The organism is Methylobacterium sp. CM6241, from assembly GCF_054817845.1.
This window is the reverse complement of sequence record NZ_CM139246.1, coordinates 2,122,599-3,035,679: the sequence shown is the minus strand read 5'-3', so window position 1 is coordinate 3,035,679 and position 913,081 is coordinate 2,122,599. Positions and strand designations below refer to the sequence as shown.

Below are 913,081 nucleotides of genomic sequence, written 5' to 3'. Positions count from 1 at the left end.
CGACGGCTTGGTTGGGCCGGGTGGCGTTGAAGACGAGGAGCGCGGGGGTGGCCGGGGCCAGACCCTCGGCGACGGCGCGTTCGAGAAGCTCGCGCAGGGTCTTTTTCGGCATGTAGACCACGGTGGTCACGCTCGGATCGGCGAGCGCCCCCCAGTTCAGGTCAGACGGCAGGGTGCCGCGGCGGTCGTGGCCGGTGACGAATTGCAGGCGTCGCGCCGAGTCGCGGTTGGTCAACGAGACACCCAGCGACGCGGCCGCCCCCTGCGCCGCAGAGATGCCCGGCACCACGCTCACGGGGATTCCCGCCTGATGGCAGGCGTCGATCTCCTCGCCGGCTCGGCCGAAGACGAGGGGATCGCCGGATTTCAGGCGCACCACCTGCTTGCCGGATTTGGCGAGCTGCACCATCAGCGCGTTGATGTCGTCCTGGCGGCAGGAGGGGCCGTGCCCGGTCTTGCCGACCAGCATGGTGCGCGCTTCGCGGCGGGCATAATCGAGGATCTCGGGCGCCACGAGATCGTCGTAGAGGATCACGTCGGCGTTGCGGAGCGCCCGCAGGGCCTTCAGCGTCAGGAGCTCGGCATCGCCCGGCCCCGAGCCGACGAGTGTCACCGCCCCACCCTTCGGTGCCGCGTCCGTCTGGCCGAGAAGCTCGGCGAGGTCCGCCTCGGTGGGAACCCGGTCCGGCTCGGCGAAGGCGCGATCCGTGAAGCGCTCCCAGAAGGCGCGGCGGTCGGAAAAGGCGTGGAAGCGGCTCGTGACCTCCTCGCGCCAGTCGCGGGCGGCGCCGATCCACCCCTTGAACCCGCGCGGGAGCATGCCCTCGATCCGGGCACGCACCGTCTGCCCGAAGACAGGAGCCGCGCCCTCCGTCGAGATGCCCACCACCATGGGCGAGCGGTTGACGATGGCGCCGAACTTCACGTCGCAGAGATGCGGCCGGTCGACGGCGTTGACGATGGCGCCGGTCGCCCGCGCCGCGGCCACGAAGGCAACGCAATCGGCCTCGTCCTCCATGGCGCCGATGCAGAAGGCCGCGCCCTGGAGGTCGGAGGGCTGCCACTGGCGCTCATGCAGGGTGACGCTGCCGGCGACGATCTCGCCCGGCACCGCGCGCAACTCGTCGCTGGGTTCGGGCGCGTAGACGTCGACATCGGCCCCGGCGGCGGCGAGCAGCTTCACCTTCCACGGCGCCCCGCCATTGGACCCGGCCAGCACCGCACGCTTGCCCTGCAGCGGCACGAAGACCGGCAGGACCGCCAGCGGTTCGAGGCCGGCATGTCCTGCGCCCTCACGGGCGGCGATTCCGGCGGGTCGGGTTTCCCGGGGCTGGCGGGGCGTGCTCATGGCGTGAAAATGAGCTTATGCGGCGTCGCGCGCAAGCGCCTGCGGCAGCAGCTTGCGGATCTCTGGGATGCACGAGCCGCAATTCGTGCCGGCCTTGCAGGCGGCCCCCACCGCCTCGACGCTGTGGGCGCCGGCCGCGATGGTGGCGGTGATGACGTCGAGGCCGACCCCGTGGCAGGCGCAGACGGTCGGCCCGGCCGACGCCGTCTCGGCCCGGCCTGAGAGTAGGGCGCGTCGGGCAGAGGGTTCGAGATCGGGCGCGGCGAAATAGGCCTTCTCCGATTCCCAGCCCGGCTTCGCGTCGCCGGGCGTCAGGGCCAAGCATGCGACGAGACGCTCCCCGTCATAGGCGGCGAAACGGTAGCGGCCACGGGCGTGGTCGGCATATTCGGCGATCTCGAAGCCCTGGAACATTCCCCTCAGCATCAGCGCGACCTCGCGCGAGCTCTCCTGGGTGGCGAAGTGCAGCCCGGATCCGCCCTGGATCGTGGCGCGCGCCCACCACCAGCCGGTGGGAAGCGACCGCTGCTCGCGGGTCAGCATAAAGCCGCGGCTGCGATAGACGGCCGGCGCGATGGCGGACGGCGTCGCCTTCAGCTCGGGCTGCCCGGAGACCGGATCGGGGATGCCGCGTGCGAGGGCGCCGACGCGCCCCTCCGACGCGGTGGCCCCGCTCCAGTGGAAAGCCGCGAAGAGGTCGCCCCGGCGCATACCCTCCCCTACCATCACCTCCAGCACCGCCGCGCCGTGGGCGGTGGAGACCGTGGCGAGGCCGCCATGGACCACGCCCATCGCGGTTGCGTCATCGGGGTGGATCTCCACGAAGGGCACGTCGCGATGAGCCGACAGGCGCTGGCTCTTCCCCGTGCGCGTCATCGTGTGCCAATGGTCGCGGACCCGTCCGGTATTGAGCACGAAGGGGAAGTCCGCACTCACGGCCTGCGCCAGCGCCGGGGGCTGTACGGCGACGAAACGGGCGCGCTTGTCGAAGGTGAAGAACTGCCCGTCGGCGAAGAGCCGCTGCCGGCCCTGCTTTCCCCCACGCTTCGTCAGGGGCCACTGCACGGGCGCCGCCCCGGCATAGGCGGTATCGGAGATGTCGCTCACCGCGCCGATGTCGAAGTCGCGGCTGCCGTTATTCTCGAAGGCCGAGAGCGAGGCATGTTCGCGGAAGATCGCGGCGGCGTTCGGATAGGCGAAGGCCTCGCCGTGGCCGAGGCGCTTGGCCACGTCGCTGATGATCGCCCAATCCGCCCGCGCCTCGCCGGGAGACTTGAGGAAGCTGCGCTGGCGCGAGATGCGCCGCTCGGAATTGGTGACGGTGCCGTCCTTCTCGCCCCAGGCCTGGGCCGGCAGCAGCACGGTCTTCCGGCCCGTCGTCATGGCGGTGTCGCTGTCGGAAACGACCTCGGAGACGACGTAGAGATCGAGCCCCTTGATCGCTTCGCGGATCGCGTCGGCACGGGGCATCGACACGACGGGGTTGGTGCCCATCACCCAGAGGGCCTTGATCCTGCCGCGCTCCACCGCCTCGAACAGGGCGACGGCCTTCATGCCCTCGCCGGTGATGATGTTGGGCGCCGACCAGAACCGGCGGACCCGGTCCACTTCCTCGGGCGCGAAATGCATGTGAGCGGCGAGCATGTTGGCGAGCCCGCCGACCTCGCGGCCACCCATGGCGTTGGGCTGGCCGGTGAGGGAGAGCGGCCCCGCGCCGGTCTTGCCGATGCGGCCGGTGGCCAGATGGCAGTTGATGATAGCATTGCCCTTGTCGGTCCCCTGAGCCGATTGGTTGACCCCTTGCGAGAAGCCGGTGACGACGCGCTTCGTGCGCGCGAACAGGGTGAAGAATTGCCCGACATCCGCCTCCGACAGCCCGGTGGCGGCGGCCGTCGCGGCGATGTCCGGGGCGATCGAACGGGCGCGCTCCAGGGCCCCGTCGAGGCCGGTCGTGTGGTCGAGAACGAAGCGGTAGTCGAAAGCACCTGCGCTCGCGAGATGGACCAGGAGGCCTGAGAACAGGGCGGTGTCGGTGCCCGGCTTGAGACCGAGGATGAGGTCTGCCTCCTCCCCCGTCTGGGTCCGGCGCGGGTCGATCACAACGAGCTTGGTGCCGCGCTTGGCGCGCGCATCGACCATGCGGCGGAACAGGATCGGGTGGCACCAGGCGGTGTTGGACCCCACCAGCACGATGAGGTCGGCCTCGTCGAGATCCTCGTAGCAGCCCGGCACCGTGTCCGAACCGAAGGCGCGGCGGTGGGCCGCCACCGCGCTCGACATGCAAAGGCGCGAATTGGTGTCCACATGCGGCGTGCCGAGGAAGCCCTTCGCGAGCTTGTTGGCGACGTAGTAATCCTCGGTGAGGAGCTGTCCGGACAGGTAGAAGGCGATCGAATCCGGGCCGTGCTGCTCGGCGACTTTCCGTAGCCCGCCGGCCACGGTGCCGAGTGCCGATTCCCAGCTCGACCGCACGCCGTCGACGACGGGATGCAGCAGGCGGTTGTCGAGGGACAGGGTCTCGCCGAGGGCGGAGCCCTTGGAGCAGAGGCGGCCGAAATTGGCCGGGTGCTCGGTATCGCCGGCAATCCCCGCCCCGCCTGCCCCGTCCGGCGTGGCGATCACACCGCAGCCGACGCCGCAATACGGGCAGGTGGTCTTCACGGCGGCGGCGGGTGCCTGGACGTGCGCGTTCATGGCGAAATCCTCGGCGAATTCCAGGGTTCGAAGGGCAGCAAAAGTCGGGCCGGCTGTGCGCATCTCCCTCCCCCCTCTGCGGGGGAGGGTGGCCCGCTAATGCGGGTCGGGAGAGGGGAGCACTGCCCCATTCGGAGAGGTCGCGCTGCCCCTCTCCCGTCTGCTTCGCAGGCACCCTCCCCCACCCCAAGTCGCGCCTGCCCGACTTGGGCAGTCAAAGGCAGAACTCGGGCAAGTCCGAGGTCTGTGGGGGATGGTTCGGCGTGTGCTAATACACGTCGGCCTGATACCGCCCGGTCTTCTTGAGATGGGCGAGGTAGGCCACGGCCTCGTCGGGATTCTTGCCGCCGAACTGACCGGCGACGTCGATGATCGCCCGCTCCACATCCTTGGCCATGCGCTTGGCATCGCCGCAGACATAGAAATGAGCGCCGCCTTCGAGCCATTTCCACAGGTCAGCGCCGTTCTCGCGCATGCGGTCCTGCACATAGGTCTTCTCGGTGCCGTCCCGCGACCAGGCGAGGGACAGGCGGGTGAGGACCTTGCCGTCCTTCAGCGCGTTCAGTTCGTCCTTGTAGAAGAAGTCGCTGGCCTGGCGCTGATGGCCGTAGAACAGCCAGTTGCGGCCCAGCGCCTGGGTCGCGGCGCGCTCGCGCAGGAAGGCGCGGAACGGTGCGATGCCGGTGCCCGGCCCGCACATGATGACGTCCTTCGACAGATCCTCCGGCAGGGCGAAGCCGTGCGCCTTCTGCAGGTAGACCTTGACCGTGGTCTTCTCGGCAATGCGTTCGCCGAGATGGGTCGAGGCGACGCCCAGACGCAGCCGTGAGCGGTGGTTGTAGCGCACCGCGTCGACCGTGAGCGAGACCCGGCCCGGATCGGCCTTCGGCGAGGAGGAGATCGAGTAGAGCCGCGGCTGCAGCTCGTCGAGGGCTTCCAGGAAGACCTCCGCGTCGGGCCGGGCGCCGGGAAACTTGTGAAGCGCGCCGAGCACGTCGAGATAGGCGGCGTCGCCGTCCGGGTCCTCGCCCGCCGAGAGTGCCCGCGCCTTCTTGCGGGCCTCCCCCGACGTGAGGAGGGAGAGGAGCTGGTAGAGCCCGTCCGGGGCGGCGCCCAGGGAGTAATCCTTGATCAGCCGGTTCCGCAGGGTCTGGCCGCCGATCATGCGCTCGGGCCGGGTGCCGAGTTCGGCGATGATCGCATCCACCAGGGCCGGCGGGTTCGAGGGGAAGAGCCCGAGGGAATCGCCGACCACATACTCGATGGGCGTGCCCGTGAGATCGATCTCGACATGCCAGGTCTCCTTCTCGCCGCCCGGCTCGTTGAGGCGAGTGCGGGACAGGAACACGGCCTCCACCGGGTTCTCGCGGCAATAGCCGAGCGGTCCGAGGGGCGCCTCCGCCTTGGCCTCGCCCTCCCCCGCTTCGGCCGCCTTCGCGCCGCCGCCCGCGCCGAATTCCTCATCCAGCTTCTTGAGCATGCGGAGGGTGTCCTTGCCCCCCGGCTGGCACAGGTTGAGGCGCTCTTCCTTCTTCAGGAACAGGGCGTTGGCATAATCGGCGCAATTATAGCCGCATTGGCCACAATCCTGCTGCGCCATGGCGGCCATGAGCTTCTGCGCCTCAGGCCGCTCCTTGGCGAGCTCCATCCGGTCGGGCAGCGGCATCGACGGGTCGTGCCAGGGCGCGTCGTCATTGTCGGCGAGCTTCGGCCCGCCACCCGTATCGCCGGGCGCGAGGGCCGTCGCGCCCTCCACGGCGGGGCCGAGCAGGGCGGCGAAATAGCCGGACAGCCAGGAACGCTGATCCGGGTTGAACGGGGCGTTCTCGGGGATGAGAACGAGCGGGGGAACGACATGCTCGCTCATGCTGCGGCCTTCAGAACGGGTTGATCTTCGGCGAGGCTGCGGAGGCTCTCCGGGCCGGTGCGTGCGGTGAAGGCCTGGAAGCTCTCGGCCTGGCTCTCGCGGCGGGCGAGGTAGCTGCGCAGCAGCGCCTCGATCCGGGACGGACAATCCTCCGCCTTCACCGCCTTCCAGATCTCGGTGCCGATCTTCGGACTGTCGCCGAAGCCGCCGCCGACGACGATGTCGTAGCCCTCGACGGTGTCGCCCTCCTCCGAGACGACGACCTTCGCGCCGATGAGGCCGATATCGCCGATGTAATGCTGGGCGCAGCTATGGTGGCAGCCGGTGACGTGCACGTTCACGGGCACGTCGAGTTCCGGCAGGTGAGCCTCCATGTAATCGGCGATGACGAGCGCGTGGCCCTTCGTGTCCGAGGCGGCGAACTTGCAGCCCTTGTTGCCGGTGCAGGCCACCAGGCCGGCGCGGATGCTGGAGGCTTCCGTGGTGAGGCCGAGCGCTGCCACGCGGGCCTGGACCTCGGCCACCTTGGCGTCGGGCACGCCGGAGAAAAGAAAGTTCTGCCATACCGTCATGCGGATGGCGCCGTCGCCGCATTCCGACGAGATCTTTGCCAATTCCCGCATCTGGTCGGAGGTCATCTTGCCCACGGGCAGGATCACCCCGATCCAGTTCAGGCCCGGCTGGACCTGTTTGTGGACGCCCACATGGGAGAAGCGGTCCATGGGCCCGCGCGGGGCGAGATGGGCGGGGTCGACCCGGTCGAGCGTGTAGCCGAGCTCCTCCTCGACGGCGGCGAGGTACTTGTCGAAGCCCCAGGCATCGAGGACGTATTTCATCCGGCTCTTGTTGCGGTTGGTCCGGTCGCCGTTCTTGATGAAGACTCGCAGGATCGCGTCGGCGACCTTGTTGCAGGCCTCGGGCTTCAGCACCACGCCGGTATCGCGGGCGAGATCGCGGTGGCCGGAAATGCCACCGAGCACGAGGCGCATCCAGATGCCCGGCTCCACGGCCGCGCCGTCGAGGACCTTCACCGCCTGGAAGCCGATATCGTTGGTCTCTTCCAGCACCGGCATCACGCCGCCGCCGTCGAAGGCGACGTTGAACTTGCGCGGCAGGCCGTAGAGCGAACGGTCGTTGATGATCCAGTTGTGCCAGGACTTGGCCAGGGGCCGGGTGTCGAGGAGTTCCTGGGCGTCGATCCCGGCCACCGGCGAGCCGGTGACGTTGCGGATGTTGTCCGCGCCCGAGCCGCGCGCGGTGAGGCCGAGGTCGATCAGCCCGTCGAGGAAGGGCTGGCCATGCTCCGCCGTGATCTCGCGGACCTGGAGGTTGGCGCGGGTGGTGACGTGGCTGTAGCCGCCGCCATGGGCATCGGCCAGATCCGCGATACCGGCGAACTGCCAATGCTGCAGGATGCCGTTGGGGATGCGCAGGCGGCACATGAAGTCGCCGCTGGCCGGGGCGAGCCAGAACAGGCCGTGATAGCGCCAGCGGAAATTGTCCTCCGGCTTCGGGGCCTTGCCGGTGGCGGCCTCGGCGATCAGGCGGTTGTGGCCGTCGAACGGGTTCTCCGCCCGCTTCCACTTCTCCTGGTCGCAGAGCTTGCCGCCGGCCTTCACCGTGGCGTCCTGGGCCTTGATGTGGATGGCGTCCGGGCCGGTCGGCTCGGAGGGCGCGGCGGCACCCTGCCCGAGGGCGAGGCCGCCGGTGAGGCGCGCGGCTGCGATGCCCGAGGCGAAGCCTTCCAGGTAGCGCTTCTGCTCGGCGTTGAAGTCGTCGGCCATGGAAGCCTCCATCATGCTGCCAGGGATTGGGAATCGGGGGCGTGGACGCGCCCGAACATCAGGTCGTCTCGGTGATCGGCGATCGGTTCGCCGGTGCGGATCAGCGTCTTGCACCAGCCCTGTTCGGCGATGTCGCCGACGAAGACGGCGCCGAGGAGCTTGCCGTCGCCGATGATCAGCTTGCGGTAGAGGCCGAGGCCGGGATCCGACATCACCACCGTCTCGGCATGTTCGGGCGCCTCGATCTCGCCGGCCGAGAAGACCGGCAGGCCCGAGACCTTGAGGCTGGTGGCCAGTGAGGTGCCGAGATAGGCGGCTTCCTCGCCGACGAGGTGGCGGCTCAGCACTTCGGCCTGGTCGTAGGCGGGCTCGACGAGGCCGTAGACCATGCCGCGATGCTCGGCGCATTCGCCGAGAGCGAAGATGCGCGGATCGGAGCTCGTCATCCGGTCGTCGACCTTGATGCCACGCCCGACATCGAGCCCGGCGCCCTGGGCCAGGACGGCATTGGGCCGCACGCCCACGGACATCACCACGAGATCGGCCGGCAGCACCGTACCGTCCGACAGGACAAGGCGCTCGACCCGGCCGTCGCCCTCCACATGGGCGGTATCGGCCTTGAGCAGCACGCGGATTCCGCGGGATTCCATGGCGCGCTTCACCAGGCCGGCGGCGTGGTGGTCGAGCTGGCGCTCCATCAGCCGGTCCATGACGTGGAGCAGGGTCGTGTCGACCCCGAGCCGGGCGAGGCCGACGGCGGCCTCCAGCCCGAGCAGGCCGCCGCCGATGACGATGGCCCGCGCGCCGGTGACCGCCGCTTTCCGGATGGCCGCCACATCGGCGAGATCGCGAAACGTGATGATGCCGGGCAGGTCCATGCCGGGCTTCGGCAGCCGGATCGGCAGCGAACCCACCGCGAGGACGAGCTTGTCGAAGGGCAGGACATGGGTCTCGCCGACCATGACGAGGGCGTTCTCCCGGTCGACCTGCGTCACCGGCGCGCCGGTGATGAGGCGGATGCCGTGCGCCTCGTACCAGTCGAGACCACGAAAGGCGCAAGCCGCTTCGTCGACCTCACCGCCCAGCAGCGACGAGAGCAGCACGCGGTTATAGGCCGCCTGCGGCTCGGCACCCACGACGGTGACGTCGTAGCGACCGGGCGCGCGCTCGGTCAGCCGCTCCAGAAAGCGCAACGACGCCATGCCGTTGCCGATCACCACCAGACGCTCCTTCATGACCTGCGTCCGATCCTCACGCCGCCATGGCGGGCTTGGCGTGGCGGGCATAGAGGAACTCGAGCACTGCGGCGCGGGCATGGGTGTAGGTCGCGTCCTCCACCAGATCGAGGCGGCGGCGGGGACGCTCGAGATCGACCTTCAGGATCTCGCCGACCGTGGCCGAGGGGCCGTTGGTCATCATCACGATCCGGTCCGAGAGCAGCACCGCCTCGTCGACATCGTGGGTGATCATGATGACGGCGTTCTTGAGCCGCGCATGGATGTCCATGAGCGAGTCCTGGAGGTGGGCACGGGTGAGCGCGTCCAGCGCCCCGAAGGGCTCGTCGAGGAGGAGGACCTTCGGCTCCATGGCCAGCGCGCGGGCGATGCCGACGCGCTGCTTCATGCCGCCCGAGATCTCGTTGGGGCGGCGGTCTGCGGCATGGGTCATGTTCACGAGGGCGAGGTTGTGGTCGATCCATTCGGACCGCTCGGCCCGGGTCTTCTTGCCCTTCAGCACCTTCTCGACGGCCAAAGCCACGTTCTCGCGCACGGTCAGCCAGGGCAGCAGGGAATGGTTCTGGAACACCACGGCGCGGTCCGGGCCGGGGCTGTTCACCTCCTTCTCTTCCAGGAGGACGCCCCCGGTGGAGGCCTTGAGCAGCCCGGCCACGATGTTGAGCACCGTCGACTTGCCGCAGCCGGAATGGCCGATCAGCGAGACGAACTCGCCCTTGTCGATCTTCACGCTCACGTCGCGCAGCACCTCGTTGGTGCGCCCGGCGCGGGTGAAGCTGATGCCGACATTCTCGATGCTGAGATAGCTCATGGGTCTCGTGTCCCTCTGCGAGAGGCGGTCGGGGCACGGCGCGGGGTCAGAGCCCGACGCGCCGCGCGGAGGCGTTCAGGCGGTGGCGCCGCGGGTGACGAGGGTGCCGATGAAGGCCACGAACCGGTCGAGGAAGAACCCGATCACCCCGACATAGACGAGGGCGACGATGATCTCGGAGATGTGCGACGAGTTCCAGGCGTCCCAGATGAAGAAGCCGATGCCGACGCCGCCGATGAGCATCTCGGCCGCCACGATGGCGAGCCAGGACAGGCCGACGCCGATGCGAAGCCCCGTGAAGATGTAGGGAGCCGCCGAGGGCAGCATGATCTTCACGAAGAATTCGATCGGGTTGAGGCGCAGCACCGCCGCCACGTTGCGGTAATCCTGCGGGATGTTGCGGATGCCCACCGCCGTGTTGATGATGATCGGCCAGATCGAGGTGATGAAGATCACGAAGATGGCCGAGGGCTGGCCGTCGCGGAACGCCGCGAGGGAGAGCGGCAGCCAGGCCAGCGGCGGAATCGTGCGCAGCACCTGGAAGATCGGGTCGAGGCCGCGCATGGCCCAGTCCGACTGGCCGATCAGGGTGCCGACCATGATGCCCACGACGGTGGCCAGGGCGAAGCCGAAGGCGACGCGCTGGATGCTGGCATAGATGTGCCAGAACAGGCCCTTGTCGGTGCCGCCATTGTCGTAGAACGGGTGGGCGATGATGTCCCACGCCTCGGTGACGACGCGCGAAGGCGGCGGCAGGCCGGCGGTGGGCCGCGAGCACAGCAGCTCCCAGATCACCAGGAAGGCGATCAGCACCACGATCGGCGGGATCAGGTTGACGGCGATCTGGCGGAACGTCGCCAGGGTCACCAGGGGTTTGCGCGGGGCCTTGGCCGCCGGCTTCGCGGCGGCCCCCGTCACGGCGATGGTGGAGGTGTTGGCCATCACGCGATCCTCTTGATGCCGAGGCTGGACAGGTAGGCGGCGGGATCGGCGGGATCGAAGACCTTCCCGTCGAAGAAGGTCTCCTTGCCGCGCGACGTGGAGCTCGGGATCGCGGTGACGCCCAGTGCCTTCGCGGCGTCGCGCCAGATATCCTCACGGTTCACCTTGGCGATGAGCGCCTTGGTGTCGGTCTGCGCGTCGAACTTGCCCCAGCGGATGTCCTCGGTGAGGAACCAGAGGTCGTGGCTCTGGTAGGGGTAGGAGGCGTTGTCGGCGAAGAACTTCATGACGTAGGGGCTGTTCTCGACCACGCGGCCGTCGCCGTAATCGATGGTGCCCTTCATGCGGCCGGCGACATCGCCGACGGGGATGTTGATCCACTGGCGCTTGGCGACGATGGCGGCGAACTCATCCCGGTTCTCGGGCTTGTCGCACCACATCTGCGCTTCCAGCACGGCCATGGTCAGAGCCTTGGCGGCGATGGGGTTCTTCTCGACCCAGGAGGCGCGCATGGCGAACGCCTTCTCCGGGTGATCCTTCCACAATTCGCCGGTGGTCAGCGCGGTGTAGCCGAGGCCCTGCTGCACGAGCTGCGCGTTCCACGGCTCGCCCACGCAGAAGCAATCCATCGTGCCGACCTTCATGTTCGCCACCATCTGGGGCGGCGGCACGACGATGGTCTCGATGTCCTTGTCGGGGTCGATCCCGCCGGCGGCGAGCCAGTAGCGGATCCAGAGGTCGTGGGTGCCGCCGGGGAAGGTCATGGCCGCCTTCACCGACTTGCCGGCGGCTTTCTTCTTGTCGATCGCGGCCTTGAACACCTTGGAATCGAGCGCGACCTTGGCGTCCAGATACTCCTTGGCCACCGAGACGCACTGGCCGTTGGTATTGAGCCGGGCCAGGATCTGCATCGGCACGGGGACGTTGTTCTGCGTCACCCGACCGGCGCTGATGAGGTAGGGCATCGGCGTCAGGATGTGCGCGCCGTCGATGCCGTTGCCCTCGGAGCCGAGCACGAGGTTGTCGCGGGTAGTGCCCCAGCTCGCCTGTTTCAGCACCTCCACGTCGGGCATGCCGTGCTTGGCGAAGAAGCCCTTTTCCTTGGCGACGAAGAGCGGGCCGGCATCGGTGAGCGCGATGAAGCCGAGCTTGGCGCCCTTCACCTCGGGGCCCGCCCCCTGCGCGAAGGCACCGCCGGGCAGCGCAGTGCGCGCCAGGGCTGCCAGCGACAAGGTCGCGGCGGCGCCCTTCAAGAGGCTGCGGCGGCTGTTCTGAAACCCGTCAGTCATGGAAAACTCGATCCCTCGAAGCTTAAGCAGTCGACCCGAAGACGAAAAAAAACCGCCGCCCAAACGCAACCGAAGGCAGCCGCGAAAGCGCGCCAACGGGTTACTTGGGTCAGCGGCTCTGCCGACATTCGTGCCCGTCGCCGTTGACGAGCGGGATAGGCACAGCAGGTTCCGTGCCAAACGCCGTTCAGCCTGTAACGGCTCTAAGGCCGAAGGCGGTTCGGAGGGCGCGAGGAGGCATACGGCCCGGCTGGGATGGCGGGGCGTGCGTTGCACAATCGTGAGGCTTGTCGTGCCGCCAAAAGCGGCGTCCGGCCCCGATCAGCCGCTCAGAGCGGCATCGAACAGGTCCGGGCGGTAGATCGCACGGGCTGCGGAGCGAAGTTCGTCGGAGGCGACAAGCTGTCCGGCGCGCTCCGCCTCACCGATGAACCAATCCGCATGGGCGGGGTCGGGCCGGTGCGCCCGCTCGCCGAACAGGCTGAAATGCGGGTCCCGCCGCCGACGCCCGCCGTTATCCACCACCACGTCCCCCGTGAGCGCCCGTTCGAGAATCGGCGCCGGTACATTCAGGTAGCCATCGTGCGAAAGGAGGGAGGCGAGTTCGGCGCTGTTGCCGGGATCGGCGCACCAGCGCCCGGCGCGGTCGAGGGCCCGCACCAGGGGGGCGCAGCGCGGCGCCTCCGATTCCGGCAGGGCCAGAACTTTTTCCGGGCAATCGGGCAGGAGTTCACTGCCCAGGACCGCGATGCGGCCATACCCCTCCGCCACGGCGACGCTGTTCCAGGGGCTGCCGACGCAGAACCCGTCGATCAGTTCTCGCCGCAGCGCCTCGGCGATCTGTGGCGGCGGGATCACGACGAGGCGCGTCTGCGTGTCGAGGTCGAGGCCGCCGCGCTCGGCGAAGATCCGGAGCTGGTAGGTGTGGCTGGAGAACGGATGCACCGTTCCCAGCGTCAACGGCCTCCCCTCCCGCTCCCGCCGCAGGGCGATGCGCGCGAAAGCGGCGGCCACGGTGTCCACCTCGTCGTCCGCGGCCTCCATCGCCTCCCACAGGGGACGGGACACCGTGATCGCGTTGCCGTTGAGGTTGAGTGCCATGGGTACGCAAAGCCGGGTCTGCGGCCCGCTCAGCCCGAGCGCGCTGGCGATGGCGAGGGGCGCCAGCATATGCGCGCCGTCGAGATGGCCCACCGCCAGCTTGTCGCGCAGGGTCGCCCAGGAGGGCTCGCGCACGAGGTCGAGGGTGAGCCCCTCGGCCCGTGCGAAGCCGAGCTCCGCCGCCGCGATCAGGCTCGCGGCATCCACGAGGGGGACGTATCCGAGCGCGAGCCTCATCCGAACAGGTCCGCCGTGGTGACGATGGCGCGGGCGATGTCGGCGATCTTGCTCTTCTCGTTCATGGCCTTGCGCCGCATCAGCTTGTAGGCCTCCTCCTCGCTCAGGGAGCGGGCGGCCATGAGGATGCCCTTGGCGCGCTCCACGATCTTCCGGTCGGCGAGTTCGCCCCGCGCCTCCACCAGTTCCCGCTGCAGCCGGGCGAAGGCCTGGAACCGCAGGATGGCGATGTCGAGGATCGACCGGATGCGCTGGGGATGCAGCCCGTCCACCACATAGGCCGAGATGCCGGCATCCACCGCCGCCTGCATCATCGGTGCGTCCGAGCGGTCGACGAACATCGCCACCGGCCGCTCCACATGGCGGGACAGGCCCGACATCTGTTCGAGGATGTCCCGGCTGGGGCTCTCCAGGTGGATCACCACCACGTCGGGATTGAGGGCGGCCACCTGCGCCGGCAGGTCGGCGGTATCGGGGATGATGACCACATCCGCGATTCCGGCGGCGCGCAGGCCCTCTTCGAGGATCGCGGCGCGGGCCCGGCTCGGATCGATCACGGCGACGGTGAAGGAAGGTTCTGTCATCGGAGCCCAATGGGGGGCGGGACGGCCGGTTCGTGCCGGCGGGAACGGGCAAGAGGCGTACCTAACACAGCGCGCGACCGCACGGATCTACCCGAAAATCGGCATCGCCGAAAAAGTCCGTGGCCAAATCGTCGGCTCAGGTACCTTTCGACACGTTCAGGAAAGGAAATGGCCCAGCTTCCGCCGCAAACGCGGGCGCTTATGGCGATGTCGAAGGTCGGGGTGAGGTGTTCGGATGGTGGAGTGCCGCATATCGCAGCCTGTCGAGAACGCCCTCGCCTCCGAGGCGGGGACCGGCATGGCGCTTCCCCTGCTGCCGACGATCGTCGTCGCGGTGATCGTCTCCGCCGCCTCCTTCCTCTGCCAGACGCCCTCCGCGCCCATTCCCGAGACGCCCGCCAGCACGCGGATCGTCGAGATGGAGAGCCGGACGGCGCAGGCGAGGCCGATCGAGACCGCCGATCTGGGCACGGCCTTCGTCCCGGCCGCTTTCGCCTTCCGTGATCAGTTTCCGCTGCGCGACCTCGTGACCACGACCGCCAGCATCGCGCCGCGTCGCGCGACATCCCGCACCGCCGCCGCGAAGCCGTCTCAACGCCGGCCCGATTCCGCGCGGTCCGAAATGGCGAAGACCGAAGCGACGAGACCGGACGCCAATCGGGTCCCGTCGGTCGTCGCCGCGAAGGCCGCCATCTCGCCCGAGCCGTTCCGGGTAGAGGCCGAGGCGGACGAGGAACTCATTCCGCATCTCGCCCTGCCCTTCGCGCCGGCCATCTCCGCGATCACCCGTGCCGGCAGCTTCGTCGGCACCCAGAGCGCGGCGGTGGGCGCCGAGGCCATGGCCCTCGGCAATGTCGTGACCGGGCTCGTCGACCGCCTGCCGTTGCGGCCCTGATCGCACCGCGCTGCGGGTCACGCGCGGTTTCGGGCCGGTCCGGCCTTTCTTTCAGAGCTTTGCCGCTGGATTCTCCCCCTGTCGGGGACTAGGTGAGCCTTCGTCGACGAGACGGGCGCGACGACCGCATTGCCGCGGGGGCCCGGCGGCAAGGATGGGCATGGCGGGACGGATCGAGGATTACGCGCTGGTCGGCGATGGCCGCACCGCTGCGCTCATCGGGCGCGACGGCAGCATCGACTGGCTCTGCTGGCCCCGTTTCGATTCCGCCGCCTGTTTCGCCTCCCTCCTCGGCACCGAGGAACACGGGTTCTGGAAACTGTCCCCGGTGGATGGCGAGGCTACGGTCACGCGCCGCTACCGCGAAGGCAGCCTTGTCCTCGAGACGCGCTATGTGACCTCCGCGGGCGAGGCCAGGGTGATCGACTACATGCCGGCCAATGACGGGTCGCACATGGTGCGCATCGTCGAAGGCCTGTCCGGCTCGGTCGACATGCGCATGGTCCTGGCGGTGCGCTTCGATTATGGGCTCGCGGTGCCGTGGGTGTCCCATAACGAGCTCGGCGACCTGCGGGCGATTTCCGGCCCCCATAAGGTGGTTCTCCGCACCCGCGCGCCCCTCGACGGGGTCGGCCAGACCACGGTCTCGGACTTCACCGTGGCGAAGGGCGAGAGCCAGTCGTTCTGCCTCAGCTACGGCCTTTCGCACGAGGACGATCCGCCGCCGATCGAGCCGCGCAAGGTGCTGTTCCAGACCGACCGCTACTGGCGCGACTGGTCGAGCCGCTGCGCGTCCGGCACGCCCTGGGACGCGATCCTCAAGCGCTCGCTGCTGACGCTCAAGGCCCTGATCTACACGCCGACGGGCGGGATCGTGGCCGCGCCCACCACCTCCCTGCCCGAGGAGCTCGGCGGCGTACGCAACTGGGATTACCGGTTCTGCTGGCTGCGGGATTCGACCTTCACCCTCATCGCACTGATGGATGGCGGCTTTCTCGACGAGGCGCGGGCCTGGCGCGACTGGCTGATCCGCGCGGTGGCCGGCAATCCGGAACAGGCCCACATCCTCTACGGCATCGCCGGGGAGCGTCTCCTGCCCGAAATCGAGCTCGACTGGCTTCCCGGCTACGAGGGTTCGAAGCCGGTGCGGATCGGCAATGCCGCGGTCAACCAGTTCCAGCTCGACGTCTACGGCGAGATCTTCGACGCGCTCTACCAGGCCCGCCAGCGTGGCCTGCTCGGCGATGCCGATGGCTGGCGCGTGGGCCTCGCCCTGCTGGAGCATCTGGAGAAGGTCTGGAGCGAGCCCGACGAAGGCATCTGGGAGGTGCGCGGCGGGCGCCGTCACTTCGTCCATTCCAAGGTCATGGCCTGGGTCGCCTTCGACCGGGCCATCCGCTCCTTCGAGATGGGCGAGGGGCCGCCCGCCCCCGTGGATCGCTGGCGCGCGATCCGCGACCATATCCACGAGGAGGTCTGCGAGAAGGGGTTCGACAAGGAGCTGAACAGCTTCGTCCAGTATTACGGGGCCAAGACCCTCGATGCGAGCCTGCTCCTCATCGCCCATATGGGCTTCCTGCCCCAGGACGACCCGCGCGTCGTCGGCACGGTGGAGGCCATCGGCAAACACCTGATGCGCGATGGGTTCGTGCTGCGCTACGACACCGAGGATGACAATACCGATGGTCTGCCCGGCGGCGAGGGGGCTTTCCTGCCCTGCAGCTTCTGGTACGCCGACAATCTGATCGGTCTCGACCGCTGCCACGAGGCGCGGGAGTTGATCGAACGCCTCATCGGCGTTTGCAACGATGTCGGGCTCGTGGCCGAGGAATACGACGTGGGAGCCAAGCGCCTTGTCGGCAATTTCCCCCAGGCGTTCAGTCACGTCACGTTGGTGAACACGATTTTGAACTATAGCCGTGCCAGCGGGCCGGCGCGGGAGCGCAGCGAGAAATCTGCCCTCGCCCGGGCCACATCGCCGAACCGGGCGGGTTCTCCCAGCCAGCCGAACTCTCCCAGCCAGGCGAGCTCTCCCAGCCAGGGTGGCGCAAATCTAGAAGGCGCCGCGGCCCAGCACAGCTGATCGCCGCAGCCCCGTAAAGAGTAGGAAGACGAGACCATGAGCGGAGCCGAGACCAAGCCGAAGGGTGAACTGAGCGAGATCGACAAGCTCTCCATCGACACCCTGCGTACCCTGGCGATCGACGCGGTGCAGAAGGCGAATTCCGGCCATGCCGGCGCGCCGATGGCCCTGGCGCCCGTGGCCTACACCCTGTGGAACCGCTACCTGCGCTACGACCCGGCGCATCCGCACTGGCCCAACCGCGACCGGTTCGTGCTCTCGGCGGGCCACGCCTCGATGCTGCTCTACGGGTTGCTGCACCTCGCCGGTGTCGCCCAGAGCGATGGCGGCAACGAGCCGGCCATCACCATCGAAGACATCAAGAACTTCCGCCAGCTCGACAGCAAGACGCCGGGGCACCCGGAATACCATTTCACCACCGGCGTCGAGACCACGACCGGGCCGCTCGGCCAGGGTGTGGCGAATTCCGTCGGCATGGCGATGGGCGGCCGCTTCCTCGGTGAGACCCTGAACCGCCCCGACCTGCCGCTGTTCGACTTCAACGTCTACGCGATCTGCTCGGATGGCGACCTGATGGAGGGCGTGGCCGCTGAGGCCGCCTCCATCGCCGGGCATCTGCGCCTGTCGAACCTGTGCTGGATCTACGACAACAACACGATCACCATCGAGGGGCACACCGAGCTCGCCTTCTCTGAAGAGGTGGCGACCCGCTTCCTCAGCTATGGCTGGCAGGTCCTGCGGGTGGCCGACGCCAACGACGTCCATGCCATTTCCGCCGCCCTGGAGACCTTCCTCCAATCCAGCGACCGGCCGACGCTCATCGTCGTCAACTCGATCATCGGCTTCGGCGCGCCCAAGAAGCAGAACACCTCGAAGGCCCATTCCGACGCCCTGGGCGAAGAAGAGGTGAAGGGCGCCAAGCGGGCCTATGGCTGGCCCGAGGATTCCCAGTTCCTGGTGCCGGACGGCGTCATCGAGAACTTCCGTAGCGGCATCGGCCAGCGCGGCGCCGAGCTGTTCGCCACCTGGGAAGGCTTCATGGCCGAGGCCAAGGCCTCCGATCCGGCCCTGGCCGAAGAGATCGACGCCCTCCTCACGGGCCGCCTGCCAGAGGGCTGGGACAAGGACATCCCGGTCTTCCCGGCCGACGCCAAGGGCATGGCCACCCGCGAATCCTCCGGCAAGGTGCTCAACGCCATCGCCAAGAACGTGCCCCACCTGCTCGGCGGCTCGGCGGATCTGGCGCCCTCCAACAAGACCAAGCTCGAATTCGAGGGGGCCGGTACCCTGTCGCCCTTCGAGCCGGGCGGCCGCAACATCCATTTCGGCGTGCGCGAACACGCCATGGGGTCGATCGTCAACGGTCTCGGCCTCGTCGGCCTGCGCGCCTACGGCGCGACCTTCCTGGTCTTCGCCGATTACATGCGCCCGCCGATCCGCCTCGCCTCGCTGATGGAGCTGCCGGTCTTCCACGTCTTCACGCACGATTCGATCGGCGTCGGCGAGGACGGGCCCACCCACCAGCCGGTGGAGCAGCTCCTGACGCTCCGCGCCATCCCGGGCCTCGTCACCCTGCGTCCGGCGGATGCCAACGAGGTGGCGGAAGCCTACCGGGTCATCATGGGGCTGAAGAATCAGCCGGCGGTGCTGGCCCTCAGCCGCCAGCCGCTGCCGACCTTCGACCGGACCAAGTACGGCAGCGCCGCCGGCGTCGCGAAGGGCGGCTACGTGCTGGCCGATTGCGACGGTACGCCGGAGGTCATCCTCATCGGCACGGGCAGCGAGGTGCAGCTCTGCGTCTCGGCCTACGACGCGCTGACGGCGGAGGGCATCAAGGCCCGCGTGGTCTCGATGCCGTCCTGGGACCTGTTCGAGCGTCAGGACGAAGCCTACCGCAACACGGTGCTGACGCCGGAGGTGCTGGCCCGTGTCGCCGTCGAGCAGGGCTCGGTGATCGGCTGGGACCGCTATGCGGGCTCCGCCGGCGCGATCATCGGCATGCATACGTTCGGGTCCTCGGCCCCGATCAAGGATCTGCAGACCAAGTTCGGCTTCACGCCGGAGAAGGTGCTGCAGGCCGCCCGCGACCAGATCGCGCGGCACAAGAAGTAGGTCTCGCGGGTTCCCTGAAGGACGGAACGCACGTCCCCCTCCCCCTTGTGGGGAGGGTCAGGGGTGGGGGTGGTTGGGTGACCCGCGGGCCGCGGAGGCCAGCGGAGCCATCCCCACCTCCGGCTCTTCCCCACAAGGGGGGGAGAGGCGCGCATCCTGACAACGAGTGCTGAACGACGCTGCCTTTCGCGCGCTACTCACGACGACCGACCACGAGGAGTTTTTGCATGAACCCGCTCAAGGCTCTCTTCCCTGAACAGGGCCAGGCCGTGTGGCTGGATTTCGTGGCCCGCGGTTTCATCGCCGATGGACGCCTCAAGAAGCTGGTGGACGAGGACGGCCTGCGGGGCGTGACCTCGAACCCCTCGATCTTCGAGAAGGCGATCGGCGATTCCACGGAATATGACGGCGCGCTGAAGGAGGTCATGGATGCGGGCGATGCCCGTGTCATCGATCTCTACGAAGGCTGTGCCATCGCCGACATCCAGGCGGCGGCCGACGTGCTGCGCCCCGTCTACGAGGAGAGCGACGGCGCCGACGGCTATGTCAGCCTCGAAGTCTCGCCTTATCTCGCCCTCGACACCGAGGAGACCCTCGACGAGGCCCGCCGTCTGCACAAGACCGTGGCCCGCGACAACCTGATGGTGAAGGTGCCCGCCACCCCGGCCGGCATCCCGGCGATCCGGGCCCTCACCGCCGACGGGATCAGCATCAACGTCACGCTGCTGTTCGGCCAGGATTCCTACGAAGAGGTGGCGCGCGCCTTCATCGCCGGCCTGGAAGAGTTCGGCGCCAAGGGCGGCGACGTCTCGAAGGTCGCCAGCGTGGCGAGCTTCTTCATCAGCCGTATCGACGTCACCATCGACAAGGCCCTCGACGCCAAGATCGCGGAAGCCAACGATCCCGACGAAAAGGCGGAACTGGAAGCCCTCAAGGGCAAGGTGGCCATCGCCAACGCCAAGCTCGCCTACCAGCGCTACAAGCGCATCTTCGCCGAGCCGAAATGGCAGGCGCTCGCGCAGAAGGGCGCCAAGGCGCAGCGCCTGCTCTGGGCCTCCACCGGCGTCAAGAACAAGGCCTATTCCGATGTGCTCTATGTCGGGGAGCTGATCGGGCCGGATACCGTCAACACCATGCCGCCGGCCACGATGGACGCGTTCCGCGACCACGGCACGGTCAAGTCCGCCATCGAGGAGAATGTCGGTGACGCCGAGGCCGTGATGGCCCGCCTCGCCAGGGCCGGCATCGATATCGGGGCGGTGGCCCAGCAACTCGTGGAGGAAGGCGTCCAGCTCTTCATCGACGCCGCCGACAAGCTCCTGGGCGCGGTGGCGGGCAAGCGCGTCGATTTCCTCGGCGCCAAGCTCGACGGCCAGACCCTCATTCTCGGCGATGCCATTGGCGCCGAGGCGAAGAAAGCGGTCGAATCCTGGCGCGCCTCGGGCTCGATCCGCCGGCTCTGGGCGCATGACAAGACGGTCTGGTCGAATGCCGACGAGGACCAGTGGCTCGGCTGGCTTCGCATCGTCGAGGACGAACTCGCCCGAGTCTCCGAATACCAGGCCTTCGCCGAGGATGTCCGCCAGACCGGCTTCTCCGACGTCGTCGTCCTCGGCATGGGCGGGTCGAGCCTCGGACCGGAAGTGCTGGCCGAGACCTATGGCAGCCGTGACGGTTTCCCGACGCTGCGCATCCTCGATTCCACCGATCCCGATCAGGTCCGCGCCGTGGAAAGCGCGGTGAATCTCGAGACGACTTTGTTCATCGTCGCCTCGAAATCCGGCTCCACCCTCGAGCCCAACGTGTTCCGCGATTACTTCCTCGGCCGGATGAAGGCTCTGGTCGGTGAGCGGGCCGGGGCGCATTTCGTGGCCGTCACCGATCCCGGCTCGGCCATGGAGGCGGCGGCCAAGGCCGACAATTTCCGCCGGATCTTCTACGGTGTGAAGCAGATCGGCGGGCGCTATTCGGTGCTCTCCGCCTTCGGACTGGTGCCTGCTGCGGCGTCCGGCATCGATGTGAAGGACTTCCTCGACACGGCGCGGACCATGGTCCGCTCCTGCGGCCCGGCCGTGCCGCCCGCCCAGAACCCCGGTGTCCTACTGGGCACCGCCATGGCGGCGGCTGCGCTCCATGACGGTCGTGACAAGGTCACGTTCATCGCCTCCCCCGGCATCGATACGTTCGGGGCTTGGGCCGAGCAGCTCATCGCCGAATCCACCGGCAAGGACGGCAAGGGTCTCATCCCCGTCGACGGCGAGCCGGTCGGCGTGCCGGCGGTCTATGGCCGCGACCGCTTCTTCGTCTATCTGCGTCTCGACAACCGGGCGGATGCCCAGCAGGACGAGGCGGTGCGTAGCCTGGAGCGCGAGGGCCACCCCGTCGCCCACATCACCATGGCGAACGAGGAGCAGCTGCCGCAGGAATTCTTCCGCTTCGAGATGGCGACTGCCGTCGCCGGCGCGCTGCTCGGCATCAACCCGTTCGACCAGCCGGACGTGGAAGCGAGCAAGATCGAGACGAAGAAGCTCTTCGACGCCGCCGAGAAAAGCGGTTCGCTGCCCTCCGAGACGCCGCTCTTCGAAGACGAGACCATCGCCCTTTACGCGGACCCGGCCAATGCCGGAGCGCTGCCGCAGACTGGAGAGGGGTTCGAGGCGGCACTGAAGGCTCATCTCGCGCGGATCAAGGACGGCGACTACGCCGCGCTGCTGGCCTACGTCGACCGTAACGAGGCGCACCACGCCATCCTGCAGGAGGCGCGCATCGCTCTGCGCGACAAGCGCAAGGTCGCGACCTGCCTCGAATTCGGGCCGCGCTTCCTCCATTCCACGGGACAGGCCTACAAGGGCGGGCCGGATACCGGCGTGTTCCTGCAGATCACCGCCGATCCGTCCGAGGATCTCGCGATCCCCGGCCGGGCGCTGGGCTTCGGCACCGTGGTGGCGGCCCAGGCACGGGGCGATTTCGCGGTCCTGGCCGAGCGCGGCCGCCGGGCCCTGCGCGTCCACATCAAGGGCGGCGACGTGGAAGCTGGGCTGAAGCGCATCGCGGCGGCGATCAAGGCGGCTTTGGCGTGATCTGAGGCCCTCTCCTCCCCCTTGTGGGGAGGAGCCGGAGGTGGGGGTGTTTGGGTGACCCTCTTTCTCCTGAGGCAAGCGGCACGACCCCCACCTCTGACCCCTCCCCACAAGGGGGAGGGGAAAGCAACGGAGATCCCCAATGCAACTCGGCATGATCGGCCTCGGCCGGATGGGCGGCAACATCGTCCGCCGCCTCCTGCGGGACGGGCACACGGCCGTGGTCTTCGATCAGAACCCGGAGGCCGTGGCGGCCCTGGTCGCCGAGGGCGCCACCGGGGCGGCGAGCCTGGAGGAGTTCGTCTCCAAACTCGACGTGCCGCGCGCGGCCTGGGTGATGCTACCGGCGGGCGCGATCACCGAGGCCACGGTGGCGCAGCTCGGCGACCTGATGCAGCCGGACGACGTCATCATCGATGGCGGCAATTCCTTCTACAAGGACGACATCCGGCGGGCGGCCACCCTGAAGCCGAAGGGCATCCACTACGTCGATGTCGGCACGTCGGGCGGCGTCTGGGGCCTGGAACGCGGCTATTGCATGATGATCGGGGGGAGCAACGACGCCCTCGACAGGCTCGACCCGATCTTCAAGACCCTGGCACCGGGCGTCGGCACCATCCCGAAGACGCCGGGTCGCGAGGGCCGCGACGCCCGCGCCGAGGAAGGCTACATCCATGCCGGGCCGAGCGGCGCCGGGCATTTCGTCAAGATGGTCCATAACGGCATCGAGTACGGGTTGATGCAGGCCTATGCCGAGGGATTCGACATCCTGAAACACGCCAATTCGAAGGATCTGGCCGAGGACCAGCGCTTCGACCTCAATATCGGCGACATCGCCGAAGTGTGGCGGCGCGGCAGCGTGGTCTCGTCCTGGCTCCTCGACCTCACGGCGGGGGCGCTGGCGGGCAACGAGGCTCTGGACGGTTTCTCAGGCTTCGTCGCCGATTCCGGCGAGGGGCGCTGGACCCTGAACGCGGCCATCGAGGAATCGGTGCCGGCCAATGTGCTCTCCGCCGCCCTCTATGCCCGCTTCCGCTCCCGCGAGGACGCCTCCTACGCGGACAAGCTGCTGTCGGCCATGCGCAAGGGCTTCGGCGGCCACGTCGAACCGAAATAGCCTGTCGTGCAGGCAATATAGCCTGCCGGACAGACGATCGAGGACCAGACCAGGAGGAAGCGTCGCCGCATGATCCCGCTACCGAACAACGCGGAAATCTTTCCTGATGGCGAGAGCGTCGCCCGCGCGGCGGCGGACCGCCTCGTCACTCTCTGCGCCGAGAGCAAGCAGGAGCGCATCGCCATCTGCCTCTCCGGTGGGTCCACGCCGAAGCGGCTCTACACCCTGCTGGGCGGGCCCGACTATGTCAGTGCCCTCCCCTGGGACCGGTTGCACTGGTTCTTCGGCGACGACCGGTTCGTGCCCTGGACCGATGAGGCCAGCAACATGCACATGGCCCGCGCGGCGTTCGGGGACGCCCCGATCCCCGAGGGCCATCTCCACGGTATTCCCACCGACGGGACGCTGGACTCGGCAGCATCCGCCTATGCCGAGACCTTGAAGAGCTTCTATGGCGCCGACGAACTCGACCCGGCGCGCCCGCTCTTCGATCTCGTCCTCCTTGGGATCGGCGAGGACGGGCACACCGCGTCGCTGTTCCCGGGCAAGCCCGCGCTCGCTGAGCGTCAGGCCTGGGTGGCGCCGGTCCCGGAGGCCGGGCTCGCGCCGTTCGTGCCGCGCATCACCCTCACCTTCCCGGCGCTTGCTTCTTCGCGCCAGCTTCTCGTCCTGGTGACGGGAGCCGGCAAGCGCGATCCCCTCGCACGCATCGCAAAGGGCGACGATCTGCCCGCGCGCTACATCTCGAGCATCGGCAACCTGACATGGCTGCTCGACCGCGCGGCCGCTGATTTCGGCTGAGACCTGCGACCGGCGGTCCGTCACTGTCCTGGCCCCTTGGCATGGTCGCATGCGGAGCCTACGTTACATGTAACGACTCTGGAAGGACTCGTCATGTCGGCAACTGTCGGTCAGCGTGTCAGCAAGCGTCGTGATGCGCTCCGGGCGGCTGGCCTTCGGCCCATCCAGATCTGGGTGCCCGACACCCGAAGGGCGGGCTTTGCCGAAGAATGCGCGCGACAGGCTCGGGTCGTCGCGGCGACAGATGCGGCCGATCGGGAACTGGATGCCTTCATGGAGGCCGCGCTCGTCGATATGCTCCCTGAGCGCGAGGCATGAAGCGGGGCGATCTCGTCACCATCGCCATGCCCGGCGATTTCGGCAAACCTCGTCCAGCCCTCCATCATCCAATCGGACGCGTTCGCTGAGACCGGCACGGTCACGGTCCTGCTGATATCCGGCACGCTGGCCGAGGCTCCCCTGATCCGCACGACCATCGAGCCGACTGAGGCCAATGGCTTGAAGAAGCGCTCACAGGTCATGGTGGACAAGACCATGTCGGTGAAGCGTGAGAAGATCGGCGCACGGATCGGGTATCTCGATGCCGAGACGATGCTGGCGGTGACGCGGGCGCTGGCTGTGTTTTTCGCCATTGCCTGAGCGCGGATCGCTGCCAGGGTGATCGCACTTGGCCGATAAGAAACTTTCCGGGATCGACGGCTACGACTTCAGCACCGGCTCCGAAATATCGCCGCTGCCGCGCCGGGCCAGGTATTCCGGCTGGAACAGGCACATCCGTACCGCGTCGCGATACTTGCCGTTGACGAAGAACTCGTCCTTGAGGATGCCTTCGGGCACGAAGCCGCAACGCTCGTAGATGCGGACGGCGCGGGCGTTGTCCTTGTCCACGTGCAGGTAGAGCTTGTGGATGTTGAGGACGCTGAAGGCGTAATCCATGGCGATGCGGGTGGCGCGCGGGGCGTAACCCTGGCCCTGGAAGGCGGGGTGGATCGCGATCTGGAATTCGCAGCGCCGGTGCAGGTGGTTGATCTCCACCAACTCCACGAGGCCCGCCGGGGCGCCCTCAGAATTGGCGATGATGAAGCGCCGCTCGGTCTGGTTGTGGATGTTGCGCTCGTAGAGCTGCGCCAGTTCGGCGAAGGACTCGTAGGCCTCCTCGAACCAGTAGCGCATGATGCTGTCGTTGTTGTTGAGCTGATGCACGAACATCAGGTCTTCGCGTTCCAGCGGGCGGAGCTTCACCGGGCCGTCGGCCGCGATGGTACGGGGAACGAACTGGCTCATGGAGTTACGACGCATTCCGAGATGAGACGGCGCATGAATGCCTCGCCGGCCTCGAGGGCGGCAAGGGTGATGTACTCGTCCGGCTGGTGGGCCTGGTCGATGGAGCCGGGGCCGCAGACGACGGTGGGTATGCCCGCCTTCTGGAAGCGTCCCGCCTCGGTGGCGTAGGAAACGGAGATGGTGTGGTTGCGACCCGCTACCCGCAAGGCCAGCCGCTCGGCCTCCGAGCCCGGCTCGGGGGCGAGGCCCGGCACCGCCACCTCTTCGATGGTCTCGATCCGCCCGTAATCGCCGTAGCGGTTGAGCCGGTCCTTCAGCACCGTCTCGGCCTTGGCCGCGAACAGGGCCGGGATCTCGGCCATGTCGAGATCGGGCAGGCCGCGGAACTCCCAGTGGAAGGTGCAGACCTTGGGCAGGATGTTGCGCGCCGTCCCACCGGAGATCGTGCCCACATGCACGGTGGTGGAGGGCGGGTCGAAGCGACCGGAGGCATCGCCGCGCTCGATCATCGCATCGGCGATGCGGTTCAATTCGGAGACGAGCTCGGCCGCCGCCATCACGGCGTTGGCGCCGAGCATGGGTTTCGCCGAATGCGCCTCGTGGCCGTGGACGGTGGTGAAATAGGTGACGATGCTCTTATGGGCATCGGCTACGTCGAGATCGGTGGGCTCGCCCACGATCACCGCCCCCGGCCGGGGGAGATCCTTGCCGAACCGGGCGATGGTGTCGGCGACGCCGAGACACGTGGTCTCCTCGTCGTAGGAAAGCAGGATGTGGATCGGCCGCTTGAGGTCGGCAGCGAGCATGTCCGGGACGGCTGCCAGCGCCAGGGCGCAGAAGCCCTTCATGTCCACGGAGCCGCGCCCGTAGGCACGCCCATCGGCGACCCGCAGGGTGAAAGGATCGGTGGTCCAGGCCTGTCCCGTCACCGGCACCACGTCGGTATGGCCCGACAGGACGATGCCGCCATCCATCTTCGGGCCGATCGTGGCGAAGATCGCCGCCTTGTCACCCGCTTCACTGGGGATGCGCACATAGCTCACGCCCCAGCCGTCGAGATAGGCGCAGACGCTGTCGATGAGCGCGAGGTTGGAGCGCGAACTCTCCGTGTCGAAGGCGACGAGGTGCGCCAGCAGGTCGAGCGTGCTCAACCGTTCTCCGCCACCCGACATCGGCCTAAGCAGGTTTCGCAAAAGTGGCCCCCGGTTTTGTGGCAAAAACCTGCGTCAGGGCAAAAACCGAAGCAGGGTGAAGCGTTGGCCTGCCAACGTGAACCTGCTTAGTGGACGCTGCGGCGGACGTGCGGCGAATCGAGGGAGAAGGCGGGGATCTCGGCCTCGAAGCTCTCACCAGCGGTGGTGGACATGGTGTAGCTGCCGGCCATCAGGCCGTCGGGCGTGGTGAGCGGGCAACCGCTGGTATAGCTGAACGACTCGCCGGGGCCGAGAACGGGCTGCTTGCCGACCACGCCGGCGCCGCGCACCTCCTGGGTCTCGCCGCGCCCATCGACGATGCGCCAGTGGCGCGAACGCAGCTGGACCTGCTCGGAGCCGTTATTCACGATCTCGACGGTGTAGGCGAAGAAATACCGGCTTTCGTCGGGGGAGGATTCCTCCTCGACGAAGCGGGGCTGGACGGTCACGCTGATGCCGCGCGTCTGGGCCTTGTACATCGCCTTCAAAGCCTCCCGTACCGTCGCCCACCCGAAGCGACATAGCCTTTTCGCCGTGGTACGTCCCGGGCGAAATTGCGTCAATCGTGCTGAATGCGGGATAGCCCGCTCCAATCGGAAGGTCGTGTCCCGTGGTCGAGGAGACCCTCTCGCACCGGCCGGCGCCGTCTCCAGGCCGTGCGGTTCTCGCCAGCCTCGCGATCGCGGGTCTCGCCGGTGCCTTCGCCTTCACCATGCCGGAGCGGAACGGCTGGCCGGCCCTGGCCCTGGGCGGCGCGCTCCTGCTCGACGGTCTCGCCCTGCTGGCAGGCGCGCTCCTGGCCCGACGCGGCCCCGCGCCCCGAATCGCCGGCTTGCCGTCCGTGGTTCTCGCCTTCGGCCCGGCGGCAGGCCTCGGGGCCGTGCTCTTCGCCGTCGCGCTCCTGCTGTGGCCCGCAGGCTTTCCGCCGTTGGCCAGCGCGCTGGCGGGCCTGATCGCCATGGGGGCCATCGCCCGTCTGGTGGTCGCCTGGATCGTGTTGCGGATCGGCAGGGACGAGGAGGGTTAAGGGACCCTTAGAGGATACGCGAGAGACTGTGCGAAACCATGCGGCAGTCGCGATCCCCAGCCGGGGGCGGTGGCCTAGTTCGGAGCGGGCGACGCGAGACCATGCCGGATACCAAGCAGGACACGGCACGACCGGGCCCCTCTCCTTCTGCAAGCCCGCCTTCTATAAGCCCGCGTTCAGGCGGCATCCTGGCCGCGCAGGGCATCCAGGCTTTGCATGCGGCCGGTGCCATTCTCCCCGAAACCCCTTTCGCGGCGGATCAGGTCCAGCCGGCCAGCCTCGACCTACGCCTGGGGGCTCGCGCTTTCCGGGTCCGCACGAGTTTCCTGCCCGGTAGCCGGCCGGTCTCGGCCTGTATCGAGGCCTTCGCCCTTCATGAGATCGACCTGACGCGGGGTGCGGTGCTGGAGACCGGGTGCGTCTACATCGCCGAATTGCAGGAGACCCTGGCGCTTCCGGCCGATGTGGCGGCCAGCGCCAATCCGAAGAGCTCCACCGGCCGCATCGATGTGTTCACCCGCGTCATCACCGACCGGGGCCAAGCCTTTGATCAGGTCGAGGCGGGCTACCAGGGCCGGCTCTATGCCGAAATCTCGCCCCGCACCTTCCCGGTCCGTGTCCGCACCGGCTCACGCCTGTCGCAGATCCGCTTCCGTCGCGGTGAGCCGCGCCTGTCCGATGCCGAACTCGCCGCGCTGCATACGGCGACCCCTCTGGTCGCTTCGGCCAACCCGTCCTTCCAGGGCGGCATCGCCGTCTCGGTGGACCTCGCCGGGTTCGCAGGGCTGATCGGCTACCGCGCCAAGCGCCATACCGGCCTCGTCGATGTGGATGCGCCGGGCCGGCACGCTATCGCGGAATTCTGGGAGCCCCTTCCCGCCGACGGCTCGGGCGCGCTGATCCTCGATCCCGGCCAATTCTACATCCTCGCCTCCAAGGAAGCGGTGCAGGTGCCGCCGGATTTCGCCGCCGAAATGGTGCCGTTCGATCCGCTGGTGGGTGAATTCCGGGTCCATTACGCCGGCTTCTTCGACCCCGGCTTCGGCTTTGCCGCCGCGGGCGGCGCCGGGGCGCGGGCCGTGCTCGAAGTGCGCTCGCGCGATGTGCCCTTCCTGCTGGAAGACGGCCAGATCGTCGGCCGCCTCGTCTACGAGCGCATGGCCGAGCGGCCCGCCACCCTCTACGGCACGGATGCCGGGTCGAACTATCAGGCCCAGGGGCTGAAACTGTCGAAGCACTTCGTCTGAGACGGCCACCGGCCCGAAAGCCGGTCGCGAGGAAAGGGGAGGCGTCACGATGTGATCCCTCCCCCTCGCTGTCATCTATCGTCGGAGGAGCGCGCGGATCAGTTGCGTCCGCCCGGCATGCCCCCCTCGCTTCTGCCCCCCTCGCTTCTGCCGCCCTCGCCTCTGCCGCGCTCCGCGCCACCGCTCCGGCCGTTCATGCCGGCCGGCTTCATGGCACCGTTGTCGCCGCGCTCGGCCGCGTTGCGGATGCTGCCCTCCTGGCCGCCCGCCTGGCCACCTTCGCGACCGGCATTGCGCATGCCGCCGCGCTCGGTCTCGTTCCGCTGCATGCCGACCGTACGATCGGCCTCGCCGCCGCGATTGCCGTCGCGACGCATGCCGCCTTCGCTACGCACCGTCGCGCGGCCGGACACCCGCTCCTCGCCGCCACGGTAGCGCTCGATGGTGCGGCCGCTCACCGAAACGCTGTCACGACCGCTCCGCGCGGTGGTGACGGTGAGACGCCGATATTCGGGCGAGCCGTAGACAACGCGCTGGCCGCGGATGACCACGTAGCGCCCGCCGGATCGACGCGAACCCGTCTGGTGAATCGTGACGAGGCGCCGATATTCCGGCGAGCCGTAGACGACGCGCTGACCCCGGATCGTCACGAAGCGCCGGCGGCCGTTCTGGACATAACGATCGCCGCCCCGGCGCTCGACGACCACGAGCCGACGATATTGCGGCGATCCGTAGACGACCCTCTGCCCGCGAATCGTCACGTACCGCCCGGAACGCTGGCCCCCGTCAAAGCGGCCGCTGACGCGGGTCGTGTTCCGCTCGATGCTGCGGCTCTCTCTCACCTCGTTCCGGTCGCGGCTCATGCGTCCCTCGGACTCGGTCCGCATCGACCGGCCCTCGTCGCGCATGCCCTGACGGTCTCCGCCATCCCGCCCGCCCTGACGGGGCATGTCCTGGTTCCGTGATTCGCGTCCGGCCGAATCGCGGCTGGAGGATTCCTGTCGTGCCGAGTTCGCGTCGCGGCTTTCCGTTGCGCGCTGCGCCCCGCCCCGTTCGGCATTCGCGGCTCCGCCACGACCGCCCTGCCCGCTCTCGACGCTTTCGCGCGCGCCGGCGCCTGCCGATCCCGCGCCTGTACCGGTCGATCCCCCGACTGCCGCGCCTTGCGCGAAGACAGATGTCGAGAACAGTAATGCTGCAAGACCCAGTCCGAATTTCGTCATGGACGTTTCTCCCATAGCTTTCGAGCCATCGAAACGTCGAACGTGGCAAAACCGTTCACTCGGTTTAGCGAGTGATCGAGCGCCTTGCGTGGTTTACCCCCTCTGCAACCGATGATTTCACGAGCGCATGATTGAGATCGGCCGGCGAATATTGATGATCTCCGGAATGCGCCCAAGCTTTGCTATGGCGAAGGTTCGTGTTTGGCTGCCGGGCTGCGCACAGTCCCGGCTTGCCGTCCAGTGATGAGCCGGGGAGCCGCCCCCGTCGGCGGGTGCCTCAGGCGGGATCGTCGATCCCGGCCTCGACCTCGGCCGGGTCGATGTCGTAGCGCCGCGAGCAGAACTCGCAGGTGATGCCGATGCGGCCATCTTCCGCAACCATGTCGCGGCGTTCCTGCGGGGCGAAGGAGCGGATCATGCCGAGGACGCGCTCCGGTGAGCACCGGCAGCGCTCGTGGATGCCCTGCGCCTCGAACACCCGCACGCCGCGCTCGTGGAAGAGCCGGTAAAGCAGCCTCTCGGAGGAAACCTCCGGATCGACCAGCTCGTGGTCCTCCACCGTGTTGACGAGGCTGCGCGCCTCCACCCAGGCATCGTCCTCCCGGACCTCGCCCTCGCCGAGATGGGCATGGCCCTCGGGTATGTCGCCCGGGGGGAGGTCGGCCAACCGCGCGCGGTCGATGGATTGGGGCAGGAACTGAACCAGCAGTCCGCCGGCGCGGTAGCTGTTGGTGCCGTTGGCGAATTGCTCGGCCACGGCGAGGCGAACCTGGGTCGGGATCTGCTCGGATTGCCGGAAATACTGGTGCGCCGCCTCTTCGAGGCTCTGCCCTTCGAGCGCGACCACGCCCTGGTAACGGCTGAAATCGTTGCCCTGGTCGATGGTCATCGCGAGATGGCCCTGCCCGATCAGGTCCGCGCTCTTGAGCGGAGTGGTCCCCAGCGCCTTCACCCGCTCCGCGTCGAACCGCGCCGTCGCGCGCAGCCGGTCGGGCGCCTCGAAATCGACCACGATCATTTCGACCGGGCCGTCGCTCTTGGTCTGGAACTGGAACCGGCCCTCGAATTTCAGGGACGAGCCCAGCAGCACGGTGAGCGCCGCTGCCTCACCCAGCAGCCGCGCCACCGGGTCGGGATAGCCATGGCGGCGCAGGATGGTGTCGACGCTGGGCCCGAGCCTCACGACGCGGCCGCGCACGTCCAGTGCCTCCACCGAGAACGGCAGGGCGACGTCGTCCGCGCCCTCGATGACGGTCGGGGAAATCTCGTGTCCGGAGGTCATGGCCTCTCCATGTCTCTTGTCCATCCGGTTCGCGGACCGAACGGAATGGCTCGATTCTGGATCCCGCACTCATGCCGAGGCGCCGTAGCAAAGCGAAGGCCTCGAAGGAGGCTTTCGGTTCGCGCAACGAACACGGAAAGCCTCCTTCGAGGCCGCTTAGCGGCACCCCAGGGTGAGGTCGCGCTGGGGATGATGTCGGATATAGGGATGAGCCCGCCGTTTCACACGGCTTTCCGCCCTGGGCGGATGCCAGATCCGCCCCCTCACAACCTGGAATGCTCGACCGGGATCGTCGTCCGCGGCTCAGGGCACCGCGTCCGAACCGGGCCTCACGCCCCCAGGCACCACGCCAAAATACCCTTCTGCGCATGCAGGCGGTTCTCGGCTTCGTCGAACACCACCGAGCGGGGGCCGTCCATGATCTCGGCCGTCACTTCCTCGCCGCGATGGGCGGGGAGGCAATGCATGAAGATCGCGTCGTCCTTGGCTGCCGCCATCAGCTTGGCATTCACCTGGTAGGGCGAGAGCAGGTTGTGACGGTAATGCTCGTCGTCGTCCCCCATCGAGACCCAGCAATCGGTGACGACGGCATCGGCGCCGTCCACCGCCTCGAAGGCGTCGGTGGTGACGTTGATGCGCGCGCCCTCCTGCTTCGCCCAGGCGAGCAGGGCGGGTGGCGTCGAGAGTTCGAGGGGGGCGGCGATGTTGAGGGTGAAGTCGAACCGCGCCGCCGCGTGGACCCAGGAGGCCAGCACGTTGTTGGCGTCGCCCGACCAGGCGATGGTGCGCCCCTGGATCGGCCCGCGATGCTCCTCGAAAGTCAGCACGTCGGCCATGATCTGGCAGGGATGCGAGACCTTGGTGAGGGCATTGATCACCGGGACGTCGGCATATTCGGCCAATTCCAGCATCAGGTCGTGGTCGAGAATGCGGATCATGATCGCGTCGATGTAGCGCGACAGCACACGGGCGGTATCGCCCACGGTCTCGCCCCGGCCGAGCTGCATCTCGCTGCCCGTCAGCATCAGTGTTTCGCCGCCGAGTTCACGCATGGCGACGTCGAACGAGACCCGGGTGCGGGTCGAGGGCCGGTCGAACACCATCGCCAGCATCTTGCCCGTCAGCGGACGATCGGCCGCGACCTCTCCCTTGCGGCGGCGTGCCTTCATCGCAGCCGCGGAATCCAGGACGGAGCGCAGGGCCTCGCCGGAGAAATCCTTGAGGTCGAGGAAGTGGCGGGGCCCGGTTGCGGCCCCGTTGGTGTGGGAATTCATAGGTCCGTTCTTCGTATCGTGCGTCGGGACATCTCGTGCGGGATGGACGGCCTGTCGGTTACTCGGCGGCGCCGCGCATCTGGACTTGGAGACGACCCGCCGTGGCGTCGATTCGCTTCACCGCCTCGGCCACATCCGCCTCGGAGATGATGAGCGGCGGCAAGAGCCGGACCACATTGTCGCCGGCGGGGATCACCAGCAGGTGTTCGTCGCGCGCGGCCGCCGTGAAGGCGGTGTTGGGCACGTCGAGCTTGAGGCCGAGGATCAGCGCGGTTCCGCGAATCTCGGTGATAATCCCGGGATGGCGGTCCATGACCGAGGCGAGCTGCTGCTTCAGCAGCAGGCCCATGCGCTGGACATGGTCGAGGAAGCCCTCCGCCAGGACCACGTCGAGCACGGCGTTGCCCACGGCCATGGCGAGGGGGTTGCCGCCGAAGGTGGTGCCGTGGCTGCCCGCCGTCATGCCGCGCGCGGCCTCCGACGTGGCGAGGCAGACGCCGAGCGGGAAGCCGCCGCCGATGCCCTTGGCCGCGCTCATGATGTCGGGGGTCACCCCCGACCATTCATGGGCGAACAGCCGGCCGGTGCGGCCGACGCCGGTCTGAACCTCGTCCATGATGAAGAGGAGGCCGTGCTCGTCGCAGAGCGCCCGAAGGTCGCGCAGCATCTCCGGCGGCACCGTGCGGATGCCGCCCTCCCCCTGGATCGGCTCGATCATCAGGGCTGCGGTCTCGGGGCCGATGGCGGCGAGCAGGGCCTCGCGGTCGCCGAAGGGCACCTGGTCGAACCCGTCCACCTTCGGGCCGAACCCGTCGATGTATTTCTGCTGGCCGCCGGCCGCGATGGTCGCCAGCGTCCGTCCGTGGAACGCGCCCTCGAAGGTGACGATGCGGAACCGCTCGGGATGGCCGCCGGCCGCATGGTACTTGCGCGCCATCTTGATGGCGGCCTCGTTGGCCTCGGCACCGGAATTGGCGAAGAAGGCCACGTCGGCGAAGGTCGCGTCCACCAGCCGCCGGCCGAGGCGTTCGCCCCCGGGAATCTCGAACAGGTTCGAGGTGTGCCACAGCTTCTGCGCCTGGGTGGTCAGGGCCTCCACGAGATGCGGATGGGCATGGCCGAGGGCGTTGACCGCGATGCCGGCGCCGAAATCGAGATATCGCTTGCCGTCATGCGCTACGAGCCAAGCACCCTCTCCACGCTCGAAAGCGATCGGAGCCCGGGCATAGGTCGGCAGAAGAGCGGATGTCACGATCCCGACTTCCCGTTCGTCAAAGCGGGCACGCGAGGAGCGCCACCGCACCAAATGAAAGTGCCGCCTCGAATCCGGGCGGCACGGCTGCGATTACTAGAGAATTGCCCCGTTATGTCAATGATGTGGGGTGTTCAAAGGACCGACACGCCTTGTGGTTAGGCTGTACAGACGGGCGCCGGTAACGGCGCGTTCGATCGGGTCCGGTCCATATCCGGGGCGCTTGGCCCGGTGCGCGAGCTTGGCACTTGCGAGCTTGGCACTTGGCTGCCCCTTTGGTCGATCACTCGGCCGGACGCCAGCGGGTTGCGCGAGATGGCGCGATCATGCTCAGTCCCGCCGCATGAATTCGGGAGCGCCCATCGCCTTCACGGCGATATCCCGGCCAGCTTTGAGGAAAGACGACGGATGAGCACGGTCAAGGAACGCCTGGAAACCCTCGGTCTGGTCCTGCCCAAGGCGGCCTCCCCCGTTGCGAACTACGTGCCGTTCATCCGCACCGGCAACCTCGTCATCATTTCCGGCCAGATCTGCTTCGGCGCAGACGGAAAGCTCGCCGATGCCCACAAGGGCAAGCTCGGCGGCGAGGTCTCGCCCGAACAGGGCATCGCAGCGGCGCGGCTTTGCGGCCTGAACGTGCTGGCGCAGCTGCAAGCCGCCATCGGCGATCTCGACCACGGCGTCGTGCAGTGTCTGAGGCTCGGCGGCTTCATCAACGCCGTGCCGACCTTCGCGGGCCTTGCCGGCATCATGAACGGAGCCTCCGACCTGATGGTGGAGATCCTCGGTGATCGCGGCCGGCACACCCGCGCGACCGTGGGCGTCGCCGAACTTCCCCTCGACGCCGCCGTCGAGGTCGAGGCGATGTTCGAGGTGAAATGACGGTGGGGTCGAACGCCCCTGCCTGGCTCACGGCCAGGCCGATTGCCCATCGGGGTTTGCACGACCGCGCGGCGGGCATCCCCGAGAACACCCTGGCGGCGGCGCGGGCCGCCATCGCCGGAGGCTACGCGATCGAGTGCGACGTGCAGATCAGCGCCGATGGCGAGGCGATAGTGTTCCACGACGAGGCGTTGGGGCGCCTCACCGGCGCCGTCGCCCTCGTGGCCGAGACGCGGACGGACGCCCTCCGGTCCCTGGCGGTTGCCGGCTCCTCCGAGACGATCCCTACCCTGCCCGCCACCCTCGCGGCCATCGCCGGCCGGGTGCCCCTCGTGGTCGAGCTCAAGTCGCGCTTTACCGGCGACCTTCGCTTGGTCGAGCGCGTGGCCGCCATCGTCGCGGAGTATGACGGGCCGGTGGCGGTGAAGTCCTTCGACCCGGCCCTGATCGAGGCCTTCGCCGGCCTCGCGCCGCGGATCCCGCGCGGGATCGTGGGCGAGACCAACCAGGACGACCCGGCCTATGCGCTGATGACGGAGAGCCTGCGGCATTCGCTCGCCAACCTGCTCCATCTCGAGGCGAGCCGCCCCGATTTCCTGTCCTGGCGGGTGGACGACCTGCCCTGCGCCGCCACCTTCCTGAGCCGCCATCTCGGCCGGATGCCGGTGATGACCTGGACGGTGCGCAACCCCGACCAGCGCCAGCGTGCGCACGAGCATGCCGACCAGATGGTGTTCGAGGGGTTCAGGCCGTAATCGCCCGGGACGGCGATGGATCGTCGTCGGCCCGCCGAAACCGCTGGCCTGCGACGGCCGTGCTCGTCACTCGCGCTTGTCCCCTCGCCCGGCAGGGTTAGATTGCGGTGATGGAAAAGACCGGACCGGCATCAGAGGATGCGCTGGACCCTGCGCCGATGCTGCAGGTTCGCGCCATCACGGGCCTCGCCCAGATTCCCGCTGCGCAATGGGATGCCTGCGCCACGTCGCCCGAGACCCTGTCGGCGGGCGACGAGACCCACAATCCGTTCGTCTCCCATGCCTTCCTGTCGGCGATCGAGGATTCCGGCTGCGTCTCGCGCAAGACCGGCTGGCTGCCGCTGCATGTGGCTGTGGAGCGCGAGGGGCAACTCGTCGGCCTTGCGCCCTGCTACCTGAAATCCCACAGCCAGGGCGAATACGTCTTCGACCATGGCTGGGCCGATGCCTATGAGCGGGCCGGTGGCGCCTATTATCCAAAGCTCCAGGTCAGCGTACCGTTCACGCCGGTCACCGGCCCGCGCTTCCTGATCGCCCCGGGGCAGGACGTGGACGAGGCCGCCTCCGCCCTCATCGCCGGATTGCGTGCCCTCCGGGCGGAGACCAAGGCCTCCTCGATCCATGTCACCTTCATGCGCGAGCGCGAGTGGGAGCAGGCCGGGGAGGTCGGGATGCTCCAGCGGGTCGACCAGCAGTTTCACTGGTCCAACGAGGGCTATGCCGGGTTCGAGGATTTCCTCGGTGCCCTGGCCTCGCGCAAGCGCAAGGCGATCCGGCGCGAGCGCCGCGACGCCCTGAGCCAGGGCATCACCATCGAGCACATCACCGGGGCCGACCTGACCCCGGCCCATTGGGATGCGTTCTACGAGTTCTACTCGGATACCGGCGCGCGCAAATGGGGCCGGCCCTATCTCAACCGCACGTTCTTCGGCCTGCTCGGCGAGCGTATGCCCGAGCGCGTCCTGCTGGTGATGGCCAAGCGCGAGGGACGCTACATCGCCGGTGCGATCAACCTCATCGGCGACGTCGCGCTCTATGGCCGGAACTGGGGCTGCAACGAGGACCACCCGTTCCTGCATTTCGAGGTCTGCTACTATCAGGCCATCGATTTCGCGATCCGGCGCGGCCTCAAGCGCGTCGAGGCCGGTGCGCAGGGAGAGCACAAGCTTGCCCGTGGCTACGCCCCGGTGTTGATGCATTCGGCGCACGACATCGCCGATCCCGCCCTGCGCCGGGCCATCGCCGACTATCTCCGCCGCGAGCGCGAGCATGTCGTCGAGGCGGCCTCGGTGCTCGGCGAGATGACCCCTTTCCGCCGGGACGGCACGAATCCCGCTCCCGAGCCGTCCGATCACGAGGAGACCCGATGAGCCCGATCGACCGTATCCGATCCTTCGCCGACGACCTCACGGCGATCCGCCGGGACATCCACGCCCATCCCGAGATCGGCTTCGAGGAGGTGCGGACCTCGAACCTCGTGGCCGAGCAGCTGCAGAGCTACGGCATCGAGGTCCATCGCGGGCTCGGCGGTACCGGCGTGGTCGGGGTGCTCGAAGGGCGCTCGGCCAAGGGGCGCCGTATCGGGTTGCGGGCGGAGATGGATGCGCTGCCGATCGAGGAGGAGACCAACCTCCCCCATCGCTCCACGATTCCGGGCAAGATGCACGCCTGCGGTCATGACGGCCACACCACCATGCTGCTCGGCGCGGCTCGCTACCTCGCCGAGACGCGCGATTTCGACGGCACCGCCCTGTTCGTGTTCCAGCCGGCGGAGGAAGGGCTCGGCGGCGCCCGCGCCATGCTGGCCGACGGGTTGTTCGAGCGCTTCCCCTGTGACGAGATCTACGGGCTCCACAACACCCCCAGCGGCCCGCACGGCAAGCTCAAGATCAAGCCCGGCCCGATGATGGCGGCGGCGGACTTCTTCGATATCCGCATCACAGGCCGCGGCGCCCACGCGGCCGAACCGCATCGCGGGCTCGATTCCATCGTGGCGGCCTCTGCCCTGGTCCAGGCGCTGCAATCCATCGTCTCGCGCAATGCCGACCCGCTGAAGAGCGCCGTGCTTTCCGTGACCCAGATCCATGCGGGGGCGGCCTATAACGTCATTCCCGAGGGCGCCCATCTCGCCGGCACGGTGCGGACCTTCGATGCGGGCGTGCGCGCGCTCGTCTCGCGCCGCATCCGCGAGGTCGCGCAGGGCATCGCCCTCGCCCACGGCGTCGAGATCGGGGTGGAGATCCGCGACACGTTCTCGGTTCTGGAGAACAGCGCCGCCCATGCCGCCGCGGCGGCCGAAATCGCCCGCGAGATCTTCGGGGCCGCGAGCGTCGACGACGACACGGTGCCGCGTATGGGCAGCGAGGATTTCGCCGACATGCTGATGGTGGTGCCGGGCGCCTATGCCTGGATCGGCGGGACGCCGGGGCCCGGCCTGCACAACGCGGCCTTCGATTTCGACGACAGCATCATCCCCCTGGGCAGCTCCTACCTCGCCCGCCTCGTCGAGAAGCGCACCGCCGCATGACCAGCCTGTTCGATTTCGCCCCCAAGGCCGCCGACGGCACGCCCTATCCCCTCGACCAGCATCGGGGGCAGGTCGTGCTCGTGGTCAACACCGCCTCGAAATGCGGCTTCACCCCTCAATACGAGGGGCTGGAGGCGCTCTGGCGCAAGCACCGCGAGGAGGGGCTCGTGGTGCTCGGCTTCCCCTGCAACCAGTTCGGCGCCCAGGAGCCGGGCGATGCCGGGGAGATCGCGCAATTCTGCAGCCTGACCTACGATGTCAGTTTCCCCGTCCTGGCCAAGGTGGAGGTGAACGGGGCCGGCACCGACCCGGTCTTCGCCCATCTGAAGCAGGAGAAGCCCGGCCTTCTCGGCACCAAGGGCATCAAGTGGAACTTCACCAAGTTCCTCGTCGGCCGCGACGGTAAGGTCATCGGCCGCTACCCGCCCACCGCCAAGCCCGCGGATCTCGAAGGCGACATCGCGAAGGCCCTGGCCGGACACTGAGCTTCAGGCGGCGGAGTCCTTCGCCTGGATCTCGATGAAGACGCGCTTCACCGCAGGATTGCGCGCCTTCAGCCGGGCATCGAGGCGGCCGACCATCGCCTCGACCTCGCCGGCCTTGAGGTCGTCCTCCATGTCGAGGCTGACATTCACCAGGATGTCGGAGGGGCCGAGATGCTGGGTCAGTACCGCGTTGACGTGGCGGACGCCCGGCTCCGTCCGCACCGTCTCCTCGATCGCCGCCACGGTCTCGGGGGCGGCCGCCTCGCCGACGAGGAGGCCATGCGTCTCGATCATCAGGAACAGCGCCATCCCGATCAGGATCGCGCCGATGCCGATGGACGACCAGCCGTCGAGGGCGGGCATCTGCAGCCATTCGGCGAGGATCACGCCTGCCAGCGCGACCGTCAGACCGAGAAGAGCGGCGACATCCTCGATCAGCACGGTGAACAGGGCTGGATCCTTGCTCCGGCGGATCGCGGTGATCGCCTCGCGGTCGCCCTTCTCGGCCCAGAACGCCTTGAGGGCGACGGCGCAGGAATAGCCCTCGGACAGCACCGCGAAGCCGAGGATCGAGAGGTTGACCCAGAAGCCCGGAATGGTGCGGCCGAAGATCACCGCGTCGGCAGAGGCCTCCGGGTAGTGGATCTTGTGGATGCCCTCGTAGACCGCGAAGGCGCCGCCGCCGAGGAAGATGAACAGCGCCACGATGAAGGCGTAGAAATAGACCTCGCGCCCATAGCCGAACGGAAAGCGCGCATCGGCCGGCTTCCTGGCCCGCGACAGGCCGACGAGGAGGAGGATCTGGTTGGCGGTGTCCACCAGCGAATGGACTCCCTCCGCCAGCATGGCCGAGGAACCGGTGAAGAAGGCGCCCACGAACTTCGCCGCCGCGATGGCGAGGTTGGCCCCTGCGGCGGTGTAGATCGCGCCGTTGCTCTCATGCGCCATGCCGGCGAAACTCTCATCGAAGGGACGATCCCCTCGCCGTGGACGCCGGGGGCCAGTCTGTGCAAGGTCCGGCCGGAAAACCGCAGACGCACATCCGCGATGGAGACCGGCCCATGCCCTCAAACGTCGAAGCTGCGCAGTATGATCCCGACAACGTCTTCGCGAAGATCCTGCGGGGCGAGATTCCCGCCCACAAGGTCTACGAGGACGAGCACACCCTCGCCTTCATGGATGTGATGCCCCAGGGGCCGGGCCATACCCTGGTCATCCCCAAGGCCCCGGCGCGCGGACTGCTCGATGCGGATCCCGCATCGCTGGCCGCGACCATTGCCACCGTTCAGCGCGTCGCCCGCGCGGTGAAGACGGCCTTCGCGGGCGATGGCCTGACGGTCTACCAGTATAACGAGCCCGCCGGCGGACAGACGGTGTTCCACCTCCACATCCACATCGTGCCGCGCTTCGACGGCGTGGCGCTGGGCCGGCATACGGGGGGGATGGCCGACAGCGATCTTCTCGGCATCCACGCGGCGCAGATCCGGGCGGCCCTCGACGCGGCGTGAACGATCAGGCGACGCTGGCAGGCGCCGGCGTCGCGGCGATCAGCCGGCGCAAGGCGGCGTTCTCGGCTTCGAGTTCGGCGATGCGACGGATCAGGGCCAGCATCGCGGCCGGATCGGCCTGGGGCGGCGGAACGGGAGTGGCGGCTGTGGTCTCGTCCGCGAAGGCGACGCCGATGCCGTCGGCGCGGCGCCAGCGCAGATTCGCCTTATAGGTCCGCTCCTTCTGGGGGATGAAGAGGTCGAACATCTCCGGAAGGGTCGCGGTCTCGGTCAGCGCGAGGCGCGCACCGGTCGCGGACATATCGCGGACGAGGCAATCCATGCTCGACGCGCCGTTGTTGAAGATGATGCGGCCCTTGAGGAACGTCCTCTGCCGCGCTTCCTTGCGATTGTCCGACATGACGGCCGGTCTCCGGCTCCGCTTGGTGCGACCGGCGGGACCCTCGCATGGGGCCCCTTAAGGAATGATCGCCGCGGTGAGGGCGCGCCCGCTCAGTTGAAGCGCCGGTCCATGGTCTCGAACAGGTAGAAGCCGTTGAAGCGCACCGCCGTGGTCGCGGCCCGCTCGTCGAAATCGGCCGGCGCCTCGGCTTCGTCGCTCAGCCGTCCGCTGAACGCCCAGTTCCGTGCGCTCAGAAAGCTCGGAACGGCACGGCACTCCGGTACCGCGCAGCACAGGCCGCTGACGGACTTCAGGCAGAACACGTTGTAGCTTTGCATCGGTCGGTCTCCGACTGGCCACCCCGACTCAGCCGATAGTGCCATAATCGGACCGGACTATGTCGATCAGTTTTCGGGGACGTTGCGGGCGAGCTCGTCGAGCCAGATCCGGGCATTGCCGTCGGAGGGTGCGCGCCAGTCGCCGCGCGGCGAGAGCGAGCCCCCGGCCGCGACTTTCGGGCCGTTGGGCATGGCCGAGCGCTTGAACTGGCTGAAGCCGAAGAAGCGCTGCAGGAACACGCCGAGCCAGGCGCGGATCTCCGGCAGTCCATAGGCCTGACGCTTGCCCTCGGGAAAGTCCGGTGGCCATGCGCCACGCTCCGCATCCCCCCAGGCATGGAGGGAGAGGAAGGCGATCTTCGACGGTTTGAAGCCGTAGCGCAGGGTGTAGAACAGGTTGAAATCCTGCAGCGCGTAGGGGCCGATCTTGGCCTCCGTGCTCTGGGGCGAGCCGCCCTCCTCCGTGGGTACGAGTTCGGGCGAGATCTCGGTGGCGAGGATCGCCTGCAGGGTGACGTTGGCGCCCTCGCCGATCTGGCCACTAGCGATGACCCAGCGGATCAGGTGCTGGATCAGCGTCTTGGGCACCCCGGAATTGACGCCGTAATGGCTCATCTGGTCGCCGACGCCGTAGGTGCACCAGCCGAGCGCCAGTTCCGACAGGTCGCCCGTGCCGATGACGATGCCGCCATTCTGATTGGCCAGCCGGAACAGATAATCGGTCCGCAGTCCCGCCTGCACGTTCTCGAAGGTGACGTCGTAGACCGGCTCCCCCCGCCCGAACGGGTGGCCCATATCGGCGAGCATCTGCCGCGCCGCCGGCCGGATATCGATCTCCCCCGCCGTGGTGCCGAGGGCTGCCATCAGCGCGTGGGCATTGGCCTTGGTGGCGTCCGAGGTGGCGAAGCCCGGCAGGGTGTAGGCGAGGATGTTCGTCCGTGGGAGGCCGAGCCTGTCGAAGGCCTTGGCCACGACGATGAGGGCATGGGTCGAATCGAGGCCGCCCGAAATACCGATGACTGCTTTCTTCGTGCCGGTGGCGGCGAGCCGCTGGGCGAGGCCCGCCACCTGAATGTTGTAGGCCTCGTAGCAATCCTGGGCGAGGCGGCCGATATCGGCCGGTACGAAGGGGAAGCGCTCCACCCGGCGCCTCAGGCCGAGATCGCCCGAGGGCGGATCGAGCCGGAGGCGGATCGTGCGGTAGGACAGCCCACGCCCGCGTGCATTGTCGTCGAAGCTTCCGGTCTGGAGCCGTTCCTGGGCCAGGAGATCGAGGTCGATATCGGCCAGCGTCGCCACCGGACCGGCGGCGAAGCGCTCGCCCTCGGCGAGGCGGATGCCGACCTCGTCGATGCTGGTCTGGCCGTCCCAGGACAGGTCGGTGGTGGATTCGCCGAGGCCCGCCGCCGCGTAGACATAGGCGCAGGAGCAGCGCATCGAGGCCGAACGGGTGAGCATGGCCCGGGATTCCGCGCGCCCAACGGTGATCGGGCTGCCCGACAGGTTGGCGAGCACGGTGGCGCCGGCCAAGGCCGCGTCGGTGCCGGGGGAGGCGGGCACCCAGAGGTCCTCGCAGACCTCGATGCCGAGGGTGAAGCCGGGCAGGTCCTCGGCCGAAAAGAGCAGGTCCGGACCGAAGGGGACGACACTGCCCCCAAGGGTGATCGATTCGCCGAGGAGGCCGGCGCCGGAGGCGAAATGGCGCTTCTCGTAGAATTCCCGGTAATTCGGGAGGTAGCTCTTGGGCACGACGCCGAGCACCCGGCCCCGGTGGATGGCGACCGCGCAATTGTAGATCCGGTGGCGCCAGCGCAGGGGCGCGCCGACGACGAGGATGGGGGTCAGCTCGGTCGAGGCCGCGACGATGCGGGTGATCGCCGTCTCCACCGCGTCGAGCAGGGTCGCCTGCAGCAGCAGGTCCTCGATGGAATAGGCCGAGACGCAGAGTTCCGGGAACACGGCGAGGACCGCTCCCGCTCGATGGCATTCCTCGGCGAGCGACAGAATTCCATCGGCATTGCTCTCCGGGTCGGCCGGATGGCTACGTCCGGCACAGGCCGCCACACGGGCGAAACCGTGACGATAGAGGGACTTGAAGGCGGTTCTTCGTGTCGTTTCGGCCAAGGGGCAGGGGGCCTCTAGCGAGTGTGACGCACTATCTGCATGGCGCGGGGACGGACCGGCAGGGTCGCCGAAGGAAACCCGTGTGATCCGAAGCGCTTCATTGGGTTCCCTAACCTAACCGGTTACGCGCCGGGGCTCCAGGGGGAGGCGGCGTCGCGTTCCCTCGGCAATCCGACACTTCGCGGGATACGGGCAAGCGTCTGTTAACGACGTTGGCCCTAGCTTGGGGAAGAACCGCTCCTGTCGAGGACGCGGACCGGTACCCTACGAGTCAATTCAGAGCATCATGCGCGCATCGGGACGGCCTCCCTATTCTCATCGTGATCCCTCTCGGCCCGGACGCGGTGGTGACCGCCCCGGCCTGACCTTGGGCGCCCTCGCGCACAGGCTGATCAGCCTGCGCGCAAGCCTGACCCGGCGCCTCGCCGGACCGCCCCAGCGCCCGAGCCTGGTCTCGCCGCGCCCGGCGCAATCCTGGCTCACGGCCCCCCGGGACATGGTGCACGACGCCCCCGCTCCCCAGGCACAGCCTTGGTTGGAGCAGGGCAAATGGGCCGAGGCACAGGCCTGGCCGGACCACGTCTTCGACGACCGCGCCACAACCGATCTCGCCCGCTCCTCGGGCATCGCGGCCATGGACTCGACCGGCGAGAGCCGGATCGACCACGGCGCATCGAGCCCGCGCGTGCTGATTCGCTCGCCGCGTCGTCCCGCCTCCATCACGCCGGAGGGCTACGACGCGCCGGCCCATTCCGCGCCCGAGCCGGATGCCCCGGCGGTGCGCTACACCCGCACGCCGGATCCGGTGCTGCAGGAGCGTCGCCAGCGGGCGCTCGATGCCGAGCGCCTGGCGCAGGAGGAGCAGGTCCGCGCCGCGCGGCAGGCCGAGGACGAGGCACGGCAGGCCGCCGAACGCGCCGCCCTCGCCGCCGCGGAAGCGGAGCGTGCCGCCCAGGAGGCGGCCGAGGCCGCGCTTCTCGCCGCGATTCCCCCCGAGCCGCCGCAGCCCCTGTGGCGCCAGCCCTATACCCCGCCGCCCGGAGTGCGCTTCTTCCGCTCGCCCGATCGTCGACCGCAGGCCGTCCTCGCCACCATCGTCGAGGAGACATTGCCGATCCCCGCAGCGGTGAGCGAGCCGATCGTCGCCGCCGAGCCGGCCCCGCTGCCCGTCGACCGCGATTGGACCGAGGTTCCGGATTGGGCCGCCATGCGCGCCTGGTTCGATGGCGAGGATTCGACCGCTGTGGAGACATGGTCGGCGATCCAGGCCGATTCCGACGAGGCTGTGGCTCCGGCCGTGCCGGAAGTTTCTCCCGTGCCGGAGATGTCACCCGTGCCGGATCTCGCTCCGGTCAGCGCGCAGGAGGACGAGACCTCACCCTTCATGGTCTCGCCGCCCGTGGACATCTCGCTCCTGCGCCCGCTGCCGCCCAGCCCCGTCTACGTCCTCGACCGGCTGATGCGGTTCGACCGCGGCGGCGCGCCCCTGCCTGCCAACGGCCAGGATAACGGCCAAGACTATGGCCAGTCCGCGCCCGTCAGGGACGAGCCGAGCCACGAGGACTGCGTCGCCGAGGTCGCCGAGGCGGCCACCCTGGCTCTCGTCATCGAGCAGACCGGGCCGGCTCCCCAGCGTTCGGTTGCCGTCTCGGCCATGGCCGCCCGCGCGGCGATCCGCCCCGCCCGCATGCCCGCCGCCCCGGTGGCGCAGGCTCCCGTCATGCAAACTCCCGTGATGCAGCCCCCCGTCGCGGAAGCTCCCGTGCTGGACGCCTCCGTCGCGGAAACCACTCCGATGCAGGCCCCCTCCCCTGCCAGGGCCGCTCCGGTCTTCACGCCGGTGCCGCCGCGCCCGGTCCTGCTGCGCAACCCGAAGGCCGCCGCCCCGGCTCCGGAGCCCGAGCCGCAGCTGGCGGAAGCGCCGGCCGTCCCCGAAGCCGCCGCACCGGTCGAGATGGAGGAAGCCCCGGCTCCCGTCCTCGCCCTGCCGGCCCCGCCGCCCGCCCCGTCTCCGTCCCGCGCGATCTTCCCCGAGCCCCGCGCCACGCTGATCCCGGCCGGCCGGCACACGCCGATGTCGCTGGTGGAGAACGAGGATTACGAGCACCCCTCGCTGGAATTGCTGGCCGAGCCGCCGGTGACCGGCACCGAGGAGGTCGATGCCGACGTGCTGGAGCAGAACGCGCTGAACCTCCAGCAAACGGTGCAGGATTTCGGCGTGCGCGGCGACATCCTCGCCGTGCGCCCCGGCCCTGTCGTGACCCTGTACGAACTGGAACCGGCCCCCGGCACCAAGTCGAGCCGCGTCATCGGCCTCTCGGACGACATCGCCCGCTCCATGTCGGCTGTCTCGGCCCGCGTGGCGGTGGTGCCCGGCCGTAACGTCATCGGCATCGAACTGCCCAACGAGACCCGCGAGACCGTCTACCTGCGCGAGCTGTTGTCCTCGGCCGATTTCTGCATCAGCAAGCACAAGCTCGCTTTGTGCCTCGGCAAGAACATCGGCGGCGAACCGATCATCGCCGATCTCGCCAAGATGCCCCACCTGCTGGTGGCCGGCACCACCGGCTCGGGCAAGTCGGTGGCGATCAACACGATGATCCTGTCGCTCCTCTACCGGATGAAGCCGGAAGAGTGCCGCCTGATCATGGTCGATCCGAAGATGCTGGAACTGTCCGTCTATGACGGCATCCCGCACCTGCTCTCCCCCGTCGTCACCGACCCGAAGAAGGCGGTCATCGCCCTCAAATGGGCCGTGCGCGAGATGGAAGAGCGCTACAAGAAGATGTCCAAGATCGCGGTCCGCAACATCGACGGCTACAATGCCCGGATGGCGGAAGCGCGGGCCAAGGGCGAGATCATCACCCGCGAGATCCATACCGGCTTCAACCGCGAGACCGGCCAGGCCGTGTTCGAGACGGAGGAGATGGACCTCTCGGCCCTGCCCTACATCGTCATCGTGGTCGACGAGATGGCCGACCTGATGATGGTGGCGGGCAAGGACATCGAAGGCGCGATCCAGCGTCTCGCGCAGATGGCGCGCGCAGCCGGCATCCACCTCATCATGGCGACGCAACGCCCCTCGGTGGACGTCATCACCGGCACGATCAAGGCGAACTTCCCGACCCGGATCTCCTTCCAGGTTACCTCGAAGATCGACAGCCGGACGATCCTCGGCGAGATGGGCGCCGAGCAGCTGCTGGGCCAGGGCGACATGCTGTTCATGGCCGGTGGCGGACGCACCACCCGCGTCCACGGCCCGTTCTGCTCGGATTCGGAAGTCGAGAGCGTGGTCGCCCACCTGAAGCGCCAGGGCCGGCCGTCCTATCTCGAAGCCGTCACCGTGGACGAGAACCCGCCCGAGGAGAAGCCGGCCAAGGCCTCCAAGGCCGACAAGGCGGCGGCCGCCGAAGTCGAGGAGATCGACGCGCCGATCTTCGATGCCGGGGCCTATGCGGGCGGCGGGATCGATGCGGGTGCCGACCTCTACGACCAGGCGGTGCAGGTGGTGATGCGGGACCGCAAGGCCTCCACCAGCTACATCCAGCGCCGCCTGCAGATCGGCTACAACCGCGCCGCCTCGATCATGGAGCGGATGGAGGTCGAGGGCATCGTGGGCCAAGCCAACCACGCCGGCAAGCGCGAGATCCTGATGGAAACCGCGCCTTCCAGCATGGGGTCGATCTCCATGTCCTCATCGATGATGGACGACGAGTGAGACGTGATCCGCTGGACCGATTCCGTCGAACCGGCTGATCATCGAAGAACGAGATGTACCGCGGGTACCCTCTCCCACACGGGAGAGGGAGCCCCGCGGCGACCGCACGATCCGAGGCGATCGAGCGGTGTGAGTACCGTCCGTCTCCCTTTTGGGGCGAGGGAGGTCCCGTCCCATATTCGCCACAGGGTCGAGTTCTAAGCCGAACCCCACCCGACTTCGGAGAACGCCCCAGGATGACCGGCCGACGCCACCTTCTCGCCGCCGGCTCGCTCCTCGTGCTGGCGGCCAGCCTCCAACCCGCGCCGGCCACGGCGCAAGTCTCGTCCTTCCTCGACGGCCTGTTCGGCCGCAAGGAGCAGCCCGCGCCGGCCCCCGCTCCCGAGCCGGAAGCGCCCCCGGCCGCTCCCACCGCGCCGAAGAAGCCGGCGGCCCAGGCGCCCAAACCCGCCAAGGACGCCAAGGCGGGGGCGGACAAGGCCGCCTCCGGCACGAAACCCGCCGCGAAGGCCGCGCCCTCGGACGCGCCCGCCAAGGTCGCCGCCGTCGGCGCCCCCACCGCCGCGTCGTCCATGCTGGATGCCGAGCCCGGTGCCGTGCTCGCCCAGGCCAATGCCTATTTCAACGGAATGACCACGCTCAGCGGCAACTTCGTCCAGATCGCCGCCGATGGGCGCCGCATCGGGGGCAAGCTGACGCTGGCCAAGCCCGGCCGCCTGCGTTTCGACTACGACCAGCCCTCCCCCATGGAGGTGGTGGCCGACGGCACGTCGGTGGCGGTGAAGGACCGCAAGCTGAAGACCCAGGACCTCTACTTCATCTCGCAGACGCCGCTGAAATTCCTGCTGCGCGACAAGATCGACCTCGCCCGCGACCTCACCGTGTCGGACATCGCCAACGATCCGGGCGGCATCCGCATCTCGCTGGAGGACCGTGCGACACTGGGCGGTACCTCGAAGATCCAGCTGTTTTTCGACTCCGAAGTGAAGACGCTCAGCCAGTGGCGGATCACCGATCCGCAAGGCTACCAGACCACGGTCCAGCTCTCGAACCTGCAGAAGGGCAAGGCCATCGACGGCAGCCAGTTCTTCATCAATTACGGGCGCAGCGAGGACAAGGCGATGGAGAAGCAGATCAAGGCGCAGTGATCGCGAGCGCCTCCCTTCTCCCCTGTGGCTCCTGGATTCATACATCTGCTCTTGCGGAGCCGAGCGCGTCCCTCTCCCCCTTGTGGCTACGGGCTACACAGGTTTTGCTCTGTGTGATCGATGAGGGCTCCGGTCAGGGCGGCGGTGAAGCTTGCCCAGCCGCGTGCGATGATCTTGGGTCCTGGCGGCTTGCCGTAGCAGTTCCAGCCTCCGAAGCGGGCCACGATCCAACTCAGCCAGGCCAGGGACCCGGCCCGGTGAGGGTTGCGCTGGCGCGCCGTCGCCCGCTCCCGGCTCTGTCCCAGGGCCGCCACTACCGGGCGCGTGCTCGCGTCGAGCACGTCGCTCATCGGCCGCATTCCGCCATCGCGGGCGTCCACCAGCTGCAGGATCCGCACCGCCGCCCCCAGCGCCAGCACACTGAGCCGGAACAGTTTCGAGGGCACCCGCATCTGCGTCGCCTCCAGTTGCAGGCCGTCGTTCTTGAGGGCGCGGAACACCTCTTCGATGCGCCAGCGCAGACGGTAGAGGCGCACCACCTCCGCGGCCTGCGCCACCGTCTCCACCGGCAGCGTCGTCAGCAGATGCCAACACAGTCCGCCCGCGGCGGGCCCCCCGACCTCGTCCACCCGCACCAGCCCCAACGTCAGAGCGGCCGGCGCTCCGGGCCCGGCACTGCGGGGGCGCGGCAGGCCCACCCGGCCCGCGCGCAGCGTCACCTGTGCCGTGCGCGCCGCCCGGCCGGGCGTGGCCGGGATGGGCACGGCCTCCCGCGCCAGCACCGGCCAGTCCTGCGACACCGCCAGCATCCGTCCGTCCTCGACCAGCACCCGGTCGTGGCGCGCCCGCACCAGCAGGGCGCTGCCCGGCACCGCCCGCCCGGCGTGATCGGCAAAGTGCTCGTAGAGATCCGCCTCCTGATCGGCCACCGAGACCACCTGCTCGGCCACCCCCGCCAGCGCCGTGTCCGCCGCCTGCGTCCCGACCAGCCAGCGCCGGCTCTCCTTCTCGCTCACGCCCCGGTTCCAGCGCAGCGCTACCGGCGCCGCCCCGCGCGTCCAGACCTGCGCATCGACCGGATGCAGGAAGAAGCCCGGATGCCGGCCATCGCCGCCCGGCCCCAGACCGTGCCGCCCGCCTGCCTCGCCAAAGCTCACCGCCGTCGTGTCCTGCACCGCCACCACACGCCGTCCCCGGCATGCCGCCACCGCCCGCTCGCGCAGGGCCGACAGGACCGTGGGAACGCTGCTCTGAGGCGAGGCCAGGTAGCGGTGTGCCGCGGCCGTGCCGGCATGATCGCCCCCCACCACGCTCAGCACCACACTCCCGGTCTCCACGATCCGCTCGAACAACCACGACCCCCGCGCCTGCGTCAGCGCGTTCCCGCCTCCGAAACCCGACATGCGCTCCTCCTCATCCAGGGGAAAAAGCGACAACGCTCAAAAGGACGCTCAGGCAAAACCTGTGTAGCCCGTAGCCCTTGTGGGGAGAGGTTAGGAGTGGGGGTGGCTCCGCCAGCCTCCGAAGGATCAGGGTCGCCCCACCACCCCCACCTCCAACTCCTCCCCAAAAGGGGGAGAAGGGCGGCGCATCTCGCTGAAAAGCGTGGATCTGATAAGTCCGCAGAGGGGAAGGCTTTTTTCGATTACGACGCTTGAAGGCTCATTTCCGGGCTGCCGCTCCGCCAACGGTTCAGCTCGGCATCGATCGCGTCTTGCGTGCCCCGCATGAACTCTCCGCCCGAGAGGCCCGGCTTCAGGGTTTCCAGGTAGCTCACCACCACCGTCCCGGGGATGTGGCGCGAGCCGCCATGCGGCCAGTACAGGCCCGAATTCACCGCCACCGGCAGGACGGGCAGACCGAGCTTGGCATAGAGCAGCTCGACCCCGCGCTTGAACTGCACCGGCGCGTCGATGGTGCTCCGGGTGCCTTCCGGGAACATCAGGATGGAGCGGCCTTCCGCGATGGCGAGGCGGCTCTCGTCGATCATCGTGCGCAGGGCCTGGGTGCCGTTGGCCCTGTCGATGATGATCATCGGCGAGCGGCGCAGGAACCAGCCCACGATGGGGATCGCCACGAGTTCGCGCTTGGCCACGATGGCGACGTTCGGGATCAGGATGAGAAAGGCCAGGGTCTCCCAGGCCGATTGGTGGTTGGCCACGATCAGGCACGGCTCGGAGGGGATGCGTGCGCGCCCCTCCTCCACATAGGTCAGGCCGACGATGTGACGCAGGCCGAACAGGATGCCGCGCGACCACAGCCGCGTCGCCGCACGGATTGGCCGTGTCGGGCAACCGAGGATCGCGAGCACCACGAGGGGCAGCGCGAAACAAGCGGTCCAGGCGGCCCAGTAGATGTTGAAAAGCGCAGAGTGGGTGCGCGACACGACGGGCGATCCTTCCAGTATCTGCGACGGCGCATCCCTCTCGACGATGGAACGCGGCAATTGTGCGGCGACGGGCGGGCCGATCCGGTCTATCGAAGCGGCCGGTCCCGATCCTTATGACATATGTGAGCTAGACCCGTTGCGCCTCTCCGTCACCACCTGGAACATCAATTCGGTGCGGCTGCGCATCGATCTCGTCCTTCGGTTTCTCGCCGAGGTGAAGCCCGATGTGCTCTGCCTGCAGGAGACGAAATGCCCGGACGATGCCTTTCCCCTCAAGGCCTTGCGCGGCTCGGGCTACGAGAACGTCGTGTTCGCCGGCCAGAAGGGCTATAACGGCGTCGCCATCCTGTCGCGCTTTCCTCTGCTCACCCGCGACGTCATGGCCTTCTGCGGGAAGCCGGATGCCCGCCACATCTCCGCCGTGCTCGGGCCGGAGGCGGGCGCTGCCGCCGGCTTCGTGATTCATGACTTCTACGTTCCGGCCGGCGGCGACATTCCGGATGCCGGCCTCAACCCGAAATTCGCCCACAAGCTCGATTTCCTCCGCGACCTGCGTGAATGGGGCGGGCGGCGCATGGCCGGCCCGGCGATTCTGGTGGGCGACCTCAACGTGGCGCCGCTCGAGCACGACGTGTGGTCGCACAAGCAGCTTCTCTCCGTCGTCAGCCACACGCCGGTAGAAACGGAAGCGCTGGAGCTCCTGCGTGGTGAGGCCGGCTGGATCGATACCGCCCGCGTCCTGACGCCTGAGCCGGAGAAGATCTACACGTGGTGGAGCTACCGCTCGCCCGACTGGTCCGCCGCCAACAAGGGGCGTCGCCTCGACCATGTCTGGGTCTCGCCGGATCTCGACGGCACCGCCCGCGCGGTGGACGTCTTCCGCGAGGCACGCGGTTGGGAGCGTCCCTCCGACCATGTCCCGGTCACGCTGACGCTGGAGCTCTGACGGGCCGTCGCATCCCATCTGTGAAGCCGGCCAAGGAACGCAACGCCGGGCCGATCATTGCTCTCCAGACAGGCGGCTCCGGATGGAGCCGTATCTTCTTCCCTTTCCGGAGTGTCGCGCATGCGCAAGCTGATCCTCGCCTTCCTTCTCCCCAAAGTCGTCTCCTACCTCCGTCGCCGCTATTCCGGTCGCTCGGGTCGCCCGACGGCCTGAAGGTAGTTCCCCGCCCGTCCTTCGAGTGTCGGAGGACGGGCGGCAACCATCACTCTCGTCGCGTTGCGGCTGGCCCCGCGCGCTGTTAAGCTTCCCTTTGCATCAAGAGTCGCGGCGACGCCCGACGCCAACCTGCTGATCCGAGCAAGGTGGAGCCCTCATCGACTGGAGGGGATGTGGCCGAACCGGCAACGAAACGGGTTTCGCCACGCGTCGCTTCGGCTTTCCTGCGGGACCGACGGAAGGCGAAGCGACGATGAAGACCGAACCCCAGCAATTCGCCAGCGACAATTACGCCGGCATCTGCCCCGAGGCCTGGGCCGCCACCGAAGCGGCCAATGGCGGTTCGGTGCCCGCCTATGGCGAGGATGCCTGGACGAAGCGGGCATCGGACGCGTTTCGCGACCTGTTCGACAAGCCGGATGCGGAGGTGTTCTTCGCCTTCAACGGTACCGCCGCGAACTCCCTGGCGCTGGCCTCCCTGTGCCAATCCTACCATAGCGTCATCTGCTCGGCCTCGGCCCATGTGGAGACCGACGAGTGCGGCGCGCCGGAGTTCTTTTCCAACGGCTCGAAACTGCTGGTGGCGGCGAGCGCCGACGGCAAGCTTACCCCCGCCCTCATCCGCGGGCTCGCCTCCGGCCGCTCGGACATCCACTTCCCCAAGCCCCGGGTCGTGACGATCACACAGCCAACCGAGATAGGGCAGGTGTATTCGCTCGACGAGATTCGGGCGATCTCCGCTGCCTGCCGTGAGCTTGGTCTGCGCCTCCATATGGACGGCGCACGCTTCGCCAATGCTTGCGCCAGCCTCGGCTGCGAGCCCGCGGAGATGACCTGGAGGGCCGGCGTCGATCTGCTCTGCTTCGGTGGCACCAAGAACGGAATGGCGGCAGGCGAGGCGATCCTGTTCTTCGATCCTACCCTCGCCGAGGATTTCGGCTATCGCTGCAAGCAGGCGGGTCAGCTCGCCTCGAAGATGCGCTTCCTCACCGCCCCTTGGGTCGGAATGCTGGAAGGCGGCGCCTGGCTCCGCAACGCGGCCCATGCCAATGCCTGCGCGCAACGCCTCGCCGCTTCGGTGGCGGAATGCCCCGGCTTCACCGCCATGTTCCCGGTGGAGGCCAATGCGGTGTTCCTGAAGGCCTCCCCCGCGCGGCTGGAGGCTTTGCGGAAGAGGGGGTGGGGTTTCTACACGTTTATCGGCGGAGGCGCCCGGTTCATGTTCGCCTGGGATTCCGATCCGGATCGGATCGACGCCCTGGTTCGGGACATCCGCGGCGTGAGCGAGGCGCTGACGGCCTGATTCGTCAGGCGCTTCCATCGAGCCACCCGAGGAAGCAGTTGGAAAGTCTCAGTCGGGCTTTGTTGGCGTGGGCATCGCCGCCGTGAATTCCTTGACTGCAGCCTGGGTCTGTAGCGCCACCAGATTCTTCATATCCACCGGAACGACGCACCAGACGATGGCGGCGATGAATAAAACTGCTGCGATCGTGTACGAAAACGTTTCAAACACACCCAGCCATCCGAGTAATAGGGGGACGAGGCTAAGAATCAGGGAGACGAATGCTGAATTGAACAAGTAATAGCTTGCGCCGAATGTTAGTGCCGCGAAGGCTATTGGCTTCAGGATTTTTACCGCGATTCTATCCATTGTGTTTCCGGCGACATGGTAAATTGTTAGGCGACAGGGGATCGCCGACTAGCCCCAACCATATGAATGTTCTGGTGGTCCATGACAACGATTGAATTAAGCGCCGACTGTAACGCTGCGATGAAAGAGATGTCGGCAGATCGGCCGGCACTGTGCTGAATCAAGGCGTTGGCGCGGGTGCCGGGCCGGCATAACAGTTTGGGGAATTCTGTTCCCCGGCCCGGCAACGGCCCGCCGGGGTGCCGCGGGGGGTGGCACGCGACCCGGATTCGTGTATGTGTCTCGGTGCCTCGACCCGGAAACGGGCACGGGGCCAAACCTGCTTGTGAACGCGACCGTGCTGGACGACATCCCGGCACAGGCCCCGTCCCAGGCTGAGGCGGTCCCTCCCGAGGAGGACCGTCTCGACCCGAAAACCCGTATCGAAAGGGAATGCGATGTCGATTTCGGCCGAGCGCAAGACTGCGCTCATCAAGGAATACGCGACCGGCGGCAAGGACACCGGTTCTCCGGAGGTCCAGGTGGCGATCCTCACCGAGCGGATCACCAACCTCACCGGCCACTTCAAGACCCACGGCAAGGACAACCATTCCCGCCGCGGCCTCCTGAAGATGGTCTCGCAGCGCCGCTCGCTGCTCGACTATGTCAAGCGCAAGGACGAGGCTCGCTACCGCAGCCTCATCGAGCGTCTCGGCATCCGCCGCTAAGGCGATTTTCGCGGTCCCGAGCCTGGCTCAGGGCCGCGTTTCATTGACGTCCCGCGCTGCCGGAATGGGTCTGGCCGCGCGACCATCGGGCCGCTTCGAGGCGCACTCGTCGGGGACAGGATCGCCAGGAGTTCTTCGCCGGTCCGGCGCGGAACTCCTCGCCGTCTTGCCCCTGGCGGCGCCGGGCACGCCCGACCGCAGGAAGGCATGACATATGTTCGACGTACAACGTGAAGAGCTGATCTGGGGCGACCGCAAGCTCGTCCTCGAGACGGGCAAGGTCGCCCGCCAGGCCGACGGCGCCGTGATGGCGACGTATGGCGAGACCTCGGTGCTGGCCACCGTCGTGTCGGGCAAGGAGCCCAAGGCCGGAATCGACTTCCTGCCGCTCACCGTGAACTACCAGGAGCGCGCCTACGCCGCCGGCCGCATCCCCGGCGGATACTTCAAGCGCGAAGGCCGTCCCTCCGAGAAGGAGACCCTGGTCTCCCGCCTCATCGACCGCCCGATCCGTCCGCTCTTCGTCGAAGGCTGGCGCAACGACACCCAGGTCGTCGTCACCGTCCTGACCCACGATCTCGAAAACGATCCCGACATCCTCGCCATGGTGGCGGCCTCCGCAGCCCTCACCCTGTCGGGCGTGCCCTTCACCGGCCCGATCGGCGCGGCCCGCGTCGGCTACGTCAACGGCCAGTACATCCTGAACCCGCCGGTTCCCGAGCTCGAGAACTCGACCCTCGATCTCGTCGTCGCCGGCACGCAGGACGCCGTGCTGATGGTGGAATCCGAGGCCAAGGAGCTCGATGAAGAGACCATGCTCGGCGCCGTGATGTTCGGCCACAAGCATTTCCAGCCGGTCATCGATGCGATCATCCGCCTCGCCGAGAAGGCCGCCAAGGAGCCCCGCAACTTCTCAGCGCCCGAGAACGGCGACGTGGAGAAGGCCGTGCTCGACGTCTGTGAAGCGGAACTCCGCGACGCCTACAAGAACACCGTGAAGCAGGAGCGCTACGCCGCCGTCGACGCCGTGAAGGCGAAGGTGATGGCCGCGCTCTGCCCCGCCGAGGGCGAGGCCAAGTTCCCGGCCGAGAAGGTCAAGGCCGCGTTCAAGGAAGCGCAGTCCAAGGTCGTCCGCTGGAACATCCTCGACACCGGCTCCCGCATCGATGGACGCGACGTCCGCACCGTGCGCCCGATCGTGTCCCAGGTCGGCGTGCTGCCGCGCGCCCATGGTTCGTCGCTCTTTACCCGCGGCGAGACCCAGGCCCTCGTGGTCGCCACCCTCGGCACCGGCGAGGACGAGCAGTTCATCGACGCGCTGGAAGGCACCTACAAGGAGACCTTCCTGCTGCACTACAACTTCCCTCCCTACTCGGTGGGCGAGACCGGCCGCATGGGCTCCCCGGGCCGTCGCGAGATCGGCCACGGCAAGCTCGCCTGGCGCGCCGTGCACCCCGTCCTGCCGCCGGCCCACGAGTTCCCGTACACGATCCGCGTCGTGTCCGAGATCACCGAGTCCAACGGCTCCTCCTCGATGGCCTCCGTCTGCGGCGCGTCGCTGTCGCTGATGGATGCCGGCGTGCCCCTGCGCCGTCCGGTGGCCGGCATCGCCATGGGCCTCATCCTCGAGGGTGAGCGCTACGCCGTGCTGTCCGACATCCTCGGCGACGAGGATCACCTCGGCGACATGGACTTCAAGGTGGCGGGCACGGAAGCCGGCATCACCTCGCTGCAGATGGACATCAAGATCGCCGGCATCACCGAGGAGATCATGAAGGTCGCCCTGCATCAGGCGCAGGAAGGCCGCGTCCACATCCTCGGCGAGATGGCCAAGGCCCTCACCGATGCCCGTCCCGAGCTCGGCGAATACGCGCCCCGCATCGAGACCATGCAGATCCCCACCGACAAGATCCGGGAAGTGATCGGCACCGGCGGCAAGGTGATCCGCGAGATCGTCGAGAAGACCGGCGCCAAGATCAACATCGACGACACCGGCACGGTGAAGATCGCCTCCAGCGACGGCAAGGCCATCAAGGCCGCCTATAACTGGATCCGGTCGATCGTGGCGGAAGCCGAAGTCGGCATGATCTACGACGGCACCGTCGTGAAGTGCATGGAGTTCGGCGCCTTCGTGAACTTCTTCGGCGCCAAGGACGGCCTCGTCCACATCTCGGAACTCGCTGCCCAGCGCGTCGCCAAGGTGACGGACGTCGTCAAGGACGGCCAGAAGGTCAAGGTGAAGTTCCTCGGCGCGGACGATCGCGGCAAGATCCGCCTCTCCATGAAGGTCGTCGACCAGGAGACCGGCGAGGACCTCACCGAGAAGCTGAAGGCCGAGCGCAACGCCGAGCAGGACCGCGCCCGCGGACCCCGCCAGGACGCGTAAGCCGTCTCAGCCCCGAGGGTTGATCGAGAATGAGAAGCGCGGCTCCGCAAGGGGCCGCGCTTTTCGTTTGGGGCCAGGATGCGTCAACGCCCCGATCCGATCGTCAGGAACACCCATCCTCCCGCCGCGTTCGCCCCGCGACGCAACACGAGGAGTATGTGCGACCATGGCCGATCCGATGATTCCGAGCATCTTCGAAGGCGAGACCAACCTGTCGACCACCGAGCGGGCCGTGTCCGTCGTTCTGGGCCTCGGCATCGCCGCCGCCGCCGCCCAGCCCCGCCCGAACAAGTGGCTCAGCCTGGCGGCCCTGGTGGTCGGCGCCGGCCTCGCCATCCGGGGTGCCACCGGCCACTGCCCGGCCAAGTCCACCGGCTACCTTTCCTGAACCGGACCACGAAAAAGGGGCGCTCCGATGGGGCGCCCCTTTTGTCTGTCCGATGAAACGCGAGAGGCGCGGACCCGAGGCCCGCGCCGTGACGTCCGTTCAGAGGGTGGTGGTGCGGCGGCTGGCGATGAAGCCGTAGATCGCGAGCACGACGATGGCGCCGACCACGGCTCCGATGAAGCCCGCGCCCTGGTTCGGACCGTACCAGCCGAGCGCCTGACCGAGGAAGGTGGCGACGAAGGCGCCGATGATGCCCAGGATGGTGGTGAGGATGAACCCTGCAGGCTCCTTGTCGCCCGGCATGATGAACTTGGCGACGACACCGGCCAGGAAGCCGATGATGATGGTCCAGATGATATCCATGAGCTGATCCTCGAAACGCGGTGGCCGGGATTGTCCCGCCCGGACTTGACCGTTTGTGCTCATGCAACGCCGCATCGCGGGATGGGTTGCGCCGCGGGACGGCGATTGTGTCGCATTCTCGACCTTGGCCGCCGCCCTCCCCTTTACGCGGATGCGTGGCGCGCGGCACAACGCTTGCCCCGACGACGCGCCTGCGCGGCGCCCCATGAAGAGCGATCCATGACCACCATCACCCGTTTCGAATCCGGCGCCCGCATGAGCCAGGCCGTCACCTATGGCGAGATGGTCTACCTCGCGGGCCAAGTGGCGGGGACGACGGTGGGGGCCGGCGTGACCGCGCAGACGCAGGAAGTGCTCACCGAGATCGACCGGCTGCTGGCGCTCGCCGGCAGCGACAAGACCCGGCTCATCTCCGCCACGATCTACCTGGCCGACATGGCGACCTTCGCCGAGATGAACGCGGCCTGGGATGCCTGGGTCTCGAAGGAGAACCCGCCCACCCGCGCCACCGTGGAAGCCAAGCTCGCGGGGCCGGAATACCTCGTGGAGATCGTCGTCGTCGCGGCCAAGCTCCCCGCCTGATCCCGACCCGGTCCCGAGACAAGAGAGCCCGCCGATGCGTCGTATCGTGTTCGCCGTCCTGATGATCGCGCTGGCGCTCAGCCTTCTCGGGTCCCTGTTCCTCGCCTTCGCCCTCCTCAATTCGGCGGGGGCGAAGGCGCAGGAGCGCGTGGTCAACATCTACAACTGGTCGGATTACATCGATCCGAAATCCCTGGAGGCCTTCACCAAGGAGACCGGGATCAAGGTCGTCTACGACACCTACGATAACAACGAGATCCTGGAGACGAAGCTGCTCGCCGGCCAGTCCGGCTACGATCTCGTGGTGCCCACCGGCCCGTTCCTGCAGCGGCTCATCAAGGCCGGCGTGTTCCGGCCCCTCGATAAGGCCAAGATCCCGAACCTGAAACACGCCTGGCCCGAGATCGCCCAGCGCCTCGCGGTCTACGACCCCGGCAACACCTACGCCGTCGATTACATGTGGGGCACCACCGGTATCGGCGTGAATCTCGGCCCCGTGCGCGAGCGCCTCGGCCCCAACCAGCCGCTCAACACCTGGACCCTGGTGCTCAACCCCACCCTGATGGCCAAGCTCAAGGATTGCGGGGTGATGATGCTCGATAGCCCCGAGGACTTGATCCCCAGCATGCTGCCGGCCTACGGCCTCAAGCCCGACACCAAGCGCTGGGACGACATCTCCCAGGTCACCGACGCGCTGTTCAAGGTGCGCGGCTCGGTGCGAAAGTTCCACTCCTCGGAATACATCAACGGCCTCGCCAACGGCGATCTCTGCCTCGCGGTCGGCTATTCCGGCGACGTGATGCAGGCCAAGAAGCGCGCCGAGGAATCGAAGAACGGCGTCGAGATCGCCTATTTCATCCCGAAGGAAGGCGCGCTGATGTGGTTCGATGCCTTCGCCATCCCGAAGGACGCGCCCCACCCCGAGGAGGCCCACCGCTTCATCGACTACATGATGCGTCCCGATGTGGCGGCGGCCAACACCAACTTCGTCTCTTACGCCAACGGCAACCTCGCCGCGAAACCCCTGGTGAAGCCGGAGATCCTCACCAATCCCGGCATCTACCCGGACGACGCGACGATGCAGCGGCTGTTCACCAACCAAGCCTGGGATGACCGGACGCAAAGGTTCGTGACGCGGAATTGGACGCGGGTGCGTACGGGGCGGTGAGCGTTCTTTGGGGCAACGATCCTAGAAGGGGTCACCTGCAACTGTCATCATTCCGCTAAAGGCTATGCAACCCTCTAGCTTGACCTCGGCATAGTACTGGCCCGCTTTTAGAGGATGCTTGATAATCCATAGCCTTGAGTTGGGTGGAAATGGATGTAGTTCTTTCGGTCCAAAATTAATAATTGAGTGATTATCGCTATCAAAGAGTTTTACTTCAGTAAGTATCGTTTTTCCATCTAGTCTTGGGTTTAATCTCCAGACAATTCCATCCGGTTGAGCGTTGATCTGCTCCACATAAGCATATTTTTTCTCGAAAACACGAATGTCGTCAGAAACACGTATCTTATTCTCATAATGTTTAAACGCGGGCCCTAGCATACCCAAGAGCATCTGACGCTCTGGTTGAGAGCGACAGAATATCCATTGTAGATTGTTATCTAATGGGAGCGGAGATCGTACTAATACCTCAGCACATCTGCAATGTGTTATACTTCTTTCTCCATTAGTTGGCCCTTCATGATATACTTTAAAGAAATCGATTGTTTTGAAAAAATCTACACCGGAGCCATATTGTGTAGAATGGCTTTGCATATTTCCTTGCGAGAATGCTATGTCGGGCTTTCCTAATACGGTTCTCGCATCGAAAACGAGCATCACTAGAACTGAGGCATGCGCATTTGGTTCGTTGTTCCAATATTCGCTTGGCTTACGGATGCCCTCGATGTGGAACTGGGTAGGGGTCTTCGGGCGAAAATAAAGGCGTGAATATGAATGGGCATCTGTTCTTGTGCGAATGACTTCTTGACCCGCGATATCATGACGGCGAATACCCTCCGAATCATTACGAGATAACAGGCAATTGAGCTTCAGGATCTCAACTGCATTGTTGATCGGTGCATGATGGAAGAGCCTGCTAGGCCACGAGCATCTATATGAATACAGGCCGCCTGTAAGTCGTTGCTCCCAATGAGCAATGTGCTCGTTTATGACGGAAGCATCTAGCATTCAATTACGCAGCCACCGTTTTCGTATGCTCTAGGCGGAATAGGAGGGCAGGCTGAGCGTTAGATGCTTCCTTGTTCTGCACTTGCACGGGTTGGACCCCTGGTATGCGTTTCAGAATATCCATTAACTCGTCGGCACAAGAGCCCGCAGACCAAGTCAGCATATCTCGTGTTACAAGCCCATTAAGCAAACCGATCCAAATTCCATGAAGATCATCCTGAGATACTTCGGTTTTGGAGTCTTTTGCATCTATAAACAAACTTCTGTCCGAGTTGAAATGCGCCTTGAAATTTTGAGGTTCTCTAGATGAAAACAAATCTGCATCGGGTATTTCTATTGTGTTTCTGAGACATTGAAAAAAACCATCAAATGTTCGAACGCTTGTGGGCGCAACAACGCCCTCCAGATGTTCTGGTTGCCCATTATCGATACTGTGGTCGTGTATAAATACTGTTATTGGAAGTCGATGTAGGTACTTTTCCATAAGGGGGCGGACGTCTTCCCAATCGAGTCCCCCATTGCCGCAGCCCAGCCTGGGGAAAGAAATCTCGTGGATGCCCTTTCGCTCGTACTGAGACGCAAATTTTTCCAGTCCAAGTGCAATCCATTCAAGGCTTGATGGTTTCCGCCAATGGTTCTTAGTCGGAAAATTTAAGACCCATTGATCTGGCCCCTGCCAAAGCCATAACTTGCCAGGTTCAAGTAATTTTTTATCGCAAATTTTTTTATAATCAGCGAACATGCTTGGGTATCGCCTCTTAAACTCGGCGGCGATACCTTTTCCCATAACGCCAACACAGTTGACGGTGTTCACGAGTGTTTGAGCTCGCGAATCGAATAGCGGAGTGCCGACATATTTCAACATTTGGCGGCCCTAACTTTCGCTTCCAGAAAGCTCTCCACTCAAGCTCCGCCGCGCATTCTGCGCAAGCATTTTAAATTATGTGCGAAGCCTTGCACAGCTTGCTCGCTGTTCATCCACAGAAACCATCTGACTTCCTACTGGGACCAGACGGAACAAACAGGGAACAAACATAGCGTGCGAGAGGTTGAAACTCAAGGCTCAAGAGCCAGGCGGAGGAAGAAAAAATCTTGACAAAATTCCTATTTCATGCCTATATCCCCACACCTGCCGCCCAGCGAAGGGGGGCCTGTCCGGTGACCGACCGGGTGGGCCGAAAGGGGCGGCGGGGCGGTGCCTGCGTCGGTGGTGTCGGTCACCATCGCCCCGGGCGGCGGCTCGATAGTCTGGGGGCTCGGATGGGGGCGCGGTAGGTCGGGAGTTAAATGCCCCGGCACCGACCCCGTTCTGGGCTGCCATGACGAGGTTTGCGGCCCCTCCAATACGAGAGGGCGTGCGGGGCAAAGTCCGTTCGAACAGCCGGGCTGGGATGCAACACGACCACCTCAGGCGCGACGCAACGCGAGGACCGCTGGAGACACCGCGACGACAAAACAGGCCCCGGCGGGAACGCCGGAGCCTGACGGGACGCCGGGGGACCGGCAAACTTATTATAGCGCTCAATGGGTTCCGCGGCGTCCCGCGTCCCCCTTTTGGGGCTTCTTCTGGGCCATGCCCCCGGCGCTGTCGCGCGCGGGGGTGAAGGTGTTTGGATCCCCTCGCCCCGCTCGCGGGGAGAGGGACGCGACGACCTCGTCGTCGGCGCGTCGAGGCGGCAGCCGAGGGTGAGGGGGCGATGACGGACGAGTCTCTTTCGGAATCGCCCCCTCACCCCCGCTTCGGCTTCGCCTCTCGCTCATCGCGGACACGACAAGGTGTCCGCGATCCTCTCCCCGCGCGCGGGGAGAGGGGGACGCTCCCCTGCGATCAATCCTTCAGATCGGCCGGCACCTTGCCGCCGTTCTCTTCGAGCTTCTTGATGACCTGCTTGTGCAGCCAGACGTTCATCGTGGCCGAGTCTTCCTTGTCGCCGGTGTAGTGCAGCTCGTCGGCGAGCGACTTGCGGGCGCTGAGGCTCGAATCGATGTCGAGGAGCTTCATCAGGTCGACGATGGAGGTCCGCCAGTTGAGGGTCTGGGAGTTCTTCGCGGCCATGCCGTTCAGCACGGCTTCCACGTCCACCGGCTCGCCGGGCTTCGGAGCGGCCGCCGATTCCGTGGGGGCGGTGGTGGTGGAGCCGGCCGGGGCGTTTGCCGGTGCGGCATCCGCCGAGGTGGTTCCGCCGCCGAACGGATGGAGGATCTTGCTGACGATGCTGCCGAGAAAGCTCATGGCGTCTGTCCTTGTCGTTGGTCGGCCGTCTCGATGGGCGGCCGAGGCCTTGCTCTTCACGAGGTCCTGCCTCTCAACTGAATACAGCCAAGGCCGTTCCGGCCGGACGCCCGGGGCTGGGGAATAAAGCCTCTCCCCTCAAGCTTGGCCGTGGAAGGGCGTCCTTAGATTCGCAAAGCGGGCCGTTCTTTCGCGCAACGGTGTTTGAAGAACGCGGCTCCTGTGGCATGGCCGGGCCACGGCTCGCCGCGAGCCGACCTGCTTCCCCCGGAATCCGGACCCTTCGATGCGCCCTGCCCTTCCCGTCATCGCGACGATCCTGGCCTCCCTGGCCGGTTGGCTGATCGCGGCCCCCGCCTCCGCCCAGACGGCTCCGATCCCCATGCGGATCGGCGTCATCCCGGTCATCGGCGCCTCGCCGATCTTCGTCGCCGACGGCGAGGGCTGGCTCAAGGAGGCGGGCCTCGCCCCCTCCTTCACCACCTTCGAATCCGGCCCGAACATGATCCAGGCCCTCGCCTCGGGCACGATCGACGTCTACGTGGCCGGGGTCGCGCCGCTGGCCGTGGCGCGGACCAAGAACATCGACGTCCGCGTGGTCGCCTCCACGGCCGTGGAAGAGATGGTGTTCGTGGCCGGGCCGAAGCTCGCCCCGTTCTTCGCCAACGGCGCCAGCAAGGCCGAGGCCTTCGCGCAGTTCAAGGCCAAGGAAGGCCGCACCGCCCGCCTCGCCACCCAGCCCCTCGGCTCGGTGCCCAACACCACCCTGCAGCATTGGCTGTGGCAGGTGGCGAAGGCCGACAAGGCCAATGCCGAGGTGGTGCCCATGGGCATCGACGCCACGCAGCAGGCGATCCTCGCCGGAGCCGTCGACGGCGCCTCGATCCGTGAGCCGGCCCTCACCATCATCCAGGGCCGCAATCCAGGCGTGAAGCTGATCGCCAACGGAGCCGAGATGTTCCCCGACCAGCCGGGCACGGTGGTGGGCGTCTACGGCGCCTATGCCGACCGGAATCCCGGCGCCGTGGAATCCCTGGTGCGCTCCCTCATCCGCGCCGACACCCTGCTGAAATCCGACTCGGCCAAGGCCGCGCCCCACGTACTCGCCGCCCTCGGCAAGGGCATCGTTGATCTCGCCACGATCCAGAAGGCCCTGACCTCCCCGGCGGCGAAGTTCACCGTCGATCCGCGCGCCATCATCGTCGCCACCAAGGCGATGCAGGCCTATCAGGTCTCCATCGGCGCCCTCGAGAAGGACGTGCCCCTCGATGGGCTGTTCGACTCGCGCTACTACGAGAAGGCGATCGCGCGCTGATCGGATGAAGGCCCTTCGCGCACCCGCCCTCGCGGCTCTCGGACTCGTCGCCTTCCTCCTGTTCTGGGAGGCGATGCCTCGGCTCGGGCTGATCAACCCGGCCTTCCTGCCGCCGCCGAGCACGATCCCGGCCGCCTTCCTCAACGAGATCCGTCTCGGGGTCTGGGGCGAGGCGGTGTTGTCGAGCCTGAGCCACTACCTCGTCGGCCTCGCCGTCGGCGCAGGGGCGGGCATCGCGCTCGGCATCCTGGTCGGCATGTTCCGGGGCTTCGAGGCGCTCACCGCCTGGATCGTGCGCCTGCTGCGGCCCATTCCCGGCCTCGCCTGGGTGCCCTTCGCCATCATCTGGTTCGGGGTCCAGCCCTCGGCCGCCGTGTTCATCATCGCCATCGGCGTGTTCTGGATCGTGTTTTTCGCGACGCAAGGCGCGGTGCGTGGGGTCGACCGGGACCTCGTGGAGGTCGCCCAGGCTTTCGGCTTCCGCTCGCCCCTGGCGCGGCTCACCAAGATCCTGCTGCCGGCCGCGACCCCTGGCATCCTCGTCGGCCTGCGCACGGCCCTCGGCCAGGCCTGGATGGCGGTGGTGGCCGCCGAGATCTTCGGCGTGCCGGGCGTCGGCGCCCGCATGATGCAGGCCTCCAGCCTCCTCTCCACCGACATCGTGGTCGTCTACATGCTCACCATGGCCGGCCTCTACGGGCTGTTCGATACCGGCTTCGTCGCCCTCCAGAGCTGGCTCCTGCGGTGGCGCGCCTGATGGACCCGATCATCGACATCAGCGGCCTCAGCCTCGCCTACGAGCGCGACGGGGTGCGCAACGTCATCCTGTCGGAGCTGGACCTCTCCATCGCGCGCGGCGAGTTCGTGGTCATCGTCGGCGAATCCGGCGTCGGCAAATCCACCGTCCTGCGCGTTCTCATCGGCCTCGCCGCCCCCAGCGGGGGAACGGTGCGCCTCGCCACGCGCGAGGGCTGCCGCACGCCGATGGCGCTGGTGTTCCAGGATGCGCGCCTGCTGCCCTGGCGCCGGGTCGTCGCCAACGTGGCCTTCGGTCTCGAAGGCAGCGGCCTGTCGAAGCCACAGCGCCTCGCCAAGGCGCAGGAGATGCTCGACCTCGTCGGACTCGGCGAATACGGCCAGCGCTGGCCGCACCAACTCTCGGGCGGGCAACGCCAGCGCGTCGCCATCGCGCGCGCGCTCGCCGTGGACCCGGACGTGCTCCTGATGGACGAGCCGTTCTCCGCACTCGACAGTTTCACCCGCGAGGGCCTGCAGGACGAGTTGCAGCGCATCCAGGCCGCGACCGGCAAGACCATCCTGTTCGTCACCCACGACATCGACGAGGCCGTCACCCTGGCCGACCGTGTCGTGGTCTTGGCAGGAAGCCCGGGCCGGGTCGCGGCCGACATGACGATCGACGTGCCGCGTCCGCGCCGCCGCCGCGACGAGGCGCTGACCCAGGCCGCCCGGAACCTGCGGGCCGAGCTTTCGGGGCGGTCCGCGGAGCTGTGACCGCTCTGTAAGGCCGCTTCCCGAGACGGCCGGCGCCGTCTGTATCGAATCCGTCGCCCCATCCGCGGCGATGCCGCCGGATGCGCCATTGCATCCTGCGGCCAAAGATTGCATCGCTCCGCACCCGAGACCGCCTGGACGGTCGATCGGCAGAGAGACCCTACCATGACGCCCGACGAGATTGCCGACCTCAACCGCGCCCGCGCCAGCCTCTCGCGACAGCGCAACGCCTTGGCCAAGCGGATCGGTTCGAGCGAACTCGCAGCTGCCTCCGCCGCCGAGGATTTCATGCGCATCCTCCTCGCCATCGAGGCGGTGGACCGGGCGCTGACCAATGCCGGGCAGCCCTACATGCCGCCCGATGCCGGGGCCTGAACCATGGCCGATACGAAGGATGCCAACGGCACCACGCTGGCCGACGGGGATTCCGTCACGCTGGTCAAGGATCTCAAGGTGAAGGGCACCTCCACCACCCTGAAGCGCGGGACGCTCATCAAGAACATCCGCCTCACGGAAGATCCTGAAGAGATCGAGTGCAACGCCGAGAAGGTGAAGGGCCTCGTTCTGAAGACACAGTTCCTCAAGAAAGCCTGAGGATCAATCGCCGGACTCGCTGCTGATCGCGCGGGCCGGCGACCGGCTCAGGCTTCGAATGGCGCGGGACGGGCGGCCCGACTTCTCGGCGATGGCGCGGTCCTGCTCCTCGATCAGTTGCCGGGCGGGCTCGTCACCGTCGAGCCCTCCGAGGATTTCCATGGGAACCCGACGGTTCGAGGCACGGGACTCGTCTTCATAGACCACGTCGAACAGGACTGAGCCCCGCTCCTGCGGTTTCGACTTTGTACGCTTGGCCATGACAAATGCTCGATGATGCGATCGGGGAATGTGATGTCGAGGGTTCGGTAGGCGGAATGTTCGACGTTCGACCGTCTGGTCCCGCCGACATTCCTGCGCCGTGACCGTCACCGTTGGGAGACGCCACGACCGAACTCGCAGCGCTACATGGTCCCGGCGAAACAGGTTGGCAACCCGCCTTTCTGGACGCGCAGGCGCGGTAGACCCGCCTGTGGCATGATGCGTGCGCGCCGCCGGGCAAGACCGGCCTGCCGTGGCGGCCGGTCCGATGATGCCAGGAGCCAAGCCGACGATGACCGATCCGACGCCGCTGACACGTTTTTCCGTCGCACCCTTGGCCCGGATGACCCGGTATCTCGCCGGCGTCGCCGCGGGGCGGGCGGAGCCCGATCTCGTCATCACCGGTGCGCGTATCCTCTCCACCTATTCCGAGCGGATCCGGCCGGACAGTGAAGTCTGGATCGCCGGAGGACGTATCGCCGCCGTAAAGCCTGCCGGTGCCTATCGCGGGAGTGCCCCCCATTACGATGCGGGCGGCGGTATTCTGGCGCCCGGCCTGGTGGATCCACATCTGCATATCGAGAGCAGCATGGTGACCGCCTGCGCCTATGCCGAGGCGGCGCTCCTCAACGGCACCACGACCATCGTCTGCGACAGCCACGAGATCGGAAATGTCCTCGATGCGGACGGCATCGCCTGGATGCTGGAGGATGCCCGCGAGGCGCCGCTCAATATCTACCTCACGGTGCCGAGCACGGTCCCGGCTACGTCGCCGACCTTGGAAACCGCCGGCGGCGACCTGACGGCCGAGAAGATCGGAGCTTTGTTCGATGCGTGGCCGGAGGCGATCGGCCTTGGCGAGAAGATGGATTTCGTCGCCGTCGCCGAGGGCGATGAAAGGGCGCATGCCATCATCGCGGCGGCTCTGCAACGGGGGCGGCCGGTCTCCGGCCATATCTACGGCCGCGGCTTCGTTGCGGCCTACGCGGCCAGCGGGGTTACCGATACCCACGAAGCCATCGACAGGGACATTGCCGACGACCTGCTCGAGGCGGGTTTGTGGATCTACCTACGCGGCGGCCCGCCGACCACGCCCTGGCACAGTTTGCCCAAGGCTATCGGCACGATCATCGAATTGGGAGCCTCGGCCAAGCGGGTCTGCGTCTGCACCGACGACCGGGATGCGCAGGATCTCCTCGCCTACGGCCTGGACTGGGTGGTGCGCGAGGCAATCCGCATGGGCATCCCCCGCGAACAGGCATGGTCAATGGGCTCGCTCCATCCGGCGACCCGGTATGGGCTCGACGGCGAGATCGGTGGGTTCGGCGGGGGACGTCGGGCCGATCTGGTCCTCCTCGATGACGACCTGATCCCGCAGACCACATGGTATGGCGGACGGTGCGTGGTCGAGAACCGTGCGGTTACTCCCCTCCTCGATGCGGCACTCTCGCGACCCTATCGATATCCTGCACCAGCCTATGCAACGATGCATCTGCCACAGCCGCTTCCTGCCCTCGTCCCGCCGTTTCCCGAAGGCCGCTGTGTCGTCAACGCCATTCGCACCACGCTTCCCGGCATCGAGTTGACCCACGAGCGCTACGATCTGACTCCCGGCCTCGATTGGGTAACGACATTGCGGGACAACGACCTGTGCTTCGTCACCGTAATCGAGCGCCATGGCAGGGCCGGGAACGTCGCGCACGGATTGCTGCGCGCCTTTGGTCTGAAACAGGGCGCTGTCGCGAGCAGTGTCGGCCACGATTCGCACAACGTAATCGTGGCCGGGCTGAATGAAGAGGACATGCGCGTCGCTCTAGATGCGCTGTCGACGATCCAGGGGGGCGTCTGCGTGGTCGAGGATGGGAGGGTCACCGCGATGGTTCCGCTGCCTGTGGCAGGGCTTCTCTCCGACAAGCGCGTCGGCCTCGTCGCCGAAGAAGTCCGTTTGCTGAAGATAGCCTGGGAGCGGGCCGGCTGCACGATCCCCTATATGGGGTTCAACCTGATTCCGCTGTCTGTCATTCCAGAGATTCGGATCACCGACAAAGGCCTCGTGCTGGTGCCGGCCATGAAGATCGTACCGCTTTTTGAACCTGCAGAGAGATAAGATCCACAACTGGGAACCAGGGCGCTGTCAACAACGTTGAAAGATCAGGTCTCAACAGCCTTTCCCGCGTCGGCTTTCACAAGCCGTGTTATTACCGAATCGGCCAGCTGAATTGTCCGTTGAGGCGATTGGCTGGCCGTTTTACGTTGTCTCCTATGGGCTTGCGCCCTGTTTCCAGGAGAGGACGCTCTTTTTTGGAGTGAGTTGATGCGGAATCTTCTGACGCTTGTCGTCCTCGGCTTCGTCGGCTTCGTCCTTGTGGCGATGTTCGTCGCACCAACCCAGCCGGATCTGAAGGCTTGGTACCTCAAGAATGCATGCGAACATCTCGATAAGGTGTCTGCGAAAATCTGTGATCCCATGCGTCGGAACGGCGGACAGGCGCTGTGACGGTATCACCGTTCAGCGCTTTCAAGCGGCGGTGACAAACCGGTTTCTCGTGCGCGCGAAGTAACGGTTTTATTGAGTTGGGCTGTCCCAACGGCTGGTTGTCCCGGCCAAGGTGGGAGAGGGTGGAAACGCCACCAGCCGGCCGTTCTTCTCCGGTGCAAGGGCAGTGTGGGTTGCAGCCCAACACAATACCGATCCTGCCGAATACCGGTGTGACCCCGCACGGTCGGGTCGAAAATACCGGATCTGCTATCGCCTCGATACAAACCGCTACTCGCAGCTAATCCCGTACCAGTGCTGGTACTAGCTAGTTCTTGACGTAAAAATAGCCCAGTGCCAGATGATGGCGCTGGGCTATTTCCATTCCGCTAAATTAAAAAATAGTGCCGGTATGATATTCAGTAGCTGCAGCGCCAAGCCCAGAGACGGGCATCCTAAGGACGCTCACGATGAATTTCCTGGCGAATTGTCGTGCGGCGCAGATAACGGGCGCTGTTATCGTAAGCGTACTGAACTTGTTCAACTCTGCTCGACGAAGCGAGCTGCACCTTGCCAAGTAACACGGGCGCAGCATGGGTTGCCGAAGCGAAGGCAGCACAGGCTGCGAATGCCGTTAGAATGGCAATTTGGAATGATTTTAGCGCCTCGCATTCCGTCGGGCACTAAGTTAGCGGGTCGGAACCCGACGGAGGTAGAAAACAACTACCGCTACTGAATCTCTAGCACGCCCGCTTGGCCCTCAGACCAGATACAGGGTTGCCGTCGCACGGAACACCTTGGGGCAATGGGTCTCGTTCACAATGCGGAGCGCCTCATCCACCGTGATCTGGCGGTTGAGAGCGAGTTCCTCGAGGGTCATCCAGGTCGATGTCATCCGTTTTATCCCTTGCTGTCGGTGACTCAACATGCAGAGGGCGTATTGGTTCATCGAGAAGGTCCGCTGGCGGCCATCGGATGACCAGAAATGTGTATGCTTGAGAACTCGTCATGACCGTCCATCAAAAGACGGAATGCGAGCCCCAGATACGACGAAGGCCGCCCGAAGGCGGCCTATCGCGTATGTTCTGATGGTTGGATGAATTGGAGCGGGCGAAGGGATTCGAACCCTCGACCCCAACCTTGGCAAGGTTGTGCTCTACCCCTGAGCTACACCCGCTCACTATGCCGTGCCGCTTGAGGAGAAGACCCGCCGGCGGCCCCGGACGGCGTCTCTAAACAACATTCCGACGGGCGTGGCAAGAGCTGTTTTTTGGTTCTTTTGCCGGCGGGCAACTTTCTCGCGTTCTCACCACGTGGCCGTTGGGGAGAGTCCATGGACGATCTCGTCGAGGCGGCTGTGGGTGGCCCGCGTCGTGTCTTTGGGCAAGGCGTCGAGCGCGAAGAAGTCGCTCTGCGCGATTTCCCGGTCTGGCGCCTTCGGTCCGAGGAGTGTGAAGGTGGGGGCGACGTAGACAGCGATGTGGTCGCGGCCCGCTGCGGCGGTGCTGCGGAAGAAGCCATGCAGGCGCAAGGTGTCTGCCGCCTCCACGACGATCTCGGCCTCCTCCCGAAACTCTCGAACCATGGCGTCGACGGCATTCTCGCCAATCTCGATGCCACCCCCGGGCAGGTGCCATCCCTCAACATAAGTATGGCGCACGAGGCAGACGCGGCCCCGAGCGTCGAGGGCGACGCCCCGCACGCCGAGGGTCATCCCACGGGACACGAGGGCGCCGAACTGGAATAACCGTTGGATCAGCGGACGGTTGAGGAGGGAGCCAATCATACGACGTTGAGGCGGATGGCACCGAAGCCTTCGATGGCCGCCTCCATCACTTGTCCGCGCTCGACCGCACCGACGCCTGAAGGCGTACCGGTGAAGATCAGGTCACCGGGATGGAGCTCGAAATAGGTGGAAAGGAGCGCGATCTGGTCGGCTACGGACCAAATCATCTCCGATAGGTCGCCGGCTTGGCGGGGATTGTCGTCCACCGAGAGTGTGATTGCGCCGCGCATCGGATGCCTGCGACCTTCGACCGGGTGGAGTGGTCCGATGGGTGCCGAGGCATCGGCCGATTTGGCGAGGTCCCACGGGCGGGAAAGGCGCTTGGCTTCGTCCTGAACGTCGCGTCGGGTCATGTCGAGCCCGACGGCGTAGGCGTAGACATGATCGAGGGCATCGGCCGTGGGGATGTCCTGCCCGCCGCGTCCGAGGGCTGCTACGAGTTCCACCTCGAAATGGTAATTGGCGGTGCGGGGCGGATAGGGATGGTCTACTGCATCCGGGCCCGGGACGATCTGAAGCGCGTCCGCCGGTTTCATGAAGAAGAACGGCGGCTCGCGCTCGGGATCCTTCCCCATTTCGCGGGCATGGGCGGCGTAGTTGCGTCCCACGCAATAGACGCGGCGCACAGGGAAAAAGTCCTCGCTGCCAGCAATGGGCAGGGCGGTACGGGGTGGGTTCGGGATCACGGACAGCATCGGTTGGGCGCCTCCTCCGGGTTTGCGCTGATCAGTTGCGGCACGGCTCCGTGCCCTGCAAAGACGGGTCACGAACCTTATCATAGGAGGTGAGTTCGCAGCCGCCATCGTGACGGTCCGGCCTCCCCACCTCGTGTTACCCCTCGATCTCCCACCCAGAGCTGCCCGTGACTGCTCCCGCCGATCTTCTCTTCCGTCTCACTGAGCGTTTGGGGGAGAAGCACGTCCTCACGGCCCCCGCAGAGATTGCACCCCATCTCCTGGAATGGCGCGGCCTCTTTCACGGCAGCGCGCTCGCCGTCGTTCGGCCGGCCGATACCGGCGACGTCGCGTTCGTTGTTGCGGCCTGCGCCGCCGCTGGAATCGCCATCGTTGCTCAGGGTGGTAATACCGGGTTGGTGGGAGGCGGAGTGCCGCATGGCGGGATCGTCCTGTCGCTTGGTCGCCTCTCGCACATCCGCGCCATCGACCCGTTGAGCGCCAGTATCACCGTCGAGGCGGGCGTCCTGCTCGCCGAGGCTCAGGCGGCGGCCGACGAGCAGGGGATGCTGTTCCCCCTGTCACTGCCCTCGGAGGGCTCGTGCACGATCGGCGGCAACCTCGCCACCAATGCCGGCGGAACCGGCGTCCTTGCCTATGGCAACATGCGCGATCTCGTGCTCGGCCTCGAAGTGGTGCTGGCAGACGGCCGGGTCTGGAACGGGTTGAGCGCGCTGCGCAAAGACAATGCGGGCTACGACCTGAAACACCTGTTCGTTGGATCAGAAGGGACCCTTGGAATCATCACAGCGGCGGTGCTGAAGCTCTATCCCAAGCCTTCGTCGCGGGCAGTCGGCTTTGCGGGTCTTTCGTCGCCGCATTCCGCTCTGGCCTTGTTCGACACGCTTAAACGGACCGCTGGCCATAACCTCACGGCATTCGAGTACATTCCGCGCTTCGGACTCGAAATCGTACTGAAACACAGACCCGCTTTTCCACGTCCCCTTCCCGGGGATCATGCGGGCTACGCGCTCATCGAAATGTCTACGACGCACGCTGGGGCAGAGGCCTCGGATGCCATCGAGACGGCGCTTGCCGCAGCTATCGATCGTGGTCTCGTGGAAAACGCGGTCATCGGGTCGAGTGAGACGCAGAACGCGAGCCTATGGGCGCTCCGAGAAAACTTGTCTGACGTTCAGTCGCTCGAAGGCGGCTCGATCAAGCACGACGTCTCGGTGCCGCTATCGCGTCTCGCCGATTTCCTCGATACGGCGATCGCGGTATGCGAGGCTGAAATGCCTGGCCTGCGTGTCTGCGCCTTCGGGCATTTCGGCGACGGCAACATCCACTTCAACCTTAGCCAGCCTCTCGGCATGGACAAGGCTACGTTCCTCAAGGAATGGGGACGCTTCAACAGGATCGTTCACGACATCGTGCATCGGATGGGCGGGTCCATCGCCGCCGAACATGGCATCGGCCTAATCAAGCGAGACGAACTGGGCCTCTACGCCGATCCGGTCGGCCTGGACCTGATGCGCCGGCTCAAGTGCGCCCTCGATCCGCGAGATTTGCTGAACCCCGGGAAGGTGATCGCGTTGTCAGCGAACCCTCCCCCGGCGCTTCCGAAGGAGTAAGCGCCGGGAACGTGTGCCTTCTCCGCATAAGCCATCCAGACACTCACGGCGTTGTTCACATGCCCCATTGTGCGTCGCACAAAAAAAGATCACAATCGATCTCGCGATGCGCCATGAAACGGCTTCAAGTCCTGATCTAAAGCGTTATTGCGTTGAGAGTGCTCCATGGGTGCGCTGCAGCGTCTTATGGGGACGTTAACGGTCCTGACCCCTTCAGTAAGAGGCGGATCGCACCCTCAATGAAGGTCTGCAGCCCAGCGACAACGATGCACCAGCTGCGTCCATGGATTTCAGGGACCGAAGGAGACAAGACGATGCCGATCTCGCAGGCGCGAGTTCCCACTGCCGAGGCAAGCCGCTACCTGAAGCAGCTCTGCCGCCATTGGAGCCATAAATTCCCCGTGGAAGCGACGGACGCGGCCGGTACGGTCCCGTTCGGCGAAGATCGTGTTTGCACGTTCCAGGCAGAGGCCGATGCTTTGTTGATGCGTGTCGCGACTCCTGATCCAGCTGGTCTGACGCGGCTGGAAAACGTGGTGGCCGACCATCTCATGCGTTTCGCCTTCCGCGAGAATCTCGGCGAAATCACTTGGTCGCGCGCTGCTTGACCATCTCGCTGCGGGTCCCGCGCTTGAATCAGCATCACGAATCCCGATCTTGCTGAACGCCCGCCCCGTGGCATATGCGGGATGGAGCTGAGGAGATTGGTGATGACGACGAGCACTGGGGCTGACACGACCGCCCTCTCCTTCGACGAGCGGATTAGCCGCCTCGCCGAGGTGGCGGTCCGCATTGGGCTCGGACTCCAGAACGGCCAGGAATTGGTGATGACGGCGCCGCTCGAAGCTGCGCCTCTCGCCCGTGCGATCACCACCGAGGCTTACAAGGCCGGCGCGTCCCTGGTGACTACTTTCTATTCCGACGACGCTGCGACCTTGGCGCGCTTCGCCCACGCACCTGAGGACGCGTTCGATACGGCGGCGGGCTGGCTCTACAGCGGTATGGCCGACGCGTTCCGGAACGGAGCCGCAAGGCTTGCGATCGCCGGGGATGATCCGTCGTTGCTGGCTGGACAGGACGCCCAGAAAGTCGCCCGCGCCAATCGCTCGCGCTCGAAGGCCTATGTGCCGGCTCTCGAACTCATCGCGAATTTCGCCACGAATTGGACGATCGTTTCAGCGGCGACCCGCCCCTGGGCACGGACCGTTTTCCCGGATTGCGCCGAGGACGAAGCCCTCTCACGCCTGTGGAACGCGATCTTTGCGGCGTCTCGCGTTGACGGTACCGACCCGGTGGGCGAGTGGAAGGCGCATAACGAGGCTCTCCACGCCCGCACTAAGATTCTCAACGAGCATCGCTTCGCTGCCTTGCGGTTTCAGGGACCGGACACCGACCTCACCGTCGGCCTTGCCGACGATCACGAGTGGTGCGGTGGGGCCTCTGTTTCGCGCAGCGGGATCCTGTGCAACGCCAATATTCCCACCGAGGAGGTGTTCACCACGCCTCACAAGTCGCGGGTGGACGGCCACGTGGCAAGCACCAAGCCCTTATCCTACCAGGGTACGCTGATCGACGGCATCCGGGTAAGGTTCGAAGATGGGCGCATCGTCGAGGCGACGGCTCGCACAGGGGGCGATGTCCTCGCGCGCGTCCTCGACACGGATGAGGGGGCTCGCCGTCTCGGTGAGGTCGCCCTGGTGCCGGCTTCGTCTGCTATCTCCGCTTCTGGACTGCTGTTTTACAATACCCTGTACGACGAGAATGCGGCGAGCCACATCGCCCTGGGGCAGGCTTACAGCAAATGCTTCCGCGACGGCGGTGAAGGCTTCAGTGAGGACGATCTCGCGGCACGGGGTGCGAACCGCAGCCTGATCCATATCGACTGGATGATTGGCTCGGCCGAGATCGACGTCGATGGCCTCACCGCCGAAGGGCGCGCCGTGCCGGTTATGCGCGCTGGGGAATGGGTGGACTGAAGCGGCGAAGGCAGTAAGCGGGCCAAGGCTCAGAAACCTGGCCCCTTCGTCGCGCCGAGAATGCGGGCGGGATGGGCCAGCGTCCCACTCTGGAGCATGACCACGTAGCTGTCGGCATGACCTGAACGAGCGAGGCTACGCGGGAGCTCGAAATGCGCGGCCTGGCCCATCCAGGCTCCGACCTTGTGCATCCCGCGCACCACGTTCACGTAATCGACCACCTGTCCCTTGTTCTCACCGTGCCCGACTGTCGTCCTGTACCTGCGCAGGATCGGGAGTAGCCAGACCTCGCCGCTTCCCCGTCCGGCGCCGATATCGATGGTGATACGGTCCCCCTGGTCCGTTGCCTTCACAGGCACCATAAGGCCCCCCGACTGTCGCGCCGTGCGGAGGCTTCGGTCGAGGAAGGCCTGGTCCGACCTGACCGGGGATGGCTCGCCGTTGACGATGGCCTGCGGTGTGAAAAGCTGGCGCTCGCCATGGCTCAGAGCATAGGCGCGCTGGCGTTCGGTGAAGGCTGGGATCGCGAGTTCGTCCTTCCAGCCAAGATAGTCCCAGTAGGTGACCGGAAGGGTCAGGGCGATGATGTCGGCCTGCTGGGCGTAATCCCCCATCATCCGCGAGGCCTGCTGGCAGGCGCCGCAACCTTGGCTGGTGAAGAGCTCGATCACCGCGCGAGGCGGCTCGGCGTGTGCCGGGCCAGTCATGCACGAAAGGAGAAGTGTCAGTGTGAGAGGGTTCAGCGCGGAGCGGCGTAGCCGTAAAGCGGATTGGACCATATCCCTATGTGACAGCGCCTCAACCGGAAACGGAAGTCACGTTGCCTCGATGGGCCGTGGATGGATCAGGCTGCTTAACTGGAGCAACCTTGGGTTTGGGCAGCATGTTAGGCCGCCACCGCCTATGCATCCACAGCCATTGACCCGGATTTTCCCGAATCCATTCCTCAACCACGCGTGTCATCGCCTGCATTGCACCCTGCACATCGATTTCACCCTTGGCATCGCGGGGTAGGTCGAGGGGAGGCGTGAGTTCGAGATGGAAGCGCGCATTGTCCTTGCGCACCACGCGGACTCCGTGGACGGGGCATTCGTAATGCTTGGCGAGCTTGGCGAGCAGCGGATTCACCAGAACGGGTCGACCAAAGAACTCCACGACTACGCCACGGGTGAAATGCTGATCGATGAGCTGGCCGAGATGACCGCCGCGTTCCACGACGCCCTGCATGGAAAATACGGCGCCCTGCCCCGCCGCCGCCAGGCCACCCATGGTCTCTCGGCGCACCTCGGCGACGAGGCGAGCCGAGGCTATATCGTTGGGCGGCCGGAAAATCGCCGTAGCCTCGAGGCCGTAGCGAGCGGCGCAGATCGCTGGCAATTCCCAGTTGGCGAGGTGTGCGGCGAAGATCAGCCCCGGCTTGCCGTCGTCGCGCAAAGCCTCGAAATGCTCCGCGCCGGCAACGGACATGCGCTGACTTGCTGGATCGGTGGGGTCGATATCGAATAGGGTTACAAGATGTGCGTATTCCGCTCCCGTCCGGCCTAGATTGTCCCAGGCTTGGCGTGCGAGCGCCCTGATCGCGGCCTCATCTTTCTCGGGATAGGCGGCACGCAGGTTCGTCAATGCGATGCGGTTCGCGGGTAGGAACGGACCTACTCTCCGTGCAATCGCCCCGCCGGTCCGGCTCGCCCGCTCGGTCCCCAGCAATCGCGCCAGCCAGAAGAGGCAGCGGACCAACGGAATCATGGCGATCCCCGCCATCCGGGGCAGATGGCGGTTCAGGACGAGGGCAAGACGCAGCACGAGACTATCCGGGAGTGGCTATCGCGCTCGTGTAGAACATTTTCCGGGTAAGGGGCAGCCTGAGGTGAATGCGAGTCTCGCCGCCCAGGCGACATATCAGTCGATCGCCACGAGGATTTTCCCGAACACCTTGCGCGATTCCAGGCGTTCCAGCCCCTGTGAAAAGTCCGCGAGTGGCAGCACGGTATCCACTACCGGCGTGATCCCCTCGGCCATTTTCGCCAGGGATTGGCGGATGTTGGCCATAGAGCAGCCGAAGGACCCGGTAATGCGGTACTGTTGCTGGAACAGCTGCATGAGGTTCATGGTCGTAGAGACACCGGAGGTGGAACCACAGGTGACGAGGCGGCCGCCGCGCTTGAGGCAGAGGAGCGAGCCGTTCCAGGTATCCGGGCCGACATGCTCGAACACTACGTCTACACCCTTTCGCTTGGTCAGGCGGCGGACCTCGCCTTCGAAGCGCTCGTCGCGGTAGTTGATGACGTGATCGGCGCCCAGCGCCTTGGCCATCTCGCCCTTCTTGTCGTCCCCCACCGTCGTAAACACAGTGCAGCCAATGGCTTTGGCCATCTTGATCGCGGCGGTACCGATGCCCGAGCCACCGGCATGAACGAGGATGCTTTCGCCAAGCTCCAGCTTGGCATTGTCGAACAGCATGTGCTGGACGGTGCCGAAGGCGATCGGAGCACAGGCTGCATCGGTGAAGCTCACCCCATCGGGTACCTTCACTACGAGACGTGCCGGCATGGTGACACGCTCGCGCGCGAACCCGTCGATATGGAAGCCCATAACGCCGGAGACGTCCTCGCACAGGTTGTCTCGACCTTCCCGGCAGGCCTTGCAGCGACCACACGTCTGCGCGCCGTACATCACCACGCGGTCGCCCTCACGCAGATCCGTGACGCCCTCGCCAACGCAGACGATCTCGCCCGAGGCTTCGGCCCCTACCGTGAGCGGCATCTTGCGCTTGGCGAAGGCCATGCCGCGAAAGCCCCAGACGTCGATGAAGTTCAAGCCCACCGCGCGCACGCGGATCTGAACCTCGCCCCCGCCGGGAGCTGCCGGCGGATCGACCTCGCTGAGGCGCAGGTCGCGGTCACCGAAGAGTTGGAGGGCTTGCATCGGGCTTGTCTCTCGTCGGGCGCTTCGGGCTCCGAACCTCCTTCGTACCACCTCATCCTGAGGTGCCCGCGTGGGCGGGTGTAGAGGGAGGGCTACGGGGCCCGCGTGCCGTCTGGAGTCCTCCTTCGAGGCCTCCACAATGCTCCGGCACCTCAGGATGAGGGAACGGAATGGGTAGGGCGCCTTATCGACTGAAAGTCGGCTCGGCTCAATCCGGCGCGAGGTAGCGTCGCCGCGCCCAGCCGAGGATCGGACCGGCCTTGACCCGACACCAAGTGAGGCCGCTCGGCGTCTCGTTGGTGCAGCCGAAGCCGCGCAGGCGCGCGCCTTCTGGCGCTTGGCCCAGTACGGGCGTGGAGGCATCCGGGGTCTCGCGGATACTCAACGCGTCGCCGCGCGGAAGACCATCGACGCGGAAAGCGCCGGTTTCGGCGATTGCCGGAGTTGCTGTCAGAACCAGCGCGAAGATGAGGCGAAGGCGCAATGGATCGTCCCCCTCAAGTCCGATGGACGCCCATCATCGCTGTCAGCCCACCATCGACCGGTAGAACGGCGCCAGTGATGTAGGCGGCGCCATCTCCCATGAGGAAGGCTACCAGCGCCGCCACTTCCTCCGGCTTGGCGAAGCGTCCGGACGGAATCTGCTTCTCCATGCCGGTGCGGTGCGCAACATATGGAGCCATCATGTCAGTGTCGATGAAGCCCGGCGCGATGACGTTGACGGTTACCCCACGCTTGGCAGATTCGATCGCCAGCGTCCGGCAATAGGAGATCAGCGCACCCTTGGTCGCCGCATAAGCGGCATTACCCGGATTGGCCTGGAGGGCCGCCACCGAACCGATAGCGACGATGCGGCCGGAGCGTCCGCGGATCATGCCGCGCACCAGCGCTTTCGCCATGCGGGTCAGCGACCAGAAGTTCACCTGCATCGCCGCCTCGGCTTTGTCCTGCGCCATCATCGCAGCCAGCACGTCGTAAGATTGGCCTGCATTGTGGACCAGCCCGTAGAACGCTTCCCCCTCCTGGGCCTCGCAGAAAGCCTCTAGAGCATCGCGATCGGCGAGGTCGAGAGGGTGGGCGGTGATCGCCCGTTCGGGGTGAGTCTGAACGAGTTCGGCGACAAGTCGCTCCGCCGCCTCGCCCGATGACCGATAGGTGAAAGCGACGTCGTAGCCGGAGGTGACCAGCGCGCGTACGATGGCCGATCCGAGGCCGGAGGCGCCGCCCGTGACGAGGACGCGGCGGGACACTTCGTTCGTCATGCCGGCTCGTCCCCGAGGACGAGGCAGGTATTCTGCCCGCCGAATCCGAAGGAATTGGACAGAACACGGCTGACGCGCGCGTCGCGTGCGCTCGTCACCACGTCAAGGGAGAGGGCCGGGTCCGGCACCATGTAGTTGATCGTCGGTGGGATGCGGCCACGGGCGACGGTAAGGAGTGAGATCACCGCCTCGATAGCCCCGGCGGCGGTCAGCGTATGACCGATCATCGACTTGTTCGATGAGATCGGCAGGGAGCGTATCCGGTCACCGAATACGGCGGCGCAGCCCAACGCCTCCATCTTATCATTTTCCGGCGTCGACGTGCCGTGGGCGTTGATCGTGTCGATCGAATCCGGCTCGGTGCCAGCATCGTGTAGGGCTGCGCGGATGGCGGCGATGCCGGGCGCCCCGTCCGGGCTCGACCGGGTACGGTGAAAGCCGTCACCCTTCTCGCCGCAGCCAAGAACGTAACCGAGGATCGTCGCGCCGCGCGCACGCGCTGCCTCGGCATTCTCGAGGACCAGAGCGGCGGCCCCCTCCCCCATGACGAAGCCGTCGCGGTTCTTGGAGAACGGCTTCGAGGCCCCCTCCGGCGGATCATTCTGGGTCGAAAGAGCGGAGAGCAGCGAGAATCGGATCAGTGATTCCGGGTTCACCGAACCGTCGGTGCCGATACACAGGGCCGCCTGCATTTCGCCCCGCCGGATCGCCTCGACGCCGAGCTGGATTGCCGTGGCGCCGGATGAGCAGGCGGTGGACAGCGAGATCGGCGATCCTTTGGTGCCGAACCGATCGGCGATGTTGTCGGCCACGGTAGCGAAGATGAAGAGATCGTGCCAGGCGTCGAACCGTCCGCTCGATGCCGCCCGCTGGAGGTCGGAATAGGTAATGTCGCCGTTCTGGCCGGACGCCTGTGCCAGCGACTGGCGCTGCGGCCATTCCATTTCCACCGGCGGTACGGCGATGAACAGCGCGCCGGGGAAATTGCCCTTCGTCCCGATGCCGGATTGGGTGATCGCCTCCTCGGCCGCCTCTTCGGCGAAGCGCTGCGACAGGGCGGGCGCCACGAGCGGGTCGGTGTCGAGGAAATCTACCGTGCCGGCGATGCGGGTGCGCAGGCCGTCTGTAGGAAAACGGGCGATGCTGTGGATGCCGGACCGGCCGGCGGTGAGCGCGGCCCAATTGTCGACCTGTCCCTGCCCCAGGGACGTGACGATGCCGAGGCCTGTCACGGCGACCAGCGGCCGGCCATGGCTGTCCCGGAATTTCCGTGAATCGGGGGGAGAGGAATTCGTCATCGTGCCGTCTTGCTATCGTTCCGACCGAACGGCCTTGAAGATGCCCCGCCCCGAACATTCGGGCCGATCGATCACGGTTGCACCGGTCTTAGCGGAATTTCCGTTCGCTGACAGCCACATCCCTGCCGGTCACGACAGCGCGCTTAACCGGATCACGCCTTCACCACGGCGATGGCCGACGGTGGTGATCGTGATCTCGCGCGCCCTTCCTTCCGAGATGAGTGCTGCGGCGAGCGCTGCCCCCAGCGGCGCCGTAATTTCGAGCGAATGGCCGGTCAGGTCCCCGAGGGCTGTGACGGGGGTTCCGGGTACGAGTACGTCGAGGGCAGCACGCTCCTCGGCGGTGATCTCCTTGACGCCGGTGGCACCCGAGATCACCAGATCCGGCTTGGAAGCGGCCTCGCCCCACAAGGTGGAGAGGCTACGCCCTACGCTGCCGGCCTCGCGCCGGGGGCGATCGCTTTCCACTGGGAGAAGGCGGGCGAAGATCGTCGCCTCGCGCGCCGCTGCGGTCTCGGCGGCTTCCAGCATGAGGAAGGCGGCGGTACTTCCCAAAATGAAGCCGGCCTCGCCTTCACCCTCGCGCTCGAAAACCGGCCGGTAATCGCCCTTCCGCAGGTATCCGCCCATCTCGTGGACGACGAGAACGTCGGGACGTTCCGCGCTGTAGGAACCGCCCACCAGCATCGTGTCGATCTGGCCCGAAGCGATGCGGCTCTGGGCATTGCGCAAGGCGTCGACGCCCGAAGCCTCCTCGCCCATGAACGTGCGTGAGGCGCCCGTGACGCCATGGACGATGGCGATGTTGCCGGCGAGCAGGTTCGAGAGTTGGGCCAGAAAGAGGGTCGGGCGCAGGTCGTTCTGCAGGTGCTCGTTGAGATAGGCGCCCGGGTCGGCCGCGTCGCGCAGGCCGGTCAGGATCGCACCGTCCACCGCGGTATCACGCTCGCCGCCGCCGCAGGCGACGACGAGATGCATCGCTGCCTTGAAGGCCGCGTCCTGTTTCACCCCAGCCGAGTCGAGGGCAAGCCCGGCCGCGTAGACGCCCAGGCGCTGCCACGCCTCCATCTGCCGCTGGTCGGATTTCTTGGGGATCTGTCCATCGAGCAAGAGTGGCGGGGCCGGATGGACGGGATAGGGCGCAAAGCGCTCCGTATCCGTAGCCTTTGGTCTGCCCGCTGCGAAGGCTTCGAGGTGGGCGGCGATTCCCTCTCCGGCACACGAGACGAGGCCGATGCCGGTGACGACCACGTCGCGCCGGTCCATGCTGGTCTTGCTCATGCCGGAACCGCTCCCCCGGGGGGAGCCCCTGCCGCAACCGCGCGATCCATCAGGCCGATCCGCTCCGCGCGTTCGCGCATGGGAGCATCGAGCCCTGCGGGAAACGGCATGGTTCGGAAGCGCAACTCTGCATCGGCCAGAGGTTTGCCCTCGTGGCGGATGGAAGCCTTGGTCACCGCGTAGCCAGAGCCGTCATGCTCCAGACTCGCCTGCACGACGAGTGTCGCCCCAGGGCCGACGAAGGAGCGGAACCTCGCCTTATCGACCGCCATCAGGAACGGCATCTGCACGAAGTCGAGATGGGCGAGGAGCAGGTATCCCGAGGCCTGGGCCATGGTCTCCGTGAGGAGTACCCCGGGCACCAGGGGATGACCGGGAAAGTGACCCTCGAAGACCGGGCTTTCCATCGGCACGTGAGCTAGCGCCTCGATCCGGCCGGCGGCCTTGTCGAGACTCGTCACCGTGTCGATCATCTCGAAATATTCGAGGCGCATGGCGTCAAAGGCTCCGCTGGGGACTAGAGGCTCCGCTGGACTCTTAAGGGCTCGGCCCGGCCGGGCTCGCCCTTCAGGCCTTGGCGGCCTTCTCGGCCACCAGCGCGTCGATGCGGGCGCAGAGGTTCTTCAGCACGAAATACTCCTCGGCCGGCACCTTTCCCTCGTTGACCTCCTGGGTCCAACGCTCCAGCGGCAGCTTGATGCCGAAGGCTTTGTCCACCGCGAAGGCGATGTCGAGGAAGGCGAGCGAATCGATGCCGAGATCCTCGATGGCGTGACTCTCGGGCGAGATGGTGTCGCGCGGGATGTCGGCGGTGTCGGCGATGATGTCCGCGACGCGGTCGAACGTAGCGGTGGTCGGCTGGTCAGACATGCGTTCTCGCCGTTTTCTTCTCTATGGCGCGCCGTGGCGGATCCGGTGTCGGATCCCATGGCGGGCGTGGCCGGTCCGAGGCTGGCGCGTGAGCCCGGCGCCCCCCGGGTCGCGCAGCACGCCCCCGAAGCGGCGTCGCGCCGCTTCCGATCGAAGGCGGTCCCTTACACGAGGGGGTGGTGCCGGGCAACCTTGACAGATACTCGGCTCGGGCTCGCGCCTTCGTGCGCCTGCGGGGCGCCCCGGACCATTCCACCCGTCGATGCCTTGACCTACATGCGGACACGCGCCCGTTCGGCGTGGACCTGTGCTCTACTTCCTGCGCGAAACCATCGAGCGTGAGGCATGCCAGGAGGCGGCAGAGGTGACGAGAATGGAACGACCTACATCCGTCGATGCGGCGGAGCTGCCGACGGACCATCGCAGCCGCGCCCAAGGAGGCGCGCGCATCGCCCTGGTCCTGGCGCTGTCCGCCCTCGGCCTGTGGGTGCTCCACCCGTTCCTTCCGGCGCTGGCCTGGGCGGTGATCTTCGCCATCGCGCTCTGGCCGCTCTATGCGAAGGCGGAACGGCGCTGGCCGCCCGGTGGCCACAACATCCTGCTGCCGAGCCTGTTCACCCTTGCGGTAGCGCTGATCTTCCTCGCGCCCCTGGTGATCCTCGGGGTACAGGCGACGCGGGAGGCCCATGACGCGATGGCCTGGGCCAAGTCGGCCGAGCGGAGCGGTATTCCCGTACCGGAATTCCTGTCCCACCTTCCCTACGGTGCGGCCAAAGCGAGCGCATGGTGGAGCGAGACTCTCAGCCACCCGTCCGCCGGGTCCGAGATCCTGCACAAGCTCGACAACTCGACCACGATCGGCCTGACCAAGAGCCTCGGGGCTCAAGTCGTTCGCCGGGTTGTGCTATTCGGCTTCACCCTGCTGACGCTGTTCTTCCTGTTCCGCGACGGGCGAACTGTCATCAGGCAGTCGCTGACGGCGAGCGCCCGCCTGTTCGGCCCGCGCGGTGAGCGGGTGGCGCGCCAGATGGTGGCTTCCGTCCACGGCACCGTCGATGGGCTGGTCCTAGTCGGCCTCGGCGAGGGCGTTCTCCTTGGAATCGTTTACTATTTTGCGGGCGTGCCGCATCCGGTCCTGCTCGGCGCGCTGACGGCTGTGGCGGCGATGATCCCCTTCGGAGCGCCGCTGGTCTTCGGCATTGCCGCGCTGATCCTGCTCGCCGGCGGTGCTGTGATCCCGGCGGCGGTGGTGGTGGTGGCAGGCTTCGTCGTCACCTTCGTCGCCGACCATTTCGTGAGGCCGGTCCTGATCGGCGGCACCACCCGCCTGCCCTTCCTCTGGGTGCTGCTCGGCATCCTCGGCGGGGTCGAGACGTTCGGTCTGCTCGGGCTTTTCCTCGGCCCGGCGGTGATGGCGGCCCTGGTGCTATTGTGGCGGGAGTTCACCGATGGGGACGCGGCGCAGGCCGCATCCATAGGCTCGCGCGGACCGTAATTCGAGCCGCCCGCAACCGCCATAGGACGCCCGAAACGACCGCCATCGGACGGTGTTTCGAGGGATTGCAAAGTCGGCTCAGATTCCGGTGGAATTTCTGGGCCGAAAGGCCCTCCCCTGACCGGGGAGGGCCTTCCTCGCATCGTAGGCTTACGCCGCCAGCGAGCGCAGGACGTAGGGCAGGATTCCGCCGTTGCGGAAATATTCCAGCTCGTCCAGCGTATCGATCCGGCAGGTGAGCGGCACCTCTGTCTTGGTGCCGTCGGCGGAGGTGATCTCGGCGATCATGGTCTGGCGCGGCTTGATGTCGCCCGAGAGGCCGAGAAGGCTGACGGTCTCGTCACCCTTGAGGCCGAGCGACGCCCAGGACGTTTCGCCCTGGAACACCAGCGGCACGATGCCCATGCCCACGAGGTTCGAGCGGTGGATGCGCTCGAAGCTCTCCGCCACCACGGCGCGGACGCCGAGGAGCTTGGTGCCCTTGGCCGCCCAATCGCGCGACGAGCCGGTGCCGTATTCCTTGCCGGCGAAGACGACGAGCGGCGTGCCGGATTCGGCGTATTTTTGGGCGGCGTCGTAGATGTACATCCGCTCGCCGGAGGGCTGGAACAGGGTCCAGCCGCCCTCGACCACATTGCCGTTCTCGTCCCGGACCATCTGGTTCTTGATGCGGATGTTGGCGAAGGTGCCCCGCATCATGACCTGATGGTTGCCGCGGCGGGTGCCGTACTGGTTGAAGTCCTGCACCCGGACCTGATGCTCCTGCAGGTAGGCGCCGGCCGGCGAGGCCGCGCGGATGTTGCCTGCCGGAGAGATATGGTCGGTGGTGATGGAATCCTGGAACAGGCCGAGGATGCGGGCATCGACGATGTCGGTGATCGGCGCCGGCGTCTTGGTCATGCCCTCGAAATAGGGTGGGTTCTGCACGTAGGTGGAGGTCGAATCCCACTTGAAGGTCTCGGCCTCGGTGACCTCGACGGCCTTCCAGTAATGGTCGCCGCTGAACACGTCGGCGTAGCGCGACTTGAACAGGGTGGAAGTGATGTTGGCCTCGATGAACTCGGCGACCTCCGCCGTGGAGGGCCAGATGTCGGCGAGATAGACCGGCTGGCCATCGGAGCCAATGCCCAGCGGCTCGGTGGTGATGTCGATCTGCATCGAGCCGGCGAGCGCGTAGGCGACCACCAGCGGCGGCGAGGCCAGGTAGTTGGCGCGCACGTCGGGGTTCACGCGGCCTTCGAAGTTGCGGTTGCCGGAGAGCACGGCCGCCGCGACCACGTCGTTGTCGTTGATCGCCTTGGAGATCGGCGCCGGCAGCGGGCCCGAATTGCCGATGCAGGTGGTGCAGCCGAAGCCGACGAGGTTGAAGCCGAGCGCGTCGAGGGGCGCCTGCAGGCCCGCGCTCTCCAGATACTCGGCGACCACCTGTGAGCCGGGCGCCAGGGAGGTCTTCACCCAGGGCTTGGAACGCAGGCCCTTGGCGACGGCGTTTCGGGCGAGGAGCCCCGCGCCGATCATCACGCTCGGGTTCGAGGTGTTGGTGCAGCTCGTGATCGCGGCGATCACCACGTCGCCATGGCCGATATCGTAATTCGCCCCGTCGACGGGGTAGCGCTTGGCGATATCGGCGGCTCGTCTGAACTCGGTCTCCATGGACTGGGCGAAGCCCGGCTTGGCGCCGTCCAGCAGCACCCGGTCCTGCGGCCGCTTGGGGCCGGCCAGCGACGGGCGCACGTCACCCATGTCGAGGGAGAGGGAATCGGTGAAGACCGGGTCCGGGGTCTGCGCGTCGCGCCACATGCCCTGAGCCTTGGCATAGGCCTCCACGAGGGCGATCCGGTCGTCGGCGCGGCCGGTCACCTTGAGGAAGTCGATGGTCTTCTGGTCGATGGGGAAGAAGCCGCAGGTGGCGCCGTATTCGGGGGCCATGTTGGAGATGGTGGCGCGATCGGCCACCGCCATGTCGTCGAGGCCGGGGCCGTAGAATTCCACGAATTTGCCGACCACACCCTTCTTGCGCAGCATCTGCGTCACGGTGAGCACGAGATCGGTGGCGGTGGTGCCCTCGGGCAGCTTGCCCGACAGTTTGAAGCCGACGACTTCCGGGATCAGCATGGAGAGCGGCTGGCCGAGCATGGCGGCCTCGGCCTCGATGCCACCCACGCCCCAGCCGAGCACGGCGAGGCCGTTGACCATGGTGGTATGCGAATCGGTGCCGACGAGGCTGTCGGGATAAGCGAGCTCGGTGCCGTCCTCGGTCTTGGTCCACACCGTCTGCGACAGGAACTCGAGGTTCACCTGGTGGCAGATGCCGGTGCCGGGCGGGACGACGGAGAAGTTGTCGAAGGCCGACTGGCCCCATTTCAGGAAGGTGTAGCGTTCGCCGTTGCGCTCGTATTCCAGCGCCACGTTGTCGGCCAGGGCCTTCGGGGTGCCGAACTCGTCGACGATGACCGAATGGTCGATGACGAGATCGACGGGGACCAGCGGGTTGATCTTCTGGGGATCGCCGCCGAGAGCGACCATGGCGTCGCGCATCGCGGCGAGATCCACCACGGCGGGCACGCCGGTGAAGTCCTGCATCAGCACGCGCGAGGGACGGAAGGCGATCTCGGTCTCGACCTTGCCGAGGTTGCCGAGCCACGCGACGGTGGCGGAGATGTCGTCCTTCTTCACCGAGCGGTCGTCCTCGAACCGCAGGAGGTTCTCCAGGATGACCTTCATCGAGAAGGGCAAAGCCGTCGCATCGGCGAGGCCGGCCTGCTCGGCATGGGGGATGGAGTAGTAGGTGTAGGATTTGTCGCCGACGGTGAGGGTCTGGCGGGAGTGGAAGCTGTCGAGTGATGCCACGGCTTGTTTCTTCCTCACGAGCGGTTGTCGAACACGCGCAGGCATGACCTGCGCCACGAAGTCGTGTTCGGCTGGAGCGCTTCTAAAAAAAGCGCGCGCCGCTCCGGGGGTGCCCGGACAGGATGTTGCGCGACGAGCGATTTGGACGCTCGGGACTCGCGCGGCGCAGCCTGCGCCCCGTATAGAACACTTCGAAACTGGCCGCTACGCCCTGCTGTGACACGAGCGCAGGAGTGTCGGGGAGAACGTGGACGAGCCTCGGTGCGCGAGCTATGCAGGCGGCCATGCCGGAGCATTCCATGATCGCCTTTCGCCTGCCCCCGGAGATCGAAGCGCATATGGATGCGCATGGTCGGCGGACAGGCCAAGGCGCGCGTGAAGACGCCCGCGACGCGATCCTAGATTACCTTGAGGATCGTGCGGACGTTCAAATCGCCGAGCGGCGGCTTGCCGACCTGAAGGCGGGGAAAAGCGACTTCGTTCCCATCTCGGAACTCCTCGCTCGGTATGCATTGTGATCGCGGCCGTCGCGCACGATCCTCTTACCCTTGCGATGCAGCGGTTTGCCCCATCCACAAAACTGCCAACGAGTCAGAACCCTCACGTCGGTATGAGGCGTGACAGGCGCCCTCTTCCGGCTACGGCATTCACGCCTCTCGCGGGCGGCTCGGGTGCCCTCTCCTGGAAGGAGAGGGACAGGGTGAGGTGTGTGACCTCTCCGGGGATGGACCACACCTCACCCCAGCCCTCTCCTTCCAAGAGAGGGAGTTCCGCTGCGCCTCATGCCAACCCTCTTGGATCGAGGGAACGGCTGTCGAGCAGATGTATGAATCCAGTAGCCTTCCAAGAGAGGGAGCCCGCGCCGCCTGCGCGAGACGTGGAGGTCGCAAATTCAGTGAGCAGTTGGAAACGTGCCGTTGCCGTCGGCCGGCAGGGATCCCCGTGCGGCTGACCGCTACGAACCTCGCCGCCCGCCGCTCCGGCCGCCGCATCTTCTCGGGTCTGTCCTTCGCGCTCGGCCCCGGCGAGGCCTTGATGGTGACGGGGCGCAACGGGGCGGGAAAATCCACCCTGCTCAGCCTTCTCGCCGGCCGGTTGAAGCCGGATGCCGGCACCATCGCGGTTGCCGACGTCGGTGAGGCGACGCTGGCCGAATGTCTCCACGTGGTCGGCCATCGCGACGGGCTGAAAAGCCCGCTGACGGCGGAGGAGAACCTGACCTTCGCCCGCGACCTCCTCGGCGCGCCCACCGCGAGCCCGGCCGAAGCGTTGAACGAACTCGGGCTCGGCCATGCCCTGCGGTTGCCGGTGGCCTACCTCTCCGCCGGCCAGCGCCGCCGCGTCGCCCTCGCCCGGCTTCTCGTGTGCCGGCGTCCGCTCTGGCTGCTCGACGAGCCGACCGCGGCCCTCGACACCGCCTCTCAGGCCGTGCTCGCCGGATTGATGGCGCGCCACCGGGCCGAGGGCGGTCTCATCGTGGCGGCCACCCACCAGTCCCTCGGCCTGGAGGATGCCCGCGAACTGCGCATCGACGAGGCGTTGAAACCCGCACCCGCCTCGGCCGGCGCGAATGCGGCCGATTCGGAGGTGTGGTGGTGATCGGCGTGATGCGCGCCCTCATCGCCCGCGACCTGCAGCTCGCCGCCCGCGTCGGCGGCTCGGGCGCCCTGTCGCTGGTGTTCTTCCTGATGATCGTCGCCCTCGTGCCGTTCGCGCTGGGGCCCGACCTCAACCTTCTCTCGCGGATCGGTCCGGCCATCCTCTGGCTCGCCGCCGTGCTCGCCACCCTGATCGGCCTCGACCGCCTGTTCCAGGCCGACGAGGAGGACGGCTCCCTCGACCTGATGACCGGCGCTCCGGCACCGATGGAGATGGTGGTGCTCGCCAAGGTGATTGCCCATTGGCTCACCACCGGCCTGCCGTTGGCTCTCGCTTCGCCGCTCTTCGGGCTGCTCGTCGCCCTCGACGGCACCGCCATGGGCGCCACCGGCCTCACTTTGCTGGTGGGGACGCCGGCCCTGACCTTCATTGGCGCCGTCGGCGCCGCGCTCACCGCCTCGATCCGCCGGGGCGGCCTGATCCTCGCCGTCCTGGTGCTGCCGCTGATGATCCCAACGCTGATCTTCGGCGTCTCCGCGACCGAGGCGGCATCCGGCGGCACGGTGCCCTTCACGACGCCCCTGCTGATCCTGTCGGCCCTCAGCCTGATCGCGGCGGTGATCGGGACCTTCGCGGCGGCCGCGGCCCTGCGCTGGTCGGAATGATCAGCGCCCTTCCGCGACCGGGATGACGATCTCGTTGCGCCGCAGGAAAGGGATCGTGAAGGGTGGATCGTAGCTCAGCACGCTCGAAGGCCCCGTCGTCTCGCGGGCCATCTTCGCCAGGACCTGCCGGAGAACCGCCTCGCGTTTCTCACGGGCTCTCGCATCGAGTGTGCCGGAGAAGCGGAGCGCGGCGAAGGTCGCGGCAGGCAGCCGAGCGATGCGGACCGCCGGGTCGGTCGGGACCGGCGGTCCGTCCTTAGCCATGGCGGCGGGCAGGAAGAAGCGCATGACGCGCAGATCGCCGCCCTGCTCCACCGGCACGGTCATGGCAATCAGGGTGCCCTGTTCCACCGGCACCGTCATCGCGATGCGGTCGTCTCCGCCATTGGAGCCGGTGATGTACCGGAACAGCCGGCGAAACGCCTCGGCATCGCCCGGTCCCGCCATGTCGGTCTCGACCGCGACACGCGGTTCGTAGCGGCGGATCTCGACGTTGCGGGGCAATTGCTCGACCACCTCGTAGCGCGGCTGCTCGTAGGTGGCACGGATGCCGACCACGGATAGGAGCGATTCCGCGAAGGTCAGGGCGTAGTAGAGGGCTTTGTCGAGCATGGCGTCGGCTCAACGCCCCATCGAAGGCCGCGTTTCCAGGCCAGACGCCAGATGCCGCCATTCCGTCGGCGGCAGGCCGGTCCAGCCACGGAAGGCGCGGGTGAAATGTACGGCGTCGGCATAGCCCAGATCGAGGCCGATCCGGCCGATCGGCCGGTCCGTCCGCGAGAGCAGGTGCTTGGCCTCCCCGATCAGAACCTGGGTGAGGCAGGCGCCGTAGCTGGTGCCGTGCGCCTCGAACCGGCGCTGAAGCGAACGCCGCGACAGACCGAGCCGGCGACAGAGCCAATCGATGGAGGGGCGCCTGTCGAGGAGGCCGAGGCGGAGGAGATGCCCCGTGCAAAGGAGGAAATCGCTGGGGTCCGGAACCCCGGCCATGTCCAGGACCGCCGCTGCCTTGGCCGGTCGCGGGTTCCTCGTCGCGATGAGGTCGGCATCGAAGCTCACGACGGCACCCGGCCCGAGGCGAAGCTCACAGCCAAGCGCGCTCTCGATCGCCCCGCGATCCTGCAGCACCGCTCCCGAGAGACCGACCTCGTCGGGCACGAAGCCCGGCCCCAGGAATCGGCGGAGCACATCGAGGATGTAGCCGAGCGCCAGCATTTCGTTCTTCTGCCGCCCGACGGGACTGTCGTCCGTGACGGCATAGGTCACATGGGCGCGGCCCGCCAGGACCGATACGTCCATCCGGGTCGCGGTCTGCAAATGATCGACGATGAGGGTGGTGCCGAGGGCCAGCGCCTCGCCCAGGGTCGCGGAGGCGCAGACGCGGATCCCATATGGGCCGAGGCTCGGCACGCCCGCACCCAGTGACAGCCGGGCCGGCAGAGCCGAGTCGCCGACCTCGCGGGCCGCCTCCTCGACGATGCGCAACTGGTCTCGCAACAGGATCAGCCGATCCGGCTCGTCGATCAGGGCCATCGGCATCTCGGCCCTGCCGAACACGCGGGCCACCGAACCGCCGGCGCGCTCCACCGCGTCCGCCACCGGCCCCATCGAGCGTGCCTTGGTCAGACCGATCAGCATCCCGTCGCGCCCCCGGACGAGAAGGTCGCCGAGGTGGCACCGGATGGCAAGAAGGTGTGTTCCCGCCCGGCTATCGAAGAGTCGGACGATCAGGCGCCGATGCAGAGCGCTTCCGATCTTGGGCAAGGATACGCCATGCGCACGATTCATCGAAGCCGCACCGTCGCGCTCGGCGTCGGGATCGCTCTTCTATTGGGCGCCCTGCCCTGTTCCGCCGATCCCGCTCCGAACCTGGCGATGCTGCCGATCCGGATGCTCGACACGTCCGGCGAGCCGAAGGACCAGACCTCCGAACATGCCGCCCGCCTCGCGGCGATGTCCCAGGAGCTCTCCGCCCGCCTCTCCGCCAAGGGCTGCTTTCGCGTGGTCGGCATCGACGCGGAGGCCCTGGCGCGGTCCTGCCCGGGAAACGAGCCGGCCTGCATCCTCGGCGTCGCGCGGGCGAACGGCGCCGGGCTCGCCTTCGTCGGCGTGATCCACAAGAGCAGCACGCTGATCTTGCAGATGTTCGCTCGTATGGTGGAGACCGGCGGCGGCGCGACGACCTTCTCGCGGGAACTCAACTTTCGCGGCGACAACGACGAATCCTGGCAGCGCGCGGAAGCCTTCCTCGCGCGCGAGATCGAGGCCGACCGGCCCGGTGGGGAAAACGCGAGGACGTGCGCGAAGAAATGATCGATGCGGCTGGGAATGCGCGTAACGCCCGCATTGATGCTGCACCGCACCTTGGGCTAGGTCCACGGACCATGTGGACACGTCTTGCCCATCCCGGTCACTTCCTGCGCTGGACCGGCCCCGTGATGCCCTGGCTCGCGGGGCTCTCGGCCGTGCTGCTCGCAATCGGCCTGTACCTCACCTGGTTCGTGGTCCCGCCCGACTACCAGCAGGGCGAGACCGTGCGGATCATGTATATCCACGTGCCGGCGGCCTGGCTCGGCGTGTTCTTCTACGGGTCGATGGCGATCTCGGCGATCGGCACTCTGGTCTGGCGCCACCCCCTGGCGGACGTGGCGCAGCGCGCCGCCGCGCCGATCGGGGCGGCCTTCACCTTGATCTGCCTCGTCACCGGCTCGCTCTGGGGCAAGCCGATGTGGGGCACCTACTGGGTCTGGGACGCGCGCCTGACCTCGATGCTGATCCTGTTCCTGATCTATTGCGGCATCATCGCCCTGTGGCGCACGATCGAGGATCCGAACCGGGCCGCGCGCGCCATCGCGATCCTGACGCTGGTGGGCGCCGTGAACCTGCCGATCATCAAGTTCTCGGTGAACTGGTGGTCGACGCTGCATCAGCCGGCCTCGATCATGCGGATGGGCGGCTCCAGCATCGATCCCTCGATGCTCTACCCCCTGCTCGAGATGATCCTCGCCTTCACCCTGCTCGGGATCACGCTGCATCTCTACGCCATGCGCACGGAGATCCTGCGCCGCCGCGTCAGGGCGCTCACCATCCGGGAGGCCGAGCGCCTGGATGCCGATCCGCGTCCGGCCCGGCCCCTCGGCCAAGCGATCCGGGGAGTCTGAGCGATGGCTTCCCTCGGGCCGCATGCCGGCTTCATCCTCGGCGCCTACGCCTTCACCGCCCTCGTCATCGGCGCCCTGATCTGGCGCTCGCTCAGCGATCACCGGGCGCAGAAACAGGCGCTCGCGGCCCTTCAGGGCGATGCGGGGGAGCGCTCGTGAGCGCCGCATCCTCGTCGGCGCCGGTGCGCCGGTCGCTCCTCGTCGTCGCGCCGCTGGTAATCTTCGCGGCGCTGGCCCTGGTGTTCTTCATTCGCCTGCGATCCGGAGCGGACCCGGCCGCGATTCCCTCGGCGCTGATCGGACGGCCTGTGCCGGCCTTCGCGTTGCCGGCCTTGCCCAACCTCGTCGGCGGCGAAGGCCAGGCCGTTCCCGGTCTTTCCAGCGCCGACCTCAAGGGCCGCGTGACGGTGGTCAATTTCTGGGCGTCGTGGTGCGCCCCGTGCCAGATCGAGCATCCGCAACTGATGCGGCTGGCGCGTGAGCCGGGCGTGAACCTCGTCGGCATCGACTACAAGGACGCGCCGGAGAACGGCCGCCGCTTCCTGTCGCGCAGCGGCGTCCCGTTCCAGGCGGTGGGCATGGATTCCACCGGCCGCACCGGTATCGATTTCGGCGTCTACGGCGTGCCGGAAACCTTCATCATCGGCGCCGACGGCGTGATCCGCGACAAGCTCGTGGGGATCGTCACGGCGGAGAACTATGCGTCGGTGCTGCAGAAGATCCGGGCGGCGGAGACGGTGGCCACTGCGAAACCCTGATCCGGCGACGGGCTTTCCCTACACGTCGGGCTTCGCCTCGGCCTTGCGGTCGTAGCGCATGAGAAGCGGGGTCTGCGACAGGGCGAACAGGATGGTCAGGGGCATGATGCCGACCACCTTGAAATTGGCCCAGAAGGCGTAAGTCTGCGTCCGCCAGACCACCTCGTTGATGGCGGCCAGGGCGAAGAAGAACAATCCCCAGCGGAAGGTGAGCTTGCGCCAGCCCTCCTCGGTCAGGTCGAAGACCGAGTCGAGCACCACCGACAGCAGGGATTTCCCGAACAGCAGGCCGCCGAGGAGGATGGCGCCGAACAGGGCGTTCACGATCGTCGGCTTGATCACGAAGAACGTCTTGTCGTGCAACGCCAGCGCCATGCCGCCGAAGACCAGCACGACGATGCCGGAGACCAGCGGCATGATCGGCAGCCGTCGCAGCAGCGCGAAGTGGATGGCCAGAGCCACCACCGTCGCCACCACGAACACCCCGATGGCCATGAAGGTGCTGCTGTCCTCGCTCAGGCCGAACCGCGTGCCGAACGAGTTCAGCAGGAAGAACAGCACCAGCGGCCCCATTTCCAGGGCGAGCTTCGGCACCGGGTCGAGATGGCGGCGCGGCGGCACGGATTCGATGGGCAGGGTCATGATCGTGAGCGGCTCGTGGTTCGGAACGCCCGGGCGCGAAGCGGCGCCGGGCGGGAGGCCGGATGTAGGACAGTCGCCCCGGCTTTCCTAGCGCGAGCGCTTTTCGTGCAGGTCTCCGGAGCGCCTGTCCATGAATCTAGTCCTTGTCCAACCCCGCGATGGCCCGCGCGAAGTCCCGCGCGGCGAAGGGTTCGAGATCCTCGACGCCTTCGCCGACGCCGATGAAATGCACCGGCAGGCCGAACTTCGCGGCCAGCGCCACGAGGATGCCGCCCCGCGCGGTGCCGTCGAGCTTGGTCATGACGAGGCCGGTGACGTTGGCCGCCTTCGAGAACAGCTCGACCTGGCTCAGCGCGTTCTGGCCCACGGTGGCATCGAGGACGAGGAGCACGGCATGGGGCGCCTCGGCGTCGATCTTGCGGATGACGCGCAGGATCTTCTCCAACTCCGCCATCAGCCCGGTCTTGTTCTGGAGCCGGCCGGCCGTATCGATCAGGAGCACGTCGGTGCCCTCGGTTCTGGCCCGCTGGAAGGCCTCGAAGGCGAGGCCGGCGGCATCCGCTCCCTGCGCGCCCGCCACCACCGGAACCCCGGTGCGCGTGCCCCAGACCTTGAGCTGCTCGATGGCCGCGGCGCGGAACGTGTCGCCCGCCGCGAGCATCAGGCTGTGCCCCTCCCCCTTCAGCTTCAGGGCGAGCTTGCCGATGGTGGTGGTCTTGCCCGCGCCGTTGACGCCGATCATCAGGATCACGAACGGCTTCTTCGTTGTGTCGATGGTGAGGGGAATGGCGACGGGCGTCAGCGCCCGCTCCACCTCGGCGGCGAGGATGGCCCGGACCTCATCCGGGGAGATGCCCTTCTCGTAGCGGCCCTTGCCCACGGCCTCCGAGATCCGCATGGCGGTGTCGATGCCGAAATCGGCCTGGATCAGGGCGTCTTCCAGCTCCTCCAGCGTGTCCGCGTCGAGCTTGCGCTTGGTGAAGAGGCCGGTCACCCGCTCGGACAAAGCCGACGAGGTGCGCTTCATGCCCCCGGTGAGGCGGCTCCACCAGCCGCGCTTCTCGGAGGCCGGCTCTGGGTCGGTGACAGGCTCGGGCGTGGGGGCCGGGATCGGGGCGGGCTCCGGTGCGAAGGCGACCGTCGTGGTGTCGGCCTTCTCCGCTCCGCGCGCGGGATCGTCTCCCGCCGTACCGGCCGGCGGGCGCTCATCCGCGCCCGCGATGGGCTGCAGGTCTGCCCCCTCGATCTCGTCGGGGATCGTGTTCTTGTCCGGGTCGGTGGGCGCGGGCTCGCTGGGGGGCAGCGGGATCGCCGAGATGTCGTCCGCACCCGTGGCGAAGTCGGGCTGGCCTTCCGATGCCGAGGCGGGAGACGCGATGGGAAGCGATGCCGGCTCGATGGCCGTTTCGGGTTTCCGCTCCGGCTTGGGATCGGGCGGCTGGACCGGGACCGGCTCGGGCGGCCACGCTTCCTCCTTCTTCCCGAACATCCGCCGCAGCAACCAGCCCGGCCTCTTGTCTTCGCTCATTCCCACTTGCTCCCTCGACCCCGCATGAGTAGCGCAGGGCGATGCCGTCAGCCGATGCCCCAGTGGAACACCGCATAACAGACATAGGCGCGCGTCTCCTCTACCGCGATGCCCTTGTCCTCGTCATCGACAAGCCGGCGGGACTGCCTGTCCATCCCGGCCCGAAGGGCGGCGAGACCCTGACCGACCATCTCGATGCCTTGCGCTTCGGTCTGCCACGTCGTCCCGAGGCCGCCCATCGGCTCGACCGCGACACGTCGGGCTGCCTCGCCCTGGGCCGTCATGCCAAAGCTTTGGCCCGTCTCAACAAGCTGTTCGCCGCGAGCGGCACGGTGGGGAAGACCTACTGGGCCATCGTCGAGGGCGATCCCGCCGAGGACGAGGGCCGCATCGACTTCCCCCTCGCCCGCCGCTCGGACGACCCGCGCTCGTGGTGGATGAAGACGGACCCGGCCGGTGACCCTTCGCTGACCACATGGCGCGTTCTCGGCCGCTCGGCGGACAGGAGCCTCGCCTGGCTAGCCCTCAGCCCGGTCACCGGCCGCACGCATCAGCTGCGCGTCCATTGCGCCGCCATGGGCTGGCCCATCCTCGGCGACACGATCTACGGCACCGCCCCGCGCTCGGGCGGACCCGGGCTGCAGCTCCACGCCCGCGCGCTCACCCTGCCGCTCTATCCCAAGAAGCCGCCGATCGTGGTCGAGGCCCCGGCGCCGGGGCACATGCGGGAGCGGATGGGGATGTGTGGGTATCGGGCTAGCGCATGACGCGTGCGATGGATTGGCTGAGCGAGAGGTGCACATCCCCTCTCCCCGCACGCGGGGAGAGGGCCGCGACGACCTCGTCGTCGTCGCGGCGAGGCGGCAGCCGAAGGTGAGGGGGCGCGTCCGGGTGAGCCAAGTTCTGATGCGCCCCCTCACCCTCGCTTCGGCTTCGCCTCTCGCTCATCGCGGACACGACAAGGTGTCCGCGATCCTCTCCCCGCGCGCGGGGAGAGGCGGCGCTGCCTGACCCGGCCGCTCTACTTCAGAAGGCCGTCCATTACGGTCGAGGCGCTGGCGCCGGGACATGACCCGCGAAATGGACTGGCTGGATGGCGGGCGCACATCCCCTCTCCCCGCACGCGGGGAGAGGGCCGCGACGACCTCGTCGTCGTCGCGGCGAGGCGGCAGCCGAGGGTGAGGGGGCGCGTCCGGGTGAGCCCCTATCGGATGCGCCCCCTCACCCTCGCTTCGGCTTCGCCTCTCGCTCATCGCGGACACGACAAGGTGTCCGCGATCCTCTCCCCGCGTGCGGGGAGAGGCGGTCGCCGTCGCGCCGGATTACTCCGCCCCGATCAGCACCCGGCCGTCATGTCCGGCGATCGTCACGTCGCGAAGCTCGCCCGGAGGCGTGTCGGCTGCCAGCCGGACCGGGGTGAACCCTTCCGTGCGTGCCATTCCCCCGCGCTCGGTGAGCACGCGATGGGTCCGGCCGACCTCTCCCGCGAGATGTGCCGTCAGTGCCGCGGCTCCCGCGTCACGGAGACGGGCGGCGCGCTCGCGGATCACGTCTCCGGCGACGGGGGGCATGCGCGCGGCCGGCGTGCCGGGGCGAGGCGAATAGGGGAAGACGTGGAGATGCGTCAGGCCGCATTCGGCAACGAGATCGAGCGAGCGGGTGAACTGCTCTTCCGTCTCGGTGGGAAAGCCGGCGATGAGGTCGGCCCCGAAGACGGCATTCGGGCGAAGACGCCGCACGGCCTCACAGAACCGGATCGCATCGTCGCGGCCGTGCCGGCGCTTCATCCGCTTGAGGATCAGGTCGTCGCCGGCCTGCAGCGAAAGGTGGAAATGCGGCATCAGCCGGTTCTCGCCGGCAATCGCCTCCCAGAGAGCCGCGTCGGCCTCGATGGAATCGATGGAGGACAGGCGCAGGCGCGCGAGATCCGGCACGTGGCGCAGGATCGCCTGGACCAGCCGTCCCAGGCTGGATGACGGCGACAAATCCCGGCCGTAGGCGGTGAGGTCGACGCCGGTGAGCACGACTTCGCGCCCGCCATGGTCGACGATGCGGCGAACCTGATCGACCGCGTCGTCCAGCGTGATGGAGCGGGAATTTCCCCGGCCGAAGGGGATGATGCAGAAGGTGCAGCGATGGTCGCAGCCGTTCTGCACCGGCACGAAGGCGCGGGTATGGCCGGCGACCGAGGCGATCCGCGTCGGTGCCGCCTCGCGCGCGGCCATGATGTCGTCGATGGCGAGACGCGGTCTGACATGCGTGGCGGGCAGCCAGGTCTCGGCCCTGGTCTTGGCGTCGTTGCCGACGATGCGCGCCACTTCCGGCATCGCCGAATAGGCGTCCGTTTCCACCTGCGCGCCGCAGCCGGTGACGACGATCTCGGCCCCCGGCCGCTCGCGGGCGAGCTTGCGGATCGCCTTGCGGGCCTGGCGTCCGGCCTCCGTCGTGACGGCGCAGGTATTGACGAGGACGAGGTCCGCACCCGTCCCCGCCGCCTCGGCATGGCGGCGCATCACCTCGGATTCCACCGTGTTGAGGCGGCAGCCGAAGGTCAGGGTCTCCACCGCCACTCAGTCCACCCGCGCGAAGAGTTCGGGGGACAGGAAATCCTCCCATTCGAGAGCCACGGGGCCGGTCATCAGCACGTGGTCGTCGGCCCGCCATTCGATGACGAGGTCGCCGCCGGGCAGGCTCACCGTGGCGTGGCGCCCGAGCATGCGCAGGCGCGAGGCCGCCACCAGGGTGGCGCAGGCGGCGGTGCCGCAGGCGAGCGTCAACCCGGCGCCGCGCTCCCAGACCCGAAGCTTGATCGTGTCGGGCCCCGTCACCTGCGCCACGGAGATGTTGGCGCGCTCGGGAAAGATCGGGTGGTTCTCGAGCATCGGGCCGATGCGGCCGAGATCGTAGTCGTCGGGATCGCGCTCGACGAAGAACACCGCGTGGGGGTTGCCCATATTCACCACGCCCGGCGAATGCAGCACGGGCGCGTCGATTGGGCCGATCTGGAGCTCGATCCGCCGCGTGTCGGGGAACGGCTCGGCCAGCGGAATCTCGTCCCACTTGAGGCGGGGGCGGCCCATATCGACGGTGAAGGAGGTGTGCGCCACGCGCTTCACCTCGACGAGCCCCGCCTTGGTCTCCAGGGTGAGGCGGCCGTTCTCAGCCGGGCGCGCCATGGCCGGGTCGTCCAGCATGGCGTAGGCGACGCAGCGGGTGCCGTTGCCGCATGCGCCGGATTCCGACCCGTCGGTATTGTAGATCCGCATAAAGCCGTCCGTGCCGGGGCTGCGCGGATCGTGGATGACCATCAGCTGGTCGAAGCCCGAGCGCGGGTGGCCAGCGATGGCGCGGGCCTCCTCGGCACGCACGACCAGCTCCGTGCCGCGCAGGTCCAGCACCACGATGGCGTTGCCCGCCCCGTGCATCTTCAGGAACCGACGGTTCTCGAGCCTCGTCATGATCGTCTTCGGTTTCGTTGTCTGAACGGGGCATCCCGCGTGCGAGGCCCCCGCATATAGGACAAAGCGCCGGGCCGCGCACGCGGGGGCCGCTCGGGGGAGCGTTGCACAAGGGACGCGCCCGTCACGTTCCTGCGTTCGGGGCGGGTTGGCGTCTCGCAGGCGGGCGGCTTCCTCCCTATTTTAAGGCTTCGCGATTCAGCCGTACGATTCGTCGCGGCGTGCGATCTCCGGAGCGTTGCCTTGACCCGTCATCGTCTATTGCCGCTCGTCAGCCTCGCCGCCGCTTTGGCCGTCTCCTCCGCGCTCGCGCAGCAGCCGTCCTCGCCCGCGACCTCCTCTCCCCTGCCGACCACGACGGCGCCCGATCCGGTCAATCCCGACGCGCCGGCCCGTCCGGTGCCGACCCAGGCCCTCCCCGCCGCTCCGGCCCTTCCGGCCGGACCGGCACGCCAGACCCTGGTGGAGACCCCCGGCGACGCCAACGACGTGGACGAGGTCTCGCTGCCGCCCAAGCCCGCCGCGATCCTGGCGGGGCGGGCGAGCTGGGAGGAGGCGGTGCCGGCCCTGAAGGCCGCCTTCGTGAAGATCGAGGAGGCGCTCGCCAAGGACGGGATCACCCCCACCGGCCGGCCGATCGCGGTCTTCGCCAAGACCGACGATGACGGATTCCAGTTCGAGGCGATGATCCCGATCGCCTCCATGCCGGACCCGAAGCCCGCCGAGTCGGGCGGCCTGCGCTTCGGCACGACCCCCAGCGGCAAGGCCCTGCGCTTCCCGCATAAGGGCTCCTACGACGAGATCGACGGCACCTACGAGACGCTCACCGCCTATCTCGACGCCAAGGACGTGGTGGTCCAGGACCGCTTCATCGAGGAATACGTCACCGACCTGAACGACAAGGCGGACGAGAAGCTCGACGTGAATATCTACGCCCTGCCGAAATAGGCGACGTCTCGCTCACGCGGTCGCTTCCGTTCGGGGAGCTTCCAGGATCGCGCCGTTGTTCAGGTGGATCACCCGGTCGGCCGCATCGAAGTAGCGGTCGTCATGGCTGATGACGATCAGGGTCCGGCCCTCACGCTTCAGGTCCGGCAGGAGCCGTGTGTAGAACAGGCGGCGGAAGGTGGGGTCCTGCTCCGCCGCCCACTCGTCGAGGACGAGGACCGGCCGCCCTTCGAGATAGGCCTGAACCAGGGCCAGGCGCTTGCGCTGCCCGGCCGAGAGATCGACGGTGGAGAAGGCCCCGTCCCGGATCGTCACCTTGTGGGCGAGGTCCAGGGTCTCGAGATAGGCATCCGCCGCCGCCGGGTTCGCCCCGGCGGGCAGCACGAGATCGTCGAACAGGTAGTAATCGAAGAACACCGCCGAGAAATGCTGGCGGTAGGCGTCCCGCGTCTCGTCCGTCACCGGCGCCCCGTCGAGGAACAGGGTGCCGGTCTGTGGCGGGTAGAGGCCGAGGATCAGCTTGATGAGGGTGGTCTTGCCCGAGCCGTTCTCGCCGACGATGAACAGGATCTCCCCCCGCCGCACGGTGAGGTCGATGGGGCCGAGGGTGAAGCCCGGCTTGCCCTCGGCGGCCGGGAAAGTGTGGCTGACGCCGCGAAGCTCGATTTCCTCAATGGTCCGGGGCGTCCGCGTGTCCTCCGGCGCGAGCAGGTTCGGCTCCGAGACGGTGCGTCCGGCCGAGAATTCGGCGATGCGCTGGTAGGCGATCCGGGCCCTACCGATCTCGGGCAGGATGGCGAGGATGTAGGTGACCGGCAGCTCGATATAGAGCAGCACGAGGACGAAGCCGGAGAGGACGGCGTTGTCGATCCCCAGAGTCGCCTTGTAGGTCACGATGGCCGCGATCGTGGCGAACAGGGCCAGCTTCTTCGTCAGGTAGGAGAATTCGAGGAGCGTATGGGTCCTGAATTCGTTGCGGCGGAGTTCTTCGATGGACGAGGTCAGGGCCCCGTCCCTCAACCGCATCCGGCGCTGCCGGTTGAGCCGCAATTCCCGGCTGCCTTCGGTCAGGCTCTGGAAATGCTTCTGCATCGTGTCGGCGAGGGAGCGCCGCGTGCGGTAGCCGACCATGGCGCGGCGGCGCAGGATGTTCTCGACATAGCTGCCGAGGCCGAAGACCAGCAGGGTGATGGCGAGGAGCGGGGCTGACAAGGTGAGCATGTAGACGAGGCATCCGGCGGTGACGCCGCTCTGGATGATGAGCCCCGACAGCATCGCCACCGTCGTCGACAGCGTGCCGGCATCCGTGTTGAGCGAAGCGAGGACCTTGTGGCGGCCGATCTGCTCGATACGGTCGATGGGCGCCGTGAGGATCATGTCGGCGAGATCGCGGCTGAGGCCGGCGCTGATGCGTCCGCTCGCCAGGGCGCTGCCGAGCCCGGAGAGAAGGGACCCGCCGACGCCGAGAAGGACGAGGCCGAGGAAGACGGGAATGAAAGTCTCGGAAAGACCGCCCTCCGCATGGATGGCCGTGTTGACCTTGGCCAGAACCGTCGCAGTGGCGAGGCCGCTCAGCGCCCCGATCGCCGAGGACACGGCCACGAGCGGCCAGATCGGACGCAGCAGGCGCATCGCGTCCTTGCCGAGCCCGCTCAGACGATTGTCCGGTCCCGCCATTCATCCCTCCGGCTCGGCCCTGTCGTTGGGCCGCTGGAGAGGCGGATACGTCAGGAACGGGATGCGCCAAAATTCGAAACACGCAGGGCGTGTCTGCGGACGGGCCTGCTTGTCGTCGCGGTGGGGATGTGGAGAATAACGACACCCCAGATCGAAAGCATCGCGCCGGGTTCAGAGCAGGCTGAGCTGCGCCGAGACACGAGAGGTCGCCCCGCGCTCAAGCGCGAGCAGCCATCGTTTCGTATCGAGGCCGCCGGCAAACCCCGTGAGGCTGCCCGCCGCGCCGATGACCCGGTGGCAGGGAACGACGATGGGGAGCGGGTTGGCGCCATTGGCGGCACCCACGGCCCGGCTGGCGCTCGGACGGCCGATTCGCCTGGCCAACTCGCCGTAGCTGATCGTCTCGCCCAGCGGGATGTCCATGAGCGCGGTCCAGACTTGCCTCTGGAACGGCGTGCCGCGCGGGTCGAGTTCGAGATCGAACCTGGTGAGCCGGCCTTCGAAATAGGCACTCAATTGCCGCCGGGCTTCGGCGAAGGCCGCGTCGTCCCGGAGCCAGTCCGGTTTCGGGGCAACGGCGCCCTTGCCGGTTGGGAAACCGATGCAATGCAGGCGCTCGTCCGTACCGGCCAGAACAAGCGGACCGATCGGGCTGGGCAGGACCGTGTAGCGGGTGTCGGGCATGGCGGATCGTCTCGGGCCGGCGGTTGCGCGCCTCGGGAGACCGCCATCCTACACGGAGGGAAGCGGCCCTCCTCCCCAGCGGATCTCGGGCCTGCCTGAGATCCGTCGAGCTTGTGGGGAGGAGTTGGAGGTGGGGGTGGTTGGGCGACCCTCAGCTTACGGAGGCTGGCGGAGCCACCCCCACTCCTAACCTCTCCCCATAAGGGGGAGAGGGACGCGCTCTGCCTGTAGGAGGAGAGGTGTGAAACCGGTAGGCTAGGAGGCGGAAAACCTACCCTATTCGGCCGCCTCGCTATAGGCATCCACCGGCGGGCAGGAGCAGACGAGGTTGCGGTCGCCGTAAGCGTTGTCGACGCGGTTGATCGGCGGCCAGTACTTGTCCATGCCGAGACTTCCCGAGGGGAAACACGCCGCCTCGCGGGAATAGGGCCGCTCCCACGGGCCGATCAGGTCCGCCACCGTGTGCGGCGCGTGTTTCAGCGGATTGTCGACCTTGTCCATCCGGCCGTCCTCGATGGCGCGGATCTCCTCGCGGATCGCCAGCATCGCATCGCAGAATCGGTCGATCTCGCCTTTGGTCTCGGATTCCGTGGGTTCGATCATCAGGGTGCCGGCCACCGGCCAGCTCATGGTCGGTGGGTGGAAGCCGCAATCGATCAGGCGCTTGGCGATGTCCTCGACGCCGATCCCGGCCGATTTCTGGAACGGCCGCACGTCGATGATGCATTCATGCGCCACCCGGCCCTGTGCCCCGGCATAGAGCACCGGATAGGCGCCCTTCAGGCGGCTCGCGATGTAATTGGCGTTGAGGATGGCCACGCGGGTGGCCTGGGTGAGGCCGCGCCCGCCCATCAGCAGGCAGTAGCTCCACGAGATCGGCAGGATCGAGGCCGAGCCGTAGGGCGCCGCCGAGACGGCCCCTTCCTCGGCCGTCCGTGGATCGGAGGGGAGGAACGGGATGAGATGCGCCTTGACGCCGATGGGACCCATGCCGGGGCCGCCGCCGCCATGGGGGATGCAGAAGGTCTTGTGCAGGTTGAGGTGGCTGACATCGGCGCCGATATCTCCGGGGCGCGCGAGGCCCACCATGGCGTTGAGGTTGGCCCCGTCGAGATAGACCTGGCCGCCATGGGCATGGACGATGTCGCAGATCTCGCGGACCCGCACCTCGAACACCCCATGCGTCGACGGATAGGTGATCATGCAGGCCGCGAGGTTTTCGCCGTGCAACTCGGCCTTCCGCGAAAAGTCCTCCACGTCGATGTTGCCGTGCTGGTCGGCGCCGACCACGACCACGCTCATGCCGCACATCTGCGCGGAGGCCGGGTTGGTGCCATGCGCCGAGGACGGGATGAGGCAGACCTTGCGGTGCCCCTCCCCGCGCGAGAGGTGGTAGGCCCGGATGGCGAGCAAGCCGGCATATTCCCCCTGCGCGCCGGAATTCGGCTGCATCGAGATCGCGTCGTAGCCGGTGATCGCGCAGAGCTTGTCGGAGAAGTCGCGCAGGAGTTCCTGGTAGCCCTCCGCCTGATCCGCCGGCACGAAGGGGTGGATCTCCGAGAATTCCGGCCAGGAGATCGGCAGCATCTCGGCGGTGGCGTTGAGCTTCATCGTGCACGAGCCGAGCGGGATCATCGCGCGGTCCAGCGCCAGGTCACGGTCGGCGAGGCGACGCATGTAGCGCGTCATCTCGCTCTCGGCCCGGTTCATGTGGAAGATCGGATGCGTCAGGTACGCGGAGGTGCGGAGATTTGCCTCTGGTAGACGCTGCGCCGGCCAGGCCTCGTCATAGGTCAAGCCTTCGCCGCCGAAGGCGCGCCACACCGCCTGGACGATATCGGGCCGGGTACGCTCGTCGACGGTGATGCCGATGCGGTCCGAGCCCACTTTCCGCAGGTTGATGCCGTTCTTCACCGCGTTCTGCAGGATCAACCCCTGGAAGGCGCCGACCTCGACGGTGATCGTGTCGAAGAAGCCCTTCGGCTCCACGGTGAAGCCGAGGCTCTCCAGCCCTTCGGCGAGGCGCACCGCGTCGCGGTGGACACGGGCGGCGATGGCCTTCAATCCGCGCGGGCCGTGGAACACCGCGTACATGCCGGCGATGACCGCCAGCAGCACCTGCGCGGTGCAGATGTTCGACGTCGCCTTCTCACGGCGGATATGCTGCTCGCGGGTCTGAAGGGCGAGGCGGTAGGCCCGGTTTCCCCGCGCATCGACGGAGACGCCCACGAGCCGGCCCGGCAGGGTGCGCTTATGCGCCTCGCGGGTGGAGAGATAGGCGGCGTGCGGGCCGCCATAGCCCATGGGCACGCCGTAGCGCTGCATCGAGCCGATGGCGATGTCGGCGCCCATCTCGCCGGGCGGCTTCAGCAGGGTGAGGGCCAGGGGATCCGCGGCCATCACCGCGACCGCGCCGGCCTCGTGCAGGCGGGTGATGACCTCCGAAAAATCGTGGATGGCGCCGCAGACGCCGGGATATTGGAAGACCGCGCCGAAGACCTCCGCCGGGTCGAGATCGGTCGACGGGTCGCCGACGACGACGGTCCAGCCCAGCGGCGCGGCACGGGTCTTCAGGACGGCGATGGTCTGGGGCAGGCATTCGCCGTCGACGAAGAAGGCGGTCTTGCCGTTGCGGGCGATGCGCGAGGCCATGCCCATGGCCTCCGCCGCCGCCGTGGCCTCGTCGAGGAGCGAGGCATTGGCGATGTCGAGGCCGGTGAGGTCGCAGACCAGGGTCTGGAAGTTCAGCAGCGCCTCGAGCCGGCCCTGGCTGATCTCGGGCTGGTAGGGTGAATAGGCGGTGTACCAGGCCGGGTTCTCGAAGATGTTGCGCTGGATCACCGGCGGCATCGTGGTGCCGTGGTAGCCCTGGCCGATGAGCGAGACGAGAAGCCGGTTCTTGTCGGCGATGCCGCGCATATGTTCGAGCACCCTGCGCTCGGTGAGCGACGTGCCGAAATCGATGCGCTCTTCCTGGCGGATGTCGGCCGGCAAGGTCTCGTCCACGAGGCCGTGCAGGCTCTCGGAGCCGATCACGGCCAGCATCGCCGCGATTTCGGCGGTGGTCGGACCGATATGGCGGCGATTGGCGAAATCGTAGGGATCGTAGCGATCGTTTGGCATGATGGGCCTCGGAGGTGCAATTGACGGCTGTGCGCGTCCCTCTCCCCTCTGCGGGAGAGGGTGGCCCGCGAATGCGGGTCGGGAGAGGGGAGCGCGTTGTCCGGAGAGGTCGCCCCCTCTCCCGCCTGCTCCGCAGGCACCCTCCCCCACCCAAATTGGGCTTGGCCCCATTTGGGCACTCAGGAACAGATCTCGGGCAGGCCCGAGGTCTGCGGGGGGAGGGTAAGTCAGCGCTATTTCGCGAACTCGGCGTAGGCGGCCTCGTCCATCAATCCGTCGAGGGAGGCGACGTCGTCGAGGCGGAGGCGATAGAGCCAGCCCGCGCCCTGCGGGTCGGTGCCGATGCTGGCCGGGTCCAACACGGCGGCCTCGTTGATTTCGGTGACCTCACCCGAGACCGGGGCGAACACGTCGGAGGCGGCCTTCACCGATTCCACCACCGCCGCGGCCTCGCCCTTGACGAGCTTGGCGCCGACCTTGGGAAGCTCGACGAAGACGAGGTCTCCGAGTTGCTCAGCCGCATGGGTGGTGATGCCGATGGTGGCGACATCGCCCTCGATGGCCAGCCACTCGTGCTCGTCCGTGAATTTCAGCATGATGCGCTCCGTGGAGAGGTGGTGTGGGGGAAGTCGGCCGGGGGCCGGGATTCAGCTGCGCTTGAAGCGCGCCGGCACGAAGGGAAGCGCCACGACCGAGACCGGCAGTCGCCGGCCGCGCACTTCCGCGAAGAGACGGGTGCCGGGCGTCGACAGGGCGGCGGGGACGTAGCCCATGGCGATGGGCGCCTTGAGGCTGGGGCTGAACCCGCCGGAGGTGACCCGGCCGATGGCCTCGCCGGCTTCCTCTGCGACGAGCGCGGCCCCTCCCCGCACCGGGGTCGGGCCCTCCGGCAGCAGGCCGACGCGCCGCGACGCGGGACCGTCACCGATCTCGCGGAGGATGCGCTCAGCGCCTGGAAAGCCACCCTCACGCGCGCCGCCCGCGCGGCGGACCGGCTGGATCGCCCAGGTCAGGCCTGCCTCGACCGGGCTCGTCCCGGCATCGATATCGGCTCCATGCAGGCACAGGCCCGCCTCCAGCCGCAGGGAATCGCGTGCGCCGAGGCCGACGGGCTCCACGTCCCTGTCCTGCAGCAACGCCTCGGCGACCGCATCCGCGGCATCCTCCGGAAGGGAGATCTCGAACCCGTCCTCCCCGGTATAGCCGGAGCGGCTGACGAGGGCGGACGCGCCGAGGATCTCCACCCACTTCACATCGAGGAAGCGCATGGCGGCGGTCTCCGGGGCGAGCCGCGCCAGGGCGCTCTCGGCCAGCGGCCCCTGAAGGGCGAGGAGCGCCCGGGGCAGCACGGTGATCTCGCACAGGCCGGCCAGACGGGCGCGAAGATGGGCCTCGTCCGCCACCTTGTTGGCTGCGTTGACGACCAGGATCAGGCTGTCGTCGAGGCGCGCGACCATGAGGTCGTCGAGGATGCCGCCGGTGTCACCGGTGAGGAAACCGTAGCGCTGCCGGCCGGGCGCCAGCCCCAGCACGTCGATGGGCAGGAGGGTTTCGAGGGCGCAAGCGAGGTCCGCCATGCCGCTCGGACCCGGCTTCAGCCGGATCTGGCCCATATGCGACACGTCGAACAAACCGGCCGCCTTGCGGGTGTGCAGGTGTTCGGCGATCAGGCCGGCCGGATAATGGAGCGGCAGCGCAAAACCCGCGAAGGGCACCATGCGGGCGCCGTGGCGCAGATGGAGCGCGTGAAGCGGTGTGCTGGAAGCGTCGAGCGGCATCTGGTTATCCCATGACAGAACGGCTCCGGACGCTCGATCGAGCGATCCGGCTACCCCCATCTGTCACGGTTACCTGAGAGCTTCTCCCGCCCCGGGAAGGGTGGGATTTCTCCTTCGGTGGACGCCCGCGAAGGCGCCTCTCTCCAGATTGTCAAAACGAAGCGGTGATTGTGCCTGAGAGTTTCCGGGGGTGGTTGCTCCGTCGGCGCCATGACCGGTTGGTACCGGCCTGGGCTCTCCCGCTTCGTCATTCGCTGACGGACAGAGCCTCGCATGACCTTCGCCGGGGCGCAAGGTTCGGGCTTTCACCTTGGCGCAACTGTCAGTCTATTGCACGATACTGCTGCCCTGCGGCACTTCCTCTCGCGCCGGATCGGAACCGGCGGGACTCGGCGCGGATTCCGTTGTCATGGCCATCGCATCCGGGCACGACCTCGCCGGCCCCCGCCCCCGGCAGACCAGACGCTCCGCTGACCTCGCCGACGCGAGCCTGACGGACAAGGCGCTGGAGATCCATCGCCGGCTCTGCCCCGTCTACGGCTGCCCGATTCCGTATTTCCACAGCCTCGATCCCTTGAGCGAACTCGTCTCCTCGCTCCTGTCGCACCGCACCCGGAATGCCGATTCCGGTCGTGCCTTCAAAGCGTTGCGGGCACGCTACCCGGATTGGGCCGACCTCGTGGGCGCGCCCGTGGAGGAGATCGAGGCCACCATCTCCGGCGTGACATGGCCGGAACTGAAGGCGCCCCGCATCCGTGCCATCCTGGCGGCGGTGGCCGAGCGCCACGGCTCCCTCTCGCTCGATTTCCTGAAGGAGATGGAGGTCGATGCGGCGCGCTCGTGGCTCGAGGCGATTCCGGGCGTCGGCCCGAAAACCAGCGCGGCGGTGCTCTCGTTCAGCCTGTTGCGGATGCCGGCCCTTCCGGTGGACAGCCACCACCACCGGGTGGCGCAACGCACCGGCCTCATCGGTGCGAAGGTCGATGTCGGCCCCTCGCATCCGATCCTGCGGGCGCAGCTTCCGGCGGAATGGAGCGCGCAGGATCTCTACGACAACCACGAGATCCTGATGCTCCATGGCCAGGCCGTGTGCCATCACCGCAACCCGGCTTGCGGGAGGTGCGTGCTGCTGGACATCTGCCCGACCGGGCAGGGGCGGGAGCGGGGCTAGGCGGAAGCGGAGGCGCTACCGCTTGGCGGCCCCGTACACGGCACTTCGCTCCCGTTTTCCAACCGCCACCACCGTCACGGTGACCGTCGTGTCGTCGACCCGGTAGACAAGCCGATAACCCGCCGACCTGAGCTTGATCTTGTAGCAATCCTTCAGGTCGGCATCGCGCAGCTTGTCCGCTTCGACCCTCGGGTTCAGCAGACGCTCGGCCAGCTTCTTCTTGAACTGGCCCCGGAGGGTCTCGCCGAGCTTGTGCCACTCCTTGAGCGCGGACGGCAGAAACTGGAGTTCAAAGGGCATCCAGGGTGACCCGCACGGGCACTTCCCCGGAGCGGGCTTTCACGATCGACGCCAGCACGTCGTCGTCAATGGCGTCCATCATGGCCTCGAAGGTCTCCGGCGGGACCATGTAGCCCATGACGCGGTTGTGGTTCAGGATCGCCACCGGTGCTCCGTCGGCGCGGTTCATCACCGATGTCGGACTCTTCTTCAGCTCCGACACACTCACCGCCACATCGGCCATGACACTCTGCAGCTGAGCTTCCATTCACGACTCCACCGCCTGCCGCCTCCCTGGAACGGCAGAGGCGATCTCGTCTCAGTACCAAATTGCGTACGAAAATTCGATCTTTTTCGGGTTCGATGCGGCGTATGCCGTCAAGCTGTGCACCTTGACCACCCATGGTGAGCCGTTCAGAACGCAAACGTCGGTGCCCTGACCCGAGCGTCGGCTTCTCCCTCGCCATCACGCCATAGGAACCACGCGCGATGACCGCGTTCACAGAGCTCGTGTTCTCGGGCGTTCAGCCCACGGGCAACCTGCATCTCGGCAATTACCTCGGCGCCATCAAGCGCTTCGTGGAGATGCAGGAGCGCGACGCGCAGTGCCTCTACTGCGTCGTCGACATGCACGCGATCACCCTGTGGCAGGACCCGGCCGCCCTGAAGGGCCAGATCCGCGAGGTCACGGCCGCCTTCCTCGCCGCCGGCATCGATCCGAAGCGCAGCATCGTCTTCAACCAGAGCCAGGTGCCGGCCCATGCCGAGCTCGCCTGGATTTTCAACTGCGTCGCCCGCCTCGGCTGGCTGAACCGCATGACCCAGTTCAAGGACAAGGCCGGCAAGGACCGGGAGAACGCCTCGATCGGGCTCTACGCCTATCCGGTGCTGATGGCGGCCGACATTTTGGCCTACCGCGCCACCCACGTGCCGGTGGGCGAGGACCAGAAGCAGCATCTCGAACTGACCCGCGATATCGCCCAGAAGTTCAACAACGACTTCTCGGAGTCGATCTCCGCCCATGGGCACGATGCGGGCGAGGGCTTCTTCCCGATCACCGAGCCGCTGATCGGCGGCCCGGCCGCCCGCGTCATGTCCCTGCGGGACGGCACCAAGAAGATGTCGAAATCGGACCCCTCCGACAATTCGCGCATCAACCTCACCGACGAGGCGGATACCATCGCCAACAAGGTGCGCAAGGCCAAGACCGACCCGGAGCCCCTGCCCTCCGAGACGGCCGGTCTCGCCGCACGGCCCGAAGCCGACAACCTCGTGGGCATCTTCGCGGCACTGAAGGGCGTCACCCGCGACGAGGTGCTGGCCGATTACGGCGGTGCCCAGTTCTCGGCCTTCAAGGGGGCGCTGGTGGAGCTCGCGGTGGAGACCCTCGCGCCGATCGCCTCCGAGATGAAGCGTCTCGTGGCCGATACCGACTATATCGACTCCGTCCTCGCCGATGGCTCCGAGCGCGCCGAGGCCATCGCGGCCCCGACGCTGGACGCGGTGAAGGACATCGTCGGTTTCGTCCGCCGCGGGCCACGGTTGCGGACCGTCCGGTAATGATCCGGGCGCTCGTCTTCGACGTCTTCGGGACGCTCGTCGACTGGCGCTCGGGAGTGGCCCGCGAGGCCGCACGCCTCCTCGGCGCGGAGGCGCCCTCCCTTGATGCCGGCGCTTTCGCGGATGCGTGGCGCCGGCGCTACGGGCCTTCGATGGAGACCGTGCGTTCGGGGGGGCGACCCTTCGTGGACCTCGATACCCTCCATGCGGAGTCCCTGCCCCTCGTTCTGGCGGAGTTCGGCATCGTCGGCGCGCCGGATGCCACACGGCGGGAACTCGTCCAGGCCTGGCACCGGCTCGACGCTTGGCCCGACGTACCGCACGCTCTGCGGCGCCTTCGGACGCGCCACCTCCTGGCGCCAAACTCGAACGGTCATATCCGGCTGATGGCCGACCTCGCCCGCCGCAACGGGCTGACCTTCGACGCGATCCTGGGTGCCGGCCATTCCCGCGATTACAAGCCGAAACCAGCACTCTATCGCGACGCGGTGGCGGCCTTCGGCTTCGCTCCGGCGGAGACCTTGATGGTCGCCGCCCATTCGGGCGACCTCGCGGCAGCGGCGAGCCACGGCCTGTCCACCGCCCATATCGCCCGCCCGCGCGAGCACGGGCCGGGCGGTGGCGAAACGGCGCCCAATGTTCCGGTCACTTATGCAGCCCGTGACCTCACGGATCTGGCCGACCAGCTCGGCTGCTGACGACGACGGAGCGGAAGGGTGAGCACGATGGCCGATTGGAACCCAGCCCTCTATACCCGCTTCGAGGACGAGCGTACCCGTCCGGCGGCCGAGCTCCTGGCCCGTGTGCCTCTCGAAGCCCCGCGCCTCGTCTACGATCTCGGATGCGGCCCCGGCAATTCCACCGCGCTCATCACTGCACGCTTTCCCGAGGCGGAGGTGATCGGCCTCGACACCTCGCCGGCGATGCTGGAGCGTGCGAGGAGCCGCCTGCCCGGCCTCGCCTTCGCGACGGCCGATGCGGCGACTTGGATCCCCGAGCAGGCGCCGGACCTGATCTATGCCAACGCCGTGCTGCAATGGCTGCCCGACCACCCGGTGCTCCTGCCCCGGCTCCTCGGCCTCCTGGCACCCGGCGGCGTGCTCGCCGTGCAGATGCCCGACAATCTTGCCGAGCCCTCGCACCGGATGATGCGCGAGGTGGCGGGTGCCGGTCCCTGGGCCGGGGCCATCGGCGATCCGGCCGTGGCCGGGCGGCTCGGGCGGATGCTGGAGCCGGCCGGCTATTACGACCTCCTGGCGCCCCTCGCGGCCGAGGTCGATGTCTGGCGCACCGCCTATCATCACCCGATGACGGATGCCGCCGCCATCGTCGAATGGGTCAGGGCGACCGGGCTCCGGCCCTTCCTCGACCCGCTGGACCCCGAGGACATGGCCGGGTTCCTCGCCGCCTACGCGACGGCGATCGATGCGGCTTATCCGCCGCGCAGCAACGGGGGACGCCTGCTCGCGTTCCCGCGGGTCTTCATCGTCGCCCGCCGGGCGGACTAAGCAGGCTCGCAAAAGTGGTCACCGGTTCTGCGTCCCAGAACCTGCGATACTTCAAGGGCCTAAGCGAGGTGAAGCGTTGGCTCGCCGACGCGAACCTGCTGAGCGCACCGACCCGGATGCGATGGCCGGGACGGTGCGCGGCCGGGTTTCAGCTCTCGCCGCGCGCCACGCGTGCCTCGTATTCCGGCAGGGCGAGCTGGCCTTCCTTCTCGACCCGCGCCTTGTCCTCGTCCGAGATCACGTCACCGACCATGTCGAGGCGCTTCCACAAGGCGAGCGGCGTCTCCTTGTCGGGGCGCGGCACGTATTTGTTCTGCGACACCTTCTGGTACTTGTGGATGTAGCGCGGGCAATTGACCCAGGCCTTCGTCACCTCGATCTTCACGAGGTACTTGGCCTCGGTGTATTCGGCCATCAGCGGATCGTCGCGCAGCATCCGGGCGTGTCCCTGGACGCGGACACGGTGCGGGGTCTCGAAATCGATGAACAGCAGCCCGACCTTGGACTGACCCTCGATGTTGCCCATCGAGTACCACATGCCGTTCCCGTCGAGGCCGGGGAAGACCAGCGTGTTGGCGTCGAGCACCTTCACGAAGCCGGTGCTGCCGCCCTTGTAGGAGACGGTGGGCATGCCGTCGGGATCGACCGTGGACAGGAAGAACATGTCGCGGCTGCCGATGAAGGCGGCCTCGTCGGGGCCGATCTCGTCATGCACCCAGCCGATGTCGAGACGCTCGGCGAGCTTGACGGTGTTGTACTCTTCCTGAAGCGCGCGATGCTCGTCGTAATAGAGCGAAGCCATGGGTGTCCTCCAACCTTCGGCCGCTCTCAGATGGGCAGCCGTTACGGAGCATGATCGCCGGATTTGCTTAAGAGTACAACGGGGGGCGTCCGTCTCTCCCCCCTTCGCTTCAGAGCCGCCGACTGCCGGGCCGGATCGCTCATGGAGGTCGGTGGCGTACGTCGTTGACGTATGGACGGTGTTGGCTTAGACGATCGGAATGCCCTCGCCCCTGCATACGGTCGCGGAAACCTCCGAGTTCGTCAGGGATGCGGATGCCGAGCGCATGCCGGCCGCAACTCGGACGGCCCTCAAGGACATGCTCGCCGCGAACCCGGAGGCGGGTGATCTCATCGTCGGCTCGGGTGGTATCCGTAAGGTGCGCGTCGCCGGGCGGGGCAAGGGCAAGAGCGGCGGCTATCGCGTTCTTGCTGCTTATGTCGGGCCCGATGCACCGGTCTACCTCCTGGCGGTTCTGAGCAAGGCGGACCGGGAGAACTTCTCGCCGGCGGAAGTCCAGCAACTGGCGCGGCTGACGCTGTCCATCAAGGCGCATTGGCAGAAGCGTGGAAGGTGACGCGCATCCATACGGCAACCAGGGCATCGCCCTCTCACAGGAGCAAGGTCGACCATGGGCAGGGATATTTTCGAACGAACCCTTTCCGCTCTGCGGGAAGCCGAGGAACACGCGCTGGGAGGGATGCCGGCCGGTCTCGTCGTCCATGTCCCCGAGACCGTCGATGTCGCCGGGATCCGCAAGCGGACCGGCAAGGCACAGCCAGCCTTCGCCGCGAGCATAGGCGTGCCCGTCGCAACTCTCAGGCAATGGGAGCATCAACGTCGCCAGCCTCAGGGGCCGGCGCGCGTACTCCTGGCTCTCCTCGACAAGAACCCTCGCCTCGTCGAGGAGACGCTCGGTCAGGTGCCATGACGGCAGAGAGATCGCCGCTCTTCCGCACTGGTTCGGGAGAGGGCGGCCTTCGCAAGATCGAGGGGCGGGCAATGGGAGCGTCATCTCCCGAGATAAACTTCCTTGCCCGGTCGCGCACGAAAAAGCCGGCCCCGCTCGCACGAAGCCGGCTTTCTCCGCGATGAGGCAGCCGAGCGAAGCCCGGCCGCCCATCACAAAAAATCAGTTCTTGGACTTGTCGACCAGGGCCTTCTCGGAGATCCACGGCATCATGCCACGGAGCTTCGAGCCGACTTCCTCGATCGGGTGACGGGCGAGCTTGGCGCGGGTGGCCTTGAACGAGGTCTGGCCGACCTTGTTCTCCAGCATCCAGTCGCGGGTGAACTTGCCCGACTGGATATCGTCCAGTACGCGCTTCATCTCGGCCTTGGTCTCGCTCGTGACGATGCGCGGGCCGGTGACGTATTCACCGTACTCGGCGGTGTTGGAGATCGAGTAGTTCATGTTGGCGATGCCGCCCTCGTAGATGAGGTCGACGATGAGCTTCACCTCGTGGAGGCACTCGAAATAGGCCATTTCGGGAGCGTAGCCGCCCTCGACCAGGGTCTCGAAGCCGGCCTTGATGAGCTCGACGAGGCCGCCGCACAGCACGGCCTGCTCGCCGAACAGGTCGGTCTCGCACTCTTCCTTGAAGGTCGTCTCGATGATGCCGGCGCGGCCGCCACCATTCGCCGAAGCGTAGGACAGTCCGAGATCGTGCGCATTGCCGGAGGCGTCCTGCGCGATGGCGATCAGGGTCGGCACGCCGCCGCCCTTGAGGTACTCGCCGCGCACGGTGTGGCCGGGGCCCTTCGGGGCGACCATGAGCACGTCGAGGTCCTTGCGGGGCTCGATGAGGTTGAAGTGGACGTTGAGGCCGTGGGCGAACAGGAGGGCGGCGCCCTGCTTCATGTTCGGCTCGAGCGACTCCTTGTAGATGTCGCCCTGGAGCTCGTCCGGGGTCAGCATCATGACGACGTCGGCCTGCTTGGCGGCGTCGGCGACGTTCATCACCGTGAAGCCCTCATGCTCCGCCTTCTTGGCGGTGGCCGAGCCCTCGCGGAGGGCGATGACGATGCCCTTCACGCCGGAATCACGCAGGTTGAGGGCGTGGGCATGGCCCTGGCTGCCGTAGCCGACGATGACGACCTTCTTGCCCTTGATCAGGTTGAGGTCGGCGTCACGATCGTAATAGACCCGCATGATGGAATGTCCTTTTCGCGTGGGGTGTCAGGGTCGGGCCTGGCCGTAGAGGGCCAGGAACTGGTCGACGGCGCGGGCCGCGTCGCGTCGGATCTCGGCGGCGTCGAGGTCGAGCGCGTCGCCGAGGAGAAGTCGGATCTGGACGTCGCGCCCGACCAGACCGAAGAAGGTCCGGAAGGCGGTCTCGCTGTCCTCGAAGGCGAGGAGCCCGGCCGCACGGCCCGCTTCGAGCACGGGCTTGACCCGCCCGCCGATGGCGAGGCGCCCGTTCGCCAGCACGATGGCGCCGAGGTTGCCCTTGCGCGACCCGGCATGCGCGATGGCGATGCGGTTCAGCACCACCGAGGTGCGGCCTGCGATCACATCGAGCCAGGTCACGGCGAAATCGAGCAGGCGCTCCCGCAGGGTCGCCGCATCGAGCACGCCCACCGCGTCGCGCCCCGCATGGACCCGCGAGGCCTGCCAGCGCACCGTGGCGGTGAGGAGACCGTCCCGGTCCCCGAACCATTTGTACAGGGTTTCCTTCGAGCAGCTCGCCCGGCGCGCGACCGCGTCCATGGTGAGCTGGTCGCCCTCTTCGACGAGGAGAGCGAGCACGGCATCGAGCACCGCCTGTTGGCGGGCCGAGGGCGCCTCTTGCACCGTCTCGTCGCGTGCGACCGTCGCGCTCATGCTTCCAGAAAACCAGTACCGTACCGTACGGTACGCGGCGGCATAGGCCGATTCGGTTTCCCGGACAAGAGGCGGTGTACCCCCGGTCGAACCTTATTCAGGCAGTTTGAGGCCTTCGCGAGCGAACACGGCCTGCACGGCGGGCCGCGCCGCCATGGCGCGGGCATGCGCGGTCCAATGGGGAAAGCGCTCCGCCATGTCGAAACCGAGCGTCGGGCCGCGGCCCCAGGTCCAGAACAGCAACAGGTAGGGATCGGCGACGCTGTAGGCTTCGCCGACGGCCCAGCCACCGTTGGAGAGCTTGACCTCTGTCATGGTGAAGAGGTCGCCGCAGGTCTCGACTCCCTTGGCCTGGATGCCCGGGAAGGCCGTCTCATCGCTCGTGTAGCGCTCGGCCCGGCGGATATGCGCGTAGGCGATGTGATGGCCGGTGGAGAGCCAGCCCAGCCATTCGTCGACCCGCGCCTGATCGCGGGGCGCTTGCGGCCACAGGCCGGCCTGCGGATGACTGCGCGCGATGTGGCGCAAGATAGCGGTGTTCTCGGTGAGCACCCAATCCTCCTCCACCAGCGCCGGCACGCGGCCGCGCTCGTTGACGGCGAGGTATTCGGCCGCCCGCTGGTCGCCCTTGGCGAGGTCGAGCCGCACGGTCTCGTAGAGCGCTCCCGTCTCCTCGAGGGCGATGTGGGAGGCGAGCGAGCAGGCGCCGGGGGCGTAGTAGAGGGTGGTCATGGAGCTGAGCTTTCCTCGGTCTCACTATCGAATTGCAAGCCGATCAACGCTGCCACCTTGGCGCGGACTTCCGCGAGTATGGGATCGGGGACTGTCCCGAGGGAGCGGAGGATGCGCGCTCTGCGGTCGATGGAACGCACCTGATCGGCGAGGACTGCGCCGTCAGCGCCTAACCCCTCGGGCAAAAAGACTTTCGTCGGCCAGGGATCGCGATTGCGGGTGACCGGGCAGATGATGATCCGCCGGGTCAGCGTGTTCATCTCCAGGGTCGAGATAATGAGGACCGGTCGCTTTCCGCGTTGCTCGGTTCCGAGAACGGGGTCGAGATCGACGAGGATCAGGTCACCCGGCTCATGCGGCCGATCAGCGGGGATCGTCATCATTGATGATCTCGGAACCGACATCCGGTCCCCAATCGACGGTCGGAGGCTCGAAATCAGGCCCGAGTCTCCTCATCTCCGCAGCCATTTCCGCCATCGTGAAGACGGGGAACCCGTTGACGTAACGGCGGGCGGGCGGAGGTGCGAGGGGAGCAGGCACCGGATCGATGTCCACTTCCTGCCCCTCGACAAGACCGAGCTTCCGCACGTCCTCTCGGGTCACTGAGAGGACGAAATCGTCCCCACTCCGTTCCAGCCTCGCTCTCATCGCATCATCCCCGGCACATCTCCGGCACCTTATCACCGTCGGCGAAAAAGCCTCACATCGCTTCCGAGCCACGCCCCATGGCCGCGATGCCCGTGCGGGAGATCTCCACGAGGCCGATCACCGTCATCAGGCCGATGAAGCGGTCGATCTCCTCGGTGGTGCCGGTGACCTCGAACACGAAGGAGTTCAGGGTCGCGTCCAGGGTCTTGGCGCCGAAGGCGGCGGCGAGGGTCAGCGATTCGGTGCGGTGCTCGCCCGTTCCCGCCACCTTGACGAGGCAGAGCTCACGCTCGAGGGCCTTGCCCTGGAGCGTGAGGTCGACGACCCGGTGCACGGGCACGAGCCGGTCGAGCTGAGCCTTGATCTGCTGGATCACCGCATCGGTGCCGGCGGTGACGATGGTGATGCGCGAGATGTGGCGCGCCACCTCGGTCTCCGACACCGTCAGGCTCTCGATGTTGTAGCCACGTCCCGAGAACATCCCCGCGATCCGCGCGAGGACGCCCGGCTCGTTGTCCACGATGACGGCGAGGGTGTGCCGGTTGATCGGCTCGACCCGACCGGCATCGGGGTAGTGTGTGTTCATGGCGTTCATCACGTCTCTCCTCCGTGCCGTCGGTCAGACCAGCATCTTGCCTTCCTCGGAGATCACGTCGCCGAGGTCCATACCGGTCTCGCCGAGGTAGTCGGAGAGCAGCATCTCGTTGTGCGCCTTGCCCGACGGGATCATCGGGAAGCAGTTCTCTTTCTTGTCGACGATGCAATCGAAGATGACCGGGCCGTCATGGGCCAGCATCTCGGCGATCGCCCCGTCGAGCTCGCCCGGCTTGTCGCAGCGCATGCCCTTGGCGCCATAGGCCTCCGCCAGCTTGACGAAGTCCGGCAGGCTTTCCGAATAGCTCTGCGAATAGCGCGAGCCGTGCAGCAGCTCCTGCCACTGCCGCACCATGCCCATATACTCGTTGTTCAGGATGAAGATCTTGACCGGCAGGCGATACTGCACGGCGGTCGACATCTCCTGGATGTTCATCAGGATCGAGGCTTCGCCGGCGATGTCGATGACGAGACCGTCCGGATTGGCGAGCTGGGTGCCGATGGCCGCGGGCAGGCCGTAGCCCATGGTGCCGAGGCCGCCGGAGGTCATCCAACGGTTCGGCTCGTCGAACTTGAAGTACTGCGCCGCCCACATCTGGTGCTGGCCGACCTCCGTGGTGACGAAAGTCTTCCGGTCCTTGCAGGCCTCGTAGAGGCGCTGCACCGCGTATTGCGGCTTGATGATCGTGCCCGACGGCCAATAGGCGAGGCAGTCCCGCGCCTTCCACGTGCGGATCTTGGCCATCCACTCGTCGAAGCGGCCCTGGTCGGGACGCTTGGGCAGGGCCTTCCAGGCCGCGAGCATGTCTTCGAGCACCGAGCCGCAATCGCCGACGATGCCGACATCGACCTTGACCACCTTGTTGATCGAGGAGGCGTCGACGTCGATGTGGATCTTCTTCGAGAACGGCGAGAACGCGTCGAGACGGCCGGTGATGCGGTCGTCGAACCGGGCGCCGATGCAGACCATCACGTCGCATTCGTGCATGGCGAGGTTGGCCTCGTAGGTCCCGTGCATGCCCAGCATGCCGAGGAACTGCGGGTTGGAGGCCGGGAAGGCGCCCAGACCCATCAGGGTCGAGGTGACGGGAAAGCCGGTGACCTCGGCCAGCTGGCGCAGGAGCGCCGAGGCGTGCGGGCCGGAATTGATGACGCCGCCGCCGGTATAGAGGACCGGACGGCGGGCATTCGCCATCAGCTCGACGGCGGACTGGATCGCCTGCGCGTCGCCCTTGAAGGCGGGGCGGTAGGTCTTGTGGCCGTTATGGGTGGGGCGCTCGTAGATCCCGCTGGCGAACTGGATGTCTTTCGGCAGATCGACCACGACGGGGCCCGGCCGGCCGTTCGAGGCGACGAAGAAGGCCTCGTGCAGGATGCGCGGCAGGTCGTCGATCGATTTGACCAGGTAATTGTGCTTCGTGCAGTGGCGGGTGATGCCGACCGTGTCGCATTCCTGGAACGCATCGGTGCCGATCAGGTGCGTCGGGACCTGGCCGGTGATGCAGACGAGGGGGATCGAATCCAGCATCGCGTCGGTGAGCCCGGTGACGATGTTGGTGGCGCCGGGGCCGGAGGTGACGAGGACGCAGCCGACCTTGCCCGAGGAGCGGGCATAGCCCTCGGCCGCATGAACCGCGCCCTGCTCGTGCCGCACGAGGACGTGCTTCAGTTCTTCCTGGTGGAAGAGTGCATCGTAGATCGGCAGCACCGCACCGCCCGGATACCCGAACAGCGTATCGACACCCTGATCCCGGAACGCCCGGATGACCATTTCGGCCCCGGTCATGACCTCGCCGCTCATCGTCTCAACTCCCTGAAACCCGGTTGCTCGTTCCGTGTCACGTCTTGGCTCAGGCAACAAAAAAGGGCCCCGAAGGACCCTGCATGCGCCACCATCCGGATCGCGATCCTGCTGTCAGGACCGCCCCGTCGGTGGCGCTTTCGTTACGATAAGGATGACACGCATCGACTTGAAAACTTTGCTCTGTGACCCGCCGAATGGCGAATCGACATTTCGAGGGGTCTAAATACAGAAGCAATCCATCACGGTCAACGGCCAATCAGAGGCAGGCTCATCGATGGTCGGTGGCGAAAACGTCGCGTGCGATCGCCACGGCGTTGAGCGCCGCAGGGAACCCCGCATAGGGAATCATCTGCATGATCGTCTCGATCAAGGCCGCCGGCGTCACGCCGACGCGGAGGGCGGCCTGCATGTGGACCTTGAGTTGGGGCGCGGCCGTTCCCATCGCCGTGAGGGCGACGACCGTGGCGATCTCCCTCGTCTTCACATCGAGCCCGTCGCGGGAAAATACGTCGCCGTAAGCGAACTCGACGATGTATCGGCCGAGATCGGGCGCGATGTCGTCGAGACTTCTGACGACCGCCGCGCCGTGCGGGCCGCTGATGGCCTCCAGTTGAGCCAGTCCGCGCTGATAGCGGGTTTCAGTCGGTGCTTCCTGCGCCTCGGCATGTTGGGCCGCCAGCGGGAGGGCCGTTGCCGAGGTCAGCACGGTACGTCGGGTCATCGTCATTGTCCTTGCTCTCGCGCGTTGCTTCCAGGGCCCGGTAGTGGGTGATCTTGTCATCCAGTCCCGCGATGAGGTCCGACAGTTCCGACCTGCGCGCGATCAGCGCGATGCGATGCGCCTCGAGGAGACTGCGACGGGCTTCGAGTGTCGCGTCGCCCTCCGCGCGCAGACGGCTGTTTGCGAGCCGCTCGCGCATGGGCATATCCATCGCCTGGAGCTTGCGAAGGAAGGTCGCCCAGACGAGGTCGTCGCTTCCGTAATCCCGCCGACCGCCGGAATCGCGCCCGCTGCGAGGGAGCAATCCGATCCGCTCGTAGTATCGAAGCGTGTCGACGCTGAGCCCGCTCCTCGCTGCGAAGGCACTGATTCTCATCGCGAAACCCCTTCGGTAAAGGCTGTCTACGAGCTGGAGTGCGCTCCAGGTCAAGCGGCTTTTCGACGGTACGGCGAGACCGCTCCGTTCGGCCCGGAAGGTTGCGCCCCGGCCGCTCTCTTGGCTGCACGCGGCAGCCTTCGATCGCCTTGCATCCGGCGGCATTGGGATAGCGAACCCGTTTGCGCCGGAGCGCCCTGTCGTCCTATCTGGCGGGGATCCGAAATCGTACTTCCTCAGACCCCGCCGGGACGATGCCTCAGTCCGAGATGACGGCCTATCTCATCCTCGACGTGGCCGGCACCGGCTTCGCGATGCGACGCTCGTCCGTGAGCGAGGTCCTGCCCCTCCCCCGCCTCCATCCGCCCACCCTGATGGGTACTTGGCTCGCCGGGTTCCTCGATCTCGGCGGGACGACGGTGCCGGTGATCGATCTCGGCCGGCTCCTGATGCTGCCGCCCATGCCCGCACGGGAGGGCGATCCCTACCGCCACCTGCTGCTGTCGGCCGATCGCGGCACGGCGATCCTGGTGGACCGCGCCCGCGATCTGGTTCTCGTCGCCCCGGACGCCGTCCGTGCGCGGGCGCCGGAGACCAGTCTCAACGGCTGTGTCGTCGGCGAGATCGTACAGGGCGAGCAGCTCACCCAGATCCTCGGCATGGACCGGCTCCTCGACGCCGAGGAGCGCCGCCGCGTGCAGGCGCTGACGGAGGCCGCCGCCGCGCGCCTGTCCGATCTCGCCCGTCTCGAAGACGCGTGAACCGCATGCCGCGTCCGAACGAGGTAGGCCCGACAGTGGTTCTGTCTGGGAAGTCCGCCGCATGAAGCGCCCGGTGCGTGCCGTCGCGGAGATCGATCCGGGGTTTCCCGCCCTCAAGGACAAGGTGATCGCCCGGACAGGGCATCACTACTACGCCGACAAGGACGATCTGCTCTTCGACCGGTTGCGCAAGCGCTTCAAGGCCTGCCGCCTTGCCGATTCCCAGGCCTATCTCGCGCATCTCGACGGCGAGGCCACCGGACCGGCGGAATGGGCCGCCCTGGAGGCCGAGATCACCATCGGCGAGACCTTCTTCTTCCGCTACGCCGAGCAGTTCGCGGCGTTGCGCGGGACCATCCTGCCCGGCCTGATCGCCGCGCGGGCGGAGGCGAAGTCCCTGCGGATCTGGAGCGCCGGCTGTTCCACCGGGGCGGAGCCCTATTCCATCGCGATCCTGATCCACGAACTCCTCGGCGATGCGCTGCACGAGTGGCGGATCGACATCACCGGCACGGATATCAGCACCGAAGCGCTGGCGACGGCGCGGGCGGCGCTGTTCGGGCGCTGGGCCCTGCGGACATTGCCGCCGGAAGAGCATGCCCGCTATTTCGTCTGCGGTCCTTCGGTGCCGGGGATCGCGCGCGAGGGCAGCTTCACCCTGCGGCCCGAGTTTCGAAGGATGGTGCGCTTCGAGCACCACAACCTGGTGAGTCTTCTCGACGGTACGGCGCCATCGCATTTCGCCGATTTCGACCTCATCCTCTGCCGCAACGTGCTGATCTACTTTCAGGCCGATGCTGTCCTCGGAATCGTGCGCGCCCTGGGACGCCGGCTGGTGCCGGACGGCTGGTTGCTCATCGGCCATGCCGAGCCGAACCCGGCCTTCGCCGGCACGCTGCAGCCGATGAACCTGCCCGGTACGGTGGCCTACCGACCGCTCGGCGGCGATGCCGTCGCCGTCACGCCCCCCGCGCCGCCCATCGTCCTGCCTCCGGTGACGGTCGCGGAGCCGTTTCCCCCCGTCGTCGAGCTGCCGCGATTCGTCCCGCTTCCACCCGTCGTCGTCGAGACCATCCCGCCGCTCGCGGAGCCCGTCGAAGCCGAAGATCCGGACACGGTTCTCGATGCGATCCGGGCTTTGGGGGATTCCGGCCGGATCGCCGAGGGCTGGCGCATGGTCCGCGATGCCCTCCTCGCCACGCCCACGGACGCGCGACTCCACTACTATGACGGGCTTCTCGCCTATGGGCTCGGGCGCGAGGCCGAGGCCGAGCGGGCATTGCGCGGGGCACTCTATCTCGACCGGAGCTTCGCGATGGCGCATTACCAACTCGGCCTTCTGCTCGCCGCCATCGGCCGGCACGCGGAGGCGGATCGGGCTTTCGACAACGCCATCCGCTTCGGCCGGGCCCAGCCGTCCGACGCCTCCGTGGCGGAAGGAGACGGCCTGACCGCCGGGCAACTGGTCGCCAATGCCGATGCCGCCCGCATGCGCATGAGGAAACCCGTATCGTGATCGAACCGCCCGCCGGGACTGCCGAAGTCGATCCCTACGTGGCCGCCCTCCTCGCCGAGCGCACCGTTGCCCTGGCCCGCCGTGGACGGGAGAGCACGGCTCGGGTCGCGATGACGCCCTTCCTCGTCTGCCAGTCGGGCGACGATCGCTACGGCCTGCCCCTGGAGGCGGTGGCGCAGGTGGTGCCGGCCCGTTCCTATACGCCGGTGCCGGGGGCGCCGGCGGAGCTGCTGGGCCTCATCGCCCTGTCCGGTCGCGTCGTCAGCGTCCTCAGCCTGTCCGGTGCGCTGCGGCGACCGGTCTCGGCCAGGCCTGGCGACATGCCGGCCTCGGCAGGACATATCCTCGTGCTTCGCGGAGGGATCATGCCGCTCGCCCTCGCCGTCGACCGGGTTCTCGCGGTCAGCGATGTGGACGGCGCCTTCGCGAGTGCCCCGCTTCATCTCGGCGGCTTGGGTGCGGACGCGGTTTCGGGCTATGCACCGGCACCCGGCCAGGACGCCGCCCGCCAGGGCGGCGAGGCCGGCTTCGTCGTCATCGATCTGCCGCGCCTCCTGCGGCGATACCTGCCTCAAAGCTGACGGCAAGGCTCATCTGGCCTTTCCCCGTCGAGCGGTTTCGGAGCATCGCCAAGCGTGTCGATCTCGATTGGAAAACGGATCCTCTTCGGCTTCGTCGTCGTCACCCTGGTGATGGTCGGACTGGGCGCCTATGCGCTGAGCCAGATCGGGGCCGTCCGCGACAACACGACGACGATCGTCTCGCGGGACCTCACCATCGCGCGCAAGCTCGACGATCTCGGCAACAAGTCTCGTGACCTCGGCAACCTTCGGCGCAACGGCGTGATCGCCGCGCTGATGCGCAACCGGCCCGATACCGAGATCGCCGCGATCATCGACACCTGGCGCCGCGTCGCCTCCGAATCCGAGGCTATCCTCGTCGACACCGTCCGCACCGCCGACGGCTATTCCGCGACGGCGCCGTCGCCGGAGCGTGCCGCGATCTGGAAGAGGCTCGGCGAATCCGCGACTATTGCCGCCACGGATTTCCGGAAGCTGCGGACCGCCAGCGAAGTTCAGCTTTCCGCCATCGCGGCCAAGGATGTCGATGGGGTGGAGGCCCGCAACTCCGATCTGAACCGCCTGCAGGACGAGTTCCTGCGCGATCTCGACCGCACCCGCGACCTGCTCGATCAGGGGATCGATGCCGGCCAGCGCCGGGCCACCGACATCTACGAGCGCAGCCTCGTCTCCATCGTGCTCATCCTCGCCTTGTGCGTTCTCCTCAGCATCGTTGTCACCGGCCTCATCCGCCGGGGCGTGGTGAAGCCCCTCGAAGAGGTCATGGCCTTCGCCGAGCAGGTCGGATCGGGCGACCTGACCCGCACCCTCGACCGTACGGGGGGCGACGAGATCGGCCGTCTCGCATCGACCTTGAACAGAATGGTCTCGGGTCTTGCCGACCTCGCCCGGACCAATCGGGCGGCCACGTCCGACCTCAATGCCGCTGCCGCCGAGATCCGCGCTTCCGCCCAGGAACAGGCGGCCAGCGTCGAGGAGCAGTTCGCGGCGGTGCAGGAGACAGCCGCCACGGTGGATGAGATCACCCATTCCGGCGCCCAGATCGGCAAGCGGGCGAGCGAGGTCATCGCCACCGCGCAATCGACCGCGCAGATCTCGCGGGCAGGCCTCAGGGCTGTCGCCGATACGGCCAAGGCCATGGATGCCATCCGCGAGCAGGCGGAGGCCGTCGCCGGCAACATCGTCTCGCTCAGCGAGAAGACGCAGGCGATCGGCGAGATCATCACAACCGTCAACGACATCTCGGAGCGCACCCATCTGCTGGCGCTCAACGCGGCGATCGAAGCGGCGGCGGCGGGCGAGAGCGGCCGGAGCTTCGCCGTGGTCGCCTCGGAGATGAAGCTTTTGGCCGATCAGGCCAAGGCGGCGACCGCGCAGGTGCGCACCATCCTGTCGGAGATCCAGAGGGGCATCAACACCTCGGTCATGCTCACCGAAGAGGCGGTCAAGCGCACGAGCACGGGCAAGGCCCGCTCGGACACGACCCAGCGGACCATCGAGGAGATCACCGCCAAGGTCGAGGAGAGCGTCCAGACCTTCCAGCAGATCGTCGCCTCGACCAACCAGCAGCAACTCGGAATCGAGCAGGTGATGGGGGCCCTCCAGAACATCCGGCAGGCGAGCCAGCAGACCGCCGCCGGGACCCGTGAGGTGGAAGCGGCCTCCGCCAATCTCACCGAACTCGCCCAGGCGCTCCTGACGCTCGCCGACCGATACCGGCACTGAGGGGAGAGGCCGGGCGACCGCCACCCATGGATATCCGCCAGCAACTCCTCGCGGCCTTCGAGGTCGAGCATCGCGAACATATCGACGCGATCCGCGCGGCCCTGGCCGGTGCGGCCGGGGACGTGCCGCCCGACTGGAACGACGTGTTCCGCCGGGCGCACAGCCTGAAGGGCGCCTCGCGGGCCGTGGACCTTCCGAAGGTCGAAGCCGTGGCGCATCGGCTCGAGACCCTGTTCGAGCGGATCGTCGCCGGTGACGGCACCCTCGACCGGGAGGCGACGGGCGCCGTTCATCTCGCCCTGGATCGGATCGAAGCCTATGTCGCCGCGCTCAAGGGCGAAGCGGACCCGGCCATGCCGGCGGATGCGCTCGCGTCCCTCGACCGCTGCCTCGCCGGGCCGTCCCCGGCTCAGCCCGACCCTCCCGTCGAGTCCCCTCCTCGGCAGCCCGGTCCACCGGCGGAGAGCGTTCCGGCGCAAGCGGGACTGCAGAAACCTGCATCGACGCCCACCGAGCCCGGCAGCGATCCGGGAGTGCTCCTGCGCGTGCCGGCGGATGCGGTGGAGGCGCTCACGCGGGCCTCACACGAGCTCGCCAGCGCCCTCGGGGCGGAATCCGCGGTGGGCGAAGGTCTGGCTCGGCTCCAGCGGGATGCCGCCGCCCTCGGGCGCCGGGCCGAGAGCCTTCGCGGGAGCAAGGCGCAATCCGGTACGACCCGGCCTCGCCCCTCCGATGCCGAGACGGCGGAACCCGCCCTCGACGCCATGAGGGCGGAGCTGCGCGGCTTCGAGACGGCGCTCCTCGCGCTCGCCCGCGATGCGGCGCAGCTCGCCCAGATCCGCACCGGAATCATCGCCTCGGCGGAAGCGGCCTCCACCCGGATCGGGCGGGAGGCCGAGCGCCTGACCCTCGTGCCGGCCGAGACCGTCTTCGGTGCGTTTCCGCGTGCGCTCCGCGACATGGCGCGAGAATCCGGTCGTGAGATCGACGTCGTCGCGCGCGGTCTCGATCTGCCCGTCGACCGCGCCATGCTGCAATCGCTGAAGGACCCGGTCCTCCACGCCCTGCGCAACGCCCTGAGCCACGGCGCAGAGACGCCCGAGCAGCGTGAACGCCAGGGCAAGCCGCCCGCGCTCGCGATCACCCTCGATATCGCGGTGCGCGGCGGCCGGCTCGTCCTCGGCATCCATGACGACGGGCGCGGGCCGGACCTGCGCGCCATCGAGGCGACGGCGCGCGCGCGGGGCCTGATCGGGGCCGGCGACGGCGACCCCGATACCCTTCTGGCGCTGGTGTTCGAGCCCGGCTTCTCCACCGCCTCCGCCGTCGATACCCTGTCCGGCCGGGGCATCGGCCTCTCCGTCGTTGCCGACGCGGTCCGACGTCTCGGAGGCAGCGTCCGGCTCGAGCCGCGTGTTCCGGCCGGGACGTCGCTGATCATGCATCTGCCGCTTTCGGCGGCGCGGCGGACTTTGCTGCTGGTCGATGTCGGTGCCTCGCTCTTCGCCCTGCCGAGCGCCAGCGTGGAACGTCTCCTGCGCCTCGACCGGTCGAGCCTCTACACCGCCATGGGCCGGATCATGGTGCGGCTGCCGAGGGAGCGCGGCGAGGATCTGTCCCTTCCCCTCGTGGATCTGGCGAGCCTCGTCGGGGTGACGAGCGAGGAGAGCCGCCCGGGCGAGGGACACACGGTGACGGCGGTGCTGATGCGCTCGGGCGGCCGGTCATGGGTGCTGCGGATCGATGCTTTGCGCGACGTCCGAAACCTCCTCGTTCTGCCGGCGCCGCCCATCGGCGCGGATCCGCGCCTGATCTCGGGCACCGTCGTCCTGGGCGGCGATACGCCGGTTCTCGTCCTCGATCCCGACGGCCTCGCGGCGCGTGCGACCGAAACAAATCACGCTGCGCCCGAGCCTGTTGAAGACCGCACCGGAACAGCCGCGCTTCCGCGACGTTCGACGATCCTGGTCGTTGACGATTCCATCACCACGCGAACCTTGGAGAAGGGTATTCTGGAATCGGCGGGCTACCGCGTTGTCGTCTGCGTCGACGGGCAGGATGCGCTCGACCGCCTCCGCGCCGGGATCGAGCATGTGGATCTCGTCGTGGCCGATGTGGAGATGCCGCGCCTCGACGGGTTCGGCCTGCTGAAAGCCCTGCGGGCGGACGAGTCTTTCGCCCGCCTTCCCCTCATCCTGATGACCTCGCGGGGGGATGCCGACGATGTCGCACGGGGGCTCGGTCTCGGCGCGGATGCTTATCTGACGAAACAGACGTTCGACCAGCGCCAGCTTCTCGATACGATCGGGCAATTGTTGTGAGTGACACCGAACAGAGATCCGTCGAGGCGTCTCAGATCACGAGACAGGGCGCCCGCCTGCGCGTGATGCTGGTGGAGGATTCCCTCGTGGTGCGGGAGCTGTTGCGTCACATCGTCGGCCGCGATCCGCGCCTGGAAGTGGTGGCGGCGGTCGCCTCCGGCGAAGAGGCGCTCGCGGCACTCTCCACTGCCCGCCCCGACGTCATCTCGATGGATATCCGCCTCCCCGGCATCGACGGGCTGGAGACCACGCGCCGGATCATGGCCGAGCGGCCGACGCCGATCGTGGTCATCGCCGATTCGGTGGAGGATTCCTCCCTGCGCATCTCCATGAACGCGCTGCGCGCCGGTGCGCTCTCCGTGGTCGAAAAGCCGGTGGCGACGACCAATGCCGGCTACGACGCCGTTTCCACCGAGATCTGCACGCAGCTGCGCATCATGGCCGAGGTGCCGGTGATCCGTCGCCGGCCGATCGGCTCGGAATGGGCCGGACGCCGGGCGGCCGCCCTGTCGCCGTCGGACTTCGCCGCGCCCCCGGCCGCCTCGGACGCCGCGAGCGTTCTGGCCATTGCCGCCTCCACCGGCGGCCCGCCTGCCCTCGCCCGCGTCATCGGCGGATTGCCGGATGGGTTTCCGCTCCCGATCCTCGTGGTCCAGCATATGGGGGCGGCCTTCATGGAAGGCTTCGCCTCCTGGCTGAACGGCGTCGTCTCCCTGCCGGTGAGGCTCGCGGCCGATGGCGAGCGGGCCGAGCCGGGCCATGTCTACGTGGCGCCGGGCGACAGGCACCTCGAATGGGCGCCGGGCGGAAACCTCCGTCTCCTGGATGCCGCGCCCGTCGGCGGCCAACGCCCGGCCGCCACCGTCATGTTCGCTTCGGTGGCCCGCCATGCCGGCGCGCGCGGCATCGGCGTGCTCCTCACCGGCATGGGCGAGGATGGCGCCACGGGCCTTCTGGCCATGCGCCAGGCCGGCGCCCAGACCGTCGCCGAACACGAGAGCACCGCCGTGGTGTTCGGCATGCCGGCGGCGGCGATCCGCCTTTCGGGAGCCTCCGCGATCCTCCCGCTCGACCGGGTCGCGCCCCATCTCGTCCGGCTCGCTCTCCCGGGCCTCGCCGCGGCGGACCCCTTCGCATGAGCGGGACCGGCATACCCGACGAGGCTGCGCCCCGGCCTCGCATCCTGCTGGTGGAGGATTCCGAGACGCAGGCGCTGGAACTGCGGCTGCTCCTGGAGAGCCACGGCTTTTCGGTGGAGCGCTGTCCCACGGCCGAAATGGCCCTCGACCATCTCAATACCCGCCTGCCCGACCTCGTCGTGGCCGACCACCACTTGCCGGGAATGAACGGCGACGAGTTCACCCGTCAGCTGCGCCTGTCGCTCCGTACCCGTGCTCTCCCCCTGCTGATGCTAACGGGCGCCCGCGACGGTGAACGCCAGGGGCTGGAGAGTGGTGCCGATGCCTATGTGGCGAAATCCGCCGACCGGGACATCCTGATCCTGCGCATCCGTGCCCTCCTGCGCGAGCGTCATGGCGGTAGCGCCCCCGGCGACGGGCCGGGCGTGTCGGCGTTTCGGCGCGGACGCGTTCTGGTGGTCGATGGCAGTGCGACCTATCGCACCTTCCTCGCCGGCCTCCTGGCGCATGAGGGCCACGAGGTCCGTACCGCCGCCACCCACGATTCCGCCCTCGCGGCCCTCGACGAGGCCGACGCCGCCTTCGATTGCGTGACCATCGACCTCCTCGGCCCCGCCTATGACGGCCTAGCCCTATGCAGGGCCATCGACCGCCGCCGGGCGGCCGGGATCGAGGCGCGGGAGGCGGGAGCGCCGACGTTCCACCTCGTCGGCATCGCCGGCAGCGCGCCGGCCAAGGATTTCCTGGTGGAAGCCTACGCTGCGGGGGCCGACGACGTGGTCTCGAAGGCCGATGGCGAAGTCCTCGTCATCCGCGTCAGGGGCCTGGTCCGGCGCAAGCTTCTGGAAGAAGACGACCGTCGCATCGCCGGCGAGTTCGGTGCTCGCGAGCGCGCCCTCGAACGCGCGCGTGCCGAGGCCGAGGCGGCCGAGGCGCGTGCCGCCCTGGCGGGTGCCCTCGAACAGGCCAACCAGGATCTCGCCACCGCCAACCGCAAGCTCACGGATGCCCAGGCCAAGCTGGTCCAGGCCGCCAAGATGGCGTCCCTCGGCGAGCTCGTGGCCGGCATCGCCCATGAGATCAACAATCCCCTCGCCTTCATCCTCGCGCATCAGGGCACGGTCGAGCGCCTGCTCGGCGAGATCGCGGATTCCGAGGCGGAACTCGCGTCGCACCGGTCGCTCGCCAAGTGCCGCGACCGTGTCGGCTCCATGCGCCTGGGCCTCACGCGCATCCAGGATCTCGTTCTGAACCTGCGCAAGTTCTCGCGGCTCGACGAAGGTGAGCGCACCCTCGTCAACGTACCCGAATCGATCGAGACGGTGCTGGCACTGATCCAGCACAAGCTCGGGACACGGATTACCGTCGAACGCGACTTCTCGGGCCGGCCCGAGATCCATTGCACCCCCGCCCTCCTCAATCAGGTCGTCATGAACATCCTCGGCAATGCCGCCGATGCCATGCCGGAATCCGGCACCATCTCCATCGTCACCCAGGAATTGCCCGAGACGGACGTGATCCGCATCAGCGATACCGGGCCCGGTATTCCCGAAACCCTGCGGGAAAAGATATTCGAGCCCTTCTTCACGACGAAACCCGTCGGTTCGGGCACGGGGCTAGGTCTTGCGATTGCGTACAGCGTGGTTCAAGCGCATAGCGGCTCGCTTAGCGTGGAGACGGCCGAAGGGGGGGGAGCCTGTTTCGTGATCGGCATTCCGCGACAGGCAGTGTAGACATGGCCAAAGGCACGATTCTCGCCGTCGATGACGAGCCGGACATCCTGATTGCCCTCGAAGACCTGTTCGAGGACGACTACACCGTCATCACCACGACGAAGCCGTCGGAAGCGCTCGACATCCTCCGGGCGAGACCGGACATCGCCGTGATCCTGTCCGACCAGCGGATGCCGGGCATTACCGGCGACGCCATGCTGGCCGAGGCACGGGGCTTCCACGACGCACAGGCGATCCTCCTCACCGGCTATGCCGATATGAGCGCCGTCATCGCCGCGCTCAACCGGGGAGGCATCACCGGCTACGTCACGAAGCCGTGGGACCCCGTCCTGCTGCGCTCCACCGTCCGCCAGGCCTTCGAACGGCACAGCCTCGCCCGCGACCTCGCCACCGAGCGCGCCCTCCTGCTCGGGCTCCTCGACAACGCGGAAGACGCCATCGCCTTCAAGGACGTGGAGGGACGGTTCATTCGTCTCAACGCGCGGAAGGCCAGTCGTCTCGGCCACACCGTCGCCGAATGCCTCGGACGCACCAGGGACGAGATCGAAGGCACGCCCAGCGGCGAGAGTACCACCCGTGACGCCGACCGCGCCGCCATCGCGAGCGGTAGCATTTCAGAGACCGTGTCCGCCGAAGGCCCGGTCGGGGCGGAGCGGTGGAGCCATGTCACCCGCGTGCCGATTCGCGGTGCCGCCGGCGCCATCACCCATCTGGCGACGATCGAACGGGACGTCACCGAACAGAAGAATCTCGAGGCACGGCTGCGCCAGTCGGACAAGATGCAGGCGCTCGGCACCCTCGCCGGCGGGATCGCGCACGACTTCAACAATCTCCTCACGGCGATCCTCGGCAGCCTCGAACTCGTGGGCCCCAGGATCGTCGACCAGCCAAGGGTCCAGCGCCTCGTCACCAACGCGGCACAGGCCGCGCAACGCGGCGCATCCCTGACGAAGCGGCTTCTCAGCTTCAGCCGCGCGCGTGACCTGCGCCCTCGCTCGGTCGACGTGAATGCCCTGGTCGCCGGAATGGACGTATTGCTCAAGGGCAGCCTAGGCGGTCTCGTCACGGTGACGACCAATCTCGACGCCGTGCATCCGGCGGCCATCGTCGATCCCGATCAGCTGGAACTCGCCATTCTCAACCTCTGCATCAACGCGCGTGACGCCATGCCGGAGGGGGGAACGATTTCCATCGCCACGGGCGCGGCGCGGGTGACCGACGACCCCGACTTGGCGGCGGGCGACTACGTCACCGTGGCGATCAGCGATACGGGGATGGGTATCCCACCGGAGATCCTGGCGCGGGTCTGCGAACCGTTCTTCACCACCAAGTCGATCGGACAGGGCACCGGGCTCGGCCTCGCGATGGTGTTCGGGCTGACCCAGCAGTCGCAGGGCAAGCTTCGCATCACCAGCGACGTGGGCAAGGGCACGAGGGTCGATCTGTTTCTCCCCCGTGCGGAGGCGGCCGAGGAAAAGACCCAGCGCGCCGCCGTGACGACCATGGGGGCTGCGAGCCCGGCGCGCATCCTCGTGGTGGACGACGATGCGGAAGTCCGCCACGTCACCGCGTCCTTCCTCAGCACGTTCGGTTACACCGAGACCGAGGCGGCCGACGGGGCGGCGGCGGTCGCCCTGCTGGAGCGCGCCTCGTTCGATCTCATCGTGGCGGATCTCGCCATGCCGGGGATGACGGGTGTCGAACTCGCGGAAATCGTAAGGCGGCGCTGGTCCGACGTTCCCATCCTCATCGTCACCGGACATGCGGAGGCGATCCCGATCCCCGACGATCTGCCTGTCCTGCGCAAGCCCTTCGATTCGGCCGACCTGGCGGCACTGGTCTCCGGGATGCTCGTCGCAGACGCGTGAGGTCAACGCGTCCCCTCCCCCGAGACCCGCTGCGGGTCATCGGGGGCGGGGCACCGATATACCAATCTCGTAGAGACCATGAAAAAAGGCGGCCTCTCGGCCGCCTTTTCGTCGTCTGATAGGTGAAGCTGAGGCTTACGCCGCGTCGGAGACCTGCGACGGACCCGAATCCAGGCCACGGGCATCGACATCGCGATCAACGAACTCGATCACAGCGAGCGGAGCATTGTCGCCGTAACGGAAGCCGGCCTTCATGATGCGGCAGTAGCCGCCCGGACGGGCATTGTAGCGCGGGCCGAGGACGGCGAAGAGCTTGCGGACCATGGCCTCGTCGCGGATCTGCGACATGGCGAGACGGCGCGTATGCAGGCTGTCGATCTTGCCGAGGGTGATCAGCTTCTCGATGACCGGACGCAGATCCTTGGCCTTCGGCAGGGTGGTGATGATCTGCTCGTGCTTGATCAGCGCGGCGGACATGTTGGCGAACATCGCCTTGCGGTGTTCGGTGGTGCGGTTGAAGCGACGACCGCGAAATCCATGACGCATTTGGCTGTTCCTTGTTTGACTGGCCGCCGTGCCACGGTACGGCCGAGCGCCCCATGATCGGGGCTGTTCATTCCGCATGACCCCGCGGCGGGATTCTGTTTGCTGGGAAGCTTGCCGAACCCGGCCCGCTTCATTCGCCGCGTCATTCCGGGCTCTGCTGCGCAGCCCCGGAATGACGTCGTAGTCGGCTAGTAGTGCTCTTCGAAGCGCTTGGCGAGGTCTTCGATGTTCTCCGGCGGCCAGCCGGGGATGTCCATACCGAGATGGAGACCCATCGCGGCCAGCACTTCCTTGATCTCGTTCAGCGACTTGCGGCCGAAATTCGGGGTGCGCAGCATCTCGCCCTCCGACTTCTGGATGAGGTCGCCGATATAGACGATGTTGTCGTTCTTCAGGCAGTTCGCCGAACGCACCGACAGTTCGAGCTCGTCGACCTTCTTGAGCAGGGCCGGGTTGAAGGGGAGCTGCGGCGCGAGCGGCTGCGCCTCTTCCTTGCGGGGCTCCTCGAAGTTCACGAACACCTGGAGCTGGTCCTGGATGATGCGGGCGGCATAAGCCAGCGCATCTTCCGGCGACACGGCGCCGTTGGTCTCGATCGTCATCGTCAGCTTGTCCTTGTCGAGATCCTGGCCCTCGCGGGTGGTCTCGATGCGGTAGGACACCTTGGTGACGGGAGAGAACAGCGCATCGACCGGGATGAGGCCGATGGGGGCATCCTCGGGACGGTTGCGCTCGGCCGGGACGTAGCCCTTGCCGGTGGCGACGGTGAATTCCATCCGGATCTCGGCGCCGTCATCGAGGGTGCAGATGACGAGGTCGGGATTGAGGATCTGGATGTCGCCAACGGCGGCGATATCGCCGGCGGTCACGGTGCCGGGGCCGGTCTTGCGCAGCGTCAGGCGCTTGGGGGCTTCCGTCTGAGACCGGATCGCGATGGTCTTGATGTTGAGGACGATGTCGGTCACGTCCTCACGCACGCCGGGGATCGACGAGAACTCGTGGAGAACGCCGTCGATCTGGACCGAGGTCACGGCCGCGCCCTGGAGCGACGACAGCAGGACCCGGCGAAGGGAGTTGCCAAGGGTGGTGCCGAAGCCGCGCTCGAGGGGCTCGGCGACGACGGTGGCGACCCGCTTGGGGTCGTGCCCGGTCGAAACCTGGAGCTTGTTCGGCTTGATGAGCTCTTGCCAGTTCTTCTGTATGACCACGGTCCTACCTCTCGCAATTCCGACACGAGCCACTGACGTGGTCGGTCCTTGAGCCCTTCCCGCGCATCGCCTTGCACGGCTCGGTCTCGAAAAACATGTGCCCGCGAAGCGGCGGGCGGTTAGTGGGCCGCGACCCAAAGTTCCGGGACGAAGCTGTAAGCCCCTCCATCCCGCGCCACGTAGCCCAGCGCCGGAAACTCCAGATGTCCACCGGTGACGAAGGTTCTCTCGCTCGAGACTTCGTCCAGCATCCGCTCGCGCACCGCCCTCGCCTCGTCCGGATCGACATCGAAGACCATCGTGGCCTCCGGACGTTTGAACTGGATCGCCGGCAGATGGATGATGTCGGCCCACATCAGAAGCGATGCCGAGCCCGACACGATACGAAAACCCGTATGGCCCGGCGTATGCCCCGGCAGGGCGACCGCCGTGATGCCCGGAAGGACCTCACCGCCGGTCATCGTCCGCACGCGACCGGAATACGGCGCCACCGCCTTCTGGGCGTTCTCGAAATACGGGCGGGCCCCCTCGGGAGCCCGCGAGATCGCATCGTCCGCCAGCCAATGAGCGGCTTCGGCCTGATGAAGGACGAGTTCCGCATTGGCATAGGCGGCCGACCCATCCTCATGGATCAAGCCACCGGCATGGTCGGGGTGAAGATGCGTGAGCAGCACCGTCTCGATATCATCCGGGCGGATACCCGTTGCGGCAAGCGCCGCGGGCACCCGACCGAGCGTATCGCCACCGAAATGGCCCATCCCCGAATCGATGAGGATCGGCCTCCGACCGGGCGCTTCGATCAGATAAGCGTTCAGCGTGATCCGAGGGGCTTGCGCGCGAAAGCCGGCCGCCTGAAGCGAGCCGGCCTCGTCCGCCCCGATCCCTGTGACGAGATCGAGGGAGCCTTGAAGGTAACCGTCATTCAGAACGGTGACGGTCAGATCGCCAAGGCTCCAGCGCAACACGCCGGGGAGCGCCTTCACGGCATCGGACACACGCTTCTCCGCTTTCAAACCCAAGGGCAGATCGACGAATCGTCTTAGACGCGACGACGCTTGCGCGGACGGCAGCCGTTATGCGGGATCGACGTCACGTCGCGGATCGAGGTGACGGTGAAGCCGGCGGCCTGCAGTGCGCGAAGAGCGGATTCACGGCCCGAACCGGGACCGGACACCTCGACCTCGAGCGTACGCATGCCGTGCTCGGAAGCCTTGCGGGCGGCGTCTTCGGCGGCGACCTGGGCGGCGTAAGGGGTCGACTTACGCGAACCCTTGAAGCCCATGGCGCCAGCGGACGACCAGGAGATGGTGTTGCCCTGCGCGTCGGTGATGGTGATCATCGTGTTGTTGAACGAGGCGTTCACATGGGCCACGCCCGACACGATGTTCTTGCGTTCGCGGCGGCGAATGCGGGTTGCTTCCTTAGCCATTGTCTCTCGTCTCGTCCTTCAGGCGCGCCCGTCATTCCAGGCGCTCGGGATTTTTGCGGTGCTGGCAGCGCGGCTCTGGATGACCGTGCCGCCATACGGGCTGCCGATAGCGGGCCACCCTGCGCGATAGAAGGGAGGCAGAGCGAAGCGCTGCCTCCCAATCTCGAAAAATTACTTCTTCTTGCCGGCGATCGGCTTCGACTTGCCCTTGCGGGTGCGCGCATTGGTATGCGTACGCTGACCGCGGACGGGAAGATTGCGGCGGTGACGGAGGCCACGGTAGCAGCCGAGATCCATCAGGCGCTTGATGTTCATCGACACTTCGCGGCGCAGATCGCCCTCGACGATGTAATCGCGGTCGATCGTCTCGCGGATCGACAGCACTTCGGCGTCGGTCAGCTGGTTCACGCGGCGCTCGGCGGGAATGCCGACCTTGCCGGTGATCTCTTCGGCCTTCTTCGCGCCGATGCCGTGAATATACTGGAGCGCGATGACGACGCGCTTGTTGGTCGGGATGTTGACGCCTGCGATACGGGCCAAGGTCTACTCCATCGGGCGCTCGGACGCTTCGGTCCGGCCCTGCTGTGTCACGCGCGTCCGGTGGAGGCCGGCCCCTGCGCGCCGCCCATAACGACAAATCGGCCCGCAGCGTCTCTTGAACCGAGACACTCCAGACCCATTGCGTATGGACGAATAACGGCCTGCTAGCGCGGGCCGCCGATCTTGTCAACGTCCATCGGACGGTAAATTCAGGAGGCGGTCGCGCTGGCCAACGGTTCGAGCACGGCCATCACTTCGCTCGTGACCTCATCGACCGGATTCATCCCGTCGATGGTCCGGAGCATGCCGAGGCTCGAATAATAAGCCGAGAGCGGCGCGGTCTGTGCCCGGAAGGCGGCGAGGCGCGTCTTGAACACGTCGGGGGTGTCGTCTTTGCGCACCGGCTCTCCACGAGCAGCGGTCTCGGCGGCCCGCTTGGCAATGCGGCCCACGAGGATTTCCTCGTTCACCGCGAATTCGATCACGGCATCCAGGGACAGGTTCTTGTCGGCCAGCATCCTGTCGAGGGCAGCTGCCTGCTCCACCGTGCGGGGGAAACCGTCGAGGATGAAGCCCGGGCGCGCATCGGCCTCTTCGATCCGGTCGGCGACGATCCCCACCACCACGGAATCCGGGACCAGGCCACCGCTCTCCATGATCGACTTCGCTTCGAGACCGACAGGAGTGCCGGCGGCTACCGCCGCGCGCAGCATGTCGCCCGTGGAAAGCTGCGGAATGCCGAAACGCTCGACGATTCGGGCCGACTGGGTTCCCTTACCGGCTCCAGGTGGTCCGAGCAGAATGATCCGCATAGCGTCGTTGTCCTCGTCCGGTGGCCGCATCGGGCGTTATGGTTCGGGCATCATGGGCGTAGAGAGGCGATGCCTGGACCGGCATCGCCCCGATCGATCGAGCTCGTCGAGCCGGCTTCAGCGACGGCGCGTGGCGCCGCGCAGCTTTGCCTTCTTCACGAGGCCCTCATACTGGTGGGCCATCAGATGGCCGTGGACCTGCGCCACCGTATCCATCGTCACGGAGACGACGATGAGGAGCGAGGTACCGCCGAACCCGAGGCTCGCCGATGCGTAGGAGGCCAGGATCTCCGGCACAAGGCAGACAAAGGTCAAATACAGAGCGCCGATCAACGTGATGCGCGTCAGAACCTTGTCGATGAAGGCGGCGGTGCGCTCGCCCGGACGAATGCCGGGAATGAAGCCGCCCTGCTTCTTCAGGTTGTCCGCCGTCTCCTGCGGGTTGAAGACCACTGCCGTGTAGAAGAACGCGAAGAAGATGATCAGCGCCGCGTAGAGAACCATGTAGAGCGGCCGACCATGGCCGAGATAGGTGGTGATCGTCGCCAGCACGCCGGTGCCGCCGTTATTGGCCGAGAAGCTCGCCACCGTGGCGGGAAGCAGCAGCAGCGACGAGGCGAAGATCGGCGGGATCACGCCGGCCGTGTTCAGCTTCAGCGGCAGGAACGAGGTCTGACCCTCGTACATGCGGTTACCAACCTGGCGCTTGGGGTAGTTGATCAGGAGCCGGCGCTGAGCCCGCTCCATGAACACGATGAAGTAGACGAGGGCAATGGCGGCAAAGCCGACGCCGAGGATGACGGCCGCGGACAGCGCGCCGGTCCGGCTCAGCTCGAGGGCTCCCACGATGGCGGTGGGCAGATGCGCGACGATGCCGGCGAAGATGATGAGCGACGACCCGTTACCGATGCCGCGTGATGTGATCTGCTCGCCGATCCACATCAGGAACAGCGTTCCGCCCGTGAGCGTGATCACCGTGGACAGGATGAAGAACGGTCCCGGATCGATCGCGGCGCTGGAACTCTGCAAGCCGAAGGCGATGCCCCAGCTCTGAACCAGTGCCAGCACCACCGTGAGGTAGCGGGTATATTGGTTGATGACCTTCCGGCCGGACTCACCCTCTTTCTTCAGCGATTCGAGGCTCGGGATCACCGAGGTGAGAAGCTGAATGATGATGGAGGCCGAGATGTAGGGCATGATGTTGAGCGCGAAGATCGCCATGCGCTCGACGGCACCGCCGGAGAACATGTTGAACAAGCCGAGCACGCCACCGGCCTGCTGCTGGAAGTTCCGCGCGAATTGCTCGGGGTCGATGCCGGGAATCGGGATGTAGGTGCCGAGCCGGAACACGACGAGCGCACCCAGCGTGAACCAGATCCGCTTCTTGAGCTCGTCGGCCTTGGCGATGGCCCCGAAATTGAGGTTCGCGGCAAGCTGCTCGGCGGCTGAGGCCATGGCACCGGTTCCTGAGATCGATCCAGATGGGGGATTGAAAGACCCCCGAACAAACTGAAACGGCGGCCACGCGCAGGTCGCACGGGCCGCCGCTCAGAGCTTCGACTTAAAGTCTGCTCCGACGCTACGCAACAGCGGCGTCGGAAGACTTACTCTGCGGACGGCTTGCCGCGGGTGGAGATGCCGGCCCCGTAAGCGACGTTCACCGAACCGCCGATTTTCTCGACAGCCTCGACGGCCGACTTCGAAGCGCGGGTGACCTCGAAGGAGAGCTTCGCGGTCAGTTCGCCGACGCCGAGCAGCTTCACGCCGTCACGGGGACGGGCGATGATGCCGGCGGCGATGAGGGTCTCCACCGTGACGACGGCGGAAGCATCGAGACGGCCGGCGTCGACAGCCTGCTGGACGCGTCCGAGGTTCACCTCGTTCAGGTCCGTGGAGTACAGGTTGTTGAAGCCGCGCTTGGGCAGGCGACGGTGAAGCGGCATCTGACCGCCCTCGAAGCCCTTGATCGAGACGCCGGTACGGGCCTTCTGACCCTTGACGCCGCGACCAGCAGTCTTGCCCTTGCCGGAGCCGATGCCCCGGCCGACGCGCATCCGGTTCTTGGTTGCGCCGTCGTTATCGTGGATTTCGTTCAGTTTCATGATGCCCTCCCTCAGGCCGCGTCGTCGAGGACGCGCACGAGGTGATGCACCTTGCGGATCATGCCGCGCACGGAGGGGGTATCCTCCAGCGTAGCGACCCGGTGCAGCTTGTTGAGCTTAAGGCCGATCAGCGTCGCACGCTGGTCGCCCTCGCGGCGGATCGGCGAGCCGATCTGCTCGACGCGGAGAGTCTTAGTTGCCATTGCACCCTCCCCTTAAGCGACTGCGGCTTCGGACAGGTCCGACGGATCGGCATCGCGACGGCGAGCCTGAAGCGTCGACACCTTGAGACCCCGACGGGCCGCGACGGCGCGCGGGCTGTCCTCGTTCTTTAGCGCCTCGAAGGTGGCGCGGACGAGGTTGTAGGGGTTCGACGAACCGAGCGACTTCGCCACGACGTCCTGCATGCCCAGCGTCTCGAAGACGGCGCGCATCGGACCGCCGGCGATGATGCCGGTACCCTGCGGCGCAGCGCGGAGAATGACCTTACCCGCACCGTGACGTCCGTAGACGTCGTGGTGAAGGGTACGACCTTCGCGCAGAGCGACGCGGACGAGACCGCGCTTGGCCGCTTCCGTTGCCTTGCGGATCGCCTCAGGCACTTCGCGCGCCTTACCGTGGCCGAAGCCGACGCGGCCCTTCTGGTCGCCGACGACGACGAGAGCAGCGAAGCCGAAGCGACGACCACCCTTTACCACCTTGGCGACGCGGTTGATGTGGACGAGCTTGTCCACGAATTCGCTGTCGCGCTCCTCGCGCTCATCGCGGCGGCCGCGGCCCCCGCCTTCCCGTTCACGTGCCATGTTTGAATCCTGTCTCACTGACGCGGGCGGCGGAGCCCGCTCGCTTGATAGCTTGTCCGAGGGACGGCCTGCGCCGCCCCTCCCCGCCTGGTCTTAGAACTCGAGGCCACCCTCACGGGCGGCGTCGGCGAGCGCCTTGACGCGCCCGTGATAGATGTAGCCCGAACGGTCGAAGATCACCTTGGTGACTCCGGCAGCCTTGGCGCGCTCGGCGACGAGCTTGCCGACGGCCGCTGCCGCTGCCGTATCGGCACCGGTCTTCAGGCCCGAGCGGAGATCCTTGTCGAGGGTCGAAGCGGCGGCGAGGGTCTTGCCCTCGGCGTCGTCGATGACCTGGACGTAGATCTGCTTGGAGGAACGGAACACCGAAAGCCGGGGCCGTCCATTCGCCGCCGCCCGCAGCGCGCGGCGCACACGCGCCTTGCGGCGGTCGAGTGCATCGATTTTGCGTGACATGATGGCCGGCCCTTACTTCTTCTTGCCTTCCTTGCGGAAGATGAACTCACCCGCGTACCGCACGCCCTTGCCCTTGTAGGGCTCGGGACCACGATAGTCGCGAATCTCGGCTGCCACCTGTCCCACCACCTGCCGGTCGATGCCGGAGATGACGATCTCGGTGGGCTTGGGCACCGCGATCGTGATCCCGACGGGGATCTCGTACTCGATGTCGTGGCTGTAGCCGAGGGAGAGCTTGAGGGCCTTGCCGGCCATGGCGGCACGATAGCCGACGCCGGTGATCTCGAGCTTCTTCTCGAAACCCTTGGAGACGCCCTCGACGAGGTTCGCCACCTGGGCCCGGGAGGTGCCCCACAGCGAGCGGGCCTCCTTGGTCTGGTTCTTGGGCAGCACCGAGACGGCACCGTCCTCGAACTTCACGTCCACCACGTTGGGGACGATATACTGGAGCTCGCCCTTGGAGCCCTTCATCTTCACCGTTTGACCGGTCACCGTGGCCGTCACACCGGACGGGACGGGAACGGGCTTCTTGCCTACGCGAGACATAGCCTTTCCTCCAAGTCCGAGATCAGAACACCTTGCAGAGCACTTCGCCGCCAACGTTGCGCTCACGCGCCTCGTGGTCGGCCATGACGCCCTGCGGGGTGGACACGATGGTGACGCCGAGGCCGTCGGCGACGCGGGGAAGTTCGCTCACGGCCGAATAGACGCGGCGGCCGGGCTTCGAAACGCGCTGGATCGAGCGGATGACGGGCTGGCCGTCATAGTACTTGAGCTCGATCGAGAACTCGGTACGGCCGTTGCCGAAATCGGTCGTTGCGTAATCGCGGATGTAGCCCTCAGCCTTGAGGACGTCGAGAACGCTTGCACGGAGACGCGAGCCGGGCGTCTGAACGACGTTGCGGCGGCGCATCTGGCCGTTGCGGATGCGGGTGAGCATATCACCCACGGGATCGTTGACCATGGTGCCTGCTCCTTACCAGCTCGACTTGACCAGACCGGGAATGAGACCCCGGTTGCCAAGTTCCCGAAGCGCCACACGCGAGATGCCCATCTTGCGGTAGAAGGCGCGGGGACGTCCCGTCATGCCGCAACGATTGCGGATACGGGTCGCCGACGAGTTGCGGGGCAGTTCCGCGAGCTTGAGGCGAGCTTCGAAGCGCTCCTCCATCTCGAGGCTTTCGTTGTTGGCGGTCGCAAGGAGGGCCTTACGCTTGGCGGCGAACCGCTTCACCAGTTCCTTGCGGTGATTATTCTTCTCGACTGAGCTTTTCTTTGCCATGTCTCTCTCCAGTGTCCGCGTCTAAGCGCTTTTCAGCACTTACTGCCGGAACGGGAATCGGAATTGCGAGAGGAGCGCACGTGCCTCGGCATCGGTACGGGCCGATGTCTGGATCACGATGTCCATGCCCCAGGTGGCATCGGCCTTGTCGTAGGAGATCTCCGGGAACACCAGGTGCTCCTTGAGGCCCAACGCGTAATTGCCGTTGCCGTCGAACGAACGGGGGTTCAGGCCGCGGAAGTCACGAACGCGCGGAAGCGCGATGGTGATCAGGCGGTCCATGAACTCGTACATCCGGTGCTTGCGCAGGGTGACCTTGCAGCCGATCGGCATGCCTTCGCGGACCTTGAAGGTCGCGATGGCCTTACGGGCCTTGGTGATGACCGGCTTCTGGCCGGCGATCAGCGCAAGGTCGCCGGCTGCGATGGAGGCCTTCTTGGAATCGGCGGTGGACTCGCCGACGCCCATGTTGATCACGATCTTCTCGATGACCGGAACCTGCATGGGGTTCTTGTAGCCGAACTCTTCGATCAGCTTCTGGCGGACGACCTCATCGTAGTGCTTGCGCAGACGAGGGGTGTACGCGTCGTTGTTCTTCTCAGCCATCGATCAGATCCCCCGAGCGCTTGGCGAACCGGACCTTGCGGCCGTCGTCGAGAATGCGGAAACCAACGCGCGTCGGCTGACCGTCTTTCGGGTCGGCGATCGCGATGTTGGACAGATGAATCGCGGCTTCCTTGGAGATGATGCCGCCTTCCTGGTTCTGCGTCTGCTTCTGGTGCTTCTTGACCAGATTGACCCCGCGCACGAGCGCACGGTCTTCCTTCGGCATCACCTGGATGACCTCGCCGGAGCGACCTTTGTCGCGACCGGTGAGAATGACGACCTTGTCGCCCTTCTTGACCTTGGCAGCCATCACAGCACCTCCGGAGCGAGCGAGATGATCTTCATGTGGTTCCGGGCGCGCAACTCGCGCGGCACGGGTCCGAAGATACGGGTGCCGATCGGCTCTTTCTGATTGTTGATCAGGACAGCGGCGTTCTTGTCGAACCGGATCACGGATCCGTCGGCGCGCTTCACTTCCTTGGCGGTGCGAACGACGACGGCCTTCATGACGTCGCCCTTCTTCACGCGGCCGCGGGGAATGGCCTCCTTCACCGAGACGACGATGATATCGCCGACACCGGCATACTTGCGCTTCGACCCGCCGAGAACCTTGATGCACATCACGCGACGCGCACCAGAATTGTCGGCGACGTCCAGATTCGTCTGCATCTGGATCACGAGAGTGACCTTTCCTTGTTTCAGACGGGTTTCCGCACACGGACGGTATTGTCCGGCGGACGACGTCTGATGGGGATCTGATGTCCCCGGCTCATATAGAAGGACCGCGCATTCGGCGTTTCTCAACGCCGGCGCGGTCACCGCGGTCCAGGGTGTGAACACCCTTTTGCATGTCGCGAAGGACGGCGTAATACTAGAGAGGGAAGCGCTGCGCAAGAGCAAAGACGCGCAGCTGTGCTGCAGACAGCAATCCAGGCCGGGTCTTCATGAAAGTGCCTGAGCGGCCGTCTCCGAGCCCGACAGCCATCCTGACGGGCACCGTCGGCAGTAAGCGTTGAATGGTGGAACCGAACGCGCGGCGGAACTGAACAGGTGTTCACGGTCGAAGCCGATTGTTCCGATTACGCTTCATCGGCCGTTAGGTGCGACCGACAGAGGGCCATGCGTCTCGATGATTCGCGCGTTCTTCGTGGGTCGGCATAAGACGCAAAAAAGCGGGCGCAGAAACTGCGCCCGCTTTAACGACACTGCATCGGTCTCACGCTTCGGCGGAAGGAGATTCCACGGTGGCAGCGCCACCTTCGATGAGCTTCCAGGTCTTGGTCTTCGAGAACGGACGGCACTCTTCGATCGACACGGTCTGGCCGACCTTGGCGACGTTCGTCTCGTCGTGGGCGTGATAGTTCTTCGAACGACGGACGGTCTTCTTCATCACCGGATGGGTGAAGCGACGCTCCACCTTCACCACGATGGTCTTCTCGCCCTTGTCGCTGACGACGACGCCCTGCAATACGCGCTTCGGCATGGTGTACTCCTCAGGCCTGCGCGGACTTCAGCGTCTTCTGACGCTGGAGAGTGCGAACGCGGGCGATATCGCGACGGACCTCACGGACGCGGGCGACGTTCTCGAGCTGGCCGGTGGCGCCCTGGAAGCGCAGGTTGAACTGCTCCTTCTTCAGGTTCAGCAGCTCATCGTTCAGCTGATCGGGCGACAGGGCGGCCAGATCCGACTGTCTCTGTGACGACTTCATGATCCCCTCCCCTTAGTCAGCGATGCGCTGAACGACGCGCGTGCGGATCGGGAGCTTCGCCGCACCGAGGCGGAGGGCCTCTTTGGCGATGTCCTCGGCGACGCCGTCGACTTCGAACATGATACGTCCGGGATGCACGCGGGCAGCCCAGAACTCGGGTGCACCCTTACCGGAGCCCATGCGGACCTCGGTGGGCTTTGCCGTGACCGGGACGTCCGGGAAGATCCGGATCCAGACACGGCCCTGGCGCTTCATCTCACGGGTGATCGCGCGGCGGGCCGCCTCGATCTGACGTGCGGTGACACGCTCGGGCTCCACGGCCTTGAGGCCGAAGGTCCCGAAATTGAGGTCGAAGCCGCCCTTGGCCGCACCGTGGATGCGACCCTTGAACTGCTTACGAAACCTGGTCTTCTTGGGTTGCAACATGGCAGCCTCTCAACACCTTCTATGGCTAACGGGCGTACGCGATCACGCTTTAAGCGTGTTCGCGCCGGCCGCGCTCGCGGCCACCCTCGCCATCGCGCTCGCGACGTCCGCCCGAACGGCCGCCTTCTTCCTGAGCGCGCTTGTCCTGCGCCATCGGGTCGTGCTCGAGGATTTCGCCCTTGAACACCCACACCTTGATTCCGCACGTCCCGTAGGTCGTGAAGGCGGTCGCCACGCCGTAATCGACATCCGCGCGCAGGGTATGCAGCGGGACGCGACCTTCGCGGTACCATTCCTGACGGGCGATCTCAGCGCCGCCGAGACGACCCGAGCAATTGATCCGGATGCCTTCGGCACCGAGACGCATGGCCGACTGCACGGCGCGCTTCATGGCACGACGGAAGGCAACACGGCGCTCGAGCTGCTGGGCGATCGAATCAGCCACCAGGGTGGCATCGATCTCGGGCTTGCGCACCTCGACGATGTTGATCGTCACGTCGGCCTTGGTCAGGGTGCCGACGAGCTTGCGCAGCTTCTCGATATCCGCGCCCTTCTTGCCGATCACCACGCCGGGACGACCCGAGTGAATGGTGACGCGGCACTTCCGGTGCGGACGCTCGATGACGATCTTGGAAACGGCAGCCTGCTTCAGCTGCTTCATGAGGGCGGCGCGGATGGCGACGTCCTCGTGCATGAGCTTCGCGTATTCACCCTTCTGGGCGAACCAGCGGGAGTCCCAGGTCCGGTTGATACCGAGCCGCAGACCGATCGGATTGACTTTCTGGCCCATCAGGTCCTCCTCACGCCGCTTCGGCGGTCGGGACTTCGCGCACCACGATGGTGAGGTTCGCGAAGGGCTTCAGGATGCGGGCGCCGCGGCCACGTGCACGAGCATGGAAACGCTTGAGCACGAGTGCCTTGCCGACGAAGGCCTCGGAGACGACGAGATCGTCGACATCGAGGTCATGGTTGTTCTCGGCATTGGCGATGGCGCTCTCGAGGCACTTCTTGACCTCGCGGGCGATCCGCTTGCGGGAGAATTCCAGGTCGGCCAAAGCCGACTCGACCTTCTTACCGCGGATGAGTTGCGCAACGAGATTGAGCTTCTGAGGGCTCACGCGCAACATGCGCGCGACGGCCTTCGCTTCGTTCTCGGGGAGCGCGCGGGGGGTGGCTTGCTTGCCCATCTCAGCGCCTCTTCGCCTTCTTGTCGGCTGCGTGGCCGTGGAAGGTACGGGTCGGCGAGAACTCGCCGAACTTATGACCGACCATCTCCTCGGACACATAGACCGGGATATGCTTCTGTCCGTTGTGCACACCGAAGGTGAGCCCGACGAACTGCGGCAGGATCGTGGAGCGACGGCTCCAGATCTTGATGACTTCGTTGCGGCTGGATCCGCGAGCGGTCTCAGCCTTCTTGAGGAGGTAGCCGTCGATGAACGGCCCCTTCCAGAGCGAGCGTGCCATGAGGGTTACTTCTTGCGGTTGTGACGGCTGGCGAGAATGAAGACATCGGTCCGCTTGTTGGAGCGGGTCTTCTTTCCCTTGGTGGGCACGCCCCAGGGCGTGACCGGATTACGGCCGCCCGAGGTACGACCCTCACCACCGCCGTGCGGGTGATCGACCGGGTTCATGGCAACGCCGCGAACATGCGGGCGCTTGCCGAGCCAGCGGTTGCGACCGGCTTTGCCGAGCGAGATGTTCATATGGTCCGGGTTCGACACCGCACCGATGCTGGCGAAGCACTGACCGTGAACCAGGCGTTGCTCACCCGAATTCAGGCGCAGCGTGACATAGCCCTGGTCGCGCCCGACGATCTGAGCGTAGTTGCCGGCGGAACGGGCAATCGCGCCGCCCTTGCCGATCTTCAGCTCGATATTGTGGACGATGGTGCCCACCGGCATGTTGCCAACCGGACCGGCATTGCCCGGCTTCACGTCGACCTGTTCGGCCGCGATCACCGTGTCGCCCGGCGACAGACGCTGGGGAGCCAGGATGTAGCTCTGCGCGCCGTCCGGATAGGTGATGAGCGCGATGAACGCCGTACGGTTGGGATCGTACTCGATCCGCTCCACCGTCGCAGCGACGCCGAGCTGCTCACGCCGCTTGAAATCGACGTTGCGCAGGGTGCGCTTGTGACCACCGCCGCGGAAGCGGACGGTGATGCGACCGAGGTTGTTGCGGCCGCCCGAGGACGACTTGCCCTCGGTGAGCTTCTTGACCGGCTTGCCCTTGTAGAGCTCACGGCGGTCGACGAGCACGAGCTGGCGAAGGCTCGGCGTGACCGGTTTGAATGTCTTCAAGGCCATCGGCTTGATCCTAACGCTTTTCGTGTCAGAGCCCGGTCGTGACGTCGATCGTCTCACCCTCGGCGAGGGTCACGATCGCTTTCTTCACGTCCGAACGCTGTCCGCGAAGCCCGCGGAAAATCTTCTTCTTACCCTTGGTGACGAGCGTGTTCACGCCCGTGACCTTGACGTCGAACAGCTTCTCGACCGCCTCTTTGATCTGCGGCTTGGTAGCCTTCGGGGAGACCCGGAAGACGACCTTGTTCTGCTCGGTGAGGTTCGTCGCCTTCTCGGTAATGACCGGGGAGACGATGATGTCGTAGTGGCGCGGATCGGCACTCATTTGAATCGCGCCTCCAGCGCATCGATCGCTGCGCGCGTCAGCACGAGCTTGTCGCGACGCAGGATGTCGTAGACGTTGATGCCCTGGACCGGCAGGACGTCGATCTGCGGGATGTTGCGGGCGGCGCGACCGAAGTTCACGTCGACCTCAGCACCGCTGATGATCAGCGCGCTGGACAGGCCCATCTTCTCGAAGCGCTCGACCAGGTTCCGGGTCTTGCCGTCGGCGAGCGTCACGTCGTCCACGATGATCAAGGTCTCGGCCTTGACCTTCGCCGAGAGGGCGTGGCGAAGAGCGAGGGCACGCACCTTCTTCGGGAGGTCATGGGCATGGCTGCGCACGACCGGGCCGAAGGCACGTCCACCGCCGCGGAACTGCGGAGCGGAGGCGGCGCCGTGACGAGCGTTACCGGTGCCCTTCTGCTTGTACAGCTTCTTGCGCGTCCGGTTGACGTCCGAACGGTTCTTGACCGCATGGGTGCCGGCCTGACGCTTGGCGAGCTGCCAGCGCACCATGCGCTGGAGAAGGTCGGCGCGGGGCTCGAGACCGAAGATGGTCTCGTCCAGGTCGATCGACCCGGCGCCGTCGCCGTCGAGAGTGGTGATATCGAGCTTCATCACGCGTTCTCCTCGGAAGCGGGAGCCTCGGGAGCCGGAGCTTCGGTGGCGGGAGCAGCCGAAGAACCGTTCTCACGGAACTTGCCGGGCTGCGGCACGTCGGCGGGGAGCTTGCGCTTCACCGCGTCGCGGATCTGGATCCAGCCGCCGGCGACACCGGGGACGGCGCCTTCGACGAGGATGAGGCCACGCTCGGGATCCGTGCGCACGACGCGCAGGTTCTGGGTCGTGACCCGGTCGACGCCCATGTGACCGGGCATCTTCTTGTTCTTGAAGGTCTTGCCCGGATCCTGGCGGCCACCGGTCGAACCGATCGAACGGTGCGAGATGGACACGCCGTGGGTGGCGCGCAGACCACCGAAGTTCCAGCGCTTCATGCCGCCGGCGAAGCCCTTACCCGTGGTCGTGCCCGTTACGTCGACGAACTGGCCAGGGATGAAGTGATCGGCGGTGATCTCTGCGCCGACCGGGATCAGCGCGTCCTCGGACACGCGGAACTCGGCGAGCTTCTGCTTGGGCTCGACCTTGGCGACCGCGAACCGGCCGCGCTCGGCAGCCGACACGTTCTTCACCTTGGCCTTGCCGACGCCGACCTGAAGGGCGACGTAGCCATTCTTCTCGACGGTACGGTGGGCAACCACCTGGCATTGATCGATTTTAAGCACTGTCACGGGGACATGTTCGCCAGCATCCGTAAAGATGCGGGTCATGCCGACCTTCTGTGCAATGACGCCTGAGCGCATAGGTGTCTCCCTCGCGCGATTCTACGGTAAGCTCTAAATCCCCGCGGGACTTAGAGCTTGATCTCCACGTCCACGCCGGCGGCGAGGTCGAGCTTCATCAGCGCGTCCACGGTCTGCGGCGTCGGATCGACGATATCGAGGACGCGCTTGTGGGTGCGCATCTCGAACTGCTCGCGCGACTTCTTGTCGATGTGCGGCGAGCGGTTGACGGTGAACTTCTCGATATGCGTCGGCAGCGGGATCGGACCACGAATGGTCGCGCCGGTGCGCTTGGCCGTCGACACGATCTCGCGGGTCGAGGCATCGAGGATGCGATGATCGAACGCCTTGAGGCGAATGCGGATATTCTGACCGTTCATGACCTGAAACCTTGGCGGGACTTAATAAGGGGCGGGCGCGAGGACCCGCCCCTCTGTCGATCCCAGCAGACTGAGCGTACCGAACTTAATCGTTGATGGCTGCGACGACGCCTGCGCCGACGGTGCGTCCGCCTTCACGGATGGCGAAGCGGAGCTTCTCTTCCATGGCGACGGGGACGATGAGGGTGACGTCCATGGTGACGCTGTCACCGGGCATCACCATCTCGGTGCCCTCGGGCAGTTCGCAGACACCGGTCACGTCGGTGGTGCGGAAGTAGAACTGGGGCCGGTAGTTGGTGAAGAACGGGGTGTGGCGACCGCCCTCCTCCTTGGTGAGGATGTAGGCCTCGGCCTTGAACTTGGTGTGGGGCTTGACCGAGCCCGGCTTGCACACGACCTGGCCGCGCTCGACGTCTTCACGCTTGGTGCCGCGCAGGAGCACGCCGACATTGTCGCCGGCCTGGCCCTGGTCGAGCAGCTTGCGGAACATCTCGACGCCCGTGACCGTGGTGGTCTGGGTGTCGCGGATGCCGACGATCTCCACGGTCTCGCCGACCTTGACGATGCCGCGCTCGACACGGCCCGTCACCACGGTGCCGCGGCCCGAGATCGAGAACACGTCCTCGATCGGCATCAGGAACGGCTTGTCGATCGGACGCTCCGGCTGCGGGATGTAGGCATCCACGCTCGCCATCAGGGCCAGCACGGCGTCATGGCCGACGGCCTTGTCGCCGTTGTCGAGCGCGACCTTGGCCGAACCCTTGGTGATCGGGATGTCGTCGCCGGGGAAGTCGTACTTGGAGAGGAGCTCGCGCACCTCCATCTCGACGAGCTCGAGGAGCTCCTCGTCGTCGACGAGGTCGACCTTGTTGAGGAACACCACCAGCGCCGGCACGCCGACCTGACGGGCGAGCAGGATGTGCTCGCGGGTCTGCGGCATCGGGCCGTCGGCGGCCGACACGACCAGGATCGCGCCGTCCATCTGCGCCGCACCCGTGATCATGTTCTTCACGTAATCGGCGTGGCCGGGGCAATCGACGTGGGCGTAGTGACGGTTGGCCGTCTCGTACTCGACGTGAGCCGTCGAGATCGTGATGCCGCGCGCCTTCTCCTCGGGGGCCTTGTCGATCTGGTCGTAGGCCGTGAACGTCGCGCCACCCGACTCCGCCAGGACCTTCGTGATCGCAGCCGTCAGCGACGTCTTGCCGTGGTCGACGTGACCAATCGTGCCAATGTTGCAGTGCGGCTTGGTGCGGGCAAATTTCTCTTTGGCCATCGTAGCCTCCGTAATCTCAGTGTTTCAGGTGATGCTGCTGCGGTCCGGAAAAGGCGGGAAGCCTTAAGCGTACTTCGCGACGACCTTCTCGGCCTCGCCGCGCGGCACCTCTTCGTAATGGTCAAACTGCATCGTGAAGTTCGCGCGGCCCTGGGAGAAGGAGCGCAGCTGGTTCACGTAGCCGAACATGTTGGCAAGCGGCACCATCGCGTTGATGACGTTCGCATTGCCGCGCATGTCCTGGCCCTGGATCTGGCCACGGCGGGAATTCAAATCGCCGATCACCGAACCGGTATACTCTTCCGGCGAGACGACCTCGACCTTCATGACCGGCTCGAGCAGGACCGATCCGCCCTTCTGGAGAGCCTCACGGAGCGCCGCACGAGAGGCGATTTCGAAGGCCAGGGCCGACGAGTCGACATCGTGATAGGCGCCGTCGATCAGCTCGACCTTGATGTCCACGACCGGGAAACCGGCGAGGATGCCGGCGCCGAGCACCGAGTTGAGACCCTTTTCGACACCCGGGATGTATTCCTTGGGCACCGTGCCGCCGATGATCTTCGAGGAGAACTCGAAGCCCTTGCCCGGCTCGTTCGGCTCGACCACGAACTTCACCCGAGCGAACTGACCGGTACCACCGGTCTGCTTCTTGTGGGTGTAGTCGATCTCGGTGCGCTTCGTGAGCTTCTCACGATACGCCACCTGCGGCTGGCCGATATTCGCGTCGACCATGTAGGTACGGCGCAGGATGTCGACCTTGATGTCGAGGTGGAGCTCGCCCATCCCGCGAAGGATGGTCTGGCCCGATTCCTGGTCCGTGGAAACGCGGAAGGACGGATCCTCAGCAGCGAGCTTGGCAAGAGCGATGCCCAGCTTCTCCTGATCGGCCTTGGACTTCGGCTCCACCGCGATCTCGATGACGGGCTCGGGGAACTCCATCTTCTCGAGGATGACGGCGTCCTTCGGGTCGCACAGCGTATCGCCGGTACGAGTTTCCTTGAGACCAGCCAAAGCCACGATGTCGCCGGTGAAGGCTTCCTTCACGTCTTCGCGGTTGTTGGCGTGCATGAGAAGCATGCGGCCGACACGCTCCTTCTTGTCGCGCGACGAGTTGATGACGTTGGCGCCAGACTCGACCTTGCCCGAATAGACACGGCAGAACGTGATCGTGCCGACATGCGGGTCGTCCATGATCTTGAACGCCAGCATCGAGAAAGGATCGCTGTCGGACGGATGACGAACGGTCTCTTCTTCGGTCTTGAAGTCGAGGCCCTTGATCTCGCCGCGATCGGCGGGAGACGGCAGGTAGTCGACGACGGCGTCGAGCAGGGGCTGAACGCCCTTGTTCTTGAAGGCCGAACCGCAGAGCACGGGGTGGAAAGCGCGACGCTGGACAGCGGTGCGCACGAGGCGATGCATCGTCTCGGCATCCGGCTCGACACCGTCGAGATAGGCCGACATGGCATCGTCATCCATCTCGACGCAGGCTTCGACGAGCTTGATCCGGTATTCGGCAGCCTGATCGGCGAGGTCGGCCGGGATCTCGGTCTCCGAGAAATCGGCGCCGAGCTTCTCGGACGTCCACACGATGGCCTTCATCTTGATCAGGTCGATGACGCCCTTGAAGGTCGTCTCGGCGCCGATCGGAAGCTGGAGGCAAACGGGCTTGCCGGCGACGCGGTCGATGATGTCGGCGACGCATTTGAAGAAGTCGGCGCCGATCTTGTCCATCTTGTTGACGAACACGACACGCGGAACGTCATACTTGTCAGCCTGACGCCAGACGGTCTCCGTCTGGGGCTCGACGCCCTGGTTGCCGTCGAGCACGCAAACGGCGCCGTCGAGGACGCGCAGCGAGCGCTCCACTTCGATGGTGAAGTCCACGTGGCCGGGGGTGTCGATGATGTTCAGGCGCTTGTCGCGCCAGAAGCAGGTGGTCGCAGCGGAGGTGATCGTGATGCCACGCTCCTGCTCCTGCGTCATCCAATCCATCGTCGCGGCGCCGTCATGGACTTCGCCGATCTTATGGGACTTGCCGGTGTAGTAGAGGATCCGCTCAGTGGTCGTGGTTTTTCCAGCATCAATGTGAGCCATGATGCCGAAATTACGGTAGTCCTCGATCGCATGCGTGCGGGGCATCGGATTGCTCCTGAAAGGGTCCGGGGCCGCTTACCAGCGGTAGTGCGAGAAGGCGCGGTTGGCTTCAGCCATCCGGTGCGTGTCTTCCCGCTTCTTGACCGCGTTGCCACGGTTATTCGCGGCATCGAGGAGTTCGGCCGAGAGGCGCTCGACCATGGTGCGGTCGTTGCGGCCCCGGGCGGCCTGGATGAGCCAGCGGATCGCCAGAGCCTGACGACGCTCGGTACGGACTTCGACGGGGACCTGATAGGTCGCGCCGCCGACGCGACGGGACCGCACTTCGATCGCCGGAGCGACGTTCTCGAGAGCGGCGCGGAACACCTCGATCGGGTTCGCACGGGCGCGGTTCTCGACGATGTCGAAAGCGCCGTACACGATGCCCTCGGCGATCGACTTCTTGCCCTCGTACATGATGGAATTCATGAACTTGGTGAGCACGATGTCGCCGTACTTGGCGTCCGGGATGATCTCACGCTTTTCAGCAGAATGGCGGCGGGACATCGCTCGCTCCGTCTATAAATCAAGGTCTTGAAACCACCCCGCGCAGGCCGCCTGAACCTCGTCGAGGTCGGCGACATCCTTACGGGATGAGCGAAATTCTTACTTCGGACGCTTGGCGCCGTACTTGGAGCGGCGCTGCTTACGACCCTTGACGCCCTGCGTGTCGAGTACGCCGCGCAGGATGTGGTAGCGAACGCCGGGAAGATCCTTCACGCGGCCGCCGCGGATCATGACCACGGAGTGCTCTTGAAGGTTGTGACCTTCGCCGGGGATGTACCCGATGACTTCGAAACCGTTGGTCAGACGGACCTTGGCGACCTTACGGAGAGCCGAGTTCGGCTTCTTCGGCGTCGTCGTGTAGACGCGGGTGCAAACGCCACGCTTCTGCGGGCAAGCGTCGAGCGCCGGCACCTTGTTGCGGCTCTTCTGCGCTTTACGCGGCTGAGCGATCAGCTGGTTGATCGTCGGCATACTCTGCCCTCTTCATTCGGACCGCTTAGGCGCGATCCCATGTTCGGCTTCACGATGCAGCCCGTTTCCGAGCTGTCGCGGATCTCGATAAGAAGATCCGCAAAACGAATATGCGCCATGGATCGGTGAGGACCCGTGGCGCGTGTTCGGCAGAGGATCACGCCTTACGACGCGCTCGTACCTACTGATCTGACAAGGACGTCAGTCGATGTGAGTGCCGGAACCGGATTAGCGATTGTCTTTCGGCCCGAGGGCCGCGACTCGCTATGTCCTGCTGTTGTGCCGGAGTGGCGTGCTTCTATGCGGGGGACGGCGGAACGTCAATCCCGAAGGACGATAAAGTTTGGTCTGATCGGCGGTTAACGCCCGATTATTATATGGCTTTGGAGTTCTGCGCCAGGACGAGGCGATCCGGGGCGGTGTCACGGTCTCGGATCAACCTGCCGGTCAGCTTGGCGGAGTCTTGGATGGCGGTTCACGTGCGGGGGATGGATCCTGGCGGGCTGTCGGATGAGGCCGCACAGATGCTGCGATTCGTCGAGGTGCGGCCGGTGCCGGGGGCTCTCCCGGGCCCGAAGGCGGTGGTGCGAAATAAGAAGGGGCGGCCATCGCTGGCCGCCCCTTGTCTCGTTTGAAGGCTAACGCGGAGATCACTCAGCGGCTGGCGGCAGCTCGCTGAGGGGCTGGGCGCCGCTCTCGGCGGCCTTCTGCTGAAGGATCATGGCATCGCGACGCCGCGCGACGGCGCGGATGTCGGCTGCCATGGAGCCCGTACCGGCCGGAATGAGCGATCCGACGATGACGTTCTCCTTGAGACCCTCGAGATGGTCGATCTTGCCGTTGACGGCCGCCTCGGTGAGCACGCGGGTGGTTTCCTGGAACGACGCCGCCGAGATGAACGACTTCGTCTGCAGGGACGCCTTGGTGATGCCGAGCAACACCGGCACACCCACGACGGGCTTCTTGTTCTCGGCGAGCAGCTTCTCGTTGATGTCCGCGAGTTCCGTCCGGTCGATCTGGTCGCCCGTCAGGATCTCCGAATCGCCGCCATCGGTGATTTCCACCTTCTGCAGCATCTGACGGACGATCACCTCGATGTGTTTGTCGTTGATGGACACGCCCTGGAGCCGGTAGACCTCCTGGATCTCGTTGACGAGGTAGGCAGCGAGTTCCTCCACGCCCTTGATCGCCAGGATGTCGTGCGGCGCCGGGTTGCCGTCGACGATGTAGTCGCCGAGCTCCACGACGTCGCCGTCTTGGAGGTGGATGTGCTTGCCCTTCGGGATCAGGTACTCGACCGCATCCGAACCGTCATGCGGAGTCAGCGTCAGGCGACGCTTGTTCTTGTAGTCGCGCCCGAACTGAATCGTGCCCGACTTCTCCGCAATGATCGCCGCGTCCTTCGGACGACGGGCCTCGAACAGCTCCGCCACCCGCGGCAGACCGCCGGTGATGTCGCGGGTCTTGGCCGAGTCGGTGGAGACACGAGCGAGGATGTCGCCGGCCTTCACCGTGCCGCCCGGGTCGTAGCCGATGATGGCGTCGACCGGGAGGAAGTAGCGGGCGTCCGAGCCGCGCGGCAGCTTCATCGGCTTGCCGTCCTGGTCGAGGACGAGCATGGCCGGCTTGAGGTCTGCCGTGCGGGCCGTACCACGCCAGTCGATGACGACGCGCTTGGCGATGCCGGTCGACTCGTCGGTGGTCTCGGTGATCGACTGGCCGTCGATCAGATCCTCGTACGCCACGATACCGTCGGTCTCGGTGATGATCGGACGGGTATAGGGGTCCCATTCGGCGATGCGCTGGCCACGCTTGACCTTGTCGCCCTCGTCGACCCGCAGTCGTGCGCCGTATTGCAGGCGGTGGACCGCGCGTTCCGCTCCATCGGTTCCGACGATGACCACCGCCACGTTACGACCGGTGGCGATGAGATCGCCGTCGGTGTTGCGGGCGAGGGCACGGTTGCGGATCTTGATCGTGCCTTCGAAGCTCGACTCGATGAAGGACGAATCGGCGATCTGCGCCGCGCCACCGATATGGAAGGTACGCATGGTGAGCTGGGTGCCCGGCTCGCCGATGGACTGCGCCGCAATGACGCCGACGGCCTCGCCCATGTTGACGGGCGTTCCACGGGCGAGATCGCGTCCGTAGCAGGTGGCGCAGACGCCGCTCTTGGTGGCGCAGACGAGCACCGAGCGGATTTTCACCTCCTGGATACCGGCCGCCTGGATGGCGGGCAGGTGCTTCTCCTCGATCGTCTCATTGGTCTTGACGATGACCGTGCCGTCCTGAGCCACGAGATCTTCGGCCGTGGCGCGGCCGAGGATGCGGATCGAGAGCGGAGCCACGACCTGGCCCGCATCGACGATGGCGCGCATCTTGATGCCGTTGGTGGTGCCGCAATCGACCTCACGAATGACGGCGTCCTGTGCCACGTCGACGAGGCGGCGGGTCAGGTAACCGGAATTCGCGGTCTTCAAGGCGGTGTCGGCGAGACCCTTACGGGCTCCGTGCGTCGAGTTGAAGTACTCGAGAACGTCCAGGCCTTCCTTGAAGTTCGAGATGATCGGGGTCTCGATGATCTCGCCCGAGGGCTTGGCCATGAGTCCGCGCATCGCGGCGAGCTGCTTCATCTGCGCCGGCGAGCCACGGGCACCGGAATGGCTCATCATGTAGATCGAGTTGATCTGCTTGTCGGCGCCGTTCTCGTCCTTTTGCACGGTGGAGATGCGCAGCATCATCTCGGCGGCGAGCTTGTCCGAACACTTGGCCCAGGCATCCACCACCTTGTTGTACTTCTCGCCCTGAGTGATCAGGCCGTCATTGTACTGCTGCTCGTAGTCCTTCACCAGCGCGCGGGTGTCGTCCACGATCGGCCACTTGTTGTCCGGCACGACCATGTCGTCCTTGCCGAACGAGATGCCGGCCTTGAACGCGTGGTTGAAGCCGAGCGCCATGATGCGATCACAGAAGATCACCGACTCCTTCTGACCGCAGTGGCGGTAGACGGTGTCGATCATCGCGGAGATCTCCTTCTTCGTCATCAGCTTGTTGACGACGTCGTAGGGGACCTTCTTGTGCAGCGGCAGGGCCGTGGACAGGATCACGCGGCCGGGTGTCGTGTCGTAGGTCTGGGTCAGCGGCTCGCCATCGGGGCCGATGCCGTTCCACCGCCAGCGGATCTTCGAGTGCAGCTTCACGGTGTTGGCCGCGAGGGCGTGCTCGAGTTCGCCGATCGTGCCGAAGACACCCTGCATCGGGTTCTTCTTGTTGGTCGGGTCGAAGGCGCCGATGGCGCCCTCGGCGACGATCGATAGGTAGTACAGGCCGAGCACGATATCCTGCGACGGCACGATGATCGGCTGACCATTGGCCGGGTGCAGGATGTTGTTGGTCGACATCATCAGCACGCGCGCTTCGAGCTGGGCTTCCAGCGAGAGCGGGACGTGGACGGCCATCTGGTCGCCGTCGAAATCGGCGTTGAAGGCCGCGCAGACGAGCGGGTGAAGCTGGATCGCCTTACCTTCGATCAGCTTGGGCTCGAACGCCTGGATGCCGAGGCGGTGAAGCGTCGGCGCGCGGTTGAGCATCACCGGGTGCTCGCGGATCACCTCGTCGAGGATATCCCAGACCTCCGGCTTTTCCTTTTCGACGAGCTTCTTGGCCTGCTTGACGGTGGCCGAGAAACCCTTGGCGTCGAGGCGCGCGTAGATGAACGGCTTGAACAGCTCCAAGGCCATCTTCTTCGGCAGGCCGCACTGGTGCAGCTTGAGCTCAGGACCCACCACGATGACCGAACGGCCGGAATAGTCGACGCGCTTGCCGAGCAGGTTCTGGCGGAAGCGGCCCTGCTTGCCCTTGAGCATGTCGGCGAGCGACTTCAGCGGACGCTTATTGGCACCCGTGATGACGCGACCGCGACGGCCGTTGTCGAACAGCGCGTCCACCGCCTCCTGAAGCATGCGCTTCTCGTTGCGGATGATGATGTCGGGCGCGCGCAGTTCGATCAGCCGCTTCAGGCGGTTGTTGCGGTTGATGACGCGGCGGTAGAGGTCGTTCAGATCGGACGTGGCGAAGCGGCCGCCATCCAGGGGGACGAGCGGGCGCAGGTCCGGCGGGATCACCGGAACCACGGTGAGGATCATCCATTCGGGCTTGTTGCCCGACATCTGGAAGGCCTCGATGATCTTCAGGCGCTTGAGAAGCTTCTTGGGCTTCAGCTCGGAGGTCGTGGTGGCGATTTCCTCGCGGAGCGAGTTCGCGATTCCGTCGAGGTCGAGCTCCTGCAGAATGCGCCGGATGGCCTCGGCGCCGATCATGGCGGTGAAGCTGTCCTCGCCGTACTCTTCCTGGGCGCGCAGGTACTCTTCCTCGGAGAGGAGCTGACGCTCCTTGAGGGGGGTGAGGCCCGGCTCGATGACGCAGTAGGATTCGAAGTAGAGGATGCGCTCGAGGTCCTTGAGCGCCATGTCGAGCAGCAGGCCGATGCGGCTCGGCAGCGACTTCAGGAACCAGATATGGGCGACGGGCGCGGCCAGCTCGATATGGCCCATGCGGTCACGCCGGACGCGCGCGAGGGTGACCTCGACGCCGCACTTCTCACAGATGACGCCCTTGTACTTCATGCGCTTGTACTTGCCGCACAAGCACTCGTAATCCTTGATCGGTCCAAAGATGCGCGCGCAGAACAGGCCGTCACGCTCGGGCTTGAACGTACGGTAGTTGATCGTCTCGGGCTTCTTGATCTCGCCGAAGGACCACGAAAGGATCTTTTCGGGTGAGGAGATCGAAATCTTGATCTGGTCGAAGCTCTGAGGCTGAGCCTGCTGGTTGAAAAGATTCATGACCTCTTGGTTCATGATCTGCTCCTGAGCTGACGGGCTGCACCCTCCGCCGAGGGGATGACCACGTGCTGAAATCGATGAGGCGCTGCGACCGGCCGGGTCGCCGCTGGCCTTCGTCCGTCGAGAGGCGCTTCCCCTCCCCGCTCGAACCGCGCCGGCTCACGGTGAGCCGGCGCGGGAGCGTATCGTGGGTCTTACTCGGCTGCCTCGGCGGGCGGGTCGAGCTGGTCGTTCGCGAGCTTCTTGGAGGAGGTGAGCTCCACGTTGAGGCCGAGCGAACGCATTTCCTTGACGAGCACGTTGAAGGACTCGGGGATGCCGGCCTCGAAGGTATCGTCGCCACGGACGATGGCCTCGTAGACCTTGGTGCGGCCGGCGACGTCGTCCGACTTCACCGTGAGCATCTCCTGCAGCGTGTAAGCCGCGCCGTAGGCCTCCAGAGCCCAGACCTCCATCTCGCCGAAGCGCTGGCCGCCGAACTGCGCCTTACCGCCCAGCGGCTGCTGGGTGACGAGGGAGTAAGGACCGATCGACCGAGCGTGGATCTTGTCGTCCACGAGGTGGTGGAGCTTCAGCATGTAGATGTAGCCCATCGTCACCTTGCGGTCGAAAGGCTCACCCGTACGCCCGTCATAGAGCGTCGACTGCGCCGAGCGGTCGAGCCCGGCCATCTCCAGCATCGTCTCGATGTCGGCTTCCTTGGCGCCGTTGAACACCGGAGTGGCCATCGGTACGCCGCGGCGTACGTTGTTGGCCGCCTCCGCCATGTCCTCGTCCGAGAGGCCCTCCAGCTCCGACGGCGAGTAGATCGCCTCCATCTCCGCCTTGAGGGGCGCGATGTCGTTGCTGCGGAGGTAGGCGTCCACGGCGAGCCCGACCTTGCGGCCGAGACCGGCGGCAGCCCAGCCCAGATGGGTCTCCAGGATCTGACCGACGTTCATGCGCGACGGCACGCCGAGCGGGTTGAGCACGATGTCGGCATGCGTTCCGTCTTCGAGGAACGGCATGTCCTCGATCGGCACGATCCGCGACACGACACCCTTGTTGCCGTGACGGCCGGCCATCTTGTCGCCCGGCTGGATCTTGCGCTTCACCGCAACGAAGACCTTGACCATCTTCATCACGCCGGGGGGCAACTCGTCGCCGCGCTGCAGCTTCTCGACCTTGTCGAGGAAGCGCTGTTCGAGGCGCTTCTTCGACTCGTCGTACTGCTTCTGCATCGCTTCCATCTCGGTCATGAGACGGTCGTCGACGACGGCGAACTGCCACCATTGCGAGCGCGGGTACTCGTTCAGGAGCTCACGGCTGAGCGTGGTCTCCTTCTTGAAGCCCTTCGGACCTGCGATCGGCGACTGGCCGATCAGGACGCCGGCGAGACGGGCGTAGGTGTTGCGGTCGAGGATCGCCTGCTCGTCGTCACGATCCTTGGCGAGACGCTCGATCTCTTCGCGCTCGATGGCCTGGGCGCGCTCGTCCTTGTCGACGCCGTGGCGGTTGAACACCCGGACTTCGACGATCGTGCCGGTCACGCCCGGGGGAACCCGGAGCGAGGTGTCGCGCACGTCCGAAGCCTTCTCGCCGAAGATGGCGCGGAGGAGCTTCTCCTCCGGCGTCATCGGGCTCTCGCCCTTCGGGGTGATCTTGCCGCACAGGATGTCGCCCGCATGAACCTCGGCGCCGATATAGACGATGCCGGCTTCGTCGAGGTTCTTCAGCGCCTCTTCCGAGACGTTGGGGATGTCGCGGGTGATTTCCTCCGGACCCAGCTTGGTGTCTCGGGCCATCACCTCGAACTCCTCGATATGGATCGAGGTGAACACGTCATCCTTCACGATCCGCTCGGAGAGCAGGATCGAGTCCTCGAAGTTGTAGCCGTTCCACGGCATGAACGCGACGAGCACGTTCCGGCCGAGTGCCAGCTCGCCGAACTCCGTCGACGGACCATCGGCGATGATCTCGCCCTTCTTCACCTGCTCGCCCACGCGGACCAGCGGCTTCTGCGTGATGCAGGTCGACTGGTTGGAGCGCTGGAACTTCTGCAGGCGGTAGATGTCGACGCCAGGTTTGTTGGCATCGGCCTCTTCGGTGGCGCGGATGACGATACGGGTCGCATCGACCTGATCGACGATGCCGGAGCGGCGAGCCGCGATGGCGGCACCCGAATCGCGGGCGACCACGGCTTCCATGCCGGTGCCGACGAACGGCGCGTCGGCGCGGACCAGCGGCACCGCCTGGCGCTGCATGTTCGAGCCCATCAGAGCACGGTTCGCATCGTCGTTCTCGAGGAACGGGATGAGTGCGGCAGCTACCGAGACGAGCTGCTTCGGCGACACGTCCATGAGGTCGACGCGGTCCGGCGGCACGACGATGACGTCGCCGGCCCGACGGCAGACCACGAGGTCTTCCGTCAGCTTGAAGCTCTCGTCCATCTGGGCGTTGGCCTGGGCGACATAGTACTTCGCCTCCTCCATCGCGGAGAGGTAGGAGACCTCCTTCGTCACCACGCCGTCCTTCACGCGACGGAACGGGGTCTCGATGAAGCCGTACTTGTTCACCCGCGCGAAGGTGGCGAGCGAGTTGATGAGACCGATATTCGGGCCTTCCGGCGTCTCGATCGGGCAGATGCGGCCGTAATGGGTCGGATGCACGTCGCGCACCTCGAAGCCGGCGCGCTCACGGGTGAGACCGCCCGGGCCAAGCGCCGAGAGGCGGCGCTTATGCGTCACTTCCGAGAGCGGATTGGTCTGATCCATGAACTGCGACAGCTGCGACGAGCCGAAGAACTCACGCACCGCGGCCGCTGCCGGCTTGGCGTTGATGAGGTCCTGCGGCATCACCGTGTCGATATCGACGGAGGACATGCGCTCCTTGATGGCGCGCTCCATGCGGAGAAGGCCCAGGCGGTACTGGTTCTCCATGAGCTCGCCCACCGAACGCACACGGCGGTTGCCGAGGTGATCGATGTCGTCGATCTCGCCCTTGCCGTCGCGCAGGTCCACCAGCGCCTTGACGACCGCGAGCATGTCCTCGCGGCGCAGGGTGCGCACGGTATCCTCGGCATCGAGGTCGAGGCGCATGTTCATCTTCACGCGGCCGACGGCCGAGAGGTCGTAGCGCTCGGAATCGAAGAACAGCGAGTGGAACATCGCCTCGGCCGTGTCGAGCGTCGGCGGCTCGCCGGGACGCATGACGCGGTAGATGTCGAACAGCGCGCCTTCGCGGGACGAGTTCTTGTCCACGGCGAGGGTGTTGCGGATGTAGGGACCGACATTGACGTGGTCGATGTCGAGGACGGGGAGCTCGGAAACGCCGACCTCTTCCAGGCTCTTGAGGAGCTTGTCGGAGATTTCGTCGCCGGCCTCGGCCCAGATCTCGCCAGTCTTCGCATTGACCAGATCTTCGGCGATGTACTGGCCGATCAGGTCCTCGTCGGTGGCCTTCAGGAACTGCACGCCGCGCTCGCTGATCTGGCGGGCGTTGCGGGCGTTGAGCTTCTTGCCGGCTTCGAGGACGACTTCGCCCGAATCCGCGTCGACGAGATCGACGGAGGCCTTGAAGCCCTTCAGACGATCGGCATCGAACGGCACGCGCCATTCGGCGCCGTCGCGATCGTAGATGACGCGGTTGTAGAAGGTGGAGAGGATCTCCTCGCCGTCGAGGCCGAGGGCGAACAGCAGTGACGTCGCCGGAAGCTTGCGCTTACGGTCGATACGCACATGCACGATGTCCTTGGCATCGAACTCCACATCGAGCCACGAGCCGCGATAGGGGATGATGCGCGCGGCAAAGAGCAGCTTGCCCGAGGAATGGGTCTTGCCCTTGTCGTGATCGAAGAACACGCCCGGCGAACGGTGCATCTGCGAGACGATGACGCGCTCGGTGCCGTTGACGATGAAGGTGCCGTTCTCCGTCATCAGGGGCATGTCGCCCATGTAGACGTCCTGCTCCTTGATGTCCTTGACGGACTTGGCGCCAGTATCGGGGTCCACATCGAACACGATGAGGCGCAGCGTCACCTTGAGCGGGGCCGCGAAGGTGATGCCACGCTGGCGACACTCGTCGACATCGTATTTCGGCTGCTCGAACGTGTACTTCACGAATTCGAGGAGGGCCGTCGCCGAGAAGTCGGAGATCGGGAAGACCGACTTGAAAACGGTCTGCAGGCCTTCGTCGCCCCGTCCGCCTTCCGGCTCGTCCATCATCAGGAACTGGTCGTAGGACGCCTTCTGAACCTCGATGAGGTTCGGCATCTCGGCGACTTCCTTGATCTTGCCGAAAAACTTGCGAATGCGCTTGCGACCGACCAGCGTGTTGGCCATGGGTGACCTCGCTCCTACGTCCCGCGTACCGGGTGCCCGGGGAAGGCTTTATGCCTCCCGCGACCAGGCGATGAACCTGTCCCGCCGGACGAAGCCCACCCGAAATGAATGCCGCCGGTCCGTTCCAGGACCGCCCGGTCGCTTGAAGCGACCTTAGCCCACGGGTCGGAGACCCGCGGGCGTCGGTGCCGGCCGGCCCCGATGGGACCGACCGGAAGTGACGGGCCTGATTTGGCCCATCGGCAACTTACTTGAGCTCGACCTTGGCGCCGGCCTTCTCGAGCTGGGCCTTGAGCTTCTCGGCCTCTTCCTTGTTGACGGACTCCTTGACAGCCTTCGGAGCGCCCTCGACGAGGTCCTTGGCTTCCTTGAGGCCGAGGCCGGTGATCGCGCGGACCTCCTTGATGACCTCGATCTTCTTGTCGCCAGCGGCGGTCAGGAGAACCGTGAACTCGGTCTGCTCCTCGACGACGGCGGCCGGGCCGGCGGCCGGGCCGGCAACGGCGACGGCAGCGGCGGCGGAGACGCCCCACTTCTCTTCGAGGAGCTTGGCGAGGTCGGCGGCTTCGAGAACGGTCAGCGAGGACAGGTCGTCGACGAGCTTGGCAAGATCAGCCATGGTAATGTTCCTTTAGATGTCGGTTTGAACGGGTGATGAGGGAAGGGCGATGCGGCCTCAGGCCGCTTCGTCCTGAGCCGCGTCCTTGGTGGCATAGGCTCCGAACACGCGAGCCAGCTTGGCAGCCGGTGCGCTGACGACCTGGGCGATCTTGGTCGCGGGAGCCTGGATGAGGCCCACGATCTTGCCGCGCAGTTCGTCGAGGGACGGGAGCGACGCAAGCGCCTTCACACCGTCCGGGTTCAGAGCTGTCGTTCCCATGGCGCCGCCGAGGATCACGAGCTTGTCGTTACCCTTGGCGAAGTCCACCGCAACCTTGGCAGCCGCGACCGGATCGCTCGAATAAGCGAGCAGGGTCGGGCCCTTCAAGAGGGGCTTGATGGAGGCGACGTCCGTGCCATCGAGAGCGATGTTGGCGATGCGGTTCTTGGTGACCTTCACGGTGGCACCGGCCTGCTTCATCTGCGCGCGCAGCTTCTGCATCTCGGCGACCGTGAGGCCCTTGTAGTGGGCCACGACGACGACGGACGTGTTCGCAAACACGCCGTTGAGCGTCGAGACGAGATCAGCTTTGGCTGTCCTGTCCACTGGGGCTCTCTCCGGTTGGCGGGTCCCCCTCGAGGAGGGTCCGCCGGTTGCACATGCCGCCCGGAACGGAACTCGGCTCAGCGAGAAGCCGGAACGTCCTGGACGACGCTTCACGGCCCTGTCCCCTGACATCCTCCGGAACGGTGGACGGCACGGGCGAGATGGTTCAAACCGATACCTGCCTGCGCCGCGAATCGCGGTGCCGATAGGGTGTTGAATTCGGTCTTCCCCGTCTGTGCAGGCTGGGGAATTAAGCCGGTTGCCCGGCGCCTGCAGTCTCGGACAGGACATGGCCGGACGAGGCTTGAAGGAGCTGCTCGCCCCTTAAAGCCTTCCGGCCATTATCGCCTGGTTGCCCAGGCGAATTCGCATGTCGGATATCGACCGATTGGTCGAATCCTTTCAAAGTGTGAAATACGTGGAGCGGGGTCTATAGGCCCTAGCAAGCGCCCTGCCAAGTGCCCGAGGTGAAGAAATCCGCTTCGCATGTACGATTCTGGTTGACGGGATTTTCTCCCGCCTGTTCGGCGGGAGCATCTTCGAGCGCGGACGGAAGTCCCTATGTCGGCAGGAACTTACGCGCAGCCTGCCACCAGGGCGTCCGGGCATTCTCCAGCTTCTGCTCGGCCTTGGCCGCGTAGAAGGAGGCGTTGTGTTCGCCGCGCAGGGCTTCGCGGGTGAAGCGGATCAGGTGATGGGCGACGAAGCCCATGTTGAAGACCGCCTCGATCTGCCCGCGCTTCAAGGCATGGCCGGCCGCGCGCCAGAACACGCCCCGGTAATCCGACAGGATGCCCACGCGCAGGGCGATGTTGAAACCGAGCACGAGACCGCGACGGAGATTGGTCCGCGTGAGCTTGCCCCTGGTCGGCGTCTTGATCCGATGCGGATAGGTCCGCTCCACCTGATAGCGGAAGCGCGCGAACAGGTTCTCCGGCTCGTAGGCGTGGGCGATGGCCCGGCGCCAGCTCGCCACCACATCGTCGTGCGGACGCTTGAACAGGACGTTGGATTCCAGCGCCGCGTCATGGGTGAGACGTCCCTCGCGGGTCAGCCGGTCCCAGAGCGGTGTCTTCGGCAGGGCCTGCAGCAGGTTCATCGTCAGCACCGGCACCGCCGACTTGTCGACGAAGTCGATGAGCTTCTGCTCCGAGCCGTCCGTCTCCGTGTCGAGGCCCAGGATGATGCCCGATGTCACTTCGAGGCCGAAGCTGTTGAGCGTCTCGATGGCCTCGTACATCGGCACGGCGGCGTTGTGCTTCTTGTCGATGCCCGCCAGCGCGTCCTCTTCCGGCGTCTCGATGCCGACGAAGACGGTCATGAAGTTCGCCTGCCGCATCAGCTCGAGGATGTCGGGCTGCTTGGCCATGTTCAGGGTCGCCTCGCAGGCGAACTGAAGCGGGTAATGGTTCTTCTTCTGCCACTCCACGAGGTGGGGCAGCATATCCTTCGTCGCCTTGCGGTTGCCGATGAAATTGTCATCGACGAAGTACACGACGGCCGGATGGCCCGGCTGGGAGATGATCGCATCGAGCTCGCCGAGCATCTGCTCCGGCGTCTTCAGGCGGGGCTGCCGGCCGTAGAGCTGCGGGATATCGCAGAACTCGCAGCGATAGGGGCAGCCGGACGAGAATTGCAGGGAGCCGATGAGGTAGCGCTTGAGGGGAGCGGCCTCGTAGGCAGGCGCCGGGAAATCGGAGAGCGGCAGACGCTCCTTGGTTTCGAGGCGAACTTGGCTCGCCGGAATGGACACGTCGCGGTCGAGGATCGACACGAGTTCGTCGGTGGCGTCGCCGATCTCGCCGATATGGAGATAGTCGAACTCGGGATATTGCTCGGGCGATCCGGAGACCGAAGGGCCGCCGAGCGCCGTCACCTTACCGGCCGCATGCGCCCGAGCGTAGATGTCCCGGATCTGGGGTGCCTGGATGTGCATGCCCGATACGAACACCGCATCGGCCCAGGCGAAATCGTCCGGCCCGGCCCGTTTGATGTTCTCGTCGATGAACCGGTACTCCCATTCCTCCGGCATGTAAGCCGCGATGAGGAGCAGGCCCTGAGGCGGCATGAACGCCTTTACCCCGCCCATTAACGGGTAGGCGTGGGCGAAAGTCCCGAAGGACGGCGTGTATGCGGGAAAGACGCACAGGATGCGTCGTTTCGAGGTGACGGAGAGGGTGCATCGCATGGCGGCATACCTAGCACAGACAGGTGCGAAGGCGTCACCCTCGCATGTTGATTTCTTTGCCCTTTCCAGGGCGGGTTTTGATCGTGCCCAAGCCGGAGCCGTGACGTTCGCGCGCGTTTGACGCAGCCTCGAACGGGTCGCGCCGATTCAAGCGTGCGGTGCGACTGCCCGGCATCGGCCGGTAGGCTTCGAATGGCTCCGAGAGCCTATTCCACCACGGCCTCGTCACCATCGAGGACGAGGCGCCGCAATGTCCGTAGAGCGCTGTCCAGACGCGCGAAAGGTGGCGAGCCGAGGGCGAGGCGCACCCCATTCTCCGGCGTCGAGGTCCCGACGGCGAAGGCGCTGGCGGGGGATACCGCGACACCGTTGCGCGCCGCGGCAGCCGCATAGCGTTCGGCGCTCCAATGGGAGGGCAACGAGAGCCAGAGGTGGAAGGCTCTCGGGTCACCCCGCACGTCGAGGCCCGCCAATGCTTCCCTGGCGGCATGCTGGCGCGCGGTCGCGTCCGCCCGCTTGGCGGTCTCGATCCGCCTCGCGGTGCCGTCGTCGATGAGGTGAAGCGCCATCGCCAGGGGAAGGCCGCTCGCCGTCCAGGCTCCGGTGCGGATCGCGGCGCCGAGCCGCTGCACCAAACCGGAGGGCGCCGCGACGAAGCCCAGGCTCAGGCCGGGAGCCAGCCGTTTCGACAGGCTGTCGATGAGGATCACGCGGTCCGGTGCCAGGGCCGCCAAGGGTTCCTCGTCACACAGGAAGCCGTAGACGGAATCCTCGATACAGACGAGGTCGTGCCGGTGGAGGGCCGACGCTACGGCGCGCCGCCGTTCTGCGCTCATGCTCTGGCCGAGGGGGCTTTGCAGGACGGGCTGCAGATAGAGGGCCCGCATAGGCTTCTCCCCATGCGCTCGCTCGATGGCATCGGGGGTCACCCCCTCCGCATCCATCGGTAGGGCGACGAGCTCGATACCGAGGCGGTGCGCGAGGCCTTTGACGATGGGATAGGTCATGGCCTCCACCCCGATCCGGTCGCCGGGTTGGGCCAGCGCCGCCATGGCCGCAGCGATGCCCTGACGTCCCGTCCCGGTGAAGAGGACGGTTTCGGGATCGGCCGACCACCCTCCCCGCGCGAAGAAACCGGCCGCCTTGGCTCGCGCCGGCCCGGCCGCACCCGGCCTGACGGGTGGGAACGTGGCCTGAATCCGAGCCGGATCGAGAAGAGGCTTGAGGCTGGCGGCGAGATCCGCCGCTTGATGGGGCAGGATGGAGAAGACGTGTTCGAGATTGACGAGGCCGCCTTCCGCCTCTCGTTCGCCTGCCGCGTCCGGCTCCGCGTTGCGGATGAACGTACCGCGGCCGACTTCTCCGGTGACGAGCCCGCGCCGCGTGAGCTCGGCATAGACTCGACTGGCGGTAGAGACGGCGATCCCACGCTCGTATGCGAATTGCCGTTGCGTCGGCATCCGGCTTCCCGGGGCCATGCGCCCCTGCGCGATATCCGCAGCGATCCCGTCCGAAATCATCCGGTAGTCGGCCAAGCTCATATTGCTCCGAGTGCAATGTATTGATTGATTCGATTCAAATTCGGATCAATGACGAGTTGCGAGCGAATGGAGCCCCATCGAAATGCCGAACCGCGATACTCTAGGGCCGATCCTAAGTCCCGATCGGAAGGTCGCTTTCCTTCCTAGTCTAAGGACCTCTTCTGACCAAGCACAGAGGAAACTTTCACCTGGGCCCCTCGGGATCCTATCAATCTGGCTCAGGCGCTTCACCGGGAGGCGTACAATTCGAGAATTGACCTCGGAGCAAATTAGAGAACTCGATCTCGATCCCGTGGCTTTGCGCCTGGAAGCCGCGAAACCGTTCTGGCGTGCATGAACCTGAAGACAGCGTCGGAATCCGGGAGCGGGCTCGTGCCGACGGGCCGCAAAGCCCTCGGGCTACCGAGCGAGGAATTATCCACGCTCAGGTTCCCGGCGCTGCCGGGTATCTCGGACCCGGTTCCGGGTAGCCGCGACGTCATCGGATTCATCGGCTTTCACGGACGGTTCAATGGCGAAGATAATCCCTGTCTTTTTAGGCTCGCATTGGAACCTATATTCCAACATCACTCAAATATTTGAAAAACCATTGTATTGATTCCGCTGGCGATCGGAAACACCATCATATTGTCAAGTTTCGGGGCATGGCCCGTGGTCGACGATACGACCCGGGCGGCACGGTCGACGGCCGAGCACAGCCCACCGCGACGCGACGACCTTATCCTCGCCGGAGCGCGCCCGTGTCCTTCAGAACCCTTCTTGCCGCTCGTATCGCGCTGGCCGCCTTGGCGTTGCCGACGATCGGGCATGTGGCGGCGCATGCCGCCGAACAGAAACAAGCCCAAACCAGCCCCCTCGTATCCACCGAGTGGCTCGAGGCCAACCTAAGCTCGCCGAAGCTGCGGATCGTCGAGGTCAGCGTGGAGCCGGGCGTGTACGAGCGCGGCCACATACCCAATGCGCAGAACGTCCTCTGGCATACGGATCTCGTGGAGACGGTGAGCCGCGACATCGCGGGACCGGACAAGTTCGCCGCCCTGATCCGGCGTCTCGGCATCGACCGCGACACCACGGTGATCCTTTACGGCGACAACAACAACTGGTTCGCCGCTTGGGGGGCTTGGGTGTTCGCGCAGTACGGTCTCGTCGACAACGTGAAGCTGCTCGATGGTGGCCGCAAGAAATGGGAGGCCGAGAAGCGGCAGCTCGATACCCGCAGCCCCGACGTGGCCGCCTCGGCCTTCCCCGTCACGCCGGTCTCGACGGGCCAGCGCGCCCGTCTCGCGGACGTGCTCGCCGTGGCGCGCAAGGAGCGGGACGAGACGATCCTCGATATCCGCTCGCCGGATGAGTTCTCGGGCAAGCTCATCGCGCCGGCAGGCGTGCAGGAACTCGCGATCCGGGCAGGCCATATCCCCGGTTCGGTGAACGTGCCCTGGGCCAAGGCCGTGAACCCGGACGGCACCCTGAAATCCGTGCCGGAGCTGAAGAAGCTCTACGCCGATGTGGGGATCGATGGGTCCAAGCCGGTCATCACCTCCTGCCGCATCGGCGAGCGCTCGAGCCATTCCTGGTTCGTGCTCAGCCGCGTCCTCGGCTACCCCGTGCGGAATTACGACGGGTCCTGGACGGAATACGGAAACGCCGTCGGCGTGCCGGTGGTGAACCTTGCCGGGACGGTGTGGTCGGGCAAGTGACGGCCTCGCCGATATCCGAACCTCCAGCGCCCGGTCCTTCGACCGGGCGTTCCTCCGTGCCGTTGCGGATCACGTCAGCGGCCCTGATCGGTGCGGGTATCCTGGCCGCCGCCTTGAATCTCTCCGGCGATCCCGGCAGCAGCCGTCTCGCGCTCTCGCTGACATTCGGAGCCCTGTTCGGCTTCGTGCTCCAGCGCTCGCGCTTCTGCTTCTTCTGCCTGTGGCGCGATCTGATCGACCGGCGAGACCCGCGCGGGGCCCTCGGCATCCTCGCGGCGCTCGCCGCCGGTACGGTCGGCTATGCTGTCGTGCTGGGGGCATGGCTGCCCGATCCGAGCGGGGTGCGGTTGCCGCCCGACGCCCATATCGGTCCCGTCGGGCCGATCCTCGCCCTTGCCGGTGCCGCTTTCGGAGCGGGCATGGCGATCTCGGGCTCCTGCATCGGCGCTCATCTCTACCGCATCGGCGAGGGATCACCCACGGCACCGTTCGCCCTGGTCGGAACAGCCCTGGGCTTCGTCCTCGGCTTCCTCACCTGGAACACGCTCTATCTCGCAAGTGTCTCGGAAGCGCCCGTCATCTGGCTGCCCCGGCATCTCGGCTATGCCGGCAGCCTCGTCCTCACTCTCTCGGTCCTGGCGGCTCTCGCGGTGCCCCTTCTGCGGTGGCTGCCGCCTGCCGATGCGCTGCCATCGAGGCGCGTCGCGCCGCTGCGTGCCGTCTTCGTCGAGGGTTGGCCGACCTGGCTCGGCGGACTCGCTGTCGGCGCTCTCGGAACCTTGGCGTATCTCAGGGTCGGCCCCCTCGGTGTCACCGCCGAGATTGGCGGACGGGCGAGGCAGGCCGCCGCCGGGCTCGATCTCCTGCCCTCGCGCCTCGAAGGGCTCGACGGGTTTCGTGGCTGCGCCACCGCCATCCGCGATGCGATCCTAACGCCGAACGGGGTATTCATCGCGGGGCTCGTCGCGGCGTCCCTGGCCGCCGCTCTGGCGGCGGGGGAGTTCCGCCCCGCCCTGCCGACGCGGGGCCAGGCCGTGCGCGGTCTCGTCGGCGGCCTTCTCCTCGGCTGGGGCGCCATGACCGGTCTCGGCTGCAGCGTCGGAACGTTGCTATCGGGAATCATGGCCGGAGCCGCATCCGGATGGGTCTTCGGCGCGGCGATGTTCGCCGGCCTCACCGCGACGCTTCTCGCTGGCCGGCGTCTGAAGCTTCTCGCGTAGACAAAAGAAAACGCCCGGCCATGACGGCCGGGCGTTTCCTATTTTCGTGAGGTGACTACCGATCAGGCGGTCAGCACGGTCGACGGCTCGACCTTCACACCGGGGCCCATCGACGACGTGACGGCGATGCGCTGGATGTAGGTGCCCTTGGCGCCGGCCGGCTTGGCCTTGGCCACCGCGTCGGCGAACGCCTTGATGTTCTCGACGAGCTTGGTCTCGTCGAAGGAGACCTTGCCGATGCCGGCATGGACGATGCCAGCCTTCTCGACGCGGAACTCCACCGAGCCGCCCTTGGCGCCGGCGACCGCGGACTTCACGTCCATGGTGACGGTGCCGACCTTCGGGTTCGGCATCAGGCCGCGCGGGCCGAGCACCTTGCCGAGACGACCGACGAGCGGCATCAGGTCCGGGGTCGCGATGCAGCGGTCGAACTCGATCTTGCCGCTCTGGACGATCTCGAGCAGATCCTCCGCGCCGACGATGTCGGCACCGGCGGCCTTGGCCTCGTCGGCCTTGGCGCCGCGGGCGAACACCGCCACCCGCACGGTACGGCCGGAGCCGTTCGGCAGGTTGCAGACGCCGCGGACCATCTGGTCGGCGTGGCGCGGGTCGACGCCGAGGTTCATCGAGATCTCAACGGTCTCGTCGAACTTGGCGCTGGCCTTCTGCTTCACCAGAGCGATCGCCTCGGCGATCGGGTAGAGCTTGAGCGCGTCGATGCCCTCGCGGGCGGCGCGGATGCGCTTGCCTTCATGTGCCATTGTGCCCTCCCCCTTAAGCGACGACGTCGAGGCCCATGGCCCGCGCGGAGCCACGGATCATGGCGACGGCGGCGTCAACCGAGTCGCAGTTCAGGTCGGGCATCTTCTTCTCGGCGATCTCGCGAAGCTGAGCTTCGGTGACCTTGCCCACCGTCGGGCCCTTGCCCGGAGTCTTGGAGCCGGAAGCCGGCTTCTTGCCGATCTTCAGACCGGCAGCCTTCTTCAGGAAGAAGGTGACCGGCGGCTGCTTCATCTCGAAGGTGAAGGAGCGGTCCTGATACGCCGTGATGACGACCGGGATCGGCGTGCCCTTCTCGATCTGAGAGGTCTTCGCGTTGAAGGCCTTGCAGAATTCCATGATGTTGAGGCCGCGCTGACCGAGCGCGGGACCGATGGGCGGCGACGGGTTCGCGGCGCCGGCCGGAACCTGAAGCTTCACGTAGCCCGTGATCTTCTTTGCCATAGGGACTGCTCCCAAATGTAGCCCGTCGCCCGGCTGCCTCGAGCACGAACGATACGAGCGGTTGCAGGTCGCGGTGCGATCCGTGAATCCCGGCGGCAAACCGGGCGGACCTCCCGCGGGTTATGACGAACGCGAATCGCGGACGGCGAGGAGGCTTTGCCTACCTTCGCCATCCGCGTTTCGTCATTCGCCTGACGATCAGACCTTCTCGACCTGAGCGTATTCGAGTTCCACCGGAGTGGCGCGACCGAAGATCGACACGGCGACCTTGAGGCGCGAACGGCTCTCGTCGATTTCCTCGACGGTGCCGTTGAAGGATGCGAAGGGACCGTCGGAGACGCGGACGGTCTCGCCGATCTCGAAGGAGATCGAGGGCTTGGGACGATCGACGCCCTCGGCGACCTGCCCCTTGATACGCTCCGCCTCGGAATCGGGAATCGGGACCGGCTTCGACTTGTCGGCGCCGAGGAAGCCCGTGACCTTCGGGGTGTTCTTGATGAGGTGGTAGACTTCGTCGGTGAGATCGCATTTCACCAGGACGTAGCCCGGGAAGAACTTGCGCTCGGCATCGACCTTGCGGCCGCGGCGAACCTCGACGACCTTCTCGGTCGGAACCATGACCTCGTCGAACAGCTCCATCAGCCCGCGCTGCGCCGCCTGATCCTTGATGGACTGCGCGACCTTGTTCTCGAAATTCGAGTAGGCGTGGACGATGTACCAGCGTTTCGACACGGTTCTCACCAAATCCTGACGTCGGCCTGCCCGGTCGCGACGACGCGCCCAGGAAGACTCAGTTGTTCTAGGCGCCGACCCCGAGGATCAGGGTCACGATGTAGCGCAGTGCCTGGTCCACGACCGTGAAGAAGATGCTCGCCGCCACCACCATGATGAACACCATGATCGTCGTCACGGTGGTCTCCTTCCGGCTCGGCCACGTGACCTTGCGGCCCTCGTCGCGCACCTGGGACAGGAACTCGGCCGGGCCGACGCGCTTGGGCGCGGGCCGCACGGGCGGAGTGCCCCGAGGCGGCGTCGGCGTAGCGGCGCCGCGCTGCGGAGTGCGCGCCAGATCCGCCTTCTTCGTTGCTTCGTTCGATGCCATTGATGCCAACAACAGGGAAAATCGGCCCTGACCGGAAAGCGGACCGGTGCGGAGGCTCTGGTCGAAGCCCGCACCGAACACATTTACCGATCTCGGAATGCGAACGCTCTAGCGCAAGTCCCGGGTCTTGTCGACCGTCGCGGACATGTCGACAGAAAGCTGGAGACACGCTCCGGTTCGACATTCCCGATGGGAGGCCGATCCGGCATTGCGCTTAAGGAAAACACTGGCAGGAGTGGAGGGACTCGAACCCGCAACCTCCGGTTTTGGAGACCGGCGCTCTGACCAGTTGAGCTACACTCCTACGCGGGACGCTCAATGCCCGATCATCCTCCTGGATGCAAGGGATTCCGGAGAGAGGAATGTGAAATTCAAAGGTTCTATCGGCCGTGTTCGGCAAGCTCGCGTCCGTTCAGAGGACGGATCCCATCCTTCGAGTAGGAGAAGAGTTCGTCGCTTCGGGCGTATGGACCTTTGCGCATATACATCGTCACGATTGCCGCGAGCCTGTCTTTCCCCTCGCTGTTGGATGACCATGCGATGAGGACGTCCCGCGTGGGAACTGCAGCCACGATGGCCTGCGTTCCGAGCCCTTCCTGAATCTGGTCCATCACCATGGGGAGGAGCAGGCTGGCGGCCGCGTAGCCGCTGTTCTCGGCCAAAGTCGCGAAATGACCGGATTGTCCAGTCGCCGAAATGTGGACCTGTACACCGCCCGAGGCGAGTTCGAGATTTCGCTTGGCGATCCGCTCGACCGTTTGCTGATCGACATCCCATCCTTCGAAGATCGAATGAATCACCAACTGATAGCGCTCGTTCTCATCGAGGGCGTAGGCAATGAGGAGCCGCTCCGAGAAGCGGCGGCAGGTCAGGGTCGGCACCTGCTCGCGATACTCGATGGGAACGAGCTGGATGCGCAGGCGGGCTGAAGCCTTGGCGAAGGTCTCCGCGGGAGCGGGTGTCGCGGGAAGAGGCTTCGCGGTGGCAAGCGGATGGAGGTAGTCGACGATGACGGCTCGGCGTTCTGCGCCCGTCCGGTCGGCGATCTTTTGGCGAATGTTGCCGAGGAAGAGGGTGAAGCGGCCGATGACGACCTGTTCTGGATCATTGTCGTCCACGGTGACGGCCACAGCGGGATAGTCACGCCGTAGGACAGCGAGGACTTCCTCCCGGAACGCCAGAAACGTCGCGCGATTCTGCGACGGGATCGTTTTGGCGGGAACGCTCTGGGCGCGCGCGGGCGCGGTCAGGATCGACAAGGCTCCGGCGATGACGGCGCGTCGCGATGTCATGGCGTCGAAAAGTGCGGCAGGTGTCGAACTCATGAGACCGCCTCGCGGCATGCAACCCATGGTTCGGAGACGACGATGCCGGCGACCCGTCAAGACAGGCCGCCGGCATCGGTATGTACAATCAGCGGTAGAGGCCGGGCGTACCGAACTTAATCGTTGATGGCTGCGACGACGCCTGCGCCGACGGTGCGTCCGCCTTCACGGATGGCGAAGCGGAGCTTCTCTTCCATGGCGACGGGGACGATGAGGGTGACGTCCATGGTGACGCTGTCACCGGGCATCACCATCTCGGTGCCCTCGGGCAGTTCGCAGACACCGGTCACGTCGGTGGTGCGGAAGTAGAACTGGGGCCGGTAGTTGGTGAAGAACGGGGTGTGGCGACCGCCCTCCTCCTTGGTGAGGATGTAGGCCTCGGCCTTGAACTTGGTGTGGGGCTTGACCGAGCCCGGCTTGCACACGACCTGGCCGCGCTCGACGTCTTCACGCTTGGTGCCGCGCAGGAGCACGCCGACATTGTCGCCGGCCTGGCCCTGGTCGAGCAGCTTGCGGAACATCTCGACGCCCGTGACCGTGGTGGTCTGGGTGTCGCGGATGCCGACGATCTCCACGGTCTCGCCGACCTTGACGATGCCGCGCTCGACACGGCCCGTCACCACGGTGCCGCGGCCCGAGATCGAGAACACGTCCTCGATCGGCATCAGGAACGGCTTGTCGATCGGACGCTCCGGCTGCGGGATGTAGGCATCCACGCTCGCCATCAGGGCCAGCACGGCGTCATGGCCGACGGCCTTGTCGCCGTTGTCGAGCGCGACCTTGGCCGAACCCTTGGTGATCGGGATGTCGTCGCCGGGGAAGTCGTACTTGGAGAGGAGCTCGCGCACCTCCATCTCGACGAGCTCGAGGAGCTCCTCGTCGTCGACGAGGTCGACCTTGTTGAGGAACACCACCAGCGCCGGCACGCCGACCTGACGGGCGAGCAGGATGTGCTCGCGGGTCTGCGGCATCGGGCCGTCGGCGGCCGACACGACCAGGATCGCGCCGTCCATCTGCGCCGCACCCGTGATCATGTTCTTCACGTAATCGGCGTGGCCGGGGCAATCGACGTGGGCGTAGTGACGGTTGGCCGTCTCGTACTCGACGTGAGCCGTCGAGATCGTGATGCCGCGCGCCTTCTCCTCGGGGGCCTTGTCGATCTGGTCGTAGGCCGTGAACGTCGCGCCACCCGACTCCGCCAGGACCTTCGTGATCGCAGCCGTCAGCGACGTCTTGCCGTGGTCGACGTGACCAATCGTGCCAATGTTGCAGTGCGGCTTGGTGCGGGCAAATTTCTCTTTGGCCATCGTCACATTCCTAAGACAAAGTCACATGAGCGGTCGCCCAGGGCGGCGCTCGAGGTGTCGAGCCGGGCGAAAGACGCCGCCCGGATAAAGGCTTGGCGTCAGATGATCAAGGGATGATGACTGTGGAGGCCGAATCGAGCCTGCGGCTTGGTCGTCCATTCGCTGTCCGGCCTCCACCTCGGATGCGGAGTCATACCGTTCCGCGAACGACGGCACCGGCCGCACGCTCGTTGAAGATGGGAACGACGAGACTGTCGGTCGGCGTGAAGATATGCGCCGAGGGAGATGGCACGGTCATGCGTGTCGTCGGCGGACGGAAGGGCCGGTCGAAGGACGTTAGCGCGGCATGATCTAGGCCATCTCACCGGCCGCCGCGGGGCCCCGCTCGATCGGACGCGCCGCCCCTGCCCGCCTACGGATCGGCCTCCGACGCCGTGGCGGCCGGGCGTCGGCGGGGCGCGCCTTCGAGGATGCGCCCGCCGAGGAGTCCGTTGAGGCCGACCACGATGAAAACGGCCACGAGGTGCACCGCCAGATCCGTCGCGGTGGCGTCGTGGGGATGGAACGGAACCAGAAGCGCCGCTGCCGCCGCCGCGACGGCCAAGCCTCCGAGAGCCGCCGTGAGGCTCGGGTTCAAGGGGCAGGCCCGGCGCAACATCGTGACGAGCAGGATTGAGAGCGGCAGAGAGACGCCCATCAGGAAGACGAAGCAGCCGCGCATCTCTCCAGTTTCGGCGAGGTTCGAAGCCGGAGCGAGCCAGGCCCGCAGGCAACCGAGCCCGCTGACGCCGAGCCACACAACCAGAGGCGGGATCGGCAGAAGAGCCCAGGCCCGGCTGCGGCCCGGCACGCTGCTCTGGAAGGCTGCGAAGGCCGCAGCCATGCTGGTCAACATTGCCCCCAGCGCGGCATAGCGAAGATCCGGAACGCCGAGGCGCAATTGCAGGCTGGCGGCGTCGGATAGGGGCAGCAGGAGGATGGCCAGGGCGAGCACGGCGGAGAACCAGGCGACGGCCCGCCATCCCGGCCCCGGCAGCGGGCGGACCGGCGCGAGCGACCGGGCCAGCTCCTCGACGAGACGTTCGTGGCTGGCGGGATCAGACATCCGAGCCCTCCTTGCTGGATGAGAGAGCGGCACGCAGGGCTTTCAGAGCCCGATGGAAATTGACTTTCAGCGCCGTCTTGGTCCGCCCGGTGAGAACTGACGCCTCCTCGAGGGATAACTCGCGCAGGGCGATGTGTTCGATCGCCTCGCGCTGCCCCGGGGGAAGATGGGCGACGGCCTCGGTCACGGCCCGACGCCGGGCTCGGATTTCAAGATCGTGCCCGGGCGGGGGCCCATCATCGGCGCGTGTCTCGTAGGCGATCGGATCGTGGACCTCTCGTGGCCGACGGCTGTCGTACCGCATGGCGTCGATGGCGCGCCGATGGGCGATCGCGCGGAGCCACGGGAGAAAGGGCCTGGACGGGTCGTAGCTGGCCCGCGCCCGGTGGATCGTCAGCAGAGTGTCCTGGACCACATCGTCGAGGCTCGGCCCCTGCACGCCCTTGGCCCTCGCCATCGCGGAGATGACGGGCACGCAGTCTCGCAGGAATTGGCGATAGGCGACGGCATCGCCGTTCTGAGCCGCCTGCATCGCAGCTGCGAGTGACGCCTCGCCGGACGATGGCGTCGATCGGGCGGGCATGGACGCGATGCTTCCGGGGGCTTCGGACCGAGCCGGTAGGACGGAGAAGCGGCCCGAATATGCCGCCTGCGCCAGGCTCATCGCCAAGACTCTAATTCGCTGCCGGGGACTTGGCCACACCGCCCTCCGCCATCGAGATCGTGGCAACGGCATTCCGCCGCGACGGCTGGAGCGCGGGCAAGCGTGCTCATGTGGAACGGTCCCCTTATCGCAACTCAGGTTCGACGGCGGCTCTGAGACGGATTTCGGCGATCACACGCTCCCGGTTACGTCAGGGGCAGCGATGGTCGCGGGCCGGGGACACACCGGCTCGCTCCGTGACGACGCGCCCCCCGTTGGAACGCGGGACTTTCCGCCTCTTGCCTCCGCGTGCCCACACCAAAAACTTTCGAGCGATGAGTGGATAGGGCGCGTTATTTCGTCGGTTTCTTTTTAGTTCGAATCTTTATTTGTAAATTGATTTGTCTCGATGTTCAGAGCGTAACTTCTCAAGGTAAAGAACGGGTCCTGTTCCATCAGATAATGAATATTTAAGTTCGCCAATCGTCATCATGAATGGGTGCACCGAAATCAAGAGCGCTGAGTTCAGCGAGATATACCAATGTTTTGACGCTTTACCCTGGAACTGCTTACGCATGCATCTGTTGAAGGCGGGGCTGTGGCCCGGATCGGGGAGCGGTGGGAGCGACGGTGACACTTGGCGTCGACAGGTACGAACTCCGGCAGATCATCGCCGGCCTCAGCGAGGGGGTGATCCTGGTCGAGCCGGACCAGACCATCGCCTATGCCAACGAGGCTGCCCTGGCGATGCATGGCGTGGAATCCATGGACGTGCTCGGGGAAACGGTCGATGCCTATCGCGAGCGTTTCGCCCTGCGCTACCGCAACAATCGCACCCCCAATCAATATCCGATCGAGCGCGTCGTATCCGGCGAGACGTTCCACGACGTGATCGTCGAGGTGACCCGGACCGACAAGCCGGACGTGACCTTCGTCCATTCCCTCCGCAGTCTCGTGGCGATGGATCGGGAGGGCAATCCGAGTTGCCTCGCCCTCATCCTGAAGGACGTCTCGGACCAGTTCGAGGCCGAGGACCGCTTCGAGAAGACCTTCAACGCGAATCCGGCCCCGGCCGTGATCTGCCGGCTTTCCGACCTGCGCCACGTGAAGGTCAATCTCGGGTTCCTCGAGATGACGGGCTACACCCGGGATGCCGTCATCGGCCGCAGCGTCTACGAGGTCGATGTGCTGGCGGGCGCCCGCAACCGTGACCTGGCCATCTCGCGCCTGAACGAGGGTGGCACCATCCCGCAGATGGAGGCCTGTCTCGATCTGCCCGACGGGGGCGAGCGTCACGTCATCGTCGCTGGCCAGCCGATGGAGCTCGGCGAAGAAGCCTGCATGCTCTTCACCTTCGCCGACCTCGAATTGCGCCGGAAGGCCGAGATGGCTTTACGCCAGAGCGAGGAGCGTTTCGCCAAGGCATTCCGCCTGACCCCCGTGCCAACCGTGCTGGCACGGGCGGACGGTTTCACGATCACGGGGGTGAACGAGGCCTTCAGCCGGGTCTTCGGCCATGCCAGCGATACGGTCGCCGGGCGTTCGCCCGCGGAACTCGGGCTCTGGGTTCACGAGGCGGCCCGCGAGAAATTCGAGAACGCGGTGGCTCTGACCGGCTACGTCATCGGCCTTGAAGTCTGCCTCTGCCACCAGGACGGAACCAGCCTCGATTGCCTCGTCTCGGCCGAACGGGTCGAGATCGGGGACGATGTCTTTGCACTCCTCGTCCTGCAGGACATCACGGAGCGCAAGCGCGGCGAGCGCGACCTGTTCGAGGCTATCGAGACCGTCATGGCCGATACGTCCTGGTTCAGTCGCGGGCTCATCGACAAACTCGCCAACCTGCGCGGGCCGGGAGGCGATCACATGGATGCGATCGCGCCGAACATGACGGTGCGCGAGCGGCAGATTCTCGATCTCATCTGCTCCGGGCTCGGTGACGATGCCATCGCCAAGCGCCTGACCCTGTCCCGAAACACCGTGCGCAACCACGCCGCCGCCCTCTACCGCAAGCTCGGCGTGCACAAGCGCTCGGAAGCCATCGTCTGGGGACGGAACAATGGGTTTCCAGCCGGATCAACCGGTTAAATAAAATCCCTCTACCAGTACAAATGAACCATTGATTGGCGGGTGATGCGCGCCAGCTAAGATGTCGAACTGCAAGGCATGCAGGTGTGGGCGCCAAGAACATCCAATGGATATCTGAACGAGACTAAATCTGCAGCAGAGGCGCATACTACAAAGGCCTCGATCAAATACGTCGTCATCGAAATGTTCGGTGACGTAAAGATCGCCGACTAATGAAAAATCAGCGGAAACTTCTCTGATCTGGACGGTTGTCCGAAGCGAAATCGTCGGTCTGGCGTATTCTGGGTAATACCAGCGCGATCCTATCGAATGAGTACGTAAACAGGGGGAATACCATGGTCGATACCTATCGGATCACTGGAGTCGCCGAGGAACTCGGTGGGAAGATCCAGGGGGCTGTCGGCGATCTGACCGGTTCGAGCCGAAATTCCGTCGAAGGCCGTGCACGCGAAGTCCAAGGCAAGGCCGAGAACCTTTACGGCCAAGCCAAAGACGCGATCGTCGAGGCTGCCAGTGCCATCCGCAACGCCATCGACGACGTTGCCGGTCCAGACGGGCGTGAGATCAAGGCTCGTGTGCGTGAGGCTCAGGACGCCGCCGGCGAAACCTATGAGCGTGCCGAACGCTCCGTGCGCAATGCCGGACGCGAGGTCTACGATGACGCCGAGGATACCTACCACAACCTTGGCAATCACCTGCGCCGGGGTGGTCGGGAGATGACCCATCAGGTTGCCGAACATCCCGTGGCCGCCCTGCTGGCCGCCGGCCTCCTCGGCTACGGAATCGGCCTCCTCGTCCACGGGCGCGACTAAGCTCCCGCCATCCCTACACTTTCCCCTTCGTCCTTCCCCGCTTGGACGACCGAATCCTTCGGTTTGCCGACGACCTCGGAGCTTTGTCACGTGTCTTCTTCCGCCAACATTCTGGCATCGCCGATCGCCACCGCCGACACCCGCACCGTCCTGCTGAACCAGGTGTCGTGGGGCGCGATCTTCGCCGGCGCCGTCACCGCCCTGGTGACCCAGGTCATCCTCAACATGGTCGGCGTCGGCATCGGCTTGTCCAGCGTCGGACCGGTGGCCGCCGACAACCCGGCTGCCTCGACCCTGTCGCTCAGCGCCGGCATCTGGTTCATCGTCTCGGGCATCGTGGCCGCCCTGGCGGGCGGCTTCATCGCCGGGCGTCTGTCGGGCAAGCCCGTCACGGGCGCCGCCGGCCTGCACGGCCTCGTCTCCTGGGCGGTAACCACCCTGGTGGTGCTCTACCTCCTCACCTCGGCGGCCGGTGGCCTCATCGGCGGGGCCTTCTCGGGCGTGACCAGCACGCTGGGCGGAGCCGGCTCGCTGGTCGGCGGCACCGTGCAGACCGCGGCCCAGGCCGCCGCCCCGTCGCTGTCGAAGATCACCAACCCGCTCGACGGCATCGAGCAGAGCGTCCGCAACCAGGCCGCCGGCCAGGACCCGCAGGCCGCCAAGGACGCCGCCGTCGCCGCGATCCGCGCCCTGTTCACGGGTGATCCGAGCCAGAAGGCCCAGGCCGAGAACCGTGCCGCCGACGCGCTGGCCAAGGCCCAGGGCATCCCGGTCGACCAGGCCAAGACGCAGATCCAGGACTACCGCAAGCAGTACGAAGAGACCGTCGCCACCGCCAAGCAGAAGGCCGAGGCCGCGGCCGTCGCCGCCAAGTCCGCCGCCACCCAGGGCGCCTTCTACGGCGCGCTCGCCCTGATCCTCGGCGCGCTCGCCGGCTTCTTCGGCGGCCGCCTCGGCGCCCCGAAGCTCCACACCCTCGCCGACAGCTACGGCGCCCGCCGCGCCTGAGCCCATCCCCGGCCGGTCACCCGCGACCGGCCGGACCTCCCCCTGCGATCTCATTCTCGAACCGAAGGAGCATCCCCATGAGCAGCACCACGGACAAGCTGAAGGGCCTCGCCAACGAAGCCGCCGGCAACGTCAAGCAGGCGGCCGGCAAGGTCACGGGCAACGACACGCTGGTCGCCGAGGGCAAGGCCCAGGAACTCAAGGGCGAGGCCCAGCGCACCGTCGGCGAGGCCAAGGACGGCGTCGCCTCGGTGGTCGACACGGTCACCGGCAAGCGCTGAAGCGGCAAGCGAGGCAGAGCACCGCTCTGCCTCCACGCGCATGCGGATATTTCGGCGGAGCCGATTGGGTTCGCGCCGCTTGCCGCACTGTCAAAGAACGTGTCTCGTCGGTCCTCCGTGCAGGCAGCGGTCACCAGCCCCTCGGTCTCACACCAGGTTTGCTGCCGGTCTTGAGCGCCGATCCCCCTCATTCCGGAAAGTCTCGATGCTCCGTAAACTCCTGACCGTTTTCGTGCTTCCGAAGATCATCGCCTATATCACCCGCCGTCTCAGCGGCGGGGCCACCACACAGCCGCGTCGGCCCCGCTGACATCGCTCCACCTCGAACTCGCGTGATCCCGCCGGCACGATCCCCACGCCCTACCATCCGGTGTGGCATGATGCAGCGTGCCGTCCGGCAAAGCGGCGAGCGGAGTGCCGAGACATGAAATTCGCCGGCCGCATCATTCGCCGTGAATTCGTCTTCCTCCTCCTGGCCGTGCTGCTCGGCCTGGGAGCCGCCACGGCCTACTGGATCTCGCGGGCGACCGTCCTCACCATCGCGGTCGCGCCGAAGGACGGGACCGAGCCGGCGCTGATCCAGGCCTATGCCGATGCTCTTGCCCGGAGACACAAGGAGATCCGTCTCAAGGTCATCGCCCTCGACGACGTCAGGGACAGTGCCGCCGCCCTACAGGAGGGTCGCGCCGACCTCGCCGTGGTCCGCCCCGATGTCGACTTGCCGGATAATGCTCTGACCCTAGCGATCCTCCGCGATCAGGCCATGATTATCGCGTCTCCCGAGCCATCCGGATTGACGAGTTTCCCCGAACTCGACCGGAAGCGTCTCGCGATCCTCGCGCATCGCGACGCCGACCAAGCACTGATCAAGGCGATGGTGGGGCATTACGGCCTGACGCTGCTCGACAAGGACCCGGACGGACCGCTGCCGCCGCGCCACGTTGCCCTCGTGGAGATGACCGAAGCCGAGCTTCCGGCGGCATTCGCCAAGAAGCGGGTCGATGCCGTGGTCTCGGTCATTTCCCCGACCGCGCCCACGGCACAGCGGATCGTCGGCATCGTTCAGGCGGCCAGCAAGACGCGAAAGGTCGCTTTCGTGACCGTCGAGAACGCCGACGCCATCGTCGCGCGGATGCCGCGTCTGCAATCGGTCACCATGCCGGCCGAGACGTTCGGCGGCAGTCCCAAAGTTCCGGCCGAGGATGTCCACACGGTGGGAGCGTCCTATCGCCTGATGGCGCGGGCTGGCCTGTCCCGCCCTGTCGCGGCAGACGTGACCCAGCATTTGTTCGAGCTGCGCAGCGGCATGGCCAACGTCACCGCTGCCGCCGACTACATGCAGGCGCCGAGCTACGACAGCACGGCCGGCGCGACGAGCGCGCGGCTACCGATCCACCCGGGCGCCGTCGATTTCTACGAGCGCGAACAGCAAGGCTTCATCGAACGCTACGAGACCTGGATCTACCTCGTCGCCTTCCTCGGTGGCGGTATCGGCTCGGCATTGGCCTGGATCGGACAGCGTCTGTCGCGGTTGCGCCGGGAACGGATCGAGGAGGCCACCGACCGCCTCCTGCAGATCCGCCAGGAGGCGCAAGGTATCGCCGACCCGACGCGCCTCGAAGGCCTCGCCCGTGAGATCGACGATCTCGCCGGGGATATCGCCAAGCACGCCCTGGAGCGTCCGACGGAGGCGAAGACCCTCTCGGCCGCCGCCATCGCCATCGATGCCGCGCGGTCCACGGTCAAACGCACGATCGCAGCCGGACATTACGCCCCCGACTCTCCCGGATTGGCCGGGCGCACAACAAACTCGGAATCGGTCGCGGCGGATTGAAGGCAAGCGGTCCGGCCCGCCTGCTCGACCGGCCCGAGGCGCTGCTTATTCATGCTGGTCGAGGAGGAAGAGGGGCGCCGCGCCGGGGGCGTCACCTGCACGTTCACCGAGAGGGAAGGACGGCCTCACCCGGCAACGTCGTTCGCATCGGTCGGGGAAGAAAGTGGAGCGGGTACCGGGAATCGAACCCGGGTATTCAGCTTGGAAGGCTGCTGCTCTACCATTGAGCTACACCCGCATATGGCGCCCGATAGCATGGCGACGCGGTCTTGAGAAGGTGATCCCTTCATCGGCCGTGCTGCCAGCGTGTCGGTATGGATTGGTGGGGGAAGTAGGACTCGAACCTACGAAGCTTACGCAGCGGATTTACAGTCCGCCCCCTTTGCCGCTCGGGACATTCCCCCAAACCACCGCCTTTCGGCAGCGCGCGGGCCCTTATGGTGAGGGCTTGCGCGGGTGTCAACACATCCTGCGCATGCGGGCGCGCAAAGTTCAGGGTGTGGCGAGATCACCAATGCGCAATTGCACCCTCTCGCCGCCGCGCCAGGTATCGATGGCGAGGGTGCCGGCCACGTGGAATTCCTGCCCGATCCCGCCGAGGAGCGCCTGCCCCAACGGCCCCTGCGCGGAACGGAAGGCAATGGCGCCGATGGCCTGGCCATCCCGGCTCCTGAAGCGCGCGCGCACATGGCCGTTGCCGACGATGCCCGCATCGACGAGCCGGTGATGCGACAGGGCGAAGACGGGCTCCGGCGCCCCGGCACCGAACGGCCCGGCGCGCTGGACGAGGCGAACCACCTCCGCCGTCGCACCGCCCGCGCTCACCGTACCGTCGATGAGGAGCGCTTCCACCGCCCTCGCCACCGCCACCGCTGCTGCGAGGGCGGTGGCGAGAAACTCGCCGAAGAGCCTGGGATCGTGGCACGGCAGCGTTGCGCCAGCCGCCATGGCGTGCCCGCCGCCCTTGACGAGAAGGCCTGCATTCACTGCCTCCCGCACCGCAAATCCGAGATCGACCCCGGCTACGGAGCGGCCCGACCCCGTTGCCGTCCCGTCCGGCCGTAGGGCGAACGCGAAAGCCGGTCGACCGAAACGTTCCTTCAGGCGGGCCGCCACGAGGCCGACCACGCCTGGATGCCAAGTGGCGGAGGCGGTCACCAGGACCGGCTTGTCCGGATCCAGGGTCAGGGCGCGATCCATCTCGGCCTCGGCTTCGAGAACGGCCTGCGCCTCGATGCCCTGGCGTTCGCGGTTGAGGAGATCGAGTTCGGTGGCGATACGGTTCGCCTCGGCCTGATCGGTGCTGGTGAGAAGGGCGGCACCGAGCCCCGCATGGCCTATGCGCCCGCCGGCATTGATGCGCGGACCGAGGAGATATCCGAGATGCCAGGATTCCGGCGGCTCGCTCAAGGATGCCGCATCGAACAGGGCGGCGAGGCCGATCCGGCCCCGGCCGCGCATCACTTTCAGTCCCTGGACGACGAAGGCGCGGTTGAGGCCGGTCAGTGGCACCACGTCGGCCACCGTCGCCAGCGCCACCAGATCCAGGGATTCGGCGAGATCGGGCAGATCTTCCCTCCCTCCCCGCCTCAGGCGGCGGTTGAGCGCTACGAGGGTGAGGAAGACGACACCTGCCGCGCAGAGGTGGCCGAAGCCCGAAATGTCGTCGAGCCGGTTCGGGTTCACCAAGGCGCGCACCGAGGGCAGGACCTCCGGTGCGCCGTGATGATCGAGGACGATCACATCGAGGCCGAGCTCGGCCGCGGCTGCGAGGGGCTCGTGGCCGCTCGTGCCGCAATCGACGCAGACGAGGAGCTTTGCCCCGCCCTCCGCCAGCGACGTGACCGCTGCCACGTTGGGGCCGTACCCTTCCGTGATGCGGTCCGGAATGTGGACGTCCACCGTCAGGCCGAGAGAACGTAGGTAGCCGGCGATCAGCGCCGCGCTCGCCGCGCCATCGACGTCGTAATCGCCGAACACCGCCACATGCTCGTGGCTCTCGACCGCACGGGCGAGCCGTTCGGCCGCGCCCTCCATGTCCACCAGGCGGGACGGGTCCGGCATAAGGTCGCGTAGTCGCGGCTGGAGATAGGCCTCTGCTTCGTCGGGCCGGACGCCACGGGAGGCGAGGACACGGGCGAGAAGGTCGGGCAGGCCATGGGCCTGAACCATCGTCGCGGCATAGGCCTGGGCGGCCGCCTCGCCGCAGCGGTCACGCCAGGGCCGCCCCATGATGGAGCGGGTGACGCCGAGGAAGGCGCGGGTTGGGGCGAGGGCTGAGGCAGCTGACACGCAATCAGTCTACCCGGCCGGGGCTATCCGGCGCTACTGCGCTGCCGGCTTCGCGGTGACGCGTGGGGCAAGACCGGAACTCGCTCTTACCCAGACGAGAAAAGGGCCGGCGCATGGTGCCGACCCTTCGCAGTCGAGACTGACGGGGCGGAGGGCCGCCCCACGTCGCTCAGAGGTTCTTGACGATCGAGTCCACGACCTTCTTGGCATCGCCGAAGAGCATCATGGTGTTGTCGCGGAAGAAGACCTCGTTTTCCACGCCGGCATAGCCGGAGCCCATTCCGCGCTTGATGAAGAGGACCGTCTTGGCCTTCTCCACGTCGAGGATCGGCATGCCGTAGATCGGCGAGGTCTTGTCGGTCTTGGCGGCCGGGTTGGTGACGTCGTTGGCGCCGATGACGAAGGCCACGTCCGCCTGCGGGAAGTCGCCGTTGATGTCCTCGAGCTCGTGGACCTCGTCGTAGGGCACATTGGCTTCCGCCAGCAGCACGTTCATGTGTCCGGGCATGCGGCCGGCGACGGGATGGATGGCGTATTTCACGTCGACGCCTTCCTTCTTGAGCAGGTCCACCATCTCGCGGAGCGAGTGCTGGGCCTGCGCCACCGCCATGCCGTAGCCGGGGACGATGATGACGCGCTCGGCATTCTTCATGATGTAGGCCGCATCGTCGGCCGATCCCTGCTTCACGGGGCGCGTCTCGACAGCCCCACCCGCACCGGCCGCAGCGGCGTCGCCGCCGAAGCCACCGAGGATCACGGAGATGAACGAGCGGTTCATCGCCTTGCACATGATGTAGGACAGGATCGCACCGGAGGAGCCGACGAGGGCGCCGGTGATGATGAGCGCGAGGTTGCCCAGGGTGAAGCCGATGCCGGCCGCCGCCCAACCCGAATAGGAATTGAGCATCGACACGACGACGGGCATGTCCGCGCCGCCGATCGGGATGATCAGGAGCCCGCCGAGCACGAAGGACAGCACCACGATCAGCCAGAAGATCGCCTTGCTCTCGGTGCCAATGAACACGGCGATCAGGCCGACCAGGGCGATGCCCAGGGCGATGTTGATCGCGTGCCGCTGCGGCAGCATGATCGGCTTGCCGGACATGCGTCCGTCGAGCTTGGCGAAGGCGATGACCGAACCGGTGAAGGTGATCGCGCCGATGGCGACGCCGAGCGCCATCTCGAACAGCGATTCCTTATGGATATGGCCGTTCTCGAGGATGCCGACTGCCTGCGGGGCATAGAGCGTGCCCGCTGCGCCCGCCACGGCGGCGAGACCCACGAGGGAGTGGAAGGCGGCCACGAGCTGAGGCATGGCGGTCATCGGCACCCGCTTGGCGATCACCGCGCCCGCGCCGCCGCCGATGGCGAGGCCGAGGAGGACGATGATCCAGGCGCCGAATCCGGCTGGCGGATGGCCGACCAGGGTGGTCAGGACCGCGAGGCCCATGCCGACCATGCCGTACAGGTTACCCTGCCGCGACGTGGTCGGGTGCGAGAGCCCCCGCAGCGCCATGATGAACAGGACGCCGGAGACGATGTAGAGAAGGGCGGAGACGTTCTGGGACATCGTCTCAAGCCTTCTTCTTGTACATGGCGAGCATGCGCTGTGTGACGAGGAACCCGCCGAAGATGTTGACGCTGGCGAGCACGATGCCCACGAAGCCGAAGAAGCGAGCCCAGCCGGTTCCCTTCTCGATCAACGGTACGCCCGCCGCCAGCAGCGCGCCGACGATGATGACCGAGGAGATCGCGTTGGTGACCGACATCAGGGGGGTGTGGAGCGCCGGGGTCACCGACCACACCACGTAGTAGCCGACGAAGATCGCGAGCACGAAGATCGCGAGCTGGAAGACGGTGGGATCGACCGCGCCATGGGTGACGACGGAGATGCCATGGCTGAGGCCTTGGCTGAGGCTGTCGGCGATGCTCTGCGCCTGGTCGGCGGAGGCACGGGCGGCGGCAGCGGCGGCGCGCGCCTGCTCGGCGGCCTGTTCGGGGGGAAGGGTGGCCATCTGTCTCTCCGCCGGGGTCAGGCTGCTTTGGGCTGGAAGGCGGGGTGGACTACCTGTCCGTCCCGGGTGAGGTTCGTCGCCTTCACGAGCTCGTCATCCCATTTGATGGCGAGGGCCTTGGCTTCCTTGTCGATCAGAGTCTCGACGAACGCGAACAGGTTTCTGGCGTAGAGGCTGGACGCCGTGGCCGCGAGGCGGCCGGCGACGTTCACGTGGCCGACGATCTTGACGCCGTTCTCGGTGGTGACGATCTCGCCCGCTTCGGCACCGGCGACGTTGCCGCCGCGCTCGACGGCGAGGTCGATGAGCACCGAACCCGGCTTCATGGACGCGACCATGGATTCCGACACGAGCTTCGGGGCCGGCCGACCGGGGATCAGCGCCGTCGTGATGACGATGTCCTGCTTGGCGATATGCGTCGCCACGAGCTCGGCCTGCTTCTTCTGGTATTCGGCAGACATTTCCTTGGCATAGCCACCGGACGTCTCGGCCTGCTTGAACTCGTCGTCCTCCACGGCCACGAACTTGGCCCCGAGGGATTCGACCTGTTCCTTGGTGGCGGGCCGCACATCCGTGGCCGTCACCACGGCTCCCATGCGCCTGGCGGTGGCGATGGCCTGGAGACCGGCGACACCGACACCCATGACGAAGACGCGGGCGGCCGGCACGGTGCCGGCGGCGGTCATCATCATCGGCATGGCGCGCCCGTATTCGGCGGCACCATCGACCACGGCGCGGTAGCCCGCGAGATTGGCTTGGGAGGACAGGACGTCCATCACCTGGGCGCGGGTGATGCGGGGCATCAGCTCCATCGAGAAAGCGCTGATGCCGGCATCCGCCATGGCCTGCAGCGCGGTCTCGTTCCCGTAGGGATCCATGATGGCGACGACGGTGGCGCCGCTCTTCAGAAGCTTCAGCTCGTCCTCGCTGGGGCGCCTGACCTTGAGGACGAGATCGGCGTCCTTCGCCGTCTCCTCGGCCGTTGCGGCGATGCTGGCGCCCACCGCTTCGTATTCCGCGTCCGGAACACCGGCCTTCAGGCCCGCGCCGGACTGGACCGTGACGTCGACGCCGAGTCCTCTGAATTTTTTGATCGTATCGGGCACCGCCGCCACCCGCGGCTCAGCGGGATCAGACTCTGTCAGGACAGCGATGCGCATTCAAAGACCTCCTTCGGCAATCATGCTCGATTGCCGCGGCTTAGCAGGAATATAGAGCCGCGGATCGCTGGTATACCAGCGATCCTGGGCTACGTCACGCGAAGAAGAGGTACAGCGCCAGCAGGAGCGCCACCGCGAACGGTGCCTTCCAGCCGATGCTGGGTACGAATGCACCCACGGCGCCGGCGGCTCCCGACAGGAGAACACCGAAGATGGCGGTGAGCCAGGCCTCGTGAATACCGCCCACGGCCAGGGCGAGCACCCAGCAGATCACCACGCCCGTGCCGATTTCCACAAACCGGACAAAGCCGCGATAGGTCTGTTCGTGGGTCTTCTCGTCCATCGCCGGGCTGTAATGCACGCCGGTCACGCTCTTCGCATCAGCCATCTTGCGCTCGTCCCCTTGGTCATCATCTTGATTGGTTCCAAGCGGATTTAGCGCAAGCCTCGATCGCTCGCAATCGAGATACCGACTGGCGAAAATATGGGAAGCGGGATTTATCCAATGGAATGACAGTTCATCCCCGCCTGTCATGGGCGAGCTTACCCGCAGGCGGTCGTGCCCGCCCTTCGGTGCTTCCCGGTGGCGAACAAGACTCGTGGGAACGGGCCGAAGCGGACCCGCCCGGTCTTCGACGGATCGCCGGTGTTCGAAGGCGGGTTCGCTGAAAGCCGCTTCGCGATCTACCTAGACCGGGAGCGGAAGGCCTGCCGCCATCAGGGCCGTGCCCTGCCGCTCGGTCAGGGTTTCGAGGGAAAAGCGCTCGATCTCGGTCTCGAACAGCCGATGGTAATTCAGCTCCGAACGCAGGTGCAGGAACACGGCGCCGAGCCCCACCGCCGCCCGGTCCATGAAGACGAATTCCTGTGGCACCGTCACGGGGCCGCGCTGCTTCAGGGCTTGGTGCACCTCGAAGGCCTGCCGCCGCCCGTATTCTCCGGGCTTGACCCCATCGGCCACGGTCCTCGTGCGGTCCTCCAGGATTGGGCCGTAGATGAACCGCGCCCAGATGTTGAGGATCTCGATCAGCTCCTTGGTGAGGTTCTTGAACCCCCAGACCTCGTAGGCGTGGACGATCCGGGCATGGTCGTTGTCGAGAAGACCGCGATAGAGATCGACCACCCCACCCACGAAGCGGGGGTGGAAGATGCGAACGCAGCCGTAATCCAGAAGATTGATGCCGCGCGCCTCACCGTCCTCCGAGAACACGGTATAATTGCCGAGATGCGGGTCGCCATGGATGACGGCGGCTCGGCTGAAAGGGTGCCACCACGCCTTGAACATCGCCTGCGCGAGGCGGTTGCGGACCTCGATCGGCTCCTCGGTGAAGTCGAGGATCCTGTCCCCCTCGAGCCAGCCCAGGGTGAGGAGGCGCTTCGTCGAAAGATCCGTGTGGATCGCCGGCACCCTCACATCCGCGATGTCCTGCAATACCGCCCCGTAGAGGGCGGCATGTTTCGCCTCGCGCTCGTAATCGAGTTCCTCCCTGACTCGGGCTCCGATCTCCTTGGCGATCTCGCGGGTATCGAGCCACGAACTGAGGCGGCGATGGAGAGCGAAGGCGATTTCCAACTGCTTCAGATCGGCCTCCACGGCCGATTGCATGTCGGGATACTGAAGCTTGCAGGCGAAGGGTGTCCCATCCAGGCCGGTCGCGCGATGGACCTGGCCGAGGGAGGCGGCGGCAGCAGGCCTGAGATCGAAGGAGCCGAACCTTTTCTGCCAATCGGGTCCGAGCTCGGCCATCATCCGGCGCTTGACGAAGGCCGCTCCCATGGGCGGCGCGTCGGATTGCAGTTTCTGTAGCTCGGTCGCGTATTCCGGTGGCAGCAGATCCGGCACGGTGGCGAGCAGCTGCGCCACCTTCATGATCGGGCCCTTCAGCCCGCCGAGGGCCTGTGCCAATGCCGCCGCGTTGGTCGGCGTCTCGCCCTTACCGAAGAACTTGGCGCCGGCCATGCGCGCGGCGACGCCGCCCACATTCGCACCCACCCGGGCATAGCGGCTGGCGCGCGCCGAGAAGCGGTTGGCTTCGTTGTCGTGATCGGCCATCGAATCCATTCTGCGCGACGAAGGAGTGTCACCACGAGATAGGCTCCTTCCCCAAGGGTACCAGAGCCATGGGCCCATGGGTCGCGGAACTTGCGTCGCGGAAGGGGCTACGCCGTTGGCCAGTTGTCGCGGATCCAGCGCGTGAGGCCGTCCTCGTCGATCTCGCTCGCGGCGAGACCGAAAATCATTCGAGTCGCCTCGGCCTGATCCGGGCGGAAAGCAACGTGGTTGAGCCGTAGGAACAATGTCATCGCCACGAAGGCGATGCGCTTGTTGCCATCGATGAAGGCATGATTGCGCGCGAGACAGAATGCATAGGCCGCAGCCAGTAATGCTAAATCGCCGTCTTCGTACCGCCAGCGATTCACAGGCCGCGCCAAAGCGGATTCGAGTGCGTTCTCGTCTCTGAGACCAGGAGGACCACCAAACCGGACGAGCTGGCGCTCGTGGGCGACTTTGACCTCTTCAGAGGTCAGCCAACGGGGCTCGGTCACTGCGCCAGCGCCCGCAAGGTATCCTTATACTCCTCCATGATGTCGTCGACGATCGCCATCGCCTTGTCGAAATCAGGATCGTAGGGGGTCAGCCGCACTCCACCATCGGGCATCTCGGTGATGTGGAGCCACTGGCCCTGCCGCAGATTGAGCTTGGTGATCAATTCCCGTGGCAGGATGAGCCCAGTGGAATTTCCGATCTTTTTTACTTCGAGCTTCATGGCAATTCGTCGTTCCGTTGTACGTTCTGTACAACGGAACGACCGCAGCGCAAAGGCCCCTATCCCTCCATCGCTTCCAACTCCACGATCATCCCCTCGATCATGTTGAGACCGATCTGCCAGAAGGCGGGGTCGCTGGCGTTGAGGCCGAAGGGGGCCAGGAGCTCGCCGTAGGGCTTCGACCCACCGGCGGAGAGCAGCGCGAAGTAGCGGTCGACGAAGCCTTCCTCCGCCTTGGCGTAGACGCCGTAGAGCGAGTTCACGAGGCAATCGCCGAACGCGTAGGCGTAGACGTAGAACGGCGAGTGGATGAAGTGCGGAATATACGCCCAGAACGGCTCGTAGCCGGCATCGAGCGAGATCGCCGGGCCGAAGCTCTCGGCCTGCACCGACATCCAGAGGCCGTTGATCTGCTCGGCCGTGAGTTCTCCCTCGGCGCGGGCGAGATGGACCTTCCGCTCGAAGAGATAGAACGCGATCTGGCGCACGACCGTGTTGATCATGTCCTCGACCTTGGCCGCCAGCATGGCCCTGCGCTGGACCGTGTCGGTCGTGGAGGCGAGCAGGCGCCGGAACGTCAGCATCTCGCCGAACACGCTCGCGGTCTCGGCCAGCGTCAGCGGCGTCGGCGCCATCAGCGCACCGTTGCGCGAGGCCAGAACCTGATGCACCCCGTGGCCGAGTTCGTGCGCGAGGGTCATCACGTCCCGCGGCTTGCCCTGGTAATTCACCAGCACATAGGGATGCGCCGAGGGCACGGTGGGATGGGCGAACGCGCCCGGAGCCTTGCCCGGACGTGTCGGCGCATCGATCCAGCGGCGGTCGAAGAAGGTCTTGGCGATGTCTGCCATGCGCGGTGAGAAGGCCCCGTAGGCGTCGAGCACCATGTCGCGCGCTTCGGCCCAGGGAATCGTGCGCTGCTCCACTCGCGGCAGCGGTGCGTTGCGGTCCCAATAGGGCAGGACGTCGACGCCGAACCACTTCGCCTTCAGCTTGTAATAGCGGTGCGAGAGGCGTGGATAGGCGGCCTGCACGGCGTCCACCATGGCCGCCACCACCTCGGGTTCGACCCGGTTCGACAAGTGGCGGTCGTCGGCCACATCCTTGAACCCGCGCCAGCGGTCGGAAATCTCCTTGTCCTTGGCCAGGGTGTTGGTGATGAGGGCGAAGGTCCGCAGATTGGCGCGGAACACGTCGCCCAGGGCTCCGGCCGCCTCCTTCCGCACCGCCCCGTCCGGGTCCTGCAGCTTGTTGAGCGTCGGCTCCAGGGTGAGCATCTCGCCCTGGAGGGGGAAGCGCAGGGAGGCGATCGTGCCATCGAACAGCCGGTTCCAGGCAGAACGTCCGGTCACCGACTTCTCGAGAAACAGCTTCTCGGTGCGGTCGTCGAGTTGGAACGGCTTCTCGCGGCGCAGATCCTCGACCCAGGGGCGGTAATGCGCCAGGGGGCCTTCCGCCATGGCGGCGTCCATCAGGGCGTCGTCGACCCGGTTGATCTCCAGGGCGAAGAACAGGAGGTGGCCCGAGGCCGTGGTCAGGCGTTCCTGAGTGTCACCGTAGAACTTCTGGCGCCGCTCGTCCGTGGTGTCGCCCGAATAGACGAGGCCGGCGAATGACATCAGGCGGCCGAGGCGGTCCTCGATCGCCTCATAGGCGGCTACCGCCTCGGCGAGTCGCGAGGACGCATCGGGCCCCTCAGCGATCTCGGCGATGACGCCGCTCCAGCGCTCCGAGAAGTCGCTGCATTCGCGCTCCGCCCGCGCGATGTCGCTACGGAAGTCCGGCGAATCGATTCCGGAATAGAGGTCGCTCAGATCCCATTCGGGAAGCGAGCCGAGGTCGAGAGCAAGAGCGGCAGCCCTCGCGACGTTGGTCCCTTCCGATCGTTGGCCGGCCGGCATCCGGGCGGCGCTGGGCAGGCTGGCATGAACGACGGCTCGGCTCGACATGGTGACTTTGATCCTGAAGCGGCGTTCCCGCGCCGTCGGGGTTGATATCGAGCGCCAGGGCCGCGTGATCAACCGAGTCGGTGCATTCCGCCGCAACGAATCTCCGGCAGAGCCTCCGCCGGCCCAACCCGCCCGGGGAGTGGACCATCAGGAAAGAAAGTGGGATCGTCGTTAAGCACAGCTTTACGCTCTTCGCTCACCCTACGGATCGAAACGAAACACCGGTGGCTGGTTCGCAGGGCGATATCCTGGGGGCGATCACCTTTCACAGCACACGGTCGAGGCTTTCCGCATGTCGACAACGGTCCTCATCGTCGACGACGATCCCGTCCAGCGCCGGCTCGCCGAAGCGATGGTGCGTCGCCTCGGTTTCGAAGTGAAGGTCGCCGAGAGCGGTGAGGACGGGCTGTCCGTGTTGCGGTCCGGCGAGCCTATCGACGTCGTGCTCCTCGATCTGGTGATGCCAGGCGGGCTCGACGGTCTCGCCGTCATGGCCCAGATGCGCCAATCGGGCCTCGACACGCCCGTCATCGTCCAGACGTCCAACGGCTCCATCGACGCCGTCGTCAACGCCATGCGGGCCGGCGCCACCGATTTCGTGGTGAAGCCGGCCGGTGCCGAGCGGCTTCAGGTGTCGATCAAGAATGCGCTCAAGGTCGATCAGCTGGAAGAAGAGGTGCGTCGCATGCGGCGCCGCGCCTCCGGCTCGCTCACCTTCAAGGACCTGTCCTCGCGCAGTCCCGACATGGAGCGTGTGATCCGGCTGGCCGAGCGTTCGGCCAAGTCCAACATCCCGGTCCTCATCGAGGGCGAGTCCGGCGTCGGCAAGGAAGTGCTGGCGCGTGCGATCCAGGGTTCGGGCGATCGGCGCGGCAAGGCTTTCGTCACAGTCAATTGCGGGGCAATTCCCGACAATCTCGTGGAATCGACCCTGTTCGGGCATGAGAAGGGCGCGTTCACGGGCGCGACCGAGCGTCATATGGGCAAGTTCGTCGAAGCCTCGGGCGGAACGCTGTTCCTCGACGAGATCGGCGAGTTGCCGCTCGATGCCCAGGTGAAGCTCCTGCGCGCGCTGCAGGAGGGCGAAGTCGATCCGGTGGGCGCCAAGCGCAGCGTTCGGATCGACATCCGGCTGATCTCGGCCACGAACCGTTCGCTCCTCGACCTCGTCAAGCAGGGTCGCTTCCGCGAGGACCTGTATTACCGCCTCAACGTCTTCCCGATGACCCTGCCTCCGCTCCGGGCGCGCCGCGAGGACATCCCGGACCTGGTGCGCTCGTTCTGTGCGCGCTTCGCGGCCGAGGAAGGAAAGCGCGTCCGTGCGATCACGCCGGAGGCCATGTCGCTGCTCTGCCGCTACGGGTGGCCCGGCAATGTCCGCCAGCTCGAGAACGCCCTGTTCCGCGCCGTGGTGCTCGCCGATAGCGACGAGCTCACCGTGTCCGAGTTCCCTCAGATCGCCGCGCAGGTGGAAGGGTTCGACGTGCGCATTCCGGCCGCCCCGGTCCAGCCCATGGTTCAGGCCGGCATGCCCGAGCCGGTGCGCGAAATCGTCCGCGTCGAAGTCCGCGACCCCCATGCGATGACCCTCGTGACCGAGGAGACCGGCGAGATGAAGCCGATGGACGAGCTGGAGGCGGAGATCATCCGCTACGCTCTGCAATATTACCGGGGCCGCATGTCGGAAGTGTCGAGGCGCCTCGGCATCGGCCGGTCGACGCTCTATCGCAAGCTGAAGGATCTCGGTCTCGACGACGACGAGAAGAGCGACGAAGCCGCCGCCTGAGATTGGGGCAGCGTTTCCGTCGCGGCCCGTCTGGCCGGGATGTGCGTCAAGGCACTGCGTTTCGGGCCGGGAGATCCCGGCAAGCCTCCACTGTTGCCCGCGCGCCGTTGCAAGCGGTTGCGCAAGCAGCGATTGTTTGACCGCAAACACGGCCGATACGGCCGGTCCCGGGAGTTTCATCATGGGCGCTTCGCGCTCCGCCTCCGTCGCACTGGCCGCCCTCATGGCCGGTTGTGTCGGCTACGCGGCAAGGGCCGAGCCTCGGCTCGACCAAACTCCGTCCGTGGTGCAGAGCGCCGCCACGCCCTCGGTCTCATCCGATCAGGGACTGGGCGATACGGCGGCGACCGGGGCGATCTCCTCGCCCGTATCCCCCTCCCCCAACCCGGCAGAGCCCGCCGTGGCGGGAGATTCCGCGCAGGTCCCATCCGATGCCCCCCGGGAAGGCGCGTCGGACGCCAGAAGCGCCGAGGATTCACCCTCGAAGGCTGAAACGGGCTCCGAGCCCGCCGCCGCGGTGGCCGCCGCTCCGGTGCCGACCGATCCTATGGGGGCGGCCCTGGCCGCTCGTCTCGCCGATCCGGCCCCGCTTCTCGCCCGCTTGAGCACGAAGGACCGGGAGGCGATGCAGGCCTTCTACGGGCTCGGCGCCTTCAAGCCGGTCTGGGTGGTCGATGGAGCCTTCACGGCTGCCGCCAAGGCCGCCGCGTCGCGGCTCGCCCTCGCGGCCGAGGATGGTCTCAACGTTCAGGCCTATCCGGTACCGGTCATCGGCACGCAGGGACTGACCGAGGCCCAGACCGCCGAGATCGAGCTGAAACTCTCGGCCGCCATCGTGCTCTACGCCAAGGATGCGCGCGGTGCGCGCGTCAACCTGGCCGCCGTCTCGCGCCTGATCACGCCCACCCTCGACATTCCTGGAGCGGATGCGGTTCTGGCGCGCGTCGCCAGCGCCGGCCCGCAGGCCGGTGCCGCGCTGCAGGGCTACAACCCGGCGCAGGCCGGCTACCTCGCCCTGAAAGCCCGGCTCGCCAGCCTGCGCAATCTTCACGGCGCGCCCATGGCGACGTCGCCCGTGTCGATTCCCGCCGGACCGGTCCTGAAGGTTGGGATGCACGATCCCCGTGTCCCTGCCCTGCGCAGGCATTTCGGTCTGCCGACCCGCACCGCCGGTACCCTCGACACCGCGTCGGGCGAGCCGGATGCGTTCGACGGGGCCGTGTCCGCTGCGGTGGCGAAGTTTCAGCGGGGCCGTGGCCTGCCGGCCTCCGGTACGCTCACGCCACAGACCGTCGCCGCCCTCGGCCGGTCCGAGCCGTCTGCACGCGCGAGCGACGAGGAATCGACGGTTCTCGTCAACATGGAGCGCTGGCGCTGGCTGCCGAGCGACCTCGGACGCGACTACGTACTGGTCAACATTCCCGAATTTCGCCTGCGCGTGATCCGCAATGGGTCGGTGCGCGACGAGACCCGCGTCATCGTCGGTAAGACCGAGACGCCGACGCCGGTCTTTTCGGGGATGATGGAATACGCCGTCGTCAACCCGTCCTGGAACGTGCCGCCCTCGATCCTGAAGAACGAGTTCCTGCCCGCCCTGGCCCGCGACCCGAATTACGCGGCTCGTCGCGGCTACGAGGTCGTCTATCGCAACGGCAACATCTCGGTGCGCCAGCCGCCGGGCGAGCGGAATGCGCTCGGCTTCATCAAGTTCCTGTTTCCCAACAACCATGCCGTCTACCTGCACGACACCCCCAACCGCTCGCTGTTCTCCGCCTCTCAGCGGGCGATGAGCCATGGCTGCGTGCGCGTGGACGATCCCTTCCGTTTCGCCGATTCGGTGCTTCCCGAAGCCTGGTCGAGCGAGCGCTTGAAGAAGCTCATCGGCAAGGGCGAGCGCACCATCCGCCTGCCGGAGAAGCTGCCGGTCCATCTCGCGTATTTCACCCTCGCGGCGGACGATCACGGGGCTTTGCGCACCTATTCCGATCTCTACGGCCACGACGCGCGTATGAAGATCGCGCTCGGCCTCGCGCCGGGAAGCCTGCTCGTCGCCAAAGCTCCGACCAAGGCACCCGCAAAGCCTCCGGCCAAGGTCGCGGCGCGACCGGCGCCATCGGCACCGGGTGCGAGTGCTCCGTCGACAGAGGCTCGCCGTACGGTGTCGCGCCCTGCCGTGTCAGCCGGAGCCGCTCCCGTCCGCGCCTCCCGGTCCGCCGAAGCCGCAGGCGTCGATCCATGGGGAGCCCCCCCAGCCCCTGCCCCGGCCCCGGTCTCCCGCGGCTGGTGGTAGCGCGCCTCCTCTTGTTGCGTGAATGTCACGCGAGCCAGAATGTGTGATGCCGCTCTTGCGGCGTCGTGATCGTGCCGGCGCGGCGGCACGATTTCGCCACGGTTCAAACCTAGCCGTTTTGTAGACCGGCGAATGGCTGAGGACCCGATAACCGTCCATTTACGGTTTTCGGCAACCTTGCGTTCACCATGATCCGCGCGACAACGCGCGGTCTGGCAGAGGTGAGGACGATCGTGGGCAGTTCGCTACGAGAAGAGGCCCAGCCGGCCGATCGATCCACCCAGCCTGCCTCGCGCCTGCTCGTCTATCTCCGCAACGCCTGTTCCCGTCCTCGCCTACGCCGCTCGATCATCGTGGCGTCGGGCATCGCCCTGGCGCTCGGCGCGGGCACGCGGGGGACGCAGGATGCGGTCGCCAATGGCGATACCCGCACCCTCTCGATCTACCATACCCATACGAAAGAGAGCGCCACGATCACGTTTAAACGTGACGGACGCTACGACCGGGCGGCGCTGGAGCAGCTCAACTGGATGCTGCGCGACTGGCGCATGGACGAGCCCACCAAGATGGACCCGCGCCTGTTCGACACGGTGTGGGAGGCCTACCGGTCGGTGGGCTCGCAGGAGCCGATCACCGTGGTCTCGGCCTATCGGTCACCGGGCACCAACGCCATGCTGCGCCGCCGGTCGCGCGCCGTGGCCGAGTTCAGCCAGCACATGCTCGGCAAGGCGATGGATTTCTACCTGCCGGATGTTTCCATCGACCAGCTTCGCGCGGTGGGTATGCGGATGCAGCGCGGCGGTGTCGGCTGGTATCCCCATGCCGGCTCTCCCTTCGTCCATCTCGATGTCGGGTCGGTCCGTTCCTGGCCGCGCATGAGCCATGACCAGCTGGCGCGCCTGTTCCCCGACGGCAAGACCGTGCACCTGCCCGCCGACAACCGGCCCCTGCCGGGCTACGAGCTTGCCCGTGCCGAAGTGCTCGCCCGTGGCGGCACCGTGCTCGGCGTGACCCAGGTCGCGACGGTGGAGGAGGATGACGGCCCGAGCATCAAGGGCTTCTTCGCCAGCCTCTTCGGCGGCGGCTCCAAGACCCCTGCGCCGCCGCCCGAAGCTCCGGCCCGGGCTCGGGCAAAGCCCACCGTTCTCGTAGCCAGTGCCGATCCGGACGACCAGTCCGGCACCCGCGAGGCCCTGGCTTACGCCGCCCCGGCCGCCTCCGATGCCCTCAAAGGTGCTCTCCTGCGCCGTGACGAACGCGACGCGCAGAGCCTCCTCACCCAGGAGGTCGCCAAACCGACCGCTGCCGCCGATGCAGAATCGAGCCTGATCGACGTGCCGCTGCCGCCACGCCGGCCCTCGGAACTCGCCGCCGTCACCGCTGCGCTCACCATGCCTCTGCCGCCGCCGCGGCCTTCCATCCAGGTGGCGAGCCTCGGCCCCACCGGGATGGCCGCGACCCCGATCGTTCCTGCCGCACCCGCCCGCCTGGCCCGGCCCGTACCGGCCGATGCCGACGCGAAGACGCAATTGCGCGCCCTGTTCGAGGTGGCCGCCGCTTCGACCGCGCCGGCTAGCCGCGCCTCGCCCGTTCATGTCGCCCCGTCGCGTGCTCGCACCGATGCCGCGCCGGCCGGCTTCGTCGCTCAGGCGGAAAGCGGCGTGCGCAGCCGTTTCTCGGGACGTAGCCCCGGCGACGACCTCACCGCCGCGCGCTTCACCGGATCGTCCACCCGCGCTGTGGCTGCCGGTCGCTGAACGTCGCGAAGGCGAGGGTCGCCCACCAGCGTCGATGCCGAAACCGGGGCGGCGGTGATGGGCTGCGCATCGTTGGGTACGGGGAGCCGCCCCGGCTTGACGCGCTGCCGGTCACGGGACACGAAGGCCCTGGCAATGGATTCTGCCGGGCGTAAGCCGAACCGCCACAAGGGCTGATGATTCCTACCCTTTTGCCATTCAGCAAGACGGTGGAGCCATGCTCGCCTTCCTCAAAGATCGGATTGCCGGGCTCAAGCGCGCCACGAGGCGATGCGCGGCTTGGGTCGTGGCGTTCGCGCGCTGGGCGGTGATCCTCGTGCCGCTGGCGGCCGTCGTCGGCACGCTTTGCGCAGCGTTTCTCTGGAGTCTCGACGTCGCGACGAAAGCCCGGTTCTCGCATCCGTGGCTGCTGTTCCTGCTGCCTGTCGGGGGGTTCGCCATCGGCCTGCTCTACCACCGTGTCGGGCGCAGCGTGGAGGGCGGCAACAACCTCATCGTCGATCAGATTCATGAGCCCGGGGGCGGCGTTCCGCTGCGCATGGCACCGCTGATCTTTCTCGGCACCGTGGTCACCCATCTCTTCGGCGGCTCGGCCGGGCGGGAAGGTACGGCGGTGCAACTCGGCGGCAGCCTCGCCAGCGGCATCGGGCGGCTGGCGAAGCTCGATCCGGCGGCCACCCGCATCGTGCTGATGGCAGGCGTGGCCGCAGGGTTCGGGGCGGTGTTCGGCACCCCTATCGCCGGGGCCGTCTTCGCTCTCGAAGTGCTGGCGATCGGCCGGGTGGAATATGGCGCGCTCATCCCCTGCCTACTGGCGTCTGTCATCGGCGATTGGGCCTGCCAGGCCTGGGGCATCCATCATTCGCTCTTTCGGATCGCCTATCTGGCGGACGTGACCGGCCCGATCGCCCTCGATCCAAGCCTGCTGGCCAAAACGGCGGTCGCCGGCATCGCCTTCGGGCTCGTGGCGCTCGTCTTCGCGGAAGCCAACCACCTCCTCGGCGGCTGGCTGAAGCGCTTGATTCCCTACGGACCCCTGCGCCCCGTCCTGGGTGGAATGGCCGTGATCGGCCTCGTCTACGCGCTGGGCACCCGTGACTATCTCGGCCTCGGCGTCGCGGCGCCGGATCCGGGAGGCCTGAGCATCGCGAGCTTCTTCGGGCCGGAGGTCCACCCCTGGTCCTGGGCCTGGAAGATCCTCTTCACCGTCGTCACTCTGGCCTCGGGCTTCAAGGGTGGGGAAGTCACGCCGCTTTTCTTCATCGGCGCAGCCCTCGGCAACGCGCTGGGTGGCCTGATGGGGGCCCCCCTCGACCTGATGGCGGCTCTCGGTTTCGTGGCGGTTTTCGCGGGAGCGGCTAACACGCCCCTCGCCTGTACGCTGATGGGGATCGAACTGTTCGGGGCGACACACGGCGTCGCCATCGCGGTCGCTTGCTTCACCGCCTATGCCTGTTCGGGCCATCGCGGCATCTACCTGTCGCAGCGCATCGCCGTCTCCAAGGGTGGGGCCGTCGAGGCCGGGGCCACCCTGCGCGGCGAACGGACCCGGCGCTGAGGCGGCGGGAGGCACCGAGCACCTCCCGCCCGGTCCTCATTTCTTGTCGTGAGGAAGGAGGTCTGCCGTGTCGCATGCCTGTCCGTGCCGCCGCGCGGAGGCGAGCCCGCCGGGCTCAGTGCGACGTGGCGTGAGCACGGTCAGCATCAGCTCGACCCGTCTTCCGCCCAGTCGGTCAGGGGAAGACGGCCGCCTTCGGCCTCGATGGAGCGCCGCGCGATGTCGGGCTACACCATGCCGAGGGCCTGCATGTAGAGCTCCAGGATGGCTTCTTCCTCCTGCCGCTCGGCATGGTCCTTCTTGCGCAGGGAGATGATCTTGCGCAGGGCCTTCACGTCGAAGCCGGTGCCCTTGGCCTCGGCGTAGACGTCCTTGATGTCGCCGGCGAGGCCGGCCTTTTCCTCCTCCAGGCGCTCGATGCGCTCGATGAAGCTCTTGAGCTGGTCGGCGGCAACCGAGGAGGCATCGACGGCGGGTGCGGCGGAAGCGGCCATGAGCGTCTCAAATCCTGATCTGAGGCGCATCGGGAGGGATGCGCCGGAAGAGGCTGGTTAAGCGATCACGCTTACCGGAAGCTTAGTGCGGCTCGGCTTGCGCCTTCGAGAAGGCCGACTGTTGCTCGGGCGTGGCCTCGGCCTGGTTCAGCCGCTTCCATTCCTCGTAGGGCATTCCGTAGACGCGCTCGCGGGTCTCGTCCTTGCTGAGGCCCAGGCCGCGCTCGTCGGCGGCGTCCTTCATCCAGTTCGACAGGCAGTTGCGGCAGAAGCCGGCCATGTTCATGAGGTCGATATTCTGGACGTCGCTGCGCGTCTGCAGATGCGCCACGAGGCGGCGGAACACCGCGGCTTCCAATTCGGTCTGCGTGGCGGTGTCGATCTCGGTCATGGCAGTTTCCTCGTCCTTCGGCTCGCGGGCGGTCACCGCTTTCGCGCGAGGATATACCATCGCTGACGCGCGGTCCCGTTTTCGGGCGCATGGCTTTCGGACGCATGGCTTTCCCGGCGTTCCTGCGCGCGCATGACCTCCCGCGAGAATGCGGGAGGCGCCGGACATTTCTCTTCGCTCCCTTGCGCCTGACGCATCGCAAGGCCTCAAATTACCGCTCGCACGGCGTCTCGCGCATGAAGGTGCCAAACCGCACGACGTTGCGGCGGGGTTCGTCCTACATCGGGGCTACACAAAAACTCACGGCCCACCGCCCTCTGACGGAGACCGCGACATTCAATAGGATCTAGTCATGAACACTCGTCTCGCTTCCGCCGTCGCCGCTGTTGCTTTGAGCCTCGGCGTCGTTGCTTCGCCTGCTCTTGCTCAGAGCTATAATGCGCCCGCCGGTATCTCGGCCTATGCGGCTCCCGGCAGTGCAGGCCGTCAGGTCGTCGCCGATGACGACTTGACCACCGGGTCGGTCGTCAGCCGCCGCAGCGTCGATTCCGCCCAGGAAGGCAATGCCGAGCAGAACAGCTTCCCGGTCTGGCAGTACGGCCGCACCTCGGGCGGCCCCCGCTAAACAGAGGCCGACGGAATGACGAAAGCGGCGGGGCCTGAGCCCCGCCGCTTTCGTATGTGCTCTCTGTTTATCACTGAATGACGGTCAGCCGGCTTTCGGCATCAGCGGTCGGAGGAGCTTGGCGAAACGCGCCGCCCATTCGATCTGGCCCGGCTCCAGGGCGATGAGATCCTGTCGGATCTCCACAAGGGCGTTGGGAAGGCCGCGTGCGATGGCGTGGCGATCGATCGTGTCGCCCGGCAGGCCGCCGCCATAAGGCTCGTTGTCGCCCACCGTCAGCCCGGCCGGGTCGGCGCGGAGCCCGGCGATGAGGGGCGCGCTCATACGGTCGTCCCTGTCCCACAGGATGCCGACATGCCAGGGCCGCATGGTGCCGCGCCATGAGGCCGTGAAACTGTGCATCGTGACGATGGAAGGCGGCACGCCTACCTCCGTGGCCTGCGCGACGGCCGTATCCACTGCTTCGTCGAAGGGCACATAGAAGCGCCGGATGCGCTCCTCCTTTCCGGCTTCGTCGATCCTGGCATTGCCCGGCACCACGGCGCCGTCCGACAGACGCATGACCAGCGTCGGGTCCTCGCGCCCCCGGTTGGGATCGATGACCAGACGTGAGAACCGCGTGAGGATGGCCGGAACGCCGAGATGGGCCGCAAGCCGCCGGGTGACCTCGGCCGCGCCGATATCGTAGGCGATGTGGCGCGCGAATTCCCGCTCGGGCACCCCGAGCTGCGCCAGATCCTCCGGAACGTGATTCGAGGCATGCTCGCAGATAAGGAGGAGACCCGAGGTGGGATCGCCGGGAATCGTCTCGACGGGATGCGGCGGAAACATGAGGCGGGCACGGTCCTTCGGGGCCGATCGGGAGGAAATCCCCCTCTTCAGGCATGAAACACGCCGCCGGTCGGGTCATCGCACGCTTGCCGAGGCGGCAGGGCTCGGGCACAGCACGTATAGGCGATCGCGCCGCCACGGCAATAATCCGGCGGACAAGCAATCCGGCCCGCGCGATCGGACCTTGATGAGACACGGACACGCCATGACCGCGCCTTCACACGCTTCGCCCGCTCCCTCCTCTTCGTCCCACGACGCCGCTCGCGGCCTGCTTCTCGGCTTCCTCGACGAGGCGATCGCCGCCGCGCATCCCTCCCGCTGCCTGGTGCCGCATCTGCCCGCCCCCGGCACGGGTCGGCTGATCATCCTCGGTGCCGGCAAGGCCGGCGGAAGCATGGCCGCGGTCGCGAGCCGGTTCTACCGGGAGCAGCACGGCGTCGACGAGAGCCGCATCGTCGGTCTGGCGGTAGCGCGCCACGGCTACGGCGAAGAAGCCCCGATGATCCGCATGGTCGAGGCCGGACATCCGGTACCGGACCAGGCCGGCATCGACGCCACTATCGACGCCCTGAAAATCGCCGCCGATGCCGGTCCGGAGGACGATGTGCTGGTGCTGCTTTCGGGCGGCGGATCGGCGAATTGGATCGCGCCCGCCGGCGATCTCACCCTCGGCGAGAAACAGGCGATCACCAAGGCGTTGCTGCGCTCCGGCGCGCCGATCAACGAGATCAACGCGGTGCGCAAGCACCTGTCCCGGATCAAGGGCGGCCGGCTGGCCATGATGGCCCGCAATGCGCGCTCGATCCTGACGCTGGCGATTTCCGACGTGCCGCATGACGATCCGGCGGTGATCGCCTCGGGCCCGACCGTGCCCGACCCCTCGACGCTCGCCGACGCGCGCGAGATCTGCGAGCGCCGCAACATTCCCTTGCCGGAGACCGCCAAGGCGCTCCTCAACGACCCGGCCAACGAGACGCCGAAGGCGGGCGACCCTTCCTTCGCCCGCGCCGAGTACCGCATCATCGCCCGTCCCATCGACGCCCTGGATGCGGCGGCGGAGGCCGCGAAGCGCGCCGGCTACGAGGTCGTGATGCTCGGCCCCGATGTGGAGGGGGAAGCCCGTGAGGTCGCGGCGGAACACGCCGCCCTCGCCAAGGAGATGAAGGCGGCCGGCCGCAAGGTGGCGATCATCTCCGGCGGCGAACTCACCGTGACCATCGTCGGCGAGGGTCATGGCGGCCCGAACCAGGAATACGCCCTCGCCCTCGCGATCGGCCTCGATGGCGAATCCGGCATCCTCGGCATCGCCGCCGACACCGACGGGACCGATGGCGGACGTGGCGCGGCCACCGATCCAGCCGGCGGACTCGTCGACCCGACCACGCTGGAGCGCGCCCGCGCCGCCGGCCTCGACCCGGCTGCCATGCTGGCGGACAATGATTCGACGAAGTTCTTCGCCACGATCGGCGACCTCGTCCAACCGGGTCCCACACGCACCAATGTCAATGATTGCCGTATCATTCTCGTCGGTTGACGACGTGCACTGTCGCCGCCCCTCCCCCATTGGCGGGCGGGGGGCGGTCTTTGCCGGCCTCGTTCTTGCCTGCCTCGTCGCTCGGCCCTTGCCGGCCCAGGCGGACCTCCGTATGTGCAACCAAACCGGGAGCAAGGTCGGCATCGCACTTGGATATCGCGACGGCCAGGGGTGGGTGACGGAAGGCTGGTGGGACGTGGCCCCCAAGGGCTGCGAGACCCTGCTGCGTGGGGCGCTCGCCTCGAGATTCTATTACGTGTTCGCCGTGGACTATACCCGCGGCGGAGAATGGAACGGTCGCTCGTTGATGTGCACCAAGGACGCCGAGTTCACGATCCACGGCGTCGAGGATTGCCTCGCCCGCGGGTTCGATCGCAACGGCTTCTATGAGGTCGATACCGGCGAGCAGAAGAGCTGGACGATTCAGCTCACGGATCCGAGCCAGCCGGCGGCGCCTTGATCGGATAATATCCTTGCTTGTCGGGAAGGCCCCTTCGACGGGCCAGGGCCGAATTGCAGCGAAATGACAGGCTTCACCTATCGTGACGCGTCATTCGGCCTTGTGCAGTGCCGAATCGAGGAAAGGTACGAAGGAATCGAGGTCGATCGTCCATTCATTGACGAGAATCTGCTGTTCTTCCAACCAAGCGCGGTAATCGTGCCCCTTGGTGATCGACAGGCGCGCGTAGTTGAAACGAAGTGCATATGAGCCGTCCTTGATGGGCAGCAACTCGAGTATCATCGTTCCTGGTCGCGAGAATACGATATGGGACAAGCCCGCACCGTGGGGCGCCATAATCACCGAGGCATGCCGGGCGAGGGCAATTTGGTGCCAGAGCGGAATGCTTGAAAATTCCTGGATCTCAAAGCCACGTTCGCGGGCAAGGGCTTCGATCTCGGCTTCGTTGGTCAGCACGCGACGGTCGGCATCGCGCCGCGTGATGTAGAGGCGTTCCGGAAGCTCGACGCCGTGCTCGGCCGCTAATCGGCTGGCCTCCTCCCCCAGCGTCTCGTAGACCGGATCGAGGTGTTTCCAGCCCACCATCCCCTTGAAGGTGACGGGTGCAAGAAGCAGCCGTTCGACGAAAACCGGTTCCGTCAGCTTCTTCGCCGCTGCGCCGAAGCCGAGGATATCCAGCGTCACCTGCTCGAATCCGGGGTTCTTCCCATTCAACAGGATTTTGAAGCCTTCATCTTCGAGAATATCGCTATCGGGGATCCAGGCGAGACGGGGTAGATAATCCGCGATCCAATGGTAAATCCCACGGCTTCCGCGGTTTCCAGCAAAGCCGATCGAGACCGTCTCGACGGAGGCTCGGTCCAAGGTCGCCATGGGTATCCCACGGGGGACGATGAGTTCACCCTTTTCCGTCCAGATCTGGCCCGATGGTTCCGTGAAGACATTCCGATACTCGATGACTTTCGGTTGTCTCCCCGCTTCCGCCGACTCACGGAATTTCGCAGCATCGCTGGTGAGCATCTCGGCGTGATGAGAGGACGTCTTCGGCGATGCCGTCAGCGCAACCGTACCCCAGACTTCGTTTTTGGGCTGCTTCCGGAAAGAAAAGCTCGTCTTATCACTTTTGATCAGGTCGCCGCCACCGCGGAAGTTGCTCACGCAGTCTTTGAGTTCATTCTTGAGGATAGGATCCTGCAAATGCTTGAAGACGTGTCTTGCGGCTTTGCCGAAGCGCGGCGAGGCCTGGGCCTCGGAATCGGTGATCAGGATACGGGCGCCTTTCTCGGGGTGCTTGCGCAAGGCGAGTTCCTTAACCGCCGCGAGCTTCACACCCACGGAGATGTCCGGTTCGAGGACGCGCTCGGTCACCTGAGTCACTAGCACCTCGTCATTCAACATCAGCGCCGCATAAAGCCGTTGCATGACTAGTTGAGGCTGCAAGATCTGGAGGGCGCGATCCTCCGTCTTATCAATTACGGCGGCCCATTCGTTTGCCACCGCGTGCTTGCGACAGGCATGGAGCACGGCATTCGCATGACTGGGCGATGCTTCGGTCTTCCCAGCGCTCACTATCGTCCAACTCCGTCGTTTCGGCCCAAGGCTGCTAACCCGCGATGACCAGTCTCAATGAGCGGGAGCCGGCGTACAATACGGGGGAGCAGTATTCCCCGTCCGTTCGATCACTCAGTTGTCGCTGGTTGAATCCGAGGCCTTGTCGGGACGGGCCCCGATACGAGCCTTGCGGCGTGCCGCCTTACGAGCGGCGATACGCTCCTGACGCCGCTTCTCGGCCGATTCCGAACGCAGAGGAGTAGATTGCTCGTCCATCGATTTCTCTTGCTTCTACGGGAAACCAGACTGGGTACAACTCCGGTCTTGCACCGCGGGACCACCTTAATGCGTGCAGCGCTGTCAAAGCGAAGCGCTCGACGCTCGCGCTGAATTTTGCTTCTTTTCGATCAGTCGTCTCGGTCTCGTGCCATGCACGGCGAGCCGCCGTATTTCTCAACCGCGGTCACTCCCTGAGCAAACGCGATCCCGGACCGACGCGGCAGCGGATCAAGCAGACCGCTTCGCACACCCATATGAGGGCGAAACCTTGACGCGCGGCCCGCCTCGGTGGTTGTGGCCCCTCGACCCCAATCGGCCGTTCGAACCCGATGGGGATACTCAAAAAACTCCGAGAACCGGAGTGAAACGCTCAGGCCGCACGAAAATCATTGCCACCCTCGGTCCGGCTTCCGACACTCCGGAGATGATCGAGAAACTGTTCCGCGCCGGTGCGGACGGGTTCCGGCTCACTATGAGGCACTTTCAACGAACTCAACCTCGGCGGACCTGAAAGGATGGTCCGCCAGCACGCTCGACTTGGAATTAAGCCTGCTAGGCGGCGCATGAATGGAGGAATGCCTAACGAACCGGTTGGCCTGCCTCGAACTGCAAATGACGCAGAGATAACAACGTAAGGTTCGATGCGTGCAGCTCACTTCATCGGAGCGCGTGTCTCGCTCAAGTTCCGCACCGGGAAGGGAAAGGCTGAGCGGAGCGCCACCGTATCGATGCGCGACGGGGGCAGGACGCAGCGGCGCGCGTCCAGCCAATCCACATCGGTGAACTCGCGCTGCGCTTGGAGGGCCGGATCCGTAAGTCCCACCGATAGCTTGTAATCTTCCACCTTGAAGGAGTTGGTGTCTCCATTAAGGTTCATGTATTGGGCAGGAACACCATAAGCATGAGACACGATGAGACCATGCAATGAGGTCGTGACAATCTCTTCGCAGCTCAAAATATCTCTGATGACACGTTCGATATCGTCGAAGGACACCGAGTGGAGGGATATCACTTTGATGTGATCAAGTCCAAGCTTGCGGATCGCAGTCCGAATCTCCGCATCCTGCAGGACGTGGGAAATGATGCCGATCTTGTGGGTCTTGGCAACGTCGGGAGCGTAGATTTCGGGCAGAAGCACTGCGGCGTCGCCATAGATCTCGGGACATTCTGCGCCTGCCGCCAGTACGGCACCGCGGGAGAGCGGGCCGCGAACCGCTGCATAGATCGCCGTGGGACAGAGCGGATCGGTAGCGCGTGGCATGCCCGTCCCCCACAGGCGCATACCAGGTCTGGCGAATTTCGCGATACTGCCGATGCAGAGGCCATCGGCCTCCTTACTGGAAACCCAGCGTGGCATCACGCCGAAAGCGTGCCACAATACGTAAGGGGTGAGGATATCGCCAAAATTGCCCGGATAAGGGCTGCGCATCCACCAGATCTTCGGACGATACTGCTCCTCGAGGCCGGCCTGCGCCGCCATGTCCTCGAAGTCGAGAAGCGCGCGGTTGGAATTGAGCATCGGCCTCCATTCCTCGGCCGATTCGGCGAGAAGATCCGCTGCGAGCTTCTCAAATCCTTTCCTGTCGCCTTCCCTGATCAGCGTTGCCAACTTCCGAGAGACCAGCTTGCCCTTGTCGGCCTTTTCCTTCTCCGTCACGCTCCGTCTCCCCAGGCAGCCCGTCGACCCTAATGGCGTGAGCTTATCGTCCCCGCGAAGGCCTGTGTCGAGGGGCCCCATCCGGGCGATCGGCGGGGGCAATCATTTCCAGCCGGCGCCCCTCACCTTGACGCCTGACCCGCCCCGGTGCTTGTGACCGCTCGCCCTCCATTCGTCCGGTCGGTCACGACAGGCGGAATCATAAGAAAACGGGAGACCGGAGTGAAACGCTCGCGCCGCACGAAGATCATCGCCACCCTCGGTCCGGCTTCCGATACGCCGGAGATGATCGAGAAACTGTTCCGCGCCGGTGCGGATGTGTTCCGGCTCAACATGAGCCACCTTCCGCGCGAAAAATTGCCCGAGAAGATCGAGGTGATCCGTACCATCGAGCGCGAGTTGCGCCGGCCCATCGCCGTCCTGGTGGATCTCCAGGGTCCGAAGCTGCGGGTCGCTGCCTTCGCCGAGGGCAGCGCGATCCTCGAGAACGGGGCCTCCTTCGTGCTCGATTCGGATCCGACGCCGGGCGACATCCATCGCGTCTACCTTCCTCACCCCGAGATTCTGTCCGCGCTCGAGCCCGGCCACGTCGTCATCATCGATGACGGAAAGCTGCGCCTCGTCGTGACCGAAGTCTCCGAGGGACGCGCGGTGACCGAGGTCGTCATCGGCGGCAGGATTTCCAACCGCAAGGGCGTGTCCCTGCCCGACACGGTGATCCCGGTTGCGGCGATGACCGAAAAGGATCGCGGCGATCTCGAGGCCGGCCTCAATGCCGGCGCGGACTGGATCGCGGTCTCCTTCGTCCAGCGCCCCGAAGACGTGGCCGAGGTGAAGAAGGTCGCCGCCGGCCGCGCGCTGGTCATGGCCAAGATCGAGAAGCCGCAAGCGCTGACCCGTCTCGACGAGATCATCGAGATCTCCGACGGCATCATGGTGGCGCGTGGTGATCTCGGCGTGGAGATGCCGCTCGAGCAGGTGCCCGGCGTGCAGAAGCGGATCACGCGTGGTGCGCGGCGTCTGGGCAAGCCCGTCGTGGTCGCGACCCAGATGCTGGAATCGATGATCACCGCGCCGGTCCCCACCCGCGCCGAGGTCTCGGACGTGGCGACGGCAGTCTACGAGGGCGCGGATGCGGTGATGCTGTCGGCGGAGAGCGCCTCCGGTGCCTTCCCGATCGAGGCGATCTCGATGATGAGCCGTATCGCCGAGCAGGTGGAGCGCGACGCGCTCTACTGGACGATCCTGACGGCGCAGCGCTCCGAGCCCGATGCCACCGCGTCGGACGCCATCGCGGCGGCGGCGCATCAGATGGTCGGTGCTCTCGGCCTCACCGCCATCATGGCCTGGACGCATTCGGGATCGACGGCCCTGCGTCTCGCCCGCTCGCGGCCCAACGCCACGATCATCGCCCTCACGCCGAAGCGCGAGACCGCTCGGCGGCTGGCCATGTGCTGGGGCACGCACCCGATCGTCACCAACGATGCGAGCGACGTGGACGACATGGCCTTCCGCGCGGCGAAATTCGCCGTTCGCGAACGCTTCGCCGAGATCGGCGACCGGGTCATCGTCGTGGCGGGCGTGCCGTTCGGGACGCCGGGCGCTACCAACCTGGTGCGGATCGCCTTCGTCACCCGCGATCACGCCGCGAGAGCCTGATCGACTGTCAGGGCGCGACGGGTTCAGTTTCCGTCGCGCCGATCTCGGCGGCGAGGCGCTCAATGGCATCCACGAGCGCATCCGTCGCCATATAGGGCACCATGTGGCCGATGCCTGGCAGCAGAACGAGGCGCGCGCCGGGGATAGTCCTGGCCAAGGGTTCCGCATGGCGCGTCGCCGGCACGGCGGCATCCGCATCGCCGGAGACGATCACCGTCGGCACGGCGATCGTACCGTATCGCGGAGCCTGGGCCGCCAAGGCAGCAGGTAGTCCGATCAGGTCTTCGAGATTCGCCAACATCGTCGCGGGGCGCAGCACCAGGGCTGAGCGGCTACGGTCGAGATAATCTCCGGGAAGTTCCTGCGGCCGGAAGGCCGCACGCCCTGCGCGTTCGAGATAATAGAGGCCGAGCGGTGTCGCGACGGTGCGGCTGAGCAGCCAAGCGACCGGGGGCTTCAACGCGACGCGGTAATACCATGGCAGAGGCGCCATGGCGGGAAACGGCATCACCACCGGCGCCACCAGCACGAGGCCGGACACGACCTCCGGATGGTCGAGGGCAATGGCGGAGGCCAGCGCACCGGCCCAGGAATGCCCCATCAGGATCACGCGGCCGGTCCCGATACCTTCGATAGCCTGCGCGATGGCGTGTCCCTGTGCCGCCGGACTCGCCATATCGCGGTCGCCGAGGCGGTCGCTCCAGCCGTATCCCGGCCTGTCGAAGGCGATGACGCGAAAACCGCTCTCTGCGAGCCTGCGGCCGACACCTTCCATCGGATCGGCCGCATTGGCCGAAGCCCCGTGCAGGAGCACGATGGTTCCCCTGGAGGACGGATTCGGACCGGCCTGGATCGTCGCGAGCCGTCCGCCCGCCACTTCCACGGAGGGGCCGAGCGGCGGGAACTTGGTGCCGACCCGCAGGGTGACGATCAAGGTCACGAGAGCGCCGGCCGCGAGCACGCTGACGATCAATCCGAGCATCGCGCCCGCGATCAGGCCGAGCCAGTGCAGAAGAACCATGTCCGGTTACAGGTCCCGTCCGTCGATCTCGGGGACAAGCCGGTCGATGGCGCTCTGGAGCTTCTCCATGCGCGGATAGATGGCAGAGGCGCGCCTGAAAGCGTCGAGGGCACGGCGCTTGTCATCCATCGATAGGTAGATCCGGCCCAGTGCCGCCCAGGCCTCGTAATGTCGTGGCTCCAGCACCAGCGTCCGCTGCAGATCGGCCACGGCATTGGTCTGGTCGGTGAGCAGCCAGAACACCGTGGCCCGGCGGTTCCAGCCCTCCGCCCATTGCGGCTCCAGGGTGGTGGCGCGGTCCATCAACTCGACGGCGAGGGCATAATCGCGGCCCGACATCGCCTGGCGGGCACGTTCGGTGAGGAGATCCGCCGTGGCGCTGCCGGAGCGCCCGAGACGCTGCTCGATCAGACGGGAGATACCCTTGGCCTCGGCATCGTCCTCGGACGCCTTCAGCCTCGCATAGAGATCTTCGAGGCTCGGCGCCTGCACCTTCCTGGGTGCATCCTTCTCGGTTTCCTTGACCTGTCCGGTCTCCCGGCCCTGACTCGCTTGAGGCAGAGCGTCGGCGGACGATACCCCGAACGAAAAAAACGCGGCGCTCAGGAGCGCAGCGTTGAAAAGAATGCCGAGGTGCCGGGACAGCGTCATGAGAGCGAGCTTCCTCGCCCTTCACGCCGCCGTCAACAGGCAGGCTTGACGCGGCTGCCCCGAATTGCCGGGCAGCCCGCAGCCTCAGCCCTGGCGGGCCTTGAAGCGCTTCTGCGTCTTGTTGATGACGTAGACGCGGCCCTTACGGCGCACGAGCTGGTTGTCGCGGTGACGGCCACGGAGGGACTTAAGGGAGTTGCGAATCTTCATCGGTCTCACGTCGGCCGGGTTTGAGCCCGCCGCCTGTCCATAGGGTCTCGGGAACGAGGCACCTCGGTAAGGCGTCCTCGGCGATGGCAGTTCACGCATCGCGGAAAGGCGGTTGCCATATCAGGCTTGAGCGCCTGAAGGCAAGATGCAACCGACCTGCCCATGATGCGGATTCTTCAAACTCTTGCCCCGACGCATGGTCGGGGTCTCCATGCTTCGCCTCTCGGAGCCGTCAACGCTCGCGCCAAGCCTTTGCGATCTGGTCCGTCAGAGGCTTCGTCAGGTAGGAGATGACCGAGCGGTCCCCGAGTTGCATGAACGCTTCCACAGGCATGCCGGGCACGAGCTGGACCTTGCCGAGGCGCTCCACCTGATCCTCCGTCATGCGGATGCGCGCGGTGTAGTAGGTCATGCCGCTCTTCGGGTCCTGCGAGACGTCGGCCGAAACCCGGCTCACGATCCCGTCGATCTCGGGCGTCACCCGCTGGTTGAAGGCCGGGAAACGCAGGACCGCCCGCTGATCCACACGCACGTTGTCGATGTCCTGCGGCTGAATCTTTACTTCGACGATGAGCTTGTCGGCGTCGGGCACGATCAGCATCGCCGGCTCGCTGGGAACCACGAGACCGCCGATCGTGTGCACGGTCAGCTGGTGGACCGTGCCGTTTTGAGGCGAGCGCATGTCGATGCGCTTGAGCTGATCCTCCGCGGCGATGCGCTTCTCGACATATTCCGACCAGCGGCCGCGAATCTCCGCGAGTTCCTTTCCGGTCTCGGTGCGCATGTCCTGATCGATCTGGAAGATCTGCAGTTCGATCTCGGTGATCTTTCCCTTGGCCGATGCGGTGGAGGCGATGAGCTGCCCGCGCTCGCCCTGCAGCCGGGCGCCGTCGCGTTCGAGCGCCGTGACGCGCGAGAGCGGCACGAGGTTCTTGCCGTAGAGCTCGCGCACCCCTTTCAGCTCGGTCCCGATCAGCGCCGTTTCTCGCTCCTTGGCGGCGGCCTGTTCGGTGAGGCCCTTGATCTCTTCGCCGAGCTGGGAGACGCGCTCGCGCAACTGCGCCTTCTGGCCCTCGCGGCCGGCGACGCGGGCGTGGAACAGGCGGGTTTCGCTGTCCACCAGATGCGCGACGGACGGATCCTTGGCCTTGCGGGCCAGGAGATCCGCCGGGAAGGTGATCTCGGATGCGCCGTCACGCTCCGCCTCGTCGCGGGCGCGGCGGGCCGCGAATTCGTCGAGCGCCTTCAGGATGATGTCGAGGTTGGCGCGGGTCTGGGTCTCGTCGAGGCGGATCAGGATGTCGCCGGCCTTGACCCGTGCGCCCTCCTTCACCCGCAACTCACCGACGACGCCGCCGGTGGGATGCTGGACCTTTTTCACATCCGATTCGACCATGAGTTGGCCCGGAGCGATCACCGCTCCCGAAATCATCGTGAAGGTGGCCCAGCCGCCGATGCCGACGACGAGGACGGCGCCGACACCGATGGCGACGGCAAGGTGGCGGCGGATGGACCCGTTGGCCGTGGGGCGGACCTGGGCGGCGGGAAGTCCGACGGGCGACAGTGCGATGGCCATCACGCGCTCTCCTGCAGGGTGGCGACGTTCGCGCCGGTTCGTTGTGCGGCGACGGGCTCGGCGGCGGGAGCCGGGGTCGACCGGAGGACGCGCTTGAGCACCTCGTCCTTGGGGCCGAAGGCCTGGGCCCGCCCGTCGGCCATCATCAGGATCATGTCGACGGCCGCCAGGGCGCTGGGGCGGTGCGCCACGACGATGCAGATGCCGCCGCGCTGCCGCACACCGACGATGGCCTGGGTCAGGGCGTTCTCGCCCTCCCCGTCGAGATTCGAGTTGGGTTCATCCAGCACCACGAGGAAGGGGTCGCCATAAAGCGCCCTCGCCAGGCCGACACGCTGGCGCTGACCCGCCGACAGGCCGGCGCCGCCCTCCCCGATCCGGGTGTCGTAGCCTTCCGTGAGGCGCAGGATCATCTCGTGGATTCCCGCCGATTTGGCCGCCGCGATGACGGCGCCCGATTGGCCGTTGGGATCGAACCGCGCGATGTTCTCGGCGATGGTGCCCGCGAACAGCTCCACTTCCTGCGGCAGGAAGCCGATATGCGGTCCGAGATCGGCGCTGGACCATTGGTCGATGGCCGCGCCGTCGATCCTGACTTTGCCGCGAACGGGAGGCCAGACGCCGACGATGGCGCGGACGAGGCTGGACTTACCCGACGCGCTCGGGCCGATGATTCCGAGCCCCTGTCCGCGCTGCAGCGAAAGGCTGACATCCTGGACGACGATGCGCTGGGTTCCGGGCGGAGCGAGGGTGACGTTCTCGGCGACGAGACTCTGCGACGGAGCGGGCAGCGCGTGGGGCTGTTCGGCGGCGGGCAGGCGCGCGAACAGCTCCGAGAGCCGCGCCCAGCTCTGGCGTGCCTGAACGAATCCCTTCCAATTGGCAATGGCGAGTTCCGCGGGAGCCAGGGCACGGGCGACGAGGATCGACGAGGCGATGATGACGCCGGCCGAAGCCAGATTGTTGATGACGAGCCATGCGCCGAGGGCGAGCACACCCGATTGCAGCGCCATGCGGAACACTTTCGAGCCCGCACCGAAACCGCTGGCGACGTCCGAGACGTTCATCTGCGACTGCATGTAGTCGCGGTTGGCACCACCCCAGCGATCGGCGAAACGTCCCTGCATTCCCATGGCGGCGAGCACCTCGGCATTGCGGCGGCCGGCTTCCGCCAATCCGTTGCGGCGCATGCCGTGGGCGGTGGCGGTCTGCGAGGGCCCACGCGTCGAGCGATCCGTGGTCAGGGCGAGGACGGCCAGGACCGCGGCGCCCACGAGCGCTGCGACGCCGATGAGGGGGTGGAAGAGGAAGCAGATGAAGACGTAGATCGGCATCCACGGCAGATCGAAGAAGGCCGAGGGGCCCGTGCCGCCGAGGAAGGCACGCAACTGGTCGAGATCGCGCAGGGGCAGCAGCCCGTCGCCCGGGGTGGCACCCTTCAGGGGAGCCCGTACGACGATGTCGAACACCCGCGCGCTGAGGGCTTCGTCCAGAGACGCGCCGACGCGTGCAAGGATACGCGAGCGGATCGTCTCCAGAATGCCCTGAAATCCATAGAGGACGAGGGCGAGGATCACCAGGCCGACCAGTGTCGGCACGCTGCGGCTCGGAATGACGCGGTCGTAGACTTCGAGCATGAAGAACGATCCGGTCAGATATAAAATGTTGACCAAACCGCTCATCACCGCGACGCCGATGAACGCTGTCCGGCAACTTGCCAACGCCGAAATGATCTCGGCCGATTCCCGCCCCTTAGCCACTGCCGCCCCCGCCGTCACGTTCGATTGTCAAGCTTAGTTCGTAGGAAAGTCTGCGATACCGTTTGCGAACGGCGGTCGGACACTCTCTTCCTCTTAGAAGAAAAGTGTGAATTCGAGAACTCGAAAACATGCCCGTGCGGTTGGATTATGACCGCCTGCGTCCGGCGGGCGCTTCTCCAGCAGCGCCTGTGATGGTCCAATCCAGCCTTTGTGGGGGTGATCAGGTGCATCTACTGACCGGCGAAGTCCGCGCGCATCTGGGCCGATCCGGCGACGAAAATGTCCGCGATGCCCTATGCTTTGGATTGCGCGACCTCGCGTATCGGCCGCCAAGCACCGCGAGAAATTCCGATTGCCAGTAGATGTCCGTAAACGTTCTCGGCTTATGCCGATGCGAGTAATGGCGAAAAGCCGGAGCGTCTTAAGTGCGGTCGGACAAAGAGACGGGCGAGTCGCAGGATCCGGTGCCGCGGCGCGAGGACCGGAACTCAACCAACTGGATCGCGAATATCCGCCTTCCGGACGGTAGCGAAATCCCCTGCACCGTGAAGGACGTCTCCAAATCCGGTGCCAAGCTCGGCATCCCGTCCTACCAAGCTTTGCCGCCTTCCTTTCTGCTCCGCATCATCGGCCGTGACTTCGTCTGCATGGTGAAGCTCGCCTGGAGGCGGGGTGACTATGTCGGCGTCAGGATCGAGCGCGTCGGGAAGGTGGCGCCGTCTCGCGCCAAACAGGTCGCGCAGCTGCCCCCGGCCGTGGAGAGCGCCGTAGAGGAGCCCCCAAACACCGACGAACCGGGCGGCGTCGGCATCCCTTCGCGCAGACGGACCCCCTCCATCTTTTGACGAGGGTCGATGGCGTAGCCTCTGCGCCTCGCGCAGGTCAGGCCCGAAGCAGATCCCTCATACCGGGGGCCGTCTCGCTGCCGGGGAAGATCTTTTCCGACAGGATCTTCTCCTCGAACCCGAACTGATCGATCAGCAGGCCCTTCATCACGGCGCGCAGATCCGTGGTCGGCGCGAGGTCGCGACCTTCGAACAGGGCGCTTTCCTTCAGGCTCGGCCAATCGGCGATCACCCGTCCCCCTGCCACCGCGCCTCCGACGAGGAAGGCCACCGTCGCCGTTCCGTGATCGGTGCCGGAGGAGCCGTTCACATGCACGGTGCGGCCGAATTCCGTGACGATCAGAACGGAGGTCTGTGCCCAGGAGGCGCCGAGTCCCTCCTTGATCGCCGCTATGCCGGCATCGAGGGAGGCCAGGTTCCTGGCGAGACGCCCCTCATAGGGGCCTTGGGACGAGTGTGTGTCCCAACCGTCGAAGTTCATCACGGCAATGCGGGGGCCGGTGACGGGCGCCATGAGCGAGGCCGCAGCGCGGGCGGCCGAGGCGAAGCTGTTGGGGCCCTTCAACGGCTGCTTGCCCATCGCCGCCATGCTCGGATCCGAGGCGATAAAATCGTCGACCTGCACACCCTCGCGCAGGGCATTTGCCAGGGCCTGGTCCTTGTCGTCGTAGAGCGCTTGAAGCCGCATCAGCGTATCGGCCGAGGCGTAGGGCAGAGTCTGCGGCTGCCATGTCTCGACCTGGGCCGGACCACGCAGGATCAGCGGTGTCGTCGCGCTGACGGAGAGAGCCTTGGCCGGCCGCAGCTCGATGCCCTTGGCCTTGGGAATGAGGGACAGTGCGCGATTGAGCCAACCGGTATCGACGCCGGAACTGGAGCGCGTCATCCCGTTCTCGAGGACCTCCTGCGCGTCGAAATGCGAGCGGGCGCGGTAGGGGGTAGCGACGGCATGGAACAGCGTGGCCTCGCGCTTGGCATAGAGATCGGCCAGGTTCGGCATGGCCGGATTGAGCGAGAACAGCGGATCGAGCCGGAAGGGCGTGTGCGTCGGCGACAGCTTGAAGCCGGAGCGGATCGAAGCGAATTGCGGATCGCCCACCGGCATCACCGCCGACAGGCCGTCGAGCCCACCGCGCAGCACCACCACGAGGAAGCGCGGGTCGCGGCCGGACGCGGCCCAGACCTTCGGCACATAGGGCCAGGCGAAGAGGGCGCCGGCGCCGAGCAGCAGGTTGCGGCGCGTCGGCAGGTGGGCGTGTTCCTGAGGATTCATGGGGTCATCGCCTCTCGACCGGCTAGCGCCGCTGGAATTCCGGGCTGAGCATCAGCAGGGCCAATGCCTGTTCCGGGCTCTCGCCCTGCCTGATCACGCGCCGGGTCTCATCCGAGAAGTAGCCGCCGATCCGGTCGTCCACGAGTTTGCGGATGTCGACGTGGTCCGCGTTGAGCGTTGCGCATTGCTGCGCCCAGTCGATCCGGCTCTTGATGCCGTCCGAGGTCACCCAGGCATCATCCTCCTCGGCCCAACCCTTTGGCGATGGGGCGGCCAGGAAGGGCTGGCCCATGGCGAGGAGCGAGGCGTTTGGCGATGGCTTGACCGGAGCTTGCCCGAGGAGTCGGCCGGTTGCGGCGAGGAACTCCATGGGCGGACGCAGCTTCACGGGGGGGGCGGTCCAGGCTTCATCAGCCTGTACCAGGGCGACGGTCACAGCCTTCAAGTCTCCGTCGCTGGCCATGAAGACCTTGGCGAGGCTCTTCTGCAGCGTGTCCGATACCTTTTCCGAGATGAATGCACGTGCCATCCGCCGCGTCACGTAGTGCGCTGTCGATGGGTGACGGGCGAGATCGGTCAGGACGGCGAGGAACTCATCGGCTCCCGCCTCGGCGTAGCGCTTGCCGAGGATGGTCTTCGACCCCGGCTGATGTTGGCGCTCGCGGAACACTACTTCGCCGAAGGTCTCGGAATGCGGCTTGAGATCCACGGTCCAGCCCGTGAGGACGGCCGCCAATGCCGTGACGTCAGCCTGACTGTAGTCACCGTCGACGCCGAGGGTGTGAAGTTCAAGCACCTCGCGCCCGAGATTCTCGTTGAGACCAGATTTCTTGATGCGGCCAACCCTGGAATCAGGGCCGGTCGAGGCCGTGTTATCCAAGTAGTAGAGCATCGAGGGGTGCAGGATCGCCGCTTTGGCCATGTCGTGGAAGCGACCAAGGATGAACGGCCGGATCGCTTCGCGCTGAAATGCTCCCGCAGTGAGGCTCCCTTTGCCTTTGCCGGTCGATACGGTGAAGTGGTTGCTCCAATGCAGGAACAGCCGCTCCTGAAAGGGGGCCCTCGTCGTCGCGGCCAGCCTCAGCCAAGCGATTAGTTCGTCGGGGTTCTTCGTGACCGGACCCAGCGTGACTTGGCTCTCGGCCTCGCTCTCCATCATACTGCCGCTCATCGAGGGTTTAGCGCGGGGCGCCATGGCCATGGCGCCATCTTCCATCGAGCCACCCTGCATGCCGCTGCCCTGCTCGATCTTAGCGCTGCCGGACCCCGTATCCGCCATCGCCTCGCGACGTTGCCGCGCGATCAGGCGACGATGCATCATCGCCTGCAACTGGTCGCTGCTGGACATCAGCTTGGCTTCGGGGGCCGTCAGCGGCATGTCGAGCTGGGCACGGACGTAGCCGCGCGGATCGTCCACGGCGGGCAGATCGATGGCGCCGCATCCGAGACCGAAGCGTCCGACCGCATTCGAGAATGCCAAGTTTCGGCTCATCATCATCTCCGGCATCCGGCACGGTGGCCGAGATGCCCGGCACCGAATGAAAGCGCCCGCCTTACACTCTTTGTCTGAGGCGGTTCTGTGACCGGGACGGCGGCTCACGCAAGCGTGACAGTGGCTGGCATGAGACAACCGCCATTCGCTGCCTAGGGCGCGATGGACATGAAAGCCTCGCCGTACGAGCAAGCCGTGCGTTCACGACGGAGGGGCTGCCAGAACGAGAAAAAGCCCCGTTTCCGGGGCTTTTGTTCTCTCGTCCATCTCACCCGAAGGGAAATGGTGGGCGCGACAGGGATCGAACCTGTGACCCCTACCATGTCAAGGTAGTGCTCTCCCGCTGAGCTACGCGCCCCGGCTGAAGCGTTTCCGCTGCAGCGAGGAGCGGCGTATAGCTTTCGGCTGGAACGGGCGTCAAGGGCCTTTTCGCGGAAAGCAGGCGTTCCTTTGATCCGGGTCGCGTTTTCTTCGATGGGACCACCCTATCCCATCGAGCTCTAGGTGAGGCATTTATGTTGCGGCGCAGCATAGAGGTGCTTGAATAAATATCGTGACGGAGCGTAAGTAGATTTTTACTCCAGGCATTATCAATAAGAAAAATGGAAAAATCGGCACCTTCATGATAATCGAAGAATATGCTATAAATCACCTTTTATTATAATATCACAAATATGATAGGCGCATTAGCAATGGGGATTTTCTGATGCATAGATTATCGAGTTATGTAAATAAGGTAATTTTTGTTGCTGATTATCGACTTTTTATTGTATTTATGAAATAATAGTTCTGGGAAGCGAGGATGCGGCGCATTAATAGTGTTTGATATTATCCCGGTGCGGGATAAGTTTGTACAGTTTCAGACGTGCCGTTGAAGTAGCGGCCTATATTGAATGCTGCCGTAATCATGACTGTGTGATTTTTATCATCCCGTGAAACTATCCGTATCTCGAAATCCCTCCGGCCTCTCTGCTGCAGCAAAGCTGCCATGGGTTGGACACGGTTCCGGCTGCATATTATGCATCCTCACGTCGGTTGTCCGCTGCAGGTGCGAGACGGCGATGTCCTCGATCAAGAGCGTGTGCGAACCGAACGTGATCAAGCGTACAGACATAGCGATCGTCGGCCGTTCGTGCCGGTTGCCCGGCGCTGCAAGCGTCGATGGCCTGTGGCAGCTTCTGAGCGAGGGCCGCTGCGCCGTCGGGCGTATCCCTGACGATCGCTGGTCGTTGGAGCGGTTCGGCCATCCACGCGCGCAGGAGCGCGGCAAGAGCTACACATGGTCGGCGGGCGTCCTAGACGACATCTGGTCGTTCGATCCCGGCGTCTTCGGCATTTCGCCCCGCGAAGCCGAGCAGATGGACCCGCAGCAGCGGCTCCTCCTCGAACTGACCTGGGAGGCCCTGGAGGATGCGGGCCTGCGTCCCTCCGCCGTGGCGGGGTCGCAGATCGGGGTGTTCGTCGGCGCCTCGTCCCTCGACTACGGAAACCTGCGCGTCCTCGATACCTCTTCGGGTGATGCCTATGCGGCGACCGGCAACACGCTCTCGATCCTGTCCAACCGGATCTCCTACATTTACGACCTGAAAGGGCCGAGCTTCACCGTCGATACGGCTTGCTCCTCTTCGCTCGTAGCGCTCGATGCCGCCGTCGCGGCGATCGCCAGTGGCCGGATCGACACCGCGGTCGTGGCGGGCGTGAACCTGCTCGCCAGCCCCTTCAACTTCATCTGCTTTTCCAACGCGCAGATGCTGTCGCGGACCGGGCTGTGCCAAGCCTTCTCGGCCAATGCCGATGGCTATGTCCGGTCCGAGGGCGGCGTCGTTCTCGTCCTGAAATCGGCGCGGGCCGCTTCGCGCGACGGCGATACCGTGCGTGGCGTCATTGCGGCGAGCGGCGTGAATTCCGACGGCCGGACCACCGGCATCTCCCTGCCTTCCGGCTACGCACAGGGTGCGCTGCTCGAACAGGTCTATCGCGAGGCCGAGATCGATTTCGATGCGGTCGCCTTCGTGGAAGCGCACGGCACCGGCACGGCGGTGGGTGACCCGATCGAGGCCGACGCCATCGGCGGGAAGATCGGCCGGCCCCGCAAGGAGCCGCTGCCGATCGGCTCGATCAAGAGCAATATCGGACATACCGAGCCGGTCTCGGGCCTCGCCGGTCTTCTGAAGGCAAGTCTCGCCCTCGAGCACGATCTGCTGCCGCCTTCGCTGCATGCGACCGTTCTCAATCCCGACATTCCCTTCACCAAGCTCAATCTCTCGGTGGTCACCGCGCCGCTGGCGATCCCGCGTGGCCGGGGTGAGCGTTTCGCCGGCGTCAACTCCTTCGGCTTCGGCGGCACAAACGCCCACATCGTCCTCACCGACGGCGCGCCGGCCTCCGCCGCTAGCGATGCCGGGCGCGGACCAGAATTGCTACTCCTCTCTGCCCAGAGCCGCGCCGCGCTGAACGAACTAGCTCTCGACTACGCCGATCGGTTCGAACGCGCAGATTCCGCCGAGACCGTGCGGATCGCCGCCGCCGCCGCTCATCGCCGCGAGCGACTGTCGACCCGCCTGGCCATGCCCATGGACGCAGACCTGCCCGCCACCTTGCGCGCGGTCGCCGATGCCGAGGAGACCGACATCGCCCGGGTCGGCACTGCCGTCGACCGTAGCGCCGAGATCGCGTTCGTCTATTCCGGCAATGGCAGCCAATGGGTGGGGATGGGCCGGGAGGCCTATGACCGCAACGCCATCTACCGGTCGGCCTTCGACCGGATCGACGTCCTGTTCGCCGAGATCTCGGGCTGGTCGCTAAAGGAAGCCCTGTTCGCCGAGGATCTGGCCGAGCGCATGGTCCTCACGCGGGTCTCGCAGCCGCTGATCTTCGCCATTTCCAGCGCTTCGACCACGGCCCTGAAGGCCGCCGGTCTCGTCCCGTCCTACGTGCTCGGCCACAGCGTGGGTGAGATTGCGGCGGCCGAGGGAGCCGGCATCCTGAGCCTGGAACAGGCGGTGAAGGTCATCTTCTACCGCAGCCAGCATCAGGAGACGACGCGTGGCCTCGGCACCATGGCGGTGCTGCTGGCACCCGTGGAGGAGATCGAGATCTTCCTCGAGGATTATCCGAGCCTCGACATCGCCGCCTATAACAGCCCGAAGGCCGTCACCGTGGCGGGCCCGGTCGCCGATATCGACGCGGCCATGAAGGCGCTGGCGCGCAAGCGCCGCCGTGGTCGCAAGCTCGACCTCGCCTACCCCTTCCACGGCCGGCTGATGAACCCGACCGAGAAGCCGCTGCTGCGCGATCTCGCAGGATTGAAGCCGCATCCCGGCACGATTCCCATGGTCTCCACCGTGACCGGGGCCGTGCTGCAGGGCGGGGAGTTCGACGCCGGCTATTGGTGGCGCAACATCCGCGAGCCGGTGCGCTTCTGCGAGGCTGTCCAGGAAGCGACCCGCAAGGGCGCCCGCATCTTCGTCGAGGTCGGCCCAAGGGCGACCCTGCTTCCGCATATCGGCGATTGCATCGAGCCCCTCGGCATCGAGAATGCCACGGTCGGCGTCCTCACCAACAAACCCGTTGGCAGTGACCCCTTCGCCCGTGCCCTGGCCTCGGCCCTCGTCCACGGTGCCGCCGTCGACGAGGCGGCGGTCTTCGGCGAGAACCCGAAGGGCGATGTCGCGCTTCCGACCTATCCCTGGCAGCGCCGGCCGTTCCGGCTGTCGGAGACCTCGGAAGGCGTGGGCGCCGCGACGGCCCGCGCCTATCATCCGCTCTACGGATCGCGCCTTTCGGCCGACGGACTCGAGTGGAACGGCCATCTCGACATCGCTACGGTGCCGGAACTCGATGACCACCGTATCGACGGCCAAGCGATCCTGCCCGGTGCGGCCTTCATCGAGATGGCTTTGGGCGTCGCTCGCGAGGCGATGCGCAGCGACGACGTCGTCCTCGCCGAGTTCGAAATCCAGTCGCCGATGGTCTTCGGTGAGGATGCCCTCCGCGAAGTCGCCGTGCGGCTCTCGGGCAGCGGCAACCAGATCCAGATCCTCAGCCGGCCTCGGCTGACCCAGGCGGGCTGGCAGTTGCACGCCTCCGCCAAGATCGTGGACGGCACCTTCGCGGCACGTCCCCGGCAGGACATCATCATCCCGGCCGAGAACGCCGTCGAGGGAGAGGGGCTGTATCGTCTCGCAGCCGCCTCAGGTCTCGATTTCGGGCCGAGCTTCCGCCAAGTGGCCCTCAGCGCCCGTGTGGACGAGACCGTGATCGTCTCCGAACTCAAGCCGGCGGAGCCGGATCCGCGCTTCGGCCTCGTGCCGGCGCGGCTCGATGCCTGTTTCCACGGCCTGATCCTGCTCTTCGCCGACCTGTTGGGCGAGGGATCGACCAAGGCCTATGTACCGGTGCGTTTCGGCGAGATCCGGCTGATTCGGCCCGGTGCCGTCATCGCCCGGGCGATGATCCGCACGCGGCGCTGCAACGAGCGCAGCATTCTCGCTGACTTCACCCTGGTGGATGAGGCCGGCGACGTCATTGCGACCCTGCGGGAAGGCCGGTTCCAGGCCTTGCGCGCCAAGTCCGGCCAGGATCTCGCCGCCTACGCCATCGCGCAGAGGTCGGAACTCGCCACGGAGCCGACCGCGATCCCCCTCGATCGCCGCGCCCGCATCGCCGATGCGGTCCGTCCGGGCATCAAGGCGGCTCTCGCGCCCGCCGATGCTGCACTCTCGCCTGGCCATCTTCTCCTCGAAGGCTGGGCCACCTCCCTCGCCTACCGCATGGCCGAAGGGCTGCAGCGCTCGGGCACCGTCGCCATCGACGATCGTGTGCCGGAATCGATGCGGCCCTGGCTCCTGAACGCCCTCTACGCCCTCGAGAGCAGCGGGCTCGCCACCCTCGACGGAACGCGTTGGACTCTGCGCAAGGACGTGACCCTGCCCGCCCCCGACGAGATCATGCGTTGGATCGCGGCCGACCATCCCGAACTGTCCGCCGAACTGGTGCTCACGGCGGATCTCGGCGCCGTCGTCTCCCGCCTCCTCGACGGTGACCTCGCGAGCCAGCCCACCCTGTCGCAGAACGCTCTCGACGCCTTCGTCTTACGTAGCGCCAGCGCTCGTGCATCCTCGGATGTGATCGCCGGTATCCTCGACGGCGCCCGCGCCGACCTTCCGACGGACCGGTCCCTGCGCCTGCTTCAGCTCGGGTTCGGGCCGCTCTCGGCCCAGGCGGCCGCCATCGCCGATGGAATCGCCGCGCACCTTACGGTGTTCGAGACTGATCGCCGCCTCGCCGAGCGCGCCCGCCTCGCCCTGCCGCGCGGCGTCACCGTGATCGAGGACGAAGCCGACCTGACGGAAGGCGGCTTCGACGCGATCCTGGCAAGCAACGTCCTGCACCGGACCGAGCGCGGCCTTCTCGGCAAGATCGCCGACGCCCTCGCCACGGGTGGGTTCCTGCTGGCGGTGGAGCCGGGCGCTTCGCTCTTCCGCGATCTCGTTTTCGGTCTGCTGCCGGATTGGTTCGAGAGTCTGGACGGGATGCCCCTGGGGCGCCTCGACGACATCACCGGCTGGCAGCGTTCGCTCAGCGATACCGGTCTCGTCCGCGTCGCGGTCGACCGGGCGGTCTCGGCCAATGGAGACGATCTTCTCTTCCTCGCCGAGGCACCGGTGCGGGCAAAGGCCTCCACCGGTCAGACCTTCACCTTCATCATCGGATCACAGGATTCCTTCGCGGCGGAAACCGCCTCGTCGCTGGCGACGCTCCTCGTCGCCGCCGGTGTCCATGTCTCTATCATCCTCGATTCCGAGCAATCGCTGCTCGAACTCGAACGCGAGACCCCCGATACGGTGGTGTTCCTCGCCGGAGCCTTCGACACCAAGGGCGACGCCGCCGACCGGCTGCGCGAGCGCTGCCTCGGTCTCAAGCGCTGCGTCGAACATCTCGGGACCCGTCAGACCCGCCTCTGGGTCATCTGTCCGGGCGCGACGCGCCATGACGGAGACGCCGACGGAGCGGTGGAAGCGGGCCTCTGGGCCTTCACCCGCACCCTCGCCAACGAGGTCGCCACCCTCGACATTCGCCGCATCGATCTCACCGCTGCGATGCCGAGCAAGCGGGCATCCGAGCGCCTGCGTGACGTGATCCTGTCCGGTACGACCGAGACGGAGATTATCCTCGACGCGGACGCCACCCGCGTGATTCGGTTCGCGCCGGGGCAGCTTTCACGCCGTCCGGCCTCCGATGCCGTAGCGGCTCCAGCCGCGCAGCTCGAGCGCAGCGTCACCGGCGGCCTCAACGACATGCGTTGGGGACCGGCCGAGCGGCGCACGCCCGGACGCGGCGAGGTCGAGATCGCCGTGGAGGCCACGGGCCTCAACTTCCGCGACGTGCTCTGGGCCCTGTCGATGCTTCCGGAGGAGATCCTGGAGGATGGCTTCGCCGGTCCGCGTCTCGGCCTCGAAGTCGCCGGTCGCGTCGTCTCGGTCGGCAAGGGCGTCGCTGCCTTCAAGGTGGGCGACCCTGTCGTCGCCTTCGCGCAATCGGGCTTCTCGACCCATATCGTGGTGCCCGAGCTCGTGGTGGCACCGAGCCCGCCCGGCCTCGACCCGCAGGCGGCGGCCACCGTGCCGGTCGCCTTCCTCACCGCTTATTACAGCCTCGTCAGCTGCGCCCGGCTGCGACGCGGCGAATGGGTGCTGGTCCATGGTGGTGCCGGTGGCGTCGGGCTCGCCGCCCTGCAGATCGCCAAGCTGAAGGGAGCCCGCGTCATCGCCACCGCCGGGTCGCGCGAGAAGCGTGCGCTGGTGAAGGCTCTCGGGGCCGAGCACGTCCTCGATTCCCGCTCCCTCGCCTTCGTCGACGAAGTCCGCCGGATCACGGGTGACGGGGTCGGCATCGTGGTGAACAGCCTGTTCGGCGAAGCGATGGAACGCAGCCTGAACTGCCTGAAGCCGTTCGGTCGCTTCATCGAGCTGGGCAAGCGCGACTATGTCGCCAACACCCATATCGGCCTGCGCCCGTTCCGCCGGAACCTCTCCTATTTCGGCGTCGATCTCGATCAGGTGCTCCAGCACCAGGGCGAGGACGGGGCGCGTCTGTTCCGAGAGGTGATGGCCCTGTTCACGGAAGGCGGCCTCAAGCCCCTGCCGTTCCAGCCCTTCACCGCCGACGAGGTCTCGGACGCGTTCCGGCTGATGCAGCAATCCGGGCATGTGGGGAAGATCGTCATCGCCCCGCCGAAGCCGGGCAGCATCGTGGTCGAGCGCAAGTCCGACTTCCGGGTCTCGTCGGAGGGCGTCCATCTCATCACCGGAGGGCTCGGCGGCTTCGGCATCGAGGCGGCCCGGTGGCTCGCCGACCGGGGGGCCCGTCACCTGGTCCTCGTCGGCCGAAAGGGCGCCTCGAGCCCTGAAGCCAAGCAGGTGGTGGCCGATCTGGCGGTCCGCGGCGTCAGCGTCGCGGCGATGGCCTGCGACATCACCAGTCGCGAGGCGGTGGACGATCTCCTCGCAGAGGTCGAGGGCGACGGCCGCAGGCTCGCGGGCGTGATCCATGGGGCGATGGTGCTGCAGGATGGCCTCATCGCCAATCTCGACGCGGCTGCCCTCGACGCGGTCATCCGCCCGAAGGTCGTCGGCGCGGAGCATCTGGATGCAGCCACCCGCGAGCGGCAGCTCGACTACTTCGTGCTGTTCTCCTCGGCCACGACCTTCATCGGCAATCCGGGACAGGGCGCCTACGTCGCGGCCAACGGTTTCATGGAGGGGCTTGCCCGCCGTCGCAAGGCGCTGGGACTGCCCGCCCTCGCGGTCGCCTGGGGCGCGATCGGCGATGTCGGCGTACTGGCGCGCAACCGCGCGGTGATGGAGACCCTGGCCGGCCGCGTCGGCGTGACGCCGATGGATGCCCGCCGCTCCCTCGACCTCATGGCCGAGGCCCTGGAAGGGCAAGGCTCGTCACCCGACGATGCCGTCCTGGCCATTGCCTCGATGCATTGGGGCAAGGCGCGCGAACGTCTCGCGACCATGCGCTCGCCGAGCTACGGCGATCTCGGTTCCGACCAGCAGGCGGAATCCGGCACCGTGACCGCCATCGATATCGGTGGTTTGCTCAAGAGCCTGGACCTCGATGCGGTGCGCAAGACCGTGTCCGATGCCATCGTAGAGGACATTGCCCGCATCCTGCGTCTGCCCAAGGACGATATCAGCCGTGTCCGCCACCTTTCCGAGATCGGCCTCGACTCGCTGATGGGTGTGGAACTGGGCGCCAGCCTGCAGGAGCGCTTCGCCCTCGACGCGCCGCCTTCGGGTATCTCCTCGGGCCTGACCGTCGTCGAACTGGCAGAAACGCTGATCCAGTCCGTGGCGGCGCCGGTCGACGAGGCCTCGGCGGCGGTGATGAGCCTCGCCCAGCGCCATGTCAGCGAAGGCGTGGATGTCCGCACACTCGAGCCGTTCCACGAGCTCGTCGAGCAGAACAGTCTCCAGATCAAAGAAATTCTGCCATGATCCGCGCGGCCGGCCGAAAGGCCGGTCGCGTTCGGCGGCATCGGTCAATCGGAAGATTCAACACGCATGAGTAATCCAGCCCGCCCCGACGGCGGCCGCGCGGCGCTCGCGGGCTTCGTCACCAACCGGCTCGGCCGCAATGCCAACCGGCAGGCCCCGCCCCGCCCCGAGGCGAAGGCCACGGACGCATCGGTACAGAAATTCGAGACCCTGCCGGGCTACCGCGAATTGCGCCTGCAGCGCTCGGCCGCCGACCTGATCGGCCTCGGCAACCCGTTCTTCCGGGTCCACGAGACCAGGGCGGGCGCCACGACGCGTATCGCCGGCAAGGGCTTCGTCAATTTCTCGTCCTACGATTATCTCGGGCTCAACGGACATCCCGACGTCAGCGAGGCGGCGCGCAGGGCCATCGACGAGTTCGGCACCTCGGCCTCCGCGAGCCGGATCGTTGCCGGCGAGCGCCCAGGCCATATCCGCCTCGAACAGGCGCTGGCCGACCATTACGAGACCGAAGCCTGCGTCGTGATGGTGAGCGGCCATGCCACCAACGTCACGACGATCGGCGCCTTGCTGGAACCCGGCGATGTGATCTTCCACGACGCGCTGAGCCATAACAGCATTGTCACCGGGGCCCAGCTTTCGGGAGCCCAGCGTCGCTCCTTCGCCCATAACGATCTCAACGCCCTGGAGACCCTGCTCGGCGCCACGCGCCACGAGCATCGCCGCGCACTGATCGTGGTCGAAGGCCTCTACAGCATGGACGGGGATGCGCCGGACCTCGCCGGCCTCGTCGCCCTGAAACAGCGCTACGATGCCTGGCTGATGGTGGACGATGCCCACGGGCTCGGCGTCCTCGGCCGTACGGGAACCGGGCTCGCCGAGCATTGCGACGTCGATTCGCACCTCGTCGATATCTGGATGGGCACGCTCTCGAAGACCCTGTCGTCCTGCGGCGGCTACATCGCCGGCCCGGCGGCCTTGATCGAGTACCTCAAATGCACGGCCGGGGGCTTCATCTACAGCGTTGGCCTGTCCCCGCCGCTGGCCGCCGCCGCCGAGGCGTCCCTTGCCCTGATGCAGGCCGAGCCGCACCGGGTCGAGCGACTGCGCCAGAACGGCCACCTGTTCCTGTCATGCGCCAAGAAGCATGGGCTCGATACCGGAACGAGCCTCGGCCTCGCCGTGATTCCCGTCATTGTCGGCGATTCGCTGAAATCGGTCACCTTGTCGGACCGCCTGTACAAGCGCGGCATCAACGTGCAGCCGATCATCCATCCGGCGGTGCCCGAGCGCTCTTCGCGCCTGCGCTTCTTCATCACCTCCGAACACACGCCGGAGCAGATCCGCGAGACAGTGACGGCCGTGGCCGAGGAACTCGCGGAGATCGAGAAGGGCGGCTCCCTCATCGAGCAGCTGATGGCCAAGCGCGGCAAGCCCTGAGAGCACCCTGCCCGGCTCCGCCGTGCAGACGGCGCGGCATCGCCCGCGACGGGTGTGATCCTGAGGCCGGCACCATCGGCCGGATGGCGCGACCCCGAAGCCGGGGCCGCCGCTTCGCGGGGGGCCGCCCGTAACGGTCGAGCGATCCGCCGATCCGCGATTACAGGCCTTCCCCTTCAGAAGGCACCGCCAACGCGGACGCCGGTCGTGATCGGCTGGGACGCGGCGGCGAAGACTGAGAGAACCTTCTTGATCTCGGTGAACGGCGCGTTCGAGACGTAGACCATGTCGCGGTTGCGCATGCGGAAAGCCTGGGTGAGGAACAGGCTGTTCGGGTCGCGCATGTCGAACCGATAGACCACAGGGACGAGCGGCGTACCGAGAAGCGGGCTTGCGGGCTTCAGGCGACGGACCACCGGCGCCGGCTCGAAGCGGAACAGGAACGTGCCGGTCGGGTCGGCATCGGCATCGCTCTGGCCGCGCGCCTTGGCCAGCGCCTGCGCCAACGTGATGCCCTCGGCCTGGAACGGGATTTCATTCGACGAGCCCAGGGCCCCGATGGCCAGGAAAGTCTGGGGATCGCGCACCAGGGTGAGGTTGTCGTTGGGGCGCAGGTAGATGTTCTCTTTGGGGTTCGACACCACGGTGGTCAGCGGCACCGTCGCGGTCCTGCCGTTGCGCGACAGACGCACGAAGGTCTCGCTGACCGGGGCTCTCACGCCACCGGCAGTGGCGATGACGTCGAGGATGCGATCGCCCTGGGTGCCGAGCGGGACGCGGGCACCGCCCACCGCCTCGCCGCCTACCGTGACGGATTGCGAGACCGGGCGGCTCACGGTGACGATCACCTGAGGCTGGATCGCCTTGCCGGCGAGCTCGGTCTCGATCAGCGACTGGACGTCCTGTGCGCGGCGCCCCGCGACCTTGATCCGGCCGGCATAGGGGACCGAGATCGCGCCATCGCGTGAGACGACCTGTTCGGGCAGCTGCGCCGCCTTCGAGCCGGCGGACATCGAGTTGACCGTGAGCGGTCCGGAATAGAGGCCACCCGAGCCGGCTTCGAACACCGAGACGGCCACGGCGTCGCCAATGCCGATCACCGCTTCCGAGGGCATGCGTCCATCCCCGAACGAGGAGAGCAGGCTGTCGAGGGGGCGTCCGCGCAGGGCCTCCACCACCGCGGCGTTCACGTCGATGAACTCGTACCGGGCGAACGTCCCCTCGCTCGTCGTTTGATCCGCGCCGTCCACCACGGCCGAGGTCGACGGACCGGCGGCGGGCAGGAAGGCGTTGCAGCCGGACACCGTGACGGCGATGGCAATGGCCAGGGTGGCTTTGGGAAACATCTAACTCTCCTAGACCCGCCCCCGCGACGAGTGCCTTGTCAGATCACGTGTCGGGTCGGCGGATACGCACCGTCCGTCATCTCCGGTCTCGCTGGCTGGCCACGTGGGCCTGTGCGAGAGTGGACCTTTCGAACGGTCCACCTTTCATAGCGCCAAAACTCTTCGATCGTTTAACGATCGCTCTACTATCGCATGGTCGAGCCGATGCGCGGTCTCGCGTCGGTCACGTTCGTGTCAGTACGATGGTGAGGCGATAGCCGATCCGGCCTCGTCTGCCGAGCGCTCCCCGATGCGGAATCGGAGGAAACGACCGAGTCCGTCGGCGCTCATATCGATGCGCTGCGGCGTTTCCCTGAACGCTCCGAAGCCGAAGATCGCGTAATCCGTGGCTGTGTCGCCGAAACCGGGTCTGCAGGTCGGCAGGGATGGGGCGTGATCGCCATAGACGCACAGGATAGCATCGCGCCCTTCCAGACCTTCGATCAAGGTCTCGACGGCCCGGCCGGTATGGACCACGTGGTGGAGATACTGGTCCAGCGGCTCGGTGATGCCGTCGAGCCGCCCGGGTTTCCACGGCCCATGGTTCTCCATGGTCACGGCGAAAACGAAAACGGGCTCTTGCACCGCGTCGACCTCCACCAGGATGCGGGCCGCGACGGCCTCATCGGCGATATAGGGCCCGATTCTCGCAGCCCCGATGAAATCATCCTCCATCACCAGCCGGGTGAAACCGAACCGCCGCATCACCTCGGCGCGCTGGAAGAAGTCGCGGTGGAAGGGATGCACGAACACGGTGGCGTACCCTGCCCCCGATGCAAGCCGGGCAAGGCTCGTCGGCTCGTCGCCACCGCCGCTGAGATAGGGATCGTAGCGCCCGAACCCGAGGCTTTCCGGTTCTCGTCCGGTGAGGAGGGCGTGCTCCGTCCGCATCGTGTAGGCACCGTGGGCCGGGACCGTCAGCCGGCCATAGCGCGAGGCACGGTGGCGGATCGTCTCCATCAATGGCAGATTCGGACCGCCGAGCCGGGCCGGATCGACGAAGGATTCGAGCTGGACGACGACAATGAGCGGTGCCGGAGCGGCCGGTCCGGGCACAGCGGTATCGTCCGGTTCGGGCTCCGGCACGTCGCTGGTCCAGCGCAGGGTATAGGCGATGATCGTGGCCGGCAGCCCGTAGCGGGCGCAATCCGCGTCGAGATCGGGTCGGGGAAACCGGGTCGCGAGCCATGGCGCCGCCATTCCTGTGGCGAGGCCGGAGGCCAATCCGACCAGGAGGCAGGGCAGACCGATAAGCGAGACGACGGCGACGCTCGGCTCTTCAGGCAGCGCGCTGGGCTCGATCCAGTACCACAGGGCGACGACGGCGAGGCTTGCCCCGAGGGGGATTGCCATGCGCGGGTCGGTGATCGGTCTCGTATAATAGAGGTCCGGATGGCGAGGCACCTGGCGCAACAGGGCGAAATCGCTGAAGACCAGCGGCTCGCCGATCACCGCCTGCTTCAACCGGCTGACCACGACCAGGATCGCGACGGTGAGCAGGCAGGAAAAGGCCGCGAGCCAGGGGCGCCAGGAGAAGCAGAACCAGAATATCGTCAGGAGGGCATAGCCGCCAAGTCGTACGGCCAACTCGCTGGGGCGTCTGCCGATGGGCCGCCGGCCCGCACCATCCCACGCCTCGATGGCGAGGGAGCCGATCAACGCCAAGGTGAGAGCTGCGAGCAGAGTCATCACTTGTCGCCGCCTCGCCCGATCCCCCGCCGCGCCCGGATCAGGCGGACGATGGGGTTCAGAACAGCGTAGCGTAGGCGCATGACGGTCTGTGCCCTGCGACTGAGGGCGAGCTTCGAGGGGGCGGCGGCCTCTCGGCTCTGGCTCAGCCGCTCGAGGAGTTGCTCGGGCGTGCACGGCTTCATCGCCACGGGATCGAGATAGAGCGGGTAGACGAGAAGCGCTCCTGCGACGAGTTCGTCGAGGGCGAGCCGCCGCCCCATGTCGGCGCCCGGTGCGAGATCCTCGGTGAGCCCCCAGCCGGCATAGAAGGGCCGGCCATGGACCGCCACGCTCAAGCCCCGGATCAGGGCCTCGAATCCGGCAAGCGAGGTCATCGTCTCCACATGGTGCGCCCGGTCGAGGAGGTCGACGATGGAGAGCCCCGCCACGATCCTGTCGGCCAGGGCCAGAACCTCGGCCTCCGGGATCGCGCCCGGCCGGAAGCCGGCCTCCACGTCAGGATGCGGTTTATAGAGCAGGAATGCCCCCGGATTACGGCTGCGGGCCGCGCGCAGGAGTTCGAGATTCGAGCGGACATGCGGTGAGCCGTGGCGCACCGAGGCATCGTCCTCGACCTGCCCCGGCACCAGCACGATGCGCCGATCCTCGGGCCAACCCGATGCATTTCCGGCGAGCCCGACATTGTATTTCGTCAGGCGCCGTTCCACCACGAGCCGGCGCAGGAGCGATGCCCTGGCCACGAGCTCAGGCGAGAAATCCTCGTTCTTCAGGATGCGAGCGAGGCGGCTCTCGGTGCGGGGGTCGTAATAGATGCCGCTGTCATCCACGACGATAGAAGCGCCCGGCTGCAGGCTCGCTCCAAGCCCCACCGACCGCAGGAATCCGTCCTCGATCCGGGCCAGGGGAATACCGTGCTCCGCGCAGAGCGACGGCAAATGTGCCGGCATCCGCGTCGCCCAGGCGAGGATGCGGGCCTTTCCGGCTTGTCCCCTGCTCCTCGCCTTCGCCACCGCCTCCTCGGCATTCATGGCGTAAACGGGCTTACCCGCCGGTCCGCCGACGAAGACATCGAGGGCCGGCCGCTTCCAGCGCGAGATGCCGACGAGGACGGTGAGGCTCTCGTTGTCGCGGAACCGGCGCTCCAGCCAGGCCACCCGATCGCGGCATTCGTCGAGGGTGATCGGCTGCCGAGTCCAAGGGTCGAACGCGTGGATCCCGGCCTCGCCACCGAACGGAACTCCGTCAAGGGTGAAGCGCAGGCTGGACAGACCCCTTTCGGGAGAATCGTAGGGACTGAGCAGAGGCCCCGGTTCGACGGTGAGGAGCCGGCGACCCGCCATTTGCAGGCACCGCCCGGCAAGCCCGCGCCGTCCCCAGATCACCCCGATGGCGCCCGGAGCCCAGGCTTGAGCGAAGGCGCGACCGGTCACGGATTCGATCTCGGCTCGCAGAGCCCGAATCGGCCGGCTCGTGGCAAGCAGCGGCCGGGGCACCGACGAGGCGGCCGGGGGGAAAGGTGGCGAGAGGTCTGGCAATGGTTATGGCAGATCCGGTTATGCGGGGCCGCAGGCATACGACGATCCGCGCCGTCACGCGATCCGATCTCGTGGGAGAACGGGCAATCGGAGCGTTCGAGTTCGGGATCTCAAAGGCGTCGCCAGCGCGTCATGTTGCAGACACATCACGCGGCCAGGAATTCCGTTAAGGACCCCGTGCTACCCAATTGCCGCAATGCACCATCCGTGCGATCAGGGCTCTCACGTGCCCATTCGACACGCCCTCGCCGGGCGCAGGAGCAAGCACTTCCGCATGTTGCCGACACGCGTAGACACGACACGCGAGAGGCCAGCGACCTTCCTGTTTCTGCAGGGGATCGCGTCGCCCTTCTTTGCGGATCTCGGCCAAGCGCTCCTCAAGCGCGGCCATCGGGTTCGACGTATCAACTTTTCATCGGGCGACTGGCTGTTCTGGCGCCTCGGCTCCGACAATTATCGCGGCCCTCGCGACGGCTGGGACGCTTATATCGCCGGCTATATCGTCGAGCACGGCGTGACCGATATCGTCCTGTTCGGCGATTGCCGGCCCTATCACGTCGCGGCGCGAGAGGCCGCAAGCCCCCTCGGCGTCCGTATCCACGTGTTCGAGGAAGGCTATCTACGGCCGAACTGGGTCACGTGCGAGCTCGGCGGTGTGAACGGCCATTCCTCGCTGCCTCGCTGTCCCGACGAGATCCGCGCCATCGCCCGGCGCCTGCCGCTGGCCGGCCGCGCTATGCCGGCGAGCGGTGACATGGCCCGGCGCAGCCTGTGGGATGTGGCCTACAACGTCGCCAATATCGGCTTTCCCTATTTCTTCCCGCATTTCCGCAGCCACCGGCCGATTCATATCGCGGCGGAATATGTCGGTTGGATCAAGAAGTTCGCCGGCCGGGCCAGTACACGCCGCCAGGCGCGGGAACTCAATGAGATCTATCTGGCGCGCAAGCACGAGTATTTCCTGCTGCCATTGCAGCTCGACAGCGATTACCAGATTCGCATCCACTCGCCCTTTCTGGGGGTCGAAGGGTTCATGGACCGGGCCATCGCGTCCTTTGCCGCCCATGCCAACACCGCCGCGCGCCTACTGATCAAGCTTCACCCCCTCGACAGCGGGCTGGTCAATTGGCGCAAACACGCCAGGAACTCCGCCCGGCGTCATGGCGTGGAAGACCGGCTCGATTTCATCGATGGCGGCGACCTCCCGAACCTCATCGCCGGCAGCCGAGGCGTCGTCCTGGTGAACAGCACGGTGGGGATGCTGTCCCTGGAGCTCGGCCGTCCGACGGTCGCCGCGGGTGATGCGATCTACAACATACCCGGCCTCACGCATCAGGGTGGGCTCGACACCTTCTGGACGAAGCCGGAAGCTCCCGACATGCAGCTGGTCGCGGATTTTCGTCGGGTCGTCTTGCATCGGACCCAGGTGAATGGCGGATTCTTCTCCCGTCCGTCGATCGACCGAGCCGTGGCGGGGAGCGTCTCGCGCCTCGAAGCCCGTCTGCCTGCACCGGCCCTGGCCGCCGCAAGGGTGATTCGCGAGCGCACGACGACGACGCCGGAACTCGCGCCGGTCTACTGACGGAGCGCCGCCGGGCTTTGACCCATTCCGGGGATGGTGCGCCCCGATATCGGCACGGCATCATCTTGTCCGAGAACGGGTTCCCGCTTGCCAGGGTGATGCTCTAGAACAGGCCTCATGCCCGTCATTCTCATCACCGGTGCGTCGAGCGGTATCGGCGCGGCTCTGGCCCGGCATTACGCCGCGCCCGGCACGCATCTCGTTCTGAATGCGCGTGGCATCGACAGGCTGAATACCGTCGCCGCCGTGTGCCGCGACCTCGGCGCAACCGTGGCGACCCGGTCCCTCGACGTGCGCGACAGGCAGGCCGTGGGCGAATGGCTACGCGAGACGCACGCGGTGACGCCCCTCGATCTCGTCATCGTCAACGCCGGCATCAACGGCGGCCATCCCGGTGGGGATATCGAGACCGAGGTGATGGCGTTCGAGACCGTCGACGTCAATCTCAACGGCGCACTGAATGTCGCCCTACCCTGCGTGACCCTGATGCTGGCGCGCGGGAGCGGCCAGATCGCCCTGATCTCGTCTCTCGCGGCCTTCGCGCCCTTGCCCGACGCACCGGCCTATAGTGGTACCAAGGCGGCTTTGCTCGCCCACGGATTGGCGCTGCGCGCCAAGCTCGGTCCGCGTGGCGTCCGGATGAACGTGGTGACTCCCGGTTACGTGAAAACCACCATGGGTGGGGATTACGAGGGCTGGCGTCCGATGGAGATGAGTGCCGAGGAGGCGGCTGTCCGCATCGCGCGCGGCCTCGCCCGCGACCTCGACATCATCGCCTTCCCAGAGCCCCTCGCCTCCCTGGCACGCGGATCGGCCTTGCTGCCGGAGAGCCTGCGACGCCGCTCTATGCGCGGTTTCCGGTTCAAGGTCGGGCGTAGCAAGCGATGACGCGCCCGCGCATCGCATTGTTCGTGCTCGAAGCGTTGCCGAATGCCCGTGCCGCCCGCCAGTTCGTGCAGGACCATGCCGGCGACATCGCCTTTGTCGGGCTGTCGAATGCGGAGCGTCCGAACTCGGGTGGTCTCACCGGCCAGGTCCGGCGCCACCTCGCCCGGTCGGGCCCGGCATTCCTGCCCTATCTCGCGGTGAATTTCGGTCTGCCCGATCTGCTGGCTCCGGCATCGGGAATGCTGCGGCGCTTGACGGGGTCTGGACATGTGGCCACGGCGACGCCGCTCAAGGCATTGTGCCGGACGCTCGGTATTCCGACTCTCCGCATCGATGACGTCAACGGGTCGGATGTGGTCCAGGCCTTCGAGGCCCATGTGCCGGACCTCATCGTCGCGTTCCATTTCGACCAGATCTTTTCCGCCGCGACCCTGGCATTGGCGCCGCTTGGAGGAATCAACGTCCATCCCGGCCTGCTGCCGCGCCATCGTGGGCCGGTGCCGACGATCCACGCGCTGGCAGAGGAGGTTCCCGGCTTCGGCGTCACGATCCATCGCTTGACGCCAGCAATCGACGCGGGGGCGATCCTCGCCCAGGAAGCATCGGACTTTCCGTCCGGCACCACCGCCACCCGCGCGGCGATCCTGCTGCACGAGAGGGGGCGCGTCCTCCTCGATGGGGTGCTTGACGATCTCGCCGCAGGTATCCTAGGCGAAGGCATGGTGGCGGAGGCCCTGCCCTACTGCCCCTTCCCGGACCGGGCGCTGCTGGCGGGTCTCGCGAGACAGAACCGAAAGCTCGTCGATGGCGCCGATCTGCGAGCCGCGTTGAGCGTGCACGCGACGACTTGAATGCGCGCACCGGCCGGAGCAGCCGGATTGATGTCATGAACAAACGGCCCGGTCCTGGGGACCGGGCCGTTTGATGGCTTTCGCCGTCGTTCTACTGCCGAAGCGAAGACCGCTCCGGCAGAGTCGAACCTCAGAGGCCGCCGAACTTGTAGTTGAAGCCGGCCTTGATGAGGTTGCCCTCGGTGCTGAAGCGCGAGGTGTAGGAACCGGTGGAGGGAGCGCCGAGGCCGGTGTTGTTCACCAGCACGTTGCGGCTGCCGAGGTCGTAATGCAGGTACTCGGCCTTCAGCGTGATGGCGCTGGCGCCGATGAAGCTGCCGATGAAGTTGAACCGGTTGAGGAAGCTGTCGGTGGGGATCGCCCACTCGATGCCGCCGCCATAAGCGTAGCCGGTTTCCATGTCGTTGTAGCGGCCGGCATAGGCCAGAGCGCCAGCGCCGTTGAAGAAGTTGGCGCCGTAATTGACGTTGCCGTAGGCGAAGCCGCCGGTGCCGTAGACGAGGACCGTGTCGAAGGCGTAGCCGATGCGGCCCTGGACGGTGCCGAGATAGTCGAGGCGCTGGCGCAGGTTAGCGGGATTGAGGGGGCCTCCAACCGTGCTACTGGGGCCGAAATAGGCGTAGCTCTTGCTGATGTCGGTCCAGGTCACGTCGGCGTTGACGCCGAGGACGAAGCCCGAACCGGGGGTCAGCTGATAGTTGTAGCCGATGCCGCCGCCGACATTGCCGATACCGTCCTGCTCGGAACGGAACGTGCCGGGGCGACGGTCCAGACGCACGTTCTCGCGCGTGTTGAATTCGTTGCCGGTGGTGCGGATCGTCTGATCGTCGCTCCAGGCGTAGGAGCTGTGGGTGCCGAGATAGAAGCCGGTCCAGGTGAAGACCGGGACGGGCGAGAAGACCGGCGGGGGAGCGGCGCGGCGCGGAAGATCCGCGGCCGAAGCGGCGCCGGCCAGAAGAACGGAGGCGGTGCCGGCGAGAAGAAGCTTCGCGATCATGATGAGGATGTCCGTGGGGGCTGACCTTGAGGTCAAATTAGCCCCTCTCCCACGGCTCGCCTATGACCCGCGAGCCACACCCTAACGTAGAAACGAGCGTCGTCGGCCGATCTCTATCGATACGGAGGCGGCGCCCTTAGAAATTTCGTTCGACGGGGCGAAAAGCCGAAGACATCGAGATCGGTAACGTTTCGATCATCTTTGCTTCAACGCTGAGCCTCCTGCCGACATCGTGCCGGTCTTAGGTGAAGACCGGGTGGAGTTCTGCAGGGCTTGGCAAGAACAATGCCGCTACCCGATCAATAAGGTGCGGCATCGTCGCCTCAGTCTCCCGTCGCGCCATACGAAATCGGCCCGGTCTTGGACCGGGCCGCGTCGTCAGCGCGAAAACTTCTTGTACTTGATCTTCTTCGGCATCAGGGAATCGGCGCCGAGGCGACGCTTCTTGTCCTCTTCGTAATCCGAGAAGTTGCCCTCGAACCATTCCACATGGCTCTCGCCCTCGAAGGCTAGGATGTGGGTCGCAATGCGGTTCAGGAACCAGCGATCGTGGCTGATGATGACGGCGCAGCCGGCATAATCCTCCAGCGCCTCTTCCAGTGCCCGCAGGGTCTCCATGTCGAGATCGTTGGTGGGCTCGTCGAGCAGCAGCACGTTGGCGCCGCCCTTCAGCGTGCGGGCCAGGTGCACGCGGTTGCGCTCACCGCCCGACAGTGTGCCGACCTTCTTCTGCTGGTCGGAGCCCTTGAAGGCGAAGGCCGCGCAATAGGCGCGAGAATTGATCTCGCGCTTGTTGAAATAAATGATGTCGTTGCCGCCCGAGACTTCCTGCCAGACCGTGGCACCGGGATCGAGGGCGTCGCGCGACTGGTCGACATAGCCGAGATGCACGGTCTCGCCGACGGAGATGGTGCCGCCATCGGGCTTCTCCTGGCCGGTGATCATCTTGAACAAGGTGGTCTTGCCGGCGCCGTTCGGCCCGATGACGCCGACGATGCCGCCGGGCGGCAGCTTGAACGACAGGTCCTCGATCAGCAGGCGGTCGCCGAACGCCTTGTTGAGGTGCTCGAACTCGATGACGTTGTTGCCGAGGCGCTCGTCGATGGGAATGACGATCTGGGCCGAAGCGTCGATCTTGTCCTGCGACTTCGCCACGAGCTCCTCGTAGCGGGTGATGCGGGCCTTCGACTTCGACTGGCGGGCCTTGGGCGAGGCCGAGATCCATTCCTGCTCGCGATTGATGGCGCGCTGGCGCGCCATGTCCTCACGGCCTTCCTGGGCGAGGCGCTTCTGCTTCTGAATCAGCCAGGCCGAGTAGTTGCCCTCGTAGGGGTAGCCGCGGGTACGGTCGAGTTCGAGGATCCAGCCGGTGACGTTGTCGAGGAAGTAGCGATCGTGGGTCACGATCAGGATCGCGCCGGGATATTGCTTCAGGTGGCCTTCGAGCCAGTTCACCGTCTCGGCGTCGAGATGGTTGGTGGGCTCGTCGAGGAGGAGCAGTTCCGGCTCCCAGAGCAGCAGCTTGCAGAGCGCCACGCGGCGGCGCTCGCCACCCGACAGGGTGGCGACCGGCTGCTCGTCGCTGGGGCAGCCGAGGGCCTCCATGGCCTGATCGACCTTCGAGTCGAGTTCCCACAGATCCTTGGCTTCGATCTGGTCCTGGAGGGCGGTCATCTCGTCCGCCGTCTCCTCGGAATAGTTCATCGCGAGTTCGTTGTAGCGGTCGAGCAGCGCCTGCTTCTCGGCGACGCCCTCCATCACGTTCTCGCGCACCGACTTGTTGGGATCGAGCTGCGGCTCCTGTGGCAGGTAGCCGACGCGGGCGCCCTGGGCGACGAAGCCCTCGCCGGTCCACTCGGTGTCGATGCCGGCCATGATCTTGAGCAGGGTCGACTTGCCCGAGCCGTTGATGCCGAGCACGCCGATCTTGGCGTCCGGATAGAACGACAGGTTGACGTTATCGAGGATCTTCTTGCCGCCGGTATAGGTCTTGGTCAGACCCTTCATGTGGTAGATGAATTCGCGCGCCATGAGCGTCCGGTATCCTTGACTATTGCTGGGCGGCGCGGCGCTTGGGCGCTTGATCGGCCGCCGGAAATGGCGTGAATGGGGCTCGCCGCCGAGGTCGCGCGCCATGAGGACGGCACGCGTTGCTCTGGTCTGCCCGGTCCGTCCCACGTGCGGTGGCATCGAACGGCGTCGTGCCATCCTTGAAACCGCACCGCGTCGGACAATGGTTGGACCTACCAGGGCGGCGGGTCAGCGGCAAGAACGGGTATGGTCCGCAAGGGGAGCGGAAGAGCCCTTTCTGCGCGGGGTCGAAGCTACGCCGAAGCGGCTCACGCGAAAGGGTTCTCGACTTTTCGCGTGTTCGAGGCCGTTCGCGTCACCTCGTCCGGCAGGTCGGCCGTTTCGAGCACGGCGACGATCTCCTCTGCGATGGTTCTGAGCCTGCGCGCCCGTTCCAGCCCCACTTTATCCCGTGAGAGATCGAGGCTGCCGTGAAGGGCGATCGCCAGGGTGCCGTTCTCCACCGAGAGGCCGCCGATGGTCTCGACCGTGGCGTCATCCGCGAAGGGCGTGAAGGCGTCAGGTTCCGCCCTCATCGTGGCCGTTCCGGTCCCCGCCGCCCTCGTCTCATTCGGCTTCGTCATGTCCGCCTCTCGTCTCGTTCGAGCGTTCAGAAGATCGACTTTAGAAACTCGCGAAGCACACGCCGCGCGATCCGCTCGAGGGTTGCAAGGGCCCATTCCTCGAAGCTCGGCTCATCGCGCGTGCGCCCTTTCGGTCGCCCACCCGCCGTGTCGCCCCGGGAATAGGTGCGCGGTTCGGGCAGGTCCATCATGGAAGCGACGAACCCGGGAAAGACGTCGATCCCCGAGAGCGTCGTCAACTCGTCGAGCGGGATCGACCGCCAGTCCGCATCGGCACGGTTCGGCACGAGATAAGCCGCCGCCTCGCCGCGGGCCGGATCGTACACCGCCTTGAACAGTGACGTCGGCACCAGGACACGCCCGTCGAGAGAGTCGATGCTCGTGCCCGCATAGATCGTCCCGGTGACGACGAAGAGCTGCCCCCGCGCCACGGCGAGGCGCCGGACGCTCTCCTCGATCGCCGCCCACAGGCCCCGGTTCAGGGCACGGTCCTGGGGCACCACATTGGCCAGCGTGAAGGATTCGGCTTGCGCCGACTCACTCGGCATGTCCCCGGCAGGCGCCATATGGCCCCGGTCGAAGCCACTACGGACATAATCGTCGAGCCGGGCGCGGCTAGCCGCCGGCAGTCGGTCTTCCTCGTGGAAGGAATCGGTCCGATCGACGATGCGCGCCGCAGAGACGCTCGCCCGCGTCAGATATTCGGAGGCGTAGACGGGGGTGCGCGACACGCCCGAATGCAGCACCGCGAAAGCCTCGTAGCAGAGGCTCGTCGTCTCAGCGGAGAGCTTGCGGTTGACGATCACCGGTATCTGTCCGCGAGCGAACAGGGAGGGGCAGGCGACGCCCGCCCGGCTCTCCTCCGCCGAAACCAACATTCCGACGAACAGGAACGCCGCCGCATGTGGCAGCCGCCTGAGGCGCACCCTCGGCGAGGCGGCTTCCGGAAGGATGACCCTCAATAGCAGACCCGGACCTTGCGCGTGCCGGAGGGGGTCGGACGCCAGCGATAGCCACAGGGCCGGCCGAGCGTTCCCTCGAAGGGGTGGACCCGCCGGTCGGGCTGCTGCGACGCGCCGGGATGGCTGCACCCATCGAGTCTGTCGCATGGGAGCCTGAATTCGAAGACCGGCGCCGGGACGCCGTCCCAGAAGCTCTGGCGGGATCGGGGAGACGCCACCGATGGTTCAGGACAAAGCGTCACACAGGCAGAAATGCCCAAGAGCACCATCGCGGACAGGGGTCGACAACAGGTCATTCGGGCTCGCCGTGAAGTCATCGCCGTGCGAAAAGCCAATCTTCGACATTGATCGATCAGCCACAAATCCTTACCTCCTTCGGCCGTTCCAGGCACCAAATGCGTGGCGCACGGCCAGAAGACTCGATATGGCGGCGTGGCATTGACCGACGGTAGCGTTATAATGCGCGTTGGTCACGGCGGCCACGCTGCATGAAAGTCGCCAAAGCCAGGATCGACGGATGTCTCGCCCGAAGCCGATAGCGGCAGGTGGGGCGCGCTGTCGATCGGTTACCTGATTCAAAGAAGTGAGTGGGCCATTGTCACGGATAGAAACCTCGATCCTCGACGGGCTTGACGAGACGTCTGCTCTTCGCGCGCTTCCCGAGAGCCAGCTTCAGGCGGTGGCGGACGCTGTGCGTCTGGAGATGATCGACGCGGTGTCGGTGACGGGCGGTCACCTCGGGTCGGGGCTCGGCGTGGTCGAGCTGACGGTGGCGTTGCATCACGTGTTCGACACGCCCGACGACCGGATCGTGTGGGATGTCGGGCACCAGGCCTACCCGCACAAGATCCTGACGGGGCGGCGCGACCGGATCCGGACGCTGCGCCAGCCGGGCGGGCTGTCGGGCTTCACCAAGCGGTCGGAGAGCGTCTACGACCCGTTCGGGGCGGCGCATTCCTCGACCTCGATCTCGGCGGCGCTCGGCATGGCGGTGGGCCGCGATCTCGACGAGTCGACCGCCAAGGCCAAGGGGCAGCCCGCTCCGAAGCGCCGCAACATGGTGGCGGTGATCGGCGACGGTTCGATGTCGGCGGGCATGGCCTACGAGGCGATGAACAATGCCGGCGCGCTGCATTCGCGGCTGATCGTGATCCTGAACGACAACGACATGTCGATCGCCCCGCCGGTGGGGGCGATGTCGGCCTATTTCGCGCGCCTGGCCTCGGGCGGGACCTATCGCGGCCTGCGCGAGACGGCCAAGCAGCTCGGCAAGCTGCTGCCGAAGGCGATCTACCAGCGCGCCGCGGCGGCGGAGGAATACGCCCGCTCGCTGGTGGTGGGCGGCGGCACGATGTTCGAGGAGATGGGCTTCCACTATGTCGGCCCGGTCGACGGGCACAACCTCGACCATCTCCTGCCGATCCTGAAGAACGTGCGCGATTCGGACCAGGGCCCGATCCTGCTCCATGTCGTGACCCAGAAGGGCAAGGGCTACGCCCCGGCCGAGGCGTCGGCCGACCGCTACCACGGCGTGGTGAAGTTCGACGTCCTGTCGGGCGTGCAGGCCAAGGCCAAGCCGAACGCGCCGGCCTATACGCGGGTCTTCGGCGAGAGCCTGATCAAGGCGGCGGATGCCGACGACAAGGTGGTGGCGATCACCGCGGCGATGCCGGGCGGCACCGGGATCGACCTGTTCGGCAAGGCGCATCCGGACCGGACCTTCGATGTGGGCATCGCCGAGCAGCATGCGGTGACGTTCGCCGGCGGTCTTGCGACGGAGGGCTACAAGCCGTTCGTGGCGATCTACTCGACCTTCCTGCAGCGGGCCTACGATCAGGTCGTGCACGATGTGGCTTTGCAAAACCTGCCCGTGCGGTTCTGCCTCGACCGGGCGGGTCTGGTGGGTGCGGACGGGGCGACCCATGCGGGCGCGTTCGATCTCGCCTATCTCTGCTGCCTGCCGAACATGACGGTGATGGCGGCCTCCGACGAGGCCGAGCTGGTCCACATGGTGGCGACCCAGCATGCCCATGACAGCGGCCCCATCGCGCTGCGCTATCCGCGCGGCGAGGGGGTCGGTGTCGACCTGCCCGAGCGCGGCGTGCCGCTGCCGATCGGCAAGGGGCGGATCGTGCGGCGTCCCGAGGGCGCACGGGTGGCTTTGTTGAGCCTGGGCACGCGTCTGGGCGAAGCCTTGAAGGCGGCGGACTTGCTCGAGACGGCGGGGATCGCCGTGACGGTGGCGGATGCGCGCTTCGCCAAGCCGCTCGACGAGGCGATGATCCTCGATCTGGCGGCGAGCCACGAGGTTCTGATCACCCTGGAAGAGGGCTCGGTCGGCGGTTTCGGGGCTATGGTGCTGCATCTCCTGTCGGCGAAGGGCGCGCTCGATGCGGGCCGGGTACGGGTACGGACGCTGACGCTGCCGGATACCTACCAGGACCACAACAGCCCCGACACCATGTACGCCGAGGCCGGCCTCGACGCCGACAGCATCGTCCGCACCGTTCAGGCCACCCTGCCCGAGCAGAAGGCCGGACGTCTGCGTCTCGCCTGACCTCCGGCCCCTTGCGTGTGGCCGCGCACGGAAGTCTCCGTGTGTGGCCGCGCTGCGCTTGTTCGCCTCGCCTATCGATGAGAAAAGACCGGGCATAATGCCGGTTCGCACCGGCGCGTCTTCCTGTGCAATCTCCTGACCCTACGAGAGAAATGACAGAGGCCACCTCCTCCGGCAGGTTCGACGAGAACCGTTACGAAGCCGGCCCGGTTCTCATCACCGGAGCGAGTGGGTTCCTCGGTGCCGCGCTCGTGGACGTATTCCGCAAGGCCGGCTTCTCCGTGCGGATCATGGTGCGGGCCTCCTCCCCGCGCACCAACCTCGTCTGGAACGATGTCGAGATCGTCGAGGGCGACATGCGCGATCGCGCGTCGGTCGCCGCCGCTCTCGCCGGTCAGCGCTACCTCGTCCACGCCGCTGCCGATTACCGGCTCTGGGCGCCGGACCCGGAAGAGATCGTCCGCACCAATCGCGACGGCGCCATCATCCTCATGGAGGAGGCGCTGAGGGCGGGGATCGAGCGGATCGTCTACACATCCAGCGTCGCCACCATCAAGCCGCATGACGACGGCACGCCCGCCGACGAAACGCGTCCTCTCACCCCCGGCACGGCCATCGGCGCCTACAAGCGCAGCAAGGTCGTCTCCGAGCGCGTGGTCGAGGAGATGGCGGCGCGTAACGGCCTGCCCGTGGTCATCGTCAACCCGTCGACGCCCATCGGCCCCCGCGACGTCAAGCCGACCCCCACCGGGCGGATCATCGTCGAGGCGGCCCTCGGGCGGATGCCCGCCTTCGTCGATACCGGCCTCAACCTCGCCCATGTGGACGACGTGGCCTACGGCCATCTCCTGGCCCTGCGCCATGGCCGCACCGGCGAGCGCTACATTCTGGGCGGCGAGAACGTGCTTCTGTCGCAGATGCTCGCCGACATCGCCGGCATGGTCGGCCGCAAGGCGCCGACCATCAACCTGCCGCGCGCCGTGGTCTACCCGATCGCGTTCATCTCCGAACAGATGGCCCGGATCACCGGCAAGACGCCCTTCGCGACCATCGACGGCATCAAGATGTCGCGCTACCGCATGTTCTTCACCGATGCCAAGGCACGGGCCGAACTCGGCTATTCCGCGCGGCCCTACCGCGAGGGACTGTCGGACGCCCTCGGCTGGTTCCGCCAATCGGGGTATCTGAAGTGACCGCAACCCTCGACAGCGCGACGGACGCGCGTTCGGGCAAGGGGCACAAGGACGAGAACTTTCCCGTCGCCTCCCACCTGATCCACCCGAAGAATCGCGGCGCGATCCTGGCTTTCTACGATTTCGTGCGTGCGGGCGACGACGTCGCCGACCATGCCGAGCTGTCGCCCGAGCGCAAGGTCGAGCTTCTCGACAACCTCGCCAATGCCCTGACCGGCAAGGGGCCCTCCGACCGTGAGGCTGAGCCGCTGAAGCGGGAACTCGCCGCGCGCGGCCTTCCGGCCACGCATGCCCTCGAACTCCTCGACGCCTTCCGCCTCGACGCGCGGAAGAACCGGTATGAGGATTGGGACGAACTCATCGCCTATTGCCGTCTTTCCGCGATGCCCGTGGGCCGCTTCGTCCTCGACGTGCATGGCGAGGACCCGGCCGTGGTCTGGGGGCCGTCGGACGCGATCTGCGCAGCGCTCCAGATCATCAACCATCTGCAGGATTGCGCGAAGGATTATCGCCGCAACGATCGGGTCTACCTGCCGCGGGACGTGCTGGAGCGCCACGGCGTATCCGTTGAAGCGCTTGCCGCCGACAAGGCCTCCCCTGCCCTGCGTGCGGTCATCCATGAACTCGCCGAGCGGACCATGGTCCTCCTCGACGAGGGCGCGGTGCTGCCCGATCTGATCGACGACCTGCGCCTGAGCCTCGAGATCGCGGCGATCCATCGTCTCGCCGTGGTGCTCACGAAGGGGCTGCTCACGCGCGACCCGCTCTCCGAGAAGGTCCATCACGGCAAGGCAGGCTTTGCCCTGACGGCTCTGGGCGGGATCGCCTCGACCCTGGCGCGGCGTCCGTTCCGCTCGCGCATCCTGCGCCGACAGTCCACGCGCGTCGCGAGCCAGGGAGCGCAGTCATGAGCGCCACCGCATCACCCGCCCAGGAACCCGCGATGGCGCAGGACGCCGCCCTGCCGGCCGCCGGGTCTTCGTTCTACACCGCCATGCGGCTACTGCCGAAGGATCGCCGGAAGGCGATGTACGCGGTCTACGCCTTCTGCCGTTCGGTGGACGACGTCGCCGACGATGGTGGGCCGGCGCCCGTCCGCGCGGCCGAACTCGACCGCTGGCGCGCCGAAATCGATGCTCTTTATGCCGGAAACCCGGCTCCGCGCGTGCGCGACCTCGTGGTACCCATCCGCCGCTACGGATTGCTGCGCGAGGATTTCCAGGCGGTCATCGACGGCATGGCGATGGATGCGTTCGAGGACATCGTCGCTCCCGATGAGGCCACCCTCGATCTCTATTGCGACCGGGTCGCCAGCGCGGTCGGGCGGCTGTCCGTGCGCATCTTCGGCCTGCCCGAGGCCGATGGCATCCGCCTCGCCCATCACGAGGGCCGCGCGCTGCAGCTCACCAACATCCTGCGCGACATCGACGAGGATGCGGAGCGCGGCCGTCTTTACCTGCCGCGCGAGAAGCTCGCCGCCATCGGCCTTACCGATCCGACTCCCCAGGCCGCCATCGCCCATCCCCGCATCGGCGAGGTCTGCATCGCCGTGGCGAGGGAGGCGGAAGCCCATTACCGCGACGCCTGGACGATCATCGACCGCAATCCGCGCAAGGAGACGAAGGCCCCTCGCCTGATGGCGGCGGCCTACCGGCTCTATCTCGACGCGGTGCTGAAGCGCGGCTGGGCCATGCCCCGCGCGCGCGTGAAACCCTCGAAGCTCGCCCTGCTGGGCGTCGCGCTTCGTCACGGGATCCTGTGATGACGGGACAACAGACCGGAACGGTTCACGTCGTCGGCGCGGGGCTCGCGGGCCTTTCGGCCGCCGTGTCGCTCGCCGAGCAGGGGCGCCGCGTCATCGTGCACGAGGCCGCCAAGCAGGCGGGCGGGCGCTGCCGCTCCTACTATGATTCGACGCTGGGCCTGACCATCGACAACGGCAACCACCTGTTGCTGTCGGGCAACCGTTCGTCCCTCGACTTCCTGAAGCTGGTGGGCGCCCCCGCCGATGCCCTGACCGGGCCGGAGGAGGCCGAGTTTCCCTTCGCCGATCTGAAGACCGGTGAGCGCTGGACCCTTCGGCCGAATGCCGGGCGGGTGCCGTGGTGGGTGCTCCAGGCGTCGCGGCGGGTGCCGGGCAGCCGGGCGATGGATTATCTCGCGCCTCTGAGCATCCTCCGGGCCGCCTCGGGCAAGGCGCCGGGCCGTGCGGGCACGATCGGCGAGCGCATGGAATGTTCCGGGCCGCTCTACGAGCGCCTCTGGCATCCGGTGCTGCTCGCCGCCCTGAACACCGACCCGCAGGAAAGCGATGTCGGGCTCGCCGCCACGATCCTGCGCGAAACCCTGGGCGCGGGCGGCGCCGCTTGTCGGCCCCTCATTGCCGTCGGCGGCCTTTCGGTCGCCTTCGTGGATCCCGCTTTGGCCTATCTGGCCAGGCACGGCGCCGAGATGCGCTTCGGCCGTCGCCTGCGCGGCCTCGGCGCCGATGCGGGTCGGGTCGATACCCTGTTGTTCAACGACGAATCGGTGACGCTCGGTCCCGATGATTCGGTGGTGCTGGCCCTGCCGCCGTGGGTCGCGACCGACCTGATCCCAGGACTTTCGGCTCCGCAATCCTACCGCTCCATCGTCAATGCTCATTTCGCGATCCTTCCTCCACAGGGCTCGCCGTTATTGCTCGGTGTGGTGAACGGTCTGACGGAATGGCTATTCGCCTATCCGGATCGACTGTCGGTCACCATCAGCGGTGCCGATCGCCTGCTGGATATGCCGCGGGAAGACTTGGCGAAGCAGATCTGGGCTGAGATCTCGACTTTGACCGGACTTGCACCGGAACTGCCAAGCTGGCAGATCGTCAAGGAGAAACGGGCGACCTTCGCGGCGACGCCCGAAGAGGCCGCGCGGCGCGCGAGTGCCGTGACGGCCCACGACAATCTCGTCCTGGCGGGCGACTGGACCGCGACCGGCCTGCCATCGACGATAGAGGGAGCGATCCGTTCGGGAACGACGGCCGCGCAAGCGCTCCTTAAAGGCGCGCCTGCGCGCCGTGAAGCTGTGACGCGCGGCGCGGCGTGAGGAAGGGGCCGCGTCAGGCGGCACTGAGGCGAGGATGATGCGAGAGGCATTCAAGAAGGTCGAGACGCTCCAGCGTCCCAAGACCCAGGAGATTTCCCTGGACGACGTCGAGCATGGAGTCATGCGGGCGACGCAGGCCCTGACGAATCTCGTCCATGCGGACGGGCATCTCTGTTTCGAACTCGAAGCGGATGCGACGATCCCCTCCGAATACATCATGTTCCACCAGTTCCGGGCGACGACCATTCCGCCCGACCTGATGGCCAAGATCGGCAATTACCTGCGCCGGACGCAAGGAAAGCATGGCGGGTGGTCGCTGGTCCATGACGGGCCGTTCGATATGAGCGCCAGTGTGAAAGCCTATTACGCGCTGAAATTCGTCGGCGACTCGATCGAGGCTCCCCACATGCGTCGCGCCCGCGAGGCGATCCTCTCGCGTGGCGGTGCCGCCAATTCCAACGTGTTCACCCGGTTCCTGCTGGCTCTGTTCGGCGAGGTGCCCTGGCGCGCCGTGCCGGTGATGCCCGTCGAGATCATGCATCTGCCGAAGTGGTTTCCCTTCCACCTCGACAAGATCTCCTATTGGGCACGCTGCGTGATCGTGCCCCTGCTGGTGCTGCAGGCGAAGAAGCCCCTCGCCAAGAACCCGCTCGGTCTCGGCATTCCCGAACTGTTCGTGACGCCGCCGGAGCATGTACGCTCCTGGCCCGGCAGCCCGCATGCGACCTGGCCCTGGACGCCGATCTTCGGCGCCATCGACCGGCTGCTGCAGGTCACGCAGGATTACTTCCCGAAGAAGCGCCGTCAGCGCGGCATCGACAAGGCCGTTGCCTGGACGAGCGAGCGCCTCAACGGCGAGGACGGCCTCGGCGCCATCTTCCCGGCCATGGTTAACACTGTGCTCATGTACGAAGTGCTCGGCTATCCGGCCGATCACCCGCAGGTGCTGATCGCCTGCGAGGCGGTCGAGAAGCTGGTCGTCGTCAAGGAGCACGAGGCCTATGTCCAGCCCTGCCTCTCGCCGGTCTGGGATACGGCCTTGGCCGGTCACGCCCTGCTCGAAGCCGGCGGCCCCGATGCCGAGCACCAGGCCCGGCGCGGGCTCGATTGGCTGCGTCCGCTCCAGGTGCTCGACATCAAGGGCGACTGGGCGGCCGGCCGTCCCAATGTCCGCCCCGGCGGCTGGGCGTTCCAATACGCCAACCCGCATTTCCCCGATCTCGACGACACCGCCGTGGTAGTGATGGCGATGGACCGGGCGATGCGCCAGCACGGTCTCGTCGCCGACGTGCCGGATTATGCCGTCTCCATCGCCCGTGCGCGGGAATGGGTCGAGGGCCTGCAATCGAGCGACGGCGGCTGGGCGGCGTTCGACGCCGACAACAACCATCATTACCTCAACAACATCCCGTTCTCGGATCACGGCGCCCTGCTCGACCCGCCGACCGCCGACGTCACGGCCCGCGTCGTCTCGATGCTGTCGCAGCTCGGCGAGACCCGGGAGACCTCGAAGGCGCTCGATCGCGGCGTGAAATACCTCCTCGACGATCAGGAGGAGGATGGCTCCTGGTACGGGCGCTGGGGGATGAACTTCATCTATGGCACCTGGTCGGTGCTCTGCGCGCTCAACGCCGCCGGCGTCGATTCGGCCTCGCCGGAGATCCGCAAGTCGGTATCCTGGTTGATCCGCATCCAGAACCCCGATGGCGGCTGGGGCGAGGATGCCTCGTCGTACAAGATCGATCCGGCCTTCGAGCCCGGTTATTCCACCGCGTCCCAGACCGCCTGGGCTCTCCTCGCCCTGATGGCGGCGGGCGAGGCCGACGATCCGGCGGTGACGCGCGGCATCAACTACCTGACACGGACGCAGGGCGCGGACGGGTTCTGGTCGGAGGAGCGCTATACGGCGACCGGGTTCCCGCGGGTGTTCTACCTGCGCTACCATGGCTACCCGAAATTCTTCCCGCTCTGGGCCATGGCGCGCTACCGCAACCTCAAGCGTAGCAACACGCGGTCTGTCGCCTACGGGATGTAGGCTCTCCTCGACCCTCTCCCCTCTGTGGGAGAGAGTGCCTGCGAAGCATGCGGGAGGGGGGCCTCTCCGGAAACGTCGCTCCCCTCTCCCGACCCTCGCTGACGCGAGGGCCCCCCTCCCCCGCAGAGGGGGAGGGAGTGCTGGCTGGAAATCCCATGCTCCCCATCCTCGTCGTCACCGGACTCTCCAAGGAGGCTCGGCTTGCCGCCGGCCCTGGAATCGAGGCCGTGGGAGCGGGTGGATCTCCGGAGCGCCTTCGTGCGCTGCTCGCCCTTCGTCGGGAGCCCGGATGCCGTGCCGTGATCAGCTTCGGCATCGCGGGAGGGCTCGATCCGTCGCTGGTCCCAGGCGACGTGGTGATCGCCACCGGCATTGCCGATGAAACGGGACGCCGCGAGACCGACGCCGCCCTGCGCGACGCGATTCACTCCGCCCTGTCGAGAGCCGATCTGACGACGCACTCGGTGGACCTCGCCGGGGTCGACGCAGCGGTCGTGAGCGTGGCCGCGAAGGCCGAACTGCATGCCCTTACCGGGGCGGCGGCGGTCGATATGGAATCCCATGTGGCGGCGGATTTCGCGGCTCGCCACGGCATCCCGTTCGCCGCGATCCGCGTGGTCTGTGACCCGGCCGAGCGCGCTCTGCCCGCCTTCGTCACGACGGCACTGAAGCCGAACGGCGACCCCGACATCATCGCCGTTCTGACCGCCCTCGGTCGAAACCCGACCCATATGCCGGCTCTGATCCGTCTGGCCAGGGATTCTGGAAGAGCCTTCGCCGCTCTGGCTTGCTGCCGTCCTGGCCTCGTGCCGGACTTCGATGAGCCCGGCGCACGACGCTCTGCCGGTGATGCCGCACGGTAGCTGCCCGCCGTATCCAATCAGTACAATGAACGAAAAGCCCCGCGATGCTGCTGCATCGCGGGGCTTTTTATTGACGCAAGAACGGCTTCCTCGTGGCGTCAGGCCGCCGTGCGGTTGCGGGCCTCACGCTTGGTGTCGACGCCCGAAGCTTTGATCTCGGACAGCTTCTGCGCCACGTTGCGCGAGAACACGAACTCGGCCGGGCGCTGGTTCTCGAGGCTGACCTCGGGAGCCATCTCGCCCTCGGTCTTGATCCCACGGATGGCGTGGATCAGCGGCTTCCAGGGCTTCTTCACGGAATCGACCACCGAGGAGGCCTCATATCCGGAATGGACCATGCAATCGGCGCACTTCTCGTAATTGCCGGTGCCGTAGGAATCCCAGTCCGTCTCCTCCATCAGCTCCTTGAAGGTGGCGGCGTAGCCCTCGCCGAGCAGGTAGCAGGGCTTCTGCCAGCCGAACACGGTGCGGGTCGGGTTGCCCCACGGGGTGCAATGGTAGGTCTGGTTACCAGCCAGGAAGTCGAGGAACAGACCCGACTGCTGGAAGGTCCAGTTCTGGCGGCCCTTCTCCTTGCCGTGCCGGAACACGCCGCGGAACAGGTCCTTCGTGGCCTTGCGGTTCAGGAAGTGCTGCTGGTCGGGCGCGCGCTCGTAGGCATAGCCGGGCGAGACGGTGATGCCGTCGATGCCGAGCTTCGTCACGGTGTCGAAGAAGTCGGCGATCTTGTCGGCCGAGGAATTGTTGAAGAAGGTGCAGTTGATGGTGACGCGGAAGCCCATCTCCTTCGCCTTGGCGATGGCGGAGACGGCCTTGTCGTAAACGCCGCGCTGGCACACCGACTGGTCGTGCATCTCCTTGTCGCCATCGAGATGGATCGACCAGGTGAAGTACGGGCTGGGCTTGTAGTCCTTGATCTTCTTCTCGAGCAGCAGCGCGTTCGTGCAGACGATCGCGAATTTCTTCTGCGCGATGATGCCCTCGACGATCTGCGGCAGGTCCTTGTGAAGCAGCGGCTCGCCACCGGCGATCACGACCATGGGTGCGCCGCACTCGCGCACGGATTCCAGGGCGTCGGCCACGGGCAGGCGCTTGTTCAGGATCTCGTCCGGGTAATCGATTTTTCCACAGCCGGCGCAGGCGAGATTGCAGCGGAACAGCGGCTCCATCATCATCACGAGCGGGTAGCGCTTGCGACCGGTGAGGTGCTGCTTAAGAATGTAGCCGCCAATCTTCGCGACGTAACGGAGGGGAATACCCAAGACGCGGCTCCTTATTTTTGGCCCCGATATGATCGGGTGCATTACCGTGAAAAGCGGCGGAATTCCAGCGAACTAGGTTAGAACCACGGTCGATGGGGACGCCTTGGTGGGCGGACGGGACGTGTTTGAGCGATCCTGGGACAATCCAGCCACAGGTAGAGCGTGCCAGCCACAGGTAGAGCGTGGCACATTGGTCCAGGATGACGTCCGCCGCGCCATGATGACGGACCTTATCCCAAAGCACGGTGCTTTTTCCTAGTCGGTCAGGGTATGCCTGAACTGCGCCGGGCCGTGATCACGTCATCGGCATCACTCTGCCATGCGGCGCCCCGGGCATGTCCGAGCTGGGGTTTCGCCTTGCGCCGCAGCGAAGCTCATCCGCAGTGCGCGGACGCACCTCATCCGTCGAACCGGGCCCGATAACCCTGTCTCGTTGCATTTCTACCTGCGGATGACTACGGAAACGGTCGACCGCGAGGTGCTCCCACTGGTATGAGCGCGGTCGAGATTGGATATCTCGTCGGCACGACCCATCTGCGAGAAGCGGCGCGTCGCGGCGGTTCTCAAAGGAATTTCTGTCACGATCCTTGTCAGGAGCCTTTGGCAGGGACTCGTGGCCAGGGACTCGTGGATCGCGCCGACAGATGGTAACCGACATCCGGACCAAGACCGGTTCCACGTCGAACGTGCCGGCCGTCCCACGCATCCGCGGGGACCGGCGGACTCATTCGGGCGACCGCGTCGCTAGGCAGGCAGGATACTTGTGATCGAACGTCTCGTCGCGTTTTCCGTCCACAGGCGCTGGCTCGTCATCACTCTCGTGGCGATTCTCACCATCGGAAGCGCAGCGCTCGGCGCGCATCTGTTCCGGATCAACACCGATGTCGAGCGTCTGATCGATAAGGACGTGCCCTGGCGGCAGGACGAGATCAATTACGAGAAGGCGTTCCCCCAACGGACCGGAACGCTCGTGGCGGTGATCGACGGCAAGACGCCCGAGGTCGCCGAGGAGGCGGCCGCCTCCCTCGCCAAGGCGCTGCTCGACCATCCCGAACAGATCGAGACGGTGTACCGCCCGGATGGCGGTCCCTTCTACGACAAGAACGGCTTCCTGCTGATGCCGCAGGAGGAGCTGACCAAGACCATGGAGCAACTCGTCCAGCAGCAGGGGCTCCTCGGTCCGCTCGCGGCCGACCCGACCCTGCGCGGCGTCATGCGGGTGCTCGGCCTCGGGGCCAAGGGCATCAAGAGCGGCGATGCCAAGCTCGAAGACCTGGACGGTCCGATGACGCGGATCGACGAGGTCCTGCGTAAGGTGCTGGCCGGCGAGCCCGCACGTCTCTCCTGGCAATTGCTCCTCTCCGGCGGCAAGGCCCAGAGCACGGAGCTGCGCAAGTTCATCATGATCCAGCCGAAGCTGGATTATGCCGCGCTCCAGCCCGGCGCGGACGCGACGAAGCTCATCCGTGGCCTTGCCACCGACCTGAAGATCAACACCCTCGGCGGCCTCGATGCGGCCGACAATCCGCGCATGCGCCTCACCGGCCCGGTGGCCGTGGCGGATGACGAGTTCGCCACGCTCTCGGACGACGCGCTCCTCAATAACGGCGTCACCGTCGCGGCGATCGTGCTGTTCCTGTGGCTGGCCCTGCGCTCGCCGTCCCTGGTCACGGCGGTGATCATCACCACCTTCGCGGGTCTCATCGTCACCACCGCCCTCGGCCTCCTCATGGTGGGCGAGCTGAACCCGATCTCGGTGGCGTTCACGGCCCTGTTCGTGGGGTTGGGGATCGATTTCGGCATCCAGTTCGCCGTACGCTACAGGGCCGACCGGTTCGAGCAGCCCGACCTGTCGAGCGCGATCCGCGCCGCCGCCCGAGGTGTGGGCTGGTCCCTGAGCCTCGCTGCCATCTCGCTCCTGGCGGGCTTCTTCGCCTTCCTGCCAACCGCCTTCCGCGGCGTGTCCGAGCTCGGTCTCATCGCCGGCGTCGGCATGATCGTAGCGTATCTGTTCTCGCTGACCCTGCTCCCTGCCCTCATCGCCGTCTTCAAGCCCAAGGGTGAAGCGCGGGCGGTGGAGACGACCTGGCTGTCGGGCGTCGATCCCTGGATCATCCGGAACCGCAAGCTGGTGCTCATCATCGTCGGCGTGATCACGGTGGCGGGCATCCCGCTCTTGTTCAAGCTGCCGTTCGACTCGAACCCGATGCACCTGCGCAGCACCAAGGTCGAATCGATCTCGACCTATCTCGACCTGATCAAGGATCCCGAGACGAGCCCGAACCTCATCGACGTGATCGCGCCTTCGGTCGCGGCGGTGCCCGAACTCGCCGCCAAGCTGAAGGCCCTCCCCTCCGTCGCGAAGGTCATCGACATCGATACCTTCGTGCCGCCGGACCAGGACCAGAAGCTCGCGACCATCGCGGAGACGGCCGAGCTCCTCGGACCGATCCTCAATCCCGTCCGCAAGCCGCCGCCGCCGACTGATGCGGATACGGTCAAGGCGTTGAAGGAGGCTGCCGCTGCCCTGAAGGGGATCGCGACGGGCAATGCCGGTGGCGCGAAGGCCGCGGGCTCCCTGGCTGGTACTCTCGACGCACTCTCGACCGCGACCCCGCAGATCCGGGAGGCGGCGAACGTCGCCGTCACCACCGACCTGAAGACCCTGCTGGTCCGCCTCCGGAGCCTGCTGGCTCCGGAGAAGGTCACCCTCGACAACATTCCGCCGAAGCTGAAGGCCGAGTGGATCGCCTCGGACGGTCGGGCGCGGATCGAGGTCCATCCGAGCGGGGATGCCAACGACAACGTGGTTCTGCGCCGCTTCGCCAAGGAGGTGCAGTCGGTCGCACCCCACGCCACCGGTGCTCCCGTCGCCACGACCTCGTCGAGCTACACCATCCTCGGCGCCTTCGTTCAGGCGGCGCTGACGGCTCTGGTGGCCATCTTCATCATCCTGTCCGTGGCGCTGCGTAAGCCCTGGGACGTGGCGATGACGCTGGGTCCGCTGGTGCTGGCGACCTTGTGGACGCTGATGGCGCTGCACGTGGTCGGCATGCCGCTGAACTTCGCCAACATCATCGCCCTGCCGCTGATGCTCGCGGTGGGTGTCGCCTTCCACATCTACTACGTCATCGCCTGGAGGGCGGGTGTCACCGACATGCTGGCCTCCAGCCTGACGCGCGCGATCTTCTTCTCGGCGCTCACCACCGGCACGGCCTTCGGTTCGCTCGTCCTGTCGAGCCATCCCGGCACGGCCAGCATGGGCAAGCTCCTGGCCCTGTCGCTGTTCTTCACCCTTGTCGCCGCCTTCTTCGTGGTTCCCGCCTTCCTCGGTCCCCCGCCGGAGCAGCCTGACCCGAACCGTCCCGAAGGCGACGAGGCCATGGCCGGCGTGAAAGCCCCGAGGCCGGAGCCGGTCTCGGCCAAATAGGCCGGGACTGCCGATCCTCGAATTTCTCCAGGTCGCCAATGAAAAGGCCGCCGTCGCGTGAAGCGACGGCGGCCTTTTTCGTGTCCGTTCCTGCGATCGGACGGCTACAGGAAATCCGAGAAGCCGCCTCTGTCCGCGCCGACCTGCCTAATCGCTTCAATTGCCTCCGGCGAGATCAGGGCGTCACGCTCTGCCGCATAGGCGTAGCCCGGCGCCTCGCCGGGGAAGCCGCCGCGCGTGGCGGGATGGGTATAGAGTTCGGTCAACCCATCCGGCAGGTGCCGTAGGAGCCCCGCCACACGCTGCGGCGTCATCGCGCCGGACCATGCCAGGCCCAGAGTGCGGTCGGGGATCAGCAGGCCGGCCTGGCGGGCGCGAACCGCGAGGAGCCCGGCCCAGGGGGCGATGTCGAGGGCCGGCTTCGGGGTCGCGCCGGGCTCGGCGGCGCGTAGCACGGCGCGGGGCTCGCGCGGCACCCGGATCGCCCGCATGCCGTATCCCCGGCCGATGGCCAGGACGCGCCCGGCGATGAGCGGATGGACATGGAAATGCTTGTGGGCGTTGACGTGGTCGAGGGGTAGGCCAGTGGCTCTGTAAGCTTCGAACTGCGCTGTGATTTCCGCTGAAAGCTGCCGCCGTGCCGAAGGTTTCACCGCGAGGTCGAGGCCGAGGCGACCCATGTCGCGTCGGATCAGCCCGTCCGCATCCACGAGGTCGGGCAGTTCGGCCGGGGGAAGCGTCGGCCAGGCCTCGACCATGACGAGGTGCAGTCCGACGCGAAGGGAGGGAAGGCGCCGGGCGCGGGCCACCGCGTCGGCCGCCGCCGGTGCCGAGACCATCAGGCTGGCAGCGGTGAGGATGCCCTCGCGATGGGCCTGCTCGACAGCCTCGTTCACTTCCCGGCTCAGGCCGAAATCGTCGGCGGTGACGATCAGGCGTTTCATGGCGGCCTTGGTCATGCTCGATGGTCCTCGTCGTTCGGGTGGTCGGGCGATACGCCGGCGAAAGCATCGCGGCCGTGGTCCAGAGTCGCGCCGCCTTTCCCGCCAGAGAGGGCTTGAAGTAGGTGCAAGTTCACGAGCTCAAGGGTGCCCTTCGGCATCCGATCGGACAACGCATCCCTCCCGCCGCCGGCCAGCCTCCGTCGCTGTGGGAACGGGCGAACGCCCGTAGCCTGCAGAGCCCGATCCAGACTGCCCGAAGGTCGGAACCGGAGAACGTTCGAGGCTGCCCAAACAGCAGGAAGGCGAACCCTTTCGTCGTTGACCGCGCCCGTACGAGCGCCGCGCCAAAGGATCTAGAGCAGGCGGAGTGGGGTTGGAACCGGCTTTGCGAGCCCTGACCACCACCCGGTGGGCGCCTGAAACAAGAACGGCCGGGCGATGAGCCCGGCCGCTGGTAGTGACGTACGATGAAGGTTGGGCGACCTGAGGATCAGGCGGCTTTTGACGTGCCGGTCTGACGCTCCTTGAGGAAGCGGTAGAATTCCACACCCTCGCGCAGGCGGCGCTTCATCATGTCGGGCGAGCGCACCATCTCGGAGACGATGGAGGCGATCTTCGGGGCGCGGAAGTAGAACTTCCGGTAGAATTCCTCGACCGCCGCGAAGATCTCGGAATGCGACAGGTGCGGGTAGTGCAGCGGGGCGATCTGTACGCCGTTCTCGTCAACGAGCTCGGCATTCTCCACGTCGAGCCAGCCGTTCTCCACGGCCTGCTTGTAGAGGAAGGTGCCCGGGTAAGGGGCGGCCAGCGAGGCCTGGATCGTGTGCGGGTTGATGCGCTTGGCGAAGGCGATCGTCTCCTGGATCGTCTCGCGGGTTTCGCCCGGCAGGCCGACGATGAAGGTGCCGTGGATGGCGATGCCGAGGTCGTGGCAATCCTTGGTGAACTTCTCGGCCACCTCGACGCGCATGCCCTTCTTGATGTTGTTCAAGATCTTCTGGTTGCCGGACTCGTAGCCGACGAGAAGCAGGCGAAGGCCGTTCTCCTTGAGCACCTTCAGGGTCTCGCGGGGCACGTTCGCCTTGGCATTGCACGACCAGGTCACGCCGAGCTTGCCGAGTTCGCGGGCGATCTCCTCGGCGCGCGGCAGGTTGTCGGTGAAGGTGTCGTCGTCGAAGAAGAACTCCTTCGTCTGCGGGAACTCCTTCAGGCAGTACTTGATCTCTTCGATCACATGCGCGACCGAACGGGTGCGGTAGGTGTGGCCACCCACGGTCTGCGGCCAGAGGCAGAAGGTGCAGCGGCTCTTGCAGCCACGGCCTGAATAGAACGAGATGTAGGGGTGCTTGAGGTACCCGATGAAGTACTTCTCCATCTGGAGGTCGCGCTTGTAGACCGAGGTGACGAAGGGCAGCTGGTCCATGTCCGTCATGATTTCGCGGTCCTCGTTATGGACCACGACTCCATTGGCGTCCCGGTAGGACAGGCCCTTGATCTCGGACATCGGCGTGCCGTCGGCGACTTCCTTGACGGTGAAGTCGAACTCGTTGCGGGCACAGAAATCGATGCACGGGGCCTGGGCCATGGCACCCGCCGCGTCGACCGCGACCTTGGCGCCGATGAGCCCGGCGATGAGCTTGGGGTTGGCGGCCTTGAGAGCCTCGACGGTCTTCACGTCGGACTTGAAGGACGGCACCGAGGTGTGCAGCACCACGAGGTCGAAATCGTTGGCCTGGGCCACGATCTCGGCGAGCTTGATGTTGTGCGGGGGGGCGTCGATCAGCTTCGAGTTCGGCACGAGGGCGGCCGGCTGGGCGAGCCAGGTCGGGTACCAGAACGACTTGATCTCGCGCTTGGCCTGGTAGCGAGAGCCCGCTCCGCCATCGAAACCGTCGAAGGTGGGGGCCTGGAGGAAGAGCGTGCGCATGGGGTTCAAGGCCTCAGCGAGGGACGGGAATGGGGCGGGTTCAGAGCGAAGCGAGAGTCAGAGCGGGGATGCGCCGGCATCGTGACCGAGGCTGCGCTCCGGGATCAGCGTACCGTCCGCAACCACCCGATAATCGTGACCTTTCCATGTCACCGCCCCCGACACGAAGCTCCAGGAGAAGTTCATGAAGGAGAGGATGTCGCGAATCGGCAACAGCCAGTAGGGGTGCGGAGCGAGACCGAAGGCGCGCTCCAGGCGGACGCAGAGGATGATGCGGCAGGCGAGCGCCAGGGCCGCCACCACGAGTCCGCTCGTGTCGGCTCCCGGAATCAGGGCGCCGATGAGCGCCAGCGGGAAGGCATGGGTGACGATGGAGCCGGCATACCCGGCCGGATCGACGTTGCGGATGGTCCGGTTCCAGCGCAACTCGTGCTTCCACAGGCCGGCGAGATCGGTGTCGACACAGGTATGCCCGATCGTGAAGGTCGGGATCGCCACGAGACCGCCCTTGGCGCGCAGGGCTTCGCCCACCGCGTAATCGTCGGCGAGATCGTCGCGGAAGGCTTCGAAGCCCCCCATCTCGGCGAGCGCCTTGGTGGTGAAGGCGATGGTGGAGCCGAAGCAGGGCTTGGCCAGGCCGAGCGAGGTGCCCATCACGACATTGGGCAGGAACTGGACGTCGATGGCGAGCGCCGAGAGATGAGCCCAGACGCCGCGATTCGCCGGTACGCCATGGTAGAGGCAGGTGACGCCGTTGACGCCGGGCTGAGCCAGCTCGGCAACGATCCGCTCCAGATAATCGGGCTTTGCCACCATGTCGCTGTCGGCGAGCACGATCACCTCGTGGGCGATCAGCGCCGACATGTTGATGAGGTTGGAGACCTTGCGGTTCGAGCCGTGCTGGCGCGCGTCGATGACGAGGTCGAGCTTGAGGTCGGGATAGGTTTCGGCGAGGCGGCGCACCACGGCGATCGCCGGATCGGTGGCGTTCTGCACGCCGAAGACCACCTGCATCGGGCCGGCGTAGTCCTGGCGGCAGAAGGTCTCGAGGTTCTCGTAGAGATTGGGCTCCATGCCGCAGAGCGGCTTCAGGATGGTCACCGATGGGCGTGCGGCGTTCGCCGCAAGGACGGGAACGGGGCGGCGTGCGTAGCGGCTCGCCAGGAAGGCAGCCGTCAGCCCGTAGACACAGCCGGCCAGGGCCATGAACTGGAACAGGAGCGAGAGCCAGCTCAGGTTCGCCGAAGGCAGATCCGTCAAGGTGAGGTCCATGATGGGCGAAGCTCGGTCACGGTTTGGTTGAAGGTGCCGCAAGGTCTGGAAGGCGACACGGGCGGGTTCGTCCGGCCAGGCCCGACGAGGGGCGTCTGGCCTGCGTCTAAGGCTTTGGTTTGGCGGCGAGCATCGCCGTGGTCCGATCACGAAGGAATTTCAGCAGGCTTTCCGCCCCGCCCGCCTTCAGCGGATCGGCGAAGCTGCCGCGCATGGCGGCGATCTCGCTGACATTGCCGTTGAGATAGACGTCCTGGATGCGGTTGCTCGAACCCACGAGATAATCGACCTGCGAGGCGTCGCCCTCCGCATTGGCGACCTCGGTCTGGACCACGCGGTTCTGGCCGCGCGCTTCACTCTCGGGCTTGATGTCGAATTTGCCGCCGGCGGCCTGGGACAGGCGGGTGGCATAGGTCGCGGTGAAATACTGTTTGAAGGCTTCCGTCAGCGCGCCCTGCTGCTCGGGCGTGAAGCCTTTCCATTTCGCGCCCACGGCGACCCGCGCCATGGTGGCGAAATCCATGCTCTGGTCGAGCACCGGGCCGATGACCAGGGCCCTGCTCTTCACGTCGGCTTCGGGCGCCTTGAGGGCGCCCTCGAAGCTGGAATAAAGGCCGCGCACGGTCTGCACCGCCGCATCCTCCGCCGCACGGGCGGGCCCGACCGACAGGAGGGTCGCTGCGAGAAGGGTCGAGGCCACCAGCCCCGATGCGAATCTGCTCACGCGCATTTCCGCAGCGTCTCCATCTCGCTCTCCATCGAGCGCGACACGATGTGGTTTCCCGCGGAATTGGCGGGCACCCGCGACACGGGCATGGAATCCAGGCTCACCGCCCGGGCAATGTCGCCTCCGGCTTTCGGCGCGTTCTGCTCCACGGACCTCTGGTCCCGAAACGTCCGATCTTCCACGTCCGGTGCGACCGTCTTGCCTTCCATGAAGTGCCACGCGACGAGGCCGGGCACACCGACCATGAGATCGGCCAGACGCTTCACCAGGGAGAGCGCGAGGGCGGCTTCGGCGGGGATGCCGAAGATCGCGCAGAGGGCGATGAGGCCGCCTTCCTGGGCACCGAGCGCCCCCGGCACGGCGAAGGCGGCACCGCGAACCGCCTGGGCCAGGCTTTCGATGACGATGGCCTCGGCGACCGTCACCGGATAACCCATGAAATGCAGCGCCACATAAACTTCGGCGGCGCCGATGATCCAGCCGATCATGTGCACGCCCATGGCACCCACGACCCGCTTGGGCGAGGAATAAAGTCGGCGCAGGCTGTCGAACAGAACATCGACCGCGCCGAGCGCGCGCCATTCACGGGCGGCGGCAAAGCGGCTCAGCAGGGCCTGGATGATGCGGTGCCCGCTGCGGCGCTGGATCAGGAAGAAGGCGCCGAGAGCCGGGGCCGCGATGGCGAGACCACCGGCGACGGTGCGTACCACGGGGCCATCGCCATGCAGCCAGGCGAGCAGGGCGACGCCGCCGACCGTGAAGAGGAACTGGGTGACCGCCTGGGTCATCAGGTCCACGAACATGCTGGCGCCGGCGAGCCCTCCGGAGAGGCCGCGCTGCGTCAACAGCCGCGCTCCGACGAAGTCGCCGCCGACGGTGGCCACGGGGAGGAGCGTGTTGATGCCCTCCCGCACGAAACGCAGCGAAATGCAGTTCCACAGGCTCGGACGGTCGTCCCGCGGGAAAATCGTGAACCAGCCGAGGCCGGCCCAGCCGACGGCGACGGCACGGGCCAGCACGACGATGGCAGCGCCCCAACCGGCACTCACCACTGCCGCGGCGACGTCATCGAGACCCGATGACAAGAACAGTCCTGCAACTGTGCAGAGGCCGACGATGAGGGCCAATGTCGTCAGACGCTTCATGATCCCCCTTCGACCGTCGGCGCGGACGATTTTTTAGAGAATTTCACCGACGACCCGGACGAAAAGCCTTCCGGAAAACGTTGGCCTCATCGGAAGTTGCAGCTTTGGATTTCGTTGTCTATCACCCGATAGACACAGTGCGAGCCAAAGCGGCGCTGAGGCTTCTGCCTCGAAGAAACAGCCGCGCAAAGGCACGACCAAGGGACGAATGATGGACCGCGAAGCTTTCACCACGGCTCAGGATGCCGTGCTCGCCGACGCGCAGATCGATACCTACGCCGCCAATTCGGCAGCCTATCGCGGGACGCCAGCCCCGAAATCGCCGGTCATGGCATGGAACGAGTGGGACCCTCTGGAAGAGGTGATCGTCGGGAGCCTCGACGGTGCGACCATTCCGTCCCACCACCTCACGGTGATCTTCAACCTGCCGCGCGCAGCGCAGCCGTTCTACCGGTTCGCCGCGGGCTTCCGGTATCCGAAGTTCATGAAGAAGCTCGCCCAGGCCGAGCTCGACAACTTCATCTCGATCCTCGCCGGCGAGGGCGTGAAGGTGCGTCGGCCCGACACGGTGGATTTCTCGCGCAAGTACAACGCCCCGCGCTGGTCCTCCCGTGGCTTCTGCGTTGCCTGCCCGCGCGACCCCTACCTGGTCATCGGCGACGAGATCATCGAGAGCCCGATGTGCTGGCGATCGCGCTATTTCGAGGGCGACGCTTACCGCTCGCTGTTCAAGGAATATTTTCGCAACGGCGCGCGTTGGACCTCGGCGCCTCGGCCGCAGCTGACGGACGAACTCTACAATTACGATTACCGCGTGCCGAACCTGAAGGCCGGCGAGCCGATGCAGTTCACCGTGAACGAGTTCGAGCCGGTCTTCGACGCGGCCGATTTCGTCCGCTGCGGCCGCGACCTCTTCGTCACCCGCTCCAACGTGACGAACCTGATGGGGATCGAGTGGCTGCGCCGCCACCTCGGCTCGGGCTTCCGCGTCCACGAGATCGAGAGCCGTTGCCCGCAGCCGATGCATATCGACTCGTCCTTCATGCCCCTGGCCCCGGGCAAGGTGCTGGTGAACCCGGACTATATTGACGTCGAGAAGCTGCCCGCCGTGCTCAAGAAGTGGGACGTGCTCATCGCACCCCGCCCCGACCCGGTCGAGGGTTTCATGAGCAAGATTTCGATGTGCTCGCCCTGGACGTCGATCAATGTGCTGGCTATCGACGAAAAGAAGATCGTCGTCGATGCAAGTCAGCCGACCTTGATCAAGGCACTGAAGGATTGGGGCTTCGATCCGATCCCGGCGCCGTTCCTGTCCTATGGGCCCTTCGGTGGCTCGTTCCACTGCGCCACCCTCGACGTGCGTCGCCGCGGTGCGTTGAAGTCCTACTTCTAATCTGAGAATCGCTTCGGCGCGATTGTCGCGCCGAAGCGATTTTTTGTCGGTGCCAACATAGGTCTATCGTCGCGTCGGCTTTGTCGTGATGCGTTAGGGAATTGTGTCTATGACCTCCGTCATGGACACGATGCTTCTCAACCCATCCTCGCGCCCTGCCAAAAGGACGAGCCTTGCCGCCATGCCGGCGCTGGCCCTTGCGGGCTCGCTCATCGCGGCGAGCGGCGCCGGAGCCGCGGATCTCATGGAGTTGCAGAGGCCGCCGACGTTCCTCGCCTTGGACCAGAATCTCTGGGTCGTGACGGTGACGGCGACGGTGCAGGCGACGCCGAGTTTTCCGGGGTCGAACGAGTATACCGCCATCGGCTACCCATCGATCAGCATCGCCAAGGCCGGTACGCCACGCCGGTTCTCGTCGCCGGATGACGGGATCAGCTTCTCGCTCTACGATTCGCCGCTCTTCAATGCCGGGCTGACGGCAGAGTACGTGCCCGGCCGCTATTACGGCGACAACCGGCGTGACCTGTTCGGTCTCCGCGATGCCCAGTTCGCCATCGAGCCGGGTGTCTTCGTCGAGTATTACCCCACGCAATGGCTGCGCGCCCGGGCCGAACTGCGCCATGGAATCTTCGGGCATCACGGCTTCGTCGGCTCGCTCGGCGCCGACGTGATCCAGCCCTTCGACCGCTGGCAGGTCTCGGTGGGCCCGCGCTTCAACTTTGGCGATGCCAGCTTCGCCAGGCGCTATTTCGGCGTCAAACCGTTCGAGGCAGCGCTCAACGGGACGCTGACGCCGTTCCAGCCCGACAGCTACGTCACCGTCGGCGGATTGGGAGCCGTGACCTATACGTTCGACGAGCGGTGGGCCGCCACTGGGTACGTTGGCTATAACCGGATCGTCGGCTCATCCGCCGAGAGCCCGTTGGTGCGCCGCCAGTTCGGATCGCAGAACCAATACACCTTTGGCATGAAGGTGAATTACAGTTTCACCACGCAGCCCTGGTTCTAGAGACCGAGGCCTGAGGTAGCGAGCGCCTGTCCGAGCCGCCGTTTCACCCGACGATATGGGCTTGGCCACCCCCGTTGGGGACGGCCTGCGCGACGAGCGCCCGCCGCCACGTGAATCCGGCGAGGGCGAGAGCGAGCCCGTATTGCAGCATTCCGTTCTCGGCGAGATCCGCCGGCGCGATTTGTGTCTGGATCGCCCAGCGCGTCAGGGCATTGAGCAGGATCAGCCCCGCGCAGAAAACCGCGGCGGTGATCAAGGCGGCAACGAAATCGGGCATGGCGCGACCTCCGGAGAACCGGAGGCGAACTTTGCAAGGCGCGCGCCAGTCTGGCGGCTGAAGCGGTGCCGGTTCAGGCCGCCGGTGGTTTCGTCACCACCATCGCGGGATGTTCGGCAAAGCCCGCGAACCACGCCGCCAAATCCCTATGGTCCCGCGTCCAGCCGAGTTCGGCAAAGCGCAGGTCGAGATATCCGAGGGCGCAGCCCAGGCTGATCGTTCCGATATCGACCCGGCCGAGGAGGCGTTCCGCCCCTGCGTCGAGGGACGCGAGCGAGCTCCGGATCTTGGCCTCCTGACCGTCCATCCAGGTGCTGGAGCGTTCGGAGGCGTCGCGTGCCGTGAGTTCGTAGCGGATCAGCAGGGCCGCATCGAGAATGCCGTCGGCGATGGATTGGTCGTTGAGCGCCGTCCATCTCGCGGGACCGACCGAGGGGAACAGCCCTCCCCCGGCTTGGGTGTCGAGATACTCGCAGATGACCCTGCTGTCGGCCAATGCGTGGCCCTCGTCGTCAAGCAGGGTCGGAACCTGTGCCAGCGGATGATGGGTCAGGATGGTGCCGTCGCGCTTCACCGGATGGGCCGCGCTCGGTAGCAGCTCGATACGGTCGACGATGCCCAGCACGTGGGCACAGGCCATGACCTTCCGCGCGAAGGGAGAGAAGTGCGAGTGGAACAGCTTCATCGTGACCTGTGGAGCTCGTTGCGCAAGCACAAGACCGTGCCGGCCTGCTGTTTGCGAAAAGCTACCGGGATGACAAGCCCCGGTGCCCCGCGCCTGAACCCTGACTCATCTCGGGCATGATGAATCAGGGACGTCTCACCGGTTTGGGCTTGGGTTGCGTGGCCGCCGCAGGCGTCGGAGCCGGCGCATGCGCGGCCGCCGGAGCAGCACGGGGCGTTTCCACGACCAGACGCTTCACCGGCCAGCCGTCGCTCCAGCGTTCCATGTCGCTGAGCCGCGGATTGGCCTTGAGTGTGGTGGCGTCGCCGCTGAACGCCGCTGCGGCGGCCAGATCGAACGTCTTCCAATAGGCGAGGTAATCGAGGCTATCTGCCCGGGAATTATTCAGTTGCGCGAGCAGTGTCGTCTGTTCGCCGGTCAGCGACATGTCGGCCGACCATTTGAACGGTGTCGGCGGCTGCTTCGGATCCTTCGGCGGCTCCGGTGGAAGCTTGATGGCTCCCCCGTCATAGGCCGTGTCCACGGCACCCGGCGAGGTCAAGGTCGCCGTCAGCGAGGGAAAGCCGTGGTCGTCGGAGAGCGCGCGGATGAAGAGCTTGCGCTCGGGCGCGACACTGCTCGCCTCTCGCAGGAGCCGCTTGGCGGCGAGATCCGCCGCGCGGGCATCGCGGTCGCCGATGACGGTGATGACGAGCGTCTCGGAGGGGATCTTCGACAGGTCGCGCAACACGACGCCCCTGGATTTGGCGTCGCTGGCGATCCCCCCCGGCATGATGGCGAAGACGAGGCGCGGCACGGGCAAGCCGGTGCTGTCGGTATCGGCGGCGAGGTTGGCGGCGATCGGAGCCCCCGCGAGGTGGCCGATCAGTGCAACCCGCTTCGGGTCCGGTTTGGCGTCGGGATCGGATTCGAGTTCCGCGAGGGCGGCCTTCACGAGTTTCTCGGCATTGCCCGTGGCGTCAGCCGGCCGCGTGCGGTTGACCTCCTGAAAGCGCGGAAACAGCACGAGATATCCGGCGCGGGCGAGGTGATCGATCCAGGCCCCGTAGGGCTGCGGGTTCGGGGCCCCCCAGGCGTGGAGGAACACCACGACGGGCCGTCCCTCCGCAGGCGCGGCACCAGCTGAGTAGAAGACGAAGGTCGCGGCACTCGGCCGTCCCAGCGCCCGCTTCACGATCGAGAGGGAGCGGTTTCCCACACCGCCGGGGCCGTCGGCAGGCTGGTTGGGGGGCGTCGCGGCGAAGGCCGGTTCGCATAACGGCGCAGCGAACAGCAAAGCGCCGAGAACGAGGCAGGCTTTCAAACGCATGACGGGCTCGTCAGATCGATCCGGAAGGGTCCGTTCGACATATCAGGTTTTAGGACATCGATGGGGAGGCGATCCAAGTCTTGCGCCAAGTCTCAGCGGCCGTGCGTCATTCGGGCCGCACCGATCACGTCGTCCCAATCGCGGCAGGGGCGAACGATGCTAGCGCCCGGCCTCGGTTTCATTGCGCCTTTCATCGATCAGCGCCGCCAGACGAAGCAGTTCGTCGGGCGCGGAACGATCGATCATATCACCGTAAAGGGAGCGTAGATCCTCGCCGACTTTCTGCATCATCCGCGCCTCGGAGAAGACCGTATAGGAATGCCCGGGGCGGCTGATATTGGCCATGTTGGTATTGGCGGCGCTGGTCATTGGAAACCCATGGCCCGTCACTGATCGACGGGCGACTGAACCAACCAACGGTTGGAGCCCGTCAAGTTTCCCTATGATCTATGATATTTTTTGAGCGGCCCGGCGGCCCGTCAGGGAGCGGTGCCACCGATCACGTCTATGCCCGCGCCTTGCGCGGGAGCACGGCCCGCCGCTTCCTCGACCCAAGCGAGGATGTCGGATGCCCGCCACGGTTTCGGGATGAAAGTCGCGGAAATCCGCAGGTCACTGGGCTGGTCGCCCGCATCACCGGATGTGAGCAGCACGCGTACCCGCGGCCAGGTGACTCCGATGATCCGCGCGAGTTCGAAGCCGCCGATGGGGCCAGGGGTTCGCACATCGGAGAAGACGACGCTCACAGCGCCGTCCTTCTCGTTCAGGATGGCGAGGGCGCGTTCGGCGGTTTCCGCCTCGATGACGCTGAACCCGGTCTCTTCCAGGAGTGCGGCCGCGAGGTAGCGCTCATCCGGCTCGTCCTCGACGACGAGGATGATGGGTCTCTCGCCTGATGGATTCGCAGCACTCATGGGTCCGGAACGCTCTTCAGGCTTGACAGCCGCTCTAGCCGTTATCCCAGCAACGCTATGTAGTCCTACCCGTCAATGTGTCGAACCGGCGCTCGGATCGTAATTTCCGACATGCATCCATCCCTGAAATCATGATCAGAGCGGCGGTTTCTCCATTGTAACAGAGGGAACGCTCCTGTGGGAGGTGCCCGAACGCTCCGATTCGGTCGATCGTCGCGTTGGTCGATGAGGGTACGATTTAGCCGACCCCGTGGCTTTTGAGGAACGCCAGCGCGCGTGCCCAGCCCTGCTCCGCACTGTCCTTGCGATAGCTCGGCCGGTAATCGGCATGGAACCCGTGCGGTGCGTCGGGGAAGACGACGAGCTCGACACTCCGCCCCGCAGCATTCGCCCGGTCGCGGGCCTCCTCGACGCTGGCTATGGGAATGCCGGTATCCGCGCCGCCATAGAGTGCCAGAAGCGGTGCGCGGATGTCCGCTGCGACGTCCCCTGCCGTTTTCGGCTGCAGGCTCGTACGGTCGCCGCCGAGTGGGCCGTACCAGGCCACCGCGGCTTTCAGATCGCGCCGATGCGCCGCGTATAGCCATGCCCCGCGACCGCCCCGGCACCATCCCATCGTGCCGATCCGCTCGGGATCGGCCTTCGAATCGGCAACGGCCCAGGACGCTGCCGCATCGAGATCCGCGATCCACTCGGCATCGGGCGTCTTCAGGATGACGTCGCGAACGATCGCCTTCACATCCGTCATAGTCGAGAGATCGCCCTGCCTTGCGTAGAGCTCGGGCGCCACGGCGCAATAGCCGGCCTTGGCCAGGCGGCGGCACACGTCCTTGATATATTCGTGGACCCCGAAAATCTCTTCGATGACGAGAACGAGGGGAAACGGGCCCGCTCCCTCGGGCATCGCCCGATAACCCGGCATCGGCCCGTCGGTTGCGGGGATTTTCACCTCGCCGGCGACGAGACCATTGGAATCGGTCGTAACGGCCTGAGCCTGCGCATTCGCCTCGGCCAGGGTGAACCCGGCGATCAGGCTCGTCATCACGAAGCCCCGGCGCGAGAGGGGGGGAACGACGAGCCCATCGAGGCCGCCCAGTCCCTTGCTCCGATCGTCCTTGTCCGTCACGCGCTCGTCCATGGATTGACCTCCTGCACGGCGCCCCTCGACGCCTTTCAGGAAACTAGGGCGTCGCGGAGGGAGGTCACGTCAGGACAGGGCGACGCGCGCCGTATCCTTCTCTTCCTTCCGCCCCGCGACGTTGCGGTGGGGAACGGGCCGGCCCTCGGATGCGGTGGGTCTCCGCCGAGCGAGGGATTTCGGACGTACCAGTTCCGCCAGTTTCGTGAAGCCTTCGGTGCCGCCCTGTCCGCCCTGCCCCATCCTGAGGCCAAAACCGGTGACGAAGGATTGCGACAACGCCTCGTCGCGCTCGACGTTGAAGAGATCGGCAGCCGCCTGAAACGCGTCGCGGAACGGACGCAGCGAACACCAGCTCTTCTCCGCCAGATGCAGCGGCCATTCCCACAGGCCGGACTCGGAGCGCCGGCCCAAGCTCTCGCGGGCGATGAAATAACCGGTCCCGCGATGTTCGAGACCGTCCGCGATCACGCGCCAATCGGCATTCTCGAACAGGATCGTTTCATCGCCGGAAGCTTGAACGTCGAGCATCGCGTTCCCCTGTCATCGTCGAGGAACCCGCTGTCTCAGGTTCGCTCGCCTTTGGAACAATATGGGAACATTGGTGAGAAACGAGGCGGCCGTCAAGATGCTCGTTCACGCTGTGTTCGCGGGGTGGTGCCGCGAAGATCCTCGTTTCGCTATGGTCAGCGCGATGGGAACATCGTGTGGTCGACTTGGTCACCCGCCTTGATTCCGAGCTTAGCCGTGACACCGGCATTGAGTTCGAGAACGGCGACCACTGGCTCTCCCGACGGAATGACCTTGGTCGAAAGCGGCTCGGTATTGGTCGCGATCCGGGCAATGCTTCCATCCGGGCGGATGAACAGCATGTCGAGGGGCAGGTAGGTGTTCTTCATCCACATCGCGACGCGCTCGACTTTCTGGAAGTCGAAGAGCATCCCGTGCTCAGGCGCCATCGCGCGGCGGAACATCAGGCCGCGCGAGCGCGATTCGTCGTCGCGCATCACCTCGACGGAGAAGCTGTGCCTGCCGCTCTTGCCCGTGATCGCAAGGGGCTCCTGCGGGGCCAGATCCTGAGCATTGGCGAGGCCGAGACCAGCGAGAATCGTGATCAGGATCAGGAGCGCGCGCAAGGGCGCGGACGAGCGAACGTCTTGGATTGGTGTCACGTGGTCATTCCGTCAATGGGAGGCGGGTAGCGCGCCGTCCAGAAGCCGGACCTCGGCTGCCATCTTGCCCTTCGAGCCGTCGCCGTAGCGCACGAGAACGGTTTCGCCGGGCTTCAGTTCGGCGATGCCGTAGCGACGCAACGTCTCCATATGGACGAAGATGTCGGGGGAGCCGTCCCCCCGGCTCAGGAAGCCGAAACCGCGCAACCGGTTGAACCACTTCACCACGGCCGTCTCGAGCCCGCTCGTCGCCGTGACGCTCACATGGGTGCGGGGCATCGGGAGTTCGGACGGGTGGATCGCCGTCGACTGATCCAGGGAAATCACCCGGAAGGCCTGCCATCCGCGCGGCCGCTCGGTGGCTTCCACCACGATGCGCGCGCCCTCGCTGGCGGCCGAGAATCCGTCGCGGCGCAGGCACGTGATGTGAACCAAGACGTCGGCCGAGCCGTCATCGGGAAGGATGAAGCCGAAGCCCTTCGACACATCGAACCATTTGATGCGCCCCGAAACCTCGATGAGGTCGAGGGGGCGCTGCACTTCTCCGTCGCCGAGGTCGGTGCCACGTCCACCGGTCGATTCACCCATCGCGCGCTGGCCGTGCGAGCCTGATTCGAAATCGTCGGACATGTAAGCAACCCACACCGAATCACGCGACGCGATCCGCACCATAGATTAACAAAGTCATGACTCGGCGGAAGCCCGTTTGGCGGACATCGACTGCGGCGATTGAGACATTCTTCATCATATTGGCATCGGAGCAACAAGGAGCCGGGCAACCGGCGGCGCGGCGCCTTCCTCGCCCGCAACGGTGACTCAGCGGCTTCCGCCGAAAAGTCCGGATACGGCCTATCCGCCCACAAGCTGCCGCTTCTCGTTCGGGAGTTGGACGGTTTTCGACACTACTCGCGGAGCGCCGGTCACACTGGGCGATGCTGGGCCCTTGCATCCGCCTCGCCACCGGCGATAGCCAACGCGCATGACTCAGATCGTATCGTCCGAGATCGGACGCTCGCCTCGCGCGGGCTCGTCGCGCCACTCCGAACGGTTCAAGCCGGCGAGGCCGTTCGCATGAGTGCCTCCACGGCGAGACCTGTCGCTGCGTCCTCCGCATCGCCGGCCTCCAAAGAACTCGGTGGAACGCCGCGGCGGTTCGATAGTCTCGATGTCGCGCGGGGCGGCGCCCTGCTGGCGATGGCCGCCTACCACACCACCTGGGACCTCGGGCACCTCGCGCTCACGCCCGAAAATTATGCTCTGGCCCCGTTGGGCAAGGTCGCGGCGCACCTCATCGCGGGTACGTTCCTCGTTCTCGTCGGGATCGGCCTCGTCCTGATGAACCGGGATGGCCTCCGGCCCCGCGCGTTCCTCCTGCGTCTCGCGCGGATCGGCATCGCCGCCCTCCTCATCACGGCCGCGACGGTCTACGCGTTTCCGGACAGCTTCATCTTCTTCGGCATCCTGCATTGCATCGCCGTGTCGAGCGTGCTCGCCGTGCCGTTCCTACGGGTGTCGCCGGCCGTCGCACTGGTGGTGGGGATCGTCGTTCTGGCGACGCCGGCCGTGATGGCGAACCCGGATTATCACCTCGCGGTCTTCGACGACCCGATCCTGAGTTTCCTCGGCCTCGGCATGGTTCCGCCGCGGACCAACGATTACGTGCCGCTGTTTCCCTGGTTCGGCCTGGTTCTCTTGGGGCTGGTAGCGGCGCGGCTCGGTCTGCCGGCTTTCCTGCGCACGAAATGGGCGACGTGGCGGCCGGGATCGCTCGCCTCGCACGGGCTGGCTTTGGCCGGGCGCCACAGCCTCGCCGTGTATCTCGTGCATCAGCCGGTGCTGCTCGCCCTGCTCACGGGCGTCGTGACGGTGACCGGCCCTCATCCGAAGGCAGGTCTCGCGGCGTTCCGTCAGGATTACCGGGTCCAGTGCGAGACGACCGGAGGTTCCGCGCAGACATGCCGGGTGGCGGCGCGCTGTGTCGCCGATGCCCTCCAGCGAGAGAATCTCTGGGCGATCACGGGGCGGGGATTCAGCGTCGAAGAGCGGGCGAAGGCCCAGGCTCTGTCTCAGTCCTGTTACGACGCCGCCGAAGGGCCGGCGCCGTCGCCCTGAGGCGGATCAGGCCGGCATCGGTCTCCCGTGGGAGATCGATGCCCGAGCCTCGAACTCCGAGCCTCGAACCGGCGGGTCTCAATCCTTGGCGCGTTCCACGTAGGAACCGTCTTCCGTCAGGATGACCACACGGGTGCCGACCGCCACATGCGGCGGGACGGCGGTGCGCACGCCGTTCGACAGGATCGCCGGCTTGTAGGAAGACGAGGCCGTCTGACCCTTCATCGCCGGCTCGGTCTCGGTGATCTCGAGGGTGACGCGCTGCGGCAGTTCGACCGTGAGCGGCACGTCGTTGTGCAGGGCCAGCATCACCTTCATGCCCTCCTGCAGGTAGGGCGCCGCGCTACCGATCACGTCCTTGGGAACCGCGACCTGATCGTAGTTCTCAGGGTTCATGAAGTGGTAGCCCTCGCCATCCTCGTACAGGAAGGTGTGCTCGCGATCCTCCACGAAGGCACGCTCCACCGACTCGGTGGTGCGGTAGCGCTCGGACACCTTCACCCCATCGGTGATGCGGCGCATGTCGAGCTGCGTGACGGGGGTGCCCTTGCCGGGATGGATGTTCTCCACCGTCAAGATGACGTAGAGCTTGCCGTCCTTGTCGACGACGTTGCCCTTGCGGAGCGTAGAGGCGATCACCTTCACGGGGTCAGATCCTGTTCGAGACAATATATGCGACGCCCCGGCGTGGATTCGGCCCACGGGAGCGACATCTGTGCCCCGCCACTATCCTATCCTGCGTCGCGTTGCCAGCAGCCCGGCGCCTGTGCCCGCAATTGGTGCGCCGGCTAGGGGGAGAACCGGCGTGAGCGGCTCACCGTCTCCATGGTGGGCGCCGCATCGGCATGCCGATCGCCGGCCGGCCCTGCTCGCGCGAAACCGTATCGTCGCGGCCCTGCGCGGGCATTTCGCGGCCCGCGACTTCGTCGAGGTCGAAGCCGCCGCCCTCCAGGTCTCGCCGGGCAACGAGGCGCATCTCTCGGCCTTCGCCACCTCCGCCATCGGCCATGACGGTGCCGCCTCCCCGCTCTATCTCCACACCTCGCCGGAATTCGCCTGCAAGAAGCTGTTGGCCGCGGGTGAGATACGGCTGTTCAGCGTGGCGCGGGTCTTCCGCAACCGTGAGCGCGGTCCCCTGCACCATCCGGAATTCACCATGCTGGAATGGTACCGGGCGGGGCAGGATTACGAGGTGCTGATGCGTGACTGCGCCGACATTCTGGCCTTGGCGGCCGACGAGGCTAAGACGCGCTCCCTCCGCTTTCGGGGAAGGGAATCCGATCCCTTCGCGGATTTCGAGCGTCTCACGCTCGCCGAGGCGTTCGAGCGCCATGCCGACATCGACCTCCTGGCGACGATCGAGCCTGGCGGGGGCACGGACAGGGACGGCCTCGCCGCCGGCGTGGTCGCATGCGGCCTGCGGGTGGCGGCCGACGATACCTGGGCCGACCTGTTCAGCCGCGTCCTCGTCGCCCTGATCGAGCCGAAGCTCGGCGACGGACGGCCGACCCTGCTGTACGAATATCCCGTGAGCGAGGCGGCCCTGGCCCGTCCCAGCGCCCGCGACCCCCGCGTAGCGGAGAGGTTCGAGCTCTACGCATGCGGCGTCGAACTCGCCAACGCCTTCGGCGAACTCACCGACCCGCACGAGCAGCGGCGGCGCTTCGAGATCGAGATGGCGGAGAAGGCGCGGATCTACGGCGAGACCTACCCGATCGACGAGGATTTCCTCTCGGCCCTGGCCATCATGCCGGAGGCGAGCGGCATCGCGCTGGGCCTCGACAGGCTAGTCATGCTCGCGGTCGGCGCGCCGCGCATCGACGACGTGATCTGGACTCCGATCGCGGAGACAGCGGTGGAAATGGGGGAAGGAGCGTGAACAGGCCGCTTCCCCGTTCCCTGCCCCGCTCCCTTCGCAACCCCGCGCAGCTCGTCGAAGCCGGGCTCGTCGCTCCGTCCGATCTTTCCGCGCTCGAAGCGGTGGCGGCGCGATACGCGGTCTCGGTGACGCCCGACATGGCCGAACTGATCGACCCGACCGATCCCGCCGACCCCATCGCCCGCCAGTTCCTGCCCCGCGCGGAGGAACTGGTGACACGTGCGGAGGAAGATTCGGACCCGATCGGCGATGCGGCGCATTCGCCGCTTCCGGGCCTCGTCCACCGCTATCCCGACCGGGTGCTGCTCAAGCCGCTCCATGTCTGCCCGGTCTATTGCCGCTTCTGCTTCCGCCGCGAGATGGTGGGGCCGGACGGGCTCGGCACCCTGAGCGAGGACGAACTCGCCGCCGCTTTCGCCTACATCGCCGACCGGCCCGACATCTGGGAGGTGATCCTCACCGGCGGCGACCCGTTCGCGCTCTCGGCCCGCCGGCTCGGGCAGATCGCCGAGGCCCTTGGCCTCATCCCGCACGTCAAGGTCCTGCGCATCCATACCCGTGTGCCGGTGGTCGAGCCCGCCCGCGTGGACGACGATCTCGTCGCTGCCCTGAAGCGCTTCGGCGGTGCGGTCTATGTCGCGCTCCACGCCAATCATCCGCGCGAATTCACGCCGGCCGCGAAAGGCGCCATCGCCCGTCTCGTCGATGCCGGCATCCCGATGGTGAGCCAGTCGGTGCTGCTCGCCGGGGTCAACGACGACCCCGAGACCCTCGCGAGCCTGATGCGAAGCTTCGTCGAGAACCGGGTGAAGCCCTACTATCTTCATCATGGCGATCTCGCGCCCGGCACCGGGCACCTGCGCACCGGATTGGCGGCGGGTCGCAACCTCATGGGACGCCTGCGCGGGCGCCTGTCCGGCCTCGCCCAACCGCTCTACGTGCTCGATATTCCCGGCGGCCACGGCAAGGTGCCGGTGGGACCGTCCTATCTCGCAAGCGACAGGTCCGGCTGGCGTGTCACCGACCCTCAGGGGCTGGAGCATCCCTACCCGCCGGATGCGGACAGGCCGGACCGAGACTGACCCGCGCGCGGACGCGCCCGACTGAGACGAGGCTTCAGGGTCCAGACATGTTCTTTCCGCTCTCAAAACTGATCTATTTCGTCATCACGCCCTCGAACTTCTTCATCCTGATCGGGCTCCTCGGCTGCGTCCTAATGTTCGGCGGCTGGACGCCGCGCCTCGGGCGCGGTCTGGCCCTCCTCGGCTTCGCCGGGCTCTTCCTCGGCGGCCTCCTGCCCCTCTCTGCCTGGATCACCCTGCCCCTCGAAAACCGTTTCCCGCGCTTCGCGGATGACGGCGCACCGATCAAGGGCGTGATCGTGCTCGGTGGCGCCGTGGAAACCCAGACGACGCTGGCGCGCGGCCAGCTCTCGGTGAACGATGCCGGCGAGCGCCAGATCGCCTTCGCGGATCTCGCGCGCCGCTACCCGGAGGCACGGCTGCTTTTCTCCGGGGGCAGCGGCTTGCTCGGCACCGATGGAACGTCGGAGGCCGAGATCGTCAGCCGCTTCGCCGATACGCTCGGGCTGCCGCGCACGCGGCTGATCCTGGAAGACCGCTCGCGCAACACCCACGAGAACGCGCGTTTCTCGGCCGATCTCGTCAAGCCGGTGGCGGGTGAACGCTGGCTGCTCGTCACCTCCGCCTGGCACATGCCGCGCGCCATCGGCTGCTTTCGCCAGGCCGGTTTCGACGTGACGGCCTATCCGGTCGATTACCGCACGGTGGGATGGAGCGACGCGTGGAAGCCGAAGAGCTTCGCCTCCGACGGGCTGCTGGTCCTCGACCTCGTGGTCAAGGAATGGATCGGCTTGGTCGTCTACCGGCTCGCCGGCTATACCGACGCGATGCTGCCGGCGCCGCGGACGAAGGCCGACTGATCTTTTTCTCGACGAAGAAGGTTCAGGCTTCGCCGGTAGCCGGGACGGGCATTCCGAGACGATAGATCCCGCGAAAATCGTCGGGGTCGGCGACGGGCTTCCCCTTGCGCAGGATGGCGATGCGGCCCTCCTTGGTAAGGCGCACGGCCATCCGGCGAACCGGCTGCATCAGCGGGCTCCAGCCGTCCGGATGCGGCCCGCCGAGGTGGCGCGCCACCTCCGATGGGCAGACGGTCTTGCCTTCTCCCCGCTCTGAAACGAGGCGGAGGATCGATTCGCCGATCTCCTCCTCGCTCACGGATCTGCGCTCTGTGCTCATGACTCGGTGTCCTGCAGGGTGGCCTCGTCGTCCTCGTTGAGGAGGATGGCGCGGATATCGGAGGTGAATTGCCGTCGCCACATGACACAGATGACGCCCGTGGTGGCGAGGATGAGAAACCAGGCGTTCACGAACCAGCCGAGATAGGCCAGCGCGAACAGGAAGGCACGCTGTCCCTTTGCGAAATGGGTCCCGGCGGCGATGTTCATGGCGGCGGCCCGGCGGGCGGCGCGGTCCATGTCACGTTGCGCGGCGCCAGCACCCTTGGGCGGAACCGCGCCGATGAGGATCGCACCGTAATTGAACAGACGGTAGGCCCAGGCGAATTTGAAGAACGCATAGACGAAGACGACGGCGAGGCCCGCCACCTTGACCTCCCAGGTGACGCGCGTGGCGATGGCGCCGAAGGGCAGCGCGCCGAACAGGGTCAGCACATCGTCACCGGAGCGGGACAGGGTCAGCACCCCGCCGAGCGCGATGAGGGACGTGGAGGCGAAGAAAGCCGTCCCGTTCTGGAGGGAGGCGTTGATCGTGGTGTCGACCACCCGGTTGTCGCGGACGATGAGCTGCCGCGACCATTCTTCCCGCTGGCGGTTCATGATCTGGCTCAGGCTCGTGCGCCGCCCGCGCATCCGCGCCACCGCTATCCCATAGCCAGCCCAGGCGGCGACGAAATAGAGAAGGCCGGCAATGTCGAGCGGCGAGAAATCCGCGAGAGTGAACGGCTGCTGCATGGGTTCTGATCGCTTCCCGGCCTATGGCCGACCGGAACCCGGTCTCACCGGTCCGGCGCCGTTCCGCCTGCGGCGCGGACCATAGGTCATCGGCCCGATCCGTGGGAAACGAATCTCTGACGATGAAGGAAAAGAGAAACCCGTTATCGTGCCCGTCGGCACGGAGAGATCACGTTCGCAGGATGCGAAATCGCGCATCGGGGGGATTGGCGGAGTCCACCGCCTCCACCGAGGACACGACGGCACCGGCGGGCCCCAGCTTGCACGCATCGAGCATGGCGGCGACCGCATCGGCGGGACCGCTGAAGGTCGCTTCCACACCGCAATCCGAACGGTTGCGGACATGGCCGTCGAGGCAGCGACGTTCCGCTTCACGCGCGGTCCAGTACCGGTAGCCGACACCTTGCACTCGGCCACGGATGACGACATCGACGGTTCTGATCGTAGCCAAGAATAAACCTCCTCGCATCCAACCCTGTCTGCGATCCTCAGCCGCGTCCTGCCCGCAGCCAGCGGCGCATCTCGGCGAGGTAAGGCGCCGGGAAAGCGGCGGCTTCGGCCGCGGCCAGCACCGGTTGCAGGTAGTCCGGTCGCGGAACCCCCGGAACGGCGCTGCAGCCGAGATAGATCAAAGCCCGTTTCACGCCGGTCGATGTGGTCACCGGCTGGTAGGCCTTCGTGTAGAGCCGCCCGGCGACGCCCTCGTAGCGGTCGAGGGCCGGCACGTCGGCCAGCGCCAAATCCCAGAGGACGCCCCAGACGGTGGATGTCGGGTCGCGCACCACCGAGGCATAGCCCTCTCGCATGATGATGAAGCGGTGCCGGTTCAGGCGGGCGGTGCCGAGGGAGGTCGAGCCGGGGCAGCGCATGGCCATCGCGGCGGCATCCATGTTGGCACCGTAGGAGAAATACAGGGGCATGGATCGGCTGGCCGGAAGGGGATGACGAGCGCCTGCCGGGCCCGATTCGACGGTCGGACCCGCCCAGGAGGGCCCATTCGCGGGGTCCCGGTGAACGAGGGGGCTGTCGATCCCCTCGCTTCGAGATTGCGTCTGGCGTTCAGCGAGGAAGCGGGGCGGCCGTGATCGGCTACCGCGCACCTTTAATCGCTATGCGATCAGGCGAATTCCATGATGACCGCGTCGACCGCGAGGCTGTCGCCTTCCTTCGCTTCGATCTTGGAGATGGTGGCGTCGCGCTCGGCGCGAAGCACGTTCTCCATTTTCATCGCCTCGACGATGGCGAGGGGCTCGCCGTTCTTCACTTCCTGGCCTTCCTTCACCAGGATCGCCTTCACCAGGCCGGGCATCGGGCAGAGCACCTGCTTGCCGGACCCGGCATTCTCCTTGATCGGCATCAGGGCGGCGAGTTCGGCTTCGCGCCGGGTGAAGACCCGCGCCTCGGCCGCCGCGCCCGCATGCTGGAGCGCGACGCCGTTGAGAAGGGCGCGCACTTGGATGGCCACGCGAGTGCCGTTGATCTCTCCCGACCAGACCGGCTCACCCGGACGCCAGTCGCTCTCCACCGTCCAGGTCCGGCCGTCTTCGGCGGTGACGACGAGATGCTCGCCGAGATCGTCCACCGTGACCGGGTAGGATTGGCCTGCCAGGATCACGATGCGGTCGCGCTCGAAATGGAGCAGGGCCGAGTCGCGCATCTGGCCCGAGATGCCGCGCTTGCGGGTGTTGAGCTTGTGGTCGATGGCGGCGGCAGCGGCCGCCATGCGTTGGGCGACCTCGCCCTCGGGCTCGGGGGCGACGAAGCCTTCGGGGAATTCCTCGGCGATGAAGCCGGTGGAAATATTGCCCGAGCGCCAGCGCGGATGCGCCATGAGGGCCGACAGGAACGGGATGTTGTGGCGGATGCCGTCGATGGCGAAGGCGTCCAGTGCCTGGCCCTGCGATTCGATGGCCTCGGCGCGGGTGGGCGCCCAGGTCACCAGCTTGGCGATCATCGGATCGTAGTGGATCGCGATCTCGCCGCCCTCCTCCACGCCGGTATCGTTACGCACGATGGCATTGCCGAACGGGCCCTCCTCCGGCGGCTGGTAGGTTGTGAGGCGGCCAATGGAGGGCAGGAAGTTGCGGGTCGGATCCTCGGCGTAGACGCGGCTCTCCACGGCCCAGCCGTTGAGCTTCACCTGGTCCTGGCTCAGTGGCAGCGCCTCGCCATAGGCCGAACGGATCATCAACTCGACGAGATCGAGGCCGGTGATCATCTCGGTGACGGGATGCTCGACTTGGAGACGGGTGTTCATCTCGAGGAAGTAGAACGACTTGTCCTGGCCGGCGACGAACTCGACGGTACCGGCCGAATCGTAGGAGACGGCCTTGGCCAAGGCCACGGCCTGCTCGCCCATCTTCTTCCGGGTCGCCTCGTCGAGGAGCGGCGACGGCGCCTCCTCGATGACTTTCTGGTTGCGGCGCTGGATCGAGCATTCACGCTCGCCGAGATAGATGACGTTGCCGTGCTTGTCGCCGATCACCTGGATCTCGATGTGGCGCGGATCGGTGATGAATTTCTCGACGAACACACGGTCGTCGCCGAAGGACGAGGCGGCCTCGGACTTGGCGCGGGCGAAGCCCTCCGCGACCTCGTCCGACGAATGGGCGATGCGCATGCCCTTGCCGCCACCGCCGGCGGAAGCCTTGATCATCACCGGATAGCCGATCTCGTCCGCGATGGTGACGGCGTGTTCGGGGCTCTCGATGACGCCGAGGAAGCCCGGCACGGTGGAGACGTTGGCAGCCGAGGCCGCCTTCTTCGATTCGATCTTGTCGCCCATGGCGGCGATGGCGCCGGGATTGGGGCCGATGAAGACGATTCCGGCCTCGGCCAGCGCGCGCGGGAACGCCTCGCGCTCCGACAGGAAGCCATAGCCCGGATGGACCGCCTGGGCGCCCGTCTGTTTGCAGGCCTCGATGATCTTGTCGATGATCAGGTAGGACTGCGCGGCCGGAGCGGGGCCGATATGCACCGCCTCGTCCGCCATCGCCACATGAACCGCGTCCCGGTCGGCATCGGAATAGACGGCGACCGTCTTGATACCCATCCTGCGAGCGGTCTTGATGATGCGGCACGCAATCTCGCCGCGGTTCGCAATCAGGATTTTCTCGAACATCTGTCCAGGCACTCGGGTGAAGCGGGAAAGGTCACGAGCGCCGTCGCGCTCAAGCTCGTTTCCGTTAAAGCAGTTGTGCGGCTTCGCAAAGCTGGACCAATGAAGGATTGTTCATACGCTGCGCCAAACCGGTTGTGTATTCAAAATCATGGTCGCTGGTATCCACGGGGCGGCGTAGCGATTGCGCCCTTCTTCCTTGGCCCGGTAAAGCGCATCATCGGCCTGCCGGACCAGGGCGAGGAAACCCGCCTCGTCACCATTTCCGACGTCGAGGGACCGGCCGATGCTGACCGTGACGCATTGCCCGTCGCCGAGGCTCGGATGAGGAAGCGCGGGTTGGTCCCCTTTTCCGCCTGCCCACCCCGATCCATCTGACAGGGGATCGGCCGACGTTGATGTCAGCTGTCGTATCGAGCCGATGACGTGGCAGGCAGTGAATCCGGTGTGACCGACACCAGTGTGTCTTCAGCCTTCTCGGCCAACGATTTATCGACATTGTTCAACTGCTGCAGAGAGTGTTCGGTGAACTGCGATCCGCATATTTGAGTGGTGTAATAAATATTTATTCTAAAAATATCTGCGATTACTAGTTATTTTATTGGTATAATGGCGTGATTCCAATGGTATTGTGCCGTAGTTTCAATTTATGTGTATTGATCGTTGTAGATCCGAATTTTTGCGATTGTTGGAAAATCTGAAGTTTTGAACCAAGACCGGTCGAGGTTGAGTGTGTCTCCAGGCCCCGTCTATTCGCCATCGTTCGCTGGCCAGTCCGGCGAACGCGATCCGAACTTGCTCGGATTCAGGCCGCGTCCAGTAGCTCGACCGGCGATACCGAGGTCGCTTCCTCGATATGCAGACGACGGTGGGCGGAGCCGATGGCGAAGGCGACGAGGATTTCGTGGCTCGTCTCGGCCTCGCGAACGATCTCGAAAGCGATGCGGGCGGCAAGCGGGGTCGGGCCGGCATCGCTGCGCAGGGAGCCGACGAGCCAGCGGGCAATCTCGACATCGACGTAGCCGGTGGGACGCTCGCCCCAGACGGCGAAATTCACCACCGCGGCGCTCACGAGATCGGCATACGACACGTCGCTCTGCGGCACGGCCCGGTCGAGGGCGATGAGCATGTCGGCCTCGTCCGCATGCGAGATGCCGTCCGGGAGGATATCGCGGCCGAGGACCTGAACGTCGGTGGCGGTGATGCGGCCGGCGGCGACGACACGGTTACAGAAGAGCTGAAGCGAATGGTTGATCATTGGTTGGTGCCTCCCCGGCTTTATTTGCGCCGGTCTGTGTTTCTGCATGTCGATGACTATGCAGGAGGCACCCGTTCAAGAAGTTAACGGCCAAATCTGAATCAACGTTCAGGTTAAAGGCTGCTCACGAATGAGCCTTTCCGAATCGTATCTTCGGAGCCCGGCTCCGCCGCCTCGGCGACGGAGCCGGTTCCCATCTTCGCCTCAGCGCACCACCACCTTCGCGCCGATCGGAACGCGCTCGTAGAGATCGACCACGTCCGCGTTGAGCATGCGGATGCAGCCGGACGACACGGCCTGGCCGATCTTCTCCGGCTCGTTGGTGCCGTGGATGCGGAACAGCGTGTCCTTCTTGCCCTCAGCGAGGTAGAGCGCGCGGGCCCCGATGGGGCTGGTGGGGCCGCCCTCGAGGCGCTTGGGCAGTTCCGGGCGGCGGGCGATCATCTCGGGCGGCGGGTTCCAATCCGGCCACTCGCCCTTGCGGTCGACATTGGCGGTCCCGGCCCAGGCCATGCCGGCATGGCCCACGGCCACGGGATAGCGCACGGCCTTGCCGTCCGGCAGCACGTAATAGAGCCGGCGCTCCTTCGTCACGACGATGACGGTGCCCGCGGGCTCGTTCGTCTTGTAGTCGACGGTGGTGCGGGCGATCTTGGGATCGACATTGCCCTGCGGCGCCTGTTTCAGCCATTCCTTGTCACGGGCCTCACCGGTCAGCGCCGGGGGCTGGGCCAGGGCCGTATGCGCGGTGGGCGGGCTGAGCGGTGCGGTCGCCGTCTGCGTGTTGCAGGCGCCGAGGGCGAGGGCGGACAGGATCGTCGCGGCGCCGAGCGAGCGACGCAGGACGCCGTGACGGGAGGGGATGGGCGACCGGGTCGTGGGCGACATGTGAGAGTGAGCCTGTCTCGAAGCCGGGGGGCTTCGAAGAATGTGGTTGATGGATTATGTCGCCATCTAACTCGCAGACTGATCGGCGCGTAATCTCGCTACCCTGAACCGTGGCGCATTTGCATCGTATGTTGTGCGTAAAGCACAGTCGGGTCGGGTGGAACGACGAGGATCGTTCGGAGGGATGAGCGTGACGACCCTGTACGTAAGCCACCCCTCCGCGCTGGATCACCAGATGCCCGAGGGGCACCCAGAACGATCGGACCGGATCCGCGCCGTGGAAGCCGCCCTGGAGAAGGAGCGGTTCTCCGGTCTGCTGCGCGAATCGGCGCCCCGCGCTGAGACGGAAACCGTCGCCCTCGCCCATCCTGTTCCCTATGTGGAGGCGATCATCGCGGCCTCCCCGCGGTCGGGCTATGTCCAGATCGATTCGGATACCCTGATGTCACCCGGCACCCTCGACGCGGCCCTGCGCGGCGTCGGCGGCGCCGTCCATGCGGTGGATGCGGTAATGAGCGGGGCCTGTTCGAACGCGTTCGTCGCCATGCGGCCGCCAGGCCACCATGCCGAGCGCATGCAGGCGATGGGCTTCTGCCTGTTCAACTCCGCCGCCATTGCCGTCCGTCACGCCCGGGAACGGCACGGAGCCAGCCGGGTCGCCTTGGTGGATTGGGATGTCCATCACGGCAACGGCTCGCAGGACATCTTCTGGGACGATGCGGCGGTGATGTATGCCTCGACCCATGAGATGCCGCTGTTTCCCGGCACGGGCGCGGTGGGTGAGCGTGGCACCCATGACACCATCGTCAACGTGCCGTTACGGGCCGGCGACGACAGCGGGATTTTTCGCGAGAAGTTCGAGAAGGGGGTCCTCGCCCGCCTCTCCGCTTTCACCCCCGACCTGATCGTGATCTCGGCAGGGTTCGACGCGCACCGCCTCGATCCGCTGGCCAGCGTCGAACTCGACGAGGCCGATTTCGGCTGGGCCACCCGGAAGCTAATGGAGATCGCCGACAAGCATGCCGGCGGCCGGATCGTCTCGGTCCTCGAGGGCGGCTACAGCCTGGACGGTCTCGCCCGCTCGGTCACCGCCCATATGGATGCGCTGATGGGACGGTGAGGAGGACTCACCCTTCCAGCGGCACCTCGCCCAACAGGTCGATGCCGAAGCCCGAGAGGCCGACATAGGAGCGCGACGAGGTCGAGAGGTTGCGGATCGAGACGATGCCGAGGTCACGGAGGATCTGGGCGCCAAGCCCGACCTCCCGCCATTGCCGCACTCGCTGGGCTTCCGCTCCTTCTTCTGCATAGGAGGAGAGCGGCACGCCGGCGGTGCCGTCGCGCAGATAGACGAGGACGCCGCGTCCCTCCTTGGCGAAACGGCGCAGGACGCAGTCGATCGACTTGCCGCCGCCGATCACGTCGGCCACCACGTTGGAGCGATGCAGGCGCACCAGCACATCCTGCCCGTCGCCGATATCGCCCTGGACGAAGGCGAATTGCTGCACCGTCTCGAACGGGGTCGTGTAGGCGAAGCCGGTGAGCTCGCCGAATTCCGACTTCACCGGGAAGGTTCCGACGCGCTCGACCAGCTTCTCGCGCGCCTGCCGGTAGGCGATGAGATCGGCCACCGAGACGCGCTTGAGGTTGTGCAGTTCCGAGAAGGCCGTGATCTGCGGCCCCTTCATCACCGTGCCGTCATCGTTGGCCAGTTCGCAGATGACGCCCACCGGCGGCAGTCCGGCGAGCTTGCAGAGGTCGACCGCCGCCTCCGTGTGACCGGAGCGCATGAGAACGCCGCCATCCTTGGCGATGAGCGGGAAGATGTGGCCGGGGCGGACGAAATCGGATTCGCCCATATTGCCGTTGGCGAGCGCCCGCACCGTGTTGCAGCGCTGCTCGGCGGAGATGCCAGTGGTGAGCCCGTGCTTCACATCCACCGTCACGGTGAAGGCGGTGCCGAGCGGCGCATCGTTGGAGGCGACCATCGGGTCGAGCCGCAGGCGCCGCGCTTCGGCGCGGGTGAGAGGCGCGCAGACGATGCCGCAGGTGTTGCGGACGATGAAGGCCATCTTCTCCGGCGTGCAGAGCGAGGCGGCGACGACGAGGTCGCCCTCGTTCTCACGATCGTCGTCATCGGTGACGACGACGATCTCGCCGCGGGCATAGGCCTCGATGGCCTGCGTGACGTGGGTATGGGGCACGGGATATCTCTTGGAATTCGCTGGGCGGATGGGCTGCGGCGCGCCGGGTCACCCCCGCGTCCCGACCTGCCCCCGGTGACGCAGATAGTGATCCGCCAGTACGCACGCCATCATCGCCTCGGCGACGGGGACGGCGCGAATACCGACGCAGGGGTCGTGGCGCCCCTTGGTGACGAGATCGACGTCGCGGTTGTTGGTTGTCACGCTCATGCGCGGCGTCAGGATGGAGGAGGTCGGTTTGACCGCGAAGCGGCAGATCAGCGGCTGGCCGGTGGAGATGCCACCGAGCACGCCGCCGGCATGGTTGGCGAGGAAGGTCGGAGCGCCGGCATTGCCCGAGCGCATCTCGTCGGCATTCTCCTCACCGCGCAAAGCCGCCGAGGCGAAGCCGTCGCCGATCTCGACGCCCTTCACCGCGTTGATCGACATCATCGCGGCGGCGAGATCCGCGTCGAGCTTACCGTAGATCGGGGCGCCGAGGCCGGGCGGGACGCCTTCGGCGACGACCTCGATGACGGCGCCGATGGACGAGCCGTCCTTGCGGATGCCGTCGAGATACTCTTCGTAGAATTTAGCCGTCTCGGCATCGGGGCAGAAGAACGGGTTGCGTGCCACCTCGTCCCAATCCCACCGCGACCGGTCGATTGCATGCGGTCCCATCTGCACCAGGGCGGCCCGGATGACGATGTCGGCCGGCAAGACCCGCCGCGCGATGGCCCCGGCCGCCACGCGGGCGGCGGTCTCACGGGCCGAGGAGCGACCGCCTCCCCGATAATCGCGGATGCCGTATTTGGCGTCGTAGGCGTAGTCGGCATGACCCGGCCGATAGCTGTCGCGGATCTCGGAGTAATCCTTCGAGCGCTGGTCGGTATTCTCGATCTCCAGGGCGATCGGCGTGCCGGTGGTCAGCTGCACGCCGCCGGTGCGGTCGTCGGCGAACACCCCCGACAGGATGCGGACTTGGTCCGGCTCCCGGCGCTGGGTCGTGAAGCGCGACTGGCCGGGCTTGCGCCGGTCGAGCTCCGCCTGGATGTCCGCCGCCTCGATGGGAATCCCCGGCGGGCACCCGTCCACCACGCAGCCGAGCGCCACCCCGTGGCTCTCGCCGAAGGTGGTCACGCGGAAGAGATGGCCGAAAGTGTTGTGCGACATGGTGGGAGACGCTCTAGCGCGGGATGTGTCCGAGAGCAAAGCGCCGGGCTCATGCCAGACCTCGCTGAGCCTGACTCATCGAGGTCTGCCCGCGCGACGGCGCGGCGGCGGTCATCCGCCGGACCTCACTGAACCCGACCTATGGGGCAGGTTCAGCGAGACTTGGTATTCAGCGAGGCTTGGTATCATGCCTCCGGCCGCGCCAGCACCCCGCCGGTCATCGCCTCCCGCACGCCGGTGGTCGACGGGAAGGTGATCGGCAGGCCCTTCAGCGAGCGCACGGCGAGATGCGCGAAGGCCTGGGCTTCGAGATAGGCCGAAGACCAGCCGATGGCGTCCGCCGTCGTGATCTCGGCGCGCAGGTGGTAGTTCAGAAGCCGCACCAGCTCGCCGTTGCGGGCGCCGCCGCCGGCGACGATCCAGCGCGTGGGGATTTCCGGCGCGTGGTCGAGGGCACGGGCAACGGACCGCGCGGTGAAGGCTGTGAGCGTCGCCGCCCCGTCCTCGGTGGACAGCTGGCCGGCGAGCTTGTGCGAGAACCAGTTGCGGTCCAGTGATTTCGGAGGCCTGCGGAAGAAGAACGGGTGGGTCAGGAGCCAGGCGAGGAGCGGCTCGTCCGGCCGTCCCCGCGCCGCCGTGCGCCCGCCATCGTCCAGGGGCCGGCCGGTGCGCTCGCGCATCCAGTCGTCGATGAGGGCGTTGCCGGGCCCGGTATCGAAGGCGATGACGTCGCCGTTGGAGGCGATGAGCGTGGCATTAGCGACCCCGCCGATGTTGAGGATGCCGAGCGCGCCGTCATAGCCCGCCGCCTTGGCGAGCGCCTTGTGGAAGACCGGCACCAGCGGCGCCCCCTGCCCTCCCGCAGCGATATCGGCATGGCGCATGTCCGACACGACCGGGATGCCGAGACGACGGCTGAGTGCGGCCCCGTCGCCGATCTGCACGCTCATGCGCTGGTCGGGGCGGTGGACCACGGTCTGGCCGTGGAAGCCGATGACGTCGATATCCGCAGCGCTGAGGCCGTTATCCGCAAGGAAGGCCTCCACCGCCTCCGCATGGGCCGCGGTGACGAAGGTCTCCGCCTCCGCGAGGCAGCCGGGCCGGTCCTCGCGCGCGACCACGGCCTCGGAATCGGACAGCGCCCGGCGGAGCAGCTCACGATCCTCGTCGGTATAGCCGCGATAGCCGGTGGGGCCGAGCGGCTCGAGGTAGCCGTTATGGCTGCGGACCACCTTCACGTCTTCGCCGTCGGTCTCGATCAGGGCGACGTCGACGCCGTCGAGGGAGGTGCCGCTCATCAGGCCGATCGCCCGCATCATGGTCATGCCGTTTACGCCCCGTGCCTTCCGCGGTGAGCCCTGCTAAGAGCCGCGCGTCACTTGACCTGCTGCTATCACGCTGGCGTTTCTCCTGTCCCGCGCCGCGACCAGTCGAATCCGGAACCCCGCATGTCCACCGCCACGCCGAACCAGCCTGAGACCTTCGCGCCGAAATCCGACTTCCTGCGGGTTCTGTCCGAGCGCGGCTACATCCACCAGGGATCGGATCTCGCCGGGATCGACGCGGCGGCCCTGGAAGGCCGCCTGACAACCTATGTCGGCTACGATTGCACGGCCGCCTCGCTGCATGTGGGACATCTGCTGTCGATCATGATGCTGCACTGGCTGCAGAAGACGGGCGGCACGCCGATCACACTGATGGGCGGCGGCACCACCCGCGTCGGCGACCCGTCCGGTCGGGACGAGTCGCGAAAAATCCTCACGCTGGAGCAGATCGAGGAGAACAAGGCCGGGATCCAGAAGACCTTCTCGCGGTTCCTGACCTTCGGGGGCGGCGGCAACGGCGCGACCATGGTCGACAACGCCGAGTGGCTGACCAAGCTCAACTACATCGAGATGCTGCGCGATATTGGGCGTCACTTCTCGGTCAACCGCATGATGTCGATGGACAGCGTGCGGATGCGCCTGGAGCGCGATCAGGAACTGTCGTTCCTCGAATTCAACTACATGATCCTGCAATCCTACGATTTCGTGGAGCTGAACCGCCGGTATGGCTGCATCCTGCAGATGGGCGGATCGGACCAGTGGGGGAACATCGTCAACGGCATCGATCTCGGCCGCCGCATGGGCACGCCGCAGCTTTACGGCCTGACCTGTCCGCTGCTCACCACGGCGTCCGGCGCGAAGATGGGTAAGACGGCGGCCGGAGCGGTCTGGCTCGATGCCGGGATGCTCAGCCCCTACGATTACTGGCAGTTCTGGCGCAACACCGAGGATGCCGACGTGGCTCGGTTCCTCAAGCTGTTCACCCTGCTGCCGATGGACGAGATCGCCCGGCTTCAGGCGCTTCAGGGCGCCGAGATCAACGAGGCCAAGAAGGTACTGGCCACCGAGGCAACGGCCCTGATGCACGGCCGCGAGGCGGCTGACGCGGCCACCGAGACCGCCCGCAAGACCTTCGTGGAAGGCGCCGTGGCGCAGGACCTGCCGAGCGTCACCGTCGCCCGCTCCGTTCTGGAAGCCGGTCTCGGCGTGCTCTCGGCCTTCGGTCCCGACCACGCTAAGCTCGTCCCCTCCACCAGCGAGGCGCGGCGCCAGATCAAGAGCGGCGGGTTGCGTGTCAACGACGTCCAGATCACCGACGAGAAGGCAGTGCTGACCACAGCCGATCTCGGCCAGGATGGCGTGGTGAAGCTTTCCTTCGGCCGCAAGAAGCACGTGCTTCTCCGGGTCGAGTGAGGCGACGAGGGTAAAACCTCGATCGGGGCTTTCGAAAGTGTGGCGCATCTCCTTCCCCCCTCTGCGGGGGAAGGTGGCCCGCGAAGCGGGTCGGATGAGGGGAGCACGTTGTTCGGAGAGATCGCCCCCTCTCCCGCCGGCGGCGCTAGAGCATTCACATAGTTCGCGGGCTGCGCAGCCCTGCCCTCCTTTCCAGTGGATCTCGGGCCTGCCCGAGGTCCGCCGAGCTTGTGGGGAGGAGTGGGGGCGGCTTGGTTGGGCGACCCTGATCCTTCGGAGGCTGGCGGAGCCACCCCCACTCCTCCCCACAAGGCGGAGAGGGACGCGGTCTGCCTAAAAGCAGCTGTATGAATCCCGTAGCCCGAAGAGGGAGGACGTGGCCGGCTACCTCAGCGTTCGGTCTCTCCGGCGGAGGTCGCGCCGGGAAAGCCGTCATTCCCTCCGGCGCTGAACAGACGGCGCAGGATGCCGGGAGCCAGGGCGGAGAGCGGGTTCACACTCACATCCGGCTTGGACAGGCGGCCCGAGACCCGGAAATTCAGGGCGAACAGGCCCTCGTTGTTCCCACCGCCGAGAAGCTGTCCGAACAGCGGCAGGCGCGAGACGACGTTGTTCAGCCCGTAGAGCGGGACGAAGGTGCCGTTGATGTCGGCGCGTTCCTTGGCGGTGTCGAGATAGCCGCTCATGGTGAAGCCCATGGCGGCGTTGGAGATGGCGGCGTCGGTGAAGTCGACGCGGCTGCCGGTGCGGGTAAAGTTCGCCCGCAGACGGTCGAAATTCACGTCGTTGCCGGCATTCTGGATGATCTGCTTGCGGCCCTTGGCATCGACGACTTCGCTGGTCGCCGGACCCTGGGCCATGATGCTCGACAGGGCGGGTTCGTTGCGCAGCATGAAATCGCGGATCTGGACCACGCCGGTCTGCGGCCCATCGCCTAGGGTGCTGCCGAGGACGAGGCGCCCGCCATACATGCGCTTGTAGATATCGACGAAACGCAGGGTCGCCCCGGCATCGGTGGTCTCGATGTTGATCGAGGGATCGCTGCGACCCGAGCGGGACACCACGGCGGAGAAGCCAGCTCCGTTGAAGCGGCCCTGCAGGCGGCCCGAGCGGAAATCCTTGCCCTTCATCGAGAGCTTCGCGCTGGCGCCGGTCAGCGCCTCGCCGTTGAAACCGGTGATGATGCCTAAGCTGATATCGGCCTCGATCTCCTTGGACTGGTCCCGGCCGCTTTCCTTGCCGGCCTTGCCCTCCGGTGCTCCGAGCGACTTCATGAAGGGCCGCGCATCGGCCACGGCCCCTTTCACGCCCACCTTGTAGAGGTTGCCGCTGCGGTCGATCTGGATGCGCATGTCGTCGCCGGGCGAGAGCTTGAAGCTCGAAAGGTCGGCCCGGTCGAATTGCCCGTCGCCATTGATCGCCGCCGTGCCGCGCGCGCTGGCGCTGCCGGCATCGAGGACGATGTCGCGCAGGTCCATGGCCCCGCCCGGGCTGACCTCTGTCATGACGAAGCTGACGCGCCCCGGCTTGCCGGCCGGTTTGACGAAGCCCGGAATCAGGCCATCGATGGAGGCGCGGGACAGATCCGCTTCCATGCGGATGGGTGAGCGCGCCGGGCTCCCCTTTCCGATCGCGAGATTGATCTTTAGCGGGATCGGCCCGGCGAGTTGCGGGGCCACCGGCAGGCCTCGCCTCGCCCGCAGGGCTTCGTCGAGGAGGAGCGTCGCGTTGACCTCGCCCGGTGCGCCCGCCTTCGGTTGGCGCAGGTCGAGGGTGAGCGGCGAGCCGAGGACCCGGCCGTCGCCCTTCAGGGTGAAACCGCCCCGTTCGTAGGTAACGGCGAAGCGGCCGTTCTCCAGCTTCTCCTTACCGAAGGCCTTCTCGACGGCGAGGTCGTTCAGGGTTCCGGTGAGGCTCACGGGAAGGTCCGGCAATTCGGGGATGCGCTTGAGGTTGAGCGGGAAGTCGATGCGCAGATCGGCATTGCCCTTGACCGAAGCCGGGTCGATCTCGACCCCGGTGAGGTTCTTGAACATCTTGGTCTGGAGCAGGGCGACGAGGGCGTCCGCGCCGCCGCCGAGCTTGAGGCCGATCTCAGCGGTGACCGTGTCCGGCGTGATCTTCGGGATCACGAACGAGCCGTCCGTGATGTAGAGCGTCCGGTCGTCCGGCATCTTGATGTCGGCGGTGACGCCGCGGATGTTCGTGGTCAGGCCGGTGATGGTCCCCGTCACACGGCCGCGGCTTAGGGGGGGAGCGCCCTCGCTCACCGCCAGCGTGGCGTTAGAGACGGCGAAATCGATATGGATGGCGCTGTCCGGCATCGGCTCGCCACGCGTCGCGGCGGCAAGCTCACTGCCGCTCATGTCCACGGTGATGTCGACCTTGTCCACGAGGCCGCCCTGGAGGTTGTCCACCAGATATTCGCGGGCGGGCGGAGCGATATGTTCCGGCCACAGGCGCAGGGCCATGCGCCCATCGGTGTGGGCCGCATTGATCTTCAGTGTGAGGCCGCCCTCGTCAGCGCTGGTGTCCACCGTACCGGTGACCCGGCCGGTGGCTCCACCAGCTCCCGCCACGGTGAACTCGTCGATGGACATGCCGCCATCCCGCCCCGTGACATGGGCCGAGAGGGCATCGAGCTTGACCGGCTTGTCGGTCCTGGCGGCGCCGCGCAGGATCGCATCCTTGCCCGCGAGGGCCAGGGTCCAGGCCGTGGGGCCCCTCACCGGGCTCGCGGTCCAGACGCCGGCGAGATGCACCGCGTTGCCGGCTCCGAGATAATCGATGCTGTCGAGGTTCAGAACCCGCTTGGCCTCGTCCCAACTGACCGAGGCGGTCAGGCTCTCGATGGTGACCGGGTTGAAGTCCTTTTCCTCGATGAGGAAATTGCCATCGCTGGTCTTCACCGTCGCTTTCAGGGTTTCGATCCGGCCCTGGTCGAGGCCTACTTCCGCTTTGGCCGAGACCTTCAGGTCGGTCTCGATCGGCAGTTTCGATTGCCCCGAGAGGAGGAGGAGATCGGTGACCGGCAGATCGTCCAGGGTGATGATGCCGTTGCGCTTTCCTTCGCCGCCCTCGTGCAGGTCACCGCCGAAGCGCCATTCCCCGTGAGGGCCGTCGATGCGCAGCTCGAACACGCGGGAGTCCCGCACCGCGTCGCGCCGGAACAGACCGTTCACATGCTCGAACACCCCGCGCTGGCGGGCGTCGTCGTCGATCAGCGTCAGGCGACCGTTCGTGATCCGCGCCCGGTCGAGGGCTCCGACCACGCCGGCCGGATCGAGGACGATGCCGAAGATCGAAGCGATGGCGGCCGAGATCGGCGACGAGGTTCCTCGGGCACTATCCACGCTGGGCAGCGTATGAGGCTCCGCCGCGGCATGGGCCGGATCGGAACCGGCGAAGGCGATGGACCCGTCGCGGTGGACCAGGGCCGTCATCTGCAGATCGCGGAACTCGATGGCCCTCGGCTGGACGGCGAGGCGCAGCAGACCCCAGGTATCCAGGCTCACCACCGCCATGGGAGCGCGCAGCACAAGGGCGCCGTCCGGGTTGTGGATGTCGAGGCCGGCGACCTGAAGCGCCAGGGAATTCTCGGAATCGAGCTCGACGGTGCTGTCGCGCAGGTCCACCCGCCAGCCAGGGCCGATGCTGCCCGCGATGGCCGAGGCCACGCGTTCGGACATGCCGTCGATGCGCAGGGGACCGTTGGTCAGACGCCAGAACGCGCCGGTAACGGCGAGCGTCAGGGCGACCACGAGCACGACCGAGCACCATAGCAGCGGGCGCCGCCGGCGGCGCGACCTGCCCCGTCGCAAACCTGTGGCCGTGTCCTGGTTCATCGATCCTTGAGCCGCTGGATCGGACGGGCCGCTCACGCTATCGAGCGGGTGTCCGGGATTCGGGGTTGCCTTGACCCGGCAATCTTTCGGTCCTCAGCCGAGGGGTTACGTGCACCCCCCGATCAACGCCTCTTGTGGCACACTATCAATCGGCCGAAAGGAAGGCATCATGCCTCTCGACACCGGAGATCAAGCTCCCGCCTTCACGTTGCCCGGAGCGGGCGGCGCGGAGATCAGTCTCGATGCGCTCTTGGGTCGCAAGGTCGTACTCTATTTCTACCCCAAGGACGATACCAGCGGGTGCACCCTGGAGGCGCAGGGGTTCAACGCTCTTGGCGACGCCTTTGCGGAAGCCGGTGCCGTCGTGGTGGGCGTTTCACCCGATTCGGTGAAGAGCCATGACAAGTTCCGGGCCAAATACGACCTGACCTTCCCGCTCGCCTCGGACGAGAGCAAGGCGATGCTCGAAGCCTACGGCGTGTGGGTCGAGAAGAGCATGTACGGCCGCAAATATATGGGCGTCGAGCGCACCACCGTGCTGATCGACGCGGAGGGCCGCATCGCCCGGATCTGGCCGAAGGTGAAGGTTCCCGGCCATGCCGAGGAGGTCCTGGCGGCCGCGCGCGCCCTCGCCTGAAAGCTGTCCCCCTTCGGCATCATGGCTAATCCCCTGACGCGCGATTTTGCGCTTCTTTAACCCTGATCCCCTCCAATGGCGCGAGTTGGATTGGGGTTGCCCGTATGCGCCTGTCGTCACCTATCGCCGGAGGGTTGCGCTTGCCGAAAGCCGGGCGGCGCCTCGTGCCGACTTTGGCCTGCGGGCTGGCGATCGCCACGCTCTGGGCCGGGGGCGCCACGTGGTACTTGGTGTTCCACGACGAGGTGCTGGCCCGGTTCGTGTCCCAGCAGACCGCCCTCCAATACGGGTACGAGGAGCGGATCGGAGCCCTCAGGCTTCAGCTCGACCGGGCGACGATGGAGCATCTGGCGACGCGTGAGGGCATCGCCGCGCGCATCGCCGATCTCTCGCAACGTCAGGCCGTGGTGGAGAAGCGTCAGGCCCAGCTCGCGCTTCTCGCCGGCGAGGCGCAACGCCCAATCATTGCCGCCGACCAGATCGGCGTTGACGATCCAGTCGAGACCGGGGCCCTCGGCTATGCCGGTCCGGTGGCCGATCCCGTTGCCAAGTCGTTTGCCGCGCCATTGCGCAAGTCGGTGCCGAAGCCGTTTCCCACTCCGGATGCACTCGAACTGCGCTCGCGCGACACTGACGGACAGCCCGGCCGCCAATCCCTGCGGAAGAGCGAGCAGGTTCTGGCGGCGCTCGACCAGCGCCTCGATCGACTGGGAGCGGACCAGATCCGAACCCTGGACGGGTTGGGCGTGCGCGCGATCCGTGGGTCCCAGCGCCTGCGCGACATCGTGTTCCGGGCCGGCCTCGACCCGCAGCGTTTCGAGCGCCAGCGCGAGGCGGGCATTGGCGGGCCGCTCGTGCCGCTCTCTGCCGATCCGTTCGGCATCGCGGTCGGACAGGTTCAGCGGGCTCTCGGCGAGGAAGACCGCCTGCGCCGCATCGCATCCGCCCTCCCCGTCCGGCAGCCCCTGACCGGCAAGTACAGCCTGTCGAGCGGTTTCGGACCGCGTCTCGATCCGTTCACGCGCGGGCTCGCCCTGCATACCGGCCTCGACATGAAGGCCGAGTTCGGGGAAAGCGCGCGCGCGACGGCGGCCGGCCGGGTGACGGTCGCAGATTACAGCGGCGGCTATGGCAACATGGTCGAACTCGACCACGGCAACGGGCTCGTCACCCGCTACGCCCATCTCTCGTCGGTCTCGGTCGGGCCCGGAGAATGGGTCGAGGCCGAAGCCGCCATCGGCCGCGTCGGCTCCACCGGACGCTCGACGGGAAGCCACCTGCATTATGAGACGAGAATCGACGGCGAGCCCGTGGACCCGCTGCGTTTCCTGCGCGTCCTCAGCGGATCGGACGCGCAGTTCCTCGCCGCCCGCTAGGAGCGCACATCTGAAGGCAAGCGAGGATCAGTCGATGTCCTCGACCTCGCCGGCTCCGCCATAGACGCGCTGGGCCAGCGACGCTTCCATGAAGGGATCGAGCGCACCGTCCAGCACTTCATCGGGATCGGTCGACTGGGTGCCCGTGCGCAGGTCCTTCACCAGCTGATACGGCTGCAGCACGTAGGACCGGATCTGGTGGCCCCAACCGATATCGGTCTTGGCCGCGTTCTCGGCGTTGGCCTTCTCTTCGCGTTTCTTGAGCTCGGCCTCGTACATCCGGGCGCGCAGCATGTTCCAGGCGGTGGCCCGGTTCTTGTGCTGGGACCGCTCCTGCTGGCACGCCACCACGATCCCGGTCGGGTTGTGGGTGATGCGCACGGCCGAATCGGTCGTGTTCACGTGCTGGCCACCGGCGCCCGACGAGCGATAGGTGTCGATGCGGCAATCCGATTCCTTGATCTCGATGACGATGCGGTCATCGATCACCGGATAGACCCGGACGCTGGCGAAGCTGGTATGCCGGCGCGCGCTGGAATCGTAAGGCGAGATCCGAACGAGGCGGTGAACGCCGGATTCCGTCTTGAGCCAGCCATAGGCGTTGTGGCCCTTGACCATGAGCGTGGCGCCCTTGATCCCGGCCTCGTCGCCATCCGACCATTCGACGATGTCGACCTTGTACTTCCGGCGCTCGGCCCAGCGGCCGTACATGCGCTGGAGCATGTTCGCCCAGTCCTGGCTCTCGGTGCCACCGGCCCCGGCATGGACCTCGACATAGGTGTCGAGGCCATCGGCTTCGCCGGACAGGAGGGTCTCGATCTGGCGGCGCGCAGCCTCCTTCTCGACGGCGCGAACGCCATTCTCGCCCTCGAGAATGGTGTCCTGGTCGCCTTCCATCTCGCCGAGCTCGATCAGCGTGACGGCATCGTCCAGATCTTGGGCAAGTTTTCTGATCGCAGCCACGGCCTCTTCGAGGGCGCCGCGCTCACGCATGACCTTCTGCGCCGCCTCCGCATCGTTCCAGAGGTCGGGGTCTTCGGAAGCCGCATTCAGCTCCGCGAGTCGTTTCTCGACGGTATCCCAGTCAAAGATGCCTCCTCAGCAGTCCGATCGACTGCTTGGCGGCATCCGAGAGTTGTTCGATCTCGGCGCGCATCTGGTGTTTCGGCTCGTAGTGAAGGTATGGGGCTCGGCGTGTGAGCGCGGGTGATACCGAGACGCCTGCCCGGTGTAAACGGCGGCGCCCGTCTTCCTTATCCGTCACGATCCGAGACGCTGCGAACGCATGGCGCCAAACATCGCTTCCAGATCCACCGGCCGCATGCGGGCACGCGCGCTCTATCTCGCTGCCGGCCTCGCCATCATCGGCGCGGGATTGACCCTCCGCTTCGTCCCTGTCGGACTGCCCTCGGGGATCGTAAAATACGGCGGCTCAGCCCTATGGGGCGCTATGGTCTATTGCCTGGTCGCGGTGCTGCTGCCGGGCCGGCGCACGAGGGCTATTCTCATCGTTGCCGGGACGATCGCCCTCTTGGTCGAACTCTCCCGCCTCATCCATACGCCAGCGCTCGACGCTTTCAGGCTGACGCTCGCCGGTGCTCTTTTGCTCGGACGGGTCTTCTCGCCCTGGAACCTCGTCGCCTATGCGGCGGGCCTCGCCGCGTCGGCCCTCGTGGATCGTCTGGTCAGATCGCGGGCGGATGGGGAATAGAGGTCAGCGCCCGTAGGCGGGGGGCGCGACGCGCGCCGGGGCCAGGACGAATTCGTGCGGCCGCTTGCGTCCGTTCAGCGGACCTTCCGTCGGTGAATCCTCGAAATAGCTGTTGCCGCTGAGGCCGAACCCGCCGCCATTCATGACGCTCGGCACGGGAATCGCGCGCGCATCGTCAGGGACGGGACGGCCCGTCGCCCGGTCCGTCGGCAGGATGTAGGGGCCATGCGAGGCCGTATAGGAGGTCTGGGCGACCGCGCCGGTGGCGATGGACAGGCCGAGGCCGATCAGGCCGGCGGCGGCGAATGTCGAGAGATGCTGCACGGGTCGCTCCGTCGCGGTGTTCACATGCGGCCGCGGCCGCTCTTGCTCCTACCATGACTCAGGAGAGGTTGCCTGTCCGTGTCATTGGCGCGCCAAGCCGCAACTTTTTCACGTCCGCCCTCCGGGCTCGGGATGGGCGTCCGATCCCTGGGGCAACCGAGCCGGACGCGCCGCGTTGACCTCTCAAGCGCGATCTTCAAGCGCATCCAACAAGGAGCCCAACGTGACCGCCATCAAGATTTCTGCCGCCGCTGCCACCCTTGTCGTTGCCCTGTCCGGTGCCGCCTTCGCACAGACCGGCATGCCCGAGAGCCACGGCACCAACGCCGCCGGTTCGAAGTCGGGTGTCGTGGGCAAGGGGGACAGCCTCGAGGCCGGCCCGGCGACCACCGGAACCGCGACCGCACCGGGTGCCCGCATGGCACCGGGCAATGCCGTGCCGGCCACTCCCGGTATGACGACCAACGATCCGAGCGCGGCACCGCGCCCCGTGAGCCCGGCGCCGGCCGCCCGCTGAGGCAAGGTCCGACCGTTTTAGGAGAGAGTTGATCGCCCTCTGAAAAGAAAAGGCCGGAGCGATGCTCCGGCCTTTTTCCATGAAAGGGTGCTCCGTCCGGGCGGATCAGCCCTTGGAACGAAGCACGACCTGCGGCTCGCGATGAACTGGTTCGCAATTGCTGACGACCGCATTCAGGACGAAGGGCCGAGAATCGCAGACATAGCTCAGGCCCGGCTCGGGCGCGGGAACGGGGTCACGCGCGACGATCGGGTTCGGCGCGCAAGCACCGGCCGATCCGGCCAGCAGCAGCGCGACGGTCAGGGTCAATCCGCGCATACGATCCTCGGTGGCAGGCGACATTCCGCGACCCTGCTCACCGGGACGGCATGTGACAAGCACATGAGAGGGTCACCGGCCGCTTTGGCGCGACCTGTCTCCTCCCCGCAACATCGTCTCCGATGCGTCAGCCCGCTTTGGTCAACGGCACGACGTTGTGCAGCGTGCGGTCGGACGTCTCGAAGAAACGGCGAATATTGCGGGCCGCCTGACGGATGCGCTGCTCGTTCTCGACCAGCGCGATACGGACGTAATTGTCGCCGTGTTCGCCGAAACCGATACCCGGCGCCACCGCGACGTCCGACTTCTCGAGAAGCAGCTTGGAGAATTCCAGGCTGCCGAGGCTCTGATACTTTTCCGGAATCGGCACCCAGGCGAACATCGACGCCGACGGGCTCGGGATCTTCCAGCCGGTCTTGTCGAACGACTCGATCAGCGCGTCCCGGCGCTTCTTGTAGATCCCGCGCATCTCGACGATGCAATCTTCCGGCCCGTTCAGGGCAGCCGTCGCCGCGACCTGGATCGGCGTGAAGGCACCGTAATCGAGGTAGGATTTCACGCGGGTCAGCGCCGCGAGCAAGCGCTCGTTGCCGACAGCGAAGCCCATGCGCCAGCCGGCCATGGAGAAGGTCTTCGAGAGCGAGGTGAATTCCACCGTGCAGTCGATCGCGCCCGGCACTTCCAGAACGGAGGGTGGCGGCTCGCCGTCGAAATAGACCTCCGCATAGGCGAGGTCCGACAGGATGATGATCTCGTGGCGCTTGGCGAAGGCGACGAGGTCCCGGTAGAAATCGAGGCTCGCGACGTAGGCTGTGGGGTTCGAAGGGTAGCAGACCACGATCGCCACCGGCTTCGGGATCGAGTGCTGCATGGCCTTTTCCACGGCCGGGAAGAAGGCCGGGGTCGGCTCGGCCGGCACGGAGCGGATCACGCCGCCCGCCATCAGGAAGCCGAAGGCGTGGATCGGGTAGCTCGGATTCGGCACCAGCACGACGTCGCCAGGCGCGGTGATCGCCTGCGCCATGTTGGCGAAGCCCTCCTTGGAGCCCAACGTCGCCACCACCTGCGTGTCGGGGTTAAGGCTCACGCCGAAGCGGCGCTTGTAATAATTCGCCTGGGCGCGGCGCAGACCCGCGATGCCCTTCGAGGACGAATAGCGGTCCGTGCGCGGCCGGCCGGCCGTCTCCACCAGCTTGGCGATGACATGACGCGGGGCGTCGAGATCGGGATTGCCCATGCCGAGATCGATGATGTCGGCGCCATTGGCGCGCGCCTGGGCCTTGATCCGGTTGACCTGCTCGAACACGTAGGGGGGCAGGCGCTTGATGCGGTGAAAATCGGTCATGGGCTTCACGGGGTCCGATGCGCGAATCGCATGATTCGCGCGTTCAAAACTGTCATCACTCTGACGTGGTCGGCCTGTCTACCATTTCGGCGGCCCGGAGCCGACCGTTATTGTGCAGGCTGGATCTGGCCGGTGGCGCGGGCGGCGCTCTCGGCGGCGCGGCCCTTGGCCTCGTTACGCCCACGAGCGCCCATCAGATCGTTCTCCAAACTCTTGGTCCCCTCGGCGGTGCGGGCGCTGATGGGTCTGGCGGGCGCCGCGACGCCGACGGGCAGGTAATCGGCGTCGGTCTTGCGGGACTGCACCACGAAGTCGGGAGCCTTCACATCCTTCGGCCCTCCGCCGGCGAGCGTATAGGCGCCGCGCATGGCGTTGAGGTCGCCGGAGCATCCTCCTGCGGCGAGAAGTCCGCCGAGGACGAGGGCGAAGCGCGGAGCAAAGCCGCACCGCCTGTGATTCCGTGATGAAGGCTCTGACATAATGACCTGAAACGTAAGCCGCGCCCTGGCGGAAAGTCGAGGTGCCGCGTTAATTTGTCGAGAACGAGGACGGTTCGGCCGGGCCGTCCCACGGAATAGAAGGGAAATCCACGCGTGACGACCGACAGGACGACACCGCTTCCCAATATCGACGCCTTGTCCCGCAACGCGACGTTGCTGATCGAGGAGTTCACCCGGACGGCCGGCGCCTACATGAAGCCGATCAGCCAGGCCGACCCGCTCGACCCCGAACTGGCCAAGCCCCCGGAAGAGGTCAACGACGTCGTCAAGACCCTCGGCACCGTCGCCGAGCGTTGGATGGTCGATCCGCAGAAGTCCCTCGAAGCCCAGAAGAAGCTCAGCGACGCGTTCATCACCCTGTGGGGCTCGACCTGGCATCGCCTCCAGGGCGAGGAGGCCCCACCCGTGGCTCTGCCCGAGGCGAAGGACAACCGCTTCAAACATGCGGAATGGTCCACCAACCCGATCTTCGACTTCATCAAGCAGAGCTACCTCATCACCTCCCGCTGGGCCGAGGAGCTCGTCGACGAGGCCGACGGGATCGACGAGCATACGCGCCACAAGGCGCAGTTCTACCTTCGGCAGATCGTCGGCGCGCTCTCGCCGACCAATTTCGTGATGACCAATCCCGAACTGATTCGGCACACGCTGAAGGAGAACGGCGCCAATCTCGTGCGCGGTATGAAGATGCTCGCGGAGGATATCGAGGCCGGTAAAGGTCAGCTGCGCGTCCGCCAGACCGATCCGTCCGGGTTCGAGGTCGGCGTCAACGTCGCCGTGTCCCCCGGCGAGGTGGTGTTCCGCAACGACCTGATGGAACTGATCCAGTATTCGCCGACCACCGAGACGGTGCTGAAGCGCCCGTTCCTGATCGTGCCGCCCTGGATCAACAAGTTCTACATCCTCGATCTCAATCCGTCGAAAAGCCTCATCGGCTGGATGGTGTCGCAGGGCCTCACGGTCTTCTGCATCTCGTGGGTGAACCCCGACGAGCGCCATGCCGACAAGGATTTCGAGAGCTACATGCGCGAGGGCATCGAGGCGGCCATCGACGCGATCGGTGTCGCCACCGGCGAGAGCGAGGTCGCGGCGGCAGGATATTGCGTCGGCGGCACTCTGCTGGCGGTGACCCTGGCCATGCAGGCGGCCACCGGCAACAAGCGGATCAAGAGCGCCACCTTCCTGACGACGCAGGTGGATTTCACCCATGCCGGCGATCTGAAGGTCTTCGCCGACGAGGAGCAGATTCGCGGCATCGAAGCCCGCATGAAGAAACGCGGCTACCTCGAAGGCTCCGGCATGGCGGCCGCCTTCAACATGCTGCGCCCGAACGACCTGATCTGGTCCTACGTGGTCAACAACTACGTGAAGGGGCAGACGCCCTCGGCCTTCGACCTCCTCTACTGGAACGCGGACGCCACGCGGATGCCAGCGGCCAACCATTCGTTCTACCTGCGCAATTGCTACCTCGATAACACCCTCGCTCAAGGCCGCATGATCCTCGGGAACGTGCGTCTCGACCTGAAGAAGGTGAAGGTGCCGATCTTCAACCTCGCCACCCGCGAGGATCACATCGCCCCCGCCATCTCGGTCTTCGAAGGGTCATCCAAGTTCGGCGGGCCGGTCGACTACGTGCTGGCCGGGTCGGGTCACATCGCCGGCGTGGTCAACCCGCCTTCCAAGCCGAAATACGGGTACTGGACCGGCGGGGCGGCCAAAGGGCGCCTGGAGGACTGGATTTCGGCGGCGACCGAGCACAAGGGGTCGTGGTGGCCCTACTGGTTCGAATGGCTGGAGAAGCAGGCGCCCGCCCGCGTGCCTGCCCGGATTCCGGGAGAAGGAGGCCTCGCCTCCCTCGGGCCGGCGCCCGGGACCTATGTCCGCATGAAGGCGTGATCGGATCGAATGACCGGGTCGAGAACGCGACCGTCGGTGGCTCGTGCAGCCGGCTGACAGGTGTTCGACTGCCTTTTTTCGAATCCCCGTCACCTCATTCTGAGGTGACGGAGCGTAGGCTTCGAGGGAGCCCTCCAGTTCGCGCAACGGTGTCTGGAGGGCTCCTTCGGGGCGGCTATCGCTGCACCTCAGGATGAGGTCGAGGGGGGAAGATCTCCTCAAAGCCGCGGTGTTCCGGTCGAGGACCCTCAGAATTTCCGCACCAGCGGCGCGGGAGCGATCGGAGCGGCCGGCGTTCCGAAGACGTAGCGGAAGCCTACCGAAACGATGTCCGCGCTGCCGCTCGTATCGGCCGCGAAAGGGATGTCGCGGAAGTTGTAGTCGCGGCCCGGCCCAGCGAGGAGCTTCGAATCGCCCACGAGGAAGAGGTGGGAATACGCGATGTTCAGGGTCAGCTTCTCGCTCCAGCGATAGCTGCCGCCGAGCGAGACGTTGAAGCGGTCGCTGTCGGGCAGCCGCACCGAGCGGTTCGAGAAATCGATGGGCGATTGTTCGTAGGCGAGACCGGCCCGGACAGTGAGGGCCGGCGACCAATCGTACTCGCCGCCGACGGAATAGGTGTAGCCGTCCTTGTAGTTCAGGGGCAGCGTGGTCGCGATGCCGCCGGTGGTGCGGCCGACGATGCCGACATCGCCGAGCCTCGACCAATTGTCCCACTCGAAACCGAGATTGACACGGGCGACCGGGCTGACGGCCTGGGTCAGGCCGACGCTCAGCTTTTCCGGGGTGTTGAGGTTGGCGGTCACCTGCTGGCTCAGGAAGGCCGCCGGCCCCGGCAAGATGAAGGCGCCTTCGATGTCGTGATGCACGGAGGAGCGATAGCCGACGCCCAAAGCCGTCCCCGCCCAGGGGGTGATGAGCACGCCCGCCGTGAAGCCGACGCCCCAGGATTCTCCCTTGAGCGACGCGTTGGGGGCGATGAGCGGGCTGAACGAGAGCGGGAAAGCCTGGCGAAGGGTCAGGCGGAAATACTCGATGTTCGGCCCGGCGGCGATCGAGAGCCACTCGTTGACCTTGAAGCCGATGGTCGGGTTGAACGAGAGCGAGAAGATGCGGCTCGACCGTCCGTAGACTTCGCCAGCCCAGTCATCGCGAGGCTTGGTCACGAGGCCGAACGGAGCGCCGGTCTGGATGCCGATCCAGAGCCTGTCGGTGAGCTGATAGGAGGTGGCGCCGGCCGGAATCACGGCTCCCTGGCCGATGTCGCCGCTGCCGCCCAGTGGCGCGAATAACGGCGAGGTGCCGTCGGTCGGGGTGATCTTGGAGGAGAGGTTGATGAAGCTAAGATTCTGCTCGCTGACCCAGCCGGGGTTCATAGTGATCGTGGCCGGGTTCCAGAACATCGACGAGACGCCGCCGGAGCCGGACGCCGCACCGGCGAAAGCCTGACCTTGGGCAAGGGTGCTCTGTTCGCGTATACCGAACGCGCCGGCCAGGGCTCCCCCCGCCGTCAGGGTCAGGAGCACGGTAGAAATTCCCGCCAGAGCCGCGTTGCGAATCGTCATGGCTATGTCCTCTTCCCGACCCTTGCTTACGATGCTCGGATTTACCGTGGAGTGATCCCCGGCCCGCATCTTGAGCAGAAGAGTGCCGTTCTTGGCCGGTCTATGCAATCCATGTTAGTTGAGGTGTTAATCGTTTCCTAATCTGAGATTTACTTTGAGGATGCATCTGATGACATCATCGGCCTGTGTCACCGAAAAGCATCGTGGTAGATGGTTCACATCTAAACTTTCGGATTTACGTATCGGCGTTCATGCAAGAAAATGCGTATTCTGGCGGGTTTCCCGAGCAGTGTATGAATTATGCAACATGCGCCTGTCCGGCCTCTACACCTTGCCAGGGACGGTGGTGGGACCGATCTCAATGCCAGTCCATCGATCGAAGGGGAGTGAGAGCCGATGAAGCTGGTGCGTCATGGTGATGTGGGCGACGAGAAGCCGGGTCTGATCGATGCTCAGGGCGGATTGCGGGATCTGTCCGGTGTCCTGCGCGATATTTCCGGTTCCGCCCTCGCGACGACGTCGCTGGAGCGGCTGCGGTCCATCGATCCCGAAACCTTGCCGCTCTTGTCGCCGGAGACACGCCTCGGTCCCTGTGTTGGCGGAACGCGCAACTTCATCGCCATCGGGCTGAACTATACCGATCACGCGGCGGAGATCGGCGCGGATATCCCGGCCGAGCCGATCGTCTTCAACAAGGCGCCGTCCTGCATCTCCGGTCCCAACGACCGGGTCATTCTGCCGAAAGGGTCAGCCAAGACGGATTGGGAGGCGGAGCTCGCCATCGTCATCGGCGCACGTGCATCCTACGTCCATGCCAACGAGGCTTTGTCCTATGTGGCCGGCCTCTGCCTCTGCAACGACGTCTCCGAGCGGGAGTACCAGTTCGATCGCGGCGGGACATGGAGCAAGGGCAAGGGCTGCCCGACTTTCGGCCCCCTCGGGCCCTGGCTGGTGACGCTGGACGAGATCCCCGACCCGGCGGCCCTCGACATCTGGCTCGACGTGAATGGCGAGCGGATGCAGACGGGGTCGACCTCGAGGATGATCTTCGACGTCGCCCAGATCGTCGCCTATCTCTCGCATTTCATGATGCTGGAGCCGGGCGACGTGATCACCACGGGAACACCCCCTGGCGTCGGCATGGCGCGCAAGCCTCCGCGTTTCCTCAAGAGCGGGGACGTGATGACCCTCGGCGTCACCGGCCTCGGTGAGCAGCGGCAGGAAATCGTCGCCTTCGACGATTGGACCGCGAAGGTCGCGGCCGGCGAACCGACTCATTGAAACGGGGCGGGGATCGAAATCCCCGCTCGCTCGTCTCCTCTGCTAGAGGCAGCTTGGCCGGTAACCTGCGTCGCGCGGCCCGGCCCATGGCAGTTGGAAGGACCTAATCTTGAGCATCGGACTGATCGCCCTCCTCGACGACATCGCGGGGCTCGCCAAAGTCGCGGCCGCTTCCCTCGACGACGTCGCCGGGCAAGCCGCCAAGGCCGGTGCGAAGGCGGCGGGGGTCGTCATCGACGACGCCGCCGTGACGCCGCGCTACGTCGTGGGCTTCGCGGCCGAGCGCGAATTGCCGATCGTGGGCAAGATCGCCATCGGTTCGCTGCGCAACAAAATGCTGTTCCTGCTGCCGGCGGCCCTGTTGCTGCAGGCCTTCGCCCCCTGGGCCATCACCCCGCTGCTCATGCTCGGCGGGGCCTACCTCTGCTACGAGGGCACCGAGAAGGTCTACGAGGCGCTGTTCCCGCACAAGGCCCATGCGCATGAGGCCAAGCTCGACGCCGATGCCGGGGACGGCCAGGCTCTGGAAGCGCGCAAGGTCTCCAGCGCGATCAAGACGGATTTCATCCTGTCGGCCGAGATCATGGCGATCTCCCTGGCCTCCCTCCCGGAAGGCAGCATCTGGACGAAGGCGATCGTGCTCGCGGTCGTTGCCATCGGCATCACAGTCTTCGTCTATGGCGGCGTGGCGCTCATCGTGAAGGCGGACGATGCCGGGGTCGCGATGGCTAAGAACAAGTCGGCGTCCGTGTTCGGCAGCGCGATCCGCGGCTTCGGCCGTGCCCTGGTCAAGGGCATGCCGGTCTTCCTGCAGCTTCTGGCCATCATCGGCACAGCCGCGATGATCTGGGTCGGCGGCGGCATCCTCGTCCATGGTCTCGAAGGTTACGGCCTGCCCCAGGTCGCCCACGTGATCCACGAAGCCGCTGCCGGCAGCGCGAAGATGGTGCCGCCGGTCGGACCCGTCGTCGAATGGATCGTCACCGCCATCGGCTCCGGCATCGTCGGTCTGGTGGTCGGGGCTGCGCTGATTCCGATCACGAGTTACCTCATCGCGCCGCTCTGGTCGGGCCTGTCGGGGTTGCGCGGCAAGACGGCGTGAGGGGGCTATCCTGGCCGGCTTGAAGCCAAATGCATCGGGGCATGCGGCCGGCCCGGCTTGATTTTCCGGCGAAGATTCGCCTCATGGGGCCATGACTGACACCGTGGCTCCCCTCTCCCCCTTCCCCGCCACCGAGATCCCTGCGATCCGGCACGATTGGACCGTGGCGGAGATTCAGACGATCCACGACCTGCCGCTCCTCGACCTCGTGTTCCGGGCGGCACAGGTCCACCGCGTGCATAACGACCCGGCCGATATCCAGCGCGCCGCCCTGCTGTCGATCAAGACCGGCGCCTGTCCGGAGGATTGCGCCTATTGTCCACAATCGGCGCATCACAAGGGCACCGGCCTGCCGCGTGAGCGCCTGATGGCGGTGGACAAGGTGCTGAAGGAGGCCGCCGCCGCGAAAGCCGCCGGGGCCCATCGTTTCTGCATGGGTGCCGCCTGGCGCCAGCCCAAGGACGGGCCGGAATTCGATACGGTCCTCTCCATGGTGCGCGGTGTCCGCGGCCTCGGAATGGAAGCCTGCGTCACGCTCGGCATGCTCACCCCGTCCCAGGCCGGGCGCCTCGCCGAGGCCGGGCTGACCTCCTACAACCACAACCTCGATACCGGCCCGGATTTCTACGGCGACATCATCTCGACTCGGACCTACGAGGATCGCCTCAACACCCTTCAGAACGTGCGCGATGCCGGGATCGGCGTCTGTTGCGGCGGCATCGTCGGCATGGGCGAGGGCGTGAAGGACCGCGCGGCGATGCTCCAGGTGCTCGCCAACCACGCCCCCCATCCCGAGAGCGTTCCGATCAACGCCCTGGTGGCCGTCGAGGGGACACCTCTCGAGGACCGTCCGCCCGTGGACCCGCTCGATCTCGTCCGGATGTGCGCCACCGCCCGCATCGTCATGCCGAAGGCGCGTGTGCGTCTCAGCGCCGGCCGCAAGGGGCTCACCCGAGAAGCGCAGATCCTATGCTTCCTCGCCGGCGCGAACTCGATCTTCTACGGTGAGCGTCTTCTCACCACGGCCAATAACGAGACCGACGCCGATGCGGAACTGCTTCGCGACATCGGCATCACCGTGCCGGGCCTGACCCTGGCGGCGGCGGAATAAGCTCAGAGCGAAATTGGCGCGCGGTCCGGGATCACGATCCGGAAGCGGGCGCCCTCGCCTTCCTGCGTCTGATCGAGGGTGAGACGCCCGCCCTGAAGCTGGATCAACTCGGCGGCGATCGGCAGGCCGAGCCCCGTCCCCCCCGCGCGCATCGACCCCTCGAAGGGCGCGAACAGGTTCGCTCGCGCCCGTTCGGGAAGCCCGGGTCCGTTATCCGAGACGACAACGGTCAGGTTTCCCGAACCCGGCTTACCGTGGCGGCTGGCCTCGATCTCGATGACCGGATCGGGCGCTCCGGCTTTCTCGGCGCCCATGGCCTGCACGGCGTTGCGCACGATGTTGGTGAGCGCGCGCGAGAACTGGTCCGGATCGATCTCCACCTCGATATCCGGCTCGCATACGACGCGGATCGTCACGCGTGACGCGTCGTCGAGCCTCGCCAGATCGGACAGTTCGGCCAGCAGCGGTGCGAGCTGGATTGTGCGCCGCTGCGGCATTGCCTCGGTCGCCCGACCATAGGCCAAGGTCTCCTCGCAGAAACGGATCGCCCGGCCGAGCGTGGCGAGGAGGCGGGGGGCGATACGCTCCACCGCCGGGTCGGACACCGTCTCAAGACGGTCTCCGAGCAGCTGGGCGGTGGTGAGGAGGTTGCGCAGCTCGTGGTTGATCTTGCTCACCGACAGGCCAAGCTCGGCGAGGCGGCGCTTCTGGCGTAGCTCGCCCGCGAGCGCCGTCTCCATACGGGCGAGGGCCACCTCTGCATGGCCGATCTCGTCGGTCCTGCGCGAGGGCGTGATGATGCGGTCGCTCCCCTGGGGATCGTCCGCGAATTCCGTGATGTTGCGGGCGAGGCGCCGAACCGGGCGAACGATGATCCGCTGCAGCATCAGGAAGACGAGGCCGGCCACCGTGGCGGCGATCGCCAGCGACGAGAGCAGCAGACGATCGGCGAAGTCGATCAGCGCCTCGCGCAGGGGCGCTTCGTCGAGCAGGATTTCCACGAGGTCGAATCCGTCCCGCCCATGGCCAATGACCCGGATCGGACCCTGATTCTCGGAGAAGACGGTCCGCCATGCCCCCCCGATGGAGGTGATCCAGTCATGCGAGCGCAGGTCGACATGGCCGGTGACCTCCGACGGCACGGCGTCCACCGCGAGCAGGCGGCGTGTGCCGTCGCCGCGAACCGCGATGGCGCTGGCGCCGACACCCTTCAGAAGATGCCGGGCCAGTTCATCCGAGACATGCTGATCCGGCGAGGCATCGAGGACCAGAGCGGCGATCTGCGCGGCGGCGATCCGGTCCGACAGCCACATGCGTCGGTAATTCGCGACGGTGGGCACGTAGATCAGGATTTCGACGAGGGCGACGAAGGCGATGGTCACGAGGAACAGCCGGCCCGACAGGCCGAGATGTCGGCCGATCCCCGCCCGAGCCTCCGCTGCGACGGGGACAGGTGATTCCATGTCGGCGCGTGGCGTCGCGTCCATCACGGGGTCCCGATCATCCCTGCTCCCGGGTTTCTTTGCTCGTCCCGGTTGCTCCGGCGCGGCACCGGGCCAGCACCGGTATTCCGTTCCCTCGGCGTCGAACGACACATGTCGATCTTGTTGTTTGCATGACGGTTACGCTTCGCGCGCGGCCCCGTCGAGTACCCCGCAATGGGGATCTGGTGTGAGGGGCTAGGACGGACCCGCGCGTCTGCGGGCGAAGCGGCGTCTCAACGCGATGGAGAGGAGCGCGAAAGCGGCGATCCCGCCGAGGCCCGCGGCTGTCTTGACGGTCACCAGCGACCGCAGGGACAGGGCCTCGTCGCACGCGGCGGCGCCGCTCTCCAGGCACGCCGCCTTGGCGGCTTCGTTGGCCGCGATGACGTCCTCGATCGCCGCTCCGGCCGCCGCATAGACGAAGGCGCCGGGGGCCAGGCCGAGAAACGTGGCGAGCACGAAGGTGCGTAGGGATACGCCAAAGGCCGCCGGGGCGAGGTTGGTCATCCAGAACGGAAAGATCGGCAGGAGCCGCAGGACGAGGATGTAGCCGAACGCGTCGTCGCGAAATCCGGCGGCCAGACGTCCGAGGCGCGGTCCGGCGCGGGTGACGAGAAACTCGGACATCGGACCACGGCCGATGGAGAAGACGATGGCCGCCCCGGTCGTCGCCGAGACGAGAGCGATCCCCGCCCCGGTGGTCGTCCCGAATAGAAAGCCCGACAGGATGGTCAGCACCAGCGAGGCCGGCACGGACACGATCACGCAGCCGATATAGACGAGGCAGGCGATCCCGATGGACCGCAACCGGTCCTCGGCCACCGCCTCCATGAGCGCTGCGCGATAGGACAGCAGGCGGTCCAGGCTGAAGAGATGCGGCGCTCCGGAGACGAGCACACCCAGCGACAGGGCCACCAGGGCGAGGACGGGCAGCCACCGCATGGCGCGTCGGAGCGCGCCGCTCGAGTTGCGTGTCATGTCCCCGCTTCGCCGCGCCGGATCAGCCGGCCTTCCGCATCCTCAGGATCTTGAAGAATCCACCGGGAAAGGTCGGTGAGACGCCGATAAACTCGACGCCGTTGCGCTGAGCCCAGGCCTCGATCCGGGTCGATTTGAACGCCGAGGACCAGCCGATCTTGGTGCAGAGCGGCGCCACGATTTCCTCGACCTTGGCCACGGCCCCCTTGGTCTGGCCGAAATGGTTGGCGAGCACGATCTCTCCGCCCGGTCGCACCACCCGGAGGAATTCCGACAAGGCGGCCTCCGGGTCGGGCACCAGGGTGATCAGGAACTGCGCGACCACGGCATCGAAGCTGGCATCGGCATAGCCGAGGCGGCACACATCCATCACCTGCAGGCCGCGGACATGGGTGAGCCGGCGGCGGAGTACCTTGGCGCGGGCGCGCTTCAGCATGTCTTCGGAGAGGTCGACGCCGCAGACGAAACTGCCCGCCGGATAATAGCCAAGGGACAAGCCGGTGCCGACGCCGGCCTCCAGGATGCGCGGCCCGCAGGCGGTGGCGGCCATCACCGCATCGCGCGCGGCAGGCTCGGTCAGCTTGTCGTAGACGACGTCGTAGACCGGTGCCCAACGGGCATAGGCCTTGCGCATCAGGGCCGTGCTCGGACCGGCCTGCGGCTCGCTCAGCATATCGTCTCTAGATCCTGCGGATGGGAAGGTTTTGGCTCGGGTCTGCGGGTCGGCGTCAGGCGGCTTGCGCCGCTCCGGCTGCCAACGCGTCGATGCGACGAATGGTGCCGCCGCCGAGCACACGCGAGCGTGGGCCGTCATCGGCATAAATGACGCAGGCCTGGCCCGGAGAGACGCCGTCTTCCGGTGTGGCCAGGACGACCTCGGCGGCCGCCCCGTCCCGATCGACCGTCAGATGCGCGGCTCGCGGCTCCCGGGTCGAGCGGACCCGCACGGCCACCGGCATGTCGACGACCCCGCCGGGGGGCATGCCGCCGAGCCAGTTCAAGTCGTCGAGCCGGATGCGGCTGGTGGCCAGGGCGGAACGCGGACCCACCACCACGCGGGCGGAACCCGGCTCCAGGCGGATCACGTAGAGCGGCTCTCCGACGGCGAGGCGAAGGCCCTTCCGCTGCCCGATTGTGTAATGGATGATGCCGTCATGCTGGCCGAGCACGCGACCTTCGAGATCGACGATGTCGCCGGCGCGCGCCGCATCCGGCCGCAGCTTGGCGATGACGTCGGCGTAGCGCCCCTGGGGCACGAAGCAGATGTCCTGGCTATCGGCCTTCTCGGCAATGGCGAGGCCGAGTTCGCGGGCGAGGCGACGGGTCTCGTCCTTGGGCAGTTCGCCCAGGGGGAAACGCAGGAAATCGAGCTGCTCGGCTGTGGTGGCGTAAAGGAAGTAGCTCTGGTCGCGGGCCGGATCCAGGGCGCGGTAGAGGCCGCGCCCGCCGGCTTCGAGGGGGCGACTGGCCACGTAATGGCCGGTCGCCAGCACGTCGGCATCGAGGTCGCGGGCGGTGGCCAGAAGATCGCGGAACTTGATCGAGCGGTTGCACTCGACGCAGGGGATCGGCGTCTCGCCGGCCAGATAGCTCTCGGCGAAACGGTCGATCACCGATTCCCGGAAGCGGTCCTCGTAATCGAGGACGTAGTGCGGGATGCCGAGCGTCTCGGCGACCCGGCGCGCATCGTGGATGTCCTGGCCCGCGCAGCAGGCACCCTTGCGATGGACCGCCGCCCCATGGTCGTAGAGCTGCAGCGTGATCCCGACGACATCGTAGCCCTGTTGGCTGAGCAGGCCTGCCACCACGGAGGAATCCACGCCGCCGGACATGGCGACGACGACACGCGTCTCGTGCGGGGCCTTGGGGAGGTCGAGGGAGTTCATCACGTCACGGGTTCGCCGGCAGGCCGCAGCGCCCGCATATGCGGAGTCTATAGCGACCCTGAGGTCGAACTTCCAGGCACGCGCGAGGCAGGGCTCGCATACCGGAGCACCGAACCCGGCAAATCCTGCCGGGACGGGGACGATTTCGCCGGGTCGCGTCGGTAAGATTCAAAGGCGGGAAAAAATTTGGTTGTTAAATCAACGGGTTGCGGCGCGTGAGCCGTGGCTCGAAGTTTGCGCGGTGGGGGCGAGGAGATGACGTCCCATGGCCACCACGTCGATCAGCGGAGAAAAGGGCGTGCGGTTGGCGAGCGCGGTCGCCGCGCGTCCCGCCATGCCTCTTTCGGCCGCTTCCGATGGCCTCGAACGTTTCAGCATCCCGGTCGAAGGGCCAGGCTCGGGCGCGATACCAGTCTCACGCGGAGCGGCAGAGCCGAAGGCGGCGATCCGAGACGGTGGAGCAGCCAAACCTGTCGCTACGGCGTCGCTGGGTTCGGCGATCGCGCAATCCGCCTTGCCGATCTCGGATCTGGTCCGGTTGGCAAAGGCTACGATCCCGTCGTCACCGCCTTCGACAGACAGTGCCGCAGGACAGATGGCGGATGCGGCCGAGACAGGACTGCCGCGAGCCCGAGAGGACGAGGATCCGGCGACGCCGCCGAGCGAGTCCGGCCTTGGCGGTTTCCCGTGGCTGAGCGAGCAACGGACCAATGTTGTCGCCGAGCCAGCTCAAATGCCGCAGCAAGGCGGCAAGGCAGGCTTGCCAGTCATCGACGGCGCCGAACCTTCGCCCGTGCAGGCTCGGCAGGGGCAGGTCCCGGACGCTCCGCCGGGTCAAGCCTTGCTGCCCATTGCGGGGAACGGTCGTCTGTCCGCCTCCCGGGTTCAGACCGGAAGTGCCTTGCCTTCCTCGACCTTGCCTCCCTCTACAATGGTACAGGCGGCCGCGACCGCTCCGGTTCAGGCCATCGTTTCCGAGGCTGCGGAGGCCAACCCGGTCACGACGGCGGAAGAGCCGAGCGAGGACGTGGCGGTCCCAGCGGACGGTATGGTGCCCAATGCGACCGGCATGATGACTCTCGCCGTCGCTCCGCCCGAATCCGTCGCGCTTCCGCCCGCGGCGAACGCCCCCGCGATGGCGACACAGGCCGGTGCCGCGCCCCCTCCGAACGCCGGGGAAATCGTTTCACACGGCATAGGCGCTGCGAAAGCCGCCGACGGTCGCCCTGCCGCCCTCGCCGCGCTCGGAACCGACCGCTCGGCCTCCTCCGAGCGCGAGACCATATCGGTCAAGGCTTTCGATGAGTTCGCTTCCGGTTCGGCAATGGCCTCCGGCGATCTCGCTTCAGCCCCAGCCACGCCGTTCGGCCCAGCGCCGGCGGCCCCGCTTCCCGCGCCCGCACCAGAACCCGCTAGCCTCCTCCCCCAGGCCCAGGCTGCGCCGGTCCCCCTCGGCGCGGTGGCGATGACCATCGGGCTGCGGTCGTTGGCCGGGTCCAACCGTTTCGAAATCAGCCTCGATCCCAAGGATCTCGGACGGATCGACGTGAATCTCGACATCGACAAGGACAACGGCACGGTCACTGCGCATCTCACGGTCGATCGGCCGGAGACCCTGGCCCTGCTGCAACGCGATGTCGGCAACCTGCAACAGGCCCTGTCACAGGCCGGTTTCGACTCAGGGGATGTCGGCATCAACCTGTCCCTGCGCAGCGACACCGGCTCCACCGGGGGCAATGGCGCCGAGCGGGATGGCGGGGGCAGCCGCGACGGCCGTTCCGGCAATGGCGGTGCCGACCTGAAAGAACAACGCCTTCCCAACGACGCCGTGCCGCTGCGAATGCTGCGCGGTCTCGGCGGTCTCGACATCCGAATCTGAGGACACTGCCATGACATCGGGCATCACCGGAGCTTCGAGCAGCTCCTCCATCACGAACCCGAATACCGCCACCGGCGCTTCGCAGGAGATCGCCGGTAATTTCCAGCAGTTCCTGACCCTGCTGACGACACAGCTCAAGAACCAGAACCCGATGGACCCGCTGGACACCAACCAGTTCACGCAGCAACTCGTGCAATATGCCGGCGTCGAGCAGCAGCTGAAGTCGAACGACCGGTTGGACTCGATCCTCAACAATGCGAAGGCGTCCAGCGCCGCAGCAGCGACCGGCTTCATCGGTCAGAGCGTGACGGCGGACGGGCGGGTCGCCAACCTGAAGGATGGTTCGGCGGTCTGGACGCTGACCCCGGCGCGGGCCGCCAAACAGGCGACGATGACGATCAGCGATGCCAAGGGCAACGTGGTGGCGACACAGTCGAAGGCGCTGACCGCGGGTGCGCAGACTTTCGCCTGGGACGGGCGATCCACATCGGGTTTCACCTCCGCCAACGGCAGCTACTCGATCAAGATCGATGCGTTCGACGCCACTGGTGCACAGGTTAGCGTCGATACGCAGGTCGCCGGAAAAGTCGATGGCGTCGATCTCAGCGGTACAGAACCGGTGCTGCTGATTGGCAATTCGCGGCTGCCGATATCGAGCGTTCAGAACATCGGAGCCGGGTTGTCCACATGATCGTGGAAAAAACGAATCAGATGCAATCGATCCGCTTCAACATATCTTAAGCGGGCGCAAGTACCTTCCTGGCTCGACAGGTCAGTCGAGTTGTAGAGCGTATCATGACCGAACCAAGCCGCCCGAGAGTCAAATACGTCATCGGGCCAGATGGCAGTCCGTTGACCATTGCCGATCTTCCGCCGACCACGACCAGACGGTGGGTTATCCGCCGGAAGGCGGAAGTCGTCGCAGCCGTACGTGGCGGACTTCTCAGTCTCGAGGAAGCCTGCCAGCGCTATACCCTCACCACCGAGGAATTCCTGAGCTGGCAGTTCTCCATCGACCAGCACGGTCTCGCCGGATTGCGCACCACCCGCATCCAGCATTACCGCCACTGAGGTCAATGGAATTCGGCGTCCACTCCGGATGCCGAGACAATGCCTCGGACCACCGTCGATCCACGAAAGAACCGCGCCCCCTCAAGGGCGCGGTTCTTTCGTTATGGGCACCGCCGCGTCAGGACCGAGTCACACCCTTTTTTCATTCGTTAAGACAATCGTTAACCGAACGCTAACCACGGCCTGGGCAAATTTTGCCGAGTGAGCGCGGCCCTTCCGTCGCTCCGGTTCGGGTGGGTACGTCGCGTCGTGAAGTCGGTTCTCGAACTGGTGACGAAGTTGGGACCGGCACGGCTCGCGGCCATGGCGGCCGTGACGCTGACGTTGATCGGCTTCTTCGCCTTCGTCATCCTGCGCGTCTCGAAGCCCGATATGGGTGTCCTCTTCGCCGACCTGTCGATGCAGGATTCGGGCGCCGTGATCCGCGACCTCGATGCGCGCGGCATCAAATACGAAACACGGGGCGATGCCGGCCAGACCATCATGGCGCCTCGGGCCGACCTGCCGCGACTGCGGATGGACCTCGCCGGCAAGGGTTTGCCCAGCGCTTCCGGCGTCGGCTACGAGATCTTCGACAAGGGCGATGCGTTCTCGTCGACCAATTTCGTTCAGAACGTCAATCATTTGCGCGCGCTCGAGGGCGAGCTCGCACGCTCGATCCGGGCCATCGGCCGGGTCCAGGCCGCGCGCGTGCACCTCGTCATACCGGAGCGCCGCCTGTTCGAGCGCGACCGCGAATTGCCGAGCGCCGCCATCGTGCTCAAGCTCGTCGGCGACATGGACCCGTCCCAGGTCCGCGCCATCCGTCACCTCGCCGCTTCGGCGGTGGAAGGCCTGAAGCCGGAGCGGATCTCCATCGTCGACGAGCGCGGCCGCCTGCTGGCGGACGGGGCACGGGGTGCGGAGGCCGAGACCGGCGCCGGCATGGAGGAGAAGCAGGTCGGCCTCGAGCGCCGTCTGCGGTCCCAAATCGAAGAGATCGTGGCCGGCATCGTCGGCGCGGGTCGCTCGCGGGTGCAGGTCACCGTGGAGCTCGACCGGAACCGCATAGAGAGCCGTTCGGAGACCTTCGATCCAGAGAGCAAAGTCATCCGTTCGACCCAGACCCGCAGCGAAAGCGCGCTCACCGGTGGGACAGAGGGCGCCGTGACGGTCGGCAACGAACTGCCGGGCGCCAACCAGCCGACACCGAATCCCAACTCGAAGGATTCTACGAAGAAGGACGAGGAGACCACGAATTACGAGATCTCCCGCGTCACCAAGACGGTGGTCGAGGAAGGCGGACGTCTGAAGCGCCTGTCGGTGGCGGTCCTCGTCGACGGCGCCTACGTGCCGGGGGCCGATGGACGGCCCGTCTATCAGCCGCGCCCCGCCAACGACATCGAGCGGATCGCCACCCTGGTCCGTACCGCTATCGGATACGACAAGGACCGGGGTGACCAGGTCGAAGTGGTCAACCTACGTTTTGCCGAGACGCCCGCTCCCGTCGAGTTCACCGAGCCGTCGCTGATCCAGTCGTTCCTGGCGCCGTCCAAGGAAGACGTCATGCGGATGGTCGAACTCTCCGTGCTTCTGATCCTGACCGTGATCGTCCTCATGGCCGTGGTCCGTCCCCTTCTACGCCGCGTCCTCGCCTCGGAGCCCGCCCAGGCCATCCTGATGGCGGGTCCGGCACTGGCCGGCGGCGAGCCGGGCCCCGACCAGGTCCTGGTGGCACGCGACAACCCCACCGCCCGCCTCGTCGACTTCGCGCAGCTGAACGGCAAGGTCCAGGCGGAGACCGTCCAACGGGTGGTGGACATGGTCCGCGGCAGTCCGAGCGAGACGGTAGAGGTCCTGCGCAACTGGATCCACGACAGTTGAGCGGGTGGGCGATGGTCTTCGAAACGGCAGCCACAACGGTGAAGAGGAGTGAGGCATGTCCTCGGGGTTGAGCGTCATCCCGGATCAGGAACTCGGCAAGGCGGGCTTGAACGCCATGACCGGCGCCCAGCGCGCGGCTGCACTCCTCCTGCTCCTCGGCGAGACGGAGGGCGCGCCGATCTGGCAGATGCTCGACGAGGAAGAGGTCAAGATGGTCTCGCACGCCATGGTCCAGCTCGGATCATTGGAGGCGGAGACCGTCGAGAGGCTGATCGTGGATTTCGTCTCGCGGCTCTCCTCGGGCGGCGGCATCACCTCGAACTACGAGCGCACCGAATCGCTGCTTCTCAAGATCTTTCCCACCGAGCAGGTCTCGGCGATCATGGCGGAGATCAAGGGCGCTTCGGGCAAGCGGGTCTGGGCGAGCCTGACGCAGATCGACCCCGAGATCCTCGCCTCGTTCCTGCGCAACGAATACCCGCAGACGGTGTCCGTCGTGCTGTCGAAGGTGCGGCCGGATTACGCCGCCAAGGTCCTGACGATCCTGCCCGAGGATTTCGCCATCGACGTCCTCAACCGCATGCTGCGGATGGAGACGGTGCAGAAGGAAGCCCTGCGCCACATCGAGGAGACCTTGCGCGTCGAGTTCGTCTCGACCATCGCGCAGACCACGCGGCGAGACGCCCATGAACTGATGGCGGACGTGTTCAACGCCTTCGACCGCCAGACCGAGGGCCGGTTCCTCGCGGCCCTGGACCAGGCCAATCGCGGCTCGGCCAAGAAGATCCGCCAGCTCATGTTCACCTTCGAGGATCTCCTGAAGCTCGATGCGGGCAGCGTGCAGACGCTGTTGCGCAAGGTCGACACCGATACCCTGTGCCGCGCGCTCAAGGGCGCCGACGAGCGCGTGCGCAACTTCTTCCTCAAGAACATGTCCACCCGCGCGGCCAAGAACATCAACGACGAGATGGGCTCGCTGGGGCCGATTCGGCTCAAGGACGTCGATGAGGCGCAAGCCAAGATGACCGAGCTCGCCAAGGAACTGGCCGAGAAGGGTGAGATCATGATCGCCAAGTCCAGTGGCGAAGAGGAGCTGGTCTATTGAACGCCCGCCGGTTCCTGTTCGACACCGACTTCCGGCCGCGCGAGGGCGCGACCGTCTCGCCGAAGGAGGCGGCGGCCCTGGCCGAGGCCGTGGCGCAGGCCCATGCGAGGGGTGTCCAGGAAGGGCGCGCCCAGGCCGAGGCCCAGGCCCAGGCTCGCATGGCGGATGCCCTCACCCGCGTCGGCCTCGCCGCCGCCGGCCTCATCGGCCAGGCGGATTCGCGGGACGCGGCCCGCGAGGAGGAGGCCATGGCCTTCGCCGTATCCCTGGCGCGTCGTATCGCCGGCGATGCCCTCGATGCCCATCCGCTGGCGGCGATCGGCGACGCGGCGCGGGCCGCCCTGCAGCACCTGCGCGGCGTGCCGCATCTCGTCGTGCGCGTGAACGACAGACTGGTGGACGAAGTCGAGGCGCTGGTGAAGAGCCTCGCCCGCGAGCGCGGCTTCGAAGGGCGTCTGATCGTCCTCGGGGAGCCCGACCTCGCCCCCGGCGATGCCCGCATGGAATGGGCCGATGGCGGGGTGGTGCGTGACCGTGCCCGTATCGAGGCCGCCGTGCTCGAAGCCATCGGCCATCCTCTCGAATCCTGATCCGTCGACGACCCCCCCTGTAACGCGCGACTTTGAAAGATCCTGATGGCCGACGATTTCAGCCTGCCGCTTCTCAATGGCGGCGACGCGTCCTTCGACGGGCTCGGCTCCGAATCGATTCGTGAGGCGCCCACCACCCCGAAGAGCGCCGCCGATCTCGAACAGGTCTTCGATGTCCCGGTCATGGTCTCCGCCGTGCTGGGGTCGTCCCGCATGCCCATCGGCGACCTGCTGCGGCTGCAGCCCGGCGCGGTGCTGGAACTCGACCGCAAGGTCGGCGAGGCCATCGACATCTTCGTCAACAACCGCCTCGTCGCGCGTGGGGAGGTCGTCCTCGTGGAGGAGCGCCTCGGCGTGACGATGACCGAGATCATCAAGAGTGACCACTGATCCCGCCCGCCGCGCTGCTGCGCGAGGCTCCACCGACACAGGATACTAGACCATGCGGCTCCTCATCATCGGACGCTTGAGCGGCGAACTCGTCACCGCCTCGAAGATCGCCATGAGTCGCGGCGCGGCCGTGACCCATGCGGACGGGGTGGCGCAGGGTCTCGCCGTGCTGCGCGCCAAGGGCGCCGACCTCGTCATGATCGATGTGGGCCAGCCGATCCGCGAACTCGTGACCGCGCTCGCCGACGAGCGCATCCGCACCCCGGTGGTCGCCTGCGGCGTCGCCACCGATGCCAAGGCGGCCGTGGCCGCGATCCAGGCGGGTGCCCGCGAATACATCCCCCTGCCGCCCGATCCGGAATTGATCGCCGCCGTGCTGCAGGCGGTCTCCGAGGACGGACGCGCCTTCGTCTGGCGCGACGCCTCCATGGAGCGGGTGGTGAAGCTCGCCGAGCAGGTCGCGCGGTCGGAAGCCTCGGTGCTGATCACCGGCGAGAGCGGCACCGGTAAGGAGGTGCTCGCCCGGCACGTCCATATGAAGTCGACCCGTTCGAGCCGGCCCTTCGTCTCGGTCAACTGCGCCGCGATCCCGGAAGCTCTGCTCGAATCCGAACTGTTCGGCCACGAGAAGGGCGCCTTCACCGGCGCCGTCGCCCGCCGGATCGGCCGGTTCGAGGAAGCCAATGGCGGCACGCTGCTGCTCGACGAAATCTCCGAGATGGATGTCCGCCTGCAATCGAAACTGCTGCGCGCGCTGCAGGAGCGGGTGATCGATCGGGTCGGCGGCACGGCCCCCGTGAAGGTCGATATCCGGGTGCTCGCCACCTCCAACCGCAACCTCATCGACGAGGTCCGAAAGGGCACGTTCCGCGAGGATCTGTTCTACCGCCTCAACGTCGTGCACCTGCGCCTGCCGCCGCTGCGCGAGCGCCCGGCCGACATCCTCGAGCTGGCCTCCCACTTCGCCAAGAAATACGCCGAGGTGAACGGCGTGCCGGTCCGTGTCCTGAGCCGCGAGGCGCAGGCGATCATTCGTGAGAATCCGTGGCGCGGGAACGTGCGCGAACTCGAGAACACCCTCCACAGGGCGGTCCTGCTGGCGACGGGCCCGGAGATCGACGCCGACGCGATCTCCACCCCGGAGGGCGAATCCTTCGCCCGTTCTGCCGGGCCGGTGGAACGCGCCGCCCAGGTCGCCGAGGCCGCCACCCGTGGCCTCGTGGGGCGGACGGTGGCTCAGGTGGAATGCGAGCTGATCCTCGACACGCTCGACCATTGCCTCGGCAACCGTACCCATGCCGCCAAGATTCTCGGCATCTCGATCCGCACCCTACGCAACAAACTCAATGAATATGTCGATGCCGGCATCAGCGTCGCCGAGCCCGGCAGTGTCCGGGCCGTGGCGGCCTACGGCTGAACGGCGCGGAGCCGGCGAGGCGACACGCCCCGTTGCCGCCCCTCCCCCCCATGGTTAGGTGTGGCGGCGGCGGCGCCCACTCCCCTCGGTGCGCCGGATGTGGAACGGGCACCCGGATTTGGCAAAGCACGACAAGGACACAACCGTGCGGACGGCGAAGTCGGGTTATTCCGACATTGTCCTGGTCTGCGCGAAATGCACCAAGCGCGTCGGCCTGAAGAAGGACGAGATCCGGGGGCGGCTCAAGCGGGAGGCGAAAAGGCGCGGCCTCGGCGGGATGACCCGCGTGGTGTCCACGGGCTGCCTCGGCCCCTGCCCGAAGCGGTTCGTGGCGGTGGCGACCTCCTTCAGCCTCTCGCGCAACCGCATCGTGCTGATTGATCCCGAGGGTAATGCCGAGCAGGCCCTCGATACGGTCTATCCGCCCGCCCGCCGGTCCGAATGAAGCGATCTCCGATTTCGGCCCCAATGCCGCTTTAGGGCGGATCCGGGATCAATTTGGGTGGCAGGCTTTGCGCCGGATGCGGTGCCCGCCGAGCAGAAGAGGATCGTCGCCCTTGGCGCTCGTCCATTCCACAGGGTTGTACCGGTGACGCGCCGGGTCGTGGCGCCTCCTCCCGCCCGTACGGGCGCCGTGAGGCACGTCCTGCGATACCTGCCCGTCCTGGGGACGGTACTCGGCCTCGTCCTGGCGATCTGGCTGGTGGCGACCCACGATATCGCCTCGGTGACGGATGCCTTCGGGCGGATCGGGATCGTCGGGCTCGCCGGCATCGTGCTGATGCGCGTCGTCATCCTGTCGCTCTGCGGTCTCGCCTGGGAGCGGGTGCTACACCGGCTCGCGGCCACCGCCGAGGCGGGAGCGTTCCTCATCCTCCGTTTCGTGCGGGACGGGATCAACGTGCTCCTTCCTGTGGCCTCCGTCGGGGGGGACGTGGTCGGCGGGCGTCTCCTCACCTTCTGGGGGGTCCCGGGCAAACTCGCCGCCGCCTCGATCCTGGTGGACATGCTGATCCAGGTCGGCACGCAGGCCCTCTTCGTGCTCATCGGCGTCGCGTTACTGATGCAGATGGAAGGCGAGTCCGCCGCATCCCTCGCGGCTTGGGCCCTGCGGGCGCTCGGCGTCACCGCCATCGTGCTCACCGCCTTCTTCGTCTTCCAGCGCAGTCCGCTCATCCGGGGTGTCGAGCGCCGCATCGCCGAGCTCGCCCGTCGCTTCCTGCGCGACCAGGAGGAGGCCGTCCCCGGCTCGGTGCCTGCCGATGCGGGCGTGCATGGCGCTCTCGATACGGTCTGGGCCCCGAAGCGCTGGCTCCTGCTGTTCCAAGGCGTCGTCCTGCACCTCCTCGCCTGGATGCTCGGTGCCACTGAGATCTGGATCGCGCTGACCTGTATGGGCGTGGAGGGCGTGGGCCTCGCCGAAGTCATCATCATCGAGGCCTTGAGCCAGGCCATCAAATCGGCGGCCTTCCCGGTGCCCAGCGGATTAGGGGTTCAGGAAGGCGGGTTCGTTCTGGTTGGCGGCCTGTTCGGCATCGACCCCGGCACCGCCATCGCCCTGTCGCTTGCCAAGCGCGTGCCGGACGTGGTGCTCGGCCTGCCCTCCCTGATCCTGTGGCAGACCCTCGAGGCCCGCCGCGCCACGATCCTGCCGCCGCGCGGCTGAACCCTTCTCAGGTCGAGATCGTCGCCACCGATCCGCCATCGACGCGCAGATTGGCGCCGGTGACGAAGCTCGCTTGTTCGGAGCAGAGGAACGCCACGGCCGACGCTACTTCCTCCGCCCGTCCCCGGCGCTTGGCCACCATGCCGGGGCGCTCCTCGTCGAGGAAGCTCGCGATCGCCTCATCGAAGGAGGTCCCCTTCTCCTCGGCGCGCTTCTTCATCATAGCGTCGGTCATCGGTGTGGCGATGAAGGCGGGGGAGACGGTGTTCACCAGGACGCCATCCGGCCCATAGGCCTTGGAGAGACCCTTGGCGAGGCTGAGGATTCCGGCCTTCGCCGCGCAATAGGGCAGTTCCTCGACATAGGGCTGCACCGCGTCTTCGGAAGCGAACAGGACGATCCGCCCCCACCCGGCCTCGCGCATGCCGGGGATGAAAGCGCGTGTTACCCGCACCGCCGCCATCAGGTCGGTCTGGATCGTCTCCAGCCAATCCTCGTCGGTCAGGTCCAGGAAGTCGCCCGTAGCCCCGGTGATGCCGGCGGCATTCACCAGGATGGTCGGGGCCGCACCGAAGGTCTCGCGCGCCTTGATCGCCAGCGCTTCGACATCGGCCCGCTGTGTCAGATCGGCGACCACCGCCACAATGGTACCGAGGCCGGACAGTGCGGTGGCCGCTTTCTCCAAGGCCTCCGCGACCTTATCGCTGAGGATGACCTTTGCTCCCTCCTTCAGGAGCAGCTCGGCCGTGGCGAAGCCGATTCCGGAATCGCCCCCGGTGACGACGGCGACCTGTCCCTCGATCCCGAAATCCATTGCTCGCTCCGCTGGCCGCGTGGGTCCGACCGGGGCGACACGTTCTCCGGCCGGTCATGTGCGGGCCAACCCTGACCGGGCCGGGGGTGTTCCGGGCTACGCGACTGTGACGGATCGGGCGAGCGTCCGGCGACCGCGGTGACCTACGGCTCCGCAGGATCTTCGCAGAAACGCAGGGTGTTGCCGAAAGGGTCGGTCACCGTCATCACCAGCCCCCAGGGCAGGTTCTCGATGCCCGGCTTGGCATGGACGTAGTTCCGAGCGCTGAGTTCCGCCTGGAAGGCGTGAATGCCCGCCATCCGCACGAAGGTCGTGGAGCCCGGCGTCGCATCGCCGTGATGGCCGCTCAGATGCAGGATGAGACCGGCACGCGACACCTGGGCGTAGAGCGGAAAGTCGGCGCCGAAGCGATGCTCCTAATCGACGCTGAAGCCGAGGAAGTCGACATAGAACTCGCGCGCCTTCGCCTCGTCGAAGATGCGCAGGATCGGGCAGGTCTGGTCGAAGCGGATGGTCCGGTCGGGTGTCGACATCGGGCTCGGCTCCTCAGGCGATCCTGTCGGGCTCGGCCAGAAGCCCGTCGACGAAATCCGACAGGCCGGTGTTGCGGGCGCGCTTGAGGCGCTCGGCGACGAGGATTCCCTGGAGCTTTGCGAAGGCGTCGTTCAGATCGTCGTTCACGAGGACGTAATCGTACTCGTTCCAGCGCTGGATCTCGACGCGGGAATTGGCGAGGCGCTTCTCGATGGTCTCCGGCGAATCCTCGGCCCGGCGTTCGAGGCGGTGTCGCAACTCTGCGAGGCTCGGCGGCAGGATGAACACCGTCACCACGTCGTCCGCGAGCTTCGCCCTCACCTGCCGCGTGCCTTGGTAGTCGATGTCGAAGATCATGTCTCGGCCGGCGCCGAGCACCTTCTCCACCGGGCGGCGCGGCGTGCCGTAGAAATTACCGTGGACCTCGGCCCATTCGAGCAGGTTGTCGGCCCCTCGCAGGGCATCGAAGGCCTCACGGTCGATGAAATTGTAGTGCTTGCCGTCGATCTCGGAGGGCCGGCGCTGTCGCGTCGTCACCGAAATCGAGAGATCGAGCCCCCATTTCGGGTCGCTGGCGACCGCGCGCGTCAGCGTGGTCTTCCCCGCTCCCGAGGGCGAGGACAGGATGAGGATGAACCCGCGCCGCCCGATCGTCGTGGCCTGCATGTCCGAAAAACCTACTCGACGTTCTGAACCTGTTCGCGGAATTGCTCCACCACGGCCTTCAAGTCGAGTCCGATCCGCGACAACGCGATGTCTCCGGCCTTCGCGCAGAGGGTATTCGCCTCGCGGCCGAGCTCCTGGGCCAGGAAATCGAGCTTGCGGCCGATGGCGCCGCCCTTGGCCAGCAACTCGCCGACACTGTCGAGATGGGCACTCAGACGGTCGAGTTCTTCGCGCACGTCGGCTTTCGCGGCGATGAGGACGGCCTCCTGGTGCAGACGGTCGGGATCGAGCCCGCCGGCCTCCATCAGGGCGGCGATGCTCGCGGACAGCCGCGCCTTCACCGCCTCGGGCTGGCGGCCGGGGCAGGCCTCGGCGGCTTGGCGGAGGCGGGACATGGCGACGAGCTGCCCCTCGATAATGGCGCGCAGCTGGCGCCCCTCGGCGCGGCGCGCTTCCACGAGGTCGGCCACGAGCCGGACCACGCCCTCGGCTAGGTCATGGGCGAGGCTGTCCGATTCCACCGCCGGCTCTTCGTCGGATTCGATGACGCCGCGGATGCCGAGCAATCCGTCGAGGGAGGCCGGGGCGAGCCCTTCCGGGCGCGGCACGCGCGCCGTGGCGGCGGCGAGCTCGGCCAGCAGGGTCTCGTTGATCCGCACCCGCGCCTTGGTCTCGGGCCGGGTGAGGTTGAGCGAAAGCTGGCACTGACCCCGCGTCAGGGTCTTCTGCAGGGCGGTACGGGCAACCTCGCCCACCGCCTCCAGGCCGTTGGGCACGCGCAGGCGCACGTCGAGCCCGCGCCCGTTCACGCTGCGGACCTCCCAGGCCCATTGCACCGGGCCGGTGGTGCCGGTGGTGCGGGCAAAGCCCGTCATGCTGGAGAGGATCATGAAGTCTGAACTTTAGTCCGTCTTGCGAACCTCCCTCCCCCTTGTGGGGAGGGATCGAGGGTGGGGGGGCGACCCTCAGGCAGCGGAGGCCAGCGGCACCAACCCCACCTCCTATTCCTCCCCACAAGCGGGGGGAAAGCGACGGCAGCGCCCTATTGCGGCTTCAGCGCTGGGACGCTTTTGGCCGAGTTGAGGTCGAAGGTCTTGTTGCGCAGCGGGTCGAGCTTGGTGCCTTCCGACGCGTCGAAGGCTTTCGGGCGCGGGGCCGACGGGTCGGGGGCGCCGCCGGCGAAGTTCGTGCCCTCCGGTGCATAGGCGGAGGCCCGGCCCGGCACGCTCGACGGATCGGCCGGAGGATCGGCCTTGTCCACGGGGGCGGCGTCGGTGGGCACCTCCTTGCGGGCGCGCTCCACCTGGCGCCAGCGGGCGACGTTGCGCGAATGGCCTTCCAGGCTGTCCGCGAAGGCGTGGCCGCCGGTGCCGTCGGCGACGAAGTAGAGGTCCTTGGTGCGCGACGGGTTGGCGACGGCCTCGAGCGCGGCGCGGCCCGGATTGGCGATCGGCCCCGGCGGCAGGCCTTCGATGACGTAGGTGTTGTAGGGCGTGGCCCGGTCGATCTCCGAGCGCTGGATGCCACGGCCGAGCGTGCCGCGTCCGCCTACCAGACCGTACACGATGGTGGGGTCCGATTGCAGCTTCATCCGCTTGTTGAGGCGGTTCACGAACACCCCGGCGACGCGAGGGCGCTCGTCGGCCCGGCCGGTCTCCTTCTCGACGATGGAGGCCAGGGTCACCATCTCGGCCGGGGTCTTCACCGGGATCTCGGCCGAGCGGCGCAGCCAGATCTGGTTGAGCACCTCGCGCTGCTTGGCGCGCATCAGGTTGACGATCTGCTGACGGGTGGCGCCGCGCTCGAACTTGTAGGTGTCGGGCAGGAGCGAGCCCTCGGGCGGGATCTCGTTGATGTCGCCGGTGAGGATGTCGTTCTCGTTGAGACGCACCACGATCTGTTCGGAGGTCAGCCCCTCGGGGAAGGTGATGGCGTGCTGCACCTGCCGGCCGGTGGACAGGGTTTCGATGGTGTCGCCGATGCTGGCATGGGCCTTGAACGTGTACTCGCCGGCCTTCAGCGCCTTGCCGGAGAAGCGGGAGGCCCATTCGAACAAGGCGGTGTGGCTGATGACGCCCTCCCGGCTCAGAGCCTCGGCGATCTCGGAGGTGCCGCTGCGCGGCGGGATGACCACGACCTTGTCGGCGGCGAGCGGGCCGGGCTCGCGGATCTGCCGGTCGAACAGCGTCACGCCGATCATCGCCGCGATGGCCAGGATGACGGCGGCGGTGAGCAGGCCGCTGATCGTGCTGAGCAACCCGCCGCGCTCGCGCACCGGACGGTCCGGCGGGGGCGGCGCGGCCGTGGGCTTGATCGCCTCGCTGGGGCTGCGCGGCGACGCGCGGTTCAGCTGTGCCGGCTCTTCGGAGGGGACCGGAAACGGCGCCGGGTCCGGATTTTTGCGCTTGCGGAAGAACATGGACATCCTGTTCGGGCCTCGCCTCTCGCCAACCTCTTCTCGGCCCGACGATGCGGTCGTCGTGTTGTCATGTCCGACAGGGGCCATGCGTGCCACGAGTCTCAGGCAATGAGGTGCCGGTGCATGGGTGGACCTCCCGGATGGAGGCCACAGGTTCCGTGCGTCAAACCTGACTACACCCGGGCGGCCGGGTTATACGAGACGGAGTGAACCGGTTTTGTGGCAAAAAGGCGTATTACCGCTCCATCGTCACGGCCCCGCCCCCGTTGCCGACAGCCCTTTGGCGTGAACCTCACGAGGCGTTCGAGGAAGGCCCCCGCCTGCCGCTCGATCAGGCGATACGAGGCTGGGGCGATCAGGATCTTCGCCGTGAGCAAGATGACGAGGTTAGGGAGCAGGTGGAACGAGGAGGATGCATCACCGCTGATCTACAGCGCGCGTAATAAAGAAAGCCACCATGCAGAAGTAGACTTTCGCCTATGGGCGACTGGTTTCGGCTTTGCCGTCCGTTTCCGACGAATGTCGCTATCGATGGAAAACAGGACTTTCGGATGGGGACCAACGGGTCAAGCTGCGTTGGCCCTTACTGGGGCCGCCGTCCATCTCGCCGGTGGCAGCATTCTGCCGTCAGACCCGCCGCATCACCAGCGACGCATTCGTCCCGCCAAATCCAAAAGAATTCGACAGCACGACATCCACCTGCTTGCGCTTGGCTTCATGCGGCACGAGGTCGATGGCCGTTTCCACCGACGGTGTGTCGAGGTTCAGCGTCGGCGGCATCACGCCGTCGCGGATGGTGAGGATCGAGAAGATCGCCTCGATGGCGCCAGCCGCGCCCAAGAGATGCCCCACCGCCGATTTGGTGGAGGACATGGCGGCCTTGGCCGCGTTGTCGCCGAGCAGGCGCTCGACGGCCTTGAGTTCGAGCTCGTCGCCCATCGGCGTCGAGGTGCCGTGCGCGTTGATGTAGTCGATGTCGCCAGCCGAGATGCCGGCGCGTTTCACGGCGGCGCTCATGCAGCGGAAGGCGCCGTCGCCGTCCGGGGCCGGCGACGTGATGTGGTAGGCGTCGCCCGTGAGGCCGTAGCCGACCACCTCGGCATAGATCCGAGCGCCGCGCGCCTTGGCGTGCTCGTATTCCTCCAACACCACCACGCCGGCGCCTTCGCCCATGACGAAGCCGTCGCGGTCCTTGTCATAGGGGCGCGAAGCCTTAGTTGGCTGGTCGTTGAAACCTGTGGAGAGGGCGCGGCAGGCGGCGAAGCCCGCGAGCGCGAGGCGGTTCACCGGAGATTCGGCACCACCCGCCACCATGACGTCGGCATCGCCGAACTGGATCAGGCGGGCCGCGTCGCCGATGGCATGGGCGCCGGTGGAGCAGGCGGTGACCACTGCGTGATTCGGCCCCTTGAGCCCGTGCGCGATCGAAACCTGGCCCGAGGCGAGGTTGATGATGCGGCCGGGAATGAAGAACGGCGAGATCCGCCGCGGCCCCTTGTCGTGCAGGGTCACGGAGGCGTCGTAGATGCCACCGATCCCGCCGATGCCGGAGCCGATCATCACGCCGGTGGCGCATTGATCCTCGTGGGACTTCGGATGCCATCCGGCATCATCGAGCGCCTGGCCAGCGGCGGCCATGGCGTAGACGATGAACGGATCGACCTTGCGCTGCTCCTTCGCCTCCATCCACCGGTCGGGATTGAAGGTGCCGTCGCTGCCGTCTCCGAACGGGACCGAACAGGCGATGCGGCAGGCGAGATCGGACACGTCGAAGGCTGTCACCTGCGACGCTCCGCTATCTCCCGCGATCAACCGGCTCCAGGTGGTCTCGACGTCGCTTCCCAGCGGCGTCACCATGCCTAAGCCCGTCACCACAACCCGACGCATCGCGTTATCCCGAACCGGTCCCGTCATCATCATTCCAAATGGCGCACGGGGCGATCGAGCCCCGCTTGTCGATGCGCCTTTTGCCCCTCGCGCTTAGGCGGAGTTCTTCTCGAGGAACTTCACGGCGTCGCCGACCGTCTGGATGGTCTCGGCGGCATCGTCGGGGATCTCGACGTTGAACTCTTCCTCGAACGCCATCACGAGCTCGACGGTGTCGAGGCTGTCGGCGCCGAGATCATCGATGAAGTTTGCGCCCTCGACTACCTTTTCCGGCTCAACGCCGAGGTGCTCGACAACGATCTTCTTCACGCGCTCAGCGATATCGCTCATCGTTCTTGGTCCTTAGCTATTCGATCGTGATGGTGAAGGCGCCGTGGCCGCCATCCCGCTTGTGAGGATTTTGAAGGCGGCCGGTGTCCGATCGCGCGTGGCCTTGAGAACCCGCAACACGCAGAACCGTCAACCCCCCTCGCACGGCAGCCGGGGTGGTAGCACAGGGTTTTCGTGCTGGCGAGGGGCGGTTCACAAACCGTTCATCGCTGTGGCTTTTTCGAGCGAAGGAACACTTATTTTTCGTGTGCAGTGCAGCAAAGCGATCTGCGTCAAGGCAATAAAAGACGCCTCAATACATCGCCATGCCGCCATTCACGTGCAAGGTCTGGCCGGTGACGTAGCCGGCCTCGGCGGAGGCGAGATAGACGGCTGCCGCGCCGATCTCGTCCCCGGTGCCCAGGCGGTTCATGGGCACGCGGGTGAGAATTCCCTCACGTTGCTTCTCGTTGAGCACATCCGTCATCGGCGAGGTGATGAAGCCCGGCGCGATGCAGTTGACGGTGAGGTTGCGGGTGGCGACCTCGGCGGCCAGGGCCTTGGTCATGCCGACGAGGCCGGCCTTGGCGGCGGCATAGTTCACCTGGCCGGGATTGCCGGTGGCGCCCACGACGGACCCCACATTGATGATACGGCCGTGCCGCCGCTTCATCATGCCTTTCACCGCCGCCCGCGAGAGCCGGAACGCCGCCGTAAGATTCACGGCGATCACCGCATCCCACTCGTCGTCCTTCATCCGCAGCATGAGGTTGTCGCGGGTGATGCCGGCATTGTTGACGAGGATATCGAGGCCGCCCATCGCGGCCTCGGCCGCCGGCACCAGGGCCTCGACGGCATCCTTGTCCGACAAGTTGCCGGGCACGAGGTGGACGCGCTCGCCGCCGAGTTCGGCGGACAGGGCTTCCAGCGCCTCGGGGCGGGTGCCGGAAATGGCGACGATGGCACCCTGCGCGTGGAGCGCCTTGGCGATGGCGCCGCCGAGGCCGCCGGTCGCGCCGGTGACGAGGGCCTTGCGGCCGGTCAGGTCGAACATGGGCAATCCTGTTGTCAGCTGAGCGTCGGGAAGGCGGCGACGTCGTCGGGCGTGCCGACGGGAGTCGCGGTGGAGCCGGAAGCGATCCGCTTGACGAGGCCGGTGAGCACCTTGCCACTGCCGATCTCGTAGAACTGATCGATGCCGGCGGCCGCCATGGCCTCGACGCATTCGCGCCAGCGCACGGTGCCGGTCACCTGCGCGACGAGGGCCTGCCGGATGGCGGCGGGCTCGACGACCGGCGAGGCCAGCACGTTGGAATAGACCGGGACCAGGGGTGCCTTCATGGCCACGCGGGTCAGGGCATCCTGCATGGCCTCGGCAGCCGGCGACATCATCGAGCAATGGAACGGGGCGGAGACGTTGAGCATCACCGCACGCTTGATGCCGCGCGCCTGGGCAATCGCCACCGCGCGCTCCACCGCGGCCTTCCCGCCCGAGAGCACCACCTGCCCGGCGCCGTTGTCGTTGGCGACGTCGCAGACATCTCCTTCGGCGGCTTCCGAGGCGATGGACAGGGCCAGCTCGGCATCGGCGCCGATCAGGGCGGCCATGGCCCCCGCCCCCGGTGCGACCGCGCCCTGCATCGCCTCGCCGCGAATGCGCAGGAGCCGGGCGGTATCGGAGATCGTGAACGTCCCGGCGGCGGCGAGCGCCGTGTATTCGCCGAGCGAGTGGCCGGCTACCGCCGCCACGTCGCGAACGAGATCGAGGCCGCGTTCGGCCTGGAGCACGCGCACGACCGCGAGGCTCGCCGCCATCAGGGCGGGCTGCGCGTTGGCGGTGAGGGTCAGTTCCTCCGTCGGTCCCTCGAACATCAGCGTCGAGAGGGACTGACCCAAGGCCTCGTCCACCTCATCGAAGACGGCTTTCGCCTGGGGGAAGGATTCCGCCAGGGCCCGGCCCATGCCGACGGCCTGACTGCCCTGGCCGGGAAAGATGAATGCGCGCGCCATGTTCGTCGAAATCCTTTGCCACGTCGTCGCACGGGAAAGGGCGGCGCAGTCGCACCGTGTGCAGCAAGTGTCAACACGAGCGGAGACGAAGCAACGGACGAATACCGGTCTCGACCGATATCGAGACCACGATGTCGATGAGAATGCCGCGCTTGTTCTCTGGCTCGGCCACCGCCGGACGCCCATCACCGAAACGCGGGCGTCCGGTGGTCGGCGTACGGCGGCTGCCGATAGGTCCGTCTCAGGCCTCGTTGAAGAAATCGACCGTGCCGGTGTCGAGGCTGTAGGATGCGCCGACGATACGCAGCTTGCCCGCCTTCAACGGGTCGAGCAGCGCCGGCTCCGAGGCGGTGCGCATGCGGTTCACCACGCGGTCGACATTGGCGCGTACGCAATTCTCCAGGAAATCGCCGGGCTTGCCGCGCACCGAGAGCACCGCCGGAACGATCGGTTCGATCATCCGGCCGATGGAGCCCGGATAGACGGTGTTGTTCTCGACCACATCCGCCGCAGCCTGGACCGCGCCGCAACGGCTATGCCCCATGACCAAGATAAGCGGCACGCCGAGCTGGGAGACGGCGTATTCCACCGATCCGAGGGCGGCGGTGTCGGCGGTGTTGCCGGCATTGCGGACGATGAAGAGTTCGCCGAGACCGCGCCCGAACAGGATCTCCGGGGAGACGCGGGAATCGGAACAGCTCACCAGCACGCAGAACGGGGTCTGGCCGAGGGCGATCTCGATCCGGCGCTCACGCCCTTGCACCGCGCGGACGGGGCTGTCGGTCTTGTAGAGCCGGTTGCCCTCCTTCATCAGCTCCAGCGCCTGATCCGCCGTCAGGTCCGTCTTCTTGGTGGACGGGCTGGCCGCCAGACCGAGATTCGGCATGGCGGTGGCGGCGAAGGCCGCTGCGCCGAGATGGCAGGCACAGCTGAACAGGCCGCGGCGGCTGAGCGTCTTCGTCATGAGGTTTGGGCCCTCTTCAATTCCCATGCGAAGGCTCGCACGAGCTTAACCGTGACACGCATAGCTGTGGGGCGGGGCGCTGTCGCCCTGGCGATAAGCAGCGGCTCTTAGAGGGAATGGAACGCCGGTCCCGAACGTGCTGCCCGTGGCGGCGTCGGGTGCAATATTACGGTCGCGCTTGTTGCGCCACGCGAGGCGGTGTAAGAGGCGCGTTCAATCATACTATTCCCGGTCCTATGGAAGGAGCCGCTGCGCATGGCTCGCGTCACCGTTGAAGACTGCATCGACAAGGTCGAGAACCGCTTCGAGCTCGTCCTGCTCGCGAGCCACCGTGCCCGCCTGTTGGCCGCCGGAGCGCCGCTGACGATCGACCGCGACCGCGACAAGAACCCCGTCTGCGCCCTGCGCGAAATCGGCGACGAGACCATCACCGCCGACGACCTCAAGGAACAGCTGATCCATTCGATGCAGAAATACGTCGAGGTGGATGAGCCCGAGGCCGAGACGGTGCCGCTGCTGTCGAGCTCGCCGGCCGCCGCCGCCGTCGCACCGCAATCGTCCAGCGATGACGGCGCCGTCCAGTTCGACCGGATGAGCGAAGAAGATCTTCTGCGCGGTCTCGAGAACCTCGCTCCTCCGACCGAGACGGACGAAGAGGCCGAGTGATCGGACGACACGTTTATTACTGACGATCCCGCGAAGACCCGGCCCAGCGCCGGGTTTTTCGTTTTTCGGGGCGAGAAACCGGTGTCATGCGGCGCCATGGGTCTGGCGTGCCCGGCCGCGATGCGGGACAACATGAGACAGAGGCGGGCAGTGACGATGAGTGAAGGGTGTTGCGGCGGATGATGCGCCAGTACGAGCTCGTCGAGCGGGTGAGGCGTTACAACCCCGCCACCAACGAGGCCCTTCTCAACCGCGCCTATGTTTATGCCATGCGGGCCCATGGGACGCAGAAGCGGGCCTCGGGCGATCCGTTCTTCGCCCATCCGCTGGAAGTCGCCGCGATCCTCACCGATCTCCGGCTCGACGACGCCACCATCGTCGCCGCCGTGCTGCACGATACGGTCGAGGACACGGCAGCCACCCTCGACGAGATCAGCGAGATATTCAGCCCGGAGATCGGCGCCCTGGTGGACGGGCTGACCAAGCTCAAGCGCCTCGACCTCGTCTCGAAACGTGCGGCGCAGGGCGAGAACTTCCGCAAGCTGCTATTGGCCGTCGCGGCGGATGTTCGCGTGCTGCTGGTCAAGCTCGCCGACCGCCTGCACAACATGCGCACGCTTCATCACATGAAGCCGGAGAAGCGCGAGCGGATCGCCCAGGAGACGCTGGATATCTACGCGCCGCTGGCCGGCCGCATGGGTATGCAGGAACTGCGCGAAGAGCTGGAAGACCTCGCGCTGCGCAACCTCAAGCCCGAGATCTACGCGACGATCACCCAGCGGCTCGCCGACCTCGCCGTGAAATCCGAACGGCTGGTCGAGAGCATCGAACGGGACCTGACCGCCAAGCTCGCGGCCCAGGGCATCAACGCCGTCGTCACCGGGCGGCAAAAGCGGCCCTTTTCCATTTCCGCCAAGATGGAGCGTAAATCCGTCGCCTTCGAGCAACTCTCGGACATCTTCGGATTCCGCATCATCGTGGAATCCCTGTCCGAATGTTACGGAGCGCTGGGTGTCGTGCACACCACCTGGCCGATGGTGCCGGGTCGCTACAAGGACTACATCTCCACCCCGAAACAGAACGATTACCGCTCGATCCACACCACCGTGATCGGGCCGAAGAGCCAGCGCGTCGAGCTGCAGATCCGCACCGCGGCCATGGACGAGATCGCCGAATACGGCATCGCCGCGCATGCCCATTACAAGGAATCCGGCGGAAAGGACGAGATCGGCGGCGTCCATCCGCGCCTCGCCACGGAAAGCGGCGCCTATCAATGGCTGCGGCGGACCATCGAGCTCCTAGCCGAGGGCGACAGCCCGGAGGAGTTCCTCGAACACACCAAGCTCGAACTGTTTCAGGACCAGGTGTTCTGCTTCACGCCGAAGGGGCGCCTCATCGCCCTGCCGCGCGGCGCGACGCCCATCGATTTCGCCTATGCGGTCCATACCGACGTAGGCAACACGGCGGTGGGGGCCAAGATCAACGGCCGCATGGCGCCGCTGCTGATCGAGCTCGTGAACGGCGACGAGGTCGAGATCGCCCGGGCCGATGGACAATCGCCTCCGGCCGCTTGGGAATCCCTCGTTGTCACCGGCAAGGCCCGCGCCGCGATCCGGCGTGCCACCCGCTCGGCCGTGCGCCGCCAATATGCCGGTCTCGGCCGCCAGATCCTCGACCGTGCGTTCGAGCGGGCGGCCAAGAACTTCTCCGAGGACAAGCTGCGCGGGGCGCTTCCTCGCCTAGCCCGGCAGAGCACCGAAGACGTGTTCGCGGCGGTGGGGCGGGGCGAGATGTTCTCGGGCGACGTGGTCCGCGCGGTTTATCCCGACCACAAGGACGAGCGCCGGACGGCGCCGGCAGCCCTGCAGCAGCCGATGGACGGGGGCGCCGGTCGCCTCAGCCTCGCCAAGGGGCAGGCCATGCGCCTCACCTTCCCCGAGGGCACTGCCGATATGGGCCGGCCGGACGCCATCCCGATCCGCGGCCTCGACAACGACCTGCCGGTGAGCTTCGCGCCGAATGGCGGCGCGGTGCCGGGGGACCGCATCGTCGGTATCCTCACCCCCGGTGTCGGGGTCACGATCTATCCGATCCAGTCGGCGGCGCTCGCGGATTTCGACAACGAACCCGCGCGTTGGCTCGATGTACGCTGGGATGTCGAGGCGGGGGGGAGCGAACGTTTTCCCGCGCGCCTCGCCCTGCAATCGATCAACGAGCCCGGCGTTCTGGCCCAGATCGCGCAGGTCATCGCCGACCATGACGGCAATATCGACAATGTCTCGATGAAGCGACGCACTCAGGACTTCACCGAGATCGTGATCGATCTTTCGGTCTGGGACCTGAAGCATCTCAACGCCATCGTCGCCGAGCTGCGCGGTAAGCGCACCGTGAGCAGGGTCGACCGCGTCAACGGCTGAGCGTCCGCACCCCGCCGGGCGCGTCGTCGGTGCGCGCCTTGCGCCAGGTGGCCCGCGCTGCCACAAACGCGGCCCTCACTCGCTATCCAAGGAACACGTTTCTCATGACGCCAGACGCGGTGCTCGCGGAATTCCGCGATGCAGGGGCTCTGCTCGAAGGACATTTCGTGCTCAGTTCCGGGCTCCATTCCGGCGTCTTCCTGCAGAAGATGGCGATCTTCTCCGATCCGGTCCGGACCGAGCGCCTGTGTAAGGCCCTGGCGGAGGTCATCGTCGCCCGCTTCGGCCCGATCGACATCGTCGTGTCCCCGGCGATCGGCGGGATCGTTCCGGGATACGAGACGGCGCGTCATCTCGGAGCACGCGCCATCTTCGTCGAACGTGATCCCGGCGGGCCCTTCAGCCTTCGTCGCGGCTTCAGCATTCCGGCCGGCCAACGCGCCGTGATCGTCGAGGATATCGTGACGACGGGGCTTTCCGCCCGCGAATGCCTCGCATCGCTCCAAAGCGAGCCCGGGGAGGTCATCGGCGCGGCCTGCCTCATCGACCGTTCGGGCGGGCGCGGCGAAATCGGCCTGCCGCTCGTTACCCTGGTCACTCTCGACATTCCGGCTTATGCTGCCGATGCCTTGCCGCCGGAACTTGCCGCGCTGCCTGCCGTCAAGCCTGGTAGCCGGGTGATGCCTCCCGCCTAATCTTAAGCAAGGCTAAAACTGAATGTGGTCGATGAACTGATGCGCAATTGGGCGCAACAGTTGTAGACCGGCAAATATTCTCGGCAGAACCTGGTTTTATCCTCAATTTCAGGTGATTGTATACCAATCGTGGTTGACACGTATGTCAATCCGACAATAACAAAGGAGAGGCTTGGCCGTTGCCTGTGGCATTCGACCGGTTCTTAGAATTTATTATTAATTCTAACGTTCTGTCCGTTATCAACCTTGGGTTGTCAAGGCATCGGGCGGCGAATGATCAGTCAAATGTGACGAATTATTAAGACTGCAACATCTTACGTCTGAAAATTCTGATGAGAAAATGGATCTTTCAATGAGCGCACAACAGCGCAGTGCTCTGTTTATCGACGGAGCGAATCTTTACGCGGCAACGAAGGCGCTTGGCTTCGATATCGATTATCGCCGTCTGCTTAAGGAATTTCAAGCTCGCGACAATTTGATCCGGGCTTTTTACTACACAGCTATGGTCGAAGACCAGGAATATTCATCGATCCGACCGCTGATCGATTGGCTCGATTATAACGGTTATCGGGTCGTGACCAAACCAGCCAAGGAATTCACCGATTCCGCCGGTCGTCGCAAGATCAAAGGCAATATGGACATCGAACTCGCCATCGATGCCCTCGAACTCGCGCCCCGCATCGATCATATGGTCCTGTTCTCGGGCGATGGCGATTTCCGCTCCCTGGTAGAGGCGATGCAGCGCCGCGGGGTCCGGGTCACCGTCGTCTCGACGATCCAGACACAGCCGGCCATGATCGCCGACGACCTTCGCCGACAGGCCGACGAGTTCGTCGACCTCGTCCACCTCATTCCCCGCGTCGGTCGCGATCCGGGCGAGCGCGGCGTCCGGACCCAGGGTGAGGGCTTGGCCCGCAATCCTCGGGACGTGCCGCGGGATGCTCCACGGGACATGACGCGCGACGTGGCCGAGCGGCCGGTCGCCCGCGCCAATCCCGGACTGGAGACCCGCTACGGTATCCGTCAGGGCGACGACGTCAGCGAGCAGTAGACGCTCACTTGACCGGGGGAAGTCTGCGTCTCGCCTCCCTCCCCCCGGTATGCGGATGCCCAAAGCCGCGATTGCCGGTTCACCCCATGACGTTGGAGCGAGGCTCCGAGAGTTCACGCTCCAGCCGTGATGCATGCGCGAAGAAGCGGCGGCGCACATCCGCCGCGTAGGGGTTCGCCCGCTCGATCGCGTCGAAGACTTCCGGGGCATCGTTCCTGACCATGCCCACCGCCTGCATCAGCAGGTCGAAGCTCTTTGTCGTCATCCGGGTCGGGAGCGGCTCCATTTCGACGAAGACCTTGGCGATGAGATGCGTCAGGCCCTGAACCGAGGCGGCTGCCCGGTCATGTGCCTCGGGATCGGTGAGGATGACATCGAGGCCGAGATGCTTCCGTAGGAAGGCCGCGGCGCGCAGGCCTCCCCGCCCCCGGATCGGACATACGGCGATCTTCAGCCCCTTCAGGCCGGAGCGCGCGCTTTGCGGGCCGAAGAGCGGATGCGTGGCGACGATCCCGACGTGATCGGGCAACCCTTCCGCCATGATCCGTGCGGCGACCATCTTCACCGAGGCGACATCGAGGACGAGTGCGCCCGGCCGCAGATGAGGTCCGATGGCGGAGACCACCTCGGCGAGCTTGGAGACCGGAGCGGCCAGCACGACCACGGGACAGGAAGCCGCCTCGGCGAGCGAGCCGAGCCGCACCCCGGCTTTCCTCGCCCCTTTCTGCGTACCGGATTCACATGTCTGGTCGCCGGCCGTTCTCCCTTCCCAAGCGGGTTCGACATGAGGCGCGACGGGCTCCCTCTCCTGGAAGGAGAGGGCTGGGGTGAGGTGTGGTCCGCCTCCGAAAAGGTCACACACCTCACTCTGTCCCTCGCCTTCCAAGAGAGGGGACCCGCGCATCCCGCGAAATGTGTGAACGCCGTAGCCTTCTAGGAGAAGGGACCCGTGCTGCCCGCGAGATGCCTGAATATCGTCGTCGTGCGGCAGGGCGGGATCGTAGGCGCGCAGCGGGAAATACCGCCCGAGATGTTGGGCGATCAGCTGGCCGAACGCGCCGAATCCGATGATCCCGACGGTGATGCGTGATGGAGGGGACGTAACCAAAGACACGGAACTGACCTCTATGGAGCCGAGGGGCCAGCGGTGCTTGGAAGAGGGTCAACCGCCGACGACCGGGGCGGTTGAGACGTGACAGAGCACCTCGCCGCTAAGGGAGCGGCGCGTAATACAATCCGAAGAGGATCGGGCTCGTCGTCATGGGCGGTGTCTTGGCAGGACGGGCATCGCCCGTCAACGGAGGTTCGCGGGTCAGCCCTTGTCGCGCATGATCCGAGCGCGGTCGCGCTCCCAGTCGCGCTCCTTGGCGCTCTCGCGCTTGTCGTGGAGCTTCTTGCCCCGGCCGAGGCCGAGTTCGATCTTCGCGCGGCCCTGCTCGTTGAAGTAGATCTTCAGCGGCACCACCGTGTAGCCCTCGCGCTTCGTGGCGCCGATGAGCTTGTTGATCTGTTTGCGGTGGAGCAGCAGCCGGCGCGGACGCTTGGTCTCGTGGTTGAAGCGGTTGGCTTCGAGATATTCCGGGATGTAGGCGTTGAACAGGAACAGCTCGTCACCCGACGGACCGGCATAGGCCTCGCCGATGGCCGCCTTGCCCTTGCGCAGGGATTTGACCTCCGTCCCGGTCAGGGCGATGCCCGCCTCGAGGACGTCGGAGATTTCGTAATGGAAGCGGGCGGCGCGGTTGTCGGCGACGACGCGGCGGGTGTCTTGCGGTTTGGGAGCCATCACATCGTCGGTTCTGGTGCATCGGCCTATCCGAGCCGATGCCCCTTGTCTGGAAGGAAGCTGATGCCGTCGCCGGCCGCGCGACGCGGCCGACCGACACTCATATGGTTCGCCGGGGTTTCGCCTGCGAGGGGGCTCAGCCGTCGATCAGGCCGGCATGGCGCAGGGCGGAATCGACGATCGCCTTCGTGGCATCGCTGACCGTGAGGAGCGGGAGGCGCACCTCGTCGCTCATATGGCCCAGCCGCGAGAGACCGTATTTCACCGGTGACGGGTTCGACTCCGCGAACAGCCCCACATGCAGCGGCAACAATTGGTCCTGGATCCGCAGGGCCGTGGCGTAATCGCCGGACAGGGTCGCTTCCTGAAGCTTGGCGCAGAGGCGAGGCGCCACGTTGGAGACCACCGAGATGCAGCCGACGCCGCCCTGAGCATTGAATCCGAGCGCCGTCGCATCTTCGCCCGAAAGCTGGATGAAGTCTTCACCCATGGCTTGGCGTTGCAGGCTGACACGGTCGAGCTTGGCCGTGGCGTCCTTCACGCCGGCGATGTTCTTGAGCTCATACAGCCGCGCCATGGTTTCGACGCTCATGTCGACCACGGAACGTGGGGGAATATTGTAGATGATGATCGGAATACCGATGGCGTCGTTGACGGCCTTGAAATGCGCGTAGAGCCCGGCCTGCGTCGGCTTGTTGTAGTAGGGCGTCACTACGAGCACTGCGTCGGCACCGGCCTTCTCCGCGTTGACGGCCCGGTCGACGGCCTCGGCCGTGGAGTTCGAGCCCGCGCCCGCGATGACCGGCACCCGGCCGGCGGTCTCGGCGATGCAGGCGGCCACGACACGGTCGTGCTCGTCATGGCTCAGGGTCGGCGTCTCGCCGGTGGTGCCCACGGGCACGAGGCCATGGATGCCCTGCTCGATCTGCCAGTTCACAAATTTGCGAAAGGCGTCCTCATCGAAGGCGCCATCGCGAAACGGAGTGGCGAGCGCGGTCATGGCGCCCCTGAGGCGCTGTGTCGTGGTGTCGGTCATCCTGGCGTTCCCGGCCGTCGATTTTTCGGTGGGCCGGTGTGCCGGCCGCATCACCGCTCTCGCGGACGGGCAGACATAGGGCCTTGCCGGCACGCGCGCAAACGCTCTGTCGGCGCGGTTAATGACTTCTTAATGCCCTCCGGGACAGCTTAGGCATGTCCGCATCTGACGGGACTTGAAGAACCATGGCGTTCTGGACACGCTCGCATCGTGCCGCCCTCCCCGTTTCCCTCGCCCTTGCCTTGGCGGGGACGACGATGCTGGTCGTGCCGAACACGATCTTCCCGGCCGCCGCGGCCCAGGGGGAGGATGTCACCACCCGCCCGTCGAGCGACGCCGTCGCCCCCTCCGTCATGGTGCCGGACAGCAAGGCCGCGGAGACCGAGGCGGTCGCCGCCGATGCGCTGAAGCTGGATGACCGCAGCGCCGAGACCGTGGCGAGCAAGGCCCTGCCCGCCGCCGCCAAGGCCTATGCCTCCGCCGATCCGGAAGCGCCGATCGCCTTCCCTCTTCCCGACGCCGCCATGACGCCGGCCGCGCCCGTACCGGAAGTGCCCGACCCCGCCCGCGCCGCGCAGGTCGCGCCGGATGTCGACCTCCCCGCTCTGCGCCAGGCCATCGACGCCTATCGGCGCGGCAAGGTCTCCGAAGGCGACCGCCTGCGCGACGGCTTCACCGATCCGGCGGCTCTCGCGCTGCTCGAATGGGTGGCGATCCGCGCCGGCTCCGGCATCGGTTTCGAGCGGACGGTCTCCTTCACCCGGACGAACCCGGAATGGCCGGCGGGTCCGCTCCTGCGCCGCCGCGCCGAGGAGGCTCTTCTCACCGAGCGCAAGAACCCGGCGACCGTGCGCGCCTTCTTCGCCGGAACACGTCCGTCGAGCGCTCCCGGCAAGTTCGCCCTCGCCCTCGCCTTCCGGGCCGATTCCCTCGACGAGGACGCCGCCTCCCTGGTCCGCGACCTGTGGCGCTCGGAAACCTTCGGGCGCGCCCTCGAGACCAAGGTGATGGACGCCTTTCCGAATGTCCTCACCCGCGTCGATCACCGCTTCCGCATGGAGCGCGCGCTCCTGAAGGAAGATTACGAGACGGCCGGCCGTGCCGCCTCCTATGCCGGCGGCGGCTATGCCAGTCTGGTCCGCGCCCGCCGTGCCGTGGAAGACAAGAGTTCGTCGGCCGCCTCCGCGCTGAACGCCGTGCCGCCGTCGCTCCGCAGCGATCCGTCCTACATCCTGTCGCGGGCGCAATACCTGCGCCGAGCCGACAAGGCGGTGGAAGCCGCAGCTATCCTCGCCACCGCCCCCACCAACGGCGATGTCCTGGTGGATGGCGACGAATGGTGGGTCGAGCGCCGGATCGTCGCCCGCAAGCTCATCGATATCGGCAATCCGAGCCTCGCCTACGAGGTCGCCGCCGGCCATAGCGGCCGCACCGTGGAGAAGCGGATCGAGGCCGAGTTCCATGCCGGCTGGATCGCCCTGCGCTTCCTCGACGATCCGGCCAAGGCCACCAACCATTTCGCCAAGGCCGCGACCATTGCCGAGACCCCGATCTCGCTGGCCCGCGTGGCCTATTGGCAGGGCCGCGCCGCCGAGGCGGCAGGCGAAGCGGGCCTCGCCAAGACCTTCTACGAGCGCGCCGCGCTTCAGCCCATCGCCTATTATGGGCAGCTCGCGCGGGCGAAGCTCGGGCAGGCGAGCCTGCCGCTCCGCGTCGTCCCCGATCTCGAACCCGCGGCCGCGGCCGCCTTCGACAACCGCCTGACCACGCGGGCGCTGCGGATGCTGGAGGCGGCTTCGCTGAAGGATCTGGCGCTGCCGCTCTACATCGACACGGCGAATCGCCTGACCAACCCGGCCGAGCTCAGCGCGCTCGGCAACCTCGCCGTGGAGGTGCGGAATTCCCGAGCCCTCGTGGCGGTGGGCAAGCTCGCCGTCCAGCGGGGACTGCCCCTCGACGCCCATGCCTACCCGACCATCGGCATCCCCGATTACGAGGCCTCCGCCGCCGTTCCCCTGGTGGAGAAGGCCATGGTCTTCGCCATCGCCCGCCAGGAAAGCCAGTTCGATCCCCGCGCCCAGTCGAGCGTCGGCGCCCGTGGGTTGATGCAGATGATGCCGGCCACCGCCCAGCGCACGGCGCGACGGGTCAGCGCCTCCTACGACCAGGACCGCCTCACCAGCGATCCCGCCTACAATGCCCGCCTCGGCCAGGCCCATCTCGGGGAGCTGATGGAGGATTGGCGCGGCTCCTACATTCTCGCCTTCGCCTCCTACAATGCCGGTGGTGGCAACGTGAAGAAGTGGATCGACGCCTATGGCGATCCGCGCCGGACCGGCGTCGATCCCATCGACTGGGTCGAGCGCATCCCCTTCACCGAGACCCGCAACTACGTCCAGCGCGTGATGGAGAATCTGCAGGTCTATCGCAGCCGGCTGGAAGGCAAGAGCGCGCTGCTGATCGAAGGAGACCTTCAGCGCGGGGCGCGGTGAGCGGAGGGGTTATCCTCTCCCGATCACCTCATCCCGAAGCTTTCCCTCGAAGTCTCCGCTCGGCACTGGCAGTGGGTCGAGGTGATGGAGCGCGGCGGTCAGGAGAGCCGCTGACACTGACGTTGCCCGCCGCCCTCGGCGGCGATGGACGGGTCAGTCTCGCCAGGGCTCCGGTTCCGGCGCCGACGAGGTAGGCCGTCAGGTTCAACGCTGCGCTCTCCACCCAGAAGCCCGGACGGCCCGGTACGAGCCCGCTGAACGCGAGCCCAGCGAGCGCAACGGCCCCGAATCCGAGTCCGAGCCCGATGGCGGTCGAAAGCCGGTCGCGTGGCGGTCCGAAATGCCATCCGATGGCGGTGCCCAGCGCGAAGCTGGCGGCCAGCGCGGGCCAGAGAATCGTCAACAGCAGAAGCATCGGGACGATCTCTCAGGAGCGCAGGGCGAGGCCGACGCCCTGCCCGGTGGCATTGGCGCGACCGGCGGGCGCGGCGACGATCCTGTCCGCCGGGATGCCCGCTTGAAGCAGATACTCGACGATCACAAGCGCTCGCTGTCGAGCCATGTCGGGTTCCGGCTCCGCCGGTTTCGCCTCTTTCGGGGCCTCCGTCTTGGCATCCTTCTCCTTCGCCGCCTTGTCCTTGCCGTCCTTCGCCGGAGCCGGTTTGGGATCGGCGGGCTTCACCGGGGGCTTGTCGGTCTTCGCGACTACCGGCTTCGAGGCCTTGTCGGCGTCCCGAGGCTTCCCCGAATCGACGGAAGAGGTGTTCTCCACGCCTGCATCGAGGGCGGGTTTCGGTGCGCTTGCGGCACCGGCCGGGTCGACATGCCCCGTCACCTCGATGCGCAGGCCGGTGCAGGCTTTCGCAGCTGAAGCCACCGCGTCGAGGGTCGGATAGAACTCCGCCTTCAGGGTGACGCTGCCGGGGGCGAAGAGCAGGCGGCGCCCCTCGATCGCGCGGTCGAACGAGCCCCGGCAGGCCTTATCCTCCATGGTCTCGCTGGCTGGCGGCTTGACCTCGGCCTGCCCCTGCCAACCGGCTGGCATCCGCCGGGAGAGGTCCATTTCGAAGCGTCCGGCACTCTCGCGGTAGAGGCTATTCCCGGAGAGCGCGAGAGTCCTGTCCGAGATGCGGATTTCGCCCGTGGCGAGCAGGGACAGCGCGCTGATGCCGGCCTCGATGGCGCCGGTGAGATTGGCCGGCGCGCCCTCCGCGATGCGGCTTTTGTCGACGATGCGTTCGCGGAAGAAGCGCGGTCGCAGCGTCGCCAGGATACGGTCGCGCGTAGCGCCGTCGGGAAGATGTCCCGTCAGCGTCACCGCATCGCTCTCACGCCGGACCATGAAGCGATAGGGCGAGAGCGGCATGGCGGCGAGATCGACAGGCCCAGCCCTGGTGCCGGACGGTCGCCCGTCGCGCAAAAGCGCGTCGATCTCGCCGATGGCCTGCCCGTCGAGGGCGGTTCCTGAGACCGACAGGCGCGAGTCGGAATAGGTAACGCTGCCGTCCTGCAACAGGGACGAAAGCTGGAAGGCGAAGCGGCCGAGCGTGGTCGGATCGATCCCATCCGCGAGACCACGGGCGGTCTGCATCCGGTCGTCCACCGTGGCGCCATCGGCGGCGTCGTCCGCCATGGCGCGGATCTCCTCGCGTGCCGTCTCCGACACGACATTACCCGAAAGGACGAGGTTGCCGCCGCGCTCGCGGGTTACCGCAAACCGGAAATCGGGGGTCGCTGCCGGCCGGATGTCGACCTTGCCCATGGTGAAGCCGGTCGGGGGATGGGCCAAGGCCTGCCTGACGGCCTCGTAATCGGCCACCGTCGATGCCTCGCCGCTGAGCGACACCGTGGTATCGGCGATGGTGGCGCTGGCGCCCGGAGCCAGCGGCTTCAGCTGTTCGAGCGCGAAGGCAGAGGCGGCGGAAAAGTCCGGCGGTGCCCCGCGCGCGGCTTTCGCCTGATCGACGATCCTGGTCTCGGAGGGAAGTTCCGGGGCGAGCTTCGCGGCAAGGGCGCTCGGACCGATCTCGACAGGCCGGTTGCCGGTCAGTTCGATCCGTTCCGGGCTGGTGCGTGTCGCCGTCCAGACGAAGGGCGAGGCATCCTCGACGATCCCGATACGCCCGACCACGTGGCGCAGGCCAGGCAGGCGCTTGAGCCTGTCGAGGGCCGCGATGCGCCCGGCCTCGTCGGGCGCCTCCCCGGTGGCGATGAGGTCACGGCCCCGTACCGTCAGGCGCAGCCAGGGCTCCAACCCCGTCTCGGCCGTCGCACGCACGACAGCCCCGGCGTTGTCGTCGAGCCGCCGCTCCGCGCGGCTGGCGAGGAACGGCGTCGCGACGCCGACGATGAGCGCCAGTCCGGGCAGGCCGACGGCCCAGCCGAATTTCTGGAGCAAGGGGGAGGACGGGAGGGCGGTCAATGCGAACCTCGGGGATCGGCCGCCACCAGACACCCGCTTCGCGGCATCTTGAAGACGCCGCAGGCTCATTCCCATCGATCGCCGCCTCTTTCCTCGTCCACATGCCTTCACCCCCGCGCGCGGACAAGCGCCGGGGGCATGGCCTAAAAGAAGCCCCGAACAGGGGACGCGGGACGCCGCGAAACCCATTGAGCGCTATAAGAGTTTGCCGGTCCCCCGGCGTCCCGTCAGGCTCCGGCGTTCCCGCCGGGGCCTGTTTTGCGTCGCGGTGTCTCCAGCGGTCCTCGCGTTGCGTCGCGCCTGAGGTGGTCGTGTTGCATCCCAGCCCGGCTGTTCGAACGGACTTTGCCCCGCACGCCCTCTCGTATTGGAGGGGCCGCAAACCTCGTCATGGCAGCCCAGAACGGGGTCGGTGCCGGGGCATTTAACTCCCGACCTACCGCGCCCCCATCCGAGCCAACAGACTATCGAGCCGCCGCCCGGGGCGATGGTGACCGACACCACCGACGCAGGCACCGCCCCGCCGCCCCTTTCGGCCCGCCCGGTCGGTCACCGGACAGGCCCCCTTCGCTGGGCGGCAGGTTTGGGGATATAGGCATGGAATAGGAATTTTATCAAGAAATTTCATATGGCGGAGAACGGTCTCGGCCATGGGACCCCTATCGGGAAGCCTCGGAGTTCTCTGGCATCCCATCGGGGGCGAAGGTCTCGTGAACGCTCCGTCTTCCCCCGGTCGAGGGGGGCGCGTCACCCAGCGGGGGAGCCCGAGCCGACACGCTCTGCCGGGCGTCCGGTGCGGAGGGCGACCCGCCTCACCCTTCCCGCTGCATCTCCAGCTCCAGCCAGCGGTCCTCGGCCGCCGAGAGGTCGGCCTCCGCCGCCGCGAGGGTCGCCGAGGCCTTCTGGAACAGGACCGGATTGCGGCTGTAGAGCTGCGGGTCGGCGAGGACGGTGCGGATCTTGGCGATCTCGGTCTGCAGCTTCGCGATTCGCTCCGGCAGGGTCTTCAGCTCGTGCTGGTCCTTGAACCCCATCTTCGTCTTGGGCGCCGGGGGCGCGGACGTGCTGACGAGGCGGCCCGGCTTCACCTTGCCGTCGGGGCGAGGCGCGGTGGCGCTTTTGCGCGCCTCGACGCCCTGGCCGCGCTGCGTCACCATGTCGGTATAGCCGCCGGCATACTCGACCCAGCGCCCCTCCCCCTCGCTGACGAGGACGCTGCCGACGACGCGGTCGAGGAAGTCACGGTCGTGGCTCACCAGGATCAGCGTGCCGGAATAATCGGACAGCATCTCCTGCAGGAGGTCGAGGGTCTCTAGGTCGAGGTCGTTGGTGGGCTCGTCGAGGACCAAGAGGTTGGCGGGCTGGGCCAGGGCTCGGGCGATGAGAAGGCGGTTGCGCTCGCCGCCGGAGAGCACCCTCACCGGGGTCCGGGCCTGTTCCGGGGCGAACAGGAAGTCCTTGAGGTAGCCGATGACGTGACGGCTCACGCCGCCGACGACTACGCTGTCGCCGCTACCGCCGGTGAGCACCTCGGTGACCGTCATCGATGGGTCCAGCACAGCCCGGGCCTGGTCGAGGAGCATCATCTTGAGGTTCGTGCCCAAGGCGACGGTGCCGGAATCCGGTGCCGATTGTCCCGTGAGCAAATTGATGAGGGTGGTCTTGCCGGCGCCGTTGGCGCCGACGATGCCGAGCCGGTCGCCACGCATCACCCGGATCGAGAGATCGTCGACGATGCGGCGCTCCCCATAGGCCTTGGCGGCATTCTTGGCCTCGATCACCAGGGCGCCGGAACTCTCCGCCTCGGTGGAGGTCATCGTCGCGGTGCCGACGGGGCGGCGGTCCTCCCGTCGATCCTTGCGCAGGGCGTGGAGGTTGCCGAGCCGCCGGACGTTGCGCTTGCGGCGCGCCGTGACGCCGTAGCGCAGCCAATGCTCCTCGTCGGCGATCTTGCGATCGAGCTTGTGCCGGTCGCGCTCCTCTTCCTCGAAGAAAGCGTCGCGCCAGGCCTCGAAGGTGGAAAAGCCCTGCTCGATCCGCCTCGTGATGCCGCGATCGAGCCAGACGGTGGTCTTCGACAGGGCCGAGAGGAAGCGTCTGTCGTGGCTGATGAGAACGAGTGCGCCGCGCACGGACTTCAATTCCGCTTCGAGCCATTCGATGGCCGGCAGGTCGAGATGGTTGGTGGGCTCGTCGAGCAGCAGGATGTCGGGCTCGGGTGCCAGCGCCTGGGCCAGGGCCACGCGCCGCCCCTCCCCGCCCGACAGGCTCGCCGGGTTCTCTGCGCCGGTCAGGCCCAGGCTCTCCAGCAGGTAGCGGGCGCGGTAGGCGTCGTCGCCATGGGTGAGACCGTGCTCGACAAAATCGAGGGTGGTGGTGAACCCCGAGAAATCCGGCTCCTGCGCAAGGTAGCGGATCGTGGTGCCGGGCTGGACGAAGCGCACGCCCTTGTCGGGCTCGATGAGCCCACAGGCGATCTTCATCAGCGTCGACTTGCCCGAGCCATTGCGGCCGACGAGGCAAGTCCGTTCACCGGGGGATATCGCAAGGTCGGCCTGTTCGATCAGCGGAGTGCCGCCGAAAGTGAGCGCGACGTTCTGGAGGGTGAGAAGCGGGGGAGCAGCCATGATGCGGGCTTATGGCAGCGCAGCCGCTCCCGAACAAATGCGGTTTTGCCTGTGAGGCTACATCGTCGGGTTAGCCGGGCCGGTTGGCGACGGATCGGGCGAGACGGGAGCGGGGCTCGGGTCGATCACGGGGATCTCCGTCGGGCTCTCGGTGGGCGCCTCGGCCGGCGTCGACGCGGGGATATCCGGCCCTGGAGCCGGCGGCGGCGTCTGGGGGGCCTCGTAGGGCGTATCGGGAACCGGAGCTTCCGGGATGGGCGCGGGATCTATCGGGCCTGGATTCGACATGGGCGGCGCCACCTGCTCGCGAAGTTTCGGGAGAGGGCTGGAAACGGGCGAGTGCCCGTTGCCGTTCCCCCGATGGCGCTCCTCAGCCCTTCTTGATCAGGAGCTGATTGCCTTCCTTGCCGATGATCTTCTTCATCCGCTCGGCGAACAGGGCCAGCAGCATCGGCAGGCGCACTTCGATACGGACCGTCTCGGGAAGGACGTCGACCTCGCCGTCCACCTTCTGGCCCATGGCGGACATGGCGAAGTTCAGACGGTCGTCTGTCCAGGTCATGTGTTCGACATTGATTCCGGCCTTGGCGCAGGCCGCCTTCGCCTTGTCCAGCCCGCTCGAGATCCGCCGTTTCGCCTCGACGGGACCGATCTCGTGGGGAATCTCGACGATCAGGGGCTTTGCCATGGGGGAACCATCCTCAAACACGCATCCAGCCGTCAAGATGGGGCCGATCGCCATCCATGCAACGGCAACCGGCCCCTTAGTTGATCAAGCGCGGCAGTGAAACCCGCCTTTCGCGGAATCACCATGCGGCATCAGGAGGATGAGGCATGCCGCACGTCGTCGCGACCCGGCACCGCCATCCTATGGCATGCCCATGACGTCACGGGTTCCGCGTCAGTTCACGACCTTGAGCGAGACGTAGGTCGTGCCGCCCATGCCGAGCGCTCGGGCAGAGCCTTTGGCGAGATCGATGATCCGGCCGCGCACGAAAGGCCCGCGATCGTTGATGCGCACCACCACCGAGCGGCCGTTGCGCTTGTTCTCGACCCGGACACGGGTGCCGAACGGCAGGCTGCGATGGGCGGCGGTCATCCCGTTCGGATTGAAGCGCTCGCCATTCGCGGTCTTGCGACCGCTGCCGTACCAGGAGGCCGCGCCGGATTGGGCTGCGGCCGGTGCACTGAGTGCGGCGAGAGACATGGCGGTTCCAATAGCGGCAGCGGTCCAACGAACAGGCTTCATATTCATCCGCATTCCCTTTGTTGTTGCAGAGGCTGCGGAACATAGAGCCAATGAAGGCTGAAATGAGATCAGTAGAATGTGGCAAGGCCTGCCTTCATTAGCCTTCGGTGGTCTCAGGATGTGTGAATAAAATCTAAAGATATTGCAAATCGGGCGTGCGCTGAAATTCTATATTGAGAGCGGATGGAGGCGGTCGTTGACAGGTCTGGTCCCGTTCTCCAACTCCGTCACGGCCCCTGCCACATTGATGGCGAGACATCGCCGTAACCCGGCGTGCGGTGCATGGGAGGCGCGCGTCGCCCGTGACCCTGACGATTCCGGAATGGCTGCCGATGGGGTGCGCGTGGGCTGAAAGCATCCGCGACGGGTCCGGACGAAGTTCCAAGTCGAACTCCAGATCAGCTGGTTGATATACGTTCGCCTGTGATTTCATGGTGAACGGATGGTTAAATTTATCAAGCAAGAGATGAAAATTCGTCAGTATTGGAGCGGGTAGGCAAAATCTGCAGCCCCAAATCGAGACGCATTGTCTACACCCCGGCAACCTGCCCTTTACGTTAACGGCCCCATGGTCTGCCGGTCAGTCGCGTAACCGGTGTTTGCCATGGCTTCCCTGCGTACCGCGGTTGCCGACACCGTCGCCCGGAAAAGTGTCTCGCGTACCGGGCGACTCGTGTCGGCGCCGCGGATGGGTCTCGTACCCGCCGCCCAGCGTCTCCCTCTCGACGAAATCCTCGTCGGGGATTGCATCGCCGCCATGAACGCCCTTCCGGCGGCAAGCGTCGACTGTGTCTTTGCCGACCCGCCCTACAATCTCCAACTCGGGGACGGCTCGCTGTTGCGGCCCGACCAGAGCCGGGTCGACGCCGTCGACGACGCCTGGGACCAGTTCTCGAGCTTCGCTGCCTATGACGAGTTCACCCGTGCCTGGCTCACCGCGGCCCGCCGGGTGATGAAGCCGAACGCCACCCTCTGGGTCATCGGCTCCTACCACAACATTTTTCGCGTCGGCTCGGTGCTTCAGGACCTCGGGTTCTGGATCCTCAACGACATCGTCTGGCGGAAAGCCAACCCGATGCCGAACTTCCGCGGCAAGCGCTTCACCAATGCCCACGAAACCCTGATCTGGGCCTCCCGCTCGGCGGAATCGAAGGGCTACACCTTCCATTACGAGGCGCTGAAGGGCGGTAACGACGACGTCCAGATGCGTTCGGACTGGTTCATCCCGCTCTGCACCGGCGACGAGCGCCTGAAAGGCGTCGACGGCCAGAAGGTCCACCCGACCCAGAAGCCCGAAGCCCTGCTCGCCCGGACCCTGCTCTCGGCGACGAATGCCGGCGACGTGGTGCTCGACCCGTTCTTCGGCACAGGCACCACCGGGGCCGTCGCCAAGCGGCTCGGCCGGCGCTTCATCGGCATCGAGCGGGAGACGGTCTATGCCGAGGCGGCCCGCGCCCGGATCGACGCCGTGGAGCCCCTGTCCAAGGCCGCCCTCCTCGTCGCCCCGACCAAGCGGGCCGAGCCCCGTGTCGCCTTCCTCAGCGTGATCGAGGCCGGCCATATCCGTGCCGGCGAGATCCTCACCGATGCGCGCGGTCGCCACGAAGCCGTGGTGCGTCCCGACGGGACGCTGATGGTCGGGCCTGCCATGGGCTCGATCCACAAGATCGGCGCCCTGGTCCAGGGCTTCCCCTCCTGCAACGGTTGGGATTTCTGGCACGCCAAGCGTGACGGAAAACTGGTTCTGATCGACGTCTTCCGGGGCCGGATGCGGGCCGCTATGGGGTCGGCCGCCTAGTTCTCTCAACGGTGAGAGGATCGGACGCGAGCCGACTTCTCCCGCAGGGTGAGGGTTCGCGCTCGTCCTATCGAGGACGCGTTTTCGGCCTGCCGCGCTTGCGCGGCGCCACAGGCGGGGGCGATTCCTCCGGCTCGTTGAAAAAACCCTCCCCGTCCTCGATCGGCGGCTTTGCCACCGCGCGCGGCACCGGCTTGGGCACTGGGCGAAAGCTCGGGCGCGGCTCGGGCGGCGGAGCCTCGACTTCTGCGAAGAGTGGTGTGTCCTGGACCGCCCGCATGGCCTTCGGCCGTCCGCGCTTCACGGCCTCGGGCTTCGGATCGAACGCATGGGCCAGCACCTTTTTCATGACGCCGGGCAACGGTTCCTCCTCGAGGTCGCGTCTGGGCGTGAAGCGCATGCCGGCCGGTGCCTTCGTGGTGAGGCCGACGCGGGCGACGAAGACGGTCAGTCCCAACGGGAAATGCGTGAAGACGTGGCGCACCACGCCCGGCAGCCGCTTCCATCGCGCGTCCAACGGAGCGTCGAGCAGGGCTTGGGCGACATCGTAACCGCTATCCCATGCGCTGGTCGGAGGCTCCGCCATGGCACCGAGCAGCCCCTCGGGAGGGCGGGTCCGCAGCAATACGGCCTCGTCGCCGCTCCGGATCGCCACGAACGCGGCGCCATAGCGCTCGACGCCCTTCGTTTTCTTGATCTTGCGCGGAAACGTTTCCTGCAGCCCCAGGGTGCGGGCCTCGCAGGGTGCCATCCAGGGGCAGAGGGCGCAGGCCGGTCGCTTCGGCGTGCAGATGGTCGAACCGAGATCCATCAGGCTCTGGGCGAAGTCACCGGGCCGCTGCGCCGGGACGAGGCTCTGCGTCAGCCGTCGGATCTCGGGACGCGCGGCGGGGATCGGCGTCTCGATTGCGAAGAGCCGGGTCACCACCCGCTCGACATTGCCGTCCACTGCCGCTTCCTGCCTGTCGAAGGCGATGGCCGCGATGGCGCCGGCCGTATAGGCGCCGATGCCGGGCAGCTTGCGCAAGCCGTCGAGCGTGTCGGGAAAGGCGCCGGCTTCCACGACCGCCTTGGCGCAGGCATGGAGGTTGCGGGCGCGGGAGTAATAGCCGAGGCCGGCCCAAGCCGACATGACGCTCTCCTCCGGCGCCGCCGCGAGGGCCTCCACGGAGGGGAAGCGTTCCAAGAAGCGCAGGAAGTACGGTTTGACCGCCGCGATCGTGGTCTGTTGCAGCATCACCTCGGACAGCCAGACCCGATAGGGGTCCGGAGCTTCCCCCGGCAGGGCGCGCCAAGGGAGGACGCGGCGATGCCGGTCGTACCATGAAAGGAGATCGGCGGCCTGCGGGCCTCCAACAGAAGAACCGGTCGCTGCCGTGAAGTCCGGTGACATGAAATCCCGCGACATGAGATCCGGCGTGTTGGGCGCCCGTCCATACAGGGTGGCGGCGAACGATCAAAGCATTCGAAAGCCGGCGCCGTTCGGGCTATCATGCGGCGTCCGCCCGCATCGGAAACTCTCGGAGCTCATGGCCCGCATCAAACCCCTCGCCGAGCTGATCGAGACCTGTATCGGACCGGCTTTCGCCGCGCAGGGGTTCGCCTCCACCGATATCCTCGCGGCCTGGCCCGATATCGTCGGCGAGCGCCTCGCCCGTTTCTGTCAGCCTTCGAAGCTCGAATGGCCGCGCCGTGCCAAGCGGGAGGAGCAGGGCCGGCCGGATCCAGGCACGCTCGTGGTGCGGGTGGAGGGCGTCTTCGCCCTGGAATTGCAGCATCTGGCTCCCGTGGTGATCCAGCGCATCAACGCCCATTATGGCTGGGCCTGCATCGGCAAGCTCGTCCTCAAGCAGGGGCGCGTTCATCAAGCCGTTCGCAAGCGGGTCGTGCCGCCCCTCGATCCGGTGAAGCGCGGCGAAGTCGCCCTGGCCGTGTCGTCCATCGGCGACGACGCGTTGCGTGACGCCCTCGATAGGCTCGGCGTGGCGATCGTGGCCTCCTCACCACCGCAATCCCGCTGAATCTCACTTCCGACACCATCCGTGTCGCGGCGCATGGAAGCGGGACCGCAGGTCCCGTCTTGTCAGATTGTTCGCGGGTCTCTACCGCAAGCCGCATGGATCGGATTTTCGAGCGGAGCCCGTCGACATCATGATCACCCGTCGCGACACCTTGAAACTCACTGGCATGGCCATCGGCGCGGCCGCGCTCCTGCCCCGGCTGACCCTCGACGCCTTCGCCCAGGATGCGAACCTCGCTTCCCTGATGGAGCCCGGCCCCCTCGGTGACGTGTGGCTGGGGCCGAAGGACGCCAAGGTCACGATCATCGAATATGCCTCGATGACCTGCTCGCACTGTGCCGCGTTTCACAAGAACACTTGGCCGGCTTTGAAGGAGCGCTACGTCGACACCGGCAAGGTCCGTTTCACGCTGCGCGAATTTCCCCTCGATCCACTGGCGACCGCAGCCTTCATGCTGGCCCGCTGCGACGGCGACGCGAAATACTACCCCATCACCGATCTGCTGTTCGACCAGCAGCAGGGCTGGGCCTACGTGCAGAAGCCGCAATCGCCGGTGGATGCCTTGGAGCAGATGTTGCGGCAAGCCGGATTCTCGAAGGAGAAATTCGAGACCTGTCTCAAGGATCAGAAGCTCTACGCTGCCGTGAACGCGGTGAAGCAGAAGGGGCTGGACACCTTCAAAGTCGACTCGACGCCGACCTTTTTCATCAACGGCGAGCGCTTCAATGGCGAGATGACGATCGACGGGATGGAGAAGGTCATCAAGCCGATTCTGGGTGCCTGAGACCGAAGCTTGGCCTCCGATTGCCCTTCATGCACGGGGCGCATCGTTCAGGATCGTCGCAAGGGCCTGTTTATCTATATTTTACAGGAACTTAAGGCCCATTCGGCGCGCCTTGACACTCAAGATAGGCGAAACTATGGTGCGCCGCGCTTGACGGGGTTTTCAGGTCGGTTCCCTCCACTCTCGCCAATGTGAGTTTTCGCCGTGAGCGGTAACGACGCAGGGGACGGGAATGGAGACGGACGGCAGAAGCCGGACGAGGATCTCTCGGCGAGACTAAAGCATCTCGAGAAGCGGATCGAGGAGAAGCGGCCCGCCGCTCCTTCCCGCCCCTCGTCGGGTGCCGGTGGCTCCAACGGGGCGTCATCCTTGGGCCTGGCGATGCGACTCTCCACGGAGTTCATCGCCGGTGTCCTCGCCGGAGGCATTCTCGGCTGGTTGTGCGATCAGTTTCTGGGGACGAAGCCCTGGGGTCTGATCGTTCTGCTCATGCTGGGCTTCGCAACCGGCGTCTATAACGTCATGCGTGTCTCGGGCTCGCTCTCGAGGCCGGCCGCGAAAAACGCGGTCGACAAGAACCAGGATCGGGAACGGTCCTGATCGGCGAATTTTGCCGCTTTCGAGCGGTCCTGAGGCAAAGCGGGCATCTCGCCCGCTCGTGGACAGAAGGACGGTAGCGGCAATGGCCGTAAAGATGGATCCGATCCACCAGTTCGAGCTCAAGCCGCTCGTATCCTTCGGTCATATCGGCAATCAGGAAATCGCGTTCACCCAGTCGGCGCTGTACATGTTTGCCGCCGTCGGGATCATCGCGCTGATCACGATCGTGGCGACGGCGCAGCGCTCGGTGGTGCCGGGCCGGATGCAGTCCGTGGCCGAGGTGTTCTACGAGTTCATCGGCTCGACCCTCCGTCAGTCGGCCGGGCACGGGTCCGAGCGGTTCATGCCGCTGATCTTCTCCCTGTTCATGTTCGTCCTCGTCCTGAACATGTTCGGCATGATCCCCTATGCGTTCGCCGTGACAAGCCACATCATCGTGACTTTCGCGCTGGCGCTCCTCGTGATCACCACCGTCATCGTCTACGGCTTCATGGCCCACGGCACGAAGTTCCTGAAGGTGTTCGTGCCCTCTGGCGTGCCGGGCTGGCTGATGCCGATGATCGTCGCCATCGAGATCGTCTCCTTCGTCTCGCGGCCGATCAGCCTCGCGGTGCGTCTCTTCGCCAACGTGCTCGCCGGCCACATCGCCCTCAAGATCTTCGCGGGCTTCGTTCCGGCGCTTCTCGCCGCGGGCGCCTGGGGTGCGATCTCGCCGCTGCCGCTGGCTCTCAGCGTCGCGGTGACGGCCCTCGAGTTCCTCGTCGCCGGTCTGCAGGCCTACGTCTTCGCGACGCTCGCCTCGATCTACCTCAGCGACGCCCTCCACCCCGGCCACTAGGCCCCGGCGGTATCCCCTTCCGTCCCCGGTCCGCGGTTGCGGCCGGATTCCTCTCCACGCAACGAACGAACCGATACCAGGAGCAATTTGATGGATCCCTTAGCCGCTAAGTACATCGGTGCCGGCCTCGCCTGCCTCGGAATGGCGGGTGCCGCCATCGGCCTCGGCAATCTCTTCGGCCAGTTCTACGCCGGTGCCCTTCGCAACCCGTCGGCCGCTGACGGCCAGCGCGGCAACCTGCTCCTCGGCTTCGCGCTGACGGAAGCGCTCGGCATCTTCTCGCTGCTCGTCGCGCTGCTCCTCCTGTTCGCCGTCTAAGTCAGACGACGTTCGTCGACCCGACAGCAGACCCGGACCGGGCGCCCCATTCTTCTGGACGCGCGCCCGGTCCTCATTCACGAACTTACTTTGAGCGAAGGACGTCATGGCTCAGCCGGCCCATCCGACCGCAACCCATGAAGGCATCATGGCATCGCCCGCGTCCGAACATGGCGGCGGCTTTCCGCCCTTCGAGAGCCATACTTTTCTCTCGCAGCTGATCTGGCTCGCACTGGCCTTCGGCCTGCTCTATTACCTGATGGACAAGGTGGCCCTGCCCCGCATCCAGGCGATCCTGCACGACCGCGCCACGCGCCTCTCGTCCGATCTCGACGAGGCCCAGCGCATGAAGTCCGAGGCCGAGGCAGCCGGAGCCGCCTACGAGAAGTCGCTGGCCGATGCCCAGGCGAAGGCCCGCACCATCGCCACCGAGACCCGCGCTGCCTTGAGCTCCGAGGCTGAAGCCCGTCGCAAGACGCTCGAGGCCGAGCTCAACGACAGGATCGCCGCCTCCGAAGCTACGATTCGCACCCGCACCGCCGAAGCCATGGGCAGCGTTCGCTCCATCGCCGGCGAAACGGCTACCGCCATCGTCGAGCGCCTCACTGGGACGGCTCCCGACCAGGCCAGCCTCGATACCGCATTGAACCGCGTCGCCATCCCGCACTGAGTGCGCCTGCAGCAGACGTGACCGGTCCGGCCCCGCCCGGCCGGACGCCAACGAAATAGGACGACGAGAATGTTGTTGGATGCCGAGTTCTGGGTCGCCGTCGCCTTCGTCCTGTTCATGGGCGTCGTGTGGAAGGTCGGCGGCTTCGCTCAGATCACCAAGGCCCTCGACACCCGCGGCCGCCGCGTTCGCTCCGAACTCGACGAGGCCCGCCGCCTGCGCGAGGAGGCTGCCACGGTGCTGGCCGACTACAAGAAGCGCCGCAGCCAGGCTGAGTCCGAAGCCGAAGCGATTGTTGCCGGAGCCCGCGAAGAGGCCCAGCGCATCGCCGACGAAGGCCACGCCCGTCTGAACGAGTTCATCGCTCGCCGCACCAAGTCGGCCGAGACCAAGATTGCACAGGCCGAGGTTCAGGCGACCGCGCAGGTTCGCGCCGCCGCCGCCGATGCTGCCGTAAAGGTGTCCGAGGTGATCCTGCGGGAGCGCCTCCGGGGCGATGCGGCTCTATCGCTCGTCCGCTCCAGCCTGGACGAGGTTAAGGGGCGCCTTCAGGCCTGAGTGTCACCTCCATCGACGTTCGGAGAAAGCCGCCGCAAGGCGGCTTTTTTGTTCTCCGGCGTGCCGCTTCACACTCGTCCGCGGCACCCGTCTCCATGGTATGGCAGCGCCGTTAGTCGCTCCGAAGAAAAATAATCCACGGAGATTCGATGCCGCCTATCATCTCCATCGCGGGCTTGTCCAAAGTCTACGCATCGGGTCTCCATGCCCTGAAGGATATCGACCTCGATATCGCTAGGGGTGAAATCTTCGCCCTGCTCGGCCCCAACGGTGCCGGTAAGACGACACTGATCAGCATCGTCTGCGGACTCGTCCGGGCAAGCGGCGGCACCGTTACGGTGGACGGCCACGACATCGCAAAAGACTACCGTAATGCGCGAAGAGCCATCGGCCTCGTGCCGCAGGAGCTCACTACGGACGCGTTCGAGACGGTTTGGGCGACAACGAGTTTCAGCCGGGGGCTGTTCGGTATGAAGGCCGACCCTGGTCATATCGAGCGGGTGCTGCGTGACCTGTCGCTGTGGGACAAGAAGGACAGCCGCATCATGACGCTGTCCGGTGGCATGAAGCGGCGCGTACTCATCGCCAAGGCCCTCAGCCACGAGCCGCGTATCCTGTTCCTGGACGAGCCGACCGCAGGCGTAGACGTGGAACTGCGTCAGGATATGTGGCGCTTGGTGCGGAAGCTGCGTGACCAAGGCGTCACCATCATTCTCACGACGCATTACATCGACGAGGCCGAAGAGATGGCCGACCGAGTCGGCGTGATCCGAAAAGGGCAGATCATCTTGGTCGAGGAGAAGGCCGAGCTGATGCGCAAGCTCGGCAAAAAGCGGCTGACTCTGCAATTGCAGGCTCCGCTCCCTGCATTGCCGGTCGAATTGGCCCCACACGGCCTCGCGCTATCGGCGGATGGTCAGGAGCTCGTCTACACCTACGATACCAAGGGCGAGCGCACCGGCATCACGACTTTGCTCACCGACCTCGCTGCGGCGGGAATCCCATTTCGCGATCTCTCCACGAGCCAAAGTTCCCTCGAAGACATCTTCGTCGATCTCGTGAGGGAGCAGGCATGAAGGTCGCCCCGATGAATCCGCTTGCGATGAATTGGCCGGCGATCCGCGCCATCTACCTCTTCGAAATGGCGCGTTTCTGGCGGACGGGCCTTCAGAGCATCGTTGCTCCGGTCATCGCCACCTCTCTGTATTTCGTGGTCTTCGGCGCAGCGATCGGTGCACGCATGGCTTCCGTGGATGGAGTCGCCTATGGCGCCTTCATCGTGCCAGGCCTGATCATGCTCTCTTTGCTGACGCAGAGCATCGCCAACGCATCCTTCGGCATCTACTTCCCGCGCTTTGCCGGGACGATCTACGAGATCCTGTCGGCACCGGTCTCGCCGTTGGAGATCGTGCTCGGCTATGTCGGGGCCGCGGCTTCGAAGTCGATCCTGATCGGCCTCATCATCTTGGCGACGGCGGCCCTGTTCGTACCGTTGAGGATCGAGCATCCGCTTTGGATGGTAGCGTTTCTCCTGCTGACCGCGACCACGTTCAGCCTTTTCGGTTTTTTGATCGGATTGTGGGCAGATGGGTTCGAGAAGCTGCAACTGGTGCCGCTTCTCATCGTCACGCCGCTCACCTTTCTCGGCGGCAGCTTCTATTCCATCGAGATGCTGCCGCCCTTCTGGCGGACGGCGAGTCTCGTGAACCCGGTGGTCTATCTCATCAGCGGCTTCCGCTGGAGCTTCTTCGGCACGTCCGATGTCGGGGTGGAGATCAGCCTCGCGATGACGTTGATCTTCCTCGCCCTTTGCCTTGCCAGCGTGACGTGGATCTTCCGCACCGGCTATCGGCTGAAAAGCTGATCGCCGTCACGGCCGCTCGTCGAGGAAGGCCAGAACGCCCTGCCGGTGCAGCTTGTCGCCGACAGCCGTGCTGTGATCGCGGTTGGGGAGTTCCAGGCTCTTCGCATGGGGCATGAGCGCCGCCAAAGCCGGGGCCGAGCCTGCTACAGTATCGAGGGTGCCCACCGTGACAAGAGTGGGAGCCTCGATCTGAGAGACTTCCTCCCGTGACAAGGTCTGGCGCGAGCCGCGCATACAGGCGGCGAGCGCCCGAAGGTCGCTTTTGGTCTGTTCGGCGAAGGTACGGAAGGCAGCGGCCGTGAGATTGGGCGCCTTTTCGCCAGCCGGAGCCTCCAAAGCCTCGGCGATGCCATTCGGCAAGCCCTTCCCCTCCACCAGATGCAGGCCGAGGCCCCCTAAAAGCACCGAACGCACCCGCTCCGGGTTGTCGAGTGCGAGATAGGCCGAGATCCGCGCGCCCATGGAATAACCCATGATGTCGGCGCGCTCGATACCGAGATGGTCGAGGAGCCGCCTTGTATCCTGCGCCATGATGTCGGAGCCATAGGCTTCCGGCGCGTAGAGCTTCTCGCTCTCGCCATGGCCGCGATTGTCGAGAGCGACGACCCGGCGCCCCGCCTCGGACAGGGTCTTCACCCAGAGTGTATTGACCCAGTTCACGGAATGGTTGGAGGCGAAGCCGTGGATCAGCACGATCGGATCACCGCGGCCTCCCTTCGCCGGTACGTCGATATAGGCGATGGTGGTCCCGTCGGAATCGAACGTCTGCATCGCGCTGCATGCTCCTGTCGGAAGGTCGATGGCGGCTCGAGGGCCATGCCTATCGGTCGCCAAAATCGTCCTTGAGCGGCATTGAGGCAAGGCGCGAGTGATCAGAGGGGTGACAGGACGGCCTTTCCCTTGTCCTCATCGTGCTCCAACCGTCTTCCTCCCCTTGCCGCACGGAACTTGCGGGGCGAAGAACGATCTGGCCGCCCCAGCTAAACGATTCAGGGCGTGCCATGCGGCTCGATCTTTCAGGATATGGACGGCCCATGATTCAGATCGTTCCCGTCGTCGTTCTCAAACACGTGGTGCGCGCCCCGCAGCCGGACGTCTTCCAAGCCTGGACGGACCCATTGCTCGCGCGAGGCTGGATGGCGCCGGTTGGAACCGTGGCGGAACATGTGGAGATCGACCCACGGGTCGGGGGGACATTCCTGCTGCGTGGACGGGATGAGGCGGGCGCGCTTCACGCGGTTACCGGTCATTTTGAAGAGATCCGACGCGGGCATCACCTGCATCAGACCTGGACTTATGACGGGCCGAACGAAATGCTGCGCATCGGCGAGACTATCGTGCAGGTCGATCTTCTGTCGGTGGGTGACAAAGCCACGGAGATCACATTAACGCACCGCCGGATCGTCAGCGTGGACGTACGCAACGCCTATCGATTGCATTGGCGCGACCGCTTCGAAAAGCTTCACGCCTCGCTGGCCTAAACGAGCGCCGCTGCATCTAAAGCCGACAAGGGGGGCAACGACTAGCGTCGCTGCTCCCGTTGTCGCGGATGTGATGAGCGATCTAGGCGAAGGCGGGCTGGCCGCTGGCGACGGCGCGTTGGGCGACCGCTTCGTCGTACAGCTTCTGCTCGTTTTCCTTATGGGTGAGCGAGAAGCGCACGGAGATTGCGCAGAGCGACGAGATCAGCACGGCGATGCCGAGGATGAACAACGCGCCGGGCAGGTTGCCGACCCCCTTGAGCAGGAATCCAGCCGCCACGGCGCCGACATTTCCACCCGCGCCGATGATCCCGGCGACACCGCCCAGCGCCTTGCGATCGATGAACGGTACGAGGGCATAGGTCGCGCCGCAGGCCATGTGGGTGAACAGACCGAAGGCGAGCATGGCGATGACGGCGAGCGCGACCGACCCCGCATAGGCGAAAGCGAGAAGGCCGAGACCCTCGCCGACCATCAGCACGAACAAGAGCAGGGTGCGGCCGTCGAGGCCTTTCTTACGTGCGACCCGGTCGGACGCGATGCCGCCGAGCGCACGGGCGAAGAGAGCGAGAAGTCCGAAGCTGCCGGCCGCCATTCCGGCCTGGGTCAGGTCGAGGCTGAATCGTTCGACATAATACGTCGCCGCTACGGCATGGATGAAGATCTCGACGCCGAAACAGGCACCGTAGGTGATCGCGAGCATCCAAACGCGATAGTTCGCCATCGCCTGTTTGAAGACGGCCCAGCCGCCCTTCTTGCCGGCGTCAACCGAAACGCCGCGCGCACGAAGCTCGGTGATGTTGCCCTCGGGCGTGTCCTGCGTGAACCGGTAATACAGGAATGCCACGACCAGCATCATGACGCCGGGCACGATCATCGACAGGCGCCAGCCCATCGTCTTCTCGACGCCGATGCTGACGAGGGCCGCCAGAATCAGCGGCATCGCGCTCTGGGTGACACCACCGCCGGCATTGCCCCAGCCGCCGACCGTGGCGTTGGCCGTACCGACCACGTTCGGTGCGAACATGACCGAGGTATGAAACTGCGTGATGACGAAACTCGCCCCAATGGCGCCGATGGCGAGGCGAAAGAACAGGAAGCTCTCATAGGAATTGGCGAAGGCGATGCCGATCACCGGAATCGCACCGAGGGTCAGCAGACCCGTGTAGGTCAGGCGCGGCCCGAACCGGTCACACATGGGACCTATCAGGAGGCGCACCAGGATGGTGATACCGACTGCGGCGATGTTGATATTGTAGACCTGATCGTTGGTCAGCTTGAACTCACCCTTGATGACCGGCATCAGCGGAGCGACGGCAAACCAAGCGAAGAAGCAGACGAAGAAGGCGAGCCAGGTGATGTGGAAGGCACGCATCTGGGGCGTGGCCAAACTGAAGAGATCGATTCGGGTCGCTTTTTGGGACTGCATGCGGAGAGGTTCCAGGCGATCGGATATCTCCCGGCACTCCTCGCGAGTGGCCCCCATGAACGGGGTGGGGAGAGATTGGTCGCTCACGCCACAGTGAGCACGAGCCGCCCGTCATCGAAGGCGTCTCTCGCAGGCGCCGTTGCCCACCTGAAGCCATCTGCATGGTATGTGCCAGCTCTAAGCGATTCCGTAAGGCCGCCCGTCACTGCGGCTTTCCCTGGGGCTGCATTGTTCCCCTACCCTTTTCATGAAGGCGCCAGTCCTGCGGAGGATGCCTCCCCGATAACCGTTTGCGCAGTCGATAATCGGGGACGTGCGCCGTTTGTGGGCATGGCGTCGGATTATGCAGGCTTCAGGGGCGGTGCTGGACGACAGGAGAAGCTTGCCGTCAGGCTGCCGGGCTGGCATCACCCGGCGCAATGACCGATACGCATTCTTCCGGCATCCCGCCCTTCGGCACCCACGCGCCCAAGGGGCTTGTGGCACGCATCACCAAGCGCACGGTGAACCTCTCGGGCAAAAGCTGGGCGGGGCGGCGTCTCGGCTTCCTGCTGAGGCGACTCGCGATCACGATGCTGCAGGGTCAGCCCCTCGACGTGGAGCGTTTTGGCGCACGGATGCGGCTGCACCCCTACAACAACAATTGTGAGAAGAAGGTGCTGTTCACGCCGCAATTCTTCGATCCCGAAGAACGTGCGCTTCTGGCGTCACGGCTGCAGCCCGGCTGCACCTTCCTCGATATCGGGGCCAATATCGGCGCCTACGCCTTGTCCGTCGCCGCCTTCGCCGGTCCCCGCGCGCGGATACTTGCCGTGGAACCTCAACCCGACATCTTCGATCGGCTCACCTACAATATCGCCCAGAACCCGTTCGGCACGGTGAAGGCCGTGGCTTGCGCGGTGGCCGATAAGGCCGGTGAACTGACCTTGTTCGTCGATCCGCGCAACCGGGGCGAATCGAGTCTGAAGATTGTCGGCACCAACGAAGGTGCACAGATCCGAGTGCCTGCAGTCACCCTTCTGGGCCTTGCCCAGGGCGAAGGCATCACCCGGATCGATGCGATCAAGCTCGACGTGGAGGGGGCCGAGGACCTGATCCTGGAGCCGTTCTTTCGTGAGGCGCCGGTCTCCCTGCACCCTCGCCTGCTCCTCATCGAGGATGGCACGGCGCAATGGCAGATCAACCTCGTCGGCCTGCTCGAATCGCGCGGCTATCGCCAGATCGCCCGCACGCGGCTGAACCTGATCTTCGAGCTGAGAGGCGCCTGAAGCGATTGTCGCCCACTCGAATGGGTCGAGTGGACTCACCGCATGGTCAGGGTGGCGACGGACAAACACTGCCACGCTTGGCCAAACAGGGTTTTGCGCTCACGATCGACCGCTCAGCGCCATCCACCTAGCCTGCCGCCAGAATACCCCACATGGCCTCACGAGCGATAAGGGCGTCTTCAGGGGGGCGCGACCGACACCGCCGCTTGAGTACAGTACCCCAAGGCCATTGTAAGAATGCGCCTCTCTCGAGGATCCGGCGACTGCGTCGCCGGAATGCACTCGTAGCAAGAGGCAATGCCTGCCTTTCAGGCGCATGCTGATGCTTTCAGTAAAGTTGCCGTGTAGGAACAGTTAGATAATAAAACTACCGTCCGTCAGGCTCGATGCCACGACATCGTGCAAGATGATTTTCTGCGCAGGGTCTGCAATCCCGGCAAACGTAACTTGCGTATCCTGTCCGCCGTTGATCGCTTTAATTTTAATGTCACTGAAGTTTTTCGCGATGAGTGTTACATTAAGGCGATCGATATCGACTTCGAATTTATAAATGTTGTCTCGGCCGAAATTACTGTCCGTATAGCCGAAAATGGTTTCGCCCGAACCTGCAAACAACTTATCGTTGCCGGCGCCGCCAGTGATACTGTCGTTGCCGTCGCCGGACAAGATCCAATCATTGCCCTGGGTGCCATAGATGATGGTACTATTTTCCAAAGTCGTCTGAGATACGATGGTTTGACCTTGCGTTACGAACTCGAACGACACATCACCGCCGTTCCGAACGTAGGTCCTTTCGATACTATTGAAGTTGCTGTTTGTGAGTTCGATAGCGCCCGTGACAATCAGCACGTCTTTCCCGGTGCCTCCGTCGATGATGACGGGATCCTCGGAAACGACGAGGCGGTCATTGCCACCTAGGCCGTAAAGAGAGTCGTTTCCTCCGTTGCCGATCAAAGTGTTGGCGGCGGCGTTGCCCGTGAGATGGTCTCCATGGGTGCTGCCATTGATCTTGGAGATACTGATCAAGACGTCGCCTTCGGCATCGCCACCTCGATTGACGCCCGTGCTCAGGTTGACGGTGACTCCCGCGGAGGAATGCTCGTAGCTCGCCGTGTCGGTTCCCAAGCTGCCGTTCAAGATGTCAGCGCCAGCGCCTCCTTCCAGCACGTCGTTGCCGCGACGACCGTTGAGCGTGTCGTCTCCGAGCCCTCCAAGAAGACTGTCCGAGCCGGATCCACCGGTCAGGACATCGGCGAAATTTCCGCCCTCGAGTGTCGTTTTTCCAAGGCGGTCGGAGAAGTTGAAATCGTAGCCTCCCGAAAACGCCGTAGCATGGTGCGACAAGCGATCTTCAGAAAAGTAGAATAATGTTGTCCCGTCTCCATCGCTATCGCGAATCACGAGTCGCTCATCGACCCCGACGGAGCGGACATAAATATCTGCTTCCGGATCGTCGTCATACCGTTGCGGAGGAAATACAGTGATGGAATCGTCATCATTGTAACCTGTACCTACCGTGATTTTAATGGTCGGCATGGCGAATCCTAGAATCTATCCAATAAGGATCTCGATCACTAGGTTCAGCGTAGCGGTCAAATTTGAGGTTGCAACTGAAAAAAGAGAGGCGGGTTGTTTTTAAGGCAATAATCGTTGGAGCGGTTTATTTCTGTATTGATGAGCCGGTAACCGGTGATAGCGATTTGCGGGTTTGTTCACGGCAGTGCTGACAATGCCCTTGAAAGAAAAGGTACTGTTTGTCTTGCCACGATGGGGCGTTGGGGAAGCTCAAAAGCGGAGATTCCGGTCCAACCCAACCCAGCGAGCTGGTAGCCGGCCCTTGCCGGCGCAAGCCGCGAACCATCGGCGCAAGCTCTCGATCTGTCCCTCCTGCGTCGGATCATCCTGGCAGCATCCGGGAACAATCGCGATATGGGTGAGAGTGCCGAGCCTTTGGTAGGTATGGCGGCTTTCCGGGACAGCTGTCAGATCCCCCGGACCGGACGGAGGGAACTTCGAGCGGCCGGTCAGCTGAGCACGTTCGCCCATCCCATCGAACCACCTCATCCAGATGTGCCCCGCGTATGTGGGTCTTGAGGAACTCTTTCGTTCGCTCAGGTCCGGCTGGAGCCTTTCTCATCGTCAGGTGCCGCGGCACCTGACGATGAGGTCGAGATTGGGATGGCCGAAGACGTCATCGCGGCTCCCGCACCCCATGTCATGGCCCACCATCCACTTCGCGGTGGGCCACTGGGAATAGGCTTCCCCGGTGGGAAGCCTACCACCGCTCAGAGCGGGATGTTGTCATGCTTCTTCCAGGGCTGCTCCATTTCCTTGGTTCGGAGCATGCCGAGCGCCCGGGCGATGCGTTTACGCGTCGAGTGGGGCATGATCACCTCGTCGATGTAGCCGCGCTCGGCCGCGACGAAGGGCGAGAGGAAGCGGTCCTCGTATTCGCCGGTTCGTGCCGCGATCTTGTCGGTATCGCCGATCTCGCTGCGGAAGATGATCTCCACCGCGCCCTTGGCGCCCATGACTGCGATCTGCGCGGTCGGCCAAGCGTAGTTGATGTCGGCACCCACGTGCTTGGAGGCCATCACGTCGTAGGCGCCGCCGAAGGCTTTGCGGGTGATGATCGTCACCAGCGGCACAGTGGCTTGGCTGTAAGCGAAGAGGAGCTTGGCGCCGTGCTTGATGAGACCGCCATATTCCTGTGCGGTGCCGGGTAGGAAGCCGGGGACATCGACGAAGGTGACGATCGGGATCGAGAACGCATCGCAGAAGCGCACGAAGCGGGCCGCCTTGCGGGACGCATCCGAGTCGAGCACGCCGGCCAGGACCATCGGCTGGTTGGCAACGAAGCCGACGGTGCGGCCCTCGATGCGGCCGAACCCGGTGATGATGTTGCGCGCATAAGTCGACTGGATTTCGAAGAAGTCGCCTTCGTCGGCCACCCGGCGGATCAACTCACCCATGTCGTAGGGCTTGTTCGGGTTGTCCGGAATCAGGGTATCGAGGGACTTATCGAGCCGGAGCGGGTCGTCGAAGCTTTCGATCTCCGGCACGCCGTCGATGTTGTTGGCGGGCAGGAAGTCGAGCAAGCGGCGGATCTGAAGGATCGCCTCCACGTCGTTCTCGAACGACCCGTCGGCAATGGAGGACTTGGTGGTGTGGACCTTGGCGCCGCCGAGTTCCTCGGCCGTGACGACCTCGTTGGTCACGGTCTTCACCACGTCCGGGCCCGTGACGAACATGTAGCTCGTGTCACGGACCATGAAGATGAAGTCGGTCATGGCGGGCGAATACACATCGCCGCCCGCGCAGGGGCCCATGATGACCGAGATCTGAGGAATGACGCCGGAAGCGGCGACGTTGCGGCGGAATACCTCGCCGTAGCCGCCCAAAGCGGCGACACCTTCCTGGATGCGGGCGCCGCCGGCATCGAAGATGCCGATGATCGGGGCGCGCATCTTCAGCGCCATATCTTGGACCTTGACGATCTTGGCGGCATGCGTCTCGGAGAGCGAGCCGCCGAAGACGGTGAAGTCCTTGGAGAAGAGGAACACGGTGCGGCCGTTGATGGTGCCCCAGCCGGTGACCACGCCGTCACCGGGAATCTTCTGCTTCTCCATCCCGAAATCGGTCGAGCGATGCTGCACGAACATGTCGAATTCCTCGAACGACCCATGGTCGAGGAGGAGTTCGATACGCTCTCGTGCCGTCAGTTTGCCGCGCTTGTGCTGGGCCACGACGCGGTTTTCGCCGCCGCCGAGACGGGCTTGAGCGCGCCGCTCTTCCAGCTTCTCGAGAATATCCTTCATGCGTGGTGAGCCTTGAGATGGGTTCGTGGGGGTGAAGCCGTGCCGTGTCCGACAGCATGGCTTGGCGGTATACTTCAAAAGCGCCTTAGCACGGGGGAAAGGCAGCGAAAATGAATTTAACGAGCCAGGGTTGCCAGCGTCGCTGCGGCCTCGAATTCAGCCTTCCGCAGGGCATGCCGAGCCTCAGCTTCGGCATCGCTACCCCAGACGCTGGCCTGATAGGCCTCGTCCACATGCGCCGCCGCCCAGGCGTCCATCGGAGTGAGACGTCCATGCAGCGTGGCGAGGGCGATCAGGAGAGAGCCAGTCAAGGTCGTCATCGTGTGGAGCGCGGCCAGCCGGAAAGGCCCTTCGACGGCCGCGATCACAGCGCGAAGTGCGTTCACCGACGTCTCCGGCTGGGTCACATGCATCACGCCTTCGCTGAGGATCAGGCGTACGCCCAGGGTCTCGTGCGCCCAGTCGATCACGGGGTTCCAGGCACGGGCTTGATCGGCCACGAGACGTTCCGGGTCTCCGGCGCGGTAGGCGACGAGATCCGTCCCTGCATAGGCCGAGAGATCATCGATCACCGCGTCACGGCGGGGAGCGACCCCGTCGATGGCGGTGTTGGCGAGGCGAGTCAGCGGCATGGTCGAGGGGGCGATGAACTCGGCCTGCGCTGCCCATTCTGCGGCGATAGCTTCGCCGAGTGAGCGGGTCGGCAAGGTCAGCGGATTACGGGCCGGTGTATTGGCAGATCGCCCATCGAGAATCAGGCGAAATCCCTCCTCGCTACCCGCGAGGCCGGCCACTTTGTAGAACCGCTTCGGCAATGCGGGGCGGGTTTGTGCGCGCACGGCCTTGTGCGGATCGTGCACCGGAGGGGCGTCGCCAAGCCAATCGGCAGGATCGTCTGTACTCATGGCGAGAGGTTCTAGCGCATCGTCTCGCAGCCTGCGAGCAGGAAGCCGGCGCGATACTGAATGGCTGTTGCGAACTTTACTCGCGGGTAAGATCCGCAATCGTCATGTCTACGGTGACCGTCCGAAGGCCGCCCGTGAACAGATCTGCCAGAGCGGAAGCGGTTTCGACCACGGTCACTGCCCCAGCGCCAAGCAGCGCTCCCGGCGGATGGTAGCCCCAGGCGACACCAATGGCGGCCGCGCCGGCACTCACCGCCATATCCATGTCGTAGGTGGTGTCTCCGATCATCACTGTCGTCTCTGGCGGTGCTCCAACCGCGGCCATGGCCTGATGCAGCATCGCCGGGTCGGGCTTCGATGGCGCGTCGTCGGCAGTCTGGATGGTGGCGAAGACGTCGCCCCAGCCATGGCTTTCTACGAGCCGATCGACACCGCGCCGGGATTTCCCCGTGGCGAGTCCGAGGCGCAGATCGTCTCGGGCATGCAGACGTTCGATTAGATCGCCCATTCCGGGGAACAGTGGCTCTTCATAGGCCGGATCCAAGCGCAAGGTATTGAAGGCCCGCTTGTAGCTCTCGGACAGGCCTTCCACAGGCCCATCCTCGCCTACGAGACGCCGGAAGGCCTGCGGCAGTGAAAGGCCGACAACGGAAAGGGAGACTGATCGCGAGGGTGGAACGATGCCGTGCTCGGCGAAGGCCATGCCTTGGGCCGCAACGATGAGGTGCTGGCTATCAACCAGCGTACCGTCAACGTCGAAGACGACGAGCTTCACGGAAGAGTCCTGCATGGCCGCATTACGGCTGACGCCCTGGCTGCAGTTGTTGCGCCGCTGCTTGGCCTGGCTTCTGGCGTTCGTAGCCGAGCTTGCAGCGGATCAGAAAGCGCCGCCGGACCCCGCCGCGCAGGCCGCGCGCGTGCGAAAGCCGGTTGCAACTGGCATAGGACCGCCGCCTGCGTTCGCCCGCCCGCGCCTGTGATCCATGGCGGCCGACGGCGGGAGGTGGCTGGGCTGGGTTTTGCGTTACCGGAGCGGGAACCGCTTTTACCGCGGGACTTGGCGGGGTCTGTTGTGGACCAGCCGCCTGCGCGGCAGCCTCGGCGGTCAGCGACGCTGATCCGAAGCACACGAACAGGCCGATCAAGGCGGTGCTGGCCATGGTCGCGAACGTCATCGGCATGGGTTCTCGCTGCAACGACGGGTGTGGTCGACCACAAGGATAAGGCATGGCGCCCGATTGCCAAGGCGCATCCGCGGATGCTCCCCGCAGATGCGGCCAAAGCGGATCACGCTTCCGGCGCCTCGACGATGGGATCGTAGCGCGAGGCGTCGAAGCCCAGAAGGTTCCAGCTCTGCGCCATATGCGGCGGTAGAGGCGCCGTGACGTCAACCGGCTTCAACGTGCGCGGATGCGGAATGACGATCCGACGTGCCAGGAGGTGCAGCCGGTTCTGGATGCCTCCCGGCAACGCCCAGTTCTCGACGCTGAAATATTTCGGATCGCCGACGATGGGGTGGCCGATATGCGCGGCATGGGCTCGGAGCTGGTGCGTGCGCCCCGTCACGGGCTTCAGCGAAAGCCAGGACAGCTTCTGCGCCGCATTGTCGACCATGGCGTAATAGGTGAGCGCGTGGGCGGCACCGTCGTCGCCGTGCTGGGCTACCCGCATTCGGGCGTCGCCGTCGGGGGCTTCCTCCTTGGCGAGATAGGTCGAGATCCGGCCCTGAGGCACGCGCGGGACACCGGCGGTGAGTGCCCAGTAGACCTTGCGGGCGGACCGCGAGCGGAAGCTCTTGGCGAGGGTCGCCGCAGCCAGGCGTGTCTTGGCGACGATGAGGCAACCGGCGGTGTCTTTGTCGAGGCGGTGGACGAGGCGCGGCTTCTGTCCGTCCGGTCCGGTCAGAGCCTCCAGCAGCCCGTCCACGTGGCGCACGGTGCCGGAGCCGCCCTGGACCGCGAGGCCAAAGGGCTTGTTCAGCACCATCATGTCCGCATCCTCGTAGAGGATCAGCGAGCGCAGGAAGTCGGCATCGGTGGCGTCACGCGCAACACTGCGCGGTCGTTCCGCCACCGGGTCGAGCTTGAGGGGCGGCACGCGCACGCTCATGCCCGGCAAGAGCCGGTCGTTCGGCTTGGCGCGCTTACCGTCCACACGCAGCTCACCCTTGCGGACGATGCTTTGAACACGGGTGAAGGGTAGCTGCGGGAAACGCGTCGTGAGGAAGCGGTCGATCCGCATTTCGGCTTCGTCTTCCTCGACGATCAGTGTCTGTACGCCGGAGGCCAAAGTCGCGGAGGCGGCGGCGCGCTGTTCGCGCCGGGTCGGTCCTTCGACCACTGGTTCCGGGGACTTGGCGCCAGCGCGGCGTGGACGCGGCGCGTCCAATAATTTCTCCGCTACCTCATTACGGGGCGCCCGCGTCCGAGGCGCACGGGCCACCGGGATTTCGTCATCGGACGGCGTCTCCGGGGCATCGCCGGGGCGCCAGGGGGCACGCTTGTCGGCCTCGCCGCGCAACTGCGCCGCGCGATGGGCGGCGTCGAGGGCGCTGGTGCGGGGGCCAGTGCCTTCGCGGTCTGGCCTGCGGAACGTGCCGGGCTTGCCGGGACGGTAAGGCTTGCCGCCGCTGCCGGGCGGCCTGCCTTTGCCGGCGCCGGAACCTTTACGTCCGGCATTGCCGCGTGATGGTGGTCTGGTGGTCATCGCGTGCTCGTAACACCCTCGCCCCTCTGGGCAAAGCGCTTCGAGGATGGGGCGCTTCGAGAACGCGACGTTGCATGAACCGCAGTTCAGGCGGCGCGGCGGCCCGCCTCAATGGTCAGCCCGGTCCCGACGGAGCCGAACGTATCACCGTCCACAACTCTGGCATTCGGGACGCCCGCCACCAATGCGGCACGGACATGCGGCAGGCCCGTGGACCCGCCGGTCAGGAACAGGGCGTCGATGCCCTCGGCCGGCAAGCCCGCCTGATTCAGGCAGCGCCCGATCCTCTCGGCGATTCGCCGAGAGAGCTCTTCCGTCTGCGCCACGAGGCCGGCATGGTCGAGGTTGGCGGCGAGACCCGGCTCGACCCAGCCGAGCGCGACGCCGCCCTGGCCGGCATCCGAGGCAGCGATCTTGGCGCCCTCGACTTCCATCGCCAGGGAATGCCCGCGTTCGGCTTCCACCACGGTGTAGAGCCGAGCGATCAGGTCCGGCCGGCGCGCGTCGCGGCGGACCTCCTCGATCTCGCGGAGGGTCTTGGCATTGTAGAGCCGGTTGATGCTCGACCAGGTGGCGAGGTCGTGGAAATACCCGGTCGGCACGTCGAGGTCGCCTCGGTTCATCGGGCTGCCGAGGCCGAAGAGCGGCATTACCGTGCCGAGGCTGAGCCGCCGGTCGAAATCGGTACCGCCGATGCGTACGCCGTCATTGGCGAGGATGTCGCCGGACCGGTCGACCTTGGTATGGCGCTCCGGTGAGAGCCGGACGATGGAGAAATCCGAGGTGCCGCCGCCGATATCAGCGATGAGCGCGATCTCCTCCCCCGTCACCTGCTGCTCGTAATCGAGCGCCGCCGCGATGGGCTCGTATTGGAACGAGACGTGGCGGAAGCCGATGCTCTGGGCGATCTCGCGCAGGGCATCCTCCGCGCGGGCGTCGCCCTCCGGGTCGCCATCGACGAAGTGGACCGGGCGGCCGTGGACCACGGTATCGATGCCCGTTCCCGCCTGCGCCTCGGCGCGCGTCTTCACAGCGGAGAGGTAGCGGGCGATGACGTCGCGGAAGCGGATTCGCTCACGCCCGACTGGCGTCGTTTCCTCGAGTAGCGAGGATCCGAGCACTGACTTCAGGCTGCGCATCAGCCGCCCCGGCGTGCCCTCGACGTACTCCGCCATGGCCGCGCGGCCGACGAGGGGCGTCCCACCCGGCGGGAAAAAGATCGCGCTGGGAATTGTCACGTGGTCGCCCTCCAGTCGCAGCAGGGCGGGCCGTCCCTCGGTGACAAGGCCGAGCGTGGTGTTGGACGTGCCGAAATCGAGGCCACAGGCCGCCATGTAGGATCTCCGGACGCTGGTCCGCTGGAATGGGGGGCCGTCGACCTACAGGCTGGGCCCGTCCCGGTCCACCGGTCTCAGCGCTCGAAATCGCCGGCCCGGCTCGCCTTCAGCGCAGGGCTCCCACCCGTGAGCCGCCGCTTGAGCCGCACGATCGCCTCTCGCTGCAACTCGCTGGCGGCGGAATGGGCGTTGGCGACCTGTGAAAGCATGTCGATGAAATGCAGACGCTCGGCCGCGGTCAGGTTGTCCCGCAGCAGGGGCAGCATTTCGTCTGCCACGAGGGAGAACGGTCGTCGTGCCTCGGTGTAGGTCCACGCTCGCTCGAACGTGGCCGAGATAGTATCGATCTGGAGCGGAGAATCCATGAATTCCAGGATCTTGGTCTTCTCGGCGGCGGTGACGGGGCTACCCGTGCGCACCAATTGGATCATCAGGATCACCGCCGCGAGCCTGACGTCCCGCACTCGCTTCAGCGGCGTGCCGATGATGTCCTCCAGGGTCGATTTCGCCCGACGCTGAAGGCCCTTCGTGTCACGATTGACCTCCCTCAGCGCCGTCGCGGTGCCATGTGCGCGGATGATCCAGAACAGGACGGCACCCACGATCCCGATCGCTGCGACGATGACGACCATTCAAGCGAACCTTTCCCCGGATCCGATCCGGCTCGGACGATTGTTTCGGCTGTGAGCATAGCGCCATGGCGGCAGCGGCAAACCCCGAGGGACGTCCGACCCCGCGAAGGATCGCCACGCAGCAACCGATTCGCAACCAACCGATGCGAGCGTTCAGCTTTCCCCGAGATAGCGGTGGCGCAGGTGGCGCATGTAGTCTTCTGCGCCCAGGGGCTTGCCGGTGGTGGCAACGAGCAACTCGTCCGTCTCCAGGAAACTGCCGCGTCCGTGCACGTTCTCGCCGAGCCAGCCGCGCATGGCGGTAAAATCGCCCTCGGCCAGATCGGCTTGGATTCCGGGCAGGTCCTCACAAGCGGCGCGGAAGAACTGCGCAGCCGCCATGGCGCCTAGGGTATAAGTCGGGAAATATCCGAAACTGCCCCCGGGCCAGTGGATGTCCTGCAGGCAGCCGAGCCGGTCGCTCGGTACCGGGAGACCAAGTAGCGAGCGCATGCCTTCATTGAATGCGCCCGGTAGATCGGTGATTGCGAGATCACCGGCGATCATCGCGGTTTCGAGGTCGTAGCGGAGGAGGATGTGAGCCGGATAGGTCACTTCGTCGGCATCGACTCGGATCAGGCCCGGCTCAACTCGTGTGTAGAGGCGGTGCAAGTTGTCGGCATCCCAGGCGCTTCCCTGCCCGCCGAACGCCTCGCGCAGCCGAGGTGCCAGGTAAGCGCAGAACTCGGCTGAGCGGCAGGCCTGCATCTCGATCAGCAGCGACTGGCTTTCATGCAGGCTCATCCCCCGGGCGTTCCCCACGGGCTGGTGGAGCCATGTGGCCGGCCGGCCCTGCTCGTAGAGCGCGTGGCCGGTCTCGTGCAGCACGCCCATCAGGGCGCGGGTGGCATCGGTCTCGTCGTAGCGCGTGGTGATGCGCACATCGTTGGTGGCGCCGCCGCAGAATGGATGCAGGCTGATATCCAGCCGTCCGTGTTGAAAGTCGAACCCGGCGGCGCGCATCAGCGTCAACCCAAGGGCCTTCTGCGCTTCCACCGGGAATGGCCCGGGAAGCGGGATCGGTGCCGGCAGTGAAGCCTGACGATCGCGGATCACGTCAATCAATCCCGGCAGGATCGCGCGAAGCTCGGCGAAGAGCGGATCAATCGCCGCCTGGCGCATGCCGGGATCGTAACCGTCGAGGAGGGCATCGTAGGGAGCAAGCCCCAGGGCCGCGCCCTTCGCCTCCCCGACCTCCCGCTGCAGCCGCAGGGTCTCGGCCAGATGAGGTGCCAGCATCGCGAAATCGGATCCTGCCCGCGCTTCCCGCCATACCATTTCGGAGTGGGACGACGCCTTGGAGCTCGCGGCGACGAGATCGCCCGGCACGGCGGACGCATGATGATAGGCTCGTCGCATCTCGCGCAGATTAGCGCGCTCCCACGTCCCGAGGCCGGTCTCGTCGTCTAAGGCCTCCGCAATCAGGTCGCCGGTCTCGGTGCCAGTGAGAATCTCGTGGGCGATGACCCGCAACTGCGCAAGCTGTTCTGCCCGACCCTCTGCGGCGCCGTCCGGCATGAACGTCTGGGCGTCCCAGCCCAGGATGCCGGCCGCATCGTCGATGGCCCCGATGCGGGCGAAGCGGGTGGCGAGGCTCTGATAGGCATTCGTGGTCATGGTTGGCCTTCCTGCTTGACGGAGCGCCGCCCTAACACCGGACGTCGCGGTCAGCGTTCCTCATCACGACGTTGCTTTCGCAAGGCCTCCCAATGGGCAAGGCGGTCGCCGTAGCGGGTTTCCATGCCACGGTCGGTGGGCTCATAGAAATACTGGCGGCCCAGCGCCTCGGGCCAATAATCCTGGCCCGAGAACGCATCCGGCTCATCATGGTCGTAGCGGTAGCCCTCGCCATAGCCGATCTTGCGCATCAGCTTGGTGGAGCCGTTGAGGATGGTCCGGGGCGGCGGCAGTGAGCCGTGCTCCTTAGCCACTCGCGTCGCCGCCTTGTAGGCATTGTAGACCGCGTTCGATTTCGGCGCGCAGGCGAGGTAGACGGTGATCTGGGCGAGCGCCAATTCCCCTTCCGGCGAGCCAAGGAAATCGAATGCGTCCTTAGCGGCAGTGGCGACGATGAGGGCCTGGGGGTCGGCGAGGCCGATATCCTCCACGGCCATGCGCACGAGGCGCCTTGCGATGAAAAGCCTGTCCTCGCCTCCGTCGAGCATGCGGCAGAGATAATAGAGCGCCGCATCGGGGTCGGAACCACGCACAGTCTTATGCAGTGCGCTGATGAGGTTGTAGTGCCCCTCCTGGCTCTTGTCGTAGATCGGCGCCCGGCGCTGGACGATCTCCTGCAAGGTGGCAGCGTCGAAGATCTCGGCTCGCTTGGCAGAGCGCCAGACCTCTTCCGCTAGGGTGAGGCAGGCCCGTCCGTCACCGTCGGCCATGCGGACGAGGACGCCGCGCGCGTCTTCGTCCAAAGGCAGCGAACGCCCCGTCAATTCCTCTGCCCGGACCAGTAGCTTGGCGATGGCGACGTCGTCGAGCGAGCGGAACAGCAGGACGCGGGCGCGCGAGAGAAGCGCGGCGTTGAGCTCGAAGGAAGGGTTTTCGGTAGTGGCGCCAACGAGCGTTACGGTTCCGTCTTCCATCACGGGAAGGAAAGCGTCGAGCTGAGCCCGATTGAAGCGGTGGATCTCATCCACGAAGAGCAATGTCCCCTGACCCATCGCCCTGCGCTGGCGCGCCGCCTCGAAGACCTTTTTCAGATCGGCGATGCCGGAAAAGATCGCCGAGATCTGTTCGAACTTGAGGTCAGTCTCGTGGGCCAGAAGGCGGGCCACCGTGGTCTTGCCGGTACCCGGCGGCCCCCAGAATACCAGTGAGCCGAAGGATTTGCCGTTAAGGAGCCGGGTCAGCGAACCGTCCGGCCCGGTGAGGTGCTCTTGTCCCACCACCTCGGCGAGGGAGCGTGGACGCAAACGGTCCGCAAGCGGGCGAGGCGCATCGTTCTGCAGACCGGCGGAGGCGAAGAGATCGGACATTGACGCATAGAAGACGCGGGCTGCGCCATCCCGCAATCTGCAAATGACCTCGTCCCCGCGTTTCGGTGGACTTGCCGCCCTGCCTTACAGTTAGGATGCCGAGCAAAGATCGGATCGGCGCCTCGCACGTCTTCCTCATATGGGCATCCAGCGAATCACACGCGATCCCGGCCTCCTATGACCAACGTTTAATTCGCCAGGGCATGCCTCTGGAGCCCGGTGCCGGAGGATACCGGATGCGTGGACTGAATGAGGCCTCTAGCCTCCGAATACCGAGGTCAACACTGTGCCGCCGCGATTAATCGTAATCTCCCAAATGCCGGGATTGGTCCGGATCAGGCGCTCGAGATCTTTCGTGGCGGTCACTGGGGCTCCGTTGATCGCCACGACCACGTCTCCGACCTGGAGTCCGTTGCGAGCCGCGATGGACCCTTCCTCTACGGACGAGACCGCTACTCCCTCGGAGGCGAAATCCTTCTGCAATTCTTCCGCGACGGCCGGCGAAGTGTTGACGAGGGTGGCGCCGAACATGGGCGAGCGAGTGCGCAGCTTCACCGCCTCGCGTGGTCGTGTCTCCGGAGCAGAGGCGAGTTTGACTGAAATCGTGGAGCGGGAGGTGCCACGCAGGATGCCGAACTTGGCACTTCCGCTGATTCCCTTCAGGGCAAAGCGGTAACCAAAGGCTTCCGGATCATCGACGACTTTGTCGTCCACCGTGAGGATCAGGTCACCGCGCTTCAGCCCGGCCTCTTCGGCCGGGCTTTTCGGCTGCAGGCTCGCCACCAAGACTCCGGTCGGATGGTCGAGGCCCATGCTCTCGGCGATGTCCGGTGTCACGTTCTGCACCCGCGCCCCAAGCCACGGGCGGCGTACCGTCGTGGCACCACCCTTGGCTGTCTCGACCACGGCGCGAACCATGCTTGTGGGGATGGCAAAGCCGATGCCGTGGCTTCCACCGGATTGTGAGTAGATCGCCGTATTGATGCCGACGAGCTGCCCTTGCAGGTCAACGAGAGCGCCGCCGGAATTGCCCGGATTGATCGCCGCATCGGTCTGAATGAAGAATTGGTAGTCCGAAGACCCGACCTGGGTACGCGCCACCGCCGAGACGATGCCCTGCGTCACTGTCTGGCCGACGCCGAACGGGTTGCCGATCGCCATCACGAAGTCGCCGACCTCCAGCGCCTCGGAATCCCCCATCGGCATTGGCACGAGTCCGCCAACGGGGCTCTTGATCTTGATGACGGCAAGGTCAGTGCGGGGATCGCGCAAGACGATACTCGCCTCGAACTCCCTTCGGTCGGAGAGCGAGACACGAACCTCATTCATGTTATCGATGACGTGGTTGTTGGTGATGACGAGCCCAGATTCATCCACGATGACGCCGGACCCCAAGGATTTCTGTGCCCGCTCGCCCGGCATGCCCTGGCCACGACCAGAGCCTTGCTCGCCGAAGAACCGGCGCATGAACTCGTCCATGGCGCTTCGCGACGTGCCCCGTTGCTCCACATGCGACGCGTAGACATTGACCACCGAGGGAGCGGCTCGCTTCACCACCGGCGCGAAAGAAAGATGGACTTCGCCCTTCGAGCCGGGAACGATCTTGGCCGGAACGTGCGTTTCCGGCGTCTTCATCATCTGCGCTTGAGCGTTTGGCGAGACGACGATGGACGCCGTGACGAGGCAGGCGAGCAGCGGCCGATGAATCATCGCGATCTCCCGGATGGTAGGCGCAGACAGCGGAGCCGCTGCGGAATCCGAGATATCTAGACGCGCCGGGGCGTCAGCGCGAGGGGTGTCCGGGGCGTCGAAGCGTGTCGGCGATGCGGCCCGCGCGGCGGGCAAGACTCGCAATGCAGCTGAGAGAGGCGTCGGCTGCCCGTTGCATTTCATTCACTTGGAGACGGAGAGCATCAGCGGGGTTCTTTGCCGCCGATAAGGCACGCCAATGCGCAAGAGTGGCAATGCTCTCATTGCGGACATAGGTCGCCAGCGTATCGTTGGCGGCGGTTATTTCCTCCAATGCCGAGGGGGCCTCAATGGTTGGCGACTGAGCGGCAAGATCTTTCGCCGAGGCGATCGCACTCTCAATCTCGGCAGGCAGGAGAGATGCGAGTTCCGCCTCGTGCTCCGTTCGCGCCTCGCCATCGCCGGCATGTCCTGGCGCATCATCTTGCGCGGCGTTGGATACGTTTACGGCGGCAGGCGCGTGGACTTCGGATGCCCCATCCTCCGCGAGCGTCTCTGCTATGCCGGAATGGATCTCCGTCACAGACTGTCCGGCCGTCAAAGCATCTGAAGACACGGTCTCCAACAGGGGCGCGATGACCGGGGAAGAGCCGTCAGGCAGAGATGCCCCGACCAAGGAAGAATCGATACTCGACGATTGATAGGTCGGAGCCACCTCGAGCGACTTCGTTACGATATCCGGCGCTTCGGCTGTCGTCGGAGCGGCGTCCGCATTGGCAGGCTGGGTCGATCGATTGGCTTTACTTTTGGGGCGCTCTACGGAGCGTGCTGGTCGGCGTATTGCCATGATTCGCGTCCCCTTCATCCATCGTCGGACATGCATCGCCAGGTACCGGTCGGCGCCCTCCGCGGTTCATGCCGGAACTCCAGTTGGACCGCATTTACTGCGCCGACACCATACCGCTTCTCCGGTTTGCGCGCGAACCGGCAATCGGCCAGTCCGCGCATTGAGGCAAATTCAGGCGCCTTTGGTCGCTTTCTGCGCCAGGGCGCCGAGATCCTTGGCCTGGGTCTGAATCGTGGCAATCTGGCTGTGCAGGAACGCGCTCTGCAACTCGAACGCTTCCTTCACGTCGCGGGTACGCACCAGCTTCTGAGCGAAGTCGAACGTCGAGCTTGCATTCGCCTGGACTTGGTCAAGGCCCTTGGCGATCACGGACTGGATCGTCTCATGCACCGTGTTGGACGAGGTCTGAAGCTGTTCGGCGGATTTGACCACCGTGCCGAGCAGACTGCTCACGGCAGTCCGGGCCTGACCGACGCTCTTCTCCGCGAAGTCGCGAAGCTCGGCAGGAATCTCGTAGGTTGGCGCGTTCATGTCGTTCCTCTCTGAATGAGCGGTGGCGACACGGGATGACGCGCCGCACTATCGATATGTTGCGGTGCAATATGGAAGTCAAGATGGGGCGTTTAGCGGGAGCCCACCAGTAGCAGTGCCATCCCGGTGTTGGATTCAAATTAGCGGGATGCCGAAGGATCTGAGCATGCAATGTAGGCCAGCAAGTTAGGAATTGTGAAATATGACGTCCGCAGTAACGATTCATTGGCGGCTGTGTTGAGCATGTTGGGCTCGAGGATGATCCTTTTCGATGGATCTCACGTGGGAGCCGACGCACAGGTTTTCTGCAGCTATCGATGACTTGGTGTTTCTAAGACATCGGGCGTTGCAGGCGATACGTTTCGGGTGATCCTTCGATAGAGGCGGACAAGTGCATCGGCATGGGCGTCGATCGACATCGGCGCGTTCCAATATCTAGCGTGAGCGGAACGCCCGAGCGTCTCCGCTGTCATCGCGTCGAGATTTCGGAAAGCCGCCGCGAGCGTTGTCCGCTCCGGTGCGACTACATAACCGGTGACGCCGTTGACGACTTTTTCGGCGGCACCGGAGCGGTCTGACGCGATGACAGGAAGCCCGGTCGCCAAAGCCTCGTAGACGGTGAGAGGTCCCGTCTCGTACCACCGGGACGGCGCGGCCACGGCACGCGCACGTTGAGCAAGGATGGTCCATACCTCGCCGGGAGATCGCCATCCCAGCATTTCCACATGCGGCTGCACGCTCAGTTCCGCCTCTAATGGTCCAGTTCCGATGAAGAGGGCCGGCATGCCGGCATCGCGTGCTGCCTCGGCGACGAGGTCCGCGCCTTTCTCGCGCGTCAGGCGACCTACATAGGCAATAGCTGCCGCCCCAGCCGGGTTGGCCCGTACTCCCCTTTCCACCCGGACGGGATTGTCGACCCGATGATGCGTCACGGAGAACGAGCCTTGCAGATCGTCAGCGCGGCGGAGGCTGGCATCGCAGACATGGACCAGATCGAGATGGCGCCATCGCAAGGCACGGCTTTGAACGACGCTTCGCCCTACCCGGATGGCCTTGTGAAAGCGGCTCCTCGGATCGCAAGGCGCTACGACACAGGACTTTGAGAGTGGCCTCAGTCCACATGGGCGATCCTGATCGAACCGGTAATAGACGCCGTTGGGGCAGGAAAGAAAGTAATCGTGCAACGTCACCGCCACGGGGACGCCGCTGTCGAATAAGACAGGGAACACGCTGGGTGAAAGGCTGCGGGTCCATTGATGCAGGTGGATAACGTCTGCTGGCCTCGGGAGGCTGCGAAGTATGGAGCGCAGGCGTGCGGCGGATTGCCAATTCCAAAGGCCAGACAAGGCCGCCTCCATAGGGGGGCGACTCCAGATGTCTGCATTGCCGAGGGTAATATGCCGGATGTTCGGATGATCGAGTAACGGATCCACCGCGCCGTCGATGGCTTGGATGTAGGTAATGTCGATCCCCGCCCTAGCGAGGCCGTGCGCAGATTCGACCGCCACCTTCTCAGCACCGCCACTCGCTACGGCGAACTCGGCGAGGATCACGATATGCATGGCGCGCCCGATCCCTCGGCCAGCTCGAGGATTCCATGAAGCTCCGGCCGGTATGGCCAGGGTAGCGACGATCGACTCATGTCCGGTAAACGCCACCGTCGCACAGACGAGCCGCCGTACCGCCAGCGATGAAAGGGATCGGGCGTCGTCCCATCCGCGTTGGTCGAGGTGAATGCGCAACCCCGGTGATGACCGGGCAAGCACCAGGAGACGCTGATGTCCGACCCGAAGCCAAAAGCCACGTCCGATGCCGACGAGAAACCTCGCGTTGACCCGGCGCGCGGCGGTGACAAGACGAATCCCGGTAATAACCAGGATGAGATGAGCGAACGACTCGATGAAGCGTTGGAGGAGACCTTTCCTTCAAGCGATCCGGTCTCGGTAAAAATCACGAAATAGGGCTACGAATAACCAAAGCCGAGATGTTGGGCATCTCGGCTTTGGTAGCAGTTCGGTGTCTTGGGCTCAGGTATCAGATTTCGCGCGACACCATCATCTTTTTGATCTCAGCGATGGCCTTTGCGGGATTGAGGCTTTTCGGGCAGGCATTGGCACAATTCATGATCGTATGGCAGCGATAAAGCCGGAACGGGTCGTGAAGAGCGTCGAGACGCTCGCCGGTGTTCTCGTCACGGCTGTCGATGAGCCAGCGATAGGCCTGTAGAAGCGCAGCGGGACCCAGGAAGCGGTCGCCGTTCCACCAATAGCTTGGGCAGGACGTGGTGCAGCAAGCGCACAGGATACACTCGTAGAGACCATCGAGTTGGGCACGGTCCTCCGGGGTCTGTTTCCACTCACCTTCGGGGGCCGGTGTCTCGGTTTGGAGCCAGGGCTCGACCGAGGCATGCTGAGCAAAAAAGTTGGTCAGGTCGGGTACCAGATCCTTGAGGACCGGCATGTGCGGGAGCGGGTAGATCCGCACCGCGCCGGTCTTCTTGCCCTTCGCATGCTCCTGGCATTCGTCGATGCCCATGGTGCAGGCGAGCGCGTTCTGACCCTCGATATTCATAGCGCAGGAGCCGCAGATGCCCTCGCGGCAGGAGCGGCGGAACACCAGCGTCGAATCGACCTTGGCCTTGATCCAAAGGAGGGCGTCGAGAACCATCGGCCCGCAATCGTCGCGATCGACTTGATAGACGTCGACACGCGGGTTGGCGCCGTCATCCGGATTCCAGCGATAGATCCGGAATTCCTGAAGGTTGTTGCCCCCGGTCGGCCGAGGCCAGGTCTTGCCCTCGGTAATCCGGGAGTTCTTGGGTAGGTTGAATTGGGCCATGGTTCGGCGTGCCTAAATCCGTCTCGTGAGTACCATCGTCGGGAGCGACCGCAGCCGCTTTCCTAGTAAACGCGAGCCTTCGGCTCGATGTATTGGATCTCGTTAGACATGGTGTAGGTGTGGACCGGACGGTAATCGATGTTCACCTGCTGAGATTTGTCGTCTAGCCACGACAGCGTGTGCTTCATCCATTCCTTGTCGTCACGATCGGGATAGTCCTCGCGAGCATGGGCGCCGCGGCTTTCCTTGCGGTTGGCAGCCGATTCCATGGTGACAACGGCTTGACCGATCAGGTTATCGAACTCGAGCGTCTCGAGCAGGTCGGTGTTCCAGATCAGCGAGCGATCGGTGATCTTGATGTCGGCTTCGCCTTGCCAGACCTTATGGATCAGAGCCTTGCCTTCTTCCAGAACCTCGCCGGTGCGGAAGACCGCGCAGTTGTTCTGCATGGTCTTCTGCATTTCGGCGCGCAGTTCCGCCGTCGGCGTGCCGCCATCAGCATAACGGAAGCGGTCGAGACGGCCGAGCGCCTTGTCGGCCGAATCCTTAGGCAGGTCCATCTGGCGACGGCCCGGCTCGACGATCTCGGCGCAACGTAGGCCGGCTGCGCGGCCGAACACCACCAAGTCGATGAGGGAGTTCGAGCCGAGACGGTTGGCGCCGTGCACCGAGACGCAGGCAGCTTCACCCAACGCCATCAGGCCCGGCACCACCGTGTCGGGGTTGCCGTTCTTCAGGGTCAGTACCTCGCCGTGATAGTTCGTCGGGATGCCGCCCATGTTGTAATGTACGGTCGGCAGGACCGGGATCGGCTCCTTAGTGACGTCGACGCCTGCGAAGATTTTGGCAGATTCTGAGATGCCCGGCAGGCGCTGGTGCAGAATCGCCGGGTCGAGATGGTCGAGATGGAGATATATGTGGTCGTTTGACTTACCGACGCCGCGCCCGGCCCGGATCTCCATGGTCATCGAGCGTGAGACCACGTCGCGCGAGGCGAGGTCCTTCGCGCTTGGAGCATAGCGCTCCATGAAGCGCTCGCCCTCGGAATTGGTCAGGTAGCCACCCTCGCCGCGGGCACCCTCGGTGATGAGGCAGCCGGCGCCATAGATACCGGTAGGATGGAACTGCACGAATTCCATGTCCTGAAGCGGAAGGCCGGCGCGTAGCACCATCGCGTTGCCGTCACCCGTACAGGTATGGGCCGAGGTTGCCGAGAAATACGAGCGTCCGTAGCCGCCGGTGGCCAGGATGGTCATCTGGGCACGGAAACGGTGGATTTCACCCGAGGCCTGATCGATGGCGATGACGCCGAGGCAACGGCCCTCCTCGTCCATGATGAGGTCGAGGGCAAAGTACTCAATGAAGAAGTTGGTGTGGTTCTTCACCGCCTGCCCATAAAGCGTATGGAGCATGGCGTGGCCGGTGCGGTCGGCCGCCGCGCAGGTGCGCTGTGCGGTGCCTTTGCCGTAATCGGTGGTCATGCCGCCGAAGGGGCGCTGATAGATTTTGCCTTCCTCGGTGCGGGAGAAGGGGACGCCCCAATGCTCCAGTTCATAGACGGCGGCGGGCGCATTACGCACGAGGTACTCGATGGCATCCTGATCGCCGAGCCAGTCCGACCCCTTCACGGTGTCGTACATGTGCCAGCGCCAATCGTCCGCGCCCATATTTCCAAGGGAGGCAGAGATTCCCCCCTGCGCCGCCACGGTATGCGAGCGGGTCGGGAAAACCTTCGAGATGCAGGCCGTGCGGAGACCAGCCTGAGAGCAGCCCACCGTGGCGCGAAGACCGGCCCCGCCGGCGCCGACGATTACCACGTCGAAGGTGTGGTCGATGATGGAATAGGCGGGCGCGCCGTTGCCGCTGGTTCCGTTGGTGGCCATGGGCAGATCCTTCGGGTTCGTGGGCGGGTCAGACGAGCTTGCCGAGGCTCACGCGGAGGATCGCGTAGAGGCAGGCAACGGCGACGACGACCGCATAGGCGTTGTTGGCGAACAGGCTCAGGAATTTCAGTCCTTTGTCGTGGACGTAATCCTCGATGATGACCTGCATGCCGATCCTCATGTGGAGCGTGACCGAGATCACGGCGAGGATGAGAACGAGTGCAACGAGCGGGTGCGACATCAGCGCGACCGCCTCGGGGTAAGGCCGATTGGCCATCATTGCGACGATGACGACAAAGCCGAGCATCAAAGGCGCGTTGGTGGCGGCGGTCAGTCGCTGCTGCCAAAAATGCCCTGCGCCGTGGCCGGAGGCGCCGAGACCCTTCACCCGCGCACGCGGGGTACGCATGGTCACGTTCGTGTTCTGGCGGTTGTCTACCATGGAGTCGCTCCTCAGCGCAGGACGAGGGCGAGCGCCCAGATCAGGACGGTCAGGATCACGGAGCCGATGAGGGTCGCGCGAGCCAGACCCAATCGCCGTTCACGGTCGAAGCCGTAGCCAAAATCCCAGATGAAATGGCGCAGGCCACCGAGCATGTGGTGCATCAGGATCCAGGTGTAGGCGAAGAGGACCAGCTTCCCGATGATGGAGCCGAAGAACCAAGCGACCCAGCCGTACGCAGCTGAGCCGGAGGCCAGTGCGACAAGCCAGATCGCTACCAGGGCGGTTCCGCCGTAGAGCGCGGTACCGGTGACGCGATGGAACACCGACATCGCCATGGTCCAGGTCCAGCGGTAGATCTGGAGATGGGGCGAGAGCGGCTGCGCGACCGTGGGTCTGACGGTGGGGGCCATTCTGCGAAAGTCCTCGGCGCTTTGGGGCCAATGCCAGCAGGTATGCTGCTCAGATTGGACCGTCTCTAAAGGGGTAAGGGCCATGCGCCAATGCGCAAGCCGGTTAGATGTGCATTGCGGTGTGACACACTCACATGATCGTCATTCGGCTCGTCCTCATGGAATCTGGCCGAGAATACGCCACCAGAGGTAGTCGAGCGGCGTTACAATGAGCAGTGACGACAGACCGACTACGAGTGTCAGAATGGTCGCCGATCGGAGCGGTACCCGGCCGAGATCCATTGCCATCACGATGGGCGGAGCCTGGTAGGGAAGGAACAGGGTCGAGTATCCGACGACCTGGATCATCACCACGCTCGTGAGGTCCAGACCGCTCGCGCGGGACATCTCACCGGCCAAGGCCGTGTAGAGGGCGGGAGCACCGTTGGCTGTGACGGCGATGGCAAAGAGCGCCGCAATGATCGTCAACACGCCGAAATTCTGCGCCGATGCTCCGTGTTCCAGCGGAGCTACGGCAAGTAGGACATGGCCTAGCCGAGTGCCGAGACCCGTCTCATTGATCACGGCGACCAGCCCGAGGAGAGCGGCCACGTAGAAGCAGGTTCTCAGGTTCACCGCGCCAAAGGCTTCCGCCGGAAGGACGCCGACGCGCGGCAGGAGGCAGATCACTGCTGCGATCAACCCGATCCAGGCCGGGGCGATATGGTGCAGGCTGTCCGTCACCCAGAAACCCAGCGTCAGTGCCAGGATGATCGTCAATCGCACTTCCGGCGCGGAAAAAGCCGGTCCTGTCTCGCCGATACCGATGGTGGCTGGGCTCATCCGGTCTGGAAAAAGGCGCACGATGACAGCCACCAGAAGGATCCCCTTCACACCGGCGAGGATCGGCGCGTGGAGCAGCAGATAGGGCAGGTAGCCGACATGCAGGCCGTATTGGGTCTCCGCCGTGCCAGCCATGACCAGATTGGGGACGTTGGCGGGGAGGATCGCCGCTGAGAGCAATGGTGTCGCCAGGGCTACGGCGAGGACCGCGCCGTTTCGCCCGGGGCGGCCAGGCTCCAGGCCGAATGCATCACAAAGGGCCAGAACCACCGGGATCAACAGGGCGATGCGCCCGAGATTGGAGGGCATTACGAAGGCAAGGGCAAACGACAGGGTGACGATGACCGCTACAAAGCCGGTATAGGATCCGGTCAGCCGGCCCGCGAGGCTTCGCGCCAAGCGAGTGCCAAGGCCTGTCCGGGTGATCGCGAGACCGACTACCATCCCGCTCAGAACGAGCCAGAAAGCGGATGATGAGAAGCCAGAAAAGACCGTCGCTGCGGGAGCGAGCTTGAAAAGCATGGCTGCGGCGAAGAACATCATCGCCGTTACCACTTCGGCCACGATGCCACTTGCCCACAGACCCATGCAGACGGCGAGCAACAGCGCGGTGACGACCATCGTCCAATCGCCTGTCAGGGTGGTCGCCGCCTGCATCTGCCGGGAACGCTCCGCTCGGGCTGTGAAAAGCGGTTGCCCGGTATCGTCGGAGGGGACAGTGCTCTCGAATTGGAGTGGTTCGCAATTCGGATATCGCTGACCGATCCTTCGCCAAGGGCGAAGGATCGTCACGCTGCATGGGTCTCAGACCAATGTTCAGCGCAATCGATTTTCCTGATCTACCGCGATACGAATGAGGTCTGCCAGCGTGCTGACACCGAGCTTCTGACGCATGGCGGAGCAGGTGTTGAGAACCGTTCGGTACTTGATAGATAGCGCGTCGGCGATGCTTTGATACGAGGTGCCGCGGCTGAGGAGCGAAAGGATTTCGCGCTCGCGATTGCTCAGATCAGCCAGGGGCGAGCGACGGGCTCCGGCCTGCAACACCGCGATCTCTACCGCGAGATCGTGATCGAGGTAGCTACGCCCGGCGCGTACCGCTTCGAAGGCCTTGAGGAATTCCGCTGTCCGAACATCCTTGAAGACGTATCCGATGGCGCCGCTCTCCAGGGCGCGCGAGACGATGATCGGGTCGTTGTGCATGCTGAAGGCGAGGATCCGCGTGTCACGCGCGAGATTGTGGATGCGCCGGATCAGCGAGAGGCCGGACAATCCCTCGCCCTGCAAACTCAGGTCGGCGACTACCATCTGCGGGCGCAGGCGGTGGAAGATCCGATACGCGGACATGATGTCCGTGGCCTCATGGATCGTCTCGACGCCCGCATCCTCCATGAGGCGCCGGAAGCCGCGCAGGACCACGGGATGATCGTCCACGACGAGGACGGCCGTCATTGCCGGTTCTCCCGTTCACGGGGGGCTCGTCCCTCATCCTGGAGCGAGTAACGCTCCTTCAGCCTCGCCAGCGTCGTCGCCCGGTCGGCTCCCTGCTGGCGGGTGTTGTAATAGTGCTGGCACATCTCGCCGAAGAGCTGCTTGCGGTGGGTGGCGGCGGCGACCTCCTCCAGCCCGTCGAGTAAATCGGCATAGGGTTCGGGCTTTCCCGCCTCGGCCAGCATCTCGCCGAGCTGGACGATGCGGTTGGCCATCATGCGCGGATCCTCGATGAAGACCTCCTTGGCGCGAGCGAGGCTGTGGCGGAGATGCTCTGTCTGCGAGCCCACCTCCGCGGCGGGCCTGCCGACCTCGCGGCTCGCGAGCCACCGGGCCGGCTCGGTCGGGTCCGTATGCGAAAGCCAGGTTGGAACGTCGGCGTCCGATTTCGTGGCGACGAGGGCCTGATCCTCGGTGCTCGCGGCCTCGCCGCCGGCCTCGTCACCCTTGTCGCAGGCCGCCAGGGCGAGGGGAAGGCACAGGATCGCGCGTGTGACCCGTTTCATCGCACCGCCTCCGGGTTCGAGCCGACGGCGAGGCTGCGGGGCCCCTCTGCCACGGGGATGCGGGCGGTTTCCTTCAACGACTTCAGGTCGATGACCGAGACCGAATCCGAAAACCAGTTCGCCACATAGGCGAAGGCCCCATCGACGGCGATCCCTTCGGGGTAGCGCCCGACCGGGATCGTCGCCTTGAGGCCGAGGCTGCCCGAGTCGAGCACCGCTACGGTGCCCGCCTGCTGGTTGGTGACGAGGACGAGGCTGCCATCCTCGCTGGTCGCGACGCCGTAGGGCATCCCGCCGATCTTCACGGTGGTCGTCACCGTCAAGCTGCCCGTGTCGACGACGCTGAGGTCGCCGCTGCGCACATTGCCCACGTAGAGCCTGTCTTCGCCGGGGCTCAGCCCGAGGGCGAACGGTCCCTCGCCCACCGGCACCGTCGCCACCCGCTCCATGCGCGCGGTGTCGATGACACTGACCTGCCGGCTCTCGCGGTCGGCCACGTAGAGGCGGCCCCGCCGATCGAGGACGAGGCCGGCCGGGTCCTTGCCCACGGGGCAGTCGCCCTCGACGGCGCCCGTCGATGCGGAGAGGCGGACCACCCGCCCCCCGGCCCAGTCTCCGACGAAGAGGCTCTCGCCATCCGCCGAGGCGGCGATGCCGAAGGCCTGTCCCGGAAACGGCAGGCGTCGCAGGACGACACGGGTCCGCCCGTCGACCACGTCGATCCCCGCGTGGTCCGGTTGACTCAGGTAGAGGCGGCCGTTCGGTCCGGCCGCCACCTGCGCGATCCCCTGCCCCACCGCGATGGTGGCCGCGACCGTGGTGGCCCCGGCCTCAATGCGGCTCAGCGTCCCGGCTCCCTGGCTCGCCACATAGACGGGCCCGGCCTCCACCCGAGGGTTGGAGAGCGTCAGGACGAGACCGGCAAGGAGCATCGGGCGCAAAGGATTCATCGCGCCGTCTTGCCCTCCAGGCGCGCCTTCAGGCCCTTGAGCCCGTTGCTGAAATAGAGGTTCATCGCATCCTTGCCGGCGGCGTCGCTGAGCTCCTCCGGCGGCTCGTTGCCGGTATCGCCGCGATAGAAGCGGCCGAGCCACTCGACCTTCGAGCCCTCGCCGTCCGGCGAGACGGTGATCGTCGCCGAGTAGGAGGAGACCGGTAGCGCCTTCAGGTCGGCGTCGCCGAGTCGGTAGGAATAGCTGCGCTTGGCCGCGTCCCACTCGTCGAGGCCTTCATCGAGGGTGCCACCGTTCTTCAGGGTCAGCGTGCGACGGCCGCCCGAGGCGTTTCCGCCGGTGCCGACGCTCTTGGCCACGTCCGGATGCCAGTTCGAAACGCCGGCGAAATCGCCGACCACGGCCCAGACGGCATCGGGCTTTGCCGCGATGGCGATGGACTGATCCACCTTCTGCGGCGTCGGGCCGTGCGCGAGAGCCGTGGTTGCGAGGAAGGCGGTGGCTGCCAGGGGAGCGAGGAACGCGGACGGCAGGGCAAAACGCATCGATCAGACCTTTTTTACCAGGACAAAACGGCCGGCCCCGAACAGAGGGGCGGCGAAGACGGCGAGGATCAGCGCGAGGGCGATCCCGCCGAAGACGGGGCGCAGGTCGAGGCTGCCCGGGAGCGGGCGCGGGGTCGCCGCGCGGACCAGCGCGGGGCCGAGCCCGGCAGGGCCGTCGAGATGGGCGTAGGTCAGGCCCGTCGCCTGAGCGAGGGTCTTGAGGTAGGGCTCCCGCACCGAGGAGAGATGCTCGGTGCCGGAGGCCGCCGCAGCGCCGAAGGGGGCGTTGCGCGGGTTGTAGCCCTCGCGGCTCTCGGCATCGGCGGGGGGCGGGCCGAACCGGTTCTCCTGCTGGACGTCGCCCGAGCCATAGAATCCGGTCTCGCGGCCGCGATCGTTGTAGCGTGGGATCGGCGACAGGGCGTAGGCCCCCGCTCCGACGATGAGGCCGCGCACGGCGCCCGGCTTGCCGTCGAAGGCGGGTCCGCCGGTGCTGGGCAGGGGCGGCGCTTCGTGGCCATCGGTGATGAAGACGAGGTCGGTGCCGAGACTGGCCGCCATTTCCACCGAGCGGAACAGCCCGGCCGAGATGCGGCTGTCGCCTTCCCAGGCCATGCGCCAATCCAGGGCGCCCAGCGCACCGTCCAAGGGTGCGAAATCGGCGCAGACTTCGATGGGGGTGAACAGCAGGAACGGCCGGCGCTCGGTGAACAGGCCCAGTGCCACCCGCGACCCGCAGGGCAGCGAGGTGACGAGTTCGCGTAAGGCGGCCTTCGCCGTCTCCAGGCGGCTCTGCGGTTTGCCGTCCGCGCCGACGTAATCGCGGACATTCATGCTGCCGGTGATGTCGAGGACCGCCAGAATCTCGACGCCGTTGCGGGTCAGCGGCAGGGGGCGAGCCACAAAGGTCAGCCCCACGAGCGCCAGTGCGGCGGCCAGGAGTCGGAACCGCCGGTCGCGCAGGTTTCGCCGGACGAGGCCGGGCGCTCTCATGGCTCGCCCCGCGGCTGGCCGGGGATCTCGGTCCAGATCTTCTTCGGTTCGGCCTTCAGCTCGTCGCCGGTCTTGCGATCGAATTCGGGAAAGTCGCGGAGCAGGCGCGAGGCCACGTCGAGGTTGAACTTGGCGTCCCAGAGGTCTGGCCGGCCCTGGAGCGCGCGCCGATAATCCTGACGGGCCAAGGTGATGAGCGGTCCGGCCGGATCGAGGTTGCTCCGTTCCAGATGGTCGAAGGCCTGGCGCAGGCGGGCATTGCCGAGCGCATAACGGGCGCGAGCGGAGAGGTCGGTCTCCCCCCGGCGGTCGAGGGATTCGATCAGCGGCTCGATCTCCTCGGTCACGCCACGACGGGCGAGATGCTGCACCCGCGCCAGCAGGAGCTGTCCCGGGGCGTCGAGGGAAACGGGAACGTCCCTGCCAGCCACCAGAGCCGCGATCGCAGCATTGTCGCGCGCTGCCCGCCAGGCCGCCGCGCCGAAGCCGAGGGCCACGAGGAGCAGCAAGATCGGCAGGGCGAGGAGGAGGTGCGGTCGGGCGCGGCGCAGGGCATTGCCTAGCATTGCACCGGCTCCCCCTCTCCCCTCTGCGGGAGAGGGTGGCCCTCGCGTCAGCGAGGGTCGGGAGAGGGGAGCGCGTTGTCCGGAGAGGTCGCCCCCTCTCCCGGTCGCTCCGCGACCACCCTCCCCCGCAGAGGGGGGAGGGTTGGCGCGCTGCGGCGATATTGGTTTCACAGACGCCTTCATGCGGCGAGCCTCTGCGGCTGGGGAGCCGGCGCGGCGGAGGCGGAAACCACAGGCCGGCGCAAGCTGAGATCCGCCTCGGCGAGCTTGGCCGCGACGAGCAGGATCAGGCCTAACAGGTTGATTCCATAGGCCCATCCCGCGAGGTCGCGCCGTGGCCGCTGCTCGATATAGGGGATCGGGTCGCGCTCAAGGCGCTCGATCTGGCCGATGGCATCGGCCACCGCCTCGGCGCCCTCGGCCTCGAAGGCGCGGTAGGGGATGCCGAGGCTTTTGAAGAACAGATCGAGATGACGTTCGGGCGCGGCCTGAGGGGTGTCCTCGCCCGATGGCCGGTCGGAGATGGAGGGCGAGCCCTTCGTCCGCAGGAAAAGCCAGTAGAGGTTGGGACGAATACGCGAGAATTCGGCGCGCAACGTCCCCTGGACGCGGGGATTGATCACCGCAGCGCCGTCCGAGACGATGAGCAGGGCGCGCGAGACATTGGCGGTACTGGCGCCGAACTGTGAGAGCGCCATGCCGAGGCCGCGCGCCACGTTGGTGTAGTCGAGGCCCGGCCGGTCGATGGCGGCGATGGCCGCGCGGACCGCCTCGTGCCGATCGGTCATCGGCACCACCAGCATGGGGGCCGTGGAGAAGGCCGAGACGGCGAACTGGTCATGGGCGCGGCTGCCGACGAACTCGCCGAGCAGCCGGCGCGAGGCCGCCGCCTTCGATTCCTCGGCACCGGAGGGCTGCATCCCGGCGAAGGTCTCGTTCATGCTTCCCGAGCGGTCGACAAGGATCGAGACCTGGGCGCCGATGCCGGTCCGGGTGATGGTCTCGCCCTGGCGATAGGGGCCGGACAGGGCGACGACGAGGCCGCCGATGGCGAGGATGCCGGCGAGGCGCAGGCTCCAGCCGATGAGGCGCGACAGGCCGTCGACGGGGCTGGCCGCGATGCTCGACAGCGGGGTGACCCGCTGGCTCGACGCGGCGAGCGGCAGCAGCGCCAAAGGCAGCAGCCACAAGACCCAGGGAAAATCCGCCATCAGGCGCATGACACCACCGCCATCAGACCCATGCTTCGACCGCCATCGGACGGGTTTTCGGCTCGTTCATGATTGCCGCTCGATGGCGGTGAGTTTCCGGGTCAGGGCGACGACGTCGGCCAAGGGCAGACGCTGCATGGCGGCGGCCGGACCGGGTCCGAAGAAGCTGTGACGCGACGCGTCGAGGAAGGCGGCGAGGCCGGCACGCTCCCGCGCATAGGCGGGATGGCGGGTGAGGAAGGCCGGCAGGTCGTCGGCCAGGACCCGGCGCCCGTCGGTCTCGTCCAGCGCCCGGTGAAGCGCGAGAAGGGCGGTCTCGTAGGCCGCCTCGTCATCCCCCCGTCCGGCGAGGACGCGTAGGCGGCGCAGGCACGCCGCGAAGGCGCGTCCTTCGCGCTTGGCGAAGGGCCACCATGTCCGGTCCCAGGCAAGGCCGGCGAAGGCCAGCAGGGCCATGGCCATGAAGCCGGCGCTTCCGACGACGAGGGGTTGCGTGTCGAGGGAGGCGACCCGCCCGTCCGGACGCAGGTAGTTCCTCGGGTCTTCCTGAGCCGGCGGCTGGACCTCGCGCAGGGGCGAGATGTTGAACGACCACGGCGGAACCTGGGCCTTGGCCGTGGTCGCGCCCGTGTCCGTCTCGCTCACGAAGGTGACGACGAAACCGGGGATCTCCAGGGCGCGGGCATCGAGGGCGGCGTAGAAGTTCTGGTAGGTGAGATCGAGGCGCACCCGGCTGCCGCCGCCCACGGATGCCTGCGTCACCGCGACGGTGCGAAGGTCGAGCCAATAGGTGATCGCGCCGGGCTGGGGCAGCGAGGCGGCCTGCAGGGCAAAACCCGGCTCGACCACGATATCGACCTGGGCGCGGACGAGATCGCCGAGGAAGTAGCCGAACGGGCGCGGCGTGCGCACCTCGACGGTCCGCACCTGGGACTGGGCGGCGAGCGACGAGCAGAGCAGGAACAGGAGCGGGGCGAGGCGGCGCATGGGATGCCTCAACTCGCCAGGAGGTGGCGGCTGATCGCGTCCGGGTCGAAGCGGCCCGCGAGGCGGAAAGGCGGTCGCCCATAGGTGGAGGCGATCCGGCGCAGGGTCTCCGCCCGCTCCGCCTCGCGCGCGATCCAGCGGCGGCGCAGGCTCGGGCGCATGAAGACCACGCGGCGGCCGGCACCTTCGAGATCGTCGAGTTCCATCAGGCCCCATTCGGGCAGGCCGTCTTCCTCGGCAGCATCGGCTAGGACCACCGGCACGAGGTCGTGGCGCGACAGGCTCGCGAAAGTCTCGGCGATGAGTGCCTCCGGCCAGCGAAAGTCGGAGACCAGGAACACGATCTTGGGACGGCCGACGAGGCGGCGGGCCGCCTGCCCCATCCCGTCCGCGCGGTCGCCGGTACAGGCGGCGTCCGTCAGCCGGGAGACCACGTCGCCGGCAATGCTGCGGCGACGGCTCGCGGGCAGGAACACGTCCTCCCGCAGGGCGGCATCGCAGCCGATCAGGCCGAAGGCGTCGCCGATGCGCGTGGCCGAGGCGGCGAGGCAGCCGCAGAAGGACGAGACGAGCCCCACCCGGTCCGCCTCGCCGGAGAAGCGCATGGAGGCGGTGAGGTCGACCAGTGCCCAGATTTCGAGCGCCGTGCGGCTCTCGAACCGCCGGACATAGGTGCCTTCGAACGGGTCGCGCAGGGTGGCGCGGACGTCGATGCGGCGGGCATCCGGCATGCGCAGGAACGGCACCTGGTCGCGGAAGGTGCCGAGACCGCCGGCATCGCGGCCGCGATGGGCACCCGCCATCGTGCCGGGCACGCGGCCGCGCGGGCGATAGACGATGTCCGGCGTCGGCTCCCGGGGCGTTCTCTCGGGCGCCGTCACGGGGCGGGCACGGTGTCGAACACGGCGCGGCAGAGCTCCGGCACGATGGTGCTGCGGCGCATCTCGTAGATCGGCTCGAGGAAGACACGGTGGGCCATCACCTCGGGGAAGATCGCCCGGATATCCTCGGGCACGAGCCAGTCGCGGCCCTCCAGCCAGGCGCGGACGCGGGCGGCGCGGACGAGGAAGGCGACGCCGCGCGGCGAGGCCCCGCCCTGGATCAGCGCCGACATGTCGATGCCGGGAAGGCGGATGCCGGCCTCGTGCGGGCGGACCAGGGCTTCCCACAGGCCGACCACGTAGGCCTCGATGGCCGGGCTCGCCTGGATGCCGTGCTGGATCGCCGCGCCGATCCCGGCCATGGCGGCGTGATCGAGGACGCCGCCGTCGATGCCGGCGATGAGGGCGTCGGTATCGTGGAAGCGCGGATGGAAGACGAGGGCGCGGCGCGCCTCGGCATCGCGCGGGGCTTCGAGCCCGATCTCCATCAGGAACCGGTCGCGGGCGGCGGCCGGAAGCTCGAAGGTTTCCTCGCGCTCGACGCGGTTGCGGTCGGCGAAGACCTGGAGGTTGGGGAAACGGTATTCGCGGTTGAACGCGGTCAGGCTGCGCTCGGCCATGAGGCGGAGCAGGAGCGAATGGACCTGCGGACGCGCGCGGTTGATCTCGTTGAAGAAGAAGATCGAGAGGTCTTCGGATTGCCGCAGCACCGGCCCCGGCTCCACGCGCGGGCGGCCGTCATCGGCGAGGTAGGTGTGATAGATGAGGTCGGACGGCATCATGTCCACCGTGCCCTCGATGCGCTCGTAGGCGCCGCCGAGCGCCCGCGCCACGGCGCGCAACAGGGTGGTCTTGCCGACGCCGACATCGCCTTCCAGCAGCACGTGGCCCCGGGCGAAGAGAGCGATGGTGAGAAGCCGGATCGCCCGGTCCTGGCCCACCACGGCGCCGCGGACCGCGCGCTCGAAACGGCCGGCCGCCTCGCGCCAATCGGTGAGCATCGCGTCGCCGGAGCGGATGTCGTTCATGGGGTTTGCCTTTGAGGACAGCGACCGCGATCCCCGGACGGAGCGGTCCAGGCGCCTGAGGGGATCGCGGTCACCGTGATGGCCGCCCAAAGCGATGAGCGGCGACGACGTCAGTTGGAGGAAATCTTGGTGACGTCGTATTCGAACTTGCCGGTCTTCTTGGCGGCTTCGATGCGCTTCTTGTTGCGCTCTTCCATCAGCCTGATCGACTCCGACTGCTTGTTCAGCTCTTTCGGATCGTGCTTCGGGTCGTATTTCGTGCCGGCGATCTTCTCGGGGAAGCCGGGCTTGGGCTGCCAGCAATCGCCGGCGGCCTTGCACTTGGTGCCGTCATAGGCGAGCGCGGGAACGGCGAGCAGCGCGCCCGCACCGATTGCGAGAGCCGTGATGAGTGTCCGCATGGTCGTTTCCTCTGGTTTGATTGTTACGGCGTTCGCCGCTTCTCGCTCACCGCGCGAGGCATCCTCGCGCGACGTGACTTCCCAAGACTGCTACTCCAGCGGTGGGCACTGGCCCGGAGCGTCCTTGGGGAAGGTCTCGCCCTGCTTGTAGGGCGTGTATTTCTTCTTCTGCTCGTCGTTGAGCCAGACGGCGTCCTTGACCGGACCGGTATAGAGGTGCCGGATCCAGGCGATCGTCTGCAGCATCTCGTCGGGCGTCAGGTTCTCGTTGTGCGGACCCATCATGCCGTTGGCGCCGCCGAAGATGGTGGCGAACAGGCCGGTATCCTCGGTGTTGGACGGATAGGTCCAGTAATTGTCGTTGAGGCCGGGGCCGAGCTTGCCTTCGGCGAGGTGGCCGTGACAGCCGGAGCACGAGGTCGCGAACAGCGACTCGCCGTTACGCAGGCAGGACTTGTCGTCGATGTAGAGGTTCTTGCCGGTCTGGAAGAACTCCTTGACGGCGGGAGTGTCGCGCCCGCCTTCCTTGCCTTCCGAGACGTTCAATTCTTCGCCGGTCACGGTGTTGCGGAAAGTGATCCCCGTCGAGGGGCCCGCGGAGGGCTGGGCCAGGGCCGCCAGACCGGCGGAGGCGAGGCCGAGCCCGAGAAGGGCGGCGAGGACACGGTTCGTGTGACGCATCGATTTGCTCTGTTTATCCCCGGACTTGCGGCCGAGGTGGGCGTACCGGTGCTCAGCGCACCGGCGACGCGGGACAGGGTTCGGAGGATCAGTTGGAAACGGGGGTGACGGGCACGCCGTCCTGGCGGAGGATCGCCTCGATCTGCGGGCGAGCCTTGGCGATCGCGGCGTCGAGGGCCGTCTTGAGGGCCTGGTCGTCGCGGCGGACGCCCATGGACTGGTCGAAGCTCTGCGGCACCTTCTGGCCGTCGCTGCGCACCGTATCGTCCGGCACCGGATTCATGCGCAGGGGCTGGCTCGAATCCTTGACGTAGCGGGCGACGTCCGGCGCGAAGGCCACGGCGACGTCGGCCTTGTTGGCGACGACTTCGCTGACCATCCGGGCCGGGTCGATCTGCGTGTAGGTGTTGCGGGCCGCGCGGAAGTTCACCAGCGAATAGAGGTAGGCCATGTCCTCCTCGTAGCGGCCGATATCCTTCAGCATTGCCTCGCCCGGCGTGCCGAAACCGACGACCATGTGGTCGATCGTCTTCAGGCGCGGATCGGACCAGGACTTGATGTCGAGGTCCCGGTCGGCGCGGGTGATGAAGACGTAGCCGCTGCGGTAATAGGGCTTCGTGGTCAGCACGCGCGGGTCGTCGCTGTCGAGGCCGACCACCACGTCGCAGAGCTTCTTGTCGAGGCTGTCGCGCACGAGATAGATCGCCGCCTTGTCGGACCAGACGAACTGCGCCTTGCGCCCCATGGCCTCGGCCACGGCGGAGACGATGCGGTTCTCGAGCCCGGAGCCGTCCTTCATCGAGAGCGGCGGCTGGTTGGCCGCGCAGACCCGGAGCACGGTGTCGTCGGGCGCGGATTTCGTATCGGCCTGCGCGAACGCGGCACTGCCGAGGGCGAGGAGAGCCGCGACGGACAGGCATCCTTTGGCGAAGGACATGAGAGCGTTTCCGTTGTTTCTTATGGGTCGGATTCTTTGGGATCGAGCCGGCGCAGTGGGACGCGGCCCTCCTCCCCAGCGGATCTCGGGCTTGCCTGAGATCCGTCGAAATTGTGGGGAGGAGTTGGAGGTGGGGGTGGCTCCGCTGGCCTCTGCAGCCTGCGGGTCACCCAACCACCCCCACTCCTAACCTCTCCCCACAAGGGGGAGAGGGACGCGCTCGTTTCCCGATGCAGCCGTTACTTGGCTGCGGTCTGGTACTCACCGATGCTCGGATCGTCGTACGGCCCCTTGCCGTTCAGCGAGAACACCATCACGCCGCCGCCCATCTGGGTGTAGTTGGCGAGCTTCTTGAACGCGCCCACCGCGCCGAGGCCGGCAGTCGGGTCCTGAAGGTCGAACACGAGGCCGACACCCGGCCAGCCGCCGACGCCGTAGTAGATGGCGACGTACTGATCACCCTTGTGGCTGTAGGTGATCGGGTAGCCGATGGCGCCCGACGGCATCTTGAACTTCCAGAGAAGGTCTCCGTTGTCCGAGTTGCGCGCCTTGATGTAGCCGTCCAGCGTTCCGTAGAACACGAGACCGCCGGCGGTCGCCGTCGTTCCGCCCCACACGGCGAAGCGCTCCATCTTCTCCCATTTGAACTCGCCGGTGATGGCGTTGTAGCCCTTGATCTGGCCCAGACCTTCGTAGTTCTGGCGATCGCCCTTCGGGCCGGGATACATGTTCAGAGTGGCACCGACGAAGAACTGACCGGCACGGTAGGGAAGCATGAAGGGCTCCCAATCCATGCAGATGTGGTTGATGCCCATGAAGAAGAGCTTGCGCTCGGGATCGTAGGAATCGTGGCCCTGGTTGTGGTAGCCCATCGCCGAGGGACAGATGTCCTTGGCGAGGTGGTCCATGCGGGTGCCGTATTCGGGATCGCGCACCGGCTGGCCGGTCTTCAGGTCCACCGACTTGAACACGTTGACGGTGTCGTCGATCTTATTGGCCGAGACGAGCGAGCCGTCCGTCCGGTCGAGCGTGTAGACGATGCCGTTCCGGTCCGGATGGGTCAGGAGCTTGCGGTCCTTGCCGTCCTTGTCCTTCTGGTTCGACAGCATCATCACGTTGACGCCGGCGTAATCCCACTCGTCGTGCGGGGTCTTCTGGTAGCCGAACTTGGCCTCACCCGTATCGGCGTCGCGGCCGAAGATGGTCATCGTCCACTTGTTGTCGCCGGGACGCATGGTCTCGTTCCACGGCGCCGGGTTGCCGGTGCCGAAGTAGATCAGGTTGGTGCCGGGATCGTAGGCATACCAGCCCCAGTTGGTGCCGCCGCCGATCTTCCAGGCATCGCCCTCCCAGGTGGAAGTGCCGAGGTTCTTCTGGCCGTAATGGGGGTTCTTGATGTTGAAGTCGGAGGCGAGCAGCAGGTCCTTGTCCGGGCCGGTCGCGTAGGCGCGCCAGACCTGGGAACCGGTCTTCACGTCGTAGGCGGTGAGGTAGCCGCGCACGCCGAGCTCGGCGCCCGAGGAGCCGATGATGACCTTGTCCTTCACCACGTAGGGGGCGATCGTCAGCGTGGAGCCGACCTTGATGTCGGAATTCTCGACCTTCCACACCGTCTCGCCGGTCTCGGCGTTGAGCGCCATGACGTTGCCGTCGAGCAGGGTCTTGAGGATCAGCGCCGGGGTCTTTCCGTCGCCGGGCCAGTAGGCGAGACCGCGATTGACGAGATCGCAGCAGGCGACGGCGCGGGCGGCCGGGTTCTGCTTGGGCTTGTCCTGCCACAGGATCTTGCCCGGATCGTCGAGGGCGAGAGCAAAGGTGTTGTTCGGGAAGGAGGTGTGGATATACATCTTGTTGTCGACGACGACGGGCGCGCCCTCGTGGCCGTTGAGCAGGCCGGTCGAGAACGACCAGGAGACCTTGAGGTCCTTCACGTTCGTCGTGTTGATCTGCTTGAGCTTGCTGTAATTGTCCGAGTCGTAGTTCTTGCCCGGCATCACCCAGTTTTCATCGCTGTTCGACAGATCGATGAGCTTGTCGTTGGCCGAGGCGATCCCTGACAATCCGATCGGTGCCAGGGCCAAGACGGCCAGCACCGAGACTGAATTCAGTAACCTGTTCATTCTGCGTCTCCTGCCCTTCTGCCGCGTGCTCGACCCCAGGGGATCGGCCGCAGCCATTGCTTTCGCCGGTTCAGCAAACAGTCAGTCGATCGATATTATGAACGTATTTATAAGAATAACCTGACGCTGGCCGCTCTTATAAAAGACTTATTACTGATCCATCGGCTAGCTATATAATCATTTGCTTTGCCTGATGTCTTTAGCCACTTCAACCTTTTTTTACAGGATGATTTGGCAAGTTGTTCCATGCTTTTATCCCGGTCTGGCGGGTGATCCTGGCTAAGACTTGCGGAAGACCGACATAGGTGAACGACCGGTCTTTCCCTTTCGGTCGAAGCACTTGCCCTGTGGGTCGAAGCACTTGCGCTGCAGGTCGGTCGTCGTCGGCCTCACGGAGCGGTCCGGTGTTCGGTGGCGCAGAAGCACGGGAGCCGGACGATGTGCGGTCGCGATGCGCAAGGTTTATGCACAGTGTCGCAGCAGGAAAAGCGTCCTGTGCCGGTGAGCCTGTGCTTTACTCGTTGCCGACCAGCGCTAAACTGATGGTGGGTAGGAAACAAAAACGAGACATGCCGATGATCAGAAGAACAACTGCGCTCGTGATTTGCCTGATTGTCCTGCCGTCGATTGCCGATGCGGCACGGTTGACCATGGATGACAAGGTATCGCGCTGGCCCCGCGCCTCCACGGACGAGAAGATCGATTTCGCCACCCGCATGGGCAAGGCCTTCTCCAGCCTGAACGTCGAGCTCGACAAGAATTACTTCATCCGCTGCCTGGAAGAGACCGCGAATATCGGCAATCCGGGGGAGATCAAGCTGGAATCGGCGGTGAAGATGTGCGTGTCCGTGAAGAAGGACCCGCCGGAATAAGCGGTCCCCGCGGGGCCCTGCCCCGTGCGCGAGGCCGACGACATTCCGAACCGCCCTCCTCCTCGGATCGAGCGGCGATGGCGCAGCATCAGCATCGGTTCACATCACAGATGATTCCTGTCGCAGCCGAAAGCTCGATCCGCCGGAGGCACGATGGCCGGTCCCGCCCGCTGCGGAGATGGGCGCTGGCCGGGCTCGCAATCATGGTGTCGGGGGCGGCCTCGGCGGAGGAAAGGCGCATGGCCGCCCTCTATCCGCATGACGGGCGCCGCGATCTGACGGGGGCCGACATCACCCGCTATCCCGGCGCGGGCGTCCTGTTCTGCCATCGCCGGCCGGACGGTATCCCGCAGAAGGCGGCGGCGGCCTGGCTCGTCGGTTCGTCACGCCTCGTGGTGATGAACGCACACAATTTCCGCAACCGCCGCATGGAGGTGACGCGGGAGGTGGAGGATTGCTTCTTCCAGATCGGCGGGCGGAATTACGGCTTCGTGCCGGCGAGCCTGCGTCTCGGCGCGGCGCCCGACGCCAAGGCGCTGCACATCACCGACGATTGGGCCTTGCTCGACCTCACCGAGGCGGTGGTCGGCGCGCCGCCGCAGCCGGTGCCCGAAGCGCCGACGCTGGCAACGGGCGTCGCGGAGATTCCCGTGGTGATGGTCTCACCCGGCGGGCACGAGAATTATCGCGGGCCGAGTAGCACCGAGACCTGCGCGATCCACCAGATCGATCCGCCGACGGAGGACGACATCCGCCGCGCCCGGCACAATTGCAATGACGGGTTCGGCGGCTCGGGCTCCGGCCTGTTCGACCTGTCGGGCCGTCTCGTGGCGATGCAGAGCGCCTCGCTCTCGATGAACTCGCGCCGCCCCTTCGACCTCGAGTTCCATTACGGCTCCGCCCTGCTGTTCGAAGGCGCCCTTCTGGCGGCGATCCGGCAGGCCGTGACGATGGAAAGCGAGGCCCCGAAGACCCGGTGAGGCGCGGGGGCGTCTCACCGCTTGTTTCCGTTGTTTTTCCCAGGGCTTCACCTCATCCTGAGGTGCCGCACAGCGGCCTCGAAGGAGGCTTCCAGGGATCGCGCGCCCGCTGGAGGGCTCCTTCGAGGCCCGCTGACGCGGGCACCTCAGGATGAGGTGGTCTGCTGGGATGATCGGCTCCGGCATGAGCATCCAATCACGCAGGCACTCAATGCACGGTGGGGCCCGGCTCTTCCGGCGCGAGGGTGACCACCTCGGAGAACGGGAATTCGAGGACCGTTTCGCCGGATTCGTCGGTGACGACGAGAATTGCCCCCATCAGGCGGGCCTGGGCCTCCGCCTCGCTCATCGTCGCCTGAATCGTGTCGCGGGCGACCTCCCAGGCATGGTCGGCATCCCGCAATTCGGTGCCGGTGGGATCGGCGATGACCTCCCGGCCGATATGGGTGTGAAAGAAGAAGCGGGGCATCGCGACACTCGATCGGCTTGAGGAACAGCCGATATCAGCTGGAAACCGGGGCGCGGCGGCGCAAGTCCCGCTGGCTCGTCTTGCAGGGCGGAACCGGTCCTCCGCCGTGTCATCGCAGGCAGGCAAAGCCCATGAAGCACGCTCGTCGCAGTCTGGTCTCAGAGCAGATGTGAGGTATTTTTTTCCAACGCACCACCTCATCCTGAGGTGCCGCGAAGCGGCCTCGAAGGAGGCCTCCAGTCGCCGATGAGCAAACTTGAGGTCTCCCTCAAGGCCCTTTGCTTGCGCAAAGGTCACCTCAGGATGAGGTGGTCGGCTTGGATGATCGATCCTGGCAAGACGATACGCAGAGAAACCTCATCAGACCGGCTCTCAGGCCCGAGCCAGTCGCGAATGACGCTGGGAATAGGCGGTGTAGATCACCAGCGCGACACCGATCCAGAGCGCGAAGAGCAGGTAGGTGTCCCGTGGCAGCGCCGCGATGAGCATCAGGCAGCAGGCGAGGCTCGCGAGTGGCACGAGCGGGTAGAACGGCACGCGAAATCCTCGCGGCAAGTCGGGGCGCCGCCGGCGCAGGATGATCACGCTGAGGGAAACCGCCGTGAAGGCCACGAGGGTGCCCATGCTGGTGAGGTTGGCGAGCACGTCGAGGGGAACGAGCGCCGCCAGCGAGGCGACGAAGAATCCCACCGCTAGCGTGTTGGCGTTCGGGCTCCGGCTGCGCCGGTCCACGCGCTGGAACAGCGTCGGCAGCAGCCCGTCCCGGCTCATGGCGAAGAGGATGCGGGTCTGGCCATACATCGTCACCAGGGTCACGGAGAAGATGGAGATGACCGCCCCGATCGACAGGACGAGGGCCGGCCAGGCCGTCCCGGTGACGTTGCGCAGGATCACCGCCAGCCCGGCATCCTGCCCGGCAAAGTGCGTCCAGGGTTGGGCTCCGATCCCCGCGAGGGCGACGAGGAGGTAGATCGCGGTGACGATGACCAGGGAGGCGAGGATGCCCAGGGGCAGCGTGCGCGCCGGGTCGCGCACCTCCTCGCTCGCCGTCGAGATCGTATCGAGGCCGATATAGGAGAAGAAGATCGTCGAGGCAGCAGTGCCGATCCCGGCCCAGCCGAGGGGAGCGAAGGGCGTGAGGTTCGCAGGCTCGAACGCCGTGAGGGCGACGACGGCGAAGAACACCAGCACGGCGAGCTTCAGGACCACGAGGACCGCGTTGATCGCAGTGGATTCGGCGGTGCCGCGCAGGAGCAGCAGGGTGCACAGGCCGATGAGGACGATGGCCGGCAGGTTGACGTAGCCGCCCCGGCCGGGGGGCTGGCTGATGGAATCGGGCATGGTCCAGCCGAGGAGCGCACCGAAGACCTCGTTGAGATACTGGCCCCATCCGACGGCGATGGCCGAGGCGGAGACCGCGTATTCGAGGAGGAGGCAGGCCCCGACCAGGAAGGCCGCGAGTTCCCCGAGGGTGGCGTAAGCATAGGAATAGGACGAGCCCGAGAGCGGAAGCGCCGAAGCCAGTTCCGCGTAGCAGAGCGCCGTGAGGCCCGCCGTGACGGCGGCCAGCAGGAACGAGACCAGGATGGCGGGTCCTGCCTCGGGCACCGCCGCGCTCAGGATCACGAAGATGCCGGTGCCGACCGTGGCGCCGACCCCGAGCATGACGAGGCGGAACAGGCCGATGGAGCGTTCGAGGGGCCGGGCTCCGGCATCGGCAGCCTGCGTCGCGGGGGATACGGGTTTCCGCCGCAGTACCGACCGGCGCCAGTCGCTTGGTCCCCCGTCCGATCCGATCAACGACCCCATCGCGACGCGACCTCACAGCGACCGGGTCGAGAGGTGCCGATCATGATGCCCTGCCCATTTCGCCCTCTCCCATCGCAGCAAGGGCTATGCCGCCTCGCGCGGGCGCGCATCCTGCCTATGATCGATTCGGTATCGGTCCGGGAGACGAGGCGTCATGGCGGACAAACTGAATGTCGTTCCCTTCGTCAGCGTCGACAACATGATGAGGCTCGTCCTGGCGATCGGCGTCGAGCGGTTCCTGCGGGAACTGGCCGCCACGATCGAGGAGGATTTTCGGCGCTGGCACCTGTTCGACAAGCAGCCGCGCCTGGCCTCCCACAGCGCGGACGGCGTGATTGAACTGATGCCGACCAGCGACGGCACCACCTACGGCTTCAAATACGTCAACGGTCACCCGAAGAACGCCCGCAGCGGGCGCCAGACCGTGGCCGCCTTCGGCGTGCTGGCCGATGTCGGCAACGGTTATCCGATGCTGCTCACCGAGATGACGATCCTCACGGCTCTGCGCACCGCCGCCATGTCGGCGGTCGCGGCGAAATACCTCGCCCCGAAAGATGCGCGGACCATGGCGATCATCGGGAACGGCGCCCAGGCCGAGTTCCAGGCCCTGGCCTTCAAGGCCCTCATCGGCATCGATTCCCTGCGCCTCTACGACATCGACCCGGCCGCCAGCGCCAAGTGCCGGCGCAACCTCGCGGGGTTCGGCTTCCGGATCGCGATCTGTTCGAGCACCGCCGAGGCCGTGGAAGGCGCCGATATCGTCACGACAGCGACGGCCGACAAGCAATGCGCCACCATCCTCACCGACAACCTCGTCGGCCCCGGTATCCACATCAACGCCGTCGGCGGGGATTGCCCCGGCAAGACCGAGCTCCACCCCGACATCCTCCGCCGTTCGGACATCGTCGTCGAATACGCGCCCCAGACCCGGATTGAGGGCGAGATCCAGCAATTGCCGGCCGATCACCCCGTCACCGAACTCTGGCGGGTGATCGCCGGCGAGGTGCCGGGGCGGAGCGACGACAGGCAGATCACGCTGTTCGATTCCGTCGGTTTCGCGGTCGAGGATTTCTCCGCCCTGCGATACCTGCGCTCGGTGCTGGCCGGCACCGGCTTCTTCGAGGATCTCGACCTGCTGGCGGACCCGGACGATCCCCGCGACCTGTTCGGGATGCTGCTTCGGGCGGAGGGCCGGGCTGGTCCCGATCCTGCGGCGCCATGACGATCCGCCGGCCCGCGCCTCACGGCTGTCGTGCGCGGCCCCTATTGTGTCGGCGGATCGGAGAATGAACCCATGGACGAGAAACGCTGCATCCTCATCGGCGTGCCGGTCCAGGAGGGCACGAGCCGGCTGGGCTGCGACATGGGCCCGAGCGCTTACCGGGCCGCCGGTTTGGGCGGCGCCCTCACCTCCCTCGGCCTGGTGGTGGAGGATCGCGGGAACATCGCCCCTCCCCCCGGCGAGGCCGTCGCCCATCCCAATCCGAGCGTGACCAACCTCTCCGACTTCGCGCGCTGGACGTCGGCGCTCAGCGAGGCCGCCTATCGGGCCGGGGGCGAGGGCCTTCCGATCTTCCTCGGCGGCGATCACAGCCTCTCGGCCGGTACGGTCTCGGGCATGAGCCGGCGGGCGGCCGAGGCGGGCCGCGAGTTGCACGTGCTCTGGCTCGACGCGCATCCCGATCTCCACACCCTGGAGACGACGACGAGCGGCAATCTCCATGGCGTGCCGATGGCCTATGCCCTTGGTCTCAAGGGGTTCGCCCCCTACCTGCCGCCGCCCGTCGCGCCGGTGAAACCGCACAACGTCTGCATGATCGGCCTGCGCAGCGTCGATCCGGCGGAGCGGCGGACGATCCGCGAGGCCGGGATCACCGTGCACGACATGCGCGCCATCGACGAGTTCGGCATCGGCATTCTGCTGAAGGCCTTCCTCGAACGGGTGGCCGCCGCCGGCGGATGGCTGCATGTGAGCCTCGACGTCGATTTTCTCGATCCCGGCATCGCGCCGGGCGTCGGCACCACGGTTCCGGGCGGCGCGACGTTCCGCGAGGCGCATCTCGCCATGGAGATGCTGCACGATAGCGGCCTCGTCCGCAGCCTCGATCTCGTCGAGCTCAACCCCTTCCTCGACGAGCGCGGCCGCACCGCGATCCTGATGACGGATCTCGCCGCCAGCCTGATGGGACGCAGCGTCCTCGACCGGCCGACGCGGAGTTTTTGACGGAGATGGTACTCCTTCCGGTTTGATTTCCGGTGTTCCTGTCTAAGAACTTGTTTGAGCTGTTTTCCAAGGCTTTAACCTCAGCCTGAGGTGCCGCGCAGCGGCCTCGAAGGATCCTTCCAGGGATCGCGCGACCGCTGGAGGGCTCCTTCGAGGCCTCCGCTACGCTCCGGCGCCTCAGGATGAGGAGGTCTGTTTGGATACTCGGTTCTGCCGCAAAAATTCGCCGGGCATGAGAATCCGCCGAGGAATCCGATGAAACAGACTTTTAGCGACTGAAACGCGAAACGCCGGAGCCCCTTTCGAGGCCCCGGCGTCGCGCATCGTCCGAAAAGCCGGGCGAGCCCGCCCGGCCGGCCCGCTCTCAGAGCGAGTAGTACATCGTGAACTCGACCGGATGCGGGGTCATCTCGTAGCGCATCACTTCCGTCATCTTCAGTTCGATGAAGGAGTCGATCTGGTCGTCCGAGAACACGCCGCCGGCCTTCAGGAAGCCGCGGTCGCGGTCGAGGTTCGTGAGGGCTTCACGCAGGCTGCCGCAGACGGTGGGGATCTTCTTCAACTCGCGCGGGGGCAGGTCGTAGAGATCCTTGTCCATGGCCGGGCCCGGATCGATCTTGTTGATGATGCCGTCGAGGCCGGCCATCAACAGGGCCGAGAAGGCGAGGTAGGGGTTCGCCATCGGGTCGGGGAAGCGGACCTCGACGCGCTTGGCCTTCGGGTTCGTCGTCCACGGGATACGACAGGAGGCCGAGCGGTTGCGGGCCGAGTAGGCCAGCAGCACGGGGGCCTCGTAGCCGGGCACCAGGCGCTTGTAGGAGTTGGTGGACGGGTTGGTGAAGGCGTTCAGCGCCTTGGCGTGCTTGATGATGCCGCCGATGTACCAGAGGCATTCCTGGCTGAGGTCGGCGTACTTGTCGCCGGCGAAGATCGGCTTGCCGTCCTTCCAGATCGACTGGTGCACGTGCATGCCCGAGCCGTTGTCGCCGTAGACGGGCTTGGGCATGAAGGTCGCGGTCTTGCCGTAGCTCTGCGCCACGTTGTGGATCGCGTATTTGTAGATCTGCATGTGGTCGGCGAGCAGGGTCAGCGTGTCGAACTTCATGCCAAGCTCGTGCTGGGCCGAGGCGACCTCGTGGTGGTGCTTCTCGACCTTGACGCCCATGGACTGCATGGCGGCCAGCATCTCGCCGCGCATGTCCTGCGCCGAATCCTGCGGCGGCACCGGGAAGTAGCCGCCCTTGGTGGCGACGCGGTGGCCGAGGTTGCCGCCCTCGTAATCGGTGAAGCCGTTGGTGGGCAGTTCCACCGAATCGAGCTGGAAGCCGGTATGGTACGGATCGGAGCCGAACTTCACGTCGTCGAACACGAAGAACTCGGCCTCGGGGCCGACATAGATCGTGTCGCCGATGCCGGTGGACTTGAGGAACGCCTCGGCGAGCTTGGCGGTGCTGCGCGGATCGCGCGAATACGGCAGACCGGACGAGGGCTCGAGCACGTCGCAGACGATCGACATGGTGGAGGCCGAGAAGAACGGGTCCATGCAGGCCGTCGCCGGGTCGGGCATAAGCAGCATGTCGGATTCGTTGATCGCCTTCCAGCCGGCGATCGACGAGCCGTCGAACATCGTGCCTTCGGCGAAGATTTCCTCATCGACGAGGGACACGTCGAACGTGACGTGCTGCCACTTGCCCCGGGGATCGGTGAAGCGGAAATCGACGTACTTGACGTCGTTGTCCTTGATTTCCTTGAGGACCTGATCGGCGGTCTTTGCCATCCCTGTGTCTCCTTCGAGGCTCAGCCTGTCTCGGCCGTGGTTTTGCCGCACCACGCGGTGGCGTGCCGCGGATTGGGAAGGGGCGTGCGCGAGGGACTTAGCTTCTAGGACGGCGCGAGGCTAGAGCCGCGCTTGGCCGGATTGTAACAGGCCGGCGCCTTCGCCCCATCGTTCCGTTCGACCGCCGCCGCCGGCCGGCCGGAGCCATGCCGGAACATCCGCCGGAAGCGGGCGCTAGATCGCGTCGGTGCCGGTCTCGCCGGTGCGGATGCGGATCGCTTCCTCGATGGTCGAGACGAAGATCTTGCCGTCGCCGATGCGTCCGGTTTGGGCCGACTTGCGGATGGCTTCCACGGCACCTTCGACCAGAGCGTCGGAGAGAACGATCTCGAGCTTCACCTTGGGCAGGAAATCGACCACGTATTCGGCGCCGCGATAAAGCTCGGTATGGCCCTTCTGCCGGCCGAACCCCTTGGCTTCGATCACGGTGATGCCCTGAAGGCCGACCTCTTGAAGGGCCTCCTTCACCTCGTCCAGCTTGAATGGCTTGATGATCGCTTCGATCTTCTTCATGCCGAACGGGCCTGACCTGAATGCTGCTCCGGGCCCTTTTCCTACCATCGCGGCACGGCCTTCGCCACGCCGTTTTCCCCGAGACAGGCGTTAAATTGCCCATTCGGTAGGCAACGAATGCAAATCGTTTCAGCCAAGCCCGCTTTGCGCCTGAAATAACGGCGCGGCATGAGCGGTGCGCAGGCATGGACACATGGACAAGGCGAAGTTTCGAATGCCCCCACACCGTCTGATCACCGTCGAAGCGATGCGGAGAATGGACGCCGCCGCCATAGCGGCGGGCGTTCCGGGGATCGAGCTGATGCGCCGGGCGGGCGCCGCCGTGGCCGAGAGGGCCGCCACGATGGTCGCCGCGCCCTCCCGCATCCTCGTCCTCTGCGGACCCGGCAACAATGGTGGGGACGGTCTCATTGCCGCCCGCCTCCTCGAAGGGAGCGGCTATGCGGTCGATCTCGTCTGCACCGCGCCGGTGGAGAGCCTGACGGGTGATGCCGCGTTGGCCGCCGCTGACTGGGAGGGGCCCGTCCTATCCGAGGCCGATCCGGCGGGGGCCGCCCTCGTCATCGACGCCCTGTTCGGGGCGGGCCTGTCCCGCGACCTCGACGGCGCGGCGAAGGCCATGGTCGAGCGGGTCGCGGCGGCGAACGTGCCCGTTCTCGCCGTCGACATTCCGAGCGGGATCGACGGCGATACGGGCGCTTTACGCGGGGTCGCGCTCAGGGCGCGCGAGACGGTGACCTTCGTGGCGCTCAAGCCGGGCCACCTGCTGCAGCCGGGCCGCGACCATTGCGGTCATCTCCATGTGGCCGATATCGGTATCGGCGATTCCGCCCTCGAACAGGGGCTGGCCGGCACGCCGAGGGTCTGGCGCAATGGGCCCGATCTCTGGGACTCTGATTTCCCGAGGCTCGACGCCGTCAGTCACAAATACACCAGGGGGCATGTCCTCGCCTTGTCCGGTCCCGCCTTCAAGACGGGAGCGATCCGCCTCGCCGCGCGGGCGGCGTTGCGGGTCGGGGCCGGCCTCGTCACCGTGGCCTCCCCCACCGCCGCGATGCCTGAGAACGCCGCGCATCTCACCGCGATCATGCTGACGCCATGCGAGACCGCCGACGACCTCGACGATCTCCTCGTGGACGAGCGCCTCAACGTCATCCTCGCCGGCCCCGGCATGGGGAGCGGCGAGGCGACCCGTGAGCGTGTCGCCGTGGCGGCCGGCGTCGGGCGAAGCCTCGTCCTCGATGCCGACGCGCTCACAAGCTTCAAAGGCCAGGTCGACCAATTGGCGAGCCTCATCGCGGATGGCGGGGGGAAGGCAGTGCTGACCCCGCATTCCGGTGAGTTCGGCCGCCTCTTCGCCGATACGGCCGCTGTCAACCCGACGGCGAGCAAGCTCGAACGGGCGCTGAGGGCGGCGTCCCTCGTCGGGGCGGTCGTCGTGCTGAAGGGCGCCGATACCATCATCGCCGCGCCCGACGGACGCGCCGCGATCAACGGCCACGCCACGCCCCATCTCGGCACCGCCGGTTCCGGCGATGTCCTCGGCGGCTTCGTCGCCGGCCTACTGGCGCAGGGCATGCCGGCCTTCGAGGCCGCCTGCGCGGCGGTCTGGCTCCATGGCGATGCCGGTTTGCGACACGGGCCGGGCCTCATCGCCGAGGATCTGCCGGAGATGATGCCGCGGGTTCTCGCCGGTCTGGTCAAGTAACCTCGAAACTCGTCCACAATCCGGTGTCGAACCGCTCCAGCACCGTGGAGCCGATGACCCAGCGGCCGGGATTGTCCGCCTTGAAGGCGATCCGGGCCGTACTGCCTTCGAGCAGCTGGAACGTGTCGAGCCAATAGGGCTCCCAGCCGTCGTCCAGCGGGTGAAGCAGCCGGAAGGCGTGGCCGTGGACGTGCAGGGCCTGCGGGAAGGCGGTGTCGTTCCGGATCGCCAGGACCACCACCTGGCCGCGCTTCACCGTGAAGGAGGGAGCGGTGCCGGAGGCTCCCGTGATCCCGTTGATGGCCCAGACCCGATTCGGATCACCGGCATAGGCCGGTTCGGCGTTGGGCTTGTCCTTGTCGAGCTTGGCGCCGCCGGTGATCGCGATGTCGCGGCGGATTGCGTTCTGGAGCTTGACCTCGGCGGGCAGGAGCTTGTTCTCGCCCACCGGTGCGATCGGCGGACGCTTCTCCGTCACCGGCTGGCCCTTGGCGGTGAGTGTCGCCAGGACGAGGCCGTTGCCCACCAGGGCATTGACCGTGACGCTGGCGCCGGCTTCCGCCGGCATGTCGAGCATCAGGTCGTAGCGGGTGCCGGGGGGGAAGGGCAGCGTCGCCCGCAACGGCTCGAACGTGTCGGTGGGCTGGCCGTCCACCGCCACCACGTAGACCTTGGCGCCCTCGAACCGGATGCGGGTTCCGCGCGCGTTGCAGACATTGCCGAGCCGCAGGCGGATCCGCGATCCCGGGCGAACCTCCACCGCTTCGGGAACCGGCCTGCCGTTGATCGTGACGAGATTGCCGAGGCGCCCGGAGGCCGCGGCGAAAGCCGCCTGCCCGAACGGCATCAGCGCGCCGTTCTCCTCCAGCCGCCAATCCTGCATCAACAAGGTGAGATCCTGGTCGAGCGAGGGCGGCGAGGTCTCCTCGACGATCAACGCGCCGGCAAGGCCCCGCCCCGACGGTTCGCTCGAACCGCCCACAACGAGGGGCCGGATCAGGAACGTGCCGGCATCCGGCGGGACGAAGGAGTAAGTGAAGTCCGTCCCCGGAGCGATCGGCGGCTGGGTCACGCCGCCGACGCCGTCCATGGCGTTCTGGTTGCGGACCCCGTGCCAGTGGAGGGAGAGCGGCTTGTCCGTCTTGTTTTCGACGCGCAGGCGGACGGTGTCGCCGAGTTTCGCCCGGATGACGGGAAGGCTCGCCTTGCCGTCGAAGGTCCAGATCGGCGTCTCGGCGGCCGGCTCGGGTTTCAGGCGGTTCGTGCCCGGTCCGGCGACGAGCGCGCGCGGTTCGGGCAACGGCTCGGCTGGCTTGGTCTCGGCCGGCTTGGCCGGCACGGGCGCTGCCTTTGGGGTCGCCTTGCCCGATCCCGTCTGCGCCACCGCGCCCGCGATGAAGGCCGGTCCGGCAAGGCCGAGGGCCGCCGCCCGGCCGATCAGCGAACGGCGGGACAGGCCGCCGGTCTCCGAGGGCGGGTGGTCATTCTTCAGGTCGGAACTCGGCATGTCACCTCGGACGGGAATGAAGGGATGCTCAGGCGCATCCGGCGCTTTCGCCCGCTTGTAGACGGCGGTCCCGCGCGGCGCCAACCGCCGCCACGCCCCTGATGGGCGAGGTCTTATTTTTTTGCTGCGGACTTGCGCGCGCATGCTATAGGACCGCGCTCTGGCGGCTGAAAAGGCACGCCGGGCGTTGGCGCTTGCGGGCGTGGCGGAACTGGTAGACGCGCTGGATTTAGGTTCCAGTGACGAGAGTCGTGGGGGTTCGAGCCCCTCCGCCCGCACCAGCCTTCGCCGTTGGGAACGGAATGGCTCACAGCGATGGCCGGCCCGCTCTGCCGCTCGGAGTCGGCCTCCGGTCGGGCGTGCTTCGTCAAACGCCGCCTGTGGTGTCCCGCCCTCGACGGCGGCGCCATTCGAGATTTTTTGATCGATCACACGGACGACAGCGGGAAGACGACGATGCAGGTGACCGAGACACTCTCCCAGGGTCTGAAGCGCGAGTTCCAGGTGCTTCTGGCCGCCAAGGAGCTCGAAGAGCGCCTGACGACCGAGCTGTCCACCCTCAAGGACAAGGCCCAGATCAAGGGCTTCCGCCCCGGCAAGGTGCCGGTGGCCCATCTGCGCAAGCTCTACGGCCGCTCGGTGATGGCCGACGTGCTGCAGAACGCGGTCAACGAGGCCAACCAGAAGATCGTCACCGACAACAACCTCAAGCTCGCCCTCGAGCCGAAGATCGAATTCCCCGGTGAGGCTTCCATCGTCGACCGGGCGCTCGAGGCCAAGGACGACCTGTCCTTCAACGTCGCCCTCGAAGTCCTGCCGAGCTTCGAGCTCGTCGACCTGTCCGACGTCACCCTGACGAAGCAGGTCGCCAAGCCCAGCGACGAAGAGGTCGACGAGGCAATCAACCGCATGGCCTCCTCGAACCGCGCCTTCACCCCGAAGGACGAGGGCGCCGAGGCCGCCACGGGCGACCGCGTCACGATCGATTTCGTCGGCAAGATCGACGGCGTCGAGTTCGACGGCGGCAAGGGCGAAGGCGTGGATCTGGAGCTCGGCTCGGGCTCGTTCATCCCCGGATTCGAAGACCAGCTGGTCGGCGCCAAGGTCGGCCAGTCGCTGGTGGTGAAGTCGACCTTCCCCGAGGCCTACGGTGCCGAGCACCTCGCCGGCAAGGATGCCGAGTTCGACGTGACCGTCACGGCGATCCAGGCTCCGGGCGAGACCAAGATCGACGACGAGCTCGCCAAGGGCTTCGGCATGGAATCGCTGGAGAAGCTGAAGGAAGCCGTCGCCGGCGCCCTCGGTGGTGATTTCGAGGCCCAGTCGCGCCGCAAGCTCAAGAAGGAGCTCCTCGACGCCCTCGACGGCAAGTACGCTTTCGACCTGCCCCCGAGCCTCGTCCACCAGGAATTCGCTGCCGTGTGGGCCCAGGTCGAGCAGGACCTGAAGACCCGCGGCAAGACCTTCGAGGACGAGGGAACCACCGAGGAAAAGGCCACGGCCGAGTACCGCAAGATAGCCGAGCGGCGCGTCCGTCTCGGCTTGGTGCTTGCGCAGGTGGGCGAGACCGCCGATATCAAGGTCAGTGACGACGAGGTGAACCAGGCCCTGATCGCCCGTGTCCGGCAGTATCCCGGGCAGGAGCAGCAGGTCTGGGACTTCTACCGGAAGAACGCACAGGCCCTGGCCGAGCTTCGCGCACCCCTGTTCGAGGAGAAGGTCGTCGACCATGTCCTCGCCCAGGTGAAGCTGGTCGAAGAGCCTGTTTCGAAGGATGCTTTGTTCGCAGATGAGGACGCCGATGCGGCCAGCGCCGGATCGACGGAGTCGGAGACGGACAAATCCCAGGCTCCTTCGGGCGACGATCTCCCGGCCGTCGCAAAGGCCGATTGAGCTCGAGGCTCCGAAAAGGGCGGCGGGCTTGGATGTAAAGGCGGCGTTCACCGCCGCCGTAGTTCGCTGACACGTCCGGCTCGCGCGCCATTCGCGCGGCCGGACCCCTTGAAGCCTGGGGCACGAGAATGATGAGAGATCCGGTCGACTATTATAACAGCGCACTCGTTCCCATGGTGGTCGAGCAGTCGAGCCGCGGCGAGCGTGCATTCGACATCTATTCCCGCCTGCTGCGTGAGCGGATCATCTTCCTCACCGGCCCGGTCGAAGATTATGGCGCTTCGCTGATCGTCGCGCAGTTGCTGTTCCTCGAAGCCGAAAACCCGAAGAAGGAAATTTCCTTCTACATCAACTCGCCCGGTGGCGTGGTGACGTCGGGCCTGTCGATCTACGACACGATGCAGTTCATTCGCTGCCCGGTGACGACCCTCTGCGTCGGCCAGGCCGCCTCGATGGGATCGCTGCTGCTCACCGCCGGTGAGCCCGGCCACCGCTTCGCCCTGCCGAACGCCCGAATCATGGTCCACCAGCCGTCCGGCGGGTTCCAGGGCCAGGCCACGGACATCCTGATCCATGCCCGCGAGATCGAAGCGCTGAAGAAGCGCCTCAACGAGATCTACGTGAAGCATACCGGTCGCGACTACGACACCATCGTCCAGGCGCTCGAGCGCGACAATTTCATGACCGCCGACGCGGCCAAGGAATTCGGCCTGATCGACGAAGTGATCCAGAAGCGTCCCGAGCCGGCCGCAGCCTGATCTCGACCGCGCCGTGGCCGCATGGCGGCCCCGGCGCGTCCTTTAGAGGCGGGCCGCCAATGCGGCTTTGCCTTGATCCCGTCGCGGCAGCATGCTTGCATCGCGAGTCTGACCTACCGGCAGAAAGCGCGCAGGTGACTGTTTCTTTAGGCGGGCGCCCTTAGATCTTAGAAGATGCGCGTGCGCCCCGGGGCTGGCGTCGCACCCGCGAACGGAGACCGATATGAGCAAGACTGGCGGCAACGACTCGAAGAGCACGCTGTACTGCTCGTTTTGCGGCAAGAGCCAGCACGAGGTCCGCAAGCTGATCGCGGGCCCGACGGTGTTCATCTGCGACGAGTGTGTCGAACTGTGCATGGACATCATCCGTGAGGAATCGAAGTCCTCGCTGGTGAAATCGCGCGACGGCGTGCCCACGCCGAAGGAGATCCGCCGCGTCCTGGACGATTACGTCATCGGCCAGGATTTCGCGAAGAAGGTTCTCTCCGTCGCGGTCCACAACCATTACAAGCGCCTCGCCCACGCCTCGAAGCACAACGACGTCGAGCTGGCGAAGTCCAACATCATGCTGATCGGGCCGACCGGTTCGGGCAAGACTCTGCTCGCGCAGACCCTCGCCCGCATCCTCGACGTGCCCTTCACCATGGCCGACGCGACGACGCTGACCGAAGCCGGCTATGTCGGCGAGGATGTCGAGAACATCATCCTGAAGCTGCTCCAGGCGTCGGATTACAACGTCGAGCGGGCGCAGCGCGGCATCGTCTACATCGACGAGATCGACAAGATCTCGCGGAAGTCCGACAACCCGTCGATCACCCGCGACGTGTCGGGCGAAGGCGTGCAGCAGGCCCTCCTGAAGATCATGGAAGGCACCGTCGCCTCCGTGCCCCCGCAGGGCGGTCGCAAGCACCCGCAGCAGGAATTCCTGCAGGTCGACACCACCAACATCCTCTTCATCTGCGGCGGCGCGTTCGCCGGGCTGGAGCGGATCATCTCGGCGCGCGGCAAGGGCACTTCGATCGGCTTCGGCGCGACCGTGCAGGCCCCGGACGACCGCCGCACCGGCGAAATCTTCCGCAATGTCGAGCCCGAGGACCTGCTGAAGTTCGGCCTGATCCCCGAGTTCGTCGGCCGTCTGCCCGTGCTGGCGACGCTGGAGGACCTCGATGAGGTCGCCCTCAAGCGCATCCTGCAGGAGCCGAAGAACGCCCTGGTGAAGCAGTACCAGCGCCTGTTCGAGATGGAGAATGTCGACCTGACGTTCCAGGAAGAGGCGCTTTCCATGGTGGCCCGCAAGGCCATCGAGCGGAAGACCGGCGCCCGCGGCCTGCGCTCGATCCTGGAGACGATCCTGCTCGAGACGATGTACGACCTGCCCGGCCTCGATTCGGTGGAGCAGGTGGTGATCGGTCCCGAGGTGGTCGAGGGCAAGTCGCGCCCGCTCTACATCCATGGCGACCGCAACAAGGACGTTCCCGCGAGCGTCAGCGCCTGAGGGCGCAAAGCGGCGGCAGAGACTTAGCCGCCGAAACGGTCCGGGGAGAATTCTTGAAAAAGCTCTCCCCGGCTTCCATCTGAAGTGTCAGACGGCGATGGCCGCACGCTCACCTTCTGAGGTGCGGTGTCCCGCCTCCAGCCTCACAGTTCAGCGATGCTTCCGACCCCGCGATGCGGACTGGTCGGTCCGTGGCAGGATGCTTGCTCATTTCGAGGAGCTAGAGCCCGGAATCCATCAAGAGGAAGTCCGACATGACCCAATCGAAATCTCGCCAGCCGGTCGTCCCGGGTTCGACGGGCTCCTACGCCGTTCTGCCCCTGCGTGACATCGTCGTCTTCCCGCACATGATCGTGCCGCTCTTCGTCGGCCGCGAGAAGTCGATCCGCGCCCTCGAAGAGGCCGTCCGCACCGACCGCCACATCCTGCTGGCCACCCAGATCAATGCCAGCGACGACGATCCGTCGACCGATGCGATTTACAAGATCGGCACGCTCGCCAGCGTCCTTCAGCTCCTGAAGCTGCCCGACGGTACCGTGAAGGTGCTCGTCGAAGGCGCGGGCCGCGCCAAGATCACGAACTTCAACAAGTCGGATTCCTTCTACGAGGCCGATGTCGAGACGCTGACGGATGAGCTCGGCGATCCCGTCGAGGCAGAGGCTCTCGCCCGCTCGGTCATCTCCGAGTTCGAGAACTACGTGAAGCTCAACAAGAAGATCTCGCCCGAGGTCGTCTCCGCGGTCACCCAGATCGACGAGCCGTCGAAGCTCGCCGATACCGTCGGCTCGCATCTCGCCGTCAAGATCGCCGACAAGCAGGCGATCCTCGAAATCCCCACGGTGGCGGAGCGTCTCGAGCGCGTCCTGTCGCTGATGGAGAGCGAGATCTCCGTGCTGCAGGTGGAAAAGCGCATCCGGACCCGCGTGAAGCGGCAGATGGAGAAGACCCAGCGCGAGTACTACCTCAACGAGCAGATGAAGGCGATCCAGAAGGAACTGGGCGATTCCGAGGACGGCAAGGACGAGCTCGCCGAAATCGAAGAGAAGATCGAGAAGACCAAGTTTTCGAAGGAAGCCCGTGAGAAGGCGATGGCCGAGCTGAAGAAGCTTCGCCAGATGTCGCCGATGTCGGCCGAGGCCACAGTCGTGCGCAACTACCTCGATTGGATGCTCGGCATCCCGTGGTCGAAGCGGTCGCGGATCAAGAAGGATCTGCTGGGCGCCCAGGTCATGCTCGACCAGGACCATTTCGGTCTGGAAAAGGTCAAGGAGCGCATCGTCGAGTATCTCGCCGTGCAGCAGCGCGCGAACAAGCTCACCGGTCCGATCCTGTGCCTCGTCGGTCCTCCCGGCGTCGGCAAGACCTCGCTCGGCAAGTCCATCGCCAAGGCGACCGGTCGCGAATTCGTCCGGATGTCGCTGGGTGGTGTGCGTGACGAGGCCGAGATCCGCGGTCACCGCCGGACCTATATCGGCTCGATGCCCGGCAAGATCGTGCAGTCGATGCGCAAGGCCAAGACCTCGAACCCGCTCATCCTGCTCGATGAAATCGACAAGATGGGCCAGGATTTCCGCGGCGATCCGTCCGCGGCTCTCCTCGAGGTGCTCGACCCGGAGCAGAACGGCACGTTCAACGATCACTACCTGGAGGTCGATTACGATCTCTCGGACGTGATGTTCGTGACGACAGCGAATACGCTCAACATCCCTGCGCCCCTGATGGACCGCATGGAGGTGATCCGCATCGCCGGCTACACCGAGGAAGAGAAGCTTCAGATCGCCCGCAAGCACCTCATCCCGGGGGCGGTGAAGAAGCACGGCCTCACGGCCAAGGAATGGGAGATCGACGATTCCGGCGTCCTCATGCTCATCCGCCGTTACACGCGGGAAGCGGGCGTGCGTAACCTGGAGCGCGAGATCTCGAACCTGATCCGCAAGGCGGTGAAGGAGATCCTCATCACCAAGGTGAAGGCCGTTGCCGTCACCGAGGAGAACTTGCCGGTCTTCCTCGGCGCGCCGAAGTTCCGCTACGGCGAGATCGACGAGGAGGATCAGGTCGGCGTGGTGACGGGTCTCGCCTGGACCGAGGTCGGCGGCGAGCTGCTGACGATCGAAGGCGTCATGATGCCCGGCAAGGGCAAGATGACGGTCACCGGCAACCTGCGTGACGTGATGAAGGAGTCGATCTCGGCGGCGGCGAGCTATGTCCGCTCCCGGGCCCTCGACTTCGGCATCGAGCCGCCGCTGTTCGAGCGTCGCGACATCCACGTCCACGTTCCGGAAGGGGCGACCCCGAAGGACGGTCCGTCGGCCGGTATAGGCATGGCCACCGCCATCATCTCGACCCTCACCGGCATCCCGGTGAGGAAGGATGTGGCGATGACCGGAGAAGTCACCCTGCGTGGCCGCATCCTGCCCATCGGCGGTCTGAAGGAGAAGCTGCTCGCTGCCTTGCGCGGCGGCATCAAGACGGTCCTCATCCCCGAGGAGAACGCCAAGGACATCGCCGAGGTGCCCGACAGCGTGAAGAACGGGATGGAGATCATCCCGGTCTCCCGGATGGACCAGGTGCTTCAGCACGCCCTCGTGAGGGTGCCGGAGCGCATCGAGTGGGAAGAGCCGCTCCCGGTCGCCCGCCGCCCGGTGGTCGGCGAGGACGAGCCGACCACGGTGATCGCCCACTGACTGTCATCCGCGGATGAAAAATGGAAAGGCCCCGTGGTTTCCCCGGGGCCTTTTCGTATGGTCCTCCACCGGCCTCGTGCCGAGGAGGGTTGCCATCCCGACGATGCTTGGATTAACGATGCGGCGCGCACCGGGCGGTTAGCTCAGTTGGTAGAGCGTCTCCTTTACACGGAGAGGGTCGGCGGTTCGAGCCCGTCACCGCCCACCATCCCGCTGCCCCTCCCCCTACCCTTCCCGGCAACAGAGACGAGCGATGACCGCGCGCGGCTTCCCCACCCCCTGGCTCGTCGTCGAGAAGGTCGAGAGTTTCTGCGTCGAGGATGCGGACGGAGCGGCCGTCGCGTGGACATACTTCTCCGACGAGCCCGAGAAGCGAGAGGCAACCGGCCTCATGACCCGCGAGGAGGCGTTGCGGATCGCCAGGGCCATCGCGATGATCCCCGAGATGCGCACGATCATTCGCAGCATCCAGGACGGGTTGACCGAGTCGGATCAACTTACGGATTGAGCCGCGCGGCGAGGACGTATGCGCCTCAGTTTCCGGCGAGGACCAGGGCCCAGAAGCGCTTGTAGCGCGTACCCGGCGCATCGACGCGGGCGATGCCGATTCGCTTCAGCTGAGGCATCAGCATGTTCTTGTTGTGCTCGGATGAGGCTTTCCAGCGTGCCAGCACCTCGTCGAACGTATTCGAACCGGCGCTGAGGTTCTCGGCGGCGAAGGAGCGGCCGAATCCCGCCCGCGCCATGCGCGAATCGAACGTGCCACCGATCTCGTGGCTGAGCTTGCCGGCCCGGGCATTGGATTCCGCCTGGTAGGAGGCCGCCCGGATCAGGCTCGAATCCAGCACCACCGGGCCGAGCCCGTGCGACGCCCTGTAGCGGGAGATCGCGGCGGCGGCGGCACCCTCGTCGAGAATTACCGGGCTCGTGAGGTTGTCGGCATCGGGCAGGATCGTCGGCCCGCCGCAGCCGCCCACCGCCAGCAGGCTCCCCAAAAGGACGATGCCGCCCAGCCGCGACAGAATGGGTGAAAGGGGGAAAGCCATCATCGCTCGGTGCCGGTTCGCTGCGCTGCCATGTCGTCGGCTTCGCCATCCCGGTGCGATGGGGCGAAATCGCGGCGGCGGCGCGAACGGGATCGCGGCACGGGACGGTGTGTCCGATCCGCCACGCCATTGCACTCCGGCGAAGAAACTTGATCGATGCGCGAGGAGGTGCCGATTCGCGTCAGATCCGCGTACCGAGATCGCGGGGCGGCGAACCGCAGCGCCACGCGGTGATGCGGTAATCGGGATGGGTGTCGACCCATCGCGCCAGCTGCGGCTGTGCTACGCGGATGCATCCTCGCGCATCGACGACGTCGAGCGGAAGACGCTTCGATTCGCAGGTATCCGGTGCATTCGCCATGCAGGCGGTGAAGTACAGGAAGAAGAAGCCCGCCATGGTTCGGACAGCCCGTTTCGCGAGTCGCGCTCGGGCAAAGGCTAGTGCACGTATGCCCCATGTCGAGGGCATCACGCAAAGCAACCCGTTTGAAGGCTGCATCATCGGCTGCGTGAATTCTTGAGAATGGCGCGGGCGACGGGACTCGAACCCGCGACCTCCGGCGTGACAGGCCGGCACTCTAACCAACTGAGCTACGCCCGCGTATCTGGGTAGCCGGGCATTCGGATCGTCCCGCATGATGCAGGCCGATGATGGACGTGGCGCGGGCGACGGGACTCGAACCCGCGACCTCCGGCGTGACAGGCCGGCACTCTAACCAACTGAGCTACGCCCGCACGGCGTCCCGCCCCGTTTCCGGCGGTGTCGGGGGTCTAGTTTCCGCACCCCGGCCTGTCAAGCAACCGGACGCCGCATTTCCATGGAAAATCCGATGGCCGTCACTTTGACGAAGGAGCGGGGGCGAGAGGCGACGGCCCGACGAGTGGCGGTGCCATTGAAACCACGTCTCTTTTCTGTCATACGCCCCCTCGCGTTGAACCGCCCGGCCGATAGGGCTGCCGTGGCGGTTCGTGCTGCTCCATCAGAAGCATCAACCGAGCGCACGCCTTCGCCCTGTCCCAGGGTCGGAGGGCATGCGCGTTCAGGAGAGCCAAATGCCCAAGCTGAAAACCAAGTCGGGCGCGAAGAAGCGCTTCAAGATCACCGGCACCGGCAAGGTCATGTATGCCCAGGCCGGCAAGCGCCACGGAATGATCAAGCGGACGACGAAGCAGATCCGCAACCTGCGCGGTACCACCACCCTGTTCGAGGGCGATGCTGCCAACGTGAAGAAGTATTTCCTGCCCAACAGCCGGTAATCCTTCGCCGCAGCCGATACTGTTTTCGTAATCCAGGAGAGAACCCATGGCCCGCGTCAAGCGCGGCGTGACCAGTCACGCAAAGCACAAGAAAGTCCTCAAGGCCGCCCGTGGCTATTACGGCCGGCGCAAGAATACGATCCGGATCGCCAAGCAGGCGGTCGAGAAGGGCATGCAGTATGCCTACCGCGATCGTAAGAACAAGAAGCGCACGTTCCGCGCTCTCTGGATCCAGCGCCTCAACGCCGCTGTCCGCGAGCACGGCCTGACCTATTCGCGCTTCATCAACGGTCTCGCGAAGTCCGGCATCGAGGTGGACCGCAAGGCTCTGTCCGAGCTCGCCATTCACGAGCCGGCCAGCTTCGCGGTCGTCGTGGAGAAGGCCAAGGCCGCTCTTCCGGACCTCGCCAAAGCTGCCTGATTCGTGAAGGCTGCCTGAGGCGCGTTCACACGCCCTCTCATTCGTCGATGCGAAAGGCGCGGGCCGAGAGGTGCCGCGCCTTCGTCTTTTGCAAAGGATCGTCGGCAGGCGCGCTTGCATTGGCGGCGCTTACCCGCAAAACCGCTCGCGGGGGCCGCACACGATCCGAAGGCCAGATGCCAACCGGTGGTTTGAACCGATGACCGATCTCGAAACCCTCGAAGGCGATCTGCTCGGACAGGTCGGGAGCGCATCCGACGAGGCCTCCCTCGACGCCGTGCGCGTCGCGGCGCTCGGCAAGAAGGGCTCGATCTCCGACCTGCTGAAGACCCTCGGCAGCATGACGCCGGACGAGCGCAAGGAGCGCGGTCCGCTCATCAACGGTCTGCGCGACAGGGTGCAGGGCGCCATCGCCACGCGGCGCGAGGCGCTCACAGAGGCCGCCCTCGAAGCCCGCCTCGCGGCGGAGCGGATCGACGTGACCCTGCCGGTGCGTGAGGCGCCGGAAGCGCGTGGGCGCATCCATCCGATCAGCCAGGTCATGGACGAGATCACCGCGATCTTCGCCGATATGGGCTTCTCGGTGGCCGAAGGCCCGGACATCGAGACCGACGACTACAACTTCACCGCTCTCAACTTCCCGCCCGGCCATCCGGCGCGCGAGATGCACGACACGTTCTTCCTGGCGCCCGACCGCAACGGCCAGCGCAAGGTGCTGCGCACCCATACGTCGCCGGTCCAGATCCGCACCATGCGGTCCCAGGAGCCGCCGATCCGCGTGATCTGCCCCGGCCGTACCTACCGGCACGATTCCGACCAGACCCATACGCCGATGTTCCATCAGGTGGAGGGGCTGGTGATCGACAAGAGCGCCACCATCGCCAACCTGAAATGGGTGCTGGAGGAGTTCTGCCGCACCTTCTTCGAGGTCGATGCGGTGAAGATGCGCTTCCGGCCGTCCTTCTTCCCCTTCACCGAGCCGTCGGCCGAGGTCGATATCCAGTGTTCGCGCAAAGGCGGCGAGATCCGCTTCGGTGAGGGCACCGACTGGCTCGAAATCCTCGGCTGCGGCATGGTCCATCCGAACGTGCTCAGGAATTGCGGCTACGACCCGGACTTCGTCCAAGGCTTCGCCTTCGGCATGGGCATCGACCGGATCGCCATGCTGAAATACGGCACGCCCGACCTGCGCCCGTTCTTCGAGGCGGATGTGCGCTGGCTGGAGCATTACGGCTTCCGCCCGCTCGATATCCCGAGCCTGGTGGCCGGGCTGACGAGTTGATGGGCATGGAGCGATCGATGACCGATCAGGAGATTACCAGACTGGTATCCGAGGTTCTGCGCGAGCAGGTTCCCGAGGCCGGGTTCCTGGGGGCCGAGGCCGTCTCCAGTTCGGATTTCGACGGAGATCCGGTCATCAAGATCGTCGCTCGTTATCAACGTCGGCCAGATACGAAACCCGATCCGCTGCTGAATGCCAGCCACATCCTGCGGTCTGCTCTCATCAGCCGAGGAGAGGATCGCTTCATCTTGTTGAAGAACGATGTCGCCAGCGAGAAGCAGACTGAGAGCGATATAGACTGATCCATGGCGTCGATGGTCGATCTCATGTTGGATCAGGCGGAAGCTCTGGTCGAACAGAACCCCCGTAGTGGCGCAGCGAAGCGGCGGGCCGTGAGTTCGGCTTACTATGCGGCTTTCCATGCCCTCATGTGGCTCTGTGCGTCCGAGATGCTGCCCAGCGGCGATACCAGTTCCGCCGATTTCGAGCGCGTCTATCGCGGTATCGATCATGGCCCGATGAAGAATGCATTCCAGACGAATGGTCCGTTGAAGCAGACGATCGTTCTACGGGACATCGGAACCGACCTGATCCAGCTTCAGGAGGCGCGCATGATCGCGGATTATTCGCCTCCCCGGAGCAACCTGTTCGAACTTGCCGCGGTCAAGGAACATCTTGATCGGGCAAGAAGTGTCGTCTCGCGCTTAGAGGGTTTGACTGGCCCGGACCGTCAGACTCTCGCCGTTCACCTCCTCTTCCAGGCGAGAAGAAAATGAAATTCACCCTCTCCTGGCTCAAGGAGCACCTCGACACCGATTCGTCTCTGGAGAATATCTCCGAGACGCTGACGCGGATCGGCCTCGAAGTCGAAGGCATCGAGGACAAGGCGGCGGCGCTCGCGCCTTTTGTCGTCGCCCATGTGCTCACGGCCGAACAGCACCCCAATGCCGACCGTTTGCGTGTCTGCACCGTGGATGCCGGCGACGGGCAGCCCGTGCAGGTCGTCTGCGGAGCGCCGAATGCGCGCGCCGGGATGAAGACGGTGTTCGCGCCCCCCGGCACCTACGTGCCCGGTCTCGACAAGACCTTGGCGGTCGGCAACATCCGGGGCGTCGAGAGCCTCGGCATGCTGTGCTCGGGCGCCGAACTCGGCCTCGGCGAGGAGTCCAGCGGCATCCTCGATCTGCCCGAGGATGCGCCGACGGGTCAGGCCTACGCGCTCTATGCCGGGCTCGACGATCCGGTCATCGAGATCAACCTCACCCCGAACCGCCCGGACTGTACCTCGATCCACGGCATCGCCCGCGATCTTTCGGCTGCCGGCATCGGCGTCTTGAAGCGCGAGCCGATGCCGCCTGTGCGTGGCGAGGGCGAGTGCCCCGTGCCGGTCGCCCTCGATTTCGAGCCCGCGGACAAGGGATTGTGCCCGTATTTCGCCCTGCGCCTCGTGCGCGGCGTGAAGAACGCCCCCTCCCCGGACTGGATGCAGGCCCGCCTGCGTGCCATCGGCCTTCGCCCGATCAACGCTCTCGTCGACATCACCAACTACCTCACCTTCGATCGCGGACGCCCGCTCCACGTCTTCGACGCGGCCAAGGTGAAGGGCGCTCTGACGGTCCGACGCGCCCGCGACGGCGAGAGCCTGAAGGCGCTCGACGGCAAGACCTATGCGCTCGATGACGGCATCGTCGTCATCGCCGACGAGAACGGCCCCGAATCCATCGGCGGCATTATCGGCGGCGAGGCCTCCGGCTGCGACGACGCCACCGTGGACGTCATCATCGAATCCGCCCTGTGGGACCCGGTGAACATCGCCCAGAGCGGCCGGCGCCTCGGCATCATCACCGATGCCCGCTACCGCTTCGAGCGCGGCGTCGACCCCGTTTTCGCCCTGCCGGGGCTCGACCTCGCCGCCCGCATGGTCGTCGAGATCTGCGGCGGCACGGCGAGCGAGGCGGTGATCGCCGGTGACTTGCCCGAGACCGAGCGTGTCATCGATTTCCCCTGGACCGAGACCCGCCGGCTCGCCGGGATCGAACTGTCCCGCGCCGAGATGAAGGTGACGTTGGAGACCCTCGGGTTCCACGTGGCCGGTTCGGGTGACCGGGTGAAGGTTCTCACCCCGTCCTGGCGCCCGGATGTGGAAGGCAAGGCCGATCTCGTGGAGGAGATCATCCGCATCGCCGGCCTCGACCGGATCGAGCCTAAGCCGCTGACCCGTGGCGATGCCGCCATCGCCAAGGCGACGCTGACGCCCCTGCAGAAGCGCACGCGTCTTGCCAAGCGGGCGCTGGCCACGCGCGGCCTCGTGGAGGCGGTGACGTGGTCGTTCATCCCGCATGACGACGCCGTCCTGTTCGGCGGCGGCAAGGCAGATCTGGCGCTGGCCAACCCCATCGCGGCCGATCTCTCGGACATGCGCCCGAGCCTCGTTCCGGGCCTGCTACGGGCGGCCCAGCGCAACGCCGACCGCGGCTATGGCGACGTCGCCCTGTTCGAGGTCGGGCAGTGCTTCGAGACCGACCAGCCCGAAGGCCAGTCGATCCGCGCTACGGCCATTCGCCGGGGAACGGCACGCCACGATGGCGCCGGCCGCCATTGGGCGGGGGCCGCCGCCACCGTCGATGCATTCGAGGCCAAGGCCGACGCGCTGGCGCTCCTCACCGCCCTCGGCGTACCGACCGGCGGTCTCCAGCTCGTGGCGGGTGGCCCCGCTTGGCTTCATCCCGGACGCTCCGGCACGATGCAGTTCGGGCCGAAGAACCAGATCGGCTATTTCGGCGAGATCCATCCCCGGGTGATGAAAGCTCTGGACCTGAAGGGCACGCTCGTGGCCTTCGAAATCACGCTGGATACGATCCCCCTGCCGAAATACCGCCCCACCAAGGTGAAGCCTGCGCTGGCCCTCTCCGACTTCCAGGCGATCTCGCGCGACTTCGCCTTCGTCGTCGGGCGCGACGTTGCGGCGGGCGACGTGGTGAAGGCGGCGCAAGCTGCCGAGCGCAAGCTCATCGCCGGGATCGACGTCTTCGATATCTACGAGGGGACAGGCATTCCCGACGGCTCGAAATCCGTCGCCATCGCGGTGAGGCTCCAACCGGTGGAGCGGACCCTCACCGATGCGGAGATCGAGGCCGTGACGGCCAAGATCGTCGCCGAGGTCGCCCGCAAGACCGGCGCGACTTTGAGGGGTTGAAAGTTCGTTTAAGGTGTTTTTCCAAGGCCTTACCTCATCCTGAGGTGCCGCGTAGCGGCCTCGAAGGAGGGCTCCAGATATCGCACCGGCCTCTGGAGGCCTCCTTCGAGGCCCTTTGCCGAGGCAAAGGGCACCTCAGGATGAGGTTGTCTGCTTGGATGATCTAATCGAGCATGAGCAGCCACCGAGAAATCCGATCGGACAGGCTTTGAAACGGCCCTCGGAACTCCAGACAAGGAAGCCGATCACATGGCGAACCGGGAACTGATCGACGTCTTGTCGGCCGCCAAGCATCTGCCGAAGGCGGCGATGCTTCAGGCCCTGGCGAGCCCCGCCGACATCGCCGAACCGGTCCTCGCCGTTCTCGCTTTGGCGGCAGACGGCAAGGAGCTCGACGAGGCGCAGGGCAACCTGCTGTTCTGGGGAATACACATCCTGGCGGCGGTCGGCGAGACGCGGGCCTTCGCTCCGCTTCTCACCATCCTGCGGCGCGAGGATTCCGACGGGCTCGACGCCCTCCTCGGCGATGCGCTGACCACCACCATGGCGAAGGTGCTCACCAGCCTGTTCGACGGCGATGTCGCGCCGATGCATGCGCTGCTGCTCGATTCGACAGTGGATGGCTTTGCCCGCAACGAGGTCTTCGCCGCCCTCGCCTACCTGACCCAGACCGGACGGATCGACCGGACCCAGACCCACGATCTCCTCGTCCGCTTCGACGACAAGCGCGCCGCCGTGGAGGGCGACGTCGCCTGGGTCGGCTGGGAGGAGACCATCGCGCTCCTCGGCTACGCGGATCTCGCCCTGCGGAGCACGGCCGCCAGGGCCGACGGCCGCCTGAGCGACGAATTCAGCGATGCGGGGTGGTTTCATACCACCCTTCGCCGGGCGACCGCGAAGCCCAACGACATGCAGCGGTTCGACGGACAGCACTACGGCACGTTCGACGACCCGATCGGGGCCTTGGCCTGGACCGCCGAGGGGGCGGGCCTTCCAATCCGCAATCCGGTGAAGATCGGCCGCAACGATCCTTGCCCGTGCGGAAGCGGGAAGAAGTACAAGAAGTGCTGCCTCAACGCGGCCTGACGAAGGGCGAGGATCGGCCCTGACCGTAAAGGTCCGGCGTGTTCGGTCGCGAGGACGCGACAGCCTTCATCTGCGGCGTTACGATGAACTCACCGCGTTCATCTTCGCCGGAGCAGTGCCATGTCCCTCGTGATCCCCGTCATCCTCGGTTCCGTCCGCAGCGAACGCCAGGGCTTGCGCGCGGCGCGCTTCCTCGTGGCGCGCCTGCGGGAACGCGGCATCGAGGCTCCGCTGGTGGACCCGGCGGAGTTGAAGCTGCCGCTCCTCGACAAGATGTACAAGGAATATCCCAAGGGCGAGGCGCCTCCGGTGCTCGAGGACCTCGCCACGCTCTACCGCCGGTCGGATGCGTTCGTGGTGGTCTCGGCCGAGTACAACCATTCGATCCCGCCGGCCCTCTCGAACACGCTGGATCACTTCCTCGAAGAGTATTTCTGGCGGCCCTCGGCCATCGTCTGTTACTCGGCCGGCCAATATGGCGGCGTCCGCGCGGCGATGCAGCTCCGGGCGATGATGGCCGAGCTCGGCGCACCGAGCATCGCGTCGCTGCTGCCGATCCCTCGCATCCACAAGGTGCTCGACGAAGAGGGCGTGCCGCAGGAGGAATGGCTGGGCAAGGCCGCCAAGCGGTTCCTCGACGAGCTGGTCTGGCACGCCGAGGCCCTCAAGGCGCAGCGCGCCAAGGGCACGCCCTACTGACTGGGGTCTGTTCGATCGCATGTCTCGGCGGATGCTCATGCCAGGGTCGATCATCCCAGCAGACCGCTTCATCCCGAGGTGCCCGCGTCAGCGGGCTTTGAGGGAGCCCTCCAGTTGGCGCGCGATTTCTGAAAGCCTCCTTCGAGGCCGCTACGCCGCACCTCAGGATGAGGTGGAGCGTTGGAAAAGCGACTCAAACAGGCTCTGAGGGTGGTGCTCCGTGCCGGAAACCCGCCGATGCGCGGCCCGGCGCGGCTCTTGCGCGTTGACCCTCCATGATGCCGGAGGCCGCAGCAAAGATGACGATTCTTCAGACCCTTCTCGCCGACCTCGTGAAGGCGGCGCTGATCTCCGACGACGCGGCGAGTCTTCGCTGGCGTGACGAGGCGAGGCGCGCCCATGCCGTGCTCGCCTCGGACCCGTCGGCGGTGGCGGGGTTGAAGATCGACGGGATCTGGACTTTGGCCGTCCGCGAGGCGGAGGCCCCCGATTTTCGTGCCTCGGAGACCCGGGTCTCGTTCACGCTGCCGGTCGCCTGCCCGTTCAGCCTCGCCGACATCACCGATCCGGGTTTCGACATCGATGCCGGCGTGGAGCGGATCGTCGGTTCCGCGTCCACCGGTTGATGAACAACGGAAGAACATTGCCCCCGGCCTCGCGCGGTCCCATGTTAACGGATGTGGAAAGGCCCGAGCCTGAGGCCTTTCGACCTCTCGCCGCCAAGACATGAGCGGCGCGTTATACGAGTTCGAGCCCAGAGACATTTGGCCAGACGCATCAATCCCAACCCCGGGCAGAGCGCCCTTCCCTCCCGCGAGCAGATTCTCGCCTTCATCGCGCAGGCGACCGAGAAGGTCGGCAAGCGCGAGATCGCCGCGGCGTTCAATATCAAGGGGGCCGATCGCATCGGCTTGAAGCGCATCCTCAAGGAGATCGAGGAGGAAGGGGAGATCGAGCGCGGGCGCGCCGGACTGGTGCCGCCCGGCCGGCTGCCGCCGGTGACGCTGGCCGATATCAAGTCGCGGGATCGCGATGGCGATTTCTTCGCCGTTCCGGTGGAATGGGACCATGCGAAGGGCCCCCCGCCGAAGATCCTGGTCTCCTCACCCCGCAGCGGCAAGAAGCCGGGCCGCGCAGCCCCCGGTATCGGGGACCGCGCCCTTCTGCGCGTCGAATTGATTCCCGGCGAGACCGGGCGATATTCCGGCCGTGTCATCAAGGTGATCGGCAAGAACAAGGCGGAGGTGCTCGGCGTCTACCGCTCCGGCCCCGATGGCGGCCGCATCGTGCCTGTTGAAAAGCGGGCGCAGGGCCGCGAGATCGCGATTTCGGCCGGCGAGGAAGGCGAGGCGCGGGACGGCGACCTCGTCAGCGTCAGCCTCGTCAGCGAGAGCCGGTTCGGCCTGCCGCGAGGGCGCGTCACCGAGCGCCTCGGGTCGCTCGGCTCGGAGCGTGCCGTGAGCCTGATCGCGCTGCATCTCCACCACATCCCCCACGTCTTCGCCGCCGACACTCTGGCCGAGGCCGACGCGGTGGAGCCGGTGGGGATGAAGGGCCGTGAGGATTGGCGCGCCGAGCCTCTCCTGACCATCGACCCCCCCGACGCAAAGGACCATGACGACGCCGTGATGGCGGTGCCGGACCCGGACGAGGCCAATCAGGGCGGCTTCGTCGTCACCGTCGCCATCGCCGATGTGGCCGCCTATGTCCGTCCCGGCTCCGCCCTCGACCGCGAGGCGCTGTTGCGCGGCAACTCGGTCTATTTCCCGGACCGCGTCGTGCCAATGCTGCCGGAGCGCATCTCCAACGACCTCTGCTCGCTGAGGGAGAAGGAGGATCGGCCGGCCATCGCGGTGCGCATGGTGATCGGCCCCGACGGGGTGAAGAAACGCCACAGCTTCCACCGGGTGATGATGCGCTCGCGCGCCAAGCTGTCCTACGCCCAGGCGCAGGCGGCCATCGACGGCTTCACCGACGAGACGACCGCGCCGCTGCTGGAACCGATCCTGCGCCCGCTCTGGGCCGCCTACGCGGCCCTGACGGCGGCGCGCGAGGCACGCGGCCCCCTCGCCCTCGACCTGCCGGAGCGGAAGGTGCTGCTGACGCCGGACGGGGCCGTGGACCGGGTGGTGGTGCCGGCCCGCCTCGACGCGCACCGGCTCATCGAGGAGTTCATGATCCAGGCCAACGTGGCCGCCGCCGAGACCCTGGAACAGGCCAAGCAGCCGCTGATCTACCGCGTCCATGACGAGCCGGCCCTGGAGAAGATGCGCGCGCTCGGCGAGGTTCTGGCCTCCATCGGCATCAAGATCCCCAAAGAAGGTGCCCTGCGCCCTGCCCTGTTCAACCGCATCCTCGGCTCCGTGGCCGAGACCGAGCACGCGATCTTCATCAACGAGGTCGTGCTGCGCTCGCAGGCTCAGGCCGTCTATGCCGCGCAGAATCTCGGGCATTTCGGCCTGAATCTCAGGCGCTACGCCCATTTCACCTCGCCGATCCGGCGCTATGCCGATCTCATCGTCCACCGGGCGCTGATCGCCGCCTGCCGCCTCGGCCCGGACGGCCTGTCCTCCGACGTGACGGTGGGCGCTCTCGACCAGATCGGCGAGCAGATCTCGGCCGCCGAGCGTCGCGCCATGGCGGCCGAGCGCGAGACCATCGATCGGCTCATCGCGCATCATCTCGCCGACAGGGTCGGTGCCACCTTCACCGGCCAGATCTCGGGCGTCACCCGCGCCGGGCTCTTCATCAAGCTCGACGAGACCGGTGCCGACGGCTTCGTGCCGATCTCCACCATCGGCAACGATTTCTACCATCACGACGAGGCGCGCCATGCCCTGGTCGGGTCGCGCAGCGGCGAGACCCATCGCCTCGGCGACCGGGTGGAGGTGAGGCTGGTGGAGGCGGCGGCCGTGGCCGGAGCGCTGCGCTTCGAGTTGCTCTCCGAAGGCCAGACGAGGCCTGGGGCCGGGGGGACGAGATCTCCGCGCTCGCCGAGCTTCCACAAGGCCGGCCCGCCCGGCAGGCCAGCCGGCATCCGCAACACCGGGTCGCGCCACCGCGGGTCGCGCCGCTAGGGCGGCTGGTGTAGGATCGGGCCTCGTCGGAACTGGTCTTCCCAGCCACAACCTCGGCGATGAGGTCGCGGCGTTGGACATCCGAAGCGGAAGGTAGATCGCCATGACCGAGAGCGTCGAGACCCTGCCCGGAGAGCGTGTCGGCCTCGTCAAGTCGATGGCGCGCGGCTTCCTGTGCCGCTGCCCGCATTGCGGCGAGGGTAAGCTCTTCGGCAAGTTCTTGAAGGTGCGCCCGGCCTGCGACGCGTGCGGACTCGAATTCCACCACCACCGCGCCGACGACCTTCCGCCCTACGTGGTGATCTTCATCATCGGCCATATCGTCGGTTATTTCATTCTCGAACTCGAGACGAATTACGACGTACCGTTGTGGTTTCAGCTCTCGTTCTGGCCGATCGTGACCCTCGGATCGGCGCTTGCCCTGCTGCAGCCGGTGAAGGGCGCGGTGGTCGGATTGCAGTACGCCCTTGGCATGGGAGGCTTTGCCACGCTACCGACGGGGACAAGCGTGGCAATTGCGCGATCCGAGGAGGTTCAGCTTGGACCAAGCGACAATCCTACCCCCGGCCTCGGCCGCCTCTGAGCCTCGACGGCGCCCGGCCACCCTACGGCCGCGCAACGCGGCCACCCTCATCATCATCGACCGCACGGCGCGCCAGCCCAAATTCCTGATGGGCAAGCGCCATGACGGCCTCGCCTTCATGCCCGGCAAGTTCGTCTTCCCCGGCGGCAGGATCGAGCCCGGAGACCGCCGCATGAGCGTGGCCGGTGCTCTCTCGACGCGCGCGGAGGATGCCCTGGCCAAGCGCGTACCGCGCGCCTCGCATTCTCTCGGGCGGGCGCTCGCTTTGGCGGCGATCCGCGAGACCTCCGAGGAGACCGGACTTTTCCTGGGCACCAAGGAATACGGACCGCCCGACACCGCGCCGGAGGGAAGCTGGTCGGCCTTCAAGGAGTTCGGAATCCTGCCGGACCTCGAATCGCTTCACCTGGTGGCGCGCGCGATTACGCCCCCCGGCCGACCGCGCCGGTTCGACACCCGCTTCTTCACCATCGACCGGAAAGCCGTGGCGGCGGAGCAGCCGGGGATCGTCACGCCGACATCCGAACTAGTGGAGCTCGCCTGGGTGAGTTTCGCCGAAGCGCGCAACCTCGACCTGCCGCGGATCACCCGCGTCGTCCTCGACGAATTGGAACTGCAGATCGCCGGCGGGTTCGCGCCTTACCTGCCGATCCCGTTCTTCTACGAGCGCAGCGGCAAGCATGTCAGGGAGGTTCTGTAGGCGCCTGCAGGAACCGTATCCGCTCACATTCCGTTGATCGAACGATGATGTAGCTGGAGTATGACGATGCTGAAAGGCGGATTGTTGTGGTTGATCGGTATCCCATTGCCGATCATTTTGCTGATCTACTTCTTCACGTCCTGGCTGCACTGAGCGGAACTGAAACAGGACGTGCCGCCGAGGCCGATGAGCCGGCTCATCGGTGGGCATGACATGAAAAAGCCCTCTCCCCCGACCGGGGAGAGGGCTTTTTCGTTAGTAGATACGAGCGCCAGCTACTCGGCGGCGTCGAGGCGCGGGCGGACGATCTCGGCGCGTTCGCGCTTCACCAGTTCGGCCGTGAGGAACGCGACTTCCAGCGCCTGCTCCGCATTGAGGCGGGGATCGCAATAGGTGTGGTAGCGATCCTGCAGGTCGTCCGCCGTCAGCGCGCGGGCGCCGCCGGTGCATTCCGTGACGTTCTTGCCGGTCATCTCGAGATGGATGCCGCCGGCGATGGTCTGCTCCGCCCGGTGGACGCCGAAGAAGCCTTCGATCTCCGTCATCACCCGCTCGAACGGACGCGTCTTGTAACGTCCGGCCGCGATGGTGTTGCCGTGCATCGGATCGCAGACCCACACGACCTTGCGGCCCTCACGCTCCACCGTGCGGATCAGCCCGGGCAGATGCTCGCCGACCTTGTCCGCGCCGAAGCGGCAGATCAGGGTCAGGCGGCCGGCTTCGTTCTCCGGGTTGAGCTGGTCGATCAGCTTGATCAGCCCTTCCGACGTCATCGACGGCCCGCATTTCAGCCCGATCGGGTTCTTGATCCCGCGCGCATACTCGATATGCGCGTGGTCGGCCTGGCGGGTACGGTCGCCGACCCAGAGCATGTGGCCCGACGTGGCGTACCAGTCGCCGCTGGTGGAATCGACGCGGGTCAGCGCCTCTTCATAGCCCAGCAGCAGCGCCTCGTGGCTCGTGAAGAAATCCGTGGTGCGGACCTCCTGGTGCGTCTCGGGGTTGATGCCGATGGCGCGCATGAAGTCGAGGGCGTCGCTCATCCGCTCCGCCACGTCCTGGTAGCGTGAGGATTGCGGGCTGTCCTTGACGAAGCCGAGCATCCAGCGATGCGCGTTCTCGAGATTGGCGTAGCCGCCGGTGGCGAAGGCGCGCAGCAGGTTGAGCGTCGCCGCCGACTGGCGGTACGCCTCCAACTGCCGGCGCGGATCGGGGATGCGCGCCTCCTCCGTGAAGGTGATGCCGTTGACGATGTCGCCCCGGTAGCTCGGCAGGCTCACGCCATCCATCGTCTCGGTGGGCGAGGAGCGCGGCTTGGCGAACTGTCCGGCGATGCGCCCGACCTTCACGACGGGCGAGCCGCCCGCGAAGGTGAGCACCAGCGCCATCTGCAGGAAGACGCGGAAGAAATCGCGGATGTTGTCGGCCGAATGCTCGTCGAAGCTCTCGGCGCAATCGCCGCCCTGCAGCAGGAAGGCTTCGCCGGTGGAGACGCGGGCGAGCGCCGATTTCAGCTTGCGCGCCTCACCTGCAAAAACGAGGGGCGGAAAGCTGGCGAGCTGGGTCTCGACCGTCTGGAGCGCAGCGGCATCCGGATAGGCCGGTACCTGCTGGATCGGCAGGTTGCGCCAGGATGTCGGCGTCCAACCGCTCTTCGATGTCCAACGCTCGCCCATGATGATCTCCCGTCCACCTCTCGGCCGGCTTCACGAAAGGGGAATCCCTCGCGAAGAGCGGGGCTTATAGAGCGGTTCTCGTAGAGAAGCGAGGGATACGCACCGGCCGGTTCCGCCGGTCGCGAGAATGTCCCGCCCGATAAGGCCAAGGTCGACCCAGGAGATGGAGATTGGCCGTCGTCGACTCAAGACGCCGCGCGCTCGGCGGGATGCCCGGAGAGGAGGTTGCTACTCGCCCTCCCCGTCCTCTACGGCGATGCCATGCTCCGACAGGATCCAGAAGATCGCTTCGAGATCCTCGGCCGTCACGTCGCGCGGAGGTAAGGCCTCCTCCAGATCCTCGTAGGTCAGGCGGCGCGCACGCTGCGCTTCGGCCTTGGCGAGAAGACGGTCCACCGTCTCGCGCATATCCTCCGGCAGGGCATCGTGGCTCGGCAGGCGACGCTCGACGTCCGGAAACAGCGCCTGTTCCAGCATTCGGTCGATGATCGCCTGGCGCCGGTCATGCGCATCGTCGTTCTGTGCCATGTCCCGTTATGGAGCGCGGAAGCCGCTCGAAACAAGTGAGCGTTATATCACCGACCTCCGGGCGCCGGAGGACGCGACGACCTCAACCCTGGGGGTCGAGGCCGAGCGGGCGATGGTCACCGGGATCGCCTTGGCGGCCGGCGTCTTCGATTGCTCGTCATGGTGCCAGAGCGGGATGAGCGGATTGAGCTCCGGGTAGTAGCCCGCGCAATTCCCTGGCGGGATGTTGTAGGCCACGATGCGAAGCCCCTTCACCGAACGGACCCTATCGTCGGCGACCGTCGTCACATCGACGATCTGGGCATCGGCGAAGCCGAGCCGGGCGATATCGGCGGCATTCATGAACAATACCATCCGGGTGCCCTTCACGCCGCGGAATCGGTCGTCGTAGCCGTAGACGGTGGTGTTGAACTGGTCGTTCGAGCGCAACGTGATGAGGTCGAGAGCCTCGGCGCTCCGCAGCGGCATGTCGGGATCGGCCTCGATTCCCTCGGGAACCGTGAAATTGGCCTTGCCGGTCTCCGTCTCCCAGCGGCGTTCGCGGGCGGCCAGGGGCTTGTGGATGCCGCCCGGCTCGAACATCCGGCCTTCGAGATTGTGGAACACCGAGGGGTAAGTCGTCTCCATGGCCCCGCGAATGCGGGAATAGTCACCGACCCATGCGTCCCAAGGAACGTTCGGGTTTGGCTCCAGGGTCGCCTTGGCGATCTCGGCGACGATCCACGGCTCGGAGCGGACCTGTTCGCTCACCGGATTGGTCTTGCCCCGCGAACCGTGGAAACACGAGGTCGAGCTCTCCATCGAGACCGCCTGCGAACCGCTCGCCTGGGTGTCGATTTCGATCCGGCCGAGGCAGGGCAGGATATAGGCGACCTCACCGTTGATGAGGTGCGAGCGGTTGAGCTTGGTCGAGATCTGCACGGTGAGGCGCATGCCCGGCCACGCCTCTTCCATCCGCACCGTCTCGGGCACCGCTCGAACGAAGTTGCCGCCGAGGCTGACGAAGGCCTTCACATCCCCGGAGACGATGCCCTCGCAGGCCTCCACGGTGTTGAGGCCCTTCTCGCGCGGCGGCTCGAAACCGTATTGCTCCTTCAGCATGTCCAGCGGCGCGAGTTCCGGCTTCTCGGTGATCCCCACCGTGCGTTGGCCCTGGACGTTGGAATGGCCCCGAACCGGAGAGGGCCCGGCGCCCTTCCGCCCGATATTCCCGCGCAGGAGGAGGAGATTCACGAGCATCTGCACGGATTCCGTGCCCTTGCGATGCTGGGTCAATCCCATGCCATAGACGCCGATGACGGCACGCGCGCGGGCATATACGGTGGCCGCCGCCTCGATGGCGGCGCGGGTCAGGCCCGACCGGCCTTCGAGGGCTGACCAATCCTGTGACTCGCAATAGGCCGCGAAGGCGTCGAACCCATGGGTGTGCTCGTCGATGAAGCTCCGGTCGAGGATGCCGGGGCGTCCGACGCTCAGCGCCTCACGGTCGGCGGCGATGAGCGCCTTGCACATCCCGGTGATCGCCGCGAGATCGCCGCCGGCCTTGACCTGATGGTACTGGGTCGAGATCTCGGTGGCGTGGCCTGTCGCCATCTCCACCACCGATTGCGGGTTGGTGAACCGCTCCAGCCCGCGCTCACGCAGGGGGTTGAAGGTGATGATCGGAACCCGGCGTTTGCGGGCCTCCTGCAACTGATGCAGCATCCGGGGGGCGTTCGAGCCGACATTCTGGCCGAAGAACAGGATCAGGTCGGTCGCCTCGAAATCGTCCAGCACCACCGTTCCCACGGGGACGCCGATCGATGCCTTCAGCCCGACGGAGGTCGGCTCGTGGCACATGTTGGACGAGTCGGGCAGGTTGTTGTTGCCGTACAGCCGGGCGAAGAGCCCGTAGATGTAGGACGTCTCCAGCGAGGCGCGGCCCGACGTGTAGAACACCACCGATTTCGGATCGAGGGCGCGCAATTCCCGGCCGATCGCCGCCGTTGCCTCGTCCCACGAGACCGGCACGTAACGATCGCTCGTTGCGTCGTAGCGCATCGGATGCGTGAGCCGGCCCTGCTCCTCCAGGGCGTAATCCGTCCAGCCGCGGAGTTCCGTCACCGTGTGCTTGGCGAAGAAGTCGGGTCCGCAGCGCTTGGCTGTCTGCTCCCAGGCCGTCGCCTTCGCGCCGTTCTCGCAATACTCGAACGTCAGCGGCTTGGCGGGCTTGGCCCAGGCGCAGGACACGCACATGAAGCCGTCCGGCTTGTTCTGCTTCATCAGCAGCGCCGCGCCGGAGACGGGAATCTCTTCCCGCAGAAGAATCTCGGTGAGGGATTGCGCCGAGCCCCAGCCGCCGGCCGGCCCGTGATAGGCCTCGATCTTCGGCTCCGCCATCTTGTCGGTCATTCGCTGGGCCTTTGCCGATGAATCGGTTCAGAGCCCAACGGCAGCGCCGAGTGCCTGTTCCGGGGTGCGGCTCTAACCCACTCCTTCCGGCCGCTTGGTCACGGCGGGCACCCGCATGGTGACGAGTTCCTCGCCTGCCGTGGGATGAACCGCGATGGTCCTGTCGAAATCGGCCTTCGTCGCTCCCATCGTCACCGCGATGGCGACGGCCTGGATGATCTCGCCGGCATCGTGGCCGACGATATGGACGCCGAGCACCCGGTCGCTGGCGCAATCCACGATGATCTTCATCAGGACACGCTCGGCGCTGCCGGACAGCGTCGCCTTCATCGGGCGGAAGCTCGACTTGTAGACATCGATAGTCTCGAACCGCTCGCGCGCCTGCTCCTCGGTGAGGCCGACGGTGCCGATCTCGGGCGTCGAGAACACGGCGGTGGCGATGAGTTCGTGGTTCACCGCCCACGGCCTGCCGCCGAATACGGTGTCGGCGAAGGCATGGCCCTCGCGGATGGCGATGGGCGTCAGGGCGGCGCGGTTGGTGACGTCGCCCACCGCGTAGATCGAGGGCACGCATGTCTGCGAGAAGGCGTCCACCGGGATCGCACCGCTCTCGTCGGTCTCGATCCCCACGGCCTCCAGGCCGAGGCCGGTGACCGCCGGCCTGCGCCCGGTGGCGACGAGGACCTGATCGACCTCGAGGACGCTGCCGTCGCCGAGAGTCGCGGCAATGCCGCCCTCACCCCGTTCGAGGCGCTCCACCGTCTGGTTGAGCCGAAGATCCAGGCGCTTCTCATAAGCGAGGCCGAGAGCGTCGCGGACCTCGTCGTCGAACCCGCGCAGCAGTCGGTCGCCCCGGTGCAGCAGGGTCGTGCGCGAACCGAGATGCGCGAAGACGCTGGCGAACTCGACCGCGATATAGCCGCCCCCGATGACCAGGATCCGCTTCGGCAGGGTCTCGAGTTCGAAGACCTCGTTGGAGGTGATGCCGAGATCGCCGCCGGGAATGACCGGCACCTTCACCGGATACGCGCCCACCGCCACGAGGATGTACTTCGCCCGCACACGGCGACCCGAGCCGACGAGGCGGATCGTATGCGCGTCCTCGATGACGGCCCGTTCGGGAATGATCGTGACGTTCATCCGTTCGAGGTTGGTGTCGTAGATCGATTCGAGGCGCGAGACCTCGGCGTCCCGGCGCGCTTTCAGCACGCTCCAATCGAAATGCGGCTCACTCACCGACCAGCCGAAACCGGCCGCGTCCTCGAACTCGTCGGCGAAGCGCCCGGCATAGACCATCAGCTTCTTCGGGACGCAGCCGCGGATCACGCAGGTGCCGCCGATCCGGTACTCTTCGGCGAGACTCACCCTGGCGCCGTAGCCGGCGGCGATGCGTGCTGCGCGCACGCCCCCCGAGCCACCACCGATGACGAACAGATCGACGTCGAATTCGTCGGTCATGGCAGGCTCCTCACAGCGACGGATGCAGGTTCGGCGATCCTGGTGGAACGCGGGGCTGGTTCTGTCCGCTCTATCGCAGGAACACGATGCCCGTCATCGCCGCGCGGCGAAATTCAACGCTGCCGCTTCGGTTCGTCACTGAGGGCATGGATCGGGCCGGTCGAGATCGGCCGTCCAGAGACTGGTGACAGCTTCTCCCCGAGCAAGCGAAGGTGCTGTCGTAATTTCATGGAACAATAATCTAGCCAACGAAATGGAACAGGTGCGGGAGAGGGCGAATAGAAAAATCAATTTTCCTTCGAGATAAAGCCACGCTTCATGATGATGCGTTGCGACATCTCGACGGAACGCTTTCGCTTCCTTCCGGATTGAATAGGTCCGATCGAGGGAGAATAACATGCGACATCAGCTGGCTACACTCGCGTTTGTGGCACTTCTAGGCTCGGGCACGGCCTATGCTCAGACCACCGTGACCGGCAAGCCCGCCACGGATGCCGAGACCAGCGCCAAGTCCGGCGGCCAAGAATCCGTGACGCGCCCGAACACCGACAAGCCCGATGCGAAGAACCCCGCCACCACCCAGGCGGCGACCAACGCCAAGCTGGAAGAAGGCGCGAACAGCTTCACCGAGGGCCAGACCCGGAGCCGCCTCGAACAGGCCGGCTACAAGGACGTCAAGGAACTCAAGAAGGACGACAAGGGCATCTGGCGCGGGGCGGCAACGCTCAACGGGAAGCCTGTCACCGTCGGCGTCGACTTCAAGGGCAACGTCGCTGCTCAGTAGCGACATCTCGGACGTCGCAGACTTGTCGATACAGTGAGAGGAACGATCCCATGGCAAACCAGACCATTACCGCACTCTACGATTCCTATGACGATGCCAGCAAGGCCGTCGCCAAGCTCGAAGCCTCGGGCATCAGCCACAGCGACATCAGCATTGTCAGCAGCAACGAGAACGACCGGCATGCCGGACGTGTAGCGACCGGCGATCATACCCGCACCGACACCGCCGAGACGGCGTCGACCGGTGCCGGGACGGGCGCCGGCGTCGGTACGCTCCTCGGCGGCGCGGCCGGCCTCCTGACGGGCCTCGGCCTGCTGGCGATCCCCGGTGTCGGTCCCGTCGTGGCCGCCGGTTGGCTCGTGACGACACTCGCTGGTGCCGGCATCGGTGCCGCGGCCGGCGGTCTCGTCGGCGGCTTGACCGGCGCCGGTCTGAGCGAAGCCGATGCGCATACCTACAGCGAAGGCGTGCGTCGCGGCGGTACCCTCGTGACCGTCAAGGCCGACGATGCCCGCGCGTCGCTGGTGATGGACGTTCTCGAGGAGCACGGCTCGGTGAACGTGACCGAGCGCGCAGAGGGTTGGAAGGCCGAAGGCTGGACCGCGCCGAGCGCCACGCCGTCCGAGACCACCACGGTCCCGGGCAACCGTACCGGCGTGCGCTCCTACCCCACCGCCTCGCTCTAACCGAGACGACCCATCCACGAACGGAAAAAGCCGCCCCGAAAGGGCGGCTTTTTCATGCCGTCTCTAAGGGGAGACGAAGCTTACTTGATCTTGGTTTCTTTGAAGTCGACATGCTTGCGCACGACGGGGTCGTACTTCTTCATGGACAGTTTCTCGGTCTGCGTCCGGGAATTCTTCTTCGTGACGTAGAAGTAGCCCGTATCGGCGGTCGAGATGAGCTTGATCTTGACGGTGACGGCCTTGGCCATGGCGCGGTGCTCCTGAAGGTTGCGGCATTCCGCTTGAGCGAAACGCAAAATGGCCGGCACGGACCGGCTGAATTCCGCGCGGTCATTGCCTCATCGGGCTCACTTCGTCAAGGCCGAGGCGGTTTTCCGAAGCCGCCACAGGACGAGGCCGGCATAGGCGACGAGCACGCCGCACATGGCATGGGCAAAGCCCTGAGGGGGCATCAGGTCCATGCCGCCGCCGATGATCGGAGGCCCCACCATCAGGCCGACATTGTAGAAAATCAGGAAGGCCGCATTCGCGCCAGCGAGTTCGGCCCCGCGCACGCTGGCCCCGAGATGGGCCAGACCGACCGTGTAGAGCGTGCCGGTCAGGCCGCCCCAGATCAGCAGTAGGATGGCGAGCCAGAAAGGGGATGCCGACGCCGCCGGGATCAAAGCCGCGCCGATCGCACCACCCAGGGCCGAGGCGAGGAGGAGGCGGCGACGGTCGAACCTATCGGCCAGGAGACCGAAGGGAATCTGGAACAGGACGTGGCCGAGAGCGAGCATGCTGACGAGCCCGGCGGCGCTCTCCGCATCGAGCCCGATCCGCAGGCCATAGAGAGGCAGGATGGCGAATCCCCCGGTCTCGACGGCACCGTAGACGAGGGCCGCGAAGATAGCGGCGGGGGCCAGCCGGACATAGCCGAGCACACCGCGACTACCGGACCCTTCGATCTCGGGGGAGAGACCGCGCGCCAGAGCGATGGGCACGGTGCCGAGCAGGAACAGGGCGGCGCCCGCGCAATACGGCGCGTAGCCCTGGGTGCCGATGAGGACGAGGAGCGTCGGACCCACCGCGAAGCCGAGGGCCAGGACCGTCGCGTAGATGCCCATGACGAGGCCGCGCCGGGCCGGGGGCGCGACCTCGTTGATCCAGAACTCGGACAGGACGAAGAGCACGCCCAGCGTCGCCGAAAAGACGAAGCGGAGGGGGAACCACCAACGGATATCGTGGAGCAGCTTGAACCCGATGAGGGAGGCCGCGCCGATGAAGATCGCGAGAATGAGAAGCCGTACGACGCCGATCCGGGCGGCCAGACGCGGCACGAACGGCACGGTGACGATGCTGGCGAGACCCGCCAGGGCCGTATTGATGCCGATGACCGTGCTCGACACGCCCATGCGCTCCATCTCGAGGGAGAGGAGCGGGATCGACAGGCTGAGGCCGATGCCGACCACCGCAACACAGGTGATCGCGGCGCTCATCGCCGCCACATGAGCGCGATCGAGAGTGTTCGAGGCGGGGCGGTCGAGCATGATCGTGGGGCGTTCCGGGGGAGGCGCGAGCGGGCGCACCGAACGGTGAGGCTCTACGCCATCATCCCCCTTCCACGGAACCTGCCGGACGGCTGGGCTGGGCTGCGCCCCCGGGCCAGCCGGTGCTATCGCGCCGCCGATTTCAGGGGCTTTCCCTCCTGCTTGGGTGCCTGGCGCTCCATCCTCTGCCCATCGCGCAGGTCGACGGGCGGGCTCAGGACGATCTGCTCGCCCCCGTCCAATCCCTGGTCGATCTCGATGGTGGTGCCGAGATCACGCTGGATATGGACGCCGCGCCATTCCACCGTGCCGTCGTCGCGGGAGATCGCGACCTGGGTGCCGCGCTGATTGAAGACGAGGCCTTCGGCCGGGATGACCGTGTTCTTCGCCGTCCGCGGCACCTTCAGCGTCACGTAGACGTAAAGGCCGGGCCGCAGGCTGCCGCCGCGGTTGGGAACGTCCACCTGCGTGGTCAGGGTTCGGGACGAGGTCAGCAGGGCGACGGAGCTCCGCTCGACCTTGCCGGAGAAGGTCCGGTCCGGGATCTGCGGCACCTTGATCGTGGCGGCGACGCCCGGACTCACCCCGACGGCGAGATTCTGGGGCACGTTGACGACCACGCGCAGGACGTCGTCCCGGTCCATGGACAGCAGGGCGGTGCCGGTGCCGTCCGCCTGGACGAGATCGCCGACATCGACGCTGCGGGCGGTCACGACACCCTCGAAGGGGGCGATCACGTCCTTGAAGCCGGTCAGTGCCTTCAGGCGGTCCACGGTGGCGCGCTGCGCCTTGATGTTGGCCTCGGCCACTTTCACCCCCGCTTCCGCCGAGGCGAGGCTCGCGCCCTGGCTCAGGACGCTGGCCTGGGAATTGTCCGCGTTCTGCTTCGAGGCCCAGCCCTGCACGGCGAGGGTCGAGGTGCGGCTGTTGGTGGCGGTGGCGAGATTCACGTTGGCCTTCGCCTGATCGACCATGGCCCTGGCCTGGAGCAGCTGGGCTTCGAGTTGGCCGACCTGCGCCTGGGCCTGCGCCTGCTGCTGGTCGAGATCGGGGGCGGCGATGCGGATGAGGATGTCGCCCTGCTTGACCCGCGTGCCGATATCGACCCTGCGCTCTGCGATGTAGCCGGTGGCACGGGCGAAGAGGGACGCCCTGGCGAAGGCGTCGGTCTGTCCGGGCAGGGTGATGTCGATGGGCTGGTCGGCCCGCTCCACCGCGATGGTCCGTAGCTTCGGCACGAACTCCCTCGCCTTGCGCTGCGTCTCTTGCGCCGCGGCGGCCTTCTGCCAATGGCCGTAACCGCCCCAGCCGAGCAGGCCGACGGCAATGAGCCCGGCGACGAGGAACGGCCCCTTCCCCGGCGGCGGCGGGATCTCCGCCGGGCCTCGCCCCGATTCATGAACCGTCACCGTTTCGGTCTCGCCATCGGTCGCGTCACCAGGGCTGTTCCCGCTCATGCGTAATCCTGAAGCGGCTTGACCTCGCCCCGCCTGAGGAGGGTGTAGAGGAAGGGCACGAAGAGCAAGGTCGATGGCGTGCCGATGGCGATACCGCCCATGACGGCGCGGGCGAGGGCCGCGTTCTGTTCGCCGCCCTCCCCCGTCCCAAGGGCCATCGGGATCAACCCGAGGAACATCGCGCCTGCCGTCATCAGCACCGGCCGCAGCCGGGTCTCGCCCGCCAGGAGCGCGGCTTCGGTGGCGCTGCAGCCGGTGGCCTCCCGGTGCTCCTTGGCGAAGGTGACGAGGAGGATGGAATTGGCGGAAGCGATGCCCACCGACATGATCGCCCCGAACAGCGACGGGATCGAGAAGGTCGTGCCGGTGATGAACAGGCTGGCCACGATTCCGCAGAAGGCGAGCGGGAGCGCCGCCAGCACCACGAGCGGGTCGCCCCAAGACTGGAAGTTCACCGCCATCAGCAAGTAGACCGCCACCAGGGCGATGGAGAGGCCGATTCCCATGCGGAAGAAGGCCGATTGCATGTTCTCGATCTGCCCGCGCACGGTGATCTTGTCGGGGGCCGGAAGGGCCTTCTGTTCCTCCTCGACGATTCGGCGGATGTCTTTCGCCACCGAACCGAGATCGGAATCCTGCACCGCCGCGTAGATATTGAAAGTCGGCTGCGTGTTGACGTGGTTGATCACCGTCTGCGACCCCTCGCGGCGCATGGTCGAGACGCTGGAAAGCAGCGTCAGCACGCCCGGCGCATCGGAATTGCCGCTGACGAGGAGCGGGGTGTTCTGGATCGCCGTGAGGCTGTCGTTGCGATATTCCGGGGTCTGCACCCAGAGCTGGTAGGGGATGCCGGTCTTCGGGTCGGTCCAGAAATTCGGTGTCACCTGGAAGGAGCCCGACAGGGAGACGTTGAGGCCCTGCGCGATCTGCTGCTCGGTGAGGCCGAGCTCGGAGGCGAGGCGTCGGTCGACATCGACGAAGAATTGCGGCGTGCCGACGATCTGGTGGAGATGCACGTCCACCGCCCCACGCGTCTCCTTGAGGCGACGGACGATGTTCTGCGCGGCGGCGAGGTCCTTGGCGGTGTTGCGGCCCGAGACCTGGATGTCGATCTGCGCCAGCGTTCCGAAATTGAGGATCTGCGTGATGATGTCGGACGGCTGGAAATAGACGATCAGGTCGGGGAAGCGCTCGCGCAACACCTCGCGCAATCGCTTGGTGTAGCCGGCGACCGAGCCGTGGCCTTCTTTCAGGTTGATGAGCATCTGCCCGTCGTTGTTGGCGACGAACGACCCGTCCGAGAAGGCGAAATTGTAGTTGTTCGCAGGCAGGCCGAGATTGTCGAGAACCTGGTCGATCTCGCCCTCGGGGATGACCTCTCGGACGACGGCCTGGACTTCGGCGAAGGTCTGCACCGCCGTCTCGATGCGCATGCCCGGCCGGGTGCGCAGATGCAGCGTCATCTGGCTCGATTCGACCTGCGGGAAGTAATCCTGGCCGACGAAGCCGAACAGGCCTGCCGTGCCCGCGAAGATCACCGCCACGGCGGCCAGCGTGACGACGCGGTGGCGCAGGACCACGTGGAGCAGGCCGAGATAGCTGCGGTGGAAGCGGGCGAACCGGGCTTCGAATCCCTGGCGGAACCAGCCCGCGAGGCGGAAGATCGGTCCGAACAGCCATCCCAGCGCACGGGCGACGCGGCCCCGACGCGGAGCCTGCCCGCCCTTGCCGTGATGCTCCTCGTATTCCCGCGCCACGAGCACGTCGATCAGCACCGGCACCAGGGTGCGGGACAGGACGTAGGAGGTCAGCATCGCGAAGACGACGGCGAGTGCCTGGGGCGTGAACAGGTATTTCGGCGTGTCCGTGAGGGCGAAGACCGAGACGAAGGCGGCGCAGATCGAGAGCGTCGAGATCAGCGCGGGTTTGGCGATGCCGGCCGCGCCCTCCACCACCGATTTTCGGAACGGCTCGCCCTCCTCGAACAGCCGGTAGGTGTTCTCGATGGCCACCGTTGCGTCGTCGACGAGGATGCCCACCGCCAAGGCGAGACCGCCAAGCGTCATGACGTTGATGGTCTCGCCCAACGCCGTGAGGAGTGCGAGCGAGGTCAGGATCGAGAGCGGGATCGAGACGAGCACCACGATGGTGGAGCGCCATGAGCCGAGGAACAGCAGGATCGTCAGGCCGGTCAGCGCGGCGGCGATGACCGCCTCGTGGATGACGCCTTCGATAGCGGCGGAGACGAAGACCGATTGGTCGAACAATTCGCGCAGGGCCATTCCCTCTGGGGCGGCGGCGCGGATGTCTGGCAGAGCCTTCTTCACGTTGTTGACGACGTCGAGGGTCGAGGCGGTACCGTTCTTGAAGATGCGCATCAGCACCGAGTTCAGGCCGTCGGCCCGCACGATGTTCACCTGCGGCGGGCCGCCGTCGCGGACATTGGCGACGTCGCGCACCAGCACAGGCTGTCCGCCGACCACCCGGATCGGCACCTGATTGAGCGCTTCGATGGCGTCCGGCGTGGCGTTGAGCTGGATCGGGTATTGCTGCTCGCCGATCTTGGCGAGACCGGAGGGCACGGTGAGATTCTGCGCCGTCATGGCGTTGGTGACGTCGAGCGCCGTCAGGCCCAGAGCGCGCAGGGCCTGAAGGTCGAGATCGACCATGATCTGGCGCGGCGTGCCGCCGAAGGGCGAGGGCAGCGTCGAGCCCGGCACCTGGGTCAGGCGCTGGCGGATGCGGTACTGGGCGTAATCGTAGACCTTGGTCAGGCTCTCGCTGGTGGAGGAGAGCGAAAGCTGGATCACCGGGACGGAGGAGGCCGAGAACCGCAGGACGATGGGCGGCTGCACGCCCGGCGGCATGGTCGAACGGATCGAGTTCATCGCCGAGACGGTCTGGGCGATGGCGAGATCGATGCTCACCGATTGGTCGAAATACACTTTCTGGATCGCCGTGCCCTGCAGTGTCGTCGATTCCATCCGAGCGATGTTGTTGACGTTGTTCGAAAGCGAGAACTCCGCATAGGTCGTGATGCGACGCTCCATCTCGGAGGTCGAAAGGCCCGTATAGGTCCACACCACCACGACCACCGGGATGTCCACGGTGGGCAGCACGTCCTTTGGTGCCACGATCACCGAGGCCGCGCCGCCAAGCATCATCAGCACGGCGAGCACGTAGATCGTGATGCGAAACTTCAGAGCATACTGGACGAGGCCCATACGGTATCCGCGCAAACCTGTTCGGGCTGGTGTACCACGTTCGTCGCATGCCACGAGGTCATCTGTAGACGTGACGCCGCGACGCAATCGGCGGACCGGAGCGGAAATTTTGTTTCCGGATGTAACTCGCGCACTGACAGGCCCGGCACGGTCACGCGCCTATTTCGCGGGTTTGGCCGGCACGTTGCGGCAGATGCCCTTGAGCGTCGCCCATGCGGTCTCGTCGAGAATGCGCCGGCCGCCCGTTTCCGTGCCCGCTATCGCGCGGATGCGGTTGGCGCGCTCCTTCGTGAAGGGATGGCTGCGGAGCAGGCTCGCGAACTCGGCCTTCTCGTCGTCCTTGGCGATGCGTTCGAGGATCGTCGCCAGCGCCGTGGCATCCCCGCCCGACCGGCGCATGACCTCCACCGAATAGGTATCCGCTGCGTTCTCGGCCTCGCGGGAATAGCCGGCCGAGATGGCGGCTTGGCCTACCGCGACGAGGATCGTGGAGCCGGTCAGGTCGCCCAGCACGAGACTGAGGAGGAACGAGCTTCCGCTCGCCGCCAGCAGAGCCCGCATCGGGTCGCGCGCGGCGACATGCCCGAATTCGTGAGCCAGCACGCCGGCAAACTCGTCGGGCGTGCGGGACTGATCGATGAGGTCCGACAGCACGACGACCCGCCCGCCGGGAAGGGTTAGGGCATTGGCGATGGCGTGTCGCCTGACCGTGATCGCCGGATCGACCGGCAGGCCGCCATCCGCCGTCATCCGCTCGATCAGGCGGTCGAGGACGGCTCGCGCCGGGGCATCGTCGCAGACCGGCGGGTCGCCGAGAATCTTGCCGATCTGCCCGTCCACGGCGCCGCCGAGCCGCGCTTCGATCGCTGCCGGGATGACGGGTGCCAGACGCACCGCGATGGCCGGGACGCCGTAGATCGCCAGACCGATCACCGAGATCCCGGCCGCGATCGACCACAGGACGAGACGCAGCCGACCGCCCGAGGTGGAGGGGTCGGATCGGTACAGGTCCGGACAGCGATCCTTCAGCGCGGCGGCCAGGGCCTCGTCGGTGAACTCGACCCGCTCGGCACGTCCCGCCGGGCCGACCCGCATGAGCGGGGCGGCCGTGTCGCCGGCCGCGAGGTCGGCGAGTGTCCAGGCGAGGCGCAGATCGCGCCCGGTGATCTCCAGGCTGTCCTCGAGGATCAGGGTCACGGGATGGGCCCTGGCGCTCAAGCCATCGTAATACGTGCCGTGGACCGCAGTTGCCGGCACTAGAACCCCACTTCGAGTGCGCCGCCGACATCGAGCGCGTCGGCGAGGCCCTCGTTGAAGCCGCTGCCCACGCGCCGGCTCGACGCGAGCACGGCATCCAGGCCGCCGGCATTCTCGACCACAGTGGTGGTGGCGACCGCCGCCCAGAGCCGCGCGGTGATGACCCGGACGTAGAGCACCGCGAAGAACAGCGCGCCGCCGAGATAGCCGAGCACCATGCCGAGGAAGAGCATCCAGTGGAATCCGCTCTCCATCCCCAGGGCCTGCAGGAGCAGGCCACCGCCGCCGATGACGAGCCCGAGGATCAGGACGAAGCCGATCACGGAGAGAAGGTAGACGAAGTAGGGCCAGTAGAACTGGCGGGCCTTCAGGGTGGACGAAAGGCGCGCGGAGCCGAGGCTGGCCGCGTTCATGAAGAGCCGCGTCTCCCGCGCCCGGTAGAAGGGGATGAGCAGGAGCCCGAGGGGAAACGTGATGCCGAGCGTGCTGAGGAAGAGCACCCCGAACGTGGCGATGGGCGTGCCGTCGTAATCGCTGTTGAACTCCGTCTCGCCGGGTTTGCCCCCCTCCTTGGGGACGAACAGGTCGTCGGGAATGTTGAAATCGGTAGCCACGAAGAAGGCGATCAGCGCGGCGGCGATGGGAAGGAGCACCACCACGTAGAATGCTAGCCAGGGAAGCAGCAGCGAGCGCCCGCGCGCGGTCGATTCCATCCGGCTCGACCCGATCAGGGTGTGATTGATCCGGTACCGCTCGAGGCTCGCCCGCATGAAGGGGAAGGCGAGGCCGAGGGTCACGAGCGTCAGCAGCGACCAGCCGATGGCCATCAGCGCGTAGGTGATCGCCGATCCGTCCTGGCCGAGGCGGATACCACGCCACAGGGTGCGCGAGGCGCGGTAGCGCCGGCCGCGATAGACCGCGAACTGGCCGAGGACGAAGAGGATGAGGAAGGACAGGACGCTGCCGAAGGCCGCGAGCCAGGGCGCCGAGATCGTCGCGACGAAGATCAGGACGTAGACGGGGATCAGGATGGCGATGGCGACGAGGAAGCCGAGGAACAGTTCCTTGCCGGTCCCGGAATACTCGGCCGGGCTGCCGTCGACGACGGTCCGGTTCCAGAAGTAGCGCCGCAATTCGGTGACGTACCAGAACCGGTAGATGCCGAAGGTGACGAGGGACAGGAGGAAGCCACGGACGGCGATGCCGGTGAGGCCCTTGAGTGTCCTGTCGAAGGTGATCGCGCCGGAGCGGTCCATCCCGGATCGCGTCTCGGTCATTGGCGGCTGCGACATGAGACCTCCTCTCTCGGGAGGCGACATATAAGCGTATCGTCCCAGATGAGGCCACCCGCCGATACGACTTTAGATCGGTATGCTCTTGCGCCGATGAAGTATGGGGCTGCCGACGTCGTTAAGAAGCCCAGTTCCGGTCTTGGAATTTCAATTCCGAGACCGGAGCCCGAAACGTCTTCGTCGCATGATCGCGATAGAGAGGATGATCTGTCTCGCCGAAGGGGGCGTCACCGAAGGCGATAGACTGGATCAGCAGCAGCGGAATCCATTCCGGTTACCCACACCGAACCGGGCATTCTCCCTGTTTCGGTAGAATTCCCGCTCGCTCATCGGCTCCTGATCGGTATGGGTCCGGCGAATATGGGCGGCATAGGCCTCGTAATCGCCCTGCCCCACCATCAGGCGGGCGCCGTCGCAGACGCATTTCGAGAAGGTCTTCAGCCGATCCCGCAGTTCCGTCGACGACAGCGCCATATCGGTTACTCCGCCGGGACGGCGGTGGGGCCGCCGCTTTCGAGGGCCGTCCAGCGCTCGGCGCGATAGGCCTTGACGCAAGCCATGATGCCGAAGGCGGCGATGGCGACGACGAGGCCGACGAACATCACGGCGAGTGCCGCGTCGATCCGGTCGTTGAAGACGATCTTGTGCATGTCGGCCATGTTCTTGGCCGGACCCAGCACCTTGCCTTCGGCGATCGCGGCCGAGAACCGGTCGGCATGGGACAGGAAGCCGATCTTGGGGTCGGCCGAGAAGATCTTCTGCCAGCCCGCATTGAGGGTGCAGATCAGCAGCCACACGGTGGGGATGATCGTGACGAAGGCGTAGCGCTCACGCTTCATCTTGAAGATCACAACGGTGGCCAGCGTCAGCGCCACGGCCGCCAGCATCTGGTTCGAGATGCCGAAGAGCGGCCACAGGGTGTAGATGCCGCCGAGCGGGTCGGTGACGCCCTGGTAGAGGAAGTAGCCCCAGGCCGAGACGCAGAGGGCCGTGGCCAGGATGCTGGGCGCCCAGGCCGTGGTGTCCTTGAAGGTCGGCGAGATCAGGCCGAGCAGATCCTGCAGCATGAAGCGTCCCGCCCGCGTGCCGGCATCGACGGCGGTGAGGATGAAGAGGGCCTCGAACAGGATCGCGAAATGGTACCAGAAGGCCATCATCGTCTTGCCGCCGATGGCCGACGAGATGATGTGGGCCATGCCGACGGCGAGGGTCGGAGCGCCGCCGGTGCGCGAGATGATCGAATGCTCGCCCACGTCCTTGGCGGTCTGGGTGATCACATCGGGTGTGATCGGGAAGCCGAGATTGGTCACCGCGGCCGCCGCCGTCTCGGCGGAGGTCCCGAGCAGGGCGCCGGGCGAATTCATGGTGAAGTAGATGCCCGGATCGATCACGCTCGCGGCGACCAGCGCCATGATCGCGACGAAGCTTTCCATCAGCATGCCGCCATAGCCGATGAAGCGGGTGTCCATCTCGTTGTCGAGGAGCTTCGGCGTCGTTCCCGACGAGATCAGCGCATGGAAGCCGGAGACCGCGCCGCAGGCAATGGTGATGAACAGGAACGGGAACAGGGAGCCCGCCCAGACCGGGCCGGTGCCGTCGACGAACTTCGTCATGGCCGGCATCTGGAGGTGCGGGGCGACGACGACGATGCCGAGCGCGAGGCCGATGATGGTGCCGATCTTGAGGAAGGTCGAGAGATAGTCGCGCGGGGCGAGCAGGAGCCAGACCGGCAGGATCGAGGCGATGAAGCCGTAGCCGATCAGCATCCAGGTGAGCTGGGTGCCGGTGAAGGTGAAGGCCGGGCCCCAGACCGGGTGTTCGTTGATCTGGCCGCCGCCGATGATGGCGGCCATGAGCAGGATGAAGCCGAGGATCGAGACCTCACCGATCTTGCCCGGCCGGACGAAGCGCGCGTAGAGGCCCATCAGGATGGCGATCGGGATCGTGGCCGCGACGGTAAAGGTGCCCCAGGGGCTCTCGGCCAGCGCCTTGACCACGATCATCGCCAGGACGGCGAGCAGGATCACCATGATCATGAAGGTGCCGAACAGCGCGATCACGCCGGGGATCACGCCGAGTTCGGCCCGGATCAGTTCACCGAGGGAGCGCCCGTCGCGGCGCATGGAGATGAACAGGATCATGAAGTCCTGAACCGCGCCCGCGAGCACGACGCCGGCCAGGATCCAGAGCATGCCGGGCAGGTAGCCCATCTGCGCGGCCAGGACCGGGCCGACGAGGGGACCCGCGCCTGCGATCGCCGCGAAATGGTGACCGAACAGGACGGTCTTGTTGGTGGGAACGTAGTCGAGCCCGTCATTATGACGATGGGCGGGTGTCTCGCGCGCCGGGTCGAGGCGCATCACCTTCTCGGAGATGTAGAGCGAGTAGTACCGGTAGGAGATGAGGTAGACGCAGACCGCGGCCACGACGATCCACAAGGCGTTGATCGATTCGCCGCGGCTGGTGGCGACAATCGCCAGGGCTGCCGCGCCCAACGCACCGACAAGGGCCCATGGCCCGTGCTTCTGTATCGCACTCATCGACGTCTCGCTCCCGCGACCCGTCCTTGATGGCGGATCGTCAAGGCTCTTCTGGCTCAAAAATTCTTTCGGGGCCAGAGGAGAAAAATACAAAGACGCGGACGCTGTCAGTCCGTGACGATGACCCGGTTCGGCAACTCGTCGATATCCCCCGGCCGGCGCGGCAGGTGTCGCTCGAGGATGGCGCCGATGGACTCGACGGCCGTGACGAGGCCCTCCGTCGCCTCGCGCCGTCGGAGCGAGGCCAGAAGCGAGTCGATCGCCGACGACCACGCCGCCGGGGAGATGCGCGAGGCGATGCCCGTATCGGCGACGATCTCGGCATGCCCCTCGGCGACGGCGAGATAGATGAGGATGCCCGTTCGCCCGCGCGTCCCGGCCAGTCCGCGCGCGGCGAATTCCCTCGTCGCCGCCTCATGGGCCCGCGCCCGCCGGATCGAGCGGGGAACGAGGCCGAGACGGGTTCGCGGATGGGAGGCTGCGGCAAGCGCCAGGAGAACGACCGCAGCCTGCGTCAGGGCGATCGACGCAGCACTCCACGGCGTGAACAGGATCAGCGGCCAGGGCACCGCGAGCCCGAGGGCAAGTGCCGGCACGAGGGCTGCGGACCGGTACAGCCCGGCGCGGGCGGCGACGAGAACGACGATCTCCGCCGATGTCGTCGATTCGGCCTTGGCGATCGCTCCGGCGATCCGCGTCCTGTCGGTGTCGCTCAGCATCCTACCAATCCCCGGAGGCGCCGCCTCCTCCCGATGAGCCACCTCCGCCCGAGAAGCCGCCGCCATCACCGAAGCCGCCGGAGACGCCACCGCTCCAGCCGCCGGACGATGGCCCGGGCAGGATGATGAATCCGCCACCCGGGCGGCCGCGATTCATCCGGTAGACGACGAACAGGATCAGCAGGAACAGGATGATGAAGCCGATGACATGGGATGGCTCGGCCTCGTCGCTGCGTACCTTGCCTCGCCGCTGCCATTCCTCGGCATCGCCGCTGAGGATCGACAGCATGGCATCGATTCCGGCCTTGATGCCGCCGCCGTAATCGCCTGTCTTGAAGCGGGGCGTGATGGAAGTGGTGATGATGACCTTCGACAAGGCGTCGGTCAGCGCCCCTTCGAGGCCGTAGCCGACCTCGATCCTCACCTTACGGTCGTTTGGCGCTACCAGCAGAATTGCGCCGTTGTTGGTCTTGGACTGCCCGATGGCCCAGGAGCGGAACAGCCGGTTGCCGTAATCCTCGATCGTCAGCCCTTGCATGTTCGGCACCGTCGCGACGACGACCTGATCGGAGGTCTTCTCCTCGTAGGCCTTCAGCTGTGCTTCCAGCGCCGATATCTCGTCCGGCTTGAGGATCCCGGCCGCATCCACGACGCGACCGCTGAGGGACGGGAAGGTCGGCTCCGCGGCCAGAGCCTCGCCGTGCGCCAGCAGCACTATCCCCGCCAGGACGACGAGGACGAACGCCAGGACCGGCGCGAGCGCGCGCCCTCGAAGAAACGCCGCCCTCATCACCGCGCTAGAACTTCACGGACGGAGGCTTGTCCGAATTGGGCGTCGCCGTGAACGTCTCCATCGGCTTCGATTCCGGATAGAACCACGCGGCGATCCAGCGGCCGGGGATGGTGCGGACCTCGGTGTTGTAGGCCTGGACGGCGCCGATATAGTCGCGGCGTGCGACGGCGATCCGGTTCTCCGTGCCTTCGAGCTGCGACTGCAGCGCGAGGAAGTTCTGGTTCGACTTCAGATCGGGATAGCGCTCCACGGTGACGAGGAGCCGCCCGAGGGCGCCGGAGAGCTGATTCTGCGCGTCCTGGAATTCCTTGAACTTCTGGGGATCGGACACCGTGGAGGCATCGACCTTCACGCTGGAGGCCTTGGCGCGGGCTTCCGTGACGCCGACGAGGACATCCTTCTCCTGCTGCGCGTAGCCCTTCACCGTCTCCACGAGATTCGGGATCAGGTCGGCACGGCGCTGATACTGATTCTGAACCTCGCTCCACGAGGATTTCGCGCTCTCCTCCAGCGTGGGCACCCGGTTGATCGCGCCGCAGCCCGAGAGGGTCGTGGCCAGGGCGACGGCGACGAGCGCGGACCGCATGCGGCGAAACACCGAGGGTCGAGGCGAAGGCGCGAAGGTCGCGGTGGCGTCGGGACGCAGAACTGACAACATCGGGGGCTCCTCGTGGACGGGCGCGGCATGGCGCGTCCACGCCCCTGCCGCCCGGCGACGCATGTTGAGATAGGGCGTGATACCGCCGGTGAAAGGCCGGATCGCGATGCGTCCGCGACGAAACTCCACGCACATCCCGTAGTCGAACTCCCACGAGGGCAGGTTGACAAGGCAGCGTGCATGGGTCGCTGTGCCGGCCATGGATGAACTGCCACCTACCCCCCGGGTCGAAAAACCGAGGGTTTCCATCACCTACTGCACGCAGTGCCAGTGGCTCCTGCGTGCCGGCTGGATGGCGCAGGAGCTTCTTTCCACTTTCCGCGACGAGGTCGGCGAAGTCGCCCTCGTGCCGGGGACAGGCGGCGTCTTCATCATCGTCTGCGGATCGGAGACGATCTGGGACCGAACGCGGGACGGGGGATTTCCCGACGTGAAGACCTTGAAGCAGCGCGTCCGCGATCGGCTGGCGCCGAGCCGGGATCTCGGTCACATCGATAGGCCATGAACGCCGAGACGGGGAAAGCCAAGATCAAGAACCAAGAGCCGAAGAGCGCCGAGTCCAAGGGCGAGATGGAACCTGCTTTCGAACGGACGAGAACCGGTGGGTGGCAGGGCACGGCGCCGGGCCGGCTGTTCGCACGCATCCGGGATCGAGGCTTCTCGACCCAGGTCTACCTGATCGCCCTCGTCGTGGCGCTGATCGGGCCCGGGCTTCTGTTCACCGCGATCCTGCTGTTTCGCTATGCCGGAACAGAGCGGGCACGGTTCGAGCAGGATGCCCGCGAGAACGTTCGCGGCATCGCCCTGTCCATCGACCGCGATACGGCGGGGCTCGTCTCCGTGCTGCAGACCTTGGCGACGTCGCCCCGCCTGAAGGATGCGGAGTTCGAGAATTTCGACGCCCAGGCACGCCTCGTTCGCGAAACCGTCGGGCTCGACATCCTCCTGCGCCAACCGGACGGGCAGCAACTGGTCAATACGTCGGTCCCGCGCGGGGCCCCATTGCCGAAGACCGCCTTGCCTTTCGACCGTGAGCTGACATCCGGAACGCAGCGGGCCATGATCTCCGGCATCCTGTCGGGCAGCATGCCCGATCGGGCGACCTACGCCATCGCCGTCCCGGTGCAGAACGAGGGCGAGGTCGTCTACCTCCTGAGTTTTCTCGCGCCGGTGAACCGGCTCCAGGGCATCCTGAGCCGGGAATACGTCCAGGGCTGGATGACGGGGGTCTCGGACCGGGATGGTATCGCCCTCGCCCGTATTCCCGACCCGGCCTCCATCGTCGGGCGGCCGCGCCTGGCGACCCTTCGCCAGCGCCAGACCGATACGCCGGGAGTCTGGGAGGGCAAGGATTTCAACATGCGCCCCGTCACGGTCGTCGAGGCGCGCTCGCGTCTCACCGGGTGGACGGTGAGCGCCGTGATTCCGAAGGCGCTCGTGGACGCGCGGCTGCGCGGATGGATCTGGGCCTTTACCGGCTTCGGTCTCCTCGTCCTGGCTACGTCGTCGATCCTCGCCATCAATCTCTGGTCGAAGGTCTCGCAGCCATTGCGCCGGCTGGTGGCGTCCGGCCCGGCGCTCGCCCGTGGCGAAGCGATTCCGCGCATCACCTCGCCGATCCACGAGATCCGCCGCCTCGGCGACGTTCTGGCGGACGCATCCCTGCGCCTCCGCACGCGAAGCGAAGAGCGCGATACGGCGCTCGCCGAGACGGAGCGCGGGCTCTCGGCCCTGCGCGAGAGCGAGGCGCGGTTCCGGCACATGGCGGATTCGGCCCCCGCATTGATCTGGATGACCGACGAGCTTGGCGAGATCAGCTTCGCCAACCTGCATTTCGACCATCTGTTCGGAAAACCCGCCAGCGCGCTGGCGGCCGGCGGGTGGCAGACGATCGTCCATCCGGACGACCAGACGGAGTTCACGTCCAAGTTCTCCGAGGCCTTTGCCGAGCGTCTTCCCGTGAGGGCGGAGGTCCGGGTGGTGGATCGCGACGGCGAGGTACGCTGGCTGCGTTGCGAAGGCGTGCCACGCCTCGACGATACCGGGTCCTTCCTCGGCTATACCGGCTGCAACGTCGACATCACCGACGCCAAGCGGGCGGAGGAGCATCTCCTGCTCCTCATCCACGAACTCAACCACCGCGTGAAGAACACGCTCGCGACCGTCCAGTCCATCGCCATGCAATCCCTGCGCGGCCTCGACACGGCGGAGGCGGCGGCGGCAAAGGCCGCGTTCGAGGCCAGACTGCTCGCCCTTGCCCGGGTGCACGATGTGCTTACTCGCGAAAGCTGGGAGGGTGCGGAACTCGGCAACGTGGTGGCGGATGCCATCGCTCCCCTCGATTCCACCGGGGCGGGCCAATCCCGCTTCATCGTGTCCGGGCCGCAACTGCGCCTGCCACCTCGGCTTGCGCTCTCGATCGCCATGGCGCTGCATGAACTCGGCACCAACGCGGTCAAATACGGCTCGCTCTCGCAAGAGGGCGGGACTGTGAAAATCACTTGGTCAGTCATTAAAGAGGCGGAGACCCGCCTCCTTCTGCGCTGGAGCGAAAACGGCGGACCGCCCGTGACGCAGCCGACACGCACCGGCTTCGGTTCCCGCCTCATCGAGCGTAGTCTGGCGCGCGAGCTTGCCGGCGAGGTTCAGCTCCTGTTCGAGCCCACCGGGGTTGTCTGCTCGATCGAGGCGCCCGTACCGCCGCCGACCTTGCTCGAGCGCAAGGCCGGCCTCGTCCCGCTGCGACCCGCACCGCTTCTCCCTCACTCGGCCTGATCGCTCGCGCCTAAAGCAAGTCGTCATGCGCGCTCGCCCGAACATGCGCGTGAGGACGGTGCCCCACCATGGCTCGCCCTTCGATCCGATGCAGTCACTCACGTCGAGCGCGCGAACTTCGCAAAAAAGTTACTCTCCCATGTGCGACACTGGGTGAAATTGAATTCAACTATAAGTATGTTTCTTGTTCGGTGCCGCCGCGACATCAATTCTTATGGCGAGACGACATACATGGTTGGAGTATGCGCCAGCCAATTTTCGTCTACGCGTGATACTGGAGAAGAACCAGCGGTTTGATTGGTAATCCTGTTTTTTGAGGAGCCGACTGGATACTGTTCGAAAGAAGAAAATATTAGGATCCAGCCGCTTGGTTACCATTGACGACTGGCGTCTGGCTCAAGGAAGCCGACCATTCTCGCGTTCCGGCGGTCGAGGAGGGCGGGTATGCTAAGGCACTATTAAACAATAGAGTTTATTACATTGCCCTATCGATATCTCAGGGTTGTAGTTTTATGATTGGCTTCTCCCGCAAGCGTCCCGCCTCCGACACGACTGCGGTGCCTGCCGTTGCCCAGCAGATCGAGGCCGATGAGGTTCGTCTGAGCGCGGCCGTCGAAGCACTGATGTCGAGCCAGGGTTTGAGCGCCGTCGACCTGCCCGACGGTAAGCTCAAATCCGCCCTCGAACGCCTTCGCAGCCATGGCGATGACGATAAGCAGCGCAGCCTGTCCTCCATCGCGTCCATGGCGAAGGAAGCCTCGGAGGCCGCCATCAATATCGGCTGGATGACCTACGATGTCGGCGAGGTGGCGAGCGCCACGCAGACGATCGCGGGTGCAACAGAGGAATTGGCGGCGTCCATCGCTGAGGTCTCTCAGACGTCCGACACGGTCGTCACCGTTGCCCAGGACGCGCTGACCGCTATGAGCGCCTGCATCGGCGACGGGCGCGAGGCGAAATCCGCCATGCAGGAGATCGAAGCCCGTACCTCGCTCATTTCAGAGCGCGTCGTGGTGCTGGAGCGAGCCATCGCCCAGATCGAGGTGATGGCGACCGCCATCGCGTCGATTTCCGCACAGACCAATCTGCTTGCGCTGAACGCCACGATCGAGGCCGCGCGTGCGGGTGAAGCCGGACGTGGGTTCTCGGTAGTCGCCGCCGAGGTCAAGTCGCTCTCTGCCCAGACCGCCAAGTCGACGGGTGAAATCCGCGGCCTGCTGAGCACCCTCACGGCCGAAATGGGAGCCATCTCGGTGGCCGTCGGCGAGAGCCGCAGCGCTGTCACGTCCGGCCGGGCGATCGTCGAGCAATTGGAGACGCGGGTCGAGCAGACCAACGAGCGGATCTCGCAGGCGAGCGACCTGAATCAGGCGATCTCGCACATGCTCTCGCAGCAGCGCTCTGCCACCGCCGAAATCTCCACCAGCGTCCAGAACATTGCCGGCAAGGCCGCGAAGACCCACGAGGAGATCGACAAGATCACCACCCGCCTCGTGAAGGCGGAAAGCTTCGGCCGCACCGCTTTGGCTGCGGAAAGCGGCCGCGTCAGCGCTCATGGCCTGGTCTGCCTGCCGGCGGATGTGGGCATGTGGAAGCGCAAGCTGGCCCGCATCCTGGTCGGGCTCGCTCCGGCCGCGTCCACCGAAGCGACGATGCTGGGCATTGCGAACCACAGCGTCTGCACGGAGTTGCGGAACGGCCCGCTGCGCGATCATCCGGCGCTGGCCCGTCTTACCGATGCCGAGAAGACCGCTCTCGAAGAAGCGAAGAAGATGATCGATGCCGTCGCCGCGAACAATTGGGACGTGGGGACGCCGGCTTATCAGGCCGCTTCCGCCGCCATGAAGTCGATGCTCGCCGCCGCCAACGAGTTGCTCGACACCAAGGCTGCGTAATCGCCGCTCATCGCGGATGACGCGCAGGCAAACCCCTCGACATCCTGCGGCCGGCTCTTGTTGCCGGCCGCAGGTTTCGTCATGGCTTGAGCGCATCGCCACGAGAGAGCCCGAACCTTTCGAATGATCCACCCGGACGCCTCCCTGCCGGCCCGTTTCAATGCCGCCCGCCACTGCCTCGCGGACAATGCGCGCCTGCGGGGAGGCAGGACGGCGCTCGTCATGGCGGGCGCAGAAGGCGAGACATTGCGCCTCACCTTCGGCGAGGCGGACCGGGCCGTGCGCGGCATTGCCGCCGGCTTTCTCTACCTCGGTCTCGCACGCGGCGACCGGGTGATGATCCGGATGGGCAACGAGGCGGATTACGTCCTCGTGTATTTCGGCGCGCTCGCCGCCGGGCTCGTGGCCCTCCCCTCCTCGCCCCAGCTGACGCCGGCGGAGGCCGCGTTCCTCATGGAGAATTCCGGTGCGGCCGTCGTGGTGACCGGGGCGGGCCAACGTCTCGACGCGGCGGAGGCCGTGGGCCGCATCGTCCTCGGCCCCACCGAGATCGCCGCGATGAAGCGTGCCGAGCCGGTCGCGGATTATGCCGACACCGCGGCGGACGATCCGGCGACCCTGGTCTACACGTCGGGCACCACCAGCCGGCCGAAAGGGGTGCTCCACGCCCATCGGGCGATCTGGGGGCGACGTCCGATGCATGCGCATTGGCTGGGGCTGACGGAGGCCGACGTCATGCTGCATGCCGGCACCATGAACTGGACCTACACGCTCGGCGTCGGGATCACCGATCCCTGGTCCTGTGGCGCCACGAGCGTGCTCTACGATGGGCCCCGTGATCCTGCCATCTGGCCCAGTCTCATCGCCCGCCACGGTGCGACGCTGTTTGCCGCCGTGCCGAGCGTCTATCGACAGATCCTGAAATATGCCGATCTCGACGCCTGCGATCTGTCCCGGCTGCGCCACGGCTGCACTGCTGGCGAGGCCCTGCCCGCCGACTTGCTCGAGGCCTGGACGCGTCGGACTGGCAAGCCGCTTTACGAGGCGCTCGGCATGAGCGAAATCTCCACCTATGTCTCCAGCGGCCCCACCATCCCGGTGAAGCCCGGCTCTCCCGGCAAGCCCCAGCCAGGGCGCAGCGTGGCGATCCTGCCCGTGGACGGGCCGAGCGAGCCCTTGCCCAAAGGCGAGACCGGGCTTCTGGCCATCCACCGTACGGAGCCGGGCTTGATGCTCGGCTACTGGAACCGGCCCGACGAAGAAGCCACCGTCCTGCGCGGCGAATGGTTCGCCGGCGGCGATCTCGCGAGCCTCGACGAGGAGGGCTACCTCTGGTTCCACGGGCGCAACGACGATCTGATGAACGCTCTCGGCTACCGGGTCTCTCCCAACGAGGTCGAGGGCGTGGTCGGCTTGCATCCCTCCGTGGCCGAAGTCGGCGTCGCCGAGCTCGCCGTCCGGGCCGACCTGAGGGTCATCGCCGCTTTCGTCGTTCTCAAGCCTGGGGCGGAGGCGGACGGACCGTCGATCCTGGCCTGGTGCGCCGAGAGACTGGCGGCCTACAAATGCCCGCGCGAGATCCGGTTCGTGGAGGCGCTGCCCCGCACCGCCAACGGGAAGGTCCAACGCAAGCGGCTGGGCGACCAGCCGGTCGCGGCCTGAGCACGACGCCGCCGGCCCGGGGCGACGATCCTCGATCCATGACGACACTGTCGAGAAAACAGTATCGGCCAGCCGGGCCGATGCCGTAGAGCCCTCCCCATGTCCGCGCCGCCGCTCTCGATCTTCCTCATCGCCTTCAACGAAGCCGACCGGATCGGCGCGACCATCCGCGCGGTCCGCGACCTCACCGACGACCTCGTCGTGGTCGATTCCGGCTCCACCGATGGAACGCAGGCGCTGGCGGCATCGCTTGGCGCACGCGTGATCCACAACGACTGGTCGGGCTATGGCCCACAGAAGCGTTTCGCCGAGACCGAGTGCCGTCACGATTGGCTCCTCAACCTCGATGCGGACGAGGTGGTGCCGCCGGACCTGTCCGACGCCATCCGCGCCCTGTTCGCCGCCGGCGAGCCCGCCCATCCGGCCTATCGCATCGCCATCGCGGAGATCTTCCCCGGTGAGACGAAGCCCCATCCCTGGGCCTATGCCCTGCATCCCGTCCGCCTCTATCGCAAGGACAGGGGCCGCTACTCGCCCTCCCCCGTCCACGACCGGGTGGAACTCGATCCCGGCGCCAGCGTCGGACGCGTGAAGGGGGTCATCCACCACTTCTCCGTCCGCTCGCTCGGCGACCAGCTCGACAAGCTCAACCGCTATTCCGACCAGCAGGCCCGGGATCTCGAAACCCGCGGCGTCACGATCCCGACCTGGCGGATCTTCGTCGAGCTGCCGCTGAACTTTCTGAAGGCCTATCTCGGCCGGCGCCATTTCGTGAGGGGCGTCTATGGCTTCCTCACCGCCGCGAACTACGCGATCTCCCGCCATCTGAGGGTCGCCAAGCATTATGAACGGCGCAACGCACGGATTTCCGCCCCATTGGCGCCTATCGAGCCAGCGAAGCGGGTTGACCCGTCCGACGCGAAATTCTAGAGCCACCCCTACGGAGACGTGGCCGAGCGGCTGAAGGCACTCGTTTGCTAAATGAGCATACCCCGAAAGGGGTATCGAGGGTTCGAATCCCTCCGTCTCCGCCATTTAGCCGCTTCTACGCCATGGTGCGCCATTCTGCGCGGCAGATACGCAACCACCGCGGGTCTTTGCTTGGACGCAGTCCGTGGTGGCAGGCGCCATCCACCCGCACCGCAGATTCTTCTATCCATTTGATCCGGGTATATCGGGCCTCTCCGTCCCTTCACCCAGAAATTCCAGCAGTCGGGCTGAAAACCGATCCCCTGAATCGACGTTGGAGATGTGTGCGGCGCCGTCGATTTCGGCGTAGCGGCCCTGTGGCGCGCGCTCGGCCATGCGATGGCTGGTCTCGGGCGGGGACATCCCATCGAGGTTGCCTGCCATGAAAAGCGTCGGCATGGCGAGCGAGGCGATGCGTTCGGTGACGTCGAATGCGGATGCCGCGCGCAACATGGGCGAGCGAGGCGCCATCGGCCGTCGCCGCTATGCCATGCCAGACTTGATAGGTCCGGAAGCCCTCCGGTGTCGTCTGGAACGCGGGAGAGACAAGCGACGGCCAGCTTTGTTCCAACCGTTGGACCGGACCACCGGGGCGTTCGAAAATCGTCGCCCAGCCTTCCGCCAGCGCGTGGAAGACGGGCGTGCTTGTCTTGTCGAAGCTGTTCGCGACGACCAGTCGGCCGATACGTTCTGGGTCTCGGAGCGCAAGCTCCAGCGCGAGCATGCCCCCCAGTGGAGGCCAACCAGATCGACAGGCCCTATATCCAGATGAGTGAGCAGTGCTTCGATATCGCCCGCGAGCGCGGCGACGCCTATGGGCGCAGTCAGCTTGCCCGCCGCGCCATGCCCGGCATGATCGGGCACGATCGCCTGCCTCGACCAGCGGAGCGATCTGTGTCCCCAGGCGCGGCCTGAATTACTGATGCCATGCAGAAGGACGATAGGGCGGCCAGCGCCGAATTCGATGAAATAATTGGTGCGGCTAGCCGTGTCGTAAAAGGCCATTGTAAGACTCCTGTCGTCAGAGGCGGAGGAAGAGACGGTCACCGGGGCGAAAGCGCGCGGCGATGAGCGCGAGCGCGAGGCACAGTCCCGCCATCAGCCACCAGGCGGGGGTGAGGTCCGCCAGATGCTGACGCAGCAGTCCGGCGACCAGCGGCAGCGCGGCGGCGAGGACATAGCCCCCACCCTGCACGAAGCCGGCGAGCGCGCTTGCCTGATCGGCATCGTCGCCATGATCCATCGCGACGATCAGCGAGAGCGGGAAGAGCGCGCCAATGCCGAGCCCCGCCAGCAGCGCCGCCGCCCATGCGAGCTGCAGTGGCGCCACGCAGAGGCAGAGCATTCCCGTCAGCAGCGCGGCAATCGCGGTGAACAACACTGCGCGACGATCTTGCGATCGATCAACCCAAAGCGAGACGGTAATGCCTGCGACCACCTCCGACAGCGTGACGGCTCCAAGCATCGCGCCGGCCGCCTGGTCGGACCAGCCGAGCTGGGTGTAGAAGGGCGGCAGCCAGGCGAGCACGAGCGTATAGGCACCCGTGCCGAAGCCGAAGAACAGCATCAACAGCCAGGCGCGCGGCGCATGGTGCACCGGGCTGCGTTGCACCGATCCTATTCTCTCTTGCGGTCCCCGCGGTACCAGAAGCCAGACGCACAGCCCGAGGAGGGCAGGCAATGCCCAAATGCCCAGCGCGGTCGGCCAGCCCAATGCCCTCGCGATCCAGGCGCCCGCCATGCTCGACATCAACGCTCCACCCATGATCGCGGTGGAGTAAAAGCCCATCAGGCGCCCGCTCCGTGGTCCCGCTCGACGGCGGATGGCGCCCGGCATCAGCGCCTGAACGATGGCGATGCCGACGCCGCCAACGATGGCGGTCAACACCAAAGCTGCCTCCTGCGGCCACACCCAGCGGCCCAGGCAGGCGAGAAGAATGAGCAGGACACCAGAGGCGATGCCTGCCCGCTCTCCCATCCATCCGCGCAGCCATGCCGTTCCCAGCAGGCAGATGCCCATCAATAAAACCGGGAACGTGGTCAGCAGACTCGCGCCGATGTCGCCAAGGCCCGTGTCGCGCTGGATCGCGTCGAGCAGTGGGCCGACCGAGGCCAGTGCCGGGCGCAGATTGATGCCGACGAGCAGGATTCCGGCCGGAAACAGCATCCGACCTGATGTTTCCCGCATGATGGTCTCCGAGCAATATGACCTTGTCAGGGTCGCCGCGTTCAATATTATCTCTACATAGAGATATGTATCTCGACGTCAAGATAGGGGCGCGGAATGGACAGGGCTGCAATGGCTGCGGAACAATGGGCCTGCGAACGGCCCGATCTCGATATCAGGCCGATGGTGCTGCTGGGACGGCTGGGTGAAGCAGCGCTGCTGATCTCGCGGGATCGTCTCAATCCGCTATTTGCGGAATTTGGCCTGCAACCCGGCGAGTTCGACGTGCTTGCGACGCTCCGGCGCAGCGGCACACCGTATGCGCTCACGCCCACCGCGCTCTATGAGGCGGCGATGATTTCATCTGGAAGCATGACCAATCGCCTCGATCGGCTTGAGAATGGCGGACTGGTCGAGCGGAGGCCCAACCCGGCGGATAAACGGGGAACGTTGGTGGCGCTGACGGCCGATGGTCTGGCGTTGATCGATCGCGCGGTAGAGGCTCACATCGCAAATCAGCAGAGCATCGTCAGTGGTCTGGATGAGCAGGAGCGAGGTCAGCTTGCCGCGCTCCTCGGCAAATTGATCCGATCGCAGCAGCACGCGGACGGCGTTAGAGGGCTATAGCGTAGATGTAGTGCTCATCATCATCGGGCGTGGCCCGCCATCTTGGCCAAGCCGACGACGTACACGACCGTTCGGTTTCCGAATGCCGTCGATTTCCCGTCCGTCGCTCTTCCCCGTCTCAGCTAAGCCGGCATCGTGACCGGCGTTGCCGGATCGAGCGTTCGGCCGCGAGCGAAGGCCGCATGGCGTGACCTCATTGCCTCGCTGGATCTCAGACATTTCGAACATGTCGGCGTGCTTCCTGAGCGACTTGCGACGGATGACGGCCTTCTATCGCTTCCGTTCGGCTGCACCGCTGAGGCTATGGCGCTGACACATGTCCTTGCCGGTTTGTGGTGTAGAAGGATGGCACCGCAACCGACAAAGGCGCATCACATGAGAATGATCCAGGCCCTTAGTTTGGGAGGCGTCATCGCTGCGAGTGTTCTTACCCAGCAGGCCTCGGCAGGCGACGCGCAGCTGCCAGGTTATTCCGAGGGGGCTCAGGTCGTTCGGGTGGAAGGAAACCGGAGCCAGGTCGATCAGATCAGTGGTGTGATCTATTCCCAGATCCGTTCGATGCGTGCGATCCGGCAATTGCGCATGTCGCTGCTCGTGCCGCGCACCAAAGACAAGAAGCCTGCGATCGTGTATTTCCCGGGCGGTGGTTTCACCTCGGCTGACCATGAGAAATACTTCGAGCTGCGCTCGGCTCTGGCCGCGGCCGGCTTCGTCGTTGCCGCCGCCGAATATCGTGTCGTCCCCGACAGGTTCCCGGCGCTGGTGGAGGACGGCAAGGCCGCCGTACGCTACCTACGGGCTCACGCGGCCGAGTATGGCATAGACCCGGCCCGGATCGGCGTCCTCGGTGATTCCGCTGGCGGCTATCTCTCCCAGATGGTCGGCGTCACCGGTGGAGAGAAAGCCTTCGACAAGGGCGATCATCTCGATCAGCCCTCTGATGTGCAGGCGGCCGTCACACTCTACGGGATTTCGAACCTCCTCAATATCGGTGAGGGATTTTCGCCGGCGGTCCAACTCATGCACCAATCGCCTGCTGTGACGGAGGCGCTTCTCGTCAACGGGCCGGCTTTTCGTGACTTTCCCGGTGCTTCGATTTCAGCCGATCCCGACAAGGCGCTGGCCGCAAGTCCCATGGGCCATCTCGGCGGCGACGAACCGCCCTTCCTCATCATGCACGGAACCGCCGACAGGCTCGTCTCACCGGTGCAGAGCAAGCAATTGTTCGAAGGCCTGCGGGCAAAGGGCGGCAAGGCGGACTATGTGCTGGTCGAAGGAGCGGGCCATGGCGACCTCACTTGGTTTCAGCAGCCGGTGATCGATCGGGTCGTCGCATGGTTCAAGGCGACGCTCGGGGGACCCATCCCCGGAGGCGGTGGCAAAGCCGACCCGAAGTCTGACCTCTGACCGCCTTCCTGTCCTCGGACTATGGTTTTTTGCGGAGGCGGTCTCCGTCGATGGACGCCTCGCCCTCCCCCGTCGTGGGGGGCGAGGCCTGCGCGGTCTTTTGACCGCACGATCCATCTTGGATGGGTCTGCGCAAACCGACCATCATCGGTGACAATCCGACGGACGAGTTCACGGCCTCGCCGGCAGCACCGCCCGCATGGGAACCCGACGCCGACCCCGTGCTTGCCCCTTCGAGCCGGCATTCCGCCCGGCCTCGGAGATGGCGATGTCGAGCGACACCGAGAAACACAAGGCTCTCCTGGCCGCGCTCAAAGCCGCCCAGGGCAAGGGCGACGGTTCCTTCGAGCAGGCTGTGACGCAAGCCTTCGAGCACGTTTTCGAGCATCTCGAGCGCCTCAACGCCGTCAGCGACGCGGATGAGCAGCGCGCTCTTCAGCCCGGGGAGTCTCCCACCCTGCGGTAGCCCGACGGCAGACCGGCTGGGATCCGCGCATATGGCGCGAAGCGTCGCTCTCAGCCGGCGGCTACGACGAGCGTGCGGACTTGATTCAACAAGCTCGGGCCGAGGGCGAGCGGGCCATCGAACGGACGTTCGTGCATGGCGATCACCCCCAGGGTGATCACCAGCGCGGAGCCGAAGATGCACAGGGAAGCGGCCTGAGACGACGGACGCTCCACATGAATGGCGGCGATGACCAGAAGGGCGAGAGCCGAGAGAGCGAATAGGGTCACCCATTTGCTGTCGTCGCCCTCCATCTCGCTCAGGGCGAGCCTTTCGCTGCGCGCGGTCTGCAGGTTGAGCACCGCCGCGAGGAGGGCCGAATGGTTGGCTTTCCCAACGACCACGTCGAAATTCGGCGCAACCACCGCCTGAAGCAGTTTGCCGAAGGCATGGTCGGCCCGTGACGACGCCTTTCCGCCTTTCGCCATGGCGGGCCATTCCTCGTCGACGATCGACTCGATGTAATCCGCGAGCAGAATGCGGAACTCCGGCAGGTCCTTGGATACGAATCGGCTCAGATTGTAGACGGCCCGCGCCTGGGCGCTCTCCGTCTGTACCACGCGGGACGCCTGGCGCTGACGCTCCCAGGCATCGTTGGCGACAAAGCCAATCAGGAGCGAGAGCAGGACCGAGACCACGCCGACGAAGGCGGGAGCGATGCCGGTCGAAACACCGACGATGAAGGGACGCGTCCGCTTGGTGTTCGTCAGGGTGATCAGCATCAGGCACCAGGCCAGGACGAGACAGGCGAGACTTCCGAAAATCAACCAGATCGGCTGATCGAGCCAGAACGTGAGCATCTGCATGGGTCCGGGTCGGTTGGCGCGGCCTTCGATAAAGCAGCCGCCGGCGAAGCGATATGCGGCGTTCGCGCCTGTCCGTGATGGGCTCTGGCACGACCGGCTCGGATGGCGCGGGGCCATCCTTCATCCGCCGGATTTCGGAACATCAGCCTGACAGGACGCTCACGTTCTCATCGTGGCAGTGGCCATAAGACGAGGCGGCATCGTTGCGTCAGCCTGTCGACACACCGTCGATGCGAAAGCCGGACGACAGGAGACGAAGCCAAGGGCCTTGCACCGATCTCATCGATAACCATCTGTAGACCATCCAATGGGATGGTTCTGGGATGGTCGGTATGGTGGATCGAGTTCGTGAGGTGCGCCCGAAAGTGCCGGACAGCGAGAAGCTGACCCTCAATCTCGGCTTCGTCGATCTTGGGCAGATCGACCTACTGGTTCGGGATGGATTCTATGCCAACCGTGCCGATTTCATCCGGACGGCGGTGCGCAATCAGCTCGATCGTCAGGGCGATGCGGTGAAGCAATCGGTCGCCCGTAAGCAGCTCAGCCTCGGCCTGTCGCACTATACCGCCCGCGACCTCGAAGCCGCGCGGGATGCGGGCGCGCCGTTGCATATTCAGGTGCTCGGCCTCGCGAGCATCGCGTTCGATGTGACTCCCGAACTGGCCCGACAGGCCATCGCCTCCGTGCAGGTTCTAGGCGCCTTCCAGGCCAGTCCCGACGTCAAGGCGGCCTTGGCCGACCGTATCGCCTGACCCCTCGCAGAGACCCGCGTGGATCGTCGTTCCACAGCCCCAGCGCCGCCAGGATCATAATGATGAAAGCTTTTCCCAAGATCGACATGGCCAAGGTGACACGTCTCACCCGTGCCGGACAACTGAGCGAGGCGATGGCCCTGCTGCAGGGACAATCCGTACCGCCGGCGAGCGACGAGGTGGCGGGCGAGACCATCGACATGGTGGCGCCCGCTTTCAACGGCGGCGCCTGGACGGCCCCCGCCGCCGGCCCAACCGCCACCGACCATGCGGCGCACTCGGCGGGCCAAGCCTCTGCACGCCCCGGCCTCGCCGAGACGATCCGAGCCCTGCGCGAGCGCTTTCCGAAGATGGGCGATATGCCCGATTTCGGGAAAGGCATGCCCGATATTGGAGGTGGAACGAGGTCCTCCCGCGGGGCGACGGTCGAGGTTCCGGCGGGAGCGCGGTTCGAGGAGCGGAGTTTCGCCAACGCGGCGGGCAGTCGGACCTACAAGGTCTATGTCCCGAGCGGCTACGAGGGCCAAGCGCTTCCGGTCGTGATCATGCTGCACGGATGCACCCAGAACCCGGATGATTTCGCCCTGGGAACCGGCATGAACGCTTTGGCCGAGGAGCAGACCTTCATCGTGGCGTATCCCGGCCAGCCGCAATCGGCCAACATGCAGAAGTGCTGGAACTGGTTCAATGCCAGCGACCAGCAGCGCGGAAGCGGCGAACCGTCCCTGATCTCGGGGATCGCACTGGAGGTGGTGAGGGAGTTCTCGGCCGATCCGAACCGGGTCTATGCGGCTGGCCTGTCGGCCGGCGGGGCGGCGGCCGCGATCATGGCCGCGACCTATCCGGATGTGTTTGCAGCCGTCGGCGTCCATTCCGGGTTGCCGTGCGGAGCAGCCACCGACATGCCCGGCGCATTCGCGGCCATGAATGGCGGCGGCACCGTCAAGGCGCGGAAGGACGGCCCGGGCATACCCACCATCGTCTTCCACGGGGATGCGGACAAGACGGTGAAGCCGATCAACGGCGAGCAGGTCTTTGCTCTCGCCATGCCAAACGCGGCGCTCTCCCAAACCGTGAACCAGGGTGAATCCGCGGGGGGGATGGCCTTCACCCGTACCGTCCGGGCGGATGATGCCGGACGGCCCATGCTCGAGCATTGGGCGCTGCATGGTGCCGGCCATGCCTGGTCGGGTGGAAGCAGGGACGGAAGCTACACCGATCCACGCGGGCCCGATGCCAGCCGGGAGATGGTGCGGTTCTTCATGACGCACACCAAGAGCCCGGCATGATCCGCCCCCCGTCTCACGTCATCGACCGTCAGGCGGAGTACTGAGGGCCGGGTTTCCCGCCCTAGCCCGCCTTCAGCCAGGTGCGCAGGCCGAATGCGACGATGCCGAGGGCGACGATGCTCGCCGCCCAGATCGCCGCGAACCAGAGGAGCCGACGCCACAGCGGGGGCGGACCTCCGGGAGCCGAGCCATCGGGCATCAATGGTACCCCGATGCGTCGACCTTCCCTCGAAAGACCCAGTACGAGTAGGCCGTATAGGCCAGGATGATGGGGATCAGTATCGACGCGCCGGCGAGGAGGAATACCTGACTGGCATGCGGGGATGCCGCCTCCCAGATCGTGATGCGCCCCGGCACGATGTCCGGGAAGATGCTGATCCCGAGACCGGCGAAAGACAGCAGGAACAGGCCGAGGGACAGGAGGAACGGTGCCGTCTCGGCACCTTTTCTGAGGAGATGGAAGAACAGGAACGAGGCCAGGACCACGAGGATCGGCACCTGCGCCGTGAGCAGGACGTTCGGCATCGAGAACCAGCGCTCCCAATACTGGCCTTTCAGGAACGGCGTGGCGGCGCTCACAGCCGCGACGGAGGCGATGGTCGCCGCGCCGAGCCAGAGCGAGAGCGTGCGGGAGCGTTCCTGCAGCGACCCTTCCGTGCGCATGACGAGCCATGTCGCCCCCAGGAGCGCATAGCCGCAGACGAGACCGAGGCCGACGAGGATGCTGAAGGGCGACAGCCAATCCCACCATCCGCCGGCATAGGCCCGGCCCTCGACCTTGATACCCTGTAACAGAGCCCCGAGCGCGATACCCTGGGCGAAGGTCGCCACCACCGATCCTCCGGTGAAGGCCACGTCCCACAGGGCCCGATGCCGGGGGTCGCGCCACCGGAACTCGAAGGCGACGCCGCGAAAGATCAGACCGAGCAGCATGGCGATGATCGGCGCATAGAGGGCCGGCATGATGACCGCGTAGGCCAGCGGAAAGGCAGCGAACAGGCCTCCCCCGCCGAGGACCAGCCAGGTCTCGTTGCCGTCCCAGACCGGGGCGACGGAGTTCATGGCGGTGTCGCGCTCCTGCCCCGGCTTGAAGGCCGGGAACAGGATGCCGAGACCCAGGTCGAACCCGTCCATGACGATGTACGCGAAGACCGCGAAGGCGATGATGAAGGCCCAGACGACGGTCAGGTCGATACTCGCGAGCATGGTGATGTCCTCACTCGGCCGGCTGGAGGGAGCGGTCGGGATTGACCGAAGTCGCTGGGGTGATGCCGGCGGTGCGGATCGGTGTTCCGGGCTCGATCCCGTGCTCGCCAAGATGCGGGGATTTCGCCATCAGGTGCAGGATGTAGAGAATTCCCATCCCGAAGACCGCGAAATAGATCAGTACGAACGCGACAAGCGAGGAGCCGACCGCCGGCGCCGACAGGGGCGAGGCGGATTCGGCCGTTCGAAGCAGGCCGTAGACCGTGAAGGGCTGCCGCCCCACCTCGGTGGTGATCCAACCGGCCAAGACGGCGACGAAACCTGCCGGACCCATGGCGACGGCGAAGCGGTGCAGAGGCTTCCAATCGTAGAGGGCCTTCCTGTACCGCGCGAACAGGCTGCAGACGCCGAGAAGCAGCATCAGCATCCCGAGGCCGATCATGACACGGAAGGACCAGAACACCACCGGAACCGGCGGCCAGTTCTTGCGGTCCACGGTGTCGAGGCCCTTCAACGGCTCGTTCAATCCGTGTTTCAGGATCAGCGAGGACAGTTTGGGGATCGAGACCTCGTAGTCGACCCGGCCCGCTTCCTGGTTCGGCAGGCCGAACAGGATGAGGGGAGCGCCGTCCGGATGGCTCTCGAAATGCCCTTCCATCGCCATGACCTTGGCGGGCTGATGCTCCAGGGTGTTCAGCCCATGAGCGTCGCCCGCCAGGATCTGGAGCGGCGCGACGATGGCGGCCATCCACATCGCCATCGAGAACATCGTGCGCGCGCCGAGATTGTATCGGTCGCGCAACAGGTGCCAGGCTCCCACCGCGCCGACGACGAGGGACGTCGTCAGGTAGGCGGCCAGCACCATGTGCACGAGGCGGTACGGGAAGGAGGGGTTGAAGACGATCGCCCACCAATCCTCCGGCACGAACTGCCCGGCGGCGTTGATGCCGTAGCCTTGCGGCGTGTGCATCCAAGAATTCACCGACAGGATCCAGAAGGCCGAGAAGAAGGTCCCGATCGCCACCATGAGGGTCGCGAAGAAATGCAGCTTCGGCCCGACCTTGGACATGCCGAACAGCATCACGCCGAGGAACCCGGCTTCGAGGAAGAAAGCGGAGAGCACCTCATAGGCCATCAGCGGCCCGAGCACCGGTCCCGTCTTGTCCGAAAAGACCGACCAGTTCGTGCCGAACTGATAGGACATGACCAGACCGGACACGACGCCCATGGCGAAGGCGATGGCGAAAATCTTGATCCAGTACTTGAACAGATCGAGGAAGACCTGCCGCCCGGTCGCCAGCCAGAGCCCCTCCAGAACCGCGAGGTAACTCGCGAGTCCGATGGAGAAGGCGGGGAACACGATGTGGAACGCCACCGTGAAGCCGAATTGGATCCTCGCCAGGAGGAGAGCGTCAAAGTCCGACAGCATGTCGATCAACCTGAATGGTTGCTGGGAACGGGCAGGAAACGACTCGGCAGCTCAGTCTGCGGGACCAACCCTGCCCCATTGCGTCATCACGCTCAACGGCCGGTACCCGGCTCCGCCTTTGGCGCGACCCGGACGGCGAAGCGTCCTTCCTCGGCTTTGTTGATGTATTGGCTCGCGATGAAGAGACCCTTGAGAGGGCGGATGATCGGAACGCAGGCCAGGAGAAGCAGCGGCAGCGTGACCACCGCATGGATCCAGAGCGGGGGATCGTAGGAGAGTTCCAGCCAGATGCCGAAAGCCGTGACGGGGAATGCCATCGACATCATGATGAAGAAGGCCGGCCCGTCCGCCGGGTCGGCAAAACCGTAATCGAGTCCGCAGGCTTCGCAGTTCGGCTTCAGGGTGATGAAGCCATCGAAGAGCCGTCCCTCGCCGCAACGGGGGCAACGGCAGCGAAGGCCCACGGAGAGGAGCGATTGATCTGTCGTCCTGTGCATTCTCGATGTCCTTGTTTCGCGGTGCCATCCTGACGAGCGGCGGAGATGCGGATCAGCGAAACCGATTGTATGGTCTAGATATCCATACAAACATCCTATAAACCGGACATATCGTCACGGAAGTCGTATGAGTCGCCTAACTATGTATGCTGCATGTATGCATACAAAACTGTGTCGCGAGAGGCAATGATGGAGTCGTGGAATCCAACGATCCGGGACGAGGAGGGGCCGAAATATTTGGCCATCGTCAGAATCCTGGCAGAGGATATCCGCTCGGGACGGCTTCCTCCGGGGACGCGGTTGCCGCCTCAGCGCAGCTTGGCCAAGCATCTCAACGTCGATCTCACCACTGTCACGCGGGCCTTCAACGAAGCGCGGCGGACGGGTCTGATCGATGCGTCCGCCGGGCGGGGAAGCTTCATTCGCGCCGCCTCGCCATCGCTGGCGAAGGTCGCGACCGCCGACCCGTCCGGCAGCGTCGATTTCAGCATGAACATGCCGCCCCAGCCGGCGGCGGCCCGGCTCGCGGAGCGTATGGAGAGCGGTCTGTCGCGGCTTTCCGCGTCGGCGGGGTTCCTCGACCGGATGCAGTACCAGGACAGCGCCGGAAACCTCGCGGATCGCGCCGCCGGGGCGGATTGGCTCGGTCGCCGTCTGGGGCCGGTGCCGGTCCAGCGTGTCATCGTCGCCGGCGGGGCGCAGGCGTCGCTCGCCGCGATCCTCACCGTGGTGCTGAAACCCGGCGATGCCCTCTGCGTCCCGATCCTGACCTATCCGGGGCTCCGCATGGCGGCCGAGCGGCGTGGGGCTCGCTTGCTCCCTGTGTCAGCCGATCGCGAGGGTATCCTCCCGGACGCGTTCCTCGAATGCTGTCGTCTCCACCGTCCGCGCGCCCTCTATCTGGTGCCGACCCTCGACAACCCGACCACCGCAACGATCCCGACGCACCGACGCCAAAGGATCGCCGAGATCGCCCGAACCCACGATGTCGCGATCATCGAGGATGACGCCTATGGCGCCCTGCCACCCGATGCCCCGGCTCCCTTCGCGTCATTCGCGGGGGACATCACCTGGCATATCGCGACCCTGTCCAAATGCGTCAGCCCGGGGCTGCGCATCGCTTATGTCGCCGTACCCGGCACGAACGAAGCGGTCCGCCTCGCCGCCGAGCTACGCGCCATCAGCATGATGGCCTCGCCGCTCGCCGCTGCCCTCGCTTCCCATTGGATCGCCAATGGGGAACTCGATTCCATCGTCACTGCCATCCGGCACGAGAATGGGCATCGTCAGGCCGTGGCGCGGGAGGCCCTGCGGGGCCTCGTTGTCCATGCCCATCCCTGCGGGCATCACCTCTGGCTGCCATTGCCGCCACCCTGGCAACGCGGAGAATTCGGCGCTCATGCGCGCCAGAGCGGGTTGTCCGTGATTCTGAGTGATGCCTTCGCGGTCGGCCCGGCACCCGATGCGATCCGCGTTTCCCTCGGGGCCGCCCCCGATGGCGAGGCTTTGCGCTACGGTCTCAGCCTTCTGGCGAACCTGTTGGCGCATCCGCCCGGTGCCATCACGAGCATTGTCTGAGACGAGTGAAGCCAGCATCGGTCGGGGCGTTCGGGCGTTCCCGCCCGCGCTACTCCTTGATGCCCAGGGCCGAGAACGGGCATATCACCGATCGCCGATCCGGTGAGACAGCGTGGTTTTGTCGCTCAGTTTAGAACTCCTTTAGCCAACGTTCAGCTTTCCTTTGCCAAAACATCCCGCAGGCATTGCCAAATGCGCCCGGCGCATGGGGCATAGCATGGGCAAAGGGGGAATGGATGGGCGCTCGCGATCTGGGAATGACGGCTTCGAGGCCAGCGCACGGTTCTGAGGCTCAGCCCTCGGAGCGTCCTGCCGGGGCAAAGATACCGGACGCGGCGCGGGTTCATATCGGTGCCGAACTGAGGGCGTTCTACGCCTGCATTCTCGCCGAGGAGCAGCCGCCGGCCCTGTTGGATCTGGTTGCGCGCCTCACCCAGGCTTCTACGGGGCGTGACGCCGCGGCTTACGCTGCCTTCAGCGCCGATCTACTCACCGCGCTGCCGGGTCTGAGGGCCTTCGCCCTGTCGCTGGCCATCAACGCGGCGACGGCGGACGACCTCGTGCAGGAGACGCTCCTGAGAGCATGGCAGAACCGGCACCGGTTCGAGCCCGGCAGCAACCTCATGGCCTGGCTCTGCACCATCCTGCGCAATCATTTCTATACGGAGTGCCGCAAGCGGAAGCGGGAGGTCGAAGACGCGGATGGGGTCATGGCCGCACAGGTCGCCGCGCCGGCAGCCCAGGAGGCGAGCAGCGACCTCAAGCGGGTCTGGCAGCATCTCGGCAAATTGCCGCCGTCGCAGCGGGAGGCCCTGATCCTCGTCGCGGCCCAGGGCATGACATACGAGGCCGCCGCTGAGCTCATCGGCTGTCAGGTCGGTACCATGAAGAGCCGGGTGAGCCGCGCACGGTCGTCACTGGTTGGATCTCTGGGAATGGACGTGCACCCGAAGACGCCCATGGGCCAGATCGCCAGCGACAGTCTCGAACCCGCGGCGGTACAGATCGGTCTCGGCGCCTGAATGCAGCGGGACGGGATGCGTAGTTAACCGCGACCGGTCTGAGGACCGGTTGTGGGACAGAGCCGCGCACGAGAGGTAGGTTGTCTTGACGGCAGAGCTGACATCAACAGCGACTGACCTCGAACATCGTTGCCGAGAGTGACGGATACTTTCTGGCGGGATCGACGTTCCGTTCCATTCGCCGTTTCACGATAACGGTCGAAGGATAGCCAATGACAACAGCACCGTATCGCGTCGATATCTTCGCACCCGATGGACGCCGCAGCCTCGTCGCGTTCACGGAGCGGGAGGTCGCCCTGAAGGCCGAGTCCCTGCTCGCCTTCTACAAGGGGAACGTGCTCAGCGTCGGCTTCACCGTGACCTGCCACGATCCAGAAGCCGCGCGCCGGATCGCCTTTTACCTCACCGATGTCTCACGCGAGCTCGAACTGATCTGAGACTGGCGATCCTGTTCGGCCAACTCTCGCGGCCATCAGGATATGCATCGGGACGGGGTTTTGCCGACGTCCGGACTCTGCATGAATGTGGAAGCCAGAAAGCTGTCGCGCCAACAAGTCAACGACATGGCTGAGCATCTCGATGTGTTGGCGCGCCCTGCGGGAATCGAACCCGCCTTTTCAGCGTGAAAGGCTGACGTCCTAACCGATAGACGAAGGGCGCTTGCTCGAGAGCGAGGGTTCTATAGGCGGCTTCCCCCGGCAGGGCAACCGGTGTTTCGCGGTGTTTCACGCTTGACGAACGGCATGGCGGTCGCTTTGTCGCTTCTCAGCACCCGCGCGGCGTCTCTGTCGTGCCTTCAGGCAGTGGATAACACCATGAATACGCGACGCGACGGGCCGGGCGGGCCCCGCACCAGCCGGCCGGGCGGCCAGCGCGACCGGTTTCGACATGGGCCGCCCTCTTCCGGGCCCCGCGGTGTCAGCGGCGATCACGTCGTGCTCTATGGATGGCACCCGGTGTCGCAGGCGTTGGCGAATGAGGGCCGTGGCCTGCATCGGCTTCTCGCCACCGAGAACGCCTTGGCGCGCCTGACCGAGGAGCTGGGTCAGCTCAGGATCGACGCCGAACTCGTGCGCCCCAACGCCATCAACGCCTTGCTCGGGCCCGATGCCGTGCATCAGGGCCTCTATCTGGAAGCCGATCCCCTCCCCGGCCCGGATCTCGACGACCTGCCGGACGATGCGCTGCTGTTGGCACTCGACCAGATCACCGACCCGCATAATGTCGGCGCCATCGTCCGCACCGCCGCCGCCTTCGGCGTCGCGGGCATCATCACCACGGCGCGGCACTCGCCCACCGCCACGGGTGTGCTGGCGAAATCCGCCTCGGGCGGGCTCGAACACGTGCCGCTCGTGATCGTACGCAACCTGTCGGATGCGCTCATCGATCTCGGCAAGCGCGGCTTCACCCGCATCGGTCTCGATTCGGAGGGAGAGGCCACCCTCGATTCCGTAGGGCCGAAGCGGCCGGCGGTGATCGTGCTCGGAGCCGAGGGCAAGGGCCTGCGCCAGCGCACGCGGGACAATTGCGACGTCCTGGCCCGCATTCCGTTCAGCGGCGAAATTCGCAGCATCAACGTCTCGAACGCCGCCGCGATCACGCTCTATGCCTTGAGCGTTCGCGGCGGCTGACGCGTCGGTCTCAGCGCCAGAACGGCTTCACATCGAGAAGCGCCTCATGCGCCTTCTCCGCCGCCTTGAGCAGTTGGCCCGTGCGGGCCTCTCCGTCGGCGGCGGTGAGACCGGCGGCGAACAGCGCCCGCCCGTCGACGCCGGACGTCTCACCGTTGCCGGTATCGGCCAGGCTCGCCAGTACGGAGTGTGCGGTGGCGAGGTCGTTCAGCGCGCCGAGGTGATCCTGCAGGTCCGAGAGGGCCGCGACGAAGGCCTTGTGACGCTTCTGCGCTGACTTCTCCGCGTAGAGCGAGGCGAAGAACTCGGCACCGTAGCGCAGCTTCTTGGCTTCGATGCGGACCTCGTGGCGGGCTTCCGCATCGATGCGATGGAGATGCCGGCCGCGTTTGCGGATACGCCGGCGGGCCTTGTCGAGCGTCGCTTCGGCATGGTCGCGGGCCGAGACCGGCTCCCGCTTCCCGTCGCCCCGCCACGGCCCGGTTTCGATCCAGGCGGAGAGGTCGAGAATCAAGCTGCGCCAGGCTTGCGATTCGAGGATCGCGAACACGGTCCCGTAGGCGCGGTCGCGTTCGGCTTCGAGACGGATTCGCAGATCGTCGAGCCCCGCTTCGTCCGGCCTGCGGGTCATCTCGTCGGCCAGGGTCTCGCTGAGGAAGACGTCGAGGTTGCGGGCATGCCCGAACGGCTCGGTGACGCGCTTGATCTCCTGGCGCAGATGGGTCGCGGCGGGATCGCTCGCGAGGATCGGCTTGAACAGGGTGAAGGCCGAGCGAAGGCGCCGCAGGGCGACGCGGATCTGATGCAGACCCTCCGGGTCGCGTGTCTTGAGGAAGACATCCTCGTTGAGCCGCAGATGGGTGAGGCAGGCGATGGCGATGGCACGGAACGCCTCCGCCGCCGACCCGTCCGGGCTCAGCTTGACCGATCCGGCCTTGCTCGGCCGGCGCAACGTGCCGCTGAGGATCCTGAAACCACGCTCGCTCTTCGACAGGACGCCGAGGCGCAGCGGCACCGTCTCTGCAAGGGTTTGGGCGAGGGAGAACAGGTCGGCCGGATCGCCCTCGATCAGTTCGAGTTCGAGCTCCCAGATGGGAGCGTCCCCGTCCGGCGTCTCGACCCTGCCTTGGTCGAGGGTCGCCGAGATGCGCGAGGTTCCATGGGCCACGGCGCGGGTGCTGCGCTCGATCACGGTGGTGACGACGGCATTGAGGTCGGGCGCGGACGCGCTGCCGAGCACGTCCGGGACTGGTGTATCGTCGATGAGCGACAGGTCCGGGGTCGGGCCGTCCACGGCCCATTCCCATTCCGACCGGTCGAACAGGCCGGCCGCCGACGAGGCGGCCTTCACCGTCTGGACATGGCGCTCCCCGTGCCGGCGCACCCGCAGGGTTATTCCCTGGCGGTGGAGCGCCCGCTCGGCCGTGTCGTAATAGGTGGCGGAGAGGAATTCCGGGTCGGTCGGCCCCTCGACGGCGAGGAGCGGGTGGCGCGCCAGTTCCAACAGTTCGGCGGCGCCGCAATCCAACTTCAGCTCGATTTCCCTCGGGGTAACCATCGGTCGTCCTGTTCTCTGGTCCGGTGTGACGAGTGCCAACGCCCGAGGACCGGTTGTGGATCATCCCCGTGCTTCCCGGGCCGCGCAAGCGCGCTATGCCGCTGCCGGATGGACAAACGTGAGAAATCCCGTAGCTGAGGCGGGATGGCCCGATGAATCGGGCTTCGGTCCGGCGCGCAGGATCATAGGCACGGGATCGTAAGGGTTCGATGACGGTAGACCGGGTAAGGGCCGATCGGCTCCTGGTCGAGAATGGCCATTTCGAGAGTCGGGCAAAGGCCCAGGCGGCAATTGAGGCGGGTCTCGTCACCGCAGACGACCGTCCCGTCACCCGTGCCTCGGACAGGATCGACCGGCGGGCGCGTATCGTGGCGAGCGCTCCCCATCCCTTCGTCTCGCGCGGCGGGCTGAAGCTGCAGGCTGCGCTGGACGCGTTCGGGTTCGATCCGGCTAGCCTTATCTGTCTCGATGTCGGTGCTTCCACGGGAGGCTTCACCGATGCGCTGCTGAGGGCGGGCGCTCGGCATGTCTATGCGGTCGATGTCGGCCGGGATCAGCTCCACGCCTCTCTCCGCGGCGATCCGCGCGTGACCAGTCTCGAGGGCCAGGACGTGCGCGGTCTCGATGCGATGACGATTCCGCTTGCGCCGTCCCTCGTGGCGATCGATGTGAGCTTCATCGCCCTTCGCCTTGTCCTGCCCGCAATCGTGCCGCTCATGGCACCGGGCGCGGCATTGGCCGCCTTGATCAAACCTCAATTCGAGGCGGGGCGCGACCGGGTCGGGCGCGGCGGCATCGTGCGCGACGAGGCCGTCCACCAGGCGGTCTGCGAGGAGGTGACGAACCTCGTCGCCGATCTCGGCCTGTCGGTCCTCGGCCTCATCCCCTCCCCCGTCGCCGGTGGCGACGGCAATCGCGAGTTCCTCATCGGGGCACGCTCTCAGGTGCGCCCATGACGGATAGGACCATGACCGGACAATCGAACCTTTCCACCCTCGAGATCGCGCGTCTCGGACAACGCGGGGATGGCATGGCGACGGATGGCACCATCGTGCCCTATGCCTTGCCCGGCGAGCGCGTCTCGGTTCGCCGCGATGGGGCGCGGGTTTCCCTCGTGGCGGTCGAGACCCCCTCCCCGGACCGGATCGACCCGTTCTGCGGCTATTTCGGAACCTGCGGCGGTTGCGCGGTCCAGCATCTGGCGCCCGAGCCCTACGCCGCCTGGAAGCGGGGCAACCTCGCGCAGGGCCTGGCTCAGGCCGGGATCGAGGTTCCGTGCGAGCCGACCCACGACGCGCATGGATCGGGCCGCCGCCGGCTCACCCTCCATGTGCGCGAGATCGACGGCAAGGGCGTCGCCGGGTTGATGGAGGCGCGCAGCCACGCCCTCGTGGCGATCGATCATTGCCCGATCACGGTCGAGCAGCTGCACCGTGCGCCGGCCGTCGCGCGGGCACTGAGTGCTCCCCTCGGTCATGGGCGCAAACCCCTCGACGTCGCCTTCACGGCCACCGAAGCCGGCCTCGATGTCGACCTGCGCGGACATGGCCCAGTGAGCGAAGGCCTGCGCGCCACGCTGGTGCGGCTGGCGGGCGAACTCGACCTCGCGCGCCTGTCCCTTCACGGCGATATCGTGGTGGAGCGTCGCGCGCCCGCGATCACCACCAGCGCGGCCCGCCTCGTGCCTCCGCCGGGAGGCTTCCTGCAGGCGACGGAGGCCGGCGAGGCCATGCTCGCCGAACTCGTGGTCGCGGCCCTGGACAAGCGCGTGAAGCGCGTCGTCGACCTGTTCGCCGGGGCCGGCCCGTTCACTCTCGCCATGGCCCGTACACGGGATGTCCATGCTGTAGAGGGTGAGGCCGCGGCGATCGCCAGCCTCGACCGGGCGTTTCGGTCGACACCCGGTCTGCGCCGGATCACGAGCGAAACGCGCGACCTTTTCCGCCGGCCGCTTCTCCCTATCGAACTCGAAACCTACGACGCCGTGGTGTTCGATCCGCCGCGCGCCGGCGCGCAGGTCCAGGCCAAACGCATCGCGGAGGCGAAAATCCCCCTGGTCATCGGGGTCGCGTGCGACATCGGCTCGTTTGCGCGCGACGCCGCGACCCTGATCGAGGGGGGCTATCGACTCGAACGGGTCGTTCCTGTCGACCAGTTCAAATACTCGAGCCATCTCGAAATGGTGGGCGTGTTCCGGAAGGATGTCGCCAAGCGCAGGCCCTCACTGAGGTAAGAACCGGTCACCGATGGGCGGTCGGCCACCTCGATCCCAGGGCGCAGTGCGCTGCGGCACATGGCAGGGGGCCGTGAGGTCATGGCAGCCTCGCTCAGAATCCCATGGTCGGCGGGGGCTCTCATCGCCACGTTAGCGGGAGCCAAACCTCACCCCATTCAGGATTCTTCGTCGTGGACGTCTTCACCGCAAAGATGCTGGTTTCCGCAGCCCTCGTCACGGCTATTGCCGGTTTCTCCCTCCTGACCGCTGGTTGGGCCCTGCTCGATGTCTATAGCGACTACCGCAATGGTGCCGAAGAGCGCGCCTCTTCCGCTCACCGGAACTGAGCATTCTCGGGTCCCGATCAGAACAGGGTTCCTTGAGCATCTTCATCGCTGGATCGCGGGCGGTCTTTCGGTGGAATGTTCGCGATCGGGGCCGGTCCGGCACGACCGACCGGGACGGCGAGGTCCGCGCCCTCATTGCGGGCGTCATTGACCCGCGCACTGACCGGATCGAGGGTTAGCCACTCGTCGGGGCATGGCCGACACAGCGCGGCCGCCTCTTCCGGTCCTGTGCCGAGATGGTCGAGCCAGGGCGCGATGGCATCGGGCGACAAGATGGCGGGCATACGGTCATGGACCGCCGCCATTGTGCCGTTGGCGCCCGTGGTGACGATGGCGGCGGTGTCGATCTCGGACCCGTCGGCACCGAGCCAGTTCTCCCACACGCCCGCGAAAGCCATCGGCGCCCCGTCCGCCCGACGGATCATGTAGGGCGTCCGCGTCATGGTCTTGCCGGTTCCCTCCCGGCGCCATTCGTAGAATCCATCGGAGAGGAAGACGCAGCGGCGGTGGCGGATAGCCCCGCGGAACGTCGCCTTCTCCAGCACCGTCTCGACGCGCGCGTTGATGATGAGCGGAAAGCCCTTCGGGTCTTTCAGCCAGCCCGGCAGGAAGCCCCAGCGTACAAGCCGGAAGTGCCGTTCGCCGCGTTCCGCCAGCACGATCGGCACCGGCTGTGTCGGCGCCACGTTGTAGCGCGGCGGGAAGTTCGGCTGCTCGGCATAGCCGTAGAACGCCCGGAAGACATTCGGATCCTGTTGGATGAGGAAGCGGCCGCACATGTGCTTACCTTCGCCAGCCGTCCAGTGCAGGACGAGCCCGATGAGCGGTGCCGACGCTCCAGGGACGCATGAGATCCATCCTGCCCTACAGCCACTTCTTCCAGCGGAAGAACACATACGGCAGCACGGCAGCAACCACCATCATCACCACGGCCATGGGATAGCCGAAGTTCCAGTCGAGCTCCGGCATCGCCTTGAAGTTCATGCCGTAGATCGAGGCGATCAGCGTCGGCGGCATGAACACCACCGCCATCACCGAAAACAGCTTGATGATGTTGTTCTGCTCGAGATTGACGAGGCCCAGCGTCGCGTCCAGCAGGAACTGGATTTTGGACGAGAGGAAGGTCGCGTGCTCCTCCAGCGACTGCAGATCGCGCAGGGTCGAGCGGACGTCTTCGCGCAACTCGCGCGGCGCCTTGGTGGTGCGGTAGGTCGCCGAAAGCGACAGCAGAATGCGCTCCATGGAGACCAGGCTCTCGCGCTGCTTCGAGATCAGGTCTCCCAGGCGCCCGAGTGCCCGGAGCGTGTCCTGCAGGGCGGTGTTGCGGGCCGATGGGTCCTCTTTCTCCTCGAAGATCTTGCCCGAGAGCCGGTCGATCCGCTCGCCCTGGAGCTGAAGCACGTCCGCTGCTCGGTCGATCACGGTCTCGATCAGCCCGGCGAGGATCGTCTCGCCCGACGGAGCGGCGGAGGGCCCGTTGCCGGTCGAGCGGCCGGCCCGCTGGGTGTACATGCGGAAAGCTTGCGGCTCCTCGTAGCGCACCGTGACGAGGCGGTTGCCGCGCAGGATGAAGGTGATGCCGGCGAGCCCCGGTTCGTCCGCGTCGCTGACCTTGCTCAGCACGCGCCCCGTCATGTAGCGCGCCCCGTCCTCCACATAGAGGAGTTCGGAGGGCTCGATGTCCTTCATCTCCTCGCGGGTCGGCACCGAGATGCCCATGAAGGCCTCGACCTTGAGGTCTTCCTCCCGCGTCGGGCGGATCATGTCGAGCCAGACGGTCTCGTCGGGAATGGGATCCTGCAGTTCGAGGGGACGGCGATCGAGCAGGATGTGCCCGGGGCCGGCGATCGGCTGATGGATGAAAATCACGCGTTACGTCTCAGGCGAGGGCCCCGGAAGGCGGTGTGTTCGCATCCGGCACGAAGAAGTCCGGCGCAAGGGGTATACCGGGTGTGACGCGGTATTGTGTGAAGTCCGTGACACCTTGCTCGGCGAGGAAGCTGTCGTCGATGAGGAAGCGGCCGGTGACCTCGCGGGAAGGCTTGAGAAACAGCGCATGGGCGGCATCCGCCATGATCTCCGGTTTGCGGCTCGCCTGGATCAGCGCCTCGCCGCCGAGGAGATTTCGTACGGCAGCCGTCGCGATGGTTGTGCGCGGCCAAAGGGCATTCACGGCGATGCCCTGGCGACGCAATTCGCCGGCGAGGCCGAGTACGCAGAGCGACATGCCGAACTTCGCCATCGTGTAGGCGAGATGCGGCGCGAACCACTTCTCCGCCATGTCGAGGGGCGGCGACAGCATCAGGATGTGCGGGTTCGGTGCCTTCTCCAGGTGGGGGATCGCGTATTTCGAGACCATGTAGGTGCCGCGGGTGTTGATCTGGTGCATCAGATCGAAGCGCTTCATCTCCGTCTGCGGCGTACGGGTGAGCGAAATCGCGCTCGCATTGTTCACGACGATATCGATCCCGCCGAAGGTTTCCGCCGTCCGCGCGATCGCTGCGGCGACACTGGCCTCGTCGCGCACGTCGACGAGGAGCGGCAGGGCCCGACCGCCTGCCGCCTCGATGGCCGCCGCCGCCGTATGGATGGTGCCTTCGAGCTTGGGATGCGGCGTCTCCGTCTTCGCGGCGATGGCGACGTTGGCGCCATCGCGCGCGGCGCGCAGGCCGATGGCGAGGCCGATGCCGCGCGAGGCCCCGGTGATGAACAGGGTCTTTCCCGCCAGGGAGTTCAAATCCATCATGCCCGTTTCCTCATGGTCCAATTTGAAAGCGCGGCGGCTGCGTGCCGTCTAGATCGGTGAAGCCGTATTCCGCGGCGAGATCGCCTGCATGGAGGATGTGCCCGGTACGGACATGGACGATGTGATCGGCGGCCAGGGCCGCCAGGGCCCGGCCGGCATAGAGCGGGCTTTCGGTTGCCCGGTCGGCATGGCCGTTGTCGCGGGCTCGCTCCGTGCCGACGAAACCCGGCGAGAGCCCGAGCACCGTGACGCGATGGGGTGCGAGGTCCTGGGCGCAGGCATAAGCGAGACGGTTCGTCGTCGCCTTGGCAAGGTCGTAGAACACGTCACCCAGATAGCCGGGCTGCGTATCGAACGAGGCGAACGCGATCAGCCCCCGTTTCGCAGAGACCATGGCAGGTGCGACCGCACGCGCCAGGAGAAGGGCCGGTAATGGGCCGGTTTCGAAGAAGGACGAGAGCGGCTCCACGGAGCGTCGCCAGAACGGGGTGCCCCATTCTACTCCATCGGCGTAGCGCTCGCCGTCGAAACCCTCATTGCCGCCCCAGACGCTGGAGACCGCGACATCGATCCGCCCGAAGCGGCGCAAAGCCCATTGGTCGAGGCGATCCACCTCCCGCTCGCTGGTATGGTCGCAGATGTAATGATGGCCGTGGCCGCCTGCGGCATCGACCGCACGGGCCGTATCCTCGATCGTCTCCGGCCTACCCTCGGTGCGAGGCCCCGTCTCGCTCGATCGTGCCGTGACGATCACCGTGGCGCCGGCTTCGCCCAATCCACGTGCAAGGCCCCGTCCGACGCCGCGCGAAGCCCCGGCCACGAGGCAGATCGCGTTGCTCAGGTCGGGCGCATTCCTGCTCACGGTGCTTTCGTTTTCCCGAGGAAGCGCGCGAAGGCTTCCTGCGCCTCAGGCGCTCGCAAGCGTTCTTCGAAGGCCACGGCCTCGGCTTCCAATGCGGCCTCGACGTCGGCCTGGTCGCCACGGATGAGCTTGCGGGTCGCCGCGACCGCCCCCCGTGGCAATCCGGCGAGGCGGGCGGCCTGGGCCATGGCGTGATCCTCCAGAAGGTCGGATGCGACGACATCGTTGACGAGACCCAGCCTCCGAGCCTCGTCGGCATCGAGGGGCTGTGACAACAGCAGGAGTTCGGTGGCCTTCAGGAGCCCGACCCGTCGCGGAAGCAGATAGGACGAGGCCGCCTCCGGCACGAGGCCGAGTTCTACGAACGGCATCCGGAACCGCGCCGCCGGGCTGGCATAAACGAGGTCGCAATGCAGCGTCAGCGTCGTGCCGATCCCCACCGCGATCCCGTCCACCGCCGCTACCATCGGCGTGGCGGTCCGGGCGAGCTGCCGGATGAAATGCAGGGCGGGTGCTTCCGTGAAAGGCCGTCGCGCACCCGCGACGAAATCGGCGAGGTCGTTGCCCGCGCTGAACGCGCCCGGCGCCCCGGCGAAAACGATGGCGCCGATGCTCTCCGATGAATCCGCCTGCGCGAGCGCTTCCCGCATGGCGTCGTACATCGCGCCGGTGAGCGCGTTCTTCTTGTCCGGCCGGTCGGGACGGATCAGGCGGACGCCGTCCGATGTGTCGTGGATCGCGATGTGCTCGGTCATGTGTGTCCTCGCTTTCCGGCGATCTCTCTCCCGTCTGGCCGCTAGTCCCTCTCCCCTCTGCGGGAGAGGGTGGCCCGCGAATGCGGGTTGGGAGAGGGGAGCGCGCCGTCCGGAGAGGTCGTCCCCTCTCCCGCCTGCTCCGCAGGCACCCTCCCCCGCAGAGGGGGGAGGGTCTTCGTACTCATCCCGCCAAGGCCAGCATACCGTCCTGCGTGAACCCGCCACCATCGACGACGCTCTGTTCCAACCCGTCCGCCGCCGTGAGCAGGTTCTCGGCGAAGAACCGCGCCAGCGCGATGCGGGCGCAGTGGGCGGGATCGGTCTCGCCGGTCTTGAGGGCGGCATTCGAGGCGAGCGCCGCAAGGGCGAGGCAGGTCGCGCCTTGTGCGAGGCCGAACAGGCGCAGATACGGCGTCGCTCCGGCCTGGGCCTCCTCCGGACGGTTCGAGGCCAGGGCCTTCAGCAGGAAACTCGTCGCCCGGTCGAGGCTTTCGATCCCGGCGCGCAGGCGCGGGCCGAGATGGCCGAAAGCGGGTGTCGCATCCTTCTGGACCGCCTCGGCCACGCGACGCATGGAGGCCAGCTGCGCCCTCACGGTGGCCCCGCCATTCAGCAGCAGCTTGCGCGCCACGAGGTCGATGGCCTGGATGCCGTTGGTGCCCTCGTAGATCGCCAGGATGCGTGCGTCGCGCATGTGCTGGGCCGCGCCCGTCTCCTCGACGAAGCCCATGCCGCCATGGACCTGGACGCCCAGAGACGTGACCTCGTTGGCGATGTCGGTGGAGAACGCCTTGGCTACGGGGGTCAGCAACGACGCCCGGTCGTTCGCTTGCTTGCCTTCGGGGCCGCGCGCGGCATCGAGGGCTTCGGCCGTGAGGTAGCAGATGCCGCGGGCGGCCGCCGTATAGGCTTTCATCGTCAGCAGCATCCGCTGCACGTCGGGATGCTCGACGATGGGGCTGACGGGATCGGACGAGCCCGCCGCCTTGCCCTGGCGACGGTCGCGGGCATAGGTCAGCGCCTGCTGGTAGGACCGTTCGGCGACGCCCACCCCCTGCAGCCCGACATTGAGCCGGGCCGAATTCATCATCGTGAACATGCAGGCGAGGCCACGGTTCTCCTCGCCGATCAGCCAGCCCGTGGCGCCGCCGTTATCGCCGAAAGCCATCGAGCAGGTCGGCGAGCCATGAATGCCGAGCTTATGTTCCAGCCCCGAGCAGCGCAGGTCGTTGTGGCTGCCGTCGGGAAGGATCTTCGGCACCAGGAACAGGGAGATGCCGCGCGTTCCGGCCGGGGCGTCCTTCAGCCGGGCGAGGACGAGATGGACGATGTTGTCCGCCATGTCGTGCTCGCCATAGGTGATGTAGATCTTCGACCCGACGATGCGGTAGCTCCCGTCCCCCGCCGGCTCGGCGCGGCTGCGCAGGAGGGACAGGTCCGAACCCGCCTGGGGCTCGGTGAGGTTCATCGTGGCGGTCCACTCGCCGGAGACGAGTTTTTCGAGATAGCGCTCCTTCAGGTCCTCGGAACCGTGTTTCGACAGCGCTTCGATCCCGCCGGCGGTCAGGAGCGGGCACAGCGCGAAGCTGATGCTGCCGGCATTCCACATCTCGCTGCAGGCGGCGTTGAGGAGCAGTGGAAGCCCTTGACCGCCATATTCGGGTTCGGCGCTCAGGCCGTTCCAACCGCCCTCGATCCAGGTGCGATACGCGTCGGGCCAGCCCGGCGACGTGGTCACGGCACCGTCCTCGAGGCGCGCGCCCTGCCGATCCCCGATGGTGTTGAGGGGCGCGATCACGGCGTCGGCCACCCGGCCGGCCTCTTGCAGGATCGCGTCCGCATCCTCCAACGTCAGGTCGCCATGGGCGCCCGAGGCGATGGCGGCATCGAGCCGAGCGACATGGCGCAAGGCAAAGCTGATCTCGGCAACCGGCGTGCGATAGCTCATGGACGTATCTCCCGCGTCGTCTCGAGCGACGCTTCACCCTGTGTTTGGCGCGCGAGCCGACCCGGCGACAGGTCGGTCACGTCGTTCGCCGATAGGCATAGGCAAGACCGCATCGCGGGGATAGGCAGTCGCTGGAGCAGGACACCGCACGACGCCGCACGTCATCCGGGCAGGAGATAGTTTAGATATGAACGATCTCGCGTCAATCCCCGGCCAGACCTTGATGCTCGGTATCGACGAGGCTGGAATCGAGCGATCCGCGAATCTCCTTCGCGCGGGCGCTCTGGTCGCCTTTCCCACGGAGACCGTCTACGGGCTCGGCGCCGACGCCACCGATTCCGATGCCGTCGCGCGGATCTACACGGCGAAGAATCGCCCGAGCTTCAACCCCCTGATTGCCCATGTGCCAGGTCTCGACGCGGCCCGGCGCGAAGGCGTCTTCGACGAGATCGCCCTGCGTCTCGCGGCCGCGTTCTGGCCGGGACCGCTGACCCTCGTCGTTCCGGTCGCCCCGGGGGGGACGGTCAGTGACCTCGGCCGAGCCGGTCTTCCCAGCGTCGCCCTGCGCATCCCGGCCAGTCCCGTCGCCCTCTCCCTTCTGGAGAGGGTCGGGCGGCCGGTGGTGGCGCCCTCTGCCAACCGGTCGGGACGTGTGAGCCCGACGCGAGCCGAGCATGTCCTCGCCGATCTCGACGGTCGTATCGCCGCGATCCTCGATGGCGGGAGCACCTCGGTCGGCCTGGAATCCACCGTCATCGCTTGTCTCGACGGTCGGGCACGCCTGCTCCGCCCCGGCGGTGTGACGCGGGAGGTGGCGGAAGCGGTTTTGGGCTTTGCCCTCGATACCGGAAACCATCCTGGCGAGGCACCGATCGGCCCCGGTCTCCTCGCTTCGCATTACGCTCCTCGGGCGGCCGTGCGACTTGACGCGTTGCGGATCGAGCCGGATGAGGCGGTTCTGCTGTTCGGGCGAGATGTACCGCCCGGTACGGACGCAGCGAAAGCGCGCCTCAACCTCAGCGAGACCGGCAGCCTCGAAGAGGCAGCGTCCGCTCTCTTCTCCGCCCTACGCCATCTGGACGCTGCCGGTACCGGGATCATCGCGGTCGCTCCGATCCCCCGGACGGGCCTCGGCGAGGCGATCAACGACAGGCTACGCCGGGCGGCGGCGCCCCGCTGAAATTATTTCTTGGTTTGAGGGAACCGAGTCGGCGCGAAGGCGTTCAACTATCACGAAGGTCAGTTCAGCCCCCAAATGACCTTCTCCCTTTCAAGGCTCGGATTCGTCCGAGTCTTTTTTCTTGCGTGCAATTGGTGAACGACCAAACGAGCCTCGCACCATGTGCGAGGCTCGTCACCAACCCGACGTCGATCAGACGGCGAGCTTGGCGGCGATGCCGGCGACATGTTTGCCCTGGTACCGGGCACCATCGAGTTCGACACCGCTCGGCTGACGGCTTCCGTCGCCATCGGCGATCGTCGAGGCACCATAGGGCGTGCCCCCCTTCACCTGCTCGACACCGTTCTGGCCGGGGAAAGAATAGGGCAATCCCACGATGACCATGCCGTGGTGCAGGAGCACGGTGTGGAAGCTGGTGAGTGTCGTCTCCTGGCCGCCATGCTGTGACGCCGTGGATGTGAAGACCGAGCCGACCTTTCCGACCAGCTTACCCTGCGCCCAGAGGCCGCCGGTCTGATCGATGAACTGCTTCATCTGGGCAGTCATGTTGCCGTAGCGTGTGGGCGTACCGAAGATGATCGCATCATAATCGGCCAGTTCGTCCACGGTGGCGATGGGGGCCTGCTGGTCGAGCTTGTAGTGGAACTGCTTGGCGACCTCGTCGGGAACGAGTTCCGGGACACGCTTCACGCTGACATCGGCCCCGGCTTCGCGGGCACCCTCAGCGACGGCGTTCGCCATCTGCTCCACATGTCCCCAGGACGAGTAATAGAGGACCAGAACCTTCGTCATCATTCTCACTCCAGATCGAAAGACGCCGCAACGCAGCTTTGTGCAGTGGCCGATATTGGTGAGGACGGGCCTTGCGGAAATGCCCTACTCTGCAAAATTCGTCTTGCGTCAATGCAAGGTCGCAACGGTTCGATGGGGTGCTGCGTGGCCGATTGGGACGATTTCCGCCTCGTGCGCGCGATCGCCGAGCAGGGTGGCCTGACCCGTGCCGCCGATCATCTCGGCATCAATCATTCGACCGCGTTCCGCCGCCTCTCTGCCATCGAGTCGTCGATCCAGGCACGGCTCTTCGAGCGGCACCGGTCGGGCTATGTTCCCACCGAGGCGGGTCGCGCCATGATCCTCGCCGCCTGTCGGATGGATGACACTGTCGCGCAGTTCAACCGTGAACTCGCGGGCCAATCGTCGGAGCCTGCCGGTGATGTGCGCATCACCGCACCGGCGGGCCTCGCAACCGGAGTCCTCATGCCGATCTTCGCGGGGTTTCGACGACGCTACCCGCGTATCTGCCTCGAACTCGTTCTGGCCGAGGAATCGCTCAATCTCTGCAAGGATGCCGATGTGGCGATCCGAGCTAGTGATCGACCACCGCCCAACCTCGTCGGACGACGCTTAGCGACCAGCAACTGTGCCATCTACGGGACACAGGATTACGTGGGTCGCGCTATGGCCGACAGTCCATGGGTCTATCCGAGCGCTGCCGTGGCAGGCGGTCGATTCGCCGCCTTCGCGAAATCCCGCATCGCGGCGGGAAACGTCGCCATTTCGATCAACACGGTGCTGGGCCTGCGCGAGGCGATCGAGGCCGGGTGCGGTATCGGACCGCTACCGCGCTGGGAGGCGGATACTCGTCCAAACCTGTTCCGCCTTTCAGAGAACGAACCCGAACTCGCGACCTCGCTCTGGGTTCTGACCCACGCCGAGCTGCGTCATGCTCCACGGGTCAGAGCGCTCATGGATGTCATCGCCACCGAAATCGCGGCGATGCGGCCATTGATCGAAGGGATCGGTTCCTAATTCACCCGATGGCTTCGATTTCGATCTCGTGGCCATTCACCTCGACGGTATCGCCCACGCTTTTCCCCGTCAGAGCCTTCGCCATCGGTGAAACGTAGGAAATCGAGCCCTTGGTCGGATCCGCCTCGTCTTCGCCAACGATGCGGAATTTCTGCTTGGCACCGTCCTCTTTCAGGATCGAGACCGTCGACCCAAAATGGACCGTCTCGCCATCCATCGGCTCGACGAGTTCGGCCGAGCCGAGACGCGCGGTCCAATAGGCCAGTTCACGGGTGACACGGGCCTCATCGGCCTTGGCGCCAGCCGTCAGCGCGGAAAATTCCGACTGCAGCCGAGCGACTTCGGCTTCCATCTGGGCGAGACCCTGGGGGGTGACGAAATTGGTGTGGGGCGAGATGGGGCGATCGGGAAGATCCTCGAACGCTTCTCCGCCTTCGCGCTCTTTGATAAATGCACTGCTCATGAAGACGGCAATGCTCCGCAATCATAACGGTTCCGCTCCGGGTCACCCGATGGTGACGACGGTGCGGCCACGCGTCCGCCCCTCGAGGATTTCCTCGGCGAGCGTCCCCACCTCCGAAAGTGGCACTGTGCTCGTCATTTTGGCGAGGAGGCTTCGGTCGAGGTCCCGCGCGATCCGCGCCCAGGCTTCCCTGCGCTTTGGCAACGGGGTGGTGACACTGTTGATGCCGAACAGCGTCACGCCGCGCAGGATAAAGGGTGCCACCGAGGTCGGCAGGTCCATGCCTCCGGCGAGGCCGCAGGCCGCGATGGCACCGTCGGCCTTGGTGGATGCGAGGAGATTGGCGAGCGTCGTCGAGCCGACGGCATCGATGCCCGCTGCCCAGCGCTCTTTCGCCAGAGGCTTTCCGGGATTCGCGAGCTCGCTCCGGTCCATGATCTCGGCAGCGCCCAGCGACGTCAGGTAATCCGCCTCGCCCGAACGACCGGTCACGGCGATGACATGCCATCCAGCCTTGGCAAGCAGCGCCACGGCGACCGATCCGACACCGCCGGACGCACCCGTAACGATGGCGGGGCCGTCGGCAGGGGTGAGGCCGTGGGAATCGAGGGCCATGACGCAGAGCATGGCGGTATAGCCGGCGGTCCCCACCGCCATCGCCTCTTCGGGCTTCAGCCCATCCGGCAACGGCACGAGCCAGTCGCCCTTCACCCGCGCTCGCTCCGCATAGGCGCCGAGATGGCTCTCGCCCACACCCCAGCCGGTGAGCACGACGGCGTCGCCGGGCTTGTAGTCGGGATGGTCCGAAGTCTCCACGATGCCGGAAAAGTCGATGCCGGGGATCATCGGGAAACGTCGCACGACGGGCGAACGGCCGGTCATAGCCAATCCGTCCTTGTAGTTGAGGGTCGAATGCGTGACCCGCACGGTGACGTCGCCGTCCATGAGATCTGCTTCGTCGAAATCCGTGAAGCGGAGATTCTGTCCCGCTTCGCTCTTTTCGATCACCCACGCCTTGAACGTCGCCATATCCGCCGGTCTCCTCTCGCCTAGAAGGTGACCTGTGTCGAGGGCGCCCTGAATCAAGACGGCCCCGGGCGGTGAGACGCCCGAGGCCGAGACGACGTCGCCGCGGATCAGATCAATATCCGTCGTAAATGCTGCCGGTGGAGAAGCCGAGGCCGACACCGACATCGGCCGAACTCGCACCGGTGATGCCGAACGCATCGGGAATAGAGCCGATCAGAGGAGCGCGGGGGGAGCCGGCATAGCCGCTTCGATAGCCGCCACCATGAGCGGGCACCCAGCCCGACCGTCCGCGCGAGACCAGGACGGTGCGCTGGACGCTGGCATATTCCGCAGGGATCGTCTCGGGGATCGTCTGGCCAGGCTGGGCCAGGATGCGGCGATGGCGCGTTGCGAAGCGCGGCGGAACGTCGACCCAGCAGCCGATCATCTGGCCGTAGGCGTCCCGGCGTGTCTGCCAGACGCGGCCGCCCGGAGAGATCTGGACTTGTTCGGCGACAGTCTCGAACACCGGGGGAATGGAGCGATAGACGGTCCGCGCCGGGCGGACGAGAACGCGCTCGGAGACGGTGTCGTAGACGGGCGGCGTAGTGACGTGACGGTAGCATTCGGCGCCGCCACAGCCTCCGGCCTGGGCCGATGTCGCGAGAATCGAGGTACCGAGCAAGGCGCCGGCAAGGGCGAAGGCGGACAGCGTGAAATGGGCGACCGGCGCGGTCATGATGAAATCCTCGACTCTAAAACGCGATGTGATTGGCGTGCGGCCCATGACGGCACGCACCCCTCGACGCATTAGAGGCGGTCAAGTTGCGCTCGGAGCAAGCTGTATTGCAGATCAGGGTAAAATTAACCCTGGCTTAAGACTACGCAATTTTCACTCTGCTTAAGTAAAGCGTGCGATGTCGATTCACGAGGCGTTAAACCGGATTCAGGTCTGACCGCGCTTGAGCTGGTAGAAGATGTGGCGGCCGATCACGTCCATCTTTTTCAGGCGCCTCGACCAGCCCGGCTTTACGTAATCGGCGTGATAATGCGTGGCGCCACCGACCTCGCTGAGATAGGTCCGCCCCTCGATGACCGCGCTGGCGATGCGGCTGGCGCTCTGCCAGGACGGGCCGTCGGTGATGCGCAGCGATTTGCCTTCGCAAGCGAAGGAGAACTGGCAGCCCATATAGCGATGCCGGTTCTGGTAGACGACACCGCAGACATTCGACGGGTAGAGGCCGCTCTTGACGCGGTTCAGAACCACCTGGGCCACGGCGGCCTGACCGTCCTCGGGCTCGCTCCGGGCTTCGAAATAGACAGCCTCGGCGAGGCAGCGCTGTTCCCGATCGATGGAATCGGGGCCGATCAGGTCGGCATAGCGATGCCGGGCGTCCTCGGGGGTGGCGTCGGCGATGCCCGGTGCAAAGTCTTTCCTTGGCGAGAAGCCGGGGATCATCAGGCTCGCCGCCGCGACTTCGATGGGCGTGGCATCAGCCGGGGCCGGTGTCGTCGACGACAGGGCGACGGCGCGCGGGATGGCGGGTGTAGCACCGTCCGAGGGCTCATCGCCTTCGTCGTCGCTGGCCGCTTCCTGCGGGAGGGTGAAGCCGGAATTCGGCTCCAGGTCTGGCGACCAGATCGCGGAGCCGGGAACCAGCATTCCCGCATCGCTGCCCGAAAGGTTTACGTTGACGACGGGCACTTTCCCAATCTGGCCAGCGCCTGCCTCGTGGTTCGGGTAGAGCCGCTCCGTCGCCTTCGCATCGACACGGCGGCGGATTCCCGGCGTATCGTGGGGGAGCCGCAGGGCGATCCTGGCCACGCCCTGTCCCGTCAGACCGGAGGCGGAATGGTCGGTTCCGGCGCTTGCCGTGAAGGAGACGACGAAGCCCAGGGCGAGGGTCCAGGGCACCATCGAGGCGCGAAACCAGGGCCGTTGGCTAGGGCGGCGAACGCGTTTCGTACTCACGACCAAACAACCCGGTTAAGGACCTGACCTCACTGTCGCCGCGCATGGGGGAGCAGAAGGTACGATCCAAACTATCGGGCGTTATGGTTGCGAGTGTCTTAAGAAGACGCGCGGGATCACGTGCCGCGAAGACCTTGATCGGCCCCCACGAAAACCTGCAACACGTCCCTTAAAGGCTTCCGGGCCGGCCGTGTGTGACCGCTAGGGCGCCTACGAGAGCATTGATGCTGGAGCGTCCCTTGGTTTCGGCGATGCGCTCTGCATCAGTATTGCTTTGGGTCGCGACAGCGAAGATGAGAAGGGCGATGGTCGCAAGGCCGCCGAGCGCCGAGACGACCCAGAAATAGGCCTGCTGGACGACCCGCGGTACCGGCACGGCATGCGAGGTTTCAGAGAGAAAAACAGGGGGTTGGCTCGAGTCGCTCATGGTCGGCGTTCCCGCGCGTTCAAAGCCATCCCACCCAGCCGGGAGCGTCGTCGCGCTTTGGTCTGGCACTAGCACTCAACGTGCCGAAGCGACATCGGTTCAAGGGGTATTCGGAGATTTATTCAACGACATTTCTCCTGGCGCAGCGCGACGAAAAAGGGCGGCCATCGGCCGCCCTTTCAGGTCTTCCTGTCCTGATGGACCGGCACTCAGCCGCGAGTCTTGTCCCGCGTAGCGAGGGCTGCCTGGGCGGCAGCGAGGCGCGCGATCGGCACGCGATAGGGCGAGCAGGAGACGTAATCGAGCCCGACCTCCTGGCAGAAATGGATCGAGGCCGGATCGCCGCCATGCTCGCCGCAGATGCCGAGCTTGATGTCGGGACGGACCGCCCTGCCCCGCTCGACGCCGATGCGAACGAGTTCGCCCACGCCTTCCTGATCGATCGAGATGAAGGGATCGGCGGACAGGATGCCCTTCTGGGTATAGGCCCCGAGGAACGTCGCGGCGTCGTCGCGCGAGATGCCGAGCGCGGTCTGCGTCAGGTCGTTGGTGCCGAAGGAGAAGAACTCGGCGGTCTTGGCGATGTCGCCCGCGCGAAGGGCCGCACGCGGCAACTCGATCATGGTGCCGACCTGATAGGACAGCGTCGCGCCAGTCTCCTCTGTGACGGCCTTCGCCATGGCGTCGATGCGCGCCTTGACGATGTCGAACTCCATCTGGGTGAAGACCAGCGGAACCATGATCTCGGCGGTGACGGGGGCATCCGTCTCCTTGGCGGCCTGGACGGCGGCCTCGAAGATGGCGCGGGCCTGCATCTCCGCGATCTCCGGGAAGGCGATGGCGAGGCGGCAGCCACGGAAGCCGAGCATCGGATTGAACTCGTGCAGCTCGGTCATCCGGCGGCGGAGCTTCTCCTCGGACACGCCGGTGCTCTTGGCGACGTCCTGCACTTCCGCATCGGTATGCGGCAGGAACTCGTGCAGCGGCGGATCGAGCAGACGGATCGTCACCGGCAGGCCCGACATGATCGTGAACAGCTCGACGAAGTCCTGGCGCTGATAGGGCAGGATCTTTGCCAGGGCCGAACGGCGGCCTTCTACGTCGTCGGCGAGGATCATCTCGCGAACGGCGACGATGCGGTCCCCTTCGAAGAACATGTGCTCGGTACGGCACAGGCCGATACCCTCGGCCCCGAAGTTGCGGGCGGCGCGGGCATCGGTGGGCGTGTCGGCATTGGTGCGCACCTTCATGGTGCGAACCTTGTCGGCCCAGCCCATCAGGGTCGCGAATTCACCGGAGAGCGACGGCTCCAGCATCTTCACTTCGCCGAGGAGGACCTGGCCGGTGGAGCCGTCGATGGTGATCTTGTCGCCGGCCTTCAGCGTCGTGCCCGCCACCGTGAGGGTGCCGGCCTTGTAATCGACGCGGATCGTGCCGACGCCCGAGACGCAGGGCTTGCCCATGCCGCGGGCGACCACCGCGGCGTGCGAGGTCATGCCGCCGCGCGTGGTGAGGATGCCCTCGGAGGCGTGCATCCCGTGGATGTCCTCGGGGCTCGTCTCGATCCGCACGAGGATACACTTGCGCTCGGCCTTGCGGGCGGCCTCGGCATCCTCGGAATTGAACACGATCTCGCCGGTGGCCGCACCCGGCGATGCCGGCAGGCCGGAGGCGATGATCTTGCGCTCGGCTTTCGGGTCGATGGTGGGGTGGAGCAGCTGGTCGAGGGCGGCGGGCTCTACCCGGCCGATCGCCTCCTCCTCGGTGATCAAGCCTTCGGCGGCGAGATCCACGGCGATGCGCAGAGCCGCCTTGGCGGTGCGCTTGCCGTTGCGGGTCTGGAGCATCCAGAGCTTTCCGCTCTCGATGGTGAACTCCATGTCCTGCATGTCGCGGTAATGGGTCTCGAGCAGCCCATAGATCCGTACCAGCTCGGCATAGGATTCGGGCATCGCCCGCTCCATCGACGGCTTGTCGGACTTGGCCTCGATCCGTGCCTTCTCGGTGATGTCCTGCGGGGTGCGGATGCCCGCCACCACGTCTTCGCCCTGGGCGTTGATGAGGAACTCGCCGTAGAGCGCCCGCTCGCCGGTGGAGGGGTTGCGGGTGAAGGCGACGCCCGTGGCCGAGGTGTCGCCCATATTGCCGAACACCATGGCCTGGACGTTGACCGCCGTGCCCCAACTCTCGGGGATGCCGTTGAGCTCGCGGTACTTCTTGGCGCGCGGAATCATCCACGAGCTGAACACCGCGCCGATGGCGCCCCAGAGCTGGTCTTCGGCACCCTGCGGGAAGTCGGCGCCGTGCTCGTCGCGGACGATCTTCTTGTAGAGACCGATCATGTGCTTCCAGTCCTCGGCACCGAGTTCGGTATCGAGGCTGAAGCCCTTGGTCTCCTTGTAATGCTCCAGCGCCTCCTCGAAGGCGTGGTGCTCCACATCGAGTACCACGTTCGAGTACATGGTGATGAAGCGGCGGTAGGAATCGTAGGCGAAGCGCGGATCGCCGGAGCCTTCGGCCAGGGCCTCGACGGTTGTGTCGTTCAGGCCGAGATTCAGCACCGTGTCCATCATGCCCGGCATGGAAGCGCGAGCACCGGAGCGGACCGAGACGAGAAGCGGGTTCTTCGGGTCACCGAAGCCGCGGCCGGTAAGAGCTCCGACAGCATCGAGCGCGGCCTGGACCTCGGCCTTCAGTTCCGTAGGGTACTGACGATCGTTGTCGTAATACCAGGTGCAGACTTCAGTCGTGATGGTGAAACCCGGAGGCACTGGGAGACCGAGATTGGACATCTCGGCGAGGTTTGCGCCCTTGCCTCCGAGGAGGTTGCGCATGGAGGATTGACCCTCCGCCTTGCCGTCGCCGAACGAGTAGACCCACTTCGCCATCGCCAATGATCCGCTTGCAACAATCGGGGATGTCATACCCCTAGATGCCCCGTTGAACCATTGCATGCTGCAATGCAAGATGAACGGCCCTTAGGCGGTCATCACGCGTAACGGGCAGCGGGATTTGTCATCCGATCATGACACAGGGTTAAGACATCTTCATTCCTGTGATCGACGAACAGGATTCTGATTCGTCTATCTGTCGGCTCGTGGCTGGTTGCTGAGGCCCCCGACGGGGATCGGGGGGCATCATCGAATGACCCGGTGAACATCACCCGTCATTCGCCTAAACCCGCATTCCAAAGCTCCAGGAAAACGGGTCGAATCCGCCATGCCGACGGCTTGGCTTGGCATTCAGGCGCGATATTTTCCGTTGCGCTTGACCAGCACCCGCGTGCCGACGGGGACGCGCTCGAACAGATCGACGATGTCCTCGTTCAGCATGCGGACGCAGCCGGAGGACATCTGTTCACCGATGCTCCAGGGTTCGTTGGTGCCATGGATGCGGAACAGGATGTCCCGATTGTTCTGGTAGAGATAGAGGGCGCGGGCCCCCAGCGGATTGTCCACCCCGCCCTTGCGGGTCCTCGGCAGGTCGGGGTTGAGGGAGACCATCGTGGTGGTGGGGCTCCAATCCGGCCACACGCCCTTTCGTCCGACCTTCGCTTCGCCTTTCCAGGAGAAGCCGAGCTTTCCGACGCCGATGCCGTATTGCCGGGCCGTGCCGTCCTCCTGCACCAGGGCGAGCTGGCGGTTGTCGATGTCGACGACGATGGTGCCCGGCTTTTCCGCCCCGGTATAGCGAACCACCTGCCGACGATATTTCGGATCGAGCCGCGACGTATCCACCAGCGGCACGTCGTAGGGCTTATCCGGCATCGAACCCGTATACCAGGCGGCCTCATCATCCTGCGCCACGGTCATGGGCCCACGAGAATTGCATGCGGCCAATGGAGCGATGACGAGCAGGCTGAGAAGGACACGGCGGATATGCATCGAGGGCTCCACGAAAGTGGTCGTCGGGCGGATCATTGCCCTCATGACTACCGTCCGATGGCCGACGATGTTGTGTCTTTCACGTCGCAGCAGGAGGGAACATGCCCGCCATCTCCGCTTTACGAGAGGCAGTGCTCGCGGATTCAGCTCGTCTGGCTCAGCTGATCTTGATCGTTCGGCGCGCTGACGCCGAGCCGTTTTCCGTCCCGCTCGCTCGTCTCAAGCGGTGTGCCGACAGGAAGGCCTGACCACGGGGAGTGTCGTTCGGAGCCCGGCCCGCAGGTTCGGGTCTTTCGCGACATCGACCGTCAGGCTGATCCCATCGCAATCGGCCTGGCACCGAAGACGAGGCTGCGGAACTACGGAATGTCGAAGGCTGGGCCGCTGTCCCATCTTCACCTTGCGTTGATATCTTGACGAACGATGATCTCCGGGGCGCCGTACATGCGGACGTGAAGCATCGTAATCTCCAGTGCGGCCTGAAGCCGAACTTTCGGTTAGGGCTCCCATCCCACGGAGTGGTGTTCCCGGTTGAGTTGCCCTTCTCGAGCTCGATAACTTATCTCAGGTTGAGTTCGGTCGATGCGCTGAGGCAAGCTGCGTTGCTCCGCCGGGCCGGGCGGGGCATGCTCGACCCCGATGCGGCAGGGCCGCCGGAAACCGAGACGACGTGATGGCCGATACGCAAACCTTCACCACGACCGAGGTCGACGAGCCCCTCGCCGACCTCGCGCCGGCGATTCATCTCGACCATTGCGTCATCCACGTCTCCGATTGGGAGCGCTCGACTGCGTTCTATCGCGACGTGCTGGGCGCGGAGGTGATCTCTCGCGGGAAGGGCTTCGCCTATCGGTTCGGCGGCGTTCAATTGAACGTCCACGGCCCCGGCCTGTCGCCGACTCCGCTGGCCGAACGCCCGGTGATGCCGGGCGGCAGTGATCTTTGCTTTCGGTGGTCAGGGTCCATCGACGACGCGCTCACGCATCTCGCGGCGAAGGGCGTCCCCGTCGAACTCGGTCCTGTCGAGCGCAATGGCGCCGCCGGTACGGGGATCAGCGTTTATTTTCGCGACCCCGATGGTTCGTTGATGGAATTCATCACCTATCCGACGGATTGACGGTGCCGCCTCAGCTGCGCCGTTCCGCCAGCTGCTGGTTCGTATGTTCGAGACGCAGGGCGAGTTCACGCATCACCGCGATGCTGATTTGCGGAAACTGAGCCAGCAATTCGAGGAACACCGTCCTGTCGATCCGCAAGGCGGTGATCGCTGTGTCGGCCTGCACGGTGGCAGAGCGCGGCTGGTCGGCCAGGATGCCCATTTCGCCGACCAACGCGTTCGCCCCGAGAAGGGCGAGCCGGAATGGGCCGAACGGCCCGTCGATGGTGACGGCGGCTGAACCGTCGAGAATGAGATACGCGGCATCCGCCACATCGCCGCGGGCGAAGAGCTGTTGCCCCGCTTCGAAATGTACCCGCTCACTGGTGAAGGCCAGGAGCTTCAGGCGGGACGGTTCTACCCCGCGAAAGAGCGGCACCTGTCGGAGTGACGAGACCTCAGTGTCGAGGGTCATGATGGGACGACCATTCTGAGCGCTCCGCTGGAAGACGCTGACCGATGGGCGCCTTCATCCCGCGCATCCATGCGGTTTGCCCAGGCATTGTCCAGCCCCGCGCATTCTCACGGCGAAGAGGGGCGGCCTCGCGCGCTGACATACGTCACCGTCGATGATTCGTTGCATCTGAGGCGGGTTGTCGCGGTATCCAGGCGCTTTCTCGCAATGACCAGCCGGCATGGATTAAATGGCGGCAGGCATTTGTCTTCAGCAAGGTTGGCCGAGGAACCATCGATATTGGCGAAGGTTGTCATCTTCGAGAACCATATGCTGAGGAGGCGCTGATGGCATCAGGAAATTCTACCTCAAAGCGAGGTTTTGCATCGATGGATCTGGAGCGGCAACGCGAGATCGCGAGCAAAGGTGGACGGAGTGTTCCGGCGGAAAAGCGATCGTTTTCTCAGGATCGCGAGCTTGCTTCGTCCGCGGGACGCAAGGGCGGTCAGTCGACCACACCCGGCCGGTCCGGCGAAGACTAAATTCCATTTGTTGGAAGAGACAAGGCGCGTACCGAGATCCGGTGCGCGCCTTTCTTGTTTGAGGCGACCGAATATCGAGTTCGTCCGCCGTTTTAGGCGCAACAGTAAAAAGCCCTCCGTCATCAACGAAGGGCTTGCGGGTCTCGAAGTTCAGTGTCGGTCTGTTGCTTATGCGATGCAGCGGCCTGGGATCATGCGGCGTGCTTCCGGGCCGGCCAAAGAGCTGATTGCTCCCTCACAGCCATCCCTCATGGTTCTGCGAGGCTTCAGCACGGGCTTTTCCGTTGAAACGGTATCCTGGTCCGACGAGAACGCCGGTGCCCTGCGCTCATTCGAGACCGCCGTCGTCACACGGAGCACGGCGATGTCGCTTCCACCGATCTGCGCCGGTGAGTGAATGATGGCCGGCGTCAAGCTCGCGGGAACCTGCTGGCTCGTCGCAACGGGATGCGACCAGCGGTCTGCTTCGCGCTGAACGACCGGTATGACAAGCATCGTCAGGAGGGCAGCCGGTCCACCGACACTCAGGATCAATCCAGACCGAAGCATTGTCGTAATCTCCAAGCGGAGCTTGACAGGATGCTGGACAACGCGACCTGATCGTCGCGAGTTCCTTGACTGGTCTAAAAACTTTACGGCCAGTAAACGACGGGCTCGTTGTTGCAAACATTTTTCCGGGACCAGGGTACCGCCCGTTAAGGCGCGTTGCGGAAAAACCACGCGCGTGGTCAAAATGGCCGAATCCGCATTTTTTGGAACCCTGTTGCATCATGTTCGTTACCAAATCACCCGGCCGCCTGGTCCTCCCCCCGCATCCCCCTTGTGCATTGGCCGGAAACTTTTCACGGGTCGGACATTCGTCCGGCCCGTTTTTATTGATCGGTTGTCCAAGCAAGAATGGAAAAGCCCCGATCGAGGATCGGGGCTTTCTGATTCACCGGTGGTGTCTGTGACTGTCGGACGATCAGCCGGTCTTCTCGCGGCGACGGGCGCTCTGCTGGAAGAACAGAGCTTGACTGATCACCGCGGAAACATTGGCGGGCTGGAACGGCTTGGCGATCAGGAAGGCGGGCTCGGGCCGCTCGCCAGTGAGGAAGCGCTCGGGATAGGCAGTGATGAAGATCACCGGCACCTCGAACGTCTTCAACAGATCGTTCACAGCGTCGAGCCCCGAAGAGCCATCGGCAAGCTGAATGTCCGCGAGGATCAAACCAGGACGCGATCCCTCTGATGCGATCTTGATCGCTTCGGTCCGTGTCCGGGCGACGCCGATGACGTTGTGGCCGAGCCCTTCGACCAGGGCTTCCAGGTCCATGGCAATGAGCGGCTCGTCCTCGATGATGAGGATTTCCGTGGCCATGTCGGCCGCCAGTTCGCGTCCCGCTTCGTCTACGAGGTCACGCACCTGTGTCACGTCGACTTCGAGGATTACCGCAGCGTCCTCTTCGGAGAAGCCTTCGAGGCATGACAGCAGGAACGCCTGGCGCGGCAGCGGGGTGATCTGCCCCAGCCGAACTTCAGCCGGTAGATCATGCTGAACTTGATCGCTCTGGCCGTTGACCGAGAGGGAATTCCAGATGCGGGTGTAGACTCGGAAAAGGTCCGCCTTGACGTTGGTGCTGCGTCCGAGCGTGTCCGGCTCGTTGACGAGCGTTTCCAGCGTGGCGGCCACATATGCATCGCCGGCGACCTGGCTGCCGGTCAGTGCCCGCGCGTAGCGGCGCAGATACGGCAGATGTTGCACGACGAGTTGAGCTGTCGACATTAGATCCCCTTGGCACTGCCGTTCTTTATGGTCGCCACCGCCATAACGCGGTTCGATGGGCTGTGTTCCGCGAGCCCGGAACCGTTTGTATCGCGCTGCGTTGCAGGTGCAGCCATGACTTATGTCAAGCCGCAAAACAATCGCGGCGATGCCACCGCGTGGCATCAAGGGGATAACCGAATGGACGAGGACGAGACGGTCCGCATCTCCCTGGCGGAGACGCGATTGGAGTTGGAACGTGAGCCGAAACTACATAGCCCCGAAACTCACAGCCTGAGTGACCTCACCCAGAAACGGATCGGCATGCATCTGCGTGCCATGTACGACACGATTGTCCAGCAACCCGTTCCGGATCGCTTTCGAGATCTCATCGCCCGGATGGACGATGCCTCCGGTCAGCCCTTCGATGAAAAATAATCTAACTCACCTGCCTCAGCGCTAAAGTGTGCACCGGCACGGGTGGAGTGTGTGACTGTCTTCGCTCTGTAGAAAAGCCGCCGAAGCGATCCGGCGGCTTTCTTGGTGTCTGGGTTGTCGGTCTGACTGCACCGACACGTCCAATCGTCAGAGTGTCGGCGAGCGGCCGCGCATCAGGCCAATGACGGCCGAGATGGCGAACAGAACGATAGCGACAAAGAAGACGAGCTTTGCGGCTTCCATGGCGGTGCCGGCAATACCACCAAAACCAAGCAGAGCGGCCACGAGGGCCACGACGAGAAATGTTACAGCCCAACCAAGCATGGTCTCGATCCTTGTGAAGCTGGTGCGACCTGTGCCGCGACCTCATGACATCAATAACGCCAAGTTATCCGACCGGTTCCTGACTTTGACACAAAGCGGTCACGATTGGTTACCGAGGCGAAACCAGCGGGTCGCGGAAGCGCAGACAGACACGCCGACGCACCCTGGAAAAGATCTGAACATCGTCCTGTCCCGGATTGCGCCGAGACGATCCCTTGCCCAGCGCAGTGCTCGCATGCGTCATATCGGCGAGACTCTTGTCGGTTTCGGGAGTGACGACCCACATAGTGGTTGACGCTGATGTGGAACCCGGTGTCCGATGTAGCGTTCGTCACCTGTTCCCGAACACGGATACATTCTGATGAGAGAGTCGCTGGCCGCATCCCTTGCACGACGCCTTCTCGATGCGGTCGCTGCGGCCGCTCGCGGAGTCGTAGAGGCGATCGAAAATGGGTCGCCCGCTCCCCAGCCCGTACCGGTCCGCGTCCGTCGCAACGATCGGCGCTGATACAGTGCGCTCAATAGGTGAGTGTGGAGCGTAGTCCGAGTACCACGCCACCTTTGACCCGTTGGTTCGGGCGCGTGGGGTCTGCGATACCCCCGCCGGGATTGATGACGACCTGGATATCCGGTTGGATCGTCCAACCGGGTACCACCACTGCTTGATACGTCAGTTCGATTGAAGCTTCGTAGCTGCGGACTGGGTGGAAGTTGGTGTCGAAAGACAATCGATCCCGGTCGTAGCGCTGGGCATGGTCGCCGATACGCGCGTAGATGAAGCTGAGGCCGAAGGCGTCTTCCGGCCGGCCGGGCACCATCCCCGAGAAAACGATGCCGCCATCCGCCCAAAGGCCGATGAGGTTCCGGTCCGACGGGCTGCCGGATAGGCGGGCATAAACGGCCACTCCGTCGGCCTGATCAGCGCCCTCCGGTCGGTAGAGTTGCGCGTCGATCACCGCATAGGCGCCGCTCGTTCCACCATGTCGGCGCGGTGATCCGCTGCTATGGATGCTCGCCAGGGAAAGCCCACTCCGGTCGTAGCGGTAATCGTCGAAACGCCCGAAATGCTGATATCCTCCGAGTTTCACACTTCGAGTGAGCGCGCTCGGGCCGGGTACTGCGCGAAGCTGGATCTCGCCCATCAGCAGCGGCGGATCGTTCAGGCGAAAATTCAATCCGGTCCGGTTGACGCTGGCCTGATCGCCGGGGTCGCCGTTGAACACCGCAATAAGCCCGCTCATTGAGGCATTGGGCGTCCAGCGCAGCCGAAGTCCGGGAGTCGATAGGGGATAGGCAGGGCCGCCACTTGGTAGGTTCGCTCCGGTGATGGTCGGCCAATCGTTGCTCAGGAAGATTTTTCCGGTGTCGGAGGCGAAGAACTCGCCATCCGCCACGAGTTGCCCCATCCGAAAGTTGAAGCGCTGGTCCTCCGAGGCATGCTCCAGCCAGAGTTCTGAAAGGCGTGTCGAGGGATAGGCTTCGATATTGCTCACCGTGATTAGGCGATGAAAGCTGCGATCACGTAGGCCGCCCGTGTCGTGGATCTGGAAGACGTTGGCGAACGCGCTCCAGCCCCTCCAACCGGCAAACCGGTCGAGATCGACGCTGATCGCCGCCTCGAACTTGCCGGCATGGATCGGCCCTTGCCTCACCCCGCCGCTGACGTTGCCCAGAACCTCGTTCGTATAAAGCAGGTTGTAGGTGATGCCGCGCGGCGCCAGCATTCGGCGGAAGCCGCCGGGATCGCCGAATGTACCGAGTGAGGATTGGATCGAGGGCGGTCGGTCGTCCTCCAGAGCGGCGGACTGCGCCGGGCGATCGTCTAGGGCTCCTGTCGCCGAGGGTTCCGACCAAGCGGGCGAGGCGATCGGGTAAGCGAGGTTCACGGCGAAAGCGCCCGCCAATCCCACCCGCCACCTCCGAAAAGCCCTTCTGCTGATCATCGACGCCTGACCTCGATAGTATAGCCTATGCTATGTTCTTAGATAAAGTTCTTGCGTCCGGGCCCCCTGGGCGGCCCGGTCGGTAACGGTGGGAAACGCTGTACTCCGCCCTTCCCTCGGGAAGACCGGCGATGACTGACTTGGTTCAGGCGCCGCTGACGGTATCCACCAGAAGCTTGACGTTGAGGACCACGATGATCGCGGCGATCACCCAGGCGAGGATTTTCAGCCAAGCGGGAATGACGAGCGCACCCATCTTCTGCTTGTCCGATACGAAGCGGACCAGGGGGATGACGGCGAAGGGCAATTGCATCGACAGAACGACCTGGCTCAGCACCAGTAGCCGGGCCGTGCCGTCTTCCCCGTAGAGTCCCGTCACGATCACGACCGGCACGATAGCGATGCCACGTGTGATCAGGCGCCGAGCCCAGTCAGGAATGCGCAGGCGCAGGAAGCCTTCCATGATGATCTGGCCGGCCAGCGTCGCGGTGACGGTGGAGTTGAGCCCCGAAGCGAGCAGCGCCACGGCGAACAAGGTGGAGGCGATGCCGGCCCCCAGCAACGGCGACAGCAGCTCATAAGCCTGCTCGATCTCCTGCACGTCCGTTCGCCCGGTGGCATGAAACACCGAGGCGGCCATGATCAGGATCGCGGCATTGACGAAGAGCGCCAGCATCAGCGCGATGGTCGAATCCGTGACCGCGAACCGCAGGGCGCCGCGACGCCCCTCCTCGGTACGTGGATAGGCTCGCGTCTGTACGATGGACGAGTGCAGGTAGAGATTATGCGGCATCACGGTCGCGCCGATGATGCCGATGGCGATGTAGAGCGCGGCCGGATTGGTGACGATCTGCGACGAGGGGATGAAGCCCGCGAGCACTGCCTGGACCGGAGGCGCGGCCAGGGCGATCTGTATGCCGAAGCATACGAAGATCACCAGCAGCAGCGCGATGACGAACGCTTCGAGCGCGCGAAACCCGCGGCGCATCAGGAGCAGGATCAGAAAGACGTCCAGGGCGGTGATGATCGCGCCGATGACGAGAGGGATGCCGAACAGCAGCTTGAGGGCGATGGCAGTGCCGATGACCTCGGCCAGGTCGCAGGCGACGATGGCGGCTTCGCAGGCGATCCATAGGACGAAGCTGACGGGCCGTGGATAATGATCACGGCAGGCCTGGGCGAGGTCGCGGCCGGTGGCGATGCCGAGACGGGCCGAGAGGGCCTGCAGTACGATCGCCATCAAGTTCGAGATCAGGATGACGGCCAAAAGCGTGTAGCCGAACTGCGAACCGCCCGCGATGTCGGTGGCCCAATTTCCCGGATCCATGTAGCCGACAGAGATCATGTAGCCGGGGCCGAGAAAGGCCATCAGGCGTCGCAGCCAGCTCCCGTTCGCGAGAACCGGTACGCTGCCGTTCATGCGACCGAGGCTCGGCTGTTCCTGCGTGTCGCGGCTGAAGCGCCACGCCCGATCCTCGTTGAGCCTGTCCATACCGCGTTTTCCGATAAGCCGAATCACGAATGCCGCACTGCACCCTGCGAGGCATATAGCATCGGCTATAATGGAAAACAAAGGCTAAGATAGAGGGGGCTTCTCCGTCTCCACCGGTGTGGCAGCGTGTGTTCATGGCGTGCTCAAAACGCCGTGCCGCGGGACGTCTTCTCGCGACCTGGGAGGCGTCAACTCAACCAAAGGTTTCATGCGGCTCGGTGGTCTGCCCCGTTGCGAAGCCCTTCTCCTCCAGCCTAGGCAGGACGCACGTCCTACCGGATGGTTACTGAAGGATGAGGAAGCGATGCGAGTCGCATACCCACATGTCGCGAGGACGGCCATTGCGCCGCGTCAGCGAGTCGTCGGCCCTCTTATGGCGGGCGTGATCCTCGGCATCGGCGGTGTCGTCGCCGGATCGAGCCTCGTTCGGGCCTCCGAGCAGGGAGGTATCTTCAGCTTCTTCGAGGACATCTTCCGCGGACCGGCCGTAAGGATCCGGCCGGAACCCGTTCCCGTGCCGCGCCCGGCGCGTCCGCGCTATGCGTCCCTGCCCGATACCAACCGTATCACGAGGCCCGCCCCGCCTCGTCACACGCCTCGCCTGGTGCGCATCGACCGGCCATCCGCTGATCGGAAGAGCCGCTCGTCATCGGCTGGCCTGGTCGCCTCGGCGCTCGGGGCCCGTACGGTCTGCGTCCGGGCTTGTGACGGCTACCTGTTTCCGCTCGGGCGGCTGGCCTCGCGCGCCGACATTTCTCTTCACGAGGCAGCCTGTGCGGCGGCCTGCCCCAACGCGGCAACCAGCCTCTACACGCTCGGCGCCCGGCAGAACGAACTGGAACGGGCCGTCAGCCTCGACGGGCAGCCCTACCGAGCTCTCAAGGTCGCCCGTCTCTACCGCAGGAAGCTCGTCGACCAATGCTCCTGCCAGCCCGAAGGCGGGGCGGCGACGCCGCTGCCGATCGAACGCGACCTGACTGCGCGGGTGGGCGACGTGGTCGCAACCCCATCGAGCGCCCGTGTCGTGGTCTCCACGCGGCCTAGTGGCTTCACGATGGTGGATTTCCGCGAGGCGGGCATCCTGTCCCGCCATGAGCGTCGCCTGATCGGCCGCAAGATCGACGTCGTCCGGCGCGAGGCGGATGCCCGCGCCTCCGGTGGGGATACTCGGCAGGCCGGGCGGACGTTTGACCGCGCGCCGCGCGTCCGGCTGGCCCAGGTGGGTATCACGGCGGGGACAAGAGGCTTCGGTGAAGTCCAGCTAAGACCGGACCGCGCGGAGGGCTTCGCCGACGTCCGCGTCGTGGTGTCCTCGCCTTTCACGCGCTGAGACCTGCCTCAGGGACAGCTCGGGGTGCGTTGTGGCTCGGTCCGCTATGGCGTAGGGCCGGACGAGAGTGTGATCGTTCCGGGTGCCGCATGACCAAGACCAATGACGACGGCGAGGCAGGAACGGATCCGCATTTCGACGGCGCCGCGCCGGCAAACGGCGAGACGGTGAGCCTCTCGCCGTTGGTACGCCGGCGGATCTGTCCCAATGCCAGCCCGTTCACGTCCAGCGGCACCTGCAGCTACATCGTCGGACGGGGCGAGGTCGCGATCATCGATCCGGGTCCGGCCGATTCCGGTCACGTAGCGGCTCTGATCGCCTCCATCGCCGGGGAGCGGCTCACTGCCATCGTCGTCACCCATACCCATCGCGACCACTCCCCCGGCGCGCGCCTGCTGCAAGCGGAGACGGGTGCGCCCATCATCGGTTGTGGGCCGCATCGCGCCGCGAGGGATCTGGCGGAGGGCGAGTTTCCGCATCTCGACGCCAGCGCCGACCGGGACCACCGACCCGACCGTCAGATGGGAGCGGGCGATACGCTCGAGGGGCCGGGCTGGACGCTTCAGGCGGTCGAAACGCCCGGCCACACCATGAACCATCTCGCCTTCGCCCTGCCGGAGGAAGCGACCTTGTTCTCGGGCGACCACGTCATGGCGTGGTCCACCACCATCGTAGCGCCACCCGATGGATCGATGCGTGCCTACATGGCGTCGCTCGAGGCTTTGCGCGGACGTGACGAGACGATCTATTGGCCCGGCCATGGCGGCCCGGTCCGCGATCCGCGGCGCTTCGTCCGGGGCCTCGCCGCCCATCGGCGCCAGCGCGAAAATGCGATCCGCAGCCGGATCGAGGCGGGCGACCGCGACATCCGCTCCATCGTCGGCACGATCTATCAGGGCCTGAGCCCGGCCCTGCAGGGCGCCGCGGCTTTGTCCGTCTTCGCCCATCTGGAAGACCTGGTTGAGCGCGGGCTCATCGTCACCGATGGTCCAGCCAGGCTGGAAGGTGTCTACGCGCCGGCCTGACCACTCACTTGACGGCGATGGCGAGGTTCGCGACCTCGTCGAGATAGGCCCGGATGGTGTCGGCATTGGCGCCGAAATCGCGGTCGCCGATGCGGGACGCCGAGCGCACGTCGATCCGGGCTCCGTCCGCCCGCGGTCGCACTCTCACCGTGATGTCGCTGGCAAGGTTGAGGATGAGGCCGCGCGTCACGGCCTCGATCCGGCCATTGCCGATCCTGCCACCGGGGCGGATCGCCTCGACGATCTGCCATTTACGGTTCACCGCTGCTTTGCGGGCCAGCTCGAACGCGGCGTTGGCGTCGAGGTCGAGGGTAAGTGGGGCGACCTGCAGATAGGTGGCGCGCTGTGCCGTTCGCGCTTCCGGCCCGGGATCGGGAGGGTAATGCCCTTCGCGGGCGGCGAAGGCGGCATGCGAGCGCGAGAAGGCCGGTGGGTTCTCGGTATCGGTGGTGACGTCGGTGATGGCTGGAAGGCGCAGGCTGCGCAGCCCGACGAAGCCCGGATATCCGAGGAGTATCACCGCGAGGAAGAGACCCGCGATCGCTCCGCCCAAACCGCGCGCACCCTCGCGCCACACGCGGACGAAGGCGAAGAGGGCAAAGCCGATCGCCAGCACCGCCAGGAATAGGCCGGACCCGAGCGTGACCAGCGCGGGCCCTTCTTCCGCCCGCGGATCACGCACCAGAACGAGGGCGAACAGGGTGACGAGGACCGACAGGATCGCCGTTCCGCGCGAGAGCGGACCGGCGCGGGTGATGGGCTCCTCGATAAGCGAACGACGCATGATACGGATGAAATCGCTGTCCGGGAGATCGCCGCGCCGCAGGGAGGTCGTGCCCGCGCGCCTGAGCGATGAGCTTTACCGGGCCTCGCATGGCGACGCCACCCGCGAGTTACGTCGTGCTTTCGATGCCGCCTGCTTCTGCTATAGCGGCGTCGACATGAACTTTACCGCAGCGACCGGAAATCCCGTGACCGATGCTCGATCGGACGACCCGCTGCGGGTCTGGTTCCGCTTCATCCGCCTCAACCGGAGGGTGACCGCCGCGATGGCGACCGAGCTGCGCAGCCTCGGGCTCTCCATTCCGCAATTCGACGTCCTCTCGACCCTCACCGAACGCGAGGGGCTGACACAGCAGGATCTCGCCGCGCGGCTCTACGTCACCAAGGGCAATGTCTCGGGCCTGATCGACCGCCTCGTCCAGGCCGGTTTCGTCGAGCGCCACGCCATCCCGGGTGACCGGCGCTCGCATGCGCTCCACCTTACCCCGGCGGGTACGGAGATCGCAGCCCGTGGGATCGCCGCGCAGAAAGCCTATGTCGCCCGTACCCTCGGGACTCTGCCTCCGGACGATATCGCGGCTTTCGAGCAGCTCGTGTTGAAATGGCGCGACGTCGCCCGCGCCGATTCCAGCGGCTGAGTTACTTCGGTGTCCCTTCGTCAGAGCCTCTGACGGATCACCGGGCGGCCTTCCGCCTGGACCAGCGGGTCGATCTGCCGGGCCGCTCGCAGGCCCGCTTCGATCGCCCCCTCGACCCAGCCGGTCTTCAGGCTGGCGAAATCTCCGGCGAAAGACAGCGTCTTGCCGCCATCGCCGAAGTGGCCGGATAGGCCGGGCCTGTCGTCGGGAAGCGACACGGGCAGATGTGACGTTTCCGGGTAAATATTCCCCTTCCATCCCGGACGGCCGGATCGGTGAAGGCCTCACTTACCGTTCAGGTTGCGACCCGTCTGCACTCGCTCGTTCCTGATCGGCGATCCTGGCGAGCAAGTCGGCGAGATCGCGGATCGAGGCGACCACATGGTCTGCGAGCGGCGTCATGATCTCGCGGGCTGCCTCCCCCATGGGTCCGCTCAGAACGGCGACGGTCACGGCACCGGCCGCGCGCCCGGCGACGAGGTCGTAAGGCGAATCGCCGATCATGGCGATGCGGCACGGGGCGACGCCGAGTTGCGCGGCGAAGGCGCTGACCATGCCGGGTTCCGGCTTGGACCCATGCCCGGAATCGTAGCCCGCGACGTAGGAGAGATGGGGTGCGAGGCCGAGGGCATCAGCCTGCGCCCGCGCCGAGGCTTCGGCATCGTTGGTGGCGATGCCGAGCGCGTAACCGGCACCGACGAGATGGCGTGCCATCCCGGCCGGATCACCGATCGGGCATAGATGCGCCAGCCCTTCGCGGCGAAACAGCCGGTCCATCTCTCCGTAGAGATCAGGTCCGGCAGGCCGGCCGAGAACTTTCGCCCAAAGCGGCCCATAGGCGGCGGACGAGCCGGCGATGAGGGGCGAGGTCGGCAGGAAGCGTCGCTCCTCCTCGATGTAATGGCTCACCGCCATCAGGTCTTCCAAGCGGGTACGGTCGCCCCCGGACAGGCAATCCATGACCGCATGGGCCGCTGGCCCCCAGGTCCTATCGAAATCGATGAGCGTGCCGTCCTTGTCGAACAGGATGCCGGCGAGACGGCGGGGACGCGTCGCGCTCACGCGCTGGCTCCCACCTTCTCGACGTCGAAGGTTCCGGCGCGATCTCGCCGCACGATCCTGTCGCCAGGCTCGAACACGCCCAAGGCTACGTCACGGTCCGGCAGGATGACGGTAGTGGATTTGTTGAGATGGACGAGGACGAGGCGGTCCTGCGCCAGCGATGCGGCGGCCCAGCGCCGCAACTGTGCGTAATACGGCTCGCGCCGCCACGCATTCGGTTGGCCGGGATCGACCTGGACGTTCATGTTCTTCGTCACCGGATCGAGCGCCAGCACCATCTTGGCCTTCTCCGGCTTCCACTCGGCGCCGAGCCAGGCTTCGGTCATCCAGAGGCAATGGAAGGCGCGGCAATGGTCCGGCCGCGTCGGATGGATGGCGCAGCCCCTGCCCTGCTTGGTGTGCCGGCACCATTGGCCGGCGACGCTCTCCACGGCGGGAACATCGTAGACCTTGCAGCACAGGGTGCAGGTTCCGCAAACGCGGCCTGGCGCCGGATGGGCCACGAAAGTAGCGGGATCGAGCATGCGCGGGACAATCGGTGCGGAAGACGGGGCGACGATGCGTTGTGCGGACGGGTTTCTACCGACGGTCCGGGTCGCTAGTGTGGCATCGCATGAACACGGGGCCGAACCGGCCCGCTTCCACAGGTAACGGCAGGCCCATGCTCTCGAACCTCGCGACCCGCGACGTCGAAACGCTGATCCATCCCTACACCAACCTGTCCACCTTTCGCGAGACCGGCCCGCTGGTGCTGGAGCGCGGCCACGGTGTCTGGGTCTATGACAGCGACGGTCGTCCCTATCTCGAAGGTATGGCCGGCCTGTGGTGCACGGCGCTCGGCTATTCGAACGAGGAATTGGTGGAAGCGGCGAGCGAGCAGATGTCGCGCCTGCCCTTCACCCATCTGTTCTCGGGCCGTAGCCACGATCCGGCGATCGAGCTCGCGGAGACGCTCAAGGAGTTGATGCCGATCCCGACCTCGAAGATCTTCTTCACCTCGTCCGGGTCGGAGGCCAACGACACCCAGGTGAAGCTGACCTGGTATCTCAACAACGCCCTCGGCCGCCCGGCGAAGAAGAAGATCATCTCGCGGATCAAGGGCTACCACGGCGTCACGGTCGCCACCGCCTCCATGACCGGCCTCACCGCCAACCATGCCGATTGGGACCTGCCGCTGCCGGGCTTCCTGCATGTGGGATGCCCGCACCACTATCGTTTCGCCGAGGCCGGTGAGACCGAGGAGGCGTTCTCGCAGCGCCTCGCCGACGAACTCGAAGCCCTGATCCTGCGCGAGGGGCCGGATACCGTCGCGGCCTTCGTGGCAGAGCCGGTCATGGGAGCGGGGGGCGCCATCGCCCCGCCCGCCGGTTATTTCACCAAGATCCAGGCCGTCCTCGACCGCTACGACGTGCGCTTCATCGCCGACGAGGTGATCTGCGGCTTCGGCCGGCTCGGCACCTGGTTCGGTTCCGAAGCCCTGGGGATGCGCCCCGACAGCCTGTCCTTCGCCAAGGCGGTGACCTCGGGCTACATGCCGCTCGGCGGCATCAGCATCGACGAGCCGCTCTACACGGCGCTGGTGACGCAGAGCGCCAAGCTCGGCACGTTCGGCCATGGCACCACCTATTCCGGTCACCCCGTCGCCTGCGCCGTCGCGCTGAAGACCATCGAAATCTACAAACGCGACCGCATCGTCGAAGGCGTCGCCGAGAAGGCCCCTCATTTCCAGGCCCGGCTCTCGGCCTTGGCCGACCACCCCATCGTCGGCGAGGCGCGAGGCATCGGTCTCATCGGTGGGCTGGAGATCGTCGCCGACAAGGCATCCAAGCGTCAGTACGAGCCGAAGGCCGGCGTCGCGGCCCGCTGCGTCGCGTTCGCGCAGGCCGAGGGCCTGATCGTGCGATTCCTCGCCGGTGACCGGGTCGCGGTCTGCCCTCCCCTGGTCATCTCGCACGAGGAGATCGACACGTTGTTCGACCGCCTCGCCCGTGCCCTGGATCGAACCGAGGCCTGGATCGCGTCGGAAGGTCTGAGGCCCGTGGTTTAGGACGGCCTCGCCACAGAAAAGTCTAGATCTTTCGCAGTGCGAGCGAGGTTAGATTGCACTGCGGAATTGAATTTTTTATATTTCCACTATTCCTTGACTGTGTCGAAAGTCACTCAGCGACGATGTTGGACAACTCTATCCTGCTCATCTCTGGCTAGCCTTAAGCTCCCGTTCATGATCCTTCGCCGCATATGGATCTCGTGCCGCACAGCGTCGGTCCGGGTCAAACCTCTTGAGGGTGCCCGAGAGACCGGCGTGATCGTCAACCAGACAAACGAGGATCTGGTGGCGTTCCGACACCGTGAAACAGGACCCGTTCCCATGTCCCGCCCCGAACAGAACCAGCGCGCAGCCATTTCGTCGACGCCCCGTGCGTCCGGTCTGGTAACCGATCGCGAAGGTTTCCGCCCCGTGGCACTGCCCGCCCTCGCCGCAGCGGTTCACGTCTCTGCATCCGCTGCCAAAGAGGCGGCCCGGAAGATTGCCGCTCGTCGGCAGCTCTCCCGCTTCCAGCACGAGGATGCGCCCCTCGTCTGAGGCCAATCTTTCTTAAGACGAACGTCGTCCGGCCAAACATTGCGACCAAGCCTTCACGGGCTTGGTCACCGACGTCGAACCATCGGAACTTGGCTGCGCTGGATGTGTAGACGCCCCGGGACGATGAATCCGCATCGACTCTGCCGCCGGGGACGATGACATGCTGATTCTGCCGACAAGACGGCAGCTCCTAACCGGGATCGGTGCGAGCACGGCCCTGGTGGCCTCGGCGGGCGCCTATGGCTTCGTGATCGAGCCGCGCTACCGTCTCGTCGTGACGCGATACGCTCCGGTTCTGCCTGGCTGGACGCATGGGTTGAGCCTGAAAGTCGCTGTCCTCTCCGATTTCCATGTCGGTGAGCCGACCATGTCGCTCGACCGGATCGCCGAGATCGTCGATGCGACGAACCGGCTCGAACCCGATCTCATCCTGCTGCTCGGCGATTATCCATCCGGTCCCAGCGTGACGACACGCAAGGTGCCGCTGGTCGAGTTCGCCCGCGTCGTCGACGGCCTGCGGGCGCCGCTCGGCGTCTACGCCATTCTTGGAAATCACGATTGGTGGGACGACACAATCGTCCAAACGACGCGGCGTGGGCCGGTCGAATCCCAGCGCGTGCTGGAAGCTCGCGGCATCCCGGTCATGGAGAACATCGCTCTGCGGCTGGAAAAGGATGGCTATCCGTTCTGGATCGCAGGGCTTGGGGACCAGGAGCCGTTCCTACTGCGCGGCGATCGCCGAGGACGGGACGATCTCCCCGGCACGCTGGCGCAGGTCACGGACGATGCGCCGGTCATCCTGATGGCGCACGAGCCCTACATCTTCCCCCGTGTGCCCGAGCGTGTCTCCCTGACCCTGGCCGGCCATACCCATGGCGGCCAGATCCGGTTTTTCGGTACCTCGCCGCTCGTACCCTTCGTGCGTGGCAAGGACCTTTCCTACGGCCATGTGGTCGATGAGAGACGGCACATGATCGTGTCCGGCGGGTTCGGCGTGAGCCGCGTCCCGATCCGTATCGGGGTGCCGCCGGAAATCGTACTTCTCGAACTTGGCCGAACCTTGCCAAATACCGGCCCGAAAGCCACGCCAGGCGGCGTATAGCCGGCCTGACGGGGCTGTGGGTCCTACTTCTTGGCGCCGATGCTTACGGTGCCCTTGGTGGAAGGGGCAGCGGCGATCGTCTTGACGACGGGCTTCTTCGGCTTCTTCGCTTCGCGGCCACCGCGTGGTTTCTCAGTCGCCATCATCGTCTCCTTGGGTCGTAGGGCTGGGAGCATGGCACGAAATCCGCCGATGGCCCCATGAAATCGCGCGACCCACCGACGCGCCGATCGATCAGCCGCCGGACAGCCGCGAAACCACGGGAATCGCTTCCGCGATGGTGACCTCGGTCGGGTCGATCCGGCAGCGATAGGCATGGATTTCGACTCCGCCCGCCATGGCGGCGGCAAAGGCACGGTCGAAGGCCGGATCGAGATCGCGGGCCACATCGAACCTGTCTGCCTGCATCTGCACCACGACGATCAGCATCGCGCGCCCGCCCTGAGCGACGACCTCCGTGAGATCGTCCATATGCCGCGCGCTGCGGGCGGCCACGCAGTCGGGAAATTCGGCGAGGCCCGGTTGGCGCAGGAGGTGGCAGTTCTTCACCTCCACATGACAGGGTGGCACGCCCTCCCCGGTCGCCAGGAAATCGACCCGGCTGGCGCGTCCGTAGCGCACTTCGGGGCGCAGGGAAGCGTATTCCGAAAGTGGTGCGAGGCGACCTTCGGCGAAGGCCTCCGCGACCAGCGCGTTCGGACGCATCGTATTGATGCCGACCCATTGCAGGCCGCCGGGCAAGTCGGCTTCCACCAGTTCCCATGAAAAGCCGAGCTTACGCGCCGGGTTTGTCGAAGCCGAAAGGAGGACGCGCGAACCGGGTTGGTTGAGGCCGAGCATCGCGCCGGGATTGGCGCAATGCGCCGTGACGAGGCTGCCATCCGCCACTTCGATATCGGCGAGAAAACGCTTGTAACGGCGGACCAGCCGGCCCTCGATCAGCGGACCGGGAAATCTCATCGGCAGGACCTCCTGACGGGAATGGCACGCGAAACGGCTACGACGCCGTGCGCCTATCAGCTGGCGTCGACGCAGGCCAGGGAGCCCGCCATGGTCAGTTCGGCATCGTCGCGCTAGGTCAGGGGCATCACCGCCTCGCGCTCGCCACGGACCACGATGACCTCCCCCACTTCCCCTACCATCACCGCCGCCATTCTGGTGATCGGCGACGAGATCCTGTCCGGCCGTACCAAAGACCGGAATATCGGCACCATTGCCGATTATTGTACGGCCATCGGCATCGACCTGCGTCAGGTCCGTATCGTCCCGGACGAGGCGGAAGAGATCGTCGCCGCGGTCAATGCCCTTCGGAACCGCTACACCTACCTCTTCACCACCGGCGGGATCGGCCCGACCCATGACGACATCACCGCCGATTGCGTGGCCGCCGCCTTCGGCGTGACCATCGACGTCGATCCGCGGGCGAAGGCAATGCTGCTGGAGCGCCACAAGCCCGAAGATCTCAACGAGGCCCGGTTGCGCATGGCGCGCATTCCGGCGGGTGCCGACCTCATCGCCAACCCAATCTCGAAGGCGCCGGGCTTTCGAATCGGCAACGTCTTCGTCATGGCCGGCGTGCCGGCGATCATGCAGGCCATGCTCGACGAGATCGGCCCTACCCTCGAGACCGGCGCGCGTGTGCTGTCGGAGACGATCGAAGCCGGGAATCTGCCCGAAGGCAATTACGCTTCGGCCCTCGCCGAGATCGCCAAGGTCCATGACGGCGTGTCCATCGGCTCCTATCCGTCGATGACGCAGCAGGGATTCGCCAATCGCATCGTGGTGCGCGGAAAGGACGCCGAAGCGGTGGAGAGGGCGAAGGCAGATGTCCATTCCCTCGTCGCCCAGCTCAAGGACGGAACCGTCGCCTGAGTCCATGGCTTCCTTGTCGAAGGCGGGAATAGAGCCCGTTTTCAGGAGGTCCCTCGAATGGGGCAGCGAGACGAAGGCTCCACGCGGGATGAGGCGGTCGAGCGGGAGGAATCCGTAGCGGAGGGCCTGCGGCCCGACGCCTTCATCCTACACGAGGTGATCCGCCGGGAGGGTGACGAGGAGCTTCGGCGCACGGGCGGGGCGCTGTTCCTCTCGGCTTTCGCCGCGGGATTGACCATGGGCTTCTCCCTCATCGTCCCCGGCGTACTGAAGGCTCATCTCCCGGAGGCCCAATGGGCCGGACTCATCACCAGCATGGGATACGCGACCGGTTTCCTCATCGTCGTCCTCGGCCGCCAGCAACTCTTCACCGAAAACACACTGACGCCGATCCTGCCCCTGCTCCATGACCGGAGCGTCGCCACCCTCATGCGTGTCCTGCGCTTGTGGGGCATCGTTCTGGTCGGCAACATGGTCGCCACCGCTGCCATCGCCGCGGTCCTCGCCTATTCGGATGCGTTCGCATCCGAGATCCACACCGCCTTCGCCGCGATCAGCCACCATACGATCGAGTCGACGTTCTGGACGACTCTGATCAAAGCTGTGTTCGCGGGCTGGCTCATCGCCCTGATGGTGTGGATGCTGCCTGCCACCGGCTCGGCGGCGCCGTTCATCGTCATCCTGATGACCTGGCTCGTGTCGATGTGCGGCCTCGCCCATATCGTGGCCGGATCCGTCGACACGTTCTATCTCGTCTTCAGCGGCCATGCCTCGATGGGCGATTACGTCTCGCGCTTCTTCATTCCGACTCTTCTCGGCAACGTGTTTGGCGGGACCGCCCTGGTCGCCGTCCTCAACTTCGGGCAGGTCGCGCCCGAGGTGGAGAAGCAGAAAGCCGCCGACGGCGAAAGTTGAGCGTCGAGGCAAGCCGGTCGTTGGCGCCATCGCGGCGCGCGTCCAGATGAATACTTTCCGAGTGGTGGCGTCTGCTCTGGTTCAGCGGCTCGGCTGCAGGATGATCCTGTGCCGCATACCCATGGCGGGGGCGGTCATCTCTCCGGAGACGTTCCGTGGCTGCAAACCCGTTCCTGTCCGTCGCTACGCGCCGTAGGCCGCCTATCTTCAGCGGCCTCCTGGCCCTGGCGCTCTGCGGCATCCCTGCGCTCGCCGCCGATTTCCCGGAGCCCTATGGATCGCCGCGCGAATTCCCCGGAGGGCGCCGACCCCCTCCCCCGGTCGAGGAATTCCGCCCCGGGCGCGAACCGTCCCGCCTCGCGGAGCCGTGCCGGACTGTCATCCGACGTCGGATCACACCGGAGGGAGAGGAAATCATCAAGCGGGTGACGATCTGCGAGGAGCATTCGGACCGCTTCAGACCGGAGCGCGAGCCGGAGGGTGGATACAGTGAGCCGAGGCCTTACCGGCGGCCTCCGACTCCACCTCGGGAAGTTCCCTTTGCCGACGAGGCTCGTCCGGATCAGGGTGGTTACGTCGGCGGCGAGCCCCCTGCGGAGGGGCTCGCCGGCGAGGAGCGACTGTCCGAAGAGCCGCCCTTGGAGGGACGTGGACGCGATCCGCGCTACTGAAGCGGTCTCGCGTCCGACGCCATCGTGTCAGGCCCGTACGACGGGCCGGGCCTTCACGGCTGCGGCCAAGGCCTTCAACTGGCGGTTCAGATCCGCCAGTTCGTTGAGGGCGATGGTCCGGTGGCCGTCCTTGACCGCACGCTCGATGTCGGCGACCTGCGCATTGGCCATGCGCTTCAGTTCGGCGGCGAGTTGGTCCCGGGTCATCGGCGCTCCTGTCACGGCTCGGGGTGATGCGACCGTGATAGGGCGCGCATGCTTAACCGACGGTATTCATCGCGTGCGGTGCACCCGATGCGCGTCGTCGGTTTCGCCGGTTCAGGTCCGCCAGGGGTGGGCGGGCAGCTCGGTCGCGCCGACGGCGCTGGCGCCGGCCAGAGCCACCGCGTGGTCGTTTTCGACGCTCGAACCGCTGACGCCAATGGCGCCGGACATCTCGCCGTCCTTGTCGACGATCGGGATGCCGCCGGGGAAGGTGACCAGGCCTTCATTGGAATGCTCGATGCCGAAGAGCGGGCCGCTGGGCTGTGACAACTGGCCGATCTGACCGGTCATCATGCCGAAGAAAACCGAGGTCTTGGCCTTCTTCTGGGCGATGTCGATGGAGCCGACCCAGGCCCCGTCCATCCGGTAGAACGCCTTAAGGTTGCCGCCGGAATCGACGACGGCGATACACATCTGGGTATCCAGCTCGACAGCCTTGGCGCGGGCGGCCTCGATGGCCTTGTGAGCGTCTTCGATGGTCACATGCATGGTGGTTTCTCCCTGTCGATCGACGAGATCGGAGCCGTTTGGCTGTCCTGCCCAAGGGGGAAGACGTAGCCCCGGCGCCTGTTCTCCCGGCGATACGCTGCGGACGATAGGACATTTCGGGCCTAAAGCGAGGACGGCCGCCCCTTTCGGAAGCGGCCGTCCTGCTTAGCGATGTCTACGAAGCGACCCGATCAGCTGGCCGACATCGCGTTGGCCTTCTCGATCAGTGCCTCGGCCATGCGGATCGAGGCGATGTCGATGAGGCGGCCGTCCAGCGACACGGCGCCCTTGCCGGCCTTGGCGGCCTCTTCCATGGCTTCGAGGATGCGGCGGGCCTTGGTGACTTCGGCTTCCGAGGGGGTGAACACTTCGTTGGCGAGATCGATCTGCGAGGGGTGGATCGCCCACTTGCCTTCGAAGCCGAGAGCGGCGCAGCGGCGCGCAGCGGAGGTGTAGCCATCCGGATCGGAGAAGTCGCCGAACGGGCCGTCGATCGGACGCAGGCCGTAGGCGCGGCAGGCGATCAGCATGCGGTTCTGGGCGAACAGCCAGGGATCCTGCCAATGGGTCTCGCGGTTGCCGGCCTCGTCCTTGTCGGTGAGCACCGAGAAGTCCTTGTTGACGCCGCCGATGACGGTGGAACGGGCGCGGGTCGAGGCGGCGTAGTCGGCGACACCGAAGGACATGGCTTCCAGGCGCTTCGACGACGTGGCGATCGCCTCCACGTTGGCCATGCCCAGAGCGGTCTCGATCAGCACCTCGAAGCCGATCTTCTTCTCGCGCTTCTTGGCCTGCTCGATCTGGGTCGTCAGCACGTCGATGGCGTAGACGTCGGCCGGCACGCCGACCTTGGGGATCAGGATCATGTCGAGGCGCGGACAGGCTTCGACGATGTCGACCACGTCGCGGTACATGTAGTGGGTGTCGAGACCGTTGATGCGGATCATCATGGTCTTGGTGCCCCAATCCAGGTCGTTGAGCGCCTGGATGATGTTCTTGCGGGCCTGCTCCTTGTCATCGGGAGCGACGGCGTCTTCGAGGTCGAGGAAGATCACGTCGGCCTTGGAGGAAGCGGACTTCTCCATGAAGGTCGGGTTGGAGCCGGGAACTGCGAGTTCCGAGCGGTGCAGGCGCGGGGTGGCCTGCTGGATCAGGGTAAAGCTCATTGGGGAATCCTTCCTTTGGGTTCGTGTTCTGGTCGTTGGTGAGAGACCGCAAAACGCGGTCCACCATACCGGTCGGGATACGCTTTCGCGCCTGTCCCAGGGCCGTGCCCGGCCCTCGGTATCCTTACAAAACCGTCAGCCCGTCGCACCGAAGCCGACGGCGATGCAGTTGATCGAGAGCAGCAGGGCAGATTTCACCGCCTCGCGCTTGTCCTCATCCTCTTCCGCGCGGAAGCGGCGAAGCAGCTCCACCTGTTCGCGGCTGACCTGGTTGATCGTGGGCAGGCGGCCGTTGAGGCGATCTCGGAACAGGGGAAAGCGTTCCGCGAGTTCGGTGCCGCCGCTGACGCGAAGCGCCATCTCGCGGGTCAACTCATACTCGGCCTGGATCAGCGGGAAGATGCTGGCGCGAGCCTTCTCGTCGGCTACGAGACCGGCATAGTCGCGGGCGATCTCGAGATCGACCATCAGCAGCGTCTTCTCGACCTCGTCGAGGATGAGGCGGAACGGCTTCGATTCGGCGAAAAGCCGCTTCAGCTGTTCCTCGCCCTGCGCGCCACGCACGTCGAGGAAGCTCTTCAGGCCGGACCCGACACCGTACCATCCGGTGATGACGTGCCGGTTCTGCGACCATGCGAAGACCCATGGGATCGCGCGCAGGTCCGCCAGGGACCGGGCGCCGAACCGCCGCGCCGGGCGTGAGCCGATATTGAGGAGCGCGATCTCGTCCAGCGGGCTCGCGGCCTGGAAATAGGTCACGAGGTCGGGATGCTGGATCAGGTTGACATAGGCCGCGCGCGACGCGCCGGACAAGGCTTCCAGCGAGTCGTCGAATTCGTTGCGCGGGACCTTGATGGCTTCCCGCTCGGATTTCAGCGCGTGGTCGAACACCGACGACGCGAGAAGCTCCATCTGGTAGGCCGCCGTGCCCCGGTTGGCGTATTTGAACGAGACGACTTCGCCCTGTTCCGTGGTGCGGAAACGCCCGTTGATCGAGCCCGGCGGCTGGGCGGCGATGGCTCGTGCCGTCGGCGCACCGCCTCGGCTCACGGAACCGCCGCGGCCGTGGAAGAAAGCGATCGGCACGCCGGACGACTTCCCGAGTTGGGTCAGCTTGTCCTGCGCCTTGTAAAGCTCCCAATTCGAGGCAACGAAGCCGCCATCCTTGTTCGAATCCGAGTAGCCGATCATCACCTCCTGCACGCCGCCCTGCCAGCGGGTGGAGCGGCGGACCACCGGGATCGAGAACAGCTCCTTCATGATCGAGGGCGCGGCGCGAAGATCGTCGATGGTCTCGAACAGCGGAACGATCGGCAGGCAGCAGATTTCGGTGCCGGTGGCATCGAGGAAGTTGCCGGCTTCCTTGGCGAGGAGGTACGCACCGAGGATGTCGGGGACCGAACGGGTCATTGACAGGATGAAGGAGCCGAAGGCCTCGCGGTCGAGCTGCTCGCGCATCTCGCCGACGAGGGCGAAAGTCTCCAGCGTCTCGCGGGCGTCGTCAGGCAGGCTCTCGAACGAGCGCTCGCCGTGCATAGGCCTCGCCAGCTCGGCCAGCAGCCAGTTCTTCCACTCCGCCGAATCGAGGGCGGGCGGCGTCTTGTTCTGGCCGTTGGCCTGGTGCCAGAGCGCATGCAGAGTCTTCGTGGTGCGCGTGGTGTTCTCGCGCAGGTCGAGGCGCACCGTGGAGAATCGGAAGATTTCCACCATGCGGCGCACCGGGCGCACGAGGTCTGTGGCCAGCGACGGGCAATTGGCGTCGGCGAGCCCGGCCTCGAGGTGGCGCAGGTCGTTGATGAGACCATCGGCGCTGGGATAGTCCGGGCCGGTCGAGCGTAAGCCTTTGTTGCGCGCGATCGTCGCCTCGATCTTGCGCAGGATGCAGGTGAGGAACTGGCGATAGGCCTCGCCGGGATTGCGGCTGGCGATGGCGCGCCCGTCGCCGCTCTCGGTGAGCAGCTGGGCGAGTTCGGACTTGAACGATGCCGGCACGGGGAGCGAGCGCTCGGTGAGGGAGAGCGTGCGGCCGAGTGCGGTGACGCCATCGCGATAGCGCCGAAGGGAGGCGAGCGCGTTGCGTTGAAGTGTGGCGCGCGTCACCGACGAGGTGACGTAGGGGTTGCCGTCGCGGTCGCCGCCGATCCACGAGCCGAACTGGAAGAAGGCCGGCACCTCGAACTTTTCGTCCGGGTAATATTCGGCCAGGGATTCCTCCAGCGAGTAGAGGACTTCCGGCAGCATCTCGAACAGAGTCTCGTCGAAGAAGTGCAGGCCCCAGGCCACCTCGCGCTCGACGGTGGCCTTCTCCAGATGGAGTTCGCCGGTCATCCAGACGAGCTCGATCTGGTCCCGAAGCTCGTTCATCAGGCCGTTGCGCTCACGCTCGGTCCAGCGCGGCAGTTCGAGCTCGCGCAGGACGAGATAGATGCGGCGGAACTTCTCCAGCACCGTCACACGCTTTCCCTCGGTGGGGTGCGCCGTGATGGTCGGCCGAATGCGCAGGTCCTTCAGAAGGGCGTGGATCTCGGGCGCCTTGATGCCGTTCTTGACCGCATCCGCCAGGACCGCGCTGAAGCTGCCGGAGAGTTCCGCCCGCCCCTTGCTGCGCTCCACATGGCGACGCCGGCGCATGGCGGCATTCTGCTCGGCGATCGAGAGGAGCTGGAACCAGATGCCCTGAACCTGAAGCGCGCGGGCAAGAAGCTCCGGCGAGAAATCCGAGATGTTGGCCGTGCCGAGGAGGACGGCTTCGAGTTCCGGCTCGTGGCGGCGGGCGACTTCGAGCAGGGCGTGGAAGAGTATGTCGAGCGCTTCCTTCGACGAGGTGCCGGTGATGACCGGCGGCGCGAAGGGGTGGTCGAGCGATCCGACCGGGGCGTGGAGAGTATCGGTCATCGGATGGCCACCTCGAACAGAGTTGAGCCGATGGCCGCCGACATCGTGCGGGCAACGGTGAAGAGCAGCCGCTTCGGCAGCATGGAACGCAGCGCCGGAGCGATCAAGGGGGTGGTCTAGCGGGTTGGGCGAGGCGAGCAACGCTTTACCGGAAGTGTCGGCGCTGCCCCTCACTTCCGCTCGCTCAGTCACCACCCTCCCCCGCTGAGGGGGGAGGGTTCGTCGGCTCACGCCGCGATCTTGCGCATCACCTGTTCGACCGTCGAACCAAAATCGCCGGGGCTCGGGGCGACGGTCAGGCCGTAGGAGCGCATGATCTCGGCCTTTTCGGCGGCACTGTCGCCGGTGGCGGAGATGATCGCCCCGGCATGGCCCATGCGGCGACCCTTCGGGGCGGTGAGGCCGGCGACGAAGCCGATGACGGGCTTCGTCATGTTCTCCTTGATCCAGGCCGAGGCCTCGGCCTCCTGCGGACCGCCGATCTCGCCGATCATCAGCACGGCCTTGGTCTCGGGGTCCTGCTCGAACAGGGCGAGATGGTCGAGGAAGGACGAGCCGTTGATCGGGTCACCGCCGATACCCACCGAGGTCGTGATGCCGATGCCCCGCTCCTTCATCTGAGCGGCGGCCTCGTAGCCGAGGGTGCCGGAGCGCGAGATCACGCCGACATTGCCCTTGAGGTAGATGTGGCCGGGCATGATGCCGAGCATCGACTTGCCGGGCGAGATGATGCCGGCGCAGTTCGGGCCCACCACCATGGTGCGCTTGTCCTTGGGGTAGCGGCGCAGATACCGCTTCACCCGCATCATGTCCTGGGCCGGGATGCCGTCGGTGATCGAGCAGATCAGCGCCAGGCCTGCATCGGCCCCTTCCATGATGGCGTCGGCCGCGAAGGGCGGGGCGACGAAGGTGATCGAGGTCGTGGCTCCGGTGGCCTCCACGGCCTCCTTGACGGTGTTGAACACCGGCACGCCGAGATGGGTCTTGCCGCCCTTGCCCGGGGTGACGCCACCGACGACGTTGGAGCCGTAATCCAACATCTCCTTGGCGTGGAACGTACCCTTATCGCCGGTGATGCCCTGGACGATGATCGGGGTCTTCTCGTCGATCAGAATGCTCATGACGTATCCTCCCCTCGTCTCAGTGGCTGCGCTTGGCGGCGTCGCAGGCGGCGACGGCCTTGGTGGCGGCGTCCGACAGGCTGTCGGCGGTAATGAGGTCGAGGCCGCTCTCGGCCAGGATCTTCTTGCCCGACTCGACATTCGTGCCGGCGAGCCGGACGATGAGCGGCACGTCGATCTTCACTTCCTTCGCCGCCTGGATCACGCCCTGGGCGACCCAGTCGCAGCGGTTGATGCCGGCGAAGATGTTCACCAGGATCGCCTTGACGTTGCGGTCCGAGAGAACGAGGCGGAAGGCCGTGGCCACGCGGTCGGGGCTGGCGCCGCCGCCGACATCGAGGAAGTTGGCGGGCTCGCCGCCCGCATGCTTGATCATGTCCATGGTCGCCATGGCGAGGCCGGCGCCGTTGACGATGCAGCCGATTTCACCCTCGAGACCGATATAGCTGAGATTGTGCTCGGCGGCCTGGGCCTCACGCGGATCGCCCTGCGAGGGATCGTGCATGTCGGCGATGTTGCGCCGACGGAACATGGCGTTGTCGTCGAAGGACATCTTAGCGTCGAGCGCCAGGACGCGGTCGTCCTTGGTGACGACGAGAGGGTTGATCTCCAGCATGGTGCCGTCGCAATCGCGGAACGCCCGGTAGGCGTTCATGATCGTCTTCACGGCCGCCGAGACCTGCTTGATGTTCAGGCCGAGCTGGAACGCGATCTCGCGGGCCTGGAACTGCTGCAGACCGACGGCCGGCTCGACCACGACCTGGATCAGGGCTTCGGGCTCGTTGGCGGCGATCTCTTCGATATCCATGCCGCCGCGCTGCGAGGCGATGACGCGGACGCGCTCGGCCTTACGGTCGAGGACGTAACCGAGATAAAGTTCGCGCTCGAACGGATCGGCAGTCTCGATATAGACGCGCTGAACCGGCTTGCCCTCGGGGCCGGTCTGGAGCGTCACAAGGCGTTTGCCGAGGAGGTCCTTGGCCGCGTCGCGGACCTCGTTGTAGGTCCGGCACAACTTGATGCCGCCGGCCTTGCCGCGTGCACCGGCATGGATCTGTGCCTTCACCGCCCAGAACGAGCCGCCGAGTTCGGTGGCGGCGTAAACCGCCTGGTCGGGGCTGAAGGCCACCGCGCCCTTCGGAACCGCAACGCCGAATCCGGCGAGCAGCTCCTTGGCTTGATACTCATGCACGTCCATGTGCGTTCTCCTCGGCGTTTTTCCCTGGGACAGACACTCTCGTAAATTTCACTTCACGGAAAGAGCTTCTGCTGTAATATTTTTTTACATTCTCTTTCACTCCGCCTTTAATGGCGGCTGGAATGTATCTTGTAGACAAAAAGGCCGGCTGAGTTTGTTCTCGCCGGCCTGTCGTCGATCTTAGTTCACCTTGGCCTTCACGACCTCGTAGATCTTTTCGTTCAATGGCCCCGCCGGCCCGAGCAATTCTTCGAGTTGCTTCAGGCGCTCGTCGGCAAATCCGCGATCGTCCAGACCCTTGGCGTTGACATAGACGTTGAGCGCGGCGCTGCGCAGGCCGGCATGAGCGGAGAGAACCGCGACCCCCGCATCGGAGATGACGTTGAGGTTGCCTTTCTCAGCCACGGCCTCGGCCAGGTCGATGACCTCGCGGCAGGCGCGGCAGCAGGCGAGCGGCACGTCGGTGGCGACCTTGAGCGCCTCCTGGATCCTGGCGGCACGGGCCGCCTTCTCCTCGTCGGTGCTCTTGGGCAAGCCGTAGGCCCCCATCACGGCATCGAAAGCCTCGACGTCATCGGCGATCATGCCGGTGAGTTCGGCCCGGAGCGCCTCCGATTTGCCGAGAATCTCCTTCAGCTCGCCTTCGACCTCGACGTATTTCTTCTTCCCGATGGTGAGGTTGCACACCATGCTGAGAAGCGCGGCACCCATGGCACCGGAGATGGCGGCGGCTCCGCCGCCTCCGGGAGTCGGAGCCGAGCTTGCCAGCCCGTCGAGGAAGCTCTGGATGGTTTCGTTGGCAGGTGAGGTCTTCTCGCTCATGGGTCAGGCCATCGTCTTGGCGAGGGCGTAAATCTCCTCGGCGTCGAAGACCTTCTCGGCGCTGTCGAAGAGCTGGCCGACGCAGGCGCGGTGCAGCTTCAGCTTGAGGCCGCCGATGCCGAGGGCGCCGAACACCTTCTTGCCGTGGCGTTCCTTGCCCTTGTCCATGGCGTCGATGCCGCCGAAGCCGAGGGGCGGCTGGGCGTTGTAATCGGCGATGAACTCAATGCTGGCCTCGTCCTTCCAATCGGCTTCGGCCAGAAGCTCGAGGCCGATGGCGCCGGCGGAGAAGACCAGGTTCTGGCCCTTGACGATGGCGGCGCGAGACGCGGCGTCCGGCGTGGCGGCGGCGCTGATCTCGACCTTGAAACGCTTGTTGATCGAATCGGCGGCAGCCTGAGCCTTATCGAGAGAGCGACCGCAGAGAACCACGGTGGCGCCTTCCTGAGCCAGGAGTGCGGCCGAGCGCATGCCCACCGGCCCGGTGCCGGCCAGAACGACGGCCTTCTTACCCTGGAGCGAGCCGGCAGCCTTCTGAACCAGAGCGACGCCTGCGGCGGCGGTGGTGTTCGAGCCGTTCGAGTCGAGCATGATCGAAACGCGGAAGGGGCCGAAGAAGCGCTTCTTCACCGCCTCAAACACGGCCTCGCCAGCCGCCATGCTGCCGCCGCCCACGAAGATCGCCGTGGACTTCTTCTCGGAACCGCCGCGGGTGTAGATGGTCCCGTCCACCAAGGCGCCGACATTGTCGGGCGTCACGTTGCCGTAACCGGTGATGCGATCGGCGCCACCATCGTAGCCGACGACCACGTCGAACACGCTCGGAACGGTATCGGTATCGAATTGGAACAGCAGCTTCTTGGTCATGTCGTTTCCTCTGCCCGCGTCGCTGCGCGGCTGACGTATCGTTGTCATTGGCGCGTCTCGTCAGATCGCGCGATGGACCGTCCCCATCGTCGTGGGGCGCCGCCGGCGAGACCGTAATTCCGGCTCGCCCTCGGTGCGGACTCGATCGGCGTCCGCATTCATGGTGTCCGGGGTATCGCCTTGCGACCCCCGAATGATTACGGCTCCGGGGAGCCGACTCGTCGTCGCGTTCAGCCTTCGACCACGTTCTGCGGTTTGCCCGCAACATAGGCCTCGACATTATCCACGAGCTGGTCCGCCAGGATCTGCATCGCTTCCTTGCTCGCCCAGGCCACGTGCGGCGTGACGATGAGGTTCGGCAGGTCGAGCTCGCACAGGATGTTGCCGTTCTTGGGCGGCTCGGTCATCACCACGTCGAATCCGGCGCCACCGATCGTTCCGGCTTTGAGCGCCTCGGCGAGAGCCTCCTCATCCACAAGACCGCCACGCGCCGTGTTGATCAGGATGGCGTGCTTCTTCATCTTCGCCAGCTGCTCGGCGCCGATCATGTTCCGGGTCTCCGGCGTCAGCGGCGCATGCAGGGTGATGACGTCGGATTCGGTCAGGATCGTCTCGAAATCCACGAGGCCTTCCTGCGGGAACACATCGTAGGCAATGACCTTCATGCCGAGCGCTTCCGCGCGCTTGGCGATCGACTTGCCCAGAGCCCCGTAGCCGACGATGCCCAGCGTCGAGCCGGCGATGTCGTGGATCGGATAATCGAAGTAGCAGAACTGGGTGGACTTCGCCCAATCACCCCGGCGCACCGAATTTGCATAGGGCACAATGGCGCGCCGCAGGGCGAACATCAGGCCGATCACGTGCTCGGGGACGGTGTTGAAAGCGTAATTACGGATGTTGACGACAGTGATGCCGAGTTCCTTGGCGGCCTTCTTGTCGACGACGTCGGTACCAGTGGCGGCGACAGCGATGAGCTTGAGATCGGGCAGCTGCTTTAACGTGTCGGCGCGCATCGGCACCTTGTTGATCAGCGCGATCTCGGCACCCTTCAGGCGCTCGACGATCTCTTCCGGCGTCCAGGTCGACTCGTATTCGGTATATTCATGCGGGAAATTGAATTCGCGCACCTTGGCATCGAGGGATTCACGGTCGAGGAAGACGATTTTGTGCGCCATTGGAACCCTCAAGCGACGTTCCGCGCCAAGCGCGACGTTACGCGATACACACTTCTATAGACGATGCCCCGGGGCCGGCGAGAGGCCGGCCCCGGGAAATCACGGTGATCAGGACTTCGCGAGCGGGTTTTCGCGCAGGTAGCTGGAGGCGGCGGCGACGCCGGAGCCCGGCTGCACCTTCACGCCGTTGTCGAGCATGGCCATTTCCGCGCCCGCGATGGCGCCGAGGAGCGAGAGCTCGTTCAGGTCACCCACGTGGCCGATACGAAACACCTTGCCGGCCACCTGGCTCAGACCAGCGCCGAGGGCGAGGTTGTAGCGCACGAAGGCGTGCTTGATGATCGCGGCGGCATCGACGCCCTCGGGGACGAGGATGGCGGTCACCGTGTCCGAGTTCCACTTGGCTTCCTTGGCGCAGGTCTTGAGACCCCAGGCCGCCACGGCCTGACGGGTCGCCTCGGCGAGCACGGCATGGCGGTGGTAGACGTTCTCGAGACCTTCTTCCCGCAGGCAGGCGAGTGCCTCGCGCAGGCCGTAGAGAAGCGGCAAGGCGGGGGTGTAGGGGAAGTAGCCGGCGCCGTTCTGCTTCTGGTGGTCGGCCCAGTCGAAATAGACATGCGCGAGGCGATCGTTCGGACCCGACGACGATTCGGCAGCCTTCAAAGCCTTCTGGCTGACGCAGATCACGCCGAGACCGGCGGGGAGCATCAGGCCCTTCTGCGAGCCCGCAATGGCGCAATCGACCTTCCACTCGTCGGCGTAGAACGGCAGCGAGCCGATCGAGGATACGCCATCGACGAAGAGAAGCGCAGGGTGGCCGGCCGCGTCGATCGCCTTGCGCACGGCACCGATGTCGCTGGTGACGCCGGTGGCGGTCTCGTTATGGACCGTCATGACGGCCTTGATCTCGTGGTTCGTGTCGGCGCGCAGCGCCTCCTCGATCCGCTGCGGGTTCGCACCCGTGCCCCACTCTTCTTCCTGAACGATCACGTTCAGGCCGAGGCGCTGGGCCATGTCGATCCAGAGGTGGCTGAACTGGCCGAAGCGCGAGGTCAGAACCTTGTCGCCACGGTGCAGCGTGTTCGTCAGCGCGGATTCCCAGATGCCGGTGCCGGACGCGGGGAACAGGAAGATGGTACCTTCGGTGGAGCCGAAGACCGCCTTGGTCTCTTCGAACAGGGGCTTGGTCAGCGTCGGGAAGTCGACCGAACGGTGATCTTCCGAGGGGACGATCATCGCCCGCTGAACGCGGTCAGGAATGTTCGTCGGGCCCGGAACGAACAGATGATTCCGACCCGGTCGTCTCGTTGCCGCCATGTTGTGTCTCCGGTTCTTCTTTGGTTCGCGTGCACGCAGCGCACGACGCTGGGTTCGAATACGGTGGTCTAAGGTCGCGATCCGGCTTGGGTCGACGCCAGTGCGGTTCCTAAGCTTTGGATGAGGATACGACAACGTTGCCGAACGCCCGGCTCACGTTTTTCCGGCCGGATGCGATGGCATGGTCCGCGTCAATCGACGGGTGGCGTGAGGCCAGCCCCGAGGCATCTTCGATGCCCGCGAGATCCGGAATGCTCGACGCAACCGCCTTCGACTGAATCAAGCCTCTCTCCGTTGGCCGGGGCGCGCGGTGTTCGCACACTCCCATGGCCGTGGACGTCGTTTCTCACCTCGTCGGCGACCTTGATTTTGCCTCGTGCGGGCTCCGGACACACGCTTTCCAGCGCGATCCGGTGGGTCACCTTGGACCTGACTATGCCGAGGTTCGCGGTCGAAGGAAAATGCAAAAAACTTCGTCGCCACTCAAAAAATTTGTGGCGCAACGCAGCATCTCTGCGCCTTGCTTGAAAGGGGTCCGCTGCGAAGCGAGCAGAGGTCGCGTCATCAAACTGATACGGGAATCCGGTTTGGCTCAACGCACCGAAGCCATTCGGAGTGGGTCGTGGGCGAAGATACAGAGAAGACGATCCGCGTGAGGACGCTCTTCCTGTCCGATATGCATCTGGGCACGAAGGGCTGTCAGGCAGGGTTACTGCTGGAATTCCTGCGGGATTACGACGCCGATGAGATCTACCTCGTCGGCGATATCGTCGACGGCTGGCAGCTCAAATCGGGCTGGTTCTGGCCGCAGAGCCACAACGACGTGGTGCAGAAGCTGTTGCGCAAAGTGCGCAAGGGCTCGACGTTGATCTACATCCCCGGCAACCACGACGAATTCCTGAGAGATTATCTCGGCATGACGTTCGGTGGGATCGAGGTCGTGGACGACCGGATCCACGTCGCGGCAGACGGCAAGCGCTACCTCGTCATCCACGGCGACCAGTTCGACATGGTCGTTCGGCATGCCAAATGGATCGCCTTCCTGGGTGACGGGGCTTACACGTTCGCGCTCTTCATCAACACGCATCTGAACACGATCCGGCGCCGCCTCGGACTCGCCTACTGGTCACTCTCGGCCTGGGCGAAGTTGAAGGTGAAGAACGCCGTCAATTTCATCGGAAAGTTCGAGGAGCTTTTGAGCGCGGAGGCGAAGCGCGTGGGCGCCGACGGCGTCATCTGCGGACATATCCACCATGCCGCTCACCGCCAGATCGCCGGGCTGACCTATCTGAACACCGGGGATTGGGTGGAATCCTGCACCGCCATCGTCGAGCATTACGATGGCACCATGGAGGTGCTGCATTACCCGAGCGTACTGCGGGCACGCGCTGCCGCCGAAGAGGCGGAACGAGGCGCGGTCCTCTCGAATCCGGCAAGGGCGGTCGCGTGAGGCTGCTGATCGCCACCGATGCTTGGCACCCGCAGGTCAACGGGGTGGTCCGTTCGCTCGAGAACATGGCCAGCGCCGGCCGCGAGCTCGGGTTCGAGACGGTGTTCCTGACCCATCAGGATTTCGCTTCGGTGCCGCTTCCGGGATATCCCGAGATACGGCTTTCCTATGCCACGAAAGGTAAGGTCGCACGCCTCTGGGCCGATCTTGCGCCGACCCATGTGCATGTGGCGACCGAGGGGACCGTCGGCTACGCGACCCGCCGCTATTGCCTCTCGCATGGCCGCCCGTTCACCACGAGCTACCACACGCGCTTTCCCGAATATCTCGCCGCCCGCGCGCCCGTTCCGGAGAGTTGGAGCTACGCCTGGCTGCGGCGTTTCCACGGCGCGGCGAGCGGTACGATGGTATCGACCCCATCCCTCGAGCGTGACCTCGCCTCCCGTGGGTTCGGTAACCTGATGCGCTGGACGCGGGGAGTCGATACCGACCTCTTTCGCCCCGCTGGGCCGGATGACGTCCTGCCGGATGCCCTGGTCGGGTTGCCCGGACCGTTCTTTCTTTTCGTCGGCCGACTGGCGGTGGAGAAGAACGTCGCGGCCTTCCTCGATCTCGACCTGCCGGGCACGAAGGTTGTGGTGGGAGACGGACCGGACAGGGCGCGTCTCGCCGGCCTGTATCCGCAGGCGTGCTTCCTCGGCACCCTCACCGGGGCGGCGCTCGCCCGGATCTATGCGGCGGCGGACGTCTTCGTGTTTCCGAGCCTGACCGACACGTTCGGCATCGTGCTGCTCGAAGCCCTGGCCTGTGGCGTACCGGTGGCGGCCTACCCGGTGACCGGACCGCTCGACGTCATCGGTGGCACCGGCGCCGGAATTCTCGGGCCCGACCTGCGCGAGGCCGCGCTCGCCGCTCTGTCGATTTCTCGTGAACGCTGCCGCGCGGAGGCCCTGCGCTACACGTGGAGCGAGAGCGCGCGCCAGTTCTTCACCAACATCTCGTTGGCGCACGGCACCGGCCTTCCCGTCCCCCGGCGCCGATCGTTCCGGGCCGCACCGGCCGTTTGACCCGGCGACGAGGGATGGCTCCGTGATCCCGCTGGTAGGAGAAATTGGCCTCCCACACGTTTCTGCCCGTCCATCCCGTGACCGTCGGACGGGACGGGTGTAGGCAGACGGCCCGATGCCCAGACCGTTCACCGATTCCGTCGCCCGCACCCTCCCCGCTCTCATCGGTTGCGACGAGGTCGGGCGGGGCGCTCTATCCGGCCCCGTGATCGTGGCGGCTGTGTGGTTCGATCCGGCCGTGTTCCCGGCCTCAGTGCTCGCCTGCCTCGATGATAGCAAGAAGCTCGACCGGGCGACGCGGGAGCGCCTGACTCCGCTGATCAGGGAACATGCCGAGGTTGCGGTCGCCGCCGGCTCGCGTGCTCTCGTGGACCGGATCAACATCCGCGCCGCGACCCTCGACGCCATGAAGAGAGCCGTCGAGAAACTCGGGCTCGATGCGCCCGTGTCCGTCGATGGCCGCGACAGCATTCCCGGCCTTGCTCTTCCGTGCCGGGCGGTGATCGGTGGCGACCGGCTCGTACCGCAGATCGCCGCGGCGTCCATCGTCGCCAAGACCCTGCGGGACGATCTCATGCGGGCCCTGGCCACCCGTCATCCGGCCTATGCCTGGGATCGAAATGTCGGATACGGGACCGCTTCCCACCTTGCCGGCTTGGAGAGAATGGGCCGTTCGGCGCATCACCGGGTGAGCTTCACCAAGCGTTTTGCTTCATCACCCGCGGTAGTCACAACAGGCTGAGCTGAGCCCCGGTCGCGGCCGTGCGGTCGAAGAGATCCGTGCGCAGGGTAATGCGTGCATCTGCATAGCCGAGACGCTGCTTTGCGAGCCGCATGCGTTGGGCGATGAGGTCGGCATAGGCGCCGCCGCCGGTCATCCGCCGGCCGAAAGTCGCATCATAGGCTTTGCCGCCGCGGGCCTCTCGCACGAGCGACATCACATGGCGCTGGCGTCCAGGATAATGTTCGGCGAACCAGTCGTTCACGAGGTCGTCGAGTTCGAGAGGCAGCCGTAGGAGGACATGCCGTGCCTCGACGGCACCGCATTCCCGCGCCCGCTCCAACACCGCCTCGATCTCATGGTCGTTCAGCGACGGAATGACCGGCGCCATCATCACCATGACCGGGATGCCGGCGCGGCTCAGCTGGCGGATCGCATCGAGGCGCCGAGCCGGATGAGGAGCGCGAGGCTCCATGCGCCGGGCGAGGACCGGGTCGAGTGTGGTCACCGACATCGCCACTTTGACGAGTCCGAGTTCGGCCATCGGCGCCAGAATATCGATATCGCGGGCGACGAGATTCGATTTGGTGACGATACCGACGGGATGGCGGAAACGCGCCAGCACGCCGAGCACAGCGCGGGTGATGCCGTGGTCGCGTTCGATGGGTTGGTACGGGTCCGTTGCCGTCCCGAGGGCGATCGTCTCCGGCACGTAGCCCTGCACCGAGAGCTCCCGCTCCAGCAACTCGGCCGCGTTCGCCTTGTGGAACAGCTTCGTTTCGAAATCGATGCCCGGCGAAAGGCCCACATAGGCATGGTTGGGCCGGGCGAAGCAGTAGACGCAACCGTGCTCGCAGCCGCGATAGGGATTGATCGAGCGATCGAACGGCAGGTCCGGCGAAGTATTCCGTGTCAGGATGCTGCGTGCGCGCTCGGGAAGATCTTCCGTCGGCAGGCGCCGGACCGCGTCATCCGAAGCCCAGCCGTCGTCGAACGTCTCGCGCCGCGCCGGCTCGTAGCGACCGCTGGGGTTGGCCGTCGCCCCACGTCCCTTGCGTGCGCTTGTGGGGAAGGTGCTTCCCGCAAGCCGCCGAGCGGGGACGGCGAATGGGTCATCGCATTCGCCGCCACCATCCTTCACCGCTCGGACCACGCTGCGAGTTCCGTCCCGGCCGGGTCCGTGAAATGAAAGCGACGGCCGCCGGGAAAGGTGAAGATCGGCGCTACGATCGTGCCACCTGCCGCCTCGACGCGGGCCTGCATGGCTTCGAGATCCTCGGCGTAGAGCACGGGCAACGGCATCGCTCTCGGTGCATCGGCATCGAGACCGCCATCGAGGCCCTGTTCGAAGGCGGCGTAGCGAGGGCCGTAATCGACGAAGCTCCACCCGAAAGCCGTCCCGTAGAACGCTTTCACCCGGTCGAGATCGCCGCCCGGCAATTCGAGATAATCGATCTTACCATCCTGTCGCATCCGTGACCCCTAATTCGCCCTGACGCCAAGACCATACGGCGACTTTAGCCTTCGCTTTCGCCACCCGTCCTTACGATCCGAACATATCAGGAACACGTCGGCTAGCGCTGCCCTTATTTCGAGCAATCGCCGGCTTATGACGCCCCGGAACGGTTTCTTGCGGAGCTTTCGCGGCCACCTGGCTTTTCCCACGCTGAAAATACGCTATGCGCGCGCATGATTTCGGCTCTGATCCATGTGGCGAGGCCGGCCGACCCCTTGGCGGTCGACCAGCTCGCCGACACCCTGGGGGCTCTCGTCGAGGGCGTTGCTGCCGGGCTCGTCGGCGATGCGGTGATCATCGCCCCAACCCATAACGCAGCGGTCGATGCCGTCGCCGAGGCAACCGGCGCGACCTTCGTGGTCCGTTCGGGTGGTACGCCCCCTTGGTCGGCTGGCGCGAAGGCCGCGCGGCGGGAGTGGGTCCTCTGCCTCGAAGCAGGCGACGTTCCGGCCGAGGGCTGGATCCGCACGATCGATCGGTTCATCGGCACGGCGCGGCCGGAAATGGTCCTCGGGCGATTGCGCCGGCCGCATGCCGGGCTGCCGTCGCGTCTTGCGGCGCAGGGTGAGTCCGTGATCGGTGTCCGTGCGCCCCGCGCCGGGGACCTCGTGCGCCGCGACCGCCTGATCGCAAGCGGCGTCTTCTCGACCCGCCTGCATCCGCGACGGGTGAATGTGCGGCTCAACCGAGGGTGATCAGACCGGGATCGAAGCGCCGCGTCGAAGGTGTTCGTCCAGGCGTGGCATGATCTCGACGAAGTTGCAGGGCCGGTGCCGATAATCGAGCTGAGCCGAGAGAATGCCGTCCCAAGCGTCGCGGCAGGCGCCCGGCGAACCCGGCAGGACGAAGACGAATGTCGCGTTCGCGAGTCCTGCCATGGCCCGTGACTGCAGGGTGGACGTCCCGATCTTGTCGTAGGAGATGCGGTGGAAGACCGCCGAGAAGCCATCCATCCGCTTCTCGAATAGCGGCTCGAGCGCTTCCGGCGTCACGTCGCGTCCAGTAAAACCGGTGCCGCCGGTGGTGATCACGACGTCGACCGACGGATCCCTGGTCCACGATTCCACCTGAGCGCGGATCGCCGCCACCTCATCGGGCACGATGGCTCTACCGGCGAGACTGTGCCCGGCCGCCACGAGCCGCTCACACAGCGTGTCGCCGGAACGATCATCTTCGGCAACACGAGTATCGGAGACGGTCAGCACCGCGATAGAAAGCGGGATAAAGCTACGGGTCTTGTCTGCGGCGACCATGGCTAGCTGCTCTCGGCTCGGCGATAACGCTTCGTTCTACCCATGAATGGGCCCGATGGTCGATCCCGACATATGAGCGTCCTCGGCCGCTGCCCGGGGCGGACACGATACCGTGCCCGGCTCTTGTAGCAGCTGCCGCCTCAGTTCCGCGCCGCGCGGAACGTATCGCAGGACTTGGTCTGGCCGCTCTTGTAGCCTGTCATGAACCACCGCATCCGCTGGTCCGACGAGCCGTGCGTGAAGGAATCCGGCACGGCGTAGCCCTGCGACTGCTTCTGGAGCTTATCGTCGCCGATGGCACTGGCTGCCTGCATGGCTTCCTCGATGTCACCGAGCTCCAAAGAGTTATACTTGTCGTTGGAGTTCTTGGCCCAGACGCCGGCGAGGCAATCGGCCATCAACTCCACGCGTACCGACAATTGGTTAGACTCGACCTTGCTGGATGCCGCCTGCTGGCGACCCTGGACCTTGCCCAGGATGCCCAGTTCGTCCTGAACGTGGTGGCCGACTTCGTGAGCGATCACATAAGCATAGGCGAAATCGCCTTTGACCCCGAACTTCTGCTCCATCTCCTTGAAGAACGACGTGTCGAGGTAGACCTTCTTATCGAGCGGACAATAGAACGGCCCCATCGCGGCCTGCGCCGATCCACAGCCGCTGCGCGTGCCTCCGGTGTAAAGCACCATGCCGGTTGGGCGGTACTGCTTGCCGGTCTGGTTCGGGAGAATTTCCTTCCAGACGTCCTCGGTATTACCGAGGATCGCAGCCGCGAAACGTCCGCTCTCGTCCGCTGGCTTTGTCTTGCGCTGGGCCTGGGTCTGCGGATCGACACGCTCCTGGCGCGGTTGTCCGCCGCCGCTCATCTGCTCGGCGCCACCGATCAGGATGGCGGGATTGATGCCGGTGACCCAGCCGATGATGCAAAGGATGACGATGGTGCCGATGCCGAGCCCGCCGGCACCGCCACCCGGAAAGCCTCCGCCGCCCCCGCCGCCTTCGCCACGGCGGTCCTCGACGTTGTCCGAAGAGCGGAAATCTTCCCAGCGCATGATCTCGTCACCCTTCGTGGCGTAGCCCTACCGGAACTCGGTCGACACGCGCATCACTGTCTTCGGTCCCGTGTGCCCGAACTAATCCCGCGGTGAAAGATACGGTTCCGCTTCCACCCCGGCTTTCGCCCTACGCTTTGCCGTCGAGGGTTGCCCTCAGCAGGCGGAAATCCCGCCACGCGAGCCGTTTTTGGAGCGGCTGGCGGAGAAGATAGGCCGGGTGGAGGGTCGCCAGAGCCTTCACCTCCCGGTCACCCACCCGATAGGGATAGATCCGTCCTCGCGCCTTCAGGATACCGTCTTTCGTGCCGGTGATCGCCTGTGTCGCCGGACTGCCGAGGCAGACGATGATGTCCGGGTCGGCGAGTTCGATCTGGCGTTCGATGAAGGGTTTGCAGATCGACACCTCCTGTGGTGTCGGGTTGCGGTTTCCCGGTGGTCGCCATGGCACGATGTTGGTGACGTAGGCTTTTGTCCGGTCGAGACCGATCGCCGCCATCATCCGGTCGAGCAGTTGACCCGAGCGGCCCATGAACGGCTTGCCGACGCGGTCCTCGTCCGCTCCCGGTGCCTCACCGATGAACATGAGTTTCGACGCCGGGTTTCCGTCGGCGAAGACGAGATTCTTGGCGGTGAACTTGAGGGGGCAACCATCGAATGTGGCGAGCAGTGCCTCAAGCTCTTCGAGAGAGGCGACGTCGCGAGCCCGCGCCCGAGCGTCGCCCGCAGCCTCTCCGGGTTTCGCTGCCGCGGATTGTCCATAGGTCCGAGCCGGCGGGGCCGACGGCGCCTGCCCTCGCGCCGGCAACTCGCGGCGAGGCGGCACCGGATCGGCCTGCGGCCCCTCGCCAGACAGTTCGGCCCGCTGCGACGATACGGGGGATGGCGATCCGCGCTGTATCGTCGCCGGGCGCCAGGGCGCAGGATCGTCGGTTTCGGAGAAGCGATCGTGCGGGCGTTCGTCGAGACAAAGATCGACGCCGGATTCCGCATGGAAGTCCAGTTCGGCGATCACGTCGCGCTGGTGGTCGGGGCCTTGGCTCATGGTTCTCGATGTGGCTCTTGCGGAGCCTGTGGACAACACTTCGCGGGGCGGGATCTACCATCGTCTGCATGGCTGCGGGACGGCCAGAGCAAAGCTGAGACCATCCGCAGGCTTGCGTTCCCAGCTTGGAATGGGTTGAGAGTGTTCGCAATCATAACATCGCGCATTCGACGGCTGGTCTCGATCGGTTTCGGGTCGCGCGGCAGGAGGAGTTTATAGGATGGCGTTGCCTGAGCGCGAGGGTATGGATTTCGACGTGGTGATCGTCGGTGCGGGGCCCGCTGGCCTTGCCGCCGCGATCCGCCTCAAGCAGATCGCCGCCGATCTCACCGTCGTCGTGGTCGAGAAGGGGTCCGAGGTCGGCGCGCATATCCTGTCCGGCGCCGTGATCGATCCGCTCGGGCTCGACCGCCTGCTCCCCGATTGGCGTCAGGACGAGGCCCGGCCGCTCAAGACCGAGGTCGAGCGCGACGAGTTCCTGTTCCTCACCAAGAACAGCGGCATCGCGCTGCCGAACTTCGCTTTCCCGAAATTCATGTCGAACCACGGTAATTTCGTCGGCTCGCTCTCGAACATGACGAAGTATCTCGGCGCCAAGGCCGAGGAACTCGGCGTCGAGATCTATCCAGGCTTCCCGGCCTCGGAAGTGCTCTACGACGATGCCGGTACCGTCATCGGCGTGGCCACCGGGGATCTCGGCATCGGCAGGTCCGGCGAACCGCGGGACGACTACACCCGCGGCATGGAGCTGCGCGGCAAGTACACGATCTTCGGCGAGGGCGCGCGCGGCTCGCTCACCAAGACGCTGATCGACCGCTTCCAGCTCAACCGGGACAGCGATCACCAGAAGTATGGCCTCGGCGTCAAGGAACTCTGGCAGCTGAAGCCGGAGACGTTCGAGCCCGGTCTCGTGCGCCACACGATGGGCTGGCCGCTTTCGAACAAGACCGGCGGCGGCTCCTGGCTCTATCATTTCGACGATCACCTGCTCTCTGTCGGCTTCGTCACGCATCTGAATTACGAGAACCCGACCCTGTCGCCGTTCGACGAGTTCCAGCGCTTCAAGACCCACCCGATGATCCGCGACGTGTTCGAGGGCGCCAAGCGCATCGGATACGGTGCCCGCGCGATCATGGAAGGCGGCTGGCAATCGGTGCCGAAGCTTGTCTTCCCCGGCGGCTGCCTCGTCGGCTGCTCGGCCGGCTTCGTCAACGTGCCGCGCATCAAGGGTTCGCACAACGCCGTGCTTTCCGGGATGCAGGCGGCCGAGGCCATCGCGGCCGCTCTCACTGCCGGCCGGCAAGGCGACGAACTCACCGATTACGAGACGGGCTGGCGCGACAGCGACATTGGCCGCGACCTCAAGCGCGTGCGCAACGTCAAGCCGCTCTGGTCGAAATACGGCACGCTTGTAGGCGTAGGCCTCGGCGGCCTCGACATGTGGTCGCAGACGATTCTCGACGCCTCGCCGTTCGGCACGCTCAAACACGGCAAGCCCGATCACCTCGCCACGAAGCCGATCTCGGAGGTGACGCCGATCGTCTATCCGAAGCCCGACGGTAAATTGACCTTCGACCGGCTCTCCTCGGTCTATCTTTCGAACACCAATCACGAAGAAGACCAGCCGCCGCATCTCAACGTCAAGGACGCGGCGCTCCAGAAGTCCTCGGAGCACGACGTCTATGGCGGCCCCTCGGCGCGCTACTGCCCGGCGGGCGTCTACGAATGGGTGCAGGAGGGCAATGGCGTGCGCTACCAGATCAACGCGCAGAACTGCGTCCACTGCAAGACCTGCGATATCAAGGACCCCAACCAGAACATCAATTGGGTGACGCCGGAGGGGCCGGGCGGGCCGAACTATCCCAACATGTGAGGACGCACCGGACCCTAACTGCCCGCCATCCTTTCGCCTTGCGAGGATGGCGGGAAGAGTTCAGTGTCCCCGCCCGATCGGCATCGGTCCCTGACGGACGATGCGCTACAAACGCGACTGGTGCCCATGAACGGAAACGCCGCGACCCGCCGGACCCTCTCGGCTCTCGCCCTGTGCCTCGCCGCCTCCGTGGCGACGTCGGTCACGGCCCTGGCCGCCCAGCCCCGGGAATCGGCTCCGGTGACGGAGTACGAGCCGGCCGAGTCGCTGGAGGGCAACTTCCTGTCCGCCTATATCGCCGGCGCGTCCAAGGACACCTCCGCCGCCGCGAGCTTCTACCGCGAGGCCGTGAAGGCGGATCCGCGCAATGCGGAATTGCTCGAGCGCGCCTTCGTGTCGCTGCTCGCGGACGGCGCTCTGCCCGACGCCTTCCGCGCGGCCGAGCGCCTCACCGCCCGCGATGGATCGAACGGCCTCGCCCAGCTCAGCCTCGGGGTTCGCCAGATCAAGGCCGGCCAGTTCGCGCAGGCCCGTCAGAACTTCGCCCGCAGCGGACGGGGTGCTGCAGCCGATCTCACCAGCACTCTCCTGACCGCCTGGGCCTATGCCGGTGCCAATGATGGCAAGCGCGCCCTCGAAGTGGTGAACAAGCTGAAGGGCGAGCGCTCTTACAACACTTTCCGCGACTTCCATGCCGGGTTGATCGCCAACCTCGTCGGCGATCAGGCGGAAGCGGAGCGCCGGCTCAAGGCCGCCTACGACGCCGACCAGAATACCCTGCGCATCGTCGATGCCTATGCCCGGTTCGAAGCGCAGGCCGGCCGCACGGACCTCGCGATCCAGGCCTACACCAACTTCGACCAGCTTCTGCCGCGCCACCCGATCGTGCGTGACGCCCTCGACAAGCTCAAGGCCGGCAAGCCGTTGACCCGCCTCGTCAACACCGCTCAGGAGGGCGCCGGCGAGGTGCTCTACGGGCTCGGCTCGGCCGGATCGACCCAGGGCGACGAGTTGCCCGCCGTGGTCTATCTGCGCCTTGCCCTCTATCTCGCCCCTGAGCACGCCCTCGCCCGCCTGACCCTCGCCGATACGCTCGACCGGATGAAGCAGACCGAGCGCGCCAACGACGCCTATGCGCAGATGCCTGCATCTTCGCCGCTGAAGCTCAACGCCGATATCCAGATCGGCCTCAATCTGGAGCAGATGGGCAAGGGCGAAGAGGCGACCCAACTCCTCGACGCCGCGATGAAGGAGCATCCCGACAGCATCGACGTCGTGACCGCCCTCGGCAACGTCCAGCGCTCGCGCAAGAAGTACGAAGAGGCGGCGGCCACCTACAGCCGCGCCATCGAGCTCATCGGCAAGCAGCCGGCGTCCAATTACTGGACGACCTTCTACTTCCGCGGCACCGCCTACGAGCGGGCCAAGCAATGGCCCAAGGCCGAGGCCGACCTCAAGAAGGCGCTGGAACTGGTTCCGCCGAACCAACCGGCGGCGCGGGCGCAAGTGCTCAACTACCTCGCCTATTCCTGGGTCGACCAGAACATGAATATCGACGAGGCCTTCACCATGCTGAAGCAGGCCGTCGATGCGAGCCCGCGCGACGGCATGATCATCGACAGCCTCGGCTGGGCTTATTTCCGCCTCGGGCGCTACGACGATGCCGTGCGCGAGCTGGAGAAGGCCATCGAACTCAAGCCCGGCGACCCCACGATCAACGACCATCTGGGCGATGCGTACTGGCGCTCGGGCCGGAGGCTCGAAGGCAAGTTCCAGTGGCAGCATGCCAAGGACCTGAACCCAGAGCCGGACGATCTCGTGAAGATCAATGCCAAGCTCAAGGACGGCCTGCCGGAACTCGAAAAGCCCGCCGCTACCGCCGAGAATCCTCCCGAGGCGGAGAAGGTGAATCCCGATCTGCCGAAGGGTGCTCCGGCTCCGAGCGAGCCCCCCGGCGCGGCCGACAAGAAGACCGGCGGCTGAGACCCGGCTTGACGGGTGGGGGATCGCGGGGCCAGACCGGCCGCGCATTCCCGCGGTCGAAAGACCCGCCCCTCTCCGACAGAGCAAGCCGTGCCAATCCTCGTCACCCGCGCTCCGGCGAAGATCAATCTCACCCTTCACGTCCTCGGCCGTCGTGAGGGGGATGGCTACCACGAGCTCGAAAGCCTCGTGGCCTTCACCGGTTCGGGGGATACGCTGAGCCTGGAGCCCGGCACCAACCTAACCCTGGACGTGTCGGGACCCACCGCCGGACCGGCCGGTCCCCTCGACGACAACCTCGTCATCCGCGCCGCCCGAGGGGTGGCCAAGGCCATCCCAGGGCTTCGTCTCGGTGGCTTCCACCTCATCAAGCGTCTGCCCGTGGCGGCCGGGATCGGTGGCGGATCGTCGGATGCCGCCGCAGCCCTGCGGCTGCTGGCGCGCCTCAACGACCTTCCCCTCGATCACCCCGCAATCGTCGAGGCCGCCCGCGCCACTGGGGCGGACGTTCCCGTCTGCCTCGATCCGCGCGGTCGGATGATGCGGGGTGCCGGAGAGGATGTCGGACCGGCGCTCGATTTCGCGCCGTTGCCGGCTGTGCTGATCAATCCCGGTGTGCCGGTCGCCACCTCGCCGGTCTTCAAGGCGCTGGGGCTGACGGTGGGGCAGCACCACGCTGGCGAGGCCCACCCGCTCGTCGCGCGAGGTCTCGGCTTCGGCGAGATCCTGGCGGCGGTGACGCCGGCTCGTAACGATCTCGAGGCGCCGGCGCTCACGGTCGCCCCCGTCATCGCAGATACGCTCACGGCCCTGCGCGACCGGCCGGGATGCCGGCTCGCCCGCATGTCCGGCTCCGGTGCTACGGTGTTCGGCTTGTTCGCCACCCGATCCGATGCGGTTCGGGCGGCTGCCGCCATCCGCGCGATGCAGCCATCCTGGTGGGTCCGAGCCGCTTTGCTGCGGTGACGGCCTTCCCTGCACGGCTCGTGTGACGAGCCGTGATCGGCTGGCCGCTTTCGGCTCAGTGCGCGCGGGCGATGCAGAAATCCACCACCTGAAGCAGGGCCGATTTCATCGGCCCGTTGGGGAACAGCGCCAGGGCGTCACGGGCGATGGCGCCGTAATGCCGAGCGCGGTCGATCGTGTCTTCGAGAGCCCGGTGTTTCCGCAGGATGGCAAGCGCTGTGTCGAGATCGGACTCTTCGACCTGACCGTCCTGGAGTGTGCGACGCCAGAAGGTGCGCTCCTCCTCGCTGCCCCGTCGGAAAGCAAGGACGATCGGCAGGGTGATCTTCCCCTCGCGGAAATCGTCGCCGACATTCTTGCCCATCGAAGCACTGGTGCCGCCGTAATCGAGCACGTCGTCGATCAACTGGAAGGCGATCCCGAGATTCATGCCGTAGGAGCGGCACGCCGCCTGCTCCGCCCTTGGGCGGTCGGCGATCACCGGGCCGACCTCGCAGGCGGCGGCGAACAATTCCGCCGTCTTCGCGCGGATGACGGCGAGATACTCGTCCTCCGAGGTCTCGGTGTTTTTGGCGGCGGTGAGCTGCATCACCTCGCCCTCGGCGATGACGGTCGCGGCGGCCGAGAGGATGTCGAGAGCACGTAGAGAGCCGACTTCCACCATCATGCGGAAGGCCTGGCCGAGCAGGAAATCACCGACGAGCACGCTCGCCTCGTTGCCCCACTTGATCCGCGCCGCGACGCGGCCGCGCCGCATGTCGCTTTCGTCCACCACGTCGTCGTGGAGCAGGGTCGCGGTGTGCATGAACTCGACACTGGCGGCGAGCTTCACCGCCCCCTCCCCGGCCCCGTAGCCGCAGAGATCGGCGGTGGCGAGGGTGAGGATAGGGCGAAGGCGCTTGCCCCCGGACGCGATGAGATGGTTGGCCACCTCCGGAATCATCGCGACATCGGATCCGGTTCGCGACAGGATGGTCGCGTTCACGCGCTCCATCCCCTTGGCGACCAGCGCCACAAGATCGTTCAGGCTCGACTCCGGATCGGAGCGGCCCTCATCGAAGGAAACGACGACACCCAAACTCGATGCCTCCCGAGCTTTTCACACCAGGCAGATCCCGGCGGCGCACCCGCCGCTCGGGCCGATCCGCTCGGCCGGGTTATCTCCCGTGACCAACATCCACGCGGGCACCCCTTCGCATGCGCGCCGAGGCGCTGCAACATCCCGCGTTTCTCGCTGTATACAAAGGGTGGCGGCAGGGAGCCGCCGATGGGGCGGGTGGACGCATGCGAGAACTCATCCGGAGCAACGACATCGTCCTGATGGGCTTTGCCGAGTCGCTCCTTCAGGGGGCGGAGATTCCGGTTCTCGTCGCCGACATCCACATGAGCCTGCTGGAAGGTTCGATCGGCGCTTTCGCACGAAGGCTTCTCGTGCCCGACGACCATGCGACCGAAGCGCGCCGTCTTCTCGAGGATGCCGGCCTCGCGCACGAACTGCGCGATGCGTGAACCGGGTGACGAGCAGGCGGAGACTGTGCCGGATCTCTGGCTCGGCGGACGTCTTCGCCTGTATCAGCCGCCGCGAGGCGCCCACCGCGCGGGGACGGATGCGGCATTACTGAGCCGGTTGGTGCGACCGAAGCCGGATTCCACGATCGTCGATGTCGGTGCGGCAAGCGGAGCGGTGGGTCTCGCGGCGGCGCTAGAGGAACCGAGCGCCAGGATCGTCCTGGTGGAGAGAGACGCGGACCTCGTTCGTCTCGCCCGCAGGAATATCGAGGAGAACGGACTTCAGGGTCGGGCGGTCGTCATCGCCGCGGACGTCTTCTCGGTCGAAGCCCGCCGGGCGGCCGGGCTCGGACCCGAGATGGCCGACATCGTGCTTACCAACCCTCCCTTCTTCGAGGTGGAGCGTCACAGGCCATCGCCCGTCGCGGGGAAAGCTTCGGCCCATACCTTCGCGGAGGGCGGGCTTGAACCCTGGCTGAAGGCCTGCCTCGATGTGCTGAAGCCCGGAGGGACGCTTGGCCTGATCCATCGCGCCGATGCCCTGCCCGACTGCCTCGCCGCCATGAGGAGGCGCTTCGGAGGGATCATGGTTCGACCGGTCCATGCGCGAGCGGGGCGGCCCGCGATTCGTGTTCTAATCACGGGCATCAAGGGAAGCCGCGCGCCTTTTTCGCTGGCGCCGCCGCTCATCGTGCATGGCGAGGACGGCGTGATGACGCCGGAGGCCGACGCTATCCATCGCGGGCAGCCCTGGCCGGCTTGAACAAGGCGACGGCGGGGGCCTATGCCCCCGCCGCCAGGCGATACGGCACTCTCGCTGAAGCGTCAGTAGAACCGGCGCCAATGGTGGTGGCGGTGGTGCCAATGCCGGCGGTGCCAGTGGTGACGATGCCAATGATGACGGCGATGCCAGTAGGGCCGGCGCCATCCATAGGCGGGACGGTGGTAGCCGTAGACTGGGCGGTAGAAATGTGGCCGCCAATAATGCCGCCTGTAGCCGTAATGCGGCCGGTGCCAGACGTGACGACGATGCCAGTGATGGCGGCGATGCCAGCGGTGACGGTGCCAATGGGCCTGCGCCACAAGCGGCGTTGCGGCAGCTCCCTCGATGGCGGTGACGGGCAGTGGAGCGGCGCGCGCCTGGTTCAAGGAACCATAGGTCCCGCCCAATACCCCCATCAGAACGACCATCCACGTCGCGATACGCATGATGCTCTGTCTCCCTCCTCTTGTCCGGGCGTCGCCCGGTGGCCTCCGCGCTGCGGCACCGTGCTGCAACCCAGGCAGAGAAAAACGGCGAAGCCTGTAAATCGGTTCGGTCATCTCCATTTCGTGACTGTTGCCGGGTGGGGAGATGTCGCTCGTTCCCCGATCCAGGTGGCCCAGAACTTTCCAGCGAGACGAGACTGATGTCCCTTCCCCTGCCACGCTTCCTCCACCCGATCCTCCCCAAGGCGTGGCGTGGCCGCAAACCGACCGTGGCGGTTATCCGTCTCAGCGGCGTCATCGGTGCCGTCTCACCGTTGCGGTCCGGCCTTTCCATGGCCACCGTGGCCTCGAGCCTGGAGAGCGGCTTTGGAATGACCGGCATCTCGGCGGTGGCGCTGGTCATCAACTCGCCCGGAGGATCACCGGCCCAGTCCCACCTCATCCACCGCCGCATCCGCGCGCTGTCGATCGAGAAGAGGGTGCCCGTCTACGCCTTCGTGGAGGATGTTGCGGCCTCCGGCGGCTACATGATCGCCTGCGCGGCGGACGAGATCATCGCCGATCCGACATCGTTGATCGGTTCGATCGGGGTGGTCTCGGCGGGGTTCGGCTTCGACAAGCTCATCGAGCGGATCGGTATCGAGCGCAGGGTCCACACTCAGGGCGAAGCCAAGGCGATGCTGGACCCGTTTCGCCCGGAGAACCCGGAAGACATCGTGCGGCTGAAGGCGATCCAGGCGGATGTGCAGGATCTGTTCACCACGCTCGTGTCCGAGAGGCGTCCCGCGGTTCGAGCTAGCAGCGACAACCTCTTCACCGGCGCGGTCTGGACCGGGCGGCAGGCGCTGCCGTTGGGCCTCATCGATGGCCTGGGTGATGCCCGCTCGACGTTGCGGGCGCGGTTCGGGGACGACGTCGTGCTGAAAGTCGTGGCCGAGAAGCAGGGGTCGCTCGTGAGCAGGCTCCTGCGCCGGGCCGTTCCGGGCTCTACGGTCGTCGACGGCCTTGCCGCCGACGCCCTCGCGGCGGTCGAAGAGCGGGCGGCCTGGGCTCGCTACGGGTTGTGAGATCTCAGCGAGTCGCGATGGTGCAGGCCGAGGACGGCGCGCCGTAGCCGGAATACACCACGCGCACTTTGCGGGTGCAGGTCTCGGGCAAAGCAGGAGCAGGCACGCTAGCGACTTCGATCGGCGTCACCAGAGCGGGCATGGCGACGAGATCGGTCTTGTCCGTGGTGGCCAGCGCATTCGATGCCCCCATGACGAAGGGCGTTGCGGTCAGGGAAGCTGCAATGAGAGCCGCGAAGACAGTGAACGACTTGCGCATGGTCCGGTTTCCGCAATGTTCGCCGGTCGGTTGCGACCGGGCTGATCCCTTGATTTGTGCTAAGAACTTAGATCAAGCGAGACAGTTCCGGACGTAATGGCAATCGTGGCGGAAATGTGTGCCGCCGCGCACCCGCGTGGGTGCGGGGCTTCGGCTTGACAGCGCGGGTACGCCTCTTAAACGCTGGCCGCTTTCCCGCTTACCGGAAGCTAGCCATGTCGAGCGCACAAGCCCTGCCGAGCGCTGTCGATCTCGCCCCCAAGACCTCCTTCCAAGGCTTGATTCTCACCCTGCAGAATTTCTGGGCGGCGCAGGGCTGCGTGATCCTCCAGCCCTACGACATGGAGGTGGGCGCCGGCACGTTTCATCCGGCGACGACCCTGCGCGCCCTCGGGCCGAAGCCTTGGAAGGCGGCCTATGTCCAGCCTTCCCGCCGGCCGAAGGACGGGCGCTACGGCGAGAACCCCAACCGGCTGCAGCATTATTACCAGTTCCAGGTCATCCTGAAGCCGAACCCGCCGAACCTGCAGGAGCTCTACCTCGCCTCCCTCGACGCCATTGGTGTCGACCTGAAGCTGCACGACATCCGCTTCGTCGAGGACGATTGGGAGAGCCCGACATTGGGCGCCTGGGGCCTCGGCTGGGAGTGCTGGTGCGACGGCATGGAGGTGAGTCAGTTCACCTATTTCCAGCAGGTCGCCGGTGTGGAATGCGCTCCGGTGGCGGGCGAACTGACCTACGGGCTCGAGCGGCTGGCCATGTATGTGCAGGGCGTCGAGAACGTCTACGACCTCAATTTCAATGGCGGTGCGGGCGACGAGAAGGTCACCTACGGTGATGTCTTCCTCCAGGCCGAGCAGGAATACTCGCGCCACAATTTCGAGGCGGCGGATACCGCGATGTTGTTCCGCCAGTTCACCGACGCGGAGAAGGCCTGCCGCACCTATCTGGATGTGGGCGCGCCGGCGGAAGATTCGGGAACCCACCGGATGGTCCAGCCTGCCTACGACCAGTGCATCAAAGCGAGCCACGTCTTCAATCTGCTCGACGCTCGCGGCGTCATTTCGGTGACCGAGCGCCAGAGCTATATCCTGCGCGTGCGCGAATTGGCCAAGGCCTGCGGGGCCGCCTGGCTGAAGACGGCGGGCGGCGGAGCGGGTTGAGTTGCGGCACTGCTGCCCTTGCACGACTTCAGGCGCCCGGCATCCTCTTCGTGACATGCCCGGTCATTCTCTTACCTTCGCATGATGATCGTCGGGCGCGCCCTTGGCGCCGACGACATCCCGGAACAACATCTCGGACGCCCGCTCCCCATGCCTGATCTTCTCCTCGAACTGCGCTCCGAAGAGATTCCTGCCCGCATGCAGCGGCGTGCCGCGGAGGATCTGAAGAAGCTCGTCACCGACGCATTGGTGGAGCGCGGCTTCCTCTACGAGGGAGCGAAGGCCTTCTCGACCCCGCGCCGTCTGGCATTGCACGTGGCGGGCCTCCCGCCACGCGGGAAGGACGTCCGCGAGGAACGCAAAGGGCCCCGCGTCGGCGCGCCGGACGGAGCAATTCAGGGATTTCTCAAGAGCGCCGGTCTCGCGAGTCTCGATCAGGCGACCATCGTCACCGATCCGAAAAAGGGCGAGTTCTATGTCGCCGTGATCGAGCGGGCCGGCCGCGAGACGCTCGACGTGCTGGCCGAGATCCTGCCCGCCATCATCAAGAGCTTCCCCTGGCCGAAATCCATGCGCTGGGGCGCAGCGTCTTCCCAGCCGGGGAGCCTGCGCTGGGTGCGGCCGCTGCAATCCATCGTGGCGACCTTCGGCCCCGAGACCGAGACGCCCGAGACCGTACCGTTCTCGGTGGACGGAATCACCGCCGGCACCACCACCTACGGACACCGGTTCCTCGCGCCCGAGGCCATCGAGGTGCGGCGGTTCGACGATTACATCCAGGCGTTGGAGCGCGCCAAGGTAGTGCTCGACCCGGATCGGCGCAAGGACATCATCCTGCACGATGCGCGTGACCTGGCCTTCGCGCGCGGTCTCGAACTCGTGGAAGACGAGGGCCTGCTCGACGAGGTCGCCGGCTTGGTCGAATGGCCCGTCGTGCTGCTCGGCACCTTCGATCCGAGCTTCCTCGACATCCCGGCCGAGGCGATCCGTGCCACCATCCGCGCCAACCAGAAGTGCTTCGTGCTGCGTGAAACGGGCACCGACACGCTGGCTCCCGCCTTCATCCTGGTCTCGAACCTGATCGCCAGCGATGGCGGCCTCGCGATCACCGGCGGCAACGAGCGCGTGGTGCGCGCCCGCCTCTCGGACGCGAAGTTCTTCTGGGAGACCGACAAGGCGATCAGTCTCGAAGACCGTCTGCCGAAGCTCGACAGCATCGTCTTCCATGAAAAGCTCGGAACCCAGGGCGAGCGGGTGAAGCGCATTGCCTCGCTGGCGCGCGAACTGGCGCCGTTGGTCGGTGCCGACCCGGACCTCGCCGAGCGGGCCGCCCACCTCGCCAAGGCCGATCTCGTCACCGAAATGGTCGGCGAGTTCCCGGAACTACAGGGATTGATGGGTCGGAAGTATGCGGCGCTCCAGGGCGAGCATCCGAGCGTCGCCGCAGCTGTCGAGGAGCATTACAAACCGGTCGGGCCGAGTGATCGCGTGCCGTCCGATCCGGTCTCTGTCGCTGTGGCCTTGGCCGACAAGCTCGATACGCTCGTAGGATTTTGGGCAAGCATCGAAAGGCCAACGGGAAGCAAAGATCCGTTCGCTTTGCGCAGAGCAGCTTACGGAGTTGTTAAGATAACTTTGGTGAACAAGCTGCATCTCAATTTGACTAGAGCTATAATTTTTTCAGGATTTTTGTACCTTATCCAGACCGATAAAAATTTAGACTTGAAATTAGAATCGTTCCAAAATGGGAAGAACAATAATTTTCAAGAATTTATTGCTTTGATATTTTCTGGTGCGTTTGCTTGGATTTGGCAAGTGGACCAGGAGCTTGATCTTGATAAGATTTCGCGGTTCTTCTCAGCAAGAAGGGACGGCGAGCACAATATGATCGAGAAACTCGGTTCTGAAGTTGGTAATGCTATACGTTTAATGTCCACTTCATTCGAATCAATAGTATGTATTGCAAGTATAAGATCAAATTTGGGAGGAGAAAGGAAACTATCAAGTATCCTCCAAACAATGCACGCCGAGAGAGAAGATGAAAATAGTGATCTTCGACAGGAAGAAATTATATCTGCCTGTGAAAAAGTTGAGAAAAAACTTGTGATTGCGTCGCGAGAGCTGGAGGGTTTCTTCGCCGACCGCCTGAAGGTCTATCTTCGCGACCAGGGCGCCCGCCACGACCTGATCGACGCCGTCTTCGCCCTGCCCGGCCAGGACGACCTCCTGATGGTCGTGCGTCGGGTCGAGGCGCTGGGCAAGTTCCTCGAGACCGATGACGGTAGGAACCTGCTCGCCGGCTACAAGCGCGCGGCCAACATCCTGCGGATCGAGGAGAAGAAGGACGGGCGCAGCTACGAGGCCGAGCCCGACCGCGTCGCCATCGCCGCCTCCGGCGAGCCGGAGGAGCAGGCTCTGTCCGAGGCGCTGGTGACCGCCCGGGAAGCCGCGTCTGCGGCCGTGGCGGCCGAGGATTTCTCCGGGGCCATGCGCGCTTTGTCGATCCTGCGCGCGCCCGTTGATGCTTTCTTCGAGAAGGTCATCGTCAATGCCGACGATCCGGCCCTGCGTGAGAATCGCCTCGCCTTGCTCAACGCTTTGCGGGCGGCGACCCGGGAGGTCGCAGACTTCTCGAAGATCGAAGGATAGTGCCCGACCCTACCTGCAAAGGGAGAATTTGGCAGGTTGGGGTGCGAAATGGGAACGGTCTAGCTCGTATCGCCGTTGGGCGCATGGTTTTGAAGGAGATTGCCATGCGTCATTCCATGCTTGCCACTGCTGCCCTGCTGACGCTCTTCGGGGTTTCGGCGGTTCAGGCCCAGACCACGATCATCGAGCGCGAGGCGCCCGAGCGCGTCATCGTCGAGCGGCCGGAATCTGAGTCCCGTACCGTGGAGACGCGCGAGACCCGTGACGGCTGCCGCGTGAAGTCTGTCACCCGCGAGAACGAAGTCGGTGACCGCAAGACCGTCACCCGCGAGAACTGCGACTAAGCCCTTCCCGCTCCCTCCCCGATACCGGGGAAGGGGCAACGGCCTACAGAGGCTTCTCGTAGCGCCAGGCTTCCATGCTGTCCTCGTAGTACTCTTCGAGGACAGCGAAGCGCACGTAGCCGTGGCGCTCGTAGAGTCGGATGCCGGCACCGTTATCGGCTCTCACTTCGAGTCGCAGCTTCGTGCATCCATGCGCTCGTGCGTCGTCTTCCGCGGCATCGAGCATGATGCCGCCAAGGCCCTGGCCCGCGCGTGCGGGAGACACCGCGATGGAGGAGAGCCTGCAACTGCGGCTTCCCTTGCGGCGCTCCAGTGTGGCCGCCGCCACCAGGATCGAGCGGTCTTCTGCATCCAGAGCGACCAGCAGCGACATCGACGGAGAGCCGATGGCATGGCGGATCGCCCGCCGTTCCGCCCGGTCTCCCGAAAAAGCCGCGTGTTCCAGAGCGACCAGGGCGTCGAGGTCGCCCAATGTCGCCGGACGGATGGTGACCGGAGCGACCGTCTGCCGTTTGTAGGCTTGGGCGCTCACGCTGTGGTCCAGGGATAGACCCAGGTTTCCGACAATGCTCGACCGCTGGCGCGCAGGAAGGCGCGGAGATCGGTGGATTGGTCCGCCGCGTCGAGGGTGATGTCGATCGCTGCCCGCAACCCTCCGATATGCGGGTTCGGAGTGAGCGATGTGGCGGTGATCCGCCCCTGTGAAGCGCCGGCTACCACCTCCACCTTACTCGGGTCCGAGAGATAATAGGGCAGCTCGCCGCCGGCGAAATCGATGAGGAAGCGGCGGCTCAGCGTCCCTTTCGCCTCCTCCCCCTTGGCGGCACCGCTGGCACTCGTGGCGGCCAGGAAGGTGTTCGCCACATATCCGCCCGGATGCAGTCTGGTGTTCGAACTCCTGGCGCGCACGCGGTACGACATGCGGACCGGTTCGCCGGCCGGATAAGGCTGCCTCGGACGCCAATAGGCGACGATGTTATCGTTGACCTCGGTATCGGTCGGCAGTTCCATCAAGGTCACGGCGCCCTCGCCCCAGTCACCCTCGGGTTCGACGAAGTAGCTCGGCCTCCGACCATAGGACGCTTCGAGATCCTGATAAGATTCGAAAGCGCGATCCCGCTGCATCAGTCCGAACCCCTTCGGATCGCGATCGACGAAGGACGAGATGCGTCGCACCTTCGGATTGTCCAGGGGGCGCCAGAGCCATTCGCCCGATCCGGCCGCGATCTGAAGACCATCGGAATCGTGGAGTTCGGGCCGGTAATCGTCCGAATGGTGCCGGTCGTTCTCGCCGATGAAGAACATCGAGGTGAGCGGTGCGACGCCCACCGATGGGAGCGCAACCCTTGGGATCAGCGTCGAGCGAACGGCGACGCTGGTCTCGTCGCCCGGCTTTACCGTGAAGGCGAAGGCACCGGTCACCGAGGGGCTATCGAGAAGGGCATGAATCAGCAGCGAATCGGCGTTGGTCTCAGGCATCGTCACCCAGAATTCGCGGAAGACCGGGAATTCCTCCGGAGCGCCCTCCCCCTCGACGTTGAGGGCGAGCCCACGGGCGGATAGGCCATACAGCTGATCGCGCCCAAGGAAGCGGTAATAGCTGGCGCCGAGAAACACGATGAGTTCGTCGAGCAGGTTCGGCTTGTTGAGGTAGCTGTGGAAGCGGAGACCAGCGAAGCCGAGATCGACCGGCAGCGGCTTGTCGAGCTTCGTCCGTCCCATGTCGAACAGGCTCGACTGATAGGCGATCGGCGTCGCGATGCCGCGACGCACGAGGTTCACGGTGACGGGCCGGTTATAGAGAAAGCCGACATGGAAGAGCTGCAGCCGGAACGGGCTGTTCTCTCCGCCGAGAAAGGCCTTGTCGGGCTTGAAACGGATGTCACGCCAGGCGTCGTAATCGAGCTTTGCGATGGGAGCCGGAAGGGGCGGTACCCGCGCATCGTAAGCGACCTTGGCAAGCTCCTCGGCGCGGCGCTCCACCTCCTCGAAATCGAAGGGTTTGGGTGCGCGCCCCTCCTGCGCCGTCGACGCTGTGCCGGCGACGGACAGGGCGGCGATACCGGTGAGAAGCGCGCGGCGGGTGGGCTCGGTCATGGTCCTGCGGCTCTGGTCGGTGGTGAGGGACGATCGGGCTTCCCCGCACGGTCCCATCCAGCCCACCTCACCCCGAGGTGCCCATCTGAGCGGGCCTCGTGGGAGCCTCCCAGAGGTCGCAATGCGTGATGGAGCCCTGCCTCGAGGCCTCCGCTACGCTCTGGCACCTCGGGATGAGGCGGTGGATCGGACTGGTTCGATCAGCATGAAAACCGCCTGCTCAATGACCCGTTCGTGACGCCTTGGAAAGGGCCTACCGACCCGGGTGCGCTTTTTGGGTCACATTGAGGCGGTAAGGTCGGGTTTCGGGTGAGAGAAAACCGGTTTTTCCTTGTCGCGGAGACGCATCGAACGTATATGCGCCTTGCCCAATTTCGCACGTGCCTGTGGCCGCGTGTCGGTTGGTGGGCATCCGGCCAACTGCCGGACAGCCGCCAGGGGTCTTAAAGGATCGATGGTCGACAGGGTGGATTCCCTCCGGCCGGCATCCAGGTGGCAACACCGGACCCCGACAACAACCGGCAGCCGGAGGCGAAACCGGCGAACCCCGCTCTCCACGGGGGACGCAGCTTAAAGCAACGACGAACGGGCTTTTTTGGTCTCGTCGGCCCTCCAAAGGCCGGCACCGAAGAGGCTTGTTTCTCTTTGCCCGGCGTGCGGTGGGGATCTCCCTTCCAATCCACGGCAGCTTCCGGGTGCTGATGCGCCCGCGGTCGACGACGTGTCTCCAAAGCACGTCGCGGATCGCGTCGCGTCGCCCCCAGACGCCGGACGGCTCACGGCCGTCCCGATTTCGATAGCGCGCCCCACGAACGGGCGCTCGCGAACCTGTGGGTTGGAACGACCATGACCGATCGTATCCGCGACTTTCTGCGCGCTCGCCGTGACATGGGCCAGGACGAAGGCCCGGTGATGGTCCTCGACCTCGATGTCGTGCGCGACAACTTCACTGCCTTCGCCCGTGCATTGCCCGATACCCGCGTCTTCTATGCCGTGAAGGCGAATCCGGCGCCGGAAGTCTTGCGTCTGCTTGCCGAGATGGGCTCCTGCTTCGACACGGCCTCTGTGGTCGAGGTGGAGATGGCTCTGGCCAGCGGTGCCACCGCCGACCGGATCTCATTCGGCAACACCATCAAGAAAGAGCGCTGCATCACCCGTGCGCTCAAGCTCGGCGTTCGCCTGTTCGCCGTCGATTGTCAGGTCGAGGTCGAGAAGATCGCCCGTGCTGCCGAGGCCGCCGAGGTCGAACTCGGCTCGGTGCAGGTGTTCTGCCGCATTCTCTGCGACGGTGCCGGCGCCGAATGGCCCCTGTCACGCAAGTTCGGCTGCGTGCCGGAGATGGCCGTCGATGTTCTGGAGCATGCCTGCCGCCAGGGACTGCATGCTTACGGCGTGTCGTTCCATGTGGGTTCGCAGCAGGGCAACACCGAAGCCTGGGACGGGGCGCTCGCTTCGGCCTCCACGATCTTCCGTGAATGCGCCGACCGGGGCATCACCCTGTCCATGGTCAATCTCGGCGGCGGCTTCCCCACCAAGTACCTGAAGGCGGTGCCTGGCGTGGAATCCTACGGCGATGCGATCTTCCGCGCCCTCACCAAGCATTTCGGCAACCAGCTGCCGGAGACGATCATCGAGCCCGGTCGCGGCATGGTCGGCAATGCCGGCATGATTGAAGCCGAGGTGATCCTGGTCTCGAAGAAGTCCGATGCCGAGGACGAGATCCGCTGGGTCTATCTCGATATCGGAAAGTTCGGCGGCCTAGCCGAAACCATGGACGAGTCGATCCGTTACGCGATCCGGACGGAGCATGACGAGGACCGCATGGCCCCCTGCGTGCTCGCGGGACCGACCTGTGATTCAGCCGATGTCCTCTACGAGAAGGTGCCCTACCCGCTCCCCGTCTCGCTTTCCATCGGCGACAAGGTGCTGATCGAAGGGGCCGGAGCCTACACCGCCACCTACGCGGCGGTGGCGTTCAACGGCTTCCCCCCCCTTCAGCAATACGTCATCTGACCGCCATATAATCGGAGCTCGGGCGGCTTAACCGCCGCCCGGCAGCGGGCGAGGACGGTTCCATCGCATGTGACTGGTGCGGGATCCGCGCCGTCACGTCAGATGGGTTGACCAGCCAGGACTGGGAAAGGGCACGGCCTTGATCGAGATTCGTGACGAACGGCCGACCGATGTTTCGGCTCGGGAGCAATTGCTCGATACTTGCTTCGGCCCGGCGCGATTCCTCAAGACGTCCGAGCGGCTGCGCGAGGGGCGCCTTCCCGCTCACGGATTGTCACTGACCGCGGAACTGAATGGCCGGATCGTCGGCACCGTCCGTCTCTGGCATGTGGAAGCGGGACGTGGACGGCCTGCCTTGCTTCTGGGGCCGCTCGCGGTCGATCCCTCGCTCCAGGGCCATGGCCTCGGCAGCACTTTGATGTGGGCCTCGATCGGTAAGGCACGCGCCCTCGGTCACGGCGCCATCGTCCTCGTCGGCGATGCGCCGTATTATGCCCGCTTCGGTTTTTCCGGTGATCTCATGAGTGGGCTGTCCATGCCGGGCCCGTTCGAAAGGACGCGGTTGCTCGGTGTCAACCTGCGCAGGGGCGCGCTCGACGGCGCGACCGGCATCCTCTCCGCTTCAGGCATCCTGGATGAGGCTGCCTGTCCGGAGGGATTGGATTCACGACGACAGGCGGCGTGAGCGCTAGACGGCGGTCGTGGTCGTCGCCTGCTCGCAGCGGCGGCGGAAGGCTGCATCGTGCTGGCGGCGAACGGCACGGATGAGAGCCGCCGCGAGGGTGATGACGCCGGGATCGCGATCGATCGGCTCTTCGGCTGGCGCGGGGGTATTGGCGATAAACAAGGATAACATCGGAACTCCGTGATGTGGCGTTCTGGCGTTTCCCGTCCCGTAGGTGTGTCGATGTCGTGTTTGTTGCATTGCAATATCGGCGCGTCGCGGATCATTCGCAACGGTGCCCAACGGGAAGGCGACCCGCGTCTGAATCATGCGTCGACGTAACTTCATGTTAATGATCTTCCCTCGTGGACCACTCGTGGTCCACGTGGCTGAAGCCGGCGATGTGGTTGACCGCACGCCCTCAACCGGCCACTAGCCCGTCGCCTGACCGTCATTTCCGCCGACTAAGGACGTGCCTCGCTCGTGAGTTCGAGCGGGGCCGAGAAGAAGGATTGCCCGCATGACCGAAGCCGCCACCTCCTGGCCCGTCCACGGCCGCATCAGCGGTCCCATCGTGATGATCGGCTTCGGCTCGATCGGCCGCGGGACCCTTCCGCTCATCGAGCGTCATTTCGAATACGACAAGGCGCGCTTCACCGTCGTCGAGCCCTCCGATGCGCATAAGGCCCTGGCCGATCAACATGGCCTCCGCTTCGAGCAGGTGGCGCTGACCAAGGACAATTACCGCGAGATCCTCACGCCCCTCCTCACCGAGGGCGGCGGCCAGGGCTTCTGCGTGAACGTGTCCGTGGACACCTATTCCCGCGCCATCATGGAATTGTGCCGTGAACTCGGCGCCTTCTACATCGACACCGTCGCCGAGCCCTGGCCCGGCTTCTATTTCGACAAGTCCAAGGGCCAGGGCGACCGCACCAACTACGCCCTGCGCCAGGACATCCTCGACGCGCGCGCCGCGAACCCCGGTGGCACCACCGCCGTCTCGTGCTGTGGCGCCAATCCGGGCATGGTCTCGTGGTTCGTGAAGCAGGGACTCCTCAACGTCGCGTCCGATCTCGGCCTGACCACGCCCGAGCCGAAGACCCGTGACCAGTGGGCCGCCCTCATGCGCGAGGTCGGCGTCAAGGGCATTCATATCGCCGAGCGCGACACCCAGCGCGCCAAGGGCCCGAAGCCCATGGGCGTCTTCGTCAACACCTGGTCGGTGGAAGGCTTCGTTTCCGAGGGCAACCAGCCGGCCGAACTCGGCTGGGGAACCCACGAGACCTGGCGCCCGGACAATGCCCGTGATCAGGAGAAAGGCTCGCGCTGCGCGATCTACCTTCTCCAGCCCGGTGCCGACACCCGCGTGCGGTCGTGGACGCCGACGGCCCAGAGCCAGTTCGGCTTCCTCGTGACGCATAACGAGGCGGTTTCGATCTCCGACTATTACACCGTGATGGAGGGCGAGCGCGCTGCCTACCGCCCGACCTGTCACTACGCCTACCACCCCTGCAACGACGCGGTGCTCTCGCTGCACGAGATGTTCGGCAAGGCTGCGGAGGTGCAGGAAAAGCACCACATCCTCGATGAGAACGAGATCGTCGATGGAATCGATGAACTCGGCGTGCTCCTCTACGGCCACGAGAAGAACGCCTATTGGTTCGGCTCCCAGCTCTCCATCGAGGAGACCCGTCGGATCGCGCCGTACCAGAACGCCACCGGCCTTCAGGTCACATCGGCGGTGCTCGCCGGCATGGTCTGGGCGCTGGAGAACCCCGAAGCCGGCATCGTCGAGGCTGACGAGATGGATTTCCGCCGCTGCCTCGAAGTCCAGATGCCGTATCTCGGTCCCGTCGTCGGCGTGTACACCGACTGGACCCCGCTGAGCGGGCGCCCCGGCCTGTTCCCCGAGAACATCGACGAGAGCGACCCCTGGCAGTTCCGGAACGTCCTCGTTCAGAGCTGAATAGACGAACGGAGCGCGGGATCGTACTCCCCGCGCTCCGTGCCCTCTGCTTGGCGCCAAGGGCCAGACCATGATGGGCGAGGACCAACGCCACGTCTTTTCCCAGGCCGCGCTGTGGAGCCCGGGATCCCGCCCGAGCACGACTGCATAGCGGCTTCCTCTGCACGGATGTTGCAGGGTTTCGGCGGGATGCTACCATCCCGTATCCGATCGGGAGCCCCCGCCATGGCCGTCGCCGCGCGCCGCGATACCCGCATGACCGTCGCCGAGTTCCGCCTCTGGGCCGAGCCCCGGCCCGACGAGGAACGCTGGGAACTGATCGACGGCATAGCCCTGCTGATGTCGCCGCCTTCCGCGCGCCACCAGCGCATCGTTTCCAACCTGATCCGACGCCTCGACGAGCTCGCGGAACGCCGGGGCCGCAACGCGCTTCCCGGCCTCGGCGTGCTCAGCGCGGCGATGGACGAGGTCAGGGTCGAGGCCTGGCGCCGGACCGAGGCGGGGAGCTGGACGGTCGAGGCCCTGTACCGTGACGACAGCCTCGACCTTCCCGAACTCGGTGGCGCCGTGCCGGTCGGCGCCCTCTATACCGGACTGCCTCTCTGAGCCTCCCATCGCCCTCGCCGCGTCAGGTCCCGCCCTTGCCCCACTTTGAAGATTTCTACGCCGACAAGCTGCGCGGTTCTCTAGGAGTCACCGATGCGGAATCCGTTCTCGATCTGCGCGGGACGAACCGTCCGACGGCCGAAGCATCCTTGAACGACATGCTGGAGCGCAGTCGCTTCGGCAAAGGCAAGACCGTGGCGATCCGCTTCGATCCCCCGCCGGAAGGCGGCGGAGAGACCCTGTTCCAGCCCGTCGGCAGGCTGTTGCTGGACGCGAAGCGCAAGGGGATCGTCGATCGACTTCAGACACTTCCGGCCGGCGATGGCCTCGGCTTCTATGTTGCGCTCGCCGGCAAGGCGACACGCGCCGGCGACTAGGAGGCTCCGGTCTCGCGCCGGCAAAGAAATGACGGCCATGCCGGAGCGGTCCGAGCCCGAACGGCGTTGGAGGGAACGCGGTCCGTCCGCTCGTCTCCGCCACAGGTCATCGTGAAAGTCTCCTCGTGAAGCGAATGGGCCGCAATACGATCGAGCGTCTCGCCCGCATGGGGTTCGGTGCGAGAGGCATCGTCTATTGCATCGTCGGCGGGCTGGCGCTTCTCGCCGCTCTGGGCCAGGGCGGTCGGGCGGGCGATAGCGAGAGCGCGATCCGGTGGGTCTTCCTCGGACCGTTCGGGGCCATCCTCGTCGGGCTCATAGCGCTGGGACTGTTTTGTTTCGCCGCCTGGAGGTTCGTCGAATCCGTCACCGACGCCGACCGGCACGGCACCTCGGCGAAGGGGCTCGTCGTTCGGCTGGCGCATTTCGGCAGCGGCATCGTGGCTGTCGGCCTCGGCATCACGGCGGCCAGTCTCGCCCTCGGCCTCGGCAGACGCGCCAGCGGCGGCGGAGGATTGCAGGATTGGACCTCGTGGCTGCTGGCCAAGCCATTCGGCCCATGGCTGGTCGGCCTCATCGGCCTGGGCATCATCGGCGGAGGAATCGCCTTCCTGGTGAAGGCCGGGAAGGGCGATGTCACCGACCGGCTCTCTCTCGACGAGGCCCATTGCCGATGGGTCAAGCCGTTGGGTCAGTTCGGATACGCTGCGCGTGGGGTTGCGTTCGTAATCATCGGCGGCTTCGTGCTGGTCGCCGCGTGGTACCAAGCCTCCTCGGAGGTGAAGGGTTTGGCGGGCGCTTTCTCCGCCTTGCGAGCTCAGCCCTACGGTTCCGTCCTTCTTGGCATCGTCGCCGCCGGGCATCTCGCCTTTGGCGTGTATGGCCTGATCCAAGCCTGGTACCGCCACATCGACGCACCGGATCTCGACGAAACCGACGATGCCGTCCTGCGTGCCATGCGCAATCTGAACTGATGTGTAGCCCCGTGGTTCGTGGCGTGCGTTGACAGAGGGGCGTTCCGTCGCCGATACCGCGCCCGGCCCGGAGCCCATGCAGCAGCGCATCTACAAGACAGCGGTGATGGTGGTCCACGATTGCGTGGCGACCGTCCTAGCCGTGACACTCACCTTCGTTTTCCGCTTCAACGGTGAGTTGCTCGCCGAACGCCTCGACGCGCTTCCACTTCTGCTGCCCCCGTTCGTGGCTTTCGCCGCGCTGGTCTACGGTCGGTTCAAGCTCTACCGGACAAAGTGGCGCTTCGCCTCGCTCCCCGACCTCGCCGGAATCGTCAAGGCGGCGAGCGTCCTCGCCCTCACGCTCCTCGTCGTCGACTACGTGCTCGTTTCGGCGGACATGTATGGATTCTACTTTTTCGGAAAGATCGCCATTGCCCTGTACTGGGTGCTGCAGATCTTCCTGTTGGGGGGCACCCGGCTCGCCTTCCGCTACCTGAAATACACGCGTTCGCGGCAGAGCCAGGCTCGCAGCGCCACGACCCCGACGCTGCTGCTCGGGCGTGGCAGGGATATCGAACTTCTGCTTCGCGCCATCGAAGCGGGCTCGGTGCGGCGCCTGTCCCCCAAGGGCATCCTTGCGCCACGCGCAAACGAGACCGGCCAGATCATGCGCGGCGTTCCCATCCTGGGGGCCTTCTCCGACCTCGAGCGAGTCGTCGCTAACCTAGCCAGTGAGGGTACCCCGGTACGCCGCCTCGTCGCCGTTCCCAATGCCCTGACACCGGAGGCGGAGCCCGACGACCTGATCGCCCGCGCCCGCCGACTCGGCCTTCCGTTGTCGCGGGTCACCAGTCTCGGCGAGGGCATGCGCGATGCCGAACTGGCGCCCCTGGAGATCGAGGATCTCCTCTTGCGACCCACCGTCTCCATCGACCGGCCGCGCCTCGAGCGTTTCCTCAATGGGACGCGCGTTATCGTCACGGGTGGCGGGGGTTCCATCGGATCCGAGATTGTCGCCCGGGCCGTGGCCTTCGGCGCAGCATCCGTCCTTGTCGTGGAGAATTCAGAGCCTGCCCTGCATGGCATCCTGAGCCAGCCCGCCATCGCAGCGGCCGATGTCACCGGTGCACTCTGCGATATTCGCGACCGTGAACGTCTGCACGCGGTCTTCGCCGGTTTCCGGCCGGATTACGTGTTCCACGCCGCAGCCCTGAAGCAGGTGCCGTATCTGGAGCGGGACTGGTCGGAGGGCATCAAGACCAACGTCCTCGGTTCCATCAACGTCGCGGATGCGACGGTAGCGGCTCGTGCGCGCGCCATGGTGATGATTTCCACCGACAAGGCGATCGAGCCCGTCTCCCAACTCGGCGTCACCAAGCGCTTCGCCGAGATGGTGGCCCAGGCGCTCGATGCCGAGCAAGCGACCGCGTCGCAGGGCAAGCCGACTCGTCTGATCGCGGTGCGGTTTGGCAACGTGCTCGGCTCGGTCGGTTCGGTGGTGCCAGTGTTCAAGGCGCAGATCGCCCGAGGCGGCCCGGTCACGGTCACCGATTCGGAAATGGTGCGCTACTTCATGACCGTGCGCGAGGCCGCCGACCTCGTTCTGACCGCAGCCTCGCATGGCGACCGCGAGGGACGCTGCCTGTCTCTGACCGCCCCCGAATCCGACCAGCGGGCTGCAGTCTACGTTTTGAAGATGGGTCAGCCCGTGCGCATTCTCGATCTCGCCGAGCGGATGATCCGGCTCGCTGGTTTCGAGCCCGGCGAAGACATCGAGGTGGTCTTCACCGGCTCGCGGCCGGGGGAGCGTTTGAACGAGATCCTGTTCGCCCGCGAGGAGCCGCGTGTCGCGCTCGACGGGATCGACGGTGTCATGGCGGCCAAGCCCGTCTTCGCCGACCGTACCGTCTTGGAGGGTTGGATCGCCGCGCTGAAACTGGCGGTCGCCAATCATGACAGGGCCGCCGCCGATCAGGTGTTCGAAACCGCCATCCCCGATTACCGCAACCGGCCGAAAGCGGTTCCCGTGTCACAACCTGCGCCAATGACCATCCCGGCCTAGGCTGCACCCTCCGTGCGGGCCAGGGCTGTAAGCCCCTGGAATGAGGTCGATTGCGGGGACCAACCCAACGCAGACAGCCCCTTGGATTGCGCCACGAGGTCGCCCGACAGGCGCTCGAAGATCTCCCGCCGACCCGTCATCCGGCAGGCGAGGCCGAACAGGCTCGGCGGACAGGGTACAAGACCGGCGCGGCGGTTGAGGCCGGCGCGTAAGGCCGCGATCATGCCGGGCAAGGTCAAGGCGTCCGGCTCTGCCGCCACCAGCGCCCGGCCAAGCGGTCCTTCGTGACGAAGCACCGTGACGATGGCTGCCGAGAGGTTCTCCACCGAGATCAGGGACCGACGCCCCGTCAGGCTCGCGAGTGGGAGGGGATAGGGCGTTCGCGCGAGCCGCAGGAGCGCGGCCATGTTGCCTTTCACGCCAGCGCCATAGACGAGGACAGGGCGCAGGGCGACCCAGTCGATCCCGATCTCGGCCAAGGCTTCCTCAGCGGCGAGTTTCGAGCGGCCATAGGCGTCGGTGGGATTTGGATGATCGACTTCGGTGACGGTTCCGGCCGCGCTGATGCCGGTCTGTGCCCTGATCGAGGAGAGGAAGACGAAGCGGCCGATACGCGCCTTGGCCGCGGCTTCAGCGAGACGTCGGGTCGCGTCGATGTTCGAGGATCGGTAATCGTCCTCCGGCGTGCCGGACATGGCATGGGCGAGGCCGGCGGAATGGACGATGGCGTCGACGCCAGAAAGTGCCGCCGCCATGTTCATGGGCCGGCTCAAATCGCCCACCACGGCGCCGCTGGCGCCGGGCGGCAACTCGACTGGGCGTCGCAGCAGCACCCGGACCCGGTAACCCTGATTCGCGAGCGAGCGCAGCAGGTGACGGCCGATGAAGCCGGTGGCACCGGTCAGCGCGATGACGTTTCCGCTCAAGCGGCGATTCCTTCTCGCAAGGTCGAGAACCGACGCAGCGTCGCGGCGACCATGGCCGCGCCGGCAGCAAGGGCCGCGAGCGTGACAAGCCGCGACGGCCAAAGCAAGGTGGCGCCCGCCAGGACCGCCAGCGCAGTGTTGAGGACGAAGACCCGCCCGACCACTTCCGTCACCGTGAAGCCGTTCGAGGTGGCGCGCTGGTAGTAATGGCTGCGATGCGCCTTCCAGACCGGCTCGCCCTTGGCCGCACGGCGCAGCAGCGTCAGCGTGGAATCGGCGATGTAGTAGAGCGGAAGAAGGATGGCTGCCGCCAGACCGTGCTGCAGGCCGAGGCGGTAGAGCAGCCACGCCACCAGAAGGCCGATCGGCAGGGAGCCGACATCCCCCAGGAAAAGGCGGGCCACCGGGCGATTGAAGGGTGCAAAGCCGATCAGCGCACCGAGGAGGGACGCGGCCACGAGGGTCGGCAGCGGCGGTATTTCCCCGCCGAGTCCGGCGAGCATCAGCGCGGCCGAGACCGGCACCATGGCCGAGACCGTCATCCAGTCGAGCCCGTCCATGAAGTTCGTCAGGTTCACGAACCAGACTCCGGCCAGGACGGCGAGCGCGCGCTCAGCAATGAGCGGAATCTCGGGTAGGAGCCGTCCCTCCACCGACAGGACGAGGCCGGTCACCGCAAGAGTCTGAAGACCGAGTCTCAACGTGGCCGGCAGCGGCCTAATATCGTCGACTGCACCCACGATGGCGAGGAGCAGCGTCGCATGAGCGAGGACCAGCGCCTCCATCGTCGCTGGCATAGGCTGCATCAGGGATGCCAGGAGCCCACCGGTCGCCAGGATGGCGAGGACGATCGCGATGCCGGCCCCTTGGGGGGTCGGTACGCTGTGGCTCGACCGCGCGTTCGGCCGGGCGAGCGCATAGCGTTGAAGGATCGGTTTGAGCAGCACGATCAGGACCGCGCTGAGGCAGGCGGCCAGCGGTACGGCGACGAGCGGCGCGAAAGGCATTGTCGTGTGAGCGTCCGCTGATGTCGCGAGGTCGTGCGGAGTGCCTACCCGTTTTTGCCGCTGGCGGGGAGAGTGCACCTTTCGGAGAGGCCGCCTCTCCGAGCCGGTTGCATAGGCACCTTCCCCCGAAAGGGAGGAAGGTACGTGGTAGCGTCAGAACACCTTTTCGCCGCCCTCCCTGACGGAGGATCCGCCGATTCCGGCTGCGGCATCCGCCTTCTCGGCGGCGCGCTTGTCGAGGGCGCGGCCCACCACCTTGGCGATGCCGATCATGATCGTGTCGAGGATGTAGTCCTTCGGCGTGTAGACCGCCGTGACGCCCATGTTCTTGAGGACGAGTTCGTCGTCCGGCGAGATGATCCCGCCGACGACGAGGGGGACGTGGTCGAGGCCCGCCTCCCGCATCTTCGCCTTTACGTCGCGCACCAGGGGTACGTGACTGCCGGACAGGATCGACAGTCCGACCACGTGGGCGCCGGTCTCCTTGGCTTTCGCCACGATCTCGGCCGGGGTCTGGCGGATGCCGTCATAGGTCACGTCGAATCCGACGTCGCGGGCGCGGAGCGCGATCTGCTCGGCGCCATTCGAATGGCCGTCGAGACCGGGCTTGCCGACGACGAGCTTGGGCGTCTCGCCCAGGCGCTCCCCGAGATCGGCGATGAGGAGCTTGGCGTCCTCGGCCGCACCCGAGGAGATCGTCTCGAGGCTGACGCCGGTGGGGGCTCGGTATTCACCGAAGACCTGGCGCAGGCGCGTGCCCCATTCGCCGGTGGTGACGCCGGCCTTCGCCGCCGCGATCGAGACCGGCATGATGTTGGCGCCCGAACGCGCCGCGGCCTCGAGCTCGTCGAGGGCCTTCTCGACGGCCTTGCCGTCGCGCTTGGCCCGCCAGTCGCGGATGCGCTGCTCTGCTTCCATCTCCACCGTCTCGGAGACCGTAAAGATGGCGCCCTCCCCGGCCGTGAGAGGCGAAGGCTCGCCGGCCTGAAACTTGTTGACGCCGACGACAACCTGATCGCCCGCCTCGATGGCCGAGATGCGCTTGGCGTTGGATTCCACGAGGGCGCGCTTCAGTGCCCCGGTCTCGACCGCCGCCACCGCGCCCCCGATGCCGCCGATCTCCTCGAGGGCCTTGCGGGTCTCCGCCTTCAGAGCTTCGACCTTGGCGTCGATGACCTTCGAACCGTCGAAGATGTCCTCGTACTCGAGGAGGTCGGTCTCGAAGGCGAGGATCTGCTGCATCCGCATGGACCATTGCTGGTCCCAGGGGCGCGGCAGGCCCAGAGCCTCGTTCCAGGCGGGGAGCTGCACCGCACGGGCGCGGGCGCGCTTCGACAGGGTGACGGCGAGCATCTCGATCAGGATGCGGTGGACGTTATTCTCAGGTTGCTGTTCCGTCAGTCCGAGGCTGTTGACCTGAACGCCATAGCGGAAGATGCGCTTCTTCGGATCGGTGATGCCGTAGCGCTCCTGGGCGATCTCGTCCCAAAGCTCCGAGAACGCCCGCATCTTGCAGATCTCGGTGACGAACCGCATGCCGGCATTCACGAAGAAGGAAATGCGGCTGAACACGTCGGCGAAGCTCGCCTCGTCGAAATCCGGGTCGTCGCGCACCGTGTCGAGCACCGCGATGGCGATGGCCAGCGCGTAGGAGAGCTCCTGCACCGGCGTCGCTCCGGCCTCCTGCAGGTGGTAGGAACACACGTTCATCGGGTTCCACTTCGGCACTTCCTTGGTCGTGAACAGGATCACGTCCTTGGTCAGGCGAAGGGATGGGGCCGGCGGGAACACGTAGGTGCCGCGCGACAGGTATTCCTTGATGATGTCGTTCTGCGTCGTGCCCTGGAGGCCGCTGAGCGGAGCGCCCTGCTCCTCGGCGACCGCGAGGTAGAGCGACAACAGCCACGGTGCCGTGGCGTTGATCGTCATCGAGGTGTTCATCTGCTGCAGCGGAATCTGATCGAACAGCGTCCGCATGTCGCCGAGATGAGCGATCGAGACGCCGACCTTGCCGACCTCGCCGCGTGCCAATTCGTGGTCGGGATCGTAGCCGGTCTGCGTCGGCAGATCAAAGGCCACCGACAGTCCGGTCTGCCCCTTGGCCAGATTGCCCCGATAGAGTTCGTTCGATTCCTTGGCGTTGGAATGGCCGGCATACGTCCGGATGATCCATGGCTTGTCGCGCTTGACCTCGGCGACGGTCGCACTCGCGCTCATTCCACTGACTCCACTCGATTCCAAGGCTGCGCGATCTCACGCTTATTGTGCGGCACCCTAACCAAGCCTCGGCCATACGTCATCTGGCCGATGGTCCAACTTGGCGGTCGACAGCCCAGAATGCTTCGAAAAATTCTAGACGACTGGATCAAGCGAATTGAAGAGCGCTTTGTCCGGCAACTGAGGTGAACTTCCTGTAAATCCTTGACCTCGATGCGGAATATCGAAAACGAGCCGTTCTGCATCAAAGACTTTATTATGAATACATCAATAGGCGGCGGGTCAGCGCACGCACTCGAGGACGCAGCACCCGATCCTGGCCTTTTAGGGGGCCTTGGAGCAGTCCAGGTTCGTGGATATAGGGTCGCACAGAAAGAATAATGGGAGAGCCAAGATGTCGGCGAGTGCTGCCTTGAATACGACCGAGGGCAAGGACCTCTACGAGCTGGGTGAAATTCCGCCCCTCGGCCATGTTCCGGCGAAGATGTATGCCTGGGCGATCCGGCGCGAGCGCCATGGCCCGCCGGAGGAGTCGATGCAGGTCGAGGTGGTGCCGACCTGGGAGATCGGCGACGACGAAGTCCTCGTCTACGTCATGGCGGCCGGCATCAACTACAATGGTGTCTGGGCCGGACTCGGCGAGCCGATCTCTCCCTTCGACGTGCACAAGGCCGACTACCACATCGCCGGTTCGGATGCCTCGGGCATCGTCTGGGCCGTGGGCGCCAAGGTGAAGCGCTGGAAGGTCGGCGACGAAGTCATCGTGCATTGTAACCGCGACGACGGCGACGACGAGGAGTGTAACGGCGGTGACCCGATGTTCTCGCCTTCACAGCGGATCTGGGGCTACGAGACGCCGGACGGCTCGTTCGCGCAGTTCTGCCGGGTCCAGTCGCGCCAGCTGATGAAGCGGCCGCAGCACCTCACCTGGGAAGAAGGTGCCTGCTACACACTGACCCTCGCCACCGCCTACCGGATGCTGTTCGGCCACGCTCCGCACACGGTGAAGCCGGGCCAGAACGTGCTGATCTGGGGCGCCTCGGGCGGTCTCGGCGTGTTCGGCGTCCAGCTCTGCGCCGCCTCCGGTGCGAACGCCATCGCGGTCATCTCGGACGAGTCGAAGCGCGACTACGTGATGAGCCTTGGCGCCAAGGGCGTCATCAACCGCAAGGACTTCGATTGCTGGGGCCAGCTGCCCAAGGTGAACTCCCCGGAATTCCACGCCTGGACCAAGGAAGCGCGCAAGTTCGGCAAGGCGATCTGGGACATCACCGGCAAGGGCAACGATGTCGACATCGTCTTCGAGCATCCCGGTGAGGCGACCTTCCCGGTCTCCGCGCTCGTCGTGAAGCGTGGCGGCATGGTGGTGTTCTGCGCCGGTACCACCGGCTTCAACATCACCTTCGATGCCCGTTACGTGTGGATGCGCCAGAAGCGTATTCAGGGTTCGCACTTCGCGCATCTGAAGCAGGCTTCGGCCGCCAACCAATTCGTGCTGGACCAGCGCATCGACCCCTGCATGAGCGAGGTGTTCCCGTGGGATAAGATCCCCCAGGCGCACACGAAGATGTGGAAGAACCAGCACCCGCCCGGCAACATGGCCTGTCTCGTCAACGCTCCCCGCGCTGGGCTCCGCACGCTGGAAGACGTGATCGAGGCCGGCCCGAAGCGCTGAGATCGAGGAAGGTGCTCAGCGCTTGCCGCCGCCCTCGGCCGGCAGGTGCTGGGCATAAGCCTCGCGTTCTTCGCGCTCCTTAATGAGATCGGCATAGGCCTGGCGCATTTCCGGTGACACGGAAACGCTCCGGGCCTTTTCCTTTTTGCGCTTGGGCGCCTTCTTGAACTGATTGCTCGTCTCGTTCATCGCGTCGCCCCGGTTGTCCGTCGACGATAAGCATAGCCAAGTTGCGTGACGGCTACGAGATGGCACCGCCTGCTTTCGAGATGCCAAGGCGACTGGTAAGGAAAGGAAACAGGATCATCCGGTGATTGCCCTTCTTCTCCCGAGCGCGGGAGAGGCGCGGGCGACGGGCCGGTTCACGAACGGCGAAGCATCATGGAAAAGTTCACCACCCTCACCGGCGTTGCCGCGCCGATGCGCATCACCAATGTCGATACCGACCGGATCATCCCGAAGCAGTATCTCAAGACGATCAAGCGCACCGGGCTCGGCAAGGGCCTGTTCTCCGAGATGCGCTACAACGACGATGGCTCCGAGAACCCGGATTTCGTCCTCAACCAGCCGGCTTACCGTAATGCCAAAGTGCTGGTGGCCGGCGATAATTTTGGCTGCGGCTCGTCGCGGGAGCACGCGCCGTGGGCGCTGGCCGATTTCGGTATCCGCTGCATCATCTCCACGAGCTTCGCCGATATCTTCTTCAACAACTGCGCCAAGAACGGCATCCTCGCCATCATCGTCTCGCCGGAGGATCTGGAGAAGCTGTTCGACGATGCCGAGCGCGGCTCCAACGCTACCTTGACGATCGATCTCGAGAGCCAGACCATCAAGGGGCCTGATGGCGGCACGCTGCATTTCGACATCGATGCCGGGCGCAAAGAAAGCCTGCTCAACGGGCTCGACGAGATCGGCCTGACCCTCAAGCGCGCGCCGAAGATCGACGCCTACGAGGAGAAGCTCGCCGCGCGCGGATTTGCCTGAGCGCCGACATCATCACGGTTCGTTTACCATGCGCGCGGCTTAAAGGTCGGGAAACGCCGAAAACCGCCGGGAGACCGCCCATGACGTCGCGCGCGAAGCTGACCGCCCTCCTCTGCCTCGCGAGTGCGGCAGCGTCCGTTCCGGCCAAGGCCGACTTCCGCTCATGTCTTGCCTCGCTTCAGGCGGAGGCGGCCTCTCAGGGGATCTCGGCCCAGACCTTCCGCGCGGCGACCGACGGCATCGCCTTCGACGACAAGGTCATCGAGCTCTCCCAGGCGCAGCCCGAATTCAAGACGCCGATCTGGGACTACATGGCCGCCCTCGTCGACGAGGAGCGGGTGGACGACGGCAAAGCGGCGATGAAGCAGCATGGCCAGGCCCTCGCCAATGCGGAGGCGCGCTATGGCGTAGACCGCTACACCATCGCCGCCGTCTGGGGCGTCGAATCGAATTTCGGCAAGAACCTCGGTAAGATGCCGCTGGTTCAGTCCTTTGCCACTCTGATCTGCTCGAACCACCGCCGCGCGGGCTTCTTCAAGGGCGAGCTGATGGCGACCCTGAAGATCATCGAGCGCGGCGACATCGACCCGTCCCGCCTTATGGGGTCATGGGCCGGCGCCTTTGGCCAGACCCAGTTCATGCCCACCACCTACCAGCGCCTCGCCGTCGACGGCGACGGCGACGGGCGCCGTGATCTCGTGGATTCGGTGCCCGACGCGGTGGCCTCCACCGCCAACTTCCTGCGCGTGGCCAAATGGTCGAACAGCCAGCCATGGGGGTACGAGGTTCGGGTGCCGAAGGGCTTCAATGCCGGGGCCGCCGGGCGCAAGAACAAGCACGCCGTGGCGCATTGGGCCTCCATGGGTGTCACCCGGATCGACGGACGCCCGCTCTCCGGCGACGGCCCCGCTGGCATCCTGCTCCCGGCCGGTATCAACGGTCCGGCCTTCCTGGTGACCCGGAATTTCGACGCGCTCTATTCCTACAACGCCGCCGAATCCTACGGTCTGGCCATCGCGGTGCTGTCCGACCGCCTGCGCGGCCGCTCCGGCGTCCAGGCGGAATGGCCCACCGACGATCCGCCCCTGTCGCGCGCCGAGCGCCGCGATCTTCAGACCAGATTGGCGGCCCAGGGCTACGATGTCGGCGAGCCGGACGGTAAAGTCGGCGCAAAGACCCGCGACGCGATCAAGGCCATCGAGCGCAAGCTCGGCATGCCGCAGACCGGGCGGCCGGGCGGAAAGGTGCTCGAGGCCCTGCGCCGGGGATAGTGGTGTGAAGGGGGCGGGACGTCTCCATTCGATCAGCCGACCCGACCTCCAATCCGCCCTTTCCGGGACGCTGATGAAGCTGACCCATCCTCCGAGGCGGCGCCGGTCGCTGCCTCGGGCTATGACGGCCGGGGCTCCGGCCTGAGGGAATGGGTCCGAAGATATCCTCTCATCACTTGGACCCAAGCGGCCTGGTCGCTTTAGTAAGATGATGCGGATATCTATCGATATCTATTTCGGAAGTGAAATCTCTATTTATTTTGCTATGTGCCGCCATCTTGCTGATGGTCTTCTTCATATTGCCTTGGCGAGACCACGTTCGGATCGCGTCAGGAGGTTAATCCGGGCCTCCGAACACAATGTCAGGCCTTTCCTCTTGGCCCGTGTGACGCCGCACCCTGTTCACGGACTGGGCTGATTGGCGCAGGATTAGGCATTGTTGGCCGTCCGTTGACCCTTATGTAGCTGAAACATGCACTAAGGAAAATCATGCTGTATAAAAATGTAGCAATTGCCACCGTGCTCATTCTCGCGACGGCTTCCTCGGCGGCGGTTGCCCAGATTGCGGGGAAGCGCGGCGTTCAACAGCGTCACCAAGATATCGACGCGACCCATGCGATCGACCAGCGCTATGAGCCGTCGCGGATATTGAGCCCTGCGCCGAAGCAGGAAATGAAAATGATTCCCTTCCCCCGCGGTGGTCGGATGGAGATGATCCTTGTGCCGGCCAATCCGTCCTCGTAGATGTTGCAGTCGAGGAGGGGGTGGATCGAGTATGTCTCGGGATGCGAGACTGCTTTGGGGTGGATGCCGGTGCGGCGTCCATCCGCCAACGAAAAAGGCCGGGCAATGCCCGGCCTTTCGCAATTCTAACGAGGCTTGCCGTACAGCTTATTCGGCTGCGGTCTTGGCAGCGGACTTTGCTGCCTTCTCGGCCTTGCGGGCGTCCTTGTTGGCCTTCGAGGCATCGGCCTTGGCGGCCTTCTCGGCGGGGCGGTCGGCGCGCTCGACGATACGGGCGGACTTACCGCGACGGTCGCGCAGGTAGTACAGCTTGGCGCGACGCACCTTACCGCGACGCACGACGGCGATCGAATCGATCATCGGCGAGTAGACCGGGAAGACGCGCTCGACGCCCTCGCCGTAGGAAATCTTGCGGACGGTGAAGCTCTCGTTGAGGCCGCCACCGGAGCGCGCGATGCATACGCCTTCATAGGCCTGCACGCGGGTACGCTCGCCTTCCTTCACCTTCACGTTCACGGTCACCGTGTCGCCGGGCTGGAAGTCGGGAATGGTCTTGCCGAGCGCAGCAATCTGCTCCTGCTCGAGCTGCTGGATGATGTTCATGGTCAAGTTCCTGCCGGTGCGCGCCCGCGATCCCAGGAGGGGAATGCGTGCGTCAGGATTTCGGCATCCTGTTTTGAGTTGCCGCGGGCCATACAGGAAGCATCGGCGCTTGTCGACATCCCCGTCGAAGAACACGAACGGGCCTGTCCACCGCCCGGTGCGTGCAGGTTGAGAAAATCCCGCATACGGTCCACATGGATAGGTAAGCGCGGGGCGTTCCTCGCGCCCTTCCCGGCCGGCCTTGAACCGGCGCAGCGGACGAGGATACGACACAGCCATGTTCATCCAGACCGAAGCTACTCCTAATCCCGCCACCCTGAAGTTTCTGCCGGGGCGCGTGGTACTCCCCGAATCGACCTTCGAGGCTCGGGATGCCGAAGCCGCTGCTCGCTCGCCGCTGGCCCAGCGCCTCTTCGACGTACCCGGCGTCGCCGGCGTCTATTTCGGCCACGACTTCATCTCCGTGACCAAGATCGAGAACGAGCATGGCTGGCCGCAGGTGAAGCCGGCGATCCTCGGCGCGATCATGGAGCATTTCCAGTCGGGCGCCCCGGTCCTGGCAGAGGGCGTCGTTCTCGGCAGCGACGATGCCGAGGAATTCTACGATGCGGCGGATCACGACACCGTCGTCACCATCAAGGACCTGCTCGAGACCCGGGTGCGCCCTGCGGTTGCCAGCGATGGCGGCGACATCACGTTCCGTGGCTTCAAGGAGGGCGTGGTCTATCTCGAAATGAAGGGTGCCTGTTCCGGCTGCCCTTCCTCCACCGCCACGCTCCGGCATGGGGTGCAGAACCTGTTCAAGCACTTCCTTCCCGAAGTGCGCGAGGTCCAGGCGGTCTGATTGCCGTCGCAAGCGCGCAACACCCTGCGTCCTTCGTTGCTTCCGAGGGCCGTCCCGCACTGACGGGGCGGCCTTTTTCATCGTAAACTCGTGCGCCCGACGGGCATCCCGATCTGGAGTGACGTTGCGTATCCTGGCTATCGACACGGCGCTGGACGCCTGCTCCGTCTGCATCGCGACGGATCTCTCCGACGATCTCCTCGCCGAAGAATCCATGACCTTGGCCCGTGGCCATGCCGAAGCGTTGCTCCCCATGCTGGAACGCGTGATGGCGCGTGTCGAAGGCGGGTTCGAGAGTCTCGACCGGGTCGCGGTCACCGTCGGTCCAGGGAGCTATACCGGCCTTCGCGTCGGCTTGTCGGCCGCTCGCGCCGTCGGCCTCGCGACACAGGTCCCGGTGGTCGGCGTCACGACATTGTCCGCGCTCCTGGCGCCCTTGCTCGCCACCAACGGCCAGGGCCTGATTGCCGCGGCGATCGATGCCCGGCACGGCTCGGTGTATTTTCAGGCCATGAACATGGCGGAAGGCATCGTCGTGCCCCCAAGCCTCCTGCGGATCGAGGAAGCGGCCGATCACGTCGGGCGTAGCCCCGTCACCCTGGTTGGATCCGGCGCGCCCGCACTGAGCAGCCTGCTGAGATCCCGTGGCGTCGCGGCATCTATCAGTGATGCCGGCCCGCCGCAGATTGCCTGGATCGCCTCCCTCGGCATGCTGGCCGACCCTGCCCAAGCCATGGCGCGTCCGCTCTACCTGCGTGGACCGGACGCCACTCCCCAGGATCACGCGAGGCTGGCCCGTCGATGATTCGTCCCGTCTCTCCGCTTTGGGCTCTCGATTGGTGGCTGGCCTGGTGGGACGCCTGGGGCGGCGAGCCCTACGTGACGCCTCTACGCGATTCTTCCTCCGCCTCCACCCTTGCCCGCCTGCACGCCACCTCCTTCGCGCGGCCCTGGGATGCCCATGAATTCGAGCGGATGCTGTGCGAGCGCTCCACCGAGGCTCACGCGCTCTGGCGCGCCGGCACGATCCAGGGCTTCATTCTTTCGCGCCGCGTCGCCGACGAAGCCGAGATCCTCACCGTCGTCCTGGCACCTGCCGCACGGGGCGGTGGCCTGAGCCACAAGCTCGTACGTGAGCATCTCGGGCATCTCGCGCTGAACGGCGTGCGCCATGTCCATCTCGAAGTGGACGAGGGCAATGCCGCCGCACTGAAGCTCTACGCCAGGCACGGCTTCCAGCGCGTCGGCGAGCGCACCGGGTATTACACCCGCGCCGATGGCACTCGCGCCACCGCCTTCACCATGACGGCGACCCTGTCGTGATCCGCGCTTCTTGATCGACGTCGGACGATGACGCGTCTCGGCACCGCCCTTCGGCTTCTCGTCTGCGTCCTGGCCTTCGGGGTGCTGGTCGGTCCGCATCTCCTCAGCCTGAGATTCGGGCGCGGACGGATCGCTGCCCATGCGCCGACCTACTTCCACCGGATCTTCCTGGCGCTGTTCTCCGTGAGGGTGACCCAGAGCGGCACGCCCCCTGCCCTGGGGGAGCCGGCCCTCGTCCTATCCAACCACATCTCCTGGCTCGATATCCTCGTCCTCGGATCCTTGCGGCCGCTCTCCTTCGTGGCGAAATCGGAGATTTCCGGGTGGCCCGTCGTGGGAACCCTGGCCCGGCTCCAGCGTACCGTCTTCATCGACCGGGCGCGCCGTGCCGCGACAGCCAGCGTCAACGCCACGGTGGCGAGCCGGTTGACCGATGGCGATCTCATCGTCCTCTTCGCCGAAGGTACGACGGGTGACGGGACACGGCTGCTGCCGTTCCGCTCGTCCCTCGTCGGAGCCGCCCGCGCGGCCATCGATTCCGAGGGCGGCACCCGCGACCGCGTCCGGCTCCAGCCCCTCGCCCTCACCTATCCGCGCCGCAACGGCCTGCCCGTGATCCGGTCCGAGCGGCCGGGCATCGCCTGGTACGGTGACATGGAGCTGGCGCCGCATCTTGCGGTCTTCCTTCGGGAAGGGCCGATCGACGCCCACGTCGTCTGGGGCGATCCCATCGCCTTCGAGGCCGGCACCGACCGCAAGCGCGCCACCGCCATGGCCGAAGCCTCGGTGCGCAGGGCGATGCAGGCATCCGTAACGGGCCGGTGGGAGGGCGTGGCGGTGGCACTGCCCGTCGCGGAGCCCCTCATCGCAACGCTCCCCTCCTCGAATGTCGCCGCCTCAACCCCTTCGGCCGTGTTCGTAATGTCGCAAGGAAGCGACGGGCCGGGTGAAACGTGCTAGCACCGCCGGCAGCAGGGGGCGTCCGAGCGACGCCCGAGGTCTATCCGGTGCTGGAACGGTCGCGTTGAAGAAAGCCTACGTCAAATCCTACGGCTGTCAGATGAATGCCTACGATGCGGGTCGCATGTCCGACCTGCTCGGTAGCCAGGGCTATGCCGCCACGGAAAGCGTCGAGGAGGCGGATGTCGTCATCCTCAATACCTGCCACATTCGCGAGAAGGCCGCCGACAAGGTCTATTCCGAACTCGGCCGACTGCGCGTTCTGAAATCGGCTCGTGCCGAGGCTGGGCTGGACACACGGATCGTGGTCGCGGGCTGCGTCGCACAGGCTGAGGGTAAGGAGATTCTGGCGCGTTCACCCGCCGTCGACGTGGTCGTGGGTCCGCAGAACTACCATCGCCTGCCGGATCTTCTGGCTCGCTCCAACTCGGCGCGCGTCGTCGACACGGAGTTTCCCGTCGAGGACAAGTTCGACCACCTGCCCATTCGGCGGACGGCTGCGGTCTCCTCGTTCCTGACCGTGCAGGAAGGCTGCGACAAGTTCTGCGCCTTCTGCGTCGTCCCCTATACGCGCGGGGCCGAGGTCTCGCGCTCGGTGGAGGCGATCCTGGATGAGGCGCAGAAACTCGTTCGAGGCGGTGCTCGCGAGATCACGCTGATCGGGCAGAACGTCAATGCCTATCATGGGGTCGGCGCCGATGGCGCATCGGTGACGCTTCCCACGGTGATGCGCGCGCTCGAAGCGATACCGGGCCTCCTGCGCCTGCGCTACACCACGAGCCACCCCAACGACATGGCTGACGATCTGATCCGGGCGCATGGGGAAATCGCCGCGCTGATGCCTTACTTGCACCTGCCGGTTCAGTCGGGCTCCACCCGCGTGCTGCAGGCGATGAACCGCAAGCATACGGGCGATGCCTATCGCCGGCTCATCGAGCGCGTGCGCCGGGTGCGCCCGGATATCGCCCTGTCCTCCGACTTCATCGTCGGGTTCCCCGGCGAGACCGACGTGGAGTTCGACGAGACGATGCGCCTCGTGGCCGAGATCGGCTTCGCGTCGGCCTATTCTTTCAAGTACAGCCCGCGCCCCGGTACGCCGGCCGCCGAGCGCGAGGACGCCGTGCCCGAGGCCGTGAAGTCCGAGCGCCTCGCAGCACTCCAGGCCTTGCTCGATGACCAGCGTCACGCCTTCAACGCGTCCGCCGTCGGCCATGTCGTCGAGGTGCTGGTGGAGAAGGCCGGACGTCATCCGGGGCAGGTCGCCGGCAAGACACCGCATCTCCTGCCCGTGCAGTTCGATGCCCCGCCTGCCACCATCGGCACGGTCGTGCCTGTGCGCGTGATCCGCGCCGGCTCGAACAGCCTGTTCGGCGAAGCCGTTACCGACGAGGCGGCGGCCGCTTGACGACGCTGACGCCACGCAACCGCATTTTCATCCTGGGAGATGGGATGGCCGCGTCATGCCGTCCCGACCCCATTCGTGACGCTCAGCGATACTCACAGCAAGGAGCCTCTGCGTGCCGGCATCTGACGGTCTGAGTGGACGGGGAGCGCCCCTCCGTGGGCGTGGACCGGCGGCGCGGGTGGGAGAGATCGTGGAGACGGTAGACGTCTCCCTGACCTTCGATGACAACCGGCTCGCCAGCCTCGTTTTCGGCCAGTACGACCAGAACGTCGCCCATATCGAACGGCGTCTGGCCGTCACCGCCACGGCTCTGGGCAACCACCTCGTTGTGAAGGGACCGCCGGATGCCGCCGAGAAGGCGCGCAAGGTGTTCGAACGGCTCTATGCGCGTGTGAAGGTCAGCGGCACCGCCCTGACCCTCGGCGATGTCGACGGCGCGATCCAGGAGACGACGCTTCAGGGCAACCTCTTCCCCTCCGCGGAGGTGAGCGCCGAGCCGGATCGCCCGCATTTCGACCAGATCGCCACGCGCAAGCGCGGCGCCGTGCGGGCCAGGAACGCGGCCCAGGACACTTATATCAAGCTTCTTCGCAACCATGAGCTCGTCTTCGCCGAAGGCCCCGCCGGCACCGGCAAGACCTGGCTTGCGGTGGGCTACGCGGTGTCCCTGCTGGAACAGGGCCATGTGGAGCGCCTGATCCTGTCACGGCCCGCCGTCGAGGCCGGCGAGCGTCTCGGCTTCCTGCCCGGCGACATGCGCGAGAAAGTCGATCCCTACCTGCGTCCGATCTACGACGCGCTCTACGATTTCATGGAGGCGCGGCACGTTGATCGCAGCCTGCAGACCGGCGTCATCGAGATCGCGCCGCTGGCCTTCATGCGCGGCCGGACCCTGACCAACGCCGTGGTCCTGCTCGACGAGGCGCAGAACACCACCTCGATGCAGATGAAGATGTTTCTCACCCGTCTCGGCGAGAACTCGCGGATGATCATCACCGGAGACCCGAGTCAGGTCGATCTCCCGCCCGGCCAGAAATCCGGGCTCGTCGAGGCCGTGAACATCCTCGATGGTGTCGAGGGGATCGGCCGGGTGACCTTCCGGGACGTCGACGTGGTGCGCCATGACCTCGTTCGCCGCATCGTCACCGCCTACGAGACGGCTGCCCATGGCGAGGGCGATGCGGACCGCTCGCCCATGTCCCGCCGCAGGCCGCTTTCGTGATGCCGAAGTCGGAGATCGAATCCGAGATCGACGTCGCCGTGGAGGACCCGCGTTGGGAAACCGTGGTGCCGGACCTCGAGGCTTTCGTCATCCGGGCGGTAGAGGCAGGACTTGCCATCGTGCCCGATACGCCGGCCCATCCGATCGAGGTGAGCGTGCTGCTGACCACGGATGAGGTGGTCCAGGACCTCAACCGGACCTGGCGTGGCAAAGACAAGCCCACCAATGTCCTGTCTTTTCCCGCTTCGCCGCAACCCGCCCATGCGGGTGTCGCGGTGCCGCTCGGCGATGTCGTTCTTGCGTATGACACGATGCTGCGCGAGAGTGCCGAGCAGGGAAAACCGCTTCAAGACCACCTCGCGCATCTTCTGATCCATGGCACGCTTCATCTTCTCGGCCAGGACCACGAGACCGGCGACGCGGACGCGACCGCCATGGAGGCCTTGGAGACCGAAGCCTTGCACGGCCTTGGTATCGCCGACCCCTATGCCGAGTGAGGGGCGATTCCGCCCGCAATTCCAGATCAGAGAGACATGACGAACGATCGAAGTCGCGGCGCGGCTCAGGCTGCGCCCAGTAGCGGTGACGGTGAGGCTCAGGCGCGCGAGCCCTGGTACGACCGTCTGCTGCACGCCTTCCATCTCCGGCCGCGCGATTCGTTGCGCGACGATATCGAGGATGCGCTGGCCGAACCCGATTCGGGTGAGAACCTGTTCTCCCCCCTCGAACGGGCCATGCTTAAGAACGTCCTCGGGCTGCACAAGGTGCGCGTGGACGACGTGATGATCCCGCGTGCCGACATCGTCGCCGTCTCCATGGAGACGAGTCTCGGCGATCTGTTGAAGCTGTTCCGCACCGCCGGCCATTCGCGCCTGCCGGTTTACGGCGAGACGCTCGACGATCCGCGCGGCATGGTCCACATCCGCGACTTCGTCGATCACATTGCCGCCAAGGCCGAAGCGACCCCCCGTCGTCCGAGCGCCGCCGTCGCCAGCGCCCTCCCCGACACGTCGGGCGATGTCTCCGCCGTCGTGCCCCCGCGCCCGCGCCGGACCACCCGCGCGTTGAAGGCGCTCAACCTCGGCAATGTCGATCTTTCGGCGACCCTGGCCTCGACCCGGATCCAGCGCCCGGTCCTGTTCGTGCCGCCATCCATGCCGGCCATCGATCTGTTGGTACGTATGCAGGCGACGCGCACGCACATGGCCCTCGTCATCGACGAATATGGCGGGACCGACGGGCTCATCTCCATCGAAGATCTCATCGAGATGGTGGTCGGCGATATCGAGGACGAGCACGATGTGGCCGAAGGCCACCTGGTTCAGCGCGTCGAGGGCGATGCCGACATGTTCATCGCCGATGCCCGCGCCGGACTCGCCGAGGTATCCGAGGTGAGCGGCGTCGATCTCGTCGCCGCGGTGGGCGAGATGGCCGAGGAGATCGACACGATCGGCGGCCTCATCGTCACGCTCGCCGGACGCGTTCCCTCGCGCGGCGAACTCATCACCGGGCCGGGCGACCTCGAATTCGAGGTGCTCGATGCCGACCCGCGCCGGGTGAAGCGGTTGCGGTTGCATCGCGGCCCGATGAAGATCGCCCCGCTCATACCCCTGGCCCTTCCGCCGCCGAGCAGCAGTCCGATCGCCGAAGCCTCGTAGCGCCTCGTTCCGGATCGAGCGCCCCGGATCCTGCATCAGGCTTTCGTCTCACATCAGCTTTTCCCGAAACGTGACGGTCACGTCTCGGGCTGATGCCTCAGCCGGGATGACCCGAAGATGAGCTACGCCTTCGACGGTGCCGGGTCGCGCCCAGCGCCCGTGCACGGAAGCGCGACGGGGCCGCTCGCTCACCTCGCGCAATGGATCATGCTGACCTCCGGCTGGCGTCGCCTGCTCGTGTCGATCGCCGCCGGCGCCGTTGGGGCACTGGCGATGCCGCCTTTCGGTGCCCTGCCCGCCCTCGTCGTTTCGCTGAGCATCGCCGTCTGGTTGATCGACGGTGCGGCAACGGGGCGGCGGGGAAACCGCGGTGCGGTCCTCGCCTGCGCGGTCATCGGCTGGGCCTGGGGCTTCGGCTACCTCACCGCCGGTCTGTGGTGGCTCGGCTCCGCGTTCCTGGTAGAGGCGGACGAGTTCTTATGGGCGTTGCCCCTCGGTGTGATCGGCCTGCCCGCGGTGCTCGCGCTGTTCTACGCCGCGGGTTTCGCGCTGGCGCGCGTGCTCTGGTCACAGGGTCCCGCACGTATCGCCGCTCTCGCGGTCGGCATCTCTGTCTGTGAGTGGCTACGCGGCCACCTCTTTACCGGGTTTCCTTGGAACACCCTCGGCATGGCGCTCGGCCAGAACCTTTGGCTGATGCAATCCGCCTCGGTGATCGGGCTCTACGGCCTCACGCTTCTCGCTGTCTTGATCGCAGCCGCGCCCGCCACCCTCGCGACCGGCACAACGGCACGAGGGCGTTACGCGCCGTCCCTGGCTGCCTCCGCCGGACTCGCCGCGATCGCGCTGTTCGGGGTCGTTCGCCTGCCGCCGACCGCCACGGCGACGGTAGAAGGGGTACGTCTGCGGCTGGTCCAGCCGAACCTCAACCAGGACGCCAAGTTCCGCCCGGAAAATCGGGCCGACATCATCGACTGGTACATCGGTCTCAGCGATCGTGCCGCCGCGCCGGACCGTACCGGCATTGCTGACGTCACCCACGTGATCTGGCCCGAATCGGCGTTCCCCTTCCTGATCCAGCGCGATCCGGACTCGCTCGCACGCATCGCCGCCGCTTTCCCCCCGGGGCGGCAGCTCATCACCGGCGCGGCCCGCGCCGAGGAGCTATTGCCGAATGAGCGCCCGCGCTTCTTCAATTCGATCCTGACGATCTCGTCCGGTCCGAAGCTCGGCGACATCTACGACAAGGTCCACCTCGTGCCGTTCGGCGAGTATCTGCCGGGGCCCCTCGACGCAGCATTGAGGGCGATGGGTCTACGCCAGTTCGTGTCGATTCCCGGCGGATTCACGCCCGGCGCCCGGTCCGGCCAGCGTCTGCTCGACATCGCGGGACTTCCCCCCGTTGTCGCGACGATCTGCTACGAGGCGATCTTTCCCGGCGAAATCCTGCCCGGACACGCGCCCGACGGGTCGTCTCCCGTTCCGGGGCTGATCCTTAACGTCACCAACGATGCCTGGTTCGGCGATACGCCTGGGCCGCGCCAGCACTTCGCCCAGGCCCGATTGCGGGCCGTGGAAGAAGGATTGCCCATGGTGCGCGACGCCAATACCGGCATCTCGGCGGTGGTCGACCCGTATGGACGCATTACTGCCAGCCTGCCCGTGGGGGTAGAAGGCATCCTCGATGCGGATCTCCCCGTTCGGTTGCCCGGCCGCACAGTCTACGCCGTCCTGCGTGACCTGCCCTTCGCCGGGATGCTTGCCGGCCTTGGCCTCATCGCCCTCTTGGTAAGGCGCCGCATCGCGTGACCGATCCCACCTTGCGGAACGCCCGCCCGGTCCTCGTCGGGCTCGGGATGATGCTGGTCGCGTTCAACATGCGCCCCGCCCTCACCTCTCTCGGTCCCCTACTGGACGCCATCCGCGCCGAGACTGGCCTGACCGCCGCGGGGGCGGCGTTCCTGACGACCCTGCCGGTCCTCTGCCTCGGCCTCGCCTGTGTACTCGGCCCCGTCATGGTCCGGCGGACGGGGGCGGAGCGTGGTGTGCTGGTCGCGATCCTGGTCATCGCCCTCGGCTCGGCCCTACGCGGGCTCGGAGGGCTCCCTCCCCTTTTCGCCGGGGCCTGTATCGCGGCCGTCGGGATCGGCCTTGCCGGTGTCCTGTTGCCCGGATTGGTGAAGCGAGACTTCTCCGGGCAGGCCGGTTTGATGACCGGACTCTACACGATGGTTCTCTGCCTCGGCGCGGCGACGGGCGCCGGATCGGCGGTGCCCCTGGCCGATGCCTTCGGAGGCTGGACGCGTGCGATGGCGGCCTGGGCCGTACCGGCCGTGGCGGCGGCCATAGCCTGGATCGTCTTCGTCCCCCATCGCGAGAAGGGGCCGCCGCCCGCCCGCCGCCGCCCGCTCTGGCGCGATTCCCTCGCCTGGCAGGTCACCGGGTTCATGGGCCTGCAATCGTCCCTCGCCTACATCACTTTCGGCTGGCTCCCGGTCGTGCTGCAGAGCCGTGGCCTATCGGCGGTGGAGGCCGGATTCGTCACCTCCATCATGAGCATCGGACAGGCGCCGAGTGCCCTCCTCGTGCCGGCTTTCGCCGCGCGGCTGCGGGACCAGCGCGGTATCGCGATCGCCCTTCTCATCCTGTCGGCGGCGAGTTTCCTCGCCCTCGTCGATGGACCGGTCGCACTCGTTCTCCCGTTCGGCATCGGGCTCGGTCTCGGAATCGGCGGTTTGTTCGGACTCGCCCTCACCATCGTGGTGCTGCGCGCCCGCGATGCGGTCGGCGCGGCCGATCTCTCGGCGATGTCCCAGGCGGTGGGCTATTCCATCGCCGCCCTCGGCCCGCTGGGATTCGGCCTGGCGCACGACCTGTTCGGGGGCTGGCGCGTCTCGGCCGGTCTGTTCTGTGCCATCGCCCTGGCGTCCGGAATCTTCGCCCTCGGCGCGGGCCGCGACCGGAAGGTCGGCGCGCCTCCCGCCGCGGAATGACCGCATAAAAAATCCCCGCGATCACGAGGATCGCGGGGAGGTCATGGTTCAGTCCGAACTACCGGAGCTTATTCGGCGGCGACGCGATGCGCCTGGCTGCCATCCGTGTAGGTCTCGGCCTGGAGACGCTTGCCCGGAGCCGCGCGGCCCGGCAGCGGCGGCAGGGCCTTGGCCTTCTCCAGATCGATGCCGGCACCTTCGGCAACGCGACGGCCGTAATCCTCGTCGGCATGCCAGAAGTGCCAGACCATCCGCAGCTGGATGGCTTCCGGGCACTGCTTCATGTCGCCGACGAGATTGGCGATCAGGTCGTCACGCTCCCAATCCTGGAACGAACGGTAGCGGACGCCGGCCTGGGTGTAGTCGTCCTCGGTGCGCGAGGTCTGGTAGCGGCCGAGCTGGCCCTGGACCGGCTGGTGGTAGTCCTTGGCGGGCTTCGGAGCCTCGCGCAGGCCCTCGGCCAGCGTCGAAGGCTCGTAGTTGATGTGCCGGTTCGGACCGGTGCCGTCGACCGAGTAGGTCATCTGGCCGTCACGCTGGTTCGAATAGACCTTCACGCCGGGCTGCGGCGCATTGATCGGCAGCTGCAGGTAATTGGCGCCGACGCGGTAACGCTGCGTGTCCGAATAGGATAGCGTCCGACCCTGGAGCATCTTGTCGTCCGAGAAGTCGATGCCGTCCACGAGTACGCCGGTACCGAAGGCCGACTGCTCGACTTCCGCGAAAAAGTTGTCCGGCACGCGGTCGAGCACCATGCGACCCACGGGCAGAAGCGGGAAGTCCTCGACCGGCCACAGCTTGGTGTCGTCGAGGGGATCGAACGACAGGTGGTCGTTCGGGCCGTCCGGCATGATCTGCACGCAGAATTCCCACTCGGGGAAGTTGCCCTTCGAGATGTTGTCGTAGAGGTCACGTGTGGCGTGGCCGACATCCTTGGCCTGGATTTCGGACGCCTGGGCCGAAGTCAGGTTGCGGACGCCCTGCTTGGGCTCCCAGTGGAACTTGCAGAGCACGGCTTCGCCCTGGTCATTGACGAGCTTGTAGGTGTTGACGCCCGAGCCCTCCATCTCGCGATAGTTGGCGGGAATGCCCCAGGGTGACTTCAAGTGAGTCACCATGTGGATGGCCTCAGGGTGCTGGGACACGAAGTCGAAGAAGCGCCACGCCTCCTGACGGTTCGTCACCGGGTCCGGCTTGAACGCGTGGATCATGTCGGGGAACTTGATCGCATCGCGGATGAAGAAGACCTTGAGGTTGTTGCCCACGAGGTCCCAGTTGCCGTCGACGGTCTTGAACTTCACCGCGAAGCCGCGCGGGTCGCGCTCGGTCTCCGGGCTCTCCTTGGCACCGGCCACGGTGGAGAAGCGCACGAACATCGGCGTCTTCACGCCGGTCTCGTTCAGGACGCGGGCGCGGGTGTACTTGGAGGCCGGCTCGTTGCCGATCTTGCCATAGGCTTCGAAATAGCCATGGGCGCCGGCGCCGCGGGCATGGACGACACGCTCGGGAATACGCTCACGGTCGAAATGAGTGATCTTCTCGATGAACTGGTAGTTCTCGAGGGTCGCCGGTCCCCGCTCGCCGACCGTGCGCGTGCTCTGGTTGTCACGGACCGGATGGCCCTGGCGGGTGGTCAGTATCGGGCGTTGATCGCTCATGCGGAACTCTCTCCTAGAATGTCGGGACGATCCGGATCGGGCGTGCGGTGTCGCGTCGCCATCCTGGAATCGTTCTGAGACACCCTTATGAACCGTGCCTGATCGTTTGGCTAATGCATCGTCGCAAAGGCTGCGATAGACAGAGCCTATGAACGTATCGGGTCTGTCCCTCCGGGATCTGGAATATGCCGTCGCCGTCGCCGAGGAGAATCACTTCGGACGGGCGGCCGAACGCTGCAATGTGAGCCAGCCCACACTCAGCGTGCAGGTCCGTAAGCTCGAAGAGGCCTTGGGCCTCGTTCTCTTCGAACGTGGCAACCGACGGGTGATGCTGACGCCGGCGGGTCAGAGCATCGTCCGCCAGGCCCGCACGGTGCTGGCCGAGGCGCAGCGGCTGCTGGCTTTGGCGAGCGAAGGGCGCGGCGCGCCCCTTACCGGACGCCTGGTCCTGGCCGCCATCCAAACCCTGGGGCCGTATCTGTTTCCGCTCGTGCTGCGAACATTGCGGCAGGAGTTTCCCATCCTGTCCCTGGCGTTGAGTGAGGCGAAGACGGCCGAAATCCTGGAGGGGCTGCGGGACGGCAGGGTCGACGCCGCCTTGATCTCCCTGCCGATCCCCACGTCCGGTCTCACCGTCTCGCCGCTGTTCATCGAGCCGTTCCTGCTCGCTTGTCCCGCCGATCATGCCCTCGCCCAGGGCGGGGCGTTGCGGGCGACGGACATTGCCGGGCCGGACCTCCTTCTCCTCGACGAGGGCAATTGCCTTCGCGATCAGGCCGTCGCGGCGTGCGGGGCCGGCTCCGCGGCGGGTCGCCATGCCACCTCGCTCGAAACCCTGCGCTCGATGGTGGCGGCCGGCGCCGGCTACACCCTGCTCCCCGCGCTCGCCGTGCCGGCCGGGGCCGATGCCAGCGGCCTCACCGTCACGCGTGGCTTCGATCTCGACGGGCCGGGCCGGACCATCGCTCTCGCCTGGCGCTCCAGCGACCCGCGCGCCAGCGGCCTTGCGCATCTGGCGAGCTTCTTCAGGGCGCACGCGCCCGCCGGGACAACGGCGTTTCGCGACGATGCCCCGGCGGGTCGTGACAGCGTCGCCGAACCGGTGTAGCGCCGGCTGCCTTCCCAAGAATGGTCTCCCGTGATCAGCCCGCGCTCCCTCGGCCTCTGGACGGCGCTCGTCGCCGCCTCGGCGGTCATCGCCTACAGCCTCACGCTCGCGCAGTTCCCGGCGGCGCTCCTCCTGGGGCCGATGCTCGTCGCCATCGCTTTCGGGGTCGGCGGTGCGAGCCTGTCGTTGGCGAAACCGGGTTTCCAGGCGGCGCAGGCCATCATCGGCTGCCTTGTCGCCAAATCCGTGACCGCCGACATCGTCGGGACACTTCTCGATGACGGGCTGCTGATCCTCGCCGTGGTGCTGGTCACCGTCATGGCCGGCGCCCTTGTCGGCTGGGCGCTGACCCGCCTGCGAATCCTCCCGGGTAGTACCGCCGCCTGGGGCTCGTCCCCTGGCGGAGCCGCCGCCATGACGGCCATGGCGGAAGAATACGGCGCGGATCCGCGCCTCGTCGCCTTCATGCAATATGTCCGCGTCGCTGCCGTGGTCCTGTCGGCCTCGGTGGTTGCCCGCATCCTCACCGACACATCGATCCCGGCACAGGCCGCATCGCTGGAGGAGGCCGGTATCCTCCCTGTGCTGGTGACGCTCTCAGTCGCCGGGATCGGCGCCGTGCTGGCCCGCTTTCTGCGCCTGCCGGCGAGTGCTCTCGTCGGGCCGATGATCCTGGGCGCCGTGCTCCACACCATGGGCCTCGTCTCGATGGCCCTGCCGGAGCCGCTCCTCGATCTCGCCTATGCTTGCATCGGCTGGTATGTCGGCCTGCGTTTCACCGCGCAGACGTTGCGCGAGACCGTCGCGGCCCTGCCGGGCATCCTCACCGCCACCCTTGCGGTCATCGCCCTTTGCGGCGGCTGGGCCTTCGGCTTGACCTTCCTGCTTCCGGTCGACTTCCTCACGGCGTTTCTCGCGACGAGCCCCGGCGGGCTCGATTCCGTGGCGATCATCGCCGTCGGCTCGAAGGCCGACGTCTCGTTCGTCCTGGCGGTGCAGACCCTGCGCCTGTTCGTCGTCCTGATCACCGGACCGCTTCTGGCCAAGTGGATCGCGCGCGGCGCTCCGGCGGATCGCTGAAAGCATGCGCGCGCTCTACTTCGCTTTTCTCAATTCCTGGCGCGGGCTCGTCTTCGGCGCCCGGACGGAACGGGCCTTGCGCCTGGAGCTCGTCCTGTTGGTGGTCGGCGTTCCGGCGGCGCTTCTGCTCGGCGGAACGCTCTGGATCCGCGTGGCACTCCTGGCCAGCCTGCTCCTCATGCTGGCGGCCGAATTTCTGAATACGGCGATCGAGAAACTCTGCGACCACCTCCACCCGGACCACCATGCGCGGATCGGCGTGGTGAAGGATCTCGCCTCCGCCGGGGCCTTCATGGCGCAGGCCGTGGCGGCCCTGGTGTGGCTGGCAGCCCTGGTCGACAGGTTCTTTTAAAGTCGACCCTCGTTCGCCATCTCCGCTACGGGCGGCGCCTTGTCCCACCGGGCCGGTGGATCGCCCCTCGCTTCTTTGTCGCCTCGGGCGTATCCCGAGGCACACCCGACATCGATTCTGAACCCCCGACGGAGCACGCGTCTCCTTGACCGACTATATCCGCAAGATCCTCACCGCCCGCGTCTACGACGTCGCCATCGAGAGTCCGCTCGATCCGATGCCGCGCATGTCCGCGCGCCTGGGGCGCCCGATTCTGCTCAAGCGCGAGGATCTGCAGCCGGTCTTCTCGTTCAAGCTGCGCGGTGCTTACAACAAGATGTCCGGCCTCTCCTCCGAAGTCCTGGCGCGCGGGGTCGTTTGCGCTTCGGCCGGAAACCACGCGCAGGGCGTCGCCCTGGCGGCAGCGCGTCTCACCGTGCGCGCCGTCATCGTGATGCCGCGCACGACCCCTGCCATCAAGGTCGATGCCTGCCGCGCGCGCGGAGCCGAGGTCGTGCTGTTCGGCGATACGTTCGACGAGGCGCTCGGCCATGCCCGCCAATTGGAAGGCGAGCAGGGTCTCACGTTCCTTCACCCGTTCGACGATCCCGATGTGATCGCCGGACAGGGCACCATCGGCATGGAGATCCTGACCCAGCATTCCGGGCCGATCGAGGCGATCTTCGTGCCGGTCGGCGGCGGCGGTCTCGCCGCCGGCATCGCGACTTTCGTGAAGTACCTGCGGCCGGAGACGAAGGTCATCGGTGTCGAGCCGGACGATGCCGCCTGCATGGCGGCGGCCCTGGCCGCCGATGAGCGTGTCGTGCTGCCGACCGTGGGATTGTTCGCCGACGGTGTCGCCGTGCGCCAGGCCGGCGAGGAAACCTTCCGTCTCTGCCGAGAGCATCTCGACGGGGTCATCACCGTCGATACCGACGCCATGTGCGCGGCAGTCAAGGACATCTTCGACGATACCCGCGCGGTCTCCGAGCCGTCCGGCGCCCTGGCTCTGGCCGGTGCCAAGGTCTATGCGGCGCGCGAGGGCGGCTCGGCGGGGACGCTGGTGGCGATCTCCTCCGGGGCCAACCTCAACTTCGATCGTCTGCGGCACATCGCCGAGCGTGCCGAGATCGGCGAACAGCGCGAAGCGCTCCTCGGCGTGACGATCCCCGAAGAGGCGGGTTCCTATCGCGCCTTCATCCGCCATCTCGGCCCGCGTGCGATCACCGAGTTCAACTACCGCTACGCGCCCTCCGCCGAGGCGCAGATCTTCGTGGGCATCAACTTGCCCGGCGGAATCCCGGAGAAGCGCGACCTCATCGCCGGCCTCAGGGCCGACGGCTACAGCGTGGTCGATCTCAGCGACAACGAGATGGCCAAAGTGCATATCCGCTACATGGTCGGCGGTCGCTCGACCGAACTCACCGACGAGCGCATCTACCGCTTCCAATTCCCGGAGCGTCCGGGTGCCCTCCTGCGGTTCCTGGACGGTTTGGCGGACGGGTTCAACATCACCCTATTCCACTATCGTAACCACGGCGCCGATTACGGCCGGGTGCTCGCTGGAATCAGCGTTCCCCTAAAAGAGCGTCAGCGCTTCGATACCGCCCTGGACGATCTCGGATACCCGTATGTGGATGAAACGGACAATCTCGCCTACCGCCTGTTCCTGGCAACGGGAGAGATTGCCCGGTCGGAGCTCGAAGTTTCCGATCGTACTTCTGGCTAATGAAGACGCTGCAAGTTTCGGTTGTATCACGGTGGCGCGGACACGCTTCAATGAGGGAAAGGCGTGGAGCCCTCGGATGAAACATTTTTTTGATGTTTGCCTTGGCTTCCTTCCACGTAAGCCAAGGGCATGCCGAAGAAGCATTCCTCGGCCGTGAAAATTACGCAGTCCCCACTCTAAGGAACACTTTCTAAATTTGTCATAGGATAATTTGCGCCCTAGTTTCTCCAGGGGCCTACTTCCTTATGTCCATAGCCAGCAGTCTCAACGTCCGCCTTCCCGTGATGATCGTCGGTCTGGCAATGGTCAGTACTGCCCTCATGGGCAGCCTGAGCTGGTATTCGGCTAGGTCTGGATTGACATCCGCTGTGCAAGAGCGACTGGAATTCGCCGCTACGGCTCGTAAGACCGGGCTGGAACTGATCGCCGACCGCGCCCGCGGCGATCTGATCGCTACCGCCGGCAATAATCAGGTCTCCAGCAATGTCGGCGATCTGGTCGAAGCCCTCGATCCCAATAAGGCCGATTATGCCAGCCTCGTTCAGGCCTTCACCAGCCCGACGACCGTGCAGGAACGCATGGCCGTCGAGGGTACGGGCACGATGTATGGCCGACGCCACGCCAAGGTTCAGGAAGTCGCCCGCAAACTCCTGGAGCGTCCCGGCTATGCCGACCTTCTCTTCGTCGATGAGGAGGGGCGCATTGTCTACACCACGACGAAGGGCGCGGATTTCACCCATAGTCTCTCGGAGCCGGACCTGCAGAAATCCGGTCTTGCCAAGCTGATCGAGCGCCTGAAGACCGCCGAGCCCGACAGTGTTCTGTCGCAGGACTTCGCCGCATATCCCACGGATTCCGGTCCCTCCGCCTTCATGGGCCGTGGCATCTACCGTCGCGCCAACGTCGCCATGGGAACCGGCCAGGCCGCCTCGCGGATCGGCTTCCTCGTGCTGCGCGTGACGCCCGCCCTCTTCGACGCCTCGCTGTCCGAACGGAACGGCCTGGGCGATACGGGACAGGTCATGGCCGTCGGTTCCGATGGGCTGCTGCGCGGTAATCCGCCCCTGAACTCCGCCGTGAAGGCGGGCATGCCCGTCACGATGACCGGGCTTGACGCCGAGAGCCTGAAATCCGGCAAGCCCTTCGTCTACGGCAGCGGCGACAAAGCTCGCCTGGCCGCCACCGCCTCGATCTCGATGCTGGGTTCGCCCTGGACGATCGTCGCCGAGCAGGCGCAGAGCGAGGCGCTGCATTCCGTGAACAGCCTGACGAAATCGCTGCTCATGTCGGCTTTCGCGGTTCTCGCCGCCACGGCCCTTCTCGGCCTGCTCTTCGCCCGCAGCATCGTCCGGCCCCTCGGTGCCCTCGCCCGTGCCCTTCAGGCCTTGGCCCGCCGCGAGACCCTCGACGAGGTCCCGGGCAGCCGTCGTGCCGACGAGATCGGCGAGATCGCCCGCGCCGTCGTCACCATCCGCGACATTTCTCTGGAAGACGCTGCCCAGCAGCTTCAAACCACCGAGGCCTCCCGCATGCGCGCCGAGATCGAGCGCCGCGCCCTGCTCAACGAACTCGCCGACAATTTCGAGCGCTCCGTCGGCCGCATCGTCGACGGCGTGTCGTCCGCCTCGGCGAGCCTGCATGATGCGTCGAACAGCATGACCATGACCGTGGACGGCACGGTGAGCCGTTCGACCTCTGTCGCTGTTACCGCCCACCAGACTGCCGGCAACGTCAACGCGGTGGCCGCGGCCGCCGAGGAACTCGGTGCCACGGTGCAGGAGATCGGCCGTCAGGTCGAGCAGGCCGCCGACATGTCGCGCTCTGCCGTCGAGGAGGCGAGCCGTACCGCGGAGACCATGCGCACGCTGTCGGTTGCCGCGACGCGCATCGGTGACGTGGTCGGCATGGTCCAGCAGATCGCTTCGCAGACCAACCTGTTGGCCCTCAACGCGACCATCGAAGCCGCGCGTGCGGGCGAAGCCGGACGCGGGTTCGCCGTCGTGGCGGCCGAGGTGAAGAGCCTCGCCGAGCAGACCTCCCGTGCCACGGCCGAGATCCACCAGCAGGTGGAGGCGATCCAGGGCGCGACCAACGGCGCATCGGGCGCGATCCAGGGCATCGTCTCGCGGATCGAGAGCATGAGCATGGTGACCAGCAGCATCGCTGCGGCGGTCGAGGAGCAGAGCCTCACCACCCAGGAGATCGTCCGCAACATGGGGCAGGCTTCGGCCGGGACCGGCGCGATGACCACGGACATCGAGGAGGTCGCCCGCTCGGCAGCCGAGGCCGGCACCTCCGCCGGCCGGGTCCTGGTGGCCTCGGAAGACCTGTCGACACAGTCCGACAGCCTGCGTTCGGAAGTCGGTCAATTCCTCGCGACGGTGCGGGCCGCCTGACCCGTCATGGGCCTCCCGCGTCGACCGAGGGTTGACGCGGGAGGCCCGGAACGTCCACAGCCGGCCCCATTCTTGGAGGCCAGCCGATGCCGCCGTTGCTCGCCCTGCCCTTTCCCGCCATCGATCCGGTGGCGGTGGCGATCGGCCCGATCACGATCAAGTGGTACGCCCTATCCTATATCGCAGGCCTCGTCGGCGGCTGGTTCTATGCCCGCCGACTGGTGGCGGCGGACCGGTTCTGGGGTGTCGTGCGGCGGCCGAGCCTCAACGACATCGACGACCTCATTGTCTGGGTCGCCCTCGGCGTCGTCCTCGGCGGCCGCATCGGCTACGTCCTCTTCTATAATTTGCCGCTTTATCTCGACGATCCCCTCGAGATCCTGGCGATCCGCAACGGCGGCATGTCGTTCCACGGCGGCTTTCTCGGCGCGGTGCTGGCGATGGTGCTGTTCGCCCGATCGCGAAAACTGTCGCCCTATACCCTTCTCGATCTCGCCGCCGTCGTCGTTCCCATCGGCCTGTTCTTCGGCCGCATCGCCAATTTCGTGAATGGCGAATTGTGGGGGCGGATCGCGCCGGATTTTGCCTACGCGGTCGTGTTTCCCTCCGGCGGCCCGCTGGCGCGGCATCCCAGCCAGCTCTATGAGGCGGCCACGGAAGGCGCCCTCCTCTTCGTGGTGATGGCGCTGGCCGTCCGTCGCTTCGGTTTCCGTAAGCCAGGTCTCCTCGGCGGGATCTTCGTCCTCGGCTACGCCCTCGCCCGCACGTTCTGCGAATTCTTTCGCGAACCCGACCGGCAACTCGGATACCTGTTCGGGACTGGGGACTGGCGCTATGGCGGCATCACCATGGGGATGCTGCTCTGCGTGCCCATGGCGCTGATCGGCCTCACCTACATCGCCCTCGCACTCCGCGGCGTGACGCGGCCGCGCCGGCCCGTCGAGGAGGCGGTGCGGGCTGATACGGCATGACCACGCCGCTCTTCTTCGAGATTCGCGACGAGATCGTCGAGGCGGGGCCGATGAGCCTCGCTCGCTACATGGCCCTCTGCCTCGGCCACCCGATCCATGGCTATTACCGCACCCGCGATCCCCTCGGCGCACGCGGCGATTTCGTGACGGCCCCCGAGATCAGTCAGATGTTCGGCGAGTTGATCGGGATCTGGATCGCCGTCACCTGGGCCTCCATGGGAGGGCCGAGCGATCTCGTCCTGACGGAACTCGGCCCCGGGCGCGGTACGTTGATGGCCGATGCCCTGCGGGCGCTAGGCCGGGCGGCGCCGGATTTCCAGCCCGCCGTCCATCTCGTGGAGACGAGTCCCCTGCTTCGGGCGGCACAGGCCTCCCGCCTCGGAGCCGTGTCTCCGACCTGGCACGATGGGATCGAGACTCTGCCCGAAGGGCCGATGATCGTCGTTGCCAACGAATTCTTCGATGCGCTTCCCGTTCGCCAGTTCCAGCGTACGGAACGCGGCTGGTGTGAGCGTCTCGTCGGCCTTTCGCCGGATGGCGGTCGTCTCACGTTCGGTCTTGCCGCCGAGCCCGATCGCGAGATCAGCGCACAGGCGCCGGTCGGTGTACTGATGACTGTTCCGGCACCGGCCCTCGACATAGCGCGAAATCTCAGCCGCCGGATCGTTGCCCAGGGCGGCGCGCTGCTGGCCATCGATTACGGGCATGTACGACCCGGATTTGGCGATACGTTCCAAGCGGTATCGGCTCACCGCTTCGCCGATCCCCTGCTGTCTCCCGGTGAGGCGGATCTGACGACCCATGTCGATTTCGCCGCCCTCGGCCGAGCGGCCAGGGGTGAAGGCGCCCGTATCGACGGTCCGCTGGACCAGGGAGCGTTCCTCTTGAACCTGGGACTGCGCCAACGCGCCGATCGCCTGAAAGTCGGGGCGAGCCGTGCGCAGGCCGACGCGGTCGATACCGCGTTTCATCGGCTCACGGCATCGGAAAAACGAGGCATGGGCAGCCTATTCCAGGCCATCGGGATCGCCGATCCAAGACTGCCCGTTCTCAGCGGTTTCAACCAGGCCTAACTACGATCTCGGCGGTTTGCTACGGCCCTCGGGGCACGGGCGATGCGGTCGCGCAGGTCCTGCACCTACCCAGGATCTCTCGAAGACTTCGAACAGATACGGCGGGAGGTGGAGGTGGTCATCGCGCCTATCCGTGCCACTCGAACAGCTTCGCTCTATCGAGCCGAACCTCCTCCGGCCCGGATTGCCGAACATTGGCGTTGGCCCTTGTCCGGCCGAGGATTTGCCGAGATGACGCCTGACGCATAAGAACATTCGCCACACCGGGCGATGAAGCGAGGGCCAGGCGCATGAAGGTTGTCGATCTCGATCGGGAAACGGTCAAACGCGGGCTCGACGACGGTTCGATCCTGCTCATCGATGTGCGGGAGCCGCACGAATATTCGGCCGGGCATATTCCGGGTTCGGTCACCCACCCGCTATCGACTTTCGACACGCAAGCGTTGTCGACCCTCATCTCCGAGGACGGGCGCCGCCCGGTCTTTTCGTGCGCGGCCGGTGTCCGTTCGGTTCATGCCTTGGCCACCGCGCAATCCGCCGGGATCCCGGTGGAGGAGCATTATGTCGGCGGGTTCAAGGACTGGTATCGTGCCGGTGAAACGGTCGAGTCCTGAATATCCGGTGTTCGAAGTCCGGCCGGTCGGCGGTTCGGCGATTATTCCACGCCTCAATCCCATCGCTCCACGGGCTATGTGCGGCAGCGCACGACATCGCGGGAACGGTGCCTTTAGCTCGCTGGGCGCAGGGAAAAGCAACATGATCAAGCGTCCGCTCTCCGGATGGTCGTCCGCGATCCTCCTGTCCGCAGCATTTCTAGCCTTCGCATCTCCGGTCTCCGCGCAGGCGCCCGGTGGGCCGCCTCCCAAAGTGACCACGGCCAAGCCGGTGGTGCGTGAGATCGTCGAAACCGACATGTATACCGGGCGGTTCGATCCGGTAGAGATCGTCGACGTGCGGGCGCGGGTCACCGGCTATCTCGAGAAGGTCAACTTCGTGGATGGCGCGACGGTGAAGAAGGGCGACCTGCTCTTCGTCATCGACCGCCGCCCCTACAAGGCCGCCCTCGACCAGGCCAAGGCCGCCCTCACCTCCGCGCAGGCCGGGCTGACCTTCTCCCAGACCGACCTCGAACGCGCTCAGACCCTGAGCCGCTCGGGCAACATCTCAGAGCAGGTGACGGATCAGCGGCGTCAGGCGTCGCAGACGGCGCAGGCCAATGTCGACAGCGCCGATGCCCAGCTTCGACAGGCTCAGCTCAATTACGACTTCACCGAAGTCCGCGCCCCGATCTCTGGCCGGATCAGCCAGCGCCTCGTCACCGAGGGCAACATCGTCATCACCGATCAGACCCAGCTGACGACCATCGTCTCCTTGGACCCGATCTATTTCGGCTTCACCGTCGATGAGCGCTCTTTCCTGAAGTACCAGGGCAGCCTCGGCATCGGCATGGGCCAGACCCAGAAGGGCAAGGGCGTTCCGATCCTGATCGCCTTGACCAACGAGACAAAGCCCACCCGCAAGGGCACCCTCGACTTCGTGGACAACCGCGTCGACAACGCCACCGGTACGGTGCTGCTGCGCGCCACGGTCGAGAACCCGGACGGCTTCATCAAGCCGGGCCTGTTCGGCATCGTTTCGCTGCCGGCGACGAAGCCGTTCCAGGGTATCCTGCTCCCCGACGAGGCCATCTCCGCGAACCAGGACAAGCGCATCGTCTACATCGTGGCCGATGATGGCTCGGTGAGCACCCGCGACGTGAAGCTCGGGCCGAAGGTCGATGGATACCGCGTGATCCGCGAAGGCCTGAAGGGCGACGAGAACATCGTCGTCAACGGCCTGTCCCGCGTCCGCCCCGGCGCCAAGGTGACGGCAGAGGCGAGCACGCTGCCGCCGAGCCGCAGCTGACGCGACCCCATTCTAGACCGGGCCCGCTCGTTTCCGCCTTCCGTTTCAGGGGCGTGACATCTGGCGGGTCCGTGACGGCGAACGAAGAAACATTCCCGCAGAGGTTGCCCAGGGCTCCTATGCGGCGAGAGGTTTGACCGATGCGCTTTGCCCACTTCTTCGTCGATCGGCCGATCTTCGCGTCGGTGACGTCGATCATCTTCCTGATCCTCGGCTACGTCTCCTACGAGTCGCTGCCCGTCGCGCAATATCCCGAGATCGTTCCGCCGACCGTCGTCGTGCGCGCCTCCTATCCAGGCGCCAATGCCGAGACGGTGGCGGCGACGATCGCGACACCGATCGAGCAGGAGGTGAACGGCGTCGACAACATGCTCTACATGACGTCGTTGTCGACCAATGACGGCAACATGCAGCTGACCGTCACCTTCAAGGTCGGCACCAACCTCGATATCGCCAACGTGCTGGTGCAGAACCGCCTTTCGGTGGCGCAGCCGCGTCTTCCGCCGGACGTGCGCAACCTCGGCGTCACGGTGCGTAAGTCGTCGCCCGATCTGATGATGGTCGTGCACCTGCTCTCGCCCGACAACACCTACGACCAGAACTACCTCTCGAACTACATCTACCTGCGAATCCGTGACGAACTGCTGCGCCTCGATGGCGTCGGCGACATTACCGTGTTCGGCGGCAGCGAATACGCGCTCCGCATCTGGATCGATCCGAACAAGCTCTCCGCCTACGGGCTCTCGACCACCGACGTCATCTCGGCCCTGCAGGAACAGAACGTCCAGGTCGCTTCCGGCGCCCTCGGCGCCCCGCCCGCACCGAAGGACAACGCCTTCCAGCTCGTCGTCCAGTCTCAGGGCCGCTTCCAGACCCCGGAGGAGTTCACCGAGGTCATCGTCAAGGCGAGCGACGGCCGCCTCGTGCGCGTAAAGGACATTGCCCGCACCGAGATGGGCCAGAAGGACTACACCACGCAGTCCTTCCTGAACGGGACCCCTGCCGTCGGCGTCGGCGTGTTCCAGCGTCCGGGGACGAACGCCCTCGAAGCCGCCTCGCAGGTGCGGGCGACGATGGAGACGATCAAGAAGAGTTTCCCGCCGGGGGTCGAGTACCGCATCGCCTACAACCCCACGGAGTTCATCGAAGAATCGGTCCACGAGGTCTACAAGACCCTGTTCGAAGCCGTGGCCCTCGTGGTCGTCGTGGTCATCGTCTTCCTGCAGAGCTGGCGCACGGCGCTGATCCCCGTGATCGCGATCCCGGTCTCGCTCATCGGCACCTTCGCCGCCATGCAGGCCTTCGGCTTCTCCATCAACAACCTGACCCTGTTCGGGCTCGTTCTCGCCATCGGCATTGTCGTCGACGACGCGATCGTCGTGGTGGAGAATGTCGAGCGCAACATGGCCGAGGGACTCTCGCCCGGGGACGCCGCGCACAAGACCATGGACGAAGTGGGCGGCGCGGTGCTCGCCATCGCCCTCGTCCTGTCGGCGGTGTTCATCCCGACGGCGTTCATCCCGGGCATTTCCGGCCAGTTCTACAAGCAGTTCGCGTTGACCATCGCGGCCTCGACCATCATCTCGATGTTCAACTCGCTGACGCTATCACCGGCGCTCTGCAAGCTGCTGCTGAAGCCCCACCACGAACATGCCAAGCCGAAATTCTTCCTGACGCGGTTCTTCGGCTGGCTCGCCGACTTGTTCAATCGGGGCTTCGACAAGCTCTCGCATTGGTACGCGGCGACGATCGGCTTCCTGACCGGACGCATGATCGGCTTGCTCGGTATGATGGTGGTGTATGCCGCGATCATCGCCGGAACGCTGCATGTGGCCACCACGACGCCCACCGGCTTCATCCCGCAGCAGGACCAGGGCTACCTCATCGGCGTCGTCCAGCTGCCGGCGGGCTCGGCTCTGGAGCGCACCACCGCCGTGGTGCGGCGGGCCGCCGACATGGCCCTGAAGGTCGACGGCGTCGCCGATGCCGTCATCATCTCGGGCTTCGACGGGGCGACCTTCACCAACACCACCAACGGCGCCGTGATGTTCCTGGTCCTGAAGGGGGCAAAGGAGCGTGCCACGACGGGTAGGACGGCGGCGGCCATCACCGGCGACGTGTTCAAGGCCACGGCCTCGATCCAAGAGGCCCGCGTCCTGTTCATTCCGCCGCCGCCCGTCCGAGGCCTCGGTACCGGCGGCGGCTTCAAGATGCAGATCGAGAGCCGCCAGAACTCGGCCATCGCTCCGCTGCTGGCCGCCACGAACGAGATTCTCGGTCAGGCGAACCAGAGCAACGACGTCCAGCGCGTGTTCACCACCTTCGGCAACGACACGCCTCAGCTCTTCATCGACATCGATCGCACGATGGCGCGGATGCTGAACGTGCCGCTCGCCTCTGTCTTCGCGACGCTGCAGACCAATCTCGGCGGTGCCTACGTCAACGACTTCAACACGTTCGGCCGTATCTATCAGGTGCGTGCCCAGGCCGACGCGGCCTTCCGCCTGGAGAAGGGCGATATCGAGCGGCTGAAGGTGCGTTCCTCCACCGGCGCCTTGGTGCCGATGGGAACCCTCGCGTCGATCCGCGAGATCAGCGGGCCGCAGATCGTCCAGCGGTTCAACCTGTTCTACTCGGTGCCGATCCAGGGCGATGCCAAGCCCGGCGTGTCGACCGGCCAGGCGCTCGCGGCGATGGAGAAGATCGCTCAGTCCCTGCCGGAGGGCTACGCCTACGACTGGACCGAGATCGCCTTCCAGCAGAAGGCGACGGGCAACACCGCGATCTACGTCTTCGGTCTCGGCGTGCTCCTCGTCTTCTTGGTGCTCGCGGCGCAGTACGAATCCTGGGCGCTGCCGCTGGCGATCATCCTCGTCGTGCCGACAGGTGTGCTCTCGGCCCTGGGCGCGGTCCAGTTCAGGGGGCAGGACAACAACATCCTGACTCAGATCGGGCTGATCGTGCTCATCGGTCTGGCGGCGAAGAACGCAATCCTGATCGTGGAATTCGCCCACCAGCTCGAGGAGACGGAGAAGAAGGGGCCGGTCGCCGCCGCGGTGGAAGCCTGCCGGCTGCGCCTGCGCCCGATCCTGATGACGGCCTTCGCCTTCATCCTCGGTACGGTCCCCCTCGTCATCGCCACCGGTCCCGGCGCGGAGATGCGTCAGGCTCTCGGAACCGCCGTCTGTTTCGGTATGATCGGCGCGACGTTCTTCGGGCTGTTCCTGACCCCGGTCTTCTATGTGGCGATCCGCAACATACTGATCTGGTTCGCCAAGAAGCGTGGCAAGGATCCGCACGACACCACCCCCGACAAGCACGATCCCCACGCGACGCCGTCGCACGCGTGAAGACGACAAGGTCCGGCGCATGAAGCTCTGCGCCGGACTCGCGGAAAAGGGGTTGCACGGGAAGGACCGTGAAGCTAAGACCCCTCAGCCCGTTACAGGGCGTCGAAGCGGAGCGCAGCCCAGTCAGCGCGTTGGTCCTCGGACCAAGGACTGGATCGGTGTTTTTCGCAGTCGATCGGTAGTCAGGACGGTTCTTGACGGAGTATAGCGCAGCCCGGTAGCGCACCTGTCTGGGGGACAGGGGGTCGCAGGTTCAAGTCCTGCTACTCCGACCATTAAAACGCGGTGACATTGGCCTTCGAGCTTATGTCGTCCGTCCTGACGGAAAGGCCGGGGTGCGCAGCCCCGGCCTTTTTCGTTTGCCCGAGAATTCCGGATTTCGGCATCGACTCCGGATGCATCGCGATACGGCTGAATCGATATCCGACGCTGATCGAGCTGCGGGTACGGCTACGCGGCCGGCGAGGTCGGATTTACCGAGCCTTAGGCCGTCACCCTGCTGAAGGTCGCACCGATGGTCTCCTCGCCGCGCCATACCACGCGGCAGACTTCCATCCCCGCGACACAGGAGGAGTACAGGATGAACGTGTCAGGGACCTGGATGGCTTCCGGGAGGGTGAGGCGCACACCGGAGGCGGATATGTCGTAGACGATGCAGGGGATCGTCGTGTGTTCGTCTATGGCGATCAGGCCAGCCTCGTCCTTGCGGAGCCGCTCATCGATCCGACGCTCACTCATACAAACCTCGCCATTTGCGCCTTCGAGGATGGGTGATCGCCTGCGAAGGAAAGACGAGCGGGATGGATCAAATACGATGCATCGCGGCTCAAACCCGTGCGTTCCGGCCCGTCAGAAGAAGATCGGCCGCGCCGCCGCGTGATGTTCGGCGAGGATCGCGCCCGTCGCCGGGTCGATTTCTTTCAGCACCGCGTCGTAGCCCCAGAGATCCGCCAGATGCTGCAGGACGCGTCTGGCATCGTCGGCCTGGAGCGTAATGCGGTTCAGCGCCTTGTGGTGGACGATGAGGCGGCGGTCGCCCTCCAGGTCGACATCCACCACCTCGATATCGGGATCGAGCCAGGCGACGTCGTATTGTCGTGCTAAGGATCGGCGTAGCTTGCGGTAACCACGCTCGTCATGGATCGCCTCGACGCGCAGTTCGGCTTCGTCGGGATCGTCGACGACGTGGAACAGGCGCATGTCGCGCATGAGCTTGGGGCTGAGGAACTGCGCGATGAAGCTCTCGTCCCGATAATTCGCCCAGATGTCGCGCAGGGTCGCCATCGCGTCACCCGTGCCGGCGATCTCGGGGAACCATTGCCGGTCTTCCTCCGTCGGCTGCTCCACGATGCGGGCGATGTCCTGCATCATCGCGAAGCCGATGGCGTAGGGATTGTGCCCGCCATAGCCGCGCTCGTTGTAGTTCGGCTGGCGAATGACGTTGGTGTGCGACTGCAGGAATTCGAGATAGGCGGCTTCGTTGATGAGCCCCTTCTCCGACAGCGAGGTCATGATCCGATAGTGGCAGTAGGTGGCGCAGCCCTCGTTCATCACCTTGGTCTGGCGCTGGGGATAGAAATACTGCGCCACGAGACGGACGATGCGCAGGATCTCGCGCTGCCAGGGCCGGAGCCTGGGGGCGGCCTTCTCGAGAAAATAGAGCAGGTTCTCCTGCGGTAGCTCCAGCAGCGCCTTGCGGCGCTCCAAGGCGGCGTCCGGCCTGGCGCCGGCGGTCTTTTGCGGGAGGGTTCGCCAGAGATCGTTGTAGATCTGTTCGCCATGCTCGGCCCGCTCCCGCTCGCGACGTTGCTCGGAGGCGAGGTCGGGCCGTTTCTTGCGGGGATAGCGATGGATGCCCTGGCTCATCAGCGCATGCGCGGCGTCCAGCACTTGCTCCACGGCATGGTGGCCGTAGCGCTCCTCGCATCGGGAGATGAAGCCCTTCGCGAAGTCGAGGTAATCGAGGATACCCTCGGCATCGGTCCATTGCTTGAACAGGTAATTGTTCTTGAAGAAGTGGTTATGGCCGAAGGCGGCATGCGCGATCACCAGCGTCTGCATCGTCGCTGTGTTCTCCTCCATGATGTAGGAGATGCACGGATCGGAATTGATGACGATCTCGTAGGCGAGCCCCATCATCCCCCGCCGGTAACCGGCCTCGTGCTGGGCGAAATGCTTGCCGAAGGACCAGTGCTTGTAGAAGAGCGGCATGCCGATGGAGGCATAGGCGTCGAGCATCTGCTCGGCGGTGATGATCTCGATCTGGTTCGGGTACCAAGACAGGCCGAGTTCCCGCGCCTCGGCCTCGCACGCGTCATGGATTCGGCGGATGGTGTCGAAATCCCAGTCGTTCCCGCTGAACAGGGGTGTCTGGCGGCCCGAGATCGTTTGGGGAAGCGTGAGTGTCATGCGTGGTCCCGATCTATGCGTCGGTATAGTCCGTCCGCCTCATCGCTGAAGACCGAGAGGCCGGAACAGGTTTTCCCTCCTCCGTAGCGGGACGAGGGTCGCGCGCGAGAGCGCCGCTCACCCCTCCGCCTCCGCCCGGGCGTCCTTTCGCCCGAACAGGTCGCGGAAGACGGGGTAGATGTCGCGGCGGTGGTTGACCTTGCGCATGGCGATGGCGCCGCCCGATTTAGCGAGCCCCTCATAGGTGCGCCAAAGGGTGGTGCGGTGCTCCACGAAGCCGGCGCGAGGACCGTTCTCGTCGCCGACTTCGAGATAGGCGAAGTGCTGACAGGCGGGCAGGATATGCGCCCGCAGCAATTCCGTGGCAGTCGGGCCGTCGCTGGAGACGTTGTCGCCGTCAGATGCCTGCGCGGCGTAGATGTTCCAATCATCCGGGCTGTAGCGCTCGGTGATGACGCGCTTCATCTCCACCAAGGCAGACGAGACCAGGGTGCCGCCGGTCTCGCGCGAGCCGAAGAACGTTTCTTCGTCCACCTCCGTCGCTTTGTCGGTATGGCGGATGAAGACGATCTCGACGTGGCGGTAGCGCCGCGTGAGGAAGATGTGCAGCAGGATGTAGAAGCGCTTGGCCAGATCCTTCATGTGCTCGGTCATCGAACCGGACACATCCATCAGGCAGAACATGACCGCCTGAGCGATGGGGCGCGGATAAGGCTCGAAGCGGCGGTAACGAAGATCGATCGGGTCGACATAGGGAATGCGCCGGGTGCGCTCGCGCAGGGCTTCGAGGGCGAGCTTCATATCCGGCAGAAGCGGGTCGGTCCCGTGGGCGTCGGCGATCCGCGCCTCGAGTTCCGCGATCTCGTTCGGCTTCGGCCGCTTCAGGGCGATGCGGCGCGACATGGAATTGCGCAGGGTGCGCGTCAGGGCGAGGTTGGCGGGCGAGCCGGATACCGTATAGCCCGCCCGACGCAGTCCCTCGGTTTCCACCACGGAGAGGCGGCGCTTGGCGAGGTCGGGGAGTTCCAGGTCTTCGAGGAAGAGTTCGAGGAACTCATCCCGCGTCAGCACGAAGTTGAAGGCGTCCTCGCTGTTCTCGGAGCCTTCACCGCCCTCCCCCGAACCCTTTCCGCCGCCGCCGCCGGGTGGACGCTCGATCCGGTCTCCCTCCACGTAGGTCTTGTTGCCGGGAAGAATGTAATCCTGAAATCCGGTGCCGGATTGCCGGCTGAATCTCGGTTCGCGAACACCGTCGCCCGGAACCGTGACGCGGCCATCCTTGCCGAGATCTTTGATGTCCTTCTCGCGGGCCGATTCTCGCACGGCACGTTGGGCCATGTCTTTGACCCGGCGCAGGAAGCGCTGACGGTTCGCGAGGCTCTTGCCTCCTGGATTCAATCGACGGTCGACGATGTGCATCCGGTGTTTTCGCCCTCGCCTTCAAGACTCTGGCAGTTCGCTGGTCGTGGCGGGCGGACATCGATGATGCCCGCCCGTCTGTCCGTCGCGACGGGACGCGCTCGGAAAGCTAGCCCGCCTGTTTCACCCTCATGTACCATTCGACCAGCCGTCGGACCTGCCTTTCGGTGTAGCCGCGCGCCACCATGCGGTCGACGAACTCGCCATGCTTCTTCTCGGTGTCGCCGTCCTTCTTCGAACCAAAGGAGATCACCGGAAGCAGTTCCTCCACCTGGCTGAACATCCGGCGCTCGATCACCTCCCGCAGCTTCTCGTAGGAGGTCCATGACGGGTTGCGGCCGCCATGCTGGGCCCGCGAGCGAAGGGCGAACTTCACCACCTCGTTGCGGAAATCCTTGGGATTCGCGATGCCGGCCGGCTTCTCGATCTTGGTGAGCTCCTGGTTCAGGAGTTCACGATTGAGGAGCTGCCCCGTCTCGGAATCCTTGAAGTCCTGGTCCTCGATCCACGCATCGGCGTAGTCGATGTAACGGTCGAACAGGTTCTGGCCGTAATCGTGGTAGGATTCGAGATAGGCTTTCTGGATCTCGTGGCCGATGAACTCGGCATAACGCGGTGCGAGTTCGGTCTTGATGAATTCGAGGTAGCGCTTCTCCGTCTCCGGCGGCAATTGCTCGCGGCGCAAGGCCTGTTCGAGCACGTACATGAGGTGCACGGGATCGGCGGAAACCTCGGTGGTGTCGTGGTTGAACGTCGCCGCCATCACCTTGAAGGCGAAGCGCGTGGAGATGCCGTCCATGCCCTCGTCGACGCCCGCCGAATCCTTGTATTCCTGCATGGAACGGGCGCGGGGATCGACCTCCCGCAGGGATTCGCCGTCATAGACGCGCATCTTTGAGAAGGCGTTGGAATTCGCGTGTTCGCGCAGGCGCGAGAGCACGGAGAAACGCGCCAGCATCTCCAGCGTGCCGGGAGCGCAGGCCGCGTCCGCCAGTTCGGAGCCCGAGACGAGCTTCTCGTAGATCCGCTGCTCTTCCGTCACCCGCAGGCAGTACGGCACCTTGATCACGTAGATGCGGTCGATGAAGGCTTCGTTGTTCTTGTTGGTCTTGAAGGTCTGCCACTCGGACTCGTTCGAGTGCGCCAGGATGATCCCGGTGAAGGGAATCGCACCGATATTCTCGGTCCCGACGTAATTGCCCTCCTGCGTCGCCGTGAGCAGCGGGTGCAGCATCTTGATGGGCGCCTTGAACATTTCGACGAATTCGAGAACGCCCTGGTTCGCCCGGTTGAGGCCGCCCGAGTAGGAATAGGCATCGGGGTCGGCCTGGGATAGCGTCTCCAGGCGGCGGATATCCACCTTACCAACGAGGCTCGAGATGTCCTGGTTGTTCTCGTCGCCGGGCTCGGTCTTGGCGATGCCGATCTGGCGCAGGCGCGACGGCCGGACCTTGATGACCTTGAATTGCGAAATATCGCCGTTGAACTCGTCGAGGCGCTTCAGGGCCCAGGGGCTCATCAGTCCGGTGAGGCGGCGGCGGGGAATGCCGTAGCGCTCCTGGATCTCGGCCCCCATCACTTCGGGGTCGAAGAGGCCGAGGGGGCTTTCGAAGACGGGCGAGACCTCGTTGCCGGCCTTGAGCACATAGATGGGGTGGACTTCCATCAGCGCCTTCAGCCGCTCGGCCAAGGAGGACTTGCCGCCACCGACCGGGCCGAGAAGGTAGAGGATCTGCTTGCGCTCCTCCAAACCTTGCGCGGCGTGCCGGAAGAACGAGACGATCCGCTCGATCGTCTCCTCCATGCCGTAGAATTCCGAGAAGGCTGGGTAGATCCGGATCGTCCGGTTCATGAACACCCGGCCGAGGCGGGCATCCTTGGACGTATCGACGAATTCCGGTTTGCCGATCGCATCGAGGATGCGTTCGGCCGCTGTCGCATACATCAGGGGTTCGTCGCGGCAGGCCTCGAGAAATTCGGAGAGGCTCATCTCCGTGTCGCGGCGTGCTTCGTAACCCCGGGTAAAGCTCTGGAACAGGTCGTTCGTCGATGGCATTGGCATCCCGATCCCTTCACGACTGACGTAGCTTCATCCTGTCTCGGCTAGGATGCAACTGACAGGCCCAGTTTTGTCGCAGTGCGGTCGCGACGGCAATTGAGCGTGGGAAGCTTGCCACAGTGCGGAGTCCGGCGGCGTGGATACAGGCCGCCGGACGCGTCATGCCTGAATGGTATCAGGCTAGGCTCACAGGTCGGTGGCGCCCTTCTTGCTCTCGTCACCGCCCTTTGTGGCCGAACCGCCGACGGTGATGTTGATCGTCTGGGTCATGGTCTTCCCATCCGCCTTTTTCACCTCGACCACGACTTCGTCGGTTCCGGTGAACCCGTCCTTGCTCTGGTAGAAGACGCCCGTCGCGGCGGTCTTCTTGTTCGGGCATTTGTGGCTCGACGGGGTCGTGACGCTGCCGGTCTTGGTGATGAGCGATCCATTCTTGGGCGACGTGCTGATGCGGATCTCGGGCATCGAGCCCGGCTTGCAATCGTCCTTCAGGTTCGAGGCGATGAGAATGCGGACGCTCTTGCCGGGTGCCGCGGTCTCAGAGCGGGTCGCGGTGTCCTGGGCCATGGCCGGGACGCTGGCCAGGGCGAGAAACAGGCCTGCTGCGAGAAAGGTCTTCGATTTGACGGCGTACATCGGGCGGTCTCCGGTGATGCCTGGCGACCTTATGGGACGAAAAAAGTGCGACCGCCGTGGCCGGATGCATGTGGGAAGGCGCCTGCCCGCCGTCGAGGGCACCGGAACGTTTCCTTCGCGAGCAGGATTCCGCACGCTCTCGGACACAAACGATCCATCAGGTGCAAAACGTCCCTCGCGCCGACCCGGATGGACGTCTCAGGAGTGAGCCGAAGGATCCGATGGGTCGCGGAGATGCCGTAGAGCATCCCGGCACGCGTAAAGGTCGTCCAGCACTGCCCTCAGAGCCTGTCGATCGAGGCTCTGGCGCTCGTCGCCGGCGAGATGGCTGACCGCCTCGTCCTCTGCCTCAGAATCTCCGGCGTCCAGATCGCGCTGGCTCGGCGCCGCCACCTCCGCTTCGCCTCGGCCGACCGATTGCACGAAGCGGATGCCATTCTCCTTCAGGACACGCTGGGCACCACGGATCGTGTAGCCCTGGTCGTGAAGCAGGCGGCGGATGCCCTTGATCAGGTCGACGTCTTCTGGCCGATAGTAGCGCCGACCACCGGCACGCTTGACCGGCCTGACCTGGGTGAACTTGGTTTCCCAAAACCGAAGAACGTGCTGCGGAACGTCGATATCGTCGGCGACTTCGCTGATGGTGCGGAAGGCGCCGGGGCGCTTCTCCACGGTGTCGCGGTGATCCATCAGGCCGGGGATGCTCACCTCGAAGGAGCCGTCCCTGCCGGAGGTCGGATCGGTCGGAACCTTGGCTGCCAGCGGCATGATGGACCTCAATCGTCGTCCTGTTCCGCGACGCCGTTCACGCCGTTGATCCGGGCCTTGAGCACGTTGGAAGGTTTGAACACCATCACCTGGCGCGGCTCGATGGCGACCTCGACGCCGGTCTTGGGGTTGCGGCCGACGCGCCGGCCCTTGCCGCGAACGACGAAGGAACCGAACGAGGACAGCTTCACCGTTTCACCGGATGCGAGGCAACTGCAGATTTCCGACAACACGGTCTCGACGAGAGCCGCCGATTCCGTCCGCGACAGGCCGACCTGCTGATAGACGGCCTCGCTCAGATCGGCGCGTGTGACCGTCTTCCCTGCCATGCGTCATTCCCCAAACGAATCGTATTTTCTAACGTATCTCTATGATCGGACACGCTAATCTTCGTTTGCCCCGCGGTCAACCGCGCGTCCGATCCAAAGCTTGGCCATGCCATGGAAGCGTGGCGCGCCCTACCAGCGGATGAGTGAGGCGCCCCAGGTGAAACCACCGCCGATGGCTTCGATCATCACGAGATCGCGGCGCTTGATCCGACCGTCCTTACGGGCCGCATCGAGGGCGAGTGGGATGGAGGCCGCCGAGGTGTTGCCGTGCTGGTCGACAGTGAGGACGACCTTGCTCCGGTCGATGCCGAGCTTGTCGGCGGAGGCTTCGATGATGCGCCGGTTGGCTTGATGCGGCACGAACCATGTCAGGTCGTCCGCGCTCGTCCCCGTGGCGGCGAACGCGTCGGCGATGACATCCGTCACCGAGCCTACCGCGAAGCGGAAGACCTCCTTGCCTTCCATCCGCAGGTGGCCGGTCGTACCGGTGGAGCCGGGGCCGCCATCGACGTAGAGCTTCTCCCGGTGCCGTCCATCGGACCGCAGGTGGCTGGTGAGTACGCCACGATCGTCACTCGTCCCTTCGCCGTCCTGGGCTTCGAGCACGATCGCCCCTGCCCCATCGCCGAACAGCACGCAGGTCGTGCGGTCTTCCCAATCGAGGATTCGCGAAAAAGTCTCGGCGCCGACCACGAGCGCGCGTTTCACGCTCCCGGAGGCAATGAACTTGTCGGCGGTGGCGACGCCGTAGACGAACCCGGCGCAGACTGCCTGGAGGTCGAAGGCGAAACCGGACCGTATCCCCAGCCCCGCCTGGATCTGGGTCGCCACGGACGGAAAGGTATGGTCCGGCGTGGACGTGGCGCAGATGACGAGGTCGATATCCTCCGGACCGAGCCCGGCATCTTCCAGGGCAGCGGCAGCGGCCTTGATGCCCAGGGTCGATGTGGTCTCACCGGCCTCGGCCAAGTAGCGCTGACGGATGCCCGTGCGCTGGACGATCCATTCGTCGGAGGTGTCGACGGTCTTCGTCAACTCGTCGTTCGTCACCAGGCGTGCGGGAAGGGCCGAGCCCGTTCCCGCCACTACGGAGCGTATAACCGCCATGTCAGATCCGATCCGGCATCGACCACCTCATGCGGAGGCGGCCATGGGCGTGAGTTCGAGCATGTCGCGAATGGTCCGCATCAGGTCGTGACGCGCCATATCGTGCGCAAGATCGACGGCGGCTGCGAAACCATGGGCATCTTCCGAGCCGTGGCTCTTAATGACGATACCCTCCAGACCGAGGAAGACGCCACCGTTTGCACGGCTCGGGTTCATCTTGTCGCGGAGTGCCTTGAAAGCCTGCCGGGCGAAAAAGTATCCGATCTTGGCCGAGAGGGTCCGGCTCATGGCCGCGCGCAGGTAGCTGCCGATCTGCTTGGCCGTGCCCTCCGCGGTCTTCAGCGCGATATTGCCGGTGAAGCCTTCGGTGACCACCACGTCCACGGTGCCCTTGCCGAGGTCGTTGCCCTCCACGAAGCCGTGATAGGTCAGGTTCGGCAGATCGCTTTCGCGCAGGCGCCGGGCGGCTTCCTTCACCGCCTCGTTGCCCTTCATCTCCTCGGTCCCGACATTGAGCAGGCCCACGGTCGGCTTATCGAGATCGAACACGATCCTGGCCATGGCGGCACCCATCAGGGCCATCTCCACCAGATGCTCCGCATCTGTGCCAATCGTCGCCCCCACATCGAGGACGACGCTCTCGCCGCGCACGGTCGGCCAGAGGCACGCGATGGCAGGGCGCTCGATGCCGGCCAAGGTCTTCAGGCAGATCTTCGACATCGCCATGAGCGCACCGGTGTTGCCGGCGGAGACGGCCGCATCGGCCTCCCCGTCCTTCACGGCCTGAATCGCGCGCCACATCGAGGACTTGCCTCGGCCCGAACGCACGGCTTGGCTCGGCTTCTCGTCCATGGAGATCGCCACGGTGGTATGGCGGATCTCTACGGCGCCCTTCAGGCGCGGTTCGGCCGCCACCAGCGGGGCGAGGATGGCCTCGTCCCCGAACATCAGGAACGTCATCTCGGGATGGCGCTCGCGCGCGATGGCGGCGCCGGGGACCACGGTCGTAGGACCGTGATCGCCGCCCATGGCGTCGAGCGAGATGCACACTCTTTGAGACATGTGGTTCGGCCGGAGGCCTCTTTCAGGAAGGACAGACCCCTCTTGCAAAAGGGTCGATGAGACGCCCTTCGGCGAGAAGGGATGGTCGAGAGGCATGGACCCGCATGGGCGGGCCCCTCCTCGGCGCGGCGGAAAATAGCGGTTCGAGCCCGGCGGGCAAACGAAATCTCAGCTTTTCCGGAATCCGTATCGCGACTTCGGCGCCGGAACCCTGAAAATCCGTCGCTCGGGCCGAGTGTCAGGCCTCGTCGCGCTTCAACGTCTTGAGGATGGCCAGCGGCGATTCCGTCGCGTCGGTGACGGGCTCGAAGTCGATGCCGGGCTTACGCGGATACGGATCGAGGCCAAGCGCCAGGAATTCGGCGGTGACCTGCCCGAGGTCGATCGTACCGTTGACGATCGGGTCCGGGATATCGGCCTCCTCGTCTCCGGCGTCCTTTTCCGGCTCGTGGTCACTGAACACGATCTCGACCGGTTCGGAAATTTCCGCCTCGAACGGTTCGAGGCTGATTGTGCAGACCTGCGTGACGAAGGCCGACACCGTGCCGGTGATGACCAGGCGGGCGGACGTTCCGCTCCAGTGTAGCCGGCCCACGAGATCGCGGATGGCCGGAATCCGGAAATCCGCCGCCAGCGCCGCTTCTTCCTCGGGGGTCGCATCGATGACGATCCCTGCCCTGTCCCTGGGCAGGCGGTCGACCCGGAATGGCCGCGACAATGGCCCGGCCGTCGACTTTGCCGTCATGTCAGATGTCTCCTGATTGGCTGAGGGTGAGCGGGGAGGGAAAGCCCGGCCCGTGCGAGACGATTTGGTCGAGGTCGCGCGCATCGAGCAGATCGACACTTCTCAGCACGTAGCGCGCGAGGCCGGCACCCGCCTCCGGTGTCGCGGTGCCGATGACGTTGCGGGCCAAGGCGGCCTTGAGGCCGTCCTCGTCCCTTGCATCCAGGGCGCCGTCGTAACCCGCCGCGCGACCGTAGAAGGCCGCACCCAGTTTCTTCATGCGCTTGGGCACGCCGAAATCGCCGACACCGAGTTCGCGCAGTGAGGAATCGAGCTGGAGGAAGACCGCGTTGACCAGATCCTGGGCGATGTCCGCCGCGGGAGCCGGCAATTGGTTCATCCGTCGCAAAACCATGATGACGTGGAGCGTCAGGCATTCGAAACGGCCCTCCACAGTGTCGGGGACGCCGAGATGGGTATAGAGCCCCGGCGCCCGCGAGGCTTCGTTGATCCGCAGATGCAAAGCCTCGACGACGCTGGCGCGCGCGGAGCTTCGCTTGAAGAATCGCGAAATCATGCCGTCCACCGGAGGCGCGAGGGGTGTGGCCGAGCTTGCCTTGTCAAAACCATAACCTCGCGGTACGGCAACCGACAGCCAGGGCGCAAGCTCCACCGGAACGTCCAGGTGGAGATCTGCACCGAGCTATGACGTTCAAACGTCGTGTTGTCTCAACGGATCAAGGGTGGCTGATGTCGCGCCGTTTCGTCTCGTCGATCAGCCGTCTCGCCGTCATCGGCCTTATCGGTGTGGGAATCTCCGGCTGCATCGGTGAGGATCTCCGGCACGGATACCAGATCGATCAAGCCGCTCTCGCCACGGTGAAGCCTGGCATGAGCGCGGAGCAGGTGCTCCAGATCCTCGGTACGCCCTCCACGGTATCCACCGTCGGCAACAAGACTTGGTACTACATCACCCAGAACTCGCGACGCACGGTGCTGTTCCTCGGGGAACAGGTGGAGGACCAGAAGGTCACCACCGTCTATTTCAACGCCGGCTTCAAAGTGGAGCGCATCGCCCTCTACGGCCTGCAGGACGGCAAGGTGTTCGACTTCATTGAGCGCACCACGCCCACGAGCGGCGCCGATCGTGCCTTCCTTGGGCAGCTGTTCCGCGGCCTCACCCGCTACGAGCCCTTCGGTAGCGGCTCGGGCGCGAGCATCGTGCCCGGGGCCAAGAACGGCCTGTAACTCCACTCCCTAGGGTAACGAAAAAGCCGCGCGCCCATGGGGCACGCGGCTTTTTCATGTCGATTGTCACCGTGGAGCGATGACGTCCTATACGAAGTCCCGGTGAGCCCGCCCCATGGGGGGCGCTCACCAAGGCCGGGTGTTACGCCGCCTTCCGGGCGATGGCGGCGAGCGCTTCGCGCGGATCGATGCGGCCGTCATAGAGCGCACGCCCGGTGATCGCTCCGGCGAGCATGGCGCAATCGGGTTCGAGCAGGCGATGGACGTCGTCGATCGAGGCCAGGCCGCCAGACGCGATCACGGGGATCGTCACGGCCTGCGCGAGGGCGAGGGTCATCTCGATGTTCAGGCCCTTGAGGATGCCGTCGCGGGCGATGTCGGTGTAGATGATGGCGGCGACGCCCGCATCCTCGAACCGGCGCCCCAATTCCTCGGCCGTGGTGCTGGAGGTCTTCGCCCAGCCCTCCACCGCCACGCGACCGTCCTTGGCATCGACGCCGACGGCGATCTTGCCCGGATACAGGCGGGCCGCTTCGCGTACGAAGGCCGGGTCGCGTACGGCGGCCGTGCCGATGATGACCCGGCTGACGCCCTTCTCGATCCAGGCTTCGACCGTACGCATCTCGCGGATGCCGCCGCCGAGCTGAACCGGAAGGTTGGTGCGGGCGAGGATGGCGTCCACCGCCGACGCATTCATCGGCGCGCCCGCGAAGGCCCCGTCGAGGTCGACGACGTGAAGCCAGGAGAAGCCCTGCTCCTCGAACACGCTCGCCTGCGCGGCCGGATCGTCGCTGAAGACGATGGCCTGCGCCATGTCACCCTGGACGAGGCGAACGCAACGCCCTTCCTTCAGATCGATCGCCGGAAACAGGATCACGGTGGATGTCGCTTTCTGAATGTCGATGAGCGGTGGGGCGTCTACGGACGCCAACGCAGGAAGTTCGCGATCAGCGCCAGACCGAGATGCTGGCTCTTCTCGGGGTGGAACTGGGTTCCGGCGACGTTGTCGCGCGCAACGAGGGCGGTGACCGGACCGCCATACTCGCTGTCGGCCACGACATCGCGCCGGTCGACCGGATCGAGGGCGTAGCTATGGACGAAATAGGCGTGCAACCCGTTCTCGCCCGTGGCGATGCCATCGAGAAGCGCATGCGGACGCTCGAGCCGAAGGGTGTTCCAACCCATATGGGGAACCTTCAGGTCGGGGTCGGACGGGCGGATCGGGCTGACATCGCCGGCGATCCAGCCGAGCCCCGGCGTGACCTCGTATTCGAGGCCCCGGCTGGCGAGGAGCTGCATGCCGACGCAGATCCCGAGAAATGGGCGGCCCCGTTCGTGGGCGGCATGCGTCATCGCCTCGACCATGCCGGAGACGGAATCGAGGCCCTTGCGGCAATCGGCATAGGCGCCGACGCCGGGCAGCACGACGCGGTCTGCGGACGACACCACGTCGGGATCGCTGGTGACGACGATGCGGGTCGCGCTCAGTCCCGCTTCCCGGGCGGCGCGCTCGAACGCCTTGGCGGCCGAATGCAGATTGCCCGATCCGTAATCGATGATGGCGACGGTCTCGGACATCACGAACGACGCGGCTCGGCGAAGGGGAACATGCCGATGGCCGTATCGACCGGTCGCGCCGATGCGGCGGGATAGGCGCTCGGACCCGGCCGGACCACGGGGGGAGCCGTCAGCCAGCGGTTCACGGCCTTCATCTCGGCCTCTTCGGCGGAATGGGCGACCACGGCGTCACGGGCGGGACGACCGCGCCTGGCATAGGTCCACCGGCGCAGGCTGGATGCCTCCATCCCCACTAGAAGGAGCAGGAGAATCGTGATGAGGAAGCCCGCGAAGGTACCGAGCCCCAGGAAACGGCCGGCGAAACCGGCTGCCACGAGGAGGGCCAGCACACCGAGAGCGGCCAGCCAGAGTCGGTGAAAAAAGAACCAGAGCGGACCGAAGACGAAGGCCTGGATCGAGAACCCGTCGGGGACCAGGATTGCCCGGTCGAGACCGTGAGATTCGCCCGCGACGGCATCCGACGGCAGATGAATGGTGTAGGTGCGCATGCGTCTGTCCGCCTCTTCCCGCCCCTGAAGGCCCTACAGAGAACCCTTCGTCGAGGGAATCCGACCGTCTTCGCGGGGATCGACCGCAACCGCTTTCCGCAAGGCACGGGCCAAGCCCTTGAAGCAGCTCTCCGCGATATGGTGCGCGTTGTCGCCGTACAAAGTCTCCACATGCAGGGTGATCCCTGCATTCATGGCGAAAGCCTGGAACCATTCACGCACCAGCTCGGTGTCGAACTGCCCGATCTTCTCCACCTTGAACGTGGTGCGGAACACGAGGAAGGGCCGCCCGGAAATGTCGATGGCGACCCGCGTCAGTGCCTCGTCCATGGGCATGTGGATATCGGCGTAGCGCGCAATTCCACGCTTGTCGCCCAACGCCCGCGCAAAGGCCTGCCCCAGGGCGATGCCGGTATCCTCGACGGTGTGGTGGTGGTCCACATGGAGATCGCCGGTGACCTTGGCCTCCACGTCGAACAGCCCGTGCCGGGCGAAGAGTTCGAGCATGTGGTCGAAGAAGCCGATTCCCGTCGAGATCGTCGATCTGCCGGTTCCATCAAGTCCCATGGACACGCTGACGTCGGTCTCCGCCGTCCGGCGGCTGATGCTTGCGGAGCGCATCGCTGAGGGTTCGCTCATGGTTTGACCGTCACGGACAGGGCCGCCTTCAAGAGCATCGGCACATGGGGGACATCGCCCACGAGCCTATGCCGAACGAGAACTCCGGACCGTCGATCCGGATCGCTATCGGGACCGACGCTCTAGAGGCAAATGCCTTCCTCTGGAAAGGCCTTACTGCCGAATGCTGCCAGGTCAGGCGCCGAGTACGCGTCCCGCCACGGCATCGAGCTTGGCCAGGAGCTCCGGATCGCGGTGGGACGGTGCGGTCATGATTGCGCCGTCCAGGGCACGGTGGGAGCCCGCCGGGCATTCCTCGCGCTCGGCCGGGAAGTCGCGGGCGATCCGCGAGATGAGGCGGGCTGCCTTGTCGGCATTCGCGCGCGCGACCGCGACGACTGAGGCGACGTCGACATCGGCATGGCCCGGATGCCAGCAATCGAAATCCGTCACCATGGCGATGGTGGCGAAGGTGATCTCCGCCTCGCGGGCGAGCTTGGCCTCCGGCATGTTGGTCATGCCGATCACATCGTAGCCCAGGCCCTTGTAGGTCCGGGATTCGGCGAAGGACGAGAATTGTGGGCCTTCCATGCAGACATAAGTCCCGCCGCGATGGACAGGCAGTTCCTCGGCGGCGGCGGCTGCCGCGATGCGCGCCTGAAGGGCCGGCCCTACCGGATGGGCGAAGGGCACATGCGCCACGCAGCCATTGCCGAAGAACGACGATTCCCGGCCGTGAGTCCGGTCGACGAACTGGTCGACGAGGACGAACAGGCCGGGATGAAGCTCGCTCTTGAACGAGCCGCAGGCCGAGACCGAGACGATGTCGGTGACGCCGGCGCGTTTCATGACGTCGATATTGGCGCGGTAATTGATGCCGGAGGGAGAGAGGCGATGGCCCCGTCCGTGACGGGCAAGAAAGACCACCTTGGTCGCGCCGATCCGACCGATCCGCAGCGAATCGGAGGGTTCGCCCCAGGGCGAGACGACGGCTTCTTCACGGATGTCTTCGAGGCCTGGCAGATCGTAGACACCGGATCCGCCTATCACGCCGAGCACTGCTGCGGTCATGCCGAATCTCCTGTGTTCGTCATCGAGGGCGCGCCGGGCGTGCCCGCAGGGTGGAAACGAAAACGGGCCCGCCACAGCGAGCCCGTCGGTCGTGAACCGCCTTTAAGGGGCTCAGCTCGTCTTGTGAAGCTCCGGCTGCAGGCCGTGGACCTCGCCGCCCACATCCGCCCAGACCTTCTTCTTCACGTAGTAGAGAAGGCCCGACAGGATGAGCAGGAACAGGATCACACGGAAGCCGAGGGCCTTCCGGGCTTCCATATGCGGCTCGGCCGCCCAGGACATGAACGCCGCCACGTCGTGCGAATATTGTTCCACTGTCTCGGGAACGACGGGATTGCCCTCGGCGCCCTTGGCGTAGGTCACCTGGCCGTCGCTCAGGGGCTTTGCCATCGCGATGAGGTGGCCGGGATAATACTTGTTGTAGTTCGTGCCCGCCGGGACATCCATTCCCTTCGGGGCGTCCTCGTAGCCGTTCAGGAGCGCGTGGATGTAGTCCACGCCCTGTTCCGAATAGCCGATGAAGGGCATCGCATCGAAGATGAAGTAGGGGAAACCGCGCTCGTAGGTGCGAGCCTTGGCCAGCACCGAGAAATCGGGCGGGGCCTTGCCGCCATTGGCGGCCGCCGCCGCCTTATCGTTCGGGAAGGGCGACGGGAAGGCGTCGGCCGGGCGGCCGGGCCGCTCGAACATGTCACCCGCGTCGTTGGGGCCGTCCTTGATCTTGTACTCGGCTGCCAGAGCCTTGACCTGACCGGCCGTGAAACCCGGCCCGCCCTTCTCGGCGAGGTTGCGGAACTTCACGAGGCTCATGCTGTGGCAGTTCGAGCAGACCTCACGATAGACCTGGAAGCCGCGCTGCAGCTGGGCCTCGTCGAACTTGCCGAAGATTCCGGCGAAGCTCCACTTCTCCCGCGGCGGGTTGGGCGTGGAGTGACCGTCCTCGGCGCTGACCGAGGCAGAGCCGAGAAGGGTCGCGACGAGCGTGACGGCGAGGATGCGCGATGTGTTCATGCTTTTCACGATCCGCACCTCAACCCTTCGACGATGGTGCGGCAGCCGCACCGGCTGGCATGCCCGAACCGCCATATTGCGGATGAGGTCCGGTCACGCTTTCCAGGATCGATCCCGGCATCGCCTTCGGCGTCTCGAACAGCCCCACCAGCGGCATCACAATGAGGAAATGCGCGAAGTAGTAGGCGGTGCAGATCCGCGACGCGAGGACGTAGCCACCCTCCGGCGGCTTGGCGCCGAGCCAGCCGAGCACCACGCACACCGCCACGAACAGCCAGAAGAACTGGCGGTAGATCGGACGGTAGTTGGACGAGCGGACACGGGACGTATCGAGCCAAGGCGCGAAGGCGAGGATGATCACGGCGCTGAACATCAGGATGACGCCGCCGAGCTTGTCCGGAACCGCGCGGAGGATCGCGTAGAAGGGCAGGAAGTACCATTCCGGCACGATGTGGGCCGGCGTCACCGAGGCGTTGGCGGGAATGTAGTTGTCCGCGTGGCCAAGGTAGTTCGGCTGGTAGAAGATCCAGTAGGCGAAGAAGACGAAGAACACGACGGTGGCGAACACGTCCTTGATCGTCGCGTAGGGCGTGAACGGCACCGCGTCCTTGCCGGTCTTGATCGGAATACCGGTCGGGTTGTTCTGGCCGGTCACATGAAGCGCCCAGACGTGAAGAACCACGACGCCGAGGATCATGAAGGGCATCAGGTAGTGCAGCGAGAAGAACCGATTGATCGTCGGGTTACCGACGGAATAGCCGCCCCAGAGCAGGCTCTGAATGGTGTCGCCCACGACCGGGATCGCGGCCAGGATGTTGGTGATGACAGTGGCGCCCCAGAAGCTCATCTGGCCCCACGGCAGGGTGTAGCCGAGGAAGGCGGTGGCCATCATCAGGAGGTAGATGATCACGCCCAGGATGTAGAGCACCTCGCGCGGTGCCTTGTACGACCCGTAATAGAGCGCGCGGAAAATGTGGATGTAGACCGCCACGAAAAACATCGAGGCGCCGTTGGCGTGCATGTAGCGCAGCAGCCAGCCGTAATTCACGTCGCGCATGATGTGCTCGACGGAGTTGAAAGCGTTGCCGGCCGAGGGGTCGTAATGCATCGCCAGCCAGATGCCGGTGACGATCTGCGCCATCAGCATGGCGATCAGGATCGCGCCGAAGGTCCAGAAATAGTTCAGGTTGCGCGGGACGGGGAACGAGACGAACGACGAATGGACCAGCCCGACGATGGGCAGCCGCGATTCGAACCACTTGGCGATCCGACTCTTGGGGACGTAGGTGGCGTGACCGCTCATGAGGTTACCCGCTTCGAAGTCTGTTTCGCTCAGGTCCGTCGCTGCCGGACCCCCTCCCTCATCGCTCGTAAGCGATGCTGCCGAAGTCAGGCGACGGCCTTGCCGCCGTCTTCACCGATCCGGATCTTGGTGTCGTTCAGGAATGCGTAAGGCGGAATCGGCAGGTTGGTCGGTGCCGGTCCCCGGCGCACGCGCCCGGACGTGTCGTAGAGCGAGCCGTGGCAAGGGCACGACCAGCCTTCATACTGGCCCTGGTGCCCGATCGGCACGCAGCCGAGATGGGTGCAGTTGCCGTAGACCACGAGCCACTTGGCGTGGCCTTCCTTCACGCGGGCGGAATCGGGCTGCGGATCCATGAGCTCGCTGAGCTTCGTGTCCTCCGATTCCTTGATTTCCTTCTCGGAGCGGTTGCGCACGAAGATCAGCTTGCCGCGCCAGAAAACGTTGACGATCTGGCCTTCCTGGATCGGCGACAGGTCGACCTCGAGGGGCGCACCGGCGGCGATCACCTCCGCATCCGGGGCCATGGAAGCCACGAAGGGCCAGGCCAGGGCACCGGCGCCCACGGCGAGACCGGCACCGGTCGCCAGGAACAGGAAGTCGCGGCGGGACCCGTCGTGACCTGATGAGGGAGGGGTGTTCGCCAAGATCGACACTCCGGTACAGGATGGCTCCGGTTCGGCGACCCGCAGAGTGAGGGCGCGCCGCTTCCGTTCGCCGAGATTTAGAGGCGCTCGAAAGAAGCGCGTAGGGCAGACGCAGACACGATTGCACAAATCTGTGCAATGCGACCGGGCGTCACCCGAGACGAGCCTTCTGAGGCAGGTTTCTCTGGCACGCCAGATGCGAACCTGTCCAGAGTAGGCCCGTGACGGGAAACAGTATTCGTCACGAGCGCGAAATGACGCTGCCGCTAAGCCATAGCCAGCGCCGCACCAGCATCACGGCGACCACCGCCAGACCGGCGCAGAACCCCATCCAGATCCCCGATCCGCCGAAGCCCAGGCCCCAGGCGGCGAGGATGCCGGACGGGATCCCGACGATCCAGTAGCCGAACAGGGCGATGGCCATGGGCACGCGTGTATCCTGCATGCCGCGCAGGGCGCCGAGGGCGACCGATTGGATGCCGTCCGCCATGGCGAAGAGCGCGGCAAAGCCGATGAAGGTGACGGCGTAGGGGATGACGTCGACATTTCCCGGCGCGTCGAGGTCGAGAAAGAGGCCGATGAGCGGTCGCGGCAGCGTCACCTGGATGAGCGCGCATGCGCTCATGAAGCCGAAGCCGAGGAGGATCGCGATGGCGCCGGCCCGTCGTATGGCCATGCGGTCCCCGGCCCCGAAGGCCCGTCCGACCCTCACCGTCGCGGCTTGGCCGATACCGTTGGGCACCATGAAGCAGATCGCGGCGATCTGGATCGTCACCGCATGGGCCGCAAGCGGGGCCGTACCGAACAGGCCCATCCCCAGAACGGCCGCCTCGAACAGGCTCGCCTCGGCCAGACCCGTCGCCGCCATGGGCAGGCCGAGGCGGAACATGGTGGAGAGGCGCGTGGCATTGGGGCGCCAGACCCCGAGAAAGAGCCGACGCTGGCGCAGGCTGGGCGCAAGCAACATCACCACGACGAGCGCGGCCAGAGACAGAAACGCGGCGAGCGTCGTGGCGAGGCCGACACCGACCATGCCGAGGCCGAGCAATCCCGGCCCCTCGAAGGCGAGCCAAATCGCGAGCCCGACATTCACCGGCAGCGCCGCGATGCTGATGGCGAGGGGCCAGCCCGGTCGTTCCAGGGCGGACAGACTGGCGCGCAACGCCATGAAGGCGAGTGCCGGCCACATCGACCATTGCAGGGCGCGCATGTAGAGCCCGGCATCCTCGGCGAGCTTCGGTTGCTGCCCCATGGCGAGCAACAGCGACTCGGTGTGCCAGAGCGCGAGCATCACCGGGACGATCGCGATGGTGACGGCCCAGAGCCCGGCACCGACGATACGGCGCACGTCGTGCTCGGCCGAATCGCCCCGGCCGAGCGCGCCCGCGATTAGGGGAGAGACCGCCGAGGCGAGGCCGATACCGCAGATGAACAGGATGAAGTAGAGGCTCGTCGCCAGGGCGCCTGCCGCCAGCGGCTCCGCCCCGAGACGCCCGAGCAGAACCACATCGGCCGTGACCAGGCCGTGCTGCGCGAGATTGGTCAGGATCAGAGGCGCGGCAAGCACCAGCGTCGCCCGCAATTCCGTGATCCAGGGACCGCGCGAGGGACACCGCCTCTCGCTCGCCCCAGCCGAAACGTCGAGGGCGATCATTCCGCCGCGTCCTCGTAGACGGTCGGGGAGGCGTCACCGAGAAAGCCGCCGGACTGGCGCTCCCACAGGCGTGCATAGAGCCCGCCGGTGCGGATCAGCTCCGCATGGGTCCCCTCCTCCACGATGCGGCCGGCATCGATCACGATCAGCCGGTCGAGAGCAGCGATGGTGGAAAGCCGGTGCGCGATGGCGAGCACCGTCTTGCCCTGCATGAGGGTGTCGAGACTGTCCTGGATCGCCGCCTCGACCTGGCTGTCGAGGGCGGATGTCGCTTCGTCGAGGATCAGGATCGGCGCGTTCTTGAGGATGACGCGCGCGATGGCGATGCGCTGGCGTTGGCCGCCGGAGAGCTTCACGCCCCGCTCGCCGACCTGGGCGTCGTAGCCTGTCCGGCCCCTGTTATCGACGAGACCGGCGATGAACCCGTCGGCCTCCGCGAGTTGCGCCGCCCGCTGGATCTCCTCCAGCGTCGCGTCCGGCCTGCCATAGGCGATGTTGTCACGGATCGAGCGGTGCAGGAGCGAGGTGTCTTGGGTGACCATGGCGATCGCCTCGCGCAAGGAATCCTGCGTGACGCCCGCGATGTCCTGACCGTCGATGAGGATCCGGCCGCTCTGGATGTCGTGCAGCCGAAGCAAGAGCGCGGTCAGGGTGGTCTTGCCCGCGCCGCTGACGCCAACGAGACCGACCTTCTCGCCCGGACGGATATGGAGGCTGAAATCCTGGATGACCGACGGCGTGCCGTCGCCGTAGCGGAAGCCGACCCTGTCGAAGCGGATGTCGCCCCCGTCGACCGCGAGCGTCCGCGCGTTCGGAACATCCACGATCCCGTGCGGGCGCGAGATCGTCTGCATGCTCTCCTGGATCACGCCGACATTCTCGAAGATGCCGCGCACCGTCTGCATGACCCAACCGGACATCGCCATCAGCCGCAGCACGAGGGCGAGACCCGCCGCCGCCTCGCCAGTGGTCATTCCACCGCTGCGCCAGAGCAGGAGACAGGCAGTCGCGGTGGCGACGATGAGCGCGCTGTTGAGGATGCCGAGCAGCGTCGTCGTGGTCGTCACGAGCCGGAACTGGTGGAGATGCGCCGTGGTGTGAACGTCGATGGCGTCACGCACGGCCGCGCGTTCTTCCCGGTCGCGGGCGAAGAGCTTCACGGTGAGGATGTTGGTGTAGCTGTCGACGATCCGCCCGATGAGAATCGACCGCGTGTCGGCGGTCACGAGGGAGCGCGCTCGGGCACGGGGCACGAACCACCAGGTCAGCACCGAATAGGCCGCGACCCAGACGATGACCGGCAGGGCCATCCATAACGAGATGGAGCCGAACAGCCCCACCGCCGTCACCGCGTAGATGGCCACGTAGAGAAGCGTATCGATGAAGACCACGGCCAGTTCGCGCACGGCCGGTCCGACCTGCACGACGCGGTTGGCGAGCCGTCCGGCGAAATCGGCCTGGAAATACGAAAGCGAGTGGCCGAGCGTATAGAGATGCGTACGCCAGCGGACCTGGTTGGTCGCCTGCGGCACGAGCAGCTGGTTGGACATCACCTCGTGCAGCCAGATCGTGAAGGGACGAACCACGAGGAGCAGCATTGCCGCGAGGCCGAGCTTCCATCCGTGGTCCTGCAGGATCATGGCCCGGTCGGCATTGTTCAAGAGGTCGATGAACCAGCCCATGAGCAGGTAGAGCGATGCCTCAACCGTCCCGGCAGCCACTGCCACGAGGAACAGCATCACCAAGGCGGTCCGCATCGGCCTGAGATAGAAAGCGGCGAAGCCCGTCACCGTCTTGGGCGGCATCCGCCCGTCTTCGAAAGACGCGAACGGGTCGATGCGGCGCTCGAGCCAATCGAGAAACATAATCTGGTCCGGTGTTGGAGACTTGCCTGAGGTAGTGGGCCTTGACGACGTGCCAACCGCGAGGCGATGCCGCAGACGCAATGCAGCCGCCCGGTCCGATGCTCCGTCTCGCCCTCTACCAGCCCGACATTCCCCAGAATACGGGGACGATCCTGCGGATGGCAGCGTGCCTCGACGTGGCCGTCGACATCATCGAGCCGGCAGGATTCGATGTGTCCGACCGGCACCTGCGCCGCTCAGGACTCGATTATCTCGACCATGTGGCGATCACGAGGCATCGCTCCTGGGCCGCCTTCTCGCAGTGGCGGGAAGAGACCGGAACACGGGTCGTCCTCGCCACCACCGCCGGCGCCCTTCCCTACACCGCCTTTGGCTTCCTCCCCGGTGACTGCATCCTGCTCGGACGGGAATCGGCGGGTGTCCCCGCATCCGTCCACGAGGCGGCCGATGCCAGGATCGTCATTCCCATCCGCGAGGGAATGCGCTCGCTCAACATCGCCGTGGCGGCGGCGATGATCCTCGGCGAGGGGCTGAGACAGATCGGGTCGTGTGCGTGACAAGATTTTGAACGGTGTGCAGTTCAGCACTTGAACGCCGTTCAAATATCGTCGAGACCATGAGTGTGAACAGCGTTCAAACGCCGGAGGCACACCATGCTCAAGTTGTTTCGGCTCCTCGCCCGCGGCGCAGCCGCCCAGGCCGAGGAAGCGGTGATCGATCGCCACGCCCTGCTCATCCTCGACCAGCAGATCCGCGAGACGCGGGTCTCACTGGAGCGCAGCCGGCTCGCCCTCGCCGCCGCAATGGCGGGTGACAAGGCGGAAGAACGGCGTTTCGCCGAGGTCGAAGCCCGCGCGGCGGATCTCGAAGAGCGCGCCCTGGCGGCGCTGACGGCGGGACGCGAGGAACTGGCGTCTGAGGCGGCTGAGGCCATTGCCGAGCTCGAAGCCGAACGGGACGCCATCGGTGAGGCGCGCCTGAGATTTGCCCGCGAAGTCGCCCGCATCCGCTCCGTCGTCGCCGACGCGACCCGTCGTCAGAGCGAGCTGGAACGTGGACGCCGCATCGCCGCCGCAGCCGAGGCGGCACGACGCCTCGGCGTTCAGGCCAACCCGAGCGAGCGGGCGACGCTCAAGGAAGCGGAGGCGACGTTGAGCCGGCTGCGCGCCCTCCAGACCGAGGCCGCCGACACGGAAGCGGCGCTCGCCGAGACCGAGCCCGGCCTCTCCATCGCGGAACGGCTCGAGCGCGAAGGCTTCGGCGCCAGCACCCGCCCGAGCGGCGGCGCCGTCCTCGACCGCCTGCGGCGCAAGGTCGAGGCGCGTGCTGCATGAAAGTTGATGCGACGCGGACTCGATGGGTCTGGGCAGGTCATCGGAGCATCAAGACATGGGAAACACCATTCTCCCACCCGCCACCTCATCCTGAGGCGCCGGAGCGCAGCGGAGGCCTCGAAGGAGCCCTCCAGCAAGCTCGCTCTAACTGGAGGCCTCCTTCGAGGCTGCTTCGCAGCACCTCAGGATGAGGTCGAGGTGAGGAATAACCTTCAGAACCACCAAATCCGGGGCGATCGACATTCGAAAATATCGCCGATGACTTGAACAGAACTCACGCAACTCAGCTCTCTCCCATCAAGGACCACGATCATGACCATGAACAACGAGACCACTCAGCATTCCGGCGCCTGGGTCACCTTCACCTATGCGTCCTTCATCGGCTCGGCCGCGATGGTCGCCCTCGGCATCCTGTTCATGCCCATGGACATCTGGATCAAGGGCTACCTCGCCATGGGCACGATCATGTTGGTCCAGTCCTGCATCACCGCCACCAAGACGATCCGCGACGTCCATGAGGGTCGCCGCATGGTCAACCGGATCGAGGACGCCAAGACCGAGCGTCTGCTGATGTCGGTGGGTAAAGATTGACCGGACCTCGATTGACGATGGGCGGGAGGGATGGGACATCCCTCCCCCATGACGATGTCCGACACGACTCCGCCACCGCCCCCCGAGGCCGAACTCGCGCTCCTCAAGGACGAGGTGACCACGTGGTTCGCGAGCCTGCGCGACCGGATCCTGGCGGAGCTGGAAGCGATCGAGGCGGAAGCCGAAGGGCCGTTCCATCCCGATTCCCCGGCCGAGGCCGGACGCTTCGTGAAGACCCCCTGGAAGCGCACGGACCATAGCGGCACGCCCGGCGGCGGCGGCACCATGTCGATGCTGCATGGGCGCGTGTTCGAGAAGGCCGGTGTCCACGTCTCGCAGGTCTTCGGCGAGTTCGCCCCGGAATTTCGCGCGCAGATGCCGGGCGCATCGGAAGACCCGCGCTTCTACGCCACGGGCATCTCGCTCATCGTCCATCCCTGGAATCCGCATGTTCCGACAGTTCACATGAACACCCGCTTCGTCTCCACGACGAAGACGTGGTTCGGCGGCGGGGCCGACCTGACCCCCGTCCTCGACCGGCGTCGGACGCAGGACGATCCGGATACGCTGCGGTTCCATGCTGCGATGAAGGCGGCGTGCGACGCCCATGCGCCGGCGGCGGATTACGACCGCTACAAGGCGTGGTGCGAGGAATACTTCTTCCTCAAGCACCGCAACGAGCCGCGCGGGATCGGCGGAATCTTCTACGACTACCACTGGACCGGCGATCCGAAGGCCGATCTCGCCTTCACCAAGGATGTCGGCCTCGCCTTCCTCGATGCCTATCCGGCGATCGTGCGCGCGAACCTTTCGACGCCATGGACGGAGGAAGACCGGTTGGAGCAGCAGGTGCGGCGCGGGCGCTACGTGGAATTCAACCTGCTCTACGACCGGGGCACCATCTTCGGCCTGAAGACGGGCGGCAACGTCGCCTCGATCCTGTCCTCGCTGCCGCCCACCGTGCGCTGGCCGTGAGCGACGACCTTCCGACCCGGTTCGCGCCCCAGCAGGACGCGGCGCTCAAAGCCATCGCCGAGTGGCGCAAGGCCGGCGGTCCGCAGGTGTTCCGCCTGTTCGGCTATGCCGGCACCGGCAAGACCACCCTGGCGCGCCGGATCGCCGACGATGTCGAGGGCAATGTCGTCTTCGGCGCCTTCACGGGCAAGGCCGCCTCTGTGATGCGGTCGAAGGGTTGCCACGACGCCGCGACGATCCACAGCCTGATCTATCGCAGCAAGGAGACCGAGGAGGGAGGGCCGGCCTTCACCCTCAACCGCACCGGGCCGGTCTCGAAGGCGGAACTCGTCGTCATCGACGAGTGCTCCATGGTCGATTCGGATCTCGGCAACGACCTGCTCTCCTTCGACAGGCCGGTCCTGGTTCTCGGCGACCCCGCCCAATTGCCGCCTGTGCGTGGCGGCGGCTTCTTCACCGAGGCCGAGCCCGACGTGATGTTGACCGATGTCCACCGGCAGGCCGCCGATGACCCGATCGTGCGCATGGCGATGACGATCCGGGAGGGCGGCCGGCTCAGCATCGGCGAGTATGGCGAGAGCCGCGTCGTCTCGCGCCGCTCCCTCGATCCGTCGAGCGTGCTCGAATGCGATCAGGTCCTCGTCGGGATGAACAAGACGCGGCGGCTCTACAACAACCGCCTGCGGGAGCTCGCCGGCCATACCGATCCGATGCCGGCGGTGGGCGAGAAACTGGTCTGCTTGCGCAACGACCGCACCAAGGGCCTGCTCAACGGCTCGACCTGGACGGTCCATGCCCTTCGCGCCGCGCCGCGCGCCGACACGATCCGCCTCGATGTCGTGCCCGACGACGACCCGGCCCTGCGCCGCCGGCCCATCGACATCAAGGTCCTGCGGGCGGTGATGTCGGGCTCCGAGGAGGAGATCCCGGCCTTCCTCAAGCGCGAGACCGACGAGTTCACCTACGGCTACGCCCTCACCGTCCATAAGGCGCAGGGCTCGCAATGGGACAATGTCGTGCTCTTCGACGAATCCTTCGCCTTTCGCGAGCACCGGGCCCGCTGGCTCTATACCGGGCTGACCCGTGCCGCCCGCGCCATCACCGTGGTTGTGTGAGCGAGGGCGATGCCGTCTTGCCCGCGTCATCGTCCTCTGAGACAACGGCGAGAACGAAGGGGGAACTCACATGGTCTTGACGGGACGGTGCCGCTGCGGAGCGATCCATTACAGCGCCGAGGGCGAGCCGAGCCATAGCGCCCTGTGTCATTGCGCCGATTGCCGGCGCTCGTCCGGTGCTCCGGTGGTGGCCTTTGCCCTGTTCCCGGCCGAGCGGGTGACGATCTCGGGTCACCCGACCGATTACGAATCCTCGCCCGGCGTTATCCGGCAGTTCTGCGGCACCTGCGGCACGGGGCTGTTCTACCGTAACGAGGCGGTCTTTCCTGGCCAAATCGACATCCATACCGCGACCCTGGACGATCCCGACGCGCTGCCGCCCCAGGTCAGGATTCAGATCGCCGAGGCCGCCTCGTGGTTCGCTCGGTTCGAGACCCTGCCGGCCTTCCAACGCTACCCGGAATAGCGCGGTAACGCTCCGGCGGAGGTTGGAGTCCGCGTTCTGAAAGACTACCTGACACCGGTCAGAACCAGACCGGAGTCAGCCTTGTCCCATTCCGCATCCGGCGGCCCGCCGCAAATGCACGCCACCACGATCCTGATGGTCCGCAAGGGCGGCAAGGTGGTCATCGGCGGCGACGGGCAGGTCAGCCTCGGCCAGACCATCGTGAAGGGCAATGCCCGCAAGGTGCGCCGCCTCGCCAAAGGCTCCGTCATCGGCGGATTCGCCGGAGCGACGGCCGATGCCTTCACCCTGTTCGAGCGGCTCGAAGCCAAGCTCGATCAGTATCCCGGTCAACTGACCCGCGCCTGCGTCGAACTCACGAAGGATTGGCGCACCGACCGCTACCTGCGTCGTCTCGAAGCGATGATGTTGGTGGCAGACAAGGATGTCAGCCTGCTTCTGTCGGGCGCGGGCGACGTGCTCGAGCCGGAAGGCGGCGTCATGGCGATCGGCTCCGGGGGAAATTATGCCCTCGCCGCTGCCCGCGCCCTGGAAGATGGCGAGCACGATGCAGAGGCGATCGTCCGGCGAGCACTCGGCATCGCGGCGGAAATCTGCGTCTACACGAACGGCAATCTCGTCATCGAGCAGCTGGAGTTTTCTGCATCTTAGTGCCGGATTGCAACTTCGATTAACGTAAACTTGCGGATGTTCCCCTAGCGCTATCGGCTGTCTTTCTCGGAAAGCTGGCCGAAGACGATGCGCATCAAAGCTAAAATTCTAGGTTTCGTCGGTCTCTGCTCGATGGTGACGCTCGTCGTCGCCACGATTAGCATCATGTCGCTCCAGACCTTCAACACTGCGCTCACGGATGCGAAACTCGCCTCCCAGCGGGCCCTCGACGCCGCGAACATGAACCGGCTCGTCACCAGCGTCGTGGTCGAGTCGCGCGGCATCTACGCGGCCAAGGATACGCAGGATGCCGAGAAATACGCGGCCCGGCTGAAGAAGAACCTCGAGGCGATGAACGCCCTCTTGACCGCATGGGCTCCGAAAGTGCCCGCGAGCGAGCGGGCGCTCTTCGAGAAGATCACCGCCGAAGCCGCCGGCTTCACTACTCTGCGTACGGAAACCGCACGTCTCGGCACGCAGGTTTCGCCGAAGGCCGCCGCCGAGCAGGGCTTCAACGAGGCCAACCGCGCCAACCGTCAGGCTTTCCAGGACAGTATCGAGACGCTCGTTGCGCATAGCTCCGCCGAGGTGGAGGCTATCGACCGCTGGACGGACACGCTCTACGCCGAGCGCCTGAACCTGCTCCTGGCCTTGGCGATCGGCGGAACCCTGGGCAGTCTTCTCATCGGCGGCTTCGTCGGAGCGCGGGCGATCGCCCGGCCCCTGGCCGGCGTCTCCGCCGCGATCCGCCGCCTGTCCGAGGGTGACCTCACCCTTCCCGAGACGAAGGCCCGACGCGACGAGATCGGCGAGATCTGGACCAGCATGCGGGTCTTCTCGGCAACGATGAAAGAGGCGGCGGAGCTGCGGATCCAACAGAATGAGGCCGCCGGTATCGCGGGCCAACGTCGCCATGCCGAGATGGGCGCCCTGGCGGATCGCTTCCAGGGAAGCATCGGCCAGATGGTCGGCACCCTGGCCGGCTCGGCCGCCGAGATGGAACTCACCGCCCGGACCATGGCCGCCACTGCCGACCAGACCAACCGGCAATCCACCGCCGTGATGAACGCGGCCAACGAGACCGCCATGAACGTTCAGGCCGTCGCGGCGGCGACCGAGGAACTCGCGGCGACGGCCAACGAGATCGGCGCGCAAGTGTCCCAGACATCCGCCGCCGCCGCCGGCGCGGTGGAGAGCGCGCGCCGAACTTCGGAGCGTGTCCGCGTCCTCGCCGACAGCGCGTCCCGCATCGGCGACGTGGTCGCCTTGATCTCCAACATCGCCAGCCAGACCAATCTGCTCGCCCTGAACGCCACCATCGAGGCCGCTCGCGCCGGTGAGGCCGGTCGCGGCTTCGCGGTGGTCGCAGCCGAGGTGAAAGGGCTCGCCGCCCAGACCGCGAAGGCGACGGACGAGATCACGGTTCAGATCGCCACGATCCAGGAGGCGACCCGCGACACGGTGGGCGCCATCGAGGAGATCGGCTCCACCATCGGCACCGTCCATACGATCGCGATGGGTGTCGCGGCGGCGGTGGAGCAGCAGCAGGTGGCCACGCAGGAGATCGCCCGGAGCGTCAACGATGCCGCGCGCGGAACCCAGGCCGTCACGGAAACGATCGCGGACGTGCAGCTGGCCGCCGTTCAGACCGGGGCCGGCGCGTCCCAGGTTCTGGCCGCCGCCGAGCAATTGACGCAGCAATCCAACAGCCTGGGTAACGAGGTCGAGGATTTCGTCGGCGGCATCCGAGCAGCCTGACCGTCTTGCCCGACCATCTGGAAAGGGCGGGTGCCGACGCTTAGATCGGGGTCGTGCAAGACCGCGTGCTTCTCCTGACCCACCGCAACGATCCCGCCGCAGGCTCGCCGCATCTGGCCGGGCCGGCGGCGTTCCTGCATGAATGGGCTGGCTCTTCCGACAAGTCGGCGTCTCGTCTCATCGCTGGCCTGTCCCGGTGCTCGCCCGCTGCAGGCCGCGTCAGGTATCATTCGCTGACGGATCGGCTCGGCGCCCTCCCCTCATCTCGGGCAGCTCAACTGCCGCATTCGACCGGAGCGTGATGACAACTTTCTCCCCCCGCGAAATCGTCTCGGAACTCGACCGGTTCATCGTCGGCCAGCATGACGCCAAGCGTGCGGTCGCTATTGCCTTGCGGAACCGCTGGCGCCGTCAGCAGCTCGTGGGGCCATTGCGCGAGGAAGTCGCGCCGAAGAACATCCTGATGATCGGCCCCACCGGCTGCGGCAAGACCGAGATCGCCCGTCGGCTGGCCAAGCTCGCCGGAGCGCCGTTCCTCAAGATCGAGGCGACGAAATTCACCGAGGTCGGCTATGTCGGCCGCGACGTCGAACAGATCGTGCGCGACCTCGTGGAGGTCGGTATCGGCCTCAAGCGCGAGGAGAAGCGTCGCTCGGTCAAGGCGAAGGCCGAGGCGGCGGCGGAATCGCGCATCCTCGATGCCCTGGTCGGACCGACATCGGGCCAGGCCACCCGCGAGAGCTTCCGCAAGAAGCTGCGGAACAGCGAGCTCGACGACAAGGAGGTCGAGATCGAATTGTCGGGCGGATCGCCAACCGGTCTGCCGATGTTCGAGATTCCTGGAATGCCCGGAGCCTCCATGGGGGCAGTCAATATCGGCGACATGCTCGGCAAGGCGCTCGGCGGCCAGAAGGGCAAGCCGAGGCGCATGACCGTGCGCGAGGCCTACGCGCCCCTGCTCGCCGAGGAATCCGACAAGCTGGTCGATTCGGAATCGCTGACACAGGAGGCGATCCGCGAAGTCGAGAACAACGGCATCGTGTTCCTCGACGAGATCGACAAGATCTGCGCGAAGGAAGGTCGCTCATCGGCGGATGTCTCGCGGGAAGGCGTACAGCGCGACTTGCTGCCGCTGATCGAGGGAACCACGGTGGCGACGAAGCACGGTCCGGTGAAGACCGACCACGTGCTGTTCATCGCCAGCGGCGCTTTCCACGTCTCCAAGCCGTCCGATCTTCTGCCCGAGCTACAGGGGCGCCTGCCGATCCGCGTCGAGCTGCAGCCTCTCACGGTAGAGGATTTCAAGCAGATCCTCACCACCACGGAGGCGAGCCTGCTGAAGCAGACCGTGGCGCTGATGGCCACGGAAGGCGTGACCCTAGATTTCACGGACGATGCCGTGGACGCCCTCGCACGGGTCGCCGTGGAGGTGAACAATTCGGTGGAGAATATCGGCGCGCGCCGGCTCCAGACCGTGCTGGAGCGGGTGATCGACGACATCTCCTTCACTGCCACCGACCGGTCGGGGGAGACCGTGGCGATCGACGCCGCCTATGTTCGCGAGCGTGTCGAAAGCCTCGCCGCGAACGCCGATCTCAGCCGGTTCATCCTGTAGCCCTCGTCCCGGCGAGGATTCAGGCCGCGACGGCCGTGAGGAAGCGTCCGATCTCGGCTTCGAGTTCGGCCGCGACGTTTTCCACCTGGGCGGCGCTGCCCTGGACGCTTTCGGCCATCGTGGCTGTGCTGCGGGCTGCACCCGTGACGGTGCAGAGATCGCGTGCGATCTCCACTGAGGTGGCGGCGGTGTTCCCGGCATTGCGTGAGATCTCGCCGGTCGCCGCGCCTTGTGCGGCGACGGCTGTCGCGAGCTCGGTGGTCATCGCGCTGATCGCACCCATCCGATCCGTCACACGGCCGATGGCATGGGCGGCCTGATCCGTCGAAGTCTGGACGGATGCGACCTGACTGGCGATCTCGTCCGTCGCCTTCGCGGTCTGGCTCGCCAGGGCTTTCACCTCCGCCGCCACGACCGCGAAACCACGGCCGGACTCGCCGGCCCGCGCGGCCTCGATCGTGGCGTTCAGGGCGAGGAGGTTGGTCTGTTCCGCGATGGCCCGGATGAGACCCACGACGGTGCCGATGCGTTGCGCGGTATCGGCGAGCTGCCCCATCTGCTGGTTGGTGGCGGACGCTTCGCTAAAGGCTGCGTCGATCTCGGCCTTGGCGACATCGAGGCGGGCGCCGATCTCCACGATCGAAGCGGAGAGCTCTTCGGCGGCGCTTGCGACGGTCTGCACGTTGGCGGAAGCCTCGCGCGAGCCGGCCGAGGCGCCTTCCACCGCACGGGTGGCATCCGAAGACGCGTCCGACATGGCGGCGGCGCGGGTCCGAAGCTCGCCCGTCTGCGCGCCGACCAACCGGACGGATTCTGCGACTTGCGCCCGGAAACGGGCGATCTCGGCCTCGATGAACGCACGGCGGTCCTGAATGTCCTTGGCACTCGCCATCCGCTCGGCTTCCAGTTCGCGGGCCTTCAGGCTGGTTTGCCGCAAAGCCTCGAGGGCACGGGCCACGGCACCGACTTCGTCTCGTGCGTCGCGATAGGGGATCGCACCCTCGAGATCCCCTGAAACGAGACGGGAGGTCCGCTCCGCGACCACGCGAATGGGTCGAAACATGCGGAACGCGGCAAAGCCCAGGACGAGACAGGCCAGGAGCGCCACGGACAAAATCGTCCAGCGCACCGTCGAGATGGTCTGGGCCTGGACCACGTCGTAGGCTTCGAGGGACACGCCTACGAACAGGATGCCGTTGACCCGACCCTTCGCATCTTGCGTCGGTTGATAAACGGTGAGGTACCGGCGGCCGAACAGGGTCGCGGGCCCGAAATAGGGTTTTCCGCTGCGGATCAGTGCCTGAGCGGGGTGGTCGACGGCGAGGTCGGTGCCCACTGCCCGCTCGCCATTCTCCTTCTTCACCGTCGTGACGCGCCGCACGAAACGGTCGCCCGCCGAATCGTAGGCGAAGACCGTAGCGGTTCCCCCGACATAGGCGACGGTGCGGTCGACGATGGATTGATCGCTTAATGCGCCGAGGTCCGGCGATCTGGCCAAGGTTACCCGATCCCCGTCGAATCCGATCTCTGCTCCGGGGACCGCATCTCGATAGACCAAACTCAGCGTTCGCAGATGACGGTTCCCATCGGCAGCCTGCTTCTCCTTGAGCTGGTGATCGATCTCCCAGTTCGTTGCCATGAGAAGAGTCACGGATACCAGAATAATCATTGCCGCCGTGAGGAGGATGACTTTCCCGGTCAATGATCGAAGATACAACATCATGCCACAATCCAAGCACAGAAATATGGTCGAGGCATGTAGTGAAGCACGATATATTTATCGGCCTATTAATAGTTCCCGTTGATTTGACAAAGCAGTCTAATTTTCCATCTACAATTATATTTCTGATTTCTACTCGATCCGCGGCAGATAAGGAGATGAATTGTGCTGTTGATAGTCGCCACTATGGAACTGCCGGGCGCCGAACCGCTATCCGTCTCACCGGGTTTCCCAGACTTGTCCCGGACGCAGGGCAACGAACCGCTCCGGCGGAATTCCGCCCGCCGCGCATGCCACCGCCAAAGCCTCCGCCGGCTGTTGGATGCCCTCATCGGTGAGGCGGAACGTGCCCCAATGGTGCCCGAGTAGCTGGTCCGCCCCGAGCAACCCGGCCGCGACGACGGCGTCGGCCGGGTTCATGTGCTGAGCTTTCATGAACCACCGTGGCTCGTAAGCCCCGATCGGCAGGGTCGCGAGGCGAGGAGGACCGAAGCGCTCGCGGGCATCGCGGAAGATCGCGCCATCGGCGAGACCGGTATCGCCGGAATGATAGACGACACCGGACGGGCTGGTCAGGACGTAGGAGCACCACAGCGCCATGCGCTTGTCGTTCAGCCCTCGCGCCGACCAGTGGTTGGCCGGTGTCATATGCACGGTCAGGTCGCCGCCGAGATCGATGGACTGCCCCCAATCACGCGTCTCCACATGCATCGTATCGTCGTAGGACCGAAGGATGCTGTCATTGCCCAGCGGCGCGACGATCAAGGGCTGATAGCTTTGCCAGAGCCGCGCCACGGTCGGCCCGTCGAGATGGTCGTAATGGTTGTGGGTGATGAGCACGACGTCGATGGGCGGAAGAGCGTCGAAGGCGGTGCCCGGAGGATTGACCCGCTTCGGACCCGCCAGGGAAAACGGGCTGGCGCGGGGGGCGAAAACCGGATCGACGAGGATGTTGCGGCGCGCGACCTGGAACAGGTAGCTCGCATGACCGATGAACGAGACGCGCAACCCGTCGACGCGCTCGGGCGGCGTATCGCTGAAGGGGCTCGGAAACGACGTCGGCCAGGCGATCCCGGCCCGCTCCCGCTTCCAGCGCAGGATGTCACCCAGCACCTTGTCGGGCGGCTGATCGACGCCGTGGAATTGAAGCCCGTCGAAATTATCGGTGACGGGGCCGTTGTAATAGGGGTTTCGGCCCTTGCTGCGCCGGTGCGCCGCGTAGCCGACGCCGCCTAGCGTCATGACGGTGACCGCGGACAGGGTCGCGAGAAGGCTTTGCCGTTTCATCGTTCCGAGATGGCGGTGGCCGCCGGGCAATCAAGACGCGTGCGTCAGGCTTCGCACTCCTTCGGCATCACGGCGACCAGTTCACCAGCGAGCGCGCGGATCTTGCGATGAGCCTCGACCTCGATCTCCTCGCGGGTCTTGTTCTCGGTGGGAATGGCGACCACGCCGGTGATCCGCCCATGCGCGCCGATGAGCGTGAAATTGAATCGTCCCATGCGGCTGCGGCGAACGACGTAATGCGGCAACGGTTCCGTCCCTTCCAGAAGGCATCGGCCTGAAAGGAGCAGCTACGGGGCGGCTGACGGAAAAGTTTCAGGACCGCCAGCGCAATTCCTGCTGAACCAGCGGGTTGCGGAAGGGCCGCGTCTCGCGCGCCGCCTGAAGGGCTTCCCGCTTGAGACGGAAGTACCATTGCGACGGGAGATCGCTCTGGCCGAACAGCACCATGGTCGGCTTCCGGTCGAGGCCGGCCTGGGCGTGCTGGAGCACCTGCTGGTCCTGCGTCAGGAACTGCCGCATGAGCGGCCGCGCAAGCGGCTTCAGCAGGTTGAGGAGCGGCATGTTCCAATAAAGGGCGTTCGTCAGCAGGGTCCGATTGTGCGTGAGCGGCGTCGCGAAGGTGTAATTGGCCACCCGCTTGGCTCCGGCCTCGATCCGCTCCAGCCGCACGCCCGGCAGGCGAAACTCGATTTCGACTTCCGGTACACCGCCCAGCAACTTGTAGACCGGCGAACTCGTCGTCGTGGAATGGCTCGACATGGTGAAGCCGTGCGGCGTCGGCGTGAACGTCTTCACCTTCTCCCGTAATTCCTTCGACGGCCGGAACCACCAGGAATCGTGGACGAAGGCCACGTGGCCGGGGTCGACGAGGCTCAATGTGGTGAGGTCGAACGAGGCCTCGACCACGAGTTCGACCACGAGGGAGCCCGCCGCCTCGAAGCCGAGTTCCGGTAGGGGCGGCAGGTCACTGCCCGGCGCACCCAGGAAGGGATTCACCCAGACGAAGCCGGCGCTCTCGCGAATGGGGAAGCGCTGCACCGTGATCCGCGTGAAATCCGCCGCATCGGCGGAGGAGAGGGTCGGTACGTCGCGGCAGCGTCCGTCCGTGCCGAAGCGCCAGCCATGGAACGGGCAGGTCACGGCATCGCCGTCGAAGCGTCCCTTCGACAGGGCCATGCCCCGGTGCGGGCAGCGGTCCCGCATGGCGAAGGCGGCTCCAGCCTTGTCGCGGCCGAGCACGATCTGCTCGCCGTTGAGTTCGACCGCCCGCAAGGTGCCGGCTTTCAGCGTGTCGGAGCGGCCGACGCAGTAGAAGGCGTCGGGCAGCGGCTGGCGCATGGCGTCCGGGTCGAGGGCCGCGTCGTCGGTCGCCGAATGCGTCGCCGTATCGGCCTTTGCCTGGGTCGGCAGGGATGAGAGCATGACGGGCTGCGATTGTCCTGTATCGGTCTCGCCTCCGGCGACGCCCGATCCGTTCGGATATCGGCCGATGCGTGGCGAAGAGCGCCCCGTCTTACGCTTCGGTGGCGGCGGTGACCATAAGCAGCGGTGACCATGAGCGGGAAGGACCGGCCGCGTTCGGACACCCGCATGCTCGGCTTCGCGCAGCGCCCATTTTCGCGCGTCTTCGGTGCCCCCCAGCGGCGAGGCGCCGCGCCCACCGCATCGGGGCTTTTCAAGCTGCGGATCCGTGACTAGCTTGGGGTTGTCGCAACGAACGAAAGGAGGTGATCCAGTGTCTCATTGCCTAAATCAGCCGCTTACCTCGGCTAACCGGACCTGGAACGTCGCCTCCGGCGCGCACGCCTAGCGCGTCAGAGGACCCCTCATCGGGTTCGGCCGAACGGATAAGTGGTTCGGCAATGGAAGGGCCGCCCTCATGGGGCGGCCCTTCGTCGTTTGGGTGTTGGCGGTTGGAGCGTTCAGCGCTTCTGGAAGAGAGGCTGCGCCAGCGCCTCCGCACGGGCCATCCAGAGATCGCGGTCCGAGCAGGCCTCGGTGAGTTCGGCGGCCTCTCTCTCGGAGCGCATGCGCGCCTCGTCGAGTTCCTCGATCAAAAGGGCCTGCAATTCGCTGAGACGGTCGCGCTCGGCGCGCAACTCATGAAGTTCGGCCATCTCCTTCTCCACATGGGAGCGCAGGCGGCGTAGTTCCTGGGCGAGAACCCCTTGGAGCTGGTCGTACCGATCACCCTCGACCTGGAGCTTGGCCTTGAGCATCAGATTCTCGGCCATGAGTTCCGAGAGGTCGTCCTCTGCCGGTTCGGCTTGAGCGGGCGGCGGGACGACCCGGGGAGACCAGGACTGAGCCTGCGGCTCGGGCTTCTCGACCGCGGCCGGCCTCTCGAACAGCGCGACCTTGTCAGCCGTCGGCCTGTGCGGCTCGGCATGCTGCGACGCGACCGCCGCCTGTTCCTGTGCGGTGGTGGCGGCCTTCATGGCCGCCAGCCAATCCCGCAGGGGTCCGGGTGCCGGACGCCCATTTACTTCCTGTGCCTGGTTGTGACGGGCTGGTTCCGACATCGCTCGCGTCCTCATGTGTGAGGAGCATTGGATCAAACCATGCTTAACGAACCGTAAAAGTTAAGGAAAATTAGCTGTCCCGAAACGCGGAAAATGCGAGGCCCTCGCATCGAGACGGACATCCCCGTGTCGTCGTTGCACGGCGTGGATCGCCCGGGATGGAATCTGCGTCATCGGGCCTCCGGCGACTGGCCCTGACCGGGCGCAATCCGCCAGTACCACCAAGCCACTCCCCTCTCCGGCGGGAGCCGGTGTTATAGGGTGGCCGACATTCTCCGAAGGACGGACACGGCGCATGCATATCGAAGCCCCCAGCCTCGCGGGCCAGCCCGGGATCAGGCACGCCTTCTTCACCCGTCTTGGCGGCGTCTCGGACGGATTCTATGCCAGCCTCAATGGCGGCCTCGGCTCCCATGACGAGCCGTCCCTCGTCGTCGAGAACCGCCGCCGCATGGCCGAGCATCTCGGGGTCCCGGCGAGCCACCTCGTCAGCCTGTATCAGGTCCATTCGGCCGAGGTCGCCGTGATCGAAGGCCCGATGGCCCTCGCCGAACGTCCCCGCGCCGACGCCATGGTGACGCGGGTGCCGAACTTGGCCCTCGGCATCGCCACGGCCGATTGCGGCCCGATCCTCTTCGCCGATCCGGTCGGTCGTGTCGTCGGCGCCGCCCATGCGGGATGGAAAGGGGCGCTGACCGGCGTGATCGCCGCCACCGTCGACGCCATGGTGCGCCTCGGATCGGAGCGGAACGACATCGTCGCCGTGCTCGGCCCGACGATCTCTCAATCCGCCTATGAAGTCGGAGTCGATTTCCGCGGTCGCTTTTCCGCGGAGGTTCCGGGTTCCGATGTCCACTTCTCGGAAGGCGCGCGCGAGGGGCATGCCCAGTTCGATCTGCCGGGCTTCATCGCCCGTCGCCTGGGTGAGGCCGGTATCGAGAAGGCATCGGTCCTGGGCCTCTGCACCTACGCGGACGCGGAGCGCTTCTATAGCTATCGCCGTACGACCCATCGGGGCGAGGCGGATTACGGCCGCCTGATCTCCGCGATCAGCCTCGCTACATAGCGGCCACCGTCATACGTTCCCTCGGTGCGACATCTTGTCATGATCTCTAGGCGAAAAAAGCGTGGCCGTAGTTGAACCTTGGCCGTTCATCTGAGTTTTCGGAGTGCACGACCTCCAGCGAGGTGGTCGCCGCCACAAAGGGGCCGTGTTCAACACACGCGGCGTGGTTGCGATGCAACAGCTTCCTGAGGGATGCTGAGATATAGACGGGGAACTGCGCAGGACCGCTCCGAAAAAAGCGGCCGCGCTAACGAGTAGAGGACCAGTCCATGAAATCCTTCCTTCGCGGCACCACCGCCCTTGCCGGCATCGTCATCGCCGGCTCCGCTTTCGCTGCCGATCTGCCGCGCCGCGCCGCTCCGCCGGTCTTCGTTCCCGTGCCGGTCTTCACCTGGACGGGCGCCTACTTCGGTATCAACGCCGGTTACGGCTTCGACGCTGGCAGCAACAGCGACCGTTACAACCTGCCGGCCGGCTCCGTGCTGAACGGCGGCCCGGTCAACCGGGTCTTCAACGCGAACAGCAGCAACGACCTCGAAGGCTTCGTCGGCGGTGGTCAGGTCGGCTACAACTACCAGTTCACCCCGGGTTCGGGCGTGGTCGTCGGTATCGAAGCTGACGCCCAGTACACCGATTTCGGCAACAAGACCCGCACCGTGAACGGCACGTTCAGCCCGGTCGTCGGCGGCCTCAACGGCACCACCGCCGTTCGCCTCCCCGGCAACGAGATGAACTTCTTCGGCACCGTCCGCGGCCGCATCGGTTACGCCTTCGACCGCACCCTCGTGTACGGCACCGGCGGCTTTGCTTACGGCGACGGCGGCACCGGCTCCGACGATTTCCGCACCGGCTACACCGCTGGTGGTGGTATCGAGTACGCTCTCCCCACGGACTCCTTCTTCAACTTCTTCAAGTCGTCCGCTGTGACGCTGAAGGTCGAAGGCCTGTACGTGAACCTCGAGCAGGACGGCCGCGGCAACCGCTCCGTCTACAACCCCACCACGAACGTGCTTTCGCTCAGCCCTTCGGCTCGCGAAGCCGAGTTCGCCGTGGTCCGCGCCGGCCTGAACTACAAGTTCGGCTCGTACTAGTCCTTACAGAACCGACGCTCCGCCTCATGGCGGAGCACGAGGTCTCTCAGAAGGAGCCCGGCCGAAAGGCCGGGCTCTTTTTGTTGCGTGACGAAGATGCGTAGCCTCCGGCTCCGTCACCTTTCCGAAATTTCATGCTCCGAACCGGAGCTCCCGTGCATCCGCAACGGCGAAGTTCGCGTTGACCCCCTGACAAAGCCAGTGGCGCCACCCCATCTCGGAGGCGCCGGGGCGGCATGGCCCGCAGGCTTCTCTCAGGAGGACGACCCCATGAATAGCGAAGAACGCGAGGTCATCGGCGGCATTTTCCAGCGTCTGGAGCAGGCCGCGAGCCAGCCCCGCGACGCCGATGCCGAGCGCTTCATCGCGGACAAGCTCCGCGCTCAGCCCTACGCGCCCTATGCGATGGCGCAGCTGATCTATGTCCAGGAAGAGGCGATCAAGAGCTTGAACGAGCAGCTCGAGCAGGCGCGTCAGGCGGCACAGCAGCCGCAGGGCGGCGGCGGCGGCTTCCTGTCGAGCATCTTCGGCGGCGGGTCTCGCCAGCCGGAGCCCCAGCGCCCGTCCGGTCAACCGTGGGGCGGCCAGGGCGGACCTCAGCAGGGATATGGTCAGCAGCCGGGCTATGGGCAGCAGCCCGGTTACGGCCAGCAGCCGGGTTATGGCGGACCGCAGCAGGGTGGCCCATGGGCCGGCCAGCAGGCGGCACCCGCTCGTGGCGGCGGCTTCATGGCGACGGCCCTTCCGATGGCGGCCGGCGCGGCTGGCGGCATGCTGCTCGGCAGCGCCTTGTCCAACGCCTTTGCGGGCGGTCATTCGGCTCTCGGCAGCGCGGCGGCGGCGGGACTTCCCTCTGCGGGCGCGGCGGCCGGTAACGAAGATCTCGGTTCGGCCCTCGGCGGCGGCAACGACTTCCAGGACGCGTCGTTCGACAGCGATCCGGGCGGGGATTTCGGCGGCGACCTGGGTGGCGGCGGTGACGACGACTGGGTGTGAGCGACAGTCACAGCCATCACCGCGCGTGATGGCTCCCTGACAAGAAAGGCCCGGTGCGTGGAGACGCGCCGGGCCTTTCTCATGAGCGGCCCGGAGGCCGTTAGAGGACTTCGACCCGTGTTCCCACGGGGGTCCGTTCATACAGGTCGATGACATCCTCGTTCATCATCCGGATGCAGCCCGACGAGACGGATTGCCCGATCGTGTGCGGCTCGTTGGTGCCGTGGATGCGATAGAGGGACGAGCCGAGATAGAGCGCCCGCGCACCCAGAGGGTTGGCCGGGCCGCCGGCCATGTGGCGCGGCAGGTCGGGGCGACGCTGAAGCATCTCCGCCGGGGGCGTCCAATCCGGCCATTCGCGCTTCTGGCTGATTGTCTTCATTCCCGACCAGGCAAAACCCGGCCGACCGACACCGATACCGTATCGGATGGCCTGACCGCCTGGCTGGACAAGATAGAGAAACTTCGTCTGGGTATCGATGACGATGGAGCCGGGCTTCTGCCGGCCATCGAACGAGACGACCTGTCGGGCAAAGCGGGGGTCGGGCGCGCGCTCGATTCCCGCGATTTGCCTTTCGGGATCGGCCTGAGCCGGCAGAGCTTGTGACGGCAAGGCAGCGAGCCGCGTGCGAACGGGGGCCTGGTAGAGATCGGGATCGGGGATTCGATCGCCCGAATGGAGCACGCGCGGCATCGGCTCGCCACCGTAACCCTGGGCCGCCGGATGTCGTGGAAGCACGCCGTCATCCGCGAGGCCGGGACGCCGGGCGCGCGGCGGCGTTCCATGACCCGTCACCAGGAATTCGATGAAGCCCCCGCCGTATTGGCCGGAGGGAACCTGGGCCTGTGCGGCACCTCCCGCCACCGTGGCGGACAGGCAGGCCATAGCGACGCACAATTCGAGACGCTTCAACACGCGCGATACTCCGGACCAACACGAACCTCGCGCTTAAGCTGGCCGGACGGGACGAGAATCGGGTGAAAAAACGTGGTGAATCGTTCAGGTCACCGCTGCTCTACTGCTAGCTTCAAAGAACAGCATGAATTGTTTGTAAAAGTGCATCGGCCGTTCTCTGTGTTGAAGAAATGGCAACGACTTTGTCGCATGGTGGCTCGAAGGCTTCTCGTATCGGGATTCGCGTCGTTCACCAGGATGACGGCCCCCGGTCCATGCTGCCCTGTCGCTGACCCAGTTACTCCTGCCGGCTGATCATCCCCGATGAACATGAAGCGCTACCGCATCGAAGACAGCCTCGGTTTGGCAAGCGTGCGACCCGTCGTGGAGGTCGCGCACGCCAAGGAGCGTTCCGGCTCCGACGACGTGAAGCTCGATGAGATCCTCTCGGCGATCCAGGAGCTTCGCCGTGTCACGCAGACGAGCACGGTCGAGACCATCGAAGCCTGCCGGAAGGAGCTCAACGAGGCCTTCGCGATGCGCTCCGAACTCGACGTGATGAAAGATGCGATCACCCGGACGAAGAAGGAGATCGCGACGCTCTACCACTCGGAGAATACCGGGAAGGGAATGAAGCGGGTCGCGGGAGAACTCGACGCGGTGGTGGAATCCACCGAGCTGGCGACGAGCACGATCCTCGGCGCCCTGGAAGAGATCGAGACGAATGCCAGTGCGCTGCGGGCCATGCGGCAGGCCGCCGGCGGCGAAAACATCGATATGATCCTCGAGCGGGTGATCGTCGCCTACGAGGCCTGCAACTTCCAGGACCTGACCGGCCAGCGCATCAACAAGATCGTAGGTGTGCTCAAGTTCATCGAGGAACATCTCGACCGTATGATCGAGGCCTGGGGCGGCCTCAATTCGTTCAGCGAGATCCTCGGCGTCGTGCCGCAGGGCCCCAGCATCGACGACGAGAGCTCGCTCCTCAACGGACCCAAGCTCGACAGCGATCCGGGCCATGTGGACCAGGGCGATATCGACGCGCTGTTCGATTAAGACGCGCATGCGCCGACCTTCGCGGGTCGGCGAGACCGGGAGCCCCTTCCCTCTCGAATCCCCCGCGCTTAAGTCTCGGGCATGAGCCGCCAGCCCGCGAAAGACCTGTCTTCCCAACGAGACCTGCCGCCGGATTCGTTCGACGAGCGTGAGGACGCGGACGAGACCCCGGAACGTATCGACGACGGACCGGAAATCGATTTCGATTTCGAGGAAGGCGCTGTCAAAGCCGGCACGGAGATCATCCGCCGGTTCTGGACGACGCTGCCGTCGGGACCGGGCGTCTACCGCATGTTCGACGAGAAGGGTGATGTCCTCTACGTCGGCAAGGCAAAGAACCTGAAGGCCCGAGTCGGCTCCTATGCGAGGGGTCAGGCCCATTCCAATCGCATCGCCCGGATGATCTCGCAGACGGCGGCGATGGAATTCGTCACCACGGCCACCGAGACCGAGGCGCTGCTGCTCGAGGCCAACCTCATCAAGCAGTTGAAGCCCCGCTTCAACGTGCTGATGCGGGACGACAAATCGTTTCCCTACATCCTGGTCACGGCCGATTCCGAGGCGCCGCAGATCGTCAAGCACCGCGGCGCACGGCGGCGCAAGGGCAGCTATTACGGCCCGTTCGCCACCGTCTGGGCTGTGAACCGCACGGTCAACGCGCTCCAGCGCGCCTTCCTGCTGCGCACCTGCACCGACAGCTATTACGAGAACCGTACGCGGCCCTGCCTGCTCTATCAGATCAAGCGCTGCTCGGGCCCCTGCACCGGGGAAATCGGCCTGCCGGAATATCAGGCGCTCGCAGAGAATGCGAAGAGCTTCCTCGCGGGCAAGTCCAACGCGGTGAAGGACCGTATGCGCGAGGAGATGCAGGACGCCTCCGAGAAGCTCGAGTTCGAGCGTGCCGCCCGCTTCCGGGACAGGATCAGCGCGCTCTCGGCGATCCAGGGGACCCAGGGCGTCAACACCCAGGGCATCGAGGAGGCGGATGTGTTCGCCCTCGACGAACAGGCCGGCCAGTTCTGCATCGAGGTGTTCTTCTTCCGGAACTTCCAGAACTGGGGCAACCGCGCCTATTTCCCGAAGGCCGATCGCAGCATGACGCCGGACGAGGTGCTCGCCTCCTTCATCAGCCAGTTCTACGACGACAAGCCGGCTCCCCGGATCGTCCTCGTCTCCCATGCGATCGAGGATGCGGAGCTGATGGCGGCCGCCCTGTCGAGCCGCGCGGAGAACAGGGTTGAGGTTCACCAGCCCCAGCGCGGCGAGCGCAAGGCCCTGGTGGAATATGCCCAGCGCAACGCCAAGGAGGCCCTGGCCCGCAGGCTCGCGGACACCGCCTCGCAGGGCAAACTACTGGTGGCGCTCGGGCAATCGTTCGGATTGCCCGCCCCACCACGCCGCATCGAGGTTTACGACAACTCGCACATCATGGGCACGAACGCGGTCGGGGGCATGATCGTCGCCGGCCCGTCGGGTTTTGCGAAGACGCATTACCGCACCTTCAACATCAAGTCGGAGGAGCTGACGCCGGGCGACGATTTCGGGATGATGAAGGAGGTGCTCCAGCGCCGCTTCAAGCGTCTCGTGAAGGAAAACCCCCGTACCGCCAACGAGGCGGCGAGCTCAGCGAGCGAAGGCGGTGCGGCCGAGCCGGTTCCCGAATCGGACGGCGAGACCATGCCGGCCTGGCCGGATCTCGTCCTCATCGACGGCGGCAAGGGCCAGCTCGAAGCCGCCCGCACGGCGCTGGAGGAACTCGGCGTCACCGATGTCGCCCTCGTGGGCATCGCCAAGGGTCGCGATCGCGATGCCGGACGCGAGACCTTCTTCGTGCCCGGAAAGGCCCCGTTCAAGCTGCCGCCGCGCGATCCGACCCTTTACTTCGTCCAGCGCCTGCGGGACGAGGCCCATCGCTTCGCCATCGGCACGCATAGGGCCAAGCGCAAGCGCGAGATGATCAAGAACCCCCTCGACGAGATCGCCGGCATCGGCCCGACCCGCAAGCGCGCCCTGCTTCACCATTTCGGGACGGTGAAGGCGATCCAGCGGGCCTCCCTGGAGGATCTGGCGACCACGCCCGGCGTCAACGCAGCCACGGCACGTGCGGTGTATGATTTCTTCCATGCCGGAGGCTGAGGCTCAAAAACGCCTGCGTCAGGTGGGTTCGGTGCCGGGGTCATCGTCTGACCGGCGATACAGAGCCTCGTAATCCTTCCCGCCATAGAAGATGTTGGTGATCCGGACCCTGTCGTCCTCGACCAGATAAGCGATCACGGCGGAACGCTCGAATGGTACCGTGCGAAGGCCGGATACGAGGTCGTCGCGTGGTCGACCGGCACGAGGCGCATCTCCGATCCGATCACATCGGAACTTGATGCGTCGTACGAACGACGCGGCGACCGAGGCGCTTCCACTCGCTTCGCGAACGAAGCGAAAAATGTCGCCAAGGTCGACCAACGCATCCGGCCGGAAGAAGACCCGGAGTCTACGCACCCGAGGTCTTGGCGCCCTCGCCGGCGAACAGGCGTGCGAGGTGAACGTCCGCTTCCATCGCCGTCAGATCCTGCCGGGCGTCACCAAGTGACCGGCGAACACGAGCCCGTATCTCGGTCAAGCGCTCCGCTTCTTCGAGCCGTTGCCGCTGCCACAGTCGCAGCGCATCACGCATGACCTCGTTGGTCGATGAATACTCACCTGCCTCGATGCTTTCACGTACCGCCTGATGGAGATCGGGCGTCATGGTGATGCTGATCGTGTCTGCGGACGACATGCGTGAGCACTCTATTCCCTCAGCGCATTGGTAGCACAAAATCCGGCTCGGCACATTCGGTTGCGATGGGCCCAGCGCGACGGCCTAGGCGCTATCGAAGCAGCTTGTCCGTTTGCATCATCGTGGTTGACCCCTCCCCCCGCCCATGGTTTCACCGCGTCGATGACTGTCCTTCCTCTCCGACGCCGGTCACCGGCCTGGACGCTGGCGAATTGCCTGACCTACGGGCGGCTCGTCGCCGTCCCCGTCGTCGTGGCGCTGCTGTACTGGCCTGACGAGCATGCGGCGCGGTTCGCGGCTCTCGGCGTCTTCATCGCGGCCGCCATCACCGATTATCTCGACGGCTACGTCGCACGGACCTACGATCAGAGCTCGGCCCTCGGGCGCATGCTCGATCCGATCGCCGACAAGCTCCTCGTCGCCGCCTGTCTGCTGATGCTGGTGGCAGACAAGACGATCCATGACTGGAGCCTGTGGGCGGCCATCGTCATCCTGTGCCGCGAGATCCTCGTCTCGGGCCTGCGCGAATATCTGGCGGAGTTGAAGGTCAGCGTACCGGTCAGCCGCGTCGCCAAATGGAAGACCACCCTTCAACTCGTGGCGATCGGCTTCCTCGTGGCCGGAAAGGCGGGGGAGACGATCCTCCCCCATACCGTCATCGCCGGAGAGGCCCTGCTCTGGATCGCCGCGGCCCTGACGCTCTACACGGGCTACGATTATATGAGAGCCGGCATCCGGCACGTGATGGACGATCCGCGCTGACCCGCCGATGCCGCAGCCGGAAGGGCAGACCATGAAGCTCGTCTATTTCGCCTGGGTGCGAGAACGCATCGGCAAGGCCGAAGAGGTCGTGACCCCGCCCGCCGGGACCGAGACGGTCGCCGACCTCGTGGCCTGGTTGAGTGGCAGGGGCGAGGAATATGCCTACGCGTTCGAGAATGCCGGCATCGTGCGGGCGGCCATCGACCGCGTCCATGCCAAGCCGGATGCGCCCATCGCCGGGGCCACCGAGATCGCGTTCTTCCCGCCGATGACGGGCGGCTGAGCCGCCTGAAATCGTCTGCGAGGAGACCCTCACGCGATGACGCCCGTGATCCGTGAATTCCAGGACGCCGATTTCGATGGCGTCGCGGCCCTATGGCTCGCGGCCGGAATCTCTCGGCCGTGGAACGATGCGGGCAAGGACATCGCCTTCGCCCGCCGCGATACGCACTCGACCATCCTGGTCGTCGAGCGCGAGGGGGCCGTCGCCGCCACCGCCATGGTGGGTGAGGACGGTCACCGGGGATGGCTCTATTACGTCGCCGTCGACCCGCGGTATCGCGACCTCGGCCTGGGTAGGGCGATCATGGAAGCAGCCGAGCGGTGGCTGTCCGCGCGTGGCGTCTGGAAGGTCCAGCTCCTCGTGCGCGAAGAGAACGAAGCGATCCGCCACTTCTACGAACATCTCGGCTACCGGGACACCCGGACGATCTGTCTGCAGAAAGTCATCGGCGAGACGGCGGGGTGAGTGGCTCCGGCCCAAAACCCCGCGGGGCATTCACTTCTTGCCGAGAGCCGCGCTGAAGGCGGCGATGTTGCTGCGCATCATGGCCACGTAGGTGGCCGCCGGGCCATCGGGACCGGACAGGGCGTCGGAATAGACCTTGCCGCCCACAATGGCTCCGCTCTCCCGCGAAATCTGCTGCATCAGGCGGGGATCGGCCACGTTCTCGAGGAAGACGGCCGGGATCTTGTCGCGCCGGATCTGCCGGATGATGCGGGCCACATCCTTCGGGCTCGCCTCGCTGTCGGTGGAGACGCCCTGCGGGGCGATGAAGTCGAGGCCGTAGGCGGCGGTGAAATAGCCGAACGCATCGTGCGTGGTGATGATCTTGCGATGTTCGGGGGGAATCGCCGCGATGGCCGCGCGGATGTCGGTCTCCAAACCCGCCAGGGTCGTCAGATAGGCCTTCGCGTTGGCTGCGTAGTCGGCGGCGTGTTCGGGATCGATGGTCGAGAGCCCGTCGCTGATGTTGCCGATGTAGATCCGCACATTGGCGATGCTCTGCCAGGCATGGGGATCGTCGTTATGGGCGTGTCCCGCATGCCCTCCGCCATGGTCGTCGTCACCCTCGATGGGCTTCACGCCCTTGGTCGCGACGATAACGGGCGCCTTCGTCCCGGAGGCCTTGATCAGTCTGTCGAGCCAGCCTTCCAGGCCGAGGCCGTTGACCACGACCAGCTTGGCGGCGGTGAGTTTGCGCGCGTCTCCGGGGGCCGGGTTGTAGCCATGTGCGTCGGCATCGGGGCCGACGAGGGTCGAGACCTCGACGCGGTCGCCGCCCACCTGCTTCACCAGGTCCCCGAGGATCGAGAAGGTCGCCACCGCCTTCAGCGGCTCGGCGGCATCCGCATTCCCGCCGAAGGCCGTGAGAGCGAGGGCGATACCGACCCACGCCGAAAGGCCCGTCTTCATGGCGTGACGTCTCGATCGCATGGCCGTCGTCCTTCGCATCGGCTCCCGGAACCGGGCAGACCAGATGAACCGTCGCGCGGTGTAATGTAACACTATCACATTGCCAAGCTCGATGGCCTCGCTTGATCTTCCGGTCTCTGACCGGCAAACCCCCGACCGAGAGCCGGGAGCCCCCCGCGCGACAGACAATGGATGAGCATGGCCCGTCGGCCGCTTCTGAGGGGTGAGACCCTCCCCCTCCTCGGCCGGGTCTGGCGCGAATGGCTGCGGCCGCATCGGGGCACCCTCGCCGTGGTGCTGGTGCTCATCGCCATCATCGGAGCGGCGACGGGTTTGTATCCCGCCCTGATCAAGGGGGCGTTCGATGCGTTCGACCACAAGGACCCGTCGGCCCTCACCTACGGACCGCTCATCGTCATCGCCATCACCTCGATCCGGGGCTTCGCCCTGTTCGGGCAGACGGTGCTGACCAATCGGGTCGTCACGCGGGTCGAAGCCGACATGCAGGCGGCGCTCTACGGCCACCTCATCGATTCCGACCTCGCCCAGCTCGGCCGCGAGAGCCCGGCGGCGTTCACCCAGCGCTTCACCACGGATTTCGCCTTCATCAAGGAGGCGCTGACCCGCATCTCCACCGTGTTGCTGCGCGATCTCGCGATGCTGATCGCCCTCGTGGTCGCGTTGCTCTGGATGGACCCGGTGCTCACCCTCGTGGCCGGCGTGGTCGTGCCCTTCGTCGCCGGCCCCATCGGCCGCATCGGCAAGAAGCTGAGGCGGGTCTCCACCACCACGCAGGAGCAGATGGGCCTCACCGCCAGCCTCATCACCGAGAGCCTGCAGGGCGCGCGCGTCGCCAAGACCTACGCGCTGGAATCCTACCTGAAGGGCCGTGCCTCGGGCGCGTTCGATACCGTCCGCCGCTTGAAGATGAAGGCGGCCAATGCCCGGGGACGCCTCGACCCGTTGATGGAGATCGGCGGGGGCTTCGCCGTGGCGGCGGTGCTGGTCCTGGTGGGCCAGCGCGTCATGTCCGGTGACCGCACGGTGGGCGATTTCACCGGCTACGTGGCGGCCCTGCTCCTGGCCGCGCAGCCCGCCCGCGCTTTGGGCACCCTCAACGCCATCCTTCAGGAAGCCGGCGCGGCGCTCCATCGCTACTTCGCCCTGATGGACGAAGCACCGCGCATTCGTGAAAAGCCCGATGCCGTGCCGCTGGTCATCACCGGCGGCGAGATCCGCTTCGAGGAGGTCCGCTTCCGATATCGCGAGGATGCGCCGGCGCTGGAGGGCATCGACCTCACCGTTCCCGCAGGCGCCACCGTCGCCCTGGTCGGGCGTTCCGGCTCCGGCAAGTCGTCTCTGCTGAACCTCGTGCCCCGACTGTACGACGTGACGGGGGGCCACGTTCTCATCGACGGCGCGGATCTGCGCGACGTGACGATTCCATCCCTGCGCGCGGCCGTGGCAGTGGTCTCCCAGGACGTGGTGCTGTTCGACGATACCATCGCGGCCAATATCGGGTTCGGCCGCCCCGGTGCGACCCGCGCCGAGATCGAGGCGGCTGCGGAGGCCGCCGCAGCGCATGGATTCATCACCCGGCTGACGGAGGGTTACGAGTTCCGCGTCGGGCCCTCCGGCGGGCGCCTGTCCGGTGGCGAACGCCAGCGCATCTCCCTGGCCCGCGCCTTCCTCAAGGACGCGCCGATCCTGCTTCTGGATGAGGCGACGAGTGCCCTCGATTCCGAATCCGAGCGGCTGGTCCAGGGCGCGCTGCTGCGCCTGATGCAGGGGCGGACCACCCTCGTCATCGCGCACCGCCTCTCCACCGTGCGCGATGCCGACATGATCGTGGTGATGGAGGCCGGCCGCATCATCGAGACGGGGACGCATGACGCCCTGATGGCCTCGCAGGGTGGCTATGCCCGTCTGCATCGCATGCAATTGTCCGGAGATGCGGAAGAGCCCGCCGCCCCCTGATCCGCATTCCGCGCGTTGAAGCGTCACGAATCCTCGAGCGTGAAACGGATGCCGGCATGGCAGGACAGCCCTTCGGACGAACGAAGGATGGGAGCCCCGTCACTCGATACAGGCTCGCCCGGTCTCGCCTGCGTGTCGACATCCTCGATTATGGCGGCGTGGTCAGCCGGATCGATACGCCCGACCGCGAGGGAGCCTGGACCAATGTCGTTCTCGGTGCGCATGACGTCGCGGGCTACGAGGCCAGCGACGCGCATTTCGGCGCCATCATCGGACGCTACGCCAACCGCATCGCCAAGGGACGCTTCAGCCTCGACGGACACGAATACCAATTGCCGCGCAATGTCGGTGGCAACACCATGCATGGCGGGACGAATGGGTTCGACCGTCGCGTCTGGCGGGTGATCCGGGCGGACGAGACGACCGTGGTTCTCGGCTATCGCTCAATCGACGGCGAAGAGGGTTTCCCCGGCAATCTCGATGTGGAAGTCGCTTACTCCCTCAGCGACGACCAGACCCTGCGGATCGACTACACGGCCTGGACCGACCGGCCGACCATCCTTAACCTCACCAACCACAGCTATTTCAACCTCTCCGGCGAGGGCTCCGGCGACGTGATGCAACATCGGGTCGCCATCGCGGCGGACCATTACCTCCCCACCGATGCCGACCAGATCCCCACGGGCGAGATCAGACCCGTGGCGGGCACCGCCTTCGATTTCCGCGAGCCCGAAACCCTGGGCTCACGCATCCGCGACGGGGATTCGCAACTCGCTCTGGCCCACGGCTACGACCACACCTTCGTGCTGCGCGAACCCGGCTCCCTCCGGCATGTGGCGTCCGCCGTCGATCCTGCGAGCGGGAGACGGCTCGACGTCGCCACCACCCAGCCGGGCCTGCAACTCTACACCGCCAACATGCTCGACGGCACGGTGATCGGGTCCGGCGGGCGGCTGTACCGATCCGGCGACGCGGTCTGTTTCGAGGCGCAGGGGTTTCCCGACGCGCCGAACCGGGCGGAGTTTCCCTCCACGACGCTCCGCCCCGGCGAGGTCTTCACCGCGACGACGACCTATCGTTTCAGCGCGGACTGACACACCGCCCGTCATCGCCCGAAGCGGTGGTCGCTTGACTTAGGTTCTTTTGTGTCTGTAATTTCTGCCATGACAGAAATTACAGACATCTCCGAAAAACTCCCCGTGGCGGTGGAGCGCTTCATCCTCCACTGGGGCGATCTCGGCGGGCAATGGGGCGTCAACCGTTCCGTCGCCCAGATTCACGCCCTGCTCTACCTGTCGGACAGGCCCCTGGCAGCGGAGGAGATCGCGGCGACCCTCGGCATCGCGCGCTCCAACGTCTCGACGTCGCTCAAGGAGCTGTCGGGCTGGAACCTGATCCGGCGCGTCGCCGTGCTGGGCGAGCGCCGCGATCACTTCGTCGCCGAGACCGACCTGTGGGAGATGGTCACGCGCATCGCCGCCGGCCGCAAGGAGCGCGAGATCGATCCGGCGATCGCGGCCCTGCGCACCTGCGTGGCGCAGGCCGAGGGCGATCCGACCATCGGCGCCGTCGCCTCTCGCCGCCTCAAGGCGATGCTCGAATTCACCGAGACCATGGATCGCTGGCACAGCCAGATGCTCGGCGTTCCGCACGCGACCCTCGCCAAGCTGATCCGCCTCGGCAGCAGGATCGTGCGCTTCCTGCCCTCCAAGCCCGAAGGCTGAACCGGGGACCGCGATCATGACCCTGACGGCAATGAGAGGGCCTTCCATGGGCCGGACGGCGCCTCCCCTCGGCGATAGTCCGGTGATGGCCCGTGCGCACGAGGCCGACCTCCACGACCTGCGCTTTCGCAGCCTGATCGCGGACGAGGACTGGACCACTCTGTCGCCCGCGATCCGCCGGCGCTTCACCAAGCGTCTCCGCCCCGGCACCAGCGCCGTCTATGTTGGCACCGTGGTCGAGACGCGGATGAGCCGCCTCGGCTGGGTCCTGGCACAAGCTGCCCGCCTCATCGGCGGCCCACTCCCCACCTCACGGGCCAAGGGCCTCGCCAGCGTCGTCTCCGTGACGGAGGACCGGTCGGGCGGCGGGCAGGTCTGGACGCGGCTCTACGCGCGGCCGGACGGATTTCCCCAGACCATCAATTCGGCCAAGCGCTTCGCCGGGCCCACCGGCCTCGAAGAGCATGTGGGCGGCGGTCTCGGCATGAGCCTCGATGTCTCCGTCGTCGAAGGCAGGCTGGTCTTTTCGAGCCGCCGCTACTTCCTCCGGCTGGGCGGATGGCGTCTGCCGCTTCCCGGTTTCCTGACGCCGGGCACCCTCACGGTCACCCACGGCGAGACCGGCGCGAACGGCTTCGCCTTCATCCTCACCGTTCGTCATCCCTGGTTCGGCACGCTGATCCGCCAGGAGGCGGAGTTCCGCGACGTCGTCGACGCCTGATCCATCACGGGGGAGACCCGACATCATGACCTCGACCTTGCTGTGGTCGCTGATCGCCGTGCAGATCGCCATGGGGGCCTTCGACACCCTCTACCACCACGAACTGACCGAGCGCCTGGCCTGGCGCCCGTCCCAGCGCGGCGAGTTGCGTCTCCATGCCGTGCGCAACTGGCTCTATGCCCTGCTCTTCCTCACCCTCGGTTTCGCCGAACCCAAGGGACTGCTCGCCTGGGCCATCATGGGCGTGCTCATCGTCGAGGTCGTCATCACGCTGATGGACTTCGTCGAGGAGGATCTGAGTCGGCGCCTGCCGGCCACCGAACGGGTGAACCACACCCTCCTGGCGCTGAATTACGGTGCGATCCTCGTCCTCATTCTGCCGGTGCTGCTCGGCTGGGCCAGGGAGGCCACGGGCATCGCCTGGGTGAGCCACGGAGCCTGGAGCGCCCTCGCCCTCGCCGCCTCGCTCTCCGTCGCGATCTTCGGCCTGCGCGACTGGTTCGCCGCCGGGCGGTCCGAGCGCCTGGGCCTGCCCGCGCCGCCCGGGCTCGCGGACATGCTCGCTCCGGCGCGGACAATCCTGGTGACAGGCGCCACCGGCTTCGTCGGCCAACGCCTCGTGGCGAGCCTCGTGGCGGCCGGCCACGAGGTGACGGTCCTGACCCGTGACGGGGCGAAAGCCGCGGCACTGCCCGCGCCGTTGCGGATCGTCACCTCCCTCGACCAATTGCCGGACGGCGCGCGGCTCGATGCCATCGTGAATCTCGCGGGCGAACCGATCGCCGACGGGCTGTGGACGCCCGCCAAGCGCCGCGCGATCCTCGCGTCGCGCCTGAGGATAACTCGGAGGCTCGCCAAACTGGTGGCCCGCCTCGACAGGGCACCTTCCGTCGTCGTCAGCGGCTCGGCCGTCGGATGGTACGGCCTGCGCGGCGATGACAGCCTCACCGAATCGAGCCCGGCGGCTCCAGCCTTCACCCAAAGGGTGTGCGCGGCCTGGGAGCGGGAGGCGATGGCAATCGCGGCCCTCGGCCCACGGGTCGTCCTCCTGCGCACCGGGCTGGTGCTCGGAATCGAGGGCGGCCTCCTCGCGCGGCTTCTCATGCCGTTCGAGTTCGGCCTCGGGGGACGGATCGGCTCCGGGCGGCAATGGATGTCGTGGATTTCCCGCGACGACCTCGTCCGCCTGATCTGCCACGCCATCGCGACGCCGACCTTGGCGGGACCGGTGAACGCCACCGCGCCGGAGCCGGTCCGCAATGCCGATTTCGCCGCATCCCTGGCGCGGCAGCTCCACCGCCCGGCAATCTTCCCGCTTCCGGCGCGGCTCCTGCGCTGGCTGGGCGGCGACTTCGCCGAGGAGATGCTCCTGGGCGGGCAGAGGGTGCTGCCCGAAAAAGCGCTCGCCAGCGGGTTCGCCTTCCGGCATGCCCGGCTGGATTCGGCACTTGGATCCATTCTGGGCCGGAATGTCGGGCGGAAGGCGGAGGCCCAGCCCTCGCGGGCCGTCATCCCGCTGAGAGAATGACCGGCATGGGAACGCGGCGCGCGGCCCCCCTTCGTGATGGAGCGAACCCCTGATCACCGCCCTCGTCTATACCGGCGCCGCTTTGGCCGAGATCGCCGGGTGCTTCGCCTTCTGGGCCTGGCTGCGACTCGGCCGGTCGGCCTGGTGGGCCCTGCCGGGCGTGGCGTCCCTCGTCCTCTTCGCCGTGCTGCTCACCAGGGTGGAGAGCGACGCGGCGGGCCGGGCCTATGCCGCCTATGGCGGCGTCTACATCGCCGCCTCCATCCTGTGGCTGTGGCTCGCCGAGAGCCAGAGGCCGGACCGGTGGGATATGACCGGTGCCGCGATCTGCCTCGTCGGCACCGGGATCATCCTGTTCGCGCCGCGCGCCTGACGGCGCGCATCACATCTCGTGCGGATCGGGCTCCACCAGGATCTCGCGTTTGCCCGCGTGGTTGGCCGAACCGACGATTCCCTCCACCTCCATACGCTCCATGAGCGAGGCGGCGCGGTTGTAGCCGATCTGCAGGCGGCGCTGGATGTAGCTGGTGGAGGCCTTCTTATCGCGCATCACCACCTGCACGGCCTGGGCGTAGAGGTCGCCGCCGCTCTCGCCGAAGCTGCCCTGGTCGAAGACCGCGCCATCGACCTCGATCTCGTCGATCGAGCCCTTGGCCGATTTTCCGCCGCCCTTCGAGCCCTTGTCGTCGTCCTCGCCATCGTCCGCAGTGACGGCTTCGAGATAGGACGGCCGGCCCTGGCGCTTGAGGTGGGCGACCACGCTCTCGACTTCCGAATCCGAGCAGAACGGGCCGTGGACACGGGTGGTGCGGCCACCACCGGCCATGAACAGCATGTCGCCCTGGCCCAGCAGCTGCTCGGCGCCCATCTCGCCGAGGATCGTGCGGCTGTCGATCTTCGAGGTGACCTGGAAGGAGATCCGGGTCGGGAAGTTCGCCTTGATCGTGCCGGTGATGACGTCCACCGAGGGGCGTTGCGTCGCCATGATGAGGTGGATGCCGGCGGCACGCGCCATCTGCGCCAGACGCTGGATCGCGCCTTCGATGTCCTTGCCCGCCACCATCATCAGGTCGGCCATCTCGTCGACCACGATGACGATGTAGGGAAGCGGATTGAGGTCCATCTCCTCGGTCTCGTAGACCGCCTCGCCCGTCTCGCGATCGAACCCGGTCTGGACCGTACGGGTCAGGACCTCGCCACGCCCACGGGCCTCGGCGAGGCGCGCGTTGAACCCGTCGATGTTGCGCACACCGACCTTCGACATCTTCTTGTAGCGCTCTTCCATCTCGCGCACGGCCCATTTGAGGGCGATGACCGCCTTCTTCGGGTCGGTGACGACGGGGGAGAGCAGGTGCGGGATGCCGTCATAGACGGACAGTTCCAGCATCTTGGGGTCGACCATGATCAGGCGGCACTCTTCCGGCTTCATCCTGTAGAGGAGCGACAGGATCATCGTGTTGATGGCCACCGACTTACCCGAACCGGTGGTGCCGGCCACCAGCAGGTGGGGCATCTTGGCGAGATCGGCGATGATCGGCTCACCGCCGATATTCTTGCCGAGGCACAAAGCGAGGCTCTGCTTCGTCTCGACGAAATCCGCCGAGGCGAGAAGCTCGCGCAGATACACGGTCTCGCGCCTGGCATTGGGCAATTCGATGCCGATGGCGTTGCGGCCGGGAACGACCGCGACGCGAGCCGAGACCGCCGACATGGAGCGGGCGATGTCGTCCGAGAGCGAGATCACACGGCTCGACTTGGTGCCGGGGGCCGGCTCCAGTTCGTAGAGCGTGACCACCGGGCCGGGGCGGACGGCGAGGATGTCGCCGCGCACGCCGAAATCGCTGAGCGTTGCTTCGAGCATGGTGGCATTCTGCTCCAGGGCCTCGGTCGAGACCTGGCTGGCGAGGGACAGGCTCGGCGCTTCGGCGAGCAATTCGAGAGCCGGATGAGCGTAGCTCTCCGCACCATAGTTTTGGGAGACGGGCGCGCGCCGGATCGGCGCCGGAGCGGGAGACGGTGCCACTGGGGCAACGCGGGAGCGCGGGGCCGGCACAGACGCGGCCGGTTCCTCGTTCGCATAGTACTCCTCGCCGCCATCATCCGGCTCGTCGTCGTGCAGGATCGGCTCCGGAAGGGGCCGGCGTGTCACCGGGCGAGGCTCGGACATGGGCTGCGGCTCGAAGACCGGCTCACGGCGAGCCGAGGCGTCCGCCCCACCCTGCCGCGGCGTTGCCTGACCGGCACCGCTTCTGGCCGGGTTTCCCGTCTCCTGCGGCGCATGGGTTGACCAGGGCGCGTCGTCTCCATCCGAGAACGCGCGGCGCGCGGCCAGAGCCGGCGAGGCGCCCGCATAGGCGAGGTCCGTGGCCGCCGCCGCCCTTTCGGCACGCCATTCGGCGATGCGCCTGGCGAGGGCGGTCCGGCCGCCCATGAGGAGATGCGCCAGGGTGCCGAGGGAGACGATGCCGAGGCTCGGCTCGTCCTCCTCATAGCGGCCGTCATGCCGCGCGGAGGATGGCGGACGCTGGTTGGACGCGGATGGAAGGGGCTGATCGTAGGGCTCCTCCTCCGGCTCCGCTCCGGCGCGGCAGGCACCCGTGAGGCAGAGGATCGCCACCGCCGCGAAGGCGAAGCCCACGAGGGCAGCCGCCGGCGACGCGATGGCGCCGACGATGAGTCGCGCGGTATGGATCAGGGCATCGCCCGCCACTCCGCCGAGACCGGTGGGAAGAGGCCAGCGGGCGGTGGGCGGCAGAGCGCTCGCCACCGCGCTCGCGGCAAAGAATCCGATGATCCAGAGGGTGATCCGCAGCCCGCCCCGGGGCAATTCGCGCGATCGCATGAGCTGCACGCCCCAGAAGGCGGGCGGCAGGGCGAAAGCGAGAGAGCCCAGACCGAGGAGCTGCATCGCGAGGTCCGACACCACCGCACCGCCGGTGCCGAGCACGTTGTGCGCAGCATGATCGGTGGCGTGGTTGATGCTCGGATCGTCGATGGACCAGGTCGCCAGAGCGACCGTGAGCGCGGTCGCGCCGGCAAAGAGGATGAGACCGCCCATCTCCGTCATGCGCTTGGCCAAAAATGGCCGAAAGCTGTCGACGAAGGTGTCGTAAGGCGATGCGGAACGGCGGAGCGAGCGCATACGGGACCAGACGCAGGGAGAAACGATCCGGTAACGCTATGGCGACCGAGTTAACGGCTGTTTAAGGCTTAGAGATCGTTAGCGCGTTGCGTACAGATGTCCGTGCTTTCATGCGCTGTCACGACGCGCCTTGCCGGAATTCATCCGCGCCGCCAACGAAGAAAGGCCCCGGATCGCTCCGGGGCCTTCTTTGTCCGTCGCTGAGCTTGGGGCTTAGCGGAAGAGGTTCAGGAGGCCGCCCGGCTCGGCATAGATGCCAGGAGCTGCAGTCGACGTCTGGAAGGTGATCGAGCCGATGACGGCATCGCCACACCACTTGGAGGTTCCGCCGTTGTTGAAGCCGCGGTAGTCGCCGGTGAAGTTGAAGCAGTCGGTCTTGCTCAGGTTGGTGTTGTGGTAGCGAACGTCGAGGACGATGTTCTTGTAGGTATAGGACAGGCCGACGTTGCCGTAGAGATAGCTCGGCAGGTTGAACGCGGTCTGGCCGGTGGCCGAGGTCTTGGCAGCGGTCAGGAAGTAGTAGCCGAGCTCGGACGAGAGCGAGAAGCCGCCCGAATAGGCCTCGGGAAGGAACGAGAACCAGTTCGCCGGCAGAGTGTAGGCGGCGGTACCCGAGGTGTAGGTGCCGTTGGCGTGCTGGCCGAGGAAGTTCGGCGAGAAGAACACGTTGAGGCCGAGGGTCAGCGCATCCGACGCTGCCCAGGTGCCCTTGGCGGCATATTCCATGAAGTCGGTGTTGGCGGTGGTCAGGAACGCGCCGCCGGGGCCGAGCAGGCGCTTCTCGTTCGGGTAGAAGTAGTAGAGCACGCCGAGATCGAGGGTGAACTTGTCGAAGGTCGGACGGATACCGGCGGCGAGATCGAACTCCATGTCCGGCTGCGTGGGCAGGCGGGTCTGGTAGGTGGCGAGGCCGGTATAGGCGAAGCCGCCGAAATACTGGGCCTCGAAGAAGGACTGGTAGCTGCCCTGGCGGTTCGACTGCGACACACCGCGGAAGTTGTAGTCCGTCTGGTAGCGCGAGCCGAACGAGAAGCCGATCAGCGGGTCGGCGACCTTCGCCTCGACCGGCATGACCTTCGGAGCGGCAAGGTCGGCGGCGTTGACGCTGCCAACGCTCAGGAACGCGGCGAGGGAAGCGGCAGTCCCCAGTGAAGTCAGCTTCAGTGTCATTAGAGTTCAGCCCCAGTTATTCTGTGAGAGCCAAGTTGCCCAATCCCGCCGATCTTCGCAAAACTAACTTTGATGCAATTGCCCAGCAAATAGGCAAATACGGCTTCTGGTGGGACTTGCCATCGGGATGTTGCATTTGCATCACATTCTCGCCCCAGTCCGGCGGGGTGAGCCGGCCCTGCCCGTAAGCCGAGGGGCGGTCGATGCCTCTTCGCGGGCCTTCACAGCCATGAAAAAGGCCCCGGTCGCATGGCGACCGGGGCCTCTTGGTGCGGTGAGATCGCGCTAGAGCAGGATCAGTAGTTGTAGGCGCGCTCGCCGTGATCGGCGATGTCGAGGCCTTCGCGCTCTTCGTCCTGGGTCACGCGCAGACCGATGGTCAGGTCGACGAGCTTGTAAAGGATGGCGGAGCCGATGGCGGACCACAGGATGGTGAAGCCGACGGCCTTACCTTGGGCGAGGAGCTGGGCCGCCATGTCGTAGGCGCCCACAGCCAGTTCGCCGGGCTTGCTGGTGTAGTCGGGGATGCCGACGCCGCCGAGGTCCGGGCTCACCAGGATACCGGTGGCCAGGGCGCCGAGGATGCCGCCGATGCAGTGGACGCCGAAGACGTCGAGCGAATCGTCGTAGCCGAGGGCGTTCTTGACGGTGGAGCACATGATGAAGCAGGCGCCGCCGGCGACGAAGCCGAGGACGATCGATCCCATCGGGCCGGCGAAGCCGGCAGCGGGCGTGACGGCGACGAGGCCGGCAATGGCGCCCGAGAGCATGCCCAGGAGCGAGGGCTTGCCCTTCAGCATCCACTCGACGAACAGCCAGGAGACGGCGGCGGCGGCGGTGGCGACGAAGGTGTTGATCATAGCCAGACCGGCCGAACCGTTGGCTTCGAGGTTGGAGCCGACGTTGAAGCCGAACCAGCCGACCCAGAGCAGCGAAGCGCCGATCGTGGTCATGGTCAGCGAATGCGGGGCGAGCAGATCACGGCCGTAGCCGATACGCTTGCCGAGCATCAGGCAGCCGACGAAGCCGGCGATGCCCGCATTGATGTGCACGACGGTGCCGCCGGCGAAGTCGAGGGCGCCCCACTTGAAGAGCATTCCGGCATCGGCGTTGACGGCGTCCAGGGCAGCCTGAGCGGTCGCCTTCGAGGCGTCGTCGGTCGCGGCAGCAAGAGCCTTGGCCGCATCGCCGACGACGTCCGGACCACCCCAGTACCAGACCATGTGAGCCATCGGGAAGTAGATCAGCGTGACCCACAGGATGGAGAACACGAGCAGGGCCGAGAACTTCATCCGCTCGGCGAAGGCACCGACGATGAGGCCGGGCGTGATCATCGCGAACGTCATCTGGAAGCAGATGTAGACGTATTCGGGGATCACGACGCCGTTGGAGAAGGTCGCCACGGTGGTGGACGGATCGACCCCCTTCAGGAAGACCTTGGAGAAGCCGCCGACGAAGTCGTTGAGACCGCCGCCATTGGTGAAGGCCATGCTGTAGCCGAAGGCGACCCACAGAAGGCTGACGACCGCCGCGATGGCGAAGACCTGCGTTAGGATCGAGAGCATGTTCTTGGTGCGCACGAGGCCGCCGTAGAACAGCGCCAGGCCGGGCACCGTCATCAGCAGCACCAGGACCGCCGAGATCATCACCCAGGCGGTGTCGCCCTTGTTCGGAACGGGTGCGGCGGCAGCCGGGGCCGAGACGACTTCTGGCGTCGGCGACTGTGCGAGGGATGGCTCGACGAACAGGAGGGCCAGCGCGGCGCCTCCCATCCCGAGCGCAAGGGCATTGCGAAGTTTCATGGAAACGGAACTCCCGGTCGCGGTGCGATGGTGATGTGGGGAAAGCAGGGGAAGGCAGGCCGGAGCGTCGTCCAGCCGGGCCTCTGGATCAGAGCGCGTCGACGTCGGTCTCGCCCGTGCGGATGCGGACGGCCTTCTCGAGCGGCACGACGAAGATCTTACCGTCGCCGATCTGGCCGGTGCGGGCGGCGGCGGCGATGGCGTCGATGACGCTGCTGGTGAGGTCTGACGCGACGGCGACCTCGATCTTCAGCTTCGGCAGGAAGCTCACCGCGTATTCGGCGCCGCGATAAATCTCGGTATGGCCCTTCTGGCGGCCGTAACCCTTGACCTCGGTCACCGTGAGGCCGTGCACGCCGATCCCGGTCAGCGCATCCCTGACCTCCTCGAGCTTGAACGGCTTGATGATAGCCATCACGATCTTCATGGGCGGCGCCCCCTTTGTTCTGGATGCCCCCGGTCACCGGCGCGATCTACGTCGCGGCCCGGCGATCCGGCATTTTCGCACCAGCCAGAATGGCCAAGCGATCGGCGCCCATCATTCAAGGATTATGCCAAAGGGAACTTTTCGCAATTTTGCCATCTGCACACAAAGTGACCGATCACTGACGCGTGATCGGGCGAAATTTCTGCGTCAATCGCCTAAAGAATACTCATTCAGACGATATCGTGAGCAGAATGGCAGCCAGTAAAGCAAAGGTTGCAGGAGTTCAGGATCCATCGCCCGTCGGGCGTATCAGGCCTTCCTGAGCCACGGAGGCCACCAGCTCGCCACGTCGAGTGAAGAGCGATCCTCTGGCGAAACCGCGCGCGCCGGAGGCGGAAGGGCTGTCATGGACATAGAGCAGCCATTCATCGGCGCGGAACGATCGGTGAAACCAGAGCGCGTGATCCAGGCTGGCGGATTGGATCGACGCGTCGAACACCGTCTTGCCGTGCGGAATCAGGGTGGCATCGAGGAGCATCAGGTCGGAAGCATAGGCGAGTACGGCCCTGTGTAGCGCCGGCTCGTCCGGTAGCCGCTCTCGCGCCCGCATCCAGACGTGGAACCGAGGCTCGCGCGGATCGCGCGACAGATAGCGTTCGACCTCCACCGGCCTCAACTCGATCGGGGTGGCCCGTCCGAGATAGGCCCGCATGGTCGCGGGGATCGCCGGCCCCGCCGCCGCTGCGAGAGCGGGGGCGTCGAGCAGCGCCTCGGGGGCCGGCACGTCCGGCATGCCGGCCTGATGGAAAGCACCGTCTTCCTCGATGTGGAACGAGGCCGAGAGGGTGAAGATCGCACGGCCATGCTGGTGGGCCACGACCCGCCGCGTGGCGAAGCTGCGCCCGTCGCGAATCCGCTCCACCGCGTAATCGATCGGGGCGGCGGGATCGCCGCCGAGGATGAAATAGGCGTGGAGGGAATGCGCCGGGCGGCTGGCCTCCACGGTGCGCGACGCGGCCACCAGGGCCTGCCCGAGCACCTGGCCGCCGAAGACGCGGAACCAACCGGTCTGGATGCTCTGACCACGGAACAGGTCGTCAGCGAGCGGTTCAAGGTCGAGGCAGGCGAGGAGTTCGTCGACGGATCCGGTCATGCGGGCCTTTGCAGGGCAGTGACACCGAGAATGTCGTGCAACGCGTATTATTGGGCATTGGCATCGCCACACCGGGCACGGAATGCAAGGCGCGCGGGTGAAAGCCACGCATCGGACGTCTCGCCCACGTATCGAGCCTCGCCAATGCACCAAGCCTCGCCTTCGCGCGTTGGCTCCGGCAAAGCGAATGGCCTCGGGCAAGAAACGTTGCCTCGGATGAGACGCGGTGCCAGTGCAGGCCCGTCGGATCGCAGCCGGCGCGAATGGGGACGAGGTGAAGAGCATGGGCGGATCGATGGACGGTCGCGCACCTCGCAAGGTGATCGTCGCGGGCGGCGGTATTCCCGGCCTCAGCCTGGCGCTGGCTCTGCGCCAGGCCCATGGCGAATCGTTGGATGTGGCCGTCTTCGATCCGGGGCTGGATCGTGCGGCTTTACGCCATCGGGGGCGTGCCTTCGCGGTGGCGGCCGGCGGGCGGCGCATGCTGACGAGGCTGGGGGTCTGGGACGACATCGCCCATGCGGCCGAACCGATCCTCGACATGGCGATCAGCGACAGTCGGCTGACGGACCCGGTCCGGCCCATCTTTCTCACCTTTGGCGGACATGGCGCCGATGACGGAGCGGAGGCCAACGAGCCCTTCGCGCACATGGTCGAAGCGGAGTTCCTGGTGGAATCCCTGCTCTCGGCATCGAGAGCCTGCGGCGTTGTCCTGGAACCGGTCGGCATCCGCCATGCGCAGGCGCGGGGTTCCGGCATCGCCGTCGCCCTGTCCGACGGGCGCGAGGCCGTCGCCTCCCTGTTGGTGGCCGCGGATGGATCGCGTTCGAGATTGCGCGAGGCCGCGGGGATCGGTTGGGTCGGACGCTCCTATCCGCAGATGGGCATCGTCGCGACGATCGGGCATGAGCGTCCACATGGTGGACGCGCCTTCGAACATTTTCTGCCGAGCGGCCCCTTCGCCATCCTGCCGCTGGTGGATGGCGGCGCATTGGGTCATCGCTCCTCCATCGTCTGGACCGAGCGGACCTCGGATGTGGATGCGCTGATCGGCGGCAGCCGGGAAGAAACGCTTGCGGAAATCGAACGGCGCTTCGGGCTCAATCTCGGTCGTCTCGTCCTCGAAGACGGGCCGAGCGCCCACCCGCTGTCCCTCGGCATGGCACGGAGCTTCCGGGGCGAGCGACTCGCCTTGCTCGGCGACGCGGCCCACGTGATCCACCCCATCGCCGGGCAGGGATTGAATCTCGGCCTCGCGGATGCCGCCTCCCTTGCGGAAGAGATCACAGAGGCCCTGCGTCTCGGCCTCGATCCGGGGGCGAAGGATGTGCTGCAGCGCTACGAGCGCAGCCGGCGCTTCGACACTTTCGCCATGGCGGCGGCCACGGATGGGTTGAACCGGTTGTTCTCGAACGACGTCCTGCCGGTTCGCCTCGTGCGCGATCTCGGGCTCGGCCTCGTCGACAGGCTCCCCGGCCTGAAGTCGCTGTTCATCGGCGAGGCCTCGGCCTCGCGGGCTGCCTCGCCCCGGCTGATGCGGGGCGAGGCGTTGTGAGACGATTACGCGGCCTCTTTGGGTTCTCTTTCCACGGCTTTACCTCATCCTGAGGCGCCGCGTAGCGGCTTCGAAGGAGCCCTCCAGGGATCGCGCGATCACTGGAAGCTCCTTCGAGGCCCTTTGCTGAAGCAAAGGGCGCCTCAGGATGAGGTGGTCGGCTTGGATGATCGCCTTTGGCATCGGCCGCCGCTGAGAGATCCGATCGAAAAAGGCTCTCAGGCCTTCTCGGCCTTGGCGCGCTCGATACCCTCGTTGATGAGGCGCTGGGCCTCGGCCTTGTCGCCCCAGCGCTTGATCTTGACCCACTTGCCGGGTTCCAGATCCTTGTAATGCTCGAAGAAGTGCTGGATCTGCTGGATCGTGATGTCCGGCAGGTCGGTGTAGTTCTCGATCCGGTCGTAGCGCATCGTCAGGTGGCGGGACGGCACGGCGATGATCTTCTCGTCCTCGCCGGCATTGTCCTCCATCACGAGGACGCCCACCGGCCGAACGCTGATGACCGCGCCGGGAGCGATGGCGCGCGTATTGGCCACGAGAACGTCGCACGGATCACCGTCACCAGAGAGCGTGTGCGGGATGAAGCCGTAATTCCCCGGGTAATGCATCGCGGTGTAGAGAAACCGGTCGACCACCAGAGCACCGGATTCCTTGTCCATCTCGTACTTGATCGGATCACCGCCGATCGGAACCTCGATGATGACGTTAACGTCGTCCGGCGGATTCTTACCGATCGAGATGGAATCGATGATCATGGGGTCCTCTCTCTAACCTGCAGCAACCTGGGGCGCTGTTTGACGCGTCTCTTAAATCCCTTCCCGGTTAAAAGAAATCGGCCTTCGCCCGTTGCGCGGGGCTTTTGCCCCGAATCGTTACCTCAGGGTGCAGCGATGCCCGCCCGGTGAAGCGCCCATCGAGCCCGCTTCCGGTCGATCGGCACGACGTCGATGTCGTCGATCAGGGCTTGTTCTTGCGCGAGCCGAACCAGCGCTGCCAGACGCCCTCGATCCAACGGGCCGAGCGTTCGAGCGGGACCTTGAGTGCCGGGATGTCCTGGCTGAGGAGAGCCAGGCCCACCGGCAGCATCCAAAGCCCGAGCACGGGCAGGATGGAGAAGATCCCGCCGAGGATGAACAGCAACGCCGCGCCGATCCTGATCCAGCGGCGATGGGGTTCGCGAAGCCACTCGATGGCCTTGCGCAGCGTGTCGGGCAGCTTCTCGGTGAGGCGGGTGACGCGGTCGTCCCAATCCTGCGCCGTGCAATCGCGGCGCGACACGTCCTGCTGACTGGTGGTCATTGTGGTCCTTGTTCCGGCGCAGGGAAGTCCGGGCCGACCCACGACATGTGGGAGCGGTCCTGCTTCAGCGCAGGATCAACGATCCATGCCGTGCTCAGGGTTCCGTGACGGGGACGTCTGACCGGCCCGGCGGCCGGATGTCATTCGAAGCGGTAGGCCGCCTTGTCGAGGACGGCACCGGCCATGCGGTCGACGGCCTCGGCCACCCTCTTGCCGCCGAGACTGGCGTAGAACGCGCAGGCGCGCTCGTTGCCCGTCAGCGTCCAGACTCCGATCCGTGTCAGGCCGTGGTCGATCAGGTCGTTGCGGATCGCGCGGAACAGGCGGCGGCCAAGCCCCAGGCCCTGATAGGCCGGCAGGATGTAGAGCTCGTCGATCTCGCCCGCTGCCTTGAGCGCGCTCCCCCTCGCCTGCCCGTAGATGGCGTATCCGACGATCTCGTCGCCGATCTCGACCACGACCAGGGGGCGGTTGCGCTGGGCCGCGCCGATCCACCATTGCGACGAGCGCTGGGAGATCATCCGCTCCAGCGAAATGCCGGGGATGATGCCGCGATAGGCCTCCCGCCAGGTTTCGTCGAAGACGTCGCTCAGCCGGTCGGCGTCTCCCGAACGGGCGCGGCGGATGCTGGTGGTGCTCGTCTTCATGACTGTCCCTACGCTCGGTGGAAACGGGAACGACGTCGCATCGAAATCCACGATACGGGCATGATGAAGGCAAGCCGGATGCCGAATTCTCGTGGCCGGGAATATCGATGCCCGATGGCGCCCTTACGCGACACGCGTTTGCCCGATCCTCTACCGGCTGTTAGAGCCGCAGCACTGTCCTCCCGACCGGTTCCAGCAGCCACCCGTGTTCAACAGATTCATCAAGCCCGAGATCCGCTATGCCCGGCGCATGGCGCGGATCGCCCGCTTCGAGCAGCCGATCTCCGGTCGGAGCGCACGCGTGCGGGCCTGGGCCAACATGCTGCTCGTCGACCACGGCGTGTTCCGTCTCGCCTATCTGAACCGGCACAAGATCGGGAGCGGCAAGATCTGGCGCTCGGCCCAGCCCACACCCCACCAGCTCGCCTGGTTCCGGCGGCAGGGCGTGCGCACGGTGATCTCCCTGCGTGGCGGCCGCGAGCACGGCTCCTGGCCGCTCCAGCGCGAGGCCTGCGCCCAGCAGGGGCTGAACCTCGTGGAATTCGTGCTGCGCTCCCGCGAAGCGCCCTCGAAGGAGACGATCCTCGCCGCGAAGGCGTTTTTCGACGGCGTCCAGTATCCCGCCGTGATGCATTGCAAGTCGGGAGCGGACCGGGCCGGCCTCGGCGCTGCCCTGTTCCTGATCCTCCACGAAGGCGTGCCGGTTTCGGAGGCGATGCAGCAGCTCTCGGCCCGGTACGGCCATTTCCGCTTCGCCAAGACCGGGATTCTCGACGCCTTCTTCGACTTGTACCTGCGCGACGGCGAAGCGAAGGGTCTGGATTTCCTGACTTGGGTCGAGACGGTCTACGACCCCGAGGCCTTGAAGCGCGATTTCCGCCCCGGCTTCTGGTCCGACCTCGTGGTCGACCGGGTGATCAAGCGCGAATAGGTCCGCCTCACGCGCCTACTCCGCCGCCAGCCGCGTCGTCTCGCGGAACGGATGGGCCGGGTAGGTGCCGATGATGCGCAATTCGCGCGAGAAATAGGCGAGTTCGTCCAGCGCGCGGGCGAGACCCGGATCCTCCGGATGGCCGTCGACCTCCGCATAGAACTGCGTCGCCGAGAACTGGCCTTCGACCATGTAGCTTTCGAGCTTCGACATGTTGACGCCGTTGGTGGCAAAGCCCCCGAGCGCCTTGTAGAGCGCCGCCGGAATGTTGCGGACGCGGAAGATGAAGCTCGTCACCGTCGGTCCGGTATTGGCCGGCACCTCCGCAGCCTCGGGCGAGAACACCACGAAGCGCGTGGTGTTGTGGCTCTCGTCCTCCACGTCACGGGCGAGGATATCGAGCCCGTAGACGCCTGCCGCCATGGCCGGCGCCAGCGCGCCGCGACTGGGATCCCCGGCCTCGGCGACTTCGCGCGCTGCGCCCGCCGTATCGCCGGCCACGATGGCCTTCAGCCCCAGCCGCCGGATGATCTTGCGGCATTGGCCGAGGGCGTGGACATGGCTGTGCACCGTCCTGATCGCCTCGATCGGCGTGCCGGGAAGCGCCATCAGCTGGAAATGGATCGGCAGGAAATGCTCGGCCACGATGTGCAGGCCGGATGTGGGGATGAGATGGTGGATGTCGGCGACACGGCCGGCGATGGAGTTCTCGATCGGGATCATCGCCAGCGCCGCGCGGCCGTCATTCACCGCCGCGAAGGCTTCTTCGAACGAGGCGCAGGGCAGCGGGGTCCAGTCCGGATAGGCCTGGGCGCAGATGATGTGCGAGTTCGCGCCGGGCTCACCCTGGTAGGAGATCGTCTTACGGGATTCGGACGTGCGGGATTCGGACGTGCGGGGCTCGGTCGTCTGGGACATTGAGGTGATGACTCGGTTCGTCAGTTGAGGCGCCGGGCATTGAGCACGGCCCGCGCGCGCTCGAGGTCGGCGGGGGTGTCGACGCCCAGCGGCAGGTCGTCGACGATGGTGGCGTCGATGCGCATGCCCGCCTCCAGCGCCCGCAGCTGTTCCAGCTTCTCGCGGGTCTCGAGCTCCCCGGGCGGCAGGGCCATGAAGCGGGTGAGCGCACGGCGGCGATAGGCGTAAAGGCCGATATGGTGGAACAGCGGCCCCTCCCCCCAGGGCGCCTGCGCCCTGGTGAAATAGAGGGCGCGCAAGCGGTTCGGCGTCACGTGATGGCCCACGAGTTTCACCACGTTGGGATCGTGCCGCTCCTCGTCGCGGGTGATGAGGGCGCAGAGGGTGGCGATATCCACAGCCCGATCCGCGAGTGGCAGGATCGCGGCCGCGATGGCCGCCGGGTCGATCGTCGGCAGGTCGCCCTGCACGTTGACGATGACGTCGTGGTTGCCCTGCGGATCGATGATCTCGAGGGCCTCGGCCAGCCGGTCCGATCCGGAGGGATGATCGGCCCGGGTGAGGGTCGCGAGGCCACCGACCCGCTCGATGGCATCGACGATCTCGACGGCATCGGTCGCCACCACCACGGGGCCGATGCCGGCCTCCACGGCCCGGCGCCAGACATGCACGATCATCGGCTCGCCGGCGATGTCGGCCATGGGCTTGTTGGGCAGCCGCGTGGCCGCCATGCGGGCGGGGATCAGGACGAGGGGATCTGACATCGACCGGCGGATCTCTCCAGCGAGGGGGCGGATTAGCAGGGGCGATGCGGGTTGTCATCGTCGCCGGGGCGTCGCACGGGTGACAGCTTCGCCTCTGCGACTACGCGGCCAGTGACTCCGGCATTGTCAAGATCGGTCGAGTACCGCTATTCACCCTCGAACATTTCCAGAGTCCGGGGCATCCGCTCACCGGGCCTCGCATGCCGCCGCAACCGGCGGACGCCCCCGGAGTTGTCGAGAATGGACTCTTTCGAGCTGAACAAGGTCGCGGGCGCCGTACTCGGCACTCTTCTTCTCGCCATGGGCTCCGGGTTTGTCGCCGAGTTGATCTATTCTCCGAAGCCCGCCGGCAGCGCGGGCTACGCCCTCCCCGAGCCTCAGCCCGAGGCTGCGGGCGGTGGTGCGGCCGCCGCTGCCAAGGTCGAGCCGCTTCCGGTTCGCCTCGCCAGCGCCAGCGTCGAGAAAGGCACCGGCGCCGCCAAGAAGTGCGCCGCCTGCCACAGTTTCGAGAAGGGCGGCCCCAACAAGGTCGGCCCGCATCTCTGGGGCGTTGTGGATCGTCAGCGCGCCCATGAAGGCGGGTTCGAATACTCCGCCGCCTTGAAGGAAAAGGGTGGCACCTGGACCTACGACGAGCTCGACCACTTCCTCGCCAATCCGAAGACCTACGTGCCCGGCACCAAGATGGCCTTCGCCGGGATCCAGGCTCCGCAGGAGCGCGCCGATGTGATCGCGTATCTGCGTTCGCTTGCCGATACGCCGGCTCCGCTCCCCGCCGTGGAGAAGGCCGCGGCTGCGGACAGCCCGGCTGGCGACAAGCCTGTCGATCAGAAAGCGCCGGAAGAGAAGCCCGCGCAGTAGGCTACGCGACCGGGGAAGTTCCCGCATCGATGAACGATCGGAAAGGCCGGGCTTGTCCCGGCCTTTCGCGTTCCAGGACGTGAGCCGCGTTTCCAACGAGGGAATCACCCGGACCGACAGCATCCCGCACTGCAGCAAAATAATGTGAAAGCCGGCTCACCCGGTGACTGGGACGGTGCGGATCGCATGATCGTGATGACAGCAAATTAAGCACAATAATCCTGCGCTTTGAGTCGAAAAACAGTCTCACCGTCGACTTTGTGGAAGGATTTCTCAGTAGGACGGGGGCACGGGACGCCCCCACATTGAGTTAGAATTATATCAGTTATTGCATTGCACAATACAAATGATGCAGGAAAGCCCCGTAATCTGGGCCGTGGAAACGGCGCATAGGTCGAACGGATTTGAAGGGCAGAGTGTTATGAGCGAGCATGCATCGATCCACCGTCGCAAGCTGCTGACGTATTTCTCGACCAGCCCGCTTTTCGCACCGAGCGCTGCCCGCGCCCTGGCCGGCATCGCCGCTTTCGGAACCACCGAAGCCGTGGCCCAGAGCTATGACGTGCTCCGCGCCGCCCCCGTGATGAACGGCGACCTCATCGCCTCCCCGGCGCAGGCCCTCAACGTGTTCGATTTCGAGCCCGTGGCGAAGAAGGAATTGCCGCCGGCGCATTACGGCTACCTCGCCAGCGGCGTCGACGCCGACAAGACGCTGAAGGCCAACCGCGACGATTTCGACAAGATCCACGTCCGTGCCCGTCGCCTGATCGACGTGCGCAAGATCGACACGACCGTGAAGATCTTCGGCGAGACCTGGGCGAGCCCCATCGCCCTGGCGCCCGTCAGTAGCGTGGGCGCGTTCCACCCCGAGGCGGAGGCGGCCGCCGCCCGCGCCTGCAAGGTCAAGGGTCACCAGATGATCCTGTCCACGGTGGGCAGCACCTCGATCGAAGATGTCATCAAGGAGCGCGGCGCGCCCGTCTGGTACATGCTCTACCCGACCGACGATTGGGCCGTGACCGAGAAGCTGGTGAAGCGGGCCGAGGCGGCCGGCGCGCCGGCCATCGTGCTCACCGTTGACCGCCAGGGCGGCCGCAACACCGAGACGCTGTTCCGCGAGCGCCGCGCCGACACCCGCACCTGTACCGATTGCCACACGCCCGGCTTCAAGAACGAAGTCAGCCGCAAGCCGATGTTCGATGAGATCGACGTGTCGAAGGTCACCAACCTCTACGGCACCGGCATGACCTGGGATTACGTGAAGCGCCTGCGCGGCATCGTGAAGGGCAAGCTCGTCCTCAAGGGCATCATGACCCAGGAAGATGCCAAGATCGCCCTCACCCACGGTGTCGACGCGATCATCGTCTCCAACCATGGCGGCCGCGCCGAGGAGAGCCTGCAATCGACCATCGGCGCGCTGCCCGAGGTGGTCGCCGCCGTGAACGGCAAGGTGCCGGTCCTCATCGATGGCGGGTTCCGCCGCGGCACCGACGTGCTCAAGGCCCTGGCGCTCGGCGCCACCGCCGTCTGCGTCGGTCGTCCCTACATCTGGGGCCTCGCCGCCTTCGGCCAGCCGGGCGTCGAGATGGTGCTCACCCTGATGCAGCGCGAATTCGAGACGATCATGCGCCAGGTCGGCGCGACCAAGATCGCCGAGATCACGCCCAAGAGCGTTCAGATCGTCTGACGTCCGGTCGATCGGATTTGTCCTACGGTTGATCAGGCGTGAGCGGATCATCCGTAGAAGTCGATTATCCAATCAGACCACCTCATCCTGAGGTGCCCTTTGCCTGAGCAAAGGGCCTCGAAGGAGCCCTCCAGTCTGCTCTATGGGTTCTGGAGGCCTCCTTCGAGGCCGCTGCGCGGCACCTCAGGATGAGGTAAGCCCTTGGGAGAACAGCCTAAACAGGTTCTTCCCCTCTCTCACGAAACTCCCGCTCCCGCTACGGTGCGGTACGTCGCGGGAAAATCGACCCTGATCTAGAGTTCCGTCAAGCACTCCGACGTCCTTCGGAGGACGGTCCTCCCACGCGTTCAACCGACGCGCCTGGGACTTGCCCGCTTGGCGTGCCCCGCCCCGGCGTCCTAGAAGGACATGCCGCCTGAGCCCTCTACGGCTTCGGCCATGGAATTCGGGAGACAGCCGCCTCGTGAAGCGAACAGCCCTGATCGGACGCCTACTCGCCGCCTCTCTCGCCGTGGCGAGCTTCGTGGAGAATGCGCGCGCCGCCACGCATGACGGTGGATGGGCCCATGCCCTGACGCTGATGGGCGAGCCGAAATATCCGGCCGATTTCAAGCATTTCGATTACGCGGACCCGAAGGCCCCCAAGGGCGGCCTCGTCCGCCTCGGGGCACAGGGCGGGTTCGACAATTTCAACCTCGTCGTCTCCGGCCTGAAGGGCGATCTCGAAAGCGGGATCGGCCAGATCTACGATACCCTCATGACGGAATCGCTCGATGAGCCCTTCACCTCCTACGGCCTGCTGGCCGAGGGGGCGAAACTCGCCGACGACCTCTCCTCCGTGACCTACCGCCTGCGCGAGAACGCCCGCTGGCACGACGGCAAGCCGATCACGCCCGAGGATGTGGTCTGGTCCTACGAGACCCTGAAGGCCAACAGCCCGTTCTACGCCGCGTATTACCAGACCGTGGCGAAGGGCGAAGTCACCGGCCCGCGCGAGGTCACCTTCACCTTCGCCGAGAAGGGCAATCGCGAGCTGCCGCAGGTCCTCGGCCAGCTCCGCGTTCTGCCCAAGCACTGGTGGACGGGCAAGGACGCGGAAGGACGCCAGCGCGACGTCACCCAGACCACCCTCGAGATGCCGCTGGGCTCCGGCCCCTACCGCCTCGCCAAGTTCGAGCCCGGCCGCAGCGCCACCTATGAGCGCGTGGCCGATTACTGGGGCGCCGACCTGCCGGTGAATGCCGGACGCAACAATTTCGGCACGATGCGCAACGAGTATTTTCGCGATTCCACCGTGCTGATCGAGGCGCTGAAGGGCGACCTGTTCGATTTCCGTGCCGAGAACGTCGCCCGCAACTGGGCCACGGCCTATGACGATTTCCCCGCCGTGAAGGAGGGGCGCCTCATCAAGGAGGAGTTCCCCGATCGCGGGAACGGCACCATGCAGGCCTTCGTCTTCAACACCCGCAAGGCAAAATTCGCCGACGAGCGGGTGAGGCGTGCCTTCAACCTCGCCATGAATTTCGAGGAGATGAACCGCTCGCTGTTCTACGGCCTCTACAAGCGGATCGACTCTTACTACTTCGGCTCGGAACTCGCCTCGTCGGGTCTTCCCCAGGGTGAGGAACTGGCGATCCTCGAGGCGGTGAAGGACAAGGTGCCGCCGTCCGTCTTCACGACGCCCTACACCAACCCGGTCAACGGCACGCCCGATGCGGTGCGCGCCAACCTGCGCGAGGCGGTGCGCCTCCTCAAGGAGGCCGGCTACGAGCTTCGTGATGGGCGCATGACCAACGTGAAGACCGGTGAACCGCTCACGGTCGAGTTCCTTGAATTCCAGAGCGTGTTCGAGCGGGTGATCCTGCCCTTCTCGGCTCAGTTGAAGCTCATCGGCATCCAGACCTCGCTCCGCGTCATCGACCAGGCGCAGTATCAGAACCGGCTGCGCGGCTTCGACTTCGACGTGACCACGAGTTCCTGGGGCCAGTCCCTCTCCCCCGGTAACGAGCAGCGCGAATATTGGGGCTCGGCCGCGGCCGACAAGCAGGGATCGCGCAACCTGATCGGCATCAAGGACCCGGCCATCGATACGCTGATCGAGCGTGTGATCTTCGCCAAGGACCGCCCGGGCGTGCTTGCCGCCACCCACGCCCTCGACCGGGTGCTCCTCGCCCACAACTTCGTCGTGCCGCAATGGGCCTCGAACGTGTCGCGGACCCTGCGCTGGAACCGGTTCGCGCACCCGGCGACCCTCCCGCTCTACGGTTCGTCCGGCTTCCCGACCACGTGGTGGTACGACGAGGCGCTCGCCGCCAAGACCGGGGCGCCGCGGTGAGGTTCGCGCCGACCCGCCGGGACTTCGTCGCCGGGGCCGGCGCCCTCGGCATCGCCACCGCCCTGACGAAGCCGGCGGGGGCCGCACCCACCGGGGCGAGCCACGGCATGTCGAGTTTCGGGGAACTGAAATACCCGGCCGACTTCCCGCATTTCGCCTATGTGAACCCGGCCGCGCCACGCGGCGGCCGGTTCTCGGCGCAGCTCTCGGCGACCCTCGGCAACCAGGCCGGCGACACGTTCAACACCCTCAACATCTACGTCCTGCGCGGCGACGGCGCTGCCGGCATGAACCTGACCTTCGATTCGCTGATGGTGCGAGCGCTGGACGAGCCGGATTCGCTCTACGGTCTCGTCGCCCGCAGCGTGGGGGCGAGCGAGGACGGCCTCACCTACCGCTTCACCCTTCGCCCCCAGGCGCGGTTCCACGATGGCTCGCGCCTCACCGCCGCCGATGTCGCCTTCTCGCTGCTGCTTCTGAAGGAGAAGGGACATCCCGAGATCTCCCAGGTGATCCGCGACATGGCGGATGCCGTGGCCGAGAGCGACGAGACGCTGATCGTGCGTTTCGAGAAGGGCCGCAGCCGCGATCTGCCGCTCTTCGTCGCCACCCTGCCGATCTTCTCGAAGGCCTATTACGCGGGCCGCGACTTCGAGGCGTCGACCCTGGAGCCGCCGATGGGGTCCGGCCCCTACAAGGTCGGGCGCCTGGAAGCCGGTCGCTTCATCGAGTTGGAGCGAGTGGCCGATTACTGGGCCGTCGACCTGCCGGTAATGATCGGCCAGAACAATTTCGAGCAGATCCGCTACGAGTATTTCCGTGATCGTCAGGTGGCGTTCGAGGCGTTCAAGAGCGGTATCTTCACCTTCCGCGAGGAGTTCACCGCCCGCGTGTGGGCGACGGGCTACGATTTCCCCGCCTTCCGCGAGGGTCGTGTCCGCAAGGAGGTCGTGCCCGATGCGCGACCCTCCGGCACGCAGGGCTGGTGGATCAACACCCGCCGCGAAGCCTTCAAGGATCGCCGGGTCCGCGAGGCGATCGGCCTGTGTTTCGACTTCCCCTGGGCGAACAAGAACCTGATGTTCGGCGCCTATATCCGTACGGCCTCGTTCTTCGAGAATTCCGACCTCAAGGCCACCGGTAAACCCTCGGCCGAGGAGCTCGCGCTGCTCGACCCCATGCGCGCCGGCCTGCCGGACGAGGTCTTCGGCGAAGCCTGGCAGCCGGCCCAGTCGGACGGCTCCGGCCAGGACCGGGCGTTGCTCAGCCGCGCCGTGGCGCTCCTGCGCGAGGCGGGCTGCACGCGGGAAGGCGGCACCATCGCGCTGCCGGGAGGCAAGCCCCTGGAGATCGAGTTCCTCGACGCCGATCCGGCCCTCGAGCCGCACACCCAATCCTTCATCCGCAATCTCGGCCTGATCGGGATCAAGGCCACCATCCGGCGGGTGGACACGTCCCAGTATCAGTCCCGCTTGAAGGATTTCGACTTCGACATCACCTCGCGCCGCTATAGCAACGGCCCAACGCCGGGGCCGGAACTGAGGCAGGTCTACGGCTCGGCCAGCGCCGCCACGCCGGGCTCCGACAACCTCGCCGGGATCTCCAACGCCACGGTGGACGCCCTGATCGGCCGGGTGCTCGATGCGTCCACCCGCGCCGATCTCACCGTCGCCGCCCGCGCCCTCGACCGGGTTCTGCGCTCGGGCCGCTACTGGATTCCGATGTGGTACAAGGCCGATCACCGCCTTGCCCTCTGGGACGTCTACGGCCACCCATCGCCCGGACCGGCCTACGATCTCGGCGCCCCGGCAATCTGGTGGCACGATGCCGACAAGGCCCGGCGAATCGGCAGGAATTGAGGACCAGACGTGCTCGCCTACATCCTGCGCCGCATCGCCCTCATGGTCCCGACGATCTTCGGGATCATGCTCATCACCTTCGTCATCGTGCAGTTCGCCCCCGGCGGGCCGGTGGAGCGCGTGCTGGCGCAGCTGCAGGGCCAGAGCGAGGGCAGCCTGTCCCGCGTCACCGGCGGGGCCGGCGATCTTGGCGGCGGCGGGCGCTCGGCCGGCGGCGGCTCGGAGGCGAGTTCGCGCTATCGCGGCGCGCAGGGGCTCGACCCGGCCTTCATCAAGAAGCTCGAACAGCAATTCGGCTTCGACAAGCCGGCACCCGAGCGCTTCGCCAAGATGCTGTGGGACTACGCCACCTTCGATTTCGGCAAGAGCTATTTTCGCGACGTCTCGGTGCTGCAGCTGATCCGCGAGCGGTTGCCGGTCTCGATCTCCCTCGGCCTGTGGATGACTCTGCTGTCCTACGCAATCTCGATTCCGCTGGGCATCCGGAAAGCCGTGAAGGACGGCTCGCGCTTCGACCTGTGGACCTCCAGCATCGTCATCGTCGGCTACGCCATCCCGAGCTTCCTGTTCGGCATCGCCCTCATCATCCTGTTCGCCGGCGGCTCGTTCCTGCAGGTCTTCCCGATCCGCGGCCTCACCAGCGAGGGCTGGGAGAACTTTACCCTCTGGGGCAAGATCGTCGATTACGCCTGGCACATGACGCTGCCGCTCACCGCCCTGGTGCTCGGCGCCTTCGCCACCGCGACGCTCCTTACCAAAAACTCGTTCCTCGACGAGATTCGCAAGCAATACGTGATGACAGCCCGGATGAAGGGGCTCACCGAGCGACGCGTCCTCTACGGACATGTGTTCCGCAACGCCATGCTGATCGTGGTCGCGGGCTTTCCCGGCGCGTTCATCTCGGCCTTTTTCGCCGGCTCCCTGCTCATCGAGACGATCTTCTCCCTCGACGGGCTCGGCCTCCTGTCCTTCACCGCCATCGTCGGGCGCGATTACCCGATCGTCTTCGCCACGCTCTACATCTTCTCGCTGATGGGTCTGGCGGTGAACCTGCTCTCCGACCTGATCTACACTTGGATCGATCCGCGCATCGATTTCTCGGCGCGGGCGACATGACCAGCCTGCCCCTCGTCATCCGGCCCGAGCGGCCGGGCGACGCCGATTCCATCGAACGCCTCCACGCCCGCGCCTTCGGGCCGGGACGTTTCGCCCGCACCGCCTATCGCCTGCGCGAAGGCGCCCGGCCCATGGCGGATCTCTGCTTCACCGCGCTGGTCGGCACCTATCTCGTCGGCTCGGTCCGTGTCGCTCCTGCAGAGGCGGGAGGGCCGCTGCTGGTTCTGGGGCCGCTCACGGTGGATCCGAGCTTCGGTAAACGCGGCATCGGCGGATCGTTGATGCAGGCGAGCCTCGATGCCGCGCGGGCCGGCGGCCACGGGCTCGTCATTCTGGTGGGAGACGCGCCCTATTACCGCCGCTTCGGCTTCGCGCCGGTGCCGCCGGGCCGCCTGCTGCCGCCGGGACCGGTGGACCCCGCGCGCTTCCTCTGGCTCGAACTCCGTCCCGGCGCCTTGGAGACGGTATCTGGGATCGTCAGGCCCGTTCGTCCGCTCGCAATCTTGGGTGGCGAAACGCGAGGCTGACCCTCCCCAGAGGGTGAGACGCGCGCCACTCCTCTCCCCTCTGCGGGAGAAGGTGGCCCGCAGCCAAGTCGGATGAGGGGAGCGCCATCATCGGAGAGGTCGCCCCCTCTCCCGGTCGCTCCGCGACCACCCTCCCCCGCGAGGGCTATCGCATATGCCGATCCGCCTGTCAGAAACCCGCTGGCACCACCCCGTCATCCCGGGTCCGCGCAGCGGAGCCCGGGATCCAGAAACACAAGTGGTGCAGGACTTTACACTGTCGGCGGCTCTGGATTGCACGCCTCTGGCGCGGCCCTCCGGGTCCGGGCTCGCCTGTGGCGACCCGGAATGACGGCGTGGTGTCATATGCGATCGCCCTGCTCCCCCGCAGAGGGGGGAGGGTCGACAATCTCTACGCCACCCGGCCGCGCCGGCCCTCCACCAGCCACATCGCCAGCACCGCACCGGCCAAAGCCACCAGCGCCCACAGACCGAGCGCCAGGGGATAGACCTCGACGCCGCGAATGACGGCGCTGTCGCTGGGGCGGAAGCCGATCCAATCGGCACCGGCAAGACGCCCACTGCGCACGGCCTGAAGGCGCGGCACCACGGTGGTCCCGCCCGCATCGGCGAGGCGGCGGATCGACCCGCCGGTCCCTTCGGCCAGGGCCTTCAGACGCTCGGTATCGCTGAACACGTCGGTGAGTTCGCGCGGGTTCGGCGGCCCGACGCTGACGAAGGCGATGAGCGAGCCGGAGCGCAGGGTATGGAGCCCGAGTTCCGTCGCTTCGAAGGTCGTGCTGAACAGGCCGGGCTCCCCGGCAGTGAGGGTGAGCGTCCGCTCCGGTCCGGTCGGTCCCTTCACGGTGACGGGGTCGGTGGTCTCGGCCATGGTCTGGCGCTCGACGCGGACTTCGCGGCCATGCCCCGTCGTCTGCGCCCGCAGGGCCTCCTCTTCGAGGGCCGGCTCCTTCATCAGCCAATGGCCGAGGCGGCGCAGCAGGTCGAGATAGGGGCCACCTTCCTGGTAGCCCCGCGCCCAGAGCCAGGCATGGTCGGACAGGAGCAGGGCGACACGGCCCTTGTCCTCCCGCGAGAGAGCGAGGAGCGGCAGGGCGTTCGGCCCCTGCAGGATCGGCTGGATGCCGGGCTTTGTCTGGGCCGAGACGATGCGCAGCCAGTCACCCCAGGCCGGGGGAGAGGCCTCCGATCCCGGCAGGGCGCGGGTGACGGGGTGGCGGGTGCCGGTGCCCGTCAGCGCTGCCTTGTAGGGCTGCTCCACCACGCGGCCATTGGGCTCGCCCGGCAGGATCTGCGAGAGGCGGGTACGGGCGAGGCTCGCCGAGGAGGCGAATTCCGGCCCCGCCGCGATGAGCAGCGCGCCGCCATCGCGGACATAGCGGACGATGTTGTCGAAATAGGCCGAGGGCAGCACGCTCTGGTTGGCGTAGCGGTCGAAGATGATGAGGTCGAAATCCTTGATCTTCTGGACGAACAGCTCGCGCGTCGGGAAGGCGATGAGCGACAGTTCGGAGATCGGCGTGCCATCCTGCTTCTCCGGGGGGCGCAGGATGGTGAAGTGGACGAGATCGACGTTGGCGTCCGATTTCAGCAGGTTGCGCCAGGTCCGCTCACCCTGGTGCGGCTCGCCCGAGACGAGGAGAACGCGCAGCTTCTCGCGGATGCCCTCGATGGGCAGGACGGCGCGGTTGTTGATGGTGGTCAACTCACCGGGCAGCGGCTCGACCTCGATCTCCACGACGTTGGGGCCGCCATGCTCGATCTTGGTGGTCAGCGAGAAGGGCTGGCCGGTGGGGAAGGTGCGACGTCCGATCTCCTCGCCGTCGCGGCGCACGGTGACGGTGGCGTTGCCGGTGCCGCCCCGCTCCATCACCTCGGCGCGGATGGTGAGATCGCGCCCGACGATGCCGAAGCGCGGCGCCTCGATCAGCTTGATCTGCCGGTCGCGCTCGTCGGGATGGCCGGTGACGAGGACATGGAGGGGCGCCTTGATGCCGAGCGCCGCGACATTGGCCGGGATGTCGTGGACCACGCCGTCCGTCAGCATCACCACCCCGGCGAGCCGATCCGGCGGAACGTCGGCAAGCCCCTGGGACAGGGCCGTGAACAGCTTGGTGCCGTCATCGCCGTCCTTGGCGTCCGGCACATCGATGAAGCGGGGCTCGATGTTGCTGAGCGATCCGAAGCGCCTCTGCAACTCGGCCCGGACCGTATCGGTCATAGCCGGACGGTCACCGAGACTTTGCGACCCCGACCGGTCGACGAGGATGGCCGCGATGTCCTTCACCGGCTCGCGGTCCTCGCGCACCAGCGACGGGTTGGCGATGGCCAGCAGCACGAGCCCGAGGGCCAGCGCCCGCAGGATCGCCGTTCGCCCCCGCGCCACGAAGGCGAGAACGACGAAGATGGCCACCAGAACGCCGAACCCGGCAATGACCGGCCAGGGAATGAGGGGGGTGAAGCTGAGGCTCAGCATGGGCTAGCGGCCTCGGTCGTTGTGATGAACTGGCACGGCGTTGCCGCCGGCACCCTTAGCAGGAGACCGAATTCACGCATCTGACCTTGCAGGCAGGCCGCGTCCCTCTCCCCCTTGTGGGGAGAGGTTAGGAGTGGGGGTGGTGCCGCTTGCCTCTGAACTCTGAGGGTCGCCCAACCAACCCCACCTCCAACTCCTCCCCACAAGGGGAAGGAGAGCCGCGCATCCCGAAACACTCGTGAATGCCGTAGCTCTGTGGGAGCGGGTCGAGAGTGGGGAGCGCGTTGTCCGGAGAGGTCGCCCCCTCTCCCGGTCGCTCCGCGACCACCCTCACCCGCAAAGGGGGGAGGGACGAGCCCGTCCCGATACGCAGTCTGAAAGCTCATCACTGTCCCAACCGCTCCAGCAGGGCCGGGACGTGGACCTGATCCGCCTTGTAGTTGCCGGTGAGCGTGTAGATCACGAGGTTGATGCCGCCGCGAAACGACATCTCGCGCTGGCGCTGGTCGCCGCCGACAATGGGGTAGAGCGCCTCGCCGCGCTTGCCCACCGCCCAGGCGGAAGCCAGGTCGTTGCCCGTGATGACGATGGGGGAGACGCCGTCGCCGGCCCGCGCGGGGCGGCGTTCGGCCCCGTCTCCGGCGGGCGGCAGGGTCTCGACCCAGGTCTGGCCGGTGGCGTAGCGGCCGGGAAAATTGTCCACGAGGTAGAAGGCCTTGGTGAGCACATGGTCCGCCGGAACCGGCTCCAGTTCGGGCACTTCCAGCGTGGAGAGCATCTTGCGCAGGTAGGCCCCCTCCGGTGTCGGAGGGCCGCCCGGCCGTGCGGTGAGCGCGTCGCGGGTGTCGAACAGGACCGTCCCGCCATTGCGCATGAAGGCGTCGATCCGGCGGATCGCGGCTTCGCTCGGCTGCGGACGGCTGGCGACGATGGGCCAGTAGATGATCGGATAGAATGCGAGCTCGTCCTTGCCCGGATCGATGCCGATCGGGTCGCCCGGCTCCAGGGCGGTCCGGCTGGCCAGCATCTGCGTCAGGCCGTTGAGCCCGGCGCGGCTGGCCGTATCCGTCGCCTCGTCGCCGGTGACGACGTAGGCCAGACGAGTGGCGAGGGCCGAGTCGAACGTGTTCGGCCGCGCACCCTCCTGCGCATGGGTGCCGCTCGACAGGCCGGCGACGCCGATGCCGGCCACGATGAGCACAGCCGCCGCCCGTCCGGCGAAGCGTCCGAACAGCCCCCCGCGCGACTGGTTGAAGAGGCCGCCGAGCCAGAGGCCGGCGAGGGTGTCGAGGATCAGGAGCATCAGCGCCAGGGTAAACAGCGTGGCGCGCAAGTCGAGGGTGTCTCCGCCGGTGAGCGAACCGGTGCGTGCGTCGGTGAAGGCCGACAGGTCGAGGGGTTTCAGGCGGTCGTCGGGCCTGAGCGCGTTCACGGCGACGCCGCCGTCGGCCGGGCCATAGAATCCGGCCGGGTGTTCGAGGCTGGCGCGCTCGCCGTAATCGTCCGGCACTGCCGTGGCGCCGGCGGGCGGGCTGCCGAGTGCCCCGAAACCGTCGAGGGTCAGGCGAGGCGCCAGGACGGCGGCGGCGGGCCGGGTCGACCCCTCCCCTCCGTTCGGCGCAGCGCTGCCCGACAGGGCGACCACGCGGCGCAGCATGTCGATGAACAGGCCGGAGAGCGGCAAGTTCGACCAAGTCGTGTCGGCGGTGACGTGGAACAGAACGATCTGCCCCTTGCCGCGCTTCTCGGCGGTGACGATGGGCGTGCCATCCTGCAGTGAGGCCCAGGTGCGGCCCGGCAGGTCGCCATCCGGCTCCGCGAGGATCTGGCGGCGCACCCCGATATCGGCCGGGGGGACCAGCCCGGCAAACGGACTCTCTGGGGCAAAGGTCGCGAGCGTCTTGGGGCTGTCCCAGGACAGGGTACCGCCCAGGGTCCTGCCACCCCGGCGCAGGCGCACGGGCACCAGGGTGTCGTTGCCGGCAGCCAAACGCGGCCCGGCGAAGCGCAGCAGCAGACCGCCCTCGTCCACGAAACTCGCCACCCGGCGCATGGTCGCCTCGTCGAGGGCGCCCACATCGGCGAGCACCAGGACCGAGACCTGATTGTCGAGGAGCTGCCCGACGGATTCGGCCACCCCCTTGGCCCCGCGTGCTTCCTGGACATCCGCGAAGGGGGTGAGTGCGCGGGAGAGATAGTAAGTCGGGGCCAGGAGTGGCTGCGCCTGATCGTTGGTGCCGCCGAAGACCAACCCGACGCGGCGGCGCTTGCCGCGCTCGTCCATCAGCGTCACCGCGCCGGCCGAGCGCTCGGCGGCGATCTCGAGCCGGCTGATGCCGTTGCGGAGTTCCACCGGAAGCTCGAACTGAACCTCGGTTTCGGTGGCCCCGTCGGCGAAGCGGAAATCGTGCTCGGCCAGCGGCAGGCCCTTCTGGTCCAGGGCACGGACCACGCCGGCATCGCGGCCATTGGCCGAAGCGCGCAGCACATGGGCGGTCAGCTTGCCGCCGCTCTCGGCCGCGGCGAGGGCCAGAGCCGGTGGCCGGTCGGCGCGCAGGATGGTGAGACGGGCGCCGGCCTTGTTCAACGCGTCGGACAAACCCTTGCCGAACGCGTCGGATGCGGCACCCGCAACGCCATCGGTGATCCAGACCACAGCGACCGCCGGATGGCGGTCGAGGAAGGCTCCGATGGCGGTCAAATGGACGTCGCGTTGCGGTAGATGCGAGCGCGGCGCGACGGCCCGGAGCCGGTCCAGAGCGGCGGCGGGCGTCTTCGCCTCTATAGCCGCCGGGGCGTCGGCCAGGGCGATCACGGCCACAGGGCGACCGTCCCGCGAGGCCGCCTCGATTTCGTCAGTGGCGGCCCGCATGCGCTCGCGCCAATCATGCGCGGCGGAAAACCCGTTATCGATCATGACGATAAGAGGCGTCCGCCCCGATGTCGCGCCGGTACCCGATGGGTTCCAGACCGGCCCCGACACGGCGAGGATCAGGCAGGCGGCGGCAATCATCCGGAGGATCAGCAGCCAGGGCGGGGTCCGCGCCGGAGTCTCGCGCTTGGCCAGCAGGTCGGCCATGATCCGCAGGGGCGGAAACTCGATCCGCTGCGGCCGCGGCGGCGTCACCCGCAGCAAATACCACAATGCCGGCAATGCGATAAGCGCCGCGAGCGCCAGCGGCGCGGCGAAGGTCAGGGGCAATCCGAACATGCGCTGCTCCTCACCCCGTCCCGCGCGCGGCGGCGACCAGCGTGAGGAGACGCAGGGCCGCCTCGCTCGCCGGCCGGTCGGTGCGATGGATCGTCAGGGTCCAGCCCTGTGCTCGGGCGATCTCGGCGAGACCCTCCCGATGCGCGGCGATGCGGGTGCGATAGGCTGCCCCCCACGACGCCGCGTCACCGATATCGAGGCTCATCTTGGTCTCAGGATCGTGCAGCACGGCTTGCCCCGCGAAGGGAAAGGTCTCCTCCACCGGGTCGACCACCATGACGAGATGGCCTCTCGTGCCGGAGCCCGCCAGCGAGCCCACAGACTCTCTAACCTGTTCCAGAGGCGAGAGAAAATCGCTGATTAGGATCGCCTCGTCGAAGCGGCTCGGCGTGGCGCGCGGCGGCATATCCTGCATAAGACCAGCTTTGTCGGCCACCAGGGCATGCGCCATCGTCTCGACAATGCGGCGTGAGGCCGTGGCTCTGGTGAGACCGAGGAGCCCCGCTCGCTCGCCCCCTTCGACCAGGGCATCGGCAACGGCGAGGCCGAGCACGAGGGCGCGCTCGACCTTCGGGCCCTGACCGAGGCTCGACGAGAATCCCATGGAGGCGGATCGGTCGATCCAGAACCAGATATTGTGGGTCGCCTCCCATTCGCGCTCGCGCACGTAGAGCTTATCGTCGCGGGCGGAGCGGCGCCAATCCACCCGCGCCGCCGCTTCCCCAGCCACGAAGGGTCTGAACTGCCAGAAGCTTTCCCCCTGCCCCGCCCGGCGTCTGCCATGCAGGCCATGCGCGAGCGTCGAGGAGACACGGCGCGATTCAAGGATCAAACGCGGCATCCGCTCGGCGAGAGAGAGCGCGCCTTCGGTCTCGTGTCGCCCAGGAGCGCGCTGGGCCGCGTCGAGAACCCGGGTCGCGATCATCCGGCTAAAGCTTCGCAGCCAGCTGGGCGATGATCCCCGGCACGGTCTCACCGTCGGCGCGCGCCGCAAAGCTCAGCGCCATGCGGTGCTTGAGCACGGGCTCCGCGAGCGCCTTCACGTCGGCGACCGAGGGTGCGACGCGGCCTTCGATCAAGGCGCGAGCGCGCACCGCCAGCGTCAATGCCTGACTGGCGCGGGGACCAGGCCCCCATAGAAGCTTTCCCTTCAGAGAAGGATCGCCCCCTTCCGGTCGTGCGGAGCGGACGAGGTCGAGGATCGCGTCCACCACGGCGTCGCCGACCGGCAGGCGACGCACGAGGCGCTGCGCCGTGAGAAGCGCCTCCGTGGACATCACCGCCTGCGGGCTATGGTCCCCGATTCCCGTCGTCTCGATGAGGATCCGACGTTCAGCGGCGCGGTCAGGATAGCCGACATCGATCTCGAGCAGGAAACGGTCGAGCTGCGCCTCGGGGAGCGGGTAAGTGCCCTCCTGCTCAATAGGGTTCTGCGTCGCTAGCACATGGAACGGGCGCGGAAGGTCGTGCCGCTCACCGGCCACCGAGACGAAATTCTCCTGCATCGCCTGCAGCAGAGCGGATTGGGTGCGTGGGCTGGCCCGGTTGATCTCGTCCGCCATCAGCAATTGCGTGAAGACAGGGCCGCGCACGAAACGGAACGAGCGGCGGCGGTCCTGGTCCTCGTCGAGGATCTCGGTGCCGAGGATGTCGGAAGGCATCAGGTCGGGGGTGAATTGAACGCGCCGGGCATCGAGCCCGAGCACGGTGCCGAGCGTCTCGACGAGCTTGGTCTTTGCCAGACCGGGCAGTCCGACGAGCAGGCCGTGGCCACCCGCCAGAATGGTGATGAGGGCGAGGTCGACCACTTTTTCCTGGCCGAAGATGACCTTGTGGATCGCGTCGCGGGCCTGTCCCACCTGGCCGAGACACGCCTCCGCGGTGGCAACGATGCCGTCGTCGAGAGAGGTGGCCGTCGCCGGCGTGGAGCCTGAAGTCATGCGTTCGATCCCGGTTTGCCGCGCGGCCGATGGTCAGGATCGCGGTGGCACGTGGGTGCAGCCTGGCGGCGGCATTGGGAGAGAGTGTGGCGTTCTTTCCCGCATGCTGGCAAGGTCGGCGCGACGACGCAGGCATTTTGCGGTCCCTCGTCGACGGCGAAGGACGATTTCGCGTCTCGGCTACCGCGGGACCCGCTACAAGAATGGCGCATCCGCGATCAGGCTGGAGACGTACAACGTCGGCAACTCACGCTTCTCACCGCTGCGGGAAGTTGCCCGGTGATTCAGAAGTGGCTGAAGGAGCGCGTGGCGAAGGCGTACTCACTGCCGTCCGGCCGGCGGAACGCAGGCGGGCGGTCGCCTTCGACGACCGATCCTATCCGCGCCAGCGGAACCCCCAACGAGAGGGCTTCGGCGATGAACGCCTCGACCCGGTCCGGTGCCACCGCGCAAAGAATCTCGTAATCGTCGCCACCGGTTACAATCGGGCTGATCAGCGACGGATCGAGAGCAAGCGCAGCACGGGCGGCATCGGACAGTGGCACTTTGGAGAGTGTGATCTCGGCAGTCCGACCAGCACCGGCCAGCATCTTCGTCAGATCGCCGGCAAGCCCATCGGAGACGTCCATAGCGGCCCGCGCATGGCGGCGGAGAAGCGGTGCGAGGGCGATACGCGGGCGCGGATGGCGATAGCGGTCGATCAAGACATCGCGACCTTCCCCTCCCAAGCGCTCGGCCCATTCAGGCGTCACCCCCTTCAGGGCAAGTAGGCCTAGTGCCGCGTCGCCGATCGTGCCGCTGACGCAGAGGACGTCACCGATTTCCGCACTCATCCGCCGAACCATGCCGCCGCGCGGCACTTCCCCGAGGGCGGTCACGCCAATCAGGGCGGGACCCGCCGCGCGGACGGTATCGCCTCCGAGGAGCGGGCAATCGAAAGCGATCGCCGCTTCCCTGAGGCCGTCGGCGAAGCCGGCAAGCCACGCTTCCGTCCAGTCGTCAGGCAGGGCGAGCGTCAGGAGGAACCCACGCGGCATCGCCCCCTTGGCGGCGATATCGGACAGGTTCACCCCGAGCGCTTTGCGTCCGATGGATGCGGGAGGGTCGCCGGCCAGGTAGTGGACGCCCGCCACGATCGCGTCTGCAGTCAACACCAGATCGAAGCCGGGACTTGGCACGAGGGTGGCGGCATCATCCCGCAGCCCATCCGCGCCATAGCCAGCCCAGGGCGCAAAGTAGCGCGCGATCAGCCCGTTCTCATCGGAACGAACGGTGGGGGGCGTGATCGTCAAGCGCGCCCGGAGCCGGGGAGCCCGGCGAATTCTGATCCGCGAACCTCACGGGCGACCTTATCGAGGACCGCGTTGACCATGCCGGGCTCGTCGCCGGCATAAAAGCTATGGGCGACGTCGACATATTCAGAGATCGCAGCGCGAGCTGGCACATCCTTGCGGAACATGAGTTCGTAGGCCCCAGCGCGCAGGATAGCGCGCAAAACTGCTTCGATGCGCTTCAGCGGCCAGCCGCTCGACAATGCCTTGTCCAATTGCGGATCGATGGCACGCTGCTCCTCGACGACACCACGCAAGAGATCGCGGAAGAATGAGATTTCGGCGGGGGGCTGTTCGACGCCGTCGACGTCGCGGCCGATCCAATACGCCTCGAACTCGGCAAGTGCTTCGATGACGCCCTTGTCGGAGATTTCCATCTCGTACAGCGCTTGAACCACGGTGAGGCGTGCGCCGCTGCGCTCGATCGTCTTGGCCATGGGGTTCTCAATCCTCTCCCACGGGCGCGGCAGCCGCGGCACGTTTGAGCGCCAGGACAGCCAGGGCTGCCTCCGCGGCACCCGCACCCTTGTTCAGGTCGGAAACGCGGGCGCGGGCAAGCGCCTGCTCTATCGTTTCCACCGTCAGAATGCCGTTTCCGAGGGGAAGGCGACCCACCACGGACAAGTCCATGAGAGCCCGCGCGCTTTCAGTCGCTACGATGTCGTAATGACCGGTCTCGCCACGGATGACGCAGCCCAAGGCAACAGCAGCGTCATAGGGCTGACCTGCACGAGCGGCCTCCTCCACCAGAATGGCAATGGCGGCTGGGATCTCGAGGGCACCTGGCACCGTCACCACGATGCCCTCGGCCTCCGCTGCGTCGAGGGCACCCTGTGCTCCGGCAAGAAGCTCATCGGAAATGTCGTCGTAATATCGCGCTTCTACCACGAGGACGCGCGCGCCCTTCACGTTTGTAGGCGTTGCCGGCCGGGCGGCGGGTGAAGGCGAAACCATCGTAGGCCTTGTCTGTAGTGGCGAAGGGCAAGATCGGCACGGATGTGACGAATGAGCCGTTAGCGCGGATCGTTGGCGTCGCCACCCAGTATGACCGGGTCAGCCCGGTTCGAAATCTTGCGACCGATGACGCCTGAGACGTGGACCGGCGACGAGTCGTTCGCGGTGGGCGAGCGATAGACTGAAGGGTGGCGTATCACAAGATAGCGCGTCAGGAGGCGCGATCCTCGAACAGGCGGGCAGCATAGCGAGCGATCAGGTCGACCTCTAAATTGAGCTTGTGGCCGGTTCGTCGGTCACCCCAGGTCGTAACCGCCAGGGTGTGCGGAATGAGCAGGACCGAGAAGAGGTCTCCGTCCACGGAGTTGACCGTGAGTGACGTTCCGTCGAGGCAGATTGACCCCTTCTCTGCAATGAAGCGCGATACGGATGACGGCGCACGCAACACGAATCGGTCGCTCGGTGCCCATTGCGGATCGCCGGTCCCACCCGTCACGCTCTCGCGAGCGACGATCTCGGTGACGCCGTCCACATGCCCGGTCACAAGATGGCCGCCGAGCTCATCCCCAATCTTCAACGAACGTTCGAGGTTGAGGCGCGTACCTTCAGCCCAGCCGCCAACGGTGGTCCGCGCGAGAGTTTCGGCCGCGGCGTCAATGGCAAAGATACAGCCCTTGGTTTCGCGCTCGATCGCCACCACGGTGAGGCAGGGACCGGAACACGCAATGGATGCACCGAGGGCGATGGTTGCGGGATCGTAGGAGGACCGGATGCGGATTCGGCGCAGACGCTCATCACCCTCGACACTGAGGACCGATCCCACATCGCTTACCAAGCCAGTGAACATCTAGACGCTCCGTTCGTAGGTTACACACTGGTCCGGTCCGAAAGCGCGAGTTTCGGTAATGCTGAATTCGGGCTCTTGGAGGCGCGCCGTCAACGCATCGCCGACTGCCGGAAGGCCTCCCCCGCCGATGGCACGAGGGCCAGTCACGAGTGTGCAGACATCCACCAGATCCGCGGCTGCAAGCGAATCGGCGAGGTGGGGACCGCCTTCGCAGCAGATCCGTGTCACTCCACGCTCGGCCAGTTGTGAGAGCGCGGCAGAGAGGTCGATCCGACCATGTGAGCAGGCCTCGACCTGGATCGTTTCGACCCCAAAAGAGACGAGCATCCGCTTGGCGTGAATGGGAGCCGATCGTGTCGTCACCACAAGAGTCGGGATGTCCCGTGCGCTTCGCACGAGGTGAGAGGCCGGCGAGAGGCGAAGTGTCGAATCGAGGATGATGCGCAGCGGCGATCGGTGCGAAAGGCCAGGCAGTCGCACCGTCAGCGACGGATCGTCAGCCCGTGCCGTTCCGATCCCTACGAGAATTGCGTCGGCATGAGCACGCCAGAGATGGACCGCGCCATCGGCAATGGGGCCCGTGATGCGAAGGCGCTCATCCGGGGCGCCAGCCGCAAAGCCGTCCAGGGTACGGGCAAGCTTGAGATGTAGGCTGGGACGTTTCTTCGTCACGCGGGTGACGTGTCCGCGATGATCCCTCGCAGCCTCGTCGCAGAGTACATCCTGTGTCACGGCGATACCGGCTTGGGCGAGGCGGGCATGGCCCCTCCCCGCCACGCGCGGATCCGGGTCTGCGATCGCAGTGACGACACGAGTGATTCCCGAGGCGATGATAGCGTCGACACAAGGGGGGGTGGCACCGTGGTGAGAGCAGGGCTCGAGTGTGACGTAGAGAGTCGCTCCGCGCGCGCGCTCCCCGGCCATCGCGAGAGCAAGAGGCTCTGCATGGGGACGGCCTCCCGATGCCGTTACGCCCTGCCCTATGATGCGCTCCCTGCCCCTCTCATCCGCGACCACCACCGCGCCGACGGAGGGATTAGGCCAGGTCCGCCCGAGATTGCGCCTGCCGATCGCCAGAGCCAGGCGCATGAAGCGGCGATCATCCGTGCTGGCTGTCTGATAGTCGTTCATGACCGCCCTCGCGTCTGGCGCTTCGCAGGCGGTTTGGCCGCCGGGCTACCACCGGCCAAGACTTCATGGAGAGCGTGTCGGTCGCTCATTCCATCGTCTCGTAGCCTCGTGATACCGGGAGTATCACCGAGGGTTCCTAGCAACGCCTTGAAGTCGCTCGCCTCGCGGAAGTTCTTGTAAACCGAGGCGAAGCGGACATAGGCCACGTCGTCTAGCCCCTTTAGCCCCTCCATCACCAATTCACCGATGGCCTCGCTGGCAATCTCAGCCTCGCCGCCGCTTTCGAGTTGGCGGGTGATCCCACTGACCAGACGTTCGATCCGTTCCGGATCCACCGGCCGTTTGCGGACGGCCACGTCGATAGAGCGTTGAAGCTTATCGCGATCAAACGGTACGCGCTTACCCGAGCGCTTGAGCACCGTCAGTTCCCGCAGCTGCACTCGCTCGAAAGTGGTGAAGCGGCCGCCGCAGTCCGGGCAGACCCGCCGCCGGCGGATCGCTGCCGAATCATCGCTGGGACGCGAATCCTTCACCTGGGTGTCGGGACCGCCGCAATAGGGACACCGCATCGGGCGGATACCTGCATGGTTGGTGAAAAAATGAGAACGGCCGCGGATATGGCGATCCGCGGCCGTCTCTATCATGAGGTCGTCTGCGAGGGCACCCGCAGACGGAGGCTTCAGCCGTAGATCGGGAAGCGGTGCGTGAGGGCGTGGACCTTGTCCTTCACCGCGGCCTCGATCGCCGGATCTCCGCCTTCACCTTTGGCCACCAGCCCGTCGAGTACCTCAATGATGAGGGCGCCGATCTGCTTGAACTCCGCAACGCCGAAGCCGCGCGAGGTGCCGGCAGGTGTGCCGAGGCGGATGCCCGACGTGATCGTCGGCTTGGCCGGATCGAAGGGCACGCCGTTCTTGTTGCAGGTGATGTGGGCGCGGCTGAGTGCGGCTTCCGCCGCCTTGCCGGTCAGGCCCTTCTTCTGAAGGTCCACCAGCATGAGGTGGTTGTCGGTCCCACCGGACGTGATGTCGTAGCCGCCGGAGATCAGGGTATCGGCGAGCGCCTTGGCGTTCTCGATCACCTGCTTGGCGTAGATCTTGAACTCGGGCTTCAGTGCCTCACCGAAGGCCACGGCCTTGCCGGCGATGACGTGCATGAGCGGTCCGCCCTGCAGGCCGGGGAAGATCGCCGAATTGAACTTCTTGGCGAGCGCCTCGTCGTTCGTGAGGATCATTCCGCCGCGCGGGCCGCGGAGTGTCTTGTGGGTCGTCGTAGTGGCGACATGGGCGTGTGGGAACGGCGACGGGTGGACACCGGCCGCGACGAGACCCGCGAAATGGGCCATGTCCACGAAGAAATAAGCTCCGACCGCATCGGCGATCTCGCGGAACTTGGCAAAGTCCCAATGACGCGGGTAGCCCGAGCCGCCAGCGATGATGACCTTGGGCTTATGTTCATGGGCCAGACGCTCAACCTGTTCCATGTCGATGCGCTGGTCGTCACGACGCACGGTGTAGGAGACGGGCTTGAACCATTTGCCGGACACATTCGGCGGGGCGCCGTGGGTCAGGTGGCCGCCAGCAGCGAGGTCGAGGCCCAGGAAGGTGTCACCCGGCTGCATAAGAGCCATGAACACGCCTTGGTTCGCCTGACTCCCGGAATTCGGCTGAACGTTTGCGAATCCGCAATCGAACAAGCGCTTAGCGCGCTCGATTGCAAGGTTCTCAGCGATGTCGACGAACTCGCAACCACCATAATAGCGACGGCCGGGATAGCCTTCCGCATACTTGTTGGTGAGGACCGAGCCCTGGGCTTCCAGGACCGCACGGGAGACGATGTTCTCCGACGCGATCAGTTCGATCTCGTGCTGCTGCCGACCGAGTTCCTGGCCCACCGCCTTCGCGACTTCCGGATCCGCGTCGGCCAAGGATGCGCTGAAGAAGGAATTCGAAAAATGCTTGTCGCTTGCAGTACCGGCGCTCATGGAAAGCCTCGATTGTTGAACGGGCGAGGGCGTCCGTTATCCGCTGGCGTAGGGCGGGCGGTCGCTCGAAGCGTGATTTACTACACGTGCCGCGGGGCGAGGCCAAGCACAGCTAATTTGTAGCCCCGGGCAAAAAAAATTCGGTGCATCCTGTATTTGTCGGTGCGCCAATGACATCCGCGGGATACTGGCCGCGCCGATCGAGAGTTTGGCGACCCTATGTCGCGACGCTTGCATGCATGTATCGCGCTCGAAAGCTGTCGGCGTCTCGCGACTAAGGGGCGAGCAGGAGCCGCGTCATACCATGGCGGCGAACCAAGCTTTCTCGAGGCGATCTGTTTTCCAAGACCTGCGATCGTAATTCAAAACCAAAGAGGCGGGATTCGCACCCGAATCCCGCCGCCCGCTTTCGCGCACATAAGTGAAGCGATTAGTTCTCTTCGTCACCCGGTTCGAAGGTCTGAATTTGCTCAGCGCTGGCGACCGGAGTCGGCCCAGACAAGGTTGAAGGCACATTGACACCGTCGCGCTTGTAGATGTCGTCGCGGAACTGGACGAGACCGTCTGGGGTCGCCCAGGCCGTGATGTAGGTCCAGTAGACCGGAACCGGGCTGCTCAGAGTCGCGTCGACGCGCTTGCCGCTCTCGATCGCCTGTTCCACTTGGTCGCGGCCCCAACCGGGCGTGTCCTTGAGAAGCCAGGTGATGTACTCGCGCACATTCTGGACGCGAACACATCCGGAAGAGATGAAGCGGAAATCGTCTCCGTACACACCCTTCGAATTTGTGTCGTGCATGAACACGCCATGCGGGTTCGGGATATTGATGCGGACGATTCCCATCGAGTTAAAATCGGCGCCCGAGTCCTGACGGTAGCGATAGCGCGTACCCTCATCCGAGTTCCAGTTCACCGAGGCCGGCGAAATCTCGGTGTCCCCAGTGAAGATGCGGATCTTATTCTCGGTAAGGTAATTCGGATCCTTCTGCATCTTGGGGATGAGGTCCTTCTTCACGATGGAAGCCGGAACCGTCCAGAAGGGGTTGAAATTGATCTGCGTCGCCTTGGTATTCATGATCGGCGACTGACGGTCGATCTTGCCGACGCCGGCGGCGTGCAAGGTCACGACTTGGCCATTCTCTACCGTCTGGACCAGGGCGGCGGGAATGTTGGTGATGACGAAGCGATTGCCGAGATTGCCCGCGTAGGAGCGGAGGCGGACGGCGTTCACCTCGAGCTGCTTCAGGCGGATATCGGCCGAGACGTTCATCGCCTGCTGGGTGGCCATGCTCATGGAGCCGGTCTGGCTCAGACCGTGACGGGCCTGGAAGCGCTTCACCGCAGCGGCGACGTAGGAATCGTAGACACCCGAGCTGCCCGACGCCGAGTCGATGTCGCCGGTCACGGCGAGACGAGCGCGCAGAGCCGCCACAGCTGGACCCTTGGCGCCGACGCGCAGGCGATCCGCGCCGGAGACCGGGCGCCAACCGCCGCGTGCGACGATGTCCTTGTAGCGTTCGACCATCTGCTCTGTCGCCGCCATCGTCTGCGGAGAAAGAATCGGTGTCGAGGAACGCTGCACCTGCATCGTTGCAGGCGATGCATAATCCTGGGCCCACTCCGCCTGAGCGAAGCCGGCCGCTTCGCGCGCAGTGGCCGTTTGGGCGAAGGCGGCGGCGCTGGCGAGAAGCGCGAAGCCCAGCGAGCGGGCGATGGGAGCCTGTTTCAGCATCGGACGGAAACTCTAATCTGACCTGTGAAGCGGCACGAGGCCGTCGGGGCATGGTTGGGGTGGATACCGACCACCGAAAGTCCTGTGCCGCGAACGTGTCGGGGCACGGTTAAGAAGTCATGCCGTCCGGGCTAGATTGTGGCGCGGCCGCGATAAATCACAGGCTGTGCTGTACTGCAGCGCACATGCAACATGACGGCTCGTCCGATTGTGAAAGAGATGGCGGGATTATGTCCGTTGCGCTAAGCGCTGAAGGATGATGTCGCGGGATTCAGGGGCTGGCGGCTTGCGCGCGATCACTGCTGTGATCGCGCTCTACGCGTTGGTTCTTCAGGTCTTCCTTGGCACCCTGATGCCATTGCCCTCCCTCGGCCATGTCGGTCCGCTCTGCTCGAGTCTGACCGATGGGACGGATACCGATCAGAGCCCGGCGAAGTCCGGGCACGGCAAACACGACTTCTGCTGTACGTCCGCGTCCGCCGTTGCAGTGGCGACAGTGATTGGGCTCGTCTCGAGCCCGACGGTCTGGCCGCTCCCGGCGGGCATCCGCCTGACATGGCTTACTGAGGCCCGACCCGGTGGGCGCGGTCCCCCTGGCACCATTCATCAACCGCGTGGTCCTCCTATCGTCTGAAGTGATCCGAAATCTCGATCCCTTCAGACACGGACAGCCATCATGAAACGGATAGTGCGGGCAGAACTTGCCGCGACCCTTCTCCTCACCGTCTCGACCAATGTCGCTTTCTCTCACGCCACGCTCGAGCGGAAGGAGGCCAGCCCGAACGCCACTTATCGGGGCGTCATTCAGATCACCCATGGCTGCGAAGGCACGCCGACGAAACGCGTGAGCGTGACCATTCCAGAGGGCGTCATCGGTGCCAAACCGATGCCGAAGCCCGGCTGGACCCTGTCCTTGGAAAAAGCTCCCTATGCCAAGGCCTATCCATATTACCACGGCGATATTTCAGAAGGCGTGAAAACTATAACCTGGAGCGGAGGTGAACTGCCCGACGATCAGGTCGACGAATTTACGTTCCTCGCCCGTGTCACGGATACATTCGCTCCCGGTGCGATCGTGTACTTTCCTGTGGAGCAGGATTGCATGAAGGGCGCGTATCGCTGGAGCGAGATTCCCGCAACGGGCCAGAACGCTAACTCGTTGCAATCTCCCGCTCCCGGCGTGACCATCGTTGCCGCGCGCACTAAATCGTCGTCGAGCGCTGCGTCCTCCCCTGCGAACACCATCCAGGCCGGTGATCTCGTCATCGATACACCGTGGATGCGTGCCACTCCCGGTGGCGCGACGGTTGCTGGCGGCTACGTCCGGATCACGAATACCGGAACGCGCCCGGACACGCTGATCTCCGCCTCTATTCCGTTGGCTAGCACCGGTTCAATCCATTCCATGACCATGGATGGCGGGGTGATGAAGATGGCCGCGGTGGATGGCGGCCTCGTCATCAAGCCCGGCGAAACCGTGGAGCTCAAGCCCGGCGGCTTCCATTTGATGTTCGAAGGGCTGAGTGCGTCGCCGAAGGTCGGTGAACCGGTTTCCGGGACACTGGGCTTTCAGCGCACGGGTGAGGTGCGAGTCACCTTCGCCGTCGCTCCGATCGGCGCCAAGGCCCCTAATGCGCCTGCTGCGACCGAACCCGCGGCCGGACATCATCAGCACTGACGAATCACGTCGACGAATCGGTTTCCCCTGGGGAACACGATGCCGGATTTGATCCCAGGCTTTCCGTTGCCGCGTGATCGCCTGGGCTAAGGCCGATCCCATCTCTTTCTCTTTCAGGATCCGCTGCTCCTCCGCGCTGACCGCGCGGAGTGATTGAGGGCGCGGGGTCCGGAGCCTATTTCCATGCAGAATTCCTACTTCGGAAGTGCGCTCGCCTTCCTACTTTTGTCCTCGACATCGGCCCTCGCACAAGAAGTGGCCAATGCCGAACTGCCAGAACTCAGCGTTCAGGGCGCTTCGGCCGGGTCCCTCACGGTGCCGAGCGTCGCGGCGCAACGCGCTACGGTGAATGCCACCGTCGGGTCCGTCGCCTTCGTCGATGCCAAGGACTTTCAGAACCGCTACGCCAATACGCTACGCGATGTTCTCAAGGATACACCCGGTGTCTTTGTGCAGCAGCGTTATGGTCAGGAAATGCGCCTTTCCCTGCGCGGATCGGGCATCTCGCGCGGTTTTCACCTCCGCGGCATCGAGCTGCTTCAGGACGGATTTCCGGTGAATGCCGCCGATGGAAGCGGTGATTTCTACCAGATCGATCCCCTCGCCCTGCGCTCCGTCGAGGTCTACAAAGGCGGCAACGCCTTGACCTACGGCGCCACGACGCTCGGAGGGGCGATCAACTTCGTGACACCGACGGCGCAGACCGCCCTTGCGCCAAACGTCGTGCGCGTCGATGGCGGCAGCTTTGGTGCGATCCGCGAGCATTTCCAGTTCTCGCGTTTATCAGGACCAGCCGATTTCCTCATCAGTGGTACGATCACCAATGCTGATGGGTTTCGGGATCACGAGGCCCAGCGGACGCAGAACTTCAACGCCAATCTCGGCTATCAGCTAGCCCCCGGTGTCGAAACGAGATTCTATGTCGGCATTTACCTTACAGACCAGAAGCTCCCCGGCACCCTGAGCCTGTTCAACAGTCTGAAAAATCCGACCATCGCGAATCCTGGCGCCATTGCGGGCAATCAGTCCCGGAAGGTGGAGACTGAGCGCGTCGCCAACCGAACCTCGTTTGCCCTCGACGTCGGCAAGCTCGATATCGATACCTGGGCGATCCACAAGTCGCTCTACCATCCGATCTTCCAGGTCATCGACGAGGATGGCTGGACATACGGTATCTCACCTCACTGGGCCGGCACCTTCGACATCGCGGGCTACCGCAACGACACGATCCTGGGTCTGCGCGCGTTTGCCGGGCAGAACTCGTCGCTTCGCTTCGCCAATCTTTCCGGGCAGCGGGGCGCGCAGACTCTGAATGCGCTCCAAAGTTCATCGAATTACGAGGCTTACGGTGAGAACCGCTTCTGGTTCCTCCCTGATGTCGCGCTGATGACGGGCGCGAAGGCCTTCTCGTCGAACCGGACCTATAGCGACAAGGGCGGCTTCGGCCCGAACTCCGGCGCCAAATTTGACAACCGGACCTATCAGGGCCTCAACCCGAAACTTGGTGTGATCTGGCAGCCTGTGCCGGATGTCCAGGTCTTCGCCGACATCACCCGTTCACGCGATGTGCCCGACTTCACTGATCTGACCCAGACCATCGGGGTAACGACGCAGTTCGTGCCGCTTCAGGCTCAACGCGCCTGGACTTACGAAGCAGGCACGCGCGGCCGGCTCGATGGGATTGCCTGGGACGTGACGCTCTATCGGTCGGAAGTTCGGGATGAGCTAGTCAATTTCAGCGTCAATCCGGGACTGAACATTCCGGCAGCTACGTTCAATTCACCGCGTACGATCCACCAGGGTGTCGAGGCGGCAATGACCCTCGACCTCGTTCGCGACGTCACCGGCAGTGGCGACCGTATCTCGGCTTCGCAGATCTGGACGCATAACGACTTTCGCTTCGTCGGAGACCCGCAATTCGGAGACAACCGCATCGCCGGCATCCCGCAGGACGTGTTGCGGAGCGTCGTGACCTACACCCATCCGAGCGGTTTTCACCTGAGCCCGTCAGTCGATTGGGTACCGCGCGGAGCTTTCGCGGATCATGCCAACACCCTTCAGGTGCCCGGCTACACCCTCGTCAACGTCCAGGCCGGTTTTGACTTTGCCAACGGAGTTTCGCTGTTCCTGGATGCGAGAAACCTGGGGGATATCCGATATGTCTCTGACATTTCGGTGTTGAACGACGCGGCCGCGATGGGCGGCAATCCGATCGCGTTCTATCCCGGCACCGGCCGCAGCGTATTCGGGGGGATCCGCGCCTCGTTTTGACGGCAGGTCGAATGGAGCCGCCTATTCACGCCAGCAGAAGGGCGTTTGATATCGGCACTTTTCTTCGATCGACCGGCGCCGTTATGGCGACACTTCCCGGACCACCGCTCGCCCGAGCGTCGGGTGTCCGGGAAGGGAGAGAGGCAGCCTAATACAATCCGCCTGCCTGCGCCGCACGGTCTGCATCCGCAGGCGCTGCAGCGGGCGCGGAAGGTGCAGCCACATAAGCGTCCGGCGGGGCAGTGCCCGGCTTGAAGGCTTCGAGGATCGTACCTGAACCCTCGCCCGAGCCGGCGCGCATGCCGGAGGCGACATTGACGCGGATCAGCTTGATCCCCGGAGGCACGCGGAAGGGGGTCGGTGGCTTGTCTTTAAGAGCCTGCTTGAGGAAGTCGAGCGCGATGGGCGCCGACAACCCGCCGCCGGTGGCCCGGTCGCCGAGTGAGCGAGGCTTGTCGAAGCCGAGATAGACACCGACCGCGAGATCCGGCGAGAAGCCCACGAACCACGCATCCTTGGCGTCGTTCGTCGTTCCAGTCTTACCGGCAAGGGGCTTCCCAACCTGTTTCAGGATCGTCGCCGTGCCGCGCTGGACCACACCCTCCATGATGGAGACCATCTGGTAAGCCGTCAGCGGATCGAGGACCTGCTCCGAATCGTCCACGAGCTTGGGCTCATCCTGGCCGGACCACTTCTCGGCATCGCACCCAAGGCACTTACGGTTGTCGTGCTTATAGATGGTCTCGCCGACGCGGTCCTGAATCCGGTCGATCAAGGTCGGACGGATGCGGCGGCCACCATTGGCCAGCATGGAATAGGCCGTGACCATACGCATGACCGTGGTCTCGCCGGCCCCAAGGGACATTGGCAGAACAGGGAGCATGTCGTCATAGACGCCGAAGCGGCGGGCATATTCGGCGATGAGCGGCATGCCGACATCCTTGGCCAGCCGCACGGTCATCAGGTTCTTCGAATGCTCGATGCCGTAGCGCAGCGTGTGCGGACCACCCGACTTGCCGTCATAGTTCGAGGGCGACCACGCTTCCTGGCCTGGTCCAGCCTCGATGGTGATCGGTGAATCCTGCACGATCGAGGACGGGGTGTAACCATTGTCCAGGGCCGCCGAGTAGACGATCGGCTTGAACGAAGAGCCCGGCTGGCGCTGGGCCTGTGTCGCTCGGTTGAACTGGCTCTCGTCATAGGAGAAGCCGCCGACCATGGCGTGGACGCGCCCGGTGAACGGGTCCATCGCGACGATGGCACCAGAGATTTCTGGGCGCTGACGGAGGCGATACTGTCCGCGACCGCCGTCTATAGCTTCGACATAAATGACATCACCGGCGTTCAGCGCGGCCGAGGGTGAGCGACCGGTCCAACGAGTACCGTCAGCGGCGATTGTTCCGGTCTCGCGCTCCTTCGAGACTTGGCCAGAGGCTTCGCGGCGGGGCTGAAGACCGATCTGGGCGACGCCGCCCGTGGTGCTCAGGACGACGGCAAGCCGCCATGGCTGCACGTCGCCAAGGCCCGGAACTTCCGCTACGGCGAGGCCCCAATCACGACCGACGAGATCGACCTTGGCCTGCGCGCCGCGCCAGCCATGCGACTGGTCGTATCGGATAAGGCCGTCCACCAGTGCCTTGCGCGCCCAGGCCTGCATCTTCGGATCGAGGGTCGCGCGTACGGAGAGGCCACCCTCATACAGCTTCTTCTCGCCGTAGCGCTCGGTGATCTCTCGCCGGACCTCTTCGGTGAAGTAGTTGGCGTTCGCCGCGTTGGCAAAGGCCACGCGCGGGTTCACGCCCAGCGGCATCTTGCGGGCAGCCTCACCTTCTTCCTTGGTGATGTACCCGTTCTGGGCCATCAGGCCGATGATCTCGTTGCGGCGGTCGAGGGCCTTCTGGGTCTGACGGTAGGGGTGGTAGTTGTTCGGGCCCTTCGGCAAAGCGGCGAGATAAGCGGCCTCGTTGATGGTCAGTTCGTGGACGGACTTGCCGAAATAATCGAGCGCCGCGGCGGCAACCCCGTGTAGGTTGCGACCGGGCACGATGGTGCCGAGGAAGATTTCGTTCAGATAGAGTTCGAGGATCTTGTCCTTCGAATAGGTCGATTCGATCCGAAGCGCGATCAGCGCCTCCTTGATCTTGCGGTCGAAGGTCTGCTCGTTGGTGAGCAGGAAGTTCTTCGCCACCTGCTGTGTGATGGTCGAGGCGCCCTGCTTTTTGCCGCTCTTGGCATTGGTCAGAATTGCGCGAACGACACCTTCGGGGTCGATGCCGCCATGCTTATAGAAATTCTTGTCCTCGGCCGAGAGGAAGGCCGCCACCACGACCTTCGGCATCGCCTGGATCGGTAGGTAGAGACGGCGCTCGTTGGCATATTCGGCGAGCAGGCTGCCATCCGCCGCGTGGACGCGGCTCATCACCGGCGGCTCGTAATTGGCGAGCGCGGCGTGGTCGGGCAGGTCCTGGCTGTAGGTGTAGTAAAAATACGCCCCGGCTGCGGATAGCAGTACGAACAGCATCGCACCGATGCTGAACAGGAAGCCGAAGAAACGAAGGATGAAGCGCATCCGGGTCCCGTCCGTCGATGATCTGCCGCTGCCGGTCCGGCCGAGAGGCGAGGATGACCGAGACCTCGATTATCCCGGAAAGGCAAGAGTGACGCGACGACCCGTGATCGACCGGAGGCGGTGGAACGCCTGTTCCGAGGCCGGGGCGCCGTGAGCCCCGGTTTCACACCGTATCTATGGTGAAACTGGGGCGATTGCCGCAGAGCGGCGCGGCGGCACAGGCCGGGTCAGCGAAGTGCGGTTGGCGAAGAACGCGTCGATCGCCTTCGCCATGCCCCCGGTGACGTCAGCGCGCCAAGCTTCGGATTGAAGCATCTCAAGGTCGCGCTTGCTCGACAGGTAGCCGAGCTCAACCAGCACCGAAGGCACGTCGGGCGAGCGTAGGACCACGAAGCCGGCCTCACGATGAGGCTTGTTGCTCAGCTCCATCACGGGGCTGAGATAGGACATCAGCCCTTTGGCGAAGCCCGACGAGAAGGTCCGCGTCTCGCGCAGGGTCAGTTCCTGGAGGATGTCGGCGATGTGGCCGGGGCCTTCGCTGGAATCCGTGCCGGCGGTCGAATCCGCCTTGTTCTCACGCTCAGCGAGCTTGGCCGATTCGGCGTCAGTGGCCTTCTCGGAGCCGGTATAGATGGTGGCGCCACGCACCTGCGGCGCGGAGGAAATGGAATCGGCGTGAATCGAGACGAAGAGGTCGGCGCTCGCCTCGCGGGCGATCCGCACGCGCTCTGACAGCGGTACGAACACGTCACGATCTCTGGTCATCCGGACACGGTAACGGCCGGAGGCTTCGAGCTTCCCGACAAGAGCCTGGGCGAAGCCGAAGACGATGTCCTTTTCAAAAACACCGCTGGCGGCGATAGCGCCCGGATCGATTCCGCCATGGCCAGCATCGATCATAATGAGTGGTCGGGAATCGGTCGGCTCCGCCACGGCTTCCTTTCGGCTTGGCGGAGATGGGTCGTTGGAAACGGCGGCTCGGCGGAAGGCGTCGCGGTCGGCTCTCTGGAACTCGACCGTCAGCAGAATGGCGCCGTCACGCGTACGTGTCGTCGTCTCGATTCGTCCGACTGTAGCTGGTTGCGCGAGATCGACGACGATGCGGGAGCGTCCGGGCGCAAACAGGCCGTAGCGGAACGAGGAAACCAAGCCTTCGCGGTGGCGGCCGGTTTCTGGCCCAAGCTGAAAGTTCACTTCCGCGAGGTCGATGACCGCCCGGTCCGGCCGCTCCATAACGAAGACGCGTGCCTCGATGGGTTTTGACAATGTCAGTGTCAGCTTCGTCGAGCCGCTCGAACCGACGGAAAGGTCGGCGGCAATGGCGACCGCCGATTGTTGGCTGGATGCCGCTGGGCTGGTTCGCAGACCGTCCTGGGCCACGACCGGAACGGCCGCCGCGACGACACACAGAATCAAGGTGGAACGGAGCAGGCGAGCGAGAGGCGGCATCGGTCCGGCAGTCGTTGTCCTGGAACCATAAGGTCCTTCGGAAGCGCGAGCGTTCGCTAAGGGATACGATCAGGATGGTTAACCGTTCCTATCGTCCCTGATTCGCAAGGTGGCTAGGATGGTGCCGTGGGGCGACAGGTGCGAGTCGGATGCCGCGCACCCGACTACGGCGGCAAAGTTGAGACGGCGGCTGCGTTGCTGCTTGCCAAGCGCCCGCGACGATCTGTAATGGTAGTGTCCCTTCCCGGGTGCCGTGCGGTCGTCACCGTGGCCCGCGGGTGCGTCATGGCTTTTCGCCGCGTCGCCTCGCAGTCGGCTCTCCGCGTCAAGTTCGCCGGTAACTTCAATCCGGGTGGGTATCGGTGCATGCGGCGATTGTTTCGCCGAAGCGCCGTTCTTGAAATCAGCGGCCGGCGATTGCCCGGCTTCAAATTATTCGTGAGGTCAGGGAGCGGATGGGCGGACGCACAGCATCGGTTGCCGTTGCTCGTGTTCAAAGCGTACGCGTTTCGCGTGGCGCCGGTTCCCCGTCGGCCCTGGCCAGGTTCAACCCCAGTCGCGCCGATCACCGGCGCCTAGCGGCGGTTGACGGCAATCCCTTCCCTAAAGCCCCCTTGGCCCGCTTCTGTGGGCCTAAGCGTGCTCTCCCCTCGACGGCCGATGGGCCGGGATCGGGCAGCGCTTCGCCGGGACAATTCGGCTGCAGAAGGACGACGTCGACCGCCATGAAAGTTCGTCATGGCCAACAACAACAAGATGCTCATCGATGCGATGCACCCGGAAGAGACCCGGGTCGTCACGGTGCATGGTTCCCGGGTTGAGGAGTTCGACTTCGAGGCGGCGAACCGCCGGCAGCTTCGGGGCAATATCTACCTCGCGAAGGTGACCCGAGTGGAGCCATCGCTCCAGGCTGCGTTCATCGAATATGGCGGCAACCGCCACGGCTTCCTCGCCTTCAGTGAGATTCATCCCGACTATTACCAGATCCCCCTCGCGGATCGTCAGGCACTGTTGGAAGACGAGGCGAGGGATGCCGAGGAGCATCGCGAGCGCGAGGAGCGTAAGCCACGCCGGCGCTCGCGCGGTCGCCGCGCTGAAGCCGCATCCGCCAAGACCAGCGATACGGTGAGCGTCGAGGACGTGTCCGAGGCCGTCGCGGCGCGTTCTTCCGACGACGCGACGCCGCAGGATCACACACCGCAGAACAACGAATCGGGTGAACATCCCATCGTGCCCGAGGCTGTCGGGACGCCTGATTCTGTCGTGTCCTCGGAGAATGCCGTCGACGAGTCTGTGAAGGACGAGGCCACTTCAGCCGATCCCGTCACGCCTGACGCCACTTTCATCAAGCCCGGTTCGGACGCGTCGTCGGACCTGCCGCCCGCATCCCTCGAAGGCGAGGCTGCTGCTCCCGTCGAGGGCCCTGCCCTCAACTTGGAGAGGACGGCTCCCTCAGAGGATGCTGTTGAAGAGCCGTCGCCTGAAGCCCATCCGGATGCCTCGGTTGCCGAAGAGGAGACCGATGAGGACGACGATTCCGATGAAGACGAATCGGATGAGGACGATGATTCGGACGACGAGGACGACTCCGATGACGAAGATTCGGACGACGAGCATGAAGGCGAGGATGGCGAGCACAAGATCGCCCAGGTAGGTGGCAACGGCGACGCGCTGGCCGAGATCCCCGAGCGGCCGCGCACCTATCGCCGTCATTATAAGATCCAGGAGGTCATCAAGCGTCGCCAGATCATCCTGGTTCAGGTCGTCAAGGAAGAGCGCGGCACCAAAGGCGCGGCGCTCACCACGTACTTGTCGCTGGCGGGTCGGTATTCCGTGCTGATGCCCAATACCGGTCGTGGTGGCGGCATATCCCGCAAGATCACTTCGGCAGCGGACCGTAAGCGCCTCAAGGAAGTCGCTCAGGATCTCGAAGTGCCGGAGGGCATGGGCGTAATCCTTCGCACCGCCGGTGCGTCTCGGACCAAGCCCGAGATCAAGCGCGATTTCGAGTATCTGATGCGCCTTTGGGAGAGCGTTCGCGAATTGACGCTGTCCTCATCCGCGCCGGCCCTGGTCTATGAGGAAGGCTCACTGATCAAACGCGCGATCCGCGACCTCTATAACAAGGATATCGACGATATCCTCGTGGCTGGCGACGAGGCCTACCGCGAAGCACGCGACTTCATGCGCATGCTGATGCCGGGCCAGTCCAAGGTGGTGCAGCCCTACCGGGACGCGACGCCGATCTTTGCGCGCCACGGTGTCGAGCAACAGCTCGACGCGATGTTCTCGACCCATGTCACACTCAAATCCGGCGGCTACCTCGTCATCAATCCGACGGAGGCGCTCGTCTCCATCGACGTGAATTCGGGCCGTTCGACCCGCGAGCACGACATTGAGGATACGGCGCTCCGCACCAATCTGGAGGCGGCCGAGGAAGTCGCCCGCCAACTCCGTCTGCGCGACCTCGCTGGCCTCGTCGTCATCGACTTCATCGACATGGAGGAGAAGCGCAACAACCGCGCTGTCGAGAAGAAGCTGAACGATTGTCTGAAAAACGATCGCGCCCGTATCCAAGTCGGTCGGATCTCGCCGTTCGGTCTGCTTGAAATGAGCCGCCAGCGCATTCGCACCGGCATGCTCGAGAGTTCGTCGCTCCCCTGCGTCCATTGCGGCGGTTCGGGCTACGTCCGGGCTACGGCATCGGTTGCCCTGCAAATCCTGCGCGCCATTGAGGAATCGCTCCTCAAGAGCACGACGCACAACCTCATCCTGCGTACCCGTACCGAGGTGGCGCTCTACATCCTCAACCAGAAGCGCGCGCATCTGCGCGAGCTGGAGATCCGCTTCGGCGTCAGCGTTACCATTGCTGCAGACGAGCGCTTGGCCGCAACGTCCGCGTTCCAGCTTGATCGAGGTGAGCCGGCGATCCGAAGCGAGGGGCCCGCAACCGGTATCCGCGCCGTGGCGATTTCGCCCCAGGTGGATACCGACGACGATTTCGACGGCGACGAGGAAGAAGAGACCGTCGTCGAGGCCGAGGCTGAGGCGTCCGAGGTTGACGGTTCGCGTGAGAATTCGAGTGACGGCAATGGCGAGGGGCGCTCCGGTGGCCGCCGCCGCCGTCGGCGCCGTCGGGGCGGTCGTCACGAGACCGGTGAATCGACGGGTGAGCACTCCGCTAGCGGCGATGATCATTCCGGTGACGGTGACGCCGATGGAGAGAGTCAAGATCCAGACGATCAGGCCGGCGAGGCTCAGGACAATACGGCTCGCGAGAATGCGGCCGACGAGATCGTCGTTGGGGATGCTCCGGACAGCGAGACGACGCCCCGCTCCGAACTGTCAGAAGACGAAGGCGCTGGCCGCCGGCGTCGCCGCGGACGCAGGGGTGGACGCGGTCGGGATCGTAACGAGAGCCGCCCGCGCGACGATGCCGATGAGGAGCGGAACGCTTCAGACCCCGTCCAAGAGGGGGCTCCGGTTTCGGTCGATCTTCCGCCAGATGCATCGGAAGCGGCACTCGTACCTGTTTCGGTGGACCTGCCTATTGCTGACGAGCCCTCGCTCAAGCCAATCGAGGCGGCGACTCCCGAGGCCTCGGACAACCTTCACGATACGTCTATATCGGACTTGTCCCCTGAGCCGGCTCCGGCGCCAATTCCTGCTCCCGAGCCGGTAGCGGTGGTGCTGACGCCGATCGATCCCGATCGTCCGAAGCGCGCCGGATGGTGGTCGCGGACCAAGGCTGCGCTCACAGGCGAATAATCCAACCTCCGACGACGCCGAGCGAACCAAAATGGGCCGCATCCTAACTGGATGCGGCCCATTTCATTTCCGGCTCCGTGTGCACCGTGCGAGACCACCGCGGGCGACTGGCCACTCGGCCTCATTGCAGATGAAGGTTCTTAGTGACGGTGATACTTATCGTGCATTTCAAGTATATTTTTTGCGCATATTGCACATGTATTCGTCTATTTTTGGTTTTTTCAATAGATCCCATGTGATTGGTGGGCTCTGTTGCAGCAAAGTCATTTTTCTCAAAGGCGTAGTCCCTTACGGTCAAGCTTGAGTTAGGGGCGAAAGATATGACGTCAGAAAAGACAGTCATCATCCCAGCCTTCACTGGCGCTAGAAAACCGAGCTGTTTGCACGTCGGTCTAGAAGCCCGGGGGATCTCATTGAAATGGGGTTTGTGTCGCCACAGCCACTTTGGCGACCACTGGAAGGATCGGGCCATGCGCCGTTTGTACACATCACTCCTGGCCTTCAGTACGCTTGCGAGCGTCGCTGTCTCGCCGACGATTGCAGCCGATCTTTCCGTACCCAAAGTCATGCCGGTCGAGGCGAAGGCTGCCGATCCGCTGATCGGCTTCTCGTTCGGCTCTCGCTACCAGACGGATTATAACTTCCGCGGTGTGTCGCAATCGAACCTGCAGGGCAGCTACCAGACCTTTTTCGAAGCACAGTTCTTGAACAACTTCGCCTATGCGGGTTTCGCGACTTATCAGACCCGCCTGCCGACGCGACCAGACATGGAGTTCGATCTGATTGCCGGTATTCGCCCGACCTTCGGTAAGTTCGCCTTCGATCTCGGTATTCTGTACTACTTCTACCCGAACGAGCAGCAGGTCGTCCTGCCCGGCGGTACGGCGTTCTCCACCAAGAATTCTGATTTCTACGAAGCCGCTGGAAAGATGCTGTACACGGCGACGGATGCGCTGACGCTCGGTACGAACGTATTCTTCTCGCCGAACTTCTTCGGCACGCACGCCATCAGCACCTATGCTTCGGGTACTGCCGCTTACGCGTTGCCAGCCTCACTTTTCCCTTTCCTGCCTGAAGCCTATGCAGGCGGGTTCTCGCTGTCGTCAGAACTCGGCTACTTTTTCCTCGGTGCTGCAAAGAACTCCGCTACCGGATTCAACGCGGATATCGGGCGATTCAACTCGATCAACCTGCCCAGTTACCTCTATGGGAACGTCGGCCTGTCCTACACCTACAAGAACATCGTTCTCGACGTACGCTACCACAACACCGATCTGACCAAGACCGAATGCGCCGTCTTCAGCGGCGACTTCCGCCAGGTTACCAATGGCGGGACCTCGAAATGGTGCGGTGACGCGGTGATCGGTTCGATCACGTTCCAGACCTCCACGGCGGCCCCGGGCATCTATGCCGAGCCGGGCGGATTCCTGAACCTGTTCCGCTAAGCGCGGCGCTCAGATACAAAAAAATGGCCCCGGAGCGCTTCGGGGCCATTCTCATGTCGATAGCCGAAAGCCTTCACCCGAGCCAAGCCTTCAGGCGACGAACCGCCTCTACGCAATCCCGTTCGGACCCCGCGAAGGAGAACCGCACATGGTGGCTTCCCTCCGCGGCGTCGAAATCAAGTCCCGGGGTCGCGGCCACACCGGATTGCTCCAGCATCCGGCGACAGAAGGACGATGCGTCGTCGGTGAGGTTGGCGACGTCGGCATAGAGGTAGAAGGCGCCATCGGCCGGATGGGTACTTCCCAGGCCGAGAGAGGGAAACGCGTCGAGCAACAATGCCCGGTTGGCGGCATAGCCGAGGCGAATCGTCTCCGCCTCTTCCATCGCGTCAAAGGAAGCCAACGCCGCCACCTGCGACAGGTAGGGGGCGGAGATGTAGAGATTCTGCGCTAATCGCTCGACGGGACGAGCTAGCCAAGGCGGAACCACCATCCAGCCAATGCGCCAGCCGGTCATGCAAAAGGTCTTCGAGAACGAGTTGATGACGATGGCATCGTCATCGAACTTCAGTGCGGTTTCGGTGGGCATACCGTAGCTGAGACCGTGGTAGATTTCGTCCGAAATGAAAGGCAGCCCCAAGTCGCGGGCCGTGGCGCAGAGTTCCGCGAGCCGGGCAGGCTCGATGACCGTGCCGGACGGGTTGGCGGGACTCATCACCAGGATGCCGGAAAGTGAGTCGCGATGATGCATGGTGCGCAAAGCCTCACTCGTTGGAGCGAAGCGGTCTTCGTCCCGCAGCGTCATAGGCACCGGAACGAGATCCAATGCGTGGAGAATGCTGCGATAAGCGGGATAGCCCGGTTGTGGCACCGCAACGCGAGCGCCTGCATCGAACAGTCCGAGAAACGCCAGCACGAAGCCGGCTGAGGAGCCGCTGGTGACGACGATCCGATTGGGTGACACCGTGACACCATAGGTGTCGCGATAATGCCGGGCGATGCGCTCGCGCAGGGCCGGGATCCCACAGGCATCGGTATAAGGCAGCCTGCCGGTTTCCAAAGCACGCTGTGCAGCCTCGATCACACGACGCGGCGCGGGAGCCGAAGGCTGGCCGATTTCCATATGGATCACGCCGTCACCCTGCCTGTCACGCAGAGCAGCGGCGGCCATGACGTCCATGGCGAGAAAGGGCGCTACGCGGCTTGCGCGCAGTGAGGCTCTCGCGGCAATGCGGCTGTCGGGGCGATCGGCGGCTGATGTCATGGTGCTGGCTTACTCCCCTCCGCCCTCCTCTTCCAGGCAGCTTACCCATTCCTCGCCGCCACGGATTATGGCGCATCGGGCGATGCGATTGACCCGCCGCCGCGAAAACGCCTAACCCGGCGACTAACGACCGGTCGTCCCGAGCCGGATCACGGCCGACGGGACGCGACCCCGCGAGGATCAATGCGCCTGCTTCGCCACTTTATTTCGTCCGTCGCCCTCGCTGGCGCTCTGACCTCCGGCGTTTCGAACGCTAATGCACAGGCGCCGGCTCCCGCTCAGATGGCCCCGGCTTCGGCTGCAGCCTTCACCGATGTGCAGCGCCAGGCGATCGAGGCGATCATCAAGGATTACCTCGTCAAGAATCCTGATGTTTTGCAGGAGGCCATCGCCGAGGGCGAGCGCCGCCAGCAGGAGACACAGAAGCTGGCCCAGGCCGCCGCGCTGAAGGAATCCCGCGAGGCCCTCGTGAACTCTCCGCACGGCGTGGTGGTCGGCAATCCGTCCGGCGACGTCACCCTGGTGGAGTTTTTCGACTATAACTGTGGCTATTGCCGCAAGGCGCTCGCCGACATCCAGACGTTGGTAAAGGGGGATCCCAAGCTGCGGGTCGTGCTGAAGGATTTCCCCGTCCTCGGAGCGGAATCACTGGAAGCCAGCAAGATCTCGCTGGCGGCCAAGCAGCAGCTCAAGGGCGAGAAGCTGTTCGAGTTCCACGTCAAGCTGCTGGAGAGCAAGGGGCGGGTCAACGGCGAGCGCGCGGTTGCGCTGGCCAAGGATATGGGCCTCGACATCGCCAAGCTGCAGAAGGATGCACAGGGAGCGGAAGTGAAGGCGGCGCTGGCAGAGAATGTCGGCCTCGGCGACAAGCTCGGTCTCTCCGGTACGCCGGCCTTCATCATCGGTGAGGAGATCATCCCCGGTGCCGTGGGCGTGGAGCCAATCCGCAAGACCATCAGCGATATCCGGCAATGCGGCCACGCGAGCTGCTGAGGCGCATCATGCCCGGCGATTGCCCGGGTAATGCATCTGTCGCTTCCGGCGGCGATCGTCTAGGACCACCGCCCCGGCTCATTGGTGCGGCCGGCGCTTCGAACGCGATGTCATGATCCCGATCCACGTCCTTCATGGACCGAACCTCAACCTCCTGGGACGCCGCGAGCCAGGCATCTACGGGACCGCCACGCTCGACGACATCGAGCGCGACCTGCGTGCGCGCGCCGAAACCCTCGGCGTCACGTTGACGGTCCGCCAGACCAACCACGAGGGCGAACTGGTAGGTTTCGTGCAGGAGGCGGGCCTTGTGGGCGCCGGGGTGCTTATCAACGCCGCCGCCTACACCCATACCTCCGTCGCCTTACGCGATGCTATCGCGGGCAGTGGTGCCATCGCGGTTGAGGTGCATCTCTCGAACGTGCATGCGCGCGAGGCCTTCAGGCATGTTTCGCTCATCGCACCGGTCTGCGCTGGAATCGTCTGCGGTTTCGGTCCGCACAGCTACGGTCTGGGTCTGGAAGCCCTGGTGCGGTTGCTCCAGGCTCGCCTGCCGTCTCTCCCTTCTCTCCTGTCCGATGCTTCGTCGGACGCCAACTCTCAAGACTGACCGGAATGGCCAAGGTGCCGATGCCTAAGAACGAACCTTTCGATCCCGAGCTCGTACGCGAACTCGCCAAACTCGTGACCGAGACGGATCTGACCGAAATCGAGGTGGAGAAGGGTGACCTGCGCATCCGCGTGGTCCGTCGGATCGAGCCCGTCCACGTTCAGGTGGCTGCTCCCGCCCCTGCACTGGCGATGTCGGCTCCCGCGGCGGCTGCGGCGCCTGTCGCCGGCCCCGGCACCGCCGGTGATCGTACCAAGGCCGGGGCGGGACACCCTGGAGCCGTACCCTCGCCAATGGTCGGTACCGCGTATCGTCGACCCTCCCCGGATGCCAAGGCCTTCGTCGATATCGGCTCAACAGTCGCAGCTGGCGAGAAGCTCCTTCTGATCGAGGCCATGAAGACGTTCAATGAAATCGTCGCCCCCCGCGCCGGAACGGTGACCGCGATCTTCTTCGAGGATGGGCAGCCGGTCGAGTTCGGCGAACCTCTCCTCGTCATCGAGTGATTGCGCGTCCCATGTTTGAAAAGATCCTGATCGCCAATCGCGGCGAGATCGCCCTTCGCGTCCTTCGCGCGGCCAAGGAACTCGGGATCGCCACCGTAGCGGTGCATTCCACAGCTGATGCCGATGCGATGCATGTGCGGCTTGCCGACGAGAGCGTGTGCATCGGGCCCCCGTCGGCCCGGGACAGCTACCTCAACATTCCGTCCATCATCGCCGCCTGCGAGATCACGGGGGCGGATGCGGTGCACCCGGGCTACGGATTCCTGTCGGAGAACGCCCGCTTCGCTGAGGTGCTGGCCCACCACAATATTGGTTTCATCGGCCCCAAGGCCGAGCATATCCGCATCATGGGTGACAAGATCGAGGCCAAACGAACGGCAAAGCGTCTGGGCATCCCTTGTGTGCCGGGCTCCGAGGGTGGGGTCGACGATCCGGTAGAAGCCAAGCGGATCGCGGCCGAGATCGGATATCCCGTGCTGGTGAAGGCCGCCTCCGGTGGGGGTGGCCGCGGTATGAAGGTGGCTCGGACGGAGGCCGATCTCGAGCAGGCCCTCGATATGGCGCGCACCGAAGCGAAGGCGGCTTTCGGTGACGATGCGGTCTATCTCGAGAAGTATCTCGAGAAGCCGCGCCATATCGAAGTTCAGGTTCTTGGTGATGGCCGAGGCCGGGCCGTCCACCTCGCGGAGCGCGATTGCTCGCTCCAACGGCGGCACCAGAAGGTCTGGGAAGAAGGCGGCTCGCCGGTGATCGACGAGGCGACTCGCGCCGAGATCGGCGGCATCTGCGCCAAGGCGATGCAGGAGCTCGAATATATCGGTGCCGGCACAGTAGAATTCCTCTACGAGGATGGTCGCTTCTACTTCATCGAAATGAACACCCGCATCCAAGTCGAGCACCCGGTCACAGAGATGATCACGGGTGTCGATCTCGTGGCCGAGCAGATCCGTGTGGCCGCTGGCCTACCCCTCTCCGTGACGCAGGACGACATCAAGGTGTCCGGGCATGCCATCGAATGCCGGATCAATGCCGAACACCCGGCTACCTTTCGTCCCTCGCCGGGCCTCATCACCTACTTCCATCCGCCGGGTGGGCTCGGCGTCCGTGTCGATTCTGCCGCCTATCAGGGATATCGCATTCCGCCGAACTACGATTCCCTCATTGGGAAGCTTATCGTTCACGGGCGCACCCGCCAGGAATGCCTCATGCGCCTGCGTCGCGCCCTCGATGAGTTCGTTGTTGCCGGCGTCGACACCACGCTTCCGCTCTTTCGCACACTCGTGCGAAATCCGGAGGTCCTCGACGGAGCGTACGATATCCATTGGCTAGAGGGTTTTCTCGAAGCTGGCGGTCTCGCGGACGCCGTAGTCTGAAGCGGTTTTACCGTCGGCTGAGCGGAACTGCTCCGCTAGAAGCTCGTTCTTTGGGTGAACAATTTCTCATTGTGCGCAATCGAGCGTGATTGTGCCAGCGTGATGAGAACAGGAATCAGCAAGGACGAACTTCATGCGTATCGCAAAGCTCACTGTCGCCGCCATGCTTATCGCAGCCTCCCCGGCTCTGGCGCAGTCACCTTCGGGTAACGTCTCGCAGCCGGAACGGGCCGTACCGCAGGCTGGCACGACCACGGGTGGGCCGCTCGACAACCCGTCGACGCGCGATATGCCGCCGGCCACGGGCAGCACGAGCCGTCCAGCCGGGGAGAACGGAATGTCGCCGGGTGCCGGCGCGGTCGATTCTGCGAAGGGCGGCAATGCCGATCAGACGAACAAAGGCATGGGGGCCAATACCGGCTCGACCTCCGGCGGCCCCGCCCGCTAATTGCTCGTAATTCCAAAGTGACGATACAGAACAGTCGGCCTCAACAGGTCGGCTGTTTTGTTTTGCCGGCCTCTGAAAGCGTAGGTCATTCTCGATTAGTGCGGATGAGCACGATGATGGATATTCCTACCTCCGTGATTTGGAAAGCGAGCTAGTCATTTTTTCTAAAAATCACTGCACTGGCGCCTATTAAGAGCAAAATACAGTTCTCTCTGGGGCATCCATAGCATGGCGGTCATCTGATCTGGTTTTTCACCCCCGGTGGGATGTGACACATCGCCGGCTCAATATCTCCGGAACGTCTTGGGTCGTCAGAGCTTATTCGACCAGTCCGGCCCGGCCAGCGCCTTTCTATTCTCACCAGGCAGCCACCGAGAGGCCGATTCTCTTCCTACCGACTGAGTTCCAATCATGCGCACCCTGACACTCGCCCTCGTGGCTGCTACCCTGAGCGCCACCGCCGTTCTCGCCCAGGCACCAACTGACTTTGTTGGTGCGTCCGACAGGATCGTACCGCTAGCGGGTACCAATGGTGTCGACGCGATCGATCGCCCGCCGGTCGACGGTACTTATCGCGATGCAGAAGGCCGTATCGACGTTGAGGACACAGGAAGTGTCCGCGGCGGTTCCTTCAACTCCAATCGTGAGGCCGTGTTCGAGGATTCTGCGAAGGGCGGTAATGCCGAGCAGAACCAGCGCCCCTACCCCAACCTTGGCACGACCTCGGGCGGCCCGGAATTCTGAGGTCGGTTCGCTCAAAACGTCAGTGGGCGGAGCGGAGGCTCCGCCCTTTTTCGTTGGGCGCGACGCTGGGTGACGTTATGTTGCTCTGGCTTTCGCGCGCGGGAGACGTCACATTAGTGGCCATGCACCACGACCACGACGGCGATTGCGTGGACATCACTCCGCAGATCCTGTTGAAAGCCTATGCCGCCGGCATCTTCCCCATGGCGGAGGATGCCGAGGACCCGACGATCTACTGGGTCGAGCCGAAGGCTCGCGGCGTCCTGCCAATCGACTATTTCCACGTTTCGCGTCGGCTTGCCCGAACCATTCGATCCGACCGTTTCGAGGTGCGGACAGATTTCGATTTCGATGGCGTCATCTCGGGCTGTGCCGCTCCGCGAGGCGATGGCGAGAAGACCTGGATCAATGCGCGCATCCGCGAACTCTACGGCGCACTTTATGATGCAGGCCACGCACATACGATCGAGGTCTATGCCGAAAGTCGGCTGGTCGGCGGGCTTTATGGCGTTTCGCTCGGAGCGGCCTTCTTCGGCGAGAGCATGTTTCACATCTCCCGCGACGCTTCGAAGGTTGCCCTCGCGCACCTGATGGCGAGACTACGGAAGGGCGGATATCGCCTCGCTGATACGCAGTTCGTCACGGACCATCTGATCCAGTTCGGAGCCGAGGAGGTTCCGCGCCATGTCTACAAGCGTCGCCTCGCTGAGGCGATCGCTGCTGAAGCAGTTTGGGACGTTTGGCCCAGGGAACGGGCGGTCAGCGGCGAGGAGGTGCTTGCCTCGCTCGCTCAGGCCCAGGAAACCTGAGTCGCGAGCCGCATTAGCGACCTCTATCGAGCGCCATACGAAGAGCAAGGCTCGCGAGGACGCCGCCCATGATCCAGCGCTGGGCCTTCAGCCATCCGGGATTGCGGGACAGGAAGACGGCGATCGATCCCGCCGCCAAGGCGATGAGCGCATTCACCGCGATGCTGATCCCGATCTGAACGGAGCCGAGCATCAGCGTCTGTCCCAGCACCGAGCCGCCTGTTGGCGTCACGAATTGCGGCAGCAGCGCGAGGTAGAGCATCGCGATCTTTGGGTTGAGGAGGTTAGTGAGGAAACCCATGGCGAAGAGCCGCGTCCGGCTGTCGGGGGCGAGCCGGCTCACCTCGAACGGCGAGCGACCGCCGGGCTTCAGGGCCTTCCAGGCGAGATAACCGAGATAGAGGGCGCCGGTCAGCCGCAGCGCGTCATACGCGTAGGGGATCGCAAGGATCAGCGCCGTGATGCCGAACGCAGCGCATAGCATATAGATGACGAAACCCAGCGCGACTCCGCAGAGGGAGACCAGTGCCGCCGCGCGGCCCTGGCAGATCGCGCGGGAGACCAGATAGGCCATGTTCGGCCCCGGCGTCAGCACCATCCCAAGGGAGACGCCCGCGAAGGGCAGGAAGGTGACGGCATCGGGCATGCTGGGGAACTCCGTTGCCCGGCCGATCCTACCGGAAAATGGCGTCGAAGATCGATTGTGGCTGCGGCGGCGGCGCGGGGGCCGGGCCTTCATTCGTCGGGAAGAACTTGCGCGAGGGCTTCTGCTTGGGCTGTACCGGAACGCCACGCGGCGCTTCCACGTCGACCTGCCCGTTTGGATTGACCTGCTGAGCCGTCCGCGTCGGGTCGGTATTTTTCTGGCGTTTCGTCCTTTCCGGCTTCGACGCCATAGCAGGCACGTCCTCCTGCTCTCGCGCCTCGGCGATGATGTCATTGCCGCCTTTGCAATCAACGAGCCATACATCGTAGATCGGATGCTCGATGGCGTGGAGCCCCGGGCTGGCCGCGAACATCCAGCCCGTGAAGATCCGGCGGTACTTATTGTCGAGGGTCACCTCGTCGACTTCCAGGAAGGCCGTGGTCTTCGGGCTCTCGGTCGGCGGCCGGCTGTAGCAGACGCGCGGCGTCATCTGCAGCGCGCCGAACTGCACGGTCTCGTCGACAGCCACCTCGAAGGACACGATCCGTCCGGTGATCTTGTCGAGGCCGGAGAACACGGCGGTCGGGTTCTTGATCTTGTCGGCGAGGGCCTGCCCCGTCATCGGCAATCCGAGCGCCACCGCGCCCGCGAGCATGAGGCCGGCCCTCAGGGCAATGTGCAATCGGCGTTGAACGAGCATGCGGCTTACCCGGAGCGGGACGATGAGGCGTCTGCCCTAAGCCAGGGCGGTCGCGATGTCATGCAACGATAGACAGACCAAGCATGGTGTAAAAAGGGCGGCGCACTTGTCCATCGGTGTCGGGCGTTCGCCGCCGGCGCTTTACCACTGCGGGCCGAGGAGGGGGAGCCAGATCGCCAGCGCCGCGAGGGTGACCAGTAGGACCGGCGGGGTGATCGCCAGCCCGATCTTCATGTACTGGGCCCAGGCGATGGTCTGCCCCTTCGCGACCAGCACATGCAGCCAGAGCAGAGTGGCAAGGCTGCCGATCGGGGTGAATTTCGGGCCGAGATCGCAGCCGATCACGTTGGCGTAGATCATCAGTTCGCGGGTCAGTGGCGACAGGTCCTGGGCTTGCTGGATCGACAGCGCGCCGATCAGCACGCTCGGCATGTTGTTCATCACCGAGGACAGGATGGCGGCGGCGAAACCGGTGCCGATGGTGGCCACCCACGGCCCCTGCCCGGCCAGCCAGGTGAGGCCCTTGGCCAGTTCGCCGGTGAGGCCGGCATTCCTGAGGCCGTAGACCACCAGATACATGCCCAGGCTGAACAGGACGATCTGCCAGGGCGCGCCGGTCAGCACCTTGCGGACCGGGATGATCCGGCCCCGCAGAGCGAGGACGAGCAGCAGCGCGGCACCGAGGCCGGTCACCGCCGAGACCGGCACGCCGAGCGGTGCGGTGAGCGTATAGGCGAGCAGCAGCAAGCCGAGCAGCGGGAATGCAGTCCGGAACACGACGGGATCGCGGATGGCGTCGCTGGGCGTTTCCAACGCGTGCATCGGATAGGCTTCGGGGATGTCGCGCCGGTAGGCGAGCCACAGAACCACCAGGGTCGCGGTCAGCGATACGAGGTTCACCGGCACCATCACGGACGCATAGCGCCCGAAGGGCACGGCGAAATAATTGGCCGAGACGATGTTGACGAGGTTGGAAATCACCAGCGGCAGGCTCGTCGAATCGGCGACGAAACCGCAGGCGACGATGAAGGCTAGCGCTGCGGGCGGTTTGAACTCGAGCCGCAACAGGACCGCGAGCACGATGGGGGTCAGGAGCAGAGCCGCACCGTCATTGGCGAAGAACGCCGCAATGGCGGCGCCGAGCAGAATCACAAGGGGGAACAGCCGCCGGCCCCTGCCGCCGCCCCAGCGGGCGATGTGCAGGGCCGCCCAATGAAAGAACCCGGCCTCATCGAGCAGCAGCGAGATGATGATGAGGGCGACGAAGGTGAAGGTCGCATCCCAGACGATGTGCCAGACGATCGGGACGTCGCCCGGCTGGATGACCCCGGCGGCGAGCGCCAAGGTGGCCCCGGCCAGGGCGCTCCACCCGATCCCGATCCCCTTCGGCTGCCAAATCACGAATACCAGGGTGACGAGGAAGATGGCGAGCGCAAGCATCCGGGTCGTTTCTCGTAATGGGTCGAACCGCGCTCAGGCGGTGGCGACGCGGCGTCCATGCTCGTCCACCACCCGCTCGCCATCCTCTTTGACGAACTCGCCGTGCTGGACCGGCAGAAGGTCGAGCACAACCTCGGAGGGCCGGCACAGGGCGACGCCCCTCGGCGTCACCACGAGCGGGCGGTTGAGCAGGATCGGATGCGACGCGATGGCGTCGATCAACTCCTCGTCCGTCAGGGTCGGGTCGCTGAGGGCGAGCGACAGGTAGGGTGTGCCCGTCTCGCGCAGGATGTCCCGGACACAGAGCCCGGCCCTGCCGAGCATCCGGCGGATCAGGTCCGGGTTCGGCGGGGACTTCAGATACTCGACCACATGCGGCTCGATCCCGGCATTGCGGATCATCGCCAAGGCGTTGCGGGACGTGCCGCAATCCGGGTTGTGGTAGATCACGACGTCGAACGGTTCAGACATGGGTGCGGTCTCCATAGGCCTCGTCGCTGGTGGGATTGGGACAGGCGGCGAGCGCGTTCACGGCCGGAGCGCAGACCTCCGCTCTGCCCCGGCAGCAATCGCGCATCAGGAACTCGATCAGCCCCGACAGGGCCGGATAGGTGGCGCTGTAGATGATCGATCGGCCGTCGCGCCGGGATTGGATCAGCCCGGCATGGCTCAGTTCCTTGGCGTGGAACGACAGGTTGGTGCCGGAGACGCCGACCTCGCCCGCCAGCGCGCTCGCGCTCAACCCGTCCGGACCGGCGGTGACCAGGGCGCGGATGATCCGCAACCGGTTCTCCTGGCCGAGGGCCGCGAAAGCCGCGACGGCTTGCCGTTCTTCGATCATCGATGCAATATCTCAATCATTATTGAAATATAAGGGAAGATCGATCCTTGGACAAGGCCGGACAGCCCTTCACCGACGGATTGCCAAACCTCAGCGAATCCCATTTCGCGGTGCCGCTACCGGAGCATCTGCGGATCAACGAGCCCTTCAGCCACGCGCCGCGCTTCCTGATCCTGTACGGGTCGTTGCGTGAGTGGTCGTTCAGTCGATTCCTCGCCCACGAGGCTGCGCGCCTGCTTGAAGCCATGGGCGGCGAGGTACGCATCTACGACGCAGATGGCCTACCCCTGCCGGATGACGCCACCGCCGCTCATCCGAAGGTGCAGGAGCTGCGCCGGCTCTCGCTCTGGTCGGAGGGGCAGGTATGGGTGTCGCCCGAGCGCCATGGCACCCTGACGGGTGTGATGAAGAGCCAGATCGACTGGTTGCCCCTCAGCGAGGGAAGCGTACGCCCGACCCAGGGGCGCACCCTGGCGGTGATGCAGGTTTCCGGCGGCTCTCAGAGTTTCAACGCGGTGAATGCCCTGCGCCTGCTCGGACGCTGGATGCGGATGATCACGATCCCGAACCAGTCCTCGGTGCCGATGGCCTACAAGGAATTCGACGAGGCCGGCCGGATGCGGCCGGGGCCGCTCTACGAGCGCGTGGTGGATGTCTGCGAGGAACTGATGAAGTTCACGCTCCTGACGCGCGAGAGGGCCGACTACCTCGTCGACCGCTACAGCGAGCGCAAGGACCGCCAACCGGAGCGGCTGAAGGAAGTCGCCGCAGATATAGGCTTTGCCAAGCCTCCGAAGGCGCCCTGAGTCACAAAGGGATAGCTGATAGGCGCCGCCCCGCCGGGCGACCGCCGGATTGAGATGCCGGTTCGCGCGGGCTCCGGGTTATTCCGGGCTCCAGGCCGCGTAATCGCCCGCCGTCAGCGGCTTGGAGCCGGGATTGAGCTGAGAGCCCTTCGGCCGGTAGGCCGCGCTGGTGCCGGTCAGATTCTCCACATGCGGCTTCTGCCATTCACGAGGGATGTAGGTCTCCTCGCTCGGAGGCACGTCGCTGTTATGGCACAGCCAGCCGCGCCAGCCGGGCGGTACCTTCGAGGCGTCGGCATAGCCGTTATAGATCACCCAACGGCGCTCCGGGCCGACCGAGCGATCGATCAGCGGGCCGAGCGCCTTGTAATAGGTGTTGCCGAAATCGTCCGTGCCGACGAGCTGGCCATGCCGGGCCGTCATGAGAGCGAGCGACATGGTCTGCCCGTTCCACCACGTGAAGATCCGCAGAAGCGTGTCCTTGAGAGCCATCGCACTTGCCTGAACCGGACCGGCTCGACCGCCCGCCCTTCGTGGGCCGGACTATGGTGAGGGGCCGATGCGAAGTCCAGCTTTTGTCGGGTCCTGCCCGCCGGTCCGGGTGGGACCGGTGCGGCCGGAATCCCACATCGCGAGCTTCTTAACCAAACGCTTACTTTGACCGACCCCCGCCCGGCCTGTGAACCGAAAATTTTCCGCGCCGAATCCTCCAAGCCGAAAGGACACTTATCGGTGTGGCTGCGATATCCACAGGTTTCTAAGCGGAACCACAACATCTAGCGCGGAACGTAGCCGGCACACACAAGTTGTTGACGGGAAGGCCCCGGTCGCGATAGCGTTCGATGGTCACCGGAGCGGTCGAGTCCGCTGGGTGGTTCAAGACATTTCCGGCTAGGGGACAGCGCATCGCGAGCGTTCGCGGGCGCTCGCCTTCGTCAGACTCAGCAAGAATTCGGCGGCGCGCGACGCGGCGTCGCCATCGATACTTCGGCAAGGGATACAGGGTTCATGCGGTTCGAGCGGCGTTACACCACGGCCGGGCAATCCCCCTACGCGACCATCGCCTTCCGCAAGGCGCTGAGCGAGATCCGCAACCCGGACGGATCCATCGTCTTTCGCCTCGACGGTATCTCGGTGCCGGAGAGCTGGAGCCAGGTCGCCAGCGATGTGCTGGCGCAGAAGTATTTCCGCAAGGCCGGCGTGCCGGCGCGTCTGAAGAAGGTCGAGGAGAACGACGTTCCCTCCTTCCTGTGGCGCTCCGTGGCCGATGAGGCCGCCCTGGCGGAACTGCCCGAGGCCGAGCGTTCGGGCTCCGAGATCTCCTCCACACAGGTGTTCGACCGCCTCGCCGGCTGCTGGACCTACTGGGGCTGGAAGGGCGGCTATTTCACTTCCGAGGAGGATGCCGCCGCCTTCCTCGACGAGTTGCGCTTCATGCTCGCCCGCCAGATGGTGGCGCCGAACTCGCCGCAATGGTTCAATACCGGTCTTCACTGGGCCTACGGCATCGACGGCCCGGCGCAGGGCCACCATTACGTCGATTACCGCACCGGCGAACTGGTGAAGTCGGCCTCGAGCTACGAGCACCCGCAGCCGCATGCCTGTTTCATCCAGGGCGTGCAGGACGACCTCGTGAACGAGGGCGGCATCATGGACTTGTGGGTCCGCGAGGCGCGCCTGTTCAAGTACGGCTCCGGTACCGGCTCGAACTTCTCGATGCTGCGCGGCGAGAACGAGAAGCTCGGCGGTGGAGGCAAGTCCTCGGGCCTGATGTCCTTCCTGAAGATCGGCGACCGGGCGGCCGGCGCGATCAAGTCCGGCGGCACCACGCGCCGCGCCGCCAAGATGGTCATCGTCGACATCGACCACCCGGATATCGAGCAGTACATCGACTGGAAGGTGAAGGAGGAGCAGAAGGTCGCCGCCCTGGTGACCGGCTCCAAGATCGTCTCGAAGCATCTCCAGGCGGTGATGAAGGCCTGCACCCAGTGCGAGGCCGAGGGTGACGCCTGTTTCGATCCCGAGCGTAACCCGGCGCTGAAGAAGGCCGTGAAGGCCGCCCGCAAGGAGATGGTGCCGGATGCCTACACCAAGCGGGTGATTCAGTTCGCCCGCCAGGGCTTCACCAAGATCGATTTCCCCGTTTACGACACCGACTGGGATTCGGAGGCCTACCTCACCGTCGCCGGTCAGAATTCGAACAATTCCGTCTCGCTCACCGACGACTTCCTTCGGGCGGTCGAGGCCGATGGCGACTGGAACCTGACCGCCCGCACCACCGGCAAGCCGGTGAAGACCCTGAAGGCGCGTGAGCTGTGGGACAAGATCGGCGAGGCCGCCTGGGCCTCGGCCGATCCGGGCCTGCACTTCAACACCACGATGAACGACTGGCACACCTGCCCCTCGGCGGGCCGGATCCGGGCCTCGAACCCGTGCTCCGAGTACATGTTCCTCGACGACACGGCCTGTAACCTCGCCTCCGCCAACCTGCTGACGATGTATGACCGCGCCAGCGGCCAGTTCGACGTCGCCGCCTTTGAGCATCTCAACCGTCTCTGGACCGTAGTCCTCGAGATCTCGGTGATGATGGCGCAGTTCCCCTCGAAGGAGATCGCGGAGCTGTCCTACCGCTACCGCACCCTCGGCCTCGGCTTCGCCAATATCGGCGGCCTGCTGATGAGCATGGGCCTGCCCTACGATTCGCATCAGGGCCGGGCCCTCGCCGGGGCGCTGACCGCGATCATGACCGGCGTTGCCTACGCCACCTCCGCCGAGATGGCGGCCGAGCTCGGGCCGTTCCCCGGCTACGATGAGAACGCGGACGCCATGCTCAAGGTGATCCGCAACCATCGCCGCGCCGCGCATGGCGAGGCCTCGGGCTACGAGTTCCTCTCCATCGCCCCCGTTCCCCTCGACATTGCCAACGTGCCCCAGGCCGATCTGGCCGGGCGTGCCAAGGTGGCGTGGGACCGGGCCCTGGCGCTCGGCGAAGAGCACGGCTACCGCAACGCCCAGGCCACCGTCATCGCGCCCACCGGCACGATCGGCCTCGTGATGGATTGCGACACGACTGGCATCGAGCCGGACTTCGCCCTGGTGAAGTTTAAGAAGCTCGCCGGCGGCGGCTACTTCAAGATCATCAACCGCGCCGTGCCGGATGCGCTGCGCTCCCTCGGCTACCGCGAATCCGAGATCGCCGAGATCGAGGCCTATGCGGTCGGCCATGGCTCGATGGGCCAGGCCCCGGCCATCAACCCGGGCTCCCTGCGTGCGAAGGGCTTCACCGACGACAAGCTCGCCGCCATTGAGGCGGGCCTGAAATCGGCCTTCGACATCAAGTTCGTATTCAACCGTTGGACGCTCGGGGACGACTTCCTGACGAGTGTGCTGAAGGTTCCGACCGAGAAGCTGGCCGACCCTACCTTCGAGATCCTGCCCTTCCTCGGCTATTCGAAGAAGGACATCGAAGCCGCCAACACGCATATTTGCGGTGCGATGACCCTCGAAGGTGCGCCGTTCCTGAAGCAGGAGCATTACGCGGTCTTCGATTGTGCCAACCCGTGCGGCCGCATCGGCAAGCGCTACCTCTCGGTGGAAAGCCACATCCGCATGATGGCGGCGGCGCAGCCCTTCATCTCGGGGGCGATCTCCAAAACCATCAATATGCCGAACGACGCCACGGTCGAGGATTGCAAAAGCGCCTACAAGCTGTCCTGGACGCTGGCCCTCAAGGCCAACGCCCTCTACCGCGACGGCTCGAAGCTGTCCCAGCCCCTAAACTCGGCGCTCATCGCCGATGAGGAAGAGGATGCCGAGGAGGCGATCGAGGCGCTGGTGGCCCAGCCGGCCAACGCCAAGGCGGCGCAGCTGGCCGAGAAGATCGTCGAGCGCGTGATCGAGCGGGTGGAGCGCATCCGGTCCCGCGAGAAACTGCCCGACCGGCGCAAGGGCTACACCCAGAAGGCTGTGGTTGGGGGCCATAAGGTCTACCTGCGCACCGGCGAATACGAGGACGGCCGCATCGGCGAGATCTTCATCGACATGCACAAGGAAGGCGCCGCCTTCCGCTCGCTGATGAACAACTTCGCCATCGCGATCTCGATCGGCCTGCAATACGGCGTGCCGATGGAGGAATATGTCGACGCCTTCACTTTCACCCGGTTCGAGCCCTCGGGCTTCGTGCAGGGCAACGACGCGATCAAGAACGCCACGTCGATCCTCGACTACGTGTTCCGCGAACTCGCCGTTTCCTATCTCGGCCGCATGGACCTCGCCCATGTCGACCCGTCCGAGATCGGCAACACGGTGATGGGCAAAGGCGAAGGCGAAGGCACCCGCAACGGCGACCGGCCGGACACGATGGCCTCGAGCGTCGTCTCGCGCGGCCTGCTGCGCGGCTCGGCCGACCGGCTCACCCTGATCCAGGGTGGCCCGGGCGGCGGCACGGTGGGCGTCGGATCCGGCACGGCCGGAACCAGCGCTCCGGCTGGGGGCGTCGTCCACGCCCTGCGGGGAGCGACGGCGCTAAAGGCCGAGCCGGAAGTGGCGGGCCAAGCCGAAAACCTCGTCACCGCCCTCCCCTTCGCCAAGGCTGAACGCACCGTGTCGGACCGCCGAGCCGAGGCCAAGATGAAGGGTTATGTCGGCGAATCCTGCCCGGAATGCGCGAACTTCACCCTCGTGCGCAACGGAACTTGCCTGAAATGCGATACGTGCGGGTCCACGACTGGATGCTCCTAACGTGTCGAGCAAAGATCATATTCTCTGGCACTCGTATTGTTGCAAGGTCTGAGATAAGATAGGCCTTCGTTGCCGGAAAAATTCCTGAAAACTCACTATAAAATAAGTAAAGGCCAGCCTCTCAGGAGGCTGGCCTTTTTGATTGGCATTTACGTTCTCAAGGTTCTCCGAGAGGACAGAATTTAAAGCAGATGTGGTACCGTCGGCTCCGTGCATCGGCGGAGGGCTAACGAAGCGGCAATTTGCGAGCCGTCACGATCTAACGCTGCGTACGCCGTTCCGCATTGGGGCCGCATGGTTGTGAGCGCTCTCTTCATCCTTCGCCCGCATACAATGAGCGCGCGAAGCAGGTTCGGTCGCCCGGGACGGCGCCGACGATCCGTGATCGCGGCGGGGGAAAGCAATGGGTCAGCTTGGCCGAAGAAATTTTCTTAGGGCTGCCGCAACGGCAAGTGGTCTCGCGCTCCCCTCGTTCCGCGCGCTCGCCGGCGAGCGCGCGACGCTCCCCTTCGCCAACGGGGAAAGGCCGCTGGTGGCTTACCCCGGTAAGCGACCATTGCTGCAGACGACGGCACGTCCGCCTCAGCTTGAAACTCCGTTCCAGGTTTTCGACGAGGGGGCGATCACGCCGAACGATGCGTTCTTCGTGCGTTATCACCTCGCCGATATCCCGACCTCCATCGATCCAGTCCTGTTCCGGCTGGAGATAAGCGGCCATGTCGACAGGCCGATCTTCCTCTCCTTGAAGGAACTGAAGAGCCTTCCCGTCATCGACCTCGTGGCCGTGAACCAGTGCTCGGGGAACTCTCGGGGCTTCATCTTGCCCCGTGTCGCCGGGGGGCAACTCGGCAATGGCGCCATGGGGAATGCCCGCTGGACCGGCGTCTCGCTCAAATCCGTGCTCGACAAAGCCGGGGTGAAGCAGGGCGCCGTGCAGGTGGCGTTCACCGGTCTCGACGGGCCGGTTCTGCCCGAGACGCCGCGTTACGCCAAGGCTCTCGCTATCGATCATGTCGAGGAGGGCGAGGTGATGCTGGCCTGGGCAATGAACGGAGAGGAGCTTCCCTGGCTCAACGGATACCCGTTGAGGCTCGTGGTACCGGGTTTCTACGGCACCTACTGGATCAAGCACCTGAGCTCGATCACGGTGCTGGACACCCCCTTCGATGGGTTCTGGATGCAGAAGGCCTATCGCATCCCCGACAACGAGTGTGCCTGTGTCGAGCCGGGAGCCGCCTTGGGGAAGACGGTACCGATCCATCGGCTGTCCGTTCGCTCCTTCATCACCAACCTGACGGATGGTGCGACGGTTCGCGCGGGAACGGTAGCTCTGCGCGGTATCGCCTTCGATGGAGGTTCCGGCATTACGGCCGTCGACATCTCATTGGATGACGGGACGACATGGTCGGCAGCACGGCTCGGCCAAAATATTGGCCAATACTCGTTTCGGTCTTGGAGTTATGAGGCCGATCTCAAGTCGGGCTCGCACGTGGTTCGCGTCCGCGCCAAAGCCGGAGACGGGACGACGCAGCCGATGGAGCCGCGTTGGAATCCGGCAGGATATATGCGGAACGTCATCGAGACCACCCGACTTGAGGCGCTGTGAGGAGAAGCGAGATGAGATACCATCGTTTCGCGGCCGCCTTTGGATCGCTCGCCCTTCTCATCGGTGGAACGGCCTGGGCCGCACCGCGCAGTTATGACGCCCCGGAGCCAACAGCGGAGTTGCTGCCCGTTCAGGGTCACGAGGCCGGTTTCGAGGCGGCGCAAACCTATTGCACCATGTGTCACTCGGTGGATTACATCCTCACGCAGCCGCCCGGAAAAGGCGCCGCGTTTTGGAATGCCGAGGTCACAAAGATGGTGAAGGTCTTTCACGCACCGATCGAGGAAGCCGAAGCCAAAGCGATCGCCGCCTATCTCGCAGCCGCCTACTAACTGGCGGCCATCGATCTCAGTCTAGCGGATCGCCGTGACGAAAGCCGCGATCTGCGCCTGGGCAAGCGTCATCGTCTGATCGAAGGTCTGCTCGCTGAAATAGATCCGGCCCGCGGTGAGCGTAAGTGCCAGAGTCCAGAACACTGCGATAGCGGCATTGCGTGCGCGCCGATCACCCTGCATCGTGGAAGCGTTGCGGTCGTCGCTGACCGGTTCGCCATACGGATCGAAACTGGTGGAGCCGAAATTCGAACGAGCACTCATAAGCGGTAAGATCGAGGTTTGGGTGCCATCGATCAATGGATGGGTCTTTTGAAATTAGAGCCATATGGAGAGGGGTTTTCTCCTTTCTGCGCCCAAGGCAGAAGTTTGTTTTTGGAACGGCCTGCTGGCTGATCCCGGCAGGTGGAATGGGCGTGAAAACATCATCGAATACGGGTCTTCCCGCGGGTGAGACCACCACGCGCATGCGGCCGGCGCTGCTGCCCGGCCTGATGCTCTGCCTCTCCGTGACCGCTTCCGCCATGGCGATCCAGGCTTGGGAAGAGCGAGCCACCGGTCACCCCTATATAGAGGCATTAGTCATCGCGATCCTGTTGGGTATCGCCATCCGCACCGCATGGGTGCCGGGTGAACGCTTCCGAGCCGGGATCGCCTTCAGCGCGAAGCAACTGCTCGAAATCGCCGTGACGTTGCTGGGTGCTTCCATCAGCCTCGGTGCCATCGTTGCCTCTGGCCCGGCTCTGCTCACCGGCATCGTCGGAACGGTGTTTCTCGCGATTCTGGCGAGTTACGCGATCTGCCGGGGGCTCGGTCTGCCGGCCCGCATGGCGATCCTTGTCGCCTGCGGCAACGCCATCTGCGGGAACTCGGCTATCGCTGCCGTGGCGCCGGTGATTGGGGCCGACAGCAAGGACGTCGCTGGCTCCATCGCATTCACCGCCGTGCTCGGCGTGCTGATGGTACTCGGACTGCCTTTGTTCATTCCCCTCGCCGGTCTGTCAGACCACCAATACGGTGTGCTCGCCGGCCTGACGGTTTATGCCGTGCCCCAAGTCCTGGCCGCTACGGTGCCGGTCGGGCTCCTGAGCACCCAGGTCGGCACGCTGGTCAAGCTAGTTCGCGTCCTGATGCTCGGACCCGTCGTGGTGGCGTTCTCGCTTCTCGCCCACCGGTTGCCCCGGGAGACAGGCCTACAAAGCGCGTCGCCCCGGAGACTGGGATTCACCAGGCTCGTGCCCTGGTTCATCCTCGGATTCCTCGGGCTCGCCACCCTGCGCTCCCTCGGGCTGATCCCTGACGCTGCCTCCGGCCCGGTGCGGCAAGTGGCCGGTTTTCTCACGATCATGTCGATGGCTGCCCTTGGGCTCGGAGTCGATGTCCGGGTCCTGGCGCGCATGGGCGGCCGGGTCACCCTGGCCGTCACCGGCTCGCTCGCCGTCCTCCTCGCCACCAGCCTCATCCTCATCAGGGCCCTCGGCATCTCCTGATCGGCGCAAAGCCGATGAGCGGTAAGGATGCCGGATTGGTTCGCTGTGGTGGCGCCGGTGCCGACCGGCTACGGTCGGGTCTCTGCCGGTTCAGCGGCTCCGAATCCTCCTCAAGCAGTCGCACGATGGTTCATACCGGCTACAATCCCGCCCTCGTCGCCCTGTCCGTCGCCATCGCGATCTTCGCCTCCTACACGGCTTTGGATCTTGGAGCTCGAGTACACAATGCAGCGCCTGGCCGCCGCATCGCGTGGATCGGAGGGGCGGCGCTGGCCATGGGTGGCGGCATCTGGTCGATGCATTTCATCGGCATGCTCGCCTTCGAGATGGGGATGCCCACCTCTTACGAGGCCGGTCTCACCGTGCTCTCGCTCGTCATCGCCATTGGCGCAACCGGCGGCGCCTTCGCTTGGGTCGGCCGACCGGGAGCGAAGGCGCAGGACATCCTTGTGAGCGGCACGCTGATGGGGATCGGCATCGCCGGCATGCACTTCATCGGCATGGCCGCTCTGCACATGCCCGGTAGCGTTACCTACAATCTTCTCCTTGCCGCCATATCGGTGCTCATTGCCGTGACGGCAGCGACGGTCGGGCTCTGGCTCACGTTCCGAAATCACGGAGCGTGGCAAAAAATCATCGCTGCTTTCGTGATGGGGTTCGCCGTCTCCGGGATGCACTATACCGGCATGGCCGCCGCGACCTTCACGACCGGAGAAACCGGCGCGCATACGAGCCACGTTACGGGCCTCGCCCCAAGCCAGCAGAACCTCGCCCTCTTCGTCGGGGCGGCGACCTTCCTCACTCTGTTCCTCGCCATGCTGGCCTCCTCCATCGACCAGCAGCGCGTCCAGCGTGAGTTGAGCAATAGCGAGGCGCGGTTCCGCGCGGCGATTCAGGCTGTGCGCGGCGTGCTCTGGACCAACGATGCCGAGGGCCGAATGGTCGGCGAACAGCCGGGATGGTCAGCGATCACCGGCCAATCCTTCGAGGAGTACCAGGGGTTCGGATGGGCCAACGCCGTGCATCCGGACGATTCTCGATCGTCCGTGGACGCCTGGAACGAAACGGTCCGGGAGAAGCGAACCTTCGTCCACGAGCATCGCGTCCGGGTGAGCGACGGGACGTGGCGGCATTTCGCGATCCGTGCCGTCCCGGTTCTGGCCCCCGATGGGTCAATTCGTGAATGGGTCGGCGTGCATACCGACATCACCGAGCAGCGCGAGGCGGAAGCGGAACTCCGAGAATCCAACGAGGAGATTCAGCGCTATGCCTACATCGTCAGCCACGACCTTCGCGCCCCCCTCGTGAACGTCATGGGTTTCACGAGTGAGCTCGACGCTACGCGTGAGGACATCCGTTCCGCCCTGAAGTCCCATCCCGACGCGGAGAGGATCGACGCCGATCTTGGTGAGGCGCTCGGCTTCATCAGCGCCGCGGTGACGCGGATGGAAAGCCTGATCGCCGCGATCCTGAAACTGTCCCGCGAAGGGCGGCGAAGTTTCAGGCCAGAACCCCTCGACCTTCACGCGCTGCTTCAGCGCCTCGCCGATGCCCAGCGCCATCAGACCGAGGCGGCCGGCGCGGCAGTCGTCGTCGCGCCCGATCTGCCCAGGATCACGGCGGACCGACTCGCCCTCGAACAGATCTTCGGCAATCTGCTCGACAATGCGGTGAAGTATCTGGATCCCACTCGCGCCGGTCGAATCACGGTGACTGCCGCGGCCGTTGGGCCGCGAATCCGTATCGACGTCGCTGATAACGGCAGGGGAATCGCTGAACGTGACCATTCCCGCGTGTTCGAACTGTTCCGCCGCTCCGGAGCGCAGGATCGGCCGGGCGAAGGGATCGGTCTCGCCCATGTTAAAGCTTTGGTCCGGTCGCTGGGTGGACGGATCGACGTCGCCTCCAAGCTCGGTGAAGGCACCACCTTCAGCGTGACGCTGCCCCGCGGGAGCGCTACAGCTGTATACGAGGGTGTTCCGGCGACGTCCCTCGCAGCGGAATGAGGCGTGATCCGAACGTGAACCCCGTCAGTATCGTGATGATCGAGGATGACGAGGGTCATGCCCGGCTCATCGAGCGCAATATTCGCCGCGCGGGCGTCAACAACGAGATCATTCCGTTCCGAGACGGGACGTCGGCGCTCGCTTATCTGCTCGGACCGGACGGCACCGGAGAGGCCAGCGCCAAGCGCCCTCTCCTAATCCTGCTCGATCTCAATCTTCCCGATATGACCGGGATCGACATCCTGGAGAAGGTCAAGGCGAACCCGCATACGCGGCGCTCGCCCGTGGTCGTTCTCACGACGACGGACGACAGCCGCGAGGTCCAGCGTTGCTACGACCTCGGCGCGAACGTCTACATCACCAAGCCGGTGAATTATGAGGGCTTCTCGAACGCTATTCGTCAGCTCGGGTTGTTCTTTTCCGTGATGCAGGTGCCCGAGAACCCATGAAAATCCGCACCGCATGAGCGCTCCCCTCGCCCCGGAGCGCGGTCGCATCCTCTATGTCGACGACGATCCCGGCCTCGGGCGCCTCGTGCAGAAGGGCCTGAACGCACGCGGCTATATCGTGGAACTTGCCGCCACCGGCGACGAGGGTCTTGCGCGTCTGGGCCAGGGCGGCATCGATCTCGTGGCCCTCGATCATCACATGCCCGGCCAGACCGGTCTCGACGTGCTCCCAGCCATCCGCGCCATGCCTTCCGCCCCGCCGGTAATTTATGTCACCGGGTCTGAGGACAGCCGCGTCGCGGTGGCCGCTCTGAAGGCCGGGGCCGTGGATTACGTCTGGAAGGACCTGCAGGGTCAGTTCCGCGAACTCCTCGGCGAAGCGGTCGACACGGCTCTGCGCCAGGAGGCCATGAGGCGCGACAAGGAACGGGCCGAGGCAGAGGTCCGTGAGGCCCGAGACCGCGCGGTCATGTTGTTGCGCGAGGTGAATCACCGGGTCGCCAATTCTCTCGCCCTCGTGGCGGCCTTGACGCATATGCAAACCAACGCCGTCTCCGATCCCGCTGCCAAAGCGGCCTTGCGCGAGATGCAGGCGCGGATCTCGGCCATCGCCGGCATTCATCGGCGGCTCTACACCTCCGATGATGTCGAGGCGGTGGAACTCGACGCCTATCTTTCGAGCCTCGTGGAGGAACTGCAGGGAGCGATGAAGGCAGCCGGTCGCGACCATGCCATTCGCCTCGTCGCGGAGCCGATCCGGCTTGCCACCGACAAGGCGGTCTCCGTCGGCGTCGTGGTCACCGAACTCGTGACGAACGCCTACAAATATGCGTATCCGCCGGAAGTCCCCGGCGAGATCCGGGTAGCGGTGGCGCGCGACGGGACGGACGGTTTGAGCCTGACCGTCGAGGATGACGGGATCGGGTGGACGGGCGAAGGCCAGCCTCGCGGCACCGGTCTCGGCTCGCGCATCGTCAAGGCCATGGCCACCAACCTCCGTTCCGCCCTTATCTATCGAGAGAGCGGACCCGGAACCAAGGCGACGCTGCTGTTCCGGGGCTGAGCGGACGGCTGCTTTGCCCGTGAACCCAGCACTTCGCTTACCGAGCGGAATGCAGTATTTCCCGTGCCCTCCTCATCGGACATCCGGGCCGGATCATGAAACCTGTCGTCGTCGCCGTCGCCATCACCGGTTCAGTTCCGCGCAAGACCGACAATCCGGCCCTTCCGGTGACAGTCGCCGAGCAGATCGAATCGACGCGCCAGGCCTACGAGGCGGGTGCCGCCCTGGTGCACATCCATGTGCGCAACGACGACGAGACGCCCTCGTCCAATCCCGACCGTTTCGCCGCCGTGCAGGAGGGAATTCGCCGCCATTGCCCCGGCATGATCGTGCAGTTCTCCACTGGAGGACGCGGACGCGATCCAGCCAGCCGTGGCCTGTCGCTTCGCCACCGGCCGGATATGGCCTCGCTCTCCACCGGCTCGGTCAACTTTCCGACCATCGTCTATGAGAATCCGGCGAGCCTCGTCACCGATCTCGCCAGTCAGATGCGGGCGCATGGTGTCCGGCCGGAAATCGAGATCTTCGATCTCTCACATCTTCATGGCGCCCGGCGGCTGGTGGATGAAGGGCTCATGGATGCCCGCCCCCACGTCCAATTCGTCATGGGAGTGAAGAATGCTCTGCCGGCCGACGAGCGCCTGCTCGATCTGCTCCTGGGCGAACTGAAGCAGGTACTGCCCGAGGCGACCTGGACCGCTGCCGGCATCGGACGCCATCAGGCCGAGGTCATGGACTGGGCACTTGCCCGTGGGGCGTTCTCGGTACGGACCGGATTGGAGGACAACATCCGGGTGACGAAGCACCAACTGGCAGCGAGCAATGCCGAACTGGTCGGGCTGGCCGTGGAGTGCGTGCAGCGGCACGGTCGTACCGTGGCGACACCCGCCGAGGCTCGAGCCGCACTGGGGTTGGCAGCCTGAGCGCTGGCGGGACCGATTGGGGACAGGCTAAGAACCGGACGAGGCGAGGCTCGTCCGGGTATAAGGGTCGGGTTCAGTTCACGCCGAGCAGTTCCACGTCGAAGATGAGCGTGGCGTTTGGCGGAATCAGCCCACCGGCACCGCGTGCGCCGTAGCCGAGGTCAGAGGGGATGATGAGCGTGCGCTTGCCGCCGACCTTCATCGTGGCGACACCCTGATCCCAACCACCGATCACCTGGCCGATGCCGAGGGTGAAGCTGAAGGGCTGGCCACGGTCGCGCGAGGAGTCGAACTTCTTGCCCGGCTTACCGCCCTCATCGAGCCAGCCGGTATAATGGACGCTGACTTTCTTGCCGGTCTGCGGCGTAGGGCCGGTCCCAACGACTTCGTCGCGATATTGCAGGCCCGAAGGCGTGGTCACGGTCTCGGCGGATGCGGAAGCGGTCATGGCTATCAACAAAGCTCCGGTGAGGGCAAGAAGCGGACGACGCATGCGGATGGTTCCTGTCTGGCGTGCCGAACCGGCCGAGTAGCACGCCTGTGCCCGCCCGTCAGCGCCTGCCCAGGGCCCGTTTGACGCGGACCATGGCGCGCCGCTCCATCGAGATTAGGCGGATTCGCTGTTCGACCGTGATCATACGCGCGGCACCGCTAGGGGCGGCGACGATCTCGCAGATCGTCTCTCGATCAGGATAAAGATTCTCGAGGACCGAGCCGGCGAGCGTGGCCGAATCGAGCCGTTCGGCAAAGCCGGTGCCGTACAGAGCTTCGATGATCCGTGCCTCCAGCAGCAGGCCCGGAGCGCTGGAGCGCTCATTCTCTTCAAAGGTGGTCTTCAAGAGCGTGGCCGTACCGCTCGCTACGAGGGCAAGGCTGATCGAGAGCGGGCGACCATCCAACAGAAGGCTATCCGCCCGGACGCGAACCGGGCCATCGGCTCCGGTGAACAAGGCGCGCGCGAAAGCCTCGTGCTGTGGGCGAGAAGCGAGCGCCGTCCCGGCCCTCCCCTTCCACCCGGCCTTCTCCAGTCTGAGAAAGCCCGCGACGGCATCGTTCAGGCGGTCGCCGCCGGTGGCGATGTCATGGCTGAGTGTGCCTCGCTTCGACAGGTTACGATGGCGACGGCTGAGATCCTTCATGCGCGATCGGTGCGGATGCTCGTCGAGGAAACCGGCATATGACCCGCGACGCTCGACGATTGGTCGCTCGAAACGGCTGGCGATACTACTCTTCCAGCCGGCGCGATCCATGGCCTCGAGCAATCCGCGACCGAGCTTCGTCTCGGTGGGAAGCAGGGGCCAGCGCCAGATCCGCCCCTTGGAGGCGGATTGGAGCCCTTTAACCAGCAGATCGAGGATGTCGGGCAGGTCGGGAGCATCCGCAACGAGAGGGCTCGTCTGGGTGATGAAGCGCGACAGGAAGGGACGGGCAATGCGCGTTCCGAGCCCGCTCACATCGCGTTTCCATTCGAAGGGCAACAGAGCCTCCAGCCCGAGCCGGCCTTGCACAACGACGAAGGCGAGGTCGGTGGCGGCCAACCCCGCCCTCCGATGAGACGCCATGACATGGCGGCTGTAATGCGGGTGCGTGGTGAGCGCGTTGGCCATGAGCGCATCCCAGGGATCGGGATCGGCAGCCAGTTCCGAATATGTGGCGAGCGAGACCGAGTGTCCCGAGCGCAGGTCTTGTAAGACCGTCTTCATGAGCCAAGCCGACCGGCGAATGGCAGGACCGTCGTGACGATACCGTGCACACGGAAAGCGGCCAAAGCCATTCCCAACCCGCGAAGCACGTTTGCTAGGGCCATCGCGATGGCCGCTCCCATGATTCCGAGGACCGGCACCAGAACTAGACAGAGCAGAGCGGCCAGGGCCAGCATCGCCAGGGTGATGCCAGCGCAGAGACGTTCACCGTCGATCATGGTGAGAAGGTCTTCGCCGGGTCCGAACAGGCTCGCTCCGACATTGCCCGCGACCAGCACGGCGAGAAGCGGATAGCTCGCTCCAAATTCCGGCCCGAACATCGCGAGCAGGAATGGGCCCGCCGTGACGATGAAGAGACCGACGATCACCGTGGCGGCGAAGGTAAGGCGGGCCTGCATGCGGACGAAGCGCGTCAGCCCGTCTGCATCCCCGGATGCGTGGATGGCGGCGAAACGCTGAGCGGTGGCCGCGGACGCAGCGTAATGCACGAAGGGGACGAATTGCTGGATCCGGGTCGCGACAAAATACAGGCCCACCGCCGCAGGTGGCATCAGCATGCCGAGGATGACCACGTCGATCATGCTGAAAGCGGAATATGCGAGGTCGGCGGCTGCGATCGGAAGGCAGGCCCGGAGCCAGATCCGCCAGCGGTATCGCGGTTTCGCAGGGAGCAGATCGTTACGAAGGCGCAGGATCAGGAGCCATGCTTGGATCGCCAGGGCGAGTCCAGTGGCGACCAGGGTGCAGGCGATGGCAACCCATGCCTGAGCCGGTGCCCCGACGGTGACGGCGCCCGCCATGGTGACCATGATGAGCCCCTGGCGCAGGAGGTAGGGCGGCGCGATGGCGAGCACCGCCCAGTTCTGGCTTCGAGCGACGCCCTCCAGATAATCCTGCATCGTGAAGAGCGGCAGAACGAGTGCTGCGAGGAGCAAAGGCCCAGCATACGGCCCATCGAGGAGGATGCCCTGCATCCAGGCAATGGCGAGGCCGATGCCTGCAACTATAGACGCAGCGGCAATGGTCACCCACGCGCCCGCGAGGAGGAACCCGCGCATATGGGCGGCGTCGCCTCTCGCCTGATCGGCGGGCAGGAAACGGCAGGCACCTTGACCGAAACCCAGCGTGGAGGAATGGCCGAGGATGGCGATCCACACCCAGATCGATGCGAACACTCCGTATTCTGAGCGCCCCATGAGGCGCGCCATCATGACCTGTGCCCCGTAGGCGAAGATGGCGGCGGCAATGCGAATCGCGAAGACGTCGAGCGCCGCTCCCGCCGCGCCTGCGCGAAACGTCCCCAAGCGGCTGAAGGCCGCGCCGAGGGTCCAGCCCTCCGTCCCGTCCCTCACTGACCCCACTCCACGCCCCGAACGTTCAGGCCGACCCTATCTGTTTCCGACACAAACTCCGTTACGCTTTCGGGCTCTGAGCGAAACCCGTCCCGGAATGGACACGGAAAAGGGCTCTTCTCTAGCTTCGCCACGGAAGGTCGCCCGGCTTTTGATGACGGCCCACTTGATCGCGTCAGCCTACAACACCATCCGAACGAGACATTGCAGGATGGCCCTATAGATCGATGACCTACGGACCGACCGAGTATCCGCCGCGATCGCTATGGCAAGCTGATCAGGGTTGCTCTTGAAGCGAGGCACCACCGCTCCGGGGCGGTGAAGGCGGCTTCACCGCCGCATCCTTCGGCGGCGCGACGATGACCGACGGAGCAGTTGCGGTTCCGGTCGCAGACGGGTCGGGCTGGAGCAGCGAGAGGGTGATGGCTCGCGTAACATGCTCGGCCATGCAGCGCAGGCCAAGGTCGTTGAGACGGAACTGTCGTCCCAGCATATGTGCTTCGCCCTTGTCGCTGCTCCCGGACAGGTAGCGCATCGCCTCGTAGCGCTGCACGAGCGGCACTCCCTCGCGCAGTGCAACCTCCTGCACCTTCCGGACAATGCTGCTGTAATACTCGTCCTGGGCAAGCGAAGCCGTGTAGACTGGATTGACCAGCACCACGTCGATCTCGTGGGACTTGATCCACTGAACCGTCTCGTCGAGGACGCTGGCGAAGGCGTCGAGATCGACCCGGGCGAGCGCGTCGTGGGTACCGACCTGCCAGACCACCAGGTCGGGCTCGACCTCGGCCACCATGCTGCGCAGGCGCTCCGCAGCGCCCGAGGCGATCTCGCCCTGCATGCCTCGGCTCTCGACCTCCACATCCACGTTGGGAAGCGAGCGCTCAAGGGCCGTTTCCAGCTTGACCGGATAGGTCGCCGAGGCCCCTGCCCCCGCCGAGGACGACCCGATGGCGAGAACCCGTACGGGCCGCTTCTCCTTGAGCGCGGCCTTCACCGAGCTCAACCGGGCCAGAGTATAGAGCTTCGATCCCGGCACCCGGCATTCGGGCGACAGGCTCACATCGACGGCCTCCGACGCTTCGCCACCGGGAGCCGGGGCCGCCGCAGTCGGGGGTGAGACGATCGTCGCGCTGCCTTCCGCTCCGGCGCGGGATGATCCGGAGATCGCCCCGAGGGAGGCAAGGCCGAGTGAGATCAGGAGAGCCGAGGTTTGCGCGAGCGCCATTCGACGAACCATGCAGTGAAGCCCAGAGCGAACAAACCGAATCCCATGGCGCCGACATCCACGAGAAGGCCGCCCCCCGTCCAGAACCGCACGAGCTGCGCGGCGAGGCTCAAGAGCGAGCCGATGGAGAAGACTGCCAGCGAATTACGACCGAGTCCCGCCAAATATCGACCGATCGCACCGATGTGTGGGACGATGAGCGCGTAGACGCCTTGAAAGGCGAGCAACACGCCGATGAAATGGATCAGTCGCGCCGGCGAAAGATACGTTTTGTCGAAGGAGAAGACGAGACGAGGATCGGGAACGAGCAGCGGGTCTGGCCGGAGGTCGAACACGGACAGGACAATTCCGAGCACGACGATGAGGACGCCGAGGGGCATCAGCCGTTGAGACCAGCGCCGGAGCGTGCCGGATCGCTGGTTCAGGTCCTGGGCAACGAAGCCGAGCACCAGGAGAAGCTGCCAGCACAGGGGATCGAAGAACCAATCCCCCTCGCCCGGCCAGGACGGTAGGTTCCATTCGAAGACGAGGCTTGCCGAATAGAGGCCGAAGGACAGGCCGAGAGCCGCGACCCGGCTCACGCGGGCGATCAGGATGAAGATCGGGGCAATGCCCAACAGCACCACGTAGAGCGGCAGTATATTGAAGAAGCCGAGCTGATGCGTGAGCGCGACGAAACCGATCGTGGTCTGGATCGGGTCGGCGAAGAAGCCTCCGGCATTGTGCCATTCGAGAAGGAGCGGATTGTCGAGGATCAGAGCCGTTCCGGCGATCATGGCCAGGGCGATCGCCATAGTGGTGATCTGTGCACGGTAGACTTCGATCGTGCGCGACAGGAGCCTCAGCACGCTTTTCAGACGCGGTTCCGGCCGGCCGTCACGCCCGCGCGTGGCGATCCCGATCGACCATCCGGCCAGGAAGACGAACAGTTCCGCGGCATCCGAGATGCCGTACTGCGAATAGGTGTAACGTTCGAATGTGTTGCCCGGGATGTGGTTGACGTAGATCGTCACGAGGGCGAGGCCACGCCAGAAGTCGATCGCGTTCGGTTCGCGCATTATGGGATCCGAACTCCGGACTATCAGGTTGTGGGAGGAGCGCGAGGCGGTAGCGGCTGCCGCCTCGCAGCGCGGCGGCACGGTCTGATAAGGCGACGCACGACAATCTGCAAAGCCTGTTATTCCCGCCCTCTCGAATGGCATCGGCTCCTGGTGTGGCCGATTTATCGAGGACAGACCCGCCGGGGAAATTTATGTTGAACCGTTGCCGTATCCACCGGACATGATGATGCCATCCAGTGACGCCCCCGACGCCCAACCGATCCCCACGGGAGTGCCGGGGTTCGATGGCATCCTTTCGGGAGGTTACGCGGCCCGCCGTGCGCATCTCGTGGAGGGTCGTCCGGGAAGTGGTAAGACGACCCTCGGCCTCCAGTTCCTCATCGACGGCGTGGCGCAGGGGGAGACCTGCCTCTACATCACCCTGTCGGAAAGCCGGCGGGAGTTGCTCTCCGTGGCGGGACGCCATGGCTGGTCCCTGGACGGGATCGAGATCTACGAGCTCGTGCCGCCAGAGCTGAGCCTCGATCTGAAGCAGCAACAGAGTCTCGTCCATTCGTCGGACCTCGAACTGGGCGAGACCGTCCGCATGACCCTGGGCGAGATGGAGCGGGTGAAACCGACCCGCGTCGTCTTCGACAGCCTGTCCGAGATCCGGCTGCTCTCGCAAGGATCGCTGCGCTACCGCCGCCAGGTTCTCGCGCTCAAGAGCTACTTTCTTCTCAATGACATCACGGTGCTGATGCTCGACGATCTCAGCGCCGAGCATGACGATCTGAACCTACACTCGATCAGCCACGCGGTGATCCGGCTCGAACAGGTGACCCCGCCTTACGGCGCGGTTCGGCGGCGCATCCACGTCATCAAGATGCGCGGAACCGAGTATCAAGGCGGCTACCACGATTTCGTCATCAGGAAGGGCGGCATCCGCGTTCATCCGCGCTTGGTGGCGAGCGAACACCATCGCAGCTTCGTCATCGATTCGGTGGCGAGCGGTGTTCCCGAACTCGACCGGGTTCTCGGCGGCGGCCTCGATCGCGGGACGGCGAGCCTCGTGATCGGTCCATCGGGGGCCGGGAAATCAACGCTCGCCGTGAGCTACCTCATCGCGGCCCTGAAACGCGGGGAACGCGGGCTGATCATCAGCTTCGATGAAACGCGCAACATCCTGCTGCAGCGCGCCCAGAGCGTGGGAATGCCTCTGGGGGCTTTTGTCGAAGCCGGAATGCTGCAGATCGAGCAGATCGACCCGGCCGATGTCTCGCCCGGCGATTTCTCCGGCCGCATCCGCGACGCTGTAGAGCGAGATGGAACGCGGATCGTCATCATCGATAGTCTGACCGGCTATCTCAGCGCCATGTCGGGTCAGCCGTACCTGGTCATGCAGATGCACGAACTGGTCACCTACCTCAACCAACAGGGGGTCGTGACGATTCTGATCCTGGCCCAGCATGGCATGGTCGGAAAGATGGAATCGCCCGTGGACCTGACCTATGTCAGCGACACCGTGATCATGCTCCGCTTCTTCGAAGCCGCCGGCCGGGTCCGTAGGGCTCTGTCCGTCCTGAAGAAGCGGACAGGCGCGCATGAGGATACGATCCGCGAGTTCAAGATCGATGCAGGCGGATTGCGGGTGGGCGAACCGCTGGAGCGGTTCCGCGGTGTTCTCACGGGCGTTCCGACCTATGACGGCGACCGGGATCATCTGCTCGCGGAACGGATCCGGACGGATGGAACGATCGTGAGCGAGCCCGGCCGCGATGCCGCATCCTGAACCGGTTGTCCTGATCCTCGCGCCGCTCGGACGGGATGCGATGGTGGCAGCGACGATCCTAGCGGAAGTCGGTATCGCGTCGAAAGCGACGTCGACCTTGGACGATCTCGTGGCCCATCTGGACCACGCCGCCTGCGCGGTGGTGACGGAGGAAGCGCTTCTGCATTGGGACCGGCAGGAGATCGCTCGATGGGTCGAGCAGCAACCGCCCTGGTCGGACTTTCCCTTCGTGCTGCTCAGCTATCGCGGCGGCCCGCCGGATGTGAGGCTCACCGACCTACTCGGCAACGTCACGGTGCTGGAACGGCCGTTCCATCCGGCCGTGCTGGCGAATGCGGTTCGCTCGGCCCTCCGCGCGCGACGGCGGCAACGCGAAGTGCAGGCGTATCTGGAAGAACGCCAGCGGACGCACGAGCGCCAGGCGCTGCTGATCCGCGAGCTTCACCACCGCGTGAAAAACACGCTCGCCACGGTGCAGGGGCTCCTCGGTGCCACGGCGCGTTCGACCAAGGATGTGGACACATTCTACCAGTCCTTCTCGGACCGGATCGTCTCGCTCGGCAAGACGCATAACCTGCTCACGGAGGATTACTGGCAGACGGCGCCCCTGCGCGACCTTCTCCAGAACGAGCTCGGACATTACAATGACGGGACAGCCAATCGGATCACGCTCGAAGGGCCCCCGGTCGAGCTGGCCGCAGATCTTGCCGTACCGACCGGTATGGCAATCCACGAACTGACCACCAATGCCACCAAGTACGGGGCGCTGTCGCTGCCGAGTGGGCGGGTCACGGTCAGCTGGAGCGTGGATCAACGCGATACCGAGCGCGTCCTGGAACTCCGCTGGACTGAATCGGGGGGACCCCTGGTCAAGGCGCCGGAACGCAAGGGCTTCGGCTCGACGCTGCTTCAGCGCGTGCTCGCACAGCAATGCAATGCCGATGTCGACATCACCTATGGGGCCGAGGGCCTGCACTTTCGCATGGTCGCGCCCTTGCCCGGAGACAGGTTGGTGCCGGCCTATTGATCCGACCGGTCAGGATTTGACGATCCGGTCGAGGCGACCGTTGACAAAGAAATACAGCTCCTTCGCTCCCGGCTCGCTGTAAAGCACCTGTACCTCCCGGCCTGAACGGCCTTCTCCGATCAACACGTCTGTCGCAGGCTTCGCTTTCAACCGGATGAGATCGCATTCGCCGATCCCGGGCTCGATCACGGTCGCGCTGGCTGCGGAGGTCTGGCTGCACGTCCCATCGGCATTGAGCACCGGGCCCGTGACGGATGGCGACGGGGGCGGTGCGACGGCGACCTTCGCCGGTACCGCCTTCGGTGCCTCGCGCTCGCTCGTCGTACACGCGCCGACGATATTGAGACCCATGAGACAAGCGGCGAAGCCCAGCCGCGACGACATCCTCGTCACTTCACGTCCCTTGTAGCGCCCGACCGCGCCTTGAGCGATGCAGCGTATAGCTCGGCCGCATCCTTATGAAAGGCCGCACGCGAATCGGGCCGCGAATAGAACATATGACCGCCGGGATACACAGCGAGGTCGATCCGCTTGTCCGTGCCGAAGGCCGGCAACTGGTCGATGAGGAGTTTCGACGTGAAGTACGGGGTCACGAGATCGGTGAAACCGTGGGCGACGAGGACGCGCAGGTTACCATCGAGCGCCATGACGCCGCGCAGGGCTCCGAGCGATTCCGGTGCCATGCGTCCGCCGCCCCAGCCCCACCCTCGGCTGACCGCACCGTTGAGGAGTTCGTAGCGAAGATCGGGCACGCGATAGTTCAGTTTCGTGCCGTAGAGTTCGAGCATGGCGCTGGTCAGCGGCGCCTGCATGGCTGTGAGCAGCGGGTCCTCGAAGCCCGAGAATGTGGCGGCTGGGTCCGGATCCCATCCGGTGATGCCGGTATCGTAGGCGCTGGCGACCCTCCCCTCTTCCTGGCCGATCTCGCGTTGGACGCTGTTCGAACTCAGGCGTCCGGCTTGGCGGCGGACGAAGTTCGGATCGAGACCCGTGATGGCTCCGACCCTTTCGCCGAGCCGGGCCAGCGCCGCTTGGTCCGACGGGCCCTTGAGCAGGTCGGTGAGATAGTCGCCGGTGGCATAGGCCTCGGTCTCTGCCAGAGCCTTCCGGCTCGGCGTGCCACCGGCTCGTTCGATGGCGGCGGCGGCAAAGGACGGCAACTTCGTCACGTGGCCCCAGGGGGTCGTGCGCGGCGATTGCAACCAGGCGAAATCGAGGACGGGTGACAGGAGAACCATGCCGGAGAGGCCGATGCCGATCTCCTCCTGCAGCTTTGCCGCGATGAGCGGCCCGCGGAAACCGCCATAGCTCTCGCCGACGAAGAACTTGGGTGCCGCGATCCGATCGTTCGTCCGCAGCCAGCGGGCGATGGCCGAGGACAGGACCGACGCATCCGAGTCGACGCTCCAGTAACGCTTGGCATCGCCGTCCGATGCGCGGCTGTATCCGGTCCCCACCGGGTCGAGGAAGACGAGATCGGTGAAATCGAGCCAAGTGCCGTCGTTGGGGACGAGGCTCACCGGCGTGGAGGGGCTGATGCTCGTGCCGTCGAGAGGAAGGCGCCAGGGGCCGATCGCGCCGATATTGAGATAGGCCGATGCCGCGCCGGGACCGCCGTTGACCGCGAAGGTGACGGGCCGGGTCGCTTCGCTCGTGTCCGCGAGACGATAGGCGATGAAGGCGATCTCTGCTTGGAGCTTTCCGCTCTCATCCACGAGGGGAAGGCTGCCCGCGGTGGCGGTAAAGCGAAGAAGGCGTCCATCCGGCAGGGTGACACTGTGCTCGGTGGTGACGTCGGAGGGAAGCTTGCGTCCCTCTGGGCCCCGTTCGGCGGCCCGCCGCTGCTGAGGCTTGTCGGCACCATGGGGTGACTGCGCCATGGTGGGCTGCCCGGCGACGAGGAGCATGGCGGACAAGACGAGTGCGAGGCGCTTGGTGCCGCCTGCCAGAATGGACCGAAGCCCCGTGGGGATTGTGCCCGGCTTGGCTACACCACCGGGCCGGCATGAATCCGCGACGGTCGAACCTCGGTTCATGCGATTCTCGCTACAATGATGGGCCAAGGCGCTCACGCTTTTTTCTGCCAGCGTCCGGACTCGTCTTGCTGCCAATAAGCGATGGCATGGCCCGCTTCCTTCGCCTGCTTCCACTGCGCCCGCGCACCGAGCAACGCGTCCTGATCATTACCGTCGAACAGGATGCAGATCCGCTGATAGTCCGACGCATCCGGTGGCAGTGGGGCGCCGTCCACGAGAAAGCGGATGGCGGCGGCGTTGGGATTACCATCCTGGAGCGTCAGGACGACGGGCTGGCTCGCCGCTTGCGGATCGCGATCCGTCCCATGCGGCAGAAAGCTATCGTCGCGATAGGTCCAGAGGTGATCGTCGAGGGCTTGAAGCCGCTCCTCGCCCGATGCCTGGATTGCCGCGCGCCAGTTGCGCTCCAGAGACCGCTCCACGAGGTTCGGTAGAACCGTCTCGAGAGGCTGCTGCTGGAGATGATAGAAGAGGATTTCGGTCACGGGAACCAGGATAGGGTAAAGCCGCCGATTTGAAAGCGGCGGGTTGCCGCTCTCAACCAGGCTCGATGAAGTGAGGGACGAACAGGGCTGAATTACCGGTGATCGGTCCCGCGCTTTCGCGAACGCACAGCCCCGCCGGTTCGTCGCCTACGATCCAGGAGCCGATCACGGGGCGGCGGCCGTCGAAATCCGGCAATTCGGCAAGGGCCTGTCGCACGTAGCGCCCGCCGCCATAGGGTCCGTGATCCTGTGCCAGCACGGCACCGTCGCGCAGCATGAGGATGTTCGCCCCCTCCCGTGAAACCAACGGCTTCTTGACGAAGGAGGTGCCCAATGACGCCTTGCGGGAATCGTTCTCGAAAAAGGTGGGCAACAGGTTGGGATGGTCGGGCTCTCTCGCATGGAGATGGGCCAGCAATCCCTTGTTCGAAAGGACGGCCTTCCAGGGTGGCTCGAGGAACCGGGTCGTCGTGGTGCCGAGCTCCTTTCCGAAAGCGTCGCTGAAGGCCCATTCCCAGGGATAGAGTTTGAACAGGCGCGGGATCGGCGCATCGACACGATCGACGAAACGTCCGTCCTCGTCACATCCGATGTCGGAGAGGTCGAGGAAGCGGGTCGCGAGCCCCGCTTGGCGCGCGCAATCTTCGAGATACGCCACCGTCCCCCTGTCCTCGGGCTCAGCGGCATAAGCGGTGAAGGCCATCGCTCCGTCACCGCGAAGCGTGCGGAACCGGGCAATCAGCTTCTCGTGTAGGGAATTGAACTGGTCGGCTGTCTCGGGCAGCGAGCCGGTTCGCAGCCCTTCTTCCAGCCATAACCATTGAAACACCCCGGATTCGTAGAGGGCTGTGGGCGTGTCGGCATTGTATTCGAGGAGCTTTGCCGGCCCGGCGGATGCCCCTCCGTAGGAGAAATCCAGGCGTCCATAGAGGGAGGGGTCTCCCCGCCTCCAGCTCGCGCGGATCGCGTCCCAGGCATAGGAAGGAATGTCGAGCGAGGCCAGGATCCGCTCGTCCTCCACCGCATCGGCGACGAAAGCGAGGCACAGGGCGTGGATCTCGGTGCTCGGCGCTTCGAGATCGTCCTCGATCTCAGCCAGCTTGAAAGCGTAGGCGTGGCTCTCGGACCAATACGCTGCGCCATCGAAGGTGTGGAAGGTGAAACCATGCCGGCGCGCGGTCTCCCGCCAATCCGGTCGTTCGCCGATGGGCACGCGCCGCATCAGCCGCCGCTTCCATGGCTCGACCAGCCGTGCGACGAGAACGAACGACCCGTGCTTCCAAAGCCACCGTATGCGACCTTGCGCACCGCCGAAGAGGCGACCCGCGCGCTGGAGGACGCACCGCCCGAAGATGTGGTGATCCGTCCGCCCCAACTCGTACAATAGCCAGCGCCACCCGAGTGGCCGGCGCTCCCGCTATGGGACGCTTCCGACTTCGGAGCATGGTCGAAGATCGGTTGTGGCGGCAGGTTCTGATCGATCCGCCTGCCGATGACGTAGCCGGCCATCCACGGGACGAAACGTCCGGCAGCACTCGCAGCGACGCCGTCTCCGGGCAGGCAATGCGATGGGCCGTGATGCGCCTCGCACTCACTCACCGTGGCGTAACGCGGTGCGACCTCGGGATAGGCGGCACGCGCCGTCAGGTACTCGCTCCGGCAATCCTCCTCCGTTCGCCTGGTTCCGGCGATACAGGCCTCCGCATTCGCATAGACGAGCACGGATTCTTCGTCCTGCGACGGATCGAGACGAGCAAGCCCGAAGGCGGCGGCGCCCGCACCCGCCAGCATGACGAGGGTCACCGTCTGCGAGCGCATGAGGCGCGGCGGCTTTACTGGTGTCGGAGTATCGGCCTCGGATGGCATCCTACTGAGGACCGCCTTCCGACGATCCGCTCCCTCACGGCACGATGCCGCACAGACCCGAATGTAGGATCGAGCTTGGCCGTTTGAAACCGGCGATGGGACATTTCCCCGAACGCCGGCTCAGTAGGTCATGGACGCCGCGTTGACGATACCCCCGGCCAGGGACGACGCGGCGAGCAGGATGGACGCGGCGATCTCACCGGCTTCGATACGACGCGACAGGTCCGGCAGGATCAGCCGCACGACGAAATAGACCAGGATCTGCACGATGAGGGCGACGAGGCCCCAGACGATGCAGTCGAGGATCGATTGAGCGTTATAGATCGCCACCGAGAGCGGCAGCGTATAGCCGATCAGGCTTCCGCCCAGCGCGATGGCGGCCGAGGCATTGTTGGCGCGGATCAGCGCGATCTCGCGATGGGACGTCGCCGACAGGTAGACCGCGAGATAGACCGCCACGAGGCCGAACGCCACCGCGACATAGGCGATGAAGGCGGGCAGACCCGAGATCGAGACCATGGCGCCCGCCCCTCCCTCAGACCAGCCGGCTCTGCACGATGGCAGCCGAGATGAAGCTCTTGAACAGCGGATGTGGCTCGAACGGCCGCGACTTCAGTTCCGGGTGAAACTGCACGCCGATGAACCAGGGGTGGCCTGCATGTTCCACCGTCTCGGGAAGCAGACCGTCCGGTGATAGCCCCGAGAACCGCAGGCCCTTGGCTTCCAGCCGCTCGCGATAGGCCATGTTGACCTCGTAGCGGTGCCGGTGACGCTCAGAGATCTCGGTGCCGCCGTAAATCTCGGCGATCTTTGTATCCGCTCCGAGGGTCGCCTTGTAGGCACCGAGCCGCATGGTGCCGCCGAGATCGCCCTGTGCAGCGCGCCGCTCCAGTTCGTTGCCCTTGAGCCATTCGGTCAACAGGCCGACCACGGGCTCGCCGGTCTCCCCGAATTCCGTGGAATTGGCGTCCTCGACCCCGGCCAGGGAGCGAGCCGCTTCGATCACGGCCATCTGCATGCCGAAACAGATGCCGAAATATGGGATCTTGCGCTCACGGGCGTAGCGGGCCGCGCGGATCTTGCCCTCTGCGCCGCGCTGTCCGAAACCGCCGGGGACGAGAATGCCGTTGATGCCTTCAAGGAACGGCGCCGGATCTTCGCGCTCGAAGACCTCGGATTCGATCCATTCGAGGTTCACCTTCACATTGTTGGCGATGCCGCCATGCGTCAGCGCCTCGGACAGGGACTTATAGGCGTCCTTGAGGCCCGTATATTTGCCCACGATGGCGATGGAGACCTCGCCTTCGGGATTGCGCACGCGCTCGGAGATCGTCGTCCAGCGCACGAGATCCGGTTCGCCCTTCGGTTCGATTCCGAAATGCGCGAGCACCTCACGGTCGAGGCCGGCCTCGCGGTAGGACAGCGGCACGTCATAGATCGACGCCACGTCGCGCGCCTCGATGACGGCGGTCTCACGCACATTGCAGAACAGACCGAGCTTGCGCCGCTCTTCCACCGGAATCGGACGGTCACAGCGGCAGAGCAGGATGTCCGGCTGGATACCGATGGAGCGGAGTTCCTTGACGGAATGCTGCGTCGGCTTGGTCTTCAATTCGCCTGCCGAGGGAATGTAGGGCAGCAGAGTCAGATGGACGAAGGCGACAGTGCCGCGCGGCAATTCCTGGCCGAGCTGGCGGATCGCCTCGAAAAACGGAAGGCCTTCGATGTCGCCCACCGTGCCGCCGATCTCGACGAGGACGAAATCGAATGCTTCGTTTCCATCGAGTACGAACGTCTTGATGGCGTTGGTGACGTGAGGGATGACCTGGATCGTCGCGCCGAGATAATCGCCGCGCCGCTCCTTGGTGATGATGTCGAGATAGATGCGACCGGTGGTGATGTTATCGGCCTTGGTCGCCGGAAGACCGGTGAAACGCTCGTAATGGCCGAGGTCGAGATCGGTCTCCGCACCGTCGTCGGTAACGAAGACCTCGCCGTGCTGCGTCGGGCTCATCGTGCCCGGATCCACGTTCAGGTAGGGGTCGAGCTTGCGCAGGCGGACCGTGTGGCCGCGCGCCTGCAGGAGAGCTGCGAGAGCCGCAGATGCGAGGCCCTTGCCGAGCGAGGAGACCACGCCGCCGGTGATGAATACGTACCGCGTCATGGGCTTCGGCTCATAAACAAGGGTGGATGATTCGACAAACTTCAAACGACCCCGCCGCTGGTGGCGGCAGGGCTGCATCGGTTCGGATTCTGTGGAACGCCGGGTGGGGACGGTTCGGAGCGAGAGGTGTCCGAGCCGTCATTCCGCATCGACCTTCGATCAGCGCGACTGGGGCGCTTCGGGCGTGGCAGGCTGAGCCGGCGCGGTCTGGCCAGCGCCCTGACCGGGACGAAGGGTCTCGAGAATATTTCCGTTGGGCGCCGCCGGCTGCGTCGTCGCGGCTCCGTCGAGGATCGACTTCGGCGCGGCGCTCCGGTGGGAGATCACCGCGAGGGTCATGCTCGTCGTGAAGAACAGGGCCGCCAGGATCGCTGTAGCCCGCGTGAGGGCGTTGGCCTGGCCACGTCCGGTCATGAACCCCGATACGCCGCCACCGCTGCTACCACCGCCGAGCCCGAGTCCGCCCTCAGAGCGCTGCAGCAAGACCACGGCGATGAGTGCGAGAACCACGATGAGGTGAATGGAGATCAGGACGGCATTCATGTCGTTTCAGTCCGATGTTCCTGGTCCGTGAACCACGTAGGCCGTATCCGGCGCCCGAAGAGGCCCGGCGAGGAACGTCCGCAAAGGGCAGGCTCCTACACGAGATGGTGTCTCACGCCAAATCCTGCATCGCCCCAGGGCGGCGAATGTTTCAGGCGTAGGCGGCCGCTATCCCCAGGAAGTCGGACGCCACGAGACTGGCGCCTCCGACCAGCGCCCCGTCCACATTCTCTACCGCCATCAATTCGCGGGCGTTACCCGGCTTCACCGAACCGCCATAGAGGATACGGACCTTGGCGGCTTCCGCGCCGATGAGCTGTCCGAGCATCTCACGCAGGGAAGCATGGACTTCGGCGATGTCGGACGGGGTCGGTGTCAGGCCGGTGCCGATGGCCCAGACAGGCTCGTAGGCGATGACCGTATCGGAGGCCTTCGCCCCCTTGGGGACGCCGATGGCGAGCTGGGCGCGGACGATATCGAGCGTCCGGCCCTCTTCCCGTTCCTCCTGCGTCTCGCCGACGCAGATAATGCCGCAGAGTCCGGCGCGGCGGGCACCCAATGCCTTGGCATGGACGCCATCGTCGGTCTCGTGGTGATAGGCGCGGCGCTCCGAATGCCCGACGATGACGTAGCTCGCCCCGAGATCGGCCAGCATCTCGGCGGAGATGCTGCCGGTAAAGGCGCCGCTGGCCTTGGCATGAAGGTTCTGACCGCCGATGGCGATGGCGGACCCGTAGACGGCCGCCACGCAGGAGGAAATCAGGGTCGAAGGAGGGCAGACGAGGACGTCGATCCGGGATGCGAGTTCGGGCGAGAGCCCGTCGCGGATGGCCTCGACCACCGGAACCGAACTGCGCAGGCCGTTCATCTTCCAGTTGCCGGCGATCAGCGGCCGCCGTCCCGACTTCGACATCGTATTCCTCGCGCTCAGATGCTGCTGGTCCGGCTTCACCGGATCGTGAGCGGGGCCGTAACAGAGCCGACTAGCGGGCGCAAACATGGGCTCGAGGATTCGCCCGGCCTTTGCTGGGGCCACCGGATGGTCTATCGCGGGCGGCCTGGAGCGTGCCTCGGCACGCCATCACGACGGATTTTCGAACGTTCCGATGCTGCAGAACATGCGTAGTGCGAGCCAGCATTGGCTCGGCAAGATCATTCTCACGGTGGTCTTCACCTTCCTCATCGCTGGCGTTGCGATTTTCGGGGTGGAAGATTTCTTCCGCTCGAACTCGGCCACGACCGTGGCTACGGTGGGCAAGACGCAGATCACTTCGGAGGCGGTGCGCTCGGCCTATCAGCTGCAGCTGCAGCGCTATCAGAGCCAGCTTCAGCGCAGCCTGACTCCCGAACAGGCCCGGGGCCTCGGTCTCGACCGGCAGGTCCTTTCGCAGCTGATCAGCGAGGCCTCCCTCGACCAGCAGGCAAAGGATCTCGGTCTCGTCATCCCGGATTCGGCAGTGTTGCGCGCAATCCAGGAAGAGCCGACCTTCAAGGGGGCCAACGGCTCCTTCGACCAGACGCTCTTCTTCCAGACGCTGCAGCGCGCCGGCATCAACGAGGCGATGTTCGTGCGCGACCAGCGCGCCGCCGCCGGACGGCTCCAGATCGCCGAGGCCGTGGCCGCGGACATTCATGTCCCCGCCGCCCTGCGCGAGGCCGTGCATCGCTACACCACCGAGCGCCGGTCGGCCTCCTTCATGATGCTGCCCCCTTCCGTGGCGGGAGACATTCCCGCACCGACGGACGAGGAGGTGAAGACCTTCTACGACGAGAATAAGAGCGCATTCCGCGCGCCGGACTACCGGGCCGTGACCCTCCTCGCCCTCGATCCGCAGGCGATGACCAAGCCCGACGCTGTCACGGACGAGGATGTGCAGAAGCGCTACGATCTCGCCAAGGCGCAATACGGAACGCCGGAGCGGCGCACGATCCAGCAGATCGTGTTCCCCGACGAGGCCTCCGCCGAGGCGGCGCGCAAGGAGATCGAATCCGGCGAAAAGCCGTTCGAGGCCGTCGCTCTGGCGCGCGGCGTCGACGCGAAGGAACTGTCTCTGGGGAACCTGACGAAGGCCGAACTGTTCGACCCGGCCGTCGCAGAGGCCGCCTTCTCGCTTGCCCAGAACACCGTGAGCGCCCCGGTCAAGGGTCGCTTCGGCACCGTGCTCCTCCGAGTCACGGCCATCGAACCCGAGACACGCAAGCCCCTCGCCGACGTGGCGCCGGAGATTCGCAAGACCATCGCTCTCGAGCGCGCCAAGACCGCCGTTGAAAAGGACCACGACACGATCGAGGACGAGCGCGCCAACAGCAAGCCGCTGGCCGAGATCGCCAAGGAGCGGGGCCTCACCCTCGTGACGGTGCCGGCGGTGAGCGCCCAGGGACTCGACCCGTCGGGCAAGCTCGTCGATTCCATCCCGGATCGCGACACGACGCTGCCGATCGTGTTCCGCTCCGAGATCGGGAGCGACACCGAGGCGCTTCGCCTGAAGTCCGGCGGCTACGTCTGGGTCGACGTCACCGGCATAGACCAAGCCCATGACAAACCCCTCGACCAAGTGCGCGATCAGGCAGCCGCCCAATGGCGCGCTGCCGAGGTGGCCAAGCGCCTGTCCGACAAGGCACGCAGCCTGACCGAGCGTCTGGACAAGGGCGAGGCCATCGACACGCTCGCGGCGGAAGTTGGCGTGCAGGTGCAAACCTCCACGGACATCGCCCGCAGCCAGTCCAAGGACGGCCTCTCGGCCGACGTGGTCAATCGCCTCTTCGCCATCCCGGTGGACAAGGCCGTCTCGGTCGAATCCGGCGAGTCGCGTGTGGTCGCCAAGGTCACGGCGGCGACGATGCCCGCCTTCGTGCCCGGCAGCCCCTCCGACGAGGCGATCTCGAAGCGGTTCCAGGCGACCCTCATCGATGACATCCTCGGCGAGTACATCGCCGACGTTCAGAAAAGCGTGGGGATCACCGTCAACCAGACGGCGTTCCGGCGCGCGATCGGCGGCGAGTACTGAACCGACCATGTTTCAGGAGCCGGATTACGCCGCGTTCGCGGAGGCCTACGAGGCAGGGCGGCCGACCCTCCTCAACCTGACCCTGGTGGCCGATCTGGAGACTCCGGTCGCGGCTTTCCTCAAGCTGCGGGCGGTCCATGCCGGGCCGGCCTTCCTGCTCGAATCCGTCGAGGGCGGTGCGGTGCGCGGCCGCTACTCGATGATAGGCCTCGACCCCGACCTCGCCTGGCGCTGTCGCGACGGCCGGCCGGAGACCGCACGGGGCAGCGACCTGTCGGTGTTCGCGCCCGACGACGCATCGCCGCTGGCAAGCCTCCGGTCCCTCATCGCCGAGAGCGCCATCGGAGCCGATGACGATGTCGAACTCCCGCCCATGGCGGCGGGCCTCTTCGGATATCTCGGCTACGACATGGTCCGAGCCATGGAGCGACTCGGGGAGTCCAATTCGGATCCCCTCGGCGTTCCCGACGCGATCCTCGTGCGACCGCGCGTCATGGTGGTGTTCGATGCCGTGCGCGACATCATCACCGTGGTCGGCCCGGTGCGCCCGAGCGCAGGGGTTTCGGCGCGTGCGGCCTATGAGGGCGCGCTCGCCCGTCTGGAGCGCGTGGCCGATGTCCTGGAAGGTCCGCTTCCGGTGGAATCGCGGATCGACCCCCGCTCCATTGCTCATCCCGAGCCGGTCTCGAACACCTCGCCGGACGCCTATCTCGACATGGTCGCGCGGGCGAAGGAGTACATTGTCGCCGGTGACGTTTTCCAGGTCGTGCTGTCCCAGCGCTTCGAGGCGCCGTTCACGCTGCCGGCCTTCGCCCTCTACCGGTCCCTCCGGCGGACCAACCCGGCCCCCTTCCTGTGCTACCTCGACTTCGAGGATTTCCAGGTCGTGTGCTCGTCGCCCGAGATCCTGGTGCGGGTGCGAGAGGGGCGCGTCACGATCCGCCCCATCGCCGGCACCCGCCGGCGTGGCGCCACTCCGTCCGAGGACAAAGCCCTGGCCGAGGAACTGCTGGCCGATCCGAAGGAACGCTCCGAGCACCTGATGCTGCTCGATCTCGGCCGCAACGATGTCGGTCGGGTCTCGCGCATCGGCAGCGTGACCGTGACGGGGTCGTTCTTCCTCGAATATTACAGCCAGGTCATGCACATCGTCTCGAATGTCGAGGGCGATCTCGATCCGAGCCACGACGCACTCGATGCCCTCTCGGCCGGGTTTCCGGCCGGCACGGTCTCCGGCGCGCCGAAGGTCAGGGCGATGGAGATCATCGACGAGCTCGAACGCGAGAAGCGCGGCCCCTATGGCGGCTGCATCGGCTATTTCGGCGCACGCGGCGAGATGGATACCTGCATCGTGCTGCGCACCGCCATCGTGAAGGACGGGCGGATGCATGTTCAGGCCGGCGCCGGCATCGTCTACGATTCCGATCCGGCCTCCGAACAGCAGGAATGCGTGAACAAGGCCAAAGCCCTGTTCCGCGCCGCGGAGGATGCGGTGATGTTCGCGAGCCGGGCGCGGCGGGGGCAATAGTCCTTCCGCGCACCAAGGCAGGCCTTCCGCTTGGCCCGCGATTGCCGATAGACATCGAATCGGTCGTATATCGACGGGTTGCGATGGCGGAGGAACGTGATGGCTGAGACCGAGATCGATGCCGTCAGGGATCTTCTTGCGGCCAGTCCACGGTCTTCGAATCTCGCCGAGCGCCGTGAACGGCTCGACGGGTTCGGCGCGCATTATCCAGTTCCCCCCGATGTGACGGTCGTGCCCGTCAATGCGGGCGGGGTGTCGGCTGAATGGACCGGGAGCCCGGGGGCGGACCCGACCCGCGTCGTCCTGTTCCTGCATGGCGGCGGATACGTGTCCGGCTCGCTCACCAGTCACCGGCACATGATGGCCGAGACGGGCCGCGCTGCCGGAGCACGGACGTTGGCGCTGGATTACCGGCTCGCGCCGGAACATCCGTTTCCAGCGGCCCTCGACGACGCCCTGGCGGGTTACCGCTTCCTGCTCGAATCGGGCGTCAGCCCCGGGAACATCGTCTTGTCCGGGGAGAGTGCCGGCGGCGGGCTTGCCGTCGCGACGGCCCTCTCGCTGCGTGATGCCGGTCTGCCGCTTCCCCGCTGCCTTTGGCTCACGTCGCCCTGGGTCGATCTGGAGATGACCGGTGCCAGCATGGACACCAAGGCGGCGGTCGATCCCCTGATCCAACGGGAATACCTGATGGAACTCGCGGAGGCCTATTGCGCAGGAAAGGACGCGGCGACCCCGCTGATCTCGCCGCTTCATGCCGACCTCGGCGGCCTGCCGCCGATGCTGATCCAAGTCGGCAGCGCCGAGACCCTGCTGGACGATTCCCTTCGCCTCGCCGGGGTGGCCGCCTCGGCGGACGTCGCCGTGACGCTTCAAGTCTGGCCGCACATGATCCATGCCTGGCACATGTTCTATCCGCAGCTTGCCGAGGGGCGGCGATCGCTGGCGAGCGCCGGTGCCTTCATCCGTACGCATCTAGGGGACGGCACCGCCGTCCAGCATCCGACGATCGGGGTCTGAGAGCGGACGCGGCGCGAGAACGCTTGACCCTCTCGGCTCACCTCGTCACACGAGGGGGATCAAGAGAAGCGCGATCATGGCCAACGTCCTCGTCATCGACAACTACGATTCCTTCACCTGGAATCTCGTCCATCTCATCGGGCCGCTTTGCGGATCGATCGATGTCGTGCGCAACGACCAGATCACCATCGACGAGATCCGCGAGCGCGCGCCCGATGCGGTGGTGCTGTCTCCGGGGCCGTGCACGCCCAACGAGGCCGGCATCTGCCTCGACGTGGTGCGCGACCTCTCCGGCGAGGTGCCGATCTTCGGAGTCTGCCTCGGCCTTCAGGCGATCGGGCAGGCTTTTGGCGGCGACGTGGTGCGCGCGCCAAAGCCCATGCATGGCAAGGTCTCGAGCATCACCCACAGGGCAACGGGGGTCTTTCGCGGGCTGAACGGCCCCTTCGATGCCACGCGCTATCACTCGCTCGTGGTGGAGCGCGGCGGGTGTCCGCAGGATCTCGTCGTCACGGCGGAAGCAGACGGGCTCATCATGGCGCTGGAACACGCCACACTCCCGGTCCACGGCGTGCAGTTTCACCCGGAGAGCATCCTCTCGCATCACGGGTCGCAAATCCTGCGCAACTTCCTCGACATCGCCGCGGCGTGGAACGCGGGACGTGACAAGCGCGGGTCCGGCGTGCATTGACGCATCGATCGATTTTGATTGACGCTTCCGAGCCATGGACACTTTCAAGCCGCTCCTCGCGAAAGTCGCGGCCGGGTCGAGTCTCGACCGGGCGGAGGCGCGCGCCGCCTTCGACGACCTGCTCTCGGGCGAGGTGACGCCGGTCCAGGCCAGTGCCTTCCTCATCGCCCTGAAGGTCCGTGGCGAAGCCGAGGACGAGATCGTCGGCGCGGTGGAGGCCATGCGGGCGCGGATGGTGCGTGTGGCCCCGGTGCCCGGCGCCATCGACATCGTCGGCACCGGCGGCGACCATTCGGGCAGTTACAACGTCTCGACTCTCGCCGCGATCCTCACGGCGGCCTGCGGCGTGCCGGTGGCCAAGCACGGCAACCGCGCGGCCACTTCGCGATCCGGCGCGGCCGATGTCCTCGTTTCCCTCGGTGTGAAAATCGGTCTCGACCCAGACGGGCTGGCCCGCTGCCTCGCACAGGCCGGCCTCTGCTTCATGTTCGCTCAGACCCATCACGGCGCGATGCGCCATGTGGCGCCGGTGCGCTCCGAACTTCCGACGCGGACGATCTTCAACCTGCTCGGGCCGCTCTCGAATCCGGCCGGTGTCGAGCGCCAGCTTCTGGGCGTCTCCACCGAGGCCTGGGCCGAACCCCTGACGCGTGTACTGGGCGAACTCGGCAGCACGCGGGTCTGGACGGTGCACGGGTCGGACGGGCTCGACGAGATCACCGTCACCGGCCCGACGCCGGTGGTCACCCTGGAGGACGGGCGGATCGGCCGTTTCACCATCGATCCGCGCGACGTCGGCCTGCCGCTCTGGACTCTCGAGGATCTGCGCGGCGGCGATCCCGACCATAACGCGCACGCGCTGAACGCCGTCCTCGCGGGCGAGCGCAACGCCTATCGCGACATCGCCGTTCTCAATGCGGGGGCCGGCCTCGTCGTCGCCGGTTCCGCGCAGACCTTGAGCGAAGGTGTGGCCCGTGCCGCTTCCGCCATCGATGACGGCGCGGCACGAGCAACCCTTGCACGCCTCGTGGCGGTCTCGAACACATGAAAGAGGCCCCGATGAGCGAGGCGAAACCCATTGCGGACGTCGTTGCACCACCGGCCACCACCGACCGGCGTGACGTGCTTGCGCGGATCGAGGCCTATAAGCGCCGCGAGATCGCCGAAACCAAGCTGCGCGTACCGCTCGCGAAGCTCGAGAAGCGCATCGAGAAAGCCTCGCCGGTCCGGCCCTTCGCCGATGCGATCGCTGCTCATATCGCGCAGGGTCGCCCCGCGCTCATCGCCGAGGTGAAGAAGGCCTCGCCGTCAAAAGGCCTGATCCGCGCCGATTTCGATCCCGCCGTGCTTGCCGCCGCCTACGAGACGGGCGGTGCAACCTGCCTGTCGGTGCTCACCGATACACCCTCGTTCCAGGGTAAGCCGGAATACCTCACGGAGGCGCGGGACGCCTGTTCGCTGCCCGTGCTGCGCAAGGATTTCCTGTTCGAACCATACCAGGTGTTCGAGGCTCGCGCCTGGGGCGCTGATTGCGTTCTGGCCATCATGGCGTGCCTCGACGATGACGAGGCCCTCGCCCTCGTCGAGACCGCGCACGATCTCGGCATGGACGTGCTTGTCGAGGTGCATGACGAGGAGGAGCTCGCCCGCGCCATTCCGCTCGGCACCCGGCTTCTCGGCATCAACAACCGCGATCTCAAGACATTCGAGGTTTCGTTCGATACGGCCATCCGTGTTGCCAAGGGCGTGCCAGAGGACCGTATCGCTGTCGCGGAGAGCGGCATCACCGGGCATGACGATGTCCTGCGCCTCGAAAAGGGTGGACTTCGGACGATCCTCGTCGGGGAAAGCTTGATGCGCGAAGCGGACGTGACCAAGGCGACGAAACGCCTGCTCTTCGGCAAGGCCGGCAAATGAGCACCCTCACGCATCTCGATGCGGCCGGCGCCGCCAACATGGTCGACGTCTCCGACAAAGCCGCCACCACCCGTACCGCCCGCGCCGAAGGCGTGGTGGTGATGCTGCCCGAAACGTTGCGGCTGATCCGCGAAGGCGATGCCAAGAAGGGCGACGTAATCGGCACGGCGAGGCTCGCGGGCATCATGGCGTCGAAACGCACGCATGAACTCATCCCGCTGTGCCATCCGTTGCTGATCTCCAAGGTCCGGGTGGAATGCGAGCCGGACGATTCCCTGCCCGGCCTTCGCGTGACCGCAGAGGTCAAGGTGATCGGTCCGACCGGGGTCGAGATGGAGGCCCTCACCGCCGTCTCGGTCGCCTGCCTCACGATCTACGACATGGTGAAGGCGGCCGATCGCGCCATGCGGATCGAAGGCATCCACCTAGTCTCCAAGGATGGCGGAAAGTCGGGCTCGTACCGGGCCGAGGGCGCTTCGTGAGCAAACTCATTCCGGTGGAGGAGGCGCTCGCGCGCATCCTCGCCAGTGCCGCCGAGCCAGTGGCAGCCGAGACGGTACCGGTAGCCGACGCCTACGGCCGGACCCTGGCCGAGGATGTGGCCGCCCTACGGACCCAGCCGCCCTTCCCCGCCTCCGCTATGGATGGCTATGCGGTGCGTTCCGAGGATGTGGCCGCCGTTCCGGCAAAACTGACGCTCATCGGCATGAGCGCTGCGGGCCACGGCTTCTCGGGCACGATCGGCCCCGGCGAGACGGTACGGATCCTCACGGGGGCTCCAGTGCCCACGGGGGCCGACACGATCCTCATTCAGGAGAATGCCGACGTCTCGGACAATGTGGTCACGGCGAAGGAGACGGTCGCCGCCAAGCGCCATATCCGCGTTCCCGGTCTCGATTTCCGGTCGGGCGATCTGCTCCTGCGGGCGGGGGAGTGCCTGGATGCGCGCCGGCTTGCCCTCGCGGCCGCGGGTGGTCACGCCACCCTCCAGGTTCGCCGCAGGCCTAGGGTCGCGATCCTCGCCACCGGCGACGAACTCGTGGCGCCGGGAGAACCGGCCCGCTGGGACCAGATCGTCGCCTCGAATGGATTGGCGGTGGCGAGCCTTGCCCGCGAGGCAGGCGCGGAACCCATCGATCTCGGCATTGCCGGAGACAGCCTCGCCTCCCTCGAAGCCGCACTGGGCCGGGCGCGGGACGCGAAAGCAGACCTCCTCGTGACCCTGGGCGGCGCCTCCGTGGGTGATCATGACCTCGTCCAGGCGGCTCTGCATCGCGAGGGGCTGGAACTTGGTTTCTGGCGAGTGGCCCTCCGCCCCGGAAAGCCACTGATGCATGGGCGCCTCGGTCCGATGATGGTCATCGGTTTACCGGGCAATCCCGTCTCCGCCGTAGTCTGTGGCCTGCTCTTCGTCGTGCCGGCGATCCGGGCTCTACTTGGCGACCCCAAGGCCGGGGCCGACCGCAGCGAGCCGGCCCTGCTCGGGGCGGACATGCCGGCCAACGATATCCGCCAGGACTACATGCGGGCGCGGATCGAAATCGCGGATGACGGCCGTCCGATGGCGTACGCCGAAACGCGCCAGGATTCCTCGATGCTCTCGGTCCTCGGTCAATCCGAAGCGCTGCTGGTTCGCCCACCCGGCGCTCCGGCCGCGAAGCGCGGCGATCCATGCCGGATCATTCGCCTCGATCGAGCGTTGCTCTGACGACGACAAGTTTCGTCATTTTCCGGTGACGTCAGGGGTCGATCTAGCCAGCCGCGTGGCGAGCCAGCCGACGATGATCGCTACGGTGACGCCCCAGCCCACCTCCATGACGCGCGAGCCGAAGATATGCTGCGCCGTTCCGTCATGGGGGACGAGCAGGATGATGGTCGCGGTGATCCCGGCGAGCCGGGCCGCGCTCGCCACGTTCAGCACCCAGCAGGCCGTGAGCGACAGGATGACTGCGAGGGCATAGGCAGCCAGATGCTGCCCGAGGCCGAGCCAGATACCGAGGCCGATGAGGCCCCCCGTGGCCGCACCGAGCAATTGGTCCCGCCCGACTTTCCGCGTCGCGCGGAACTCGGTCTGGAGTACGGCGATGGCAGTGATCGCCGACCAGAACCCCTCGCGCTGGTTCAGCGCCTGGGTCGGCAGATAAGCGATGATCGCCGCGCCAGCGGATAAAAGGCCGTGCACCAAACCATCGATGAGGCGGCGTCGTAGCGGCAGGCCCTTGCGAAGGCGCGCGATACGTTCGCCGAGCCGGCTGATCCTGGCCTCGTCGCGCCCTCCTTTTTCGGTTCCTGGAGGGTGTGCCTGCGCGCGCCACCCAGGGCTTCCCGGTTGCTGCTCCACGATGACACGGTCGCTCGAATCCATGATTTTTGAACGCGAGCCGAGCCTGCTTCGATCCGCCGGCGATCTTCAGGTTTCACCCTTGCCGGCTCGGTCAGCCGAATACGAACTCCACCGCCTGCGTAACAACCTCAGGCTGGTAGGCGTGTGGCCCGTCATACTCCAGAGAGGTCACATCGTAACCAACGTCCCTGAGTTTCGAAGTGTGCACCCGTGCGCTGCGATCGATGGGTATCTGCTCGTCCCGTGTCCCATGTGAGATGAAGATGCGTGGTGACCCGGCCTGCAGATGTACCGACAGGAACCCGGCCGAAGAGATGATGAGGTGGGTGACCACATGGCCATTGGCGAGGCCGGAGGAGAGAGCGTAGCTCCCGCCATCGGAATGGCCGGCGAAGACGATGTGCAGCGGATCGAGCATGAAGCGTGACGCTACCTCGGTCAAAGCGAGGTCGAGCCGTTCGCGGTCCGGCCCGTGACCGCCGATGACGAGATCCCAGGTCGGAAATATGGATTGTGGAGCGAGGAGTAGAAATCCGCGCGCCTCCGCATGCTTTTCGAGCATGGGCAGGATCTTCTCCGCACTCCCGCCGCCGCCATGAAAGAGTACGACGAGGGGAGTCGGCCGTCGCGGATTGATCCCTGGCGGCACGATCAGCATGGCGTCGCGCTCATCGAACAGACCGAGCGGATGGCGGCCCGGAGGCATGGGCTCCCTCGTCGGCAGACGATGCGCAAAAGCGAGACGTCCTGCGAGTTTAGGGTCGATCATGCGGCGAGCCTCGCGTCGTTCGGTGACATGGTGCGGGCGTCGGTCGTTCTCTGCGGACGGCGCCCCTTGCCTAAGCTGCCGCGTCAATCCGGCTTGGCTTCGCTCAAAGGCTTGATCTTCAGTTGATCGATGATCCACAGCCAGCCGCCGGCCTCCTGCTTCCGTGCCGTCTCCACCGAGATCGTTCCGTTCGGTAGGCGCGCGAAGGTCATCGCAATCCCCCCGTTGCGAATGCTCGGCAGCGTCTCCGCGGCCGGAAACTCGGAGCGCCGTGCTAGAAGGTCGGTGTAGAACGCCCGGATCTCCTGATGTCCCGTCGCGACCACCTTTCCGGCAGCCAGCACGGCATCCGGTTCGTAGAGGGCAACCAACCCCTCCACATCGCCGGCATTGGCCCTTTCGTTGAAGAGGCGGGCAAGGTCTTCCGGGGTTTCTGCTAGCACGTGGTCCATGGCGTTTTCCTCTTGTTACACGGCTACTTCAGCAGCGTTCCAGCCGAGTCGCGCACCGCTACGGTGACCGGAATCCCCGCTTTGACGCTCTCGGAGACGGTACAGAAGCGCTCGAACTGCTCGAGAACCTTGTCGAGCCGTGGCATCGTTTCCGCCGGAGCGCTCAGCGCGATGCCGACTTCGATCCCGCTGATCCTCAGGCGACCATCCGCGTTGCGCTCCACGCGAAAGCTCGATCGCGCTGCGAGCCCGGTTGCGTCCTGTTTGAATTTGCCGAGGGCGAAGACCAGGCTCGCGCACAGACAGTTGGTGACGCTGGCGACCAGGATCTGCTCGGGGTAAGGCCCCTCCCCGCCGCCATAGGGTGGCGCCTCGTCAACGGCGAGGTTCGGGAAGGCTTCCCCAAAATCGATCTCGAACCGATAGCCCTCGATCTGCCTGATCGTGATGCTGCCGTCACTGCCCATCCGGGACGTCTCCTCTCGGCTCGCCTAGCCGCCGCATGCGCACTGAAGCGGCAAAGCAACGACTGGCAAGGCAACGAACGAGAAGCGAAGGCGAGTTCCATCTCATCCCCCTCCTTGCCCACGTGTTGACAGCCCGCCATCATTGGCATACCAAATACCAACAGTAGACGCACAGAAAAAGCAAGTGCGCGGAACATCTCACGGACGGGGTTTGACCTTTCCGCGAAATGGAGGAAGCGATCACGATGATGCAATGCAGCATTCGCAACCGCAATATATTCCAGACGGAAGCCGAAATCGCGACCACGACTGCGAACGAAGCATCGCGCGTCTCAAGTGAAATCCCTCATCGCGTTTGACGGCCGTACCTGCTGCCTAAGTCGATGGACGACGTTTCACTCGAAGACGCGAAACAAGCCATGTCGGATCAAGCCAATTTCGCCGGTATCGACGTCTCTCAACTGATCGAAGCCGCCGGAGATGCCATCGTCGTCTCCGATCCGGACGGTGCGATCGTCGTGTGGAACGCGGCGGCGGAGAGGATCTTCGGGTTCTCGTCATCCGAGGCGCTCGGCCAATCCCTCGATCTGATCACCCCGGAACGCCAGCGCCAGCGTCACTGGGATGGTTACGCCAAGACAATGCGGACCGGCATCACCCGCTACGGCACCGAGGTGCTGCGCGTGCCGGCGCTTCACAAAGACGGCCGATCACTCTCGATCGCCTTCACCGTCGGACTCCTTCACGGTTCTGACGGCGCAGTGACCGGAATCCTCGCCATCATCCGCGATGAGACCCGGCGCTGGAACGACGAACGTCAGATGCGCAAGCGTCTGAGCGAACTCGAAAGCGCTGCCGTTTAAGTGGAGGCGCGAAAAGCTAAAGGTTTCGCCAGAATACCGGCCAACACGAGTTCCGGATCAGAACCGGACATTCGAACTATCCGATCCATTATCGTTGCATGACGATCGAAAGGGAGAACGTCGAGATGAGCAAGCCGCTTGAAGGCACCAAGATCATCGATTTCACGCACGTCCAGGCTGGCCCTGCTTGCACGCAGCTTCTCGCCTGGTTCGGCGCCGACGTCATCAAGGTCGAGCGTCCCGGTGCCGGAGACGTGACACGGACGCAGCTGCGCCACGTGGAGGATGCCGACGCCCTTTACTTCACCATGCTGAATTCGAACAAGCGTTCGCTGACCCTCGACACCAAGACCCCCGAGGGCAAGGAAGTTCTCGAGAACCTCATCAAGCAATCCGACGTGATGGTCGAGAATTTCGGTCCCGGTGCCCTCGACCGCATGGGCTTCTCTTGGGCCCGCATTCAAGAACTCAACCCGGGCATGATCCTGGCTTCGGTGAAGGGCTTCTCGGACGGCCACCATTACGAGGACCTGAAGGTCTACGAGAACGTCGCCCAATGCGCCGGCGGCGCCGCCTCCACCACCGGCTTCTGGGACGGCCCCCCCACTGTCAGCGCCGCCGCTCTCGGTGACTCGAACACCGGCATGCATCTCGCCATCGGCATCCTCACGGCGCTCCATCAGAAGAACAAGACCGGCAAGGGCCAGAAGGTCGCCGTGTCGATGCAGGATTCGGTGCTGAACCTCTGCCGTGTGAAGCTGCGCGACCAGCAGCGCCTCGACGCCCTTGGCTACCTCGAGGAATACCCCCAGTATCCGCATGGCGAGTTCACCGACGTGGTGCCGCGCGGCGGTAATGCGGGCGGCGGCGGGCAGCCGGGCTGGGTGCTGAAGTGCAAGGGCTGGGAAACCGACCCGAACGCCTACATCTACTTCACGATCCAGGGCCATGCCTGGGCCCCAATCTGCAAGGCGATCGGCCGCGAAGAGTGGATCGACGATCCGGCCTACAACACCGCCCGTGCCCGCCAGGACAAGATCATGGACATCTTCGGCACGATCGAGGAATGGCTCGCTGACAAGACCAAGTTCGAGGCCGTCGACATCCTGCGCAAGTTCGACATCCCGTGTTCGCCGGTCCTGTCGATGAAAGAGCTCTCGGTCGATCCGTCGCTGCGCGCCAGCGGCACCATCGTCGAGGTGCAGCACCCGAAGCTCGGCTCGTATCTCACCGTCGGAAGCCCGATCAAGTTCTCGGACATGCCGGTCGAGATCAAATCTTCGCCGCTCCTCGGAGAGCACACCGACGAAGTGCTGCTCGACCTCGGTTACACCCAGCAGCAGATCGAGCGCCTGCATCAGGCACGCGCCGTTTAAGAGAGATGCAAAGCGGCCCGTCCTCGGACGGGCCGTGGATTGAGGAAAACGGCGTGCCGCGAGGCGCGCCGTTTTCTTTTGGGATGGGACAAGGCCGCAGCAGGACGGCTGCGTCGTCGGCATCGTTGATCGAGCGCCGGCCCTGTTCGAGTGAACGACCTACGTACCGGGACGCACGGCTTCCTGCCCGAACGAGTTCGTCAAACGCCGCAGGTCGGCGGTGAGGATCAAGCGATGGATCGGCGCGACCGGCACCATGCAGACCCAATCAAAGGCATTGTGGATGACGACCGACGAGGTGATCCTGAGACGGCGACCGGAGGTCGCGAGACAGATCATGACGTCGAGGTGGCGGTCCCGCACGGTGAGAACCAGCATATCCGGGGCGCTGTGTTCCACCAGGAAGAAGTCCAACGTTTCACCCGCGTGCGCTTGGATCCGGCGTTCACCGGAAAAGCCGCCGATCGCCTTCACGCCAAAACGGGCCGCGATCGAATCTCTCAAGCGGAAGGCGAGCGACATGAGCGGTCGTGGCTCTGAAGTGATGAAATTCCAGTCCTGTATCGGAGTCATCGCCGAGGAGAGTACGACCGATCGCGAGTCGTCATAAACGAGCTGATCGCTCGGGCGCAGAAGCTGAACCGGCAGATCGACGGCCAAGGACTTTCCCCATCTCATTGGTGGGTCGGCCCTAGCATGACCGACGCGGATAATCGGCGGCGCGATGGGTGAACGAGCGCGGCCTGGGCCAAACCGGGCCCGGTAGCCGTGCGTTTATCCCCCTAAGGACGTGGTGCGGTCCTGTTGCCCTCCGATGGGATGCGTAACCGGGAGGCCGTTACGCGAGACATCCAGCGAGGCTGCGTCTTTCCCCTCCATCGCGAGTGCCCCGTAGGGGAGCCAGCCGGCGAAAGGTTCCAGATTGTCCTGCCCAGCGGGGCGATACCAACGCCAGACTTGGCGTGCCGCACTTGGGGCGTACCAGCGACCGGGGCGACCCTCGGCCAGGATCGGACCGAGGGTCAGGTGGTTGAGCCAGATCCGCTCCACGATCTGCGGGGCCGTGTGCATCGGGCGCCAGGTCGGCGGCATCGGACATCTCCTGCGAGGGCGATCACGGGGCGATGAAACGGGTGCGGGGGCCAGGACTTGGCGTCCGGCCCCCGCACTCTGTTCGTGGTCGGTGGCTCAGCCTGAGTTCAGGCAGCGACCACGCGGGGGGCAGGCTTGGTCTCGTCGGAGACGGCCAGCGCCTGGGCCACCACCCGCTTGCGCCAGGGCTTCAGCACGGCGATGGCGAGGAGGGATGCGAGGATGTTGGCGCCTGCGGCGACGAGGAAGACGCCGTCCCAGCTGGTGGTGGCCTGCTGGAGGTAGTTGGCGACCGGGACCAGGAGGGCGGCGGTGCCTTTGGCGGTGTAGAGCAGGCCGGCATTGGTGGCGGCGAACTTGGTGCCGAACGTGTCGGTGCAGGTGGAGGGGAAGAGGGAGTAGATCTCGCCCCAGGCGAAGAACACGAAGCCGGAGAGCAGGACGAACCACAGCGGGTCGTGGCCCCAGAGGTAGAGCATGTAGATGCCGAAGCCTTCCATGGCGAAGGCGATGAACATGGTGTTCTCGCGGCCGATCTTGTCGGAGACCCATCCGAAGAACGGGCGGGTCAGGCCGTTGAGCACGCGATCGATGGTGGCCGCGAAGGTGATGGCCACCATGGTGATGCCCATGATGGTGACCGGCACCTTGTCGACGCCGATATCGGAGGCGATGGGCTTGAGGTTGGCGGTGATCATCAGGCCGCCGGCGCCGACGATGACGAACATGAAGTACATGAGCCAGAAGATCGGCTGGCGGGCGACTTCGCCGGGGGTGTAGTTGCGCCGGGTCTGGATGATGTTGGCGTTGGCCACGACCTCCGGCACCTGGCCCTTCTTGGGCGAGGTGAAGAAGAAGGCGAGCGCGCAGACGACGAGGCCCTGGCCGATGCCGAAGTTGAAGAAGGCGGCCTGGAAACCGTGGTCGGCGATCATCCACTGGATCGGGGCGACGGTCAGCGCCGAGCCGGCGCCGAAGCCGGCGGCGATGATGCCGGCGGCCAGCCCCCGCTTGTCGGGGAACCACTTCAGGGCCGAGCCGACGCAGGTACCGTAGACGGCGCCGGCGCCGATGCCGGCGACGACCTGGCCGAGATAGAACATGTTGAGCGAGGCGGCGTAGGAGTTGATGACCCAGCCGATGCCGCAGAGCGCGCCGCCGAACAGCACGACCACGCGCGGGCCGTACTTGTCCACGAACCAGCCCTCGATCGGGACCAGCCAGGTCTCGAACAGCACGAACAGGGTGAAGGCCCACTGGATCGCCGCCCGGTCGAAGCCGAACTTCTTCTGGATGTCGGGGACGAAGAACGTCCAGCCGTATTGCAGGTTGGCGATCATCACCATGCAGATCACGCCGATCACCAGCTGACCCCAGCGGTATCCATCGGATACTCGCCCACTCGTTGTTTCCGCCCTCGTCATTGTCGTCCTCCGCGTTGTTCTGTTTTGCTTCACTCGAGGCGTAGGAGCCGGCTGCCCGGCTTTCGGTCTTGGCGAATGCCGACCCTTGGCGTCGTCAGCATTCTGGTATGTGGAATACCAGCCTCTCTCGTACGTATGAGTCCGTCAAGACCGAGTTGCAGAAAAATCGTCGCCGCAATGCAGCAAACAGGGATTAAACTCAAGATCTCGTACAGGCGATGAAGAATCTGTTTGAGCTATGCGAAAACAACATCTCGCGGACGCAAATACGGGTCTGCCATGCCCCTAAGTGCATATTGTTGCATAGGCGCAAATTTGCCGTGGAAACGAGGGGTACACCCCTCAACCACCGGATTTTTGCTGAGAAATCTGAAATCTGTACGCGATGGCTTTGCGCATGCCTTCAGGAACAGGCAATGCCATACCGGCCACGCAGCGACCGAGCCAAGCCGACGAGGACGTACATAGCCTACCCGCCTCGCCCTGGTCCGGCACCATAGTGCTCTTTCATTCATTGACAATCGGTATTTTGCATACCAGAGTCTGAGCTCAAGAAGCGATCCGGAAGGGGCGACGTCATGCCGGCGAGGCAGCAGACGGGCACTGGTGCAAGTCGCCTAAACTATATCCGAATGGATCGCTCGGTTCGCGATGCATTGAACATGTTGCATAATCCCGGGGTCGACGCTCTCGTCGTCATCGACGGCGCCCCTCTCACGGACGGTGCCATCGTCGGCATTATTACCGAGCGCGAGATCTTCCGTGCCATGGCATCGCGTGGCCTCGAAGTGCTCGACAGCCTTGTCTGGATGTGGGCGAAGGAAGATTTCGCGTCTGTCGACGTCAGCACGTCAAATGCCGACCGGCTTAAACTGTTCTGCGCTTATCAGACCGACCATATCGCAGTGACCGATGGTCTCGTCCTGACGTCGATCCAGAGCATTTGGAGCTGCGTCGATGCCATGTCTGATAGGAGTACCTCGGCTCACTCGTGATGCTCGACCAGGCATTCGGGGTGTTACAATCGAATGTAACGTCAGGTCGTCCAGAGGTTGCCGAGAGATTAAATGATGCGCAATCGATCTCGATCCTTCGTTGTTGCGCTGCGACGCACTCTCACCGCAGGTGCAGGATAAGATAACCCGCTTCTGATCATTGACCTCCATCGTTTTTGCATTCAAAATTTCGACACGATACCCTAGTGTTTCGGCCTTCTCGAAAGGTTCGATTCAAGCCGGGGATCGAGGCAAGGAGACGCTACGGGGCAGCGATCGTCGGTGAAACGCCGACCGCTCGCATCTCGTGGCCAACAGGGTTAGCAGCAATGCGTTACTTGGCCATTCTTGAATGCCCGGTCATCTTCAGCGGCGAATCCCCCAACGGGATGACCAGCATGGACATGTGTCCCTCGGCCGGGATTACGCGTGGACTGATCAGCCGCCATGTCAAAGTCATCGATTCAAGGGTGATCGCTGTCTGCATCTGGCAGAGCGAGTTCTGCGCCAAGCTCTACTTCAACGCGGAATGGTACGAGAAGGCCGAGGCACTCTGGGGTGACCGCTATCAGTTGCGGCTCGAGGCCATCGATGAGGAAGCGGTCGCCTGAGGCGTTCGAGGTCGCCGCGATGCATGGCCGCCCTGGAATTCACTGACTCTTGGAGGGGCCGGCCATGTCCATCATGGTGCCCCCGGCTACCGGCCCAGCTGATTTGCCTCCGCGCCCGGAGTTCGGCCCCTGGAATCCGGGGTTGGAATCGACGTTGCCCCGGGCGTTTCTGTCCCTCGAGACGCTCTTCAGACCGGACAACGTAGAAACCAGCCTCGACGATGCCCGCGAGATGAGTGACGTGAGTGGTCTGCCACTGACGCAGCTCGTGCTCTTCCGTGCTCAGCGTCTCGTGGTGCACGAAGTGCTTGTCCGCGTCATGGCCGATCTGTCGGTACCGGTCGGGCGCACTTATGGCGATCTCGGCGTCAACTTTCGGGCCATCGTCAGCACGATCCTGGACACCGGGATTGCGTCTCACGCGAATGAGATCGCTGACCTGCTCATTCAGATCCGGAGCGACGCCGCGCTCGTGCTCCAACGCGAACTGTCCGAGTTGTTCACCCCGAAGGTTGTCGGAGAACCGGCCCGCGGACAACCCTCCCTCTGGCAGCTGATCCTTGGCTCTCCCGAACCGGCCAGGCGGCAAAGGGAGCACGGTACGCCAGAGCAATGGGCCCTCCACCATCTCGACGCGTGGTACGCGCGTTGCGCCACGCCATCGGACTCCCTCGAAATGGCGGTTTGCGTCGCCCTGCGACAGGTGGTGACAAGCATCATCCGGCGTCGCGGCTTCTTGATCCGCGACACCGCGCTTCTCCACCGTCTCGTCTGCATCCTGGTCTCGAACCAGTATGGTAGCAGCCGGATCGGCCAGCTCATTGAACCATGGTTCCGCGAGGTCGTCGCACGGGAAGGCTACCGCTCATTGAGAGCCCAGACGCAGCCGGTGGTGATGAACGTCAAAGGTGCATCAGCTTCCGGCAAAAGCACGATCCGGCCTTATCAGCGTGCGCTCGCCGGGCAAGTCGGCCTCGACGAGTCGGATTTTGCTGTCATCACACCCGACGTCTGGCGCAAATTCCTGCTCGATTACGACAGCCTCGGTGCGGCCCGCCGCTATGCCGGTACGCTGACAGGACGCGAGGTCGAGATCATCGATCGCAAGCTCGACCGTCACATGGCGGTGAAGGCTGCGGAGGGGCGCATCTCACATCTTCTGATCGACCGGTTCCGGTTCGACAGTTTCACCGTCGATCCCGGAGCAGAGGATGGCAGCCAACTCCTGACCCGCTTCGGCCATTGCGTCTACATGCAGTTCATGATCACGCCGCCGGAGGCAACCGTCGAGCGGGCGTGGAAACGCGGCGAACAATTCGGCCGTTACAAAGCTGTCGAAGATCTGCTCGCACACAACGTCGAAGCCTATACCGGCATGCCACGGCTCTTTTTCACCTGGGCACTCAGGTCAGACAAGCGGGTCCATTTCGAATTTCTGGACAATAGCGTACCGGAAGGTGAACGTCCCCGAACCGTTGCCTTCGGCATCAACGGCACGATGAATATCCTCGACCTGAAATTTCTCTTCGACATCGATCGGTACCGCAAAATCGATATCTCCGCGCGGTCCGCGCAGGAGGTCTATGCCGCTGCCGGTTCAATGGCGCCTTCGGACAACATGAGCTTTCTGCGCGATTGTATCCGCCGGATGACCACGATCTGTTTCGCGGATTTCGGGACGGGACACGTCTATGCCAAGCTTCACCAGGGGCGCCTGACCCATCTCGCCGCGGATATCGCGGAGCGGGCGGTCGAGAACGCGGAATTGAAGGCGACTCTCGGAGCGATAGGCGTATCGGAAGTTTCACTTCCCATGCCCGAACCCGGCGAGATCCTTCGTCGTGAAGAGGCTCAGACATTGGGCCGCTGGGGTGACGCATTCTAGGCTCTTATGGTCCTGAACGCGTATGCAACGCGTGCGATGGATGCGGCCAAGGCCCAAGCAATGCGGTGAATATAAAGTCCGTTGGGCCAGGTCCACCCGAACGGGTTGGCGGAATGAACTCAGCGTCTGCCCGAGGCCCTGACACGCTCCGATATGCGCCAGCGACATGAGTGGTCGAAGGAATGTGGTATATCAGTTTGCGGTGCAGCATGGCATCAGGGTGATGCAACGCCCTCCGGGAGCCCGCCATGTTCGCCACTCTCTTCGCCGCCGTGATCGTCATGATCGCGCTTCAGGTCCTTCTCGTAGTGAAGGCCGCCGATCTTCTCTCGGCACACGCAGACAAGAGCCGCGTCGAAAACCGCGATTACGTTCCAGGCTCGGCAGGTCGCTTCACCGGTATCGCCTGACGGATCGTCTTCGCCTGAAAGAGCGCGGCATCGAGCCTATCCGGCCGACACCGCGCTGAGTCAGGAGGAGCTTCACGTCATGCGCGCAAGCCGAGATGTTAAGACAGGCGGCCCGCGCTTCGTTCAGGGACAGATCATTCGGCTGCAATCCTCTGGATGGCGCCGATCGCCCCTGATTCCGAGATCTTGAGGCGGTCGCTCTCGGAATAACCGAGGACATCTCGCAGGATCTCGTCCGTATGCTCGCCCAACAGGGGCGAGCGCTTGACCTCGACCTGGCTCGCCGAAAGCCGGATCGGGTTTCCCACGGTCAAGTACTTGCCGCGCTCCGGATGGTCGACTTCGACCACCGTGCCGGATTTCCTCAGCGATTCGTCCTCGGCGATCTCCTTCATCGAAAGGATTGGACCGCAGGGAACGTGAAGCGCGTTGAGCGTTTCCATCGCCTCGAACTTGGTCTTCGACATCGTCCAGGCTTCGACCCGGGTGAAAATCTCATTCAGATGCGGCAGCCGCGCTTTCGGCGTCGCGTAATCGGGATGCGTCTTCCATGTCGGCTCGCCGATGACATCGCAGATCGGCTCCCAGACCGCGCCTTGCGCGATGAAGTAGATGTAGGCGTTGGGATCGGTCTCCCAGCCCTTGCACTTCAGGATGCGACCGGGCTGGCCACCGCCGGAATCGTTGCCCGCACGCGGCACCGAATCGCCAAAACCGATCCCCTCCCCGTACTGGCTGTATTCCTTGAGCGGTCCGCGCTCCAGCCGCTGCTGGTCGCGCAGCTTGACCCGGCAGAGGTTGAGAACGCCGTCCTGCATGGCGCAATCGACCTTCTGGCCGACGCCGGAATGCGTCCGTTGGTAGAGGGCGGTGACGATGCCGAGGGCGAGATGGAGGCCGGTGCCGGAATCACCGATCTGGGCCCCTGACACCATCGGGATATCGGTACGAAACCCAGTGGTGGAGGCCGCACCTCCTACGCATTGGGCGACGTTCTCGTAGACTTTGCAATTCTCATAGGCGCCCGGCCCGAAGCCCTTCACCGAAGCGAGGATCATGCGCGGGTTGGCTTCATGAATCGCCTCCCAGGTCAGTCCCATCCGGGCAAGCGCGCCGGGAGCGAAATTCTCCACGAGAACGTCACACTGCTTCACCAACCGCCACATCACCTCGATCCCCTTGGGGTTCTTGGTGTCGAGCGTGATGGAACGCTTATTGTGGTTCAGCATCGTGAAATAGAGGCTGTCCACATCGGGAATGTCTTGGAGCTGTTGGCGTGTGGCATCGCCGACGCCTGGACGCTCGACCTTGATCACGTCCGCGCCGAACCAAGCCAGGAGCTGGGTACAGGTCGGGCCGGACTGGACATGAGTGAAGTCGAGGATCTTCACGCCTTCGAGGGCATTCATAGGACTCTTCCGCGTTGAAGGGCGTTCGGCGGATATGGGCACCGGCCGCCCCGGCGTCGCTGACGCGGGAGCGGCCGGACGGACCGACGGCCTACTTCTTCTTTTTCACTGCGCTCTGCGGGTTGAGGCTGCCGATATTGCCGCTTTCGGTGCCGGCCTCCGGGTCGATCACCGCGTTGATGAGGGTCGGGCGGCCCGAATCCATCGCGGCGTTGACGGCCTGAGAGAGCTCGTCCGGCGTCGTCGCGTTGACGCCAACACCGCCGAAGGCTTCCATCATCTTGTCGTAACGGGAATCCCGGACGAAGACGGTCGTTCCTGGATCGCGGCCGGTCGGATCCGTATCGGTGCCGCGGTAGATGCCGTTATTGTTGAACACGACGATACAGACCGGCAGGTTGTAGCGGCAGATCGTTTCCACCTCCATGCCCGAGAAGCCGAAGGCGCTGTCGCCCTCCACCGCGAGGACGGGCTTACCGGTCTCGACAGCGGCGGCGATGGCGAAGCCCATGCCGATGCCCATGATGCCCCAGGTACCGACATCGAGGCGCTTGCGCGGCTGATACATGTCGATGATGCCACGGGCGAGATCGAGGGTATTGGCCCCCTCGTTGACGAGGATGGCGTCCGGACGTTCGGCGATGATGGTCTTCAGCGCGCCGAGTGCGCCGTGGAAATCCATCGGCGTCGAATTCTTGCGGAGCTTCGACGCCATCTTGGCGAGGTTCTCTTCCTTCTTGGCAGAGATGGCATCGGTCCAGGATGATGGCGGGGCCTGCCAATCGCCCTTCATCCCGTCGAGAAGCGCGGTGACACAGGAGCCGATATCGCCGACGACGGGCGCCACGATCTCGACGTTCGAATCCATTTCCTTCGGTTCGATGTCGATCTGGATGAACTTCTTCGAGCCGGGGGCGCCCCAGGTCTTGCCCTTGCCGTGGGAGAGCAGCCAGTTGAGGCGCGCGCCCACCAGCAGGACGACATCGGCCTCCTTGAGGACGAGCGAACGGGCAGCACCCGCCGATTGCGGATGGGTGTCGGGCAGGAGGCCCTTGGCCATGCTCATGGGCACGTAGGGGATGCCGCTGGTTTCCACGAGAGCCCGAACCTCGTCGTCGGCCTGCGCATAGGCCGCGCCCTTGCCGAGCACGATGAGGGGGCGTTTGGCGCTCTTCAGGACATCGAGTGCGCGCTTGATCGCAGAGGGGGCCGGCAGCTGGGCCGGGGCCGCATCGATGACCTTGACCAGCGACTTGGCGCCGGCATCGGCCTCCATCACCTGAGAGAAAAGCTTGGCAGGTAGATCGAGATAGACGCCGCCGGGGCGGCCCGAAACGGCGGCCCGGATGGCCCGTGCGACGGCAATGCCGATGTCGGCGGCGTGAAGAACGCGGAAGGCGGCCTTGCACAGGGGCTTGGCGATGGCGAGCTGGTCCATCTCTTCGTAATCGCCCTGCTGGAGATCGACGATCTCACGCTCCGACGAGCCGGAAATAAGGATCATCGGGAAGCAGTTAGTCGTGGCGTTGGCCAGGGCCGTGAGGCCGTTGAGGAAGCCCGGCGCGGAAACCGTAAGGCAGATGCCGGGCTTCTTCGTCAGGAAGCCCGCGATGGCGGCGGCGTTGCCAGCATGCTGCTCATGGCGAAAGGAGATGACCCGCATTCCTGCGGCCTGGGCGAGGCGACCGAGATCGGTGATTGGAATGCCGGGCACGCCGTAGATCGTGTTGATGTCATTGAGCTTCAGCGCGTCGATGACGAGGTGGAAGCCATCGGTGAGTTCCGGCTCGGCCGAAACGTCGACATCGATTCTCTGGGCCAAAGCTGACATCGTGTTCTCTCCCTGGTTCTTTGACGTTTTATTTTGATTGGCGGTCCGCAAAGTCGGCGAACCGATGACGTGAACTTTTCCGCCGCGGGATTTGGTTCTCTCGTGCGGCGCAAACCCGATTGGGATGCGGCTTCGGAGACCGCGGGATTCCTCGACGTTAGATCGTCGTCCTGGCAGTGACTTTGGAGTTGGCGTTGCAGTGAAGTCGGCCAGCGTGACGTTTCATTCTCCCTCGACGGGGCGTGGATTTTCTTCAACGGGAATCCAAAAATTTATGATCTCTTTGGGTATTCCGCGCAGCTTAATCTTTGCGGTGACTTGATGGGGTCGATGGTGGACACAACCAAATCACCATGTTTTATAATGCCTACCGCCAGTCGAGCGGCGTTCGCCGGCTGGCGATCCCGCGCTTGCCTCGAACTGAAAAGACGCTTTGACCCGATCTAACGGTCAAGAACTGCTGTAAGCCCTCCGACCCGATAGGCAATTGGTGGCATACCAAATACCAACTGTCAAACGGATTTGCACGATTGTGCCGATCAGCATCGGATCGCTCGAACGCGAGGCTTCGCATGGCCGGTCGACACGGGAAGAATACAACTCCTTCCTTCATGGTAATCGGAAGTCTGCTCTTCGACCCGTAGCGAGGAAAGCGCCACTCAGCTTATGTTAAGAGCTTTGAGCGGGCCGAGGCATTCCTTGTATTTCAAACGCGAGTTTGGCATGCTTCACACCAAGTGTGCTCGCCCGCGTGTGCGAGTTTAAATTATTCTAGGTGGCATGAAAAATGGTTAAAACCGACACATTTCAAGTAAAGCCTATCGTTGCGACTTCAAGCTTGCGTGCATTGGCTTATGACGCGCTCAAAGAAGCAATCACGAACATGAACATTTATAATCAGCGTGAAGAGGTTCGCCTGGATGAGCGAAAGCTGTCCTTGAACCTTGGCGTGAGCCGCACCCCTGTGCGCGAAGCGCTGACGGTATTGGAGCAGGAAGGCTTCGTGCGGTTCGAGGCCCGTCGCGGTGTCTTCGTCATCAAGAAGTCGAAGAAAGAAATTGTCAGCATGATCCAGGCTTGGTCTGCCTTGGAGAGCATGGCTGCGCGCCTCGCCTGCGAGCGGGCCACCGACGAACAACTTCACTGCCTGCGTGAGCACTTTCCAGAATTCTATGAAGGGCGCCCGTCGGATCATCTCGACGAGTATTCGGAAGCCAACATTCGCTTCCACCAGAAGATCATTTCGCTCGGCCAGTGCGACGTGATCAAAGACATCACCAGCAACCTGCTGATGCATGTCCGCGGTATTCGCAACACCGCGCTGCGTCAGGGGGAACGCGCGGCCAATTCGATCAAGGAACACGTGGCGATCATCAAGGCATTGGAAGCGCGGGATGCAGATCTGGCGGAACGCCTCGTGCGCGAGCACGGCCTCGGCCTAGCCAGCCATGTCGAGAAATATGGTGACTATCTCGACTGATCGACGCTGCCGCCAGAGTACCCGCCACATCGCATGGCTCCCCGGCCGTCGGTGACCGACAAAGTCATCGGCGGGGACTGGGCGCGCGGCTCCGCCGGACACCGCGAAGGCCCGCCATAAAGGGGCGGGGTAAGCCCCCGCGGCACGAAGCCCCTTCGGATGATTGAAGGGCCCGGCGGGTGATACCGGCGGACGCCAAGCCGGCCCGCGGTAAGGCGCCTTGAGCGGAACATTGCGCGTCAGGAACAAACTCTACCACCGGGTTAACGGAACCCTTGCAGAACACTTGCGGAACGTTTACCGTGTTCGTGTTTTGTTTCAGCGGCGTTAGTCGCGGCCATTGGCTTCAGTGGAAGAGTGATCTGTATGTTGACGCGTAAGCAGCTGGATCTTCTCCAATTCATCCAACAACGGATGCAGGAGAGTGGCGTCCCGCCCTCCTTCGACGAGATGAAGGACGCCCTCGATCTCAAATCGAAGTCGGGGATCCACCGGTTGATCACGGCCCTCGAAGAGCGCGGATTTCTGCGTCGTTTGCCGAATCGCGCCAGGGCGATCGAAGTGATCCGGATGCCTGAGAGCCTGACCGGTGCACCGGCGTCGAAGCCCGCTCCCGCCGGTGAAGTTCGCCGCTTCACGCCGAGCGTCGTCGAAGGCGGTCGGTCCAAGGCGATGCCGTCCCTGCGCCAGCCAACGACCCAGGCCCAGGACGAGAGCGGCAGGTCGATCACGATCCCGGTCATGGGACGGATCGCGGCCGGCACGCCGATCTCCGCCATACAGAACCAGAGCCATTCCGTGACGCTATCACCGGACTTCCTGGCCGGCGGCGAACATTACGCTCTGGAGGTCCGTGGCGATTCGATGATCGAAGCGGGTATCCTCGACGGTGATCTTGTCGTGATCAAGAAGCAGGACACTGCGAATACCGGCGACATCATCGTTGCCCTCATCGACGATGAAGAGGCCACATTGAAGCGCCTGCGTCGCCGCGGTTCCTCCATCGCTCTGGAAGCGGCAAACCCAGCCTACGAGACGAGGGTTCTGGGTCCGGATCGTGTTCAGATCCAGGGGCGACTCGTCAGCCTGGTCCGTCGTTACTGAAGCCCGTCCGACTGCGTTTCGGATGACGGATCGCCGTCGTCGCCCTCGGGTTCTATGGGTTTCGGACTTGGTCCCGATTCCTTCGGAGGCGAAGGGGACGGCGTGACGACGGCGACCGCCCGCCGCCATGGCGGACGAGAATGAGGTTGGTGGGCGGACGTGACCTGCGGTCCTTCGGGGCCGTAACGGATGGCGGTGGCGCCGCGTAGAGCCAGGTATGCGCGATCGATGACGAAGCCGGCCCTGCAGTCTTTGGGAGCGTCCCGGCGGGCGATGATCACACTCGCCCGTTCGCAATCCTCCGCGAAGGCCCGCTTGTCCTTGACGAGGGCGACGATCCGACCCGGCCCTAACTCGACGACGCATCCGACGGTATCGCATCGGCTTCTCGGCGAGGCTGCGACGGCGGCGACCTTCCGCGAATCGCCATCCGCCTTGAGCCATTGTTCGAGGACGAAGGCCGGCGGGCTGCCGAGAATGCTCAATCGGCCGTCCCCGTCGCGGAAGGCTGCACCGCCACCCTCACGGTCGATGTAGACGTCGTAACGCGGCGGCATGGTAGCGAGCACGACACCGAGAGCGGCCGGAGCAAGGCCGATCCAGCGTAAGCTCGAGACGGGAAGTGCCAGCAGGAGCAGGGCGAGAGCAAGCAGGCAGAGTGCCGTGCTGCCATAGGCCGGGACGACGAGGGTGGCGTGTCCGAACCCGCTGATCCAGCCGGAGATCGTGAGCATCCCGCGTACGGCGAGCCCCATCGCCCACCAGACCGGCTGGTCCAGTGCGAAGGGATAGGCGAGGATCCCAAGAACCGCCGCCGGCATCACCGCCAGGGAGACGAGGGGCAAGGTCAGGGCATTGCCGACGATGCCGAAGGGCTGGACGGTCTGGAAGTGATAGGTTGCGAAGGGCGCCGTGGCGATCTGGGCGATCAAGGTCGTCGCCAGCGTGCCAAGGATCGCGACAGCCAGAAACCGCCAGGTTCGGGCCAAGAGGCCCGCACCTTCGCGTGGCGGCATCCAGCGATTGAGCGCACCGGCGCAAGCGATGAGGCCGGCTACCGCGCCGAAGGACATCTGAAAGCTCGGGCCGAGAATCCCGTCCGGCTCTCGCGCGAGGGCGATGAGGGCAGCGAGCGCGAGGTTTCGCATGCTCAAAGCCGGGCGATCTACCAGGATCGCGCCGAGCATCACCAACGTCATGATGAGCGAGCGTTCGGCAGCGATATCCCAGCCCGAGAAGACGCAATAGGCCGTGACACCCACCATGGCGAAACCGGCGGCGATCTTCTTGATCGGCCAAACCAGGGCGAGCCCCGGAACGAGGGCGAGCAGCGCGCGGACGAGCCAGAACACGACGCCAGCTGCGAGCACCATGTGGAGGCCGGAAATCGAGACGACGTGGTAGATTCCCGCCGCACGCAGAACCTCGTTGGTCTCGGCATTGATGAGGCCGCGCTTGCCCGTTACGAGGGCGGCGGCCACCGCGCCGGCCTGCCCGCCATTGGCGTCGGTGATGCGCCGGGTCAGCGCGTTGCGGGCGTCGTCTACGGCGGCTGCCAGCGCTACGGAGCGCGGCAAAGGCCTGGGCGGAGGCTTGACGTCGATCTTGCCTACCAGGGAACCGACGGCACCGATCCCGCGAAAATAGGCATCCCGGGCGAAATCATATCCGCCGGGGCGGGCCGCGTCGGGCGGCGGCAGGAGCCGTGCCGTCGCCGAAATGAAATCGCCGGGCTTCAGCGCAAGGGCCTTCTTGTAGGAAACGCGGACCCGCGTGGGCCGGCGATCCGGCGGGAGGTTGCCGAAACTTTCCACGAGAACGATCAGGCGGGCGCCGACTTCCCGTTCGTCGAGGGCTTCCACCAATCCGGTGAGCGGGGCAATCGTCGTCCGGGCCAGGACGGGTGCCGCTACGACCTGCATCCGCAAGGTGGCGGCTGCGAAGCCCAGGAAGGCTGCGGCAAGTCCGAGAACCAATGCCAAGGCCACGGGCCTCGAACCGAGGCGAAGTGCGAGGGCAGAGAGTGCGGACGCGACGAGGAGGGGTGCTGCCAGCGCCGGCTGACCATCCGTGGCGGTGAAACAGACGAGGATGCCAAAACCGAACGTGACGGCAAGCCAGGGAAACAGGCGCCTCTGTTCGGATTCCTGAACCAGCCCGTCGACGATCCAGCGTCTAATCGCGCCGATCAGGATCGCGGGTGAGCGTGACGAGGCCAAGGCGGCACCCGTCGCACCCGTGGCTCGCGCACTGGCCTGCGCCATCTCCGGCTGCGTCTCTCCTCACGGCTCACGAAGCGCGAGAGATGCCGCCCGCGCGAAATCGTCCCCGTTTCGCGACTCGGCGCCACGCTTTCTTAACGTCATCGAAAACGCATGCTACATGCGCCGATCCGGGCCGGTCGATCCGCCCTCTCACTTCACGCACAAGTTTAACCGCCCGATGTCGTCACCCGTCGTTACGCGCTTTGCCCCCTCCCCTACGGGGTACCTGCATATCGGGGGAGCGCGCACGGCGCTCTTCAACTGGCTTTATGCCCGTCATTTCGGCGGCAGAATGCTGCTGCGCATCGAGGATACCGATCGGGAGCGCTCGACCCAGGGCGCCATCGATGCGATTCTCGACGGGCTCCGCTGGCTCGGGCTCGATTGGGATGGGGACGTCGTCTACCAGTTCGCCCGCGCCGCGCGGCACCGCGAGATAGCGGAAAGCCTGCTCGCTTCGGGCAACGCCTATCATTGCTACGCGACGCCGGACGAACTTACCGCCATGCGCGAAGCCGCGCGGGCCGAGGGACGTCCCATGCGCTATGACGGGCGTTGGCGCGACCGCGATCCTTCGGAGGCACCGGCGGGCGTGAAGCCGGTCATCCGCCTGCGCGCCCCATCCGAGGGCGAGACGGTGGTGGAGGATCAGGTTCAGGGCCGCGTAACCTGGGCCAACAAGGATCTCGACGACCTCGTCCTCCTCCGTTCCGACGGCAATCCGACCTACATGCTCGCGGTCGTCGTCGACGATCACGACATGGGCGTCACCCATGTGATCCGTGGCGACGACCACCTCACGAACGCCGCACGGCAGGGCCAGATCTATGATGCGCTCGGTTGGTCCGCACCCATCATGGCCCATATCCCGCTCATCCACGGTGCTGACGGCGCCAAGCTCTCGAAGCGCCACGGCGCGCTCGGGGTCGATGCTTATCGCGACCTCGGCTACCTGCCCGCCGCCTTGCGCAACTACCTCGTCCGCCTCGGCTGGAGCCATGGCGACCAGGAGGTGTTCTCGACGGAGGAGATGATCGCTGCCTTCGATCTCAAGTCGATCGGACGCTCCGCTGCCCGTTTCGACTTCGCCAAGCTCGAGAACCTCAATGGGCTCTACATCCGCGGCGCGGAGGATGCCGTACTGATCGATGCGATCGAGACGATCCTGCCGGCCCTCGCCGCCGACCGCGGATTACCCACGACCCTATCCCCCGAGCTCCGTGACAAGCTGCGGGCGGCGATGCCCGGCCTGAAGGAGCGCGCCAAGACTCTGGTCGAGCTTCTCGACAGCGCCTATTACCTCACCGCCTCCCGGCCGCTCAATCTCGATGACAAAGCGAAGACACTGCTGAGCGAAGAGGCCCGCCAGCGCCTCGCCGCGATCCTGCCGGCTCTCGGCGACCTTCCGGAATGGAACGCGGCCTCCACGGAAGGGGCCGTGCGCCGGTTCGCGGAGGAGAACGCACTCAAACTCGGCCTGATCGCGCAGCCCCTGCGGGCCGCGCTGACCGGGCGCGCGACCTCACCCCCGGTTTTCGACGTAATGGCCGTACTCGGACGGGATGAATGTCTGGGCCGCTTGGCCGATCAGGGGGCGTCCGCCTGATCGCATGCATCGAACCGGTGACAGATCGGCCCGGTTTTCGCTTCAGGGATAGCGTGGAGAGGGGGATCGGTTGAAGGCGGTGGGCCGATCCGCTAACCCGATAGATGTGTGAGCACTTGCAGCATAGGTCTGCCCGTGCGCTCCGGGCCGAAGTGGTGGGTGTCGCCATGCGGACCGGCGCTCCCCTCTGCCAAGGTCTGCCTTCTGCCAAGAAAGGGTCCACGTCTCCATGAGCGCCTCCAGCACGATCTCCGTGGGCGACAACCAAGTCGAGCTTCCGATCAAGACGGGTACGATCGGACCTGACGTCATCGACATCGGCAAGCTTCACGCCAAAACCGGCATGTTCACCTTCGATCCGGGATTTACTTCCACCGCGTCCTGCGAATCGAAGATCACCTATATCGACGGCGATGCCGGCGTGCTCCTCTATCGCGGCTACCCGATCGAGCAGATCGCCGAACAGGGCGACTTCCTCGAGACGTGCTACCTGATGCTGTTCGGCGAATTGCCGACGCCCGCCCAGAAGGCGGATTTCGACTACCGGGTCACGCGCCACACCATGGTGCATGACCAGATGAACCGCTTCTTCCAGGGGTTCCGCCGCGACGCCCACCCGATGGCGATCATGGTGGCCTGCGTTGGCGCGCTCTCGGCCTTCTATCACGACTCGACCGACATCTCGGACGACAAGCAGCGGATGATCGCCAGCTTGCGCATGATCGCTAAGATGCCGACGCTCGCAGCGATGGCCTACAAGTATTCCATCGGTCAGCCGTTCGTCTATCCGAAGAACGACCTCGATTATACCTCGAACTTCCTGCGGATGTGCTTCGCGGTGCCGTGCGAAGAGTTCGTCGTCAACCCGATCTATGCGCGCGCGCTGGACCGGATCTTCATCCTCCACGCCGATCACGAGCAGAACGCCTCGACCTCCACCGTTCGTCTGGCCGGTTCCTCGGGCGCCAACCCCTTCGCCTGTATCGCCGCCGGCATCGCTTGCCTGTGGGGCCCCGCGCATGGCGGCGCCAACGAAGCAGCGCTCAAGATGCTGGAAGAGATCGGAACGCCCGACAACGTCGCGAAATACGTCGCCAAGGCCAAGGACAAGAACGACCCGTTCCGGCTCATGGGCTTCGGTCACCGCGTCTACAAGAACTACGATCCGCGCGCCCGCATCATGCAGAAGACCACGCATGAGGTGCTCAGCCAACTCGGCATCAAGGACGATCCGCTGCTCGAAGTCGCCGTGCAGCTCGAGCAGATCGCCCTGAAGGACGAGTACTTCATCGAGAAGAAGCTCTACCCGAACATCGATTTCTATTCCGGCATCACCCTCAAGGCGATGGGATTCCCGACCTCGATGTTCACGGTGCTCTTCGCCCTGGCTCGCACCACCGGGTGGATCGCTCAGTGGGCCGAAATGATCGAGGACCCCTCGCAGAAGATCGGCCGTCCGCGCCAGCTTTATATCGGACCGGACAAGCGCGAATACGTGCCCATCGGCCAGCGCGGCTGATACTTTCGTTCAGGCTGTCCGCCGTATTCGACCTCGCTTTCGAAGCGAACGTCACGGAGGGTCATGATCTTATGGATAAAGAAATGAATGAAGGTGGGGTGGCCGACAGGCTACCCCACCTTTTTTGTGCCCCTACCCGCGTCGTGAGCCGTCCGAAGAGCGAAGCCTGATCGATCTTCGATCGATCGGGCAAACAAAAAGGCCGCCCTCTTGGGCGGCCTTTTTTCGTCTCGGCGATGATCCGGTGGGATCAGCGCGAATAGAACTCGATCACGAGGTTCGGTTCCATCTGGACCGGGTAGGGAACCTCGGTGAGGCTCGGCACGCGGGTGACGCGAGCCGTCATCTTGGAGTGATCCACCTCGATGTAGTCCGGCACGTCACGCTCGGCGAGCTGCGAAGCCACGACGACGATCTCGAGCTGCTTCGAGGAATCCTTCACCTCGATCACGTCACCCGGCTTCACGAGGAAGCTGGCGATGTTCACGCGACGGCCATTCACCTTGACGTGGCCGTGGTTCACGAACTGACGGGCAGCGAACGGGGTCGGCACGAACTTGGCGCGGTACACGACCGCGTCGAGACGACGCTCCAGCAGGCCGATCAGGTTCTCGCTCGAATCGCCGCGCAGGCGGATCGCCTCGGCGTAGTAACGCCGGAACTGCTTCTCGGTGATGTTGGCGTAGTAGCCCTTGAGCTTCTGCTTGGCGCGAAGCTGCGTGCCGAAGTCGGACATCTTGCCCTTGCGGCGCTGGCCATGCTGGCCGGGGCCGTATTCGCGGCGATTGACGGGGCTCTTCGGGCGGCCCCAGATGTTCTGGCCCATACGGCGATCGAGCTTGTGCTTCGCCTGAATACGTTTTGACATCGCGGTTCCTCTCAGCGAGTGAGATTGGTCGAGGAACGCGCCCTCCTCTTTCCGAAGCGGCCCGGGGCCGAAGCGGAACGACAGAGCGGACATTGCCGCTCACGGGTGCGCTTGAAAAAGCTGCGGGGCCCCTCTCGGAGCCCCGTAACTCTGCGCTGCATAAGCGAGAGATGCCCGAGGGTCAATGCCGAGGCGGCAACACATCTATTGCAAGGCGAGCGGCATCATCTCCACGGCGACGTCGCCGACACCTCTTGCGTCGAGAGAGCGACGGAGGGAGGCCGTGATGCCCACACCGCTGGTGAAGGCCGTGAGTCCCGGGGGGATGTCGTCCAGGGGCTTACGACGGGATGGACCGAGAAGCTGTGTCACCCGGCGGGCGATGGCCGGCGCCGGGTCGATCCAGCTCACTTCCCATGGGGCAAGGCGCTGGAACCGCGCGAGCAGCAGCGGATAATGGGTGCAGGCGAGGCAGACCACATCCGTGCGCCGACCATCCTCTCCCTCGACGAAGCAGGGTGCGATTTCGGCGGCGAGCAGCGCGTCGTCGACAGGATGACCCGCAAGTTCGGCCTCGGCATAGGCCGCTAGATTCGGCGATCCGACGAGCGTGACCACGCAATCGCCCGCATAGGTCTCGATCAGGTCGTGGGTGTAGGGCCGCGCAACCGTCCCCGGCGTCGCCAGAAGAGTGATCCTGCGTGAACGCGTCGCTTCCGCCGCTGGCTTGATCGGTGGCACGACGCCCACGAAGGGGGTGGAGAAACCTGCCCGAAGAGCGGGAAGCACGAGGGTCGATGCGGTGTTGCACGCGATGACGATGAGGTCGGGCGCGTGGCGCGCGATCAGTCGCTCCATCACCGTCGTGACGCGGGCGACGAGGATGGTCTCCGAGAGGCGGCCATAGGGAAAAGCCGCATCGTCCGCCGCATAGACGTAACGCGCGTCGGGGCGGGCCCGCCGGACCTGTTCGAGAACCGTCAGGCCGCCGAGCCCCGAATCGAAGACGAGGATCGTCGGGGTCGGCCGGCTTTCGGCAACCAGGGCCGCTGTCATCGCTCCCGCCATCAGATCGATCCGCATACGAGCCTTGCCTGGACACAGTGCGTGGATGGCAGAGTGTCGGGCGACAGGGTTAAGGCCGTGTCACTGCGGCATGAAAAAGGCCCGGCATTTTCAGCGCTTGTGCGCCGCGGCGATGGGCGCAGACGAAGGGCCGTTGCCGAATGGCAGCGGAGCCATATTTCCGCATCATGGATGCGAGTGGAGTGATCGACATGGCAGCGACAGCGGCAATTCGCGAGACCTCGCACCATCAGGCGGACGGCGCAGCATTCCCGCCGCCTAACGTATCGGCGCGACCGGTGAATCGCGCAGCCTGGATCAGAGCCTTCCACGCAGTGCGCGACGAAACGGAACGCCGCGCCGCGCCGCTCTCGCCGGAGGACCAGCAGATCCAGTCCATGGCGGATGCCAGTCCGACGAAATGGCATCGGGCCCATACCACGTGGTTCTTCGAGCAATTTCTCCTGCGTGATCACGTCCCCGGCTACCGCATCTATGACGAGCGGCTGCACTACCTGTTCAATTCCTATTACGTCGCTGCCGGCCCCCGGCAGCCGCGAATCATGCGCGGCCTCATCACCCGCCCGACCGCCGACGAAGTCGCCGAATACCGTGCCCATGTGGACCGGGCAGTGGAAAGCCTCCTGTCGGATGCCACCGACGCGACCCTCGAGACCGTGTTGCCGATCCTCGAAATCGGCCTCTATCATGAGCAGCAGCATCAGGAATTGCTGCTCACGGACATTCTCCATGCCTTCGCGCAGAATCCGCTGAGCCCCGTCTACGATGCCGGATGGCGATTTCCCCGTCCGGTATCGCGCGGCGGAGCCGCCGAGCTGCGGGGTGGGGTAGCGAAGATCGGGCATGAGGGGGAAGGCTTCTCGTTCGACAACGAATCGCCGCGTCATGAGACTCTGATCCTGCCGTGCCGGATCGACAAAGGCCTCGTCACCAATGCGCAATGGCTCGCCTTCATTGAGGATGGCGGCTACGCGCGTCCCGAACTCTGGCTCTCGGATGGCTGGCTCGCGGTACAGGCGGAGGGCTGGGAGGCCCCTGGCTACTGGCAGCGCAACGATGCAGGGCAATGGTCGAGCATGACCTTTGCCGGGCAGGCAGGCATCGACCCAGCCTTGCCTGTCACCCATGTGAGCTATTTCGAGGCGGATGCCTTCGCCCGATGGGCAGGGCGCGACCTGCCAACCGAATTCGAATGGGAGATTGCCGCCAAGGAGGGCCTTCTCGACGACGCTTTCGGCCTCGTCTGGCAATGGACCCGCTCGGCCTATTTATCCTACCCGGGCTACAGGCCGGTCTCCGGTGCGCTCGGCGAATACAACGGCAAGTTCATGTCGAACCAGTTCGTTCTGCGCGGTTCCTCGGTGGCGACATCGGAAGGACATGCCCGCATCGGCTATCGCAACTTCTTCTATCCCCACCAGCGCTGGCAATTCACGGGACTGCGGCTGTCGAACTATCGCGACTGAGCATCGTTTCCCACACCCGCGTAACCCAGCGTCCTTTGGCGTCCTTCGGAGACTTGCCCGTGACCATCAATCCCGTCTTCACGGACGCCACACCCCTGTCCGCCGTCAGCCCGGAAGAACAATTCCGGGATGACGTCCTGGTCGGACTCACGGCGACGCAGAAATTCATTCCGGCGAAGTATTTCTACGACGAGGTCGGATCGGATTTGTTCGAGGCGATCACCCGGCAGCCGGAATATTACCCAACCCGAACAGAGATCGGTATTCTGGATGAATCGGGGCAGGACATCGCCTCGCTTCTTCCCCCGCGCGCGAACCTCGTGGAATTCGGCAGCGGCTCGACGGTGAAGGTTCGGCGTCTTCTCGTCCATCTGACTGATCTGGCGGCCTACGTGCCGGTGGACGTTTCCGAAAGCTTCCTAAGGAGCGAGGCCGAGACTCTGTCTCGCGATTTCCCTCGGCTGTCGATCCAACCGGTGGCCGCGGATTTCACCCGGCCCTTCACTCTCCCCCACGGGCTTTCCAACGGCGCCGTGGCGGGGTTCTTTCCGGGCTCGACAATCGGAAATTTCGAGCCGCCCCAAGCGGCCCATCTCCTCGCCCATTTCGGGAGGGTTCTAGGTCGCGGGGCATCTCTCGTCGTCGGCGTCGATCTCGTGAAAGACAAGTCCGTGCTGGACGCGGCCTATGACGATGAGGCGGGAGTGACGGCGCGGTTCAACCTCAATCTGCTTCATCGGATCAATCGCGAACTCGGCGCCGACTTCGACCCGTCAGCTTTCGCCCACCGGGCCTACTTCGCCCCGGAGGCTTCGCGGATCGAGATGCATCTCGTCAGCCTGCGCGCCCAGCAGGTATCGCTAGCGGGCCGCCGGTTCGGCTTCTCGGAGGGAGAAACGATCCATACCGAGAACAGCTACAAGTACACGGTCGACGGCTTCCGCCACCTCGCCAGCCAAGCCGGATGGAACGTGGCCAAGAGCTGGACCGACGGCGAGCGCCTGTTCTCGGTCCATGCCCTGACACGCGGATAAGGATCAGGCTTTTTTCTCGAGCATCTGCTTGACCTGCATCAGCTGGTCCCAGACGGTCCCAGGAGTGGTGCCGAGCACGTCGAAACCGGCACTGATGCCCCAATAGATCCCGTAGCAGATGATCGGAACGAGGATCCAACCCAGGATTTCCTCGCCCCGGCGACGGCGCATGCGCCGGCGTCGACGCTCTTCTCGGCGGGTCAGTTTCTGGGGGCGGGCCGCGACATGCGTGCCTTGGCTGGAGAGTGGCGTCAGGGGGCCCTCTTGCAGATCGCTCATGGATACTCCCCTGTTGTCGCGAGTGGCTATGACAATCACAGGCTCGATGCTCCTGGCGACGATCTGAACCGTCGCCGGACACCTGAACCTGTCATGTCGCTCGGCGAGCCCCCTCGCAGGATTCACGACCGGACGGGCGCCTATGCACCCATTCGAACGCGGTTGCTAACGACCGATCATGCCCATGTCGACCACGGGACCGACGTTTTCGTGGCACGATACGAAGTCTCAATCGTCCAACCCGGTGGGGCAGGCCCATTTGTGTATGGCATAACGCAGAAGGGGCGCGTCTTCCGTTGAGGAAGACGCGCCCCTTCTGACCGATGCCTCGGGCGATCAGGCTCGAACGAGAGGAACCTTAGGAACGGTGCGGACGCCGCCCGAACCGCCGGGACCGCCCTTGTCGTCCTTCTTCGCCTCGTCCTTCTTCCGCGGAGCAGCCTTCGCCCGGCTACGCTTGCGCTTGCTGCCACCGGCGTCGGTGACGTCCTTTTCCGGCTTGGGCGTCACCGGGCCGGCCGGGAACTCGAAGGCCAGTGCATCCTTCTGCGTCAGCGCCTCGCCATCCTCGGCCTTTTTCAGCACCACCCTGACTGCGCCACCATCCTTGAGACGTCCGAAAAGCACCTCGTCGGCGAGTGGAGTCTTGATCGTGGTCTGGATCAGGCGTGCCATGGGCCGCGCGCCCATCGCCTCGTCGTAGCCATTCTCGGTCAGCCACTCGCGTGCTTCGTCGGACAACTCGATCGTGACGTTGCGGTCGGCGAGCTGGGCCTCGAGCTGAAGCACGAACTTGTCGACGACTTTGGCCACCACGTCCTTCGGCAGATGTCCGAAGGAGATGATCGAGTCGAGGCGATTCCGGAATTCGGGCGCGAAGAGCTTGTTGATCGCCTCCACGTCGTCTCCCGTGCGCTTGGTCTGAGTGAAGCCATAGGCGGACTTCGCCATGTCAGACGCACCCGCATTCGTCGTCATGATGATGATGACATTGCGGAAATCGACCTGCTTGCCGTTGTGATCGGTGAGCTTGCCGTGATCCATCACCTGCAACAGGATGTTGAACAGGTCGGGATGAGCCTTCTCGATTTCGTCCAGCAGCAGCACGCAATGCGGATGCTGGTCGATCCCGTCCGTGAGCAGCCCGCCTTGGTCGAAGCCGACATAGCCGGGCGGTGCGCCGATCAGGCGGCTCACCGTATGCCGCTCCATGTATTCCGACATGTCGAAGCGGATCATCTCGATGCCGAGCGATGAAGCCAGCTGCTTGGCCGCCTCCGTCTTGCCGACGCCGGTTGGGCCGGCAAACAGGTAGGAACCGATCGGCTTGTCGGGGTCACGCAGACCGGCACGGGCCAGCTTGATCGCCGAAGTCAGCGCCTCGATGGCATTCGACTGGCCGTAGACGACGCGCTTCAGGTTCTCGGTGAGGTTCTTCAGAACCACCGCGTCGTCCTTGGAGACGGTCTTTGCCGGGATGCGGGCCATCGTGGCGATGGTCGCCTCGATCTCCTTGACGCCGATGGTCCGCTTGCGCCGGGCTTCCGGCACCAGCATCTGCGAGGCGCCGGTCTCGTCGATCACGTCGATCGCCTTGTCCGGCAGCTTACGGTCGTTGATGTAGCGCGCCGAGAGTTCCACGGCCGCCTTCACGGCCTCGGTCGTGTACTTGAGTTTGTGGAACTCCTCGAAATAGGGCTTGAGCCCCTTCACGATCTCGATAGCGTCCGGGATCGATGGCTCGTTCACGTCGATCTTCTGGAACCGGCGCACCAGGGCACGGTCCTTCTCGAAGTACTGGCGGTACTCCTTGTAGGTGGTCGAGCCGATGCACCGAAGCGAGCCGTTGGCGAGAGCCGGCTTGAGGAGGTTCGATGCGTCCATCGCGCCGCCGGACGTCGCACCGGCGCCGATGACCGTATGAATTTCATCGATGAACAGCACCGCGTTCGGATGCGCCTCGATTTCCTTCATCACCTGCTTGAGGCGCTCCTCGAAGTCGCCGCGATAGCGCGTGCCGGCGAGCAGCGTCCCCATGTCGAGGGAGAACACCGTCGCATCGATCAGGACTTCCGGGACTTCCTTGTTGATGATCTTGCGCGCCAATCCCTCGGCGATGGCAGTCTTGCCCACGCCCGGGTCGCCCACGAGCAGAGGATTGTTCTTCTGCCGGCGGCAAAGGATCTGGATGGTACGCTGGACCTCGCTCTCACGTCCGATCAGCGGATCGATCCGGCCATCCCGGGCCTTCTTGTTGAGGTTGACGCAATAGGCGTCCAGAGCGTCCCCCTTCTTCTTCGTCCGGTTCTCGGCTTCGTCGCCGCTCGGGCGCTCGGACGAGGGCTCCTCTTCCGCACCGCGAACCGGCTTCGCCTCCGAAGCGCCCGGGCGCTTGGCGATGCCGTGGCTGATGTAATTGACCGCGTCGTAGCGGGTCATGTCCTGCTCCTGCAGGAAATAGGCGGCATGGCTTTCGCGCTCGGCGAAGATCGCCACGAGCACGTTGGCCCCGGTCACCTCTTCCCGACCGGATGATTGGACATGAATGACCGCGCGCTGGATGACCCGCTGGAAGCCCGCCGTCGGCTTGGCATCCTGCCGGCCATCGCCGATCAGGTTGGCGAGTTCGGTATCCACATACTCGACCAGGCTGCGTTTCAGCGTGTCGACCTCGACGTTACAGGCGCGCATGACGGCTGCGGCATCCTGGTCGTCCACCAGGGCGAGGAGCAGGTGCTCCAGCGTCGCGTATTCGTGCCGGCGCTCGCCGGCGAGCGCCAGGGCGCGGTGGAGAGCTTGTTCTAGGCTGCGAGAGAAGCTGGGCAAAAGCGGGTCCTCGTGTGGGGTGCCTATTTTTTTTCCATGACGCACTGGAGAGGATGTTGGTGTTTACGCGCGAAGTCCATGACCTGCGTCACCTTGGTCTCCGCCACTTCGTACGTAAAGATCCCGCACTCGCCGACGCCGTTCTGATGCACGTGCATCATGATCTGGTAGGCATCGGCCTGTGATTTATTGAAGAACTTCTCGACCACGTGCACGACGAATTCCATCGGCGTGTAATCGTCGTTGAGCAGGAGGACGCGGTACAGGCTCGGCCGTTTGGTCTTGGGCTTGGTGCGCGTGATGATCGCCGTCCCCGAGCGACCGTCGTCGGTGCCACCCGGTCCGAGGGGATCAGCGGCGCGCGGCACCGTAGGAATGGCAGAATTCGCGCCATCACGTCCGATGGTCGCGGCGAAACTGCCGTGATCCATGACGGAAGAGACCAGAAGACAACGCATCGGGTCGTCGAACATCGGAATAGCATCGACCCCATTTGTGGCAGCGGAGTCCGGACGCGGATATGTAAGAACCGACCGGTTTCCCGACTGCACGCTGGCGCGGCGCACCTGCTTCTCGTCCAATCTATAGGCCGTTTCCCGACTTCGCCAGTCGCCTGCGCGCACTTGTCCGGTCGCTCGACGCCACGGATGCCTACCGCCGGGCGGACATCGCCCGGGCCCGGCGCCGGAAGGTGCCGTGGCGCACGAAAAAGGGCGACCGAGCCGTCGCTCGATCGCCCTATGGAATAGCTTTTTCGGTCTCTCGGGCGCTGGTGCCGGGGGATCTCAGTTGGTGGCGGGAAGCTTGATCTTCGTCAGGCCCTCGAGCGGCTTGCCGATTTCCTTGGCGAGCTCGGCATACAGGCCGCCGACGAGCTTCGCTTGAGCGACCATGCGCTCGTAGGACGCCTTCATGAACTCGGCCTGGATTTCCATGGCGCTCTGAGGGGTCTTCGCCTCGGCCAGCTTCTTCATGGTGGCGGTGCCATGCTCGAACGACTGCTTGGTGTAATCGGCCATCTCGGTTCCGACGGTCTGGTTCGTCCGCGCCACCAGCGACACGTTCTTCATCACCGAGTCGATGCCGGATTTGTCGAAAGCGGGGATCTTGTCGAAAAGCTGACTGGTCATGGGATGCGAGATACCCTTTCGGGCATTCCTCTGGGGCCGGGTGTCGACAAGGCCGGTTCCCCGACCCGCGGAAGCGACCAATGCCGTCTCTATGTGCGATGCAACATGGAACGTCAAGATCATGCTGCATCGCAGCAAAAACGGTCAAATCAATCGCTAGGCATTAACCGGGCCGTAACCGCGTCGACCTAGCCTGATTGACAGATGTTGCGAGGTCACGGCGGCACGTTCGCCGGCTTTGCAGTGATGATGCAGTGCAAGCCGATCTCACGATCGGTTGTCGAGGACACCCCGTCGCGATGCGTAGCGTTCCGAGTCGCTCCCGGACGACCCATGGACTGCCGGCCCTCATTGCGGCCGCAGCCGTTCTCACGGCCATCGCCTCGCCCGCCGACGCGCGTCGTGGGCACCATCACCGGGGCGGCGGCGGGGGCTACAACCCACCCTACGCCGCCATGGTGATCGACGTGAAGACCGGCCGTACCCTGCATGCGGTCAACGAGGATTCCCTCCGGCATCCGGCATCGATCACCAAGGTGATGACGCTCTACATGCTGTTCGAGCAACTCGAGCGCGGCCGCTTCAACCTCGATTCGCCGCTGACAATCTCCGCCTTCGCAGCCTCCCAATCCCCGTCCAAGCTCGGGCTCCGGCCTGGCTCGACGATCGAGGTCGAGGACGCGATCAAGGCCATCGTCACGAAATCCGCCAACGACGTGGCTTGCGCCATCGGCGAGAACATCGCCGGCTCCGAGCCGAAATTCGCCGAGATGATGACCCGCAAGGCGCAGGCCCTGGGCATGACCAGGACCAACTACGCCAATGCCTCGGGTCTACCGGATGCGGACCAGATCACCACGGCACGCGATCTGACCATCCTCGCCCGCGCGATCCAGGACCGGTTTCCGCGCTACTACAAATATTTCCAGACCCGCTCCTTCGCCTTCCGTGGCCGGGTCATCGGCAACCACAACCGCCTCCTCGGCAATGTCGAGGGCGTCGACGGTATCAAAACCGGCTACACCCGCGATTCGGGCTTCAACCTGATGACCGCCGCCAAGTCCGACGACCGCCAGATCGTTGCGATCGTGCTCGGCGGAAAGTCGGGCGCCAGTCGCGACCGGATCATGGCCGATCTCGTCCGGGCGAACCTGCCCCGGGCCTATGCCGGCAACCGGCAGACCCCGGCCGTGACGGAAGTCGCCGAGCGTGGCCGTCCCGCCGTGGTCGCGGACGCCACGTCGCGGACCCGCACGCAGGTCGCCTCGGCCGATGACGAGGACGTGGAGGTCGAGACCACCGCTTCGACCCAGCCCCTCGACATCAGCCCGCGCCAGACAACCACGCCCGGAAGCGCCGGCGCCAAGTGGCGGAGCGGCGCCCTCCCGGCCTCGGCTCAGGCCTATGCCCCGAGCAGCGCGCCCGCCGCGTTCCCGGGAGCCAAAACCTCGCCCAGCGGCAAGTCCGACGCCCGCCTCGCATCGGTCGACGGCGCTCGGTCCGACCCCGCACCGAAGGCAGCATCCACGAGCCGCGTCACGCCCACCGCCTGGGTGATCCAGCTCGGGGCCATGGACGACGAAGACAAGGCCAAATCCATGCTATCCGAGGCTCGCAGCCGGGCCGGCAGCGCGCTCTCCAAGGCATCACCTTACACCGTGCGGGTCGATCACGGCGGCGCCACCCTTTACCGGGCGCGGTTCTCCGGCTTCAGCGAACAGGAAGCCGCCCAGGATGCCTGCTCGACCCTGAAGCGCAACGGCTTCAACTGCTTCGCCACGCGAAGCTGAACTCCACCAACGCGACGGTTTCCCCCTTCAGGAGGCCGAACCCGTCCTGACAACGGCGACGACGCCCTTCGCGTCTTCGTCGAACCCCGACGGCTGTTCGCCGGTCGGGTCTGATCGAGCATTTTTCTGGCAACGCGCGTGGAGTATCAGCGATGTCGGCTCACAAGCCTGTCTCGGGCCGCGTTGATACGCGAAGCCCCCTCGACCGTTCCGCCCTGGTCGGGATGCCACCGTTTCATCAGCGTCCGATGAGCCGTGCGGATCTGCTGCAGGGTCGCCCCGCTCTGAAGCCCCAGGATCTGGTGAGCCTCCTCCTGCGTCATCGACCCTGGATCCGGCGGACGGCGCGACCGCGCGTTGGCATCTCTCTCAGCGTCTACACGCCCGGCGGTCGTCCTGCCGTCGAGATACGTCTGTAAGCGGCGGGCGGCGATGCGATCCACCTTGCGGCAGACCGCGAAGATCTGCATCAGCGCCGCATCCGGAAGCTGTGACAGGCGACGCCCGGCATAGGGACCGATCTGAACGATCCCGTCAGCGGTCCGTCCGTCCGGCATCACCTCGAACAGTACGATCGTGGGCCGTGCGACCGCAACACGCCCGACCAGTCCGCGCAGCCGGACGACGAGGGCATCGACACCGTCGAGAAACCAGAACGCGATGCCTCCGAACAGGATCGCGAGTTCGACCCGTCCGCGAATTGCCGCCACAGCCGCCAGGGCGAGCAAGACATAGCCTCCGCTGCGTCTCACGACACGCGGCGTGATCAGGCGCCGCAAGCGCCGAACGAGTTGGGGCTTCGCGTTCTTCGCGTACCACCACAGGACGAACAGGGCCGCGAGGGCGGCGAGGATCGTCATCGGCGGATGTCGTGATCGAGTGAGACCCGTCCGCCGATCCGGATCTGGACGTCGCCAATCCGGTGCGAACCATTCAGCGAGCCGGCCCGCTCAGTAATACGGTCCGGGCAACGCTCACGAGACGGCGGGCGAACTCCCTCGGGAGCGTCGCCGGGACATAAGCGCCGCGCCCTGTCGCTCGCTTCGGCCGGCATCGTGCCGAGCGCCAGCGCGACGCAGACGAGGGATCGGGACAGGCTGGCCTTCGTCGTCATTGCGTGTCTTGCGTGTTCTCGTGCGGCGCGGTTCCGTCCCTACTGCACCGGAAACGGCCGATGTGACAGCCCGAACCGGGAAAGCCTTATTGCCGCGTCTCTGCGACATCCGCCGTGGTGACAGTCACCTTGCGGATGCGCCCGTCCCGCTCAACAGCGAGCTCGATGGACTTGCCGATCCCCGCCGCTTCCATTGCCGCGGTGAGGTCGGCCAGGCGGTGCACGGGCTGGCCGGCCGCTCCGACGATGATGTCGCCTATCATGCCGGTCTGAACGTCGACGCCACGCAAGCCGGCTTCGGCGGCCGGCGATCCGCGCAGAACCCGCAGGACCACGACACCGTCGATCCCGAGGCGCGCGGCGGTGGCCTCCTGCCCGGCGATGATGCCGATACCCGGATTGCGGGTGCGTCCGTTGCGGATGAGTTCAGGGACGACCCGGTTCACGACATCCACGGGAATCGCGAAACCGATGCCGGCGCTGGCACCGGAGGGAGAGTAGATCGCCGTGTTGACGCCCACGAGGCGTCCGGCGGAATCGAGGAGTGGCCCGCCCGAATTGCCGGGATTGATCGCGGCGTCGGTCTGGATGACGCCGGACAGCTCCCTCCCCTCCCCCGTCGGGAGGCGGCGGCGAAGCGCGCTGATGACACCCGTCGTCAGGGTATGGTCGAGACCGAATGGATTCCCGATGGCGAAGGCCGATTGCCCGACCTTGAGATCCGCCGAGGTACCAATGGCGAGGGGCGGCGGAACGGCGCCGGTGCCGCCGAGGCGAAGTACGGCGAGATCGTAGCTCGGCGCAGTGCCGACGATCGTCGCCGGACGGACTTCACCCGAGGAAAGACGGACGGACACCGACCCGCCCCGCTGGGCAGCCGATGCGACCACGTGATTGTTGGTGACCACATGCCCTGCGCCATCCCAGACGAAGCCCGTACCCGTCTGCGCACCGGTGCCGCCTTCGCCCTCCTCGGCGTCGGGGCTCATCAGGGAGCGCCCCTGTGCGGCGGCCTGGGCGAAGACATGCACGACCGATGGGCTCGCACGCTCGAACAACGTCGCGGTGGACACTTCCGCTTGGGCCAGATCCCCCCGCGCCGTGATGGCCCGCGGGGTTTCGGCCGAGAACAGGAGGGCCGCCACATAGGGCTGCCCGACATAGAGGGCCATGAGCACCAGGGCCGCCGTGATCGCGATGCGGCCAAAGCGGTCCGACATGTCACATCCCTTTCACAGCTTTGGAAAAATTCTGGACTGCGTCTGTCGCATTAACTGGTCGGTCACGCATCTCCGTTCAACTGTTTTGACGGGCGGCACGATCCGGGTGCGCAGGCACACGGTTCCGCCCCAACGTTCAAGCTACAACTACGACAAGCACTGCCACTCCCAACTCTTCATCATAAAAAGAGGGCGTCCCAGAGCAGCGGCTTCAAGCTTTGTGTCCAAAACATGATGCTTAAGGCAGGGGATAAAGGATCGGGTCTGCCATACTCATCATGGCAATGCCTAAATTGATCGCAAAGCTGCCCTAGAGATGCTTCCATTCTCACGGAAACACATCCCGCGCTGGCTGCACCGAGTGCTGGTTCAGTCGCACAGACCCGCGGGGAATGACCCTCTCAGGTTCAAGGAAACATTGTTATGGAAACCGAAGCCCTCGAACGTCCTGCCGATCTGACGATCTGGCGGACCACTCCCGTCCCGGCGCCGCTGGCCCAGCCTGCGCGCTACGGCACCCTTCGCGAGGCGATCGAGGCCGCCGCAGGCGCCCTGACCGACCCGGCAAAGCAGCCATGGATCATCACGGAAGAAGGCGAAATTCTCTCGCCGAACTGGATCCGCACCTATCTCAACTAATCCGCTACGGCTTCCGTCAGCCTACTGACGAGCTCTTCAAGACCCAGCCGCCGGCGCGGAACCGACCGCGCCGCGCAGCGGGCGTAACGATGATGTAGCAAGTCGGACCCGCCTGTCCGATGCATGCGTCATCCTTTGCGGGCTACCCGACCCATCCTACGGCATGGCCTGCCTCGACGCGGGCAATCATCCGGCCCTGTCACCGATGGTGATTGGGGCTCAGACCTGCCGGTCCACGACCGCACCTTGGCCTTCGGGAAGAACGGCCTTCTGCTGATCGGCGGATTGCTGCAACATCTGGGAAATGGCCCGGTCGCTCTCGCCTTGCTTGCGTATGAAAGTCGTCTGCATCGACTCTCGCGTCGCAGCCGTCTGGTTCGACACGATCGACTGTGCAAGGCCGGCGATGGAATCACTCATGAACGGGGTTCCTCATGGCTCGAACGAGCATAGCCCGTTCGATCTTGCCAAACCTTGAAGAAGGCCGATCGCTATTATCTCGAATTTCTCCGCTCGATCCCGCCGTGTCGATAAATCTCCGGTTTGTTCACGAGGGTGACCAGCACGTAGGAAATGATCATCAGCAAATACCAGGCACCCAGTTTCTGCCAGGAAACCATCGCCCAGGTCGATGTCTGGTTCGGATAGAGCCAGACCCGCGTCCCCGTGCCGATATTCTCGGCAAACCAGATGAACAGTGCGACGAGCAGGAAGCCCAGGAGAAGCGGCATTCTCCGGTGCACCCGCCAGACTTTGAAATGCACCCAGGTTCGGCCGAACAACACGGCCGTTGCCGCGAACAACCCGAGGCGGATGTCCATCGCGTAGTGATGGGTGAAGAAGTTCATGTAGATCGCCGCGGCCAGCAGGAGCGTCACGCCGGTGCCGGGATGATGGGCGAAGCGGAAGTCGAACAGGCGCCACACCCGGGCGATGTAGGAGCCGATGCTCGCATACATGAAGCCGGTGAAGAGCGGCACACCCGCAATGCGGAGCAGACTGGCCTCCGGATAGATCCATGACCCGACGGCAGTCTTGAAGATCTCCATCACCGTCCCGACCACATGGAAGAGCGCAATCACTTTCGCCTCCTCCCAGGTCTCCATGCGCAGGGCGAGAAGCGCTATCTGTATCGCAACCGCCGACAGCGTGAGAAAATCGTACCGACTGATCGCCGCATGCGGCGGATAGAGCAGGTAGCTCGCGATGAGCAGGGCGCAGAGCAAACCGCGAACAGGCACGCCCACCCCTGCTTGATGCCGAACCTCAGGAATTCGTAGAGTCCCGCCGCGAAAGGTCCCCGCCCCAGGGCCCATGCACCGAGACGTGCCTCGATGCCGGCGAACCGGGCGATGGGCGGCCAGGTGCGGACGGCGCTTTGGGTCGGGATGTCTGTCACGTTAGCGGTTCCGGCAGTGGCGCAGCCCGCCTTAGCGTAGCCGAGGGTGAAGCTCGACCTTATCGATAGCGCGGGAGGGCAATCGCTTGCCGATGCGGACGACCGAGCAAGACGCCGATTGGGAATCGGAGCGTGTGCGACGCGATCTGGCCCGCTTGCAGAAGCTCTTGGCCCGGCGTCGGTTTCGCGCCATCGCCATGCGCGTGTTTCGAGGCGTTCTTGGTAGCGGCACCAGCTTCGCGGCGCTGATCAAGCTGAAGCTTGCCGGCTCGCTCGTGCTGAAGGGCGGTCTCGCCCTCCTCGTCGGGCTCAGCCTCGCCTGGCCGATCGTATTTGGAATCCTGCTTGCCCTGGCTTTCGTCGTCCTGGCGATCGTCGGAATCATGGAGGGTGAAACCCCCAACTGCCCGGACACGTGCTGGGAGGCCTCGAAGCGACGCGACAGGCTGCGCGAACTGATCGACGAACGCATCGAGTGGCTCAAAAGCCGATCAGGAGGCGCCGAGAACTGAACGATGCCGCAGTCTGAGGCTGTGCCGGAAGCCCGCCTCCGCGGAGTTGGGATCGCGGTTCATCCTCAAAATGAATTTGAGAGGGATAGCCCGAAGCCGGTGCTTCACTATAATGCTTCGCCATACGCCGCCGCACGAGTTCGATCACATGACGTCCCGTATCCCTGATTTCGCGAACGTCCCCTACGCGGCAGATGCCTTCACGGCGCCCGTGCCGCCGGCAGGCGAGCCCTGGATGACGCCGGAAGGCATCCCGGTGAAGGGCGTCTATGGGCCGGAGGATCGCGAGGGGATCGAGTTTCTGCACACGTATCCCGGTGTCGCGCCTTATCTGCGCGGCCCCTACCCGACGATGTACGTGACGCAGCCCTGGACGATCCGGCAATATGCCGGCTTCTCCACGGCTGAGGATTCGAACGCCTTTTATCGGCGCAACCTCGCGGCCGGACAGAAGGGCCTGTCGGTGGCCTTCGATCTCGCCACCCACCGGGGCTACGATTCCGATCACCCGCGCGTCTCGGGCGATGTCGGCATGGCCGGCGTGGCGATCGATTCGATCTACGACATGCGGACGTTGTTCTCGGGCATCCCGCTGGACGAGATGACCGTCTCGATGACGATGAACGGCGCGGTGCTGCCGATCCTGGCGCTCTACATCGTGGCGGCCGAGGAACAGGGCGTGCCGCCGGAGAAGCTCGCCGGCACGATCCAGAACGACATCCTCAAGGAGTTCATGGTCCGCAACACCTACATCTACCCGCCGGCGGGTTCGATGCGGATCATCGGCGACATCTTCGCCTACACGTCGGCTCACATGCCGAAATTCAACTCGATCTCGATCTCCGGCTACCACATGCAGGAAGCCGGTGCGACGAACGACCTCGAACTCGCCTACACGCTCGCCGACGGCGTCGAGTACATCAAGGCCGGTCTCGCGGCCGGGCTGACCATCGACAAGTTCGCACCCCGCCTGTCGTTCTTCTGGGCCATTTCCACCAACTTCTTCATGGAAATCGCCAAGATGCGGGCCGCGCGCCTGATCTGGGCCAAGCTCGTGAAGGAGTTCGAGCCGAAGACCGACAAGTCCCTGCCCCTGCGCACTCACAGCCAGACGAGCGGCTGGTCGCTGACCGCCCAGGACGTGTTCAACAACGTCACCCGCACCTGCATCGAGGCGATGGCCGCAACGCAGGGCGGGACGCAATCGCTCCACACCAACGCCCTCGATGAGGCGCTAGCGCTGCCCACCGACTTCTCGGCGCGCATCGCCCGCAACACCCAGCTCTTCCTGCAGCAGGAGAGCGGCACGACGCGGATCGTCGATCCGTGGGGCGGCTCCTACTATGTCGAGAAGCTGACCCAGGACATCGTTGCCCGCGCCTGGGAGCATCTCCGCGAAGTCGAGGAACTGGGCGGGATGGCCAAGGCCATCGAGGCCGGCATCCCCAAACTGCGCATCGAGGAAGCGGCGGCCCGCGCCCAGGCGCGGATCGATTCCGGCCGCCAGACCATCGTCGGCGTCAACAAATTCAAGCCAGAGGATGACCGCGCCATCGAGCTGATGCGCGTCGACAACGGCAATGTCCGCATGCTCCAGATCGACAAGCTCAAGAGGCTGCGTGCCGAGCGCAACCAGGCCGACGTCGATGCGGCCCTTGCGGCACTGACCGCAGCCGCCCAAGGAGAGGGCAATCTCCTGGCGCTAGGTGTCGAGGCTGCCCGCGCGAAGGCCACGGTCGGAGAGATTTCCGACGCGCTGGAAAAGGCCTGGGGCCGGCATCGGGCGGAGATCCGCTCGATATCGGGCGTCTACAAGCGAGAGGTGGGTGGCATGTCGCCGGTGGTCGAGACCGTTCGTCAGCTCGTGGAGACCTTCGAGGAGAATGACGGGCGGCGCCCGCGCATCCTCGTCGCGAAAATGGGCCAGGACGGGCATGACCGAGGTCAGAAGGTGATCGCCTCGGCCTTCGCCGATCTCGGCTTCGACGTGGATATCGGACCCCTCTTCGCAACTCCCGCCGAAGCCGCGCGTCAGGCTGTGGAGAACGACGTCCACATCGTCGGTGTGTCGTCCCTGGCCGCCGGCCACCTGACGCTGGTGCCCGAATTGAAGGCAGCCCTCACCGAACAAGGCCGGGGCGACGTCATGATCGTGATTGGTGGGGTCATCCCCCCGGGTGATTATCCCGCCCTCCATGCCGCTGGCGCATCTGCGATTTTTCCACCCGGCACGGTCATTGCTGACGCTGCGGTGAAATTGATCGAAGAACTCAACGGAAGGCTCGGTTACAGCGCGCGTCAGGCCGCCGAATAGCGCATTCATGTTACACGACCGTAGTGCAAGAGATCGGCTTCGACGCTGGCCTCAAGCGCTTGCCTAATGCATTTATCGTTTTTGCCGCATTTTTCATCCCACGCCGGGTTGGTTGCGGCGCATCAAAATTGTATTTCGCGGCAACGTACTGAACTGAAATTGTGAGTTGACGCCGATGGCCTCAGGATTTTTCCCTCTCATCCATCCGGTCATCCTCTGCGGAGGCTCCGGTACGCGCCTCTGGCCTGCTTCCCGCGAGAGCATGCCGAAGCAGTTCACTCCGCTCGTGAACGCGGACAGTTCGACCTTCCAGGACACGGCCCGTCGGGTCACCGACGGAACCGCCTTCTCGCGGCCGACGATCATCACAAGCAGTGAAGCCCGCTTCATCGTGGCGGAACAACTTCTGCAGGCCGAGGTCCAAGCCGACATCGTGCTCGAGCCGGAGCGTCGCGATTCCGCCGCGGCCGTTGCGGTAGCCGCCCTCCATGCCGCCCGCCGCGACCCGGAGGCCGTGGTGATGATCCTGGCGGCCGACCATGTCATCGGTGACACCGCGGCCTTCGTCGAGGCTGCACGCGCCGCCGCGGTTGGTGCGCAGGCGGGCCGCATCATGACCCTCGGAATCGAGCCGACCGCTCCATCCACCGCCTATGGCTATATCCGCAAGGGCGCGCCCATCGACGGCGTAGAGGGTGCCTATGATGTCGGGCGCTTCGTGGAGAAGCCCAATCGTCATGGCGCGGAAAGCCTGATCGCCGACGGGGCCCTGTGGAACAGCGGGTACTTCCTGTTCCGGGCCGACGTCATGCTGGCCGAACTCGAGACCTATGTCCCGGAGATCCTGGCCGCGACACGCACGGCCCTCGACAAGGCGACGAGCGATCTCGATTTCCTGCGCCTGGATTCCGCCGCCTTCGCCAGCGCGCCGAAGACCTCCATCGATTACGCGGTGATGGAGCGGACCGATCGCGCCGGAGTCCTGCCGGTCTCCTTCCCCTGGTCCGATGTCGGCACCTGGGATGCGGTCTGGGACGTCCTGCCTCGTGATGCGTTGGGCAATGCCGTGCGCGGCCGCGTGGAACTCGTCGAAACCCGGGGCAGCCTGATCCATAGCGAGGGCGAGCACCTCACTGCGGTGGTCGGCGTCGACGACATCGTCGTCGTCTCGACCCCGGATGCCGTACTCGTCACCTCGAAGGCCAAGGCCGGGCTCGTCAAGGAGCTGGTCACGCAGCTGCGCGAGAAAGCCCATCCGGAGGCGGATGCCCATCGCCGGATGTTTCGCCCCTGGGGCTGGTATCAGCGCATCGATATCGGCGAGCGTTTCCAGGTGAAGCGCATCATGGTGACGCCGGGCGGGCGGCTCTCACTGCAGAAGCACTTCCACCGTGCCGAGCATTGGGTCGTGGTGCGCGGTACCGCCGAGGTCACCGTGGATGACCGTGTCGTTCTGGTTCACGAGAACGAGGCGGTCTACCTGCCCATCGGATCAATGCATCGCCTCACCAACCCGGGCAAGATCCCCCTCGAACTCATCGAGGTCCAGGTCGGATCCTATACCGGCGAGGACGACATCATCCGCGTCGAGGACATCTACGGGCGTTAAAACGAGAGACGGTCGGGCTCAGGCGGCCACAGGCCGCTCGGCCCGGCCGCGATAGGACAGGGCCTCGGCGAGATGGATGCGGCGTACCCGCTCCTCCCCGTCGAGGTCCGCCAGGGTGCGCGCCACGCGCAGGACGCGGTGAAAGCCTCGAGCCGAAAGGCGCATGGTTTCCGCCGCGTCGCGGATCAACGCCGTACCGTCGGCATCCGGCGCGGCCATCTCTTCGATCATCGGAGCCGGACACGTAGCGTTGGTGACGACGCCGGTGAGCCCCTGCGCGGTGAAGCGCTCAGTCTGCAGTGCCCGGGCGACTGCGACCCGCGCCGCCGTTTCGGCCGAGCCTTCGGCGGGAGGCGGAAGGATCAGATCGGCCGCCGTGACTGCCCCCACCTCGATTCGCAGGTCGATCCGGTCGAGGAGCGGCCCGGAGATACGGGCGCCATATTGCGCGACACAACGCTCGTTGGGTCCACGTCGACAGGCATAGCCCGGCTCGAGGGCCTGACCGCAGCGACACGGATTCATCGCGGCGATCAGCTGGAACCGCGCCGGATAGGTCACCCGGTGATTGGCGCGCGCGATCATGACCTCTCCGGTCTCCATCGGCTGGCGCAGGGAATCGAGCACCTGGGGCGTGAATTCCGGTATTCGGGCGCAAACGCCACAGGAATTACCCAACCCTCACAGCCACTTACCGATTTTGGTTCGGGAGGTCGGTCATGAGGTGGGGAAGCTTTGCGCTGGCGGCGGTAGCGTGGGTAGCGATCAGCACCCCTTCTGCGGCCATTCCTTTAGTCGACGCCCTGCCAAGAGCCGGAAGCGTTCGACAGGTACATTTCTGTTCCCATAAGGCCGCTGTCGAGGCGATGGGGCGTCGTGTCTGGAGCAAAGATATTGAAGAAGTAACGAGTCTGGTGCCGTCCGGTGGGATCAGAGGGGAAGGTGTAGGATATGCAGCAACTCAGGTACGTGCCGTCACCGATGATTTGATCGGGAGGCACGAACTTCTCTCGCGAAGAAGTTGCCGTTTGTCCATAGCTGTCGATTTTGGAGCTTCCGTCTGGGAAGCAACGCCTTTGCAACAACGTTCTGCCCCTGGACCGATCGTCATCAGAGGCGCGGAACCCCTCGCAGATATCGTTATGCTCCTCGTAGGGGATTCGCCCCTCATCTCCGAAAAGAATGACTGTTTGTACGTCAATTTCAATTGCCGGAACATCGCTTTCATTCTGCAAAATTACTTGGAGCCTGAGCTGCGATACGCCATCAATATGAGTAAATCTGTTTTTAGGGTCGATGCTGAACTCCGCGGTAACCCATGCCCGATTGGTGGCTATCAGAGTGTCACGGCCGATAATTACTGCGTCCCTAGAGGCATGAGCGGCTTCGGCAGAGATGCGCAGAGATTCCCTCATGTCCGCGGATTGCTGTGCATAGACGCGCTCAGACAGCCCGCGTTGTTCTTCGCCGGCCTTCCAAAGTTTGATAGTGGAGTTGTTGAGCCGGGCCGTGTAGTAGACGAGAGCAAGAGTAAACAGAGCAATTATGCTGTCCGAGAAGTTGATCTTACGCTCAAAAGACGGGGGCCAGAATTGGGCTCCTTCTTCTGCGCTTTGTTGTGTTTGATCTGTTCCTTCCCTGCCATCTTTCGTGGAGATACCTTGGCTTTGAGAGGCAGCCGGCTCCGAGGGCTTGCTTGGCGGATTATGGGGTGGACTCTTGCCATTGAGGGCACCGTCGGATTTCTCCTCGGTCTTGACCCATGGAGCCTGTACCGGCTTTTCTGAGGGCTTCTCTGTCGCAGACAGTAACGGTTCGGCGAATGCGCCGGACCCGAGTAGGCACAGGCCAAACGCTACACAAAGACGTCTCATACACAGCCCTGCCACTCTTTAATGCGAAGCGACAGTCGATCCGATTGCAACGCGAGTCGCAAGGACAACCTTAAAGTTCGGCCAACTCCGCGAGCTGGATGCCCTCAACTTCCAATGCGGCGAGGCATGCAAACAGGAATGTCGCGGCGAACGTCCCCCGCTTGAGCTTCATCGTGATTGAGGCTTCGGTTTCCTCAAACCCATGGTCCTTCAATCGCTCCACGAGCCCGGTGTAGGTGACGCCGTTCTCCTTCATCTTCGCCTTCAGGAAGGCGCTCGCGCGGGCCTGCCATTCGGCCTCCGTCTTCGCTATTTGCATCGTCCGACCTATCATTTATGTGAGCTATCAAAACCGATAGAAACTCCTTGACGAGGTGTCAAAGCTCTCATATTCGTTAGCTATCAAATTCGATAGGTAACGACCGTGGCTCAGCACTTCCTTCTCTCCTCCCGCGCTAAGACGCTGAGCCTCGCCAAGGTCATGCGCATGAGCGATGCGGACGCTGAGCAGACCTTCCGCTTGGTGCGTTGGCCTGAGACGAACGGCGAGCCAGTGTGCTGCCACTGCGGTGGCGTGAACGCCTACGATTGCCGCCGTCCGAACGGTGCGCCGCGCTTCCGCTGCCGCGCCTGCCGAAAGGACTTCTCCATCACCTCAGGCACGCTGTTCGCCTCGCACAAGCTCCCGCTGCGCGGCTACCTCGCCGCCATCGCGATCTTCGTCAACGAGGTGAAGGGTAAGAGCGCCCTGGCCCTCACACGCGATCTTGGCGTGTCCTACAAGTGCGCCTTCGTCCTGCTTCACAAGCTCCGCGAAGCCATGGCCGTCGAGTTGAAGGGCCGCGTCGTCGGCGGCGAGGGTAAGACGGTCGAGGTCGATGGCGGCTACTTCGGCGGGTACATCAAGCCCGCCAATCACAAGGCGAACCGGGTCGACCGTCGCCTTGCCAAGAACCAAAACGGCAAGCGCGAGTGCGTCGTGATCGTCCGCGAGCGCGGCGGCAACTCCGTCCCTGCCGTATTCCTTACCGAGGGCGCGGCCCTCAACTTCATCAAGGCTCGCGTCGCCAAGGGCACCGTCATTCAGGCCGACGAGGCCGCTTCATGGGACGCGCTTCACGCCCAGTACGAGGTCAAGCGCATCAATCACCGCGAAGCCTACAGCGAGGACGGCGCCTGCACGAACATGGCCGAGGAGTACTTCTCGCGCCTGCGTCGCGCCGAGCAGGGCCATCACCACCACATCGCTGGCGTCTATCTCCTCCGATACGCACAGGAGGCTTCATGGCGCGAGGATCACCGCCGCGAGGCGAACGGGGCTCAGTACGAGCGGATTGCCGGTCTGGCGATGAAGCGCGGCCCGTCCGTTGACTTCTGCGGCTACTGGCAGCGCCATAAGGTTGCCTGACCGTACGGCGATTGAACGGACATACGTTTTTATCACCGCTCTGGCTTAACAATTTTATCAGCTAAGCGATCAAACGAAGCCCAAGATTCCACTTGAGTGTGTCCCGGCATGAGTATTAGTGATTGTGCTTACAGCCTCATGTCGATAACAGACTCAAAAAAATGGCTGTTATCAGGAAACACCCGAGAACATAAAGATGCCGAACGCCGAAGACTTCGCGCTTTCATTTCATTCGTGGGCGAAAGAAAATGGCTATCTAGCCAATGATATGTTTGACTCGCCAGGGCACAGAGTGCCGCTATCGGCGGTATTTCCACAAAATCGCGATATTGTTGATATTCCAGCTACTGATATATTGATTAGCCGTATCCAGATATCTGCTGTATTTCATGATAACGAACGGAATACCGTAACAATTTGCACCAGAGGTGCTATTCCACTTTATCGTGCTAAAGCGATGCCCGAGAGTGCCGAAGACGTTTCGATCCGTTGGATTGGATCCTGTAGTATTCAGAGCAACCCACCGCCGACGCCTCCGACAACGCCAATAACCCAGCGATCCTATCGGCATAACGGATTGGTCGCATGCGGTAGTTCCGTCCACCCCGCATCTATCCATGGTGCGGGTACGTTCGGCTGCCTCGTTCGCGATCCAGCCGGGACGATTTATGGAATGTCGAACAACCATGTGACGGGGGGATGCAATCATATGGAAGAGGGGATGCCCATCTTGACCCCAGCGGCGCTTGATGCCTCCTCAGAAGCTAGCCACCCAGTTCCAGAGACCCTCGGAAGGCATGCGCGCTCGATCCCCCTCAGAAGCGGGGATTTGCGTATCGTGCCAGCTCAAACGCACGACGCAGCAATTTTCACAATCTTAGATCCGTCCCGAGTGACGTCGATGCAGGGCGATGGGGCCTATGACACCCCGGCCCAAATCTTTTCGCCTCACTCTGGTGTTCGTGTGAAAAAAATTGGGCGATCAACGGGTCAGACGACAGGAAGCGTGCTCGGGACACAATCGGCTCCTGTTGCGTTCCCATATAACTCGGATCGCTTTCGTGCTCATGTCTACATCGGCGGCGGCTTGGCTATTGAAGGCGATAACGGCCAACCATTTTCGGGGCCTGGCGACAGCGGCTCGTTAGTCGTAACCGAAGATGGGCAGTATGCTGTTGGGTTAATTATGGGTAGCATGGGGCATCTTTCGTTAGCCCTACCTATTGATCCGACGTTAACGGAGTTGGGAGTAAGCCTCGTATCGGGATATTCGGTGTGATCCATGTCAGACGTTAAGAATATCGGAGCGGAACTCCTTGACCACCTCGGCTTAAAGCCGTGGCAGGCTATGGCTATTCAGGATAAGATTTCCGCTCCGGCGTTTATCAAGGTTTTTGTTTTTGATCCCAGTGTTGATGTCGCTAGCTTTTCGAGTGTGTCTACCTGGCACAGTGTTCCTGTGACATTTGAAAAGTCTGCTCCTCCCCTGCTTCATTAAATTTCTAGCCGCACCTAACCCAGCCCTTCAAGTCGCCTTCGATCCGCACTTCTCTGACGTTCCCCGCCTGCTTGCTCTTCCACAAGCAGGCACCCACGCGCTTCCGAATCATCTGCGCGACCTTGGGATCGTCCTTGTCGAGGCCACGCCCGACCATGACGTGGTCCGCGATTTCACGCGACGTGAGCGGCCCGTCAGCGACGCGAAGCGCACCTAGGACGAACCGCATCATCTCCCCTCGGAAGGCCGCATGAAGTGGCGGGTACTGGCGGTTCCTGATCTCTCCCACGTCCGCCGTGGGATCAAATATGCGGATGGCGCTGTCTATGGCGTCCAGCGACGTGACGAGCTTCCGAAGCTCGCCCTGAGTGTGTTCGATCTGGCCGGCGATTTCGGCCCGCTTGCGGACTAGGCCGCTCAGCACATGTTCGTTTTCCATGCCTGAGATTTGGGGTCGGACCCTTCAGGCCGCTTGTGGCGTTTGCGCCCGAATACCGGTGAATTCGGGAAGTTCGTCGAGAAACAGCACGCCGCCATGCGCCAGCGAGGCCTCGCCGGGGCGGGCATTCATTCCGCCGCCCACCAAGGCCGCCATCGACGCCGAATGGTGGGGCTGGCGGAAGGGGCGCCGGTTGGAGAGCGCACCGCCTTTCAACTCGCCGGCCACCGACTGGATCATCGAGACTTCGAGGAGCTCGCGCGGACCGAGCGGCGGCAGGATCGAGGGAAGTCGCGCGGCGAGCATCGATTTGCCCGCGCCCGGTGGGCCGTTCATCAGCAGGTTGTGCCCTCCGGCGGCGGCAATTTCGAGGGCTCGCTTGGCGCCTTCCTGGCCCTTGATGTCGCGAAGGTCGGGTAGGCATCCCGTGCTCGTGGCCACGGCCGGTTCGGGCCGGGCCATCACCTGGCTTCCCTTGAAATGATTGGCCAGTTGAATCAGCGAACGCGGGGCCAGCACGTCCATATCGCCGCCGGCCCAGGCTGCCTCGGGTCCCGTCGCCGCTGGGCAGATCAAGCCAAGTCCTCGCGCATTCGCCGCCATCGCGGCGGGCAGGACGCCGTTCACCGCCGTGATCGTGCCGTCGAGAGCGAGCTCACCAAGAACGCAGTACCCGGCGAGCGCATCGGGTGGGATCGCGCCGATGGCGGCCATCACCGCGAGGGCGATGGGAAGGTCGTAATGCGAGCCTTCCTTCGGCAGGTCCGCCGGAGCGAGGTTGACGGTGATGCGCTTTGCCGGAAGCGCCAGTCCCGATGCGATCAGCGCCGAGCGCACGCGCTCGCGCGATTCCGCCACGGCCTTGTCCGCCAGCCCCACCACCATGAACATCACCGCCCCCGGGGCGATCTGGACCTGGACGTCGACGGCGCGCGCCTCGATCCCCTCGAAGGCGACTGTGGCGACGCGGGTAACCATGGATCCAGACCCCTGAGCTTATGGCCAAGGTTAGGATGTGCCATGGCTCATGACAACCAGCGCGTGCGCCCTTGCTGACGTGTCATGGAACTCCGTTCCCGATTCGCCGTTCGAAAGTGTCACTTTCCGGACCAAGGAGTTCCACCATGTCGATCAAGACTGCGAGCCTCGCTGCCATCGCCCTCGGTTTCGCCCTCACTGGCACCGCCTTCGCCGACCGTGCGCCGACCCCCGAGGAGCGTACCAAGATCGAAGCCACCTTGAAGAAGGAAGGCTTCACCAAGTGGGGCAAGATCGAAGTCGAGGAGCACGAGATCGACGTGGACGACGCCATCGATGCGAATGGCAAGCAGTTCGACCTCGAACTCGACCTCAAGGCCTACGCGATCACCACTCGCGAAGCCGAATAGGCGCTTCGTCCGTCCTGGCGCTTGCGTTCCAGCAAGGCGCCGGCCATATAGCGCTCGGGAGGTTGGCGAGGGACGTTTCACTCGCCAACCGGGTCAGGTCCGGAAGGAAGCAGCCCTAACGAGACCGAGCGGGTCTTCGTCCAGCCTCCCACCTTCGTTTCTTTTGAGGTCCGCGTGGCGGCATCCCCCGACCCGGGGCCGCTCGAACCACGCAAGGCGGCATGGACGCGACCTCCGGCACTCCGAGCGATTTTCCCGACCTTCCGGGTCTTCCCGAGCCCGTACCGGCGGCCACGCCCTACCGGGTGCTGGCGCGCAAATACCGCCCCCAGAATTTCGACGATCTGATCGGCCAGGGCGCGATGGTCCGCACATTGGCCAACGCGTTCGCGGCCAATCGCATTCCACAAGCCTGGATGCTGACCGGTGTGCGCGGCGTCGGCAAGACGACGACCGCCCGCATCCTCGCCCGTGGCCTGAACTACCTGCGCGACGGGCATCCCGATACCGGCCCCACCATCGCCATGCCGGAGCTCGGCCGCCATTGTCAGGCGATCATGGAATCACGGCACATGGACGTGCTGGAGATGGATGCCGCCTCGCATACCGGTATCGACGACGTACGCGGCATCATTGACGGCATACGCTATTCGCCGGTCTCCGCCCGCTACAAGGTCTACATCGTAGACGAAGTGCACATGCTCTCGGAGAAGGCGTTCAACGCCTTTCTGAAGACACTGGAAGAGCCGCCGCCCCACGCCAAATTCGTCTTCGCCACCACCGAGATCCGCAAGGTGCCGGTGACGATCCTGTCGCGCTGCCAGCGTTTCGACCTGCGTCGGGTCGAGGCCGACACCATGGTCGCCCATCTGGCCAAGATCTGCGCAGCCGAATCCGTCGAGGCCGAGCCGGAAGCCCTGGCGGCGATCACCCGCGCCGCCGAAGGTTCGGTGCGTGACGCGCTCTCGCTCCTCGACCAGGCCATCGCCCATGGCGCCGGCCTGGTCACCGGGGCGAGCGTGCGCGACATGCTCGGCCTCGCAGACAGGGGGCGTATCGTCGACCTGTTCGAGGCGGTGATGCGCGGCGACGTACCGACTTCTTTCGCCGAAATCCGCAGCCAGTACGAAGCGGGAGCTGATCCCGCCGTCGTCCTGTCGGACCTGGCGAGCTTCACACATCTGGTCACCCGGCTGAAGCTCGTCCCCGATGCGGCGGCGGCCGACCCGACCTTGAGCGCCGACGAGCGCGGTCGCGGAGGTGAGTTCGCGGCCAAATTGTCCATCCGCGCCCTATCCCGCGCATGGCAGATCCTGCTGAAGGCGATTCCCGAGGTCCAGACCGCCGCGAGACCGCTCGCCGCCGCCGAAATGGCTCTCGTTCGCCTGGCCTATGCCGCCGATCTGCCGACGCCGGACGAGGCCCTGCGACAGTTGAAATCGGATGCGTTCGCCGCAACCCCGATGACATCGACGGGAGCTATACTGCCGAGTGCATCCGCGCCGAGCGGAGTGTCGTCTGCGCATGCCGGAGCAGCACACTCGGCCACATCGGGCCCGCCGCCGGGGGCTTCGCAGTCATTGGCCGCACAATCGATGGCCTCGCCATCGATCGACTTGCCATCGATCGACTTGCCCCCGCCGCGTCCCGCGCTGACCCTCGCGGCGAGCGGCGGCGCGCGTGTGAATCTCGTGCCGGCCCCCGCGCCGGAAGCAGCGCCCCGCGAGGCTGGTCCGCGCCTGACCTGTTTCGAGGATATCGTCGCCCTCGCCGACGAGCGCCGCGACATCGGTCTCAAGATGGCGCTGGAACGGGAAGCGCATCTCGTTCGGTTCGAAGAAGGGCGGATCGAGTTCCGCCTGGCGGAGGGGGGCCGGCAGAGCCTGCCCAACGATCTTGCCCGTTCGCTGGATGCCTGGACCGGCCGACGCTGGATCGTGGCGCTGTCGAAGGAGGAGGGAGAGCCCACCCTTGCCTACAAGGCACGCGCCGCGCTGGAATCGCGCCATGAGAACGCGGCGGCGCACCCTCTGGTGAAGGAAGTGCTCGCGCGCTTCCCCGGCGCTCAGATCATCGACGTGCGGGACAAGGCCCCCCCGGTGGAATCGGCTGGCAGCACGGATCTCACGCCGGTCGACCCCGAAAGCACCGGAGATCCGGACGACGAGGCATAGCGCTTCGCCGCTGCCGACCCCAGATGCCGTCCTGTAATCGTCTCACTTCGTTTTGAAAGCTCAGCCATGCGCGACCTCATGGGAATCATGAAGCAGGCCCAGGCCATGCAGGAGAAGATGGCGACCCTGCAGCGCGAGCTCGATACCGTCGAGGTCAGCGGCGCGTCCGGCGGAGGCGCGGTCGCCGTGACGATGACCGCCAAGGGCCTCGTAAAGGGCGTCACCCTCGATCCTGGGCTGATGAACCCCGACGAACGTGAGATCCTGGAAGATCTGATCGTGGCCGCGGTCAATGACGCGCGCGGGAAAGCCGAGCAGGTGGCGGCCGAACGCATGGGCGAACTGACCAAGGGATTGCCGATCCCGCCGGGGCTGAACCTGTTCTAGGTCTTCGGCCGGTTCTTCGTCGTAGGGGCCGATCCCGGCACGAGCCGGGATCGGATGATGATCTGTCTCAGGCCGCGATGACCTGAACCGGCTCGGCGGCGCGCACGTCGGCGTCCACATGGGCCTCGAAGCGCTTGAAGTTCTCCCGGAACATCGACACGAGGCGCGTCGCCGTCTCGGCGAAAGCCGTCTTGTTGCCCCAGGTCTTCACGGGCTGGAGAATGTGCGGCTCGACCCCCTGAACGAAAGCCGGAACCGCGAAGCCGAAATACGGATCGCGACGGAACTCGGTCTTCGACAGCGACCCGTCCAGGGCGGCACCGAGCAGCCGACGCGTGACGCGAATCGGCATGCGCCGTCCGGTGCCGACACCTCCGCCGGTCCAGCCGGTATTCACCAGCCAGCAATCCACATCGTGATGGGCGATGAGATCACGCAACAGGTTGCCGTAGACGCTCGGGTGCCGGGGCATGAAAGGTGCGCCGAAACAGGTCGAGAACGTCGCCTCGGGCGCCGTCAGGCCGCGTTCCGTTCCGGCCACCTTGGCGGTGTAGCCGGAGAGGAAGTGGTACATCGCCTCCGCGCCCGAGAGCTTGGCGATGGGTGGCATCACCCCGAACGCGTCGCAGGTGAGCATCACGATGTTCTTTGGGTGAGCGGCCCTGCCCGTGGCGCTGGCATTGGCGATGAAGTCGAGCGGGTAGGCGCAGCGGGTATTCTCGGTGAGCGACGCATCGTCGAAATCGGGGCGACGCGAGAGCGGGTCGATCACCACGTTCTCCATCACCGTGCCGAAACGCTCGGTCGTGGCGTAGATCTCGGGCTCGGCGTTGCGGGAGAGACGGATGGTCTTCGCGTAGCAGCCACCCTCGAAATTGAAGATGCCGTCCTTGCTCCAGCCATGCTCGTCGTCGCCGAGGAGCTGCCGCGAGGAATCGTTGGAGAGCGTGGTCTTGCCGGTGCCCGAGAGGCCGAAGAACAGGGCTGACTCGCCCTCGGCATCCAGCGCCGCATTGGCCGAGCAATGCATCGGCATCACGCCCGCGCCGGGCAGAACGTAGTTCAGATAGGTGAAGACCGACTTCTTCATCTCGCCGGCATAGGCGCTGCCGCCGATGAGGACGATCTTCCGGGTGAAGTCGATTGCGATGACGGTCTTCGAGCGGCAGCCGTGACGGTGCGGTTCGGCTTGGAAGCTCGGAAGATCGATGATCGTCAGACCGGGGACGTAATCCGCAAGGGCCGAACGCTCGGGCCGGATCAGCAGGTTGCGGATGAAGAGCGAGTGCCAGGCGAGTTCGGTGAAGACCCGCGCCTGGACACGGTGGGCCGGATCGGCGCCGCCATAGAGGTCCTGGGCGAAGAGTTCGCGCCCTTCGGCATGGCTGAGGAAATCCTGGTACAGCGTCTCGAATTGCTCGGGCGTGATCGCGCCGTTGTTCTCCCACCAGATTTCGTTCTCGGTGTTGGCGTCACGGACGATGAACTTGTCCTTCGGCGAACGACCGGTATGGCTGCCCGTGGTCGCCACGAGGGCGCCGCCATGGGCGAGCTGCGATTCACCACGGCTCAGGGATTCCTCGTAGAGCCGTGGGGGTTCCAGGTTCCAATGAACCGCCTTCAGATTGCGCAGGCCGATTTTTTCGGGTCCATGGCTGGCGTTGAAATCGCCGAAATGTGTCACGTCCGCTACTCCTCGAACACCTGATCGCTTTGAGGTCTGGCTTGGCCGGAATCTCCCATTCGTCTTCCGGACGGTCCGATGGAGCGTCCACGCGGTCGTTCAGGTCCGCCGCGCACAGGTTCACCACTCGATCGAATAGACCTGCTTATTCTCCGGCAGCCACCGGTCAATTGAGACGGCAACGGTTTAAAAGACGAACGAACGGATCTGTCAGAGAAACAAAGGGGTATCCGGAGCGGCGTCGGAACGCATGCGGCGGCGGCGATTCCCGACTACAAGACGACGAGATCCGACCCCATTTTAACGAGCACGGCCGCGGCCGTCTGACGGAACACGTATGGCCCAAGCCGTTGCCGGCCCCGAAATCGAACGCCTGATCCAGCTCCTCGCTCGCATGCCGGGGCTCGGCCCGCGCTCGGCCCGGCGCGCGGCGCTGCATCTCATCAAAAAGCGAGAAACTCTGCTCGCTCCGCTGGCGGAGGCGATGCAGGTGGCCTCCGAGCGCATCGTCGTGTGCCAGGAATGTGGCAACGTCGATACAAGCGACCCATGCACCATCTGCCGGGACGCGTCGCGCGATCCCTCCATCCTGGTGGTGGTCGAGGATGTCTCGGATCTCTGGGCCCTGGAACGGTCAGGGGCGGTGACGGCGCGCTATCACGTCCTCGGTGGCGTGCTCTCCGCCCTCGATGGTGTCCGGCCGGAACATCTCAACCTCGCGAGCCTGGTGGACCGGGCCGGGAATGGCGATGTCCGGGAGATCATCCTGGCGCTGAACGCCACGGTCGATGGCCAGACCACCGCGCATTACGTCACCGAATCCCTGGCGCATCACGGGCTGAAAGTGACCCGCCTCGCCCATGGCGTGCCGGTGGGGGGAGAGCTCGATTATCTCGACGAAGGGACACTCTCGGCGGCCATCCGAAGCCGGACGGCGTTCTGAGCCGCATCGTTACCCCGGCCGATTTGACCGGCCATCCGCCAAACCTTATCTGCGGGTCCGGCACGGCGGACCCGGGAGACAGGGAGCCGGGCCCTTTTCATCGACAGATCCGGCCGCGCCATGACCATCCGCCCCCTCGTCATCCTGCCAGACGCCCGCCTGCGTCAGGTGTCGACCCCCGTCGGCGCCATCGACGACGAGATCCGCACCCTCGCCGCTGACATGCTGGAGACGATGTACGATGCCCCGGGCGTCGGCCTCGCCGCCATTCAGGTCGGCGTGACCAAGCGTGTAGTCACGATCGACACGTCGAAGGACGAGAACGCGCGGCAGCCGCAGGTCTTCATCGACCCGGAGATCGTCTGGGCTTCGGAGGAGAAGCGCGTCTATGACGAGGGCTGCCTGTCGATCCCCGAATATTACGGCGAGGTCGAGCGGCCCGACCGGGTGCGCGTACGCTTTCGCGACCTTTCCGGCGAAACCCGCGAGATCGAGGCGGACGGGCTTCTGGCCACCTGCATCCAGCACGAGATCGATCACCTCGACGGCGTACTCTTCATCGATCACCTGTCGAAGTTGAAGCGCGACCGCGTCATCAAGAAATTCGTCAAGGCGGCCAAGCGCGGCGAGGACGTCTGATCCCATCCTTCAACAGAGAGCGCGCGCGATGAAGCTCGTCTTCATGGGGACGCCCGATTTCGCCGTGGCGACCCTGGCGCGCCTGGCGGAAGACGGTCACGACATCGCCGCGGTCTATACCCGCGCCCCGGCGCGGTCCGGGCGCGGCATGGCGTTGCGTCCGTCCCCCGTCCATGCGCTGGCGGACAGGCTCGGCCTGCCGGTTCATACCCCCACGACGCTGAAGACGCCGGACGCGCTCACTCTGTTTCAGTCGCACGCATGCGATGTCGCCGTGGTGGTCGCCTACGGAATGCTGCTGCCTCAGGCGATCCTCGACGTGCCGCGCCACGGGTGCCTGAACCTCCACGCCTCCCTGCTGCCACGCTGGCGCGGGGCGGCACCGATCCAACGCGCGGTCATGGCGGGGGATACGGAGAGCGGGGTTGGCATCATGCGCATGGAGGCGGGCCTCGATACCGGCCCCGTGGCCCTGGAAGAACGGGTCGCCATCACCCCCGGCATGAGTGCGGGAGACCTGCACGATGCGCTGATGCCCATTGGCGCGGCGCTCATGAGCCGGGCCCTCGGCCAGCTGGAACACGAGCCCCTCCCCCTCACGCCCCAATCCGAGGAGGGTCTCGTCTACGCGCACAAGATCACCAATGACGAGGCGCGCATCGACTGGTCGAAGCCGGCGGGTGAGGTGGCGAACCATATCAACGGGCTGTCGCCCTTCCCCGGAGCCTTCTTCGAGGCCGATCTCGGCAAGGGGCCAGAACGGGTTAAGGTGCTGCGCGCCCTGCCAAAGCAGGGACAGGGCACGCCCGGCACTCTGCTCGATGCGGCCGGAACCATCGCCTGCGGCGAGGGCGCCGTGCAGCTCACAGAATTGCGCCGGGCCGGCAAGGGCGGCATCGTCACGGGTGCGGAATTCGTGCGCGGTGCGCATCTCGCGCCGGGAACGCGCTTCCCGTGAAGTCAGAGACCAGGGGCCGTCGCTGATGCCCCGCTACAAACTCGTCATCGAGTATGACGGCGCTCCGTTCTGCGGATGGCAGCGGCAGGCCGAAGACATCACCGTCCAGGGCGCCATCGAGGAGGCCGTCAAACGCTTCACAGGGGAGGACCTGCGCCTGACCTGCGCCGGTCGGACGGATGCCGGCGTCCACGCCATCCATCAGGTGGCCCATCTGGACCTCATCAAGGACTGGCGCACGGATACGGTGCGCGACGCCCTGAACGCCCATCTCCGCCCGCTACCGGTCGCCATCGTCAGCGCCGAGCGGGTCGGGCCCGGTTTCGATGCGCGCCACTCAGCCATTCGACGGCATTACCGCTACCGCATCTTCAACCGGCGCAGCCCGCCTGCCCTGACACGCGACCATGTTTGGCACGTGCCATGGCCGCTCGATGCCGAGGTGATGCACAGGGCCGCGCAAGGTCTCCTCGGTCGCCACGACTTCACCGCCTTTCGCGCCGCCGAGTGTCAAGCGAACAGCCCGATCCGCACCCTCGAACAGCTCGATGTGGCCACGGTGACGATGGGCCTGTTCGAGGAGATCGTGATCTCGACCTCGGCGCGCTCGTTCCTGCACCATCAGGTCCGCGCCATGGTCGGAACGCTGATGATGGCCGGCTGCGGACGATTCGGTATCGCCGAGGTCGCCGACATCCTGGCGAGCCGCGACCGCGCCCGCTGCGGCCCGATGGCGCCCGCCAAGGGACTGACCTTCGTGGGGGTGGATTACGGACCGAACCGGGAATCTACTGAGTAAGCAATTTCAGATTGTATTTCGCCAGCGAAAAGGCAACTTCAGGCAACCTCGACGATTTTCGACATCGTGAGGCCTGGAGCCTTCGCCCGTGGAAACGCCATTCCAGATCATCCTCGTTCTCGCGACTGTCTTCGCGGTCGTCTCACCGCTGATCTTCGTCGCCATACGAGAGGCGATCAAACTTCAGAGGCAGGAGATCATCACGGATCTTGCAACGGTCTTCGATAGATCGGATCAGCCGGGGCCGATGCTGATCCCCTCCTTCGAATTCGTGAAATACAAGTATTTCGTCGGGGCCAAGCGCAGCAGCGACCCGACCGCAGGATTCGGTGGCGATGATCGAACGAATGCCATGGCGCGGGAGGCGCATCGCAAACGCGAGGATTTCTCGAAGGTCTCCTGGCTCATCGGCTGCGCTCCCTTCAGCGCATTCGCGGGGATCGGCATGTTCTACGGATTGTCGCTGCTCCTCTGGATGTTCGCCGGACAACCGACGACACCGTCCGGTTTCAGCTGGCCGGGCGTGACGTATCCGACGCCGGGTAGCCTGGGGCTGGTCTGGCTCCTGGGAATCTGCGCGGCCTTCGCCGGAAGCTACGTTACGGCGTTGCGCAGTTTCTACCGCGCGATCAAGAACTTCGACATGAGCCCCGGGACGATCGTCGGCGAGAGCATCAGGATGCTGGTCAGCATCGCGCTCGGGCCGATCCTCGTCATTTCCATCCTCTGGATCGGGACGGACGTGGTCTCCGCACTGCTGAAAGCAGATTCCTTCGCGACTGCGCCGGCCTCCATCGCTGCAGTGGTCGTCGCCTGTTTCGTCGCCGGGATCATGCCAGATGTCGTCATGCGGAGCATCGTGCAAAGAGACCAGCTGAAGAACTTCAAACGCGAGGAAGAGGACGTCTTCCGAGCGTTCAAGATCACACCCGTAGAGATCATCGACGGGATCGACAGCAACATCCGCGTCAGGCTCGACGATCACCACATCCACTCGACACAGAACCTAGCCACCGCCAATCCGCTGATGCTGTTCGTAGAGACACCGTTCGGCGTCTACCAAATCATGGATTGGGTGGCGCAGGCGCAGCTCTGCTGTTCGGTCGGCAGAGAGAGGGTCATCCGGCTTTGGCCCCTAGGCGTGCGGACCCTGTTCGACCTCGAACGGCTGGCCGCTTCCACCGACGGCACACACGAAAACCTGCTTCTGGAAGTCGGGCGCATCATCCTCGGTGACAGCCTCGTTCCGCTCAGTGTCAAGGATCCCAAGGCTGCGGCCGCGCTGACGAGAGCCAGTATCGAGCTCCGCCTGGACGACCCGCATGTCCACCGCCTTCGGCAGATCTACATCGCCGTCGGGGAAAGATTGGGCCCGCGCAATCGCCGCTTCACCTTGCACCGGCATCGCCTCCAATGCCGGTACCGCATTCGTGATAGCTGGGTTCGACGGTCGATGATGTGCAAGGCGTCGTGATGCCCATCAGGCTTTGGCTGGGTTCGCTGTTTCCCCGAAGTAAGCCGCCAGCACCCGCCCATAGATCGCGGTCAGCCGATCCAGATCGGCGATAGCCACGCATTCGTCGGTCTGGTGCATGGTCTCACCCACGAGGCCGAACTCGATGACCGGACAGGCATCCTTGATGAAACGGGCATCCGAGGTGCCCCCGGTGGTGGACAGGATGGGGCGCAGCCCGGTCTCGGTTTCGATGGCTTCGACCACGAGGTCCGTGAACGCGTCCGGCGCGGTGAGGAAGGCCGGAGAGTTCGAGGGCTGAAGGTCCAGGGTGAACCGGACGGTGTTGCCGGCGGCCGCCTCCAGCCGCCGTTGGATCTCGGCACCCAGGGTTTCCGCCGTCCAACCCTCGTTGAAGCGAATGTTGAACGTCGCGCGGGCATCGGCCGGGATGACATTGGTGGCCGGATTGCCGACATCGATGGTGGTGAATTCGAGGTTCGACGCATCGAAATGCGCGGTGCCGCCATCGAGTGGCTCGGCGAGAAGGGCAGAGGCGAGGCGCAGCAGGCCGGGGATGGGGTTCTCGGCCTTGTGGGGGTAGGCCACGTGGCCCTGGCGGCCATGGACGACGAGCTTGCCGGTGAGAGACCCGCGCCGACCGATCTTGATCATCTCGCCGAGGCGCGCCGGGTTGGTAGGCTCACCCAGAAGGCAATGGTCGAATCGCTCGCCCCACCCCTTCGCCCATTCGAGGAGCTTCACCGTGCCGTTGATGGCTGGCCCCTCCTCGTCGCCGGTGATGAGGAACCCGATGGAGCCGTTGAACGCCCCTCCCCGCTCGGCGACGAAAGCGAGCGCCGCCGAGAGCATGCAGGCGATACCGCCCTTCATATCGACCGCGCCGCGGCCGTAGAGCATGCCGTCCGCCACCGCGCCATCGAACGGCCCGTGCCGCCACGCTTCGAAGGCGCCGGGCGGGACGACGTCGGTATGGCCCGCGAAAACGAGATAGGGACTGCCTGTCCCGATCCGCGCGTAGAGATTGTCGATGTCGGGCGTTCCGGGCTCCGAGAAGCGCGGGCGATCGACGGTGAAACCCGCTTCCTCCAGGACGCCACCGAGCCATTGCAGGGCACCGCCTTCCTCCGGCGTCACCGACGGGCAGCGGATGAGGGCCTGGGCGAGGGCCAGCGGCGAGTGATCGGCGATAACGGGAGAGGACACGGGCATCGTCTCGTCGAGATGGGACATTCCACCGTCGCGAATAAGCGGCACGGCATCGGGACGCAAATACCGTCCCGATGCCCTTTCGGCGCTTCGCCGCAAGGGCTATTTCACCGGGATGGCCTTCTCCAGCGACGAAGTCGAACGCTACGCCCGCCACCTCGTCCTGCGCGAAGTCGGCGGACCGGGACAGGCGCGTTTGCAGGCGGCGCGGGTGCTCGTCATCGGCGCCGGCGGGCTTGGCGCTCCACTGATCCAGTATCTGGCAGCGGCCGGCATCGGCACGATCGGCATCGTCGACGACGACACGGTCTCGCTCTCCAATCTGCAGCGGCAGGTCATTCACGGCACGCCCGATATCGGTCGTCCTAAGATCGACAGCGCCGCCGATGCCGTGGCGCGTCTCAACCCGCATGTGCGGATCGAACCGCATCTCATGCGGATCGACGCGGACAATGCCGTCGCGTTGATTGGCCGATACGATATCGTCGCCGATGGGTCAGACAATTTCGCGACCCGCTATGCCGTCTCCGATGCCTGTTTCCACGCCAAGCGTCCGCTCGTCACGGCCGCCCTCGGGCAGTTCGACGGCACACTGACGACGATCCGCGCCCATGAGACTGGAAAGGACGGCCGCCCGAATCCGACCTATCGCTGCCTGTTCCCGAACCCGCCTCCCCCTGGCAGCGTGCCCGCCTGCGCCGAGGCCGGTGTGCTCGGTGCTCTGGCCGGGGTGATGGGATCTCTGATGGCGATGGAAGTGATCCGCGCGGTTGCGGATTTCGGCGAGCCGCTGGTGGGACGGCTGCTCATGGTCGATGCCCGATCCATGCGGTTCGAGACGCTCGGCTTTGGATGGGACGAGGGAAATCCGTTGAACGGATCGGCGAATTAGGGACCGGAAAGTCGCTTTCGCCGTCCTTTACCCACCGAATACGGTACCGCGCATCCGGCGAGCGGTGGCTGCTTTCGTGACCCTGAACCAACTCCGTTGGCGTTCCGTGAGATTCCGGAATTCAGGATTTAGAGGGCTTCTCCGGATCGGGCGTGACGCCGTTCCAATGCGGCCCGACGAGATTGCTGTGCCCCGCCGGGTCGGAAACCCGCGTGCCGGACGTCGTGAACGCCTGGTAAGCGAAGCGCTGCTGCTGGTTGAGAAGCATAGCGGCCAGCGTGCCGAGGGCGACGGCGACGACGAGGGCGATGATGAAAGCTTTCATGGACGTTGTCCGATCCTCGACATGCCGGCTCCGGTCGCCGAACGCCTGTATGAGTCCGTCAGGTTACTCGGCAGGCACCTGATGGCGCCCTAGCTGCGGGCCGCTGGCGTTCTTGGCCTGCTCTTCCTCTACCCAGAGGTCGTGGTGGACCTTTGCCCAGCCGAGATCGACCTTGCCGCTGCCCATCGCGTCGTAGGCGCCCTCCATGCCGAGGGTACCGATGTAGATATGGGCGAGGATGCCGGCGATGAAGGCGATGCCGATGAGGGCGTGGATCACCTGCATCAGCTGCATTCCGGTGATGTCGGTGAGGGCGAAGGGAAAGATCATCATCAGGCCGGTGACGCTCATGGCCGTGCCGAAGCCGATCACCATCCAGAACACCATCTTTTGGCCTGCGTTGAAACGGCCAGCGCTGGGATGCTTGTTGCCGATGAAGCCGCCGAAGGCCTTGATCCAGGCAATGTCGATCTTGTTCGGGATGTTATCCTTCAGCCAGAGCACCAGCATCAGCGCGACGCCAATCATGAACGGCCACGCGAGGTAGATGTGGCTGAACTTCGCGTATTGCGCCACCACGCCGAACGCATCCGCACCGATGAGCGGCATCAACAGGCGCTTGCCGAAGATGTAGTTGAGGCCGGACAGGGCCAGGATGATGAAGCAGCTCGACGTCATCCAGTGCGCGAACCGCTCGAACCCGTTGAAGCGCAGGATCTTGCGGCCCGTATCGGGACCGGGCTCCATCAGGATACGGCCCCGGAAGAAGTAGAACAGGCCGAGAAGCGCGACGGCGCCAAGGACGGCGAGCGCGCTGAGCCAGGGCAGCCACCGTTCCCGGAAATCACGGTAGTCGCGGCCGGCGGGCTGGATCAGGTGCGCCGCCTTGCCGTCGGGGATGCTGATGCGGCCGGTGATCTTCGGGTCCTGCTTGAACAGGAACTCCTCGTTGACGGATTCCGCCGTCGGGTTCTGCCCGGTCGGGTTCAGTCCGTCGCGCGTCTGCTGCGCGAAGGAGGTCGACGAGGCGCCGACAGCCGCCGTGAGGATGGTCGCTGCGACCAGCGTCCTGAAAGTCGTCAGTGTCCGCCGCATCGGCGTTTCCTTCCTGAAGTCTCGACCCCGGCAGTCCAGTCCGTCGCCTAGATGGCGACGGTTTCGCGATAGGCGGTCTTCCAGCCCCAGGCGCCGGAGCCGTAGCCGCGCTTGATCACGCGCTGCTTGTAGATCTGGGCGATCATCTCACCGTCACCCGCCAGCAACGCCTTGGTCGAGCACATCTCGGCGCAGAGCGGCAGCTTGCCCTCGGCGAGACGGTTCGAACCGTATTTCTCGTACTCGATGGTGGAGAGATCGGATTCGGGACCGCCGGCGCAGTAGGTGCACTTGTCCATCTTGCCGCGCGAACCGAAGTTGCCGACCTTCGGATATTGCGGCGCGCCGAACGGACAGGCGTAGAAGCAGTATCCGCAGCCGATGCAGATGTCCTTCGAATGCAGCACCACCGCGTCGGCCGTGGTGTAGAAGCAATTCACCGGGCACACCGCCGCGCAGGGCGCGTCGGTGCAGTGCATGCAGGCCATGGAGACCGAGCGCTCGCCGGGCTTGCCGTCATTGAGCGTGACGACACGCCGGCGGTTGATGCCCCACGGCACCTCGTGCTCGTTCTTGCAGGCGGTGACGCAGGCGTTGCACTCGATGCAGCGGTCCGCGTCGCAGAGGAATTTCATGCGAGCCATGGCGATTATCCCTCAAACGGCCCGGATCTGACACAGGGTGCACTTCGTCTCCTGCATGCCCGTCACAGGATCGAAGCCATAGGTCGTCGTGTTGTTGGAGCTCTCGCCCAGCACCACGGGGTCGGTGCCGTGCGGATAGAATTTCCGCATGTCGTCGCCCTGGTACCAACCGGAGAAGTGGAACGGCATGAAGGCGACGCCCTTGCCGACCCGGTCCGTCACCAATGCCTTGACCTTGGCCTTGGCGTTGTTCTCGGGGCCGGAGACCCAGACGAACTGACCGTCCTTGATGCCCCGGTCGGTGGCGTCGCCGGTGTTGATCTCGACGAACATGTCCTGCTGCAGCTCGGCGAGCCAAGGGTTCGAGCGCGTCTCTTCGCCGCCGCCCTCGTATTCCACGAGACGGCCGGAGGTGAGGATGATCGGGAAGTCCTTGGCGATGCCGCGATCCACCGCCGCCTTCTGAACCGAGAAGCCGATATTCGGCATGCGCAGCTGACGTTCGTCGGGGCGGGTCGGGTACTGGGCCACGAGATCGGGACGCGGCGTATAGATGGGCTCGCGGTGCACCGGCACGGGGTCGGGCAGGTTCCAGGCATTCGCCCGTGCCTTGCCGTTGCCGTAGGGCGTCACGCCGTGGTCGAGGCAGACGCGCTGGATGCCGCCCGACAGGTCGGTCGCCCAGCTCACCGTATCGATGTTGGCCCCGCCGATCTTGGTGATGGTCGCCATCTCGTCGGCGGTCAGGTCCTTGTCCCAGCCGAGCTTCTTGAACACCGCCATGGTGAATTCGGGGTAGCCGTCGGTGAGCTCGGAGCCCTTGGCGAAGGAATCCTCCGCCAGCAGGGTCACGCCGTTACGCTCAGTGCCGAAGCGGGCCCGGAACGTTCCGCCACCGTCCTTGATGTGGAGATTGGTGTTGTAGAGGATATGCGTGCCCGGATGGCGGAGCTCCGGCTTGCCCCAGCACGGCCAGGGCAGGCCGTAATAGTCGCCGCCCACTTCAGGGTCGTCCTTGGGTGCCCGCAGCGTCACCAGATCGAACTTGGCCTGGTTGCGCATATGCGCCTTCAGGCGTTCCGGGCTCTGGCCGCAATAGCCCGTCGACCAGCCGCCGCGGTTGATCTCCCGCAGGATATCCTCCGCGTCCGGCACCGCGTCCACGACTTTGATGTTCTTGAACATCTTGTCGGCGAAGCCGAGCTTCGCCGCCAAGCGATAGATGACCTCGTAATCGTTCTTCGATTCGAAGGCGGGCTTCACGATCTGCTCGCCCCATTGGAGCGAGCGGTTCGAGGCCGTGCGGCTGCCATCCATCTCCAGCGAGGTGCAGATCGGCAGGAGGTAGGTGTTGTCGCGCCGCGCATCGAGGGCGGCGAAGGTGGTGGGATGCGGATCCGCCACTACGAGGAGGTCGAGCTTGGTCAGGCCTTTCACCGCCTCCGGCAGGCGGGTGACGGTGTTGCCGCCATGGCCGAACACCATCATCGCCTTGATGCCGGTGCGCTGGTCCACCTGTTCTTCGGGCAGGTTCACGCCGTCGAACCACCTCGTGGAGGTGATGCCGGGTAATTCCATGCTCTCCTTGCGCGTACGGGCCTTCCGGCCGCCCTTGGCCGGCACCTCGTCGAATCGCGACTGGAGCCAGTCGTATTCCACGTCCCAGACGCGCGCCCAGTGCTTCCAGGCCCCTTCGACGAGACCGTAATAGAGCGGCAGCGACGTCACATCGAGGCCCAGATCGGTGGCCCCCTGTACGTTGGTGTGGCCGCGGAAGATGTTCGCGCCCGTGCCCGGCTTGCCGACATTGCCCGTGGCGAGACACAGGATGCAGAGCGCACGGACGTTGGCGGTGCCCACCGTGTGCTGGGTCGCGCCCATGCACCAGATCAGGGTGGCGGGCTTCTCCTTGGCGAACTTCTCGGCCACGCGGCGCAGCTGCTCGCCCGGCACGCCGGAAACACGCTCGACCTCCTCGGGATTCCACTTGGCGACTTCCTTGCGGACGTCGTCCATGGCGTAGACGCGCTGGCTGATGAACTCCTTGTCCTCCCAGCCATTCTGGAACACGTGCCAAAGGATGCCCCAGACCACCGGGATGTCGGTGCCGGAACGGATGCGGACATATTCCGTGGCGTGGGCGGCCGTGCGGGTGAAGCGCGGATCGATGACGATCATGTTCGCGCGGTTGATCTCCTTGCCGGACAGCAGGTGCTGAAGGGAGACCGGATGCGCTTCGGCGGGGTTTCCGCCGAGAATGATCATCGTCTTGGCGTTGCGGATGTCGTTGTAGGAATTGGTCTGAGCGCCGTAGCCCCAGGTATTGGCAACGCCTGCCACCGTGGTCGAATGGCAGATCCGCGCCTGGTGATCGACCGAGTTGGTACCCCAGAAGGCGCCGAACTTACGCAGGACGTAGGCGGCCTCGTTGGTGAATTTGGCGGAGCCGAGCCAGTAGACGGAATCGGGGCCGTATTTGTCCCGCAGGCCGGTGATCTTGTCGCCGATCTCATCGATGGCCTGATCCCAGGAAATGCGGGTCCACTGCCCGTCGACCATCTTCATCGGATATTTCAGGCGGCGGTCGCTGGAGACGAGCTCGCGGATCGCCGCGCCCTTGGCGCAATGGGTACCCCGGTTGATCGGGCTGCTGAAGGAGGGCTCCTGGCCGACCCAGACGCCGTTCACGACCTCCGCCGTCACCGTGCAACCCACCGAGCAATGGGTGCAGATGTTCTTCTTGATCGTCACCTCGGGGCCGATCGCGGAGGCGCCCGCCGCCTGGGCCTTGCGGACCGAGCCAAGCTGGATCGAGCCGGCGGCCGCGAGCCCTCCGGCGACGAGGCCGGAATTGCGCAGGAAGGCGCGACGGTCGAGGGCCTTCGGCGTCTCGCCGATGGTGACGGCCTGATGGAAGGTGCGGCCCGGGCCGCCTGTCTTGCGCTTGATCAGCATGGCGCCCTCAATTCTTCTTCAGGGTCTCGTAGCCGTTGGTGCGGTAGAACGCCTTGACGTGGTCGGACTCGCGGTAGCGGGCCTTCGTCTCATCCGCGCCGGGGTCGTAAGCCTGCGCGGGCGTCGCAATCATCGGCTGGGCCGTGATCGCGGCAGCGGCCGCCACCGATCCGCCGCCGAGAGCGCGGAAGAAATGGCGCCGTCCCGTCTCGTCCTTTCGATCGTCCCGCATGCTCGTCACTCCTGAATGCGACCGATGTTTCAATGATCCCCGCCTCACGCGTCGAGCGCGTAAGCCCGGGTCTCGATGTCGATGAACGTCCGGCCGAGGTCGCCCACGGCACGGTAGAAAGACGAACGGGTATTGGCCGCCACATCGTCGAACAAACGCCCGGCCCAGGGCTTTAGATGCCGCTCGAAGAAGACGCGGTCCTCGCCGGCTCCCGTCTCGAAACGGCCCGAGACGAGACCCGCCATGGTCTCGAGCAGCATCGCCACATGGTCTTCCGGCTCGCTCATGCCGCCCGAGGCTTCGATGCCAAGCCGGGCCAGATCCTGCCGGATGCGCGCCAGCGGGCGCTCGTTGAGAAAGCCGGTCAGGTAGTAGGAAGCGTGCGGCACGACTTCGCCGCGTCCGACGCCGACGAAGAGATCGAAATACTCGCGCCCGACCTTGGCCAAATCCGCACCGGCCGCTTCGCGAGCGAGGGCGGAGCTCGCCTTGCCCAGGGGAGTCTCATCGCCACCCGAGCCGGCAAGAAGCGACAGGATATCATCGGACGGGACTCGGCCGGTTAGGGCCGCGAGGAGATCGTAGAGATGAGCGCGCAGAAAATCGACGTCGTCCACGACCGGCTGCGTCATGCCGGGCGCGCCGGAAGCGAGTTTCGCTTCGTCTTCGCGCAACAACTCAACCGAACGCATACCATCCTCAAACCGCGACCCGATCGCGGGCGAAGTGAATTCACTTCGTCCACAATACCGCGGAATGGGACGTGCGCAACGTAGTTTTTAATTGCTCAAAGTGGGATGGCGCTGCCATGTCGTCGCGGCCTCGGCGTAGCCGTATCCACGGGGGCAGAACGTGGCGGCGACAAGGCCAAGCTTGGCTCGTCAACCTGCACGACAGTGAGACGCGGTTCTTCACTGCCTCGATCCATCTCTTCGGTTTTCACCGGTTCGGATTCCTCCGCCAGCTCCTCCGCTTCGATCAGCGTGGCCTCTTCGCTTTCCTGCTCAGGCTCAATTTTTTCGTCGGGCGTCCCGTCGAAGATGTCCCGCAGCATGGCCTTGATGTCGTCTGTGGGCAGAAGCGGGCCGTTTCCCGGTACACCGCCCACCACATTCCAGTCATAGGCGTATTCCCGCGCCTCGCTGACATAGTCGCGGATGTTGGTGTCGAGGGACCACATCCGGCGCAAAGCCGCCTTGCGCATCACCATCGGAACGCCAGCCCGAAGGAACTGGGCCAGATCGGTCTGTGCCGTCAGGCTGTCCAGGGAGGGCAACTTGGCGAGTTCCTCGGGCGACAGGGTCTCACGCTCGGAGAGTTCTCCCGCGAGAGGCGCCGCCTCCCTCTCGACCGCTTCGCTCTCGACCGCCTCGCTTCCAACCGGCACGGTCGCGGGCGGGCTCTCGCGGACGACAGCCCGCTTGCGCTTCGACCAGCGGGAAAAGAAATCGCCGCCGCTCATCCCTCGTCCCCCCGTCTGCGCGTACCGGTCCCCTGTCGCGCCAGGGCCTCGGGATCGGCCCGGTCGCGCTTACGCTTGTGGAACACCTGTTCGACGTGGAAGGCCTCGAAGAAAGCCAGAACCTTGGCCTGCACCTCCAGCGGCATAGGCACCGCCTCGACCACCTCGCCAATACCCTCGGCCATGGATTCGCCCTCATAGGGATCGGCCGTCACATTGGCGACTTCGTAGCTGCCCTCCGCAACCTGCCGCAGGGCGACCCAGAGCGAGGGCCGGCCCGAGATCAGGTTGTCGCGGTAATGCGACGTCTCGGCGGGGTGGAGCGAGACCTCGTAGGCGCCGGCATAGAAAGTTTCCTCCTCCGGCGTCGACGACAGCACGGTCCAGGGCGAGGCGGCCGGGATCGCCGGAAGGGCCGCGACCGGTAGCCAGGCATGGCTTGTCCAACGGCTCTTCAAGGCCCGTTTGACGACAATGATCCCGACGTCGAAACGGTCGTCGGGCAGCGCCGGCGCAGGGGTCGGATTCTCTTCGGTCATGCGGCCTCCGCGCCGTCCGCGAGCGGCAATCCAGCCACGAGGTTCTGAGGTTTAAGAAAAAGGCGCTTGTCGGGGTCCATGGCCATCAGGAGATAGACCGGCCGGCCGGCAGCGCGCGGGTCGATCCGCCGGTCGTCGGCGAAGGTGAGGCGAAACAGGGCCAGGATGCGCATGCGGCTCGCTTCGTCCAGGGTCTCGCCGTTCCAGAGGGCGTTGCCGATTCGGGTTGCTTGAGCGTCGAGCCCGACGAACCAGCGCCAGTCCGGATCGTCCATGGAGGCGATCGGCTCCACTTTCGCCTCCACATGCAGAAGGTGTCGAACCCAGGCCTCGATGGCGCGCGCCAGACCGTCGCGGCTCTTCGGGTTGCTCCCGAGGTTGAGCGCCATGGTGAATGCGTCGGAGCGGCTCCAATAGGTCCAGGCCGTCTCGTCCGTGAGCACGTCGAGCTCATTCGCCGGCTCCTTGCCCAGCATGGCGACGAGGGGCGACTGCGCGGCCCCGGTCTCCCGCGCCTCGATCACCTCGGCATCGGCCAGCAACGCCGCGCCATCGACGAAAGAGACGCGCTGCGGCCGGAAGAAGAGCTCGCCGGCGCGGAGCGTGTAAGGGTCGTCGCAGCCATCGAGAGCATTACGCAGGATGAGATGCGCCAATTGATTGAGGAAGATCGGTGGCGTGCCGTTCAGCCCCCTGCGAACGAGGTCGAGATAGGCCGCCTCCACCGACCGCGCGGCCATCAACCGGTCGCGGAAGGCGAGCATCATGGTCCAGTTCTCGCGCGCATCGGCATCCGCCATTGCGGCGATCTCACCGGGGGAGACCGGCCGGCGCGGCGCCGTCACGAGGCCGCGGTGGAGCGCCCGCTCCGCCATGCAGGCTTCGTCGGGCGGCACGAGCTCGGGCCGTGCGAGATAGGCGAGGATCAACTCGTCGGTGACAGCGAGGCCGCCCCCTTCCGTGCGCCCGGCGAGGTGGTGTCCGCTGGAGACCCAGAACTCGGTCATCGTCCGTCATTCCCGGAAACAGGTGCGTTGGCCATGCCGATGAGGTCCGCCCGTTCCTCGGGTTCGTCATCGGTCTCCTCGAAGGTGAAGGCCCTGGCATGGGCATGCAACTTGTCCGCCCCGGCGACGCCCGGACCACGCTGATGCAGCGTGCGGAACGCTTCGCGGATCGCACCGTCCTCGAAGGTCCGATGCAGCGCGATCACGCTTCCCACCGCCGGCTGACACAGGGTGGCGGCGAAGGCGATCTCCTCGTCGGCCGCGATGCGGGCCACATCGAGGGTGGGCGCGCCGAGGCGCTCGCAAAGGTGATGCGCCAGCTGCTCGACCGCTTTGTCCCGCTCGGCCATCGTCGCCTCGCTGACCACTGCCAGGGTCGAGAAGCCGAGGGAGGTCACCCCGAGGAACCCGGAGCGAAACGCCGTACGGTCCTTACCTTCGAGAAGCGGAACGTCGGCATCCCAGAACAGGAACGAGCCCGTGACGGCCCATTCGCCGGGCTCGGCCGCCTTCGCGAAGACGAAGGTATCGGACGGATCGAGGCGGATCGTCCGGGGAAGTTTGAGACTGCTCATAGAGGCCTTCGCCTGTTCATTCCATCGTCACCACCCGAACCGGCCGAGAGGTGGTGGCGAAGACCTTCGTGTTCGAGGCACCTGTCCGGCGTCCACGGCACGTATCTGGGGTCGGCTCGCGGAAATTGCTCACGACTGGGCGAGACGCCCTTCACCAATACAATTGAAACCGGCCGATGAACGTATCGGCGTCGATCGTCCGTCCGTTCTGAAGCGCGGAGGGAGAGGTGTGGGACCGGACGTAATCGGCCATGATGCGGATGTTGGTATCGGGATACCAGGATAGGCCCACCGTGCCGTCCCGCTCGATGCCGCCGCGCACGCCGCCATCGTCGAGATCGATGGCCGAGAACCGCAGGCCGAGTTCGAAGACGCCGAAACCGCCACGGGTGATGCGCTGCGCTTCTGCGACTTTGACGCCACCGAAGACCGCGTAGCTGGTGCCGTTGAAGTCGGGCGTCATGCGATAGGCCCGATTGTCGCCGTTGAGCACCCAACTCGCCTGGACGTATCCCCCCTGGAAGCTCAGCGGCGATCCGCCATCGAGCCGGCCGATCTCGGTTCGCGTGTATTCCGCGCTCACCAGCAGCGGACCGGAGCGATAGGCCAGTTCCGCACCGAGGCGGGCGATGCTCGCCGCATCGCGGATATCGCCGGTATCGACGAACCTCCTCGCGTAGAGGAACGCTTCGGATCGGCTCGAGAGCGAGAGGGGGCTCTCGTCGCGCGGCAGGCTGCGGTAGCTCCCGGCGAGGCCGAGATGGAGCGTCCGTTTCTCATCGTTGATCGGCGCGTAGGTCACCCGGCTCGTCGAGGCCAAGCCCTCGCTGCCGATACCGGTATTGGCGTTGCCGCCGAAGATGCCGGTGACGACGCTCCAATCCTTGCCGTGCCTCCCCAGGGCGAAGCCGAAGTTCCGCGCCGGAACGAAGGCGTCGGACAGGGCCCGCTCGGTGAAGAGAATGTTGTTGTTGGAAGCGAGCTGGTCGAGGCCGAACGGCTCCTTCTCGTTGCCGATGCTGAAGAGCATGTCCGGCACACCGCGATAGACCAGGACCGCATCGTTGATCGGCGTCACCGGATCGGCGAAATCGTATTGGAAGCCGAGCCCGACATCCTTGCCGAGGCTCAGGGTGGTCTCGATCCACGAGCGGCGCACGGCGATATTGTCGCTGAACGGGTCGCCGAAGCCCGATTGGCGGATGGCGGCCGCACCGAAATCGAGGTGGAGCCGGCCGCCGATGCGCAATGTCGCGGCATCGTCCGGAAATGTCAGGGTGATGCCCTTGTCGTCGATGGAGAGCCGCTCGCCATAGGGGCCGGGCATGCCCTTCGCCTCGATGGCCGGGCCCCTCGGAGCCTCCTCAGCCCGAAGCCCGCGCGGCAGAGATAGAAGTGCGGCCAGCGCGGCGAGGCAGGCGATGCGGGTTCTCAATGATGTCTTCTCTCTGGGGAACGCCCTCACCGCGGGCGATATCGACCGACATTCCCACATTCCGGGCATCGCCACATTCACAGATGAGGCTCGCCCGTCTGCGGATCGCCCCAGCGCATCGCGGCCAGGGCTTCGACGAGATCGCGGCGATCGCCGTCGCCGCCGATCAGGCCGCCGCCAGCATCCATCCGTGCCGCCGGACCGCCATCGGCGAGCCGCCGGAGATAGCGTCGTTCGATTCCCGCGAAACCGTCTTCCTCCCAGATGGCGAAGGTCTTCATCAGATGGCGGGCGAAGCTCTCCACGAGGATTCCGTGGCCATCCTCGAAATTGAAACCCTCGTTTTCGAGGGAGGTCGAATCCGGCGTCAGGCCCGGATCGCCGGCCCGTGCCTTCGAGGCGATGATCGTGGCGGAGAAGACGAGCCAGTCCGGCACGTCGCCCTCGCCACAAGTTGCCGGCCATCCGAGACGCCCGCCGCCGAGGCGCGCGCCGTCGAAGCGGAGCGTATCGGGCCAGCCGAACGTCACCGGGACCTCGGGCGGACCATGCGCACCGATGGCCTCGGCAAGCGCCACCATGCCGGCGAAGACGGCGCGGCGCGCCGTGGCGAGAGGCTCGTCCGGCTCCAGGATCACCGCAAAGTCGAGCAGCTCCGCGTTTTTTCGCCAGACGAGGCGCCCGGTCCCGCCGCCGGATGCGGCTGCCTCGCGGGCTTCGTCGAACGCGCTCGCCGGCCCGGCTGAGATGGCGAGAGAAAAGACGGGCGGCAGGATCAGGTCCGGGTCGTCGGAGCTCGGCGCCATGCGTTTCGGTTCTACCTGCGCCCGTATGTCGGGTCCTAGTTTCGAGCCGTTATAGTATACGATGCACCAACCTGAGCGCGAGTGGGCTTGTACCCTCGCCGCTGTGACCAAACGTTCGGGGTAAATCATTGTCCGACCGGATCGTGTTCGCGTGCTCCTGCGATGAGACCGTCGCCCTCGACAGGCCGGCGATCGGCAAGGCGTGCGGTGGCCGCCTGGAGACCGCCGATCAACTGTGCGGGCGTGAGATCGCCCGGTTCGAGGACGCGCTGGCACAGGGCGCGCCCGTCACCGTCTCGTGCACGCTGCAGGCCCCCCTCTTCACCGACATCGCCGCCGGGGCCGGGGCGGAAGCCCGCGTGACCTATGCCAATATTCGCGAGAACGCGGGCTGGTCGAGGGATGCCGATGCCGCCGGACCGAAGATCGCGGCCCTGCTGGCCGCCGCGGCCGAGACGACGCCCGCGCCGGGCACCGTCGCGATGGTGAGCCAGGGCGTCGCCCTCATCTATGGACGCGACGAAGTCGCCATCGAGGCCGGGCGGCGGCTCGCCGACCATCTCGACGTGACGGTTCTGCTGAGCCGCCCGCGCGATGTACCGGTGCCGCGCCGGCACGAGTTTCCCGTGCTCCAGGGCAGTGTCGTTTCGGCGAGCGGGCATCTCGGGGCGTTCTCCCTGCGCATCGACGATTACGCGGTTCCGAGCCCCTCATCCCGCCAATCCCTGTCCTTCGGCCCGTCGCGCAACGGCGCCACCTCCACCTGCGACGTGGTGCTCGACCTGACGGGGGGCACGCCGCTCTTTCCCGCGCATGACCTGCGCAGCGGCTATGTCCGGGCGGATCCCGGTGACCCGGCCGCCGTGGAGCGGGCGATCTTCACGATCTCCCACCTCGTCGGCGAGTTCGAGAAGGCGCGCTTCATCGATTTCCAGGCCGATCTCTGCGCGCATTCGCGCTCACGCATCACCGGCTGCACGCGCTGCCTCGAAGTCTGCCCGACCGGCGCCATAGCGCCCGCAGGCGATCACGTCGCCATCGATCCCTATATCTGCGCCGGCTGCGGATCTTGCGCCTCCGTGTGCCCCACCGGTGCGGCGGCCTACGCCCTGCCCGCCGCCGACGGGCTGATGCGCCGCCTGCGGACCCTGATGCGTGCGTATCACGAGGGCGGGGGACGGAACGGCGTGGTGCTGTTCCACGACGCTGAACACGGCGAGCCCTTGATCGAGGCGCTGGCCCGCTACGGCGACGGCCTGCCGGCCAACGTGCTGCCGGTCTCCGTCAACGAGGTCACGCAACTCGGCCCGGAAGCCGCCGCGGCGCTCCTGGCCTACGGCGCCGTGGGTATTCGCCTCCTCGTCCGTGACCGTCCCAAGCACGACATCGCGGCGCTGCGCCGGATGGCTCACCTTGCCGATACCCTCGCTGGGGCGCTGGGCTACGGTTCGGCCGATGGGACGCCCGTCGTCTCGCTCATCGAGACCGACGACCCGGATATCCTGGGCTCCACGCTGACGACCGGCGGTCTCGGCACAGCCGCGCCGGTGCCCGCGGCCTTCATGCCGGTCGGCCCCAAGCGCAACGTCCTGCAATTCGCCTTCCGCGAGATGCATGTCGCCGCCCCGGCCCCTGTCGCCGTCGTCCCCTTGGAAGCCGGTTCGCCGTTCGGTGGTCTCGACTTCCGCACCGAGGATTGCACCCTGTGCCTCGCCTGTGTCGGCACCTGCCCGACCCATGCCCTCAGTGACAGCCAGGACCGGCCGCTGCTGGCATTCGAGGAAAGTCTCTGCGTGCAATGCGGGCTCTGCGCCGCCACCTGCCCGGAAGATGTCATCTCTCTGAAGCCGCAGGTGGATTTCGCCGCCTGGAGCCAGCAGCGCCGTATCGTCAAGGAGGAAGAGCCGTTCGATTGTGTCTCCTGCGGCAAGCCCTTCGGCACACGCAGCAGCATCGAGCGGGTCATCGAGAAGCTTCAGGGCCGCCACTGGATGTTCAGAGGCAGTGCCGGCGAGGCCAGGATCCGTACCCTGATGATGTGCGACACCTGCCGCGTCGAGGTCGTCGTGAACGAGGCTTTCGACCCGCATACGGTGCCGGAGCGGTCGAAGCCGAGAACCTCCGAGGATTACTTCCGGGCGCGGGAAACGAGCGGGAGCGGCGGCGCCTGAGAAACAGTTTGGCCGGATTTCCCAGCGGGTGCTCCTGCCAAAATAGTCTTCCCAACAGACGACCTCATCCTGAGGTGCCCGCGTCAGCGGGCCTCGAAGGAGCCCTCCAGTTCGCTCAGTGGGTTCTGGAGCCCTCCTTCGAGGCCGCTACGCGGCACCTCAGGATGAGGTAAAGCCTTGGAAAGCAACTCAAAAAGTGTCTTGCAAATAGCCCGCTGCGCCGTCTTGCTCCGGGCAAGAACCGACCGAGACGGGAAGATTTGTGATGCGTCTCACTCCCGTTTTGATCACGGCGTCTTCGTCGCCCTTTCGAGGAAACGCACCAGGGCCTCGCGGTCGTCCGGGTTGTTGATCGTCTGCTCGGGCATCTTGGTGCCGGGCGTGTAGCGGGATGGGCCGATCTCGAACAGTTTCGAGATGGTCCGCGCATCCCAGACGATGTCGAGGCCCTTCAGGGCCTGCGAGAACGTGTATCCCTCGGCGGTGGCGACACGCCGACCGAACACGCCGCTCAAGGTAGGGCCGGCTCGCGTGCCGTCCTCCGGCGTCAGGGTATGGCAGGCGACGCAGGCGCGAAAGACTTCGGCCCCGTGATCGCCCTTGAAGGCCGCCAGCGAATCCACCGGCCGCGGCATCGACAGCGAGCCGATGGGCTCGCCCGTCCCGGCATTCCATCGACGGACCAGCCTGTCCCCGCCCCCGGTCAGCAATTCGGTTCCGTCCGGCCGGAAGGTGAGTGACCAGACCGGCAGTCCCGGCCCCACGAGGCTGAACGCCACCTTGGCCGCACCACGGTCGATCATGGCCACGGTGCCGGCCACCGTGGCCGCGGCGACCCGCCGCCCGTCTGGAGACAAAGCGAGACCGATGACAGGGTTGGTCGAGAGGTCGACCGACGCGCGGATGGTGCCGTCGGCGGACAGGAAGCGGACCACGCTATCCGCACCGGCGGCGGCGATCTCGCCCTCCCCGGCCACGGCCACGCTGTTCACCGGCGATGGGAGTTGAACGATGCGCGGTGGCTCATCGGTCTCGGCGAGGGGCCAGACTCGAAGTGTGGCGTCATAGCCCCCGGTGACCAATCTGCCATCGGGTAGGAAGGCGACGGCGTTGACGTTGCCCGCATGTCCCCGCAGCACCCGCACCGGCCCGCCGGCGAGGGACCGGATATGCGCGGTTCCATCCCAGGAAGCGGAGGCGAGGCTCGCCCCGTCCGGCGAGACCGCGAGGGCCGCGATGGGTCCGGCATGGTCCGAAAAGATCTCGACGGGCTCCGGGCGTCCGGCCTGCCAGAGGGCGATGCGCCCGTCCTCGCTGGCCGTGACGAAGCGGCCGCCATCGAGGGCAGCGACGGCATTCACCGCACCGTCGTGGAAACGAAGGACCGAGAGGGCCGTCCCCTGGTCGATCGCCCACAGAATGCCGGAATGGTCGAACCCGCCGGAAATCGCGATGCGTCCGTCCGGGGCAATCGCCAGCGCCCGCACCGGACCACCATGACCGCGAAGCTGCGCTGAGCCCGGAAGCGGTGCGGAGAGGACGAGGAGCATCGCGCAGATCGGCCAGACGCGGCGGATCGTCTGTCGAGAGAACCGAGGTCGAACCGACAACCCTGATATCCGCGCCACGCCGTCGTTCTCTTACGGGATCGAGGACGTTGAGAAATAGTCGCGGCGACGCAACCTGTCTTCCCTTCCGGCTACCACTCGGCTGATGCGCCGCAGGCGGGGTTGCTCACCCGCTCGCAATGCCGCATCCGTCACGGCGCATGTCGATCCGGTCCGCGACTTCGGCCTTGGTGCCCCTCGACGACGCCTTGGCGCAGCTTCTGGTCGCCGAGCCGGTAAGCGCCATTGTCGTGCCGGTGGGCGATGCGATCGGCTCCGTTCTCGCGGCGGATGTCGTGGCCCCCGCCGACTTACCCACGCATCCGCGCGCGCTGCGGGACGGCTGGGCCGTGGCCGGCAGCACTGTGACGGGTGCCTCGGCCTATGCGCCGGTCACGCCGCTCTCGCCTCCGCCCTGGCTGGACGCGGGCGATGCGATGCCGCCTGGCACCGATACGATTCTGCCGCCTGACGCGATCGACACCGACGGGGACATCGTGGCGGATGCGGCACCGGGCGGAGGTGTCTCCGGCATCGGTCAGGAGATCGCACGGGGAGACGTTCTGGCGCGATACGGGGAACGGCTGACGCCGCTCGGTGCTCTCGCACTCGGCGCCAGCGGGATCGACATAGTCGCAGTCCGCGTGCCGCATGTTCACATCCTCGACATCGGGGGCCATTCCTCATCCACCATCGCGGCTTTGGCCAAGAAGGCGGGCGTTCGGGTGACGTCGAGCCGATGCTCCCGCGAAAGAGAGTCCATCGCCGATGCGCTGCTCGTCCCGGGGGCGGACGCGGTGTTCGTCGTCGGCGGCACCGGTTTCGGCCGCAATGACCACAGCGCCGAAGCCCTGGCATTGCGGGGCCGGCTCGATGCGCATGGCATCGCGCTTCGTCCGGGAGACAGCGCCGGTTTCGGCTCGATCGGGTCTGTCCCGGTCCTGCTCCTACCGGGCAGGCCTGACGCTGCCCTCGCGACATTCCTTGCCCTCGGGCGTCCCCTACTGGCGAGGCTCTCCGGAGCGAGCCTCCCCGGCAGGGCCAAGGGGCGTCTCGCCCGCAAGATGTCCTCGACCATTGGAATGAGCGACGTCGTCTTTATCGGCCTGAAGAACGAGCGGGTAGAGCCTCTCGGCGGAGCGGATCTGCCGCTGCGACGGTTGATCCACGCCTGGGGCGCGGTTCTGGTGCCGCCGGAGCGGGAAGGCTATCCCGAGGGCGAGTGGATCGAGGTCATGCCCCTGTGAAGCGTCTCGACGCATCGGAGTCGAACGAGGATTTCCTGGCGAGGCTGTTGCGCGCGGCCCGTCAGGAGCAGTTTCTTCATGTGGTCAGCCGAGACGAGGCCGCATCGCGGTTTCGCGCCGCGGTGCCGCATGTGGCGCTGCCATCCGAGAGTGTGCCGCTCGCCGCAACGCTCGGCCGCGCGCTGGCGCGGGACGTGGCCTCGCCCATCGACGTGCCCCCCTTCGACCGGGCCCTCGTCGATGGGTTCGCACTCCGCTCCTCCGACACACTCGGCGCGAGCGAGGCCGAACCGGCCCGGCTCGGCCTCAACCACGAGATCCTCGCCTGCGGTGTCGCTCCCAGATTGGTGGTGGAGCCCGGCACGGCGACGGCCATCGCCACGGGCGGCATGATTCCACGCGGCGCCGACGCGGTGGTGATGGTGGAGGCGACCGAGATCGCGTCCAGCGGAGGATCGATGGCGATCGACCTCGACCGGGCGGCCGCGCCCGGACAGTTCGTCGGTTATGCCGGGTCGGACATGGCGCGCGGCGAGACCGTTCTCCGCAAGGGCACCGTCATCACCGCGCGCGAGATCGGCATGCTGGCCGCCTGCGGCCTCGATGCGGTCGAGATGGTGCGCCGGCCGAGGGTCGCCGTGCTCTCCACCGGCGACGAGCTGTCGGCACCGGGCCAGACCCTGCCGGCGGCCGGCATTTACGATTCGAACGGCGCCATCGTCTCCGCTTCGGTCACCGAGAATGGCGGCGAACCCGTGCCCTTCGGCATCGTCGCGGACGATGAGGCCGCTCTCGAAAGCGTCATCCGCGCGGCGCTTTCGGAGTGCGACGTCGTCGTCCTTTCGGGAGGGACGTCGAAGGGGGCGGGTGACGTGTCCCACCGCATCCTCTCCCGCCTGGGCGAGCCGGGTATCCTCGTCCACGGCGTCGCGCTCAAGCCCGGCAAGCCCCTCTGCCTCGCCAAGGCTCAAGGCAAGGCCATCGTCGTCCTGCCCGGCTTCCCGACCTCGGCGATATTCACCTTCCACGAATTCGTCGTGCCCCTGATCCGCTCGCTGGCCGGACTTCCCCCGCGCGAGGAAGAGAGCGTCGATGCCGTGTTGCCCCGGCGCATCCCGTCCGAACTCGGGCGCATGGAATTCGTGATGGCCTCCCTCGCCCATGGGCGGGACGCTCCGGTCGCCGTGCCGCTGTCCAAGGGTTCCGGCTCGGTGACGGCCTTCTCGCAGGCCGACGGCTTCTTCGCGATTCCCGCCGCGCGGGCCGGGCTGGACGCCGGCGAGCCGGTGCGCCTCTCGCGGATCGGCGCGGGCACCCGCGCCCCCGACCTCACCATCGTCGGCAGCCATTGCGTCGGGCTCGATGCCGTCGTCGGACGCCTGGCCGAGAGCGGCATCCGGGCCCGCACCATCTGGGTCGGGTCCTCAGGAGGGCTCGCCGCCCTGAAGCGGGGCGAGTGCGAGATCGCCTCGATGCATCTCTTCGATCCCACGACCGGACGCTACAATGCGCCGTTCCTGACCCCAGCGTTGCGCCTCGCCGAGGGCTGGACGCGGATGCAGGGATTGGTGTTCCGCCCCAGCGACAGCCGGTTCGCGGAACGCGACGCGGCCGGTGTCGTCGCGGCGCTCCTCCTCGACCCGGACGCCATCATGGTGGGCCGCAACACCGGTTCGGGGACGCGCCTCCTCATCGACGGGCTTCTGAACGGGGCCCGCCCTCCCGGCTACTGGAACCAGCCACGTTCACACAACGCCGTAGCCGCCGCCGTGGCCCAAGGCCGAGCCGATTGGGGTGTCGCCATCGAGAGCGTCGCGAGTGCCTATGGCCTCGGCTTCCTGCCGCTGGTGAGCGAGCATTACGATTTTGCCTATTCCGAAGACCGAGGGCGGGAGCCGGCCTTGGCCGCCTTCCTCGCGCTGCTCGCCGAGCGGGAAACGGGGGCGCTTCTCGCCGAACTCGGATTTTCCTTACCGGAGGCCCAGCCATGACGGACCGGACCATGCGGGTCATCGGCCTCGCCGGCTGGAGCGGGGCGGGCAAGACCACACTTCTCGCCAAGCTCATTCCCGAACTGATCGCCCGCGGCTTCACGGTCTCGACGATCAAGCACGCGCACCACGCCTTCGACGTGGACCAACCGGGCAAGGATTCCCACCGGCACCGGCAGGCCGGCGCATCCGAAGTGCTGATCTCGTCGGCGGCCCGGTGGGTGCAGATGCACGAAGTGCGCGACGGCGCCGAGGCGAGCTTGGCCGACCTGCTGCGCCGCCTCAGCCCCTGCGACCTCGTGCTGGTGGAAGGATTCAAGCGCGAGGGGCATCTCAAGATCGAGATTCATCGGAACGCCAACGGCCGTCCACCGCTTCATCCGCAGGACGAGAACATCGTCGCCGTTGCGACGGATGCGGAATTCCCCGACGCTCGGATTCCGGTGATAGGCCTCGACAATGTCGGTGGAATCGCCTGTCTCGTGGCGGTCATGGCGGAGCCGATCGAGGTCGTCCTGAACAGGCTCGGAGGCCATGGCGCAGCTGACTGACGATTGCTTCGCCTTCGGCGGGCAGCTCATGAGCGTGGACGACGCCCTGGCGCTGATCGCCGAGCGCCTTCCGGTGGTCGCCGGGATCGAGACCGTACCGCTTAACGAGGCGGACGGACGCATCGCGGCGGAGGACGTCATCGCCAGTATCGACTTGCCGCCATTCGATAATTCCGCCGTCGACGGCTACGCGTTGCGCCACACTGACCTTGCTCCCAACGGCGAAACGCGGCTGCCCGTGGAAGGCCGGATCGCCGCCGGCCAAGCCGGTCTGGAGATGGGAAGCGGGCCGAGCGCGGTCCGCATCTTCACTGGCGCCAGAATGCCGGACGGCGCCGACACCGTCTTCATGCAGGAGGACGTGACGGTCGAGGGCACCGAGGTGGTCTTACCCCCCGGTCTGAAGCGCGGATCGAACCGGCGGCTCGCCGGAGAGGATGTCGCAAAAGGCACCACAATCATCACAGCCGGCCGTCGACTCCGCCCGCAGGATATCGGACTCGCCGCCGCCATAGGCCGCCCGCATCTGACCGTCCGGAAATGCCTGAAGGTGGCGGTATTCTCTACCGGCGATGAACTGGCCGAGCCGGGGGGCGCCCTGCCGCAGGGGGCCATCCACGATTCCAACCGGGTGATGCTGGTCGCCCTGCTGAAACGCTTCGGCACCGAGGTGAGCGACCTCGGCATCCTACGCGACGACCGAACTCTTCTCGCGGAACGCCTCACGGAGGCGGCGTCCGCCCATGATCTCCTTCTTACATCCGGCGGTGTCTCCACCGGTGAGGAGGATCACGTGAAACCGGCCGTGGAGACCGTCGGCAGCCTCGTTTTCTGGCGCCTTGGGATCAAGCCGGGCCGGCCGGTGGCTATGGGCCTCGTGCAGGGGACACCCTTCGTGGGATTACCGGGCAATCCCGTCGCCGCCTACGTGACCCTGCTCTTCGTAGTACGTCCGCTCCTGGCGCGGCTCGGTGGAGAAGATTTCGTTCCGCCATTGGGCATTCCCGTCCGCTCCACCTTTGCCTATCGCAAGAAGGCTGGCCGCCTGGAATTCGTACGGGTAAGCCTGCAGCGCGCCGCCGATGGACTGCTCGAAGCGGTAAAATTCCCCCGCGATGGGGCCGGTATCCTCTCATCACTCACCGGCAGTGATGCACTGGCTGGCCTCCCGGGCGAGATTACCCGAATCGAGCCTGGCGATACGATCGAGGTATATCCGCACAGGATGCTGTACTGACGCGGAATCGCCTGTCCTCATACCCGTAAGCGTGACTGAAGCTTGCATTGCACGGGCTTCGGTACGATGTGCCGGGTGCCCTTCGAGACCGCATGCTCGCCGCTTTCGAGCGGGGGGCCGCTCGTTCCGACTCCCTGCCCCTCCGACCTGATCGAAAGCGCCGATGGATTTCCTCGACTCGCACTTCCTCGTCTCGGTGCTGCAGATCGTCTGGATCGACCTGCTCCTTTCCGGCGACAATGCGGTCGTCATCGCCATGGCCTGCCGATCCCTTCCCCCGGAGCAGCGGCGCACCGGGATCCTTCTCGGGGCCGGTACGGCAGTTGGGCTTCGCATCCTCTTCGCCGTCATCATCACTCATCTTCTGGCGGTACCGTTCCTTCGGATCGGTGGCGGGCTACTTCTCCTTTGGATCGCGGTGAAGCTCGCGCTCGGCGAGGATGACGAGGCGCATGCCGTCGGCGACAGCAAAACCTTATGGAAAGCGGTACGGACCATCGCCATCGCCGATGCAGTGATGAGCCTGGACAACGTCGTCGCCATCGCAGCCGTTGCGAAAGGCGAGGTGTCGCTATTCGTCTTCGGTCTTCTGCTCTCGATCCCTCTCATTGTCGCGGGCGCATCGCTAATCACGACGTTGCTGAAGCGCTTCCCCTTGGTGATCTGGGCGGGCGCGGCGCTTCTCGGGTGGATCGCCGGGGAAATGATCGTCACCGATCCCTACATTGCCGAACACGTGGTCTCGGTGCCCCACGCCCATCAGATCGCGGCTGCGATCTGCGCCGTCATCGTCGTCGCCGCGGCCTTCATCTGGAAGCGCATCGCGGCACCGGCTCAGACAGTCGCCGGCCACGGCCATCTGTGAGACGCATCACGAACGAGAAGAGGCCCCTGTCAAGGGGCCTCTCATCTCGCAAAGCTCCTAAATTCTGTTTGGGGTGATCTCAGTTCGCCGTCTCGAGGATTTTGAGATCCAGGGCAGCCAGAGCCATTAGCGGGGGCGGCATGACGACCCCGTCGCGGCGGATCTGCCGAGCGACCCGCTGGCAACCCGCAATGTCATTGGCAGCCGCAGCGGTATTGCCCTGCTCGATGAACTCGGCGCTCGCAGCCTTGGGCGGTGGTGCGGCGGGGGCGGCAGCGGGCGCTGGGGCCGATGCGCCCGAAGGCGCAGCGGCATTCTGTGTCGCTCCCTGGGGGCCGGCCGCGCCGGGACCATTCGGGGCGGTCGGCCCGCTGAGGCCCGAATCCTTCTGTGTCTCACTGCCAGAAGGTTTCTGCGATCCGGAGCCGGGTGCGGTGACCGCTGTGCTAGTCTGGCTCGTAGCTTGACCGGATGGTGCCGCCCCAGCGGGCGCATGCAGGAAGGCTGTGAGTTCCTTGCAGATATTAGCGGGCTTGCCCGTCGGTTCAGCCAGGGCAACGACCGGCAGCAGAGACGCCATCGCCGTCCCCGCTGCGGTGGACAATGCTACGATACGGAAACTCATCATGTCACGGCCCTCCCAAGGCCAAGCCGTCGCATACGTGACGAAACACTTAGTAGGAGAAAGTGCGACGGGCGAGAGGGGTGTCAAGGGCGGGCAATGGCGGTTCGACCGATCGCACTGCGAATTTGATAGGAGCCAAGGCTCATCTAGCTCCCGCGTTAGGGAAGAAGAGTTGTTCCCCCCCGATCCGGTATGCAGCGATGGCGTTCTGCCCCGGGGTGGAAACGAGCCAGTCGATGAAGGCTTGTCCCGCCTTCGCCTTCACGTGTGGATGCTTCTCGGGGTTCACGAGCATCACGCCATATTGGTTGAAAAGACGCTTATCGCCTTCGACCAAGATCTTGAGATCACCACGATTCTTGAATGACAGCCAAGTGCCCCGGTCGGTGAGCAGATAGGCATTGGAGGCCGATGCGGTATTGAGCGCTGGCCCCATTCCCTGACCCACATCCTTGTACCAATCGCCGCGTACCGCGCCGAGATCGAGACCGGTTTCGTTCCAGTAGCGCAGCTCGGCGGTATGGGTGCCCGAGCGATCACCGCGAGAGACGAAGGGTGCCTTGGCGGCGGCGATCTTGCGCAGGGCCTCGACGACGCTGGCGCCGGCCGCGCCGGCCGGATCGTCCTTCGGGCCGACGAGGACGAAATCGTTGTACATCACGGGATAACGCTTCGTACTCCATCCCTCGCTGACGAATTTCTCCTCGGCGGTGGTGTCGTGGACGAGCGCGACGTCGGCATCACCGCGTCGGGCGGCATCGAGTGCCTGCCCGGTGCCGAGGGCGACGACCTTCACGGCAATGCCACTGGCCAGCGTAAACTTCGGCAGCAAATCCTTGAACAGGCCGGATTGCTCGGTGGACGTGGTGGACGCCACCGTGATCGTCTCCTGGGGGGTGGCCAGAACTGGGCCTGTCGCCAGACCAAGGACGGCAATGAGGAGCCGGAGGCTCAGGGCAGAGCGGCGAAGGCGGTCCATGGCATTTCTCCAGCGAGGTAAGCTCGCGCCTGCGGCGAGTGTGGGGATGAGAGAGTGCTGCGGACAGGCCCGTGCTCAACGGCGAGTCCAGCGGCAAGGACGACGACATCTTCGGCGAGACGCATGACCTGGCCGAGGTTGTGTGAAACGAGGACCACCTTCGTACCGGCTTCGGCCATCGACACGACGAGATGCTCGATGGCGTGAGAGGAGGCCGGATCGAGATTGGCGGTGGGCTCATCCAGAAGGAGAAGATCGGGCGCTGTTGCCCAAGCTCGCGCGAGGGCGAGCCGCTGCTGCTCGCCCCCCGACAACCGCGTGGCAGGTGCTCCAGCCTTCTCCGCAAGTCCGACGTGATGCAGTGCCGCCCGCACACGGTCGTGTCGCTCGCGCCGGCTTAGCTTGAGTGGCGCCAGAGCCAGCGAAACGTTCGCGGCGGCGCTCGCCCTGATGAGACCGGGCCGCTGGAAGACGAATGCGGTACTTGGTCGAGGATGCGCAGATACGCCGATGCTGATCGTACCGCTCGTGGGCGCAAGCAACCCATCAATGAGGCGCAAAAGCACGGTCTTTCCCGCACCGTTCGCACCGATGATCGCCGTGATGCCGGGCGCTGTCACCGCCACATCGACACCGTTGAGGATCGGCATATTTCCGGCTCGGTAGCACAATCCTTCGATCACAAGAGGAAGTGCGGCGCTCATCCATAGGCCCGCATCGCGTAAGACCTGAGCAACGAGGCAACGGCACTGACGGCGATGACGACGGCGATGAGGACGACACCGAGCGCCAGCGCGAGGGGAAGGTCTCCCTTCTGCGTCTCGAGGGAGATCGCCGTGGTCATGGTACGGGTATGCCCGTCGATGTTCCCACCGACGACGAGGACGGCGCCAATTTCCGATATGGCACGGCCGAAAGCGGCAAGAAGCGCTGTCACCAGCGAGAAGCGCGTATCGAAGATCAGGATCGCGGCGCGCTGTGCTCCATTGAGGCCAAGAGAGCTGAGTTGCTCGCCAAGGTGATCTTGCGCATCCGCCACGATTTGGCGCGTGAGTGCAGCGATCAGTGGGACAACCAGGACGGTCTGTGCCGCGATCATCGCACTCGGCGTGAAGAGCAAACCGAGACCGCCGAATGGGCCGGAACGAGACAGGATGAGGTACAGGACAAGGCCGATAACTACCGGCGGTAGGCCCATGGCTGCGTTGAGCAGACCCACAACGAGCCTTCGCCCCGGGAATTGAGACACGGCGACAAGGGCACCGAGCGGCACTCCAAGCAACGTGCCAAGACCGACCGCCGAGAAGCTCACGCGGAGCGAAAGGCCGGCGATGGCGACTATGGCTGGATCAAGGGCTGCGAGCCGCGAGAGCGTCTCCTGGAGGGTTTGAAGCATGGCTCTGATGCTGTGCGCGACCGAACCCCTCATGCTATCGCCGGGGAGTATAGTTCAATAGGAAACGACGTGCCTATGAAGGTCGAGTTGTTTGTCGATGGCATCATCTCGGTGGCGAAGGGGCGCATCGCGTTTGGCCCCACGCTGGCGCTCTTGGATGCGGTCGCCTCGGAAGGCTCGCTTCAAGGCGCAGCGACGCGACTGCACGTGTCCTATCGCTCCGCGTGGGGCCGTCTCACCCTCTTGGAGGATATCCTAGGGCAGCCGGTCATCAGCAAGACGAAGGGCCACGGGACCGTTCTGACATCTTTCGGCACTGTCTTTCTCGAGGCACTCGGTCGTGCGTCGCGAGCGAGCCAGGAGATCATCGGGGTGGAAGAGAGGCGATTAGAGATCGCCCTCGCCGTTCTGTCAGGCCCTGCGACCGCACCCCTGGCATTGGCAGTGAGCCACGATTCGGTGTTGCTGGATGCGCTTCACTCCATGGGCGACATAACGGTTTCGATTGCTGGGAGCACGGATGCCCTCGCACAATTGAAAAACGGTCAGGTCGATGGTGCGGGGTTTCATTTCGGCGCAGCGGTCCCAGAGCCGGGCACGATCTTCGCTGACGTTCTAGCCGATCCGAACCTAATCGCCCTTCCGATTATACGGCGGGAACAAGGCCTCATGATGGAGGCGGGCAATCCCTTCGCCATCTCCGGCATCGCGGACTTGGCAGCGACCGGTCTCCGCTTTGTAAACAGACAGCGGGGTGCGGGCACACGGATATGGTTTGACAGATTATGCGTGGAAGCGGGCATCAACGGGCCGGACATCCAAGGCTACCAGACGGAAGAGTTCACGCATCAGGCCGTCGCGGCCTTGATCGCTTCAGGTGCAGCGGACGTTGGAATGGGCACCCGCGCCATCGCGAAACGCTTCAGTCTCGCATATCTGCCCCTCGGTGAGGAAACCTACTTCCTCGCCGTGAGGTCGTTCGTTGGCCTACCACGCTTGGAGGCGATCAGAGCAGCAATAAACCATCGCGCTGCAATCACACCGGGTTATGCGTGAGCGAGATCATTCGAGTGATCCTAGAGGGACGAGAGTCGATGCGGCCCTCGCCCTTCGTCTGCAGGTCAGTGAGCCAGGATCTTTGAGAGGAAGGTCTGAGCCCGCTCCGAGCGAGGCTTGTCGAAGAAGTCGTCCTTCGTAGCGTCTTCGACGATCTCCCCACGATCCATGAAGACGACGCGGTTGGCGACTTTCCGAGCGAAGCCCATTTCGTGGGTGACGACCATCATCGTCATACCCTCGCGGGCGAGCTCGATCATCACATCCAGCACCTCTCCGACCATTTCTGGGTCGAGAGCCGAGGTCGGCTCATCGAACAGCATGACGATGGGGTTCATCGATAAGGCGCGGGCGATGGCGACGCGCTGTTGCTGACCACCGGAAAGCTGGCCCGGATATTTATGCGAGTGCGCCGAGAGACCAACACGACCGAGGAGCTTGAGGCCGCGATCGTGTGCATCGTCCTTCGACCGTCCGAGGACTTTGCACTGGCCGAGCATGAGGTTGTCGATGATCGACAGGTGTGGAAACAGCTCGAAATGCTGGAACACCATGCCGACGCGCGCACGAAGCTTGGGAAGGTTGGTGCCCTTCGCCTGAACACCGATACCATCGACGGTGATGGCCCCTTTCTGAATCGGCTCCAGGGCGTTGACGGTCTTGATCAGGGTGGATTTGCCGGAGCCTGAAGGACCGCAGACCACGACGACTTCGCCCTTGGTGACCTGGGTCGTGCACCCGTTTAGAACCTGAACCGGGCCGTACCATTTGCTGATGTTGTCGATGGCGATCATCGGCTTTGCCGAAGCCTGGGGATCGATGGCGGACATGGCGGATCCTCGAAAGCTTAGCGAATGATGGCGACACGGCGCTGCAGGCGCCGGACGAGAGTCGAGGCGGTGATGCAAATCACCAGATAGATCGCAGCCGCGAACAGATACATTTCCACGAGACGCCCATCGCGCTGAGCCACCTTGGATGCGGCACCGAGGAAATCGGTAAGCGAGATCACGTAGACGAGGGACGTATCCTGGAACAGCACGATGGTCTGGGTCAGCAGCAAGGGCAGCATGTTGCGGAAGGCTTGAGGCAGGATCACTGTCCGCATGGTCTGCCCGTAGGTGAGGCCGATGGCCTGGGCCGCGGATGTTTGTCCCTTCGGAATTGCCTGGATGCCGGCGCGCATGATCTCCGAAAAGAACGCCGCCTCGAACAAGGTGAACGTTACGAGCGCTGAGGTGAAAGCGCCGACCGAGATCGGACGCGAAGCACCCGTCATCCACTGTCCGATATAGGGAACGAGGAAGTAGAACCAGAAGATCACCAGTACGAGCGGCAGCGACCTCATGAAGTTCACGTAGATCTTGGCCGGGATCGCCAGAGCAGCGATCCCGGACAGGCGCATCATCGCTATGACGGTGCCGAGAATGATGCCGCCCGAGGCGGCGAGTGCGGTGAGCGTCAGCGTGAACACCATTCCCGTACCGAACAGGTACGGCAAGGATGAGAGGACGACCCCGAAGTCGAAATCCGTAAACATCGGTCCTCTAGTCCCGTCTGGCGGTCGCGAAGGATGGGAAGGCGGATGGTGCGGGCATCAGCGCGATCCCGGGACAGCGATACGTGTCTCGAGCTTGCTCGACAGGGTCACCACGATCAGGCTGATACCGAGATAGATCACCGTAGCCGCAGTGAAGGACTCGAAGACCTGCGAAGAGAATTCCTGCATCGAGCGCGCCCGCGCGGTGAGTTCGAGCAGACCGATGGTGAGCGCCACCGATGTATTCTTCAGGTTGTTCAAAAACTCCGATGTCAGCGGAGGTAGGATCACCCGGTAGGCATTGGGCAGCAGCACGTAGCGGTAGGTCTGCCAAGTGGTGAGACCGATGGCGGTGCCGGCCATCCGCTGGCCACGGGGCAATGTCTCGATGCCGGTTCGGACCTGCTCAGCGACTCGTGATGCGGTGAAGAAGCCGAGACAGATGACCGCCGTGTAAAACGATGCATTGGGCAGCTGTTTCAGCCAAGTCCCCCAGGAGCCGGGAAGGAGCTCCGGCACGACGTAGAACCAGAGGAACATCTGAACCAGCAGGGGAATGTTCCGGAAAAGCTCCACATACATGGTGCCGATCCGCTGAGCCCCCCGGCTCGGAAGGGTGCGCAGCACCCCAATGAGCGAGCCGAGGGAGAAGGCGATGATCCAGGAACAGAGCGCCGTGGCGATCGTCCAAGACAGGCCGGAGAGAAGCATGTCGGCATAGGTACCGGTGCCTTCCGGCGACGGGTCGAAGAAGACCCGCCAGTTCCAGTTGTAATTCATCGCCTGTCGTCTGCTCCCGTGCGGCGGCTTAGTAAGCGGCCGGGTCGGCGCTGTCGCTCGGCGACGCGAAGGCCTTGGTCATCGGCTCGCTCATGGGCAGGTTCAAATTTATGCCGCGCGGCGGGATCGGCTTGGTGAACCAGGTCTCGTACAAGGCTTTGCCCTCGGGGCTCTTGTAGAGCTTGGACGTCGCCTCATCGACCACGGCCTTGAACGGCGCGTCATCCTTGCGGAGCATGATGCCGTAGGGCTCGGGCTTCGACAGGGCCTCGCTGGAGATGGCGTAGGCACCGGGCTCCTTGGAACTGGCGGCCAGCGAGGCGAGCAACACGTCGTCCATCACGAAGGCAGCGGCGCGGCCGGTCTCGACCATCAAGAATGCTTCAGCGTGATCCTTGGCCGGCAGAATCGTCAGGCCGAGGTTGCGCGCGGTATTGGCCTCGTTGATCTGACGGATATTGGTGGTGCCCGAGGTGGAGACGACGGTCTTACCCTTAAGATCCTCGATCGTGTCGAGTTTGGCCGACTTCTTCGCGACGTAGCGGGTCGCGGTGAGGAAGTGGGTGTTCGTAAAGGAGACCTGCTTCTGGCGATCGACGTTGTTCGTGGTCGAACCGCATTCGAGATCGACGGTGCCGTTGGCGATCAGCGGGATGCGTGTGGCGGAGGTGACGGGATTGAGCCTCACCTCGAGCTTAGTGAGCTTCAGGTTGGTCTTCACCGCTTCGGCGATCTTCTTACAGATCTCGAAGGCGTATCCGACCGGCTTCTGATCACCGTCGAGGTAAGAAAACGGAACGGAGGCGTCACGATAGCCGATCGTAATTTCACCGGTCTCTTTGATCTTTCTGAGGGTGCCGGTCAGTTCCTGGGCATTGGCGCCGGCTGCGCCGAGCGTGAAGCTCATTGCCGATGCAAGGACGACCGTCGCCTTCAGAGCGACGGACCTGTGATGACCAAAATGCATGTGAAGGCTAACTCCCGAAGGGGTTTCCGCCGACCGAATGATCGGCTCTCGAGGCTCAACGTAGCAGCGGTCGCGCCCATCGCAATCGGTGAATAAGGGACCACCGGAGATGTCAACCGCTCAGGAAGACTATAGCAATCAACGTGCCGTGCGGGCGGGCTAGATCGCTTTTGGCGAGACAATGCCCTGCGTTTGAAATCACCGGATCGAGAAGGAAGAGGCCGATTATCGATGTGCGGCAGTCATGAAAAAGGCCCGGCTTTTCAGCCGGGCCCATTTTGAACCGTTTCCTTGCATCCCCCAGGGTCGGCGCACGAAGCGCCGACCCCAAAGATCGCAGAGGCTTAGAAGTCGCGCTGGACGCGCATACGCACCTGGTAGGTGTCGTCGGCGGTCACGGTGCGAACGGCGCCGGAGGCGATGTTCGCAGCGTTGACGGTGCCGCTCGACTGGGTGCGATCCACGACACGGCCGTTCTGAACGCCGACCTTGGTGTAGAAGCCCTCGACACCGATATCGAGGTCCTTCACTGGCGACCAGATCAGGCTTGCGCCGGCGACGATCTGGTAGGTGTCACGCAGAACCGGGCTCACGTCGAAGGAGACTGTGCCGGGAGTGCCAGTGAACTGAGTGGTGGCACCATTCGTCTGGAAAGCAGCGGCATTGGCGGCGCGAGCGCCACGGGCGAAGGAGAGCTCGCCGTAGCTGCCGAACACGGCCGAACGCCACTCAGGCGACCAGTAGTGCAGGAACGAGCCAACCACCGTGAAGCTGGTGGAGGTTTCGATCTTGCCGGTGAGAGGGTTCAGCGTGGCGTCGGACATGAAGGGATCGAAGGCAGCGCCGTTGATGGTGCTGGCAATCGCGGTGTAGCTGCCGTTGTAGGACGAGTAGCCCGTGTAGAGGGTCGAACCCTCACCGTAGGCTCCCTGCAGGTACAGCGTATCGCCCGGAGCGATGAACGGGGTGTTGATCTTCACGCCACCCTGGACAGCCCAGCCGTACTCGCTCGAGGGATGTCCGGTCACAGCAGTCCCACCAAGACCGGGAACCGCAGCTACACCGAAGGTGGATCCAACGGGATTCTGGACGTTGATTTCCTTGACGGCAGCTGAGATCTGAGCCGAACCCCAGGCAGCATCGTAGCGCAGAACGCCGACGAAGTCGGGCATCCGGTTACGCTGCGACACGTCGAAGTTCTGGAACGTGTTCGTTGCGCCGAGTCCGACGAGAACCGGAGACGGAGCGCCGGTCACGCCAGTCGCCCCGAAGGTCTGCGAGTAGACGGTGTTGCGACGGAAGGTCGGGTCTTCGAGCGAGACCGTGGCGGAGAAGCCTTCGCCGAACTTAGCCGAATAGGCGAGCAGGTTGGTCGACTGAACGTCGGAGTTCAGGGTCGCGCCAGCAAACTCGAAGTCGTGAGCGTAGAAGTCGAAGAACGAGGAGGCGCGACCAGCGGTGAGGCCGGCGAACTGAATGAACGCCTTATCGGTGTTCACGAACTGCTGAGCGCGACCAGCCTGATCCTGACCGATTGCGGCGAAGGCGGAGCCGATGCGCTCTTGGGTGCCGGAGCGGAGGCCGCCGGTGCCGCCGGTGCGCGAGGCGAACTGGATACGGGTGAAGGCGCGCAGGGTGCCGTAGGCCGTCTGGGTGCGGGCATCGACGTTGATGCGGGCGAGGCCGATATAGCCGGTCGTGTCACCATTGCCCGAGCCGGAACGGCTGTCCGTCGGCTGGTAGCCGATGTCGAGGCGGGCACGGCCCGAGAGACGGATGCAGGTATCCGTTCCGGGGATGTAGAAGAAGCCGGCGCCGTAGGCGGAGCAGACGCGGACGTATTCGATCGGCACGGCCTTCTTCACAGGAAGATCGGCGGCATGCGCTCCAACGACCGACGCAAAACCTGCGGCGGTACCGAGGAGTGAGCTCTTCAAGAGCTTCATTGATATCTCCAAAAGCTTCGAGACCCGAGGGATAGGCAACTTCAACACGGCGTCGACCGATGTTCGTTTGCCTTTATTTGTTAGCCAGGGGAGCGTTTCATCGCCCCGTTCCGGCTGTGCCCCGGGGTTTCCCCAGTGCGTTTTCACTCTGTGCGAGCGGGTCCCGCCGGGCAACTCGGAATCGTGAATGCCACAGCGGTTGTGAACCGCTGTGGCGGCGTTGCAACGTTTGTCAGGCGGCAAACCATGTCATCGCTGAGGTCGCATGCTGTGCAGAGGTTGGCCCCGGAGAAGAAAAGCAATGCATCGCGCTGCGCTAATGGCATTACTTGTTCACGCCAGCGCACCCTTTGCTTAGTTTTTGTGCTCTGCACCGTCACTGAACCGTCATGAAGAGAGCCAGGGCCCCGTTCCAGCGCCGGCACCGGAACGACGGGGCAGTCGGGACGCGTTAGCCGTCAGGCCCCCTGATTGGTCCGTCTCACACGCGAAGGACGTGTCATGGCCTCGAGCTCCAACAGATGCTCGAGCTGATTCTCCGTCAGCAATCCCTCCTCCAACACGATCTCGGCGACGGGGCGATTCTCTGCCAAGGCACGTTGGGCGACTCTAGAGCAAGCCTCGTACCCCAAGGCCGGCACAAGGGCGGTAACGAGGCCGATCGAACCATGGACGAGGGAGCGGCAGCGTTCGCGATCCGCCTCGATCCCTTCGATGCACCGTTTCGTGAGGGTATCGACCGCGGCGGTGAGCATGCGCAGGGAGCTGAGAACGCAATACCCGATCGTCGGCTCGAAGGCGTTGAGCTGAAGCTGGCCTCCCTCTGCGCAGAGGGTCACGGTAAGGTCGTGGCCAATCACCAGGAAGGCGACCTGGTTGACCACCTCAGGAATCACCGGGTTGACCTTACCCGGCATGATCGAGGAACCGGCCTGGACGGCCGGCAGCCGTATCTCGCCGAACCCAGTGCGCGGGCCGCTGGAAAGCAGGCGCAGATCGTTGCAGATTTTAGAGAGCTTCACCGCCACACGTTTCAGCACGCCGGAGAACAGAACGAACGCCCCAAGATCGGATGTCGCCTCGATCAGGTTCGATGCGAGGACCATGGGGTACCCGGAAATCCGTGACAGCTCTTCCACCGCCAGGGACGCGTAACGAGGATCGGCATTGATTCCGGTGCCGATGGCTGTGGCACCGAGATTGACCTCGCGGAACAGCCCGACGATCTCGTTCAGTCGGGCCACGTCCTCTTTCATGGTGGCGTGGAACCCATCGAATTCTTGGCCGAGGGTCATCGGTACCGCATCCATGAGTTGGGTGCGGCCCATCTTGAGGACATCGGCGAACTCAACGGCCTTGCCCTTGAAAGCGTAGGCGAGGTCGTCGAGCGCCTTAATGAGCGGCTGGGTGGCGAAAATGACCGCAAGTCTCAGCGCCGTCGGATAGGCGTCGTTGGTCGATTGCGCCATGTTGACGTCGTCATTGGGGTGGAGCGCCTCATAATGCCCTAGCGGGTGCCCCATCAGTTCCAGGGCGACATTAGCGATCACCTCGTTGGCATTCATGTTGGTCGAGGTGCCAGCGCCGCCCTGAATCGCATCCACCACGAAGGATTCGGCAAAGCGCGGCTCAGTGGCGACGAGAATACAGGCGCGGTCGATGGCGTCGGCCTTGTCGGCGGCCAGGTAGCCAAGTCGCCGGTTGGCGCGCGCAGCGGCCTGCTTCACAAGAGCGAGGCTTCTTACGAATTCAGGAAAGTGCCCCACCGGAACACCCGTGATGGGGAAGTTCGCGACCGCGCGCTTGGTATGGATCCCCCAGTAGGCGTCGGCGGGTACTTCGCCATAACCGAGAAGGTCGTGCTCCGTGCGCGTCCGCGCGCCCTCCATCTCGACGGTTCGCACGGTTGCGACAGCGATGTTCTCGGCCGGTATCTCGGTGACCGTCTGCGTGTCCGTCGCCATCGATCTTCTCCCTCGCCCTGCGCTCGCAGCGGCTCTGCGGAAGGCCACACGCGGCGGCACGACCGTCAAGCGCTTTGGAGGTCCAATCCTGACATCGGCTCAGTCCTGAAGCCGCATGAATAGCCGCCGACCTCAGATTATCGACTCATTCCGCGTCGCTGCAGACGCCGATGCAGCGATCATCGGATGAGGTGCGAGACGGCTACCCGGAGCGCGTAGAAACAATCGTCGAGCGACAAAAGCTTGTGCCGGTGGAAGGTGACGATGACCGCCGCTTCGTTGGTCGCAAGCACGGAGGAGAGCGGCGTCTTCGACTCCGTCGCCGCGTCCTCCAAGAAGACACGCTTTCACCACATCACGACGTCTTGGAGGTCAGTCCATGCTTTGCGGCGAGATATTTAAGTGAAGCTATCGATCGCTTTAGCGCTGCTATGATTGCCTCAATCATCGTAGCGCAGCGGTGAAGATCCTGTCCAATAACGCCTCCCGGTATGCGGCGGCCTTAGCTGACCCCATGCCGCCACACCGCAGGACTGCGCATTCAAGAGTATTTCTCTTGGCGGGTCAGTTCCTTCGTAGGCCTGACGCGACCCTTGCTGCCCTACGGATTGCTTCAGGCTGCGGCTCGCCGGCCGGCACGACCCAACTGCCGCCGACGCAGAGGACTTGGCCGACGGCCAACCAGTCCGGTGCCGTCGCTTCGGTGATTCCACCCGTCGGGCAAAAACAGACCTTTCCGAACGGGCCGGTGAGGGCCTTCAGCGCCTTGACGCCCCCGGCGGCCTCGGCAGGAAAGAACTTGAACCGGTCGAGCCCGTGATCGAGGCCGCGCATGATGTCGGCGGCATTGGCGATCCCTGGCAGGAAGGGAATGCCGCGGTCTAGCGCGGCTTTCGTCAGCGGATCGGTGAGACCGGGGCTGACGATGAACTGCGCGCCCGCTTTCATTGCCGCATCGAGATCCCGCTCGTTGAGTACAGTGCCTGCGCCGACCACAGCACCCTCGACCTGTGCCATGATGCGGATCACCTCGAGGGCAGCGGGGGTCCGCAGGGTGACCTCCAGCGCCGTCAGGCCGCCATCGACGAGGGCCCTGGCGATCGGCTCAGCATGGGCGGCCTCTTCGATCACGAGGACGGGAATCACGGGAACGGAGCGCATCAGCGCGTCGATGGTCGTCATTGAGAACCGTCCTTGGCGAAGGGTGGAGTGTTCGGTCGGTCGTGGAAGCGTCATGCGGAGAGCCAATGCGCCCTCCCCGGACCGGACAGCTTTGGCTAGAGTCCGGCGGCGCTGAGCATCGCGGAAGCGCCCTGCTCGGCGCCATCCGCCCCATGGCGCATGAAGGCAAAAAGCTCCCGCCCGGTACCGAAAGCCGGCGGAGGCGCTGTCGCATCTCCCCGCGTCTCCCATTCGGACGGATCGACGAGCGCTTGAAGCGTACCATCCTCGGCGCTCAGGCGAACGATGTCGCCGTCGCGAAGCTTTCCCAGTGGGCCGCCTCCGAGGGCCTCCGGGCTCAGATGGATCGCGGCCGGCACCTTGCCAGACGCACCGGACATGCGCCCGTCGGTCACGAGGGCGACGCGAAAACCACGATCCTGAAGGACACCGAGTTGCGGCGTCAGCTTGTGGAGTTCGGGCATTCCGTTGGCTTTCGGTCCCTGGAACCGCACTACCACCACGACGTCCCGCTCCAGTTCACCCGCCTTGAAGGCGGCCATGACGTCGTCCTGATCGTCGAACACCCGAGCCGGAGCCTCCACCGTCCAGCGCGAGGGATCGACGGCGCTGGTCTTGAAGGTGGCCCGGCCGAGATTGCCCTTCACCAGCCGCATCCCGCCATCCGGCTGGAAGGCGTTGGCGGGGCCGCGCAGGATGCTCTCGTCATGCGAAGCCGCCGGCGCGTCCTCGAACACGAGTTCGTCCTCGATCAGCTTCGGGTCGCGGGCATGGTCGCGCAGGCGCCTGCCGGCCACGGTGAGGATGTCGTCGTGAAGCAGGCCCGCATCGATGAGGCTGGCGATGACGTAGGACATGCCTCCAGCGGCGTGGAAGTGGTTCACATCGCCCGAACCGTTGGGATAGACCTTGGCCACCTGCGGAATGACGGCTGAGAGCCGGTCGAAATCCTCCCAGTCGACAATGATCCCGGCGGCCCTGGCGATGGCCGGCAGGTGGATAGCGTGGTTGGTGGAGCCGCCGGTGGCCAACAGGCCGATGATCGCGTTGACGATGGCTTTCTCGTCGACGCAGCGCCCGAGGGGCCGGTAATCGTTGCCGGAAGCACCGATCTCCGTGAGCCGGTGGACGGCCGCGCGGGTCACCGCCTGGCGCAGCTTCGTACCGGGATTGATGAAAGAGGCGCCGGGCATGTGCAGGCCCATCACGTCCATCATCATCTGGTTGGAATTGGCGGTGCCGTAGAAAGTGCAGGTTCCCGCCCCATGATAAGAGGCGGATTCCGATTCCAGAAGCTCGTCGCGGCCGACCTTGCCTTCGGCATAGAGCTGGCGGATGCGCTGCTTCTCCTTGTTGGCGACGCCCGAGGGCATCGGCCCGGCCGGGATCAGGATCTGCGGCAGATGCCCGAAGCGCAGGGCGCCGATGAGCAGCCCCGGCACGATCTTGTCGCAGATGCCGAGTAGGGCTGCCCCGTCGAACATGCCGTGACTGAGGCCGACCGCCGTGGAAAGCGCGATGGTGTCGCGTGAGAACAGCGACAATTCCATGCCGCGCTGCCCCTGGGTGACGCCGTCGCACATGGCGGGGACCCCGCCTGCAACTTGCGCCGTTGCCCCGACCTCGCGGGCGAACAACTTCATCTGCTCAGGGTAGCGGCCATAGGGCTGATGCGCAGAGAGCATGTCGTTATAGGCGGTGACGATGCCGATATTCATGCCCCGGCCGGCCTTGATCGCCGGCTTGTCCTCGCCGGAGGCCGCGAAGCCATGGGCGAGGTTGCCGCAATTGAGCATCGGCCGGTGCACGCCGCCGTCGCGTTCGCGGGAGATTAGGTCGAGATAGGCGCGCCGGCTCGCCTTGGAGCGCGTCACCACGCGCTCGGTGACGGCTGCGACTTCCGGGTGAAGCTCGGTCATGGCAGATCCTTCCCTCGCTGATGCGAAGCCACCTGCTGTCAGGAACGTAGAGGGCTCGTCTCGCAGGCGATAGATCGGTCGCCGCGCGGTACGATCAATGACCGGATCGGCTCAGCACGTTTCAGGCCATCGCGGTTCGAAGCGGGTGATGGTGCGGACGGCGGGACTCGAACCCGCACAGCCTTTCAGCCGCAAGATTTTAAGTCTCGTGCGTCTACCGGTTTCGCCACGTCCGCATTGCGAGATCAGCGGTAACGAGGCGAGGCTCCGAGATCAAGGCGCCCAGCCGTAGAGCCAGTCGTAGCGGCGGCCCATTCCGGTGGGACCGAGCCGGCGCATCACGGTATTACGGGCAAAACCGAGGAGCGCCCCGGCATGATAGGTCCGGCCGTTGCCGCGTGCCGCCGCTTGTACGCGCTTGGTGCGAGGCACGCGTCGTTTCGCGTAGGCCACCATCGATCCCGCTACGTCATCGGCTCGCAGCGTCACGGCGAGGACGGCTGCGTCCTCAATGGCGAGCGCTGCGCCCTGAGCCAGGAACGGTAGGACGGGATGGGCCGCATCGCCTAGCAGGGCCACCCGCCCCCGCGCCATCGGTCGCGCAGTCGGCCGGTCGACGAGCGACCAGACCAGCCAGGAATCAGGTGCGGTCAGAAGCTCGGCAAGAACAGGGGTCGCGTCCGGAAACTGCGCTCGCAGGACCGCAGACTCGCCGAGCTGCCCCCAACCCTCGCTGCCGATGCGCTCGGGCACGACCGCCACGATGTTGATGCTCCGTCCACCCTGGATCGGGTAATGCACGACGTGCCGTCGACGCCCGAGCCAAAGACCGGTCTCGTCGCCCTGTAGTTCCGGCGGGGCGGAATCGATCGGTATCGTCGCCCGCCAGGCAGCCTCTCCGCAGGACCGCAAGGGCTTTCCGTCGAAATGGCCCCGCAGCGTGGATCGCACACCGTCGGCGCCAACCACGAGATCGACCGCCAGCGTGTCGGTTTTCGAACCCTGCCCGCTTTCCAGTGTCAGTTCGACGGAGGAGGCCGACTCGGCCAGCCCTCGCACATCCCGCCCCATAAGCAACCGGATTCCCGGCCGGCTACGTACGGCATCGAGAAGGAGCGTCTGCAGATCCGCCCGGTGGATGACATAATAGGGGGCGCCATGGCGACTGCGCAAATCGGCACCGAGTTCGACACCGCCGATCTCGCGGCCCGTCCCGAGGGCACGCACCACGACCCTTGGCGGTTCACTCGCCGCCCTGCGAAGGGCCGCACCGAGGCCCAGCCCAATGAGAACGCGGCTCGCATTCGGAGAGAGCTGCAGGCCGGCCCCGACCTCGCTGAACCCCGTCCTCCGCTCGACGAGCGTCACTTCATGCCCGGCGGCATCGAGAGCGAGAGCGGCAGTCAGGCCTCCAATGCCCGCGCCGACGATAGCTACAGAAAGGCCAGTCCTGACTGAAGGGATTCGAACGCCATGAGAATCGTCGGACACCTGCGGGTCTCGTCGCTACGAAACGCTACGCGATCAGGCCGCCTTCGCCCCGTGGTCATCCCAGACGGCGGCGGCCGGATCGGCAGTCCCAGCTTTGAGGGTCGCGCGGTAGCGGTAAAGCGTCGAGCAGTACTGGCAGATGATCTCGTCATCGCTCCCCATATCGAGGAACACGTGCGGATGATCGAAGGGCGGCTTGGCACCGATGCACATGAACTCCTTCGAGCCCACTTCGATAAGGGCGACCCCGAGGTCGTTGTGGAAATGCGGCACCGCCTTGTCAGCCATCGCCCGATCTTGCCTCCGGCCCGCCGAGGTGACCCCCGACCAGGCAACATTGCTCCGTCGCAGGCATTCTCTAGCCCCTCGGCGGCGTGAAGCCTAGCGCGGACGATTCCCCAGGCGCAGCAAAAAGCCGGCGGCGGATTGCCTTCACCGAACACGAAACCGGAAAAGCCGTCGCTGCCGGCAAAACCGCCTACAGTCGAGGGTTGGCCTCCAGCGCATGCCGCCGTAGATAGATGGTTCTCATCGCTGCTTTTACGAAGCCACACTTGTCATGACCCAGAACGAACAGGCCGTTGTCGAAGGCGGACGCCGCGCGCCTCGGCCGCCGATTCACGGTCCCGAAGGGTTCGAGGGCATGCGCAAGGCCGGTCGCCTGACGGCAGAAGCCCTCGACGTGCTGATGGAAGCCACGGCGCCGGGTGTGACCACGGAGGCGCTCGACCGCCTCGCCTACGAATTCGCGATGGATAACGGCGCTTACCCGGCCTCGCTACTCTATCGAGGCTACCCGAAATCGATCTGCACATCGATCAACCACGTCGTCTGTCATGGGATCCCCAACGACAAGCCCTTGCGCGAGGGCGATATCGTCAATCTCGACATCTGTTTGATCGTCGACGGATGGCACGGGGATAGCAGCCGCATGGCCTATGTCGGCGAGGTGCCGCGTAAGGCGGCACGCCTGTGCGAGATCACCCACGAATGCCTCATGCGTGGCATTGCGGCGATCAAACCGGGAGGCTCGACTACGGATATCGGCCGCGCGATCCAGGCCTATGCCGAAGCGGAGCGTTGCTCGGTGGTGCGAGATTTCTGCGGGCACGGTCTGGGTCGCACCTATCACGATGCCCCGACTATCCTGCATTATGTCGAGCCGAGCTACGACGTGGCCTTCCAGCCCGGACAATTCTTCACGGTCGAACCGATGATCAATCTCGGTAGGCCGGCGGTGAAGGTTCTCTCGGACGGCTGGACGGCCGTAACCCGAGATCGATCGCTCTCGGCTCAGTTCGAGCACACCGTAGCCGTGACGGAAACCGGGGTCGAAGTGTTCACCTTCTCACCCAAAGGCCTGCATCAGCCAATCAATCCATCTGCCTGAAAGCGATTGATCCGGAGGCAACACGATGACGCGCCTCCCCGTCGCATCGGCGAGCGAGACCACAGGATCGCTGGAACCGCATTATCTCGAACATCGCGACCGGTTGAGGGCCCGATTCGCCCAAGCCGGCGCCGATGCTCTGCCCGACTATGAGCTGCTCGAACTCGTTCTCTTTCGAGCGATCCCGCGGCGGGACGTAAAGCCCCTGGCAAAGGCTTTGATTCGACGGTTCGGCAGTTTCGCGGAAGTCGTGAGCGCAGAGCCGAACCGCCTCGCGGAGGTGGACGGCGTCAGCCAGGGCGTGATCGCCGATATCAAGCTAATCGAGGCGGCCGGCCATCGCCTCGCTCGGGGTGCCATCGCCGCGCGCCCCTTGCTGTCCTCCTGGGCTGCACTCCTCGAGTATTGCCGCGCGACCATGGCCTTTTCGCCGCGCGAGCAGTTCCGCGTGCTGTTCCTGGACAAACGCAACCACCTCATCGCCGACGAAGTTCAAGGTCGGGGCACCGTCGACCATACTCCAGTCTATCCACGTGAAGTCGCCCGCCGCGCCCTCGAACTCTCGGCCACCGCCATCATCCTTGCCCACAATCACCCATCCGGTGATCCGACACCGTCGGCGGCGGATATCAAGATGACGCGCGAGATTGTTGGAATCCTCGATCCACTGGGAATTATCGTCCACGACCATGTCATTCTCGGACGCGATGGACACGCGAGTCTGAAAGGGTTGAAGCTGATCTGAACGTGCTACTCTGACGTTAGGATTAGGCGGATCGTTTGGCGGACGGCGATCGGGAGACAACGTCGGCCTGATGTGACGTGCACATCGACCCGGTGGCGCGCCTCTTGCGACGATGCCGAGATAAAAGGGGAGGCGCGAATGGCGCTCGCTGCGTTCGACGAGATGAATGGGATACCCGGCGCCGCAATGGGCGATTCCGCGGTACGAGAAGCCTATGACAGTCTGAAATCCTGGCTCGACACGACTCCGCCCGAGCATTTCAATACGCGTCGTAGTCAAGCCGAAATGTTGTTTCGGCGGATCGGCATCACTTTCGCCGTTTACGGTGCAAACGAATCCACTGAGCGACTGATCCCTTTCGACATCATCCCACGGGTTATCACCAAGCCGGAATGGACCTTCCTGGAGCGCGGGCTGAAACAGCGTGTCACGGCGATCAATGCCTTCCTCAGCGACATCTATGGCGCGCAGGAATGCATCAAAGCCGGGATCATTCCAGCTGATCTGGTCTATCGCAATCCGCACTACCGGATGGAGATGCGGGCCTTCAAAGTCCCGCACGATCTCTATGTGCACATCGCCGGTATCGATATCGTCCGTACCGGCGAGAACGACTTCTTCGTGCTCGAGGACAATGCCCGCACGCCGTCCGGCGTCTCCTACATGTTGGAGAACCGGGAAGTGATGCTGCGGCTCTTCCCCGAATTGTTTTCGCGCCATCGCGTGGCGCCGGTGGAGAATTATCCGGATTCCCTGCTCGCGACCCTACGCAGCCTGGCCCCGCAGACGGCGACCCGAGATCCCTCCGTCGTATTGCTCACCCCCGGTCGCTACAATTCGGCTTTCTACGAACACTCCTTCCTGGCCGACAAGCTTGGCGTCGATTTGGTGGAGGCATCTGACCTCTTCACCAAGGACGACGTCGTCTACATGCGCACCACGGAAGGCCCGCGCCGAGTCGATGTCATCTACCGCCGCCTGGACGACGATTTCCTCGACCCCCTGGTGTTTCGCCCCGATTCGGTTCTCGGTGTGCCCGGCCTCATGAATGCCTATGAGCGCGGGACGGTAACCCTTGCCAACGCGGTCGGCACCGGTATCGCGGACGACAAGGCGGTCTACAGCTACATGCCGGAGATCGTGAAATTCTTCACCGGCGAGGAGCCGATCCTTCACAACGTGCCGACATACCGGTGCCGCGAAAAGGAGGCCTTCTCCTACGTGATGGATAATCTGGCCGATCTCGTCGTGAAGGAAGTCAACGGGTCGGGGGGCTACGGCATGCTGGTCGGTCCGCATGCCACGAAGCGGGAAATCGAAGATTTCGGGCGCAAGCTCCGCCACTCACCGGATGGGTTCATCGCCCAGCCGACCCTTGCTCTCTCAACGTGCCCAACATTCGTTGCATCCGGCGTCGCACCGCGCCACGTCGATCTGCGACCGTTCGTGTTATGCGGCTCCGACGAAATCAGGATCGTTCCCGGCGGTCTGACACGTGTTGCCCTCAAGGAAGGGTCGCTCGTCGTCAATTCGAGCCAGGGCGGTGGCACCAAAGACACTTGGGTACTCGACGCCTGACATCACGTTCGAACTCACCTCGCGCGAGAGGTGGATCGTTTTCTCGTCTATCGCCTTAACGGAAGCCCATGCTGTCCCGGACCGCCGACAATCTTTACTGGCTCTCGCGCTACGCCGAGCGGGCCGAATTCGTGGCTCGCATCCTCGATGCGGCTCACCGGCTCGCGGCCCTGCCGTCGAGCTACGGCGGTGGCGAGACCAACGAATGGGCGTCGGCACTGGCTTCGGCGGGAGACCCGGAAGTGTTCAAGACGCTTTATGACAGCGTCAACGAAGCGACCGTGTGCAACTTCCTGGCTTTCTCACCGCACAACCCTTCTTCGATCCGCTCCTGCATCGAGACGGCGCGAGAAAACGCCAGGTCCGTGCGTACGGCGCTGACCACGGAAATGTGGGACGCGATCAACGGAGCCTGGCTTGAACTGCGCAACTACGAAGGTCGCGACCTCACTCGCGATGAGTTCAGCCGTTTCCTCGAATGGGTGAAAGGTGTGTCCCTCGCGTTCGACGGCTCAGCCTATCGTACGATGCTACGGAACGACGCCTATTGGTTCACAAGACTCGGCACCGCCATTGAGCGTGCGGATAATACCGCTCGTATCCTTGATGTGAAATACCGTATTCTTCTGCCGGCCACTGAGAAAGTCGGTGGAAGCCTTGATTATTTCCAATGGACTACGATCCTTCGTGAGGTTTCGGCTTTTAACGCTTATCATTGGGTTTACCGTGAAAGCGTCAAACCGCTCCTGGTCGCCGACCTGCTCATTCTGAACCGGCAGATGCCGCGCTCACTGACCAATTGCTACGGAATGCTGGTGGAGCATCTCGATCTCATCGCCGACGCCTATGGCAGGCGTGGGGCTAGTCAGCGGTTGGCGAGCAACACTCTCGCACGCCTTGAAAGCGAGAATATCGACCGGGTCTTCCGGTCGGGGCTACACGAGTTTGTCACTGCCTTCATCGTCGAGAACAATCGCCTCGGCGCGGCCGTCATCGAACAATATCTGGTGTAGGGTTCCGTCGAATCCTGAGCTCTGCAAGAGACGTCCATGCGCATCCGCGTTTTCCATGAGACCAACTACACTTACGAGCAGCCCGCTCGCGGCCTGATCCAACTCCTGCGTCTTCGTCCGCGTGACCATGACGGGCAATACGTCCGCCGCTGGCGGATCGAGCCGTCTGTGGATGGGCGGGTCAGCGAGCGCGAGGACGGCTTCGGTAATGTCACGCACTGGTTCACGGCGGACGAGCCTGCGGATGCCCTGACCATCCGGGTGACCGGCGAAGTCGACACCAACGAGATGCATGGGATCGTCCGCGGCACGGTGGAACGCCTTCCAGATGTGTTCTACCTGCGCGATTCCGATTTGGCGGTGGCCAATACCGAGCTTCAGGCTTTTGCTAAAAGCGTGGTCGACGAAGGGGATTCCTCAGTGCTCCCCTGCCTCCACCGCCTCCTTGCCGCTGTCTTCGACACGGTCGCGTTCGAGCCGGGTCCAGCCAGCGCCAGCACCACCGCTGCGCAATCCTTCGCCGCCGGAAAGGGCGTCTGCCAGGATCTCGCCCATATTTTCATCGCGGCCGCGCGACATCTCGAGATTCCTGCTCGCTACGTCTCGGGCTATTTCTTCCACGCCGAAGGCGGGGAGGACCAGGGAGCGGGGCATGCTTGGGCGGAAGCCCTGGTGCCCGGCCTTGGATGGGTAGGTTTCGACCCTGCAAATGGTATCGCTACGACCGAGGCGCATATCCGTGTCGCCATCGGGCTGGATTATTTGGGTGCGGCCCCGATCAGAGGCAGCCGGATGGGTGGCGGGACTGAAACGCTCGAAGTAAAGCTTCGCGTCGAACAGGTCCAAGCCGCCGTCCAGGTTTAATCTGTCGCATCGTGAGGCATGGCTCGAGATTCTCGGGCCATCGGGGGTATCGGTATCATGACCTATTGCGTCGGGCTCCTCGTCGAGGAAGGACTCGTGATGGTTGCCGATACCCGCACGAATGCGGGACTCGACGACATCTCGACCTATCGCAAGCTGCATCATTTCAACGTGCCGGGCGAACGGGTGATGATGCTGGCCTCGGCAGGCAATCTATCTGTGACGCAGTCGGTTCTCAGCATGTTGGCCGAGGGCGTCTCTGGCGATGACGGCGAACCTACACTGAAGATCACCGAAACCACGACGATGTTTCAGGCGGCCCAGCTCATCGGCAAGGCGATCCGCCGTGTGCGTGCCATCGAGAAGGCCGGGTTCGAGGCAGCGAACCTGCGATTCTCCATCTCGCTGCTGTTCGGCGGTCAGATCGGCAATGAGCCGATGCGCCTGTTTCTCATCTACTCGGCCGGAAACTTCATTGAGTGCAGCACCGACGCACCGTTCCTTCAGATTGGTGAGCATAAATACGGCAAGCCCATCCTCGATCGGGCCGTGAAGTTCGAGACGGACCTCTATGACGCCCTGAAGGTGGGCCTCGTTTCCATGGATTCGACGATGCGTTCGAATCTGGGTGTGGGTTTGCCGATCGATATCGCCGTGTGCCGACGCGATGCCCTCGACCTTGAGGTGAGCCATCGGATCGAGGCAGGAGAGTCATATTTCCACGATCTCCGGGAGCGGTGGTCGGCCGCTCTGCGCGCAGCGCACCGGGCTATCCCACGTCCTCCCTACGGGCCTGCCCCGCGCTAGCCCGGAGCCTCCCAGGCTTCGCGATAGGCACGTACCGCCCCCTCCGGATCCTTGGTCCTCATGACCCCGCCCATGATCGCAATTCCGGCAAAGCCGGCATTGCGGCAGGCTGGGGTATTCAGCGGGCTGATTCCTCCCAGGGCAAGGACAGGTATCTCACGCTTACGATCAGATTGGATCGCAGCTGGCCCGAGTGCGGGCCCGTATCCCGGCTTGCTTTGCGTCGCGAAAATTGGGCTAAGGGTCGCGTAGTCCACGCCCAGCTCGGCGGCCCTGTCGATCTCGGCTGGAGAATGGGCCGAGATGCCAACCAGGCATACGGATGGAAGTTGTTGCTTTGCCGAAAGGATATCCTCTCGCTTGGCGCCACCACCGAGATGGACACCGTCTGCTCCGATCGCACAGGCGAGCGCCACATCTCCCCCCACGATGAAAGCAGCACCCATCCTGCGCACCGGGATGATCAGGTCTTCGGCAAGGGATTGGCGAGAGGCCGCGTCGAGATCGCGGTCCCTGAACCAAATCCAGCGGACACCGCCGGCGAGGGCCGCCTCGACCCTTTCAACCAACGGGATGTCACTCCCCGTCCGGTCCGTTACGACGAGTAGACCTGATGGCTTCGGCCTCACGAGCCCACGAGACCGAGCTGCGGGCTCGACGGATCTGCGCGGCCTCGCTTAGGGATTCGCCCAGCAAGATGGGCGAGGCGACCGGCCTCGACCGCATGACGCATGGCGCGAGCCATGCGAACCGGATCGTCCGCTTTGGCCACAGCGGTATTGAGAAGACAGCCCGCCGCGCCGAGTTCCATGGCGACCACAGCATCGGAAGCGGTGCCGATTCCGGCATCGACAATGACCGGCACGCTAGCTCGACGACAGATCAATTCGAGATTAGCGGGGTTGGCGACCCCCATACCAGAGCCAATCAGGGAGCCCATCGGCATCACCGCCGCGCAGCCAATATCAGCAAGCCGCTGACATACGACGGGGTCGTCATTGCAATAGGGCAGGACGACGAACCCATCATCGACGAGATGGCGACAAGCGACCAGCAATTCGGACACGTCCGGGTAGAGCGTTTCCCGGTCACCGATGACTTCGACCTTTATCCAGTTCGTATCGAGGGCTTCACGGGCGAGATCGGCGGTCATAATCGCATCGCGAGCAGTCTCGCAGCCGGCAGTATTGGGCAGGAAACGATAGCCCTTCAGGCGCCGCACAGTATCCGAACCGTGGCCTTGCAGCGAGACGCGGCGAATCGAGGCGGTGACGACCTCTGCACCGGATGCTTCGATCGCATCGACCATGATGCTCTGCGTTGGATAACCAGCAGTGCCGATGAAAAGGCGGGAGCTCAAGGCCACGCCGGCGATGACCAATGCATCGTCCGCAGTAGTTTCGATCGTACGTCCGTTCATGATGATTGTCCTCCGGCTATCCGCCCTGCATGGCACGCACGATCTCGACCTTGTCGCCTTCCGTGATGGCGGTCGTCTCCCAATCCCGCCGGCGAATGACCGTGCCGTTCACGGCGATGGCAATGCCCTGCGGGCTCTCAATTCCGGTCTGCTCCGCCTCGAGCCGGAAGAGCGCCGACACATCCCCGGCCTCGATCTCGCGAGGCTGTCCGTTGATGCTGATCTTCATGCGAAGGCCCTCCTCTCGCGCTGCACAGATCGGTGGAATCGAGCGAGACCGAAACTGCTTGCGATATCGGGCAACGCGCCGGTGGTAACGAGCTCGGCCACGCAATCGGCCGTGGCTGGAGCGAGAAGATAGCCGTTGCGGTGATGCCCGGTGGCGACCACGAGGCCAGGAGCCAGAGTATCGATGATCGGCGCATCGTCATCGGAGGTTGGCCGAAAACCACTCCAGACCGCCTCGACCTCCATCTCCTCAATGCCGGGTAGAACCCGACGCGCTCCCTCTAACAACGCATAAAGACCACCGGCGGTGACGCCGGGGACGAAGCCGCAATCCTCGACCGTAGCGCCTATGATGAGATGGCCATCTGCCTTCGGGGCCATATGGACCTGCTCGGTCCAGACCATGTGCGAGAGATTGCCGGTCCGTGTTGTAGTCTTCAGCGCCAGAGATTGACCCCGCAAGGGTCTCACCGGCAAAGCGAGTTCACCGGGAAGAAGGCTGGCGTCGCCACTCCAGGCACCGGTTGCAAGGATCAGGGTTGCCGCCGAGATATGCCCGCGAGACGTGGCAGCACCGCAGACCCGGTCGCCTACCCAATCGAGCGCCACCACTGCGCAGTGCTCGACGATTGTGACACCGGCAGCCTGATTGGCGCGGGTGAGCCCGGCCATCACGAGACGTGGATCGACCTGATGGTCGTCAGGGCAGAACAGACCAGCCGTCACGGAGGGGCGTAGAGTAGGCTCCAGAGCACGAACCTCCGACCCCGGCAACCAGCGGGCGGAAAGTCCAGACCGGATCTGCAGGTCGTGCCGAAATCGAAGGCGGTCGACCTCATCGCGACCGATGGCTACGACGAGAGTCCCCTCCTCCCGGTAGTCGATGCTGATACCCGAGGCGGCCTGGAGTTCGTCGCGAAAGCCCGGCCAGCGTGCCAAGCTTTCAAGCGCCAGAGGCAGTAGAGGATCCGAACCCGGCTCATGCTCCGCAGCCGGTGCCAGCATCCCCGTTGCGGCGAGGCTCGCGCCGACGCCGACGGTGTCGCGCTCGATGACCGTGACGCTTAGCCCGGCTTGAGCCAGACGCCACGCACAAGAGAGACCGATCAATCCTGCGCCCACAACGACGACATCGCTTCGGGTTGGCAAAGCGTTGCTATCAATGACGATACCCGTCGCTCTACGGGAACCGATGGTCGGATTAGCTGAGACGTCCAAAAACAACCTCCGCGATGCTTCGCAAAGATTGGTGTCCTTCAGCTCCGATCCGAAGCGTGCCGAGCTCCCTTCGAGAGAAACCCGCGGTCCAATCCCTACGCCGGTATGAGCCGGTTCAGGTTCAAAGGATTTCCGCGCCGCCCGGGCTCATGGCCCAAGCTCATCGGTTTCTCAGCCCCTTGACGGGGATCTCCCTGGAACGCCCATGATGTGGGTAACGATCGCGCCTCGGTCAATCCCCAGGGTCGCCTCAGGATACAAGAACCCGTGTCAGACGGGCACAGGTGTTCTCCCTGGCCTATAGACGCCCATTGGTTCGGCGAATCCATCGAGGTCGTGTTCGCCGAGAGCTTCCGACTCATCCCAAAGGAAATCGACGAACGGTTTCGACATGAGAAGCGGCTCTCCAAGCGTCTTGTTCAGGCGCGCGAGGCGGCTTGCAAGGTTCACATCGCGGCCGATGACGGTGAAGTCGAGCCGGGCGCCCGATCCGACATTTCCATAGGCCGCCTCGCCATGGTGGAGGGCGATACCCGCAACGACGGGTTGAGCGAACCGACCAATGGCATTTGCCTCGTCGAGTGCGGCTAGGGCAGTTCGCGCTGCGATGAGTGCGCCTTTAGCGGCTCCGCCAAGGTCGTCGCCGCGTTCGCGGAAGATCGCCAGCAGCCCATCGCCGAGGTATTTCAACACTTCGCCACCTTCGCGCTCGACGGCCGGCACAAGGCAATCGAAGAAGATATTGAGGAGGTCCACAGCCTCCTCTGGTGTCATATTTGCCGAAATCTGGGTGTAGTCACGCATATCTGCAAAAAAAATCGCAGATCGAATACGCTTGACTTGCCCCCGGCGGATATCACCGGAGAGAATAGCTCGGTGAGGCTCGTCACCGACATAAATTCGTAGAACCTGATCCAGCGTCTTGTTGACGATCCGCATCTCCATCACTGCGGCCAGCGTGGGCATGACGAAACGGAGGATCGCGATGTCTTCGTCTCGAAAGCCGCCGACCGCGCGAGTTGCGAAGGTGATGCCGTTACGCGTGCCATTGGTAAAGAACAACGGCGCAACGATATAGTGAGTGTAACCTTCGGCCTTGAGTTCGGGAATGATCGAGTACCGTAGATCCTTCGTGTCATTCAGATCGACGATGAGCCATTCACCGGTCTCGTGGACGGTGAAGAACGGACTATCTCGATAGGCACGGTCGGATGCATCGCCGTGCGGGAACAAGCGGACCGTCGAGCCAGTCTCGCGCGTCCAAAAACGACCCACGCCTGAATACTCGGAGTGCAACGTGTCGATGGCGGTCGATGCGCGATCGACAGGGACACCGAGAGCGATCAACCGCTCAGACATCCCGGCCAGAAGATCATCCGCCTGCGGCAGACGAGCCCCCTCGCTCAAAAGCCAATCCCTGAGGGCGACACTCTCCTGCAGCGACCCGAACGGTACGTCATTCGCCTCCGACCCGTCTGCATCGGCAGTCGGCGGAGGATGGGGCGGACTAAGATCGAGCATGATGCCAAAGTGGGTCGGAGTGGGCGGGGCGACAACAGGTGCCGTCAAGTTCGTCACGAGTTCCCACGAAAATGTCGTCCTATTGGTGCCACGGTAATATGGAATTTGCCATCACCGGCCGATCGTGACGCCGATTTTCTATCTCTACCATCGGATCAGCCCATGCCTTTCGCACATCGCGTTGTCGCCCTCGTGATCGCCATGACGTGTACCGGGGTGGCAAAGGCCGAGCCTGTATCGCTTCCGGCCGCGAACACGCCATCCCGCGCGCAGGCTGCAGCAGGCGACGAGGCTCATGCTCGGACAACATCGAGCTTCTCCGAATCGAACGAAACCAGCAGCCGGCGCCAGGCAACCTTCAATGAACGGATCGCCCGGCGCGGTGAACGGGCTATCGCGTCCTTGTGCAATGGCTGTGGAACGGACGCATCTCGGCAAAAGCCCAGGGCCACCAATCCCGTAAATCCTATGGCGGGAGCCATCATGCCGGATGCAGAAAGTATCTATTCGCGCAAGCGCGGCTTCGACCCATCGCGTGCGGCAAGCTATTGACGCGTAGGTGGTTAAGGCCGACGAGCCGTCGCGTCCCTTATTTACGGGTCATAGGCCCTGAACGAGAATGGCGCACCGAGGGGTGCGCCATTCTAGATTCTGAAAGATGATCGTCGCCTGAAACGCGGAACGATTCAACCTCAGTTGTCCAAGAAGCTTCGCAACTTCCTGGAGCGGCTCGGGTGCTTCAGCTTCCGCAGCGCCTTGGCTTCGATCTGACGGATACGCTCACGCGTGACAGAGAATTGCTGACCGACCTCTTCGAGGGTGTGGTCGGTATTCATACCGATGCCGAAGCGCATGCGCAGCACACGCTCCTCGCGCGGCGTCAGCGAGGCCAGCACGCGAGTGGTGGTCTCGCGCAGGTTCGACTGGATCGCCGCATCGATCGGCAGAACGACGTTCTTGTCCTCGATGAAATCGCCGAGATGCGAATCCTCCTCGTCGCCGATAGGCGTTTCGAGGGAGATCGGCTCCTTGGCGATCTTCAGGACTTTCCGGACTTTCTCCAAAGGCATGGCCAGCTTCTCGGCCAGCTCCTCGGGAGTCGGTTCGCGGCCAATCTCGTGCAGCATCTGGCGCGAGGTCCGGACAATCTTGTTGATCGTCTCGATCATGTGCACCGGAATGCGGATGGTGCGCGCCTGATCGGCGATGGAGCGGGTGATCGCCTGCCTGATCCACCACGTGGCATAGGTCGAGAACTTGTAGCCGCGGCGATACTCGAACTTATCGACGGCCTTCATCAGGCCGATATTGCCCTCCTGGATCAGGTCCAGGAACTGCAGGCCGCGGTTGGTGTATTTCTTAGCGATGGAAATCACGAGACGGAGGTTGGCCTCGATCATCTCCTTCTTGGCCTGACGGGCTTCGCGCTCGCCCTTCTGAACCATGTTGACGATCTTGCGGTATTCGCCGATCTCCAAGCCGGTCTCCGAAGCGAGCGTAAGGATCTGCTCACGCAGATCGGCAACCTGCTTGGCGCCCTTCTCGACAAGGTTCTTCCAGCCCTTGCCACCGAGCTTGCCGACACGCTCCATCCAATTCGGATCGAGCTCCCAGCCCTGGTAGTGGCGTAGGAACTCGTCGCGGGCGACGCCGTGGCTCTCGGCATAACGCATGAGGCGACCCTCATGGCTGATGAGGCGCTTGTTGATGTCGTAAAGCTGCTCGACGAGCGCTTCGATGCGGTTCGAGTTGAGTGACAGCGACTTCACGTCGGCGACGACGGTATCCTTGAGGTCGGACTGCTTTTGACTCTGAGCGGAGGTCTGCGTTCCGCCACCCGCCTTCAGATCGGCATGCTCGTTCTGGAGCTTGCGCAGCTTCTTATAGTTGTTGGCGATATTGTCGAACGTCTCGAGAACGCGCGGCTTGATCTCAGCTTCCATCGCCGCGAGCGAAACGTTGTTCTCCATGTCGTCTTCGTCGTCGCCGCCCTCAGAGGGGATCGGCGCCTCGGCCTCGTCCGCATCCTCGCCCTCGGTGAGCTGGGGAGCGTTCTTCGCGTCCGGCCCGGCATAGGTCGCCTCTAGGTCGATGATGTCGCGCAGCAGCACGCGTCCGTCGACGAGCTCATCGCGCCAGATGATGATGGCCTGGAAGGTAAGCGGACTCTCGCAGAGGCCCGCGATCATCGCCTCGCGGCCGGCCTCGATGCGCTTCGCAATGGCGATTTCGCCCTCACGGGAGAGTAGCTCCACCGAGCCCATCTCGCGCAGGTACATGCGAACCGGATCGTCGGTACGATCGGTTGGTTCCTTCGCCGTCGTCTCGCGAACGGCGAGCGGCTTAGTCGGGGCGATCTCGGCGACTTCCGTGCCTTCGGCGGCGTCATCGTCGTCGGACGCTTCACCGTTGGCAGGCTTGTCGCCCCCAGCATCCTCGGTCTCTTCGGCCTCGACGACGTTGATGCCCATCTCGGACAGCTGCGACAGTACGTCCTCGAGCTGATCCGGATCGGACTGCCCCTCAGGCAGCACCTCGTTGATCTCCTCATAGGTGATGTAGCCGCGCTTCTTAGCGAGCTTCACCATCCGCTTTACTGAGGCATCGGTCAGATCGAGGAGCGGTCCGTCGGTCTGTTGCTCAGGAGCAGCATCCGCATCGTCCCGTTCCGTTGCCTTCGTCGCCATGTTCCGCCTATTGTTGCCCTGGTCGCGTTGAGCGGGAGCGTTCGGCTCACTCCGCGTCGTCCACGCCACCATTCTGTGATGTGCGGCGCGCACGAGGCGACCGCGTCGATATCTCATATTTCGGTGTACAAGCACGACGCTTGACCGATTGTTAACCATGCGCCGCAAGCGGCACTCTAAATTCTGTTTCGTCGTGGTTACGCGGCCGCCGTATCGTCTGATTCTGGCACGTCGGCGTCTGCCTCTGCCCCTGCGACTACGGCCATACGTTCCTTGACGTCGCAAAGCCAAGCGAAGTTGGCCTCGGATTCATCCTCGACCAGTGCGCGCTCGGCAGAGCGAAGCTCGCTATTTAGCGCGCCAGACTTCCGGTGCAAGATCACGGCCTGACGCAATGCGTCTTCCAGCCGCATCCGGTCTGCATGCGGATCGAGCGTCCAGCGGTCACCAGGCCGGACATGGGAGGCGAGCCGTATCGCTGCTTCGCCGAGCCCAGCCCTGCGCAAACGAGTTTCCAGCACCTCCACATCGGGCTGATCGGCGTCTGCGGCCTGGTCCAGCAGCAGGGACCGCAGCGCCTGTGCGTCGGGATCGTCGAGTTCCAGCGCTGCCAGATCCTCGGCTTCTATCCCCAACAATTCCGGGTGAGCCAGCAAGCTCGAGACGATCATAGCCTCACGATCGCGAAACATTGCCGTCCCGCCGGAATTAGTCGATCCAGCGAAGAGCGGGTTGAACTTCGTAGTGATTCGCGGCGATGGCGGCGGATCACCAGGTCGCGGTTTGCGCTGAAACGTCGATACACCACCGTTCCGGGGCTCATAACCGGTCCGACGCTGGCCACCGCTACTAGCGGGTGAGAGGCCACGAAGGCGCCCCTCTATCTCATCCTTATAGAACCGTCTCACTGTCTCGTCGCGGATCGAAGCGACCATCTCGCGCAGCCCTTTGGCGAGACCAGCCTTGCGCTCGGGCGTATCCGCTGGCGTGGATTCTGTAGCGCGCGACCAGAGAACGTCGACAAGGGGGCGGGCGCCTTCGAGAACGCGATCGATGGCCGAAGCACCGGCTGAGCGGAGCAGGTCATCGGGGTCCTGCCCCTCCGGTAGAAGCGCGAAGCGCAGCGACTTTCCAGGCGTCAATCCCGGCAGGGCCACGTCGAGTGCCTTGAACGCCGCGCGCTGGCCGGCGCCGTCTCCATCGAAGCACAGGATCGGTTCGTCGGCATGGCGCCAGAGCAGTGCCAGCTGCTCCTCCGTCAAGGCCGTGCCGAGGCCGGCGACGGCGTTCGGGTGTCCGGCCATGGTCATGGCGATAACGTCGACATAGCCTTCCACCGCGATGATCGTCCCGCGATCATGGGCCGCTTTGCGGGCGCCGTGCAGGTTGTAGAGCACCTGCCCCTTGTGGAAGAGCGGGGTCTCCGGCGAATTCATGTACTTCGCCTTGGCGTCGGCCTGCATCGCCCGGCCCCCGAAGGCGATGACCCGGCCCCGGCTGTCGGTGATGGGAAACATCACCCGGTCGCGGAACTTGTCGAAGGGGACGGCGATGTCGTCGCCGCTGACGAGCAGGCCCAGTTCGGCCATCAGCTCCTTGTCCACGTCCTTCGCGGCCAGATGATCGCGCAGGCCGTAGCGCTCCGACGTGGCGTAGCCGAGCCGGAAACGCGAGCGGATCTCGGGGCCGAGTTCGCGCCGGTCGAGATAGGCGCGGGCGCCGGTACCGAGGCGGCCCTTGAGCTGGTCCACGTAATAGGCGGCCGCCAGTTCCATGACCTCGAAAGCGCCGGTGCGCTTGGTTTCCATCTCCCGCGTGTCGGCGCTGGGCGCGGGCAGGGTCACCCCCGCCTCCCCGGCCAGGCGCTCCACCGCCTCGGGAAAGCTGAGGCCCTCGGTCTCCATCAGGAACGTGAAGACGTCGCCGTGCTTACCGCTCGAAAAACAGTGGTAGAACTGCTTCTGGTCGTTCACATAGAAGGACGGCGTCTTCTCCGAGTTGAAGGGCGATAGGCCGCGCCACTCGCGGCCCGCCTTCTTCAGCCGCACCCGCCGCCCGACCACGTCGGAGGCGGGAAGCCGCGCTCTGATCTCTTCGAGGATGTGGGGTGGGTAACGCACTGGGGCACCGAACCTTCGCAGAGGTTCATTCTAGCCCAGTGCGTTTAAAGAGTCCCGAACGCTTCGACGCGCGCTCTCCCCCTGAAACCCAATCAGTCAGGATTTGGCGTTCAGCACGTCCTTCACCAGACCGCTAGCCTTGCCGAAATCCATCCGGCCCGCGAAATTTCCTTTCAACACGGCAATGACCTTGCCCATGTCCTTAGGACCAGCCGCACCGGTTTCCGCGACAGCCGCCTCGATCGCAGCTCTCGTCTCGGCCTCATCCATCTGTTGGGGCAGATAACCCGCGATAATCGCAGCCTCGGCCCGCTCATTCTCAGCGAGTTCGGGGCGGCCACCCTGATCATAGACGCCAGCGGATTCGTTGCGCTGTTTAATCATTTTCTGCAGTAGCGCGAGAATTTCTTCCTCTGTGGCTGGCTCTTTGCCGAGACCGCGGGCCTCGATGTCTTTGTCCTTCAAAGCGGCTTGAATCATCCGCACAGTGGCGAGCTTGGCCTTGTCGCCGGCCTTCATGGCCTCTTTCATGTCGCTGGTAAGGCGGGCGCGCAGCATGGTGGTCTCCTGAAAGTAGTCCCGATAACGGGAATGGTGTGCGAATTGCGAGATTCTGCGAATCGAAGTGGTTGAGCCGGTCGAACGCCGAGGCCACATTGACCCCATCACGGCCCGCTCGTTATGAGCGCCGCACAATGCGCCACCAGCGCGCGCCGTCGCACCGGCGTCGATGGGTCGGCTGGACATAAGCGAGATCGCGACGATGCTGCAAGACGAAGGCGCCCAAGCGCAATCATCCTCCACGCCCGCACCCTGGGCCGAGCCGCTCGCGACAGCCCTGCTCGTGCTGTCCGACGGCACCATCCTCGAAGGATTCGGCATCGGCCAGACCGGGGCGTCCGACGGCGAGGTCTGCTTCAACACCGCAATGACCGGCTACCAGGAGATCCTGACCGACCCCTCTTATGCCGGTCAGATCGTCACCTTCACCTTTCCGCATATCGGCAATACCGGCACCAACGACGAAGACCTGGAGAGCCTCGACGCGGCCCCCGCCTCCGGCGTCCGCGGCGCGGTCATTGCCTCGGCCGTCACCAACCCGTCGAGCTGGCGCTCGTCGAGCCATCTCGACGCCTGGCTGAAGGCGCGCGGCATCGTCGGCATCACCGGGATCGACACGCGGGCGCTCACAGCCCTCATCCGCGACCACGGCATGCCCAACGCCGTCATCGCCAACGATCCGGAGGGGCGGTTCGACCGCGAGGCACTGAAGGCGCGCGCCGCCGCCCTCGCCCCGATGGAGGGTCTCGACCTCGTTCCGCCGGTCACGAGCCGCGAGACTTCCGATTGGTCGCAGACGACCTGGGCGGTGAAGAGCGGCTACGGCAGCCGCCAGATCGGCGAGGGCCTCAAGGTCGTGGCCATCGATTACGGGGTGAAGCGCAACATCCTGCGCCTGCTCGCCGAGGCCGGCTGCGACGTCACCGTCGTGCCCGCCACCACCTCCGCCGCCGCGATCATGGCGATGAAGCCCGACGGTGTCTTCCTGTCGAACGGTCCAGGCGATCCGGCCGCCACCGGCGAATACGCCGTTCCGGTGATCCGCGAGCTTCTGGACGAGAAGGTGCCGACCTTCGGCATCTGCCTCGGGCACCAGCTCATGGGCTTGGCGCTCGGCGGACGCACCGTGAAGATGGCTCAGGGCCATCACGGCGCCAATCACCCGGTGAAGGACAAGACCACGGGGAAGGTCGAGATCGTCTCGATGAACCACGGCTTCGCCGTCGATCCGGCCAGCCTGCCCGAGACTGCGGTGGAGACGCATATCTCGCTGTTCGACGGCTCGAATTGCGGCCTTACCCTCACCGACCGCCCGGCCTTCTCGGTTCAGCACCACCCGGAAGCCTCGCCGGGCCCACGCGACAGCCACTACCTGTTCGAGCGGTTCGTGGCGCTGATGCGCAGCGGCAAGGCCGAGACGGCTCCCACCGGCGCTGCGTAGGTCCGTTCGTTCGCCGCGTCAGGCGCTTTCGCACCCATCCCTTGAGTTCCGGCGGATCGCCGCCGGGGCATTCGCGAAATGGTTCCCTCGTTGTCACAAAAAACCCGGCTTTGACCGGCACTCCCCGAAGCCAACGACGATCGGCACGGTGACGCCGCCGCGACGATCGTCCTGCTGCCTTGAGCACGGGGTTTTCCACATGACGTTCGACGACGCGCGCGATGATTTCTCGCGCCTGCATCGGGTCTTCACGTTCCATCTCGGCGTGGCCGTCGCTCTCGCCTGGATGACCGCCCTGTATTCGGCCTGCTACGCCCCCTGGGTCCGCAACATCCGCGCGCTCATCGACCCGGCCGGCGGCACCCAGACCATCGAGAGCACCTGGTCCTTCCTGTTCGTCCTGCCCGTCGTCCTCACGATTGCCTGGCTCAGCCTGTTCTTCGGCCGCGAGATCCTGCGCCGCTCGCAGACCCTGCCCAACGTCGCCCTGGAATTCGCCGCCGCCGCCGCCGTGGCCTTCGGCGTGTTCTATCTTTCCATCGATCGCGCGGTGGCCGCCCTCTATATCGGCCTCTGATCGTACCGCGCGGGTAGTCGGAGGCGGCTTGGCGCCGCCTCCTTTTCTTACGTCACTGAACCTGGGCGAGCAGGGGCTCGAACCGCTTGGCGGCGAGCTTGTTGTGCGTCACCGCCTTCGCCGCTTCGAGGTTCTCCGGCTTATCGCCGACCACCACCACGGCGATCATGCCCATGAGGTAATGCGGCGAGCACTTGATGCCGTAGACCCCGGGCTTGTCGAACTTGACGACCTCCTCCTTGCCCAGGACGGTCTTGAAGGTTTCCGCTCCCTCGGGCGCCATGCCCTTGATCAGTTCGGCATTGTGCCCCTTGTCCTGGGGGACGAACTTGATGCTGTCGCCCGGCGCCAACTTCACGAAGGCAGGGTCGAAGACCATTATACCACCCGGCCCGCTGTTGAGGGTCTTCACGGCGATCTCGGCGGCGAAAGCGGCTGGGCCGGAGGCGATGCACAGGGCCAGCGTGCCCATGAGCGTTCCTAGCTTTATCATTCCTATCCTCGAATTAGTCTTGTTCGAGATCGACAACGCGCCGATCATCTCAATTACACAGCTCCGTCTAGGGCGCAATATTTTGCATCTTCTTAAATTTATAGTTATTATAGTTTAATTATTCTTGGTGGCGAACGAGCGGTCATTCGGGGCGGGCACAATCGTCGCCAAGCCTCTCGACGCTCTTCCAAAACCCTCCCGCCGCGTGTAGACGCGAACCCTAACGATCATTCACGCCGCTCGCGTCCATATCCGGCCCGCTCCAGATTGTGGCGCCGCGCTTGACGGACGCGCGCGTCCGCAAGCCAAGGCGCCCGATGCCGAAACGCACCGACCTCTCCACGATCCTCATCATCGGTGCCGGTCCGATCGTGATCGGGCAGGCCTGCGAATTCGACTATTCCGGGACGCAGGCCTGCAAGGCCCTCCGCGAGGAGGGTTATCGGATCGTTCTGGTCAATTCGAACCCGGCCACCATCATGACCGACCCGGACATGGCGGATGCGACCTATGTCGAGCCGATCACGCCGGAGATCGTTGCCAAGATCATCGAGAAGGAGCGCCACGTCCTTCCCGGCGGCTTCGCCCTGCTGCCGACCATGGGCGGCCAGACGGCCTTGAACTGCGCCCTCTCGCTCAAGAAGCTGGGCATACTCGAAAAATTCGACGTCCAGATGATCGGCGCAACGGCCGAGGCCATCGACAAGGCCGAGGATCGGCAATTGTTTCGCGACGCGATGACCAAGATCGGCCTGGAAACGCCGAAATCGGCCGTCGCCAACGCGTCCGCCGCCAAGAAGGTGGATCGCGAAAAGTACCTCGCTGAGATCGCCCGGATCGAGACCTCCACCGACGAGGCCACTCGCCCGGCCGCCCTCGCCGCGTTCGAGAAGAAGTGGCACGCGGGCGAATCTGACCGTCGCAAGCGCTACGGCGAGCATGCCATCGGGCAGGCGCTGATCGCGCTGGCCGAAGTCGGCCTCCCGGCCATCATCCGCCCCTCCTTCACCATGGGCGGCACCGGCGGCGGCATCGCCTACAACCGGGAAGAATTCCTCGACATCGTGGAGCGCGGCATCGACGCTTCGCCGACCAATGAGGTCCTGATCGAAGAGAGCGTCCTCGGTTGGAAGGAATACGAGATGGAGGTCGTTCGTGATAAGAACGACAACTGCATCATCGTCTGCTCCATCGAGAACATCGATCCGATGGGCGTCCATACCGGCGATTCCATCACCGTGGCCCCGGCCCTGACGCTCACGGACAAAGAGTATCAGGTGATGCGCGACGCATCGCTCGCGGTGCTGCGTGAGATCGGCGTGGAGACCGGCGGCTCGAACGTGCAGTTCGCCATCGACCCGGCCACCGGCCGGATGATCGTCATCGAGATGAACCCGCGCGTGTCGCGCTCGTCCGCGCTCGCCTCCAAGGCCACGGGCTTCCCCATCGCCAAGGTCGCGGCCAAGCTCGCGGTGGGATACACCCTCGACGAGATCGCCAACGACATCACCGGCGGCGCGACCCCGGCCTCGTTCGAGCCGACCATCGACTACGTCGTCACCAAGATCCCGCGCTTCGCCTTCGAGAAATTCCCGGGCGCCGAGCCGACGCTGACCACGGCGATGAAATCGGTGGGCGAGGCCATGGCCATCGGCCGTTGCTTTGCCGAATCGCTGCAGAAGGCGCTGCGCTCCCTGGAGACCGGCCTGACCGGCCTAGACGAGATCGAGATCGAGGGGCTCGGCAAGGGCGATGACCACAATGCCATCAAAGCGGCGTTGGGCACGCCGACCCCTGATCGCCTGCTGAAGGTCGGTCAGGCCCTGCGTCTCGGCGTCAGCCACGAGGAGGTCCATGCCTCCTGCAAGATCGATCCGTGGTTCCTGGAGCAGCTCCAGGCGATCATCGATCTGGAGAACCGGGTCAAGGCCCACGGCATCCCCACCACACCCGGCGCGCTGCGCCAGCTCAAGGCGGCGGGCTTCTCGGACGCCCGTCTCGCCGTGCTCGCTAAGACCGACGAGGACAGCGTCCGTGCCGCCCGCCGGGCGCTGGGCGTCCGCCCGGTCTTCAAGCGCATCGACACCTGCGCGGCCGAGTTCAAGGCGCCCACCGCCTACATGTACTCTACCTACGTGGCGCCCTTCGCCGGCACCGTGGTCGACGAGGCGCAGCCCACCGACGCCAAGAAGGTCATCATCCTCGGCGGCGGGCCCAACCGTATCGGCCAGGGCATCGAGTTCGACTATTGCTGTTGTCACGCCTGCTTCGCGCTCACCGAGGCCGGCTACGAGACCATCATGGTCAACTGCAACCCGGAGACGGTCTCCACCGACTACGACACCTCCGACCGGCTCTATTTCGAGCCGCTGACGCAGGAGGACGTGCTCGAGATCATCGAGACCGAGCGGCAGGCCGGCACGCTGCACGGCGTCATCGTCCAGTTCGGCGGCCAGACCCCGCTGAAGCTCGCCCGCGCCCTCGAAGCGGCCGGCGTGCCGATCCTCGGCACCTCACCGGACGCCATCGACCTTGCCGAGGACCGCGACCAGTTCAAGCGGCTCCTCGACAAGCTGGGGATGAAGCAGCCGAAGAACGGCATCGCCTATTCAGTCGAGCAGAGCCGCCTCGTGGCCTCCGATCTCGGCTTGCCCTTCGTGGTGCGCCCGAGCTACGTGCTGGGCGGCCGCGCCATGGCGATCATTCGCGACGAGGTCCAGTTCGCCGACTATCTCCTCGACACTTTGCCGAGCCTGATCCCGTCGGACGTCAAGTCGCGCTACCCCAACGACAAGACCGGCCAGATCAACACGGTGCTGGGCAAGAACCCGCTCCTGTTCGATCGCTACCTGTCGGATGCCACCGAGATCGATGTGGATGCCATCTGCGACGGAAAGGACGTCTACATCGCCGGCATCATGGAGCACATTGAGGAGGCCGGCATCCATTCGGGCGATTCCGCCTGCTCGCTGCCCTCGCGCTCGCTCTCGCCCGAGACCATCGCCGAACTGGAGCGCCAGACCAGGGCGATGGCGCTGGCCCTACAGGTCGGCGGCCTGATGAACGTGCAATACGCCATCAAGGACGGCGCAATCTACGTGCTGGAGGTGAACCCACGGGCATCCCGCACGGTGCCCTTCGTCGCCAAGGTCATCGGCGAGCCCATCGCCAAGATCGCGGCGCGTGTCATGGCCGGCGAGCCGCTCGCGAGTTTCGGGCTCGAGCCCAAGGTCCTCGACCATATCGCCGTCAAGGAAGCCGTGTTCCCCTTCGCCCGTTTCCCCGGCGTCGATGTCCTGCTCGGACCGGAGATGCGCTCCACCGGTGAGGTCATCGGCCTCGATTCGAGTTTCGGCGTCGCCTTCGCCAAGAGCCAGCTCGGCTCGGGCACCCTCGTGCCGAAGAGCGGCGCGGTGTTCGTTTCGGTCCGTGACGCCGACAAGGCCCGCATCCTGCCGGCCATCCGGGAGTTATCGGAGGCCGGTTTCGTCATCGTCGCCACCAGCGGGACGCAGCGCTACCTCCTGGAGAACGGAGTCCCCACGGAGCGGGTGAACAAGGTGCTGGAAGGCCGGCCTCACGTGGTCGATTCGATCAAGAACGGCGACATCCAGCTGGTGTTCAACACGACGGAAGGCGCAGGCGCACTCTCGGACTCGCGCTCCCTGCGCAGGGCGGCCCTCTTGCATAAAGTCCCGTACTACACCACTCTAGCCGGAGCGATGGCAGCGGCCGAGGGGATCAAGGCCTATCTCGAAGGTGATCTCCAAGTCCGCGCTTTGCAGGAATACTTCGCGGCCTAACATTTGATGCTGCGTCCGACTTGATTGGACGTAGCAGGTGCCAAGGCTTCAAGACCATCTTACTCTGGCCCGGAGGGAGCATTCCGCTCCCGACCGGGCCTATTCATTGTGGCGCGAGACGATGACGATAGACAAGGTTCCGATGACGGTGCGCGGGTTCGCTGCGCTGGAAGCCGAGCTGAAGCATCGCCAGCAGGTGGAGCGTCAGCGCATCATCCAGGCCATCTCTGAAGCGCGCGCGCTCGGCGACCTCTCGGAAAATGCCGAGTATCATGCCGCCAAGGAAGCACAGTCCCACAACGAGGGCCGCGTCATGGAGCTCGAGAGCATGATCGCCCGGGCCGAGGTGATTGACGTGACCAAGCTGTCCGGCACCAAGATCAAGTTCGGCGCCACCGTGAAACTGGTGGACGAGGATACCGAGGAAGAGAAGACCTACCAGCTCGTTGGTGAGCCCGAGGCAGATGTCCGTTCGGGTCTCGTCTCGATCACCTCCCCGATCGCTCGCGCTCTCATCGGTAAGGGCGTTGGTGACACCGTAGAGGTGACGACGCCCGGTGGCGGCAAGTCCTACGAAGTGGTCGCGGTCCAGTACGGCGTCTGACGCCGGAGAGATCTCATCATGAAGCCGGCGGCATGCCGCCTTTCAGTCAGGATCCTGCAGAGAGCGGCGATCGCTATCGCCGCTCTTCTCGCTATGGCCGCGCCGACCCTCGCCCAAGGGCTTTCGTCCTTCGGTAGTTCGAAACTGTCGGCCATCCGTGTGGATGTGGGGCCTTTGCTGGCTCAGGGCGGCGGTGCCCCCGCTGAGGCGCTTCGTGGGGATCTCCTGACCGCGTTGAATCAGGAATTCGCCGATAGGCTCGGCGGGACCGGACCGGTTCTGGTGGTGAGGATCAAGAGCCTTTCGCTACGTCCCTATACCGGCAGCGAAGGTGGCCGCAGCGGCTTTGGTGGCGGCTCGCAATCCGACTATCTCGATGGCGAAGCCCTGCTCGTCGGGCGTCGGGGCGAGGTGCTTGCCCGGCATCCGCAGCTTTCGGCCCTGCCATCGAGCTCGGGCGGGGCATGGTATGACATGGATTCGGAACGGCGCCGCGTGGCCGCGATAGCCCGGCACTATGCCGGCTGGTTGCGCCGAGCATTCCCGTCGAACTGACGCAGCCATGTCGATCTTGGGAGCTGCCGGTGTGATGCGACCTGCTGGTGAACTCGTGTCCGTAAAACTCGCTCATCTCGGCGCCTGGATCGTTACGGACGGCAAGGCTGGCGATGAGAACCAGTGCATCGGTCTGGCAGAGACGCTCGGTCTGGACTACGAGATCCGCCGCGTCTCGCCGCGCCCCCCCTTCGGCTGGCTCGCCCCGTGGGGACCGATCGACCCGCGCGACCGCCCGGGCCAGCGCGGCGGTGCCTTGGCCGGTCCCTTTCCCGAGATCGTGATCGCCTCGGGCCGCCGCGCCGTTCCCTACCTTCGGGCGATCCGAAAAGCGTCGAAGGGCCAGACCTTTACGGCCTTCCTGAAGGATCCGCGGACAGGCCACGACACTGCGAATTTCATCTGGGTACCGGATTACGACGATCTTCGCGGGCCGAACGTGCTCACCACGCTGACGGCGCCGCACCAGGTGACGGCGGCACGTCTGGCGGCTGCGCGCCGCTCACCCGACCCCCGTCTGACCCATCTTTCGAAGCCTCGCGTAGCGGTATTGATCGGGGGTGACAGCCGCCATCTGAGCTACCGTACGACCGACATGAAGCGGCTTCTCGCCCATCTGACGAAGCTGGCCGATGGCGGTGCGTCGCTCATGCTCACGGTGTCCCGCCGCACGCCGTCGCCCCTGCGTTCGGCCTTGCAGCGCCTCGTTGAAGAGAAACAGGGATTCTTCTGGGACGGTACGGGGGCGAACCCCTACGTGTCGCTGCTGGCGCTCGCCGACGCCATCGTGGTCACGTCGGATTCGGCCAATATGGTGGGGGAAGCGGTGAGCACCGGCGCGCCGGTGCTTCTCTTCGATCTCCCGAAAACCTACATCCGGCACCGGCGGCTCTTCGCCGGGCTGGCCATGGCGGGCGCGCTGAAGCCCTTCACCGGCCGTCTGGAAGAGTTGCATTACACCCCCCTCGACGCGACGCCGACCATCGCAGAAGCTATGGCCCGCGCCTATATCGAGCACCGCGCCGGGTTCGCACCTGCGTCGCGGCCGTAGGAGACGTCCGAACCATGGCCCCCAACCATTCCAAGCTCATCATCATCGGCTCAGGCCCGGCCGGCTACACCGCCGCCATCTATGCGGCCCGCGCCATGGTCGAGCCGCTCCTGATCTCCGGCTTCCAGCCGGGCGGCCAGCTGATGATCACGACCGATGTCGAGAATTATCCGGGCTTCGCCGATCCGATTCAGGGACCGTGGCTGATGGAGCAGATGAAGCTCCAGGCCGAGCATGTCGGCACGAAGATCGTGTCGGAATACATCACCAAGGTCGATCTGCAGGCGCGGCCGTTCCATCTGGAAGCCGATTCCGGCGAAACCTACACCTGCGACGCCCTCATCATCGCCACCGGGGCGCAGGCGAAATGGCTCGGCCTGCCGTCCGAAGCGAAGTTCCAGGGCTTCGGCGTGTCGGCCTGCGCCACCTGCGACGGGTTCTTCTTTCGCGGCAAGGAGGTCGTGGTGGTCGGCGGCGGCAACACGGCCGTTGAGGAGGCGCTTTATCTCGCCAACCTCGCCTCGAAGGTCACGGTCGTCCATCGCCGGGGCGAGTTCCGTGCGGAGCGCATCCTGCAGGAGCGCCTGTTCAAGCATCCCAACGTCGAAGTGGTCTGGCACCACGCGATCGAGGAGATCTGCGGCAGCCAGTCACCGCCCTCGGTCACGCATCTGCGCCTGAAGGACGTGAGGTCGGGCTCGATCACCGAGCGGAAGGCCGACGGCGTCTTCGTCGCCATCGGGCATCAGCCGGCGACCGGGATCTTCGAGGGACAGCTCGCCATGCGCCATGGCAGCTACATCGAGACGAAGCCGGGTACGACCGAGACGGCGATCCCCGGTGTCTATGCCGCCGGCGACGTGACGGACGATGTCTACCGGCAGGCGATCACCGCGGCCGGCATGGGCTGCATGGCGGCGCTGGAGGCTGAAAAGTACCTCGCGGCCCTCGAACTGGGTGAAACCCCACAGCAGGCTGCCGCCGAATAGGGAAATTTTCGTTCGGCGCCTTGCGTCGGGCGTCAACCTAATCGCAAGATCGTTGTCCTAAAACCAGCACGAGCCGAGTTCCATCGGCTCGGCGTCCCGTGTTGTTTGGCCGAACCGTAGGAAACGGCGGCCGGGCACACCGTGACACGGCAAAGACCGATCCCAGACCGAACCGGGTCCGGCATCGGGAGTCCGGTCGTCGGAACGGGGCTGCGTGAGGGGGTTGGACGCCGTGGACTGGGACAAGATCCGGATCTTCCTCAACGTTGCCGAGGCTGGCAGCTTCACCCGCGCGGGCGACGATATCGGCCTGAGCCAGTCGGCAGTCAGCCGCCAGATCAGCGCCCTCGAACGCGAACTGAAGGCTCCCCTCTTTCACCGCCACGCCCGTGGCCTCATCCTGACCGAACAGGGCGACCTGCTGTTCCGGGCCGCGCGGGACATGAAGCTGCGACTGGAGAACACCCGGGCGCGTCTCGTGGAGACGAGCGAGCGCCCGAGCGGCGACCTCAAGGTGACGACCACGACGGGTCTCGGTACCTCCTGGCTCGCCCAGCGTGTCGCGGAATTCCTGGACCTCTATCCCGATGTCCGCGTCGAGCTCATCCTCACCAACGAGGAACTCGATTTGGCCATGCGCGAGGCCGACGTCGCGGTTCGGATGCGGCGCCCAGCCCAACCGGACCTGATCCAGCGCAGGCTGTTCACGGTGCATTACCATGCCTTCGCCTCGGCCGATTACGTGAAGCGGTTCGGCGAGCCGAAATCCATCGCGGATCTCGACAATCACCGCCTCGTCTCCTTCGGCGGCAACGAACCCTCCTACCTGCTGGCGACCCATTGGCTGTCCACCGTCGGCCGTGAAGGCCAGGAGCGGAGAACGATCCACTTCACCGTCAACAATATCGCCGCCCTGCAGAAAGCGATGGAGACCGGCGCCGGCATCGGTATCCTCCCGGATTACGCGGTCGAGGGGCAGACCGGCCTCATGCAGGTGCTGCGCGACGTCGAGATGCCGCATATGGAGAGCTACCTCGTCTATGCCGAGGAGATGCGCTCCGTGGCGCGCGTCCAGGCCTTCAGGGACTTCCTCGTGGCGAAGGCCCAGCGCTGGACCTACTGACCGGAAGAAGTCTCTCAAGGCCTGTTTGCGTTGTTAATCCAGGGCCTTACCTCATCCTGAGGTGTCGCGTAGCAGCCTCGAAGGAGGCTACCAGGGATAGCACGACAGCTGGAGCTCTCCTTCGAGGCCCTTTGCTCAAGCAAAGGTCTCCTCAGGATGAGGTGGTCTGCTGGGATGATCGACTTCGGCATAAGCTTCCACCGAAAAAGCCGATCAAACCGGGCCTCAAACGAACAGGCGCTCGTTTTCGAGACCCTTGTAGAGCCCGGCCACCTGCTCGCCGTAGCCGTTGTAGATCAGCGTCGGAACACGCTGGTCGGTGCCGAGTACGCGCTCCGATGCCTGGCTCCAGCGCGGATGCGACACTGCAGGGTTCACATTGGCCCAGAAGCCGTATTCCGAGGCCTGGAGGCCTTCCCAGAACGTCTTCGGCCGCTCGGCGACGAAGGACAGCTTTACGATCGACTTCACCGATTTGAAGCCATACTTCCACGGCACCGCGAGGCGGATCGGTGCGCCGAACTGGTTGGCGAGCGGCTTGCCGTAGATGCCCGTGGCGATGAAGGCGAGGTCGTTGTTGGCCTCCTCCATCGTCAGGCCCTCGACATAGGGCCAGGGATAGAGGAACGAGCGCTGGCCCGGCGCCATGGCCTTGTCCATGAACGTCTCCATGCGAACGTATTTCGCACCGGATGCCGGCTTTGCCAGGGCGACGAGCTTGGAGAGCGGGAAACCCGTCCAGGGCACCGACATCGACCAGGCCTCGACACAGCGATGGCGGTACAGCCGCTCCTCGAGGGTCATCTTGCGGACCAGATCGTCGATCCCGATCTCGAACGGCTTCTCGACCAATCCGTCGATCTTGATGGTCCAGGGGCGGGTCTTTAACGCGTTAGCAGCCGGCAGCACGGTCTTCGACGTACCGAACTCGTAGAAGTTGTTGTAATCGGCCGAGAACTTCTCGGCCGTGAGCGGACGGTCGAGCGTATAGGCATCGTTACGCGCCGCCGGATAGAGACCGCTCGTCGGATCGGCGGCAGCGAATGCGTGCTCGACGCCGACGAGAGACGTCGCAGCGAGGCCCGCGGCCCCGCCCAGCAAGGCGCGGCGGTTGAGGAAGACGCTCTCGGGCGTCGCGAGGCGTTCAGGCATTTCCCAGCCGCGACTGCGCTTGATGTACATGTGCCGTCCTCGAAAATGGTGGGATCGCCGCTTGCGGCGGCTGTATCCCGCGAAGATCGTCCCCGCCGCGCATCAGTGCAAGCAAGGCCTATCGTCACCATTCGATGAGAGGCCGCCACCGGTTACGTCGACGTGCCGCTCAGGGGCGCGCCGCGTCGTCGCGCAGGGCGCGGCGAAGCACCTTGCCGACATTGGTCTTCGGCAGCGCGTCGTGGAAGACGATGCGCCTCGGCACCTTGTAGCCGGTCAGCTGCGAGCGCGCGTAGCTCCGCAGCGCCTCGACATCGACGCTCTTATCCTTGAGCACCACATGCGCCACCACCATCTCGCCGGTCTCTTCGGATCGGGTGCCGACTACCGCGCATTCGAGCACGCCGGGATGGCCGACGAGGATTTCCTCCACCTCGTTCGGGTAGACGTTGAATCCCGAGACCAGGATCATGTCCTTCATCCGGTCGACGATGCGTACCTGCCCGTCTGCCTGAAGCACCGCCACGTCCCCGGTGCGGAAATAGCCATCGCTGGTCGTCGCCAGCGCAGTCTCGTCCGGCCGCTTCCAATAACCCGCCATGACCTGTGGACCACGCACGCAGAGTTCGCCCGGCTCGCCGGGAAGGACGTCCCTCCCCTCGGCATCACGGATCGCCACATCGGTCGAGGGAACCGGAAAGCCGATCGTACCGGTCCAATCCGCCCGCGGGTCGTTCACGCAGACCACGGGGGAAGTTTCCGACAATCCGTAGCCCTCGACGATGGACTTGCCCGTGATCGCCTTCCACTTGGCCGCCACGGGAGCCTGCACGGCCATGCCACCGGCGATGACGAAGTGGATTGCGGAGAAATCCACTTCGGTGATCTTCGGGTGGTTGTTGAGCATGTTGAAGAGCGTGTTCACCCCGGAAATATGCGTGAAGCGATTGCCCTTCAGGGTCTTCACGAACCCGTCCACGTCGCGGGGATTGGGGATGAGCAGGCAGCATCCGCCGATGCTCATGAACAGGAAGAAGCAGCCGGTCAGGGCGAAGATGTGATAGAGCGGCAGGGCCGTGACCATCACCCGGTCGACCCCATCGGTCTCCGACACGCAGAACCAGACCCGGCACTGAGCCACGTTGGCGACGACGTTGGCATGGGTCAGCATCGCCGCCTTGGCCGCGCCCGTCGTACCCCCGGTATATTGCAGGAAGGCGAGATCCTGCGGTCCGACCGGGACGGACACTTTCGGCAGGCTTCGCCCGCGGCGCACGACCGCGTCGAAGCGCAACGTCTTCCCCGTGGGCAGTCGATAGGGAGGCACCGCCTTCTTGATATGGCGCGCGGCGAGATCGATGATCCGGCCCTTGAGGCCAAGCCCGTCACCCGGCCCGGCGACGACGATCCGATCGAGGTCGAGGTCGGCGCCCGCGCCGGCGACCGTATGGGCGAAATTCTCGAGGACGAAGAGTGCCTTCGCGCCTGAATCGTTGATCTGCACCGCCAGTTCACGGGGCGTGTAGAGCGGGTTCACATTGACCACGACGCAGCCGGCCAGAAGGATTCCATAGATCGTCGCCGGATAGGCCGGCACGTTCGGCATCATGATGGCGATCCGGTCGCCCTTGCGGAACCCCTCGGCGACCAGCCAGGCCGCAATGGCATCGGCGGAGGCACCGAGTTCGGCATAGGTGACGGATGTGCCGAAACATCGGATGGCCGGACGAGCGGCGCATTGCGTCGTGCTGAGCCGCAGGATGTCGACGAGGGTGCGCGGGCTGGTGACGTCGATCTCGGCGGGTATGCCGGGCGGATACATGGAAAGCCATGGGCGCACGGAAACCGGCCCGGGGGCCGTGCCTTGGACCATCTCGATCCTCCCTCTGATGTGCGCGGCGGCTTGTTATCCGCGCAGCGGCTTGGTGCCGCCTTCGTTCATATGTAAACTATCTTTTCGACGTCCCTGTCATCGGATCAAACCGCAATCGACGGGGCGCCGGGTTTCTTCCGCCGCGATCTGTCACGAAGTGCCAGCCACACGAGTATGGCATGAGGCAGAAACGCGGCGAGAACGAGGGACGCTCCCAAACCCGCCTCGGCGGTCGATAGAGCGCGCCTGGGCCAGGGGCCGAAGCCCGCCATATGAGCCTGCCCGATCACGGCGAAGGCGAACCATAACGCGAGAAAGCCCGCGGCGCTGTGGAGAAGGCCGGTGGCGAGGCGTCGACCCCAGGATGCCGCCGAGGTTCGGCCGCCGATCAGGAGTGCGCCCACCGCCAGGGCCGAGCCGAACACGAAGGCCGACGAAGCGGAACCAAGGGCGAAGGCAACGCTCATCGGCTGATAGGTGAGGAAGGTCATGCCACCGGTGGCAAAGCCTGCGCGAAGCACGAAACCGCCGAAGGTCGGATAGAGGCTGAGGGCGAGAAGTAGCGTGGCCCCCAACAGGACACCGACGATGCGCCGGGGAAGGGACGCGGTGCTCGCCGCCGCCATCGCGACGAGCCTCGCCAAGCCATGGATGATGGCGAAGGTGAAGAGCGGGTATTGCTGCAGGAAGAAGCCGTAGAACCGCGCCGCCAGCTCGGGCGGAAGCGGCGAGGCTTGGCTCAGCCCGGTCACGGCCGTAGCGCACAGCGCGAGTAACGCGGCCATCAGCGGGAATGCCGCAGGCACGAGCGGTGAGATCGCGCCTACGGGAGAAGTGGCGGCGGCCGGGACGAGCGCCGCCGACGCGCCGCCGGATGGCATCACGCTTCGTAATTGTCGCGGACGAGCCTGTCGAGGAGGCGCACGCCCCAGCCCGCACCCCAGCTCCGGTTGATCTCACTGGGGCTCGACGACATCGCCACGCCGGCGATGTCGAGATGGGCCCAGGGAACGTCGTTGACGTAGCGCTTGATGAACGAGGCGGCGGTGGCCGCGCCGCCATGGCGGCCGCCGGTGTTCTTCATGTCGGCGAACTTCGAATCGATGGCCTTGTCGTAGGCCGGGATCAGCGGCATCCGCCACACCGCCTCGCCGGTCGCCTCGCTTGCGGCGGCGATCTTGGCAGCGAGTGCGTCGTCGTTCGAGAACATGCCGGCGATGTCCTGGCCGAGGGCGACGATGATCGCGCCGGTGAGCGTCGCCAGATCGATCATGAATTTCGGCTTGTAGGCGCTCTGCACGTGCCAGATCACGTCGGCGAGGACGAGACGTCCCTCGGCATCGGTGTTGATGATCTCGATGGTCTGGCCGGACATGGAGGTGACGATGTCGGCGGGGCGCATCGCGCCGCCATCCGGCATGTTCTCGACGATGCCGATCGCCCCGATGGCGTTGACCTTCGCCTTGCGCGAGGCGAGCGCGAACATCGTGCCGACGACGCAGGCGGCACCGCCCATATCGCCCTTCATGTCTTCCATGCCGCCGGCGGACTTGATGGAGATGCCGCCGGAATCGAAGCACACGCCCTTGCCGATGAAGGCGATGGGCGCCTCGGACGCGTCGGCGCCGCCGTTCCACCGCATCACGACCACGCGCGCTTCGCGGGTGGAGCCCTGCGCGACGGCGAGGAGCGCGCCCATGCCGAGGGCTTCGAGCTTGCCGGGGCCGAGAACCTCGACCTCGACGCCGAGCTTGGTCAGCTCCTCCGCACGCCGGGCGAATTCCTCCGGGTAGAGCACGTTCGGCGGCTCGTTGATGAGTTCGCGGGCGAGCAGGACGCCGCCGGCCACGGCCTCGGACTGCTTGGCCGCCGCCTCGGCTCCCGAAGGATCGGCGACCATGAGCGTGAGCGCGGTGACGCGGCCTTCTTCGCCCTCGGGCTTCTTCTTCGTCTTGTAGCGGTCGAAACTGTAGACGCGCAGGCGCGCTCCGAGGGTGAAATCGGCGGCATTGGCCGGGCTCACCGACGCGCCGGGCCAATCGAGGGCGACATGGGCCTGGCGGCCGCTGAGCTTGCTCGCGGCATAACCGCCGAGCGCCGGCCAATCGATCTTGGCGCGGTCCTTCTCCGAACCGAGGCCGATGACCAGCAACCGGTCGGCATCGAGCCCGGCGGGCGCGGGCAGCGCCAGGGAGGTGAGCGACTTGCCCTTGAACCGCTCGCTCGCGGCGGCGCGCGCCACCAGATCGGACGCGCCGCGGCCGACGGCCTGTGCGACAGCGGGGGAGAGAGCCAGATCATCGCCGACGAAGAGAACGATGTCGCCGTGGCCGACCGGGCCGAGCGGCCCGAATGCGATCGTGATACCGTCCGCCATAAGTCACGCTTTCCGAAGGTCAGGATTGGTGCGTGCGACGGAGCACGCGCCGCCGCGACACTCCCTGTGTACCCATTGATGCGGAGAACGCAACGCGATCCGCCCGCCGCGAAACCGCCCGAATTGAAGTGCCCCAGAGTGATCGACATCGGTGGACGGGCACGATGCCGGGGGGCATGAGGAAGGCCCGTGGGACGCGTCCCACGGACGCCATGCGCTAGGGCCCGCCGCGAGATCCGATGACGCAAATCGAGCGCTACATATTCAGGATCGCGGCCGGGGCCTTCCTCGCCTGCCTGATCGGCCTCACGAGCACGATCTGGGTGACGCAGGCCCTGCGTGAGCTCGACCTCATCACGGCCAAGGGCCAGACCCTCGTCATCTTCTTCCTGATCACCGGTCTTTCGGTGCCGACGCTGATCACCGTCATCGCGCCCGTTGCGCTGTTCATCGCCGTCGTCTACGCCCTGAACCGGCTGAACGGCGATTCCGAACTCATCGTCATGTCGGCCGCCGGCATGCAGCCGCGCCGGATCCTGCGTCCCTTTCTTACCCTGGGGCTCATCGTGAGCGCGGGCGTCGCCTTTCTGACGATCCAGGTGATGCCGTCCTCGTTCCAGGAACTGCGCGACGTGTTGACCCGCGTGCGCGGCGACTTCATCGCCAATGTGGTGAAGGAGGGCCAGTTCACCGAGCTCGACAGTGGCATCACCTTCCATTTCCGCGAGCGCGGTCCAGGCGGCACGCTCCAGGGCATCTTCATCCAGGACAAGCGCGAGGCCGGGAAGACGGTGGTCTATCTCGCCGAGCAGGGACAGGCGGTGGATTACGAGGGGCAGAGCTATCTCGCCCTCGAGAAGGGCAGCATTCACCGGCAGCAGAAGGATTCGCGGGATTCCTCGATCATCACCTTCGAGCGCTACACGGTGGATCTCGCGGCCTTCACGCCGCCGGACGGCGAGACCGTCTACAAGCCGCGCGAACGGTCGACCGCGCAACTCCTCTTCCCCGACACCAGCGAATCCTACTACCAGACGCAGAAGGGCCGTTTCCGCGCCGAAGTGCATGACCGGCTCTCGGCCTGGCTCTATCCTCTCGCCCTGACCCTCATCGCCTTCGCGGCTTTGGGCGATCCGCGCACGACGCGCCAGGGTCGCGGTCTGGCAATGGCGGGTGCGGTCATCGCCGTCATCGTGCTGCGCATCGCGGGCTTCGCCGCCAGCAGCGCGGCCGTGCGAAGCCAGGGCGCCGTCTTCGCCATCTACGCCGCCCCGATTCTGGCGTTGGCGATCTCCTGCCTCGTCGTGTTCAACGGGGCCGCCGTGCGGGACTGGAACGCACGCGTCTCCATGACCCTGACGAATTTCGGCCGCGCCATCCTGCGCCGGCCGCGCCTCGGCGACAGGTGAGGCCGCCGCGATGATGATCGGCTTCACCCTCGGCCGCTACTTCGCCCTGCGCTTCCTGCGCACGGTGCTCGGCGTGTTCATCACCGTCTTCGCCCTGGTCTACACCCTGGATTTCGTCGAATTGCTGCGGCGCGCCGGCGACACCGAGGGCGCGTCCACAAGTTTGATGGCCCAGCTCTCGCTCTACCGGACCCCGGCCGTCGCCGAGGGCGTCCTGCCTTTCGCGATCCTGTTCGGCTCCATGGCGGCCCTGCTGCAGCTGTCGCGCAAGCTCGAACTCGTGGTCGCGCGCGCCGCCGGAATCTCCGCCTGGCAGTTCCTCCAGCCCGGCATCCTGGTGGCGCTGGCCATCGGGGCTTTCACGGTGGGGGTCTACAATCCCCTCTCGGCGGCGATGAAGCAGCGCTCGACCGAGATCGAGGCCAGGATCTTCGCGAAATCCACGAAGGCCAATTCCGGCAAGGATTTATGGATCCGCCAGAACAGTCTCGACGGACAGGCGATCCTCCGTGCCGGGACGGCGATCGAGGGTAGCACCACCCTGGCGGGGGTATCGGTCTACACGTTCGACGAGAACGGGGTGTTCCTGTCGCAGATCGAAGCCGCGCGTGCGACGCTGCACGACGGTTACTGGTCCCTTCAGGACGCGCGGCTCCTCACCAAAGGCCAGCCGCCCGAGGGCTACGACACCTATATCCTCGCCTCCAATCTCGATCCCGGTCAGGTGAAGCAGCGCTTCACGCCTCCGGAATCTGTGCCTTTCTGGCAACTGAACGAGACCATCGCACGGACGGAGCGGGCCGGGTTGGATGCGACGCGCTACCGACTCCAGTATGATGTCCTCATGGCGAGGCCCATTCTCTTCGTTGCCATGGTGCTCGTGGCAGCCAGCGTTTCCTTAAGGTTCTTCCGCTTTGGTGGAGTGGGCAAGCTTGTGCTTGGCGGCGTGGCGGCGGGGTTCTTCCTCTACGTCGCGCGGCAGGTCATGGAAGGCCTCGGCGCATCAGGCATCGTGTCGCCCCCGGTGGCGGCATGGTTCCCGGCCGTGGTAGGGAGTCTTCTCGGTACGCTCACGCTTCTCTATCAGGAGGACGGCTGATGCCGTTGTCGGTGACGGGATGCGAAACGAGGCCGAGGCAGAGGTTGGGACACGGGTTGCGTAAAGTCTCCGACATCGCGAAGCTCGCCGGCTTGCTGGCGTTCGTCTCCGGCGCCGCGCTCACGCTCGGCACCGATGGAGCGAGCGCGCAGGCGACCGGTCGAAGCGACAAGGGCCAGGCCCGCAAGGCTACTCCGCCCAAGGCTTCCGTGCAGCCCGCGCCTGCCCCCACGGGCAAGCCGGCCGAGCGGCTTCTCGTCGAAGCCGCCGAGCTGATCTACGACAACGACAACAACACCGTCACGGCGCGCGGCAATGCCGAGCTTCATTACGGCCCGCGTACCCTTCAGGCCGACCGTGTCCGCTACGACCGGGCCAGCAGTCGCGTCTTCGCCGAAGGCAATGTCCGTCTCACCGACGAGACCGGTGCCGTCGTGACCGGCGATACGATGGAGCTGACGGACGATTTCCGGAACGGGTTCGTCGATGCCCTGCGCATCCAGCAGACCGTCGAAATGCGGGGCCAGCCGGTGCGGACGCGCTTCTCCGCGCCGCGCGGCGAGCGCGTGGACGGCGAGCAGACGACCTTCGAATCCGGCACCTACACGGCCTGCGAGCCGTGCAAGAACAACCCCGAGACGCCGCCGCTCTGGCAGGTGCGCGCCGCCAAGATCATCCACAACAACGAGACCCACACGATCGGATTCGAGGAATCGACCCTCGAGATCGCGGGCATCCCCGTCGGTTACCTGCCCTATTTCGAGGCGCCGGACCCGACGGTGAAGCGCAAGACCGGCTTCCTCACGCCGCGTTTCATCAACTCCACCGCGCTCGGCACTGGCATCTCGACACCGTTCTTCATCAACGTCGCGCCCAATTTCGACATCACCCTGTCGCCCTCCTTCCTGAGCGAGCAGGGAATTCTCGGCCAGGGCGAACTGCGTCACCGGCTCGAGACCGGTTCCTATACCATTCGCGCCACCGGCATCTTCCAGACGACGCCCAGCGCCTTCCTTCCGGGCCCGCTCGGCGCGGGGGACCGCGACTTCCGTGGTTCGATCGAGTCCAAGGGTAATTTCTACATCAACGACCGTTGGCGCACCGGCTGGGACGTCGTCGGCGTCACCGACAAATGGTTCCTCGACAATTACCGCGTCCGCAATTCGAGCATCACCACGGATTACTTCCGTGAAGCGGTGTCGACGGCCTACCTGATCGGTCAGGGTGACCGCTCGTGGTTCGAGGCGCGCGCATATTATTTCAAGGGCCTGTCGAGCTACGATTGGCAGAAGGAGCAGCCGATCGTCGCTCCGGTGATCGACTACGACAAGCGGATCAACGGTCCGGGCTTCCTCGGCGGCGAAGTGCGCTTCGAGGCAAACATCACGCATCTCGACCGCGAGGCTACGGATTTCCAGGCGATCCCGCGCACGGGCTCCTACTACTTCAACCCCACGGTCAACGGGACGACCTATTCGCTCTACGAGACCTGCACCACCTTCACGCGCAGCACCTGCATCATCCGCGGCTTGGCGGGCAGCAACACGCGCGCATCGGCGCAGCTGTCATGGCGCCGGACATTCATCGACGATGCCGGCCAGGTGTTCACGCCCTTCGCCTATCTGCGCACCGACGCCTTCTTCGTCGACCCGCGTAATTCCGGCTATCAGAACGCCCTGGCGCAGACGATCAGCACCACGGATTCGGATTTCTCAGGGAGGGTCATGCCGGCGGTGGGACTCGATTACCGCTATCCCTTCGTGAGCAATTTCGGCCCCCTCGGCGTTCATACGCTCGAACCCATCGCGCAGGTCGTGATCCGTCCGAGCGAGACCCATATCGGCCGCCTGCCCAACGAGGACGCGCAGAGCCTCGTCTTCGACGACACGTCGCTGTTCGAATGGGACAAGTTCTCCGGCTACGACCGCGTCGAGGGCGGCGTCCGCACCAATCTCGGCGCACAATACTCGGTTGTGACGCCGTCGGGCTGGTACGCGAACGTGATGTTCGGCGAATCCATCCAGGTCGCCGGGGTCAACTCGTTCCGGCGCGGCGACCTCGCGAATGTCGGCCTCGATTCCGGCCTCGAGCGTCGGGAATCCGATTATGTCGGACGGTTCCAGCTGTCACCGAACCAGAACATCAGCTTCGTCAGCCGCGCGCGCTTCGAACAGCGGGACTTCTCCGTCAACCGCATGGAGACGGGCGTCATCGCGCGCCTCGCACCTTTCGCGCCCATCGACCTGTCGATGTTCTACTCCTACTACGCTGCCCAGCCCCTGCTCGGTTTCAACAACCGCAGAGAAGGCCTGACCGCGTCGGCGACCTACCACATCACCCCGAACTGGTTCGTCACCGGCTCGGCCCTCGTCGATCTCACGCACTATCTCGACGTGCGCGATAATTTCGCCAACGCCTACACGTCCTATCTCGCCAATCCCGTCGGCGCGGCGCCCGTCTATACCAATCCCGGCCGCGCGAACCTCGCCGGCTTGAGCATCGGCGGCGGTTATCAGGACGAGTGCACCACCTTCTCGCTCAACTACATCGTCTCTCCCACTGCTGCGGCCCTCGGCGTCACGGAGCGCAACCGCACCGTGCTGCTGCGCGTCGAGTTGAAGACCCTCGGCGAAGTCGACCTGCGCCAGAACGTCAACATCGCGAGCACGGCCGACGGCATCGCGGCGACCCGGTGAGATTGGGCGAGAGCCCGGTCTCGCCTTCATTCGGCGACGAAACAGGCCATGACGGTGCATAGACCCATTGCGCTCACGATGGGCGATCCGGCCGGTATCGGTCCGGAGATCGCTCTCATGGCCTGGCTGGCCCGGGACGAAGGGGCCGGGCTTCCGCCTTTCTTCCTCATCGGCGATCCCGATTTCATCGAGGGGCGGGCCAGCAGCCTCGGCTTTCAGGTTCCGGTGGCGGAGGTCGGACCCGATCTCGCAGTCGAGGTCTTTCCCCGCGCACTCCCGGTGATGCCCTTGCCGAGCGGCACCCGGGTCGGCGCCGTGGCCGGACGACCGAGTGCGGCGGATGCCGGCGCGACCCTCGAATCGATCATGACGGCAGTCGGTCTGGTCCGGTCTGGCGAGGCGATCGCCCTCGTGACCAATCCGATCGCGAAATACGTCCTGACCAGCGTCGGCTTCGCCTATCCCGGTCATACGGAGTTCCTCGCGGCCCTCGCGGTGGAGCCCGGCAAAGCCGCGCCCCTTCCGGTGATGATGCTGTGGAGCGAAACGCTCGCCGTGGTCCCGGTGACGATTCACGTCGCCCTGCGCCGGGTGCCGGACCTGTTGACTCAGGACCTCGTGGTCCAGACGGCGCGGATCGTGGCGCGCGACCTCACCGAGCGGTTCGGAATCGCCCATCCGCGCCTTGTCCTGTCGGGGCTGAACCCGCATGCGGGCGAGGCCGGCACGATGGGAACGGAGGACCGCGACGTGCTCGAACCCGCCGTGGCGCAACTTCAGAACGAGGGGATCGATATCAGGGGTCCGCTTCCGGCGGACACGCTGTTTCATCCCCGCGCCCGGGCGACCTACGACGTCGCGCTGACACCGACCCATGACCAGGCGCTGATCCCGATCAAGACCATCGCTTTCGACGACGGCGTGAACGTCACCCTCGGCCTGCCCTTCATTCGGACCTCCCCCGACCACGGCACGGCCTTCGACATCGCCGGCAAGGGCATCGCGCGGCCGGACAGTCTCATCGGCGCCCTGCGCCTTGCCGCCAGACTTGCAGGTCAGCACTCTTGAGCGACGACGGTCTCCCGCCCCTGCGCGATGTCGTGCTGAAACACGACCTCGCGCCGAAGAAGGCGCTTGGACAGAACTTCCTGTTCGACCTCAACCTCACCGGCCGCATCGCACGCGCGGCCGGCCCGCTCGAGGGCGTCACGGTGGTGGAGGTGGGGCCCGGCCCCGGCGGCCTGACGCGCGCCCTCCTCTCGGCGGGCGCCGCCCGCGTGGTGGCGATCGAGCGCGATCCGCGCGCCCTCCCCGCCCTCGCCGAGATCGCCGCGCATTACCCCGGTCGTCTCGATGTCGTCGATGCCGACGCGCTTCGGTTCGACCCGCGCCCCCTCGTCGGCGACGGGCCGGTGCGGATCGTCGCCAACCTTCCCTACAATGTCGGGACACCGCTGCTGACCGGGTGGCTCACCGAAGCGTCATGGCCGCCCTGGTGGGAATCCCTCACGTTGATGTTCCAGCGCGAGGTGGCTGAACGGATCGTCGCGGACGAATCCGACCGTGCGAATTACGGACGCCTGGGCGTTCTCTGCGGCTGGCGCACCGAGGCGCATATCCTGTTCGACGTGGCGCCCTCGGCCTTCGTACCGCCACCGAAGGTGACATCGAGCGTGGTCCATTTGAGGCCGAGGCACACGCCCCTCCCCTGTTCGGTGGCGGCGCTCGAGCGAGTGACGCGCGCGGCGTTCGGTCAGCGCCGCAAGATGCTACGCCAGAGCCTGAAGGCCGCCACCCCCGACCCGGCGCGCCTGCTCGACGCGGCGGGAATTGTGGAGACGGCTAGAGCGGAAGAAGTACCGGTGGCGGGCTTCGTCGCGATGGCGCGAGCGCTGGACTGATCGCGCCGACGCTCGGCCGCTCAGAACTTTCCGAGCATCGGGAAATCGACGTTCAAGGCGGATTCGGCCGCAAGCGGCGCCTCGCGGCGGCGCGGCTTGCGGTTGATGACCTGTTTCAGCTTCGATTTCAGCACCGACATATCGAACGGCTTCAGGATGAAGGCGTCTGCGCCGGCCTGGTGAGCGAGGTTGATGTCCTCGAAATCGAAGGAGGCTTCGGTGAGGATGAAAGGCGTGTTCATCAGCGCATCGTCACCGCGGATTTCGCGCAGCAATGTCAGCCCGTCCATCGGCTCCATGGCCAGATCCGAGATGACCAGGGCGTATTTACGCTCGCGCAGCCGCTCCAACGCGTCGGGGCCGCTGGTCACGCCATCGACGTCGGGGAAACCGATTCGCGTCATCAGAAGGATGACGAGCTTCAACAGTTTCTCCTGATCGTCGACAATCAGGATCGGTGGCGTCTCGCTCATGGGCTTTCGAAGCTCAGGGTCGGATATCCGACGTCAGGAAGGCTGAGATGGAATATCAGACGAAAAGATGGTCGATACCCTGTTTGGCCATGGATTCGGCCTGGAGTGCAACCGCGAGAGAATGGATGACCCCGGCTTTCGGCGTGCCGCGCTGAAACATCGGCAGCAAGCCGGCCTTCTGGAAGACCGCGTCGTTCGCGGGGTTGCGGATGACGGTCACGAACGAGTTGACGAATTCCCGCTTCACGATCTCGCGCCACTCGACGATCTGGACGTCGCGATGCCGGGTGTCGTTGCTGATCCGGCCGAACGTGTCGTTCACGGAGGTGCGCTCGCCCTCGATGATCTGGGCGGCGAAATTCTGTTCCACCAGCAGGAAACTGGTGATCACCGAAAATTCGTTCTTCTTCTGAGCCTGACGGGTGATCTCGCCGAGCTGACGCGTCCGGCCTGCCGCGTCCGCCGCGAGATTCAGGCGGGAGAAGTAGATGAGGTGGACAAGGGTCGTCCGCTTGCTCTTCATGATCCCCGCCCGTTGCGCTCACGGCTGGATGATAATCGGCACAGGCATAACGCTGGGTAAACGACGCGCCAAGCTTTTACGGAACCGGCAAAAGCTGCCGGGTGCCTCGGGGAAAAGGCCATTCTTGCCGGCCGGCCATAAATATTATCTCGTTATTTCAATGGCTTAGATTTGGCATCCCGCTTGCGGATGATGGCATGAACCAGTTTCGGTCCACGTCATTTTCAACAAAGGTTGCCGGTCATGGATGTGTTTTCCGCGCTGCAGACGGCGGTCTCGGGCATGAAGGCCCAGGGCTTCTCTCTGGAGAACATCTCCGGCAACATCGCGAACTCGCAGACCACGGGCTTCAAGCGCGTCGATACCAGCTTCGTCGACCTCGTCGCCGAGCAGGCGCCCGATCGTCAGGTCTCCGGCAGCGTCAGGGCCAATTCCGTTCTGACCAACTCGATTCAGGGCAACATTATCGCCACCGAGATCCCGACCAACATCGCCTTGAACGGGCCGGGTTTCTTCGCCGTGCAGACGAAGACCGGCGACGTCAACGGTCAGACATCGTTCTCGCCAGGCAACCTTTACACGCGCCGAGGCGACTTTAAGCAGGATGACGAAGGCTATCTCCGCAATGGCGGCGGCGCCTTCCTGACCGGAACCAGTATCGATCCGTCGACCGGACTCGCTACCGGTGAAGGCCCGATCCAGATATCGGGATTGCCCGTGCCGGCCAAGCCGACGACCGCCATCAACTACGCGGCCGATCTGCCTAAAGCACCTAAAGTATCGCTGGTTGGAGCGAGTCTTCCGAACTCAACCAATCCAGTCAACGTCAGTAACACAGCCAGGACGGGAACAGTCAGCGCAGAGGATGCCGGCGTCTTTATCGCAGGTAGCCTTGATGGACCTTTGTTGACTGCCTACTCGGCCAGCGGAGCACCCGTTACCGTGAACGCACGGTGGGCAAAAGTCCAAAACGAAACGCCTGCTACCGCCACGGAAGCCGGCAAGCCAGATGTTTGGAACCTATTTTACGCGAATAGCAGCACGGTCCCAGGCGCGGCCTCGTCTTGGACGAATGTCGGAACGGCGTTTCAATTCGATGCTACCGGAAGACTGACGAGCCCCGCCACCAGTTCCATTGCGATTAACGACCTCTCCGTCGACAATATCAATGTCGGAGACATAACCTTTAACTATGGCGCGGCGGGTTTGACGGCACATGGCAAGGAGGGAATAACGACATCGACGCTCGGACAGAATGGCTTTAGCTCCGGCACACTGAATAGCCTTTCAGTTAGTGATAGCGGCGAGGTGTTGGGCAGCTACAGCAACGGCAACACCGTTTCTCTGGCCAAAATTAAGGTCGTGCAGTTCGCAAATGCCGACGGGTTGAAGGCTGATTCTTCCGGCAACTATCGCCAGACCCTCGATTCTGGGGAACCGCTTACAGGCCTTAATGCCACGAAAATCATAGGTCAAAACATCGAGCAGTCGAATACGGACATTGCGAGTGAATTCTCGAAGATGATCGTAACCCAACAGGCCTATTCTGCGAACACGAAGGTCATCTCGACCGCGCAGGATATGATGTCCGCGTTGATCAACATCATCCGCTGAGGTCCGATTTTTCCGGTGACGTAGAGGGAGGGCAAGCGTGTCGTTATCAGCCCTGAACACGGCCGCGGCCGGCCTGAAGACCACTCAGGCCGCCATCGGCATCGTCTCGCAGAACATCGCGAATGTCGGCACCGCCGGCTATGTGAAGCGCTCGCTCGACACTGTCGCGCAGGGGCCCGGCAATTCCGGCGTCGCCATCGGCACGATCAACCGGGTCTTCGACGAGAATTCGTTGAAGCAGCTGCGGCTGGAGACGTCTGGCGCGGCCTATACGGGCATGATGGCGGACGTCCGGACCCAGCTCGACAAGCTCTACGGCACACCCGGTACGACGAGCGCCCTCGACGGGGTGATGAACAGCTTCACCCTGTCGCTCCAGACCCTCGGCGCTGCCCCGGACTCCGCGCCTGCCCGCTCCGCCGTGGTCGCGGCGGCATCGAACCTCGCGACGAAGATCGGCAGCATCGCGGAGGGGGTCCAATCCCTGCGCACTGCGACCGAGAGCCAGCTGTCCAACGATACGTCGGCGGCTAGCGCCCTGCTCTCGTCCATCGCCCAACTCAACGTCAAGATCGCGGCCACCAGCGACGATGGGTCCAAGGTCGCCCTGCTCGATCAGCGCGACCAGGCCCTCAATTCCCTCTCCGGCTATCTCGACGTGCAGGCCTCGGTGCAGCGCGACGGGACCGTCACGGTCATGACCAATTCCGGCATGACCCTGGTGGACCGGGCCAGCGCGGCGACTTTGAGCTTCGACGGCCGCGGCACGCTCGGCCCCGAGGACAGCTACTCCGCGGACCCGGCTCAGCGCGGCGTCGGAACCATCACGGCGACCACGCCGGGCGGCGGAACGATCGATCTGGTGGCCTCGAACGCGATCCGTTCGGGCTCGCTGGCTGCTGGAATCGAACTGCGCGATACGGTTCTGCCCCAGGCTCAGCGCCAGCTCGACGATCTCGCGGCGGGCCTGTCGCGGTCGCTGTCCGATAGCTCGGCGGTGGGCACGCCTGCGACGGCGGCGGGCGGGGCGGGATTCGACATCGACCTGACCGGCCTGAGCGCCGGCAATGCCATCACGATCAGCCTCAAGGACGCCAACGGCGCCCAGCGCAACCTGATCCTGGTTCCGTCCAACCTGACTCCGCCCGCCGCCGTGAACCGGACCGATGTCACCGACCCGCTGGCGACCATCGTCCCGTTCACGGTGGGAAGCGACCCGGCGAAGTTCGGCACCGAGATCGCAGCCGCCCTCGGCTCGCCCTTCAGTGTCTCCTCCAACCCCACGGTCGGCAAAGGTGGCGTCAGGATCCTAGCCCCGGCGAACGGGACCACGACGATCCAAGGGATCAGCGCGAGCGTCACCCAGTCCAAAACGGCCGATGAGGTGACGAACGGCCAGCCGCAGATCGCGCTCTTCGTGGATGGCGGCGGCAAGTCCCGCCTCTTCACCGGCTCGTTCGATGGCGGCTCGCAGCTGACGGGCTTTGCCCAACGCATCGCCGTGAACCCGGCGGTGGCGGCAAAGACCGAATCGCTGGTGAAGATGTCGTCATCCACTCCGGCCGACGACGTAACGCGACCGCAATACCTCTACGACGCGCTCACGACCACCAGTCGGACCTTCTCGGCGGCGAGCGGGATCGGGGGCATCAGCGCCCCCTTCACGACCTCGGTTCAGGACTTCACCCAGAAGATCATCGACGCCCAGGGCGCCGCCACAGCGACCGCACAGTTTCTCGACGAAGGGCAGAGCATCGCCCTTGCCACGGCCCAGGGCCGGTTCGCGAGCACATCCGGCGTCAAGATCGACGAGGAGATGTCGAAGCTCGTCGGATTGCAGACGGCCTATACCGCCAATGCCCGCGTCCTCACGGCCGCGCGCGACATGTTGGACACGCTCCTCCGGATCTAGAGCCTCGTTCCGGCATCCGGTTCTTCCGAAACGTGGTTTCCACGGTTCGGGTCAATTCTCCGGCGTCTTTCATCGGTCAAACCCGTGAAGACCCTTTCGCCGAGGTCACGATGACGATCAGCGCCTTCACGGCAGGCACCTATTTCCAGGACCGCAACACGGCGAATCTGGTCAGCCAGAAGGCGCGCCTTGAAACATTGACGGCCCAGCTCACCACGGGACGCAATGCGGAGACGTATGGCGGCATTGGCTCGGCGCGAACCACCAGCCTCTCTGCCCACGCCTCGCTGAGCGCGCTCGATGGCTACGATGCCGCGATCAACGCGAACACGACGCGGGTGACCGTCGCCAGTTCGGCGGTGACACAGCTCTCCAACCTCAGCGGCATCGTCCAGGGTTCGTTGAATAGCGGGTCGATCGCGTCCGGTTCGAACGCCGTGCAGGTAGCCAGGAACAGCCTGGACGCCGCCGTGGACGCCTTAAACCAGGACGTCGCCGGCAATTACATCTTCGGCGGTCGCGATTCGGACGCTCCGCCCGTCGCCTCGTCGGATGCGATCCTCAACGGCATACCCGGCCGTAACCTCGACGGCCTCAAGACCGTGGTCAGCGAACAGATCGCCGCCGACCTCGGTCCGAATGGCAATGGCCGCATCGCCACGAGCGTGTCGGGCTCCACCGTGACGGTCAGCGAAGAGGATCTCGGCGCGGGAGGCACGGAAGCACGAGCGAATTTCGGCTTCAGCCTCGTCTCTGCGGCCAGCTCGAACCCGGCGGCCATCACGGCGGGCCCGATGACGGCGCGCACGAATCCGGCCGTGACCTTCTCCGTGGCCAATGCGCCGGCGGAAGGCGACCGCATTCGCGTGGCGATCAACCAGCCCGACGGAACCCAGACTTTCACCGACCTGATCGTTACCGCCAATCCTCCGGCGGACGCCACGAATACGATTCCGCTCGGCACTGCCGCCGACACCGCCGCCGCCCTCACCAAGAGATTCGAGAACCAGGCCGTTTCCAGCGTCCAGGGCAAGGCCTCCCTTGGGCTCGCCGCGAATTTCGGCACCGGCACGCCGGCCTCGGTGGAGCTGGCCGTAAAAGCCCCTCCGGCAGCGGGTGACACGCTGACCTTCAAGCTCGCGCTTCGCGACGGTACCACGCAGACGATCACGCTGACCGCGAAGGCGAATGCGGATGCGAAGTCCACCACCGAGTTCTCGTTGACCGGTGACGTCGCGGCCAACATCTCGACCGCCCTGTCGAACGCGCTGAAGGAGACGGCCGGGACGACCCTCTCGGCGAGTTCGGCGTCGCGCGCCACCCAGGATTTCTTCGCCGGGTCGAAGACCGAGGGGTTTGCACCGCGCCGCGTATCCGCGGACGGGAACGGCTACGCGGAAGGGGCCAGCACCGGGACCGTCATCTGGTACACCGGCGACGATACCTCGACCGATCCACGGGCGACGGCGTCGGTGCAGATCGGTTCGGACCGGAAGATCGGAATCGGAGCCCAGGCCAACGAGGCGCCGATCCGCGCGGTCCTCGCCGGGATCGCGCAGGTCGCGGTGCAAAGCTTCACCACTACGCAGACCGGAACGCCGGAGGCGGCACGCTACCTCGCCGTCTCGGAACGTTCACGCTCGCTCCTCACCTCCACCGCCGGGCGCGAGGGAATACAGTCCATCGCCAGCGATCTCAGCCTGGCGGCCAAGACCATGACGGAGACGAAGGCCGACAACCGCGCCGCCAGGGCCGCCCTTCATGACAGTCTCGACGGCGTCGATACGGTCTCCCTCGAGGAAGTCACCGCGAAGCTCCTGGCACTCCAGAACCAGCTTCAGGCGAGCTACCAAGTGACCTCGATGCTCTCGAAACTGACTCTGACGAACTACCTCTCCTGAATCAGGCAGCCGCCAAGCCGCGCTTGCGCAGCAGCGGATCGATGCTCGGCAGGCGGCCGCGGAAGGCGATGTAGGCCTCACCGGGATCGCGCAGGTTTCCGGCGCCGTAGACGAACTTGCGCAGCCGCGCCGCCGTCTCGGGATCGAAGATATCGCCCGCCTCGCGGAACGCGTCGAAAGCGTCGGCATCGAGCACCTCGGACCAGAGGTAGCTGTAATATCCCGCCGCATAACCGTCGCCGGAGAAGATATGGGCGAAATGCGGCGAGCGGTGCCGCATAGAGATCTCCGCCGGCATGCCGATGCGCTGAAGCGCGTCGGCCTCGAAGGCCAGGACATCGAGCCCGTCCTCGCCGCCGCTCGACAGGTGCAGCGTCATGTCGACGATGGCCGAGGCGGTGTATTCGATGGTGGAGAAGCCCTGGTTGAAGGCCCGCGCCGCCAAGAGGCGCTTCAGCAACTCCTCCGGCATCGGCTCGCCCGTGCGGTGATGCCTGGCATGGGCGCGCAGGACCTGAGGCTGTTCGAGCCAGTGCTCATAGAGCTGCGAGGGCAGTTCCACGAAATCGCCGGCCACCGCCGTGCCCGAGAGGAGCGGATAGGTGACGTCCGAGAGAAGGCCGTGGAGCGCATGGCCGAACTCGTGGAACAGGGTGCGCGCGTCGTCGAAGGAGAGCAGCGGTGTCTCACCCTCCGGCGCCTTGGCGAAGTTCATCACGTTGACGATGATCGGCGTGATGGTGCCGTTGAGCCGCTCCTGTGAGCGGAAGGCGCTCATCCAGGCACCGCTGCGCTTCGAAGACCTGGCGAAATAATCGCCGAGGAAGATGCCGACCTCGGACCCGTCGGCATTGCGCACCACCCAGGCCCGCACATCGGGGTGGTAGCGGGGAAAGTCGGTGAGTTCCTCGAAGCGCAGGTCGAACAAGCGCGAAGCCGTGTCGAAGGAGGCCGCGATGACACCGTCGAGGGGCAGGTAGGGCTTGATCTCGCCCTCGTCGAGATCGTGCTCGGCCCGCCGCAGCTTCTCGGCATAGTGGCGCCAATCATGCGGCCCCAGGGCGATATTGGCCCCTTCGGACGTGGCCAGGGCCTGCAGGCGGTCGCGCTCGGTGCCGGCACGGGCATGGGCCGGCGTCCAGACGTTGCGCAGCAATTCCATCGCGGCGTCGGGCGAGCCCGCCATGGTGTCTGACAGTTTGAAATGGGCAAAGCTGTCGAAGCCGAGCAGGCGAGCCCGCTCCGCGCGGAGGGCGATGATCTCGGCGATGATGGCCCGGTTGTCCGTGGCGCCGCCGCTCTCGCCACGCCGGATCCAGGCCTGATAGGCCTTCTCGCGCAGGTCACGCCGGGTCGAGAACACCAGGAACGGCTCGATCAGCGAGCGCGACAGGGTGATGATGTGCGCATGCTCGTCGCCCCGATCCTTGGCGGCGCTGGCGGCAGCGGAGCGAAGGAACTCGGGGAGCCCGGCGAGATCCTCCTCACCGTCGAGGGGGAGGATGAACGCGCCCTCATCGGCCAGCAGGTTCTGGCTGAACGTGGTCCCGAGTTCGGCCATCCGCCCCGCGATCTCCGCCATCCGGGTCTTCGCCTCAGCGGCAAGATCGGCACCGGCGCGGCGAAAGCGCGTGCGGTAGCGGTCGAGCACGCGGCGCTCCTCGTCGCCGAGGGCCTCCGCATCCGGATCGACGGCGGAGATCCGCGCCCAGAGCAGCGGGTTGAGATAGATCGCGCTGCCATGGCGCGCGAGGCGTGGGGTGATCGCCCGCTCCACCGCCTGGAGCTCAGGGCTGGTGTTGCTGCCGCTGAGGTTGAAGAAGACGGAGGCGACGCGGTCGAGATCGAGGCCGGCGCGCTCCAGGGCCTCGACGGTGTTGGCGAAACGTGCCGGCTCGGTGTTGCCGGCAATGGCGGCGATCTCGGCATCATGCGCGTCGAGTGCGGCTTCGAAGGCGGGGAGGAAATGCTCCGCGCGGATCCGCTCGAAGGGCGGAATGCCGAACGGCGTGTCCCATACGGCCTCGGCGAACGGTCCGATGTCCCGGGTCTCGGTGGCGGTTACGCTCGTCATGGTCGTCCTTCGGTGTCGTCCGGGCCTGTGCGGGGGAACCTAGTCATCCCGGCAAGCGAGCGCAAAGTGTCCCGTCGGCATTTTCGCCACGGTGTCACTCGGGTTTTCAACGAAGGGGCTTCCAGGCCTTGGGCGCTTGCACCCAAGCTCAGGCCGACGCAGGTTGCGCCCCGCCATGGCACCCCTGACCCGAACCACCTCCGTTTCCCTCCGTTCCGCCGGACTCGTGCTGGCGGCGGGCGGCTTCCTGGCCGCCGGCATCGGCGCGGCCACGGCACAGAGCCTTTCGGTCGATCTCGGTCAGGGCGGCGTCACCGAGCGAGCGCTCCAGCTCGTCGCCCTCATCACCGTCCTGGCGCTGGCGCCCTCGGTGCTGGTGATGGCGACCTCGTTCACGCGAATCGTCGTGGTGTTGTCGATCCTGCGTTCGGCCCTCGGAACGCAGAGCGCGCCGCCGAACGCCGTGATCACCAGCCTCGCGCTGTTCCTCACCGCCTTCGTGATGGCGCCGACGGCGCGCGAGGCCTATCGCACCGGGATCGAGCCGCTCATCGCGGGCCAGATCACCCAGGGCGTGGCGTTCGAGAGGGCCTCGGCTCCGTTCAAGACCTTCATGCTGCGCAACGTGCGCGAGAAGGACCTGAAGCTGTTCCTCGACATGGCGAAGGCCCCCGCCCCCGCCGGGCCGGAAGCCATCGGCCTGGAGATCGTCACGCCGGCCTTCATGATTTCGGAGTTGCGCCGCGCCTTCGAGATCGGCTTCCTGCTCTTCATCCCCTTCCTCGTCATCGATCTGGTCGTCGCCTCGATCCTGATGGCGGTGGGCATGATGATGGTGCCGCCGGCGACGGTGGCCCTGCCGTTCAAGCTGATCTTCTTCGTGCTGGTCGACGGCTGGACCCTCGTGGCCGGATCGCTGATCCAGAGCTACGGAAGCTGACGGCGGCAACCCAGAGACTCAGCCGTGCAGGTGATCCAGGATGGCGAGACCCGCCGGGGTCGCCTCGTAGCGCGCCCGCTGGGTTTTCTGATTGCGCTCGGTGACCGCCAGAAGCTCGGCCTCCCCGGACAGGGTCTCCACCGCACGCAGGACGAGGGCGTGCTCGACGCCGAAGACGCGGGCGAAGCTTCGGCTGTCGGCGGCGAGCTTCAGATGAAGGCCCGCGAGCAGACCGGCCTCCAGGGTGGAGAGGCCGGGCTGGAGGTCGGCGATAGAATCGGTGACGGCGAGAAAGGTCTCGGCGTCGGCAGGAGGCTCGCTCACGCGGCTTCCGCCGGACGGCGAAGCGACACCATGACCGATTTCGAGGTCGGCGTGTCGCTCTCCTTGCCGAAGGACGACAGGGGAACGAGCACGTTGAGCTCCGGGTAGTAACCGGCGAGACTGCCGCGCGGCATGTCGAAGGGCACGAGGCGAAAGCCTTCGGCCACCCGCACCACGCCGTCGTCATGGGTGCCGACGATATCGACGCGGTCGCCTGCGACGGCACGGATCTCGGCCAGGTCGTCGGGATGCGCGAACAGCACCTGACGCTCGCCGTAGACCCCGCGATAGCGGTCGTCGAGGCCATAGACGGTGGTGTTGTACTGATCGTGGCTACGGAAGGTCTGGAGCACGAAGGTGCCGGCCTTCGTCCGCGCCTGCTGGTGCTCCGTCGCCTCGGGCAAATGCTCGGCCGAGAAATTTGCCTTGCCGGTGGTCGTCTCGAAATTGCGCTCGGCAGCGAGGTTGCGCAGCATGAAGCCGCGCGGACGGCGGACGCGGGCGTTGTAACCGGCGAACCCCGGAATGGTCCGCTCGATTAACGCGCGGATGCCGTCGTAATCGTCGGCGAGGGCGGCCCAATCGACCTTGTCCGACCCGACGGTGGCCGCGGCCATGCCGGCGATGATCGCGATCTCCGAGCGCAGCTCCGACGAGGCAGGCTTGTTGATGCCGCCCGAGCCGTGGACCATGCTCATGGAATCCTCGACCGTGACGATCTGGATCTTGCCCTTCGAATTCCGGTCGATCTCGGTGCGGCCGATGCAAGGCAGCAGGTAGGCGACCCGGCCCGGCACCAGATGCGAGTGGTTGAGCTTGGTGGCGATGTGGACGGTGAGCTCGCAGGAAGCGAGCGCCTTGGCTACCAGCGCCGTATCCGGCGTGGCGCGGGCGAAATTGCCGCCGAGCCCGATGAAGGCCTTCGACGAACCGTCGAGCATGGCGCCGATGGCGCCGATGACGTTGTGGCCGTGCTTGCGCGGGGCGACGAAGCCGATCTCACGCTCCAGGGCGTCGAGCAGGGCGGCGGGCGGCTTCTCGTTGATGCCCACCGTGCGGTCGCCCTGCACGTTGGAATGGCCGCGCACGGGACAGAGGCCGGCGCCGGGACGGCCGATATTGCCGCGCAGGAGCATGACGTTGGTCATCTCCCGGATGGTGGCCACCGAGTGTTTGTGCTGGGTCACGCCCATGGCCCAGGTGCAGATGACCTTGTCGGCACCGAGATAGACGTCGGCCGCCACCTCGATATCGGCGCGGGACAGGCCGGACTGGTCCTCGATCGCCTCCCAGGTGGTCGCCTCCACGACCGCGCGATAGGCCTCATGCCCCTCGGCATGGTGGCTCAGGAAGGCGCGATCCAGGACGGAAGGCCGGCCAGCGGCGAGCGCCGCGCCGTCGGCGGCGAAGACCGCCTTGGCGATGCCGCGGAACACCGCCATGTCGCCGCCCGGACGCGGCTGGTAATAATGGCTCGCCACCGGGGCGCTGGCACCGCGCAGCATCTCCACGGTGTTCTGCGGATCGGCGAAACGCTCCAGACCGCGCTCGCGCACGGGGTTGTAGACCACGACGCGGGCGCCGCGGGTCGCCGCCTTGCGAAGGTCGCCAAGCATGCGCGGATGGTTGGTGCCGGGGTTCTGGCCGACCACGAAGATCGCGTCCGCCTTCTCGAAATCCTCGAGCAGCACGGTGCCCTTGCCTATGCCGATGGCCGCCTGGAGGGCGATGCCGCTGGCCTCGTGGCACATGTTGGAGCAATCGGGGAAGTTGTTGGTGCCGTAGAGCCGGGCGAACAGCTGGTAGATGTAAGCGGCCTCGTTGGAGGCGCGGCCGGAGGTATAGAACTCGGCCCGGTCGGGGCTGTCGAGACCACGCAGGGTGGCGCCGATCTCGGCGAAGGCCGCATCCCAGCTGACCGGCAGGTAGCGGTCGCTCGCTGCGTCGTAGCGCATGGGATGCGTCAGGCGGCCCTCGCCTTCGAGCGCGTAATCCGTCCATGTCCGCAGCGACGTCACCGTGTGCTTCGCGAAGAACTTCGGCGGCGTACGCTTGTCGGTCGCCTCCCACGAAACGGCCTTCACGCCGTTCTCACAGAACTCGAACGAGGAACCGTGCGCCGGGTCACCCCAGGCGCAGCCGGGACAATCGAACCCATCGGGCTGGTTGGCCTTGAGCATGGCGCGGGCCCCGGAGAGCGGGGCGCGGCTGCTCAGCAGGTGCTTGCCGCAGCTCTTCAGCGCGCCCCAACCGCCAGCGGCGGAGGAACGCTTGGGGGACGCGACCGGGTGATCCATGAACGATCCTGGCTCGGCAAAAAATGGCCTGGACGGCGGAATCGCCATGCGAAACCACGTCCTCTACCACCAGCGATATCGCACCGCACACGGGTCACTCAAACACGGATAAACGCGGGCCAGTCATGCGCTTACGACGATGCAATGGCGCGAAACCAAGCAGTCTTTCGAAGTTCTAAACTCGCCCCCGCGTCAGACGCATGGACCGCATGCGACGAAAGCCGGGTTAGATCTCGCGCGTCTTGAGTAGCACCCGGCCGACACAGGTTCGTGCCGCGATGCGGAAGACGGTCCTGCCGCGTCATCACCCTTTTGGAGTGAGACGCCGAGGATCCGGGCTTTCTCAAAAGACTAAGCGGCAGCTGTCGCGAGTTTGGCCAGCGTCGCCGCGTCCCGGCCGACGATCGTCGACAGGTCGCGAGCACCTTCCGCGGCGAGTTTTCTGAGCAAGCCGGCTTTGATCGATCCGACGAGCCCGGGACCGGCATAGACCAGCGCAGAGTAGAGCTGCAGCAGGCTCGCCCCTGCGAGGATCTTGGTCCAGGCCGCCTCGGCCGAGTCGATGCCGCCCACGCCGATGAGCGGGATGGTGCCGCCCACCCGCAGGTAGGTCTCCGCCAGGAGGCGGGTCGCCGGCTCGAAAAGCGGACGCCCGGAGAGGCCTCCGGTCTCCCTGGCCAGGGAGGCGTCGGCGAGACCGGCGGGCCGTGCGATGGTGGTGTTGGAGACCACGAGCCCCTGCACCTTCCTCCGCAAAGCGGTGGCGACGATGGAATCGAGCGCTTCGAGCGAGATATCGGGGGCGATCTTCAGCAGAATCGCAGTCCCGGCGGAGGCCTTGTCGCGAGCCTCGACCACGCGTCCGAGCAGATCATCCAGGAACGCTTCGCCCTGAAGGTCACGCAGGCCGGGCGTGTTCGGCGAAGAGACGTTGACGGTGACAAAGGCGACATGCGGCGCCAATGCCGAGGTGCAGGCCACGTAATCGGCGATCCTGTCGCTCGACTCCTTATTGGCGCCGATATTGACTCCGACCAATCCGGTCCGGCCGTTTCTCGCCGCGAGGCGACCGCGCACGATGTCGAGCCCTTCGCTGTTGAGGCCGAAGCGGTTGATGACGGCGCCGTCGGCGCTGAGACGGAACACGCGCGGGCGTGGATTGCCACCCTGAGGCTTCGGAACGACGCCGCCGACCTCCACGAAGCCGAAGCCCAGGCCGAGCAGCGCGTCGGGCACCTGCGCGCCCTTGTCGAATCCTGCCGCCAGTCCGACCGGGTTGGGGAACCGACGGCCGAAGGCATCAACCGCGAGCCTCGGATCGTCCGGGGCCGGCTTGCGGGGTGGCAGAAGAGCCAGCCCACGTAAGGTGAGGTTGTGCGCCGTCTCGGCGTCGAGACCATGCAGGATCGGCTTTGCGAGGGGAAAGAGCGCGCCGATCATACCGATGCTCCGGTCGAGGGAGTAGTGGGCGAAACCAGATCGGCGGGAAACAGATGCCGGCCGTCCGGCCCGATCGGAAGATCGGTGACGGACCTGACCGCATCGAGCCGGAGGTCGCCGTAGAGATGCGGGAACAGCGCCCCGCCGCGCGAGGGCTCGTAGCGAAGGGCATCTCCCAACGCATCGGCGTCGATCCCGACGAGGACGAGATCGGGAACACCGGTGAAATGCCGAGATGCAGTTTCAGCCACTTGGTCGGCGGTGGAGAAATGAATGAACCCATCAGCGCGGTCGACCGGAGCACCGGTGAACCGGCCCGCTTCCTCGGCCTCGCGCCACAAGGCACGCGGGCATATCTTGTAGATCATTGACATCGCGCGTTGCCTTCCGGTTCGACCGCGACCGCGATAGAACGGGCAGGCATCCGTCGCAACCAGCGGCTATTTCTACCTTTGGTCGTGAGTTTGTAATTTCTCCATCTCAAGGATAGTGGCGGCGCGCCGTTGCTTCCGCCGCTTTTTAGTTCTACTTTCCTAAAGCTAGGCTGGATGTCTTAGCCATTCTGATCGAGTCTCGCCATGCTGTCCCACGAGCAGATCTGGACCGCGATCGACCGTCTCGCGGAACGCCATGGATTCTCCGCTTCGGGTCTCGCGCGCCGTGCGGGGCTCGACGCCACGAGCTTCAACCGCTCGAAGCGGATCGGGCCGGACGGGCGCAAGCGCTGGCCCTCCACCGAATCGGTGTCGAAGGTACTCGCGGCCACCAATGCGACGCTGGACGATTTCCTTCGCCTCATCGAGGCACGGGAAGGCATGCCGCGCACCATGGTGCCGCTGATCGGCATGACTCAGGCAGGCGCGGGCAGGCTCTTCACTGAGGAAGGCATGCCCACCGGCGGGCCGGGCTGGGAAGAAATCGAGTTTCCCGATCTCGGTGAGGATCGCGCTTTCGCCCTCGAAGTGCAGGGCGATTCCATGGAACCGCTCTACCGCGATGGCGACGTGCTGATCGTGTCTCCCACCGCCAGCGTCCGCAAAGGCGACCGCGTGGTGGTGCGGCTGGCCAGCGGCGAAGTGCTGGCCAAGGAATTGCGCCGCAAGACCGCCCGGACGATCGAGTTGCTGTCGCTCAACCCGAGCCACCCGGAACGCATCGTCCAAGTGGCGGAGATCGCCTGGATCGCGCGAGTGATGTGGGTGCGGCAGTAGACATCGTGGGGAGACTCCGCGACGTCTTGGCGCTTCCGTCCGATGCGACTAACGCTGGAGCCCGTTCCGCTCCGACAGGCCTGGATACAGCATGGCGTTGCACGATCTGGACGGCGAACGGGATGAGGCTTCGAGCCCGCCTATCGATCTTCGCTCGGCCCTGGATGCCAGCGCCCTTCCCACGCTGCTGATCGACCAATCCAAGACGACGATCGTTGCGGCCAATCCCGCTTTTGCCCGGTTGACTGGCCACGATACCGGGGATCTCGTCGGACGCGATGCCCATCTGCTTCTCGGTGCCAATACCGACAAGGACGCTCGCGCCGCTTTCGCCGCTGCGTTGGCAGGGACGCGGCCGGAGGGAATCGAGGTGCTGGCCTGGCGCAGGAACGGCTCGACCTTCTGGGCCGAGATCTTCGCAGCCCGCCTGCCCGATACCGACCTTCTCCTCGTCCAGGTGATCGACGTGACCAGGCGGAGGGATGCGGAGGGTGCGCTGGCTTTGTCGCGGCAACGCGAGGCGCTGGGCCTGCTCACGAACAGCGTCGCTCACGAGTTCAACAACTTCCTGCAGATCCTCATCGGCTATATCGACGGGCTGAAGCGACGTCTCGGCGACCGCGAGGAACCCTTCATCCAACGGGCGGTGATACGCTCCACCGACGCGGTGGAGCGGGCGACGATCCTGACGCGCCAGCTTCTGACCTTCTCGCGGCGGATCGCGCCGGATGTCCGCCCGGTCGATATGAATGCTCTCATCACCGCCTTCGCCGCGCGCATGCAAGCGACGCTTCCCCCGGGGGTCACCCTGACGATCCGCACCGCACCGGACCTGCCAAACGGGCTCACCAACCCGACTCAGGTGGATCTGGCCCTGTCCCATATCGTCGCCAACGCCTGCGAGGCGATGCCGTCCGGCGGAAGCATCGAGATCGCGAGTTTCCTGGTGCCTCCGAGCGACCCGGCGATCCGCCGCCCGGGCGACGGTGCGGTCGGTCTTTCCGTCCGCGATACCGGGCACGGGATGACACCGGAGATGGCGGCACGGGCGCTCGCGCCCTTCATCACGACGCGCGAGGCCGGACGGGGAGCGGGGCTCGCCATCGTCCACGGCCTGGTGAAGCGTCAGAACGGGACCGTGTCTCTCGACAGCAAGCCCGGCGAGGGAACGACGGTCCGGATGATTTTTCCCGCCGCTCTCTGAAATGCACCGGCTTTCTCAAGTCTCGCCGTCATTACAAAAGCAGGGCGCGGCCGGACTAAAACTCGTCGTCGAACGTCACCATATAAGATCCGGCATTCCCGCCGGGACTCTCTCAGACTTCGTTCAGAGGCGTATTCATGTTCATCCCCTCCACGCGTCGCACCCGCGCCGCGACCGTCTTCGCGCTCGCCGCGATGCTGGCCGTTGCTGCGCCCGTTGCCGAGGCCCGTCCAGGCGGCGGCGGTGGCATGGGCTCGCGCGGCTCGAAGACCTACAACGCGCCTTCGTCCACGAACACGGCGCCGAGCGCTGCGCCGATCCAGCGCTCGCAGACGCAGCCCGGTTCGACCATGGGTAATCCCGGCATGACGAGCGCTGCTACGCAGCGTCCTCGCTTCGGTGGCGGCTTCATGGCCGGCCTTCTCGGCGCCGGCCTCCTTGGAGCGCTCCTGGGTGGTGGCTTCTTCGGTGGTCTCGGCGGCATCGCCTCGATGATCGGCCTGCTGCTGCAGGTCGGCCTCATCGTGATGGTCGTCGCCTTCGCGGTGCGATGGTTCCGTCGCCGTCAGGGCAATCCGGCTCCCGCCGGCATGGCCCGCTCCAGCATGTCGGGCAATTCGAACCCGTCGGGCTACGGCTCGACGCCCGGCGTGGGTGCTGGTCCCGCCATGGGCGCCGGTTCGGCCATGGGTGCTGCTCCGCGCGGCGCGCCGCAGCCGACGGTCGGCAAGGTCGATATCGGCCCGGGCGACTTCCAGAGCTTCGAGATCGCTCTGAATGACGTGCAGGCGGCCTATGGCCGTGGCGACGTCGCTGCGTTGCGCAACCTCGCGACACCGGAAATGGCAGGCTACTTTGCCGATGAGCTGCGTGGCAACGAATCCCGCGGGGTCGTCAATCGGATCTCGAACGTGAAGCTTCTGCAGGGCGACCTGTCGGAATCATGGAGCGAGGGCCGCATGGAATACGCCACGGTGGCGATGCGCTACGCCATTACCGACGTGACGATCGACCTTCGGACCAACCAGACCGTCGAGACCGGCGAGCCGGAGGCCCTGGAGTTGTGGACCTTCGTGCGCGAGCGCGGCGGGCGCTGGATCCTCTCGGCGATCCAGCAGGGTCGCTGATCGCCTCACTGGTTTGACGGAATCGAAAGGGCCGCGCGGTGCAAACCGCGCGGCCTTTTCTCATGAAGCCTACGCGCAGGATCAGGCGGCGCGCTTCTGATAATCCTTGATGTCGGTAAAGCGGACCTTCGGCGCGCGTTCTTCCTCGTAGCGGAGGGAGAAGGCGGTGGTCGCCATGAAGACGGGCGCGCCGTCGAGATCGCTCGCCATGGCAGAGCCATGAGTACCTATGAAGGAATCGAGGTCGGTTTCCACATCCGATTCGATCCAGCGGCAGATCGAGAAGCGCGTCGGCTCATAATCGATGGGGAGGCCATACTCGGCCTGGAGCCGCTCCTTCAGCACGTCGAGCTGCAGCGCACCGACGACGCCGACGATGGCCTGTGAGCCGTCATGCGGACGGAACACCTGGACGACGCCTTCCTCGCCCATCTGCTGAAGCGCTTCCCGCAGCTTCTTCGCCTTCATCGCATCGGTGAGCTTGATACGGCGCAGAATTTCCGGCGCGAAGCTCGGCACGCCGCGGAACACGATCTCCTCGCCCTCGGTGAGCGTATCGCCGATGCGCAGGGTGCCGTGGTTGGGGATGCCGACCACATCGCCGGCAAAGGCCTCGTCGGCGATGGCTCGGTCCTGCGCGAAGAAGAATTGCGGCGCGGACAGCGACATCGGCTTGCCGGTGCGCACGAGCTTCGCTTTCATCCCGCGGCTGAGCCTGCCCGAGCAGACCCGCATGAAGGCGATGCGGTCGCGATGGTTGGGATCCATGTTCGCCTGGATCTTGAAGACGAACCCGGTCATTTTCGGCTCGGTCGGCTCCACCAGGCGCTTGTCGCAATCCTGGCCGCGTGGCGGCGGCGCGAAGCGGGCGAGCCCGTCGATGAGATCGCGCACGCCGAAATTGCGCAGGGCCGAGCCGAAAAAGACCGGCGTGAGGTGCCCTTCGCGAAACGCCTCGAGATCGAACCGCTTGAGGCCGGATTCGGCGAGCTCCGCCTCCTCCCGCCACGTGGCCACCTCGCCTTCCTCGGTGAGGAGCTGGTCGAAGAGCGGATCGTCCACGCCGGACACGGCCACGGTGCCGGCGTCGTCCGCCGCGTCGAGCCGGCGAACACGACCATTGCCGAGGTCGTAGGTGCCGGCAAAGCTCCGCCCCCGGCCGATGGGCCAAGTGACCGGAGCTACATCGAGCGCCAGGGTCTTCTCGATTTCGTCGAGAAGTTCGAACGGATCGCGCGCCTCACGGTCGAGCTTGTTGATGAAGGTGACGATGGGGATGTCGCGCAGGCGGCAGACCTCGAACAGCTTACGCGTGCGCGCCTCGATGCCCTTGGCGGCGTCGATCACCATCACCGCCGAATCGACGGCCGTCAGGGTGCGGTAGGTATCCTCCGAGAAGTCCTCGTGGCCCGGCGTGTCGAGCAGGTTGAAGACGCAGTCGCCATACTCGAAGGTCATCACCGAGGTGACGACCGAGATGCCGCGCTCCTTCTCGATTCCCATCCAGTCGGACCGAGTCGAGACGCGGTTGCGCTTCGCCTTGACCTCGCCCGCGAGCTGGATCGCGCCGCCGAACAGGAGCAGCTTCTCGGTGAGCGTGGTCTTGCCCGCATCAGGGTGGGAGATGATCGCGAAGGTACGGCGGCGGGCGACGGGATCCTGCGCCTTGCCGGCGGAATCCTTCCCGGTCGCGTCCTTGGGTTCTGTCTGCATCAACATCGCGGGCGGTTGCTTCTCTCGTCCGCCGGGGCGGGCTTGTCTGTACAAGGTCGGGGGCGTGCCCCGTCTGTAATGCGAACGGGGACCGGGCGAAAGCGCGGGGCCTCAGCCCCTCCCGATATAGGGCATCTTCGTCGCCATCACGGTCATGAACTGCACGTTGGCGTCGAGGGGCAGCCCGGCCATGTAGAGTACCGCATCCGCCACGTGACGGGCGTCCATGACCGGCTCGACTTTCAGCGACCCGTCGGGCTGGCGGATACCGGCCGCCATCGGCTTGGTCATATCCGTCTCGGCATTGCCGATATCGATCTGCCCACAGGCGATGTCATGGTCGCGTCCATCGAGTGAGGTTGACCGCGTGAGGCCGGTGATCGCGTGTTTCGTCGCCGTATAGGGCGCCGAATTCGGACGCGGCACCTGGGCCGAGATGGACCCGTTATTGATGATGCGGCCGCCGCGCGGGTTCTGCGCCTTCATCATCCGGAAGGCGCCCTGCGTGCACAGGAACGCGCCGGTGAGGTTTGCATCCACGACGGCCTGCCATTGCGCCAGGCTGAGTTCGTCCAGCGGCACGGAAGGTGCGAACAGGCCGGCATTGTTGAACAAGAGATCGAGGCGACCGAACCGCGTCTTCACCTCGGCGAAGAGATGCCCGACTGCTGGGGCATCGCCGACATCGGTCTCCACTGCCATGGCCTCAGCCCCAAGCGCACGCGCGGCATCCGCTACCTCATCGAGCGGCCCCCGTCGACGCCCGGCCAAAGCCAGATCGAACCCGGCTCGTGCGAGTCCGAGCGAGACCGCCCGGCCGATCCCGGACCCCGCCCCTGTGACGATCGCGATCCGCTTCGACATGCGCGCTCTCCATTTCCTGGTCGGCCGGAGCGAACAGGCTGTTGCAACGGGCCGACGCGGCGTCTAGACAACGCGCGGCCTTGCGTCGATGGGGCGTCGCCAAGTGGTAAGGCAGCGGTTTTTGGTACCGCCATTCGGAGGTTCGAATCCTCCCGCCCCAGCCATCCACGCAAATGGGCCGGCTCGTGAGCGCCTGATGGGCGCCGCTTGAGCGTAGGTGATACGTCTTCCACGTCGAAGGACGACATTTACTCAACAAAACCAAGCCCCATGGGAAGCCGAGCCGGTCAAACTGGTGATCAAGGCGCAATGCTTTGGCCATCAGCGGCCGAGACTGACTGCCATCCTTTCGGTCCGCTGACTCCAATTGAGTTTCGAGCCACATCAAGCGGTTACTCGATCATGGAAAGCCGAGGGCGTGCATGGGGCACAGCAGACCTGGGCTCAAGTCCTATGAGAGACTTTAATCCTGTAGGCAGGATATTTCGTATTAATCGACATTAAAACTGGAATTTTTCTGCTTTGAATAGCATTTTAATGCGGCTAGGGATGAATTGCTTCGCCAGCCAACGAAACCGATTTGTGAGTTCACCATGGTACCAGCTGCTTTCACAGCCGGCCTCGGAGTCGGCCTTTCCTTTCTTTTGGGGCCGAATATCGGAGCCATCGCTCTGATTCCCGTCCTCGTTCTCTGCGTCGTCCGCCTTTTCGGGGAAAAGGTTCTGCGGATGATGGAGGACTGAGAGAGCGACGGGATCTCATCTCGTGGTCATTCGGAAATACTGAGACCGCCAGCGCGTCGCGAGTGGATGCTGTGTGACACGTCTCGCCTTTGAAGGCCGAACACGTCACCCCCAAGCGTCCTCGGCATGTCGAAGACGAGTAATGACTTCCGCGACGATCATGGACGCCGCGTACTGATCCTCGATGCAAGAGGCGTTTCTCAGCCCGTCGATCAGACCGTTGATCGTTCGCCCACCGGGCGAAGTACACTGCCACATGTTTTGCCCGCCTGCACCGGGATCGTCCCGATTCAACAGATGAACTGGTCGCTCAGCGGCCATTGCCGAGATCCGTGGCAACAGAGGGTGTCGGTTTCTCGGGTGTTGCTCCGGCTTTGGGCTATGCATCGGGACGACTTCCCTGAAGACATCCTAAGGCCCAGCAAGTTCGATGCCGGCGAGGGGTATCGTCAGGTTGGCGCCGTTCCTATCGTCACCACGATATCGGCGGGGTGTCGAAAAATCATGTCGGGGCGAGCGGTTACCAGCGCGTCTCCTCGCGTATATCCCCAGGTCACGGCTCCAAAATCGCACGATGCCGCCTTGGCCGCATCGTGATCCCGCAATTCGTCGCCGATATAGATGGCACCGCCAAGCGATCCCTCCCGTCGCATCACTGCGTTCAGGCGCTTGGCCTTACCGAACATTGAGGCGCCGCAGGCGTAATGCCGGAAGCGCAGGGCGCAGGGTCCGAGGACATGCCGGACATTGGCTTCGCTGTTCGAACTGACGATGGCGAGGGTGACGCCTGCTTCGTCGAGGCTGCAGAGCATGTCCCGTATCCCGGGAAACAGCGAGATCGTGGCGATGTCGCGCGACGCGAGTCCGTGCATGTGCCGCGTGATGAACGGCAACTTCCAGGGCGATACGCCGAGCTCACGAATGAGGGCGCGGGCCGAAAGACCCCGTAGCGCATCGGTCTCGGCCGGATCGATCTGCCGGAAACGATAGCGAACAGCGACGTCGTTGATAACGCTGCAGAACCACGGGAACGTGTCGGCAAGCGTCCCGTCGAAGTCGAAGATGGCAAGCTTGTAGGATGTGCGCATCACGCCGGTGGGTCGCCCGTTATGGTTCAGCTCCCCTGAGGAAAAGGAACCTCAGGCGGCCCCGAAGCCGGCGCCACGCAGTAATGCGGACAGACCTCGATGAGTCGAACCCATCGAGGTCTGGAAGGACCGCGTCAGGCCGCCTTCGACGCGGTGCGCGTCGGGTAGTCGATATACCCTTCCGGTCCCTGGCTGTACCAGGTCGATTGCTCGTCCTTGTTGAGCGGCACATGCTCCGCGATCCGCTCGACGAGATCGGGGTTGGCGATGAACGGCCGGCCGAACGCGATGGCGTCGGCTTTGCCCTCGGCGAGGGCGGCCTCGGCGGCGGCCGGATCGTAATCCGAATTGAGGATCAGCGGGCCGCCGAAAGCCTTCCGCATCACGGGCGCGACCGGCGAATGGTTCGGCTTGCCGAAGGTCCCGTTCGGGCCGGGTTCGCGCAGTTCGAGGAAAGCGATACCGATCTTGCCGAGCGCGGCGGCAGCGGCCCCGAACAGAGCGTCCGGATTCGAATCGTCCACGCCTTGGATCTCGCCGTTCGGTGACAGGCGCACGCCCGTGCGGTCCTTCCCGATGGCGTCGGCCACTGTCTGGGTGACCTCCGTCAACAGGCGAATGCGGTTCTCGACAGAGCCGCCATAGCGGTCATCACGGTGATTGCTGTTGTCACGTAGGAACTGGTCGATGAGGTAGCCATTCGCCGCGTGGATCTGCACACCGTCGAACCCGGCCGCGATGGCATTGCGCGCGGCGCGGTCATAATCGGCGAGGAGACGCGGGATCTCTTCGATCGGCAGGGCACGCGCCTGGGCGTAGGGCTTCTTGCCCTCGTAGGTATGGGCGTGGTCCGGCGCAGTAGTGGCGGAAGACGAGATCGGCGCCTTCCCGCCATTGAAGCTCGGATGGACGATGCGGCCCATATGCCAGAGCTGGCAGACGATTCGGCCTCCGGCCTCGTGAACTGCCTTCACGACGAGCTTCCAGGCTTCGACCTGCTCGTCAGACCAGATACCCGGCGCGAAGGGCCAACCGAGCCCTTCCTGGCTAATGCCCGTCGCCTCGGTGAGGATCACGCCCGCGCTCGCCCGCTGCCTGTAATAATCGACCATGATCGGGGTCGGTACATGCTCCCTCGTGGCGCGGGCACGGGTGAGCGGCGCCATGAAGATGCGGTTCTTCGAGTCGATCGCGCCGATGCGGATCGGATCGTGCAGTGAGGGCATGAAGATCTCTCGTCAGACTACGACAATGGAGACGCGACCGCTTCGGCCGCGCCTTCGTTGCCCGTAGGTATGGCGCTGACGGGAGACCGTCAGGGGGACGGCCGGAGCATCGGACACCGCCTGTGCGCCGCCGCACGCCACCACGCACGGGATCATCACCCCGGCAATCACCTTTCCGGCATCTGCCTGAGCTTTGGCTCCGCGAACGCCCTTCCGATAGAGACTCAGAGGTGGGCCAGCACTGCGAGCAGGAGCAGGGCAATGATGTTCGTGATCTTGATCGCGGGATTCACGGCAGGGCCGGCCGTGTCCTTGTAGGGGTCGCCCACGGTGTCGCCGGTCACCGCCGCCTTGTGCGCATCGGAGCCTTTGCCACCGTGATGACCGTCCTCGATGTACTTCTTGGCGTTGTCCCAGGCGCCGCCGCCGGATGTCATCGAGATCGCTACGTAGAGCCCGGTCAGGATCACACCCAGCAGGGATGCACCCACCGTGGCGAAGGCCTGGTCCTTGCCGGCAATCGCCTGGATCACGAAGAAGATGACGATGGGCGAAAGAACCGGCAGGAGCGACGGGACGATCATCTCCTTGATCGCCGCGCGGGTGAGCATGTCGACGGCCCGCCCGTAATCCGGTCGGTCGGTGCCCGCCATGATGCCGGGCTTTTCGCGGAACTGGCGCCGCACCTCCTCGACCACGGCGCCGGCCGCACGGCCGACCGCCGTCATCGCCATGCCGCCGAACAGGAACGGGATGAGCCCGCCGAGCAGGAGGCCGACGACGACGTAGGGGTTCGACAGGGAGAAATCGACGCTCACGCCCTGGAAGAAGCGGTACTGGGTCGGGCTTGCATTGGCGATGAAGTAGTTGAGGTCGCTGGTATAGGCGGCGAACAAGACGAGGGCGCCGAGACCGGCCGAGCCGATGGCATAGCCCTTGGTGACAGCCTTCGTGGTGTTGCCAACGGCATCGAGCGCGTCGGTGGACTTGCGGACCTCCGGCGGCAGACCGGCCATCTCGGCGATACCGCCGGCATTGTCGGTGACGGGACCGAACGCGTCGAGGGCGACGATGAACCCGGCCAGCGCGAGCATGGCCGTGACCGCGATGGCGATGCCGAAGAGGCCCGCCAGCGAATAGGTGGCAATGATGCCCGCCACGATGACGAGCGCCGGCAGCGCCGTCGATTCCAGCGAGATCGCGAGCCCCTGGATCACGTTGGTGCCGTGACCCGTGACGGAGGCGTCGGCGATCGACTTCACCGGGCGGAAATTCGTGCCGGTGTAGTATTCGGTGATGACGACGATGAGCGCCGTGATGACGAGGCCGATCACCGCGCAGCCGAACAATCCGCCTGAGGTGAAGGTGACGCCGGCATTCGTCTTGAACTCGGTGGCGAATCCACCGAACAGCGCAAAATTGACCAGCGCGATGGCGACGATGGAGAGCGCGCCCGCGGTGATGAGACCCTTGTAGAGCGCACCCATGATCGACTGGTTGGCGCCGAGCCGAACGGCGTAAGTACCGGCGATCGAGGTGAGGATGCAGGCCGAACCAATGGCCAACGGATAGAGCAGCATCGCCTCCAGCACGTTGCGTCCGGCGATATCGGTCTGACCGGCGAAGAAGATCGCGGCGAGCACCATGGTGGCGACGACGGTCACCGCGTAGGTCTCGAACAGGTCGGCCGCCATGCCGGCGCAATCGCCGACATTGTCACCGACATTGTCGGCGATTGTGGCCGGGTTGCGCGGATCGTCTTCCGGAATCCCGGCTTCGACCTTGCCGACGAGGTCGCCGCCGACATCGGCGCCCTTAGTGAAGATACCGCCTCCCAGACGGGCGAAGATCGAGATCAGCGAGGCGCCGAAGCCGAGCGCCACCAGGGAATCGATGACTTCACGGCTGGCGGGCGCGAGGCCCGAAACGCGGGTGAGGAAGGTGTAGTAGAGCGCGACCCCAAGGAGCGCGAGACCCGCCACGAACATGCCGGTAACGGCACCGGACTTGAATGCGACGTCGAGCCCAGCCCCCAGGGAGGTGGAGGCCGCCTGCGCCGTCCGGACATTGGCGCGCACCGACACGTTCATGCCGATGAAGCCGGCCGCTCCGGAGAGGACCGCGCCGATGAGGAAGCCGATGGCGACCTTCAGTCCGAGAAAATAGGCGAGCGCCACGAACAGAACTACGCCAACGATGCCGATGGTAGCGTATTGCCGGCGCAGGTAGGCCTGTGCCCCTTCCGCAATCGCCCCGGCGATCTCTTGCATCCGCTGGGTGCCCGCGTCGCGTTTCATCACGTCGTTGATCGTGATGATTCCGTAGGCGACGGCGCATAGTCCGCCCAGGATGATAAGCAACAATGCGGTCATTCTACCGTCCTTGCGTTGTTATCGTGATGACGTAGCTCGGCTGGTTATGGGACGAGACGCTTGATGCGTTTTAGGCATTCCCTCCCTGGGATGCCTGCTCTGATTGCCAAACTTCCGCGGCAAGAGCAAATCCTGCTTAGCTCTTTCATTTGCGATTATTTTTGCGTTGCACAATTCACTAAGCGCTTGATTGAAATCACTCGCATTCGAACCTCTTCGTCTCTTACCGAACTCGTAACGCAGCGCAGCGAAACTTTACGCATTGATTCACGCTAGGGTATCGATTCCCATGGATTGGGACGGTTTCAAAAAGGTGGGAACACGTTATTTCCTGAAGCCATGACCCAGTCGGAACAACCGCCACCGGACACGGCCCTGACCCGGCTCAGCCTCGCCCTCGACGGGGTACCCCAACGGGGTTTGCCGCCCGTCGAGCGATGGAACCCACCCTATTGCGGTGAAATCGACATGCGGATCGCCGCGGATGGAACGTGGTTCCATAACGGCTCACCGATCCGCCGCCCGGCCCTCGTCAAGCTGTTCTCCTCTATCCTCCGGCGAGAGCCCGATGGCCGCATCGTGCTGGTGACGCCGGTGGAGAGCGTGGGAATCGTGGTGGACGATGCGCCCTTCGCCGCAGTGGAGATGGCGGTGGAAGGTGAGGGCGAGACCCGGCGCATCGCGTTCCGCACGAATGTCGACGATCTCGTGACCGTCGATGCCGATCATGCTCTGAGGTTCGAGGAGGGCGGGGATGGCGGTCTACGCCCCTATATCCATATCCGCCGTGGCCTCTGGGCACTGCTTACCCGCGCAACGACCTACGACCTGCTGGCGCTGGGTGAGGAACGCCTGGTCGATGGTGTGTCGTGGTTCGGCATCGCCGCCGGCGGCGGGTTTCACCCTATCGCTCGCAGCGAAGGCGCATGAGCTTCGACGCGCTGTCGGACCTGCTCGACAGGGCCGGGCGGGGCCTCTCCCCTACTCCACCCAAAGCCGACGACCCCGTTTCGAACCCGCGCGGCGACCACGACCTCGATCCAGCCGGCATCGCGACCCCTCCGGTAAAACCGCACCGGTCAGCAGCGGTCCTGGTGCCTATCGTCGTCAGGAACGAGGAACTGGCGGTGCTCTTCACCGTGCGGGCATCGCACCTGCGCGACCATTCCGGTCAGATCGCCTTTCCAGGTGGCAAGATCGAACCCTCGGACCGGGACCCGGCGGATGCCGCCCTGCGCGAAGCCCGAGAGGAGATCGGCCTTCGGCCTGACGACATCCGCATCCTCGGCTATCTCGACCCCTATCTGTCGGCGACGGGATTCCTCGTGGTCCCGGTGGTGGGGCTCTGCACCGAAGAAGTCCGGCTCGCCCCAGATCCGGCGGAGGTGGCGGAGGTGTTCGAAGTCCCGCTGGGCCGCCTGATGGACCCGGTCCGTCGGCGCCTCGGCGTCGGGCTATGGCAGGATCGCCCGCGACGCTACTACGCCATCCCCTTCGGCGACCGCATGATCTGGGGTGTGACGGCGGGGATCGTGAACAATCTCCACGAACGCCTGTTTCCGTGACATGACGGCCTTCCCTCGCCCAGCGAAAGCTCCATGATCCGCCGCCTCGTCGAAGAAGTCCTGATCTTCCTGTTGCCCTTCATTTTGTTCGGCCTCTATCTCACGATCAGAGGCCGCAACCCGAGCCACGGCGCTCATTGGGAAGGGTTCGTGTTTCGACTGACCATGGGAGGGCTCGCTCTGGTGATCCTATCCTTCATCATTGCCGGTCTGGCGGGCGAGAAGCATCGCGGCGGCTACGTCCCACCCAGGATCGAAAACGGACAGGTCGTTCCGGGCCATTTCCAATGACTGGTCGCGATCTCCGGTGGGAGGGGCTCAATGCCCTTCTCGTGGATCCAGCCGTCTCGCACGTGCTTTCCGTGCTGAAGGCGGATGGGGAGGAAACACGGATCGTCGGGGGCTCAGTGCGCGATGCCCTGCTCGGCCAGGTGGGATCGGACATCGATCTCGCCACCACTCTTCTGCCGCAGGAGACGATTCGGCGCGCGGCGGCTGGTTCCCTCCGGGCGATCCCAACGGGCATCGAGCATGGAACGATCACCCTGCTCCATGCCGGACGGGCCTTCGAGGTGACCACCCTGCGGGAGGATGTCGAGACCGACGGCCGGCACGCGGTGGTCAGGTTCGGACGGGACTTTTCCCGTGACGCAGAGCGTCGCGACTTCACCATCAACGCCCTGTCCCTGAGCGTTGATGGCGAACTCCACGACACGACCGGAGGCGGAGAGGATCTCCGGGTGGGCCGCGTCCGTTTCATCGGTGAAGCGGCGACCCGCATCCGCGAGGACGCCCTGCGCATCCTGCGCTTCTTCCGCTTCCACGCCCGTTACGGGATCGGAGCGCCGGACGCGGATGGCCTGCAGGCCGCGCGCGATGCGGCGGAAGCGCTCGATACCCTCTCGCGGGAACGGGTCCGTGCGGAATTTCTGAAACTCTTGGAAGCGCCAGGCGCCGTCGAGGCGGTCGCGGAAATGAAGAAGGCCGGGCTGCTCGCGCGCATCATCGGTGCCGAGGGTCACGTCGATCGCCTGGAACGCGCCATCGCATCGACGTCAGATCATGGCGGCTCGATGATGGCAGTGAACTCGCTCGCGGCCTTGGCCGTCGACAACGACGACGATGCGGACCGTCTGCGACAGAAGCTGCGATTACCGAACGAGGAGCATGCCCGTTTGAGCGCCTACGCGGCTGCACGACGGGCCATCGCGCGCCTGCAGCACGTGGGAGCCATCGAGATGCGTCGGCTCGCGGCGACAGAGGATCTACTCGGCTTGGCGCTGGTCATCGCCGTCATGGATGAGACGAACGTGAACCGAATCGACACGGAGGCTCGCCGCGAACTGAGCGGCCTGCTCGATGGCACGTCTGCCGCGCCGACCTTTCCCCTCAGCGGGGGCGACCTCATCACGGCAGGCATCCCGCCAGGCCGTTCAGTGGGTCGGGGTCTCTCCGCGAGCCGCTCTCTCTGGCTCGAGCGGGGATGTCTTACCGGGGAGGAGGAGCGCGCCCTCCTCCTCGACCATGCGGTGACTCACGCCCGCTCGGGTGACTGAGCGTAGCGAAGGACGTTAGAAATTGAGGGCGACCTTGGCGTCCTGAAGCTGGACGATCTGGCCGGTGATCTCGTCCTTCTTGGCAAAATCCTCGGTGGCGTCGCGCTGCAATTCGAGGGCGGCGATGTCCTTGTCGAGCGAATCGGGCGTGATCTCCTCGAACGGGTTGGCACGCTCTGCGATCACGGTGACCATGGTCGGTCCGATATCGGCGAAGCCGCCGCGCACGAGAACGCGCTTACCGGCATGGCCGGCCTCGTTGATGACGATCACGCCGACCTTGAGCGCCGTCAGGACGGGGGCATGGCCCGGAAGAACGGTCATCTCCCCTTCGATGCCGGGAAGCTGCACGGCCTCGATCTGGCCGGAATAGACCGTCCGCTCGGGACCGACGAAATCGAACTGGAAGGTGGCCATGGCGAGGGAGGTCCCGCTTCGGGTTGTCGTGTTGGAAAAGCGGCGCGGTCCCGAGAAGGCCGCGCCGTGATTGTCGGGTCAGGCCGTCCGCCATTTCGGCGGAAGGCCTTGGCGTTCGATGGATCAGGCCGCAGCCGCGATCTTCTTCGCCTTCTCCTTGGCGTCCTCGATCGTGCCGACCATGTAGAACGCCGCCTCCGGCAGGTCGTCGTAATCGCCGTTCACGAGGCCCTTGAAGCCCTTGATCGTGTCGGCCAGCGGGACCTGGATGCCGGGCGAGCCGGTGAAGATCTCGGCTACCGAGAAGGGCTGCGAGAAGAAGCGCTCGATCTTGCGGGCGCGGGCAACGGTGAGCTTGTCCTCTTCCGAGAGCTCATCCATGCCCAGGATCGCGATGATGTCCTGCAGGGCCTTGTAGCGCTGCAGGGTCTGCTGGACGCGGCGGGCGACGTCGTAATGCTCCTCACCGAGGACGGCGGGGTTGAGCATGCGCGACGTTGAGTCCAGCGGATCCACGGCCGGGTAGATGCCCTTCTCGGCGATGGAGCGGGAGAGCACAGTGGTGGCGTCCAAGTGGGCGAACGAGGCGGCGGGCGCCGGATCGGTCAGATCGTCGGCCGGCACGTAGATGGCCTGCACCGAGGTGATCGAGCCCTTGGTCGTGGTGGTGATGCGCTCCTGCAGGGCACCCATGTCCGTGGCCAGCGTCGGCTGGTAGCCCACGGCGGAGGGGATACGGCCGAGGAGAGCCGACACTTCCGAACCGGCCTGGGTGAAGCGGAAGATGTTGTCCACGAAGAACAGCACGTCCTGGCCCTGATCGCGGAAATCCTCGGCGATGGTGAGGCCGGTGAGAGCGACACGCGAGCGGGCACCGGGGGACTCGTTCATCTGGCCGTAGACGAGCGCGCACTTGGAGCCTTCGGCCGAGCCGTTGTTCTCCTTCGGGTCCATGTTGACCTTGGACTCGATCATCTCGTGGTAGAGATCGTTGCCCTCGCGGGTGCGCTCACCGACGCCGGCGAACACCGAGTAGCCCGAGTGCACCTTGGCGATGTTGTTGATGAGCTCCATGATCAGCACGGTCTTGCCGACGCCGGCGCCGCCGAACAGGCCGATCTTGCCGCCCTTGGCGTAGGGGGCGAGGAGATCGACCACCTTGATGCCGGTGACCAGGATCTGCGACTCGGTGGACTGCTCGGCGTAGGACGGCGCGGGCTGGTGGATGGCGCGCAGGGTGTCCGACTGGATCGGGCCGGCTTCGTCGATCGGCTCGCCGATGACGTTCATGATGCGGCCGAGGGTGTTGAAGCCGACCGGCACCTTGATGGCCTCGCCGGTGTCGGTGACTTCCTGGCCACGAACGAGGCCTTCCGACGTGTCCATGGCGACGCAGCGCACGGTGCTCTCACCGAGCTGCATGGCCACTTCGAGGACGAGGCGGTTGCCGTTGTTCTTGGTCTCGAGGGCGTTGAGGATCTCCGGCAGGTGGCCGTCGAAGTGAACGTCGACCACGGGGCCGATGACCTGGGTGATCTTGCCGACCTTGTTGGAGCCGGCGCCGGGGAGAGCGGTGTTCGCCATGTTACGGGTCCTTCGAATATGTTGCGGTCAGGGCGACGGGGAGCGCTTAGAGCGCTTCGGCACCCGAGATGATTTCGATGAGTTCCTTGGTGATCATGGCCTGACGCGTGCGGTTGTAGATCTGCGTCTGCTTCTTGATCATCTCGCCCGCGTTGCGCGTGGCGGAATCCATGGCACCGGTACGTGCGCCCTGCTCGGAGGCCGCGTTCTCGAGGAGCGCGCGGAACACCTGGACGGTGAGGTTGCGCGGCAGGAGCGTGTCGAGGATCGCTTCCTCGCTCGGCTCGAACTCCAGAGCTGCATCCGGAGCGGTACCGCCGGCTGCGGGCAGCTCGGCTGGGATGAGCTTCTGGGCGGTCGGCACCTGGGCGATGACGGAGCGGAAGCGCGAATAGAACAGCGTCGCCACGTCGAACTCGCCGTCATCGAAACGCGAGATGATGCTCTGCGCGATCTCGGCAGCGAACTCGTAATCCACCGGCTTGTTGCCGCGCAGGTCACGGCTCTCGATGATCTGGTCGCGATACTGGCGACGCAGGAGGTCGTAGCCCTTCTTGCCGACCGTGACGATCTTCACCGTCTTGCCTTCGGCCGTCAGCGTGCGGATGTGCTCGCGGGCCAGACGCACGATCGACGAGTTGAAGCCGCCGCAGAGGCCGCGGTCAGCCGTGCAGACGACCAGCAGGTGAACCTTGTCGGCGCCCGTGCCGGACAGGAGCTTCGGTCCCTGGACACCGCCGACGAGGTTCGCGGCGAGGTTGCCGAGCACCTGGGACATCTTCTCGGCATAGGGACGGGCATTCTCAGCGGCATTCTGGGCGCGCCGCAACTTGGCGGCGGCGACCATCTGCATCGCTTTGGTGATCTTCTGCGTGCCCTTCACCGAAGCGATGCGGTTACGCAGATCCTTCAAACTCGCCATGGGGTGACTTCCAGATCCGTTCGGTGCGGTTCGACGCCATCTCTCTTCCCCTTGAGTGGGGAAGAGCCGGAGGTGGGGGTGGTGTCGAAGAGGTCTCGGCCGGTCCGGCACACCTCCACCCCAGTCCCCTCCCCGCTAAGAGAGGGGATTCATCGACTGGCTTTAGGCCAGCGACTTGGCGACGCTCTCGACGACGCCCTTCAGCGTCTTCGCGCTGTCGTCGGACAGATCCTTCGAGTCACGGATCTTGGTGAGCAGATCGGCGTGCTTGGTGCGCAGGGTCGAGAGCAGCGCGTCCTCGAAGGGACGGACCTTCGACACGGGCAGTGCATCGAGATAGCCGTTCACGCCGGCATAGATCACCGCGACCTGCTCTTCCATCTTCAGCGGCGAGAATTGCGGCTGCTTCAGGAGCTCGGTGAGGCGCGAGCCACGGTTCAGGAGCTTCTGGGTCGACGCATCGAGATCAGAGCCGAACTGTGCGAAGGCGGCCATCTCGCGGTACTGGGCGAGCTCACCCTTGATCTTACCGGCGACCTTCTTCATCGCCTTCGTCTGGGCCGACGAGCCCACGCGGGACACCGAGAGGCCTACGTTCACCGCCGGACGGATGCCCTGGTAGAACAGGTCGGTCTCGAGGAAGATCTGACCGTCGGTGATCGAGATCACATTGGTCGGGATGTAGGCCGAGACGTCGTTGGCCTGGGTCTCGATGACCGGAAGCGCGGTCAGTGATCCGTTACCGGCCGCATCGCCCATCTTGGCGGCGCGCTCGAGCAGGCGCGAGTGCAGGTAGAACACGTCGCCGGGATAAGCTTCGCGGCCCGGCGGGCGGCGCAGCAGCAGCGACATCTGGCGGTAGGCGACGGCCTGCTTGGAGAGATCGTCATACACGATCACGGCGTGCATGGCGTTGTCGCGGAAATACTCGCCCATGGCGCAGCCGGCGAAGGGGGCGATGAACTGCATCGGCGCAGCGTCCGAAGCGGTCGCGGCGATGACGATGGAGTATTCGAGCGCGCCGTTGTCTTCGAGCGACTTCACGAACTGTGCGACGGTGGAGCGCTTCTGACCGATTGCGACGTAGACGCAATAGAGCTTGGCGTTCTCGTCGGTGCCGGCATGAGCCGGCTTCTGGTTCAGGATCGTATCGAGGGCGATGGCGGTCTTGCCGGTCTGGCGATCGCCGATGATCAGCTCGCGCTGGCCGCGGCCGACGGGGATCAGGGCGTCGATGGCCTTGAGGCCAGTGGCCATCGGCTCGTGAACCGACTTGCGCGGAATGATGCCGGGAGCCTTCACGTCGACGCGGCGACGCTCGGTGGTGGCGATGGGGCCCTTGCCGTCGATCGGGTTGCCGAGGGCGTCGACGACGCGGCCGAGCAGCGCCTTACCGACCGGAACGTCCACGATAGCGCCGGTGCGCTTGACGGTCTGGCCTTCCTTGATGTCGCGATCCGACCCGAAGATCACGATGCCGACGTTGTCCTGCTCGAGGTTGAGGGCCATGCCGCGCACGCCCGACTCGAACTCGACCATCTCACCGGCCTGGACGCTGTCGAGCCCGTAGGCGCGGGCGATACCGTCACCGACGGAGAGCACTTGGCCCACCTCGGTTACCTCGGCTTCCTGGCCGAAATTCTTGATCTGCTCTTTCAGGATCGCGGAGATCTCGGCAGCGCGGATGTCCATCGTCTGGCCTCTTTAAATCGAAACGAAGTTGCTGTGGAGAAACGGGAGCGGGCCTGCGCCGAAGCGCCGACCTCAGGCTTCCCGCATCGCGAGTCGAATACCGTTGAGCTTGGTACGCAGGGATGCATCCACCATCCGGCTGCCGATCTTGACGATGAGACCGCCGATCAGGGCCGGGTCGACGCGCAGATCGAGGTCGATCTCCGAACGAGCCACATCGCGCAGGGACGCCTTGATCTCTTCGAGAACGGCATCCGACGGGCGTTCGGCCACGGTCACCTCGGCACGTACGATCCCCTTCGATTCCGCCACCAAACGGCGGAAGGCGCGGATCATGTCGGGCAGCGCGAAAAGACGGCGGTTGGAGGCCGCGAGCCGGATGAAGTTCGCGCCGAGGCCGGTGAGACCGGCCTTGTCGAGGATGGCGCCGATGGCGGCTTCCTGCTGCTCACCGGTGAAAACCGGGCTGCGAACGAGGCGAGCCAGATCGGGGCTCTCCTTGAGAAGGGAATCAAAGCTCTGCAGGGTCGCCGCGACCGCATCGATCTGGCGCTCGTCGCGGGCCAGCTCGAACAGTGCGGAGGCATAGCGACCTGCTACGCCTGCAACCGGGGAACCCGCCTCGGAACTGGTCTGCGCCACGCGCCACTCTCTCTTTTAATCCGGCCCGAGGTTCCGGCCCGTGACACCGTTCTCGGCGTCGGCTCTGAAACCGTCAGGAATGGGAACCGCCTCGAAATACAGGTCTGAAACCCGTCCTCCCGGCGCGGCGAGGGCCTAGCATGCGTGTTGGGGAGGCGCAAGACGAAGACGAGCCTGCATAAGCTTGTGCGGCGCGCGGTCGTGCACTCATGTCCAATCCGCGAGAACGATGGCGAAGGTGAGGCGTCAGGCCGCCGGCGAAAGTTCAGGCCGTCAGCAGGCGATCTGATCGCAGCGACGCATGGCCCCGATCATCCGAGCGAGGGATTTCGCACCCGGATGTCCGAGAAGGCCGGTATTGCCGAGCACATAGGAGGGAGTCGCCACGAGACCGAGATCGGCCGCCATGCGCATCTGCGCCTTCAACGCGAGACGCACCTCGTCGCTATCGGCGATCGTCTCGAGCTCCGAGGCGGGGACGCCCAAGGTGGCGGCGACCTGAAGCGCGCCGGTACCGTCGATCCGGCCGGGTCTGGCGAGCAGCTTCTGATAGAGCGTCCAGGCGGCGGCCGACCCCATCTTGCGCTGGATCGCCAATGCGACCTTCGCCGCCTGAGCCGATTGAGGCGAGAGAATCGGATTGTTGATAAGCCCGATTCGCAAAGCGGTATCGCTCGCGGCGAGAGACGTCATGTCGATCGCCGCCTTCCGGCAATACGGACAATTGTAGTCGAAGAACTCGTAGAGCGTGATCTCCGCCTCGCGGGCCCCCACATAGGTGACGCCCTTCAGAGCAGGAATTTCCCCGACGATTTCACCCGGGAGCCGGGTGTTCGCGATTGGCCGGCCATCGTCGTTATCGACCTTGAAGGTCTGGCCGTAGCCCTGGGCATGGCCGCCGCGGAGTGACGCGACAAGGAAAGCCAGGCTCGTGGAACCGGCCAGGAACTTTCGACGGTCGATGGACATGCGAACGGGGCCTCGAAGGTGCGGGATCACCGATCATTCGGCGTCGCGTGTCGCGCCTCTTAATCCCGGTTCGAGATGGTATCCAGACCGTTGCCCCCCCCGGGGGGAGTGCTCGCTCCGGAGGTCGCACGCATCCCGTCGATGAAATATTGTTCTAACTCCTCACAGAGAGTACCTCGAACGATCCCCCCTCATATTCCAAGCAAAATCCGTGTATTCTGAGGCAGTGCGCATATCCGATAAATTTTCTGGCAGATTAAAATGAAATATACAGTGTATAGATTGAGCCGTACTGCGATAAACTAGAAGCATCTTGGAGTTTTGCGCGCCAGAATTAAGCAACAATATTTATTCGTAATCTTTATAGCGCAGCCGTGACGGAAATTTTCTAGTTTTCGTAATCCGTCGCAGGGATTGTTAACTCAATTGATAGGGAATCTCCTATATCGAATGACACAGGGCTGAGCGCGGCGGCCCGCCACAACCCTTACGCGTCAAATAGGGTGATGAACTTTTTTTCGAATACCGATTTCCGCTCACGGATCGCCGCATTGGATCGTTCGCAAGCGGTCATCGAGTTCGATACCGATGGCACCGTACTGACTGCAAACCGGAATTTTCTCGCCGCGATCAGCTACGAATTGTCCGAGATCCAGGGCAAGCATCACAGCCTTTTCGTCGAGCCGGCGTTTCGGGAGAGCCAGGATTACAAAGCCTTCTGGAGCGCGTTGGCCGCCGGCACCTTCCAGTCCGGCGAGTTCAAGCGCATCGGCAAGGGCGGGCGCGAGATCTGGTTGCAGGCCACCTACAATCCCATCCTCGGTCGCAATGGAAAGACCGAGAAGATCGTCAAGTTCTCATCCGACATCACCGAGCGCGTGATGCGCTCGATCAACCATGAGGGCCAGATCAAAGCCCTCGACCGCTCGCAGGCGGTCATCGAGTTCGCCCTCGACGGCACCATCCTCACGGCCAACCGGAACTTCCTCGACGTGATGGGCTACGACCTGTCCGAGATTCAGGGCCAGCCCCACAGCATGTTCGTCGGTCCCGATCTGAGGGCAAGCGCGGCGTACAGGCGCTTCTGGGATGAACTCGGCCGAGGTGAGTATCAGGCCGACGAGTATCGGCGGATCGCAAAGGGTGGCCGCGAGGTCTTCATCCAGGGGACCTACAACCCAATCTTCGACCGCGACGGACGCCCGCTGAAGGTCGTCAAATTCTGCATCGACGTCACGCGGCAGGTGCTGGAGCGCCAGCGCCGCGCCGCTCTGCAGATCTCCATTGCCACCGACCTCAACGCCATCGCCGGTGCCGCTTCGGGCGCGTCGCTACAGGCCGGTCAAGCCGCTCAGGCCTCGACTCAGGTCTCTTGCGACATCCAGACCGTGGCGTCCGGCGCCGAAGAGCTCGCGGCCTCGGTGTCCGAGATCAGCATGCAGGTGACCCACGCCTCCGAGATCTCCAGTCAGGCGGTCAAGCAGGCCGAGAAAACCAGCACCATCATCGCCGGTCTCTCGGGCGCGGCGACCCGGATCGGCGAAGTCGTCGTCTTGATCCAGGGCATCGCCGCGCAAACCAATTTGCTCGCCCTCAATGCGACGATCGAGGCGGCACGGGCGGGAGAAGCGGGTCGGGGCTTCGCCGTGGTCGCGACCGAGGTGAAGGCTTTGGCCGCCCAGACCTCCAAGGCGACCGAGCAGATCAGCGCTCAGATCATGTCGACCCAGCAAGCGACTCAGGATGCGGTGGGTGCCATCACCTCGATCCAGGACACGATCATGACCCTGAACGAAGTCGCGAGCGCGATCTCGGCGGCGGTCGAAGAGCAGAGCGCGGTGACCCGCGAGATGTCGGCGAGCATGCAGACCGCCTCCAACGGCGTGGGCCAGATCACTAGCAGCCTCAGTGAGATTGCCCGCTCCACCGAAGAGGTCGATTCGGCCACTCAGAAGGTCAGGGTCGCCTCTCAGGAAGCTGCCTAAGTTCCCAATGCCGGTCCCTCGACGCTTCGCTCCAACGACGTCCGCGCCCTCCTTTGGCCGGGGGCGAAGCGCCTAACGCATTGCTCCCGGCCGGTCGCCTATCGCCCAGGCAAGCGCCTGTTCCAGCCGATCGTTACCCCAGAACAGCTCGCCATCGCCGGTCAGGAAGGTCGGGGCGCCGAAGATGCCGCGCGAGCGTGCCTCTTCGCCGTTGACGCGCAGACGCCCCTTGTTGCCCTCCAGGGCCGCAGCCTTGAGGATCACGGTGCCATCGAGACCGAGCCCGTTGAGGACCCCCACGATGGCCGGCGGTTCGGCGATGGAGCGCCCCAGAGAGAACTGGGTCTCGTAGACGGCTTTCGAGAACGGAACGAGCCAGTCGTGATCCATGCCGTAGGTGGCTGCACGGGTCGCGCTCAAGCTGTTCTGCGGGAAAGGGTCGGGCCGCTTCAACGGAGGCAGGCCTTGCCTCGCCGCCTCGCGCTCCACATCCCGCCACATATGCCGTCCCTTGGCCGGAAAGAGATTGAAGGGCGAGGAATTCCAGCCCTGGCTGGCGAAGATCGGACCAAGGAGGAAGGGCCGCCAGCGCACTTCGACGCCGGCGGCTTCCGCCATCTCGTCGATCCGCATGGCCGCCAGGTAGGAATACGTGGAAGAGAACTCGTACCAGAATTCGAGGGTCGGCCGTCGCGGCATTCGTCGAATCTCCGGCGTGGGGTGACAAGCGAGGTTGAATTACGCAGTTTCGGCCGTTGGGGCCAGGGCAGCAACGGGCTCCGCTGACGCGGTGGTGGAAAGCGGGAGCGAACACCTCTGCAACGTCTCCTGCGGCATGCCGGTTGCACGACGCGGCTGTCGGCTGATAAGTCGCCCCGACTCCACGAGAACCGAAGCGAGCCCGATGTCAGACGTGAATCCGAAGCCCGTCAACAAGGTCGTGCTCGCCTATTCCGGTGGCCTCGACACCTCGATCATCCTGAAATGGCTGCAGACCACCTATGGCTGCGAGGTCATCACCTTCACGGCCGATCTGGGACAGGGCGAGGAGCTTGAGCCGGCGCGCAAGAAGGCTGAGCTGCTCGGCATCAAGCCGGAAAACATCTTCATCGAGGACCTGCGCGAGGAATTCGTGCGCGACTACGTCTTCCCGATGTTCCGCGCCAACGCGGTCTACGAGGGCGTCTATCTCCTCGGCACCTCCATCGCCCGCCCGCTCATCGCCAAGAAGCAGATCGAGATCGCCGAACGTCTCGGCGCCGATGCGGTCTGTCACGGCGCCACCGGTAAGGGCAACGATCAGGTCCGGTTCGAGCTCGGGTATTATGCCTTGAAGCCCGATGTGACCGTCATCGCCCCCTGGCGCGAATGGGATCTCAAGAGCCGCGAACAACTGATCGCTTTCGCCGAGCAGCACCAGATTCCGATCTCCAAGGACAAGCGCGGCGAGAGCCCGTTCTCCGTGGACGCGAACCTTCTTCACGCCTCCTCCGAGGGCAAGGTTCTGGAGGACCCGGCCGATGAGGTGCCGGATTACGTCTATTCCCGTACGCTTTCGCCCGAAGAGGCCCCCGACACTCC

The 913,081-nt window shown here is 65.5% G+C and carries 839 protein-coding genes, 14 tRNA genes, 1 other RNA gene, 6 pseudogenes and 5 riboswitches (2 of these 865 only partly in view); of the genes and pseudogenes, 372 read left to right on the top strand and 488 right to left on the bottom strand.

What is annotated here, in order from left to right; translation table 11 throughout:
• From cysG to ACYQR9_RS14085, 10 genes are all read right to left on the bottom strand, one after another.
• Positions 1-1,348, bottom strand: the 5' portion of a protein-coding gene (cysG, locus tag ACYQR9_RS14130) for a siroheme synthase CysG (protein ID WP_461226783.1). It extends 146 nt beyond the left edge of the window; 1,348 of the gene's 1,494 nt are visible here — the first part of the coding sequence; the start codon lies at positions 1,346-1,348; its stop codon lies beyond the left edge, outside the window.
• Positions 1,349-1,363: 15 nt separating this feature from the next.
• Positions 1,364-4,042 carry a nitrate reductase gene (locus ACYQR9_RS14125; protein WP_461229806.1) on the bottom strand — a complete coding sequence of 893 codons (2,679 nt, stop codon included), beginning with the start codon at positions 4,040-4,042 and terminating at the stop codon, positions 1,364-1,366.
• A 268-nt stretch (positions 4,043-4,310) separates the two neighbouring features.
• Positions 4,311-5,909 (bottom strand): sulfite reductase subunit alpha, encoded by a 1,599-nt coding sequence (locus tag ACYQR9_RS14120; protein ID WP_461226781.1) that lies wholly within the window; start codon positions 5,907-5,909, stop codon positions 4,311-4,313.
• Positions 5,906-7,693, bottom strand: a complete 1,788-nt coding sequence (locus ACYQR9_RS14115; protein WP_461226779.1) for a NirA family protein — start codon at positions 7,691-7,693, stop codon at positions 5,906-5,908. The genes ACYQR9_RS14120 and ACYQR9_RS14115 overlap by 4 nt, the downstream gene beginning before the upstream one ends.
• Positions 7,694-7,704: 11 nt before the next feature.
• Entirely contained in the window at positions 7,705-8,928 is a 1,224-nt protein-coding gene (locus tag ACYQR9_RS14110) for an NAD(P)/FAD-dependent oxidoreductase (RefSeq protein ID WP_461226777.1), read from the bottom strand.
• A 16-nt stretch (positions 8,929-8,944) separates the two neighbouring features.
• Positions 8,945-9,739 (bottom strand): ABC transporter ATP-binding protein, encoded by a 795-nt coding sequence (locus tag ACYQR9_RS14105; RefSeq protein ID WP_207413488.1) that lies wholly within the window; start codon positions 9,737-9,739, stop codon positions 8,945-8,947.
• Between the two features lie 75 nt (positions 9,740-9,814).
• Positions 9,815-10,681, bottom strand: coding sequence for a nitrate ABC transporter permease (gene ntrB / locus ACYQR9_RS14100; RefSeq protein WP_461226775.1), 867 nt, complete (start codon positions 10,679-10,681; stop codon positions 9,815-9,817).
• On the bottom strand, positions 10,681-11,970 hold the full coding sequence (locus tag ACYQR9_RS14095; protein ID WP_056427653.1) for a CmpA/NrtA family ABC transporter substrate-binding protein: 1,290 nt from the start codon (positions 11,968-11,970) through the stop codon (positions 10,681-10,683). The genes ntrB and ACYQR9_RS14095 overlap by 1 nt, the downstream gene beginning before the upstream one ends.
• A gap of 321 nt (positions 11,971-12,291) precedes the next feature.
• Complete coding sequence (locus tag ACYQR9_RS14090; RefSeq protein WP_461226773.1) at positions 12,292-13,308, bottom strand: CmpA/NrtA family ABC transporter substrate-binding protein; 1,017 nt, start codon at positions 13,306-13,308, stop codon at positions 12,292-12,294.
• Positions 13,305-13,892, bottom strand: a complete 588-nt coding sequence (locus tag ACYQR9_RS14085) for an ANTAR domain-containing response regulator (RefSeq protein ID WP_018044090.1) — start codon at positions 13,890-13,892, stop codon at positions 13,305-13,307. The genes ACYQR9_RS14090 and ACYQR9_RS14085 overlap by 4 nt, the downstream gene beginning before the upstream one ends.
• A gap of 235 nt (positions 13,893-14,127) precedes the next feature.
• Between ACYQR9_RS14085 and ACYQR9_RS14080 the strand changes: the two genes are divergently transcribed.
• The 8 genes and pseudogenes from ACYQR9_RS14080 (at position 14,128) to ACYQR9_RS14045 (ending at position 24,619) form a co-directional block, all read left to right on the top strand.
• Positions 14,128-14,787: a hypothetical protein gene (locus ACYQR9_RS14080; RefSeq protein WP_461226771.1), complete on the top strand. Its 660-nt coding sequence runs from the start codon at positions 14,128-14,130 to the stop codon at positions 14,785-14,787.
• A 160-nt stretch (positions 14,788-14,947) separates the two neighbouring features.
• Positions 14,948-16,870 carry a glycoside hydrolase family 15 protein gene (locus ACYQR9_RS14075; RefSeq protein WP_461226769.1) on the top strand — a complete coding sequence of 641 codons (1,923 nt, stop codon included), beginning with the start codon at positions 14,948-14,950 and terminating at the stop codon, positions 16,868-16,870.
• Between the two features lie 36 nt (positions 16,871-16,906).
• Entirely contained in the window at positions 16,907-18,982 is a 2,076-nt protein-coding gene (tkt, locus tag ACYQR9_RS14070; protein WP_461226767.1) for a transketolase, read from the top strand.
• A gap of 227 nt (positions 18,983-19,209) precedes the next feature.
• Positions 19,210-22,062, top strand: coding sequence for a bifunctional transaldolase/phosoglucose isomerase (locus ACYQR9_RS14065; RefSeq protein WP_461226765.1), 2,853 nt, complete (start codon positions 19,210-19,212; stop codon positions 22,060-22,062).
• A 142-nt stretch (positions 22,063-22,204) separates the two neighbouring features.
• Positions 22,205-23,179: a phosphogluconate dehydrogenase (NAD(+)-dependent, decarboxylating) gene (gene gnd, locus ACYQR9_RS14060; RefSeq protein WP_311275477.1), complete on the top strand. Its 975-nt coding sequence runs from the start codon at positions 22,205-22,207 to the stop codon at positions 23,177-23,179.
• A gap of 69 nt (positions 23,180-23,248) precedes the next feature.
• On the top strand, positions 23,249-23,980 hold the full coding sequence (gene pgl, locus ACYQR9_RS14055; RefSeq protein ID WP_461226762.1) for a 6-phosphogluconolactonase: 732 nt from the start codon (positions 23,249-23,251) through the stop codon (positions 23,978-23,980).
• Positions 23,981-24,073: 93 nt separating this feature from the next.
• On the top strand, positions 24,074-24,298 hold the full coding sequence (locus tag ACYQR9_RS14050; RefSeq protein ID WP_056427629.1) for an antitoxin MazE family protein: 225 nt from the start codon (positions 24,074-24,076) through the stop codon (positions 24,296-24,298).
• Positions 24,295-24,619: pseudogene (locus ACYQR9_RS14045) on the top strand (type II toxin-antitoxin system PemK/MazF family toxin). Before ACYQR9_RS14050 ends, ACYQR9_RS14045 begins: the two are co-directional and overlap by 4 nt.
• 60 nt (positions 24,620-24,679) lie before the next feature.
• Here ACYQR9_RS14045 and speG read toward each other — a convergent pair.
• The 3 genes from speG to apaG form a co-directional block, all read right to left on the bottom strand.
• Positions 24,680-25,264: a spermidine N1-acetyltransferase gene (gene speG, locus ACYQR9_RS14040; RefSeq protein ID WP_461226760.1), complete on the bottom strand. Its 585-nt coding sequence runs from the start codon at positions 25,262-25,264 to the stop codon at positions 24,680-24,682.
• Complete coding sequence (gene argE, locus ACYQR9_RS14035; RefSeq protein WP_461226758.1) at positions 25,261-26,436, bottom strand: acetylornithine deacetylase; 1,176 nt, start codon at positions 26,434-26,436, stop codon at positions 25,261-25,263. Before argE ends, speG begins: the two co-directional genes overlap by 4 nt.
• Before the next feature lie 107 nt (positions 26,437-26,543).
• The gene (gene apaG, locus ACYQR9_RS14030) at positions 26,544-26,936 is read right to left on the bottom strand and encodes a Co2+/Mg2+ efflux protein ApaG (RefSeq protein WP_018044100.1); all 393 of its coding nucleotides are present in this window, start codon (positions 26,934-26,936) and stop codon (positions 26,544-26,546) included.
• 131 nt (positions 26,937-27,067) lie between these two features.
• On the opposite strand from apaG, the gene ACYQR9_RS14025 reads away from it, so the two are divergent.
• Both ACYQR9_RS14025 and ACYQR9_RS14020 read left to right on the top strand, forming a co-directional pair.
• Positions 27,068-27,484: a hypothetical protein gene (locus ACYQR9_RS14025; protein ID WP_056427618.1), complete on the top strand. Its 417-nt coding sequence runs from the start codon at positions 27,068-27,070 to the stop codon at positions 27,482-27,484.
• A 101-nt stretch (positions 27,485-27,585) separates the two neighbouring features.
• Positions 27,586-28,731, top strand: coding sequence for a 2'-deoxycytidine 5'-triphosphate deaminase (locus ACYQR9_RS14020; RefSeq protein ID WP_461226757.1), 1,146 nt, complete (start codon positions 27,586-27,588; stop codon positions 28,729-28,731).
• Positions 28,732-28,829: 98 nt separating this feature from the next.
• Here ACYQR9_RS14020 and ACYQR9_RS14015 read toward each other — a convergent pair whose 3' ends face one another.
• The 4 genes from ACYQR9_RS14015 to ACYQR9_RS14000 all read right to left on the bottom strand — a co-directional run bounded on the left by ACYQR9_RS14015 (position 28,830) and on the right by ACYQR9_RS14000 (position 33,762).
• A complete protein-coding gene (locus ACYQR9_RS14015) occupies positions 28,830-29,954 on the bottom strand; it encodes a hypothetical protein (protein ID WP_461226755.1) in 1,125 nt (374 codons plus the stop codon).
• Positions 29,955-30,231: 277 nt separating this feature from the next.
• The gene (locus ACYQR9_RS14010) at positions 30,232-31,236 is read right to left on the bottom strand and encodes an Hsp33 family molecular chaperone (RefSeq protein WP_207413463.1); all 1,005 of its coding nucleotides are present in this window, start codon (positions 31,234-31,236) and stop codon (positions 30,232-30,234) included.
• A gap of 329 nt (positions 31,237-31,565) precedes the next feature.
• Positions 31,566-32,510 (bottom strand): ornithine carbamoyltransferase, encoded by a 945-nt coding sequence (gene argF, locus ACYQR9_RS14005; RefSeq protein WP_207413461.1) that lies wholly within the window; start codon positions 32,508-32,510, stop codon positions 31,566-31,568.
• 58 nt (positions 32,511-32,568) lie between these two features.
• Positions 32,569-33,762, bottom strand: coding sequence for an aspartate aminotransferase family protein (locus ACYQR9_RS14000; protein WP_419952849.1), 1,194 nt, complete (start codon positions 33,760-33,762; stop codon positions 32,569-32,571).
• Between the two features lie 408 nt (positions 33,763-34,170).
• On the opposite strand from ACYQR9_RS14000, the gene ACYQR9_RS13995 reads away from it, so the two are divergent.
• From ACYQR9_RS13995 to ACYQR9_RS13975, 5 genes are all read left to right on the top strand, one after another.
• Entirely contained in the window at positions 34,171-34,644 is a 474-nt protein-coding gene (locus ACYQR9_RS13995) for a RidA family protein (protein WP_056427607.1), read from the top strand.
• Complete coding sequence (locus tag ACYQR9_RS13990; protein ID WP_461226752.1) at positions 34,641-35,399, top strand: glycerophosphodiester phosphodiesterase family protein; 759 nt, start codon at positions 34,641-34,643, stop codon at positions 35,397-35,399. The genes ACYQR9_RS13995 and ACYQR9_RS13990 overlap by 4 nt, the downstream gene beginning before the upstream one ends.
• 110 nt (positions 35,400-35,509) lie before the next feature.
• Positions 35,510-36,769 carry a GNAT family N-acetyltransferase gene (locus tag ACYQR9_RS13985; protein ID WP_461226750.1) on the top strand — a complete coding sequence of 420 codons (1,260 nt, stop codon included), beginning with the start codon at positions 35,510-35,512 and terminating at the stop codon, positions 36,767-36,769.
• Positions 36,766-37,926: a M20 aminoacylase family protein gene (locus ACYQR9_RS13980; RefSeq protein WP_461226748.1), complete on the top strand. Its 1,161-nt coding sequence runs from the start codon at positions 36,766-36,768 to the stop codon at positions 37,924-37,926. Before ACYQR9_RS13985 ends, ACYQR9_RS13980 begins: the two co-directional genes overlap by 4 nt.
• Complete coding sequence (locus ACYQR9_RS13975; RefSeq protein ID WP_419952853.1) at positions 37,923-38,411, top strand: glutathione peroxidase; 489 nt, start codon at positions 37,923-37,925, stop codon at positions 38,409-38,411. The genes ACYQR9_RS13980 and ACYQR9_RS13975 overlap by 4 nt, the downstream gene beginning before the upstream one ends.
• Before the next feature lie 3 nt (positions 38,412-38,414).
• Here ACYQR9_RS13975 and ACYQR9_RS13970 read toward each other — a convergent pair whose 3' ends face one another.
• Positions 38,415-39,359 (bottom strand): cation diffusion facilitator family transporter, encoded by a 945-nt coding sequence (locus tag ACYQR9_RS13970; RefSeq protein ID WP_461226746.1) that lies wholly within the window; start codon positions 39,357-39,359, stop codon positions 38,415-38,417.
• A gap of 113 nt (positions 39,360-39,472) precedes the next feature.
• Here ACYQR9_RS13970 and ACYQR9_RS13965 point away from each other — a divergent pair, with 113 nt between their 5' ends.
• A complete protein-coding gene (locus tag ACYQR9_RS13965) occupies positions 39,473-39,919 on the top strand; it encodes an HIT family protein (protein ID WP_461226741.1) in 447 nt (148 codons plus the stop codon).
• Between the two features lie 4 nt (positions 39,920-39,923).
• Here ACYQR9_RS13965 and ACYQR9_RS13960 read toward each other — a convergent pair whose 3' ends face one another.
• The 3 genes from ACYQR9_RS13960 to ACYQR9_RS13950 form a co-directional block, all read right to left on the bottom strand.
• On the bottom strand, positions 39,924-40,319 hold the full coding sequence (locus ACYQR9_RS13960) for a PilZ domain-containing protein (protein WP_311275463.1): 396 nt from the start codon (positions 40,317-40,319) through the stop codon (positions 39,924-39,926).
• Positions 40,320-40,411: 92 nt separating this feature from the next.
• Positions 40,412-40,639: a hypothetical protein gene (locus tag ACYQR9_RS13955; protein ID WP_207413444.1), complete on the bottom strand. Its 228-nt coding sequence runs from the start codon at positions 40,637-40,639 to the stop codon at positions 40,412-40,414.
• A gap of 66 nt (positions 40,640-40,705) precedes the next feature.
• Entirely contained in the window at positions 40,706-42,763 is a 2,058-nt protein-coding gene (locus ACYQR9_RS13950; protein ID WP_461226738.1) for an NAD(+) synthase, read from the bottom strand.
• A 286-nt stretch (positions 42,764-43,049) separates the two neighbouring features.
• Here ACYQR9_RS13950 and ACYQR9_RS13945 point away from each other — a divergent pair, with 286 nt between their 5' ends.
• Positions 43,050-46,481 (top strand): DNA translocase FtsK, encoded by a 3,432-nt coding sequence (locus ACYQR9_RS13945; RefSeq protein ID WP_461226736.1) that lies wholly within the window; start codon positions 43,050-43,052, stop codon positions 46,479-46,481.
• Positions 46,482-46,717: 236 nt separating this feature from the next.
• Positions 46,718-47,629, top strand: a complete 912-nt coding sequence (locus ACYQR9_RS13940; protein ID WP_461226735.1) for a LolA family protein — start codon at positions 46,718-46,720, stop codon at positions 47,627-47,629.
• An 86-nt stretch (positions 47,630-47,715) separates the two neighbouring features.
• On the opposite strand, the gene ACYQR9_RS13935 is transcribed toward ACYQR9_RS13940, so the two are convergent.
• Both ACYQR9_RS13935 and ACYQR9_RS13930 read right to left on the bottom strand, forming a co-directional pair.
• Positions 47,716-49,065, bottom strand: coding sequence for an IS4 family transposase (locus ACYQR9_RS13935; RefSeq protein ID WP_461226733.1), 1,350 nt, complete (start codon positions 49,063-49,065; stop codon positions 47,716-47,718).
• A 209-nt stretch (positions 49,066-49,274) separates the two neighbouring features.
• Positions 49,275-50,015, bottom strand: coding sequence for a lysophospholipid acyltransferase family protein (locus ACYQR9_RS13930; protein WP_461226731.1), 741 nt, complete (start codon positions 50,013-50,015; stop codon positions 49,275-49,277).
• A gap of 139 nt (positions 50,016-50,154) precedes the next feature.
• Between ACYQR9_RS13930 and ACYQR9_RS13925 the strand changes: the two genes are divergently transcribed.
• Both ACYQR9_RS13925 and ACYQR9_RS13920 read left to right on the top strand, forming a co-directional pair.
• The gene (locus ACYQR9_RS13925) at positions 50,155-50,964 is read left to right on the top strand and encodes an exodeoxyribonuclease III (RefSeq protein ID WP_461226729.1); all 810 of its coding nucleotides are present in this window, start codon (positions 50,155-50,157) and stop codon (positions 50,962-50,964) included.
• 307 nt (positions 50,965-51,271) lie between these two features.
• A riboswitch (SAM-I-IV-variant riboswitch) is annotated at positions 51,272-51,383 on the top strand.
• Positions 51,384-51,433: 50 nt separating this feature from the next.
• On the top strand, positions 51,434-52,483 hold the full coding sequence (locus tag ACYQR9_RS13920) for a threonine aldolase family protein (RefSeq protein ID WP_461226727.1): 1,050 nt from the start codon (positions 51,434-51,436) through the stop codon (positions 52,481-52,483).
• A 48-nt stretch (positions 52,484-52,531) separates the two neighbouring features.
• Here the strand turns inward: ACYQR9_RS13920 and ACYQR9_RS13915 are convergent, their stop codons facing one another.
• Entirely contained in the window at positions 52,532-52,831 is a 300-nt protein-coding gene (locus tag ACYQR9_RS13915; RefSeq protein ID WP_461226726.1) for a hypothetical protein, read from the bottom strand.
• 437 nt (positions 52,832-53,268) lie between these two features.
• On the opposite strand from ACYQR9_RS13915, the gene rpsO reads away from it, so the two are divergent.
• From rpsO to ACYQR9_RS13900, 3 genes are all read left to right on the top strand, one after another.
• A complete protein-coding gene (gene rpsO / locus ACYQR9_RS13910; protein ID WP_018044126.1) occupies positions 53,269-53,538 on the top strand; it encodes a 30S ribosomal protein S15 in 270 nt (89 codons plus the stop codon).
• A gap of 214 nt (positions 53,539-53,752) precedes the next feature.
• Positions 53,753-55,924 (top strand): polyribonucleotide nucleotidyltransferase, encoded by a 2,172-nt coding sequence (gene pnp, locus ACYQR9_RS13905; protein WP_018044127.1) that lies wholly within the window; start codon positions 53,753-53,755, stop codon positions 55,922-55,924.
• Between the two features lie 166 nt (positions 55,925-56,090).
• Positions 56,091-56,312 (top strand): YgaP family membrane protein, encoded by a 222-nt coding sequence (locus tag ACYQR9_RS13900; protein WP_461226723.1) that lies wholly within the window; start codon positions 56,091-56,093, stop codon positions 56,310-56,312.
• A 99-nt stretch (positions 56,313-56,411) separates the two neighbouring features.
• Here the strand turns inward: ACYQR9_RS13900 and ACYQR9_RS13895 are convergent, their stop codons facing one another.
• Positions 56,412-56,675 (bottom strand): GlsB/YeaQ/YmgE family stress response membrane protein, encoded by a 264-nt coding sequence (locus ACYQR9_RS13895; RefSeq protein ID WP_056427555.1) that lies wholly within the window; start codon positions 56,673-56,675, stop codon positions 56,412-56,414.
• Between the two features lie 219 nt (positions 56,676-56,894).
• Here ACYQR9_RS13895 and ACYQR9_RS13890 point away from each other — a divergent pair, with 219 nt between their 5' ends.
• Together ACYQR9_RS13890 and ACYQR9_RS13885 are read left to right on the top strand one after the other, a co-directional pair.
• Positions 56,895-57,257 carry a RidA family protein gene (locus tag ACYQR9_RS13890; RefSeq protein ID WP_311275455.1) on the top strand — a complete coding sequence of 121 codons (363 nt, stop codon included), beginning with the start codon at positions 56,895-56,897 and terminating at the stop codon, positions 57,255-57,257.
• Between the two features lie 34 nt (positions 57,258-57,291).
• Positions 57,292-58,425 (top strand): polyamine ABC transporter substrate-binding protein, encoded by a 1,134-nt coding sequence (locus ACYQR9_RS13885; protein ID WP_461226721.1) that lies wholly within the window; start codon positions 57,292-57,294, stop codon positions 58,423-58,425.
• Between the two features lie 21 nt (positions 58,426-58,446).
• Here ACYQR9_RS13885 and ACYQR9_RS13880 read toward each other — a convergent pair whose 3' ends face one another.
• The 3 genes from ACYQR9_RS13880 to ACYQR9_RS13870 form a co-directional block, all read right to left on the bottom strand.
• The gene (locus ACYQR9_RS13880) at positions 58,447-59,430 is read right to left on the bottom strand and encodes a DarT ssDNA thymidine ADP-ribosyltransferase family protein (RefSeq protein ID WP_461226719.1); all 984 of its coding nucleotides are present in this window, start codon (positions 59,428-59,430) and stop codon (positions 58,447-58,449) included.
• A 4-nt stretch (positions 59,431-59,434) separates the two neighbouring features.
• On the bottom strand, positions 59,435-60,244 hold the full coding sequence (locus tag ACYQR9_RS13875) for a macro domain-containing protein (RefSeq protein WP_461226717.1): 810 nt from the start codon (positions 60,242-60,244) through the stop codon (positions 59,435-59,437).
• A gap of 1,014 nt (positions 60,245-61,258) precedes the next feature.
• A complete protein-coding gene (locus ACYQR9_RS13870; protein ID WP_207413793.1) occupies positions 61,259-61,663 on the bottom strand; it encodes a DUF3597 domain-containing protein in 405 nt (134 codons plus the stop codon).
• Positions 61,664-61,949: 286 nt separating this feature from the next.
• Here ACYQR9_RS13870 and ACYQR9_RS13865 point away from each other — a divergent pair, with 286 nt between their 5' ends.
• The 5 genes from ACYQR9_RS13865 to ACYQR9_RS13845 all read left to right on the top strand — a co-directional run bounded on the left by ACYQR9_RS13865 (position 61,950) and on the right by ACYQR9_RS13845 (position 65,084).
• The gene (locus ACYQR9_RS13865) at positions 61,950-62,978 is read left to right on the top strand and encodes an ABC transporter substrate-binding protein (RefSeq protein WP_311275451.1); all 1,029 of its coding nucleotides are present in this window, start codon (positions 61,950-61,952) and stop codon (positions 62,976-62,978) included.
• A gap of 4 nt (positions 62,979-62,982) precedes the next feature.
• Positions 62,983-63,735, top strand: coding sequence for an ABC transporter permease (locus tag ACYQR9_RS13860; protein WP_207413789.1), 753 nt, complete (start codon positions 62,983-62,985; stop codon positions 63,733-63,735).
• Entirely contained in the window at positions 63,735-64,490 is a 756-nt protein-coding gene (locus ACYQR9_RS13855; protein ID WP_461226714.1) for an ABC transporter ATP-binding protein, read from the top strand. The genes ACYQR9_RS13860 and ACYQR9_RS13855 overlap by 1 nt, the downstream gene beginning before the upstream one ends.
• 165 nt (positions 64,491-64,655) lie before the next feature.
• Complete coding sequence (locus ACYQR9_RS13850) at positions 64,656-64,865, top strand: hypothetical protein (RefSeq protein ID WP_056427534.1); 210 nt, start codon at positions 64,656-64,658, stop codon at positions 64,863-64,865.
• 3 nt (positions 64,866-64,868) lie between these two features.
• Entirely contained in the window at positions 64,869-65,084 is a 216-nt protein-coding gene (locus ACYQR9_RS13845) for an alkylphosphonate utilization protein (RefSeq protein ID WP_461226712.1), read from the top strand.
• Positions 65,085-65,087: 3 nt separating this feature from the next.
• Here ACYQR9_RS13845 and ACYQR9_RS13840 read toward each other — a convergent pair whose 3' ends face one another.
• On the bottom strand, positions 65,088-65,345 hold the full coding sequence (locus tag ACYQR9_RS13840; protein WP_056427528.1) for a hypothetical protein: 258 nt from the start codon (positions 65,343-65,345) through the stop codon (positions 65,088-65,090).
• 292 nt (positions 65,346-65,637) lie between these two features.
• On the opposite strand from ACYQR9_RS13840, the gene ACYQR9_RS13835 reads away from it, so the two are divergent.
• Positions 65,638-67,452 carry an adenine deaminase gene (locus tag ACYQR9_RS13835; protein WP_461226710.1) on the top strand — a complete coding sequence of 605 codons (1,815 nt, stop codon included), beginning with the start codon at positions 65,638-65,640 and terminating at the stop codon, positions 67,450-67,452.
• 207 nt (positions 67,453-67,659) lie between these two features.
• On the top strand, positions 67,660-67,842 hold the full coding sequence (locus ACYQR9_RS13830) for a hypothetical protein (protein ID WP_461226708.1): 183 nt from the start codon (positions 67,660-67,662) through the stop codon (positions 67,840-67,842).
• Between the two features lie 739 nt (positions 67,843-68,581).
• Here the strand turns inward: ACYQR9_RS13830 and ACYQR9_RS13825 are convergent.
• The 4 genes from ACYQR9_RS13825 to ACYQR9_RS13810 all read right to left on the bottom strand — a co-directional run bounded on the left by ACYQR9_RS13825 (position 68,582) and on the right by ACYQR9_RS13810 (position 70,302).
• Positions 68,582-68,716 carry a hypothetical protein gene (locus ACYQR9_RS13825; RefSeq protein ID WP_419952870.1) on the bottom strand — a complete coding sequence of 45 codons (135 nt, stop codon included), beginning with the start codon at positions 68,714-68,716 and terminating at the stop codon, positions 68,582-68,584.
• Positions 68,717-68,923: 207 nt separating this feature from the next.
• Positions 68,924-68,998 (bottom strand) — tRNA-Gly (locus ACYQR9_RS13820).
• Between the two features lie 129 nt (positions 68,999-69,127).
• Positions 69,128-69,607, bottom strand: a complete 480-nt coding sequence (locus tag ACYQR9_RS13815; protein WP_461226706.1) for an NUDIX domain-containing protein — start codon at positions 69,605-69,607, stop codon at positions 69,128-69,130.
• The gene (locus ACYQR9_RS13810) at positions 69,604-70,302 is read right to left on the bottom strand and encodes a fumarylacetoacetate hydrolase family protein (protein WP_461226705.1); all 699 of its coding nucleotides are present in this window, start codon (positions 70,300-70,302) and stop codon (positions 69,604-69,606) included. Before ACYQR9_RS13810 ends, ACYQR9_RS13815 begins: the two co-directional genes overlap by 4 nt.
• Before the next feature lie 167 nt (positions 70,303-70,469).
• Here ACYQR9_RS13810 and ACYQR9_RS13805 point away from each other — a divergent pair, with 167 nt between their 5' ends.
• The 3 genes from ACYQR9_RS13805 to ACYQR9_RS13795 all read left to right on the top strand — a co-directional run bounded on the left by ACYQR9_RS13805 (position 70,470) and on the right by ACYQR9_RS13795 (position 73,891).
• Positions 70,470-71,915 carry an FAD-binding oxidoreductase gene (locus ACYQR9_RS13805; protein ID WP_461226703.1) on the top strand — a complete coding sequence of 482 codons (1,446 nt, stop codon included), beginning with the start codon at positions 70,470-70,472 and terminating at the stop codon, positions 71,913-71,915.
• 314 nt (positions 71,916-72,229) lie between these two features.
• Entirely contained in the window at positions 72,230-72,523 is a 294-nt protein-coding gene (locus tag ACYQR9_RS13800) for a DUF2218 domain-containing protein (protein ID WP_056427510.1), read from the top strand.
• A 102-nt stretch (positions 72,524-72,625) separates the two neighbouring features.
• On the top strand, positions 72,626-73,891 hold the full coding sequence (locus ACYQR9_RS13795; RefSeq protein WP_461226701.1) for an aminopeptidase: 1,266 nt from the start codon (positions 72,626-72,628) through the stop codon (positions 73,889-73,891).
• Positions 73,892-73,920: 29 nt separating this feature from the next.
• Here the strand turns inward: ACYQR9_RS13795 and ACYQR9_RS13790 are convergent, their stop codons facing one another.
• The 9 genes from ACYQR9_RS13790 to ACYQR9_RS13750 form a co-directional block, all read right to left on the bottom strand.
• Positions 73,921-74,562, bottom strand: coding sequence for a DUF1223 domain-containing protein (locus tag ACYQR9_RS13790; protein WP_461226699.1), 642 nt, complete (start codon positions 74,560-74,562; stop codon positions 73,921-73,923).
• Between the two features lie 127 nt (positions 74,563-74,689).
• Entirely contained in the window at positions 74,690-75,694 is a 1,005-nt protein-coding gene (locus tag ACYQR9_RS13785) for a lipid A biosynthesis lauroyl acyltransferase (protein ID WP_461226697.1), read from the bottom strand.
• 96 nt (positions 75,695-75,790) lie between these two features.
• Positions 75,791-76,816: a zinc-binding dehydrogenase gene (locus tag ACYQR9_RS13780; RefSeq protein ID WP_461226695.1), complete on the bottom strand. Its 1,026-nt coding sequence runs from the start codon at positions 76,814-76,816 to the stop codon at positions 75,791-75,793.
• 208 nt (positions 76,817-77,024) lie between these two features.
• The gene (locus ACYQR9_RS13775) at positions 77,025-77,300 is read right to left on the bottom strand and encodes an SH3 domain-containing protein (protein WP_461226693.1); all 276 of its coding nucleotides are present in this window, start codon (positions 77,298-77,300) and stop codon (positions 77,025-77,027) included.
• A gap of 13 nt (positions 77,301-77,313) precedes the next feature.
• Entirely contained in the window at positions 77,314-78,078 is a 765-nt protein-coding gene (locus tag ACYQR9_RS13770) for an SDR family NAD(P)-dependent oxidoreductase (protein ID WP_207413771.1), read from the bottom strand.
• Entirely contained in the window at positions 78,075-79,376 is a 1,302-nt protein-coding gene (locus ACYQR9_RS13765) for a beta-ketoacyl-ACP synthase (RefSeq protein ID WP_461226691.1), read from the bottom strand. Before ACYQR9_RS13765 ends, ACYQR9_RS13770 begins: the two co-directional genes overlap by 4 nt.
• Positions 79,377-79,505: 129 nt before the next feature.
• On the bottom strand, positions 79,506-80,657 hold the full coding sequence (locus tag ACYQR9_RS13760) for a beta-ketoacyl-ACP synthase (RefSeq protein WP_461226689.1): 1,152 nt from the start codon (positions 80,655-80,657) through the stop codon (positions 79,506-79,508).
• Positions 80,654-81,151, bottom strand: coding sequence for a 3-hydroxyacyl-ACP dehydratase FabZ family protein (locus ACYQR9_RS13755; RefSeq protein ID WP_207413765.1), 498 nt, complete (start codon positions 81,149-81,151; stop codon positions 80,654-80,656). The genes ACYQR9_RS13760 and ACYQR9_RS13755 overlap by 4 nt, the downstream gene beginning before the upstream one ends.
• A gap of 73 nt (positions 81,152-81,224) precedes the next feature.
• The gene (locus ACYQR9_RS13750; RefSeq protein ID WP_018044158.1) at positions 81,225-81,527 is read right to left on the bottom strand and encodes an acyl carrier protein; all 303 of its coding nucleotides are present in this window, start codon (positions 81,525-81,527) and stop codon (positions 81,225-81,227) included.
• A 373-nt stretch (positions 81,528-81,900) separates the two neighbouring features.
• Between ACYQR9_RS13750 and ACYQR9_RS13745 the strand changes: the two genes are divergently transcribed.
• Positions 81,901-83,022 carry an AI-2E family transporter gene (locus ACYQR9_RS13745; protein ID WP_461226687.1) on the top strand — a complete coding sequence of 374 codons (1,122 nt, stop codon included), beginning with the start codon at positions 81,901-81,903 and terminating at the stop codon, positions 83,020-83,022.
• A 150-nt stretch (positions 83,023-83,172) separates the two neighbouring features.
• On the opposite strand, the gene acnA is transcribed toward ACYQR9_RS13745, so the two are convergent.
• On the bottom strand, positions 83,173-85,872 hold the full coding sequence (gene acnA, locus ACYQR9_RS13740) for an aconitate hydratase AcnA (protein ID WP_311275443.1): 2,700 nt from the start codon (positions 85,870-85,872) through the stop codon (positions 83,173-83,175).
• Positions 85,873-86,171: 299 nt separating this feature from the next.
• On the opposite strand from acnA, the gene relB reads away from it, so the two are divergent.
• The 3 genes from relB to ccmB all read left to right on the top strand — a co-directional run bounded on the left by relB (position 86,172) and on the right by ccmB (position 88,136).
• Positions 86,172-86,390: a type II toxin-antitoxin system RelB family antitoxin gene (gene relB / locus ACYQR9_RS13735; RefSeq protein WP_461226685.1), complete on the top strand. Its 219-nt coding sequence runs from the start codon at positions 86,172-86,174 to the stop codon at positions 86,388-86,390.
• A 424-nt stretch (positions 86,391-86,814) separates the two neighbouring features.
• Positions 86,815-87,471, top strand: coding sequence for a heme ABC exporter ATP-binding protein CcmA (ccmA, locus tag ACYQR9_RS13730; protein WP_026175999.1), 657 nt, complete (start codon positions 86,815-86,817; stop codon positions 87,469-87,471).
• A gap of 8 nt (positions 87,472-87,479) precedes the next feature.
• Entirely contained in the window at positions 87,480-88,136 is a 657-nt protein-coding gene (ccmB, locus tag ACYQR9_RS13725; protein ID WP_461229805.1) for a heme exporter protein CcmB, read from the top strand.
• Here ccmB and ACYQR9_RS13720 read toward each other — a convergent pair whose 3' ends face one another.
• Positions 88,137-88,748 carry an SOUL family heme-binding protein gene (locus tag ACYQR9_RS13720; protein ID WP_461226683.1) on the bottom strand — a complete coding sequence of 204 codons (612 nt, stop codon included), beginning with the start codon at positions 88,746-88,748 and terminating at the stop codon, positions 88,137-88,139.
• 9 nt (positions 88,749-88,757) lie between these two features.
• Positions 88,758-89,774 carry an AraC family transcriptional regulator gene (locus tag ACYQR9_RS13715; protein ID WP_461226681.1) on the bottom strand — a complete coding sequence of 339 codons (1,017 nt, stop codon included), beginning with the start codon at positions 89,772-89,774 and terminating at the stop codon, positions 88,758-88,760.
• A 135-nt stretch (positions 89,775-89,909) separates the two neighbouring features.
• On the opposite strand from ACYQR9_RS13715, the gene ACYQR9_RS13710 reads away from it, so the two are divergent.
• The 4 genes from ACYQR9_RS13710 (at position 89,910) to ACYQR9_RS13695 (ending at position 92,055) form a co-directional block, all read left to right on the top strand.
• Positions 89,910-90,449: a DUF2380 domain-containing protein gene (locus ACYQR9_RS13710; RefSeq protein ID WP_461226679.1), complete on the top strand. Its 540-nt coding sequence runs from the start codon at positions 89,910-89,912 to the stop codon at positions 90,447-90,449.
• A gap of 71 nt (positions 90,450-90,520) precedes the next feature.
• A complete protein-coding gene (locus ACYQR9_RS13705; protein ID WP_056427478.1) occupies positions 90,521-91,297 on the top strand; it encodes a heme ABC transporter permease in 777 nt (258 codons plus the stop codon).
• Positions 91,298-91,300: 3 nt separating this feature from the next.
• Positions 91,301-91,456 (top strand): heme exporter protein CcmD, encoded by a 156-nt coding sequence (gene ccmD, locus ACYQR9_RS13700; protein WP_018044168.1) that lies wholly within the window; start codon positions 91,301-91,303, stop codon positions 91,454-91,456.
• Positions 91,453-92,055, top strand: a complete 603-nt coding sequence (locus ACYQR9_RS13695; RefSeq protein ID WP_461226677.1) for a DsbE family thiol:disulfide interchange protein — start codon at positions 91,453-91,455, stop codon at positions 92,053-92,055. The genes ccmD and ACYQR9_RS13695 overlap by 4 nt, the downstream gene beginning before the upstream one ends.
• Positions 92,056-92,073: 18 nt before the next feature.
• On the opposite strand, the gene ACYQR9_RS13690 is transcribed toward ACYQR9_RS13695, so the two are convergent.
• Together ACYQR9_RS13690 and ftsY are read right to left on the bottom strand one after the other, a co-directional pair.
• A complete protein-coding gene (locus tag ACYQR9_RS13690) occupies positions 92,074-92,691 on the bottom strand; it encodes a septation protein A (protein ID WP_311275578.1) in 618 nt (205 codons plus the stop codon).
• Positions 92,692-92,833: 142 nt separating this feature from the next.
• Positions 92,834-94,225: a signal recognition particle-docking protein FtsY gene (ftsY, locus tag ACYQR9_RS13685; protein ID WP_461226675.1), complete on the bottom strand. Its 1,392-nt coding sequence runs from the start codon at positions 94,223-94,225 to the stop codon at positions 92,834-92,836.
• Positions 94,226-94,266: 41 nt separating this feature from the next.
• Here ftsY and ACYQR9_RS13680 point away from each other — a divergent pair, with 41 nt between their 5' ends.
• A complete protein-coding gene (locus ACYQR9_RS13680) occupies positions 94,267-94,992 on the top strand; it encodes an RluA family pseudouridine synthase (RefSeq protein ID WP_461226673.1) in 726 nt (241 codons plus the stop codon).
• 28 nt (positions 94,993-95,020) lie between these two features.
• Positions 95,021-95,236, top strand: a complete 216-nt coding sequence (locus ACYQR9_RS13675; RefSeq protein ID WP_461226671.1) for a hypothetical protein — start codon at positions 95,021-95,023, stop codon at positions 95,234-95,236.
• A gap of 311 nt (positions 95,237-95,547) precedes the next feature.
• On the opposite strand, the gene mtaB is transcribed toward ACYQR9_RS13675, so the two are convergent.
• Positions 95,548-96,795: a tRNA (N(6)-L-threonylcarbamoyladenosine(37)-C(2))-methylthiotransferase MtaB gene (gene mtaB / locus ACYQR9_RS13670; RefSeq protein WP_461226669.1), complete on the bottom strand. Its 1,248-nt coding sequence runs from the start codon at positions 96,793-96,795 to the stop codon at positions 95,548-95,550.
• Positions 96,796-97,683, bottom strand: coding sequence for a diaminopimelate epimerase (gene dapF / locus ACYQR9_RS13665; protein WP_461226667.1), 888 nt, complete (start codon positions 97,681-97,683; stop codon positions 96,796-96,798).
• 243 nt (positions 97,684-97,926) lie between these two features.
• Between dapF and ACYQR9_RS13660 the strand changes: the two genes are divergently transcribed.
• Complete coding sequence (locus tag ACYQR9_RS13660; RefSeq protein ID WP_311276737.1) at positions 97,927-98,631, top strand: GyrI-like domain-containing protein; 705 nt, start codon at positions 97,927-97,929, stop codon at positions 98,629-98,631.
• Between the two features lie 12 nt (positions 98,632-98,643).
• Here the strand turns inward: ACYQR9_RS13660 and ACYQR9_RS13655 are convergent, their stop codons facing one another.
• The 5 genes from ACYQR9_RS13655 to gcvT form a co-directional block, all read right to left on the bottom strand.
• On the bottom strand, positions 98,644-100,308 hold the full coding sequence (locus tag ACYQR9_RS13655; RefSeq protein ID WP_461226664.1) for a cyclic peptide export ABC transporter: 1,665 nt from the start codon (positions 100,306-100,308) through the stop codon (positions 98,644-98,646).
• 171 nt (positions 100,309-100,479) lie between these two features.
• Complete coding sequence (locus ACYQR9_RS13650) at positions 100,480-100,992, bottom strand: methylated-DNA--[protein]-cysteine S-methyltransferase (RefSeq protein ID WP_461226662.1); 513 nt, start codon at positions 100,990-100,992, stop codon at positions 100,480-100,482.
• 276 nt (positions 100,993-101,268) lie between these two features.
• The gene (gene gcvP / locus ACYQR9_RS13645) at positions 101,269-104,115 is read right to left on the bottom strand and encodes an aminomethyl-transferring glycine dehydrogenase (RefSeq protein ID WP_461226660.1); all 2,847 of its coding nucleotides are present in this window, start codon (positions 104,113-104,115) and stop codon (positions 101,269-101,271) included.
• Positions 104,116-104,348: 233 nt separating this feature from the next.
• Positions 104,349-104,711, bottom strand: coding sequence for a glycine cleavage system protein GcvH (gene gcvH, locus ACYQR9_RS13640; RefSeq protein WP_461226658.1), 363 nt, complete (start codon positions 104,709-104,711; stop codon positions 104,349-104,351).
• A 51-nt stretch (positions 104,712-104,762) separates the two neighbouring features.
• The gene (gene gcvT, locus ACYQR9_RS13635; RefSeq protein WP_461226656.1) at positions 104,763-105,893 is read right to left on the bottom strand and encodes a glycine cleavage system aminomethyltransferase GcvT; all 1,131 of its coding nucleotides are present in this window, start codon (positions 105,891-105,893) and stop codon (positions 104,763-104,765) included.
• Between the two features lie 50 nt (positions 105,894-105,943).
• Positions 105,944-106,045, bottom strand: a riboswitch (glycine riboswitch).
• A riboswitch (glycine riboswitch) is annotated at positions 106,046-106,145 on the bottom strand.
• 157 nt (positions 106,146-106,302) lie between these two features.
• Between gcvT and ACYQR9_RS13630 the strand changes: the two genes are divergently transcribed.
• Positions 106,303-107,064 carry an endonuclease III domain-containing protein gene (locus ACYQR9_RS13630; protein ID WP_461226654.1) on the top strand — a complete coding sequence of 254 codons (762 nt, stop codon included), beginning with the start codon at positions 106,303-106,305 and terminating at the stop codon, positions 107,062-107,064.
• 15 nt (positions 107,065-107,079) lie between these two features.
• On the opposite strand, the gene ACYQR9_RS13625 is transcribed toward ACYQR9_RS13630, so the two are convergent.
• A complete protein-coding gene (locus tag ACYQR9_RS13625; protein WP_056427437.1) occupies positions 107,080-107,364 on the bottom strand; it encodes a type II toxin-antitoxin system RelE family toxin in 285 nt (94 codons plus the stop codon).
• A complete protein-coding gene (locus ACYQR9_RS13620; protein WP_244478043.1) occupies positions 107,354-107,611 on the bottom strand; it encodes a type II toxin-antitoxin system Phd/YefM family antitoxin in 258 nt (85 codons plus the stop codon). Before ACYQR9_RS13620 ends, ACYQR9_RS13625 begins: the two co-directional genes overlap by 11 nt.
• A gap of 221 nt (positions 107,612-107,832) precedes the next feature.
• Here ACYQR9_RS13620 and trpS point away from each other — a divergent pair, with 221 nt between their 5' ends.
• Genes trpS through tam form a run of 3 tightly spaced genes read left to right on the top strand, consistent with a single transcriptional unit; the run spans position 107,833 to position 110,411 of the window.
• The gene (trpS, locus tag ACYQR9_RS13615) at positions 107,833-108,903 is read left to right on the top strand and encodes a tryptophan--tRNA ligase (RefSeq protein ID WP_461226651.1); all 1,071 of its coding nucleotides are present in this window, start codon (positions 107,833-107,835) and stop codon (positions 108,901-108,903) included.
• A complete protein-coding gene (locus ACYQR9_RS13610; RefSeq protein ID WP_461226649.1) occupies positions 108,903-109,601 on the top strand; it encodes a haloacid dehalogenase type II in 699 nt (232 codons plus the stop codon). Before trpS ends, ACYQR9_RS13610 begins: the two co-directional genes overlap by 1 nt.
• Positions 109,602-109,628: 27 nt before the next feature.
• Positions 109,629-110,411, top strand: coding sequence for a trans-aconitate 2-methyltransferase (gene tam / locus ACYQR9_RS13605; protein WP_461229804.1), 783 nt, complete (start codon positions 109,629-109,631; stop codon positions 110,409-110,411).
• A gap of 148 nt (positions 110,412-110,559) precedes the next feature.
• On the opposite strand, the gene ACYQR9_RS13600 is transcribed toward tam, so the two are convergent.
• Positions 110,560-111,213 carry a pyridoxamine 5'-phosphate oxidase family protein gene (locus ACYQR9_RS13600; protein WP_461226647.1) on the bottom strand — a complete coding sequence of 218 codons (654 nt, stop codon included), beginning with the start codon at positions 111,211-111,213 and terminating at the stop codon, positions 110,560-110,562.
• Between the two features lie 199 nt (positions 111,214-111,412).
• On the opposite strand from ACYQR9_RS13600, the gene ACYQR9_RS13595 reads away from it, so the two are divergent.
• Both ACYQR9_RS13595 and ACYQR9_RS13590 read left to right on the top strand, forming a co-directional pair.
• The gene (locus tag ACYQR9_RS13595) at positions 111,413-111,769 is read left to right on the top strand and encodes a type II toxin-antitoxin system RelE/ParE family toxin (RefSeq protein ID WP_461224344.1); all 357 of its coding nucleotides are present in this window, start codon (positions 111,413-111,415) and stop codon (positions 111,767-111,769) included.
• Between the two features lie 54 nt (positions 111,770-111,823).
• Positions 111,824-112,123, top strand: coding sequence for a helix-turn-helix domain-containing protein (locus tag ACYQR9_RS13590; RefSeq protein WP_461226645.1), 300 nt, complete (start codon positions 111,824-111,826; stop codon positions 112,121-112,123).
• Positions 112,124-112,324: 201 nt separating this feature from the next.
• Here ACYQR9_RS13590 and ilvC read toward each other — a convergent pair whose 3' ends face one another.
• From ilvC to ACYQR9_RS13545, 9 genes are all read right to left on the bottom strand, one after another.
• Entirely contained in the window at positions 112,325-113,344 is a 1,020-nt protein-coding gene (gene ilvC, locus ACYQR9_RS13585) for a ketol-acid reductoisomerase (protein ID WP_374767522.1), read from the bottom strand.
• Positions 113,345-113,371: 27 nt separating this feature from the next.
• A complete protein-coding gene (locus tag ACYQR9_RS13580) occupies positions 113,372-114,016 on the bottom strand; it encodes a TetR/AcrR family transcriptional regulator (protein WP_461226643.1) in 645 nt (214 codons plus the stop codon).
• Between the two features lie 93 nt (positions 114,017-114,109).
• The gene (locus ACYQR9_RS13575; RefSeq protein ID WP_461226641.1) at positions 114,110-114,748 is read right to left on the bottom strand and encodes a glutathione S-transferase family protein; all 639 of its coding nucleotides are present in this window, start codon (positions 114,746-114,748) and stop codon (positions 114,110-114,112) included.
• Positions 114,745-115,131 (bottom strand): type II toxin-antitoxin system PemK/MazF family toxin, encoded by a 387-nt coding sequence (locus tag ACYQR9_RS13570; protein WP_339160203.1) that lies wholly within the window; start codon positions 115,129-115,131, stop codon positions 114,745-114,747. The genes ACYQR9_RS13575 and ACYQR9_RS13570 overlap by 4 nt, the downstream gene beginning before the upstream one ends.
• Positions 115,112-115,396, bottom strand: coding sequence for a hypothetical protein (locus tag ACYQR9_RS13565; RefSeq protein WP_018044191.1), 285 nt, complete (start codon positions 115,394-115,396; stop codon positions 115,112-115,114). The genes ACYQR9_RS13570 and ACYQR9_RS13565 overlap by 20 nt, the downstream gene beginning before the upstream one ends.
• A gap of 52 nt (positions 115,397-115,448) precedes the next feature.
• Positions 115,449-115,991 (bottom strand): acetolactate synthase small subunit, encoded by a 543-nt coding sequence (gene ilvN / locus ACYQR9_RS13560; protein ID WP_018044192.1) that lies wholly within the window; start codon positions 115,989-115,991, stop codon positions 115,449-115,451.
• A gap of 24 nt (positions 115,992-116,015) precedes the next feature.
• Positions 116,016-117,791 carry an acetolactate synthase 3 large subunit gene (locus ACYQR9_RS13555; RefSeq protein ID WP_311276726.1) on the bottom strand — a complete coding sequence of 592 codons (1,776 nt, stop codon included), beginning with the start codon at positions 117,789-117,791 and terminating at the stop codon, positions 116,016-116,018.
• A 271-nt stretch (positions 117,792-118,062) separates the two neighbouring features.
• Positions 118,063-118,515: a carboxymuconolactone decarboxylase family protein gene (locus ACYQR9_RS13550; protein WP_461226638.1), complete on the bottom strand. Its 453-nt coding sequence runs from the start codon at positions 118,513-118,515 to the stop codon at positions 118,063-118,065.
• Positions 118,433-118,891 carry a MerR family transcriptional regulator gene (locus ACYQR9_RS13545; RefSeq protein WP_461226636.1) on the bottom strand — a complete coding sequence of 153 codons (459 nt, stop codon included), beginning with the start codon at positions 118,889-118,891 and terminating at the stop codon, positions 118,433-118,435. The genes ACYQR9_RS13550 and ACYQR9_RS13545 overlap by 83 nt, the downstream gene beginning before the upstream one ends.
• Before the next feature lie 254 nt (positions 118,892-119,145).
• On the opposite strand from ACYQR9_RS13545, the gene ACYQR9_RS13540 reads away from it, so the two are divergent.
• The 8 genes from ACYQR9_RS13540 to ACYQR9_RS13505 all read left to right on the top strand — a co-directional run bounded on the left by ACYQR9_RS13540 (position 119,146) and on the right by ACYQR9_RS13505 (position 130,535).
• Positions 119,146-119,652 carry a chemotaxis protein CheW gene (locus tag ACYQR9_RS13540; RefSeq protein ID WP_461226634.1) on the top strand — a complete coding sequence of 169 codons (507 nt, stop codon included), beginning with the start codon at positions 119,146-119,148 and terminating at the stop codon, positions 119,650-119,652.
• Between the two features lie 61 nt (positions 119,653-119,713).
• Positions 119,714-121,168: a CheR family methyltransferase gene (locus tag ACYQR9_RS13535; RefSeq protein ID WP_461226632.1), complete on the top strand. Its 1,455-nt coding sequence runs from the start codon at positions 119,714-119,716 to the stop codon at positions 121,166-121,168.
• Positions 121,165-121,749 (top strand): chemotaxis protein CheW, encoded by a 585-nt coding sequence (locus ACYQR9_RS13530; protein ID WP_419953910.1) that lies wholly within the window; start codon positions 121,165-121,167, stop codon positions 121,747-121,749. Before ACYQR9_RS13535 ends, ACYQR9_RS13530 begins: the two co-directional genes overlap by 4 nt.
• A gap of 54 nt (positions 121,750-121,803) precedes the next feature.
• Positions 121,804-123,474, top strand: a complete 1,671-nt coding sequence (locus tag ACYQR9_RS13525; protein WP_056427397.1) for a methyl-accepting chemotaxis protein — start codon at positions 121,804-121,806, stop codon at positions 123,472-123,474.
• Positions 123,475-123,500: 26 nt separating this feature from the next.
• Positions 123,501-125,795 (top strand): hybrid sensor histidine kinase/response regulator, encoded by a 2,295-nt coding sequence (locus ACYQR9_RS13520; RefSeq protein WP_461226629.1) that lies wholly within the window; start codon positions 123,501-123,503, stop codon positions 125,793-125,795.
• Between the two features lie 65 nt (positions 125,796-125,860).
• Positions 125,861-126,934, top strand: a complete 1,074-nt coding sequence (cheB, locus tag ACYQR9_RS13515; RefSeq protein ID WP_056427695.1) for a chemotaxis-specific protein-glutamate methyltransferase CheB — start codon at positions 125,861-125,863, stop codon at positions 126,932-126,934.
• Complete coding sequence (locus ACYQR9_RS13510) at positions 126,931-128,667, top strand: response regulator (RefSeq protein WP_461226627.1); 1,737 nt, start codon at positions 126,931-126,933, stop codon at positions 128,665-128,667. The genes cheB and ACYQR9_RS13510 overlap by 4 nt, the downstream gene beginning before the upstream one ends.
• Before the next feature lie 2 nt (positions 128,668-128,669).
• A complete protein-coding gene (locus ACYQR9_RS13505; protein ID WP_461226625.1) occupies positions 128,670-130,535 on the top strand; it encodes a response regulator in 1,866 nt (621 codons plus the stop codon).
• Between the two features lie 135 nt (positions 130,536-130,670).
• Here ACYQR9_RS13505 and rplQ read toward each other — a convergent pair whose 3' ends face one another.
• From rplQ to ACYQR9_RS13315, 38 genes are all read right to left on the bottom strand, one after another.
• Complete coding sequence (gene rplQ / locus ACYQR9_RS13500) at positions 130,671-131,081, bottom strand: 50S ribosomal protein L17 (RefSeq protein ID WP_018044203.1); 411 nt, start codon at positions 131,079-131,081, stop codon at positions 130,671-130,673.
• A 188-nt stretch (positions 131,082-131,269) separates the two neighbouring features.
• A complete protein-coding gene (locus ACYQR9_RS13495; protein ID WP_200919091.1) occupies positions 131,270-132,307 on the bottom strand; it encodes a DNA-directed RNA polymerase subunit alpha in 1,038 nt (345 codons plus the stop codon).
• A 101-nt stretch (positions 132,308-132,408) separates the two neighbouring features.
• On the bottom strand, positions 132,409-133,284 hold the full coding sequence (locus ACYQR9_RS13490) for an MBL fold metallo-hydrolase (protein WP_461226623.1): 876 nt from the start codon (positions 133,282-133,284) through the stop codon (positions 132,409-132,411).
• A 44-nt stretch (positions 133,285-133,328) separates the two neighbouring features.
• Complete coding sequence (gene rpsK, locus ACYQR9_RS13485) at positions 133,329-133,718, bottom strand: 30S ribosomal protein S11 (protein ID WP_018044206.1); 390 nt, start codon at positions 133,716-133,718, stop codon at positions 133,329-133,331.
• Positions 133,719-133,889: 171 nt separating this feature from the next.
• Positions 133,890-134,258, bottom strand: a complete 369-nt coding sequence (gene rpsM / locus ACYQR9_RS13480; protein ID WP_018044207.1) for a 30S ribosomal protein S13 — start codon at positions 134,256-134,258, stop codon at positions 133,890-133,892.
• Between the two features lie 209 nt (positions 134,259-134,467).
• Positions 134,468-135,070, bottom strand: a complete 603-nt coding sequence (locus ACYQR9_RS13475) for an adenylate kinase (protein ID WP_056427687.1) — start codon at positions 135,068-135,070, stop codon at positions 134,468-134,470.
• 117 nt (positions 135,071-135,187) lie between these two features.
• Positions 135,188-136,525, bottom strand: a complete 1,338-nt coding sequence (gene secY, locus ACYQR9_RS13470; RefSeq protein WP_207412097.1) for a preprotein translocase subunit SecY — start codon at positions 136,523-136,525, stop codon at positions 135,188-135,190.
• Positions 136,526-136,674: 149 nt separating this feature from the next.
• Positions 136,675-137,172 carry a 50S ribosomal protein L15 gene (gene rplO, locus ACYQR9_RS13465; protein WP_207412098.1) on the bottom strand — a complete coding sequence of 166 codons (498 nt, stop codon included), beginning with the start codon at positions 137,170-137,172 and terminating at the stop codon, positions 136,675-136,677.
• A gap of 11 nt (positions 137,173-137,183) precedes the next feature.
• Complete coding sequence (gene rpmD / locus ACYQR9_RS13460; RefSeq protein ID WP_018044211.1) at positions 137,184-137,375, bottom strand: 50S ribosomal protein L30; 192 nt, start codon at positions 137,373-137,375, stop codon at positions 137,184-137,186.
• A gap of 12 nt (positions 137,376-137,387) precedes the next feature.
• Positions 137,388-137,975, bottom strand: coding sequence for a 30S ribosomal protein S5 (gene rpsE, locus ACYQR9_RS13455; RefSeq protein ID WP_018044212.1), 588 nt, complete (start codon positions 137,973-137,975; stop codon positions 137,388-137,390).
• Between the two features lie 93 nt (positions 137,976-138,068).
• Complete coding sequence (gene rplR / locus ACYQR9_RS13450) at positions 138,069-138,431, bottom strand: 50S ribosomal protein L18 (protein ID WP_018044213.1); 363 nt, start codon at positions 138,429-138,431, stop codon at positions 138,069-138,071.
• A gap of 12 nt (positions 138,432-138,443) precedes the next feature.
• Positions 138,444-138,977: a 50S ribosomal protein L6 gene (rplF, locus tag ACYQR9_RS13445; RefSeq protein ID WP_056427377.1), complete on the bottom strand. Its 534-nt coding sequence runs from the start codon at positions 138,975-138,977 to the stop codon at positions 138,444-138,446.
• Positions 138,978-138,999: 22 nt separating this feature from the next.
• Entirely contained in the window at positions 139,000-139,395 is a 396-nt protein-coding gene (gene rpsH, locus ACYQR9_RS13440; RefSeq protein ID WP_056427374.1) for a 30S ribosomal protein S8, read from the bottom strand.
• 12 nt (positions 139,396-139,407) lie between these two features.
• A complete protein-coding gene (rpsN, locus tag ACYQR9_RS13435) occupies positions 139,408-139,713 on the bottom strand; it encodes a 30S ribosomal protein S14 (protein ID WP_207412099.1) in 306 nt (101 codons plus the stop codon).
• A 39-nt stretch (positions 139,714-139,752) separates the two neighbouring features.
• A complete protein-coding gene (gene rplE / locus ACYQR9_RS13430; RefSeq protein WP_056427367.1) occupies positions 139,753-140,319 on the bottom strand; it encodes a 50S ribosomal protein L5 in 567 nt (188 codons plus the stop codon).
• Positions 140,312-140,629: a 50S ribosomal protein L24 gene (gene rplX, locus ACYQR9_RS13425; protein ID WP_018044218.1), complete on the bottom strand. Its 318-nt coding sequence runs from the start codon at positions 140,627-140,629 to the stop codon at positions 140,312-140,314. Before rplX ends, rplE begins: the two co-directional genes overlap by 8 nt.
• Complete coding sequence (gene rplN, locus ACYQR9_RS13420) at positions 140,629-140,997, bottom strand: 50S ribosomal protein L14 (RefSeq protein ID WP_018044219.1); 369 nt, start codon at positions 140,995-140,997, stop codon at positions 140,629-140,631. The genes rplX and rplN overlap by 1 nt, the downstream gene beginning before the upstream one ends.
• Before the next feature lie 538 nt (positions 140,998-141,535).
• A complete protein-coding gene (gene rpsQ / locus ACYQR9_RS13415; protein ID WP_056427364.1) occupies positions 141,536-141,802 on the bottom strand; it encodes a 30S ribosomal protein S17 in 267 nt (88 codons plus the stop codon).
• Between the two features lie 10 nt (positions 141,803-141,812).
• The gene (gene rpmC / locus ACYQR9_RS13410) at positions 141,813-142,028 is read right to left on the bottom strand and encodes a 50S ribosomal protein L29 (protein WP_018044221.1); all 216 of its coding nucleotides are present in this window, start codon (positions 142,026-142,028) and stop codon (positions 141,813-141,815) included.
• Positions 142,029-142,040: 12 nt separating this feature from the next.
• The gene (rplP, locus tag ACYQR9_RS13405) at positions 142,041-142,454 is read right to left on the bottom strand and encodes a 50S ribosomal protein L16 (protein WP_056251136.1); all 414 of its coding nucleotides are present in this window, start codon (positions 142,452-142,454) and stop codon (positions 142,041-142,043) included.
• A gap of 49 nt (positions 142,455-142,503) precedes the next feature.
• Positions 142,504-143,244, bottom strand: coding sequence for a 30S ribosomal protein S3 (rpsC, locus tag ACYQR9_RS13400; RefSeq protein ID WP_018044223.1), 741 nt, complete (start codon positions 143,242-143,244; stop codon positions 142,504-142,506).
• A gap of 10 nt (positions 143,245-143,254) precedes the next feature.
• On the bottom strand, positions 143,255-143,641 hold the full coding sequence (rplV, locus tag ACYQR9_RS13395; protein WP_018044224.1) for a 50S ribosomal protein L22: 387 nt from the start codon (positions 143,639-143,641) through the stop codon (positions 143,255-143,257).
• Between the two features lies 1 nt (position 143,642).
• Positions 143,643-143,921 carry a 30S ribosomal protein S19 gene (gene rpsS, locus ACYQR9_RS13390; RefSeq protein ID WP_018044225.1) on the bottom strand — a complete coding sequence of 93 codons (279 nt, stop codon included), beginning with the start codon at positions 143,919-143,921 and terminating at the stop codon, positions 143,643-143,645.
• A 5-nt stretch (positions 143,922-143,926) separates the two neighbouring features.
• Positions 143,927-144,763 carry a 50S ribosomal protein L2 gene (gene rplB / locus ACYQR9_RS13385; protein WP_461226620.1) on the bottom strand — a complete coding sequence of 279 codons (837 nt, stop codon included), beginning with the start codon at positions 144,761-144,763 and terminating at the stop codon, positions 143,927-143,929.
• Positions 144,764-144,788: 25 nt separating this feature from the next.
• Positions 144,789-145,085, bottom strand: a complete 297-nt coding sequence (locus ACYQR9_RS13380; RefSeq protein ID WP_018044227.1) for a 50S ribosomal protein L23 — start codon at positions 145,083-145,085, stop codon at positions 144,789-144,791.
• Positions 145,082-145,702: a 50S ribosomal protein L4 gene (gene rplD, locus ACYQR9_RS13375; RefSeq protein WP_027172970.1), complete on the bottom strand. Its 621-nt coding sequence runs from the start codon at positions 145,700-145,702 to the stop codon at positions 145,082-145,084. Before rplD ends, ACYQR9_RS13380 begins: the two co-directional genes overlap by 4 nt.
• Positions 145,702-146,445 carry a 50S ribosomal protein L3 gene (gene rplC, locus ACYQR9_RS13370; protein WP_018044229.1) on the bottom strand — a complete coding sequence of 248 codons (744 nt, stop codon included), beginning with the start codon at positions 146,443-146,445 and terminating at the stop codon, positions 145,702-145,704. Before rplC ends, rplD begins: the two co-directional genes overlap by 1 nt.
• A gap of 50 nt (positions 146,446-146,495) precedes the next feature.
• On the bottom strand, positions 146,496-146,804 hold the full coding sequence (gene rpsJ / locus ACYQR9_RS13365) for a 30S ribosomal protein S10 (RefSeq protein WP_018044230.1): 309 nt from the start codon (positions 146,802-146,804) through the stop codon (positions 146,496-146,498).
• Positions 146,805-146,889: 85 nt separating this feature from the next.
• The gene (gene tuf, locus ACYQR9_RS13360) at positions 146,890-148,080 is read right to left on the bottom strand and encodes an elongation factor Tu (RefSeq protein WP_207412100.1); all 1,191 of its coding nucleotides are present in this window, start codon (positions 148,078-148,080) and stop codon (positions 146,890-146,892) included.
• A gap of 63 nt (positions 148,081-148,143) precedes the next feature.
• Positions 148,144-150,219 carry an elongation factor G gene (gene fusA, locus ACYQR9_RS13355; RefSeq protein ID WP_018044232.1) on the bottom strand — a complete coding sequence of 692 codons (2,076 nt, stop codon included), beginning with the start codon at positions 150,217-150,219 and terminating at the stop codon, positions 148,144-148,146.
• Positions 150,220-150,249: 30 nt separating this feature from the next.
• Positions 150,250-150,720 carry a 30S ribosomal protein S7 gene (gene rpsG, locus ACYQR9_RS13350; RefSeq protein ID WP_018044233.1) on the bottom strand — a complete coding sequence of 157 codons (471 nt, stop codon included), beginning with the start codon at positions 150,718-150,720 and terminating at the stop codon, positions 150,250-150,252.
• A gap of 99 nt (positions 150,721-150,819) precedes the next feature.
• Entirely contained in the window at positions 150,820-151,191 is a 372-nt protein-coding gene (gene rpsL / locus ACYQR9_RS13345; protein WP_018044234.1) for a 30S ribosomal protein S12, read from the bottom strand.
• 650 nt (positions 151,192-151,841) lie between these two features.
• Positions 151,842-156,050 carry a DNA-directed RNA polymerase subunit beta' gene (rpoC, locus tag ACYQR9_RS13340; RefSeq protein ID WP_056429692.1) on the bottom strand — a complete coding sequence of 1,403 codons (4,209 nt, stop codon included), beginning with the start codon at positions 156,048-156,050 and terminating at the stop codon, positions 151,842-151,844.
• A gap of 179 nt (positions 156,051-156,229) precedes the next feature.
• The gene (rpoB, locus tag ACYQR9_RS13335) at positions 156,230-160,354 is read right to left on the bottom strand and encodes a DNA-directed RNA polymerase subunit beta (RefSeq protein WP_056429690.1); all 4,125 of its coding nucleotides are present in this window, start codon (positions 160,352-160,354) and stop codon (positions 156,230-156,232) included.
• 247 nt (positions 160,355-160,601) lie between these two features.
• Positions 160,602-160,973: a 50S ribosomal protein L7/L12 gene (rplL, locus tag ACYQR9_RS13330; protein ID WP_018044238.1), complete on the bottom strand. Its 372-nt coding sequence runs from the start codon at positions 160,971-160,973 to the stop codon at positions 160,602-160,604.
• Between the two features lie 57 nt (positions 160,974-161,030).
• Positions 161,031-161,561, bottom strand: a complete 531-nt coding sequence (rplJ, locus tag ACYQR9_RS13325; protein WP_056429688.1) for a 50S ribosomal protein L10 — start codon at positions 161,559-161,561, stop codon at positions 161,031-161,033.
• A gap of 559 nt (positions 161,562-162,120) precedes the next feature.
• The gene (locus tag ACYQR9_RS13320; protein ID WP_056429685.1) at positions 162,121-163,749 is read right to left on the bottom strand and encodes a B12-binding domain-containing radical SAM protein; all 1,629 of its coding nucleotides are present in this window, start codon (positions 163,747-163,749) and stop codon (positions 162,121-162,123) included.
• A gap of 206 nt (positions 163,750-163,955) precedes the next feature.
• Positions 163,956-165,290 carry an aminotransferase-like domain-containing protein gene (locus tag ACYQR9_RS13315; protein WP_461226617.1) on the bottom strand — a complete coding sequence of 445 codons (1,335 nt, stop codon included), beginning with the start codon at positions 165,288-165,290 and terminating at the stop codon, positions 163,956-163,958.
• A gap of 740 nt (positions 165,291-166,030) precedes the next feature.
• On the opposite strand from ACYQR9_RS13315, the gene ACYQR9_RS13310 reads away from it, so the two are divergent.
• Positions 166,031-166,987, top strand: coding sequence for a sulfurtransferase (locus ACYQR9_RS13310; RefSeq protein WP_405030697.1), 957 nt, complete (start codon positions 166,031-166,033; stop codon positions 166,985-166,987).
• A 56-nt stretch (positions 166,988-167,043) separates the two neighbouring features.
• Positions 167,044-168,207, top strand: coding sequence for a YeeE/YedE thiosulfate transporter family protein (locus ACYQR9_RS13305; protein WP_461226615.1), 1,164 nt, complete (start codon positions 167,044-167,046; stop codon positions 168,205-168,207).
• Between the two features lie 62 nt (positions 168,208-168,269).
• Here ACYQR9_RS13305 and rplA read toward each other — a convergent pair whose 3' ends face one another.
• From rplA to ACYQR9_RS13260, 9 genes are all read right to left on the bottom strand, one after another.
• Entirely contained in the window at positions 168,270-168,968 is a 699-nt protein-coding gene (gene rplA, locus ACYQR9_RS13300; protein WP_056429676.1) for a 50S ribosomal protein L1, read from the bottom strand.
• 13 nt (positions 168,969-168,981) lie between these two features.
• On the bottom strand, positions 168,982-169,431 hold the full coding sequence (gene rplK, locus ACYQR9_RS13295; RefSeq protein WP_018044245.1) for a 50S ribosomal protein L11: 450 nt from the start codon (positions 169,429-169,431) through the stop codon (positions 168,982-168,984).
• A gap of 198 nt (positions 169,432-169,629) precedes the next feature.
• Positions 169,630-170,163 carry a transcription termination/antitermination protein NusG gene (nusG, locus tag ACYQR9_RS13290; protein ID WP_056429674.1) on the bottom strand — a complete coding sequence of 178 codons (534 nt, stop codon included), beginning with the start codon at positions 170,161-170,163 and terminating at the stop codon, positions 169,630-169,632.
• Between the two features lie 67 nt (positions 170,164-170,230).
• Positions 170,231-170,533 carry a preprotein translocase subunit SecE gene (gene secE, locus ACYQR9_RS13285; protein ID WP_056429694.1) on the bottom strand — a complete coding sequence of 101 codons (303 nt, stop codon included), beginning with the start codon at positions 170,531-170,533 and terminating at the stop codon, positions 170,231-170,233.
• Positions 170,534-170,760: 227 nt separating this feature from the next.
• A tRNA-Trp gene (locus tag ACYQR9_RS13280) sits at positions 170,761-170,837 on the bottom strand.
• 76 nt (positions 170,838-170,913) lie between these two features.
• Positions 170,914-171,858 (bottom strand): DUF1444 family protein, encoded by a 945-nt coding sequence (locus ACYQR9_RS13275; protein WP_461226613.1) that lies wholly within the window; start codon positions 171,856-171,858, stop codon positions 170,914-170,916.
• Positions 171,859-171,974: 116 nt separating this feature from the next.
• Positions 171,975-173,165: an elongation factor Tu gene (gene tuf, locus ACYQR9_RS13270; RefSeq protein WP_207412100.1), complete on the bottom strand. Its 1,191-nt coding sequence runs from the start codon at positions 173,163-173,165 to the stop codon at positions 171,975-171,977.
• A 412-nt stretch (positions 173,166-173,577) separates the two neighbouring features.
• Entirely contained in the window at positions 173,578-174,270 is a 693-nt protein-coding gene (locus tag ACYQR9_RS13265) for an NrsF family protein (RefSeq protein ID WP_461226611.1), read from the bottom strand.
• On the bottom strand, positions 174,263-174,853 hold the full coding sequence (locus tag ACYQR9_RS13260; protein WP_461224390.1) for an RNA polymerase sigma factor: 591 nt from the start codon (positions 174,851-174,853) through the stop codon (positions 174,263-174,265). The genes ACYQR9_RS13265 and ACYQR9_RS13260 overlap by 8 nt, the downstream gene beginning before the upstream one ends.
• Positions 174,854-175,543: 690 nt before the next feature.
• On the opposite strand from ACYQR9_RS13260, the gene ACYQR9_RS13255 reads away from it, so the two are divergent.
• The 5 genes from ACYQR9_RS13255 (at position 175,544) to ACYQR9_RS13235 (ending at position 180,936) form a co-directional block, all read left to right on the top strand.
• The gene (locus ACYQR9_RS13255) at positions 175,544-177,001 is read left to right on the top strand and encodes a PAS domain S-box protein (protein WP_461226609.1); all 1,458 of its coding nucleotides are present in this window, start codon (positions 175,544-175,546) and stop codon (positions 176,999-177,001) included.
• Between the two features lie 335 nt (positions 177,002-177,336).
• Complete coding sequence (locus ACYQR9_RS13250) at positions 177,337-177,813, top strand: CsbD family protein (protein WP_461226607.1); 477 nt, start codon at positions 177,337-177,339, stop codon at positions 177,811-177,813.
• A gap of 90 nt (positions 177,814-177,903) precedes the next feature.
• On the top strand, positions 177,904-178,821 hold the full coding sequence (locus ACYQR9_RS13245) for a PhnA-like protein (protein ID WP_461226606.1): 918 nt from the start codon (positions 177,904-177,906) through the stop codon (positions 178,819-178,821).
• A gap of 77 nt (positions 178,822-178,898) precedes the next feature.
• On the top strand, positions 178,899-179,102 hold the full coding sequence (locus ACYQR9_RS13240) for a CsbD family protein (protein WP_056429224.1): 204 nt from the start codon (positions 178,899-178,901) through the stop codon (positions 179,100-179,102).
• A 424-nt stretch (positions 179,103-179,526) separates the two neighbouring features.
• Entirely contained in the window at positions 179,527-180,936 is a 1,410-nt protein-coding gene (locus ACYQR9_RS13235) for a TAXI family TRAP transporter solute-binding subunit (RefSeq protein WP_207412110.1), read from the top strand.
• A 164-nt stretch (positions 180,937-181,100) separates the two neighbouring features.
• On the opposite strand, the gene ACYQR9_RS13230 is transcribed toward ACYQR9_RS13235, so the two are convergent.
• From ACYQR9_RS13230 to ACYQR9_RS13180, 11 genes are all read right to left on the bottom strand, one after another.
• Positions 181,101-181,174: transfer RNA gene (locus ACYQR9_RS13230), tRNA-Gly, on the bottom strand.
• An 82-nt stretch (positions 181,175-181,256) separates the two neighbouring features.
• A tRNA-Tyr gene (locus tag ACYQR9_RS13225) sits at positions 181,257-181,340 on the bottom strand.
• Positions 181,341-181,428: 88 nt separating this feature from the next.
• A complete protein-coding gene (gene recJ / locus ACYQR9_RS13220; protein ID WP_461229803.1) occupies positions 181,429-183,168 on the bottom strand; it encodes a single-stranded-DNA-specific exonuclease RecJ in 1,740 nt (579 codons plus the stop codon).
• A 229-nt stretch (positions 183,169-183,397) separates the two neighbouring features.
• Positions 183,398-184,798, bottom strand: coding sequence for an NAD(P)(+) transhydrogenase (Re/Si-specific) subunit beta (locus ACYQR9_RS13215; protein ID WP_056429217.1), 1,401 nt, complete (start codon positions 184,796-184,798; stop codon positions 183,398-183,400).
• Positions 184,799-184,802: 4 nt separating this feature from the next.
• A complete protein-coding gene (locus ACYQR9_RS13210) occupies positions 184,803-185,243 on the bottom strand; it encodes a proton-translocating transhydrogenase family protein (RefSeq protein ID WP_056429213.1) in 441 nt (146 codons plus the stop codon).
• A gap of 17 nt (positions 185,244-185,260) precedes the next feature.
• Positions 185,261-186,403 carry a Re/Si-specific NAD(P)(+) transhydrogenase subunit alpha gene (locus tag ACYQR9_RS13205; protein WP_207412112.1) on the bottom strand — a complete coding sequence of 381 codons (1,143 nt, stop codon included), beginning with the start codon at positions 186,401-186,403 and terminating at the stop codon, positions 185,261-185,263.
• A gap of 94 nt (positions 186,404-186,497) precedes the next feature.
• Complete coding sequence (locus ACYQR9_RS13200) at positions 186,498-186,791, bottom strand: aa3-type cytochrome c oxidase subunit IV (RefSeq protein ID WP_056429210.1); 294 nt, start codon at positions 186,789-186,791, stop codon at positions 186,498-186,500.
• A 300-nt stretch (positions 186,792-187,091) separates the two neighbouring features.
• Positions 187,092-188,456 carry an ABC1 kinase family protein gene (locus ACYQR9_RS13195; RefSeq protein ID WP_461226603.1) on the bottom strand — a complete coding sequence of 455 codons (1,365 nt, stop codon included), beginning with the start codon at positions 188,454-188,456 and terminating at the stop codon, positions 187,092-187,094.
• A 107-nt stretch (positions 188,457-188,563) separates the two neighbouring features.
• Positions 188,564-188,950 carry a type II toxin-antitoxin system death-on-curing family toxin gene (locus ACYQR9_RS13190; RefSeq protein ID WP_461226601.1) on the bottom strand — a complete coding sequence of 129 codons (387 nt, stop codon included), beginning with the start codon at positions 188,948-188,950 and terminating at the stop codon, positions 188,564-188,566.
• The gene (locus ACYQR9_RS13185; RefSeq protein WP_056429206.1) at positions 188,947-189,171 is read right to left on the bottom strand and encodes an AbrB/MazE/SpoVT family DNA-binding domain-containing protein; all 225 of its coding nucleotides are present in this window, start codon (positions 189,169-189,171) and stop codon (positions 188,947-188,949) included. Before ACYQR9_RS13185 ends, ACYQR9_RS13190 begins: the two co-directional genes overlap by 4 nt.
• Positions 189,172-189,230: 59 nt before the next feature.
• Entirely contained in the window at positions 189,231-191,072 is a 1,842-nt protein-coding gene (locus ACYQR9_RS13180; protein WP_419952888.1) for a M3 family oligoendopeptidase, read from the bottom strand.
• 340 nt (positions 191,073-191,412) lie between these two features.
• Here ACYQR9_RS13180 and ACYQR9_RS13175 point away from each other — a divergent pair, with 340 nt between their 5' ends.
• From ACYQR9_RS13175 to ACYQR9_RS13160, 4 genes are all read left to right on the top strand, one after another.
• The gene (locus ACYQR9_RS13175; protein WP_056429202.1) at positions 191,413-192,906 is read left to right on the top strand and encodes a sigma-54-dependent transcriptional regulator; all 1,494 of its coding nucleotides are present in this window, start codon (positions 191,413-191,415) and stop codon (positions 192,904-192,906) included.
• A gap of 181 nt (positions 192,907-193,087) precedes the next feature.
• On the top strand, positions 193,088-195,196 hold the full coding sequence (locus ACYQR9_RS13170) for a L,D-transpeptidase family protein (protein WP_461226599.1): 2,109 nt from the start codon (positions 193,088-193,090) through the stop codon (positions 195,194-195,196).
• A gap of 221 nt (positions 195,197-195,417) precedes the next feature.
• Positions 195,418-196,953, top strand: a complete 1,536-nt coding sequence (locus tag ACYQR9_RS13165; protein ID WP_461229802.1) for a DUF882 domain-containing protein — start codon at positions 195,418-195,420, stop codon at positions 196,951-196,953.
• Between the two features lie 122 nt (positions 196,954-197,075).
• A riboswitch (Fluoride riboswitch) is annotated at positions 197,076-197,146 on the top strand.
• 24 nt (positions 197,147-197,170) lie between these two features.
• A complete protein-coding gene (locus ACYQR9_RS13160; protein WP_461226597.1) occupies positions 197,171-198,511 on the top strand; it encodes a voltage-gated chloride channel family protein in 1,341 nt (446 codons plus the stop codon).
• Between the two features lie 227 nt (positions 198,512-198,738).
• Here ACYQR9_RS13160 and ACYQR9_RS13155 read toward each other — a convergent pair whose 3' ends face one another.
• Positions 198,739-199,005, bottom strand: a complete 267-nt coding sequence (locus tag ACYQR9_RS13155) for a DUF2312 domain-containing protein (RefSeq protein ID WP_018044356.1) — start codon at positions 199,003-199,005, stop codon at positions 198,739-198,741.
• Positions 199,006-199,087: 82 nt separating this feature from the next.
• Positions 199,088-199,396: a DUF1244 domain-containing protein gene (locus ACYQR9_RS13150; RefSeq protein WP_056429233.1), complete on the bottom strand. Its 309-nt coding sequence runs from the start codon at positions 199,394-199,396 to the stop codon at positions 199,088-199,090.
• A 352-nt stretch (positions 199,397-199,748) separates the two neighbouring features.
• Between ACYQR9_RS13150 and ACYQR9_RS13145 the strand changes: the two genes are divergently transcribed.
• Complete coding sequence (locus tag ACYQR9_RS13145) at positions 199,749-200,021, top strand: hypothetical protein (RefSeq protein WP_056429196.1); 273 nt, start codon at positions 199,749-199,751, stop codon at positions 200,019-200,021.
• Between the two features lie 84 nt (positions 200,022-200,105).
• On the opposite strand, the gene ACYQR9_RS13140 is transcribed toward ACYQR9_RS13145, so the two are convergent.
• On the bottom strand, positions 200,106-200,852 hold the full coding sequence (locus tag ACYQR9_RS13140; RefSeq protein WP_461226595.1) for an N-formylglutamate amidohydrolase: 747 nt from the start codon (positions 200,850-200,852) through the stop codon (positions 200,106-200,108).
• A 205-nt stretch (positions 200,853-201,057) separates the two neighbouring features.
• Here ACYQR9_RS13140 and ACYQR9_RS13135 point away from each other — a divergent pair, with 205 nt between their 5' ends.
• A complete protein-coding gene (locus ACYQR9_RS13135; RefSeq protein ID WP_461226593.1) occupies positions 201,058-202,386 on the top strand; it encodes a glycerate kinase type-2 family protein in 1,329 nt (442 codons plus the stop codon).
• A gap of 88 nt (positions 202,387-202,474) precedes the next feature.
• The gene (locus ACYQR9_RS13130) at positions 202,475-202,846 is read left to right on the top strand and encodes a DUF1036 domain-containing protein (protein ID WP_207412145.1); all 372 of its coding nucleotides are present in this window, start codon (positions 202,475-202,477) and stop codon (positions 202,844-202,846) included.
• Between the two features lie 90 nt (positions 202,847-202,936).
• Here ACYQR9_RS13130 and ACYQR9_RS13125 read toward each other — a convergent pair whose 3' ends face one another.
• The 3 genes from ACYQR9_RS13125 to ACYQR9_RS13115 all read right to left on the bottom strand — a co-directional run bounded on the left by ACYQR9_RS13125 (position 202,937) and on the right by ACYQR9_RS13115 (position 206,333).
• Positions 202,937-204,415 carry a glycosyltransferase 61 family protein gene (locus tag ACYQR9_RS13125; RefSeq protein WP_207412120.1) on the bottom strand — a complete coding sequence of 493 codons (1,479 nt, stop codon included), beginning with the start codon at positions 204,413-204,415 and terminating at the stop codon, positions 202,937-202,939.
• 114 nt (positions 204,416-204,529) lie between these two features.
• Positions 204,530-204,673, bottom strand: a complete 144-nt coding sequence (locus ACYQR9_RS13120) for a hypothetical protein (protein ID WP_207412121.1) — start codon at positions 204,671-204,673, stop codon at positions 204,530-204,532.
• 655 nt (positions 204,674-205,328) lie between these two features.
• On the bottom strand, positions 205,329-206,333 hold the full coding sequence (locus tag ACYQR9_RS13115) for a polysaccharide pyruvyl transferase family protein (protein WP_461226590.1): 1,005 nt from the start codon (positions 206,331-206,333) through the stop codon (positions 205,329-205,331).
• 222 nt (positions 206,334-206,555) lie between these two features.
• Here ACYQR9_RS13115 and pyk point away from each other — a divergent pair, with 222 nt between their 5' ends.
• Positions 206,556-207,992: a pyruvate kinase gene (pyk, locus tag ACYQR9_RS13110; RefSeq protein WP_056429184.1), complete on the top strand. Its 1,437-nt coding sequence runs from the start codon at positions 206,556-206,558 to the stop codon at positions 207,990-207,992.
• A gap of 7 nt (positions 207,993-207,999) precedes the next feature.
• Here pyk and ACYQR9_RS13105 read toward each other — a convergent pair whose 3' ends face one another.
• The 5 genes from ACYQR9_RS13105 to ACYQR9_RS13085 form a co-directional block, all read right to left on the bottom strand.
• Positions 208,000-209,013 (bottom strand): alpha/beta fold hydrolase, encoded by a 1,014-nt coding sequence (locus ACYQR9_RS13105; protein WP_461226588.1) that lies wholly within the window; start codon positions 209,011-209,013, stop codon positions 208,000-208,002.
• A 6-nt stretch (positions 209,014-209,019) separates the two neighbouring features.
• Complete coding sequence (locus ACYQR9_RS13100) at positions 209,020-209,664, bottom strand: tetratricopeptide repeat protein (protein WP_461226586.1); 645 nt, start codon at positions 209,662-209,664, stop codon at positions 209,020-209,022.
• An 84-nt stretch (positions 209,665-209,748) separates the two neighbouring features.
• Positions 209,749-209,874, bottom strand: a complete 126-nt coding sequence (gene ykgO, locus ACYQR9_RS13095) for a type B 50S ribosomal protein L36 (RefSeq protein ID WP_003601867.1) — start codon at positions 209,872-209,874, stop codon at positions 209,749-209,751.
• A 232-nt stretch (positions 209,875-210,106) separates the two neighbouring features.
• Entirely contained in the window at positions 210,107-211,450 is a 1,344-nt protein-coding gene (locus tag ACYQR9_RS13090) for an HlyD family type I secretion periplasmic adaptor subunit (RefSeq protein ID WP_461224437.1), read from the bottom strand.
• The gene (locus tag ACYQR9_RS13085; protein ID WP_461229801.1) at positions 211,450-213,132 is read right to left on the bottom strand and encodes a type I secretion system permease/ATPase; all 1,683 of its coding nucleotides are present in this window, start codon (positions 213,130-213,132) and stop codon (positions 211,450-211,452) included. The genes ACYQR9_RS13090 and ACYQR9_RS13085 overlap by 1 nt, the downstream gene beginning before the upstream one ends.
• On the opposite strand from ACYQR9_RS13085, the gene ACYQR9_RS13080 reads away from it, so the two are divergent.
• Together ACYQR9_RS13080 and ACYQR9_RS13075 are read left to right on the top strand one after the other, a co-directional pair.
• The gene (locus ACYQR9_RS13080) at positions 213,086-213,247 is read left to right on the top strand and encodes a hypothetical protein (RefSeq protein ID WP_461229892.1); all 162 of its coding nucleotides are present in this window, start codon (positions 213,086-213,088) and stop codon (positions 213,245-213,247) included. The genes ACYQR9_RS13085 and ACYQR9_RS13080 overlap by 47 nt on opposite strands.
• A gap of 388 nt (positions 213,248-213,635) precedes the next feature.
• The gene (locus tag ACYQR9_RS13075) at positions 213,636-214,055 is read left to right on the top strand and encodes a PilZ domain-containing protein (RefSeq protein ID WP_207412126.1); all 420 of its coding nucleotides are present in this window, start codon (positions 213,636-213,638) and stop codon (positions 214,053-214,055) included.
• 37 nt (positions 214,056-214,092) lie between these two features.
• Here the strand turns inward: ACYQR9_RS13075 and ACYQR9_RS13070 are convergent, their stop codons facing one another.
• From ACYQR9_RS13070 to ACYQR9_RS13060, 3 genes are all read right to left on the bottom strand, one after another.
• Positions 214,093-215,328, bottom strand: a complete 1,236-nt coding sequence (locus tag ACYQR9_RS13070) for a DUF1501 domain-containing protein (protein ID WP_461226584.1) — start codon at positions 215,326-215,328, stop codon at positions 214,093-214,095.
• 22 nt (positions 215,329-215,350) lie between these two features.
• Positions 215,351-216,826, bottom strand: a complete 1,476-nt coding sequence (locus ACYQR9_RS13065; protein WP_461226582.1) for a DUF1800 domain-containing protein — start codon at positions 216,824-216,826, stop codon at positions 215,351-215,353.
• A gap of 277 nt (positions 216,827-217,103) precedes the next feature.
• Positions 217,104-217,178, bottom strand: a tRNA-Val gene (locus tag ACYQR9_RS13060).
• 703 nt (positions 217,179-217,881) lie between these two features.
• Here ACYQR9_RS13060 and ACYQR9_RS13055 point away from each other — a divergent pair.
• Together ACYQR9_RS13055 and ACYQR9_RS13050 are read left to right on the top strand one after the other, a co-directional pair.
• Positions 217,882-225,327, top strand: a complete 7,446-nt coding sequence (locus tag ACYQR9_RS13055) for an SDR family NAD(P)-dependent oxidoreductase (protein ID WP_461226580.1) — start codon at positions 217,882-217,884, stop codon at positions 225,325-225,327.
• A gap of 66 nt (positions 225,328-225,393) precedes the next feature.
• Complete coding sequence (locus tag ACYQR9_RS13050) at positions 225,394-226,767, top strand: aminotransferase class I/II-fold pyridoxal phosphate-dependent enzyme (protein ID WP_311274665.1); 1,374 nt, start codon at positions 225,394-225,396, stop codon at positions 226,765-226,767.
• A gap of 176 nt (positions 226,768-226,943) precedes the next feature.
• Here the strand turns inward: ACYQR9_RS13050 and ACYQR9_RS13045 are convergent, their stop codons facing one another.
• From ACYQR9_RS13045 to ACYQR9_RS13035, 3 genes are all read right to left on the bottom strand, one after another.
• Positions 226,944-228,113 carry a polysaccharide biosynthesis/export family protein gene (locus ACYQR9_RS13045; protein WP_461226578.1) on the bottom strand — a complete coding sequence of 390 codons (1,170 nt, stop codon included), beginning with the start codon at positions 228,111-228,113 and terminating at the stop codon, positions 226,944-226,946.
• A 234-nt stretch (positions 228,114-228,347) separates the two neighbouring features.
• On the bottom strand, positions 228,348-229,841 hold the full coding sequence (locus ACYQR9_RS13040) for an LTA synthase family protein (RefSeq protein ID WP_461226576.1): 1,494 nt from the start codon (positions 229,839-229,841) through the stop codon (positions 228,348-228,350).
• Positions 229,841-231,337, bottom strand: coding sequence for a capsular polysaccharide export protein, LipB/KpsS family (locus ACYQR9_RS13035; RefSeq protein WP_461229800.1), 1,497 nt, complete (start codon positions 231,335-231,337; stop codon positions 229,841-229,843). Before ACYQR9_RS13035 ends, ACYQR9_RS13040 begins: the two co-directional genes overlap by 1 nt.
• A gap of 316 nt (positions 231,338-231,653) precedes the next feature.
• On the opposite strand from ACYQR9_RS13035, the gene ACYQR9_RS13030 reads away from it, so the two are divergent.
• The 3 genes from ACYQR9_RS13030 to ACYQR9_RS13020 all read left to right on the top strand — a co-directional run bounded on the left by ACYQR9_RS13030 (position 231,654) and on the right by ACYQR9_RS13020 (position 234,700).
• The gene (locus ACYQR9_RS13030; RefSeq protein ID WP_207412133.1) at positions 231,654-232,961 is read left to right on the top strand and encodes a capsule biosynthesis protein; all 1,308 of its coding nucleotides are present in this window, start codon (positions 231,654-231,656) and stop codon (positions 232,959-232,961) included.
• A gap of 117 nt (positions 232,962-233,078) precedes the next feature.
• Positions 233,079-233,849 carry an SDR family NAD(P)-dependent oxidoreductase gene (locus ACYQR9_RS13025; RefSeq protein ID WP_461226574.1) on the top strand — a complete coding sequence of 257 codons (771 nt, stop codon included), beginning with the start codon at positions 233,079-233,081 and terminating at the stop codon, positions 233,847-233,849.
• A complete protein-coding gene (locus ACYQR9_RS13020) occupies positions 233,846-234,700 on the top strand; it encodes a formyltransferase family protein (protein ID WP_461226572.1) in 855 nt (284 codons plus the stop codon). The genes ACYQR9_RS13025 and ACYQR9_RS13020 overlap by 4 nt, the downstream gene beginning before the upstream one ends.
• A gap of 130 nt (positions 234,701-234,830) precedes the next feature.
• Here ACYQR9_RS13020 and ACYQR9_RS13015 read toward each other — a convergent pair whose 3' ends face one another.
• From ACYQR9_RS13015 to ACYQR9_RS13000, 4 genes are all read right to left on the bottom strand, one after another.
• Positions 234,831-235,697 carry an outer membrane protein gene (locus ACYQR9_RS13015; protein WP_056429153.1) on the bottom strand — a complete coding sequence of 289 codons (867 nt, stop codon included), beginning with the start codon at positions 235,695-235,697 and terminating at the stop codon, positions 234,831-234,833.
• Between the two features lie 378 nt (positions 235,698-236,075).
• Positions 236,076-237,728 carry an energy-dependent translational throttle protein EttA gene (ettA, locus tag ACYQR9_RS13010; protein WP_056429151.1) on the bottom strand — a complete coding sequence of 551 codons (1,653 nt, stop codon included), beginning with the start codon at positions 237,726-237,728 and terminating at the stop codon, positions 236,076-236,078.
• A gap of 308 nt (positions 237,729-238,036) precedes the next feature.
• Positions 238,037-238,351 carry a hypothetical protein gene (locus ACYQR9_RS13005; protein ID WP_461226570.1) on the bottom strand — a complete coding sequence of 105 codons (315 nt, stop codon included), beginning with the start codon at positions 238,349-238,351 and terminating at the stop codon, positions 238,037-238,039.
• Positions 238,352-238,377: 26 nt separating this feature from the next.
• Entirely contained in the window at positions 238,378-239,229 is an 852-nt protein-coding gene (locus tag ACYQR9_RS13000) for a DNA/RNA non-specific endonuclease (protein ID WP_461229799.1), read from the bottom strand.
• Positions 239,230-239,908: 679 nt separating this feature from the next.
• Here ACYQR9_RS13000 and dxs point away from each other — a divergent pair.
• From dxs to ACYQR9_RS12965, 7 genes are all read left to right on the top strand, one after another.
• Entirely contained in the window at positions 239,909-241,870 is a 1,962-nt protein-coding gene (dxs, locus tag ACYQR9_RS12995) for a 1-deoxy-D-xylulose-5-phosphate synthase (RefSeq protein ID WP_461226568.1), read from the top strand.
• Positions 241,871-242,022: 152 nt separating this feature from the next.
• Positions 242,023-243,063, top strand: a complete 1,041-nt coding sequence (hpnA, locus tag ACYQR9_RS12990; RefSeq protein WP_207410428.1) for a hopanoid-associated sugar epimerase — start codon at positions 242,023-242,025, stop codon at positions 243,061-243,063.
• Entirely contained in the window at positions 243,060-243,974 is a 915-nt protein-coding gene (gene hpnC / locus ACYQR9_RS12985) for a squalene synthase HpnC (protein WP_461226566.1), read from the top strand. The genes hpnA and hpnC overlap by 4 nt, the downstream gene beginning before the upstream one ends.
• The gene (hpnD, locus tag ACYQR9_RS12980) at positions 243,971-244,825 is read left to right on the top strand and encodes a presqualene diphosphate synthase HpnD (RefSeq protein ID WP_461226564.1); all 855 of its coding nucleotides are present in this window, start codon (positions 243,971-243,973) and stop codon (positions 244,823-244,825) included. The genes hpnC and hpnD overlap by 4 nt, the downstream gene beginning before the upstream one ends.
• The gene (gene hpnE, locus ACYQR9_RS12975) at positions 244,825-246,141 is read left to right on the top strand and encodes a hydroxysqualene dehydroxylase HpnE (protein WP_461226562.1); all 1,317 of its coding nucleotides are present in this window, start codon (positions 244,825-244,827) and stop codon (positions 246,139-246,141) included. The genes hpnD and hpnE overlap by 1 nt, the downstream gene beginning before the upstream one ends.
• A 37-nt stretch (positions 246,142-246,178) precedes the next feature.
• The gene (shc, locus tag ACYQR9_RS12970; protein ID WP_207410755.1) at positions 246,179-248,176 is read left to right on the top strand and encodes a squalene--hopene cyclase; all 1,998 of its coding nucleotides are present in this window, start codon (positions 246,179-246,181) and stop codon (positions 248,174-248,176) included.
• Between the two features lie 155 nt (positions 248,177-248,331).
• Positions 248,332-249,039: a phosphorylase gene (locus tag ACYQR9_RS12965; RefSeq protein WP_311274677.1), complete on the top strand. Its 708-nt coding sequence runs from the start codon at positions 248,332-248,334 to the stop codon at positions 249,037-249,039.
• Positions 249,040-249,137: 98 nt separating this feature from the next.
• Here ACYQR9_RS12965 and hpnH read toward each other — a convergent pair whose 3' ends face one another.
• Positions 249,138-250,301 carry an adenosyl-hopene transferase HpnH gene (gene hpnH, locus ACYQR9_RS12960; protein WP_018044393.1) on the bottom strand — a complete coding sequence of 388 codons (1,164 nt, stop codon included), beginning with the start codon at positions 250,299-250,301 and terminating at the stop codon, positions 249,138-249,140.
• Positions 250,302-251,064: 763 nt separating this feature from the next.
• Here hpnH and ACYQR9_RS12955 point away from each other — a divergent pair.
• Positions 251,065-253,731, top strand: coding sequence for an MMPL family transporter (locus tag ACYQR9_RS12955; protein WP_461226560.1), 2,667 nt, complete (start codon positions 251,065-251,067; stop codon positions 253,729-253,731).
• A 104-nt stretch (positions 253,732-253,835) separates the two neighbouring features.
• Here ACYQR9_RS12955 and hpnK read toward each other — a convergent pair whose 3' ends face one another.
• From hpnK to ACYQR9_RS12930, 5 genes are all read right to left on the bottom strand, one after another.
• Entirely contained in the window at positions 253,836-254,675 is an 840-nt protein-coding gene (gene hpnK, locus ACYQR9_RS12950; RefSeq protein ID WP_461229798.1) for a hopanoid biosynthesis-associated protein HpnK, read from the bottom strand.
• A gap of 490 nt (positions 254,676-255,165) precedes the next feature.
• Positions 255,166-256,602 (bottom strand): hopanoid biosynthesis associated radical SAM protein HpnJ, encoded by a 1,437-nt coding sequence (gene hpnJ, locus ACYQR9_RS12945; protein WP_056423872.1) that lies wholly within the window; start codon positions 256,600-256,602, stop codon positions 255,166-255,168.
• A gap of 57 nt (positions 256,603-256,659) precedes the next feature.
• A complete protein-coding gene (gene hpnI / locus ACYQR9_RS12940; RefSeq protein WP_311274679.1) occupies positions 256,660-257,874 on the bottom strand; it encodes a bacteriohopanetetrol glucosamine biosynthesis glycosyltransferase HpnI in 1,215 nt (404 codons plus the stop codon).
• A 106-nt stretch (positions 257,875-257,980) separates the two neighbouring features.
• Complete coding sequence (locus ACYQR9_RS12935) at positions 257,981-258,604, bottom strand: MlaC/ttg2D family ABC transporter substrate-binding protein (RefSeq protein ID WP_461226558.1); 624 nt, start codon at positions 258,602-258,604, stop codon at positions 257,981-257,983.
• Entirely contained in the window at positions 258,595-259,746 is a 1,152-nt protein-coding gene (locus ACYQR9_RS12930) for an HpnL family protein (protein WP_461226556.1), read from the bottom strand. The genes ACYQR9_RS12935 and ACYQR9_RS12930 overlap by 10 nt, the downstream gene beginning before the upstream one ends.
• Before the next feature lie 211 nt (positions 259,747-259,957).
• Between ACYQR9_RS12930 and ACYQR9_RS12925 the strand changes: the two genes are divergently transcribed.
• Complete coding sequence (locus ACYQR9_RS12925) at positions 259,958-261,139, top strand: amidinotransferase (RefSeq protein ID WP_461229797.1); 1,182 nt, start codon at positions 259,958-259,960, stop codon at positions 261,137-261,139.
• A 109-nt stretch (positions 261,140-261,248) separates the two neighbouring features.
• Positions 261,249-262,148: a MipA/OmpV family protein gene (locus tag ACYQR9_RS12920; protein WP_461226554.1), complete on the top strand. Its 900-nt coding sequence runs from the start codon at positions 261,249-261,251 to the stop codon at positions 262,146-262,148.
• 43 nt (positions 262,149-262,191) lie between these two features.
• Here ACYQR9_RS12920 and ACYQR9_RS12915 read toward each other — a convergent pair whose 3' ends face one another.
• The 9 genes from ACYQR9_RS12915 to ACYQR9_RS12875 form a co-directional block, all read right to left on the bottom strand.
• Complete coding sequence (locus tag ACYQR9_RS12915) at positions 262,192-262,425, bottom strand: hypothetical protein (protein WP_056423865.1); 234 nt, start codon at positions 262,423-262,425, stop codon at positions 262,192-262,194.
• Between the two features lie 73 nt (positions 262,426-262,498).
• Complete coding sequence (locus tag ACYQR9_RS12910) at positions 262,499-263,110, bottom strand: glutathione S-transferase family protein (RefSeq protein ID WP_461226552.1); 612 nt, start codon at positions 263,108-263,110, stop codon at positions 262,499-262,501.
• Positions 263,111-263,234: 124 nt separating this feature from the next.
• On the bottom strand, positions 263,235-264,419 hold the full coding sequence (locus ACYQR9_RS12905; RefSeq protein WP_461226550.1) for an alpha/beta hydrolase: 1,185 nt from the start codon (positions 264,417-264,419) through the stop codon (positions 263,235-263,237).
• Between the two features lie 159 nt (positions 264,420-264,578).
• Positions 264,579-264,788, bottom strand: coding sequence for a hypothetical protein (locus tag ACYQR9_RS12900; RefSeq protein ID WP_207410452.1), 210 nt, complete (start codon positions 264,786-264,788; stop codon positions 264,579-264,581).
• Positions 264,789-264,898: 110 nt separating this feature from the next.
• On the bottom strand, positions 264,899-265,333 hold the full coding sequence (locus ACYQR9_RS12895) for a response regulator (protein WP_056423856.1): 435 nt from the start codon (positions 265,331-265,333) through the stop codon (positions 264,899-264,901).
• Between the two features lie 238 nt (positions 265,334-265,571).
• Positions 265,572-266,471, bottom strand: a complete 900-nt coding sequence (locus ACYQR9_RS12890) for a dienelactone hydrolase family protein (protein ID WP_461226548.1) — start codon at positions 266,469-266,471, stop codon at positions 265,572-265,574.
• 69 nt (positions 266,472-266,540) lie between these two features.
• Entirely contained in the window at positions 266,541-267,002 is a 462-nt protein-coding gene (locus ACYQR9_RS12885; protein ID WP_311274687.1) for a hypothetical protein, read from the bottom strand.
• 155 nt (positions 267,003-267,157) lie between these two features.
• On the bottom strand, positions 267,158-267,643 hold the full coding sequence (locus ACYQR9_RS12880; protein ID WP_207410456.1) for a DUF192 domain-containing protein: 486 nt from the start codon (positions 267,641-267,643) through the stop codon (positions 267,158-267,160).
• A 12-nt stretch (positions 267,644-267,655) separates the two neighbouring features.
• The gene (locus ACYQR9_RS12875; protein WP_244478141.1) at positions 267,656-268,231 is read right to left on the bottom strand and encodes a cold-shock protein; all 576 of its coding nucleotides are present in this window, start codon (positions 268,229-268,231) and stop codon (positions 267,656-267,658) included.
• 483 nt (positions 268,232-268,714) lie between these two features.
• Here ACYQR9_RS12875 and ACYQR9_RS12870 point away from each other — a divergent pair, with 483 nt between their 5' ends.
• Positions 268,715-269,755: a DUF1624 domain-containing protein gene (locus ACYQR9_RS12870; RefSeq protein WP_207410458.1), complete on the top strand. Its 1,041-nt coding sequence runs from the start codon at positions 268,715-268,717 to the stop codon at positions 269,753-269,755.
• A gap of 78 nt (positions 269,756-269,833) precedes the next feature.
• Here ACYQR9_RS12870 and efp read toward each other — a convergent pair whose 3' ends face one another.
• Positions 269,834-270,400 (bottom strand): elongation factor P, encoded by a 567-nt coding sequence (efp, locus tag ACYQR9_RS12865; protein ID WP_056423850.1) that lies wholly within the window; start codon positions 270,398-270,400, stop codon positions 269,834-269,836.
• Positions 270,401-270,560: 160 nt separating this feature from the next.
• Between efp and epmA the strand changes: the two genes are divergently transcribed.
• From epmA to ACYQR9_RS12850, 3 genes are read left to right on the top strand one after another with little or no spacing between them, the layout of a single operon-like run.
• On the top strand, positions 270,561-271,634 hold the full coding sequence (epmA, locus tag ACYQR9_RS12860) for an EF-P lysine aminoacylase EpmA (protein WP_207410460.1): 1,074 nt from the start codon (positions 270,561-270,563) through the stop codon (positions 271,632-271,634).
• A 20-nt stretch (positions 271,635-271,654) separates the two neighbouring features.
• Positions 271,655-272,716, top strand: coding sequence for a lysine-2,3-aminomutase-like protein (locus ACYQR9_RS12855; protein WP_207410759.1), 1,062 nt, complete (start codon positions 271,655-271,657; stop codon positions 272,714-272,716).
• A 47-nt stretch (positions 272,717-272,763) separates the two neighbouring features.
• On the top strand, positions 272,764-273,576 hold the full coding sequence (locus ACYQR9_RS12850) for a YdcF family protein (RefSeq protein ID WP_461226545.1): 813 nt from the start codon (positions 272,764-272,766) through the stop codon (positions 273,574-273,576).
• Between the two features lie 22 nt (positions 273,577-273,598).
• Here ACYQR9_RS12850 and ACYQR9_RS12845 read toward each other — a convergent pair whose 3' ends face one another.
• The 5 genes from ACYQR9_RS12845 to ACYQR9_RS12825 form a co-directional block, all read right to left on the bottom strand.
• Entirely contained in the window at positions 273,599-273,895 is a 297-nt protein-coding gene (locus ACYQR9_RS12845) for a DUF3253 domain-containing protein (RefSeq protein WP_461224483.1), read from the bottom strand.
• The gene (locus ACYQR9_RS12840) at positions 273,892-274,629 is read right to left on the bottom strand and encodes a DUF599 domain-containing protein (RefSeq protein WP_461226543.1); all 738 of its coding nucleotides are present in this window, start codon (positions 274,627-274,629) and stop codon (positions 273,892-273,894) included. Before ACYQR9_RS12840 ends, ACYQR9_RS12845 begins: the two co-directional genes overlap by 4 nt.
• Positions 274,630-274,798: 169 nt before the next feature.
• Positions 274,799-275,098 (bottom strand): acylphosphatase, encoded by a 300-nt coding sequence (locus ACYQR9_RS12835; RefSeq protein WP_461226541.1) that lies wholly within the window; start codon positions 275,096-275,098, stop codon positions 274,799-274,801.
• A 19-nt stretch (positions 275,099-275,117) separates the two neighbouring features.
• Positions 275,118-275,549: a gamma-glutamylcyclotransferase family protein gene (locus ACYQR9_RS12830; protein WP_056423837.1), complete on the bottom strand. Its 432-nt coding sequence runs from the start codon at positions 275,547-275,549 to the stop codon at positions 275,118-275,120.
• Positions 275,550-275,746: 197 nt separating this feature from the next.
• Positions 275,747-277,699 carry an ATP-binding protein gene (locus ACYQR9_RS12825; RefSeq protein WP_461229796.1) on the bottom strand — a complete coding sequence of 651 codons (1,953 nt, stop codon included), beginning with the start codon at positions 277,697-277,699 and terminating at the stop codon, positions 275,747-275,749.
• Between ACYQR9_RS12825 and ACYQR9_RS12820 the strand changes: the two genes are divergently transcribed.
• Complete coding sequence (locus ACYQR9_RS12820; protein WP_461229891.1) at positions 277,628-278,125, top strand: hypothetical protein; 498 nt, start codon at positions 277,628-277,630, stop codon at positions 278,123-278,125. The two genes, ACYQR9_RS12825 and ACYQR9_RS12820, sit on opposite strands and share 72 nt — an antisense overlap.
• A gap of 427 nt (positions 278,126-278,552) precedes the next feature.
• On the opposite strand, the gene ACYQR9_RS12815 is transcribed toward ACYQR9_RS12820, so the two are convergent.
• Both ACYQR9_RS12815 and ACYQR9_RS12810 read right to left on the bottom strand, forming a co-directional pair.
• Entirely contained in the window at positions 278,553-279,005 is a 453-nt protein-coding gene (locus tag ACYQR9_RS12815) for a hypothetical protein (RefSeq protein WP_461226539.1), read from the bottom strand.
• A 204-nt stretch (positions 279,006-279,209) separates the two neighbouring features.
• Positions 279,210-279,893, bottom strand: coding sequence for a L,D-transpeptidase (locus tag ACYQR9_RS12810; protein WP_461226537.1), 684 nt, complete (start codon positions 279,891-279,893; stop codon positions 279,210-279,212).
• A 184-nt stretch (positions 279,894-280,077) separates the two neighbouring features.
• On the opposite strand from ACYQR9_RS12810, the gene ACYQR9_RS12805 reads away from it, so the two are divergent.
• The gene (locus ACYQR9_RS12805; RefSeq protein ID WP_461226535.1) at positions 280,078-281,013 is read left to right on the top strand and encodes a histone deacetylase family protein; all 936 of its coding nucleotides are present in this window, start codon (positions 280,078-280,080) and stop codon (positions 281,011-281,013) included.
• A gap of 7 nt (positions 281,014-281,020) precedes the next feature.
• Here the strand turns inward: ACYQR9_RS12805 and ribB are convergent, their stop codons facing one another.
• The 3 genes from ribB to ACYQR9_RS12790 all read right to left on the bottom strand — a co-directional run bounded on the left by ribB (position 281,021) and on the right by ACYQR9_RS12790 (position 284,574).
• Complete coding sequence (gene ribB / locus ACYQR9_RS12800) at positions 281,021-282,097, bottom strand: 3,4-dihydroxy-2-butanone-4-phosphate synthase (RefSeq protein WP_461226533.1); 1,077 nt, start codon at positions 282,095-282,097, stop codon at positions 281,021-281,023.
• Between the two features lie 48 nt (positions 282,098-282,145).
• The gene (gene aroC / locus ACYQR9_RS12795; RefSeq protein WP_461226531.1) at positions 282,146-283,249 is read right to left on the bottom strand and encodes a chorismate synthase; all 1,104 of its coding nucleotides are present in this window, start codon (positions 283,247-283,249) and stop codon (positions 282,146-282,148) included.
• A gap of 185 nt (positions 283,250-283,434) precedes the next feature.
• On the bottom strand, positions 283,435-284,574 hold the full coding sequence (locus ACYQR9_RS12790) for an anhydro-N-acetylmuramic acid kinase (protein ID WP_207410483.1): 1,140 nt from the start codon (positions 284,572-284,574) through the stop codon (positions 283,435-283,437).
• A 123-nt stretch (positions 284,575-284,697) separates the two neighbouring features.
• On the opposite strand from ACYQR9_RS12790, the gene tyrS reads away from it, so the two are divergent.
• Positions 284,698-285,987: a tyrosine--tRNA ligase gene (gene tyrS / locus ACYQR9_RS12785; protein WP_207410485.1), complete on the top strand. Its 1,290-nt coding sequence runs from the start codon at positions 284,698-284,700 to the stop codon at positions 285,985-285,987.
• A 389-nt stretch (positions 285,988-286,376) separates the two neighbouring features.
• On the opposite strand, the gene ACYQR9_RS12780 is transcribed toward tyrS, so the two are convergent.
• Positions 286,377-289,832, bottom strand: a complete 3,456-nt coding sequence (locus ACYQR9_RS12780; protein ID WP_461226529.1) for a YhdP family protein — start codon at positions 289,830-289,832, stop codon at positions 286,377-286,379.
• Positions 289,833-290,001: 169 nt separating this feature from the next.
• On the opposite strand from ACYQR9_RS12780, the gene ACYQR9_RS12775 reads away from it, so the two are divergent.
• Together ACYQR9_RS12775 and ACYQR9_RS12770 are read left to right on the top strand one after the other, a co-directional pair.
• Positions 290,002-290,469, top strand: coding sequence for a peroxiredoxin (locus ACYQR9_RS12775; RefSeq protein ID WP_461226527.1), 468 nt, complete (start codon positions 290,002-290,004; stop codon positions 290,467-290,469).
• A 104-nt stretch (positions 290,470-290,573) separates the two neighbouring features.
• Positions 290,574-291,845, top strand: coding sequence for a M23 family metallopeptidase (locus ACYQR9_RS12770; RefSeq protein ID WP_461226525.1), 1,272 nt, complete (start codon positions 290,574-290,576; stop codon positions 291,843-291,845).
• A gap of 27 nt (positions 291,846-291,872) precedes the next feature.
• Here the strand turns inward: ACYQR9_RS12770 and prfB are convergent.
• A protein-coding gene (gene prfB / locus ACYQR9_RS12765) for a peptide chain release factor 2 (RefSeq protein ID WP_461226523.1) occupies positions 291,873-293,001 on the bottom strand; the annotation gives its coding sequence in 2 pieces (ribosomal slippage) (positions 291,873-292,931 and positions 292,933-293,001; 1,128 coding nt in all).
• Between the two features lie 129 nt (positions 293,002-293,130).
• Here prfB and ACYQR9_RS12760 point away from each other — a divergent pair.
• A complete protein-coding gene (locus tag ACYQR9_RS12760; protein WP_461226521.1) occupies positions 293,131-293,556 on the top strand; it encodes a ribosomal maturation YjgA family protein in 426 nt (141 codons plus the stop codon).
• Positions 293,557-293,559: 3 nt separating this feature from the next.
• On the opposite strand, the gene ACYQR9_RS12755 is transcribed toward ACYQR9_RS12760, so the two are convergent.
• A complete protein-coding gene (locus tag ACYQR9_RS12755; protein ID WP_461226519.1) occupies positions 293,560-293,880 on the bottom strand; it encodes a hypothetical protein in 321 nt (106 codons plus the stop codon).
• Positions 293,881-294,103: 223 nt separating this feature from the next.
• Between ACYQR9_RS12755 and ACYQR9_RS12750 the strand changes: the two genes are divergently transcribed.
• Entirely contained in the window at positions 294,104-294,397 is a 294-nt protein-coding gene (locus ACYQR9_RS12750; RefSeq protein ID WP_461224513.1) for a hypothetical protein, read from the top strand.
• Positions 294,398-294,502: 105 nt separating this feature from the next.
• Here ACYQR9_RS12750 and ACYQR9_RS12745 read toward each other — a convergent pair whose 3' ends face one another.
• The 3 genes from ACYQR9_RS12745 to ACYQR9_RS12735 all read right to left on the bottom strand — a co-directional run bounded on the left by ACYQR9_RS12745 (position 294,503) and on the right by ACYQR9_RS12735 (position 296,539).
• Positions 294,503-294,715, bottom strand: a complete 213-nt coding sequence (locus tag ACYQR9_RS12745) for a hypothetical protein (protein ID WP_056423810.1) — start codon at positions 294,713-294,715, stop codon at positions 294,503-294,505.
• A 127-nt stretch (positions 294,716-294,842) separates the two neighbouring features.
• Positions 294,843-296,060: an LL-diaminopimelate aminotransferase gene (locus ACYQR9_RS12740; RefSeq protein WP_311274703.1), complete on the bottom strand. Its 1,218-nt coding sequence runs from the start codon at positions 296,058-296,060 to the stop codon at positions 294,843-294,845.
• A 107-nt stretch (positions 296,061-296,167) separates the two neighbouring features.
• Complete coding sequence (locus tag ACYQR9_RS12735; protein WP_056423807.1) at positions 296,168-296,539, bottom strand: hypothetical protein; 372 nt, start codon at positions 296,537-296,539, stop codon at positions 296,168-296,170.
• A gap of 114 nt (positions 296,540-296,653) precedes the next feature.
• On the opposite strand from ACYQR9_RS12735, the gene ACYQR9_RS12730 reads away from it, so the two are divergent.
• Positions 296,654-298,456 carry a PHA/PHB synthase family protein gene (locus tag ACYQR9_RS12730; protein ID WP_461226517.1) on the top strand — a complete coding sequence of 601 codons (1,803 nt, stop codon included), beginning with the start codon at positions 296,654-296,656 and terminating at the stop codon, positions 298,454-298,456.
• A 248-nt stretch (positions 298,457-298,704) separates the two neighbouring features.
• Here the strand turns inward: ACYQR9_RS12730 and ACYQR9_RS12725 are convergent, their stop codons facing one another.
• Positions 298,705-300,021 carry an OmpP1/FadL family transporter gene (locus ACYQR9_RS12725; protein ID WP_461226515.1) on the bottom strand — a complete coding sequence of 439 codons (1,317 nt, stop codon included), beginning with the start codon at positions 300,019-300,021 and terminating at the stop codon, positions 298,705-298,707.
• Between the two features lie 396 nt (positions 300,022-300,417).
• Between ACYQR9_RS12725 and ACYQR9_RS12720 the strand changes: the two genes are divergently transcribed.
• From ACYQR9_RS12720 to bioB, 3 genes are all read left to right on the top strand, one after another.
• A complete protein-coding gene (locus tag ACYQR9_RS12720; protein ID WP_461226513.1) occupies positions 300,418-301,302 on the top strand; it encodes a fumarylacetoacetate hydrolase family protein in 885 nt (294 codons plus the stop codon).
• A 109-nt stretch (positions 301,303-301,411) separates the two neighbouring features.
• Positions 301,412-302,404, top strand: coding sequence for a DUF808 domain-containing protein (locus ACYQR9_RS12715; RefSeq protein WP_461226511.1), 993 nt, complete (start codon positions 301,412-301,414; stop codon positions 302,402-302,404).
• Between the two features lie 91 nt (positions 302,405-302,495).
• Positions 302,496-303,515, top strand: a complete 1,020-nt coding sequence (gene bioB / locus ACYQR9_RS12710) for a biotin synthase BioB (protein WP_461226509.1) — start codon at positions 302,496-302,498, stop codon at positions 303,513-303,515.
• A 2-nt stretch (positions 303,516-303,517) separates the two neighbouring features.
• Here the strand turns inward: bioB and ACYQR9_RS12705 are convergent, their stop codons facing one another.
• The 5 genes from ACYQR9_RS12705 to ACYQR9_RS12685 all read right to left on the bottom strand — a co-directional run bounded on the left by ACYQR9_RS12705 (position 303,518) and on the right by ACYQR9_RS12685 (position 308,199).
• Entirely contained in the window at positions 303,518-305,002 is a 1,485-nt protein-coding gene (locus ACYQR9_RS12705) for a sensor histidine kinase (RefSeq protein WP_461226507.1), read from the bottom strand.
• 192 nt (positions 305,003-305,194) lie between these two features.
• The gene (locus ACYQR9_RS12700; protein WP_207410502.1) at positions 305,195-305,977 is read right to left on the bottom strand and encodes a TVP38/TMEM64 family protein; all 783 of its coding nucleotides are present in this window, start codon (positions 305,975-305,977) and stop codon (positions 305,195-305,197) included.
• Positions 305,978-305,999: 22 nt separating this feature from the next.
• On the bottom strand, positions 306,000-306,650 hold the full coding sequence (locus tag ACYQR9_RS12695; protein WP_207410505.1) for a class I SAM-dependent methyltransferase: 651 nt from the start codon (positions 306,648-306,650) through the stop codon (positions 306,000-306,002).
• A 55-nt stretch (positions 306,651-306,705) separates the two neighbouring features.
• Positions 306,706-307,863, bottom strand: coding sequence for a tRNA 2-thiouridine(34) synthase MnmA (gene mnmA / locus ACYQR9_RS12690; RefSeq protein WP_207410508.1), 1,158 nt, complete (start codon positions 307,861-307,863; stop codon positions 306,706-306,708).
• A 198-nt stretch (positions 307,864-308,061) separates the two neighbouring features.
• Complete coding sequence (locus ACYQR9_RS12685; protein WP_461226505.1) at positions 308,062-308,199, bottom strand: hypothetical protein; 138 nt, start codon at positions 308,197-308,199, stop codon at positions 308,062-308,064.
• 565 nt (positions 308,200-308,764) lie between these two features.
• Here ACYQR9_RS12685 and ACYQR9_RS12680 point away from each other — a divergent pair.
• From ACYQR9_RS12680 to ACYQR9_RS12635, 10 genes are all read left to right on the top strand, one after another.
• Entirely contained in the window at positions 308,765-309,742 is a 978-nt protein-coding gene (locus ACYQR9_RS12680; protein ID WP_461226503.1) for a flagellar hook-length control protein FliK, read from the top strand.
• 10 nt (positions 309,743-309,752) lie between these two features.
• On the top strand, positions 309,753-310,433 hold the full coding sequence (locus ACYQR9_RS12675; protein ID WP_056423787.1) for a flagellar hook assembly protein FlgD: 681 nt from the start codon (positions 309,753-309,755) through the stop codon (positions 310,431-310,433).
• A gap of 104 nt (positions 310,434-310,537) precedes the next feature.
• Entirely contained in the window at positions 310,538-310,813 is a 276-nt protein-coding gene (gene sciP, locus ACYQR9_RS12670; protein WP_018044452.1) for a CtrA inhibitor SciP, read from the top strand.
• Between the two features lie 249 nt (positions 310,814-311,062).
• A complete protein-coding gene (fliF, locus tag ACYQR9_RS12665; protein WP_461226501.1) occupies positions 311,063-312,676 on the top strand; it encodes a flagellar basal-body MS-ring/collar protein FliF in 1,614 nt (537 codons plus the stop codon).
• 55 nt (positions 312,677-312,731) lie between these two features.
• Positions 312,732-313,781 (top strand): flagellar motor switch protein FliG, encoded by a 1,050-nt coding sequence (fliG, locus tag ACYQR9_RS12660; protein ID WP_056423785.1) that lies wholly within the window; start codon positions 312,732-312,734, stop codon positions 313,779-313,781.
• Positions 313,778-314,371 (top strand): FliH/SctL family protein, encoded by a 594-nt coding sequence (locus ACYQR9_RS12655; RefSeq protein ID WP_056423783.1) that lies wholly within the window; start codon positions 313,778-313,780, stop codon positions 314,369-314,371. Before fliG ends, ACYQR9_RS12655 begins: the two co-directional genes overlap by 4 nt.
• 45 nt (positions 314,372-314,416) lie before the next feature.
• The gene (gene fliN / locus ACYQR9_RS12650; RefSeq protein ID WP_056423780.1) at positions 314,417-314,761 is read left to right on the top strand and encodes a flagellar motor switch protein FliN; all 345 of its coding nucleotides are present in this window, start codon (positions 314,417-314,419) and stop codon (positions 314,759-314,761) included.
• A gap of 52 nt (positions 314,762-314,813) precedes the next feature.
• Positions 314,814-316,178, top strand: coding sequence for a sigma-54-dependent transcriptional regulator FlbD (gene flbD, locus ACYQR9_RS12645; protein ID WP_056423778.1), 1,365 nt, complete (start codon positions 314,814-314,816; stop codon positions 316,176-316,178).
• Between the two features lie 145 nt (positions 316,179-316,323).
• A complete protein-coding gene (locus ACYQR9_RS12640; protein WP_244478134.1) occupies positions 316,324-316,623 on the top strand; it encodes a (2Fe-2S) ferredoxin domain-containing protein in 300 nt (99 codons plus the stop codon).
• Between the two features lie 144 nt (positions 316,624-316,767).
• Positions 316,768-317,844 carry a lysylphosphatidylglycerol synthase domain-containing protein gene (locus ACYQR9_RS12635; RefSeq protein ID WP_461224544.1) on the top strand — a complete coding sequence of 359 codons (1,077 nt, stop codon included), beginning with the start codon at positions 316,768-316,770 and terminating at the stop codon, positions 317,842-317,844.
• Positions 317,845-317,851: 7 nt separating this feature from the next.
• Here ACYQR9_RS12635 and ACYQR9_RS12630 read toward each other — a convergent pair whose 3' ends face one another.
• From ACYQR9_RS12630 to ACYQR9_RS12585, 10 genes and pseudogenes are all read right to left on the bottom strand, one after another.
• Positions 317,852-318,658, bottom strand: coding sequence for an SDR family NAD(P)-dependent oxidoreductase (locus ACYQR9_RS12630; RefSeq protein ID WP_461226498.1), 807 nt, complete (start codon positions 318,656-318,658; stop codon positions 317,852-317,854).
• A 143-nt stretch (positions 318,659-318,801) separates the two neighbouring features.
• Positions 318,802-319,191 (bottom strand): annotated as a pseudogene (locus tag ACYQR9_RS12625) (glyoxalase superfamily protein).
• Positions 319,192-319,204: 13 nt separating this feature from the next.
• Positions 319,205-319,858, bottom strand: coding sequence for a guanylate kinase (gmk, locus tag ACYQR9_RS12620; protein ID WP_056423771.1), 654 nt, complete (start codon positions 319,856-319,858; stop codon positions 319,205-319,207).
• Positions 319,859-319,869: 11 nt separating this feature from the next.
• The gene (locus tag ACYQR9_RS12615) at positions 319,870-320,748 is read right to left on the bottom strand and encodes a YicC/YloC family endoribonuclease (protein ID WP_461226496.1); all 879 of its coding nucleotides are present in this window, start codon (positions 320,746-320,748) and stop codon (positions 319,870-319,872) included.
• A 152-nt stretch (positions 320,749-320,900) separates the two neighbouring features.
• Entirely contained in the window at positions 320,901-322,277 is a 1,377-nt protein-coding gene (mltG, locus tag ACYQR9_RS12610; RefSeq protein WP_419952880.1) for an endolytic transglycosylase MltG, read from the bottom strand.
• A 627-nt stretch (positions 322,278-322,904) separates the two neighbouring features.
• Positions 322,905-324,164 carry a beta-ketoacyl-ACP synthase II gene (gene fabF / locus ACYQR9_RS12605; protein ID WP_056424431.1) on the bottom strand — a complete coding sequence of 420 codons (1,260 nt, stop codon included), beginning with the start codon at positions 324,162-324,164 and terminating at the stop codon, positions 322,905-322,907.
• Positions 324,165-324,257: 93 nt separating this feature from the next.
• Entirely contained in the window at positions 324,258-324,494 is a 237-nt protein-coding gene (locus ACYQR9_RS12600) for an acyl carrier protein (protein WP_018044468.1), read from the bottom strand.
• Positions 324,495-324,786: 292 nt separating this feature from the next.
• Positions 324,787-325,527 (bottom strand): 3-oxoacyl-[acyl-carrier-protein] reductase, encoded by a 741-nt coding sequence (gene fabG / locus ACYQR9_RS12595; RefSeq protein WP_207410520.1) that lies wholly within the window; start codon positions 325,525-325,527, stop codon positions 324,787-324,789.
• Between the two features lie 14 nt (positions 325,528-325,541).
• Positions 325,542-326,483, bottom strand: coding sequence for an ACP S-malonyltransferase (fabD, locus tag ACYQR9_RS12590; protein WP_461226494.1), 942 nt, complete (start codon positions 326,481-326,483; stop codon positions 325,542-325,544).
• Positions 326,484-326,724: 241 nt separating this feature from the next.
• Positions 326,725-327,447 carry a carbonic anhydrase gene (locus ACYQR9_RS12585; protein WP_207410526.1) on the bottom strand — a complete coding sequence of 241 codons (723 nt, stop codon included), beginning with the start codon at positions 327,445-327,447 and terminating at the stop codon, positions 326,725-326,727.
• Between the two features lie 255 nt (positions 327,448-327,702).
• On the opposite strand from ACYQR9_RS12585, the gene rpoZ reads away from it, so the two are divergent.
• The 4 genes from rpoZ to ACYQR9_RS12565 all read left to right on the top strand — a co-directional run bounded on the left by rpoZ (position 327,703) and on the right by ACYQR9_RS12565 (position 332,276).
• A complete protein-coding gene (gene rpoZ, locus ACYQR9_RS12580; protein WP_019904660.1) occupies positions 327,703-328,113 on the top strand; it encodes a DNA-directed RNA polymerase subunit omega in 411 nt (136 codons plus the stop codon).
• A gap of 179 nt (positions 328,114-328,292) precedes the next feature.
• On the top strand, positions 328,293-330,530 hold the full coding sequence (locus tag ACYQR9_RS12575; RefSeq protein ID WP_056423761.1) for a RelA/SpoT family protein: 2,238 nt from the start codon (positions 328,293-328,295) through the stop codon (positions 330,528-330,530).
• 104 nt (positions 330,531-330,634) lie between these two features.
• Positions 330,635-331,225 carry an orotate phosphoribosyltransferase gene (gene pyrE, locus ACYQR9_RS12570; protein WP_056423759.1) on the top strand — a complete coding sequence of 197 codons (591 nt, stop codon included), beginning with the start codon at positions 330,635-330,637 and terminating at the stop codon, positions 331,223-331,225.
• A gap of 352 nt (positions 331,226-331,577) precedes the next feature.
• Positions 331,578-332,276, top strand: a complete 699-nt coding sequence (locus ACYQR9_RS12565) for a LabA-like NYN domain-containing protein (protein WP_419952688.1) — start codon at positions 331,578-331,580, stop codon at positions 332,274-332,276.
• Positions 332,277-332,355: 79 nt separating this feature from the next.
• Here ACYQR9_RS12565 and ACYQR9_RS12560 read toward each other — a convergent pair whose 3' ends face one another.
• The gene (locus ACYQR9_RS12560) at positions 332,356-333,162 is read right to left on the bottom strand and encodes a prephenate dehydrogenase/arogenate dehydrogenase family protein (protein ID WP_461229795.1); all 807 of its coding nucleotides are present in this window, start codon (positions 333,160-333,162) and stop codon (positions 332,356-332,358) included.
• Positions 333,163-333,225: 63 nt separating this feature from the next.
• Between ACYQR9_RS12560 and ACYQR9_RS12555 the strand changes: the two genes are divergently transcribed.
• On the top strand, positions 333,226-333,366 hold the full coding sequence (locus ACYQR9_RS12555; protein WP_461229890.1) for a hypothetical protein: 141 nt from the start codon (positions 333,226-333,228) through the stop codon (positions 333,364-333,366).
• Between the two features lie 222 nt (positions 333,367-333,588).
• Here the strand turns inward: ACYQR9_RS12555 and smpB are convergent, their stop codons facing one another.
• A complete protein-coding gene (gene smpB / locus ACYQR9_RS12550) occupies positions 333,589-334,062 on the bottom strand; it encodes an SsrA-binding protein SmpB (RefSeq protein WP_018044478.1) in 474 nt (157 codons plus the stop codon).
• A 136-nt stretch (positions 334,063-334,198) separates the two neighbouring features.
• Complete coding sequence (gene dapA, locus ACYQR9_RS12545) at positions 334,199-335,098, bottom strand: 4-hydroxy-tetrahydrodipicolinate synthase (RefSeq protein WP_056424428.1); 900 nt, start codon at positions 335,096-335,098, stop codon at positions 334,199-334,201.
• A 185-nt stretch (positions 335,099-335,283) separates the two neighbouring features.
• On the opposite strand from dapA, the gene ACYQR9_RS12540 reads away from it, so the two are divergent.
• Entirely contained in the window at positions 335,284-337,590 is a 2,307-nt protein-coding gene (locus ACYQR9_RS12540) for a lytic transglycosylase domain-containing protein (protein ID WP_461226492.1), read from the top strand.
• Positions 337,591-337,618: 28 nt separating this feature from the next.
• On the opposite strand, the gene ACYQR9_RS12535 is transcribed toward ACYQR9_RS12540, so the two are convergent.
• From ACYQR9_RS12535 to ACYQR9_RS12510, 6 genes are all read right to left on the bottom strand, one after another.
• The gene (locus tag ACYQR9_RS12535) at positions 337,619-338,005 is read right to left on the bottom strand and encodes a hypothetical protein (RefSeq protein WP_461226490.1); all 387 of its coding nucleotides are present in this window, start codon (positions 338,003-338,005) and stop codon (positions 337,619-337,621) included.
• Positions 338,006-338,017: 12 nt separating this feature from the next.
• Positions 338,018-340,012 (bottom strand): BON domain-containing protein, encoded by a 1,995-nt coding sequence (locus ACYQR9_RS12530; RefSeq protein ID WP_461226488.1) that lies wholly within the window; start codon positions 340,010-340,012, stop codon positions 338,018-338,020.
• 812 nt (positions 340,013-340,824) lie between these two features.
• Positions 340,825-342,639 (bottom strand): ABC-F family ATP-binding cassette domain-containing protein, encoded by a 1,815-nt coding sequence (locus tag ACYQR9_RS12525; RefSeq protein ID WP_207410544.1) that lies wholly within the window; start codon positions 342,637-342,639, stop codon positions 340,825-340,827.
• 57 nt (positions 342,640-342,696) lie between these two features.
• Entirely contained in the window at positions 342,697-342,927 is a 231-nt protein-coding gene (locus ACYQR9_RS12520) for a hypothetical protein (protein WP_056162480.1), read from the bottom strand.
• 82 nt (positions 342,928-343,009) lie between these two features.
• Complete coding sequence (locus ACYQR9_RS12515; protein WP_027172816.1) at positions 343,010-343,327, bottom strand: polyhydroxyalkanoic acid system family protein; 318 nt, start codon at positions 343,325-343,327, stop codon at positions 343,010-343,012.
• Positions 343,328-343,540: 213 nt separating this feature from the next.
• Positions 343,541-343,846: a septal ring lytic transglycosylase RlpA family protein gene (locus ACYQR9_RS12510; protein WP_018044485.1), complete on the bottom strand. Its 306-nt coding sequence runs from the start codon at positions 343,844-343,846 to the stop codon at positions 343,541-343,543.
• Positions 343,847-344,492: 646 nt separating this feature from the next.
• Between ACYQR9_RS12510 and ACYQR9_RS12505 the strand changes: the two genes are divergently transcribed.
• Positions 344,493-345,686, top strand: a complete 1,194-nt coding sequence (locus ACYQR9_RS12505) for a DNA methyltransferase (protein WP_461226485.1) — start codon at positions 344,493-344,495, stop codon at positions 345,684-345,686.
• A gap of 67 nt (positions 345,687-345,753) precedes the next feature.
• On the opposite strand, the gene mutY is transcribed toward ACYQR9_RS12505, so the two are convergent.
• Entirely contained in the window at positions 345,754-347,079 is a 1,326-nt protein-coding gene (gene mutY, locus ACYQR9_RS12500) for an A/G-specific adenine glycosylase (RefSeq protein ID WP_461229794.1), read from the bottom strand.
• Between the two features lie 136 nt (positions 347,080-347,215).
• Between mutY and ACYQR9_RS12495 the strand changes: the two genes are divergently transcribed.
• From ACYQR9_RS12495 to ACYQR9_RS12455, 9 genes are all read left to right on the top strand, one after another.
• Entirely contained in the window at positions 347,216-347,707 is a 492-nt protein-coding gene (locus tag ACYQR9_RS12495) for a DUF721 domain-containing protein (RefSeq protein WP_056430444.1), read from the top strand.
• A 130-nt stretch (positions 347,708-347,837) separates the two neighbouring features.
• Positions 347,838-348,491 carry a DsbA family protein gene (locus ACYQR9_RS12490; protein WP_461226483.1) on the top strand — a complete coding sequence of 218 codons (654 nt, stop codon included), beginning with the start codon at positions 347,838-347,840 and terminating at the stop codon, positions 348,489-348,491.
• 204 nt (positions 348,492-348,695) lie between these two features.
• A complete protein-coding gene (locus ACYQR9_RS12485) occupies positions 348,696-349,091 on the top strand; it encodes an AtpZ/AtpI family protein (RefSeq protein ID WP_207410550.1) in 396 nt (131 codons plus the stop codon).
• An 82-nt stretch (positions 349,092-349,173) separates the two neighbouring features.
• A complete protein-coding gene (locus tag ACYQR9_RS12480; protein WP_018044492.1) occupies positions 349,174-349,929 on the top strand; it encodes a F0F1 ATP synthase subunit A in 756 nt (251 codons plus the stop codon).
• 90 nt (positions 349,930-350,019) lie between these two features.
• Positions 350,020-350,247, top strand: coding sequence for a F0F1 ATP synthase subunit C (locus ACYQR9_RS12475; RefSeq protein ID WP_018044493.1), 228 nt, complete (start codon positions 350,020-350,022; stop codon positions 350,245-350,247).
• A gap of 106 nt (positions 350,248-350,353) precedes the next feature.
• Positions 350,354-350,917 (top strand): F0F1 ATP synthase subunit B family protein, encoded by a 564-nt coding sequence (locus tag ACYQR9_RS12470; protein WP_461226481.1) that lies wholly within the window; start codon positions 350,354-350,356, stop codon positions 350,915-350,917.
• Between the two features lie 72 nt (positions 350,918-350,989).
• Positions 350,990-351,475 (top strand): F0F1 ATP synthase subunit B family protein, encoded by a 486-nt coding sequence (locus ACYQR9_RS12465; protein ID WP_207410765.1) that lies wholly within the window; start codon positions 350,990-350,992, stop codon positions 351,473-351,475.
• Positions 351,476-351,624: 149 nt separating this feature from the next.
• Positions 351,625-352,551, top strand: a complete 927-nt coding sequence (locus tag ACYQR9_RS12460; protein ID WP_207410552.1) for an ABC transporter ATP-binding protein — start codon at positions 351,625-351,627, stop codon at positions 352,549-352,551.
• A 26-nt stretch (positions 352,552-352,577) separates the two neighbouring features.
• Positions 352,578-353,339, top strand: coding sequence for an ABC transporter permease (locus ACYQR9_RS12455; protein WP_461229793.1), 762 nt, complete (start codon positions 352,578-352,580; stop codon positions 353,337-353,339).
• A gap of 6 nt (positions 353,340-353,345) precedes the next feature.
• Here ACYQR9_RS12455 and ACYQR9_RS12450 read toward each other — a convergent pair whose 3' ends face one another.
• Positions 353,346-354,110, bottom strand: a complete 765-nt coding sequence (locus ACYQR9_RS12450) for an alpha/beta fold hydrolase (RefSeq protein WP_461226479.1) — start codon at positions 354,108-354,110, stop codon at positions 353,346-353,348.
• A gap of 263 nt (positions 354,111-354,373) precedes the next feature.
• Here ACYQR9_RS12450 and ACYQR9_RS12445 point away from each other — a divergent pair, with 263 nt between their 5' ends.
• Positions 354,374-354,820 carry an SRPBCC family protein gene (locus tag ACYQR9_RS12445; RefSeq protein ID WP_461226477.1) on the top strand — a complete coding sequence of 149 codons (447 nt, stop codon included), beginning with the start codon at positions 354,374-354,376 and terminating at the stop codon, positions 354,818-354,820.
• Between the two features lie 82 nt (positions 354,821-354,902).
• Here the strand turns inward: ACYQR9_RS12445 and ACYQR9_RS12440 are convergent, their stop codons facing one another.
• Positions 354,903-356,249 (bottom strand): MFS transporter, encoded by a 1,347-nt coding sequence (locus tag ACYQR9_RS12440; protein WP_461226475.1) that lies wholly within the window; start codon positions 356,247-356,249, stop codon positions 354,903-354,905.
• A gap of 419 nt (positions 356,250-356,668) precedes the next feature.
• Here ACYQR9_RS12440 and ACYQR9_RS12435 point away from each other — a divergent pair, with 419 nt between their 5' ends.
• Positions 356,669-357,517 (top strand): FkbM family methyltransferase, encoded by an 849-nt coding sequence (locus ACYQR9_RS12435; RefSeq protein ID WP_207410556.1) that lies wholly within the window; start codon positions 356,669-356,671, stop codon positions 357,515-357,517.
• A 354-nt stretch (positions 357,518-357,871) separates the two neighbouring features.
• Here ACYQR9_RS12435 and ACYQR9_RS12430 read toward each other — a convergent pair whose 3' ends face one another.
• The 14 genes from ACYQR9_RS12430 to ACYQR9_RS12365 all read right to left on the bottom strand — a co-directional run bounded on the left by ACYQR9_RS12430 (position 357,872) and on the right by ACYQR9_RS12365 (position 374,567).
• Positions 357,872-359,053, bottom strand: coding sequence for a calcium-binding protein (locus ACYQR9_RS12430; protein ID WP_461226473.1), 1,182 nt, complete (start codon positions 359,051-359,053; stop codon positions 357,872-357,874).
• Between the two features lie 749 nt (positions 359,054-359,802).
• The gene (locus tag ACYQR9_RS12425; protein WP_207410559.1) at positions 359,803-361,335 is read right to left on the bottom strand and encodes an acyl-CoA carboxylase subunit beta; all 1,533 of its coding nucleotides are present in this window, start codon (positions 361,333-361,335) and stop codon (positions 359,803-359,805) included.
• A gap of 116 nt (positions 361,336-361,451) precedes the next feature.
• Positions 361,452-362,240, bottom strand: a complete 789-nt coding sequence (locus tag ACYQR9_RS12420) for an ATP12 family chaperone protein (protein ID WP_461226470.1) — start codon at positions 362,238-362,240, stop codon at positions 361,452-361,454.
• A 76-nt stretch (positions 362,241-362,316) separates the two neighbouring features.
• Complete coding sequence (locus tag ACYQR9_RS12415; protein WP_207410563.1) at positions 362,317-363,030, bottom strand: HAD-IA family hydrolase; 714 nt, start codon at positions 363,028-363,030, stop codon at positions 362,317-362,319.
• 7 nt (positions 363,031-363,037) lie between these two features.
• The gene (locus ACYQR9_RS12410; RefSeq protein WP_461226468.1) at positions 363,038-363,421 is read right to left on the bottom strand and encodes a hypothetical protein; all 384 of its coding nucleotides are present in this window, start codon (positions 363,419-363,421) and stop codon (positions 363,038-363,040) included.
• 106 nt (positions 363,422-363,527) lie between these two features.
• Complete coding sequence (locus ACYQR9_RS12405; protein ID WP_461226466.1) at positions 363,528-364,946, bottom strand: RluA family pseudouridine synthase; 1,419 nt, start codon at positions 364,944-364,946, stop codon at positions 363,528-363,530.
• 86 nt (positions 364,947-365,032) lie between these two features.
• The gene (locus ACYQR9_RS12400; RefSeq protein WP_461226464.1) at positions 365,033-366,280 is read right to left on the bottom strand and encodes an Hsp70 family protein; all 1,248 of its coding nucleotides are present in this window, start codon (positions 366,278-366,280) and stop codon (positions 365,033-365,035) included.
• Between the two features lie 77 nt (positions 366,281-366,357).
• Complete coding sequence (locus ACYQR9_RS12395) at positions 366,358-366,915, bottom strand: tellurite resistance TerB family protein (RefSeq protein WP_461226462.1); 558 nt, start codon at positions 366,913-366,915, stop codon at positions 366,358-366,360.
• Between the two features lie 153 nt (positions 366,916-367,068).
• Complete coding sequence (locus ACYQR9_RS12390; protein WP_461226460.1) at positions 367,069-368,571, bottom strand: carboxypeptidase M32; 1,503 nt, start codon at positions 368,569-368,571, stop codon at positions 367,069-367,071.
• Between the two features lie 50 nt (positions 368,572-368,621).
• Positions 368,622-369,938 carry a replication-associated recombination protein A gene (locus tag ACYQR9_RS12385; RefSeq protein WP_461226459.1) on the bottom strand — a complete coding sequence of 439 codons (1,317 nt, stop codon included), beginning with the start codon at positions 369,936-369,938 and terminating at the stop codon, positions 368,622-368,624.
• A 258-nt stretch (positions 369,939-370,196) separates the two neighbouring features.
• Complete coding sequence (locus ACYQR9_RS12380; protein WP_056430390.1) at positions 370,197-371,648, bottom strand: DegQ family serine endoprotease; 1,452 nt, start codon at positions 371,646-371,648, stop codon at positions 370,197-370,199.
• A gap of 73 nt (positions 371,649-371,721) precedes the next feature.
• Complete coding sequence (locus ACYQR9_RS12375; RefSeq protein ID WP_461226456.1) at positions 371,722-372,474, bottom strand: hypothetical protein; 753 nt, start codon at positions 372,472-372,474, stop codon at positions 371,722-371,724.
• Positions 372,475-372,645: 171 nt separating this feature from the next.
• Positions 372,646-373,005: a phasin gene (locus ACYQR9_RS12370; protein WP_461226455.1), complete on the bottom strand. Its 360-nt coding sequence runs from the start codon at positions 373,003-373,005 to the stop codon at positions 372,646-372,648.
• A 311-nt stretch (positions 373,006-373,316) separates the two neighbouring features.
• A complete protein-coding gene (locus ACYQR9_RS12365) occupies positions 373,317-374,567 on the bottom strand; it encodes a glycosyltransferase (protein ID WP_461226453.1) in 1,251 nt (416 codons plus the stop codon).
• Positions 374,568-374,783: 216 nt separating this feature from the next.
• Between ACYQR9_RS12365 and ACYQR9_RS12360 the strand changes: the two genes are divergently transcribed.
• Positions 374,784-374,966, top strand: a complete 183-nt coding sequence (locus ACYQR9_RS12360; protein ID WP_056430377.1) for a hypothetical protein — start codon at positions 374,784-374,786, stop codon at positions 374,964-374,966.
• 73 nt (positions 374,967-375,039) lie between these two features.
• Here the strand turns inward: ACYQR9_RS12360 and ACYQR9_RS12355 are convergent, their stop codons facing one another.
• The 19 genes from ACYQR9_RS12355 to ACYQR9_RS12265 form a co-directional block, all read right to left on the bottom strand.
• Entirely contained in the window at positions 375,040-375,843 is an 804-nt protein-coding gene (locus ACYQR9_RS12355; protein WP_056430374.1) for a succinate dehydrogenase iron-sulfur subunit, read from the bottom strand.
• Positions 375,844-375,905: 62 nt separating this feature from the next.
• Positions 375,906-377,726, bottom strand: a complete 1,821-nt coding sequence (sdhA, locus tag ACYQR9_RS12350; protein ID WP_056430371.1) for a succinate dehydrogenase flavoprotein subunit — start codon at positions 377,724-377,726, stop codon at positions 375,906-375,908.
• Between the two features lie 28 nt (positions 377,727-377,754).
• Positions 377,755-378,168 (bottom strand): succinate dehydrogenase, hydrophobic membrane anchor protein, encoded by a 414-nt coding sequence (gene sdhD, locus ACYQR9_RS12345; RefSeq protein ID WP_056430368.1) that lies wholly within the window; start codon positions 378,166-378,168, stop codon positions 377,755-377,757.
• Between the two features lie 11 nt (positions 378,169-378,179).
• Positions 378,180-378,581, bottom strand: coding sequence for a succinate dehydrogenase, cytochrome b556 subunit (gene sdhC / locus ACYQR9_RS12340; protein ID WP_207410576.1), 402 nt, complete (start codon positions 378,579-378,581; stop codon positions 378,180-378,182).
• Positions 378,582-378,737: 156 nt separating this feature from the next.
• Positions 378,738-380,060: an SLC13 family permease gene (locus ACYQR9_RS12335; RefSeq protein ID WP_461226450.1), complete on the bottom strand. Its 1,323-nt coding sequence runs from the start codon at positions 380,058-380,060 to the stop codon at positions 378,738-378,740.
• A gap of 159 nt (positions 380,061-380,219) precedes the next feature.
• A complete protein-coding gene (locus tag ACYQR9_RS12330; RefSeq protein WP_461226448.1) occupies positions 380,220-380,855 on the bottom strand; it encodes a response regulator transcription factor in 636 nt (211 codons plus the stop codon).
• A complete protein-coding gene (locus ACYQR9_RS12325; protein WP_461226446.1) occupies positions 380,852-381,400 on the bottom strand; it encodes a hypothetical protein in 549 nt (182 codons plus the stop codon). The genes ACYQR9_RS12330 and ACYQR9_RS12325 overlap by 4 nt, the downstream gene beginning before the upstream one ends.
• Positions 381,397-382,350: a YncE family protein gene (locus ACYQR9_RS12320; RefSeq protein WP_461226444.1), complete on the bottom strand. Its 954-nt coding sequence runs from the start codon at positions 382,348-382,350 to the stop codon at positions 381,397-381,399. The genes ACYQR9_RS12325 and ACYQR9_RS12320 overlap by 4 nt, the downstream gene beginning before the upstream one ends.
• Complete coding sequence (locus ACYQR9_RS12315) at positions 382,347-382,898, bottom strand: SRPBCC family protein (protein WP_461226442.1); 552 nt, start codon at positions 382,896-382,898, stop codon at positions 382,347-382,349. The genes ACYQR9_RS12320 and ACYQR9_RS12315 overlap by 4 nt, the downstream gene beginning before the upstream one ends.
• Before the next feature lie 3 nt (positions 382,899-382,901).
• Complete coding sequence (locus ACYQR9_RS12310) at positions 382,902-383,891, bottom strand: vWA domain-containing protein (protein WP_461226440.1); 990 nt, start codon at positions 383,889-383,891, stop codon at positions 382,902-382,904.
• Positions 383,888-384,457 carry an MxaK protein gene (locus ACYQR9_RS12305; RefSeq protein WP_461226439.1) on the bottom strand — a complete coding sequence of 190 codons (570 nt, stop codon included), beginning with the start codon at positions 384,455-384,457 and terminating at the stop codon, positions 383,888-383,890. Before ACYQR9_RS12305 ends, ACYQR9_RS12310 begins: the two co-directional genes overlap by 4 nt.
• A 179-nt stretch (positions 384,458-384,636) precedes the next feature.
• Positions 384,637-385,677 carry a vWA domain-containing protein gene (locus ACYQR9_RS12300; protein ID WP_461226438.1) on the bottom strand — a complete coding sequence of 347 codons (1,041 nt, stop codon included), beginning with the start codon at positions 385,675-385,677 and terminating at the stop codon, positions 384,637-384,639.
• Between the two features lie 57 nt (positions 385,678-385,734).
• Positions 385,735-386,655, bottom strand: coding sequence for a nonribosomal peptide synthetase MxaA (locus ACYQR9_RS12295; RefSeq protein WP_461226436.1), 921 nt, complete (start codon positions 386,653-386,655; stop codon positions 385,735-385,737).
• 8 nt (positions 386,656-386,663) lie between these two features.
• Entirely contained in the window at positions 386,664-387,536 is an 873-nt protein-coding gene (locus ACYQR9_RS12290; protein WP_461226434.1) for a DUF58 domain-containing protein, read from the bottom strand.
• Positions 387,533-388,564, bottom strand: a complete 1,032-nt coding sequence (locus ACYQR9_RS12285) for an AAA family ATPase (RefSeq protein ID WP_461226432.1) — start codon at positions 388,562-388,564, stop codon at positions 387,533-387,535. The genes ACYQR9_RS12290 and ACYQR9_RS12285 overlap by 4 nt, the downstream gene beginning before the upstream one ends.
• A gap of 110 nt (positions 388,565-388,674) precedes the next feature.
• Complete coding sequence (locus ACYQR9_RS12280) at positions 388,675-388,965, bottom strand: methanol dehydrogenase [cytochrome c] subunit (protein WP_018044532.1); 291 nt, start codon at positions 388,963-388,965, stop codon at positions 388,675-388,677.
• Positions 388,966-389,055: 90 nt separating this feature from the next.
• Complete coding sequence (gene moxG / locus ACYQR9_RS12275) at positions 389,056-389,646, bottom strand: cytochrome c(L), periplasmic (RefSeq protein WP_056430336.1); 591 nt, start codon at positions 389,644-389,646, stop codon at positions 389,056-389,058.
• Positions 389,647-389,734: 88 nt separating this feature from the next.
• On the bottom strand, positions 389,735-390,583 hold the full coding sequence (moxJ, locus tag ACYQR9_RS12270; RefSeq protein WP_311274746.1) for a methanol oxidation system protein MoxJ: 849 nt from the start codon (positions 390,581-390,583) through the stop codon (positions 389,735-389,737).
• Between the two features lie 239 nt (positions 390,584-390,822).
• Entirely contained in the window at positions 390,823-392,703 is a 1,881-nt protein-coding gene (locus ACYQR9_RS12265) for a methanol/ethanol family PQQ-dependent dehydrogenase (RefSeq protein WP_461226430.1), read from the bottom strand.
• 569 nt (positions 392,704-393,272) lie between these two features.
• Between ACYQR9_RS12265 and ACYQR9_RS12260 the strand changes: the two genes are divergently transcribed.
• On the top strand, positions 393,273-393,575 hold the full coding sequence (locus tag ACYQR9_RS12260; protein WP_461226428.1) for a hypothetical protein: 303 nt from the start codon (positions 393,273-393,275) through the stop codon (positions 393,573-393,575).
• 203 nt (positions 393,576-393,778) lie between these two features.
• Entirely contained in the window at positions 393,779-394,555 is a 777-nt protein-coding gene (locus ACYQR9_RS12255) for a serine protease (protein ID WP_461226426.1), read from the top strand.
• A 208-nt stretch (positions 394,556-394,763) separates the two neighbouring features.
• On the opposite strand, the gene ACYQR9_RS12250 is transcribed toward ACYQR9_RS12255, so the two are convergent.
• Together ACYQR9_RS12250 and ACYQR9_RS12245 are read right to left on the bottom strand one after the other, a co-directional pair.
• Positions 394,764-395,024, bottom strand: a complete 261-nt coding sequence (locus ACYQR9_RS12250; protein WP_056430323.1) for a DUF6894 family protein — start codon at positions 395,022-395,024, stop codon at positions 394,764-394,766.
• 372 nt (positions 395,025-395,396) lie between these two features.
• Positions 395,397-396,833: an amino acid permease gene (locus tag ACYQR9_RS12245; RefSeq protein ID WP_461226424.1), complete on the bottom strand. Its 1,437-nt coding sequence runs from the start codon at positions 396,831-396,833 to the stop codon at positions 395,397-395,399.
• A 154-nt stretch (positions 396,834-396,987) separates the two neighbouring features.
• On the opposite strand from ACYQR9_RS12245, the gene ACYQR9_RS12240 reads away from it, so the two are divergent.
• Both ACYQR9_RS12240 and rocF read left to right on the top strand, forming a co-directional pair.
• Entirely contained in the window at positions 396,988-398,055 is a 1,068-nt protein-coding gene (locus ACYQR9_RS12240; protein WP_461226422.1) for an ornithine cyclodeaminase, read from the top strand.
• Positions 398,056-398,127: 72 nt separating this feature from the next.
• Positions 398,128-399,057: an arginase gene (gene rocF / locus ACYQR9_RS12235; RefSeq protein ID WP_461226420.1), complete on the top strand. Its 930-nt coding sequence runs from the start codon at positions 398,128-398,130 to the stop codon at positions 399,055-399,057.
• A 364-nt stretch (positions 399,058-399,421) separates the two neighbouring features.
• On the opposite strand, the gene glnA is transcribed toward rocF, so the two are convergent.
• A complete protein-coding gene (glnA, locus tag ACYQR9_RS12230) occupies positions 399,422-400,834 on the bottom strand; it encodes a type I glutamate--ammonia ligase (RefSeq protein WP_056430308.1) in 1,413 nt (470 codons plus the stop codon).
• A gap of 234 nt (positions 400,835-401,068) precedes the next feature.
• Positions 401,069-401,407, bottom strand: coding sequence for a P-II family nitrogen regulator (locus tag ACYQR9_RS12225; protein WP_003600526.1), 339 nt, complete (start codon positions 401,405-401,407; stop codon positions 401,069-401,071).
• Positions 401,408-401,621: 214 nt separating this feature from the next.
• On the opposite strand from ACYQR9_RS12225, the gene ACYQR9_RS12220 reads away from it, so the two are divergent.
• Positions 401,622-403,115 carry an NAD(P)H-hydrate dehydratase gene (locus ACYQR9_RS12220; RefSeq protein WP_461226418.1) on the top strand — a complete coding sequence of 498 codons (1,494 nt, stop codon included), beginning with the start codon at positions 401,622-401,624 and terminating at the stop codon, positions 403,113-403,115.
• Here ACYQR9_RS12220 and ACYQR9_RS12215 read toward each other — a convergent pair.
• Positions 403,108-404,622 carry a multicopper oxidase family protein gene (locus ACYQR9_RS12215; protein WP_461226416.1) on the bottom strand — a complete coding sequence of 505 codons (1,515 nt, stop codon included), beginning with the start codon at positions 404,620-404,622 and terminating at the stop codon, positions 403,108-403,110. The genes ACYQR9_RS12220 and ACYQR9_RS12215 overlap by 8 nt on opposite strands.
• Positions 404,623-404,818: 196 nt before the next feature.
• On the opposite strand from ACYQR9_RS12215, the gene ACYQR9_RS12210 reads away from it, so the two are divergent.
• The 7 genes from ACYQR9_RS12210 (at position 404,819) to ACYQR9_RS12180 (ending at position 411,960) form a co-directional block, all read left to right on the top strand.
• A tRNA-Leu gene (locus ACYQR9_RS12210) sits at positions 404,819-404,903 on the top strand.
• Positions 404,904-405,078: 175 nt separating this feature from the next.
• Positions 405,079-406,515, top strand: coding sequence for a trigger factor (gene tig / locus ACYQR9_RS12205; protein ID WP_056430576.1), 1,437 nt, complete (start codon positions 405,079-405,081; stop codon positions 406,513-406,515).
• Positions 406,516-406,646: 131 nt separating this feature from the next.
• A complete protein-coding gene (locus ACYQR9_RS12200) occupies positions 406,647-407,273 on the top strand; it encodes an ATP-dependent Clp protease proteolytic subunit (protein ID WP_026176059.1) in 627 nt (208 codons plus the stop codon).
• A gap of 223 nt (positions 407,274-407,496) precedes the next feature.
• On the top strand, positions 407,497-408,768 hold the full coding sequence (gene clpX, locus ACYQR9_RS12195) for an ATP-dependent Clp protease ATP-binding subunit ClpX (RefSeq protein ID WP_019904739.1): 1,272 nt from the start codon (positions 407,497-407,499) through the stop codon (positions 408,766-408,768).
• A 254-nt stretch (positions 408,769-409,022) separates the two neighbouring features.
• Complete coding sequence (gene lon, locus ACYQR9_RS12190; protein WP_056430302.1) at positions 409,023-411,452, top strand: endopeptidase La; 2,430 nt, start codon at positions 409,023-409,025, stop codon at positions 411,450-411,452.
• A gap of 132 nt (positions 411,453-411,584) precedes the next feature.
• Positions 411,585-411,660: transfer RNA gene (locus ACYQR9_RS12185), tRNA-Val, on the top strand.
• A 45-nt stretch (positions 411,661-411,705) separates the two neighbouring features.
• Positions 411,706-411,960: a hypothetical protein gene (locus ACYQR9_RS12180; RefSeq protein ID WP_207410612.1), complete on the top strand. Its 255-nt coding sequence runs from the start codon at positions 411,706-411,708 to the stop codon at positions 411,958-411,960.
• A 25-nt stretch (positions 411,961-411,985) separates the two neighbouring features.
• Here the strand turns inward: ACYQR9_RS12180 and ACYQR9_RS12175 are convergent, their stop codons facing one another.
• The 4 genes from ACYQR9_RS12175 to ACYQR9_RS12160 form a co-directional block, all read right to left on the bottom strand.
• A complete protein-coding gene (locus ACYQR9_RS12175; protein WP_311274753.1) occupies positions 411,986-412,501 on the bottom strand; it encodes a CAP domain-containing protein in 516 nt (171 codons plus the stop codon).
• A 178-nt stretch (positions 412,502-412,679) separates the two neighbouring features.
• Positions 412,680-412,895 carry a hypothetical protein gene (locus ACYQR9_RS12170; protein ID WP_056430291.1) on the bottom strand — a complete coding sequence of 72 codons (216 nt, stop codon included), beginning with the start codon at positions 412,893-412,895 and terminating at the stop codon, positions 412,680-412,682.
• 127 nt (positions 412,896-413,022) lie between these two features.
• Positions 413,023-413,099, bottom strand: a tRNA-Asp gene (locus ACYQR9_RS12165).
• A 57-nt stretch (positions 413,100-413,156) separates the two neighbouring features.
• Positions 413,157-413,233: transfer RNA gene (locus ACYQR9_RS12160), tRNA-Asp, on the bottom strand.
• Between the two features lie 318 nt (positions 413,234-413,551).
• On the opposite strand from ACYQR9_RS12160, the gene rpmI reads away from it, so the two are divergent.
• The 12 genes from rpmI to ACYQR9_RS12100 all read left to right on the top strand — a co-directional run bounded on the left by rpmI (position 413,552) and on the right by ACYQR9_RS12100 (position 424,799).
• Complete coding sequence (rpmI, locus tag ACYQR9_RS12155; protein ID WP_018044555.1) at positions 413,552-413,755, top strand: 50S ribosomal protein L35; 204 nt, start codon at positions 413,552-413,554, stop codon at positions 413,753-413,755.
• 46 nt (positions 413,756-413,801) lie between these two features.
• The gene (gene rplT / locus ACYQR9_RS12150) at positions 413,802-414,176 is read left to right on the top strand and encodes a 50S ribosomal protein L20 (protein WP_018044556.1); all 375 of its coding nucleotides are present in this window, start codon (positions 413,802-413,804) and stop codon (positions 414,174-414,176) included.
• Positions 414,177-414,375: 199 nt separating this feature from the next.
• Positions 414,376-415,458, top strand: coding sequence for a phenylalanine--tRNA ligase subunit alpha (gene pheS, locus ACYQR9_RS12145; RefSeq protein ID WP_461226414.1), 1,083 nt, complete (start codon positions 414,376-414,378; stop codon positions 415,456-415,458).
• Between the two features lie 17 nt (positions 415,459-415,475).
• The gene (locus ACYQR9_RS12140) at positions 415,476-415,760 is read left to right on the top strand and encodes a hypothetical protein (RefSeq protein WP_147829579.1); all 285 of its coding nucleotides are present in this window, start codon (positions 415,476-415,478) and stop codon (positions 415,758-415,760) included.
• A 3-nt stretch (positions 415,761-415,763) separates the two neighbouring features.
• On the top strand, positions 415,764-416,234 hold the full coding sequence (locus tag ACYQR9_RS12135) for a hypothetical protein (protein ID WP_461226412.1): 471 nt from the start codon (positions 415,764-415,766) through the stop codon (positions 416,232-416,234).
• Positions 416,231-418,654 (top strand): phenylalanine--tRNA ligase subunit beta, encoded by a 2,424-nt coding sequence (pheT, locus tag ACYQR9_RS12130; RefSeq protein WP_461226410.1) that lies wholly within the window; start codon positions 416,231-416,233, stop codon positions 418,652-418,654. The genes ACYQR9_RS12135 and pheT overlap by 4 nt, the downstream gene beginning before the upstream one ends.
• Before the next feature lie 249 nt (positions 418,655-418,903).
• The gene (locus ACYQR9_RS12125) at positions 418,904-419,740 is read left to right on the top strand and encodes a DUF1186 domain-containing protein (RefSeq protein WP_461226408.1); all 837 of its coding nucleotides are present in this window, start codon (positions 418,904-418,906) and stop codon (positions 419,738-419,740) included.
• 120 nt (positions 419,741-419,860) lie between these two features.
• Positions 419,861-420,439: an NADPH-dependent FMN reductase gene (locus ACYQR9_RS12120; protein WP_056430277.1), complete on the top strand. Its 579-nt coding sequence runs from the start codon at positions 419,861-419,863 to the stop codon at positions 420,437-420,439.
• A gap of 299 nt (positions 420,440-420,738) precedes the next feature.
• Positions 420,739-421,065 carry a hypothetical protein gene (locus ACYQR9_RS12115; protein ID WP_311275294.1) on the top strand — a complete coding sequence of 109 codons (327 nt, stop codon included), beginning with the start codon at positions 420,739-420,741 and terminating at the stop codon, positions 421,063-421,065.
• Between the two features lie 138 nt (positions 421,066-421,203).
• Positions 421,204-423,516 (top strand): ribonuclease R, encoded by a 2,313-nt coding sequence (gene rnr / locus ACYQR9_RS12110; RefSeq protein WP_461226405.1) that lies wholly within the window; start codon positions 421,204-421,206, stop codon positions 423,514-423,516.
• A 103-nt stretch (positions 423,517-423,619) separates the two neighbouring features.
• Positions 423,620-424,099: a DUF983 domain-containing protein gene (locus tag ACYQR9_RS12105; RefSeq protein ID WP_207410626.1), complete on the top strand. Its 480-nt coding sequence runs from the start codon at positions 423,620-423,622 to the stop codon at positions 424,097-424,099.
• The gene (locus ACYQR9_RS12100) at positions 424,056-424,799 is read left to right on the top strand and encodes an NUDIX hydrolase (RefSeq protein ID WP_461226403.1); all 744 of its coding nucleotides are present in this window, start codon (positions 424,056-424,058) and stop codon (positions 424,797-424,799) included. Before ACYQR9_RS12105 ends, ACYQR9_RS12100 begins: the two co-directional genes overlap by 44 nt.
• A gap of 275 nt (positions 424,800-425,074) precedes the next feature.
• Here the strand turns inward: ACYQR9_RS12100 and ACYQR9_RS12095 are convergent, their stop codons facing one another.
• The 4 genes from ACYQR9_RS12095 to gor all read right to left on the bottom strand — a co-directional run bounded on the left by ACYQR9_RS12095 (position 425,075) and on the right by gor (position 430,852).
• Positions 425,075-426,475 (bottom strand): class II 3-deoxy-7-phosphoheptulonate synthase, encoded by a 1,401-nt coding sequence (locus ACYQR9_RS12095; protein ID WP_207410630.1) that lies wholly within the window; start codon positions 426,473-426,475, stop codon positions 425,075-425,077.
• A 228-nt stretch (positions 426,476-426,703) separates the two neighbouring features.
• Complete coding sequence (locus tag ACYQR9_RS12090) at positions 426,704-427,003, bottom strand: RNA polymerase sigma factor region1.1 domain-containing protein (RefSeq protein ID WP_056430260.1); 300 nt, start codon at positions 427,001-427,003, stop codon at positions 426,704-426,706.
• Between the two features lie 42 nt (positions 427,004-427,045).
• Positions 427,046-429,382 carry an FdhF/YdeP family oxidoreductase gene (locus tag ACYQR9_RS12085; protein WP_461229792.1) on the bottom strand — a complete coding sequence of 779 codons (2,337 nt, stop codon included), beginning with the start codon at positions 429,380-429,382 and terminating at the stop codon, positions 427,046-427,048.
• Between the two features lie 84 nt (positions 429,383-429,466).
• Positions 429,467-430,852 (bottom strand): glutathione-disulfide reductase, encoded by a 1,386-nt coding sequence (gene gor, locus ACYQR9_RS12080; RefSeq protein WP_207410634.1) that lies wholly within the window; start codon positions 430,850-430,852, stop codon positions 429,467-429,469.
• A 397-nt stretch (positions 430,853-431,249) separates the two neighbouring features.
• On the opposite strand from gor, the gene ACYQR9_RS12075 reads away from it, so the two are divergent.
• Positions 431,250-431,636, top strand: coding sequence for a hypothetical protein (locus ACYQR9_RS12075; RefSeq protein WP_056430254.1), 387 nt, complete (start codon positions 431,250-431,252; stop codon positions 431,634-431,636).
• Positions 431,637-431,686: 50 nt separating this feature from the next.
• Entirely contained in the window at positions 431,687-432,322 is a 636-nt protein-coding gene (locus tag ACYQR9_RS12070) for a general stress protein (protein WP_207410635.1), read from the top strand.
• 80 nt (positions 432,323-432,402) lie between these two features.
• On the opposite strand, the gene rpmG is transcribed toward ACYQR9_RS12070, so the two are convergent.
• The 11 genes from rpmG to ACYQR9_RS12015 form a co-directional block, all read right to left on the bottom strand.
• Positions 432,403-432,570: a 50S ribosomal protein L33 gene (gene rpmG / locus ACYQR9_RS12065; RefSeq protein ID WP_056255359.1), complete on the bottom strand. Its 168-nt coding sequence runs from the start codon at positions 432,568-432,570 to the stop codon at positions 432,403-432,405.
• 99 nt (positions 432,571-432,669) lie between these two features.
• Positions 432,670-433,851, bottom strand: coding sequence for an MFS transporter (locus ACYQR9_RS12060; protein WP_461226400.1), 1,182 nt, complete (start codon positions 433,849-433,851; stop codon positions 432,670-432,672).
• Positions 433,852-433,976: 125 nt separating this feature from the next.
• Complete coding sequence (locus ACYQR9_RS12055) at positions 433,977-435,308, bottom strand: efflux RND transporter periplasmic adaptor subunit (RefSeq protein ID WP_461226398.1); 1,332 nt, start codon at positions 435,306-435,308, stop codon at positions 433,977-433,979.
• Positions 435,305-438,532, bottom strand: coding sequence for an efflux RND transporter permease subunit (locus ACYQR9_RS12050; RefSeq protein ID WP_461226396.1), 3,228 nt, complete (start codon positions 438,530-438,532; stop codon positions 435,305-435,307). The genes ACYQR9_RS12055 and ACYQR9_RS12050 overlap by 4 nt, the downstream gene beginning before the upstream one ends.
• Positions 438,533-438,691: 159 nt before the next feature.
• A complete protein-coding gene (locus ACYQR9_RS12045) occupies positions 438,692-439,789 on the bottom strand; it encodes a M48 family metallopeptidase (RefSeq protein ID WP_461226394.1) in 1,098 nt (365 codons plus the stop codon).
• Complete coding sequence (locus tag ACYQR9_RS12040; protein WP_461226392.1) at positions 439,789-441,081, bottom strand: YjgN family protein; 1,293 nt, start codon at positions 441,079-441,081, stop codon at positions 439,789-439,791. Before ACYQR9_RS12040 ends, ACYQR9_RS12045 begins: the two co-directional genes overlap by 1 nt.
• 249 nt (positions 441,082-441,330) lie before the next feature.
• Entirely contained in the window at positions 441,331-441,555 is a 225-nt protein-coding gene (locus ACYQR9_RS12035; protein WP_461224671.1) for a YbdD/YjiX family protein, read from the bottom strand.
• 5 nt (positions 441,556-441,560) lie between these two features.
• The gene (locus ACYQR9_RS12030) at positions 441,561-443,621 is read right to left on the bottom strand and encodes a carbon starvation CstA family protein (protein WP_311275306.1); all 2,061 of its coding nucleotides are present in this window, start codon (positions 443,619-443,621) and stop codon (positions 441,561-441,563) included.
• A 107-nt stretch (positions 443,622-443,728) separates the two neighbouring features.
• On the bottom strand, positions 443,729-444,340 hold the full coding sequence (locus tag ACYQR9_RS12025) for a TPM domain-containing protein (protein ID WP_207410641.1): 612 nt from the start codon (positions 444,338-444,340) through the stop codon (positions 443,729-443,731).
• A gap of 1 nt (position 444,341) precedes the next feature.
• Complete coding sequence (locus ACYQR9_RS12020) at positions 444,342-445,130, bottom strand: TPM domain-containing protein (protein ID WP_461226390.1); 789 nt, start codon at positions 445,128-445,130, stop codon at positions 444,342-444,344.
• Positions 445,131-445,137: 7 nt separating this feature from the next.
• Positions 445,138-445,791, bottom strand: coding sequence for a LemA family protein (locus ACYQR9_RS12015; protein WP_156467849.1), 654 nt, complete (start codon positions 445,789-445,791; stop codon positions 445,138-445,140).
• 199 nt (positions 445,792-445,990) lie between these two features.
• On the opposite strand from ACYQR9_RS12015, the gene ACYQR9_RS12010 reads away from it, so the two are divergent.
• The 6 genes from ACYQR9_RS12010 to ACYQR9_RS11985 all read left to right on the top strand — a co-directional run bounded on the left by ACYQR9_RS12010 (position 445,991) and on the right by ACYQR9_RS11985 (position 453,157).
• On the top strand, positions 445,991-446,296 hold the full coding sequence (locus tag ACYQR9_RS12010) for an Rdx family protein (protein WP_056430561.1): 306 nt from the start codon (positions 445,991-445,993) through the stop codon (positions 446,294-446,296).
• A gap of 65 nt (positions 446,297-446,361) precedes the next feature.
• Positions 446,362-448,566: a sensor histidine kinase gene (locus ACYQR9_RS12005; protein WP_461229791.1), complete on the top strand. Its 2,205-nt coding sequence runs from the start codon at positions 446,362-446,364 to the stop codon at positions 448,564-448,566.
• Between the two features lie 377 nt (positions 448,567-448,943).
• The gene (locus ACYQR9_RS12000; RefSeq protein ID WP_461226388.1) at positions 448,944-450,461 is read left to right on the top strand and encodes a methyl-accepting chemotaxis protein; all 1,518 of its coding nucleotides are present in this window, start codon (positions 448,944-448,946) and stop codon (positions 450,459-450,461) included.
• A 123-nt stretch (positions 450,462-450,584) separates the two neighbouring features.
• Entirely contained in the window at positions 450,585-452,123 is a 1,539-nt protein-coding gene (locus ACYQR9_RS11995) for a class I adenylate-forming enzyme family protein (protein ID WP_461226386.1), read from the top strand.
• 99 nt (positions 452,124-452,222) lie between these two features.
• Entirely contained in the window at positions 452,223-453,053 is an 831-nt protein-coding gene (locus ACYQR9_RS11990) for a glycosyltransferase family 2 protein (protein ID WP_461226384.1), read from the top strand.
• Between the two features lie 12 nt (positions 453,054-453,065).
• Positions 453,066-453,157 (top strand) — tRNA-Ser (locus ACYQR9_RS11985).
• Between the two features lie 118 nt (positions 453,158-453,275).
• Here ACYQR9_RS11985 and ACYQR9_RS11980 read toward each other — a convergent pair.
• Together ACYQR9_RS11980 and ACYQR9_RS11975 are read right to left on the bottom strand one after the other, a co-directional pair.
• A complete protein-coding gene (locus ACYQR9_RS11980; protein WP_200919150.1) occupies positions 453,276-453,545 on the bottom strand; it encodes an alpha/beta fold hydrolase in 270 nt (89 codons plus the stop codon).
• Between the two features lie 568 nt (positions 453,546-454,113).
• The gene (locus ACYQR9_RS11975; RefSeq protein ID WP_461226382.1) at positions 454,114-455,259 is read right to left on the bottom strand and encodes an MFS transporter; all 1,146 of its coding nucleotides are present in this window, start codon (positions 455,257-455,259) and stop codon (positions 454,114-454,116) included.
• Positions 455,260-455,376: 117 nt separating this feature from the next.
• On the opposite strand from ACYQR9_RS11975, the gene ACYQR9_RS11970 reads away from it, so the two are divergent.
• From ACYQR9_RS11970 to ACYQR9_RS11960, 3 genes are all read left to right on the top strand, one after another.
• Entirely contained in the window at positions 455,377-455,886 is a 510-nt protein-coding gene (locus ACYQR9_RS11970) for a MarR family winged helix-turn-helix transcriptional regulator (protein WP_461226380.1), read from the top strand.
• A gap of 135 nt (positions 455,887-456,021) precedes the next feature.
• Entirely contained in the window at positions 456,022-457,293 is a 1,272-nt protein-coding gene (locus tag ACYQR9_RS11965; protein WP_461229693.1) for an alpha/beta hydrolase fold domain-containing protein, read from the top strand.
• A gap of 268 nt (positions 457,294-457,561) precedes the next feature.
• On the top strand, positions 457,562-457,759 hold the full coding sequence (locus tag ACYQR9_RS11960; protein ID WP_056430554.1) for a hypothetical protein: 198 nt from the start codon (positions 457,562-457,564) through the stop codon (positions 457,757-457,759).
• Between the two features lie 50 nt (positions 457,760-457,809).
• On the opposite strand, the gene ACYQR9_RS11955 is transcribed toward ACYQR9_RS11960, so the two are convergent.
• Complete coding sequence (locus ACYQR9_RS11955; RefSeq protein ID WP_461229692.1) at positions 457,810-458,604, bottom strand: bestrophin-like domain; 795 nt, start codon at positions 458,602-458,604, stop codon at positions 457,810-457,812.
• A gap of 332 nt (positions 458,605-458,936) precedes the next feature.
• Between ACYQR9_RS11955 and ACYQR9_RS11950 the strand changes: the two genes are divergently transcribed.
• Positions 458,937-459,356: a hypothetical protein gene (locus ACYQR9_RS11950; RefSeq protein WP_056430548.1), complete on the top strand. Its 420-nt coding sequence runs from the start codon at positions 458,937-458,939 to the stop codon at positions 459,354-459,356.
• A 62-nt stretch (positions 459,357-459,418) separates the two neighbouring features.
• Positions 459,419-460,645 carry an extracellular catalytic domain type 1 short-chain-length polyhydroxyalkanoate depolymerase gene (locus ACYQR9_RS11945; protein WP_461229790.1) on the top strand — a complete coding sequence of 409 codons (1,227 nt, stop codon included), beginning with the start codon at positions 459,419-459,421 and terminating at the stop codon, positions 460,643-460,645.
• 61 nt (positions 460,646-460,706) lie between these two features.
• On the opposite strand, the gene ACYQR9_RS11940 is transcribed toward ACYQR9_RS11945, so the two are convergent.
• The 4 genes from ACYQR9_RS11940 to ACYQR9_RS11925 form a co-directional block, all read right to left on the bottom strand.
• Entirely contained in the window at positions 460,707-460,844 is a 138-nt protein-coding gene (locus ACYQR9_RS11940) for a DUF2474 domain-containing protein (protein WP_461229691.1), read from the bottom strand.
• Entirely contained in the window at positions 460,844-461,851 is a 1,008-nt protein-coding gene (cydB, locus tag ACYQR9_RS11935) for a cytochrome d ubiquinol oxidase subunit II (protein WP_461229690.1), read from the bottom strand. Before cydB ends, ACYQR9_RS11940 begins: the two co-directional genes overlap by 1 nt.
• Positions 461,852-461,861: 10 nt before the next feature.
• Complete coding sequence (locus ACYQR9_RS11930) at positions 461,862-463,280, bottom strand: cytochrome ubiquinol oxidase subunit I (RefSeq protein WP_419951472.1); 1,419 nt, start codon at positions 463,278-463,280, stop codon at positions 461,862-461,864.
• Positions 463,281-463,372: 92 nt separating this feature from the next.
• Complete coding sequence (locus ACYQR9_RS11925) at positions 463,373-463,777, bottom strand: DUF983 domain-containing protein (RefSeq protein ID WP_056430199.1); 405 nt, start codon at positions 463,775-463,777, stop codon at positions 463,373-463,375.
• Positions 463,778-463,963: 186 nt separating this feature from the next.
• Between ACYQR9_RS11925 and ACYQR9_RS11920 the strand changes: the two genes are divergently transcribed.
• The 3 genes from ACYQR9_RS11920 (at position 463,964) to ACYQR9_RS11910 (ending at position 466,814) form a co-directional block, all read left to right on the top strand.
• Positions 463,964-465,355 carry an aminotransferase-like domain-containing protein gene (locus ACYQR9_RS11920; RefSeq protein ID WP_461229689.1) on the top strand — a complete coding sequence of 464 codons (1,392 nt, stop codon included), beginning with the start codon at positions 463,964-463,966 and terminating at the stop codon, positions 465,353-465,355.
• 257 nt (positions 465,356-465,612) lie between these two features.
• On the top strand, positions 465,613-466,377 hold the full coding sequence (locus ACYQR9_RS11915) for a sigma-70 family RNA polymerase sigma factor (protein ID WP_461229688.1): 765 nt from the start codon (positions 465,613-465,615) through the stop codon (positions 466,375-466,377).
• Positions 466,378-466,589: 212 nt separating this feature from the next.
• Entirely contained in the window at positions 466,590-466,814 is a 225-nt protein-coding gene (locus ACYQR9_RS11910; RefSeq protein WP_056430194.1) for a hypothetical protein, read from the top strand.
• Between the two features lie 148 nt (positions 466,815-466,962).
• Here ACYQR9_RS11910 and ACYQR9_RS11905 read toward each other — a convergent pair.
• Positions 466,963-467,037 (bottom strand) — tRNA-Glu (locus ACYQR9_RS11905).
• A gap of 155 nt (positions 467,038-467,192) precedes the next feature.
• Here ACYQR9_RS11905 and rlmB point away from each other — a divergent pair.
• Positions 467,193-468,008 carry a 23S rRNA (guanosine(2251)-2'-O)-methyltransferase RlmB gene (rlmB, locus tag ACYQR9_RS11900; RefSeq protein ID WP_056430189.1) on the top strand — a complete coding sequence of 272 codons (816 nt, stop codon included), beginning with the start codon at positions 467,193-467,195 and terminating at the stop codon, positions 468,006-468,008.
• 10 nt (positions 468,009-468,018) lie between these two features.
• On the opposite strand, the gene ACYQR9_RS11895 is transcribed toward rlmB, so the two are convergent.
• Positions 468,019-469,566 (bottom strand): CYTH and CHAD domain-containing protein, encoded by a 1,548-nt coding sequence (locus ACYQR9_RS11895; RefSeq protein WP_461229687.1) that lies wholly within the window; start codon positions 469,564-469,566, stop codon positions 468,019-468,021.
• Positions 469,567-469,775: 209 nt separating this feature from the next.
• Between ACYQR9_RS11895 and ACYQR9_RS11890 the strand changes: the two genes are divergently transcribed.
• From ACYQR9_RS11890 to ACYQR9_RS11880, 3 genes are all read left to right on the top strand, one after another.
• A complete protein-coding gene (locus tag ACYQR9_RS11890) occupies positions 469,776-470,522 on the top strand; it encodes a TlyA family RNA methyltransferase (RefSeq protein WP_461229686.1) in 747 nt (248 codons plus the stop codon).
• A gap of 11 nt (positions 470,523-470,533) precedes the next feature.
• Entirely contained in the window at positions 470,534-471,799 is a 1,266-nt protein-coding gene (locus ACYQR9_RS11885) for a class I SAM-dependent RNA methyltransferase (RefSeq protein ID WP_461229685.1), read from the top strand.
• Between the two features lie 173 nt (positions 471,800-471,972).
• A complete protein-coding gene (locus ACYQR9_RS11880) occupies positions 471,973-472,128 on the top strand; it encodes a hypothetical protein (RefSeq protein ID WP_419951478.1) in 156 nt (51 codons plus the stop codon).
• Positions 472,129-472,145: 17 nt separating this feature from the next.
• Here the strand turns inward: ACYQR9_RS11880 and ACYQR9_RS11875 are convergent, their stop codons facing one another.
• The 6 genes from ACYQR9_RS11875 to ACYQR9_RS11850 all read right to left on the bottom strand — a co-directional run bounded on the left by ACYQR9_RS11875 (position 472,146) and on the right by ACYQR9_RS11850 (position 478,439).
• Positions 472,146-472,907 carry an SOS response-associated peptidase gene (locus ACYQR9_RS11875; protein WP_461229684.1) on the bottom strand — a complete coding sequence of 254 codons (762 nt, stop codon included), beginning with the start codon at positions 472,905-472,907 and terminating at the stop codon, positions 472,146-472,148.
• 85 nt (positions 472,908-472,992) lie between these two features.
• Positions 472,993-473,997, bottom strand: a complete 1,005-nt coding sequence (locus ACYQR9_RS11870; RefSeq protein ID WP_056430177.1) for a magnesium transporter CorA family protein — start codon at positions 473,995-473,997, stop codon at positions 472,993-472,995.
• 10 nt (positions 473,998-474,007) lie between these two features.
• A complete protein-coding gene (locus ACYQR9_RS11865) occupies positions 474,008-474,874 on the bottom strand; it encodes an SDR family oxidoreductase (RefSeq protein WP_461229683.1) in 867 nt (288 codons plus the stop codon).
• 10 nt (positions 474,875-474,884) lie between these two features.
• The gene (locus ACYQR9_RS11860; protein ID WP_461229789.1) at positions 474,885-475,694 is read right to left on the bottom strand and encodes an SDR family NAD(P)-dependent oxidoreductase; all 810 of its coding nucleotides are present in this window, start codon (positions 475,692-475,694) and stop codon (positions 474,885-474,887) included.
• 38 nt (positions 475,695-475,732) lie between these two features.
• The gene (locus ACYQR9_RS11855; protein WP_461229682.1) at positions 475,733-476,491 is read right to left on the bottom strand and encodes an enoyl-CoA hydratase-related protein; all 759 of its coding nucleotides are present in this window, start codon (positions 476,489-476,491) and stop codon (positions 475,733-475,735) included.
• A gap of 181 nt (positions 476,492-476,672) precedes the next feature.
• The gene (locus ACYQR9_RS11850) at positions 476,673-478,439 is read right to left on the bottom strand and encodes an acyl-CoA dehydrogenase (RefSeq protein WP_461229681.1); all 1,767 of its coding nucleotides are present in this window, start codon (positions 478,437-478,439) and stop codon (positions 476,673-476,675) included.
• A gap of 187 nt (positions 478,440-478,626) precedes the next feature.
• On the opposite strand from ACYQR9_RS11850, the gene ACYQR9_RS11845 reads away from it, so the two are divergent.
• Positions 478,627-479,619, top strand: a complete 993-nt coding sequence (locus ACYQR9_RS11845; RefSeq protein ID WP_461229680.1) for an L-threonylcarbamoyladenylate synthase — start codon at positions 478,627-478,629, stop codon at positions 479,617-479,619.
• Positions 479,620-479,811: 192 nt separating this feature from the next.
• Here the strand turns inward: ACYQR9_RS11845 and wrbA are convergent, their stop codons facing one another.
• The gene (gene wrbA / locus ACYQR9_RS11840) at positions 479,812-480,411 is read right to left on the bottom strand and encodes an NAD(P)H:quinone oxidoreductase (protein ID WP_461229788.1); all 600 of its coding nucleotides are present in this window, start codon (positions 480,409-480,411) and stop codon (positions 479,812-479,814) included.
• Between the two features lie 144 nt (positions 480,412-480,555).
• On the opposite strand from wrbA, the gene ACYQR9_RS11835 reads away from it, so the two are divergent.
• Positions 480,556-481,428 (top strand): LysR family transcriptional regulator, encoded by an 873-nt coding sequence (locus ACYQR9_RS11835; protein WP_461229679.1) that lies wholly within the window; start codon positions 480,556-480,558, stop codon positions 481,426-481,428.
• 1 nt (position 481,429) lies between these two features.
• Here the strand turns inward: ACYQR9_RS11835 and greA (ACYQR9_RS11830) are convergent, their stop codons facing one another.
• From greA (ACYQR9_RS11830) to ACYQR9_RS11800, 7 genes are all read right to left on the bottom strand, one after another.
• The gene (greA, locus tag ACYQR9_RS11830) at positions 481,430-481,891 is read right to left on the bottom strand and encodes a transcription elongation factor GreA (RefSeq protein WP_461229678.1); all 462 of its coding nucleotides are present in this window, start codon (positions 481,889-481,891) and stop codon (positions 481,430-481,432) included.
• A 42-nt stretch (positions 481,892-481,933) separates the two neighbouring features.
• Positions 481,934-482,920 carry an acrylyl-CoA reductase (NADPH) gene (gene acuI, locus ACYQR9_RS11825; protein ID WP_461229677.1) on the bottom strand — a complete coding sequence of 329 codons (987 nt, stop codon included), beginning with the start codon at positions 482,918-482,920 and terminating at the stop codon, positions 481,934-481,936.
• A 112-nt stretch (positions 482,921-483,032) separates the two neighbouring features.
• Positions 483,033-483,638 (bottom strand): hypothetical protein, encoded by a 606-nt coding sequence (locus ACYQR9_RS11820; RefSeq protein WP_461229676.1) that lies wholly within the window; start codon positions 483,636-483,638, stop codon positions 483,033-483,035.
• A gap of 207 nt (positions 483,639-483,845) precedes the next feature.
• Complete coding sequence (locus ACYQR9_RS11815; protein ID WP_461229675.1) at positions 483,846-484,871, bottom strand: cell wall hydrolase; 1,026 nt, start codon at positions 484,869-484,871, stop codon at positions 483,846-483,848.
• A gap of 169 nt (positions 484,872-485,040) precedes the next feature.
• Positions 485,041-485,298, bottom strand: coding sequence for a hypothetical protein (locus ACYQR9_RS11810; protein ID WP_461229674.1), 258 nt, complete (start codon positions 485,296-485,298; stop codon positions 485,041-485,043).
• A 209-nt stretch (positions 485,299-485,507) separates the two neighbouring features.
• Positions 485,508-488,186 (bottom strand): pyruvate, phosphate dikinase, encoded by a 2,679-nt coding sequence (ppdK, locus tag ACYQR9_RS11805; protein WP_461229673.1) that lies wholly within the window; start codon positions 488,184-488,186, stop codon positions 485,508-485,510.
• 354 nt (positions 488,187-488,540) lie between these two features.
• Positions 488,541-489,182, bottom strand: coding sequence for a L,D-transpeptidase (locus tag ACYQR9_RS11800; protein WP_461229672.1), 642 nt, complete (start codon positions 489,180-489,182; stop codon positions 488,541-488,543).
• A gap of 673 nt (positions 489,183-489,855) precedes the next feature.
• Here ACYQR9_RS11800 and ACYQR9_RS11795 point away from each other — a divergent pair.
• Complete coding sequence (locus ACYQR9_RS11795) at positions 489,856-490,299, top strand: VOC family protein (protein ID WP_461229671.1); 444 nt, start codon at positions 489,856-489,858, stop codon at positions 490,297-490,299.
• A gap of 10 nt (positions 490,300-490,309) precedes the next feature.
• Here the strand turns inward: ACYQR9_RS11795 and ACYQR9_RS11790 are convergent, their stop codons facing one another.
• Complete coding sequence (locus ACYQR9_RS11790) at positions 490,310-490,753, bottom strand: cyclic nucleotide-binding domain-containing protein (protein WP_056430138.1); 444 nt, start codon at positions 490,751-490,753, stop codon at positions 490,310-490,312.
• A 326-nt stretch (positions 490,754-491,079) separates the two neighbouring features.
• On the opposite strand from ACYQR9_RS11790, the gene ACYQR9_RS11785 reads away from it, so the two are divergent.
• Positions 491,080-491,274: a con-10 family general stress protein gene (locus ACYQR9_RS11785; RefSeq protein ID WP_082470393.1), complete on the top strand. Its 195-nt coding sequence runs from the start codon at positions 491,080-491,082 to the stop codon at positions 491,272-491,274.
• A 964-nt stretch (positions 491,275-492,238) separates the two neighbouring features.
• Here ACYQR9_RS11785 and ACYQR9_RS11780 read toward each other — a convergent pair.
• A complete protein-coding gene (locus ACYQR9_RS11780; RefSeq protein ID WP_461229670.1) occupies positions 492,239-493,039 on the bottom strand; it encodes a response regulator in 801 nt (266 codons plus the stop codon).
• 9 nt (positions 493,040-493,048) lie between these two features.
• Between ACYQR9_RS11780 and ACYQR9_RS11775 the strand changes: the two genes are divergently transcribed.
• Positions 493,049-493,456: a NepR family anti-sigma factor gene (locus tag ACYQR9_RS11775; RefSeq protein WP_461229669.1), complete on the top strand. Its 408-nt coding sequence runs from the start codon at positions 493,049-493,051 to the stop codon at positions 493,454-493,456.
• A 147-nt stretch (positions 493,457-493,603) separates the two neighbouring features.
• Here the strand turns inward: ACYQR9_RS11775 and ACYQR9_RS11770 are convergent, their stop codons facing one another.
• The 3 genes from ACYQR9_RS11770 to ACYQR9_RS11760 all read right to left on the bottom strand — a co-directional run bounded on the left by ACYQR9_RS11770 (position 493,604) and on the right by ACYQR9_RS11760 (position 497,215).
• On the bottom strand, positions 493,604-493,780 hold the full coding sequence (locus ACYQR9_RS11770; protein WP_003599466.1) for a DUF1328 domain-containing protein: 177 nt from the start codon (positions 493,778-493,780) through the stop codon (positions 493,604-493,606).
• A 518-nt stretch (positions 493,781-494,298) separates the two neighbouring features.
• The gene (locus ACYQR9_RS11765; RefSeq protein WP_461229668.1) at positions 494,299-495,690 is read right to left on the bottom strand and encodes a carbohydrate porin; all 1,392 of its coding nucleotides are present in this window, start codon (positions 495,688-495,690) and stop codon (positions 494,299-494,301) included.
• A gap of 178 nt (positions 495,691-495,868) precedes the next feature.
• Positions 495,869-497,215 carry an Nramp family divalent metal transporter gene (locus tag ACYQR9_RS11760; protein WP_461229667.1) on the bottom strand — a complete coding sequence of 449 codons (1,347 nt, stop codon included), beginning with the start codon at positions 497,213-497,215 and terminating at the stop codon, positions 495,869-495,871.
• A 373-nt stretch (positions 497,216-497,588) separates the two neighbouring features.
• On the opposite strand from ACYQR9_RS11760, the gene ACYQR9_RS11755 reads away from it, so the two are divergent.
• Positions 497,589-498,545, top strand: coding sequence for a DUF2865 domain-containing protein (locus tag ACYQR9_RS11755; RefSeq protein ID WP_461229666.1), 957 nt, complete (start codon positions 497,589-497,591; stop codon positions 498,543-498,545).
• Positions 498,546-498,634: 89 nt separating this feature from the next.
• Complete coding sequence (locus ACYQR9_RS11750) at positions 498,635-499,570, top strand: MBL fold metallo-hydrolase (RefSeq protein ID WP_461229665.1); 936 nt, start codon at positions 498,635-498,637, stop codon at positions 499,568-499,570.
• Positions 499,571-499,574: 4 nt separating this feature from the next.
• Here ACYQR9_RS11750 and ACYQR9_RS11745 read toward each other — a convergent pair whose 3' ends face one another.
• The gene (locus ACYQR9_RS11745; RefSeq protein ID WP_056430118.1) at positions 499,575-500,354 is read right to left on the bottom strand and encodes a DUF1499 domain-containing protein; all 780 of its coding nucleotides are present in this window, start codon (positions 500,352-500,354) and stop codon (positions 499,575-499,577) included.
• Between the two features lie 157 nt (positions 500,355-500,511).
• Here ACYQR9_RS11745 and ACYQR9_RS11740 point away from each other — a divergent pair, with 157 nt between their 5' ends.
• Positions 500,512-500,991, top strand: a complete 480-nt coding sequence (locus ACYQR9_RS11740; protein WP_461229787.1) for a MarR family winged helix-turn-helix transcriptional regulator — start codon at positions 500,512-500,514, stop codon at positions 500,989-500,991.
• A 20-nt stretch (positions 500,992-501,011) separates the two neighbouring features.
• On the opposite strand, the gene ACYQR9_RS11735 is transcribed toward ACYQR9_RS11740, so the two are convergent.
• From ACYQR9_RS11735 to ACYQR9_RS11725, 3 genes are all read right to left on the bottom strand, one after another.
• Positions 501,012-501,209 (bottom strand): FAD-dependent oxidoreductase, encoded by a 198-nt coding sequence (locus ACYQR9_RS11735; RefSeq protein WP_461229664.1) that lies wholly within the window; start codon positions 501,207-501,209, stop codon positions 501,012-501,014.
• A gap of 70 nt (positions 501,210-501,279) precedes the next feature.
• Entirely contained in the window at positions 501,280-502,053 is a 774-nt protein-coding gene (locus ACYQR9_RS11730; protein ID WP_461229663.1) for an HAD family hydrolase, read from the bottom strand.
• Positions 502,050-502,577: a hypothetical protein gene (locus tag ACYQR9_RS11725; RefSeq protein ID WP_461229662.1), complete on the bottom strand. Its 528-nt coding sequence runs from the start codon at positions 502,575-502,577 to the stop codon at positions 502,050-502,052. The genes ACYQR9_RS11730 and ACYQR9_RS11725 overlap by 4 nt, the downstream gene beginning before the upstream one ends.
• Positions 502,578-502,714: 137 nt before the next feature.
• Here ACYQR9_RS11725 and ACYQR9_RS11720 point away from each other — a divergent pair, with 137 nt between their 5' ends.
• From ACYQR9_RS11720 to ACYQR9_RS11710, 3 genes are all read left to right on the top strand, one after another.
• Positions 502,715-504,100, top strand: a complete 1,386-nt coding sequence (locus tag ACYQR9_RS11720; RefSeq protein WP_461229661.1) for an aminotransferase — start codon at positions 502,715-502,717, stop codon at positions 504,098-504,100.
• Positions 504,101-504,421: 321 nt separating this feature from the next.
• Positions 504,422-504,637 carry a hypothetical protein gene (locus ACYQR9_RS11715; protein ID WP_056453941.1) on the top strand — a complete coding sequence of 72 codons (216 nt, stop codon included), beginning with the start codon at positions 504,422-504,424 and terminating at the stop codon, positions 504,635-504,637.
• A gap of 160 nt (positions 504,638-504,797) precedes the next feature.
• Positions 504,798-505,739, top strand: a complete 942-nt coding sequence (locus tag ACYQR9_RS11710; RefSeq protein WP_461229660.1) for a metallophosphoesterase — start codon at positions 504,798-504,800, stop codon at positions 505,737-505,739.
• A 23-nt stretch (positions 505,740-505,762) separates the two neighbouring features.
• Here ACYQR9_RS11710 and ACYQR9_RS11705 read toward each other — a convergent pair whose 3' ends face one another.
• Both ACYQR9_RS11705 and sfsA read right to left on the bottom strand, forming a co-directional pair.
• On the bottom strand, positions 505,763-505,885 hold the full coding sequence (locus ACYQR9_RS11705) for a hypothetical protein (RefSeq protein ID WP_280136565.1): 123 nt from the start codon (positions 505,883-505,885) through the stop codon (positions 505,763-505,765).
• 88 nt (positions 505,886-505,973) lie between these two features.
• Positions 505,974-506,699: a DNA/RNA nuclease SfsA gene (gene sfsA / locus ACYQR9_RS11700; protein ID WP_056430097.1), complete on the bottom strand. Its 726-nt coding sequence runs from the start codon at positions 506,697-506,699 to the stop codon at positions 505,974-505,976.
• A gap of 156 nt (positions 506,700-506,855) precedes the next feature.
• Here sfsA and ACYQR9_RS11695 point away from each other — a divergent pair, with 156 nt between their 5' ends.
• The 3 genes from ACYQR9_RS11695 (at position 506,856) to ACYQR9_RS11685 (ending at position 509,197) form a co-directional block, all read left to right on the top strand.
• Positions 506,856-507,611 (top strand): competence/damage-inducible protein A, encoded by a 756-nt coding sequence (locus tag ACYQR9_RS11695; protein ID WP_461229659.1) that lies wholly within the window; start codon positions 506,856-506,858, stop codon positions 507,609-507,611.
• A gap of 57 nt (positions 507,612-507,668) precedes the next feature.
• Positions 507,669-508,526, top strand: a complete 858-nt coding sequence (locus ACYQR9_RS11690; RefSeq protein WP_461229658.1) for a formate/nitrite transporter family protein — start codon at positions 507,669-507,671, stop codon at positions 508,524-508,526.
• A gap of 155 nt (positions 508,527-508,681) precedes the next feature.
• Positions 508,682-509,197 carry a hypothetical protein gene (locus ACYQR9_RS11685; RefSeq protein ID WP_461229657.1) on the top strand — a complete coding sequence of 172 codons (516 nt, stop codon included), beginning with the start codon at positions 508,682-508,684 and terminating at the stop codon, positions 509,195-509,197.
• 27 nt (positions 509,198-509,224) lie between these two features.
• Here the strand turns inward: ACYQR9_RS11685 and ACYQR9_RS11680 are convergent, their stop codons facing one another.
• From ACYQR9_RS11680 to ACYQR9_RS11630, 11 genes are all read right to left on the bottom strand, one after another.
• The gene (locus ACYQR9_RS11680; protein WP_056430086.1) at positions 509,225-509,404 is read right to left on the bottom strand and encodes a hypothetical protein; all 180 of its coding nucleotides are present in this window, start codon (positions 509,402-509,404) and stop codon (positions 509,225-509,227) included.
• A 111-nt stretch (positions 509,405-509,515) separates the two neighbouring features.
• Positions 509,516-509,950, bottom strand: coding sequence for a GlcG/HbpS family heme-binding protein (locus ACYQR9_RS11675; RefSeq protein WP_461229656.1), 435 nt, complete (start codon positions 509,948-509,950; stop codon positions 509,516-509,518).
• A gap of 191 nt (positions 509,951-510,141) precedes the next feature.
• A complete protein-coding gene (locus ACYQR9_RS11670; RefSeq protein ID WP_018042403.1) occupies positions 510,142-511,116 on the bottom strand; it encodes an HpcH/HpaI aldolase/citrate lyase family protein in 975 nt (324 codons plus the stop codon).
• A gap of 135 nt (positions 511,117-511,251) precedes the next feature.
• Complete coding sequence (locus tag ACYQR9_RS11665; protein WP_461224764.1) at positions 511,252-514,011, bottom strand: phosphoenolpyruvate carboxylase; 2,760 nt, start codon at positions 514,009-514,011, stop codon at positions 511,252-511,254.
• Between the two features lie 227 nt (positions 514,012-514,238).
• On the bottom strand, positions 514,239-515,132 hold the full coding sequence (gene sucD / locus ACYQR9_RS11660; RefSeq protein ID WP_056430080.1) for a succinate--CoA ligase subunit alpha: 894 nt from the start codon (positions 515,130-515,132) through the stop codon (positions 514,239-514,241).
• Positions 515,133-515,151: 19 nt separating this feature from the next.
• Positions 515,152-516,330 carry a malate--CoA ligase subunit beta gene (locus tag ACYQR9_RS11655; RefSeq protein ID WP_461229655.1) on the bottom strand — a complete coding sequence of 393 codons (1,179 nt, stop codon included), beginning with the start codon at positions 516,328-516,330 and terminating at the stop codon, positions 515,152-515,154.
• A 180-nt stretch (positions 516,331-516,510) separates the two neighbouring features.
• Complete coding sequence (gene fchA / locus ACYQR9_RS11650; protein ID WP_207410703.1) at positions 516,511-517,152, bottom strand: methenyltetrahydrofolate cyclohydrolase; 642 nt, start codon at positions 517,150-517,152, stop codon at positions 516,511-516,513.
• A gap of 3 nt (positions 517,153-517,155) precedes the next feature.
• Complete coding sequence (locus ACYQR9_RS11645; protein ID WP_056158646.1) at positions 517,156-518,019, bottom strand: NADP-dependent methylenetetrahydromethanopterin/methylenetetrahydrofolate dehydrogenase; 864 nt, start codon at positions 518,017-518,019, stop codon at positions 517,156-517,158.
• A gap of 230 nt (positions 518,020-518,249) precedes the next feature.
• Complete coding sequence (locus tag ACYQR9_RS11640) at positions 518,250-519,194, bottom strand: D-2-hydroxyacid dehydrogenase (RefSeq protein ID WP_056430070.1); 945 nt, start codon at positions 519,192-519,194, stop codon at positions 518,250-518,252.
• Positions 519,195-519,302: 108 nt separating this feature from the next.
• Positions 519,303-520,511 carry an aminotransferase class V-fold PLP-dependent enzyme gene (locus tag ACYQR9_RS11635; protein ID WP_056430067.1) on the bottom strand — a complete coding sequence of 403 codons (1,209 nt, stop codon included), beginning with the start codon at positions 520,509-520,511 and terminating at the stop codon, positions 519,303-519,305.
• Positions 520,512-520,620: 109 nt separating this feature from the next.
• Positions 520,621-520,794 (bottom strand): hypothetical protein, encoded by a 174-nt coding sequence (locus tag ACYQR9_RS11630; protein WP_156467843.1) that lies wholly within the window; start codon positions 520,792-520,794, stop codon positions 520,621-520,623.
• Between the two features lie 339 nt (positions 520,795-521,133).
• On the opposite strand from ACYQR9_RS11630, the gene ACYQR9_RS11625 reads away from it, so the two are divergent.
• The 3 genes from ACYQR9_RS11625 (at position 521,134) to ACYQR9_RS11615 (ending at position 523,770) form a co-directional block, all read left to right on the top strand.
• Complete coding sequence (locus ACYQR9_RS11625) at positions 521,134-521,961, top strand: UDP-2,3-diacylglucosamine diphosphatase (protein ID WP_056430064.1); 828 nt, start codon at positions 521,134-521,136, stop codon at positions 521,959-521,961.
• Positions 521,958-523,028: a glycosyltransferase family 4 protein gene (locus tag ACYQR9_RS11620; protein WP_461229654.1), complete on the top strand. Its 1,071-nt coding sequence runs from the start codon at positions 521,958-521,960 to the stop codon at positions 523,026-523,028. The genes ACYQR9_RS11625 and ACYQR9_RS11620 overlap by 4 nt, the downstream gene beginning before the upstream one ends.
• A 115-nt stretch (positions 523,029-523,143) precedes the next feature.
• Positions 523,144-523,770 carry a ribonuclease HII gene (locus ACYQR9_RS11615; protein ID WP_461229653.1) on the top strand — a complete coding sequence of 209 codons (627 nt, stop codon included), beginning with the start codon at positions 523,144-523,146 and terminating at the stop codon, positions 523,768-523,770.
• Here the strand turns inward: ACYQR9_RS11615 and ACYQR9_RS11610 are convergent.
• Positions 523,757-524,890 (bottom strand): PA0069 family radical SAM protein, encoded by a 1,134-nt coding sequence (locus ACYQR9_RS11610; protein WP_461229786.1) that lies wholly within the window; start codon positions 524,888-524,890, stop codon positions 523,757-523,759. The genes ACYQR9_RS11615 and ACYQR9_RS11610 overlap by 14 nt on opposite strands.
• Positions 524,887-525,222 (bottom strand): VOC family protein, encoded by a 336-nt coding sequence (locus ACYQR9_RS11605; RefSeq protein ID WP_461229652.1) that lies wholly within the window; start codon positions 525,220-525,222, stop codon positions 524,887-524,889. Before ACYQR9_RS11605 ends, ACYQR9_RS11610 begins: the two co-directional genes overlap by 4 nt.
• Before the next feature lie 216 nt (positions 525,223-525,438).
• Between ACYQR9_RS11605 and ACYQR9_RS11600 the strand changes: the two genes are divergently transcribed.
• The gene (locus ACYQR9_RS11600; RefSeq protein WP_461229651.1) at positions 525,439-525,960 is read left to right on the top strand and encodes a hypothetical protein; all 522 of its coding nucleotides are present in this window, start codon (positions 525,439-525,441) and stop codon (positions 525,958-525,960) included.
• On the opposite strand, the gene moaB is transcribed toward ACYQR9_RS11600, so the two are convergent.
• From moaB to ACYQR9_RS11585, 3 genes are all read right to left on the bottom strand, one after another.
• The gene (gene moaB, locus ACYQR9_RS11595) at positions 525,961-526,518 is read right to left on the bottom strand and encodes a molybdenum cofactor biosynthesis protein B (protein WP_461229650.1); all 558 of its coding nucleotides are present in this window, start codon (positions 526,516-526,518) and stop codon (positions 525,961-525,963) included.
• Between the two features lie 140 nt (positions 526,519-526,658).
• A complete protein-coding gene (gene ypfJ, locus ACYQR9_RS11590) occupies positions 526,659-527,567 on the bottom strand; it encodes a KPN_02809 family neutral zinc metallopeptidase (RefSeq protein WP_461229649.1) in 909 nt (302 codons plus the stop codon).
• A gap of 130 nt (positions 527,568-527,697) precedes the next feature.
• Positions 527,698-528,612 carry a uracil-DNA glycosylase gene (locus tag ACYQR9_RS11585; protein WP_461229648.1) on the bottom strand — a complete coding sequence of 305 codons (915 nt, stop codon included), beginning with the start codon at positions 528,610-528,612 and terminating at the stop codon, positions 527,698-527,700.
• A gap of 220 nt (positions 528,613-528,832) precedes the next feature.
• On the opposite strand from ACYQR9_RS11585, the gene ACYQR9_RS11580 reads away from it, so the two are divergent.
• The 3 genes from ACYQR9_RS11580 to ACYQR9_RS11570 all read left to right on the top strand — a co-directional run bounded on the left by ACYQR9_RS11580 (position 528,833) and on the right by ACYQR9_RS11570 (position 533,434).
• The gene (locus ACYQR9_RS11580) at positions 528,833-530,485 is read left to right on the top strand and encodes an electron transfer flavoprotein-ubiquinone oxidoreductase (protein ID WP_461229647.1); all 1,653 of its coding nucleotides are present in this window, start codon (positions 528,833-528,835) and stop codon (positions 530,483-530,485) included.
• A 126-nt stretch (positions 530,486-530,611) separates the two neighbouring features.
• Entirely contained in the window at positions 530,612-532,468 is a 1,857-nt protein-coding gene (locus tag ACYQR9_RS11575; protein WP_461229646.1) for a tetratricopeptide repeat protein, read from the top strand.
• A gap of 90 nt (positions 532,469-532,558) precedes the next feature.
• A complete protein-coding gene (locus ACYQR9_RS11570) occupies positions 532,559-533,434 on the top strand; it encodes a 4-(cytidine 5'-diphospho)-2-C-methyl-D-erythritol kinase (RefSeq protein WP_461229645.1) in 876 nt (291 codons plus the stop codon).
• A 55-nt stretch (positions 533,435-533,489) separates the two neighbouring features.
• Here the strand turns inward: ACYQR9_RS11570 and ACYQR9_RS11565 are convergent, their stop codons facing one another.
• Complete coding sequence (locus ACYQR9_RS11565) at positions 533,490-534,512, bottom strand: polyprenyl synthetase family protein (protein WP_056430030.1); 1,023 nt, start codon at positions 534,510-534,512, stop codon at positions 533,490-533,492.
• A 206-nt stretch (positions 534,513-534,718) separates the two neighbouring features.
• Between ACYQR9_RS11565 and ACYQR9_RS11560 the strand changes: the two genes are divergently transcribed.
• Together ACYQR9_RS11560 and ACYQR9_RS11555 are read left to right on the top strand one after the other, a co-directional pair.
• Entirely contained in the window at positions 534,719-534,943 is a 225-nt protein-coding gene (locus ACYQR9_RS11560) for a putative signal transducing protein (RefSeq protein WP_207410779.1), read from the top strand.
• Entirely contained in the window at positions 534,936-535,706 is a 771-nt protein-coding gene (locus ACYQR9_RS11555; RefSeq protein ID WP_461229644.1) for a tRNA1(Val) (adenine(37)-N6)-methyltransferase, read from the top strand. The genes ACYQR9_RS11560 and ACYQR9_RS11555 overlap by 8 nt, the downstream gene beginning before the upstream one ends.
• Before the next feature lie 62 nt (positions 535,707-535,768).
• On the opposite strand, the gene ACYQR9_RS11550 is transcribed toward ACYQR9_RS11555, so the two are convergent.
• Entirely contained in the window at positions 535,769-536,152 is a 384-nt protein-coding gene (locus tag ACYQR9_RS11550) for a hypothetical protein (protein ID WP_207410721.1), read from the bottom strand.
• 200 nt (positions 536,153-536,352) lie between these two features.
• Here ACYQR9_RS11550 and ACYQR9_RS11545 point away from each other — a divergent pair, with 200 nt between their 5' ends.
• The gene (locus ACYQR9_RS11545; RefSeq protein ID WP_461229643.1) at positions 536,353-537,219 is read left to right on the top strand and encodes a S49 family peptidase; all 867 of its coding nucleotides are present in this window, start codon (positions 536,353-536,355) and stop codon (positions 537,217-537,219) included.
• Positions 537,220-537,223: 4 nt separating this feature from the next.
• Here ACYQR9_RS11545 and ACYQR9_RS11540 read toward each other — a convergent pair whose 3' ends face one another.
• The gene (locus ACYQR9_RS11540) at positions 537,224-537,478 is read right to left on the bottom strand and encodes a hypothetical protein (RefSeq protein ID WP_207410723.1); all 255 of its coding nucleotides are present in this window, start codon (positions 537,476-537,478) and stop codon (positions 537,224-537,226) included.
• A gap of 215 nt (positions 537,479-537,693) precedes the next feature.
• On the opposite strand from ACYQR9_RS11540, the gene ACYQR9_RS11535 reads away from it, so the two are divergent.
• The 3 genes from ACYQR9_RS11535 to ACYQR9_RS11525 all read left to right on the top strand — a co-directional run bounded on the left by ACYQR9_RS11535 (position 537,694) and on the right by ACYQR9_RS11525 (position 541,634).
• On the top strand, positions 537,694-538,641 hold the full coding sequence (locus ACYQR9_RS11535) for a glycine--tRNA ligase subunit alpha (RefSeq protein WP_461229642.1): 948 nt from the start codon (positions 537,694-537,696) through the stop codon (positions 538,639-538,641).
• A 150-nt stretch (positions 538,642-538,791) separates the two neighbouring features.
• The gene (glyS, locus tag ACYQR9_RS11530; RefSeq protein WP_461229641.1) at positions 538,792-541,290 is read left to right on the top strand and encodes a glycine--tRNA ligase subunit beta; all 2,499 of its coding nucleotides are present in this window, start codon (positions 538,792-538,794) and stop codon (positions 541,288-541,290) included.
• A gap of 104 nt (positions 541,291-541,394) precedes the next feature.
• Positions 541,395-541,634 carry a hypothetical protein gene (locus ACYQR9_RS11525; protein WP_207410726.1) on the top strand — a complete coding sequence of 80 codons (240 nt, stop codon included), beginning with the start codon at positions 541,395-541,397 and terminating at the stop codon, positions 541,632-541,634.
• A gap of 43 nt (positions 541,635-541,677) precedes the next feature.
• On the opposite strand, the gene ACYQR9_RS11520 is transcribed toward ACYQR9_RS11525, so the two are convergent.
• Positions 541,678-542,166: a GNAT family N-acetyltransferase gene (locus tag ACYQR9_RS11520; RefSeq protein WP_461229639.1), complete on the bottom strand. Its 489-nt coding sequence runs from the start codon at positions 542,164-542,166 to the stop codon at positions 541,678-541,680.
• The gene (locus tag ACYQR9_RS11515) at positions 542,163-543,731 is read right to left on the bottom strand and encodes an OpgD/OpgG family glucan biosynthesis protein (RefSeq protein ID WP_461229638.1); all 1,569 of its coding nucleotides are present in this window, start codon (positions 543,729-543,731) and stop codon (positions 542,163-542,165) included. The genes ACYQR9_RS11520 and ACYQR9_RS11515 overlap by 4 nt, the downstream gene beginning before the upstream one ends.
• A gap of 846 nt (positions 543,732-544,577) precedes the next feature.
• On the opposite strand from ACYQR9_RS11515, the gene ACYQR9_RS11510 reads away from it, so the two are divergent.
• A complete protein-coding gene (locus ACYQR9_RS11510; protein ID WP_461229637.1) occupies positions 544,578-545,744 on the top strand; it encodes a type III PLP-dependent enzyme in 1,167 nt (388 codons plus the stop codon).
• 139 nt (positions 545,745-545,883) lie between these two features.
• Positions 545,884-546,429, top strand: coding sequence for a GNAT family N-acetyltransferase (locus ACYQR9_RS11505; RefSeq protein WP_311275362.1), 546 nt, complete (start codon positions 545,884-545,886; stop codon positions 546,427-546,429).
• Between the two features lie 3 nt (positions 546,430-546,432).
• Here the strand turns inward: ACYQR9_RS11505 and ACYQR9_RS11500 are convergent, their stop codons facing one another.
• Positions 546,433-546,600 (bottom strand): hypothetical protein, encoded by a 168-nt coding sequence (locus ACYQR9_RS11500; RefSeq protein ID WP_200919145.1) that lies wholly within the window; start codon positions 546,598-546,600, stop codon positions 546,433-546,435.
• A gap of 328 nt (positions 546,601-546,928) precedes the next feature.
• Between ACYQR9_RS11500 and ACYQR9_RS11495 the strand changes: the two genes are divergently transcribed.
• The 5 genes from ACYQR9_RS11495 to ACYQR9_RS11475 all read left to right on the top strand — a co-directional run bounded on the left by ACYQR9_RS11495 (position 546,929) and on the right by ACYQR9_RS11475 (position 552,375).
• Positions 546,929-548,374 (top strand): homospermidine synthase, encoded by a 1,446-nt coding sequence (locus ACYQR9_RS11495; protein ID WP_461229636.1) that lies wholly within the window; start codon positions 546,929-546,931, stop codon positions 548,372-548,374.
• A 225-nt stretch (positions 548,375-548,599) separates the two neighbouring features.
• Positions 548,600-548,980: a Uma2 family endonuclease gene (locus ACYQR9_RS11490; protein WP_461229635.1), complete on the top strand. Its 381-nt coding sequence runs from the start codon at positions 548,600-548,602 to the stop codon at positions 548,978-548,980.
• 35 nt (positions 548,981-549,015) lie between these two features.
• Entirely contained in the window at positions 549,016-549,357 is a 342-nt protein-coding gene (locus tag ACYQR9_RS11485; protein ID WP_056429987.1) for a hypothetical protein, read from the top strand.
• Positions 549,358-549,491: 134 nt separating this feature from the next.
• Positions 549,492-550,331, top strand: coding sequence for a DUF1206 domain-containing protein (locus tag ACYQR9_RS11480; RefSeq protein WP_461229634.1), 840 nt, complete (start codon positions 549,492-549,494; stop codon positions 550,329-550,331).
• A 76-nt stretch (positions 550,332-550,407) separates the two neighbouring features.
• The gene (locus ACYQR9_RS11475) at positions 550,408-552,375 is read left to right on the top strand and encodes an SDR family NAD(P)-dependent oxidoreductase (protein ID WP_461229633.1); all 1,968 of its coding nucleotides are present in this window, start codon (positions 550,408-550,410) and stop codon (positions 552,373-552,375) included.
• On the opposite strand, the gene ACYQR9_RS11470 is transcribed toward ACYQR9_RS11475, so the two are convergent.
• The 3 genes from ACYQR9_RS11470 to ACYQR9_RS11460 form a co-directional block, all read right to left on the bottom strand.
• Entirely contained in the window at positions 552,372-553,301 is a 930-nt protein-coding gene (locus ACYQR9_RS11470; RefSeq protein ID WP_461229632.1) for an NAD-dependent epimerase/dehydratase family protein, read from the bottom strand. The genes ACYQR9_RS11475 and ACYQR9_RS11470 overlap by 4 nt on opposite strands.
• Positions 553,298-554,308 (bottom strand): MraY family glycosyltransferase, encoded by a 1,011-nt coding sequence (locus ACYQR9_RS11465; protein ID WP_461229631.1) that lies wholly within the window; start codon positions 554,306-554,308, stop codon positions 553,298-553,300. The genes ACYQR9_RS11470 and ACYQR9_RS11465 overlap by 4 nt, the downstream gene beginning before the upstream one ends.
• Before the next feature lie 153 nt (positions 554,309-554,461).
• Entirely contained in the window at positions 554,462-556,525 is a 2,064-nt protein-coding gene (locus ACYQR9_RS11460) for a protein meaA (protein ID WP_311275369.1), read from the bottom strand.
• A gap of 394 nt (positions 556,526-556,919) precedes the next feature.
• On the opposite strand from ACYQR9_RS11460, the gene ccrA reads away from it, so the two are divergent.
• Positions 556,920-558,200, top strand: coding sequence for a crotonyl-CoA carboxylase/reductase (ccrA, locus tag ACYQR9_RS11455; protein ID WP_027172596.1), 1,281 nt, complete (start codon positions 556,920-556,922; stop codon positions 558,198-558,200).
• Between the two features lie 15 nt (positions 558,201-558,215).
• Here the strand turns inward: ccrA and ACYQR9_RS11450 are convergent, their stop codons facing one another.
• Entirely contained in the window at positions 558,216-558,389 is a 174-nt protein-coding gene (locus ACYQR9_RS11450) for a hypothetical protein (RefSeq protein ID WP_200919143.1), read from the bottom strand.
• A 192-nt stretch (positions 558,390-558,581) separates the two neighbouring features.
• Here ACYQR9_RS11450 and leuD point away from each other — a divergent pair, with 192 nt between their 5' ends.
• The 3 genes from leuD to ACYQR9_RS11435 all read left to right on the top strand — a co-directional run bounded on the left by leuD (position 558,582) and on the right by ACYQR9_RS11435 (position 561,199).
• The gene (gene leuD, locus ACYQR9_RS11445) at positions 558,582-559,184 is read left to right on the top strand and encodes a 3-isopropylmalate dehydratase small subunit (protein WP_419951519.1); all 603 of its coding nucleotides are present in this window, start codon (positions 558,582-558,584) and stop codon (positions 559,182-559,184) included.
• Between the two features lie 80 nt (positions 559,185-559,264).
• A complete protein-coding gene (locus ACYQR9_RS11440) occupies positions 559,265-560,455 on the top strand; it encodes a lytic murein transglycosylase (RefSeq protein WP_461229630.1) in 1,191 nt (396 codons plus the stop codon).
• A gap of 489 nt (positions 560,456-560,944) precedes the next feature.
• A complete protein-coding gene (locus ACYQR9_RS11435) occupies positions 560,945-561,199 on the top strand; it encodes a hypothetical protein (protein WP_461229629.1) in 255 nt (84 codons plus the stop codon).
• A gap of 147 nt (positions 561,200-561,346) precedes the next feature.
• On the opposite strand, the gene rplS is transcribed toward ACYQR9_RS11435, so the two are convergent.
• Positions 561,347-561,802, bottom strand: a complete 456-nt coding sequence (gene rplS, locus ACYQR9_RS11430; RefSeq protein WP_018042354.1) for a 50S ribosomal protein L19 — start codon at positions 561,800-561,802, stop codon at positions 561,347-561,349.
• Between the two features lie 277 nt (positions 561,803-562,079).
• Here rplS and ACYQR9_RS11425 point away from each other — a divergent pair, with 277 nt between their 5' ends.
• From ACYQR9_RS11425 to ACYQR9_RS11380, 10 genes are all read left to right on the top strand, one after another.
• Positions 562,080-562,646 (top strand): NifU family protein, encoded by a 567-nt coding sequence (locus ACYQR9_RS11425; RefSeq protein ID WP_056429959.1) that lies wholly within the window; start codon positions 562,080-562,082, stop codon positions 562,644-562,646.
• A 124-nt stretch (positions 562,647-562,770) separates the two neighbouring features.
• Positions 562,771-563,451, top strand: a complete 681-nt coding sequence (gene tsaB, locus ACYQR9_RS11420; RefSeq protein ID WP_207410780.1) for a tRNA (adenosine(37)-N6)-threonylcarbamoyltransferase complex dimerization subunit type 1 TsaB — start codon at positions 562,771-562,773, stop codon at positions 563,449-563,451.
• The gene (locus tag ACYQR9_RS11415) at positions 563,448-563,969 is read left to right on the top strand and encodes a GNAT family N-acetyltransferase (RefSeq protein WP_056429952.1); all 522 of its coding nucleotides are present in this window, start codon (positions 563,448-563,450) and stop codon (positions 563,967-563,969) included. Before tsaB ends, ACYQR9_RS11415 begins: the two co-directional genes overlap by 4 nt.
• A 27-nt stretch (positions 563,970-563,996) precedes the next feature.
• On the top strand, positions 563,997-564,929 hold the full coding sequence (locus tag ACYQR9_RS11410; protein WP_461229628.1) for a lysophospholipid acyltransferase family protein: 933 nt from the start codon (positions 563,997-563,999) through the stop codon (positions 564,927-564,929).
• 64 nt (positions 564,930-564,993) lie between these two features.
• Positions 564,994-566,334, top strand: a complete 1,341-nt coding sequence (gene miaB / locus ACYQR9_RS11405) for a tRNA (N6-isopentenyl adenosine(37)-C2)-methylthiotransferase MiaB (RefSeq protein ID WP_461229627.1) — start codon at positions 564,994-564,996, stop codon at positions 566,332-566,334.
• Positions 566,335-566,446: 112 nt separating this feature from the next.
• Positions 566,447-567,556: a PhoH family protein gene (locus tag ACYQR9_RS11400; protein ID WP_461229626.1), complete on the top strand. Its 1,110-nt coding sequence runs from the start codon at positions 566,447-566,449 to the stop codon at positions 567,554-567,556.
• Positions 567,556-568,053 (top strand): rRNA maturation RNase YbeY, encoded by a 498-nt coding sequence (gene ybeY, locus ACYQR9_RS11395; RefSeq protein ID WP_461229625.1) that lies wholly within the window; start codon positions 567,556-567,558, stop codon positions 568,051-568,053. The genes ACYQR9_RS11400 and ybeY overlap by 1 nt, the downstream gene beginning before the upstream one ends.
• A 36-nt stretch (positions 568,054-568,089) precedes the next feature.
• On the top strand, positions 568,090-569,214 hold the full coding sequence (locus ACYQR9_RS11390) for a hemolysin family protein (protein WP_461224810.1): 1,125 nt from the start codon (positions 568,090-568,092) through the stop codon (positions 569,212-569,214).
• A gap of 117 nt (positions 569,215-569,331) precedes the next feature.
• Complete coding sequence (gene lnt / locus ACYQR9_RS11385; RefSeq protein WP_461229624.1) at positions 569,332-571,023, top strand: apolipoprotein N-acyltransferase; 1,692 nt, start codon at positions 569,332-569,334, stop codon at positions 571,021-571,023.
• Entirely contained in the window at positions 571,020-572,207 is a 1,188-nt protein-coding gene (locus tag ACYQR9_RS11380; RefSeq protein ID WP_461229622.1) for an MFS transporter, read from the top strand. Before lnt ends, ACYQR9_RS11380 begins: the two co-directional genes overlap by 4 nt.
• 68 nt (positions 572,208-572,275) lie before the next feature.
• On the opposite strand, the gene ACYQR9_RS11375 is transcribed toward ACYQR9_RS11380, so the two are convergent.
• Positions 572,276-573,865, bottom strand: coding sequence for a catalase (locus ACYQR9_RS11375; RefSeq protein WP_056429937.1), 1,590 nt, complete (start codon positions 573,863-573,865; stop codon positions 572,276-572,278).
• A gap of 148 nt (positions 573,866-574,013) precedes the next feature.
• Between ACYQR9_RS11375 and ACYQR9_RS11370 the strand changes: the two genes are divergently transcribed.
• The 11 genes from ACYQR9_RS11370 (at position 574,014) to ACYQR9_RS11320 (ending at position 588,083) form a co-directional block, all read left to right on the top strand.
• Positions 574,014-574,973, top strand: a complete 960-nt coding sequence (locus tag ACYQR9_RS11370) for a LysR substrate-binding domain-containing protein (protein ID WP_056429935.1) — start codon at positions 574,014-574,016, stop codon at positions 574,971-574,973.
• A gap of 30 nt (positions 574,974-575,003) precedes the next feature.
• A complete protein-coding gene (locus ACYQR9_RS11365; RefSeq protein WP_461229621.1) occupies positions 575,004-576,053 on the top strand; it encodes an AbrB family transcriptional regulator in 1,050 nt (349 codons plus the stop codon).
• Positions 576,054-576,057: 4 nt separating this feature from the next.
• Positions 576,058-576,405, top strand: a complete 348-nt coding sequence (locus tag ACYQR9_RS11360; protein WP_419951528.1) for a diacylglycerol kinase — start codon at positions 576,058-576,060, stop codon at positions 576,403-576,405.
• 145 nt (positions 576,406-576,550) lie between these two features.
• Complete coding sequence (gene ilvA, locus ACYQR9_RS11355; protein ID WP_461229620.1) at positions 576,551-578,113, top strand: threonine ammonia-lyase, biosynthetic; 1,563 nt, start codon at positions 576,551-576,553, stop codon at positions 578,111-578,113.
• 245 nt (positions 578,114-578,358) lie between these two features.
• A complete protein-coding gene (locus ACYQR9_RS11350) occupies positions 578,359-580,509 on the top strand; it encodes a methyl-accepting chemotaxis protein (RefSeq protein WP_461229619.1) in 2,151 nt (716 codons plus the stop codon).
• Between the two features lie 86 nt (positions 580,510-580,595).
• Positions 580,596-581,480, top strand: coding sequence for a prolipoprotein diacylglyceryl transferase (lgt, locus tag ACYQR9_RS11345; RefSeq protein ID WP_461229618.1), 885 nt, complete (start codon positions 580,596-580,598; stop codon positions 581,478-581,480).
• Positions 581,477-582,553: a class I SAM-dependent methyltransferase gene (locus tag ACYQR9_RS11340; protein WP_461229617.1), complete on the top strand. Its 1,077-nt coding sequence runs from the start codon at positions 581,477-581,479 to the stop codon at positions 582,551-582,553. Before lgt ends, ACYQR9_RS11340 begins: the two co-directional genes overlap by 4 nt.
• 290 nt (positions 582,554-582,843) lie before the next feature.
• On the top strand, positions 582,844-583,167 hold the full coding sequence (locus tag ACYQR9_RS11335) for a rhodanese-like domain-containing protein (protein WP_461229616.1): 324 nt from the start codon (positions 582,844-582,846) through the stop codon (positions 583,165-583,167).
• Positions 583,168-583,309: 142 nt separating this feature from the next.
• Positions 583,310-584,458, top strand: a complete 1,149-nt coding sequence (locus ACYQR9_RS11330; protein ID WP_056429913.1) for an efflux RND transporter periplasmic adaptor subunit — start codon at positions 583,310-583,312, stop codon at positions 584,456-584,458.
• A 140-nt stretch (positions 584,459-584,598) separates the two neighbouring features.
• Positions 584,599-587,808, top strand: coding sequence for an efflux RND transporter permease subunit (locus ACYQR9_RS11325; RefSeq protein WP_461229615.1), 3,210 nt, complete (start codon positions 584,599-584,601; stop codon positions 587,806-587,808).
• A gap of 198 nt (positions 587,809-588,006) precedes the next feature.
• Positions 588,007-588,083, top strand: a tRNA-Pro gene (locus tag ACYQR9_RS11320).
• 208 nt (positions 588,084-588,291) lie between these two features.
• Here ACYQR9_RS11320 and ACYQR9_RS11315 read toward each other — a convergent pair.
• The 11 genes from ACYQR9_RS11315 to ACYQR9_RS11265 form a co-directional block, all read right to left on the bottom strand.
• Positions 588,292-588,546, bottom strand: a complete 255-nt coding sequence (locus ACYQR9_RS11315) for a PilZ domain-containing protein (RefSeq protein WP_207410752.1) — start codon at positions 588,544-588,546, stop codon at positions 588,292-588,294.
• Between the two features lie 111 nt (positions 588,547-588,657).
• Entirely contained in the window at positions 588,658-590,217 is a 1,560-nt protein-coding gene (locus ACYQR9_RS11310; protein WP_461229614.1) for a SpoVR family protein, read from the bottom strand.
• A 117-nt stretch (positions 590,218-590,334) separates the two neighbouring features.
• The gene (locus ACYQR9_RS11305) at positions 590,335-591,636 is read right to left on the bottom strand and encodes a YeaH/YhbH family protein (protein WP_056429901.1); all 1,302 of its coding nucleotides are present in this window, start codon (positions 591,634-591,636) and stop codon (positions 590,335-590,337) included.
• A 109-nt stretch (positions 591,637-591,745) separates the two neighbouring features.
• Positions 591,746-593,698 carry a PrkA family serine protein kinase gene (locus ACYQR9_RS11300; protein ID WP_207413608.1) on the bottom strand — a complete coding sequence of 651 codons (1,953 nt, stop codon included), beginning with the start codon at positions 593,696-593,698 and terminating at the stop codon, positions 591,746-591,748.
• Positions 593,699-593,881: 183 nt separating this feature from the next.
• Positions 593,882-594,331 carry a 4-aminobutyrate aminotransferase gene (locus ACYQR9_RS11295; protein ID WP_461229613.1) on the bottom strand — a complete coding sequence of 150 codons (450 nt, stop codon included), beginning with the start codon at positions 594,329-594,331 and terminating at the stop codon, positions 593,882-593,884.
• Between the two features lie 198 nt (positions 594,332-594,529).
• Entirely contained in the window at positions 594,530-595,021 is a 492-nt protein-coding gene (locus ACYQR9_RS11290; protein WP_056430493.1) for a MerR family transcriptional regulator, read from the bottom strand.
• 86 nt (positions 595,022-595,107) lie between these two features.
• Positions 595,108-595,428, bottom strand: coding sequence for an integration host factor subunit alpha (locus ACYQR9_RS11285; RefSeq protein ID WP_056429891.1), 321 nt, complete (start codon positions 595,426-595,428; stop codon positions 595,108-595,110).
• Between the two features lie 129 nt (positions 595,429-595,557).
• Positions 595,558-596,535 (bottom strand): beta-ketoacyl-ACP synthase III, encoded by a 978-nt coding sequence (locus ACYQR9_RS11280; protein ID WP_461229612.1) that lies wholly within the window; start codon positions 596,533-596,535, stop codon positions 595,558-595,560.
• Between the two features lie 27 nt (positions 596,536-596,562).
• Positions 596,563-597,597, bottom strand: a complete 1,035-nt coding sequence (gene plsX / locus ACYQR9_RS11275) for a phosphate acyltransferase PlsX (RefSeq protein ID WP_056255658.1) — start codon at positions 597,595-597,597, stop codon at positions 596,563-596,565.
• 238 nt (positions 597,598-597,835) lie between these two features.
• Positions 597,836-598,342: a YceD family protein gene (locus ACYQR9_RS11270; protein ID WP_056429883.1), complete on the bottom strand. Its 507-nt coding sequence runs from the start codon at positions 598,340-598,342 to the stop codon at positions 597,836-597,838.
• A 1-nt stretch (position 598,343) separates the two neighbouring features.
• Positions 598,344-598,898 (bottom strand): ubiquinol-cytochrome C chaperone family protein, encoded by a 555-nt coding sequence (locus ACYQR9_RS11265; protein ID WP_461229611.1) that lies wholly within the window; start codon positions 598,896-598,898, stop codon positions 598,344-598,346.
• A 173-nt stretch (positions 598,899-599,071) separates the two neighbouring features.
• On the opposite strand from ACYQR9_RS11265, the gene ACYQR9_RS11260 reads away from it, so the two are divergent.
• The gene (locus ACYQR9_RS11260; protein WP_207413602.1) at positions 599,072-599,569 is read left to right on the top strand and encodes an outer membrane protein assembly factor BamE; all 498 of its coding nucleotides are present in this window, start codon (positions 599,072-599,074) and stop codon (positions 599,567-599,569) included.
• A 142-nt stretch (positions 599,570-599,711) separates the two neighbouring features.
• Here ACYQR9_RS11260 and hisA read toward each other — a convergent pair whose 3' ends face one another.
• The 10 genes from hisA to ACYQR9_RS11210 all read right to left on the bottom strand — a co-directional run bounded on the left by hisA (position 599,712) and on the right by ACYQR9_RS11210 (position 609,804).
• Entirely contained in the window at positions 599,712-600,446 is a 735-nt protein-coding gene (gene hisA, locus ACYQR9_RS11255) for a 1-(5-phosphoribosyl)-5-[(5-phosphoribosylamino)methylideneamino]imidazole-4-carboxamide isomerase (protein WP_056430488.1), read from the bottom strand.
• A 41-nt stretch (positions 600,447-600,487) separates the two neighbouring features.
• On the bottom strand, positions 600,488-601,147 hold the full coding sequence (gene hisH, locus ACYQR9_RS11250; RefSeq protein ID WP_311275388.1) for an imidazole glycerol phosphate synthase subunit HisH: 660 nt from the start codon (positions 601,145-601,147) through the stop codon (positions 600,488-600,490).
• Positions 601,147-601,635, bottom strand: a complete 489-nt coding sequence (locus ACYQR9_RS11245; RefSeq protein WP_461229610.1) for a DUF2628 domain-containing protein — start codon at positions 601,633-601,635, stop codon at positions 601,147-601,149. The genes hisH and ACYQR9_RS11245 overlap by 1 nt, the downstream gene beginning before the upstream one ends.
• Positions 601,636-601,668: 33 nt before the next feature.
• Positions 601,669-602,256, bottom strand: a complete 588-nt coding sequence (hisB, locus tag ACYQR9_RS11240; RefSeq protein ID WP_461229785.1) for an imidazoleglycerol-phosphate dehydratase HisB — start codon at positions 602,254-602,256, stop codon at positions 601,669-601,671.
• A 192-nt stretch (positions 602,257-602,448) separates the two neighbouring features.
• Positions 602,449-603,324, bottom strand: a complete 876-nt coding sequence (locus ACYQR9_RS11235) for an S-methyl-5'-thioadenosine phosphorylase (RefSeq protein WP_461229609.1) — start codon at positions 603,322-603,324, stop codon at positions 602,449-602,451.
• Between the two features lie 111 nt (positions 603,325-603,435).
• Positions 603,436-604,335 carry a cytochrome c1 gene (locus ACYQR9_RS11230; protein ID WP_056430485.1) on the bottom strand — a complete coding sequence of 300 codons (900 nt, stop codon included), beginning with the start codon at positions 604,333-604,335 and terminating at the stop codon, positions 603,436-603,438.
• 19 nt (positions 604,336-604,354) lie between these two features.
• The gene (locus ACYQR9_RS11225; protein WP_056429863.1) at positions 604,355-605,638 is read right to left on the bottom strand and encodes a cytochrome b; all 1,284 of its coding nucleotides are present in this window, start codon (positions 605,636-605,638) and stop codon (positions 604,355-604,357) included.
• 86 nt (positions 605,639-605,724) lie between these two features.
• Entirely contained in the window at positions 605,725-606,285 is a 561-nt protein-coding gene (gene petA, locus ACYQR9_RS11220) for a ubiquinol-cytochrome c reductase iron-sulfur subunit (protein WP_056430481.1), read from the bottom strand.
• Positions 606,286-606,526: 241 nt separating this feature from the next.
• Positions 606,527-607,939, bottom strand: coding sequence for an MATE family efflux transporter (locus ACYQR9_RS11215; protein WP_461229608.1), 1,413 nt, complete (start codon positions 607,937-607,939; stop codon positions 606,527-606,529).
• Positions 607,936-609,804, bottom strand: coding sequence for an ABC transporter ATP-binding protein (locus ACYQR9_RS11210; RefSeq protein WP_461229607.1), 1,869 nt, complete (start codon positions 609,802-609,804; stop codon positions 607,936-607,938). Before ACYQR9_RS11210 ends, ACYQR9_RS11215 begins: the two co-directional genes overlap by 4 nt.
• 98 nt (positions 609,805-609,902) lie before the next feature.
• Between ACYQR9_RS11210 and ACYQR9_RS11205 the strand changes: the two genes are divergently transcribed.
• From ACYQR9_RS11205 to hslU, 9 genes are all read left to right on the top strand, one after another.
• Positions 609,903-610,361 (top strand): tRNA (cytidine(34)-2'-O)-methyltransferase, encoded by a 459-nt coding sequence (locus tag ACYQR9_RS11205; protein WP_461229784.1) that lies wholly within the window; start codon positions 609,903-609,905, stop codon positions 610,359-610,361.
• 96 nt (positions 610,362-610,457) lie between these two features.
• The gene (locus ACYQR9_RS11200; protein ID WP_461229606.1) at positions 610,458-611,138 is read left to right on the top strand and encodes a PspA/IM30 family protein; all 681 of its coding nucleotides are present in this window, start codon (positions 610,458-610,460) and stop codon (positions 611,136-611,138) included.
• A 318-nt stretch (positions 611,139-611,456) separates the two neighbouring features.
• Positions 611,457-611,729, top strand: coding sequence for a YiaA/YiaB family inner membrane protein (locus tag ACYQR9_RS11195; RefSeq protein WP_027172548.1), 273 nt, complete (start codon positions 611,457-611,459; stop codon positions 611,727-611,729).
• A 54-nt stretch (positions 611,730-611,783) separates the two neighbouring features.
• On the top strand, positions 611,784-612,704 hold the full coding sequence (hemF, locus tag ACYQR9_RS11190; protein ID WP_461229783.1) for an oxygen-dependent coproporphyrinogen oxidase: 921 nt from the start codon (positions 611,784-611,786) through the stop codon (positions 612,702-612,704).
• On the top strand, positions 612,701-613,819 hold the full coding sequence (locus ACYQR9_RS11185; RefSeq protein WP_056429842.1) for an ATP-dependent DNA helicase: 1,119 nt from the start codon (positions 612,701-612,703) through the stop codon (positions 613,817-613,819). Before hemF ends, ACYQR9_RS11185 begins: the two co-directional genes overlap by 4 nt.
• Positions 613,820-613,889: 70 nt before the next feature.
• Complete coding sequence (locus tag ACYQR9_RS11180) at positions 613,890-614,285, top strand: GFA family protein (protein ID WP_461229605.1); 396 nt, start codon at positions 613,890-613,892, stop codon at positions 614,283-614,285.
• Positions 614,286-614,399: 114 nt separating this feature from the next.
• Positions 614,400-614,936, top strand: coding sequence for an ATP-dependent protease subunit HslV (gene hslV, locus ACYQR9_RS11175; protein ID WP_056429836.1), 537 nt, complete (start codon positions 614,400-614,402; stop codon positions 614,934-614,936).
• 87 nt (positions 614,937-615,023) lie between these two features.
• Positions 615,024-616,694 carry a methyl-accepting chemotaxis protein gene (locus ACYQR9_RS11170; protein WP_461229604.1) on the top strand — a complete coding sequence of 557 codons (1,671 nt, stop codon included), beginning with the start codon at positions 615,024-615,026 and terminating at the stop codon, positions 616,692-616,694.
• A 301-nt stretch (positions 616,695-616,995) separates the two neighbouring features.
• Entirely contained in the window at positions 616,996-618,309 is a 1,314-nt protein-coding gene (gene hslU, locus ACYQR9_RS11165) for an ATP-dependent protease ATPase subunit HslU (protein ID WP_207413585.1), read from the top strand.
• Between the two features lie 19 nt (positions 618,310-618,328).
• On the opposite strand, the gene ACYQR9_RS11160 is transcribed toward hslU, so the two are convergent.
• The 5 genes from ACYQR9_RS11160 to ACYQR9_RS11140 form a co-directional block, all read right to left on the bottom strand.
• The gene (locus tag ACYQR9_RS11160) at positions 618,329-619,807 is read right to left on the bottom strand and encodes a methyl-accepting chemotaxis protein (protein ID WP_461229603.1); all 1,479 of its coding nucleotides are present in this window, start codon (positions 619,805-619,807) and stop codon (positions 618,329-618,331) included.
• A 441-nt stretch (positions 619,808-620,248) separates the two neighbouring features.
• Positions 620,249-621,316 (bottom strand): MBL fold metallo-hydrolase, encoded by a 1,068-nt coding sequence (locus tag ACYQR9_RS11155; RefSeq protein ID WP_461229602.1) that lies wholly within the window; start codon positions 621,314-621,316, stop codon positions 620,249-620,251.
• A gap of 44 nt (positions 621,317-621,360) precedes the next feature.
• Positions 621,361-621,531 carry a hypothetical protein gene (locus ACYQR9_RS11150; RefSeq protein ID WP_207413579.1) on the bottom strand — a complete coding sequence of 57 codons (171 nt, stop codon included), beginning with the start codon at positions 621,529-621,531 and terminating at the stop codon, positions 621,361-621,363.
• Positions 621,532-621,628: 97 nt separating this feature from the next.
• Positions 621,629-622,738 carry a Rieske 2Fe-2S domain-containing protein gene (locus tag ACYQR9_RS11145; protein WP_461229601.1) on the bottom strand — a complete coding sequence of 370 codons (1,110 nt, stop codon included), beginning with the start codon at positions 622,736-622,738 and terminating at the stop codon, positions 621,629-621,631.
• 500 nt (positions 622,739-623,238) lie between these two features.
• Positions 623,239-623,838, bottom strand: coding sequence for a hypothetical protein (locus ACYQR9_RS11140; protein WP_461229600.1), 600 nt, complete (start codon positions 623,836-623,838; stop codon positions 623,239-623,241).
• 295 nt (positions 623,839-624,133) lie between these two features.
• Between ACYQR9_RS11140 and pgeF the strand changes: the two genes are divergently transcribed.
• The 3 genes from pgeF (at position 624,134) to ACYQR9_RS11125 (ending at position 626,991) form a co-directional block, all read left to right on the top strand.
• Positions 624,134-624,904 (top strand): peptidoglycan editing factor PgeF, encoded by a 771-nt coding sequence (gene pgeF / locus ACYQR9_RS11135; protein ID WP_461229599.1) that lies wholly within the window; start codon positions 624,134-624,136, stop codon positions 624,902-624,904.
• A gap of 269 nt (positions 624,905-625,173) precedes the next feature.
• Positions 625,174-625,995, top strand: coding sequence for an outer membrane protein (locus ACYQR9_RS11130; protein WP_056429813.1), 822 nt, complete (start codon positions 625,174-625,176; stop codon positions 625,993-625,995).
• Between the two features lie 270 nt (positions 625,996-626,265).
• Positions 626,266-626,991, top strand: coding sequence for a DUF2076 domain-containing protein (locus tag ACYQR9_RS11125; protein ID WP_056429810.1), 726 nt, complete (start codon positions 626,266-626,268; stop codon positions 626,989-626,991).
• A 100-nt stretch (positions 626,992-627,091) separates the two neighbouring features.
• Here the strand turns inward: ACYQR9_RS11125 and ACYQR9_RS11120 are convergent, their stop codons facing one another.
• Positions 627,092-627,877 (bottom strand): L,D-transpeptidase, encoded by a 786-nt coding sequence (locus ACYQR9_RS11120; RefSeq protein ID WP_461229782.1) that lies wholly within the window; start codon positions 627,875-627,877, stop codon positions 627,092-627,094.
• A gap of 333 nt (positions 627,878-628,210) precedes the next feature.
• Here ACYQR9_RS11120 and ACYQR9_RS11115 point away from each other — a divergent pair, with 333 nt between their 5' ends.
• Positions 628,211-628,942 carry a chemotaxis protein gene (locus tag ACYQR9_RS11115; protein ID WP_056429805.1) on the top strand — a complete coding sequence of 244 codons (732 nt, stop codon included), beginning with the start codon at positions 628,211-628,213 and terminating at the stop codon, positions 628,940-628,942.
• Positions 628,943-629,023: 81 nt separating this feature from the next.
• Positions 629,024-631,078, top strand: a complete 2,055-nt coding sequence (gene uvrC / locus ACYQR9_RS11110; protein WP_461229598.1) for an excinuclease ABC subunit UvrC — start codon at positions 629,024-629,026, stop codon at positions 631,076-631,078.
• Positions 631,079-631,096: 18 nt separating this feature from the next.
• Here uvrC and ACYQR9_RS11105 read toward each other — a convergent pair whose 3' ends face one another.
• A complete protein-coding gene (locus ACYQR9_RS11105; protein ID WP_461229597.1) occupies positions 631,097-631,435 on the bottom strand; it encodes a type II toxin-antitoxin system RelE/ParE family toxin in 339 nt (112 codons plus the stop codon).
• The gene (locus ACYQR9_RS11100) at positions 631,428-631,712 is read right to left on the bottom strand and encodes a ribbon-helix-helix domain-containing protein (RefSeq protein ID WP_461229596.1); all 285 of its coding nucleotides are present in this window, start codon (positions 631,710-631,712) and stop codon (positions 631,428-631,430) included. Before ACYQR9_RS11100 ends, ACYQR9_RS11105 begins: the two co-directional genes overlap by 8 nt.
• A 162-nt stretch (positions 631,713-631,874) precedes the next feature.
• On the opposite strand from ACYQR9_RS11100, the gene pgsA reads away from it, so the two are divergent.
• The 3 genes from pgsA to ACYQR9_RS11085 are packed head-to-tail and all read left to right on the top strand — an operon-like array spanning position 631,875 to position 633,222.
• Positions 631,875-632,474, top strand: a complete 600-nt coding sequence (gene pgsA / locus ACYQR9_RS11095; RefSeq protein WP_419951554.1) for a CDP-diacylglycerol--glycerol-3-phosphate 3-phosphatidyltransferase — start codon at positions 631,875-631,877, stop codon at positions 632,472-632,474.
• A 31-nt stretch (positions 632,475-632,505) separates the two neighbouring features.
• The gene (gene moaD / locus ACYQR9_RS11090) at positions 632,506-632,757 is read left to right on the top strand and encodes a molybdopterin converting factor subunit 1 (RefSeq protein WP_056430470.1); all 252 of its coding nucleotides are present in this window, start codon (positions 632,506-632,508) and stop codon (positions 632,755-632,757) included.
• Between the two features lie 36 nt (positions 632,758-632,793).
• Positions 632,794-633,222, top strand: coding sequence for a GNAT family acetyltransferase (locus ACYQR9_RS11085; protein ID WP_207412432.1), 429 nt, complete (start codon positions 632,794-632,796; stop codon positions 633,220-633,222).
• Positions 633,223-633,252: 30 nt separating this feature from the next.
• Here ACYQR9_RS11085 and ACYQR9_RS11080 read toward each other — a convergent pair whose 3' ends face one another.
• Positions 633,253-634,170, bottom strand: a complete 918-nt coding sequence (locus ACYQR9_RS11080; RefSeq protein WP_461229595.1) for a metal ABC transporter substrate-binding protein — start codon at positions 634,168-634,170, stop codon at positions 633,253-633,255.
• 198 nt (positions 634,171-634,368) lie between these two features.
• Between ACYQR9_RS11080 and ACYQR9_RS11075 the strand changes: the two genes are divergently transcribed.
• The 6 genes from ACYQR9_RS11075 (at position 634,369) to ACYQR9_RS11050 (ending at position 640,493) form a co-directional block, all read left to right on the top strand.
• Positions 634,369-636,147 (top strand): ABC transporter ATP-binding protein, encoded by a 1,779-nt coding sequence (locus ACYQR9_RS11075; protein WP_461229781.1) that lies wholly within the window; start codon positions 634,369-634,371, stop codon positions 636,145-636,147.
• 56 nt (positions 636,148-636,203) lie between these two features.
• Positions 636,204-637,241, top strand: coding sequence for an aldose epimerase family protein (locus ACYQR9_RS11070; RefSeq protein WP_461229593.1), 1,038 nt, complete (start codon positions 636,204-636,206; stop codon positions 637,239-637,241).
• Positions 637,242-637,310: 69 nt separating this feature from the next.
• Positions 637,311-637,871 carry a GbsR/MarR family transcriptional regulator gene (locus tag ACYQR9_RS11065; protein ID WP_461229592.1) on the top strand — a complete coding sequence of 187 codons (561 nt, stop codon included), beginning with the start codon at positions 637,311-637,313 and terminating at the stop codon, positions 637,869-637,871.
• Positions 637,872-637,917: 46 nt separating this feature from the next.
• A complete protein-coding gene (locus ACYQR9_RS11060; RefSeq protein WP_461229780.1) occupies positions 637,918-638,592 on the top strand; it encodes a DUF4166 domain-containing protein in 675 nt (224 codons plus the stop codon).
• Between the two features lie 25 nt (positions 638,593-638,617).
• Entirely contained in the window at positions 638,618-640,120 is a 1,503-nt protein-coding gene (locus ACYQR9_RS11055; RefSeq protein WP_461229591.1) for a TIGR01777 family oxidoreductase, read from the top strand.
• Between the two features lie 49 nt (positions 640,121-640,169).
• Positions 640,170-640,493: a YnfA family protein gene (locus ACYQR9_RS11050; RefSeq protein ID WP_207412440.1), complete on the top strand. Its 324-nt coding sequence runs from the start codon at positions 640,170-640,172 to the stop codon at positions 640,491-640,493.
• Between the two features lie 9 nt (positions 640,494-640,502).
• On the opposite strand, the gene ACYQR9_RS11045 is transcribed toward ACYQR9_RS11050, so the two are convergent.
• The 5 genes from ACYQR9_RS11045 to tesB all read right to left on the bottom strand — a co-directional run bounded on the left by ACYQR9_RS11045 (position 640,503) and on the right by tesB (position 647,814).
• Entirely contained in the window at positions 640,503-643,262 is a 2,760-nt protein-coding gene (locus tag ACYQR9_RS11045) for a DNA translocase FtsK (RefSeq protein ID WP_461229590.1), read from the bottom strand.
• Between the two features lie 213 nt (positions 643,263-643,475).
• Complete coding sequence (locus ACYQR9_RS11040; RefSeq protein WP_244478085.1) at positions 643,476-644,432, bottom strand: TorF family putative porin; 957 nt, start codon at positions 644,430-644,432, stop codon at positions 643,476-643,478.
• 296 nt (positions 644,433-644,728) lie between these two features.
• Positions 644,729-646,234: an ammonium transporter gene (locus tag ACYQR9_RS11035; protein WP_420604577.1), complete on the bottom strand. Its 1,506-nt coding sequence runs from the start codon at positions 646,232-646,234 to the stop codon at positions 644,729-644,731.
• Positions 646,235-646,322: 88 nt separating this feature from the next.
• Positions 646,323-646,661, bottom strand: coding sequence for a P-II family nitrogen regulator (locus tag ACYQR9_RS11030; protein WP_018044676.1), 339 nt, complete (start codon positions 646,659-646,661; stop codon positions 646,323-646,325).
• Between the two features lie 283 nt (positions 646,662-646,944).
• A complete protein-coding gene (tesB, locus tag ACYQR9_RS11025; protein WP_461229589.1) occupies positions 646,945-647,814 on the bottom strand; it encodes an acyl-CoA thioesterase II in 870 nt (289 codons plus the stop codon).
• A gap of 283 nt (positions 647,815-648,097) precedes the next feature.
• On the opposite strand from tesB, the gene ACYQR9_RS11020 reads away from it, so the two are divergent.
• Positions 648,098-649,369 carry an FAD-dependent monooxygenase gene (locus ACYQR9_RS11020; RefSeq protein ID WP_461229779.1) on the top strand — a complete coding sequence of 424 codons (1,272 nt, stop codon included), beginning with the start codon at positions 648,098-648,100 and terminating at the stop codon, positions 649,367-649,369.
• Positions 649,370-649,587: 218 nt separating this feature from the next.
• Here ACYQR9_RS11020 and ppa read toward each other — a convergent pair whose 3' ends face one another.
• From ppa to ACYQR9_RS11005, 3 genes are all read right to left on the bottom strand, one after another.
• Complete coding sequence (gene ppa, locus ACYQR9_RS11015; RefSeq protein WP_018044679.1) at positions 649,588-650,124, bottom strand: inorganic diphosphatase; 537 nt, start codon at positions 650,122-650,124, stop codon at positions 649,588-649,590.
• A 202-nt stretch (positions 650,125-650,326) separates the two neighbouring features.
• A complete protein-coding gene (locus ACYQR9_RS11010; RefSeq protein ID WP_056429778.1) occupies positions 650,327-650,668 on the bottom strand; it encodes a hypothetical protein in 342 nt (113 codons plus the stop codon).
• 140 nt (positions 650,669-650,808) lie between these two features.
• Positions 650,809-651,315 (bottom strand): GNAT family N-acetyltransferase, encoded by a 507-nt coding sequence (locus tag ACYQR9_RS11005; protein ID WP_461229588.1) that lies wholly within the window; start codon positions 651,313-651,315, stop codon positions 650,809-650,811.
• Between the two features lie 205 nt (positions 651,316-651,520).
• On the opposite strand from ACYQR9_RS11005, the gene ACYQR9_RS11000 reads away from it, so the two are divergent.
• A complete protein-coding gene (locus ACYQR9_RS11000) occupies positions 651,521-652,246 on the top strand; it encodes a fused DSP-PTPase phosphatase/NAD kinase-like protein (RefSeq protein ID WP_461229587.1) in 726 nt (241 codons plus the stop codon).
• Positions 652,247-652,261: 15 nt separating this feature from the next.
• On the opposite strand, the gene ACYQR9_RS10995 is transcribed toward ACYQR9_RS11000, so the two are convergent.
• Both ACYQR9_RS10995 and ACYQR9_RS10990 read right to left on the bottom strand, forming a co-directional pair.
• A complete protein-coding gene (locus ACYQR9_RS10995; protein ID WP_311275413.1) occupies positions 652,262-653,164 on the bottom strand; it encodes a prephenate dehydratase in 903 nt (300 codons plus the stop codon).
• 20 nt (positions 653,165-653,184) lie between these two features.
• The gene (locus ACYQR9_RS10990; protein ID WP_461229586.1) at positions 653,185-653,928 is read right to left on the bottom strand and encodes a 3-deoxy-manno-octulosonate cytidylyltransferase; all 744 of its coding nucleotides are present in this window, start codon (positions 653,926-653,928) and stop codon (positions 653,185-653,187) included.
• A gap of 240 nt (positions 653,929-654,168) precedes the next feature.
• On the opposite strand from ACYQR9_RS10990, the pseudogene ACYQR9_RS10985 reads away from it, so the two are divergent.
• The 6 genes and pseudogenes from ACYQR9_RS10985 to ACYQR9_RS10960 form a co-directional block, all read left to right on the top strand.
• A pseudogene (locus ACYQR9_RS10985) lies at positions 654,169-654,783 on the top strand (c-type cytochrome); the annotation flags it as partial.
• Between the two features lie 427 nt (positions 654,784-655,210).
• Positions 655,211-656,476, top strand: a complete 1,266-nt coding sequence (locus tag ACYQR9_RS10980) for an alpha-hydroxy acid oxidase (RefSeq protein ID WP_461229585.1) — start codon at positions 655,211-655,213, stop codon at positions 656,474-656,476.
• Positions 656,477-656,987: 511 nt separating this feature from the next.
• Positions 656,988-658,811: an extracellular solute-binding protein gene (locus ACYQR9_RS10975; protein ID WP_461229778.1), complete on the top strand. Its 1,824-nt coding sequence runs from the start codon at positions 656,988-656,990 to the stop codon at positions 658,809-658,811.
• The gene (locus tag ACYQR9_RS10970; RefSeq protein ID WP_461229584.1) at positions 658,808-660,670 is read left to right on the top strand and encodes an extracellular solute-binding protein; all 1,863 of its coding nucleotides are present in this window, start codon (positions 658,808-658,810) and stop codon (positions 660,668-660,670) included. The genes ACYQR9_RS10975 and ACYQR9_RS10970 overlap by 4 nt, the downstream gene beginning before the upstream one ends.
• Before the next feature lie 9 nt (positions 660,671-660,679).
• Positions 660,680-661,786, top strand: coding sequence for a microcin C ABC transporter permease YejB (locus tag ACYQR9_RS10965; RefSeq protein ID WP_461229583.1), 1,107 nt, complete (start codon positions 660,680-660,682; stop codon positions 661,784-661,786).
• A complete protein-coding gene (locus ACYQR9_RS10960; protein ID WP_461229582.1) occupies positions 661,783-662,313 on the top strand; it encodes a GNAT family N-acetyltransferase in 531 nt (176 codons plus the stop codon). Before ACYQR9_RS10965 ends, ACYQR9_RS10960 begins: the two co-directional genes overlap by 4 nt.
• A 391-nt stretch (positions 662,314-662,704) precedes the next feature.
• Here ACYQR9_RS10960 and ACYQR9_RS10955 read toward each other — a convergent pair whose 3' ends face one another.
• From ACYQR9_RS10955 to ACYQR9_RS10900, 12 genes are all read right to left on the bottom strand, one after another.
• Complete coding sequence (locus ACYQR9_RS10955; protein ID WP_461229581.1) at positions 662,705-664,789, bottom strand: hypothetical protein; 2,085 nt, start codon at positions 664,787-664,789, stop codon at positions 662,705-662,707.
• A 385-nt stretch (positions 664,790-665,174) separates the two neighbouring features.
• Positions 665,175-668,000 carry a DUF4159 domain-containing protein gene (locus tag ACYQR9_RS10950; protein WP_461229580.1) on the bottom strand — a complete coding sequence of 942 codons (2,826 nt, stop codon included), beginning with the start codon at positions 667,998-668,000 and terminating at the stop codon, positions 665,175-665,177.
• Positions 668,001-668,010: 10 nt separating this feature from the next.
• Complete coding sequence (locus ACYQR9_RS10945) at positions 668,011-668,925, bottom strand: DUF58 domain-containing protein (protein ID WP_461229579.1); 915 nt, start codon at positions 668,923-668,925, stop codon at positions 668,011-668,013.
• Between the two features lie 4 nt (positions 668,926-668,929).
• Complete coding sequence (locus ACYQR9_RS10940; protein ID WP_056429747.1) at positions 668,930-669,940, bottom strand: AAA family ATPase; 1,011 nt, start codon at positions 669,938-669,940, stop codon at positions 668,930-668,932.
• 284 nt (positions 669,941-670,224) lie between these two features.
• Complete coding sequence (thiL, locus tag ACYQR9_RS10935; protein WP_461229777.1) at positions 670,225-671,226, bottom strand: thiamine-phosphate kinase; 1,002 nt, start codon at positions 671,224-671,226, stop codon at positions 670,225-670,227.
• Positions 671,227-671,228: 2 nt separating this feature from the next.
• Positions 671,229-671,708, bottom strand: a complete 480-nt coding sequence (nusB, locus tag ACYQR9_RS10930; RefSeq protein WP_056429745.1) for a transcription antitermination factor NusB — start codon at positions 671,706-671,708, stop codon at positions 671,229-671,231.
• A 7-nt stretch (positions 671,709-671,715) separates the two neighbouring features.
• Positions 671,716-672,225 carry a 6,7-dimethyl-8-ribityllumazine synthase gene (gene ribH, locus ACYQR9_RS10925; protein ID WP_461229578.1) on the bottom strand — a complete coding sequence of 170 codons (510 nt, stop codon included), beginning with the start codon at positions 672,223-672,225 and terminating at the stop codon, positions 671,716-671,718.
• 211 nt (positions 672,226-672,436) lie between these two features.
• Positions 672,437-673,072 carry a riboflavin synthase gene (locus ACYQR9_RS10920; protein WP_461229577.1) on the bottom strand — a complete coding sequence of 212 codons (636 nt, stop codon included), beginning with the start codon at positions 673,070-673,072 and terminating at the stop codon, positions 672,437-672,439.
• Complete coding sequence (gene ribD, locus ACYQR9_RS10915) at positions 673,073-674,203, bottom strand: bifunctional diaminohydroxyphosphoribosylaminopyrimidine deaminase/5-amino-6-(5-phosphoribosylamino)uracil reductase RibD (protein ID WP_461229576.1); 1,131 nt, start codon at positions 674,201-674,203, stop codon at positions 673,073-673,075.
• Complete coding sequence (gene nrdR, locus ACYQR9_RS10910; protein WP_461229776.1) at positions 674,200-674,772, bottom strand: transcriptional regulator NrdR; 573 nt, start codon at positions 674,770-674,772, stop codon at positions 674,200-674,202. Before nrdR ends, ribD begins: the two co-directional genes overlap by 4 nt.
• Before the next feature lie 110 nt (positions 674,773-674,882).
• Complete coding sequence (gene glyA / locus ACYQR9_RS10905) at positions 674,883-676,187, bottom strand: serine hydroxymethyltransferase (protein ID WP_056429738.1); 1,305 nt, start codon at positions 676,185-676,187, stop codon at positions 674,883-674,885.
• 430 nt (positions 676,188-676,617) lie between these two features.
• Positions 676,618-677,916, bottom strand: a complete 1,299-nt coding sequence (locus tag ACYQR9_RS10900; protein WP_207412411.1) for a L,D-transpeptidase family protein — start codon at positions 677,914-677,916, stop codon at positions 676,618-676,620.
• 676 nt (positions 677,917-678,592) lie between these two features.
• Here ACYQR9_RS10900 and ACYQR9_RS10895 point away from each other — a divergent pair.
• Together ACYQR9_RS10895 and ACYQR9_RS10890 are read left to right on the top strand one after the other, a co-directional pair.
• On the top strand, positions 678,593-679,594 hold the full coding sequence (locus tag ACYQR9_RS10895; RefSeq protein ID WP_207412410.1) for a DUF1775 domain-containing protein: 1,002 nt from the start codon (positions 678,593-678,595) through the stop codon (positions 679,592-679,594).
• A gap of 183 nt (positions 679,595-679,777) precedes the next feature.
• On the top strand, positions 679,778-681,865 hold the full coding sequence (locus tag ACYQR9_RS10890) for a TonB-dependent receptor family protein (protein WP_461229575.1): 2,088 nt from the start codon (positions 679,778-679,780) through the stop codon (positions 681,863-681,865).
• 148 nt (positions 681,866-682,013) lie between these two features.
• On the opposite strand, the gene ACYQR9_RS10885 is transcribed toward ACYQR9_RS10890, so the two are convergent.
• Positions 682,014-684,434 (bottom strand): penicillin-binding protein 1A, encoded by a 2,421-nt coding sequence (locus ACYQR9_RS10885; protein ID WP_207412408.1) that lies wholly within the window; start codon positions 684,432-684,434, stop codon positions 682,014-682,016.
• A 174-nt stretch (positions 684,435-684,608) separates the two neighbouring features.
• Positions 684,609-685,883: an N-acetylmuramoyl-L-alanine amidase gene (locus ACYQR9_RS10880; protein ID WP_461229574.1), complete on the bottom strand. Its 1,275-nt coding sequence runs from the start codon at positions 685,881-685,883 to the stop codon at positions 684,609-684,611.
• Positions 685,884-686,621: 738 nt separating this feature from the next.
• Between ACYQR9_RS10880 and ACYQR9_RS10875 the strand changes: the two genes are divergently transcribed.
• Complete coding sequence (locus ACYQR9_RS10875) at positions 686,622-689,651, top strand: Rne/Rng family ribonuclease (RefSeq protein ID WP_461229573.1); 3,030 nt, start codon at positions 686,622-686,624, stop codon at positions 689,649-689,651.
• Positions 689,652-690,121: 470 nt separating this feature from the next.
• A complete protein-coding gene (locus tag ACYQR9_RS10870) occupies positions 690,122-691,096 on the top strand; it encodes a TorF family putative porin (RefSeq protein WP_461229572.1) in 975 nt (324 codons plus the stop codon).
• A gap of 73 nt (positions 691,097-691,169) precedes the next feature.
• Here the strand turns inward: ACYQR9_RS10870 and ACYQR9_RS10865 are convergent, their stop codons facing one another.
• Entirely contained in the window at positions 691,170-692,360 is a 1,191-nt protein-coding gene (locus tag ACYQR9_RS10865) for a pyridoxal phosphate-dependent aminotransferase (protein ID WP_461229571.1), read from the bottom strand.
• Positions 692,361-692,543: 183 nt separating this feature from the next.
• Between ACYQR9_RS10865 and ACYQR9_RS10860 the strand changes: the two genes are divergently transcribed.
• The 7 genes from ACYQR9_RS10860 to aat all read left to right on the top strand — a co-directional run bounded on the left by ACYQR9_RS10860 (position 692,544) and on the right by aat (position 697,843).
• On the top strand, positions 692,544-693,353 hold the full coding sequence (locus ACYQR9_RS10860) for a DsbA family protein (protein WP_056430642.1): 810 nt from the start codon (positions 692,544-692,546) through the stop codon (positions 693,351-693,353).
• 112 nt (positions 693,354-693,465) lie between these two features.
• Positions 693,466-693,963 (top strand): type II 3-dehydroquinate dehydratase, encoded by a 498-nt coding sequence (aroQ, locus tag ACYQR9_RS10855; protein ID WP_461229570.1) that lies wholly within the window; start codon positions 693,466-693,468, stop codon positions 693,961-693,963.
• A 20-nt stretch (positions 693,964-693,983) separates the two neighbouring features.
• Complete coding sequence (gene accB / locus ACYQR9_RS10850) at positions 693,984-694,469, top strand: acetyl-CoA carboxylase biotin carboxyl carrier protein (RefSeq protein ID WP_461229569.1); 486 nt, start codon at positions 693,984-693,986, stop codon at positions 694,467-694,469.
• 11 nt (positions 694,470-694,480) lie between these two features.
• Positions 694,481-695,842 (top strand): acetyl-CoA carboxylase biotin carboxylase subunit, encoded by a 1,362-nt coding sequence (accC, locus tag ACYQR9_RS10845; protein WP_461229568.1) that lies wholly within the window; start codon positions 694,481-694,483, stop codon positions 695,840-695,842.
• Positions 695,843-695,975: 133 nt separating this feature from the next.
• Positions 695,976-696,290 (top strand): hypothetical protein, encoded by a 315-nt coding sequence (locus ACYQR9_RS10840; RefSeq protein WP_311276437.1) that lies wholly within the window; start codon positions 695,976-695,978, stop codon positions 696,288-696,290.
• A 411-nt stretch (positions 696,291-696,701) separates the two neighbouring features.
• Entirely contained in the window at positions 696,702-697,034 is a 333-nt protein-coding gene (locus ACYQR9_RS10835) for a hypothetical protein (RefSeq protein ID WP_461229567.1), read from the top strand.
• A 122-nt stretch (positions 697,035-697,156) separates the two neighbouring features.
• On the top strand, positions 697,157-697,843 hold the full coding sequence (aat, locus tag ACYQR9_RS10830; RefSeq protein ID WP_207412434.1) for a leucyl/phenylalanyl-tRNA--protein transferase: 687 nt from the start codon (positions 697,157-697,159) through the stop codon (positions 697,841-697,843).
• 13 nt (positions 697,844-697,856) lie between these two features.
• Here the strand turns inward: aat and ACYQR9_RS10825 are convergent, their stop codons facing one another.
• From ACYQR9_RS10825 to ACYQR9_RS10805, 5 genes are all read right to left on the bottom strand, one after another.
• Entirely contained in the window at positions 697,857-698,489 is a 633-nt protein-coding gene (locus tag ACYQR9_RS10825; protein ID WP_461229566.1) for a LysE family translocator, read from the bottom strand.
• A gap of 28 nt (positions 698,490-698,517) precedes the next feature.
• On the bottom strand, positions 698,518-699,189 hold the full coding sequence (locus tag ACYQR9_RS10820; protein ID WP_056430663.1) for a DUF2155 domain-containing protein: 672 nt from the start codon (positions 699,187-699,189) through the stop codon (positions 698,518-698,520).
• A 141-nt stretch (positions 699,190-699,330) separates the two neighbouring features.
• Complete coding sequence (locus ACYQR9_RS10815; protein WP_461229565.1) at positions 699,331-700,629, bottom strand: arsenic transporter; 1,299 nt, start codon at positions 700,627-700,629, stop codon at positions 699,331-699,333.
• A gap of 33 nt (positions 700,630-700,662) precedes the next feature.
• Complete coding sequence (gene arsC, locus ACYQR9_RS10810) at positions 700,663-701,100, bottom strand: arsenate reductase (glutaredoxin) (protein ID WP_461229564.1); 438 nt, start codon at positions 701,098-701,100, stop codon at positions 700,663-700,665.
• Positions 701,093-701,470 (bottom strand): ArsR/SmtB family transcription factor, encoded by a 378-nt coding sequence (locus tag ACYQR9_RS10805; protein WP_461229563.1) that lies wholly within the window; start codon positions 701,468-701,470, stop codon positions 701,093-701,095. Before ACYQR9_RS10805 ends, arsC begins: the two co-directional genes overlap by 8 nt.
• Before the next feature lie 47 nt (positions 701,471-701,517).
• Between ACYQR9_RS10805 and arsH the strand changes: the two genes are divergently transcribed.
• A complete protein-coding gene (gene arsH / locus ACYQR9_RS10800) occupies positions 701,518-702,276 on the top strand; it encodes an arsenical resistance protein ArsH (protein WP_461229562.1) in 759 nt (252 codons plus the stop codon).
• Positions 702,277-702,354: 78 nt separating this feature from the next.
• On the opposite strand, the gene ACYQR9_RS10795 is transcribed toward arsH, so the two are convergent.
• A complete protein-coding gene (locus tag ACYQR9_RS10795; RefSeq protein WP_207412393.1) occupies positions 702,355-702,768 on the bottom strand; it encodes an NADH:ubiquinone oxidoreductase subunit NDUFA12 in 414 nt (137 codons plus the stop codon).
• A 516-nt stretch (positions 702,769-703,284) separates the two neighbouring features.
• Here ACYQR9_RS10795 and ACYQR9_RS10790 point away from each other — a divergent pair.
• The 3 genes from ACYQR9_RS10790 (at position 703,285) to sorB (ending at position 708,954) form a co-directional block, all read left to right on the top strand.
• On the top strand, positions 703,285-707,016 hold the full coding sequence (locus ACYQR9_RS10790; RefSeq protein ID WP_461229561.1) for a vitamin B12-dependent ribonucleotide reductase: 3,732 nt from the start codon (positions 703,285-703,287) through the stop codon (positions 707,014-707,016).
• A gap of 403 nt (positions 707,017-707,419) precedes the next feature.
• A complete protein-coding gene (gene sorA / locus ACYQR9_RS10785) occupies positions 707,420-708,622 on the top strand; it encodes a SorA family sulfite dehydrogenase catalytic subunit (RefSeq protein WP_461229560.1) in 1,203 nt (400 codons plus the stop codon).
• An 11-nt stretch (positions 708,623-708,633) separates the two neighbouring features.
• Positions 708,634-708,954, top strand: coding sequence for a SorB family sulfite dehydrogenase c-type cytochrome subunit (gene sorB, locus ACYQR9_RS10780; protein ID WP_461229559.1), 321 nt, complete (start codon positions 708,634-708,636; stop codon positions 708,952-708,954).
• A 21-nt stretch (positions 708,955-708,975) separates the two neighbouring features.
• On the opposite strand, the gene ACYQR9_RS10775 is transcribed toward sorB, so the two are convergent.
• Positions 708,976-709,218 carry a hypothetical protein gene (locus tag ACYQR9_RS10775; protein WP_056427062.1) on the bottom strand — a complete coding sequence of 81 codons (243 nt, stop codon included), beginning with the start codon at positions 709,216-709,218 and terminating at the stop codon, positions 708,976-708,978.
• 146 nt (positions 709,219-709,364) lie between these two features.
• Here ACYQR9_RS10775 and ACYQR9_RS10770 point away from each other — a divergent pair, with 146 nt between their 5' ends.
• The 5 genes from ACYQR9_RS10770 to ACYQR9_RS10750 all read left to right on the top strand — a co-directional run bounded on the left by ACYQR9_RS10770 (position 709,365) and on the right by ACYQR9_RS10750 (position 714,885).
• On the top strand, positions 709,365-710,444 hold the full coding sequence (locus ACYQR9_RS10770; RefSeq protein ID WP_461229558.1) for a YeiH family protein: 1,080 nt from the start codon (positions 709,365-709,367) through the stop codon (positions 710,442-710,444).
• Positions 710,445-710,569: 125 nt separating this feature from the next.
• Positions 710,570-712,450, top strand: coding sequence for a sensor histidine kinase (locus tag ACYQR9_RS10765; RefSeq protein WP_461229557.1), 1,881 nt, complete (start codon positions 710,570-710,572; stop codon positions 712,448-712,450).
• 35 nt (positions 712,451-712,485) lie between these two features.
• Entirely contained in the window at positions 712,486-712,899 is a 414-nt protein-coding gene (locus ACYQR9_RS10760) for a response regulator (protein WP_405030676.1), read from the top strand.
• A gap of 13 nt (positions 712,900-712,912) precedes the next feature.
• On the top strand, positions 712,913-713,962 hold the full coding sequence (locus tag ACYQR9_RS10755) for a response regulator (RefSeq protein ID WP_461229556.1): 1,050 nt from the start codon (positions 712,913-712,915) through the stop codon (positions 713,960-713,962).
• A 95-nt stretch (positions 713,963-714,057) separates the two neighbouring features.
• Positions 714,058-714,885 (top strand): beta-keto acid cleavage family enzyme, encoded by an 828-nt coding sequence (locus ACYQR9_RS10750; RefSeq protein ID WP_461229555.1) that lies wholly within the window; start codon positions 714,058-714,060, stop codon positions 714,883-714,885.
• Between the two features lie 73 nt (positions 714,886-714,958).
• On the opposite strand, the gene ACYQR9_RS10745 is transcribed toward ACYQR9_RS10750, so the two are convergent.
• The 5 genes from ACYQR9_RS10745 to ACYQR9_RS10725 all read right to left on the bottom strand — a co-directional run bounded on the left by ACYQR9_RS10745 (position 714,959) and on the right by ACYQR9_RS10725 (position 720,226).
• Positions 714,959-715,378, bottom strand: coding sequence for an FKBP-type peptidyl-prolyl cis-trans isomerase (locus ACYQR9_RS10745; protein WP_056427046.1), 420 nt, complete (start codon positions 715,376-715,378; stop codon positions 714,959-714,961).
• A 58-nt stretch (positions 715,379-715,436) separates the two neighbouring features.
• Complete coding sequence (locus ACYQR9_RS10740; protein ID WP_461229554.1) at positions 715,437-716,588, bottom strand: GNAT family N-acetyltransferase; 1,152 nt, start codon at positions 716,586-716,588, stop codon at positions 715,437-715,439.
• Positions 716,585-717,949, bottom strand: coding sequence for a lipopolysaccharide biosynthesis protein (locus tag ACYQR9_RS10735; protein ID WP_461229553.1), 1,365 nt, complete (start codon positions 717,947-717,949; stop codon positions 716,585-716,587). The genes ACYQR9_RS10740 and ACYQR9_RS10735 overlap by 4 nt, the downstream gene beginning before the upstream one ends.
• Positions 717,950-718,217: 268 nt before the next feature.
• The gene (locus ACYQR9_RS10730; RefSeq protein ID WP_419951742.1) at positions 718,218-719,168 is read right to left on the bottom strand and encodes an SGNH/GDSL hydrolase family protein; all 951 of its coding nucleotides are present in this window, start codon (positions 719,166-719,168) and stop codon (positions 718,218-718,220) included.
• Positions 719,138-720,226, bottom strand: coding sequence for an OpgC family protein (locus tag ACYQR9_RS10725; protein WP_461229552.1), 1,089 nt, complete (start codon positions 720,224-720,226; stop codon positions 719,138-719,140). The genes ACYQR9_RS10730 and ACYQR9_RS10725 overlap by 31 nt, the downstream gene beginning before the upstream one ends.
• Before the next feature lie 223 nt (positions 720,227-720,449).
• On the opposite strand from ACYQR9_RS10725, the gene ACYQR9_RS10720 reads away from it, so the two are divergent.
• Both ACYQR9_RS10720 and ACYQR9_RS10715 read left to right on the top strand, forming a co-directional pair.
• Complete coding sequence (locus ACYQR9_RS10720; protein ID WP_461229551.1) at positions 720,450-722,000, top strand: ATPase domain-containing protein; 1,551 nt, start codon at positions 720,450-720,452, stop codon at positions 721,998-722,000.
• On the top strand, positions 721,987-723,027 hold the full coding sequence (locus ACYQR9_RS10715; RefSeq protein WP_461229550.1) for a sensor histidine kinase: 1,041 nt from the start codon (positions 721,987-721,989) through the stop codon (positions 723,025-723,027). The genes ACYQR9_RS10720 and ACYQR9_RS10715 overlap by 14 nt, the downstream gene beginning before the upstream one ends.
• A 9-nt stretch (positions 723,028-723,036) precedes the next feature.
• Here the strand turns inward: ACYQR9_RS10715 and ACYQR9_RS10710 are convergent, their stop codons facing one another.
• The 9 genes from ACYQR9_RS10710 to tpiA form a co-directional block, all read right to left on the bottom strand.
• The gene (locus tag ACYQR9_RS10710; RefSeq protein WP_461229549.1) at positions 723,037-723,411 is read right to left on the bottom strand and encodes a hypothetical protein; all 375 of its coding nucleotides are present in this window, start codon (positions 723,409-723,411) and stop codon (positions 723,037-723,039) included.
• A 5-nt stretch (positions 723,412-723,416) separates the two neighbouring features.
• Entirely contained in the window at positions 723,417-724,934 is a 1,518-nt protein-coding gene (locus ACYQR9_RS10705; RefSeq protein ID WP_461229775.1) for a S10 family peptidase, read from the bottom strand.
• 161 nt (positions 724,935-725,095) lie between these two features.
• Positions 725,096-725,548 (bottom strand): DNA polymerase III subunit chi, encoded by a 453-nt coding sequence (locus tag ACYQR9_RS10700; protein ID WP_207412378.1) that lies wholly within the window; start codon positions 725,546-725,548, stop codon positions 725,096-725,098.
• 52 nt (positions 725,549-725,600) lie between these two features.
• Entirely contained in the window at positions 725,601-726,770 is a 1,170-nt protein-coding gene (locus ACYQR9_RS10695) for a glutathionylspermidine synthase family protein (protein WP_461229548.1), read from the bottom strand.
• Entirely contained in the window at positions 726,770-727,414 is a 645-nt protein-coding gene (locus ACYQR9_RS10690; RefSeq protein WP_461229547.1) for a DUF1190 domain-containing protein, read from the bottom strand. The genes ACYQR9_RS10695 and ACYQR9_RS10690 overlap by 1 nt, the downstream gene beginning before the upstream one ends.
• 120 nt (positions 727,415-727,534) lie before the next feature.
• Positions 727,535-727,933: a DUF350 domain-containing protein gene (locus ACYQR9_RS10685; RefSeq protein WP_461229546.1), complete on the bottom strand. Its 399-nt coding sequence runs from the start codon at positions 727,931-727,933 to the stop codon at positions 727,535-727,537.
• 16 nt (positions 727,934-727,949) lie between these two features.
• Positions 727,950-729,578, bottom strand: coding sequence for a CTP synthase (locus ACYQR9_RS10680; RefSeq protein WP_207412375.1), 1,629 nt, complete (start codon positions 729,576-729,578; stop codon positions 727,950-727,952).
• Between the two features lie 159 nt (positions 729,579-729,737).
• Positions 729,738-730,121, bottom strand: coding sequence for a preprotein translocase subunit SecG (gene secG, locus ACYQR9_RS10675; protein ID WP_056427002.1), 384 nt, complete (start codon positions 730,119-730,121; stop codon positions 729,738-729,740).
• A 151-nt stretch (positions 730,122-730,272) separates the two neighbouring features.
• Complete coding sequence (gene tpiA, locus ACYQR9_RS10670) at positions 730,273-731,034, bottom strand: triose-phosphate isomerase (RefSeq protein WP_056427105.1); 762 nt, start codon at positions 731,032-731,034, stop codon at positions 730,273-730,275.
• Positions 731,035-731,227: 193 nt separating this feature from the next.
• Between tpiA and ACYQR9_RS10665 the strand changes: the two genes are divergently transcribed.
• The 8 genes from ACYQR9_RS10665 to ACYQR9_RS10630 all read left to right on the top strand — a co-directional run bounded on the left by ACYQR9_RS10665 (position 731,228) and on the right by ACYQR9_RS10630 (position 739,993).
• Positions 731,228-733,129, top strand: coding sequence for a peptidylprolyl isomerase (locus ACYQR9_RS10665; RefSeq protein WP_461229545.1), 1,902 nt, complete (start codon positions 731,228-731,230; stop codon positions 733,127-733,129).
• Positions 733,130-733,136: 7 nt separating this feature from the next.
• Positions 733,137-734,657 (top strand): anthranilate synthase component I, encoded by a 1,521-nt coding sequence (trpE, locus tag ACYQR9_RS10660; protein ID WP_461229544.1) that lies wholly within the window; start codon positions 733,137-733,139, stop codon positions 734,655-734,657.
• Between the two features lie 99 nt (positions 734,658-734,756).
• Positions 734,757-735,677, top strand: coding sequence for an alpha/beta hydrolase (locus tag ACYQR9_RS10655; RefSeq protein WP_461229543.1), 921 nt, complete (start codon positions 734,757-734,759; stop codon positions 735,675-735,677).
• Positions 735,678-735,753: 76 nt separating this feature from the next.
• The gene (locus ACYQR9_RS10650; RefSeq protein ID WP_056426990.1) at positions 735,754-736,368 is read left to right on the top strand and encodes an anthranilate synthase component II; all 615 of its coding nucleotides are present in this window, start codon (positions 735,754-735,756) and stop codon (positions 736,366-736,368) included.
• A gap of 34 nt (positions 736,369-736,402) precedes the next feature.
• Complete coding sequence (gene trpD / locus ACYQR9_RS10645; RefSeq protein WP_461229542.1) at positions 736,403-737,416, top strand: anthranilate phosphoribosyltransferase; 1,014 nt, start codon at positions 736,403-736,405, stop codon at positions 737,414-737,416.
• An 11-nt stretch (positions 737,417-737,427) separates the two neighbouring features.
• Positions 737,428-738,285, top strand: a complete 858-nt coding sequence (gene trpC, locus ACYQR9_RS10640; RefSeq protein WP_461229541.1) for an indole-3-glycerol phosphate synthase TrpC — start codon at positions 737,428-737,430, stop codon at positions 738,283-738,285.
• The gene (moaC, locus tag ACYQR9_RS10635) at positions 738,282-738,767 is read left to right on the top strand and encodes a cyclic pyranopterin monophosphate synthase MoaC (RefSeq protein WP_056426982.1); all 486 of its coding nucleotides are present in this window, start codon (positions 738,282-738,284) and stop codon (positions 738,765-738,767) included. The genes trpC and moaC overlap by 4 nt, the downstream gene beginning before the upstream one ends.
• Entirely contained in the window at positions 738,764-739,993 is a 1,230-nt protein-coding gene (locus ACYQR9_RS10630; protein ID WP_207412366.1) for a molybdopterin-binding protein, read from the top strand. Before moaC ends, ACYQR9_RS10630 begins: the two co-directional genes overlap by 4 nt.
• Before the next feature lie 15 nt (positions 739,994-740,008).
• Here ACYQR9_RS10630 and ACYQR9_RS10625 read toward each other — a convergent pair whose 3' ends face one another.
• From ACYQR9_RS10625 to ACYQR9_RS10610, 4 genes are all read right to left on the bottom strand, one after another.
• Positions 740,009-740,650 carry an FUSC family protein gene (locus ACYQR9_RS10625; RefSeq protein WP_461229540.1) on the bottom strand — a complete coding sequence of 214 codons (642 nt, stop codon included), beginning with the start codon at positions 740,648-740,650 and terminating at the stop codon, positions 740,009-740,011.
• A gap of 70 nt (positions 740,651-740,720) precedes the next feature.
• Positions 740,721-741,398 (bottom strand): alpha/beta hydrolase, encoded by a 678-nt coding sequence (locus tag ACYQR9_RS10620; RefSeq protein ID WP_461229774.1) that lies wholly within the window; start codon positions 741,396-741,398, stop codon positions 740,721-740,723.
• An 83-nt stretch (positions 741,399-741,481) separates the two neighbouring features.
• Positions 741,482-741,850 carry a YybH family protein gene (locus ACYQR9_RS10615; protein WP_056426973.1) on the bottom strand — a complete coding sequence of 123 codons (369 nt, stop codon included), beginning with the start codon at positions 741,848-741,850 and terminating at the stop codon, positions 741,482-741,484.
• Between the two features lie 23 nt (positions 741,851-741,873).
• On the bottom strand, positions 741,874-742,317 hold the full coding sequence (locus ACYQR9_RS10610; protein WP_207412362.1) for an OsmC family protein: 444 nt from the start codon (positions 742,315-742,317) through the stop codon (positions 741,874-741,876).
• A 419-nt stretch (positions 742,318-742,736) separates the two neighbouring features.
• Here ACYQR9_RS10610 and ACYQR9_RS10605 point away from each other — a divergent pair, with 419 nt between their 5' ends.
• Both ACYQR9_RS10605 and frc (ACYQR9_RS10600) read left to right on the top strand, forming a co-directional pair.
• Positions 742,737-743,180 (top strand): PAS domain-containing protein, encoded by a 444-nt coding sequence (locus tag ACYQR9_RS10605; RefSeq protein ID WP_056426967.1) that lies wholly within the window; start codon positions 742,737-742,739, stop codon positions 743,178-743,180.
• Positions 743,181-743,305: 125 nt separating this feature from the next.
• Positions 743,306-744,556 carry a formyl-CoA transferase gene (gene frc, locus ACYQR9_RS10600; RefSeq protein ID WP_056427099.1) on the top strand — a complete coding sequence of 417 codons (1,251 nt, stop codon included), beginning with the start codon at positions 743,306-743,308 and terminating at the stop codon, positions 744,554-744,556.
• A gap of 159 nt (positions 744,557-744,715) precedes the next feature.
• On the opposite strand, the gene ACYQR9_RS10595 is transcribed toward frc (ACYQR9_RS10600), so the two are convergent.
• From ACYQR9_RS10595 to oxlT, 3 genes are all read right to left on the bottom strand, one after another.
• Entirely contained in the window at positions 744,716-745,216 is a 501-nt protein-coding gene (locus ACYQR9_RS10595) for a DUF2867 domain-containing protein (RefSeq protein WP_207412360.1), read from the bottom strand.
• Positions 745,217-745,330: 114 nt separating this feature from the next.
• Positions 745,331-745,648 (bottom strand): hypothetical protein, encoded by a 318-nt coding sequence (locus ACYQR9_RS10590; RefSeq protein WP_207412359.1) that lies wholly within the window; start codon positions 745,646-745,648, stop codon positions 745,331-745,333.
• 107 nt (positions 745,649-745,755) lie between these two features.
• Positions 745,756-747,072, bottom strand: a complete 1,317-nt coding sequence (oxlT, locus tag ACYQR9_RS10585; RefSeq protein WP_461229539.1) for an oxalate/formate MFS antiporter — start codon at positions 747,070-747,072, stop codon at positions 745,756-745,758.
• A 632-nt stretch (positions 747,073-747,704) separates the two neighbouring features.
• Here oxlT and ACYQR9_RS10580 point away from each other — a divergent pair.
• The 4 genes from ACYQR9_RS10580 to ACYQR9_RS10565 all read left to right on the top strand — a co-directional run bounded on the left by ACYQR9_RS10580 (position 747,705) and on the right by ACYQR9_RS10565 (position 750,973).
• Complete coding sequence (locus ACYQR9_RS10580) at positions 747,705-748,067, top strand: CBS domain-containing protein (protein ID WP_461229538.1); 363 nt, start codon at positions 747,705-747,707, stop codon at positions 748,065-748,067.
• A gap of 470 nt (positions 748,068-748,537) precedes the next feature.
• Complete coding sequence (locus tag ACYQR9_RS10575) at positions 748,538-748,678, top strand: hypothetical protein (RefSeq protein ID WP_246748011.1); 141 nt, start codon at positions 748,538-748,540, stop codon at positions 748,676-748,678.
• 64 nt (positions 748,679-748,742) lie between these two features.
• Positions 748,743-750,563, top strand: coding sequence for a DEAD/DEAH box helicase family protein (locus ACYQR9_RS10570; RefSeq protein ID WP_461229537.1), 1,821 nt, complete (start codon positions 748,743-748,745; stop codon positions 750,561-750,563).
• A gap of 248 nt (positions 750,564-750,811) precedes the next feature.
• Entirely contained in the window at positions 750,812-750,973 is a 162-nt protein-coding gene (locus ACYQR9_RS10565; RefSeq protein ID WP_461224999.1) for a hypothetical protein, read from the top strand.
• 134 nt (positions 750,974-751,107) lie between these two features.
• Here the strand turns inward: ACYQR9_RS10565 and frc (ACYQR9_RS10560) are convergent, their stop codons facing one another.
• Together frc (ACYQR9_RS10560) and oxc are read right to left on the bottom strand one after the other, a co-directional pair.
• Positions 751,108-752,382, bottom strand: coding sequence for a formyl-CoA transferase (gene frc, locus ACYQR9_RS10560; protein WP_461229536.1), 1,275 nt, complete (start codon positions 752,380-752,382; stop codon positions 751,108-751,110).
• 91 nt (positions 752,383-752,473) lie between these two features.
• Entirely contained in the window at positions 752,474-754,213 is a 1,740-nt protein-coding gene (gene oxc / locus ACYQR9_RS10555; RefSeq protein WP_461229535.1) for an oxalyl-CoA decarboxylase, read from the bottom strand.
• A gap of 787 nt (positions 754,214-755,000) precedes the next feature.
• Here oxc and ACYQR9_RS10550 point away from each other — a divergent pair.
• Positions 755,001-755,693, top strand: a complete 693-nt coding sequence (locus ACYQR9_RS10550) for a GntR family transcriptional regulator (RefSeq protein WP_056430919.1) — start codon at positions 755,001-755,003, stop codon at positions 755,691-755,693.
• Between the two features lie 366 nt (positions 755,694-756,059).
• Positions 756,060-756,797: a transcriptional repressor LexA gene (lexA, locus tag ACYQR9_RS10545; protein ID WP_311275128.1), complete on the top strand. Its 738-nt coding sequence runs from the start codon at positions 756,060-756,062 to the stop codon at positions 756,795-756,797.
• Here the strand turns inward: lexA and ACYQR9_RS10540 are convergent.
• A complete protein-coding gene (locus ACYQR9_RS10540; protein ID WP_461229534.1) occupies positions 756,791-759,061 on the bottom strand; it encodes a ComEC/Rec2 family competence protein in 2,271 nt (756 codons plus the stop codon). The two genes, lexA and ACYQR9_RS10540, sit on opposite strands and share 7 nt — an antisense overlap.
• Positions 759,062-759,239: 178 nt before the next feature.
• Between ACYQR9_RS10540 and gltX the strand changes: the two genes are divergently transcribed.
• Positions 759,240-760,667, top strand: a complete 1,428-nt coding sequence (gene gltX, locus ACYQR9_RS10535; RefSeq protein WP_461229533.1) for a glutamate--tRNA ligase — start codon at positions 759,240-759,242, stop codon at positions 760,665-760,667.
• A 229-nt stretch (positions 760,668-760,896) separates the two neighbouring features.
• The gene (gene gltA / locus ACYQR9_RS10530; RefSeq protein ID WP_056430927.1) at positions 760,897-762,186 is read left to right on the top strand and encodes a citrate synthase; all 1,290 of its coding nucleotides are present in this window, start codon (positions 760,897-760,899) and stop codon (positions 762,184-762,186) included.
• Positions 762,187-762,436: 250 nt separating this feature from the next.
• Here gltA and rpsD read toward each other — a convergent pair whose 3' ends face one another.
• A complete protein-coding gene (rpsD, locus tag ACYQR9_RS10525) occupies positions 762,437-763,054 on the bottom strand; it encodes a 30S ribosomal protein S4 (protein WP_056430930.1) in 618 nt (205 codons plus the stop codon).
• A 204-nt stretch (positions 763,055-763,258) separates the two neighbouring features.
• Entirely contained in the window at positions 763,259-764,137 is an 879-nt protein-coding gene (gene murI, locus ACYQR9_RS10520) for a glutamate racemase (RefSeq protein ID WP_461229532.1), read from the bottom strand.
• 194 nt (positions 764,138-764,331) lie between these two features.
• On the opposite strand from murI, the gene egtB reads away from it, so the two are divergent.
• Both egtB and egtD read left to right on the top strand, forming a co-directional pair.
• The gene (gene egtB / locus ACYQR9_RS10515) at positions 764,332-765,606 is read left to right on the top strand and encodes an ergothioneine biosynthesis protein EgtB (protein ID WP_461229531.1); all 1,275 of its coding nucleotides are present in this window, start codon (positions 764,332-764,334) and stop codon (positions 765,604-765,606) included.
• 59 nt (positions 765,607-765,665) lie between these two features.
• A complete protein-coding gene (gene egtD, locus ACYQR9_RS10510; protein ID WP_461229530.1) occupies positions 765,666-766,640 on the top strand; it encodes an L-histidine N(alpha)-methyltransferase in 975 nt (324 codons plus the stop codon).
• Positions 766,641-766,643: 3 nt separating this feature from the next.
• On the opposite strand, the gene ACYQR9_RS10505 is transcribed toward egtD, so the two are convergent.
• From ACYQR9_RS10505 to ACYQR9_RS10490, 4 genes are all read right to left on the bottom strand, one after another.
• The gene (locus ACYQR9_RS10505) at positions 766,644-766,919 is read right to left on the bottom strand and encodes a hypothetical protein (protein WP_056430939.1); all 276 of its coding nucleotides are present in this window, start codon (positions 766,917-766,919) and stop codon (positions 766,644-766,646) included.
• 336 nt (positions 766,920-767,255) lie between these two features.
• Positions 767,256-769,745, bottom strand: coding sequence for an ATP-dependent Clp protease ATP-binding subunit ClpA (clpA, locus tag ACYQR9_RS10500; protein ID WP_461229529.1), 2,490 nt, complete (start codon positions 769,743-769,745; stop codon positions 767,256-767,258).
• Between the two features lie 23 nt (positions 769,746-769,768).
• The gene (gene clpS / locus ACYQR9_RS10495; protein ID WP_461229773.1) at positions 769,769-770,176 is read right to left on the bottom strand and encodes an ATP-dependent Clp protease adapter ClpS; all 408 of its coding nucleotides are present in this window, start codon (positions 770,174-770,176) and stop codon (positions 769,769-769,771) included.
• Between the two features lie 354 nt (positions 770,177-770,530).
• A complete protein-coding gene (locus tag ACYQR9_RS10490; RefSeq protein WP_056430945.1) occupies positions 770,531-770,875 on the bottom strand; it encodes a phasin family protein in 345 nt (114 codons plus the stop codon).
• Positions 770,876-771,174: 299 nt separating this feature from the next.
• Between ACYQR9_RS10490 and ACYQR9_RS10485 the strand changes: the two genes are divergently transcribed.
• Entirely contained in the window at positions 771,175-772,665 is a 1,491-nt protein-coding gene (locus ACYQR9_RS10485; protein WP_207412809.1) for a D-alanyl-D-alanine carboxypeptidase, read from the top strand.
• 146 nt (positions 772,666-772,811) lie between these two features.
• Here ACYQR9_RS10485 and ACYQR9_RS10480 read toward each other — a convergent pair whose 3' ends face one another.
• From ACYQR9_RS10480 to ACYQR9_RS10470, 3 genes are all read right to left on the bottom strand, one after another.
• Entirely contained in the window at positions 772,812-773,525 is a 714-nt protein-coding gene (locus ACYQR9_RS10480) for a J domain-containing protein (RefSeq protein WP_461229528.1), read from the bottom strand.
• Positions 773,522-773,779 (bottom strand): hypothetical protein, encoded by a 258-nt coding sequence (locus ACYQR9_RS10475; RefSeq protein ID WP_461229527.1) that lies wholly within the window; start codon positions 773,777-773,779, stop codon positions 773,522-773,524. The genes ACYQR9_RS10480 and ACYQR9_RS10475 overlap by 4 nt, the downstream gene beginning before the upstream one ends.
• Before the next feature lie 86 nt (positions 773,780-773,865).
• On the bottom strand, positions 773,866-774,999 hold the full coding sequence (locus ACYQR9_RS10470) for a S1C family serine protease (RefSeq protein WP_461229526.1): 1,134 nt from the start codon (positions 774,997-774,999) through the stop codon (positions 773,866-773,868).
• Positions 775,000-775,422: 423 nt separating this feature from the next.
• On the opposite strand from ACYQR9_RS10470, the gene ACYQR9_RS10465 reads away from it, so the two are divergent.
• Positions 775,423-775,638 (top strand): hypothetical protein, encoded by a 216-nt coding sequence (locus ACYQR9_RS10465; protein WP_018044781.1) that lies wholly within the window; start codon positions 775,423-775,425, stop codon positions 775,636-775,638.
• Positions 775,639-775,857: 219 nt separating this feature from the next.
• Here the strand turns inward: ACYQR9_RS10465 and ACYQR9_RS10460 are convergent, their stop codons facing one another.
• Positions 775,858-776,058, bottom strand: coding sequence for a hypothetical protein (locus ACYQR9_RS10460; RefSeq protein ID WP_056430960.1), 201 nt, complete (start codon positions 776,056-776,058; stop codon positions 775,858-775,860).
• Positions 776,059-776,132: 74 nt separating this feature from the next.
• Positions 776,133-777,037, bottom strand: a pseudogene (locus ACYQR9_RS10455) (DUF817 domain-containing protein).
• 92 nt (positions 777,038-777,129) lie between these two features.
• Here ACYQR9_RS10455 and ACYQR9_RS10450 point away from each other — a divergent pair.
• The 3 genes from ACYQR9_RS10450 to ACYQR9_RS10440 all read left to right on the top strand — a co-directional run bounded on the left by ACYQR9_RS10450 (position 777,130) and on the right by ACYQR9_RS10440 (position 781,472).
• The gene (locus ACYQR9_RS10450; RefSeq protein ID WP_461229525.1) at positions 777,130-777,549 is read left to right on the top strand and encodes a hypothetical protein; all 420 of its coding nucleotides are present in this window, start codon (positions 777,130-777,132) and stop codon (positions 777,547-777,549) included.
• A gap of 148 nt (positions 777,550-777,697) precedes the next feature.
• Positions 777,698-779,863, top strand: a complete 2,166-nt coding sequence (scpA, locus tag ACYQR9_RS10445) for a methylmalonyl-CoA mutase (RefSeq protein ID WP_461229524.1) — start codon at positions 777,698-777,700, stop codon at positions 779,861-779,863.
• Positions 779,864-780,038: 175 nt separating this feature from the next.
• Complete coding sequence (locus tag ACYQR9_RS10440) at positions 780,039-781,472, top strand: mannose-1-phosphate guanylyltransferase/mannose-6-phosphate isomerase (RefSeq protein WP_207412804.1); 1,434 nt, start codon at positions 780,039-780,041, stop codon at positions 781,470-781,472.
• Between the two features lie 18 nt (positions 781,473-781,490).
• Here ACYQR9_RS10440 and ACYQR9_RS10435 read toward each other — a convergent pair.
• From ACYQR9_RS10435 to ACYQR9_RS10425, 3 genes and pseudogenes are all read right to left on the bottom strand, one after another.
• Positions 781,491-782,120, bottom strand: a pseudogene (locus ACYQR9_RS10435) (ATP-binding protein); the annotation flags it as partial.
• A 143-nt stretch (positions 782,121-782,263) separates the two neighbouring features.
• Complete coding sequence (locus ACYQR9_RS10430; RefSeq protein ID WP_461229523.1) at positions 782,264-783,346, bottom strand: hypothetical protein; 1,083 nt, start codon at positions 783,344-783,346, stop codon at positions 782,264-782,266.
• A gap of 70 nt (positions 783,347-783,416) precedes the next feature.
• A complete protein-coding gene (locus tag ACYQR9_RS10425) occupies positions 783,417-783,665 on the bottom strand; it encodes a DUF6471 domain-containing protein (RefSeq protein WP_461229522.1) in 249 nt (82 codons plus the stop codon).
• A gap of 105 nt (positions 783,666-783,770) precedes the next feature.
• Between ACYQR9_RS10425 and ACYQR9_RS10420 the strand changes: the two genes are divergently transcribed.
• From ACYQR9_RS10420 to ACYQR9_RS10410, 3 genes are all read left to right on the top strand, one after another.
• Positions 783,771-784,754, top strand: a complete 984-nt coding sequence (locus tag ACYQR9_RS10420) for an IS1595 family transposase (RefSeq protein ID WP_461229521.1) — start codon at positions 783,771-783,773, stop codon at positions 784,752-784,754.
• 196 nt (positions 784,755-784,950) lie between these two features.
• Positions 784,951-786,033, top strand: coding sequence for a hypothetical protein (locus tag ACYQR9_RS10415; RefSeq protein WP_461229520.1), 1,083 nt, complete (start codon positions 784,951-784,953; stop codon positions 786,031-786,033).
• Between the two features lie 3 nt (positions 786,034-786,036).
• Positions 786,037-786,252: a hypothetical protein gene (locus tag ACYQR9_RS10410; RefSeq protein WP_461229519.1), complete on the top strand. Its 216-nt coding sequence runs from the start codon at positions 786,037-786,039 to the stop codon at positions 786,250-786,252.
• A gap of 4 nt (positions 786,253-786,256) precedes the next feature.
• On the opposite strand, the gene ACYQR9_RS10405 is transcribed toward ACYQR9_RS10410, so the two are convergent.
• Together ACYQR9_RS10405 and ACYQR9_RS10400 are read right to left on the bottom strand one after the other, a co-directional pair.
• Complete coding sequence (locus ACYQR9_RS10405) at positions 786,257-786,691, bottom strand: hypothetical protein (protein ID WP_461229518.1); 435 nt, start codon at positions 786,689-786,691, stop codon at positions 786,257-786,259.
• 60 nt (positions 786,692-786,751) lie between these two features.
• A pseudogene (locus ACYQR9_RS10400) lies at positions 786,752-787,669 on the bottom strand (YifB family Mg chelatase-like AAA ATPase); the annotation flags it as partial.
• A 146-nt stretch (positions 787,670-787,815) separates the two neighbouring features.
• On the opposite strand from ACYQR9_RS10400, the gene ACYQR9_RS10395 reads away from it, so the two are divergent.
• From ACYQR9_RS10395 to ACYQR9_RS10380, 4 genes are all read left to right on the top strand, one after another.
• A complete protein-coding gene (locus tag ACYQR9_RS10395) occupies positions 787,816-788,079 on the top strand; it encodes a PepSY domain-containing protein (protein WP_461229517.1) in 264 nt (87 codons plus the stop codon).
• A 56-nt stretch (positions 788,080-788,135) separates the two neighbouring features.
• An RNA gene (gene ffs / locus ACYQR9_RS10390) (signal recognition particle sRNA small type) lies at positions 788,136-788,232 on the top strand.
• 68 nt (positions 788,233-788,300) lie between these two features.
• A complete protein-coding gene (locus ACYQR9_RS10385) occupies positions 788,301-790,253 on the top strand; it encodes a DNA polymerase III subunit gamma/tau (protein WP_461229516.1) in 1,953 nt (650 codons plus the stop codon).
• A 66-nt stretch (positions 790,254-790,319) separates the two neighbouring features.
• Positions 790,320-790,640, top strand: a complete 321-nt coding sequence (locus ACYQR9_RS10380; RefSeq protein ID WP_056430980.1) for a YbaB/EbfC family nucleoid-associated protein — start codon at positions 790,320-790,322, stop codon at positions 790,638-790,640.
• 67 nt (positions 790,641-790,707) lie between these two features.
• Here the strand turns inward: ACYQR9_RS10380 and ACYQR9_RS10375 are convergent, their stop codons facing one another.
• Positions 790,708-792,324, bottom strand: coding sequence for a phosphoenolpyruvate carboxykinase (locus tag ACYQR9_RS10375; RefSeq protein WP_461229515.1), 1,617 nt, complete (start codon positions 792,322-792,324; stop codon positions 790,708-790,710).
• 337 nt (positions 792,325-792,661) lie between these two features.
• Here ACYQR9_RS10375 and recR point away from each other — a divergent pair, with 337 nt between their 5' ends.
• The 5 genes from recR to ACYQR9_RS10350 all read left to right on the top strand — a co-directional run bounded on the left by recR (position 792,662) and on the right by ACYQR9_RS10350 (position 797,137).
• On the top strand, positions 792,662-793,267 hold the full coding sequence (recR, locus tag ACYQR9_RS10370) for a recombination mediator RecR (RefSeq protein WP_461229514.1): 606 nt from the start codon (positions 792,662-792,664) through the stop codon (positions 793,265-793,267).
• Positions 793,268-793,387: 120 nt separating this feature from the next.
• Positions 793,388-793,906 (top strand): peptide deformylase, encoded by a 519-nt coding sequence (locus ACYQR9_RS10365; protein WP_461229513.1) that lies wholly within the window; start codon positions 793,388-793,390, stop codon positions 793,904-793,906.
• A 28-nt stretch (positions 793,907-793,934) separates the two neighbouring features.
• On the top strand, positions 793,935-794,864 hold the full coding sequence (gene fmt, locus ACYQR9_RS10360; protein ID WP_461229512.1) for a methionyl-tRNA formyltransferase: 930 nt from the start codon (positions 793,935-793,937) through the stop codon (positions 794,862-794,864).
• A gap of 25 nt (positions 794,865-794,889) precedes the next feature.
• Positions 794,890-795,663 (top strand): tRNA pseudouridine(38-40) synthase TruA, encoded by a 774-nt coding sequence (gene truA, locus ACYQR9_RS10355; RefSeq protein WP_461229511.1) that lies wholly within the window; start codon positions 794,890-794,892, stop codon positions 795,661-795,663.
• An 88-nt stretch (positions 795,664-795,751) separates the two neighbouring features.
• Positions 795,752-797,137 carry a hypothetical protein gene (locus ACYQR9_RS10350; RefSeq protein ID WP_461229510.1) on the top strand — a complete coding sequence of 462 codons (1,386 nt, stop codon included), beginning with the start codon at positions 795,752-795,754 and terminating at the stop codon, positions 797,135-797,137.
• Between the two features lie 6 nt (positions 797,138-797,143).
• On the opposite strand, the gene dapE is transcribed toward ACYQR9_RS10350, so the two are convergent.
• Positions 797,144-798,349, bottom strand: coding sequence for a succinyl-diaminopimelate desuccinylase (gene dapE, locus ACYQR9_RS10345; protein ID WP_461229772.1), 1,206 nt, complete (start codon positions 798,347-798,349; stop codon positions 797,144-797,146).
• A gap of 112 nt (positions 798,350-798,461) precedes the next feature.
• On the opposite strand from dapE, the gene ACYQR9_RS10340 reads away from it, so the two are divergent.
• Positions 798,462-799,238 carry a HesA/MoeB/ThiF family protein gene (locus ACYQR9_RS10340; RefSeq protein ID WP_461229509.1) on the top strand — a complete coding sequence of 259 codons (777 nt, stop codon included), beginning with the start codon at positions 798,462-798,464 and terminating at the stop codon, positions 799,236-799,238.
• Positions 799,239-799,359: 121 nt separating this feature from the next.
• On the opposite strand, the gene ACYQR9_RS10335 is transcribed toward ACYQR9_RS10340, so the two are convergent.
• From ACYQR9_RS10335 to ACYQR9_RS10280, 12 genes are all read right to left on the bottom strand, one after another.
• Complete coding sequence (locus tag ACYQR9_RS10335) at positions 799,360-799,563, bottom strand: hypothetical protein (protein ID WP_207412793.1); 204 nt, start codon at positions 799,561-799,563, stop codon at positions 799,360-799,362.
• A gap of 63 nt (positions 799,564-799,626) precedes the next feature.
• Positions 799,627-800,658, bottom strand: coding sequence for a formate dehydrogenase subunit gamma (locus tag ACYQR9_RS10330; protein ID WP_461229508.1), 1,032 nt, complete (start codon positions 800,656-800,658; stop codon positions 799,627-799,629).
• 47 nt (positions 800,659-800,705) lie between these two features.
• Entirely contained in the window at positions 800,706-801,302 is a 597-nt protein-coding gene (gene fdh3B, locus ACYQR9_RS10325; RefSeq protein WP_056431009.1) for a formate dehydrogenase FDH3 subunit beta, read from the bottom strand.
• Between the two features lie 12 nt (positions 801,303-801,314).
• On the bottom strand, positions 801,315-804,257 hold the full coding sequence (locus ACYQR9_RS10320; protein ID WP_461229507.1) for a formate dehydrogenase subunit alpha: 2,943 nt from the start codon (positions 804,255-804,257) through the stop codon (positions 801,315-801,317).
• A 7-nt stretch (positions 804,258-804,264) separates the two neighbouring features.
• Positions 804,265-804,489: a formate dehydrogenase gene (locus ACYQR9_RS10315; protein WP_461229506.1), complete on the bottom strand. Its 225-nt coding sequence runs from the start codon at positions 804,487-804,489 to the stop codon at positions 804,265-804,267.
• Positions 804,490-804,533: 44 nt separating this feature from the next.
• A complete protein-coding gene (locus ACYQR9_RS10310; protein ID WP_419951782.1) occupies positions 804,534-805,181 on the bottom strand; it encodes a TorD/DmsD family molecular chaperone in 648 nt (215 codons plus the stop codon).
• 95 nt (positions 805,182-805,276) lie between these two features.
• Entirely contained in the window at positions 805,277-805,951 is a 675-nt protein-coding gene (locus ACYQR9_RS10305; RefSeq protein ID WP_461229505.1) for a DUF3306 domain-containing protein, read from the bottom strand.
• Positions 805,948-806,490, bottom strand: coding sequence for a DUF3305 domain-containing protein (locus ACYQR9_RS10300; RefSeq protein ID WP_461229504.1), 543 nt, complete (start codon positions 806,488-806,490; stop codon positions 805,948-805,950). Before ACYQR9_RS10300 ends, ACYQR9_RS10305 begins: the two co-directional genes overlap by 4 nt.
• The gene (locus ACYQR9_RS10295; RefSeq protein ID WP_461229503.1) at positions 806,487-807,497 is read right to left on the bottom strand and encodes a DUF6352 family protein; all 1,011 of its coding nucleotides are present in this window, start codon (positions 807,495-807,497) and stop codon (positions 806,487-806,489) included. Before ACYQR9_RS10295 ends, ACYQR9_RS10300 begins: the two co-directional genes overlap by 4 nt.
• The gene (locus ACYQR9_RS10290; protein WP_056431027.1) at positions 807,494-808,072 is read right to left on the bottom strand and encodes a DUF6505 family protein; all 579 of its coding nucleotides are present in this window, start codon (positions 808,070-808,072) and stop codon (positions 807,494-807,496) included. Before ACYQR9_RS10290 ends, ACYQR9_RS10295 begins: the two co-directional genes overlap by 4 nt.
• A gap of 151 nt (positions 808,073-808,223) precedes the next feature.
• A complete protein-coding gene (locus tag ACYQR9_RS10285) occupies positions 808,224-809,507 on the bottom strand; it encodes an OprO/OprP family phosphate-selective porin (RefSeq protein WP_461229502.1) in 1,284 nt (427 codons plus the stop codon).
• A gap of 77 nt (positions 809,508-809,584) precedes the next feature.
• Positions 809,585-810,313, bottom strand: a complete 729-nt coding sequence (locus tag ACYQR9_RS10280) for a biotin/lipoate--protein ligase family protein (protein WP_461229501.1) — start codon at positions 810,311-810,313, stop codon at positions 809,585-809,587.
• A 128-nt stretch (positions 810,314-810,441) separates the two neighbouring features.
• Here ACYQR9_RS10280 and ACYQR9_RS10275 point away from each other — a divergent pair, with 128 nt between their 5' ends.
• Positions 810,442-812,484: a 4Fe-4S binding protein gene (locus ACYQR9_RS10275; RefSeq protein WP_461229500.1), complete on the top strand. Its 2,043-nt coding sequence runs from the start codon at positions 810,442-810,444 to the stop codon at positions 812,482-812,484.
• A gap of 287 nt (positions 812,485-812,771) precedes the next feature.
• Here the strand turns inward: ACYQR9_RS10275 and ACYQR9_RS10270 are convergent, their stop codons facing one another.
• Positions 812,772-814,034, bottom strand: coding sequence for a c-type cytochrome (locus ACYQR9_RS10270; RefSeq protein ID WP_461229771.1), 1,263 nt, complete (start codon positions 814,032-814,034; stop codon positions 812,772-812,774).
• Positions 814,035-814,252: 218 nt separating this feature from the next.
• Between ACYQR9_RS10270 and ACYQR9_RS10265 the strand changes: the two genes are divergently transcribed.
• The 5 genes from ACYQR9_RS10265 (at position 814,253) to ACYQR9_RS10245 (ending at position 819,982) form a co-directional block, all read left to right on the top strand.
• Complete coding sequence (locus ACYQR9_RS10265; RefSeq protein WP_461229499.1) at positions 814,253-815,338, top strand: molybdopterin-binding protein; 1,086 nt, start codon at positions 814,253-814,255, stop codon at positions 815,336-815,338.
• Positions 815,335-817,329: a molybdopterin biosynthesis protein gene (locus ACYQR9_RS10260; protein WP_461229498.1), complete on the top strand. Its 1,995-nt coding sequence runs from the start codon at positions 815,335-815,337 to the stop codon at positions 817,327-817,329. Before ACYQR9_RS10265 ends, ACYQR9_RS10260 begins: the two co-directional genes overlap by 4 nt.
• An 11-nt stretch (positions 817,330-817,340) precedes the next feature.
• Positions 817,341-817,880: a molybdopterin-guanine dinucleotide biosynthesis protein B gene (gene mobB / locus ACYQR9_RS10255; RefSeq protein ID WP_461229770.1), complete on the top strand. Its 540-nt coding sequence runs from the start codon at positions 817,341-817,343 to the stop codon at positions 817,878-817,880.
• Positions 817,864-819,117, top strand: coding sequence for a molybdopterin molybdotransferase MoeA (locus ACYQR9_RS10250; protein ID WP_461229497.1), 1,254 nt, complete (start codon positions 817,864-817,866; stop codon positions 819,115-819,117). The genes mobB and ACYQR9_RS10250 overlap by 17 nt, the downstream gene beginning before the upstream one ends.
• Before the next feature lie 163 nt (positions 819,118-819,280).
• On the top strand, positions 819,281-819,982 hold the full coding sequence (locus ACYQR9_RS10245) for a TerC family protein (protein ID WP_461229496.1): 702 nt from the start codon (positions 819,281-819,283) through the stop codon (positions 819,980-819,982).
• Positions 819,983-820,061: 79 nt separating this feature from the next.
• Here the strand turns inward: ACYQR9_RS10245 and ACYQR9_RS10240 are convergent, their stop codons facing one another.
• The 4 genes from ACYQR9_RS10240 to ACYQR9_RS10225 form a co-directional block, all read right to left on the bottom strand.
• Positions 820,062-820,610 carry a hypothetical protein gene (locus tag ACYQR9_RS10240; RefSeq protein WP_461229495.1) on the bottom strand — a complete coding sequence of 183 codons (549 nt, stop codon included), beginning with the start codon at positions 820,608-820,610 and terminating at the stop codon, positions 820,062-820,064.
• A gap of 139 nt (positions 820,611-820,749) precedes the next feature.
• Positions 820,750-821,586 (bottom strand): ABC transporter substrate-binding protein, encoded by an 837-nt coding sequence (locus ACYQR9_RS10235; protein ID WP_461229494.1) that lies wholly within the window; start codon positions 821,584-821,586, stop codon positions 820,750-820,752.
• On the bottom strand, positions 821,559-822,290 hold the full coding sequence (locus ACYQR9_RS10230) for an ATP-binding cassette domain-containing protein (RefSeq protein WP_461229493.1): 732 nt from the start codon (positions 822,288-822,290) through the stop codon (positions 821,559-821,561). The genes ACYQR9_RS10235 and ACYQR9_RS10230 overlap by 28 nt, the downstream gene beginning before the upstream one ends.
• Entirely contained in the window at positions 822,287-822,982 is a 696-nt protein-coding gene (locus tag ACYQR9_RS10225) for an ABC transporter permease (RefSeq protein ID WP_461229492.1), read from the bottom strand. The genes ACYQR9_RS10230 and ACYQR9_RS10225 overlap by 4 nt, the downstream gene beginning before the upstream one ends.
• Positions 822,983-823,057: 75 nt before the next feature.
• Between ACYQR9_RS10225 and ACYQR9_RS10220 the strand changes: the two genes are divergently transcribed.
• Entirely contained in the window at positions 823,058-824,038 is a 981-nt protein-coding gene (locus ACYQR9_RS10220; RefSeq protein ID WP_461229491.1) for a substrate-binding domain-containing protein, read from the top strand.
• A 65-nt stretch (positions 824,039-824,103) separates the two neighbouring features.
• Here ACYQR9_RS10220 and ACYQR9_RS10215 read toward each other — a convergent pair whose 3' ends face one another.
• From ACYQR9_RS10215 to ACYQR9_RS10165, 11 genes are all read right to left on the bottom strand, one after another.
• The gene (locus ACYQR9_RS10215) at positions 824,104-824,832 is read right to left on the bottom strand and encodes an amino acid ABC transporter ATP-binding protein (RefSeq protein WP_196805484.1); all 729 of its coding nucleotides are present in this window, start codon (positions 824,830-824,832) and stop codon (positions 824,104-824,106) included.
• Between the two features lie 53 nt (positions 824,833-824,885).
• Positions 824,886-825,578 carry an amino acid ABC transporter permease gene (locus ACYQR9_RS10210; protein ID WP_056431063.1) on the bottom strand — a complete coding sequence of 231 codons (693 nt, stop codon included), beginning with the start codon at positions 825,576-825,578 and terminating at the stop codon, positions 824,886-824,888.
• A gap of 57 nt (positions 825,579-825,635) precedes the next feature.
• Complete coding sequence (locus ACYQR9_RS10205; RefSeq protein WP_056431064.1) at positions 825,636-826,358, bottom strand: amino acid ABC transporter permease; 723 nt, start codon at positions 826,356-826,358, stop codon at positions 825,636-825,638.
• A gap of 28 nt (positions 826,359-826,386) precedes the next feature.
• Positions 826,387-827,265 carry an amino acid ABC transporter substrate-binding protein gene (locus ACYQR9_RS10200; protein ID WP_461229769.1) on the bottom strand — a complete coding sequence of 293 codons (879 nt, stop codon included), beginning with the start codon at positions 827,263-827,265 and terminating at the stop codon, positions 826,387-826,389.
• 404 nt (positions 827,266-827,669) lie between these two features.
• Positions 827,670-829,271 carry a porin gene (locus ACYQR9_RS10195; protein WP_461229490.1) on the bottom strand — a complete coding sequence of 534 codons (1,602 nt, stop codon included), beginning with the start codon at positions 829,269-829,271 and terminating at the stop codon, positions 827,670-827,672.
• Between the two features lie 458 nt (positions 829,272-829,729).
• The gene (locus ACYQR9_RS10190) at positions 829,730-831,235 is read right to left on the bottom strand and encodes an aspartate ammonia-lyase (RefSeq protein WP_461229489.1); all 1,506 of its coding nucleotides are present in this window, start codon (positions 831,233-831,235) and stop codon (positions 829,730-829,732) included.
• 564 nt (positions 831,236-831,799) lie between these two features.
• Positions 831,800-832,417, bottom strand: a complete 618-nt coding sequence (eda, locus tag ACYQR9_RS10185) for a bifunctional 4-hydroxy-2-oxoglutarate aldolase/2-dehydro-3-deoxy-phosphogluconate aldolase (protein ID WP_461229488.1) — start codon at positions 832,415-832,417, stop codon at positions 831,800-831,802.
• A 95-nt stretch (positions 832,418-832,512) separates the two neighbouring features.
• On the bottom strand, positions 832,513-834,336 hold the full coding sequence (edd, locus tag ACYQR9_RS10180) for a phosphogluconate dehydratase (RefSeq protein ID WP_461229487.1): 1,824 nt from the start codon (positions 834,334-834,336) through the stop codon (positions 832,513-832,515).
• 149 nt (positions 834,337-834,485) lie between these two features.
• A tRNA-Leu gene (locus ACYQR9_RS10175) sits at positions 834,486-834,572 on the bottom strand.
• 37 nt (positions 834,573-834,609) lie between these two features.
• On the bottom strand, positions 834,610-835,800 hold the full coding sequence (locus tag ACYQR9_RS10170) for an FAD-dependent oxidoreductase (RefSeq protein WP_056431584.1): 1,191 nt from the start codon (positions 835,798-835,800) through the stop codon (positions 834,610-834,612).
• A gap of 60 nt (positions 835,801-835,860) precedes the next feature.
• Positions 835,861-836,115 (bottom strand): zinc-finger domain-containing protein, encoded by a 255-nt coding sequence (locus tag ACYQR9_RS10165; protein WP_056431078.1) that lies wholly within the window; start codon positions 836,113-836,115, stop codon positions 835,861-835,863.
• 271 nt (positions 836,116-836,386) lie between these two features.
• Here ACYQR9_RS10165 and map point away from each other — a divergent pair, with 271 nt between their 5' ends.
• The 6 genes from map to ACYQR9_RS10135 all read left to right on the top strand — a co-directional run bounded on the left by map (position 836,387) and on the right by ACYQR9_RS10135 (position 842,224).
• Positions 836,387-837,217 (top strand): type I methionyl aminopeptidase, encoded by an 831-nt coding sequence (gene map / locus ACYQR9_RS10160; RefSeq protein ID WP_056431081.1) that lies wholly within the window; start codon positions 836,387-836,389, stop codon positions 837,215-837,217.
• A 25-nt stretch (positions 837,218-837,242) separates the two neighbouring features.
• Positions 837,243-837,962 (top strand): RadC family protein, encoded by a 720-nt coding sequence (radC, locus tag ACYQR9_RS10155; protein ID WP_461229486.1) that lies wholly within the window; start codon positions 837,243-837,245, stop codon positions 837,960-837,962.
• Between the two features lie 138 nt (positions 837,963-838,100).
• Positions 838,101-839,540, top strand: a complete 1,440-nt coding sequence (locus ACYQR9_RS10150) for a circularly permuted type 2 ATP-grasp protein (protein ID WP_461229485.1) — start codon at positions 838,101-838,103, stop codon at positions 839,538-839,540.
• Between the two features lie 68 nt (positions 839,541-839,608).
• Positions 839,609-840,553, top strand: a complete 945-nt coding sequence (locus ACYQR9_RS10145; RefSeq protein WP_056431088.1) for an alpha-E domain-containing protein — start codon at positions 839,609-839,611, stop codon at positions 840,551-840,553.
• A 36-nt stretch (positions 840,554-840,589) separates the two neighbouring features.
• On the top strand, positions 840,590-841,417 hold the full coding sequence (locus ACYQR9_RS10140; RefSeq protein ID WP_056431091.1) for a transglutaminase family protein: 828 nt from the start codon (positions 840,590-840,592) through the stop codon (positions 841,415-841,417).
• Positions 841,418-841,474: 57 nt separating this feature from the next.
• Positions 841,475-842,224 (top strand): hypothetical protein, encoded by a 750-nt coding sequence (locus ACYQR9_RS10135; protein ID WP_056431094.1) that lies wholly within the window; start codon positions 841,475-841,477, stop codon positions 842,222-842,224.
• Here the strand turns inward: ACYQR9_RS10135 and ACYQR9_RS10130 are convergent.
• From ACYQR9_RS10130 to ACYQR9_RS10110, 5 genes are all read right to left on the bottom strand, one after another.
• Positions 842,221-842,853: a thiamine phosphate synthase gene (locus ACYQR9_RS10130; protein ID WP_461229484.1), complete on the bottom strand. Its 633-nt coding sequence runs from the start codon at positions 842,851-842,853 to the stop codon at positions 842,221-842,223. The genes ACYQR9_RS10135 and ACYQR9_RS10130 overlap by 4 nt on opposite strands.
• Positions 842,850-843,644, bottom strand: a complete 795-nt coding sequence (gene thiG, locus ACYQR9_RS10125) for a thiazole synthase (protein ID WP_461229483.1) — start codon at positions 843,642-843,644, stop codon at positions 842,850-842,852. Before thiG ends, ACYQR9_RS10130 begins: the two co-directional genes overlap by 4 nt.
• A gap of 16 nt (positions 843,645-843,660) precedes the next feature.
• Positions 843,661-843,873, bottom strand: a complete 213-nt coding sequence (gene thiS, locus ACYQR9_RS10120; protein ID WP_461225096.1) for a sulfur carrier protein ThiS — start codon at positions 843,871-843,873, stop codon at positions 843,661-843,663.
• Positions 843,870-845,096, bottom strand: coding sequence for a glycine oxidase ThiO (gene thiO / locus ACYQR9_RS10115; RefSeq protein WP_461229482.1), 1,227 nt, complete (start codon positions 845,094-845,096; stop codon positions 843,870-843,872). Before thiO ends, thiS begins: the two co-directional genes overlap by 4 nt.
• Positions 845,097-845,164: 68 nt before the next feature.
• Positions 845,165-845,295: riboswitch (TPP riboswitch) on the bottom strand.
• Between the two features lie 65 nt (positions 845,296-845,360).
• Positions 845,361-846,611, bottom strand: coding sequence for an adenylate/guanylate cyclase domain-containing protein (locus ACYQR9_RS10110; protein ID WP_056431106.1), 1,251 nt, complete (start codon positions 846,609-846,611; stop codon positions 845,361-845,363).
• Between the two features lie 162 nt (positions 846,612-846,773).
• On the opposite strand from ACYQR9_RS10110, the gene ACYQR9_RS10105 reads away from it, so the two are divergent.
• Entirely contained in the window at positions 846,774-847,163 is a 390-nt protein-coding gene (locus tag ACYQR9_RS10105; protein WP_082469953.1) for a hypothetical protein, read from the top strand.
• Between the two features lie 140 nt (positions 847,164-847,303).
• Here ACYQR9_RS10105 and rpoD read toward each other — a convergent pair whose 3' ends face one another.
• The 3 genes from rpoD to ACYQR9_RS10090 form a co-directional block, all read right to left on the bottom strand.
• On the bottom strand, positions 847,304-849,298 hold the full coding sequence (gene rpoD, locus ACYQR9_RS10100; protein ID WP_419951803.1) for an RNA polymerase sigma factor RpoD: 1,995 nt from the start codon (positions 849,296-849,298) through the stop codon (positions 847,304-847,306).
• Between the two features lie 197 nt (positions 849,299-849,495).
• The gene (gene dnaG, locus ACYQR9_RS10095) at positions 849,496-851,418 is read right to left on the bottom strand and encodes a DNA primase (RefSeq protein WP_461229481.1); all 1,923 of its coding nucleotides are present in this window, start codon (positions 851,416-851,418) and stop codon (positions 849,496-849,498) included.
• Between the two features lie 96 nt (positions 851,419-851,514).
• Complete coding sequence (locus ACYQR9_RS10090; protein WP_056431113.1) at positions 851,515-851,976, bottom strand: GatB/YqeY domain-containing protein; 462 nt, start codon at positions 851,974-851,976, stop codon at positions 851,515-851,517.
• Positions 851,977-852,181: 205 nt separating this feature from the next.
• Here ACYQR9_RS10090 and carA point away from each other — a divergent pair, with 205 nt between their 5' ends.
• Positions 852,182-853,420 (top strand): glutamine-hydrolyzing carbamoyl-phosphate synthase small subunit, encoded by a 1,239-nt coding sequence (gene carA, locus ACYQR9_RS10085; RefSeq protein ID WP_207411618.1) that lies wholly within the window; start codon positions 852,182-852,184, stop codon positions 853,418-853,420.
• 199 nt (positions 853,421-853,619) lie between these two features.
• Complete coding sequence (locus tag ACYQR9_RS10080; RefSeq protein WP_056431120.1) at positions 853,620-853,997, top strand: hypothetical protein; 378 nt, start codon at positions 853,620-853,622, stop codon at positions 853,995-853,997.
• A gap of 52 nt (positions 853,998-854,049) precedes the next feature.
• Here ACYQR9_RS10080 and ACYQR9_RS10075 read toward each other — a convergent pair whose 3' ends face one another.
• Entirely contained in the window at positions 854,050-854,490 is a 441-nt protein-coding gene (locus ACYQR9_RS10075) for a pseudoazurin (protein WP_461229480.1), read from the bottom strand.
• A gap of 317 nt (positions 854,491-854,807) precedes the next feature.
• On the opposite strand from ACYQR9_RS10075, the gene carB reads away from it, so the two are divergent.
• The 6 genes from carB (at position 854,808) to ACYQR9_RS10045 (ending at position 862,615) form a co-directional block, all read left to right on the top strand.
• Complete coding sequence (carB, locus tag ACYQR9_RS10070) at positions 854,808-858,293, top strand: carbamoyl-phosphate synthase large subunit (protein ID WP_461225102.1); 3,486 nt, start codon at positions 854,808-854,810, stop codon at positions 858,291-858,293.
• A gap of 127 nt (positions 858,294-858,420) precedes the next feature.
• Positions 858,421-858,897, top strand: coding sequence for a transcription elongation factor GreA (greA, locus tag ACYQR9_RS10065; protein ID WP_187273304.1), 477 nt, complete (start codon positions 858,421-858,423; stop codon positions 858,895-858,897).
• A gap of 18 nt (positions 858,898-858,915) precedes the next feature.
• Positions 858,916-859,452 carry a hypothetical protein gene (locus tag ACYQR9_RS10060; protein WP_207411614.1) on the top strand — a complete coding sequence of 179 codons (537 nt, stop codon included), beginning with the start codon at positions 858,916-858,918 and terminating at the stop codon, positions 859,450-859,452.
• A gap of 34 nt (positions 859,453-859,486) precedes the next feature.
• On the top strand, positions 859,487-860,503 hold the full coding sequence (locus ACYQR9_RS10055) for a mitochondrial fission ELM1 family protein (protein WP_461229479.1): 1,017 nt from the start codon (positions 859,487-859,489) through the stop codon (positions 860,501-860,503).
• Positions 860,504-860,517: 14 nt separating this feature from the next.
• Positions 860,518-861,492, top strand: a complete 975-nt coding sequence (gene trxB, locus ACYQR9_RS10050) for a thioredoxin-disulfide reductase (protein WP_461229478.1) — start codon at positions 860,518-860,520, stop codon at positions 861,490-861,492.
• A gap of 232 nt (positions 861,493-861,724) precedes the next feature.
• Positions 861,725-862,615 carry a LysR family transcriptional regulator gene (locus ACYQR9_RS10045; RefSeq protein ID WP_056431588.1) on the top strand — a complete coding sequence of 297 codons (891 nt, stop codon included), beginning with the start codon at positions 861,725-861,727 and terminating at the stop codon, positions 862,613-862,615.
• Between the two features lie 225 nt (positions 862,616-862,840).
• Here the strand turns inward: ACYQR9_RS10045 and msrP are convergent, their stop codons facing one another.
• The 4 genes from msrP to ACYQR9_RS10025 all read right to left on the bottom strand — a co-directional run bounded on the left by msrP (position 862,841) and on the right by ACYQR9_RS10025 (position 868,017).
• Positions 862,841-863,797, bottom strand: a complete 957-nt coding sequence (gene msrP / locus ACYQR9_RS10040; RefSeq protein WP_056431138.1) for a protein-methionine-sulfoxide reductase catalytic subunit MsrP — start codon at positions 863,795-863,797, stop codon at positions 862,841-862,843.
• Between the two features lie 139 nt (positions 863,798-863,936).
• Positions 863,937-865,640 carry an AMP-binding protein gene (locus ACYQR9_RS10035; protein WP_207411612.1) on the bottom strand — a complete coding sequence of 568 codons (1,704 nt, stop codon included), beginning with the start codon at positions 865,638-865,640 and terminating at the stop codon, positions 863,937-863,939.
• A 104-nt stretch (positions 865,641-865,744) separates the two neighbouring features.
• Positions 865,745-866,521: a hypothetical protein gene (locus ACYQR9_RS10030; RefSeq protein ID WP_461229768.1), complete on the bottom strand. Its 777-nt coding sequence runs from the start codon at positions 866,519-866,521 to the stop codon at positions 865,745-865,747.
• The gene (locus ACYQR9_RS10025; RefSeq protein ID WP_461229477.1) at positions 866,521-868,017 is read right to left on the bottom strand and encodes a leucyl aminopeptidase; all 1,497 of its coding nucleotides are present in this window, start codon (positions 868,015-868,017) and stop codon (positions 866,521-866,523) included. The genes ACYQR9_RS10030 and ACYQR9_RS10025 overlap by 1 nt, the downstream gene beginning before the upstream one ends.
• A gap of 239 nt (positions 868,018-868,256) precedes the next feature.
• On the opposite strand from ACYQR9_RS10025, the gene lptF reads away from it, so the two are divergent.
• The 5 genes from lptF to rsmA are packed head-to-tail and all read left to right on the top strand — an operon-like array spanning position 868,257 to position 875,122.
• Positions 868,257-869,426, top strand: a complete 1,170-nt coding sequence (gene lptF, locus ACYQR9_RS10020; RefSeq protein WP_056431151.1) for an LPS export ABC transporter permease LptF — start codon at positions 868,257-868,259, stop codon at positions 869,424-869,426.
• Positions 869,427-869,436: 10 nt separating this feature from the next.
• Positions 869,437-870,525: an LPS export ABC transporter permease LptG gene (gene lptG, locus ACYQR9_RS10015; protein ID WP_056431154.1), complete on the top strand. Its 1,089-nt coding sequence runs from the start codon at positions 869,437-869,439 to the stop codon at positions 870,523-870,525.
• A gap of 56 nt (positions 870,526-870,581) precedes the next feature.
• Positions 870,582-873,221 (top strand): LPS-assembly protein LptD, encoded by a 2,640-nt coding sequence (locus ACYQR9_RS10010; protein WP_461229476.1) that lies wholly within the window; start codon positions 870,582-870,584, stop codon positions 873,219-873,221.
• A gap of 48 nt (positions 873,222-873,269) precedes the next feature.
• Positions 873,270-874,289 carry a 4-hydroxythreonine-4-phosphate dehydrogenase PdxA gene (pdxA, locus tag ACYQR9_RS10005; RefSeq protein WP_419951813.1) on the top strand — a complete coding sequence of 340 codons (1,020 nt, stop codon included), beginning with the start codon at positions 873,270-873,272 and terminating at the stop codon, positions 874,287-874,289.
• Positions 874,286-875,122 carry a 16S rRNA (adenine(1518)-N(6)/adenine(1519)-N(6))-dimethyltransferase RsmA gene (gene rsmA, locus ACYQR9_RS10000; protein ID WP_461229475.1) on the top strand — a complete coding sequence of 279 codons (837 nt, stop codon included), beginning with the start codon at positions 874,286-874,288 and terminating at the stop codon, positions 875,120-875,122. The genes pdxA and rsmA overlap by 4 nt, the downstream gene beginning before the upstream one ends.
• A gap of 20 nt (positions 875,123-875,142) precedes the next feature.
• Here rsmA and ACYQR9_RS09995 read toward each other — a convergent pair whose 3' ends face one another.
• Both ACYQR9_RS09995 and ACYQR9_RS09990 read right to left on the bottom strand, forming a co-directional pair.
• Positions 875,143-875,595 carry a response regulator gene (locus tag ACYQR9_RS09995; protein WP_056431165.1) on the bottom strand — a complete coding sequence of 151 codons (453 nt, stop codon included), beginning with the start codon at positions 875,593-875,595 and terminating at the stop codon, positions 875,143-875,145.
• Between the two features lie 55 nt (positions 875,596-875,650).
• Positions 875,651-876,118, bottom strand: coding sequence for a BLUF domain-containing protein (locus ACYQR9_RS09990; protein ID WP_056431168.1), 468 nt, complete (start codon positions 876,116-876,118; stop codon positions 875,651-875,653).
• Positions 876,119-876,361: 243 nt separating this feature from the next.
• Between ACYQR9_RS09990 and ACYQR9_RS09985 the strand changes: the two genes are divergently transcribed.
• The 3 genes from ACYQR9_RS09985 to ACYQR9_RS09975 all read left to right on the top strand — a co-directional run bounded on the left by ACYQR9_RS09985 (position 876,362) and on the right by ACYQR9_RS09975 (position 881,545).
• Positions 876,362-877,732, top strand: a complete 1,371-nt coding sequence (locus ACYQR9_RS09985) for a flagellar hook protein FlgE (RefSeq protein WP_461229474.1) — start codon at positions 876,362-876,364, stop codon at positions 877,730-877,732.
• 37 nt (positions 877,733-877,769) lie between these two features.
• The gene (flgK, locus tag ACYQR9_RS09980; protein ID WP_461229473.1) at positions 877,770-879,644 is read left to right on the top strand and encodes a flagellar hook-associated protein FlgK; all 1,875 of its coding nucleotides are present in this window, start codon (positions 877,770-877,772) and stop codon (positions 879,642-879,644) included.
• Between the two features lie 110 nt (positions 879,645-879,754).
• Positions 879,755-881,545 (top strand): hypothetical protein, encoded by a 1,791-nt coding sequence (locus ACYQR9_RS09975; protein ID WP_461229472.1) that lies wholly within the window; start codon positions 879,755-879,757, stop codon positions 881,543-881,545.
• Between the two features lies 1 nt (position 881,546).
• Here ACYQR9_RS09975 and ACYQR9_RS09970 read toward each other — a convergent pair whose 3' ends face one another.
• Positions 881,547-883,619 (bottom strand): M3 family metallopeptidase, encoded by a 2,073-nt coding sequence (locus ACYQR9_RS09970; RefSeq protein WP_461229471.1) that lies wholly within the window; start codon positions 883,617-883,619, stop codon positions 881,547-881,549.
• A gap of 175 nt (positions 883,620-883,794) precedes the next feature.
• Between ACYQR9_RS09970 and fliP the strand changes: the two genes are divergently transcribed.
• Positions 883,795-884,559: a flagellar type III secretion system pore protein FliP gene (gene fliP / locus ACYQR9_RS09965; RefSeq protein WP_428406020.1), complete on the top strand. Its 765-nt coding sequence runs from the start codon at positions 883,795-883,797 to the stop codon at positions 884,557-884,559.
• Between the two features lie 18 nt (positions 884,560-884,577).
• On the opposite strand, the gene ACYQR9_RS09960 is transcribed toward fliP, so the two are convergent.
• From ACYQR9_RS09960 to ACYQR9_RS09945, 4 genes are all read right to left on the bottom strand, one after another.
• Complete coding sequence (locus ACYQR9_RS09960; RefSeq protein ID WP_207411600.1) at positions 884,578-884,883, bottom strand: hypothetical protein; 306 nt, start codon at positions 884,881-884,883, stop codon at positions 884,578-884,580.
• On the bottom strand, positions 884,880-887,180 hold the full coding sequence (locus ACYQR9_RS09955) for an FdhF/YdeP family oxidoreductase (protein ID WP_461229470.1): 2,301 nt from the start codon (positions 887,178-887,180) through the stop codon (positions 884,880-884,882). Before ACYQR9_RS09955 ends, ACYQR9_RS09960 begins: the two co-directional genes overlap by 4 nt.
• A 351-nt stretch (positions 887,181-887,531) precedes the next feature.
• On the bottom strand, positions 887,532-888,620 hold the full coding sequence (locus ACYQR9_RS09950) for a quinone-dependent dihydroorotate dehydrogenase (protein WP_461229469.1): 1,089 nt from the start codon (positions 888,618-888,620) through the stop codon (positions 887,532-887,534).
• Entirely contained in the window at positions 888,617-888,994 is a 378-nt protein-coding gene (locus tag ACYQR9_RS09945) for a DUF952 domain-containing protein (RefSeq protein ID WP_461229468.1), read from the bottom strand. The genes ACYQR9_RS09950 and ACYQR9_RS09945 overlap by 4 nt, the downstream gene beginning before the upstream one ends.
• Positions 888,995-889,198: 204 nt before the next feature.
• Between ACYQR9_RS09945 and ACYQR9_RS09940 the strand changes: the two genes are divergently transcribed.
• The 3 genes from ACYQR9_RS09940 (at position 889,199) to ACYQR9_RS09930 (ending at position 892,162) form a co-directional block, all read left to right on the top strand.
• The gene (locus tag ACYQR9_RS09940) at positions 889,199-889,831 is read left to right on the top strand and encodes a S24 family peptidase (protein WP_056431196.1); all 633 of its coding nucleotides are present in this window, start codon (positions 889,199-889,201) and stop codon (positions 889,829-889,831) included.
• Between the two features lie 91 nt (positions 889,832-889,922).
• A complete protein-coding gene (locus tag ACYQR9_RS09935) occupies positions 889,923-891,035 on the top strand; it encodes an ATP-binding protein (RefSeq protein WP_461229467.1) in 1,113 nt (370 codons plus the stop codon).
• A gap of 137 nt (positions 891,036-891,172) precedes the next feature.
• Positions 891,173-892,162 (top strand): TIM44-like domain-containing protein, encoded by a 990-nt coding sequence (locus ACYQR9_RS09930; RefSeq protein WP_461229466.1) that lies wholly within the window; start codon positions 891,173-891,175, stop codon positions 892,160-892,162.
• A gap of 81 nt (positions 892,163-892,243) precedes the next feature.
• Here the strand turns inward: ACYQR9_RS09930 and ACYQR9_RS09925 are convergent, their stop codons facing one another.
• Positions 892,244-893,881, bottom strand: coding sequence for a peptide chain release factor 3 (locus ACYQR9_RS09925; protein ID WP_461229465.1), 1,638 nt, complete (start codon positions 893,879-893,881; stop codon positions 892,244-892,246).
• Positions 893,882-893,986: 105 nt separating this feature from the next.
• On the bottom strand, positions 893,987-894,739 hold the full coding sequence (locus tag ACYQR9_RS09920) for an SDR family oxidoreductase (RefSeq protein WP_461229463.1): 753 nt from the start codon (positions 894,737-894,739) through the stop codon (positions 893,987-893,989).
• An 89-nt stretch (positions 894,740-894,828) separates the two neighbouring features.
• Here ACYQR9_RS09920 and ACYQR9_RS09915 point away from each other — a divergent pair.
• Positions 894,829-894,903: transfer RNA gene (locus ACYQR9_RS09915), tRNA-Gln, on the top strand.
• 1,028 nt (positions 894,904-895,931) lie between these two features.
• Here ACYQR9_RS09915 and ACYQR9_RS09910 read toward each other — a convergent pair.
• From ACYQR9_RS09910 to ACYQR9_RS09900, 3 genes are all read right to left on the bottom strand, one after another.
• Entirely contained in the window at positions 895,932-896,570 is a 639-nt protein-coding gene (locus ACYQR9_RS09910) for an HAD hydrolase-like protein (protein WP_461229767.1), read from the bottom strand.
• Positions 896,571-896,704: 134 nt separating this feature from the next.
• Entirely contained in the window at positions 896,705-897,796 is a 1,092-nt protein-coding gene (locus ACYQR9_RS09905) for an alkene reductase (RefSeq protein WP_461229462.1), read from the bottom strand.
• Between the two features lie 224 nt (positions 897,797-898,020).
• Entirely contained in the window at positions 898,021-900,168 is a 2,148-nt protein-coding gene (locus tag ACYQR9_RS09900) for a sodium-translocating pyrophosphatase (RefSeq protein ID WP_461229461.1), read from the bottom strand.
• Positions 900,169-900,507: 339 nt separating this feature from the next.
• On the opposite strand from ACYQR9_RS09900, the gene ACYQR9_RS09895 reads away from it, so the two are divergent.
• From ACYQR9_RS09895 to ACYQR9_RS09880, 4 genes are read left to right on the top strand one after another with little or no spacing between them, the layout of a single operon-like run.
• On the top strand, positions 900,508-901,098 hold the full coding sequence (locus ACYQR9_RS09895; protein ID WP_461229460.1) for a DUF1285 domain-containing protein: 591 nt from the start codon (positions 900,508-900,510) through the stop codon (positions 901,096-901,098).
• The gene (locus ACYQR9_RS09890) at positions 901,095-901,733 is read left to right on the top strand and encodes a CoA pyrophosphatase (protein ID WP_461229459.1); all 639 of its coding nucleotides are present in this window, start codon (positions 901,095-901,097) and stop codon (positions 901,731-901,733) included. The genes ACYQR9_RS09895 and ACYQR9_RS09890 overlap by 4 nt, the downstream gene beginning before the upstream one ends.
• Before the next feature lie 33 nt (positions 901,734-901,766).
• Positions 901,767-902,024 (top strand): DUF6111 family protein, encoded by a 258-nt coding sequence (locus ACYQR9_RS09885; protein WP_056431227.1) that lies wholly within the window; start codon positions 901,767-901,769, stop codon positions 902,022-902,024.
• Positions 902,021-903,289: a CCA tRNA nucleotidyltransferase gene (locus tag ACYQR9_RS09880; protein ID WP_461229458.1), complete on the top strand. Its 1,269-nt coding sequence runs from the start codon at positions 902,021-902,023 to the stop codon at positions 903,287-903,289. The genes ACYQR9_RS09885 and ACYQR9_RS09880 overlap by 4 nt, the downstream gene beginning before the upstream one ends.
• 15 nt (positions 903,290-903,304) lie before the next feature.
• On the opposite strand, the gene atpC is transcribed toward ACYQR9_RS09880, so the two are convergent.
• From atpC to ACYQR9_RS09850, 6 genes are all read right to left on the bottom strand, one after another.
• Positions 903,305-903,706 (bottom strand): ATP synthase F1 subunit epsilon, encoded by a 402-nt coding sequence (gene atpC, locus ACYQR9_RS09875; protein WP_056431232.1) that lies wholly within the window; start codon positions 903,704-903,706, stop codon positions 903,305-903,307.
• 123 nt (positions 903,707-903,829) lie between these two features.
• A complete protein-coding gene (gene atpD, locus ACYQR9_RS09870) occupies positions 903,830-905,290 on the bottom strand; it encodes a F0F1 ATP synthase subunit beta (RefSeq protein ID WP_018044914.1) in 1,461 nt (486 codons plus the stop codon).
• Between the two features lie 46 nt (positions 905,291-905,336).
• The gene (locus tag ACYQR9_RS09865; protein ID WP_018044915.1) at positions 905,337-906,212 is read right to left on the bottom strand and encodes a F0F1 ATP synthase subunit gamma; all 876 of its coding nucleotides are present in this window, start codon (positions 906,210-906,212) and stop codon (positions 905,337-905,339) included.
• Positions 906,213-906,374: 162 nt separating this feature from the next.
• Positions 906,375-907,904, bottom strand: coding sequence for a F0F1 ATP synthase subunit alpha (atpA, locus tag ACYQR9_RS09860; protein ID WP_056452095.1), 1,530 nt, complete (start codon positions 907,902-907,904; stop codon positions 906,375-906,377).
• Between the two features lie 72 nt (positions 907,905-907,976).
• Positions 907,977-908,546, bottom strand: coding sequence for a F0F1 ATP synthase subunit delta (locus ACYQR9_RS09855; protein WP_056431239.1), 570 nt, complete (start codon positions 908,544-908,546; stop codon positions 907,977-907,979).
• 273 nt (positions 908,547-908,819) lie between these two features.
• Complete coding sequence (locus ACYQR9_RS09850) at positions 908,820-909,515, bottom strand: DsbA family protein (protein ID WP_461229457.1); 696 nt, start codon at positions 909,513-909,515, stop codon at positions 908,820-908,822.
• A 506-nt stretch (positions 909,516-910,021) separates the two neighbouring features.
• Between ACYQR9_RS09850 and ACYQR9_RS09845 the strand changes: the two genes are divergently transcribed.
• A complete protein-coding gene (locus ACYQR9_RS09845) occupies positions 910,022-911,500 on the top strand; it encodes a methyl-accepting chemotaxis protein (protein ID WP_461229456.1) in 1,479 nt (492 codons plus the stop codon).
• A gap of 72 nt (positions 911,501-911,572) precedes the next feature.
• Here ACYQR9_RS09845 and ACYQR9_RS09840 read toward each other — a convergent pair whose 3' ends face one another.
• Positions 911,573-912,199, bottom strand: coding sequence for a 2-hydroxychromene-2-carboxylate isomerase (locus ACYQR9_RS09840; RefSeq protein WP_056431249.1), 627 nt, complete (start codon positions 912,197-912,199; stop codon positions 911,573-911,575).
• 205 nt (positions 912,200-912,404) lie between these two features.
• Here ACYQR9_RS09840 and ACYQR9_RS09835 point away from each other — a divergent pair, with 205 nt between their 5' ends.
• Positions 912,405-913,081 carry the 5' portion of an argininosuccinate synthase gene (locus ACYQR9_RS09835; protein WP_207411586.1) on the top strand. It continues 565 nt past the right edge of the window, so 677 of the gene's 1,242 nt are visible here — the first part of the coding sequence; its start codon is at positions 912,405-912,407; its stop codon lies beyond the right edge, outside the window.

Coding starts and splice junctions, on each gene's coding strand:
- ACYQR9_RS11855 (WP_461229682.1), bottom strand. CDS start 476,491: ATGACCGAGCACATCGCGATCCACGACACATCGGACGGCGTCCGCCTG.
- ACYQR9_RS12740 (WP_311274703.1), bottom strand. CDS start 296,060: ATGACCGATTTTCACCGCATCAAGCGCCTGCCCCCCTACGTGTTCGAG.
- tig (WP_056430576.1), top strand. CDS start 405,079: ATGCAGGTGACCGAGACACTCTCCCAGGGTCTGAAGCGCGAGTTCCAG.
- rpsO (WP_018044126.1), top strand. CDS start 53,269: ATGTCGATTTCGGCCGAGCGCAAGACTGCGCTCATCAAGGAATACGCG.
- ACYQR9_RS11205 (WP_461229784.1), top strand. CDS start 609,903: ATGCTCCGTCTCGCCCTCTACCAGCCCGACATTCCCCAGAATACGGGG.
- ACYQR9_RS14110 (WP_461226777.1), bottom strand. CDS start 8,928: ATGAAGGAGCGTCTGGTGGTGATCGGCAACGGCATGGCGTCGTTGCGC.
- ACYQR9_RS10860 (WP_056430642.1), top strand. CDS start 692,544: ATGCGCCTGCTTCGCCACTTTATTTCGTCCGTCGCCCTCGCTGGCGCT.
- ccmD (WP_018044168.1), top strand. CDS start 91,301: ATGGCTTCCCTCGGGCCGCATGCCGGCTTCATCCTCGGCGCCTACGCC.
- ACYQR9_RS11950 (WP_056430548.1), top strand. CDS start 458,937: ATGGTGGATCGAGTTCGTGAGGTGCGCCCGAAAGTGCCGGACAGCGAG.
- fdh3B (WP_056431009.1), bottom strand. CDS start 801,302: ATGGCTCGCATGAAATTCCTCTGCGACGCGGACCGCTGCATCGAGTGC.
- ACYQR9_RS11230 (WP_056430485.1), bottom strand. CDS start 604,335: ATGAACACATCGCGCATCCTCGCCGTCACGCTCGTCGCGACCCTTCTC.
- ACYQR9_RS13620 (WP_244478043.1), bottom strand. CDS start 107,611: ATGGAAGCTCAGCTGCAGAGTGTCATGGCCGATGTGGCGGTGAGTGTG.
- ACYQR9_RS10685 (WP_461229546.1), bottom strand. CDS start 727,933: ATGGTCTCGATCTCGGGTCTGCCCGCCTTCATCGCCTATGTCGCGGTG.
- ACYQR9_RS09910 (WP_461229767.1), bottom strand. CDS start 896,570: ATGCGCACATCCTACAAGCTTGCCATCTTCGACTTCGACGGGACGCTT.
- ACYQR9_RS11945 (WP_461229790.1), top strand. CDS start 459,419: ATGAAAGCTTTTCCCAAGATCGACATGGCCAAGGTGACACGTCTCACC.
- rplP (WP_056251136.1), bottom strand. CDS start 142,454: ATGTTGCAACCCAAGAAGACCAGGTTTCGTAAGCAGTTCAAGGGTCGC.
- ACYQR9_RS11940 (WP_461229691.1), bottom strand. CDS start 460,844: ATGCCCGATGGCTCGGCTCCCGGAGGTCCGCCCCCGCTGTGGCGTCGG.
- frc (WP_461229536.1), bottom strand. CDS start 752,382: ATGAATGCCCTCGAAGGCGTGAAGATCCTCGACTTCACTCATGTCCAG.
- ACYQR9_RS11755 (WP_461229666.1), top strand. CDS start 497,589: ATGGCGGGCGTGATCCTCGGCATCGGCGGTGTCGTCGCCGGATCGAGC.
- ACYQR9_RS10380 (WP_056430980.1), top strand. CDS start 790,320: ATGCGCGACCTCATGGGAATCATGAAGCAGGCCCAGGCCATGCAGGAG.
- leuD (WP_419951519.1), top strand. CDS start 558,582: ATGGAAAAGTTCACCACCCTCACCGGCGTTGCCGCGCCGATGCGCATC.
- ACYQR9_RS13750 (WP_018044158.1), bottom strand. CDS start 81,527: ATGTCTGACCAGCCGACCACCGCTACGTTCGACCGCGTCGCGGACATC.
- ACYQR9_RS12455 (WP_461229793.1), top strand. CDS start 352,578: ATGAATTGGCCGGCGATCCGCGCCATCTACCTCTTCGAAATGGCGCGT.
- ACYQR9_RS10300 (WP_461229504.1), bottom strand. CDS start 806,490: ATGACCGAAGAGAATCCGACCCCTGCGCCGGCGCTGCCCGACGACCGT.
- ACYQR9_RS11550 (WP_207410721.1), bottom strand. CDS start 536,152: ATGCGTATCGCGACGTGGATGGTCGTTCTGATGGGGGTATTGGGCGGG.
- ACYQR9_RS13080 (WP_461229892.1), top strand. CDS start 213,086: ATGAAGAACGATCCGGTCAGATATAAAATGTTGACCAAACCGCTCATC.
- ACYQR9_RS12220 (WP_461226418.1), top strand. CDS start 401,622: ATGCCCCCACACCGTCTGATCACCGTCGAAGCGATGCGGAGAATGGAC.
- ACYQR9_RS11790 (WP_056430138.1), bottom strand. CDS start 490,753: ATGACCCTCGACACTGAGGTCTCGTCACTCCGACAGGTGCCGCTCTTT.
- ACYQR9_RS12830 (WP_056423837.1), bottom strand. CDS start 275,549: ATGCCCCTGTATTTCTCCTACGGTGCCAACATGGATGCCGCCGCGATG.
- ACYQR9_RS11850 (WP_461229681.1), bottom strand. CDS start 478,439: ATGAGCTATCGCACGCCGGTTGCCGAGATCAGCTTTGCCTTGCGCCAT.
- ACYQR9_RS10135 (WP_056431094.1), top strand. CDS start 841,475: ATGACCTATTGCGTCGGGCTCCTCGTCGAGGAAGGACTCGTGATGGTT.
- rpsQ (WP_056427364.1), bottom strand. CDS start 141,802: ATGCCGAAGCGCGTATTGCAGGGCGTCGTCGTCAGCGACAAGGGCGAG.
- rplK (WP_018044245.1), bottom strand. CDS start 169,431: ATGGCAAAGAAGATCACGGGCTACGTGAAGCTTCAGGTTCCGGCCGGC.
- ACYQR9_RS10060 (WP_207411614.1), top strand. CDS start 858,916: ATGAAGCCGGCGGCATGCCGCCTTTCAGTCAGGATCCTGCAGAGAGCG.
- ACYQR9_RS13915 (WP_461226726.1), bottom strand. CDS start 52,831: ATGGATAGAATCGCGGTAAAAATCCTGAAGCCAATAGCCTTCGCGGCA.
- ACYQR9_RS11970 (WP_461226380.1), top strand. CDS start 455,377: ATGGACAGGGCTGCAATGGCTGCGGAACAATGGGCCTGCGAACGGCCC.
- ACYQR9_RS10245 (WP_461229496.1), top strand. CDS start 819,281: ATGGATTTCCTCGACTCGCACTTCCTCGTCTCGGTGCTGCAGATCGTC.
- ACYQR9_RS13920 (WP_461226727.1), top strand. CDS start 51,434: ATGAAGACCGAACCCCAGCAATTCGCCAGCGACAATTACGCCGGCATC.
- ACYQR9_RS13180 (WP_419952888.1), bottom strand. CDS start 191,072: ATGCCGGCCGGCCAACGATCGGAAGGGACCAACGTCGCGAGGGCTGCC.
- ACYQR9_RS10315 (WP_461229506.1), bottom strand. CDS start 804,489: ATGCGGGACGATCGAAAGGACGAGACGGGACGGCGCCATTTCTTCCGC.
- ACYQR9_RS10550 (WP_056430919.1), top strand. CDS start 755,001: ATGGTTAAAACCGACACATTTCAAGTAAAGCCTATCGTTGCGACTTCA.
- ACYQR9_RS12815 (WP_461226539.1), bottom strand. CDS start 279,005: ATGATCAACCATTCGCTTCAGCTCTTCTGTAACCGTGTCGTCGCCGCC.
- ACYQR9_RS12240 (WP_461226422.1), top strand. CDS start 396,988: ATGGCGGACAAACTGAATGTCGTTCCCTTCGTCAGCGTCGACAACATG.
- ACYQR9_RS13565 (WP_018044191.1), bottom strand. CDS start 115,396: ATGAGAGCGAGGCTGGAACGGAGTGGGGACGATTTCGTCCTCTCAGTG.
- ACYQR9_RS10720 (WP_461229551.1), top strand. CDS start 720,450: ATGATGATGCCATCCAGTGACGCCCCCGACGCCCAACCGATCCCCACG.
- ACYQR9_RS11435 (WP_461229629.1), top strand. CDS start 560,945: ATGCTGTATAAAAATGTAGCAATTGCCACCGTGCTCATTCTCGCGACG.
- ACYQR9_RS11890 (WP_461229686.1), top strand. CDS start 469,776: ATGACGGTAGACCGGGTAAGGGCCGATCGGCTCCTGGTCGAGAATGGC.
- ACYQR9_RS10990 (WP_461229586.1), bottom strand. CDS start 653,928: ATGTCAGATCCCCTCGTCCTGATCCCCGCCCGCATGGCGGCCACGCGG.
- ACYQR9_RS10250 (WP_461229497.1), top strand. CDS start 817,864: ATGGCGCAGCTGACTGACGATTGCTTCGCCTTCGGCGGGCAGCTCATG.
- ACYQR9_RS11960 (WP_056430554.1), top strand. CDS start 457,562: ATGTCGAGCGACACCGAGAAACACAAGGCTCTCCTGGCCGCGCTCAAA.
- ACYQR9_RS12305 (WP_461226439.1), bottom strand. CDS start 384,457: ATGCTAGGCAATGCCCTGCGCCGCGCCCGACCGCACCTCCTCCTCGCC.
- ACYQR9_RS10625 (WP_461229540.1), bottom strand. CDS start 740,650: ATGGATTCGAGCGACCGTGTCATCGTGGAGCAGCAACCGGGAAGCCCT.
- ACYQR9_RS12460 (WP_207410552.1), top strand. CDS start 351,625: ATGCCGCCTATCATCTCCATCGCGGGCTTGTCCAAAGTCTACGCATCG.
- acuI (WP_461229677.1), bottom strand. CDS start 482,920: ATGGCGACGTTCAAGGCGTGGGTGATCGAAAAGAGCGAAGCGGGACAG.
- ACYQR9_RS09905 (WP_461229462.1), bottom strand. CDS start 897,796: ATGCCCTCACTGCACGATCCGATCCGCATCGGCGCGATCGACTCGAAG.
- ACYQR9_RS10505 (WP_056430939.1), bottom strand. CDS start 766,919: ATGAGCGATCTGCAAGAGGGCCCCCTGACGCCACTCTCCAGCCAAGGC.
- ACYQR9_RS13025 (WP_461226574.1), top strand. CDS start 233,079: ATGCCCGTCATTCTCATCACCGGTGCGTCGAGCGGTATCGGCGCGGCT.
- ppa (WP_018044679.1), bottom strand. CDS start 650,124: ATGATCATCGATTCCATCTCGATCGGTAAGAATCCGCCGGACGACGTT.
- ACYQR9_RS11845 (WP_461229680.1), top strand. CDS start 478,627: ATGAACGATCTCGCGTCAATCCCCGGCCAGACCTTGATGCTCGGTATC.
- ACYQR9_RS11245 (WP_461229610.1), bottom strand. CDS start 601,635: ATGCGCACCTACACCATTCATCTGCCGTCGGATGCCGTCGCGGGCGAA.
- ACYQR9_RS12875 (WP_244478141.1), bottom strand. CDS start 268,231: ATGGGTGAATCGACCGGTGGACGTGGCACCGACCTCGGCGACGGAGAA.
- fmt (WP_461229512.1), top strand. CDS start 793,935: ATGAAGCTCGTCTTCATGGGGACGCCCGATTTCGCCGTGGCGACCCTG.
- ACYQR9_RS13810 (WP_461226705.1), bottom strand. CDS start 70,302: ATGCTGTCCGTGATCCCGAACCCACCCCGTACCGCCCTGCCCATTGCT.
- secY (WP_207412097.1), bottom strand. CDS start 136,525: ATGGCCTCAGCCGCCGAGCAGCTTGCCGCGAACCTCAATTTCGGGGCC.
- ACYQR9_RS10620 (WP_461229774.1), bottom strand. CDS start 741,398: ATGATCGACCCTAAACTCGCAGGACGTCTCGCTTTTGCGCATCGTCTG.
- ACYQR9_RS11460 (WP_311275369.1), bottom strand. CDS start 556,525: ATGAGCGCGAGTGCGACCGTCGCCGAGGTCAAGCGCGACAAGCCATGG.
- ACYQR9_RS13975 (WP_419952853.1), top strand. CDS start 37,923: ATGACCAGCCTGTTCGATTTCGCCCCCAAGGCCGCCGACGGCACGCCC.
- ACYQR9_RS11720 (WP_461229661.1), top strand. CDS start 502,715: ATGCTCTCGAACCTCGCGACCCGCGACGTCGAAACGCTGATCCATCCC.
- ACYQR9_RS12125 (WP_461226408.1), top strand. CDS start 418,904: ATGGCGAACCGGGAACTGATCGACGTCTTGTCGGCCGCCAAGCATCTG.
- ACYQR9_RS11310 (WP_461229614.1), bottom strand. CDS start 590,217: ATGACACTCACGCTTCCCCAAACGATCTCGGGCCGCCAGACACCCCTG.
- ACYQR9_RS11600 (WP_461229651.1), top strand. CDS start 525,439: ATGATTTCGGCTCTGATCCATGTGGCGAGGCCGGCCGACCCCTTGGCG.
- ACYQR9_RS12525 (WP_207410544.1), bottom strand. CDS start 342,639: ATGGCTGCTCCCCCGCTTCTCACCCTCCAGAACGTCGCGCTCACTTTC.
- ACYQR9_RS12285 (WP_461226432.1), bottom strand. CDS start 388,564: ATGAACGACATCCGCTCCGGCGACGCGATGCTCACCGATTGGCGCGAG.
- ACYQR9_RS10055 (WP_461229479.1), top strand. CDS start 859,487: ATGCGACCTGCTGGTGAACTCGTGTCCGTAAAACTCGCTCATCTCGGC.
- lptF (WP_056431151.1), top strand. CDS start 868,257: ATGACGCAAATCGAGCGCTACATATTCAGGATCGCGGCCGGGGCCTTC.
- ACYQR9_RS12575 (WP_056423761.1), top strand. CDS start 328,293: ATGATGCGCCAGTACGAGCTCGTCGAGCGGGTGAGGCGTTACAACCCC.
- lon (WP_056430302.1), top strand. CDS start 409,023: ATGACCCAATCGAAATCTCGCCAGCCGGTCGTCCCGGGTTCGACGGGC.
- ACYQR9_RS10485 (WP_207412809.1), top strand. CDS start 771,175: ATGCGTAGCGTTCCGAGTCGCTCCCGGACGACCCATGGACTGCCGGCC.
- ACYQR9_RS13680 (WP_461226673.1), top strand. CDS start 94,267: ATGCCGTCAGCCGATGCCCCAGTGGAACACCGCATAACAGACATAGGC.
- ACYQR9_RS13770 (WP_207413771.1), bottom strand. CDS start 78,078: ATGACGAACGAAGTGTCCCGCCGCGTCCTCGTCACGGGCGGCGCCTCC.
- ACYQR9_RS13720 (WP_461226683.1), bottom strand. CDS start 88,748: ATGCTCGACAAAGCCCTCTACTACGCCCTGACCTTCGCGGAATCGCTC.
- ACYQR9_RS12535 (WP_461226490.1), bottom strand. CDS start 338,005: ATGCTTCTGCTGTTGACGATTCTCTGGCCCGCGCTGGCCGCCAGCTTC.
- ACYQR9_RS11155 (WP_461229602.1), bottom strand. CDS start 621,316: ATGAAACGGCAAAGCCTTCTCGCGACCCTGTCCGCGGTCACCGTCATG.
- rplS (WP_018042354.1), bottom strand. CDS start 561,802: ATGAACATCATCCAGCAGCTCGAGCAGGAGCAGATTGCTGCGCTCGGC.
- frc (WP_056427099.1), top strand. CDS start 743,306: ATGAGCAAGCCGCTTGAAGGCACCAAGATCATCGATTTCACGCACGTC.
- ACYQR9_RS10305 (WP_461229505.1), bottom strand. CDS start 805,951: ATGAGCGGCGGCGATTTCTTTTCCCGCTGGTCGAAGCGCAAGCGGGCT.
- ACYQR9_RS10540 (WP_461229534.1), bottom strand. CDS start 759,061: ATGGCGCAGGCCAGTGCGCGAGCCACGGGTGCGACGGGTGCCGCCTTG.
- ribD (WP_461229576.1), bottom strand. CDS start 674,203: ATGAACGACTATCAGACAGCCAGCACGGATGATCGCCGCTTCATGCGC.
- ACYQR9_RS10570 (WP_461229537.1), top strand. CDS start 748,743: ATGTCCATCATGGTGCCCCCGGCTACCGGCCCAGCTGATTTGCCTCCG.
- ACYQR9_RS11080 (WP_461229595.1), bottom strand. CDS start 634,170: ATGAAGACGGGCCTTTCGGCGTGGGTCGGTATCGCCCTCGCTCTCACG.
- ACYQR9_RS10695 (WP_461229548.1), bottom strand. CDS start 726,770: ATGCGGCGCGTGCCCATCGGCGAACGACCGGATTGGCGGGAGACCGCG.
- ACYQR9_RS13175 (WP_056429202.1), top strand. CDS start 191,413: ATGTCGACAACGGTCCTCATCGTCGACGACGATCCCGTCCAGCGCCGG.
- ACYQR9_RS10210 (WP_056431063.1), bottom strand. CDS start 825,578: ATGTTTACGGATTTCGACTTCGGGGTCGTCCTCTCATCCTTGCCGTAC.
- gcvT (WP_461226656.1), bottom strand. CDS start 105,893: ATGCCGCTCGACGCTTCCAGCACACCGCTTCACGCGCTCCATCTGCGC.
- trpC (WP_461229541.1), top strand. CDS start 737,428: ATGAGCGAGGCGAAACCCATTGCGGACGTCGTTGCACCACCGGCCACC.
- atpA (WP_056452095.1), bottom strand. CDS start 907,904: ATGGACATCCGCGCTGCCGAGATCTCCGCGATCCTGAAAGAGCAGATC.
- ACYQR9_RS13195 (WP_461226603.1), bottom strand. CDS start 188,456: ATGGCCGATCACGACAACGAAGCCAACCGCTTCTCGGCGCGCGCCAGC.
- ACYQR9_RS12425 (WP_207410559.1), bottom strand. CDS start 361,335: ATGAAGGATATTCTCGAGAAGCTGGAAGAGCGGCGCGCTCAAGCCCGT.
- ACYQR9_RS12585 (WP_207410526.1), bottom strand. CDS start 327,447: ATGACGAAGACGCTCAGCCGCCGCGGCCTGTTCAGCTGTGCCTGCCAT.
- ACYQR9_RS09950 (WP_461229469.1), bottom strand. CDS start 888,620: ATGATCGGCGCGCTCTTTCCCCTCGCAAAGCCGATCCTGCATGGTCTC.
- tam (WP_461229804.1), top strand. CDS start 109,629: ATGGCCGATTGGAACCCAGCCCTCTATACCCGCTTCGAGGACGAGCGT.
- ACYQR9_RS13705 (WP_056427478.1), top strand. CDS start 90,521: ATGTGGACACGTCTTGCCCATCCCGGTCACTTCCTGCGCTGGACCGGC.
- ACYQR9_RS11170 (WP_461229604.1), top strand. CDS start 615,024: ATGCGCATCAAAGCTAAAATTCTAGGTTTCGTCGGTCTCTGCTCGATG.
- ACYQR9_RS10815 (WP_461229565.1), bottom strand. CDS start 700,629: ATGCTTGCGCTCGCCATCTTCCTCGTCACCCTGGTATTCGTGATTTGG.
- ACYQR9_RS11500 (WP_200919145.1), bottom strand. CDS start 546,600: ATGTTATCCTTGTTTATCGCCAATACCCCCGCGCCAGCCGAAGAGCCG.
- ACYQR9_RS10330 (WP_461229508.1), bottom strand. CDS start 800,658: ATGCGGCGGACACTGACGACTTTCAGGACGCTGGTCGCAGCGACCATC.
- ACYQR9_RS09850 (WP_461229457.1), bottom strand. CDS start 909,515: ATGTCCATCGACCGTCGAAAGTTCCTGGCCGGTTCCACGAGCCTGGCT.
- rplQ (WP_018044203.1), bottom strand. CDS start 131,081: ATGCGTCATGGATTTCGCGGTCGTCGCTTCAACCGCACCACCGAACAC.
- ACYQR9_RS14125 (WP_461229806.1), bottom strand. CDS start 4,042: ATGAACGCGCACGTCCAGGCACCCGCCGCCGCCGTGAAGACCACCTGC.
- ACYQR9_RS10750 (WP_461229555.1), top strand. CDS start 714,058: ATGAAACCTGTCGTCGTCGCCGTCGCCATCACCGGTTCAGTTCCGCGC.
- rpoD (WP_419951803.1), bottom strand. CDS start 849,298: ATGGCGACGAAGGCAACGGAACGGGACGATGCGGATGCTGCTCCTGAG.
- hslU (WP_207413585.1), top strand. CDS start 616,996: ATGACAACTTTCTCCCCCCGCGAAATCGTCTCGGAACTCGACCGGTTC.
- ACYQR9_RS11695 (WP_461229659.1), top strand. CDS start 506,856: ATGACCTCCCCCACTTCCCCTACCATCACCGCCGCCATTCTGGTGATC.
- pnp (WP_018044127.1), top strand. CDS start 53,753: ATGTTCGACGTACAACGTGAAGAGCTGATCTGGGGCGACCGCAAGCTC.
- ACYQR9_RS09865 (WP_018044915.1), bottom strand. CDS start 906,212: ATGGCGAGTTTGAAGGATCTGCGTAACCGCATCGCTTCGGTGAAGGGC.
- ACYQR9_RS11005 (WP_461229588.1), bottom strand. CDS start 651,315: ATGAAGACGAGCACCACCAGCATCCGCCGCGCCCGTTCGGGAGACGCC.
- ACYQR9_RS11335 (WP_461229616.1), top strand. CDS start 582,844: ATGAAGGTTGTCGATCTCGATCGGGAAACGGTCAAACGCGGGCTCGAC.
- ACYQR9_RS10945 (WP_461229579.1), bottom strand. CDS start 668,925: ATGATCGCGACCCGGGTTCTCGACGCGGCCCAGCGCGCTCCTGGGCGA.
- gnd (WP_311275477.1), top strand. CDS start 22,205: ATGCAACTCGGCATGATCGGCCTCGGCCGGATGGGCGGCAACATCGTC.
- ACYQR9_RS12215 (WP_461226416.1), bottom strand. CDS start 404,622: ATGCCGAGTTCCGACCTGAAGAATGACCACCCGCCCTCGGAGACCGGC.
- ACYQR9_RS11305 (WP_056429901.1), bottom strand. CDS start 591,636: ATGCACATCGTCGACCGTCGATTGAATCCAGGAGGCAAGAGCCTCGCG.
- ACYQR9_RS10340 (WP_461229509.1), top strand. CDS start 798,462: ATGGCCTTCTCCAGCGACGAAGTCGAACGCTACGCCCGCCACCTCGTC.
- rpsG (WP_018044233.1), bottom strand. CDS start 150,720: ATGTCCCGCCGCCATTCTGCTGAAAAGCGTGAGATCATCCCGGACGCC.
- ACYQR9_RS10895 (WP_207412410.1), top strand. CDS start 678,593: ATGAAACGGATAGTGCGGGCAGAACTTGCCGCGACCCTTCTCCTCACC.
- hpnD (WP_461226564.1), top strand. CDS start 243,971: ATGAGCGCCACCGCATCACCCGCCCAGGAACCCGCGATGGCGCAGGAC.
- ACYQR9_RS10460 (WP_056430960.1), bottom strand. CDS start 776,058: ATGAGTGATTCCATCGCCGGCCTTGCACAGTCGATCGTGTCGAACCAG.
- argF (WP_207413461.1), bottom strand. CDS start 32,510: ATGAATTCCCACACCAACGGGGCCGCAACCGGGCCCCGCCACTTCCTC.
- ACYQR9_RS13745 (WP_461226687.1), top strand. CDS start 81,901: ATGGAACGACCTACATCCGTCGATGCGGCGGAGCTGCCGACGGACCAT.
- ACYQR9_RS12805 (WP_461226535.1), top strand. CDS start 280,078: ATGAGCGTGACGACCCTGTACGTAAGCCACCCCTCCGCGCTGGATCAC.
- tuf (WP_207412100.1), bottom strand. CDS start 148,080: ATGGCCAAAGAGAAATTTGCCCGCACCAAGCCGCACTGCAACATTGGC.
- ACYQR9_RS11195 (WP_027172548.1), top strand. CDS start 611,457: ATGAACAACGAGACCACTCAGCATTCCGGCGCCTGGGTCACCTTCACC.
- sdhD (WP_056430368.1), bottom strand. CDS start 378,168: ATGGTAGACAACCGCCAGAACACGAACGTGACCATGCGTACCCCGCGT.
- ACYQR9_RS13240 (WP_056429224.1), top strand. CDS start 178,899: ATGAGCAGCACCACGGACAAGCTGAAGGGCCTCGCCAACGAAGCCGCC.
- ACYQR9_RS10310 (WP_419951782.1), bottom strand. CDS start 805,181: ATGCGTTCGGTTGAGTTGTTGCGCGAAGACGAAGCGAAACTCGCTTCC.
- ACYQR9_RS11715 (WP_056453941.1), top strand. CDS start 504,422: ATGTCCCGCCCCGAACAGAACCAGCGCGCAGCCATTTCGTCGACGCCC.
- ACYQR9_RS13940 (WP_461226735.1), top strand. CDS start 46,718: ATGACCGGCCGACGCCACCTTCTCGCCGCCGGCTCGCTCCTCGTGCTG.
- ACYQR9_RS11235 (WP_461229609.1), bottom strand. CDS start 603,324: ATGACCGCAGCAGTGCTCGGCGTGATAGGCGGATCCGGTGTCTACGAT.
- carA (WP_207411618.1), top strand. CDS start 852,182: ATGCTGCAAGACGAAGGCGCCCAAGCGCAATCATCCTCCACGCCCGCA.
- ACYQR9_RS10430 (WP_461229523.1), bottom strand. CDS start 783,346: ATGAGACGTCTTTGTGTAGCGTTTGGCCTGTGCCTACTCGGGTCCGGC.
- ACYQR9_RS10220 (WP_461229491.1), top strand. CDS start 823,058: ATGAAGGTCGAGTTGTTTGTCGATGGCATCATCTCGGTGGCGAAGGGG.
- ACYQR9_RS11490 (WP_461229635.1), top strand. CDS start 548,600: ATGGCCGTCGCCGCGCGCCGCGATACCCGCATGACCGTCGCCGAGTTC.
- ACYQR9_RS12910 (WP_461226552.1), bottom strand. CDS start 263,110: ATGAAGCTGTTCCACTCGCACTTCTCTCCCTTCGCGCGGAAGGTCATG.
- ACYQR9_RS11210 (WP_461229607.1), bottom strand. CDS start 609,804: ATGTTTCTCGATTGGCTCGAGCGCCGCATCGACCCGTTCGCGTCTTTC.
- ACYQR9_RS13715 (WP_461226681.1), bottom strand. CDS start 89,774: ATGCTGATCGGTCTGACCAAGGCACGCTCGATGGGGCCGGTGGCGGAC.
- ACYQR9_RS13885 (WP_461226721.1), top strand. CDS start 57,292: ATGCGTCGTATCGTGTTCGCCGTCCTGATGATCGCGCTGGCGCTCAGC.
- ACYQR9_RS12495 (WP_056430444.1), top strand. CDS start 347,216: ATGGCCCGCATCAAACCCCTCGCCGAGCTGATCGAGACCTGTATCGGA.
- ACYQR9_RS13590 (WP_461226645.1), top strand. CDS start 111,824: ATGGGCAGGGATATTTTCGAACGAACCCTTTCCGCTCTGCGGGAAGCC.
- ACYQR9_RS09885 (WP_056431227.1), top strand. CDS start 901,767: ATGATCCGCCGCCTCGTCGAAGAAGTCCTGATCTTCCTGTTGCCCTTC.
- ACYQR9_RS09840 (WP_056431249.1), bottom strand. CDS start 912,199: ATGCCGCGACGGCCGACCCTCGAATTCTGGTACGAGTTCTCTTCCACG.
- radC (WP_461229486.1), top strand. CDS start 837,243: ATGACGCGCCTCCCCGTCGCATCGGCGAGCGAGACCACAGGATCGCTG.
- atpD (WP_018044914.1), bottom strand. CDS start 905,290: ATGGCGAACACCGCTCTCCCCGGCGCCGGCTCCAACAAGGTCGGCAAG.
- ACYQR9_RS10690 (WP_461229547.1), bottom strand. CDS start 727,414: ATGCCATCCGAGGCCGATACTCCGACACCAGTAAAGCCGCCGCGCCTC.
- ACYQR9_RS11770 (WP_003599466.1), bottom strand. CDS start 493,780: ATGCTTGGTTGGGCTGTAACATTTCTCGTCGTGGCCCTCGTGGCCGCT.
- ACYQR9_RS13825 (WP_419952870.1), bottom strand. CDS start 68,716: ATGACATCGACCTGGATGACCCTCGAGGAACTCGCTCTCAACCGCCAG.
- ACYQR9_RS13610 (WP_461226649.1), top strand. CDS start 108,903: ATGATCCGGGCGCTCGTCTTCGACGTCTTCGGGACGCTCGTCGACTGG.
- tkt (WP_461226767.1), top strand. CDS start 16,907: ATGAGCGGAGCCGAGACCAAGCCGAAGGGTGAACTGAGCGAGATCGAC.
- ACYQR9_RS10875 (WP_461229573.1), top strand. CDS start 686,622: ATGGCCAACAACAACAAGATGCTCATCGATGCGATGCACCCGGAAGAG.
- ACYQR9_RS12790 (WP_207410483.1), bottom strand. CDS start 284,574: ATGACCATGATGCGGGCGATCGGCCTGATGAGCGGCACCTCCCTCGAC.
- ACYQR9_RS12255 (WP_461226426.1), top strand. CDS start 393,779: ATGGTGTCGGGGGCGGCCTCGGCGGAGGAAAGGCGCATGGCCGCCCTC.
- ACYQR9_RS09995 (WP_056431165.1), bottom strand. CDS start 875,595: ATGAGCGAGACGCCACCGATCCTGATTGTCGACGATCAGGAGAAACTG.
- ACYQR9_RS12295 (WP_461226436.1), bottom strand. CDS start 386,655: ATGCGCCGCCTCGCCCCGCTCCTGTTCCTGCTCTGCTCGTCGCTCGCC.
- ACYQR9_RS12445 (WP_461226477.1), top strand. CDS start 354,374: ATGATTCAGATCGTTCCCGTCGTCGTTCTCAAACACGTGGTGCGCGCC.
- rplV (WP_018044224.1), bottom strand. CDS start 143,641: ATGGGCAAGCAAGCCACCCCCCGCGCGCTCCCCGAGAACGAAGCGAAG.
- hslV (WP_056429836.1), top strand. CDS start 614,400: ATGCACGCCACCACGATCCTGATGGTCCGCAAGGGCGGCAAGGTGGTC.
- ACYQR9_RS11325 (WP_461229615.1), top strand. CDS start 584,599: ATGCGCTTTGCCCACTTCTTCGTCGATCGGCCGATCTTCGCGTCGGTG.
- lgt (WP_461229618.1), top strand. CDS start 580,596: ATGCCGCCGTTGCTCGCCCTGCCCTTTCCCGCCATCGATCCGGTGGCG.
- trxB (WP_461229478.1), top strand. CDS start 860,518: ATGGCCCCCAACCATTCCAAGCTCATCATCATCGGCTCAGGCCCGGCC.
- ACYQR9_RS10140 (WP_056431091.1), top strand. CDS start 840,590: ATGCGCATCCGCGTTTTCCATGAGACCAACTACACTTACGAGCAGCCC.
- ACYQR9_RS10475 (WP_461229527.1), bottom strand. CDS start 773,779: ATGACGACGAAGGCCAGCCTGTCCCGATCCCTCGTCTGCGTCGCGCTG.
- ACYQR9_RS10805 (WP_461229563.1), bottom strand. CDS start 701,470: ATGATCGAAGAACGGCAAGCCGTCGCGGCTTTCGCGGCCCTCGGCCAG.
- ACYQR9_RS11535 (WP_461229642.1), top strand. CDS start 537,694: ATGTCGAGCGCACAAGCCCTGCCGAGCGCTGTCGATCTCGCCCCCAAG.
- ACYQR9_RS11510 (WP_461229637.1), top strand. CDS start 544,578: ATGACCGATCGTATCCGCGACTTTCTGCGCGCTCGCCGTGACATGGGC.
- ACYQR9_RS13020 (WP_461226572.1), top strand. CDS start 233,846: ATGACGCGCCCGCGCATCGCATTGTTCGTGCTCGAAGCGTTGCCGAAT.
- ACYQR9_RS12365 (WP_461226453.1), bottom strand. CDS start 374,567: ATGCATATCGTGATCCTCGCCGAGTTCGCCGTAGCGAGTGGCGGTGCT.
- secG (WP_056427002.1), bottom strand. CDS start 730,121: ATGAATGCCGTCCTGATCTCCATTCACCTCATCGTGGTTCTCGCACTC.
- accB (WP_461229569.1), top strand. CDS start 693,984: ATGCCTAAGAACGAACCTTTCGATCCCGAGCTCGTACGCGAACTCGCC.
- ACYQR9_RS10465 (WP_018044781.1), top strand. CDS start 775,423: ATGGAAACCGAAGCCCTCGAACGTCCTGCCGATCTGACGATCTGGCGG.
- glyA (WP_056429738.1), bottom strand. CDS start 676,187: ATGAGCGCCGGTACTGCAAGCGACAAGCATTTTTCGAATTCCTTCTTC.
- ACYQR9_RS10705 (WP_461229775.1), bottom strand. CDS start 724,934: ATGCTCCTCGTCGCCGGGCAGCCCACCATGGCGCAGTCACCCCATGGT.
- moaB (WP_461229650.1), bottom strand. CDS start 526,518: ATGGTCGCCGCAGACAAGACCCGTAGCTTTATCCCGCTTTCTATCGCG.
- ACYQR9_RS11465 (WP_461229631.1), bottom strand. CDS start 554,308: ATGCCTTTCGCGCCGCTCGTCGCCGTACCGCTGGCCGCCTGCCTCAGC.
- ACYQR9_RS12845 (WP_461224483.1), bottom strand. CDS start 273,895: ATGAGCACAGAGCGCAGATCCGTGAGCGAGGAGGAGATCGGCGAATCG.
- ACYQR9_RS11930 (WP_419951472.1), bottom strand. CDS start 463,280: ATGCTGTCGGACTTTGACGCTCTCCTCCTGGCGAGGATCCAATTCGGC.
- ACYQR9_RS12170 (WP_056430291.1), bottom strand. CDS start 412,895: ATGGCGGGCTTCTTCTTCCTGTACTTCACCGCCTGCATGGCGAATGCA.
- rpoB (WP_056429690.1), bottom strand. CDS start 160,354: ATGGCCAACACGCTGGTCGGTCGCAAGCGCATTCGCAAGTTTTTCGGC.
- lptG (WP_056431154.1), top strand. CDS start 869,437: ATGATGATCGGCTTCACCCTCGGCCGCTACTTCGCCCTGCGCTTCCTG.
- ACYQR9_RS10950 (WP_461229580.1), bottom strand. CDS start 668,000: ATGTTCGGATTGCCCCTGACCTTCGCCGCGCCGCTGGCGCTCGCGGCG.
- ACYQR9_RS13520 (WP_461226629.1), top strand. CDS start 123,501: ATGGATATCCGCCAGCAACTCCTCGCGGCCTTCGAGGTCGAGCATCGC.
- ACYQR9_RS12565 (WP_419952688.1), top strand. CDS start 331,578: ATGAGCGCACAACAGCGCAGTGCTCTGTTTATCGACGGAGCGAATCTT.
- ACYQR9_RS13880 (WP_461226719.1), bottom strand. CDS start 59,430: ATGCTAGATGCTTCCGTCATAAACGAGCACATTGCTCATTGGGAGCAA.
- ACYQR9_RS12775 (WP_461226527.1), top strand. CDS start 290,002: ATGCCTCTCGACACCGGAGATCAAGCTCCCGCCTTCACGTTGCCCGGA.
- fabF (WP_056424431.1), bottom strand. CDS start 324,164: ATGCGTCGGGTTGTGGTGACGGGCTTAGGCATGGTGACGCCGCTGGGA.
- ACYQR9_RS12685 (WP_461226505.1), bottom strand. CDS start 308,199: ATGGCGGGACGCGCGGCGACCGCGCTCGCCAACCGCACGCCCTTTTCT.
- sciP (WP_018044452.1), top strand. CDS start 310,538: ATGACCGAACCAAGCCGCCCGAGAGTCAAATACGTCATCGGGCCAGAT.
- ACYQR9_RS12385 (WP_461226459.1), bottom strand. CDS start 369,938: ATGTCCGATCTCTTCGCCTCCGCCGGTCTGCAGAACGATGCGCCTCGC.
- dapE (WP_461229772.1), bottom strand. CDS start 798,349: ATGCCCGTGTCCTCTCCCGTTATCGCCGATCACTCGCCGCTGGCCCTC.
- ACYQR9_RS12490 (WP_461226483.1), top strand. CDS start 347,838: ATGATCACCCGTCGCGACACCTTGAAACTCACTGGCATGGCCATCGGC.
- ACYQR9_RS12810 (WP_461226537.1), bottom strand. CDS start 279,893: ATGTCGCCCACGACCCGGTCGCCCATCCCCTCCCGTCACGGCGTCCTG.
- ACYQR9_RS10940 (WP_056429747.1), bottom strand. CDS start 669,940: ATGACTTCAGGCTCCACGCCGGCGACGGCCACCTCTCTCGACGACGGC.
- ACYQR9_RS11540 (WP_207410723.1), bottom strand. CDS start 537,478: ATGCGCAAGTCGTTCACTGTCTTCGCGGCTCTCATTGCAGCTTCCCTG.
- hemF (WP_461229783.1), top strand. CDS start 611,784: ATGTCCGACACGACTCCGCCACCGCCCCCCGAGGCCGAACTCGCGCTC.
- ACYQR9_RS13065 (WP_461226582.1), bottom strand. CDS start 216,826: ATGATGATGAGCCGAAACTTGGCATTCTCGAATGCGGTCGGACGCTTC.
- moaD (WP_056430470.1), top strand. CDS start 632,506: ATGAAGCTCGTCTATTTCGCCTGGGTGCGAGAACGCATCGGCAAGGCC.
- rplR (WP_018044213.1), bottom strand. CDS start 138,431: ATGTCACGCAAAATCGATGCACTCGACCGCCGCAAGGCGCGTGTGCGC.
- ACYQR9_RS10295 (WP_461229503.1), bottom strand. CDS start 807,497: ATGACCGAGTTCTGGGTCTCCAGCGGACACCACCTCGCCGGGCGCACG.
- ilvC (WP_374767522.1), bottom strand. CDS start 113,344: ATGCGGGTCTATTACGATCGTGACGCCGACCTCAACCTGATCAAGGGC.
- ACYQR9_RS10710 (WP_461229549.1), bottom strand. CDS start 723,411: ATGTCGTCGCGGCTGGGCTTCGCCGCTTGTCTCATGGGTCTCAATATC.
- ACYQR9_RS13765 (WP_461226691.1), bottom strand. CDS start 79,376: ATGACGAATTCCTCTCCCCCCGATTCACGGAAATTCCGGGACAGCCAT.
- ACYQR9_RS11140 (WP_461229600.1), bottom strand. CDS start 623,838: ATGTCGGAACCAGCCCGTCACAACCAGGCACAGGAAGTAAATGGGCGT.
- ACYQR9_RS12835 (WP_461226541.1), bottom strand. CDS start 275,098: ATGCGAGGAGGTTTATTCTTGGCTACGATCAGAACCGTCGATGTCGTC.
- ACYQR9_RS13050 (WP_311274665.1), top strand. CDS start 225,394: ATGAGTAATCCAGCCCGCCCCGACGGCGGCCGCGCGGCGCTCGCGGGC.
- ACYQR9_RS10365 (WP_461229513.1), top strand. CDS start 793,388: ATGACCATCCGCCCCCTCGTCATCCTGCCAGACGCCCGCCTGCGTCAG.
- ACYQR9_RS13275 (WP_461226613.1), bottom strand. CDS start 171,858: ATGAGTTCGACACCTGCCGCACTTTTCGACGCCATGACATCGCGACGC.
- rpmG (WP_056255359.1), bottom strand. CDS start 432,570: ATGGCCAAGGCCGTCACCGTCAAGATCAAGCTCATCTCGACCGCCGAT.
- wrbA (WP_461229788.1), bottom strand. CDS start 480,411: ATGACGAAGGTTCTGGTCCTCTATTACTCGTCCTGGGGACATGTGGAG.
- ACYQR9_RS12760 (WP_461226521.1), top strand. CDS start 293,131: ATGGCGCCAAACATCGCTTCCAGATCCACCGGCCGCATGCGGGCACGC.
- pyrE (WP_056423759.1), top strand. CDS start 330,635: ATGACGCCAGACGCGGTGCTCGCGGAATTCCGCGATGCAGGGGCTCTG.
- ACYQR9_RS10230 (WP_461229493.1), bottom strand. CDS start 822,290: ATGAGCGCCGCACTTCCTCTTGTGATCGAAGGATTGTGCTACCGAGCC.
- rpmC (WP_018044221.1), bottom strand. CDS start 142,028: ATGAAGTCGTCACAGAGACAGTCGGATCTGGCCGCCCTGTCGCCCGAT.
- rpmI (WP_018044555.1), top strand. CDS start 413,552: ATGCCCAAGCTGAAAACCAAGTCGGGCGCGAAGAAGCGCTTCAAGATC.
- ACYQR9_RS10790 (WP_461229561.1), top strand. CDS start 703,285: ATGCGGTTCGAGCGGCGTTACACCACGGCCGGGCAATCCCCCTACGCG.
- ACYQR9_RS11800 (WP_461229672.1), bottom strand. CDS start 489,182: ATGCATATCCGCCGTGTCCTTCTCAGCCTGCTCGTCATCGCTCCATTG.
- ACYQR9_RS12905 (WP_461226550.1), bottom strand. CDS start 264,419: ATGCGTTTGAAAGCCTGCCTCGTTCTCGGCGCTTTGCTGTTCGCTGCG.
- ACYQR9_RS11085 (WP_207412432.1), top strand. CDS start 632,794: ATGACGCCCGTGATCCGTGAATTCCAGGACGCCGATTTCGATGGCGTC.
- gcvP (WP_461226660.1), bottom strand. CDS start 104,115: ATGCCAAACGATCGCTACGATCCCTACGATTTCGCCAATCGCCGCCAT.
- msrP (WP_056431138.1), bottom strand. CDS start 863,797: ATGTACATCAAGCGCAGTCGCGGCTGGGAAATGCCTGAACGCCTCGCG.
- ACYQR9_RS10665 (WP_461229545.1), top strand. CDS start 731,228: ATGCTGCAGAACATGCGTAGTGCGAGCCAGCATTGGCTCGGCAAGATC.
- ACYQR9_RS10865 (WP_461229571.1), bottom strand. CDS start 692,360: ATGACATCAGCCGCCGATCGCCCCGACAGCCGCATTGCCGCGAGAGCC.
- dapF (WP_461226667.1), bottom strand. CDS start 97,683: ATGACGAGGCTCGAGAACCGTCGGTTCCTGAAGATGCACGGGGCGGGC.
- ACYQR9_RS12025 (WP_207410641.1), bottom strand. CDS start 444,340: ATGCTGAGCGACACCGACAGGACGCGGATCGCCGGAGCGATCGCCAAG.
- ACYQR9_RS11780 (WP_461229670.1), bottom strand. CDS start 493,039: ATGTCGACAGCTCAACTCGTCGTGCAACATCTGCCGTATCTGCGCCGC.
- ACYQR9_RS10610 (WP_207412362.1), bottom strand. CDS start 742,317: ATGGGCAGTGACGGCAGCATCACGATCAGGCAGATCGAGGGCTATCGG.
- ACYQR9_RS10900 (WP_207412411.1), bottom strand. CDS start 677,916: ATGCTGAAACAGGCTCCCATCGCCCGCTCGCTGGGCTTCGCGCTTCTC.
- ACYQR9_RS11670 (WP_018042403.1), bottom strand. CDS start 511,116: ATGAGCTTTACCCTGATCCAGCAGGCCACCCCGCGCCTGCACCGCTCG.
- ACYQR9_RS12335 (WP_461226450.1), bottom strand. CDS start 380,060: ATGCAGGCGGCGACCACCCTGACAGGCGATTGGACGATGGTCGTCACC.
- rpsN (WP_207412099.1), bottom strand. CDS start 139,713: ATGGCAAAGAAAAGCTCAGTCGAGAAGAATAATCACCGCAAGGAACTG.
- edd (WP_461229487.1), bottom strand. CDS start 834,336: ATGACCGAGCTTCACCCGGAAGTCGCAGCCGTCACCGAGCGCGTGGTG.
- speG (WP_461226760.1), bottom strand. CDS start 25,264: ATGAGCCAGTTCGTTCCCCGTACCATCGCGGCCGACGGCCCGGTGAAG.
- ACYQR9_RS10335 (WP_207412793.1), bottom strand. CDS start 799,563: ATGAAAGCTTTCATCATCGCCCTCGTCGTCGCCGTCGCCCTCGGCACG.
- ACYQR9_RS12020 (WP_461226390.1), bottom strand. CDS start 445,130: ATGAGGGCGGCGTTTCTTCGAGGGCGCGCGCTCGCGCCGGTCCTGGCG.
- gcvH (WP_461226658.1), bottom strand. CDS start 104,711: ATGCTGAAATTCACGGACGAGCACGAGTGGCTGGCCATCGAGGGCGAT.
- ACYQR9_RS10190 (WP_461229489.1), bottom strand. CDS start 831,235: ATGGCGACGGACACGCAGACGGTCACCGAGATACCGGCCGAGAACATC.
- pheT (WP_461226410.1), top strand. CDS start 416,231: ATGAAATTCACCCTCTCCTGGCTCAAGGAGCACCTCGACACCGATTCG.
- ACYQR9_RS13595 (WP_461224344.1), top strand. CDS start 111,413: ATGCCCTCGCCCCTGCATACGGTCGCGGAAACCTCCGAGTTCGTCAGG.
- ACYQR9_RS10240 (WP_461229495.1), bottom strand. CDS start 820,610: ATGATGAGTTTCCGTATCGTAGCATTGTCCACCGCAGCGGGGACGGCG.
- oxc (WP_461229535.1), bottom strand. CDS start 754,213: ATGTCAGCTTTGGCCCAGAGAATCGATGTCGACGTTTCGGCCGAGCCG.
- ACYQR9_RS12070 (WP_207410635.1), top strand. CDS start 431,687: ATGGCAAACCAGACCATTACCGCACTCTACGATTCCTATGACGATGCC.
- ACYQR9_RS11995 (WP_461226386.1), top strand. CDS start 450,585: ATGATCCACCCGGACGCCTCCCTGCCGGCCCGTTTCAATGCCGCCCGC.
- ACYQR9_RS11640 (WP_056430070.1), bottom strand. CDS start 519,194: ATGGCGCACAAAATCGTCTTCCTCGACCGTGAATCCCTCGATGCCAAG.
- ACYQR9_RS12480 (WP_018044492.1), top strand. CDS start 349,174: ATGGCCGTAAAGATGGATCCGATCCACCAGTTCGAGCTCAAGCCGCTC.
- ACYQR9_RS12695 (WP_207410505.1), bottom strand. CDS start 306,650: ATGCTGAGCGAGCCGCAGGCCGGTCCGAGCACGGCCCTGATGCGCAAG.
- ACYQR9_RS13555 (WP_311276726.1), bottom strand. CDS start 117,791: ATGAGCGGCGAGGTCATGACCGGGGCCGAAATGGTCATCCGGGCGTTC.
- hpnK (WP_461229798.1), bottom strand. CDS start 254,675: ATGAAACGCCTGATCGTCACCGCCGACGATTTCGGCCTGAGCCGGGAA.
- trpS (WP_461226651.1), top strand. CDS start 107,833: ATGACCGCGTTCACAGAGCTCGTGTTCTCGGGCGTTCAGCCCACGGGC.
- ACYQR9_RS10775 (WP_056427062.1), bottom strand. CDS start 709,218: ATGAGTGCTCGTTCGAATTTCGGCTCCACCAGTTTCGATCCGTATGGC.
- ACYQR9_RS11910 (WP_056430194.1), top strand. CDS start 466,590: ATGACAACAGCACCGTATCGCGTCGATATCTTCGCACCCGATGGACGC.
- ACYQR9_RS12430 (WP_461226473.1), bottom strand. CDS start 359,053: ATGCCGACCATTAAAATCACGGTAGGTACAGGTTACAATGATGACGAT.
- ACYQR9_RS10740 (WP_461229554.1), bottom strand. CDS start 716,588: ATGAAGACGGTCTTACAAGACCTGCGCTCGGGACACTCGGTCTCGCTC.
- ACYQR9_RS11100 (WP_461229596.1), bottom strand. CDS start 631,712: ATGTCGTCCGCAGACACGATCAGCATCACCATGACGCCCGATCTCCAT.
- ACYQR9_RS10425 (WP_461229522.1), bottom strand. CDS start 783,665: ATGCAAATAGCGAAGACGGAGGCCGAATGGCAGGCCCGCGCGAGCGCC.
- ACYQR9_RS11495 (WP_461229636.1), top strand. CDS start 546,929: ATGACCGAAGCCGCCACCTCCTGGCCCGTCCACGGCCGCATCAGCGGT.
- ACYQR9_RS13045 (WP_461226578.1), bottom strand. CDS start 228,113: ATGTTTCCCAAAGCCACCCTGGCCATTGCCATCGCCGTCACGGTGTCC.
- ACYQR9_RS11555 (WP_461229644.1), top strand. CDS start 534,936: ATGCGTGAACCGGGTGACGAGCAGGCGGAGACTGTGCCGGATCTCTGG.
- ACYQR9_RS13140 (WP_461226595.1), bottom strand. CDS start 200,852: ATGTTTCCGCCGCATCCCGTCGAGACGATTCCCGGCGATCCCACCTCG.
- rpoC (WP_056429692.1), bottom strand. CDS start 156,050: ATGAACCAAGAGGTCATGAATCTTTTCAACCAGCAGGCTCAGCCTCAG.
- cheB (WP_056427695.1), top strand. CDS start 125,861: ATGCTGGTGGAGGATTCCCTCGTGGTGCGGGAGCTGTTGCGTCACATC.
- ACYQR9_RS10995 (WP_311275413.1), bottom strand. CDS start 653,164: ATGTCCCAGACGACCGAGCCCCGCACGTCCGAATCCCGCACGTCCGAA.
- pgeF (WP_461229599.1), top strand. CDS start 624,134: ATGCATATCGAAGCCCCCAGCCTCGCGGGCCAGCCCGGGATCAGGCAC.
- ACYQR9_RS13510 (WP_461226627.1), top strand. CDS start 126,931: ATGAGCGGGACCGGCATACCCGACGAGGCTGCGCCCCGGCCTCGCATC.
- ACYQR9_RS12925 (WP_461229797.1), top strand. CDS start 259,958: ATGGACCGCGAAGCTTTCACCACGGCTCAGGATGCCGTGCTCGCCGAC.
- ACYQR9_RS13250 (WP_461226607.1), top strand. CDS start 177,337: ATGGTCGATACCTATCGGATCACTGGAGTCGCCGAGGAACTCGGTGGG.
- egtB (WP_461229531.1), top strand. CDS start 764,332: ATGGCAGCGACAGCGGCAATTCGCGAGACCTCGCACCATCAGGCGGAC.
- ACYQR9_RS11415 (WP_056429952.1), top strand. CDS start 563,448: ATGATTCGTCCCGTCTCTCCGCTTTGGGCTCTCGATTGGTGGCTGGCC.
- ACYQR9_RS11615 (WP_461229653.1), top strand. CDS start 523,144: ATGCCCAGACCGTTCACCGATTCCGTCGCCCGCACCCTCCCCGCTCTC.
- ACYQR9_RS10745 (WP_056427046.1), bottom strand. CDS start 715,378: ATGCGTCGTCCGCTTCTTGCCCTCACCGGAGCTTTGTTGATAGCCATG.
- ntrB (WP_461226775.1), bottom strand. CDS start 10,681: ATGGCCAACACCTCCACCATCGCCGTGACGGGGGCCGCCGCGAAGCCG.
- nusB (WP_056429745.1), bottom strand. CDS start 671,708: ATGGCCAAGACGATCGAGCGCAGCGGCGCACGCCTCACCGTGGTTCAA.
- ACYQR9_RS13780 (WP_461226695.1), bottom strand. CDS start 76,816: ATGCAAGCCCTCCAACTCTTCGGTGACCGCGACCTGCGCCTCAGCGAG.
- ACYQR9_RS13755 (WP_207413765.1), bottom strand. CDS start 81,151: ATGCGCCTCGAATATTTCGAGATGATCGACACGGTGACGAGTCTCGAC.
- ACYQR9_RS11480 (WP_461229634.1), top strand. CDS start 549,492: ATGGGCCGCAATACGATCGAGCGTCTCGCCCGCATGGGGTTCGGTGCG.
- ACYQR9_RS13535 (WP_461226632.1), top strand. CDS start 119,714: ATGAAGCGCCCGGTGCGTGCCGTCGCGGAGATCGATCCGGGGTTTCCC.
- mltG (WP_419952880.1), bottom strand. CDS start 322,277: ATGTTCTTCCGCAAGCGCAAAAATCCGGACCCGGCGCCGTTTCCGGTC.
- tpiA (WP_056427105.1), bottom strand. CDS start 731,034: ATGTCGAAGTCGGGACGGCGGCCGCTGATCGCCGGCAACTGGAAGATG.
- ACYQR9_RS11285 (WP_056429891.1), bottom strand. CDS start 595,428: ATGGCAGGGAAGACGGTCACACGCGCCGATCTGAGCGAGGCCGTCTAT.
- ACYQR9_RS09880 (WP_461229458.1), top strand. CDS start 902,021: ATGACTGGTCGCGATCTCCGGTGGGAGGGGCTCAATGCCCTTCTCGTG.
- plsX (WP_056255658.1), bottom strand. CDS start 597,597: ATGTCTCAAAGAGTGTGCATCTCGCTCGACGCCATGGGCGGCGATCAC.
- ACYQR9_RS11280 (WP_461229612.1), bottom strand. CDS start 596,535: ATGGCGGTTATACGCTCCGTAGTGGCGGGAACGGGCTCGGCCCTTCCC.
- ACYQR9_RS11370 (WP_056429935.1), top strand. CDS start 574,014: ATGAACGTATCGGGTCTGTCCCTCCGGGATCTGGAATATGCCGTCGCC.
- pgsA (WP_419951554.1), top strand. CDS start 631,875: ATGACTGTCCTTCCTCTCCGACGCCGGTCACCGGCCTGGACGCTGGCG.
- ACYQR9_RS11560 (WP_207410779.1), top strand. CDS start 534,719: ATGCGAGAACTCATCCGGAGCAACGACATCGTCCTGATGGGCTTTGCC.
- pheS (WP_461226414.1), top strand. CDS start 414,376: ATGACCGATCTCGAAACCCTCGAAGGCGATCTGCTCGGACAGGTCGGG.
- hpnI (WP_311274679.1), bottom strand. CDS start 257,874: ATGGACCTCACCTTGACGGATCTGCCTTCGGCGAACCTGAGCTGGCTC.
- ACYQR9_RS12615 (WP_461226496.1), bottom strand. CDS start 320,748: ATGATCCTCTCCAGCATGACGGGCTTTGCCCGCACCACCGGCACCACC.
- ACYQR9_RS10730 (WP_419951742.1), bottom strand. CDS start 719,168: ATGGCGCTCGCGCAAACCTCGGCTCTCCTGATCTCACTCGGCCTTGCC.
- ACYQR9_RS13145 (WP_056429196.1), top strand. CDS start 199,749: ATGAACACTCGTCTCGCTTCCGCCGTCGCCGCTGTTGCTTTGAGCCTC.
- mnmA (WP_207410508.1), bottom strand. CDS start 307,863: ATGAACTCCCTCGACCTCCCCAAGGCCCCGCACGAGACGCGTGTCGTC.
- hpnE (WP_461226562.1), top strand. CDS start 244,825: ATGACGGGACAACAGACCGGAACGGTTCACGTCGTCGGCGCGGGGCTC.
- ACYQR9_RS11760 (WP_461229667.1), bottom strand. CDS start 497,215: ATGGACAGGCTCAACGAGGATCGGGCGTGGCGCTTCAGCCGCGACACG.
- clpS (WP_461229773.1), bottom strand. CDS start 770,176: ATGGATCACGGCAGTTTCGCCGCGACCATCGGACGTGATGGCGCGAAT.
- glyS (WP_461229641.1), top strand. CDS start 538,792: ATGCCTGATCTTCTCCTCGAACTGCGCTCCGAAGAGATTCCTGCCCGC.
- ACYQR9_RS10030 (WP_461229768.1), bottom strand. CDS start 866,521: ATGCCATCCGGCGGCGCGTCGGCGGCGCTCGTCCCGGCCGCCGCCACT.
- ACYQR9_RS11955 (WP_461229692.1), bottom strand. CDS start 458,604: ATGCAGATGCTCACGTTCTGGCTCGATCAGCCGATCTGGTTGATTTTC.
- ACYQR9_RS12780 (WP_461226529.1), bottom strand. CDS start 289,832: ATGAACCAGGACACGGCCACAGGTTTGCGACGGGGCAGGTCGCGCCGC.
- ACYQR9_RS10165 (WP_056431078.1), bottom strand. CDS start 836,115: ATGGCTGACAAGGCGGTGCCGCATTTCCACAACGACCTCGGGGTCGCC.
- gltX (WP_461229533.1), top strand. CDS start 759,240: ATGTCGTCACCCGTCGTTACGCGCTTTGCCCCCTCCCCTACGGGGTAC.
- ACYQR9_RS10450 (WP_461229525.1), top strand. CDS start 777,130: ATGCGGACGACCGAGCAAGACGCCGATTGGGAATCGGAGCGTGTGCGA.
- ACYQR9_RS10490 (WP_056430945.1), bottom strand. CDS start 770,875: ATGACCAGTCAGCTTTTCGACAAGATCCCCGCTTTCGACAAATCCGGC.
- ACYQR9_RS13575 (WP_461226641.1), bottom strand. CDS start 114,748: ATGACCACCCTCTACTACGCCCCCGGCGCCTGCTCGCTCGCCTCCCAC.
- ACYQR9_RS10480 (WP_461229528.1), bottom strand. CDS start 773,525: ATGACGATCCTCGCCGCCCTCGCGGCCCTGTTCGTCCTGTGGTGGTAC.
- glnA (WP_056430308.1), bottom strand. CDS start 400,834: ATGGCAAAGACCGCCGATCAGGTCCTCAAGGAAATCAAGGACAACGAC.
- apaG (WP_018044100.1), bottom strand. CDS start 26,936: ATGTACAAGGCCCAGACGCGCGGCATCAGCGTGACCGTCCAGCCCCGC.
- shc (WP_207410755.1), top strand. CDS start 246,179: ATGCGAGAGGCATTCAAGAAGGTCGAGACGCTCCAGCGTCCCAAGACC.
- ACYQR9_RS10960 (WP_461229582.1), top strand. CDS start 661,783: ATGACCAGCCTGCCCCTCGTCATCCGGCCCGAGCGGCCGGGCGACGCC.
- ACYQR9_RS12935 (WP_461226558.1), bottom strand. CDS start 258,604: ATGCGCGTGAGCAGATTCGCATCGGGGCTGGTGGCCTCGACCCTTCTC.
- ACYQR9_RS12135 (WP_461226412.1), top strand. CDS start 415,764: ATGGCGTCGATGGTCGATCTCATGTTGGATCAGGCGGAAGCTCTGGTC.
- ACYQR9_RS12705 (WP_461226507.1), bottom strand. CDS start 305,002: ATGGACGCGACGCCACGCGCCGACATGGAATCACCTGTCCCCGTCGCA.
- ACYQR9_RS12675 (WP_056423787.1), top strand. CDS start 309,753: ATGACATCGGGCATCACCGGAGCTTCGAGCAGCTCCTCCATCACGAAC.
- ACYQR9_RS11150 (WP_207413579.1), bottom strand. CDS start 621,531: ATGGGACGATTCAATTTCACGCTCATCGGCGCGCATGGGCGGATCACC.
- ACYQR9_RS11340 (WP_461229617.1), top strand. CDS start 581,477: ATGACCACGCCGCTCTTCTTCGAGATTCGCGACGAGATCGTCGAGGCG.
- fliN (WP_056423780.1), top strand. CDS start 314,417: ATGGCCGACGATTTCAGCCTGCCGCTTCTCAATGGCGGCGACGCGTCC.
- ACYQR9_RS14075 (WP_461226769.1), top strand. CDS start 14,948: ATGGCGGGACGGATCGAGGATTACGCGCTGGTCGGCGATGGCCGCACC.
- ACYQR9_RS11215 (WP_461229608.1), bottom strand. CDS start 607,939: ATGATCGCCCTCGACGTTTCGGCTGGGGCGAGCGAGAGGCGGTGTCCC.
- ACYQR9_RS11200 (WP_461229606.1), top strand. CDS start 610,458: ATGCTCAAGTTGTTTCGGCTCCTCGCCCGCGGCGCAGCCGCCCAGGCC.
- ACYQR9_RS11440 (WP_461229630.1), top strand. CDS start 559,265: ATGACGTCGCGCGCGAAGCTGACCGCCCTCCTCTGCCTCGCGAGTGCG.
- ACYQR9_RS10035 (WP_207411612.1), bottom strand. CDS start 865,640: ATGGTCCAAGGCACGGCCCCCGGGCCGGTTTCCGTGCGCCCATGGCTT.
- ACYQR9_RS12450 (WP_461226479.1), bottom strand. CDS start 354,110: ATGCAGACGTTCGATTCCGACGGGACCACCATCGCCTATATCGACGTA.
- ACYQR9_RS13380 (WP_018044227.1), bottom strand. CDS start 145,085: ATGAGTGCCGATCCGCGCCACTACGACATCATCGTCTCCCCGGTCATT.
- ACYQR9_RS11265 (WP_461229611.1), bottom strand. CDS start 598,898: ATGATTTCGCGATTCTTCAAGCGAAGCTCCGCGCGCGCCAGCGTCGTC.
- rplX (WP_018044218.1), bottom strand. CDS start 140,629: ATGGCTGCCAAGGTCAAGAAGGGCGACAAGGTCGTCATTCTCACCGGT.
- dapA (WP_056424428.1), bottom strand. CDS start 335,098: ATGACCGACACCACGACACAGCGCCTCAGGGGCGCCATGACCGCGCTC.
- ACYQR9_RS12840 (WP_461226543.1), bottom strand. CDS start 274,629: ATGCAGCAGCCGTTCACTCTCGCGGATTTCTCGCCGCTCGACATTGCC.
- ACYQR9_RS10615 (WP_056426973.1), bottom strand. CDS start 741,850: ATGGACCACGTGCTAGCAGAAACCCCGGAAGACCTTGCCCGCCTCTTC.
- fliG (WP_056423785.1), top strand. CDS start 312,732: ATGTCCTCGGGGTTGAGCGTCATCCCGGATCAGGAACTCGGCAAGGCG.
- ACYQR9_RS09900 (WP_461229461.1), bottom strand. CDS start 900,168: ATGACCGCATTGTTGCTTATCATCCTGGGCGGACTATGCGCCGTCGCC.
- ACYQR9_RS12850 (WP_461226545.1), top strand. CDS start 272,764: ATGTTCTTTCCGCTCTCAAAACTGATCTATTTCGTCATCACGCCCTCG.
- ACYQR9_RS10650 (WP_056426990.1), top strand. CDS start 735,754: ATGGCCAACGTCCTCGTCATCGACAACTACGATTCCTTCACCTGGAAT.
- thiG (WP_461229483.1), bottom strand. CDS start 843,644: ATGAACGGACGTACGATCGAAACTACTGCGGACGATGCATTGGTCATC.
- rpsJ (WP_018044230.1), bottom strand. CDS start 146,804: ATGAACGGTCAGAATATCCGCATTCGCCTCAAGGCGTTCGATCATCGC.
- ACYQR9_RS11330 (WP_056429913.1), top strand. CDS start 583,310: ATGATCAAGCGTCCGCTCTCCGGATGGTCGTCCGCGATCCTCCTGTCC.
- ACYQR9_RS11145 (WP_461229601.1), bottom strand. CDS start 622,738: ATGCTCTCATCCCTGCCGACCCAGGCAAAGGCCGATACGGCGACGCAT.
- fusA (WP_018044232.1), bottom strand. CDS start 150,219: ATGCCCCGCACGCATGCGATCGAGGACTACCGTAATTTCGGCATCATG.
- gltA (WP_056430927.1), top strand. CDS start 760,897: ATGAGCGCCTCCAGCACGATCTCCGTGGGCGACAACCAAGTCGAGCTT.
- tyrS (WP_207410485.1), top strand. CDS start 284,698: ATGTCCACCGCCACGCCGAACCAGCCTGAGACCTTCGCGCCGAAATCC.
- ACYQR9_RS11260 (WP_207413602.1), top strand. CDS start 599,072: ATGTCGCGCCGTTTCGTCTCGTCGATCAGCCGTCTCGCCGTCATCGGC.
- ACYQR9_RS12520 (WP_056162480.1), bottom strand. CDS start 342,927: ATGTCGAATCCAGGCCCGATAGATCCCGCGCCCATCCCGGAAGCTCCG.
- ACYQR9_RS11875 (WP_461229684.1), bottom strand. CDS start 472,907: ATGTGCGGCCGCTTCCTCATCCAACAGGATCCGAATGTCTTCCGGGCG.
- ypfJ (WP_461229649.1), bottom strand. CDS start 527,567: ATGCGCTGGGAAGATTTCCGCTCTTCGGACAACGTCGAGGACCGCCGT.
- ACYQR9_RS09955 (WP_461229470.1), bottom strand. CDS start 887,180: ATGGATCACCCGGTCGCGTCCCCCAAGCGTTCCTCCGCCGCTGGCGGT.
- ACYQR9_RS13600 (WP_461226647.1), bottom strand. CDS start 111,213: ATGGCTTCGCTCTATTACGACGAGCATCGCGCGCTTCAGGAAGAGTAC.
- rpsK (WP_018044206.1), bottom strand. CDS start 133,718: ATGGCTAAGGAAGCAACCCGCATTCGCCGCCGCGAACGCAAGAACATC.
- ACYQR9_RS11350 (WP_461229619.1), top strand. CDS start 578,359: ATGTCCATAGCCAGCAGTCTCAACGTCCGCCTTCCCGTGATGATCGTC.
- ACYQR9_RS10765 (WP_461229557.1), top strand. CDS start 710,570: ATGGTTCATACCGGCTACAATCCCGCCCTCGTCGCCCTGTCCGTCGCC.
- ACYQR9_RS11130 (WP_056429813.1), top strand. CDS start 625,174: ATGAAATCCTTCCTTCGCGGCACCACCGCCCTTGCCGGCATCGTCATC.
- ACYQR9_RS11300 (WP_207413608.1), bottom strand. CDS start 593,698: ATGCCAATGCCATCGACGAACGACCTGTTCCAGAGCTTTACCCGGGGT.
- ACYQR9_RS12395 (WP_461226462.1), bottom strand. CDS start 366,915: ATGGTCGTCATCGTCGCAGCGATCGGGATCGTGGGTGCCGTCCTGTTC.
- ACYQR9_RS10470 (WP_461229526.1), bottom strand. CDS start 774,999: ATGTCGGACCGCTTTGGCCGCATCGCGATCACGGCGGCCCTGGTGCTC.
- ACYQR9_RS14120 (WP_461226781.1), bottom strand. CDS start 5,909: ATGAGCGAGCATGTCGTTCCCCCGCTCGTTCTCATCCCCGAGAACGCC.
- ACYQR9_RS13160 (WP_461226597.1), top strand. CDS start 197,171: ATGCTCGCCTTCCTCAAAGATCGGATTGCCGGGCTCAAGCGCGCCACG.
- ACYQR9_RS13055 (WP_461226580.1), top strand. CDS start 217,882: ATGTCCTCGATCAAGAGCGTGTGCGAACCGAACGTGATCAAGCGTACA.
- ACYQR9_RS11690 (WP_461229658.1), top strand. CDS start 507,669: ATGGGGCAGCGAGACGAAGGCTCCACGCGGGATGAGGCGGTCGAGCGG.
- ACYQR9_RS09895 (WP_461229460.1), top strand. CDS start 900,508: ATGACCCAGTCGGAACAACCGCCACCGGACACGGCCCTGACCCGGCTC.
- truA (WP_461229511.1), top strand. CDS start 794,890: ATGCCCCGCTACAAACTCGTCATCGAGTATGACGGCGCTCCGTTCTGC.
- ACYQR9_RS11290 (WP_056430493.1), bottom strand. CDS start 595,021: ATGGATCACCGCGACACCGTGGAGAAGCGCCCCGGCGCCTTCCGCACC.
- ACYQR9_RS13890 (WP_311275455.1), top strand. CDS start 56,895: ATGACCACCATCACCCGTTTCGAATCCGGCGCCCGCATGAGCCAGGCC.
- ACYQR9_RS12475 (WP_018044493.1), top strand. CDS start 350,020: ATGGATCCCTTAGCCGCTAAGTACATCGGTGCCGGCCTCGCCTGCCTC.
- rpsL (WP_018044234.1), bottom strand. CDS start 151,191: ATGCCGACGATCAACCAGCTGATCGCTCAGCCGCGTAAAGCGCAGAAG.
- ACYQR9_RS14115 (WP_461226779.1), bottom strand. CDS start 7,693: ATGGCCGACGACTTCAACGCCGAGCAGAAGCGCTACCTGGAAGGCTTC.
- ACYQR9_RS13985 (WP_461226750.1), top strand. CDS start 35,510: ATGGAAAAGACCGGACCGGCATCAGAGGATGCGCTGGACCCTGCGCCG.
- cydB (WP_461229690.1), bottom strand. CDS start 461,851: ATGCTCGCGAGTATCGACCTGACCGTCGTCTGGGCCTTCATCATCGCC.
- ACYQR9_RS12315 (WP_461226442.1), bottom strand. CDS start 382,898: ATGCGTTTTGCCCTGCCGTCCGCGTTCCTCGCTCCCCTGGCAGCCACC.
- ACYQR9_RS10025 (WP_461229477.1), bottom strand. CDS start 868,017: ATGGCGGACGGTATCACGATCGCATTCGGGCCGCTCGGCCCGGTCGGC.
- ACYQR9_RS10770 (WP_461229558.1), top strand. CDS start 709,365: ATGGGCGTGAAAACATCATCGAATACGGGTCTTCCCGCGGGTGAGACC.
- ykgO (WP_003601867.1), bottom strand. CDS start 209,874: ATGAAGATTCGCAACTCCCTTAAGTCCCTCCGTGGCCGTCACCGCGAC.
- ACYQR9_RS13170 (WP_461226599.1), top strand. CDS start 193,088: ATGGGCGCTTCGCGCTCCGCCTCCGTCGCACTGGCCGCCCTCATGGCC.
- ACYQR9_RS13960 (WP_311275463.1), bottom strand. CDS start 40,319: ATGTCGGACAATCGCAAGGAAGCGCGGCAGAGGACGTTCCTCAAGGGC.
- tesB (WP_461229589.1), bottom strand. CDS start 647,814: ATGACCGGATCCGTCGACGAACTCCTCGCCTGCCTCGACCTTGAACCG.
- ilvN (WP_018044192.1), bottom strand. CDS start 115,991: ATGAACGCCATGAACACACACTACCCCGATGCCGGTCGGGTCGAGCCG.
- ACYQR9_RS12920 (WP_461226554.1), top strand. CDS start 261,249: ATGACCTCCGTCATGGACACGATGCTTCTCAACCCATCCTCGCGCCCT.
- ACYQR9_RS09845 (WP_461229456.1), top strand. CDS start 910,022: ATGAACTTTTTTTCGAATACCGATTTCCGCTCACGGATCGCCGCATTG.
- ACYQR9_RS11745 (WP_056430118.1), bottom strand. CDS start 500,354: ATGCGTCGTTCGCTTATCGAGGAGCCCATCACCCGCGCCGGTCCGCTC.
- smpB (WP_018044478.1), bottom strand. CDS start 334,062: ATGGCTCCCAAACCGCAAGACACCCGCCGCGTCGTCGCCGACAACCGC.
- ACYQR9_RS12400 (WP_461226464.1), bottom strand. CDS start 366,280: ATGGCGGCCTGTGGCCTCGATTTCGGCACGTCCAACACCACGCTCGGC.
- ACYQR9_RS12090 (WP_056430260.1), bottom strand. CDS start 427,003: ATGGCACAGAACGACGATGCGCATGACCGGCGCCAGGCGATCATCGAC.
- ACYQR9_RS12030 (WP_311275306.1), bottom strand. CDS start 443,621: ATGAGTGCGATACAGAAGCACGGGCCATGGGCCCTTGTCGGTGCGTTG.
- ACYQR9_RS10605 (WP_056426967.1), top strand. CDS start 742,737: ATGTCGGATCAAGCCAATTTCGCCGGTATCGACGTCTCTCAACTGATC.
- ACYQR9_RS12375 (WP_461226456.1), bottom strand. CDS start 372,474: ATGGCAATACGCCGACCAGCACGCTCCGTAGAGCGCCCCAAAAGTAAA.
- ACYQR9_RS09930 (WP_461229466.1), top strand. CDS start 891,173: ATGTTCATCCCCTCCACGCGTCGCACCCGCGCCGCGACCGTCTTCGCG.
- ACYQR9_RS13900 (WP_461226723.1), top strand. CDS start 56,091: ATGGCCGATCCGATGATTCCGAGCATCTTCGAAGGCGAGACCAACCTG.
- ACYQR9_RS12225 (WP_003600526.1), bottom strand. CDS start 401,407: ATGAAGAAGATCGAAGCGATCATCAAGCCATTCAAGCTGGACGAGGTG.
- ACYQR9_RS11270 (WP_056429883.1), bottom strand. CDS start 598,342: ATGACGGCAAAGTCGACGGCCGGGCCATTGTCGCGGCCATTCCGGGTC.
- ACYQR9_RS13800 (WP_056427510.1), top strand. CDS start 72,230: ATGCCGATCTCGCAGGCGCGAGTTCCCACTGCCGAGGCAAGCCGCTAC.
- map (WP_056431081.1), top strand. CDS start 836,387: ATGACCCAGAACGAACAGGCCGTTGTCGAAGGCGGACGCCGCGCGCCT.
- ACYQR9_RS10760 (WP_405030676.1), top strand. CDS start 712,486: ATGATCGAGGATGACGAGGGTCATGCCCGGCTCATCGAGCGCAATATT.
- ACYQR9_RS10320 (WP_461229507.1), bottom strand. CDS start 804,257: ATGCTGATCAAGCGCAAGACAGGCGGCCCGGGCCGCACCTTCCATCAG.
- ACYQR9_RS10565 (WP_461224999.1), top strand. CDS start 750,812: ATGTTCGCCACTCTCTTCGCCGCCGTGATCGTCATGATCGCGCTTCAG.
- ACYQR9_RS12175 (WP_311274753.1), bottom strand. CDS start 412,501: ATGATGGCTTTCCCCCTTTCACCCATTCTGTCGCGGCTGGGCGGCATC.
- ACYQR9_RS14050 (WP_056427629.1), top strand. CDS start 24,074: ATGTCGGCAACTGTCGGTCAGCGTGTCAGCAAGCGTCGTGATGCGCTC.
- ACYQR9_RS11810 (WP_461229674.1), bottom strand. CDS start 485,298: ATGAGCGACTCGAGCCAACCCCCTGTTTTTCTCTCTGAAACCTCGCAT.
- ACYQR9_RS12700 (WP_207410502.1), bottom strand. CDS start 305,977: ATGACACGCAACTCGAGCGGCGCGCTCCGACGCGCCATGCGGTGGCTG.
- ACYQR9_RS11605 (WP_461229652.1), bottom strand. CDS start 525,222: ATGCGACAGGATGGTAAGATCGATTATCTCGAATTGCCGGGCGGCGAT.
- fchA (WP_207410703.1), bottom strand. CDS start 517,152: ATGAGCGAGAAGACCTCACCTGCCAACGAAACCATCCAGAGCTTCCTC.
- ACYQR9_RS14105 (WP_207413488.1), bottom strand. CDS start 9,739: ATGAGCTATCTCAGCATCGAGAATGTCGGCATCAGCTTCACCCGCGCC.
- ACYQR9_RS13185 (WP_056429206.1), bottom strand. CDS start 189,171: ATGAAGCTCGAAGTAAAAAAGATCGGAAATTCCACTGGGCTCATCCTG.
- rlmB (WP_056430189.1), top strand. CDS start 467,193: ATGAATACGCGACGCGACGGGCCGGGCGGGCCCCGCACCAGCCGGCCG.
- ACYQR9_RS10955 (WP_461229581.1), bottom strand. CDS start 664,789: ATGCTGAGCCTCAGCTTCACCCCCCTCATTCCCTGGCCGGTCATTGCC.
- ACYQR9_RS11055 (WP_461229591.1), top strand. CDS start 638,618: ATGACCTCGACCTTGCTGTGGTCGCTGATCGCCGTGCAGATCGCCATG.
- sdhA (WP_056430371.1), bottom strand. CDS start 377,726: ATGGCCACCAACGGAACCAGCGGCAACGGCGCGCCCGCCTATTCCATC.
- lnt (WP_461229624.1), top strand. CDS start 569,332: ATGAGCTACGCCTTCGACGGTGCCGGGTCGCGCCCAGCGCCCGTGCAC.
- ACYQR9_RS14085 (WP_018044090.1), bottom strand. CDS start 13,892: ATGACAGAACCTTCCTTCACCGTCGCCGTGATCGATCCGAGCCGGGCC.
- ACYQR9_RS13855 (WP_461226714.1), top strand. CDS start 63,735: ATGGACCCGATCATCGACATCAGCGGCCTCAGCCTCGCCTACGAGCGC.
- ACYQR9_RS12420 (WP_461226470.1), bottom strand. CDS start 362,240: ATGAGTACAGACGATCCTGCCGATTGGCTTGGCGACGCCCCTCCGGTG.
- aroC (WP_461226531.1), bottom strand. CDS start 283,249: ATGTCGCACAACACTTTCGGCCATCTCTTCCGCGTGACCACCTTCGGC.
- ACYQR9_RS12330 (WP_461226448.1), bottom strand. CDS start 380,855: ATGACGGCCGTCCTCGTCGTGGACGATCATCCCGTGGTCCTGCGCGGC.
- ACYQR9_RS13710 (WP_461226679.1), top strand. CDS start 89,910: ATGCGCACGATTCATCGAAGCCGCACCGTCGCGCTCGGCGTCGGGATC.
- ACYQR9_RS12410 (WP_461226468.1), bottom strand. CDS start 363,421: ATGCCGATGACGTTCGCGACCATGGCCAGCACCGCCTTGATCGGCCTG.
- ACYQR9_RS10410 (WP_461229519.1), top strand. CDS start 786,037: ATGTCAGACGTTAAGAATATCGGAGCGGAACTCCTTGACCACCTCGGC.
- rpmD (WP_018044211.1), bottom strand. CDS start 137,375: ATGGCAACTAAGACTCTCCGCGTCGAGCAGATCGGCTCGCCGATCCGC.
- ybeY (WP_461229625.1), top strand. CDS start 567,556: ATGCCGAAGTCGGAGATCGAATCCGAGATCGACGTCGCCGTGGAGGAC.
- ACYQR9_RS09985 (WP_461229474.1), top strand. CDS start 876,362: ATGGATGTGTTTTCCGCGCTGCAGACGGCGGTCTCGGGCATGAAGGCC.
- ACYQR9_RS10080 (WP_056431120.1), top strand. CDS start 853,620: ATGACGTTCGACGACGCGCGCGATGATTTCTCGCGCCTGCATCGGGTC.
- rplT (WP_018044556.1), top strand. CDS start 413,802: ATGGCCCGCGTCAAGCGCGGCGTGACCAGTCACGCAAAGCACAAGAAA.
- ACYQR9_RS10725 (WP_461229552.1), bottom strand. CDS start 720,226: ATGCGCGAACCGAACGCGATCGACTTCTGGCGTGGCCTCGCCCTCGTG.
- ettA (WP_056429151.1), bottom strand. CDS start 237,728: ATGGCGCGCGAATTCATCTACCACATGAAGGGTCTGACCAAGACCTAT.
- ACYQR9_RS12720 (WP_461226513.1), top strand. CDS start 300,418: ATGAAGCTGGTGCGTCATGGTGATGTGGGCGACGAGAAGCCGGGTCTG.
- recJ (WP_461229803.1), bottom strand. CDS start 183,168: ATGGGGCGGCCCTGGCGTGACCGCTGCGGCGAGGCGGCCGCCCAGGCC.
- sorB (WP_461229559.1), top strand. CDS start 708,634: ATGAGATACCATCGTTTCGCGGCCGCCTTTGGATCGCTCGCCCTTCTC.
- accC (WP_461229568.1), top strand. CDS start 694,481: ATGTTTGAAAAGATCCTGATCGCCAATCGCGGCGAGATCGCCCTTCGC.
- ACYQR9_RS11315 (WP_207410752.1), bottom strand. CDS start 588,546: ATGAGTGAGCGTCGGATCGATGAGCGGCTCCGCAAGGACGAGGCTGGC.
- gmk (WP_056423771.1), bottom strand. CDS start 319,858: ATGCAGGCCACGACGATCGGGCGGCGCGGGTTCATCCTCATCCTGTCC.
- ACYQR9_RS13955 (WP_207413444.1), bottom strand. CDS start 40,639: ATGCAAAGCTACAACGTGTTCTGCCTGAAGTCCGTCAGCGGCCTGTGC.
- greA (WP_461229678.1), bottom strand. CDS start 481,891: ATGAGCAGTGCATTTATCAAAGAGCGCGAAGGCGGAGAAGCGTTCGAG.
- ACYQR9_RS11580 (WP_461229647.1), top strand. CDS start 528,833: ATGGCGTTGCCTGAGCGCGAGGGTATGGATTTCGACGTGGTGATCGTC.
- ACYQR9_RS13835 (WP_461226710.1), top strand. CDS start 65,638: ATGACCGATCCGACGCCGCTGACACGTTTTTCCGTCGCACCCTTGGCC.
- ACYQR9_RS11705 (WP_280136565.1), bottom strand. CDS start 505,885: ATGATGGCGACTGAGAAACCACGCGGTGGCCGCGAAGCGAAGAAGCCG.
- rpsE (WP_018044212.1), bottom strand. CDS start 137,975: ATGGCACGTGAACGGGAAGGCGGGGGCCGCGGCCGCCGCGATGAGCGC.
- ACYQR9_RS13980 (WP_461226748.1), top strand. CDS start 36,766: ATGAGCCCGATCGACCGTATCCGATCCTTCGCCGACGACCTCACGGCG.
- ACYQR9_RS12890 (WP_461226548.1), bottom strand. CDS start 266,471: ATGGACGAGCGCGTGACGGACAAGGACGATCGGAGCAAGGGACTGGGC.
- ACYQR9_RS13235 (WP_207412110.1), top strand. CDS start 179,527: ATGAAATTCGCCGGCCGCATCATTCGCCGTGAATTCGTCTTCCTCCTC.
- arsC (WP_461229564.1), bottom strand. CDS start 701,100: ATGTCTGAACCGTTCGACGTCGTGATCTACCACAACCCGGATTGCGGC.
- ACYQR9_RS10580 (WP_461229538.1), top strand. CDS start 747,705: ATGGATCGCTCGGTTCGCGATGCATTGAACATGTTGCATAATCCCGGG.
- fabD (WP_461226494.1), bottom strand. CDS start 326,483: ATGGCGCGCGCATTCATCTTTCCCGGCCAGGGCAGTCAGGCCGTCGGC.
- ACYQR9_RS09990 (WP_056431168.1), bottom strand. CDS start 876,118: ATGAAGAGCAAGCGGACGACCCTTGTCCACCTCATCTACTTCTCCCGC.
- ACYQR9_RS13200 (WP_056429210.1), bottom strand. CDS start 186,791: ATGGCTGATGCGAAGAGCGTGACCGGCGTGCATTACAGCCCGGCGATG.
- ACYQR9_RS11785 (WP_082470393.1), top strand. CDS start 491,080: ATGGCATCAGGAAATTCTACCTCAAAGCGAGGTTTTGCATCGATGGAT.
- ACYQR9_RS10885 (WP_207412408.1), bottom strand. CDS start 684,434: ATGCGCTTCATCCTTCGTTTCTTCGGCTTCCTGTTCAGCATCGGTGCG.
- ACYQR9_RS09940 (WP_056431196.1), top strand. CDS start 889,199: ATGCTGTCCCACGAGCAGATCTGGACCGCGATCGACCGTCTCGCGGAA.
- ACYQR9_RS13760 (WP_461226689.1), bottom strand. CDS start 80,657: ATGAGCAAGACCAGCATGGACCGGCGCGACGTGGTCGTCACCGGCATC.
- ACYQR9_RS13320 (WP_056429685.1), bottom strand. CDS start 163,749: ATGCGATGCACCCTCTCCGTCACCTCGAAACGACGCATCCTGTGCGTC.
- ACYQR9_RS12600 (WP_018044468.1), bottom strand. CDS start 324,494: ATGAGCGATATCGCTGAGCGCGTGAAGAAGATCGTTGTCGAGCACCTC.
- bioB (WP_461226509.1), top strand. CDS start 302,496: ATGACTGACACCGTGGCTCCCCTCTCCCCCTTCCCCGCCACCGAGATC.
- ACYQR9_RS14065 (WP_461226765.1), top strand. CDS start 19,210: ATGAACCCGCTCAAGGCTCTCTTCCCTGAACAGGGCCAGGCCGTGTGG.
- ACYQR9_RS13865 (WP_311275451.1), top strand. CDS start 61,950: ATGCGCCCTGCCCTTCCCGTCATCGCGACGATCCTGGCCTCCCTGGCC.
- sfsA (WP_056430097.1), bottom strand. CDS start 506,699: ATGAGATTTCCCGGTCCGCTGATCGAGGGCCGGCTGGTCCGCCGTTAC.
- aroQ (WP_461229570.1), top strand. CDS start 693,466: ATGATCCCGATCCACGTCCTTCATGGACCGAACCTCAACCTCCTGGGA.
- ACYQR9_RS12115 (WP_311275294.1), top strand. CDS start 420,739: ATGACGATTCTTCAGACCCTTCTCGCCGACCTCGTGAAGGCGGCGCTG.
- fabG (WP_207410520.1), bottom strand. CDS start 325,527: ATGTTCGACCTGACCGGCCGCAAGGCCCTCGTCACCGGCGCGACCGGC.
- ACYQR9_RS11665 (WP_461224764.1), bottom strand. CDS start 514,011: ATGACCGATACTCTCCACGCCCCGGTCGGATCGCTCGACCACCCCTTC.
- ACYQR9_RS12120 (WP_056430277.1), top strand. CDS start 419,861: ATGTCCCTCGTGATCCCCGTCATCCTCGGTTCCGTCCGCAGCGAACGC.
- ACYQR9_RS12895 (WP_056423856.1), bottom strand. CDS start 265,333: ATGAGTGCTGCGAATCCATCAGGCGAGAGACCCATCATCCTCGTCGTC.
- trpD (WP_461229542.1), top strand. CDS start 736,403: ATGGACACTTTCAAGCCGCTCCTCGCGAAAGTCGCGGCCGGGTCGAGT.
- ACYQR9_RS09890 (WP_461229459.1), top strand. CDS start 901,095: ATGAGCTTCGACGCGCTGTCGGACCTGCTCGACAGGGCCGGGCGGGGC.
- ACYQR9_RS11575 (WP_461229646.1), top strand. CDS start 530,612: ATGAACGGAAACGCCGCGACCCGCCGGACCCTCTCGGCTCTCGCCCTG.
- ACYQR9_RS13570 (WP_339160203.1), bottom strand. CDS start 115,131: ATGATGACGATCCCCGCTGATCGGCCGCATGAGCCGGGTGACCTGATC.
- ACYQR9_RS11865 (WP_461229683.1), bottom strand. CDS start 474,874: ATGATGGATTTGAACTCCCTGGCGGGAAAGACCCTGTTCATCACCGGG.
- ACYQR9_RS12140 (WP_147829579.1), top strand. CDS start 415,476: ATGACCGATCAGGAGATTACCAGACTGGTATCCGAGGTTCTGCGCGAG.
- ACYQR9_RS13845 (WP_461226712.1), top strand. CDS start 64,869: ATGGCCGATACGAAGGATGCCAACGGCACCACGCTGGCCGACGGGGAT.
- ACYQR9_RS14010 (WP_207413463.1), bottom strand. CDS start 31,236: ATGACCTCCGGACACGAGATTTCCCCGACCGTCATCGAGGGCGCGGAC.
- ACYQR9_RS12300 (WP_461226438.1), bottom strand. CDS start 385,677: ATGCGCCTGATGGCGGATTTTCCCTGGGTCTTGTGGCTGCTGCCTTTG.
- ACYQR9_RS11820 (WP_461229676.1), bottom strand. CDS start 483,638: ATGACCGCGCCGGTCGCCCATTTCACGCTGTCCGCCTTCGCCCTTGCC.
- ACYQR9_RS12540 (WP_461226492.1), top strand. CDS start 335,284: ATGGCGTTCTGGACACGCTCGCATCGTGCCGCCCTCCCCGTTTCCCTC.
- mobB (WP_461229770.1), top strand. CDS start 817,341: ATGCGGGTCATCGGCCTCGCCGGCTGGAGCGGGGCGGGCAAGACCACA.
- ACYQR9_RS10265 (WP_461229499.1), top strand. CDS start 814,253: ATGTCGATCCGGTCCGCGACTTCGGCCTTGGTGCCCCTCGACGACGCC.
- ACYQR9_RS10755 (WP_461229556.1), top strand. CDS start 712,913: ATGAGCGCTCCCCTCGCCCCGGAGCGCGGTCGCATCCTCTATGTCGAC.
- ACYQR9_RS10890 (WP_461229575.1), top strand. CDS start 679,778: ATGCAGAATTCCTACTTCGGAAGTGCGCTCGCCTTCCTACTTTTGTCC.
- ACYQR9_RS12250 (WP_056430323.1), bottom strand. CDS start 395,024: ATGCCCCGCTTCTTCTTTCACACCCATATCGGCCGGGAGGTCATCGCC.
- ACYQR9_RS13840 (WP_056427528.1), bottom strand. CDS start 65,345: ATGGCCAAGCGTACAAAGTCGAAACCGCAGGAGCGGGGCTCAGTCCTG.
- ACYQR9_RS10870 (WP_461229572.1), top strand. CDS start 690,122: ATGCGCCGTTTGTACACATCACTCCTGGCCTTCAGTACGCTTGCGAGC.
- ACYQR9_RS10090 (WP_056431113.1), bottom strand. CDS start 851,976: ATGCTGCGCGCCCGCCTTACCAGCGACATGAAAGAGGCCATGAAGGCC.
- ACYQR9_RS11725 (WP_461229662.1), bottom strand. CDS start 502,577: ATGCTCGATCCCGCTACTTTCGTGGCCCATCCGGCGCCAGGCCGCGTT.
- ACYQR9_RS11120 (WP_461229782.1), bottom strand. CDS start 627,877: ATGGCCTGCCTGTCCGCCACGGTGGCGGGAGGTGCCGCACAGGCCCAG.
- ACYQR9_RS11045 (WP_461229590.1), bottom strand. CDS start 643,262: ATGCGCTCGCTCCGCCGTTCCGCATCGCCTTACGACACCTTCGTCGAC.
- ACYQR9_RS10195 (WP_461229490.1), bottom strand. CDS start 829,271: ATGAAGCTCTTGAAGAGCTCACTCCTCGGTACCGCCGCAGGTTTTGCG.
- ACYQR9_RS09920 (WP_461229463.1), bottom strand. CDS start 894,739: ATGTCGAAGCGGATCGCGATCGTCACAGGGGCGGGGTCCGGGATCGGC.
- ACYQR9_RS12105 (WP_207410626.1), top strand. CDS start 423,620: ATGACCGAGAGCGTCGAGACCCTGCCCGGAGAGCGTGTCGGCCTCGTC.
- mutY (WP_461229794.1), bottom strand. CDS start 347,079: ATGTCACCGGACTTCACGGCAGCGACCGGTTCTTCTGTTGGAGGCCCG.
- ACYQR9_RS11115 (WP_056429805.1), top strand. CDS start 628,211: ATGAACATGAAGCGCTACCGCATCGAAGACAGCCTCGGTTTGGCAAGC.
- ACYQR9_RS11410 (WP_461229628.1), top strand. CDS start 563,997: ATGACGCGTCTCGGCACCGCCCTTCGGCTTCTCGTCTGCGTCCTGGCC.
- moxJ (WP_311274746.1), bottom strand. CDS start 390,583: ATGTCCTTCGCCAAAGGATGCCTGTCCGTCGCGGCTCTCCTCGCCCTC.
- ACYQR9_RS10205 (WP_056431064.1), bottom strand. CDS start 826,358: ATGAATTACAACTGGAACTGGCGGGTCTTCTTCGACCCGTCGCCGGAA.
- ACYQR9_RS12360 (WP_056430377.1), top strand. CDS start 374,784: ATGTCCGACCCGAAGCCAAAAGCCACGTCCGATGCCGACGAGAAACCT.
- ACYQR9_RS11125 (WP_056429810.1), top strand. CDS start 626,266: ATGAATAGCGAAGAACGCGAGGTCATCGGCGGCATTTTCCAGCGTCTG.
- ACYQR9_RS13625 (WP_056427437.1), bottom strand. CDS start 107,364: ATGCCCTTTGAACTCCAGTTTCTGCCGTCCGCGCTCAAGGAGTGGCAC.
- lexA (WP_311275128.1), top strand. CDS start 756,060: ATGTTGACGCGTAAGCAGCTGGATCTTCTCCAATTCATCCAACAACGG.
- rplB (WP_461226620.1), bottom strand. CDS start 144,763: ATGGCCTTGAAGACATTCAAACCGGTCACGCCGAGCCTTCGCCAGCTC.
- ACYQR9_RS13580 (WP_461226643.1), bottom strand. CDS start 114,016: ATGAGCGCGACGGTCGCACGCGACGAGACGGTGCAAGAGGCGCCCTCG.
- ACYQR9_RS12965 (WP_311274677.1), top strand. CDS start 248,332: ATGCTCCCCATCCTCGTCGTCACCGGACTCTCCAAGGAGGCTCGGCTT.
- ACYQR9_RS11010 (WP_056429778.1), bottom strand. CDS start 650,668: ATGACCACCAGTCAGCAGGACGTGTCGCGCCGCGATTGCACGGCGCAG.
- ACYQR9_RS13315 (WP_461226617.1), bottom strand. CDS start 165,290: ATGAGCTTGGCCGACTACCGGATGATTTCGGACGGGATCGCTGCGGAT.
- ACYQR9_RS12415 (WP_207410563.1), bottom strand. CDS start 363,030: ATGCAGGACTCTTCCGTGAAGCTCGTCGTCTTCGACGTTGACGGTACG.
- recR (WP_461229514.1), top strand. CDS start 792,662: ATGGCCCAAGCCGTTGCCGGCCCCGAAATCGAACGCCTGATCCAGCTC.
- ACYQR9_RS11635 (WP_056430067.1), bottom strand. CDS start 520,511: ATGGCGGCAACGAGACGACCGGGTCGGAATCATCTGTTCGTTCCGGGC.
- ACYQR9_RS12915 (WP_056423865.1), bottom strand. CDS start 262,425: ATGCCCGATTTCGTTGCCGCCTTGATCACCGCCGCGGTTTTCTGCGCG.
- ACYQR9_RS12010 (WP_056430561.1), top strand. CDS start 445,991: ATGGATGAACTGCCACCTACCCCCCGGGTCGAAAAACCGAGGGTTTCC.
- rplC (WP_018044229.1), bottom strand. CDS start 146,445: ATGCGCTCAGGCGTCATTGCACAGAAGGTCGGCATGACCCGCATCTTT.
- ACYQR9_RS11040 (WP_244478085.1), bottom strand. CDS start 644,432: ATGACACTGAAGCTGACTTCACTGGGGACTGCCGCTTCCCTCGCCGCG.
- ACYQR9_RS12265 (WP_461226430.1), bottom strand. CDS start 392,703: ATGAACAGGTTACTGAATTCAGTCTCGGTGCTGGCCGTCTTGGCCCTG.
- ACYQR9_RS10200 (WP_461229769.1), bottom strand. CDS start 827,265: ATGAGCTTCACGCTCGGCGCAGCCGGCGCCAATGCCCAGGAACTGACC.
- ACYQR9_RS13090 (WP_461224437.1), bottom strand. CDS start 211,450: ATGGCCATCGCACTGTCGCCCGTCGGACTTCCCGCCGCCCAGGTCCGC.
- ACYQR9_RS12870 (WP_207410458.1), top strand. CDS start 268,715: ATGAGTGCCTCCACGGCGAGACCTGTCGCTGCGTCCTCCGCATCGCCG.
- ACYQR9_RS10680 (WP_207412375.1), bottom strand. CDS start 729,578: ATGACGCGGTACGTATTCATCACCGGCGGCGTGGTCTCCTCGCTCGGC.
- fliP (WP_428406020.1), top strand. CDS start 883,795: ATGGCACCCCTGACCCGAACCACCTCCGTTTCCCTCCGTTCCGCCGGA.
- ACYQR9_RS11710 (WP_461229660.1), top strand. CDS start 504,798: ATGCTGATTCTGCCGACAAGACGGCAGCTCCTAACCGGGATCGGTGCG.
- thiS (WP_461225096.1), bottom strand. CDS start 843,873: ATGAAGATCAGCATCAACGGACAGCCTCGCGAGATCGAGGCCGGGGAT.
- ACYQR9_RS10880 (WP_461229574.1), bottom strand. CDS start 685,883: ATGCCGCCTCTCGCTCGCCTGCTCCGTTCCACCTTGATTCTGTGTGTC.
- ACYQR9_RS13545 (WP_461226636.1), bottom strand. CDS start 118,891: ATGAGAATCAGTGCCTTCGCAGCGAGGAGCGGGCTCAGCGTCGACACG.
- ACYQR9_RS10290 (WP_056431027.1), bottom strand. CDS start 808,072: ATGAGCAGTCTCAAACTTCCCCGGACGATCCGCCTCGATCCGTCCGAT.
- ACYQR9_RS10385 (WP_461229516.1), top strand. CDS start 788,301: ATGGACGCGACCTCCGGCACTCCGAGCGATTTTCCCGACCTTCCGGGT.
- ACYQR9_RS10270 (WP_461229771.1), bottom strand. CDS start 814,034: ATGCTCCTCGTCCTCTCCGCACCGCTTCCGGGCTCAGCGCAGCTTCGC.
- ccrA (WP_027172596.1), top strand. CDS start 556,920: ATGTCGGCGAGTGCTGCCTTGAATACGACCGAGGGCAAGGACCTCTAC.
- ACYQR9_RS12320 (WP_461226444.1), bottom strand. CDS start 382,350: ATGAATCCTTTGCGCCCGATGCTCCTTGCCGGTCTCGTCCTGACGCTC.
- rplL (WP_018044238.1), bottom strand. CDS start 160,973: ATGGCTGATCTTGCCAAGCTCGTCGACGACCTGTCCTCGCTGACCGTT.
- atpC (WP_056431232.1), bottom strand. CDS start 903,706: ATGGCCACCTTCCAGTTCGATTTCGTCGGTCCCGAGCGGACGGTCTAT.
- ACYQR9_RS13005 (WP_461226570.1), bottom strand. CDS start 238,351: ATGACGAAGCCGAATGAGACGAGGGCGGCGGGGACCGGAACGGCCACG.
- ACYQR9_RS12260 (WP_461226428.1), top strand. CDS start 393,273: ATGCCGATGATCAGAAGAACAACTGCGCTCGTGATTTGCCTGATTGTC.
- ACYQR9_RS14080 (WP_461226771.1), top strand. CDS start 14,128: ATGGTGGAGTGCCGCATATCGCAGCCTGTCGAGAACGCCCTCGCCTCC.
- ACYQR9_RS11070 (WP_461229593.1), top strand. CDS start 636,204: ATGGCAGGACAGCCCTTCGGACGAACGAAGGATGGGAGCCCCGTCACT.
- ACYQR9_RS11750 (WP_461229665.1), top strand. CDS start 498,635: ATGACCAAGACCAATGACGACGGCGAGGCAGGAACGGATCCGCATTTC.
- ACYQR9_RS10215 (WP_196805484.1), bottom strand. CDS start 824,832: ATGATCGCCATCGACAACATCAGCAAATGGTACGGCCCGGTTCAGGTT.
- ACYQR9_RS10825 (WP_461229566.1), bottom strand. CDS start 698,489: ATGCCCGATGCCGTCACCTTCCTGCCCTTCGCGGGCGTCTCCCTTGGG.
- ACYQR9_RS12200 (WP_026176059.1), top strand. CDS start 406,647: ATGAGAGATCCGGTCGACTATTATAACAGCGCACTCGTTCCCATGGTG.
- ACYQR9_RS13550 (WP_461226638.1), bottom strand. CDS start 118,515: ATGACCCGACGTACCGTGCTGACCTCGGCAACGGCCCTCCCGCTGGCG.
- ACYQR9_RS11895 (WP_461229687.1), bottom strand. CDS start 469,566: ATGGTTACCCCGAGGGAAATCGAGCTGAAGTTGGATTGCGGCGCCGCC.
- ACYQR9_RS12085 (WP_461229792.1), bottom strand. CDS start 429,382: ATGGCGGAGCCGAAGATCGAGGCCTATCACGGGCCGGCCGGCGGCTGG.
- ACYQR9_RS11475 (WP_461229633.1), top strand. CDS start 550,408: ATGCAGCAGCGCATCTACAAGACAGCGGTGATGGTGGTCCACGATTGC.
- ACYQR9_RS13120 (WP_207412121.1), bottom strand. CDS start 204,673: ATGGACGAGCAATCTACTCCTCTGCGTTCGGAATCGGCCGAGAAGCGG.
- ACYQR9_RS11740 (WP_461229787.1), top strand. CDS start 500,512: ATGAACTTTACCGCAGCGACCGGAAATCCCGTGACCGATGCTCGATCG.
- ACYQR9_RS12050 (WP_461226396.1), bottom strand. CDS start 438,532: ATGGGCCTCGTCCAGTATGCTCTGAAGTTTCGCATCACGATCTACGTG.
- ACYQR9_RS12310 (WP_461226440.1), bottom strand. CDS start 383,891: ATGAGAGCGCCCGGCCTCGTCCGGCGAAACCTGCGCGACCGGCGGTTC.
- ACYQR9_RS12930 (WP_461226556.1), bottom strand. CDS start 259,746: ATGAAGCGTCTGACGACATTGGCCCTCATCGTCGGCCTCTGCACAGTT.
- sdhC (WP_207410576.1), bottom strand. CDS start 378,581: ATGGCCCCCACCGTCAGACCCACGGTCGCGCAGCCGCTCTCGCCCCAT.
- uvrC (WP_461229598.1), top strand. CDS start 629,024: ATGAGCCGCCAGCCCGCGAAAGACCTGTCTTCCCAACGAGACCTGCCG.
- ACYQR9_RS12040 (WP_461226392.1), bottom strand. CDS start 441,081: ATGTCGCAGCCGCCAATGACCGAGACGCGATCCGGGATGGACCGCTCC.
- ACYQR9_RS12075 (WP_056430254.1), top strand. CDS start 431,250: ATGCGACATCAGCTGGCTACACTCGCGTTTGTGGCACTTCTAGGCTCG.
- flbD (WP_056423778.1), top strand. CDS start 314,814: ATGCGGCTCCTCATCATCGGACGCTTGAGCGGCGAACTCGTCACCGCC.
- secE (WP_056429694.1), bottom strand. CDS start 170,533: ATGGCATCGAACGAAGCAACGAAGAAGGCGGATCTGGCGCGCACTCCG.
- ACYQR9_RS10980 (WP_461229585.1), top strand. CDS start 655,211: ATGAGCGAGCATGCATCGATCCACCGTCGCAAGCTGCTGACGTATTTC.
- ACYQR9_RS11585 (WP_461229648.1), bottom strand. CDS start 528,612: ATGAGCCAAGGCCCCGACCACCAGCGCGACGTGATCGCCGAACTGGAC.
- ACYQR9_RS12015 (WP_156467849.1), bottom strand. CDS start 445,791: ATGTTGTCAGTTCTGCGTCCCGACGCCACCGCGACCTTCGCGCCTTCG.
- ACYQR9_RS12515 (WP_027172816.1), bottom strand. CDS start 343,327: ATGGCAAAGCCCCTGATCGTCGAGATTCCCCACGAGATCGGTCCCGTC.
- ACYQR9_RS10795 (WP_207412393.1), bottom strand. CDS start 702,768: ATGGCTCTCAAGGACACGCTTCTGCGGATCTTCACGTGGTGGAACGGG.
- ppdK (WP_461229673.1), bottom strand. CDS start 488,186: ATGGCGAAGTGGGTCTACTCGTTCGGCGACGGCAAGGCGGAGGGTCAA.
- ACYQR9_RS11975 (WP_461226382.1), bottom strand. CDS start 455,259: ATGCTGTTTCCGGCCGGAATCCTGCTCGTCGGCATCAATCTGCGCCCG.
- ACYQR9_RS10715 (WP_461229550.1), top strand. CDS start 721,987: ATGCCGCATCCTGAACCGGTTGTCCTGATCCTCGCGCCGCTCGGACGG.
- ACYQR9_RS11065 (WP_461229592.1), top strand. CDS start 637,311: ATGACAGAAATTACAGACATCTCCGAAAAACTCCCCGTGGCGGTGGAG.
- ACYQR9_RS13210 (WP_056429213.1), bottom strand. CDS start 185,243: ATGGCCACCCTTCCCCCCGAACAGGCCGCCGAGCAGGCGCGCGCCGCC.
- ACYQR9_RS13540 (WP_461226634.1), top strand. CDS start 119,146: ATGCCTCAGTCCGAGATGACGGCCTATCTCATCCTCGACGTGGCCGGC.
- ACYQR9_RS12095 (WP_207410630.1), bottom strand. CDS start 426,475: ATGGGCGAGCGTTGGACATCGAAGAGCGGTTGGACGCCGACATCCTGG.
- ACYQR9_RS12405 (WP_461226466.1), bottom strand. CDS start 364,946: ATGACCACCAGACCACCATCACGCGGCAATGCCGGACGTAAAGGTTCC.
- ACYQR9_RS12510 (WP_018044485.1), bottom strand. CDS start 343,846: ATGTCTCTCGCCGCACTCAGTGCACCGGCCGCAGCCCAATCCGGCGCG.
- ACYQR9_RS13215 (WP_056429217.1), bottom strand. CDS start 184,798: ATGTCCCAGAACGTCTCCGCCCTTCTCTACATCGTCTCCGGCGTCCTG.
- ACYQR9_RS13475 (WP_056427687.1), bottom strand. CDS start 135,070: ATGCGGATCATTCTGCTCGGACCACCTGGAGCCGGTAAGGGAACCCAG.
- ACYQR9_RS13895 (WP_056427555.1), bottom strand. CDS start 56,675: ATGGATATCATCTGGACCATCATCATCGGCTTCCTGGCCGGTGTCGTC.
- ACYQR9_RS10920 (WP_461229577.1), bottom strand. CDS start 673,072: ATGTTCACTGGCTTGGTAAGCGATGTGGGATCGGTCCTCAGTGTCGAG.
- ACYQR9_RS11645 (WP_056158646.1), bottom strand. CDS start 518,019: ATGACCAAGAAGCTGCTGTTCCAATTCGATACCGATACCGTTCCGAGC.
- rpsD (WP_056430930.1), bottom strand. CDS start 763,054: ATGTCAAAACGTATTCAGGCGAAGCACAAGCTCGATCGCCGTATGGGC.
- ACYQR9_RS12355 (WP_056430374.1), bottom strand. CDS start 375,843: ATGGCCCAATTCAACCTACCCAAGAACTCCCGGATTACCGAGGGCAAG.
- ccmB (WP_461229805.1), top strand. CDS start 87,480: ATGCGCGCCCTCATCGCCCGCGACCTGCAGCTCGCCGCCCGCGTCGGC.
- ACYQR9_RS12435 (WP_207410556.1), top strand. CDS start 356,669: ATGACCGATACGCATTCTTCCGGCATCCCGCCCTTCGGCACCCACGCG.
- ACYQR9_RS11180 (WP_461229605.1), top strand. CDS start 613,890: ATGGTCTTGACGGGACGGTGCCGCTGCGGAGCGATCCATTACAGCGCC.
- ACYQR9_RS09970 (WP_461229471.1), bottom strand. CDS start 883,619: ATGACGAGCGTAACCGCCACCGAGACCCGGGACATCGGACCGTTCGCC.
- hisH (WP_311275388.1), bottom strand. CDS start 601,147: ATGTCCGAGACCGTCGCCATCATCGATTACGGATCGGGCAATCTGCAT.
- ACYQR9_RS13105 (WP_461226588.1), bottom strand. CDS start 209,013: ATGGTTCTTCTGCACTGGCTCGGCCTGATCGCGGGCGCGATGCTCGGA.
- ACYQR9_RS12820 (WP_461229891.1), top strand. CDS start 277,628: ATGAACCGCGTCCCGGTCGGCATCGGAATAGACGGCGACCGTCTTGAT.
- ACYQR9_RS11920 (WP_461229689.1), top strand. CDS start 463,964: ATGATGGAGTCGTGGAATCCAACGATCCGGGACGAGGAGGGGCCGAAA.
- ACYQR9_RS11795 (WP_461229671.1), top strand. CDS start 489,856: ATGGCCGATACGCAAACCTTCACCACGACCGAGGTCGACGAGCCCCTC.
- rpsS (WP_018044225.1), bottom strand. CDS start 143,921: ATGGCACGCTCGCTCTGGAAGGGGCCGTTCATCGACGGCTACCTCCTC.
- eda (WP_461229488.1), bottom strand. CDS start 832,417: ATGACGACCATCGACGCGCTGATGCGCTCCGTTCCCGTGATTCCCGTC.
- pgl (WP_461226762.1), top strand. CDS start 23,249: ATGATCCCGCTACCGAACAACGCGGAAATCTTTCCTGATGGCGAGAGC.
- ACYQR9_RS11020 (WP_461229779.1), top strand. CDS start 648,098: ATGGGCGGATCGATGGACGGTCGCGCACCTCGCAAGGTGATCGTCGCG.
- moxG (WP_056430336.1), bottom strand. CDS start 389,646: ATGCGTCACACGAACCGTGTCCTCGCCGCCCTTCTCGGGCTCGGCCTC.
- ACYQR9_RS10590 (WP_207412359.1), bottom strand. CDS start 745,648: ATGCCGCCGACCTGGCGCCCGATGCACACGGCCCCGCAGATCGTGGAG.
- rplO (WP_207412098.1), bottom strand. CDS start 137,172: ATGAAACTGAACGAAATCCACGATAACGACGGCGCAACCAAGAACCGG.
- ACYQR9_RS13815 (WP_461226706.1), bottom strand. CDS start 69,607: ATGATTGGCTCCCTCCTCAACCGTCCGCTGATCCAACGGTTATTCCAG.
- ACYQR9_RS10405 (WP_461229518.1), bottom strand. CDS start 786,691: ATGGAAAACGAACATGTGCTGAGCGGCCTAGTCCGCAAGCGGGCCGAA.
- ACYQR9_RS13015 (WP_056429153.1), bottom strand. CDS start 235,697: ATGATCGCGAAGCTTCTTCTCGCCGGCACCGCCTCCGTTCTTCTGGCC.
- ACYQR9_RS11030 (WP_018044676.1), bottom strand. CDS start 646,661: ATGAAGATCGTGATGGCTATCATCAAGCCGTTCAAGCTCGAGGAGGTC.
- ACYQR9_RS14095 (WP_056427653.1), bottom strand. CDS start 11,970: ATGACTGACGGGTTTCAGAACAGCCGCCGCAGCCTCTTGAAGGGCGCC.
- sucD (WP_056430080.1), bottom strand. CDS start 515,132: ATGAGCATTCTGATCGACGAGAAGACCCCGATCATCGTCCAGGGCATC.
- ACYQR9_RS10440 (WP_207412804.1), top strand. CDS start 780,039: ATGGCCTCAGGATTTTTCCCTCTCATCCATCCGGTCATCCTCTGCGGA.
- ACYQR9_RS11925 (WP_056430199.1), bottom strand. CDS start 463,777: ATGCACAGGACGACAGATCAATCGCTCCTCTCCGTGGGCCTTCGCTGC.
- rplE (WP_056427367.1), bottom strand. CDS start 140,319: ATGGCTGAGAAGAACAACGACGCGTACACCCCTCGTCTGCGCAAGCAC.
- moaC (WP_056426982.1), top strand. CDS start 738,282: ATGAGCACCCTCACGCATCTCGATGCGGCCGGCGCCGCCAACATGGTC.
- ribH (WP_461229578.1), bottom strand. CDS start 672,225: ATGGTTTCGCCTTCACCCGCCGCCCGGCCGGCAACGCCTACAAACGTG.
- ACYQR9_RS12325 (WP_461226446.1), bottom strand. CDS start 381,400: ATGAAACGGGTCACACGCGCGATCCTGTGCCTTCCCCTCGCCCTGGCG.
- nrdR (WP_461229776.1), bottom strand. CDS start 674,772: ATGCGGTGTCCCTATTGCGGCGGTCCCGACACCCAGGTGAAGGATTCG.
- ACYQR9_RS12735 (WP_056423807.1), bottom strand. CDS start 296,539: ATGTCAGAGCCTTCATCACGGAATCACAGGCGGTGCGGCTTTGCTCCG.
- carB (WP_461225102.1), top strand. CDS start 854,808: ATGCCGAAACGCACCGACCTCTCCACGATCCTCATCATCGGTGCCGGT.
- hisB (WP_461229785.1), bottom strand. CDS start 602,256: ATGCGCTCCGCAAGCATCAGCCGCCGGACGGCGGAGACCGACGTCAGC.
- ACYQR9_RS13995 (WP_056427607.1), top strand. CDS start 34,171: ATGAGCACGGTCAAGGAACGCCTGGAAACCCTCGGTCTGGTCCTGCCC.
- ACYQR9_RS11425 (WP_056429959.1), top strand. CDS start 562,080: ATGTTCATCCAGACCGAAGCTACTCCTAATCCCGCCACCCTGAAGTTT.
- ACYQR9_RS11655 (WP_461229655.1), bottom strand. CDS start 516,330: ATGGACGTGCATGAGTATCAAGCCAAGGAGCTGCTCGCCGGATTCGGC.
- pdxA (WP_419951813.1), top strand. CDS start 873,270: ATGACGGTGCATAGACCCATTGCGCTCACGATGGGCGATCCGGCCGGT.
- ACYQR9_RS12770 (WP_461226525.1), top strand. CDS start 290,574: ATGCGCCTGTCGTCACCTATCGCCGGAGGGTTGCGCTTGCCGAAAGCC.
- ACYQR9_RS13085 (WP_461229801.1), bottom strand. CDS start 213,132: ATGAGCGGTTTGGTCAACATTTTATATCTGACCGGATCGTTCTTCATG.
- ACYQR9_RS11515 (WP_461229638.1), bottom strand. CDS start 543,731: ATGACCGAGCCCACCCGCCGCGCGCTTCTCACCGGTATCGCCGCCCTG.
- ACYQR9_RS10820 (WP_056430663.1), bottom strand. CDS start 699,189: ATGCTCGTTCAACGCCGATTGCACATTGCCCTGAGGGCCGGCCTCATG.
- ACYQR9_RS10415 (WP_461229520.1), top strand. CDS start 784,951: ATGCCGAACGCCGAAGACTTCGCGCTTTCATTTCATTCGTGGGCGAAA.
- ACYQR9_RS12630 (WP_461226498.1), bottom strand. CDS start 318,658: ATGGATTTCGGGATCGAGGGACAGGTCGCCGTCGTCACCGGGGGCGAT.
- ACYQR9_RS11675 (WP_461229656.1), bottom strand. CDS start 509,950: ATGCATGTGACCATCGAAGACGCTCACAAGGCCATCGAGGCCGCCCGC.
- ACYQR9_RS14020 (WP_461226757.1), top strand. CDS start 27,586: ATGCCGGATACCAAGCAGGACACGGCACGACCGGGCCCCTCTCCTTCT.
- ACYQR9_RS12180 (WP_207410612.1), top strand. CDS start 411,706: ATGACCGCGCGCGGCTTCCCCACCCCCTGGCTCGTCGTCGAGAAGGTC.
- sorA (WP_461229560.1), top strand. CDS start 707,420: ATGGGTCAGCTTGGCCGAAGAAATTTTCTTAGGGCTGCCGCAACGGCA.
- ACYQR9_RS13040 (WP_461226576.1), bottom strand. CDS start 229,841: ATGACTCTGCTCGCAGCTCTCACCTTGGCGTTGATCGGCTCCCTCGCC.
- ACYQR9_RS13870 (WP_207413793.1), bottom strand. CDS start 61,663: ATGAGCTTTCTCGGCAGCATCGTCAGCAAGATCCTCCATCCGTTCGGC.
- ACYQR9_RS10395 (WP_461229517.1), top strand. CDS start 787,816: ATGTCGATCAAGACTGCGAGCCTCGCTGCCATCGCCCTCGGTTTCGCC.
- ACYQR9_RS13830 (WP_461226708.1), top strand. CDS start 67,660: ATGCGGAATCTTCTGACGCTTGTCGTCCTCGGCTTCGTCGGCTTCGTC.
- ACYQR9_RS13030 (WP_207412133.1), top strand. CDS start 231,654: ATGTTGCCGACACGCGTAGACACGACACGCGAGAGGCCAGCGACCTTC.
- ACYQR9_RS11525 (WP_207410726.1), top strand. CDS start 541,395: ATGCGTCATTCCATGCTTGCCACTGCTGCCCTGCTGACGCTCTTCGGG.
- rpsH (WP_056427374.1), bottom strand. CDS start 139,395: ATGGTCAACGATCCCGTGGGTGATATGCTCACCCGCATCCGCAACGGC.
- ACYQR9_RS09975 (WP_461229472.1), top strand. CDS start 879,755: ATGACGATCAGCGCCTTCACGGCAGGCACCTATTTCCAGGACCGCAAC.
- ACYQR9_RS10150 (WP_461229485.1), top strand. CDS start 838,101: ATGGCGCTCGCTGCGTTCGACGAGATGAATGGGATACCCGGCGCCGCA.
- ACYQR9_RS10840 (WP_311276437.1), top strand. CDS start 695,976: ATGCGTATCGCAAAGCTCACTGTCGCCGCCATGCTTATCGCAGCCTCC.
- ACYQR9_RS13630 (WP_461226654.1), top strand. CDS start 106,303: ATGGCCATCGCATCCGGGCACGACCTCGCCGGCCCCCGCCCCCGGCAG.
- ACYQR9_RS11980 (WP_200919150.1), bottom strand. CDS start 453,545: ATGTTGCGCGCGGCATCCGCATTCGACGTCACCGAACGCATCGCCTCG.
- ACYQR9_RS10145 (WP_056431088.1), top strand. CDS start 839,609: ATGCTGTCCCGGACCGCCGACAATCTTTACTGGCTCTCGCGCTACGCC.
- ACYQR9_RS13965 (WP_461226741.1), top strand. CDS start 39,473: ATGCCCTCAAACGTCGAAGCTGCGCAGTATGATCCCGACAACGTCTTC.
- tuf (WP_207412100.1), bottom strand. CDS start 173,165: ATGGCCAAAGAGAAATTTGCCCGCACCAAGCCGCACTGCAACATTGGC.
- scpA (WP_461229524.1), top strand. CDS start 777,698: ATGACGTCCCGTATCCCTGATTTCGCGAACGTCCCCTACGCGGCAGAT.
- murI (WP_461229532.1), bottom strand. CDS start 764,137: ATGCGGATCGATCTGATGGCGGGAGCGATGACAGCGGCCCTGGTTGCC.
- ACYQR9_RS12745 (WP_056423810.1), bottom strand. CDS start 294,715: ATGCGCGGATTGACCCTGACCGTCGCGCTGCTGCTGGCCGGATCGGCC.
- ACYQR9_RS11990 (WP_461226384.1), top strand. CDS start 452,223: ATGTCCGCGCCGCCGCTCTCGATCTTCCTCATCGCCTTCAACGAAGCC.
- ACYQR9_RS13260 (WP_461224390.1), bottom strand. CDS start 174,853: ATGCCCGCCCGATCGACGCCATCGTCCGGCGAGGCGTCACTCGCAGCT.
- ACYQR9_RS12370 (WP_461226455.1), bottom strand. CDS start 373,005: ATGAACGCGCCAACCTACGAGATTCCTGCCGAGCTTCGCGACTTCGCG.
- ACYQR9_RS13850 (WP_056427534.1), top strand. CDS start 64,656: ATGACGCCCGACGAGATTGCCGACCTCAACCGCGCCCGCGCCAGCCTC.
- rocF (WP_461226420.1), top strand. CDS start 398,128: ATGGACGAGAAACGCTGCATCCTCATCGGCGTGCCGGTCCAGGAGGGC.
- ACYQR9_RS12060 (WP_461226400.1), bottom strand. CDS start 433,851: ATGCTCGACCGCCCCGCCTCGAACACTCTCGATCGCGCTCATGTGGCG.
- relB (WP_461226685.1), top strand. CDS start 86,172: ATGATCGCCTTTCGCCTGCCCCCGGAGATCGAAGCGCATATGGATGCG.
- rpoZ (WP_019904660.1), top strand. CDS start 327,703: ATGGCTCGCGTCACCGTTGAAGACTGCATCGACAAGGTCGAGAACCGC.
- ACYQR9_RS13150 (WP_056429233.1), bottom strand. CDS start 199,396: ATGACCGAGATCGACACCGCCACGCAGACCGAATTGGAAGCCGCGGTG.
- ACYQR9_RS12035 (WP_461224671.1), bottom strand. CDS start 441,555: ATGGCGCTGTCGTCGACGGAACTGCGGGATCGGCTGAAGACCTTCTCG.
- ACYQR9_RS09925 (WP_461229465.1), bottom strand. CDS start 893,881: ATGTTGATGCAGACAGAACCCAAGGACGCGACCGGGAAGGATTCCGCC.
- ACYQR9_RS13100 (WP_461226586.1), bottom strand. CDS start 209,664: ATGACGCTGTCCCGGCACCTCGGCATTCTTTTCAACGCTGCGCTCCTG.
- ACYQR9_RS13505 (WP_461226625.1), top strand. CDS start 128,670: ATGGCCAAAGGCACGATTCTCGCCGTCGATGACGAGCCGGACATCCTG.
- ACYQR9_RS11035 (WP_420604577.1), bottom strand. CDS start 646,234: ATGAAACTTCGCAATGCCCTTGCGCTCGGGATGGGAGGCGCCGCGCTG.
- ACYQR9_RS12380 (WP_056430390.1), bottom strand. CDS start 371,648: ATGATTCATCGGCCGCTGCTCGCCTGCCTCGTCACGGCGTCCATCGTC.
- ACYQR9_RS09945 (WP_461229468.1), bottom strand. CDS start 888,994: ATGTCAATGATCTACAAGATATGCCCGCGTGCCTTGTGGCGCGAGGCC.
- ACYQR9_RS12390 (WP_461226460.1), bottom strand. CDS start 368,571: ATGACCACGAATGCCTATCAGAGCCTCGCCACCCGCTTCGCCCGCATC.
- ACYQR9_RS14015 (WP_461226755.1), bottom strand. CDS start 29,954: ATGACGAAATTCGGACTGGGTCTTGCAGCATTACTGTTCTCGACATCT.
- ACYQR9_RS12900 (WP_207410452.1), bottom strand. CDS start 264,788: ATGACCAGCGCCGCCAATACCAACATGGCCAATATCAGCCGCCCCGGG.
- ACYQR9_RS10655 (WP_461229543.1), top strand. CDS start 734,757: ATGGCTGAGACCGAGATCGATGCCGTCAGGGATCTTCTTGCGGCCAGT.
- ACYQR9_RS11390 (WP_461224810.1), top strand. CDS start 568,090: ATGACGAACGATCGAAGTCGCGGCGCGGCTCAGGCTGCGCCCAGTAGC.
- ACYQR9_RS14090 (WP_461226773.1), bottom strand. CDS start 13,308: ATGAGGCTCGCGCTCGGATACGTCCCCCTCGTGGATGCCGCGAGCCTG.
- rpsC (WP_018044223.1), bottom strand. CDS start 143,244: ATGGGCCAGAAAGTCAATCCGATCGGTCTGCGGCTCGGTATCAACCGG.
- ACYQR9_RS12280 (WP_018044532.1), bottom strand. CDS start 388,965: ATGCGGACACTCATCACGGCTCTCGCAATCGGTGCGGGCGCGCTGCTC.
- rplF (WP_056427377.1), bottom strand. CDS start 138,977: ATGTCTCGCGTAGGCAAGAAGCCCGTTCCCGTCCCGTCCGGTGTGACG.
- ACYQR9_RS13650 (WP_461226662.1), bottom strand. CDS start 100,992: ATGCCCGACACCCGCTACACGGTCCTGCCCAGCCCGATCGGTCCGCTT.
- aat (WP_207412434.1), top strand. CDS start 697,157: ATGCACCACGACCACGACGGCGATTGCGTGGACATCACTCCGCAGATC.
- ACYQR9_RS11885 (WP_461229685.1), top strand. CDS start 470,534: ATGACCGGACAATCGAACCTTTCCACCCTCGAGATCGCGCGTCTCGGA.
- trpE (WP_461229544.1), top strand. CDS start 733,137: ATGTTTCAGGAGCCGGATTACGCCGCGTTCGCGGAGGCCTACGAGGCA.
- ACYQR9_RS12245 (WP_461226424.1), bottom strand. CDS start 396,833: ATGGGGTCGTTGATCGGATCGGACGGGGGACCAAGCGACTGGCGCCGG.
- ACYQR9_RS13970 (WP_461226746.1), bottom strand. CDS start 39,359: ATGGCGCATGAGAGCAACGGCGCGATCTACACCGCCGCAGGGGCCAAC.
- clpX (WP_019904739.1), top strand. CDS start 407,497: ATGAGCAAGACTGGCGGCAACGACTCGAAGAGCACGCTGTACTGCTCG.
- ACYQR9_RS12885 (WP_311274687.1), bottom strand. CDS start 267,002: ATGCTCGACGTTCAAGCTTCCGGCGATGAAACGATCCTGTTCGAGAAT.
- ACYQR9_RS13655 (WP_461226664.1), bottom strand. CDS start 100,308: ATGGCGGGACCGGACAATCGTCTGAGCGGGCTCGGCAAGGACGCGATG.
- ACYQR9_RS11680 (WP_056430086.1), bottom strand. CDS start 509,404: ATGACCCGGGACCAACTCGCCGCCGAACTGAAGCGCATGGCCAATGCG.
- gor (WP_207410634.1), bottom strand. CDS start 430,852: ATGACCGACGAATTCGACGTCGATCTGTTCGTCATCGGTGGTGGCTCG.
- ftsY (WP_461226675.1), bottom strand. CDS start 94,225: ATGAGCGAAGACAAGAGGCCGGGCTGGTTGCTGCGGCGGATGTTCGGG.
- ACYQR9_RS11545 (WP_461229643.1), top strand. CDS start 536,353: ATGTCCCTTCCCCTGCCACGCTTCCTCCACCCGATCCTCCCCAAGGCG.
- ACYQR9_RS10280 (WP_461229501.1), bottom strand. CDS start 810,313: ATGGCGCCGAGCTCCGACGACCCGGACCTGATCCTGCCGCCCGTCTTT.
- ACYQR9_RS13000 (WP_461229799.1), bottom strand. CDS start 239,229: ATGTTGGTTTCGGCGGAGGAGAGCCGGGCGGGCGTCGCCTGCCCCTCC.
- rplA (WP_056429676.1), bottom strand. CDS start 168,968: ATGGCACATGAAGGCAAGCGCATCCGCGCCGCCCGCGAGGGCATCGAC.
- ACYQR9_RS11450 (WP_200919143.1), bottom strand. CDS start 558,389: ATGAACGAGACGAGCAATCAGTTCAAGAAGGCGCCCAAGCGCAAAAAG.
- ACYQR9_RS12055 (WP_461226398.1), bottom strand. CDS start 435,308: ATGAGCGGGAACAGCCCTGGTGACGCGACCGATGGCGAGACCGAAACG.
- ACYQR9_RS13990 (WP_461226752.1), top strand. CDS start 34,641: ATGACGGTGGGGTCGAACGCCCCTGCCTGGCTCACGGCCAGGCCGATT.
- ACYQR9_RS11375 (WP_056429937.1), bottom strand. CDS start 573,865: ATGAGCGATCAACGCCCGATACTGACCACCCGCCAGGGCCATCCGGTC.
- ACYQR9_RS13070 (WP_461226584.1), bottom strand. CDS start 215,328: ATGAATCCTCAGGAACACGCCCACCTGCCGACGCGCCGCAACCTGCTG.
- ACYQR9_RS13205 (WP_207412112.1), bottom strand. CDS start 186,403: ATGCGCATCGCTGTCCTGACAGAGTCTGATCCCGCTGAGCCGCGGGTG.
- ACYQR9_RS09935 (WP_461229467.1), top strand. CDS start 889,923: ATGGCGTTGCACGATCTGGACGGCGAACGGGATGAGGCTTCGAGCCCG.
- ACYQR9_RS10105 (WP_082469953.1), top strand. CDS start 846,774: ATGCCTTTCGCACATCGCGTTGTCGCCCTCGTGATCGCCATGACGTGT.
- ACYQR9_RS12440 (WP_461226475.1), bottom strand. CDS start 356,249: ATGCAGTCCCAAAAAGCGACCCGAATCGATCTCTTCAGTTTGGCCACG.
- ACYQR9_RS13860 (WP_207413789.1), top strand. CDS start 62,983: ATGAAGGCCCTTCGCGCACCCGCCCTCGCGGCTCTCGGACTCGTCGCC.
- ACYQR9_RS10075 (WP_461229480.1), bottom strand. CDS start 854,490: ATGATAAAGCTAGGAACGCTCATGGGCACGCTGGCCCTGTGCATCGCC.
- ACYQR9_RS13155 (WP_018044356.1), bottom strand. CDS start 199,005: ATGGCCGCTTCCGCCGCACCCGCCGTCGATGCCTCCTCGGTTGCCGCC.
- ACYQR9_RS11225 (WP_056429863.1), bottom strand. CDS start 605,638: ATGAGCGGTCACGCCACCTACGTCCCCAAGAGTCGGATCGCCAAGTGG.
- ACYQR9_RS13945 (WP_461226736.1), top strand. CDS start 43,050: ATGCGCGCATCGGGACGGCCTCCCTATTCTCATCGTGATCCCTCTCGG.
- ACYQR9_RS11060 (WP_461229780.1), top strand. CDS start 637,918: ATGGGCCGGACGGCGCCTCCCCTCGGCGATAGTCCGGTGATGGCCCGT.
- ACYQR9_RS10235 (WP_461229494.1), bottom strand. CDS start 821,586: ATGGACCGCCTTCGCCGCTCTGCCCTGAGCCTCCGGCTCCTCATTGCC.
- hpnJ (WP_056423872.1), bottom strand. CDS start 256,602: ATGCGCACGCTCTTCCTCCAGGCCCCCACCTTCGACGGTTTCGATGGC.
- ACYQR9_RS13265 (WP_461226611.1), bottom strand. CDS start 174,270: ATGTCTGATCCCGCCAGCCACGAACGTCTCGTCGAGGAGCTGGCCCGG.
- ACYQR9_RS13135 (WP_461226593.1), top strand. CDS start 201,058: ATGACCGCGCCTTCACACGCTTCGCCCGCTCCCTCCTCTTCGTCCCAC.
- rplD (WP_027172970.1), bottom strand. CDS start 145,702: ATGAAGCTCGATATCACCACTCTCGACGGCGACGGCGCCGGGTCGATC.
- ACYQR9_RS11295 (WP_461229613.1), bottom strand. CDS start 594,331: ATGTACGCCGTCAAATCGAAGACCTTTCTCGCAGCAGGCCTGTTTCTC.
- ACYQR9_RS12005 (WP_461229791.1), top strand. CDS start 446,362: ATGGAACCTGCTTTCGAACGGACGAGAACCGGTGGGTGGCAGGGCACG.
- ACYQR9_RS12470 (WP_461226481.1), top strand. CDS start 350,354: ATGGCTCAGCCGGCCCATCCGACCGCAACCCATGAAGGCATCATGGCA.
- ACYQR9_RS13795 (WP_461226701.1), top strand. CDS start 72,626: ATGACGACGAGCACTGGGGCTGACACGACCGCCCTCTCCTTCGACGAG.
- ACYQR9_RS10110 (WP_056431106.1), bottom strand. CDS start 846,611: ATGCTCGATCTTAGTCCGCCCCATCCTCCGCCGACTGCCGATGCAGAC.
- oxlT (WP_461229539.1), bottom strand. CDS start 747,072: ATGACGAGGGCGGAAACAACGAGTGGGCGAGTATCCGATGGATACCGC.
- ACYQR9_RS11360 (WP_419951528.1), top strand. CDS start 576,058: ATGCGCGCGCTCTACTTCGCTTTTCTCAATTCCTGGCGCGGGCTCGTC.
- hpnA (WP_207410428.1), top strand. CDS start 242,023: ATGACAGAGGCCACCTCCTCCGGCAGGTTCGACGAGAACCGTTACGAA.
- ACYQR9_RS11915 (WP_461229688.1), top strand. CDS start 465,613: ATGACGGCTTCGAGGCCAGCGCACGGTTCTGAGGCTCAGCCCTCGGAG.
- argE (WP_461226758.1), bottom strand. CDS start 26,436: ATGTCGGGTGGCGGAGAACGGTTGAGCACGCTCGACCTGCTGGCGCAC.
- ACYQR9_RS11075 (WP_461229781.1), top strand. CDS start 634,369: ATGGCCCGTCGGCCGCTTCTGAGGGGTGAGACCCTCCCCCTCCTCGGC.
- ACYQR9_RS12505 (WP_461226485.1), top strand. CDS start 344,493: ATGGCTTCCCTGCGTACCGCGGTTGCCGACACCGTCGCCCGGAAAAGT.
- ACYQR9_RS10835 (WP_461229567.1), top strand. CDS start 696,702: ATGCGCACCCTGACACTCGCCCTCGTGGCTGCTACCCTGAGCGCCACC.
- ACYQR9_RS12725 (WP_461226515.1), bottom strand. CDS start 300,021: ATGACGATTCGCAACGCGGCTCTGGCGGGAATTTCTACCGTGCTCCTG.
- ACYQR9_RS10225 (WP_461229492.1), bottom strand. CDS start 822,982: ATGCTTCAAACCCTCCAGGAGACGCTCTCGCGGCTCGCAGCCCTTGAT.